We start from the raw sequence: 922,746 nt of genomic DNA on the forward strand, positions 1-922,746 counted from the left end.
TTGGCACCTCGATGTCGGCTCATCACATCCTGGGGCTGGAGCAGGTCCCAAGGGTTTGGCTGTTCGCCAATTAAAGTGGTACGTGAGCTGGGTTTAAAACGTCGTGAGACAGTTTGGTCCCTATCTTTCGTGGGCGCAGGATATTTGAGGAGATCTGATCCTAGTACGAGAGGACCGGATTGGACCAACCAATGGTGTTCCAGTTGTCGCGCCAGCGGCATTGCTGGGTAGCTAAGTTGGGTATGGATAACCGCTGAAAGCATCTAAGCGGGAAGCCAACTTCAAGATTAGATATCCCATCTATTTATAGACTAAAGACCCCTTGAAGACTACAAGGTTGATAGGCCAGGTGTGTAAGCACAGTAATGTGTTCAGCTGACTGGTACTAATAGGTCGTGAGGCTTAGCCACTTTTTCCACAGATAACTTTGAACGCTTTAATGCAAACATATTAAAATTTACTGCAACTTATTATAAATTTAAGGATTTATCGGACATGTAACCCATTAAAAAATATTCAAACGTCCGGGATCCAGCCATCTTAATCCGGTGGCTATGGCAAAGAGGTCACACCCGTACCCATCTCGAACACGGAAGTTAAGCTCTTTAGCGTCGATGGTACTGCATGGGAGACTGTGTGGGAGAGTAGAACGCCGCCGGATTATTCTTTAAAGAGCCCTGATCGTTAAAACCTGTAATATGGTTCAATGATCAGGGCTTTTTGCGTTTATATACTCTGTATTCAATTTCGGTTTAATTCAGAACCAAACCAGCCTCTGAGAACGGCAGCTAATTTTTTAATTTCTTCAGTAATTGACAAGAAAAGTATTTATAAAAATACCACGGCAAATAAATTATTATTTTTTTATATGAAAGAGCTTTTAACCTGTTGGAATCAAAGATATTTTGTTTTTTATTGTGGGCAAACCAGGATGAAATATCAGGTCTGCCCGTGGCAGTTATTAAGAATGTATATTAAGGCCATATGCCGGGACGGTATTTAAGTTGAATACCTTTTAAGAATTTACGCAGGACCTGGTCTTTACAGTCCCGGTAATGTCTATTGTCGGGTTTGCGGAAAAATGCGCTTAATTCGTGTTTGCTGATGCTCATATCAGCTTTCTCCAGAATTTCTATGATATCATCTGATTTCAGATCCAATGCGATTCTTAATTTTCTAAAAATGATGTTATTGGTCAACAATTCTTCCGGCTCGGGTTGAGGACCTTCTTTTTTACCTCGTTTCTCGTTGATCAAACCATTGAGAAAAATTGCCAGCTGAATGTCGCTGCATTCCCGGTATGCAGGATCATCATCTTTTTTAAGCCAGTCACTGACCTGGGAGCGGGTTACCTCAAGGTCGGCCAGGCCGAAAATAGCAACCATTTTTGAATCCTCCAAGTCGAAGGTATAGCGGATACGGCGCAGAATATCATTATTGGTCATATTTATGTCCTTGTCTAAATTTAAATAGATTTTTTTAGCGGGTTTGTATTTAAATATGAATTCTTTGTATCTTAATTTGAAAATTATTGCCATTGCTTTTCAAAACAATAGTCACCAAAACTTTTTTTGATGTTCATGTTTGAGCAGTGTTTTGTGGTGCAAATCACCTAACCTGTCTGGTGAAACACCAGATCTGCCCTTGGCAGTTGATATGGAATGAAAATTTGTATACGTTTTTTGCCGTTTATTTGGTCGAAAGATTGAAAATATTCATACAGTTTTTCAGCTCTTGTGGATCACCCGTGTGTTTTCCCTTGTCATCGGAAAGCTTGACAGTACTTCGCCATGGTTTGTCAGAAGAAGCCCTGCATTTGTTCAGTTTTATCACCATGTTCAGCGGGGTCACCCCAACATCATTGGTCAGGTTGGTGCCGATGCCGTATGCATCCCGGATTTTGCCATTGCAATAGTTATGAATCTGTACAGCTGTTTCCACATCAAGACCGTCTGAAAATACAATGGTTTTGGTGGACGGGTCAATATGAAGCCGTTCATAGTGCGCTATCATTAGATCTGTAAACGCAAACGGGTCCCCGGAATCCTGTCTGATCCCGTCAAAAAGCTTGGCATAAAAGGTGTCAAAAGTGGATAAAAACACATCAGTTGTATATGTGTCTGTCAAGGCAATGCCAAGATCCCCGTGAAAAACCTTTACCCAGGCATCCTGGGCACAAGGATTTGCCATCCGGTATCCGTGCAGGGCCGCATGAAACATGAACCACTCATGGGCAAGGGTGCCGATGGGCTTGATATTGAACTGGTGGGCAAAATGAACATTGCTTGTTCCGTTCAGAGTTGAATTTTTAACGCTTAACATGTCTATAATCAATTGTTGCTGATTCTTGGAGGAATACCTCCGTCGAGTACCGAAGTCTGAAAAATTAACAGCATTGTTTCCCAAAATTTTTGCTTTTTTCAGGTTGATCGCCTTTATTTCCCTGTCACTGAGTTTTTTTGAGTCTCTCATTTTAAAAAATATTTCACTGATAATGGCCATTAAGGGCACTTCCCACAGAATCGTCCTGTACCAGGGGCCTTTGATCTTGAGGCTTAACATATCCTTGTCCTGGTTGACTATGACTTCGCTGGGGTCAAAGGTATAGGACTCAAGGTAGTCAAGGTATACTGGGGTTAAAAAATAGCATGTTTTTTCAAGAAACGTTTTTTGATCAACAGACAGCCGAAAGTCTGCCATTTTTTTAATTTCAGTTTTGATGTTTTGTGCAAATCCGTCCGGGAAAGGGGTCAAGCCCCGGTTGATAAATTCATACTGGGCCTCGGCCCTGGGATAGAGCATGTGAACCGCCTGCTGCATGGTAAATTTGTAAAGATCATTGTCCAGAATACTTTGGATCATAACAACGCAACTCCCTGTGTCATTGATTAATAAAAACCGCTCCATACTTTAATGTCTTCATATTTAAATAAAAAGCAACCCTATTTTATTTTCAGGTTAAAAGATTTATCATATGATAAATAAAATGATTGCCGGTGCAGGCATGAAAATTTTTAAGGGAGGCATACAGATGGAGGTTTCAATGGATAAAGATCACACAGGTGTGATTGTTGTGGATGTACAAGGAGATTTCACCCATTTCAAAAAAGGGTCTCTTGCGGTTCAAAATACGGATCAGGACTATATTGACGCAGTGCTGTCCACAACAAAACAACTGAAATCCAAGGGATATAAAATTTTTGCCACCCAGGATTTTCATCCTGAAAATCATATCTCTTTTTACACCAGTCATAAAAACAAATCTGCTTACGAAACCATTGATGTAGAAGGCCGAACCCAGGTTCTCTGGCCACCTCATTGTGTCCGGGGGGCTGAAAATACCGAGATTTTAATAGATAAAAATTTGTTTACCGCCACAATTCAAAAAGGTATGAACCCCAAATATGATTCTTATTCAGGCTTTTTCGATGATGTCGGTATGGCCACTGGGCTGGATGATTTGCTCAAGTCGCATGGTATAACAACGCTTTTGATCTACGGGCTTGCTACAGATTATTGTGTAAAAGCAACCGCCATGGATGCACTTAAATCCGGGTTCAAGGTGATCCTGGTTGAGGAACTTTGTAAAGGAGTTGCATTGGACACCACTGCATCAGCATTGGAAGAAATGAGATCAGCAGGTATTAAAATCATTTCCAGGGTATCTGACCTGCCGTCCTTTTGAATATAACTGCCAAGGGCAGACCTGGTCTTTCGCTCAGATTTGCCCACAACAAAACATAAAAGTCGCTGTTTGTATTTTTGAAGACTTTCATATAAAAATAAAAGCTGGCAAACAGGAAAAAACATTGAAATTTTCATGGAGAAGCGGTTAAATATATAATATTTTTAAATTTAAAGCTGTAATTGATGGAATCAGACCTTCTTATAAAGAGGACAACAATTTACCATGAATTTACAGAACCAGAGCAATCTGAACATTGCAGTAGTCGGTGCCGGTATTTCAGGGATCTGCGCGGCTTACCTGCTTCAGAAACGTCACAAGGTTTCTCTTTTTGAACAAAACGCTTATTTCGGGGGGCACACCCATACGGTGATAATCCCGGAAGGGCCGGATAAAGGAACCCCAGTGGATACCGGCTTTATTGTTTTTAATGAGAGGACATACCCGAATTTTATCAGGTTTCTTGACCGTCTTGGAGTGAACAAGCGTCTTGCACAGATGTCATTTGGCTACTATTGTAAAAAAACAGGTTGCTATTATGCCACCAGGAATATCAATTCAATATTTGCCCGGCGGCTAAATCTGATAAACCCGCGATATTGGCGATTTGTTTTTGAGATGATCACCTTTTTAAAATCATTGAGGCACGATTACCTGAATAATCTTCTGGCTGAAGCAACCTTGTCCGAGTACGTTGAAGCAAAGGGTCTTCACAAAGACGTTGTTGAAAAATTTATCATTCCCATGGCCGCTGCCATCTGGTCAGGGTCTGATATGCAGATGGGGCGGTTTCCCATCAGAACATTTGCACAGTTTTACGAAAACCATGGCCTTTTGGCCGTAAGCGGTCATCCGTCCTGGTATGTTGTTGAAGGCGGCAGCCATACTTATGTGAAAGCGTTTTTAAACAGTTTCAAGGGCAGGGCATTGAAAGGGTGCAAAGTCGATACCATCCATCGAGACAAAAATAATATCACCCTTTATTTCAAAGACCGTCACCCGGAAATATTTGATGCCGTTGTTGTTGCAGCTCATGCAGATCAGGCTTTGGATCTTCTGGAAAATCCGTCATGCAAGGAAAAAGAACTGCTTGGCTCATGGACATATTCACAAAACCATACGATTTTGCATACAGACACCCGTGTTATGCCTCCCAACAGGAGGGCCTGGGCAAGCTGGAATTATACACGGAGCTTAAAATCCGGAGCTGCGTCTCCTGTAACGGTCAGCTATGATATGAACCGGTTGCAAAAACTTACCGCCACCCGCTCTTATTTTGTGACCCTTAACCCGATTACTCCCATACCACCATGGCATGTGACAGGGGAATTTGAATATACACATCCACAATATTCATTTGAAGCCTTTTCATCCCAGGAAGATCTTTCCATATTAAATGGACCGCAAAATACATTTTTTTGCGGCAGTTATTTCGGGTTTGGGTTTCATGAAGACGGCGTCAGATCTGCTTTGGAAATTGGAAAAAAATTCGGGATTGAATTATGAACTCCAGGATCTACACAGGGACCATTGAACATCGGAGGTTTACTCCGGTTGACCATCGTTTGTGTTATCCAATCTATATGTATGCACTTGATGTTGATGAGTTGCCGCTAATTGATCAATGGTTTCCGTTTTTCGGGGTTAACCGGTTCGGTGTAAGTGCCATCCATAACAAAGATTACCTGTCTTCGGGCAACCAGTCCATCAAACAAAAATTGAATCAATTGTTTGATCAATACAGGATTGATGAATCCATTATATCAGTGATCATGGTCACATCTGCCCGATATTTCAACTATGTGTTTAATCCGGTGAATTTTTATTATTGTTTTTCAAAGAATAAGGCTCTCATCGGTATTGTGGCAGAAGTAAATAATACCTATGGCGAACGCCATCATTATGTGCTGACAAAAAAAATCTTGCCGTCAAAAGGTTGTCTTGTGCGTTATACTACACCCAAAGTATTCCATGTGTCACCGTTTAACCAGATTGAAGGAAATTATGATTTTTGTTTTTCCGATATTGGAGAACAACTCGACATCAGGATCACACTTGTTCACAAAGAAAAAAAAATAATGGAAGCGGTCTTAAAGGCCCGTGCCAATCCCTTGACGCGTAAAAATCATTTTAAAACCCTTTTAAAGCACCCTTTTGCTCCTCATTTGAGTATCCCTAGAATCTACACACATGCCTATAAACTTTATTTTCAGAAAAAATTAACCTTTAACCCGAAACCTGCACCAGCAAATTCCATGACTCTGTCCAAACAAAAACCAGGCCTGATCGAATCCATCTGCCAAAAAATTCTTGTGGATGCGTTTAAAAAAATTACAATCGGTTGTTTAACCATGCGCCTGCCCAACGGTAAAACAATACGGTTTTGCCGGTCAGGCGGGGATACGCAGGCCCGGATTGATATAAAAGATTTTGGATTTTTTCCCAGGGTTGTCATGGATGGTGAAATCGGATTTGGTGAAGCCTATATGCATGGGGAATGGGAGACACCTGACCTGGTAAAGCTGCTGGAAGTATTGATCCACAACAGGGATAAATTTTCCGATGGAAATCTGTTCACCTCCATCCTTACACGGACAAGAGAGAAACTTGCCCATGACCAGCGCAAAAATACCATCAAAAATACCCGCCAAAACATTGCAGCCCACTATGATTTTAGCAATGAGTTTTATCAACTTTTTCTGGACAGGCAAATGATCTATTCAAGCGGTATTTTTCGTGATGCAACAGCCTCCCTGGAAGATGCCCAGATCCAAAAGATGACAAAAATCCTGGAAATGGCCGGGGTTGATTCAACCCATCACCTGCTTGAGATCGGTTGCGGCTGGGGGGGATTTGCCGTTTTTGCCGCAGCTTCTACCGGGTGTCGCGTAACGGGTATCACCGTATCCAAAGCCCAATATGAAAAAGCATGTCAACGGGTTGAAAAAGAAGGATTAACCGGCAGGGTCAATATTTTATTTCAGGATTATCGTCACACCAAAGGAGTTTATGATCGAATCGTTTCCATTGAAATGATCGAAGCTGTCGGGCCGCAGTTTTTAGGGCAGTATTTTCAACAGTGCTGCAAACTGCTTAAACCCGGAGGGACAATGGTTTGCCAGGCCATTACGATCCCGGATGAACGATATGATACCTATTGCAGGCAACGCGACTGGATTCAAAAACATATCTTTCCGGGCGGCCATCTGCCCTGCTTGAAGGTTTTGAATGATGCCATCAGCCAACACACGGATTTTAAAATTACCGTTATTGACCACATCGGTCTGCATTATGCCAAAACACTTGCCCATTGGCGGGATCGGTTTATCTCGTGCCGTCAGGATGTTGAGGCTATGGGATTTGACAGGGCATTTATCAGAAAATGGATCTATTATCTGAGTATTTGTGAGGCCGGATTTAAGACCTCGGCCATTGACGGCATTCAAATGGCTATGCACAGATGAAGCCAACTCGATAGATATTGATAATGCAAAAGTTTAAAAACCAGTGAAATTCATGTTGTTTTTAGAATCGCCGGGTCAATTTTTCCAGCTTGTTCCAGAGTGTATGGTCTTTGATTTGTGATCCAAGGGTCCAGGGGAAAACAACGGTTTCGCGGGGCCGTCTGTCCAGCCAGAACCAGCCGGAACAAAGCCCCGGCTCTTTGGCACAAGCAAGCCATACAATTGTGTCCGCACCTTGTTGTGGTGTTCTTAAAATTGAGCGGGTGAATGAGTGAAATCTTGGTAATGAAGACTCGATTCCCGGTGTGTCAACCCATCCAGGGTGCATGGCATGAACAACAATTTTTTTATTTTTCAAGCGTTTTGCCCAAAGTTCCGTCAGGATGACAATCCCCCGCTTGGCTCTTGCATATGCCTTTGATCCGTCATATGGCAATATCTTGTTCTGGAGATCGTTGACATCAATTTTCTGCGTATACATTCCGCCTGAAGAAACATTTATGATCCTGGCACCACCTGACTTGCAAAAAACAGGGATCAGATTTTGAGTCAGGTAAAATACGCCCAAAAGATCTGTGGCAAAAGTCTTTTCAAATCCTTCTTTTGTTTCCATACGTTCATTGAACAATGCTCCTGCGTTATTGATGAGAATATCAATCGTTTTCTTTTTTTCTGCAAGCTGTTTGGAAACACGTTTAATATCCGCCATCAAGCTCAGGTCGGCCACTAAAAAATCAACATGGGTATTGCCGGTCTGTTCAATTATTTCACGTTGAATTTTTAAGGCTTTTTCACGATTTCGGGCAATGATGGTTAAAAAGGCATTTTTTCGGGCAAGTTCAAAAGCCGCTGCTTTTCCGATACCGGATGTTCCACCCGTGATCACAACGCGTTTGCCGTAAAGAATATCAGTGTTCTTTGTCCGGAACCGTTTTCCTATGGCATATCCAAATTTGCTGAACATCATCATACCGGGTAAAATAGTATGGTCTGCAATATAATCAATTATATTTGATCCTGAAGAAAACATTTTGCCTTTCCGGGGAAAATTAAAATCCGGGTTCAAGGTTTTTTCAAGCCCCTGGATTGCGATTTTTCCGATTCGCTTTATCACAGGCACAAGCAAGGGTTCAATGATGTTTGCAAACCCGGAAAATTCAATTGTTGCCTGATAATCAATTCGAGTGCCGGATGGCGTTTGGATAAACAATATGGTATCTGTGGCGGAATATGAAGTCCCTTTGCCCTTCAGAACCACTCTGGAAAAAGGTTCATATTCTGTCACCACATATTGCATTTTGGGCCGAAACGGGCCGTATTTGAGTATCAAATCATACTGAGTTCCCGCACTGACATCTCCCAGGCTTTTTTTTACGGACGATACCACACCCGGATCCCAGTTCTGTATGTTGGAAAACTCACTGGTGTAGTTAAAAACGCTTTCTATGGGCTTTTGAACAAGGATGGATTCATTTAATACTATCATGTCGTCCCCTTTGGTTAAAAATTGTTTTCTAAGGGTGGCAGGTTTAATTTAATTGTACTTTAAAATATGGCCACGATTTAAAAGACTTCAACAATAAATAAAAATCGTCTATACTCTATGATTCACACTATTGCTTATGGCTGCACGCAAATAACCAGGAAGAATGGACAAAAAAATGATCAGATTCGGCCTGTGCTGCATATTTAAAGAACACCCCATAAAATTTCGGAAAACAACCGCTAAATACCTTTCAAAGTTTTCTATTGACGTGCAAAAAAAACGCCTGTCAGACTTGTGCCTGACCAATGCCCGAAATTTATTGAAAGCTCTGGAGTTTTGTTATCACAACAAGATTGGGGCCTTTCGGATTAACAGCCAGATTATGCCGTTAAAAACCCACCCGGATGTGGGGTATGATATTGATGATCTGCCCGGTTCGGATCACATCATCAAAGCGTTCAGGGCCTGTGGTGCTTACAGTCTTAAAAACAATATCAGAACGTCCTTTCACCCGGATCAGTTTATTGTTCTATCGTCTCCGAATCCAAATGTGGTGAAGCGTTCTGTGGCCGAACTTAATTATCAGACCCAGGTCGCCCAATGGGTCAATGCGGATGTAATCAACATTCATGCCGGTGGTGTTTACGGAGACAAACCGGCTGCACTCAAACGGCTTGCCAAAACGATTGAAAACCTTGATGATCCGGTCAGGAAACGACTGACTCTTGAAAATGATGACAAAAGCTATACGCCGGAGGATCTTTTTCCTGTTTGTCATGATATGAAAATTCCTCTGGTTTACGATGTACACCATCATAGGTGTTTGAAAGACCGGTTTTCAATAGAGCAGGCAACAAAACACTGTGTTCAAACCTGGGACCGGGAACCATTGTTTCATATCTCGTCACCCAAGGACGGCTGGGGCGCATCAAATATCCGAAAACATCATGACTATATAGATAAAAATGATCTGCCTGCAATCTGGCTTTCAATGGATATTACAATCGAGGTGGAAGCAAAGGCCAAGGAACTGGCAATACGAAAACTCATGAAAGAATTAAATATGCTATAGTCTGCAAAAATGAGCATATGTGGGTCAGAAAGAATTTCATGTGTTTTTTTTGTCAGGAATGCCGTCCTTGATGATTTTACAGCCGTTCTATACAGTCGGCCTAAATTTTTATTTTTTCTTGCACGCATTGATTTTTTGATGTAATCATAAAAGCATATATAAAATTTCTGGAAAAAAATATTCTACCGATCTTGGATGTTTACGATTCTGATCTGATGTTTGTTACATACCTTTTTAATTTTTAAATATTGTTACTTTAATACGTTTAAGCCTGATTGATTTATGATTTAACCTCATGTTTCCTGTTCTTTCACTAAATTAATGTTTGGCAGGAAATATAATACTGAACATTGATAAAATATTATTGTTCGGTCATATGATAACCGTCAAGAAAGGAGAAATCATGGAAGTAAAAGATTATTGCAAAGCAATGCTGGCCGAAGTTACAGCCTGGAAAGAGAAACTTGAGGCTATGAAAAAAGTTGCTGACACCTATGGCTCAAAAGAAAAAGAAAAAATCCTTCCGCTTATCGGCCAGTTGGAACAGGAGGTGACTACTGCTCAGGTGAGGGTGGATCAGCTGAAAACAGAGTGCCCGTCTGACTGGTCACCCATGAAAAATGAACTGGATGATTTGTTTGGAACGATTGGCAGCAGTGTTGATCGGGCCTGGAAAGACCTTCCTCCTGGAAATGTTGGAGGGTAGAAACTTCAATTGCACTGGTTTGGTTGATTAAACTGAACCAGTGCAGTGCCGAAATTTTGCTGACAAAAATTAATTGATGCATATTTTGTTTGAAAAAAACAGTCGATTTTGCAGGCCTTTGATATCAAAAGTAATTTCTCAGTTTCAGTTCAAACGGGTGCGGGTTCAGATAGGTCTGGATTTTCAGCCAGGGCTGGTCGTATTTCATGACATAGTGCCGGATCAGGGTAATGGGGACGATGAGGGGAACATATCCTGAGCGGTATTGATCAATGATGGTTAACAATTCGTGTTTTTCCGAACCGGTCAGATTCCGTTTGAAATATCCCAGGATATGGTGCAGTACATTGATGTTTTTTTTCACCGTTGTTTTCAACTTCAGGGAGTTTAATAAAATTTTTTCATAGGCATCAAACAATTGATCCATATCCAGGGTTTTCCCCTGGGCGACAAGTTTTCCAAGCTTTCTGTACAGGTCCTGGTTGTGGGAAAGAATCAACAATTTGTTCCGGGTATGGAAATCAACAAGCCCTCCGGGCGTTCTGTTTTTTTTCAGCAGATCCCGCCAGCGCTGGAGCGAAAAGATGGCTTCAATAAAATTTTCGCGAAGTTCGGGATCATGGAGTCTGCCGGCCTCTTCTACCGGGACCCTGGGAAAATGTTGTGTAAATGCCCTGGCAAACAGGCCTGTGCCGGTTTTACGCACCTTGCCGTCGTCTCCATACACCCTGATCCGGTACAACCCGCTGCTCGGGGATTTGCTTCTAAAAATAAATCCGCACAAATTTTCTTGTTCAAGAGTTTTTAATTTTGCCGGTATCCAGTCTTTCATCTGCCGGGTTTTATCCTGCCTTGTCTTTTGGGTGACAAGCTTCGGGTTCTCAGGGGTTCCGACCAGTCTTACCGCCTCCCTGGGAATGGGCATGCCGCATTCCACTTCCGGGCACACGGGAACATACTTGGCAAACAGTCCCAATGTCTGTGTCAGGAACCGGTCATGACTGTGACCACCGTCATATCGAACCTTGTTGCCGAGCAGACAAGAACTGATACCGATTTTTATGGGGGTAAGCATAGAATTCTCCTGTTTTGTGTTTTTTGAATGATGCATTCAGATAACGGTTAAAAAAAGCGATTATTGACATTATTCTATTCATTATATAGATTTTAACTGTTATTGAAACTGTATTTTTTAAAATATGATAGCGGTTACGATCTGGTGGTTGATTCTCTCTTGATATTTATCGATTTTTTTGCATCACCATGGCAATTTAAAAAGGATAAGCAATGAACCCGACAAATGGTTTTGATGACGACCGTTTCCAAAAGCAAAAACTCGTGTTGGTGACCGGGGCAACCGGATATGTGGCCGGACGGCTTGTGCCGCTGCTGCTGGAATCAGGATACAGGGTAAGAACCATGGGGCGCTCCATTGAGAAAATGGCAGGCCGCTCCTGGGGCTGCCATTCGTCTGTTGAACTGGTGAAAGGGGATATCATGGATATAGCATCCCTGAATCGTGCCGTAAAAGGATGCGGCACGGTTTACTATCTGGTGCACTCCATGATATCGCAGAAGGGAAAATACCGGCATGCGGACCGGACAGGCGCCCGAAACATGGTCCGGGCCGCAGCAGATCAAGGTGCGGATCATATCATATACCTTGGGGGGCTTGGGGATATCACCCACAATAACATCAGCAAACACCTGCTGTCACGAAATGAAGTGGCCCAAATTCTTAAACAGGGACCTGTGCCGGTTACCGTGCTGAGGGCGGCCATGATCCTGGGTTCGGGCAGTGCAAGTTTTGAGATATTAAGATATCTGGCGGAAAGACTGCCTGTCATGATAACTCCCAAATGGGTGAGAATGCCCACACAGCCCATTGCCATTACCAATGTTCTGGGCTATCTGAAAGGGTGTCTGGAACATCCTGAAACCCGTGGAAAAACTTTTGATATTGGCGGGCCGGATGTGGTTACTTACCGGGATTTGTTTTGGATTTTCCGCGAAGTGGCAGGCCTGCCAAAACCTGTAATGATTGCGGTTCCAGTATTAACCCCCAAACTGTCTTCGTTGTGGATTCATCTGGTAACACCGGTTCCGGCCGCCATTGCACAACCGCTGACGGAAGGCTTGAGCCTTCCCACGGTCTGTACGGAAACATCCATCCGAAAAATTATTCCCCAGGATTTGATTGATTGCCGTGAGGCTATTCGTCGGGCCCTTGACCGTGTCCGCCGGGAACAGGTGGATACCTGCTGGACTGATGCCGGTGCCATGATCTATCCTGAATGGACCCATTGCGGGGATTCTGATTATTCCGGCGGAACTCTTCTTGAATGCGGTTACCGGGCAAGAGTAAACGGCACGGCCCGATCTCTGTGGTCGGCCATTGTAAGGCTGGGAGGCCGGACCGGTTATTATGGCGCAGATATCCTCTGGCAGATTCGTGGATTTTTTGATGTGCTTGCCGGTGGCGTGGGTCTGAACCGGGGACGAAGGTCAAAAGAACACCTCCAGGTGGGAGATGCCCTGGATTTCTGGCGGGTTCTTGAATTGGATACGCCTTTAAAACTGTTGCTCGTGGCTGAAATGAAAACACCGGGTGAGGCCCTGCTGGAGATTCGAGTCGATCCACTTGACGGTCACCAATGCGACTTGACGCTTTTTTCCCGTTTCCTGCCCAAAGGGCTGCCGGGTATTTTATATTGGTATGGACTTTACCCGTTTCATCAATATGTGTTTGTTCACATGCTCAAGGGAATTGTAAAAGCGGCAGGACTGGAACTGTTGTCATCGCCGAAACGCTTTACGCCGAAAATAAACAGATCCTGCAAAACAATTGATCAATAATTTACACGGGCAGATCTGTTATTTCAGTTTGGTTTGCCCACAACAAAGATTGAAAGTCTCGGTGTGAATTTTTTAAGATTTTCATATAACGGCCATGGCAGATCACTCTGCCACAACAAATAATAAAAGATATTTAATTTCAGCAGGTTAAAATTTATTTCATATAAAACCACAAGTTGAGGAATTATTATGGAACCTTCAAAAGAGACAGCATTGAACAAAATCAGAGCATTGTTTGACACCGAAACCCTGTCGGTTTTGTCGACGCAGAAAAACGGGCAGCCCTATTCCAGCCTTGTGGCATTTGCTTCAACCTCTGACCTGAAACAGATCATTTTTTTAACTCCTAGCACCACCCGGAAATATGATAACCTGACAGCCAGCCCCAGGGTGGCCATGTTGATCAATAACAGCCGGAACCTGGCCGAGGATTTTTACAATGCCATATCAGTCACTGCCACAGGCAGGGCCTCTACGGTTGAAGGCGATGATAAAAAAAGGCTTTTAGACATCTACCTTGAACGGCATCCTCATCTAAAGGATTTTGCAGCAGCCCCAACCACCGCACTGGTGAGTATGGCAGTGGACCGGTATATCATGGTGAGCCGGTTTCAGAATGTTGTTGAGATAAAGGTGGGATCATGAAATCTTTTCTACAGCTTTACGATATAACGGACGGAGACCTTGAGCAGGTTGGCGGCAAAACCCTTGCCCTTGCCAGGCTTCATCAGCACAAGATCCGGGTGCCCAAAACATTTTGTGTTCCATGCCATGTTTATGACAGTTATCTGTCAGGCACCAGGCTCAAGGATCGAATCCTTATGGAAATCAACCGCAAAGCGATTGAAAAGATGAGGTGGGAAGAGATCTGGGATGTATCGCTTCGCATTCGCAATTTTTTTCTGACCACCCCCATTCCCGGCCGCCTCGGTCAATCCCTTGCCCGTGAAATTCACACTCATTGCGGGACAGCTCCGGTTGCGGTAAGATCGTCTGCCCCGGCAGAGGATGGCAAGTCCACCTCTTTTGCAGGAGTGCATGAATCATTTTTAAATGTCAGCGGCACAGATGCTATTTTGAAACACATCCGGCTGGTCTGGGCTTCTTTGTATTCGGATGCGGCGTTGTTGTACCGGAAAGAGTTGGGCCTGGATATCAGTAAAAGCTCAATGGCCGTAGTTATACAGGAGTTGATACCCTCTGACCGGTCCGGTGTGTTTTTCAGCATCAACCCGTCGGATTCTGCCCAGTCGGTTCTGGAGTCGGTCTATGGGTTGAACCAGGGGCTTGTGGATGGCGATATTGATCCGGATCGCTGGATCATTGACCGGTTTTCGGGAAATATTCTCAAGCATACTGAACCCATGCGGGATCACTATGCCGTGCCTGTACTGGATGGAGTGAGTCTTGAGTCTTTGCCGGAAGATCTGCGAAACAAACCGCCATTGAACGAACAAGAGATTCGGCAGGTATGGGAAACAGGAATAAAGGCGGAACGTCTGTTCAACAGACCCCAGGATATGGAGTGGGCCTTCAGCCGGGACAGGCTGGTGGTGCTGCAGGCAAGGCCCGTTACCAGCAGCGGGTTTAAGGACAGCGATGATAAGCGGGCATGGTACTTAAGCCTTCACAGAAGCCATGAAAATTTAAAAACTCTCCATGATAAAATTGAAAATAGCCTGATTCCGGAAATGATCCTGACAGCCGATAAAATGGGGCAGATCCATCTGCCAGAAATGACCAACGCAGCTCTTGCCAATGAAATTAAAACCCGGCAGGAGATCTATGATCACTGGGTTAAGGTGTACTGGGCGGATTTCATTCCTTTTGCCCACGGCATCCGGCTGTTTGGTCAGGTTTATAATGATGCTGTACGGCCGGAAGATCCTTATGAATTTATGAAATTGTTAGAGAAAACCGGTCTGAAAAGTATTGAAAGGAACCGGCTGCTGGAAAAATTGGCCGATGTAATTCGTCAGGACCCTGATCTGAATGAGACATTGGCGATCGGGGATGAACCGGCCGGTGATCATCTGTTTATGGTTCTTCTGGAAGAGTTTGTCTCAAAGTTCGGTGACCTGGCCTGCCAGACCTCTGGTGCCAGTGAATGTTACCAGGGGAATACCGCCATCATACGGATTATCCTTCAATTTGCCCGGCGGCCTTCAGCGCCCGCTTTAAAAAATGATAAGACCGATATCCATGCCCTAAGGGAAAAATATTTGGCCTGTTTTTATAGCGAAAAGCAGGCGTTTGCCAAAGATATCCTGCATCTGGGGCGGGCCAGTTACCGGTTGCGGGATGATGATAATATTCACCTGGGCCGGATTGAAGCCCGGCTGTTTGAAGCTGTCCGGGAAGGCCGGAACAGGTTGGCAGACCCGGATGCATATCCATTTGACCTGGAACGGCTGGCGGAACTGCCTGCATTGTCTTCACACCTTGAGGGGCCGGCTCCGTCACCCGAAAAAGAAACCGCATCCGGGGTAAAGGATCTTTGGTTAAAGGCCCGCCAGGTTGTGGGCCATCCGGCAGGACCGGGGATTGCAAAGGGCTGTGCCAGGGTTATTCTGGAACAGGACGACCTGCTTGAGTTTAAGCAAGGAGAGGTTCTGATCTGCCAGGGGGTTGACCCCAACATGACCTTTGTGGTTCCCTTGGCTGCAGCCGTGATCGAAGAACGCGGCGGAATGTTGATTCACGGGGCCATTATTGCCAGGGAATATGGGCTGCCCTGTGTCACCGGGGCCTCTCACATTACCGGCTTGATCCGGACCGGGGACCAGGTGACAGTGGACGGATATCTGGGAATCGTCACCTGTGATACCGGGGAACTTGAGTCGTGAAAACGTTTAAACTCTTTGGTGCTGCCGTACTGGGCATTGTTCTATTGATCGTTTTTGTTATCTTTTCGTGTTCTTCAAGGGACAAAAAATCTTTTTCAGAAATCCAATGGAAACAAAAGGTGGAAGACACCCGGGTTGAGGATCTGTATGCCCCCCATTTTAAGGAGGGACGGTTTTATACTCCCTGGATGGAAATGGGGGATAAAAGTTTTCTGGATGTACTGGGATGGAAACTGTTTTCAAAAACTCATTATACCAGTGAGGAAACAGATTTTTTGCCCAGGGTCACTCCTGATACGGCAGAACGTCTTGATCAGGTCCGGGGCGATTTTATTCTCTGGATCGGGCACAACACCTTTTTGATCCGGATTGACAAGGTATACTGGATAACGGACCCGGTCTTTTCCAAGCGGGCCCTGCTGCCGGCAAGGTTGACACCTCCCGCCCTTAGTCTGAAAGAGTTGAATGAGATTGTTAAAGATCTCAATATTTTGATTTCCCATAACCATTATGATCATCTGGACCGCTCAACCATGAAACAGCTTCCCAGGGATGCTGCAGTATTTGTTCCCAGGGGGCTGAAAACTTATGTGATGGGCATGGACAAAACAAACGTGCGGGAACTGGACTGGTGGGAAGCAGTGGACACCGGGAAAGGGTCAACATTGATCTGTCTTCCGGCCCAGCACTGGTCCATGAGAATCGGCCAGGGCCGGAACCGTTCCCTCTGGGCAGCCTGGCTTCTGAAAACCCCAAAGGCGACCCTTTATTTTGGAGGTGATTCCGGTTATTTTAAAGGATTCCGGGAAATCGGGCGCAAATATCCGGATATTGATTACGCGTTTATGCCGATCACTGCATACCACCCCAGGTGGTTCATGCAATACCAGCACATGAACATCCCCGAGGCAGTCAAAGCGTTTGAAGATCTTGGTGCGCGATTTTTTATTCCTACCCAGTGGGGAACCTTTCATCTGGGCAGCGAGCCTGCCGGGTTCCCGGGCCTGGATCTTATCCGCCATATCCGAAAAAATAATCTTGATCTGTTTCGCTTCAACATAATGGATGTGGGCCAGATCCTTCCTCTTAACTGACAGTTTCTATATTCTTGTTACCGCGACAAGAGGTTGTTTTCTGATAAACTCAAAAACACGAGAAATCCATCTTTTTTGATTTTTATTTCATATTAGCGTATTCAATCGTGTCATGACTTATTCTTCCATTGTTCTTCTATATCACTAATACAGATTTTGCCATCTTCGTTGCCTTTGACCACAACCAGCCAGTAGCCGACGCTCATGGCAAGCGTCATTGCCGCTATGGCAAGGACATATTCCGCTGAAATTTTAGTTAAATCCATGATAATGACCTTTCGGGAAATGGCCATCAGTGCTGTGGCCATGACAATCTTTACATGGATCACATCATCCCGTAAATAAATAAGAATGTTGATCAGTATTTCGACGGCAATCAAAACAGCCATAAAAGCACCGAACAACGCCAGAATGTCTGAGATGGTAAGCAGCATGAACGGTGGAGCTTTCAGTTCCTGATACATTACTAAAATAACATCGGCCACACCCCAAATGATAACAGTGGTCATCAGAATGGCCAATAATCTGATTGCAATGCGAACGATAGTTCTTAATTTCTGGACCAGTGGTTCATTCGGGTTTGATAAATCATCCATTATTTCTCCTAATTTGTCAGTTAACAGCTTCTTTAGATTATCTCAAATAATTATAGCGCAGCTTTTTTTCTATCTCAATGGTTATAAAGATAAGCGATTCTAAATTATATTTTAATTATGTAGATCCTTCATTGCTGCACGGTAAGATTTTTTTCTTGCCTTCATTTGGTTGTACCTGATACAGATGCATAACATGTTGTGCCTGTGTCAGGTTGGAGATAATTTTCCGGATTTTAGAGGATTTGTTTATGTTTGGGTTAATAAAAATGAAGTTTTGATCTGTATCTGCAGACCCGGCAACATCTATAATAAAGGCTATCGGTATAGGATTGGTATTTGCTTTTTGTAATTGACATAAGAACACTATCTTTTATTTCCAGTATCATAAGCCTGGTTCTTTGCATTTGTATGATCTACATTTCTACAACCCGTAAAACATACAACGGATTTACTCAATGGACAATCGCCTCTATTCTATATAGTTTTGGAATGGTTTTTATGAGTTTGAGATCTATCCTGCCTGACTTTATATCAATCATTGTTGCGAACATGCTTTTAATAGCAGGGTTCGGATTTATCGCATATGGTTTAGAACTTTTTACAAATAGTACCAGGAGAATATGGCTTTTTACATCTCTTACCATATTAACGGTCATATTATTCCTTTATTTCACCTATTACTCTCCAGATGTGAATTCGCGTATAATTATTATCTCAGCTATAATTATAATCATTTATGGATACTCTGGATATCTTGTCCATATGTATGTTCCAAGATTGATCAATGATCGAAACACTTTTTTGGAAGTTGTTTTTTTTATCCAGGCTTTCTGGAATGTATTACGAGTTATTCATTCAGTTTTCATTGAAGGCGCTATAGTTGATTATATGAACGCATCAGGCTTTTACGGCATTACAACAGTGGTTTTCTTCAGTGGCAATATTTTTATTATCATTGGCTTAATTGTACTCAATTTTCAAAAAGTTGAATTTGATCTGAAGGCTGCAAATGAGGAGGTCAACGCACTAAGAGGAATTATTCCCATCTGTTCCTACTGCAAGAAAATCAGGGATGATCAAGGAATCTGGAACCAGATCGAAGCATATATCCATGCCCACTCAGAAGCAAAATTCAGCCATGGCATATGTCCGGAATGCATGAATAAGCTTTATCAGGAAATTGATGATGAGAATGACCACTAACAACTCAGCATAGTTCAAAGACTGGGTGGGTTGAGGTTAAATAATGGGAGTTGGTATAGTGCTTCCTCCTGGTGTTAATTTGGTCCGGTAATCTTCCAAATACCGATTCTCATCGCGCGCCCAATATAAGGATTGAATATCAACGGCTCTTAACAGAACCTCTTCTCTGGCATCAGAAGCCTCTGCCAGAATGTCACCCATGGGGCCAACCAGTTTGCTTTTTCCACAACTGTTATTACCAACGGTATTAACGCCTAAAATAAAGACGGTATTGTCCAAGGCTCGTGCTGGCAATTGGATATCCCAACGCCGCGATGCAGATACACTCCATACGGAAGGGCAAATAATCAGTTCCACGCCTTCCAATGCCAACAGCCTTGATGGTTCAGGAAATTCCATTTCATAACAGATCAACACCCCTATTTTTGCCTGTTCTGTTTCAAAAATGGGGTATTTTATCTCACCCTTTTTAAAAATTTCGCTCTCGCGCCCCCATAAAAGGCTTTTGCGCACAATACCCAATATCTCTCCTTTTTGATCGATAATAGCCGCTGAAATAAACAATTGATTTTCGGAATCTTTTTCTGCAAAAGAACTGATCACCACGGCTTTTGCGCGTCGAGCCTCTTCTCTGAGTTGATTAATGGAAGGTCCGTCTCTTGTTTCAGCCAATTGTTGAAAAGCCTGCCTGGACAGATAGTAACCCGTGGTCCAGAGTTCAGGAAAAACTATTAGATCGGCTTCCTGGCCGAGCTGTCTCATAAACTGAATTCCTCGTTTTAAATTGGCCTGAATATCACCTAAAATAGGTGTGATCTGAATGGCAGCGACTTGAAACATTTTTGGAACTCCTCCTTAAATTGTTTTCTTTGGCATTATAAATATGGCTTTAGAGCCTTGTAAAAATGTTTGGCCATAATTGTATATCCCTGATTGTTAGGGTGGATCGAATCACTCATTAGTCGAGGCTTTCCAAAAATATCTTTAAAAATATTCTGAACGAGAACCGAACCGGTTTTTTCTGCTAATTCAATATAACCCCTTCCAAATCCTCGTCCCCAAAAAGGAACGTCAATCCCACCAAGGATTACTAAGGCACCGTTTTTTTGTATTATATGAATCAGCTGCTCAATATTTTTAAAAGCAATTTCTTTTTTGACACCGTTTTTAAGATCGTTACCTCCTATGGTGATCAACACAATACGTGGATTCATATTAATTATTTTATCAATACGATTAAGTGCTTTTTCAGTTGTGTCTCCCGGCACCCCTGAATTGATAACTTCAATATCAATCAATCTGGATAGCTGGGACGGGTAATCCATACCTTTTGTTGCTCCAGTACCATAGGTCAGGCTATCTCCGAAACAAACAATGGTTTCCCCAATTGGATCAGCATTTTTGATTTTATAAGATGATGGAAAGGAAAAAAGGACTGCCAGACTGACAAGTATGACTGTGGATGTGATGATAATGGTTTTCATAAAATTTTTACCTTAATTTTTTTTAAGCTTTTTTTTCGGTGAAAAAACGATTCACAAAAAGTGTTGCTCTGATTTGAACCATGCCATAAATTCATATGGTTCAGGCAAGAATTATTAGGCCTGCAACCCAGCTTATGGCATCTTTATCTGATACATTCGCGTTGTTCGCTTTTTGAGCTGACCATCCGGAAGACTTCATTAATTGGATGACATCGATACCAAAACCTGACATTGATGGGCGAGCAAACTCTATATGACGGCAGGGTCTGTTTTCTGCTATAACGCAGCATTTTTCTTGATCGTCACAAAATAATTCTTTGCATGATCCTCCGGCAAAAGCTTTTGACTTTCCAAAACCTATTTTGATGGCTTTTTGCTCTACTGCTGCTACAATCTGATGAAGCAGTTGCATCACACTTTTGCGTTCATCAGAAAACATTACTGATGCCGGCAATTCTATTTTTACTGTAATTGAATATCTGCTCTGTGACTGCCATTTTCTAAATTCAGCCGGGCCTTTAACAAAAGGTGGGCAACTTGATGCAAGCCCATAATTTGGGCAGGTATATTCTCCATTACAAAGTGCTGCCAAGTCATCTTTAACCTGAATCTCTTTGGACGATATGACAGCACAAGCACTTGCTCCAAGCCTTTCTGCTTCATGTATCAATTGTTTAAGGTTCTGTTTTAACATCATTTTGCCACTCTTAATGCTATATTAATTGATCTTTTCCCATATACACACCCTCATAATCAATAAATGCTGTTATCCATTCTTTTTTTGTTTCATTCTCTCTCTAAAGCTGACGTCAATCAGTGCAGATTCGGGTGTTTGTGTATCTCAATAGATTGTCTGACCCTATTGCCTGGTTGAAAAATACCAAAATGATCCTTGGGAATCAATCTCTTAAATTTTTACATTTTTTTTCGGCCGAGGATAACCTGTGCCTTAAACGGAATAATCTCTTCCGCCCTTAACATCCAACAAGGTTGCATATACAACCTATAATCTGCTTTGCTGTTTTATTTGATCCCATTATCTGTTCCAGCGGCAGGCTCTGTTTAAAAAAGATACTGAATTGATACTCATTGATACAGTTGTGCCTCAATAAAGTGTATCAAACTACGGCATTGATCCGGTTCCCCTTGCCAACAGGGCTTATTCCCTCTTGGCATGTAATTTGTAATAGAGATATTCAACGCTCAAAAATATCTAAACTGTTTGTTTTTAATTTTTAAAGAAAAGGAATGTATAATGAAAAAAGTATTGATTGCGTATTCAAGCCGGACAGGTACCACGCAGAAAATGGCCGATTACCTTGCAGAAGGATTCAGAATGTCAGACAATCAGGTTGAGGCCGTAAAAATTTCCACGCTCAAGGATGAAAAAGATATATCAGGTTATGATGCATATCTCTTCGGATGTCCCACATATCATAAGGATATGACCGGCGGAATGAAACAATTTCTTTTCAAGGCGGAAAGAGCAAATCTAATAGGAAAAATTGCCGGTGCCTTTGGATCTCACACCCACAGCGGTGAGGCCGCTCCTATGGTATTTGACACCATGCAGCATGTTTTTAAAATGGATGTCACAACCCTTGGCCCTCTGAATCTCACCGAAGAGATAATGAGCAACGATGAAGGAGTGAAAGCTTGCCACGATTATGCTAAAGCTATCGCTGAAAAGCTGTAAAAACCAATACCACCGATTCTGTACTATATGACATTGTTCACTAGGAGAATACTATGAAGTGTCCCACATGCGGATGTGATAAATTTTATGTTAAAGATTCGGATGATGAGTATGAAATCTATACTTTTACCATCAGGAACGGTAATGTCTCATTCGAACCTGACCTTGATAGCTCAACCCTGCCAGAGTTAACGGATGAAAGTGAGGCCTTCTGTAATAGATGCGCCTGGCACGGGAAATTACAAATTGGAGGGTAAGAGACCAAAAGAGGGGAATTAAAGCCTTTGTGTTTTCCCCTCTCCCCCCCCCCTCATATCCCAAATAATTCAACCCTTCCCCTGAAAGGACTGACTCTACAGCCTGTTAATGCACAAACCCGACATCATTATTGGTCGATTATTTTACGATAGTTAGCAAAGCCGCAACCACAACGTCTTTATGTTGCGACCAGTTTGCTTTATTATTTGTACTCAAACGCTGATATTGTTTTGAAATTTCATGGCCTATTCGCAAAATAGATTTATTCAGGGCAAACGCATTAAAAATACTTTTCTAATAACGACCATGGCAGATTAAACTGCCACAATAAAAATGGGTTGCAAGTAGTTATCTGATAATTTTTTGACATTCCAGGAAATTGTATATTTATGGCTTGATATTTGCATTATTGATCTAATTTGATTTATAAATTTTTTTAAAATGAAATTTGTGATGTTTAATATCAGCTGTTTGGAATATTTGTAACTTGAAAAATACTATTAGGAGAGGTGAATAAATGTATTTTAACCAAATTTCTGTCGTAGGACTCGGGTGTCAGTCCTATTGCATCGGTTGTCCAGCCTCTAAAAAAATGATGGTTGTGGACCCAAAAAGAGATATTCAAGATTATCTGGAGATTGCCTTTCAAGAAGGCATGAATATCACTCATATTATCAATACCCATCTGCACGCCGACCATGTTTCCGGCGATCAGGAATTAAGTGCAGCAACTGGTGCCGATATCTATATTAATGACAGTTTAGAGATCAATTATCCCCATAAAAATATCGAACATGGTGACATCCTTACTTTGGGCGCGGCTAAAATTGAGGTATTGCATACGCCCGGACATACCCCGAATTCAATTTCCCTTGTTGTGACGGACACATCCCGATCCAGTGAACCTCAGATGATCCTAACAGGAGATCTGCTTTTTGTTGGTGATATAGGACGGCCAGATCTCCCTGGTGCTGAAATTCTCGATGAACAAGTAGAGAATCTGTATAACAGCCTGTATAAAACCCTGGCCAACTATCCCGACCATTTGGAAGTCTATCCTGCCCATGCTGAAGGTTCGTTGTGCGGTAGAGGCATGAGTGCTAAAAAAAGCTCCACCTTAGGGTATGAACGAAAAGCCAACCACATGCTTTGCTTTAATTCTTTTGAGGAATTTAAAAACGATATTACATCTGCTTTTCCCGTAAAGCCTAAAAGTTTTGCCCACATTATTGCCACCAATAGGAAAGGTGCCGACCTGCTGGATGCGTGTACCATGGACAAAAGGCTGACGCCAAGGCATTTCCAAGAATTGATGGAAGATAAAGGCACTTTGATATTGGATACACGGGGCAGTGCTGCGTATGGAGGGTTTCACATCCCCGGCAGTATCAACATTGGTTTTGAAAAACAATTGGCCAACTGGGTGGGAATGGTTATTGATCCAAAATCAGAGCTTCTTCTGGTGGTGGATGACCGTGAAGCCTATGACCGGATGACCACAGAACTTCACCGCATTGGCTACGATGCGATTATAGGTTATTTGTCAGGGGGCATTAATGCCTGGTTAATGAGCGGTCGTCCCGTAGAGCAATTGACCCAGATTTCACCACTGCAACTACAGCTTCTGCTTGGTCCTGATTGTCCAAAAATTCTGGATGTCCGTACTCTTGCAGAATGGGATAGTGGTCATATACATCAGGCCAGGCACCTGCCGCTTACAGATATTTTAGAGGGTAATATACCTGATATGGATAAAAATCAGGAAATCATTTTACAATGTGGCAGTGGTTATAGATCCAACATTGCAGCAAGTTTTTTTAAAGAAGCAGGGTTCACGAATTTAAAGTCCCTGGCCGGCGGAATATTTGCCTGGTCTAATGCCAATCTTCCATTGGTTTAGAACCCATACAAAAAGGTTTAATTTATGTGTCCATAACAATAAGGGTTGATTTGGGAGTTCCTGGCGGCTGTTTCGCCAGGAACTCGGTGCTGACTTTGTCAAGCCTCTGGCCCCGGCAGGGCTGCCGGGGTTAAAAACTATACATATTCAAGGTATTTGATGCGGTAAGGCTCCAGCTCATCGGCAATATCCGGCAGACCGTATTCGTTCAGGACATCAGCGGTGGGAAAACCGGTTTCAGGGTCCCAGCCCCGGACCTGATAGTAGAGGGGAATGAGTTCCGCCTCAGGAAAGAGGCTTCCCTTGTTGGGGCCGTCGGGCATGGGCTCCTCGGTAAAACGCCGGGGGTTTTTGTCCTCCAGCCGTCCCACCAGCAGACGGTTCCAGTAGGCTCTTTCCAGATGGACAATGCGGCCTCCGATCTGCAGCAGCTCTTCCGGTGAAAAGTCCATGCCGGTGGCTGCGGAAAGCATGGCTGCCATATGTTCCGGAAGAACGGCAAAAGACCAGCTGTGGGTAAAGCTGCACTGGGTCAGGCAGTCGCCCACCGCTTTGAGATCCTCCTGATATTTTTCCATTTCCGGTTTTTTCACTTTTGAAAGGGGTTTTTCAGCCGCCTTATCTCCCAGGGTTTTCTCCACCAGGCCGGGATAGAAGGCCCCGGTCAGTTCCAGGCAGGCCAGTCCCTGGAGGTGATCTCCCCCCCGCCGTCCGGTGGCAAAACCGATGCCAAAGGCAAAACCCAGGCCCCGGGGATCGTCCTGGGACATGGTATGTCCCTTAATGCTCATGGTATATTCATGCCCGCAATCCAGCTTTTTGGCCGCATGGTGGGCCCCTTCAGCCAGAATATCTCCGAATCCTTCCCGGGAAGCAATCATCCGGACCAGCTTGTCGATCAACTCCTGATCACCCCACCTGAGTGTCAGCCCATTGGTCTCCTTTTTGGTGAGCAGCCCTTTTTCGTAACACTCCATGGCCCATGAAATGGCTCCCCCGCAGGAGCAGGAGTCCATACCCAGTTCGTTGACCAGTCTGTTGTTGTGAATCACCGAAGCCGGGTCCAACAAACCGATTCGGGGCCCCATGGCAGTAACGGTTTCATACTCCGGCCCCCCTGTTATCTCACCGGCATATTCTCCCTTGGAGATCCTGCTGAACCTTCCGCAGGCGATGGAACAGGCAAAGCACCCTTCCCGGTGAGCCAGAAACCGATCCCGATGGTTCTCACCGTTCAGCAGATCAGCATCGGGGTGATGCCCTTTTTGAAAATTTTTCCAGCAAAACCAACCCTGGTCATGATTTGCCGGTGTGGTGAGAAGCAGTGTCCCCTGGTCGTTGAGCATCTGAACCATGGCATCCTGCCGCATCTTTTTCCGGGCCCGGGAGCAGATTTCGAAAAACTCCCGGGGCCGGGCAATCTCAACCGGATTGGTCCCCCGAAGAGCAATGGCTTTCAGATTTTTGGAACCCATGACCGCTCCCATGCCACACCTGCCCGCAGCCCGGTACACATCATTAATGATGCAGGCATAACGAACCAGGTTTTCGCCGGCCAGCCCGATAAGGGCAATATGGAGTTCATGGTTTTGCAGCTCGTTTTTGATGAGCGTGTCTGTTTCAGGAATGTTTTTTCCCCACAGATGTTCGGCATCCCGTATTTCAACCCGGCCGTTGTTGATATAAAGATATACCGGACTGTCAGCCTTTCCCTGAATCACCAGCTGATCGTATCCGGCATATTTGAGTTCCGCACCCCAGTGCCCACCCATGTTGGCATCTCCGAAACCGGCGGGGTCCTGTGCCGGCGATTTGGAGGTCACCGTGCATCTGCCACTGGAGGGGGCAAAGGTTCCCGTGAGGGGACCGACGCCGAAGATAAGCCGGTTTTCAGGTGAAAAAGGATCCAATTCCGGTTCTGTTTCACGGTAGAGAAGTTCCGAGTTAAGGCCCCGTCCTCCGAGCCATTTTCTCAAGTGTTCCTTTGATATCTCTTCCACCGTGACCTTCCCGCCGGTCAGATCAATACGCAATCTTTTACCGTTATACCCTTGCATAATTTTCCTCCTCCGCAATGTGTCTCTGGTGTGACTGCCGACGCCTGGAGGACATGTACTCTTCAGCGGAAACATACATGAGGGCACCCGAGTCGCAGAATGTGGTGCATATGGTCTCCCCCCCGCACAAGTGGCATTTGAAGGCCACCTCTTTTTCGGGATGGAAACCGATTTGTCCAAAGGGGCAGGACTGGAGACACTGACGACACCCCATGCATGCCTCCTCATCAATCACCACAGCACCTGTTACCTTATCCCGAACAATGGCTCCGGTGGGACAAGCCGACATGCATTGGGGTTTGCTGCAATGGAAACAGATGCCGGGAAAACTCACTCCGGTTCTTTCAAATTTTGTTATCCGTATCCGTGAGAGAGCCGGGCTGCACTTTTGCTCATTGTACAAAGAGCAGGCCATCTCGCAGGATCGGCATCCTGTGCATTTCATCGGATCAACCATTAAAGCCTTATTCTCAGCCATTTATTCTTCCTTATCACAAAAACGTTGAAATAGCGCCTCCGGCGGCCCTGCCGGGGGCCAAACTTTTATAAAGTTTGACAGAATCAATTATGACACCCATGCCCATATGTTTCTATCGACAGAAACATATAGAAGTTTGCAAAAATATCAAGTGTTTTTTTGAATAATATTTTTTGATTGTATTATAAAATGGCCAAGTCCGCTTGGTCTCAACATTATATAGGAGGTTAGAGAGAAAGTTTCTTTCGCCAGTCCTGAGAGGATTTGACCTAATATCCGGTCAGCTCCACATATCCAAAGCCGTTGATTTCTTTGCCGGAGAATCGGGCCGCCCCTTCCCAGTAGGGGAACATATGGATGTGTTCCTGGTTCGGGATTACGGGGGTGACGGCCATTTTAATGCCGTGGCCGGGCAGGGTGATCTCCCATGCTCCCGGATATCGCCTGCCTGTTGCCGGGCTGGTCCAATATCCCTTTGTTTGAATAGTAAAATCATCTTTGTTCAGGATTTCATAGGTGCCGTCAGGAAAGCAGAGACTGCCGAAGCCATAATTGTTGGGTGTTCCGTCGGGCTTTCTGATTTGACAGACCATGAAATCGCGTCCGTCATCCAGGTGGGCCGAGAACCAGTCCCATCCGGACACGTCAGCGTCCAGGGCACTGGTACTCCATTCGTGGTCAAACCAGGTGTTGCCGTCAACCTTATGTATATCCGGGCCGACTTGAAGGGTGCCGCTTGTCTTAAGTCTGGGCAGTGAATAATAAAAAGAGGCATTGAAAGGTTTGCGGCCTTTTCGGCTAAGCCCCTGGTTGCCTTGCAGGATAACGGGTTTTTCTTGGGTTAAAACCAGTTCAAGCAATATCTCATCTCCTCTGGCCGTCAGAACCAGGCGGTCATTGACCTGCCGGACACGCCAGTCATCTACCCAAACAGTGTAGGGGTTTTGTTGCGAACCTGCAATCCCAAGGCTCTGCCGGTTCATGCGAAGATTTGAATAAAATGTGCCTGACCGGGTGTCGGTCACGGCGAAATGGGCAAAATAAAGCTGACGGGTTCGCCATTTTGAGGCTCCTTTCACTGGTTCACAGGAGAGGGCCTGCCTGAAAAAGGTCAGCTGATATCCAAAATGCCGTCCTTGGTTATTCTTAAGATTTCCGGTATAATACCACCATTCTGTCCTGAACCCATCATGGGAACCGGCGTCCTTTGGAAAGCCAATGGGCCTGGGGGCATCGGCTTTATCATAACACTCCCCCTCGGCAGTGGATGAAAGGGCCTGCATAATATTTATCCGGTCAATACTAATTTGATCTTGCTCCTGCGGAGAGCTGCATCCAAAAGCCGTTAGCATCAGGAGACATGAAATCAGTGTTAAAAATTTCTGTGATAGACAACAGCGTATCATTTTTTACTCCATGTGAAGGGCTTTTCCGATATCTGTTCTGCCGGCCCGGATGGCGGGAAAAATACCGGCCACAACAGTGGCCAGGCAGCACAGGGCCACGGCCTGGATCAAGATTTCCGGCGAAATCACCATGTCATAGGTCCATCCAAACGCCCTGCGGTTGACAATGTTGATCAGGACCCAGGAAAGGCACACACCCAGGGGCAGGGCCATTACACCTGATATGAAACCTGCCAGCCCGCATTCCCATAATAACAGATTGGCGACCTGGCGGGTTTTTGCACCGCATGCCCGGAGGATGCCCAGTTCCCTTGTCCGTTCAAGCAGCATGGCCATCACCGAGTTTAAAATACCGGTCAGGGCCACAATGGCGGTCAGCACCTGCAGGGCTGAGGTGATCAAAAAGGTTTTGTCAAATACGTCAAGGATGTTTTGTTTGATGGAAGCCCCGGACACAACCCTGATACCGGCAGTTTCCGGAATAAACGACCGGATGGTTTCAATCACGGGATTCACTGCCGTATTTGGGTTTAAAAACACCTGCATTGACGTGATGTCTTCATATCCCCAGAACTGTTTCATGACGTTGCGGCTTACTACAATCCTGCCTCCGCCCATGAAAAAATCCCTGAAAATGCCTGCTATTTTAAAGGACTTAGGCCCTTTTCGGGTTTCCAGAATCACCTTGGCCCCGGACTTTGATTCAATATGGTTTTTCTGGGCAAAGATTTCAGAAACAAAGATCCATCCTTTTTCCAGCATATCAGGCAGCTGGCTTTCCTCTGCAGCTGTCCATGACCAGTGCTTGGTTGACAGATCTGTAAGATAGGAAAAAATATGAACTTCACCTGATGTTCGGGAAAAATTTCGGTGAATATTGTAGGCAGACACCGACGCCACTTCCGGCAAAGCCTGGATATCTTTGAGCAGTTCAGGGCTTAAGGCTCTGTTGAGTGTGTCGGAAGACGACACATGGATGTCTCCGCCGATATGGCCGTCCACCCAGTCAATTATGGAGAACCTGAAGCTGCCGGTCATTATGTCAATGCCGATATATACGGAGGTAGCCACCATGAGAGACGCTATCAGGACACTGGTTCGGCTTAAGGACCGGACAATGTTTCTCAATGCCATCTTTGCCATGACTCCCCATGACCGGCCAAACACTGCAAGCAACCCCATGACCGATAGCAGTATGATTATTGGTGCCAGCAGGGCAGATCCGAAAAAGATCAGGAACACCCCGATAAAATCAAGTCCTGGGCGATCGGTGAAAACGGTTAGAATCAAAATTGCTGCACCTATGATCAGGCTTCCGGCAAGGGTGAGAAAGGGAAGGTGTTTTTTCAGTGAGCTTTCCGCAGCCGACCGCTGCATAAGGGTAATGGGCAGGGTTTGTGCGGCATTTATTGCCGGAAAAACAGATGCAACAAAAGAAGAGAGGATGCCGGCCAGCAGGCCTTTTGCAATGGTTGAGGCGGTGATATGGGTCTGGCTTACCGTTAACACGAAATAGACGTCAGATACCGTGCTGCACACGGCCTGCACCGCACCCTTGCCCAGCAGGATGCCCAGGCAGGTGCCCAGGACAGAGCCAACCAGTGCATAGATCATCACTTCGATCATTACGGTTGAAAAAATGTCACCCCGGGTTGCGCCCAGTGCCCTGAGGGTCCCGTTCAATTGCCTGCGCCGGGTGATGGAAAAGGACACGGTGTTATAGATTAAAAAAATTCCCATGAACAGGGCCAGCATGGAAAATGCGGTCAGGCTGGTTTCAAAGGACCGGGACAGTTGGCGCACAATATGGTTCTGCTGGCTTGTTTCCACAAGCACAACACCTTTGGGCAATATCTTTTGGATCTGTTCTGCCTGGGATGTGTCTGCCAGGATCAGGTCAATACGGGTGATCTCATCCCCAAATCCCAGAATTTCCTGGGCCAGGGAGATGTCCGCCAGGATCAGCCCCTGAAACACCATGTTGGTTGAGGCATCGCTGCTGTTGAGAAAGCCTGAAATAAAGGTTTGAACCTGCCGTGATCCAAATGAAAGGGTGAGGGAGTCATTTTGATTGATGCCATATTGCGCGGCAAGGTTTTTTGATACCAGCACCCCTGAGGTGCGGGTTAAAAGGCCTGAAAGATCATTGCCAAATGTCCAGGACCCGGATCGGGACTGCACCGTCAAATCCCTGAAATACATTTCGGAAAAAGGGTCGATCCCCATGAGTGTCAGGGTCTGCTGATCCAGTTCCCTGACACTGACGTGGGTGGAGATGACCGGTGCGGATCGTTTAATTCCAAGATTGGTTCTAAGTTGCGTAAAAACAGACTGGGGGATTTTGAAATCGCTGCCCACAATCTGGTGGGTGGATCGTGCGGTTATGGCAGCGGTTGACAGTTCAAAAGACTTGCTCACACTGGTTTTGGCGATATCAATGGCGATGACGCCGGCAACCCCCAATGCAATGCCGAATATCAGCAGAAAGGTCCGTAACATATTGTTGCGGCTCTGGCGAAAACAGGTCTTTATCAATGGTTTTTGGATCATGGGTGTATCAATTCATTGTATTGAGGCACCAATGTCCGGCCCAGAACAGAAAAAACCTGGTCAGCATATGAAACGGCTTCCGGGCTGTGGGTGGCCATAACAAGGGTCTTTCCGCTGTTTTTCACCAGGTCTGAAATCAGTTCAAGGATAACCTGACCGGTTTCTGCATCAAGGTTTCCCGTGGGTTCATCCGCAAGAATAATTTGCGGATCATTGACCAGGGATCTTACAATGGCAACCCTTTGCTGCTCTCCTCCTGAAAGTCGGTCCGGGTAATCGTTTCGCCGGTCAAAAAGCTCCACTTTTTTCAGCAGGGAGGCTGCCCGGTCAAGACAGGTTTTTTTCGGCATGCCGTCCAGTTCACAGATCAGGGTAACATTTTCAAGTACAGTGAGTACAGGAATCAGGTTGAAAAACTGATAAATAAACCCGATATGCCTTCGCCTGAACAAGGTTCTTTGGGTGTCGTTCATGTCGGATACACAGGTGCCGTCAACCCGGATACTTCCTTTGTCCGGCACATCAATTCCGCTGATCAGGTTGAGCAACGAACTTTTTCCCACTCCGCTTTTTCCCATGATCACAAAAAACCGGCCCGAGGAAAAACAGGCTGTCATATCGTTGAAAATAACCCTTTTGATTTTATTGTCATCAAAGGTTTTACTGATCCCGGAAAGCAGAATATCCAAAAATCCCCCTTTCGTTTTTTTACGGTTTTTATAGTCCGAGGTCTTCGTTTATCAACACAACTTTGATTCTATTTTTGGGAAACGATTTTTGCGTGATTGTCCATGTGTTGCAGATCCTGGCCTTGCTGCTGCATTCGGAACATGCTCCGGTTTTAACGCATGGCGTTTTCATGTCAAGGCGCATGGCATTGGCTGGTGCCACATAAGTTTTAATCCGGTCCATGGCAGATTCTATATCCGGAACTATCTTATTGCGCCCGATCAGGATCAGGACATTTGTGGGCCCGAATGTAATTGCGCCGACCCTGTTGCCGATCATGTCAAGATTGACCAGATATCCATCCTCGGTCAGGGCGTTGGTTCCGGTGATAAAAAGATCGGTTAAAAGCGCCTGTCGTCTTTTTTGTGCTTTTTCTTCATTGGACAGGGATTTATCAAAGATATCAAGAATATCGAACTCTTTTTGATCTTTAAGATGTTCATAAAGGCCTGTTTTTATAAACGTCATGGAACCGCCCCATGATATGCTTTTAACATTGGCTGCCGGTATGATGGTTTCCAAAGCAAGTTTTAAGGCGTCTGCTGAATTATCCGTGATAAACACTTCAAAATTATTTGACTCAAGGGCCTCTTTTACGTTTTCAAGTTTAAGTTTCCAATAATTATCAATCGGGTTTTTCATTTTTTTCCTTTGTTTTTTAATAATAGATAAATTTAAATCCTGCAGGTTAATGTATGGATGATAATAAAAAAAATCCTGTTGAAAACAAAGTGTTTTTTAATTTTTATAATTATTTTATAAGTGTGCTGACAATAAAATTGATAAAAAATAAGAAGGAACCCCATGAAATATATAGGTGCCCATGTCAGTGCCGCCGGAGGTGTGCAAAACGCTCCTTTAAACGCTCATCGCATCAAAGCAACGGCTTTTGCCCTGTTCACAAAAAATCAGCGGCAATGGCATGCCGCCGCTCTGACAAAAGAAGCCATTGACTCTTTCAAGGAAAATTGCAGCAGATACGGCTATACACCGGACCGGATACTTGCCCATGACAGCTATTTGATCAACCTGGGACACCCGGAAAAATCTGCCCTGGAAAAATCCAGGGCTGCATTTGTTGATGAGCTTCTGCGGTGCAGCCAATTGGGGCTGACCACCTTGAATTTTCATCCTGGCAGCCATTTGCAAAAGGGAAAAGCCATGACAGATACCAGTATTACAAAATGCCTGAAAACTATTTCAGACTCTTTGAACCTGGCATTGGATAAGACCAAAGGGGTGACGGCCGTCATAGAAAATACGGCTGGCCAGGGGACCAACGTGGGATTTTCATTTGAACAGATTGCACAGATGATTCAGGGGGTGGAGGACAAAGAACGTATCGGGGTGTGTATTGATACCTGTCACGCTTTTTCCGCAGGATATGATCTGAAATCAGCCAGAGGATTTGAAGATACCTGGCGGCAATTTGACGATATCATCGGGTTTCAATACCTGAGGGGAATGCACCTTAACGACACAAAAAAGGCATATGCCTCACGGGTGGACCGGCATGAAAGCCTGGGGAAGGGCAACCTTGGAATGGATGTTTTCCGGCGCATCATGGTTTCTCCTCAATGGGACAATATTCCCCTGATATTGGAAACCCCGGACAATACTCTGTGGGCCGGAGAGATTGCTCTTTTAAGGCAATGTAAGCACCTGGACTAAAATTTTTTCCGATTCCAGCTTTGAAGACGGCCTCTCAATCAGCAAAATTCATTGCTATGTACAGGAAGTAACTTGTGTCCAGGTGTTTATTGCTTTAGAGAAAAATAAGTGCCTGAGCAGAAAAAATTCTATAAAATCATAATGAGGGTCACCTTTTTAAAATCTGTAGGCAATGGTGGCCCCAAGGCTGCGGGAGGGGCCGTCAATGCCGACGATCGAATTTAAAAACGGATTGATAAATGTCATATACTCCTTATCAAGAATGTTTTTCCCCCACAGGGTAAATTCAAAATTTCGCCACTCATAGCCCAGGCGCAGGTTCACGATCTCATAGGCCCCTTGCCGGGCTGTGTTGGCCGAATCCCCGTAAAAGGGACCTGTGCCCAGAAGATCGACCCGGCCGAACAGTCCCATGGACGACCGGTATTGAAAGCCGAGGTTGAAGGTGTACTTGGGGGCGTAGGTCAGATAATTACCTGAATAATCCTTTTCAATCAGGGCACTGCCCTCCCTGACTACGGTCGTAAAATCGTCGTACACGGCCCGGTTCACTCCAAGTCCTGCAAAGAAGTCCAGTCCCTGGATTGGTCTTGCTTCAATCTGGAGTTCAACCCCTTTTGAGTGGGCATTGGCCGCATTGGAGATGGTCAGCACGGCAAGTGTGGGGTGTAGTTGGGAGACCTGCTTGTCCTCCATTTGGATATAAAAGGCTGACAGGTTAACCATAAGCCGTTGGTTCAGCCATGTGGATTTTACCCCCATTTCATAATTCCAGGTGTATTCGGGTCCGTAGTCAAAGGTTTCCCTGGTGCCGGTGTTCCCCCAGTTAAAGCCCCCCGGCATATATCCTTTGGCAGCGGATGTATAGGCCATGACATGTTCTGACAGATCATAGTCCAGTGATAACTTGGGCAAAATTTTATGATAACTCAACTCCCCGTCATAGTCCCTGTTCTGCACCGAATCCTGAAGGTATCCTTCTGTGGTATGGTAATCCAGCCGCAGGCCTGCGGTAAGGTGCAGCCTGTCAAAAGGCGTATACCTGCCCTGGCCGAAAATCGCTGCTCCCTCGGTTTCTACGTCCGTAACAGGGTTCATGTACACCATATTGGCAGACAGGATTTCGTACTTGTAATCAAAAAAAGATTCCTCACGGAAGGCAAAAAAACCTGCCAGCCATTCAAAGGATCCGTTTTTTATGGAGGATATCCTGAATTCCTGGCTGTAATGGCGTTCGTCCATATACAGGGGATTGATCCGTTGGTTGGAAGGGTCGTCCCACATATCACAGTCATTGACTTTATCCAGGCTCTGGTTTTGGATGCCTGACACGGATAAAAAGGTGAAAGCAGGGGCGTAATACTTTATGCGCAGGGTCTGGCCGTTCCAGTCCTGGTTCAGATAAGCATCGCAATCACTTTTGATTTTATTCTTCCCGGTTGCATGATTTCCGTACAGAAGTCTTCCACCGGCCCCGTGGTCATCGGCATCAGCAGCGTCAGCGGTTAAAGAGATGTCCCAAAGATCCCCCGGTGTCCACCTGAGGGTGAACCTGCCTGCCAGGTGGGAAATATCCGCAGCGCTCTCATCTCCTGTGGAGAGATTTTCCAGGTGTCCGTCCGAAGATTTGTATTGAAAAGCGCCGCCCAGATACAGCGTATCTTTGATCATAGGGCCCTTGAGACTCAGCCCTGTCCTGAAGGTATTTTGGCTGGCGTATTCTGTGAGGATTTGACCGTTAAACTCATTGTCCGGCTGCCTTGTGACGATGTTGATCACGCCGGATTCTGAATTCCTTCCGTACAGGGTACTCTGGGGACCCTTGAGGATTTCCGCACGTTCAAGGTCGAACAGGTCGATGTTCTGCATATAGTGCATGGGATAACTGGCATCATCCACATAAAACCCTGCAGGAGAATAAGTACATCCCCTGAAAGGAGAGATTCCCCTGATCACCACAATATGCTCGCATGATCGGTCCATCATGTTGACATTGGAACTCATGCGCACAAGATCGTTTGTTTTCTCCATACCGGCATCTTCTATATCCGTTCCTGAAAAGACATCCATGCTGACGGGGACATTCTGGGCGTTTTCCTCTCTTTTCTGGGCTGTTACCACAATACTTTCCAATTGAAAGTCATCCTTGCTTTCCAGATTCTTTCCATGTACATTTGTGCCCCACATCATTGCGATCAGCATTGCGATCATACACCTATAAAACTGCTTCATACCGTTTCCTTTCATCTTTGAGTCATTCATATTATCCGGCCGGGGGTTAGAGATAGAATAGAAATGCCTCAATCCGGTTTCTGTCCGCCTGGTTTGGGTTGCCGTCAAGGGTCAGGTTGAGCAGGGGCTTTCCAAAAGGGATGCCCCGGCTTAAGGCGTTCAGGGAAATTCCCGTATTCTCGTACATGGGTGATACTGTGATGATTCCGTCAATGGACGGGCCAAGGTCCAGGCATTTGGCCATCCTGTACCGACCGTTGGCCCCGGCGTAGAACCCCAGGGTTTCATTGGCAAGGGAGGCTAAGCGATCCGGGCCGGATGAAAAAACACCGATTCCTGAAAGGGCTGTGTCTATTACGCTTATCCTGTCGGCCAAATTCTGGATCCGTTCCCGCAGCATATCTCTTTTTTCTTTGCCGTTCTGCTCAATCCAGTCCTTCCATAGCATGAGCATGTATTCGCTCATGGGAGAATAAAGCAACCTGTATCCCATAGATTCAAGCCTGGAGAAATGGTGGCCCGTCAGAAAATCGTTGAACAGCAACAAGGGATCACCTGTCACAAATATCTGTTTTTTATACGCCTTAACCTTTAATTCTTTGCCGATGGTTTCGGCCAGGGATGTAAGATCCTTCAGGCCGACTTCCCCTGTTCGCATCAGATCCAAAAGGGATGCCAGGTGGGAATTGCGGGATCCGGCCGGGGCCAGTTGGATAAGGTCCCCGGCCAGAAGCCCTGTAAAGAGCCGGTCAAGTTCTTCGGGATTTTCTGATACGGCATCCTCAATAAAGGGGGAGACAAGGACGGCTTCCTCATACCCTGCCCCGTCCAGCCGGGTCCGGACAAAGCGGCTGTATTGCCCGTCCACCTCGGCCCCTTCGGTCTGGGGGATGAAAAAGGCGGCCCTTTCCGGGTTTGCTTCCCTGTCCAGGGTTTCCAGGACATCCCCTAAAAGGGCGGTGAGGGAATAGTACTCGTTGGAGGTGGTATGGCGCTTGCCACGGTTGAGGGAATTCTCCCCGGCCGGGTCCATCACCTTTGCACAAATCCCCTGCCGGGTCAGGATCTCCTTGAATATTTGTGAATAAGGGGAAAGGTTGGGCAGGTGGAGCCGCATGTCCTGGGGCAAGCTTTGGATGTCCGGGCGTATATTTATACAAGAATGGGACGGGGCCAAAGCATAGTCTGCCATGGGGCCGACCGTTTGGGCCGGGATATGGGAAATACTGTTCAAAAAGGCCTCCAGCCGGGTTATGACGCCCACGGTGGAGGAATGTTCATCCACCTCAATGTTCAAAAAGGGCTTGGGAGACATGATTTCGCTGAAAAAATGGGAGACCACGGAATCTGGGCCGCAGCCGTGGTGGGTCAGAAGAATGGCGTAGAGGTTGGGATGGGTACGGATCAGATATGCCGGGTCCAGGATATGCTGGGCAAATGGCCAGTACATATTGGGATGCTCCCGGAAGATATTGCCTTCAGGCAGGTCGAAAAACGGGATGACTTTATATCCCATCCCGGACAGCCGGTCGGGAATCCCCAGATTGAGTATAGGATCGGCCACACCGTAGATTTTTGATATCAGGACAAAGACCTTTTCATCCGGGGCCATGGTTTCAAGTACCTTTTCACGGTGAAGAATCAGCCGGTTTTCACAGTCCTGCATAGCCTTCATGGCAGCGCCCAGGGCCTTCATTGTTTCATTCTTACCCCGTTCGAGCCGGCTGCCCAGGCCGGTAAAGCTTTGGGACATAAATTCCTTGCCCAGGTGAAAGGCAATGGTGGGAGCAAGCAGGGTGATGCCGGTTTTTTCCAGGTCCATGGCATGGTTCGCCATTTTAAAGGCTATCTGCATATAGGCACATCCGTAGTTTTGTCGGGATTCTGAATTTGGATGGAAAACCGTGTACAGGTCTGGAAAGAAGATATAATCCACCTTCTGCCTTATCAGCTGGGCAATGTGGCCGTTGACAAGTTTTACGGGAAAGCAGGTTTCATCCTGGGCGTGTTCCTGGGCCAGGGCAATGGTCTCTTTGGTCGAAGGCTCAGACAGGACAACATTGAACCCGAGGGCTTTAAAAAAAGTGTGGAACATGGAAAACATGCCGAATGTGAACAGGGCCCTTGGCATGCCCACGGTTTTCTTTAATGGATCATGGGAAGGGGCATACCCTTGGAAAACTATCTCCTGGATTTCACGGCTGAACCGGTTTTTCCCCGGGGGGGCTGTGGGAAGCTTGCTTGCGGGCTTTTGGGGCCGAAGCCCTGTTTCAGTCCCTTCCACAGATTCCCTGGCCAGGAGGGCCGCACCCATGGCGCCGGTCACACTGAAAAAGCGGGGTATTCGAATTTGTTTTCCCAGAACGGCCCTGAAGGCGTTGATCACCCCCTGGTTATGGGCCAGTCCCCCCTGGAACAGGATATTGTTTCCAATTTTTTTTTGCCCCACCACCCGGTTGAGATAGTTTTTCACCACTGAGTAGCACAGACCGGCAGCCAGGTCTGTTCTGGACACCTCCCGGCTCAGGTGGGCAGCCACGGTGGTTTCGATGAACACGGTACACCGCTCTCCCAGGTCCACTGGGTGGTTGGCATTCAGGGCCGTGGGCCCGAAATCCTCAACAGGGATGTCAAACCGCTTGGCCTGTTCCTCAATGAACGAACCGGTACCGGCTGCACAGACCTTGTTCATCTGGAAATCCTTCACCCGGCCCTCTTTTAAGCGGATGAATTTCGAGTCCTGCCCCCCGATTTCAAATATGGTGTCCACTTCCGGGTTAAGGTTTACAGCTGCTTTTGCCTGGGCCGTGATTTCATCCTTGATGATATCGGTGCCCATCATTTTGCCGATCAGGTAGCGGCCGGACCCGGTCACTCCTGTGCCTTTGATGTTCATTTTGGGGTCAAAAGTATTTTTAAAGGCATTAAGGCCCTGATTTACCGCGGCAACCGGGTCTCCCTTGGTCCTGAGGTATTGAAAGTCCACTACCTCATTTTCCGGGTTAATCAGTACCAGGTTAGTACTGGTGGAGCCCACATCAATGCCCAGGTAAAGGGCCTGGTCCGGTTTGAATGCACTGGAGATATCGTGCATACCCCTGGCGTCGTTAAGTCCGTAGGAGACCAGGGGAGGTAGGCTGATGCCGTCATTTGTCCGGCCGGGCAAGGTGTGACGCTTACTTGATGAGAGGCTCTCCAAAAGATACTGAAACCGGGCTTCCAGTTTTTCCTTGCGGGCAGTCACGGCTGCGCCGATTGCGCCCATGGCGCTGAAATGTTCGGGAATGATCAGATCCGTTTCCTTAAGGTTAAGCTCCTCCCTGAAAGCCCTGACAATGGAACGGTTATTGGCGACTCCACCGGTAAATAGGATGGGGCATTCCATGGGCAGCTGTTTCATGACGCTGACCCTGAAATTCCTGACCACGGCATAGGCCAGGCCCTGGAGAATATCTGCCACGGGCACCCCGCCCTGTTGGTGGTGGATGATATCGGTTTTGGCAAAGACGCTGCACCGCCCGGCGATTCTGGGGACGGACCTGGCCTTCTCCGTATAGGCGGAATACTCTTCCAGGTTAAGGTTAAGTCGTGAAATCTGTTCCTCCAGGAATGATCCCGTGCCTGCGGAGCAGTTGGCATTCATGGCTATTTTGATGCCTTTATTATCCTCTTCCTTCAACCCGGTAATATATTTGGCGGTCTGGGCCCCGATCTCCACCACAGACCGAGAACCTGTGCTAAGACTTCTGGACGCCTCCACAAGGGCGGTCACCTCGTTGACACTATCGACCCGATCTTTCAGAATTCTTTTGCCGCTGCCCGTAACAGCGCCAAACTTTAAGTCCTGAACAGAAAAGGCCTCTTTTATTTTTTCCAGATGAATGGCAAGTACGCCCATTATATCACCCCTGTGCAGGGTGTAGCAGGTATGGACGACCTGGTTCCGGGCATTAACAACGGCTGTTTTTATCGCCGCATATCCCAAATCTATTCCAAATGCAAGCATGGATTCTCCTTAAATTAATGTGTTGCCCTTGGGAGGCTAAAGCCCCCGGCATGGCATTACTGCGCAAGTAATAATCCAAACAGGGAAGCTGTTTCTACTCTTGTGGCATTTTTTTTTGCTCTTTGCGGATTTTTTTTATTCGATTTTGCCGGTTTTGTTGTTCAGGGGTAAAAAAAAATGTTTGCCGGGCAGAACACAAAAAAAAATATCCATATCATTGCCGGCAGCTGGGGCATTTCCCCGATCTGGAAATAATAATGTAATACGGAGTTGAGATGATGAAACAAATTAAACAGGTGATGATTGATTTCCCCATTGATCATGCACAAACCGTGGCAGCGGTATTAATTGCTGCACTCTATCAACAGGCCTCTTTCTGTCCGGTTTTGAAATTGATACAGGCCCCGAGAACATGTTTGAGGACTCAGAGCCGTTCCGGGTATTTCATAATAGGAGAATTCCATGATATATGAAACGAAAAAAAATGGCCGACACACTTCCGGGCACAGGGGCCAGGGACCGAGCAGTTTCTGGATGCAGAGCCACGAACCTTTGTTTGATGCCCTGGGCATCTCACCGGGACAGCATATTCTGGATCTGGGTTGTGGGGCTGGTGACTATACCCTGGAGGCAGCCCGCCGGACAGGGACTGTCGGCTGCATCACCGCACTGGACTACTGGCCCCCCATTGTGGATGCCTTAGAAAAGGCGGCCGGGGCCGCAGGTCTTCCCCAGGTCCGTGTCCTGAAGGCCGATATCACTAACCCTCCCTTACCGGTCCGGAATAATGCCATAGATCTTTGCATGGTGTTCACGGTGCTGCACATCTTTGACTTGAGCCGTTATAAAGAAGCTATATTCGGGGAAATGGCCCGGGTGATCAGGCCCGGGGGATGCCTGGCCGTGCTGGAATGCAAAAAAGAGGAGTGGTCCTTTGGCCCACCGGTCCACATGCGCCTAGCCCCGGAAGAGATTGAGACCTTCATCAGGGGATGGGGTTTTAAAAAAAGGGATTACAGGGATTTCGGGTACAACTATCTGCTTAGCTTTACCCTTGACGCCTAAAATCTGAAAGCAGCCTTTCTCAGGTGTGGCGGATCAGAATCATTTTTACTTTTCGGTTATTATGATCTAACATAGACGCTTCAGGCACGAACTTCACCCCATTGAACTGTGAACTGTAAAAATGGGACCGGCAAAATAGAGGAGATTCGGATGCAAGAGAAAAAAAGCCCCAGGCTGTTTTACTTTAAACCTTTCCCTGGTTCGGACGGAAGCTCCCCTAATGAATCTGTATCGTGGGGGCACAGGGAGGTCTGTATCCGGCCGGGCCTGTGGATGAGTCTGATTAATTTCACCCCATCCAGTCAGGTCTGCCTTGAATACGAGAAACAATTCCCGGTCATTGATTTCGGATTCGTGATTTCCGGAAATATTCAAAAACAGAGCCAGGGACCGGATTCATACCCTGACGAGCTACAGGTCAGAAGCGGCATCAGCGGTGTTCGTCTGGAAAACAGGCAGTCCGGCTCATTTGTCGTTCCCGCCCAGCAGGAGCATCAGATTCTTCATCTTCACATGACCCTGCCTTTTTTTAGAAAAGTGCTAAAAGATGAATCCCAGGTACTGCCAAAAGGCCTGCGGGCCGTATTAAAGGGGGATATGCATGTCGAATTTACAAGCACAAGGCCCATGACTCCGGATATTCAGTCCGTCGTGTACCAAGTGTTGAACACCTCAAGCAACGCCTATCCATGGTCACTTTACCTGGAGGGCAAAAGCCTGGAACTGCTTTCCCTGCACCTGGCGGCATTAAGCATTGATCTCCGGAAGTCAAAGGGTGGCATGCTCAACAGGAGTGAAAAAGAGCGGATCAAAACTGCCAGGTCCATCCTGATCAAGGATCTGCAGTTTCCGCCAGTCCTCCATGACCTGGCAGCCATGGCCGGTCTGAGCGTGGCCAAGCTTCAGGCCGGGTTCAAGCAGGCGTACGGGATGAGCGTGTTTGATTATTTCAGGGAGTACCGGATGCAGAAGGCAAGACAGCTTTTGACGGAGACGGAGACCAACGTAAGCGAAACCGCCTGGCAGGTGGGATATGTCAATGTCAGCCATTTCAGTGCAGCCTTTAAAAAACGCTTCGGCATTCTGCCCAAGCATTATCTGAAAATGCACCTGGTATAGAAATTTATCCGGATTTATATGAAAATTGTTGCAAATTGAACTGCGACTTTCATGTTTTGTTGTGGCAAACCAAGGTGAAAGACCATGTCTGCCCGTGAGGGAAAAAATGCTCAAAGGATTGGAATCCCCGGATAATAACTTGTGGGCCGGAGAGATTGCCCTTTTAAAGCAATGGAGAAAAATAACAGTTGAAATGCATTTTTTGCTTCATTCTGCGATCATCAAATGTATAATGGATTTTATGTGTGACCGCAAGCAACAGGAAAATCAATAAAAAGACAAGCGGTAATAAGTCAACCCCCAAATGGACAGAATAAAGATATTAATGAATAAGGCGCACCTCATATGGTTTTTGGTTTTTAAGTACGGAAAAAACAACATGAAGCAATTTATTGGCGACATGACTAATAGCCACCAGATGCTTTTTCCCCTTAGCCTTCTGTTTTTCGTAGACAGTTCTAAACATGGGGTCCTTTGCCACCAAGGCTGCAACTTCGGCAGCCTGGATAGCAGCTGTGCGCAGATAACGACTACCCCGCTTAGACATTTTGCCTTTGCCTTTGTACTGTCCGCTTTCATTGAGACGAACGTCAAGCCCGGCAGCTGCAACCAATTTTCGGGCCCCGTTTTTTTCTTCTGGATGAAAAACCGGAAGTACCTCTGCCAGGATGGTAGGAGCCCAAACCGGTCCGATACCAGGTATGGTTTGCAACAGTTTTTGATTCTTTTTCATATATTTTTTAGCCTGTTTTTCAAGTTCTTCAATTTGATGCAACAGAATATTCATTCTTTGAACAAGGAATTTAATTTCAAGGGCAAAAGACAAATTGGAGGCAGACAAAGAGAAGGAGTTTTTTGCAGCACTTTTAAGCCGTTTGGCGTGTTCTCGTCCCATATGGCCTTTGCTGGCTTCTTTAAGAATTCGGGTAAGCTTTCTGATATCAATTTTTTTAATATCTTCAGCCGTAGAGTACTGGGCAAGCAACTGTCTGCTGGCAGCACCGAAAATGTCAGAAAAATGCTCGCTGTATTCTGGGAAAACAAGGTCCAACAGGCCAATAAGGCGTTGTTTTTCCGCAACAAATGTTTGACTGCATTCATAGCGCAAACGAGTCAGATTACGCAACTGGCGGACTTCATCATCTGGAACAGCAGAAAATTTTGGATCAGCTTCTCTCAAGATATTGGCAATAAGTTCGGCATCTACAGAATCCGTTTTAGTTCCTCTGATACCTGCATTACGCCTTGCCGAAGTCATCAAAGGATTGATCAAACGGACCTGGAATCCGGCATTGGAAAGAAAATGGTAAAGTATCATCCAGTAATGACCGGTGGCTTCCATGCCAATAAGCAGATTTTCTATGGAAAAGCCAACTTGGTTGATCCGATCCAAGAGCCGGTTCACTTCTTCCAGGGTATTGGTAAAAGAGAAATTTTTAAATACTTTTTTACCATTGTCATCCAAAAGCGCCGCAACATGTTTTCGTTTTGCAATATCAATTCCAAGTGTCCACATCTTTTTTTTACTCCTTTGCAGTTTAATAAAACTGTTCAAATGGGGGTGACGCCGATGGAACACAGCCTCGCTGCTAAATCAGTGCAGATTCGCGCATCAAGCGGTAAGTGTAATAAACCGGCATCGGCGGTCTTTTTAAGAGGACATTACCTCAAGGAGAAAAAGCCGAACCCCGGCAGCCTTCCAGCTATTATGGCCAAAATAGCATTGAAAGGCAAATGTCACGTAACGCCGCAATCGCTGCGATTGCGGCACCCAACCAGCTGCGCTGGTTGGAATAAAAAAGGTATTGAAAAAGGCTATCGCCTTTTTCAAGCCTGATTTAAACACCTTTATACGAGGAGATAGTATAATGGCATGTTCATTGGAAAAAGAGGTGATTGAAAAAACAATTGAATTTCATGGCCATAGTTGTCCGGGGCTGGCCATAGGGCTTCGGGCATCCGAACTGGCAATGGAAAAGCTGGATATACGGAATACAAAAGAACCAGTATGCGTCACTGAAACAGATATGTGCGGCGTAGATGCCATCCAGTTTCTGACCGGATGTTCTTTTGGCAAGGGGAATCTGATCCACAAAGATTTTGGAAAATCCGCATTTACATTTTATGACAGGGACACCCAAAAAGGTTTCAGGGCCGTGTTCCAAGATGATTTTGCCAGAGATCAAGACAGGGAAGATCGAATCAAACGGATTTTAGAGGCGGATCTGAAAGATCTTTTTTTGACGGAAGATGTAGATGTTCCACCGGTCAGGCCAGCCCGGATACTGAAAAGCATTCAATGCGATGATTGCAGGGAGATGACAATGGAATCGAGAGTCCGGATGTTTGACGGGAAAAATCTTTGTATTCCTTGTTTTCACAAGGTTGAGCAGAAAATATAAATTTTTTTAAAATCTTTAGCGGAACTATTATTTCATCATAAAAATGATAGTTTCGCTAAACACATCAAATTCTTATCAAGTCCGAATACGGACACAACATCAAAGGAAGATGATCTATGCAACAGATCAACAGAGCTGCTGTTTTTGGCAAGCTTTTTTTGATTCATAATTTAAACAAAGGAGTATAAAATGGGAATCAAATTCATTTGTAAAAACAAAAGTTGCAGTTATCCGGGAGCAACTCAATTTGAGATGAGTTTTAAAGCAGAATCAATTATGGATAACAACAATCTGGCAACAGCATTCTGTCCGTTTTGTAAAAAAGAGATGTTATCGTCATTTTTAATCAATCTTCATTGTGGTCAACCCGTCAAAGCCAGCCACAATGAAGAAATTTCCATAAATTCAGGAAAGTTAGGATAAGTTTTAAACCGTTTATAAACAAGTTTTAAGATTATAAGCAAGTCTTGAAAAATTTATACAGAGACTTTTATAAAAGATTTTCAACTCGTTTTACAGCACAAAAATCACCGCACATGGTGCATACATCTTTGTCAGATCCGGACGGCTGGGAAGATTTTCGATACTCCCTGGCCTTTTCAGGGTCGATGGCGCAATCAAACTGACCGTCCCAATCAAGTTTTCCCCGGGCCTTGCTCATTTTATGGTCCAGCTCTTCAACGCCCTTTATTCCCTTGGCAAGATCTCCGGCATGGGCTGCAATTTTTGAGGCCATGATTCCTTCTTTTACATCATCAGCCGTGGGCAGCCGCAAATGTTCTGCCGGGGTGACGTAGCACAGAAAATCTGCTCCGTGCATTGCCGCAAGTGCCCCGCCAATGGCAGAGGTGATATGATCATAACCTGGAGCAATATCTGTCACAAGGGGGCCTAAAACATAAAAAGGTGCGTTATGGCACAGTTTTTTTTGCAGTTTCATATTCATTTCAATCTCATGGAGTGGGACATGACCCGGTCCCTCTATCATGACCTGGACATTTTTTTCCCATGCCCGTTTGGTCAATTCTCCAAGGGTGATGAGTTCTTCGATCTGGGGAGCATCGGTTGAATCCTTAATGGCACCTGGTCGAAGTCCGTCCCCGAGGCTGATACAGACATCATGGGCTTCACAGACATCCAGAAGCCGGTCAAAATGTTCATAAAAGGGGTTCTCATTGCCGGTTTTTTCCATCCATTCAAACAAGATGGCTCCGCCCCTGCTGACAATCCCGCAAAGCCTGGGGTTTGTCCTGATGCTTGTGGCGCATTTTCTGGTAAGTCCGGCATGGATGGTGATAAAATCAATGCCGTTTCGGGCATGGATGTCAACGGTTTCAAACCAGTCCTCTATGGTAATGTCCTGCGTGGGTTTGCCGGTACGGGTCAGGGTGTCATAGATGGGGACTGTACCGATCATCACGGGAATTTCGCTGACCAGACGTTTCCTGAAGCCTTCGGTATCGCCGGACACGCTTAAATCCATGACAGCATCCGCCTTGTACTCTATGGCCATTTTTGCCTTTTTCATCTCCGCATCAAAGGAACAGACATCCTTGGATACCCCTAAGTTAACATTTATTTTGGTCTTAAGCCCTTGTCCAACACCTGCTGCCGCAATGTTAAGATGGTTCCGGTTGGCTGGGATGGCAATATGCCCCAAAGCCACTTTTTCCATGAGATCAGTTTGTGAAATGGCTTCATTTTCAAGCACCTGTTTCATCTGGGGGGTTAGGATTCCTTTTCTTGCAGCATCCATCTGAGTTGTGTAAGATTGTTTCATTTTATCTCTCCTAATATCTGTTTGATTTCTTTGATTCTTTTTTTGATATTCGGGGCACCTATGATTTCCGTGACAAGGCAGACGGTTTTTACACCCCTTGACAGGATATCCTTTAAATTATGCCGCTTGATTCCGCCAATGGCCACAAAGGGAATGTCATGGGTTTTTACAACATGCTCAAGATACTCAAATCCCACTGCATCACAGACATCCTCCTTGGTCTGGGTTGCAAATATGGGTCCTACACCAAGGTAATCAGCCCCGTCTGCTATGGCTTTTTTTGCCTGTTCCGGCGAATGGGTGGAACACCCGATCATCATGTCAGGGGCGATGTTTCTAAGCTCTTTTACGGGCAGATCATCCTGTCCCTGGTGAATGCCGTCAGCCCCCACCATCAGGGCGATATCGGCATGATCATTGATGATAAAGGGAACCCCTGCATCCTGTGTTATTTTCCGGATTTCACAACATTCCTCATACATCTGCTTCAGGCTTTTCTCGGTTAGCTTTTCGCGATACTGAAGCACATCAACACCGGCATCCACCATCTGTCTTGCCACTTGCACATTGCTCAGTCCAAGGGAAAATTTTTCTCCTAAAATACCGTAGATGCCATGAGGAAGCTGTTTTGATCCTTTGACAGACCGGTTAATATTTGTATCCAATCGTCTTGTTTCAGTCATGTGATTTCTCCTTTATATGCCTTAACACAATCCCGGCCATGACAGCGGCTATCATGGTAACTTTTGGTGCAAAAAGCGCATGGTCTTCCTGGTCCGACATAAAATCCCCGACAATATGACAATTGCCCATTTTCCGGGTTGTGATATTTTCCATATTATCCCCGGCAATTCCGGAAGCCGACACCAATATTTTGCCGGTTCCGCACAATTCTTCAATGAGCATTTTTTTTAAGATTTTGTTGTCAAACCCTTCCACCACAATGTCACAGTCTGAAAAAATTTGCTTTGCATCTCCGGGTTTGATTTTTTTTTCAACCGTTTCAATGCCCATACCCGGGAATAAGGCTTTTAGATTTTTTTCCAGGCAGTCGGTCTTTTTTAACCCCACCTGGGAGAAACAATAAAACTGGCGGTTCAGATTTGAGGCTTCGACAGCATCAAAATCAACAATTTTGATCTCTTTGACCCCGGACTGGGCAAGGTGTCTGGCCACGTTTGATCCAATCCCGCCTATCCCGGCGATTCCTGTTTTCATCAGAAGATCTCCCAGTCTTTGAAAACAGGTTGATACCCTTTTTGCTTGATCATTTCAATTGTTTGGGCCACGTTCCTGGTATCGGTTATATCAAACTGGACAGTTGCATCATTGGATTCTAATGAATAGCCGCCCACATCGGTTTTTGATCCTGCAGAATACCGTGTGACACCCAGGTGAATGATTTTGTCTCTGAAATCGGCAGACTCTCTTGTGGAGATGTTGATCCCGGCTCTTGGCATGAACAGCCTCCAGGCCAGCATGAACTGGACAAACCGGCTGTCGGACAATATGTTTTTGGGTTTGATCGCACCGGTTGCCTGTCTCATCCTGGGAAGGGACAAGGAGACCTCCACATCAGGGAACTCCTGCTCCAGGTATTTGGCATGAAGGCCGGTCAAAAAGGCTTCTGGTGAAGGGTCTCCAAGACCGAACAAAGGCCCGATATTTACGGCTCTGAATCCTGCGGCAGCACCCCTTTCAGGGGTTAATAACCGGTATTTATAGTCTGTTTTTTTTCCTTTCAGATGTACCTTTTTATAAAGATCTTGATCATATGTTTCCTGATACACGGTCAAAGAATCAGCACCTGCGTTTTTCAGGATGCGATACTGGTCTTCATCCATGGGAAAGATTTCAATGGCAATGGATGAAAAATATTTTTTCAAGATCCCTATCGCATCTTCAAGATAAGACATGGGTGTTTTAGCAGGTGCTTCTCCTGTTAAAATAAGGATATGCCGGATACCCAGGTCTGAAATTGCCTTTGATTCCTGTTCAATTTCCGAAAGGGAGAGTTTGGTTCTTTTAAACTGGGTTGCACAGTTAAATCCGCAATAGGTACAGTGATTGGAGCAATAGTCGGAAATATACATGGGCGCATAAATCCCGATGGTCCTGCCAAAATACTGGCGGGTCAGTTGCTGCGCCTTTTGAGCCATTTCTTCTAAAAATTCCTGGGCCGGTTCGGATAAAAGGTTGAGAAGATCGTAAGGCTCAAGAATATCACGGTTCAAAGATTTTTGAATATCTGTTTTTGTAACGGTTTTGAAATATCCGTCATAATCAAAAGATTCAAACCTGTTTATCAATTTCATAAAAGACATGGTGTCACTCCCTTAAAAATCCGGTCAGGGGCGAAGACGCCTGGGCATACGCTTGTTTGTCCGCCAGGCGGGAAAGATAGGCCATCCTGCCCGCTTTTACGGCAAAGGAAAATGCTTTGCCCGCCAGGACCGGATCATTGCTGGTGGCAATGGCGGTATTGACAAGCACTGCATCCGCACCCATTTCCATGGCTTCCGCTGCCTGGGACGGTCTGCCGATACCGGCATCCACAACCACGGGGATTTTACTGGTTTCAATAATTCGCTTGATCATGGGTTTCATTTCAAGTCCACGGTTGGTGCCGATGGGGGAACCAAGGGGCATTACCGCCGCAGCCCCGGCATCATACAATTGTTTGGTCACGGTAATATCCGGCATCATATAAGGAAGGACAATAAACCCCTCTTTTGCCAGAATCTGTGTTGCCAAAAGCGTTTCGTGATTGTCCGGCATAAGGTATTGCATATCCGTGATCACTTCTATTTTAATGAATTTTCCATATCCGGCTTCCCTGGCGATCTTTGCAATACGGACTGCTTCGGATGCGGTTCTGGCTCCTGAAGTATTGGGCAGCAAAGTGACTGAATCAGGAATATACGTTAATATGTTTTCATCTTTCGCTGTGGGGTCCACCCGTCTGAGGGCAACCGTGATCATCTGTGACCCGCTGGCCTCAAGCATGGGAGCGATAAAATCCCTGGATGAAAATTTGCCTGTTCCGGTAATCAGACGGCTTGTAAATTCAATGTCGCCCAGCATGAGCCTGTCATTTTTAATGTCCGTCATTTATCCGCCTCCCACAAAACTTAATAATTCAATAGTGTCTCCATCAGAGAGGGAGACATGCTTCCAGGTTTCCTGCCGGACCACTTCAAAATTGACTTCAGCAATCAGGGACTCTGGCTTAAACCCTTGCTCCAGGACAAGATCCATAAGGGTCAGGCTGTTTGACGTCAATTTTTTTCCGTTCAGGTTTATTTCCATAAAACCTCCAAACTGTAAACATTTTCATGGCATCTATTTTTATGGTATCTGAGCGGCTGGATATTATGTTTCGGGATATAAGAAAGGATAAAACTGAAAATTAAAAAAAGGTGTTGTTTCATACACTTTCCCTACGCCGGTACTAACCGCATCAGGTTCCAAGGGTTGAAGTTTCAACTTCTCTCAGCTTTTTTAAAAAAAAAGCACCCCCAGTGAGCTAACTTAATGTCTTACTATTTGAAATTCATAGTGCTTGTCAATAAAAATTTTTCATTGACCATGAGTTTTATTGCAATATTGTTGTTGAAAACAAACGGCTTTACCGGCAGACGGTTATCGTCAAACCGGTTGTGCCGTTTAATTTGACTGAATTCTTATAACCGGCTGTTCTAAAATAATCTGCCGGTTATTTTGAATCGTTTTCTTTGGATCATTGAAATGATCTGAAAAAAGAGGTGGTTTATGCTGCTTTCGTTACTTTTCCTGCTTTAATGCAACTTGTGCAAACATCTATTTTTCTGACACAACCTTGCTTGATAACAGCACGAACTCTTTGAAGGTTTGGATTAAATCTTCTCTTATTCAAATTATGGGCGTGACTGACATTGTTGCCAACCATTGGTTTCTTTCCGCAAATTGCACATACTTTCGACATTTTTATACTCCTAAAAGAAAAATTTTTTAACAAAAAAATAACCTGAAATTAATATACCAGAAAAAAATAAAAGTAAAGAAAATTTTACTTTTTGTTGGCAAGTTCCCTGCATCTGGGTATTTTATTCAATGCTTGTTTGCTTTCCTCTGAATCCGGATAATTTTCGATAAGATACTCATATCTTTTTAATGCAGCCTTGTATTTTTCTGTTTTCATATAGAAATTGGCCACATAGAGTTCATGCTTGGAAAGGCTGTCTACGCAGATTTTAATATGTTTCTCCGCCTTTTGGGCATATTCGCTTTCCGGAAATTGGTCGATTAATCTGTGAAACTGGGTCAGGCTGTTTTTAGCAGGTGCGTGATCCCTGTCTATGGAATCAAGCCGATTAAACCAACAAAGCCCGATTCTGTAAATAATATAGGGAACAGCTTCGTTTTTTGGATGCATGTTTTCAAATTCTTCATAGGCAAAAATCGCTTCATCATAGGCTTCAAGCTCATAATGGGCATCCGCAATTTTAAGCTCGGCTAGAATTGCGTACTTGCTGAACGGATACCAGTCTTTTAAATCCGTATATGCTTTTACAGCATCTTTATAGTCTCCTGCAGCAAAGGCAGAAGACCCTTCTGAAACAAGCTGTTCAGCAGTTTTTTCCATTTCGTGCGAGGTTTCAAACCAGGCACATCCGGAAAACCACAACGCCATCATAAAGAATAAAATTAATTTTTTCATTATTACAGGTTCTCAATAAAGTGTTCTGCACAAACAGCCGCAATGGCAGCATCACCCACAGCAGTTGATATCTGTCTTAAAGGGGTGTCCCTGACATCACCGGCAGCAAATACGCCGGGAACCGATGTCTGCATGGTTGCATCCGCACGGATAAAGCCAAATTCATCTGTTTCAACGGCATTATTTAAAAAAGAAGTGTTTGGTAAAATGCCGATCCAGATGAAGCAGCCATCCGCTTTCAGGGTTCTTTCTTCTTTGGTTTTCAGGTTTTTTACCTTGACCCCTTCCAGGCCGAAAAAACCTTCCATACCTGTTGCAACACTGTCCCAGACAAACTCAATTTTGTCGTTTGCAAAGGCTCTTTCCTGAAGTATTTTGGCGGCCCTGAGTTCGTCTCTTCTATGTACCAGGTATACTTTTTTGGCAAATTTTGTCAGGAAGATGGCTTCCTGCACTGCTGTATCACCGCCGCCAACTGCAACAACCGTTTTTTCTTTGAAAAAAGGTGCATCACATGTGGCACAAAAAGAGACGCCCTTTCCCATGAATTTATCCTCGCCAATACCGAGATTCCTCGGGGATGCGCCTGATGCAATGATAAGGCTTTTGGCGGTAATGCTCCTGTCTTTCAGGACGATCTGTTTTGATTGCCCGGAAAGATTGAGAGAATGAACTTCAGCTGTTTCAATCTTCAAGCCCAGTTCTTCTGCCTGGATTTTCATTTTTTCAGCAAGGTCATATCCTGATATGCCTTCGGGAAAACCAGGATAGTTTTCTATCCAGTCGGTTACCAGTATCTGGCCGCCCGGCACGGTTTTTTCCAAAAGGAGGACATTCATTCTCGCCCTGGCAGCATAGATACCTGCTGTCAGACCGGCAGGACCTGCACCAATAATAACAAGGTCATAGTCCGTTTGTGTCATGGTATCTCTCCTTACAAGACTCCTTTGAGGGTTTCTTCAAGTTTTTCTTTGGCAACCATTCCGGTTATTTGATCTGCTATTTCCCCGTTTTTAAAGAAGATCAGCGTCGGGATTGCCTGGACACCATATTTGCTGGGGCTGATCGGATTTTCATCCACATTGACTTTTAAAAATGTCATTTTATCACCGTACTCTTTTTCAAGGGCATCAACCGTAGGGGCAATGGCTTTACAGGGGCCACACCAGGGTGCCCAGAAATCCACCATTACAGGCTTGTCTGATTTGAGAACTTTTTCTTCGAATTCATCATCTTCAATTTCAATTATATTTTGTGTCATTGCAGCCGTCCTAAATTTAAGTTTACGATTAAAACATAATCTTGAAAATATATGTTCTTATTTATTCATTGTCAATTAATCAATATCGTTTTGCAGCATAAAAAAGGGGTGACCGTTTTTGATAAGCTAATCAAAGCCGGCTTACCCCTTCAATGCAGTTAAGATTAAAAGTGGTCAAGAAAATATTGAATTTTACCAGTTTTCAGCAAGCAGTTCAAAATGAGCCTGCGGGTGTACACAGGCCGGGCACATTTCAATGGCCTGCTCTCCTTCATGGACATACCCGCAATTTCTGCATCTCCATTTGACAGATTGGTTCTTTTTAAAAACCGTTCCCTTTTCAATATTGGCAGCCAGCTCTGTATATCTTTTGTCATGTTGTTTTTCCGCCACGGAAATCATTTCAAATGCTGCGGCAACGTCATTAAATCCTTCTTCTCTGGCTGTTTTTGCAAAATCAGGATACATTTTGGTCCATTCATATTCTTCTCCTGCTGCCGCGGCTTTGAGATTCTCAAGTGTTGTTCCGATCACGCCTGAAGGAAATGCACCTGTAATTTCAAGTTCTCCGCCTTCAAGAAATTTGAAAAATCTTTTGGCATGTTCTTTTTCCTGGTTGGCTGTTTCTGTAAAAATATCAGAAATTTGAACAAAGCCTTCCTTTTTGGCCGCACTGGCAAAATAAGTGTACCTGTTTCTTGCCTGGGATTCACCGGCAAATGCGGTTAACAGGTTTTTTTCGGTCTGGGTTCCTTTTAAACTTGCCATAAGTTTGTTCTCCTTTGTCTGTTAATGGTTTCTTGAATCTTAAATTATATCACTCAATTTTCTGCATCAGCAAACTTTGCCGGGGTCAAATTTATCTGGGTCTGCTCAAGAATCTTTATTTGAATAAATGCCACGGCAGAAATGGCTTTTTTATACTGCAATCCGGTAACCTCGGTTTGTCCACAACAAAACATGAAAGTCATAGTTTGAATTTTTTAAGGCTTTCATATAAAGTATTATTAATACTATAATCCCCTGTTTTTTTAAAGCGATTAAATTTGTTTTCAGCAGATATTCTTTCTTGACTTGCTTTTTTAAATAAATAAAACTTTTAAGGAAAATATATTGAGGAGTGCCATGAAAAAATTATTGTCCTTTATCGTCATGATAGGGTTGGTTATTTCAATTTCCCATGCAGAGAATCATCAGGATTTTTTTTTGATGCTGGAAAATTCAAGAAAAGGGGATGTTGAGGCCATGTGTGATCTTGGACTTGCATATTTTTACGGGAAAAAAACATTAAAGGATCCGTTTAAAGCCAAATGCTGGATTAAAAAAGCATATGACAATGGCTCCGTGCGGGCTGAAAAAATCTGGGCAAAGTTGGAGTTGTGGCGGTACTCGGGAAACTGTGACCAGACATTTGATGATGAAACACTGCCGGAATTCTCAAAAGGGGAAACATTTAACGAGCCTGTAACGGGAATGGCATTTGTTTTTATTCCCAAAGGGTGTTTCATAATGGGATGTCATAAACATTCGGGAAACTGTAATAAAGATGAACGGCCTGCCCATAAAGTTTGTGTGGACGGGTTCTGGATGGGCAAATATGAAGTTTCCCAGGAACAGTGGTATCGTGTCATGGGGGAGAATCCATCCAGGTTTTCCAGTGATTTGCGGCACCCGGTTGAAACGGTTTCTTTTGATGACGTTCAAAAGTTCATTCAGAGACTTAATGCAAAAAACCGTGAAAAATTTTTATTGCCTACGGAAGCCCAGTGGGAATACGCCTGTAGAAATGGCGGGCAAAAGGTGGCCTTTCCCTGGGGCAATGAATCCTGGCGTCCCGAAGAAAACTGTGCCACCTGTGATTCAGGTGAGTTTCATGGACAAACCGCACCGGTTGGCAGCTTTTTTTTCAATGACCTGGGATTGTATGATATGGGTGGTAATGTCAAAGAGTGGTGCCTGGATGTCTATCACAAAAAGGCCTATGCAAAACATGCCGGGAAGAACCCGTTTTATGACTCAAAAGGGTCTTCAAGGGTTGTCAGGGGAGGATCGTTTAAGGATAATACATCACATCTCAGATGCACGAACCGGGATAAATCCATACCTGGTATGAGAAGTGATCATATTGGATTCAGGCTTGTTATGGCAAGGGATAATTGAAGTTGATGTTAAAATCTCTATGGGAAAATTTTTGAGAAAAAAGCACCTTGGGGTTAAGTTATTTTTTTCATATGCCGATGTTCTCAAGTAGTGAAAAAATTATTGTTAACTATCCGATATTTGCAAAATGAAAAGAATAGAGATAGTGTATTTGCTTTTTATTCAAGGAGGAAGTTCATGAAAGGCCAACGTATTTTAGTGATTTTAATTTCTTTATCCTTTTTGTGTTCATGTGCGCCATATTATCCTGCTAACATGGCTGAAATAGATGGCCGGAGCGTTATACAGGAAAGTGATGCAGGAGGAGGCAATGAACGAATAGTAGTTTTCAAGGTTACCGGTAAAGGGCTTGCTCCTGAAAGCGCTGTAAGGATCGGGGAGGCAGAAATTTTAGGGGAGAGATCGGCAATACTTGACGGTTACAGACAGCTTTCGGAAAAATTGAAGGGAACATTGATCAATTCATATTCCAGTAGAAATGGAACCGATATTAACATGGATAAGATTACAGCCCAAACGCAATCGTATTTAAAAGGGGTTGAAATAATGGATGTTGCTTCGAATGGGCATGGTGTTTATACTGCAAATATGCAGGTCAGGGTATTTTTTATCTATGACAAATTGATATGGTGGCCTTCTGGACTGGGTAAAAATATAATTCCTTCATATGCAAACACTAATCACATACGCAGTTATTACGCCACACCTTATTATGGTCATATTGTACGATGTGAGTCATATCCCTGGTGTGGTGAGTCTTATTATTATTCTCCTTATAATGTTAATCGCTAAATAGTGCCCGACTGAAAACCGTGTTTTCTTGTTTGATTCCAGACCACCATGTCGTTGAGATTCACCTGTGCCAATTCGGCTACTACCGGGCATTTGGCCTTGAACAGGAAAAAAATCCGCTTGTCGTCATGGGGCAGGGTTTCGTAGTTTCCCTGGCCCTTGGCAATAATCAGGTCTGCCCGGTCAAAAGCCTGTAGAAATGATTTTGAACATTCATTCAGAACGGTTCCTGGAATAGCGGCTCCAGAGTCAATTGTCGTCACCAGGTCTCTGATACCGGTCTTGTCTGCATCCTCAATTGTGGCATCGTTGAGGATGGCACCGCCCCTGACCACGAAGATCACTTTTTTTGTGTCAATCAGATTCAGCACCAGCCGGTCGAATACGATTTCACCTGCATTATCTGCAATCCAGAGGATGTGCCTGGCTTTGTCAAAGATCTGGATCAAATTGTCCATATCTCCCTTAACCTCGTGAGTCAATGCATGGTCTATGGTGGTAAAAACCGTCTTTTTGTCCAGGTTTGAAATCGCACCAAAATCAATGATATTGCCGGCAATGGCAAGTTGAACAGCCGTCTTAAGCGGCAGGTCTGACTGGTTTACCCTGGCCTCAAGATCAGGATAAATTTCCAGGGAAAATCGGTTGAATTGCTGCTTGACCTCCTTGTAAGGATCTTTATTGCCGGTCACCTCGGCGATGGTCTGCTGTATAAGACGAGCCATCATAGGGGGGGATTGTTTCATGTCCATGACGGCCATGGCAGCCAGTGTTTTTTTCAGCACATTGCGATGCACGTCCTCATTATCGGTCACTAGCCTTGCCGCCCCAAGGGATTGGCGTACAAGGCATGGAATACAGTCATTGTATGTTTTCATCATCACCTTCATGTTTTGTTGTGGGCAAATCTGAGCGAAAGGCCAGGTCTGCCCGTGGCAGTTATATGAAAGAATTTTTAACCTGCTGAAATTAAACATCTTTCATTATTTGTTGTGGCAGGTCAATCTGCCATGTCTATTGTTTTGGTCATTTGACCATTATTTTTCTTGACAACGAATTATAACACGCTTATCATTATAGTCAAATGATCAATTCGATTATTGGTCAAACAACCGCTAACCAACAATTGTCATAAAACCAAGGAGTAATCATGCCAAGGCCTAAACGCCCGAGATACATTCAATCCCATCCCGATATACAGGGATTTACCCCGGATGGGATTTCTCACAATGGAGAGACGGTTCTCTCTATTGAAGAGTTTGAAGCTATCCGGCTCAGCGACTACATGGGACTGGACCAGTCCCGGGCAGCAGAACAGATGAATGTGTCAAGGCAGACCTTTGGAAGAATTTTAAAACAGGCCAGGTACAATCTCTCCGAAGCCCTTGTGACCGGCAAACGCCTCAAGGTCACCGGCGGATGTTATCAGATGCAGGGGAGAGGCCGCAGGAGAAGAGGCGGATGCAATAAAAACATTGAAGAGGAGAACATTATGGAAAACCAGAAAAAAGACAACAGCCGGGATTCAGGAGCCGCAACAGGCAGTGGCCAGGGAGGCGGTCAGGGACAAGGCCAGGGCAAAAGAGGCCAGGGCAAAGGCCAGGGTCAGGGTAAAAGATGCCAGGGCCAAGGAGGTCAGGGCCGGGGTCAGAGCGGCGGCTGCAGACGCGGTAATCGCTAATTCAAAACAAACCAATTATCAGCAAAGGAGGTAGTTATGCCGGGATTTAATCAGCAGGGACCCATGAATCAGGGACCCATGACAGGAGGAGGCCGGGGAACTTGCGCCAATGGTCAAATGGCCGGGGCAGCCGGGTTTGGAAATGCACGGTTCGCAGGCCCTGGATCTGGGTTCAGAGGGGGCCGGGGAGGCAGAAGTTTTGGCCGGGGACCTGGATGTGGACGATGGTATTCCCAGGTGCCTGTCACAGCTTCAGCGCCTGTTACCAAGCAGGCCCTGCAGCAGCGGGCAGACATCCTGGAATCCGAACTTAATGCCATCAAAGAGCAACTTGCCAGCCTATCGGATTCTTAAATGGAAATAATCGTAACCAGCGTTTATCAGCAGTAAGGGAGCAACCAATGGCTGATAAACGCTGCGACTGCCTGCTGATTTGCAGGCAGTCTTATTTTTTTTGCTTCAATATGCCGACCTTGCGATTTCTTCGGCCTCACTGATGCAGTACATCAAATGCCGTGGTGTTTTGGCATCTCCTATCAGGTGAAACAAGGCTGTTGTTTTTCCTTCAAGTTCTTTTGCATCCCGGATCGCGCTTTGCTTTTCCGAAATCACTACTGAGTCAAAACCGGTTAATGTGATCTCTTCTCCATTGGCCTTAAACACCACCCCGTCGTCTATGAACTGTTTAATCGACACATTTTTATACAAGGATACTGTTTCTTTGTTCAGCCGTTCTCTTAAGTAATACCGGTCATTGCTGGACATTTCTTCTGCAAAATTTTTTTTCCGGTTCAAGACAACCACCTGTTTTCCCTGGTCTGCCAGAAAATCCGCTGTGATCAAGCCTGTCATGCCGCCGCCCAGCACGATCACCTTGTTTCCAACAGGTTCTTTGCCGCTGATCACATCAATATTTGTAGCAAGGTCCATTTTTGTTTGAAACAGCCCTTTGATCACCGGCATGTCCGGCAGTGATCCTGTGGCCAGGATAACCTTGTCAGGATTGATTTCATTGATCAGATCCAGGGAAAGCTCTGTGTTATAACGGACTTCCACAGCCAGGCGCTTCAGCTCCTGTTTAAAAAACTCCAGGATATCATTGAGTTCCCCTCGCCCGGGTGCTGTTGAGGCAAGGGCCAGCAAACCGCCTGATTCCGGTTTTTTTTCACACACAATGGGCTTGTGCCCCTGGAGGGCAAATTGTCTTGCAGCTGCCATTCCGGCAGGACCTGCTCCGGCAACAAGGATTTTCAGCGAGTGTTCCGGCGGTTTTTCCGATTTGAGTTTATACTCTCTTCCCACATCAGGATTAGCCACACAGGAACCAGGTTCTTTGGCCAGCACTGCATGAATACAACCCAGACAGCAGCCGATACACGGCCGGATTTGTTCAAAATCACCTTTTTTCGCCTTTTCAGGATAAAAGGGGTCTGCCAGAAAAGACCGGCCCATAGCCACCATGTCTGCTTTGCCCTGTTTTATGATGTCGTCTGCATGGTCAGGGTGCTTGATTCGTCCCACGGTAATCACGGGAATGGTAACATGTTTTTTAACTTCTTCGGCCAGATGTACAAAGCACCCGTGGGGGGTGTACATGGAGGGAATGGTCAGTTCCGTGGAGCCGTATACCCCGCCTGAAACGTGAAGATATACAATGCCGGCGCTTTCAAGCAGCGGTGCAAGTTTTACCGTATCCTCAAGTGTCCATCCGTTTTCTATATAATCGTTTCCATTAATGCGTATCCCGATGGGCAAGTCTTTTTTGGTTTTTGCCTGAATATCAGCTATGATTTCAAATAAAAACCGTGTCCGGTTTTCAAAAGATCCTCCGTAATCATCTGTCCTGATATTGGAATTGGGCGCCATAAACTGGTTGATCAAGTACCCGTGGGCACCGTGAAGTTCGATAAAATCAAATCCCGCTTCCCGGCATCGCCTGGCGGAATCCCCAAAACAGGCAACCAGCTCTTTTATCTCATGAATTTCAAGCGCCCGAACCTCTCCTTTTACGACCGCAGGTGCCGGAATGGGAGAGGGTGCCACTTTTTGGGGAAGATAAGACTGGCGGCCGCCATGCATCAGCTGAACCCCAAACAGTGTGCCATAGGGTTTTATCTGTTGAACCATTTTTTTAAGGGCAGGGATGCAATCATCAGTATACATCTGGGGCAGGTCTGGCAGTTCCTGGCCTCCGGGATGGACACTGCCACCGCCCACCAGCATCATGCCGACCCCGCCTTTTGCTCTTTGTACGAAATATTCAATCAACTGATCTGTTACACAGCAATTGTCATCCACACCAAAATTGATGCTCATGGCAGACATCATCAGCCTGTTTTTTGAGGTCATATTGCCGATTCGGATCGGGCTGAAAAGATTTGATAACATGGGTTTGACTTCCTTTTAAATTATCCGTCAATATTTTTGGGTATACCCCGTAATATAGGTGAGCTATCCATACGGATACAAGTTTTTAAGTTTTTTTTGCTTTCCTTAGTGCAGAACGCTGTAAATACGACAACAGTCTTTTGAAAGCCTTTTAAAAGACTATTTAATGCATATTTTCTCCTTATAGACACCGGTTTTTCAGCAACAACAATTTGGAGAAAAATTATGGCAGGACCAAAACCCAAATATGCGGTTCAACTGACCGAACAGCAATACAAAGAATTGAAACATTTGAGTCAAAGCCATATGGCCCCCTGGGTAGAAGTTCAGCGCGCCCGCATTCTTCTGCTGGCACATGAATGCCCGGATTACAGCAACTATCGCATTGCCAAAAAAGTCGGCTGCGGAGCAGATATGGTCAAAAAATGGCGGCGACGATGGCAAAAGGAACCTTCTGTTAAAAGCTTGCCGCGCGCGGGCGCTCCCAGAAAATTTTCCGCCCTCCAGCGTTCACAGATCACGGCATTGGCCTGTTCAAACCCCAGTGACCATGGAAAGCCCTGGAAACGATGGTCCGGCGAGAAACTTGCTCAGACAGCCATTGAAAAAAAAAATTATTAACTCCATATCTGCCGGTACCATTCGTCAGTGGTTGGATCAGGATAAGATTAAGCCTTGGCAATATCATTCCTGGCAAAAGTCGACTGATCCCTGTTTTGTCGAAAAAGCCGGGCCAGTTCTGGATTTGTATGAAACAGCGCAGGAATTATCTCAACAAGGCCATGCCGTTGTCTGTGTCGATGAAAAAACTTCGATTCAGGCTCGAAAACCACTGAGTGAAACACGTCCTGCAATCCCGGAACATTCGGTAAAAGTATCCGATCGTTATGAAAGAAAAGGCGCATTGCAGTTATTTTGCGCTTTGATGGTCGCCACAGGCACCACTATCGCACGTTGCTTTGACAACAGATGTTTTGTCGATTTTCAGGTCTTTCTTTCAAATCTGTTCAACGATCGAGTGTGCAAGGGGCTAAAATCTATCCATCTGATCCTGGATAATGGAACCACTCATGCGCCAAAGCAGTTGGACAAGTGGATTAATTCCCTTCACTTATCCTTTATGGTAAAAATCCATTGGCTGCCAACCCATGCCAGTTGGCTTGATCAGGTAGAGATTATCTTCAGCAAGCTCCAGAGAGATGTGCTGACCCCATGCTATTTTCAAGATAAGGAGGATTTAGAATTACAGCTTATGGACTATTTTGAATATCTTAACCAGAATCCAAAACCGATTCAGTGGTCTTATACAAAAGCTAAAATGTTGGAAAAATTTGATTCTCAAAATCAACAAAAACTAGCGGCTTAATTACAGCGCTTTGCACTTAGACTATTGGCTGGATATGTTTTTTAACATAGTTTCAACTAAATTTTCAAAATCCGACAGGGCCGTTTTTTCCTTGATCAGGGACCGGCCATTCACGGCTTTGAAAAATTTTGCACACACCGTTCTCTGGCGGCTGGTAAATCCTGTGGAAAAGCCTTTCTTTTCCGATTTTGTCTTTTGGGGCAGATCCGTCAAATCCCTTCGGCCGTGGGGCCGGTTAATCATATGGGAATAATAAATCAATGCCCGGTCCATGAGAATATACAGAAACTGAATATTTTTATTAGGTCCCAGCTGGAGTTTATCACCGCCCAGCCGCATGCCTGCGGTTTTCTTTGCAGCTATTTTCCTCCCGCTGAACAGGGCGGAACCAGCTCCTAAAATCCCGCCAATGGCTGTAAATACACCAAAAGTAATCCCGGCTGCCGCAGTGTCGAGTACCGCCCCCACAGTGCCGCCGATAATGGCACCTGTGGCTGCCAATTGTTCTTTTGTCAGTCCCAACAACTCCCAGGTCTGTTTTGAAAACAGGTCATGCTTGAGGATAGAATATTCAGGCAGGTGAACCTCAAACAGATTGTGTTTGAAAAGGGTTCGGATTTTTTTAAACATTTGTTTTTCCAGATCTTTGATATGGGCTTGGTATTTTTCATTGAGCTTTTCTTTGATTTGATCCTGATCAGTGGAAGTGATGGTTTCACAGATAAAAAAAGACAGGCTTTGTTCAATGGTTCGGGTCATGCAGGCACCGGCCAACCGGTTTCTTTTCTGCCAGTCTTTTTTAAAGGCCAGGATCACTCGGGACAAAACAGGTTCCCATTCCTGATCAATGGATTTCAGGCTTTCCAGCATTTTAATGCGTTCAGTGAAATTGGCGGTATTGGAATTGAACATCCGTATGGCGTTAAAATGTTTTCTAAATTCAAATTTCCAGTCTGATGTATAGTCTTTTCCGTCTGTTTTGGAATTGATAATGGCCATTCTCGGGCGGCTTGTCAGTCTTAAAATTTCCATTTCAGCCAGGTCATCATCCCGCACCGGCCTTGAGCCGTCCACCACATAAATAATACCGGCTCCTTTGGCCACAGGCCCCATGAGTTCACACTCGTCTGCAAAAAACGGATCTTGTTTAAAGGTATCAATAAACCGTTCAACAATCAGGTCCGGATCACCGTCAAAGGCTCGAAACCAGGCAAGGGTCTGCCGGGGAACCTGGAATCCCGGCGTATCCACAAACCGGATGATATCTTCCCCGTCAATTTTTACCGTATAGGCTTTTGATACTGTGGTTTCACCAGGAATCCGGCTGACTTTGATCCGGTCGTCTTCGGTCAGGGTGGAGACCACGGAAGACTTACCTTCATTGGGATGGCCCAATACTGCAAATTCGGGTATGATCATTACATAAACCTTTTTAGCACTATACCGGGATTTTCAAGCTTAAAAACGGCTTGTTTCCAGATCTCAAAATTAATGTCCGTGTCGTCCACACAAAGATCTTCCTGTCCCGTATCCTGGGTGAGCAAAATCCACAAGGTTTTGTTTTCAGGCATGGCCGATCGTATCTGTTGAATATAATAGAGAAGTCCCCTTATGGGCGGCTGCCATACTTCATGTACCAGTATCACATGGTCTTCATCACCGGTTTTTACCTGGTGGACGGCTTGAGTATCGGTATTAAAATCAAACTGGATTCCTATGCTCTTGTTCACATCAAAAAACAAGTACTCTTTTACCTGTTGGATTACTTTTTCAATGGCTGCATCTGTATAGGCCGTCTTTGACGCAAGGATCAATGCGGTTTGAGCTGATGTTTTAGGTTGATCCTGTGGCTTTGGTTGATTCAGTGGCTTTGGTTGATTCAGTGGCTTTGGCTGATCAGTCTGAACTTCTATTTGAACCTTTATCTGATCCTTTGTATGATCTGGAGTTTCCGGTTTTGTTGCCACAGGCAGGGCGTTGCTCATCTCCTTGATCGGGTTGGGTTCAACAGCCCGGCTTACCTGGGTTTTATGGGTATCAATGTCAACAACAGGAGACTGCATGCGGATTATCACCTGTTTGAACCTGGGCCTTTCAAAATTAAAATTTTTGACGGCACGGTTCCGGGCAAAAATCCCCGTAATCATAAGAACTGCCCTGGGTATGACCGCGTAAAACACGATGCCCATGCACAGGAACGGCCACCATGAGATAAGATCCTGTGTTGCCAGCACGGAGATTCCGTCCTTTAAAATGATCCTGGAACCATCTATCTGTTCAAGGCTTGGATGGGCAAGTGATGCCGGCATAAACCAGGACCAGGGCAGGGCAATGAAGGACACCATATCATGGACCCTGCTACTTGTGGTCATGATGGTGGACTGCCATCCAAACGCCATGTCGCTGACAATAATCCTGAAAAAAGTGCCGGCAAAGGCACCCGTTGAAAACCCAAAGGAAAACACGGATGTCAGAATAAAAAACGGCCAGAAAAAAAGAGGCATGTATTCCCTGTTTTTTGTTCGGATGAGAGATGACGTATATTCCAGGGTATCCAGACTTTTTTTGAAAACAGGCCAGTCTGCTTTTTTCAGGATTTTGGGCAGGACATTAAAAAAAAATGCAGCTATCAGTGTGTGAATGATGGAAGTGTGAAATAGGTTTTCCCTGTTTTTTGTTCCTGCTGCTCTTCTTGCCAGCAGTATCAGGGTGAGAAGAATCAACACCACCTGCAATACGACAAACAAGGCAATAAACACCGCCACATTGATCGGACGGGTCCCGTGGTAGGCCAGGAATGAATAAGCCAGTGATATGCCTGCCATGCTCCCGAAGAATATCATGGCATATACCACCCAGGTGTAAAGGGAAGAAAAAAAAGTGCCGGGCAGCAGGGCCAGTCCTTTTTTGTCTCTATCCTGGAAAAATTCCGCTTTCCTGAAATTCAGCCATGCCAATAGAAGAGCAGTATCGTTTTTGCATCCGGCTTTGCATTGACTGAAAATTTTTCGATCTTTCATGGCCCTGGAGGTAATTTCTTCTTTAGATTCAAGGGCATCATCCATGCTGATGAGATAATCCAGATCAATGATATCTTTTAATCGTATGTTCATGATTTGTTATTAGCAGATCCCGGTATTTTTCTCAATTGATCTTGATACATTGTATCTGGGTATTCGTAAGTTTTAGAAACAAAGAAATCAAATTTCGGCCTGTAACACCGAATAAATCAGATACGATAGAATCAATCTTGATGTTTGCGGTTTCAAACAAGTTATGAACACGCTTTTTTTTGTTGTAAATCAATTTGCCATGGGTATTACTCAAAAATTTGATCGTGAGTGGAATATTGAGTCGCTCTTTCAGGGTCATATCGGCCCTTAAACTCTCTGTCCCTGACCCTTTCTCTATTAATAATAAACTGAATGGATCTTGACGTGGCTTCACCTGGAAAAAAACCCATCATCAGCTTCATTTCAGAGGGAGAATATCGATAGGGAACATTGTTGATTCGTATGGTGCCGCCGGCATCAAGAATGTCGTTCACCATTTTCATGATATTCGACTGAAGGCGGAAGGGATCTGTGGTATTGGGATTAATTTCCACTTCCCATTCGGTGACACAGGCCTGGGGATTATCTCTAACGATTCTCTGATTATATCTTCTGGTATCCATTACACCTCGGACTGTATTTAGTATTTTGCCGAATACCTCAATAAGCTCATATTCATTGGCCTGGTCCAGTCTTATATTTAAATATTTTGCCTGTTTTTGAGCATTTCTCGCAAGAAGGCCATTGCCGTTACCAGATCCGCCACTTGCTCTCTTTATGAACTGGGACTGTGCTGTTCCGCTCCAGTTGGTCAACGTCCTGCCAACAACATCGCCAACCTCTTTTTCAACAATGGCAACGGCTTCATCAAAGTCTCTTCTTGTTACCTTAAAAGTTTTCAAGACATTTGCACCCAAAGACCTTCCCCCGCTGTCATATCCTTTGCCGTCCAGCATTGCAGATGCCTTGTAATAACCGTCAGATGTTTTTCTTGTCTTGATTTTCAGCCAGACAATATACACCGCATCCACTGCATACTTTTGGCACATATCTTTTGCCACCAGCATGGAATCTTCTATTGTTTTTTCCATGATTCGGTTCAACTCTTTTTCCGACGCATCTTTTGCAAAAGGATCAATAACTTCAAAATCATGACCAACCAGTTGATTCTCAATAAACCCTGACATTCTCCGATAGTGCAGTCCTAAATCGATGTCTCTGGTATCAGCATCATTTCCCTGCTCCACATAAAACGGCAACACCGCGATTCTGGTTCTTAATTTCGCCTGGACTGATAAGGCACCCAACATAACAAAAACAGCTGTAAGCAGAATGATGAACATGGTTCGTTGCCTTTTTTCCTTTTCCATACCTTCCTCCGGGTGGTGTTAATTTATAGTTTAATTCATTTTATTTTTCTAAATGCATTATCGAACAAATAAATTTGTTTTCCAAGAAACAGTTGTTTTCAATCAAACCCCTTATCAGGCAATGTATGATAAGGGGACGTATGCATTTTGTTCGGTATCCTTTGAGGGATATACTCTTTGTTTTTTAAAACCAGGGGAATTTCACCGTTAAACCAGGCCCTGGATGTAAACCCGGAAACATAGGTGCCGGAAATGTTTTGAGGCACAAATCCTCCGTTTTTATCCGTTAGCGGACTCACCCGCCAGACCGCCCGGAGTGCAACTTGTTTCATGGTGGTATAAGGTTTGGACTTGGTTTGTGCCATCAAGAGTACGGAGCCCGGTTTAAATTTTTCATTGTCTATTTCAAAAAGATGATTGTTTCTTTGATAAAAATCAATCTGTTTAAAAACAGGGCCGACATCTTCCCGGCTGACCGCACAGGTCATGCCGTCCATGGAGACAAGTGCCTGCTGCAACTCTTGGATTAAAGCGGTTTTAAACATGGGATTCGTGCTTTTGAAACTGTTTGAACATAACACCACCTGGATTTCATCATCAGATGCGATCTGTTTTCCAAAATTAATCCCCCTTTTCAATGCAAATGACAGCTCGGATGCCATGCTGTAACACAATTGCTCCATAGACCCATAAGGATTTTCTTTAAGCCCCAAGGGAAGTGGATTGGATTTGGCAGATGTCTTCAAAAGCAGGGTTCCAGGACTGGCTTCATCATAGTTCAGCATTGTCTGTCCTTTTACACCGGAAAGCTTCCTTGATTCTGCATCTTTTGCAGTGATGGAAACCTTTATCTGTTCAAAAATTTCATCAGGTTCGACATCAACAATAAAAACAATGAAACCGTCAAGAAAATCAGCATGTGCTGATGGATGCCCGTTTAAAGAAAACGGTTTTGATTCGCGAAGCTCAAACCAGTTCTCCCGTGAAAGGTTTATTATTTCCCTGTCCGATGCAAGCCGGGTTTCCATTCGCTGAACCATCATTTCATCCAGGCGGGTGTAATTTTTTCCCTCTAATAAAGCCTTTGAAACAATTGCAACAGGGGCATTCTGCGAAATTTTTGTTCTGCAATTTGAAACAGTTTCAAGAATAAGCCGGTCTATTTTTTGATCAAATTCAGACTTTAGTTGGGGCTTGATCACAGGCTGGCTACAACCGGTAAAAATCAACACCAGCAGCAAAAAAAGCGGCATCGCAATATTAATTGTGAATTTTTTCATTCTTATGAATTTGACTCCGTATGATTGAGGAACAAAAGTTTACTTATTTTTTGTATGTTACAAGTACAAAAACAAATGTCATTTGACAATGATTGTTTGTTTTTCTTCAAGGATTTTCGCCCAGGTTTGGATTTTTTTTGAATAGGCCCGCTTATCAATAATTCTTTTTGTTCCATTGGAGAAAACAAAAATTTTATTTTTTGGCTTTGCACCGTTGCCGGGACCTGCATAGTAATATTCAAGCGGATATCGCCATGAAGAAATATCCTGCCTTGCCGCAATTTTCATCTTTTGATCTGTGAGCGCCTTTTTATACATCCTGTCCAGATACCATGATCCGGCCATGATTGATGCGCCAGGGTCAAACGGGGTGTCTGGAATGTAAATTCCTTGTTTTTCAAGGGCTTTTTTCGCCATCTTAAACGTTGAATCAATGGTCTGCATCAACCCTTTTGCAGAGGTTGTGCCAGCCTTTGCCAAAGAATCACCGCCTGACTCGGCCATGATCACCGCTTGAATGATTGCTTTGGGGATATCAAATATTTGAGCGGCTTTTTCAATGTGAACCTCATACTGATCCAATCGAAGAGAAATTTTTTGGGCCATGGTTTTGGCAGCCAGGGGATCAACAGGAGCCTGTTTTTCTTCCTCAGCGGAAAAAGGAAGGAAAACCGCTCTTAATTTTTTCCATGGATCGTCATCATCTAAGATCAAATCTGAAACCTGGCCTGAAACCGGTTCTGGAATTGATTCTGAAACCGGTTCTGGAATTGATTCTGGAATTGATTCTGAACTCGCCGGTGAAACAGGTTTTGAGACAGATTCAATATCCCTGGCATGAAATTTTTCCTGTAATTGAAACCAGGGATCTTCATTGGCATATCCTGCACCACAAATGGCAAGAAAAAAAATAATCAGATAATTTAATACGTTTTTCATCATATTGTCACCGCAAAGGCAATGGAGATATTATGATCGGAAAAGGATTTAAATGTTTCAAGATATTGAGACAAAGAAATGCCGTTATCTTTGGTCTTCTTGATGTACAAAACCTTTTGAATTGTTTTGCCTTGTTTTTTTATAACAATTCTTTTGTCCTGTTCCAGCCGTTTAAGATCTGTCTGCGGGTCATAGATATCTTTTCCAAACCGCAGATAGATTTTTGAGTCCCTGTTTTCAAGGGTTGCCAACCTCTGTTTTGCCACTTTGGAAAATGTTGATCCGCCCCTCTTTTTCTGATCAGGTGCGGCCTGGGCTGACCCTGGCTGTTCAAGCGACATGAGCAGCATAAAAGAGAACACCATGATCAGCAAAAAAAGGTAGGCAAACAGATCTTTACCCGGATCACCTGCTGCAAGGGATATGTTGATTGATTGCCGTCGTCTCATGATCTGTCTCCTCCAAGTATGCGACAAATTTTAAGGCTGACCATTGCCTCAAATCGTTTGGCCCGGGTCAGTAAAAACCTTGAGCCGATCAGCGTCAGTACCACCCCGCCAATACCGGCCGCACCAAGCGAGGTATACAATGCCGTTGAAAGCCCTTTGTTCCAGGACGCGGCAAAAACCAGGGACGCAGCCTTGCCGGTTGCAAGCCCCTGGAACATTTCGTTAAACGCCCCAATAGACCCGAAAATGGTGCCTGCAAACCCGATCAGGATAAGGGTGCTGATATAGCCTGAAATTGCCTGGAAATGAACCATGATCCGGCAGTCTATCTCCGCCCAGATCGCATCCACGACAAACGGCACCACCTCTTTTTTTTCGCGTTCTGTCTGCTCAAGCCGGTCAAACAAAGAACCCAGAAAGGACAGGGCCTGAATTTCATCGTTGGGTACATGCCGCAAGTAGTCATACAGCACCACAATGCGGCGGATCATTAAAAACAGGTATCCCAGGAACACCATTCCAAAGAATACTCCGAAATTTTCAAGAAACCATTTTATAAAATCCATGGGCATATCCTATTCTATAAAAGTCCTGCCTTAACAAGAGCCTCAATATCTTTTTGACCTTTAAAACAGGCCATGGGATCAATTTTTACTGAGTCTTGCGATTGAAAATCAACGCGTCTGGGAACAAATACACCAAATCTGCCGCCCCCGTCTTTGTGAACAGCATAGACATCCCCCAATACATCCGCCCTGGACGGATCGGTTGTCAGTGGCAGGCCCTTTTTTTCAAGGCTCCATTCAAATGCCGTCATGGCCCGGGCATATATGGCGTTTCTGACAAATTCATAGGTATAATAACGGACCTGAACATCATCTTTTTTATTAAACCCTGATTCTTCAAGCGCTTGTCCCCATTTTTCCCAGGGATTGGCTACCACAAAGCAGGTCGTGGAAAATTCCGACAAGGACGGACCCGCCACTCTTGATCCGTCACCCAGATCCGTATGGGGCATCTTGTTTTTAAAGGCCACAACCTTCATTTGAAACAAATCATATGCCTTTTCAAGATGCTGAATTCTCAACGGGACCGGTTTTTTATCTTTATCCAGGCTTTGTCCCTGGGCCTGCCATTGGTTATAGGCATCAAAATATTCTTTGGATGGCAGGGTTAACCGATCTTTTTGTGATCTGTGTTTCATCATCTTGTCATCCAATACTGCCTGAGTCTCACCCGAGGCAATCGGCATATCTCTGTTCTCGAGCATCACAGCAAATGCTTTATCTTTAGTTAAAGCGTTTTTATCAGATCCTTTTGACTCATTTTGTTTTGCTTTTACTTGTTTTAGTTCTATCTGTTTTGCTTCTACCGGTTTTACAGGTTTTGCCTCTAGAGGCTGTTGCTCAAGAGGTGCCTGTTTTTCCTGAAGTTGGGCCAAAGGTTTTGGTGTTGCAGAAGGTGTGACTTTATTCATAGGCTTCACCACCGGTTCAGGCTCCGACACAGGTTCAGACAAAGGCCCGGGTTGTTTAACGGGTTTGGTTATTGTAACAGGCTCTGACTCTGATTTTGAGTCCGGCAGGGGTTGCGGCTTTGAAGGTTCAAACACATGCTCAATCGTAACAAGCACCTGATCTGCAGACCTTCCCATTTTATAAACAATGGACACACCTGTCAGCAGTACAAGAAAGACAAAAAGAGCAATCCTTGTGACTTTCAGCCTTCCTGTATTATGCTTAAACAGCGCCGTCATTGCTGATTGCCTTTGTTATGCTTCGATCAATGACAGGGTCTTCTGGCTCCAGACCTTTTTCCTGCCACATATCTGTTTGTTTTTTAATTCTTTGCGCAAGCAGGGGCCATGCTGCTGCAAGTTTGTCTTGTTTTTCAAGATAGGCTTTATAGGATTCTGAGGTTTGAAAATAATATTGGATTCGGTCCGTATTTTTCGCGTTCATGGAAGATGGGTTCAGATCATACAGGGACAGGTGTTCGCAAGAATCAAGGCTGCTTTGAATAAGGTCTTTATATGTATCAATTTCATCCTTGATATTGGTTTGCATCATCTTATATTTTTCATTTACAAACCCGGTTCTGTTAAAATCAGACGGGTTACCTGTTTTTCCTGCTGCATGTTTTTCAGGCAGTCCTTTGAACACCTCGTTTTTTTTTGCAAAAGCAAGATCCTGCTCATACTCGGCATAAGTTGCAAGTTTTGTTCCGTACAACACAAGTTTCTTTAAATTTGAAAAATATTCGTAAAAATAGATTTTCTGCTGAGTGGATGCCATGGACTGAGGATTAAATTTTTTTATGATCTGTTCGGACATCTGTTGAGTTTCCTGTGCAAGATCCTGTTGCGAGGTTTCAGTATACGCTTTGAACAGCGACTGACCAAAGCTGTTGGCTGACACCAGAACTGTCAGGCTGATGATATGGACCATAATTGTCATAACATTATTTTTTTTCATTTTTTTCCTCCTTTATCACCCTTGGGACCAGGCTGCCCGTTCTTTGCCAATAAATTCAATCTCTTTTTCATAACTGATGGCACCTCCCGTGGTCACATTATCATCATCAACGGTTTTGATTCCGTCCAGCCCCTCCAGCACATCATTGACCATGTCGTTTAACACCCCGTCCAGTTTGTCCGTGGAAGCAGAAACAATATCAAGTGTATTGGAAAGCTCTTTAAGATTTGAAAATCCTATACTTGAAAGAGAATCGGCAAAACCCGTGCCCCCGGTTTCTGCAACAGGAATAATTTTATTAAATGCATAATTTAAATTGGAAATCACATTGATAAATTTTTGGGGAATATTTTCCCCGTGTTCCCGGATTTTTTCACGGGTTTTTTCAGACAACCTCTGATTCATGGCAGCAATCTTCAGCCTTGATTCATACAGAACTCTTCTTTGCTTAATCTGCCTGATCCGGTTTTTAACCCGGTTGTATTTGGCCAGCAACCGTTTTTTCATCATTGGATCATCCGCTGTTCTGATCCGGTCAAGAAGATTTTCTGCAGTCGCAGCGGCCTGGTTAAAGCGTGCAAGTTCTGTTTTTTTATAATTTTTAATGTTCAGTTCATGGTTGTCGTTGATGGACCGGGTGGCCTGGGTATCGACGATGGACTCTGCAATGGCACTGTCAAATGACTCCAGGGACAAGAGAAGTGGATCAATGTTTTGATCACACACATCTTTGAGTTTCCCGACTTCCAGAATAATCCGGGCATTTATATTGGCCCTCCTTGTTTTTCCCTCTGGATCATCTTTTGACAGCATACCGGCTTTTTCAAGTCTTTCCCGGGTATCCAGCAATTTTTGAAGTTCACCGGTCCGGACGGCAAACTCGGAAAACATTGTCCGGGAAGATTCTTTTAAAAGAGACCCGCTGCTCTCAATCCTGTCCCGTGACTGTTTTGCAATCTGAACAGCCCTGTCAGCCGCCTTAACATCGGCATTGCCGATCAACTGGGCCAACGTCAATATTATGGCAACAAGGAAAATAAATACTGCATTTAACACTCTGTGTGATATCATCACGCTCTCCTTTCGCAAACGCTAAGATTATAAGAAAAATTTTCGGTACAGATCCGTATCAAGCCGCTTGCACACACGCATGGCTCTTTTTAATCTTGCATCATGCTTTGTTTTGGCTTTTTTGATTTCAAAACCGACATAGGCCTTCATCAGGCGTTGATCGTTTTCCCGGTAGGATTTGCCGCCCCTGATGATCCCGAGAAAATAGGTGTAGGTGGCCAGGGAAAACTCATTTTCACTCTCATTTGCATTAAACTCATGAACCGCTTTGGCAAGGTGGTTCATGGGAATAGGACGGCTCTGGATCAATGATTTTTTCATCAGGCGCTTCCAGCAGGGCAAATCATTTTCAAACAAGGCCTGATCCAGAACCAAGGCCAGTTCATCGCCTGAAATTTCATTTTGCCCCATGGATAGAGCCTGGCTGCAGGAAATCGTCTGTTTAGGTGTTTGCATAAGTTCAATGGTTTGTGTTTTTCTCAGACATCCCTGGGCAACAAATAAAATTATGACCAGGAACAGGGCAAGCAGTATACGATGTTTTTGACTAATCATTTATTTTCCTCCTTTTGTTGATAAGTTTCTCTGCCTTTTGAAATCTATATCGAAGGAAAATTTTGATTTTCTGAAAAAAAAATAATTAATTGTTAATTGTTAGCCGGAATCCCAGGAAGCTGTCCCGGTAATCGGTCAAATCCCTGCGCCGGTAAGCAGCCCGCAAAAACTTGGGCAGGTAATCCCAGCTGCCGCCGCGATCAACGCGAAAGGCGCTCCCGGATGTTATGAATGGATTGTTATGATCATGTTTTGAATAAGCATTTTTATCATAAACATCCTCACACCATTCCCAGGCATTGCCCAGCATATCAAACAGACCAAAGGGATTGGGCAGGTATGTTCCCACAGGTGCTGTGAACTGATATCCGTCACTGCACGCAAATGAAGGGTCCCAGCCGCTTCCTTTATCCGCTACATTGGCATAGTTGCACGCCTGGGAATCAGAGTCCCCCCAGAAGCGCATGAACTTTGTCCCGCCACGGGCTGCATATTCCCATTGGGCTTCTGTTGGCAGGGAAAATTTTTGCTCTGATTTTTGGTTCAGCCAGTTTATGAAAACCTTGGCATCATTCCAGGAGACACAGACAACAGGATGAATATCTGTCTGGCTGAAGCCTGGTTTTTTCCAATTATAGCCTATCTCTTCTTTCCAAATCCAGTTTGTGTGCTTGTTTTTGATCCAGGCCTTGCCTTTTTTGTCAGCATCTGTCCTGTAACCGGTCTCTTTAACAAATTGTTTGAACTGCCCCCGGGTCACCTCGGTCTTTGCCATCCAAAACCCGTCCACACAGACTTTGTGCAGAGGAAGTTCATCCATGCAATATCTGCTGTACATATCTTGCCCCGCCTCTTTGATCAGGTACTGTTTTTCAGCTTTGGTCTGTCCCATTTTAAAACATCCGCCCGGCACCCGGACAAATTCCATGCCCAGAACCGGATCTGTCCAAGTGTCACCTGGTTCCGGTTTGGCAGGTTTATTGGTCACAGGTTTATTGACCAGGGGTTTTTGAACCGGTTTGAACTTAACATGGCTCTTGTCGGATGATTCGGATGATGGAGGCAAAGCTTTCCCGGCAAGAAAATAGTCGGGAAACGGGGTTGTCGACACCCATGGCACCTGTTGTTTGTTTGTTTTTTTCATCACATCCAGCCCTGTTTGGTTGAACATCTTCTGGATATCCAGATTTGGGTTCTGAAAATTTTTTAACAAGGCTTCAGTATAAGTCCCGTTCCTGCCGTCCCCGTCAGCTGCCACAGATCCGGGAGATGTGGCATAAGCAATCACCGTGCCCAAAGGAGCATTCATTTGGACAAATCCTTTTTGGAAATTTCGAAAACTTTGTTTAAACGGATTGTCCCGGCAGGCATCCAGGATAACAATGTTCAAAGGATTTCCCGCTCGTTTCATCTTGGCAAGAAGCCTGCCGACAGCAACAGCCTCAAACTCCACTTCTGATTCTTCCCGGATAGTTGTATGGACAGGAATCAAATAATTTATCCCGTTGATCTGCATCCCGTGCCCTGCAAAATAGAACAGACCTATCTCAGACCGTAATAATTTTTTGCTAAATTCACGAAAAGATTTCAGCATGACTTTTTTAGGGACATCTGTTTTTAAAATCACATCAAAGCCAAGCCTTTTTAATACATGGGCCATGGCAACGGCATCATTCACAGAATTTTTCAAAGGGCCGGACCGGTAGGTGCTGTTCCCGATCACAAGCGCTGTGCGCTTGCCGGTTGTTGCCATGGTAATATTTGCGGCAAACAGCAGCAGCACTGCAAAAAATATCATTTTTTGAATCATTGCCTGCTCCTGAATATGATCTTTCTTCCGCTTTTCCAGTGGATAAAAATCTGCTTCAAGGTATTTAAACAAAACTGAATTCAAGATAAACAAAGAGGATGACCAGATAAATATAGGTTCTTGCTATATAAAATAGCAAAAACCATACCTGTGGCTTTTCACCTCAAAAGATTGTCTGGCAAAAATTACAAGCAATTATGGTGGGTATTCTATGAAATAAATGTAACAGTGTTACATAAAGTACATAAAACTTGAGCAATAAAATACATGATTAATCGTTGAGAATTAAAAATTCATACGGCAAACTTTTAAAATATTTTATGCATAAGTCGTACACGTTTTTCTTGACATACCCAAAGGTTTTTGGTAATACATAACAGTTGTTCAGGCGCGTAACTCAGTTGGTAGAGTGCTACCTCGACACGGTAGAAGTCAGCAGTTCAAGTCTGCTCGTGCCTACCATAAAAATCAAAGGCTCACAGTTTTTAACTGTGAGCCTTTTTTGATACCTAACTCTTATATGTGTGATAAAAAGCATAATATTTTTCTTTTTACCGATTAACAATTTCAAATTCAACACGTCGATTGATCTGTTTATTGTCAGTGCTTGTATTGGGTTTCAGAGGCAGCAATTCTCCATACCCTCTTATCTGCAGCTTGTTTTCGGGAAGATTGAAAGCGGCAATCAGATAGGCTTTAACAGAGTCGGCCCGGTCAAAACTCAGTTTTAGATTATACGCCTGTGTTCCGTCAGAATCCGTATGCCCGTTGATCATGATGGTTTTGTCTTTGATCGCATTTGACATCAATGCCGTTCCAACTTCCTTTAAAAGAGTATAGGACGATTTTTTCAAGGCAGAAGAATCATAATCAAATTCTATTCTAATTTTTAGCTTTGGGACATCCAGGTTTTCATCAACCACCACAATGGTTTTTTCCATTTTATTGTTGATCCTTTCGGCCACGGCGATAGTCCGCTTTTTTGAGGTAAAGCTTCGATATTTCACCGGTGGCCGGGTCAGCTCTTTTACCATCTCATCGCTCGTGGTTTGAAACCGAACTTCATCAGCCCACAAAAAAGAGGTCGATACTAAAAAGGCAACCCAAACCAATAGAGCTGTTTTTTGAATCATTTTGTTTCTCTCCATGTTTTTTTATTATGTTTTGTTAATTTTGCATGCAAGCTTAACAATTATAAACGATATTTTGGCTATGAAAAATTATTCATGATTACTCTTTCGTCAAAACAGGCAGTAAATCCCATGACAAAGCTATCCCTCTTTTGCGTGCATAATCAGTAAACCAGTCAGCTATTTCGTTTATGCTCAGATTAATTTGTTTCATACCATAAACCGCATCTTTTGAACCGGGCAGATCCGGCAGGGGGCGATCCGATGCAAAGGCCACCACCTGTTCGTTGCCGGTTTTGCCCTGTACCTCAAACTTAAAATCGGCTGCATATTGAGCGCCGGGGATGGATGTCACCTCTCCGGCCCTGAACAGCAGGGATTTTTTCGCAAACTCATTGGGATAAATTCTGAACACTTGCTGTTGTGCATCTGATGTAAAAATCTTGATGTAGACCGGCTTATTGGCCTTTGCAAAAAAAATGATCTCTTCTCCTTTTCTAAAGGACAGATTGTTTCTGCCTTTTTGTGTGAACAGCTCAACAAAAAGCTCGGCAGTTGGCGGCAGAATAATTTCCGGTTCCAGAGGGTTCAGCCAGTCGCTGTCAATATCAGCGGCTTTTACTATTGTCTGCTCAGCAGCCAGAATTTTTCCGTCAATATTTTCAAGCGTTGTCTTAATTTCTATGGTGCCGTTGTCTTTGGGCCAGAAACTGCCGCTGATAAAATGTGAAACCTTTGCCACGGATGCAATGGTTGCTTCCGGATTTTTTGTTGCCACAATGGTTCTGGTTCTCCTGGTTAACGATCGGGTCACTATCTTTTGCGTATGGGTGACCGGCGAAAAATACAGAGAAGATGCAAAATAATCCAGGAAACAATCATTTAAATAATCACTGAACAATGAATATCTCTGTTTGTTTTCCAGCTTGAATTTATTGATCACCACATCAGTTCTGTTGCGGCAGGGCCGCTTTGCCATAGCCTCGTTTTCCAGGCGGTACATTAAAAAGTTTATATGTCCTTTTAAATTTGCCTTAAACCATGTTGTGCGGCAAAATTGAAGCCCCATCTTTGCCTGGGCAGAGGCAATGATGGTTTTGCGGCATCCATAGGAACTTTTTTCCAACCGGTTCAGATCCAGGGACAGGACCATTGCTTCATGATCTTGTACATATTGACCGGAAAGGATCAAGTCTGCATGGGCTGACGGGTCGTCTGTGACGGAGAAAAAACGGTTTTTTCCAAAAATGGATTTTAAGTTTTCAAAAATCCTGAGACCCAGCGGTGTAATAGCGTTCAAACCGGCATCATGGAAATTATGCCTGCCGATATAAACCCTGTTGGTTGGATTTGTTAAATCCTGTCGATTGTTTTTGCCTATTGCTTCGTTAATAATCTTTTTTTTGTTAATAGCTTCTTCTATTATCAATTGCGAAACCGTTTGAGTAAGATCATCAAGGGATTGAATCTTTGGTTGTAACATTTGTTCCGGAATACTTTGAATGTCGGTCAAAATCTTTGCACCGGCAAGATGTCTGCCCGTATTCTTGTCCAGAATCGACACATGGAATACCATGGCATGGCCCATTTCTGAATAATCGCCCTTTAAAACGGCATTAGTCTGTTCCGGAGAATCTCCGGCATCCCGGAAAACTAATGAAGCGGCAAATGCATCTTTCATGTATTTTGCAAGTTCATCTCCAAGGGCAAGCTCGGGTTGCAACGGGTTGACTGGCTGAAAAGGCGGAGTTTTGATCTGAAGAGACATCATGCCGCTGTAATTCAGCTCCAGCAGCCGGACCAGGGATCGGGAGATTCGTTCAAATTCAGGTTCAAGCCATCTCGGGTCCATGTTTTTTCTGCTGATGCGGCCTTCCACAACCGCAAGATCTGTGCTTGCTGCCTCTCCCATGCATCTGAGCCGGACCGTGATCCACACATCATTTCCAGCAACCCTGTAAGATCCCATGGCTCTCAAGGGTTTTTCGCCTGTGTCCTGAACACTGAGAATAGCACCTGATTTTGAAAATTCAGATGCCAGGGCTTCGGCCAGCACAGATGAAAAAGGTAAATTCAGCAGGGTGTCTTTTTCCCAGAAATTATTAGCACTGATTTGAATATGGCTTGATGTAACATCAAACAGGGAGTTTATGTTAAAAACAATCTGTTTTGATGCAGCAGATAAAGACGAATTTTTTCCTGCAACATGTGTCTGTGTTGTAATGCAGGACGATAAAACAATGGACAAAAAGAGTAAACCCACGCACACAGAAAATTTTATTTTTCTCATATTTAGCTGCCTTTAAAGCTTCTTGTTTGACAAATCATTGTACTTATGACTATGAATGCACCTATACCGGGTAGAGGTAAATTACAAGTTTTTTTCAGAAAAAAAATTTAATTGTTCGATATGTATATTCAGAAGGAAATTTTTGTTGCTGACAGAAGAAAACGAAAGGCTTGTTAAAAAAATTGCTTTTAAACTATACCGAATATATTGTCCCAAAGGTGAGATGGGTGTTTTTACTGTAGAGGATCTGTTTCATTACGGCATCATCGGACTTTTAAAAGCAAAAAAAGGCTTTAAAAAAGAAAAAGGCGTCCCGTTTGATGCCTATGCCGACATCAGGATTAATGGTGAAATCATGGATGCAATAAGAAAAAGCCCCATAATCCGGTTGCCGCATGCAAAAAGAAAAAAGGCAAAACAGCTGGAGCAGGCAAGAAAGGCCCTGCTGGACAAAAATATACCACCTGATCCTGAAACTGTTGCGCAAAAACTGGGCTGGACTGATGAAGAGGTTTTAAAAACAGAGAGCCTGTCAAGCCATGTGATATCCGCAGATGCAAATCCTGGTACAAGCAATTGGTTCGATTTAAGATCAACAGACACCATTGAAGAAAAAGTGTTGAACAAGGATTTTGCACACACTTTTAAACAATGCCTGGACCAAATAGACGATGACACGGAACGGCTTGTTTTCATGGCAAGGCAGCTGGAGGAAATGACCTTGAAAATGGTGGGAGAGCGCCTTGGCTTTTCAATTGAAAAAGCCCGGCAAAAACAGATCAACGCACAACAAAGCATGAAATCCTGTCTTGAAAAAAAAGGATGGGACTTAACCAATTAAAGATTGGGAGTTTGTCATGGATAAACATATCAGTATCAAACAGATCAGCACCAAACAGGCACTGAAAATCTGGGCTGAGTATTCGCCAGTACACCAGGACCATATTAGCCAAGAAAAATTATACTTGTTTTCATTGCCCGGCGGCCTGCAAAAGGCCGACAACTATGATATCCATCACCTGTCACTTTGTCCCCGGTGTCTTAGCGCCTGGGAAACGCTCTGCTCTTTGAGCGAACTTTCACTGGCTGATGACCCGGATGAAAAACAGGGAGAAGAAATTTTAAGCTATGGCTTGCTGCAGGCAGCATCCAGCGCCTTTACGGAACCGGTCTATATCAACAGCAGTTGTGACAAATTCAGGCTGGGCATTTTCCCGGACAATGACAACCCCCAAAAGGCCATGATCGTGCTGGAAACAACAAGTGCCGGCAAATCCTGCCAGGGCATGACGGCAAGCATACGGGATGCCAACGGCTTCATGGTCATGGAAGCCACTGTCAAACAGGGCCGGGCCGCGTCCATAACCGACCATCTGGATACCCTGGATCTGTCAACATGGACCATTATATTGTCCGGATCAGCAGATAAAGATACCCATGAGTAATATCCGGCTATTGTTTGACAACGGCAGTTATTATTCTGTAATGTGTTCTCTTTGGCCGCCAAAGCCGGGAAACCCCAGACCCGCAGAGGCATTCATTGTATCGGAAAGCGAGGGCGACTTTACCTTGGCGGCAAGAACAGCCGCTCTTGCCGCCTATACCTGTTTAGAATCAAGAGGAGAAAAAATATCCCCTTTTACCGCCGGAATTGAGTTGTTGGAAAGAATCAATGCCAAAGCCAATATTGCCGGTGAAAGCGGCGGGCTTTGCTTTGCCATTGCCATTGCAGCAGCCTTGTTAAAGGTTGATATGCCGGACATTGCTGCCACCGGCGTTCTCACGGCAGACGGCAGCATAAAAAAAGTAAAAGGTCTCCATACCAAGCTGACGACCGCTGTCAAGCTGGTAAGCGAAAACGGATTTATCTTTTATCCCAGAATCAATGGCAATGAGATTTCTGATGATCTTTGGTCTGTTTTTAAACAAAAAAACTTACGATGTCATGGAGTTACGCATATAAACCAGGTTTTTGATATCCTGCTGCCGCCGCAACAAACAACAGGCATCTTAAAGAAAATCATTCTTCTGATTCTTGCGCTCATACTGACCGGCTTGGTGGGGTACTTTTGTTTAAGCACTACTGACATGGGTTTAACTTCCTTAGAAACAAAAATAACAAAACCAATGCCATTATCCCCTGCAGCTGACCCTTCCCCTTTAATTAAAAAACCAAAGCCGTCCCTGCCAAAGCCGATAAAATTGCCACCGGTTAAGATCGAGCCTATAGACACGGGCTTTGACTAATTTTTCTTTTTTTCAGCCAGGATTCAAAATCAAGGGTAAGCGCTTTGGGTTTGGGCAGTACAGGTGTTTTTCCGTTGTTTTTCTCAGGAACGGGCGTATTGGGGTTAAGGACTTGTTTGATCTCCCTTACTTCTTTTATCAGCAAGGAAAGTTTGTCTTCAATACGAAAAAGTGCGTTTGAAATATCAGGATTGTTTTCTGTCTCATCTTTTTTTATCGCTTTTTGGGGTGTTGCCGCTTTTGGGGGAACAGTTTTTTTTTGGGGGGCATGATGTTTTTCAAGAAATGCCAGGCATTGATCCCAGAAAAGCTCCATGGGCATCTGGCCGGTTTGGTCTGGGGTGGCGATCAGTTTTCGGGCAATGGCATTGATGCATTTTGATGCAATTGTGTCCGGGAAAAGCATAAAAAAAGGGGTCTGGGAAATCACCGAGGCCCGTACATTTTTGTCTGATGCCATAATCCCCAACGGCTCCACTTTAATCAAAAGAAAGCGATTAACGGTCTCTTTTAGCTGAACATAGGCTTTTTGAGCGGCTTTGCCGGATCTCACCTGGTTGATCACCACCTTGACCGGACGATCATATTGATATTTTGACAGCACTTTGAGCAGGGAATAGGCATCGGTCAGGGAAGTGGGTTCGCATGTGGCCACCAGGATGATTTCATTGGACGCCATGCAAAAAGACAGCACCTGGGCGGAGATGCCGGCAGATGTGTCAAAAATAAAATAATCATAGTCTTCAAGATCTAAAAACGCGGAAATAAGGTTATCGGTTTGAGTCCGGGTCAGGTCTGCAATTTTTTCCACACCGGAACTTCCCGGTATAATGTCAATCCCCTGATATGATTTGATTATGATGTCCGTTAAGTCGGCCTGTCCTTCAATAACCGATTCAAGATCTTTTTCAGGATAAATGCCGGTGAGGATATTCACGTTGGCAAGACCAAGGTCAGCATCAAACAGGCAGACTTTAAATCCTTTTGATGCCAGTGCCAAAGATACATTCAAACTGATACTTGTTTTTCCGACCCCGCCCTTCCCACTGGTAATGGTAATGATTCTTGCCATGATGATTTGCCTATTGTTTTGGAAATGCAATGATGTTGACGTCCCGGCCCTGTTGTTTCAAGGAAAACTCAATGCAGCGGCTTTTATATTCCCGGGTTATTTTCTTGTGGGCACAAACAATAAACTCGTTAAATTCAATCTGCTGATTATCTCGCTTCGGGTTCCCGCTCAAGCGCCTCAACAATTCATATCTGTCGTACAATGTTTGGATAGATTCGTTTTCCTGTTCAGGATCTTTTATGGATGTTTTAAAGCTTAAAAGAAAAGGCAGATCCAGGGGAGTTCTCCCGGATGAGGAATGATCTATATTGGTTTTGTAAATGATTCCGTAAAACCGGGAAAATCCTGAAAACGAAATGAACACGGCCTTAAACCTGTATTGGGGAAACCTGTTGTTCAATTTTTGTATGAACAACAGGTTTTCAGGGTCTGTAATCCCTATCAGGATGGTATGGCCCTTTAAAACCAGGGGAATCATTCGATTTTCCAGGGAGTCGTGTTTATCCAGAACATTAACCAGCCTTGTCCTGTCTGCTTCATTAAAAACAAAATCAATGATGGATCTGAACGGAATATGAAATAAATTAAACAGCAATAGTTGCATTTCGCTCATTGAAATCACCAGGTCTTTGAGGAGCAGGCTGATAAATGGAAGATCAAGAGTCAGTGATGCATTGTGTGCGTTTAAAACTTTTTCTCTTGATATCATATTTTTTGACACCATTTCTTTTAACTTCGTCTTTTTTGAAATCAGTGCCGATTGAATGGATACAAGTTTATTATATTTATGAAGAACACAATAATTATCCACCGGCGTGACCAGATTCAGGTCACATAAAATCATTCCAAACAGGCGGTTTTTTATCAGGCCCGGAGAATCCTGCATTTTTGCCTGGATCAAAAGAACCCTGTCAATGTCTTCCGGACAGATTAATCCTTGCTCGACAAAAAGTTCACCGGTTTTCAACGCCCCAACCTGTTCGGACAGTGTTTTTTTCTTGTCTGGCAATGGTCTTAAACCTTTATCCTTGTTTCATTTTTGATGAGATAACCGGCAGGATGATGATAAAAAAGGTTCCCTTGCCCGGCTTTGTCTTGCAGGTGATTTTTCCGTTCAGCTCTTTGACAATGGAATGGACAATGGCAAGCCCCAGCCCTGCATTGGCCGTCCCTGTTTTGGTTGTGGTATACGGCTCAAACAATGTTTCTTTGATTGTTTCGTCAATCCCCGGCCCATCATCGGAAATTACGATCTCCACACTTCCCGGAATTCGCTTTTTTTCGTCAATCATAATTTTTGCTGAGTCTGATAAAAATCGTGTGGTGACGGTTATTTTACCCCCTTTATTCATGGCTTCGGCTGCATTTTTTATAAGATTGATAAACACCTGTTTTAATCCGTTCCGGTCGGTTTTGACTCTGGGCATTTCAGGATCAACAAGAATGTCGGCCTCAATCTGTTTTGGCAGCAGGATTGATTTCTTTAAAATTTCCAATATGCCCAGGCAAAGCTGGTTAATGTCAACAGGTTCAAATCCGTCGATTTTCGGGCTTGAAAAGCTTCTGAGTTTATCCAAAAGCCCTGCAACCCGGCTCATTTCTTCATTGATCACGCAAAGGTCTTCTTGAACCGGATGTTTATCAGGCAGTTTCAGGCCCAGGGTTTGAATATAATTTTTAATAATTGCGATGGGGTTGTTGATTTCATGAATCACCTTATCGGTCAGTGTTGAATAAGCTTGCATTTTCTTTTCGTGAATATTGACCGCATAGTCATTATAAAACCGGATACTTTGAATACACACGCCTGTCTGTTGTGAAAAAAGCCTGACCAGGCCACTGTTATCATCAAGAGTTTTGGCTGTTGCCGCATCAACTCCGAGTACCATGATCCCGGATGTGTTTTTTGATGAACAGATGGGGACACAATACATGCCTTTTGCCTCAAGCAGCCGGATAAGCTGTGTGTCCGATATGGCAAGTTTTTGATAGGGTGTCTGTTTCAAACTGTTTTGAACCGTGTTCTCTTTTAAACATTTCACCACAAGGCTGGATGTATTGGATATTGGCAGGGCAATACTTTGGATGATTTTATTGGCTTTATCATTACTGCTGCACCCCCCGGTTAACATATTTTTTTTTTCATCCAAAAAAAAATAAAACATCCGGGGAACATTGAATATGATTTTAAACCCGTTTTGTGCAACATCCAGAACCGCATCAACATCCCTGGCTTGCAGCAGATTTCGCAATGTGCCGAAAAACAAAGACAGATCCTTTATTTCACAGGTCAATGACTCTTCGCAGTCGTTATCCTGAACATAATCCGAATTTATGCCAAGGCTTTTGGCCATGTCAAAGACTTCTTGTTCCGCCTCAACAGCAATCTGTTCCAGTCCTGTCCGGGGAATATCCGTCAGGCAGATAATATCCGGGATCTTTTCAAGTACCGCTGTCCGCCCGGCCAGAATGTTTGAAATAAATACAACTTTCACATGAAAGAGCGCGCTTTTAATCTGCTCAATGGGTTCATTGATAAAAAGCACGGCATCTGCAATCAGTGGATTCAAATTCCATTGCCTGAAAAGCCATGCACTTACCTGGGGGGTGTCGGCACCAAACATTTCCATTTCAGCGGCAAGGATCTGTTTTTCATTGGGCGTTGTTTGCAAAACGGTTTTGTAATCATCGGGAAAATTCTGCAAAAGAACCAGCCTGCCGATATCATGCAGCAATCCTGCCAGGAAAAATTCATCAGGGTCTGAAAAATTATTTTCCAGGGCTATTTTTTTAGCAATCACACCGCATTTATAAGAATGATACCAGAACCGGCCGATATCAAACTCGGGAACGATTTTTGATACATTAAAAAACCGCATGGCAGATGTGCTGATGGCCATATTCCGAATCGTATCAACGCCCAGGTAGACAACAGCATTTTTTATGCTGTTCACAGCCTTGGGCAAATTTATATAGGGTGATCCGATAATCTGCAGAAGCCTGGACGTTAAAGAAGGATCTGTAGAAATAATTTCGGCCAGCTCATCAATACTTGTCTTTCCACTGTTACAGGCCTTGATGAGTCTCAGCATGACCTGGGGAAGCTGGGGAAGAGTATTGGATTGTTTTATTTTTTCAAAAATATGTGTTTGTTTCATTACCCGAAGCTGCACTTAAGTTGTTAAAAACAATTAAAAATCTTTTTAAAATAAAAAAAGGATTTTTAAGGATCTATAGATATTTATCATCTATAAATCAATACTTTTGCCAATTAAACTCAGTATTGTCCGGTTAGGTTTTTGCATTAAATGATTTTGTTTGTTCTTTGAAATTATTGTCCTCAGTCGGTCCTGAATTATCCTGGCCCTGAAATAGTTCATTCAAAATTTTAGTTCGTAATTGCCGCACTCTTTTGATTGATATCTTTTCATTGAATTCTTTATGGCAATATATCGCCATCAGCAAGTATGTGATAAGGCCTCCGAGAATTTGAACCATAAGCCCATATTCACTTCTGGCAATCAGATGATAGACTTTAAGGTGTTCCTTCCACCACTTGAAAAAGCTCTCAATGGTCCATCGGAGCTTATAGATGGTTGCTATCTGTTCTGCCGTCAGATCCTGCCGATCAGTGGCAACATAATATTTGCTTCCGGCAATCTTATAACCAACAAGCCGAACAGGCTTTTTGGTTTGATTCTGACCCGGCGTGCCAAGGAGAACCACGGCATCATAAAAAATATAATTATCAGGGGCTATAGGGCGTTTCTCAATAATTGTCCTCGTTGTTTTGGCTTTAATTCGGCAAACAAAATGTTTGTTTGCATCTTGAAGCAAATCAAATTCCCTATGAGATTGGTAACCTCGATCCATAACACCAGTTTGACCTTCAGCGAGAATCTGATCAATAAAGGGACGTTCACCGCCATTGCCTTCCGTAAGGAACACCTTGCTCGGGATACCACTGTTGATGTTAAAGCCACAATGGGCCTTAGCTTTTTTCGACCCTTTCCTGTAGTCAGCCCAATACATTGACAAGACCGCATCAATCAAGCTGCCATCAATTGATATTAAATCGCCCAGATCTTTATGCTCTTTGGGCAAAACATTTGCAGCCTGTTTATAAAGATTTTCAAAAATGAATTGTAATTGTTCAAGTCCCCGGTGGTTGACTGCTTCGGAAAAACTGCTGCGACTAATGCCATCATCTGGAGCGATATTTTGTTTGGCAAAAGCATTTTCTTTCATATCCTGAATAAGGTGGCGCGCTGATTTATGTTCCTGAAGATGAAAATATACCAGAGCTTTTATCTGGTCCTCAAAGGTCATTTTTAAAGGTCGATCTCCTCGTGATAATAATTCTGGTGCAAAGGGCAACAATTTTAACAGTGGGGCAATAAATTTATCAAAAGTCATTGATTGAAATTTGATTTTTGGAACAAAATCTTTAATCATTTGTAAGTCCTTGAAATTATAGTAAATAATTTCAAGGAGCGCGATATTTTTTCACACCTTTGTCAATAAAAAAATGGCACTTGTGTCAAAAAAAATTTAACTATTGTCCATGCAAGTTTCTAACCGGACATTACTGAATTAAACTGCAAAGTTCAGTATATTTTAACATAAAATTTTTTGAAAAGAGCTTGTCTGAAAATTAAAGATCCATAAACTTTTTGGGATTCCTCTTGAAAGAAACCTGTACCGTTGGTATTAATACAAAAAAGGTGTTTAAAGTTAAATGCCGTGTTAACATGTCTTTATTTTTAAGGATTTTAAAATGAAAACCATCGAAGTAAACATTACAGCTGAATTTATTGTTCCAGATGACTGGGAAGTGATCGATCATGTCCCGGACCCAACTTTTCCCGAGGACAAATTGACCGTATTAAAAATCAATAAGAATCATTATGATTTTTTTCCTGAATGCCTTATGAAAATTGAAGATGAAACAAATGTGTTCTGGTCTGCAGACGAAGGGAAAACCGAAGATATTATTGATTGTATGAGTACATTTAAAGTTTGTATTGCTGAAAAATAATCCATGGAAATCAAATGGCTTGGAACGGCAGGGTTTGAAGTTAAGACAGGAAATCAGGTGTTTTTGATTGATCCTTACCTGTCCAGGAACCAAAATGCTTTTCCCAGGCAGGATATAATGCCTGGTGATATTCAAACAGCATCCCAGATTTTTATTTCCCACAGTCACTTTGACCACATTCTGGATATCCCCCAAATCGCCCGGCAGACAAACGCGGATATTTATTGCTCAAAAGTTGCGGCAAACATGCTGATCCGGCATCAGGTGGACAAACACCGGATCAACCCCGTTATTGCGGACAAAAAAAAATTTGATTTTAAACGGTATTCAGCCAGGGCTTTTTTCAGCGACCATATTCAATTTGATAAAAAACTGGTTTTTTCAACTCTTTTAAGAACACATGTGCAATTGTTTAAATATCTTCCCCTTTTTTGGAGGTTCCCCTGCGGCCGGGTTTTAAGCTGGCGCTTTATGATTGAAGATAAAATAATACAATTTTTCGGCAGTGCCCGGTCATCTTTAAAAACCCTTAAGAAAATCGGGAACACCCCCATTGATATCCTGATGTTTCCATTGCAGGGCCATTCAAATATTTGTAAAATCGGCCTGAACCATGTCAGATATCTTAAACCGAAACTGGTTATTCCCCATCACCATGATAATTTTTTTCCCCCCATATCAAAAACGATTGATATCAGCCCCTTTGTGGATCAAATCAAAAAAAAGTGTAAAGATACCAGGATTATTGTTCCTCAAATAAATGAATGTTTAACATTTTAAATTCACAGCACATGTTCATGCTTCTGCTATCTTTTTTTTGTATATCCTGATTTTTTGGGTGTAACAAACCTGCCGTCAACCTGATCTAAATCCAACCACCATTTTTGTTTATAATTGGGTTTATGATATCCTAAAAGGTCATCACACCATATCCCAAATTTCCGGGTGGATGGAAATTTTCTTAAAAACCAGTTGACCGTTCTGTGAAAAGGGGTGAACGGCTTATTCCACGGGCATACCTTGATGCAGGTGCCGCAACCGGAACCGTTTGGGTTGCCCACTCTCATGGAGGTGCATTTTTTAACGTCATTGGGCCATTTTTCATACCCGTTGTGCATGATTTTATCACCATAGCTGATGGCCTGGGACGGGCACATTTCAGCACATTTGCCACATTTGCTGCAAAAATCCTGAAGTCCGAAATCAATGGGCCTGTCAATTTCAAGGGGCATATCCGTCGTAACTACAGCTGCCTTATATCTTGGCCCTAGGAAAGGGTTGATCACCACATCCCCCATACGCGACATCTCTCCAATGCCGGACCACAGCAGGATAGGGGGAACCACTACCTTGTAATTCATGGCATGGTGGGATCTTGCCGGATATCCGAGCCGCCGGATGTAATCCGCCAGAATACAGGCAATATACCCGGAACCGGCATAGGCTAAAAAACTCATGGAATTGCTGATCCAGTCACTCCCGTTAAATGCCGATGCTGTTCGCCAGTCCTGATCAACTACAATGGAAATAGCATATTTGTGATTGAGTTCAACTTTTTTGCCTTTGTGCTTGGAGTGTGAGAACACGGCATATTGAGGGAGTTTACAGATGCCGACAATATCTGCTCTCAAAAAATAGGCTGTCTCTTTTATATGCCAGGCATTTGTTTTAGGATCATCTGTTCCTGGGGCAATATCATCTGAAGTATCGGGCATGGGCGGCCAAAAAGAAGTGTTCCAGGGTGAGCGGCCGGCTTGTTTGAGTTTCATGGGCTCGTCCACCATATGCCCAAGTGCGCCACCCATGGTACACAATGCCCCTGATAAAGGGTGCTTGCCAATGAATCGCCCATACTCTTTTTTGAGTTTTTCTCCGTACTCTCCTTTTCCAGCCCGTTGAAATCCGCCATCCCTTTCATCAACTCTTTGAATCTTGTTATCATGAATAGCGGTTGTGGGCCGGTCAACCCTGTCAAGGATATGAACAGGATAGGGGTCTGGCCTGTCTTTTCTGCAATCATCTCGAATATCTGATGTAAAGATGCGTGTCATTTTTTACTCCTGTTAAAAGGTTCCAGTATGTGTGTTTTTCTCAATTTAAATACCAATACCAAATATTAATGTTCAATATTTATGCCAGTGCCTATAATCAAAATTATGCTATTAATTCAGTTGGTTGGATTTGTCAGGTCTGTTGAAAGTTAACGAAATTTCAGTCTTAATGATTTTTCGTTGTAATACAATGAGATTTCATTTAATTTATCCTTATGAATATCAACTCAACTTATCAACCTGAATTTGAGTCGCTAAAAGCGCTCTTAATTGAAATGGCCATGGAACGGTCTGTTGACGTTCTTTTAAATCTCATTGTCAACCGGATGGTGCAGCGCCCTCACATAGCTCTGGTTAGAATCTGGTTAAAAAAAAAGGCGGATATCTGCAATAAATGCTCCATGTTCAAATTATGCGGACAAAAAAAAGAGTGTCTCCATTTGGTTGCAAGCAAAGGCGATTCAATATCAATGCCTCCTCACAATTTTTCTGATCTCAATGGGCATGGGCAAAGGATTCCCATGGGGGTCACCTGTATCGGGAAAGTGGCTCAGAACAAAAAACCGTTAAGCCCGGAAGATATTAAGTCAGATCCTGACTGGCAAAACAGGGACAACTGGGCCAAAGGAGAACATCTTCTCGGATTCGGCGGCCAACCCCTGCGCTTTAAAGACGATGTTTTCGGTGTGATTGCCATTTATTCGAGGATCAAATCCGACCGGGTAAAAGAAGGCAGGTTCTGGTTGAATATGATCGCCAACCACACTGCTGCCGCAATTGCCAACGCCAATGCATTCAGACAAATTGATCATTTAAAATCTCAATTGGAACTTGAAAACCAGTATCTGAAAGAAGAGATCAACCAGGCTCGTTCTTTTGGCAGTATTATAGGTAAAAGTCCGTCTTTGATGAATATTCTGAACCAGATAGAGCTTGTGGCACCAACAGATGCCAGTGTGTTTATTTTTGGAGAATCCGGTACAGGCAAGGAATTGGCAGCACGGGAAATTCATAACCGAAGCCTTCGGAAAGACAAACCCATGATTAAAGTCAATTGTGCCTCTATTCCGGGTGAACTCTATGAAAGTGAATTTTTTGGCCACATCAAAGGCGCGTTTACCGGTGCCGTAAAAAACCGGGCCGGACGGTTCCAGGCGGCTGACGGGGGAACCCTTTTTCTCGATGAGATTGGAGAATTGCCTCTTGCACTTCAGGGCAAACTTCTTCGGGTTTTACAAGAAGGTGCTTATGAACGAATTGGTGAAGATATAACAAGACATGTAAATGTAAGGATTATTGCAGCCACAAATAAAAATATCAAACAAGAAATCAAACAAGGGCGGTTCAGGCAGGATCTGTATTACAGGCTCAATGTCTTTCCCATAGAGATTGAACCCCTGAGAAACAGGAAAGAGGATATCCGTTTATTGACCTATCATTTTCTTGAAAAAATTTCATCCGACATGAACAGAGACATTCCAGATATTTCCAGTGCCGGAATGAAACAGCTTATTTCTTATCATTGGCCCGGAAATGTAAGAGAACTGAGAAATATTATTGAGCGCTCCATTATCACATCAGGAGACATGAACCTGAAACTTACATTCCCGGACAATGAACAACAACCGTTATCTTATAACCCCGCAGGTAATTATCTAAAAAACAAAGCCCCGACAGACAAAGTATTGACAGACAAAGAGTTAAATCGGTTTGTTAAAAAAAACATACAGGCTGCACTCAAAGCATGTAATGGGAAGATTTATGGGAAAGATGGGGCTGCAAATCTTCTTGGTTGTGTGCCCACAACGCTTTGTTCCAGAATTAAAAAATTTAATATTAATATCCTGGAAATAAAAAAGTAATCATGGCCCTCCACCCCTATATGTTTTTTGAAAATTAAGGTGAAATTTGCGCAAAAAAGATTAAGCCCGGCACAGATAGTGCCGGGCTTATTTAAGATGTTAAACAATTAAGGTGCTGCAAAACAATTTAAGATGCCAGTTCACGCCTGTCGGACATATCCACAAGCGTTCTTTCTCTTGCCTTGTCAATGCCGAGCTGTTTTCGTTTTTTGTCAATATGAGCGATCATCATTCGAGCAATTTCAATGGGGTCAGAAGCCATACCCCATTTTCCATATCCCTTTTTTTCAAGACCATTAAACATAAGATCATGGAATTTAGTTTCCTTGATGGTTGGAAAACCGACACCAAAAACCGTATAAACGCCTGAAGCTACAAAATAATGGCCAATGGCCAATGCTTTTTCACTCATCCATTCGGGCGCACATCCGGCTACCGGAAGATCTGCAATGCTGTTTCCAAGACCTCCGGCTTTTACCATGGCTGACGCTGCAATGAGAATTCTTGTGTTGTCCACACAGGAACCAAGGCCCAGAACCGGAGGCATACCAACGGTTTCACAAACCTCGGCAAGACCAGGGCCTGCAAGTGGTGCAGCTTCAGGAACCAGAAGGCCCGCCTTGGCAAGCGCTATTTGTGAACATCCTGTTTGGAGTACGAGAACATCATTTCTAATCAGCTCTTTTACCAGGGCAACATGAACTGAATCTTGTTTAACTTTTGGATTTGTACAACCCACAACTCCTGCAACCCCTCGGATTCTTCCATTAATAATATTGTCATTCAGCGGTGAATAGCTGCCCCTGAAGGTTCCGCCCAGCATATATTCGATATATTCGTGGCTAAAGCCGTGGACACCCGCCTGGATCTTTTTTGGAATCTCTATGGGCATACTTCTGGTGCCATACCTGGCAATGGCCTTTGAGAGAATTTCATCCGTGCATTTCCTGGGATCAATTTCATCAAACTCAACATGGGTGGCCCCTTCAATTTTCGCTCTCGGGTTTGTGGTTATCAAATGGGTATCATAACATTTGGCCACTTCTGCCAGACCCTGCTTGATGCACTGGATATCCACCACCATGGCATCCACTGCACCTGTAACGATTATCGCTTCTGTTGATCCAAAGTTTCCGGCATGAGGAACTCCGTGACGAGACATCATTTCCGCACCGGAACAGCACATTCCCACAAGATTAATCCCTTTGGCACCCTTGGCTTTGGCCTCTTCAATAAAAAAAGAATCATTTACAGCCGCCAGCATGCCTTCAAACATGGCAGGTTCATGGCCATGCACAATAATATTTACATGATCCTCCTTTAATACCCCCATATTGACATCTGCAAGGGTGGGAGAGGGGGTTCCGAACATTATGTCGGACAGTTCGGTTGCCACCATGGAACCGCCCCATCCGTCGGCAAGGGCTGTTCTGGTGATCTGTTTCATTAAATTGTCATAGTCCTGGTCACATCCGATATGGGTCCTGCTCATCATTTCCATGATTTCCAGCATGGCCCCTCTGGGCATGACGCCATCTTTTCTCCACAATTCCCGGGTTGCCTCAGGTGCCAGTTTGGTAAAAGGCATTTCACCGTCAACATTGGAAAATGTTTTTTCAAGTTCATCACACAGCTCTTTTGCAACCTCCAGAACCTCTTTTCCCTCAACATCAATGCCGAGGGATTTGCCAACCCGTTCAAGTTTCAGGGTATCCTCAATGGTAAAATCCTTGACCTTACCGTCAATAATCCCCCTGAACAATTCAAGGATATGCCTGCCATGATCATTGTGGGAGGCAGATCCGGCTGCCACATTTCGTCCGAAATTTCGTGCCATGATCGTATCAATGGTTGCACCGCATACGCCTACTTTTTTATATGGATCTCTTGGATTCAAGCGGCAGGGTCCCATGTAGCAATGCTTGCAACAGGCGGATTCCGCACCAATGGGGCAGGGTTTCATTTCATACCCGCGGTCAAGATCCAGTTTAACACCGTCTCTTCTGGCTTTTGTAAGCATTTGCTGAGTGGCTTCACACATTGTGCGATCCTCAACACTCACCATTTTTTTCTCACTGTTTTCTTTCCCCATTCATATCTCCTTGTTTTTTGCTCCTGGTTGCAATGATGCAGTCACCATACGAATTTTATTACTTCAGTTATCGTAAGGTGATACACCGTGGTATCTTTTTACAAACTAATACATTGTGGTATTTTGTAAAGCATAATTTAATTAAAATGATAATTTTTCATTTTTTTTATTCTAAATTTTTATTGGTCGAAAAAAACTCTAAAGAAAAAAAATACCGGCATGAAATATCACCCCAAAGACTTAACAGCCATAGGCTTTAAGGCATTGGGGTGGGGGGCAGGTAAAAAAAAGTGTGGAGGGAGATGGCTAACCAATTGATTTGACGGATGCAAACCTTGGTTCATGAAGAGCAATAATAATATCCGCTTCTTTTTGAACCTGTTTCATAATATCATAGGCTTTGTAAACATCCACATGGGTTCCCGGCGGGATCACATCCATTTCCATGCCTTTAATTTCAGGCGGGGGATCATAATTTTCATCAATGATGCAAAATCCCGTGATTGCAGCCGTGCCCTTTTGTGTTTCAATAAATACGGTTAAACCGCCTTTTGTGTGGACCGGCGTATGTTTGACGCGAATACCATCTATGATTTCGCAATCTTCCTTAATGATTTCAATCTGATCATTTTCTTCAATATCGTCGATATAGTCTTCCAGATAGCGATAGTCAAGGGGATGGGGATTATGAACGGATTCAAGCTCCTTCTCATGAACATAAAACCGGGCATTTTCACATTTATAATCATTTTCACAATGATCCATATGAAGATGGGTGTGAATTACGATATCAATATCCAAAGGCGATAAGCCGTGTTTTTCAAGCCCTTGCTCAAAGGTGTAAATTTTTCCGCCAATGGCATCTTCCCTGTCCTTTGATCTAATGGGGTTCATCTCACCCGTATCCACGAGAATGTTTTTATCGCCGCCTTTTATCACCCATGTATAAATTGGTATTGTATACTGCTCTCCTTGACCGTATTGATAAGTCATCATGCTTTTATCAAAAACTTTTGTACCCATGACAATGGGATGAATGGTGTATTGTGTCATGATATATTACTCCTTTTACTGATAAGTATCAGTGTATGACTATATGGAAAATGTATCTGCTGTGTCAACGAAGATAAAAAAAATTAAAATCTCACCTCAAAGGTTACCCCAAATTATAAGGAACAGTTGACAATGTCAGTATTTCAGGAAAAAACTTAATCAATCCGCCTTCATTGATAAGGGATTCATGGTGATTGTACATGGCAGTATCCCACATATAAAGAAAAGACCTCATGGGCTCGGATACTTTTTCTTTATCAGAAAAAAATACCCCTTGCCGGATAATGTCATCTGTTTCCATTCCTTTGTCCAGGTTTTGAATGATTTTTTTTTCCCGTTGCAAAATTGTGGAAATACCTGAGGCCCATGCATGTTGAATTTCCTTTTTAACAACACCTCCATGACTTGTAAGAATTAATTCAATGTCCATCCCCTCAAGCCGTAAAATTGATTCAACAAGCTTTTTTATGCTGCAGTCTGCCCAGCCATACCACGGGCCAAACCGGTCCAGTCCCATATCCCCGGAAAACAGGATTTTGTCTTCCGGAAAATAAAAGGAGGTGTGAGAAGGAGAGTGGCCCGGCGTATTAATCAGAACCATTTCGGGTGCCATATCCTTGAAAGAGGTTGTTTCGCTGCAGGACTCATAGGCGTTAAGGGGTTCATATCCAAGAAAATCCACAACAAAGGAGGTCCATGGCTTTGACATGCCAAAGGCTCCGGCTGTATGTTCAATCACGAAATCCGTGGACGTCAGATATGGTTCTTCACCTTCCGGGATAAACACCACAGCATCCGTATAAGTATTAACTTGACGGGTCCAGGTGGAATGATCAAGGTGATAATGTGTAATCATGGCTGCATCCGGTTTTTCCTGTTCCAGCAATTTAGGGATTTCATCTGTCCCCATATTCATATCAATCAAAATTTTTTGCTTTGACAACAGTATCATTCCGGCACAGGATGTAAAATTTGCCATGGAATCAGGTTCCACATAGGTAATCTTGTCTGTAATTTTTGTTCTTTTCAAAAAAAGGCATTCCTTTTTTTTATTCGAAATTTAAGCTTGTTCTTTTCCTTATTCTGATGAGTTTTCGTCAAGAATTAAAAGTCCGACCAGCATATGCCCCTTGTATTTTCCAGGTTCAGGCGCTGAAATATGGATTATTTGTGTCTTATGAAGTACTGGATTTACTGAGGCTTCTTCCGGGTGATATTTCATCATCAAAATATCTCCTGCCTTGATATACTTGAGTACATTGGAATCCTCGCGCACCAATATCCCAAAACCATTTGAAGAAAAATCCTTTATTCTAAAATGATAGGCCATTTCATTTTTTCCGGGTGTAAATTCAACGCTGGCATTATTCCGGCATTCTGTTCTGATTTCAGCACGCAAATTTTTTTTATTCTGTTCAGGATTTTTTTTCATTGATAATCCAAGCCCTTTGTAAAGATGACATCCTTAATAATATTCAGGATCTTTTTCATTAATAAGCCAGTACCATATTAATCATCATTGTTTTTTATATTTTTTCTCCAGGTACAGCAATCTTTTTTTCACATTAAGGCCTCCGCCAAAACCTGTCAGGCTTCCGTCTTTACCGATAACCCTGTGGCAGGGTATAATAATTGGAATCGGATTTTTTCCGTTTGCCATGCCAACCGCTCTTGAAGCTTTCGGATTTGCGACTCTTTTTGCCAGTTCGCCATAGAATATTGTTTCTCCATAGGGAATTTTTACAAGTTCCTGCCAGACCTTTTTTTGAAAATCTGTTCCTGTAATAGACAATTCAAGATCAAATCTTGTCAGCTCTCCTTTAAAATAGGCTTCAAGCTGCAAAATAATATCCATAAATTTTTCCGGGTTGTATGTCCAGTCTTTTCCAGGCTCAACCCTTGTCTTTCCCAAAGGAAAATAAAGGTTTTCAAGCAATTTGTTGCCGGTTAATAAAAGCTTTCCAACCGGGGATTCAAAATAGCAATAATTCATATTTTCCACCCTATGGCCTTGTTCTGTCATACGTAAATATAAAAAAACAATGAGCTTAACAATACTTCTTTTGCAATAAATATTCAAATTTCCTGTCAGCTGGATTTCCAGGCTGTAAAATAAGTCGACGTTTTAATTGATATTTTTTTCGATATTACCTTATGTTATTCAGGCGTTTTAACATCAATCATAAAAGTTTTACGGCACTATGAGTTCTGTTAAGCCAGTCTGTCCTGACAAACAGGGAGCGGCCAACTATTTCTTGTGCAGTGGCATTGTTATTGCCTTTATTGTTTGCAGCAGTCAAAAAAAGGAGATTAACCAGATCCATAAAAAAAGTAGCGTAATGAATTAAACAAAGTGTATTTAAATCAAACACCTTAATTTTATGAGTTGGCAAAACAAGGAGAAAAAAATGAATCAAACTTTCCAGGATACCATTTATAGGCCGGGATATTATGGCAAAAAAAGACAAAGTGCCGAGAACTGGTTGGATGAGACGATCAAAAAGTGGGACAACAAGGGGAACGCGGATAAAAAACAGGACATAAAGGAAAAATCCTCGGCAATCCATAATATTTGTTTTTCACGGCAAATCGGAGTGGGGGCTTTGGAAATTGCGGATCTTCTGTCCGGTATCCTTAATTATCGTGTTATAGACAGGGAAATTTTGGAATGTATGACGCAAGACACCCGGCTGACAAAAAAAATAATTGAATTTTACGATGATCATTACCCTGGTAAAATGGCTGAGCGTTTCTCCATGCTCATCAAAGAAAAACCCTTTCTGAAAAACGATTATGCAAGACAGTTGATGAAAGCTATCATTGTGCTGGCCGATACCGAACCCTCTATTTTTGTCGGCAGGGGAACCCATTTGATTCTGCCCGGCAATACTGTTTTGTCGGTAAGGTTTGTCTGCAGCCGGGATTACAGGGTTGATAGGCTGTCCAATATCCTGAACATCGGCAGGTCGGAAGCAAAAACAAAATTAAATATTATGGATATTGAACAGCATGAGTTTTTTAAAACCGTTTATCACAACAAAGAAACCGGTCTTGATGAATTTGACCTGGTGATCAACAGGGATCGTATCAACGGAAGTTTCCATGCCGCCCGGATCGTGGCATGTGCTTTTGAACAAAAATTCGGATTAACAGCACTATAACAATCTTGAACTTTGATGCCTGTGATCAGTGCTTTTTAAACCTAAAATGCTGATCCTTGAAATTATGTTTTGAATAACGGCCATGGCAGATCATTATGTCACAACAAATAATGAAAGGTATTTAATTTCAGCAGTTTAAAAGTTCTTTCATATAAGCTTTCATAGCGTCATTATTATTAATTTTTGGTATCAGGATATGCTGGACGCATTGTCTTTTTTACCATTTTCCCTGTTTAAGCCTGATCCCGTTTTTTTTCAATTCCAGAACACCTTTTTTGAACAAACCGCCAATGGCTCTTTTAAATTCTTTTTTACTCATGGAAAAAACCGTTTTAATCTCTTCGGGTGAGCTTTTATCATGGCAGGGTATAAAACCACCGGCTTGTTCCAATAAGCTTTCAATTATTTCAGCAGAACTTTTTACAGAATCATATCCTGGTTTTTTTAACGTGAGATCTATTTTGTTGTCTTCACGAAGCCGCATGATATAACCCGTGCAGGTATCACCTATGGAAAGGTCTTGATAGGTTTCATTTATGTATAACATACCAAAATACCTGTTATCAATTACAGCCATAATACCAATTTGGGTAAAAGAATGGATAAGAAGATCTACTTTCTGACCAACCTTAAGGTCCGTGATGTTTTTATCACAATTTACGGATATTTTTGTAGTGCCGTAAACTCTGCCTGTCATATCATCAAAACAGATTTTTGTGAGATATTTTTTTCCGGGAACCATTTTGTCCTGCTGCTCACTTTTGGGTATCAGCAAGTCTTTTTCAAGTCCCCAATCCATAAATGTCCCAAAAGATACAACATCTTTTGCTTCAAGGAAAACAAAATCTCCAACAACTCCATCCGGCTTTAAAGTCGTTGCAACAAGCCGGTCTTCAGAATCAGTATATATAAACACCGTAATGGTGTCCCCTATATGCATATCTTCAGAAACGTATTTTTGGGGAAGCAGAATTTTTCCTTCGTCAGACTGTAAATACAGACCAAATTCAACTCTGCTATCCACAACCAGATCATTATATTTTCCAATTTTAAGCATGCTTATCCTATTTAATTTTAAATGGAAAAACCCGGCAATTTGTTTTCAACCGGATTTTTTTTGTCAAATACATTGTCAGCAAGGGACTTCCTTTATTTTTGAGGAGTTCTTTTGCCCACTATGTCTTTTATTCAAGCATTATATCACATTGAAGAAAACAGCGCCACAGTATCCCCAAGCCACCTCAGGGCTAATGCATGTAAATATTGCAAAGTCCTTGTCTTATGGGTGAGAGTATGAATAACCTGAACACCACATCTTACAGTTTTTTTCTAATAAAAAAACGATTTATGCGACAACTTCCTGCAGATAAGGATAAAACGTCATTTGTAGAAATTAAAAAAAGCAACTGCCTTCTTAACCAGAGGGGAGTTATAAAATTATTTGAATACCGGCCAAGTCAGATTGATCTGCCATGTGCAGGCTTGGTATTTCATACTGGTTTGCCAACAACAAAATCGGGTGCAGTTCAATAGTTTGGATTTACAGCTTTTTTTAAAGACTTGTTGACATATGAACGCATTTTATTACAATAAAACAATAAGGCCGTCGACAATCTCCAGCTTTTTTTTTCTGGGTCAATGTTTGTTTAACACCTTGATACAAAAGCCGATATTTGAAATATTATGTCCCGTAAAAATGACGTCATGAAAGAAAAACAGGTACTGGCCTCGTTTATTTCAAAACTGCCGGAAGCCATTATTATCTGTGATGCCAACGGGTTAATCCTGCTGCACGACCACCAGTCTGAAATATATCTTTTGGCGGATAAGAGCAATCCTGTGATACCGGTTTTGATGACCGGCAAACCCATTACTGCGCTCATTGACAAAAACCTTGTTGAACATGCACTTGACGAAATCAACGAGCAATTAAGAAAAAAGGTCGAAAATACGGTTTCAACCTTTATTTTACAAACCCACGCCCTTGTCTTAGAGACCCAGGTGGTGCCTGTTTTAAATTCTGCCGGTCTATTTTCCGGGTTTGTTGTGATCCTTGATGATATTACCCAGCAAAGCCGGGCACAAAAACGGGTAGAATCCCTTTTAAACACTTTGTCCAAAAATGCCAGATCCCCTATGGCAAGTATCAGGGCCGCCATTGAAGCCATGAGAGAGTTCCCCGGGATGGATGAACAGCACCAGCATCAGTTCAAAGAGATCATTTACAAGGAATCCATTGTATTAAGCGATATCCTCAATAGCGTATCAGATGAATACTCACGTCTTATCAACACAAACAAGACCTTGAAACAGTTGTTCGTAAAAGATTTTTTACAAACAGTGTCCAGGAGGTCTCAAGATAAATTTGGGCTAATCTGCCGCGTTACTAACCGTTTTGATGCCGAAAACATAAAAATTAAAGCCGATCCCTACACCTTTATCAATGTGTTTATTTTTATGTTGGGTCGGCTGAAAACCGAAACCGGGCTGACTGAATTTTATTTTAATTTTTATAAGAAAAATGCCATTGCGTTGATTGATATTTCCTGGAAAGGAGATCCGGTAAGCCCTCAATTGCTAAAACAATGGGAAAGCCTGGATATTGGTACACAAAACATGGTTTTAAATATCAGCTTAAAAGAGGCACTCAACCAGCACCAGAGTGCAATCTGGACATACCCCGAACAAGATGAAGTTAATGATATGCCTTGTGTAAGATTTTTTATTCCGGCAGATGAGAGTTTGGTGCAAAACATCCTTGAACCGGTTTCCCTGATTCCGGAAAGCCGGATACAGATCGGGGATATTGAAGCATTTGATCATTCCGATCAGGCTTTGGAACTGGACAACCGTTTGCTGACCGAGCTTTCCTACACTTCGCTTATTCGTGAAATCAACCAGGCAACAAGAGTTGAAGAGATTATCGGCAAACACAGCCAGTTGCCAAGGCTGATTCACAGTATGCTCACCAGCGGGACAAAAATCAAGACCGTGACATGGCTGGTCACGGCGTTTTCAGATGCCATCTTACATAAACTGCTGACTTTTGCAACAAAAGCTCTTGGACCGTCCCCGGTTCCGTTTGCCTTTGTTACTTTGGGCAGTGAAGGCAGAAAAGAGCAGACCCTGAAAACTGATCAGGATAATGCCGTTATTTTCAAAGATTCTGAGGACGACGGTCAGACAATTGAAATTCTTCAGCCCTATTTTCTGAAACTTGGGGAAAAAGTCTGCACCTGGCTTGATCAGTCGGGATTTGATTTTTGCCAGGGCGGCATCATGGCGAAAAATCCAAAATGGTGTCAGCCTCTTTCCATATGGAAAGACTATTTTTCCTCCTGGATACATGCGGCATCACCCGAGGATCTGCTTCATACCAGTATTTTCTTTGATTTCCGGTTTGCTTATGGAGACAGACAGATCACAGATGAACTGACAGCCTATATGATGAACCAATTATCCAACTGGACTGGATTTTTCCGAAATATGGCGGAAAATGCCGTGTATTTCAAACCTCCGATTGGATTTTTCGGCAATTTTTCAGTCCGGTCCAAAGCACCGCATAAAAAATGTCTTGATATTAAGATGGCCTCCATCCCCATTGTTGATTTTGCAAGAATTTATTCTCTAAAGCACGGCATCAGGGCCACCGCCACTCAGGACAGGCTTTATCAACTATATGTGAAAAAGGTTTTATCCCGCAATGAGTATAATGAACTGGATCAGGCCTATTGCTTTAATATGCAGATACGGTTCATGACACAGATCCAGGCGATTCTCGGTCAAAATATAAAACCGGATAATTACATCAATCCCAAGCACCTGTCTTCCATTGAAAAAAAAATGCTCAAAGAAGTATTAAAAAAAATAAAAGCTATCCAGGCCAAACTGAGGTTTGATTTTATAGGTGACACAGACGGTCTGATTTCTTAATATTTTTACCCTTTTAATCGTTAAGGGAATGCCTGTTGCGCTGAATCATTCCCATGATGGAATACACAAGCTGTGCCGCGGCAAAATCCGATCCATGATCGCCGGGTATGGGTGCCAGCTCAACAACATCAAACCCTGCCAGGGATCTTTGGCAGAGGCATTTTTCAATAAGCCAGAGCGCATCATACCATCCAAGGCCTCCGGGCACAGGTGTCCCTGTTGCCCGGATAACTGAAGGATCAAGGCCGTCCACATCAAAGGAAAGATAAATGATATCAGGAAAATCCAACGGCAACACCATGTCACGACCCTTGTTTTGATACAGCATGCCGGCATCAAGATACCCCACGCCGATGGATGAGCGCAGTTCATGCTCTTCACGGGATATGGCCCTGACACCGATCTGGAACAGGGGAAGGTTGAGTTCATCCATGGCACGCTTCATGACACAGGCATGGCTGAAGCGTTCTCCCTGGTATTCGTCCCGAAGATCAGCATGGGCGTCAAATTGTACGATGCCGATGGGTTGTTTTATTTTTGAGCTAATTGCCCTGAGGGCACCCAGGGTTACGGTATGTTCTCCGCCTAAAAGTACCGGGATCGCCCCCATGGATATGGATTTTTCAACACGGGCTTCTATGCGTGAAAGCACCTGTTGGATATTGCCTGTGCAGTCAACCGTGGCTGTGGTATGGATTCCCGATTCCAGTGGGACAGACTCGCCATCCCATGCTTCAAGCTGCTGGGATGCTTCAAGGATTGCCCGTGGACCGTCTGCCGTACCGCTGCCATAGGAGACGGATGCCTCAAGCGGTGCCGGAATAACATGAAATAAAGATTTGTCTGCCTGCCGGTTTCCTTTTTCAGATTCTATAAAATCAGGAATGGATGACATATGCTTTCCTTTTTAAAGTTTTACAGCCGATTTTTAAAATTTGAATAGCCAAATGTTTTAACGATCTCCATTTGCCGGTCTTGTGACCGGAACAGGGCAATGGCAGGAAGCCGGATGCCGTTAAACGTATTTGTTTTTACCATTGTGTAAATTGCCATATCGGAAAAAACAAGTTTTGAACCAACTTGCAAGGGAGTGTCAAAAGAATATTCACCCGCCACATCCCCGGCAAGACATGAAGCCCCTGCAATGCGGTAGGTGTGTTTTTTTTGTCCGGGGTTTGCAGAACCGATGATATGGGGCCGGTAAGGCATTTCAAGCACATCCGGCATATGGGCGGGCACGGATGCATCCATTATGGCGATATTCATATCCGACTCAACAATATCCAGAACCGTGGCAACAAGATAGCCGGTATTCAGGGCAACTGCCTCACCCGGCTCAAGGTAGACCTTCACGTTCCAGCGATTTTTAACCGACAAAATAATGTCTTCAAGCAGGCGAAGATTATACCCCGGTTTTGTAATATGGTGGCCCCCGCCAAAATTAATATAGTCCATATCAGAAAAATAACGGCCAAATGAAGTTTCAACCGCCTTCACTGTTCTTTCAAGACAATCTGCATCCTGTTCGCACAGGTTATGCCAGTGCAGTCCCTTGATATGGGGCAACAGGTCTTCGCAAAATTGAGATTTTTTAACGCCTAACCTGGAACCTTTGGCACACGGATCATACATTGGTGTTGCTCCTTCGGAATGTTCCGGATTGATCCTGATTCCCAATGTAACGGTTCGGCCAAGGGATGCCGTTGTCTTTTTGACCAGTTCCCTGAACCGCTCAAGCTGGCTGAACGAATTAAACACAAGATGATCTGTTGTGTGGCAAAGCTCAATAATATCATCTCTGGAATAGCCGGCAGCAAAGGTATGCACCTCCCTGCCAAACTCTTCTTGGCCCAGCCTGGCTTCATGGGGAGAGCTTGCACAAACGCCGTCCAGCACGGTTCTCAACAGGGCAAACACCCGGGGCATGGCAAAGCATTTAAGGGCAAGCAGAATCTTGCAACCTGTTTGCTGTTTCAGGTCTGATAAAATGGCAAGGTTGTGTTTCAACAACTCTTCATCCACGACAAAACAGGGGCTGGGAACCGTATCAGGATCAAAACGGTAATGCGTATATCCGTTCACGACAGTTCCACAACCTTCCAGGGCAATCCGTGCAGATTGAGCGCATCCATGAACGGATCAGGGTCAAATTGTTCCATGTTCCAGACGCCCGGCAGGTGCCATTTTTTTTGAAGCATCAGCATGGCCCCGATCATGGCCGGCACCCCTGTTGTGTAGGATATGGCCTGTGAGCCGACCTCTTTGAACGCTTCTTCATGGCTGCAGATATTGTATATATAAAGGGTTTTGTCTTTATTGTCCTTGATTCCCTTCATCACACAGCCGATACAGGTTCTGCCTTTTGTCAGCGGTCCAAGGGACGAAGGCTCGGGTAGAACCGCTTTTAAAAACTGCAATGGAATTATTTTTTCCCCTTGAAAATCAATGGGATCAATGCGGGTCATGCCGATATTTTCCAGAACCTTGAGATGATTGAGATACTGGTCGGAAAAGGTCATCCAGAATCGTGCCCGTTTTAAACCCTTTAAATGAAGGACAAGGGACTCGAGTTCTTCGTGGTACATCAGGTAACACTTGCGCGGACCAATTCCTTCAGGGAAATCATAATTCATGGACCAGGACAGGGGGTCGGTCTCCACCCATTCTCCTTGTTCCCAGTATCGTCCCGGCTGGGTTATCTCCCGTATATTGATTTCCGGGTTGAAATTGGTGGCAAATGCCTGGCCGTGATCTCCGGCATTGCAGTCAATGATATCCAGCTGATGGATCTCATCAAAATGATGTTTTTGTGCCCAGGCGCAAAAAACATTGGTCACGCCCGGATCAAATCCTGAGCCAAGCAAAGCCATGAGGTTTTTTTCCCGGAATCGTTTTTCATATTCCCATTGCCATTTGTATTCAAATTTTGCCAGGTCAGGCGGTTCATAATTGGCCGTGTCCAGATAATCCACACCTGTGGCAAGACAGGCTTCCATCAATGCCAGATCCTGGTAAGGCAATGCCACATTGAGTACTAAGTCAGGATTGACGGACTTTATAAGTTCTACGGTTTCCTGAACATTATCTGCATCCAGCTTTGCCGTGGTGATTTTTTTATTGAACCGCTTTTCTATCTCACCGGCAATGGCATCGCATTTTGACACTGTCCTGCTTGCCAGAACAATTTGGGAAAATACATCAGACACCTGGGCGCATTTATGGGCAACAACACTGCCAACCCCTCCCGCGCCAACAATCAAAACTTTGGACATATCACACCTCCTGATAGCTGTTTAAAACCGGATAAATTCAAATGCATATTTTTGCTTGTTTTTTTTTATCTTACACCTTTTGGATTATCGTTCAAAATAGGTATATCCCCTCAAACCGGCCTCATACACCTGCATGATTTCACGCCTTTCCTGGGGAGATATTTTTCCCCGGCGAACTGCAGCTTCCGCAATTTTCCGGAACCGGACCAGCAAACGCTTGGGATCATATGCCACATAAGACAAAATGTTGGCCACTGTATCCCCCTCCTGCTCTCCTACAAATTCATATTCTCCGTTTTCAAGGATTTTAATGGTCACCACATTTGTATCGCCAAGCAGGTTGTGAAGATCTCCAAGGGTTTCCTGGTAGGCACCCACAAGAAAGGTTCCCAGAAAATATTCTTCGGAATCCTTTAATTCATGCAAAGGCAGATACCGTTTAAATCCATGGGAGTCAATGAACCGGTCCATCTTGCCGTCACAGTCACAGGTGATGTCTGCAATAATGGCTTTTCTTAAAGGCTCTTCATTCAGCCGATGAATTGGCATTACGGGAAACAGCTGTTCAATGGCCCAGGAATCCGGCAGGGATTGAAACACGCTGAAATTGCAATAATAAATATCTGCCAGGGCACGTTCGATATCTTCCAGTTCAGGGCCGATGTGCTTCATCTCTTTGGCTTTTTTTGCTATTTCATTCATGGTTGCCCAGAAAATTTGTTCTGCTAAAGACCGGTCCCGAAGGGTTATCTTTCCATGATTGAACAGTTTGCGGACCTCATCCCGGTAAAAAAGGACATCATTAAAACATTCCTGTATGTTTCTGATACTCAATGTTTCCAGAGCATTAAACATATACTGGATCTGGGGGTGACACTCTTCGGGCAGGGTGTCCGGCAGGGGTTCGGGCTGAAACCTTGTAACATCAAGAACATTGAACAACAGCATGGAGTAATAGGCAACCAGGGAACGGCCCGATTCGGTAATGATTGTCGGATGAGGAATCTTTTCTTCATCCAGCGAAGTCATTACACTTTCAATAATATCTGTGCAGTATTCACTCTGGGTGTAATTTTTGCTGCTGAGAAAATTTGACTGTGATCCGTCATAATCAACAGCCAGGCCTCCGCCAAGGTCAAGGTATTTTATGTTGGCACCTTCTTTGAACAGGCCTGCATACACACGGCATGACTCATTGACAGCGGTTCTGATTTCACGGATATTGGATATCTGAGATCCCAGGTGATAATGAACCATTTGCAGGCAATCCAGCATGTTTTCCCTGTCCAGCAGATCAACTGCTTGAACGATTTGTGTGGTATTAAGACCGAATATGCTCCGGTCTCCGCCCGAATCCGCCCAGTGTCCGCCAGCCTGTGTTGACAATTTTATTCGGATGCCTAAAACCGGTTTTGCGTTCAATGCTTTTGACCGTTCAATGATCAGCGGAAGCTCGCTTGGCATTTCCACAACCAGGATGCAGAAGTGTCCGATTTTTGAAGCATAGAGTCCAAGGTCAATAAATTCCTGGTCTTTGTATCCATTGCATATCAAAGGGGCTTTTTTGTCCGTTTGCATCCCCATGGCAGCAATAAGTTCAGCTTTGCTGCCTGCTTCAAGTCCATGATGGTATCTGGCACCGAACTGGGTTATTTTTTCAACCACCTGCTCTTGCTGATTCACTTTTATTGGGTAGGCACCGATAAATGAACCGCCATAATTTAATTCATTGATGGCAGACAAAAAGCTTTCATTTAACTCGATAATCCGGGAATTGAGAATGTTTTCAACCCTCAGCAGCACCGGCATGTCCATGCCCCGTGCTTTCATGCCTTCCACCACTTCGGGTATGCTGACCGCATTGCGTATTTCACCCGGAGACGGCATCACCATCAGATCACCATTGTCCGAAAGTGAGAAATAACCGCCTCCCCAGTCATCTATGCCATAAAGATCACTGGATTTATTCGTATTCCATCGCTCAAATGTGTAGTTCATATGAATTTCTCTTTCAGCAGTATTAATTTGTCCTGTTCATTTCTGCAAATGAAAGGCCGATTACTATAAAAATTTCTGAATAAATGCAACCTGTTTTCCAATTTTTTCTTAACCGAATACTGCAATGTTTTTTCTATTGGACAACCAGACCTGAAATGTCTGGTTTTGTGATGCAGGAGATCGCAAGAATCGTTTTTTGTCAAAATCACTATAACCTGATTTATCCTCGTTTGATTCAAGTCGGCAATCATAACTATTCAACATCCTTATTCCAGGTTAGCTAACAGCAACAAAAATGCCAATATCTGCTGCTGCTGGAAGTTTTGTGGGGGAGTGTTTTTTTGATAATCAGCCTGCCCCTTTTGTTTTATTCATTTGCTTGTTCCTTCTGGCATATTAATTGTAAACATAAGAAGCATGGATAAACATCAAACATCAATAAACGGTATCATCATACCTGTTGACTGGAACACGGAAGGCAAGGTTCTCAAAATTGCAATTGTAACATTTGATGAGGATACAGTCATGGTTGCAGACAACGCCTGTTGTCGAAACTTGATGAATCATATCAGGAAAACCGTTACTGTCAGCGGTGAAATAAGCATCATCAATGCCGTAAAAAAGATGCGGGTGGAACATTTCGAGATTCATCAAAATATTTAAAATATCACACTATTAAAGGTTTGAGATCAAATTGCCTGATACTGCATTCTTGCCTGTCAATTTTTGTTTTTATTGACAACGATTATTGTTGTTGATAATGAAACTGTCAAATTCTTACACTGTTTCCGATACCGGTCAACAGGTTTTGTTAAAAGTTTATTTTTTTTTGGAATCAGCATGAAAGATATTCTGGTCTTAACCAGCCGGTCAGATGATTTTTCCCTTATTGCAAGCGCCCTGCCAGAAACCAGCAACGTAAAGCATGCAGTTGATCTTGCCGCAGCACAGGCAATGCACAGCAAAGCCCCGTTTGATATGATCATGGCTGATATTGCTCTGTTTGAAAAAGAAGGAGACACAGAAGATTTCAGCTTTTCAACACATCCTTTTGTCAAGGCAAGCCCTTTTGTGCAATTTGTTATACTATGCCCTAAAAACAATCTTCAAAAAGCACTTAAAGCCGTAAAAGAAGGGGCGGCGGGCTATCTTATGTATCCTGTTCAGAAACGGGACATTCAATTGCTGTTGCCGTCGGTTATCAGGACTCTTTCCAGAGACTTTGAATTAGACTACCTTCGGGATCACTTCTGGAAAACAGAATGGCTTGAGATTATTCGTTCCAAGAATTTTAATATGAAAGAAATCTATGGAAATATTCGTTCTGTGGCCCCAACGATTGCAACAGTGCTGTTATTGGGTGATACCGGCACTGGAAAGGGAATGATGGCCCGGCTGATCCACTGGCACAGCCAGCGCTCAGAAAAGCCTTTTATTGAAGTTCATTGCGGGGCCATACCCGATACTTTGATTGAAAGTGAACTTTTCGGGCATGAAAAAGGGGCCTTTACCGGGGCTGATCGAAGAAAGCCTGGAAAATTTGAAATGGCCAAAGGCGGAACCATCTTTCTGGATGAAATCGGAACCATTACACCTTCTGCTCAAATCAAACTGCTCCAGGTTCTTCAAAACGGCATATTCAGCCGGATCGGAGGTGAGTCTATGCTGAAATCAGATGTCCGCATTATAGCGGCTACAAATTCAGACCTTGCCCGGCAGGTAAAAACAGGTGAATTCAGAAAAGATCTTTATTACCGTCTTAACATTTTTCCCATTAAAATTCCGCCGCTCAGGGAAAGGCTTGAAGACCTGCCTTATTTGACTGAAATTTTTCTTGAAAACCTGAATGTTAAATATGGTAAAAAAATCGACGGATTTCATCATTTGGTGCTTGAAGGGTTTAAAAGATACGATTGGCCCGGCAATATTCGCGAGCTTGAAAATATTCTGGAGCGGGCCTATATCCTTGAAGATTCATCTGTCATGACGCCTCAAAATTTCCCCCGGGAAACCATGCCCGGCTTTGATTGTGAAAGTGCCGGCAACGATGCCGGAACCTCTCTTGCTCAGGCAAGGCAGCATGCCATTAACTTGTTTGAACACTCCTACCTGACCGCTTTGTTAGAACAGACCGGGGGACGCATTGGTCTTGCAGCACAAAAAGCCGGAATCACTGCACGACAGCTTAACAGGCTTTTAAACCGTCATGGGTTGAATAAAAATAAATTTAAACGAAAAAAGGACATTTGATGTCTGGTCATGAGTTTTGTAATCATCATCTCCCGACATCAAATGTCTGGTTTTAGAATTGTATCATACCGGTCTGTACGTCCTTATACATACTATTGACTCAAGCTTTTTATCGAGTGGAGCTGATTGGTAAATCATAATCTTGTTTTATTTTTCTTTTTTTCTTGCCCAGTTTCTTTTTTCTTTTATAAAATTCTTTTTTTTCCTCATTGCTGTAGGCTTCATCTTGATGATCCTTGAATTTTCGAATCTTTTGCTTTTTTTCTTGATTTACATTCATTTCATCTGAATTGTATTTTCCCATAATGCTTCCTCACGGATGTTTTTTTTCTCAAAAAGGATTTAACCTGGTTCACCAATCATCTCTAAACCATTAAATGTTTGCATTTTCCATACCAGAGACAACGCTCAATATTGTCAATTATGAAGCATCAAAATATTGTTTTGAGATTTTTTTCAATGAAATCAAATGATTTTGTTCATAGAATATTTAGAATAAGTTTGCAGGCATGTTTTTTGCTAATAAAATTTAAAAACACGTCACAAAATTGATCTGGAGAAAAATTTTGAACTAAAGGAGGCAATGATGGAAAAAGATCAAATTAAATATTTCAAAACCGTTTTGACTCTGCGGCTTGATGAACTTATAAACCATGCCGGACATACAATGTCGGAACTTGTATCCCAAAGCATTCAGGAAATAGGATACATTGACAGGGCCTGTGTTGATACAGATCAGACTTTGAAATTAAGAATCAGATCAAGGGAAAGCCATTTGATAAAAAAAATCCGGGCTGCATTGGACAGGGTTGAAAACAATTCTTATGGTATTTGTGAATCCTGTGGTGAAGACATTTCAATAAAAAGACTTGAAGCAAGACCTGTTACCACAAAGTGTATTCACTGTAAAGAAGAGGAAGAAAAACAGGAACTGATCATGCAGTAACCGTATTTGTTTTTATTCTCTGGCCTGACATCCGGGATTTGATTTGTGCCAAAGAGGCATCATGGCAAAAGATCTCAAATGATACCACCACTTTTAATCTTTGTCTGCCAACAGATTTTTAATCTTGCTTACCACATAGTCATTGGCAAATGGCTTGGTGATGTAATCATCAGCTGAAAGTCCCATGCCTTTGGCGATATCAATGGAACGGGCCATGGCAGATAAAAAAATAATCCGGGTATTGCTGAATTGTTTTTCCTGACGGATTTTCTGGCATACTTCATACCCGTCCATTCCGGGCAGCATAATATCCAGTAAAATAAGATCCGGTTTCCAGCTCAATATCAGGCCCAGCGCTTTTTCCCCGGTATCTGCGGTTTGAACATCATAGTTGTTCCGGGTCATTAAAAATTCTAAAGGCACGACAATATTGGGTTCATCATCAACAATCAATATTTTTTTTTTCATGTTGTCCCCTTTATCTTGCAATCAAGATTAGGTTGAGATGGGCGGTTTAATGAAGTATTTGTTTGTGATATTTATTCTACCAGAGGCAGCGTAAAAAAGAAAGTTGCCCCTTTGTCAGGTTTGCTGTCCACCCATATCCTTCCTTTATGGGCATCAATAATATGTCTGGAAATCGTCAATCCAATGCCGGTTCCGGCAGGCCTTCCCCTTGAACCGGAAATCACCTGGCGAAATTCATGAAAAATAATCTCCTGGTCGTCTTTGCCGATACCAATGCCGTTATCTTGGACAAAAATCTTTAAATACCGGGTTTCATTTTCTCCGTTTTTTTGGGTTTCCTTTTGCATCCCGATTTTGATTCTGCCATTGTTTGTATCGCAGAATTTGACGGCATTGGATATCAGGTTCACCATTACCTGTATCAACCGGTCTTTGTCACCGGATACAAAAAAAGGTTTTTCAGGCAGGTCAAGGGTCAAATCAATATTTTTTTCTTTGATTAACTGGCCGGTTGAAACAACAGAGTCTTCAATGACATATTTAAAATCAACCTGTGCCATCTGCCACTGAATCCGGCCGGATTCAATTTTTTGAAAATCCAGGACATTATTAATCAGCCTGGTCAACCGTTCACTTTCCTTGATGATGATACCGACAAACAGATGATGTTTTTGAGCATCCAGGTCAGGGGTGTGATGTACAATTTCAGCCAATGACCGTATAGAGGTTAAAGGGGTTCTAAGTTCATGGGTGACTGTGGAGATAAATTCGTTTTTCAGCCGGTCCAGCTCTTTTAGCCGCTCATTGGCTGCCTCAAGATTTTTGGTGGCCTTTTCAAGTTTTCGGCTGTAAATAATCATCTGCTGAGTCTCGTCCAGAATATGCATGATTTCATTCATGCCCAGGGGTTCCTCTTCCACAACTGATTTTACCATGACAAGGGCTGATGCCGATCCTATGGCTCCTGCCAGCAGTTTTTCAGCATGACTGACAAGGCCTGCATCGGCAATCAGTTCCCGGTCCAGGTTGATATTGTTTTTTCTGGCATAGAGTGTCAGGGCATCCCGGGTTCTTTGTTTTCCTAAAAATCGTTCCAGCAGGGTTCTCAAATCCATAACCGATGCCGTGGCCCGCCAGAAGGAAGATTTTTCCGATTCCACGGAATACTTGAACACATCCACAAACAAGGTGGCCTGTTTTCGCTCCATTGCCGTTTGCCTGGAAAACAAAGATACGCCGGTAAACAATAACAGGTTTGCTGACATACTCCAGAATACGGCATGGGTATATTGGTTGAATCCCAATTGATCGGCATCCAGGCCGAACAGATGCCTGGGGGTTAAAAGTTTAAGTCCCAATGGCCCGTGGACCAGGAAATCCTGGGACAAAAATCCGGCCTGGGCAAGTGAGGGCAGCACCAGGGTGTACATCCAGACAAAAAATCCGGCCAGCAATCCAAAGAGCGCTCCCCTACGGGTTGCGCCTTTCCAGAAAATTCCGCCGATAACGGCCGGACTGAACTGGGCCACGGCTGCAAAGGAGATCATTCCAATGGAGACAAGAGAATAATATTGAACCACATAATGAAAATAAAGATATCCCAAAATCACGATGAGCAGTATGCTGATTCGTCTGATAATCAAGAGCAGACGGCTGAGATCGGCTTTCTGGTCCAGCCTTAAAAAGGACAGGCGCAGCAGTACCGGCATGACCAGGTCATTGCAGACCATTGTGGACAGGGCAATGGTTTCCACGATGACCATTCCCGTGGCCGCGGACATCCCGCCGATAAAAGCAAACAAGGCCAGGGCCTGCTGCTTTTGAGCCATCAGCAGGGTCAGGGCAAAATAGTCGGCATCCACGCTGCCGCCGGCAAATTTTAAAATTCCTCCAAAGGGTTGGGAAAATGACTGTTTGCAGGCCGGGTCAAGCCCGCATTGTTCAAAAAAATAGATCATCCCGCCAAAGGCAATGGGGATAACAAAAATATTAATGGCCAGAAGATACAAAGGGAAAAGCCAGACCGCTTTTTTCAAATGGTTTTCATCCACATTCTCCACCACAATTACCTGGAACTGACGGGGCAGCAAAAAGACGGCCATCATGGCCAGAAAAAGAGCATTATACCATCCTGTAAAGGTGTCTGAATTGATCTGCATGACAAAGAGCTGACGTATACCGGGAACAAGGCTTGCCTGTTCAAACAGGTCTTTGAATCCGGAATACAGTCCATAGGTGATAAAAAGTCCCACGCAGATGACGGCCAGCAGCTTTATAATGGATTCAAAGGCAATGGCTGCCACCAGTCCTTCATGGCGCTCTGTGGCATCCAGGTGGCGGGTTCCGAAAATTACGGCAAACAAGGCCAGCAAAATGGCCACAAAAAAAGCCGTGTCTCTTGTGGCGAAAAGGTTGACCTCGCTTTGCGCCATGTAAACATCCGGGTATTGGCTGATCAATTGAAACGAGGTTGAGATGGCTTTAATCTGAACGGACATGTACGGCACAATGCCGAGAACGGCGATGATCGTTACAGCTCCTGCAATGGTGGCGCTTTTACCGTATCGTGAGGCAATGAAATCGGCAATGGAGGTGATCCGGTTGATCTTGCTGATGCAGATAATTTTTCTCAGGACGGGCCACCCCAGGATCATCATGAAAGTGGGGCCCAGGTAAATATTTAAAAATCCAGTGGCTCCTGATCTGCCCGCCGCCCCCACGCTCCCGTAAAAGGTCCAGGCCGTGCAGTAGACAGCCAGGGACAATGCGTAAATATAGGGATTGCTGATAATGCTTTTGCCTGCTTCAGCCCGTTTGTCCCCCCAGAAGGCAATGGCAAACAAGAGTCCCATATATCCGAAAGAGACAAAAACAATGATTTTTTGTTCTAACATAATGGCCCTGTGTTTTCATTAATCAGGCTTCATGTCGTTAATTTTGGCATCAGCCTGATGGTTTGAATTGTTTGCCGGCGTATCCGGTTTTGTCAGGTGAAAGGTCTCGGGGATTTTTCCAAAAAAAATGATAAAAAAAATCAATGCTGACCAGGCCGTGAAAATATACAAAAAAAACAAAGGGATTCCAAACAGGCGAATCGGCAGGTTGAAGATAGTCAAAACAGGATAGCAAAACAGAAAACACGCGAATAAGAAAAGCCCTATATACCGTTCTTTTATGGATCTGCTGTCCAGCATGGCGTCATCCTTATATGCGATAAGCCCGGTTTTGTATCAATAATTTTTTTTATGCTTTCTCATTGAATACAATGAACGACAAAAATAAATCAAGGGATTTATATGAAAGAATTTTTAACTTGCTGAAATCAAACCTCTTTCATTCTTTGCTGTGGCAGGCTGATCGGCCATGGCCGTTATTCAGTGTTGTTTTCTTTTTGCAGGGTATGGATATCAGCAGATGCGTGGGAAGGCAATAAAAACAACTGTAATCTGATTGCCATTTCATAATTTGAATGCGCCATGGAGCATCGGGTACAGCAGTGCCATTACCTTGTCCACTAAAGCTTAAGTCTGGGGTGTCTAAAAAACCGCGTATTAGCCCATTTTTTTTGCTCGGTTTTTGGGCCTCTTATTCGGGTTAATATCGTGGTACATTGTTAGGATCATGGAAAGCCGCTTTAAAATCATCTTCACCGAGCAGATCCCTGCATTCTTCGCATTCTTGCCATTTTCCGGAATGCCCGTCATTGTAATGGAAATAGCAAACGCTGTATTGCTCATGGTGATATTGACAATACCCTCCACCTTCGATGGAAACATAAGAAGTGTCGCAGCAAATCCATTGATCACAACATTTAGTTTTCACAAGAGGAACCGAATCATTACCGCAAAATCTGCAATATTCACCTGGGATCGTTTTAGCTTTCAATCTATCATGTGTCATTAGAGATCCTTCTCTATTTTCATTAACCCAATATCTAACCACACAATAGCAAACCCCACTGAATGACTCAAGATTGTTGTAAAATTCCTTTTGCGCCTTATGTTTTCTGTTTTTTCAACTGAAATCGGTTTTTTTATGAGTAAAATTTCAAAATTAAAAAAAGTAGATCGGCCTGGAAAGGGAAAGCAGTTGATCGAAATCAAACGATTAAGTATCAAAAAGCTGAACTGAAACGCATTAGAAACGATCGAGACAAATACAAGTTTCAATTTCGAAAGACCAGGCAGCAGCTGGTTGAAGAGCGCAAAAAAGCCACCTTGCCTGCCAAGGAAAAGAAAGAATTGCTGATTTATATTTCATTGAGCCTATTCCTGATCGGTCGTATTGGATTCAGAGCCATATCCAGGGTGCTTGGCGTATTAGCCCCATATTTTGGAATTGACGGCAAAGTTCCTTGCCCTCAAACGATCATCAACTGGCTCACTCGCTATTCATTGTCAAAAATTTGGACTTACAGTGGTCTGCCTTCAGTTTCTTTTGAGAAAAACAAATTTGTAAACGGTGCCATCTGGATCATAGATACTTCTATCGCCTTGGGTGTCGGTAAAATTCTTGCTGTTCTCGAACTTAACATCAATCATCATGCCACCAATGAGAGCGCGCCTGCCCTTAAAAACATAAATTGTGTTGCCATTTCTGTGGCTTCCTCATGGACTGGAAAATCCATTGCGGATTTTTTACAACAGGTGATCCATATTACGGGAAAGCCTGCGGCATATTTAAAAGACGGTGGATTGGATTTGAAAAAAGGCGTCAGACTTCTGAAGGAAAGAGGGCTGTATAGTCATTCCATCGATGATGTCTCTCATGTCGTTGCCAATCTGCTGAAAAAAGAATACACTAGGCATCCTTCTTATGATGGCTTTATCTCTGCATGCGGTCAAGCCTCAAAAAAAATGAAACAGACGGATCTTGGCTGTCTGGTTCCTCCAAAAGTATCGACAAAAGCCCGATTCATGAATATTCATCGACTGGTGAAATGGGCTGAAATGATTCTTCAACACTCCCCACGAGGGCGAACATCAGAGGGATCTGTCATTGCAAAGCTTAGAAATTCCATCGGTAAGCTTTCTGAACACAGGCCGTTTATCAAGCGATTCCTCCGTGATGCCCGTCCGCTTTTAGAAAGCCAGAAAATCCTTAAACATCGAGGGCTGAATTTCGAGACATACAAAGAGTGCAAAGCGATGTTACAATCTATTCCCCAGAGATCTCAGGTATCTATCGGCTTTATGACCTGGATGGAAAATCAACTGATCGTCGCATCATCATTGGGATTGAACAATATCGGGATGCCCATTTGTTCCGATAATATTGAATCCCTGTTTGGCCTTGGTAAAACCCATGGCGTCGGCGAAGTAAAAGACGCCAACAGAATCGCACTGCGCTTGCCAGCTTTTTGTGGAACCTTACCTGAAGACGCAGCAAAGATGGTCATGAGAGTGACTGTAAAGGCAATGCCGTTTCCTTAAGCAAAAAAAGATAAATTTTATTTTAAATAAAAGAGGGTTATGCTATATTTGATCTATGATTTTGCTTGATGAAATAATCAAAAAAAGGAAAATAAAATGTTGAAATTTGACAGCGTTGGCACAAATATTGATTTTCAATTTCTGTGCCAAAACTAATAGAATCTCTGAAATATCTTATTAAGTCTGATGATTTTCGTGAAAACCACAAACTAACCCCCAAAGCCTTTACAAGAGATCGGCTTTTGCCGTTTCACAGGCTGATTTATTTTTTATTAAACATGAATAACAGCTCATATCAGGATGAGCTTGATCATTTCTACCAAACAATTTTTCAATACGATATTGCACAGCGGGTTATCTGTAAAGGAAGTTTAACCAAAGCCCGTAAAAAATTGGACTATAAAGCATTTGAAGCGATTAACGACCACATGGTCAACGATTTTTATAAAAATTTTCAACATCAAACCTGGTGCGGCTTTAACCTGCTGGCAATAGACGGAACGACCATTCGGGTCCCCGATGAAAAGCCGATTGTTGATCATTTCGGTGCCTGGAAAACAAATAAGGATACCGCATTATGCCCAAAGGCACGAGCCTCTCAAATGTTTGATGTGTTAAACAAAGTAACGGTTGATGCCATATTGAGCCCAAAAGAAGACGGAGAAAGGGAACTGGCGGCATTTCATTTTTTAAAGCTTCAACCCGATGATCTGATGCTTCTGGACAGAGGATACCCTGCCTACTGGGTTTTTCAAGCCATCCTTTCTTTAGGGGCTCAATTTTGTGCCAGGATTTCTTATAAAAGATGGAAGGTCGTTCATAAATTTTATAAATCCGGGAAGGCTGAAAAAATAGTCCGGATTCACCCGACAGCACAATCAAGACAAAAATGTAAAGAAATGGGGTTTGATACGACACCAGTTGCTGCAAGATTGATTCGCGTGGAGCTGGATTCCGGTGAAACCGAAGTTCTTATCACTTCCTTGACGGATATGGAGGCCTTCCCCAAAGAGTTGTTTTCGGACCTGTATCATCTCAGGTGGCCGGTTGAAGAAGATTATAAAATCTTGAAATACAGGATTCAGATCGAAAATTTTTCCGGAAAGAGTGTTCATTCCGTGTACCAGGATTTTCATGCAAAAGTAGTGTCAAAAAATTTAACGGCTGTAATTGCTACCACAACACGAGAAGAAATCATTAAGAAATCTGAAAATTTAAAATACCATCACCAGATTAACTTTGCACAAGCACTGTCAAAAATGAAGAATACGATTGTTTTATTGTTCAGTTGCACATGGAATCTTGTCATTTCATATATTGAACAAATCAGAACGATATTTATCCAAACGACAGAGAGCATCAGGCCCAATAGAAAGTATCCGAGGAAGCATCGGGTTAAGCAAAAAAGGTTCCATTTTGAATACAAAACAGTTTGTTAAGGAAACGGCATTGACTGTAAAGGAACAACAGGAAATTGAAAAAAAACTGTTGTCTTTAACCCGGCAACGCCGGGAAATTTTACCGAACCCCGGAAGTATGATAGCGGTTTTTTCTTCTGAAGAGAGATGCTATTTATCTCTTTTGCCGGTACCTAAAAACGGTGAAAAAACAGAAAATATAATTGATATTACAGCGAGTTGTGGAAAATTTATTGGTCACATGAAATCTATCCCAGACAATACAAATAATTCAGGCGTCACGTCTCAAATCAGATCTGTAATCGCTTGAGAATGGCTTGCCTGGTCATTATTGATCGAAAACGTATGTGCGATCAGCGTGTTGAAATGCATGAGTTACAGGTGGATAGATTACCTGCAACTCAAGCAGGTTCAATGGAGGGCCAAATTATGAGCAAACTAAACAGGAAGATTTAGACGTCCCAGCTTAAGTCTGAAGGTTGAATTTAGAAGCAAAAACAAGCCTGACCTAAATTTTATTTGTATATCGAATTTAATTTAGTTATGATTGAATTATCCGCTACAACGGATCTGCATAGCATCTCAACCACTTTTTCAATTTCCTTCAGCATATCAATGGGTTCTTCTTTTTTAAGTATAGTCCATTTTATGGCAAGATGGGTGAAGGCACCGATAAACATGTTCCTGAACAATCGGGGATCGACGGAATATCTGAAAATACCTTGTTTCTGACCCTCCTTTAATATACTTTCTAAAATCGACACATAATCAATATAATCCCTATAGAGAATAGAGTTGTAAAATTTTTTGTTTAGTTTGATTTCCAGCAGGAACACCTTTGTAAAATCTCTGTCCTCCATAAAGATCGTGAACAGCAGTCGAATGAACCGTCGCAATTTTTTGATGGGGTGTTGAATATCAAACATTTCCTCTCCGCTTTTTTTCAAACGTCGGAGCCGTTTTTTGGGGATGGAAAACAGCAGGTCTTCTTTGTTCTTAAAATAGTTGTAAATAGTTCCCTCGCTCACATTGGCAATATTTGCAATTTCATTCATTGTCGCTGCATTGTATCCTTTTTGGGCAAATACCTGCACTGCTGCCTTGAGTATTCTTTTCTTTTTATTATTGTCATCATTGTTCATTGATGTGACTGACTCGCTGGAAATAATAGCAAACACTAAATCCATTATACCTTTGAAATCCGGCATTGTGGTTTTAATTTCTCCGGAAGCCAGACAACTTAAGGATTCTTCATCCAGCAATCCGAGAATCAAATTCAAGATGAGGTTCACGTTGATATCCGGACGGAATACATTTTCATCAACCCCCTGCTGAATGGTCTGGCCCATGAATCTGGTATATTCCCTGAGGGTATTGTATCCTTCATGTGTATAAAAATTTTTATTGGAGCGGCATTCAATCAGAAGGTTTTTTAAAGTCCGTGAATCATCAGGATTCAGGTCAGTGACGTAAAGATGATGCCATATCATCTTGCTCAATCTTGAAACAGGGTCTAATACTCCCTCCAGGTGAAACCTTAGATCTTTCTCAACATCCGTTAATTTGTCTGCCAGCGCATAAAACAATAAATCTTCTTTGTTTTTGAAATAATGATAAATAATGGAATCCGTTACCCCGGCCCTGCCTGCGATTTCAGATATGCTGGAATCTTCAAGGTTTTTTTGAGAAATGATCTTCTGGACTGCCTTTAAAATTTGTTTTCGAGGGCTGGCAGTCATCCCCTTTTTTTTTATTTTCATGTTCACCTTAATATATTTTACGCTGTATCTAAATTTTAAGCTTTGTCTAAAAAACGGATTTTCTATAAAAAATTTATATGAAAGTTTTCGAAAATCCAAAAAGCGACTTTATCTCTTTAGTGCCCCATGGAGCATTCTATCCAGCAGATCCATCAGCCGGTCCTGTTCTTCGGGGCTTAATGCACTCAAAAGCTCCTCACTGGCTTTGTTAAGCGAGTCAAATAATTTTTGTTTTATATTCCTTGACATGTTCGTCAGTTCAACCAGTTTTTGTCGGCGGTTTTCAGGGTTAATGGATCGATTCAGGAAACCTTTTTTTTCCAGAGAATCTATCCCCCTGGCCGCCACACTTTTGTCAATAAACACATGGGACCCAATATCATCCTGAATCATTGGTGTTTCATTATCCAGCAGGGTTGCTATAAAAGGAAGATGCCCCGGTTGTATATCCAGGGGTTTTATCTTTTCTTTTACTGCAGCCATATGGAGACGATGAAGCTTTCCCAGCATGTAACCCAGTAATTTTTTTTCTGCCATCTTATGTCCTTGTTTTTTTGATTGGGTTATTTCTCCTTGACTTTTGCGTTCATTTTTTAACGCCCTTTAACAGAAACCAGAAAACAAAAAAAGTTGCCAGTCCGGATAAGACAGCCATGAATCCGATCATTGTTATTTTCCACTCTCCGCCCAGAGAAATAATCCACATGGCAGCTGCACCGAAAATAAAATTGGAAAACATCATTAATGAAGAGGCAGATCCGATATCCCGGTTTACTGTTTCCAGGATCAGATTAATGCACACAGGGCGGGTAAAACCGAAACAAAAAGAAATAAAGCACATGGGAAAGGTAAAAAACAACACCTGTGAATGGGGTATCGTCATGATCAGAAGGCCGCCGGTCAGTATGCCGCCGAACCCAAGCCGGATAAGCGTTATATCGCTGAATTTTGCAGACAGGTTCATGCAGATAAACGAACCTGTCATTATGGAAAATGCATTCATGCCGAAAAACAATCCAAATACCTGTTCAGACAGGCTGAACCCGGTGATGTAAATATCGGCCGAGGCACCAATAAAGGCAAACAGGGGACTCATGGACGCACTAAATAAAAAAGAAAGGCTTAAAAATCGTAAATTTCCGAACAGGGCAAGATAAGGCACGGCCATTTTCATTAAAGGGATATGCCTTGGGGCCGGGTTGGTTTCAGGTATTCTGAGAACACCTGCAAAGGCGATGACTGCAATTGCTGCCTGGAGAATAAAAATAATATGCCAGCTGCCGAACAGCAGTGCCCAGGATCCCAGTGTCGGCCCGAGCATGGGTGCCAGCCCAACGATAATACTGATCAGGGCCAGAATTTTATATCGTTCCGGGCCTGTATAGTGATCTTTGGTAATTGAAAGTCCTAAAACCGAAGGGGCGGCAGCTCCGATTCCTTGAAGTATTCTGGCATAGGTAAGGGTTTGGGCCGATCCTGCAATCGAACATAAAAGACTTGCCAGTATGAACAAAGACAGTCCTGCCAGAAGGGGTGCTTTCCTGCCAAACCGATCGGAAAGCGGCCCATACACCAGCAGGGCAGGGCTATAACCCAAAAAAAATCCGATCAGGGTCAAACTTATGATTTTTAGTTCCACTCCCCACAATTTTCCAAGATAAGGCATGGCCGGCAGATACATATCCGTAGACAGTGGGGGGAAGGCAGACAGCACTGCCAGCAGCGGAATTAAAAACGGAATGTGCAAAGCTGCTGACAAATTGGTTCGAGATTCCATGATGATTTCCCCCTTTTTTTTGTTTGGCAAAATAGTTGCATAAACAACAATTGTCTTTGCAACTTAATATGCGGATCATATAAAATCAATATTTTTTTAAGAAAATTGAAAGGCTTTTTAGGAAAGACCGTCAGGTTTTTGAAACAGAGGGATAATAGCATAAACGGCCATGGCAGCTTGGTCTGCCATGGCCGTTTTTATGAAAGTCTTAAAAAATCCAAACAGCGACTTTTATTTTTTGTTGTGGGCAAACCAGGATGAAAGACCAGGTCTGCCCGTGGCAGTTATATGAAAAAACAGATGAAAAATAAAAAATTAATACATGGTTTGGCATAATGAAAGATATTTAATTTCAGAAGGTTAAAATTTCTTTCATGTAAAACCTCTGACTACAAGATCAGGCGCTGGGGATCGCATTTTTCCCTTAAAAGTTTCAACTCTTCCGGGGTAGGGGGTAAAACTTCTTCGGCCTGGGATGTATCTATTTCAAACTCCATGTTTTCCAGAATTTTTTCCGGTGTGATACCGGGATAATAGCCTTTCAGATACATTTTTTTTGTTTGATCATCAAAGCCCATCACACCCATGTCGGTGATCACTTTGTCCGGGCCTCCTTCGGGAAGGCCTGCTTTTTTCCGGCCATCCGGCCCGTCCAGATAGCCGGGAGTCGTCAGGTAGTCTATCTTGATTTTAAATTTTCGTTTTTCCTGGGTCATGAAGATAATGCTCCTTGGCACAAAAGAACCCACGTCACAGGCACCTCCACTGCCGGAAAACCGCACATCCGGCCCTTCATACTCACCGATTACAGTGGAATTCAAATTTCCGTAAATGTCAATCTGGGCAGCACCCAGAATTCCCACGACATGCTGTCCGGTAATTTTGTTCTGCATTGTGGCAAAGGCTTCTAACAGTCCTGCATTGCATGAGGATTGGTACATGATTCTCGGGTCTGCCACGGCAAGGGGAAGATCTTCCAGCTTAGAATCAATGGCTCCTGTTTCAAAAAAAATAACACTCTTGGGTGCGTTGATATTTTTAGCCGCCATGGCCGCCAGCATTGAAATGCCGGTGCCGCAAAAAACAATGTCATCATTTCTGATTTCCCGGGCTGCAATAATGGTCATCATCTCTTTTAACGTATATTCCATGGATATTTCTCCGTTCTTTTATCTTCGATCCAGTTTTTTTGCATAGCCCCTGTTTTTATCGGCCAGAATATTTTCAAGTCGTTCTCTGCCAACGCTGTCCAGCAGGTCCATGTGTGTGCCATTCTTGAATATCGTCTCTTCTATATATCCCTTATAAAGATCATCATTCTTGGCAACCCTGGTATAGTTCTTCAGATACACAGGGTCATAGTCGTAATGACCAAAACAGGCTGTGGGATAGGCACCAAAGGGGATGTGTATGACGGCATCAGCATGGATAAACGGAATCTGGTTTCTGTCGGGATTGTTTTTCAAATAGTCGTCATCCAGCAGATCCTCACAGGTGATTATCAGCACTTTTGCCGCTTTTGCCTGTTCAATGTCGGCAAAGGTTAACCCGTCGATTTTGCAATTTCCCCTGTAGTCTGCCTGCTGCACATGAATAATGGTAACATCCGGGTTGATGGCGGGAACCAATACCATACGTTCCGTGTCGCACCAGTTGTCAAAGGGGTTTTCAAGCTCAACCAGTTTCTGGTTCGGTATTTTTTGATTGTCCTGCCGGAATTCTTTGGAAAATCCCCATTTGTTGATGATATCCGTTCCAAGGGAAGACCGGGTTGGAAGAAATGGGATTCCCATTGATCCGGCAAGAAATCGAAGGGTCATCTGATAATTGGAGTAATCTTCGATTTTTATCGTTTTTTCCTGAGCGGCTTTTTTGAACCGGATACAGGTTGACATGAATTTGCCGGTTCCGCCATAAGCTATTTCAAGGCAGGATACGCAACCTGCCCCCACAAGTTCATCCATCCCCTGCCCGTTGGAATGGGCGTAAAGGTGAATATCCCTGATATTCTGCCGGATGATTTCATAAACGGCTGCCATGGGATTCCTGTTGATGGTAAACCCGCCAATGGACAGATGGCATCCGGGTGTTACATGTTTTGTGACTGCATCTTTTAAATTTGTAATTTTATTGCTGTTTACTTCCATTCACACACCTCGCAGTTGAAGTATTGTTCCTTTTATATTTTCATCATACCAGTGACTTGCTTTTTATTTATATGAAAGTTTTGAAAAATTCACACAGAGACTTTCAATCTTTGTTGTGGGCAAACCAAGGTGAAATATCAGGTCTGCCCGTGGCAGTTATTAAAGTGGGTGCAACGCCAGGATCAACCGCCTGTGATAATAGATGAAATTAAAATCTGATCACCATTGTTTATTTGCTTTTCAGGGTCCCATGGAAAAACAATTTCAGAATTCACCGTTATTTGCATACCTTCATGAAGCTTGCCGTTTTTATCCAGGATATGACCCTTTATATCCGGACAGGCAGCATAAAGGGCCATGATCGCTTTTTTCAAGGTGCTTGAATCTGTTTGGATCTGTTTTTGCCCGTTTGTATAGATCCGATGGGTTATCGGGATGAAGATACTTGCCCCCAAAATGTTTCCTTTCTTTTTCTTGCGCCCCCAAACGGGCAAAAATCAATCTCACTGTACAAGATTATAAACCCCGGCTACATACCAACAAGGGAAGGCAGCCACAGGACTACTTCGGGAAACACCATGATAATAATCAAACACAGGGTCTGCAGCCCGATAAAAGGCCATACGGATTTATAAATATCTCCCATTGAAATATTTGGCGGCACAACCCCTTTCATATAAAACAGGACAAATCCAAAAGGCGGTGTCAAATATGCCATCTGCATATTTACGATAAAAAGGATACCAAACCACAGGGGGTTAAACCCGAGAAGGGTGATCAGCGGAACGTAAATGGGAACCGTGATCATAATAATGGGAAGATCATCCATGACCATTCCCAGCAAAAAGAAACTGATCTGCATGGCAATGAGGACAGACCACCGGTTCAGCCCGATAGAGTCAATCAGATCCTTTAACAGCATGGGAAGTCCAAGAGTATTGACCACGGCTGAAAAAGCAAGACATCCTATAATAATCCACAGCACCATGCTGGTCAGAAAGGCTGCCTTTTCAGCAGCATTGGACACAACCCCGATTGTATCCTTAAAGGATTTTGATCTTAAGCTGACAATGACCATGGCAACAACCGCGCCAACAGCAGCAGCTTCTGTGGGGGTTGCAAGTCCTGAAAAAATGGTTCCCATGATGGAAAATATCAGGATAAACGGCATGGCAAGATTTTTCACAGACATCCATTTTTCTTTCCATGTGGCCCGTTCTTCAACGGGAATAGGCGGGGCAAGTTCTGGGTTGATAAGGCTTCTGATCAGGATATAGGTGATGAAAAGGGATGCCAGCAACAGTCCGGGGATAATGCCGGCCAAAAACATTTTTCCGATGGAAAGATTGGATAGGGAGGCATACACGATCATGGTCACACTGGGAGGAATTAAAAAACCCAGGGCACCGCCACCGGAGATACAGCCAATGGCAAGGGAGGGTTTGTAACCTCTTTTCAGCATGGCAGGCAGGGCAATCAGCCCCATGGTAACCGTTGCAGCGCCCACAATTCCCACCATGGCGGCAAAAACTACGCAGATAAATACAGTTCCAATTGCCAGTCCGCCCGGTATGGGCCCCAGCCATTTATAGATCATTTCAAATATTTCATCGGCAATGCCCGACTTCTCCAGTATGCAGCCGATAAAAATGAACAGGGGAATGGCCAGCAGAATAATGCTGGTCATGCTTTCAATAATGGACGGGGGCAGCATCTGCAAAAATCGAGGCCCATTGATCAGATACAGGGAAACAATGCCCACTGTTCCAAGGGTAAAAGCAACCGGTGTCCGCAGTACAAAAAGAATTACAACGGCCAGAAACATGAATAGAACGATTAGAGCGGGATTCATTTTACCCTCCTTTGTTTGGCTTTTAGAATCGTTTTGCCGAAATCCGCCAGTATCTGAAGAATAAACACCAGGGAGCCGATGGGAAGCAAAATTTTTACAGGCCATAAAGGCGGGCCGAAAAGGGTATGGGAATGCTGGTTAGTTGAAAAAGCATGCCAGGCAAATTTATACCCCTGCCAGAATAAAATGATGAACATGAACAGGGCAACAATGGAGACGATGATATCAGCCGTTAATTTTACTTTTCTGGGAAAAAACTGGTAAATGATATCCACGGAAACATGACCTTTTTCAAGGAGTACCCAGCCACCGGTCATGGCAATATAAGCGGCAAAAATATATCCGCACATTTCGTGGACCCATATGGTAGGGCTTTGAAAAAAATACCTGGCAATGACTTCGTATACCATCAGGAACATGAATACAAAAATCAGATAGCAGGCTGCCTTTCCAATATTCTTGTTTATTTTTTCAATAAAATTGATCATTTTTTCAATGATTTGCATTTTAAATCCTAACATTTACACCTTCCGGATATTCTTGGATCAAGATATCCGGAAGGAAGATAATAGGGTTGTCTACAGGTCGTATCCCAAAGCTTTCAGATCTTTTTTTACAAGAGCGATATATTCGGCAGACAATTCGTCTTTTGTGAATTCTTCATCCCACATCTTGACGGCTGTTTTTATCCATCTGCTCATGACCTCGTCGGGAAGCTGGATGAACTGGGCTCCCTGGGCCGTCATTTTTTCCATGACCGCTTTATTCTCTGCGTTGAACAACACACCCACCTGAGTGGAACAATCCCTAAGAGCTTTTTCAAAGATCACTTTGAGATTTTCCGGAAGTTCATTCCATCTGTCCTGGTTGATAATCACTTCACAGTTCTGGGCACCGGAGATATAGGGAACAGTCTGGTATTTTGCCACTTCATAGGTCTTTGCAAGGAAGCTTTCAGCATGATTTCCACTGATTTCAGCATCAATGGTGCCTCTGGAAAGGGCAACATAAATTTCGGAGAACGGGATAAAAACCGTGGGAATATCCATTTTCTGCAAGGTTTTCGCAATGGACCCCGATGCTCTGACCTTCATCTTTTTCAGGTCTGCCCATGTGTTGATGGGTTTTTTGGAGACAATGGTATATCCGTCCATGACAAGGGGGGCACCGTAAAATACGTTTTGAGTGGCATAGGCGTTTCTGAAAAAGGCCAGGATTTCATCCTGATAAATAAAATCCATGATTTCCTGGAGTCCTCTTGGATCTCCAGGGAGTGCAAAAGCTGTGGCTGCCATGGGCAGGATACCGCTGTGATAAGCGCTGCATGTGGTTCCCATGTCAATTGATCCAAGGCTTACGGATTCAAAAATACTGGGGCCTTTTACTATGGCACCCGATGTCAGAACCTGAACTGCGATCTGGCCGTTGCTCTTTTTTTTCACGTCCTCTGCCATCTGGTTAATCGCAGCGGTTATGGGATGATTCAGAGAAAACATGTTCTGCATTTTAAACTGATAGGTTTTTGCCGAGTGGTCTGTCTTTACAAAATATTTTTTAAATCCAATTACCATCACCAGTGAAACAACGAATACCATTATAATGCTTAATGATAAAGTTTTCTTGTTTATTGACATTGCTTTCTCCCTGTTAAAGTTGTGTCGTTTAAATTGTGTTGTTTAAATTTATTTTTAATCTGCAACCCCGTCATGTCAATGAAAATAATATTATGTTCTTTCCTCCCCGATCAAACAAATACTCTCCGTGATGAGTGAAATACCTCATGGTTTGTTATGAATTTGATCTTTTTAATTTAAATTCATTATCGTCAATTTGCCGCCATATGATACACGCTTGTAAAATATAGGCTATTGGACTACCATAGATGAATGCAAATGGTGTGCCAGGAATGAACTCTCCCGATTGCCCTTATATAAAAGGAAAAAGCCTGCCTGTTGACCATGAGGACATCCCAATATTTAGCTGAGATTTAATGATATTATGCATATTAGCATAATGTTTTATGTTTTTTTGAGGCTATGATATAGCCTTTCAATGGCTTATTCGCCTGTTCGCCTGTGTTTGGTTGTAAAATTTATGCGATTTATGCACAAATGCATTATTATGCACTTGTGCATAGCTTTGTGTGTGTTTTGTATTTGTGTCTGGTTTGGAATATGATGTTAAAATAAAGATATTTCCTTTGAATACAGGGCTTTTGTGGTGGTCTTGGCATAAAATATTAAGTTGTGGCATGAGATTTGCTAAATTGATTTTAATTGGAACGAACCCCGGATTTGTTCATGAAGAAGCCGGCAATTTTACTGGATCTTCCTTCTAACCGATCTGTCGCCAATACACAGACCATTAATATAAATAAGCGGAGAAAACAAGATGACTTCCACTAAATCAGAATACTTTCGAAAAATGCGTCAGGAACATGTAGCCCAGGGACCGGCCCACATCACCCAAGCGGTTATCCAAAAAGCCTCGGGTGCGGTCATGACCGATGTGGACGGAAAAGAGTTTATTGATTTTGCCGGCGGTATCGGTGTCAATAATGTGGGGCATTCCCATCCAAAAGTTGTAAAAGCCATCAAGGATCAGGCAGATCAATTTATTCACACCTGTTTTCATGTGGGCATGTATGACTCCTATATTGAGCTGGCAGCGAGGCTCAATGATTTGGCACCCGGGGATTTTGCCAAAAAAACCATGTTTGGCAACAGTGGTGCGGAAGCTGTTGAAAATGCCGTCAAAGTGGCGCGATATGCAACCAAGCGACCGGCTGTCATTGCCTTTGAAAACGGGTTCCATGGCAGAACTTTGCTGACAATGTCATTGACCAGCAAGATTATGCCCTACAAATACGGTTTCGGACCTTTTGCCCCTGAAATTTACCGCATCCCATATCCTTATTGTTACCGTTGCCCGTTAGGATGCAAGTATCCTGATTGCAATATCGCGTGTGCTGAGTATCTTGAATCTTATTTTATCACCTATGTTGATCCTGATTCAGTTGCCGCCATCATAGCCGAGCCGATTCAGGGAGAAGGCGGATTTGTCACACCTCCGCCGGAATATTTTCCTAAACTGGCTGAAATTTGTAAAAAACATGGAATTCTTCTGATTATTGATGAGGTACAGTCAGGAGCCGGCAGGACTGGCAAATTTCTTGCCATTGAACATTGGGGAATTGAGCCGGATATCATCACCCAGGCCAAGAGTCTTGCAGGAGGTATGCCCCTGAGTGCCATTACCGGCAGACAAGAATTGATGGACGCCCCCCATCCAGGCGGACTTGGCGGAACATACAGCGGGAACCCATTGTCCTGTAAAGCTGCACTGGCTGTCCTGGACATTCTTTTTGAGGACAAACTGCTTGAAAGATCCAAAGAACTTGGCGAAATTTTGTTTCAACGTTTTTCAGAACTCCAGAATTCCTTTGAAATCATCGGCGATGTCAGGGGAAAAGGTCCCATGCTGGCTCTTGAGCTTGTCAAAGACAGACAAACCAGGGAACCTGCGGCAGCAGAAGCTAAAAAACTGACCCAGCTTTGTTATGAAAAAGGACTTGTTCTCTTGTCATGCGGTAATTTCGGCAATGTCATCCGAACACTTATGCCTTTTGTCATCACAGATGAACAATTGGATAAAGGCCTGTCCATCATGGAAGAGAGCCTCAGAGAACTGACCAAATAATTTTTTAATCTTGCTTGCCGGCCTTTGCCTCAAATAAACGACAAAGGCCGGACCGGGATATGACCCAATTGTGAAACACCGGTTTTTAGCCGGGTTAGGAATTCCATATGAAAGGATTTTTCAACCGTCTCATCATCATTAATGTTACAGACCAGACGACAGAGGTTCAAAAAATTGATGATCAGATGTTAAAACTGTATATGGGCGGCAAGGGACTTGCCACGCACCTGCTGTTAAACCACAATCCCCCCGGGGTTGACCCCTTTTCGCCGGACAATCATTTTATTATCGGGTTGGGGCCTGTAACCGACAGCCTGTTATACGGAAGCTGCAGATACGGCATTTTTTCAAAATCCCCGTTAACCGGTTTTTATGGAGAATCCTATTCCGGCGGCAAAGTGGCCGAATCCATCAGTCAGACCGGATATGATTTTATCCTTCTCAAAGGTGCTTCTTCTAAGCCCTTGTGGATTGAAATTTGTGACAAGGCTGTTTTATTCCATGATGCCGAAGATCTCTGGGGAAAAGACACATATGAAACAGAAGACCTGTTAAAAGAACGCTGCGGGCAAAAAGGCGCAGGTGCCATGGTGATCGGCCCTGCAGGAGAGAATCTTGTCCGGTTTGCCGTTGTGGAAAACGATTATTGGCGGTCTGCAGGAAGAACAGGTATGGGAGCCGTTCTGGGGTCTAAAAAGATAAAAGGCCTTGTTTTTCATGGAACCCAAAAGCGAGAATTTCATGATCCTGATCAAATCCGGCAATATTCCAAAAACATGCTCAAGGAATTGAAAAACCATCCAGCCACAGAGACTTACCGGAATCTGGGCACGCCGGTAATGGTGGCAGGGCTGAACAATGCAGGTGCGTTCCCCACAAAATACTGGTCCAAAGGCACCTGTGAACATTGGGAAAAAATCAATGCCCAGAGCATGAAGGAAAAATTAAATGCCAAACCCCGGTCCTGCAGAAAGTGTTTCATGGGCTGTGGAAAGTATGTGACCGTAAATGAGGGCAAACACAAGGGATTGCATCTGGAAGGCCCCGAGTATGAGACCATTTACACCTTTGGCGGACTGTGCATGGTAGACAGTATTGAAGATATTGTGTGGCTAAACGATATTTGTGACCGGTTGGGCATGGACACCATGAGTGCCGGCAACCTTGCCGCATTGACCATAGAAGCCTCCCAAAGGGGCAAGATCAACGAAGATTATGCCTATGGCGATGCCGATGCCGTGGCCGACATCCTTTTTAAGACAGCCAAGCGCGAAGGCCTGGGTGGTCTGCTTGCCGAAGGAATCAAATCTGCCGGTGCGGAAATGGATATGGCCGATGAAATAGTTCATGTCAAGGGCCTTGAACCGGCCGGGTATGACCCAAGGGTTTTAAAGGGTATGGCTCTTGCCTATTCCGTCAGCCCAAGAGGTGCCTGCCATTTAAGAAGCACCTTTTACAAAGCTGAATTGTCCGGCATGATTGATCCTGACCAGATTGAAGACAAGGCTGAACTGTTTTTGGATTTTGAAGACAGGTGTACTTTGTTTGATACCTTTATCCTGTGCCGGTTTTACAGGGATTTTTATCCTTGGGAAGAGTTGTCCAAACTTTTTTTCATGACCACGGGCGTTGAGTTTTCAAAAGATGAGCTGCGCGCTCTTGCTTCCAGGGTCACGGATGAAACCCGTAAATTCAATATCAGGGAAGGGCTGACCATTGAGGATGACTTTCTTCCCAAACGGCTTTTCAAAGAAAAACTGAACGGCAAACAAGGTATTTCAGAAGACGAATTGAGCAGTATGATACAAGATTATTATAGATTAAGAGGATGGGACAAGAATGGTGTTCCCCAAGAAAAATCCAGTCTATAAGCGGGTTTTCAATTCTTCTGATACGTTTGATGTTTTGATGTGGTGGACTGCTGATCAGTGAGCTTTTGTTGCTGATTGATTTGTGTTTCACCATATCAAGGCTTAACAGCCTGGCCCAGTTGTTTGAATGCAGGTTGTTAAACCATCTCCTGGGTTGCCGGTCTCATTGAGGCCGGCAACTGAACTGCAGGCAAAGGAACTGCCTGCAACTGAACTGCCGGGCAGCGGTGAAGAAAAGTTTGTATCCGTCATAAACAAAAAATTATGCCAGGTTGTGTTTTTTAAGCTTCCTGGCAATGGTTGACTGATTAAGTCCCAGTATTTTTGCCGCATTGGCCTGGGTACGGCAGTTTTTCAACACGGTTTCAAGAACGGTTTTTTCCAGTTCATCAACCATTTGCTGAAGAGTCTGGCCCTGGTTCCAGCCTTCGATTACAGGGGTGCCGGCTTCTGTTTTTCTTTGAACGCTTCCGGGAAGATCTTTATACTCGATGTTGCTGTTCTGGGACATGACCACCAGTCGTTCACAGATATTGATCATTTCCCTGACATTTCCGGGATATGGATATGCCACAAGCGCATCCACAGCTTCACTGGAAAGAGCCATCTTTTTTTTCTTATATTTTTTGCAAAATAGATTTAAATAATGATCAATCAACGGAACCAGGCATTCCTTGCGTTTTCTTAACGGCGGTATTTTTAACGGAACCACGTTGAGCCTGTAGTAAAGGTCGCTGCGAAACTGTTTTTTTTCAATCATCTTTTTCAAGTCCCGGTTGGTTGCGGCAATAATCCGCACATCCACTTTCTTGCTGTCGGTTCCCCCGACACGGCTGATCACGCCGTCTTCTATGAATTTGAGCAGTTTTACCTGTGAGCCAAGGGGAAGTTCGGCGATTTCATCCAGAAAAATAATGCCCTTGTCTGCCAGCTCAAATTTGCCAGGCTTTCCTTTTTGACGTGCCCCGGTAAAAGCCCCTTTTGCATAGCCAAACAATTCGCTTTCAACCAGAGAGTCTGGAATGGAGCCGCAATTGATTTTGATCATGGGGTGGCCGGCCCTGGTGGAATATTTATGGATCAGATCAGTAATCACCCCTTTGCCGGTTCCCGACTCTCCAAGAACCAGTACGGTAGAGTCAACTTCCGCCAGTTTTATGGCCTTTTGAATGATTTTCACATAATTTGAGCTTTTTGCGATAATATGCCTGGATTCAGTCTCTTCAATCTGTTTTTCCAGAAGATCTCTTTTGTACTGGGCAGTCAATTGAGCTTTTTCTTCCAGCTCCTGCTTGAGTTTTATGATATCTGTGATATCCCTTTCATTGACCACCACCCTGAACAGATTGCCATTTGGATCAAACACGGGATTGCCGGTTAGAAACAGCTGCTTTCCGTCCTTTGTTTCCTGGATGAGATTGACTTTTTTCCGGGTCTTGAGAACCTCAAGCGTGACTGACTTGTCAATGATTTTTCTTTTAACCAGTTCCCGGATGTTTTTGCCCACAAATTTTTTTGATGTGATCCGGGTCATGCGTTCGCTTGCCGGGTTGATACGAAGTATAACACCGTTTCCGTCACATATAAACAAGCCGTCGTTACTGCTGTCAATAATGGTGTCCAGCTCAATTGAAAGTTGTTGAAAAGAGACCATCTCACTGGATATTTTTTCAATGGTGGTCATGTCTTCAAATACAGCCAGTATGCCGATCAATTCATTGTTATGAAAAATGGGATTGAGCATGGCCGAAAAACTGTTGCCCTTTTTTTTAATGACAATGTTTAACAGCGCTTGTTTTGTTTCCAGAACTTTACGGATAGCGGCTTGAAGGGGAGGAATGGTTGTGTCCAGCAAGGCCCCGGGATAGATATCAAGACTGTTCCTGGCAATTTTGTTTGAAATAATGGTTTGAAATGATTTGCTGAAAACGGCAATACCGTTGGGTGTTGCGTTTAACAGGGAATTTCCAAACTCTTTCCAGTCCAGATTTATTTTTCCGTCACCAGAATGGTTCCAGATTGGATATTTTGTAGATATCATTGGATCATCCATATTTTTTTTCCAATACCGTGGTTTTCGTCAGGCCTTTATATTTGTTTCATTATATTTATCGATCAGTCTTTTAAGAATTTCATAGGGCTTTGCGCCCACAAGCCGGTCAAGCCCGATAAAAAAGCTTGGAACTGCGGCAACACCCTTTGCTTTTGATAATTTCCAATCCGAATCCACGGCATCTGAGAACTTGCGGGTTTCAATCACTTTTTTGCCTTCGTTGTAATCCAGGCCTGCGCGTTCTGCCAGGCGTAATAACACATCTTTTTGGCCGATGTTTTCTCCGTTTGCAAAATACGCTTTAAAAGTTTCCATGTGGAAACTGTGACCACAGCCTTTTGTCTGGGCCCACAGCCCCATCTCATGGGCAAGACGGCTGTTATACGTCATTGTTGTGTTCTCAAAAGCCAGCCCAAATGTTTTGGCGGTTGTTTTCAGTTGATCCATCACTTTGTTCACATTAACCTTTCTTCCTTTTTTTTTAAACAGCTCTTCCAGAGACATGCCCTGTTCGGGTATGTCAGGATGAAGGGGAAATGCCCGCCATTTGATTTGAATATCATACTCTTTTTTTAATCTTTCAATACTCCCGGTAATGAAATAGCACCAGGGTCAAACATAATCTGAAAATATTTCAAGCTCCATAGATGAAACCATTGTTTTTCTCCTTTAATTTTTTGTTGTGGCAGCTTGATCTGCCATGATGATTATTCGTTTTTTAAATATTCACCCATAAGCAGCCGGTTTTTAGGGGTGATGGTGTCCGGGATTTTCTGGGTTATAATATTATATCCCTTTGATTTGAGGCGCATTGCCCTTGCCGTGTCAATGGCAAGTGGACCATTCATCCAGCCGTCAAGATTTGCTGTATAAGAATTTTTTACATCATGACAGCAGGGCAGAACCGCCACCCTGGCACTCTGTTCAATGGCCTTGTCCATCACCAGGTCGGTTAATGCTCCGCAGGCATGGGCGGATACCACCATATCCTCCGGGAGAACCTTAATATCCTGGATTAGCGCTTGTTTGTAAATGATCCTGTTTTTCAGCCTGGGCCAGGTGTCTATCAATGCCTGGGATAGTTTTGTTGCATTTAAAGGAATGTTTTTATCCACTGCAACAGCCGTTTTTGAACTGTTGTCAAGGATGAGCATGATATGTGCCAAAAGGCCGTGGCCGCAGGCAAGATCAAGCACCCTTCCGCCCCGGTATCTGCGCCGCACCCGTTTGGCCATTTCCCATGCTTCATGCAGCTCTTTTCTGGGCAGGGTTCCGGCGCGGCATACAGCCCTTGCAATTTTATCAAAAAGGGTGGTGCCTGGAAAAAGGGCCTGCTGTTTCGGGGTCAGGCGGTTTTTTGAGGATTTTTTCATGATCTGCCTATCCGATATCGGCAGTATACAGCCGCAGACTGTTTGTCACAACGGAGATGCTGCTGGCGGCCATGGCCAGGGCTGCCAGAATCGGGTGAAGCTGCCGCAAAAAATCGGGAAACATTTCAAATGGGGCCAGGATTCCGGCTGCAACGGGAATAAGAACGATGTTATATACAAAAGCCAGAAACAGGTTCTGTTTTATGGTTGCCATGGTTTTCCGGCTGATTTTTATGGCCGTTGGAATACCGGTCAGTTTCCCGCCGGAAAGGATCACATCCCCGGTTTCAATTGCCACGTCGGTTCCCGTGCCAATGGCAAAGCCAATGTCTGCAATGGCAAGGGCAGGGGCGTCATTGATCCCGTCCCCAACCATCCCGACCCTGCCGTTGTTTTGCTGAAGCTCTTTTATTTTTTTTGATTTTTCTTCGGGCCTGACTTCGGCATAGACTTCATCCACACCTACTTGCCGGGCAATGGCCCGGGCGGTTTGCACATTATCTCCGGTGAGCATGACCACATTGAGGTGTTCGGCGTGAAGCTGTTTGACGGCCTGTTCGGACTCGGGTTTTAAAACATCTGAAACAGACACAATTCCCAAAGCTTTTTTCCCTTTTGCCAGCATCATAACTGTTCTGCCTTTGTTCTGCAACACATTGATATCTTTTGTGATCTCTTTGGGCAGGCCCTGTTCATGTTCAAACCATCCGGGTTTGCCCAGTCTGAAAACCTGGTCATTTAGCCTGGCCTCTACGCCAAAACCGCTGTGAGCTTTAAACTGTACCGGATCAGTCAGGACAAGGCCTTTTTTTTGTGCAAACGCTACAATGGCTTTGCCTATGGGATGTTCAGACCCTTTTTCCAGGGAGGCAGCCAGGCTCAACAGGTCGTTGCCGGATAAACCTGATGTTTTTGCGGGAATCCAGTCCACCACAGTTGGCTTGCCCATGGTGACGGTGCCGGTTTTATCCAGCACAATGGTGTCCAGTTTTGCCGCATTTTCAAGTGCCTCACTTTTTTTGAACAAAATACCGTTTTCAGCTCCTTTTCCCGTACCCGCCATAATTGCGGTGGGAGTGGCAAGGCCCAGGGCACACGGGCAGGCAATCACAAGCACGGCCACCATTCTTATCATGGAAGGGACAAATTCTCCGGTTACCCCCCACCAGATGCCAAAGGTGATCAGGGCAATAGATATGACGGCCGGAACAAACACGGCCGCCACCTTGTCGGCCAGGGCCTGAATCGGGGCTTTGCTGCCCTGGGCTTCCCGTACCATTTGGATGATCCGGGACAAAGCCGTGTCTTTGCCCACCCGGGTGGCCTTGAATTTTAACAAGCCCTGAACGTTAACCGTGCCGCCGGTCACATCGTCGCCTGTTGTCTTGTCCACCGGGATGGGTTCACCGCTGAGCATGGATTCATCCACTGCGGATATGCCTTCAATGATCACTCCGTCAACGCAAATTTTTTCTCCCGGTCTGATTACAATGATATCATTGACTTGAACCATGGATATGGGAATTTGTTGTTCTCTGCCATTTGCAATAATTGTGGCGGTTTTGGGCTGAAGTTTGATCAGTTTTTTTATGGCCCCGCCTGTTTTGCCTTTGGTTCGAGCTTCCAATAGCTTGCCGAATTTAATCAGGGTGATGATCACGGCAGATGTTTCAAAATAAACATGCCCGCCAAGCCATGGCAGCACGAGTATGCAAAGCGAGTAAAAATAAGCAACCGAAGACCCCAGGGCAATCAATACATCCATGTTGGCGCTTTTGTTTTTTAAAGCCTTATAAGCTCCAACATAATAGTCCATGCCAGTATAAAACTGGACAGGTGTGGCCAGAAACAAAAAGAACCAGTTCATCCATGAGGCATGGCTCCAGGAACCGATCAGGCCAAAGTCCCTTGACATGCTCATGATGAACAAGGGCAGGGCAAAAGCAGCCCCCACGATAAATTTCCGGGTCTGGTCGAGGATTTGTGCATGCCGGGCAATCTCTTCCACATCTTCTTCATTCTGATCCTCATCAGCCACAATCAAATCAAACCCGATTTTTTTGATCTCTGAAACAATCGTGTCAAGGGAAACAATGGACGGGATGTAATCGACAAGCAATTGTTCAGATGCAAAATTCACTGATGCAGATACCACGCCTCTTACCTTTTTGTTCAAGGTTCGTTCAATATTTGCGGCACAGTTGACGCAGCTCATACCGGTTATCGGCAGTTCTTTTGTGCTGACAGGAACCTTAAACCCCAGGTCATGGATTTTATGAACAATGTCGGTTGTACGAATTTTATCCGAATCAAATGATATCATTGCCTGCTCGGCTGCGAAATTAACAGTGGCTTCTGTCACGCCATCCAGTTTGCCCACGGTTCGTTCAATATTTGCAGAACAATTGGTGCAGCTCATACCGGTAATGGGAATGGTCAGGTTCTGTTTGTTCATAAAAGGTCTCCCAAAATTATTGTTTTCAGGGCTTGATCACAATGAACCAATGGTGACCCCTGCCAATGGCCAATGTTATAATAACGCCCTGTTTTCATTTGTACAAAATTGCAGCATGATGTGCTGTCATGTGCATCAGAATCTAATTATAACCATAAATTATTCATTTGCAAAACTTGCAGGATTTCAATATTTTGGAGCATGATCGTTTTGAATGCAATATTCCCGATATTTATACTGCTGTTGCTTGGCAGTCTTCTCAAACATTTTGGCATCACCAATAAAATTTTTTTAAAAACCGCTGACAAATTGGTGTATTTTATTTTTTTTCCTGCCATGCTGTTTTGGAAAATCGGCAGTTCAGCCCCGGACAAGGGCGTCAGTGTGGATTTATGCGCGGCTTCCATTCTGGCGGTGGTCATTGTCTATTTGTTAAGCCTTTTGTTCATTCGATGGTTTCATATCCCGGGTTTTCAGGCAGGATCTTTTTCCCAGGCATGCTACCGGTTTAACACCTATATCGGCATGGCCATTGTCATGACAACCCTTGGCGAATCAGGCATCAGATATTTTGGCATCCTCATCGGATTTGCAATCCCCATTATTAACGTACTGGCCGTTGGCACTTTGATCTGGCATTCCAATAAGAAGAAAAGCCTTGGGCAAAACATCATGTATCTTCTCAAGGCATTGATTTTTAATCCGTTAATCCTCGGGTGTGTTGCGGGAATTGTTTTTTCCCGGTTCCAGCTGTCATTTGCTGTTTTCATTGACAACACGTTCCGACTTATGACATCGGTCACCATGCCCCTGGCCCTGATTTCCATTGGCGGTTCATTGACTCTTGCAGGGCTCAAGCAGAACATAAAACTGTCTTTTCTTGCAGCGGGTTTAAAATTGCTGATACTGCCGGTGATCGGATGTTTGCTTTTAAAATCATTTTTCATTACCGGCGTTCCTTTTAAGGCCGGGATGATTTTTTTTGCCCTGCCCACTTCAACAGCCATCTATGTTCTTTCAGCCCAGCTGGACAGCGATACTCAAATGGCTTCTGCAGCAATCATGCTGTCGACATTGCTTTCTTTTGTTTCACTGTCTGCCGTACTTTTAATATAACTGCCACGGGCAGACCTGGTCATTTAACTTGTTTGTCATTTAATTTTTTCATCATAAAAGAGATTACTATAAAAGATATTTTGTGCCTGGTCAAACATCTTAAACATCTTGAAAAAGCCTTGTGGAAAAACATCAGAGTCTGGTAGATATAGCTAAGCATTTTGAACCTTTTTTTATAGAGTTCACAGCTTAGAATATTATAAATAAAGCAATTTATTTTAGGAATTTTAACAACCATCAAATCCTCCAAGATTTAATGTGTTCCTATTAAATAAAAAATATGAACTAAATTGAAAAATTGCAAGCCTTTATAATTCCAGCATTCTTCAAAAAATGCTTTACAATTTCTGAAGCGATACCGCTATTTTCAAGAACTTCACCAAAAAAAAGTCTTAACTACTTTTTGGTACAGATGAAGGATGCCATAATTTCTTTTAAAATTTTTAGATAAAAAGCCATGAGTTACAATTTTAGAAAAACTACCCGCACTTATTGAGAAGTTACACCGTACGGCTCAAACAGGAAGATTTAGACGCCCCAGTATTAACCCTGATTGAGGAGGGGAGGTCTTATCGATTTATTGCAAGAGAACTCAATATAAGCAAAAATACTGTTTTGGGCATCGTTCAGCGACACCGTGAATAAATTTGACACTTGGTAGTGCGAATGTTGGGATTACCCCTAATTAAACTATGGCTGATGGGAACACATCAAGGAGAAGTCTCTCCAAAGAATCTGGCTGGTTATTTGGATGAGTATGCTTCTATGTTTAAGCGACGATTGTCTACACATAGAGGTAAGCTTTTTTACAGGCTTATGCAAAAGGCGGTATTGACCTGTCCCATATCAAGGCAGGAGATTATCGCCTAAAAATTTTAGCTCATACTATGTGTGTTATGAGCTTAACTTAAGCGGATACCCAGTTTCAATCTATTCGATCCTCGAAATCATTTAAGACCGAAATATTCACCACAACGGACCGGCAAAGCAAATCCAGGACATCCTCTATTTCCTGCATCATGTCAATGGGTTTTTCTTTGCTCAAGATCAACCATCTTGTGGCAAGATGGTTGAACGCTCCGACAAATAAATGTCTAAACAACCGGGGGTTGATGGATTTTCTAAAAACGCATTGTTCCTTCCCTTCCTCTAATATGTCTTCTAAAATGGAGATATAATTAATATAATCTTTATAAACGGGTGAAGCATAAAATTGTTTGTTTAATTTGATATCCAGTAAAAAAACCCTTAAGAAATCCCTATCGCCCATAAATGTTGTGAACAATAACCGGATGAATCGACGCAGCTTTCTGACGGGCATTTTTATATTAAACATTTCCCCCATGCTGTTCTTCAGAGCACAAAATCGTTTTTTAGGAATTGAAAAGAGCATGTCTTTTTTATTGTCGAAATATGTATAAATGGTTCCCTCTGCCACATTGGCGGCACCTGCGATGTCACTAATGGTCGCCGTATTATACCCTTTATTCGAAAACACCTGGATCGCGGCCTTTAGTATTCTGTTTTCTTTATCGTCATTGTTGCCGGGGGGTGGGGTTTCGTTTTTCGAAATAATGGCAAATATCAAATCCATAATTCCGGAAAAATCCGACAAGGTAGATTCAATTTCTTTGGAAGCTAAACAGCTCAAGGATTCTTCATCCAGCAACCCGAAAATTAGGTTTCGAACGAGAATTACATTGATATCCGGTCGAAAGACATTCTCATCAACCCCCTGTTGCAGGATTTGAGACATGAATCTGGTATATCCCCTTAGGGTGTTGTATCCTTCATGGGTATAAAAATTTTTATTGGATCGGCATTCAAACAAGAGGGCTTTTAAAATCTGCGTCCCCCCCGGCACCCGATCGTTAATATAAAGATGATACCATATCATTTTGCCGAGTTTCGATGCCGGGTCCAATATTCCCTCCAGATGAAGCTTTAGATCTTTTTCTATATCCTTTAATTTGTCCGACAGGGCATAAAACAGCAAGTCTTCCTTGTTTTTGAAATAGTTATAAATAATGGAATCGGCAATCCCGGCTTTTTTGGCTATTTCAGAAATGTTCGAATCCATAAGGGATTTCTGGGAAAAAATTTCCTGTGCTGCTTTTAGGATCAGTTTTCTGCGATTATTGTTTACCTCTTTTTTCTTTTCTCCCACGCCCACCTCAATTTTTTTTCAAGCTCACAGCGACAAACATCTCATATGGTGACACTGTAAACTCATTTTTATTTATGAACACTATTCTTTTCAAATTTAGCTAAAATATGCAACAACTAAAAAACGTAACGGCTACGAATTGTGATTCAAAATATTTATTTTTTATTATGATTTCAGATGTCTTTATAAATTTTACGGAAGCCGTAATGGGTGTTGTTCCTTTAGAAATCCTTGATATTTAACTTCATATCCATTGAATATCATTCATAATGATGCCATCTTTCCGGCAATATTACAGGGTATGCCTTAAAAGAGATTTAACAAGATCCGGCAGGTCATTTATGTTGTCAAGAAACTGTACCAGTTTGCCATATTCTTTCCTGAGAGACTGTTTGCTTGACGGTCCGCAGTCAATTCCCAATGTCAACAGATGAATGTTCTTTTTTTTGCAAAACGTTATTGCATCGGTGACCCCGCATCCCCAGTTGGATGCCCCATCCGTGATATGGATAATAAAGGATCTTTTGGGGCTGATCTTCATGTTCAGGGCTGTTGCAATGATGGCCTCGCCCGAGGCTGTTTGCCCATGAGACATGACCGTGAAAAACTCCCCTTTCAGATAAAGTTCGGTTAACCGGCAGATGTTTTTGACTTCATTATAAGCAAAAATTTTTGCGTTGTTGCAATAAAGGGTAATAACGGAAAATAATGTTTGAAATATTGTTTCTGTTTTGGCCCACCTGTTTGGTTCCGACATTGAACCGGTTGCATCTACCAGAAGAACAAAATTATTTTGAACCTGAAATTTTCTTTTTTTCAATTGGAAAGCAGTGCCGTTTGTGACTGCCCTGTACAATCTTCGGCGATCTATCTTCCCGGAGGTCAAGCCTCGGTTGTAATGGGTTATCCGATGGGCAATCATCTTGAATTCATTTTGCAACAGATGGAATAGGGCCTTATCTATCTTGTTTTTCGCCGGCATAACAATGTCGCTGCCTTCTATTTGAACGACGTCATCCACATTTTTTACATTGGATTTTACTTTATCCGTAAAATCAGTATTTTGTTTTTTGATGGCCCTTTCTATCGGTTCAACAAGGCTTATAAGTGTAGCCTTTATTGCCTTTTTTTCTTTGTCTTCTTTTTCAAGGTCTTCTCTTGTTTTATCGGAAAGAAGAAATGGATCCGAGCTGTCACCGGGCCAAAATTTAATATACTCCAGGAGTTTTGGCCAAATGGATAAATAAAGTTCAAGTCTAAAACTTATACGTTCCGTAACCCCTGTGATATCAGGGCATTTATTTCTTAATGGATCAACAATGGAATTTAATAATGCCGCAGGTTTCTTATAAAATTTTTCCAGGCTTCCCCTTTCTAAAAGCCCCCCGACCGACCTGTCAATATAGTCTTCTTTATATTTTTCCCCGTTTCTATCCGCCGCCATACTCCACCAGATATGAAAAAGCTCGGTTACCGTGGGGGGCTGAATAAGTTGTTTGGCATTTTTACGGATGGCCCATTCCCTGGCTTTTTCAGTATAATTTCCAAGGATACTCCGGTTGGAAAGACAATCCAGATAAATTTTTTCGCACATGTCCAAATATAAATGGAGTTTATATGCATAATGAGGCGGTAATTCAAGCCGGGCCAGGGCCGTTTTTTTGACTCGTTCGCTCCATTCGGTTTTTTCCAGGGCACTTTGTACCGTCAATCCGACCATAATATCCGTTTTGGAAGGTGGAATGGGGTATTTTCCCATGATGGGTGTCGGATCAAGGGCAATGCCGTGTTTGAGTGTCATGCCGGACCAGACAATGTCCCCCACATTTCTGCCGATATGGGAACCGATTTTTCTCAATGCCTGCAATAATCTGGCCAGTTCAACGATTTCAACGGGTGATTTATTTCTCCTCCAGAATTCAGAATAGCCGTCTTCTCCAGTAATATGGAACCTCTTGATTGCCTCGGTTTGGTTGCTGATTTCGTGGTGCATTGAGAACCTCCGGGAATTTTAAAATAAATACCTGAGAATTAATTCTATCAGTTTTTCCAAGCAATTCTATAACATGGTTTTTATCTGAATGCTTGTGCATATTCCTGCACCACATTTTTGGTGAACAGCAGAAAATCGGCGTTACCCTTTTCCAGAAGGCCTTTTTCCATATGAAGAGAAATCAGGATGGACTCCAAGGTTTCCTTGTTGGTCTGGAGGCTGATGGAAATGGCTTCTCTTAAAGTTGCTTCCGCCGCTATCATTTCTCCAATCATAAGTGTTGTTCGGGTCGATATTTCAACCGGTAATTCGGAATTGCTTCTCAATGTATTGACAACATCCAATATTTCGCCGGCCTGTTTCTGGCTCACCCCGGTCTTTTTTATTAAAATTTCCTTTTCAACCTCGTTGGGCAGGTAGTCCATGAGGTGAATGTAAAAGCGGTCACGAAGTGCGGGATCCAACAGTTCGGTACCGATAAATTCATCTCCTTCATTGAGTGTGGCAAAAAAAACAACGCCCTCTGCCACGTCCAGAAGACCCAGTTCATCCATCCACACCTGACGGTCGTCAGACAGGAGGGAAAAAAGCATGTTCAGCGCTTTCGGGTTTTCAGGACGGTTGATTTCCTCCAGATGAATCACACAGCCGGGAGTCTGGATCGCCTGGGGGAACAGAAACTGTTTATACCTGGTTTCGCCGTTTTCCAGGGCATATTCACCAAAAAGTTGCCCGGGTTCCGAAAGAATACCCACCTGAAAGGTTGCCAGCGGACGCTCATACACTGCGGCGTATTGCCTGACAAGCGAAGATTTTCCACAGCCCTGTCTGCCGGCAACGAGTATATTGATCGGGTGTTTTGCGGATATCTTATGGACCTTGTCCAGAATTCCCAGCGTTTCATTGTTAATATAATAGTAAGGGTCTTCCTTGGGTATCCTTGGCTTTACATGATTATTCATTAAAGTTTGCACGTCATTTTCTCCTTCAACAGATTTATGAATATTCAGATTTATGAATATTCTTACCGCTTACTTTGGTTTATATGCCAATGGTGTCTGCCGTTTTCCTAATTGGTAAAACCGGTCGTAAAGTCTTGTGCTACGACCGGCAGTGTTATTAATAAATAGAGTTAAACCTGGGGTGTCTAAAAATCCGCTTTCCGAGTCATTTTTTTTGTTCGGTTTTTGGACCTGGCCATATTGACTTAGAAAGTTGTTTTGAAAGGCTTTTCAGCACATAGCAAGAGGCCCAAAAACTGAGCAAGCGCAAATGGAAGATTTAGACACCCCAAGTTAAACCTTATACATGTTCCCTGAAGCTCAATTTTCCTTCTTCATGGCGAGAGCATGTCATATTATGAACATCCCTGACCCATCGTTTCCAAACCGCTCCGGCACTGGTTCTGTTAACCGTGCATTGACCCTGATCGGGATTTGTGGGGTCTGCAATCTCCCACTTGCAACTCCTGCAAGGTTTTTTTGTGTCTTTTTCCATGTAAAGTTGAGTTTTAACTACGCTCATGGGGATTCTCCTTAAATTTTAAGTTTAGGAGAGCAACCGCAGTCTTGGATGCTCCCCGAATCAACATAATTAATATTAAATATCCAGGTTCAGGTATTCAAAATCTTCCGCACCGAATTGTTGTTCATTTCTTGCAATAATTGTGTTTTGCCCGTAGGTTGGGATATCGACGAATCTTGAGCTGAATCCTGATACACGGACAATGAGATCCTGGTGCTTCTCAGGCTCTTTTTGGGCAGCCTTCATTTCTGCAGTACTCACAACGTTAAATTGTATGTGGTCAATTTTGAGATCATGCCAGGTTTTCATATAAGCGTTCCAGATATCAAAACCATGCTTACTCCTCATGATGGGCACTGAAAGTCGCTGGTTGAGGAGATTGGCCTTCTGGTTTTTTTGTACTTTTGACACCGATTTTAACACCGCAGTAGGGCCTTTATGGTCCGTTCCCATATAAGGCGAGATCCCTCCGTCATCTGCCGCTTCTCCTCCCAATCGGCCGTCAGGGGTCGGACCGGTGCGAGATCCAATTTCCATATATAAACCGACTGCCTGTCCTACCGGAAGCACTGGACCTCCCGAATAGTTGGTAATTCTGCCCATTTCTCCGCCAATGATATCCTCATAAAAATCTTTGATTGTTGCGTCGGCATATTCATTGTCGTTGCCCCACTTAGGAGCCGCCTTGAAGTCTTTGTGCATTTCTTCGTACCCTTCCCAGTTCGCCTTCAGGGCATCCAGAAGCTGTTTCATGGTGTATTTTTTATCATCATAAATCAGTTTTTTGATCGCCACCATGGAATTAGCCGCTACAATGGTTGTGATGGGGTTATGCCAGCCATTGGGCTGCTCGGAAAGCTCACAGCCGTCTCGACCCAGTTCCATGCAGCCGTCATCAAGGCTGGAGGCAAAGGGCATTTGAAGGAATTTTCCTTCAAAGTAACGCATGGTGTCTTTGCATTTGATGACCAAGCTGACGGCGTACTGGTATTGTACCTTGAAGGCTTCGTATAGTTCTTCATATGTTTTGAAATCTTCTGCCTTGCCGGTTTGGGGTCCTAATTGCATATCGGCGTAGGACCAGTCATACCCGTCATTCAGTGTGACCTCCAGAATTTTTGCTGGAAAGATAGATCCACCTCCTTCGGAACGGGTCTTCTGGGTTTTTCTTCTACCGCAGAGACCGGGTGACATGCAAAGGACATTTGCCCAGTTATGCGCTTCATCATCTGTCGCGCCGTTACCTTCTTTGCTGAACTGGCTGTAGTATTTCAACTGTTCCACGGCAATTTCATTATGTTTTATCGAAGGATATCCAAGGCCGTCTCGGATACACTCAAAAACAAGGCGTTTTGTTTTGTCGTTGCTTTTGTCCGAATACTTGAAAACGATTGACGGTTCTGTTGTTCGGATATTCCTTGTTGCCTCCAGGATGGCGTTGGTCATTTCGTTGGATGCATCTGATCCATCCGGTTTTGTACCGCCGATTGAAAGGATAAAAAGATCATTGGACCCTGGAAAAATTTCTCTGTAAGCCCTTGATTTGCCTGCACCGTGTTCTGAAATTTTGAGTCTTTCCATCTCCACCATTTCTACCGCTTCCGAGTGGGTCATTGGCTGGAAGGTTTTGTCAATAACACTTGCCTTATAATAAGGATAGAGCATTGTATCTTCTGTCTGGGCAAAACCGCTTGCATAGCGATCTATAGCGTGGCAGATTAGAAAAGTATACCATTTCGCCTGAAACGCATCCTTCAAGCCCTTGCAGGGTTCGGCCGGAATCCGTTGGTTGATATCTGCTATTTCAAGTAACTCCTCTTTTCGTTTTGGGTCTGTTTCGATATTTTCCGCCACAAACTTGGCCAGCCGGGCATGACGTCTGGCCCACGCGATAACGGCCTTGTCCGCGATAATCATGGCCTCCCAGTTGTCGATCATGGGTATCCATTTAAGACCTTTGGTTGCATCCCATGGTGTTTTCTTTAGATCTTCTTTGGCTGCCTTAATATTGGCCTCAGCCATCTCAATTCTTTTCAGGAGGCCATCCTCAAGTATGGTTTCATATGGAGGGACAATACTATTGTAACCTGTGGCAAACCCGGGTGCCTCCATGGTGCTGACCTGGTACATTCGCATGAGATCCTCAGGATCAAAGTATCCCTCGCATTTACCCTGCATGCTATAGGGTTTCCAGTATTCCATTATCTCTTTTGCCTCTTCGGCAGGTTGGGGGGCATAATCGCTGACCAGATAATCTGCGACCGCCATATAGGCCAGTTCCGGATAAAGGGGAAACATGTTTGGGTCTTCAGCATGGTAGCCGATAATGAATTCATCCTCTTGCAGTACAAGTGTATATTTGTTTAAGATATTTGCAAGTCCAAGCGCCCTGCGAATGACTTCCGGTTTGCCTCGGCTTTTTTTATGGGCTTCCGTAATGTACCTCATCCGCTGAATACCGGAAGTGACGCCTTTTTCAACAAATTCACCCGCAGACGCATGTTTCCATCGACACCGGGCTTTTAATCTTTTCGTTCGTTGTGTTGATGGTCTGGCAAGATGTTCATGCAGCCTTTCATCGGGGATATCATTTTCTTCCTGATGTTCCAACGGGAATTCTATAATTTTTCCGCGATATTCTACAGCTTCAGCAATAGTTGCCATGGTAATCCTCCTTGTTGAATGATTAAATTGCTTTGTTGAAATTCGGGCAGGCATCTGTGTCCTGAAATACGGGCGTTGATAACCAGTATTTGCCTTTTTCATCCTTTACCTCGGTAATGCAATCTCCCTTGCCAGGCTCGAAATCATCGGCATCATTTGGAACTCGAATGAAAAATTTACAACTTTCACATTTAGACATTTTTCCCCCTTCTCAATTCGTTGTTTGTTCGGCTGTCGCCATTTATTATCGCTCCAAAACCAAAGTCTTTAATTTGATATGGCCCTTGGTTCACAAGCCTTTTTTAGATTTTTCCCCTGAATAGCCTCCCATACCCACTAAGCCACCGACGCTCAAATCCTTTATATGTAATCGCTTCAAGGCTTTGACCAGAGGTTCTATCTTTTCGGACGGTGATTGTTTTACATCCTTGCAAGCATAGGCGTCATGACGGCCAAGGAAATTGTATTTTCCTTCCCCGTAAACATGGTAGGGAAGAATATCTACGCCCATGAGCCGATCGGCAATCCGGCTTAAAAAAATTTCACAGGTTTTAAAATCATCCATGGAATCATTAAAATTTGGAATAATCGGCAGATGGATTCTCAGATTTGCATTTTTTTCTATGAGGTTCTTGATATTTTCAAGGATAGGTTCCAACGGCCATCCTACGACGATTTTATGTTTTTTTGAAATGAGAGACTTAATGTCCACAAGAAACAGATCCACATAGCTTAACAAGGGGCGAATTTTGTCCCATTTTTGAAAACAACTGGTTTCAATGGCAACATGAAGACCCTCTTTCTTTAGGCGTTTTACCAATTCAAGGGTAAAATCCGGAAACAATAAAGGATCTCCTCCACTGATGGTGACGCCCCCCCCGCTATTTTTAAAAAAAGGTTGGTCAGCCAACGCCTCCTCCATAATTGTATCAATTGTGAGATTTTGCCCGACGACAGCTCTTGCACTTGATAAACAGGCATCAACACATTGCATGCACGCTATGCATTTACTGCGATCAAGATCAAGAACAGGGGTATTATCAGTCCCGATTTTCATTGTGGAGGCACCGGTGGGACAACTCTTCGCGCACCGGCCGCAGTTTGAACATTTTTCAGGATAATAGTAGAATTCTTTTTTCGGACTCTGGGTTTCTGGATTATGGCACCAAGGGCAGTGCAAAGGACACCCTTTTAAAAATATGGTTGTCCTGAAACCGGGGCCATCCTGCAAGCAAAACCTTTGGATTTCGGTAATAAGAGGAATTTTTGGGTGATTTTTTATACACATGTAACGAACTCCTTATTGATAAACGGCATTCCATTTCAGTTTTTTAAATGGTGGCTCAGTTAATCCAGAGTTGCAAACTTTTTATGAATATTATTTATTATATATTCTTTATGAGTGTTATTCAACCACGATAGCCTTGGGAATGTCAAGAGCTTTTTTTTGTTTTTTTTTATTTATTGGGTTTTGTGTTGAGTCGGCAGGAATTTGTTCTGTAGTTGTTATACTGTGGAGAAGTGCTAATTGTGTGCAAGGAGGTCAAATGACGATTTATTTGAATGACGGTTTCCTGTATTGTTATGATGGTGGTGGTGTCATTATTGAATTAAAACCTTATTTTTTTTCTATGGTAAAATAGATTTTCCCTCAGTCTAAAATTAAATTTGGCGTATTCTGTCCGGTTTAAGAAGCCCCGTAGTAATAAAAGACGTCTCAGAGAATCTTCACTGTCAAGGAAAGTGCTTATCATTGGCATGTCTCTACGGTTGTCGTAAAAAATATACTTTAGAATAGTTAAACATTGGATTTAAATTCATATATTTTAAATCTATGATTAATATTCTTATAATTTTATATAAATATATATAGAGTTAATTTTTTGATCTGATTGGATTCATTTTTTTTGCTTTATGTTATTTTACATAAAAATCAGGTAATTGAATTTTTAAAGTGAGTTGTATTAAAAAATATAGCGAAAATATATCTGATAAAATCTAAAAATATAGTTGACTGAATAAAACATTTATGATGGAATATTGTTCATGATTATAAAATTTTGAGTTTTTTTCCCAACGCTGAAATCAATCAACCGCATTATAAAATTGAGAAATTGATTTCTGAACAAAACATTTAAGAAGGAGGCCATATGGCTGAAAAAAAGAAAACCCAAAAAGAGAAAGAGCCGGATATCACATTTTATCATCCGGATTTGCTTGAGATTCCCGAAAACGGATTGCCGTACCTTAAGGGGTATAAATGCAGAAAATGTGGTCAGCTTGATTTTCCCAAATTAACCCCTTGCCCCACCTGCTGGGGAGAGGACTTCGATGTGGTTCCCTTGTCCAGAAAGGGAATTTTGTACAGTTTTTCCGACCTTTATATCGGCCAGCCCGGTATGGCAACCCCCTATATTTGCGGCTATATTGATCTGCCGGAAGATATCAGAATTTTTGCCATGCTGAAAGGAGATGTCAATACCTTTAAATGTGACGAAGAAGTCGAATTGACAACGGGTCCGATAAGGAAGAATGCAGATGGTCTTCCAATTATCAGTTACATGTTCCAGAAAGTATAGGAGACGCATATGAGATTACAGCGAGATGTATATATAGCCGGAGTAGGTGAGACTGTTTTTGGCAGACATAAAATGGATTACGATGAACTGGGACGTATGGCAGCTTTTCAGGCAATCAAATCTTCCAATATTGAAGGACCGGGGATGATTGAGAGTGCCTATGTGGGTAATGCCACTAACGGTATCGTTACCGGGCAGACTATTTTTAAAGACATCGGTATCTGCGGAACCGCTCCCATCATCAATGTGGAAAGTGCCTGTTCGGCCGGTGCTATGGCAGTCCATCTGGCCATAAAAGATGTGGCCTGCGGGCTGACGGAATTATCCATGGGCGTGGGGGCTGAAAATCATACTCTTCACAGAGAAGCGGGTACGGCATTCCAGCCGGCAATGAACGATATTGAAGCCGTCCACGGTGGGGTTATGACCGGTAAATATGCCATGCGCGCGACCCGGTATATGCACGAGACCGGTGCCACTATTGAAGATCTGGCTTTGATCACCCAGAAAAGCAAGCGGCACGCCAAAAATAATCCTTATGCCCCTTTTGGGGGGGATTACAGTATTGAGGAAATTATTAATTCAAGAATGGTGGCCTATCCTCTGACGCTTCATCAGTGTTGTGGAATCGTTGATGGTGCAGGTGCTGTCGTGGTCTGTTCCGAGGAAATGATCAAAAAACTGGGGATTAAAAAACCGGTTAAAGTAAGAGGGTCCGTTGTGACATCCGGTCCGTATCATAACCGGCCAAGGGACATTACCGGTGATGATATCACTGAAATGACATCTGAAATGCTCTATGAGGAATCCGGAATCGGCCCCAAAGACGTTGATATCCTGGAATTGCATGATGCCTTTACCATTGCTGAGTTGCTTTATTATGAATGCATGCAGCTGTGTGACAAAGGGGATGGCCTGAAATTTTTGAGAGACGGTCAGTCAACCTATGGCGGGCAGTGCGTTGTCAGTCCCAGGGGCGGAATGCTGTCCTATGGTCATCCCATCGGTGCTTCAGGTGCGGCCCAGGTAGCAGCCCAGGTAAAACAACTCAGGGGAGAGTGTCAGGGCTACCAGGTAGAGCCGATTCCAAAGGTTGCCATGACCCATGTAACCGGCGGCGGTCTTTCTGGTACTGAACATGCGGCCTGTACAATGCATATGCTCACAAGTGATTTTTAAGAATTCAATAAAATCAAATACTTAGCTTGGATCGGTATAATGACTAATGAATGCAGCGAACAAGATGGGTTAAGCGTAGGCAGAGAATCTTGTAGGCCGTAGGGGTGATCGCGCGCACCCTGAAGTGCTGGTACAGCTTCGAAATGGTAATTGCGGATGCCGAGGGTTTCAACGTACGCCGAAGTTAACACAGAAGCATTCGTTAATGGCGAGAATGTGGAGGTCTGCCGGAGTCAACAGGCCGTGGCATGCAATAAGAGATCCGCTGTAGAACTCGGGAAGCCCCATTGCGCTCCTGACGTGGATAGTCCACGAACCAGGTGGGTCGTCGAAAGACGGCTATATGCCTTTGGGGTGTCTTAGAAGGCATAGTACTCAGAGTTTGGGAAATCCAGCCACACGATTTTAACCGCTACAGCGGTGAAGGCAAGGGAAAGGACCTGACGGAAGCATGTAGCCCACAAAGGAAACTCATTCCGGCTTTTACAGTCGGGTAGTAATAAACTATCGGCACTTCCCCAAGGACGTGTCAAAAATTTTATGAAAAGGAAAAAAAAATGAAGCTTTTTTTAAAATTGATGCTGGCTGTAGGATTTATTTTACTTTTGTCCACTTCAAGTCTCTATGCAACGGCAAACAATCATTATGTCAATGGCGGTGAGGGTGTAAAGGCCGCGACAGTTCCCCCTCCTGGTTTCTATTATCGCATGTACAATCTTTATTATACTGCCGATGAATTCATGGATGATAACGGGAATGAAACTCCCATTGATTTTGATGTGAATGTTTTTGCCGTCGTCAATAGGTTTATCTGGGTGACCGATAAAAAATTTCTTGGAGCCGATTTTTTTATGGATGCAGTACTCCCGATTGTATACACGGATATTGAAATCGGTGCTATGGGGCTGGATAAGGATGAGTTCGGTTTTGCAGATTTGCTTATTGAGCCAGTTGGCCTAGCCTGGCATGGTCCCAGATATGATGCTGTCGTGGCTCTCGGTGTCTGGTTGCCTTTTGGAGATTATGATATCAATAACGCGGCTTCCCCAGGCAAAGGCTTTACTACCTTTATGGCAACCTTTGGGGGAACCCTTTATCTGGATGCCGCGAAAACCTGGTCCGCATCAGCCCTTGGCAGATATGAGATTCATACGGAACAAGATGATCACGACCTGACACCCGGTGATGATTTCCATTTTGAATGGGGTATCGGCAAATCCTTTGCCAAAGTATGGGAAGCTGGATTGGCAGGCTATTGCCAGTGGCAGGTAAACGATGATTCAGGAGCAGATGCCGTGAACTCAGGCACCCATGATAAGGTTTTCGGCATAGGTCCTGAAATAGGCGTCTTTGTCCCCTCTCTCAAATCGTTTTTCAACCTGAGAAGCGTGTGGGAATTTGATGCAGAAGATCGGACTGAAGGAAACGTTGTTGCCCTGACCTTTACAAAAATATTTTAATTGCTGTTTCGCACATTTTTTTAGTTTATTTTATAAATCCTGGCCCTTTTGGGCCAGGTTGGACTTTTCAAAATGATGATATGGAAAAAAATGATATCATTGAAAATAGTTGCATCTATATTATCAATGAATTCAAAACCCAGGGAATGAGTGATTCCAAAAACAATTTTTTACTGGACTACGGGGTGGCGGTTCAAAAAGGTATACAGAATATAAAAATACCTTCGCAAAACTACCATATGTGCTAATATTTATTTTAACAGACCACTGCATATAGTGATAGAATTTGTAAATTGTGCATTCCGTAAAAGCCTTTCGATATTGACAGGGTACTTTCTGCTGAAGAAATTATCGTTTTAGACAAAGGAGGAAGTAACAATGTTTAAGAATATGAAAATAGGCGCAAAGATAGCGTCAGGATTTACTCTCATCACTATTTTGTGTGTTATGATGGGCATTATCGGTTGTGTGACTGTTAATAAAATTATTCATCAGATAGAAATTATAAAAATGGTCGAGGGACTTAAAGAAATTGGCGTCATAGCGGAACTGCAAAAGGTTAATTATTTTAATCATAAAGACGAAAAAAGTTTCAAGAATTTTGAAAAGGCTTTTCAGGATATTAAAACCAATACGATGGACGTGCTGAAAATTGTGGATGACAGTAATACTCAAGACGCATTGAGAAATGTGCTTGAGCGCCAGAAGGCTTATGCTGGTGCAGGATATAAAATGAATGATCTGGTACTCAAGATGAACAGTTCAAGTGATAAAATGCGTAATGCCGGTCGGGCTGTCGAGAGCTGTCTTAAAACAATGGAAGAAGCCAATGAGCCCATGACGGCCTTTTTAAACGCCAGGCGCCAGGAAAAGAATGTAATTATTTACGGGGACAAATTCTTGCATAAAGGTGAAAAGACATACTTCCAGAAATATCAGGATGAAATGGTAAAAATAAATAACTGGCCAGGTACTGATGACCGGCTGAAAAGCCTGACATCAGAATATGAAGTTGCCGTTTTGCAACAATTTAGCGAACAAAAACAGCTGGATAAAATCATTAATGAGATATCCCTTATTGGTCTGGGTGGGCTGAAGTCTATCGAGATTTCTCAGGATAAGTTTAAAGAGGTCGTTCTTGCAGGCCAGAATGCGGGCATAATGCTGATTGTTGTTGTTCTGGGGATATGCGTTTTAATGACAATTGTATTCGCTTTTTTCATTACACGCGGCATTACCAAACCGCTTAATAGTGTTATCGAAGGTTTGAGCGAGAGCTCCGAACAGGTTAATGCCGCCTCCGGTCAGGTTTCATCCGGCAGTCAATCCCTGGCTAATGGTGCTTCCGAGCAGGCAGCAAGTATTGAAGAGATATCATCATCCATTGAAGAAATGGCCTCCATGACCAAACAGAATGCGGATAATACGGGCCATGCGGACAGGATCATGAAAGAAACAGAACTGGAGCTTAACAAGGCCAATGATTTCATGTCTGAGTTGATCACATTCATGAAAGATATTTCCAATGCAAGCGATGAAACCCAGAAAGTCGTTAAAACAATAGATGAAATCGCATTCCAGACCAATTTATTAGCATTAAATGCGGCAGTAGAAGCAGCCCGCGCAGGCGAGGCAGGGGCAGGTTTTGCAGTAGTCGCGGAAGAGGTCAGGAATTTGGCACTCCGCTCTGCCGACGCAGCCAAGGATACGGCTATATTAATAGATGGGACTGTAAAAAAGATTAAAGGTGGATCAGACCTGGTAGAGCGAACCAATAATGCATTTAGTAATGTTATGGAAAGTGCTTCCAGGATCGGTGAACTTGTTGGTGGGATTGCCGCGGTCTCCCAGGAACAGAGCCAGGGTATTGGTCAGATCAACACGGCTGTAGCAGAGATGAGCAAGGTAACCCAGAGCAACGCCGCAACCGCAGAAGAGTCTGCATCGGCTTCCGAGGAGATGAGTGCCCAGGCAGAGCAGCAGTTGGTATTTGTAGAAGAACTGGCAGGCCTGGTTGGCGAAAGCGGTAAAGATTTGGTGGCCACCAGGAGAGTGCAGAGATCAGGCTGGGAGTGGACAGGTAAAAAGACAGGAGTCGGAGTTCAAAAAATTCTTGCAGGCTCTGTGAACAGGGCTGCCGGTAAAAATATAGCTGCTCATGGTATAAGAGAAGTCAGGCCTGAAGAGGTCATCCCCATGGAAGAAGTTGCTTTTAAGGACTTTTGATGTATATATTCGACTTAGGAACGCGGATTAAATAACTTCCGAAATTTGAATTGCCTCGGGAATAGCAACATAGTCCCATTGCGGTAAATATTTATCACTCGATGACCCGGTTTTTAGAACTTGACTTTTAAGTACACCCAAATGACGGGCATCTTGGTAGGCTTTATGATCTATCGGATCAAGTTCTATATATGCCAAGAGTGCTGATAAAAGGCGATTTTAAAAAAGCAAGATAAAAAAACTGGATCATCGAGTTTGTACACATGCAAAGAACTTCTTCAGTAAAATAGATTTACCCCTCAGTCTAAAATTAAAGTTGGCGTATTCTGTCCGATTTAAGACACCCCATAATAAAAGGCATCTCAGAGAATATTCACTGTTCAGGGAAATACTTCTCGTTGATGGGTTGATTGGAATTTGGTGTGTTCCTTTAAATATTCGATTAAAATTCATATTTTTTAAATTTATGATTAATATTCTTATTAAAAATATATAGGGGTTGACTTTTTTGATCCGATCGAGTTCGTTTTTTCTTAATGGTTTTTTACATAAAAATCAAGTGGTTGTATTTTTAAAACGGGTTGTATTAAAAAAAATATAGAGAAAATTTTTGATAAAAATATAAAATATGGTTGACTGAATAAAACATTTATGGTGGAATATTATTCATCATAGTAAAATTTTGAGTATTTTTAATATTAATTTTAAGGTTTTTTTCCCAACGCTGAAATCAATCAACCGCATTATAAAATTGAGAAATTGATTTCTGAACAAAACATTTAAGAAGGAGGCCATATGGCTGAAAAAAAGAAAACCCAAAAAGAGAAAGAGCCGGATATCACATTTTATCATCCGGATTTGCTTGAGATTCCCGAAAACGGATTGCCGTACCTTAAGGGGTATAAATGCAGAAAATGTGGTCAGCTTGATTTTCCCAAATTAACCCCTTGCCCCACCTGCTGGGGAGAGGACTTCGATGTGGTTCCCTTGTCCAGAAAGGGAATTTTGTACAGTTTTTCCGACCTTTATATCGGCCAGCCCGGTATGGCAACCCCCTATATTTGCGGCTATATTGATCTGCCGGAAGATATCAGAATTTTTGCCATGCTGAAAGGAGATGTCAATACCTTTAAATGTGACGAAGAAGTCGAATTGACAACGGGTCCGATAAGGAAGAATGCAGATGGTCTTCCAATTATCAGTTACATGTTCCAGAAAGTATAGGAGACGCATATGAGATTACAGCGAGATGTATATATAGCCGGAGTAGGTGAGACTGTTTTTGGCAGACATAAAATGGATTACGATGAACTGGGACGTATGGCAGCTTTTCAGGCAATCAAATCTTCCAATATTGAAGGACCGGGGATGATTGAGAGTGCCTATGTGGGTAATGCCACTAACGGTATCGTTACCGGGCAGACTATTTTTAAAGACATCGGTATCTGCGGAACCGCTCCCATCATCAATGTGGAAAGTGCCTGTTCGGCCGGTGCTATGGCAGTCCATCTGGCCATAAAAGATGTGGCCTGCGGGCTGACGGAATTATCCATGGGCGTGGGGGCTGAAAATCATACTCTTCACAGAGAAGCGGGTACGGCATTCCAGCCGGCAATGAACGATATTGAAGCCGTCCACGGTGGGGTTATGACCGGTAAATATGCCATGCGCGCGACCCGGTATATGCACGAGACCGGTGCCACTATTGAAGATCTGGCTTTGATCACCCAGAAAAGCAAGCGGCACGCCAAAAATAATCCTTATGCCCCTTTTGGGGGGGATTACAGTATTGAGGAAATTATTAATTCAAGAATGGTGGCCTATCCTCTGACGCTTCATCAGTGTTGTGGAATCGTTGATGGTGCAGGTGCTGTCGTGGTCTGTTCCGAGGAAATGATCAAAAAACTGGGGATTAAAAAACCGGTTAAAGTAAGAGGGTCCGTTGTGACATCCGGTCCGTATCATAACCGGCCAAGGGACATTACCGGTGATGATATCACTGAAATGACATCTGAAATGCTCTATGAGGAATCCGGAATCGGCCCCAAAGACGTTGATATCCTGGAATTGCATGATGCCTTTACCATTGCTGAGTTGCTTTATTATGAATGCATGCAGCTGTGTGACAAAGGGGATGGCCTGAAATTTTTGAGAGACGGTCAGTCAACCTATGGCGGGCAGTGCGTTGTCAGTCCCAGGGGCGGAATGCTGTCCTATGGTCATCCCATCGGTGCTTCAGGTGCGGCCCAGGTAGCAGCCCAGGTAAAACAACTCAGGGGAGAGTGTCAGGGCTACCAGGTAGAGCCGATTCCAAAGGTTGCCATGACCCATGTAACCGGCGGCGGTCTTTCTGGTACTGAACATGCGGCCTGTACAATGCATATGCTCACAAGTGATTGGTAGGATATGGCTCTGGAAATTTTATATAAAAAAGAAGGCATCCTTCATTTTCACGGGATCATTTTAAAAAAAAGTGTAAACGATTGTCGGGTATGGATGAAGGATGCCGAAAAAGGAGATTTTAAAAATGGGAACTTTTAAAGACAGAGTTGTTCTGATTGAATCGGTTGGGGATGAAATCGGATATGCAATCGCAGCAATGATGGCATCAAAGGGAGCTAAGCTGGTTGTCCTGGACATCAACGGTAAAAATACTTCCGATATGGTATCAAGGCTTAAAGAGATCGGTGTAGAAGTCCATGGCATAACAGCAGATTCTGCCGACTGTGCCGGTGCAAAAGATGCCATTACCAGTGTCATGGAAAAATATGGAAGGATTGATATCCTGGTCAATAATTCAGACCTGATCGTTAAAAACGAGATTGTGAATACCAAGGCCCAAAACTGGTATAACGGCTCAAAAGCCAACATAGATCCGGCGTACTTTATGTGCAGGGAAGTGATCCCGGTCATGCGGAAACAAGGGTATGGCCGAATCATAAATATCGGAAGCGTTGAGTATCTGGGCTTGCCCAATACCTCTTTATACAGTGCGGCAAAATCATCCATGTTTGGGTTTACCCGGTCGCTGGCACTTGAAACGGCCAAGGATAATATTACGGTTAACTGGGTGGTCAAGGGAACCATACAGTCCTCGGACATGTCTGAAGAGCAGGTTGAAAAACTTGCAGCCAAAATACCGGTAAAAAGATTAGGGACACCCGATGATGTAGCAGGCGCTGTGTCCTTTTTTGCTGCTGATACATCAAAATTTATAACAGGTCAGACATTCTTTGTCTGTGGCGGAAAAAGTCTGTCTTTTTCAATGTCGATTTAACGGTCTGTTATGATTAATTACGATATGTGGAGGTAAGAATGGGAATTAAAAATAGAGTTGCAATTATTACAGGTTCCGCCAGTGGTATGGGCAAAGATACAGCATTCATGCTGGCAAAAAACGGTGCCAGGATAGTCATTAACGATGTTTCCGAAGAAAAAGTGGATCAAACCACCAAGGAAATGCGGGATGCCGGATACGATGCCATTGGAATCGTTGCCGATATTTCAAACAAGGCAGCTGTTGAGTCAATGGTGGATGAAACCGTTAAATCATTCGGGTCCATAGATATTCTTGTGAATAATGCAGGCATAGAAAGGGCCGGTGCCTTGAGAAAACTTTCCGAAGCAGACTGGGATATGACAGTGAATGTATGCCTTAAAGGGCCTTTTCTCTGCAGCCAGGCAGTTCATGGTCATATGGTCGAACAAAAGCGGGGCCGTATTATCAACATTGCGTCTCGTGCATGGCTTGGCGGTATGGGACAGGCACCTTATTCTTCTGCAAAAGCCGGGGTGGTTGGATTAACAAGGACACTTGCTCTGGAACTGGGCTCAAAAGGCATTACGTCAAATTGTATTGCACCGGGACTTATTAAAACTCCATTATGGTATGAGCTTCCGGAAAAGACGCGTAATTTTTTAAAGGGCAAGCAGCCTTCCGGTAATATTGGAGAAGGAAATGATATTGCCAATACCATCCTTTATCTTGCTGATGATGATACCGGTTATGTGACAGGTCAGGTGTTGTATGTATGTGGTGGAAGAAGCTTGTTTTCCGGGTGATCAGTAATGACTTAAGCCTTGAAAAGTTGAGAATACCGGTCCCAGTATTCAGTTTTTTAAAATGTCATAATCAAATAAAAGAGTAGGAGGTAAAGCAATGGAAAGTGAATTGAAAAATAGATCCCTGTCTGATGTGAAAGTGCTGGATTTCACAGGAGAGCTGGGGCCCTATGCTTCAAAATTATATGCCGGACTGGGGGCTGAGGTGATTCACCTTGAACCAATAACCGGTGATCCTTTGCGGAAAAAAGGGCCTTTTTACAAAGGTGAAGAAGACAACATGGAAGCCAGCCTTCAATTCCTCTATTATAATGGCAATAAAAAAAGCCTGGTAGTGGATCTTCATAGGCCGGAGGGACAGGAAATTTTTTTAAAACTGATCGAGAATATTGATATTTTTATGGAGAGTTGTGTGCCGGGCTATTTGGATAGTCTGGGGCTTTCTTATGAAAAGCTCAAAAAAATCAATCCAAAACTTGTTCAAACATCCATCACACCTTATGGCTGTGTCGGACCCTATAAGGATTATCCCGGATCAGATCTTACCTGCTCTGCAATGGGAGGTTTTTTATATCTTGCCGGTATTGATAATGACAAACCTGTGAGAGCTTGTGACAACCAGGCCTACAGAATGGCTGAATCCTATGCGGCAGTCGGCAGTTCAATCGCTTTATTATATGCTAAGAGAACCGGAAAAGGTCAGTTTGTTGATGTGTCTGCCATGGAATCCGTGGGCATGGCTCTTGAAAATGCAGCACAATACTGGGATCTGGAAGGTTCTATCCGGCGTGGCAGGGGAAAAGAAGCTGGTTCTGCTACTGTTCATCCCTGTAAAGACGGTCATTTGGCCATTGTTGCCATAATGGGAAAAAACAAGAATATGTGGGATTCGTTTGTCCAGTGGATGAAAGATGAAAATGTGGAAGAACGAGAAGTGTTTGATGACCCAAGATGGATTGAACCTGCTTATAGACGATCTGATGAAGGGTATGAAACTTTTTGCAGGATTTTTCATCGGTTTACAATGCAACACGATAAAATGACTCTGTATGAAAAAGGACAGGCCAGCCGAGTAGCCATTTCCCCGGTTAGTAATGGAAAGGATCTGCTTGAGAATCCACAGCTGAAGCATAGAAATTTCTGGCAGACTATTGAACATGAAAATCTTGACGGAGGAGAAGTCACCTTTCCCGGAGCGCCTTATGAATTTGGTGAACTGGACTGGCGTTTTGGTTTTCCAGCACCACGGTTTGGAGAGCATACCGCTCAAATTTTAGAAAGTCTTAATTATACTGGCGAAGAAATTACTGTTTTTTCAAAGGAGGGAATTATAAATGTCTAATTTTGAAAAAGCATTAGAAGGACTTGTTGTATGCGATTTTTCATGGGTTGGTGCAGGTCCGATTACCACAAACGTATTAGGGCAGTGTGGTGCCGAGATTATCAAGATTGAAAGCCTGAAACGACCTGATATTTTGAGAAAAGGCGGACCCTTTAAGGACGGGATTGCAGAAGGCTTTGAGCGAAGCGGTTATTTTGCAAACAGAAATCCCAACAAAAAGTGCATCTCCCTGAACATGAGACAGGCCAAAGCGCGTGACGTAGCGATTCGCTTGATAGAAAAAAGTGATATCATTATTAACAATTTTCGCGTAGGGCAGATGGAAAAATGGAACCTCGGGTGGGAAGATGTTAAAAAAATAAATCCCCGTATTATTTATGTGACAATGAGTTTACAGGGAATAGACGGACCCCATAAATCCTATATGGGATTCGGGGTTAACCTGAATGCACTTTGCGGATTAACAGCACAGGCTTGTATGCCGGGCAAAAATCCTTTTGGCACCGGTACCAATTACACGGACCATGTCATGGTTCCGAGCCACACTCTTTTTGGAATAATGGCGGCCTTGCTTCAGCGTGAAAAAACAGGCAAGGGACAGACCGTTGAAGTGTCTCAGCTTGAGTCGGCCATTGCCATGAAACCCATTGACAGCATGCTGTATGCGGCAAACAAAGAGATTCTGGGTGGGATGGGATGCAGTGATCCCGATGCTGCTCCGCATGGTGTGTATGAAACACTCGGGTACAGGAAATGGCTTGCCATTGCCGTATTTACGGATGATGAATGGACAGGATTTAAAACAGTAATGGGAAATCCTGCCTGGGCCGAAGATGAAAAATTTGCCACTCTGGCAAGCAGAAAAGAAAACGAAGATGAACTGAACAGATATGTTGAAGAGTGGACAAAAGATAAATATGCGGCAACACTGATGCGGCAATTGCTGGCTCACGGTGTGAGGGCCGGTGTTGTAAATGATGCCAGGGCTGCCATAGAGGATGAACATCTTATCGAACGTAATTTCTGGTCATATCTGAATCATTCCGAGGTCGGACGAACGCTTTATAACAGAGCGCCCATAATGTTTTCCGAAACACCAATTGAAATGAAAACAGCAGCTCCGCTTCTGGGTGAGCATACTGACGAGGTGTTAACCGGCTTTTTAGGGTATACAAATGAAGAACTTGAACAGCTTAAAGCCGAGGATGTGCTGACCTGATAAAAATGAAATAACATTTTTATGATATTTATTTAAACCGTATAAAAAAAAGAGAGTGATGATGGATTTTAGTATATCTGAAGAATATATGATGTTGAAAGAAGCCATGAGGGAGTTTGTAAAACGTGAACTTCTTCCTTTGGAAAAAACATTGCTTGAACGGGATATGAGTTTGTGGACGAAACCTGGGCCCCTTATTCCCAAAGAAGATTCCGAACGTCTGTATGCCGTTAGCAAAGAGTTGGGATTCTGGGGCATTGAAGTCGAAGAAAAATTTGGGGGCCAGGGTCTTGGCATGCTGGCAAAAACTTTGGTTTCAGAAGAACTGTGCAAAAGTTTTGTGGGATTTTCGCCCCATGGTTTTACGCTTCCCCCGGATGCACCAAATCTTTATTATCTTGATGCCTGTTGTAAAGGTGATCAGCGGGAAAAGTATTTTATTCCATATTGTAATCGGGAACTTGATTCTGCCATGGCGTGTACGGAACCGGATGCAGGATCAGATGTGAGCGGGTTAAAAACAACCGCAGTTCGAAAAGGTGACAAATGGATCATAAACGGGACAAAAACTTTTATCAGTAAATGTGATAAGGACAATGTGTTTTTTATTCTGATTGCAGTGACTGATAAGGAAGCTTCAAGCAAAGGCAAATTTACGGCGTTTTTAATTGACAAAGACATGCCAGGCGTACGAATTGGAAAAGAAATTCCTGTTATTGGCGCAATGCCGACATGGGAGCTGATTATTGATGACGTTGAAGTGGGAGATAATGCGATTTTAGGAGAATTGGGGCAAGCATTTATTCCCCTTCAGAATCGTTTTGGTGTTAGGCGTATTGAAATTTCTTCATGGTGTACGGGAATGGCAGAACGAATTATTCAAATGATGATTGACCATGCAAATACAAGGGTTACATTTGGCGAGCCCCTTGCTGAACGTCAGACAGTTCAGAATTGGATAGCGGATTCGACCATAGAGCTTGAGCATGTTCGTCTTAAATTATATTATACTGCCTGGAAGTCTGATCAGGGACATACTGATTTGAGGATAGAAGGATCAAGTATAAAAATAGCGGCAACAGAGATGCTTACCAACGTAGTTGACAGAGCAATACAGCTTCATGGTGGTGTAGGCCTTTCAAAGGAATTGGGTCTTGAATATGTGGCACGGATGGTCAGACTGTTTAGAATCGTTGAAGGTCCCAGTGAAATTCATAGATGGACAATTGCGAGACAGCTTTTACGGGAGAAGAAACCCTATAATCCATTTATTGTAAGTACTGAAGAAAATTAATAAAAATTACCGGTACTACCGGAGCTGAAAGGAGTTGTCATAGTGGGTGTAGACTTTAATAAAGAAGATCATGTTGCGTATATAACATTGAACCGACCCGATACCATGAATTCCCTTGATCCTGAATCTGTTGCAAGGCTGGCTGAGATCTGGGCGGAAGTGGTAAATGATGATGATATTCGTGTTTCAGTGCTGACAGGAGCAGGAGAAAAATCCTTTTGTACAGGTACGGACATGAAAAAAACCCCTCCACCGGAAGAATGCATGGCCTCCATATGGTTAAGAGAAGGGCAGCCAATCGTTCCCCATATGAAGATGTGGAAACCTTTAATCTGTGCCGTCAACGGTTATGCCGTGGGCGGCGGTATGGAAATGGCCTTGGCATGTGACCTGAGGATTGCCAGCAGTAATGCAAAATTTGGATTAACGGAAGTAAAAGTGGCAAGTCTTGCCGGTTTAAACGGTACTCAATGCATGCCCAGGGCAATTCCTCAAGCCGTTGCAATGAAAATGTTGCTGACAGGCGAGATGATTGATGCAAAAGAAGCCCACAGGGTCGGACTGATCAGTGATGTTGTGGAGCCCGGCGAACTGATGGATTTTGCTAAAAAACTGGCCTTGAAAATTGCAGGCAATGCACCCTTAAGTGTAAAGGCTGCAAAACAGGCAGCAGTTATGGGCCTTGAAATGCCGCTGGAACACGGTATTGCCTTCTCACATCTGCTTTGGGGCGTGTTACGTGACACAGAAGACAGAAAAGAAGGATTTACAGCATTTGCAGAAAAAAGAGCGCCCCAATGGAAGGGCCGATAGATATCGATAGATAATAGAGCGGGGGGTATTTTTTACAATATTTGAGTTGATCCTTAATATAACTTTGGTAAAAAAATATCCCCGTTTTTAAATTTAGATGTAAACGGCTTGCCTGACCATAAAAAATCAAATCCAAATTGATTGGGTTGGACAAAAAGCCAGGGAGGAATAAAAAATGCATATTGCGGTATTAGCAAAGGTTGTTTCGGATTATGAAGTACCGGCCATGGATTTTGAATTATCAAACAACCGGGCCCATGAAAGGTTTTCTCGAATGCTGGGGCTTTATGATGAAAATGCCATTGAAACCGGAATACAGCTCAAGGCTAAGACATCTTCATCCTTGACCATTATTTCTTATGGAACTGACGGTGATGTTCAGTTTTTAAGAAAAGGTGTGGCAATGGGTGCTGACAAATTGATACTGGTAAAAGGAACGTCAGATGACCCGTCCATTATTGCCCAGAATCTTAAGCTGGCAGTGGAAGAATTGGGCGACGTTGATCTTATTCTGGCCGGCCAGCAGTCTGCTGATATGGATCGGGGAATTGTACCTGGAATTTTGGCCCAGATGCTGGGTGCCACTTTTATTCCCCAGGTGGGTTATATTGAAAGCAAAGATGATCTGTGGAATGTCAATCAGATTACTTCAACCGGAAAACGAGAGCTTGAGTTCAAGGGGCTTGGTGTGTTGTCTATCACAAGTATTCCGGAAAATGTGCCCAGAATACCGGCAGTTCGTGCCATATTTGCTGCAAAGAAAAAACCGGTCGTCAAACTTGACGGCGTGGATCAGGGCAAAATGGCTTTACAGGAAATCAGTGTTGAGATTCCCAAGAGTGAATCCGTTTGTGAATTTATTAATGCGGATGATCCTAATGAAGCCGTAAAGACATTACTGACCAGATTGACCGAGGAGAGATTTATATGAAAACGCTTATTATAGAAAATATTGATCTGAAAAAAATCGGTGAATTAGTGACCGTGAGCAAGCAGTTTTGTGATGCCCCTGACATTATTGCACTGGGTGAAGGAGATATCCCCGGATCATTCGGCAAAGCATGGCAGTCTGATTCGGCTATTCCTGCAAATCTTGTATCAACGGTGTCAAACCTCATCAAACAGGAAAATTATGAAGTTATTCTGATGAGTGTTTCAACCCTTGGAAGCGGTCTGGCAGGGCCTTTGAGTGCTGCGCTTGCAGCTCCTGCCGTAACAGAAGTAACTGCGATTCATCCGGATATGGTTGTGGATCGGCCTTTGTATGGCGGTAAGGCCATTATAAAGCATAAGATAGAATCAACCCCGACCATATTGACTATTCGCCGCAAATATTTTGAACCGGCCCAGCTTGACGGAACAACTGCGTCTACAGCTCTTGAAGCTGTTAAGGACAAAGTGACCCTTGTTGCTGAAAAGCATGAGCAGACAGATGGAATACCTCTGGAAGATGCAAATGTTATTGTATCCGGGGGTCGAGGGATCGGTGATCCGGAAAATTTTAACATGCTTCAAGAAATGGCAAATCAGCTCAATGGTGCTGTAGGTGCTTCCAGGGGTGCGGTTGATGAAGGGTGGGCCTCCCCAACCAGGCAGATCGGCCAGACCGGAAAAATTGTCGCGCCCAGCGTTTATTTTGCCGTGGGAATATCAGGTGCCAGCCAGCATCTTGCCGGAATAGCCAATTCCAAGTGTGTTGTTGCCATTAACAAAGATGAAGACGCCAATATATTCAACCGTGCCAGATTCGGTGTTGTGTGTGATTATAAGAAAATCGTTCCGATATTAACCCAGGCGATTATGGAGGGTAAGTAAATGGCCCGCGTTCCTTACTGGAATATCAGTTACGGCGTAATCATCGATCTGCTGGCAATTCCGGTATTTCTTATTTTTTTTTACGGCCTGTATCTGCAATGGAAACTCATCCAACAGGGCAAGTTAAGGGTTCTGCCTTCCATCAGCAAGGTGTTTCAGGGGATTGGAACCTTTCATCCCAAAGCCTTTGTTGTAAGGGGCATATTGAATCCTAAAATATACCGGAAGCCTTCTTCCGGTATTGCCCATGGGTGTGTTTTCTGGGGCATGTTTATGCTGTTTGTGGGTACCAATCTTGTTATACTCAATATTTTGTTTGGACTGCCGGTTTTCAACGGTATGTTTAACAGCATTTTTATGGCATTCTTACTTGATCTGGCTGGACTTCTGGCTTTTTGCGGACTTGTCTTTTTTCTTGTAAGAAGACAGTTCATGCCGGATCGTCTTAAGGTTCCCGAGGAAAGAAAGGGTTTTGTTCTTATCGGTAGTCTGCTGGGATTTCTCATATTAACCGGGTTTGTCATCGAAGGTGCCAGGTTGGCATCCAGTTCGTCGGAAAGCGGTGCGTTTGTAGGAAATTTTTTTGCGTCCGCCATTATCAGTTCCTCCAGTGCCCTTCAGATACACACCATGACCTGGTGGGTCCACGGTCTTTTGGCGCTTTTTTTTGTGGCCTATATCCCGTTTTCTCCCCTTGTTCATATTATCCTTGCACCGGTGAATACCGGATTCGCAGACCCGGCTCCCGGGGTAAAAATGGGGGTTATGGACTTTTCCGCGTTTGATGATGAAGATGCGGAAGAACTGCCTGCGCTGGGTGCTGATAAACTGGCTGATTTTACAAGGAAACGGTTCCTGGATTTTTCAAGTTGTTTGTGGTGTGGACGATGCCAGGAAGCCTGCCCGGCATACAACACGGAAAAACCTTTGTCCCCTAAAGGGGTTATCGTGACCATGGCTCAAAAACTTAAAAATACCCAAATGGATGATGCCGTTATTGATACCATATCCATGGATGCCATTTTTAATTGCACGACCTGTGCGGCCTGCATGGAAGCCTGCCCTGTCAGTATCAACCAGCCCAAGACCATCATGAGGTTCAGGCAGAACCTGGTAATGGAACAGGGACAGATTCCGGAACTCATGGGAAAAGCTATTTCCAGCCTTGAGCAAAGATCCCATCCTTTTTTCGGGACGGGTTCGGGTGCGGCGGAATGGCGTAAAGATCTTGAGGTCCCGGCCTTTGAGGCCGGCAAGACGGAATATCTGCTTTGGATAGGCTGTTCCATCACTTATGAGCAGCGTGCGTGGCAGATCGGAAGAGCCATGGTAAATATTTTAAAGCAAGCCAATGTGTCCTTTGGAATCATTGAAGATTCCCGCTGTACCGGTGATCCTGCCAAACAGATGGGCAATGAGTTTTTGTTTGCTGAAATAGCCCAGCAGAACATAGATGATTTTTCTTCCCTTGGCATTAAAAAAATTATCACCATGTGTCCGCATTGTTATAATAGTTTTACCCGGCATTATCCTAAACTGGGTGGTCAGTACGAGGTCATCCCCCATGCTTCGTTTATCAAAACGCTTATTAATGAAGGCAAATTATACATTGCTAAAAACCCCAGGAGTATCACCTATCATGATCCGTGTTACCTGGGCCGGCGAAACGGTTTTTATGAAGACCCGAGGGAAGTTATTTCTTCTGTAGGGGGGGATCTTGTTGAGATGCCACGCAATAAAAATGAAAGTTTTTGCTGCGGCGGTGGTGGCGGCAATTACTGGGCAGAGGAGGAAGGAACAAGAATCAACCAGGAACGTGCCGGTGAAGCTCTTGCTACGGATGCGGATGCTATTGCGGTTGCCTGTCCTTTTTGTCTGCTGATGCTGACGGATGGAGTAAAAAAATATACGGAAGAGATCAAGGCGTTTGATATTGCAGAACTTGTTGAAAAATGTCTGCCTGAAAAATCAGAAGTGTAAAGAATAATTAAGATTATACTATTTGGGAGGGAAGATGGATAAAAAGAAAATAGGCGTGTTATTGTCAGGGTGCGGCGTGTTTGATGGGACTGAAATACATGAATCCGTATTAACATTGCTGTTTATTGACCAGGCGGGTGCCGAAGCCGTCTGCTTTGCCCCGGATATTCCCCAGGCCCATGTGATCAATCATTTGACCCAGCAGGAAGAAAAAGAAACAAGAAATGTTCTTGTAGAATCCGCCAGGATCGCAAGGGGGGAGATTCAAAACATCAATGATGTTGACGTTGCCCAATTGGATGCTGTCATCTTACCTGGAGGATTTGGCGCAGCCAAGAACCTGAGTGAATTTGCGTTTAAAGGTCCCCAGGGAGAAGTCAATAAGGATGTTGTTGCATTGCTTGAAAAAGTAATCGAGGCAAAAAAACCACTGGGTGCGCTGTGTATTGCCCCTGCCACCGTGGGCATGGCATTAAAGGATAGATCACCGGAATTGACCATTGGTAGTGAAGAGGGGATTATCGGTGCATTAGAGTCCATCGGGGTTAAACATGCCCTGTGCAAGGTGGATGAAATTGCTGTGGATGAAAAAAATTTGATTGTCACCTCTCCTGCTTATATGATTGGACCCGGCATTGCGGATGTGGCAAAGGGAATCAAAAAGCTTGTTGAAAAAGTCATGGAAATGACACAATAGGTTGAAAAAGACAGGGGGCTGACAAGGTCCATCCGATGGGAATTTTGAATTTCAATGGGAGGGTTGCTGTGTTTGATTAAAGGGGTGATTCCGAGCCGGGGTTCTCCGCCTGAATAAACAACACAATTTTATATTTTTTATAGGCAACAGCAATTTTATAAACTAATGACAAAGAAGGAAAATAAGTAATGATAAAAAGTATATTTCACCGGGCATTTTATGGTTTTATTCTCATTTCCATTGGTGTTCTATTTCTTTTTAACGGGTCTGCTCAATCTGCAGCAGCTCAAAAAGTAAAATTGAGCCTCTCAAGTAATTTGTCACCCGGTAGCTGTTTAGAACTGGCAGCCGATAAATTCAAGGAAATTGTTGAGAAAAAGAGCAACGGTAATATCACTGTTATCCGTTACCCTTCAGGTGAGTTATATGATTCTAAAAGCGAAGTCGAGGCTATCGTAAACGGCAGTGTTGACATGGCGCTTATGCATGTGGCGTATGTCGGGGCAAGGTCGCCGGCGCTTGAATTTATCAGTTCATTCGGAGTGCAGGGGTGTTGGCTTGATAATGATCATTTTTACAGATTCCTGGATATGCCTGAAGTGCAGGAAATTGCGAATAAAGAGTTTGCAGGCAAATTAAACGCCAAACTTCTGTCTCCTATTTCCTATGGCACCGGAGTTGTTGGCACCAATAAAAAAGCGGTTCATACCATAGCCGATTTTAAAAATTTAAAAATGAGAGCAAGTGGAACGGCACAGGCCATCATGTACAAGGCACTTGGCGCAATCCCCGTCGAGTTAAGCGTAAAAGAAGTTTTTATGGCACTTCAGAGAGGGACTATTGATGGTGCCTGTTCCGGTCCCGGGCGGTTTTATTTTTCAAAGTGGTATGAGACCACCCCCTATATAGTCCATGACTACAGCATTCCCTATCTTCAATTCTGGCACACGATGAACATGAATAAATGGAAAAAGCTGACACCTGAAAATCATAAGATTGTGGCAGATGCCGCCAGGGAAATTGCATTATGGGCTCGGGACTATGTTGTCAAGGAAACAGAACTGATATATCAGAAATTTAAAGATGGGCTTATAAAAGAGATGATTTTTTTATCCAATGAGGAAAGAACCAAGTTAAACAATGTTGTCTCTCCGGTGATGCATGATTTTACCATCAAACGATGCGGTAAAGATATGGGTGAAAAATTATGGGGATATATGATTCAGGCCCAAAATAAATAATTTGATTTTGTCATGATGAAGATCTTCATCAATGAGTGGAGATCTTCATTTAACTTTGTGATATTTCTTTACAAGGCTGTTCAATCAAGTTCTTAGGATGAATCAAATTATTTTCGACAACTGTATGCAGATAAGCAAAAGGCATGGTTTTAATTGTGACACTTAAGGAATAAAATAGATGCGAGTATCAAAATCAACCGCTTATTTTAATCATATAAACCTGATAGATTTTTTTTCCCTTAATTTTGGAATTGTTGCCGGCTTTGGGATGTTCGTCATCAGTGTTTTTACCACCTACGAAGTCATAATGAGAAGAATTTTTAACAACCCGACAACGTGGGTCTTTGAAGTTTCACTCTTTATCCTTATGTGGACCGTTCTGATGGGCGTTTCCTACTCATCAAGAGAAAGAAGACACATTATAGCTGATATTTTAATTTCCCGGATATCTGAGTCTTCCCGTCTAACTCTTGGAATCACAACCAATATTGTCGTTTTAATATTTGTCGTAGTTGTGGGGTATTATGGATTTCATACTTATCTGGATGCGTATCAGCAGAAAATCACAAGCATCGGGCTGTTAAGATACCCAAAGTGGTTTTTATATCTGGTTTTTCCGTTATCCATGGGGATGCTTTTTTTACAGGTGTTTCGAAACACCTTGTGGGATATTAATTTACTGTCTTCGTTAAAAAAAGACACTGATGATGCTGGAATCGCTCCCATAAAGTTTCTTTGCGCTTTTATGGTTGCCATTGGAATCGGTATATATTTCATATATGCCCTGCCTTTTGCAGGCATTGCCATACTGATTCTTTTTCTTTTGTTTGGCGGCGTTCCCGTTGGAGTTGCTTTGGGCATAACTGGGATCATCGGTATGTTTGCCAATTTTGGAGAATTCCAAAGTTTAACAATGGTGCCCATTATTATTGAAAGAACTTTGTATAATTTTGTTCTGTTGGCTGTTCCATTGTTTATCATGGGGGGGGTGATTTTAGCCAAGTGCGGTATTGGAGAACGAATTTATGATATGGTCAGTAAGTGGAGCGGTTCACTCCCGGGTGGACTTCCAATAGCGACGATCCTTGCTTGTGCCCTGGTTTCAGCAATGATCGGAGTTAGTACTGCTGTGGCTGGTGCTATTGGGTTGATCGCCATTCCTCAGCTGCTGGCCACTGGGTATACAAAAAAACTTTCTTATGGAAGTGTTGCTGGTGGTGCACTTGGCGTTCTTATTCCTCCTAGTGCCGGGCTGATCGTTTATGGTTTTTTGACCAATACTTCGGTTGCCTCATTATTTGCCGCTGCATTTGTTCCCGCTGCCATACTGGTTGTTTTTTTTATTGTTTATGTTTTTATTGCAAGTCATTATACCGGAAATTGTCAGAGGGCCTCTTTTACCTGGGAGCAAAAAATAACTGCGACCAAAAATGCTTTTTTGGCCATATTGGCTCCTGTTATTGTTTTGGGGGGTATTTATACCGGTATATTTACCCCTACAGAGTCTGCTGCTGTTTTTGTAATATATTGTCTTGTTACAGCTATTATTTACAAACAGCTTGATTGGCAAAAGTTTATTGATATTTTAAAAGAGAGTGCAATGTTGGGATCTTCACTCATGCTGATTATGATGGGTGCAATGATATTGACTAATTTAATTGCACATCTGAGAATCCCCCGTTTGCTTACAGAATGGATTGTTACATCAGGATTTGACAATTGGGCAGTGATTGTCTGTCTGCTTGCAATGTATATCATTCTGGGAATGTTTTTAGATGGCCTTGCCATAACAGTCCTCACTATTCCAGTGATTTATCCGTTAATGACTGTTCTTGGGCTCGATGTTATTGTATTTGGAGTCGTTTTAATGGTGTTTATCGAAATGGCATTGATCACTCCGCCGGTCGGGTTGAATCTTTTTATGGTTCAGGCAATTACAAAAGATGATCTTTGGACTATTGCAAAAGGTAATTTACCTTTTGCCGCCATGATGTTTATAGTGGCGGTGATTTTGCTTTTTTATCCAGAGATATGTCTATGGCTTCCTGAAATGCTTTCTATATAGTTTTTTATATAATGGTATCCATGTCTGTGAAAACCTGGGAAAAATCGGTCGGATTTGTAAAGATGTATTTTAGTGTAACCTAAAGGAGGTTGAATTTGGACAGTTATATTATTGAATCAATTAAGAAAAAGAGCAGAATGCCGGCAAGGCTTGATCTTTTGCAGAGCGGTACGGGCCTGATTCTGGGCGTGTTCATTTGGATGCATTTACTTTTTGACAGCAGCATTATATTGGGAAAAGGGGCTTTTAATTTTGTGTCAAAAAATTTAGAGCTTGCCTTTCTTTCAGATACAGGTCAAGGATTTCCCATTGCAGTTTTTTTTGCCGTCCTGGCTATAGGTACTTTATTCATTATCCATGCCCTGCTCGGGGTCAGAAAGTTTCCCATTTCCTGGAAGCAGCATCGAATCATAAGAGACCAGATGCAGATGATGAACCATAGTGAGACAAATCTCTGGTATATACAGGTGGTGACCGCATTTATCATGTTTTTTGCAGGGTCGGTTCACCTGTATGTAATGTTTGCAAACCCAGGTACCATTGATCCTTATCTGTCGGCAGACAGGATTGTTTCAGGTCATATGTGGCCTCTTTATCTTGTCCTGCTGGTTTGTGTTGTGCTTCACGCCAACATCGGTCTTTACAGACTGTGCATGAAATGGGGATGGTTTGCGGGAAAAGATGCCAGGAAATCAAGACTTAAATTGCAGAAATTGAGAAACAGATTGATTGTGTTTTACTTGACCATTGGTATTTTAGGATTATTGGTTTTTGTTGTGATTGGTATCAATCACAAGGACAATGTCGGGGAAAGGTATGCCGCCCATGCGACAGCTGTTGAACAGGTTCAGGAACTGGAAGAGACCCGGGAATCCGAAGGTATCCAGGCAGTGGAAGAGACTCAGGAGTTAGAAGAAAGCCAGGAGTTGGAAGAGAGCCAGGAGTTGGAAGAGAGCCCGGCAGTGGAAGAAAGCCCGGCGGTGGAAGAGAGTCAAGAGTTGGAAGAGACTCAACCTGTTGAAGAATATCATGAATAAGGGGACACCTAAATGAAAGTCATATATACGGATTCACTTGTAATCGGCGGTGGCCTGGCAGGACTTAGAGTTGCCATCGCATCCATGCAGAGAGGGTATGATACCATCGTCCTTTCTTTGATTCCTGCCAAGCGGTCTCACTCTGCAGCAGCCCAGGGCGGCATGCAGGCAAGCCTGGGTGCATGCATTAAAGGAGAAGGGGATGATGAAGAGATCCATTTTGCAGATACTGTAAAAGGAAGCGACTGGGGATGCGATCAGAAGGTGGCAAGGGCGTTTGTGAATACATCTCCCAAGGCTATCCGGCAGCTTGCTGCCTGGGGAGTACCCTGGTCAAGGGTCAGAGAGGGAGATCATGACGTGGTGATTAACGGTAAAAAAGTCACCATTACCGAAAAAGCAGAATCACACGGCCTGATTATGGCCCGGGATTTTGGCGGAACAAAGAAATGGCGAACCTGTTATACCTCTGATGGTGCCGGTCATACCATGCTTTATGCCATGGATAACAAAGCCATTCAGATGGGCATTCCGGTTCATGAAAGAAAAGAAGCCCTGGCCCTGATCCATGAAGACGGTGTATGTTATGGTGCCATTGTAAGAGATCTTATCACAGGTGAGTTGATCGCTTATGTAGCCAAGGCAACAACCGTTGCTACCGGCGGTTACGGAAGGCTTTATGCCATTACAACCAATGCGGTGATTTCCGAAGGCATTGGAAATGCCATTGCTCTTGAAACAGGCGTTGCAACTCTTGGAAATATGGAAGCTGTGCAGTTTCATCCTACGGCCATTGTACCGGTCGGGATTCTCACCACTGAAGGATGCCGGGGTGACGGCGGTCTGCTTCTGGACAAAGATGGATACAGGTTTATGCCGGATTATGAACCTGATAAAAAAGAGCTGGCCTCCAGGGACGTTGTGTCACGCAGAATGACGGAACATATGAGAAAAGGCAAAGGAGTGCCCTCTCGTTACGGTGATCATCTCTGGCTGGATATCCGTTTGCTGGGCCGTCCTCATATTGAAAAGAATTTAAGAGAAGTCAAAGAGATCTGTGAATACTTTTTAGGAATTGATCCGGTTGAAGAATTGATTCCGGTCAGACCCACACAGCATTATTCTATGGGCGGTATAAGAACCAAGCCGACCGGTGAAAGTCCGACTCTTAAGGGCCTTTTTTCCGCAGGTGAAGCAGCTTGCTGGGATATGCACGGATTTAACCGTCTGGGCGGAAATTCCGTTGCGGAAACCGTTGTGGCAGGAATGATTGTCGGGGAATATGTGGCTGATTACTGCGCTGCAAATTCATTGAATATCAGCACAACCACCATTGAGCATTTCATGAAACAGGAAGAAAAGAAAATTACAGATCTTCTGGTCAGGGATTTTGGCGAGAACCCCTTCCAGTTAAAAGCTGAAATGCAGAAGATTATGATGGACAAAGTCGGAATTTTCAGAAATGGTGAAGATCTTGAACAGGCAGTTGAAGAATTGAAAGTCTTAAACCAGCGGGCAAAAAACATTGCTTTGAGAAATCGGATCAGCTCGTCTAATCCTGAGTTGGTTGAAGCCATCCGTGTGCCGAAAATGATAAAACTTGCCCAGTGTGTGGCCTATGGAGCCATGCTCAGAACCGAGAGCCGCGGTGCCCATTCCAGGGAAGATTATCCTGAAAGAAATGACAAAGAGTGGTTAAAAAGAACCCTTACAACATGGAAAGACGAGTCAGCAGATCTTCCTGAAATCGAATATGAAGAGCTGGATATCATGAAAATGGAAATGCCTCCGGGATCAAGGGGCTATGGTGTTGACAATACTGTGCATCATCCTGATACCGCTAAACGGGAACAGGAAATTGAAGAGATCAAGAAAGCCAATCCGGGTGCAGACAGGTTTGAACTTCAGAAGTTGTTGAATCCAATTACTATTCCAGAAAAATTCAAAGGTAAAAATGAGCGTATAGGCAGGGGGTTTAAATAATGAGTGAACAAGAAAGAATCCTGAAATTTCAAGTATTTAGATATAATCCCCAGAAAAAGGGCGACAAGCCCCGCATGGTAACCTATGAGGTTACCGAAGCCCCTGGGATGACGGTTTTTATTGCATTGAACGAGATTCGAGAACAGCAGGATCCGTCTTTTCAGTTTGATTTTGTTTGCCGGGCGGGCATTTGCGGATCATGTGCCATGGTTATTAACGGTAAGCCGACTCTTGCGTGCAGAACACTGACCTCTACTTTTGAAAATGGTGAGATTAAACTTCTGCCCTTGCCGGGATTTGAACTGATTGGAGATCTTTCCGTTAATACGGGAAAATTCATGCGGGCCATGTCTGAACGATTGGAATCCTGGATACATGATGCAGATGCAGATGACGTGAATTTTGATAAACTTGAAGAGCGCATGGACCCGGATGTGGCAGATCAAATTTATGAGCTTGAACGGTGTGTTGAATGCGGTTGCTGTGTATCAGCCTGTGCCACTAAACGAATGAGACCGGATTTTTTATCTGCGGTGGGATTTATGCGTCTGGCACGGTATGCACTTGATCCAAGGGATAAACGCTCTGATGAAGAATTTTATGAAATCATCGGTGATGATGACGGCGTGTTTGGCTGCATGACACTTTTGGGATGTGAAGATTATTGTCCCAAGGATCTGCCTCATCAGACACAGATTGCTTATCTGAGAAGGAAAATGTTAGCGAATTGACAGAAGGGTTAAGAATGAAAGAAAAAGGGAAAAATTATTCGGTTGAAATTCTCTGACAGTCGTTAAGGATTGAAAAAATAAATACAAGGAGGTCTTAAGAGATGAAATGGAATACAGGAAAAATTCTCAGCAAAAGAGAGTCATTTTCTCCGGATAAACCAGCCGTTATTTTTGAAGATACCCCGATTACTTACAGAGAGCTCAACCGGGAAACCAATAGAGTTGCTCATTTTTTCAAGGAAAAAGGACTGAAAAAAGGAGATCGTATCGCAGTGGATCTTTTAAATAGTCCTGAGTTTCTGGCATGTTATTTTGCTGCAGCCAAGCTAGGTTTGATATTTGTCCCTTTAAATTACCGGTTGGTATCCCAGGAGTTGAAATATCAAATAAACCGTTGCAACTGCCGATTACTTGTTTTTAATGATCTGTTCACAAAATATATTGAGCCGATACGAGATTTTCTGGATGTGGAAAAGGAAAATTTTATTTGTGTGACTGGCTATACCGCTGAAAATTACTGTCCTGAATGGGCTTTGGACTATTACTCCATCATTGAAAAATATCCCTTTCATGAACCGGTTCCCGATGAATTCATTGATCTGGATGATCCGTTTATTATTCTGTTCACCTCAGGGACTACCGGCAACCCGAAAGGGGCTGTCCTCACCCATGGACAGACCTATTTCAAATGTTTTCAGGTCATTAATTATACCGATATGCGACAGGATGATATCTTTCAGTCACAGGCCCCTTTGTGCCATTCAGCAGGACTTGCGGCTGTATCAACACCCGCATTGTGTCGTGGGGCAACCCTGCTGATGAGATCAAAATTTGATGCTGAAAAATTTGCATTGGATATAGAAAAATACAAGGCCACCATTGTGTTCAGCTTAACCACCATGATGCGGTTTGTCCTTGACACCGGCATACTTGACCAAGTGGATTTAAGCAGTGTGCGATTTGCTTGGGGCGGAGGAGAGAAAACTCCTCCGGAATTTTTTGATGAACTGGATGAAAAAGGGCTGCACATACTTCCGGGATTCGGGCAAACTGAAAATTCAGCCATGGTTTTAATGCCTGGTGATGCCCCAAAAAGCAAAAACAGATCAGCAGGTCTGCCCAATTTTTTTACGGATTTGTGGATACAGAACGAAACAGGAGAAAAACTGGGTCCAGGTGAAATCGGTCAGATCGTAGCCATGGGTCCGAATGTGATGAAAGGTTACTGGGACATGCCGGTAGAAACCAGCTCCACAATAGTTGATGACGTACTTTATACCGGGGATCTTGGTTATCTTGATGAGGATGGATATCTCTACGTTGTTGACAGAGTAAAGGATATGTATCGAAGCGGTGCAGAAAATGTTTATCCGGCTGAAGTAGAAGCGGTATTGATAAATCATCCGAAAATTAATAAAATAGCTATCATTGGTGTTCCAGATGAAAAATGGGGTGAAACCGGAAAAGCCTTTATTGTATGTAATCAAGGAAAGACGATCAGCTATGAAGAAGTGTTGTCGTTTTTAAACAGCAAACTTGCCAGGTTTAAATTTCCTAGATCAATTCAACTGATTGACTCATTACCGTTAACCGTGACAGGAAAGTTAAAAAAGTCAGTATTAAAAAAACAATTTACTGATTCTTTGACAGGTGGTGTTAAAAAAAAATGGGATTGGTCTATGTAGGAATAAGATTTGCTTGTTATTAAATAAACTATTATGTTTTCAATACCTTTGCCAAACTAAGTGCCTGGACACAAGTTCCTTCCTGTACATAGTAATGAATTTCGCTGGTTGAGAGGTCGTCTTCAAAGCTCGAATTGGAAGAAACTTTAGTTCAGATGCTTAAAATTTAGTTTGGGATGAAAAATGAGCAGTTGTTGTATTATGATATGCGATCGTTACAAAACATATTATAAGGAAGAGCTGCTCATTAATGAAATTACCACGCTTTCAGGGGTAATCCCAACATTCGCACTACCAAGTGTCAAATTTGTTCACGGTGTTGCTGAACGATACCCAAAACAGTATTTTTGCTTATATTGAGTTCTCTTGCAATAAATCGATAAGACCTCCCCTCCTCAATCAGGGTTAATACTGGGACGTCTAAATCTTCCTGTTTAGTTTGCTCATAATTTGGCCCCCCATTGAGCCTGCTTGGGTTGCAGGTAATCTATCCATCTGTAACTCATGCATTTCAACACGCTTATCGCACATACGTTTTGATCAATAATGATCAAGCGGGTCAACCCCTTTTTTATGGAGATTTTTTTCTCGTATATTTTATTTGATTTATGCTTGCCATAACCGCTCATTTTTTGTCTGATCTCCTTCCCCCTTACCCTATTTTTTTTATAAATAGTGCCTGGTCAAGCAGCTTGAACATCTTGAAAAAGCCTTGCGGAAAAACATCAGAGTCTGGTAAATATAGCTAAGCATTTTGAATCTTTTTTTGTTGAGTTTACAGCTCAGAATATTATAAATAAAGCATTCAAGATGCATTTTTTTGTCAAATTTAATAAGTTATGATTTACAAGTAATAATAATTTGGGAGAATCAGCAGATGAATAAGCGGGTATTTTCATTAAAAGCAAAACTAATCATGATGACTCTTGTCATTGTGTTAACTGTCATTGCTATCCAGACGGCAATAAACCTCCAGCGCATCTCCAAACAAAAAGAAGCGCTGATTCATTTACAAGGTAAGGGTTATGAACAATTCATGCGTGAGATCAATCAAAGCAGTGAGGAAAACATGCGTTTGGCTTTGATGATAGCCAATATGGATTTTGTCCATCAAACCATGAAAACAAAAGACAAGTCAGGATTACTCAATGAGATAAAACCATTGAACGACATATTAAACAACAGCAACAAGTTTAACTATCGGATTCATTTTCACGAACCCGGAAGCGTATCATTCTTGCGTGTTTGGAAACCGGCTAAAAATGGTGATCCACTGGCTGGTTTTCGTATGACCGTTAATAAAGTTCAGGAATCAAAAAAGCCGGTAAAAGGTATTGAAGCAGGTAGAGGCGGATTGGTCGTCCGGGGACTTGCTCCCATATTGGATGGTGGGGAAATGATCGGCAGTGTGGAAGTGTTTTGCGATATCAGTGATATTGCCGAAAGCATAGATGAAACCAATGCAATTTACGGTCTGGACAAAATTGAAGCCACGGCTGTGCAATCGGTTCAAAAATTAGGTAATTTTAATGTCTTAAAATCACCTCCAAAAGATATGGGTGATGTTGATGCATCATTTGTTGACCAGGCAGTTAAAAGTGTAATGACAAAGGAGGCAGGCAACACACTGCTGACAGCTTCACCTGTAACAGATTATCAGGATCAAGTGGTAGGGGTTTATGTCCGGTTCCTGGACATCCGACAAATCAACGCTGATATTAGATCCAACATAATTATCATGATACTCGTGGCGGCTGTCCTTATAACGGTCAGTTTCTTTTTTGCAATGTTATTATCCAACTCGGTTGCAAACCCTATTAAGCTAATTATCGACGGTCTTTTCATGTCATCGGTTCAAGTCGACAGTGCCTCAAAACAAATCGCTGCCATTAGTACTGCTTTGGCTGAAGGCTCTTCCGATCAAGCGGCCTCCATAGAAGAGACCTCATCCTCTCTTGAAGAAATGGCATCCATGACTAAAAATAACGCGAAGAATGCCATGCATGCTGATAATTTAATGCAAACAGCCAATCAGATTGTAACCAAAGCCTACAAATCCATGACTGATTTGACCATATCAATGCAAGATATTACGGTAGCCAGTAAAGAAACATCAAAAATAGTTAAAACGATTGATGAAATATCCTTTCGGACCAACCTGCTCGCCTTAAATGCCGCCGTTGAAGCTGCCCGCGCAGGAGAAGCCGGGGTAGGCTTTGCCGTCGTAGCCGATGAAGTCAGGAATTTGTCAATGCGTGCCGCTGAAGCAGCCAGGAATACAGCCATATTGATCGAAAGCACAGTTAAAAAAGTAAGTGATGGTGCAGAACTTGTTCAATCCACGAATCATGATTTTAATGAGGTTGCTGAAAACACAAAAAGGGTCGGAGGGTTGTTGAAAGAGATAGCTGCAGCTTCGAATGAACAAGCTCAAGGAATTTCTCAAGTCAATAGTGCCGTTGCCGACATGGACAAGGTTGTGCAGCAAAATGCGGCCAGTGCGGAGCAAAATTCAGGTGCTTCATCTGAGATGAACGTTCAATCCTTAAAAATGAAAGAGTTTGTTGCGGATTTGTCTTTGCTGATCCAAGGGGATGGAAGGAGTGCTGTGACTTCAAGACATGAAGATACAAAACAGTTGCGGCTTTATCAAGATACACTTCCAGGCAAGTAACGATCCCGGCGTATATTGCCCTTTTTAACTCCAGAAAAGGGATCTGACCCATCCGAAAAAAGTATTGCCGGCAAGAAATTCTTTTTCTGCGGATTCAAGGGCAATCGTCATTTTACTTGCATCTGAGAACCTGTCTTTGCGTGTGATTATGGGCTTATCCGGGTCGAGACTCTTTACGATTGCAGCGGGATTTCCTGCTGCAATCACATTGGCAGGTATGTTGGATGTGACAACGGCACCCGCACCTATAATGCTGTTTTTCCCAATGGTCACCCCCTTGCAGATAATGGCGCTGTCGCCCACCCATACGTTTTCTTCAAGCATTACACTGTGGGTCTCTTTTGGCGGCATGGACCGGTCATAAATGCCGTGCCAGTCTGAATCGGTTATATAAACATGGCTTGCCAGCATGCAGGAGTCTGCAATGGATATATGGTTTGCGGCACTGATTCTTACTCCGGGAGAGATCAGGACATGGTTGCCTATGGAAATGCCTCTGATGTCTTTTTTATCCGACCAAACCGTCAGCCGGGTCTTTTTATCTGAGCATCCCAAAAGGGTTATATGATCCCCGATGCTGACGGGGCCTCCAAATATTTCAATGTGCCAGGGTTTTACAATGAACGGATGTTTTCCAAGGCTTGTCAGCTGCGGAGAAAGCTTATAACGGACATATAGATGCAAAAGCCGATACCAGGCTTTTTTGATATAATAGGGCCTATGATCTTTTATCAATTTAAAAAACCCTTATACGCAAAACCATCCCATGACCGGTGGCAAAAAAGATCGGACGCAGGGGTCAATGCATATACTGCATCCGCTGCCAGCAGCACCACTGCATTGGTCCAGGAAATCTTCTCTTCCGGCCAGATCACCATGTCCGGGTAAGTATAGCCGCACCAATAGGTCTTGTCTTCATATCTCCTGTTTTGTATCCAGGAAAAGACAATTTTGGCTTTTTCCATTTGCCCCATGCCGGATAAGGCCAGGACAAGTTCGGATGTTTCCGCCATGGTTACCCATGGCTGGTCAGATACACATCTGGCTCCCTGGCCCTCTATGACATATTTGTTCCAGTATTTTTCAATTCTGTTTTCTGCTTTTTCTCCTGTCAAAGCACCGCTTAAGACAGGATAAAACCAGTACATGGAAAATCTGGATTTGCTGACATTATAATTGTGGATATTTTTTCGTATGGAGTTGCCTAATTTGTCAAAGGCGGTTTCCCATGACCGTCTTTTTTTTCCAAGAATTCCGGCAATGGCCAGGGCGCATTTTAAACTCATGAAAATAGAGCTTGATCCTGCCAGAAGAGACATGGGATCAACATTGCCTTCCGGGCTTTTGGCCCAGTAAATTTCTCCGGTTTTTGTCTGCAGGCTGATGGCGTAATTGATCCCTTTTTCCATTGTGGGCCAGTAATATTCAACAAATGCAGTGTTTTTATCTGTCAACCATGTATGAAAAAGCCCCACGGAAAAATAGGCGGCCATATGTGTTTCACAGGTTTTGTCTTCGGGTTTTCCGTTAACATAAGAGGAATACCATGATCCATCAGTATTTTGAATGATTTTCAGCCATTCAAATGCACGGTGTGACGCGTCAAAGCATTTGCCAATGTTCAGTCCCATGATGGTTTCTATGAGATCCCAGGGGTCTGTTTTGCCGTCCTTGTGCCATGGAATATCTCCAGATTCTTGTTGAAGAGATAAAATAAACGTAACAACCGAATTAATATCCAGGGCGTCAGAAAGTTTGATCCTGGAGCCTTTCAGGGCCATTGAGTGTCTCCGATCAAAAAATATCTTTAAAAATTAAATTTGCACACTATCAAACCTGTTCTTTATTTACAAGAAACTTGACAAGCCCGGGGATTATCTGTTAATCAAAAATGAATATCCATTCATAACAATCCATAACAATTCTTGAGCCAGGAGGAAATCATGATAAGAAAAATCAGAAAGGCTGCGGTTATCGGGTCCGGGATCATGGGAGGCGGGATTGCGGCCCTTCTTGCAGGTGCCGGAGTAAATGTGCAGTTGTTGGATATAGTTCCTTTTGATCTCAAAGAGGATGAAAAAACTGACCCGGCTGCCCGTAACCGGATTGTAAATGCAGGACTTGAGGCATCACTGGCGTCATCTCCTGCTTTGTTTTTCAATAAAAAAGATGCCGGGCGGATTAAAACCGGAAATCTTGAAGATGACATCCAAAACATTAGTGAATGCGACTGGATCATTGAGGTTGTTGTTGAAAACCTGGGCATTAAAAGAGATCTTTTCGCAAAAATTGAAAAATTGAGAAAACCCGGTTCAATTGTTTCTTCAAATACTTCAGGCATCCCTTTAAAAGATATTTGCAAGGGGTTTTCCAAAGAGTTCAAGCGACATTTTATGGGAACTCATTTTTTTAACCCTGTTCGCTATATGCACCTGCTTGAACTGATACCGGGTGCGGACACCCTTCCTGAAATTCTTGACTTTATTGCCGCGTTTGGCGAAAAAAATCTGGGCAAGGGTATTGTCTGGGCAAAAGATACGCCTAATTTTGTGGGAAACAGGATCGGCATTCAGGAGATCGGGGCCATCATGAACGCCATGGAAGAGGACGGTTTGACCATTGCCGAAGTGGATGCCATATTCGGCCCTGCCCTTGGCCGCCCGAAAACTGCTATTTTCAGGCTGGCTGATCTGGTTGGCTTGGATACGATTGTGCATGTGTGTAAAAATTCTTACGATCTTTGCCCGGACGATGAGCAGAGGGAGGCCTTGCTCCTGCCAGGTTTTGTTGAAAAAATGGTAGATAAAAATCTTCTGGGCAACAAAACCGGGGCGGGATTTTATAAAACCGAACTGACACCGGAGTGGAAAAAAATCAGAAAAATATTGAATCCGTCAACCATGGAATACCAAGACCTGGTAAGACCAACATTTCCCTGTATTGATGCGGCAAAGAAAAAAGAAACCTTAAAAGAAAAAATAGACTGCGTTCTTAACGGGGATGACAAAGGGGCCAAATTTGCCTGGAAAATGGCGACCAATAGTTTTTTGTATGCAGCAAACAGGGTTCCGGAAATTGCCGATACGATTGTTGAAATCGACAATGCCATGAAATGGGGATACAATTTTGAAATGGGTCCGTTTGAACTCTGGGATGCCTATGGAGTTCAAGCTGCGGTTGAACGGATGGAAAAACAGGATCTTAAAGTGCCGGCACATATAAAGGGGATGCTGGAAAAAGGCAATACCTGTTTTTATAAACTAGAAAGAGGCATTCAATATTATTATGATTTTGTATCTGATGCTTATAAACCAGTGCCTGCCGGCAAAAACATGGTTTCCATTGCAGCTGCCAAAGGCAACCGCAAGACAGTAATGGAAAATAATTCTGCCAGTCTTGTTGATATTGGCGATGATGTTTTTTGTATCGAATTTCATACCAAAATGAATGCCCTCAATGAAGAGATCGTTGATTTGATGGGAGATGCCCTTGATTATGTGGATAAAAACGGGGCAGGGCTTGTCATAGGAAATGAAGCCGGGGGAGTGCCGGGTGCTTTTTCGGCTGGGGCTGATCTTGCGTTTATTTCAAGGCTCTGTCATGAAAAAAAATATGCTGAAATTGACGTTTTTCTGAAAAAAGCTCAAGCAGGCGTTCAAAGGATAAAATATGCGGCTTTCCCGGTTGTGGCGGCTCCTTACGGTATGGTGCTGGGCGGCGGTTGCGAAATCTGCCTGGGGGCAGACAGAATCGTAGCCCATGCCGAGCTTTACATGGGGCTTGTGGAGATCGGTGTAGGCCTGCTTCCGGCAGGCGGCGGCACCATGAACCTGTGGAAAAAATATATCACTGCCCTGCCGGCCAAGACTGCCAAGGACACTGACCTTGCTAAATTTTTTGTCCCTGCCTTTATGAACATCGCAATGGCATCCGTTTCAATGTCGGCAGCCCAGGCAAGGGGAAACGGTTTTCTTGGCCAGGCCGACAGAATAGTCTTTAATCGTGACAACCTTATCGGCGAAGCAAAAAAAGAAGTCCTGAAAATGGTGGATGACGGATATATTCCTCCGGCCAGACAACCCCTTATTGTCATGGGAGATGCGGGCCAGGGCATGGTGAATGCGGAAATTTTCAACCTGCTCAACGGCAAATTCATGAGTGAACATGATGCCTTTCTTGCCCGGCGGATAGCCTATGTGATGGGTGGAGGTGATGTGAAGACCGGCAGTACTGTTGATGAAGACACCATCTTGAAACTTGAAAGGGATGCATTTGCTGATTTTTGCAAACAGGAAAAAACCATTGCCCGCATTGATCACATGCTTAAAACCGGCAAGCCACTCAGAAACTAAAGGAGGACATAAGTCATGAGAGATGCATACATTGTACAATCGGTCAGAACCCCCGGCTGCAAACAAAAAAAAGGCCAGTTCAGCCAGACAAGACCTGAAGAACTTATCTCCTTTATCATGAGGTCTGCTGTTGAAAGAACGCAAAACCTTACCCCTGAATTTATTGATGATGTTATGCTCGGCTGTGCATTTCCTGAAGCGGAACAGGGGTTTAACCTCGGCAGGATTGCGGTTCAGATGGCGGGATTTCCCGACAAAGTATCAGGTGCAACCATTAACCGTTTATGTGCATCAGGCCTTGAAGCCATTGCACTTGCGTCCATCAGAATTCAGATGGGATGGGCTGATGTGACAATGGGTGCGGGTGTTGAGTCCATGACCTTTGTTCCCATGGCGGGAAACCTTCCCCGTCCTCATCCTGAGTATTCTTTGATTCATCCTGAAATGTATGTATCAATGGGCATTACTGCGGAAAATGTCGCGGTTCGTTACCAGATATCCAGGGAAGACCAGGATGCGTTTGCGGCAAATTCTCAGAAAAAGGCTGCAAATGCCAGGGACAATGGCTTGTTTACGGAAATAGTTCCCACCCCGGCCTGTCGCTATGTCAAGCAGGCGGACGGAACATACCAAAAAGAACACTTTATTGTTGAACACGATGATGGTATACGCGTTTCCACGGTTGAGGACTTGAAAAAACTTCGACCGGTTTTTTGTGGCACAGGCAGTGTCACGGCAGGCAATGCCTCACAGATGACGGACGGTGCCGCTGCCACCATTATCGCATCAAAAGAAAAATGTGACGAGCTGGGGCTGACACCCATTGCAAAGCTTATTTCCTATGCGACCATTGGCTGCAAATCCGATGAAATGGGTGTGGGGCCACGCTATGCCATTCCAAAGGTACTCAAACAGGCAGGGCTTTCCATCGGCGACATTGATATTTACGAAATCAATGAAGCCTTTGCGTCCCAGGCCGTTTACTGCATCAGGGAACTTAAGCTTGATGCCTATATGGACAGAATCAATATTCACGGCGGTGCCATTGCATTGGGCCATCCTCTGGGATGTACCGGTGCAAAGTTGACTGCCACCTGCCTTGCCAACCTCAAACAGGTCAATGGGAAATACGGTATTGTTTCCATGTGTATTGGGGGCGGTATGGGGGCTGCGGCCATATTTGAAAGACTATGATTTATAGGCTACTTGTTCCATAAAAAAGGGCTGTTTCCACAAAGAGAGTGGAAACAGCCCTTTTTTTTAACTTTTTTATTATTTGTTTGGCTTTATCATGATGTCTCATTTGCGTTTTGTCAGTTGATTGCTTTAAAAACCGTAACACCAATTCAAGTAATTTGTATGCTTCTTTACAACAATAATTTATTTTGATACTGAATTACGGATCATTCTTTATATGTTTCAAGACGGATATCATTCAAATATAAAGGATATGCGGAACCGTATAATTACTTGTTGGAGTGTTAATTGCGAGATTTGGATAAAAAATGCATAATTAAAGGTCTTGGTATCGGATTCCGTCCGTCACAGTTTCTGCGTGGTTTGAAACTTGTAGTTCTTTGTAATGTCCACCATAAAAAGGCGGGTTCAGTGAATATGAAGTTATGCCATGGCTAAAGAAACAAACTACACAGTGAAGAAAAGATACTGGTTGACGGCGCACTTGATATGATCGGTTCTACCTTAATTTTAATTTCAGTACCGCATATCAGACCGTTATTAGATTATTATGTAAGTTTTTTTGCTTGATGAAAATTTGGAAAAAATGTGATGGAAAAAAATATAAAAATAGAACTTACCGAGAATACGTTTGACTTTCTTTCAAAAACATTACCTGAAAACATCATCGGTAAACTCAAACCCATTGAGGCACAAGTTTACAATAGTTTTGATGTGTTTTCTTCAATTTTAAAAGGGTTGTTAGGTGATGACTTTGAGGAGTATAAAGATACTATACTTAATTATGCAGTACAAATTGAAAGCGATGAGGATACACTACAACAAGATACTTATATTAACGAAAACGGTAAAACTTCAATTTACCCTTATGACCTCTCAAAAGCCGATATTGACATTCGCGAAGATCCGCAAACTGTTTATGAATTAGTGAAAAGAAAATGGGATAGAGATTTAATTCAAATGCCGGATTTCCAGAGAAAATACGTTTGGAAACCTGAACAGCAAAGTTTATTCATTGAATCTGTTTTACTTAATTTTCCTTTACCACCACTTTATATAAATAAAGATACAAAAGGAAAATATATTGTTGTTGACGGCAGACAACGAATTACAACTTTAAGACGTTTCTTGAAAAACGAGTTTAAATTGCAAGGTTTACGAGCATTTCCGGAATTGAACGGAAAAAATTTTGAAGAGTTAATTGCTATAAATTCGGAATATCAAACAAAAATAGAAGACAAGAAACTGCTGGTTTATCTTATTCAGCCCACTGTTCCAATGGAAATGGTTTATGATATTTTTAACCGCATTAATACTGGTGGAACCCAGTTGGAGCGACAGGAAATTCGGAATTGTATTTATTTAGGCAAAGCAACTGATTTTTTGAAAAAATTGGCTGGTAAGGAGATTTTTAAAGAAGCCATTGATAACGGTATTTCAGACAACAGAGCCAAAGACCAGGAAGCCATATTGCGCTTTTTGGCTTTCAGAATATTTGACTACACATTAGAATACAAAAACAGCATGAATGATTTTGTTGAAAATGCAATGAAACACATTAACGGCAATTACAGTAATGACAAATTGTTGCAGCTTGAAAACGAGTTTGATAAAGCCATGCAATACACGTTGGACTTTTTTGAAAAGAATAATTTCAGAGTCCCAACAGAAAACACAAGAGGACGGGTTAATATTGCTATCTTTGAAACAGTTGCAGGATTTTTTGCATCAAAAAGCGAAGAGTTTCTATTACATAATAAGGCACAGATAAAAGCCAATTATTCGATTTTGATTAAAAACGAGGCTTATATTGATGCTGTAAGGTTTTCAACTGGTGACAAAAGACGTGTTACGACCCGTTTTGATATTGCTTTTGATATGCTAAACCTTGAATGTGAGAATGTATAAAATGATAAATTCCACGCGACTAAAAAATTTCAAAACCTTTAAAAATGAGACTGTTTTTAATGTTTCACAACTTAACCTGTTAACAGGAATTAACGGCAGAGGAAAATCTTCTTATTTGCAAAGCCTGTTATTAATACGCCAATCGCTTGAAGAGCACGGTAATCTTAATAAAGTAATATTTAATGGCTCATGTGTTAATTTAGGATCGTTTCGTGATGTAAAAAATAGATATACAGGTAATGACACAAAAATTGAAATTTCGCATTCGGGTCCCAAAGGAAAAATTGAACTTATAATGAACCGAAGCGAATACGATGATATGGTAGGAATTCCTGGAAATACAACCAGTGAAATACTTAACGATTTTAAAAATATTCACTATATAGCAGCAGACAGAATCGGCCCACAGGAATTTTACCTGAAATCTACCTTACCCGAATTTATCAATGTAGGTACAAAAGGCGAATTTGTAGGCAATGTTTTATTGCAAAAAAAATCGGATTTGATTCATGACAATTTAATTTGTAACCCCAACAGTTCACACGATTTAGAATTGCAAACCGGCGAGTGGCTATCAAAAATACTGGACACGGAAAATGTCAAAGTATTTGCTACCAATGAAGAAAGTAGCCGGGTAATTACATTTTTATTTGGTTTTGGACAATTAAAATTCCGGCCTGCAAATGTTGGATTTGGCTATACGTACATATTGCCTATAATTGTATCTGGCTTGATTGCAAAAGAAGGTGAAATTCTGATAGTTGAGAATCCCGAATCACACCTGCATCCCAAAGCACAATCAAATTTAGTTTATTTTCTGTCGATTGTGGCATCTTGTGGCGTGCAGGTTTTTATTGAATCACATAGTGAACATATTCTAAACGGTATACGTATCTGCGCATTGAATGATAAAATCGATATCACGCACAACGACATATCGATATTTTACTTTGAAGATGATCATGACGAACCGTATAAAAAACTGAATATAAAATCAAATGGAAAAATTGACAATTGGGTTGAGGGCTTTTTCGATCAACAAGAAATTGATTTGGCGGAAATTTTTAAACTTTCAAGAAAAAAATAATGCAATTTGAATTCTACATAGTCAATCATTCGTTTGAATATCGGGACGGAATTTCCAAAGAAAAGATTGAGAATAAAATAAAATCTTTATCAAACGATTATGATTACATCAGGCAATATAAAGAAACAGACAAGATATATGTAAACCCTGATATTTACGATGCCATTATTTTTCCTGAACTAACAATTTGTGATTTTCTCTATTCCCCCAAAGGGCGTAAAAATTTCGACAGGGATACAATTGCATTTCTAAGTAATATCATTGACAAGTCAGAAGAAACAAGTCTGACTTCTAAAGAAATAGTTGGCGATTTACTACCCAAACATAATGAAAATAAAGTCTATGGTTTGTTGTGTTTGCACCGGTTAGATGGTATTGATGCAGAATATCTTGTGTATAATAAAAATAACTGGTTAAATTTCCACCGCTATTTTCTTAGTATTTACTCACACGATGCCCTTTTTTTTATTGATGAATGTAAAAAATATTATCCTGATTTGTATTTTCATGAAAATAATTATCAATCAATAAAAGCCCTTATAAGCAATAGTATTAAAACAGTTGTTCACTATCTGAATGGGTTGAGCAATAACTTCTTGAAATGCAAACAGGAAACAAATAACAGAATTGACTTGCTCAAAAAATTCAATTCTATTTCAAATTTCGATTTCGATGCTTCACCCGAAGGTGATGTAAGCCGCAAAAAAGAACTGACATTTTATTTTATAAACAACCATAAAAAAGATGTTCCGGTTTATTGCGAACTACACTTAAAATTACTGTATGACGATACCAGAAAAGTAAAACAAAACCGCATCTATTTTCACGAGGGAAAAGAGGATATTGAAGAAGGTAAAATATTAATCGGACATATCGGGAAACATTTGTAATCCACCGATTAAAATTATGATATAGAGTTTTATATCCAGTAGATTCATCTGGTGAAATCGATGATTTGCAGCGTTAAAATTTTCTTGACAAATTTCAATTCAGCTCATAGATTGCACCCAGTAAGTCCAATTTATTAGACATATTGGGTGAGATATTATGAAAAATTTAATTCAACTTCCAGCAGAATTTGATTACAATTTATTGCTTCATGTTTTAAGAGATTATAAAAAGCCAAGAGATAAAATAAGAGGTCTGATCAAGAATAAGGATATCTTAAGGGTCAAAAAAGGCCTCTATGTGTTGGGCAAGGATTATAAGAAGCCTTACAATAAGTATATCCTGGCGAATCAGATCTATGGGCCTTCCTATATCACAGGTCAAACCGCTTTGGCATTCTGGAACATGATACCGGAACGTGTTGAACTCATTATCAGCATGACAACTAAAAGAAAAAAGCTGTTTGAAACACCGGTTGGTAGATTTTCTTATTTATATTGCCACAAAAAAGTTTTCAACATTGGGATTAATCTTGAACATGCTGGTGATCAAAAGAAAATTCTAATTGCCTCCCCTGAGAAGGCGTTGAGCGATATCATTGCAACCCAGACTCATATTTCATCGGAAAAGGAAATGAAGGAATTTCTTGAATTAATGAGATTGGATTATGGTGGTATCAAAAAATTTGACTCATCCTTATTAGAAGAAATCAAGGCCAGATATAAAAGGCAAAGTATGAAACTGCTGCTTAATTGCTTAAAGGAATATTATGTTTGATGAAAAAATTGAACAAATGTTAGGCAGGTATGAATTACTTACGGTTCATGATCACGAGAATGCTCTCAAAGAGATCATACAAGAAATCGTGTTGCTTGGTTTATGGCGGTCAAAATTTTATGAAAAGGCTGTTTTTTATGGTGGAAGCGCATTACGAATTCTGCATAAGCTGGACCGTTTCTCTGAGGATCTGGATTTTTCACTAATTCAACCTGAAAATACTTTTGATATTAAAAAATACTTCGGTGCAGTAAAATCAGAATTGGAATTATGGGGTTTTGAGGTTTCCACAGAAGAAAAGACCAAGAAGAATGAAAGCACTATTGAATCAGCTTTCATTAAAGCAAATACATTGATTCATTTATTAAAAATTGATTCAAATTTAAAGACCCACAAAAATGCTGTGATGAAGATAAAATTGGAAATTGATCAGGAACCGGCTATCGGATTTACAAGTGACCTTAAATATCATCTCCACCCCATTCCGTTTACCATTAAAACCATGACATTGCCGAGTTTGTTTGCAGGCAAAATGCATGCCTTGTTATGCCGTACTGTAAGGACCAACATTAAAGGCCGAGACTGGTATGATTTAATCTGGTTTGTGAAGAATAATATTCCATGTGAGTTATATTATCTTAAGAATAAAATGGTACAAACAGGCCATTTCGATTTGTCAGAGGTGTTAGATAAAGAAAAAATTGTTGAATTGTTATCTGAAAAAATTAAGGAGATTGATTTTTCTTTGGCAAAAAAAGATGTTGAACCATTTTTGAAAAATTCAAGACAAAAGGATGAATTGAATCTTTGGTCTAATGCATTTTTTAACGATTATTTGATTCAGGAAATTGGTGTCCAGACAAGTCATTAATTAAAAATCGACTATATTTTCAACAAAAAAATACTGCGAATGAACCGCAGATTTTGGTGTTACCCGATTTAAGCCTGGACGGTGGATGAGACAGAATCAAAAACACCCATGTTATAAGGGCTTTCAACGGAAACTCTCTGCAGTCATAAACGGCTTCCCGCAAAGCTGGAATCAAGCCCCAGTGTCAGGGACGCACACCGACTGCACCCCAGGCAGCACAAGGTCATGTACGACCTGCTGTTTGAAAAAGCCCCCCAAACCCTGCTGGAATTGGGAAGAATCCAAGGTACCTGGGAGCAAAGCAACCAGTGCCAGACCACCATGGAGGACTACGACAACTTATGCAAGCTCATCCAGACGTCTCCCGACCTGGACATGAACGGCTGGATGATGGTTAACGTGTTGGAAAATTTTAACCCTTGTTTTTTTCTTTCAAAAGAAAGGATGATAGATGGGTTTGTTACATAAAATCCTTGCACGTGTCATAGCAAATGTTATAACGGTTTTATTAAAATTGAACCATTAATTTAGCATCAAAATAGAATCAAGGTGGCGAAATGGCCCTAAAATCAGAAACATTTTCTGAACGTGTAAGAAAGGTACGCAGCCAGTTAGACCTGAGTCAGGAAGAGCTTGCTCATGCCATTGGTGTCAGTTTTGCCACGGTGAACCGGTGGGAGAATGGAAAGACTTTGCCATCCAAGCTGGCCAGAGTATCGTTTCAAAATTTTTGTGCCACCATGAAAAGACAGGGAATGCTTAAAGATGACCAGGTCTGAGGCCCAAACCCGAACCGAATTGATTGACAGAGAACTGGCGCAGTCCGGTTGGAATGTCAACGATCCCACCCAGGTGATTGAAGAGTTCGATATTTTGACATCTGCTCCTGATGGCGTTGCAGAATCTGTCTCCAACTATGGGAACCATCAATTCAGTGATTACGTTTTATTGGGCAAAAACGGAAAACCCCTGGCTGTTGTTGAAGCCAAAAGCACCAGTAAGGATGCTGCCATAGGTCGCGAACAGGCCAAACAGTATTGTTACAACATTCAAATCCAGATCGGCGGAAAACTCCCTTTCTGTTTTTATACAAATGGCCATGAGATTTTTTTCTGGGACCTTGAAAATTATCCCCCGCGCAGAGTGATGGGGTTTCCGACCCGTGAAGACCTGGAGCGTTTTCAGTACATTCGCCACAACAAAAAACCACTCACCCATGAGTTCATCAATAAGGATATTGCCGGTCGTGACTATCAGATCCGGGCCATACGCTCCGTATTAGAGGCCATCGAAGCAAAAAAACGGGACTTTTTACTGGTCATGGCCACCGGCACAGGTAAAACTCGTACGTGCATTGCAGTGGCCGATGTACTCATGCGCACAAGCCATGTGGAGAGAGTTTTATTTCTGGTGGATCGGATTGCCCTGCGCGAACAGGCATTGTCTGCGTTTAAAGAGCACCTGCCTAACGAACCACGGTGGCCGAATGTGGGAGAAAAACTCATTGCCGGGGATCGCCGTATTTATGTCTCCACCTATCCGACCATGCTCAATATTCTTCGGGAAAACGACCGGAAGCTGTCCCCCCATTTTTTCGATTTAATTGTTGTTGATGAAAGCCACCGCTCCATTTACAACACCTTTGGTGAAATCCTCGACTATTTCAAAACCATGACCTTAGGGCTTACTGCAACGCCCACCGACATCATAGATCATAACACCTTTAAGCTTTTTCATTGTGAAGACGGCCTGCCCACCTTTGCCTATACGTTTGAAGAAGCGGTTAATAATGTCCCCCCTTACCTTTGCAGCTTTCAGGTTATGAAAATTCAGACCCGGTTTCAGATGGAAGGCATCAGCAAACGTACCATCTCACTGGAAGATCAAAAAAGACTGATATTGGAAGGCAAAGAAATCGAAGAGATCAACTTCGAAGGCACTCAGCTTGAAAAGCAGGTGGTGAACAAAGGCACGAACATCCTTATTGTAAAAGAATTCATGGACGAGTGCATCAAGGATCACAATGGTGTCCTGCCCGGAAAAACGATTTTTTTCTGCTCCTCCAAAGCCCATGCAAGACGGATTGAAACCATTTTTGATCAGCTCTACCCCCAATATAAGGGAGAGCTTGCCAAAGTGCTGGTATCAGATGACCCAAGGGTATACGGAAAAGGCGGACTGCTTGACCAGTTTACCAACAACGATATGCCGCGTATTGCCATCAGCGTCGATATGCTGGATACCGGCATTGACATCCGGGAACTGGTGAATCTTGTTTTTACAAAACCGGTTTATTCTTACACCAAATTCTGGCAGATGATCGGTCGCGGTACCCGTTTGCTGGAACCTAAAAAAATAAAACCCTGGTGTACACAAAAGGATGTGTTTCTGATCATCGATTGCTGGGACAATTTTGAGTACTTCAAACTGAACCCAAAGGGCAAAGAGCTGACACCCCAAGTGCCGTTGCCTGTAAAACTGGTTGGACTCAGAATAGATAAAATTGAAACCGCATTAACCAAAAATAAACCCGATATCGTTCTCCGGGAAGCCGGAAAGCTAAAAGAGCAGATCCGTTTGTTGCCGCAAACCTCCGTGGTAATCAAGGAGGCTGCGGCCCTTCTTTCAGACGTTGGTAAAGCCTCTTTCTGGGACACCCTGACCCATGAGAAACTCCACTGGTTGCGAATCCATATCAAACCCTTGTTCAAAACCTTTTCAGATGCGGATTTTAAAGCCATGAGGTTTGAAAGAGATCTGCTGGAATACACTCTGGCAGTGCTGAATGAAGAAACGATAAAGGCCGAAACCTTAAAAACAGGTATCGTCGAACAGATCAGTGAACTTCCGCTCAGTGTTCCCTTTGTAAAACTGGAGGAAAGCCTGATACGATCTGCTCAGGGCAATCACTACTGGCGCAGTATCAGTGACCATGATCTGGATTCCCTGTGTGACAAGCTCGGCCCTTTAATGAAATTTTGTGAACAGGAAGACCCCGGCGCAAACCAAGTCCACCTCAATCTTGCCGATAAACTGCACAACAAGGAGATGGTGGAATTCGGCCCGCAGCATGAAGCGGTGAGTATTTCCCGTTATCGTGACATGGTGGAAGCACTGATTATGGAACTTACAAGCAGCCATCCAATACTTCAAAAATTACAAAACGGCAAGGACGTCACTGCACAAGAAGCCCAGGCGCTGGCGGAGCAACTTCATTCAGAGCATCCGCATATCACCGAAAGATTGCTGCGGCAGGTTTATAAAAATAAAAAGGCCCGCTTTATCCAGTTCATTCGTCATATTCTGGGCCTTGAAGTGCTGAAAAGTTTTCCTGAAAGCGTCAGTGAGGCGTTTGAGCAGTTCATTCAGCAGCACACCACCCTCAGCAGCCGACAACTGGCATTTTTAAATCTGTTGAAAGAGGTGGTTATTGAACGGGAAGCCATTGAAAAGAAAGATCTGATCCATGCACCGTTTACCGTGATACACCCCCAGGGCATCCGGGGCGTGTTCAGCCCGGCTGAGATCAAAGAAATCCTGTCGCTGACTCAAAGGCTTGTTGCATAATTGAACAACGGACTGGAGGCAGGTGCCATTATAATAATAAACCACGGAAAACACGGAATTATTTTATAGAAACATTTTCCGTGTATTCCGTGGTTGAAAAAAGGAAAAAACAAAAATGGGTCAATTGCTGTTCGAGGAAGAGAGTTTTGCCATAAGAGGTGCTGTCTTCGAGGTATACAGAGAGATGGGTTCAGGCTTTTTAGAACACGTGTACCAGGAGTGCCTTGAAAGCGAGCTTTCCTCAAAGGGCATTCCCTTTGTATCTCAACCGGAATTGACATTGAAGTATAAGGGCAAACAGCTACGGCAGACATATAAGCCGGATCTGATTTGTTATGAAACGATTATTGTCGAACTGAAAGCGGTGAAAGCCATTGCCCCGGAGCATAAAGCACAGGTATTGAATTATTTGAAGGCGACCGGCCTGAGGCTGGGCCTGCTGATCAACTTCGGCAGCCACCCAAAAGTACAGATTGAAAGACTAATATTATAAACCACGGAAAACACGGATAGCACGGAATTTTAATTTTTACTTCTTAACTCTTTCCGTGTTTTCCGTGTATTCCGTGGTTAAAAAAAGGACAAAGCAATGCTGCAACACAATGCAGAACTGAAAAGTAAAATCGACCAGCTCTGGAACAAATTCTGGGCAGGCGGCATATCAAACCCCCTCACAGCCATCGAACAGATCACCTATTTGTTGTTTATGAAACGGTTGGATGAGCAGGACCTCAAAAAACAGGCAGATGCCGAATGGACAGGCGAACCCTACACTTCCAAATTTGAGGGCACATGGATTCCCCCTGAATATCGCCCAAAAATCCTCGATACCGATTCTGAGGCCGAACAAAAGAAAAAAATTGAAGCGTCAAAAAAATACGCAATCGACAGGAAAGGCCTGCGCTGGAGCGAATTCAAGCACATGCAGGCGGAGGATATGCTCTCCCATGTGCAGGGCAAGGTGTTTCCGTTTTTAAAGGATATGAACGGCACCGAATCCAACTTTACCCACCATATGAAAAATGCGGTCTTTATTATCCCTAAACCCTCGCTTCTGGTGGAAGCGGTTAAAACCATTGATGAGATTTTTCTTGTCATGGAAAAAGATGCGGAGCAAGGGCAGAACTTTCAGGATATTCAAGGAGATGTGTATGAATATCTGCTGTCGGCAATCGCCAGTGCCGGTAAAAACGGCCAGTTTCGAACCCCCCGCCATATCATCAAACTCATGGCCGAACTGGTGCAGCCCCAGCTTGGACATCAAATCTGTGATCCGGCCTGCGGAACGGGCGGATTTCTGCTGGGCGCCTATCAGTATGTGGTGACCCGGCTGGCAATGAAAGCAGGGTCAGCCCGGTTGACACCGGATGAAGACGGTTTTATCCGCACCTCGGTGGCTGCTGCTTTAAGCGCTGAAGCCCAGGCCATTCTCGACACCTCCCTGTTCGGCTTTGATATCGACGGCACCATGGTTCGCCTGGGGCTGATGAACCTGATGATGCACGGCATTGATGAACCCAAACTCGACTATAAGGACACCCTCAGCAAAAGTTTTGATGAGGAATCCTGTTACGACATTGTCATGGCCAACCCGCCCTTTACCGGCAGTGTGGACAAAGGGGATATCAACGAACGGTTCCAGGCAGGCAGCCCCAAATCGGAGCTCTTGTTTCTGGAAAACATCTATCATCTGCTGAAAAAAGGCGGCACCGCCGGTGTGATCATTCCCCAGGGAGTTCTCTTCGGCAGCGGCAAGGCCTTTAAAACGGTCCGGCAGATGCTGCTCGACCGCTGTGATCTCAAAGCCGTGATCGCCATGCCCAGCGGGGTGTTTAAACCCTATGCCGGTGTGGCCACGGCCATTCTTGTCTTTACCAAAGTCTGGGGGCCAAAAGACAAAATCACCAAACCCGCCACCGAACAGGTCTGGTTTTACAACATGACCGATGACGGCTACTCCCTGGATGACAAGCGCACCAAAAAAGAGGGATTCGGAAATCTTCAGGATATTGTGGAAAAATTCCATGCCTGTGACAACACTACAGAATGGGACAGAACACAAAACTGGTTTGCCGTACCCCGTGAAGAGATCAAGAAGGAAGGGTATGACTTAAGCTTCAGCCGATACAAGGAAGAGGTGTTTGAAGAGATTGAATACGATGCGCCGTCCATGATTCTGGATCGCCTGATCAAAGCGGAAGTGGGGGATGCGGATGAAGAGCTGTTGGCGAAGGTTAACGGTGGGATTGTGAAGGAGTTGCTGGCGTTGCGGGGGATGATAGGGTGAAGGTATTCAATCTTGGTGATATCACCAACAACTTAGATAGTAAAAGAATTCCCCTTAATTCGAAAGATAGAGCAAAAAAAAGCAAACAAAAACTCTATCCATACATTGGTGCAAACAACGTACTTGAATATATTGATGAATATATTTTTAATGAAAAAATTCTTTGCATAGCTGAAGATGGGGGGAGTTGGGGGCGCAATCAAATTTGCGCAAAAATTTATAACGAGAAATGCTGGGTGAACAATCATGCTCATGTATTAACAAATAAAAATAATGTGGTATTAGAGTATCTATGTGCATACTTAAATTACGCAAATCTTAATCCCTATATCACTGGGACTACTCGTGGAAAGCTAACAAGGAAAAATTTAGACTCGATACAAATCCCCCTCCCGCCCCTCAACGACCAAATCCGCATCGCCCATTTGCTGGGCAAAGTGGAAGCCCTGATCGCCCGGCGCAAACACCACCTGCAACAACTGGATGAACTGCTTAGAAGCGTGTTTTTGGAGATGTTTGGTGATCCTCTTGAAAATCCAAAAGGCTTTCCGATAAAAAAGCTTTCCGATTTTTACGTTAATTTTAAAGAAGGCACTAAATGTGGCCCATTCGGAAGTGTACTAAAAAAGGATGAATTTGTTGATGTTGGAATAGCGGTCTGGAATATGGATAATATTGACCCTGCTGGACGTATGGTACATCCTTTTCGTATGTGGATTACTGAAGAAAAATACCAAAAATTGAGAGCTTATTCGGTTTTAGATGGTGATATCATTATTTCGCGTGCAGGAACTGTTGGAAAAATGTGTGTGGCAAAAATGGATGGTGAACCTGCAATTATCAGTACAAATCTTATACGTTTACGCTTAGGCGACAAATTACGTCCACTTCATATTGTTTCTCTTATAACCTATTGTAAAGGCAGAGTTAGTAGACTAAAAACAGGACCAGATGGTGGTTTTACTCATATGAATACCGGGATTCTTAATAATTTCGAATTTCCATACCCACCTATCGGTCTCCAAGATAAATTTGCCACTATTGTCGAAAAAGTCGAAGGCATCAAAATTCAATACCAACAAAGTCTTACCGATCTGGAAAAACTCTACGGCGCCCTAAGCCAAAAAGCCTTCAAAGGCGAACTGGATCTGTCGCGTGTACCGATGCCGGTTGAACCAGACGAGGCCGATAAAGAACTCATCGAAACAGAACCTGAGAGTGTTTTACCGGAACATAAAAAACACTTCGAGTTTTCCACGCCGGATCAAAACCAGAGAATGGCCTTGTCCAGCACCGAGGGCCGCAAGCCGGTCCTGCAGAACTGGCTGGATGAGTACCTTCAATGGTCAGGCAAGGATGCCGCCTTTTCAATCGAAACATTCATGAAAGAAGCCCAGCATAAACTTGATGAACTTGACCATGAAGCGATGCTCAGTGAACAAGGCGCTGAAGGAGCAGAACCGGTGCTTGGCATCAAAGACTACGACCATCTCAAAGAGTGGATCTTTGATCAGATCCGCAGCAACAGAATTGAGCAGACCCGAAATGCCATAAAAATGGATGATAGGGAAGAATTGGACAATACCATTATATTGAAGAACGCATAGGGCCGGATACGGATGAAACTGATACGTTTAAAAATTACGGATCCCCGGGGTTTTCGAAGTTTGCAGCCGGGGTTTGAGTATCGCTTTCGAAGTGAGTGGGCCTTGCAGGATGAGCTGGGTGAAACTCAATTTTCGGACGGTTTCAAGCCTGGTCACGGGTTTGCCCCCTTTGTCTGCGCAGGACGCAACGGCAGCGGAAAATCAAACCTGCTGGAAGCGCTTGCTGCGATCTTTTTCCAACTGGAAGTGCTGCGTGTCCGTCGCAGTTTTTTGCCTTCTGCCTTTATCTATGATGAAGAGGAGAACCCGGAAGGGTTCAGGGAGGGGGATGGTTTTCCCAACGGGTTTGAGCTGGATTACCTGATCAACGTGCCCGAGTATTTCCGCCACAAGAACAGCCCGCTGTTTGCAGCGGTTGAGATTCAAAAACTTCCGGATCAATCCCCGAAAATCATCTGGTCCAATTTCCATGAATTCAACCTTGATGAGGGTACGCTGAAACGTCTGGAATCAAACAAAGGCATTGTTGGGGCCAATGAGAGAAATGATCTGCTCCCAGAATATGTGCTGGGCTATTCCTCGGGTGAAAATGAAATCCTGAGCCTGCCGTTTTTTAAAATGCGCTTTATTCAGTTGGATGAATACCGGCACAGTCTGACCGGGCAGCTCCCCTATCCCGGCAGGCCGGAAACCCGTATGGCGTATATGGATGCCTCATTCAGTCAGGCGATTTTACTGTGCAACCTGCTGTACCATGATGCCGATACCCTGAAACCGTTTCAGACGGATATGGGGCTGGGGGATCTGCAGGAGTTCCGCATTATCATCAAACGGTCCATTCACATCAGTGCCGAACAGGCTGAGGGGTTTGGCAATGATCACCCGGCAGTGTTCATGGACAGCGACGCCGGCACCTACACCTTAAATCTGGTTGATCTGCTGGAGGCGGATCAGGATTCGGCAAAAGGCTTTGATCCGCCGATCACACGTCTGAAACGCTGTGCCACCTGTTATTTTACCGATGAATCCACGGATACGCTATATCTGGATTACTGCGTCAACGACCATACAAAACGAGCCTTTAAACAGAATTTCGATTCTGCCATTGATCTGTTTCATGCATTTCAGGTGCTGCTTACCCTGAATTTATATCCGGTAAGCGAACGCCTCAAAGCCGACCTCTACCAGTCCAACAGCCACTATGTGAGTGAAACGGTGCCGGTTCTTGCCAGTGATGAACGCATCATGCGGTTCAAGTTTGTCCGATTTAAAAAAGACGGGATCAACACCTCTGTGATTCTCAAGGATCTGTCTGACGGTGAACACCAGCTATTGCACAGCCTGGGTCTGTGTTTGCTGTTTAAAGATACCAACAGCCTCTTTCTTCTGGATGAACCGGAAACCCACTTCAACCCTGCCTGGCGGGCCAACTTCATCAGCCGGATCAGAGACTGTTTTAATGAAGGCAAGGACAAAGACCGGGAAATGCTGATAACGACCCATGCACCGTTCCTGGTATCCGACAGCGAACGTCATAAGGTACTGGTCTTTGATAAAAACCAGGAGACAGGGGGTATTTCGATCTCCCATCCCGGCTACAATACCCTTGGGGCTTCCATTAACCGGATCACCATTGAGACCTTTGATAAACGCGAAACCATCGGCGGTTATGCACAACACCTGTTAAACGGTTTCCGTGAGGAGTTCAAAAAAGGCGGAGTGGATACAGATGATCTACTCCGGCGGATTGACCGCAGGCTCGGTGATTCGGTGGAAAAGGTGCTGCTCATTAAGACCATTCTCGACAGTATAGAGGACAAAGACTGATGTTGTTCCCGTATACTTATGTTCCTCATCAAATGGAAAAGATGCAATCGTTCATTGATTTTATTTTTTTTGAGGTATGGCCTAAAGCGCTCACCGAGCAATACGGTATCCATCTTTTTGCACAGAAAAATGCTCTTTACCAAATAATGGATGAACTTTATAGACGAGATCTTGCTGGTACACTGAGGAGTGGTGCCGGGAAATGGTTTTATGAAGCTGTAAACGAAATTTTTAACGAATTTAAAAAATTAAATAATGCTGAAATTGATGAGTATTGTCAATCCTACCGGGCGAACAATTTAATAGAAACACTATGTAAAAATGTGCCGGGGAGTTCTCCTGTTCGATACTCCGATTTGAATTCATCCAAAACAGATCTCAATAACCGATTATCAGATTTTTTTAAAAAGTTGTATTCGTCGGGGTTCTTTAGGTTAAGCTTTGTGAAGAAGGCCCTGGGCTCAGATTTGAGCACATACTATACTGATTTCATTCGGGCCAACAAACCCAGATGCTGTCCATTCTGCGGACTCTTTCCGATCGATACCGAATTTGATCCAACGCGTGAGGCTTTTGATCATTATTTGCCGAAAAGCAAGTATCCTTTTAATTCTGTAAACCTGAAAAACCTAGCACCATCCTGTAATAAATGTAATTCAGGTAATAAAAAAGATAAAGATCCGCTTCACACCAAAGAAGGCACTCGGCGAAAAGCTTTTTTTCCATTTTCTAAAGTAAGTGCGGATGTTCAGATTAGGGTGGATGTTATCAACACTAATTATACAGACCCGACACCGGCAGATTTAAACATTTCTATTTCTTCACCCTCACATATTGATGAGATTCAAACGTGGAACGACCTGTTTCAGATTGAGGAACGATATAGCGCACGATGTTGCAGTGCCTCAGGTGGTTTGTATTGGAGAGCCCGTGTACTTAACGAATGCCAGAATTACGACCTTTCGGTTCAAGAAATGATGGATGCGGAAGTAAAAAGTGCACAAAGTAATCCCTGGTCCGAATCAAACTTTCTCAAAATAGCCTTCCTTGAGGGCTGTCATCGTGCAGGTCTGTTTCATCCTGTCTCAACCGAAGAATCGACGCCATGATTTTTATAGATGGAGGAATGTGAGATTGAAAAACAATCGAAAACAAAAACTGATGGATCTTGGAGCGGATGCGCTTGCAGAGGCCTTGCTTGGCCTTGCCGCCCACTCCGATGAGGCCGATGACCTGATTGAACAGCTGATTGCCACTCCCAGGGAAAATGTTCAGCGGTTTAAAAAGAAGCTTTCCAGTTTGAAACGCTCACGGCGTTTTATCGACTGGCGGGGTTCTGCAGAATTTGCACGGGAGCTTGAAATGCTGTTGCAGGATCTGAAATCAGGTGTGGATGATCCTATTACCGGGATTGAACTGGTTGCCGCATTTTACGAGGCTGACAATACCATTTTTGAGATGTGTGATGACTCCAGCGGAAATATTGGCGATGTGTTCCGCTATGATGCCAAAGAATTGTTTGCGGACTATGCCTCTCGCTGTAAAGACAAAGAAAAAATTGCGGACATCATTCTGAAGGTAAATCAAAAGGACAACTACGGCATCCGGGACACCTTGATTGATTGTGCCGGCAATTGTTTGCCCGAACCAGATATCCGTACAATGATTGCCAAGCTTCAAAAACGGGCTGATAAAGAAAAGGATGAATACAGCAAGCGTCATCACCTGGTGCTGATCGAATCACTGGCCCGACAGATCAAGGATGCAAAGCTGTTTGAAAAGACCCGCATTGCGTCATGGGGAAAGCTGTCCACTGCAGCGCTCATTGACATTGCCCGAGTCTATCTGGAAAGCGGTGATGTTGAAACTGCCCATTCCTGGCTGAAGAAAATCCCGGAAGGTGAAACCCATCAGGCATACGAACGGGATAAGCTGCTGGAGGTGATCTACCAAAAACTGGGTGATTTGGAAAAGCTGACAGAACTCCTTTATCAGAAGTTCAGATCGTATCATTCCACTGACACCCTGCAGGCGCTGCTAAATGTCATCGGCCATGACAAGCGGGATGAAGTCTTAGCCAATGAGGTGGTAAATATTCTGAAGACCGACAGACTCAGGGAATCAGATGCAGCGTTTATGATTGAAGTCGGCAAGATAGATGAGGCCGAAAAATACCTCCTGAAACGTGCCGATCAGCTTGATGGTAACCACTACGGCAGCCTGCTTTCTCTGGCAGAAGCAATGGCGGCAGACAACCGCCATCTTGTTACCAGCCTGATCTACCGCAGTCTGCTTATTTCTATTTTGGAGCGCGGTTACACCAAGGCATATCCCCATGGCATTGGCTATTTGAAAAATCTGGATAAGCTGGCGACAAGCGTTGCCGACTGGAAAGAATTTAATCATCACGAAGCTTTCAAAGCGCAGATCATTGAAGCACATGGTCGCAAAAGAAGCTTCTGGTCAAAATATGAGGTACAAAAATGAATGAACGATTTTATCTACTGAAAATAGAGCGGCTTGATATCGACAGGTATCAAAACTGGGGAGGCATTGAATGAAGAGAGATAAAAACAAGCATCTTCAGAAAGCCGGAAAAAAAAAGACTTCAATTGTCCGGCCCATTGTTCGCTCCTCGGCTGCTGAATACCTGACCTTTGTTGCGGCAACCGGAAAAGGAGGCGTCGAGGCAGTTTATGCCGATGAGAATATCTGGCTGACCCAGAAATTGATGGCCACACTCTATGACGTTGATGTCAGGACGGTTAACTATCATCTGAAAAAGATCTTCAGTGACAGTGAGTTAGAAGAAATTTCAGTTATCCGAAATTTTCGGATAACTGCCGCTGATGGTAAAAATTACAACACCAAGCATTACAATCTATCTGCCATTATAGCCGTCGGTTACAAGGTCAACTCGGAACGCGCCGTGCAGTTCCGAAAATGGGCGACTCAAATCATTCAGGAGTTCACCATCAAGGGATACACCATGGATGATGAACGTCTGAAACCAGCTCCCTATGACCATGCAGGACTGGGAAACACGCTTGAATAAATTCATCGAAGCCACTGATCGGGAAATTCTGCAGGATGCAGGGAAAGTGACCGCAGAAATTGCAAAAGCACATGCAGAAAGTGAATTTGAAAAATACCGTATCGTTCAGGATCGGCTCTTTGAAAGTGACTTCGACCGGCTGTTGAAACAGATTGAACACAAGGATGATGAATAGTTCATCCAGTTTTTCCATGCCGATCTGTGACATTACTATGTCAACTGCTGTGACAAAAACTTGCGACAAACTCACGACAAAACTTGTGATATGGCCGTTTTCAGAAGGTACCGGAACTTCCTTTTTGTCGAGTAAGATATAACAAGTGTCCATCCACAAAAGGAAGTGATTGAAATGATAGGAGAAGAAGATGAAGATCTCCGCAATCCAAATACGTATGGATTACAGTCATTGCATATGTCCGCCAGAGTCCATACCGGGATGCATAAATGTCATCCCAGGCCCGTTCCAGCTCTTCAAAGCGATTTTCGAGCTTCTGACCTTTAGGTTACACATTTGTAGTATGCACTTGCTGGGGGTATGGGACTGGTACCCTGAAGGGCAGAAACTAATCATCAAAATTATGTGTTGCTGTTTGGGCCATGGTGGAGCCGGTAAAGCTAACAGGGCTATACAGGAGTACTCGGAAGGAAATCAGAATATTAATGCAGAATAAAAACAATTGTTGAAATAAATAAACACATCAGGTGCAAACTGAAATATTCACTAACAAAAACATGCTGACGGACAAGCTGCAGATGTTGGAATAGTGTAGATTTCTTTCTGTAAATTCAAAATTCAGCATGTAGCAAGATTTTTTTGAATCTTTAGGTTGAAAAAGCTGGGTCAAAACTTAAAATTCCTTTTTTTAAACGACCAAATCCAAAGAAAGGAGCAGTCATGACCCAGCACAGAGAGGATACCGTAATTCGAACAGTTTTGGAAATAATAAATAAAAATGGTCTGGAAGGGATTGGAGAAGGCGCTGACGCTTGCCATGGCAGAAATGTATGTTCAGGGGGTATCAACTCGAAAAGTAACCTCAGTCCTTAAAAAATTATGCGGACTTGGAATCAGCAGCACCCAGGTCAGCAATGCCTCAAAGCTTTTGGATGAAGAATTAGAAAAATGGAGAAACCGACCAATAGGTCGGATCAATTATCTCCAACTGGATGCCAGATATGAAAAGGTCCGTCAGGATGGAATGGTTCTCTCCTGTGCGGTTTTGGTCGCCACCGGTGTTTATGGAAGATGGAAAGAGAACGGTACTTGGGACCAGTGTGTCTTTGAGTGAAGCTGAGGTCCACTGGCGTAGTTTTTTGTTGGATCTGAAAAAAAGGGGGCTTCATGGGCTAAAACTGATTACCAGTGATGATCATAGTGGATTAAAAGCTGCATTAGAGTCAGTTTTCCCAAGTGTGCCCTGGCAGCGTTGTCAGGTCCATTTACAAAGAAATGCTGTTCCATATGTTCCGAAAATGGACATGCGCAAAGGAGTAGCCAATGATATTCGAATGTTAAAAAATGAGGGATTGTTTTTTCAATTTTTGGATAGGGAAAGTCTGAAGCCGTATTTGTATCCACCCACCCGTTGAGTTTTAAGAAATGAAAGAACTGTCTCAAGCTCCAGATACGTGCTTTTTTGATATGAATGGAAGGGTTGTGATACTGGGTAATGAATACTTTTAAATGCCTGTAAGAGATACCTTTTACTGAGTCAACAGACGTTTTTTTAATAAACCGATTGAATTCATTGAGCCTTACTCTTAAGGATTGAATGGACCTGGTTGCAAAATTTGATACTTTACAATAATCGAGAAAATGTTCTATCTTGATTTCCAGCATAGAGGATCTCCTTTCTTTTTGGGAGAAAAGTTAAAAATTACTGTTTGGGAGGTTCTCTATGCTTCTACTACAATTTTAATACCTTACAAATTCCTTTTTTTGCTAACCGCGGGGTTTGGGGGTTAATTTAGAGGATTGTTTATGAATAAAAAGGTCGTTGATTATTACACGGAAATATTTAGTGAAAATGAACGTCATGAAGATGGTTTTGGTCAAATTCAACGACAGCGTACACTTAATATTTTTAAACAATACCTTCAGGGTAACCCTCTCAAAATAATTGATATTGGTGGAGCAACTGGTGCCTATTCGTTTGATTTAGCAAGAGCTGGTCATAATGTACATCTATTAGACATAGTGCCCGCTCATATAGAAAAGGCTGAAAGAATCGGTTTGGATAAAGGAATTCTCCTTGATGGTTACCATGTTGGTGACGCTAAGGATTTAGAATTTGAAGATAACTCATTTGACGCTGTGATCTTGCATGGTCCGCTATATCACATCACAGGCTTAGTTGAGAGAAAGAAAGTCCTCAATGAAGCTCTTCGGATTTTAAAACCCAATGGGGTTCTGTTTGGTTTTGCAATTAATCGCTATGCGGGTGTTTTCTACGGTATTCATAGTGAGCTTATTCTGGATGACACCTATTTTGAAATGGTTAAAACAGAAGTAGAAACAGGTTTTAGAACTCGTAATCCAACTTGGCATTTTCATTTGCCTGAAGAATTAGAAGCAGAAATAACGTCGTCAGGTTTCAAAATAGAGGCAACGAAAGGCGTAGTTAGCCCTGTTTGGATGCTTCCTGATATTGAGTCGAAAATAGCTGATGCTGAAATGCATGAAAAAATACTTAGGGTTTGCGAGCTTCTTGAGAATGAGCCTAAGATTGGACAGGACTTTGTGTGCATCGGCCGAAAACAATAGTCAGCTCCCATAACAATAAAATTCAGCAGACGCAAAAAAGCCGCGCCGCTGATTTAAGCGAACCGCGCGGCGGTAGATGTCAAGCAAGATGTCGCCTTTTTATAAAACACTTTGTTAATATTCCCGCAAAATCCCCTCATGACCTCCGACGGATAATTTGAGTATCCATTCTCGCCCATGAGGGATTTTTGCTAATGCTATACCCATTTCTGACATCTATGCAGCCCTCTTTGCCGTATCAGTATATAGGTAAAAGAACCTGCCCCTTACTGTTGACGGCAAATACGTTATGTCCCAGCTCCACAACTGGTTCGGGCCATTTGCAATCAATGGATCAGGACTGTGCCTTTTTGCGGGAAGACTGGATTGACGGTGTTTATTCATTTTTAAGTCCCTAAGAATTCTGTACATGGTTGATTCAGAACCCAGATAAATTCCCTGGTCAGCAAGTCTTGGTACGATCTGATTTGGATTGGACTCAGCAAATTCAGGCACTCTAATACATTGGCTATCCGGGTCTTTTCATCATCAGACAATTTGTTACCAGGGTAGGCTCGGGAGCCTATTCGGCTGTCCAGTCTTTGGGGCGTTTTTCTTTTGATTTCAATTTTATGCTTCCGTTTTGTTTGTATTCTCTTAATCATTTACCGATTGTAGACCGGCCAACACCTAATTCTTTTGCAATTTCATGGTGGGGTTTGTTTCCCTGTAACACCTTTTTTAACACAGCTTCTTTTAATTGAATAGAATATCCCATATTTATCACCTCAATGCCCCAAATTTAATTTTTAATTGAGGCGACATCTATCCTGACACAGGGGGATTTCAAGGCCACTAAAACCCACTGGATTATTACGTGGCGCCTTGAGGAGTCGGAAAACTATGATCGTTTTGGAATGGAAGATGGCCGAGGCTGGATGGCGTGCCTGGCTCCGTTGAGAGATGAATTGTTGCGGGGAGATATCCGAAGCCTTTACATCGGTTGGCTGGCATCTGTGACCGGGGAAATGATAGACAATCATAAAAAGGAACCTTTATCCGTCAGTGGATTGGGAATTTTGACATCATCCCAGCAGGCATTGGCTGATTTTTTGGAGGTGGACCCTGATTTATTGAAAGGTGCGGGTATTAACAGCCCCGCAGACCAAACCGACGAAATATCTGAAAGTGAGGTGGAAGATTGGATCGATGGTTTACCGAAAAGTGAAGTGAATACTTTTATAAAACAGCTCCTACAGGGCAAAGGCCATCAAGCCGAAAGGAAATTGAAGAACTGGTTCGCGACATGGCGGATAAACTTGCAAGGAGATAAACCCCAAACGCCTCGACGGACATTGGGAGAACTGCTGAAAAATGCAAAGAAAGCTGAAAAAATACGCCTTGACTTGGAAAGCCTTGAGCAGATGCAGCAAGAAATCAAACGCCGCAAAGAGAGAGAGGTATATCTGAAGAACATATCCAAGGATTTTCCAAAGATTTGGAAGTCGGTTCAGCAAATCGTGAAAAGAGGATCGGGACTGGCCTACGATGAAGCCTGCCGTTCCATTTTGGATATTTCTGAAGCATACTCACTCATAGGGAATAGTAGATCTTTCAGACAGGAATTAAATAAATTCATGACCAGTCATATGCGACGTAGGGCATTGATCCAACGTCTTGCAAAAGTCGGTATCTGGGAGGAAAAATAAAGAAAATTACAGTTAGAACCCCGTTTTTAAAAAAATTAAAAATCGATAAATCTAATGCATAAAATCAAACCTCCATTATATATGATCGGTAAGAAAGTTCACTGCTGGCGGTGCGATACAAAGATGCCGGTAATCGCACTTTTGGCCCCTCATATCGAAAATGGTTATGATGAAGTCTATACCATATCCGGTATAGAGAAAATGCCTGTTAACATCAGATCATTTATCCAAAGCAAAGTCCCGACATTCGTTTTCAGATATTCAAAAACAGTGGGGAAAAAATATTTTGCAAACACCTGTCCGCACTGCAATGTTATTTATGGTGACTTTTTTTTGCATGATGAACCTGGGGCCCCTTTCTTCCCCGCTGATGAGGAAGACGCCAAGTTGTTATATATCAAAGAGATTCCTATAAACGGACCCGTTGAAATCGAAGGTGGGGCAGTATCCGGAATGGGAGAAATAATTCTGGAACATGCAATAAGAGTTTGACTACACCATACATTTAAAACCTCACAATTATAATTTGCTCTGAACAATCAATTTCATAAACATTGACAAAAAAGCATGTCTTATGTAATTCATTTCAGATGAACCTTTATACGCCACAAAATACAAAAGTATTCTAATGACATCAAATAATTCTCAGAATAGTTTTAATATCCTTCTTGAAAAATTTGAAATGATATCTGAAGGATACAAGTCTCCAAGTCTATTGTTACCCAATGACCTTCATTTGTCAGATGGTGACAAAATTATTTTAGAACAGGCGGGAAAATATAATGTTGATGCGGTGTATGTAAGGCAATTCAATGACGGACGAAACCCTATCCCACAAATATACATATATGATTTTATCAAAAACCCCAGGAAAGATAATGAGATAACAGAACTGTATCGGAAAATTTGGAACTCCGGTCATGTTCCTCTTATTTTTTTATTTTTTAGAACAGAAATTCAAATATTAACCTGTTTAAAACAACCGGATTTCGATCCAAAAACCGGGAATCTTTCATATAGCCTGTTTGAAAAAATCCATTTGGCATCAAAAGCAAAAAAAGAGTTGGATAAATTCAAACAGTTATCTGCTAGGCGGTTTGATAATGGCTCATTTTGGACTGACTCAAAATATAAAAGCAAATTTTCATTAAAAGAGACTGCCTATATAAAGCTTTTAACTGAACTCAAAACAGCCAAACGAGATATCATTAAAAAAGAGATTCTGGATGAGAATCTTACAAAAAAGCTTCTTGTGATGTCGATTCTTGTCAAATACCTTGAAGAGAGAGAGGATAAAGACGGCAATAAAGTTTTTCCCAAAAGGTTTTTTGTCAAATTTTCAAATGGGGAGGATAAATTTTTAGATGTCCTTCGTAAAAAAGGAGGATGCCTTCAATTATTTGATGAACTGAGCAGCAAGAATAGCTTTAATGGAGAAATTTTCGCCTGGAACGGCAAAAAAGAAAGAGATCAGTTAGCCGAAGCAGACTTGAACTCTTTTGCCGATTTTTTTGAAGGGCGGCTTGATAATGGCCAGTACACCTTTTGGCGGCTTTATTCATTCAATGATTTACCCATCGAACTAATCAGTAATATCTATGAAGAATTTTTAGATAAAAAAGCCGGAGTCGTTTACACGCCGCCTTATTTAGTCAATTTGCTTATCGATGAGCTGCTGCCTTTGTCTGATTTCGAAAAAAAAGAATTTAAGGTGTTGGATCCTGCCTGTGGGTCAGGTATTTTCCTGGTGGCTGCGTACAAAAGGATGATTCAGTGGTGGAAAATCCGCAACAATTGGGCCAAACCCGATTCCCAAAACTTAGATGAACTAAAAGAAATTTTAAAAAATAATATTTTTGGTGTCGATATTCACGAAGAAGCCGTACGCTTAACGTTTTTCAGCCTTAGTTTGGTGCTTTTAGATGAATTGTCACCAAAGGTTATCTGGGAGAATTTAAAATTTGATAATCTCATCGGGAACAATTTCATCAGTATTGATTTTTTTGAACTAATTGAGAAAAATTTACTAAAGCCGGAGTTCGATCTTATTGTGGGGAATCCTCCCTTTGAATCAAAATTGACAGATAATGCAGCAAAGATTGAAAACAAAAGACGCCGGACATATCCAAAACTGCCGGATAATCAAATCGCACTGCTTTTTCTGGATCAGTCTATTACCCTGTGCAAAAAAAATGCATCTCTTTGTTTGATAATGCCGTCCGGTCACTTTTTATACAATACCAACGCGGCTGATTTCCGAACTTATTTTCTTAACAATTATCATGTTCCGCAGCTAATTGATTTTACCTTCCTTAGCCAGGTTCTTTTTGAGAGCGCAAACGTGCCGGTTACTGCTGTTTTCGCAAAAAATCAAAAGCCTGATGAAACAGACATCCTCCATGTTACGGTCCGCAGGACAAAACCGGCCAAAGAAAAGCTTTACTTTGAATTGGACCACTATGATTTTCATAAAGTGCCTTTTAAAGACGCCCTAAAAAGCAGGCTTGTCTGGAAAGCCAACTTGCTGGGAGGCGGCAGGTTAAGACAGCTTTTGGACAGGCTGGAACCCATCCGAAATTTTGGTACGTTTCTATCTGAAAAAGAGCAGAATGAAGGATGGAAAATCGCAGAGGGATTTATAGTTGGAAATGAAGATAAAATTGATACCCTTGTCAGATTGAAAGAAAAAGTTCCAGAATTAACTGATGATGAAAACCTGAAGTTGCAGGAACTTGAAAAAAAATTTCAACCAGCCGAATACCTTACCGGGAAAAACACACTGCCCACGGATGCATTCACAGAAGATGGCATCAATGATAGTGAAATTTACAAACTTGAAAACAAATATTTTTATCGGAGCAGCAAAAAGAATAAAGAAATTTTTCAAGCCCCTCACCTTCTGATAAAGGAAGGCGTATCAGAAAGTTCCATTCCAGTAATATTTCGGGAAGACGATCTTTCTTTCAGGCATGAAATAATTGGTATCCATGCTCCGAATCAAGCCGATGCGCTCAAAAGAATAGAAAAACGATTCAAGAATAACAGAACATATCTTTTTCATGTTGCCGGATTCAGCAGCAGGTATATGATCACCAGGGCAACGGCCATTTTGAAGAATGATATTGAATGCCTGCCTTATCCTGAGGATGAAGCAGAGCTTAATCTATCGGATCTCGAACGAATTCTTATGGATGATGTGCTTGATTACATGCTTGATTTCAGGAGAAAAGGCGAGAATGCGGACTCGGAAAAACCGGTAACACAGGGTCAGCTGAAACAATTTTCCAGTGTTTATTGTAAGGTTTTGAATTCTGTTTATAAAAATCTTAAGCCGTATCACTATTTTGAAACAAAATCATATATTTGCTTTCCTTTTTATTTTGATGATCCTTCATCCATTGCCCTTCAAAAAACTAAAGGGCTTGAAGATGATCTTGATGAGCTTATCAAAAATAATGTGAATTCGAATTCAAGAATCATTCGAATGCTTCGGATTTATGAAAATAATATTATTTATCTTATTAAACCTAAGCAGACGCGCTACTGGTTACGTTCGGTTGCAATTCGGGATGCTGACGAAACCTTTTCTGATTTAGTGACCCAAGGGTTTTAATAATGTTCAATGAAAAATATGAATCAGAAGTATCTGGTAGATTATCCGGACCTTATACCCCTGAGTTTGACACATCGATCAAAGAAGTGATTTTATTCATAGAAAGAAATCTCATTATTTTTTCTGAATCTATTGCTCTATCTCAAATTCAAAACGAAAAAGGCCTCACACAAACGCTTGTCGAAATTCTCAATTTAAACGTCATAAGAGGATTTTCACCCTTTTGGTTTGAAAAAGAATATATGGAAAATCCAGACAGGGGCGACAGCCCCTCGGTTGATATAGGGACACTAAAAATTGATAACAGCGGTAATGTTATCAATTCGGTCGTTCTTGGAAATAAATCTTTTTTTTCGATCGAGGCCAAAAGATTGCCCACACCAGGGAGTAATAGAGAAAAAGAATATGTAATCGGTTCAAAAAACAATGGCGGAATTGAGCGCTTCAAAACCGGGAAGCATGGATCTGCGCTAAAACACAGTGGGATGATTGGGTTTGTTCAGAAAAATGATTTTAAATACTGGAATAAAAAAATTAACGAGTGGATTGTTGAGTTGGCGCAGACAAATACCAAATCTGATATAAACTGGTATGAATCTGAGATTTTAATTCCCAAACATTTTGAAAAGACCACAGCTCAATTGATTTCGAAACACGAAAGAATGAACAACTCATACATATCTCTGTGTCATTTATGGGTATGCATATGAATCGGTATCAAACAAATCATTCCAATGAAGTTCACCAACTAATTGTAACACCATCAAAACATTTTTTCGTCACACGCAACGGCATCTTAAAACATCAAAAGAAGCCCTTTGAAATAAAACTTGAAAATTGTAAAGATTTCAAAAAAACACATATAATTCATTACATTATCAGAGATCATTTTAGCGGTTTGGTTTACTGGGAGACATGCACATCTAACGCCGCAATCCCAATTCATGAATTTCTATTTAGAGCCTGGGCTAAAAAAGAAAAACAACCTTTCTATGGAATGCCTTCCTGTATGACCATTCCTAAAAATGTCCAACTATTTTACCCTGGTTTGGTGAATTTTGTTGAAACATTGGGTATTGATTTCATAAAAGTCACCAGCGGTTTTCAAGGGGGTGTTCGCGACATTAGAACGATAGAAGATGAATTAAGATGCGCTGGATTGTTTTTGGGGAATCCTGAACAATTTCAGACTGAATTACCTTTTGAACTAATTTTGAAAAAATCTTATGAAATCTGTACCAGGCTTTCTAATAATTTTTATAGAAAACCATCAAAAAAGGAAACTTGGCTATCGGGCTTTGGTTCTGAGCAAAAAATATACATCCCCAAATCTTTAGAAATATTCAAAACTACATATCAAGGCATCGCAGAATCAGAATACTGATAGATATCAATTTGAAAGCATAAATATTCAAGAGTAAATCCTAACAAAAAAATGCTGGCGGGCGAGCCGCAGATTTTTATGTTCCAGGCGGCTGCGCCGCCTGGAACGCGGTGCTGACTTCGTCCAGCCCCTGGCCCCGGCGTCTTGCGCCGGAACCAGGAGCTGGACCGGTCACCGCACGCCGATCAATCAAACTGCGTTTGCCTGATCGGTGTGCGGCGCCAGTCAGCACCGCGTTCGCTTCCAAAACATTGACATTATAACGTCATAACGTTATAATACCAAAATAAAAAACTTGGGGGTGAGATTATGGCAAAATTATCAAAACGTTCAACCATCTATTTAGATCCAGTCCTTCATCAGGCATTACGACTAAAATCTCTTGAAACATCACGCTCTATGTCAGATATAATCAATGAAGCATTGAGAGAAGCACTTTCTGAGGATGCTGAAGATCTTTCTGTCTTTGATGAAAGAGTTGATGATCCCTTAATCAGCTATGATCAAATGGTTAAGAGGCTTAAAAAAGATGGTCGCATATAAAATTTTTTTCAAATCTTCGGTTTGGAAAGATTTTAAATCAATACCGGATAAGGATTTAACAAAAATTCTTACCTGCATTGAATCTCTCGGTGATAACCCGCGTCAATCCTGGTGTAAAAAACTAAGTGGCCAGGAAAGATATCGTTTAAGATACGGCAGATATCGCATTATCTATTCTATTCAAGATGACGAGCTTTCCATTTGGATTGTCAAAGTTGGACATCGTAAAAACGTATATAGCTAAAGCGAACCAGTGTGTGAACCGGAAGGCAAGGGTCTGCTTCTTTTTAAAGTTTGAAAAATTTTTTGAACTATGTGCTTTCAATTAACTTTTTTGGAAACCCTTGCCGCCCGTTACCCAACCGTTATAAAGGGGTATATAATGGATAAAAATAGTGTACCACTTTCTGTGGCTGAGTGGTTTAATGAAGGTTTAAGATGTTTCAACAAACCGGACGGAATCGGTGCTGTCCGAGCATTTGAGGCAGTTATCAAGGTGAATCCTGCTTATCGTCATGAGGATGGAGACAACCCCTATTTTTATCTGGGCAAGATTTCCGAAATCGAAGGACGGGTCGACGACGCGATTATGTTTTACTCGAGCGCTTTGACACTGGACCCGTATGACGAGGAGAGCCTTATCGGCCGGGGAAGTTGTTATACGGTTAAAAAGAATCACAAAGTTGCAGTGGCCGATTTCAAAAAAGTGCTGGATATTCCACCTGAAAGCATGAATGCACCGCTGCAGCATGTGCTGTATGCCATTGCGGAAAATTTCCGCCAGCAAAAGGATTTTCCAAATGCATTGCATTGGGGAGAAAAAGCACTTTCGGAAGACCCTGATAATTATCGACATAAGGAATTGGTGGCCGATGTCAAAAAACAGATGCGGGACGTTCCTTAGAATTCTTCTATGGGTCATATGCGGCTACTATCCTGGTCACAGCAATTTAATATTTCAAGTGGAGTAAAATAAAATGAAAGTAGAAGAAGAATGTATTCCATGTGTATTAAAGATGAGTTTAAACGGGTTACGGTCTCTTAACCTTGAGCCTTATAAGCTAAGAGAAATTTATCATGAGTTTGTTAAGTCCATAATGACGCAAAATGACATTTGGGACATTACAAGTGCAGAACTCGTTGAAAAAATATTAATAAAATTAATTGATAAAACAGGTGTGGCAGACCCTTTTATAACAATTAAAGAAAAAGCAAATTCACAATTGTTATCAATTTATGATAAATTAAAAGATCATGTTCTAAATTGTGACGACCCGATTTTGATGGCAACAAAACTTTCAATTTTTGGGAATACTATAGATGTAATGTTATCTGACAACCCTGAAAATAATTTAAAAAAAGTCCTGCTGGCTTACACAAAAGAGATTCCTTTAAATACTGAAAGTTATCAAAAATTCTCATCTCAGCTTAAAAATTCAAAATCACTTTTACTAATTGCAGATAATGCAGGTGAAGCTGTTATGGATAAACTCCTGATTGAAACTTTAAAAGAAAAACACCATATGGAAATGTATTATGCAGTAAGGAATAGCCCGGCTTTAAATGATATCACATATGATGAAACTGTCGATATAGGATTCCCAGACATTGCACAGGTCATTACAAATGGGATAGCTGGTCCCCTTCCAGGAACTATGCTTTCAAGATGCTCTCAAAAATTTTTGAACGTACTTAATTCAGTAGATATGGTGATTGTTAAGGGTGGAGGAAACTTTGAAAGCCTGATAGGAGAAACAAACCTTCCTCTGAATACATTTTTTTTGTTAATGTGTAAATGCGAAGTCCATTCAAGATTCTTCAATAGCCCTGTTGGACAGGCAATTTTATGGGTCAATTAATCAAGGTTTTTTGAGTATGGATTCGCCCTTAGGTAAAGCAATGTCAGGAAAACGAGTGGAGGATGAAATCAAGATTTCTACTCCAAAGGGAGTGAAAGATTTTTATATATTGAAAATTCGTTATTTTGAAAAACAATCATCATCAATTGTTCTCCTGAAGTGCTTGGTTTTATTGAAGTCAGAGTTTGGTTTCAAGGTACTTTGATCCTCCCCCAAAAAAAACTGTAACCGAGGTTAAGCTACTTTTTAGAGAAAATATCCAACAAACGCAAATGCACCGGGCAAGCCGGTGATTTAAATGTTATCTTAATGGCCGGGCAGCACTTCAATCGCCCGGAAAAATTTTGTTTTGTATTCTTTTGGAAGAAGCTTTGTATGTTTTTTGAATATTTTTCTAAAAAAGCTGGTGTCTTCATACCCAACAAAAAAGGCGATTTCACTAAACGTTTTAGACGTTTTTTCAAGTAGGTTCTTAGCAATTTCAACCCGTAACCGCTGGAGATAAAGAAGAGGCGTATTCCCTGTTGCAGCATTAAATCTGCGTTCAAGAACTCTGCGGCTCAGTCCAAAATTTTTAGCGAGAACTCCAATATCAATTCTTTGATTGTAATTTTCTTCAAACCATATCTGTATTAATTTAATCTTAGAATCAGCATGATCTTTAGCAAACTGAAAAACAGTATAGGGTTTTTGAGAATTCCGGCCGATATCATGAAGCATTGCCTTTGAACTCTCAAGAGCAATGCTCTGACCGCAATATCTTTCAATCAGATAGATTGAAAGGTCAATGTAGGAATTACAACCCCCCGAACACAATAAATTTCCTTCATCGGTTATTATTTTTTCAGACTGCAAATTAATTTGCGGGTATCGCTTTCTGAAATCATTAGCAAATCCCCAGTGGGTCGTCGCGGTTTTTCCATTGAGCAATCCTGTTTCTGCAAGAATATATGCGCCTGCACAAATACCGGCGATAGTTGTCCCCTTTTTGTTTTGTTCTCTTAACCATTCAATTGCTTTTCCACTTGTTTCTATTGTTTTATAATCAGAAAATGAAGAGATCATAATTAAATCTGTTGATTCAATATCCTGGATGGAACCGTTTGGATATATTGCAGCCTGATGTCTGGTTTTAACTGGTTTCCCATCTTGGGTCACAATATTGATATCAAAATATGATACTTCATCATGACCGACTATAAAATTCCATGTCACTCCGGTCTGACCAAAAGTATCCATTGTACCCATCACTGAAGACGCTAAAACATTATCCAAAGCAAGTATGGTAATTTTTATCATTGCCTAACTCCATATTGACGCAATCAACTCTTATTTGGTCGTTTTTGGCGCTTTCTCTTTTGTTTGTCAAGAGATAAATATATTTTGTGATCTGAGTATAAATTCTCCAACCCATCTATCTATGGAATTTTATACATTAGGAATCATTTAATAGGAGAAAAAATGAAAACAACCTTAAAAGAAACTTATTATTGTGATTACGCCCATCCGGAAATTCAAAAACTGGCAAAAAAGCTGGCTGAAAAGACGAATGATCCGGTTGAGATTGCAAAAAAAACCTTTTATCATGTTCGGGACAATATTGTGACCGGATATGATCTCTACAAAGTTAAAGCATCGGACATATTAAAGAAGGGATACGGTATTTGCTGGGGCAAATCAACTCTTCTTATTGCATTGCTCCGGTGTAATCATATTCAGGCACAGTTCGTCACGATACAGGTTCACAGAAAATTTATTAAACCCCTGGTTGGAAATTTATATCATCTGGCAAATTCGCCTTATAACCATTGTATGGTTAATGCCTTTTTGAATAAACGGTGGACCATTCTGGACTCGGTTCTTGATAAAAAAACATATGAAATCTTTTTCGCTCCAGAGAACATTCCATGGGGAATAGACTGGAATGGAAAAGATGATTGCAGGTTATATACAGACAGCGTGGTTGGCGAGCCTGATATTCATGCAGATATTGATAGCGTAATCAGACAAAAGGCTGGAAATACCGAGTTTCCAGCATTCATAGCCATAGGAGTATATAGATTTTTAAATAAACGAATATGGAAAAAGACATTTTTTTCTACCTTACCCCCCAAATGGGGGATGTAAAACCAAAATATCACTGGTAATGAAATAAACACTAAAAAAGAAAAAGCAGAAGCCGGGCGATAGATAACAAGGAGAAATATATGGTTAACATCGGTATTGTTCAGATGAATGCAGCACCATTGAAGGTTAATGAAAACTTGATAAAGGCGGATGCGCTTATCTCTCAAGCGGTTAAGGACGGTGCGGAGCTTGTAGTATTGCCTGAAATGTTTAATGTAGGATTGTTTGTTCAAGAGCAATTGATGAAACTGGGAGAACCTCTTGATGGTCTTACCACATATTGGTTAAAAGATCAGGCTGCAAAAAACAAAGTATTTATAATCACAAGTATTTATGAGCAGTATGAAGGGGACTTTTATAATACCATGGTAATGGTTGGATATGATGGAAGTCTTCAAATATATCGCAAACGAAATCCGACCGTTCAAGAGCGGCTCGTATGGAAACGATGCGATGAACCAGGCCCTGGAATTTTCGATACTCCATTTGGGCGAATTGGCGGTGCCATCTGTTTTGATTCTTTTTTTAAGGAAACATATGAAGGCTTTAAACAAAGCGGTGTGGAATTTGTTATTATTGTTGCTTTGTGGGGGACTTTTCTTCCGGATATTAAATATCCGGATACGTTTTATTTTAACAAATTATTAAAATATCAATCTTATTTAGCCTCGGAAGTTGTACCGCAGAAGTATGCCAAAACATTAGAAGTACCTGTTGTATATGTAAATCAAAGCGGTACAATTAACATCCCCATGACTCATCCGAGATTTTACCCCATGCTTGACTGGAAAAAATCAACGTACGATTTTGTTGGTAATTCTAATATATATGAACCTTCAGGCAAAAAATTAGTTCAGGGGCTGGATTTGAAAGCTGAATTTTGCACTGTTGTACCTGTAGGAATAAATCAATCAAAAAAAAGACCTGAAGTTTCACGCGTCAATATCCCATCTGGATATATGAAAAAAAAGTATTATTTTGTCGAACCACCGTTTATGTTTAAATTATATCAGAAATTATGCTTTAGCGGTTTTAAACCTAAATATGAAGAAATGTGCGGTCGTCATGCATAAGCTTAATCATTCAAATTTCGCACCCTTGAGTAGTGAGTTTTAGTCATCTTGAACCCTTAGTTTGCACAATGAAATCTTTTGTTGGTTTAACAAAGAAACTTGCTTATGATGACAAATAACTTGAGATTTAAACGCTGCAAATTCCGCTGTGTTTAATTTTTACTGGTTATTTGCAGCTTTATTTTGGCATCCTTCAAAAGTACTTTACATTTTCTTAGAGAATTACCCATTTGCAGGGCCTTTTTTCCAAAAGACTGTAAATTACTTTGAGGGTCATATGAAGGACGCCATGTTGGGCGTATGATAATGAGTAAGCCAGATTCTGGTCAGTTCCTTGTAGATTTGTTTGGCGGTAAAATTGGGATAAGAAGTAAAAAATATGATAACATGACGCTGGAGGAGACCGGGAAAATTGCAACTTTTTGAAGTGAAGCAATGCTCATAATTAATAGTGATTTTGAAGCTTTTCACCATCCTTACTCGGCTCCTCAGCTTTCCGTTATGATTTTAACTGAACATTGGAGAAACACTTATGACAAAAGAAGTAATAAGGAAATATGGTGAGCGTGTAGGGTATTCTGAAAATGAGTTAAAAATATTTCATGATGGTGGGCACAGAATTAGACAAGTTGAGCGGTTATCTGAAGCATCCTCATTATATACAATAGAAGCTGAAGTTGTTAAGGCTTGCAATTGCAATTCTGAGCATTCAATAGGGCAAAAGTTTATTATAGATGTTGATGGTAACTTTATCACAAAACTTTGTCCCAAAAGAATGTGCGTATATCTGACTTCACAATTAGTAGTACCCGTAGCGTTGATAAATGAAAGACTAAGTGAGGGATTATCTCCAAATGATTTTCATTTTATGCGTTATATTCGTTGCCCTGACACGGGAGTTGAGTGTTTGGGATATGGTGAAGTAACATTAAAAGTACAGGTAGTTAAGAGAGCTAAGCAAAAGTAAATATCTCAGTAATAATCATAACAAATTGATCAACCTGAATACATTCGCTGTGCTCATATATCATTTTATCATAGCCTTGTTTTATATGTACTTTGTTTGGATAGTAACTGAATGAACCACAAGGATCTGTTTTTTTTATTAATGCAATCTGGTTCCTTTTTGTGTATATTCGAGTCTTTATTAAATATTTTATATATAGGGAATTAAAATAAAAGTTGATTTAGATAAGGTCAGTTATATTCTTGGACAAAGTATAGGTGGTGATTTTAGAAGACAGGGCTTTGAAATTGATCCTAAAATTTTTGCGGATTCATTTGCTGAAGCTTTTAACGGGAAAGAATCCCAAATGCCTGTTGGTGAAATGCAGCACACTATGCAAAATTTTCAAAGAGCAATGGAGGATAAAAAACAGGCAGAACAGATGGAATCAGGGAAAAAAATATTGAAGCAGGAGAGAAATTTTTTGAATAAAATAGTAATAAAGAGGGGGTAAAAACTACTGAAAGCGGACTTCAGTATAAAGTACTCACTGAAGGAATCGGAAAAAAGCCTGCTGCTACAGATACCGTTGAAACGCATTATGAAGGTAAGACGCTTGATGGTACAATTTTTGACAGCTCATACAAACGTGGACAAACAACAAGTTTCCCACTGAATGGTGTAATCAAAGGCTGGACAGAAGCACTTCAGCTTATGGCTGAGGGTTCAAAATATGAACTGTATATTCCGTCTGAGCTTGCATATGGTCCTGCCGGCAGTGGGGGAATGATTGAACCGTATTCTACATTGATCTTCACTGTTGAACTTATCGCAGTAAAGTAGCGAAACATCGAAAACAAACCTTGGCAGCCCCATTTTGATACCAAAATGGGGCTGCCAAATAGCAATGGGGTCCCCATAAAAGGGCAGAGTCAGGTAAAAACCCCCTCTCCCTAACGAAAAAGAATGTTTCCGCTTACTCTCGGTTTATAAAATTATAATTTTACCGTTTTTTCCTTATCCGAACCAGTTACTTCATTTTAGGTGGTTAGGATCTACTATTAGATTCTCGGAAGGAGATTGAATTTGGAATTTGGGGTCGGACCAAGCAGATGTACATAAATTCAATATGTTAAATCAAAAAAGGGGTAATTTAAGCCCTTAAAAGCATCTTTTTGATCCCAAAAACAGCACTTTAAGAATTGAATATGGATTTAAACAATCAAACTCAACCGGGCAAGCCGGTTATTTGGGAACGAACCGCGCGGTCAGAACAAAAGTTATGTGCAATTAGAAGGTGTCTGAAGTAAAAAAACAAGACAAGCTCCGTTTAATAACGAACAGTGGCATAAATTTATTTCTATAGCAACACCTAAAATCTTAAAAAAATGACTTTTAAGCGCACCAATCCATAAAAAAAAGATATTTATAAAAAAACGAGTAATATCTGGATCGTATTCCGGCTATGTGCGAAGCTCTTGAAAGCTAAAGATAACACCTCCTTTTTTTATAAGCTCATTCATAAAAATAACGCCTGGTAGTTTTTCCATTGCCTGTCGTACTTTTTGCATTGAAGGATGGATGTAAATTTCGGTACTTCTCGTTGTTGAATGTCCCATTAAGCTTTTAATCACAAGCATATCCACTTCTTTATCATTTAGATGGGAGGCAAACGAATGCCGCAGGGTGTGGCAGGACACATTGAACCGGGTTTGCAAGCCGGATTTTAAAACGATTTTTTTGAAATTGTCTTCCATAGTGCGAATGGCCAGACGATTTCCTTTTTTTGAGATAAACAGTGCGTTTCGATGCTCATTTTTATAGAAGAATGTTCGCACGGCAAGATATTCCGACAGGATCTGGAACAGTTCATCGCTCAAGTGAAGCGTACGGATTCTTTTGCCTTTTCCTGTCACAGTGATGTCTTTGGTTTTTAAATCGATACCGGAGAGGTCCAGGCCGAAGACTTCTCCGATCCTGAGGCCGCATAAATACATCAGGGCATATATGGCATAATCCCGGACACCAAGACAGGTGCTTCGGTCAATGGTATCTAAAAGCTGTTTAATCTGTTGGGCGGTCAAGGCATCCGGCCGGTTCCGATATCCCTGCCGAACTTTTAAAATACTATGAAACGGCAGATTGTCAGCATCATCAACCTCCTGTAATCTCAAATAATTAGAATAGCTCCGCAGGGTAAACAGCTTTCGATTGAGTGATCCACCGCAATTTTTACGCTGGGTTTTCAAATGATACTGGAAGTCCATTACCGCAGGGCCGGTGATTGTTTTATGCTGGTTTTCATCCATGAAATTTTCAAACAACTTAAGGTCGCAAAGATTACTTTTAATGGTCTGGTCACTGATGTCATACACGGTTGATCGATAATCCATAAACGATTCAATATGGTTAAAAAAATCTGTTATGCTCACTCCCATGACAGCCTCCCATTAATAACCAGCTGATTTAGTGCTTCTTGTTTAAAACTGTCATCCACCTTGATGTAAATTGCGGTTTCAGCCGTATTGGAATGTCCCATCATCGCCTGGATGGCATGGAGCGGCACCCTGGCGTGGTACATTTCAGTAGCAAAGGAGTGTCTGAGCACATGAGGCGTGAGCCTTCCGGTGATACCGGCCTCTTTGCAATATTGCCGCAATTTTCTTTGAACCCGATCTGTTGATATGGCCTTGCCGCTTTTAACCGGTAACATGGGATTTTTTTTAAACTTCAATGTCTTGGGATGGGCCAGGTATGCCACGAGATTATCGTACAATTTATCCACCACAAATAAGGCTCGCTGTTTTTTGTTTTTTCCTTTTACCCGCAAAAGGCCGATTCTGGGACCAATCCCTGGTTCAAAAGATCCAATGACAAGGCGGGTAAGTTCACTGACCCTTAAGCCAAGCGCCCACAGCAGAGACAGGATGATATAATTGCGGTTTCCCATCCATGTGGAGCGGTCAACACTGTTTAAAAATTTAAATACAATGGTTTTTGACACCGGCATCACCGTACTGGGCCCGTTTTTTTTAATACGGGTAATGCTGCTGCCGGACTTTTTGTCACGATATCCAATTTAACAAGCATGGCATAAAAAATTTTTAAAGCATAGCGATGATGTTCCAAACGGCTGTAACTAAAGCCCTTTTGCCTTAATTGAGCTATCCACAGACAAATGTGTGTGCCCCGGGCCTGAACAATTGAGATGTCCTGTGCCTTTAAATGCCGGGCGAACATGCCCATACAGGAAGCATAATTTTCAACAGTTTGATCTGCATATCCACAGACATCAGACAGCTGTGTTTTGTATTCATCCAGCAGAGCAATCATGGGGTCACCTCCATATACGGATGGATCTGCATGTAAGTCGCATATTGATCGGGATTCAAGTGGGTATATTTTCGGGTACTGCTACTTCGTACATGACCCAGGACATGCCTGGTTATTTCTGGGTCAGACACCTTATTCAAATGGGTCGCAGCCGTATGACGAAATAGATGGGCATGAAGGTGTTTATCAATATCATCACCGTTCAGGGAAAGCACAGAGGATAACCGAAGCCCAAGGAGACCCAACATCATAATCATCACAAGATTTCTGAAACCGATAGCGTCGGATGCTCTTCGATAGAAAAAGCTTAGAATCCTGTTATATTCTTCGATTGTTAAAAAATGAGGGATTGTTTTTTCAATTTTTGGATAGGGAAAGTCTGAAGCCGTATTTGTCTTCACCCACCCGTTGAGTTTTAAGAAATGAAAGAACTGTCTCAAGCTCCAGATACGTGCTTTTTGGGTATGAATGGAAGGGTTGTGACACTGGGTAATGAATACTTTTAAATGCCTGTAAGAGATACCTTTTACTGAGTCAACAGACGTTTTTTTAATAAACCGATTGAATTCATTGAGCCTTACTCTTAAGGATTGAATGGACCTGGTTGCAAAATTTGATACTTTACAATAATCGAGAAAATGTTCTATCTTGATTTCCAGCATAGAGGATCTCCTTTCTTTTTGGGAGAAAAGTTAAAAATTACTGTTTGGGAGGTTCTCTATGCTTCTACTACAATTTTAACACCTTACAAATTCCTTTTTTTGTTAACCGCAGGGTTTGGGGGTTAGGCGAAATCTTTAATAGAAAATTTTTGATAATCAACATCACAACAGGAGTCAATCATCTGAGATTCATTAACCGTTTTTCTGTCTGCTTTTTCCTTCTCTTTTTTTCTCTTCAGCAGGCAATTGCACTCGATGATAAAGAGCTAAAAGACCGCTTACAGAAAATGGCTGAAAGCCGTGGGATAAAGGATAAAAAGCAGATAGAAATGCTGTGGAAATATGTGCAAAGTATTGTCAATGGCCAAAATAGTTAATCCTGTTTTATTCTCTGATTTTTTTTGAATTGGATCTAAAAGAATTTGAATCTCCGCAATGACCTGGCCTGGCTTATATTTTGACCTTGACTTTAACAGGAATACAATCTATTTTTTTCATATCTTTTCGCAAAGCGAATTATAAGTTATATTAAGAATAACACAGCGCCTCAGAGGAGATGATAGTTATGATTAAACGAATTTTAGTCGGACTGGGCGGGACCCCGTTCACAGCAGTGGCTACCCGGTGCGCTACTGAACTGGGTGATATTCATCAGGCGCAGTTGACAGGCGTAACCGTCGTGGATACCAGTAAGCTTGACAATGTGGGGTCGGTTCCTGCGGGAGCAGATGCTTATGCCCAGAGGATGCGGAAAAAAAAGCTCAAGGTTACCCGGGAGGGTACAGAACACGCCATTTCTCTGTTCAAGGAACATTGCAGTAAAAATCAGGTGATCTGCCGGAGGATACAGTATGAAGAAGGGGACACCTTCGAGGCTATGATCAGGGAAGCCCGGTTCAACGACCTGACCATTTTCGGGCTTCGCAGTATTTTTGAATATGGATTTGTCGCAGATCCGGACAAGGCCATTATTAAACTTCTGCGCCAGGGTGTCAGGCCCATTCTGGCTGTGGCTGAAAATTACCGGCCCATAAAGACCGTACTGATAGCCTTAAGCGGTTCCATGGAATCTGCAAAAAGCATTCGTGAGTTTCTTCACCTGAACCCTTGGCCCGGTGTTAAGCTGCTCATGGTTCACTTCAAAGGTCAAAAGGACTCAGATCCGTTTCTCCTGAACAAAGCATCGGATTTCTGCCAGTCCTATGGCTTTGACGTTAAAACCGATCTTGTTGAGGGAAACCCGCGTTCAGACCTGTTGCACTATGCCATGGACCATAAGGTTGATCTGATCGTAATGGGTAACAGCTCCGGGAACATCATAAAACGGAGCCTGCTTGGGGATACAGTGCTTGAATTGATCCATTCCACGGAAATACCCTTATTCCTGTCTCAGTAATATGAAGCAAACAGCGCCCTGTATTGACAAAATTCCAGATTGTTGCAGATTAGGGCTTTTTTCCAGTGTTATACCGCTTGTTTTATTTGGAATGCTCTGTCTGGCATGGCCCGGAGTGGTTAAGGGGGAGGTATTCCAGGTTGAGTGGGCCTGGGTTCCCAGCCTCGATCTCTACCTGCGGTTCCGCCTGGATGGACTGAGCCTGTTATTCTGTCTGATAGTTACCATGGCTGGTTTTTTTGTAAGCCTTTACGCTTCCAGTTACATGGCCGGGAAACAGCATCTCAACCGTTTTTTTGTCTATCTGCATGGATTCATGATCGCCATGCTCGGTATTGTCACGGCCGATAATCTGCTGCTGCTCTTTGTGTTCTGGGAGGCCACCACGATCCTGTCCTACCTGCTCATCGGGTTTGACCATGAAAACAATACGGCACGGGAAAATGCCCGACAGGCCATCCTGGTTACAGGAGCCGGAGGGCTTTTTCTGCTTTTCGGTATCCTGCTTTTCAAGACTGCCGGTGGGTCGATGACACTGAGTCAATGGGCGCTGTCCGGTGATGCAATTCGCAACCATGCCCTGTATCCGGCAATTTTTATCTGCATTTTGGTGGGTGCCATGACCAAATCTGCCCAGGTTCCATTTCATTTCTGGCTGCCCAATGCCATGAGCGCGCCTACGCCCATCAGTGCTTTCCTCCATGCTGCCACCATGGTCAAGGCCGGTATTTATCTGCTCATGCGGTTTCATCCCCTGCTGGGAGGGACAGCTCTTTGGATGGGAACGCTGGTCCTTTTAGGCGGCACCACAGCCGTATGGGGTGCGGTCCAGGCGCTGGGTCCCTGTGACCTCAAACGGATACTGGCCTATACCACCATGATGGCGCTAGGAATTCTGACCCTGTTCCTCGGCGGGCAGACCGTTCTTTCCCTGACCGCAGCCACAACTTTTCTCATGGTTCATGCCCTTTACAAAGCCTCCCTGTTCCTGGCGGTGGGCAGTATCGACCATCAGACCGGGACCCGGGATCTTCGCAACCTTGGCGGGTTACTCAAAGCCATGCCCCTGACAGCCATTGCCGTTGCCGCCGCCACCCTTTCCATGGCCGGATTCCCTTTGTTTTTTGGATTTATCGGAAAAGAGATCATGTACGAAGGGGCCCTGGCTGAGGAGATGTTCCCCGTATTTGCCACCACGGCGACACTGGCTGCCAATGCCCTGATGACGGCTGTGGCGGCCATCATCCTGATCGCGCCGTTTTTGGGTCGTCGTCCCCTGATGATGGACCGGATTTGTGAGGTGCCCTGGACAATGCGGCTGGGTCCGGCCATCATGGGCGGAATAGGTGTTGTGTTCGGCATCATTCCGGAATGGGTCTCTGCCAACCTGGTTCAACCGGCTGTTTTTGCATATCATCCGGCCCGGGAGGAAATCCGAATGGCTTTTTTTCATGGATTCAATCTTCCGCTGCTGCTGAGTATGATCACTCTGGCCACGGGTGGTTTGATCTATCGGCAGCGCATCCGGCTGCGCGCTCTTATTCAAACCAGCCTGGAAAAGCTGTGGATAACCACCCCTGGGATATACCAGTTTATCCTGGATCTGTTTCTCAAAAGTGCGGGCTGGTTTACCCGAACATTCCAGAACGGATCTTTGCATACCTATCTTTCCATCATATTGATGGCGCTGGCAGTTATTGTCGGATGGGCCTGGTTCATTCACATCCCTTCTGTTTTCATGATTCCTGTCATCAATGATGCCTGGATTGCGGCCGGACTCTGCGGGTTTATTTTGCTGGCTTCGGGCGTGGTGGTGACGGCCCGTCAACGGCTGGCTGCCATTGGGGGACTGGGGGGGGTAGGCGCTGGTGTGGCCCTTATTTTTCTTATTTTCGGTGCGCCAGATATCGCATTGACCCAGCTTCTGGTGGAAACCCTGACCGTGGTGATCGTCTCCATGGTGCTGTTCCGCCTGCCACCCATTGATGCTGTTCGCAAGAGAGCCCGGGTCAGGAATCTGTTCAATGCCGTCGTTTCCTTGTGTATCGGCCTGCTGGTGACCACCGTTCTCATGGGGGTGCTGACAGTGCCTCTCGATCGCAGCCTCACCGATTTTTTTGAAGATTACAGTTATATTGCCGCCCATGGCCGGAATATTGTCAATGTTATTCTGGTTGATTTCAGAAGCCTGGACACCCTGGGTGAAATCTGCGTGGTGGTGCTGGCGGCCTGGGCTGGTGTGGCTCTGATGCGCAGCAGGAAAAAGGAGGAATAAATGGAATCAGTAATTCTGAAAACCGCGACAAGGCTTATGGTCGGGCTGATGCTGGTTTTTGCCGTATATCTGCTGTTACGGGGGCACCATGAACCCGGCGGCGGGTTTTCCGCAGCCCTGGTAACCGGTACCGCCTTTGCCTTGTTTGGCATAACTGAAGGACCAAAACGTCTTCGCCAGGCGATCCGTATACGGCCTGAAATTATTTCCGCCACAGGCCTGGCCCTGGGTGCAGGTTCGGGACTGCCGGCCCTTGTTATGGGAAAACCGTATCTGACCGGTGCCTGGTGGTCGTTTAACTCCCTGGTACTGGGTACGCCGCTGATATTTGATATCGGTGTTTTCCTGGCGGTTCTGGGAGCTATTCTGGCTGTGCTGCTGACCCTGGAGGAAAATTAAGATGGAAGCACTCATGGCCCTGGTTGTTGGACTGATGATTGCTGCGGCACTTTATCTGATGCTTTCGGGTGTGCTGGTCAGGTTTGTTTTCGGGTTCACCCTCATGGGGAATGCCATTAATCTGCTGATTTTTACGGCTGGCCGGCTGACCAATTCAAATCCAGCTTTGATTCATCCGGGACAGACCATTCTGACCTCCCCAGCCGCCAATGCACTGCCCCAGGCCCTGATCCTTACGGCCATAGTGATTGGGTTTGCAATGACCACGTTCTTTTTGATTCTCCTGGTCCGGACCTTTGATCAGGTACAGACCCTGGACGCGGATCAGCCGCCACTTTGCTGTGAATTGCCTGATACCGGCCTGGGGGACAGGAAAACCAATCTACCGGGAAAAAAAGGATGATCAAAATGCAGCTCATTTTTCCTGTTCTTGTGCCCATGATTGCCGCCATTGCAATGGTTCTTTTCCGGATGGATGAAAAAAAGGCCAATACTGCTGCTGTTATTGGTGCCTTGATCCATGTTTTTGCAAGCGTTCTGCTCATGGTGACCATTTTCGATGTGAAGGCCATGGCCTTGTGGGTGGGCAACTGGCCGGCCCCGGCCGGAATCTGCCTGGTGGCGGATTATCTGAGTGCGGTCATGGTACTGATCACCAGTGTGATCCATACGGCAGTGATTATCTATGCGCGCAAGGACATCGGCAGCAGCCAGATAAAAGCCGGCTTCTATCCGTTCATGCAGCTTCTGACCGCTGCTGTCTGCGGTGCCTTTCTTACCGGCGACCTGTTCAACCTCTATGTCTGGTTTGAGGTGATGCTCATGGCATCCTTCGGCATAATGATCATGGGGCATTCCTCCGGCCGAATGGCCGGTGCGGTTAAATACGTGACCATGAACCTTTTGTCCACCATGTTTTTGATCACGGCCATCGGATTGATTTATGGCCTCACCGGAACCCTGAACATGGCAGATCTTTCTGAAAAAATGGCCCTGGTGGAAAATGCGGCCCTGGTGAACAGTGTGGCCCTGCTGCTGATTACAGCGTTAGGTATTAAATCGGCCCTGTTTCCGCTGTTCTTCTGGTTGCCGGCATCTTACCACATCCTGCCGGTCTCGGTCTCTGCCTTTTTTGCCGGCATGCTGACAAAAGTAGGGGTATACGCACTGATCCGTATGTTTACCCTGGTGTTTGTCGGCGACACGGTCATAACCCATACCACGCTGATGGTCCTGGCGGTACTCACAATGGTGTCCGGGGTTGTTGCAGCCGCTTCACAGACGGAAATCAGACGCATCCTCTCATTTCACATCATCAGTCAGGTGGGATACATGGTCCTGGGGCTTTCACTGTTCACCCCCCTTGCCCTGGCCGGCACCCTGATTTATCTGGTTCATCATATCATTGTCAAAACCAATCTGTTCCTGGTGAGCGGTCTTATCCGAAAAGCAGCCGGGTCATTTGACCTGAACCATATCGGCAGCCTTTATAAAACCCGCGGCCTGCTTTCGGTCGGGTTTTTCATCCCGGCTTTTTCCCTGGCCGGGTTTCCGCCTTTATCCGGTTTCTGGGCCAAGCTTTTGATCGTTTATGCCTGCTTGGAAAGCCGGCATTATATCCTTGGCGCAGTGGCCGCAGTCGTTGGACTGATGACACTATTTTCCATGACTAAAATCTGGTCAGAAGCTTTCTGGAAACCTTTACCCGGGGATCAGGCCACCCCCTTCGAACTCAAGCCCCTTTCTGCCTGGATGATGTCACCGGTTCTGGGTCTTGCCCTGATCACCATACTGACCGGGCTGTTCATGGAACCTGTTTACCGTTTTGCCGTGGTGGTGGGTGAGCAGCTGATGAACCCGATGCCGTATATCCAGGCTGTTAAAGGAGGTGGCTGATGCCCCTTTTTATATTAAATATTTCATTTGCCGCGGTATTCACTCTTCTTACGGGCAGCGGCAGGATTGGTATCTTTTTGTTCGGATTTGTTCTCGGTTATGGAATTTTATGGCTGTCCAGTCCCCTTTACAAGGATACGCGGTATTTCAAAAAACTGCCCAAAACCCTTAATCTGATCACCTATTTTCTCAAAGAACTTTTTGTATCCAATCTCAGGGTACTCTGGGATGTGATCACGCCCGGCCATATAAGCCGTCCGGGCATTATCGGAGTCCCACTGGATGCCGAGACAGACTTGGAAATTTTTCTGGTTGCCAACCTGATATCCCTGACACCCGGCTCCCTGAGTGTGGACCTGTCTGAAGACAAAAAAACCTTGTTTGTTCATATCATGTTTCTAGAAAATGCAACTGCTGCCCGGACCGATATCAAAAACGGTCTGGAAAAAAGAGTCCTGGAGGTGATGAGATCATGATGACCGGCAATCTATTTCTGACCGGTGCCTGCCAGGCCGCCATGGCTATGCTCCTGGCCGCATTGACCATGCTGCTCTGGCGACTGGCAAAAGGACCTGTTGCTGCAGACAGGGTGATTGCCATGGATCTTATGTCGGTACTGGTGGTGGCTTTTCTGGTGATTCTTTCAATCTATACCGGAGAAACCACCTACCTGGATGTTGCCATTGCCTATGCCTGTATTGCCTTTCTGGGCACCATTGCACTGGCGCGGTTTATTCACAGGCGCGGTCGAAAGAATGATTTGCGGCTGCCGCCGTCCACACCAGGTTCCCCCAAAGGAGGTCCAGATGATTGAATATCTGATTGGTATTCTGCTGATTATCGGCAGCTTTTTCTGTCTGGTGGCAGCGCTGGGGGTGATCCGCCTGCCGGATCCATTGACGCGCATGCACGCTGCCACCAAGGCCGGCTCACTCGGCGCAGGCCTTTTGGTGAGTGCGCATGCTCTTTTTTATCAGGAACTGGGAATTTCCCTCCGGGCCTTGAGCATCATTGCACTTTTGCTGTTCACGGCCCCGGTGGCGGCGCATATTATCGCCCGCACCTCTTACCGGAGCGGGGAGGCAATTTCAGACCGCACCTGGATTGATGAACTAAAGGGGGAATAACAGCTTTATTTACCATGACTCAAATACTCAACTTTCGGAGGAGTAAATTTGCACCTCCAACAACTCCTCAGAATCACTTGAAAAACCGAAATATTTGAGAGCTTGACCCGTTACCTGATCAAACATCTTCTGTACCATACGCTCGGTAAAATCTAATAGTCGCTGAATATTTACAAGCGGTTAAGGTAAAAACCGAACCGTTCTTTTTCCAGGTCCGGGTCAATTCCCAGTTCAGATGCATTACATAAGTGGCTGCCGAATTTTGAACGGGGATTGTCCCACAGCCAGACCTGCATCCGTTTTTGGACCGTTCGGCTGAAGGGTATATCAAAGTGTTCGTATATTTTTTTCATGGATACTATCGGATACTGGCTCAGATCTGTGTGAAACACATCAAAAACCTGTTCCTCCCTCAATTTTTTTCGAACCTCTAAGGCCCGCTCGAGCCCCTTGACCCAAAGAGCAGGATACCAGTTCGCTATGGCCGGGATATTCACCTGACCAGTGGTGAGTTGCGTCCAACGGGAAACCAGGCTGACACCGGACACCATGGCTTCAAATGGATCCCGGTGTGTAAATATGATTCTGGCGTCGGGATAGGTCTTTAAAAGGGACTCCAGGCCGAACAGGTGAATGGGAGCCTTGAGTACCCAGTACTCATTGGGTAGTTTCCACTGGAAAACCTGGAGCAGGCGTTTGTGCCATTCATAGGCCTTGGTCATGTCGCAGTCCCCCAACCAATTGCCGTGACTGAACAGGCTGGACCCGGCACTCCAGCCCGCATGAATAAATTCATGGGCCATGAGGTTCTGGCATTCTGCGGTGCCAAGGGCCATGAAATTAATTCCGTTGATTCCCCGCAGCTCAGGTGCCATTGAGAACAACCCTTCCATGGCATCGTAACTTGATTGTATCCTTGGATCAGGCATGTGGGGTAACAAAGGGGGCGGCGGGCAGACAGCACCTGCGGATTCAAAATTTCTCAGGAACCGGGACAATGGATCCAAAGCCATCAGGGTCTGGGTAATGGTGGTGCCGGTCCTGGGCAGTCCCACGATAATAATGGGGGCCTTAATTTCTTCACCCTTAATTTCAGGATGATCTTTTATCAACTGGGTAACCTGCAGCCGGTTGACAAGGATCTGAGTGATCATCTGCTGAAAATACCCGGCAGTGCCTTCAGCCAGGTCCAGGTCATTGTTCAGGGAATTGATCAGCACTTCCAGGCCCTGTTTAAAGGTATCTCCACCGAAATCCTCCAGGCCGGATGTCTTAACAGCATTCTCTATAAACGGCTGTGATACAAGCTTAATTCCCATGGGTGTTCTCCTTTTTTTTGAAAATGTTGTTTCGTACCGCCTCAATACCTCCCAAAGAAAATTCATATACATGGGCGGCCCATTGTTCATATCTCTCATCCGCAGAATAATCTGGAAACAGCCGTGAAAAAACCGGCCATGCAAAACTGTAGTAAAGCAGTTGTCCGGCCACAGATACCAGGCAGTCCCGGGCCATGTCATCTGTCGCATCCTCTCCTAAAAGATCCCGGAACATCTTTATATGCCGCTTGATCCGGGGCCGATTATAGGTATCCACCAGCTCTTTGATGAACGGGGAGGGCCGGGTCATCTCGGAGATAAAAATGGATGTGATGTCCGAGGCAAAAGCATTGTTCTTATAGAGCATGGCGCAGAAATTTGAAATCATTGACCTGAGCTGCTCCCGGGGTGTTTTTCGATCCCAGTCCTCCTGGTCAAACCGATCATAAGCGGAAAAAATGGCATCCAGAATTTCACGGTACAGTTTTTCCTTGGATCCGAAATAATAATTAACAGCATTAATGTTGGCTGCCCCTGCTTTTTTACAGATTTCCCTGACAGTTGCGTCCCGATATCCCTTTTTAGCGAATACTTTGATGCCTGCTTCAAATAATTCTTTTTGAGTATTTTTTGATTTACTTTTCGGCATATCTGATCCTTTTAAACAAATTTATTAATACATATGTATTGATAAATTTGTTTAATACGATTGTATTAAATTGTCAAGCCGCAAATCAATTTTATGAATATGTAAAAAGTAAAATATCTTGAAAGGTTAGTCTCCGGTATGAATATTCCCTTTGTCGGGGGGTGGTGGTGGTGGTCATTTAATCCTTCTTTTTTGGATTAATTGGCGTTAATCCAAGGAATATCTGACCACCCTTAAGTTTGACAAGGTGTCAACTCAAGTTCATCTTCGGGCAGTTTAATGAAGATAGATAAATTCAGTATCGTGGCTGTTTGTTAGCCCCGATTTTGCCCTGGGGCTTAAAATAGTTTGTAAAAAATTCAGGTATTTTAGTTTCAAACTTCATTTCTTGATTGTTAAAGGGGTGTTTAAATTTGATCGAAAAAGCATGTAATGCCAAACGCCCCCTCTCATTTTCACCATACTTTAAATCACCGACAATGGGATGCCCAAGTTCGGATAAGTGAACACGGATTTGATTTTTTTTGCCCGTTAAAAGATCAATTTCCAATATACTATAGTTTTTAGACTCATTTTTTACCTTATATTTAGTCTTGGCAAACTTTCCTTCTTCTGGGTTTTCGACAGATCGCATCATATAATCGTCTCCTTCAGCAAGATAAGATTCAATGATTCCATTCTTTTTTGCTAAATTACCATGGACGATAGCCAGGTATTTTTTTTCTACATTGTCCCACTGGTTTGCAAATTTCTCACGAATTTTGAAGCTTTTAGCAAAGACCAACACTCCAGATGTCTCACGATCCAAACGATGTACAACAAACAGGTTGACTTTTGCCCTTGGATTGCCTTTTCTAACGTAATTTATAAGCAATTGATGTGCTGTCTTTTCTTTTTCGTACTTTGCTTTAACGCTCAAAAGACCTGAACTCTTATCAATGACAATGATGTCCTGATCCTCATACAGGATACTGATGCCGGCAGGCACATATCTATATCTTATTTTTATTTTTGATTTAATCACAAGGTTTTCCTAATAAATTTTTGCTTAAAATATCTCGAGAATGTCAATTTTGATCAATTAACACACTTAAAAGGTCTGACTTTATGTGATATATACATTAGGCTCATCTTAAAAGTCAAACTTATGCTTGATGTCAGTGTGTCAAACAGCATATTTTATTGAATCCCAATCAGTGTCCATTGTGACGATGAAAAGGGAAAAAACAGGATGCTGATTTGGCGAAATTGTTTAAGGCAGGGCTGTTAATGGGGTCAGGCTTGCGTTTTTGAGTTTTTTTGATGGTTTGAATATCTTTGATAAAAATTACAATAAAACAAGCCTGACTTTGTCTGCTAAAGCTTAAGTCCAAAAATTGAATTTAAGAAGAGTCGCAGTTTTATTTATTTCACCTCAAATACCAGAATGGCTCTCATTACATGGATATCATAATCCTGGCCTGCCTGTTTGGACTCGGTTTGAATACGGACCATCCAGTTGCCCGGGTGGGTTATTTTTACCTTTGCAATGCCCTGGCTATTGCATTGTGTAAAATATGCATAGGTGTTGGGGTTTGCGCTGAAACCGTCATAGGTGGCAAAGACATCTGTAGAGAAGGGTTTGCCATCATAAATAATTTTAAATTCCATTTCCGTATTAATCTTGACAGTACCCGGATCTGTCAAAGGCACGATCTCAAGTTTATCATTTATTATTTTGCCGTATCCATTGTCTGCCTTGCCTGCCCTGATAATGGTTTTACAAAATTTCTCATATTTTTTACTGGCTGAGACCACATTTTTTAGTCCTTTTTTCCCGCCCTGCTTATACCCTTGGGTGGTCTGGGTCCAAATCATACCCTTTCTGTGACCGGCGAGAATTGAATAGCCGTGCTCTTTGCACAGGACAATTCCGTCTTGGGACATCAGTATTGGATTGGACGTAAGTTTTAAGGGGGTCACAGCATCACCCTTGATCATTGAGACCTCCACTTTATCTGCCGGTTCCATTTCTTGACTTACCATGAACACATGGGCAGAGATTACGCTGAAAGGAACCTTTTCGCCAGGCTCAACACTCATCAAAACAGGCTTTATGATAAATTCATGGGCCAAAACAGATGGCAGGCAGACAAAACAGCTTATTAATGAGAATAAAAAAAAATTATAAGTTTTAAATTTACAGGTTTTGAACATGAAATTCTCCTTTAATACAATTATTAAAAACAGCCACGCATCATCCTTTCCAACAAAAGGAAAATATCCTTCGCGGCATGGGTTATGAATAAATGCTCTATCTTCTGATCCTGCAAAAGATCAGCAATACCTATTGCTAATGGTGGGCTTGGTAACTGCATAGATAAAGACATCCTGTGGTAACAACGCCTAATAGGTCATGGTGAAACTCAAAAAGCACCCGCGTGGATTGGCCGTTCTATAAGAAGATGAGGACTCATAAGCCGGATACCTTTCATCAAAAATATTGGTAATATCCAATGCTATCGAGTAATTTTTATACTGGTAACCCAACTGAAGGTCAGTAACCAGATAATCAATGGTTTTCTCCCTGATACCATTATAACCGACCTCATATTTATTTTTTTCGCCTTCTCCTACAAACCGGGTGTCAAAACCGGCAAAAAATCCTTGAGGGGGTCTCCATTCAGCACCGAAACTATAGATCCAGTTGGGAACAAGTTCGATATCCGTACCGGAATAGTCTACACCGTTGCTGATATAATTTTCATATTCTCCCTTGATATAAGAAAGTGTGCCGTACAATTGCAGATGATCCAAGAGCGCATAATCCAAGGACAGCTCAATCCCTTTACGGCGGGTTTCACCTGTATTGGTCTTGGTGTCGGCTGCCGCATCAATTAATATTTCATCCTCAACATCGAGAATAAATCCTGTCAATGTCGTTTCCAGATTAGGCAGAGGACTCATCCTGACTCCTAATTCGTATTGAGTATAGGTTTCCTTTTTCAGGTCAGGGTATTTGAATTTATCAAATCCATTGGGCAGTTTAAAACCTTCTCCATATGTGGTAAAAAAGGTATACCCGGCAAGAGGAGTATACTCGATGCCTGCCTTGGGGCTGAAGATATTATAGTCTTCCATATCAGTGGATATTCCTGTCAAAGAATCGTCCAAATCTCCGGATATATGGTCATATCTGCCGCCTGCGGTAAGTTTCCAGGCATCTGTCAGGGCCAGTTGGTTTTGTAAAAACATGGAATAGGTCATTATTGTACTCTCGCCATCCACTGTCACGATCTCACGAGCTGTGCGAATTCGGCTGGGATTCTGGGCGTTGATGGTATGTGTCAATTCTACCTGGCCGTCAAAACCCAAGATAAGGTTGTTTGCCATGCCGCCAAGTTCAGTATTCCATACATAACTTGTGCTTCCGCCATAAATATCTCGATCATGATATTCTTCATCCACCCGGGTATCCTTGTCCCTATAGCGGGTAAGGTTTGATCGGTAGGCATAGAATAAAAAATTTAAAAAATCATCGTCTGAAAGATCATATGTCCAGTTGGTATTAAAACCATATCGGTCTCTTTTTCCTCCCCCAAGGGGCTTGGCGCTCCAGAAATCGCCAGCATCCCATTGGGCCTGGGTAAGATATTCAGGATGATCCCAATCCACAGTATAAAGATTTAAAGCAAGAGAACCTGTTAGATCTTCACTGAAATCATAGGTAAACTTCCCTGTTACGTTTGCCTTTACCATTTCAGAGTTTGAGGTTTTGCCATCCTGTTTGGTAATGTCCGCCCCAAAAACAGAGTTCAGCTTACCGGTTTCACGGCCCATAGACATCTGGAACCTCTGGCGGTCCCAATCCCCGAGGCCAAACTTTATGCGGTTGAAATCGCCCCTGTGTTTTGTAACTATATTGACCACGCCGGCCCTGGCAAATTGCCCGTAAAGGGCAGACGATGGTCCCTTGATGACCTCAACATAGGCAATATCTTCGGGTATTACGGCATTGAAATCACCATACCCGTCCCCATGGGAAGTCGATTCGTTTAAAGGCACCCCATCGACGAATATGGCGACACCCGTGTTATGGCCAAGCCTAAGCCCCCGCATTGTAAAAGCACTGGCAACTGCCCCCTGGCTATAATCCTGAATGGCAACCCCAGGAACTTTTTCCATGATATACAATGGTTTATCCAAAAAATGGTTCTGTAATTGGTCTTGTGTTATTATGGTTGCCGAAGGAGGAGGCGGCGAGATTTTGCAGGATTGGCCTTGAACTGTAACTTCGTCTATTTTAAGAACTTTGCTTGACTCTGAAGCCCATGCATATCCCTGTAAAAGCATCAGGGCAAATAGCGTTATTACTGTAAATTTAAACCGAAACCTTTGGTGATATATCATACGTTCTTCTCCTAATATTGAATAATTAATTTAAAAGTCATCCTATGGATGATAAAAGACATTATAGGAGAAAGAGGAACCCTTGACGGGGATAAGATGCCAAGGTATAGTAGTCCTTATGCATCCCTTCTTTCCGGGAGTGGATTCAAGGGAACGCAGCCTGCTACTTTTGCCGGTCGCGGCTGCTTTCCCGCTCTTTCACTAATTTTTTTATTTTACTTGAAGCTCTTTGTCACCTCTTCTTTTTCAAATGGCAAAAAAAAACCACGAAACCATATCATCCGTTTCAGGATGCATGCCTTCGTGGCTGAAATTTTTTATCTTAAAATCTTAAAACGTATTGTTGGCAGCTTCTGCTACCAAATTTGGGTATACATAGTGCTTCCATATGGATATGTCAAGAATAAAAAATCACGAACCAAAAGTTCGCCAAATCTGATTAAAAATTGCTTTTTGTTCCGCCAGCTTATTCGTGCTGGACTGCATCAGTTTCTTTGTCGGTTTCTTTTTGGGGAACCGGATGGTCTTGAGCCGCATCTTCATGAGGAGCCTCATCATGAGACGCCATGGCTTCAAGGGCTCGTTGAGGATCTGCTTCTACTTCATGGAGAATATTGATCACTTTTGCCTGTTTTAACCAGTTGATTTTTCCGGTTCCCACATCATAGATGGCACCAACCACTTTTACCTTGTCGTTTTTAACCAGATCGCGTGTGGACGGGCTTTTCATGAATAGATCCCGGATACTGGTCCAGACGTTTTCTTCAATAGCCAGGGGTATAATCTCATCGCCTTTGGCATGAGGATATATCTCCATGGCTTTTTTCACCGCAGGTTCGATATTGTCAACAAGAGGCGGAATATTTCGCTCCAATGCGTGCCCTTTTCCCAGAACAGCATTGGTAACGGCTGTAACAGCGCCGCACTGGGTATGTCCAAGAACCAGCATGACAGGGGTATGTACATGTGCAAGGCCATATTCTATAGAGCCTACTTCGTCTGTGTCGCATACATTGCCTGCTACCCGTATCACAAAAATATCCATGATCCCGGCATCAAAAATTGCTTCTACCGGCACTCTTGAATCAGAGCAGGTGATAACGGTTGCATAAGCATGATCTGCCTGGCTTTCCCGACCAGCCTGGATCAGACGATTCTTGTTTATATTCGGATGTTCTGATTTTCCGCTTACAAACCTGTCATTTCCGTCTTGCAGCATTTTGATTACTGCATCAGGACTTGGTTTTTCTCCTTTTGGTTTATCGGAACACGCGGTCAGGGAAATAAGCCCTGCGATTAAAATACCTGAAAACAACCATATTGTTGATTTTTTCATGCCTTCTCCTTTTGGTGATATTGGGTTTTGATTGTCAGAACATATAACACAGGATTGATTTTAGTTAAACCGCTTTATCAGGTGGCTTGTCAGGATGAAGAAGGTTTTTTTAACCAGAAAAAATAGATCACCAGCAAGAGAAGAAACCAGGCAATAAAGGTTAACGGGAACCAGGAAAAGGTGTCCATAAAAACGATATTTTCAATATCTTCTGATTGAATACTTTGTTTTTTAATTTTTAAAACAAGGGCATAGAAAATGCCTAAAACACCATAGGAAATGTTATAGGCCAGGCCTTTAAAACTCAGAACCGTTGCTCTCTGGTCGGATGATGTGATCTGATTGATATAAAAGCTGACAAAAAAACCAGTGAAATACATGGCGCTGAACGTGATCAAAGCGGGTATTAATCCGGTGTAAGGCCAAAAAAGATTCATGAAGGCAAGGCCCGTAATGGTTAGTCCGGCGGTGAGCCAGAGGGCATGGTGAGGAGAACTGATTTTAGTTATTTTTTTAGCTATTTTGGGAATCACAAGTCCCAGCATGGCAACAAGTGATCCAATGAGACCGAAAGTGGATTCCGGCAGTTCAATCATCCTGTAGTACTGGCTGGAAAGAGTTATGACCATCCTGATGAGGCCGTCAAACAGCATTCCGAAAAGAATAACCGACAAGGCAAAAGGGGTTTTAAAAATCCAGAGGCCTGCCTGGAGTGTTAAAGCAAAGGCCTGTCTGGCCTGTTTTGGTTTTGCATTTGGTGAAGAAGAATCAGTATCAGGATCTTTCATTTTAAGGGTGGTAATACAGGCCAAGATTGCCAGGATAAAGGTAAGGTATAAAGGAAACCGCATGGTGGTTTCCTGGGAAAAGGTCATGGCAAGCCCGAAAAACCGGCAGATTTTTTCAAGCAGGTTTGGATCATATACGGCAGCTCCGATGCTCATGGCCACAATAAATCCGATGGATTGAAACCGCATTAAGATTTCCAATACTCTGCCCCATTGGTCAGGGTTGCCTTCCGCCACAAGTGAGTCGTAGGCAATGGCTTCATCAGCGCCGCTGGCAGCAGCTTCTGCCAGGCCGCTCAAAATCCGGTTGACAAGAAAAACAATGAAGATGACTGAAGGAGATACTTTGGGCACAAAACTGATGATGCCGATTTCAACAATCATGGTGAAAGTTGCAAACACCAGCAGCCGTTTTCTGCCGATAATGTCAGCCAGAGCCCCTGAAGGAACTTCGGCAAGGACGATGGTGGCAGCCCAGACAGCGTTGAGGATGGCAAACTGGGCCACGGTAAGTCCGAAATCAAGGAACAGGATGGTAAATACCGGATAGTAAAATCGTGAATTAAACAAGACCTTAAAGGCAATGAACAACCGGATGTTGGGGATGACAAAGGGTGAAACCGTTTTGTCAATGGGAATGGGCATGCTTTGCCTCCTGTCTCATGTTGGATATTTTATTGTAAAAAATCAGCATGGTAAGTACCATAGCGCAAATCAGCTGGACAGGGTAGGGTATGATTTCTGATGCCTGGCCGATTGTAACGCTTGCCTGGACACCTGATATGACATACAGCCAGTCCACTATAAAGCCCATGGCAAGAGAACAGACGGCAATCATGGACAGGTAGATGATCAAAGCCCGTGTATTGAATATGTTTTTTATGATGTTCATGGTTGCGGCATTGGTTGCAGGACCGGCCAGTAAAAATACCAGTGCCGCCCCCGGGTTCAGGCCCTTGAGGATTAATGCAGCGGCAATGGGGGTGGAGGATGTGGCACACACATACATGGGTGTGCCTGCGGCCAGCATCATCAGCATGGATAAAAACTGGTGATCATTTGCCCAGACAGTAAGGTCATCCGGGAAAAAAAAGGTGATTGTGCCTGCAATTAAGATTCCGACAATAAAGGGTTTTGCAATATCTGTCAGTAATTCTCCATAGGCATATTTAAGGCCATTTTTCAGTCTTTCATAAAGTGCCTGGTTTTTCTGAGGTGCAACTGCACAGCTGGTTGCTGCACATCCTCAGCCTCCGGTTTTTTTAAATATTGTTTTTTTAAACATCTTTTTTTTATCTGGTGTGCCATCTATTGTTCCATTGAGAGTTTTTTCAGATCTATTCTCAGATATGCTATTGGGCGTATCATCAGTTCCAAAAAAATTCTGGACAATTCCTGTGGAAACGGCTGTAATAAATCCGGCAATTGGTCGGATTACAGTCATTATCGGGTCCAGCATGGCCCAGGAAATGGCGATGGAATCCACACCGGATTCAGGTGTGGCAATCATAAAGGAAAGGGCAGCCCCGTTATTGGCACCTTGCTTTTTAAGACCTACTGCAACCGGGACAACACCACATGAGCATAAAGGGATGGGAATCCCGAACAGTGCGGACAATATTACCGGCTTGATCTTGCCGGTTCCAAGATAGTGTTTTATTTTTTCAGTTTTGAAAAAAACATACAAAATGCCTGCCACTAAAAATCCAAACAACATATATATTGCAACATCCAGATAAATGTACCAGGATTCTTTTAATATTTCATATATAATGGTCATTTTTACATTAATCCTTAATTTCAGTGCCTTACATGATCAAGGCTCATGTTGATCAAAGAGGTGACATGCTCATCATCAATGGAGTAATAAATTATTTTGCCTTCCCTGCGGTTTTTTACGATTTTTAATGTCCGCAATATTCGAAGCTGGTGGGAAATGGCGGAATCCGTCTGGTTGCAAATAACGGCAATATCGCAGACGCAATGCTCCTGGTTCAGGAGGGCAAGGACAATTTTGAGTCTTGACGGATCACTTAATGCCTTGAATATATCCGCCATTTGTCCGATATCTTTTTGTTTCGGGATGGTTTTGACGGTTTCTTTCACTTTTTTTTCATTGATGCATTTGATTGCGCATATATCCATTTGATATCTCCTCACTTGAACATTTGTTCATATGTTATATTAAAACATTGTTTGTTGTCAATATGAAAGAGAATTCATTAAAAGAAAAATTCTTGATTTAGGTGTTGTTCAATTCAAAGAACTGATTTAGAACTGATGGAATATGCCGATGTCTTACCTTAGTTTGTTGAAAAAGGAAAAAAATATGGAATATGATACTTTAATAAATAACGGGTTGTTGATTAGCATGGCCCAAGGTTTGCCGGTTGTTGAGGATGGAGCGGTTTTGATAAAGGACGGCGTTATCAAAGCCTGCGGCAAGGCAAATGAATTTTTCGGTGTAAATGTAAAAAACCGTATTCATGCGGATCGAAAAATAATCATGCCCGGTCTGATCAATTGCCATACCCATCTTCCCATGTCCATGTTCAGGGGGCTGGCCGATGACCTTCCCCTTGATGTCTGGCTCAATGATCATATTTTTCCGGCTGAGGCCAAGCATGTGAACCCTGAATCAGTTGAAAAATGGAGCCGTCATTCATGCATTGAGATGCTGCTTTCCGGGACTACGACATGCTGTGACGGTTATTTTCATGAAGAAAGAGTGGCAAAGGCTGTTATGGAATCCGGTATCAGAGCGGTAACAGGGCAGGGTGTGATTGATTTTCCGGCCCCGGGTGTTGCTGATCCAAAAGAGAATGTAAGGGAGGCAATCGGGTTTGTGAAAAGATTTAAAGATGCATCACCGCGACTGTCTCCTTCCATATTCTGTCACTCCCCTTATACCTGCTCAAAAGAAACCCTGATCAAAGCCAAAAAGGCTGCTGTGGATTTAGGAGTTCTTTTTCAGATCCATGTGGCGGAAACACGCAATGAGATAAATCTGGTGCAGGGGCTTGGGAAGCTGTCCGTCATAAAATATCTTGATTCTATTGGTATTCTGGATGAAAAAACCTTGCTGGTTCATTCTGTCTGGATTGATGATTCAGACATTGATGTTATTAAAAAAAGCCGTGCCAGTGTTGTGCATTGTCCGGAATCCAATATGAAGCTGGCATCCGGGATAGCACCGGTTCCAAAGCTGATTGAAAAAGGGGTGCCTGTGGGTCTGGGCACGGACGGTTGTGCTTCCAATAATGACCATGATCTTTTTGCTGAAATGGATACGGCTGCCAAGCTGCACAAGGTTGCATTGCTGGACCCGTGTGTCATGGATGCGCGAACAACATTGAAAATGGCCACCATCAAGGGGGCCAAAGCTATTGGGCTGGATCATATTACCGGTTCCATTGAAAAAGGGAAAAGCGCGGACATTGTGCTGGTTGATATGGACAAGCCTCATGTAACCCCCATGTATGATCCCTTCTCAACTCTTGTGTATTCTTCAAAAGCCTCTGATGTCAGTCTTGTAATGGTAGATGGGAAAGTGTTGGTTCAGGAAGGAAAAATCCTTTAAAAAAAGAGTGCAGCCTGTTCTGCTAGGGTCGGAACAGAACAGGCTGCTGGATAATGCTTGCCAAGGAGATGGGGTTTTGTTTTAGATTAACATTTTCCTGTCATTATCCATGATCGTTTATTTCTTTAATTTCCATATTTTTTTGTATCTATAACATTTTTGATTCTTATCAAGTTCGGTGTATGTCAAATCTTACTTGATAATTTATCTGGTTAGTTTATTTATATGCAAGGTAAGTATTTGTCAATATATATTTTTAAAAAATACAAAAAATATGTATTATTGACTAAAAATAACTAAAAATAACTTTTATGGGCGAGATTGAGGGGTGTTAATAGTTTAAAAAAGATTGTTTAAAAAAATATTGATTAATGCGAATACGGTTGTCACAATTTGGATTAAAGTATATCCTTCAAGAGTGAACAAGAGTGTATAATTAAATAAGGAGTACCCATGTTACAACCGCTGTTTATCAAAGCCACAAGTCTCTCAGATGCCTGGTTCCAGACCCTTTACAGGTGTGTGGAGCAAGGCAGGCCCTTTACCATTAATCGTGGATCATTTGAGGGTCAGAAAAGACTTGAATTCGACTTTATCACCATTCATATCACTCATCCGTATTCCATTCCCCTGCTGCCAAAGGTAAATCCTGCATTGGGATTTCCTGATCCCGTGGAAGAAGGTTATTTGGATGATTATCTGCCGTATCTTATGACTGGTGAGGAAAAAGAAGGTGAGTCCTATACATATGGGCAGCGGATCTGTAAATGTGATCTGGAATATCTGCCGGATGACTATAGAAAACTGACCAAAATTCTGGTTCAGGAAAAAGAGGTCTGGGAAGACAACAATATTTTAATTGAACAAGACAATAAATATTTTGTAAACCAGATGGAGCTGATGATCTGGACCTATAAAAACAAGGGGTACAGGAACAACCAGATGATTCTTCAAGTGGGGCAGCCGTCTGATATGGTATTGATTGATCCGCCCTGTCTTCGGCATATTGATACCCGGATTCAGGATGGAAAGCTTCATTTTTTCCCTTATTTCCGGTCATGGGATCTGTTTGGCGGTTTTCCTGCAAACCTTGCAGCCATTGAAATGATGAAACAATATTGTGCTGAACAGATCGGGGTTGAAAACGGTGAAATTATAGCATCATCCAAAGGGCTTCATATTTACGATTATGTGTTTGAAATTGCCGAGGCTATCAGGGGCCGTTCAATGGATGAATTTCGGAAAATGTCTTGATGCATGAAAAAAGGCTTTTTGAAATTTGTTTTCAAAAAGCCTTTTGAAAGTTTTTTTGCAAAAAAATCAGTCTACTTAAAAATCAATCTCACATTTCTCATTTAAATGAAGTTTGAAAATATAAATTGCCAGTGCAATGACAGGCACGGCAAGCATAAACCCAAAAACAGGAAGCAGGGTGATTCCGATAATTATAAGGCCCAAAGCTGCGATCAGCATCAATGAACCCAGCATAAGCTTGGATATTTTCTGAGGGACACATTCTGTTGCTTTCATGACGTCCTCCTTATTTTATATGTTTAAACATATGACAGCCTTTTTAAATTTGCTTGGTGCAAACCATGCAGTTCATACTTTCAAAGATAAGAATGACTTTGAAAAATGCAACAGCAAAAAATAAAGGAGTTTTGTTTGATCTTTCAAGTAAACCAAAATTCTGGTATGAATAATAGTGGGCCTTGAAGATTGAATTTAAAAATAAAGAAGCCATACCATGATTCAAAAAAGGCATCACCTGTTTTGTGATAAAATGGAGCAGGGCTGCCGGGTAAGGGTGCAAGGAGAAGAATGGCGGCAGAAAAATCCGATTTTACAGCTATGACAATGAATCTCAGGTTCGGCCTTGCCGATGATGGCGACAATTCATGGCCAAACCGGAAACAATTGTGTGCAGAACTGCTCAACCGGTATCCTTCAACTTTTTTGGGCATCCAGGAGTCCAATCACTTTCAAACCCGGTTTTTAATCCAAAATTTAAGGGATCATCATTTTATAGGCTGGCACAATCCTTCCAAAGAGAGATGGCAAAGCAATCTTATTTTTTATCACAAATCCTGGGAATGCCTTAGAAACAAACATTATTTTTTAACGGATACACCTGGCATTGAGTCCAAAATGCCGGGCAGCAAATGGCCACGGCAATGTGTCATCGGGTTGTTTCGCAAGGCATCTTACAAGGTGATTGTTGCAAATACCCATTTTGATTTTGAAGAATCCGTTCAAAAGAAAAGCGTTGCACTGGTGATCCGGTTTTTATCTGAATTTCCAGGGGACTGCCCGGTTATCGTAACCGGGGATTTTAATTCAAATCCGGACGGAAAAGCACATGCATTGTTCCGGGCCAAGGGTTTTTGTGAAGTGTTTGATAACCAGCACTCAACAACATTTCACAATTTCACCGGCGAAAAAACCCTGGATCATATAGATTGGATTTTGTATAGAGGCCATTTAAAGGTTATTCAAAAAAAAATAATCACCGATTCCATTTCAGGCCGTTATCCGTCAGACCATTACCCGGTCATGGCATTTTTTTCAATGACGAACTGATCAGAATTATTAGAAGAATTAAACATATAATAACCCATATAGTCATTCTTTTGTTTACAATAATAATATCGGATTTATTTTAAGGTTTCAAAGACATCACCCCAATGAATTTTATAAAAAGGAGTTGTCATGAAAATAGAAAAAATACTTTGGCCGACTGATTTTTCAGCCAATGCTGAAAAAGCTCTTCCCTATGTTCAATCTTTAACCCGTCAATATGGCGCTGAAATATATGTGCTTTATGTTATTCGGGATATTGCTCATCATGAATCATGGTATGGGGAATTTGGAAAGACCCATATAAATGAACTCATGGAATGGGCTCATAAGTCTGCAATAAAAAGGCTGGATCAAATCTGCGATAAATACATGGACGGATGTCCTCTCTATGTCAAGCATGTTGCTGTGGGTGATCCTGCAGAGGAAATTTTAAAATTTATCGACACTGAGCAAGTGGATATGGTTGTCATGGCAAGTCACGGCGAAAAAGGAAAATTTCGTTTTGGATCCGTAACTGAAAAAGTTTTGAAAAATTCTCCTGTACCAGTAACTGCTATCCCTATTGTTCCTGATATTCCGGCCTGATAATGACCTGTGTGTTGTTTTTGTTTGCTTGAGTAAATTTTATGAAACCTGTATGTATTATGCCTTAATTCAATAACTTCTTGACGCTGAAACCTGAAAGGCATATGGTTTGTAAAATTTTACTTGTATATTAAGGATGCCGTATAATGGTTTTGCCGATACCAGGGCATATGGAGTCTCATTTTTTGATGATGCATATGCCTGTTTTGCTGAAAAGATTTTCACTATCGTATGAGAGAGACTGTTCATGTGTTGAGTATTTTTTGCACAGCAAAGAGAAAATGAAGCAAATTTCAAGAACCCTGATTTTTTCCCATGAGACATTTTCAAACAGTTTATATGTATCGAAATTTTATCCTGAAATATACAAAGAACTTCACTGTAAATATTTGTCGGCAGCCTGCTTTTATATGATGGCACACCATGCCGTAAAATTGTTTGATTTGTGTGATAATTGCTGTGTCAACCTGGAAACGGATGTCACGGTTTACGACAAATTTTATTCACGTCTGAATGAGTTTGATTTTAAGATTAATTACAACAGGCCGTCTGAGCGGGTGTGTCTAAAGGGGCGGTATCGTGATCTTTTCTTTAATACGGACATGATTACAGACCACCTTAATTGACCGCTTGTTTGTATTTTGATTTACCCCTGCTGGCATTACTGCTGCCGGTAACCGTACGGGTTTTTTATAAAATATCAAATGAAATATCTTTTGGTGTCTAATTTTTTAAAGGAGGTTTATCATGTCTGAAAAGAAAAAATTAACCAATAATGCAGGAGCTCCTGTTGCAGATAATCAGAACGTAATGACGGCAGGTCCTCGGGGGCCTCAATTGTTGCAGGATGTCTGGTTCCTGGAAAAACTGGCCCACTTTGACCGTGAAGTGATCCCGGAAAGACGGATGCATGCCAAAGGTTCAGGTGCCTATGGAACCTTTACGGTTACCCACGATATTACAGCATACACCAAAGCAAAAATATTTTCTGAAATCGGCAAAAAGACTGAATTGTTTATGCGGTTTTCCACCGTGGCCGGCGAGCGGGGTGCTGCCGATGCTGAGCGGGATATCCGTGGATTTGCCGTTAAATTTTATACTGAGCAGGGCAACTGGGATCTTGTGGGAAACAATACCCCGGTTTTTTTTCTGCGTGATCCCTTAAAATTTCCCGATCTCAACCATGCCGTCAAAAGAGATCCCAGAACCAATATGAGAAGCGCATTAAACAATTGGGATTTTTGGACATCATTACCGGAAGCCCTTCATCAGGTGACCATTGTGATGAGTGACAGGGGGATTCCTGCTTCCTACCGCCACATGCATGGATTCGGCAGCCACACCTTCAGTTTGATCAGCGCTGATCACAAACGTTATTGGGTAAAATTCCATTTTCGTACCCAACAGGGAATTAAAAATCTGACCGACCAGGAAGCTGAAGCTGCCATTGGCAAATGCCGTGAAACCCACCAAAGAGATCTGTATGAGAGCATTGAAAAAGGGGATTTCCCCAAATGGACACTGTTTATCCAGGTGATGCCGGAGCAAGATGCAGCAACTTGTCCTTACAATCCGTTTGATTTAACAAAGGTCTGGTATCATAAGGATTACCCTCTTATTGAAGTGGGTGAGATGGAATTGAATAAGAATCCGGAAAATTATTTTGCCGAAGTTGAACAATCTGCTTTTAATCCGGCAAACATCGTTCCCGGAATCGGGTTTTCTCCTGACAAGATGCTCCAGGGGCGTCTTTTCTCCTATGCCGATGCCCAGCGGTATCGACTGGGTGTAAATCATCATCTGATTCCTGTTAATAAGGCCCGGTGTCCATTTCATAGTTATCACAGGGACGGTCAAATGAGGGTTGACGAAAATCACGGCTCCACTCTTGGTTATGAACCCAATAGTTTTGGACAATGGCAGGATCAGCCGGACTTCAGGGAGCCGCCGCTAAGCCTTGAAGGAGCAGCCGATCATTGGGATCACCGGGCTGATGAGGATTATTATAGCCAACCCGGCCGATTGTTTAAAATGATGAGTGACGAACAAAAAAAAGTTTTGTTTGAAAATACAGCTCGTTCCATTGCAGATGCTCCCAAACAGATTCAAATTCACCATATTGAAAATTGTATGAAAGCAGATCCTGATTATGGTAAAGGTGTTGCAGATGCCATTGGTATCGGTCCGGATGAGATTTTAGGATAAATTTAAAATTCTGGATAGATTCCGGAATAAATGAGATTCCGGCATAAACGCCGGTTGTTCAATTCATAAACAATCGGGAAAACAAACGCCCCCTGTTTTCCCGATTGATCTTTTTTTTGTTTTTTTGCAGCTTCATGATATCTTTATTACGCAATGATTCTTTTTGTTGATCCGGAATTGTATATGTCTCCTTTGGTTGTCTGGATGATGTTCCAAGAATAATTTAAAAGTTCCTGAAGTCCGGGACGAATTAAACTTTTGCGAAATTTTGGTTTTAACCGGAATTAGTCGAGGGTGTTTGAGTGCCTTATGAAAAAAAAAATTGGTTGAGGATTATCCTAATAAAATAATAATAAGCAGAGCAAATGGTCATAAATAGTTGATAGATCAACCATTCGTATAATTTTAAAGTCTTGTTGGATTTCATAACTATCACTTCTTATTGTTCAATTTCAATTTTTTTTTAGTTGAAAAATTATTTTTTGCTTGACAATGCAATCGAACTGTCGCTATGTATTAATCATGAAATAGAAAGAATGACAGGGTTATATTTCATAACGGGTTATCTTATTTTCTAAGGAGGAGAGGGTTGTATGTCACCAAACAAATTTTTTAAGCATGAAGGGCCGTGGTCGGATGCAAATGATCCCCTGATGTGTTCTGATACCGGGGATTGGCGAAGCAAACGCCCGGTCGTTGATAAGGACAAATGCATCTTTTGTGGCTTTTGTGCGATTTATTGTCCGATTCAGGTAATGGAGATGGTTGAAAATTCGTATTTTTCGCCTGACCTGGCATTTTGTAAAGGCTGTGGGATCTGTGCCAAAGAGTGTCCCAAAGATGCAATTTCCATGGAGCCGGAGGGGGATTTTAAAAAATGATTACAAAAGTAATGGAAAAATCACAGATTAAGGTTATAACAGGAAATGCCGCAGCCGCCATTGCTGCGAAACTTGCCCGTCCGGACGTGGTGGCAGCATACCCGATTACACCCCAGACAGAAATTATCGAGCAGATTTCCAAATTTCATGCAAACGAAGAAATGGATTGTGAACTGATTACCGTTGAGGGCGAAAACTCCGCCATGAACGCTGTTATGGCCGCCTCCCTTGCCGGCGGGCGGGTATTTACGGCTACGTCTTCATGGGGGCTTGCATTCATGTATGATGCTGTTCTGGCAACAGCCGGAGCAAGGGCTCCCGTGGTCATGGTCAATGTAAACCGTGAAACACCCGGTATTATTGCCGTATCTTCAGGCCAGCAGGACATGATCTCCACAAGGGATTGCGGATGGATTTTCCTGATTGCCGAGGATTGTCAGGAAGTTCTTGACATGGTTCTCCAGGCCTATCGCCTGGCTGAAGATTATGACATCCAGGTGCCGGTTATGGTTCATTATGACGGGTTTTACCTGTCGTATCTGTCTGAAGGTGTGGATGTGCCTTTTCAGGAAGATGTGGATAAATTTTTAGCTGTTTTAAAAGATCAGCCGGAAAGAACAAAACTTACTCCCGGAGAAAAACTGGGCTGCGGTTCTCATGGAATCCTTGGCGGATATCTTGAGCTTCGGCACAAACATGTGTCTGCAATGGAGAGGTCCAAAGAGAAATTCAAGCAGATTGATAAGGAGTTTGAAGATATTTTCGGTCGCAGCTACGGTGGCCTTATTGAAGAATATCGAATGGATGATGCAGATGTGGTTCTGGTGGGTTCAGGTTCAATGTGCGGCACAATTAAAACCGTTATTGATACGAAAAGAGATGCAGGTGTCAAAGTCGGTCTTTTGAAGATGAGAATGTACAGGCCCTTCCCAAGCGAAGCAATGGTTAAAGCGCTCAAAGGCAAAAAAGCCATTGGCGTTGTGGACAGAAGCCTTTGTTTCGGATTCAAGGGCGGTCCCATATATACTGAACTCAAAGCTTTTGAAACAAAGCTTAACGGTTCAAAAATGATCAGTTTTATTGATGGTATTGCCAACACGGATATCACAACCGCCAATGTCGGGCAAATGATTGATACAACTTGTGATCTTGCTGCGGGCAAGGATGTTCGTGAAGTCACATGGGTTTCATATCCTGAAGCCCAGGAAGATGGAGGGCTTTAAGATGACGGAAAAAAAGAAAGGCAAACTGACAAAGGTTCTGGATCACCTCAAGCATGAGGACCCTTTTTCAAAAGGAGTGGCATTCTGCCCTGGCTGCGGTCTTGAGTTATTGATACGACTGATCCCCAGAATTTTGGGCAATGATATCGTCATTACCGGTACGCCATCGTGTTCAGCGCCAGTTCTGCTTGGACAGAACAACCAGTCATGGCATAAACTGTCTTATTTTGGAACCTTGATGACAGGTGCTGCCGCCAATGCCACAGGTCTTGCCAGATATTACAGAAAAGCGGGCATTGATAACACGGTTGTCTGTTTCAACGGTGATGGAACAGCCGCAGATATCGGGTTTGGAAACCTGTCCGGTGCTGCGGAAAGAAACGAACCTTTTATTTATATTTGTTATGACAATGAAGGTTACATGAATACCGGTATCCAGAAAAGCGGCACCACCCCCTTTGGTGCGACCACAACAACAACGCCGTTTGGATCGGCTTCCAAAGGGAAGAATCTTAGAAGAATGAGTCTTGCCCTGAAAATGGCCATGCACAAAATTCCCTATGCCGCCACCGCCACCTTAAGCGACCTGGACGATCTTGCGAAAAAATTATTAAAAGCCAAAGAAGCCAAAAAAAGAGGTTTTGCATTCCTTCATATTCTTGCTCCCTGCACAACCGGCTGGGGTTTCGCACCTGAAAATACCATTGAAGTGTGCCGAAGGGCTGTAAAAACAAATTATTTCCCCCTTTGGGAAGCAGAAAATGGCAAAATCAGGATGACCAAAACCGTTAAAAAACCCAAACCTATATCCAACTATACCCAGTTGAGTAAAAAATTCGCTCATTTGAATGAAGCAGATCTTCAGATCCTTCAGGATGATGTGGATTACGAATACTGTATGTTGGGCGGGTTGAGCCAGCTGGAAGCAGAATGTCAGCTTCCGGTATCTGCGGAAGATTAGAGGAGGAAATACAAAATGAGTGAAGTCAGATTTCATGGTAGAGGGGGGCAGGGTGTTGTAACCACATCAAAAATCCTTGCAAATGCTTTTGCCAGGACCGGACAATTCGGTGCCAGTTTTCCAATGTTTGGGTTTGAAAGACGGGGAGCCCCTGTCACAGCTTTTGGAAGATTTTCAGACAAACCTGTACGGGAAAAAACACAGATTTATAATCCTGATATTATCGTGGTGCTTGATCCCAGCCAGAGAAATTCCGAAGCTGTTTTTCAAGGTTTGCTGCCAGGCGGAATGATGCTGTTGAATGATCCGGATAACACGGTAACTTTTTCCAATGACAATCTTAAAAAACTGGCAATTATTGATGCCAATAAAATTGCCTTGGAAGAGATCGGTCTTGCCATACCCAATACGGTAATCGTAGGTGCATTTGCCAGGATGTCGGGTCTGCTGGACATTGAACCGTGTTGTGAAGCCCTGGAAGATTATTTTTCAGGTAAAAAGCTTGCGGCCAATATCGTTTGTGCCAAAAGAGGGTTTGACGAAGTGGAATTATTTGACCTTTAAATGATCAATAGTTGTGAAGGGTCAATCATAGGGATAACTTTAATATCTATAAAGGAGCCGTTATGCCAAGATGGGGAATGGTAATTGACGTAAAAAGATGTATCGCCTGCTGGGGTTGTACAATCGCATGTAAAGAGGAACATTTTCTTCCTCCGGGAGTATTCTTTAACAGGGTACTTATTGGAGAAACCGGGAAATTCCCGTCATCCAGCAAGTTGATCTATCCGATTCTCTGCAATCATTGTACTGATGCGGCATGTGTGGAAGCGTGTCCTACCGGAGCGACCTACATAAGAGAGGACGGGATTGTTGCGGTTGATGATGAAAAATGCGTCGGCTGCAGAGCGTGTCTTGTCAGCTGTCCGTATCAGCAGAGAACATATTATGATCAAAAAGTAAAAGACAAGGAATATTTTCCCGGACAGGGTAAAACCGAGATGGAACTGATCGGGGAAAAATTATATCCTTTTAAAGTGGGAACCGTTATTAAATGCAATTTCTGCTCAGAACGTATTGACGAAGGGCTTAAAAAAGGCCTGACACCTGGCAAAGACGAAGATGCTTCGCCTGCCTGCGTTAATATCTGTCCGGTCGGCGCAAGAATTTTCGGTGATCTGGATGATCCCAACAGTGAGATCAGCCGTTTGATCATGGAGAAAAAAGGTAAACAGCTCCGGAAAGAATTTGGAACAGAACCGGCAGTTTATTACATTGATTAGGAAACAGGAGGAATTATGACCTATAAAACAGATGAAATTTGGGAAGACAAATGGGTAAATACCACCTGTGGCGTATGCTACTCCGGTTGTGCAGCAAGAGTTCGGGTGGTGAACGGTGTCCCTGTAAAAGTTGAAGGAATAAAAGACAGCACCATGGGCGGTGAAGGCTCAGGTCTTTGCGGTAAGGGTACGGCAGGGTTGATGTATTATCATGATCCCAACAGGATCAAAAAGCCTATGTTGAGAACCAATCCTGAAAAAGGGCTTGGTGTGGATCCGAAATGGAAAGAAATTGAATGGGACGAAGCACTTGATATCATTTCCACCAAGATGAAAAAAATCATGGAAGATGATCCCAACAAGATTCTTTTTACCAACCAGACAATGAGAGCTTCTGACGGCCCCCATAATCATGCGTATTTTTATGCCCAGGCATTTGGCGTGAAAAACAATGGTAACTTTATTATTGGCGGCGGAAGTCTTCATTGTGGAAATGCCTGCCATATGCTGGGTGGTTTGATTCATGGTGCATGGTCCATTGCTCCTGACTGGAGATATACAAAATATGTTTTAAAATGGGGTTCCAGTAAAGGCACCGGCTCCGGACATTCAGCCATGACCATGGCCCGGTTGAGAGCCGATGCAGTCAGACGCGGTATCAAGGAAACGGTTTTTGATCCAATGGGTAACTTTGCCGGCGGCAAGGCAACCGAATGGGTTGCAATTCTTCCGGGTACGGATGCTGCAGTTGGTCTGGCAATTGCCAACTATATCGTTAACACACGCGGTGAAATGGACATACTTTATCTTAAAGCCAAAACCAATTTCCCGTATCTGATTAAAGCCGACGGCACATACATACGTTATGAAGACAGTAACAAACCAATGATATATGATGAAAAAGACGGTACGATCAAGGAGTATGACGACAAGACTCTTGCTTTTGAAAATTGTGCCCTTGATGGTGAATATGAATACAATGGTGAAAAAGTCAGACCCTGTTTTGTTCCTTTTAAAGAACATTTGAAACAATTTACACCGCAATGGGCCTCTGACATATCAACTGTTCCAGTTGCCAAGATTCTTCAAGTGGCCAAAGAATGGGTGGATAATGCCCAGATCGGCTCCACTATTACTCTTGAAGGAAAAACTTTTCCGTACAGACCGGTTTCTTCCGTTACTTTCCGTGGCTCACAGGGTCATACAAACGGCATCCATCAGGTGGCTGCAATTGACTTGATGGCCCAGCTTGTTGGTGCGGAAGACGTACCCGGCGGTACACTGGGATGGCCTGCTATAAGACGTGCCTATCCGGGCGGCAATTACGAGCAGACCTGCAGCGTTGGTACTGACGGGGTTATTGTTCCTTCCGTATTCTATTCTCATGACCCCTGGCCAGTACATTCAGCCAAGCTTCCCGCCACCAACATGGGATGTGTGGATGTATGGACACACTGCACGCTTTCTCATATCCCCTATGTTGATGAAATGGAATACATTCATGAAAAATTCGGCATGAAATCCAAACCTGAAATGATTTTCGGAATTTCAGCCAATTTTGTTATCAGTAATTCCGACTGGGATGTTGCTGTTAGAAATTTTAAAGACTGCTTTGTTGTTCAAAACGACCTGTGGATAAATGAAACCGACCAGGCCATTGGCGATCTTATTTTGCCGGATGTGTCTTATCTTGAAAAAGACTGCTGGTCTTCTGAAATTGATGCGTTCTTCTTCTCCGGCAGTCCGTCCCATGAAGACTGGTATGTACACCTTCAGCAGCCGGTTGCCGAACCTGTTGGCGAATCTCGTTTCTTCATGGATGTATATATTGATGTGGCCAAACGTGTGGGAGTCCTTGATAAGTTCAACCAGAAAATGAACGAGTACTACGGCGTGGAAGATCCTGAACTTCAGATCAAACCAGGTGAAGTTTTAACCTGGAAGCAGATCGGAGAAAGATTCCTGAAATGGGTCTATGGCAAAGACAAGGAAAAAATTGAAAAACAGGGATATGCCACCTGGCCTAAAAAAATTGAAGATGTCTACTGGAGATGGGATATTGATTCCAGGTGCCCGGTTTATATGGAATACCTGATTCATGACAGAAAAGCCATGGAAGATATCTTTGAGAAAACCGGTTTTGATCTGGAAATGGAAATGGATCAGTATACGCCGCTTCCATCCTGGTTCTGGCCTGAATCCCATAAGGATCTGGATGATGAATATGACCTTCTGGCATTTTCTTACAGGGATATTTTGCACACAAACAATACAACCTTCCAGAATCCGTATGTGGACGAAGTATCAAAGATGTGCCCATATACCTTCACCATCACATTAAACACGACAATGGCAAAGAAAAGAGGGTTAAAAGACGGAGATATCATCTGGATTGAAACCAAAGCCGGGGTCAAGGAAAACGGGATTGTGAAAACCATGGAAGCCCAGAGCCCGAAAGTTATAGGTATTGCGGGTCAGGGCGGACTGTGGGCTGATGGGCGACCCATTGCCAAAGGTAAAGGTGCCAACTTCTGCAAGCTGTTGCCTTCAAAACTGAAATATTTTGATCCTGTTGCAGGTAACATGGAAACCGCTGTTGCCGTTAAGATTTATAAAGACTAAAGGAGGAATATAACATGAGTAAGAAAATTCACGAACTTGAACAAATAATGTTTCCTCCTGACGGCAGCGGACTCAAGCCCTATGAGTGGATGGTAAATCCCACCCGCCAGCAGCAATGGATTGATGATAAAGGTATTTTTCTCTGGCTGGCTTTCTTTTTCTCAGAGATCGGAGCAGGCCTTTATTTTGTATCACTCTTTTATGAGAATACTGCAGGATTGATTATAGGCTGGCTGATTACCCTGATTCTTGGCGGTATTATTCATGTCCTCTACCTGGGAAATCCATTTAGGGCCTGGCGAATGCTCATGAAACCCAATACGTCCGAGTTGTCCCGGGGAATTTGGGTTATAGGAGTCTTTGCAGTATTAGGGTTTCTACAGATGCTGACCGGCAGTTTTAATATTGTTTTTAACTTTATTATGGGAATTGTGTGTCTTTTAATTATTTCCCATGGATTTGCCACCATGAATGTCATCAGGGCTTTGCCGGCCTGGAGTTCAAATATGGTGCTGCCTTTATCCATCATATCCGGGGTATGGATTGGTCAGCAACTCTTGCAGTTCATGTTTGCCGTTTCCGGATCTGCTGCGCTTGCATCTGGAATGGAAGTCTGGGCTGAGGTGTTTTTCTTTGCTTATTTCTTGTGCATACTGCTGTATGTCTGGGGAACCTATCACAGCAATGAAATCGGTAAGGCATCCGTTAAAATGCAGGTGAGCGGCGAAATGCTAAAGATCTCTCTTGGTGGTGTGGTTGGGCTTGGCATTGTTCTTCCGCTTATTTTCACCCTGATCATGTGGGGTGGGGATACCAATGGAGTTTTGATTTTCTTGAGGTTGGCCTGTGTTTTTGCAGGAGACCTTGCCATGCGGTATGTTATAATGAAAAGTGCGGTTTATAAGCCTTTGATTTAGGACACTCAGGATTTAATAACCTGAATTCTGCGTAAGACTTGTTGTTATAATACACTTAACGTCTTATCTGTTCGGGGGTTAAGTAAATCCGCAGTTCTTCAGTATAATGTTTCAAAAAGGGGTGGGAAAGAACATGATTTTTTCCTGCCCTTTTTTTTTGTTTTTAAGGACGAATAGTAGAAAATGTCACTTTGATGTTGAAAAATTCGTAAAATATTTATAATATGGCTATATAACAGTTGAAATTAAGCTATTCATGATTAAACTCAGGAATAATTCGTGTGGGAACGATATAAAACCGTATAAATATAAGGTGCTTTACACAAAAAAAATTGACTCTGAATCAAAAAACCGGTATCAAACCTTTTTTTGCAAAATAGGAAGTTATATGGCTGATAAAGAAAAAAAAGACAAAGCTGAAGAAAGTCAATTCCCATCACAGACCAAGGTGAAATTTGAGGTTTATGGAGAGGAAATGATTGAGAAAGAAGTGAAATCCAGCGGTAACAGCGGTAGAATTTATCTTCCGCCGAACTGGGTAGGGCATACTGTGAAGATCATAAAAGTAGAATAATAATGGAGGATCTTGTGGAAAACACAGTCAAAATAAGACAAATAACCTTTAATGATTCAGAGGCAATTCAATATATACGCAAGGCTATCTCTGATGATGATACACAAGTAAATTATAAAAAAACTATTGAGAGACAGATATCGGAAGGAGCCAGTAAATTTAGTCTGGTAGCTGAAATTAACGGGAATGTGGTGGGATATATTCTAAGTACCGCCCTTTATGCTGGGTTTGGGATTAAAAAGAGTGCCTGGATTATGGATGTTGGCGTTCATCCTGATTATATGGGGCAGGGCATTGGGTTAAAACTTGCAGGAAAAATTTGTGATATATGCAAAGATAAAGGGATTAAAGCTATATACTCCTCTGTCCTCTGGGATTCCACTGATGTGCTTTCTTTCTTTAAAAAGCTTGGATTTGAGAGAAGCAATTTTATCAACCTCAAAAAGAAAATGTAAAAAAAAGAGTCAGTTGAAGACCAGGACAGGCCATGGAAGTTTTTTATATGAAAGACCTTTTAACCTGCTGAAATTAAATATCTTTCATTATTTGTTGTGGCAGAGTGATCTGTCATGGCCGTTTATATGAAAGTCTTAAAAAATTCATAAATAGGTTTTTGATTTTTGCTGTGGTGGTTTAATCTGTCATGGGAGTTATTCCGGATGTGAATCTTTGCGTTTCATAAGAAAATATATTTAATTTGAAGGATATGACAATGGAAAAAATAATTGTAGAAAATCCAGTCGTTGATTTGGACGGGGATGAAATGACACGGATCATCTGGAAAGAAATCAAGGGTAAGCTTATTTTCCCCTATCTGGAATTGGAAACCGTTTATTATGATCTGGGTATTGTGAACCGGGATGATACCCTTGATCAGGTGACGGTTGATGCTGCCAATGCTGTAAAAAAGGTTGGAGTGGGGATTAAATGCGCGACCATTACACCTGATGAAGCCCGTGTTGAAGAATTCGGCCTCAAAGAGATGTACCGTTCTCCTAATGGCACTATCCGGAATATCCTGGGCGGAACGGTTTTCAGGGAACCCATTGTGGTAAAAAACATTCCAAGACTTGTTACCACCTGGAAATATCCTATTTGTATCGGTCGTCATGCTTTTGGAGATCAATACAGGGCCACGGATTTTGTTGTGAAAAAAAAAGGCAAACTTGAGCTGACATTCACTCCTGCGGACGGTTCAGACCCAGAAGTGTTTGAGGTCTATGACTTTGCCGGCGGCGGGGTTGCCATGGGTATGTACAATACTGATGAATCCATTTTTGGTTTTGCCCATTCATGTTTTAATCAGGCCATCAATAAAAAATGGCCCCTGTATCTTTCCACAAAAAATACCATTCTAAAAAAATACGATGGCAGGTTTAAAGATATTTTTGAGCAGGTTTACCAGGAACACTATAAACAAAAAATGGATGAACTGTCCATTGGCTATGAACACAGGTTGATTGATGATATGGTGGCTGCCGCCCTGAAATGGGAAGGAGCCTTTGTCTGGGCATGTAAAAATTATGACGGGGATGTTCAGTCGGATACCCTGGCTCAGGGATTTGGCTCTCTGGGGCTTATGACCTCCTGCCTGGTTACCCCGGACGGAAATACAATGGAAGCCGAGGCTGCCCATGGCACGGTTACACGGCATTTCAGGGAACACCAGAAAGGAAACCCAACGTCGACCAATCCCATTGCTTCGATTTTTGCATGGACAAGAGGTCTTGCTTTCCGGGGAAAACTGGATAAAAATCAGGCATTGATTGATTTTTGCAACACCCTTGAGCAGGTCTGTATAGATACTGTTGAAAGCGGTAAGATGACCAAGGATCTGGCACTGACTATTCATGGTAAAAATCTTGATAAAAGCCACTATCTCAACACCCGGGAATTTCTGGACGCAATCGCCGATAATTTATCAAAAAAACTGGAATAACAGGTCTTATAAATTAATAATGCAGACCAGCCTGACAAACGCTTTAATGCTTGGGAGTGCGGGTCGAAAGCGGAACACTTTTTGCCGTTGTATATAAAATGGCTGCTTGAACCTCTTGGTTTGGGGATTCAGCAGCCTGAAACATAAGTTTAACCCTCTATATGCCCAGATATGCCTTTTTAACATCTTCGTTGGCAAGAAGATTTGTTCCCGTATCGGTTAATGTAATCACACCGTTTTCCATTACATACCCCCGGTGGGCTTTTTTCAGAGCAAGATTTGCATTTTGTTCAACAATAAAAATAGTGGTATTCTGTTCTTCATTTATTTTTTTAATAATACTAAAAATCTGTTTGACGATCAGGGGTGCCAGCCCAAGGGAGGGTTCATCCAGCAGCAGTACTGTGGGCCGTGACATCAATGCCCTTGATATGGCAAGCATTTGCTGTTCACCTCCGCTTAAGGTTCCGCCTGCCTGGTTTTTTCTTTCAGCCAGTATGGGAAACAGCGTGTAAACATAGTCCAGATCTTTTGTGATGTTGTTTGTGTCATTGCGTAAAAAAGCACCCATGTCAAGATTTTCAGCAACCGTGAGGTAAGGAAAAATTCTTCGGCCTTCGGGAACCTGGCAGATGCCCATTTTGACAATTTCTTCGGGCGGCATTGCTGTTATATCAAGGCCTTTAAACTCTATTCTGCCGCGTTTGGCCGGAACAATGCCGCTGGTTGTCATCAAGGCGGTGGATTTTCCCGCTCCATTGGCTCCTATAAGGGATATTATTTCCCCTTCTTTTACCTCAAGGTCAATCCCTTTGAGGGCATGAATATTTCCATAATATGTATGGATATTGCTGAGTTTAAGCATTATAGGATTCATCTCCAAGATAGGCTTTGATTACTTCCGGGTTCGACTTTATCTCTTCAGGGGTGCCTTCTGCAATTTTTTTGCCGTAATCCACCACATGAATATTGTCAGACAGGCTCATGACAAGTTTCATGTCATGTTCAATCAGGAGGATTGATACGTTCTCCTCATCCCGGAGCTTTATGATAAGATCATCCAGGCTTTTTGTCTCCTGGGGATTCATGCCGGCTGCAGGCTCATCAAGGAGCAGAAGAAAGGGGTTTGTTGCCATTGCCCTGGCAATTTCAAGGCGACGCTGGGCACCATAGGGAAGATTTGTGGCCAGTTCATTCACATACATTTCAAGGCCTATTTTTTCAAGTATGGAATAGGCTTTTTCAACAATGAATTTTTCTTCCGCTTTTGTGGCTTTGCCACGGAATATTGCACCCAGTACACCTGTTTTTGTAATGGGGTGGCATCCGATCATGACATTTTCAAGAACCGTCATGGATTCAAAGAGACGAATATTCTGAAAGGTTCTGGCCAGCCCTTTTTTTGTAACAATATTGGGTTTAAGCCCGTTTATCCTCTCCTGCTTTCCTTTGGGAAAGATAAGAATATCCCCTTTTGTGGGTTTGTAAATACCTGTAATGCAGTTAAAAAATGTTGTTTTACCGGCACCATTGGGACCGATAAGAGCTGCAATCTGCCCTGCGTGAATACAGATATCAAGGCTGTCAAGGGCCCGTAAGCCGCCAAAGGCCATGGTCATGTTTTTTACTTCAAGAATAGGTTTCATTTAAACACTTTAATGGTTGAAAAGAGTTATGTTTTTTGAAATTTGTATGTTTTGCGGACATTTTTTATGATTCCGCCGGGCCTGAAAACCATCATAAGAACAAGAACCGCACCAAATATGATCATTCTGAATTCTGCAAATGCCCTTAAATATTCCGGTAGCAAAATGAGAAGAAGCGCTCCTGAAATCACACCGGTTATGGAACCCATGCCGCCAAGCACAACCGTACACAGTATAATTACCGACTCCCATATGGTAAAACTGGCAGGATTGATAAAAGTTGTTTTTGCGGCAAAAATCACACCTCCCATCCCGGCCCACATGGCCCCTAGTCCAAAGGCTCTAAGTTTTGTTTTTGCCTTGTCGATTCCCATGGCCTGGCAAGCTATTTCATCGTCTTTAAGGGCAATCCAGGCTCTTCCGATCCGTGAATTTTCAAGTCGGTTGATCACAAATATGGTAAAGATGACCAGCCCCACAATGATGTAGTATAAATAAATGATTGATCCTGAAAGGGAAAGGTCAACGCCGAAAAGAGGGGGCTTGGGAATATTGGCGATGCCGCTGGGGCCAAAGGAGAAATCATTCCAGTTTTCAAGAACAAGGCGAATGATTTCTCCAAATCCCAGGGTTACAATGGCAAGGTAGTCCCCCCTGAGTCTTAATACAGGGTAACCCAGTATTACGCCAAAGATCAGAGCAAGAATTCCGCCTAAGGGCAGGGCAATCCAGAATATAAGGCCGTAGTGATAGTTGAGCAGGGCATAGGAGTATGCTCCCACAGCAAAAAAAGCGACATATCCAAGGTCCAAAAGTCCTGCAAGACCGATAACAATGTTAAGGCCTAGTCCAAGCATCACATAGATCAAGGCTGAAATCATGATATTGGTCTGGTACATGGAGAACAGATGGGGGAAGGCAAGGATGAAACATCCCAGCAGTATCATCAAGGGAATAAAGATCTTTTTTTTCTGGGAAATTTTTTGAACAAAAGAGAGTTTATCAATAGCCTCTTTTTTTGCTTTCATGGATTTTTGTTTGATCATGTATCGCCAGAGCATGCTGAAAAAAAAAGAGCCCGCCCCAACAAAGGCCATATTTATCCAGCGCCACTGAACAATATTTTCAACCGTATTGACCCGGATCACCATGATTGGAAATGTCAGAAACATGAACCACAGTGCTGCCAGAATTGATTTTTTTATTTCACTTTTTATTGTCATAATCTATACTTTCTGTGTCTCGGATTTGCCCAGGATTCCCGAAGGTCTCAGTATCAGGATTCCGACAAGAAACAAAAACGCAAACACATCCTCGTAATCACTTGAGATATAGCCTGTAAAAAAGCTTTCCGTCCATCCTAAAACCAATGAGCCGAGAACAGCTCCAGGTATGGAGCCGATGCCTCCGAGAACTGCTGCAACAAATGCCTTGATGCCTGCAATAAATCCCATGTAAAAATTGATCTGCCCGATGTGGGACGCAATTAAAAGACCTCCGATTGCAGCAGTGGCAGAACCCACAACAAATGTGAAGGTGATCACTTTGTTTACATTTATTCCAAGAAGAGATGCCATTGTTTTGTCCTGGGATGTGGCACGCATGGCTTTACCGATTTTCGTGAATTTGATGAGAAAGGTGAGAAAGATCATTACAATAACCGTTGTAATAAAAATAACAAGTTCAGCCGATGTCCAGATATGTGAATAAGGTTCCCAGAATTTAAAATCGGGAATCAGGCTTGGAAACGGCAGAAAGTCTGATGTCTGGGCCAAAAGGACATAGTTCTGGAGGAAAAGCGACATTCCAATGGCACTGATCAGTGCGGAAAGACGCGGTGCATTTGCATCCCTCAGTGGTTTATAAGCAATTTTTTCAATGGTGAAACCGTAGGCACTGGCATATATGATGGATGCTGCTGCAGCAACGATAATAACAGCCAGGCTTGGCATTCCCATCATTGTCAGGACGCTTGCCACAATCAGGCCCGTAAAGGCACCGATCATGTAGATTTCACCATGGGCAAAATTGATAAGCTGTATGATGCCGTATACCATGGTATAGCCCAGGGCTATCAGGGCATAGATGCTGCCCCTGGTCAGTCCGCCAAAAAAAAGGTATGAGAAATAGTCAAAATCCATATTACCTGCTTTGCTTGTTCGACATTATTTTTGCCCACCATTATTTTTGTTCGACAAATGCACCGTCTTGTATCCGGTAAACAGAAAAGCCTATGCCTGTTGCATCACCATTTTCATCAAAGCTGATTTTTCCAAGGGGTGTTTCAACATACTCTGATTTAAGGGCTTTCATGACGGCATCGTAATCTGTACCTCCTGCTTTTTCAATAGCGTTGAGCAAGGCAAGGGTTGCTGCATATGCGGCATCAAAAAATGCGCCGGGATCGGTTCCATAAACGTTCTGATGTTCTTTTTTTGCCGCAATGGCAAGTTCATTGCCGGAAACATCCATGGGGCCTGTGGCAAAAACGCCTTCGGCATATTTGCCTGCAACTTTGATAAAGGTATCGTCTTTTATACCATCTGAGCCCATGAAAAGAGTGTCCATTTTTTTCTTGCGCATAAGTGTTACTATTTTGGATGCTTCAGGATGATAACCGCCCCATACAACAAGTTCGGGTTTGATCTGCCTGACTTTCATGACAATGGCTGAATAGTCTACAGAACCTGGTGTTACGCCTTCGAAAAGAGCCACTTCAATACCTGCCTCTGTAAAATATTTTTGTGCAAGCTCGGCCTGTCCTTTTCCATAATCTCCCTTGTCATGGAGTATGACAATTTTTTTAACCTTAAGAACTTCGGTTGCAAACTTTACCTGAATTTTTGCCTGAACAGCATCGTGGGCAATGGTTCTTAAAAAATTGGGGTATTCACCTGACAAGGTTAAATCAGGATTTGTGGCGGAAGGGGACATGGCAATAATGCCGGCATCTTTGTAAATTCCCATGGCGGATTTGGTTGCGCCGCTGCAGATATGGCCAAGCACAACGTCAACTCCGTCTGAAATAAGTTTTGTGGCCGTATTGCCGGCAACTTCAGGCTTACACACGTCATCTTCCACTAAAAGTTCAACCTGTTTGCCAAGAACTCCGCCATTTTGATTTATTTTGTTTACAACCAGCCTTGCGGCATTTACCGTAGGCAGCCCATAGGATGCAAGATCCCCGCTGTGTGCGCCTGCAACACCCAGCTTGATTGATTCATCAGATTGTTTTTCAGCTTTTTGTATGGGCGTTTTATTTTTCTGTTTGAGTTTTGGAATGGTTTCTGATTCATCCGTGGGTTTTTCGCCACAAGAAAAAAGCAGAAAAATGCATGATAATATTACTAAGCTTAAAGAATGTTTTTTCATCGTTAATTCCCCTTTAGTATGAAATGTTTGTTTCGGACAGCATAGTTACAATTTAACCCCATTCTTTTGACTATAAAAAGAAGGCTTTTCATAGTCAAGGAATTTTATGCCGTAATGTTTGGAGCGGCTAACGGTTTTTTGATTTTTGCCGTCACAGTTTATTTAAGGCGGTTTCCATTCTGTTTAACCCTTTTTCAAGCACAGATTTCGGACATCCGAAATTGAGGCGTACAAACCCTTTTTGTCCAAAAAAACGGCCGTCGGACAGTCCCACACCTGCCTGTTCAAAAAAACGGACAGGATCTTCAAGCCCTGTCTGCCTGACATCAATCCAGGCAAGGTAGGTGGATTCAATAGGGTTGAGTTTGCACCCTTTCATTTTATTGATCCTGGTTTGAACAATGTCCCGGTTTTTTCTCAGGTAGGCAATCAATTGAAAGAGCCAGTCATCACACTCTTTATACGCGGCTGTTGCCGCGAAAAGGCCCAATAGATTTACATGGGGAATCAGGCCTTGTAATCCGGATGTGAATTTTTGTCTTAACCGTTCATCCGGGATGATGGCAAAAGAACAGCCAAGACCCGGAATATTATAAGTTTTGGAAGGTGCCATCAAGGTGATTGTTTGTTGGGCGGCGGTTTGTGATATTGATGCAGTGGGCAGATGGTGCTTGTCATTGTCCAGGACAAAATCACTGTGGATTTCATCTGAACAGATGACAACATCATTGGCAGCGCAAAGCTCCACAAGCTTGTTGATTTCCTGTCGTGTAAAAACAGTTCCACATGGGTTATACGGGCTGCAGAACATAAACAGGCTGGTGTTTTTTTTGAATTTGTTTTCAAGGGCATCAAAATCAAGGGTTGCCCGCTGTTTTATCTCTACCATTGGAACAGTGACAAGTTTTTTTTCGCAGTTTCCAGGGGCATCTAAAAACGGCGGGTATATAGGTGTTGTGGTGACAATCTGATCTTGTGGTTTGCCAATGGTTTTGCAAGAATTGTTCAATGCGCTGACAACACCTGGAATCCATATGATCCACTCTTTTTCAACTTTCCAGTCATAGAGGGATTTTAATCGTTTTATAACTGCACAGTTGAGTTCGTCGGGAACAATCGTATATCCCAAAATTCCATGTTCAATGCTTTGTTGAAGGATTTTTAAAACAGGGGTCGGGACTTTAAAATCCATGTCCGCCACCCACATGGGCAGGATATCCGTGTCTTTGTATTTTTCATATTTCAAAGAAGACGTGCCGCTCCGGTCAATTATTTCATCAAAATTGCAGTTCATCTATTTATCAGGCTCCTTTAAATTCAGTGATTGAAACAGTTCATATTAACACGAAAAAATGGAAATAAAAGGAACGGTTTGTAAGAATTGCCTGAGTTTTTTTTGAGGGTGTAAAAAACAATTGGGAGAAAAATTTAAACTATTGTATGCTGACCTGGAGTTTGCTTTATGGATTTGTTGTTGATCAAGCTCAACAAATTGCCATTTCCCTATTTTTTTGTTGCGATAAACCAATGTTAAATAAAGGTTAAATAATGAATACAAATGAAAAATTAGATATGATCCGGCAATGGATGAAAGATAAAAATTTTGCTGCAATTGTTGTTCCAAGCGATGATCCACATCAGAGTGAATATGTTGCCGAACACTGGCAGGCAAGAAAGTGGCTTACCGGATTTTCAGGCTCTGCCGGAACGGCTGTCATAACACTTGATCATGCTGGTTTGTGGACGGATTTCAGATACTATATCCAGGCTGAACAACAGATCGCAGGATCACGGTTCAAGCTGTATAAAGCGGGAGAACCGGATGTTGCGACCTTTCAAAAATGGCTGATTGATACGCTCAAGCCAAAAGATACCATTGGTATGGATGGGAACGTGTTCAGCACAGCCAATGTGAAAAAGTATGAAAAAAAATTTAAAGCCAAAGGCCTTTTGCTGGATACAAAAATGGATATTATAAGGGAACTATGGACTAACAGGCCTGCCATGCCAATGTCACAGGCCTTTTGTCTGTCGGAAAAATATGCCGGAGAAAACAGACAGGATAAAATCAGGCAAATTCGGAACCGGATGGATACCCTGGGTGCAGGCTACCATTTGACGGCAACCCTTGATGATATTGCCTGGACCTTGAATCTTAGGGGAAAAGATGTTCATACAAATCCTGTAAATATTGCGTTTTTATTGATTGGACCTGACAAGGTGTCTTTGTTTGTCAACAAGAAAAAAATAAGTGCTGCGCTTGAACAGGAGTTGAAACATGATGGTGTTCACCTTGCTGAATATGAAAGCATTACCATTGCATTATCGCAAATTCAAGATCAGCAAACAATTTTAATTGATCCTGAAAATACCAATTACAGACTGTATCAGTCTATTAATAAAAATTGCAGGATTATTGAAAAGCCCAATCCGGCCATTGCGCTCAAGGCTGTTAAAAATGAGACACAAATTGCTCATTTGAGACACACTGCAGTAAAAGACGGGGTGGCGGTTGTCAATTTTCTTTTCTGGCTTGCCCAGCAGGGTGAGAATGCACAAATAACCGAACAATCTGTTGCAGATATATTGTATGGGTTTCGAAAAGACCAGCATTTGTTTGTGGATAACAGTTTTGATCCGATCATTGCTTACCGGGACCATTCAGCCATGTGCCATTATTCGGCAACAAAAGAATCTGATGTGGTCATTGGCAGCGATGGTATGTTTTTATTTGATTCAGGTGGTAATTATTTTACCGGTACAACCGATATTACCCGGACTGTTTTTCGGGGTGAACCGTCAAAAAAGGAAATAACAGATTACACCCTGGTTCTCAAAGGCCATATTGCCGTGGCAACAGCACTTTTTCCCAAAGGAACCAGAGGGTTCCAGATTGATACGCTGGCAAGGCAGTATTTATGGAAACAGGGAATGGATTTTGGTCATGGTACAGGGCATGGCGTCGGGTTCTTTTTGTGTGTTCATGAAGGCCCGGCAAGGATCAGTCCCCATCCGGTTGATGTGAAACTTGAAAAAGGTATGGTGCTGACCAATGAACCGGGTGTCTACAGGGAGGGCGGTTATGGTATCCGTTTGGAAAACATGATTCTTGTGGATCAGGCCTTTGAAAATGAGTTTGGAACATTTATGAAATTTGAAAACCTGACATATTGTCATTTTGAAAATAATTTGATTGACACAGATATGCTGTCAGGCGAGGAAAAAGACTGGATCAATTCATATCACACCATGGTATATGAAAAGCTGTCCCCTGAACTGGATAAGGATGTGGCATCATGGCTCAAGGAAAAAACCCGGCTGATTTAAATGAAAAAAAGATCAGGCCCGGAGTAATTTATTGTAGCTGAGGGAATTTTTGTGGTATAAAAAGTATTATCTTTTTTGCTTTTCATGTTCATTTTCATTATGCAGTCACCTGTATTCGTTTCCTTTGTGGCTGGTCTTGCTATGGAATCAAATGATTTGATGAAATTTTTTGTGCAGAAACCCGTTTTTGATTTTTGATTGATTTGGCACGTTTTTTGGTTGTCTATATGTTTGATCGTTTATCTGATTGTCTGATAGAAAAGTTTTGATAAGAATAACATCAGAACAGATGTGAAAATTATCCATCAGGCAAAAATAGTTTGTTTAAAAAAAGGAGAAAAATAATGGTCAGCTGGTTATGTAGTAAATGTGGGTATACGCTTGAAGCAGATACCCCGCCCGAAGAGTGCCCGTCCTGCAAGAGCGATTGTTCCTTTGTTGATAATTCCTGCTATACGCCGGATTGCGAAGGAAAGCCAAATGATCCTCAAATCAAGGGAGAGGATTGAAAAAAACAGAATAAATCGAATGCCGGGAGGTTGTTATGACAAAAAAATACAGAATAAAAACGTCTTGCCCCCAGTGTGGATGTTCAGGAGTGTCTCACCTGTCTGAAGAGGAAATTAAAAAACGGTATGGAGATGTGCCCAATATCGAACTTGAATGTCATGAGTGCATGATGATTATGGATGCGGATGTTCAAGAAGATACAAATGCGGATGAGTGAATAGATCACCAATACCAAAGCGTATCACTGGGCAATAAAACATATGCGGCATGGGATAACATCCCATGCCTTTGATTTTAATGATTGTTTTGTGCCGGTTAAATCGTATGCTTTCGCAAGAAAAAATTGAATCACGCCTTTGACCGGGGTATTGTATTGCTCCAATCTTTATTATGATGTCTGGTGTCCGGATGGCTTTGAGACAGGTTTGTATTGTTGTGGCATGATACAAGAGTTTCTCTTGATTGATACAAAGAGGGCAATATTCGTGAGGAAGTTAAATGTGAAAAGTATTGAAGCTGAAATGGTTTTCAAAAAGAAATGACTTTAAATATGTGAAGGAAGAAAGGAATTCAAAGTGGCTGAACCCAAGGATATATACCAATGTCAAACAGTGAATTGCGGTTATCTTTATAATCCTGATAAAGGAGACAGAAAAGGAAAGATTGCAAAGGGAACAAAATTTGAGGATCTTCCGGATAGCTGGAGATGTCCTGTGTGCGGTGCAAGTACCAAGTCATTAAAATCGCTTGGTTAAGTTAAGGGTATAAAGAATAGACGGTTTTAATATTGATATGAAATTTAAAAAGAGGATTTGATATGAAATGGATGCAGTTTTTTACACCTGCTAAATCGTTAGACTTTAAAGAGACGGAAAATTATATTTCTCAACATCCGGGAGAACAGATGACCATACTGGATGTAAGGCAGCCATCGGAATACCAGGATAGCCATATTCCGGGTGCCGTCCTTATTCCTTTGCCCCAGCTGTCGGACCGGCTGGGTGAGCTTGACCCCGAGCGTCCCACCCTGGTTTATTGAGCAGTAGGAGGGCGCAGCCGTGTTGCTGCTCAGATGCTTGCCGGAAAGGGGTTTAAAAGCGTATTTAATGTGTCAGGCGGGATAAAGGCCTGGCAGGCGAAAACCGCAATTGGCCCCCAGGATCTTGGAATGGACCTTTTCAGTGGCAAAGAAGAACCTCTGGATGTGTTAAAAGTGGCATATTCTCTTGAACAGGGGTTATGCGAATTTTATAATACCATGGAAAAACAAGCAAAAAAGAAACAGGTGAAAGATCTTTTTGGCAAATTATCTGAAATCGAAGTGAAACATCAGATGTCTATTTATAAGGCATATAATGAGATCAGTGCCGAGAAAGTGAGTAAGGATAAGTTTGAAACAATGGTTGAAGCAAAGGCTTTGGAAGGTGGTATGACGACAAAAGAATATCTTGATCTTTTCAAGCCTGATCTTGATTCTGAAATTGAAGTAATTTCCCTTGCCATGTCAATCGAGGCCCAGGCCCTGGATCTGTATCAGAGAGTTGCTTTGAAAATTGAAAACAAGGAATCAAAAGCGATGGTCAATAAAATTGCCAATGAAGAAAAAGCGCATTTGGCAAGCCTGGGTAAACTAATGGATGCTCTTTAGCCTGAATGTCACAAAGAACCTGAAGGTAACATGTAACCCGGATGTCCCATGTAATTTGAAGCTCATACCTAAAAGGAGAATGAATTTGAACAAAAATCTTGTGCTTGTCGGAGGAGGTCATGCGCATATGATGACCCTTGAAAATATCGGTAAATTTGTTGAAAAAGGGGTGAAAGTAACCGTTATAGGGCCTTCTGTTTGTCACTATTATTCGGGTATGGGGCCCGGAATGCTGGGCGGAACTTACACTCCTGAAGATATCCGGTTTGCCACCAAAGAGGTGGTTCAAAGACAGGGGGGTGTTTTTGTAAAGGATAAAGTTGTCCGGATTGATCCTGAAAAAAAACAGGTTTACACACATACAGGGCAGAAAGTTTCCTATGACGTAATCTCCTTTAATGCGGGCAGTTATGTTCCCATGCCGGAAGCGTTTGAAAATAATGATCATATATATCCGGTTAAGCCCATTGAAAAATTGATGGATGCGGCAGATAATCTCAAAGCCCTGTTTGCACAAAAAAAAATAAATATCAGCATTGTCGGTGGCGGCCCTTCATCTGCCGAAGTTGCAGGCAATGTATGGCAGCTGGCAAAAAAAACAAACCGGCATATGCCTGATATTCATATTTTTGCCGGTAAAAAATTCATGTCACGGTTTCCCGGGAACGTGAGATTGAAAATTATTTCCTCGCTTGAAAAAAGAGGGGTTCAAATTCATGAAACAGGGTATGTAAAACAGATTCAACCAGATGAAATTTATTTTGAATCAGGTGACACATTTTCAACAGATTTTCTTTTTATAGCGATGGGGGTTAAGCCTTCAACTATATTTGAGGCATCTGGTCTGCCTGTGGGGCCGGATAAAGGACTTCTGGTGAATCAATATCTTCAGTCAACAGATTATCCTGAAATATTTGGAGGCGGAGATTGTATCTATTTTGAGGATCAGCCTTTGGATAAAGTCGGGGTTTATGCGGTTCGGCAGAATCCTATCCTGATGCACAATCTGATGGCTGCCCTGGAAGGCGCTGAACTTAAGCCTTTTGACCCCGGGCCTGATTATTTGTTGATTTTCAACATCGGTGGAGGCCAGGGTGTATTAAAGAAAAATAATTTCGTGTTTGGCGGGAAAATTGCATTCATAATTAAAGACTATATTGACCGCAAATTCATGAAGAAATTTCAAGCCATTGAAAAGGTGGCATAGATATTTTGATTGTTGCTGTTAAATGCTGAAAAGGGAAGATGACGGATGAAAAAAAGTTTGGGAGTGAAAATTATACTGTTGATGGTCATCGCAGGTGTAATTGTCCTGTTTTTTTTGTTTGATCTGGACCGGTATTTTTCGTTCGTCAACCTGAAAAGTCAATTGGATTTCTTTGAGGGCTATTACCGTCAGCATAAAGCTTTAACCATGGTTATGTACATGGCAGTCTATGTTCTAATGGCGGCATTGTCTCTTCCGGGTGCTGCCGTTATGACCCTTGCAGGAGGTGCTTTATTCGGTCTGGTTTACGGAACTGTTCTGGTCTCTTTTGCCAGCACCACAGGTGCAACCCTGGCATTTTTATTTTCCAGGTATATGTTCAAAGACTGGGTTCAGCGTAAATTTTCATCAAACCTTGATGCCATTAACAAGGGGATGGAAAAAGAGGGTGGATTTTACCTGTTTGCCTTAAGGCTTGTGCCGGTGTTTCCTTTTTTTGTGATCAACCTGGTCATGGGATTAACGGCTCTTCGCACCAGTGTGTTTTATATTGTGTCCCAGGTGGGAATGCTGGCAGGAACCATTGTCTATGTGAATGCCGGAACCCATTTGGCAAAAATAGAATCAGCTGGTGGAATTTTATCGTTAAAACTTATTTTTTCCTTTGTTTTGTTGGGTATTTTTCCGATTATTGCCAGACGCTTTATATCGGCAGTTAGGCAGAGGAAAGTTTTTTCAAAATTTATGAAGCCAAAAAAATATGAGTATAACCTGGTTGTCATAGGTGCAGGCTCTGCCGGGCTTGTGGCCTCCTATATCGCAGCAGCCGTCAAAGCAAAGGTAGCCTTGATTGAGGCTCATCAAATGGGGGGGGATTGTCTCAATACCGGGTGTGTTCCCAGCAAGGCTTTGCTTGCCGGTGCTAAATTTCTTTCCCGTGTCAAAAGAGCAGAAGAGTACGGGTTTGACAAGGCCTCGGTAGAGTTTGATTTTGCAAGGGTCATGGAGCGGGTTCAATCTGTTATTAAAAAAGTGGAACCTCATGATTCGGTTGAGCGGTATACCGGGCTGGGTGTGGATTGTATTCATGGTAAAGCAAAAATCATATCCCCGTTTGAAGTTTGTGTGAATGATAAAATATTCACCACAAAAAATATTATTATCGCAACCGGTGCAACCCCTATGGTGCCTGACCTGCCGGGCCTGGAAAAGATAAACTATCTGACTTCGGATACAATCTGGGATATCAGGACCCTGCCGAAAAAACTGCTGGTGCTGGGTGCCGGACCTATTGGGTGTGAGCTGGCCCAGGGTTTTTCAAGACTGGGATCAAATGTGACACTTGTACAGAGAAGCGGCCGGATAATGAAAAAGGAAGACCCGGACGCGGCTCAGATTATTTTGGACCGGTTTCAGGCAGAGGGTATAACACTTTTTTTGAATCATTCAGCCAGAGCTATTGATGTTTTGGGGGAGGAGAAAAAACTTGTCTGTGACCATGATGGAAAAGAGGTAAAAATACCATTTGACGAAATATTGATCGCTCTTGGAAGGGTTCCTGATGTTAAGGGGGTTGGCCTTGAAGAGCTGGGGATTGAGTTGAAAGGCAATCAATCAATTAAAACCAATGAATTTTTGCAGACCAATTTTCCCAATATCTATTGCTGTGGAGATGTTCATGGTCGGTATCAGTTTACCCACACAGCAGCTCATGAATCATGGTATGCTTCTGTGAACGCACTGTTTGGCGGATTTAAAAAATTCAGAGTGGATTACAGTATCATCCCCTGGGCTACTTTCACTGATCCTGAAGTGGCAAGGGTGGGAATAAATGAGACAGATGCAAACCTTGCCGGCATTGATTATGAAATGGCCAGATATGGACTTGCTGATCTTGACCGGGCCATTGCAGATTCTGAAGACCATGGTTTTGTAAAGGTTTTGACCGTGCCGGGAAAGGACAGAATATTGGGGGTCACCATTGTGGGGCATCATGCAGCAGATGTGATTTCCGAGTTTGTATTGGCAATGAAGCATGGAATAGGATTGAATAAAATTCTTGGGACCATCCATATTTATCCTACCATGGCAGAAGCCAACAAGTATGCAGCAGGTTTATGGAAGAAAACCCATGCACCTAAAAAATTACTTGCATGGGTCGCAAAATACCACGCCTGGGTGCGCAAGTAAGGTGTGGGTTGTTAAGTTAAGGTTAAGTTAAATTAATTTTTTAAAAGGAGGAAAATTTAAGATGAAAGTAACCATTACAAAACAGTGCATGGGTGACAGAAACTGTAACGATCTTTGTCCTGAAGTTTTTGAATATGATGAAGATCAATTAAAATCTACGATTAAAATAGATGATATTCCAAAACATCTTGAAGAGATCGTTCGCCGTGCAGCAGATGAATGCGGTGCAGATGCCATTATTATTGAAGAATAAAAAAGAAGGTGCCCATGGTTAAATTCAGGGAAAGTCAGACAGCAATTAATCTTCATACCTCTTTTGCAGCAGAGACCCAGGCAAGAACACGGTATGATTTTTTTGCAAACAAAGCCCGGGATGAAGGGTATATCCAGATAGCAAAGATATTTGATGAAACAGCGAATCAGGAATTTGAACATGCCCTGCGGTTTTTTAAATTTTTTAACGGGGGTGAGCTTGAGATCAAATGGACCTTTCCCACCGGTGTTATCAAGGATACATATGCCAATCTTCTTTCAGCGGCAGCATTGGAAAAGTATGTCAGTGAGGATATGTATGCCAAATTTGCTAAAATTGCTGAAGATGAAGGCTTTGAAAGGGCAAAAGATACGTTTGTTAATATTATTGTTGCTGAAAAGCATCATGAAAAGCTCTACCTTGAACTGGCCGGGAATATTGCAACGGACAGGGTGATTAAAAAAGACGACGAAAGAGTCTGGCGTTGCCTGAGCTGTGGATATATTCACACTGGAAAAGCAGCACCCAGAAAATGCCCTGCCTGTGTAAAACCGGCAGGCTTTTTTGAGTTGCTGTGTGAAAACTGGTAAACTGCTAAGCTGTAACCAACACACTTGGTGATACGTTTTTGTATCACCAAGTGTGTCTCATTTTTTGTGCCAATTATTTTATATCTTTGATTTCCTATTCTCGCCAATGGTTATAATTCCTGTGTTTAAAGCCGTCTTATGATTCTGTCGTGTGCAGGCACGAAATTTGCTATTAACTATATTATGTTGTTGTAGTATGTCGAATTGGTTTTATAAAAGTGATTTTATAAAAGTAGTCCTGAAACAGTGGATTAACTAAAACACTAATTGGAGGCGACGATGAGTCTTAATGATATAAAAAAAAATTATGATCTGATCAATTCCGTAGACTGGGACATGACACCGGAAGAGGCCATTGCGCTTCATCTTGAGTGGGGGCCGTTAAGATCACAGGCCTATTATAATTCACGGGACAATAGTAATGAAACCGTCTATTTCGTCATTAATACATGGAAAAAAATACCGATTTTAACCTTGGTCAGACGGCGGGGGTTTGATTCCGAAGAACTGGGAACTTTCAAGCTGCCCCAAAATCTTGAAAAAGAATTTATGAATGGAATCGGCAAGTATAAGGGGGTATATGCGGTTGATGGAAATGTAAGGGATTGGCTCAAAAAGGAGCTTGACGTTTAAGCAGTTATTATAATACTTGTCTTGGAGTTTTTAATTGCAAAAAAAGTTCGGGACAAAAACACCATATAAGATGTGTTTTTGTCCCGAATGATTTTCAGCAGTCTTTTTTATTGTTTTTTATAAATTCTTTTACCATCATATCTCCCAGCTCTTTTGACCTTTTTGCAGCAGCTTCCACAGCATTGATCATGGTGGTTCTAAGCCCTCCCTGCTCCAGGGTGTGTATGCCCACAACGGCTGTGCCGCCGGGAGATAAAACCCTGTCTTTGAGTTGCCCCGGGTGTTCTTTGGATTCAAGCAGGAGCTTTGCAGCCCCAAGCACTGTCTGAGTCGATAAGAACAGGGAATCTTTTCTTGATAATCCCATTTTGACACCAGCGTCTGCCATGGCATCAACAATTGTAAAAATATAGGCAGGGCCGCTGCCGCTTAATCCTGTAAAAGCATCCATGAGGATGTTTTCCTGGATAAAGACGGTTTTTCCGACAGAATCAAAAATAGCCCGTGCAAGTGCTATGTCTTCTTTTGTGGCGTATTCACCGGCGGCAATTGCAGTGGCGCTCTCTTTGACAAAGGCGCAGATATTGGGCATGACCCGGATCAGCCGAAGTTCCTTTTTAAGCCCTGATGCAATGGCGGCCAATGGAACACCGGCGGCAATGGAAATGATCAGTTTTGATGTGTCAAGAGCGGATGCGGTCTCTTTTAAGACCAATCCTAAAATCTGAGGTTTTGTGGCATAGACGATGATTTCAGACTTTTTTACCACTTCAATATTGTCCGTGGTTGTTACGACCTTGTATTTTGTTTGGAGTTCTTTTAAACGGTCTTCTGCAACGTCTGAACATATAATATTTTCAGGTTTTGCTGCCTTGGAAAGAACTAAGCCGCTGATTAATGCTTCGCCCATATTCCCGCTTCCGATAAATCCTATTTTTTTTTCCTGCAGCATAATGACTGTACTCCTTCATATGATTGATTAAAAATGAAACTTTTATAATAAGATGTTAAAAACAATATAGTCAAGATAAATTGTGTTGATTTTCAATTCGCAATGCAATTGGAAAAGTTAAATTTTTTTGCCATTTAAGAATTGAATCGTGAATGTGTGTGTTAAAGAATGATTTGTGTAGGAATGATAATTTGCCGTTAAAATTTTTATATCAGCTTATAATGCTTTTAATTTAAAGATAAGATGTTTTTTGAAAAGCATTGACTCCAAATTAATTTGTTGGCATAATAGTTTAAATTACTTTGGATACAATCTAAATAATAGGGAGATTTTCTTTTATGCAATATAGGCCCTATACACTCAAGAATTATCAAAAGATTTCAAAATTGAAATCTTTGCCTGAAACGGCTTCATTTGATATGAATGTCGTTGGCAGGGTTTTGCCCTTTAAAACGAATAATTATGTGGTTGATGAACTCATTGATTGGGATAACTATGACAAGGACCCATTGTTTGCCATTAATTTTCCTCAAAAAAGGCTGCTGGAGCCGGAACATTTCGAACTTGTCTCAGGATTGTTAGAATCCGGTGCAGACACGGGTACAATTGATAGGACAGTCGATGAAATCCGGCAGGGACTTAATCCCCACCCGGCAGGTCAGCTTGATTTTAACGTCCCGGTGCTTGCCGGAAATAAAGTCAGTGGAATCCAGCACAAATACAAGGAAACCATGCTTGTGTTTCCGGCCCAGGGTCAGACATGTCATGCTTATTGTACCTTTTGTTTCAGGTGGCCACAGTTTACCGGAATGAGTGGGCATAAAATAGCATTGAAACAGTCGGACATTTTTATTGAATACCTGAAACATCATCCTGAAATCACGGATGTCCTTTTCACCGGCGGTGACCCCATGACTATGAGTGCAGGCAGGCTGGAGGTTTATATTAATGCTTTGCTTGAATCAGGGCCTTCCAATCTCAGAACAATCCGGATCGGGACCAAATCGCTTTCTTACTGGCCTTACCGGTATCTGACGGATAATGATTCTGAAAAAATACTGGAACTTTTCAGAAAAATTACTGATTCCGGTCTTCATCTTTCCATAATGGCGCATATTAATCATTACAGGGAGATGTCCACCGATGCTTTTCGTGAGGCGGTAAAACGCATCCAACAGACAGGTGCCGTTATAAGATCCCAGTCGCCGGTTCTAAAAAATGTAAATGACTCATCTGATATCTGGGAAAAAATGTGGATTGATCAGGTGAATCTTGGAATCATCCCCTATTATATGTTTATTCCCAGGGATACCGGATCTCACATATTTTTTTCCATCCCTTTGATCAAGGCATATGACATTTTCAGAAAGGCGTTCAGTCGTGTGAGCGGTCTTGCAAGAACTGTAAGGGGGCCTAGTATGTCAGCACTTCCCGGAAAGATTAAAATCGATGGCATACCTGATATTAACGGTAAAAAGTACATTGCAATGTCTTTGATACAGGGCAGGTCTCCTGACTGGGTGAAAAAACCGTTTTTTGCTGAATATGATGAAAATGCCTGCTGGATTAATGAATTAAAACCGGCTTTTGGAGAAACATCTTTCTTTTTTGAGCGTGATGAATTCAAATCAGTTGATTAGGGTGATTTGAATAACTGCCTGCAGAAGTTTGTATGAGGAATCATCATCCTCAATGATTGCATTAAGCTGAGCTGATCTCCTTGAAGTATAAAAAGTTGTTGCTTTTAAGATGATTATCAATCAAATAAGAGAAAAAGTGTCAATTTAAAAGGATGGAAAAAAATAAGGATATAAAATTGGATCAGCTTAAAAATATACGTTGCAGGGAACTTCTGGTTTTATTAAGAAAAATTACACAGGCAATTGACATGCATTCAAAACGCCTGGACAAAAATTTTGGTTTGACTGGTCCTCAGCTGATCATTCTTCAAGAATTGTTAAACGGAGAAATGGCTGTTTCCGAACTGGCACGAAAGGTCAGTTTGAGTCAGGGAACCGTAACCGATATCATACACAGACTGGAAAAAAAGTCTTTGATCATCAAAAGGCGCAGTGATCTGGATAAACGTTGTGTTATGATTACGCTCTCTGAAAAATGTCGACATATCCTTGATCTTGCACCTCCACCTCTTCAGGAAACATTTGCGGATTCTTTTACACATTTGGAGGAATGGGAACAATTGATGATCTTAAGTTCCATGAACAGAATTGTGGACATGATGTCTGCTGAAAAAATCAAATCCTCTTCTATTATTGCCTCTGTTCCTGTAAAGATTTCTTCATGAAAATTTTATGTCAACCCCATTCATTTCAGCTTGGGGTGAATTGATGGGGCATAGAAGGATATGGGTTGATGCAGATGCATGCCCTGTGGTGATAAAAAATATTTTGTTTAAAGCCGCCCAGCGGGTTGGAATTTTTTTGACACTTGTTGCAAATCAGCAGATGTATATTCCACGTTCAAAATGGATTACACTGATTCAAGTGGTGCCGGGATTTGATGAAGCAGACAATGAAATCGTAAACAGGGTATGCCCTGACGACATTGTAATTACAAGTGATATCCCTTTGGCAGCCAAGGTATTGGAAAAAAGAGGGCACGCACTTAATCCACGGGGAGAGTTGTATTCCAAGGATACCATTCGTGGAGTTCTTTTGATGAGAGATTTCAAAGAGACTCTTCGATCAAGTGGTATTGAAACTGGTGGCCCACCAGCACTCACTCAGAAAAATCGTAACATTTTTGCTGCAAACCTGGATAAACTATTGCTAAAAACAATCTGTTCCTGAGCCAAATGGTACATCTTAACCAGCCTGGATGAGTTTATCGCCTGATAAATTTTTTATACTTTTCTTGATAAAAAGTAAACGCCTAAACACCTGGACAAAAGTTCCCTCCTTTATATAACAATGAATTTTCCTGATTGAAAGGCCGTCTTCAAAGCTGGGATCGGAAAAAATTTTAGTATAGGTGCTTATTGGTTAATAATTTTTCTGGATATCGACACACCACTAAGCTACAAGATAATATCTTATTGATAAAAAAATAATTGAGGAATTAACTCTTGATGATATTCGGCTCATCTTGACCGGAACGTCATTAAGTATTTGTAGTCACCAATATCAGCAGTTTTGTCTGTTTTGTATCAATCTGTAATTATTTCAGTCATAAACACTGCCGTTGTTATATCATGGATTTTGGACGATTGGTACATCATCAAGCATATTTGTATTTATCGACCACCTGTAATTTTTAAACCTAAAATACCAGACTGATATAAACAATCTGGGGTATTGACAAAAGAAACAACTCATATCGATCTTATGCAGAATGTTGGACATAATAATGAAATAATACAATATGGGAATATTTCTGGATGCTGCATGATACAGCAAAAATATATGAATAATTTTAAGATATTGTATTCTCATCTATTTGCCATATTTGTGGATGATAATTCTTTAAATCCACTTAAAAAACTTATGACTCACGAGAGATCAAACAGGATACGGAACTGTTTGCCAAACATTGGTTTTTCTATGTTACAAATCCATCAGGCTGGATATCCTGATTCCCTGTCCTGATATCATTCCCGGTGATATTCCTTGTACCATCAAAGGTTAGCTCTTGCAGTTTTCTACAAATATGTTGTTTTTCATCCCGCCATAAGCCAGGCAAGGTTTTTTTGTTCTTAATTATCAAATTTAAAATAGAGTCAAAAAGAAATATAACATTTTTGTATGTATATTTGAGTATGAAAAATTCAAATTCGTAATAAATTTGATAATTAACTGAGAGCTTTTGCTCTTCTTAAATATAAAACATCAAATTTATCGTATGGTTTCAGAATGTTATAAACTATGTCATATTCTTTGAACGCTTCCTGGCACAGGGTTTGCTCTATGCAATAAAAGACACAAGCTGAAAAGAAAATATGATTTTAAAGAGAGGATCGTTATCATGTTGGGAAAAAAAATACTGATGTCTTCAGGGGGAGTACTTTTAACAGCGACTCGTGCCTTTGCAGAAGCAGGAGTCATTGATACGGGAGATACTGCCTGGGTCACCATATCAACCGCCCTGGTCATGATGATGACTCCGGCAGGCCTGGCTTTGTTTTATGGCGGTATGTCACGGTATAAAAACATGCTGAATACCATTGCCATGATTCTGGTTGCCTATTGTCTTGCCAGTATTGTCTGGGTTGGGTGGGGATACTCCCTTGCTTTTGGTGAGGGCTCAACCCTTTTTATCGGCAATCTGCAATATTTTTTTTTGAGCGGTATTGATATTCATTCCGTATCCGGGACCATCCCCACTCTTATTTTTGTGTTGTTCCAGATGACTTTTGCCTGTATTGGTGTTGCCATTATCCTGGGATCCGTGGTCGACAGGATGAAATTTTCTTCATGGATTGTATTTACTATTTTATGGGTGACCTTTGTATATACACCGGTTTGCAACTGGGCCTGGGGTGGCGGATGGATGCATAAGATCGGTGCCCTTGATTTTGCCGGCGGCAATGTTGTCCACATCAACGCGGGTGTTTCAGGGCTGGTGCTGGCCATGTTTCTCGGGAAGCGAAACGGGTATGGAAAAGAATCCATGATTCCGTCCAGCGTCAGTTTTACTGCCCTTGGCGCTGGCTTGTTATGGTTTGGATGGTTTGGATTTAATGCCGGCAGCGCACTGGCAGCAGACGGCATTGCTGCTTCTGCATTCCTGGTCACCAATACCGCTGCTGCCATGGGTGGGCTGGCCTGGTTGTTTGTTGAATGGAAACACAGCAAAAAACCAACCCTTCTGGGGCTTGCATCCGGTGCCATCGCGGGTCTTGTGGGTATAACCCCTGCTGCAGGCTTTGTCACTTTGGCAGGGGCCCTGGTAATCGGGGCTGTTGCAGGCATCATCGGTTTTTTCGGCGTTGCCGTACTCAAGCAGAAGTTGGGATATGATGATTCTCTTGACGCCTTTGGCATACACGGCCTGTGCGGGATGTGGGGAGCTATGGCCACGGGGCTTTTTGCATCCCCTTCCATCACTGAAGGGGCGGCAGGCCTGTTTTACGGCAATCCGGGACAGGTTTGGATTCAGTTTTTGTCCATTGTAGGCACCATTGCTTTCAGTGCAACGGCCACTCTTATCGTGGTGCTGGTAACCCGGATGCTGACCAACGGACTGAGGGTGGACAGGGAGGAAGAATTTGCCGGACTTGACAATGCCCTTCACGGCGAACGTGCATTTGAAATAGAATAGATACAAAATTTCAGGCATCCCGCCTCTTGTATTACTCCCTTTTTATCTTACATGGGCGGTTCCGGCTTTGTTAATAAGTCGGAACCGCTGCAAAAAAAAATTACGGTCTCGCCTGTGAACTAAACATTCATTCTTAAGAAAGTGTCCTTGCAGTTGCCAGCCTGGGTGATCTGTACCCTGCCGCGCCAGGTATACTGAAATGCATTCCGAATAAGGTTGCCCGTCACAATTCGGGCCTGTGAACCTGGGAACTGAATAATGAAGGATTCCGTATCAAGATCAACCTCAACATTCTTATCTCTGATTTTTGTTGTTTCAAGCTTATCCATGTTATGGGGGTAAGGAGCGGCAGATAAACTTTTTTTGAAATCAAAAGCTCATAATTAAAAAGATTGATTGATTTAATAAACCAAAGACGTATGATGATGTTTAGTTAAAAAATATTTTTATATGAAAGTTTTCAAAGATTCATACAGAGATTTTCGATCTTTGTTGTGGGCAAACATGGATGAAAGACCAAGTCTGCTCGTGGCGGTTTATATGAAAGAACTTTTAACCTGCTGAAATTAAGTGTCTTTCATTATTTGTTGTGGCAGAGTGATCTGCCATGGCCGTTATTGCGGTCGTCAAGCACGAAAAAAAACAGTGGATCATCTTGTATTTCGGGTACTCTTGATGCGGTAAAAGGAGAGTTTATATTTTAAAGGACAGACTTGAATGTATTTATTCTCAATATAATAAAAGGCAATATGTGGACCCTGATCCGCTTTTGTTTTTGTATGATTATCCTGAAAAGAAAAACCGGGAAATAGCGGGGTTCATTGCCGCCTGTTTTGCCTATGGCCGGGTTGATCAGATCATGAAAACCGTGGGCCATATTCTTGGAAAGCTTGGGCCTGATCCTTTTACATACCTGATGACCCGGACAAAAAAAGATATGGCGAATGAGTTTAAAGGGTTTCGATACAGATTTGCAAATGAGTCCCATCTGGTTCACCTGTTATGGGGGATCAGGACGGTTTTAAAGAAGTTTTCATCTCTTGAAAATTGTTTTTATGAGGGAACTGAATCTACTGATGAAAACGTTTTACCAGGGCTTGTCTTTTTGTTTGAGCAGATGAATCAGCATAATAAAACGGGTCATCTCCTGGCAGATCCGAAAAAGAAAAGTGCATGCAAACGAAGCAATCTGTTTTTGAGGTGGATGGTCAGAAAAGATCAGGTTGATCCTGGCGGATGGGATAAAATAAGCCCTTCTATCTTGATTGTACCTCTGGATACCCATATGTATAAAACAGGGCTTATGCTTGAGTTTACACAAAGAAAGAGTATGGATTTGAAAACAGCCCTTGAAATCACACAGGGGTTTAGAACTGTTTTAAGGCAAGATCCGGTTAAATATGATTTTTGCCTGACCCGGTTTGGTATCAGGAAAGGGATGAGCATGGAACATTTGAAAAAGGCTGTCTGCGGGTGAAAGATAAAAGAGCTGCAATGTGTGGTATAAGGTGTTGCTCCATCTGATTTGACAACCTGTGGCTGCCGGGTGGAATGGTAGATAAAAAAGATTTTCACTTTATTGACATTCTACCACTTTGTAGTATTTTAAACCTTAGATATTTAAATGACAAATTTAATCCGGTTAAAATTCGATGAAGGAGACGGTTTATGTGGGATTATACAGATAAGGTTAAGGATCATTTTTTAAAGCCCAGGAATGTGGGTGAACTGGAAGGGGCCAATGCCGTTGGTGAAACAGGGTCCTTGAGTTGCGGTGATGCATTGAAGCTGTTTTTAAAAGTTGATGAGAATGAGAAAATTGTTGATGCAACTTTTATGACTTTCGGATGTGCAAGCGCTGTTGCTTCTTCCTCGGCTTTGACCGAGATCATTAAGGGAATGACCCTTGATGAGGCTTCAAAAATTACCAATGACGATATTTCAGATTATCTTGGCGGTCTGCCAAAGGAAAAAATGCATTGTTCGGTCATGGGACAGTCAGCTTTGAAAAAAGCCATTGCCGATTACAGGGGAATTCAGATTCTGGAGAAACCGGGTGAGATGGTTTGTGAATGCTTTGATGTTACGGATCTGGAGATTATTGAGGCTGTCAAGGCAAACAGCCTTGAAACCACCGAAGATGTGACCGACTACCTGAAAGCCGGAGGCGGATGCGGCCAGTGCCTGGAAAGGATTGAAGAAATTATTGAATCTGTTAAAGCCAAAGGATAATTTATCGAAAATGAGAATTGTATATACGGATAACAATGCCACAACAAAAGTTGCAGATGAAGTTATAGAAGAAATGCTTCCCTATTTTGGGCAATTTTATGGCAACCCGTCTTCCATGCATACCTTTGGGGACCAGGTTGATAAAAAAATAAAACAGGCAAGGCAGCGTGTGGCAAATTTTATCAATGCCGATCCAAATGAAATTATTTTTACAAGCTGCGGAACAGAGAGTGATAATTGTGCTATTTATTCAGCCCTTAATGCTTTTCCTGAAAAAAAGCATATCATTACCTCCAATGTGGAGCATCCCGCTATTAATAAGCTTTATCAGCATCTTCAAAAGAAAAAAGGGTATGAAGTTACTTTTGTTCCGGTGGATAAAAAAGGCCTCCTGAATCTGGATCTTTTGTACGACAGCCTGTCCGACAACACAGCAATTGTTTCGTTAATGTGGGCAAATAATGAAACAGGGGTGTTGTTCCCCATTGAGGATATCGCTAAAAAAGTCAATAAAAAGGGTATTTTGTTTCATACGGATGCGGTTCAGGCAGGCGGCAAGGTTCCCATTGATGTGAAACAGGTGGGTGTGGATATGTTGTCTCTTTCCGGGCATAAAATTCATGCACCCAAAGGGATCGGCGTGCTGTATGTGAAAAAGGGAGTAAAGTTTTCACCTTTTTTGATCGGCGGACACCAGGAAGAGGGACGCCGGGGAGGCACGGAAAATACAGTATCCATTATCGGGCTTGGAAGGGCTTGTGAACTTGCCACAGAGCATTTGCCTGTTATGAATACAAGGGTCAGGGAACTGCGCGATTATCTTCAGACCCGGCTGCTTGAAAAAATTCCCTGTTCATCGGTTAACGGGGATCTGGATCTTAGACTGCCCAACACCTTGTCCATAGGATTTGATGCAGTGGAAGGAGAATCCATTCTGCTTTTGCTGGACCGGGAGGGCATCTGTGCCTCGTCAGGATCAGCCTGCACCTCTGGATCTTTAGACCCTTCCCATGTACTCATGGCCATGGAAGTGCCGTTTAAGTCTGCCCACGGGTCCATTAGATTTTCTTTGTCCCATTATAATACAAAGGATGAAATGGATATAATTGTTTCAGCTCTTGTCCCTGCAATTGAGAAACTCAGAGAAATGTCACCCTTCTGGAAGGATGGCAAAGTGGTATGATACCCTTTGAAAAAGGGCAAGATGAGTTTGCCAATGACATCAGGGAATATGCAGGGATTAATTTTAATACCTGCCTGCATTGCAAATCCTGTACAAACGGCTGCCCTTTTTTAGAAGGAATGGATTATGCGCCTAATGCGGTCATTCGTCTTGTTCAGCTTGGACAAGAAGAGGCCGCATTAAACAGTTCCACCATCTGGGTGTGTGTGGGATGCAACACCTGCAGCAGTTGCTGTCCCATGGCAATTGACATACCTGCCGTAATGGACGGCCTTCGTAAAAAGGCTCTTGAAAAAAAGATTAAAGTGCCGGAGCCTGATATTTTAAATTTTCATACCCAGGTATTGAACACCATAAAAAAATACGGCAGAAACCATAAGCTTGAAATCATGATGCGGTATAAGTTGAAAAAAATGGATTTTCTCAGCGATATGGGGTTGGGTCTTAAAATGCTGAAAAAAAGAAAGCTGGATTTAACACCATCCAAAATTCAGGATAAGAGCGCCATTGAAAAACTTTTCAGGAAAAAAAACAGTTCCCGAAAAAATAACTCCAGGTCAAAGCGATTGCAATTTACTTTTTTTCCGGGATGTTCGCTCAAGGCATCAGGGCATGAAAACACCCTGTCGCTGTTAAAATTTTGTGAGCTTGTGAATATCGAGCTTACAGAGCTTGAAGACTGGAATTGCTGCGGGTCGTCCTCAGCCCACAGCATTGACCTTGATCTGGCTGAAAAACTTCCCATGAGAAATATATCCCTGGCACCAAAGGGTGTTTCTTTGCTGATCGCCTGTCCAAGCTGCTTTGTCCGTATGAAATCCATGTATCTGAAACTCAAATCAGACAAACAGCTCAGGCAAAAATATGAAGATCTGTGGGGAAAGTCTTTTGATGAAACACTTGAAATCATTCCTTTTTTTGAGATTTTTAACCGGATTGATATAAAAGACCATATTGAACGGCCCAAAGAAAAATTAAAACAGTTGAAGGTGGCTCCTTATTACGGCTGCATGCTTGCCATGCCGCCGGACTTGAGGTTTGAAAAAAGTTATGCAGGGGTGTTGGAAAAAACTCTTGGAGCGCTGGGGGCTGATGTCATCTGTTTCGGATATGGAACACGGTGCTGCGGAACCTACCTGTCGGTTGCAAAACCACGGGTTGCCCAAAAGGTTGTCAATGAAATTATTTTCAAGGCCATGGAAGCAGGTGCGGAATGCATGGTGACCGCTTGTGCAATGTGCCATTTGAATCTTGAAATCCGGTGCAGTCTTGAAAACCCGATCCCGATCCTCCATTTTTCCGAATTGCTGTCAATGGCACTGGGTGAAGCAGATCGGAAAAAATGGTTTCCCCGGCACATTGTAAATCCTGTGCCTTTGTTGAAAAAAAGAGGTTTGATATCTTCCTGACGTTTTGGCTCAGGATGTCTTGAACAGTTCTGTACTCAGATATCTTTCTCCTGTATCACAGATAATAAACACAATGGTCCTGTCTTTGTTTTCAGGGCGGGAAGCAAGAATTTTGGCTGCATGAAAAGCAGCTCCCGATGAAATACCGCAAAGAATGCCTTCATCCCGGGCAAGATCTTTTGCACCCTGAAAGGCCTCCTGGTTTGTGATGGTGAGAACTTCATCAAGGATATCAATGTTCAGATTCTCAGGGATAAAACCGGCACCAATACCCTGGATTTTATGGGGTCCGGGCTTGCCGCCGGAAATAACAGGCGAATCAGCTGGTTCAACAGCCACACATTGTATGCTGCGATTTTTTTCTTTCAAAACTTCCGACACCCCGGTAATGGTCCCGCCGGTGCCCACACCTGCAACAAATATATCAATTTTTCCATTGGTATCCTCCCAGATTTCCACAGCCGTGGTTTTTCGATGGATTTCAGGGTTGGCAGGGTTGGAAAACTGGTCGGGCATAAAGGCATTGGCTGTTTCTTCAACAATTTTTTTTGCCTTTTCAATGGCCCCTTTCATGCCCTTGGGGCCTTCTGTCAGGATAAGGGTGGCCCCCAGGTGTTTTAAAAGCTGCCGGCGTTCATTGCTCATGGTTTCAGGCATGGTTAAAATCAGTTTTAATCCTTTGACCCGTGCCGCAAATGCAAGAGCAATTCCGGTATTCCCGCTTGTGGGTTCGACAATTGTGGAGTTTGAATTGATTTTCCCGGTTTCAAGGGCATCTTCGATCATGGCAATACCGATTCTGTCCTTAACGCTTCCGGCCGGGTTGAAAAATTCAGTTTTTCCATAAATATTTGCCCCGGTTTTTCTGCTTGCGGTTTTAATATGGATTAAAGGGGTGTTGCCGCAGGTTTTTGTGATATCAGATTTGGTATTCATGGTTTTGCTCCTCCCGATCTTCCTGGTATTTGTAAATAAGGCTGGGAGATTCAATAAACACTTTGGTATCCGCTGGAATAGAACGGGTCAGCCAGACGTTTCCTCCTACAACGGACCGTTCTCCAATGATGGTTTCTCCTCCCAGTATGGTGGCCCCGGAATAGATGATAACATCATCTTTAATGGTGGGGTGTCGTTTTGATCCCCTGAGCTTTTCACCTGCGTTTGGGGGCAAAGATAAGGCACCAATGGTTACATTTTGATAGATCCTGACATTGTTTCCGATGACACTTGTTTCTCCTACCACAACACCTGTTCCGTGGTCAATGACAAATCGTTTGCCTATTTTTGCACCCGGATGAATATCGATTCCGGTCTGGTTGTGGGCATATTCCGTCATTATTCTAGGCAGTTGCGGAACTTCCAGTTTGAACAGGAGATTGGCAATCCTGTAAACGGTGATTGCATACAGTCCGGGATAAGAAAAAATTACCTCGTCATGGCTTTTTGCAGCAGGGTCTCCATCGTAGGCACCTTTTACATCTTCAGCCAGGGAAATGCGAAGATCCGGGACAGCCTGGATTACTTTTAAAGCAATTTCATTGCCCCTGTTTTCACATTCCGAACATGTCTGACCATAACGCAGACAATCGTGTCTCAGGACATGAATGATCTGTTCGGACAGGATCTCATAGAGCTGGGATAACACTTGTCCTAAGTTGTAGGCAAGATTTACTCCGTCTATTTTTTCACTTGAAAAATAACCCGGGAAAAGAATTTCCCGGAATTTATCAATCATTTCCTTTACGGATGTGGAAAAATGGATCGGCTCATCCCCAATATGTGCAAAACACCTGTCATCTTCCATGGATGACAGAATGGTGGTAATAATTTTTGATAATTCTTTGCGATGCTCAGAATCATTCTCTCTTACGGTCTGGCATAAATTGTTTTTAAAAAAATTATCCATTGTTTTTAAATTCCTTTTTGGGTTTCAAAAAATCCTTTAAACACTTTGCATTTTCTGCATTCTTCCATTTTGTCTTCCCATGAATTGTGTGCTTCACCACTGCATTTGGTTCCATTGATGAACCAACACATATCACCGGCTTTAAATTCCCATGCCGGGCATTTTTTAAGGGTTTTATCGGGACATTTCAGTATTTCCCAGCATTTGTCCGAAGAATTCCCATTGTTCAGTATTATTCGGGAAAGCAGGAAAAGCAGTTGCCGTTCAACGTGGTGGGGGATTTTGCGCCATCCTTGTTCATAACTGTGAATTGCCTTGATGGAAACTCCAAGAAGCTGTGCCAGCTCTTTTTGTGTTTTTTTCAGTCTGGCTCTGATAGTTTTAAAATTATTGCTTTCCATTAATGGCTCTTTTTAAATTTAAAGGATTATTTGTGTTTATTGCTTATTTTTTCAAACATATACCACATAGTGGGAGCTGTCAATGGTGAAACCGCATATCCGGAGGATGGCTGTTATATGTTTGGATTTTTCAAGATTTTTATATAAAATGATGCTTGACCTTACATTTTCTTGTATTACTTTATGCAACAGATTATTAAAAATAATGAAAGGGGCGTCATGAAACTTGATAAATTAACTGTAAAATCACAGGAATTGTTGCAATCCGCCCATGAAATGGCGGAACGGTATGGTAACCAGGCCATTGAACCGGTTCATTTTTTAAAGGCCATGGTAGAGGATGATCAAGGGATTGTGTTGTCCATATTAAAAAAGATCGGTGTTCAGGTGGATGTCCTGAAAAGGAATATTCAGGCAGGTGTTGAAAAACTTGTCAAGGTGTCGGGTGCCGGCAATGTTTATCTTTCCCGGGAGGGCAAAACAATACTGGATAAATCGTTTTCAGAAGCTGAAAAAATGAAGGATCAATATGTGAGCCTGGAGCATATTCTTTTGTCTCTTGCCACGGTGAAAGGGACGGTATTTGATATTCTGAAAGAAAACGGGGTTACACGGGATGCCATTTTAACTGTATTAAGGGATATTCGTGGCAACCAGACCGTGACCGACCAGAATCCTGAAGAAAAATACCAGGCCCTTGAAAAATTCGGGCGGGATTTAACGGCCCTGGCCCGGGACGGAAAACTTGATCCGGTCATTGGAAGGGACGAGGAAATACGGCGTATCGTCCAGGTGCTGTCACGTCGGCGTAAAAACAATCCCGTGCTGATCGGTGAGCCAGGTGTCGGCAAAACCGCCATCGTGGAAGGCCTGGCCCAGAGAATTGTGGAAGGGGACGTGTCTGACACCTTGAAAGACAGGCGGGTGATTGCCCTTGACATGGGTGCATTGCTTGCCGGGGCCAAGTTCAGGGGGGAATTTGAAGAGCGGCTCAAGGCGGTATTAAAAGAGGTGGAAGCTGCAGAAGGTGAAGTGGTGTTGTTTATTGATGAACTGCACACCGTTGTCGGGGCAGGGGCTGCAGAAGGATCTGTGGATGCCTCCAATATGCTCAAGCCTGCCCTGGCCCGAGGCACCTTACGATGTGTCGGTGCCACCACGCTGAACGAATATCGAAAGTACATTGAAAAAGATGCAGCTCTTGAACGCAGGTTTCAGCCGGTTTATGCCAAAGAACCCACGGTGGAGGATACCATTTCAATCTTAAGAGGATTAAAGGAAAAATATGAGGTCCACCATGGCATACGGATAAAGGATTCCGCCATTGTGGCGGCAGCCACCCTGTCCAACAGGTATATTGCAGACAGGTTTTTGCCGGACAAGGCAGTGGATTTGATTGACGAATGTGCCTCCCGTCTGAGGATAGAAATTGACTCCATGCCACGGGCCATTGATGAAATCCAGAGAAAAATTACCCAGGCCCAGATTGAACGGCAGGCCCTGATCAAGGAAAAAGACAAGGCATCTAAAGAGCGGCTTGAAAAACTTGAAATGGACATTGCCGTCATGAAAGAGGAAGTCGGTCCTTTAAGGCTGCACTGGGATAATGAAAAGCAGTTGATCCAGGATATCAGCGCTATCCGGGAGAATATGGACAGGTTTCAGACCCAGGCTCATGTGGCCGAGCGCAATGGAGACCTGGAAACGGTTGCCAAGATCAGGTATGGCACCATTGAACAGCTGCAACGGGATCTTGAGGCAAAAAAACAGGCTCTCAACGACCTTCAGCAGGACAAGAGAATGCTCAAAGAGGATGTGGAAGAGTCGGATGTGGCCGAAGTGGTCTCCACCTGGACAGGCATTCCTGTGTCCAAAATGTTGAAAGGAGAGCAGGAAAAACTGGTCCAAATGGAAGGCTATATCAAAAAACGGGTCATAGGCCAGAAAAAAGCCATTGATGCGGTATCCAATGCGGTCAGGCGTGCCAGATCAGGGCTGCAGCCCGAAGACCGTCCAATCGGGACTTTTATTTTTATGGGGCCGACAGGGGTGGGAAAGACCGAGCTTGCCAAATCTCTGGCCGAGTTTATTTTTGACAGCGACCAGGCCATGGTGAGAGTGGACATGTCCGAATACATGGAAAAGCATTCCGTGGCAAGGCTGATCGGGGCACCTCCGGGATATGTGGGGTATGATGAAGGCGGGTATCTGACCGAAGCGGTCCGGCGTCGTCCCTATTCGGTGATCCTGTTTGACGAGATTGAAAAAGCTCATCAGGATGTGTTCAATGTGCTGCTCCAGGTTCTGGACGACGGCCGGATGACGGACGGACACGGCAGGACCGTGGATTTTCGAAACACTATTATCATCATGACGTCGAATGTGGGCTCGCGCTTCCTTCAGGAGGCCGGTATCAGCGGGCTTGACGAGAACAAAACGCAGCAGAGCATCGCCCATGCCTTAAAAGAGGTGTTCAGGCCGGAGTTTTTGAACCGGATCGATGAGATCATCACCTTCCATTCCTTGACAATGGAGGATATCAAGCAGATTGCCGCCATACAGATCGAAAAACTCAATGGGCGGCTGAAATCGCGCAACCTTGCAATCATTCTGGATGACGGTGCCATGGAGCTTTTGGCTCAAAAGGGGTATGATCCCACCTTTGGTGCCAGGCCGCTAAAACGGGTGATCCAGCAGGAGATTGAAAATCCTTTGTCCATGGCGATCCTTAAAGGGGAATTTACAGAAGGGGATACGATTAATTTTATTCAAAAAAACGGCGGGCTGGTGTTGGATCTGGTAAGTTAAAGTTTTCATTGCTCCACATGCTTTTAAACAAGTAAGTCAAAACTTTGAATCGCAATTTTTAAATAACTGCTGTGGGCAGACCGGGTATTTCATTCGGGTTTGCCCACAATAAATAATAAATGACCCTCATACCCATACAACAGCATATTGCCGATATCAAAAAAGCCCTTGAAACGTCAGGGCGGGCTGTGGTTCAAGCACCGCCCGGAGCAGGTAAAACCACTCATGTCCCCCTGGCCCTTCTGGATGAGCCATGGCTGAAAAATAAAAAAATTCTGCTCCTTGAGCCAAGACGTCTGGCAGCCAGATCCTGTGCCGCCTATATGGCTGATCGTCTGCACGAGAAGGTGGGGCAAACCATTGGGTATCAGATTCGGCTGGACAGGAAAATCGGCCCGGATACCCGGATTGAAGTGGTTACCGAAGGTGTGTTTACCCGGCAAATCCAGGCGGACCCGTCCCTGGAAGAGGTGGGACTGGTGATATTTGATGAATTCCATGAAAGAAATATCCACAGTGATCTTGGGCTTGCCCTCTGCCTGGAGTCGGTTGAAGCCTTGCGGGATGATTTGCGCATTCTTGTCATGTCTGCCACAATGGATGTGGCGGCAGTGTCAACCATCATGGACGCTGCACCGGTGATTGTTTCACAAGGAAAAAGCTTTCCTGTAAAAACAACATATCTTCCTCCTTTAAACAAACAAAACAGAACTGTTCCCATTGAAACCACCTGCGCCTTGGCCATAGGGCGTGCGATGTCAAAAAATTCCGGGGATATATTGGTTTTTTTGCCCGGTGTCGGGGAAATCAAGCGGGTGGCGTCACTTCTTGAGGATACCCTGGATTCAGGGACTCATGTTTTTCCATTATACGGCAATTTATCTCAAGAAGAGCAGGCCATGGTTTTTTGGCCATTAACATCAGGCAAACGAAAAATTGTACTGGCCACATCTATTGCCGAAACCTCCATCACCATTGAAGGCATTTGTATTGTCATTGATTCGGGACTTATGCGGGTGCAAAGGTTCTCCCCCCAAACAGGGATGAGCCGTCTTGTGACAATACCGGTTTCAAAATCCTCTGCCGACCAGAGAAGGGGGAGGGCAGGCAGGACCGCACCTGGAAAGTGTTACCGGTTGTGGTCTGAGCATGACCATCAATTGCTTAAATCCTTTATAAAACCTGAAATTTTAAGTGTTGATCTGACCGGATTTGCTTTGGAACTGGCCGCCTGGGGAGTGTCAGAGCCCGGACAATTAAAATGGCTTGACCAGCCTGAAAAAGCTTCTTTTGACCAGGCAAAAAATCTGCTTAAAATTCTGGGGGCCATTGATGAAAAAGGACAAATCACACCCCATGGAAAAAAAATAGTGGCCGCCGGCCTGCATCCACGGCTTGCCCATATGATCATCAAAGCAGATGAAAAAGGTCAGGGCCTCCTGGCCTGCAGGATAGCTGCATTTCTCAATGAGCGGGATTTTATCCGGTTTGATCAAAACGCAGTTGATCCGGACATCCGCCTTCGCCTGGAATTGATTGAAGCAATAATCAACAAACAAAAGATCCTGCAACAAGGAATCAAGACAAATAAAAGGATCATTCACAGGATCATCAAATCCGAAAAAAATACGGCAAAAAAGTTAGGGATCAAACTTAAGAAAACAGACCCGGAAATGGCAGGAAGGCTACTTGCCCATGCCTATCCTGATCGGATTGCCCAAAAAAGAAACAACCGGGACAACACGTTTTTAACGGCATCTGGAAAAGGCACATTTTTTACTCAAACAAACACGGTCTCCATCAATGAATATATTGTTGCCCTTCATCTTGACGGTAATCCCAGGAATGCAAAAATTTTTCTTGCAGCACCCTACTCCAAAAAGGAGCTTGAGCTGGATTTCAGCAAGGATTTTAAAACCGGACAGATCATAAAATGGAATAAAAAAACCGGTATGATACAGGCAACAAAAGACACCTTTTTTGGTGCCCTGTTAATTGGGCAACAGGCCATATCTGACATTGATCATGAGAAAGCCTGTGACATCCTGATTCGGGAGATAAAAAAAACAGGACTTGCCCTGCTGCCCTGGACCAAACGCTTAATAAGCCTGAAGCAGCGCGGGATTTTTCTTAAACATACCGGTCGGTTTGCTGATCTGCCGGATATGTCGGATACAGCTCTTGAAAAACAGATGGAAACATGGCTTAAACCTTTTCTTACAGGAATTTTTTCTTTAAAACAGCTTGAAAAAATTGATCTTGAATCTGCATTTTTATCCCGCCTGACCTGGAAGCAGCAGCAGGCCATAGAAAAAAATGCGCCAACACATATCACGGTTCCCAGCGGGTCTAAAAAACCATTAACCTACTGTCGTGAAAACGGTTTTCTTAACGCGACAATCCTTGATGCACCGATTCTTGAAGTCCGGCTTCAGGAAATGTTTGGCCTGACCGAAACGCCGAAAATCGCAGGTCATGCCATTCCGGTTGCCCTTCATCTATTGTCCCCTGCCGGACGACCTGTCCAGATCACAACGGATCTTAAAAGCTTCTGGAAAAACACCTATAAAGATGTAAAAAAAGACCTGATGGGACGGTATCCGAAACATTTCTGGCCCGAAGATCCCCTTTGTGCCATGCCGACCAATCGAGTAAAACCAAAGACCCGAGTATAAAAAGAAGCAGGCATAAAAAGAGCCGGGCATAATTTGATTCTCTCCTTGCGCTCATCTTCCAAACAAGCTAATAATAACACAAAAATCGGGCATAAAAGGACTGATGAATCCCTGTTTTTTAAAGAGTGGAAAACAAATTTTAACGAATGGAAAGATATTGTTTTATGGATATTAAATTTTGCACGGCCTGCGGCTCTCCCACTGAATTAAAAATTCCGGTTGATGATGATCATGTCCGGTCCGTGTGTACCAACTGTGGCCTGGTTCATTATAACAATCCCAAAGTGGTGGTGGGATGCATCCCTGAGTTTAACGGACAGGTGTTGCTGTGCAAAAGAAATATTGAACCCAGAAAAGGCAAATGGACACTTCCGGCCGGGTATCTTGAAAACGGGGAGTCGGTTCAGGACGGTGCCCTGCGCGAAACCCTCGAGGAAACAAGGGCAAAGGTCAGTATCATAGACGCCTACCGCCTGTTTAATATTGTTTTTGTTGATCAAATCTATTTCATGTTCAGGGCAAATCTGATGTCTGATGAATTCGGCCCCACAAATGAAAGCATTGATGTCAGGTTGTTCGACGAAAAAGATATCCCGTGGGACGATATTGCCTTTGAAGTAATCAAACAAACCCTGGAACATTATTTCCAGGACAGAAAAAAAGGGGATTTCCCCTTTAAAATTTTTGATCTTCGTTGATTTGCTTTTATCTAAGATTTTCTTTCGGGCTTGTTTTAAAATATTATGATGAGATTCAGTTTCTTTTATCAGAAAAAAAAGGTGCTTAATAGATTCTACAAAACTCTTCGGGGCAGACTTATTGTTTCGTTTTCCGTGACCTCTATCGTGTTGATTATTCTTTTGGTGACTTTTTTTTATTTTGTCATGAAGAATAGTTTAATCAAAAACGCCGAAAAAATGATTAAGTATAATACCGAAGCGGTAGCGCTTAAAGTCGAAAAGACGAATATGGAAGCGGTCACAGTTCCAAAAACCATGGCTATAGCCCAGGAAAATGGAATGTGGGGAAACCGAAAACTATCAACGGCTTACGCTCGCGAGATTCTAAAAAATACGCCTCGTTTCACGGGTGCGTACTTTGGTTATGAACCCAATGCAGACCAGGATGATCAAATCTATCGTAATAATAATCCATCTCAGGCCAAATCAATGGATAAAAACGGACGATATCTGCCCTATTGGTTTGCAGCAGGAGAGCAAATCAAACTGACGCCTCTTATTAATATGGAAACAAGTCTTTATTACCAGGGGTGCAAGGATCGATATTTTTCCACAAAAAAAGACAAGGCCATGGTAACCGAACCATATTTCTACGAAGGAAAGATGATCGTAGAACAGACATATCCCATTGAAATCAATGGAAAATTCATGGGAATCGCCGGGGTTGACAGGGCATTGACGGATTTGCTCATTTTTCTGAACAGTTTTAAACCCTATGACACATCAAAACTCATATTGATAAGCCGAATGGGAAGAATAATCTCTTCAAATATGAATCTGGGATCGGAAAAAACATTCAAGCTGTCTCTGGAAAAGTTAAAAAGCAAGGGCCAAAAAATTGAGGAAACCCAATTGGACAGGAGTATGTTGACTTTTGATATCAACGACACCGATTATTCCGGAATTCTCCAAATGTTTCACAAAGCACGCAAGGGAACCATACCTCTGCTGAAAAAAGTCGATCCATTCGACAATAACACTTACTATTACTACTCCGGCAAGATTCCTACTGGTGACTGGACCATTGTTATGCGAGTCGCTGAAAATGAAATTTTAAGGCCGATCAAGATTATTCTTTATGGCGTATCAGGGGCTTCCCTTTTATTGATCGGGCTTCAAGTCATACTCGCCATACACTTAAGCCGCACAATGACTGATCCCATCAATGAAGTCATTGACGCCTCGACCCGTATTGCAAATGGAAATTTTGAGGTATTCCTCCAGCGATCCGATATTTCTGAAATTGATACACTGGCACTTTCTCTGGCAAATACAGCACATAAATTAAAAATTTTAACACAAAAACTCAATGACGAAAAAGATCAACTTGAAGATGAAGTTGAAGAACGAAAACAGATCGAAGCAAGCCTCAGTGAATCGCATGAGCGGTTTAAAAAAGTTGTGGACGGCCTGGATGCTATTGTTTATGTAAGTGACATGGATAACCATGAACTTTTGTTTGTTAATAAGTATGCCGAGGATGTTTTTGGCGATATTCTCGGAACAACCTGTTGGAAGACCCTGCAAACAAACCAAACCGGTGTTTGTTCATTTTGCACCAATGAAAAGCTATTGGATAAAAACGGAAACTCGACCGGTATTTATAAATGGGAATATCCGAACAGCAGTAATGGAAGCTGGTATGACTGCCGTGATCAGGCGATACCATGGACGGATGGAAGAATGGTTAGAATGGAGATCGCAATGGATATCACTGACCGGAAAAAGACAGAGGAAGAGCTTTCAAAACACCGCGATCACCTGGAAGAATTAGTAAAAGAGCGGACAATTGATTTGACACACACCAACAAAAAACTGGAAAAAGAAAAGGAAAAAGCGGAAGCCGCCAATCGTGCTAAAAGTGCATTTCTTACAAACATGTCCCATGAGATCCGTACCCCTATGAACGCTATTCTGGGCTTTACGGAAATCTTAAAAGAGAAGATTGAAAATCCTCAATTATCGCTATATATAAAATCGGTTTTTTCCGCAGGCAAATCTCTATTAAGTCTGATCAATGATATACTCGACCTCTCTAAAGTTGAAGCCGGTATGCTGACACTTGAGTATAAACCGGTTTCTCTGCTGGATATTCTGGATGAAATGAAGACCGTATTCGAGCAAAAAACAAGTGATAAGGGACTGGAATTTATAATGGAAATCCCCTTTGACTTGCCAATAGCTCTCTTTCTTGATGAAATCCGGATACGACAGGTTTTGATTAATCTGATCGGGAATGCCATTAAATTTACCAATACCGGGTATGTTAAAGTTTCTGCTAAATATCAGTATCCGGATCCGATACACAGAAGCCTTATTGATTTAACCATTCTGGTGGAAGATACGGGAATGGGAATTGCGGAAGATCAATTGGACGTTGTTTTTAATGCCTTTGTTCAGCAAAAGGGCCAAAAAACATCTCAATTCGGCGGCACTGGACTTGGGTTGGCGATTACCAAGAACTTGATCAAGGTAATGAAAGGGGAAATCCACATAAAGAGCGAAGTTGGAAAAGGCAGCGTTTTTTTTATTGAATTAAAAGGAATTGAAGTTTCTTCGGCAGAAGCTTTGAAAAGTACTCAGGAAAAATTTATTGATTTTACCTCCTTGCAATTTAAAGGAAGCAAGATACTCATCGTGGATGATATCAAATATAATAGAGACCTTGTCAGCAGTTATCTGGAGGACTTCAACCTGATGCTTCTGGAAGCGGAAAACGGTAAGGAAGCTATTTATAGTGCGAAAAAAAATCACCCGAACCTGGTGTTGATGGATATGAAAATGCCTGAAATGGACGGGTATGAAGCCATGAATATTCTTAAAAAAGATAAAGCTCTAAAAACAATCCCTGTAATTGCGGTGACTGCTTCGGCCATGAAAAAGGATGAAGAGATGATATCTCAGCTTTTTGATTCATACTTGAGAAAGCCTATAAGTAAAACAGATCTTGTTGCAGAAATCATGAAGTTTCTGCCCCACTTCATGATGAAAAAACATAAAAGTGTTAATGTCGGCACAACCGCTGCAAAGGAACCGCTTAAAACCGGATTAAAAACTGCTCCTGACTATTTTGAATTGCAAAAAATCTTAAAAAGACGATGCAAAGAATCTGAACACCTGTGCTGTAATATGGCGATTGATAAAATTGAAACCTTTGCCAGGGACATGAAAAAACTCGGCAATGAGTTTCAGTGTGAGTCCCTGGTTTTATGGGGGGAGGATCTCTACCTGGCTGCCGTATCATTTGATGCGGATAAGATAAAGCAGATCTTGGAGGAATTGTACACCATATAAATCAACGGCAGTTCATAGCTCCCTATATTCCTTATTTAAATAATTGATTTTATTTTTGCAATCAATCTCACTATGATAACGGCAGTAAGGTGTAAAACCAGGAAAAAAAGAGTGCGGATAATGTCTCAATACAGGAGTGGATAATTATGGATATTTCTGGAAAAATGGGTAATAGAATACTGATTATTGATGACGGGCTGAAGAATATTCAGCTGATTGGAACAGTTCTGCGTGACAAAGGATATGCCGTCAGTATTGCTCAAAGCGGAAGCCAGGGGTTGAATGTGATTCAGCAGGATAAACCAGATTTGATTTTATTGGACATTATGATGCCTGAAATGGACGGTTTTGAAACCTGCCGCCGTCTTAAAAAAAATCCTGAAGTAAAAAATATCCCGGTAATTTTTTTAAGCGCCCTCACGGATACGGTAAACAAAGTGGAAGGATTTAAAATCGGAGCCGTGGATTATATCACCAAACCGGTTAATGCAGAAGAACTGATGGCAAGAATCAAGACACATCTGACAATCAAAAGCCTGCGATATGAACTCGAAAATGCCAATATAAAACTTGAGGAAAAGATCCTGGAAAGAACCCGGGAACTGGCCCTAAAAAATCAGGCATTGATGGATATCAAAGAAAAATATCAAATTTTGGTGGAGAGCGCCAATGATAGCATATTTGTTGCCCAGGATAATGTCATAAAATTTTCAAATCGAAAAACCGAAGAGCTGACCGGTTATGCTAAAGATGAATTGATAAAAACGCCTTTCATTGATTTTGTCCATCCGGACGACCGGGCTAAAGTGCTTGACAGGTACGCCAAGCGGTTGACAGGCAAAAACCCTGTCAGCACATATTCATTTAAAATTATCAGTAAATCCGGTGTGGAAAAAACAGTACATCTCAATACCGTCTTGATTCAATGGGAAAACAGACCTGCTACACTTAATTTTCTAAGAGATATCACTCAAATAATAAAAATTGAGTCCCAACTACAACAATCCCAAAAAATGGAGATCATTGGCACCCTTGCAGGTGGGATAGCCCATGATTTTAACAACATTCTTTTTCCTATTATCGGTCATGCGGAGATGCTGTTAGAGGATATTCCTGAGGACAGCCTTTTTAGAGACAGCTTGGATGAAATTTATGCCAGTACCTTGAGAGCCAAGGATCTGGTCAAACAAATTCTTACATTTTCCCGTCAAGAAAGCCCTCAATTGACTCTGATGAAGATGCAGCCCATTGTCAGGGAAGCATTAAAACTTGTCAGGTCTTCAATCCCCACAACAATTAAAATCAAGCAGGATATTAACTCTGCCTGTGGTGTTATCAAAGCAGACCCCACACGAATTCATCAAATTGTTATGAACCTTGCGACCAACGCTTATCATAGCATGGAGGATACTGGAGGGGAACTGAAAGTAAGTCTCGATGAAATCGAACTGAGTGGAAACAACCTGATAATGCCTGAAATAAAACCTGGCGTTTATGCCTGCCTTACGATAGCAGATACAGGCATGGGAATGGATAAAGTGGTGGCAAAAAAAATCTTTGACCCGTTTTTTACCACCAAAAAAAAAGGTAAGGGCACAGGGATGGGGCTTTCAGTGGTACATGGTATTGTAAAAGGCATGAAGGGTGATATCCGATTTCACAGCAAACCGGGTAAAGGAACTGAATTTTATGTGTATCTGCCGATAGTTAAAAAATCTACTGAAATAATCAATACACAAGTCAAAGAACGAATTCAGGGGACAAATGAACGAATTCTACTTGTAGATGATGAAGAAAGTATCATTAAAATGGAAAAAAAGATACTGGAACGGCTGGGGTATCAAGTGTCTTCACATATCAGCAGTATTGAAGCACTCAAAACATTCCGTGCAGCGCCGGATACTTTTGATCTGGTCATTACCGATATGGCAATGCCCAATATGTCCGGCGACAGGTTATCGGTTGAATTGATGAAAATACGGACCGATATTCCTATTCTGCTCTGCACAGGGTTTAACGAAACCATCTCTGAAAAAAAAGTGGTATCACTGGGAATAAAAGGACTTTTAATAAAGCCGATAGCAATGAAGGAGCTTTCCAAAAAGATATGTGAAGTTCTGGATAAAATAAAAATTGAATCCCCAAAACAACACCTGTTCTCATAAAATACAGGGTAACATAATTGGTTTGAAGACTTTTTTTAATTTTTAAACAAAAGACAAATTATAAAAATGCCAAAAATTTTGATCATTGATGACGACTACATAATCTGCAAAACTCTTGTTAAAAAATTTACAAGATTAAATCATGAGGCACATTATTCTCTAAACTTGAAACAAGGCCTTGAAAAATTATTTTCAGATCAGTTTGATATAGTTTTTCTTGATGTAATCCTTCCTGACGGAAACGGACTGGAAGCCATCGAGATAATAAAGGATCATCCTTTTACCCCTGAGATAATTATCATGACCGGCGATGGCAATTCAGAAGGTGTAGAACTTGCAATAAAATCAAAGGTATGGGATTATATTCAGAAAAATGGCTCTCATAAAGAATTTCAATTTTCACTGAACCGGGCATTAGAATACAGGCATCAAAAACAATCCGAAATCCAAAGAAAACCGATTAAAAGGGAGGCTATTATTGGGAACAGCAGGCAGATTAAAATTTGTCTTGAAACGACTTCAAAAGCCTCCAACAATGATGTTCCGATATTGATTACAGGTGAAACAGGCACTGGAAAAGAACTCTTTGCCAAAGCCATTCATAAAAACAGTGTGCGACAGCAAAATAATTTTATTGTTGTGGACTGTGCAGCATTACCCGAACATCTGGTTGAAAGTTTTCTTTTTGGCCATTCAAAAGGTGCCTTTACCAGTGCGGATTCGGATAAAGTGGGATTGATAAAATTGGCGGATGGAGGCACCCTTTTTCTTGATGAGGTGGGAGAGCTTCCCCTGGTTCTGCAAAAAAAGTTTTTAAGGGCGCTTCAGGAAAAAAAATTCCGGCCTGTGGGAAGCAAGAAAGAGATCTCAAGCAATTTCAGACTTGTCTCCGCAACTCACCGTAATCTAAGGGCAATGGTAAAAAAAAGACGGTTCAGGGAAGATTTTTATTTTAGAATTGCTTCCATAAAAATGGAAATTCCCCCTTTACGCGATCGTAAATCAGATATTGCTTTATTGCTGACACACCACATGAACCGAAAAGAAAAAATTGATGGATACCTACATAACGTATCCGATGAATTCGTCGACAATCTTCTTGGGTATGACTGGCCCGGAAATGTAAGGGAATTGCTTAACACAATAGATTATGCATGCAGTGATGCTTTTCAGGAATCAATACTTTTCTCCAAGCATCTTCCGGATCATATTCGTGCATTTAATATCAAAAACAGAATAAAGAACCGTAAAGAATCCGAATCAACACCTTGTTCCAAAGAAAAGAGCGCACCTGTTGAACGCCTCAGGCTCAAAGAGTATATGGAAAAAATGAAGCAGCAGTATGTAACAGATCTGATGTCCCATACCCGAGGTGATATAAAAACCGCCTGCCGCTTATCCGGTCTTTCCAGGGGCCATCTTTACGCCCTTTTAAAAAAATATAACATCAGCGGTTTGTAAAAACGTCATATTTTTCTGACTGTCATATTTTTCTGACAAAAAACTTGAACACCCTTGTTTTTAAAAGAAAAACGTTAGAATTCAACATGAAAACAAAGATGTTTTATTAAGAATGATCAGATTTCCATGACAAAATAATAAAAGCTTATCTCTTGTAACTGTCTATAATATAATGATTTTATCTTTCATCCTCCTTGGCACCCAATTTGCGTATTAGATATTTAAAAGGCAAATCCTTTAATTATTGTAAAAGGAGAAATGATGAACCTTATACTATTCATCCATCAAGCTGCGTTTAAAAAAGGTGTAATCCTTGAAAATATCATTGATGGCTATTTTGACGGGACCAAACGCCAGACTCTCCGGACTGTTAATGCGCTCAAAGAAAAATTGAAAAAAGGTGCCGGCTTTACTAAAAACGAAATATTTATATTGCTTGTTGATTCCAGGAGCAGATTAAATGAATTGACCTCGCTGATTGATTTGCTGGAAGGCAAACGCATTATCCTGATCCTTCCCGACGAATCAAAAACCACCCTTTCCATAGCATCCAAGTTTTTTCCAAGATTTTTTACCTTTGTCAGTGAAACCTATAATGATCTTTGTGACGTATTACACAAAATGACCAAGCAAGCAAACATAAATACAAATTAATAAAATAAAGGAGGAATCATGTTTGAAAAATTTAATTTGAAAACCAGAATGCTGCTTTCCATAGGTTCCGTAGCATTTCTTGCCTTTGTTGTTACCATTACCGTTGTTGCTGTTAAGGCAACCAATATGGCAAAAACCGAAGCCATCGAAAAGGCTGAACAAATTGCCTACCGGTATAGCGGTGTGGTCAAGGCTGAACTGGAATTGGCCATGGATGCGGCAAGGACAACGGCACATCTTTTTGAAGGAATTAAAGAACATGTCGATTCTCCGGAAAGAAAAAATTTAAACGCAATGCTCACACAACTTCTTGAGCGCAACCCTGATTTTATAGGTGTCTGGACCTGTTGGGAACCCAATGCCCTGGATGGAAAGGACGCAGTATTTGCCGGCAAAGATGGCCATGACAACACAGGAAGATTCATCCCGTATTGGACCCGCAGTGCTGGCAAAACCGTTGTCGAACCTCTTATGGATTATGATCAGCCCGGGGCCGGGGATTATTATCTTTTGTCCCTGAAAACAGAAAAAGAGACAATTCTTGACCCCTATTATTATTCCATTGGCGGCAAGGATGTTCTCATCACCAGCCTTGTAGCTCCCATTAAATATAATGGCCGGGTGGTTGGTGTGGCTGGAATTGATATTGCTTTAGATTCATTCAATAAATTAGTTACTGATATCAAACAAAGTAAAGTTATATTTGAAACCGGTTATCTCAGTTTGATATCCAACAACAACACATATGTGGCCCACCCGGAGACTGAAAGAATCGGGCAGAATATTATCGTGACGGATGCGTGGGCGAAACCGTTTATAGACGATATATCAGCGGGCAGACAATTTATTACCGACAGTTTTTCTGAAACATCCGGTTCACATGTGTGGAGAGTGGGTGTGCCCATTGTTATTGGCCATTCAACCACTCCCTGGGCAATTTTATTGAGTGCGCCCAAAGAAAAAATACTGGCAGCAGCTCACAGTATAATGTACACATCTGTTTTTATCGGCGTGATATCGTTGCTGATACTTATCGCGGTTGTTTTTTTTATTGCAAAGAGCATTGCTGATCCCATGACCAGGATTGTAGCCGGTTTGAACCAGGGAGCCAACCAGGTTTCATCCGCTGCCGGCCAGATATCTTATGCAAGTCAATCTCTGGCTGAAGGATCTTCCGAACAGGCTGCATCCATAGAAGAGACATCTTCTTCAATGGAAGAAATGTCTTCTATGACAAAGAAAAATGCTGATAATGCAAGTCATGCCGACAACCTTATGAAAGAAGCGAATCAGGGGGTAAAAACAGCTAATGAATCAATGGATCAAGTCATCCTTTCCATGGAAGATATCTCAAAAGCCAGTGAAGAAACCTCTAAAATCATAAAAACCATAGATGAAATAGCTTTCCAGACGAACCTCTTAGCGTTAAATGCAGCTGTTGAGGCGGCCCGGGCAGGAGAAGCAGGCGCAGGCTTTGCCGTGGTTGCGGATGAAGTTAGAAATCTTGCCATGAGAGCTGCAGAAGCTGCAAAAAATACAGCGGAACTCATTGAAGGCACGGTGAAAAAGGTAAACAAAGGGTCTGCACTTGTATCAAAAACCAATGATGCCTTTGTTAAAGTCGCCAAAAGCTCAGGCAAAGTGGAAGAAATTGTTGCAGAAATTTCCGGAGCATCTTATGAACAGGCCAATGGTATTGAACAGGTAAATATAGCCATTACTGAAATGGACAAGGTTGTTCAGCAGAATGCAGCCAATGCTGAAGAGTCTGCCTCGGCATCTGAAGAGATGAATGCCCAGGCCGAACAGCTTAAGGATTATGTTGGAGAACTTTTCATGCTGGTTACCGGTAAAAGAAACAAAAAAGGCCGCAATATTTCTTCTCCCTCTCTCGAAGCTATGTCTTCAAAATCAGCACTTATTGATGATTTGAAAAAAAAAATACCGACAAAAAAAACGATTGAAATCAAACCTGAGCAGGTCATTCCGTTTGATGATGTCAAGGGGTTTGAAAATTTTTAAAATCGTATTTAAGACAGGGGGTACAGGGCTATAAGTTTTATGCCCTGTACCCGTTAGTTTTATATGAGTTCATTATACTATCAAACCGGTCATTGAGTTCTGTCGTCTGTTTGATATTATTTTTTAACGATATCCCGTGGGACGATATTGCCTTTGAAGTAATCAAACAGACCCTGGAACATTATTTCCATGACAGAAAAAAAAGGATTTTCTCCTTTAAAATTTTTGATCTTCGCTGATTTAAAAAACTCTGTTTATCGAGTGATGCTGACGTGCAAAATTATTGCAAGCGTTTAATTTATTTTCATATTTACTTGACAAAAAGCCTGTTTTTGTTTTACTTTTAAAACCAATTGCTAATATAAAATATTCACGAAAAAATACACAAGCACTATTACAATTCGGCGAACCAAAAAATGCAGATTTATTGATTGCTTTGATAAGGACTGCAGATTTAATTCATTCTGAACTTGAGGCGTTAAAAGGTTTGATGACCGGTCTCAATCCGGGCAGTTTTATATGGATTAAATTTTGGGTCCTGAGCGCATGATTTGAAACCGTATTAATCTGAAAAACGGAAAATTTCATATGAATCGGACCAAGGAATTATCAAGATATTTTTGGGAAAAACTTAACTTCATTTTTTCAATAGTGTTCATAATGAATTTTTGTTTTTATTTTAATTATCTGTCAGCTTCTGAGCTTGATCTCATACACTTAAGTCTTGAGGAACTGATGAATATTAAAGTAACGTCTGTGAGTAAAAAAAGCCAGCATCTTTCAGAAAGTGCGGCCGCTATTTTCGTTATAACTGGTGACGATTTAAAACGTTCCGGGGTCACGAATATTCCGGATGCTTTACGAATGGTTCCCGGTGTTACGGTTGCCCGCATTGATTCAAATAAATGGGCTGTAAACGTCAGGGGATTTAACAGCCGGTTTGCTGCGCAATTACTGGTACTCATTGATGGTCGAAGCGTTTATACGCCGACATATTCAGGTGTTTACTGGGAGGTCAATGATATTTTATTGGAAGATGTGGACCGCATTGAGGTGATTCGCGGACCCGGGGCTACTCTCTGGGGTGCCAATGCCGTGAACGGTGTCATCAACATTATCACCAAGCACACAAAGGAGACCCACGGGGGACTTGTAAGTGCCGGCAAAGGTAATGTGGAAAAAAACATGGCCTCTGCCAGGTATGGCAATTGTTTTGGAGAAGATTCCCATTGGAGGATCTATACAAAACACCAAGAACGGGATGAATTCAAATATCTGACAGGAGGCAATGCCGATGACAACTGGAAAATCACACAATTTGGTTTCAGGATGGATTCAGCCCTTACCCCCAAGGACAATCTTACCGTTCAAGGTGATATCTACGAGGGCGATATCAATCAGGCGCTTAACCTGGTCGACAAGAAAAACTTTCCATACATGGGTGTGTTTCCAGTTGAAACTTCCGTGTCTGGAAAAAATTTCCTGACCCGATGGCAGCACACGTTATCCTCAAGATCAGATTTTTCCCTGCAGGTATACTATGACACCACCAAACGCATTGAAGACATTATCGACGAAAAACGGGACAATTTTGATATGGATTTTCAACACCACTTTGCTGCTGGAACCCGTCATGACATCGTATGGGGTGTAAGATACCGATATACTGATGACAACTATGCCAATTCAATCATTTCTGACATAGACCCGACCAGCCGACAGGACCATCTTTACAGTGCCTTTGTCCAGGATGAAATATCTTTTTTACGGGACCGGGTACACCTGACCATTGGTTCAAAATTTGAACATAATGATTACAGCGGTTACGAGGTGCAGCCCAGTGCCAGACTAATGTGGGCAGCAAATTCCAGGCACAAAATCTGGGGAGCCGTTTCCAAAGCCGTTCGAACCCCCTCCAGGGCGGAATTCGATGGCAAATTGTCCTATGTTGCCACACCTGTTTCAGTTGCATTTCCTCCGTCTTTTGTTCCGAAAGTTGTTCCTTTGGTGATTGATATGAAGGGAAATGAACATTTTGACGCTGAAGAATTGATGGCCTATGAAATGGGTTACCGCTTCATACCAACCCACAAATTTTCAGTGGATCTGACCTTTTTCTATAATGATTATGAGAACCTCAGAATGTTTGAAAACGGGGAGACTGTTTCTACAGGAACAGCCATTATCATGGAAAGTAACCTTGTAAACGGTTACAGCGAAACCTCCTATGGCGGGGAAGTCGCAATAATTCTCAAGCCTTCTGATTTTTTTAAATGCAACCTTGCTTACAGTTTTATTAATACCGATAATAACGGGATTTGGGGATTCCCCCGGCACCAGGTATCTGCCCGGGGACAGTTTAATCTTACCAAAACCCTTGAACTGGATGCCTGGCTCCGATATGTGGATGACACATCTGCCTCTTATGTTTTTACGGACAACTTTCAGTATGATATTGATGATTATCTGACAATGGATTTAAGACTGGGGTGGAAAATCACCCCGCAAATTGAACTGTCCCTGGTTGGTCAAAATCTGCTGGATAAAACCCATATGGAATTTGTACAGGAAGCCTTTAGCCGGGCCACTGAGGTGGAACGCAGTTTTTATGGTAAATTGACCTATCAATTTTAGGAATTATCCATGACACTTCTGCACAATTTTGTAATTTATGTGATAAAAAAGATGATTATTTCTTTGATTGTTCTATTAATCATCTATGTTCATGCAGAGAAAACAGTCATGGCCGATGAAATAGACGAGTATGCCGTCAAAGCGGCATTTACATTTAATTTTATCAGTTTCATCCAGTGGCCTGAAACCTCATTTGCCGGCAATACTGCCCCCCCATACAGGATCGGCTTTATGGGAGACATCTTGGTTGCAAAACGGTTTAATGCTCTTAACAAAAAAAATAACGGGACAAGAACAATTCATGTTCGTCGTTTGTCCACGCCAGAAGACTGCCGTGAATGTGATATCGTTTTTATCAGCCGGGATATCGATCGCAAAATTTCAGAAAAACTCCTGTTAAAACTAAAGGGAAAGCCTGTTTTAACCATAGGAGAAACAAAGGAATTTATAAAACTTGGCGGCGTGATAAATTTTTTTTCAAAAAATGACCGCCTGCAATTTGAAATCAACCCTGGCGCGGCAAAAAAACAGGGACTTAAACTGAGTTCCCGTTTATTAAACCTTGCTGTTATTGTGGGAGAACAAAAATGAAAACCGGTTCAAAATTATCCATACAAAATTTTTCAATCCGGATCAAACTCATATGCCTTCTGGGAGTTACAGCCTTACTGACATTATTCATGGTTTCTACAGCGCTGATTATTAATGAAAAATACAATACCAGGAAAACACTTGTCGGAGAACTGCAATCCATGGCGGATTTTGTTGCGTTGAACAGCGGCCCTGCACTGGTGTTTGATGATGAGCAGGCTGCTCTGGAAAATCTGGCCTCCCTGGCGGCCAAACCGGAAATTATTGTTGCAGTTTTGTATGATAAAACCGGAAGCATTTATAGCAAATACAGCCGGAAATCCATTGATGCAGAAACCATTATTTCTGAATTTAGAAAAGTTTATCCCAGTCCTAAAGACACTCTGAATCAATTAAAAGATCAGGGAATGCTGAGCTTTTTATTAAAGGATCATATCCATTTGATACGACCGGTGATTGTGAAAGGAAGCTTTTTGGGAGGAATACATCTGATTGATAATATGCAGCAGGTCAAAAAACGGTTAAATGCCTATTATCTGGTCGTGGGCGGTATTGTCTTCATTACATTGATTGTAGTGTTGCTTTTATCTGCCAGAATGCAGTCTTTTATTACAGGGCCGATGTTTGAGGTTATTGATTCCATGCACAAAGTATCGGAACAAAAAAATTACCAGGTTCGCGTCAAAAAACAACGCAAAGATGAATTCGGGTTATTGGTGGACCATTTCAATGAAATGATTGAAGAAATTCAAGCCAGAGATGAAGAACTGAAAAAATACAGCCTGGGCCTTGAAAAAATGGTTGAACTGAGGACAGAAGATCTTTCTCAGGCAAAAAAAGATCTTGAAGCCATGGTAAAGAACCTTGAAAAAGCCAAAGAACAGGCAGAAGAAGTCAGCAGAATCAAATCTCAATTTCTGGCCAATATGAGCCATGAAATAAGAACCCCCATGAATGGTGTTCTGGGAATGACAGAGCTTTTGCTTACCACAAGACTGTCTGAGAATCAGCATCGATATGCTGAAACTATCCAGAACTCCGGCGAATCACTTTTGGAAATCATCAATGATATTCTTGATTTTTCTAAAATAGAAGCTGGAAAACTTGAACTGGAGATGATTGATTTTAATTTGGAGCAGCTGATTGAAGATGTTTCCCAGCTTCTTGCATCCCAGGCCCACAGTAAAAGATTGGAACTGGTTGTGGCGATTAAACGTGGAACCCGCATATATCTGAAGGGTGATCCCACAAGGCTCAGGCAGGTTCTGACAAATCTGATCGGGAATGCAATTAAGTTTACGGAAAAAGGGGAAATTGTTATAAAGGCCTCCACAACCAGGAAGGATAATAACAGGGTCAATTTGCATCTCTCCATCAAGGATACAGGCGTGGGGATTAATCCTCAGGATCGCATAAGGCTTTTTAAAGCGTTTTCCCAGCTTGACGGTTCCACAACACGCAAATACGGAGGAACAGGGCTTGGACTGACAATTTCCAGGGAGCTTGTATCTTTAATGGGCGGGGTGTTAAAGTGTGACAGCAGTCCTGGCAGAGGAAGTGATTTTTTTTTCACATTGCCCATGAGAAAAAACCGTGAGAACCCTCAAAAAACAGGCTTGATAAATAACGATACATTAAAAGGACTGAAAGTCCTTATTATAGATGACAACCCCACCAATCTGGAAATACTTGAAGGACAGATTGCCTGTTTTTGTATGAAATTCGATTCCAGCCTCAGGGGAGCCGAAGGCTTGAAAAAGCTGCAAATTGCACAACAGGAAAATGTTCCATTTGATTTAGTCCTTCTGGACATGAATATGCCGGATATGGACGGTTTTGAGGTGATCAGGAGAATAAAGGCCGCCCCGGATTTGAAAAAGCCCTCAATCATTATGCTCACGTCTGTATGGATAAGCGGCGAGGACCAAAAGGCAATGCATTCAGGCATTAATGCGTATTTGACAAAACCGGTCAGACAATCGGATTTACAAAATTCGCTGTTAAAAGTCTTGAGTCAAACATTAAAGGGCGAACGGTTTCAGTCGGTCACCCGGCAAACTTCTGAAAAGGAAATAAAACCGTTCGATCTCCATATCCTTGTGGCAGAAGACAATTTGACAAACCAGGAAGTTACTATGGGAATGTTAAGAAAATTCGGCTGCCGGGTTAGTCTTGCCGTCAACGGCAGTCAAGCGGTTGAAATATTTTTGAAAGAATTGCCGGATCTTGTTTTAATGGATTGTCAAATGCCTGAAATGGATGGTTATCAAGCTGCCGGAGAAATACGGAAGCATGAAAAAGCATTGAACATAAGAACACCCATCGTGGCATTGACAGCTCATGCACTGGAAGGGGACAAAGAAAAATGCCTGGCTGCCGGCATGGACGATTATTTAAGCAAACCTTTTAAGTCGGAAATGTTGCAGTTTATTATTAACCGCTGGTCTGTTTCAGGCAAAGACCGGGAATTACACCGGGAAATCAACACAAAAAAACATGGTTCAGATATTCTTCATAAATGCCCGGAAAATAATAATTCCACTGATAATACAAAATCTTCAACCGTGATTGATCCCAATGCAATTCAAATAATCAAGGATCTTCAGATGGAAGGAGAACCAAGCATTTTACCCCGCGTGATTAACACATATATAGAAAGTACGGAATCCAAAATATCTGACCTGAAATGCAATATATCAAAAGTCACTGTCAAGGATTTGCAGATTTTAGCACACAATCTTAAATCATCAAGTGCTAATATGGGAGCAATGCGGTTGTCTGAAATAAGCAAAGAACTTGAAATGAGTTGCCGGAACAATGCCATAGAGAATGCCCAGCCTTGTATTGATGAGATTGAGTCTGAATTTATTAAAGTCAAATCCGCTTTAGAGATGGAGATCAGGCGATTATGATTAATACAGATGAAAAAAGAAAAAAACCGTTGGCATTGGTCGTGGATGATGAGCCTTCTTTAAGGCTCCTTATCATGGCAGCACTGAAAAAATTCGGATTTGATGCCATTGAAGCCAAAAACGGAAGGCAGGGAGTCGAACTGTTTAAAGCTGAAAAACCGGATATTATTCTGATGGATGTGATGATGCCGGATATGGATGGTTTTGATGCGTGTAAAATGATCCGGCAATCCCCTGACGGAAATTATGCCCAGATCCTTATGGTAACCGGCCTTGAAGATACCGAATCAACGAAAAAAGCTTTTGACGTTGGTGCCAACGGCTTTGTAACCAAACCGTTAAATCTGGTCATGCTTGGCCAGAGGGTCAAATACATGCTGCGTGCGGGTCATGCATTCAGGGAAATAGATATCAGCAGAAGCCGTCTTGCAAAAACCCAGGAACTTGCAAAAATCGGAACCTGGCAGTTTGATCTGGTGACCAATGAATTTCATTGTTCCCTGGAGGCTTGTCAATTGCTGGGATTGAATAATAACGACCAAAACGTTACATTTGATGACTTTCTAAGTCCGATTATCAATGAGGACAAAGAACTTGTAAAAGAAACACTTGAGAATGCATTCAAGACAAAAAATCCATCCAACCAGAATTATCGAATTCATTCCGTGAACGGGTCACACAAGCATATATTGAATAAATCAGAGGTTATTTTTGATGAACAGACTCAATCTATTTTGATGCTTGGAATTGTCCAGGATGTAACCCAGTTGAAAAAAGCAGAAGAGGAAATTCGGCTTCTTGCTTTTTATGACAGCTTGACCGGCCTTGCAAATCGTATGCTTTTCATGGACCGTCTGGACCATACCATAATGTATTCCATTCGGGAAAAAAAACATTTTGCATTGCTGTTTCTTGATCTGGATAATTTTAAACGTATTAATGATACATTGGGTCATCATATCGGTGACATGCTGCTTAAAAAAGTGGCTGAAACCATAAAAAATTCGATAAGGAACAGTGATTCTGCAACAAGAATCGACAAACAGGCCAGACAAAATGATTTGTTGATCGCCCGGCTTGGAGGTGATGAATTTACCATTTTGATAGCTGATCTTAAAGATCCGGAATATGCAGCACTGATTGCCAACAGGCTGCTCAAGGCAATTCCGGCTGTTCACATTTTTGAAGGCAATGAAGTATCCATAACCACAAGCATTGGGATCAGTGTCTTTCCCGAGGATGGCAACAGGGCTGATATTCTTTTAAAAAATGCCGACACCGCAATGTACCACGCAAAAAGTCAAGGACGAAACACCTATCAATATTTCATGAATTCCATGAACAAGGCTGCGATTGAGCGGTTTGCCATAGACAGGGACATCAAAAAAGCGCTTAAAAACAAAGAGTTCTTTTTGTACTATCAACCTCAGCTGAATCTATCGAACCGAAAAATAGTTGGTGCGGAAGCGTTGATTCGATGGAAACACCCTCTTAAAGGAATAATTTCGCCGGATAAATTCATACCCATTGCAGAAGAATCCGAAGTTATTATTCAAATCAACAAGTGGGTTCTTTTTACGGCATGCTATCAGGTTGAACAATGGATCAAACAGGGGTTTAGCCCCATCAGGATTGCAGTAAACCTGTCAGGATACAAGCTGGCCAAGCAAAAAATAATTGAGACCATTAACAATGTCCTTCAAAACATATCTTTTAGTGCCCAAAATATTGAGATAGAAATTACTGAAAATATTCTCATGCAGGATAATGAAGAAACAATATCCACGCTGAAAAAAATCAAGGAAATGAATCTGAAAATCGCATTGGATGATTTTGGTACTGGGTATTCATCATTAAATTATTTGATGTCCTTTCCTGTGGATACCATAAAGATCGACCGGTCGTTTGTCATGAACTGCACCTCAAAAAACAAAAATCTTGTGATTATCAAGGCAATCATTGCAATGGGACACAGTCTGGGCAAAAAAATTGTTGCAGAAGGAATTGAAACCGAAGAGCAATATCATTTGATGAAAAAAATAGGCTGTGATGAAGCACAAGGATACTATTTCAAGCGTCCGGTTCCCAAGAATGAATTCGCAAAACTCCTTGCCCGTGGGTCGCTTTAATCTTAAAAAAATAATTTTATGAGATGGAGGAATTTAATGAAAATGTATTGTAGCCTGGCAAGTATTATATGCATTTTACTCGGCTTGTATGGATTGGCTCCGGCAATGGCGGATTCGAGTATTTTCGATTTGGAATCAGGGGGTGGTCAGGGCAAACGCATTAAAAAAGTCATAAAAACAGATATTTTTTATTCTTGCAAAAAATCCTTTGAAGATTTGAGAAATTTTAGTATCAGAGTTTTTTTTTGAATTTTACCTCGGAGGTTTTAAAGAATGAATACGGAAAAAGGAACACTGATATCTGAACTGTCCAAGATAACCGATCCGCGAATTGATAGGCGTAAAGAGCATAAATTAATAGACATACTGACAATTACCATATGTGCTGCAATCTGTGGTGCCGACACATGGGAGCAAATAGAGCAGTATGGAAATTCAAAATACGAATGGCTATCAACATTTTTGGAACTTCCCAATGGTATACCCTCCCATGATACAATAAGGCGAGTATTTATTCTCATTGATCCGGATGAATTTAGAACAGCCTTTATCGACTGGATAAAATCAATAAAAGATTTGATGAAAAATGAAGTCGTTTCTATTGATGGCAAAACATTGAGGGGATCCCATAATAAAAGAGATGGGAAGGCGGCAATTCATATGGTCAGTGCCTGGACGTCCGATATGAATATGGTTCTTGGGCAACTAAAAACAGAAGAAAAATCAAATGAAATAACGGCAATTCCAGAATTGCTTGAGATTTCAGGATGCATTGTAACCATTGATGCAATGGGATGCCAAAAAAAATTGCTGCTAAAATCATAGAAAAAAATGCTGACTTCGATAGGAATAAGGGGGGATGGTCAATCCATGAGAAAGAACAGCATATCAGCCTATTTGACCAAGCCGGTCCGGCAATGCGACCTTTACAACTCGCTGCTTACGGTAAACGGAACACCTCCAAGGCACGAGAATCATCAGCTTGTCACCCGTTACAGCCTTGCTGAAGAAACGAGATGGTCCAACCTGCACATCCTCCTGGCAGAAGACAATAAGGTAAATCAGATGGTGGCTTTAAGTATGTTAAAAAAATACGGCTGCAGGGTAAGCCTTGCCAACGACGGCAGACAGGCTGTTGAACTGTTTTTAGGAGAATTGCCGGATCTTGTTTTAATGGATTGTCAAATGCCCGAAATGGACGGGTATCAAGCCACTGGTGAAATCCGAAAACATGAAAAGAAACTGAATATCAAAACACCCATCGTGGCATTAACAGCCCATGCACTTGAAGGTGACAGAGAAAAATGTCTGACTGCCGGCATGGACGATTATTTGAGCAAACCATTTAAATCCAAGGGGTTACAGGCCGTTCTTGACCGGTGGTCTCTTTCAGGCAAAGATCATGATTTAAAGAACAAAATAAATGGTCCAGAACAGGTTTCAAAAGTTTGATAGAATATCAGGTAAAATATCAAATCGGTCAAAAGGCGGCATTATACAGGCACCGGAAAAATAGGATTTTCCAAGTTCAAGCATCTGTCTTGACTGGTCAACTCCCGTTTTCACAGGATTTTCAGCAGTTTTTATCTGTTGCCGCAAAAATTTTGGAACGGCAATGCCGTCCACCTTGTCATGAAGAAATACAGCATGTTTATAAGACAGCAGCGGGAGAATGCCCATGATGACAGGGACATCAAGATGCTGTGTAGCCGTATGAATCGCTTTGGCGGTTTTTTCATCATAAACCGGTTGAGTGACAATAAAGCGGCAGCCCGAAGCCACCTTTTGTTCCAGTCGCTTAACTTCATGCTTAAGCCCGTTGACTTCAGGTCTGAAATCAAGAACCGCACCAATATCCAGATCAGACTCCCTGGCCAGGGCAATCAGTTGAAACACATTTAAATCGCCCACCGTTGATGTGGACTCCTCAGCCCTGGAAGATGACGGATCACCGGTTACGGCGATAACCGTTTCAATTCCCAGGGCTTTGGCACCCCACAGTTCGCTTTGCAATCCCAGCCGGTTGTGGTCCCTTACCGTACAATGCAGGATGGCAGGTTTTAGGGTTGCTTGTTGTACCAGATGTGTGAACACCATGGCCGACATCCTGGGTTTTGCCACGGGATTTGAGGCAACACTGAACGCGTGAAACCGAAGACCGGAAAGGTTGCACAGCTTTTCCAGAATTGCGGTCGGATCATTGCCTGCGGGCGGCACCACTTCTATGGTGATAATAAAATCATTGTCATCTGAAAAAAGAAACGACATGGTTTGCTCCCCTGATAAAAATTTTTTATTTTGAAAACCGTGAAAACAAATGAGATAAGTTTAATACGCACCAAAATTAAATGCAAATAAATATCATTTTTTTTTAAAAAGAACTTGCCTGTCATAATTTTGTAATGGTATCGTTCTAATTACTGAATAAAAATTTCTTAACTGCGGTATTCAATCTTAGGATATTAAATTAAAACCGTTGTACCACTGAAGTTTCAAAGCATATGGCGTTTACAAAAAATCAAAGCGCTGTGGGAATAACTAATGACAGGAGGCCGTTGTGAAGTTAAGCTATCGAATGCGTCTTTTGCTTATAGTGATCAGCATTGGTGTGCTGGCTGGAGGCGGACTTGTTTTCAAAAAATTATTTATTCCGGATTCTTTTGGCGTATACGGCCATTACAGGGCAAATGCAATTGCAGAAGCCGCCCTTATTCCGGTTAGGCACGGGACCAATGCCTCCTGTTTCAAATGTCACCCTTATGAAGCAAAAATCCATAAAAAAGGGCGGCATCAAACCATTTCATGTGAATTTTGTCACGGCACTTATGCAGATCATATCAACAAAGGCAAAAAGATCGGAATTCTTCCCGTTAAAAAAGAAAAGCAAATCACCACCCTGTGCCTCAGATGCCACAACACCGAGATCAAGGCAAGGCCTGAACACGTTATTAAAACCGTTGCCATGCCAAATCATTTAAAGGACCAACAAGTTAAACTCACTCACAATTGTAATCAATGTCATCATGTTCATGCACCTTTGAAATATATTATCCGGGCAAAACAGATAACCGGATTGCTGGAGGCAGGAGGATGAAAATATTAGATCCATCACCGGAAATGAACCGGCGGTCGTTTGTCAAAAAAGTTTTGAACGCAACCATTGCAGGTTCTTTATATCTGGTCTGGCCCATGGGCGGAGGCAGCCTTGAAATTCCCGAACAGATCCCGGGAATCAAGGGCAAAGACTATGAAATTCGCAACCAGGAGTTTGCCTTTATCGTGGATATTACTCGCTGTATCGGCTGCGGAGCCTGCTGCATGGCTGATAAACGCGAATATAATGTGCCGGACGGGAACTACCGAACCTGGGTTGAGCGGTATGTAAAAGGATTCAGTGACCAGATTTATGTGGATTCTCCCAATGGCGGCCTGGATGGATACCAGACCCCCCGGACAGATATTGATGAAAAAACAAGGGATACCTTTTTTGTGCCCAAGCTGTGCAATATGTGCAGGCAAGCGCCATGTGTTCAGGTATGCCCTGTGGGCGCAACCTTTGTATCCCCTGACGGATTTGTTCTGATGGATGAAAAGCAGTGTGTGGGATGTGGCTATTGCATCCAGGCCTGCCCCTATTCGGTTCGATTTTTAAATCCTGTTACAAAGGTCGCGGAAAAATGCACCTGGTGCTACCATCGGGTCAGAAAAGGACTGTTACCGGCCTGTGTCGAGGTCTGTCCCACAGGAGCCCGAAAATTTGGCTCCATGAAAGACGAAACATCCGAAGTCTATAAAATTTTAAAGGGTCCGGGTGTTCTGACGGTATTGAGAAAAGAGATGGGAACCTGGCCCGCCCTTTATTACAAAGGCGCACGAAGGGAGGTGGTCTGATGGATGCCGCCTACGGCCCGGCAGCAATGCTGGTTTCCAATTATGTGTTCCCCAATGATCTTCATGTCCACTGGAGCATGATGATCGTCCTTTATCCGTATATGACAGGACTTGTGGACGGGGCATTTATCATTGCGGCTCTTTACTATCTTTTTAATGTCAAAAGTCTCAAACCCGTGGCAAGATTTTCACTTTTGTTTGCTCTGGCATTCCTGTGTTGCGCCACTTTACCGCTTTTGCTTCATCTTGGGCGGCCCGAGCGAAATCTCAACATGCTGTTAACGCCCAGCCCCAGCTCTGCCATGGCCGGATTCGGGTATATCTATGCTGTGTCCATGGGAGTTCTGGTCTTTATTGTTCTTTTTGTGTATCGAAAAGACCTGGTGGCATCACGAAAAAATTCCAAAGGATTGCGAAAGCTTTTGTATCGGGTTTTGACCTTTGACAGCATTGACCTGTCAACAGAAGCGCTTGTGCTGGATCAAAAAATCATCAGGTTCCTGGTCGGCATCGGTATCCCCGTTGCGATCGTCCTTCACGGGTATGTGGGGTTTATCTTCGGAGGGGTCAAAGCCAATCCCACCTGGTCAACTCCGCTTATGCCGGTTATGTTTCTTTTTTCCGCATGTGTATCGGGAATATCTGCTGTTATCCCGGCCTATATGGTCATCCGCAAAGCAAAAGGACGATCCATTGATCATGACTGCGTCAAAACCTGCATTAAAATCCTTACCCTGTTTTTTATCCTGGCATTTGCCTTTGAGATGCTGGAGGTTTTTTCCCATTCATACTTGAAATCCGGGTATCACCATATGGTTGAAGGGCTGCTGAACGGCCCGCTGGCAAGCTCCTTCTGGTTATGGCAGGTCAAGATCTGTTCAGTGATCCCGTTGCTTCTCCTGGGAATAATGGCCATATTCACGATAAAGCCCAAAACTTATAATTTTATGGCAGCCGTTGTTTCAATCATCCTCTTGCTTCAGGTGCTGATCATGCGATGGAATGTGGTGATCGGGGGCCAGCTCATGAGCAAGAGTGCCAGAGGCTATACACAATTTCATCCCGAGTGGTTTGACAAGGAGGGGATACTGGCGGTGATGATCGTCATGGCCATCCCGTTTATTGTTTTGTTTGTGTTAAGCCGGATCTTCCCATTCTGGACGCAGGATAATAAAACAATCGTAAAATAACCCTTAACTTAAAATATGACATTTTTAAAAAAGGAGGTGATGCATGAAAGAGGTAAGGCAGTGCAGCAAAGCATCGGCGATTTTGTATTTCAACTTAATATTACGGGAGAAAAATTTTATGATAGTTTTAAGATCATACCTGATTTTTGTTATGTTCTCTTTTTTTACAGCAGGGGCGGCCTGGGCATTGACTGAGGCATCCTTTGACGTAAAAAATCCAAAAAATCAGGAAATGAACAAAAAATGCATCACCTGTCATTTAAAAGAGAACAAGTCCCTGGTCCTTCAATGGGAAAATTCAGCCCATGCCGCAGCTAAAGAAGGCCAGGTGGGGTGTTTTACCTGTCATGCTGCAGACAAGGGATATGAACTGGGCTACGAACATGAAGGCGCTTTTATCAAAGCTGTTCTGTCACCCAGGGACTGTGCAAAGTGCCATGAACCCGAAGCCAGTGAAATGGCCCAGTCCCACCATGCAACAGCAGGGGAAATCATGGCTTCCCTTGATAATATGCTGGCCGAAGTGGTGGGCGGCATGCCCTCAAACAAGGGCAACATGGCCAGCGGCTGCTGGCAATGCCATGGTTCCGTGGTTTCCCTGAAGCGTGATAAGGATGGAAAATCCATGCGGTCCAAAACAGATGCCCCTCAAATGGATTACAACACCTGGCCCAACTCCGGTATAGGGCGAATAAATCCCGACGGCACCAAGGGGGCCTGCAATGCCTGTCATTCCAAGCACTCTTTTTCCGCTTCCAGGGCAAGACAGCCGGAAAACTGCGGCAAATGCCATTTAGGGCCGGATCATCCTCAAAAAGAGATCTATGAAGAATCCAAACACGGGATTGCCTATTTCACGGCTGAAAAAACAAATTCTCCGGACGGCATGAATATCATGAAAGACGGCTCCTGGGTATTGGGCGATGATTACCATACCGCTCCTACCTGTTCCACCTGCCACATGGGTTCTTTTATCAAACTCAATGGTGCGGTTGCCAAAAACAGCCATAATGTGGGCGACAGGATTTCCTGGAATCTGAGGGCTGTTGTTTCTTCAAAACTCAACCGGGTGACCTTTACCGACGAAACCGTAACCGATATTACAGGTGACCTGCCTCCCCGTGCCGGCCAGACCGCCACCTCAAAAAGTTATGTCAGGGAAGGAGACAAGCTCAAAAAAATTATTTCCGAAAAAACCATCCAGAGTGTTGTGTCCTGGAAGCAGAGACGAACCAACATGCAGGAAGTGTGCAAATCATGTCACGGTGTCAACCAGGCCCAAAATTTTTACCGGCAGCTGGATGACGTGGTAATGTTATACAATGAAAAATTTGCCAAACCCGGCGTAGAACTGGTCAATATGCTGAAAAAAGACGAAATCTGGAAAAATACGGGATTCCAGAACAAACTAGGGTTTACATGGTTTGAAATATGGCACCATGAAGGCAGGAGAGCCAGGATGGCGGCCGCCATGTTTGCACCGGATTATACCCACTGGCACGGCATGTATGAAATTGCCAGAAATTTTTACCATGATTTTCTGCCGGAAGTTCAGGAAATGGCAGATCATGCCGGCAAGGGAGAAACGTATCGTACCCATATCAAGGAACTTCTGGCCAAACCGGAACATTTATGGATCAAAACCGGTGGCAGCGCAGAAACCATGAAGTTGATCGAAGAAGAAAACAAATTAAGGTATAACCAGTAACGATAATGGGTAGACCCGGCCGTTTCATACTACAATCCGGTCATACGGGTTTGCCCACAACAAAATATGAAAGTCGCTGTTTAAATTTTTCAAGACTTTCATATAAAATGGCCATGACAGATTGAACTGTCACAACTAAAAAATCATCCTGTGATCCCATAAAAAAAATACAAAATAAACATGACAACCCCAAGGAATAAAACAGTCATGCCGGCACCGGCCCTGACATAATCAATTACCTTGTAGCCGCCGGGCCTCATTATCAAAGCGTTGACCTGATGGGTTGGCAAAACAAAAGTATTGGATGCGGCTACGGCAACCATCAAGGCTGCCATTCTCGGATCAGCATGGCATTGGACTGCCATGTTCATGGCCAAAGGAATCATGAGTACAGTGGCCCCAACATTGGAAATGACCAAGGTAAAAAAAGATGTTAAACAGCCGATAAGCAGGAATAAGACCAGGGGGTTGAGCGCTCCCTGCATCAAGTTGGCAATGGATGCGGATAAATAATGGGCAGCACCGGTTCGTTCAAAGGCAAGGCCCAGGGGAATCAGGCCTGCCAGCAGAAAAACCGTCATCCAGTCAACACCTTGATAGGCCTCATCAAGAGTCAACACCCGGGTGAGAATCATACCGACTGCCCCGGTAAGAAGGGCAATGGACAATTGAACGTTCAGGCCCAGTGCCAGAACAAGGGCCAGAACAAGACAGCCAACCGCAAGCCCTGCTTTTTCAGGATGCATCAGTTCTCCCTGAATATGTTCGGTAAAGGCCAGATCTTTTTTGTGTTGCAGCAGATGAAATTTTTCCAGTTCACCAAACAGGAGAAAAGCATCTCCTGGCTGGATTTTTGTTTCCGAGATATCTTCAAGAAAAACCTGGTTTCTTCTGTAAAGAGCCAGAGGATTAACCTGGTATCTTTTTCGAAAATAGATCTGGTGCAGTGTCTTGCCCACCAGTTCCGACCTTGGTGTGACAATGGCTTCGGTGATTTCCGTGTTGTCGGGAGATAATATCTCGCTCATGTGATCAAGTTCATCGCACAATTCCCACTCCAGAGTCTCGGCAAGACGATGGATATGTTCCCGGTTGCTGATGACACCGACAATATCACCGGGTTCAATAATATCCGATCTTGAAGGAACATTTACTTTATACCAGCCTTCTCCCCGGCCCTGTTTACAGATACAGATAACGGTTGAATGAAATTTAGGCCGGATTTCCAATTCATCCAGCCGCCTTGTCACAAAACCGGCAGGCACATTCAATTCATAGGCATTGTGGATTTCCAGGCCATAAGTATATTCAAGATCTTGATCAAGCAGGCAATGATCTTCCGCTTGAAGGGTGACAGCAGGCAAAACAATTTTACGAAAAAGAACAAAATAGACCATCGCACTTATGACAAGTGCAATTCCGATGGGGGTGACACTGAAAAGTCCGAATGCCTCAAAAGGTTTATTCCCTATAATACGAAGATTGTTTGACCACCAGGATGCCATCAGATCATTTAAAAGAATCAAAGGGCTTGATCCCACAAGGGTAATGCATCCGCCGATCACCGCACAAAACCCCATGGGAATGAGAATTCTTGAAACCGGTACATTCAACTGCCTGCAGATCCTGTTGGTTGCCGGAAGAAACAGGGCTGCTGCACCGATATTCTGCATGAAGCTTGAAATAAATGCCACAGTGCCGGAGATCAAGGTCATAATACGAACTTCGCTTTTTCCGGCCAGACGGATGATATGCCGGGCAAAAATATTCATGACCCCGGTTTTATCAAGGCCATCCCCGATAATGATGACGGCAATGATCGAAACAACAGCATTGGAACTCAACCCGCTGATGGCCATGGATGGCTCGATCACACCGGACAAGGGAAGCAGGATCATCATTAAAAGCCCCACCATATCAACCCGAACCACTTCAAACACAAACAGCAGTGTCACAAAAATCAAAAATCCAAATACAATCATCATATCAGATGTTATTTCAGGAATAAGAACCATGGATTTTTGTTTTCCTTATTTTTCCATTGTTTCAACATGCCTCATTATTTGCTGTTGCCGGCTTCATAAAAAAAAGCCTTTGACTTCACCATTCTTTTAGAACCCTTCCAACATAACGTCAAGTTGTTTGACCTGTTTTTCTCTTGTTCTGAATAACTGCCACGGGCAGACTTGGTCTTTCGCTCAGATTTGCCCACAACAAAACATGAAAGTCGCTGTTTGTATTTTTGAAGACTTTCATATAAACGGCCATGGCAAATTGACCTGCCACAACAATAAATGCTCAGTTTTTAAGATACCATATTATTATTTCGTGTTTAAAAAAAAATATGATATTGTAAAAAAATCAACACCAATCTTTTACCCAAGGAAGTGCATATGAAAAAAACAGGTGAAATCCTTATGGGCAAAGATCCCTTTGAGGAAATTTTAATGGGAAACGAGGCAGTTGTCAGGGCAATGATAGAAACTGGAACAACAGTGGTTTCATCTTATCCCGGTTCACCCACCCCTGAAATCGCAACTGCCATTTCAAGCATACCCGAAGCTGTAAGGCCTTTTTACTTTGAATTTTCAGTCAATGAAAAAGTGGCAACAGAAGTGGCATTTGGGGCGGCTTTGAATGGAAATCTTTCCTGTGTGTTTTTTAAAAGTGTCGGACTGAACGTGGCCCTTGATACCTTTGTCCAGCTTTCATTGATGAATATCATTGGCGGGATGGTGGTTGTACTAGGAGATGATCCTGGTGCGAATTCATCCCAGAACGAACAGGACAACCGAAATATTTATAAAATGTCCAGGATAACGGTTTTTGAACCGGCCTCCCCCAAGGAAGCCTATACCTATTATAAACATGCCGCAGCACTTGCAAAAAAAGAGCAAACCGCAGTCGTGCTTAGACTGACCACGCATGTCTGCCATGCCAGGCAGAAGATAGCATTTGACAAATATGACGGGCAAACCCCTTACAAAACCGATTTCAACAAACAAAACGGCCCCTATATCCCTCTGACCTCCCTGGCCCTGGATATGAAACGCCAATCCATTAAAAAAATGCGTCAAGCAAAGTATTATATTAAAGATGCAGGTTTAAACAAAGAATTAACCTCAAAAAACAACCGGGGCAAGGGGATCATCACCTCGGGCCTGACCTTTCTTTCGGTTCTTGATGTATTTGAAGACGCCCAATACACACCGGACATCCTGAAGCTGGGCGCTGTCAATCCACTTGAAGAGGACATCATCCTATCCTTTTTAAAAGCCCATGATGAGGTTCTGATCATAGAAGAACTGGACGACTTTCTTGAAATTCAGATCAAATCACTGGCCTATGATTCAGGCTTGAAAACAAACCTGACAGGAAAAAAAGAGGATGAGGACTATGTGGGAGAGTACACCCCGGACAAGGTTATGGAAAAACTGGCGGCGGTATGGCCTGACATGATGTTAAATGCACCAAAATCCGTTGTTTGCGAAATAAAAACTTCAGCAATACAAGTTCCGCAACGACCCGCCCAGATGTGTCCGGGCTGTGGCCACAGAAGCGCTTTTTTTGCCATCAAAAAAGCCATGGAGACCGAGGATGTAACCGTGGCGGATATCGGCTGTCATACGCTTGGATTTATGCCGCCGTATAATGTGGGAGAAATTTTGATGTGCATGGGCGCATCCTGCGGCATGGCATCAGGGTTGTCCTTGTTCAATGATAAAAAAAGAGTGGTGGCGTTTTTAGGGGATTCAACCTTTTTCCATGCAGGCCTGCCAGGATTGATCAACACTGTATTCAACCATCACAATATTACATTGATTATCATGGAAAACGGCACCACGGCCATGACCGGACATCAGGATCATGCCGGCAGTGAAATCCCCATTAAAAATTTACTTGAGGGACTTGGTATTGAAAGCATCCTCTCCTGTGATACTTACAACCAGTCCAAATTAACGGACCTTGTAAAACAATCCCTGAAAATAAAAGGCATCAGCGTTGTGATTGCCGAACATCCCTGCATGCTCAAGTTTACAAGGTATCAGCAAAAAAAGCCCGGATATGTCAAAAAACATATTACCATTGACCAGGAAACGTGCAACAAGACCCATGATTGCCTGGAGAAATTCGGCTGCCCGACATTTATCCGAAACCCTGATCAAAGTGTGGATATTAATCTTGACCTTTGTATTGGAGACGGATCTTGCAGACCGTCATGCCCGGTACAGGCAATTGATTTTGATAAAGGAGAAAAATGAAATCATATAATATTTATATCACCGGTGTTGGGGGGCAGGGCATTGGATTGTTAAGCCAGGCCCTTTTGAGGGGAATAGATAATGCAGGTATCAATGCCATTGCCGTTGATACCCATGGACTTGCCCAGAGAGGGGGAATTGTTGTTTCCAGTATCCGATGCGGTGAAAAAATCCATTCCCCGCTGATCATGAATCATTGTGCAGATCTTGTTTTGGGTATGGAACTCCATGAAGCCCTGCGGGGACTTGGAATAGCCTTAAGAAAGGGAGGAACCCTTGTGTACATGGATGTGTCCTGGCAGCCGCTTCCCGTCCGCTTAGGCCAGGCAACTGAAATCACGGTAAAAGATATTCAGACGGCCTGTAAGGATTCCGGTGTAACAGCGATCAAAGTGGACACCCGATCCATAACCGATTCCAGGATGCAGAACATGGCTCTTCTGGGAACGGTTGCAAAACACGGGCTCATTCCAGGTGTATCAAAAAAAGATTATAACATGGCATTAAAAGATCTGCTTACAGAAGAAATGCTAAAAAACAACCGAAAAATTTTTGACGGGTATTGCGCATAAACATATTATTTATAGACCCCCTGTATCAGGACAGCTAATATTGTCAGGAGAATAAAGATGATTGATTTCTTTCACCAGTTCAACCCTGTTACCCAGGCATTAATCGCAACACTTTTTACCTGGGCTTTAACTGCCGCAGGTGCAGCACTTGTTTTTTTCACGAAAAATATAAATCAAAAACTCTTTGATTCAACTCTTGGCTTTGCTGCAGGTGTAATGATTGCAGCAAGCTTCTGGTCTCTTCTCTCACCCGGTATAGAGATGGCGGAACAATTGGGGCATACACCATGGCTGACAGCTGTCATTGGATTTATGAGCGGTGGAATTTTTATGAGACTGACAGATAAATTTTTACCCCACCTTCATCCCGGTTTAAGTATTGATAAAAGTGAGGGAATAAAGACGTCATGGCAGAGAAGCACCCTTTTGGTTCTTGCAATAACGCTTCATAACATACCCGAGGGACTGGCAGTTGGCGTCGCCTTTGGTGCTGTTGCTGCCAATCTTCCTTCCGCAACGATGGGGGGGGCAATTGCTTTGGCAATCGGCATTGGTATTCAGAATTTTCCTGAAGGAACAGCCGTATCAATGCCGTTGCGAAGAGAAGGAATGAGCAAGAAAAAAAGTTTTTTCATGGGGCAGGCTTCCGGTATGGTAGAACCCATCGCCGGTGTTCTGGGAGCCTTGTTTGTCATAAACATGCAGCAGATTCTGCCCTATGCCCTTTGTTTTGCTGCAGGCGCAATGATTTTTGTGGTGGTGGAAGAACTGATTCCTGAATCTCAAAGAAATTATAAAAACATTGATACGGTAACAATGGCGACAATGATTGGTTTTTCAGTGATGATGATTCTTGATGTGTCTTTGGGATAAATTACCATCTATAAAATGTTTTGAGTTGCTTCATCAACATAAAATAGTAAAATAGGCTAATCATAAAATATGTTAAAATCTTAGCCCAAATTGTTTTAAGTGATGTAAAATTGATATTTATTTTCAAACATGTCACAATAAAGAACATCAAGATAAAAATCAAACAATCGGGAGACAAATTATGCCTACAGGTGCCTGCGGAATAAATTGCGACGTATGCCGACTGAATCTGCTTGGGCTTTGTACCAGCTGCGGGTCCGGGAAAAGCGATGAAGCCCGGCTGAAACTGGAAACCCAAAAAAGATTATTCAACGATACCTGTCCTATTTTAAGCTGCGTTGTAATGAACAATAAGGATTACTGCTTACGGGACTGCAACCAGTTTCCCTGCGAAAATTATCTGCAAAATCCCTATCCCTTTTCCGGGGCATACCTGCAGATGCAAAAAAGAAGACGAGAACACCCTCTGCTATCAACAGACCCTTTGGGAAATCAGGTGCAAATACCTGAAGAATATTGGGATGAGGTTCTAAAAAGGGATCTTAACCTTGTCTGCTCCTATTCTCTGGCACAAACCGATTGCCAAGGGAATCTTGTTTTTCAGTTTTTGAATGAAAAAATAGTTCTGGACCTAAAAAACAAAGAGATTAAAAAAAGGACGGAACAAGAAGATATACCCATTGACTGTGAATTGCTCGGGCTGATTTCGCTCACATACTTTAAAACAGTTGACAGACTTTATCCTCTTGGAAAAACCATGATTTCATCCAAGGATATGAAACAGGGCCTCTATTTTACGGGGAAAAACAGGTTAAAAAAAGAGCCTGTCCTGAGAAAATTCAAAGATGATCATGAAGAGTTTATCCAAAGCGCTGCAAAATTAGGCGGCAAACCCATGGATATGGCTGATGCCGCCTGTGTGCTTTACCCCTTTCCCAGGGTTCCTGTATATTATCTGTTATGGAATTCCAGTGATCAGTATGAATCCTGCATTTCAATACTGTTTGACAGATCCATTGAAGCTGTTTTTCCCCCGCCGATCATCTGGGGGCTTGTCAACCTTGTGAATTCATATCTATTAACTTGTTAACGCTTTTGCGACTTAAGCTTCATCCTGTTTAAGCCGCACCGTATTTTTCAAGATAAGCATCAATTTTTGCAAGCATGCCGTCATCAAGAACAACCCGGCCATTTATTTTTTTATTGTGCAGGTATGCTTTTATATCTGCAATGGTGACAATGGAATATATGGGAATACCGAGGATTTCTTCAACTTCCTTTAATGCGTTTTTATCGGTTTTACCTTTTTCCTGGCGGTTGACACTGATAACAATACCGCTGACTTTTGGCGCATTACAGGATTTAAGGATTTCAAGAGATTCCCTGATGGCCTTACCCGATGTGATCACATCATCCACTAAAATCAGCCGGGTGTCTGCCGTCAGGGGCATGCCCACCACAAGGCTTTTGTCCGCATAGGTTTTGGCTTCTTTTCGATTAAACACATACCCTTTGTCCATGCCCATGTCACAAAGTGCCTGGGCTGCTGAAATGCACAAAGGAATCCCTTTGTAAGCCGGCCCGTAAACGCCGTCAAAACTGTCTGAGAAATGTTCCATTACGGCTTTGGCATAAAAAGCACCCAGCTTTTTAATTTTCATGCCCGTGTCAAACATGCCGGTATTGATAAAATAAGGGGCCAGCCTGCCGCTCTTTAATTCAAATTCGCCAAATTTCAAGGCATCGCAGTCGACTAAAAATTCAATAAATTCTTCTTTGTATGTCATTCAAATATCCTTTTAACATCATTTTTTATAAAAAAGTCCTGGCAAATCCAATCGTGACTTTAATTATTTGTTGTGGGCAAACCCGGATGAAAGAGCAAGCCTGCCCATGGCAGTTATTTGCATCGCCAGGAAAAATATTGGGAAAGCTCAACATCCTTACCGGATTTTAACAGGGCTTTGGTGTTAAAGTCATTCATTTCACGCAATTCGCCGGAACCAAATACCGGCCCGTCTTTGCACACAAGCTGTTTTCCGCAGACACAGGCACCGCACACCCCGAACCCGCATCTCATGTACCGTTCCAAAGAGACCTGACAGGGGATGTGGTGAGTTTCGCAGAGATTAAAAATATGGTACATCATGATTTCAGGCCCGCAGGTATAGACCATGTCAAATTGCCTGCCGGATGCTATTTCTTTTTCAAGAAGATCCGTAACAAGGCCTTTTTGACCAAAACTGCCGTCATCCGTGCAAAATTGCCGCTGGGTATCAAACCTGTCCGGGTAAAGGATATACTCTTTTGATCTTGCGCCATGGATAACGGTTGTATTTTTATTCAGCATTTCCACCAGCGGGGCCAACGGTGCCATACCGCAGCCGCCGGCCACAACGGCCACGGTGTGATCAGGTTGAATATCAAACCCGTTTCCAAAAGGCCCCCTTATGCCTACAAGGTCTCCTTTGTTCAAAGAAACGGCTTTTTGGGAAAAAATTCCCTTGGCCTCAATGGTAATGGCAAACCTGTCTTTTGAATGAAAACAAATGGTATAGGGTTTTTCATCAACACCCGGAATCCAGACCATGATAAACTGGCCGGGTTTAAATGGCATGGCATAATTAAAAAAAAGTGTGGCAAAGGCCGGGCCTTCAATGCGTTTTTCATCCACCCTGAGCATGATATGTTTCTGATCGGTAATCGTGTTCATCATCATTTTTCCTTATGGGCTGCCCCTTTTATGTCCTCTATGCTTAAGTTCCGGTTTGAAAGCCAGGCGTTCATTTCATCCGTGACCTTTTGAAACACGTCAATTCCCCTGTACCGGACAGCGCTTCCGATTCCCACAAGGCTTGCTCCTGCCATAATGATCTCAATTGCATCTTCTCCCGTGGTGATGCCGCCAAGCCCGATGATGGGAATGTTCACAGCCTTGTAGATATCAAATACACACCTGACGGCAATGGGCTTTATCATGGGCCCGGACAGCCCGCCCTTCTTAAAGGCAAGCACCGGCATTGCCGATTCAATATCAATAACCATTCCCGGACCCACGGTGTTGATGGCGCAGATCGCATCCGCCCCTGCATTTTCACAGGCTTTGGCAATGTCCCCGATATCCTGGGCCTGGGGGGTCAATTTCACAATAAGGGGAACATTAATAACCTTTTTGACGGCAGACACCACTTCCTGGGAAGATTGACGGTTAATGCCGAATATCATGCCGTGCTTTTCAGAATTGGGGCAGGATATATTGATTTCGATAAAATCCGGTTTTTTTGCGGACACAAATTCCGCCACCATCTGATATTCTTTGACAGAACCACCATAAACACTTGCAATCACTGGAAAATCACGCTTGTCAAGATCCTGCCATTCATTTTCCATATTCAAATATCCAGGAGACGGCAGTCCCACAGCATTTATCATACCCTGGCCCAGATCAATCACCGTTGGATTTTTATGCCCGTCCCTGGGCGCAGGACCGATGGATTTCATGGTCACAAGACCGCAGCCGTTTTCATGGACTCTTTCAAGGATCTCCTTGCTGTTCCCAAGAACCCCTGAAGCCAGAACCATATGATTTTTTAATGTTTTTCCAAGAAACTGGATTGTCATTTATACACATCCGTTTTTAAAAATTAATTTTTGTTGAGCCTTATTAGCATACTATGACAATCTGAAACAATGAAGATTTAAAAAATTTCATGCTCCTGTGTGTCAGGGTATCACCTCAACTCCAAGCTTGTTCCAAAACTCACTTTAATTTATCATATACCTCTTGGCGATTTTTTCAAATGACGCCACCTGGTCAGACTCCCACGTCAAATCCTTTACCAGCTCTTTTGCCATGATTGACGCAACAATAGGGGCAACCCTGATGCTGATCTTTGCATCCAGAATAAGCGCCCGGAGCCGTCGTGCCAACACATCGGTTACGGTTCGCGCCATTTCATTGCGAACCGCCCAGACAATTTCAACCCGCCTGTAGGGCAATTGCGGATGAAGCAAAAAATCCAATTCAGGATCTTTTTTGATCAGTTGCCGCATCGCATCTGCATCTGTCCCGTATATTGAAAAAGCCTGATCATGAATTGCTTGCCCGGGCCGTCCGTGAAGCTCAAGTGTATCTGTGCAGGACTTTTTGAGGTCTAATCCCCCAACCCTGGCGGCCATGGTAACCGCATCTTCACCCATTTTCCGGTATGTGGTCCATTTTCCGCCGGCAACGGTAACCAGCCCTGAAGCTGATACCAGAACCCTGTGATCCCGTGAAAGAGAAGCGGTCACATTATGTCCCCGGGAGTTGATAAGCGGACGGATACCGGCAAAAACACTTTTGACGTCAGCGCGGGAGGGATGCCCGGTGAGATATCTTCCCGCGTGGGAAAGCAAAAATTCCACCTCCTCCGGAAAAGGCTGAGGTTCGACTTGAGGACCGGCAACCGGTGTGTCCGTTGTCCCTATAATTACCCGGTCATGCCAGGGTACGGCAAACAGCAACCGGCCATCGTCGGTATGAGGAACCATGATTGCCGAGCTTCCCGGAAGAAATCCCTTGTCCAGGACGATATGGACACCTTGGCTCGGAGCCATCATGGGCCGGGCTGTTGAATCGTCCATCCGGCAGACACTATCGATGAATATCCCGGCGGCGTTGATCACAGCCCGGCCTGATATCTCAAATACCCGTCCGGTTTCTTCGTCCCGGGTCATGGCGCCGCAGAGTAATCCGCCGGTTTTAAGAAATCCGGTCACCGGCATGTAATTGACGGCGTTACCCCCGAGATCTTCAAGGGTTCTTAATAAAGAGATGGCCAGCCGGGCATCGTCAAACTGCCCGTCATAATAAACAACGCCGCCGCGCAGCCCGTCGGGTTCAAGGGTGGGTATTTTTTCAAGGGTTTTCTTCCGGGATAAACGACGGGACGGCCCCAGTCCCAGCTTGCCTGCCAGGGCATCATATAATTTGAGCCCAATTCCGTAAAATGGCCCTTCCCACCATTCGTATATGGGAACCACAAAGGCCAGGTGCCGGACAAGGTGGGGCGCATTGGCCAGCAGCAGGCCGCGTTCATGCAAAGATTCCAGAACCAGCGCCAGATTGCCTTGTTGAAGGTAACGGACACCGCCGTGAATTAATTTGGTACTGCGGCTGGAAGTCCCCTGGGCAAAATCTCCCTGCTCCAGAAGCAGGGTACGGTATCCTCGGGAAGCTGCGTCCACTGCAGCCCCCAATCCCGTTGCACCTCCGCCTACCACGATGACATCCCACACAATGGATCTGTCCGCAATGTGATCAATGTTCTCTTGTCTGTTCATATGCTATCCATCCTCATCCCTTATGTAGAACATAAAAGTTCCGGATAATTGGTAAACACCCCGTCCACACCCAATGCAGCCATACGATGAAGTTCTTCAGCATGATTGACCGTAAATACAAACACCTTGATTCCCCGGCGATGGGCATCATCCACAAACATTTGGCTGATAAAGTCGCAGTGGGCGTGAATGGAATACACGCCCATGGCATCGGCAAATCCTGCACCGTCAAGGGGAACACCGTAAATGTTTGCGCCGATGTAAAGTTTCGGCACCAGTTGTTTCAACTCCATCAACTGAGGATAATCAAATGAGGACGCCAGCAACTGCTCTTTCATGTAGTTCCCGTCCCTTATGCAAGCCTTGAGAAGATCCGCCACTGGTGCGGCAGTTCCCGGACCTTTGAGTTCGATATTAATGCTGCATCGCCCCTGTACCAATTCCAGGACTTCGTGAAGAAAAGGTATTTTTTCCCCTTTGCCTGCATCCAGAGAGCGCAGATTGGCAATACTATGCTGCATCAGGTTGCCGCGGCCGTTAGTAGTCCGCTCCAAGCGACTATCATGAATCACAACCAATTGCCCTTGAACGCAAAACACATCTATCTCTATCCATGGTGCGCCCATTTCCAGTGCTGTCCTAACTGACAGCAAGGTATTTTCAGGCGCATGGCCGCTGGCACCCCGGTGGGCAAAACAGATCAAAATCTGCCTCCTTGTTTTTATATGAAAGTCTTAAAAAATTCATACAGAGACTTTCAATCTTTGTTGTGGGCAAATCTGAGCGAAAGATCAGGTCTGCTCGTGGCAGTTATACTTTATAAATAATTTTTTTCAAATTATTTATAAAGTATAATTTTCTCCTTGACAACCCAGGCCCTGTCCTTTTATCACTGAATCTTTGACAAACACTTTAGCCGCTAATATATTGGCATTACGGCAAATAATAAAACAACCATATAAACAGACACTTTTTAATATGAATGATGTCATAAGCAACAAAGAGATGACGCGTCGGCAGAAATGTTTTGGCGGTAAGTGGGATCTTTTTTCAAATGAAGGCAACCTGGGAACTTCAGAATCTTTATGGGTATCCAGGAAAGAAAATATGATCCGATACCTTGCTTGTGACTGCACTTCCACCATGGACGTGTCCGCAAGCCTGTTAAAACAAAATCGTTTTCCCCAATGGTCCTGGATTCTTTCAGAGGCACAGAACCAGGGGCGGGGTCAGCTTGGGCGATCCTGGATTTCCATGCCCGGAAATCTTTTTGCCACCATCAGGCTTCCCCAAAATGCCGGAACCCTGGGAAATCTTCTGCCACTGGCCCTGGGAGTTGTACTGGTGGAGGTGATGGCAGAACTGGGATTGCCGGCAGAGATCAAGTGGCCCAACGACATCCTGGTGGGCCGGACCAAAGTGGGGGGAATTCTCGTGGAAGAACGTTACGGGAAAAGCCTTGCCGGTATTGGTATCAATGTCCATAAAGGGCCTGAAGCTGATTTTTTTTCACAATCATTTAAAATTATCCCTGGATCTTTTCAAACTTTTGGTGTAAAAATATCGGTTCCCCATTTATGGATGCGCATAGAGTTGTTTCTGAAACATCGCCTTGCTGCATTCATCTCTCACCCCGGTCATGTGGTGGAGCGCCTGGGAAAATGTTTGGCATTCAAAAATGAACCAATCATTGTGACACATGCAGGACCATGGAACGGACCTGCAACACTGGTGGATATTTCAGCCACGGGAGGACTCATTATCAGAACGGCCAGGGGGGATCAGATGATTGACAGGGGACAGATATCCCCCCAGGTGTTTTAGGACAAAAAGGAAACAGTATCATGAAAACATTTGAAGAAATTGTACAAGAAATAAATGGAAAAAAAATACTGGTTGCCAACCGCGGTATTACCGCCAGGCGAATTATGCGTTCAATACGGGAAGTCCTTGGGGCTGTTCCGGTTCTGACGGTAACCGATGTGGACAAAACCGCTCCTTTTACCTCAGGTGCCCAGGAACTCATCTTACTGGGAAAAAATCCGTCTGCTTACCTGGACATCGACCGTATCCTGGAAATAGCCAAGTCTCGCGGCATTGCCGCTGTTCATCCGGGATGGGGGTTTGCTTCGGAAGATTCCAGCTTTCCTAAAAAGTGCAAGGAAGCCGGTATCCTTTTTATCGGCCCTCCCACAGAACCCATGGAGCTTCTGGGAAACAAAGTCCGGGTAAGAGAATTGGCCACAAAAATCGGGGTGCCTGTAGTGCCAGGCTCAACCGGGGCTGTGGAGCTGGATGAAGCAAAAAAAATCGCCAGAGAAATAGGGCTGCCAGTAATGCTCAAAGCCGAAGGCGGCGGTGGCGGCAGGGGAATTTATGAAGTATATGATATGGAACAGCTGGAATCCGCCTTTTCCAAGGCATCCGTGCTGGCCCAGGCCTCTTTTGGCAACCCCAGGATTTATGTGGAAAAATTATTGACTTCGGTTCGGCACATTGAGATCCAGGTTATTGCCGATCAGCACGGCAACGTATTCGCCTTTGATGAGCGCGATTGCACAGTCCAGAGAAATCACCAGAAACTGGTGGAAATAACCCCATCACCCTGGCCCCTGATGACCGACGAACTGAGAAAAACCCTGAAAGGTTATGCACGGGATCTGGTACGGGAAGTTGGCTACTACTCCCTGGCAACGGTTGAGTTTCTGGTGGATGCTGACGGCACCCCTTTCCTCATCGAGGTCAATACCCGTCTCCAGGTGGAACACGGCATCACCGAGTGCCGTTACGGCATAGATCTGGTGGAAGAGCAGATCGCAGTGGCATTCGGTTCCCGCCTCCGGTTCAGCGAAGATGTGACCCGACCGGTTTCCAATGCCATCCAGGTGCGCATCAACTGCGAAGATCCCCAAAACGGATTCGCCCCCAATGCCGGTCACATTGCCCGTTATATCTCTCCTGGAGGCCCGGGAGTCCGTATGGATTCGTGTGTTTCCGGCGGGTATGCATTCCCTTCCAACTATGATTCTGCTGCAGCTCTTCTCATTGCTCATGGTGAAAACTGGGAAAAGACCCTGGCAGTAATGGAAAGGGCCCTGAAAGAATATATCATCGGCGGGCTCAAGACCACCATACCCTTTCACCAGAAAATCATCGCCCATCCGGTATTCCAGTCCGGGATCTACGATACAAGGTTCGTGGAAAAAACGCCTGAACTTATGCTCTACCGGGATTCAGAACCAGAAAGTCTCAGACTCAGCCGACTGGTAGCACAAATTTCAGCCCGGGGTTACAACCCTCATGTGCAGCTGGGAGAATACCGGAGCCGTGAAGACAAACGTATGGACGTGTTTGATCCGGTCATGCCGGAACTGCCCACTGCTGCTGCCCCGTCAATCTATCCCAGGTGGGACCGCACAGCTCTCATGGACGCGGTAAGGGACACCCCCCATGTGCATATTGCAGACACAACGCCCCGTGACATCACCCAGTCCAACAGCGGCAACAGGTTCCGCCTGGCCGAGGATATTCTGACCGGACCCTATCTGGACCGCTGCGGCTTTTTTTCCATTGAAAACGGAGGTGGAGCCCATTTCCATGTGGCCATGATGGCTAATATGACCTATCCGTTCAATGAGGCACGGCTCTGGAATACGTTTGCACCAACCACCCCCAAACAGATCCTGGTGCGGTCAACCAACCTTTTGGGCTACAAGCCCCAGCCCAAAAAGCTGATGCATCTCACAGGAGAGATGATCTGCCAACACTATGATATTGTCCGGTGTTTCGACTTTTTAAACCATGTGGAAAACATGCGACCCTTTGCCGAAGTTGTGCTGGCATCTCAGGCCAACACATTCCAGCCGGCTATATCGCTCTCCTGGGCCAAGGGGTTTGATGTAAATCATTACCTTGGTGTGGCAGAACAGATGATCCATCTGGTTGCCGATGTGGCAGGGGTGTCACAAAAAGCCGCCACCCGGATGTTTATCCTGGGACTCAAGGACATGGCCGGGGTATGCCCGCCAAGGTTTATCAAACAGCTGGTGGCCGAACTGAGAAGTCATTATCCCGAGCTGATTCTGCACTACCACCGCCACTGCACTGACGGATTGTTTGTCCCGGCTGTGGGAGCTGCAGCCAAAGCCGGGGCTCATATTGTGGACACCGGCATCGGGGCTGCTGTCAGATGGTACGGCCAGGGGGAAGTTCTTTCCACCGCCGCCTACATGGAAGAGGAACTGGGGCTGAGTACCCGCATTGATAAAGATAGTATCCGAACCTGTAATTTTGTTTTCAAACAGATCATGCCCTATTATGACCGGTATACAGCTCCCTATTTCCAGGGCATAGACCACGACGTTGTACAACACGGCATGCCGGGCGGAGCCACTTCCTCATCTCAGGAAGGAGCCATGAAACAGGGCTATATTCACCTTTTACCCCAGATGCTGCAGTTTTTAACCGGCACCCGTCAGATTGTCCGGTATCATGACGTAACTCCCGGTTCCCAGATCACATGGAATACCGCATTTCTGGCCGTCACCTCTGCCTGGAAACGTGGAGGGGAAGAAGAGGTGAAACACCTGCTGTGGATACTGGATACAGTGGTCAACACCCAGGAAGACCAATTGCCGGAAAATTTAAAAACCGACCGGCTCGTTCTCTACAAAGACAGCAACGATGCTTTCAGGGATCTGCTTTTGGGCAAATTCGGCAAACTGCCTCTGGGTTTTCCGCCGGACTGGGTCTATGCTTCCGCCTTTGGCGAATCCTATAAAGAGGCCATTGAAAACCGCACCCAGGCCTCACCCTTGGAGTCTCTTGAACCTGTGGACATTGCTGCGGAACAAAAAAGTCTGGAAGATAATATCAACCGGATTCCCACGGACGAAGAGGTTGTAATGTATCTCAACCACCCTGGAGACGCCCTCAAGACAATCACCTTTCGCCAGGAATTCGGCAACCCCAACTGGCTTCCCCTGGATGTCTGGTTTGAAGGACTGGTGCCGGACCGGGAACTTTTTTTCAAGGATACTGACGGAAAACCCCACTCCATGAAAATACTGGGCATCGGAGAAACCGACAGCCAGGGAATAAGTGAGGTGCGTTATACTCTGAACGGAGAACTTTTGAGCTATACGGTCAAGGTGGCCGAAGCTACTGGAACCGGAGCCGGTGTTATGGAGATGGCAGACAAAAAAGATCCCTGTCAGGTAGCCTCGCCCAGCTCAGGTGATCTCTGGATCATGTATGTAAAACCAGGTGATATTGTCAAAAAAGGCGAAGAGCTGTTCAACATCACCATCATGAAACAGGAAAAATCAGTGCTTTCTCCCATGGACGGCATGGTGGAGCGGGTTCTCAAAATAGCTGATTACAAGTATGATAAAAAGATGGTTCCGGTCATAGAAGGTGAACTGCTGGTGGTACTGGGTTCCATCCCCAGGCGATGCAGCGCCTGTGAGGCTCCCCTCAAGGATGAAAACTTCAAATTCTGTCCTGCATGCGGCAAGGCCTGCGCCTGAGATTGATCTATGGTAACATATTCCGGGCAGCATTTTTATTTGTCTGCCTGGAATCACCATGGAGCTTCACCTTGTTGTTCCGGCACCGGCCAGAGCAAACAGCTCAAATTCCAATAATGCGTTTCATGGGAATTCCATGTCCGGCATCTCCCCTGACAAGCGCAAAGGATTTTACACCGGGAGCTTTATTGATATATCCTGGTGACAGACATGTGTTTTTCATCTGAAGTTCCATGAATATTTCCTCCAGGCCGCCATATCCCATGCTGGTGCTGATCTCATCCGCAAGCGAGAACACATCTTCAAGCTGATCAATTTTTTCCAGATGATCCACATGAAAGAAAATTTCAGGATATGTCCCGTAAATATCCCTGATCCATGGTGTGTTTGAAAATTTTTCAGCATAAATATTCTCAATATTCATATCATCAGCCAGTTTTTCAATAAACTCAATTGTTTTAAAAAATATCTGATCTTTATGTTTGATCAGATGACTCTTGGCCGACGATGCCTGATGATCACGAAAAGCAAAGGTTGTTTCAACGGCATCAATGGCCAGGAATGTATAGTCTGATTTTAATGAAGACCCGGTTTGATAAATTCCATAGCTATTGGGTCCTGTGACATAAAGAGGCAGAAGATGAACTTTCATTACAAATTCACCTTCAAAAAAAACTTTTACGATCTGATAATTTTTGTCTAATATCCATGAAAATACTGTCCAGAAAATATTTTCAATGTTTCTGTCAGACTGGAAATTACGTTTGTCAGCCGTACAGTCACCAGTTATCTTGCCAAGTTCAAGATACGAATAATCCCGCGTTGCATACTCAAATTCAATTCCTTTGCCTGTAATTCCCGCAACACAATGAATTGCTGAAAGCGGATGGCTGGCATTAAATTTCAAAAGATAATGGCTGATTTCATCTGCAAAACAGTTGATTGCCTCACCTTTTGGCAACGACAGAGTATCATCACTGAATTGTTTGATTTGAGTACTCATTGAATAGCAATTAAGCGTATCAAGAACTTTTTTTGCTGCCTGAAGCTGCTTTCCGCTTCCGTTCCTGATTTTTTTTGTTAATATTTCAGATGTTTTTTCAAGCAGGAGATGAGGACGAATTGAGTTGAGTACATCTTTTCTGATAAGCCCGCTGCCGGATAAAACCCTCTTGATATCAAGGCCGGAAAAATAATTGAGACACTCTTGGTCTTCGTTTAAGATTGTTTTTACAATCGCAGGATCATTAATGTTAAAAAAAGGGATAATATCAACTTTAAATTCAGATTTCAGGTCTCTGTGCCACTCCTGAAAAAATTGATACACTTTTTTTTTCAAATTTTTCTTTTTATCGGAAAGCAGATCCCGTATGAGACGTCCTGTTTTAAGGTTCAGGGATTTGTTGTCGCTTCTGTTTTTATTGCCGTCTTTTTTGGCGGAAACAAACCCATACTTACTGGGTAATTGTCCAAATTTTTTTTTTGCATCTGTAAGAGATATATTAAGCGGGCCTTCATTGCCGCTGAAGCCTGTTATGACAGGGTTGTATTCGGGTTTTTGATTTTCAGACATTTGTTTTCCTATCAGTATCTCAATTTCAAGACCAGGTCATTGGCTATTGAACCATTAAACTCATACATTTATTTGTAAACCTTGTAATATACAATTTACTTGATTTGATCAAAATTATAACATCATTAAGTGTCTTTGTTGTGTTTTTTTTTGAATTCAAAATACTTTTCATGTTCAATTAATTTACATTTTGGAAAAATACCTGACACATTTTTGAAGATATTTTTTTCTTGATTTAAATTCGCATAATAAAATGATTTTATACTTCAATGACTTATGTTTTTTTGTTGTCTTTAAAAGAAAAATGGCATCATAATTGCTTTTAGCCGATCTCAGGATATTTGGATAACTGTACAAAAATATTATTCAGAAGGACTATGAAATGAATTTTGAGAAATGGCATAAACAAAATAACCCTGGTTATTCCAAACGCGGCCCTCTTTGGCCTGTCGGTGAAGAAGCTTTTTCAGCTGGGTTTAAAGCAGGGCTTGAGGCAAGGCAAGCGGTCTCCGAATCAATAAATTTAAATTCTTGTCATACAAATGACCAAGATTTTAATAAATCTATTGGCCATAAAAATTGCGAAAGATGTGAAAAAAATTAAACCGAGTATCAAACCACACACCAAACAGGAGGATTTAATCGAATTTTTCTGTCAACGCCTGTTTAACATAGCATCAATAGGGTGCAATGCAAAAAAAAGGTATCTCAAATCCGCAAAAAAACAAGTCTTATTACTGAGTGGCTGCAACACTGGGGTGAGGGTCAGGTTTTGATTTTCAATTCTGTGTAAATAGGGCCACTTAGTCCCACCAAAGCAAAATTTGCAATTTTGGTACTGAAAATAGCATTCTGGATGACGATGTGACTGCTGCATGACCTGTAGAAATTCATGGAACAGATCCCTGGAAGCCAACTTAAACTTTGCTGGACTATACTCAAAAAAAACAAAAACGGTTTCAGCAACATGAGAACTCTTTATTGTCCAAATGGCGTCCCCAAGGGGATTCGAACCCCTGTCGCCGGCGTGAAAGGCCGGTGTCCTGGACCGGGCTAGACGATGGGGACAACTACTTGTTTCCAGATAATGGCGGGAGTGACGAGACTCGAACTCGCGACCTCTTGCGTGACAGGCAAGCGTTCTAACCAAACTGAACTACACCCCCGCATCCTGAAACCTTTGAATGGTGCCCAGGGACAGAATTGAACTGCCGACACGGGGATTTTCAGTCCCCTGCTCTACCGACTGAGCTACCTGGGCTCACAAAAAGTGAAGCATGATTTAAAATATTTTTCTATTTCTGTCAATACTTATCCTGAAAAATACTCATAATTTATATGAAAGAACTTTTAACCTGCTGAAATTAAATATTTGTCATTATTTGTTGTGGCAGAGTGATTTGTCATGGCCGTTATTTTGAACAATTGGGCCATTAGGGGAAAGGCATGCTTTTGCTTGTCAGGCTCACACCAGCCAATAACCTGATTTAATTACATGCCCTTTTTTTGGAATACACCATAATTTAAAAAAAAGATCGTCTGCTCTATGGCTGTATTATTTTTCATAATGAACGGATGTGATGAAGGCAAAACCATAAAGTCCTTCATGCCTTTAAGTTTGGCGTTTTCAATGGAGACCTTACCATCATCCTTTCCTTTGATCATTAAAGAAAAAATCAGATTAATAGATCTGCTGCCGGTGATGATACCCACTTCAAAGTTTGCCGGTTTCAACTTTAAGGGAAGGCTTTCACTGTTTGTACCCAATTGTTGACCTGCCGGGCCATTGACAAGTTTGAAAAGCCATGTTTTGCCGAGCCGGTCAACAATTTGACTGCCTTTATTTGGCGGGCTAAGCATTACCACTCTGTCAATATGAGGAATCAAAGCATGCTCTGCTAGATATCGAACAACAATGCCACCCATTGAATGGGTTACAAAACAAATCGGCATACCAAGACTTCCAAGACAATCTATGATTTTCGGTAAAATATGTTCCTGTGCCAGGATTTCAACAGAGTGCTTTGTTGAAGGATAATCAATGTTGCATGTAATGAACCCTTTATTTTGAAGCGCATTTTCCAGCTTGTTCATGGATGAACTTGATCTTGCCAGCCCATGTAGAAGCACAACTTTTCTGTTTTCTGCCATCGCAGGTTGAATAAAACCCGACCCGGCACACACCATAAATCCTATGATCAGGTATTTTGTTTTTATCTGCATATGTCAGACTCCTTATCATGTGTTACAAAACACAAAAGTTTTCTTTACCACATCAGGGCATAGTAATCCAATATGGGCTTGAAAAAACACAACCGCACGCCCCTGTAATTGACATTTTTCTTTTGATTGTTTAATAACATTGAATGAACATTATATATGGATAGAAAGGACGGTTTATGATCAGAGCAAATGATAACTATAATAAATTAAAAGCATCATATCTTTTTTCAGACATTGCAAAGAAAGTGGATGAATACCAGCAAAAAAACCCCGGGGCACAAATCATCCGGCTGGGGATTGGTGATGTTACCAGGGCTCTTGTCCCGGCCGTGATAAAAGGCTTTCATCAGGGGGTTGATGAAATGGCCAATGATGCCACTTTCCGGGGGTATGGCCCGGAACAGGGATATGACTTTTTAAGACAGACGATTGCGAAAAATGATTTTCAGGACCGTGGAGCCGATATATCAGCGGACGAAATTTTTGTCAGTGACGGGGCAAAATGTGATACCGGAAATTTCCAGGAGCTGTTTGCAACCGATATCAAATTAGCCATTCCTGACCCGGTATACCCGGTATATCTGGATACCAATGTCATGGCCGGTCGAACGGGTGAATTTGAGGATGGCCGGTATAACGGGATTGTTTACATGGATTGTTTAAAGGAAAACAATTTTCTTCCCAGGCTTCCCGATGAAAGTGTGGATCTGATTTATCTTTGTTTTCCCAACAACCCCACAGGCTCCACAGCGACCAAAGCAGAACTTAAGGTATGGGTTGACTATGCAAAGGAAAATAAGGCCTTGATTTTATTTGATGCTGCATATGAAGCCTTTATCCGTGAAGAGCCTCTTCCCAGAAGCATTTATGAAATTGAAGGTGCAAAAGAGGTGGCTGTTGAATTCAGAAGTTTTTCAAAGACAGCAGGATTTACAGGAACCAGATGCGGTTTTACCGTAGTGCCCAAAGAGTGCATGGTTTTCAATTCAAAGGGTGAAAAAATATTCCTGCATGCCATGTGGAACCGGCGGCATACTACAAAATTCAACGGGGTGTCATATCCGGTTCAAAAAGCTGCTCAAGCGGTTTATTCCGAAGAGGGAAAAGTCCAGGTAAAGCAGCAGATCGATGATTATATGAACAATGCCGATATCATCAGAAAAACCGTCGCATCTCTCGGGTTTGATTATGTCGGAGGGAAAAATTCCCCTTATATCTGGGTTGATGGAAAAGACAGGGATTCCTGGGATTTTTTTGATCTGCTATTAACCAAAGCCGGAGTTGTGTGTACGCCGGGCGCAGGTTTCGGTAAATGCGGCAGGCAATATATTCGCATCAGTGCTTTTAACAGTCTTGAAAATGTAATACTGGCCATGGATAAACTCAAAGAGGCATTAACCGGGAGGTCAAGCGCAAAATGAATCATTTTTTCAAGGTAAAAAGTCTTGAAGAGGTCAAGTCATTAATCAAAGAATTTTCTCCGGTGGGGTCTGAAACCATACCGGTTTGTGATGCCTTTTCAAGAATTCTTGCCAGCGATCTGATTGCCCCCAAAGACATGCCGGGATTTCGACGGGCCACCATGGACGGGTATGCCGTTGTTTCAAGTTCCACATTCGGAGCTTCTGAATCCAGTCCTGCCTGGTTTGATATTGTGGGAACCATTTTGATGGGCGAGATTCCTGATTTTGATTTAGCTCCTGGACAGGCTGCAAAAATTTCAACCGGTGGGATGCTCCCCAAAGGAGCTGACAGTGTTGTCATGGTGGAGCATACGGAAATTGTTGATGACTTTTCCGTTGAAATTTATAAAAGTGTGGCCCCGTTACAGAATGTGATTGATGCTTCCGAAGATTTTGCCAAACAAGATACTGTATTGTCAAAAGGAACCCTTATTCGTCCCCAGGAAGAAGGCCTTGCTGCCGGGCTTGGGTTTGCCAGGATTGAAGCATATAAAATACCCAGGGTGGGTATTATCTCAACCGGAGACGAAATCATTCCCATAGGAGAGGAACCCGCACCAGGTAAAATCCGGGACATCAACTCGTACACACTGGCCGGTTTTATCAAGGAAGCCCGGGCAATACCGGTGCGTTACGGCATTGTAAAAGATGATCTTGTTGCCTTAAAAGCCGCCATAAAAAAAGCCCTTGACGAAACAGACATGGTACTTCTTTCAGGGGGGAGTTCCGTTGGAACAAGGGATTTTACAATTGATGCATTATCGTCTTTGCCTGATACGAAAATATTGGTTCATGGCATGTCCGTAAGTCCGGGCAAACCAACAATCCTGGCCAAAGCCGGAAAAAAGCCTGTATGGGGACTTCCCGGCCAGGTGGTATCTGCCATGGTGGTACTTAAAATTGTGGTCATTCCGTTTTTAAATATGCTCAAGGGACTCGAACAAAAGGACCGGTCTATTCGGATTCCCGCAAAATTAACCCGTAATGTATCGTCCGCACAGGGCAGAAGGGATTTTATCAGGGTTTTGCTGGAAAAAAAGGATAACCAGCTGCTGGCAAAACCGGTACTGGGAAAATCAGGACTGATAAGAACCATGATTCATGCAGACGGACTCCTTGAAATCGGCGATCATGTTGAAGGCCTGGAAAAAGGCACCCTGGTAGATATTATTCTTTTGTAACTGCTGCGGGCAGGCCTGGTATTTAAAACGGGTTTGCCCATAACCAAGATTGAAAGTCTCTGTATGAATTTTTTTTAAGACTTTCATATAAAAAAACAGGCCCGATTATAGAAAAGATTCTAAAAAAAATCATAGAAAGAGATCATACAAATGAATTCTAAAAGAAATGTATACCTTGATTTAAAAAGCATTAAAGAGGCAAAAAAAATTCTCTTTGATCAATTTGAAAATCATGTGACCAAAATTGAAACCCTTGATGTGGTCAATGCCAAAGAAAGGGTACTTGCAAAACCTGCCATCGCGGCCATTTCATCTCCCAATTTTCATGCTGCCGCCATGGACGGCATTGCCGTTAATGCAAGCTTTACCTTTGGTGCCTGCGAAGATGCGCCCATCACTCTTATCCCCGATGACAATGCTTTCTGGGTCAATACCGGCCATGCCATGCCCGAGGGCACTAATGCGGTCATCATGATTGAGCATCTTAATATTATTGATAAAAAAAATGTTGAGATCGAAGCACCGGTCTTTCCTTGGCAGCATGTCAGAAAAATGGGGGAAGATATTGTGGCCACCCAATTATTATTTCCAAGGGGTCACAAAATTAACACATATTCACTTGGCGCGCTTTTGGCCGGGGGGATATTTAAGGTGGATGTCTACAAACGCCCGAAAGTACTCATCGTTCCAACCGGATCGGAACTCAAGCAATGGCACGAGATCAGTATAGAGCAACTCAAACCGGGGGATGTGGTGGAATCAAATTCCACCGTATTAGGAGGCCTTTGTGAAGATCATGGGGCGCAATTTGACTGTCATCCCATGCTCAAGGATAATCTTGAAAAAATCAAATCAGCTATAAAAACTGCTGCAAATCAACAATATGATATGATTTGTATCATTGGCGGATCTTCGGCAGGATCAGAGGATTTTGCAAAACCCGTTATTTCATCCCTGGGCGAACTCTATGTCCACGGTGTGACAATGATGCCGGGAAAACCCATGATGTTTGGCAGGGTGTCTGATACCCCGGTATTCGGCATCCCTGGATATCCTGTATCAGCCATTGTGGCATTTGAACAATTTGCCGGACCATTGCTGCTAAACATGCAGAGACTTCCTGCAAAACAACCGACAGAGGCGCTGGTTTCCCCGGCAAGGAAAATTGCTTCAAAACTTGGTCAGGAGGAGTTTTTAAGGGTAAAAATAGGTTCTGTGGATGGCAAGTTGATCTCTTCCCAATTGCCCAGAGGCTCCGGTAACATCACGACGTTGACCGAAGCGGACGGTATTATCAGAATTCCTGCGAACAGTGAGGGGATATCACAAAAAGAGCAGGTCCCGGCCCAGTTGCTTCGGCCCTTATCATCCATTGAAAACACCATTGTTATAACCGGTTCTCATGATAACACCCTGGATCTGATTGCAGATCAGATAAAAGCTGTGAGGGGCGATATCAATATCTCATCAAGTCATGTGGGCAGTATGGGAGGCATCATGGCCATTAAAAAAGGTGCCTGCCATATGGCTGGTGCCCATCTTTTAGATCCTGAGGACGGCACATATAATATTTCATATATTAAAAAATATCTGGCGGATCAGAAGGTTTGGCTGATAAATCTTGTCATGAGGGATCAGGGACTGATTGTGCCGAAAGGCAATCCAAAACAGATCCAATCCATTGAAGACTTAAAAGATAAAAGCCTTCGGTTTATCAATCGCCAGCCAGGTTCGGGAACCCGGATTTTACTGGATTATAAATTAAAGACCCTTGGAATTTCGCCGGACGATATTCTTGGATATGAAAATGATGAATATACTCACATGTCTGTTGCTGTTTCCGTTCTTTCCGGCCGTGTGGACGCAGGGCTTGGCATACATGCGGCAGCCCGGGCGCTTGATCTTGATTTTGTCCCGATTGTGACCGAAGAGTATGATCTTGTTATTCCTGACAGGTTTTACCATACCCGAAAGGTTCAGGTGTTGCTTGAAAGCATTCAGACAAAAGAATTTCAGGATCGAGTCATATCTCTTGGCGGATACGACACTCAAAAAACGGGAAAGGTAATATATCAATCCGACAGTTAAATTTAACCTGGACAAGACATAACCACATAAACAAACATGCTTTTCTGATTTTCTTGCCAAAATAACACGAAAATTAGAGATCAGAAATTAATGATGGTTAAAAAAAACTTATTTTAGAAACGCATAATGTAAAGGCCGCAAAGAGAAAATATTTTCTCGTTGCGGCCTTTACGTCTAATTGCAGGTAAAAGCATCCATTGCCGGAAGCAAGTCCCTGAATTGTTTTATTATTTAATAGGGGTAAATTTCAACCCTTCTGTTTAACGAACGGCCTTCCGATGTATTGTTCGGTTCAACCGGTTTGGTAAAGCCGAATCCTTTGGTACTCATTCGGTTTTCTAAAATTCCCTTGCCGGTCAAATATTGTTTAACGGCATTAGCCCGTCTCATGGATAGCCCCATGTTGTATTCAGCTGTACCGATATTGTCGCAATGACCGTGCAGATCAATTCCCATTCCTGGATTTTTTTCAAGGATATCTGCGACATTGTCCAGCAGCGGATAGGCTTGGGCTCTGATCACAGCTTTATCAAAGTCAAAAAGAACATTGTCAAGAACCCAGCATCCAAGCGCATTGACCGTAGCGCCCATTGGCGTTCCTGGGCATTTGTCTTCATCATCGTACACTCCGTCGTGATCGCTGTCTTTTCTCATTGGTGTAACTGGTTTAACCGGAGCTGGAGGCGCAACTTTTATTGGCGGAGCAACCGGAACGGCCTTTTTATCAAGAAACACCTTTTCTACAAAATTTGCCATTCCTGCACTGGTTAACAATTCGCCGGCAAGCGAATAAAATCCGCACTCGCCAATGGTCGCGATTTCCTGAAGCATTGCTTCTCCTTCTGCAGAATCACCCACAAGAACGGGATAAAAACAGATGGATGAACCATATCTTTCTTTTAATGCTTTTGCAGATTTCAGGGCATCTTTTTTCATATTAAGCCCATCAGTAATAATGATAACGGCGTTCATATCACCTGAAAGTCCGTTAAAATCATTGCCGGCCTCATTAATTGCTTTGTAAATAGGGCTGCTGCCGCCTGGTTCTGTGATTTTTCCAAAATTATTTTCCAGGTTATCAGAAACATATTGTTCCATTCCATAAAACAATTCAGTTGATTTTTTTGATACTTTTGGAGAATGGCCAAAAGATCTTAAGCCTGCTGTTTGACCCATTTCAGGAAGGGTTTCATTCATTCGTGTGACAAGTGCCTGTGCAGCATCAAATTTACCCGATTCAGACATGGAGCTTGATGCATCAAACAGAATCAGGAAATTATCTATTTTTGATGTATACATCGTCTTGTCAAATTGTTTTGCTTCAAATTCCGGCAGTGTAATCATCTGTTTTGCTGCGCATCCAAACAAAAAAAGGACGGCAAAAAGTGTTAATAATTTCCTAACTAAAGTTTTCATTTTTTTCTCCTTTTGATTAATTGATATTAAGGTGATGTCTTCAAGAGTATTGATATTAAGTGTATTTTTTATTTTTACAGGATAATGATCATGAAATCAACCTTTCTTTTCCTTGTTTTTACCCTTGTCTTTAAAAAAAATCATGCCGATCCTTGTTCAGCTAGTTAATTCGTTTTTAAGTGTGCAGGCTAATTTTTTAATGGTATAGGGCTTTTTAATATAGTGACCAGCCCCCAGCATCAGGGCTTTTTTAATCTTTTCATTTTTTGAAAGACCAGTTGCAATGATTGCTTTTTGAATGGGATTTATTTTTAAAATCCGTTTATATGTCTCAAGGCCATCAATTCCGGGTGCCATTTCCATATCCAGTAAAATCACATCAATGGGGTGTTTTTCTAAAACAGCTACAGCTGCTTTTCCACTTGAAACTGCCGAAGGGTTGTATCCAAGCATTTCAAGTAAATCCAGGGTGATTTTCCTTTGTTCATAACTATCGTCAACGACCAGAACAGTCTGGCCTGATCCTTTGAAATTATCAATGAAAAAGTCATTCGGATCACTGTCTGCTTTTTTTCGGGTAGCTGGAAAATAAAGTTCAAAAACAGTAAATTCATTTTTTTTGCTGTTAACCTCAATATATCCCATATGGTCTTTGACACAGTTCCATACAACAAAAAGCCCCAGGCCTGATCCGCTTAGCCCCATCTGTTTTTTTGTGTAAAACGGTTCAAATATACGGTTTAAATCTTTTTGCGGTATGCCGTCACCATCATCCATGATTCTCAACACCACATAATCGCCTTCAAGAAGGGTGTCGTATTTGTTTGAATTCATATCAATATACTGATTAAACGTTTCAATGGTCACAGTTCCTTTTCCCTTTACTGCCTCGGCAGCATTTATCACAAGATTCATAATCACTTTTAATATATGTGAGGGGGAACCGCTTATATTTAAAAGGTCTTCAGCTGAATTTATTTTAAACTCTATTTGAGGATGATTTTTTTCAAGCCGCTTATGGGCAGAGCCTTTAACATATTCATAAATCACCTTATTAAGATTGATAATAATTTGATTGGGGATGCCTCTTCTTGTAAGAGTAAGAAGATCATGCACTATATCTGCGGCTTTGAGACCTGCATCATGGATCAAGGATATGTATTCTTTGAAAGGACTGTCAGGAGGCAGCTTTATTAATAACAGTTCAGGATAACTGACTAATCCGGACAGGATGTTGTTCAAATCGTGGGCTACACCGCCTGCTACAGTGCTGATAAGTTCTATTTTTTCAGCACGCTTAAGTTTTTCTTCCAGAAAAAGGAGATATTTTTCTTTTGCTTCACAGGCTTTTTGTTGCAGATCCAGACGTTCATTTTCAATATATAGGCGTTCTTCTTCAAGTGTAAGTGAGGCTGCAAGGGTTTGAATACAATGAACCTCCTGCGTTGTAAAAATTCTTGTTTTTATGTCCAAAATACAAAGCAATCCAATGATTTTGTTTTTAAGTGTTACGGGAAATCCAAGGCAAGACTTTAAATTGTATTTTGATATGATTGGATCTATCGTGAAAAATGGGGTGTTTTCCAGGTCAGAAAAAATAACAGGAGTGTTTTTGTCTTTAATCGTTGTTTTCCGGAAGAAAGAATCCTGTACATCAAAAATTTTATCAAATCCCTTGGGAATTTTGTAACCGGCCAATAATTTTAAGGATTTTTGGTTATCATCCATGCGGCAATACAAAGAACAAGCGCCATCAAAGATATGGCAGGTCTGTTCCAAAATAATATCAATATTTTTTTTGCAATCCACGCCCAGAAGATGAAAGAGATTTGCCACCCGGGCTATTTTTTCGCTGAAAGTGCTATAATTTTTCTGCTTGAAATTCAACCCTGAATTTTTCATATAATCGTGTCTCCATTTAGGATTCATAAATCGTTTTTATATGAAAGTCTTAAAAAATTCAAACAGTGACTTTCATTTTTTATTGTTGGCAAACCAGTATGAAAGATTAAGCCTGCCTGTGAAAGTTGTTGAGAAAAAATTACAAGTCCAAGCTTTTTTAATATCTTGCAATTTAAGCTTAAGAATTATATACGAATGCTGTTTTGTTGACCATAATAAATAAAAAGAAACTTTAAAAAATATGGAATATCATCAGGGAATCATTCTCGGTATTTTACAGGGGCTTACGGAATTTTTACCTGTAAGCAGTTCAGGACATCTTGTATTGGGACAAATCTTTTTTGGGATAAAACATTCCCAGCTTACATTTGATATCAGTGTTCATGTGGGAACATTGATGGCGGTATTTGTGGTCTACAGGTCTGATATTATGGCAATGCTTTTGTCTTTGTTTGATTTTTTTTCAAAAGCGGTTTTTTTAAAACCTGTTTCACACCTGATCAACGAAGATAAAAATCTTCAACTGGCAGGATTAATCGTGATCGGTTCTGTTCCAACAGCGCTTATCGGACTTTTTTTGAAAAAATTTGAACATATTTTATTTGCATCGGAGATTCTGGTGGGTTTTATGTTGATATTGACAGGAACTGTCTTGTGGCTGTCCAAAAATTATTATGTCAGTGACCGTCCAGAAAAAAAAAATGCCGTAAAAAATTCACTTTTCATTGGTTTGTGCCAGGGGCTTGCCGTTATCCCAGGCATTTCCAGGTCAGGGACCACAATTGCAGCAGGTATGTTTATGGGGCTTAACCGTCAGACAGCAGCTAAATTTTCTTTTCTTTTGTCCATCCCAGCCATATTTGGTGCTGAAATTTTGAGCATAAAGGATATCATAAAAAATGATCTGATCATTGATCCTGTGATCCTGTATGCTACAATTGCTTCATTTATAACAGGATTGATTGCCTTAAAATTACTTTTAAGATTGGTTCATTCGGGCAAATTTCATCTGTTTGCCCCTTATTGCTGGCTCGTAGGGTCATTGGTCCTTTTATCAAATATTATTTAAAGGAAAAATTATGAATCCGGGAATCTTCAGGGAATATGACATAAGAGGTGTTGCAGGCAAAGATATTTTAGAAGACGATGTGATCAGTATCGGCAAGGCCTATGGCACGCTTTTAAAAAATCAGAACAAAAAAATAGTTTCCGTTGGAAGAGATTGCAGACAGACCTCTGAACAATTCAGCAACCTTTTTATCCGTGGAATCCTTTCCACGGGCTGCGATGTTATTGACATCGGAACTTGTCCTACACCTGTGCTGTATTTTTCCATACAGCATTTAAATCTTGACGGCGGGGCCATGGTGACTGCAAGCCATAATCCCCCAGAATACAACGGGTTTAAACTGATGAACGGTCTTGATTCCATTCACAGTCAGGGACTGCAGGACATTCGTATTGCCATTGAAAAAAACGCCTTTGTCCAAGGCGATGGCAAGGTAACCTCAAAAGACGTCATCACGCCTTATAAAGATTATATTTTAAATAATATTCATATCAAACACCCCATCAAAATCGGTATTGATGCCGGCAATGGAACAGGTGGCGTCACGGCTCTTCCTGTCCTGGAAAAACTGGGATGTGAGGTACACCACATATATTGCGATATGGACGGAACATTTCCCAACCATGAAGCAGACCCCACTCAGAAAAAAAATCTGACTGATTTGATACGGCTGGTAAAAGAAAAAAATCTTGACCTGGGGGTTGGATATGATGGAGATGCCGACAGAATAGGCGTTGTGGACAAAAATGGTGAAGTGATTTATGGTGACCAGCTCATGGTTATCTATGCCAGGGAAATTCTTGAGCGAGATCCGGGTGCGACTTTTATTTCGGAAGTCAAATGTTCCATGGTCATGTATGATGATATTCGCAAACATGGCGGCAAGGCCATCATGTGGCGAACCGGCCATTCGTTGATCAAGAAAAAAATGAAAGAGGAAAATGCTGCGCTGGCCGGTGAAATGAGCGGCCATATGTTTTTCAAGGACCGGTATCTGGGCTTTGACGATGCCCTCTATGCCACCTGCCGCCTGCTGGAAATTATGGCAGATACAGGCAAAGGGGTTGACGAACTGATCCAGGATCTTCCCAAAACCTTCACAACACCAGAACTTCGTGTGGAGTGCCCGGATGAGATCAAATTTGCCGTTGTGGATAAGATCGTTGCCTATTTCAAGGCCCGGCAAAAAGTGATTGACATTGACGGGCTAAGGGCCGTTTATGATGACGGCTGGGGACTTGTCAGAGCATCAAACACCCAGCCTGCCCTGGTTCTTCGATTCGAAGCCTTGAGCGAAAAAAGACGCGATGAAATAAGGCATGAGATAGAATCCGTATTAAAAACCATTATAGAGGAGATAAAATAGGGTTTTAAATTTGAAACTCAATTTTTGTAAGTTGGCAATATCCGGATAGGGTCTGCCAAATTGAAAAGTTGAATCTGCAAGGTTAAAATCTTATCATGCAATTTTTATGCAGTTATCCGAACAGCAGCAGAATGCAGTAAATCATACCGGTTCCCCGGCACTTGTGGTTGCGGGAGCCGGTTCCGGCAAAACCAGAACCTTGACAGCTAAATTTTCCCACCTGGTGAATATTGGTCATGATCCCAAAAGAATTTTAGCCATCACCTTTACCAACAAAGCCGCAGAAGAGATGAAATCCCGGCTTATTGAGATGACAGGCCTGAAGAATCACGCGTTTGAATGGGTAAGAACCTATCATTCCGCCTGTCTGATGATTTTAAAACAGCATTGTGAAAAAGCAGGGTATAAATCTCCCATACAGGTGTTTTCAGTCTACAGCCAGGGAAAACTGGTCAAAGAACTGTGTGTGAAAAACAATGTTGAAAAAAAAAATGCCAATAAAATTTTATCTGCTATTTCCAGGGCAAAAAATTTTGGCAACCCGGAAAAATATTTTGATTTAAAACCAGGCCTTTTCAGCATCAATATTAAAGATCTGTATGACCAGTATGAAGAGCGTTTAAAAGAGATGAACAGCGTGGATTTTGATAATATCCTTTTAAAGGCAAGGGATCTTTTAAGGGATCATACGCAAATCCGGGACTATTATAGAAAATATTTTTCTTATATTCTTGTGGATGAATACCAGGACACCAACAACCTTCAGGAAGATTTAACCAACCTGCTTTTAGGCGAACACAGGAATCTTTTTTGTGTGGGGGATGACTGGCAGGCTGTTTATGGTTTCAGGGGTTCCAATGTGAATCATTTTATCGGATTTCCTGAAAAATACAAGGACGCAAAAATTTTCAGACTGGAAGAAAATTACCGGTCAGCAAATGAAATTGTCCAGGCGGCAAATGATTTGATCGACCATAACCCGGATAAAATGGAAAAAAAATGCTTTTCCCAAAAAAAAGGCGGGGTGGTTGAAATTTATGAATTTATATCTGATTCGCGTGAAGCCGAATGGGTTGCCAAAAGGATAAAAGGCCTAAACCGTCAGGGCCAGGGAATCGGTTTTGATAATATTGCAGTGGTCTACAGAACAAAATTTTGTTCCCTGCTCTTTGAAAAAATTTTCAGGTCATACCGTATACCCTATAGTTTAAAAGGGGCCCAGGGATTTTTTGAAAGAATGGAAGTTCTGGATATCAACTCCTATTTGAGTGCTGCATTCTTTCCCGGCGATGATGTCTCGTTTGAGCGGATAGTCAATACCCCCAAAAGGGGAATCGGACCTGCAATGATAAAAAAAATTGCAGCCATGCGAACCGAAACAACAAGCCTTCAGGATGCCGCCAGAATTATGGTCAAGGATCGGGTGTTAACCAAGAAAATTCATGAAAACCTTTCCATGGTTCTTGAGATTTTAGATGAAATAGTTGATCTTGCACCTGCCCGGGCAATGGAAGTTGTTCTGGAAAAAACCGAATATTTTGAGTATCTTAAGAAAAAAGTCAAAACAACTGCCGAGTTTGTTTCAAAAAAAGAAAATATTGAACAATTGATTTATACGGCAAGGTCCAAAAATGATCTTCTGGAATATCTTGAGGATGCAGCCTTGATCAGGGAGGATAAAGAAGACGATGACGACCAGGATTCATCAGGCGTATCCCTTCTTACCATTCATTCAGCCAAGGGACTGGAATATGATACCGTATTTATTGTTGGGTGCGAAGAGCGCCTGTTTCCCCACTGGAGGTCCATTGATGCGGGGGATAATGCTGTTTTCGAGGAAAGACGCCTGATGTATGTTGCAATGACAAGGGCTGAACGGTTTTTATACCTGACCCATACAAGTTACAGAAAAGGGGAGTTTGCAAGAAGAAGCCGTTTTATTGATCAGATTCAGGAGTGCTTATCCTAATCCCGTCTGATCATAAAGGTGTTTTTGTCACATTGTTTTTTGCAATTTTTTCAACGGTTACCGGGGTGGGCATTGTGGTGCCTCTTCTTCCCGTGTATGCCAATGACCTTGGGGCAACAGGCATCTATGTGGGGCTGATATTCGGATCATTTTCCTTGTCCAGGACCTTTCTTATGCCTTTGTTCGGAAGATTGTCCGATCAAAAAGGACGAAAGCCTTTTATTTTGGCAGGGCTGTTTACCTATACTCTTATTTCCATTGCCTTTATGTTTTCAAACAATGTGGAAACATTGATTCTATTGAGGTTTGTACAGGGGGCTGGATCAGCCATGATCATGCCGGTGGTTCAGGCCTATATCGGGGAGATCACACCGGCAGGTTCCGAAGGGTATGCCATGGGATTGTTTAACCTGTCCTCATTTTTGAGTTTGAGCCTGGGGCCTTTGATGGGGGGCGGAATAAAAGATCTGTGGTCCCTGGATGCTGCGTTTATGTGTATGGGAGTGCTGTCCGGTATTGGCCTGTTATTGTGTATTTTTTTCCTGCCACCCACAACTGAAGAAAAAACAAAAAGTCTGAAAACCGGTGTAATTCCATGGTCCAATCTTTTAACCGATAAAAGTATTCTTTCTATTTTTATATTCAGGTATGCCTATACCTCATGCATCGGGATCATCTGGTGTTTTCTTCCAGTTTTTGCCGATACGGAATTTAACCTTTCAGGTTCTTTGACAGGCGTGCTTGTCATGCTGGGTGTGTTTATATCCGGGATTCTTAATATTCCCATGGGCTATGTGGCAGACCGGGCAAACAAAAGGATGATGATTCTTGCAGGGGGTATTTTGTCAACCATTGGGATGCTGCTGCTGTTCCAGGCGTCCTGCTTTTATGACCTGGTTGTTGCCATTTCAATATTTGGGGTAGGCGGCGGTATTTCCATGCCGGCAATCATGGGGTATGCCGTTATAAAAGGGGATGAAAAAAAAGCCATGGGATCGGTCATATCCATAATAACTGTTGCCCACAGCCTGGGAATGCTCACGGGTTCAATGGCTGCCGGACTGGTCATGGATTTTTTCAGTTTGCGATTGTCTTTCCCCTGCGGCATGATCATCATGGCCCTTGGAACCCTTGTCTTTTTTATAATGGCGGATAGAAATTCGTTTGTAAGCAAAAGCTGATCTTCAAAAATGATCTGATCTCTTACTGTTTTAGGAAGGCCATGTGATATTAAGCGGTCTTTTCTGAGCCATCAGCCATATCCCGTCTCCCTTTGAAATGCTTTTTTCCTTGGACGGGTTGACCATTACCCTGTTGTCAGTGGTTTGCATGGCAAAGGTCAGGTAATTGTATTTGTCTTTGAGATAATCATGCAGAACCCACCAGGTGAGGTTTGGAATGGTTTTAGAAACTGTCACATAATATATCTCTTCTTGTGCATCGTTTTTCAACAGGATCTGTAAAGGGATATGCACCTTGTCCTGCATAGCCTGCACCATCATTTCAGCCGTCATCTGCACGATGATTTGAAAATCACCCTGAACACTTGAAAAGGTGTCCAGAGACTGGGTTGAAATACAGCGAACCGTAATTTCGCACGCCTGATGTTTCAGTTTAAGGGCATTGATCAGGGCAAACAGATTTTTTTCGTCGTTGCCTGTGTGAATAATTATTCTTGCGGCTTGTTTTACATTTGCTTTGTTAAGGGTGTTAAGTGTATCCGGACTGCCTTTGACAAAGCAAACCCTGTCCATATCCGGAAACGGATGCCTGGGCATGTCGTCCAAAAGGACAATATCCTGGTCTGCATATGTCTCGTCTTTTCTGATCTCTTCAACCAGTTGTTCTGTTTCAGTTGTAAACCCCACGATCAAAATATGATCTGTTCCTTTGTATCTTTTTTCTCCGTGCATTTTTTTATCTCTCCTTTCAATCAACGAGGATGCAAAATGGGTAATAAATGCGGCACCAAGGCCAATACCCATGAACATGGGCAAGATAACCGCGACAATCCTGCCTGGATTGGAGACGGGAAACAGATCCCCATAGCCTACAGTTGTACTGGTCACAACACTCCACCACAATGCCTGGTCAAAATGGGTCAAGGCGGAATCAGCAGGTTCAACAAGCTTGATCAGCAAGCTTGATACCAACAGAAGAATCATGTAGGCAAAGACAAGGTAAATGCCCTTACTTTTAAGTTTCACCCTTATCATGTACTTTATAAAATAAATCAAAAACAATCTCTCCATTTTATATGAAAGTCTTAAAAAATCCAAACAGCAACTTTCATGTTTTGTTGTGGGCAAATCAGTATGAAATACCAGGTCTGCCCGTGGCAGTTATTGCATGATTGTCCGGGAAAATACCAAATAATCAATATGTCCATTGAGTCCGACTCCTGGCATTGTAATATTGCTTTTCATTGCAAACACCCTGACCGGTTGGAAAGTGAAAAGCATCATGGCCTGGTCATGGATATATTTATCAAGCAGTTTTAGTTGTTTGGTATGCCCCAGGAAAGCGGATTGAAACAGGGCAAACAAAAATTTTTTATCAAAGGTATCATCTCTTATAATAGACCATGGACTGTCACTGGCTAAAAAAAGGCCTGCGTGAAACGACAAATCCATAATCGGGTTGTCCACCAGATTGACAGCCATATGACCCGGATAAGGACTGCCGCTTCTTTTCCCTTCCATAATTCTTTTAGCCCAATCAGGCCTTGAGACAATTTCTATATTTAACTTGACCCCTATTTTTTTTAAGTCGGCCCGGATCGCTTCAGATAAAGGTATGGCCTGCTCTATGGAGATCATGTCCAGATCAAACCCGTTTTTATATCCGGCCTCGGCTAAAAGAGACCCGGCTTTTTTTATATCGTAGGCATAGGGTTTTAAAGTGCTGTTTTTTCCAATCTCACCAAATTTTCCCAGCGAGGCCAGCGGCACGCCGAACCCTCCGCCTTGCACCTTGATCAGTTTGTTTTTATCCACAGCATAATTAAGTGCTTGCCTGACTCTAACATCTTTTAGCGGGCCCTGATTTTTCATAAGTACCCAATACCCTCGTAATACAAGCCTTTTCATGATTTTAAAACCGGCTTCTTGTACCCGTTCAATATCTTTTGGATCAAGATTGGTGTTTACATCCACATCACCGTTTAATAATGCCTCAGTCCCTTGGTCTTTCGGTATAATCTTAAATACCAGTTTGTCGATGAACGGCATTTTGTTATCCCAATAGTCCGGGTTTTTAGCCAGTACAATCTTTTTCCCCTTATCCCATTGTTCAAATTTAAAGGGTCCGGTTCCCACGGGATGTTTAAAAAACTCTTGGATTCCTTTTTCCTTAATATATTTTGGAGGACAAATAGCACCAAACATGGTCAACCTGTATAAAAACATTCCATCCGGGTGTTTAAGATGAATTTTCAGCTTATGGGGCGTAATAATTTCAATTCGTTTTATGGGGGATAAAATCCAGGCATTGCCGGCTTTGTTGATCGGATCAATGATATAATCGTATGTGAACTTAACAGCTTGTGCATCAAAAGGCTCTCCATTATGGAATTTAACACCTTTTCTCAAAAAAAATTGATAAGTGGTTTTGTTCAACATCCTCCAGGATACAGCTAATCCTGGAACCCGTTTTCCATTCAAATCCAGATGGACAAGGCTGTCAAAAATCTGAGTCACCACGGAATACGAATCCGGATCAAAATTGTCCAAAGAAGTGATTGCGGGAATATCGGCTGAAAAATTCACAACCCTCAATGTTTTGGCAAAAAGAGGAGAAAATGAAAATATCACCATCACGATAATAAATGAAAGTATTTTTTGAGTTAACTTCATTTTGCCTCCCAGCATTGGATGGAAAAATACAAGGTCTGCCCGTGGCCGTTATTCAGAGTAACAAAAAACCGTGGGGATTCAAAGAGATATTGAATTGTTAAACAAAAATATTATTGTTTTAACTGTCTTGAATGTATGATTTTTTTTGCAATTATCCCGTTATTCCAGCAGCCAGGAGTCGTGATTATAAATACTTAACAAGGCAGGATGAAGCAGGGTGTTTATTTGACGGCTATTTGTGAAAAGCGCATTTTTGCCAAACACCAGTTCACTTTTAAAAACCTGCGGGGTGATAAATCTTGTGGGCACGTCAATCAACAAATGCTCTATTCTGCCCATAATTTTTTCTTTTTTAATATCTGGATGCCAGGCCAGATACCATCCCCAATCCCCGAAACTTGGAACATTTTCATGAAAGGCAAGGATGGAAAAAGCTGCGCTTTCAAGGGTTCTTCCAATACAAAGAAAGCTTTCCTTTGCAAGATAGGGCGATGTTGCCTGAACCACCATCATCCCGTGCTGCGATAAATGCTGTTTTACTTTTTTGTAAAATTCTTTGGAATAAAGCTTGGTCAGTTCAGGTGTGGACGGATCGGGCATGTCAATAATGATAACATCCCAAAAGCCGGGTATGTCACTTAAAAATTTATCCGCATCCACATTCATGACATTTACATCCGCAAGTTTTTGGGTTTGGGCCTGTTTTGTGTAAATGTTTTTTTTGGGGGTTTCAATATAAAGCCGCTTATTGATCCCGGGACTGATACCCTTGCCCACCATGGTTACAAGACGGGCGTCTTTAAAAGAATCATTGTTAATTCGTTTTAAAACGGGATGTGTTTTGGCAAGGCGGGTCATTTCAGGGTCCAGGTCCACCAACAGGATCTGTTTTACGCTTTTATATTTTAAAACTTCTCTTAAGGCACAACCGTCGCCACCGCCGAGAATAAGGACTTTTGTTGTGACGGAAACAAGATTCATGACAGGATGCACCATTGGCTCATGGTATCGCTGTTCATCTGTGCTGCAAAACTGAAGGTTCCCGTTTAAAAACAGCCTGACTTCATCAAAAGGCTTGTAATGGGTGATGGCGATATGCTGGTATTGAGTGGGATGGCTTAAAATAATGGGATCATCATACAAAGGCTGCTCAATTTTTATGTTCCATTCCCGGTTGTTGAGATATCCGTACAAAACAGCACAAAAAGTCGCCACCATGATGAGCGGAATAAAAATCCCTTTTTTTAACAGGCCTTTTTTTGAAAAATAGACAAAGGTTATAAATGCAAGAAAAAAGTTAACACCTGCTGTTAAAAAAGCAGCTTCCGTAATGGGCGTGAATCTTAAGAGGATAAACACATAGACAAGGGACCCGATCAGGCTGCCGATATAATCAGCACTCAAAATATTACCCAGGTTGGTGGACAATTCTTTGCTAAAATCATTGTTGATCCTTATAATCACAGGAATTTCAAGCCCGATCATGATGCCGATGAAACTGACGAAAAAATAGAGAACCAGGCTGTAATGGGCTGTATACCCATATGCGATGTAAGTCAGGGTGGGGGAAAATCCTCCGGCAAGGGCCAGGCCGGTTTCAACACCGATAAAGGTATAAATAAGATTTTTTTTGGAAACCTGTGCCTGGATCAGGCTGCCAAATCCCATCCAGAACAGCATAAGTCCGATGACCATGGCCCATTGTTCAAAAGAATTGCCTAAAATCATGGAGGCAAGGCTTGCCTGGATATATTCCAGAATAATTCCGCAGGCACCGCTTGCAAACATGCAGGCACAAAGCAGTACGGATGCAAAATTGGTTTTAACGCTTCTTTTTGTCATATTTTTTTTATATGCAGGTTTTTAAAAATCCAGGCAGAAACTTGCAATATTCTTTATGGGCAAATCAGGGTCACCTGATTGTTGTAAAAAAACGGCCTGGTTTGCCCGTGTCAGTTACATGGAAAACGCGATGATTATAGCAACCGCATTAATGGCGCTTACCACAACAATCAAAGCTGCAACATTCCTGTCTTCTTTGACTTCCGTGGCAATATCTGTGGTGGGCAGCAACAGTTTGTCTATCACAATTCTAAAAATCAACAGCATCAAAATTCCATAAACCGCATATATACCAAAACTTGTCAGATCATTGGCCCATCCTGTGAACGGCCCTGAAATGCTGGACATAAGAATAATGCCCAGGGCGATAAGGATGCCGCCAAGGCCGATGCCTGCCGCAAGATTATTGCTTTTGATCTCATTTTTCACATTAAATGGGGTGATAAGCTCGTAAAGGAATCCAACAATCAACAGAGCCAGCTGGCCCAGTATAAAAAAGAGAATTGCGCTGACAATGCTCTGGACAAAAGTTCCGCCGCTTCCTGAGATGGAGCCGTTAAGTATAAATCCCGTGGCAACATACATACCGGCTTCAACCATTCCCACAGCAGTATTTCCGACAACTTTGCGTCCATCAGGCTGTACAAATGATTTGACACACTCCTGGTCATTGTTGATATTGCCCAGCATGATAAAATCATTGATAAACCTGGATGAAAACATAAATAGTGTAATTATAAAACCGTCAATCAGCAAGTGGCTCAGGTCAAGAAAAAAACCTTTTGAAGATCCGCCCAAGGCACCCGACAATGCTATGGCAACACCCAAATAGAGACCTGATCTTCTCAACCCTACAGCAATATTTCCGTCATCAATATGCACATCATCATCAAAGTCCCTGGTTCGCCAGTCATCTATTTTTTTAACCAGCCATATAAACAGGATACCAATGACAACATAGATAAATCCTTGACCTAACCCTTCGAGCGTTACAGCTATATCCATTCTTTCCTCCTTAAGACTCGTTTTATTTGCCTTTACTTTTAGGGCCACCGCCACGAAGGCCTGCACCTGCACCCCGGACAGAAGTGGCCTGGGATTTGAAACCACCGCTTTTTGCAAAATTCGTGCTTTGAAATTTTGGCGATTGTCTTACATAGGTGCCATAAGTCCCATATTTTCTTGACCCGTTTTTAGTTTGCCCGAAATAGGGTTTTTTATATCGGTAATCATTGTTCCAGCTATTCCATGAATTGTAATGAAAATAGGATGGCGGAAAAAAGAAAAGAGAAGAAAAAAGAGCATATTTTCCGTACCAGGACCAGAACTGATTGCCGGTATCGTCTTTTTTCCATTCTCCGTATTTTGAATTGCCCACATAAGCCATTCCCGGAGGTGCTGCCTGGGTCAGGCGGTCCTGTTCAAATACGCCATAGGGTTTGGCCAGAACGGCCATGCCAAGATATTCAAGATTGGCATCATAAAAATTTGCATCCACTTTTTCCCAATCTGTTTCTTTGGTGTCACCGTTTTCTTCTAATATATATTTATGAAAATAAGCTTCCCTGGAACTTTCCACCCAGAAGGAAGCGGCATTGTGTCCGCTTTCCGGCCATTGATCTGTGGGGTTAATGGACAATTGCTTCCACAAATCACCGATCTGACTTGAAAATCTTGAACTGTAAACACCTGTACCCAGACCTGCGCTAATTGCTGCAATAGTATCAAGGTTATCTGCGGTCAAGGTTTCATATGCTTCAGGAGAAACTTTTCGATAAAAGTTAACAAACCTTGGATCGTAATAATCAGAGTTCTCATTCCAGGATTCCCTTTTGATGTTCACAAAATACTCTTCTTTCATGTCTTTAAGGATTTTTGTGTAACTGGAATAGAGCTGACCCATCTCTTTGATAAATTTTGTTTCAAGAATTTTGGTCTGTTCAAGGCCTGAATCAAGCGATTCAACACTGTCTGTAAAGGCGGCATAGTCGGCTGTTGATCCTGCCGCATGTCTTTTATATTGTTCTGTCACAACACTCAAATGCTTGCGGGATTGTCTTTCAAGTTTTGACAAGGGGGCAAACCGGGTATTGATTTTGTCTGTTAAATCCGGAAAGTCGGCAATTGCTTTTGCCATTGAACCGGTTTTTAATGCAGTTGCAATCCTGATGATATCGTCTGTGTTTTTTTGAGCCCCGGACTGCAAATCAGCAGCATTTTCAATGGTATTCCTGATTTTTGCAAATCGTAAAATCGGATACCGGGATAAATTTTCAGCGTTTTTAAGGACTTTTTTTATCCTTACAGTCTGCTGTATAACCTGAGAGGCAAGTTCAGGCTTGTTTTTGCCGACCAGGGGTGACAGATCTTTATCATAAAGTGTTTTGGCCCTTGTAAGCTCTTCATAGGCCAGTTGAAACTTTTGAGCCCAGTTTTCCTTTAAGGCAAATGGTTCAACTTCTTTAAACTCAGATGAGGCTGCCAGGGTTTCATATTGATCCTTGTGTTTGTCGATTTGGGATTTGCCTGTCTTGATGGCATCAGGTATGGCACGGGCCCTGTTTTTTAAATTTTTTGGAAGCCCTTCACCGCATCCTGCCAGAATAACAACCAGGCCGGCAACGATCAATCCTGCAATGACGTCCACAAGGAGATGTTTTCTGATCATCCTTAAAGGTCTCCTTTGCTGATGATGCTGATACTGTTTGGATTTACAGGGCTTGAGGTGTAAATCCGGTACTCGTCTTTTCCAGAACCCTGCCATTCTTCAATGGTGAGGAATCTGGTATGAGCTTGATTTTCAAACTCATACATATAGACTTTTTCTTCTTTGTTTTCCTTGTAATAAACCGATGCCCAGTCGTCTTCATACCAGAATTTTTCGCCATTAATTATAATGACATCCTTGTCATCGGCAATCTGATCCAGATCGTCTTCATCAATGACACCGCCTTCATCATCTTTTAAATTCCGAAATGACATGCGTTCAAGGGTCATGGAAACTTCAAGCTCGTCATCAAATTCCCATTCAAAATTAATGGTGTCACCGGTTTCAAGGCAAAGACAGGTCAGCTCATGAATAAAATATCCTTTTTTGCTTTTAAAATCATCAGAGGTCTCTTCATATTTGTTTAAACTTTTTACAAAATAAGTGTTTCCAGAATATTCAAAAAACGACTGGCTGCCGACATCTTTTATGCTCAGTGATGTCTGTTCCTGCCGGGAAACAAGCTGGTCTGTGTCAAGGGTCCTTATGGCATCAAATCTTTCCTGGAAAGATCGTTGTGTTGCAATATCAAGCATAAAATGCCTCCAATTTTAACCGTTCCGGTCTATTAGTCCTTGCGTCTTGCAGTTAATGCATCAGTTCTTGCCCTGAACCGGTCATTCATTTTTCCCAGTGCATTGGAACTTTGAGATGCGATATTAATGGTTTCCTGTGAAATCAGGGCGTATGTTTCAAATGCCTGTTCATAGGTTTGACAAGCTTCTTCAAGGGCATCAATGTTCACGGTCATGCTCTGGCTCATTTTTGCGCCTTTTATGGCGGCATTGCCAATGACTTTGGCCGTGTCTTTCATGGTTTCGGCAGCGGCTTTTTGAACCATATCAAGGTGTTGCATTGTTTCCATCTGCTGTTCAGCAGCCACCCGTACAGCCAGGGCGTTTTTAACGGCCGTGGAAAGGATCATATCCGTTCTCTGAACCAGCCGTCTGACCAGGTGGGCGTTTCTCACCATCATCTCCCCGCCGAACCGTGTCTGGAGATTTGAGTTGTCAATGGTCTGCAGGTCAACTACGGCCATGGCAAGGTCGCTTGTCAATGTGGTTAAGGCTTCTTTGTTTCTTGGATCTTCGATGGTTCTCATATGATCCATTAATTTTTGCCATATGATTTGTCCCAGATAGATTCGTTCCTGGAGTCTTGGCTGGATCTCTTTTAAGGTGTCACAAATGGTGGACAACTCTGATGCATCAAAAGCCACCTGGTCAGCCTCATTTCTTAAATGATCCCGGATGCCGTCAATGGTGGAGTTTACCGTTTCCCTTCGTTCGGCAATAATTTTGAGGACTTCATCCCCTTTGGGCAGACGGTTCACGGTTTTTGTGAACAGACCCAGTATTTTTTTTTGAAAGGGCATCTCGGCTCTTGCCACCATGGTGGGATTGACTTTATCCAGTTCCATTTTAATGGCCAGAATATTTTTTCCAACAGGAGAAGAGTCATCTGCGGCAACATTTTTAAGCACATTGCCCATTTTGCGGTCATACAGGGTCACCTGGGCCTGGGTCTCGTCCATGATCTCCTGGCCCAGGCTGAAGACAAAATTACCAAGCTGCCAGTCAGAAGGATCGGCTTTTATCTTTTCAATGAATTCATCGGCCTTGGCTTCAATAGCCTGTATATCTTCAACCGTCAGATGTTTGGGTTGTACAGGTTCAAGATTGGACGGTGCCTGTACCGGGGTTAAGGCACCTTGCCCCGACACTTGGGTAACTTCGGACAATACAGGTGCTTTTGCCTGTTGGGCAACGCTTTGAAGATCTTGGGTCATGTCATTCATGTTATTGTGTTCCTTTCTTCTTGCTGATTTTTAATATGGTTTGCTTAACAAGATGAAAAATTCCTGTTTCACGCAGACTGCCCGAATTTAAGGTCTCAGCTTACAGTCTCTCTACAGGATTCAATTCCGGTGGAACCCACCGTATGTTTTGTTTACATAATCCAACCAACTCTATTTTAAAAAAATATTATATCCCTTAAGAAAATTTACCGGCAAGGAAATTGGCCATGGTCTTAAATTCTGCAGTCTCATTTTTTTCCACAATATCCCTGGACCGATTGGAAACATCATGCAGACTTTCAATAGTTTTTGTGAACATACCAATTTGATTTTCCCGGCTGTCCAGGGACAGGTCAAGATATTCCTTGACTGTTTTGTAAAGATGGTTTTTGCCGATTTTCTTGATTTCATAGGTCAGGGTTTCTCCGGGATACCGTTCCATCATTGCCGGAGTTACCACCATTAGATCATCAATAATGCTTTCTATTTTACGGGTCATCTCAATGGAAAAATCTTTGTCTTTTCTCGTGAGAATATTCAACTTTAACAAAGAATCCAGAATGGCTTTGTACTCCTGGTCAGGCGATGCCTTTGCCTGTGGAGCAGTTGAAGACAGTTTGCTGTCTTTTTGTGCTGTCTTTTCGGTTTTCTTTTTTTTTACCATAACGGCAACGCTGATAACTGCAATAAGAAAAATTGCTGAAATGATCATTGTCATTGTATTACTGCTCCTTAGGTTTAAGGTGTTCATTTTAACAATATTTTAAAAAAAATAATGCAAAACTTAATATTTACAAGGTATGTAAATATTAAGTTTTATAATATGCTTCTGCATTATACTTAAAATAAGCTTTATCGTATTTAAAATCAGACCTTTATTGATTCGTGTCAATAAAAGTGTTTTTTTTGTGGGATTGGGCTTTTTTCACCGGGTTAGTAATATTGAGCAAGGCCCGGTGTGATGATTTCAAACGGCAGAATTCCCCGGTACAGATCTGGTGCCGGGGTATCAAAAACCTTATGGATCTGTTCATTATCCCGGGCGATTATCAGGCAGCCAAAGGCTTGAATTTGTTCTCCCTCCATCCATATCCCGGGCTGTACAACCTGTCTTTCGATCACAACGGTTTTATTGGGGTTCAAGGGTACCTGTTTGAAGGGATGGTAGTAGGTAACACCTGGCCTGATGGCAGAGGTGCTGTAAACGATCTTGAGCCGGACACAAGAAAAATCAATCAAATGCCATAAGCCGGCGGCAAACGAGAGGCTGTCCTTTTCACCGGACAGGCTGTACAAAGAAGAATCGACCTGTGCAGACAAAAGGGTTTGGCAGATACCGGTAATGATTTCCCTGGTTCCGGTGATTTTCATATGCCGAATATGACCCGTAGACGTAATATCTTCGTAAGCAGCCTTGATTTCCAGGGAATACCGTTTCCTGGCCCCGGCCCCCTGGAATTGGTTACGATAAGTAAATGAACAATAATTGATAGGCAGGGCAATGGATTGATCCAGAGAATATTGAATCAATTCCAGGGCAGCCAGTTCAGTTTCAAGTACCGTAACCCTGGGACCGTGGACAAAGGTATAGCCCCTGTTGATAAGACGGCTGCTGTTAAAGGGCGTACACCGGATCTGGTGAAGGTTCAGGTGATCCACTCCGGATTTGTACAGAATATTGATCAGTTTTTTGGTACTGGGCAGGTCTTCAGGGATAGCCGGAATTTCAACTGTTACCCGGGGAATAATGCCGACTGCTTTTTCCAGGGCTTTAAGCCGGTAAAAGTTGGCGCTGATGTCAAACCGGATCTCGTCAAGGCCACTGTCTCTTAAGGCTGCAAGCTTTTCCCCGGTTACCAGAAGCCCGTTGGTATACATCCAGGTATATACTGGATGGTCTGTCCGGGCCTTGAGGACTTCCAGGTACTTAAGTACCCGGTCAAAGGTTAAAAAAGGTTCCCCTCCGCTGAAGCTGACTCCCTTAATATTAAATCGGCACACATAATCGGCATAATCTTTTGGATTATCAAAAATCAGGGTATTGGCCATGGGCTGCCCAGGGTCGTCCTGGGAAGAGGGACAGTAAAAGCAGCGGGCATTGCAGATGCCGTTGATAAACAGGCAGGACCATTCTCCCTGTCCGCAGATGGCACAGCCCGGGGAGATGGCGTGGGTATGCAGCTTTGTTTGTGAATACTTCCATCCCGCATAAGGGCTGCTGAAAACAGAATTTATCAAGGTCTTCCTGAGCCTGGAAGCGGCCTGGGCCTGGTCCTGGCTAAGCCATTTCATTGTTTCATAATTGTCCTGATATTCTTTTTGGTTCCGGCAGATCATCTCCTGGATATTTTCCGCATACATGGCTCTTTTCCCTTTGTTGATGGATAAAGTTCATGATAAGATGCAGGATGTATGCCGACTAAGATGGTACTGACAAGCATAACCTGACCATCAGCTTGAATTATAAACAAATAATTTATTTTTCAGGGCTGAAAGCCTGAACCGCAGAGCATTGAATATGCCCCTGAAACAGGACTTATGAATTCTGAAAACCAAAAAACAAGACCCTGTGCTTCCTGTTGCATATTGTTTTTTTTGCTTTAACAACCGGTCTCATCTTCAGGATTGATGTCATCGTGTAAATCGCTTAGAAAGTCATCATCTATGAAGATATCCTGACAGTGTCCAAAGCTGTTATCAAATTCACAAAACGGGCATTCGTAAACATGGGGAGATAATAATCCCCCGCAATTTAAACAAAAATTGTAAGACATTGGTTTCTCCTTTTCTTTAATTTTCAGATGTTAATAAATCACAGTGAGATTCAAAGGATTTAAGTGACAATGGATTTTCAATCTTATCCAGAATCAAGACCTTTGGCAGGGGCTTGATAAACTCTTGTCTCAAGCTGTATGTATAAGCCCCCTGGGTAGGGATCATCAAAATGTCACCTTCCAGGATATTCTTCCCGAAATAGGCGTATCCCCATACATCATGGGGGGTGCATAAGGACCCGAGAATATGGCAGGGCCTTTCTGTCATCTGGCTTTGTGTCAGATTCAGTACAGGAAAGTAGTCAGTTTCAAATCGTTCCCAGCCAACCGCATTTGTTCCGGCATCCGTGATAACAAGGTCGTCGGCTTTTTTGTCCGTAACACTGACAAGAATGTGCATGGCATCATTGCATATCCATCGGCCGGGTTCAAAACAGATGGTGCTGTCTGTTAAAGGCAGTATTTTTTCTTTAATCACCTTGGCCAGACTTTCGGCAAAAACATCAATGGGTGAAGACGGATTTATACAGGGCATCTGACCCTGTTCACCCAGCAGCCATTCGCCCTGGGGCGGCCAATACCCACCGCCTATGTCAATAAATTTACATGATTTGCGAAAGGAATCAGGCATTTTACTGATCAGATCACTCAACACGTTTAAAAATTCAACCTGCCGGTCAGGAGCAAGATTCCAGGAGGAATGAAACTGCAGGCCCTTAAACTCAAGATATGGGTGACATGAAATGTTATCATAAACCAACGGCAAATTTTCCGGCATGATCCCAAATTTACGCCACAATCCCTCGGGATTGTTGTTCAGTCTCACCCCCACCTTTATTTGCAGTTTTTTTCTGTTTGATATGATTTTGAGTCGTTCACACTCGCCGAAACTGTCTAAAAGGACAGTCACCCTGTCATTGTTGTTCGCTGCCAGTTCAAGCTCTACGTTAGTCTTGCCCGGACCGCTGAAAATAATGTTTTTTGCCTTGAGCCTGAGTGCGGCTTCAAGCTCAAGCCCGCTTGAGACATCCAGCCCGAATCCCTGTTCCAGAAGAGTTTTTGAAACACAAGCCAGGTTGTTGCTTTTCATGGCAAAATAAAACGCTGTCCTGGGCAGTTTTTTTTCAAAAGCGGTTCTGAATTGATTTGCCCGCTTTTTTAATACATCGGTTTCAAGGATATAAAGTGGAGAGCCAAAATTTTTGACTGCATTAATAAAAACCTGTTTTCGTTCAAAAAAGCCTTGAACAAAATCATTCAGCAAGACTTTGGATATTGGGGTAAAATCATATTTTTTATTGTTATTCAATTTCAACTCCAAGACGCTTACCAATCAGGAAACACTGGGTTTCCGGATATTGTTTGTGATCCGGTGCAATGATCATGTGACCCAGAAACCATGAATCATAGTCATCCGGCGGCATGGTAATGATATGGCCGGGTTTCCGGGTAAAATGTATTTTTTTGATTCTTTTTTCGTTTTGCAGCAAATCCGTATTAAATCTTTTTAATACACCGGCTTTATGGGCATGAAGCCGAATCCCGATGTGGGGGGTGAAGTGAGTTGTGCCATTTAGGCCCAATGGCTTTTTTTCAGCAAAATCAAGTGTCAGTTTTAAGATATCCAGATTGCCTGCTTCTTTCAAAAGAAACGGCAGACAATCCCCTCCCGGCCTTGGTGTCATTTCGATCAGAACCGGCTGGTAATCATTTATAATAAAATCCACCATGCACAATCCCCTTCGGATGCCGAGGCATTTTGCACTGTTGAGCAAAATATTTTCAAGATGCGCTTTATCTGTATGCTCTGGCATATCGGATGGAATCACATACCCTGAAACCGTTCCAAAAGGCCTGTTGTCCGGTTTGATTTTCCGGGTTAATCTGATGATGGTAACGACATTGTTTTCAATAATAAAATCGCAGCTGTATTCCGGCCCGTCCAGGAACTCTTCGGCAAGCATCAAGTCGTCCTGAGAAGAAGTCTTTTTAAACAGGGGATTTTCACATCTTCTTTTTAAACCGGCTTTAATGGTCATAAATGCTTTTTTACAGTCATCCAGGGTTTTGCACCTGAAAACAAGTTCGCTTCCGCTTCCGAAAAAAGGTTTTAAAACCACTTCTTTTTGACGCAGATCAAGAAATCGGGCAACATCATCCACAGAATTGACAGCTGCTGTTAAAGGGCATGGAATATTGTTTTTTTGCCAGAGTTGTTTGGAAACATACTTGTCCCGGCAATTTCTGATCGCATACAGATCAGGATAGATCAGTCCGAACTCAGAGGCTATCAATGCAGCCGTCTCCATGGATTCACAATCGAAACAGGCTACACCGGTAAGTGTTTGGCCCCATGTTTTCAAATGGTGTAAAAGATCTGTTTTAATCCGGTTAAAGTCATTAAGGGGGATGAGAAGCTCTTCAAGGTCTTTGGGAGAATCTTCTTGAGCGTTCTTTCTGATTTCAGGATCGGTTAGAAACAGCGCTCGATTGGGACAGGCCGTTCGTATCCACTCGATATAATCCGATGTGGTGCCAACGACCAGCACTCTTTTTTTGTTATGCACAGGCAGCATTTTTTTCATGGATATCCGTGCCCCAAAAAGGTTTTTTTTTGTCTGATTTGATTTCATACAATGGCCTGGGAGTAAGGTGAAATCGTTTTTTCCAGTTAAAATCGCCGCACAGAAAATCAACAGAATCAAATCTTTTCCGGCATGACCATTCCAGATGATGCAGGTTGATCAATTTTGCAACACCCGGGAATTCAGGATTTGTGCCGCCTGCAAGAAGCGTGTAAGTGTTTTTAAAAATTGCCCCCATATCAACGGCTGCAATTTTATCCCCGATAAGTACGGTTGTGATCCTTAACATCCCCATGTCCCAAAGAAAAGCTGCCAGGCGTTCAAACGACTGATAAAATCGCGGATCATTAAAATAAGAATTCTCACAAAAAGATTCAATGTTCATACTGAAAAGGTGAGTCAGATCCTTTTTGTGGTTGAACCGGAAAGACACCTCAAAGACTTCAAGCCGATTGAGTTCATTTTTTAATTTTTTCCTGGATTTGCCTGAAAAGGAAAGCCGGTAGTTTTCAAAGGAATGGTTAAAGATCCCTGGGAAAAAAAGATATCCCACTTCATCTTGCCGGGTCGTATCCACACAGTTCAGCAGCGGTGTCCAGGTCAAATATCTCAAATGCAAGGATTTTGACACCGAATCCAGCAAAGTATGGACAACTTCCGGGTTTGCGGCAATCAGCCGGTTCTGTTCAAGCCAGGACTTTCCATTCCAGGTTTCTCCGGGAAATAAAATATAATTATCAGATTCCTCGTTCCAGCAAAGGGGCAAAAAACCCAATATTTTTCCATTCTGCTCAACCGTGTGAAAAAACAATGGCCTTGAAAACGAATCATTAAAACATGACCGGACCTGCCATAGATCAAAAATCGCATTGACCGGCCATGTTTTTTCCCAGACATCACGGCATTGTACCGGGTCTTCATATATGACGGTTTTCATGATATTGCCTTATTGCCTGTAGGTTACGTTCAATCTGGACAATGAGCCGCCAAAATAATCCTGGGAAAACTTTCTTACGGTTTCAGGATCATAGGGCTTGCAGCTGAACACATCAAGATATGTGGCATTGGTCTTGTTTGCAAAATGCGCGGAAATCAGTGATGTTTCAATGAGTTGTACCATTGAAAAACCCGCCACTTTTTCGTCTTCTCCAAAATGGACAACCTGGGTTTCACCAAAACGTTTCATCTCTATGAGATCACATAATTGCACAACAAATTGTTTGATCAGGTTTGCATCTCGAATTTTTTTCGGGTCACAGCCATATATGTCGATGGCTGATGCAATGCCCCACACTTCAGGAGATGTTTCAATATTGATTGCAGATGATGTGTTCATTTATTGTATCCTTTCTTTTAAGTAATTATGTTCAGACACTACCATTTTTCTCGAATATGATTTCGTTGAGGTTTTTTGCCAAGTTTCTTATGACGGTTTTGCATTTCGAACTTCTCTTCCCAGGAAACGTCATCATCATAAAATTCTTTGAATTTAGGTGATTTGAATTTCTTTTTTTGTGTGTTTTCTCTGGACATTTTTTTATCCTTTGTTTGTCATGCCATAACTATACTGTTGTAAGGCATTCATTCGGCAATAACAAAGCATAACTTGTGCCATATGGAACAATTGTCTTGAAAAATATTAATTTTTTGTTAAATCAGTTGGTTGGATTGAATCGTTTGAGCTGCAAACGAATTATTCGGTAAATATTTTCTTGTTTAAGTGATAATCGGTAATAATTTTCTTAAAAATTGAATATCCGGTTCAAAATATTCTTGAATATTTGTTGGTTTTATTTTTAATCCTTTATTATTGCTTTATTATTTGAAATTATATCAGTATAATCAAGCTTGTAAAAACAGTATTATTTTACCGATAAACGGAGATAAAAAGATGCTTATCAGGGTGGTCTGTGCCATAAAAGAAAAAAAAATGCAGGCAGATCTTGAAAAACGCCTGTCGGATCTTGATGTGCAGCTCAAGTTTTGCGACCGCCAAAAATCACCCTGGCAGGAACTGGCAAGGAGCTGCGCCGACGTCTTCATTGTCAGCAGCCTCCTGATACCCAAGCCTGTTGAATCCAGCATCTCCATACTCAACAACCTGCCTGAAAAACCCATTACCATTGTCCTGCATAACCGGGAATCTTCCGAGGAACATGCCAACCTTCTGGCATCGGGTGTTGATGTGGTTTTGTATTCGGGAATTTCTTTCGACAGCATGATTGAGGTCATTGAAAGCACCCTGGAATCCAGGCGGCAGTTTTATTATATGGATCGGTTTGACCAGCGGGGAAGATACCAGCCCAGGCTGAATGATTTTGTATCAAACAGCAAAGAGATGCAGATGTTTCTTGATGAGGCCCAGCAAATTGTCACAAGCGATGCCAGCCTGCTGCTTTTAGGAGAAACCGGCGTTGGAAAGGAACATCTTTCCAAGGCTATTCATGCTGAAAGCCACAGGTCTTCAGGGCCGTTTATTGCCATCAACATGGCTGCCATTCCGGAACAGTTAATTGAAAGCGAACTCTTCGGCCATGAACAGGGCGCTTTCACAGGTGCTGTTCGTTCCAGAAGAGGAGCCTTTGAAATGGCACACACAGGGACAATTTTTCTGGATGAAATAGGGGAAATGCCTTTGCAGATGCAGACCAAACTTCTTAGGGTTCTCCAGGATTTTGAGTTTACCCCTGTTGGCGGTGAAAAACCTGTCTGGGTAGATGTCCGGGTTATTGCAGCCACAAATAAAAACCTTGAAAAAGAGATCAAAAAAGGGCAGTTTCGTCAGGATTTGTACTACAGGCTGGGTGTTATCACCTTGACCATACCGCCGCTGAGGAGGCGCAAAGAGGATATTCCAGCCCTGGCAAATCATTTTTTGAGCGTGTACAATAAAAAAATCGGATGTGAGATCAACCGGTTTTCAAACGACGCCATGAAAGCTCTTTGCACATATCAATGGCCCGGCAATATCCGGGAATTGATGAATGTGATTGAGCGTGCCGTAATCTTGTGTAAATCCGATACGATTTCAATTGAAAACTTTCCCAGTATTTTCCATAAAAAATCCATGACATCTCCGGCTGGTTTTGACATCAATGATTTAGACCTGAATGCGTGGAAAAACAAGACACTGTCCGAAGCTAAACAAGAGATACTCCACCAGGTTGAAAAAAAATATCTTGAAATGGTTCTTGAAAAAACAGGCGGAAAAATAGGAGAGACTGCCAGGATTGCAGGTATACATCCTCGGGGACTCTATGGCAAGATGAAAATACTCAACATTGACAAGGCAACTTTTAAATCAAAGGATCATTGATCCCACTTTTACCGCCGTACCTAATAATTGCCACGGGCAGACCTGGTATATCTTCTTGGTTTGCCCACAAAAAGGCTTGAAAGTTTTTGTGTGAATTTTTAACAATTGAATGTTTGAAGCTTGGGCAAAAGTGCTGTAGAATAAATTTGATGCTTCCGGCAAAATCAAACCGGCAAAATCAAATCGGAAAGATTACAATAGGCGTTAAGGAATTTGCTTCGGGCGCATTCACAAAAAAGGGCTTATATTGCATATAAACCCAAAAATATTTTTTTTATAAAGGATGGTTTTATGAAGACTTTTAAATCTATTGCAGTACTTATTCTGCTTATTGCCATAACTTTGGTATATATAACAGGGTGTGCCTCCAGCAGATCCGGCCAGGTATATTCACGGGATAATGCAAGACAGGTTCAGGCTTTTGACACAGGCACAGTTGAATGGGTTAAAGAAGTGATGATTGAAGGCACCAAAACCCCCATTGGAACAGCTGTGGGCGGTGTGGCAGGCGGTGTTCTGGGAAATACTTTGGGAAGCGGATCAGGCAGAACAGTTGCCATGGTTCTCGGTGCCCTTGCCGGGGCGGCAGCAGGAACAGTTGCTGAAGAAGGCATAACCAGGAGGCAGGGGCTTGAAATAGGTGTAATAATAGACAATGGCCGGACCATTGTTGTCGTACAGGAAGCCGATATCATTATTGCTGCAGGGGACAGGGTAAGGATCATTACTGCGGCAGATGGTACAACAAGGGTATCAAAGTAATATTTGACCTTTTAACTTTCATGGTTATTTTCCTGAGCTTACATAGATTCACGGGAGATTAACAGGAGAAGTATGAAAAAGAATATACAACATAACGATAAGTTAAGAAATATTGCCATTATTGCCCATGTTGATCATGGCAAAACAACCCTTGTTGATGCAATGTTCAGACAGAGCGGACTTTTCAGGGAAGGCCAGCAGGTGGATGACCGCCTCATGGACAGTATGGACCTTGAAAGGGAACGCGGCATCACCATTTCAGCTAAAAATTGCTCTGTGAACTGGAAGGGGGTTAAAATTAATATTATTGATACCCCAGGCCATGCCGATTTCGGTGGTGAAGTGGAAAGAGCGCTTTCCATGGCAGACAGCGCAATACTCCTTGTGGATGCATCGGAAGGCCCTTTGCCACAGACCCGGTTTGTTCTTAAAAAGACCTTTGAAGCCAATCTTCCCGTTATGGTCATTATCAATAAAATTGACCGTAAAGATGCCAGGCCGGATGAAGTTCTGGATATGGTGTATGATCTTTTCATTGATCTTGATGCCACGGAAAAACAGCTTGATTTTCACTATTTATATGCCATTGGCCGTGACGGGATTGTTAAAAAACAATTGGATGAAGACGTTGATAATCTAACGGTTTTATTCGATCTTATCCTGGAAGAGATGCCGGCACCTTCCTATGACCCTCAAGCCCCTTTTCAGATGCTGGTTTCTGATCTGGGATATTCCGATTATCTGGGTAGGCTTGCCATTGGAAAAATTTTTAACGGCAGTGCCAAGTCCAATGAGAATCTTGTGTGTATCAACGAAGACAATAAATTGTTACCCTTAAAGGTCTCTAAAATTCAATCTTATGACGGGATGGCACTCTTGCCTGTGGAACAGGCCCAGGTAGGGGATATTATCGTTTTATCCGGTATTGAAGATGTTAAAATCGGGGACACCATATGTACGAAACTTGAACCTGTGCCTTTAAAAAGAATCACAGTGGATGAACCCACCGTGTCCATGCAGTTTTCCATTTGCACATCTCCTTTTGCAGGCCGTGAAGGAAAATATGTTCAGTCCAGAAAAATCAGGGAAAGACTATTAAAAGAAACCCTCATGAATGTCGCCATTGAAGTGGAAGAAAGTAAAACTGATGAAAGTTTCACTGTCAAGGGCAGAGGTGAACTTCAGCTTGCCATCCTGATCGAAACCATGCGAAGGGAAGGATTTGAACTTTGTGTCGGGCGGCCAAAGGTTATTTATAAATATAAGGATAAAAAAATCCTGGAACCCATTGAACACTTGTTTGTGGATTGCGGTGAAGATTTTCTGGGTGTTGTAACGGAAAAGCTGTCCATTCGAAAAGGCAAAATGCTCAACCTTGTGAATAACGGCAAAGGCAGAGTGAGAATTGAATTTTCAATTCCCTCAAGATCGTTGATAGGATACAGGGATGAATTTATGACAGATACCCGTGGCACGGGAATTATGAATTCATATCTTTCCGGATACGAAGAACACAGGGGAGAGTTTCCAGTCCGGTATACCGGGTCCATTGTGTCGGATCGACAAGGCAAAGCCGTTCCATATGCATTGTTTAACCTTGAACCAAGAGGACAATTGCTGATTGAACCCGGCACCCCGGTGTATGAGGGGATGATTGTCGGAGAGCATAACCGGCATCAGGATATTGATGTGAATGCCTGCAAGGAGAAAAAACTGACCAATATGCGGGCATCCGGGAAAGACGAAAGCGTTATCTGTTCACCGATCAAGGCCATGACCCTTGAAAAGGCCCTCCATTTTATCCGGGATGATGAGATGGTTGAAGTCACGCCTATTTCCATACGTCTTAGAAAAAGTGTGCTGAACGCTTCTCAGCGTCAGGTTCTGAAAGCCAAGCAAAAGAAGATGGAACAAGAATAAACAAAAACAAACAAAAAAAAGAGGGGGGACCATGATCCGGTTAAATAGGCTAATTGCACAACTGCTTTTCCTGGTTCCCAAATCCCTGGTTGAAATTTTTGCAAAACAGTATATCGCCGGTGAAACCCTTTCGCAAGCTCTTGAAAAAACCAGGGAACTCAATGATCTGAAGATTGATGTCACCCTGGATTTTTTAGGGGAAGATCCCCAAAAAAAAAGAGATTGCCGGGCAGCAGTTGATGTCTATAAAAAAGCCATCAAAGAAATCCATAACAGAAATCTGAAAAGTGGCATATCCTTAAAACCGTCCCAAATGGGGCTTAAAATCAATAAGCAGTTCTGTTTTGATAACCTTCATGACCTGATCGACCATGCCCGGAAACATATGGTATTTGTCAGAATTGACATGGAAGATACAAGCTTGAAAGAGGATACCATTGATCTTTATTTAAAGCTTAAAAAAGAGTTTGAGAATGTGGGTATTGTGATGCAGGCATATCTGAGAAGTGCTATTGCAGATATTAACGGCATGATCCAAGCCCATGCCAATATCAGGCTTTGCAAAGGTGCTTATTATTGGGAAGATCGAAAAGTAGCATACAAAGATATGAATATCATCAATTCAAGTTATGCTTATCTGATGGAAAAACTGCTGTCAAATAATTGTTTTACAGGCATTGCCACCCATGATGAAAAGCTTTTGTTTGAGGCCATGAAGCTTATTGACAAACTGGGAGTTTCAAAAGAAAAATATGAATTTCAAATGCTATACGGAGTACAAGAAGATCTGCGAAAAATTATTCACGATCACGGGCACTCCATTCGGGTTTATGTACCATTTGGAAAAGACTGGTTTGCATACTCTGTCCGGCGATTAAAAGAAAATCCCAAAATGGTCAGCTATATTTTCACCAATGGAATTAAAAATATTTTCAGCCATTAGAAACGATTATCATTATAAAAGGTTCGTTGTCATGACAGGTCGGGTTATGGTATAGTAATCCCATCTTAATTCTTATTTCAGATGTTTTTTTTCATCGAACCGGTATCAAATCAAGCCAAAGGATATGTCATGAATGGTAAACCATCAAACCGATTCACCCTGAAAAAATTTCAAACCATTGCAAGAGCAATATCTGCTTATACCCAACTGGACCTTCTGGTGGTTCATCTGGTTGAAGATATCTGCCGGGAATTTGATATGAGGGCCTGCTCAATACTCCTGTTTGATGACAGGGAAAACCAGCTTTTCAGGATGGGCAGCTTTGGATTAAGTGACGATTATTTGACCAAGGGCCCGGTGTTTGTAGATGACAAATGCAATTCTTTTGTCAAAGGAGAGCCGGTATTGATTTTTGATCTGCAAACAGATACCCGGGTACAATATCCTGATGCCGCAAAAAAGGAAAATCTGGTTTCCATGCTGGCTATTCCGGTCAAATACAGAAAATACACCATTGGAGAGATGCGCATCTACAACAATCAATTGATTGAATTCAATGAAGATGACATTGAGTTGTTTCTCATCCTGGGTCAATTTCTGGGTCTGGCAATCGATAATCAGGGGCTTAGAAATTTTATCGCCTCTGTCAGGTCATCCATGCAGGACCTGCCCCTTAGAATTTTAAATGAGCCTTGATTTATGGCAAAAAAAATTGTCACAGACACATCGGATTTTTACTCCATTGATTCCGGGGATGAAATTCATGTTGATCAAAAAAGATTCAAGGTCATCGGCCATGCACGGGAGATGCGATTTGGCATCGAAGATCCCAAATTCTGGGTAAAACGGGCCATTGACCTGGATACGGACGAAATCAAATACATCAAGCTGTCTTTTTTTGAAACATTTAAAATTACCCTGGGAGGTATTAATATCCAGTGCTTTCGAAATCCTGAAAAGGAAGGTGAAATCCTGGACCTGATCAAAGGCCATCCCTACTTCATGCAGGGCATGGTTTACAGGGACAATCAGCACAATAATGTTAGAGTCCTGGATGCAGTCCGAGGGAAAAATTTTTTAAATTATATCGGGACCTTTGAAATGCCTTATGATATGTATTTTAAAACACACCTTCCAGGAATTTTAAAAGAACTGGTCCGGTTGTTTGAAGCTGTCCGGATTCTTCATGAAAACGGGTATACACATGGCGATATCAGAAACGACCATGTTATCCGGGAGGCCTGCTCCAACAATCTTGTGTGGATCGACTTTGACTATGATTACAAAACCGATGAAAATCCGTTCAGTCTGGACCTGTTCGGACTTGGGAACATATTGTGCTATGCCATTGGCAAGGGGTTCCATGTGTATTACAATATAAAGAATCGTTCCGGCGACTATAAGGATCTGGTGGACAGAATCAGCCCTGACGATTTTTCATTGCTGGATAACAGACGGCTGTTTAATTTACGAAAACTATATCCTCAGATTCCTCAGACGCTTAACAATATTCTCAGGCATTTTTCCCATGGGGCCCAAATCATGTACGAAACCATAGACGAAATCATTGAGGATTTAAACAGATGTTTACAGGCTTTTTCTTGATAAGGGGGGGATTTGAAAACAAATGTTTTGATAGGAGTGAGTGATTCCGTTATTTTCAGGGAGGTCTTGAACCGGTTTATTATTCTGCCCTTTGACAAGGCAAAATTGACTATTACTCTGGTGCATGTCTTTAGAAAGGCCACGAACAGCGAACAATTATTGGGAAACAACTATATTTTCCGGCAGATTGAAAGGTTTGCAAATCTTTTGGATCTGACAAAGAATATTCTGATCCAAAATGGTTATCAAGAGGAACAGGTAGCAGTCAAGCTAATTGAGACCCCATATCCAACCGTTTCAGAAGGATTGATCGACCAGTTTAAAAAAGGAGATTATCACATGGCAGTGCTGGGAAGAAAAAGGATGTCCAAGGCTGAAGAATTTGTTTTAGGGGACCCTTGCACCAAGCTGATCAGGTATCTTGAAAATACCTGTGTTTTGATCATCAAGGGGAAATAAAAAAACTGCTCCTCCAATGGCTGATGTTGTGATCAAGCCCAAATAATACCATCATCTATGCATGAAAATTGATATCTTCTTTAAAAAAATAATTAATATATTGAATAAGTTGGATTTCTTCTTATATTTTAAAAACAGGATTCGGCAATCCTTTCTTTTTTTTATAAGAAAGTCTTAAACAAATCACACAGGGGCTTTCATTATTTGTTGTGGGCAAATCAGGATTACCAGATTTTTGTAAAAAACAGCCAGGTCTGCCCGTGACTTTTTATAAGGAGATTTAGACATGAAAGATACCGAAAACGTACATTTAAAAGTACAGGAACTATGCGACTGCTTTGCAACAACTGATCCTCTCAAAGAGATGTCAGAGTTGAAAAACGATGAAGACACCCAGGAGTCGGCCTTGAAATGGCTGGCACTGGCAGCACTTCACGGTGTAAACAGCAATGCCAAAAAAATATCCATCAAACAGGCCAATGACGGTACTGTCTCAGTGGTGGCAGAATATCGTGATACAAATATTCCTTCACCTGGGGCTGATGTTGCCGAAAGTATTTTTAAAGCTATAAGACAGATTACACACATTGAAGATAAAAAGGGCAAAAGCACGCTGGCTTTAGGCATAAGAGATTCAAGCCTTGAGCTTAAAATCAGTCTTAAAGACAAGGAAGATCATAAAAAGCTCTCTATTAAATTTCCCTGACCCTTGATTTAATCCGGCAAAGGGATTAGAAGATCAAACCTCTTTTGATTCCTTTGTAAAAAAAATCATACAATATAAACTGCCACGGGCAGACCTGTTCTTTAGATCAGATTTGCCCACAACAAAACATGAAAGTTACGGTTTGGATTTTTGAAGACTTTCATATAAAAACCATAAGGGGATAAATTATTTTTGGATGCTAATCCACTTAATGTTGATGTGTGGGAATAAGATTGTTGCATCTTGAAAAACATTCTGAAATATTTTTACTGGCTGGTTCATTGTTGTATGAGAATATGTGTTGTATTTCAGAGATCAGTTCATTGCTGGCTACCGGTTTTTGAAAGAATTTTTTGATACCGATATCCTGCAGCTTTTTTTCAGAAATGTTTTCATTAAAGCCGGAACACAGTATGATGGGAGTATCAGGCCTTAAATCCAAAACCTTTCTTGAAAAAATATCCCCGGTCATGCCGGGCATTGTCACATCTGAAATAATCAGATCAAATTTTAACGGATTATTCTTAAATACTTGAAATGCATCCATCACATTTGAAAAGGATTTTACTCTGTAACCATGATATTCTAGGATCTTTTTAGTCGTGTCCAGAATGTTTTTATTATCATCCACCAATAATATTTTTTCCGACCCCTGAGATAAAATATTTTTTTCGGGTTTTGCAGTCTCCACAACTGTTTTTTCCTGTATTATCGGGAAAAAAACTTTAAAAGAAGTCCCTTGTCCTTTCCGGCTGTCAACCTCTATATAGCCATTGTGTTCTTCGACAATACCATGCACAACGGAAAGCCCAATGCCGGTGCCATTGTTGGCCGCCTTGGTTGTAAAATACGGCTCAAATATTTTGTTCATTGTTTTCCGGGTCATTCCCTGACCCGTATCTTTAACCTCAAGCCGGATATAATTGCCAGGCATTAAATTCAACCGGGGAGTGTGTCTTTGATTTTGTATTTTAATTTCCTTCAACTCAACCGACAATATACCGCCGGTATCTATCATAGCCTGGTATGCATTGGTGCAAAGGTTCATAACAACCTGGTGTATTTTACCAGGATCAGCAATCACCTTGGCCCTGGAATGGATATTTTCCTTGATGGTTATGGTTACGGGTATTGATGCCCGGAGCAATTTAATGGCTTCTTTTACAACAATATATATTCTGAGCGGCTTCTTTTTCTGTGTTGATTTTCTGGTAAAGGTGAGAATTTGTTGAACCAATTCAACTGCTTTATTGGCTCCGTTGATGATCTCATTAATATAGATTGTTGCCTTTTCAGGATCATTGACATGATTTTTCGCAAGTTGGGCATATCCGAAAATGCCGGAAAGAATATTGTTAAAATCATGAGCTATTCCACCTGCAAGAGTCCCCATGGCTTCCATTTTCTGAGCCTGGAGCAGTTGATTCTTTAACTTTTCTTTTTCCTTATAATTTTCCACTTGTTCAGTAATATCTTTGATAACGCCTACTAAAATTTTTTTGTTCTCTTCATTTGTGAAAACAGCTTTTTTCGTAGAAATAATCCGTTTGTGTCCTTTTGCATCTGTAATTATACCTTTATTTGTATGTTCAATACCTGAATTGAAAACAGTATCGTCTTTGTCCCGAATTATTTTTGCCCTTTTATGCGAAAAGATATCATGAATTGATTTGTTCATCATATCTTCTTTGGATAGCCCGACAAGATTTAATAAGGCATCGTTCAAAGCAATATATTTTTGCGTTTCATCTTTTACATAAATAGGATCGCTAATTGCATTGATGATACTGTTTAAAATTTGTTCAGACCATTTTTTATCGGAAATATCCCGCCAGACAGCATAAAATGTTTTTTTGCTTCCGTTGGGGATAACTGTCAGCAGGACTTCTACAGGGAAAATTGTTCCGTCGGCTTTTTTATGATCCCATTCAAACCGAATACTGCCTTTTTTATAGGCAATATCGAATAAGTCATTGGCCTTTTCATGGGAAAACCTTCCGTCAGGCTGTTTTTCGGGGGAAAAATCAGATGGATGCTTGTTCAGCAGCTCCTGTTTGTTGCTGTATCCGAGCAGTTTCAGGGTAGCTGCATTGCAGTCAAAAAACTTATCGTCAATGATAACTAAAATTGCGTTCGACGACCGGTTAAAAAGCTCTTTATACTGATTTTGTTCCATTTTAAATGGTATCCGCCATGAATAGATCTGTATTCCAGATAGAAAATTAAGACGTTCTATAATATAAAAGAATAACCTTCGAAGTATCTTATTAATATTTGCCCATGTCAAGAAAATAATAAAAAAACAGGATTTGATCATTGGAATTTGTCAGACTTGCATCATTGGATTTTTGTTGAAATTATTTTTTATGCTCAAGACATTGATAAAAGCATAATAAAATAAGCTTGAACCCATTGGTTCCTGCGGATTGGGGTCATTTTTTTTTACTGTTTATTTTATCCCGTTCACTGAGTTTGAAACTTTGGCCGGGTTTACCTTCAAACGCCTGAACCTTTCCCCGGATGTCCAGAAATTGTTCAAAATTGTTCATAAAAACATCAAGAATATCCGGATCAAAGTGTTCTCCCCTTTCTTTTTTCATTATATTATAGGTGACTTCGGGAGGATAAGGGTCTTTATAAGGCCGTTTTGAGGTGAGCGCATCAAATGTGTCTGCTATGGCTGTAATTCGTCCGGAGATAGGAATATCAATTCCTTTTGCTTGATTAGGATACCCTTTCCCATTGAATTTTTCATGATGGTTCAGGGCGATTTCATGGGCCATCTGTAAAATTTTTGATTTGGATCGGGATAAAAGTCTTGCCCCGATCTGCGGATGTGTTTTTATGGTTTCAAACTCAATATTGGTAAGCTTGCCCGGTTTCAGAAGAATTTTGTCAGGAATGCCTATTTTACCAATGTCATGCATAGGCGCGGCATAAGATATGGTTTCGATAAACTCTTCGGAAAGAGAAAGTTTTTCAGCCATGAGTGAACAATATTGACCGATTCTGATAATATGATCCCCAGTGTCTTCGTCTTTATACTCTGCTGCCATGACAAGGCGATGCACAGAATCAATATAGGAATTTTTAAGTTCATTGTGGGCTTTTTTTGCTTCCTGCTTCAGATGTCTTTCTCGTAATACACGATTAACCCTGAGAATCATCTCTTTGGGTGAAAAAGGCTTTTCAACAAAATCACTGGCACCGATACTGATGATTTCATCATAATGGTAACTGCTTATCTGGCCTGTCATGACAATCACGTCTGTAGTAAATTGCGATTTAATGATTTTGGCAAGCTCAATACCATCCATAACAGGCATGTCAATATCAGTCACGACCACATCAAACGTATTTTCGGAAAAAAGTTTTAATGCCTCTTCACCATTTTCTGCAAAATAACAAGGATAGCTTGTTCTTGCCATTGCGTTTTTAAGCAAATCTCTTATAAGTGGTTCATCATCAACAATTAAGATATTGGCATTTTTTTGAGTGTCTGCGACAACAAAATCATTTATCATGGGTGGCCTTGATTTTTAAATTTAAAAATTATTATACAAAATTCCTCTCAATTTAAAATAGCAAATACGCATTAAAGTCAAGTTGAATTTGAAAAACAACTCAACAACTCATTTTTTTGAGTTAACTGCACAGGCGACCATAAATAAAATAAAAATTATATTATTTTTTTGCAAGTATGTTGTTAATCAGTTTGATCAATGTCTTCATGGGAATTGGTTTTTGAATAACTTCAACAATTCCTGCGGCTTTGGCATGTTCAATCAATTCCTCGCTTTTGGTTCCGGTACATAACATCACAGGGATATTGCCGCGCACTTTCAGTATTTTTTTTGCCAGTTCCATGCCTTGCAGTTTAGGCATGATATGGTCGGTAATAACAAGGTCAAATTTTTGTGGCGTTTTTTTGAACTCCTCCAATGCCTCAATGCTGCTGGTATATCCCTCAACTTTGTATCCCACTCTTTCAAGGACAATTTTGCCGAAATCAACCAGGGCATCTTCATCGTCCACAAACAACACATTCCCGCTGCCCCTTGGAAGAGTTTGATCTCCTTTGATATCGGGCTTATAACTTTCAGTCTGTCTGCAGGGAAGAAGTACTTCAAATGAAGAACCTTTTCCAGGCTGGCTGGCTACAACTATTGTTCCCCCATGGCTGACGGCAATCCCCTGGGCAACTGCCAGACCAAGTCCTGTTCCTTCTCCTGGTTCTTTTGTCGTAAAATACGGATCAAAAATTCGTTCGACAATTTCCTGGTCCATACCCGGACCCGTATCCTCAACAACAATGCTGACATAATGACCTGAAACCAGATTGGGATATTCAGACACGCTTTCCGGATCTAAAAAAATCTGTTTTAAACCAATGCTCAGCATTCCGCCATCCTCTGTCATGACCTGGCCTGCATTCTGGCAAAGGTTTAATATCAATTGATGAATCTGGGCCGGATCAGCCAGAACCGTACCTGTTTCTTCCCGGATCTCTTGTTTGATTTCAATACTGCTGGAAAAATTGGCTTTAAGATAATTTAGAACATAATTTAAAATCGGGGTGATTTTAATGTGTTTTTTCTCCTGTTCTGTCTGCCGGCAAAAGGTTAAAAGATGCTGAACAAGTTCCTTGGCCCTGAAAGCCGCTGAACTGATTTTTTCCAGGCAGTCTCCGATTTTTGAATCATCCGGCTGTTTCTCCATGGCTGCCATTTCGCAATATCCGATGATAATGGAAAGAATATTATTAAAATCATGAGCTATTCCACTGGACAATGTGCTGATGGCTTCCATTTTCTGGGCCTGCTTGAGGATTTTTTCCATTCGTTTATGTTCAGCCAGCTGTTTTTTTAATTGCTCATTTGACTTGGTAAGTTCCATGGTTCGCAGGGAAACCTCGTCATCCAGCGTCTGCCGTGTCTTATCCAGTTGCAGGTGGAGTTGGCGCATCACAAAATGGGCTTTCAGGCGGGCCAAAACCTCTTCTTTTTGAAAGGGTTTGGTGATATAGTCTGCTGCTCCCAGTTCAAGGCCTGTGACTTTGTTGACCGTCTCTGTAAGGGAGGTCATTAATATAACTGGAATATTTTTAGTTGTTTTGTTTGATTTGAGTCTGCGACATACTTCAAACCCATCCATTTCAGGCATTAATACATCCAGAAGAATGATATCTGGAAGCGTGTCTTCCAAAAGCTCAAACACCTTGTATCCATTGAGTGCCAGTTGCAGGTTAAACCCGAACTGATCCAGTATCTGTTTCAGGCTCTCAATATGTTCCTGTTCATCATCAACAATCATAATGGTGCTTTCAGGTGCTGTGAAATCGACCATTTTCGCCTCCTGTCATCTGTTGAACATTATAAAGTCCTTTGTTCCGGTTAAGGCCGCTTATCCATGAATATATGAGAAGATGTGAACAAACGATTTTTACCGGTTATAACATGAAGTTGAACAGATCAGAATATCTTAGCTTGTTGAGTAATATTATAAGGTTCCAGGCAAACCTGTCAACCCGAAAGGATCAAATGACCTTTAATATATGTTAAACCATCCGTATTCTTTTTTATTGATTCTCAAATCGAAATTTTTACAATAGATTCTCCAGGTTCAAGTTCTGAAACACACTTTTAGCAGAATCAGTCAAACATTTTGAATATTGACTCTGAAAAGCAAATATTTTATGGTTTCAGCATGAAAAAATTTATCAGGATTATTTTTGGACTTGTTTGTGTTTTGGTGTTGGGATTTGCCGGTCTTATCGGGTATGCCACCTGGTCGGACTACAGGCCTGATCCGACAACCCGGATATTTGAAAATCAACATGCCCCTGTCGTTTCTGAACAGAAAAGCTATCGGCTTATGATCTGGAATATCGGATATGGTGGATTGGACCGGGATATGGATTTTTTTTATGATGGCGGAAAACAGGTTCGGCCTTCTAGACAGATCGTGGCAAAGAATATATTGGCCATTGAACAATTTGTCGCCCGCCAAAAGGACATTGATTTTTTCTTATTGCAGGAAGTGGATCAAAATTCCAAACGAAGCTATTCCATGGATGAGGTTTCAATTCTGTCAACAATATTTCTCCAATATCATTCCAGTTTCGGGAAAAATTATGATGTGTTTTTTGTGCCGGTTCCTGTGTTTGATCCACTTGGTCGTGTTCTGGCCGGGTTACAGACATTATCCCGGTTTGAACCTGTGTCTGTTGTCCGGCATTCTTTTCCGGGAAACTATGCATGGCCCCAGGGATTGTTCATGCTGGACAGGTGTTTTATGGTTTCACGATACAGGCTTGAGAAAAAAAAAGAGATGGTGGTTGTCAACACCCACAATTCCGCCTATGACGACGGCACCTTAAGGCAGCGTCAGATGGCCTGTCTTAAGGATTTTTTGATCCGTGAATATAAAAAAGGCAATCATGTGATCGTCGGAGGAGATTGGAACCAGTGTCCCCCTGGCTTTAAACCTGACTTTGAACGAAACCTCATGGACAATGAAAGTCGTATGGACATTGAAAAAGAGTATCTGCCCGGATGGAAATGGGCCTATGATGAAAAAATGCCAACCAACAGGCGTCTTGTTGCCCCATATGATGAAAAAACAACCCTGACAACAGTGATTGATTTTTTCCTGGTATCACCCAATATTGACATCGAACAGGTCCACGGCGTTTATCTTGATTTTAAACATTCGGATCACAATCCGGTAAAACTGGAAATAAAATTAAAGGATGGCGTTTAATTCCCTTTCTTTCCGTACGGTTTATACGATTTAACAGTAACAATTTTTTTCTGCTTTTCCTTTTCCTTTGGATTTTTTTCAACAAACAAAGGCGTCATGGAAAAAGGATCCAGGCCGGTGTAATACATCAGAGTCGAATAGGTTGACGGGGCCGGCGTAAAAACCTGGACCTGTTCCGGTGTGACCTTAAGCTTTTGTGTGGTAAATTTTTTCAACTCTTTCATGTCGTTCATCCGGCATCCTGGATGGGCGGCGATCAAATAATAGGTTAAAAATTGTTTTTTTCCTGATTGTTTAGACAATGCATCAAATTGCCACTTGAATTTCAAGAGCAGATCAACCGGCTGCTTGCCCATTAAGTTCAATACATGGGGCATGGTATGTTCCGGCGCTATTTTCAATTGCCCTGAAACATTATCGTTTACGATTTTTTCAAGGTATGCACCCCCGTTTTTCTTATCGTTTAATATAATATCATAACGGATGCCCGAGCTGATAAAAACCTTTTTAATACCAGGCAGTTTTTCAACTTTCTGGATCAGGCGTATATAATTGGAGTGATCAGGAGCAAGGCTTTTGCAGGGGGATGGAAACAGACACCGCTTGTCAAGGCAGGCACCTTTTTTAAGTTTCTTTTTACATTCAAACCCGTACATGTTTGCCGTTGGGCCTCCAAGGTCTGTAATATAACCCTTAAAATCCTCAAGATGTGAGATGTCTGCGGCTTCTTTTATAATCGACTCTTCGCTTCTATACCGAATCGTCCGGCCCTGGTGAACTGAAATAGCGCAAAAATTACACTCTCCATAGCACCCATAATGGGTAGGAATGGAAAATCGTATGGTATCCAGCGCTCTGACTGTTCCAGCCTTTTTATGAAAAGGATGAAGGTCCCTTTCAAATCCCAGTGAATGGATATGATCAAGTTCTTTGGTGGTACTGAAGGGCTCGGGCGGGTTGAGGATCAGATAGCGGTCATTGTGCTGTTGACAAAGTCTTTGTGCTGTTATGGGGTCATTGTTTTGATAAAACATATGAAAACTTTTTATATAATCTTTCTTGTCTTTTTGTACCGCTTCAAAGGAGGGCAGTTCTTTTCCTTTTTTTTCTTTTGAAATAAAGGCAACACCATTCAAGACCTCTGGAGGTTTGTTTTCTTTTAAAGCTGTTGCAAATTTGACGATGGTGCTGTGGGCCATTCCAAACAAAAGATAGTCTGCTTTTGCATCAAACAGGATAGACCGCCGCATTTTGTTTGACCAGAAATCATAATGTGCGACGCGTCTTAAACTTGCTTCAATTCCGCCCAGAACAATTGGTCTGGTTTTTTTAAAGTATTTTCTGACAAGGTTGGAATAGGCGATTACAGCCCTGTCAGGACGCCGGGTATTCATGCCTCCCGGGGTATAATCATCTTTTTTCCTTCTTTTTTTCAAAGCCGTGTAATTGGCCACCATGGAATCCACACACCCCCCGGTAATGCCCCAGAAAAGATCGGGTTCCCCAAGTCTTGAAATATCTGTCTTGCTGTTCATGTCCGGCTGGGCAATGATTCCCACTCGAAATCCTTTGTCAACCAAGACCTTGCCGATGATGGCAACACCGATAAACGGTGAATCTATATAGGCGTCTCCTGTGACAAGAATCACATCAAGTTTGGGCCAGTTAAGCTGGTCAAGTTCTTTGGGGGTTGTGGGAAGAAACATGGTTGATGCCTGTTTTGTAGAAGTTTGTTTGTATCACATTTTTAACTGGGTGCATCATACAGGAGAAGCTCTTGGATTACAATCCCGGTAATGATCCCTGTATCCTGAAGGCATGCCTGTGAAAAACATATCGGACTTGGCTTGTTTAGCAAAAATAGTTGTTTTTTGTTGCTTTTTCAAACCTTGCTTGACAAAAAATGTTTCTGCATATAGAAACAATGTGGAATAATTTTTTATAAAACAGGTGTGTACGGATCGTACTGAACTCCCTTCATCACATGATGGAAAACTACACATTATATGGAGTCTCAAAAATGCAAAAAAAAATATTTTTAAATGAAGATGAAATTCCCCGTCAATGGTATAACATAGCCGCAGACCTTCCCGGAACAATTAATCCGCCTCTGGGTCCGGACGGCAAGCCCATCAGCCCGGAGATGCTGGCCCCGGTTTTTCCTATGAACCTTATTGAGCAGGAAGTCAGCACGGAACGATGGATTGATATCCCGGACGGTATTCTGGATATGCTGTGCAGATGGAGGCCATCTCCGCTTCACCGGGCGATTTATCTTGAAAAAGCTCTGAAAACCCCTGCAAAGATATTTTACAAAGATGAAAGTGTTTCCCCTGCCGGCAGTCACAAACCAAATACCGCAGTGGCCCAGGCCTGGTATAATAAAGAGTTCGGAATCAAACGCCTGACAACTGAAACCGGTGCAGGCCAGTGGGGTTCGGCGCTTTCCTATGCCTGTGCGCTCCTGGGACTTGAATGCAAGGTTTTTATGGTAAAGGTCAGCTTTGAGCAAAAACCGTTTAGAAAAGTTTTAATGCAGACCTGGGGCGGCAATTGTGTCGCCAGTCCGTCAAATGAAACAATTGTCGGACGTGAAATTTTAAAACAGACTCCGGATACCCCGGGCAGCCTCGGTATTGCCATCAGTGAAGCCATAGAACAGGCTGTGGGCGACGAATCAGGGCAGACCCGTTACGCCTTGGGCAGTGTCCTGAATCATGTTATGCTGCATCAGACAATTATCGGTCTTGAAGCCAAAAAACAGCTTGCAAAGGCCGGAATTAAAAAAGTGGATACGGTCATAGGATGTGCAGGTGGCGGCAGTAACTTTGCAGGTCTGGCATTTCCGTTTACCCACGATAAGATCAATGGGGCTGATATTGAAATCATTCCTGTGGAACCGGCTTCCTGCCCCACATTAACTGCAACCCCCTTTTCCTACGATCACGGGGATGTAGCCCAGATGACACCCATGCTGCCCATGCATTCACTGGGACACAAATATATTCCGGCTCCCATTCATGCCGGAGGGTTACGCTATCATGGCATGGCACCACTGGTATCCCATGCGGTTGAAGCCGGACTGATGACCCCCATGGCAATTCAGCAGCTTGAGTGTTACGAAGCTGCCATGACCTTTGCCAGAACAGAAGGGCTTCTGGTGGCACCTGAAACCAGCCATGCCATTGCAGCCACTATTAGAAAGGCCCTTGAAGCCAAAGAAACAGGTGAGGAAAAGACCATTATTTTTAATTTAAGCGGTCACGGACTCATGGATCTTAACGGATATGCCAAATATATGGCAGGTGATCTTCATAATATTTCAATGTCTGAGAAAGAAATTGAAGAATCAAGAAAAATAAGTATGGGTGGAAATCCTGTTCCTAAAATTTAGATAGCCTGTATAGCTTAAACCATCCCCATTATATCAGATCAGGATACCAGATCAGTATTTCAGGGGATGGTTTCTCCTCCTTAAAATAAAAGAGGCTGAATTCTTTGTGCCTTAATTCTTTCATCAAATTTGTCAATATTGGCTTCGTCTATATTTTTTAATATTTATATTTTAATTATCAATTGGATTCTTAAAAAGATCTGTGTAATGAAACCTACCTGTATTATTGACAGCTGTTTTTCATGTTTGTTGTGCAGATCAATCTGCCATGGGCGCTATTTAAAATGACTTATTTTTTTTGAAAGGATGAGATAAAATGATTAAAAATTTTTTTGCCGGCCGATGGGGTATTATCAGTGTCGGCGCCTTTATCGGCATTTTTGCCGGAATTTTACAAAAAATGGGAAACCCCGGAAATATGGGAATTTGTGTGGCCTGCTTTGAAAGAGATATTGCAGGTGCCATTGGCTTTCATAGGGCAGGTGTGGTTCAATATATGCGTCCGGAAATTATCGGGTTTGTATTGGGAGCTTTGACTGCTGCCGTGAGTGTGAAAGAATTCAAGCCTCGTTGCGGATCAGCACCTCTTGTCAGGTTTGTCCTGGGTGTGTTTGCCATGATCGGGGCCCTGGTATTCCTAGGCTGTCCATGGCGGGCACTTCTTCGTCTTGCAGGCGGAGACGGCAATGCCGTTATCGGCCTGCTGGGACTTGCCGGAGGGATCTGGATCGGAACGCTTTTTTTAAAGAATGGATATAACCTCGGCAGAAGCCAGCCAACCCATAAAAGTGTGGGATTGCTCTTTCCTCTCATTATGCTGGGCCTTTTATGCCTTATGTTTCTTTATCCCCAGGTGGCAGGAGAAAATAAAAGCGGGGTATTGTTCTACAGCCTTAAAGGGCCGGGTGCCATGCATGCTCCATTGCTGGTATCCCTTGTGATAGGGCTTTTGATAGGTTATGTTGCACAAAGAAGCCGGTTTTGCACCATGGGTGCCTTTCGGGATCTGATTTTGTTCCGGCATCTTCATCTTTTAACCGGCTTGATCTCCCTTGTTATTTTTGCTTTTGCCGCAAACCTTTTTCTGGGTCAGTTCAACCCTGGATTTGAAGGACAGCCGGTTGCCCATACAATGCATGTCTGGAATTTTGCAGGAATGGTACTTGCCGGTCTTGCTTTTTCCCTGGCAGGCGGATGCCCGGGTCGTCAGCTTTTTCTTTCCGGCGAAGGTGACGGTGATGCCGCCATATTTGTGCTTGGAATGATAACGGGAGCGGCAATTGCTCATAATTTCGGTCTGGCAAGTTCGCCAAAAGGTGTTGGTCCCCATGGTATTGCTGCAGTGGCAGTTGGTATGATCGTCTGCCTGTTTATAGGATTTACAATGAGAAATAAGATAAAAGGAGTATAGCCGTGAGTATAACGATTGATGCAAAAGGATTTTCCTGTCCCCAGCCGGTACTGATGTTTATGGAAGCTGCTGCTCTTGGAACTGAAAAAGAGATCATTGTTCTTGTGGATACGGATGCTTCAAAGGAGAATGTCTCAAGGGCTGCACAAAGCAAAGGGTATACAGTTAAAGATATCCAACAGCAGGGGGATGAATATCAAATAAACCTTGTAAAGGATTAGACAAAAAATAAAGAAAAACATAAAAGGCATATAGTTTGTTTAAATTTAAGCTGTTTAAAGAAAAAAAGCAGGATACCCCATCATCCCGGGCAGGCCTGGGTATTCTTGTGTTTGAGAATACAAGCGAAGTGATTCAGGCGGAAAATATTTTAAGGGGCAACAACTGGGAAATCAGAGTAATGGGTCCTCCGCCGGAGATTCAAAGCGGGTGTGATCTGGTAATTGAGTTTCCATTGATTGAGGAACTTGCCATTATGCGCTTTCTTGAAAAAGCAGGTCTTTTGCCCCTTGAGATGGTGCCTGTTACAAATCCCCTGCTTCAGCCGGTCAACCTTTTTCACACAAAGGATTTTGGCCGGTTTCTCATGATCCGGGCCGCCAATATGAAAATCACCGTGGAAAAACAGACCCGACTGATCGTCAATATTTCAGGAGGGGGATGCCCGGATGTTCCTTATCTTGCTTACAGACTGGTGGGTAAAACATTGGACCAGGCTCCTGATCCCATGAATATAGGGCATACTCTTTGCGGGTATGCCCTTGGACTTGCTTTTAAGGAGATGCAAAAAAAATGCTTGCAGTGGTAGGAACCGTTCCGTACCCGGATTTTCCCCTGACCGTGGGCAGGGTGGATATGGTTGAAGACAAGCTTGTGCTTAATGGCCTTCATGTGCCGGTGAACAGGGGAACACCTGCGCTTTTAGGAGCAATGATCAACACCTTAAAAGTTGTGGGTCAAAAAGATATCACCGGTTTTATTGCCGGTGATATCGGTCTTGGGGACGGCAGTCGCAATATTTATCAATATATAGTTGAAAATTGTTCCGGCATGGATTTGAAGACCATTGTATTTCATTACCTTCAACCGGATGTGGACTGGCATAATAAAATTTTATTTGTCCTGAAAGATTTGGCGGTCAAACCAATAATGATCGCCGATGCAGGCTTTATGTATGCAGCCAAGATGAGCGGCCAGGCAGAAGAGTATGATCTTTTCACCCCGGATGTGGGAGAACTTGCCTTTCTTGCGGATGAAACCGCTCCCCATCCTTTTTATACCCGGGGATTTATTTTACATGAAGACAATAAAATTCCAGATCTTATCAGCCGTGCATACCTGCATAAAAATGCTGCAAAAAATCTGCTGGTAAAAGGAAGCACAGACTTTGTTGCAGATAAAAACGGGATTGTTTCTTCCCTGAACAGTCCTGAGGCACAAGCAATGGAAGCAATGGGTGGAACGGGCGATACGCTTACCGGTATTGTTACAGCATTGATTGGAACAGGAATGAAAATCCCAAAAGCCGCAGCAATAGCTTCAACAGTCAATCGACTGGCCGGGGTTTATGCCGCCCCCACACCTGCCACCCAGGTTCTTGAAATTATACAGCAAATCCCGGCAGCCCTGGAAAAAGTATTAAAAGAGTAATATGTCAGGTAAAAAAAAGCAGGTACAGAATCGAATAACTCAGCAAATGACAGTCCTGGATGTCGTGTCAACCTGCGAAAAAACCCTGCCTGTTTTTAAAGAATATGATGCGATTGCAGGAGAGTGCATCTGCTGCAAATCGCTTTTTGAATCCATTCACAGCGTTGCAAAAAAGTATGGCTTTGATCTGCAAAAACTTTTAAACCGCCTTAACGCTGCCGCATCATCCAATCTGTTGTAACCCTCTTTTTTAGAAGAAAGTTTCACCCATTACCCGCTGTTCCGGTTCATTCATTGAATTTGCAAAATATATTATTTTAACTTAATTATTTTAGATATTTACCTGAATCTTGATATAGAGACCGCAAAATGGTATAAGTCAAGACTTTATAAATTACAAACAAGTATGGAAACAATTTGCAAAAAAAGGAAAAGTTTACATTCAAATGCCAGTCCTGTGGCGGGCAGACCCCGAAATGGATGGGTAAATGTCCGGATTGCGGTGCCTGGGATACTTTGGTGGAAGAACGAATCGGTGCTGGTGTCTTAAAAAAGAGAAAATCCTCTTTTTTATCGGAACCTGTCTTGATTGATTCTGTGGAAGTCAAAGAAACCGAAAGGCTCGAAACCGGTGTGGCGGAATTTGACCGGGTACTGGGAGGCGGCATTGTCGACGGCTCATTGATCTTGATTGGCGGAGACCCTGGAATCGGAAAATCCACCTTAATGCTTCAGATATTGTCAATATTATCCAATGCCGGTAAAAAATGCCTTTATGTGTCAGGAGAAGAATCTGTTCAACAGATTTCCATGAGGGGTAGAAGGCTTGATTCCCATGGTTCTTCTTTGTTTGTGGTGTCTGAAACCGATTTGGAATCCATTTTGGCCATGGTGGAATTGTCAAAATACGATGCCATGGTAATTGATTCCATTCAGACGGTCTTTCATCCGGATGTCTCATCAACGCCGGGCAGTGTGACACAGATCCGGGAAGCTGCCATGCAGTTTATGAAGCTTGCAAAATCAACCGGCCTTCCCATTTTTCTGGTGGGCCATGTGACCAAAGTGGGTGCCATTGCAGGGCCAAGGATCATGGAGCATATGGTGGACACTGTCCTTTATTTTGAAGGGGACAAAAGTCATGTGTTCAGAATTTTAAGAGCTGTTAAAAACAGGTTTGGTCCCACAAATGAGATCGGTGTGTTTGAAATGAATGAAAAAGGCCTTGCCCAGGTTCCAAATCCATCCGCAGTCTTTTTGGCTGAACGTTCCGCAGTTGCACCTGGGTCTGTGGTAACCTCCTGCATGGAAGGAACGCGGCCCATTCTGGTTGAAATTCAGGGTCTTGTGGCCAGTTCGAGCCTGGGAACCCCAAGGCGAACGATTTTGGGCCTGGATACTCACAGGGTGGCCTTGATTGTTGCCGTGATGGAAAAAAGGCTTGGAATGAATCTTTCCGGCCTTGATATTTTTATGAATGTCACAGGCGGGGTAAAAATAGTCGAACCATCGGCAGATCTTGCCATTGCAGCAGCCCTGGCATCAAGTTTTCTGGACAAACCAGTGGACAAGAAGACAACGCTAATAGGGGAAATCGGATTAACAGGGGAAATCCGGGCTGTGGGGCATGTTCAGGCAAGAGTAAAGGAAGCTGCAAAAATGGGATTTACAAGGTGCCTTATCCCTGCCAATACGATCAAGCAGGTATCAGGAATAGACACAATGACATTTGAAAGTGTCAGCTTTCTAAAAAGTGCCATGGAGGTATTGTTTTAATGGCAGCCAAAAAAAAGAAACAAGCCAGCAACAAATCAGTCAAAAACCAATCAGGCAAAAACAAGTCAAGCAAAAACCAATGGGCAGATCATCTGACCCATCGGGCAAAAGCTGAAAATTATCCGGCACGATCCATATACAAACTTGAAGAAATTCAGAATAAATTCAAGGTCATGAAAAAAAATGACCAAGTGCTTGATCTTGGGTGTGCGCCCGGATCATGGTTGTTGTATGCCGCAAAACAGGTGGGAAACAAAGGCCTGGTAAAGGGTATTGATTTAAAACCAATCGAGATTAAACTGCCCGATAATGTAGTGGCGATTAAAGATAATATCTTAAATCAGGATAATGCCGCTTTTTTAGATAAAAACAGAGGATTCGATGTCATACTAAGTGATATGGCACCGGCAACAACCGGAAGAAAGGATGTGGATGCATTAAGATCTTTTGAACTTTGTGATATGGCTCTGACCATAGCAAAGAATTTTTTGGTTCAAAACGGCAATTTTGTTTGCAAGATATTTCAGGGAAATGACTTTAATGACTTTCAAAAACGTGTTAAATCAAAATTTAAAGAATGCAAAACATTCAAACCGGATAGCTGCAGAAAACAGAGTAAAGAAATATATATTATAGCAAAAGGTAAGAAGTAAGGAGGATACAAAAGATGTCAGGACATAGCAAATGGTCGACCATAAAGCATAAAAAAGGCGCTACAGATGCCAAAAGGGGTAAACTTTTTACCAAATTGATAAAGGAAATTACAGTTGCTGCAAGAATGGGCGGGGGTGATCCTGAAGCAAATCCAAGATTACGGCATGCGTTGAGTATCGCCAGATCCCAGAACATGCCCAAGGATACGTCTGAAAGAGCAGTTAAAAAGGGAACCGGCGAGCTTGAGGGTGTTAATTACGAAGAAATCGTATATGAAGGATATGGCCCCGGCGGGGTTGCTGTTCTGGTCGAATGTTTAACAGATAATAGAAACAGAACCATTGCAGAGGTCCGCCATGCATTTGGTAAAGCCGGCGGGAATGTGGGAACAGATGGTTGTGTTGCCTGGATGTTTGATAAAAAAGGAGTGTTGACTGTCAGCAAAGAGGATTCCGATGAAGAGACGCTGATGGAAGTGGCTCTTGAAGCCGGAGCTGAAGACATTAGAGAAGAGACTAATTCCTTTGATATCATTACGGAACCTGCAGATTTTGATGCGGTCAAAGAAGCTGTTGACGCAGCAGGAATCAAGTATGAAATGGCTGAAATCACCATGCTTCCACAGAATATGACAAAGGTGGATGGCAAAGAGGCCGAACAGATGATCAAATTCATGGATGTTTTAGATGACTGCGATGATGTTCAAAAATTTTATACTAATGCAGATATACCGGACGAAGTTTTTGATTCAATGTGATCGTTGATCAACATCTCAACCATAAAAAAAAGCAGGAGCCTTGATTTATTTTAAGGCTACTGCTTTTATTGGATTTAAGTGTTTTATCACTTTATGGTTTACAGATTGATCATTTTTTGAACCGACCCTAAAGCCGCTTTTCTGATATCTTCCGGAACCGTTATTTTTCCGGTTAAATTTTCCAGACTGTCAGCCAAATTATTAAGCGTAATTTTTTTCATATCCGTACAATACATTTTTTCAGATGCAGGATAGAATTTTTTATTCGGATAGGCTTTTGAGATTGGGTAGAGCAATCCTGTTTCCGTTCCGAGAATAAAAGAATTCCGGTCAGACTCTCCGGCAAATTTTATCATTCCCGAGGTGGACTGGATGCTGTCGGCAAGAGCAAGGACTTCAGGCGGACATTCCGGGTGGGCAATAAAAAGCGCTTCAGGATGCTCTTTTCTTGCCTGATGGACATCCTGTTCAGACAAGGTGTTGTGAAAGGGGCAATATCCATCCCACAGATAAATTTTCTTGGACGTGTTTGCCGCCGCATATTGTGCAAGGTTCCGATCCGGTGTCATCAGAATTTCATCGGCATTAATGCTGCTGACAACCTTTATAACATTGGCAGATGTACAGCAGATGTCGGAAACTGCTTTGACGGCAGCAGAAGAATTTACATAAGTGACAACGGGAATATTTCCCAGTTCCTTTTTTCTGGCGGTTAACGCAATAGGCTCAACCATATCTGCCATGGGACAGCCTGCGTCAGTATTGGGCAGCAATACGGTTTTTTCGGGAGACAGAATAAAGGCTGTTTCCGCCATAAAATGGACACCGCAGAAAACAATAAGGTCAGCTTTAGTTTTCGAGGCTTTGATACTCAATTCAAGAGAATCCCCACACAGATCCGCAATATCCTGAATTTCAGGGGGTTGATAATTGTGGGCAAGGATGATGGCATTTTTTTCTTTGGCAAGTTGTCTGATTCTATCTTTCATTGTGTAACCTTAAAATAATTATTAGTCCATTTCTATTATATCCGACTTTTCAGGTGGTTTAAATTCAAAGATGGCCGGGTCAATCTCTTTAAATTGAATGTCAGTGAATTCAAACAAGGTGTTGGTATCATCGTAAGTATTATAGCTAAAAACCCTTTCAATTTCACTGTTTTTTTGTGATATTCGAATCACAATTGAAGAAAAATTATGAGTTTCTTGTTTTGAAATCAGTTTGATTTCCACATACTCTGCTGTGACTGCTTTTATACTGATAATATAATTTTTTCTGACAAGGGAAATATCTGATAAAAAATCTCCTCCTGAGCCTGGTTTGAAAAACGAAGCTGTATCTGATTGCATAACCTGATTCAGTTCCGGTCGGTAAATCCAAAGAGACCTGCCGTTAGTAATAATTTCATGGCGCTCAGGTTCCAGATATTCCCATCTCATTTTTCCTGGATGGCTAAAAGATGCTTTCCCGGACGCTTTTTGAGTATTGTCAATGGCTACAAGCGTTACACTCTGTGTAAACGAGGCCTCAAAGCTTTTGCCGGTATATTTTTTTTCAATGGCGTCTAAAATATCTTCTTTAAGCTTGTCTGTGCCGGTGTTTGCATAGGATGCACATACGGTTGAAAAAACAACAGACCAGACCAGGATAACAGGAAAAACAATCCTGCACATTATTTTGCAGAATAAAACTTTCACTTTATCTGCTTTATAAGGACTATCGAAGAAGTTTTCGAATATCTTTTCGTTTGTCTTCAGCATATATTCTTCTCAGCCTTGGTTTTTCAATTTTTCCAGTGGGATTTCGCGGAACATCTCCAAAAAAAATCTTTCTCAAGTGTTTATATCGGGGCAATTCCTGTTGAAATTCGATAATATCACTTTCACAAAGTATGCACCCGGGCTTAACACTGATGATCCCTGCTGGAATTTCTCCCAAACGCTCATCCGGGATACCGATGACGGCAATATCTTTTATTTTTTTATTTTTAAGGAAAAAATTTTCAATTTCAACAGGAAAAATGTTTTCTCCTCCGTAGATAATCATGTCTTTTTTCCGGTCCACAAGCCATATAAATCCGTTTATATCATATCGTGCAATATCGCCGGTGTGAAGCCAGCCGTCTTTGATTGTCTCTGCTGTTGCCTGGGGGTTCTTATAGTATTCTTTCATCACACCCGGGCCTTTGACAATAAGTTCGCCTGATTCATTGCCGAAAAGCAGATTTCCCTGTTTATCCACAATTTTTGCTTCCCAGTCAAATCCAGGTGATCCAATAGGCCCTATTTTATCGGCATTGTCGATTCCTAAATGAACACACCCAGGACCTGTTGATTCGGTAAGTCCGTAGTTTGTGTCATAATCTTGTCCTGGAAAATATTTTTTCCAGTTTTCAATCAGGCTTGGCGGAACCGGCTGGGCACCTGCATGCATCAAACGCCATTGGGAAAGTCTGTATTTTGAAAGATCAATTTTTTTGTTTTCAACGGCAATCAGGATATCATGGGCCCAGGGAACCAGAAGCCAGACAATGGTACACTGCTCTTGGGAGATGGTCTCAATAATCCATTGGGGACTTACTCCTTTAAGAATAATACCTTTACCTCCCACAAGAAAACTGCCCATCCAGTGCATTTTGGCACCTGTATGATACAGGGGCGGAATACAAAGGAAAATGTCTTCATGGGTCTGATTATGATGGGCGTGTTCAACATGGCAGGCATGCTCAAGATTTCTATGGGTCAAAAGAACGGCTTTGGGGTTACCTGTTGTGCCACTTGTAAAATATAAAGCAGCAGCATCTTCGACATCAAGGTCAACATCAGGGGGGGTATCTGCTGATTGTGTCTCTATAAACGTATCATATTGAACAGCCCAGTCAGGGCATAAATTCGCAGGCCCAGTAAAAATCCAGAGCTGAACATATTTTTCCAGTTCATCTTGGATCGCTTCAATTCTTTCAATGAATTCTTCACCGAATATGAAAACTTTGGCTTCAGCCGTGTTGGTGCAAAGAAGAATTTTATCGGATTCAAACCTGAAGTTTAACGGGACTGCCCAGGCACCTGTATAAAGGATGCCAAAATAAATGGGAAGCCATTCAAGGCAATTGGTCATCAATTGTACAATTTTGTCCCCTTTTTGAATACCATGGTTTTCAAAGGCGTTTGCAAGACGGTTTGATGTCTTGTAAAATTCTTCCCAGGTAATGGTTTTCCGGGAGTTCAAAGCAGGTATGCGTTCTACGAGTGCGGTCTCGCCTTTATACATCAATGCGTTTCTGGTTAAAATTTCAGTTATAATCATTTAAAAACAACAGCCCCTCATTCTATATAAAAAAATCCTGCCGTGAAACTATAAAACACGGCAGGACTATATTCAACAGGTTTTATATTTTTTATTTGTCTTTTTTAACCTCTTCGAAATCCGCATCAACAACATCGTCATCTTCCTGAGGAGAGGCTCCGGCATCCGTACCTTGACCGCCTTGTCCATCCTGGGCTGCCTGCTGGTACATGACTTCTGCAAGCTTATGAGATGCCTGTGACAAGGCTTCAATTTTCTGTTTGATGTCATCAAGATTGTTTGAATCTTTGGTCTGTTTCAATGCTTCAACAGCAGATTCAATATTTTTACGGGTCTCTTCATCAACCTTGTCTCCATGCTCTTTCAAGGTTTTTTCAGTCTGATCAACAAGTGCTTCTGCATTATTTTTTGTATCAACCAGTTCTCTTTTTTTCTTGTCGTCTTCGGCATGCAGTTCCGCATCTTTGACCATTTTGTTGATTTCGTCTTCTGAAAGGCCACTGGCCGCCGTGATACGAATGGACTGTTCTTTGCCGGTTGCCTTGTCTTTTGCTGCTACATGAACAATCCCATTGGCGTCAATATCAAATGAAACCTCAATCTGGGGAACTCCTCTTGGTGCAGGTGGAATATCAGACAGTTCAAATTGTCCAAGCGTCTTATTGTCTGCAGACATTTGTCTTTCACCCTGGAGAACATGAATGGAAACAGCCGGCTGATTGTCAGCAGCGGTTGAAAATACCTGGCTCTTTTTGGTTGGAATGGTTGTGTTTTTATCGATGAGCTTGGTCATCACACCGCCCAACGTTTCAATACCAAGCGATAACGGCGTAACATCAAGTAAAAGGACATCATTCACATCCCCTTGAAGAACACCCGCCTGCACTGCAGCACCCATGGCAACGACTTCGTCGGGATTTACACCCTTATGGGGTTTTTGTCCAAAAATTTTCTCAACCCTTTCCTGCACTGCCGGCATACGGGTCATACCACCGACCAGAACCACCTCATCAACGCCACCTGATCCCAGGTTGGCTTCTTTTAAAGCAATCCGGCAAGGTTTTTCAAGTTTATCCAAAAGATCGGCTACCAGGGATTCAAGTTTTGCCCTGCTAAGTTTTACGTCAAGATGTTTCGGGCCTGAGGCGTCTGCCGTGATAAACGGCAGGTTAATGCTGGTTTCAGTTGATGTTGACAATTCCATCTTTGCTTTTTCAGCCGCTTCTTTAAGACGCTGAAGTGCCATTTTATCAGTCCTCAGATTAATTCCCTGCTCTTTTTTAAATTCATCGGCAATATAATCAATGATTCTCAGGTCAAAATCTTCCCCGCCTAAATGGGTATCCCCGGATGTTGATTTTACTTCAAACACTCCGTCACCGATCTCTAAGACTGAAACATCAAATGTACCGCCGCCCAAATCAAATACGGCAATTTTTTCTTCGCCTTTTTTGTCCAGACCATAAGCTAATGAGGCGGCTGTTGGTTCATTAATAATTCTCTTTACTTCAAGCCCGGCGATTTTTCCTGCATCTTTTGTAGCCTGCCTCTGGCTGTCATTAAAATAAGCGGGTACGGTGATAACCGCTTCTGTGACTGCTTCTCCCAAATAGTCTTCAGCCGTCTTTTTAATATTGGCCAATATAAAGGATGAGATTTCAGCAGGACTGTGTTGTTTCCCTCTTAAATTGATTCGGGTGTCGCCATTGGAAGCGGCTTCAATTTTATAAGGAAGATTAGGGATGTCCGTTTGAATTTCTTTTGAATTGAATTTTCTTCCAATCAATCTTTTTACACCAAATACTGTGTTTTCAGGGTTGGTGACAGCCTGTCGTTTTGCTGCCTGGCCAACAATTCGTTCACCACTTTCAGACACCGCAACAATAGATGGTGTTGTTCTTCCACCTTCTGCATTTGTGATTATTTTTGCTTCACCGCCCGCTTCCATAACTGCTACACAGGAATTGGTTGTTCCTAAATCTATTCCGATTATTTTACCCATAATATACCCTCCGAGATATCTTTAATTTTCTTTTGTTTTTTCAGTTTTTTTTTCAGTTTTTTTTGAGACAACAACCATAGCAGGCCTGATTAACCTGTCGTGAAGAAGATACCCTTTTTGAAGTACCGTTATAACAGTGTTTTCAGGAACTTCATCTGTACTTTCTTGATTGACGGCCTGGTGAAAATTTGGATCAAACGGTTTGTTTTCAGCCTCTACCGGCTTAACATTAAAGGTTTCAAACAATTTGATAATATCCTTGTATGTCAGTTTGACTCCTTCAAGCAAGCCGTCATCTTCTGAAACTTCTTCTGCTGAAAGAATTGCTCTTTCAAGGTTATCCACAACAGTTAAAAATTGTCTAAAGACCGTTTCGTTGGCAAATTTTTTAAATTCATCTAATTCCCGCTGTTTTCTTTTTTTATAATTCTCAAATTCAGCAGAAAGCCTCAACACACGGTCCTTTTCAAATAAAAGCTGTTCTTTGAGTTCATTGATACCTTCCTTTTCAGATGTATCTTTTTTTGCTGGTTTATCGGAATCGTCTTTGGTCTTAGCTTTTTCAGCCTCGTTTTTGGGAGAATCCTCATTTTCGGTTTCTATTTTTTTTTTTTTTTCGTTTGCCAATTTTTTCTCCTGCTCCAAATATTCCTTATCATAAAGATTGCTTTACTAAAAAATTATCTATTAAATTATGGCAGAAAAATAAGTCTGTTTAAAAACATGTCAAGATATAAAAAAAATGGGGTTTAAAAGAAAAGATCCGGCTGGCAGAAGGGTTAAAGGAAAATTGCGTGACCGGGATCGATCCACGACACAGAAGAGATCACTTATCGCTGCTTCCTTCCGGACCTGACGAGGTTCATGGCCTTCTGTTACGAGGCGACCGATCAGAATTATCCAAACCCGGCCTGCACAGCCGGACGCTTATATATAGTTGCTTTTGATTTTTTTTTCAAGCCTAATTCTTCGTGCTATATTCTTTGAGTTGGATTGTAAGAATTAAAAATATCAATTGGACAACTATTTTGAACAACTATTTTTTTTGGTATATTACTTGCTGCTCAATTACTGTCAGCGGCGGCGTGAAAATGTCATAAATCTCCCGGTTTAAAAATGTAGCTGGATAAAAGACCGGGCAGCGATGACTTTGCCGACCGGTCTTTCCGGTTTATTCTTCTGTCACGTCTCTCATTCTATAACTTTTGCCTTCAATAACGACAGGCTCTGTGTGGTGAAGGAGCCGATCCAGAAGTGCTGATGTCAGTGTCATGTCATTATTGAAGATCTGGGGCCAGTCCTTGAACACCCTGTTTGTAGTGATGATCATGGCACCTTGTTCATAACGCTGACTGATAATCTGGAACAAAAGGTCTGCACCGATTTTGTCGATGGGCAAATAACCTAATTCGTCCATGATGAGCAGGGCTGGTTTGAGGTATTTTTTCAGTTCCTGTTTCAATTGACCGGCCTGCTGGGCTGCCACCAGATTATTCACGACATCTATAGCTGAAGCAAATAGAACCGTATGGCTTTTCAAGCATGCTTGATATCCTAAAGCCGTTGCAATATGGGTTTTGCCGACACCCACCGGGCCGATGAAAACGATATTGTTTTTTTGTTCAATAAATTTAAGACGGAACAGATTCTGGACCTGGGGCTGGTTTATTTTCCGGGGCCATGACCAGTTGAACTGATCCAATGTTTTGATCACCGGGAACTTTGCCATGCGGATTCGGCGCTGTCTTGTTTTGTCCCGGCGCAGCCTTGATTCCTGTTTGACAAGTTCAGATAAATATTTTATGTGGGTCCACTGTTTCTGTGCTGCCATGGTTGCAACGGATTCATAATTATCCCGGAGATAGGGTAATTTCAGGTGGGACAGATACTTTTCTAAATCAGGCATCTTGGTCTCCTATGGCGGTATAAATGTCAATGTCAGGGGCCTGGATTGTCAGATCCAACAAATCACTTTTATGGGTGAGGTAAAGGGCTCCGGGTTCCCTGGAGGGTCGGGAACGTTGTTCAAGGAGATTGGCGATATACTCGCAGGAAAATGCAGAAAATGAGAACGCATCTTCAATGGCCATGGCAACCTGCTCTCTGGAGTAGATTTCACTTAAGGCAACGATTTGCCGGACATGATGAGAGGCATTCAGACGCCTGTTCTGCAACTGCTTAAAATATTCCTGGGCTTTGTCAGACAGGCTTAAGAATCGCATATATATGACTTGGTCTTTGGCCTTCTTTCTTTGGTTCAAAAGGATTTTTGAGTGATCCGGATCTTCAACATCCTTTCTGCGATCATAGCTCCTGACATGGCGGCCCACCAGTTTATTGTCGTGGTAAAAACAAATACGGTCCGGGTACAGTTTTGCTGTCAATGCCACACCGGCTAACTGGGCAGGCACGGTGTAATAATTGGTGTCAATGGTCACCCGATACTGTTTTGAAGCCCGGACCTGCCTGATCACGCCGATATCATAGGGCTCAGCAGGCAGTGAATGAAGATGGGGCCGTTCTTCGGCATACATGTCACAGGGTTTTTTACCGGTCTCCCTGTGGCACCTGACATTGGCAACCGTATCAAGCCACTTTTTGCAAAGCGGTTCCATGATTTTAAAATCAGAGATTTCAAGGCCGTTGAGCAGATTCTTTTTGACATATCCCACTGCATTTTCCACTCGGCCTTTTTCATTGCCCTTTCGCACATTGCAGGGAATAATGGTAAAGCCATGATAATCCGCAAAATCAAGATACCTGGGATTAAATACAGGTGCTTTGCCAACGATCCTTTTTAAAACGGCGGATTTAAGATTGTCCACCATCACTTTTTCAGGCACCTTACCAAAAAATTCAAATGCGTTCTGGTGACATCCCAAAAAGTGCTCCATGGTTTGCGATACCGTAAATTCAACATACATCATTCGGCTGTGGCACATTACCATTACAAAAAGACTCAATCGCCTGGTCGTTGAACCCACCCGGACCGTGCCGTAAGATCCCCAGTCTACCTGGGCACATTCACCCGGGGCAAAGTACAATTTTAAATAGGCCTTGGTTTTGGGAGGCCGTACTTTTCTGACATAATCTTCAACAATGGTGATCCCGCCGGCAAACCCGTCTTCGGTTATCCGTTGAAAGACCTGCCGGGAACTGTAAGGATGCTTTTCAAGCATTTGTAAGATGGTGTTTTTAAACGGGTCCAATTTGCTTTTCCTCGGGCTTGATTTCCGGGGCTGATACCTTTTCTGGTTGGCCCATCTTGCAACGGTCCTTGGGTCCAGGTCGAGTGAATTTGAGATCTGGCTGTAGGTCAAACCGTCCCGGGTAAAATAATTTCTGATTTGAACATAGGTCTCGTAATCAATCATGGGTGCCCTCCGCTGCCACTTTCAATATATCCGAAAGTCGCATCATGGATTTGCATCGCCTTGTCTTTTTCGGGACTGGGTCAAGACCAAGGACCTGATAGATAGGTTTTTGCCAGGCTATCAGACCATGCCGGATCAAACCGAACCGTGCTCCATGCAAATCAGCTTGATCCATGGCTAACCTGCTCATAATGGCTTTGTCTCCATAAAAACTCAGGCCTTTACTGTCGGCCACACATACCAGGAATAGGTACAGAACCGATTGGACGTGCGTACATCGGTCAATGTATTTTTCACGTACCAGGCGATGATCGACCCAGCTGAAACTTTTGGGTACCTTCCGTATCCGGGACTTTAAAATCGGGGATTTTGCAATCATTTGAATCTCCTTCTATTTGGGGTTGTGAACATAAAATGTCCTGCCCGTATTTTTTCATACGAAGGAGAAAAGATGCTATGTCATCTTGTAACGTTGTTCCGGTAAAATGAGCAATTAATCCTATTAAAACAGTTGGTTGTCCCTGTAAGAGATCTTGTAACTCAAAATCGATGATATTGCTTTTGTTTTCAGTAGGTTGGATCGGTAAGAGATCTTGTAACGCATGTGGTTGCTTTGGTCGTTTGGAGTACCCCGGATGATTTTCCCTCCATTTTTGGACCCGTTCAACGTTTTCCGGACATCGAAAATAATCCTGATTTTCGGATTTGCTCAGCCATTTTTCCTGACTTGCTTTCTTACTGGCCTTACGACATTCAGGTTTAAAACAATATTGTTGAGATTTGTAATTTCTGGAGTCAGGCACAAACAATGTTCTGCAATTTTGGCATCTTTTCTTCAGAATACGCATCATCTACACATCGCCTCCAACATAAAATTCGCTGCTTATGAAAGCAAATTTTACGGGAAGAAGATGCTCTTACGGAAGGAAGAAAAATGAAGAAGATAAGAATTAAATTTTTAATTTTTAGGAGAAGAAAATTAAACGAAGAAAACACATCTTGAAACCGGGACACCAAGAACATTTTCAGGTCGGGCCTGACAATTACTGATATTGATTAAAGGACATTTGGGAAATTTAATTCTTTACCAAAGGATAATAATATGAACATCATAGAAAATGAGGGTAATAATTTTTTTTTATGATTGTTATAGAATGATGATATTGAATCTTATCTCACAGTTAAAGGAAAAGATTTGTTCAGAGGAGATAAAATGAAATCAAGATTTTTTTTGTATGCATTGTTAATTTTTTGTTTTGGAATTTCAGCTTGTCAAAATGAAAAAGAAGAAAACAATTATTCAAAGGTTTCTGAGCTAATTTCGGAAAGAAACAAAGCACGTTATGAAATGAGTGAAACACCATCCAAAATGAGCGGTAGCAACAAAAAAGTAACTACATCGAATACTAATATTTTAAAAACCAAGTCAGACTCAAAAAAAGAAGAGTTTTTGTCAATTATTCTTTATGAAGAGGGCGTAGAAATCGTTAGTTCTGAATCGCAGCGGACCTTGGCAAAAGGTATAGCATATATTAATAAAAAAGGACAAATCGTAAAAATTAAGCTGTTAAAAGAATAAAAAAATTGCAATCAAATAAAATGAACAAAAAAAATCAAATTCAAAATATTACCTTGATAGGCCTTGTGGCAAATATAATACTCTCCGTCATCAAGTTTTTAATTGGTTTTCTGGGTAACAGCCAGGCAGTTGTTGCAGATGCCCTGCACAGCTTTTCAGACACATCCTCTGACCTGGTCATTTTGTTCGGTGTAAAATACTGGACTGCACCGCCGGATGATGACCATCCCTATGGGCATCAGAAAATAGAATCTTTTATTACCATTATTATTGGATTTATCCTTATTTTGGTTGCCTGTACAATTGGATATAATGGTATAGTATCTTTATTGGAAAGGAAGCAGGCTCAGTTGAACTGGATCGTCACTATTGGTCCGTTGATTTCCATTTTTGTGAAAGAAATACTTTTCAAGGTGACATATAAAGTTGGCATTAAAATCAATTCATCCTCCCTTAAAGCCAATGCCTGGCATCATAGAAGCGATGCGTTTTCCTCCATCCCCGTCCTTGTAGCAATTTTGGCTTCTTTAATAGATCCAAGATTGGGATTTCTAGACCAGATCGGTGCAATCATTGTATCAGCATTTATTATTAAAGTAGGCCTTGAGATTTTTTTCACCAATATTAATGATCTTTTGGACACCGGCATTTCAAAGCAAAAAGTTATTGAACTGAAAAAAACAATAAAAACCATACGCAATGTTAAAGGCGTCCATAAATTGAGAACCCGCAAGATTGCCAATTATATTTATATTGATCTTCACCTGGAAGTTGACGGGCATTTGTCTGTTATCCAGGGTCACGATATATCTGAAGAGGTAAAACATACCCTTATTCAAAAAAATCCCAAAATCATTGATGTAATGGTTCACCTGGAACCTGAAATAAATTTATCTGAACCGGAATAAATTCATATAGCCTGTAAAAAAAATATTCCCTATGGGCGGTTGATCCCCTTGTTCCTGAGTTCAGGGGCAAGAAGTCGGAGCTTTTCACAAAATCTATTTATTGGGCTTGTACAAAAGGTTGCTGTAATATGAATTTGCAAAAGAGTCCTTCACTAACGTGAATAGCTTAGAATTTGTCCTTTGAACGGTCGGGCCAGATAGTCCGTATGGACTGGTTTGCTTTGCGTATGAGAGTAGCCAAGACTCACCATTTTTTTGCTGAAACGAGCATGTTTACCGCGTCCCGGATCAACGATTATTACTTCACAATGATTATTTGCATGATGATCAATAAAACTGGACAACAGCTCTGCATGATCCGGTTCATACAACAAATCACTTCCAATTATGAGATCAAATTTGCCCAAATTAATGTTGTTGTCGCACCATCCCATACGAACGAACGGTATTTTTTTACCTTTGTTGAGCTTAACGTTTTCCATCAGAAAAGGTTCAGCGTCAGGATGATAGTCTGTAGAGGTAATATCTGCGAGGCGATGGTTGAGTACCAAACTTGCCAACCCAATACCGCAGCCGACTTCTAAAATTTGTTTTCCATCAACCTCATAATCAATCATGTGATGTGCAAGCACCTTTCCTGAAGGCCAGATAACCCCAAATAAGGGCCATGTAGCCGATGATATGCCTAATTTTTCAGCAACACCATTAACATCAAGATATTGGAGTGTGTCTCGTAACGTACGAACATGAATATCGACATCTTTAAACTCAATAGTTTGATAACGGATACGAAGTGAAGACATATCTCTCCTGATTAAAGCAGTTTTTTATATGAAAGTTTTTAAAAATCCAAACAGCTACTTTCAATCTTTGTTGTGGCAGCTTGATCTGCCAGGGCCGCTATTTAAAAAAAATTAAAACCTTACAGCATCAACGAAACCTGGTTATCGAATTGCCTTGAAAAACGTCTTCTGATTCCCTGAACATTCAATGCTTGGACAAAAACAAGGGTAGCGAAGATAAACTAAAAAAAAATGATTCCAACAAGGAATGCCCCTTTGCTTGAATACAATCACGCATCATACACTATTGATAATGATTTGCAATCAAATAAAAAGACACTATTGATCTGTGGCCAATAAAAAACAATAATAGAACTTGACTTTTTTTAATATTCCTATATGATAATAAATATTGCGTCAATGTATAAAGCGCATATGTTTCCTCCTTAAGGTGTATATCCCCAATATTCAAGTGTGGTTTGCCCCCCAAAGTTAGAAGCTAGTATTTTTATTTTTTATTACAGGAGATTGCCAACATGGCTAATGGTATCGTAAAATGGTTTAACGACTCAAAAGGTTTTGGATTTATCGAACAAGAAGACGGCGGAAAAGATGTATTCGTGCATCATTCAGGCATTAATACAACCGGTTTTAAATCCCTCAATGAAGGGGATCGTGTTTCATTCGACATCGAAGAAGGACAAAAAGGTCCTGCCGCAACAAATGTAACCGTGCTTTAGTTAGCCGTTTTACTTAAATTTTGAAAAAAAGTCACTTCTGTGACTTGAAAAAATAAAGTCCCTGAGCAATATCCTTGTTCAGGGATTTTTTTTATTTTTGCAAGTATCTTAGAACATAAAGGCGGTTAAGGCACACTGAATCATTTTTCACTGGCCATACTCCATAACGACTTGACCCGCGGATTGACAAGGTTTTTTTTTCGGGTACACAGCCCGATGACAAAGGGCGGCAGTACAGGGGCACCTGACAGGATTTTGACCTGGTTTAAAAAAGGGCTTTTTTCAAGCACCATCCTGGGAACAAGACCAATGCCACAGCCAAGGCTGATCATGACAATGATAGCCTCATTGCCCGCAACCTGGGAATAAATATTGGGAATAAAATTTTCCTTTGCAAACCACTGGTCTATTCGGTCCCGGCTCAACCCGTGATCCGGAATGATTAACGGGGTTTGTTCCCAGTCTATCCCATCGACTGTACGAATAACGATATCAGGGTATTGCAATGGTGCAATAAAAACCAGTGGTGTACGGGATAAGGTTTGAAAAACAAGATCTTTGGGTAATGTGTCAGGCAGGGCTGCAATTGCAACATCCGCATCCTGGTTTGACAGTTTTTGCAGGGCTTTTGCCGCATCTCCGGTTTCAAGGTGTATCCGGACTCTGGGATGGGTTTTTCTATACCGTGCCATGACGCTGGGAAGGATTCCATAGGCTGCGGTTACAGAGCAATACAACGACAGCTCTCCTTGCAAAATATCATCGGACGACAGTTCGTCATGGAGCCGATTCCACCTCCGCAGAACATCATCGGCATATTTTTTAAACACCATTCCGGCTGACGTCAATTCCACGGAGCGGTTGCTTCGGATAAAAAGTGTTTCACCCACCTCTGCTTCTATCCTCTGGATAACCCTTGTCAATGCCGACGGCGTGATATAACAGGCCTGGCTGGTTCTTGCAAAATGCAAGGTATCTGCAAGGTGCCTGAAAAGCTTTAAATTGCGAATATCCATGTTTCAATGCTTAACACTATGTTTTAAATTTTGCAATAATACATCAGTTATATATAAATAGTTGCAATATTAAAGCCGTGTATAATATTGCAATATTCAAAACATAACATTGCAAATGATTCATTTGACGCAATTATAAATATAGTCCATTAATACAGCAGGTTAATTTCGTAAAATACTTACATTTATCTATAAGGAGAACACCATGGGCCAAAATTATTTTAATACCCTGCCATTGAGACGACAATTGGAAGAACTTTCCCAGTGCAGATTTATGGATTCATCTGAATTCAAAGGCGTTGAAGCCTTGAAGGGCAAAAAAATAGTCATTGTAGGTTGCGGTTCCCAGGGACTTCACCAGGGACTAAACTTGAGGGACAGCGGTCTGGATGTATCCTATACCCTTAGGGACGCCGCCATTGAAGAAAAACGTCAGTCCTGGAAAAACGCAACTGAAAACAAGTTTTCTGTGGGAACATATGAAGAGATGATTCCCCAGGCTGATCTGTTGATCAACCTGACCCCTGACAAACAGCACACCAATGTGATTGAATCAGTCATGCCTTTGATGAAACAGGATGCGTGTCTGTCATACTCTCACGGCTTTAATATTGTGGAAGAAGGCATGCAGATCAGAAAAGATCTCACCGTTATCATGGTTGCACCAAAGTCTCCCGGAACAGAGGTACGGGAAGAATACAAACGGGGGTTCGGCGTACCCACATTGATTGCCGTTCACAAGGAAAACGACCCCAGAGGCGAAGGGATGGAACTTGCCAAAGCCTATGCCTGCGGTACAGGGGGCGACAGGGCAGGGGTACTTCATTCTTCTTTTGTGGCGGAAGTAAAATCAGATCTCATGGGAGAACAGACCATCCTTTGCGGTGTTCTCCAGACCGGGTCTTTGCTGTGCTATGATAAAATGATTGAAACAGGCGTTCCTCCTGAATATGCTTCCAAACTGGTTCAATATGGATGGGAAACCATTACAGAAGCCTTGAAACACGGTGGTGTCACCAATATGATGGACAGGTTGAGCAATCCTGAAAAAATTGTTGCCCAGGAACTTTGTGAAGAATTGAAAACTATTCTTACTCCTTTGTTCAACCAGCACATGGACAACATCATGTCCGGCGAATTTTCTAAAACCATGATGGAAGACTGGGCAAACGATGATGCCAACCTGCTCAAATGGAGAGAAGAAACCTCCCAGACTGCTTTTGAACAATCCACCCCAACAGATCAGGAGATCCCGGAACAGGCATATTTTGACAATGGCGTTCTTATGGTTGCCTTTGTCAAGGCAGGTGTGGAACTGGCATTTGACACAATGGTCTCAACCGGTATCGGTGAAGAATCCGCCTACTATGAATCCCTTCATGAACTGCCCTTGATTGCAAACCTGGTGGCACGCAAAAAACTTTATGAAATGAATGTGGTCATTTCCGATACAGCCGAATACGGATGTTATCTGTTTAACCATAAGGCCGTTCCATTGCTTTGTGACTTCATGAAAAAACTTGATATTGATGTCATAGGTAAAGGTTTGACGGTTGAAACCAATGGCGTGGATAACATAAAACTTATCAAAACCAATGAGGCCATCCGTTCCACAGGTGTTGAACGGATCGGAAAAAAACTGCGCGGATACATGGGGGCCATGAAACCCATTTCTTAAGCCTGGTTTTTTATATGATGCCCATCTCAATATATTTTATATGATAAGGGGTTTGTTTTTTGTTGTGGCAAGTCAATCTGCCATGGCCGTTAGTTGATAATTTAAAAAGTGCATTGTTTCAAAAATAATTTTTTAAAACAATGCGCTTTTGTTTTTAATTTTAAATGCAAACGCAAAACCCAATGCCGGATTTGATTTGGTCTGTTTTTTAAAGATTTTGCATTGTTTTTATCAGATTGTTTGCAAGAACTGCACTGGTTATGCCCAAAGATTCCGGGTCAAGATAAAATTCCGAATGTTTTTGAAACAGCACAGTACATTGAGCAGGAAATTCTTCATCCCTGTCATTAAACAACAGCAAAAGCGATATCCGGGGAAGGGCGTCAAACTGTATTGCCAGATCATAGGGCATGTCCGCTTCGTAACGGACCCCGCCCAGTTTTTTACCGGCTTTAAAAAGTTCATCAAGCCTGCCTGAAAAATGTTTGAGAATAACCTGTTCTGTATCGCTTTTAAAAAAGTTTACATTGGTAAAATGGGACGTTTTTTTAAAATCCTTAAATGACACCCATTTTGTATCATTGTGCAATTGCTCGGGGCATAACAAAATATATTTGGCAAGGATGACACAAATCCTGTAATCCGGCCTGTTGCCTGATGCATCCGTTATTTCATTTTGCGAAATCAGGTAATGGTAATCTTTGTTAAAAAAACGAATCAGTATTTGATCCTCATCTGTTTCAATTCCAAGTATATTCTGTATGGACGCAAGATTTGTTTTAGCGATTTGGTCGCAATAATCACGGTAGTATTTTTCAAATATTTCAGAACTCTGGTTCATTGATGATCCTCCCGGTTAAAAGGCTTTTCTATAAAGGTCATGGCAGATCACTATGCCACAACAAACAATGAAAGATATTTAATTTCATCAGGTTAAAAGTTCTTTCATATAAACTGCCACGGGCAGACTTGGTCTCTCACCCATGTTTGCCCACAACAAAGATGAAAAGTCTCTGTATGAATTTTTTAAGACTTTCATATAAAAAGATCTATATATTATTGAATTTGATAAATCAGATAAAGAAAAAAAACATCCCCCATATGGGGGGGGATCTGATTTTTTTATGAATCAAAGTTGATTTTATGCAAGACCAGACCAGAGGATGGTGCAATGTGCCGCAGAGGTCTGTTATCTTTTCCTTCAAGTGATTCCTTAATGTCGCCCAACCTTATTTCCCCCCTTCCAAGACTCAAAAGCTGTCCCATGATCAGCCTCACTTGATACCTTAAAAATCCTGCTGAATGTATGTGATAGGCATAGGTTTTATCCGGGAAGAAATTGGCTTTAAAAATTGTGTTTTTTTTGATCTTGCTGACCAGGATTTCTCGTTTAAACTTTGTTCCTGGCTTTGGTTTTGTGCAATATTTTATAAAATTATGTTTGCCTTTAAATAATAGTGCGCCTTTTTTCATCAAATCAAGATCAAGGTCATACTGAAATGAACTTATAAGTGGGGCACTGAAAGGGTGGCTCTTTTCTCCAAAAGAAAATAAATACAGATACTCTTTGATTCTCGGGGCATTAATGATATTGAAGTTCTTGTCCTTTTCTTCTATTTTTATCACCTTGATATCGTTGGGTAAGTTTTGGTTAAAATCCATGAACAATTGATTGGTGTCTAACGGATCATTGACAAAAAGTTCAAACGCGGAATGATTGGCAGATACTTTTGCATCTGTTCGGCTGGTTCCTAAGATTTTAAAGTCTGTATGGCCTAAAATAAATTTTGTTGTTTTTTCGATCATAAATTCAATGGTTTTTAATCCGGGTTGTTTAAGCCAGCCATGGTATCGGTAACCCATGTATTGAATATGAATCAGGTAGTAAAATTTTTTCATAAAAATTTTTCCATTCAATGGGGAAGGTTGTTTTTCAAAAACAGATCATATTGTCCCGGCATCCTAATAATGCACAACAAAGAATGTGTCAACCTGAACTTTGATTGCCATATGATGGTGCAAAAATAAAAGTTACGGGTTTATCCAGTGTCTTTTGAGCTGGAAAACAACAGTTGAAAAGGTCATAAAAAAGCTGCTTGCATTTGTATTGAAAAATGTTATGTTTTTATTAAGAGTTTGAATATCCCTGGAAAAACAAAATCTTAGTGTGAGGCTCAAAAAAAGTTTTTTTCGTTAATTTGGGATCTTTGCTAACAAAATAGGGCTCAAGCCTCGAAAGTACCTTGCCATGAATCAAAGAACAGATTTTTTTGATACTGTCGATCATCAAGATTTTTGCAACGATAAAGAAAATTGCAAAGATAAGAGTCGGTGCAAAGACAAGGATCATCACAACACTAAGGATCGTCGCAAAAATAAGGACCGTCGAGTCAACAAGGATCGCCGATCAAAAGGGGAAAGACGTTATGATTTTCGTGAAAAACCAAATCGTCAACGCAAATCCATTCGCGCTTGGTTACGTTCCATCATAAATGCACGGCTTGGTATTGACAGACGAAAATATGACAGAAGAAGAGTCGCAGACAGAAGAAAACCAAACAAAAACAGTATTCTTACCCGGGAAGAAATTGAATATTTTTTATAAATGCCACTGGCCGATCTGGTATTTTATTTAAGTAGGATGCAGATATCCCCCTTGCCGGTCATGTTGGAAAGGGGGATGAATGTTTATGCCACAGCAGCCTTAAAACCGTCAAGACCAAGCCGGTCGATCATTTTGCCGAGCCGTTCACCAGGTTTTGCATTTTCCTGATAATGGGCAACCACTTTATCAATAGCATCCATAGCGCCTTGATCATCTAAGCCTTCCAAAAGTACGTCACCAATACGGGGGTGGGCACCGACATTTCCGCCTATGGTTAATGTCCAGCCGTCTTTTTTTCCGATCAATCCGATATCCCTGACCCAGGATTCGGCACAACTGAGATGGCAACCGGAAACAGCCATTTTAAATTTTCCCGGAAGCTTGAATCCATGATATTTTTTATCCAGCTTCATGCCAAGACCAAGAGAATCCTGCTTGCCTATTGTGCAGAACGTATTGCCGGGACAGCTGCGGATGCTTCTGACACACAAGCCTACGGCAGCACCCTTATCCAGTCCCAGTTCTTCCCAGGCACTGTCAATATCTTCTTCTTTGAGTCCCACAATGGCAATGCGGGTTGCGCCGGTAATCTTAACGGCCTGGGCATTATATTTTTCAGACACGTCGGCTATTTTTCTCAAAAGATCCGGGGTTACCACTCCGCAGGGAATATGGGGGGCAATGGCATAGGTTTTTTTGTCTTTCTGGGGGATGGCTCCTTTTTCTCCAAGTTTCAGCATTCTTTTTGTCTCCTTTGTTGTGTTTTTTTATTTTGCCTCTCATTTAAAACAGCACAAGCAATTAAAACAGCACAAGAAATAGTCGATTAAGACAATTAAATCATATTTTGATATTCTTGTAATCTGCAGCCAATAAATTTTTTTCTTAATATTGGGGTAGCAGATTTTTGTGAAGATAACAACATTACTTTTATATTTGGTACATGCTTATTCAGACATGCCAAACCGGTATTTGATTTGCTTTTATGTTTGATGGGTATCATTATTTGAATCATTTCATCATTGATTTTATTAATTCATCACACATTTGACTGGCACGAAAAACCCTTTGCCCATCCTACCTTGTTGTATTGTTTGATGTCTTTATGTAACAAAGCATATCGGGACAAAAACAAACGAAAGGCAGCCCGCAACCGTTCGATATGATCAATTAATAAAGGGTTCTTCTTTTAATAACTGCCACGGGCAGACCTGCTCTTTTACCTTGGTTTGCCCACAACAAAGGTTGAAAGTCAAAGTTTGAATTTTTGAAGACTTTCATATAAAAGATCAATCCGTAAAAATTTTTTGCCGTTGGAATAGGTCTTGATTTTTCATATGAATTTGAATAATTGTATAGGGTTGTGAAAACAGCCTTTATATTATGGAGAAATCAATAAAAATGGTGGTTGAAAATGATAATTGATGGTCATGCCCATTTGTTTCACCCGAAAGTTATCTCCAATGTTAAAAAAAAAGAGGAGATGGTTGACTTCCTGAGGTTGCAGGCAGACGGGGCAGAAGACAGAATTGGCGTGTCGTTCCTTGAAGAGGAACTGAAGAGCAACGCGGTTCAGGGATGTTTTATTCTTCCCACTGCAGGGGCAAAAGAAGTCGGCAAGGTCAATGAATCATCTTACATGACGGTTGAAACTTCGGATCTTTTGTATACGGCCGGTACCCTTCATCCTGAATACAGCGACAACAGACAAGAGCTTGTGAAATTCAAGCAAAGAAATATCAAGGGGATAAAATTGTGTTCCTTTTCCCAGAAATTTGCTTTGGATGATCCCAAGACCTTTGATATGTTTAATTTGATCAGACAGTTTAATATAACTGAACAGTCTGGGTTCTTTGTGATTATAGATACCCTGTACGGGGCAGACACCTTTTTTGGAGGTAATTCCGAACATAATACAACACCGGAACTGTTAGGCAGTTTGGTTAAAAATTTTCCCGAGATTAATTTTATCGCAGCTCATATGGGTGGATTGGCAGCGCCTTTCAATGATATTTACACCCATCTTTGCCCCATGGACAATCTGTTTTTTGACACCTCAAATGCAGCCCATGTGCTGGAGGAAAATCAGTTTGTTGCTCTTTTAAAAGCCCATGGGCCGGAGCATATTATTTTTGGAACAGACTGGCCCTGGTTTACCCATGCACCGGAGATTGATTTGCAACACCGTATGCTCACCAGGGCAGGCTATTCAAAGGATGATATGGAGCGGGTGTTTTCAAAAAATATTATCCGGCTGTCGGGACTTGCCGTTTTTATGGATTCAGGAGTTTAAAATGCAAGCAACAGATGATTGGGGTCATGACCCTAATGTTAGAAAAACACGGGACTGTTTTTCCAGGATGGAAGCCATGGATTTTGAGCTGATAAAGCGTTCAGGCATATCTTTGTTTGATCCGCAGCTTCGGCCTGCCAGGGAATTGAGATTCAGTCTGTTTGAAAATATCTGTTCCAGGGCTGCGGAAAAAGGGATGCTTTTGGATGAAGATACGGTTTTTGAGCTGTTCAAGCTTTGTCAGGACATGGCATTCAAGAATTGCGGATTGCCTGTGTCTTCTTTGAATTTACCCCAAAATCAGGAACTGGTATCTTTGGTCAAGGAGAATTTGAAATGATTCGATTAAGACTGTTTGGACGATGCCGCATTTATCATGATCCGGTCAGCCCTGTTTTAAAGGAACCTGCACAGATTGGATGGGATTCCTGGTTCAGGGATATTGATCTTGTCACACCCAGGAAATTAAAGGGAAAAGAACTGCTTTTGCGCACTCGGGGCTGGTGGTCGGTAGAACCAAGTCTGGTGGCCGATGTCGTGGAAAAATACGGGAGGCTGATGGTCGGTGAAAAAGGGGAACTCATGGTTGAATTCCACAATGAGGCCGACGTTACAGCACTCTCCTTAGACCTGACTGAAAATTTTAAAGACCAGATTCTGCTGGCCCCCTGATCCCTGTTTCTTTATTTGTCCCATGGGGAGGCAACCACCAGGATAACGCAGGGTTCCGTCCCGTTATTGAAAAGGCTGTGGGCAGACCCCACAGGAATCCAGGTGGCATCTCCGGGATTAACCTGCTGTTCTTCATAATCAACCCGCATGATACCTGTACCGCTTGCAACAAAATAGATCTCTTCCATTGGGTCGACATGGGACTCAATTTCTTTGCCGGGTTCAAGTCTGGCAATGGCCAGAAAACCAAGCTCTTTTAAAGTTCTGCGGTCCAGAATCATCTGGGCAATGGCACCGCCATGGGCTCTGTAGGTGGTGTCAAGCACCTCTTTATCATTTATATTTCTTACGATCATGGTGTTTTGTCCTTTGCTTGAAAAAAAAACAGAAGACCAAAAACAGACAACCCTCGGATCAAATAAATTTAATCCGGGGGCTGTCTTTTATGGTAGATGCTTTTTTCAGTTAATATAATCTAATCTAAACTTATATCATATTATTTGCCACAAGTTCACAGATGTCTTGTGTCTTGACCTCTTCTTCTTTACCCAGCTCTTTCATGCCGTCTTCGAGCATGGTTAAGCAGAACGGGCATGCCACGGCTACATTCGGCACATTTTGACCGACAATTTCTTCAGCTCGTTCTATATTGATTCTTTTGCCGATTGTCTCTTCCATCCACATTCGTCCACCACCGGCACCACAGCAAAAACTTTCTTTGCCATGCCGGTCAAGTTCTGTGAGACCGTCTTTTGATATGGACTGCAGAAGTGATCTGGGTTGGTCGTAAACTTCATTATATCGACCCAGATAGCAAGGATCATGGTAAGTCAAAGATCCTTCCAAAGATTTGTTCAAAGTGATTCTGCCGGATTTTACAAGTTTCTCAATAAATTCAGTATGGTGAATTACCTCATAATTTCCGCCCAGTTGCGGGTAATCATGCTTCAGCGCATTGAGACAATGTGGGCAGGCTGCAATGATTTTTTTAACTTTATATCGGTTCAAGGTTTCAATGTTTTCCTGGGCCATCATCTGGTAAAGCATTTCATTTCCCACACGCCGGGCAAAGTCACCTGTGCATTTTTCTTCTACACCCAGGATGGCAAAACTGATACATGCGTTTTGCAGGATTTTGACCAAACTTGCGGATACTTTTTTGGTTCGGTCATCAAAAGAACCGGCACAGCCGACCCAGAGCAGATAGTCTACATTCGGGTCCTCAGCCATTGTTTTAACACCAAGTCCCTCGGCCCAATCAGCGCGTTTGTCATATCCTATACCCCAGGGATTGCCATTTCGCTCAAGACCCTTAAGAGCTACATTCAACTCTTTTGGATAGGCTTCCGCCATTAAGGTTTGTCCCTGTCTCATGGCAATGATGCGGGGAACATGTTCAATTGTCACAGGGCAGACCTGTTCACATGCCCGGCAGGTAGTGCATGCCCACAGAGTGTCTTCGGAGATCACATCACCGACAAGTGTTTTTTTGCTGTTAAGTTCAGCCATCTGGGCTTTGATTTCATCTGTTGGTTCTGCGTTTTCATTCTTTTGAAGTGTGACAGGCAGCTTTGTCGCTTTGATAATGGTATTCAAAAAAGAGGTAACCATCACACCAAAAGCCGTACCTGTGACGGCTAATTTCCCTCTTTGAATAATGTTGCTTGCATTATCATATAGTTCATGTTTCAGGCTGTCGTTAAAGTCATACAGATTTAAGGGCTTGTCTGTAATATAAGCTGGGCAGACATCTTTACATCGACCGCACTCGGTACAGGTGTAAAGATCCAGTCCCTGTTTCCAGTTGAGCTGGTGTATATGATTGACTCCCAGGGATTCATCTTCCCAGACCGATTCATCTTCCAGATCCAGAAGCTTGATTTTTTCATGGGGATAACCCAGGTTCTTTAAAAATACATTGGGAAGAGATGTGATGACATGAAAGTGTTTTCCCAGGGGCAGAAAATTAAGAAATGTTAACTGTGTGATAATGTGCAGCCAGAACATACTGGTCAGTATAACTTGGTTAGTACCTGCACTTGTCCAGGAGATAAGACTTGCAGCTCCTACGGCAACAGGTGTCCAGAGAAATTCGGAACCGTATTGGGGATTATTTAAAAAATGCAGATGTTCCGGATTATTATGCAAATTAATCAAATTATATCGGGCACCGTCAATCAAGAGATCGGAAATCATTAAAACCACGATCATGCATAAAACAAAATACGCTTCCCATGTATTGTGCAATCGTTCAGGTTTAACAATCGCCCTGCGATAGATGGCGTAACCCGCCATCAATAGAACAATGGCTTCCATGATATCTTTTAAGGCAATATACAGATATCCCAGTATCGACCCGTCTCCAAAGAAAGGCAGCTGAAATCCTTTTACAAACCCCTCTCCGTAAAGATTCAGGCTTCGGATCAACAAAACGCAGAATCCCCAGAAGATGAAAGCATGCATGATACCGGCAGCCAACTCTTTTTTTCTTCCCACCAGGCGCTTTTGACCCAGTGCGATAATCACCATATTTTTAATTCGTTCTTTGATCTGATTGGCTCGATCGGCAGGTTCAAGTGCCATCATCAATCGAATTTTATAATACATTGTGCGACTGAAAATCGCCAGCCCGACTATGAGCAGTAAAGACATAAAAAGGGGATTCATAGATACCTCATCTATACAATGAATTTGCTGTGAAAGTGAAAGGCAATTTCAAAAAAAGTTTTCATGATTTTGAAATTGCCTTTGAAATTAAAAATTTTGGACTAACCTCTGATTTTTTTAATCTCTTCTCGAAGAACCGGAACCACCTCAAAAAGATCTCCGACAATACCATAGTCAGCCACGTTGAATATGGGTGCTTCAGGGTCTTTATTAACAGCCAGAATTACTTTTGAGCCGTTCATCCCTGCAAGATGCTGAATAGCACCTGAAATTCCAAATGCCATATAAAGGGAAGGAGCAACTATTTTACCGGTTTGTCCGACTTGTTTGTTATGTGCCATAAAACCGCCATCAACCATAGCCCGTGAGGAGCCAAAGCCAGCTGCAAGATCGTTTGCCAGTTCTTTTACAAGATCTACACCGGCTTGATCTTTGGCACCGCGTCCAACTGAAATAACGATGTCTGCATCGGCCAGATCAATTTCACCGCTTGCATCAGATATAAGTTCTTTGATAACAGCTTTTAAATCAGCTTCCGGAGCAGCAAGTTTGACAACGTTTTCAGTTCCTGTGATGCCTTCGGTTGCTTCAAATGCACCTGCTCTGACAACGGCAACCAATTGTTCTGTATTAACTTTAATGCGTTGGATAACTTTACCTGCAATAGCAGGCCGAACTACTTCGATTTGTTCTCCGTTCAGTGTTACGTCGGTAATTTCACTTGCACAGGCGGCATCCAGTTGAGCTGCAACCCTTGGGGCAACGGCTTTACCGCTTTCGGAAAAACCAAACCAGATCTGATTGGCACCAAATTGTTTGGCAGCATCAACAACACAAGCTGCAAAAGGACCTGCAGAAAATAGTTCAAGACTGGGATCATCTGCAATGTATTGAGTATCAGATCCTGCATTTGCCAACTCAGAGCTTAGAGATTCTATATTGCTTCCAACGGCCACAACCGCGGTTTGTGCACCAATGGCTTTGGCTTTTGATAAAAGTTCGGCTGTGCTGCCTTTTAAAACACCTTGTTTGATGTCTGCGATTACGAGTACTTTAGCCATAATATTGTTTTCCTTCTATGAATCCGGTTAATGTCCAATGATAATAGTAAATTTTTATTATTAAATTCCTTATAACACCTTTGCTTCATTGGCAAGAAGACCAACGACTTTGGCCGTGATTTCAGCCGCATCGCCTTCAAATTTTTGACCGGCCTGGCGTGTTTCCGATGTCATAAATTCAACAATTTCCGATTTAGGCGCACCACCTCCGACTTCATCAAAAGAAGTTCCCAGTGCAGCCAGATCCATGACTTGGATTTTCTTTTTCTTTGCCATCATGATGCCGCGCATTGCCGGCAGCCGAGGTTCATTAATACTATCACTGACCGTTACAACGGCAGGTAACTCAAATTCAATAATTTCAGTTCCGGCATCACCTAAGCGGGATGCTTTAATGTGCTGATCGTCTATAACTTCCAAGGCAACTACATTACTGACACAGGGAATGCCCAGATATTCAGCCAATATGATTCCTGTCTGTCCGCTATCTGTATCCTGGGCTTGCTTGCCCGTGATGACCAGATCATAATTTTCTTTTTCATAAACCTTTTGTAATACCCTGGCCGAGATTGATGAATCAATTTTTTCCAATGCAGGATCATCAATATGGATTGCGTTCTCAATTCCCATGGCATAGCATTTGCGGATGACATCGGTGTTGTCTCCGCTACCAACGCTTACTAAGGTTGTTTCTGCATTGTTATTTTCTTTGAGCTGGACTGCGGCTTCCACTGCGTTTTCATCCCAGGCGTTTATTACATATTGCAGCCCGTCTTCAACAATGGCACCGTCCTTCACATGGATGTTCAATTCAACATCGACTACTTTTTTTACTGTTGTGAGAATTTTCAAATTGTCCTCCTAATTAATTGGGTTCGGTCGCTTTAAAATAAATCGAGTGATTTTCTTTTTGCACCTTCATTTTTTTATGATGCGGTCCTCACCGCATAGTACTAATAGTTTAGACCCTTCAAACGCACAGGCGAGCGTCATATTAAGACTTTGGCCCATTTGGACGGCAAGGGCGGTAGGCCTTGATTTGCTGATTATCATCGGCAGATGAGCCCGGGCAGCTTTTTGAACCAGTTCATAACTGATCCTGGAAGATAAAACCAAGAGACTTGCCTTTGACAGTGTCCTGTCCATAAAAGCTTTTCCAATGGCTTTGTCCAGAGCATTGTGCCGACCCACATCCTCGGCAAACGTGAGTATTTCAAGCTGATCATCAAACAATAATGCGGCATGAGATCCCCGTGTTCTAGGATAATAGTTCTGTTTTTTTGAAAGCATTTTAACGCAGTTAAAAATACCTTCAATATCTACTTTAAATCCGTCTTCAGCCGGGATTAATACCTGGTGAAGATCCTTGATCAGTTGTTTGCCGCAAATACCGCAACTGGTCTGGCTGATATAGCTTTTCCTTTTAAGAAGGTCAGGGATTTTTTTTTTTCTTTCAGGGGTAAGCCAGATATCAACAATATTTGGATCAAGATTTATATCATGTCCAATAGTCTTAAAATCATCCGGGGAATCTACAATGCCTTCCCCAAGGCATATCCCTGCTGCATGAAACACCTCTTCTCCCGGCGTTCTCATTACTACTGAATACGGTTTGTCTTCAACGCGAATCATAAGAGGTTCTTCTCCAATCAATTCAATAGAATCAATTTGACAAACCCCTTTTTTATTACAGTGAAGCGCTTGGTAAAACGTTGTGTTCTTGCCTGCACTCAATTATTCGTACTCCTTGAGATGTAGGGTGTGCTTTTATTGGGTGTTGTTTACCACTGTCGAATCTGAAAAAATGAGGACTCATGTTAAACAACACCCGTATCTTGCTTCCCTGTAAAAATTTTTTTGCCGGTCAATTCCGTTTTTTTGTATCCTATTTTTTTGGTTCAGTTTCAGGAAAAGAAAGAGATTGTGCCAGCACAAAAGCAGCCTGGAGATAGGAAGTCGGGCATAAAGGAAAGCATTCTTTGCAATCATTACACTCTACCGCCGCTATTTCAGGTATAAAGCTGATCTCTTTGTTTATTCCCCTGTCAACAAACCCAAGGGCATGTTTTTGTGCCACTTCCGCGCAGTATCTGACACAAAGACCGCAGTGAACACAAAAAGAAGGATCTTTTTCATACCGGTCTGCAACAGCACCATACTCTTTTGCCATTTTCATCAGTTCCGGAGAATCCGGAGCATGAGCCATCAGCAATTCTATGATGGTTTTTCTGATTCTGTCGACCTTTTCAGACCTGGTCCTGACAATTATATTTTCTTCCACCGGATAAACGCAGGAAACAACGAGCTTTGTCCAGCCGCGAACTTCTACTTCCACGATGCAGACGCGGCATCCCCCGAATGGTTCCAATTTTTCATGGTGACAGAGAGTGGGGATATATATCCCTTCATTTTGAGCTGCCTCCAGAACGGTCATCCCTTCCGTTGCCTTTACTTGTTTTCCATCAATTTCAAATTGGATTTCACTCATTTTACTTTGCTCTTTTTAATTATCATTCTGTTTTCTTCAGGAACAGGAGCCGGAACAGGTTCGCCGGAAATCTTGGTCACTGCGCCAAAACGGGAGGGACAGACTTCAAAGCAGGTTCCGCACTTTGTACATTTCTCCTGGTCAATGATATGGATCATTTTTTTCGCACTGTCAATGGCGTCTGCAGGGCATTTTTTTGCACAGATCATACATGCCTTGCATTTGTCAGGATCGATATAAAATGCGATCAGCTCTTTACAGGCCAGTGCCGGGCATTTTTTCTCCCGGATATGTGCTTCATATTCATCCCTGAAATATTTCAAAGTACTCAGGAATGGATTGGGAGCGCTTTTGCCCAGGGCACACAGCGAGGCTTCAACAGCAGTTTCGGCCAGCTCTTCCAGCAGTTCAATGTCGCCTTCTTTGCCCAGGCCTTTTGTGATGTTGGTCAAAATGCGGTGCATCTGGCGCAATCCTTCACGGCAGGGAACACATTTGCCACACGATTCATCTGTAAGAAACTCAATAAAGTATCTGGCAACATCCACCATACAGGTATCTTCGTCCAGAACGATCATGCCGCCTGAACCCATCATGGAGCCTGCTTTGGTCAACTCGTCAAACCCAACTTGAAGGTCCAGCAGGTGTTCCGGGATACATCCGCCGGAAGGTCCGCCGGTCTGAACGGCTTTGAACTTCTTGCCGTTGGGTATGCCGCCGCCAATTTTATAGATGATTTCATTCAGGGTCATGCCCATGGGGACTTCAACCAGACCCGTATTGGTGATCTTGCCAACCAGGGAGAAAATCTTGGTTCCCTTGCTGCTTTCGGTTCCAACCGAAGAAAACCAGTCAGCGCCTTTGTTGATGATCAAAGGCACGTTGGCCCAGGTCTCAACATTGTTCAGCACAGACGGTCTTTCCCAAAGTCCCTTGACATTGGATCTAACATATTTGGGTCTGGGCTCTCCTGCTTTTCCTTCCAGAGAGGTCATCAAAGCTGTTGACTCGCCGCAGACAAATGCACCTGCACCCTGGTGGACAATGACCTTGAAGTCAAAGCCGGACCCCAGGATATTTTCCCCGAGCAGGCCGTATTCTTCAGCCTGTTTGATGGCAAGGTTTATATTTTCAACTGCCAGCGGGTATTCCTGGCGAACATAAAAATAGCCTTCGTGGGATGCCACAGCATATCCGCCAATGATCAATCCCTCTAAGATTGAATGGGGATTGCCCTCAAGAAGCGCCCTGTCCATAAATGCTCCGGGGTCACCCTCATCAGCATTAACGATCACATATTTGATCGGTTCGGGTGCATTACGCGATCCTTCCCATTTTCTGCCGGCTGGAAAACCTGCACCACCACGGCCTCTGAGGTTGGATTTTTTGACCTCTTCGAGAACATCTATATCCGTCATCTCACCAAGGGCTTTGGCAAGTGCGGAGTAACCGCCAAGAGAGATGTAATCTTCAATACTCTTGGAGTCAATCTTGATGTTATTGCACAGAACCGTTCTTTCCTGGCTTCTGTAAAATGAGATATCTGATTCTTTGACTGCTTTTTCTCCGGTTGCAGGATCTTCAAAAAGCAGGCGGTCGATAACCTTTTTATTCTTTATGGTCTGTTCAATAATTTCGGGAACATCTTCAACTTTAACCTGAAGATAGCATATCTCTTCAGGATAGATGACCACAACAGGTCCGCGTTCACAGAATCCCGGACATCCGGTTCCCTTGGTGCTGACTGTTGCTGCCAAACCCTGGTTTTCAATTTCCTGATGAAACGCTTCAATCACTTCATCTGCGCCTGAGGCAACACAACCGGCACCGGCACATATTGAAATGCAGGGATTGTTCGGGTCTCTTCTGGATAATATTTCTTGCCTGAAGCTTTCTAATTCTCCGGGCGTATTTAACCGCGCCATAATTTTCCCCTACTCATAAGTTTTTAAGGCTTCTGCTGTTTTGACCGGTGACATCTTCCCATGGACTTTACCACCAACTTCCATCACAGGGCCCAGTGCGCAGCAGCCGAGGCAGTTAACAGTTTCCAGGCTGAATTTCAGATCAAGATCTGTTTCGCCGGGTTTAATACCGATTGCTTCTTCCACCGTATCAAGAATACGGGTGGCTCCGCGGACATGACAGGCGGTTCCCACACAGATGTGGACTTTATGACGCCCTTTGGGAACCAGGCTGAATGCTTTATAAAAGGTGGCAATATGCTGGATACGGGTCAAAGGAACGTCTAATTTTTCACTGACCCTCCCCAAGGCCTCCTTGGGAAGCCAATTGTTTTCACTTTGAATATCAAGCATTATTTGAAGCAAACTGCTTACTTCACCATTATGTTTGTCAATAATTTGATCTACTTTCTCAATTTCCATAAGACGTTATTCCTAATAGTTTTCTTTACCAAGATCCTTTGGTCAAACCATTTATCACTGGACTCGCTGATAACATTTGCTGTCTGTATCATATTTAACCATACCGTGCCGGGATGAACTGATCATGTGCCGGGATACATCAGACGGGTTAAGACCTAATTTCTCAGCAATATCACCGGTTGACAGAGGATTGTCTTTCAGGAGCAACATAATCTGGCTGACAGCCAGTTTATCTGAAAAGATATCACCAAACAATGCGTTCATTTCACTGCTTTCGAAAAACTCGGTATAGGTTTGTTTTGATTTAAACGGAACCCTGAGCCTTTCTCTTTCTGCCAGCCTCATGTAGGGAACAAGTTTCCTGGCGGCTTCAAGCTTGAACTTTACCGTATCAGCGTCCATGCCTTCGCTTTTGCCAAGTGGCCCCAACTCTTTTATCTGTCTTGCAAAATCATCGGTATATTCTGCTAAAAGATTACCGTCCGCACCTGACATAAATTCGGTTCTCAGCCGGTTCGGGTTTAATCCTATGTGTTCCAATATCTTCCTGGCAATGTGTGTATTGGCAAGGGCATCGTAATTGCCATGGGTGACATAATTGCATTCGTCCAATTTACATCCGCCAATAAACACACCGTCTTGTCCGTTTGCAAAGGCTCTGAGTATAAATTCCAGGTCGACTCTACCGGAACACATAACTCTAATAAGCCTCATTTCATTTGCATATTGCAGTCTGGAAACTCCAGCCAGGTCAGCAGCACCATACGCTCACCAATGGCATACAAAACCTAATATTCTTGGTTTAAATTCAAGACCTGTACTCATTGTTTCCTCCTTTATTCATAGCCCCTTTACAAATATTGCGGGCTTTATTCATGGGATAACGCCTATACATTTTCAAGCACCGCATCCATCTGTTCTATGATATCTTCTTTTGTAATTGCCGCATCAATCTGATTAAAAAGCGCATCATTGGTAAAATGCTTTAAAACAATGGCATTTGTCGGACACTTTGCATTACACAAACCATCACCTTTACACAAAATCGGATTTACCCAGGCTTTTTTGCCTTTGGGTGTATCACGGAACTCAATGGCATCATATGTACACGCTGTAATACATGCACCGCAGGACACACAATCATATTCATTTACTTTGGCAACAGAACCTGATGCAACAACCGTGTCTCTTGACAAAAGTGTCAGAACACGACCGGCCGCACCGTACGCCTGGTTAATGGTTTCAGGAATATGCTTGGGATAGTGAGCCGTACCGCAAAGGAAAACGCCATCCGTGGCAAACTCAACCGGTTTTAATTTAACATGGGCTTCTTTGAAAAACTCATCCGGGCTCAAGGTTACCTTGAAGTGACCGGCTATTTCTTCTGTTGATTCAGTTGGAATAACAGCGGCAGCCAGAGAAAGAACATCAGCATCCAGTTCAAGGCGCTGACCTAAAATAGGATCAGGCACGGTTACACGGATAATGTCTTTTCCGCCTTCTTTGGCGGTTTGAACAACTGGTTTGTCTTCCGGTGTATAACGGATGAAGCGCACATCATTTTCCGAGGCTTCCCTATAGGCGTCTTCTCTGAATCCATAGGTTCTCATATCCCTGAACAGGATATAAATGCGCATGTCCGGATTTTTCTCTTTGAGTTTTAATGCGTTTTTAACGGCATGGCCGCAACATACTCTGGAGCAATAATTTCTGTCTTCGTTTCTGCAGCCCACACACTGGATCATCACCAGGCTCTCGGCATTGACAACTGCCGGGTTTGCTTTGGCAATCTCTTCTCCAAGTTCAAGGTGGGTGAAAACAGCATCGTTTTCTCCGTACAGGTATTCAGTGGGCTTGTAAACATCCGCACCAATGGCAAGAACCGAGGCTCCATGTTTGATCACTTTGCTTCTGCCTTCGGTTTCCAAGGTTGTGGTAAAATTGCCCAGGTAACCTGAAACATCTTTGATAACGGCTTCGTGGGATACATGAATCAAGGGGTTTTTATAAACCTGCTGTATCACATTATCCAGGTAGGTTTGAACATCCAGCCCTTCAAGAGTTGAATAAATTCTTCGCGCCATACCGCCCAGGTCTTTGCTTTTTTCCACCAGGTGAACTTCATGTCCCTGGGCTGCAATGGACAATGCACAGGTCATGCCTGCAATACCGCCACCCACAACCAGGGCTGCCTTGTTAACCGGCAGATCAAATTCCTTGAGGGGTTCTAATTGAGAGGCCCGTGCCACTGACATCCTGACGATATCCTGTGCTTTTTGTGTGGCTTCCTCTTTTTGCTTGGTATGAACCCAGGAGCAATGTTCCCGGATATTGGCCATGTCAAGGTAATACTGGTTCAACCCTGCTTCCCGGAGAGTGTCTCTGAACAACGGCTCCAGAGTTCTGGGAGAGCATGCTGCAATCACAACACGGTTAAGGCCTTTTTCTTTTGCCAGGTCTGTTATCTCTTTGGCAGAGTTGGTTGCACATGAAAAGATCTGTTCTTTTGCGTATACAACATTGGGCAGGGTCAAGGCATACTCAACCGTGGACGGAACATTGACAACACTTGAAATATTTGCACCGCAATGACATACAAAAACGCCGATTCTCGGCTCTTCACCGGACACATCCCGTTCAACCGGATATATTCTCTCTTTGGCCAGGTTTCCTCGCCGGTAGTCAAGCATTTCTCCTATCTGAGAACCTGCTCCGCTGGCGGTAAAAACCGATTCAGGAATATCTGTCGGGCCCTGGAAAGCGCCGCTGACAAAAATCCCTGGTCTGCTGGTTTTGATTGGATTGGAAGAGTCAGATTCACAAAATCCGTGTGAATTAAGATCAATTCCAAACATGTCGGACAACTCTTTATACGCTGCCGGCGGATTCAATCCAACAGACAATACCACCATGTCAAACTCTTCTTCTTTTACGCCTTCATCGGTGGTTGCATATCTGACGGCTACATTCTTGGTTTCCGGGTTTTCCCTTGTCACAGAAGCATAACTTCTTATGAATTCAACTCCGTCAAGCTGTTCGGCTCTCTGAAAGTATCGTTCAAAATCCTTGCCAAAAGAACGAATGTCATTATGAAATATGGTACACTCGGCATCATCATAATGATGCTTTGTCAAAATAACCTGTTTTTGCGTATAGGTGCAGCATACACCCGAGCAATAGCTGTTATCTCCTTCGGTGACCCGTCTGGAACCAACACATTGAATCCAGGCAATCTTTTTGGGGTGTTTTTTGTCCGAGGCCCGCAATACCTGACCTTCGTAGGGACCTGTGGAAGACAGCAGACGTTCATAGTCCATACTTGTGACCACGTTCTGCATCTTTCTATACCCGTATTCATCTTTTACACTGGGATCAAACGGGGTAATACCTGAAGACAAAATAATCGCCCCGACATTAATATCCGTCTTTTTGGGCGTTTGATTAAAATCTATTGCGTCTGCCTGGCAAACACCACGGCAGATATCACATTTTTCTTCTTTGAGAAAAAGACAGCTGTCATCAATATATGCAACAAGTGGAATAGCCTGGGAAAAATATACATGAACAGCTTTATTCTGGGAAATTCCCTGATTAAACTGATCCGGATATTCTTTTGGGCAGTATTCCATACAAGTTGTACAGCCTGTGCATTTTTCCTCAATAATATATCGGGGTCTGGTTTTCAGGCTGACCTGAAAGTCACCTTTTTCCCCTTCCACTTTTTCAACTTCAGTAAATGTCAAAACCTCTATATTTGGATGCCGGCCGACCTCGACCAGTTTAGGAGAGAGAATTCACATCGAGCAGTCATTGGTAGGAAATGTTTTGTCAAGCTGGGCCATATGGCCGCCAATGCTCGGCGATTTTTCCACCAGGTAAACCTTAAACCCCGCAGTGGCAAGATCAAGAGAGGCCTGTATGCCACTGACCCCTCCGCCAACAACCATCACGTCTCCAAAGTTTTTATCTCCAAGACTGTCGGAAAATAATTGCATATTCTCCATTGGCAATACGTCGTTTCCCACTTTATTTTCTCCTCATCATATTTTCTTAAGTCCTGCCCGGCTAAACCGGACAGGACCGCTTACTTTCAATCAACTTGTGTGTTCAGCGCCTTAAAGCATCTTAACTAAAGCATCTCACTGATAATTTCCGTGATGTCTTTAATTTCCAGAACATCTTCATATTCCAGATTCAGACGGCTTTCTTCAAAGTTGGTGATGCAGTACGGACAGGATGTTGCCAGAACCTGGGCTCCAACCGCATTGGCCTGATCCAGCCTGATATCGGAGAACCTTTCTTCTTTTGGCGTGTCCATCCAGATTCTGCCGCCGCCACCGCCGCAGCAAAGACTGTTTTTGCCATGGTTTTCCATCTCAACCAGTTCCAGTCCCGGAACTTTTCTTAAAACCTCGCGGGGTTCATCATATACATCATTGTGGCGTCCTAAGTAACACGGATCATGATAAGTTATTTTCTTTGGAAATTCACCTTTAAGTTCGAGACGTCCGTCATTGATCAGTTCCAGTAGATACTGGTTGATGTGAAGAACCTCAAAATTTACCATAAATTCAGGATATTCGTTTTTAAAGGTATGAAAGCAATGAGGGGAAGATACAATGACTTTTTTCACCCCATTGTCGATAAACGTTTTAATATTTTCCTTGGCCAGGCGTTTGAATACATCTTCACTGCCTGTCTTTCTGATGCTTTCTCCACAGCAGTTTTCCTGTGAACCCAGGATACCGAAATCCACACCTGCTTTTTGAAGGATCTTGGCTGTGGCCGTGGCCACTTTTTTCATTCGGGGGTCATAACTCAAATAGCAGCCGACAAAATACAACGCTTCCATACCCTCTGTATAGGGCTTTACAGAAAGGCCGTTCGCCCATTCAGAGCGTTTTTTACGGTCTCCCTGCAAGGGGTTGCCTTCGGAAATCAGACTGGCTCGGGCAGTACGGGCAGACCGGACAGAAGTTGGAAAAACTTCATATTCGGTTGCCACTCTTCTCAGGGCCACGCTGACATCTATCTGTTTGACGCCTCTGGGGCACTGTGACGGGCACATTCCGCAGGTTGTACAACGCCATATATCTTCGCCTTCTATTTCAGTTAAACCAAAAGCCGCCTCTCGAATGAGCTTGCGCATGCTAAAGGGTCGAACCTTATTCCACGGGCAAACCGAATCACACAATCCGCACTGAAAGCATAACTTGAAGACGTCTCCACCGGCCTCTTTTATCTCATCTATTACTTCTATGAAGGGGGCTATAGTTTCCACTGTCTTTATTAATCCTCTTCTTTTGCCTTATTGATTTAGTCTTTCTGTGACAGTCGGGCAACGGCATCCATGATTTTATCCAAGCCATATTTGTTTGCCAATGATTCCAACCCGATCTCCATATCCTCCTGCTCTTCCTGCTTTTCGACTTCTTCTTCTCTTTCTTCGATCGTCAGCGCATCAACCAGGCACCACTTGACACACAAGGGTTCTTCTTCGCCTTCGCACATATCGCATTTAAGAGGAAGACCGGAATCAGGTTCTTTAAATTCATCCCTGGATGGGCAGGATGCTCTACAGAAGGAACACTCATCGTATTCTTTGCCGTCAATTGTATATTTGTCTCTGCCGGCACATTCAGCAACAGTATATTCTCCTGCATAAACCGGAACATAAATATCTCTTAGCGGTTCACGAATAATTCTGATACGGGATCTGGCAGGGTTATTGCTGCTATATTTAGGTGAAGCGTGAAAAGCCGAGCAGATGACTTCACAAGCTCTGCAACCATTGCATTTATCTACATCAATTTTTATTGTTTTAATTATTTTCTTCTCTTTATGACCCAAGGTTCACGCCCTCCACTCTAATTATTCTCTTTTTCAACTGATGACTCTTCTAAAGGAGCGTCTTCAGCATCCGTTAAGATTCCCCGCTCTATAAATTCCTCAGCCACATAGTCCAAACCCATTTTATTCAAGAATTCTTTAGTCGGAATACCGTCATTGTTCCACCCTTTGAGTTTGTAATAACTGTCCAAGAGTTCCTTTTCAAGTTCGGGAAATCTTTTCTTCCAGTGATCTTCAGGCGGTTTTTCATCTTTTCTTCTCATGCCTCGTCTTATATTAAAGGCTCTGACTAAGGTTCGATATCTTGTGGCGGCTGCTGTCAATTTTTCCTCATCCATTTCAATTCCGGCACCGGCTGAAATAAATTTAGGATAATTGTGGATGTGATACGGCGGTTTTAAAGGAAAGGATGACAGACCTGCACATTGGCCCAAAGCATCATCAATGTAGTGCATTCTTTCTTGCCAGTCAACAATATCACAGGTCATTTCAACTGTTGGATAGAATGGAAGTGAGTTTTCTCCGCGCAATTCCCAGTCGATAAAATATTGCTTGAATTTTTCATGGGGAACCTGAATCCAGTCCTCACAAAATTTTTCTCTGTGTTCTTTTTTGGGAAAAGGCGCTTGAGGGAACTGGCCTTCAATCTGAGTAATGTTCATTTTTTCGCCGGTACAATACATAAGAAAATAGATCGGATTGAGCATGGACAGTTTGAGCGGCAGTTGTTCGTGTTTTTTGATATTATTGTGTGCATATTCTTCCGCACCATTGCCGATCTCTTTGGCTGCCCAATAAGTACCATTGGCCAAAATATCTCCGATTCCTTCACGATTGACAATTTTGTCAAGCAGATAATAAAATTTGCCCTCATTGTCTTCCGGAAGTCCTGGAAAGTCATCCTCACTTAAAATACCGTTTTCCAGAAGTTCAAGACCAAAGGCCATGACCTGTGGAGTTGAAAATCCGTCCAATCCATACTCTGTAGCTTTTTGAGCGATTCGTAAACCAAAATCCAAATCTGAAAAAGCACCCATTGTATAAGTTAACTTTGTGAAGCATTTCATCATGTAGGTCGGAAGTCCCGGCAAAGAAAGTGTTGCACCGCATTTCATGGGGCAATTAAAGCAGGAAATCAGCCTTGTCCTGGCATTTTCCAGGGTTTCCGTCCAGCTTGACTCGACTTCTTCAGTCCAGAATCCTTTTCGACGGGTACGGGAATTTCCCCACATGAAATTTTCAGTGTGCCATTTTTCATCATGAACTTTCATTTCCTGGGGAGATCCAAGTCCGGCAAGGATTGGCATAACTCCAGGGATCGGGTTTCCGTCCCGGTGTTTGATGTACTCCAGAACGCCGTTACAAAGTTCCATAAATTCAGCAGGCTGGGAAAGGTTGATATCCTTTGTTCCCCGGACAACAATGGCTTTTACGCCTTTGTCACCCATGACAGCCCCTATGCCACCTCGACTTGCACTGGATCTGCCCTGCTCGACAGAAGCATAATACACCCTGTTTTCACCGGCAAGCCCGATAGCGGCCACCTGAGCTTTGGGCTCGTTGAGTTCTTTTTTAATGATTTCAGCTGTTTCAATAGCACCTTTTCCGTGCAGATGAGATGCATCCCGTATTTCCACCTTGTCATTGTTGATCCACAAATAGACCAGGTCTGGAGATTTGCCGCGAAGGATTACTTTATCATAACCGGCATATTTTAATTCCGGTGCCCAAAATCCTCCCATCATTGAAAATGCCATTAATTTGGTTTGAGGCGAAATGGTCGTAAGAATGGTACGATTACAACCGGTCGCAGGTGTCCCGCACAAAAGGCCGGCACCAAAAATTAATAAATTTTCAGGAGAAAAAGGTTCAACCTCAGGGGGAACCCTATCCCATAATATCTTGGCGTTAGTACCTAATCCCCCAAGATAAAGCTCTGTATCTCTTGGGTCGGTTGCGACTTTTTCAATATTTCCTCGGGTTAGATCAACCTCTAAATTAAACCCTGTCTCTGCATACCTCATTTTATCCCCTTCTCCTTGCTGTCAAAATCCATGCCATTAGTTCAGAGCTAATAAGCCTTTAAAATCGAATCAAAAAATCGCGCTTTGGCAAAAAAACGCCTACGGTATCTGATACGATGTGATCACTTATAAGCTACATCGTAACTATATGTCAAGAAAAAAAATAGTTGTTTTAAAAAATACAATAGCTTTGATTGATTGATGTTGCAGGCATATCTTAAAAAAATGCAAAAAGAATGTTCATGGTTTTGAAGTGGTTGGCATGGGCTAAGCTGATTACATGGGCAACAATTTTCCTTTGACTGCATTGAGGAAAATCGTCGCCGGAAGGCCTGAAACCGAAGAAGCAGCTTTACCCTTTGAAGTCAAAAAGGGTAAAGCTGTAAATTATTTGATTTGTTTGCATCAACCGGATTTTCCTTTAAATATCCAGCTCAAGGTTTACCATGTCGCCTTTCTGGAAGCCCAGGCTGTTGAAAAATTCCAAAAGTAGCGGGTCTCGTCGTTTTACAAAGGTAGTGATGGTATCTACCCCCATTTTTTTAAGCTCATGTGTCATTTTTTTGAACAGCATCTTTGCGATTCCCTTTCTCTGGTAGTCCGGGTCTACGCCAATGGTATCCACCCATCCGATATTCTCGGGAACACCATATTCCCATCTGCTTGCACCTCCGATAATAAAACCGATCACCTTACCATCCATTTCAGCAACAAGAGAGGAAAATTGCGGTTGTTTTGACACTAATTCAAGCTTCATTTCCCAATATTCAGGCCTTGATTTTTCCAGAACTTTGACATCTATCTCAATTATTCTCTCCAGATCCGAGGCAGCCATTGTTCGAATAACAGGTGAATTAAAAGATCGATAAGTCATATTACCCTCCTTGATTTAAAGAATTAATTTAATGATAAAATAATTCGTCAGAAGACATAACAAGCCTATCATATAAATCCCGTCATGTCCAAAAAATCTATGGTGTTGAACAGGAGAGTAAGATCGTAGGTTTGAAACAGGGAATAGTGTTTTTTTTTAAATCTTTTGTTCCAAAATTATTTATGGTTCAAAGCCGTTCTTAAGGCTTTGAACCATAAATGTTTTAAACTATGTATCAGTAATTATTGATACGATATTTTTTGTTTTGATACTATTCTTGAGGTTTACCCATTACTTCAGCAAACATTTCATCATTCCACAGTCTTGAATCTGCAACGTTTTGACGGAATTTGATAAAATCAACCGTATCCTGACCGGTAATTTTCTTGGTATTAAAAGCGCCAAATCCCAGGAATGCTTCGCCAGACATGTTTGCAGCCAGCCAATGTCTGTGATCATTTTTCATTGTATCCCAGAAGAATTTCTTTTTCTGACGGATGCCGTCAATGGATTTGATCAGGCAGCCAGGGAACAGGTTGGCAAACTTCCAGATTACAGTGTTGACTTCTTTATCAAGAAGTTCAAAATCCGCGTTGGCCTGATGCTGTTTGATCAGTGCGCGACCGTCTTTGAGATCCTGCCCGGTTTTGTATTCGCCGTAAACAATCTCACCGTCTTGAACATATGTGTCAGTGATGATAGTTGGGTTTCTGACCCACTCTCCGTCTATTTTAAGAACAGGAACAACCTTGGAAAGCATGCCTTTTGCTTTCATTTTATAGGCTGACCACATCTCGCAGGATACGCAGTTCCACATTGCATCTTCAGCTGTCAGGAACCAGGGGAGAAAATCCGAAGATCCGCCAGCAGGTGCTGAACCGTGTTTGGGGCCTGCCTGGCCAAAAATAGCAAGGTCTGAAGATATGGCAATATCACATGCCAGACCGATTTCCTGGCCACCGGCAACTCTCATGCCGTTAACACGTGAGATAACAGGTTTTTTGCAGGCAAGAATTGAATCAACCATGTGGTTGAACAATTCCATGTACTGGCCATATTCATCACATCTTTTTGAATAAAATTCTGAATACTCTTTTGTGTTTCCACCTGTGCAGAAAGAGTAGGGGCCTGTACCTGTAAACACAACAGCTACAACGCTTCTGTCAAGAGATGCATTTTCAAACCCTGCAATAACACCCTTTACCATGTCTGTGGTATAAGAGTTAAACTGTCTGGGGTTGTTCAAGGTGATCCAGGATACAAACAGTCCATCCACAACATTGCCCTTTGGGTCGGTCAATGGTTTTTTTTCATACATAGTGCAGGGCGCTTCTGTTCCCCAATGGGGATTTCTATGCAACGCATGATCTTTAACTTCGTTTTCTCTTGGCATCCACTCAAGACTCATCTTAAATCTCCTTTAATATTTAAATTTTATGGCTTTTTATTTGCCATATAATATTATCATTTATTTCAAAAAATTATTATCCTATATAGCCGCCGTCTACACCCAATACCTGTCCTGTGATATAACTTGCATCATCAGAAGCCAGGAATACAAATGCAGGGGCAACCTCTTCGGGTTCTCCAAATCTGCCAAGCTGAATTCTGCCTTCATAAATCTTGCGAAGTTTTTCATCTGACTGAAGTTTGCCTGTCATATCTGTTTTTGTGATTCCGGGGCAAATAACATTTACATTGATTCCGTATCTGCCAAGTTCACGGGAAGCAGATTTTGAAAATCCAATGATTCCGGCTTTTGCAGATGCATAATTGATCTGGCCAATGGTGCCGAAAATACCTGCAGTTGAAATCACGTTAATGATCTTGCCGTATTTTTTTTCTTTCATGTAGCGACCGGCAGCCTGTGTAGTATTGAAAGCGGCCTTTAAATGGATATCAATAATGGAATCCCAGTCTTCTTCTTTCATTTTTAGCAGCATGGAGGGTTTTGAAACACCGGCGTTATTAACAACGATATCCACTCCGCCCAGCTGTTTTACACATTCATCCACCATGTTCTGTGCGCTTTTGTAGTTTGCAACATCAGCTGCCACAGCAACGCCTTTACGCCCCAGTTTTTCAATTTCTGCAACCGTGTCTTTGGCTGCTGCATCATTAGAGTGGTAGTTTACAAGAACATCCGCCCCTTCTTTTGCATACATCAGGGCAATAGCTCTTCCGATGCCTCGGCTTCCACCGGTAACAATGGCTTTTCTTCCTTCTAACTTCATTGTTTAATCCTTATAAAATATTAAAAATATTAAAAATCAGGTACAAGTACGATTCTCTTATCAGGAGACTGCTTGTGAGCTTCAGCATAAGTTTCCTGTATGGTACTCATAGGCCTGGTCTGGACAAATTCTTCAAAATTGATTTTTCCGCTGGTAACCATACTCAAGACGGATGGATAATATTCCGGCAGACATCCCCAAGAGCCGATCAACTCTGCATCAAAGGCCATGAGTCTTGAAATGGAATATTCAACCTTTTGCGGACCAAATCCGACTATAACCATTTTTCCTACAAAGCTTAAGAGTGCAAGACCCAGCTCCTGGCCGGGTTTGGTCCCGGATACTTCAAAGATTTTCCAGCCGGTTGAGGGCAGGCTGTTCTCTTTTCTGAATGCTTTGATTTCACCGGCAATTTCTTTCGAGGTTTTACCCATTGAATTAACGACAAAATCCGCACCGTTTTTCAACATGTTATCCAGGCGTTCCTGGTTGATATCAATGGCAACTACATTGGCAGCACCAAGGGCTTTGAGAATCTGGACCATATATTGTCCAACACCGCCGACACCGATGACAATGGTGTTATCACCCACTTGAACGTCCGCACGTTTTGCTGCCTGAAAAGGAGTGGTTGCCGCATCAGCAACAACAGCAAGTTTTTCAAGAGGGATGTCTCCACGATTTGTTACTTCGCAAAGATCAATTGCAGGTACTGGTATGTGGCTTGAATTTCCGCCATAAATTCCCATGCTGTTACCAGGCATTTTCTGGGCAAGACATCTGTTGCCACGTCCTGTTTTACACAGATAGCATTTTCTGCATGGCATGACCGCAGGGATGATTACTTCTTTTCCAGTCCAGGATTTTACGTCATCGGCTGTTGCCACAACAGTTCCGGAAATTTCATGGCCCAGTGTCAGAGGAGGCTTGTTTACAGTGGGAACACCAAAATAAAAATATCCAAGGTCTGTATGGCATACACCACAACCTGCTACCTTGACCAGTACCTCTCCCGCCTGAAGTTCAGGAACGTCAATTTCGGTTTTTTCAAGTTTGCCAGGCGTTACTTCACCGGTTTCTCTGTCTTTTTTAAATGGTGTTACCATTTGCCAAGTCTGAATTTTATCTGGTACAGTTGTCATTTTTTTCTCCTTTTAATTGTCAACAGTGTTTAAACCTTCCAGCAGAACCGGCAAAAAATTTCTACTTAAATTTCGGATGCCGGGTTTTTGCACTAATTTTGCTTGAATGAATCATTTGATTCATTATCACCGTCATCAAGCATCTCCAAGTGTGTTTTGAAGGTAATGCCGGATCATCTCGTTTTCTTTTTTTCTTCCAGACAAGATTGTTAAAATCAATATCTTTATTATCCATATCTGGCCGATAGCATTGATCACTGCATTTGCTTTGATGGTAAAGGTTTTCTCCGTTGAAACGGAAATATCCGGCTACTGCCGATTTTCTTTACCAGTTCGGCCTTTATGTTGTCAAGTCTTCGACCTTACAATTGTTTCCGGATATTTTTATCATATGTATTTTATTAATTAAAAATATCATCCTGATAGGTTTATTAATTAGCATTTTACTACTTTGACTTTTTTGCCAATCCACTCAGGCGGAAGGTAAACCCTTCCACTGTTGCCGCTTGAATTAACGATTTTTTTGATCATTTCTTCACCATAAATCTCAAATTTAACCTTTTTGCGATTGTGATCTGATTCAAGCTTGTCATGATAGTCTTCATCGCCACTTGTCATGATACCTCAAACTCCTGTTTACAGCGTAGCCATGAAATGGTATATATCAGCTACTAGTTAAATATTTTATAGATACATTGCAGCTACACGTCAAGAATTTATTTTTATTTTTTTTATACCGGTCTTTCTCTGTTATTGTATCTATTATCATCTAAATCAATATTGTTAACACCTGATATATTCAAATTTTATAAAAAAAATAAGTCAGTTATAATTAAAAATTGTTTCTATATTAGTTTGCATATCAACCTTATTAGGATCTTGTCCGGTTCGTTTTGCAACCTTATGCCTTCTTAAATGATTGAGATTTGACTTTTTTTGCAGTGGGTTGGGAAAGATTTATATTGGGGCTTTGTGGTGAGCGGTCTTAAAATTTTGACGCAATGGCATACTTTTTTATTATAAATAATTAGTTGTCATATCAACCAAACTCATATATTTTTTTATTCCCCAAAACTTTTTTTTTCCTTGACATGGTTTTGTCCTTTTAAATATAGTGATTAACCTACGTTAGTTATAGTTTCATTGTAACACTATTAATTGCATTTCCGGTGAAAGGAGGTGAAACCCCAGGTAAAACCGTAAGATTGTTCCAAATTACAGGGTCAGGAGCTGATCTTGAGTTCCATTACATTATTTTTTAGGAGATCGACAAAATGAAAAAGATTACATTTATAGTTTTTTTGATTTTTTGTTTTAGTTTAATTTTGGGGTTTAATGCAACGGCCAAGACTCAATTAACCTATTCAAATTTTTTTCCCCCCACACATTTTAATAGTCAACTCGCAGAAAGCTGGTGCAGAGAAGTAGAAAAAAGAACCAACGGTGATGTCATTATCAAATATTTTCCAGCAGGAACGCTTACCAAAGCCCCACAGACTTATGACAGTGTCGTTCAGGGAATTGCAGACATCGGCATGACGGTTCTTGCCTATTCAAGGGGGCGTTTTACCGTGGCATCTGCCATTGATCTTCCCATGGGCTATAAAAGCGGTGTTCAGGCAACTAGAGTTGCCAATGCGGTTTTAAACAAATTTCAACCCGAAGAATTTGATGATTCAAAAATGATGTTTCTTCATGCCCATGGACCAGGTCTTATCCATACTCGTGACAAAGCTGTTTCAACCATGGAGGATCTCAAAGGCCTTAAGCTCAGGGGCACCGGGACCAGTGGGCTTGTGCAGGCTGCACTGGGTGCGTCTCCGGTTGGCAAATCCATGAGAGAATGTTATCAGATGCTTCAAAAAGGTGTTGTTGACGGATCTTCTCATCCTATTGAGGCTAACAAGGGATGGAAATTAGGCGAGGTTGTTCATTATATGACTCAAAATTTTTCAACCGCTTATACCACCACAATGGCTGTTTTTATGAACAAAAACAAATGGAATAAACTTGGTCCTGCCAATCAAAAAATCATAGAAGAAATAAACGCGGAATGGCTTGTAAAGCATGGAGAAGCCTGGGATGAAGCCGATAAACTAGGTCTTGAATTCTTTTTGTCTAAAGGCGGAAAAGTGATCAGCCTTTCGGATGATGAATCAAAAAAATGGGAGACTGCTGCCTTTCCGGTTATTGAAGATTATATCCGGAAAGCAGAGGAAAAGGGTGTGGATGGAAAAGCGGTCGTGGATTTCATCAAAACCAATATGTAATATTGAAGCGTTAATCCACGGTAAATGACCGGCTGGTTCTACTAAAGCCGGTCAATTATTTGTTTTAGATTTTAGTTTATAAGCAGGATATTTTATGAACATTTTCTCCAAAGGGCTGGATAAATTTTCCGGTCTCTTAAAAATCATCGGTGCCGCCGCTTTGACAGTCATGATGCTGCTGACGGTTGTTGATGTAATTGGTCGTTTTTTCAAGCATCCTATTTTCGGCTCTGTTGAGCTTGTCGGTTTTCTGGCAACCATTGTGGTTGCAACGGCTTTGCCATATACATATAAAGTTGATGGTCACGTCGGCGTGGAAATACTTGTACGTCTGATGTCTAAAAAAAAGCAGATTGTTCTCGAACTTGTAACCCGTACGTTGACTTTTATATTATTCTGCCTGATCACCTGGCAGATGTTTCTGTATGCAATGGATATACATGAGACAGGCGAAGTTTCCATGAACCTTGAATTTCCCATCTATTACATTGTATACCTGCTCGCTTTTGGTTTGTTGATCTTCACTGTTACCATAATAGAGTCTATTTTTCAAAACATTAAAAAATTGAGAGAATTAAAAACAAAATGAGTCCAACTATTATTGGTATAATCGGTATTGTCATCATGATCATCATGTTTCTGACAAAAATGCCAGTTGCTTTTGTCATGGCAATTGTCGGCTTTGTTGGATTCAGCGTCATGATCACACCGGATGCCGGCCTTGTTCTTTTATCGAGAAATGTGTATGAAGTTTTTGGGTCATACGATTTAACAACAATTCCTTTATTTATCCTCATGGGACAGCTTGGATTTAACTCGGGTATCAGCAAACGGCTGTATGATGCCGGTTATAAATTCATGGGAAGTATCCGGGGCGGACTTGCCATGGCCACAGTTTCCGCTTGTACGGCTTTTGGGGCAGTCTGCGGCTCCAGTCCGGCCACAGCAGCAACCATGGCTACGGTCGGTCTTCCTGAAATGAAACGCTATAATTATGATGATGAGTTGGCAACCGGTTCTGTGGCATCAGGTGGTGGTATAGGTATGATAATGCCCCCCAGTGTGGTTTTGATTATTTACGGTATTTTGACAGAGCAATCCATTGGTGCGTTATTTGTGGCTGGAATTTTTCCTGCATTGCTTGTCACCTTGCTGTTTATTGTCTCCATTTATATCCGCTGCAGGATGAATCCGGAACAAGGTCCTGCCGGTGAAAAATTCACATGGATTGAAAAACTCAAGGCTTTGATGGGTCTTGGTGAAACACTGGTCATATTTGTCCTTGTGATCGGGGGCATCTTTATCGGTCTTTTTACTCCGACAGAAGCAGCTGCCATTGGTGCTTTCGGCGTTCTTGTCGTTGCCATGATCAGAAAACAGATCACCTGGGCCGGATTTGTAAAATCCCTGCTGGAAACCTTGAGAACTTCATGTATGGTACTTATGCTCATCGCCGGTGCGGTGATTTTTGGAAAATTTCTTGCTGTTACAAGAATCCCTTTTGAAATCGCAGGATGGGTCAGTGAACTCCAAATGTCCCCCTTCCTGGTGATGGGCGTTATCATCGGGATTTATTTTATCGGCGGATGTTTCATGGACGCTCTGGCATTTGTTACACTAACCGTGCCCATTTTTTTCCCTGTAGTCATGGAACTTGGCTATGATCCCATATGGTTTGGTATCATTATTGTTATGGTGACGGAAATGGGAGTGATGACACCTCCTGTGGGGATTAATGTTTATGTGGTTTACGGGGTGGCAAGAAATGTACTGGAACAGGAAATTCCCTTGGAAAAAATATTCAAGGGGATCGTCCCTTTCCTTATTGCCGTTATTGTGGGCGTCATCATCATGATGATTTTTCCGATCATTATCCTTTATTTGCCTAATCTCATGTATTGACACAGAGTATAAAAGGCGAAAATTTATTACTTTCAGGCTTTTCTCCTATTCTTCAATCCCTCCATTTATATCAAATGGAGGGATTTTTTATCTGAAAAGTTTCGGATCAATATCAAACCGTTTCATGATCTGCTGCAAAGCCTGGCGGTCCATGCGGCAGTGTTTGGCAGCCCGGGTGATATTGCCTTTGCTCATGGAAAGCCTTGCCCCTATATAATCGTGATTAAATTCCCTTAAAATTTTCTCTTTTGCTTCCTTATAGGACAAGGATGCCAGGCTATTGTTGTCAAGCCCCGGAAGATTTTTTGTTGTTTGAGCCAAATCTTTTATGGGGATATCGCAAATGAGCAGGGTATCGTTCTTTGAATACAAAATGCCCTGGACAAGGATATTTTCAAGCTCTCGTACATTTCCGGGCCAAGGTTGTTTCATCAGCAGATCCATAACCTCGCTGGAAATTTTTTTCAATTTTTTTTTCATTTTTTTGCAATGTTTTGCCACAAGGTGTTCACAAATTAACGGGATATCGGTGATCCTGTCTCTTAGGGGCGGCAATTCAATGGGAAGTACATTTAACCGGTAAAAAAAATCCTGTCTGAATTCATTGTCAGCCATTTTCTGTTTCAGGTTCCTGTTGGTGGAGGCAATGATCCTGATATCCACTTTTTTGACCTTTGTACTGCCAAGGGGTTTGATCTCTTTTTCCTGAAGCACCCTGAGCAGTTTTGTCTGGATGGAAGGCCCGATATCCCCGATTTCGTCCAGAAAAATCGTTCCCTTGTCGGCTTCCTGAAAAAGCCCTTCCTTGTCTCTGGTGGCATTGGTAAATGCGCCTTTTTTATATCCGAACAACTCACTTTCCAAAATATGTTCGGGAATGGTCGGGCAATTCACCGGGATAAAGGGTTTGTCTTTTCGAGGACTCAAAGCATGGATGGATCTGGCTGTTAAATCTTTTCCAGTTCCTGATTCCCCTGTGATCAATACAGTGACATCACTTGCTGCAATCAGGTTGATTTGATCAAACACCCGCTGCATGGGTTCGCTTTTTCCGATCAATTCAAATGGATCTGTTGCCTTTTCTTTTAACAGCCGCTTGTTTTCTTTTAACAACAGACTTCTTTCAAGGGCTTTTTGGATTTTGAAAATTATTTCGTCCTGTTCAAAAGGCTTGGGAATAAAGTCATAGGCCCCTTTTTTGATCGCTTTTACAGCCGACTCGATATTGCCGAATGCAGTGAGCATGACCACGGTCAGATCAGGGTAATGGGTTTTAATATGTTCGAGCAGTTCAAATCCGCCCATGCCCGGCATCCTGATATCGCAGATAACCAGGTCAAAAACTTCCTGTTCCAGGATGGACAGGGCCATTTTTGCTGAAAACGCCCTGGAAACCCTGCAATCAATTTCCGGTTCAAGGGTTCGCTGCAAAAGCCTTGTCATATCCTGTTCATCATCAACTGCAAGTATAAGTGCCGTCATTTTTATCCTGCCTTTTTTTTGCCTGTATCCCGGATCTGTCGGCGGGAAGGCTGATGGTAAAAACCGTTCCTTTGCCTTTGCTGCTTTTTACACGGATATCACCCTGGTGCCGTTTGATAATTCCATATCCAACAGAAAGGCCGAGTCCCGTCCCCTGTCCAACCGGCTTGGTGGTGAAAAACGGATCAAAAATTCTGGATAAATTTTCTTTTTCAATCCCCTTGCCATTATCCTTTACCATGATAAGGATTTTGTTTCCTTCTGTTTTCTGAGTGGCAATATCAATTCTGCCTTTCTTGTCAACTGCATGACAGGCGTTGATGACAAGGTTCACCATCACCTGTGAAAGCTCCTGGTCATTGCCGATAATATTGAGCCTGTCACCTGTGTGCGGATTTAATGTCATTTCAATATTTCTGAAATCAGAATGGTTGGATAAAAATTTTACCACCCCGTCCACCACCTTGTTGATATCAACAACACTCAATGTGGAAGGGCCTTTTCGTGAAAAAGATAGCAGATCCGATACAACGGTTTTGCAATTGTGTACATGCTTTTCTATGATTTTAAGATCTTCTTGATGCTCTGGTTCCTGTTTTAACAGCAATTGTGTATATCCCAGGATAATCCCCAGGGGGTTGTTGATCTCATGGGCCACACCGGCTGACAATTCACCTAAGGCTGCCAGCTTGTCTGCCTGGGCAATCTGCTGTTCCATCACTCTTTTTTCATTCACATTCTTGATGATAAAATGATAGGATTTTTCACATCCAAATGCGCCATAATCAACCCCGGCAGTCATCAGAACCAGCAGGGACGAGTTATCCGGTCTTAAAAATTCCGTTTCCTCGTTTAAAATATATTCTTTTGAATCAATCTTGCTGCTGATTTTTTCCCATTCAGACAAATCAGTGAAAAAACTGCCCACAGTCATCTTTTTTAGGATCATTTCATCCCAGCTGTATCCTGTCAGTTCTATGCCGGCCGGATTGATTTCCATGATTTTAAAGTCTTTGTCCGTTACCATGATGGTATCCAGAGATTGCTCAAATATTCTGCGGCACTTATGCTCGCTGCTGGTTAGCCGTTCGGTTCTTTCAATAACTTTATTTTCCAGAGTCTGGTTGAGATCCATAAGTTTTATGTGAGTGTCCTCAAGTTTTTTGCGGCTTGAATGAATTTTTTCGTTAATGTTCCAGCTCTGGTTGAAAAAAAGCGTGATCAGCCCCACCAGCATGAAAGACCCGGTGTTTACACTGCCGGAATAGGAGGTGATTGCTTGCCAGGCATCTGCATTGGATGTGAGAATGAGAAACTGTCTTAAAATATGGCCGAATGATCTGGATACGGCAAATACTGTAAAACCCGTACTGATCCACAACAGGTACAGAAAAACCGCATTGTCAGAGTCCATTTCCCGCAACCTTTTTGCCTTGTAAAGGCAGAGAAGCGCCACCACCACCATGGCCACAGACCCTATCACATCCACGGCCAGTATGGGAACAAACGAGATTATCATGATCTCTCCTTTTTGGCCATCTGCTGCTGATGTTCGCTGACAAGACTTGAAAGCCCTTTGTAAAAAAGGATCATGGCCGGTACGCACAGGAGATGATCCAGTTTTAAACCATAATAGAGCCATGCCAGGAGCGCTGAATTGTTTTGAGCCACCACTTTTATCCGGGTCAGGGAAAGGTTCTCTATTTTTACGGCATAAGCCTGGTTATCCAGGAAATGGGCGATAATGACATCAAGGTTCCAGACAATAAAAAAAAATGCTGAATACTGGATCAAGCGCCATCCCTTTTGTTTGTCCAGGCCTTTTCCTTTGATGGTGAAAATAAGGGTCACCATGGAAAAAAGAAAAAAAAGGTGCCCTGCCTGGTGGGTGATGATTCCTTCCGAATTGATATGAAGCTGTGTGGCATATAGGTTTGTGGGCAGCAGGATAAAGTATGCTGCCACAAGTATTGTCAAAAGTTTGAACATAGGTCCGGGGGGGTGCGGGATTTTGTTAACCATTGCGTTTTTTAAACACCTTTTTAAGAATGGCCAAGAGGATAAATGCAAGGAGCAGGCATATAACGAACCAGAACAAAGAGCTGACATTCACCTGAAACGAGGCACCAAACCAAAAGGTAAATATCCATTCATTTCCAAACCGGGTTAAAAGGGTTTGGGGTGTGTAAATTTTCGTCACATAGGCTGCCGTCAATAATATTGGAAGAACAGTTGAGATCAGGTTCTTTAAAAGACCTTCAAAAAAATAATCATAATAGGCCTTGTTTAATTGTGCCTGGTCGATATTTTTTGCCAGAGCTTTTGCTTTTTCCCTGTCCGGATGTTTCATTGCCTCTTCTCTTACTTCCTTCCAGTGGGAAAAATCTTCTTTGAGCCTCACATATCTTTTGGTCACATAAACTCGTGCTATTATTCGTGTGATGCAGACGACAACAAAGGCAATAAAAAATATCACAAATCCCGGACCCAGAATCTCAAGGGGGGATAAAATGGTATCGAAAAATACCACTGCCCCGCTTAAAAAAGCTTCAATGGGAACCCATACCCTGTCTAAAAAATCGTCCATAAAAATTCTCCTAAGGATCTAAAAAGACAAACAATTTTATTCAGGTTGTAAATTTTACGATCCTAACATAAAACCCGTGGCTGATTCCATATTATAGAGATTCAGCACACGGGTTTCAAGGTTCATTACCCCTTATATATGAAAGCCCTGGCAAATCCGGTATTGACTTTCAGGTTTTGTTGCGGGCAAACTTGAGCAAATGCCGTGTCTGCACGTGGCAATCATATCCAGATTTCAATCTTAAAAAATCTGAAGAACAAGAAAAATAGTGTAATGGCCAGAACCACTTTTAAGGTCATTTCAGAGAACATTTTCTGTGCCCGGCTGCCCAGCATGCCACCGGCAAATCCGCCGATAATAATGGCAATGGCAAGAGTCATGTCCGGCAAATAGCCGGTCATCAAATAGCCGATGAACGAACCGATACTGGAAAAACAGGTGCCGATAAGGGAGATGGGAACCGCCACATACATGGGAAGCGCGCCCAGGGTGGTCATGGCGGGAACCAGGAGAAATCCCCCGCCGATCCCAAATGACCTGGATACCACACCAATGGCAACCCCCAGGATAGCGAAAAGCAGCGGGTTAATTCTGAACTCTTCACCCCAGAATTTAAACCTGTAATCCATAAGACCTGTTTTTATCGGTTCAATACTGCCCATTTCAGCGGAACGTCCTTCTGCTTTGGCAGCAGCGATCTCTTTGTTGAATTTCTGGGTCATGGCCTTGATGTTTTTTCTTTTGTTCATGGCCTTGGGTGTCATTTCCATAAGGGTTTTGATGCCCATGATAACCACCAGGACAGCCAGCCATTCTTTATAGGCTTGCATGGGAAGAACCGCAGACACATATTTGCCCAGCCAGATGGAACCGATAAAAATTCCCACGCCAAAGGAGAGTCCCACCGGCCATGCCACCCGTTTTTCAACCATTGCGTACCGCCAGAAAGATCCCAAGGGGGAAAACAGGGTAAGGGCCATGTTGGAGGGCTTTAACACATTGGCGGCATTGATGCCCACAGGTCCCATTGTGTTGACAACCAGTACCTGAAAAGCAGCCATTAGCATGCCGCCGGCTGCACCAATCATTGAAAAATAAGTGCCCACAAGAATAGCGCCGATGACGATCCACAAAGGATTCATATACCTGAAACCCTTGTTGAGCCAGTATCCGTTTTTTTCTATGGTATAATCGCCTAATTTGGCACTGTTCACATACACGTCAAATTTGGTGTTGGGAGGGGTATGCCTGAAGGATTTAAAAGAAACGGTAAATTCACCCGTGGTTTTATCCAGCTGAACAGAAGTGTCCTTGTCCCAGTAATTGCCGCTGGACTGGTCAGTGATAACGCTTCTTGAAAAAATAACCACCTTGCCTTTACGGTTGCCTTCTTTGACAATGGTATTGATACCATAGGCGTTTTCATTGGCCCACCTGAAAAAATTCCATTGTTTGTCCGTGGCGATTGGACCCATCATGGCACGGGCCGTGGCATCCACATCGTCAAAATTTTTTTTCAGGTAAAACATGGTGGTGCTGTAGATCCCGTTGCCTTTGCCCAGCAGGACAGAGGGACCGCCGAACTTTTTCTTGTCCACTTTGCCGAATTTTTCAGGTACATTTGTGATCAGATAATACAACGGCGAAATGGCCGTATCCATATCAAAGGCCCCTTTTTGGGTCTCTTTTTTAAATTTTTTGACTTCATGGACACCATTGGTGTCTTTTGGGGCAAACATCTCCTGCTGGGCAATGGCCAGGTACAGATCCTGACCGGGAGCGATTTTGCCTTTGATCTGAACCACATCTCCCGCCTTATACGAGGATGCAGATATGCCGGTTTGGGCATATGATACCTGGGCAGCAACAAGCAACACCATTGCCATCATAAAAAAATACATAAAAAGTTTCTTCATTTGACTCTCCTTTTTTTTAAACATGCACATAACATAAATTATAAATTAAAATATCTGACAGCCAGTTTTGCTCCCAGGTAACTTGTAATTCCCGATACTGCCATATAGATCAACAGATCATACACAGTCATTTTTTTATCCTTTCTCTTTCCGTAACAGCCCGGTTTGACATCAATTTTATACAGGATGGACACAGATGGTGATGTTCCTTTGTATCCGGGTGGTCAAGTGTGCTTTCTTCCACATGCCTGAGAAACCGGGTTGTGGCATAACGGTTTCCGCACCCCTCACATCTTTCCAGCGGAAGCCGGCCTATGGTCTCACCTTTTATGGAAACAGTTCTGACATTGTCCCGGTCCGTTACCTTGATGGTATTGGTCGGACAAAGATTGGCACAGGTGCCGCACCCGATGCAGCGTCCCGCCTCCGGCATCACACGGTTGCCGTTTTGGGTTTTTACCATTTTCAAGGCCCTGGCCTTTACAATCTCATTGCAGACCCTGATACAAAGCCTGCACCTGATACATCCGTCGGGCGGCGGGCTAACGGCAACTTCAAACGCCTGTGCAAGTTCCCTGATCCGGGCGGAATCCGGTGCCATCTGCAACAAGGCGTTAAAGGCTTTTTTCCGATGGGTCTTTACAAGCTGTGATTCGGTTTTTACAGACAGGTTTTCTTTGACTTTGAGAATGCACGACAGCATCACCACCTGCCTGCCGGAAGGAGATTTGACTTCAACGCCGCAAAGCTTACAGGACCCGGACGGTTTCAGGGCAGGGTGGTAACACAAATGGGGAATTTGAATCTGGTTTTCCTTGGCTGCCTGGAGAATGGTCTGGTTTTTTTTTGCCAAAATTTTTTTGCCGTCAATTGTAATGGCAATCATGGAGCTTTTATCAGTCATGAGCTGCATCCTGAAGATCTGAAATATAGTCTTTGAGATAGTGAAGCTCCTGGGTCAGAACACCGACATGTTTTTTCACCAGATCTTCCAGGCAGATCATTCCCTTGATCCGACCGTCTGACACCACAGGCAGATGGCGGATTTTAGCCTTGATCATCATTCCCATGGCATTGTCAATTGTGTCTTCAGGTTCAACCACAATCAGTTTGGATGTCATTACCTCTTTGATTTGAATAGTGCTGATATTCCTGTCCGGGAAAAGGATGTGGCACCGTACCAGGTCCCGTTCCGTGAAAATACCCTGGGATGCTGTTTTTGTCATTACCACCAGGGCGGATACACTATAGCCGGACATTAATTTCAGGGCCTGCTCAACTGTCTGGTCCTGATCTATGATATGAAAACAGCCGGCATTGTCTTTTAAAAGATTTTTTACCTTCATTGTTGTTTGTTCCTTTTCTGGGGAAGGCCTTCCTTACTTTTTCAGGGTTGCCCGATCAATCTCAAACAATCCTGGGGCAGCCGGTGGGTGCCTTTACCCTCAAGGCTGACCTCGATTAATGCATCAGGATCATTGATGGTATTATCCGGGTCAGTCACAAATCCGTGAATCCCGATAAAATCATCCATATAAGGTTCCCATGCCTCGTCTTCTGATTTTTTAAACACCTCGATTTTATTGCCTCGCTGGAACTGCATGATGTTTTCCTTTTTTTTATATGAAAGGACTTTTTGACCTGTTGTAGTCAGATCTCTTTTATTGTTTGCTGTGGCAGCTCAACCTGCATGGCAGTTATTTGGGTTTTGCCGGTCGTGTGGCCACATGATTTTTTGCACTCAATTTTCGCTGGCAAATATCGCATAAAAGTCCGTTAGCAGGTGCTTTGGTGATATTTCCTGTTTTTTGGGCTATAAACTGCATATAGGCTTTTGAAGGCAGAACAGCATGGCATTTTTCACAATATTGAATTTCTTGTTTGTTCAAAATAATGCCGCACAGCTTCAACAGCCGCTGCCCTTCTTTTTCTTCAATCACCATGGCCTTGTTTTCGCAGTTTGCCGCACAAGCCCCGCAGGTAATGCATCGTTCGGCAGTGGCCTTAAAATCTGTTTGTGACGGTTCGTCAAAATCCAGGTAGCCAAGCTGCAGGGCATCAATCCCCATCTTGTCACGGCAGATTTCCACACATTTGCCGCACCTGCGGCAGATATCGCACCGCAGGCAACGCCCTGCTTCCCGGCGGACACTTTCTTCATCATATCCCAGCTCTGCCTGTTGAAAAGTCGTTCGCCGCCGGTCCACGTTCAGCATGGCCATTTTTGGGCGTTTCAGTGTCATTTTCTGGTCGGCCGACATTTCAACAGGGGGCTCTATGGTATGCCTTACCGGAATTTTGGGCATCCTGGGCTGGGGAATATTGTTCAGATACCTGTCAATGGCATCGGCTGCCCTTCTGCCGCCCCCAATGGCTTCAATCACTGTGGCAGGCCCGGACACTGCGTCTCCGGCAGCAAACACACCCGGCATGGTGGTTTCCATACTGGCATGGTTCACCTCAATGGTTCCCCTCCGGGTCCAGTTTACCCGGTCAAAGGCTTCCATGCCATTATCATCCACATACTGGCCAATGGCAGGGATCACAGCATCTGCCCGGATGGTGAAATCCTTTCCCAGTATGGGCACCGGGGCCAGCCTGTCCGAGCCTTTTTTCTTGATCAGTTCGGCTTTAATACAGTCAAGCCCTGTGATCACGCCATTTTCCCCTTTGATCTCTTTTGGAATGGTGAGAAAAGAAAACTCGATTCCCTCCTCTTGCGCCTGTTCAACTTCTTCAATATCCGCAGGCATCTGGTTTCTGGATCGCCTGTAGGCAATTGTCACCTTTTGAGCCCCAAGCCTCAGGCTGGTTCTTGCAGCATCAATGGCCACATTTCCACCGCCGACAATCACCACATGTCTGCCAGGAGCATGGTGATTGCCAAGGGCCACGTCCTTTAAAAAGGTTACGGCATCCAGAACCTTTGGAAAGTCTTTTTCTCCTTTAATGTCCAGACTCCAGGATTTATGAGCGCCAATGGCAATAAAGAATGCGTCATAGCCTTCTTTTTTAAGGGCATCAAATGTGACATCCTTTCCAAACCGGGTGTTATAGGAAATCTGGACCCCAAGCTCCTCAATCATTGCCACTTCCCTGTCAATCACCTCCCTTGGCAGACGGTATCTTGGAATGCCCACCATGAGCATGCCGCCAGGAAAAGGAAGAGCCTCAATAACCCTGACCTTGTATCCCATGAGAGCAAGATAGTAGGCGGCTGAAAGACCGCCCGGGCCGGCACCTACCACACAGACTTGCTTGCCGTTATCCGGTTTTTTTTCAGGGTTTTTATATGCCCGGTCCGACATGGCTCTTTCTGCTGCAAAGGCTTTGAGAAATTTAATGGAGATGGGCGTGTCAATCCTGGCACGCACGCACATCATTTCACAGGGCCGGGTACAAACAAGGCCGCACACCCAGGGGAAAGGGTTGTCCCGCCGGATCACTTCAATGGCCTTTGCATCCTTTCCCCGGGCGATCAGTGCAAGGTAGGTGGGCACATCAATTCCGGCCGGACAGGCCATCTGGCAGGGTGATGGTGCCAGCTTGCCGCAGTCGTGGGACGGGCAGTTTCTTGAGTCAATATGGCTTTGAAAGATCTCCCTGTGTTCCTTCAGGATGTTTTTCAGAGTTTTTCCGGTTTCATGGTTGGGCAAAGGGCTGTTCTCATAAAAATATTCTTTGACAAGAGAATCAATGGCAGACAGGTGATCCAAACTGCCGGCACCCTCTGCAATCTCTTCGGTCAACTGCAGAATCTGTTCGGAGATTCTCCTTCCCCTGGGATCTGTTAAAACTCCTGAACCGATCTGTTCAGAAATATAGATAATGGTTTGTCGAACCGGACAGGTTTTTTCCGCCATTTTTACTCCTTTACCACTTAAAAACTGCTGTTTTCAAGGGATGCCACAGATGCCGCATGCCGTTCCCGGCGGATCTGGGTCATATCTTCCACGTTACCGAATTTCAGGCAGCCTGTGGTGCAGGTGGTTACACAGGCGGGTTTTAATCCCTGATCAATTCTGTCTTTGCAATAATCGCATTTTTCAACTTTTCCCGTTTCCGGGTTCCACTGGGGAGCCCCCCATGGACAGGCCGATACACAGGTTTTGCAGCCCACGCACAGCTCTTTGTCAATAAAAACAATACCGTCACCGGGTCTTTTCTGCATGGCCCCGGTGGGACAGGCAGAGACACACCATGGATTTTCACAGTGAAAACAGGGCATGAAAATAAAGGACATTTTCGGCAGCCCTCCGATAAATTTGGGGCCCACCTGGATGATCTGGCAGAGTTTGGGCCCTTTGGGAAGATTCTTATTGGACTTGCACTGGATTTCACAGGCATGGCATCCAATACATTTTTTAATGTCCTGGAACAGATAATATTTACTCATTCAACGCCTCCAATCTTGGTTGGGTCTGCTGTGGATTTTTTGTTGATTTTTGTTTGTCAGACTTTGTTTGTCAGACATGTGTTCTTAACCTTTTTGTATGCTAAAGCGGGGTGACCGATACAAAGGTATCGTGATAGGCCGGGCTTCCCCCGATCTTGTCATAAACGTTTTCCTGGATCAAAGCATCTGAAAGCCCTTTGTTAAAGGATCGTTTTGCCCGTCCTGCCTGATGCCCGTATCCATGGAGCATGAAAACGCTTTCCGGATGGATCAGGTCTGTGACAAAAGCTTTGATCTGTCCTTTTCCACAAGCTGACGTCACTTCAACCACGTCTTTGTCTTTTATGCCCAGTTCATTTGCCTTGCCTGTATTGATCCACAGAACATTTTCACTTTCCAGCTCATTCAAGTAGGGCACATTCTGTGTGGATACATGAGTGTGAAGGGCGGATCGTCCCACTACAAGACGAAACTTTCCGGCTTCAGGTGCGGGTACGGGTTCGTATTCTGGGAAAGATTCAAACCCGGCATTTTCCAGCAGGGATGATTTGAATTCGATTTTTCCGGAAGGTGTTTTAAAGGGAATATTGTTTTTGTCCCAGAAAATCTGGTCAGCCCCATAGGCGACAAAGCCCTTTTTCTTGAAATCTTCTCGTGTAAAACCGGTTCCTTCAAGCTGCCAGTCCACAAGTTCGTCCATGCTTTCGTAGGGAAAATAATCACCGATCCCCAGTTTTTGAGCAATCCTTTTTAATATCATGGCACCGTCCATGGTGTCGTATCTGGGCTCGACTGCTTTTTCCCTCATATACATCTGGGGTTTAAGGCCGTTCATCTGCTGGATGCAGTCGGTTCTTTCAAGGTATGTGGATTCCGGCAGAATCACATCTGAATACCATGCAATATCCGAGTAATTGATATCAATGGTCACGATCAGCTCCAGCTTGTCCAGTGCCCGCCGGGTCTGGGTTGTGTCGGCAATGGACATGAGCGGGTCCATGCGGTAGGCAATCAGTCCTTTGATGGGGTAGGGATCTTCATTCAATACAGCATGGGGAAAGATCTGGGCAACCCCGTGATTGGGATCAGGCAGAGGAAAGTCCGGGGTTCCGACCTTGTCAAATCTGGGTACGTCAATTTTGGGAAATTCCTGGGCGGTTAATTTTCTGGCAGCTTTGCCGCCAACTTCGCCCGGCCCCTTTTTAAAGAAGATGCCGCCTTTGGCTTCCACGCTTCCCATGAGGGCGTTGAGCATCAGTATTGAGCGGCGCATATAAATTTCATTGGTATGGCTGGCTCCACGATATCCATAATGAAAAATCACCGAAGGCTTGTCTTTGCTGATTTGCCTTGCCAATCCAACAATTTCGTCAGCATTGATTCCGGTTTCCTTTTGCGCCCATTCAGGAGTATACTCTTCAACAAATTCCTGGAGATCACTGAGTCCATGAACCCATTTGGACACAAATTCCGCGTCATAGAGCCTTTCTTTTAAAATGGTATGAATCAATGCATAGTTCAGGGCAAGATCGGTTCCCGGCCGGATCATCCAGTATCTGTGGGCCTTGGAAGCGGTTATATTCACTCTCGGGTCGATGTAGGTCAGCTTTGCACCGTTTTCCAATGCTTTCATCAGGCCGTTGACCTCTTTTAAAGCAATGGACTCAAAAATATTTCTGCCATAAAGGACAATGTTTTTTGTATTCCCGTAATTGATGCCGATCTGGCCGTCATTGTATCCGAAAAGAGACCGGCAGGCTGTATTGACAGATCCCTTGCACAGGGCGTCATGGGTGAAATGGTTGGGGGATTTTAACGCTTTTAAAAAGGTCTTGCTGACATGGGTGGCCAGCTGGGTTCTTTCGCAAAGGGCAAGGCTGTGGCCGCCGTTTTCATCTGTGATCTCCTTGATCCGTGTGGCCACATAGTCAATCGCCTCATCCCAGGACGCCTTTCTCCAGTTGCCTGAGCCCCGTTCACCGACCCTGATGAGCGGGGACTGCACTCTCTGGTCATCATAGAGCATGGATTTGCCGGCAGACCCTCTTGGGCAGAGACTGCCTTCAATGCCGGCAACATGCTGATTTCCTTCGATCCAGTCTACATGCCCGTCTTTGACCTTCACCCTTATGGGACACCTGACGGAACACATGAAACACAAACTGAAAACTTCTTTATCCATAATTGATTGCCTCCTTATAGCAAGCTTTTATTCTGCAATATGTGACTAATTTGTATTGCCAGAAGCGTGCCGGTTTCTTTTGATTTGAGATAAAATCAGCAGCAATACAGGATAACTATTTGAAATTTTATGAGATATGACTATGAAATTTAATTGAATAATTATGAGGCAAGCCATTTTGGATATTATTTCAAGGAGTCAGATTGTTTATCATGGTTTTTTTTAACACCGGAAAACGATGGATTGATAAAGATCTTATATGTTAAAGCATTCAACTGCCATAAAAATTAAGCGCAATGAAAATATTGCACTGCATTTTTTTTATTGCACCAGTTGATAAAAAGACATCGTTTTATCTGCTATAGCTTGCAAATGAGATATTCCCAGGAAAAGTATCAAGTAAGTTGAGTGTAAAAAAAATATTGTTCTGATTCTGCAATTGGGTTAAATATCTTGTATGAAAAAATATTTTTTTATCATAATAATTTTGTTCTTGTCTCTTTTTTCCGCCGGTTGTGAAAATACAGATTTTTCAGTTGTAACGGATGCTGGAATTGATGCCATAAAAGCTGTTACATTAAGTGATGAAAATGTAAAAAAAATTGCTTTAAAAGCTTCCAGGCAGTCAGATATAAAGCATAAAATCGCTCCGTTATCCAATTTATACGGAAAAAGGCTTTATAATCTCATCGGTACAAAATATTCTTCGAACGGATATGATTTTAATTTTAAAGTTTATCTGTCTCCTGTGGTAAACGCCTTTGCCATGGCAGATGGAACAATTAGAATTTATAGCGGTTTAATGGATATGCTCAATGACGAGGAATTGCTTTTTGTGCTTGGCCATGAAATGGGCCATGTCGTTGAAAAACACATTAAAAAGAAAATTCGACTTGCCTATGCAGGACGGGCCATTCGAAAAGGCATTGCTTCCCAGGAAAACATTGCGGGAGATATAGCAAGGTCAAGCTTTGGTGGCCTAATTGAACTCCTTATAAATGCTCAGTTTTCTCAGCAGGAAGAAAGAGAAGCTGATGATTTTGGAATTGCATATCTTCAGGAAAAAGGTCTTAACCTTCAAAGTGCGGTATCAGCATTAAAAAAAATTGCAACCCTTGGCAATAAGCATTCTTTTTTATCAAGTCATCCTGCACCGGAAGTAAGGGCCAAAAGACTTCAAAACCAAATTGACAATCCAGAAAAAACCGGTGATCCTTCTCTTGTTGAACAAATTATTTCCAGATTGAAAGAGTGGAAAAATATTTTAAACTAAATTTTCTGTTCTCGCTTTATTTTCGTTTCATAAGGTGCTGGAGCAATGGATACCCCCGGAATCCTTTTTCTGAAAACAAGAGTGCCGGTTTGTATATCTCTTTGTATGGTAGATTACCGAATTTTGAATGCAGGTGCAGGGTATCCACTCCGGCCATAAACCCCTGAATCAGAACTGTTTCCCCTCCTTTTTCAGAGATTGTCAGCGGTTGATCTTTGGCAAGGGGGGAACGGTATCCTGCATTCATTGAATATACCTTTCGGGTTTTACTGTCATAATAGACACAGGACATGATTCCAGCAAAACTGTTCCAGCTTTCGCCGGATAGTACAATTTGAGCCATTGCTGTGGCAAGAGCTGCATCTGCTTCAGAACCACCCTGTTCAAGGATATGCTTTCCTGCCCTTATTGCCGGAGCTTCGCTGGTTCACAGGAAGCTTGATTGTAAACCTTGCCCCCTTGGCTAAAGATTCATTGACCGATATTGACCCCCTGTGCCACAGGGCAATCCTTTTTGCAATGGCAAGGCCCAGACCATATCCGCCTGATTTTCTGTTCCTGCTTTGGTCAAGCCTGAAAAAGGGTTCAAAAATTTTATCCCTTGCATTTTCCGGGATTCCAGGACCATCGTCATCAACGTGTATGCTGCAGATTTTTTTTCCCGGCTCAAAAATAATATCTATATTATTGCCAGCATATTTTGCGGCATTTCTGATAAGATTTCTCACAGCCCAGCCAAGGTATACAGGCTCAAACCTTGTGATAAATCTGTCCATTTTGTATTTGATTTGAAACCTGATTTTTTTTTCAGATATATTATTTTTTTCAGTATCAATAATAGTTTTCAGCCAGAAAACCATCTCATGTTTTGAAAGTCCTCCGGATGTTTCAGGCTCTCTTTCAAATTTGGCATAGGCCAGCATTTCATCCACAAGGGATTCTATCTCTTCAACATCCTTACCTATCTCATTGATATAATTTTTGCCGCCATGGCCAGGTATCAGGGAATCAAGGAGCATTTCCAGGCTGAACTTGATCCTTGCCAGGGGTGTTCTGATCTCATGGGACACACTATTACCCAGCTCTTTTTGTGATTCAAGAAGCTTCTGAGTCTTTTTGGCCATATTATTAAAGGCGACAGCTATCTGTGTCATTGAGGAAACTTTCGAGACTTTCACCCTTGCCTTGTGATTCCCTGCAGAAAATTGAGTTGCTGTCTTTTCTATTTTCTTAATATCCCTGTGCAGAAAAAAAGCCCAGACCAGGGCAGGAAGAATAAGGGCCACAACGGCAAGGCTCCAGAAAATGATCATCACCTTTAATTCCAGCTCATCACCGGGATAGGGGCCTTCCATTGCCTGGGCCCGAAAAGACCCAGACCCCACAAGGCGCTGAACCAGCATATCCTTGTCTGGTCTATATATTGTCTCAGCCTCAATAATAAGGCCTTTTAAAAAAGCCTCTTTCTCGTTATCTTCAATTTTAAGTTCATCAATTCTGTAAATAGCCAGGTGATATCCAAACCGTGGCCTTAGCTTTTTAATTTCCAAATCCTGGGCATCTTCATCCAGACCGGCAAGCCTCTCACCAATCAGAAAAAAGGTTCCCCTTGCAAGATCAGCATTTGCTTTTATTGTTTCTTCTTCAAAAATTTCATCCATTATCGGACTGACCACATAAAAAACCCCAAAAAGGCCAACAACCAAAAAGACATAAATTGTAATAAATAATCGTTTCATGGGGCAGGCTTATAGTCCCAGGCATCATCAACAAAGAGATAACCGCTTCCCCAAACAGTCTTTATCCTGAAGGGATGTTCCGGGTTGTCTTTTAGTTTTTTTCTAAGTCGAGATATGGCAACATCCATTGAACGGTCTATACCATCATATTCTATACCTTTGACAGATTGATATAAAAACTCCCTGTCCAGAACTTTGCCTGATTTCAGTGCCAAGAGACATAAAAGGTCAAACTCTGTGGTGGAAAGCTCAATTACTTTATGGGCCAGTTTTACACTCCTGGATGCCGGGTTAATCTCCAGGGAACCAAATTGAAGCTTTTTCTCAATAGAGTTTTTAGATTCCATGGGTACATGGCTGGATCTCCGAAACAAGGCCCTTATCCTTGCAAGCAGAACCCTCGGTTCCACAGGTTTTTTTACATAATCATCAGCACCCAGTTCCAGACCTGCCACCTGGTCCATGTCATCTTCCTTGGCAGTAAGAATGAGAATAGGGCCCTGATAATTTGCCCTGACATCCCTACAGATTGATAAACCATCCTTTCCCGGAAGCATGAGATCAAGGATAACCAGATCCGGATCTTCACCCAGAATTCGATCCCCAGCCAGAGCCCCGTGGTGTTCCAAAAGGATTTCATAACCCTGCTTTTCCAGATATTCCCTGACAAGCCGGGATAATCTCAAGTCATCTTCCACAAGCAGAATTGTTTTTTTTATCTCTTCCATATGTTCAGTTTTGTTTTTATTTAATGATTTTAATTTCAAACAGAAGAATACCACATCATATTTTTATAAACCAATGAAAAAATGTTTCAAATTGTAATTGTTTCCTTTGATTTTCTGTTACAAATTTTAACGTTTTTCAACACAATTTCAACAGATTTTCATTTTCATACAATGTATTCTCAGTAAAAAATATTTCTGAATTTTCACCATTTTAAGGAAGGGTTAAGATAAAAATAAAAATTGTTAAAGGAGAGATAAAAATGTTCAGAATATACGCCGTTATGTTGGCGTGTTTAATGATATTGTTAACCCAGGGGTGTGCCTCCTTGTTTGACAGATCTTTTAAACCCATGTTCCCCGACCTTCCGGATAAACTGGTCCTGGCGCCTGACAAAAATTCAGATCTTAAGATCACGTCCACACTTCTGGATATATTGGATGACCCAAGTGCAACAGCGCTTGTGGATGAGGCCGTGAAGAACAATTACAGTCTAAAGGCTACGGCATTACGCCTCAGGTCTTCAGGCTTGCTTCTTTCAAGAACCAATGCAGACAGACTGCCTAAGGTGGATGCAGGGTACAATGCATCCCGAAATAAATTTGCAGATGATTTAAATTCTTTGTCCAGCCATAAGGTGTCCCTCTCTGTTAGCTGGGAACTGGACCTTTGGGGGAAACTTGCCGACCGTCACATGGCGCAGGAAAAAAAATATCAATCTGAAAAGTTCGATTACGGAAGAGCGCTGGACTCGCTGGCAGCCAGGGTACTCCAGGGCTATTTTAATGTCAAAGCAAACAAACTTAAGCTGGATATCCAAAAAGAACGGGTGAAAATTTATCAAAGCATTGAAACAACTATTATAAATAAATACCAGGCAGGTCTTGGAACCCTTGATGATATTTCCACGGCAAAGACAAAAACAGGTGTTGCCCAATCAGGTGTGGCAACAGCCATGGATGAGCATGCCAGTGCTGTCAGAGACCTGGAAGTCCTTTTGGGCAGGTATCCGGGAACTAAACTGGATTTTACCGGAGATTTGCCGAATATCGGGTTTTCTGCGCCTGCAGCACCGGCTGCCATCCTTGCAAACCGACCTGATGTTCAGGCAGCCCTGTCAAGGTATGATGCCGCAAATTTTTCTTCTATTGCAAGCCAAAAAGACATGCTCCCGGGAATCACGCTTTCTGCAGAGATGTTCAAGCAGACCCCTCAATTTACTTCATTGGATTCAACAGGGTCTTCCCGGTGGATTGTGGGGAATCTCCTGTACCCCTTATTTAATGCTGGAAAATTAAAAAACGAGGCCGAGGCGGCCGGCATAGAAGCCGATGCTGCTGCCATGGATGTGGCTTATACAATTATTACGGCAATGAAAGAAGCAGAGAATGTTTTTGCGAAATCAAAATACCTGAAAATGAGGTTGTTCCATCTGGAAAATGCTGTCAAACATGCAAAGCAGAGCAGTCTGTATTATGAGACGTGCTATAAAAAAGGGCTTGCAGATATTATCGCCCTTCATACGGCCAGGGAGCAGGAACTCAATTTGATGTCGGACATTATCGATGTAAAAGCATCCAGGATTTTTAACCGTGTGGATATGGCTTTGACCCTGGGTGTAACAATTTTTTGAAAAAGGTAAATCATATGAAGATTTCCAATAGATTAAAAAAATGGCTGGTGTTTGGAGTTACCACTGTGATCTGCACAGGAATAGTTGTGACCTTGTATTCAATGGAACCGGATAATCAAGTGGAGTTAAAAGAGGCAGCTGCATTGAAAAATGTGACGATTCAAGAAATCCTGCCAGGGATTCATCAGCCATGGATAAAAGTATATGGGGAAGCTGCGTCCAAATGGTCCACCACATTACGTTCACAGGTGAACGGACCGATTGTTCATATTAATGAAAATCTGCAACCGGGAAAGCATATCAAAGCAGGTGAAATTATTTTAGAAATTGATACGGTTGAGTATCAGGCAAATCTTGCAATAGCCCAGCTTGAACTGGAAAATGCCCGGGTAAATTTATTGAAAACCCAGCGTCAGGCAGACCAGGCCATGCTGGATTGGAAGCGATCCGGATTTGGCGATACTCCCTCATCCAGTCTTGTTTTTTATGAGCCGCAATTGGCGGCTGCCAAAGCACAGGTTGTCTCTGCTAAAAAAACATTAAAAAAAGCAAAAAAAGATCTGGAATATACAAGAATCACGTCTCCCTATTCAGGGCTTGTGGTTGAACGGTTTGCAGATAAAGGGGAAACGCTGTTTTCTGGGGACTCCATCGTAAAGATAGAGAGCGCAGAAGATATTGAAATCCGGGTGAACCTGGGTATTGACCAGGTAAGACGCATTGGTGACTGGCAAAATGCACAGGTTAAAATTTTTGATCCCACCGGCAAGGCTCAATGGATTGGAAAAATTGTCAGAAGCAGTGGCATACTGGATACAAAAACCCGCCTCCAGGGATTTTACATCGTCCCTGCAAAAAAATCATCCGGGATTTTACCCGGTATGTTTGTCACAGCCTCCATTTGTGGAAAAAAACAAGAGAATCTGCTGGCTTTGCCAGAGTCATCCCTGACCCGGGATGGATATATCTGGTACACGGATGATAATGACCTGCTGAGAAATATAAAAGCGGCCGTAACATTTTATGAGCAGGGACGGGTCTATATAAAAAATACGGGTCATTTTGATCATATCCGGGTGGTTGTTTCTCCGATTCAAGCCTATATATCCGGAACAAAGGTGAACCCGGTACTGGAAGGAGAAAGTTAAAATGAGCGGAATATCAGCATGGTTTACAAAAAACCCGGTGGCAGCAAACCTTCTGGCGCTGCTGGTGATTGTCGGGGGAGTTTTTTCCCTCATGGGGCTGAGGATTGAAGGTTTTCCTAAAATTCCGTCCAGTTATATTTCCATTGATATTGCTTACCCGCAGTCGAGTTCGGAGCAGGTGGACTCGGGGATCACTCAAAAGGTTGAAAAATTTCTGGAAGGATTGGCAGGGGTTAAAAAGATCAGCTCATATTCCAGTGAAGGGGCAGCTAAGATATTGGTTCAAAAAGAGACAGGCTATAATATGATCCGCCTGCTCAATGATGTAAAAACAAAAGTTGAAGCAATTGATAATTTCCCGGATAAATCATCAAAACCGGTAATCAGTGTAGATGAATTTAAAGATTTTGTCCTGATTGTTCAAGTCTATGGGGATGTATCCGAACAAACCCTGCAGCAGTCAGCCCGGTTTCTGGAAAAAGAATTGCAGTCTGATCCGAAAATATCCAAAATTGAATCATTTGGAAAAAAGAGCAGGGAGATGCGGATTGAACTGGATGCACAAATGCTTAAGGCATACAAAATTTCCATTGGTCAGGTTGCTGCCATTGTTGCCAGGGATAATGCAGAGCAAGGGTATGGCCTGCTCAAAAACGATACAAACCGGATTATTATCCGGTCTGATGTAAAAATAGAGCATTATGACCAGTTGATGAATCTGCCGATTATCACAAGCTCTGATGGTGCCAAAATATATTTAAAAGATGTGGCACGGGTGATTGAAGACTATGAAGACAGTGATACAAAGGCACTCTACCAGAATCAAAACTCGGTTGGAATCGTTCTTTACAGCAGCAATAAAGGGCATATGCTTGAGGTGAGCAAGGCAGCTTATAAAGTGGTGGAAAACCTTAAAAAACAAGTTCCGGATGAAATTCATATCGATATTTGGGCAGACTTCAGCACTTACATGAAAGACCGGCTCATCCTTTTACAGTCTAATGCCTGGCAGGGACTTTTGATTGTGTTTGCTATCTTGGCTGTATTTTTAAATTTCAAGCTGGCCTTCTGGGTGGCCATGGGAATTCCTTTTTCCATAGCGGGTGTTCTGGCCTTGATGGGAGAATCATTTTTAAATTACTCCTTAAATGATATTACCACCTTTGGCATGATCATTGTTTTAGGAATCCTTGTTGACGATGCAGTGGTCGTGGGAGAAAGCATTTTTGAAGAACGCAAGAAAAACCTGGACAGGATAGAGGGAACGATAAAAGGGGTACACAAGGTGGCAGTGGCCACCATATTTGGTGTGCTGACCACGATAGCTGCATTTTATCCGCTGATGCTGATTAAAAATGATTTTGGCAAGATTTTGGCCAGTTTTTCCGTGGTGGTTTGTGTGGCGCTTATATTTTCTTTGGTTGAAAGCAAACTGGTGTTGCCTGCCCACCTGGCATCAATTTCCATTACCCCTGAAAAACCTGAAAATATCTTTTTAAAAGGGTTTTATAAGGTTCAGGAATCTGCTTCCAACGTTCTTGTTTTTTTAAATCAGCAAGTTTATACACCGTTGCTGGTTGCAACCTTAAAACACCGGTATTCAGTTCTAATTATTTTTATCAGCCTGGCAATGGCGGGTGGGTGGCTGCTGAAAATGAATTATGTACGAACTGTTTTTTTTCCTGAAATTCCAGGTGATGTGATCAGTGTCAATGTAACAATGGAATCGGGCGGTTCATCTAAAATGACATATGAAAATGCCGACGCCATTGATGCAGCCGCAGCAGCCATTAACCGGGAATTAATGGAGAAACACGGCACAAATGAACCGCCGATCAGAAAGATTATGACCGCTGTAACAGGCAGCCAAGGTATTGAAATTTATGCAGAGCTTCAACCTCAGGCCATGCGGGTGGTTAACACCTTGTCGCTGTTAAAAATGTGGCGTTCTCGAACCAGCAATCTTGAAGGCGTACAAACTATAGAATTCAGAGGCAATGCCGAAACCGGCGGTGGGTTTGTATTGAAGGCAGAATCCCATAATATTGTTTCACTCAGGCAGGCGATAAAAAAACTTAAGGCAGGGCTCAAGGAAATGCAAGGGGTTCATGACTTAAGGGATGATTTTAAATCCAGTGAGCCGGAACTCAGGCTGAACTTGAAAAATGAGGCCAGACATCTGGGGGTGACACCGGAAGATCTGGCTTCCCAGATTGGTATGGCATATGGGGGATTTGAGATTGATAAATTCCAGAAAGACAATGATGAAATCAAACTTCGCATAATCTATAAAAAAGATCAGCGTAAATATATTCATCAATTACTAGAAACTAGAATTTCATTGGCTGATGGATCTTTAATTCCTTTGACTCAAGTGGCAAATATAGAATCACGTTTTTCATCAGGATTTATCCATCGAATTAACGGGAAACGGGTGGCTGAAGTTGAGGCAGCTATAGATAAAAGGATTGTCAGTGCGTCAGAAGTATTTGACGCACTCAAACAAAAGGTTATTCCTGCAATTGAACGCACTTTTCCGGATGTGAAAATTTTGGCAGGTGGCGAATTAGAGCAGGAGGGAGAGGTTAAGGGTGGTCTTGTAAAGGCCTTAATCATGATCATGCTTTTGATCTATGCCTTGCTGGCGGTTCCACTTAAATCCTATTGGAAACCTGTTGTTATAATGTCGGTTATTCCATTCGGATTCACAGGTGCTGTGGTGGGACATTTGATTGCAGGGGTTCCTTTAAGTATTCTTTCTTTTTTCGGCATGTTGGCCCTATCTGGAATTATTGTTAACGACAGCCTGGTGATGCTGACTCGGTTCAATGATATAATGGCCCAAGGAAAAACAGTGAACAAAGCATTAACAACAGCCGGGTCAAGCCGGTTTCGAGCAATTTTTTTAACCACGGCCACCACGGTTTGTGGTCTGATGCCTTTGCTGTTTGAAACATCGGAGCAGGCCCAGTACCTGATTCCGGCGGTTGTTTCTCTTGCTTATGGAGAATTGTTTGCAACCTTTATCACTCTTTTGCTGGTCCCTTTGCTAATGAATATTGCCTATGATATCCGGGAGGTGTTTGCGTCAAACCAGTCGGCTCAATATGTATGTTAACGCTAACTTACATTCCGGCGGGTGAGCTACACCCAAAGCGAAAGCTTTTGGGCTTCCTGCTTTGCAGAGGATTGCTTGATATATTGAAAGGTATCAAGACTTACATCCTCTCCACAGCAATAAAAATAAGTTTCCATAAGGCTAAACAATTTGGCAGGGACAGTTTCTTTTTATAAAAAAACCTGTTCATAAGTCATTTGATCAAACTTGACGCATAAACAAAGCGCTATTCAAGTTTACTCATTTCCTGCCCCATCTTTTCCATCGCAGCTTGTACTTTGCCGTCCATCATATATGTAACCATTTTCATCATAGCCTCTGGAATTTTTGCAGAAGCAGCTTCGAGTCGCTTGATGTCCGCTTCCATCCATTCAGGCATTTTACCCTGTTTGTATTCCGGGTAGTTTTTTTCAAATTCCTTGAGTTCAGGAATAAGTTTTTTCATGCCTTCTGTATAATTTTCAATGGCCGCAACCATGTCGTCAGCATTTTTAGCACTGACAAGTCCATTTACATAGTCTTCAGTAACATTGGCCTGGTTTTTTATGATTGATTTGGCATCATTGTTGGCATTTGAACTGCAGCCTAAAACAAGAAAAGCAGTTAACAATACAGTAGCAAGAATTCCATGAATGCGTGTCATCGGTATATCTCCTTTGTTTGTAAAGATTTGCTGATTAATCTACATAGTGACGGAACTGTAAGATATCAGATTCATGGATATGAAAATACTGGAAGGTATGTGGCCTGTCAATTTAAAAATTGACCTGGAAAAAAGGGATGCCATGTTATTTAACCATTTTTTGAAGATAAGTTTCCATAAGGCCAAACAATTTGACAGGGGAGAGTTCCTTTTTATGTGGAAAAAGTTCTTTTTGTATGCAGTGAAGGTTTATGATCAGCCTTTCTTTATCAATCCAGTTGTTAAATTCACCAAGGTCCATATCCAAAGCTGCATTAACAAGGGACATGTTTTTTTCAAGCCTGGGTTTTCCCTGATTATAGATAAACTCAAAATATGCTTTTACTTTTCTGATACCTTTTTTGTCTGTCACAGGACCCTTATCATGAGTCATTTTGCAAGTCTCCTGAATGTTGTGGGCTGATTTGTTGATTTAAAAATTTTTGCTGGTTGTTTTTTTTAACAAAACGGCCTGACCTCTGTAAATGCCTCTTGTATCGGAGATATTGAAAAACAATCCTTTTTGAATTAATATTTTTTTCCCTTTCGCGGACACTCGCTCAGCATCAAAGATTACTTTTCCCATAGCAAGACACTCTCCAAGTAGATTGTTCCTTTCATCTTGGAAAGAACTCGGGGCACTTTTGAATGATGCAAGAGCTGTTTGTTCTTGATATGTCCTTTCGAAAATAAGCAAGGCTGCCCGATTGGCATAATTATAGATGTTTTCCCGAACACCTTGTCCATCATCGCGTATATCATGACTCAATATAGCTTGGGGGGCAAAGAATACAAATTCTGCTTTTTCTTCAGGGGTAAGTCCTTCCGACATTTCAAACATCGGTCTTCCATAAGTTGCCGCGAAACTATCCAGAAGATTTTGCGTATGCTGCTTGATAAATTTATTTCCAAAGTTGATAATTTCTATTCCAGATTCTTCATAAAGAATCGATCCTTGATTATTTGTTTTGAAAAGATTGTCATCTGATTTTATCATGGGTTGTTTCCAATACAAGGTTTTGTTATTCATGAAAAGGCAAAATCAACATGCACTGACCCGCCTATCTTGTTTTCTTTACAGCAAGCAACTTTTTTAGATGAACAAAAAAATCATTTCGCACATTTTGTATTTTCAAAGCTTCCCTGTAATCAAGTATAGCCTTGTCTTCAAACTTAAACCTGTCCGGTTCAACCTGTAAAGCATAAGAATTGGCCTGCCTTTTCCAAAACCATTCTGCGCTGCCGAACTGAATGTTTTTGGGATCAATAACCGTGATTTTTTTCAAATCATTCAAAAATATTCTTCCCAAATCACTGTTTTCAATGCACAAGGCAATGTAGGCTATTCTGTACTCCACTCTGATAACAGTGTCTGTAATCGGCAAGGGTTCCAGATTATAAGGATCATTCTGACCTGTGTAGACAAAATGCCCATGGCAACTTTGCAGTGTGAAACAATAAGGCAGTTTGTTAAGAGCATTGACCAGATTGATTATTGGTTCATCGATCATGTCATTGCTCAGACCGGCCAGGCATTTTTGTCTTTGATCCTGATAATGCGGGTTTGCCACTAATGCTTTAGGTTTTGTAAAGGTTTCCAACTGTACTCTTCCTGTCCATGGGAATTAATCTGTTTGATCATATCCAGATCCATGCCGGCATCAATCAGGATCAGTCCCTGGTCGTTTTGCGTAACCGATGATACCATTGATTGCTCTGGTACTCGGTCTCTTTATCTAATTTCCCGGATCTCTTTTTCTGGCAGGAAACAAATTGCTCCTAAAATGTCAATCACCGTAAACTCAAACCTGTTGCTACGGCTTTTTGCTCTACTGCTGCTACAATCTGATGAAGCCTTTGCATCACACCCTTGCGTTCATCGGAAAACATGACTGATGTCGGCAATTCTATTTTTACTGTAATTGAATATTTGCTCTGTGACTGCCATTTCCTAAATTCGGCCGGGCCTTCCACAGAAGGTGGGCAACTTGCTGCAAGCCCATAATTTGGGCAGGTATATTCTCCATTACAAAGTGCTGCCAAGTCATCTTTCACCAGAATCTTTTTGGATGATATAACAGCACAAGCACTTGCGCCAAGTCTTTCTGCTTCCTGGGTCAACTGTTCAAGGTGCTGTTTTGATATCAATTTGCCATTCTTTTTTCATTCTATTCTCCCTGTAAACCCGACGTCAATCAGGACCAGTCCCTGGTTGCTTTGTGTATCCACCATATAAACAGAACACTCATTGTCGCCCACATGGTAAATATTTTCAATAATTTGCTTCATGGATTAGCGAATAATAAATTTGTGATTTACAGTCAAGCAAGAAAATTTTTTGTCCGGATTCTGTTAACATATTTTCGGTATTCATGATAATTTGAATCTTGGTATATTTCATACAGGGATAATAAACGTTGAGTAGCCGTTTTTACTTTTTAGGATGGTCATAACTATTAATAATAGTCCTGGGCTTTTAAATTTCGCTTATATGGATATCTTTAAAGATATAGTCCACAGTGGAAAATCTTTAAAGTGTTAAAAAAGAAAAAGTGCTAATATATTTCAGTGATGTCCGGTTAGGTTTTTGCTTGCTTTAAATTTTTTTGATCTTTGACAATATTGTTCCCATTGGAATTACCCCGGTCCAGATTCTGGCCATTCATCAGTTCGTTCAAAATTGTGGTCCTCAATTGCCGGACCCTTTTGATTGATACTTTTTCATTAAACTGTTCCTGGCAGTATATGGCCATCAGTAAATATGTGATAAGGCCTCCGAGTATCTGAACCATGAGACCATACTCACTGCGGGCTATGAGATGGTAAACTTTTAAGTGTTCTTTCCACCATTTGAAAAAATTTTCAATGGTCCACCTGAGTTTATAAACACTTGCCACTTGTTCCGCCGTTAAATCATGTCGGTCTGTTGCAACATAATATTTAACCCCGGAAATCTCATAGCCGACCACCCGTACTGGATTTTTTGTCTGGTTTTGATTTGGTGTGCCAAGCAGCGTTGCGGCATCATAGAATACATGGCTGTCGGGTTTGATAGCATTTTGTTTAACTATTGTCCTGGTTGTTCTTGCTTTAATACGGCAGACAAAGTGTTTGCTCTCTTCCTGGAGGAGATCAAAATCTTTATGAGATTGATAACCCCGGTCCATGACACCAGTTTGCCCTTTAGAAAGGATGCGGCTCACAAAAGGGCGCTCTCCGCCGTTACCTTCAGTCAGGAATATTTTATTTGGAATGCCGTGATTGATATCAAATCCACAATGCGCTTTGGCCTTTTTAGAATTTTTTCTGTAGTCAGCCCAGTGCATTGAGAGTACAGCATCAATCAAACTGCCATCAATAGAGACTAAATCACCTAATTCAGCGTGAGCTTTTGGTAGCACGCCCACTGCCTGGTTATAGAGATTTTCGAAGATGAACTGTAATTGCTCAAGGCCCCGTCCATTTATTATTTCAGAGAAGCTGCTTCTGCTAATTCCACCATCGGGAGCGATGTTTTGTTTGGCAAATTCATTTTCATCCAGATCTTGAATCAGATGTCGGGCGGATTTGTGCTCTTGGAGGTGGAAGTATACCAGAGCGTTTAATTGATCTTCAAAGGTCATTTTTAATGGACGGTCTCCTCGTGAGTGTAGTTCGGGTGCAAGTGTGAGCAACTTTACCAAAGGGAACTTGAACTTGTCAAAAGTCAGGGACTGAATTTTATGTTTAGGGATTGAGATATGCGCCATGTTGGGTCTCCTTGAAAATTAAATTTTTTCAAGGCGCGCCAAAATTTTTGCGCACATTTGTCAACAAAAAAACGACAATATTGGCTATAAAATCGAACTTTTTTTCATGCAAAAAACTAACCGGACATCACTGAAATCAAATAAAAAGTATTGGCAAAAAAAGATAAGTGGGAACATTAATCGAGATGAATTAAACTTGGAAGAGATTAAAGAAATGAACTGGACCACAATTGTCATTTGGGAGTGCCAGCTTAAAAAAAAAGTTATTGATGAAACTCTTGCAATGGTTGAAAAACAGATAAAAAGGGGCATACAGTAAATACGGGAATACAAAACTCTTTATTGGAAAAAGCTTTATTTTTAATGTTTTCTATAATAAAAAATCATTAAAGTTTGGCTTAAGTGAGATATTAATAATTTATAGTTTGTTTTAGGCGGGTTTTTGAGTGTCAAAAAGCATTGTTAAAAATACTAAAAAAAAATTAGATCGTGGAACACTATCAGGCAAAGGTCCTGCGCATTATACATTCAATTCTTTCTTTGCAGGTATTGGTGGGTTTGATCTCGGGTTTGAAGAAGCGGGGATATCTCCTGCTTATCATTGTGAAATAAATAAATACTGTAATAGTGTTTTAAAAAGGCACTGGCCGGGTGTGCCTAATGGATTTGATATCAATTCGGTTGATCCGATAGAGCTTCCAGATGCGGATGTCTGGTGCGGGGGGTTCCCATGCCAAGATGTTTCTGTCGCTCGGGGATGGTTGGGTAGAGATGGTTTGAAGGGAAAAAATTCTGGTTTATTTTATCCTTTTTTAAGCCTAATTAAAAAACGTTTGCCCAAAGTGGTAATTATAGAAAATGTTACAGGTTTGCTAAATTCACACGGTGGTAAAGACTTTAAAATCATAATATCATCTCTTACTTCATTGGGATATGGAGTTGCCTGGAGGGTAATGAATGCAAGGTATTTTGGAGCACCACAATCAAGACCAAGAGTGTTTATATGTGCATGGAAAGATAATGTTCGTTTAGCATTGAAAACACTTTATGAAAAAGAAAAATCACCTACGTTGAAAAATGCACGGAAAGGGTTTTTAACATTATCTGAATGTATAAAATCCGGAGTCATCGTACCTCAAGTTGGATATTGTCTTGCAGCCACTTCTGGAAGGCATACTGGAACAGACTGGAGCAGAACTTATGTTGCATATTCAGATAAAGCGAGGAGACTTACCCCCTCTGAGTGCGAAGGGCTACAAGGGTTTCCACCAGGCTGGACCCTCCCTGAGACTAAATTTCATTTAAATGATGAAGACATTGATACACTGAGATATCATGCAATAGGAAACGCCGTTTGTGTTCCTGTTGTTAAATGGATTGCGGAAAGAATTGTTTTGGGATTATCAGGAAAATTTAATAATTTTAATGTGAAATTTACGGAACGCCATAGTGTACAGAAAAACATAGCTGATTCTTTCTTTGAATTTAACAAATCATCGGTTAAAGAATGGAATAATTGCCAGGATACCGAAACAGATAAAATTAGGTGGAAAACCGGAGGAGCTGCCTTTAAAGATTGGTGTTTCGAAAGCAAGGTATCTCCATCTCCCAGCAACCCGATAGAAACAAAATTAATCAAAGTGATAGAAAAAGGGACAATAGAAAATAAATATTTTTTAAGCCCGAATGCGGCAACAGGAATTTTACGAAGAGTCAATAAACAAGGTAGAAAACTCTTTAAACCATTATATAAAGCCTTAGAAAAATTATCATCTAAATCTAAACATTCTGAGGCGAAAAAAGTTTCATAGGAGAGTTATGTCTGATCCTGATTTTACAATTATTCGTTTAGGTAAAGATAGCGTGGCAGCCATTCATACATTAGATTCTTTTCATAATTCTCCTGACAAGCCTGTCAACTTTTCGGTAACGTGCACACAGGTTCCATTGGCAGTTGAAACCGGATATTACTGTTTCATTTGCCTTGGGTCTGATAACAGCAAGGGAGCTCCAACAGAATGGAATAAGGGATTAAGGGCTTTCGGTAAAATACTTGAGAAAACTGGTGGACCAAAATGGAAAGACAGATGGGAGATAAAAATTGAAGTTAAAGTTATTCTGACAGACTCAATTAGTCACAGAGATTTTTTAGCTAGAGCTCCCAAGGAATACTATTGGTTTTCAGGTATACCAATGATTGGTATAAGTTCATATAGCAATCAAACTGTACAGCAAATAAAATCAGCAGATGACCCTACACAAAATGTGCGAGCACTGTTTTCTGGCATATCGGCAGTTAACACAGAATTTAAAATTCAAATTCAAAAGCACTATAATGAGTTGTGCTATCTTTTTGATTATGAAACTCCTGAGGAGAAATATGAAGGGCAGGATTCTCCTGCGGAATATTATGGCTGGGATGAATATCCTCTAGATTCTGTTTTTGTCCGTAAAGAGCAACGTACAGTTAATGAAGTTGTAAAAAGAATCAACAAAGGACGATTCGTTCTTAATCCTGACTTCCAAAGAGATTTTGTCTGGGATCTCAAAAAACAATCAAGGCTTATTGAATCATGCTTGATGCGTATTCCCCTGCCAGTTTTATATGTTGCTGAAGCTAAGGATGGAAAAATTATCGTTGTTGACGGCCTTCAAAGGTTATCTACATTCACAAATTTTTTGAATAATAAGTTTGCTATTAAGAACATCAGTCCAAACCCCAATGAAAGCGGGGGGAATGGATTTATTGGAAAACGATTCAAAGATTTGTCAATAACATTACAAGAACGTATTGAAGACACCCAATTGACATTGTACATCCTTGACGCTAATGCCCCTGAGAGAGCCAAACTAGATATTTTTGAAAGAGTGAATAGTGGCGAAATTTTAACACGCCAGCAAATGCGTAACTGTCTGTTTACTGGCCAAGCAACAAAATGGTTGAAGAAGGCTTCAAAAAGTAAATCCTTTTTAAAAGTGACCGATGGCAGTATATCAAGCAAAACGATGAGAGATAGAGAGGTAATAAATAGATTCTGTGCTTTTCATCTTCTTGGAACGGACCATTATACTCAATCCGATATGGACGGATTCCTGGCCCGAGCATTAGAAAAAATGAATACTCTGAATGAACAAGAATTGGATGAGCTCTTTCAGATTTTTGAGCATTCTATGGAAATGAACTATGTTCTTTTTGGAAGACATGCATTTAGAAAGTCATTGTCTGCAAAATATCAGTGGTCTGCGCGATCGGTTATTAATATTTCTTTATTTGATGTTTGTTCAGTTCTTTTATCTGACATAGAAGAGGATTTAATAAAAACCAATTCTGATAGTTTGAAGAGAGCTATTAAACATTTGTTTGAAGATTATGAGTTTATCCAGGCGATTACTATTGGAACTAATAGTGTTAATAAAGTTAACATCCGTTTCAAGAAAATGAGAGATGCAATATCGGAGATTATATAACAATGCTTTCCAATATAGGTATAAAAAATTTCAAATGTTTTGAAGAGCTTTCATTGCCAGTTGCCCCATTAACTTTGCTTACAGGTTTTAATGCTGCTGGAAAATCTACTACTTTGCAAAGCATTTTACTCTTAGCCCAGTCACTTAGAGCTGGGAGTAGAAAACCTGAAATTCCCTTAAATGGAAAGTTGGTTCGATTAGGGCGTCCAGGTGAAATCTTGAATAAAGGAGCTGGTAACATAGCGATCTCTGTTGAAGATAACTCTGTAGCTGTAAAATGGTCTTTAAGCTCGGGTGACCGTAGAGGGGGAATAAATATGGATATCTCACAAATATCTGTAAAAGATTCCAGCGGTATTAAACTATACGATCAAAATCAAGAATTAAATTTACTATTGCCACCTGATGTTAGTAAAAATGCTTCTAACCTTTCAAAAAATTTGATGGAAACTGTATTTCTTAGTGCTTTAAGGATAGGTACAGAGGATGTTTTTCCTTCACCAGAAGAATTTTTACCAATTCATGCAGATGTTGGTGTCCGAGGTGAGTTTGCGCCATGGTTTTTCCATCAGTTCTCTGATTATGAGATTGATAAAAAACGATGTAATACTTCTGATGAAGCCGTAAACCTAAGGAGACAGTTTAATGCGTGGGCAGGAGAGCTTTTTCCCGGAGCTCAAGCTAACACAGAAACTGTCGAGAAAACTAATTTAATTCGGTTAGAACTCCGTGTTAGCGAAATTAGCGAGTGGCGTAGGCCATCGAATATTGGATATGGACTTACATATGCTTTTCCTATTATTGTGGCAGGGCTTCTTGCGAAACCAGGGCAAATATTGATCATTGACAGCCCTGAAGCACACCTGCACCCTTTTGGTCAATCAAAAATGGGACAATTCCTTGCCACGATAGCTGCATCTGGTGTTCAGCTGATAATTGAAACCCATAGTGATCACATTCTTAATGGAATAAGGCTTGCCGTTAACAGGGGCATAATTGAGCCTGAAAAAACTATATTTCACTTTTATAATAGTCCTCATGTCATCGCAGGCGGTGCAGCTCAAGTACTTACGCCTTTAATCAACGCAGAAGGTAATCTCAGCGAATGGCCTGAAGGTTTTTTTGATCAATCTGAAAAGGATATGGCTCGGCTTGCAGGATGGATTTGATGGAATGGCATGTAAATGATATGTCGATAGATGGACAATTCAAGAGTCATGTTGATTTTAAAGATATACTGGAACCCTTGCTAAAATTAAGATTTTCAGAACCATATTTATACAACCATTTTTACTGTTCTCAAGGAATCTCACAATGTATTGCTTCTGGAGCTAAAAAAGTTCAAGAAGTGATTTTAGAAACTAAAGACACAAACTATAGAAGAATGGCACTTTCATGGCTGACTAATGGCCCATTTTGGAATGAAACACGCCTGGGATATGAAAATGATTTGTTCACATTTCAGAATGAAGATGTTACTGATCAAGGCCTTGGAGAATGTACCCGTAGAATGATGGGTGGTGTCTTTTCTAATGTTTTCAGTTTTATTGGTAGCCGATTCGAATTCGATACTAGCCCCTTAACAGTCATTAATGGCATTGAGGATGAATTTTGGGGTAAATATGAAGTAAAAAATTTTTGGGAGTTAAAGCAATTAACAGAGGAAATTCAAAAGCTTAAACCGATTAAAGAATATAACAATTGGTCAGATGTAAAGGAGGAAATAAAAGGAAGGTTTCCCAGTCTTCATTTTTCTGATAATGCTATGGCCCCAATTGGAACAACACCATTTAGTAAATATATTGCAGAGAGGATTTTTATCTTACTTGATGTTCTAAATTCTATTGTAAATTCGACCGGGGAAAATGGAGAGTTGAATCAGGAAGGGGCAGAGCTACTTGCGAATCATTTTGTCGGTGAAAAAGCATGGTTCACGGATGAGTCATCTAAAAACAAAAGGAATTTCAAAGAAAGTTTAACTTTTAAAGATCCATCTTCTTTGGATAAAACTATCTTTTGCCCATGGCATGGAAAAATTAAAGTAAACCAAATCCGTATCCATTTCCAATGGCCTCGCCCTGCCAATCAAACTAACATTAAAGTTGTATACGTTGGTCCTAAATTGACAAAAGAATAAAACTGGGCATAACGCTGTTGATCCGAAATTATACAAACCTTTGGATGCATAATAAAATTCGCTTCACAGGATAAGGGCATTTAGTTTTGCAAAAAAAATAGCGAGGACTACCTTTCGTCCAAGTCCCGTTTATTGGAGGATAACAGCCCCAGACTTTCCCTGTTATTGAATGCTGTTTTGAAATAGGCATAGACTAATGATCATACCATTATTTCCCCTTTAGGTTCTATTTGACTTTTTGTATTCGATCGATTACATATTATATATGTATACGGTTAAAACATTACCCGAATTTGACAAATGGCTTAACAGCTTGAAAGACCGCATTACACGGCTTCGCCTAAGCCGCCGCCTTGATAAAGCACAGCGTGGCAACCTCGGTGATGTAAAACCAGTGGGTGAAGGCGTCTTTGAAATGAGGGAATATTTCGGTCCAGGCTGGAGAATGTACTACGCCAAGCGGGGTGAAACTCTGATCGTCATGCTTGGTGGGGGAGACAAGGACAGCCAGGAGAGCGACATTGCCAAAGCTAAACAGCGGGAAGCCATTTTGGAGGATTGAACCATGAAAAAACGAATTACAGATCTGCCGGATTTTGATATGGCACAACAGCTTAAAAATGAGGAAGACATTGCTGCTTACATCACTATGGTGATTGAAGACGGTGATGCCTCCGAGCTGGCCCACGCTCTGGGGGTCGCTGCCAAGGCACGTGGTATGAGCGAAGTTGCCAAATCTTCAGGAATAACCCGTGAAGCCCTGTATAAAGCGCTTAAACCAAACGCTAAACCTCGATTTGACACGATTAATAAGGTCTGTGCAGCCCTTGGCGTTCGTCTGATAGCTCAGCCTGCCAACCCTCATTGAGCCTTAAGATATAAAATTTAGCGAATCAAACCGAGATGTTTGAGGCGAGGACTAATCGTCTGAGAAGCTCCGTTTTTTAGGCGGTATAAGACCAATAAGCATACACAATAGCGGGCTGATATAAAAAAGCGTATAGATCATGCTGATTAAAAATTTATTCAGATACTGGACTTACCAGGTGTTTTTTCCTGGAACCGTTTTAAGGGAAAAATACGAAGCCTTTAAGACCTTACTGGAATATGATAAGGCTGCCCATGAATTTATGGCAACCCTGGAAGAGATCTATTATACCCCTAAAAAATGTGATTTCCAGGCGGTTGTAAAAAATTATGATCAGTTCAGCCATGCGGTTTCAGGAATGGTTGACGCGCTGTTAAGCATTTGCCCGTCACGCTATTGGAGTCTGAAAGACTATTATAAGAAATTTGATTTTTATAACCGGTTTATGCTGGCTCCGCCGGAGTTTGAATTTTCTCCTCCTTTTACCATCTCCTTTGACAAGGCCGGATCATTTGGTGAAGCTGTTGCAGGCAACAAAGCTTTTTGCCTGTCCCAAATCAACCGGGATCTTCACCTGCCAACACCAAAAGGGTTCGTCATCACAACTCAAGCGTTTCATTATTTTATGGAAACCAATGACCTGCGCCATCCGATAAACGAACGACTGGCCTGCCTGGATATCAGTGATGCGTCTTCCCTGGAACGTATTTCCCGTGAAATTGAGGCCTTGATCTTGAATGCAGATGTGCCCGAAGATATTGTCATGGCAGTGACTGATGCCGTAACCGCCCTTGATTCTGGAAATGGGAGTGATTTAAAGATGGCGCTTCGAAGCAGTGCTGTAAAAGAGGATGGCAAAGCCTCGTTTGCCGGTCAGTATCAGACCCTTTTGAATGTTGATAAAACAAAAATTTTAAACGGGTATAAACGTGTTATTGCAAGCAAGTATTCGGCTTCAGCGCTTTTTTACAGGATCAGTCAAGGCATCCTGGACGATGAAACCCCTATGGCGGTACTGGTGCTTGAAATGGTTGATTCAAAAGCAGCCGGTGTTTTGTATACCGTGGATATGGATGATTTGTTGTCTGAAAATTTGATGATCCATTCGGTTCAGGGGCAGGGCGGGAAGCTTGTGGAAGGGGAGGCAGTGCCGGATGTAATCACGGTATCGAAAAAAGATTTGGATCATATTGTCAGCATCACGCCTGCTGCCGGAGCGGGACAAATAATTTTTGATGCACAAATTCAACCCGGAAAGGAAGGTCAGTATCCAGCAGGCAAGCGTTTTTTTCTTGATAAAGCCACTGTTTTAACCCTTGCCCGATGGGGGATGCTGCTGGAAACCCATTTTAATTGCCCTCAGGATATTGAATGGTGCCAGGACAACTCCGGCAAATTATTTGTCCTTCAGTCCAGGCCTTTGAACAGTCCTTTGAAAAGTTCCCTGAACAAGACTTTGACCAAGTCTTGCAAAACGGCAAAACCGTACCCGCCCATTGAAAATAAACTTCTTTGTTCCGGCGCAGAATCCGTCTGTCCTGGAATAGGGTGCGGCAAGGTTTACCGGCTGAATCAATTGTCAGGGTTAAGCCAGGTTCCGGCGGGGTCTGTCCTGGTTGTCGAACATGCCTCTCCTCAAATGGTTACAGCCATTCATAAGGTGGCTGCCATTATTATCGGCAGGGGAAGCCGTGCCAGCCATTTTTCATCCATTGCCAGGGAGTTCGGTGTTCCGGCCATTGCCAATGTGACCCATGGGTTTCATGACCTTGTTCAGGGTCGCCGGGTAACTGTGGATGCGGACAGGGGAATGGTATACGATGGGGTCGCAGTTTCTTTGACGGAAAAGGCCGCCTTGTTGAAAACAGATTTTTTTACGGACAGCTCTTTTATGGCCAAGCTTCGTTATGTGATTAATTTTTCAGCCAAGTTAAAACTCACAGATCCCGGTTCCAGGGATTTTGAGCCCGAAGGCTGCAGATCCCTTCATGACATTATCAGGTTTGCCCATGAAACAGCTGTCAAAGAGATGTTTTTGTCCGGCAATCGAAAAGGCAGCCGGAAAAAAGGGGCCAAAAAACTTATCTTTCCTGTCCCCATGCTTTTTTATGTTCTTGATGTGGGCCGTGGAATCAAACCGGATCAGAAAGACAAAAAAAACATACGGCCGGAAGATATTTCAAGCATTCCCATGCAGGCGGTATTAAAAGGGCTTTGTGATCCGGGCATCTGCTGGTCTGAAACCACTCATTTTGATTGGGAATCTTACGATAAAATTGTTATGGCCGGCGGCATTATCAGTGCTGATGATGCACAGTTTGGCAGCTATGCTGTTGTGTCAAAAAAGTATTTGAATGTAAATTTCAGATTTGGATATCATTTTGTCATCTTAGATACCATGTGTTCGTCTTGTGAACAGGATAATTATATCCTTTTCAGATTTTCCGGCGGCGGAGGAACGTCTGCCGGAAGGAGCCTGCGGGCCGGTTTTATCAAGGGGGTTTTAACCCGGCTGGGATTTATGGTCGAGATCAAGTCAGATTTGATTGATGCCGAGTTCAAAAACGGATCATTGCCCACAATGAAAAAAACACTGGATACGGTTGGACGTCTCTTGGGTGCCACAAAACTCATGGATATGTATTTGAAGGAAAACATGGACATGACATGTTTGATAGACGAGTTTATGGCCGGCCGGTATGATTTCAGATCCGCCATTAATAAATAATGATACAATTGAAAGGAGGCTCAATGTCAGCATATCCATTAACATGGATCACAGACAGCCTTGCCGTGGGATATGCCCCCATGTCCTATGCCCAGCTGGATGCCATAAAAGCTGCTGGAATCAATGCCATTGTAAACCTTTGTGCTGAATTCAGCGACCTGCATGACATTGAAACCGCTTCAGGCTTTGAGGTTTATTATCTTCCTGTCTGGGATGAGGATGTCCCCAAAATGGAAGACATGGAAAAGGCACTTGCCTGGCTTGATGAAGCCATCTATCTGGGAAAAAAAGTGCTGGTGCATTGTCGGCACGGTATCGGCAGAACCGGAACTTTTGTCACCTCCTACATGATTCGAAGAGGCATAGGGCTGAAGGCTGCTGCAAAAAAATTAAAGTCCTCCAGTGCAACTCCCTCCAATTACGGCCAGTGGAAATTGTTAAAGAGGTATGGTAAAGCTTCGGGTATACTGACAATCCGGGAGCCTTCCCTGGAGTTTAAAAACAGGGTTGACCTGACTCTTTTCTTTTCCGAGTATGAATCCTTGATCAAAAAAATTGATGCAGAAGTTGATACGCAATCCAGGGCGAATCATCCTAAATGCGGCAGAGGAGATCAAAGCTGCTGTGTTAAAGCCTTTGATCTTCAATTTGTTGAAGTGGTTTATCTTCACTCCAAAATAAACAGACAGTTTGCATCTGCTCAAAGAGAGAGGCTCATCAAAAAGGCGGTTGCTGCAGCAAAAAAAGAGGGTGCCCTATGTCCTCTCAATGATGGTTTGGGATGTGAAATTTATGAGATAAGACCGGCACGATGCCGGATTTACAAGGCACTTGAATTTTCAGCAGACAAGCAAGAGATTCGGGAGATGCTGTTTGAACTCTCCCAATCCTTATTTCTGGCCTTTTCCGGCAAGTTTTTGCCAAACGCCGACTTTACCTTTTCCTTGGCAGACACGGTTTCGGGAAAATTTGTTCAAACCTATTTTCATTATATGGCCGGCATTGAAAAAAAATCTCATGAAGTGTCATGAAGCCTTGTAATGCTTCATAAAACTTTAAGAACCTCTTCCACCTTGTCTTCCAGTTCATCCTTGTCAATGGGTTTTACGCAGTATTCGCTTGCACCCAGTTTTAAACATTGCCTGGCTGTCTCAATGGTGGGATAGCCTGTCAGCATGATCACCTGGATGGACGGTGACCGTTTTTTCAATTCCTCCAGCACCTCAACGCCGCTCATTTTTTTTAACTTGATATCCAGGATGGCCAGATCAACCGGATTTGTTTCCACAAAGGCAATGGCATCTTCTTCTTCCGTAAAAGCAAATACGGTATGTCCTTTTCTTTCAAGAATTCGTTTGATCAGGTTGGCTGCATCCAGTACATCATCCAATGCGAGAATATTCGCCATTCAACTCTCCTTTTTTTCGATTTAAGCCGGAGGGCAATACCACAATAAATTGACTTCCTCTGTCGTTTTTTTCGCCTGATAATGGAGGAGAAAAAACATTTATGGTTCCGTTATGCTCTTTTATAATCCCGAATGTCACTGACAAGCCCAGGCCGGTTCCCTGGTCCGGGCCTTTGGTAGTGTAAAAGGGTTCAAATATTTTTTTTATATTTTCTTTTGCAATCCCATGGCCTGTATCTGATATGGATATTGTGATTTCGTTTTGTGTCTCCCCGGCTCCTGTGTCAACACAGATGCTGCCGTCTTGTTGGATGGCATCAAATGCATTGTTCAACAGGTTGATAAAGACCTGTTTGATCTTTTCCTTATCGCCTCTCATCAGTAAAGGGGTTTTATGATATTTGCGCATTACCGTCACATGACTCAAGGAAAATGTATGTTCAGCCACTCCTAAAACTTCTTCCATGGCCTCATTTATATCAAATTCACTGATAATGCTTTCACTGGACCGGGAAAAATTCAACAGATCCGCAACAATTTTGGAACAGATTCTGGTTTGCTTGACAATGGTTTTTACATCTTCATGAATTTGTCCTTTTTGCTCAATATCTTCCAGCAGCAGTTGGGCATATCCGAGGATAATGCCAAGTGGGGTGTTGATCTCATGGGCAACCCCTGCGGCCAGACGCCCGACAGATTCCATTTTCTGGGCATGGGTGAGCTGTTCCTGGACAGCCTTGAGCTGGGTGATATCCCTGCCACTGCAAACAAGCCCTTTTACCCGGTCTGTTGATTCCCGGACAGGGATTTTTACAACATGCAGCCACCTGGACCCGTTTTGGCCGGACAGCCTGTTCTCCTTGGTAAGGGGAAGGCCTGTTTCAAGCATGAGTTGATCCTCTTTTTCGTACAGTTTTGCCAGTTTGCCTGCAAACAGATCATTGTTTTGTTTGCCGATAATTTCGTTTTTATTTTTGTTTAGTATTTCACAAAAAGCCTTGTTGACGGATATATACATGCCCTTATGATCCTGCAGGGAGATGAAATCCGGTATGGCATCTAAAATTGTCTGGAGCAGGGCTTTTTGTTCGTTTAAAATGCTTTCAGCGCTCTTCAGGTCGGATAGGTTTCCTTTCAAGGATAATGTCATGGCATCAAAGCTTTCAGCCAGGCTTTGAATTTCATCTCCTGAACAGTTTTTATGGACTGTGCATTGCAGGCAGGAATCTATTTTTTTTGCAAATTCACCTTCAACGCATGTGGGACAAAGAGTTCCTGCCAGATACCAGCACCTGTGGTGATAATTTTTGTATGCCGGGCAGTCTTTTTTGAGGCATTGCATAATGTCCCAGCAATTTTTTTTCAGCATGGGGGCGGTTCTCACATCCAGGTTCCCCCGCAATGCCTGTTCTGAAGAGTTGTGAAGTTTTTTAATGCTTTTTGTCACGGGATTGAGCAGCAGAGTTCCGACAATAGCGGCAGCCAGTATGGTTGCGATAATGGTGACAACAGCGGAAATCATGATTTTGTTCACCGCTTTTTGAATTCGTGTCTGGAAAAGCCCTACTCTTAATGTTCCCAGCCGATTTGCATTGATGGCCACAGGCACGGCATAATCATAAATCAATTGATCACCTGTATCCAGCAGCTTCAAAGATTCCTTCTGGTGGTCCAAAACCGTGTTTGCCGTCTTGAGTGCTATGGGGAATCCCTTTTTGAATGTGTGGATGAGCGCATTTCCTTTTTTGTCCAAAACAAAGGTGTAAAAAATATCATCGCTCAATTGTACTGTCTCATCCACCAGAACTTTCATTTGCAAAAAATCCATTGCCAGCATGGGTTCGACCATACGGGCGGAAAGGTTTGTGCCTATGGAACTTCCGCGGGTTTTTATCTCTTCTGTCAAAGCGTCTTTCATGACCTGGCTGACCCAGAAGAAAAGCACAAGGCCCTGGATCAGGAGTAAAGCAAAAAGGCCCAGATATATTTTGCCGCGAAATCCCGGTTTCATTTATCCTGTCATTTCCTTATTCCTCAAGGTTTATGCCCACCCGGTCAGCCAATTGCCGTACAGAGTTGAAATCAGAATCAATCGAGCCCATCACCCGAATAAAATTGGCTGCTTCCAATATATCACGATGTGTTTTGTGGTTGAAATCCAGTTTTTCAAGGGCTTGTTTTAACTTTTGCACGATTTGTTTGTCCAGGTCTTTTCGTGCGGCATAAACCCAGCCCGGATAGGGTTTTGTCACTGAAATAATCCGTATTTGATTGATATCAATTTTATCGGACATCACATCCAGAGAGCCTTGCCGAATGGTTCCCATATCATATTTGCCCGCATAAACCGAAAGAATGACCTTTTCTTGTTTTCCTCCGGGGCCTGGCGCAAAAGCAATCTCTTTAAAATCTGTTTTCCGGATGCCATGATCAATGAAATGACCCAGGGGATACAAATACCCTCCTGCTGATGTTGAATCAACGGCAATCCAGCGTTTTTGGCGGCAATCTGCCAGGTTCTGGATGGCGGTATTATCTTTTCTGCAAATAATCTGACCTCTGAATTTATCTTTTCCCGCCGGCTCTACAATGCGTGCAAAAGCCCTTGCTCCATATCGATGGGCAATTTTTACATAAATAAACGGATTGGAATATGAGATGTCAATTTTTTTCTGGCCCACCATTTTCATGTGTTCGTCAAATGTGTCCGGAAAAATTTGTCGGATATTTAATTTGGTTTCTTTTTGTAAATACTGAACCAGAGAATGGTGGCGCATATAGGATTCTGTATGGGAATACTGGGGAAGATAGGCATAGGTGACAACACCGGGTTCTTCCTGGAGTGTCACCTGTTCTGTTATCGTTAAATCAACTGTAACCGCAGACTCATTCTCTCTACAGCCTGAGAATAATAAAAAGAAAAGAAATACGCCCCATACATATTTCACAAACATAACTCCTTTGTGATTGTTCTTTACCCTTATGATGAATCAAGCATACCATAAGGATAATGGTTTGACTAAAATTAAATCAGCTAAACCGGTAATATAAGCATATTGCTAAAGGTATAGTGCTATGGTGGCGCATGTTATAACAGAATAGATAACTTTTTGCTGATGCGGTCAGCAGCGGTTTTGGTTTGTTCGATAATGATCTGTATCTTTTTGTCTGACATGGATGCTTTGAATCCAACAACCCAGATCGCAGGGGTATAAGCACCACACCTTTTAATAGGGGCTGCCGCCGCCCTGACGCCTAAAATATATTCTTCGTCATCAGTTGCAAAGCCGTTGTCTCGAACTTTTTCCAATTCTTTTGTATACTGATTTTTATCCATAATAGTATTAGGCGTGAATTTGACCAATGGATTTGAATCCAGGTATTTTTTTAAATCCTTTGGTTCCATCAAAGATAAAAAGGTTTTCCCGATGGCCCCGGCTACCAGTGGAAGGGATGTTCCAATAGGAGAGGATATTTTAAGATCTTTTCTGGATTCAACAATATCGATGATCGTTGCGCTGTCACCATTTCTGACCCCCAGGAAAACAGACTCCTGGCACTGCTCCATCAGTTCCTCCATGATGGGTTTGGCAATATTTTTAAAATCAATTCTTTCATAGGCTGCTTTTCCAAGTTCCATGAGCGTAATGCCGATGGTGTATCGTTTGGAAATGGAATCACGGATGATGGCTCCCTGATCCTCTAAAGCAGCGGTAATGCCGTGAACCGTGCTTTTGCTTATGTCCAGACGGTTTGAAATTTCACTGATCCTTAATCCTTGAGAGCTTTTTGAGATGGCATCCAGAATAATAAAGGCCTTTTTAACAATTGGTGCTTGATATTTTTTTGTCATTGTTCGCCATAATGAATTTTTATTTTATATAAACAGTTAAAATCAGCTTGACAATCGTATAATATTATTAACGGTACCCGTGGTCATTATTATGAATTTTAAAAAAAAGCAATAATTAATTATGAACACAAAAAATACAAAAGGGGCTATTGCCAAGATAGTCTGGGGAGATAACAAGGCTTTGAAGGGAAAAATCCCCATAGGATTCGGCTAAATGTTTAATTGCACCCAGTAATTGTCAATGCCATACGGATGCTGAAATAAATGCTTGCTGGAAGCTTATGATAGAGTTCAAAGGCTTTTGGGTGATGACTGATTTCGCAAAAAACAGTAAATAAATGTTCCCTTTTAGGGGGGGGGGCTGAGGCCATCGGCTCTGCGGTTGGAGTATCACTTGCTCTGACAAGAAAAAACGAGAAAAAAATCAAAAACAGGTGGTTGACCGTGTGCGAGATTATCTTTTTCGTGAGGCAAAAGTGTGATTGAATGACGTAACAGCTATGAACCCTGGCTATGGTATTTTTGATGGCATCGGGGGTCCTGAATCAGAACTCGAGGGCCAGCTTTTTGCTGATTTTTTCAGCTGCAAACTGTGTCTGCTCGATAATGGCGGGCATCTTTTTATCCGACATGGATGCTTTGAAACCGACAACCCAGAGGGCAGGAATGTGGGCGCCGTATTTTTTGATGGGGACGGCAACGGCACGGACACCGGATAGATATTCTTCATCATCCTTGGCAATGCATGACTGTCTGACCTTTTCAAGTTCTTTGACATACAGGTCGGAATCAATAATAGTGTTGGCGGTGAATTTTACCAGGGGGTTGGCATGCATATACTTTTCAAGATCATGGGGTTCCATCTGGGATAAGAACAGTTTGCCCACGGCACCGGCCATTAACGGCAGGGTAGTGCCGATGGGAGAACTGATTTTAAAATCCCTCCTGGATTCAACAATGTCGATCACAGTGACTTGCTCGCCGTTTCGGACGCCTAAAAAAACCGATTCCTTGCACAGCTCCATCAGATCTTCCATGACCGGGCGTGCAATGTTTTTAAAATCGATCCGTTCATAGGCGGCTTTGCCCAGCGTCATAAGGGTAAGACCAATGGTGTATCTTTTGGATACCGAGTCCCGCACGACGGCACCCATATCTTCCAGGGCGGCCGTAATGCCGTGAACCGTACTTTTGCTGATGTCAAGACTTGAGGAAATCTCACTGATTCGAAGTCCATGGGTGTTTTTAGATATGGCATCCAGGATGATAAATGCCTTTTTAACAATTGGGGCCTGATATTTTTTTGCCATCGTTCACCATAATAACTTGTCTAAATGATACCGAAATATAAAGGCCCCATTAAATTAAATCAACATAATGGGGCCTTGTGTTTTTCAACCGCTCTCAAAAAATCTGATTAGGATCGTTACAAAAAATCAAGTTGTTTTTGAGTCGGTCCTTAAGCAATATGTTCTTCAAGAAGCGCTGCCTGTTTCTTTACCGTTGACAGGCGAAACGCAGCCTCTCTTTTCTTCTCGATGCTGACATCGCCGCTGTCTACAAATTCAATTGCATTTACGTCACAGAATCTGACACACTGGGGGTCTCCGTCACAAAGATCGCATTTGGCCACTTCTCCGTCGATGGCATTGTAGTTCATGGCACCGAAAGGACAGACCGAAACACAAGTCCGGCAGCCGATACAAACGTCGTAATCCACTTCGACCCGATTCAGCTCTTCGTTGCGGGATATGGCGTTGACAGGGCAGGCGTTCAGGCAGGGCGCGTCCTGGCATTGTTGACAGGAGACAGGCACGTAAAGGCCCTCCATCTCCCACTTCATCACGCGGATGCGGCTTCGGCTCGGGTTGGATGCGCCGTGATGCTTCACCGCACAAACCTGTTCGCAAAGCCTGCATCCAGTGCATTTTTCATGATTGATCAATAAAACCTTGCTATTTGATTGCATTGTGTTCTCCTTTTCTATACGGACGGCCTGTTACACCAGGTGTGAGGGTTCATTTTCAAGGCCAAGTTCCTTAAGCGTACTCTTTTTGGGAATACCGTTTTTGTCCAGCCCTTTGTGTTCGTAGAATTCATCGACCATGACATCGAATTTTTCTTTGATAATATATCTTCCGATGACGTCGATGGCCCCCCTCTTAGCAGGTTCGTCATGATAGCGATGATTCAGCACATCACCTTTTTCCGGGTCGTTACGGGTCAGCCCCTCCCGAAGGTTGAACATACGTTCGAGCATGTTGTTTCTTCTTGCGACTTCCCAGATCTCCTCGGGCGTCATCTCAATTCCCGTGTTCAAGTAAAGCACCGTGGGCCAGTTTTCGAAATTGGGCAGGGTGGCTCCCAGGAAAGTGGTGTGGTATTTGCAGATACCCAGACTGTCCACGGCCATGTAGCAGTTTTCCTGCCAAAAGACCTGCCAGGGTTTGCCAATATATTCGGTATGTTCTGAACTTAAGGGGCCGTCATAGGGAATCGGTGTGCTGTAGATTCTGCGCAGAACCTCTTCCGGCAGGTGGTAGAGGTCTATGGCCGGCCGGCTTCTCAGATGGTCGGAACCTCTGGATCCTGTTGCAATATTGAGTGCAAGTGCGGGGGTGGCACGTTCGTCCGAATGCAGGTTGGCCATACCCTTTACCTGGATGAGATAATCAAAGGAGTTTTTTCCCACATCCTTAGAGGCCGGGATACCGCCTTTGGCAAGAACATCGCCCAGCCATCCCTTGCGGTAGCAGATACGCTCGATCATTTCCAGGACAGCTTCATCGTTACCAAAGCGCAAATCAATGCCGTCTGTCTGCTCTTTGGTAAGAAGGCCTTCTTCAAAACATTCCATGGCCCATGCAATCATGCTGCCGGTTTCAAGGTTGTCCATACCGAACTGATCTACAAGATGGTTGCCCGCCAGAACTGTTTCCGCGCTCGTACACCCGACTTCTCCGCCAAAAGCACCCTGGGAAGTGTATTCCGGACCTTCGTCGTATTTACCTTTGTATTTTCCAGACGGGATTTTATACTGGGCCCGGCAGTGAACCTGGCAGCCGAAGCAGCCTGCCATATGATAGGGTCCCATGGTTTCAGTGGCAATATCATCAATGCGTTCCGGTTCGATGTCATCGGCATATTCCAGCTGGTTGTATCTGAAATTTTCCGTCCTGACACCGCCCCAGGAATTGGTGGCGCCCCAGATAAAGGGTGTGCCCAAAGTGCCCTGGGTCTGGCTTACTTTTGCACCGGTGATCTGCTCGATGAACTTTTTGTTGTATTCCAGCGCTTCAACGGGATGGGTGATTTTGACGTCCATGGTGCCGCGGCAGGCAACAGCCTTCAAGTTCTTGGATCCCATGACAGCACCCATACCGCTTCTGCCGCCGGCATTTTTGACACCGGTCATCACGTTGGCATAGGCTACAAGATTCTCACCGGCAGGCCCAATGACAAGACTTTTCACTTCTTTGTCATTCAAATCATCATGAATGGCCCACTGGCTGTCGGTAACGGTTTTTCCCCAGATATTGGCCGCATCCCTGATTTCGATTTTACCATTATTTATATAAATGTAGCTTGGTTTTTCCGCTTTGCCTTTTATGACCAGGTGGTGGAATCCAGCCCAGGCCATTTCAGGTGCAAAAAAACCACCCATGTTGCAGCTTCCCAGAAGTCCGGTAAGGGGTGATTTTGCCATGACATGGGTTCTGGCGGTGGCGGATGCTAAAGTGGCACACAGAATTCCTCCGCTGATGATCAGCGCGTTGTCGGGTCCAAGAGGATCACACCCCTGTTTCGTATGGTTGTATAGCAGGTAGGCGTCAAGGCCTCTGCCGCCCAGAAATTTTTTCCTAACTTCCATAGGTATGGGCTTTACCTCAATGTCGCCGGTGGTCAGATTGATATAGGCGATCTTTCTGTCTAATGCCATGTTATTTGCCCCCTTCTTTTTCAGCCGCTTTTAATTTAGACTCAGTAACTTCTTTGAAACGATCCTGTGCGATCTTTCTGTTAACATCCCAGACTGGTCCCCTGATTCTCGGTAGTGTGGGATTGATCCAGAAAATACGAAACTCCATGCCGCAGGTTGCGCATTTGGCATGATCTGCGCCTTGCTCAGGAACGATGCGCTCCATGCAACTTGGGTTGTGGCACCTGACTTTACCGAATGTCCTGGTTTTCTGCAGACTTTCCGCGCCGGTTAATTCAGCCATTGTTACCCCTCTCCTTTTTTAGTTATCGAAAAAGTTCGCTATGATGTTTTTTGCCATCTGGACTTGTTCACCATAATAAATCTTTTTCCGGTTTTAGACCCTGTTTTTTTATCTTAAATATCAAATAATGAAACACTTTCAGACATCTGTTGCTGTTTTTTGCTTGACATCTGTGATGATCATCTGATATTTGATTATTCAATATAGCGAACAAAACTTAACTTTGTCAAGTTTTAAAATTCAAATGGCTTGACAAATAATTTAAAAAGCTTTCCGTGATAAATGAGGAGGAAAGGATATGACGACGGACCGAAAAATTGCACTTGTGGACCTTGGCCGGTCTGAGGTGGAAACGTTTCCGATATCAATGGATCTTGAACAAAGATTCCTTGGCGGCAGTGGTGTTGCCACCTACCTTTTTTGCAAGCATGCGCCAAAAATGTGTGACCCGGGTTCCGCCGATAATATATGCATCGTCAGTGCGGGATATCTGAGCGGTACTTTGAGTGCGCCCCTTGGGACGGCTGTGTTGACAAGCAAATCCGCTGCCACGGGTCTTATGGCCAGGGCGTGCGTAGACGGTCCCTTTGCAGCGCAAATGCGCCGGGCCGGTTTTGAACACCTGGTGTTGAAAGGACGGGCTGAGAATGAAACCTGCCTGCTGATCCAAGACGGCTGCATTGAGTTTAAAGAGATACCCGGTCTAAAGGATAACGGTTTGTCGGAACAGCGTGCAATGCTCCGTAAAGAGAACCCGGGAATTGAGGCACAGTTGGTCTGTATCCAAAAAAATGGAGACGGTCTGTTTTTTGCCGCAGATGCCTGTTTGGACTTATCCAAGGACGTGGAGGGTATGGAACCGGACAAAAGCGGCGTGGCGGAAGTCTTGGCGGCAAAAAACGTCGTGACCCTGGCCTGCTGCGGTACAATAGAATTGGAAGTAAAAGATCCCGAAGGCATTATTGCCTACGAGAAAAAACATCTTGAAAACATTGATGAATCGCTGATCCAGAACGACCCGGAGCCGGTCATCATTGAGGGTCCGGCAGGATCCGTTAACCTGACGGAAATAAAACAGACCATTGAGCAGTGTCTTGGACTGCCGTCAGGAACAAAGAACTGTACCAACAGCAGTGAACTCAACTTTCAAATCGCGGCTGACAGGATTTTGCTCAATACCGGACTTGCTCTGGATGAAGATGAATTAAAAGAGATTGCCTACCGCTGTATCGCCATGGAACGTATCTATAACCTAGGCGAGGGGATTACCTCAAAGCAAGGGCAGCCGGCCGAGGATTACGGGGAAAACGAATGGACCCGGGAGGCTGTGTTAAAAAAAGAAAAGGTGTTTGAGCCGCTTCGGATTGATGATCTGTGGGGTCGGTTAAAATCTTAAGAATCGTTATAAATTAATATATAAGAATGATGAGAGTCCATGACCATGAAAATACTGATATCAGATCCAAATAAATGCAACGGTTGCAGGATGTGCCAGACTGCCTGTGCAATCGTGAAAGCCGGGGTCTGCAACCCGGAAAAATCCCGTATTCAAGTGATGGAGATGGATGAATGCGACCGGTATCTGCCCCTGGTCTGCCAGAATTGTGAAGACGCACCCTGCATTGCCGCATGTCCCAAAGAGGCCATCAGCAGAATTTATGACCCGGTGATGCGGACCGTCATTGATTACAATAAATGTGTGGGATGCCGGATGTGTCTTAACGCCTGTAGTTTCGGTACCATCGGGTTTGATGAGGAGCGGGGGCGGCCGTTCAAATGTGATCTTTGTGGGGGAGATCCGCTGTGCGTTCAATTTTGCGAGACAGGGGCATTAACATTAAAGGATCCCACCATGATTCAATACGACCAGGCAAGGGTATCCGCGTTAAAACGCACCGGTATGAGGAGATGAATCTTTGATAAATAATAACAGAACAGACGGAGTCAAACGTCATGCGCTATTTTCAAGTAAACGATCAGTGTAACGGGTGCCTGGCTTGTGTCCAGAACTGCCCGGCAAATGCATTGCGCGCGGAAGATGGAGGTGCAAACCGCGTACTTTCCCATAATATGGCACGCTGTGCGCGCTGCGGCAACTGCTATCGTATCTGTCCCCAGGGAGCCATAGAATTTCAATTTATGCTCGAGAACGGCTGGGATGAGGTAAAATCCCTTGAACTTGTCTACTGCAGCGTTTGTGGCGTTCCAATATATACAGTGGATTACAGGCGGACATTATCTGAGAAACTGGGCAAGCCGAGTGAACCGGTTTGTTCCAAACATCGGGATGAGGTGGCCCGGGCTGCAAAGGCCCATTTTCTGAAAGGGCGGTCCCCGGACAAGGGAGGTGTAGTAATATGATCGTCGGCAATCTTAAACCATTGGAAGAAATTACCGCAAGCATAGAGGATTATAAAAATATTTTTGTCCTGGGCTGCGGCGGGTGCGTTTCCGTCTGCCTTACCGGAGGAGACAGACAGGCCCACGAGTTGGCAACGGATCTGGATCATATCCGGCATTACAAAAACGGTAAACCCAAATTTTGTGTGCATACTGTTGAGCGTCAATGTGAACCGGACTGGCTGAAGGAGTATCTGACAATTCCCGAAAATACGGATGCAGTGCTGTCTCTGGCCTGCGGGGCAGGTGTGCAGACAATGGCGTCAGTGTTCGAGTCCCTGCCCGTTATCCCGGCCATTAATACAACGTTCATGGGTTCTAATGTGGAGCCGGGTGTCTGGCAGGAGATGTGTCAGGGCTGCGGGGACTGTATGCTGGGTCATACAGGAGGGATATGTCCCATCTCCAGGTGTGCGAAAACCCTTTTTAACGGACCCTGCGGCGGTTCCAGCAATGGAAGCTGCGAGGTTAATAAAGATACACCCTGTGCCTGGGCCATGATTTACTACAAGCTTAAAGCGACCGATCAGCTCCATTACCTGATGAAAGTCAGGGAGCCGAAAAACTGGCAGCCTGCCGGAAGCGCTGGGCCGAGAAAACTGGTGCGGCCTTTTAATAAACCGCTTTAAGGTAAAGTCCATGGAAATTAATGAGATAGAACTGCTCAGTGTCGGGGTTGATGTGGGATCTTCCACAAGCCATCTGGCTTTTTCAAGCCTGCTGCTTAAAAGAGACGAAACATCCCCCACCCGGCGGTTTCATGTTGTTGACCGCAAGGTCGTTTATGAGGGAGAAATTATCGATACCCCATTAGAGGATCGGGATACCATAGATGTTGAGCGGTTGACCCGGTTTTTTAAAGAGGAATACAGCCGTGCGGGAATCCATCAGGATGATGTCAAAACCGGGGCTGTGATCATCACCGGGGAAACAGCCAAAAAGCAGAACGCGGAAGCGATTGCTGCCGCCTTGTCCAGCGATGCAGGTAAATTTGTCGCCGCAACTGCGGGGCCCAATTTTGAGAGCCTGATTGCGGCGATGGGTTCAGGTGCTGCCGACCGCTCGAAGCAAACCGGTAAAACTATACTTTCCTGTGATATTGGCGGCGGAACATCCAATATGGCCATCTCCTGCAACGGGCAGGTCGTATCCACCAGCAGTATTGCTGTGGGCGGCCGTCTGTTAGCAGTGGATGCCCAAAAAAAGATCCTGCGGACCAGTTATGCTGCCAAAAAGGTGATGACCCATCTGGGGGTACACTATGATGTGGGAGATGTGATCCCTGAAAAATGGCTTGAAAAAATTACTTCCGTACTGGCCCAAACTCTCGTAGAGGTCATGAATGGGTCTGCTGTTTCAGTTCTTGCCAAAGATCTGATGGTGACCGACGACCTGGACTTTTCAAGAAAAATCGATGAATATACCTTTTCAGGCGGTGTCTCTGAATTGCTGTACGGCTGCAATGGGTATCAGCATAACGATATCGGTTCATACCTTGCCGCTGAAATTAAGACGCTGTTCCCAAAGCTTTCCGGACCGGTCATTGAACTTGAAAACAAGATAAGGGCGACGGTTATAGGTGCCGGTGCCCATACATTATCCATATCGGGTTCCTCGGGATTCATGGATGACCAGCTTAAGTTTCCCATGTGGAACGTGCCGGTGCTAAGGGTTGACGTGGAACAGGACAAATTAAGCCATGCCCATATCAAATCTGAAATTGAAAGGTCTTTGAAGCGGTTTGATCTGTCCGAGGGGGCCGAGACCGTGGCGTTCTACTTTAAGGGTCTCACCCACAATTCCTACCAGAAGCTGGTAATGTTTGGTAAAGCCATTGAGTCGGCACTGGCAAATTCAATCGGTAAAAACATTCCCATTATTCTCATTTTTCGGGCTGATATTGCCTGTGGTGTGGGAAATGTCATCCGCCGGGAAACAGGCCTTAAAACTAACCTGCTCACCCTGGATGAACTGGATCTTAAGGATGGTGACTGGATCGACATCGGCGAACCGCTGGTGGACAAACAGGTGTTCCCGGTGACCGTCAAGTCACTGATTTTCCATGACACCCGGAAAGTATGATGCGGTCTGTTTATTTACCGGCAAAGCTTGACAGCGTATAGATAAAGAACAAGGAGAGAACAATATGAGTGAGCTTAAATCAGGCAGTAATTTGGAAAAGGTTCTAAATGCGGGCCATTTCGCTTTCACCGGAGAATGCGGTCCCCCAAAAGGTGCCAATGTCGACCATTTAAATGAAAAATTAAGTCACCTTGTGGGGTATGTGGATGCCGTCAACATGACGGACAACCAGACAGCCGTGGTCCGCATGTCTTCCATTGCCGGCTCTGTTTTGATGATGGAAAAGGGGCTTGAACCCAATTTTCAGATGGTCTGCCGGGACAGGAACCGCCTGGCCATGATGAGTGATATTCTAGGCGCTTATGCCATGGGTATCCGGAATATGCTGTGTCTTTCCGGCGACCACACAAGTTTCGGGAATCATCCCGAGGCAAAAGGTGTCCATGATATTGATTCCATGCAGCTGATTGCCATGGTGAAGAAAATGCGGGACGAGGGCAAATTTTTAAATGGCGAGGATATTGACGTACCGCCGAAACTGTTTATCGGGGCCGCTGCCAACCCGTTTGCGGATCCTTATGAATACCGGGTGTTCAGGCTTGCCAATAAAATAAAAGCAGGTGTGGATTTTGTCCAGACACAATGCATTTTCAATATGGAAAAATTCCGTGATTTCATGAAACAGGCCGTGGATATGGGGCTTCATGAAAAGTGCTATATCCTGGCTGGTGTCACACCCATGAAAAGTGCTCCTATGGCCAATTTCATGTCCAAGTTTGTTCCGGGTATGGATATCCCCGAACATTTGATCAAACGCCTCAGGGGCGTGCCCAAAAAAGACCAGCCAGAGGAAGGTATCAAGTTTGCGCTGGAACAGATCGAAGAATTCAAAGAGATGGAAGGTGTGGCAGGTGTCCATCTGATGGCCATTGAATGGGAACACAGGGTGCCTGAAATTGCAGAAAGGGCAAATGTACTGCCCCGACCGGTTGTTGAATAGAAACCATGGACTCGCAAGGTTATTACGAAACCCTGAAGGTCAGCCGCAATGCAACGGATGAACAGATAAAAAAGGCTTACCGGAAACTGGCCAGGCAGTTTCATCCCGATGTAAACAGTGATGAGGGGGCTGAAACCCGGTTCAAATTAATCGGGGAAGCATATGAGGTTTTAAGAGATGAGGGGAAACGGCGGATCTATGACATGACCGGATTTAAACGGTTCGGCACTTGGGCCGCTTCCAGGTCTGACGGTCAAAACGGAATGCATCAATGTTCCGGTGGTATGAACGGCGGCAAATGCAGTGCTTTTGAAACGCTTTTCAGAAGACGGTCCGGGGTCAGGAAAAATCGGACTGGAACCGGTCACAATGAATTTCTAAAGGCTGACGGACAGGCGACATCTTAAAATCCGGGCGCACTATTTTCAGAATTAAAACAGAAAATGCAGCCCCTGGCTCACTGAGTCCCAGAAAATCTTCGATACCCCTGCCGATTCGAAAATTATTATTACAGGCCTATGGTATTAACCTGCCGCGTCTTGGTTCACAGCATGGGCGTATGAGTAAATAACAGTCAAGGATGGTCGCGATCTTTGCATATTAAGTTGAGCTAATTCTTCCATAAGGCAGCAAGTTATTCTATAATGCACGTTCCGGTATTTTACCGGAGCGCGCTTTTTTTTGTGGAAAGGAAAAATGAATTCAAAAAAGAAATTTGTTATCATCACGGGATACTTTAAAGGAGAGTCCTACGGTCTTTTAGGTCCACAGATGGCAGCCACCGTTATATCTGATAACAGTGAGTATGAGGCGCTTGTCGTAGGAGTGACCAATGAAGATGACAAAACAGATCTGATCACGGCACTGGAAAATCATTTTAGCGGAACCCGGATGGTCATTGGGTTTTCAACCCTTGGCGGAAGACCGGATCTGTTTGATCTGGCAGGAGAGCTTAAAGATAAGGGTGCGGTCACTATTCTGGCCGGGCCACAGGCCAATGTCGATTTTAAAGGGGAAGTGGGTCACGACCGGTTTGACCATCGCTTTAAGGGAATGTCGGACCGATTTACCTTTGCCATACAGGGACCTGTCCAGCAGATCCTGCCCATCCTGGAGAGCGGTCTCGATAGTGATATTTCAGAATTTGATGGTGTCCTGTCCAGGAATAAAGATGGGCAGATAAAGGAGAATCGTCCTGCCCCATGGGAGGATCAATGGCTGTCCAAGGTTGACTGGACCAATATTTACCGGTTAAAGGGAACATCCTTTGCCCGGATGCCGATTACCTGCGGCCAGGTACTCCAGCAGATCGGATGCCCCCATGCTGCAAAAGAAAGAAAAATACAGATTGATTATCCAGCCGATCTTGCCAATGAGACAGGGCCGAAACATGTGACCATCGCCCAGAAGGGGTGCAGCTTCTGTGATGTGGCCCAGGACAAAGGATTTATGGGGGCGGTGGGTGAAGAAGCTGTTAAATCCCAGATGGCATGTTTGCCCGAACAGGCCGACGGCAGCAGGGTCGCATTTGAACTGATCAATGAAAGCCCTTTGCCCAAACTTGATCGTGTCATGGAACTTGCCTGTGAGTGCAGCCTGGAGCTGTCCCAGATTAATTTGACCCTGCGGGCGGATTATTTTCTGAAGGGACAGGAAAATCTGAAGAACACCCTTGAAAAAGCCCAAAAGAAAAACATCCGGATACTGCTGGCCTCCATCGGATTTGAATCTTTTGACGATACCATTTTGAAAAATATGAACAAAGGTGTAACCCGTCAAATGAACCTGGATACCATTAAAACGATCCGGGATTTGAAGCCAAAGTTCCCCTGTCATTTTGGATATCTTAAAGAGGAGGGGGCCAATCACGGATTTATTCACCCAACCCCTTGGGACACACCGGATATCTCCAAGGAAGTTAACCTTACCATTGACATGTACCAGCTGGCCATGGATATTCTTCCCCCTCACAGCACACCGCTGATTATCCACCATGCCTCCGGTCTTGCCGACTGGATACGTCAGATCGAACAACAGGAAAACATTCAGTTTGAAAGGGTCGGCACCACCATCGCCTGGTGGCAACATAAACGTTTGGTGTGACCATGGATGTGCTGATAACGATTATTGCCAGTTTTGTCATGATTTTGCAAAACATCATGGCCATACTGATCCTGCAATTCTACAACAGACAGGTTGGACCGGTATCTTTCTGGAGGGCGATTAAAAAGGCTGTGGGGAACCCGGTTATTTTATCCGCTTTGATCAATAAAAGGAAAAGGGGTCAAATCTTTAGTTAACTCTTGTTGGATGATCAGCAAAAAATCGATTTAGTCTCTAAGCTGTTCAACGGAAAGCCCCATGGCCAAAGCCAGTTTTTCAAGGGTTGAAGTTTTGTTTTCCTGCTCGGTTCTTTCCATCTGGGACAATGCCGCCTGTGTGATCCCGGCTTTCCCTGCCACCTGTTTCTGGGTCATCCCTAAGTGAACCCGCCAGGCTTTGATCAGGTTGTATCCCTTTTTGATAACAAGGCCCACCACTTCATGGGGTACGGTGTCATCATTTAAAAAAACTTTCTGCTCAACCTGTTGATTGCTTCCTGTTATGATCCGTCAATGGAAAAAGTTCCTCCCAAAAGTCTTCTTGGCAAGGCGATCCATTACACTCTCAGCCAATGACATAGGCTCATCCAATATACGACCGACGGAATCATCAGGCCTGATAACAATCTGGTTGAAAATGCCATCCGACCTTTTGTGGTCGGACGAAAGAATTGGCTTTTCTCGGACACCGTTCAGGTTGCCCGGAAAAGAATATGGGGTGATAACAGGGGCAAGGTGTCGACTGGAGGCCGGAAAATTTAACAGGTGTAAAAAAGTTGTGGTGCTGAACAGATCAAAGGGTGAAAAGTGGTCGAAAAAATGACTTTCACACAAAAAGATCACACAATCTTGAAATGATGATTTTGGAAAATTTCGAGAGAGGTTGTGTTTAATGGTCGGGGCGAGAGGATTTGAACCTCCGACATCCTGCTCCCAAAGCAGGCGCGCTACCAGGCTGCGCTACGCCCCGATCTTTTTGTGTTGGATACAAGCAGGCTAACTATCATTTCTGAATAATAAAAGCAAGAAATTTTATGGCTTTGGGTTGTTTTTTTTAAAATAGAGATCAATGCTTTTTGAAATGAGTGCTGCATATTCAGTAAGAATGTTTTCGATTTCATCCGGGTGTTGGGGCAGTGTTAAAACGGATAAAGGTTCAATCAGTATGGCTGGCATGGTTGCGCCTTCAAGAAGAAGGATCGGTGCCCCGGTTGAGAAAAAACGAATCGCGTTTTTGTTGGCGGAAAAAATACTGCAGAAAGAAGTGATTGCTTTTTTGCTTTCAGCTTGATGAAGCAGTGGGTGTGATTTCCATTTGTTGTCTTTAATATGGGGTGGGTGTTTGTAAGATTCAGGTGGGTCAAAATAGTAAAAAAAAGCTGAATATTTGTTTGTTTGATGTAAATGGATGCTGATAAAAAGGTCTGCCTTGTTTTTGTTGGCTAAAAAAATTCTTTCCCGGGCAGATATTGTAATGTTTTGGGTTCTTGTTAAAAGAACATTGTATCGGTTTTCAAGCTGTTGGGCGATTTTTTCAGCAAGCTGCAAGGTGATGGTTTTTTCGTTTATTCCACTGGAAGAGACAATTCCGTTTTGAGTTCCCCCGTGGCCTGGATCAATCACGATAATACGTTGTTTTGTTTGAATTGCTTTATTGCCAAATCCGATGCCTGGGGGTATTATACACGATAGAATGATGATAAATGCTAAAACCTTTTCTTTGGCCAATTTTCTTGACACCTTTATGTATAAGGGTTATCTTAATAAACTTTGTGAGATATGTGTTTTATATATTACATTTTTTTGATTATTTGAAGCAGTGTTTAATATATAAATCAATTTTAATAGAAATGAATACAGGACGGAAAAATGCAGGTAAAAATTGAAGATAAGAGCAGTGTAAAAAAAGTGCTCTCTTTTGAAATCCCCAAAGAGGACGTTACCAAGGAACTCAATAAAGCATACAATGAGTTGAAAAAGAAAGTTGATGTAAAAGGATTCCGCAAGGGGAAAATTCCACGCAAGGTATTGGAAAACAGATTTTCAAAAGATGTTCATGCCGATGTTGCACCGCGCTTAATCCAGGAAGCATTTATTGATGCCATCAAAGATCATGATCTGAATATCGTGGGGGGGCCTCAAATGGATCCGCCGGAATTAGATCCTGAAAACGCTTATGTTTTTGATATTACCGTTGAGGTAAAGCCTGAACTGGATGATATCGAATTTGAAGGTATTGCTCTGGAAAAAACAAAATATGAAGTGTCGGATGGTGAGATAGAAAGCCAGATGTACATGATTCAGAAAACTATGGCGAAAAAAGAGACCGTCCAAGAAGAACGTCCTGTAAAAGAGAGTGATTTTGTTCTGATTGATTACGAAGGTTTTTTAAATGGAGAATCATTTGATAAGACTCCCAAAATTGAAAATTATGTCATGGGAATCGGACAAGGCGGTTTGCCCAAAGAGTTTTCAGAAAAACTGACAGGTGCCATTCCAGTTCAGGATCTTGACATAGAAGTGCCCTATGCCGATGATTATTATGATGAAAATCTGAAAGGCAAGACAATTGTCTACAAGGTGACATTAAAAGAAATTCAAGAAGAAGTTCTGCCTGAACTCAATGATGATCTGGTAAAAGATCTGGGAAAATTTGAAACCCTGGATGATGTAAGAGCCTCCATTCGTGAAAATTTGGGAAAAGGATATGAGCAAAGGATAAAACATGAGATTTCCGAACAGGTTTTTCAAAGCCTTTTGGAAAAATATGAATTTGAAGTTCCTGAAGCAATGATTGAAGGTGAACTCAATGGTATTGCAATGGAAGCAGAACAAGCCTATGCCGCAAATAATACTTCTCTTGAAGAAGCCGGTTTAAGTAAGGATGTTTTACGTACCCAGTATCGTGATGTGGCGGAAAAACAGGCGCGAAGACATTTGATCCTGGACAAAGTCATTACTCAGGAAAAACTCGAGCTTACGGATGATGAACTTGAAAAAAGTTTTGAGGAAATGGCAATGGGAATGAATGCACCTGTTGATGCAGTAAAAAATTATTTCAGCCAGGACCCCAAGCAGCTGGAATATTATAAACATACCCAGCTTGAAAAAAAGGCCGTTGATCTTATAATAGAAAAAGGCAACATTACAGAAGTTGAACCGGATTCACTTGAAGATGTTGCAGAAACTAAAGAAGCGGATATGCCGACAGAAGAAAAAGAGTAATCATTTAACGTGCAACCTGCATTAAGAAAATGAAAACTAAATAATTATAAGGAGTTGAATTTTGCCTCTAATTCCAATGGTTGTTGAGCAAAGCAACAGGGGGGAGCGTGCATATGATATCTATTCACGCCTTTTAAAGGATCGAATCATTTTTATCGGATCTGCTATTGATGATGAGATTGCCAATCTTATTGTTGCCCAGTTCTTGTTTCTGGAATCAGAAGATCCTGAAAAGGACATCAGTTTTTATATTAATTCACCAGGTGGTGTTGTAACGGCAGGGATGGCCATCTATGATACAATGCAGTATATAAAACCGGATGTGGCTACCGTATGTATCGGACAGGCCGCCAGTATGGGGGCGCTTTTACTGACGGCAGGTACAAAAGGGAAAAGATTTGCCCTGCCCAATTCCAGAATAATGATTCATCAGCCACTTGGCGGAACACAGGGACAAGCCACTGATATTAAAATTCAGGCCAATGAGATTTTAAGGATGAAAGATATTTTAAATGAGATTTTATCCACTCATACAGGTCAGGATATTGAAAAAGTATCTGCAGATACGGAAAGAGATTTTTTCATGTCAGCAACAGAAGCCATGAAATATGGTATTGTGGACAAGGTGGTTACTGACAGAAGCGAGTTGGAAGAAGACACAGATAACGACGCTTCAAAGGAGTAATGATTATGGCTCAGAAAGATGAAGAAAATGATCAGTTTTTCTGTTCTTTTTGCGGTAAAAATCAAAAAGAGGTTAAAAAGCTGATTGCAGGTCCAAGTGTTTATATTTGTAATGAATGTATAAACTTGTGCGGCGAGATTATTGAGGATGAAGAAAAAGAAAAAAAGGCCCAAAAGGATGGGTTAAAGGATTTTTTAAAACCTAAACAGATAAAAAAATTGCTTGATTCTTACGTTATTGAGCAGGATAAGGCTAAAAAAGTTCTTTCTGTGGCAGTATATAACCATTACAAGCGATTAAGTTCAACCCTGGAAAAGAAAAGTGATGATGTGGAAATTGAAAAGAGCAATATCCTTATCATCGGTCCCACAGGATGTGGGAAGACTCTTCTTGCACAAACCCTTGCCAGGTTTTTAGATGTTCCTTTTGCCATTGCAGATGCTACTGCATTAACCGAAGCAGGTTATGTTGGAGAAGATGTTGAAAATATAGTCCTTTCTCTTGTTCAGAATGCAGACTATGACATTGAGAAAGCTCAGAAGGGTATTATTTATATTGATGAAATTGATAAAATATCCCAGCGTGGAGACAATCCGTCCATTACCCGGGATGTTTCAGGAGAAGGCGTTCAGCAGGCCCTTTTAAAAATCATAGAGGGTACGATTGCAAGTATTCCGCCCAAAGGGGGCCGAAAACATCCCCAGCAGGATTATGTAAAGGTTGATACATCTAATATCCTTTTTGTTTGCGGGGGTACATTCACAGGTTTGGAAAAGGTGATTGAAAGAAGAATTACCCAGAAAACCATGGGATTTGGTGCTAAAATCGCAGAAAAAAAGGATAAAAATATTGGAGAACTTCTTGAACAGCTCAAGCCGGAAGATCTGATTAGATTTGGTCTTATACCTGAGTTTTTAGGACGTCTGCCCATTATTACGTCCATTGGCGAACTCAATGAAAAATCTTTGGTGAAGATTTTAACCGAGCCTAAGAACGCTTTGGTTAAACAATACCAGGAATTATTCAAGGTTGAAGGTGTGGATCTTCAGTTTACGGATGAAGCCCTTGAAGCCATGGCCAAAGAAGCTGTGAAAAGAAAATCGGGCGCAAGGGGACTTCGTGCTATCATGGAGGAAACCATGCTGGATATCATGTATGAAATTCCATCTAAAGAGAATGTTCAAGAATGTGTTGTTGGAGAAGAGGTGGTATTAAAGAATGAAGATCCCATACTGCTTTATGAACAACCTAAAAAACAGGCCTGACACTAAAAAGGGTTCTAAAATTCAATGATCAATATTTCCAAGTTCTTTCATCAGGATGGTTCGGAGAGTATAAAAAAACAGCTTCCATTGGTTCCCTTGAGGGATATGGTATTGTTTCCATATATTACCACATCGGTATTTGTTGGAAGGGATAAATCCATTAAGGCTTTGTCCGAAGCCATGGCAGCAGACAAGAAGATTTTTTTGACCACCCAAAAAAATCCTGAAGTATTAAAACCAACCATTAAAGATATTTTTCAGGTTGGAACGGAAGCAAGGATCACTCAGCTCCTCAGATTGCCTGATGGAACCGTTAAAGCATTGGTTGAAGGATGTGAAAGAGGTAAAATTGTTAAACTGGTTGATGAGGATGGTTATCTTTGTGTCGAATATATACCTGTTCATGAAGAACTCATGCCGGAAACAGCCAGTGAAGCGGCCATAAGAACTGTTACAGAAGCGTTTGAACACTATGCACAACTTTCCGGAGCAGTATCGCAAAGTTTTTTTAAGACGCTTGATATGCTGTCCTCCAACGAGTCTCGATATGCCGATACCATTGCCAGTCAGATGCCGTTTAAAGTGGTTGATAAACAGAAACTGCTTGAATGTGGAACGATTGAAGATAGATTTTTCTTGTTGTTGAAGCTGATTCAAAAGGAAGCAGAAGTCTTTACCATGTCCCAGAAAATAAAGGGAAGAGTAAAGAAGCAAATGGAAACGCTGCAGAAAAAACATTATTTGAATGAGCAGATGCAGGCCATAAAAAAAGAGATGGGAGAAGACGGCAATGCTTCGGAATTTGAGGATCTTGAAAACAGGATAAAGAAAAAAAGAATGTCCAAAGAAGCGGCTTCAGTGGCGAGAAGAGAGCTTGCCAAATTAAAAATGATGTCCCCCATGTCATCTGAAGCCACTGTGGTCAGAAATTATATTGACTGGCTGATTTCTCTGCCCTGGTACAGGAAGAACCGGTCAAAAAATGATTTGCAAAAAGCTGAGCAGATTCTGGATCAGGATCATTACGGACTTGAAAAACCCAAGGAAAGGATTCTTGAGTATTTAGCCGTACAAATTCTGGTTAAAAAGATTAAAGGGCCGATTTTATGTCTTGTAGGCCCTCCGGGTGTGGGCAAAACATCTTTGGCAAGGTCTGTCGCTTCTGCTACGGGAAGGGCTTTTGCAAGGGTGTCACTTGGCGGTGTCAGGGATGAAGCTGAAATCAGAGGGCACCGGCGTACCTATGTGGGAGCTATGCCTGGCAGGATTATTCAGACCTTGAAAAAAATAGGTTATAATAATCCGGTTTTTTGTCTGGATGAAATTGATAAAATGACGTCTGATTTCAGGGGTGATCCATCATCGGCTTTGCTTGAAGCATTAGACCCGGAGCAGAATAAAAATTTTAATGATCATTATCTTGAAGTGGATTATGATCTGTCGGAAATCCTTTTTATCACCACTGCCAATACATTGTATGATATCCCTGCACCTTTGAGGGACAGGATGGAGATTATTCAGATACCTGGCTATACTGAGTATGAAAAGGCAAAGATTGCCACCGGGTATTTGATCCCGAAACAATTAAAAGAAAACGGTCTTTCTGATTCTGATGCGGTTTTTTCAAAAAATGCCGTTCATGCCATTATTAAAAAATACACAAAAGAAGCAGGGGTCAGAAATCTTGAGCGTGAGATTTCAGCTGTTTTGCGAAAAATAGCCAAAGAGATTGTTCAAACCGACCATAGAAAATTACATAATATTTCTACAACTACGGTTTTAAAATTTTTAGGTCAGCCCCGTTTCAGAGACAGTGCCTTGGAAAAAGAAGACATGATTGGTATTGTTACCGGTCTTGCCTGGACCCAGGCAGGAGGGGAATTGCTTACCATTGAGGCTGTAACCATGCCGGGAAAGGGAAATGTGATGGTAACCGGAAAACTTGGTGATGTCATGAAAGAGTCTTCCCAGGCCGCAGTAAGTTATGTCAGATCCCGTTGTAAAGAATTAAATATAAAAGAAGATTTCTATAAAGATATTGATATACACATCCATGTACCCGAAGGCGCAATCCCCAAAGACGGTCCTTCCGCCGGTATATCCATGTGTTCGGCAGTTGTTTCGGTATTGACCGGAAAACCGGTTTCAAGAAAGGTTGCCATGACAGGAGAAATAACATTGCGGGGAAGAGTGCTTCCTGTCGGTGGTTTGAAGGAAAAACTCTTGGCAGCCCATATCAATGGTATTAAAAAAGTCATTGTTTCAACAGAGAATAAAAGAGATATAAAAGAGATTCCCAAAGCTATTCAAGCTCAAATGGAAATTGTTTATGCTGAGGATATGTCCCAGGTGCTTGAAAATGCTTTGTTATAATTTGAATTTATTGAAGATATGATATAAATTCCATCATGGCATCTTTTTCATCTTTTGTGGTGATGGCTCTTCTAATTTCAATTATTTTTTTATGTTCTTCCTTGTCCAGTAAAAGGTCTTCTTTTCTTGTTCCTGATTTGTTGATATTAATGGCTGGCCAGATTCGGTGTTCAGCGCATTCCCGGGAAAGGTGCAGGTCCATGTTTCCGGTTCCCTTGAATTCCTGAAAGATAATGTCATCCATGCGGCTGCCGGTGTCCACGAGGATGGTGGCAATAATGGTCAGTGAACCCCCATTTTCAAGCTTTCTTGCCGCACCAAAAATTTTTCTGGGAAATTCCATGGCATTGGCACCTAGCCCTCCGCTCATGGTTTTGCCATGGCTGTCAATATCAGCGTTAAAAGCCCTTGTCATCCTGGTTAATGAATCAATAAAGACAACTGAATTCTGACCTATTTCAGCGCATCTGATGGCCGTATGCATGGCGATGCGTGTCATTCTCATATGCTGACCTATTTGCTGGTCTGCTGATGAATACAGTACATGGGCATCTTTCAGGCCCCTTTGAAAATCAGTTACTTCTTCGGGTCTTTCATCAATCAGGAGAACAAACACTTTGGCATCCGGATGATTCATTACTATAGAGTTTGCCATATGTCTTAATATGGTTGTTTTGCCGGATTTGGGCGGTGAAATAATCAATCCCCTTTGCCCCATTCCAATGGGTGTAATCAGATCAATGGCTTTGCCTGTAATATCATCTTCATCCTGAGTTAAATAATAGCGTTCAAAAGGGTTTATGCTGACCTGATCCTGCAATAGAGGGGTGTTGATAAATTCATCAAAGGGCAGCTTATTAATCGTTTCAATACGTATTAAAGCAAGATTCAGATTGGCCGGTCCTTTTTGTTCACCAAATCCTTCAATAAAACTGCCTTCTTTTAAGTTTAATTTTCTGATTAAACTGTTTGGGACATATGTGTTTTCAGGTTTGGGCTGGAAGTTTTCTTCAATCTGCCTTAAAAAACCAAACCCTTTATCCATGATTTCAAGATATCCTTGAACCGGTTCCATTATCAAACTCCTTAGTTGAAATTCAGGAATAAAAAAAAGAAAAGCAATTAATTACCAGTATTGCATTCGGTAAAATATTACGGACTATGATATTAAAAACAGACAGGTTCAAAATTTTTGAGATAAAAGTTTGAAGTGCTGTGTAATCATTAGCTTATTTATAGCATTTTTAATTTAACCTTGCAACCAAGGCACAGGGATTAATTTCCTGCCGTTAAAAAAGAACAATTAATTATTTTTTATGCTATTTTCTGCTTGACACAATTTTTTATTATTGATATAAATCTCCTGTTTTTGGGCGATTAACTCAGTTGGGAGAGTGCAACCCTTACAAGGTTGAAGTCGCAGGTTCAAGCCCTGCATCGCCCACCAAAAATACAGGTTACGGGGGTGTAGTTCAGTTTGGTTAGAACGCTTGCCTGTCACGCAAGAGGTCGCGAGTTCGAGTCTCGTCACTCCCGCCACAATATAAAAGGTGATTTTAGATTTAACTAAAATCACCTTTTTTATTTGGAAGCTACGGCCAGCTATCTCTCTTATTTCTCAAGTTCTTTGAGGATAGCATCTCCCATGGTTTTGGTGTCCACAACATCGGTTTTTTTATCGGTCAGATCAGCTGTAAAAATGCCGTTTTCAAGAACCGTTGAAATGGCTTTTTCAATTGTATTGGCTGCGTCTGAGAATCCAAAGGTATATTTGAGCATCATGGCACCGGACAGAATCTGGGCAATGGGATTGGCAATGCCTTTGCCTGCAATGTCAGGTGCGGAACCGCCTGCTGGCTCATAGAGGCCGAAATTTTTTTCATTCAGGCTTGCAGATGCTAAAAGACCCATGGAGCCTGTGATCATGGCACATTCATCGGAAATGATATCTCCGAACATATTGCCACACAACAGTACATCAAATTGATGTGGGTCTCTGACAAGCTGCATTGTGGCATTATCAACATATATGTGATTCAAAGTGACATCTGGAAATTCTTTGGCCACCTGGGTAACAGTTTCCCGCCAAAGTACCATGGAAAAAAGAACATTGGCCTTGTCTACGGATGTCACGATATTCCTTCTTTTACGGGCGGCTTCAAAAGCCATTCTTGCAATTCTTTCAATTTCAAAGCGTGAATATACCATTGTATCATAGGCTTTTTCATTAAGGCCGTGACCTTCTCTTCCCTTTGGTTCTCCAAAATAAATTCCTCCTGTTAATTCTCTGACGCAGAGGATATCAAATCCGTTTTTAACAATCTCGGGTTTTAAAGGGGAGGCAGATGCCAGCGTTGGGAAGACCTTTGCGGGCCTAAGATTACAATATAAGCCAAAATGTTTTCTTAAGGGTAAAAGGGCTCCTCTTTCCGGCTGTTCTTCCGGCGGAAGGTGTTCCCATTTGGGGCCACCTACCGAGCCGAATAAAATAGCATCGCTTTGTTCACATAGAGCTAAAGTGGAGTCAGGCAAAGCTTTTCCATGGTTATCAATGGCGGCACCACCAATGTCTGCCGATTCAAATTCCAGATCAAACCCATACAGTACAGCAGTCGTTTTAAGAATTTTGACCGCTTCTTCCATTACTTCGGGGCCGATTCCATCACCTGGGAGTAGAGCAATCTTGTTCAAATCAGTTGATCTCCTAATTTTTAAAATTACATTAATAAAAATTATATATTATATAAAATTAAACAATAATCAATGTTTTATTTAGTTTGTATAAAATAAGTTTAATAATACTGGATTGTATTGATAAAAAAGTGATCAAATAATTTGATTTGAAAATGAAAATAGGGTAGGGCCTGTTAATTGAGATGAAATAAATAAAGTAATATTATTTTTTGCTGGTATTCTGGCGGGAAGGGTATTGAAAAACAGGAAACCAGGGCAGGATTAATCTCCTGCCTTGGTTAAATATTTTGTTTTAAACTTTTATAACTTTTTTAGCTGACAGGCCTTTGTCATTTTCCTCAATTTCAAATTGTACAAGCTCTCCTTCTGAAAGTGTTTTGAAACCAGACATCTCAATGGCTGAAAAATGGACAAACACATCATCGCCGGTTTCCTGCTCAATAAAACCAAAGCCTTTTTTTGAATTAAACCATTTGATTGTTCCTTCCACCAAAATTTTTCCTCCTTACTTAGTATTAAGACAATATACTTATGAAAAATTTGCTCTGGCAACCACCATTAAGCAGAGCAATCCTTTTATATCTGAGGCGATCGTAATTATGCCTTATTATCTCATTTAAAAAAATGCAAGAAAAAAAAAGGGGGATGATAAAAAAATCATCCCCCCTTTTTCTAAGTTTGAATTATTTCAGCTATTTTCTGTTTCCATACTCCGCATAAGCCATTGCAGTAGTCCTGTATACAAGATGGGCCATTTTTGAAAAGGGCAGAAATGCGAACAATTCAAAAATTGCAATCAGATGCAGGTAGTATAAGAAATACGAAATATATTCAAGATGGGCCAAACGGGCCATCTCAGTTAACATTCCGGTAAGACCAAGGGCAAAAACAACACCAAGAATAAACCAGTCTTTATAAGAAGTGATCTGGTCGTCTTTTTTATCCAGCCGGTTTTTAATCATTATGCCACTGCCGATAACCAAAGATACACCGGCAATATTTGCCAGCCATTTTATGGGGTTCAGCTGGGAATAAGGGCCGGGTAATCCGCCAATATACAACATGATACCGCAGACCGCAGTCACAATGAAAAGGCCTATAAATGCATAAAGCACCATCATATGTGGAGTGGCTCGCTCCTTGTTTGATTCGCACTCATTGAATTTATCATGCTTTAGAACCGTTGTAATAACTTTGATAAGGGCCTGGAAAAGTTCTTTGTAATCCAGAGTGGTTTTATCAGTTTTTTCTTCAAGGACAGCATTTTCATGAATATCTGTTATGAAATTTTTAAGGCTGAGAAAAAAGATGATGACCACTGCGGTTGCAATGGGCACAAATGTCATGTCCACAAACCAGGTTGAGACAAAATTTGAATGGGCAATGACATGTTCCGCACCTTCATGGGCATGGGACCAGGCAACACCAAATACATCAAATATTTTTGTCATGGTTTCACCGGCAGTCATTGTAATGAGCGCCAGCAGGGCAAACCAGAGAGCTGGCACTCCAAGCAGGAGCGGCAGTTTTTTCGGGTCATTGACTGCATTTGCCAATGCCTTGGGGGTGGCATATTCTGTGATGGCCGCAGATCTGACGGCAGCCAGGACATCGCCTGGAGCAGCACCTCTGGGGCAAAGGTCTGAACAGTCACCGCATTGGTGGCACAGCCAGATATCGCCACTGCAGATAAGCTTGTCCTTAAGCCCCCATGAAGCGGCAATCATTTCTTTTCTTGGGAAAGGACTGTCTTCAGGCGCAATAGGGCATGCAACCGAGCAAGTTGCGCATTGATAACATTTTTTCAGTGTTTCCCCACCCAGACTTCTTATTTGCGCAATAAAGTCCAGATCGGGTTGAGCAAGATATTTTTCAGTCATACTATGATACCTCCTAAACTATTTTTTACAATAGTTGTGATTAAAATCCTTTGAACGGGTTTGGACCAAGAGCTTCAACTTCTTCAACAAAGGCATTGATAATTTCAGGAAGTTTGTCATATTCGTCAATGGCAACTTCTGCAAAAGCAACCCGTTCTTCTTCAAGAGCAAGGCTTGAAAGTGCATCACCGATTTTCTTTACACGAACTTCTGCAAGCTCAGAACCTTTAACAAAGTGGCACTGATAATCATCACCATGTTTACAACCGATGAGAATAACACCGTCCATACCCTGGGCAAGAGCATCTTTAATCCAGATGGTGTTCACGGAACCAAGGCATCTGACCGTAATGAACCGAACATTGGGAGAGTAATCAATTTTGTTCATTCCCACCATGTCAAGGGCTGGAAAGGCATCGTTTTCGCAGATTAAAGCAAGGAATCTGAAAGGTGGTTCATCATAATCATCTTCCGAAGGAACGCCCACCGCTTTAACCTGGGAGCCGATGGAATCAATTGTGTAGTCGGCAAAAGAGATTATTCTTTCAGGACATGCACCCATGCAGGTTCCACATCTTCTGCAGCGCGTGGGATTTGCTTTTGGTGTTCCTTTTGCATCATCATCCAGGGCACCAAATGGACACTCAACCGTGCAGCGTTTACATTGGGTGCATCTTTGGAAGAAAAAGTCAGGATAGGTAATGTCACCTGATCTAGGATGAACAGCCATGCCCCTGTTGGCACTTTCAATACACTGGATGGCTTTAAGCGCGGCTCCTGTTGCATCTTCAATGGATTCTTCAATGGTCATGGATCGTCTGACAGCACCTGCTGCATAGATACCGGTCCTCTGGGTTTCATAGGGGAAGCAGATATAGTTGGAGTCTGCATACTGTCCAAAAATATCATTATCTCTGAACCCTGGGCCTTGTCTGTAAGCAAGGTTGATAATCGGATCATCTTTTGTCGCTGGAACCATACCACCTGCAACAACAACCATGTCCGCTTTAATGGCAAGATTTTCACCCAACAGTGTGTTGCTGGCTGTGACTGCAAGATTGTTCCCCTGTTGGATAACTTCAGTGACAGCTCCTTTGGTCATGAAAACGCCGTCTTCCTGCTGCATGCTTTTGTAAAAATATTCCTGAAGTCCAGGTGTTCTCATGTGCTGATAAATAATATAGGCCTTTCCGTCAGCATAATCATCTCTGACGTATCTGGCCTGTTTTAAGGCAACCTGGCTGGTAACAGAGCCGGTATATTCAAAGTCGGCATCATCTTCCTCTTTGCCAGGAGACTGGATAAAGACAACATTTTTTGCTTCTTTTCCATCGGAAGGTTTAATGATTTTTCCTTTGGCAGCAATTTTTTCAAACTCATCATTGGTCACAACATCGGGAAGATCAAGACCAAGATGTGCATATGCTTCGCCTTTCAGGACAGCAGGCCGCCAGCCTGCAGCCAGAACAACAGCACCGTAAAGCTCTCCGTTAGGATCCAACTGAAGAATATCTTCTCTGCCTTCATTAAATTCAAGGTATTTTGCATGCTGGGCTTCTGCATCCAGCTCTTTGCCGTTTTCATCCACGAGCATTTCTTCTGGAAGCGGGAAGGGAACGTCAAAGGGAATTTTTTCACCAGGTTTTTTGAAAGTAACCGTGAATTCACCCGGCTGTCCTGCTATACGGGCAACTTGAGTTGAAGTTTTGACGTCAATATTGGAAAAGCTTTCAACTTCTGCGATCAATTCATTGACAACCGGGGCCCTTAACTCTTCAAAAGGCTCTGAAACCGGCATCTGGCTTCTCATATTGGCAGCATATCCGCCCAGTTTGTCCGCTTTTTCAACAATTGTAACGTCATAACCGGTTTTAGCCGCATCCAGGGCTGCCGACATACCGGTTACACCGCCACCCAGAACAAGGATCTTTTTTGAGAAACTTTCTGTCTGGTAAGCTTCCGGCAGATTGACTTTTTCAACTCTGATCATACCCATTTTGATATAATCTTCAGCTTTCATCTGAACGGGGTCAAAGTGTTCTTCATCGTCTTTCTGATCTTCGGTCAGCATGGGATAAGTTTCTCTTGAGTGGGGCCATACAACACCTTCTCTCAAGTTTGTTCTTTCAACAATGCAACCGTCAAAATTGAAAACATCAAAGTTGACACGTCTGGAACAGGCACCAATTACCATGGCGTTCACTTTTCCGTCATCAACATCTTTTTGAATTACTGCCACACCTTCTTTACTGCAAAGAAACGGATGAGTGGTACAATTAACACCTTCTTCTTCAGGAACATCTACCAGAGCTTCCATGTCGAGGGTATCACCGATTCCACAGCCAGTGCAGATATATACTCCGTATTTTTTATCCATGATTATCCTCTACCTCCTTACAAGGGTCTGAATGGCTTTAAGCGCCATGCCTGTTGCATTCTGGTTGGATGTCACAACGTCAGCAGGCTTGTTGGCACAACCGGCCGCAAACATTCCACCTTTTTTGAAGTCGTTTACAATAAAACCGTCAGGGTTGTAGCTCAAGTCTGCATTGGGTTTGTCAATGGCACATGTCGGCTGCATACCGGTTGCAAGGACGAGCATATCCACGGTTTGTCTGAGTTTTTCACCGGAGATAGTATCTTCGGCAACAAGATTTATATTGCCAGAACCTGCCTCTTCGGAAACTTCTGCAACTTTTCCTTTTACAAAGAAAATATTTTCATCTTTTTTGAGGTTTGCATAGAAATTTTCATATTTTCTGCCCGGTGTTCTCAAGTCAATATAATAGATGTAGATTTTAGCATCCGGATATTGTGCTCTCAGATATGTAGCGTGTTTCAATGAAGCCATGCAACAGATATAAGAACAATAAGGCAGATGATTTTCATCCCTTGAGCCTGCGCATTGTGCAAATGCAATAGTTTCAGGAGCTTTGTCATCAGATGGGCGGACGATTTTGCCTTGTGTCGGACCATTCGAAGATGCCATCCTTTCCAGCATCATATTGGTGACGATGTTCTGGTATCTGCCAAATCCAAGATTGTCGATTTTTGTGGCATCATAAGGTGTCCATCCTGTGTTCCAGACAATGGCACCTACTTTAAGATCCAAAGTTTTTTCTTCCATATCAAAATCGACAGCGTTGTATTTACAGGCTTCTTTGACTTTGTCACGGTCATCCGTACTCATGGCGGGGTCCATAACATACTGCATTGGGAATGCCATGTTGTGAGGCAGGTAGGCTGCTTTTTTGCGGTCCATGCCAAAATTGAAATCATTTGAGATTTCAGTATCACACACTTTTGCGCATTCGCCGCAGGCAGTACAGTTTTCATTTACAAAACGAGGTGATGTTTTTACTGTGACTGTGTAGTCACCTGCAGCGCCTGTTACATTCTGTACCTCTGACAGGGTGAATACTTTAATGTTTTTGTTGTCCTTGAGTCTTCTGTAGTTGATCTCAAGTCCGCAAGTAGGCGGGCAAAGTTTGGGGAAATAGTGTTTTAACTGGGATACTCTTCCGCCAAGAGATGCTTCCTTTTCCACAAGGAAGACCTCATACCCCACTTCGGCAGCTTCAAGGGCAGTTGTAAGGCCGCTGATTCCGCCACCAACCACCATAATGCTTCCACTAACCGGGGCTGAATTATCTGTTGTCATGCTGTCCCTCCGTGCATTCGGGTTATATTATTTTGGGTTACTATGGTATTTATGCCAAATCTTAATGCGTTTGCCTTAAGATTTAAAAGTTTTTTGGCATCCTCTCTCCTATTTTACAGACGCAAAAATCGTTTTTTTTTTGCACCTGCAAAAGAGGAGACAGGAAGAAGGCCAAAAACCGTCATAATCTTAAAAACCCCCAGGCACTAATAAAGCAGCACCTGGAGGTTATTATTCTAAGAACGTACTTTAAGATTTATTTTTAAGCACTAGTCTGAAATAATCTTAACATACGGTACTTTTTTAAGAGACCATTCATTGGTTTCTTTGTTGTATGATGAGTTGGTAAAGCAGAACCATTCTTCATCATTTTGACCCATGAAGTCACCTCTGTAGTAGAAACCAGGGTATCTTGATTCTTCACGGAACTGGATGTGACGGGTATGAGCCTCAACTGTGTAGAGGCGATGGTTAATTTCCCATGCTCTCATAAGTTCATGAAGGTCACCGGCAGCAATTTTTTCAAGATCTTCACGGAACATTTGAAAGTTTTCCATGAGGATTTCAAGAGCTTTGCCACCAGTCATGTAGTAAGTAGCTGTACCACCACCATACTCATTGGTCATCTTCATCAGACGCATTGCCATACCGGCAGGTTTGCAATAGTTCGGGTTAACTGTTTCATCTGTTGTATATGTGCAATTGTCAAGATAAGTTCTGACAGGTTTGTAAACCATATCAACCAGTTCCTGATCAGTTTCTTTGAAACTTACAGCATCAGGATTGTCTCTGAGGTATCTGACCATTTCTTTTGCACAAATACGGCCTTCAGCATGAGAACCGGAGGAGAATTTATGACCGGAACAACCAACACCGTCACCAGCTGTAAACAAACCTTTGACGGTCGTCATTCTGTTGTAACCCCATTTGTAATCATCAGGAACCCAGTCTTCGTTAGGACCTGAACACCAGATACCGCAGCAACCTGAATGAGAACCTAAGAGATACGGTTCGGTAGGCATGATTTCAGAGTCTTTTTTCTCAGGCTCAGTATTTGTTGCGCACCAGAGACCTGCCTGACCAACTGACATGTCAAGGAAATCTTCCCAAGCTTCTGACTCAAGATGTTTGAGTTCTTTTTTGCTCATGGTCTCGCCAAGTTTGGCAAGTGCATCAGAAGTTTTCATGATGATTGGGCCACGGCCTTCTTTGTATTCTGTCATCATGAGATGGTTTCTCAGGCAAGTTGGTGTAACAGCAGCAGTTCCGTAAGGAGCATATTTTTCAAGTTCTGCTTTAGCATGGTCGGAAGCAGCATAGTTCTCACCAAGACCATTAACAGTCTGAGCTTTAAAAAGAAGGAACCAAGCACCAACAGGGCCATAACCATCTTTAAAACGGGCAGGGGTGAAACGGTTTTCCATCATGGAAAGTTCAGCACCTGCTCTAACAGCCATTGTATAAGTGGAACCTGCATTCCAGACAGGATACCAGGCACGACCTTTACCCTCACCAACTGAACGTGGCTGGTAAACGTTAACAGCACCACCACAAGCTACCATGATAGTTTTGGCACTGATGATATAAACCTTATTTTCACGTACGGAAAAACCAACAGCACCAGCTATTTTTGTAGGATCATCTTTGTCGTTGAGCAGTTCAACAATGAAGCATCTTTCAATGATGTTCTCTTCGCCAAGGGCTTTTTTACCGGCTTCAGCAACGATTCTTTTGTAAGATTCACCATTGATCATGATCTGCCATTTACCAGTACGAACAGGAGTAGCTCCGCTTTTAAGGGAACCGGATTTCAGACCTTTTTTTCCGTCAAGGTTTTTTCCATCATCGGTTTTTTTCCAAACAGGGAGTCCCCATTCTTCGAAAAGATGTACGGAATCATCAACATGACGACCAAGGTCAAAGATCAAATCTTCACGTACAATACCCATAAGGTCGTTTCTGACCATACGAACGTAATCTTCTGGTTTGTTTTCGCCAATATATGTATTGATAGCAGAAAGACCCTGGGCTACTGCGCCTGATCTTTCAAGGGCTGCTTTGTCACAAAGAAGAATTTTTGTGTCGTCGCTTGCCCATTTTTTAATTTCAAATGCTGTTCCGCAAGCAGCCATACCGCCGCCAACGATCAGAACATCAACATCTCTTTTCTCAACCTCTGGGTCTCTTACAGCTTTAAGTTCTCCAATAGGTTTATTAGGTAATGCCATTATATACCTCCAAAATTATATATAAAGTATCAAATTAAATGGATGACAGTAAAAAAATTATGCCAGCTCAGTTGGAGCTACAAGTACATAACCGTCTGCTTCCTGTGTAGAAAGAAGTCCACTGTCAAGATCTTTACCTTTAAGGTCAGCATAATCATTTGCTTCACCTTCGGGAGTAGTTCTGATTGGGAACTTAAAGCGTTTTACAACGCCGTTTCTGAATTTACATGTCCACATAACATCTTCAGTTCCCATCATAGGAACAGTAGAACCTCCCATGGGTACAAAGTCAGAATATCCTCTGACTTCTATTGCCTGGGAAGGACAGATTTTTACACATGAAAAGCATTCCCAGCACTGATCGGGTTCCTGGTTATATGCTTTCATTTCATTAGGATCAAGAACCATCAGGTCATTGGGACAGATGTACATGCATGCTGTTTTGTCCCCACCTTTGCAGCCGTCACATTTTTCTGCAATTACAAAAGATGGCATTTAAAATACCTCCATAATTTAAGTTAATCAAAACGCACAATAACGTTGTGCTACTAAATTTTATTTCAATAAAACAGGCCATATTTCTTAACTTGTCGGGCCTGGTCATTCCTTAAGCCAGCTTAAGAACCAGAAGAAGTATAAACACATACTGATCCAAGCTTTGCATAAATGTTATCGAAATAGCACTCTATCGGTCTTTTTGTCAAGAAATTTTCAAAAAAGATTCTTTCGATTTTTTAATTGTTTTTGCTTGTTCATATGATAACAACATGCACTAGGTTTTGTCTTGACAGCACACAATATATAGTGTTGGATTTTGAATAAAAAGAAACTGGAAATCTAAAAAAAATACTGATAATTTAGATGGCGTATAAAATTACATTTTACAGACAAAAGGAAATAAAAATGGCAGAAGATATGATACCGATAAGCCCTCAAGACTTAATGGATTTTAATTGTGATTTTGCAAATGAGTGCTTTAATGACTGTTGTCGTGATCTGAATCAGGCATTGACACCTTATGATATTTTACGGCTGAAAAATAATCTTGGGATTTCCTCGCAAGATTTTTTAAAGACCTATACTGCGCTTCATTATGGGCCTGAATCAGGTTTGCCGGTAATTGAATTTAAACCCAACCCTGACACCGGGCATGAATGCCCTTTTGTCAAGCCTGAAGGATGTTCTGTTTATGCTGACAGGCCTGCATCCTGCCGTATGTACCCTTTGGCGAGGGCTATTGCACGGTCAAGGCAAACAGGGGAGATCGCCGAATACTTTGCTTTGATTGAAGAGCCGCATTGCAAAGGTTTTGGCAGACAGGCCGGTAAGACGGTTGAGCAATGGCTCAAAGGCCAGGAAGTTGACAAACATAATAAAGAAAATGACAAGCTCATGGAATTGATCAGCCTGAAAAACAGGATTCTTCCAGGCAAGCTTGAGGGGGCTCAATCCGATAAATTTTACCTGGCCTTATATGATCTGGATGAGTTTCGCAAAGAAATTGTTGAAAAAGATCTGTTGGCACAATTCAATATTCCAGAGGATGTTTTAAAAAAAATAAAGGCCGATGATGAGGCTTTGCTGGATTTTGGCATTAAATGGGTGAAAACAATGCTTTTCGGTATTGAAATGACGTTTGGAGAATAAAATTTAATGCAGATTAAAGGAAAGGTAGCCCTTGTTCTTGGTGCTGTTAAAGGGATTGGAAAGGGTATTGGGCTTGCTCTTGCGCAGCATGGGGCAACATTGGTATTGACCCGGTATGACTGGGAAGATGCATTTGAGAGTATGGAGAACGATTTTTTATCATCGGATTCGGAGCATTTGATTATTACGGCTGATCTGCGCAGTATCAAAGATATAAAAAGAGTGGCATCCCATATCAAGGAAAAATATGGTCGTCTGGATATCCTGATTAATAATATAGAGAGAGGTGGATGGCCTGTGGTTCATGGTGAATATACCGAAGACCAATGGGATCTTGAGATTGAGACCACACTTAAGGCCAAGCGGTGGGTGTTTGAGTCTGTTTTTGACCTTTTGAAAAATGCAAAAGAGGCGGTGGTTATAAACATATCTTCTATCGCAGGTATGGTAGGGCGCTCCGGTCCTGCTGCACTGGTTTTTAATGATGCGTATGCTGCTGCCAACAAAGGGATTTCTTCTTTTACTGAAACCTGGGCTCGCCTGGGTGCGCCTAATATTCGGGTCAATGAAATTATGCTGGGAATCTTTGATACCCGTCATGCCCGAGGAACCCGAGGGTGGCGAGAGGTTCTAACAACTGATGAAAAGCAGTCTTTAATTGATCACATTCTGTTGAATCGAACAGGATGTGTTGAGGATGTCGTCAAGGCCTGTCTGTTTATTGTCAAAGACGCCCCCTATATGACCGGAAGCATCTTGAGGCTTGATGGCGGATATGTGCTTGCCGGGGAAAAAATACCTCCTATGCCCAAAGGAATTGTTTGATTTATTGTGCTGAGAGAATAAAACTTATTGTGTGAGTAATATTTGAGCAACAGTCTCTTTTATTTTGTCTGTTTTGTTTAAGTTCCTGCGAAACACTATCTCAATTTGGGCCATTTGCTGATAAAAAGGAGTTCTGTCAAATTTTATGTAGGATTTGGCATCAAACATTCCTGCGCTGCAGCCTGCGCTGATGACGGTTTTAAAGCCTGGCCTGCTCAATTCATGGGGCAGGCCGTGAAGTCTGCAAATCATTGGTCTGTAAGGGTATAGAAGGCATTGGCCGTCTTCGTTTGCCGGGCACATGATTTTCAGGCTTTTGATCTCAGAGTTTTGAGGGAAAGTTTTTTTGCAATAATTTTTAGCACGACCTAAAATATTTTTTTTCTTTTTGTGACTAAGTTGATTAAATCCGTGTCTCAAATAGGCCCGTTCTATATGGGTATGGTGGAAAAATAAAGATTGACAGCAATTATCCTTACAGCCGTTGCATTCAAAATGATATTCGGCAGCAATCTTGTTCCAGGTTTTATCCATATCATTATAAAGGGCTGCAAGGGAGTTAAAAGATGGTTTTTTCATGGCTTGTCAATCAGACCAAGGGTTTTGGGAAAAAAATTTTGGTATACAATGTCATGGCATAGCGGTCGGTCATGCTGGCTATCATATCACATACAGATCGGTTAAGGGGGTTTTTTGAAGAATCCCATGGGGCCATTTCCATTTTTTCCAGCTCTTTTTGCAATGCATCCGGACTATTTAAAAAATAATTATAAAGATCAATAATAACCTTTTTAGCCTTTACAAATTCATTGTGAACTGCAGGGGATCGATAGACTTTTTCATATAAAAATTTGCGTAATATTGTCATGGCATGAAAGGTGTCTTTGCCCATATCAAGGATTAATTTATCATTTTTCGGCCCACTGTTGTAAATCAATTGCTCAATCATAATACTGGCTCTCTGGGAGTGTGTTTTGCCCAGTTTTTTTATACAGATGTCGGGAATATCTGATGAAGAGATTACTTTGCCTCTTAAAGCGTCATCTAGATCATGGTTTAAATAGGCAATGATATCCGCAACCCGGACAATTCTTCCTTCTATTGTAATGGCGGTCTCGCCGGGGGTCGTTGGAATGATGTTGCCAAAACCTTTGGAATGTTTGAGGATGCCGTCCCTGACTTCTCTGGTCAGGTTGAGGCCTTGCCCTCTGTTTTCAAGAGAATCCACAACTCTTAAGCTTTGATCCGAGTGTGAAAAATGAGGAGAATATATCTCGATTAAGGCGGTTTCTCCGCCATGACCAAAGGGTGTATGGCCTATGTCATGACCCAGAGCAATAGCTTCGGCAAGATCTTCGTTAAGGCGCATGGCACGAGCAATGTTTCTTGAAATTTCAGAGACTTCAAGCGTATGTGTTAGTCGGGTTCTATAATGATCGCCCAAAGGAGAAAGGAAAACCTGTGTTTTGTGTTTCAATCGCCTGAAAGAATTTGAATAGACAATTCTGTCTCTGTCAAGCTGGAAAGGTGTCCTGATATTGCAGATGGTTTCTTCCTGGTTTCGTCTTTTTGCATTGGCACTCAGAGTTCCATATTCGGAAAGAAAGCTTTTTTCCCTGATTTGAAATCGTTCCCTGATAGTAAGATTGTCAGTCAGTTGGCTATTCAGGGAATTTTTTATATATGTTTTCTTTTTTGCTTCCATAAAATACTATTGAATATTTATTGAAATCTAATACAATACAGATTTAATCAAAAAAAGCAAGTTGAATACAACGCTTAAAGCTTACTTGCTCATATGGAAACTATTTTGTAAAGGTTTATTCTGCTGAGGGGGAGATTATTTAAATTGGAGTACGAACATTACATGGGTTTGGCATTGGAACAAGCTCAAATAGCATTTGACAGGGGTGAATTTCCGGTTGGGTGTGTTATCGTGCAGGATGAAAAAGTGATAGCAGTCGGTGCAAGGCAGGGGACAACTCTGGATCGGGCATTTTTCAGTGAAATAGATCATGCTGAAATAAGAGCGTTGAAGCAGCTTGAAGTCATTGGTACTCAATTTGATCCTGAACGGTCCGTTCTTTTTTGTACCATGGAGCCATGCCTGATGTGCTTGGGTGCTATTATCCTGTCCGGTATAAAAAAAATTGTATATGCCTATGAAGATCCCATGGGGGGCGGGACCACCTGTGATTTAAAAAGAATGGCGCCCTTGTATAAAAATTGCGGTATTGATATTGTCTCGGGGGTCTTGCGCGAAAAAAGTCTTGATCTTTTTTGTAATTTTTTTAATAAAGAGACTAACTTATACTGGAAGAACAGTTATTTGGAAACTTATACTCTTGAGCAGAAAAAATAAGGATCGTTAAAACAAATAAAGCTTGTATTTTTTTGGGCAAACTATTATAATAGCAAGGTTATACTTGTTGTATTGTAGATAATTTAGAGTCGTGTAAACGCAGGAGGTGTAGAATATCTAAGCGAGGAAGGCAGGATCAGACATGTGTGAATAAGGGGATCCGGGCTAGTCAGGTTCGTGTTATCGGCGCTGATGGCACCCAGATAGGAATTATACCCATTGAAGAGGCCTTAAGGATTGCGGGTGAAGATTCTCTTGATTTGGTTGAGGTTTCGCCGGATGCAAAACCGCCCGTCTGCAAAATAATGGATTTTGGAAAATTTAAGTATGAGCAGACCAAAAAAAAGCAGGAGGCTAAACGCAAACAGAAAAGTACTCAGATTAAGGAAATAAAAGTACGGCCGAAAACAAATGACCACGATCTTGAAACCAAGGTTAAGCATATTGAGAAGTTTATCAGTAAAAATGATAAGGTTAAAATTACGCTGGTTTTCAGAGGCAGGGAATTTATGCTTAAAGAGCAGGCCAATAAGGTTCTGAATAAAATTGTCGCCCTTACTGATACGTTCGCCCAAGTCGAGCAGTATCCAAAGTTTGAAGGCCGTGTCATTACAATGCTTTTAGGACCTAAATAATCTAAATTCCATACAACAACAATAGCAGGATTGCTTGAAAATACATAATAAATGTATGGTGATATATTGTCTTATTGGCTTTATATCACCATCTCTTTTTAGAAAATGTAATACAGGAGAAATGAAATGCCTAAAATTAAGACATGCAGAGCGGCAGCAAAGCGGTTTAAGAAAACAGGATCAGGTAAATATAAATTTCGAAAATCCCACTCCAGTCATATTTTAACCAAAAAAAGCACTAAAAGAAAAAGATCTTTAAGGCTGGATCAGATGGTTGATCAGGATAATATGCAGGAAGTCAGGCGTTTATTGCCCAATGGATAGACTATCTTTAATGTACAGATAATATCCGGATTGAAATATTGAAGCATTTGATTTAAAAGAATACGATTAAGAATCGAGGAGTTTGACAAAATGAGAGTCAAAAGAGGATTTAAAGCCAGAAGACGAAGGAATAAAGTACTTAAACTTGCAAAAGGGTTTAGAGGCGGAAGAAGCAAGTTGTACCGCACAGCAGCGGATGCCGTCGACAAAGCGTTGATGTATGCGTACAGGGATAGAAAAGTGCGCAAAAGAGAATTTAGAAAACTTTGGATAGTTAGAATTAATGCGGCTGCCAGGATCAATGATCTGTCATACAGCAAATTTATAAATGGTCTTAAATTGGTAGGCAGCGAGTTGGATCGTAAGGTATTGGCTGATCTTGCAATTTCTGATCCGGCGGGTTTTTCTCAATTGGCCTCACAGGCCAGTGCCCAGTTTAATTAGACCAGTTTGATTTAGATTAGACTATTTGTGGGGGTGTTTTGCAAAACAATATTATCGATATTGAGAAAGAAGCCTTTGAAAGTATAGAGCAGGCAGGTGATCCGGATCAGCTTGAACAGCTTTCCATTAAATATCTTGGCAGAAAGGGTGTACTCACTAAATTTTTAAGGAACATTTCTTCGCTTCCTGATGATGAACGTCCCAGTGCCGGTAAGAATGCTAATATTCTTAAAGGAAAGCTTGAAGCTGCTTTTAAGGAAGCTCTTTCAAAGCTTGAGGCAGTTGATGCTGCAGGGTTGACAGGCATTGATGTGACTCTGCCGGGGCGACCGGCTAAACGGGGTTCTTTTCATCCTATCACCCAAGTGGCCAAAGAGATTAGTGATATTTTTTTAAGACTTGGGTTTGATATTGCAGAAAGTCCGGAAGTTGAAACGGATTACTATAATTTTGAGGCCTTAAATATCCCTAAATATCATCCTGCCAGAGATATGCAGGACACATTTTATGTGTCGGAAAATATTGTCTTAAGAACGCACACTTCTCCGTCACAGCCGCGCGTAATGGAAAGTACCCAGCCGCCGGTTAGAATTATTTCACCTGGAAAGGTGTTCAGATGTGATTCGGATATCACTCATACGCCTATGTTTTATCAGATCGAAGGTCTTATGGTGGATAAAAATATTTCTTTTGGGGATTTAAAAGGGATTTTGACCACCTTTGTTCATCAATTTTTTGACAAAGAAACTTCCTTACGGTTCCGGCCCAGTTTTTTTCCATTTACCGAGCCCAGTGCAGAAGTTGATATCCGTTGTGTCATGTGCAAGGGAGAGGGCTGCCGAATCTGTTCAAAGACAGGGTGGCTTGAAGTATTAGGTTCCGGGATGGTTCATCCTGCAGTATTTGAAAACGTCGGGTATGATACGGACCAGTATACCGGGTTTGCTTTCGGCATTGGCATTGAGCGAATGGCCATGCTCAAATATGGTATTGATGATATCAGAAAATTTTATGAAAACGATATCCGTTTTCTGGGGCAGTTTTAATATGAAAGTCAGTTTAAGCTGGTTAAAAGAGTACGTTTGTGTTGAGCTTGAGCCTTCCCTGATCTCTGAAAAGCTTACCATGGCAGGCCTTGAGGTTGATTCAGTGGAAGATAGATATGAATACCTTGACCATATTGTTGTCGCTAAAGTCAATGAGGTTGAGAAACATCCGAATGCAGAAAAGCTGTCTGTCTGCCAGGTTGATGCCGGTGGTGACGAGCTGATTCAAGTTGTCTGTGGTGCCCCCAATGTAAGAGAGGGTATGTTTGTGCCGTGCGCGCTTCCAGGTGCCGTGCTTCCCGGAGATCTGAAAATAAAAAAAGGTAAGCTTAGAGGCGAAGTTTCCCAGGGAATGTTGTGCAGTGCAGCTGAATTGAGGCTTAATTCGGATACATCCGGGATTATGGATCTTGAGGGTGAATTTTTTGCAGGAACGCCTCTTGAAGAAGCCTTGAAATTGTCTGATACGGTTTTTGAAATTGATTTGACCCCCAATAGACCGGATTGTCTTGGTGTGATCGGTGTTGCCCGTGAAGTAGGGGCTTTTGTGGAACCAAGGCAAAAGGTGATGCTTCCAGATTATACATTGCCGGCAGATAGGGTTATTAACGAATCCATTCACGATTATGCAAAAGTCCGGATAATTGATTCGGATCTTTGTCCAAGATACTCAGCAGGTCTGTTGTTTGATGTTAAAATTGCACCTTCTCCTTTCTGGTTACAAGAAAGGCTCGAATCCATAGGTCTTGAGCCAATCAATAATGTTGTAGATATTACAAATTTTGTTATGATGGAGACTGGTCAGCCTCTTCACGCATTTGATTTTGATGAGGTCTCAAAAGGTGAGATCATTGTCAGACGAGCGGGCGATGATACTGATTTTGTTACTCTTGACAGCAAAAGTCATAAGCTTGAGCCTGATATGCTCATGATTTGTGACGGGCAAAGACCAGTTGCGCTTGCCGGGGTAATGGGAGGTGAAAATTCCGAGATTTCAGATTCCACAACCCGGGTGCTTGTGGAAAGTGCATATTTTAATCCTGTTTCCATAAGAAAAACTGCAAAGAAAACCGGTATTGCCACTGATGCATCTCATCGATTCGAGCGTGGAATTGATCCTGAGGGAACGGTTAACGCATTAAACAGGGCGGTTTCCCTGATGGCTAAAATTTGTGATGCTAAAATTGCTAAAGATATTATTGATGAGTATCCGCAAAATTTTGTTCCGCTGGAAATTGACTTGAATACGAACGCCTTGAATATTCGACTGGGAACGGATTTGAACGCAGGCGCCATTGGTGAGATTCTGGAGTCAGTGGGATTTGATATCGAAAAGATAGGAGATGCCCGGCTTAAAGTTGGGGTGCCTAGTTTCAGGGTGGATGTTACCCGGCCTGAAGATCTTTCCGAAGAAGTGGCAAGGTTATGGGGTTATAACAATATTGAGACCCGTTTTCCTCTGGTTCCGGCTAAAGGAAAACTGTTGGACCCAAAAGTCATTCTCCGGGAAAAGATCAGGCAGATAATAGTCGGATTTTCTTTTTTTGAAGCCATCAACTATAATTTTATCAATGAAAATTTTTGTGACAAGTTGAATCTGCCTGAAGGAGATCGAAGACGTCAGGTTGAAACAATTTTAAACCCGATTTCAGACCAGATGTCTGTTTTGAGAAGCTCCATGATTCCAGGGCTTTTTGAGACAATGAAAAAAAATATTTCTCAGCAGACAGTTACGTTAAAGATTTTTGAGATCGGCAAGGTTTTTTATGCCACACAAAAAGGATTATTGCCCGAAGAACAAGAAATGATAGCAGGCTTGATAACAGGCAACCGAACTGATCAAACCTGGCATTCAAAAAAAAGTGAAGTTGATTTTTTTGATTTAAAGGGTGTGGTTGAAGGGTTTCTTGATGCCCTTATGATCAAGGACAGGGTTTTTGAAAAACTTGAAGATAATACCTGTCCGTATTATAAAAAAGGGTATGCAGCTTTTGTCAAGTCAGGCGATAGTATTATTGGTACGCTTGGAAAGATTGATGAAAAGGTTTTAAAAAATTATGGGTTGAAGCAGGATGCATTTGTTTTTGATTTCAATTTAAGCACTATACAGGATCTTCTTCCTGAAGCTGTTATTGCTAAGCCGCTTCCTCGTTTTCCTTCACTTTCAAGGGATATTACAATTATTGTAGGCAGGGATGTGACTGTCGGAGAAATCCTGGAACAAATTGAGTTTATTGCTGAAAAACAATCTTTGATTGAAAAAGTATTTCTTTTTGACATCTTTGAAGGCAAGCCGCTATCCGAGGGTAAAAAATCATTATCGTTCAGGGTTGTTTATAGATCCTCGAGTAAAACCTTAAAAGAAAAAAATATTAAAAAGCTGCATACTGATATTTCAAAAACCCTTCTTGATCGGTTTGATGCAGACTTGCCGGATTAGTTTTAAAGAGGATAATAATAATTATTTTAAATTTTGATCGTTTGATTAAAAAGTATTATTGACAAAACCAATAGAGGTTGGTATATTAATCCGCTAATGCGGGTATAACTCAGCTGGTAGAGTGCAAGCTTCCCAAGCTTGATGTCGCGAGTTCGAGTCTCGTTGCCCGCTCCATCTTTATTGAGATTTAGGATGGCAGATTTGTTCCATGTATTGGAGTTAATGCCTAAGATGAGATAAGATATAACCTGATCCCTCTGGGAATCTTTTGGGCGAAGGTTTTGTTAGTGTCGTACCAGGAACGGGCATTTGCCCGTTTTTGTATTTGAGGACGCGATAAAAGCAGATGTCCAAGGCTGTATATGGATGTCAGGCAGAAGAAAGTCAATAGCATGTTGATTGAAAAAATTAAAAAAGTAGCGCAGCCATTATGTCAGGCTGAAAATTTTGAGCTTGTTCATGTCGAAGTTGTTAAAAGTACTCGGGAAAATATTGTCCGTCTCTTTGTAGATAAGCCTGGCGGGATCACCTTGGATGATTGTGTTTATCTCAGCCGTCAGCTTGGGGATTTAATTGATGTTCAGATAGATGATATGCCCAGTTACAGGCTTGAAGTTTCTTCGCCAGGACCAAATCGGCCGTTGAATAACAAAGAAGATTTTCATCGTTTCAAGGGTGAGAGGGTAAAAATAGAAACAAGCGATTTGATTGAGAACCGAAGAAAATTTACCGGAATTCTTGAAGTAATTAATAATGATTCTGTTGTTATTGCTGTTGATGGGAGAAGCATTGAGATATCAGATCATTTGATCTGCAAAGCAAGACTTGCAGGTCAGTAATATGGAGAGCGCTTAATAATGTTTATCACAGATATTAAAAGGGTTATTGATCAGGTAAGCCGTGAAAAGGGTATTGAGCCGGAAGTGCTTATTAATACCCTGAAAGAGGCCATTATTTCTGCGGCCAGAAAGAAAATCGGACCCAGAGCTGATATTGAAGTTCACTATGATGATAAAACGGGTGATGTTGAGGTTTTCCATTTTAAAGAGGTTGTAGAAGAAGTTGAATATCATGACAGTGAATTGACTCTTGAGGACGGATATGAATATGATCCTGAGTGTGAAATCGGTGATAGCTTAGGCATCAAGATTGATACGGAAGAGTTCGGTCGAATTGCCGCTCAGTCAGCCAAGCAGGTTATTATTCAGAAAATGCGAGAGGCTGAAAGAAATGCTGTTTATGAAAACTTTTTTCATAAAAAGGGTAAAATCATCAATGGCATTGTGCAAAGGTTTGACAGAGGCAGTATTATCGTTAATCTCGGGCAGACAGAAGCTATTTTAAGGCCCAGAGATCAAATGCCAAAGGAAAATTATAAGCGTGGTGACAGAATTCGTGCCTATGTGATGGATGTGTTAGAAGAGTCAAAGGGTGCGCAGATTATTTTATCCAGAACACATCCGGAATTTTTAGTAGAATTATTTAAAACCGAAGTTCCCGAGGTTTCCGAAGGAATTGTAACCCTGCGTGCTGCAGCAAGGGTTCCAGGTCTCAGGGCCAAGGTTGCCGTATCCTCAATAGATTCGGATGTGGATCCTGTTGGAGCCTGTGTCGGAATGAAGGGCAACAGGGTTCAGAGTATTGTTCAGGAACTTCGGGGTGAAAAAATTGATATTGTTCAATGGAGTCCGGATATAGCCAGATTTGTCTGTAATGCGCTGTCACCTGCCGAGATTGCCAGGGTGATTATTGATGAAGATAACCGATCCATGGAAGTCATTGTCAGCGATGAATACCTTTCTATTGCCATAGGCAAAGGCGGCCAAAATGTTTCTCTTGCCTGTGAAATTACCGGCTGGCATTTGGAAGTTACCAGTGAAGAGGACTATAGTCGGGAGCTAAAAGAAGGTTACGACAGTTTGATGAAACTTACGGGAGTTGGGTTGTCTCAGGCGGAAACGCTTTTTAAAGGCGGATATTCTTCTCTTGTAGATATATTTGAAGCTGAGGTCGAAGATATTGTTTCAATACTTGATTTGGAGGAATCCAAAATTAAAGAAATGATTGAAGAGGCAAAAAATATTCTGGAAAAGGAATCAAAACAAGAAGATAAAGAATCAACAGCAGAAGAAGCAGAAGAAGCAGAAGAAGCAGAAGAAGCAGAAGAAGCAGAAGAAGCAGAAGAAGCAGAAGAAGCAGAAGAAGCAGAAGAAGCAGAAGAAGCAGAAGAAGCAGAAGAAGCAGAAGAAGCAGAAGAAGCAGAAGAAGCAGAAGAAGCAGAAGAAGCAGAAGAAGCAGAAGAAGCAGAAGAAGCAGAAGAAGCAGAAGATCAAGAAGATCAAGAAGAAAGAAGTGAAGATAGTTAAAATAACGGGTAGCAGGCGAAAAAGAATATAAAAAGAGAGTATTACTTGGGGGCAATATATGGCGAAGGTCAGGGTATATGAGTTAGCTAAAGATCTGAACATGACGAACAGAGCGCTTCTTAATAAAATGAAAGAATTGAAAATTGAAGTTAAAAGCCATATGAGTTCTCTGGAAGATAGTGCTATTAGCGCAATTAAAAGAAGCCTTTTGGGAAAAGATAAAAAAAATAACGATGTTCAGGTGAAACCGTCTGTTATTCGCAGGCGCAGGCAAAAAGTTGAAGATACTGTTGTGCAGGAAGAGGATGAAGAATTAAACCAGGCTGTTGATTCTGAAAAGAAATCATCCGTACAAGAAGAATTAACCACAGCTTCATCAGATGTCAAGCAACAAAGCATTGAAAAAGCCCCTGAAGAATTGGAACTTAAAAAAACGTTTGAAATACCAGACCCTGAACTCAAAAAAGCTAAATTAAAGCCAAAGATCAAGAAAAGTCAGCCTGCCAAGATTATTAAACCTGCTGTCATTAAACCTGCTGTCATTAAACCTGCTGTCATAGAAAAGCCCGAACCAAAAGTCGAAAAAATAATCCCTGAACCTGAACCGGCAGTCCCCCCTTTGGCAGAAGAAAAAGTATCCCGGATCGAAGTGCCTGTTGTTGAAAAAGATGAAAAACCTATAGAGGCTGAACCTGAAACACCGGTGAAAAAAGAAGTGGAAAAAACTGCTGTTAAGGAGGTTGAGCCGGTTGTTGTTGAGGATACGGAAAAAAAGATAAAAAAGAAGAAGAAAAAGAAAAAATCCACTCCTGCAAAGATTGTCAAAATTGCTGATCCTGCGGTACTTGAAAATTTAAGAAGATCTGCATCTGGTGAAGATAAAAAGCGGACTGACATGAAAAGTGATGTCAGGAAAGAGACTGTAAATAAAAAACCGTTTAAAAATAAAGAGCGTGTCTCATCACCTTCCAAAGCAATTCCTGATAAGAATACACCAATATCTGGTATTCACGCTTCCGCTGAAATGGATGCAATAAAACCCAAAAGAGAGAAAAGAAAAGAGGCTTTTGGAGAAGATAAACCTGCCGGGAAAAGAAAACAGCGCAAGAAAAAATCCGTTATTGAAGGAGATGCCTTATATCATACCGGCCGTGGCAGAAAGAAACGCGGTAAAAAAGAGGCAAAAGGCAAAAAAGGAAAATTTCAGAAAACTCAGATTACCACGCCTAAAGCCATTAAAAGACGCATTAAAATTGATGAGGCCATTGAGCTTGCCGAACTTGCAAAACGTATGGGTATCAAGGCAAATGAAATGATTGCCAAATTGATGACTTTAGGAGTTATGGCAACTGTGAACCAGACCATTGATTTTGAGACTGCAACACTGGTCGCAACGGAATTTGACTTTGATGTGGAAAAAGCATCTTTTGAGGAAGAGGCCCTTCTCAATCATGAGATCGACGGTGACGATGAAGATAAAAAGATCGGGAGAGCGCCGGTTGTTACAATCATGGGGCATGTAGACCATGGAAAAACTTCTCTTTTGGATGTGATTCGGAAATCTAAAATTACCAGTGGTGAAGCAGGTGGAATTACCCAGCATATTGGTGCCTATAATGTTGAAACTCCCAATGGCGGACGGGTTACTTTTCTTGATACACCGGGTCATGCTGCGTTTACTGCAATGCGGTCAAGAGGTGCCCAGGTTACGGATATTGTTATCCTTGTCGTGGCTGCCGATGACGGAGTGATGCCTCAGACAATAGAAGCTATCAACCATTCAAAAGCAGCAGGTGTGCCGGTTGTGGTTGCGGTCAACAAAATGGATAAAGCCGGAGCTGATCCTGATAGAATTATGAGAGAACTCTCAGAGCTTGATCTGCTCGCAGAGGAATGGGGAGGCAGTGTTATTTTTGTTAAAGTGTCTGCAAAAACCGGAGAAGGCATAGATGATTTGCTTGAAATGGTTCTGCTGCAGTCCGAGGTTCTGGAACTCAAGGCCAATCCGGACAGAAAAGCCATGGGGTATGTGGTGGAATCACGGCTGGATACCGGACGCGGTGCTGTCGCTACTGTACTTGTAAAACAAGGAACCTTAAGTGATGGTGATCCCATTGTATGCGGACTTTATTCCGGCCGGATCAGGGCAATGATTGATGATTCTGGAAGCAGGATAGATGCGGCAGGTCCGAGTACGCCTGTTGAGATCATTGGTTTAAGCGGTGTGCCTGATGCCGGGGATGAGTTTATTGCGGTTGCATCTGACAAGGATGCAAAACAGATTGCCGGCAACAGAATGCAGAAACAAAGAGCAAAAGAGCTGGCCAAAAAAAGCCGGGCCAATCTTGAAAAAATGTTTGAAAATCTGGGTTCTGCCGAAGTCAAGGAGCTCAAGCTTATTGTTAAAGCTGATGTTCAGGGGTCTATTGAAGCCTTGAATGATTCGTTAAAAGATCTGGCCAAGGAAGAAGTGGAAATTAAAATTGTTCATTCCGGTGCCGGAACCATTAATGAATCGGATGTTGCTCTTGCAGCCGTATCAGATGCCATTATTGTCGGATTTAATGTCCGGCCGTCACCCCAGATTCGAAAGCTTGCCAAGGATGAACATGTGGATATGCGGTTTTATGATATTATTTATAATGTCATAAATGATATTAAAGCTGCATTGGACGGGATGATGCCGTCCACATTCCATGAAATTATTATTGGGCGGGCAGATGTCCGTGAAACTTTCGTAGTGCCGAAGATGGGAACCATTGCAGGATGTCATATTTCAGAAGGTAAAGTTATCCGCGGCAAGAAAGTAAGGCTTTTAAGGGATGGCATTATCAAGTGCGATACTCAGTTGTCATCTCTCAGGCGTTTTAAGGATGATGTCAAAGAAGTGGAACAGGGATATGAGTGTGGTATTGGTCTCGAAAAATACAACGACATCAAGGTGGGTGATGCAATTGAGTGTTATGAAGTTGAAGAAAGAAAGTACAAGGCTGATTGATTAAAAAATGAAACCCTATTCAAGAGCTGAAAGAATCAGCGGTGAGATTCAATATGCCATTACTGAACTTTTAAGCAAAAAAATGCAGGACCCGAGGATTGAGATGGTCACTATCAGTGGTGTTAATCTGTCTTCTGATCTTCGGGTGGCAGATATATATATTGCCGTGTTTGGTGATAAAAAGCGGATCAAGGATGCCCTGAACGGGTTTAAAAAATCCAAAGGGTTTATCAAGAAGAGCATTGCTCCGAAATTAGGATTGAAATACATGCCGGAGTTAAGATTTTTTCATGATGATACCTTTGATAAGGCTGCCAAAATGGATGAACTTATTAAATCTGCTTCAACCGGACCATCAGACGAACAAGACTCATAAAAAAATCCAATGAAAAGTGGTATTCTATCGATAAATAAGCCTGAAGGCATATCTTCAGCCCGTGTGGTGGCGCGTGTTAAAAAGGCCTTGGGAGCAAAAAAGGTAGGGCATACAGGGACTCTGGATCCTTTTGCCACAGGCTTGCTGCTGTGCGGGATTAATCAGGGAACCCGGATATCCAGATTCTTTCTTGACGGCCACAAGAGATACAGTGCCGGGATTTGTCTGGGTGTGGAAACCGACACCTATGATTTGACAGGTAAGACTGTTCATACAGCACCGCAGAATGTTATGGAGAAACTCAGAATCCGGTATGTTGAGGATGTTGTAACATCATTTATTGGAATTCAGGATCAGTTGCCGCCTGCCTTTTCTGCCTTGAAACACGAAGGTCAGCCATTGTATAAACTGGCACGCCAGGGAAAAAAAATTCAAAAACCCCCTCGCAGAATTGAAATTTTTGATATTCATATAAATAATATCAAGCTGCCCTATATTGATATTGAGGTTTTTTGTTCATCCGGAACATATATCAGGAGTATTGCATTTGATATCGGCAGAAGGCTTGGATGTGGTGCCCATCTGTCAAGGCTTTGCAGGACACAGTCCAGCGCATTTAAACTGGAAGATGCGATTGATCTGGATACTCTTGAAAGCATAGATAAAATAACTGCCGAACAAAGAATTGTTTCCCTGTCAGATTGTCTTGAATTTTTGCCTGAAGTGGTGGTGGAAAAGTCAATTGCTCAAAAGGTTCGATTTGGACAAAAGCTTTTGAAAAAGGATATTGGGATTACACTGGAAAACCATGATCAATTGATCAGGGTAACAGATGATAAGAACGATCTTCTGGCAATTATTCAATTGAGTGAAAACCAGCAAACATATAATTATTCTTGCGTTTTTTCAAGTTAACTGATACTCATACAAGGTTATATGTGGTTGTAATGGTATGCTGATCTGTTTTTGAAACTCTTTTTTCTGAATGGAATATTGGATCAAAGATTATAAAAAAATCAGATGATTAAAGTGTGCCGTATTTTAGTTTTATTTATTCCAGATAAAGGAGTTTTAAAGTGGTTTTATTAGCAGAAAACAAAGAAGAAATGATCGAACAATTCAAACTCCACGAGTCGGATACAGGCTCCCCAGAGGTGCAGGTTGCCATTTTAACCCACCGTATCAGCTATCTTACAGAGCATCTTAAAATTCACAAAAAAGATCATCATTCCCGACGGGGTCTGCTGATCCTTGTTGGAAGACGCAGAAGTCTTCTGGATTATGTTAAGAAAAAGGATGTGAATCGATACCGTTCTTTGATTGAAAGACTCGGACTGAGAAGATAACAATGATAAACAGCCGGTTTTTGACACGTTGTGGATCAAAAACCGGCTGTTTCATTTTAATCGGGCGGCAATTGTCAAGGAATTTTTTAAATAAGTTCGCATATTTGCCATTAAGTGACTATTTAATGACAAATATGCGGGTTTATTTTTTTAAAAGATTTCTTTGTGGTTTCCGCCTTTTTTTATTACAGGAGAAGTTATGGAAACAAAATTTACAACAACCATTAATGGAAAAGAATTTTCAATTAGTGGGGGAAAAATTGCCAAACAGGCATCAGGATCAGTTATTGTACAATATGGAGAAACCATTGTATTGGTTACGGCTGTTTCATCAAAAGATCCTAAACCGGACATTAGTTTTTTACCCTTGACTGTTGAATATCAGGAAAAAATATACTCGGCAGGAAGAATTCCAGGCAATTACTTCAGGCGGGAAATCGGCAGGCCTTCTGAAAAAGAAACCTTGACAGCAAGATTGATTGACAGACCTATTCGTCCTCTTTTTGAGGATGACTACAATTATGAGACACAGGTTATTGCTACTGTTCTTTCCATGGACAAAATTCATGAACCCGACACACTTGCCATTGCAGGAGCGTCTGCTGCTTTACAAATTTCCGATATTCCCTTTGCAGGACCTATTGCCGGTATTAAAGTCGGTAGGATAAATGGTCAGTTTGTTGCAAACCCGACGATTGAAGAGATGGAAGAAAGTGATATAGAACTGGTTGTGGCCGGTTCCAAAACAGGTGTGGTAATGGTGGAAGGCGGGGCAGATATCGTTTCTGAAAAAGATATGCTGGATGCTATATTTTTTGGTCATGAAGCAATGCAGCCTATCATAGATCTGCAAGATCAGATAAAACAAGCTTTTGGAAAAGAAAAACGGGTATTTGTGCCTCCTGCCAGGGACGAAGAATTGATTGCTGAGGTGATAGAATATTCAAAAGATAAAATTTATACACAAGTTCAAATCAAAACAAAAATAGAGCGCCAGAACGCACTCAGTGATTTGAAAAATCAGGTGGTTGAACATTTTTCTCAAACCTATCCCGAACAGACCAAAGATGTAAAATATGCGTTTTCTAAATGTGTTAAGAAAGTCAGTCGTGATATTGTTTTAAAAGAGGATAAAAGGATTGACGGCAGGGCCTTTGATGAGATCAGACAAATCACATGTGAAGTTGGAAGTCTTCCCAGGCCCCATGGGTCAGCTCTTTTTACACGGGGTGAAACTCAGGTCTTGGGTATTTTGACCCTGGGTTCCGGCATGGATGAGCAGCGGGTTGAAACTTTAATGGGAAATGAAACCAGAGCCTTTATGCTTCATTATAATTTTCCTGCCTTTTCAGTGGGTGAAGTAAGACGTGCAGGTGGTCCAAGCCGAAGGGATATTGGTCATGGAAATCTTGCGACCCGTGCCCTTCAAAGAGTTCTTCCTTCTCCTGAAGAGTTTGAATATACCATCCGTCTTGTGGGAGAGGTCATGGAATCCAATGGAAGTTCGTCCATGGGAACCGTATGTTCAGGAACCCTGGCATTGATGGATGGTGGTGTTCCCATAAAAGCACCGGTTTCCGGGATTGCCATGGGGCTTGTAAAAGATGACAATAAAACAGCAGTGCTTTCAGATATTCTGGGAGATGAAGATCATTTTGGTGATATGGATTTCAAGGTTGCTGGAACTGCTGAAGGAATTACAGCTCTCCAGATGGACATAAAGATTAAGGAACTGTCCAAAGAGATCATGGAAAAAGCCCTTAACCAGGCCAATGGAGGCAGAATTCATATCCTGAATAAAATGCTTGAAACTCTTAAGGATGCAAGAGAAGATGTTTCTCCTCATGCTCCCAAAATTGTCAGCATCCAGATTAAATCCGATAAAATAAGAGACATTATCGGTCCTGGAGGAAAAGTGATCAGGGCCCTTCAGGTTGAAACCAATACCATCATTGAAGTGAATGATTCAGGTATCGTCAAAATTGCTGCGGAAAATGAAGAAGACGCTGCCCTGGCTTTGAAAATGGTGTCCGATATTGCCCTTGATCCTGAGATTGGTGAGATCTATGAGGGAACAGTTGTTAAAATTACTGACTTTGGTGCCTTTGTCAATATCAAACAGGGTACTGACGGGCTGGTCCATATTTCAGAACTGGCAAATTACAGGGTGAAAAAGGTAACAGACGTGGTTAAAGAGGGCGATGTGATCCCTGTAAAGGTTCTGGATGTTACCAGGGATGGAAAAATAAAACTGAGTTACAAAGCAACAAAAACTGATGAAAAATAATTCATTTAGTGTCTGTCCCCTTGCCAGCGGCAGCAAGGGGAACAGCCTTTTTGTTTCCTGTAATAACAGTTCCATTCTTATTGATGCGGGGCTTTCGGGGATTGAAATCCAACGGCGGCTGACTGCCGTAGATATAGCACCTGAAAATCTTACAGCCATTATTATTACCCATGAACATTCCGATCATATAAAAGGTGCAGGGATATTGAGTCGCCGATTTGATATTCCTGTTTATATCACAAAAAACACATATCATGCAGCCAAGGGTATTGGAAAAATTGCTGATCTGTGTTTTTTTGAATGTGGTATTCCTTTTGAAATTGATCAAATTATGGTCAGTCCGTTTTCAATTTCCCATGATGCCGAAGATCCGGCAGGGCTGACCATGGAATACAATGGTCATAAAATTGGAATAGCAACTGATCTGGGTATTGCCACAACTCTTGTAAAACAGCATTTAAAAGACAGCAATATTTTATATCTTGAATCAAACCATGATCCTGATATGCTGATCAACGGTCCCTACCCATGGCATCTCAAGCAGAGAATCAGAGGCAGAACGGGTCATTTATCCAATATGGATGCCAAACAACTGGTGTCGGAATTAAAGACAGATGCCTTAAAACATGTTATTCTTGCACATTTGAGTGAGGAAAATAATTGTCCCCGAAAAGCGGTTCAAGAAGTTTCAAAAAGCCTGAATGCTTCCGATATTGTTTTGCATGTTGCAGGGCCTGATAAACCTGGCAAGGTTATCCAGCTTTAAAACTGTCAGAGTTTTTTTCATACATTATATTCCTATGGTTTTATATTTTTTCTTTTTGCAAAAGGTGGTAATATTCACCCTTTAATGCAGCAAGTTCCTGGTGAGATCCGCTCTCCTGTATGCTTCCATCCCTTAACAAAAGGATGTTATCACATTGTTTAACTGTGGACAGCCTGTGGGCAATGATGATGGACAGCCTTCCTTTCATTAGTTTTTTCATGGCATCATGAACTTTTTGCTCTGATTGTGAGTCCATATAGGAAGTTGCTTCATCAAAAATTATCAAGTCCGGATTAAAGGCAAATGCCCTTGCAATGCAGACCAGCTGTTTTTCTCCGCTCGATAGTGGCCTGCCCCCTTCTTCTATTCTGGTGTCAAGTCCTGAAAATTTTGTAAATAAAAATTTACAATTTGCGTTATACAAGGCTTTTTCAAGCCTGGAATTGTTCATATCACCCTGAAAAGGTTTTATGTTGTCCCTGATACTGCCGGAAAATAGGACAGGATCCTGCATGACAAGTGCGGTTCTGCTTCTGATGTCTTCGATATTGACTGACTGGTAATTGATATGGTTGATGAGAATATTGCCATTATCAGGTTGGTAAAATCCTGTGATCAAGTTGATGATGGAACTTTTGCCTGACCCTGTCTGTCCGACAATACCGATGGATTTGCCCCGGCTAAGGTCAAAAGAGATGTCTTTAAGGACTATTTTGTCTTGTTTGTATGAAAAATTGACTTGATCAAATGTGATACTGGAAATTTTATCAAGAAAAATTCTTTTTTTGTTTATCCGTTGTTTTGCCTGATCATTGTTAAGTATTGTGATAATCCGTTCTGCCGATGCCAGGGCATTTTGAAGAAGATTGAATTTTTCAGACAGCTCCCTTAATGGTCTGAAAAAAAGTTTCATATAAGTTAAAAAGGCCACAAGTCCACCCAGGGTAAGGGAATCTTTCATGACTTCAAAGCTCCCTGTCCAGATGATAATGGCCACACTCAATACCCCTAAAAAACTGACAAACGGCATAAATATGGAAAATATTTTTATTTGGAAAAGAGCGGCAGTGAAATGTTCAAAATTCAGCAGCTCAAATCGTTGCATAAACTTTTTCCGGCTGGATGTTGTCTGGATAATTTTGATGCCTGTTAAAGCCTCTGAAAAACTGTGGTTTATCTCAGCTATTTTTTGACGTATGCCTCGAAAAGCTGTTCTCAAAATATTTGAGAACATACTGATACTGATTATAATTACCGGAATCAGTGCAGACAGATAAAGTGCAAGCTTAGTGTTAATGGTAAAAAGTATCACCAGAATGGCTGCCATGAGCATCAGATCTTTGAAAATAAAAATGAGAATACTTGTAAACATTTCGTTCATGTTTTCAATATCCCCGGCTACACGGGAGACAAGCCTTCCACTTGAGTTTTTATCATAAAAGCGGACCGGCAGAAAAGTCATGTGGGAAAAAAGTGCGCACCTGAGGTTTAATATGATTTTTTGACCTGTATATTCCATGAAGATGGTCTGAATAAAATCAATGATAAATGAGGTTAGAATAAATACACAAAAAAGTATGCAAAAGGTCTGGAAAGATTCAATTGTCACCCCGAAAATATGGATGCCTTTTTCAGGATCTACGGGAACGATGAACCCGTCAAATGCTTTTTGAGTAAAAATCGGCATGAGCAGGTCAAAAAAAGTGACCAGAAAAACCAGCAGTGTCGACAGCATCAGCATCCATAAATACGGTTTGAGAAAAGGCAATAATGCTTTTATCAGTTTGAGGTCAGCAAGCTTGATTTGCTTTTCTTCCCCCTGTTTTTCTCCTTTATGGGGTTCAGGCACCATATTCCTCCTCAAACTGCTGGACCAGGTAAGATTGTTTATAAAACCGGTCTGTTTCAATGAGCTCTTTGTGGGTTCCAAAATGATCAATCCTACCGTTTTTTAGAGTAAAAATTTTGTCGCATGAGGCCAGTGCGGAGATCCTATGGGAAATAATAATTAAAGTTGAATTTAGATTCATCCGGTTTAAATTGGCAATGACGCTTGCGGCAGTATGAGTGTCCATCTGGCTTATGGGATCATCTAAAATGATAACGGGTTTTTTCAACATCAAGGTCCTTGCAAGGGTAATCCTCTGCTTTTGCCCGCCTGACAGAGTGATGCCTCTTTCGCCTACAATGGTATCCAGTCCATGTGTCATTTTTTCAATTGTGGTTTTCAGGCTGCAGGCTCTGATGATTTCGTCAATTTTTTTTTGATCCACATGCTTGCCCATGAGAATATTTTCTCTTATTGTACCGGAAAAAAGAAAAGATTCCTGGGGCATCACTGCAATATGCTGCCTTAAAAAATCAAGATCCAGGGTGTTCAGATCTATATCATCTAAGCGAATATTACCTTTTGTGGCATTGTAAAGTCGCGGAATCAATTGTACCAGGCTTGTTTTTCCTGAACCCGGCGGACCTGTTATGCCGATTGAAGTTCCCGGATGAATCTGAAAGCTTATATTTAAAAGTACAAAGTTTGTTTTTTCATAGGCAAAACTGACATTTTCAAACACGATATTTCCTTTTATGTTGGAAATAAGGTGCGGATTCTCAGGAGATATCACCTCTGGCTGTGAGTCTAAAAGGGCATTGATTCTTTTCAAGGATGCCATTCCCCGCTGAAAGAGATTGGTCATCCATCCAATGGCAATGACAGGCCATGCCAAAATTCCAAGATATTGAATAAACGCAACAAGTTCACCCGGTGTGAGTGCTTGTTCCATTACCAGGAAACCGCCGTAAAATATAATCACAAGGGTTGACAGATTAAAAAACAGTCCGAATAAAGGTCTTAACAGTGCAGTAACAAATGCCCGCTTGAGATTTTTTTTAAAATAATCTGTTGAAGCCCCCCTTACCTTATTGCCTACGACAGGTTCAAAATTAAATACTTTTATGATGCGAATGCCAAAAAAACTTTCTCTTACAAGTTCGGTCAGCTGGGAAAAAGATTCCTGAGCTGTTTTATGGAAAAGATGCATTTTTTTGCCCAGGATTCTTGTCACAATAATCAAAAAAGGCATTGGAATCATTGCCAGTAGTGTCAGTTTTGTATGGGTGGCAAGCATGATGGCAAAGGTGGCACCGCCAAGAAGAATCGTGTCTACAAGCACGATCAGACCAAAACCGAATGCCATCCTGATATGATTGATATCGCTTGTGGCATGGGCCATGATATCTCCGGTCTTGATTTTGTCTAAATAGGCCATGTCCAGATTCAGGATATGCCTGAAAAGATAATCCCTGATATCTTTTTCAAGACTTCTTGCACTTCCCATGAGAATATTTCGCCAGACATACCTTAATCCTGCCATGACAAGACCGAGCAAAAGAATAAACGCACATTGAACAAACAAGGCATGGGTGTCAAAAGATGTTGAATTTAAAGTGTCAATGGTATTTTTAACAATTTGGGGAATGATCAACTGGGTGATATCCACAATAATCATGCAGAAAAGCCCCAATATTATTTTATAAAAATTTTTTTTAAAATATGGATAAATTAGTTTCAATATATTTGTTTTATACCTGTATGAAAAAATAAAAATTGATTCTAATGAAAAAAAAGATTGGTTGTCAACCAAATGCTAAAGCTTTAATCATTAAATGATAAAATTTCATATACATTGTGATTGCCTAATAATAATATCTGGCAATGCCAATAATAATGCTGTATGTATATCCTGATATTTTAGTTTGACAGTTATCATGCCTATTCTATTTGGTTTTTGGGAGAAGACTTTTTATGATAGAAAACAGGACATCTGATAAATTCATCAAAAAAAAAGCATTGTCCTCATCCCTGAGGATTATCATCCCTTTATATGCAACCTATGTTCTGTTTGTCCTGAGTGTTTTTCTGGTTTTTATACCCAATGAGAAAAAACATATGATGAATCTGAAAAAGGAAATAATCCGTGAACTTACGGTAACCGCCTGGAGTTTGCTGTCAGAATATGATCAAAGGGTAAGGCAAGGAGAATTGAGCATTGAAACTGCTGAACAGTCTGCAATAAGGCAAATTCGAAATTTGCGCTATGGCCCTGAAGGCAAAGATTATTTCTGGATAGTCGATATGCAGCACCGGGTGATTATGCATCCTTATATGCCAGAACTCGAAGGTAAGGATCAGGTAAATTCAACCGATTCCAACGGAAAATATATTTTTGCAGAATTTGTCAACACTGTTAAAATGAAAGGTTCCGGTTATGTGGAATATGTTTGGCAATGGAAAGATGATTCTAAAAAGGTTGGTCCGAAAGTTTCATATGTAAGCGGATTTCTTCCATGGAGCTGGATTATCGGGACTGGTATATATCTTGAAGATGTCCGTATGGAGATCGACACGACCATCCAGGGGTTTGTCAAAATTTTTACGGGGGTTCTTGCCATTATTATTTTGTTGTCATTTTATATCACATGGCAGGCATTTAAGGTCGATAAAAAAAAAATCCTTGCAGAAAAAGCAAAACATTTTGAGGAATTGAGGCTTAAAAAATTATTGGAATTAAGCCAGATGTCGAATGCTTCACTCAGAGAACTGACTGGGTTTGCATTGGAGCAAGCAATTAAGTTGACCCAGAGTGATATAGGATACCTGGCTTTTTTAAATGATGACGAGACTCAACTGACCATGCACACCTGGTCAGAAGAAACCATGAAACAATGTGAAATTATTGATAAAAAATTGGTATATCAGGTAGATGAAATAGGAATGTGGGGCGAGGCTGCAAGACGCAGAAAAACCGTTATTATCAATGATTATGATAATTTGAAGTCTCCGGCAAAAAAAGGATATCCTCATGGGCATGTAAAAATTTCCCGTATGATGAGTATTCCAATATGTGACAATGAAAAGATTGTGGCATTGGCAGGTGTGGGTAATAAACATGAGAATTATAATGAGTCTGATGTTCGTCAATTGCAGTTGATGATGGACGGTATGTGGAGAATTATTCAAAAAAAGCAGTCTGAAGACGATTTGCGAAAAAGTGAAGAAAGATACCGGCTGTTGGCTGATAATGCAACCGATGGTATTTGTATAATGCAGCTTTCCAATTTATTTTTGTCTTATGCCAGTCCTTCCATGGAAAGGATTCTGGGATATACATGCGAGGAAATTCTTGAACTGGATATCGAATATTTCATGACTCAAACATCCTTTGAAAAAGTATCTGCAGCCATAGCCGAAGAATTGGAAAAAGAGGAAAAAGAAGGGATTGATACCAACCGGTACAAGATCATTGAGCTGGAGCAGATAAGAAAAAACGGATCAAAAGTCTGGACAGAGGTGACGGCAAGTTTTTTAAGGGATAAAAACGGAAAACCGGACAGGGTATTGGGAGTTACCCGTGATATTTCCAAACGCAAGAACCTGGAGCATAAATTCCAGCAGGCTCAGAAAATGGAAGCCATCGGGACTTTGGCCGGTGGAATTGCCCATGATTTTAATAATATTCTGTCTTCTGTTATGGGTTTTACGGAATTGGTAAAATTGGGTTGCATTAAGGATGAGGAGACAAAAAAGAACCTGGATCAGGTTCTTGCAGCCGGTATGAGGGCCAGGGATCTGGTCAGGCATATATTGACATTCAGCCGCAGGGCGGATGTTCAAAAAGATTTGATACAGATAACGCCCTTGATCAAGGAATGCCTGAAGTTTTTAAGAGCTTCGGTGCCTGTGAACATAGAGATCAGACATCATTTTGACGTAACAGACGGAATTGTGATGGCAGATCCTACACAGATTCACCAGGTTCTCATGAATTTTTTTACAAATGCGGCCTATGCAATGAAAGAAAAGGGCGGCGTATTGGAAGTTCGGCTCAAATCAATTGAAATTTTGAACCATGAAATTCTCCAGGCAAAAGAATTAAAACCGGGCCGTTATCTTCAATTGGCGATTTCCGACACGGGATGTGGTATTCCAAAAGAGTTGATTGAAAGGATTTTTGAACCCTTTTTTACAACCAAAGGACGAATTGAAGGAACTGGAATGGGCTTGTCAACAGCTTATGGTATCATCAAGGACATGGGGGGTGCCATTTCGACCTACAGTGAAATTGGTATGGGAACAACCTTCCAGTTGATAATTCCGGAACATCCTGGAGAATCCGTAACAAGTACTGAGTCCGCTGATTTTTTCCTCATGAAAGGCAGTGGCAGAATCCTTTTGGTCGACGATGAAGAGTCGATTGTTGACTGGACCCGGCAGGTGCTTTTAAAACTCGGTTATGAAGTAATCGGTATGAGCAACAGCCTGGAAACCCTTGAAAAATTCAAACAAAGCCCCAATGATTATGATCTTGTATTAACGGATATGGCAATGCCCCGTATGACAGGTCTTGAACTATCAAAACAGATGATATCAATAAGGCCTGATATTCCTATTATTCTGTGTACGGGATTCAGCGAAGGGTTGACATCGGAAACGATTAAAGATAACGGTATTTTGGATATGATTATGAAACCCATGATCGCCAGCGAACTTGCCCGGGCGGTCAGCAAGGCTTTGAAGATAGAAGCTTGAACAGTGAAGCCCATGATTAATGTATTGATAATTGATGATGATCCCAAGATTTGTTTGCTTTTCAGTAAGCTGCTTAAGCAGATGGGGCATGAAGCTTATGTTGCCAGTACCATGAAAGAAGGTCTTGTTCTTTGTAATAATGAGTGTTTTGACCTTGTTCTTCTGGATCTGGAACTTCCCGACGGGAACGGATTGCAGATACTGCCTGAGCTGATGAAGACCGATTCCGAACCTGAGGTTATTATTATCACGGGAACAGGGGATGCCAGGGGGGCTCAAATGGCCTTTAAAAGCGGTGCATGGGATTATGTGCAAAAACCTTTTCTTTTGGACGAGGTTTCGCTTCCCATAACCCGGGCTCTTCAGTACCGCAGGGAAAAACAGACTGAAAAAACACCGGTTTCCCTGGTTCGGTCGCATATTATAGGAGAGTCCGATGTTATTCATAAATGCCTGGAAGATGTTGCGATGGCAGCGGGTAGCGATGCCAGCGTTCTGATTACCGGTGAGACAGGAACCGGCAAGGAGTTGTTTGCCAGGGCCATCCATGAAAACAGTAAAAGAGCATCAAAGCCTTTTATTGCGGTGGATTGCGGGGCTTTGCCTGAAACATTGGTGGAAAGTACCCTGTTCGGTCATGAAAAAGGTTCATTCACGGGCGCACAAACACGACAGGATGGTCTTATTGTACAGGCCCATGGCGGGACTCTTATGCTGGATGAAGTGGGGGATCTGCCGTTAAAGGTTCAAAAATCTTTTTTGCGGACTCTTCAGGAGAGGCGTGTGCGCCTGATAGGCGGTAAATCTGAAAAACATGTGGATTTCAGGCTGGTTGCAGCAACCAATCTGGATCTTGATAAGATGGTTAAAGAAAAAATTTTCCGGGCAGATCTGTTATATAGAATTCGTGCCATGGAAATCAAACTGCCTTCTCTGCGGGAACGGGAGAATGATATCGAAGAAATTACCATTAAAAAAACATATGAACTTGCCCGGCGATATGACATTGAAACAAAAGCCATATCCCCGGAATTTTTTAAAACCCTTGCCGCACAAAACTGGCCTGGAAATGTGCGTGAATTGATAAATGTTTTAGAATATGCGCTGGCTTCCGCAGGACAGGATCCCACATTGTTCCCCAAACATCTTCCTCCGGAGTACCGGACAGCCGGGTTGGAGTTTGATGCGGTTCCGGCAAAAAAATCAATTCAACTGCCTGTTGGTGATCTGGGTGCCGGGGATGATCTTCCCACGCTGAAGGATTATCGAACCAGTATTGAAAAAGAGTATTTAAAGCAGTTGTTGAAACGGGTTAATGGAGACAGGGAAAAGGCAAATAAAATTTCCGGAATTTCTCAGTCCCGTTTATATGGCCTTCTAAAAAAGCATAACCTGTCAGGCTTTGGTTCTTCTTGATTATACTGGTTTTGTAATCATTTCATAATCCAATAATATTTTTTTATATTAAAGTCCTGGTAATTCCAATCGTGACTTTCATTTTTTTTTGCGGGCAAATCCGGTCGAAAAACCAGGTCTGCCCGCAGCGGGCATTTCATATTCCTGAAAATAGGAATGATATTGTTCCTGTTTTTAGGAATATGTCGTTATGTTTTATCTCCATTTTTATCTTTAAAATTATAACATTCTGTTATTAAAGCTAAAAAATCATATATAAAATTATGGTACATTTTCTGCAGATAATAATTATCATCATCATTAAACATGAAAGGCCTTATTATTAATAAAAAAGGAATAGGGTAGGTGGATGAGGAATGAAAACAGTCTTGTATGCAAACAAACTGGAGAATATTGGAGGAATGCTCGAAGATATTATCCACGAACAAGTTCCTGGAATAAAAGTTGAAGTCTGTAATTCAATTGACGGTTTATCGCAAAAATTTCGGCAGTTGTTGAATAACGTATCAGTTGTTATTCTTCTGGTTGCCTTCAGAGATGAACTGGTTCAATTGAATTACATGAGTCCGCTTTTTGAAAATACCCGGGTCGTTCTGATTTTGCCTGATAGAAGGAAGGATACGCTTGCATTGGGGTTTAGATTGAAAACAAGTTTTGTCAGTTATATTGACAGCGATTTGCAAGATGTTGCCTCTGTTTTGAGACAAATATTGAAAAAAGCAAAGGAGAAAATGCAAAATGGCTGAATCACAAGAAACAATGAACCAGTCGTTAAGGGCCATGGATGAACGGGAAGGGAAATACCTGAGCTTATCCGGTTACATTCATGTAGGCTGTGTGGTGGATGCAGTGTCAGATGTTTTAAATATAAGTTCCCTGGATATTGAAGATATCCCTGATTTCAGTGTTGGTCTTGATTCCTCTTCTATCCTGGGGAAGGCCAAAATAGAAGGAGGTGTTAAAATTTTACCGGATATAGACCATGTGTTGAGTATAAACAAATTATCATCTTCAAGTCAGACGGCGTATTAAAATTAAGGATAACATTGAATTTAAATTCAAATTTTAAAAGGAGAACAATAAAAATGAAAAAAAGGTCCCTTAAATTCAAACTTATTTTTGGCGGCGTTTTGTCTGTTATCCTTCCATTGGCATTGGTAGGATACATTTCAATCAACAAATCATCAAGCGCATTGGTTTCAATTGCAAAAGGGCAGGCCGCACAAATAGCATTAGATTTGGCTGCCATGACGGATGTGGCTGTTGAGCAGGAAATCAAGCTGGTAAAGACATTGGCTCTTGAGCCGCTTGTTGTGGATGCAGCAGGCAAGGTTTTGGAAGTAGGAATAGACTCTGCCGGGACAGAATTGAAGGCACTGGATAGTTTTTTTTTAAAGGTTTATGAACAGATCGGCACCAGTTATGATCTGATGTTTGTTGCAGATGCCGGCGGCAATGTCATAGCGGACAGCATGGGAGGTGCTATGAGGACAAAACATATATCCGTTGCAGACAGGGATTATTTTACTGCAATTAAAAACGGAAAAAATATCAGCATCGGCACACCTGTTCGATCCAAGGCCAGTGGTAAACCCGTTTTTGTGGTCGTTGTTCCTGTGAAAACAAATTTTGGGCAAATGGTCGGTGTTTTCGGGGTCGTGGCCAAGCTTGACACTTTGTCTGACAAGATTACCAGGATCAAGGTCGGCAAGACCGGTTATCCGTTTATGCTGGACAAGATCGGCCTTACGATTGCTCATCCCAACAAAGAGTATATACTTGAACTGAATCTTGCAAAACTCAATGGCATGGAAGCCATTACAAGCCATATGCTGGACCAAAAAAAAGGTGTGGAGCATTATAACTTTAAGGGCGTTGATAAAATTGCCGGTTTTGCACCTGTGCAGACTACGGGCTGGAGTATTGGTGTGACACAGGATCAAGCGGAATTTATGGCCCCGGTTCATGGTATTCGAAATATTGTTTTTATTGCCGGAGTAATTTTTCTGATCATTACCATTTTGGGTTTGCTATGGTTTGCCCGGAGCATTACCTTGCCCATCAACAGAATTATTGCAGGTCTTGGCGATGGATCAAGCCAGGTTGCAGCCGCATCAAACCAGGTATCATCCTCCAGCCAGTCTCTGGCGGAAGGTGCTTCACAACAGGCGGCTTCCATTGAGGAAACATCTGCATCAATGGAAGAGATGGCTTCCATGACTATGAAAAATGCCGAGAATGCAAAACATGCGGATACTTTGATGAGAGAAGCTAACCAAGTGGTGAGCGATGCCAATGAGTCAATGGGATTGCTCACCCACTCCATGGAAGATATTTCCAACGCCAGCGAAGAGACTTCAAAAATTATTAAGACCATTGATGAAATCGCATTCCAGACCAATCTTCTGGCTTTGAATGCCGCAGTAGAGGCAGCCCGTGCAGGCGAAGCCGGCGCAGGGTTTGCCGTGGTTGCCGATGAGGTGCGAAATCTTGCCATGAGGGCTGCTGATGCTGCCAAGAATACAGCTGAATTGATTGAAGGAACCGTAAAAAAAGTGAGTGAGGGGTCTAAACTTGTTTCAAAGACCAATGATTCATTTGGCAAGGTTTCTGTAAGTACGGAAAAGGTAGGAGAGCTTGTTGCGGAAATTGCCGAGGCATCTGATGAACAGTCCAATGGGATTGACCAGGTTAATACGGCAATTTCGGAAATGGATAAGGTTGTGCAACAGAATGCAGCCACTGCCGAGGAATCCGCTTCAGCATCCGAGGAGATGAATGCCCAGGCAGAACAGCTCAAGGCATATGTCTCAGATCTTGTTCAGGTGGTTACCGGCAGCAAAGGAAAGGACTCAGGGATACATGTGAAAAAAAATGTGCAACACCTTGCTTCAAATCATCAACTCAGACCTGTAAAAGAAAGAAAACAACTGCAGTCAAGAGCCAATGAAATCAAACCGGATCAGGTAATTCCTTTTGATGAGAATGATGATAATTTCGAAAATTTTTAATCAGCTGCAAGTCTTCTGTCAACGAGCTGTATTATTATCTGCCCGTTGATAGAAGACTTAACTATAAGTATCATCAAATGAATTTTTATGACTCCTTCCTTAATGTGCCTACTTGTCTGTATTGTGTCGCATGTTATACTTGATTTCATATAATATGAAAATCAACTGAATTTCAGGGTCTTGCGTACAATTTTTCTGGTAAAACAATAGGTATCAATAATAAAATGCCAGAAGTGTTTAAATTATTCAATCTTGTGCTTTTAAAATATTGAATCTATATTATTTTGTGAAATTGGTTTAATATTATTGTTATTCTCTCTTTGATGGAGTTGAATGGGGCTTCCAGTTGACTTTCATATAACTGCCACGGGCAGCCTTGTTCTTTCACTCAGATTTGTTCACAACAAAATATGAAAGTCTTTATTTGAATTTTTGAAGACTTTCATATAAAAAAAATGGAGAATTTAAAATGAAAATATTGAAAATAGATCATATAGGAATTGCGGTTTCAAGCATTGATGAAAAAAAAAATTTCTGGACAGATGCCCTGGGGTTAAAGTTGGAGAAAACAGAAACAGTTGTAGAACAAAATCTTATCACCGCATTTTTGTCTGTTGGTGAAAGTGAGCTTGAACTTTTAGAATCCACTTCCGATGAGGGGCCTGTGGCCAAATATATTGAAAAAAAAGGAGAGGGAATACAGCATGTGGCGTTCCAGGTTGAAAATTTAGAACAAGCTCTTGCAGAACTCAAAGCAAAAGGAATTCAATTGATAGATCAAACCCCCAGAAAAGGGGCAGGCGGATCAAAAATTGCATTTTTACATCCCAAAGCCACATCAGGTGTTCTGGTGGAATTGTGCGAAAAATAGTGTTTGATATCGAATTTAATTAAAGCCGGAGGAGAATTATGTCTCAATTGTCTGATTTTAATAGATGGGAAGAACTTGCTGCAAAAGAGTTGCGGGGGAAAAACCTTGAATCTTTGACAAAGAAAACGCCGGAAGGAATTGCAATTAAGCCCTTATATACTGCCAAAGATCTTGAAACAGTGGAATACATGGATAATCTGCCCGGATTTGAGCCTTTTGTGCGGGGCCCCAAGGCCACCATGTATGCCGGTCGTCCATGGACAATTCGTCAGTATGCAGGTTTTTCAACAGCCAGAGAATCCAATGCTTTTTATCGCAAAAATCTGGAAGCGGGACAAAAAGGTTTGTCTGTGGCTTTTGATCTGGCAACCCACAGGGGATATGATTCCGATCATCCAAGGGTGGCAGGTGATGTTGGAAAGGCTGGGGTTGCAATTGATTCCGTGGAAGATATGAAATTGTTGTTTGACAATATTCCCCTGGATCAGATGTCTGTGTCCATGACCATGAACGGTGCGGTGCTGCCGATCCTTGCAGGTTATATTGTTGCGGCAGAAGAGCAGGGTGTTCGCCAGGATCAGCTCATGGGAACCATTCAAAATGATATTTTAAAAGAATATTTGACCCGGAATACTTATATTTATCCGCCAGGTCCGTCCATGAGGATTATTTCCGATATTATTGCATTTTGTTCGGATAACATGCCCAAATTCAACACCATCAGTATCAGCGGATACCATATCATGGAAGCTGGTGCGGATTCTGTTCTCCAGACTGCATTCACCCTGGCCGACGGTTTGGAGTATGTCAAGGCAGCCCTTGCAACGGGTATGGATATTGATCAATTCGCTCCAAGGCTTTCGTTTTTTTTCGGGATCGGCATGAATTTTTTCATGGATATCGCTATGCTCAGGGCTGCAAGATTTTTGTGGGCAGAACTCATGTCACAGTTTAACCCTAAAAATCCAAAATCAAAAATGCTCCGGACCCATTGCCAGACCTCTGGCTGGAGCCTGACCCTGCAGGACCCATATAACAATATTGTCAGGACAACCCTTGAATGCCTGTCAGCCGTTCTGGGCGGTACTCAGAGCCTTCACACAAATTCTTTTGACGAGGCTGTGGGCCTGCCCACGGAATTGTCCGCCAGAATTTCAAGAAACACCCAGATTCTGGTTCAAGAAGAATCCCATATCTGTGATGTGGTTGATCCTCTGGGCGGATCATATTATGTTGAAACCCTGACCCAGAATATTATTGACAAGGTTCGTAAAATTCTGGCGGAAATCGAAGAGTTAGGAGGTATGGCCAGGGCCATTGAATCGGGTATGCCGAAAATGAGAATCGAAGAAGTGGCTGCCCGTCGCCAGGCAAGGATTGACCAGGGCAAGGATGTGATTGTGGGGGTGAATAAATATAAGGTTGAAGATGAAACCCCCATCTCGGTACGTGAAGTATCCGAGGATGTTCGGGATGAACAGGTGGCACGCCTTGTGCGGATTAAAAAAGAGCGGGATACCAAGGTGGTTCAAAAGGCTTTGGATGATATCACAACAGCTTGTGAATCAGGTGATAACCTTTTGGCAGCCTGTCTGCCTGCGGTAAGGGCCAGGGCAACAGTTGGAGAGATTTGTGATGCCATGGAAAAAGTATTCAAAAGATTTGTGGCTACCACCCAGTGTATTTCAGGGGTGTATGCTGCAGAGAGTTCAGGTTCCGAGATGATCAAGTCGTTAAGAAAGAGGACGGCGGACTTTAAACATAAGACCGGTCGAAGGCCCAGGATATTGTTGTCCAAGATGGGACAAGACGGCCATGACAGGGGCGTTAAAGTCATTGCCACAGCATATGCGGACTTTGGTTTTGATGTGGATTTGGGACCCATGTTCCAGACCCCGGAAGAAGCCGCCAGAATGGCGGTGGAAAATGATGTTCATCTGGTTGGGGTGTCAAGCCTTGCGGCAGGGCATAAAACCCTTGTGCCCCAGGTTATTGAAGCATTGAAAAAACAGGGGGCTTCTGATATTCAAGTGGTGGTTGGCGGTATCATACCGCCGGGGGATTATGACTTTTTGAAAACCGCGGGAGCGGCTGAGATTTTTGGCCCGGGAACAGTTGTGACGGATGCGGCAAACAGGACTCTCAAGATTATAGGTGCGTGAAAAATTATGATTCAAACCAGCCCTGACCAGTTTGTTAAAGGGATTTTAGACGGCAACCGCCGCATGATCGCCAAGACCATAACATTGATGGAAAGCAGTCTTGCTGAGCATCAGAAAACAGCTTCCATGGTAATGGAACAGATTCTGCCCCATACGGGAAACAGTATCCGCGTAGGAATTACAGGTGTGCCGGGTGTAGGTAAGAGTACCTTTATTGAAAATCTGGGTATTTTTTTAGCTGATAAAGGCCATAAAGTGGCTGTCCTGGCTGTCGATCCCTCAAGCCGGCGAAGCGGCGGGTCCATTCTGGGAGATAAAACACGGATGGAAAAGCTGTCTGTCCATGAAAATGCCTTTATCCGGCCCTCCCCGGCAGGCGGGCTTTTAGGCGGGGTTGCCGCTAAAACCCGTGAAATTATGGTTGTGTGTGAGGCAGCCGGGTTTGATGTCATACTGGTGGAAACCGTGGGGGTGGGACAGTCTGAAACCAGTGTGGCCTCCATGGTGGATTTTTTTCTGGTTCTTATGATTGCAGGGGCGGGAGATGAACTCCAGGGTATTAAAAAGGGGGTTCTGGAACTGGCTGACGGGATTGTCATTAATAAGGCGGATGGAGATAACCTTAAAGCTGTGGAAAAAGCCAAAAGAGAACTTAAAACAGCCATGCATTTTATCCGTCCTGAATCGCCTGCCTGGCCTATACCTGTATTGACCTGCTCCTCAATTGTTCAAGACGGTACAAGCAAAATATGGGATACAATCCTGGATCATCACAAGATATTTAAGGCATCCGGTGAATTTTTGCAGAGGCGAAAAAAACAATCCCTGGAATGGATGTGGACCCTTGTGGAAGAGGGCCTGAAACATCGCTTTCAAAATAATGAGAAAATTAATGAAAAAATACCGTTTGTTTCACAGCAGGTGGAGAATGAGAAAATGTCGCCTTCAGCAGGCGCTGAGAAACTTTTGTCCTATTTGTAAAAAAAAAATGATTAGATGCAGAGTCTTGAATTCAGCCAATTTGATCCTCAAATTCTTTTAATATAGAGATATCCACCACAACTAAACGGCACAGAAGAACCAATATATCTTCAAAAGAAGATTCTAATATAAAATATTATTCATTTGTATGAACACCCGGTATCTTTATTTTCACCTATAAGCGTTTCAAAACGGTTTTTATTGAACCCGCAGGTGATGGTGTCTTCCATGGCCCAGGCGGTCACCGGATATCTGATTTCTTCGCAAATCATATTCTCACCAATCATATCACCGGCTTTTCTGAAATCAAGAATTACTTCCGTGCCGTTTTCCAGAACCTTGCTTAATTTTATCCGCCCTGCCTTGATTAAAAACATTTCCTGGGCTGAGTCTCCTTGAAGAAAAATGGCTTGGCCGGAATGAAAAACGCCCCTGGAGCCTATGGCCCTGCATTGTGCGTTTTCTTCATCCGTGAGATCTTCAAAAAGCCATAGTTCCCTGAAACAATTATCGGTCACTTGCATACCATTATGGATTACGTCATTACAATAACATTTCATTGAATGTTCCTTAATTCAGTTTTGAGAGGGGGATAAAAAAAGTCCAAATTATATAGGCCGGAAAGTAGGATAGGTTACAAATGAAATACCGGATAAGGTCTTGGCAGTTGCCTGGTTATGAAGAATCAATAAGATGGCTGCAGGCCGGACAATTTTTGTTCCTTGTTATGGTCATGGCATCAAAATGCATTTCCATCAGGTCAACAAAAAGAAGTCTGCCTTCAAGCAGTTTTCCTATATTCAGTATATATTTCAGGGCTTCGGAGGCCTGTGAAATTCCAATAAGACCGGGCATCACTCCTAATACTGCAGCAGCTTCTTTTGACATGGCCGGGGCCGCAGGATACAGGCAGTTGTAACAGGGGGTTTTTCCGGGAATTATGGTCATGACCTGACCTTCAAATTCCGATACTGCTCCGTATATCCATGGTTTTTTCTGATCTATGCACGCATGGTTGATGGCATATCTGGTGTCATAATTGTCAGTACAATCAAGTACAAGATCGTAGCGCTGTATTAATTTTTCAAGCTGTTTTGCTGATGTAAATTTTAATTTGTAGGGATTGATTGTTATGTCAGGATTGAATTTTTCAAGAGTTTGCCGTGCTGATTCCACCTTGGGTTCTCCAATAGTACCGGGATGATGAAGGATCTGGCGATTCAGGTTGCTTTTATCAACAACATCGTCGTCCATAATCCCCAACACTCCCACTCCGGCTGCGGCAAGATAAAAAGCCGCTGAAGATCCAAGTCCGCCTGCTCCGATCAGCAATATGCTTGAGTTTTTGAGTTTTTCCTGTCCTTTGGGGCCTATTTCGGACAGCATCACCTGTCGGTGATACCGGTCAAAATTTTTGTCTGTTTGCATGGGTAAACCTATTGTGCCACGCCTTTGAAAATGGCATTTTCATCCCCAAACATATCTTTAAATCGTAATTTTGAACCTTCACGAACACTTTGTGCCTGTTCTTCAGTAAGGTTGTGGGATTTGATCCATTTTTCAAGAAGATGGCCACCGGGAAGCCATCTTTCCATGGTCTCCTTTTCATAAACCCAGGCTTTATCTTCAACCCCAAGAGAATTTAAAATTTCCCATACCTCATCTCTTTGCCGTTCATCGCAGTATACGCACATCACACATTCTCCCAGTTCAAAGGCTGGGATCATTTCTCTGTCATATTTTACAGCTGGAATGTCATGAGAATCCACAAGGGGAGACATCTTTTGTGCCAGTCTGTCGAATTCTTCCTTTGTTCCAAACACCAGCCATTTGCCCCAGTGTGCCAGATATTCTTTGTTGGTAAGGGGTTTGCCCCTATAATTGATGTAATTGTATCGTTGATGGACATGCTCTTTGGGGAATATGAAAATAAAATGGGATTCCGGTCTGTCGACAATCATTTTCTCTTCCTTTTTTAAATGGTATCAAATTAATAGTATAAAATTAATGGTATTTAAAAAGGGGAGGTGCTATCCGGCAGCTGCAGCTGGAATAATACCTATGTGGTCACCATCGGATAAAGTGGTGCCTGTTCCTTGAAGATATCGTACATTTTCACCGTTGACATAGATATTGATGCTGTCATTAATGTCCCCGTTATGATTTATTAAAGTTTTTTTTATGCCGGACATGTCTTGATCAAGCAACTCAATGAGTTTTGCCAGATCACATCCGTCAGACAGAGATCGAACCGTATCTTTTTGGTCATGGTTCAGGCGCGCGAGGGATTTGGTTAACCGTATGGTAATTTCCATTTAGAATCTCCATGTTAACATTATTCAGCACAGCTCTGCATTGGTTTTAGCTGTTTTTTTTTATGTCTTCAGTGGGAAAAGTTTCGTTTTCCTTTGTTGAGAAGGTTTCTCAGCAATGCGGGAAGCATGTCAATATTGTTTACAAATTGTACCAGTTTGCCATATTCAGCTTCCAATAATTTGGTGTCCTCTTCATTGCAGTTCACTCCAAGTGTTAACAGCAGCGCCCTGTTTTTTTTGCACAGTGAAATTGCTTCTTTAACCGGGCATCCCCAGTTTGATGCACCATCGGTGATATGAATAAAAATCGGTTTTTTATTTCGACCTTTTACTCGATTGATCATAGTCTTGATAATTTCACCGGATGCTGTTTTCCCATGGGGTTGAATGGTATAAAAACTGCCTTTTTGATATAATTCGGTAATCATGCAGGTGTTTCTGACTTCATTGTAGGCAAAAAGCCCGGCATTTTTATTGAATTTATGCACTGCCAGAAAAAGGGTTTGAAAAATTTCCTGTGTATGCTCCCATTTGTTGGTTGCCGCCATTGATCCGGTTGCATCTACAATAATGGTCAGATCGTTTAACAGATTGAACTCATTTTTTTTGATATTAAAGATCGTTCCCGTGGTCTGAGCGCGGTACAATCTGCGTCGATCGATACTTCCGCTTGCCAGTCCCCGGTTGTAAATGCTTTTACGAATGGCCACGGATTTGAAGACGGAACTAAGATCCTGGAGCAGTTTTTTGTTGATAAAATTGTCTGCCGGCAGGACGATATGGTTTGTTTCCACTATAACAATGGAACTGTCAATGCCTTGATCTTTTTTCTTTTTTTCTTTGGTTGCTGGTGGTTGCTGCTTTACGACTTTTCCAAGTTTTTCCGAAAAAACAAGTTCGGGAGGAGATAATGCTTTTTGGATTCCCTTTAAGTGTTGTTTTTCCTGTTTCCTTGCCTGCAAAAAAATATCTGATTGATCCGTTGGCCAGAATTTTATATATGCAAATAATTTTTCCCAGACTTTAATATACAGATCAGCTCTGAAGTTGCATCGTTCCGTGATCCCGGAAATTTTTGAACACTCATTAATCAATGCCGGAACCATTGAGTTCAAAATTTTAATCGGCTTTTTATAAAATTTTTCAAGGCTTGCCGTTCCCATCATTCTTCGGGAAGACTGGTCTTTATACTCTTCTAAATATCTGGGTTCATGCCTGTTTGCCGCAATGTCCCACCAGATGGAAAAAAGTTCGGATAATGAAGGGGGGTGTGAGGTGACGTCCAGATTGTTTCCCACTTCACGTTCTCTTGCTTTTTCCGTGTAAACGCCGAACACACGCTTATTAGAAAGGCAGTCAAAATAAACTTTTTCGCATGTTTTAAAATACAATTCAAATTTATACATATACCGGAAGGATAAGTTCAGGCGGGATTTGGCAAGCTTTTCAGCATAGTCGCTCATTTCCATGTTTTTGTAGGCATGCTGTATGGCTTCGCCAATAAGCGTGTCTGTTTTGGCGGCGGGAATCGGGTACTTGCCGATGACCAGTGAAGGATCAATGATGATTTCACTTTCCATGGTATCTTTCCACGAAACCTTGCCTGCATTCCGTCCCACATGGGAGACGACTTTTCTTAATGAACTCAGAAGCTTTGCCAGTTCCAGAGTTTCAACAGGGGATTTATCCCTGCGCCAGAATTCCGAGTAGCCGCGCTCTCCTTTTATTTTAAAACATTGAATTACAGGAGAGGGAGGACTAAAGTTCTCCGTTGAATGACGTCGGCATATTCCGTTTTTGTCAGGATTGTCTTTAGAAAATTCTGTATTCATGGTTGCCTTTTTCAAGATATCCATTTTTAACATGTAAGGACAAAAGAATGGATTCAAGGGTTTCCTTGCTCGTTTGCAGGCTTGTTATCAGCGCTTCTTTCAATGTGGCACCGGCAGCAACCATCTCTCCGATCATCAGTACCGTACGGGTTGAAACTTCCACTGAAAGTTCAAAATCGCTTCTAAGCGTGTTCACAGCATCAATGACTTCATTTGCCTGAACACTTGTGATGCCGGTTTTTTTAATTAAAACTTCTTTTTCAACTTCATTGGGAAGGTAGTCCATTAAAATAACATAGAATCTGTCTCGGAGTGCCGGATCAAGCAGTTCTGTTCCGACAAAATCATCACCCTCATTTAATGTCGCAAAAAAGATAACTCCTTCGGCTACTTCCAGAAGACCCAACTCGTCCATCCACACCTGACGGTCATCTGACAGAATGGAAAACAGCATGTTCAGAGCTTTGGGGTTTTCAGGCCGATTGATTTCTTCCAGATGTATTACACAGTTTGGAGTTTGAAGTGCCTGTGGGAAAAGAAATTGTTTGTATTTTGTTTCTCCGTTTTCAAGGGCGTATTCTCCGAAAAGCTGGCCCGGTTCGGAGAGAATCCCTACCTGAAAAGTGGCAAGGGGTTTATTGTGAACCGCAGCGAATTGACGGACAATGGAAGATTTTCCACAGCCCTGCCTGCCTGCAACAAGGATATTCACCGGATGTTTTTCTGAAATGGTATGGAGTTTATCCAGTATATTCAGAACATTGCTGTCTGCGTAAAAATAAGGATCAATTGCAGGAGTTTCTATTTCAGGAATGGATGGCGTGATGTTTTTTTGATAACTCATGTTATTACCTGTTTTTTTTATGTATCTTGATATATGAAACTTTTTAAAATCCAAACAGTGACTTTCATGTATTATTGTGGGGCAAACCAGAATGAAAGAGCAAGTCTGCCCCTGGCGGTTGTTTTAAGTCATGACGAAAGTTTCACTCGATGATCCAGTTTTTTTATCTTGTTTTTTTTTCAAAGCACCGTTATCAATATTCTTTGGCCTCTGTAAAACCTAATTCGCTGGATACTGAAACCTGTCAAGATGATAATCATTTTGGCAGGTTTAAAAGTCAAATGCTAAAAAATAAATCATCTAATTTAAGCATGTTCCGGTAGTTTTAACCTTGCTTTGTTCGTTTAATTGTGATTTCAGGGAAGGATTGTTCTCAACCCAGGCGATCCACATTTTAACCTCCAGGCCATAAGATTCCAGTATGGTTTTTGCTATGTTTGCCTTTTCTTCCGGGTAACTTTCACCAATGGGGAAAGGGTAATCAATCCCGACCAGGCGGTAGGATTGTCCTGCAAATGGATGAGCAGGAAGAAGATATAGGGTTTTCAGTCCCAATGATTTAACATATTGACCAGTTGCACGGATGTTTTCTTCAGAATCATTCACTCCTGGCAGAAGGGGCATTCTGATGTAGGTTGTCACATCATCCCGAAGAATTATTTTCTCAAGATTTTCTAAAATCAAATCATTTGGGACACCTGTAAAGGCAATGTGCTTGTTCCTGTCAAGGTGCTTGAGATCATATAAAACATAATCTGTATAATCCAGAATTTTTTCCAATATGTCCCATGATTGATAACCGCTTGTATCAAGGGCCGTATTAATTCCTTTTTCTTTTGCCGCTTTCAGCAGATCAAGAGCAAATTTGGGCTGTGCCGTAGGTTCTCCACCTGAGATAGTCAGCCCGCCTCCTGATTCTTTATAAAAAGGGATGTCTTTTTCAACTTCTTTCATAACATCGTCAACCGTGACAAATTTGCCGCTGACAATAAGTGAATCAAAATCACATGCGTCAACACATTGAAAACAATCCAAACATTTTTCTTTGTTGATTTTGATAATTTTTGATCCTAATTTTCCTTTCCAGCCTTTCTGGCCCGGATATGTGGGTTCTTTTCTGATATCCTCCATGGCATCGGCAGGGCAAACATTCTTACAGTTTCCGCAGTTAATACAATTGGGCCAGAAATGAAAAACTTCCGGAAATTGGCGTATGCCTTCAGGATTATGACACCATTTGCAATTTAAACGGCATCCTTTAAGAAAAACAGTTGTCCTGATACCCGGTCCGTCATTTGCTGCAAACTGCTGAATATTGGTGATAATTCCAAAATCATTTTTCATTTTGCTGAACTCCTATCAATCCGCCTATTGTTGTTTGCCAAGGGCCGCCCTTACTGATAATTTTCTTATAATCTTCAACTTCTTCTTTAAAAATATTGGGAAAGTGGTCAAAATATCTTTTTTCACCGAGGTTGTTGGTTTTTTTGGCGGCAAAGCTGTGAAAAGGCAACAGATCAATGCCTATAACACTATCGCCAAGAGGTTTTGCAAATGTTACAATATCTTTTGGATATTGCAGATCCCAGAAATTAACCGAATGGACAATAGGCAGTCTCAGCCTCATTTTAGTATTGCATTCAGCCATTTTTTTAGCATTTTCAAGAATCAGACGGTTGGATACGCCGGTCCATTTTTTATGTTTTTCATTATCCAGTTGTTTAATATCCAGCAGGACAAGGTCAACATATTTTAAAATGGATTTTATGGTATTCCAGTTTGCAAATCCCGTGGTATCCAGAACCGTATGCAGTCCTTCTTTTTTAGCCCTTTTTAAGAGAGACAGGGTCATGTCGGGATGCATGAGCGGTTCTCCTCCTGAAACAGTGAATCCGCCCCCGGATGATTCATAAAAAAGTAGATCTTTCATGACTTCCGTGAAAATTTCATCCACACTTTTCAATGTGCTGGTTAATTTAAGGGCATCAAATGAACATGCGTCAACACACTTCATGCACCTGGTGCATTTGTCCCTGTCGATCCTTGGCGGATCAACAGCTATTACTTCTTTTACTTCCGGTACATCAGGAATTTCTCTTTCTTTCTGCAAACTTGCAGGGATGGAACCATCTCCACCACCACCTCAGCAGTTGCCGGAAGGCTTTTCCTTGTATCTGACCCGGGGAGGGATTATGGCGTTTTCCGGACAGACTTGTGCACATGCACCGCATTTAGTGCATTTGTCCTCATAATGAAAAAATTCCTGATATGTATGGATGTTTTCAGGATTGTGGCACCATGCACAGTTGAGGGGACATCCTTTTAAAAAAACGGATGTCCGTATTCCAGGGCCATCATTGACTGAAAAACGTTGGATGTTCCCGACAAGATGTTTTATGTCTGAGTTGATTGCAGGGGTCATTTTAGGCCATCCTCAAATTTTATAAAACGTTATAACAGATTTTTAATGTCTTTCCAGGATTCACCGGCTTCAAACTTATCGCAGGCCTCCTGGCTTTTTTGTACCATTTTGCCTCTGATAGCCGTATTTGTTTGTTGTGAGGCAGCCAGTTGCATTCTTTCAACAAGGCATACGCCGGTTGAGGGATCCCCGGTAGGGGAAGGGGTCACGAATTTGCACTCTTTACAGGTCGGCATAACAAACCTCCTTTTTTAAATTATAATAGATTTTTAATATCTTTCCAGGATTCACCGGCTTCAAATTTAGGGCATGCTTCCATGGCTTTTTGTACCATTTTGCCCCTGATAGCTGTATTTGTTTGTTGTGAGGCAGCCAGTTGCATTCTTTCAACAAGGCATACGCCGGTTGAGGGATCACCGGTTGGGGACGGTGTGACAAACTTACATTCTTTACAAGTAGCCATAATACATACTCCTTTTAAACTGATAAAATGCTTACTATTGTATTCATCCCCGGGCTATATGCCGGGGATGAATACAATTAATTGAGTTGGTTATCCTGCCATATCCTGCTCGGTACGGGCGATAATCGTATCCTGCGAGTACCTGGCAAGGTCAATGAATTTTGCGCTGTATCCGGCAATCCTTACAAGGGTGTCTGTATATTTTTCAGGTTCAATTTGAGCTGCTTTCATGTCTTCCTGGGAGATGACATTGAATTGTACATGATCAATTCCCAAAGAATGCCATGTTTTCATGTAGGCGTGCCAGAGATCAAAACCGGCATCGCTGTTCATCAGAACAGTTGAAAGCCTTTGGTTCAAAAGGATGCCCTTGTGTTTGGAGGCATCAATTTTTGATACGGATTTTAAAACTGCTGTTGGACCTGATTTGTCACATCCCATGTAGGGTGAACAGCCGCCGTCATCCAGAGCTTCGCCTGCATGTCTTCCGTTTGCAGTAGCTGCAGTTTTCGGGCCGTTTACAATATAACCGGCAACGGACTGGGCCAGGGGCAGGGGATAGGTGCCTGAATAAGTGGTGTTTCTTTTCCACTCATCAGCAATCAGATCATAATATTTTGATGCGATTTCATCAGCGTAAGCGTCGTCATTACCAAACTTGGGAGCATTCCAGAAGTCAAGGCGCATTTCTTCTTTGCCTTCCCAGTTGTTTCTCAAGGCATCCATCAATTCGGCCATGGTATATTTTTTATCTTCAAATACCAGTTTTTTAATGGCTGCCATGGAATCAATGACCACAACACTGCCGCCGATTACATTGTGCCATGGATTGGCAACTTCCGCCAGTTCATTGGCATCCATACCTTTTTCCACGCATCCGTCGTCAATACTTGAAATAAATGGGCAGCACAGATATTTTGATTCCATTATCCGGCCCACATCTTTGGATCGCAGGCTTAATTCAATGGCATATCTCAGCTGTAACTTAACGGCGTTCCAGACTTCGTCAAATGACTTGAAGTCTTCGCCGTTACCGGTTTCAGGTCCCAGCTGTATATTGGTGAAAAATTCATCAAATCCGTTGGTCAGGGCAATTTCCATAACCTTGGCCGGGTAAACATCTGATCCGCCTTCACTTCTTGTTTTCTGGGTTCCTCGACGGCCTGTGATGCCGGGAGACATGCATAAAACAAGTGCCCAGTCTCTGGCAACTTCTTCGGGGACGTTAAAGTATTTGACCAATTGCTGTGTATTGAGCTCATCATTTTTTATGGATGGGAATCCAAATCCTTTTTTCACACAATCAAATACTCTTTTCTTTGTTTCAATATTGCCTATCTCATTCCATCTGAATGAAATGGACGGTTCTGTGGTAACAATACTTGAAGCAGCTTCCAGTATGCAGTTGGTGCAGTCGTTGCTGGCATCTGAGCCGTCCGGGTTGATACCGCCCAGGGTAAGTATAAACAGGTCGTTGGAGCCGGCAAAAAATTCTCGAAGCTGCCTTCCCTTTGTGCTGCCATGTTCAGATACTTTTAGTCTTTCACATTCAAAAAGTTCTACAGCCTCTTCTCTTGTCATGGGCTGCTCTGTTTTTTCAATTACACTCTTTTGAAAATAGGGCCAGAGCATTTTGTCTTCTTTTTGACCGTAGCCACTGCTGTAGCGTTCTATGGAGTGGCATAACAGGTAGGTAAACCATTTGGACTGCATGGCATCCTTGAGACCTCTTGCAGGATAAGCCGGAACGTGTCTGCAGATATCTGCGATTTCAAGAAGTTCTTCTTTTCTTTTGGGGTCGGTTAAAAAATTTTCCGCCATGATTTTGGCCAGCCTGGCATATCTTTGAGCCCAGGCTACAACTGCTTTCATGGCAATTAGCATGGCATTCCACTGGTCAATTTTATCCAGATAATGAAGGTTTTCCTGGCCGTTCCATGGGGATTTGCGCATTTCAGCGTTGGCATCGGCAATCTTTTTTTCAACTTCTTCTATTCTTTTGATCAGTCCGTCTTCAAGAACTGCTTCATAAGTCGGTACAATGCTTGAAAATGCGGTTACAAACATGGGAGGCTGCACGGTTGTTGCAGAATACATGACACCGATTTCTTCAGGTGTAAAATATTTTTCCCCTTTGGTCTGGATAGTATAGGGTCGCCAGTATTCTGCGATTTCCCGCATTTCATCTTTATGGTCGCAATACTGACTTTCAACCATATCTACGGTGGCAAAATAAGAAAGTTCCGGATACATGGGGAAATAATCGGGATGCTCTGTGTTGGCACCAACGATCAGTTCGTCATCCTGAATATGAATAGTGATGTTTTTAAGGATCTTTTCAAGTCCCCTGGCCCTTGCAATGCAATTGGGTTCTCCCACATTTTCTTTATGGGACTGGGTAATCAATCTGGCACGTTCAACTCCGGCTCTTACGCCTGCATGAACATATTCTCCGCCTGCTACATGTTTAAAACGGCATCTGTTTTTAAGTCTTGCGGTTCTTTCTGTTGTCGGTGTGGCGACTGTTGGCATAACATCTCCTCCTGTCTGGCATCAAAATTTTTTTAAATAGATTTTAGGTATGCGTCAAATCCAATGGCCTTTAAGGCTAGTTGATTTTAGGGCTGAGATGCTCACAGGCGTCGCTATTCTTGAATACCGGCCTGGACAACCAGAATTTACCCTTTGTATCTTCCTGTTGTCTTACGCAATCCCCTTTATCCGGTTCAAAATCCATATCCTCTTCTGGAATTGGAAAGAAAAAAGCGCATTTCTCACATTTTGACATTTGATCCTCCTTGCTGTAAATTGTTAATTTTTAACCTTTTTTAATTTGGTCTAAGGTTAAACAACGTATTGCAAAACTCGCTTCGGCGGATTGCATTATTTAGTCACGTCTCCAAAAAAATAATTGTAATTTTCAGAAACATGTTAACTAACTTAAAATATATATCCCAAAGTAAATAATAATACCTATTAAAAAATAATCATTAATTTTCAGAAATTGCTGCGTCAAAATTATAACAACATATAATATATCAAAAACAAAAGTTGATTTTTTTTAAGTTATTGAATTGGATTTAAAAGAACTGAGGAATATTCAACCAATTTGAGTTTATTTTGTCAAGAACTATTTTTATTTTATTTTGTTAAAATATAATCAAATGATTTTGCACAAGATGTAATCGTATAAAATATCTATTCTTTTGCCTGTAATATTAAATAGATATGTTTTTGTGTGGCGGCAGCCATAAGCGGATATAAAATAATTTCAATGGTTATTATTTTGATAAAATTGTCTTGAATTGACCTCAAAAAGAAAAATGTTGAATCGGATTCAAAAAATTCGTATAATTGGGTATTGTGAATATAATATATTTTTGTTAAATGAGAATAAAATTAGGTCAATAATGACAATAAAGAAATAAAATTAACTTATGCAAAACTATTATAGTGAAAAATTAGGAGAAAATAGCTGAATGGCTAATAATAATGGAAAAAAACAAGCCATACTTCGGGCCGGCCAGGAAGTGTTTGCGCAAAAAGGTCTTGTAAATTCAACTATTTCTGAAATAGCAAAACGTGCAAAGGTTGGAGATTCAATCATCTACCATTATTTTGAGAATAAAGAGGATCTGCTTTTTTCCGCGCTTCAAGAACTTATGGAAAAATCATATAAAGAACTTTTATTTCATTTTAAGGGACTTATGGGGCCGGTCTCTCATCTGGGCAAGATGGTTTGGTTTCATCTTTATCAGAATGATTTTAGTTCCGGGGATGCTAGGTTGATGAAGAATCTGTTGTTCGAATGCCGTTCAAACAAAGAATTTTATCATCATGCCGGGTATAAATCTCTTCAAAAATATGCCGGCTTGATGCTGGCTATTTTAAAAAAAGGTATAAAAGAGAAATATTTCAGGGATGACCTTGATCTTGGAATAGTAAGGGATATGATTTTTGGTTTTTTGGATGAAGAGTCCTTAAGCTGTCTTGCCTACAGGGAAGTTGATGAAACATTGTCGGATTTTGAATCCATCATGTCTCTTATAATGGCTATGATAGGAGTTGGGTCTGATGCTGTTGCAAATGTGAATCCTGGCATATCGAATCCAGGGGTAACAGGAGTTAACGATGCTGTTAAATCAGATAAGGCGGAAAGGGTTAGAGAAGCTTCTATTTCAATTTTTGCTCAAAAGGGACACAGAAAGGCTACAATGCTTGAGATAGCTGAAAAAGCCGGAGTTGCAGAGGGTACGATATATGAGTACTTTAAGAATAAAAACGATTTATTGTATTCCATTCCCCGAGATCAGTTTAAGGAGTATCAGTACAGGCTTAAGAGAGTGTTTGATCCAAAGAATCCCGTAGATAAGCTCAGGCGCTTTATTGGTGATTATTTTCGTATTTTTTCATCTAATAAAGAATTTTTAACAATTTTTTTGTGTGATATTAAGCTGAATAAACAATTTTATAATACCGAGGCTTTTGTTGCTTTTCTAAACACCAATGAAATGCTGTACGAGATTTTAAATGAAGGCAAGGAGTCTGGTGCGTTTCGCTCTGATCTTAACAACAGGGTTTTTAGGAACTTATTTTTAGGCAGTTTTTCCCACCTTTCCATTCGGTGGTATGTTTTAGAACGAGTTACCCCTCTTGAAATGATGGGAGAACTTTCCATGATAACATCTCTTTTGTGCCGGGCCGTAACACGGGAGGTTGAAAACGTGTTTGAAAATATTTAATTTTATGAGGAGTGCTATTTGTAATGTCCCGGTATTAGATATTCCAAATAGTGTGTGTAAGGATGGAGAGCAGTTGAGCTGCTTTCCATTTTTTTTTGTTTTTGTTATTGCTGTTGTTTTGTTAACCTTTTTTTGCGTTCTGTTTTTGGATGGTAAACAGATAATTTTAAGGTCTGAGGCGCATTCGATTTTTTTTTAAATCAAATAATCAGCAGAAAATCATATATTTGATGAGAATTCAACACCTAAAAGGTCTCAAATATTTTATTTTAAAAAGTGATTGGGATGGCTTGTCGAATTTGTTTTTATTGTTCTATGTATTTTAAACCTTTTAAAATCAATGTGTTATATTATTATTATATTTTTTATATCCAAATATCTGCGGTAAAATTGAGAAAAATCTTTTTTAAAGACTTGACAGTCTAAAATCCATATGGTTGAATAATCCTCAATAATAATTTAATCAGAGTATCTTTCAGATAGATAAATGCAGGGTATGGATACAATACTGATGTAAATCAATATGATAGCGGAAATCAAGCAACTGATTTTCGTTCAAAGCGTTTAAAAAGGAGAACAGATGGCGGAAAAAAAGAAAACCAAAAAAAAAGAGAAAGAGCCGGATATCACATTTTATCATCCAGATCTGCTTGAGATTCCAGAAGATGGATTGCCGTACCTGAAAGGGTATAAATGCAAAAAATGTGGTCAACTTGATTTTCCCAAATTAACACCGTGTCCCACTTGCTGGGGTGAAGAATTTGATGTGGTCCCCTTGTCAAGAAAGGGAATTCTTTACAGCTTTTCCGATCTTTATATCGGACAGCCGGGTTTGGAAACTCCTTATATTTGCGGGTATATTGATCTTCCCGAAAACATCAGGATTTTTGCCATGCTCAAAGGGGAAGTGAATACATTTAAATGTGATGAGGAAGTTGAACTGGTTACAGGCCCGATAAGAATGAATGCAGATGGTCTTCCGATCATCAGTTATATGTTCCAGAAAGTTTAGGAGACGTACATGAAATTACAGAGAGATGTATATATAGCCGGAGTTGGAGAGACTGTTTTTGGCAGACATAAAATGGATTATGATGAACTTGGACGCATGGCTGCTTTTCAGGCAATTAAAGCTTCTAATATTGAAGGCCCTGGAATGATTCAGAGTGCCTATGTGGGAAATGCCCATAATGGTATCGTTACAGGTCAGACTATTTTTAAGGATATCGGTATTTGCGGTACAGCTCCAATTATTAATGTGGAAAGCGCTTGTTCAGCCGGTGCCATGGCGGTTCATTTGGCAATCAAAGATGTTGCCTACGGGCTGACGGAATTGTCCATGGGTGTCGGGGCTGAAAACCATACCCTGAGAAGAAAAAGCGGAACGGCATTCATGCCGGCAATGAACGATATTGAAGCGGTTCATGGCGGAGTTATGACCGGTAAATACGCTATGCGCGCAACTCGCTATATGCACGAAACCGGTGCCACCATTGAAGACCTTGCATTGATCACACAAAAAAGCCGTCGTCATGCCACAAACAACCCCCATGCATCTTTTGGTGGAGAATACAGTATTGATGAGATCATTAATTCAAGAATGGTGGCCTATCCTCTGACGCTGCATCAGTGCTGCGGTATTGTTGATGGTGCAGGTGCCGTAGTGGTTTGCTCCGAGGAAATGATCAAAAAACTGGGAATTAAAAAACCGGTTAAGGTAAGAGGTTCTGTTGTAACTTCCGGTCCATATCACAACCGGCCAAGAGATATTACAGGTGACGATATCACTGAAATGACTTCGGAAATGCTTTATGAAGAGTCTGGAATTGGTCCAAAAGAAGTCGATATCCTGGAATTGCATGATGCTTTTACCATTGCAGAATTGCTTTACTATGAATGTATGCAGCTGTGTGATAAAGGAGACGGCCTGAAATTTTTGAGAGACGGTCAGTCAACCTATGGCGGACAGTGTGTGGTAAGTCCCAGGGGCGGAATGCTGTCCTATGGTCATCCCATCGGAGCCTCAGGTGCAGCCCAGATTGCAGCCCAGGTAAAACAACTCAGGGGAGAGTGCAAAGGTTATCAGGTTGAACCGATTCCAAAGGTTGCCATGACCCATGTAACCGGCGGTGGCTTGTCAGGTACAGAACATGCAGCATGTACAATGCATATGCTTACAAGTGATTGGTAAGATACTGCTCTGAAAATCTTTAAAATGAATTTTTTAAATAAAAAAGGAGATTTTAAAAATGGAAACCTTTAAAGACAGGGTTGTGTTGATCGAGTCGGTTGGTGATGAGATTTCATATGCAATCGCTGCGAATCTGGCATCAAAAGGGGCAAAGCTTGCTGTCCTTGATATTGATGGAAAAAATACATCCAATATGGTGTCAAAACTCAAAGAAATCAATGTCGAAGCTTTTGGTGTAACAGCAGATCCTGCAGACTGTACCGGTGCAAAACAGGCGATTGCCAGTATTGTGGAAAAATACGGGAAAATTGATATTTTGATCAACAATTCAGATTATATCGTTAAAAGCGAGATTGTGAATACAAAGGCTCAAAACTGGTATCAAGGTGCAAAAAGTAATATAGATCCTGCTTATTTTATGTGCAGAGAAGTGATCCCGGTCATGCGAAAACAAGGTTATGGCAGAATTATCAATATTGGAAGTGTTGAGTATCTTGGCTTGCCCAACACCTCTTTATACAGTGCTGCAAAATCTTCAATGCTCGGATTTACCAGATCCCTCGCACTTGAAACGGCAAAGGATGGTATTACGGTCAACTGGATTGTTAAAGGAACTATACAGTCCTCAGACATGTCTGAAGAGCAGGTGGAAAAGCTTGCAGCTAAAGTTCCGGTAAAAAAATTAGGGACACCCGATGATGTAGCAGGCGCCGTATCCTTTTTTGCCGCTGATACATCAAAATTTATAACAGGTCAGACATTTTTTGTCTGTGGCGGAAAAAGTCTGTCTTTTTCCATGTCGATTTAACGTCCTGTTATGATAAATTATGATATGTGGAGGTAAAGAATGGGAGTTGAAAACAGAGTAGCAATAATTACAGGTTCCGCCAGTGGAATGGGTAAAGATACCGCATTTATGCTGGCAAAAAATGGTGCCAAAGTCGTTATTAACGATATTGCTGAAGACAAAGTAGATCAAACCGCCAAGGAAATGCGGGATGCCGGATATGATGCCATAGGCATTGTAGCTGATATCTCAAATAAAGCTGCGGTTGAATCCATGGTGAGTGAAACCGTTAAAACATTCGGTTCCATAGATATCCTTGTTAATAATGCCGGTATGGAAAGAGCAGGTGCGTTAAGAAAACTTTCCGAAGCAGATTGGGATATCACTTTGAATGTCAATCTTAAAGGACCTTTTCTATGCAGCCAGGCAGTTCATGGCCATATGGTTGAACAAAATAGAGGCCGTATTATTAATATTGCATCCCGTGCATGGCTTGGGGGTATGGGACAGGCTCCCTACTCATCGGCAAAAGCCGGCATGGTTGGATTGACAAGAACACTGGCTCTGGAGCTGGGTAGAAAGGGAGTCACCTCAAATTGTATCGCACCGGGACTTATCCTTACACCCTTATGGTATGAACTCCCGGAAAAGACCAGGAATTTTTTGGAGGCCAAACAGCCTTCAGGCAGCATTGGAGCAGGAGACGATATTGCCAATACTGTGCTTTATCTTGCTGATGACGATACCGGTTATGTAACAGGTCAGGTGTTGTATGTGTGTGGTGGAAGAAGCTTGTTTTCAGGATGATAACCAACAGTTTAGAAATTGAAAATATGAGACACCGGTCTTTTGTATTCGGGTTTTAGAATGTCATAATTAAATAAAGAGTGATGTACTGGTAAAAAGTCAGAATGAGCATTTTTCAGCTATACACTACTGGGTACTGGATAAATTTGACCCCATTTCCTGTAGTTAAAACTTGCTCGCTGACTTTTTACAGGACCATCAAAATTAGGAGGTAAAGCAATGGAAGGTGAACTTAAAAACAGATCCCTATCTGATGTGAAAGTGCTGGATTTCACAGGAGAACTGGGACCCTACGCTTCAAAACTTTATGCTGGACTGGGGGCTGAGGTGATTCACCTTGAACCAATAACCGGTGATCCTTTGCGTAAAAAAGGGCCTTTTTATAAAGGTGAAAAAGACAACATGGAAGCCAGCCTTCAATTCCTCTATTATAATGGCAATAAAAAAAGCCTGGTAGTGGATCTTCATAGGCCGGAGGGACAGGAAATTTTTTTAAAACTGATCGAGAATATTGATATTTTTATGGAGAGTTGTGTGCCGGGCTATTTGGATAGTCTGGGGCTTTCTTATGAAAAGCTCAAAAAAATCAATCCAAAACTTGTTCAAACATCCATCACACCTTATGGCTGTGTCGGACCCTATAAGGATTATCCCGGATCAGATCTTACCTGCTCTGCAATGGGAGGTTTTTTATATCTTGCCGGTATTGATAATGACAAACCTGTGAGAGCTTGTGACAACCAGGCCTACAGAATGGCTGAATCCTATGCGGCAGTCGGCAGTTCAATCGCTTTATTATATGCTAAGAGAACCGGAAAAGGTCAGTTTGTTGATGTGTCTGCCATGGAATCCGTGGGCATGGCTCTTGAAAATGCAGCACAATACTGGGATCTGGAAGGTTCTATCCGGCGTGGCAGGGGAAAAGAAGCTGGTTCTGCTACTGTTCATCCCTGTAAAGACGGTCATTTGGCCATTGTTGCCATAATGGGAAAAAACAAGAATATGTGGGATTCGTTTGTCCAGTGGATGAAAGATGAAAATGTGGAAGAACGAGAAGTGTTTGATGACCCAAGATGGATTGAACCTGCTTATAGACGATCTGATGAAGGGTATGAAACTTTTTGCAGGATTTTTCATCGGTTTACAATGCAACACGATAAAATGACTCTGTATGAAAAAGGACAGGCCAGCCGAGTAGCCATTTCCCCGGTTAGTAATGGAAAGGATCTGCTTGAGAATCCACAGCTGAAGCATAGAAATTTCTGGCAGACTATTGAACATGAAAATCTTGACGGAGGAGAAGTCACCTTTCCCGGAGCGCCTTATGAATTTGGTGAACTGGACTGGCGTTTTGGTTTTCCAGCACCACGGTTTGGAGAGCATACCGCTCAAATTTTAGAAAGTCTTAATTATACTGGCGAAGAAATTACTGTTTTTTCAAAGGAGGGAATTATAAATGTCTAATTTTGAAAAAGCATTAGAAGGACTTGTTGTATGCGATTTTTCATGGGTTGGTGCAGGTCCGATTACCACAAACGTATTAGGGCAGTGTGGTGCCGAGATTATCAAGATTGAAAGCCTGAAACGACCTGATATTTTGAGAAAAGGCGGACCCTTTAAGGACGGGATTGCAGAAGGCTTTGAGCGAAGCGGTTATTTTGCAAACAGAAATCCCAACAAAAAGTGCATCTCCCTGAACATGAGACAGGCCAAAGCGCGTGACGTAGCGATTCGCTTGATAGAAAAAAGTGATATCATTATTAACAATTTTCGCGTAGGGCAGATGGAAAAATGGAACCTCGGGTGGGAAGATGTTAAAAAAATAAATCCCCGTATTATTTATGTGACAATGAGTTTACAGGGAATAGACGGACCCCATAAATCCTATATGGGATTCGGGGTTAACCTGAATGCACTTTGCGGATTAACAGCACAGGCTTGTATGCCGGGCAAAAATCCTTTTGGCACCGGTACCAATTACACGGACCATGTCATGGTTCCGAGCCACACTCTTTTTGGAATAATGGCGGCCTTGCTTCAGCGTGAAAAAACAGGCAAGGGACAGACCGTTGAAGTGTCTCAGCTTGAGTCGGCCATTGCCATGAAACCCATTGACAGCATGCTGTATGCGGCAAACAAAGAGATTCTGGGTGGGATGGGATGCAGTGATCCCGATGCTGCTCCGCATGGTGTGTATGAAACACTCGGGTACAGGAAATGGCTTGCCATTGCCGTATTTACGGATGATGAATGGACAGGATTTAAAACAGTAATGGGAAATCCTGCCTGGGCCGAAGATGAAAAATTTGCCACTCTGGCAAGCAGAAAAGAAAACGAAGATGAACTGAACAGATATGTTGAAGAGTGGACAAAAGATAAATATGCGGCAACACTGATGCGGCAATTGCTGGCTCACGGTGTGAGGGCCGGTGTTGTAAATGATGCCAGGGCTGCCATAGAGGATGAACATCTTATCGAACGTAATTTCTGGTCATATCTGAATCATTCCGAGGTCGGACGAACGCTTTATAACAGAGCGCCCATAATGTTTTCCGAAACACCAATTGAAATGAAAACAGCAGCTCCGCTTCTGGGTGAGCATACTGACGAGGTGTTAACCGGCTTTTTAGGGTATACAAATGAAGAACTTGAACAGCTTAAAGCCGAGGATGTGCTGACCTGATAAAAATGAAATAACATTTTTATGATATTTATTTAAACCGTATAAAAAAAAGAGAGTGATGATGGATTTTAGTATATCTGAAGAATATATGATGTTGAAAGAAGCCATGAGGGAGTTTGTAAAACGTGAACTTCTTCCTTTGGAAAAAACATTGCTTGAACGGGATATGAGTTTGTGGACGGAACCCGGTCCCCTTATTCCCAAAGAAGATTCCGAAAGGCTTTATGCCATTACCAAAGAACTGGGATTCTGGGGAATTGAAGTTGAAGAAAAATTCGGCGGACAGGGCCTTGGCATGCTGGCAAAAACTTTGGTGATGGAAGAGATGTGCAAAAGTTTTGTGGGATTTTCACCCCATGGCTTTATGCTTCCACCGGATGCCCCCAACCTTTATTACCTGGACGCCTGCTGCGTTGATGATCAGCGTGAAACGTATTTTATCCCCTATTGTAATCGTGAACTTGATTCTGCAATGGCGGTTACAGAACCGGATGCCGGATCAGACGTGAGTGGTTTGAAAACCACTGCAGTTAGAAAAGGTGACAAATGGGTGCTTAACGGGACAAAAACTTTTATCAGTAAATGCGATAAAGATAATGTGTTTTTTATTTTGATTGCAGTTACGGATAAAGAGGCCTCAACCAAAGATAAATTTACGGCTTTCCTGATTGACAAAAGTATGCCGGGTGTAAGAGTTGGAAAAGAAATTCCTGTAATTGGTGCCATGCCCACATGGGAACTTATTCTCGATGATGTTGAAGTCGGTGACAATAAAGTTCTGGGAGAAGTGGGAAAAGCATTTATTCCACTTCAGAATAGATTCGGGGTCAGGCGCATTGAGCTGGCTTCAAGATGTACTGGTATGGCGGAACGACTTATCCAGATGATGATTGACCAGGCCAATACAAGAATTACCTTTGGCAAACCCCTGGCAGATCGCCAGACCGTCCAGAACTGGATCGCTGACTCCACCATGGAACTTGAGGCGGTTCGTCTCAGGTTGTATTATGCCTGCTGGAAAAACGATCAGGGACTGACGGATTTGAGAATAGAAGGGTCCAACATAAAGGTTGCCGCAACGGAGATGCTGTCCAATGTTGCTGACAGGGCCATGCAGATGCATGGAGGCGTAGGCCTATCTAAAGAATTGGGCATTGAATATGTGGCAAGAATGGTCCGGATCTGGAGAGTGCTTGAAGGTCCCAATGAAATTCACAGATGGACCATTGCCAGAGCGATTTTGCGCGATAAAAAACCTTATAATCCATTTATTGTAAGTGCTGAAGAAGATTAATAAAACAACCGGTACGACCGGAGCTTAAAGGAGTTATCACAATGGGTGTAGAATTTACTAAAGAAGATCACGTTGCATATATAACCTTAAACAGGCCCGATGCCATGAATTCCCTTGATCCTGAATCCGTTACCAAACTGGCCGAGATTTGGGCAGCAGTACAAAATGATGACGATATTCGTGTTTCAGTGCTTACAGGTGCGGGAGAAAAATCTTTTTGTACAGGTACGGATATGAAAAAGACTCCGCCACCGGCAGAATGTATGGCATCCATCTGGTTAAGGGAGGGTCAGCCCATCGTTCCTCATATGAAAATGTGGAAACCGATTATCTGTGCAATCAATGGTTATGCTGTAGGCGGTGGTATGGAAATGGCCCTGGCATGTGATTTGAGAATTGCCAGCAGTAATGCAAAATTTGGATTAACAGAAGTAAAAGTGGCAAGCCTTGCAGGTTTAAACGGTACTCAATGCATGCCCAGAGCAATTCCCCAGGCCGTTGCAATGAAAATGTTGTTGACAGGCGAGATGATTGATGCAAAAGAAGCACACAGGGTAGGACTTATTTCTGATGTTGTAGAACCCGGCGAGCTGATGGATCTTGCTAAAAAGCTGGCACTTAGAATTGCCAGTAATGCACCCTTAAGCGTTAAGGCTGCAAAACAGGCAGCGGTTATGGGTCTTGAAATGCCGTTGGAACACGGTATTGCTTTCTCACATCTTTTGTGGGGCGTATTGCGTGACACTGAAGACAGAAAAGAGGGATTTACAGCATTTGCAGAAAAAAGAGCGCCCGAGTGGAAGGGCAGATAGATAGCAATAGATAATAGAGCGGGGATATTTTTTACAATATTTGAGTTGATTCTTAATATGGCTTTGGTAAAAAATGATCCCCGTTTTTAAATTTAGATGTAAACGGCTTACTTGACCATAAAAAATCAAATCCAAATTGATTGGATTGGACAAAAGCCAGGGAGGAGTAAAAAATGCATATTGCGGTATTAGCAAAGGTTGTTCCGGATTATGAAGTGCCGGCCATGGATTTTGAATTATCAAACAACCGGGCCCATGAAAGGTTTTCTCGAATGCTGGGGCTTTATGATGAAAATGCCATTGAAACCGGAATACAGCTCAAGGCTAAGACATCTTCATCCTTGACCATTATTTCTTATGGAACTGACGGTGATGTTCAGTTTTTAAGAAAAGGTGTGGCAATGGGTGCTGACAAATTGATACTGGTAAAAGGAACGTCAGATGACCCGTCCATTATTGCCCAGAATCTTAAGCTGGCAGTGGAAGAATTGGGTGACGTTGATCTTATTCTGGCCGGCCAGCAGTCTGCTGATATGGATCGGGGAATTGTACCTGGAATTTTGGCCCAGATGCTGGGTGCCACTTTTATTCCCCAGGTGGGTTATATTGAAAGCAAAGATGATCTGTGGAATGTCAATCAGATTACTTCAACCGGAAAACGAGAGCTTGAGTTCAAGGGGCTTGGTGTGTTGTCTATCACAAGTATTCCGGAAAATGTGCCCAGAATACCGGCAGTTCGTGCCATATTTGCTGCAAAGAAAAAACCGGTCGTCAAACTTGACGGCGTGGATCAGGGCAAAATGGCTTTACAGGAAATCAGTGTTGAGATTCCCAAGAGTGAATCTGTTTGTGAATTTATTAATGCGGATGATCCTAATGAAGCCGTAAAGACATTACTGACCAGATTGACCGAGGAGAGATTTATATGAAAACGCTTATTATAGAAAATATTGATCTGAAAAAAATCGGTGAATTAGTGACCGTGAGCAAGCAGTTTTGTGATGCCCCTGACATTATTGCACTGGGTGAAGGAGATATCCCCGGATCATTCGGTAAAGCATGGCAGTTTGGTCAGGCTGTGCCTGCAAATCTTGTATCAACGGTGTCAAACATCATTAAACAGGAAAATTATGAAGTTATCCTGATGAGTGTTTCAACCCTTGGAAGCGGTCTGGCAGGGCCTTTGAGTGCTGCGCTTGCAGCTCCTGCCGTAACAGAAGTAACTGCGATTCATCCGGATCTGGTTGTGGATCGCCCAGTGTATGGCGGTAAAGCCATTATACAGCATAAGATAGAATCAACCCCGACCATATTGACTATTCGCCGCAAATATTTTGAACCGGCCCAGCTTGACGGAACAACTGCGGCAACAGCTCTTGAAGCTGTTGAGGACAAAGTAACCCTTGTTGCTGAAACACATGAGCAGACAGATGGAATACCTCTGGAAGATGCAAATATTATTGTATCCGGGGGTAGAGGAATCGGTGATCCTGAAAACTTTAGCATGCTTCAGGAAATGGCGCATCAGCTAAATGGTGCTGTAGGTGCTTCAAGGGGTGCGGTTGATGAAGGGTGGGCCTCCCCGACCAAACAGATCGGCCAGACCGGAAAAATTGTTGCTCCCAGCGTTTATTTTGCCGTGGGAATTTCAGGTGCCAGCCAGCATCTTGCCGGAATAGCCAATTCCAAATGTGTTGTTGCCATTAACAAAGATGAAGACGCCAATATCTTCAACCGTGCCAGATTCGGTGTTGTGTGTGATTATAAGAAAATCGTTCCGATATTAACCCAGGCTATTATGGAGGGTAAGTAAATGGCCCGCGTTCCTTACTGGAATATCAGTTACGGTGTAATCATTGACTTGTTATCCATTCCGGTATTTCTTATTTTCCTTTATGGTCTGTATCTGCAATGGAAACTTATCGAAAAGGGTAAATTAAGAATTCTTCCTTCCATCAGCAATGTGTTTCAGGGGATTGGAACTTTTCATCCCAAAGCCTTTTTTGTAAGAGGCATATTGAATCCTAAGATATACCGGAAGCCAGCTTCCGGTATTGCCCACGGGTGCGTTTTCTGGGGTATGTTCATGCTGTTTGTGGGTACTAATCTTGTCATACTCAATATTTTGTTCGGGCTACCTGTTTTTAACGGTGCTTTTAACAGCTGGTTTATGGCATTCACTCTTGATCTGGCAGGTCTTTTAGCCTTTTGCGGTCTTGTCTTTTTTCTTGTCAGAAGGCAGTTCATGCCCGACCGTCTTAAGATTCCCGAGGAAAGAAAAGGATTTGTTCTTGTCGGCAGTCTGCTGGGAGTTCTAATCTTAACGGGGTTTATTATAGAGGGTGCAAGGCTGGCGGCTTCCAACCCGGAAAGCGGTGCATTTGTAGGAAATTTTTTTGCATCCACAATTATCAGTTCTTCCAGCGCCCTTCAGATACACACCATGACCTGGTGGGTACACGGTCTTTTGGCGCTTTGTTTTGTCGCCTATATTCCGTTTTCTCCCCTTGTTCATATTATCCTTGCACCGGTTAACAGCGGATTTGCAGACCCGGCTCCCGGGGTAAAAATGGGGGTTATGGATTTTTCAGCGTTTGACGATGAAGATGCAGAAGAACTGCCGGCATTGGGTGCTGATAAACTGGCTGATTTTACAAGAAAACGGTTCCTGGATTTTTCCAGTTGCTTGTGGTGCGGACGGTGTCAGGAAGCTTGCCCGGCGTACAACACGAAAAAACCTCTGTCCCCTAAAGGGGTTATTGTGACAATGGCTGAAAAGCTTAAAAATGCTCAATTGGATGATAATGTAATTGATACCATATCCATGGATGCGATTTTTAATTGTACAACCTGTGCAGCCTGTATGGAAGCCTGTCCTGTAAGTATCAATCAACCCAAGACCATCATGAGGTTCAGACAGAATCTGGTCATGGAACAGGGTCAGATTCCGGAACTTATGGGAAAAGCGATTTCCAGTCTTGAACAAAGATCCCATCCTTTTTTTGGTACGGGTTCAGGTGCTGCAGAATGGCGTAAAGATCTTGAGGTTCCGGTTTTTGAGGCCGGCAAGACGGAATATCTGCTCTGGATAGGCTGTTCCATCACCTATGAGCAGCGGGCATGGCAGATCGGAAGAGCCATGGTCAACATCTTGCAGCAAGCCAATGTATCATTTGGAATTCTTGAAGATTCCCGCTGTACCGGTGATCCTGCCAAACAGATGGGCAATGAGTTTTTGTTTGCGGAAATTGCCCAGCAGAATATAGATGATTTTGCATCCCTTGGCATTAAAAAAATTATCACCATGTGTCCCCATTGTTATAATAGTTTTACCCGGCATTATCCTAAACTGGGTGGTCAGTATGAGGTTATTCCCCATGCTGCGTTTATCAAGACGCTTATTGACCAAGATAAATTGCCCCTTACCAACAACCCCCAGAGCATAACATATCACGACCCTTGTTATCTGGGCAGGAGGAATGGTTTTTACGACGATCCTCGCAAAGTTCTTTCCAATGTGGGAGATCTTGTTGAGATGCCACGCAATAAAAATGAAAGTTTTTGCTGCGGCGGTGGCGGCGGCAATTACTGGGCAGAGGAGGAAGGAACAAGAATCAATCAGGAACGTGCTGGTGAAGCACTTGCTACGGATGCCGATACCATTGCGGTTGCCTGTCCTTTTTGTCTGCTGATGCTGACAGATGGTTTGAAAAAGCATACTGAAGAGATCAAGGCCTTTGATATTGCAGAGATTGTTGAAAAATGTCTGCCTGAAAAGTCAGAAGCTTAAAAGAACATTAAGATTATATATATTTGGAGAGGTAAGATATGGATAAAAAGAAAATCGGAGTGTTATTGTCAGGGTGCGGTGTGTTTGACGGAACTGAAATACATGAATCCGTATTAACATTGCTTTTTATTGATCAGGCGGGTGCCGAAGCCGTCTGTTTTGCCCCGGATATTGACCAGGCCCATGTGATCAATCATTTGACCCAGCAGGAAGAAAAAGAGACAAGAAATGTTCTTGTTGAATCTGCCAGGATCGCAAGGGGGGAAATTCAAAGTATCAATGATGTTGATGTTGCAAAATTGGATGCTGTTATATTGCCGGGAGGATTCGGCGCTGCAAAGAATCTGAGTGAATTTGCCTTTAAAGGCCCCCAGGGTGAAGTTAATAAAGATGTTGCTGCGTTGCTTGAAAAAGTAATTGAGGCAAAAAAACCGCTTGGTGCGCTGTGTATTGCTCCTGCCACCGTGGGTATGGCATTAAAGGATAAATCCCCGGAACTTACAATTGGCTGTGAAGAGGGCATTATCGGTGCTTTAGAGTCTATTGGGGTTAAACATGCCCTTTGTAAAGTGGATGAGATTGCTGTTGATGAAAAAAATCGCATTGTTACTTCACCGGCTTATATGATTGGACCCGGCATTGCTGATGTGGCAAAAGGCATCAAAAAACTTGTTGAAAAAGTAATAGAAATGACACAATAGATTATAAATAGATTAAATTAACCGATATGTTGTGTCCAAAAGAGTATATCCCATGCAGTTTTAAAAAAATAACGAGGTGTTTTTGTCAAAAAAATTAACTCTTATCATGGACTGGATAAAATCCAGAACAAAAGACAGGATATATTTTAATTCCGAACATATGGTCAGATATCTGACCCGGAGGACTTTTTCCATATCGGAAATAGAAACGGTTCTTGCGGAGGGGAGCATACTGGAAACACATTCCCATCCCCTTCGCAATGATTGTTATCTTGTCCTGGCATATCCTGATAATAAGCCGATTCATGTTATGTGTACAAAAGATAAAGATGAAAATCTTATTGTTTTATATGCCTATCGCCCCTCAGAACCTACATGGAAAGATGAACGAACAAGAAGACAAGTCAAAGGCCAACCAATGGATGAAAACCTGAGAAAATGTTTTTTCTGCAATAGTGATATAGAACCAATAACCGTGGGTAATTTTGATTTCCGATGGGAGGGCAGTCTGTATGTTATCAAAGGTGTGCCTGCAGGACTGTGTGTTCAATGCGGAGAAAAATACATTTCTGCTGAAGCTTCAAAAAAGATTGTTGCAAAAATTGAAAAAAAGGATTTTACAGGAAAAGACGATGTCCTTGTCTTTGAATATGAAGGATAAATCAAGATCCTGTTCATGATATTGGAAGGTACGTATGAAGGGGCTTGAACTTTGCCACAAGTATTTCAATGCTTATGGCGAACAGATGATAAACAAAAAATTTTATTCATACCGCAACAAGATTGCTGTTGGAATGGTTGGTGAGGGTTCAGAGTGCCTTGGGTTTGATGATCCTATATCCAGGGATCATGATTGGGGGCCTGGCTTTTGTCTTTGGCTGGGTGATGCGGATTTCGATGAAATCGGCAGCCGGCTTCAGGAAGCATATGAACAACTGCCAAGGATTTTCATGGGATTTGTCCGTAAGCCTGCTGCCTTAAGCAATCAGAAGAACGGTGTTTTCAGGATCTCTGATTTTTATAAACGCTTTACAGGGCTTGCCCATGCCCCTGAAAATAACATGCAATGGGTTAATTTGTCTGATGAATATCTTTGTGCTTGTACAAGTGGAAAGGTCTTTTTTGATCCTTTGGGTCAATTTTCAGATATACGAAACAAACTTCTCAATTTTTATCCCGAAGACGTCCGTCTATTTAAGATAGCTGCCAAATGTATGACCTGTGCCCAGTCCGGGCAGTATAATTTTATGAGATCCGTCAAAAGAGGGGAAGTTTTTGCTGCAGCATATGCTTTAAATACATTTTGCTCGGATATCATTTCCCTTGTCTTTTTATTGAACAAAAAGTTTGTTCCGTTTTATAAATGGAAACACAGAGCTGTCCGCGAATTATCCATCCTTGGTGAATCTATTTACGAAAATATAACTCAGCTGCTTTTTGTAAATGATGAGATTAAAAAAAATAAGATCATTGAAAATAGTTGCGCCCAGATCATAAATGAGATCAAAAATCAGGGAATGAGTGAATCAAAAAGTGACTTTTTATTAGAGCATGGGATAGAGGTTCAAAAAAGGATACAGGATATAAAATTGCGGGAAAGGGATGCTTGGGGCGGGTGAAGACTAATGACTAAAAATATTTTAATTATAGGCGGAAGTTATTTTGCCGGCAGATCTTTGGTGGAACATTTAGTCGTTCAAAAAGATGTAACCCTGTTTACATTTAACCGGGGAAACATTCCCTTGAATATCAGCCGGGTTACACAGCTTCATGGTGACAGGACCGACAGTCAATCAATAAAAGATAATATTCCTACAATGGACTGGGATGTCCTGATTGATTTTTGCGGTTATGCGCCGGATGATATAAAAAAGGTGATACAATCTGTTCCTGGAAATATAAAACAGTATATCTTCATCAGTTCTGCCAGTGTGTATGATCATTCATCCATCCTTCCTCTTGACGAGACAACCCGGACGATAGAAACTCCTCAGCCGGAACTTGGAGAATACGCTGAATATGGATTAAATAAAATCAAAGCCGAGCAGTTGCTTGAAAAAGAATGCCTTAACAGATCCATATCATGGACCATACTGCGGCCTTCAATTGTATATGGCAAATTCAACTATGCACCAAGGGAAAATTATTTTTTTGATTTGCTTGAAAAAGCCGAGCCCGTTATCCTGCCAGAGAATAATCTTGCATTGTTTAATTTTATTTTTGTAGATGATCTTGCAAAAATTATTATAAAATGCATTGAAAATCCAAGCGCCCGTAACCAGGTGTTTAATACCGTATCTCATGAGTATTTTTCATATGATACCTATGTTGCGATGTTGGAAAAAGTGATAAACAAGAAAATTAAAACCGTTGCAATGAGTGTGGACAAAATAGTGCAGGGACGTATTCCCCTGCCTTTTCCAATTGATCAGCACCAGGTTTATTCAGGAGCAAAACTGAATAAAGCAATCGGTTTTGAGTTTATATCATTGTTTGAGGGAATGAAAAGAACCTATGAATTTCATCAATTTTTAATGGAAAGCAAAAGGGGGCAGTAAAATGGACGTGTACAAAAGAAGCAGGGAAGTTTTGATCAAAAGCATTTTAAATATAGAATTGAGTATGTTTCTTAAGGTGAATGGTGAGTCCAATGCCCCGTGCCAGGAACACCCGGATGCGTTTAGAAAAATCCGGGGAAGCATTTATGAGTTCTGGTCTGATGAAATGCTGGAATCCTATTTCAATGATCTGGTTGTAGCGGAAAGAAGTGACAGGAATCTTGTTTTTGAAAAATATGCCAGAATGGATAACAAGATACCAAAAACCAATAATAATCCGCTAATTGATAATATTGTTGAAATTGAACAAAAATGGCAGGAAAATTTAAAAGAGATGTATCCTGCAATTTATAATCATACCTGCCGGGACATGAATCTGGCATCCGATGGCAGTAATTTTAAGGTTTACCTTGCAAGTGAGCTTGAAACCTATAGCGACAGAACTCTGAAAAAATATTACGACCATGTAAAAACAGCTTTTGATAAAGGAGAGAACCTTTCTGTTGAAATGCTTGGACAGTTGGCTAAAAAAAGCGGGATTGAGAGTCTTGAAAAATTAGAACAATTAATGCAGGCAGATGTGAACTAATGAAATGGAATACAGGAAAAATACTTAGTAAAAGGGAATCGCTTACTCCGGATAAAACAGCCGTTATTTTTGAAGACACCCCTGTGACGTATAAAGAACTGAACAGGGAAACAAATAGAGTTGCTCACTTTTTTCAGCAAAAAGGATTGAAAAAAGGAGATCGTATTGCTCTGGATCTTTTAAACTGCCCCGAATTTCTGGCCTGCTATTTTGCAGCAGGTAAACTGGGCTTGATCGTGGTGCCTTTGAATTACAGACTGGTAGCCCAGGAACTGAAATATCAGATTAACCAATGTAATTGCAGTCTGCTTGTGTTTAATGATAAATTCAGTGAAAATATTTACCCTGTTCGACATTCTCTGGATGTAAAAGAGGATAATTTTGTTTGTGTTACAGGTTATACGGATAAAAACCAGTGTCCTGAATGGGCTGTAGACTATCACCAAATCATTGAAAAATATCCTTTTTCCGAACCTGTTCCTGATGAAGTTATTGATTTGGATGATCCTTTTGTTATTTTGTATACATCCGGGGTTACGGGCAATCCAAAAGGAGCTGTTATCACCCACGGTCAGACTTATTTTAAATGTTTTCAGATCATTAATTATACTGATATGCGTCAGGATGATATCTTTCATTCCCAGGCACCTTTGTGTCATTCTGCAGGGCTTGCAGCTGTGACAACGCCGGCACTGTGTCGCGGGGCAACCATTTTGATGAGATCAAAATTTGATCCTGAGAAATTTGCTTTGGATATAGAAAAATACAAGGCAACCATTGTGTTCAGTTTGACCACCATGATGCGGTTTGTCATTGATACAGGAGTCCTTGACCAAGTGGACTTAAGCAGTGTGCGTTTTGCATTTGGCGGTGGTGAAAAAACTCCTCTGGAATTTTTTGACGAGTTGGATGAAAAAGGATTGAAACTTCTCCCTGGATTCGGGCAAACTGAAAATTCAGCCATGGTTTTAATGCCCATGGATGCTCCTGAAAGCAAAAAAAAATCAGCAGGCCTGCCTAATTTTTTTACGGATTTATGGATACAAAATGAAAAGGGTGAAAAGCTTGCTCCAGGTGAAATAGGTCAGATAGTTGCCATGGGTCCTAATGTGATGGAAGGGTACTGGAACATGCCGGAAGAAACCAAAAATACCATAATTGATAATGTGCTGTATACAGGAGATCTTGGCTATCTTGACGAGGATGGATATCTTTATATCGTTGACAGGGTAAAGGATATGTATCGAAGCGGTGCTGAAAATGTTTACCCGGCAGAAGTGGAAGCGGTTTTGATGGAACACCCTAAAATAAGGAGAGTGGCCATTGTAGGTGTTCCTGATGAAAAATGGGGAGAAACCGGAAAAGCTTTTATTGTCTGTTATCAAGGTGAGACGATCAGCTATGAAGAGGTGTTGTCGTTTTTAGAGGGCAAACTTGCCAGGTTTAAATTTCCAAAAACGATTCAACTGCTTGATTCAATGCCGGTAACAGTGACGGGCAAGTTGAAAAAAGCGGTGTTAAAAGAGGAATTTTGTTGAAGAAAAAAAAAGGCCTTTGATATAAAATTACTTATGGTGGAAGATGTCCATCATATGATGATAACTTTTTTTAAGAAAGCTGGTATTGCCGGGAAAAATGTGAGACTGTTTTTTGTTTTCAGGGCTGCAGGATTTGATATTGTATTGGTAGTTATCATTCTTGGAGATTGCAGGCAGCAAAACGCTGCTTTTTAAAAGAAAATTCAAGGAAATAAAATGAAAATACATGAATATCAGGCAAAGGAACTTTTTAGAAAATATAATGTTCCTGTTGCTGAAAGCTGTGTTGCTTTTTCAAAAGAAGAAGCTTTGAAGGCTGCAAATGATCTTGGCGTTTTCCCCGTGGTGATCAAGGCTCAGATTCATGCCGGAGGAAGGGGGAAAGGAGGCGGTGTGAAGCTTGCTGCAAATCAGGAACAGGTATTAACAATTGCCGATCAATTTCTTGGAATGAGGCTGGTTACCCATCAGACAGGGCCTGAAGGAAAGATAGTAAGAAAGGTCTTGGTTGAAGCCGGTCAGAGTATTGACAAAGAGTTTTATTTGAGTCTCCTGGTTGACAGGCATACTGAAAAAATTGTGATCATGGCAAGTCAGGCCGGTGGCATCGATATTGAGGATGTTGCGCAAAAAACACCTGAAAAAATCTTCAAGGTGTATGTGGACCCGCTTTTAGGCATACAAGGGTATCAATTACGGGAAGTTGGATTTCGCCTTGGCTTTCCCGCTCCCGCGATGAAACAGCTGTATGGATTGTTGTTCAATCTTTACAAGTTTTTTGTGGAAAATGATGCTTCTCTTGTTGAAATAAACCCTTTAATCCTTACTTCGGAAGGGGTGGTACTGGCTTTGGATGCCAAAGTGGATTTTGATTCAAATGCCCTTTACCGGCACAAGGATATTCTGGAATTAAGGGATCTTGACGAGGAAGATCCACTGGAAGTGGAAGCTTCCAAGTACAACCTTAATTATGTCAACCTTGACGGCAATGTTGGCAATATTGTCAATGGAGCAGGTCTGGCAATGGCCACTATGGACATCATAAAGAATGCAGGTGCTGCTCCTGCTAATTTTATGGATGTCGGCGGAGGAGCAACTTCCGAACAGGTTGAAAATGCCTTCCGCATTATCCTGGCCGATCCCAAGGTAAAAGCCATATTGATCAATATCTTTGGTGGTATTTTAAGGTGTGATATTTTTGCAAAAGGCGTTGTGGATGCGGTTAAAAAAACAGGGATCAGCGTTCCTGTTGTGGTTCGCATGAGGGGCACGAATATGGATGAGGGAAAGAAAATCCTGATTGATTCCGGACTCAATTTCATTAATGCTTTTGATCTTTCCGATGCTGCTGCTAAAATTGCAGCAGCAGTCAACTAAAGGAGATTTGTTGTGAGTATATTTATAGATAAAAACACAAAGCTTTTAGTTCAGGGAATAACCGGAAAGGAAGGCCGTTTTCATGCAAGACACTGCGTTAACTATGGTACAAATGTTGTGGCAGGCATAACGCCGGGTAAGGGAGGACAGAAAATGGATGAGGTGCCGGTTTTTAATACGGTCAGCCAGGCAGTTCTGGAGACAGGTGCCAATGCCAGTATCATCTTTGTTCCTCCGCCATTTGGAGCTGATGCCATAATAGAAGCGGCAGATGCAGGAATAGATCTTATTATTACCATTACGGAAGGTATTCCCATTCTGGATATGGTAAAAGTGAAAAATTATCTTGCAACAAAGGCATGCCGTCTTATCGGCCCCAATTGCCCCGGTATTATTTCTCCTGATGTTTGCAAAATCGGCATTATGCCGGGTAAGATTCATAAAAAAGGAACTATCGGCGTGGTGTCTCGATCAGGAACATTGACTTATGAGGTTGTTGATCAATTGACAAGCGGGGGGATGGGTCAGTCTACATGCATTGGCATAGGGGGTGATCCGGTGAACGGGACCAGCTTTATAGATGTGCTGGCCGCGTTTGAAGAGGATGACGAAACTACAGGGATCGTCATTGTTGGAGAGATTGGTGGAAATACTGAAGAAGAAGCAGCAGCATATATAAAGGAAAATCTGACAAAACCGGTAGTTGGCTTTATTGCAGGACTGACAGCACCTCCCGGCAGAAGAATGGGACATGCCGGAGCAATTATTTCAGGTTCCAGTGGTACGGGCGCAGCAAAAATTCAGGCCTTCAGGGACAATGGTATTCATGTCTGTGAAAACCTGGGAAAAATCGGTCGGATTTGTAAAGATGTATTTTTAGCGTAACCTAAAGGAGGTTGAATTTGGACAGTTACATTATTGAATCAAATAAGAAAAAGAGCAGAATGCCGGCAAGACTTGATCTTGTCCAGAGCGGCACAGGCTTGATTCTGGGCGTGTTCATATGGATGCATTTGCTTTTTGACAGCAGTATTATATTGGGAAAAGGAGCTTTTCATTTTGTATCAAAAAATTTGGAGCTTGCTTTTCTTTCAGATACAGGTCATGGGTTTCCCATCGCAGTTTTTTTTGCCGTTATAGTCATAGGCACCTTATTTATTATTCATGCTATGCTCGGGGTCAGAAAGTTTCCCATTTCCTGGAAGCAGCATCGGATCATAAGAGATCAGATGCAGATGATGAACCATAGTGAAACAAATCTTTGGTATATACAAGTTGTGACAGGATTTATCATGTTTTTCGCAGGATCAGTCCATTTGTATGTGATGTTTGCCAATCCAGGCAGCATTGATCCTTATTTGTCAGCAGACAGGATTGTTTCAGGGCATATGTGGCCTTTGTATCTTGTTTTGCTTGTCAGTGTTGTGCTTCACGGTAACATCGGCCTTTACCGGCTGTGTATGAAATGGGGATGGTTTGCAGGCAAGGATGCAAGAAAGTCAAGAAAAACATTGCAGACATTGAAAAACAGGTTGATCATGTTTTACTTGACCATCGGTATTTTAGGGTTATTGGTTTTTGTTGTGATTGGTATCAATCACAGGGATAACGTCGGGGAAAGATATGCCGCTCATGCGACAGCTATTGAACAGGTTCATGCAATGGAAGATACCCGGGAATCCGAAGGAGTTCAGACTCTGGAAGAAAGCCAGGAGCCGGAAGAAAGTCCGGTAGTGGAAGATAACCAGGACTTGGAAGAAAGCCCGGCAATGGAAGAAAGCCAGGAGTTGGAAGAGAGTCAACCTGTTGAAGAATCTCATGAATAAGGGGACATCTAAATGAAAGTCATATATACGGATTCACTTGTAATCGGCGGTGGCCTGGCAGGCCTTAGAGTAGCCATCGCGTCCATGCAAAGAGGGTATGATACCATCGTCCTTTCTTTGATTCCTGCCAAGCGGTCTCACTCTGCAGCAGCCCAGGGCGGTATGCAGGCAAGCCTGGGTGCATGCATTAAAGGAGAAGGGGACGATGAAGAAGTCCATTTTGCAGACACGGTAAAAGGAAGCGACTGGGGATGCGATCAGAATGTAGCAAGAGCTTTTGTGAATACATCTCCCAAGGCTATCCGGCAGCTTGCTGCCTGGGGAGTACCCTGGTCAAGGGTCAGAGAGGGAGATCATGACGTGGTGATTAACGGTAAAAAAGTCACCATTACCGAAAAAGCAGAATCACACGGCCTGATTATGGCCCGGGATTTTGGCGGAACAAAGAAATGGCGAACCTGTTATACCTCTGACGGCGCAGGTCATACCATGCTTTATGCCATGGATAACAAAGCCATTCAGATGGGCATTCCGGTTCATGAAAGAAAAGAAGCCCTGGCCCTGATCCATGAAGACGGTGTATGTTATGGTGCCATTGTAAGAGATCTTATCACAGGTGAGTTGATCGCTTATGTAGCCAAGGCAACAACCGTTGCTACCGGCGGTTACGGAAGGCTTTATGCCATTACAACCAATGCGGTGATTTCCGAAGGCATTGGAAATGCCATTGCTCTTGAAACAGGCGTTGCAACTCTTGGAAATATGGAAGCTGTGCAGTTTCACCCTACTGCCATTGTACCGGTCGGGATTCTCACCACTGAAGGATGCCGGGGTGACGGCGGCCTGCTTCTGGACAAAGATGGATACAGGTTTATGCCGGATTATGAACCTGATAAAAAAGAGCTGGCCTCCAGGGACGTTGTGTCACGCAGAATGACGGAACATATGAGAAAAGGCAAAGGAGTGCCCTCTCGTTACGGTGATCATCTCTGGCTGGATATCCGTTTGCTGGGCCGTCCTCATATTGAAAAGAATTTAAGAGAAGTCAAAGAGATCTGTGAATACTTTTTAGGAATTGATCCGGTTGAAGAATTGATTCCGGTCAGACCCACACAGCATTATTCTATGGGCGGTATAAGAACCAAGCCGACAGGTGAAAGTCCGACTCTCAAGGGCCTTTTTTCCGCAGGTGAAGCAGCTTGCTGGGATATGCACGGATTTAACCGTCTGGGCGGAAATTCCGTTGCGGAAACCGTTGTGGCAGGAATGATTGTCGGGGAATATGTGGCTGATTACTGCGCTGCAAATTCATTGAATATCAGCACAACCACCATTGAGCATTTCATGAAACAGGAAGAAAAGAAAATTACAGATCTTCTGGTCAGGGATTTTGGCGAGAACCCCTTCCAGTTAAAAGCTGAAATGCAGAAGATTATGATGGACAAAGTCGGAATTTTCAGAAATGGTGAAGATCTTGAACAGGCAGTTGAAGAATTGAAAGTCTTAAACCAGCGGGCAAAAAACATTGCTTTGAGAAATCGGATCAGCTCGTCTAATCCTGAGTTGGTTGAAGCCATCCGTGTGCCGAAAATGATAAAACTTGCCCAGTGTGTGGCCTATGGAGCCATGCTCAGAACCGAGAGCCGCGGTGCCCATTCCAGGGAAGATTATCCTGAAAGAAATGACAAAGAGTGGTTAAAAAGAACCCTTACAACATGGAAAGACGAGTCAGCAGATCTTCCTGAAATCGAATATGAAGAGCTGGATATCATGAAAATGGAAATGCCTCCGGGATCAAGGGGCTATGGTGTTGACAATACTGTGCATCATCCTGATACCGCTAAACGGGAACAGGAAATTGAAGAGATCAAGAAAGCCAATCCGGGTGCAGACAGGTTTGAACTTCAGAAGTTGTTGAATCCAATTACTATTCCAGAAAAATTCAAAGGTAAAAATGAGCGTATAGGCAGGGGGTTTAAATAATGAGTGAACAAGAAAGAATCCTGAAATTTCAAGTATTTAGATATAATCCCCAGAAAAAGGGCGACAAGCCCCGCATGGTAACCTATGAGGTTACCGAAGCCCCTGGGATGACGGTTTTTATTGCATTGAACGAGATTCGAGAACAGCAGGATCCGTCTTTTCAGTTTGATTTTGTCTGCCGGGCGGGCATCTGCGGATCATGTGCCATGGTGATTAACGGTCAGCCGACCCTTGCATGCAGAACCCTGACCTCAAATTATAAAGACGGTGAGATTAAACTTCTGCCCTTGCCCGGATTTGAACTGATCGGAGATCTTTCAGTCAATACTGGCAAATTCATGCGGGCCATGTCCGAACGAGTAGAGTCCTGGATACATGACACCAATGCGGATGATGTGAATTTTGATAAACTTGAAGAGCGCATGGACCCGGATGTGGCAGATCAAATTTATGAGCTTGAACGGTGTGTTGAATGCGGTTGCTGTGTATCTGCCTGTGCTACCAAACGAATGAGACCGGATTTTTTATCTGCAGTAGGATTTATGCGTCTGGCACGGTATGCACTTGATCCAAGGGATAAACGCTCTGATGAAGAATTTTATGAAATCATTGGTGATGATGACGGCGTGTTTGGCTGCATGACCCTTTTGGGATGTGAAGACTATTGCCCCAAGGATTTGCCTCATCAGACACAGATAGCTTATCTGAGAAGGAAAATGAGCTTGATCAGTTAGAGATTAAAAAGATAAGATAAGTCAAATAAGACAAGTCAAATAAAATAAGTCAAAAAAAATTAAGACCAGGCAGCAGGCAGTCAATGCTTTGCTGCCTGTTGTATTTTATATGAAAATCGTGTAAATCCAATCGAGACTTTCAATCGTTGTTGCGGGCAAACCAGGATGACCAGATTGTTGTAAAAAATGGCCAGGTTTGCCCGTGGCAGTTATATAGAGGTAAGAACAAAATGAATGGGTTTATATATGAACACATGTTTCCTTTGGGCAAAGATACGACGCAGTACCGCCGCCTTACCGGGAAATATATTAAGATAAAAAAATTTGAGGAAAAAGATGTCCTCATTGTGGAACCGCAGGCATTGACCCTGCTTGCTGAAAAAGCCTTTAAGGATGTGGCCCATCTTTACAGGTCAGAGCATCTTGAAAGACTCAGACAGATTATTGATGATCCGGAAAGTTCCGACAATGACCGGTATGTGGCGTTGGAATTGTTGAAAAATGCCGTTATTGCAGCGGGAAAAGTGTATCCCATGTGCCAGGATACGGGAACTGCCATTGTCATGGCAAAAAAAGGGCAGCAGGTCTGGAGCCGGACCGATGATGCAGAAGAGTTATCCAAAGGCGTATTTAAGGTGTATACACAAAATTATTTGAGATATTCTCAAAATGCACCTTTTAGCATGTATGATGAGAAAAATACCAAGACCAATCTGCCGGCCCAGATTGATATTACAGCTGAACAGGGAGATGAATACAAATTCCTGTTCATGGCAAAAGGTGGCGGATCTGCCAATAAAACCGTCCTTTTTCAGATGACAAAGACCGTATTGAAGTCAGAAAATACCCTGATTGATTTTATGCTGGAAAAAATGAAAGAGCTTGGAACGTCAGCCTGCCCGCCATATTATATTGCATTTGTCATTGGCGGCACATCTGTGGAACTTAATTTAAAGACTGTAAAACTGGCGTCCGCCAGATACCTGGATTCGCTTCCCACCCAAGGCAGCGACACGGCTCATGCCTTCAGGGACATTGATCTTGAAAAAAAAGTGCTGGCCCGGTCATATGGATTGGGCATTGGAACTCAGTTCGGGGGCAAGTATTTTGCCCTTGATATAAGGGTGATCCGTCTGCCGAGGCACGGGGCATCCTGTCCCATTGGTCTGGGGGTTTCCTGCTCTGCTGATCGGCAGATCAAGGGAAAAATTACAAAGGACGGAATTTTTCTGGAACAGCTGGAAGAAAATCCCGATCAATATCTGCCGAAAAAAGAACCAGACATGAAAGAAGCTGTTCACATTAATTTGAACAGGCCAATGGATGAGATCCGGTCGGAACTGTCCAGGTATCCTGTGGCCACACGGCTGGCCTTAACCGGACAAATTGTTGTGGCAAGGGATATTGCCCATGCAAAATTCATGGAACAGTATGAAGCAGGCAAAGGCCTGCCTAACTACCTGAAAAATCATATTGTCTATTATGCCGGCCCTGCCAAACGGCCCAAACAGGAAATTTCAGGATCATTTGGTCCTACAACGGCCGGGAGAATGGATTCTTATGTGCCTTCCTTCCAGAAAGAGGGTGCTTCCATGATAATGCTGGCCAAGGGCAATAGATCAAAGCAGGTTAAAGATTCGTGCAGAATCCATGGCGGGTTTTATCTGGGGTCAATCGGCGGTCCTGCAGCCCGGATAGGGAAAGACTTTATTAAAAAAGCACATATCATCGAATATGAAGAGCTGGGTATGGAAGCTGTTTATATGATCACGGTGGAAAATTTTCCGGCCTTTATTATTATTGATGATAAAGGCAATGATTTTTATGAGGATATTTTGTAGCTGATCTTGCTTTTAAACTTTAACCCCCGTTGATGATACTTGATATCAACGGGGTTTTTAGATTGATTCATCCACATAATCCATTATTTCACGATTATCTAATATTTTACGGATTTTTTGTGAAAGATCCGTCATCACAATGGGTTTGAATAGCATCTCTTTAACGCCCCTGGGTAATACAATTTGCTTTAAAGTTTTTTCATCATTTAATCCAGTGCAAATGATTATTGGAATATCCCGGCGTATTTTTATCAATTCAGAGGCCAGGATATCTCCGGGTAATTTGGGCATGGTCATGTCGGTAATAACAAGATCGAATGCATAAGGTTCTGACCGAAACATTTCCAAAGCTTCAATACTGCTGGTTTTTGAAAAAACCTTATAACCCAGACGGTTAAGCATCTTTGTTCCCATTGAAAGAATGGATTGTTCATCATCCACAAGCAAAATGTTTTCTGTTCCATGCAGAAGCGTTCTGTCTGTTTTCATCTCGTTTGGTGCTGAAATTTTTTTAATCAAAGGGAAATACACACGAAATGTGCTGCCCTTGCCGGATTCACTATACACTTTGATAGCACCTCCATGGCTTTTCATAATGCCGTGTACTACTGAAAGACCCAGACCGGTTCCTTTGTCCTTATCCTTTGTGGTAAAAAACGGATCAAAGATTTTTTTTTGAAGTTCCTTATCCATTCCAATTCCGGTATCTGCTATTGTCAGACATGCATATGCCCCTGGTTTCAGTTCATGGCTTATTGTATCATGTTGTCCTAATTGAATGGCCTGAAGGCTGACCGTTAATTTACCACCTGTTTTTTCCATAGCATGGTATGCATTGGTTGCAAGATTCATTATCAGTTGATGAATTTGGGTGGGATCGGCTTTAATTGTACCGCAATTGTTAGAGATATCCTGTATGATCTCAATGGTTGTTGGGATTGTGGATCGGATCAGTTTTAAAACTTCCTTGAGAATGTGTTGAATTTTTATGAGTTTTAGTTCATCGTTATTTTGCCGGGAGAAGGTGAGTATCTGTTTTACCAGTTCCTTGGCCCTCAAGGCCGCCGTATAAATGCCCTCCAGACCGGGTCGCAAAGGATGGTTGTGTGATATGTCCTCAAGCAGCATCTCGCTGTGGCCTAAAATAGGGAAAAGAATATTGTTAAAATCATGGGCAATACCTCCGGCAAGCGTGCCAATGGCCTCCATTTTCTGGGATTGCCGGAGTTTAGCTTCAAGCATGCCCTTTTCAGTGATATCACGGGTAATAGACAAAATGGTCTCTTTGTTGTCTATCATCAATAGTCGTGCAGACATAAGACCTGTTCTGATTTGCCCGTCTTTTCCTCTGAAATTTGCTTCCAGGTTCTCAACAAGCCCATGCTTTTTAAGGTCTGAAATTAAATGGGTTCGATCTTTGAGGTTATTCCAGATATTTAGTTCAACTGAAGATTTTCCAATAATATCTTCTCGTGTGTAGCCCAGGATTTTTGTAAAACCATCGTTTATGTCCATGTATGTGCCATTTTCAAGGCTGTTTAGATTAATTGCATCCGGGCTTGTTCGAAATGCCAATCGAAATTTTTCTTCACTTTTGCGCAATGCTTCATTGCTTTTTTGCAGGGCGGTTTCTGCTTTTTTACGCTGTGTGATATCATGGATGATAGAATAGAGAAAAGTTTCCTGCCCATACTCTATGGGGCCTGAATATACCTCAACATCCCTTGTTTTACCGGACGCCAACCTGTGTGAAAATCGGAATACCAATTTATTTTTAGATAAAGCTTTGTTCATCTCATCAGATACCTTTTCAGGAGTCAGGGTATTAATGTCGGTAATTTTTAAGGATATAAACTTCTCTTTGGGATACCCATAGAAAAGGCAAGCCGCCTTATTGGCTTCAACAATGGAACCGTCTGCCGGGTTTATGATCAGCTTTACCGCCTGATTTGTTTCAAATATTTGGCGATAGCGGTTTTCTTTCTCACTGATTTCTTTGAACATCAGGCGGTATGGTTCCACAAGCCCTGTGTGGATAAGTGCCCTGTAGATCAAATAAAATGAAATAATTTTAAATATGTGACCAAGCATGTTTGAAAAATCATACACATTGATATAAGCCGTAAATGCAAGTTCCGCAGCAATTTTAAGAGCAATTGATATATTTATAAGGATATAAACTGATGGGTCAAACGCATGTCGTTTTTGAAATAACAAATAAATTGATCCAATAAGGATCAAGACAATTATGTATTCGCTTGTTTTTTTAAAATGAGTCATCCCAATGCCATCAACAAAACAATCCGGAAAAATATTCCAGTAAAATATTGATGCCAGCAAAAGGGCAGTGAGAAAAAAATAGCTGTAGAATATCTGACTGATTTTCAGTTCTTTTGTCATAAGCAGCGGTGCCATCAGCAGGGTAAGGCTTTCTATATATCGAGCTGCTATCCAAAGTTGGGTCGGCAAATTTGTTTCAGATTCTTTGAAAACCTCCATTCCTTTATAAGACAGCATATGGAGCATATCTATGCTGCCACTGAAAAGACATGCTATGCCAAGCAATATGATATAATTGTTTTTGAAAAATGTTTTTGAATTCCAGATAATCATGAAAATACCGCAAGAAATTACAATACTGAAGAGTTCGGTAAGGCAGTGAAAGAGAAGATAATTGTGTAACCCGGTAAGAGAAATTACGCTTAAAAAAAGAATAGCTAATAAAATGTATGTCCATTGAGTCCCGGCTGATATTGCTGTTTTCATCATATTCCTTTTGTTAATATTTGTTCCCAATTGCAACATATTGCTCGCGTGAACTTTCAAATTTTTATGAGAGGCATGGTAACCGTTTTGGTAAACTCAATTGTGAATTTTTTTTGTCGTAGGCAAATCCAGTCTAAAGACCAACTCTGGTCTGCCTTTAGCAGTTGTTTGGAAACAAGCATATTGTCATTTCAAATCATCTTTTTTCATTTCCATATACCAGTCTTCATTGCCATAAAGGGCATCGGAACATTTAGAACACAAACTATGACTGAATAAAATATTGGAATGAGTCTGTATATATTCTTCCAAAGAATCCCAATATCCCTCATCGTTTCGGATTTTTTTGCATTTGGCGCAGATCGGTAGTAAACCGCTTAATGTTTTGACATTTTCAAGTGATTCTTGCAGCTCTTTGATTAATTTTTCTTGTTCTTTTTCCGCTTTCCTGCGAGCGGCAACTTCTTTTTCAAGAATTGCTATGGATGTAGTGCTGTGTTGAAGGCTTTTTGCCATGCTGTTGAATGAAATGGCTAAATTGCCAAATTCATCATTTTGCTTCATATCAATTCGGTATTTAAAATCATCTTTTCCAATTTTTTGGGTAGCTGTATCAAGTATTGCAAGAGGTTTGGCAATTTTTTGGCCAAATATATAGGAAATCAATACTAAAATAAAAATTATTGCAATGCCTATTAACATCATCGATTCTATGAACTCAATTAAAGGTGTTCGAATTCCTTTCATTTCACGATAACTTATAACATACCATGATTCATCCGTGTTGCCATTTTTATGGTCAACCGATTCAAATGTTCCCCCAAAAGCATGCCATTGCCCCCTTTTGTAAGTTTTATCTCTGAAATTCCTACAAGATATTTTTTTTCAGAATCATTGAGAATGAAAGACTCATTATTCTGGTTTTTCAATCTTATAAGAATAGAATCATGAATTCTTGTACTCAGTGGTTCAAAACCTTCTTCAAAGACAACCATTCCACCGGATCGGGTCAGTTTGAAGTTTCCGATTAATTTGTCCTTTTCACAGGACAGTAATTCACTGATACTGCCGAGGATATTGATATTGCATTTTAATATACCGATTATCCGGTTGACTTGTCTGATGGGAACAACAAGGCCTAAGACATAGCCGTCAACACTGTCATCATACCCACGGTCATCAAAAAATATAGCGCCTTCAATCCTTCAATTTTTGTCCGAACTGACTTATATAAATGTTAGTGCTTATGTTTTATAAGCATAAGCTCAGATAGATTTTTAATCTTTATCAATACCGGATTTGTTGTCTGCCCGCAAGTCACATATATATTTATACTTCATAAATTAAAAGGCATTCTTTTTTTGTTTTTCATTCATCAAGTTTTTGGCTTTATTTTTGATGTTATGTTAAGGTATTGTCAAATTTCTTAATTAACGGCCATGGCAGATTGATTTACCATAATAAAAAATGAAAGAATTTTGATTCCAGCTGGTTGGAAGCTCTTTCATATAACAGTCATGGGAGATTTTTATGCAAACAAGAATAGAAACAGACACCATGGGGCAGGTCAGTGTCCCTTTGGATAAATACTGGGGATCTCAGACCCAAAGATCCATAAATAATTTTAAAATCGGACGCCAAAAAATGCCGTTGGAGGTTATTCGGGCATTTGGAATTTTAAAAAAAGCTGCGGCAGTGGTAAATTATGATTTAGGGGTGCTGTCCCGGGACAGGAAAGATATTATTATCCGGGTCTGTGATGAAATTATCAGTGGTAGTCTGGAGGATCATTTCCCTTTGCTTGTCTGGCAGACAGGATCAGGCACCCAGTCCAACATGAATGTGAATGAAGTGATTGCCAACCGTGCCCATGTGCTGCTGGGCAACCAGCTTGGAAAGGGAAAACGCCTGGTTCATCCTAATGATGATGTCAATAAATCCCAATCATCAAATGATACCTTTCCAACGGCCATGAATATCGCGGCATTCACAATGCTTGCAGATCATACCATCCCCTGTTTTAAAAAATTGAAATCCTCTTTGGAAAAAAAAGCAGTTGCCTGGAACGATATCGTAAAAATCGGCCGGACTCATATGATGGATGCAACCCCTTTGACACTGGGACAGGAATTTTCCGGCTATGCCTCAATGCTGGATCATGGTCTTTGCGCCCTTGACAACACCTTGCCCCACCTGTCTGAGCTGGCATTGGGGGGAACTGCTGTGGGGACCGGCCTGAATACGCCAATAGGCTATGATAAAAAAGTGGCCGGAGCCATTTCCGATCTGACCGGTTATACATTTATTACAGCGCCCAATAAGTTTGAATCCCTGGCCGCACACGATGCCCTTGTGACCACTCATGGGGTATTGAAAACCATGGCAGGCAGTCTCATGAAAATAGCTAATGATATAAGATTGTTAGGATCCGGGCCGCGCTGTGGTGTCAGTGAACTGATGCTGCCTGGAAATGAACCCGGCTCATCCATCATGCCGGGAAAAGTGAATCCCACCCAGATAGAAGCATTAACCATGGTGTGTGCCCAGGTTATGGGAAATGATGTCACCATCGGCATTGGCGGGGCAAACGGACATTTTGAGCTGAATGTGTTCAAGCCGGTTATTATTTATAATTTTTTGGAATCTGCCCGGCTCATGGGTGATGCTGCCTTGTCTTTTAAAAATAATTGTGTGGACGGAATGGAGCCCAATCGTGAAAAAATTGCAAAATGTCTTCAAGAATCGCTTATGCTGGTGACGGCCTTAAATCCACATATCGGTTATGAACAGGCTGCCAGGATTGCAAAAAAAGCCCAGGAAGAAAACAAAACACTCAAACAGGCAGGCCTTGAACTGGGAATTGTTACCAACTATCAGTTTGATCAATGGGTAGATCCCAACAAGATGATTGGACGTCCGTGAAAAAAGAGCTTATACTCTGAAAATAAGCAATGAATATTTAATTAAAACAGGAGCCAATGCTATGAATAATGATGTGACAGTGTTTACGCCTTATCCGTTCAAACTCGGGCAAAAGATACGAATTGAGGGATCAAGACGATCCGGTGACTGGGAGGTTATTGATTTGAGTGAAACCAAGGTTACCCTTAGGTGTCCGATTTCAAAAAAAGAGGTGAACTGGGACAGATTTTGTTATTTTGTTGAAGAAAAAAATATGAAATGGCCAAGTGACTGAGACCCGATAACTTGAGACCTTACGCCTTAGATCCGGGTGCATGAGATCCGGATGAATAAGATCTATATGCATAAGATCGGAGGCGTTAAAAAAGGATAGTAAACAATGAAAGTGATACTCTTGATGGCTGTTACAGCAGACGGGATGATTGCAAGAAATTCCATGCAATTGGTTGACTGGACCGGAAAAGCAGACAAACAATATTTTGTTGATGTCACACGAAAGGCAGGAGCCATGATCATGGGCTCGAAAACATTTGATACCATCGGGAAAGTGTTGCCTGACCGCAAAAATATTGTCATGACAAGGAACAAAAAAAGGACAAGCCAAAACACGGATCTGATTTTTACCGACCAGACACCAAAGCAGGTTTTAAAAGAACTTGAAGCACAGGGCTTAACTTGTGCAACACTTGTTGGCGGATCAGTTGTGAATACCTTGTTTTTACAAGAAAATCTGGTGGATGAAATCCATCTCACCATTGTACCAAGGTTTTTCGGCAAAGGTATGTCCTTGTTTAATGAAATTCTGGATACCCGTTTGGAACTGATGGAAGTCAAAAAAATTGATGAGGGCCATGTGTTATTGATATACAGGGTTAAAAAAGAATCATACTAAAAATTGAATGTCTTCATCTGAAAAAATAAACGCATTAGAACCGGATTTTGAAAAAACACCTTTGTTTTTGAAAACCCTTCCAGTAAGACTTATTATTCCTGTAACATTAACCATTCTTCTTTTTATCCTGACCATTTTCTTTTTAATCATTCCCCTTTTGGAAAAAAATATGATGGACGGTAAAAGAGAAGGCATTATGCATCTGACTGAAACAGCGTGGAGTACATTGGATTTTTTTTATTCAAAAGCCCAACGCGGTTTGATTTCACAAAAAGAAGCAAAACTTGCCGCCATCACCCATTTGCAGCAATTAAAATACGGCCCTGAACAAGAAGATTATTTCTGGATAAATGACATGACTCCCGGAATGATCATGCATCCCTACCGCCCGGATCTTGAGGGCAGGGATATGTCTGATTTTAAAGACTCTGCAGGCAAGCTTTTGTTTGTTGATATGGTTAAAATCGTGGAACAAAAAGATGCCGGGTTTGTGGATTATCTGTGGCAATGGAAGGGGGATTCCAATAAAATTGTTCCCAAAATTTCCTATGTAAAGGGGTTTGCCCCCTGGGGATGGATTATCGGAACAGGTATCTATGTTGAAGATGTCAGACAGGAGATTCTTACCATTACACACCAATTGATTTATACTTGTTCCGGAATTTTGATGCTGTTTTTGCTCTTGTCCGGGTATATTGTATGGCAGGGAACAAAGGGTGAAAAACAACGGATAATGGCAATGGAACAATCCCGTTTAAGGGATAAACAATTGCTTCAGGCAGATAAAATGACCTCCTTGGGCATACTGGTGGCAGGAGTTGCACATGAAATCAATAATCCCGCCACCTCGTTGATGCTCAATGCACCGAATCTTAAAAAAGCCTGGGCATCATTTACTCCGATTCTGGATGATCATTTTAAGCAGCAACAGCATGCTGTTGTCTGCAATATGCCTTACAAAGATCTTTCCAACCGCATTGAGATGATGTTGACGTCAATGGAAGACAGTGCTGCACGGATAAAAAGAATCATCACCGAGTTAAAGGATTTTTCTCGGCCCACAAGGGTTGAAATGGATGATGATATCAATATTAATAGTGTGGTTGGAAAATCCCTGGACCTGACCCGTTCCATATTGAAAAAAGCAACCCATCACCTGTCGGTTGATCTGGAAGAGGGGTTGCCAAAGATTTCAGGTAATTTTCAGCAACTGCAGCAAGTGATGATCAATTTGGTGGTGAATGCCTGTCAGGCCCTTGAAACCCCGGAACAGTCAATTCAAGTGAAAACCTCAATTTCTCTAAATTCCGGTTTTATTGTGATAGAGGTGTCCGATACCGGACCGGGAGTTCATCCACGAGATTTGAACAAGCTGAAAGAGCCTTTTTTTACAACCAAAAGAGATCATGGGGGGACCGGTCTCGGGCTTTCTATTTCAGAGAAGATTGTGTATGATCACAAGGGGATAATGGAATTTTATTCGGAATTTGGAAAAGGTCTGACCGTAAAAATATTTTTACCGGTGAGCCGTGTTGAGAACAAGGTTTAAATCAGCAGGATACAATATACAATAATGGCAAACAGACAACATACCCTGGACCGGCCTATTTTTATTGTTGACGATGAACCGGAAATTCTTCTGGCTGTAGATACCTGCCTGAGAATGGCGGGTATGGACAATATTATCACCATCAGCGATGCCAGGGATGTTATCCGGCAAATGGAACGTCAGATTCCGTGTCTGATGATCCTGGATTTGAATATGCCCCATATCAACGGCAGGCGGTTGCTTCAAATTATTCGTAAAACTTATCCCAGGATACCTGTTATTATTCTTACAGGTGCAATTGACGTGGATACGGCTGTAAACTGCATGAAAATAGGGGCCATGGATTATGTGGTCAAACCGGTGGAGGAAAAGCGGCTCCTGGCTGCAGTCGAACAGGCACTGGCCCTGATCAACCTGGAAAACAAAGCCAAGATGACTCTGCCAACAGAATTGTTTGCCCAGATTAAAAATCCCAAGGCATTTGCCCATATTATCACTCAGGATGAAAAGATGCACTCCATCTTTCACTATATTGAGGCCATTGCCCCGTCTTCTCAGCCGGTCCTTGTTTTTGGGGAAACCGGAGTGGGAAAGGAACTCATTGGCCAGTCCATTCATGAGTTGAGCCAGAGAAAGGGAAAACTGGTTGTGGTCAATGTGGCGGGACTGGATGACAATATTTTTTCCGATACGCTTTTCGGGCATGTTCCCGGGGCGTTTACCGGGGCACAAACTTCAAGGCCCGGCCTGATCGAACAGGCGGCCGGGGGCACGCTTTTTTTGGATGAAATAGGAGATCTTGCCTTAACCTCTCAGGTTAAACTGCTTCGTCTGCTTCAGGAAAGGGAATACCTGCCCTTGGGGTCTGACAAGACACGACAGTCAGATGCCAGGGTTGTTGCCGCCACCAACCGGGATCTGTGGAACCTTGAAAGAAAAGGGGTTTTCAGAAAAGACTTGATTTACAGGCTTTCCACCCACACCCTTACCCTGCCTCCCCTCCGGGACCGTCTTCTGGATCTGCCGCTGCTGCTGGACCGTTTCATATGCCAGGCCGCCAATGAACTGGACAAACCGGTTCCCGAACTTCCCAAAATATTGATTGAACAGATGGAAACTTATCCGTTCAAGGGCAATATACGGGAGTTGAAATCCATGGTGTATGACGCTATTTCACGATATCGGAAAGGACCTATGACAGCGGATCTGTTCAAGGGCCTGGGCATAGTCGGATCGGGCATTTTTGGATCAAGCTCATTTGGATCAAGCTCATTTGGATCAGGCGAAACCGTATCCGGGTCATTTGAATCCGGGGCCGGGCCAGACAAGGATTCGTCTGTCTCTCTTCCCACCCTTAAAGAAGCCTCCAGAGAGCTTGTGGAAAAGGCTATGAAGCAAACCGGCGGAAACCAGTCCGCTGCAGCGGGAATTCTGGGCATCTCTCAACAGGCCTTGAGTAAGCGGCTGAAAAAGTTAAAACAGGAACAAGATAAAAACTAATTTACAACAAAAGTTGTATCTACAACAAAAGTTGTGGATTCTTTGCTTTGATCGGTTCTGCCGAGCATCCGCTCGGCATTGTTTGTTTTCCTACAACTTTTGTTGTACTCTTTTTTAAGTTTAATCAACTCTACCATTCTAAATAAATTCAATAAAAACAAATAGATATAATCTTAACGTCATTGGGCACAATACTTGCTTTAATAATAAATGAATAACAATTATTAATTAAAGGAGAATTGCTCATGGAGAAAATTAAAAATCTAGGCTGGCGTGTAACAATGGCAGGACTGGGTATCAATCTGGCATTGGGAATATTGTATACCTGGAGTATTTTTAAGATGAGCATCAAAGAGTCAATTGTGGCAGGCGACGGTCTTTTTAACTGGAGCCTTGCGTCTTTAAACGACCCTTATGCCGTCTGCTGTCTGGTCTTTGCCTTTACCATGATTTTTGCCGGCCGTGTTCAAGACCGACTCAGTCCCAGGATTACGGCTGTTATCGGCGGTATTCTCACAGGGCTTGGCTTGATTCTCATTTCATTTTCAACTTCATGGATAAGCTGGATAATAGGATTCGGGATCTTCACGGGTATGGGGCTTGGATTTGGCTATGCATCAGCCACACCACCTGCCATTAAATGGTTTCCGTCTGCCAAAACAGGCATGATCGCAGGTATCGTAGTGGCAGGATTCGGTCTGGCATCGGTCTATATCGCCCCTTTGGCCATATTTTTAATCGACAAGTTCGGGCTTTCCCAGTCTATGCTGATTTTTGGTATTGCCTTTCTTGTTATTGTATCTGCTCTTGCGCAATTTCTTGTGAATCCGCCTGACGGTTATGTTCATCCCCAAACAATTCAAAATAAAAATTCCACGGCAAACACAAGCATTGATTTTGAACCCGGAAAAATGCTTCGTACAGTCACCTTTTATAAATTATGGATTATTTTTTGTATCGCCTCTGGTGCAGGCCTTATGATAATAGGCGGTGTGGCCGGGATGGCAAAACACGGCATGGGTCATATGGCATGGGTGGTTGTGGCTTTGATGGCAGTGGGAAACGCGTCCGGACGGGTCATTGCAGGGATACTATCTGATCGTATCGGACGGGCTAACACTCTTTTTATCATGTTGATTTTTCAGGCCATTGTCATCTTTTCACTCTTGTTTATCACACCTGCCCAGGTCATGCTTTTGGTTATTGCCGCTATGCTCATAGGTTTTAATTACGGCACCAACCTTTCCTTGTTTCCGTCCGCTACCAAAGATTTTTTCGGTTTAAAAAATTTCGGTGTTAATTACGGGCTGGTATTCAGTGCCTGGGGTGTGGGAGGATTTATATTCCCAAGGGTTTCTCAAATGATCATAGCTTATACCAATACTCCCAGGATGGCATATATTCTTGCATCAGGACTGCTTCTTGTCGGAGCGGTTGTGGCTTTGACGACTAAGGCTCCAGCAACTGAACCTGTAATTAAAATTGAAGAGCAACCTGAATTTATCGCAACTCCCGTACCTGAAGAGACCTAAGACAAAGTTCTTTACAACTGCCGAAAATAGTGACATCAATTTTGTATACGGTTTTAATTGAAAAAAGGAGGTAAAATGAGCGAATTTAAATTTCACGCACCTGATGAGTACCGTAAAAATGCCTGGATCAAAACAATGGATGAGTACAAACAGATGTATGATCAGTCTATTGAGAAACCAGAAGAATTTTGGACACAAATGGCGGATCAGTTCTACTGGGAAAAACGCTGGGACAGTGTCCGGGATTATAACTACAGCATTTCCAAAGGCCCTATTAATATTGAGTGGTTCAAGGGCGGCAAAACAAATATTACTTACAATTGCCTTGACCGTCATTTAAAAGACAGGGGCGATCAAACCGCCTTGATATGGGAAGGAAACAGTATTGGCGAAGACCGTGAAATTTCCTACAAAGAACTCTATGAAATGGTTTGTCAATTTGCCAATGTTTTAAAATCCAAAGGCGTACAAAAAGGCGACCGGGTAGCCATTTACATGCCCATGATACCGGAGCTTGCCGTCACCATGCTGGCATGTGCCAGAATCGGTGCCATTCACAGTATTGTTTTTGGCGGTTTTTCCGCAGACGCCTTGTCTAACCGTATACTGGACAGCCTTTGTAAAGTTCTTGTTACCTCTGATGGTGTTATGCGGGGGGCTAAGGCTGTTCCGTTAAAAGGCAATGCAGATACGGCTATGGATCTGTGTGAGAAACAGGGGCATTTGGTGGAGTGCTGTGTTGTGGTCAATCGAACCGGTTCCGAGGTTGAAATGAAACAGGGCAGGGATGTGTGGTGGCATGAGCAGATCCAGGCGCAAAGCATGGATTGTCCCGTGGAATGGATGGATGCAGAAGATCCTTTGTTTATCCTTTACACCTCAGGATCAACAGGAACGCCCAAAGGTGTGCAACACAATGTAGGCGGCTACATGGTTTATACCGGTATCACTTTCAGATATATTTTTGACTACCATGACAACGACATCTACTGGTGTACTGCTGATATCGGCTGGGTAACCGGGCACAGCTACATTGTTTACGGTCCCCTCTCACAAGGTGCCACAAGCATCATGTTTGAGGGGGTCCCCAATTATCCTGATCCTGGACGGTTCTGGGCCACAGTGGATAAATGGAAGGTAAACCAGTTTTACACAGCTCCCACAGCCATAAGGGCATTGATGGCTCAGGGGGAGCAATGGGTTGAAAAATATGATCTTTCATCTTTAAGATTGTTGGGATCGGTTGGCGAACCCATTAATCCCGAGGCCTGGAAATGGTATTTTAAACATGTGGGCAAAGAAAGATGCCCGATCGTGGATACCTGGTGGCAGACTGAAACCGGAGGCATCATGATTACGGCTCTTCCCTATGCCATTGACCAGAAACCGGGGTCAGCCACCCTGCCGTTTTTCGGTGTTAATCCGGTGCTGTTAAATGAAGAGGGAAAACCCCTTGAAGGGGCTTGTGACGGTATCCTGGCCATACAAGAACCATGGCCCGGCCAGATGAGAACTGTTTACAATAATCATGAAAGATTTGAAAAAGTTTATTTTCAGATGTTTGACGGCTATTACTTTGCCGGTGACGGATGCCGCAGGGATGAAGACGGTTATTACTGGATCACAGGACGTGTGGATGATGTCATCAATGTGTCCGGCCACAGGATGGGGACGGCCGAGGTTGAAAGCGCCCTGGTCAGTCATAAGGAGGTGGCCGAAGCCGCAGTGATCGGCTTTCCCCATGACATTAAAGGTCAGGGTATTTATGCATTTGTCACCCTCAATGTCAGTGCAACCCCGAGCGATGAATTGTTAAGCCAGCTCAAACTGCACGTCAGAAAGGAGATCGGGCCAATTGCCACACCTGATATTATCCATTTTGCACCTGCATTGCCTAAAACCCGGTCAGGCAAAATTATGCGCCGGATTTTGCGAAAAATCGCAACTGATGAGTTTGACAGCTTAGGTGACATCTCCACCCTTGCAGATCCCGAGGTGGTGGGCAGCCTGATCGAAAACCATAAGGAATTAACAAGTAATTAAAATCGTTTCATATGGCCTGACAAGCTCCTGGTATTATAAAAAGTGGTGTTTAAAAGACATAAAAAGCGCCCTTGATCGGATACGCTTTACATGAAAGGGCCGGTTTGAAATCCATGGGATGTTCAGACCGGCCCTTTATTCTGTATGTTCTGCTAGTGTGTTCTGGCGAGCTTAAATTATTGCCTGATACGGAGAGATAAACGATGATAATTTTCTCATCAATTTGATTTCACTCTAAAGTGTCCTGAATCGTTTAATAGACCAATGCCGGATCAAGTTTAAAGGTCCAGGGCGCACCTGAGTTTTTCCATCCATTCACGGTTCTTTGACCTTGATCGTCCTTGTCTCCCTCAAACCCGTCGGTAATGGTGTAAACATCGTTGAATCCGGCTTTGGCAAGCAAATTGACACAGGCTGCGCTTCTGGCACCAGACCTGCACATCACAAGGATCTGATCCGTTTTTTTGAATCGTTTCATCACCTCGGATACAAAATTTTCATTTGTCGGCATCACAGGCTTATTTTTGTCTGTCAATCCGCGGTCCAGGAATTTTAGGGGGATATTAACCGCCATGGGGGCGTGGCCCACAAACACATATTCACCTATGGTTCTGGCATCAAGGATCTTGACGTTGGCCGGGTCCTGGGAGTATTTTTCATACGCTTGTTTCGCTGTCACATATTTGGCAAGTACGGTCTGTTTTTTTGGGGGAAGTGTTGAAGCCCCAAAACAGGTTATAGAAAAACTAAATACCAGTAATTGAGCCAGCAGAAATGCCATCATTTTTCTTTTCATATTGATCTCCTTTTTTTATGTGTACGATGAGGTTTTTAAACCATTATGAAGCTGCGATTATATTGGATAATACCGGAAGATATATATTCATTTTCTTTTTTTTATGTCAACAAAAATTTTAACCGAACCAATTGTCAGTTTTGTGTCATTATGCTTTTAACAACGTTTTGATTATAAAGAAGAGTTTCAAGAAAGCGCAAATAATACAATTTTTTTCCAGATGAGCTGAAAATTGCTGGTTCACTGTCATCATTGGTATGTTTTGTTTGTTAATCTTATGTGTTCGAATTTAATGGGGGTGCTGGAAATTAAGGGAATTTTGATTGGTAAAACATCAATTCACTGAACCAATTGTCACTGGGAAAAAATTTCAGGTGACGGTAGGTGCTGGTGTCAAAAAATATTGAAAAAAAATGGTTGTGTTCAGGTGTGGAAAAGAACAGAAGAACAATTGCAAGGTAGATAAAAAATGTGGACTTGAGATCTGATGCATTCCCGAATTTAAATGCGGTTCCTGCTGATTTTTTAATTCCTAAACCTTTAAGATTTAGGCTGTACAGCTCATCTAAAAGCAGATGGATGATATATCCTCCAAAAACAAACATGCCTGCCATCCAGGCGACAAATTCATTAAAATGAAAAATGCGGTAAAGCAGTATAGTGCTGATAAGCCCGAAAAAAACAGAGGCGGGTATCGAGTGGATGATGCCTCGGTGGACTGTTATTCTTGTAAAAAATGAAAAAAGAAAATATTTTATAAAGACAAAGCTTCCCATCCATACAAGTAGCAGTTCGACAGCTGTATTTTCAGGCGGCTGCTTGAACATCACAAGAAAGGATATGACGGTTGCAATAAACGTAAAAAGTATCCGAACGGGAAGGGAATTGTCTGAATCAATATCCGGTAAAAGACCGCCAACCACGCCGAGAGTAAAGTAGAGAAGAACTTCCTGGGGCGTGGCAATCGCCGATGCAAAAAGTATTGTGGATGCAATGCTGCTGCCGATACTGGTTATTGTAAAATGTGTTTTAAAATCAGCCACTTTTCCTGCCCGGTGATACGGTTGCTATATATTATTAAACAACTAAAAAAAACATTAATATCATAAAATTTTAAATTTGTAACAATCTATTGTAGATGTTGAACTAGTAATTAAATATTTAAAATGATCATAGCGCAAAAAAAGGAAAAAAAGAGACTGTGTGTTAAAATTCTATCTGCCTGCCACGAAACACTACCTGTGTTTTCTGCTGGCATACCGCTGTACGGCCCGGCTGATACTTTTTCTGAACAACATGGAGTTGATGGGTTTTTCAAGAAAATCCGAAGCGCCTGACCGAAGCGCCCTTAAAGAGCCTTCTTTGCTGTCGCACTTAGCGATCAATATTACCTCACAGTCAGGCTGCAGGCTTTTGATTTGCTGAGTAAGTTGAACCCCGTTCATTCCAGGCATTTCAAGTTCAATGATGACCATGGAAAAGGATTTTTCCATGGCTTTTTTTAAAGCATAACCGGATGTTGTAACCCCAATGGGTTCCAGACCGGCAAGTTTTAGTTCGGCACTGACACCTTCAACGATTAAAGGATCATAGTCCACTACCATGACACGGCTGTCATTCAGGCGCATGACATGAATGATGGCATCAACCACTTTAGAGTCATACTGGATATTCAGTCCGGCGGACAGTTCGTCTATGGCTTCCTTAAGGGGAAGGCCGGGGCGGTAAGGCCTATGGCTGGTCATAGCGTCAAAAATGTCAGCCACTGAAATAATGCGGGCCCAAAGATGTATCTTGTCTCCTGAAATTCCCAGTGGGTAGCCTGTGCCGTCCAGTCGTTCGTGATGCTGGTGAACCACATCTGCAACCGGCCAGGGAAAAGGTATACGGCGCAGGGTTTCAAATGCGGTCGTGGGATGTTCTCGGATAAAGCCCCATTCGTGTCCGGACAGTTTTCCCGGTTTGTTTAAAATAGCGGCCGGGATAATAGCCTTTCCAATATCATGTAAAAGCGCACACACATTGAGGCCCTCAAGCTCGTTGTTGTTTAATCCCAATATTTTTCCGATTTTAACGGCCAGTTTTGCCACATGTTTGGAATGCCCTGCAGTGTAGGGATCACGGCTTTCAACCAGTTCGCTTAACGCTTCGGTGATGCCTTTGAAGCTGTTTGCAAGGTCCTTGCTTAAACGTAAGGACTCTTTTTCATTTTGCCTGTGGGTGGTGACATCGCTGATAACTTCAACCGTGTGAGTAATCCTCCCGTTATTGTCCTTTATCGGAGATGCACAGAAATGAAGGGTCCGGTTCAGGTGGGTTTCGTATTCCTCAGCTTCACAATAAATGCCTTTTTTTTGCGCTTTCAAGTGTGGGCAATATTGGGGAGGCTTGTCCATGCCGTGGAAAAGATTATAGCAGCGCATGCCGATAAGCTGACTGATATCAATGTTCAAAAGGCGCGAGGTGGCTATATTGGCTCTCCTGATCTTAAAATCCGGGTTGATGAGCATTACGGCATCATCCAGTGCATCAAAGGATTTGCGCCACTCTTCCGATGCCAGGGTCAATGCCCGCATCATGGCCTCACGTTCACTGGTGTCCCTGACCATACAGATGATCATGTCCTGGCCTGATATGAACATATGTTGGGCAATAATTTCAACGGGTAGGATTTTCCCTTCCTGGTTTTGACATAAATTCCAGGAAGTTATGCCGCCAGGGTTTTCCTTGAAACGATAAAAACTTTCTTTTGCCTCTTTTTGAAATTCAGGTGGCTGGAGTTCCCATATTTTTTTTTGTTTAAGTTCGGAAAGCAGGTATCCGGTCTGGCGCTGAAATTCCATATTGGCATCAATAATGTTGCCGTCATAATAACTGGTAATGATAATGCCTTCTCTTGCCAATTCGAAAATAGACCGATATTTATGCTCGGAGATTTTCAGTTTTTTTTCAATATGCTTGGTTTCAGTCACATCCATAAAATGGCCTACCACTGCTTTTTGACTTTCAAACTCTATGGCATCCACACTCTCAATAACCCACCGGATTTCACCATTGGCTGTAACCACCCTGAACTCATATGGCTCCTTTCTTTTATGTTTTAACATGGCGACTGCATTGTCTCTTACTTTTTGCCGGTCTTCTTCTATCACTAGATCCAATGGATTCATTTTTAATAATTCATTTTCAGAATAGCAGGAAATTTTCTGAAATTTTGTGTTGGTAAACCGGAATTTATGACCTTGAACCACATACGTGCCAATAGGAGAGTATGTAAAAAAGCTTTTTATCTGATCCTGTTCGATTGGATAATGCATAATTAATATCCTTAAAGTTCGTTGAAATTAGTCATGGTTAAATATCGGATTTAATAACAACACTTATCACATGTAGCAAAAAAATATTTTAAAATCAAACTAATGAGAAAAGAATGTAGAAAAGAATGCATGCAAGAATGGTGGGTTTTTTTTGGATAAGCGCATTATATCGAGCCTGATTAGGATGAAATTTTGATTGACTTTCCATATTGAAAATGATCATATCGCAGAAAGTGGAAAAAGGAGACTTAAATTATAATAAGGTAGATATGACATGAGATTATTAACCCGTTCATATTTTGATGGATTAGGATGTGCAGCATTGCTCAAAGAAGACTTCTAATCCCTTGGAATCATGTCTCTTTTGTCCTTTTTTTCGGCATCTTGCTCTGCCATGACAGTTTTAAAAAATTCATACACAGACTTTCAATTTCTGCTGTGGGTAAATTTAAATACAATGCCAGATACCATTTAACAGGAGAAGTATTGTGAGAACAACACATCATTTTTTTTGTACTAAATGCAGATTGTTATTGGTTCTTGTTTTTGTTTTTGCCTTTATTCAGCCCTGTTCTGCAAATACGGCGGTGCATGTTCCAAAACTGCTTCAACCCTGGGTGGACTGGGTTCTGCATGATAAAGAAGAACAATTGAAATGTATTGCCCAATATAACGATGCTGATATTTATCAATGTGCCTGGCCGTCCGAGCTTGAGGTGGTGTTGAACGATCAGGGCGGACAATTCAGCCAGTCCTGGCTGGTACACCACGAAAGCTGGGTGACACTGCCGGGCAACAGCAGGTATTGGCCTCTGGATGTTAGAGTTGACGAAAAACCCCGGATTATTCTACAGAAGAACTATACGCCGAAAATTCAACTTCAACCTGGACTTCACATGATAACCGGGCGTTTCACCTGGAGTCGACTGCCGGAAAATCTTCAGATTCCAGCTCAGTCCGGCCTTGTTTCTTTGACCGTAAACAATGAAAATATCGGGTTTCCAAATCTTGATGCATCCGGCCGACTGTGGCTAAAAAGACTCCAGAATGAAGAAAAGATTGAAAATCGTCTTAAAATCGAGAGTTTCAGGCTGATAGAGGATTCAATCCCGTCTAAGGTTTTGCTCTATTTTACTCTTGATGTGGCTGGTTCTGCCCGGGAAATTACATTGGGTCCTCTTTATGCACCGGAAAATTTTACCCCTCTTTCATTAAAAAGCGCTCTTCCGGCCAGGCTTGAACACGACGGCCGGATGCTCATGCAGGTAAGACCCGGACAATACAGCGTGAGCGTAACACTTCGGCATGCAGGGTCCTTAACCGAATTTTCGTTTCATCCGCCTGATAATGGGTTCTGGCCCCAACAGGAGATATGGTCATTTCGTGCGCAACCAGATTTGAGACTTGTTGAGATTGGCGGGGTGCCGTCAATTGATCCGCTTCGGACATCCTTGCCCAAGGACTGGCATGAATATCCAGCCTACAGAGTGCTGCCCGGTGATTCCATGCGGTTTAAGCAAATCAAACGGGGTGACCCGAACCCGGCACCGGATCAGCTGACATTGAACCGGAGTCTCTGGCTGAGGTTTGACGGTTCAGGGTATTCGATCCAGGACCGGATCAACGGCCAGAAAAATACCAATTGGCGATTGGAAATCGACCCGGCCATCAAGCTTGGAAGGGTTGCTGTTGATGGAATCGAACAGTTTATTACCGCGCGCAAAGGATCTGATAAGGCAGGAATTGAACTTCGCAACGGGGTTTTAAATCTTACTGCCGACAGTGTGTATCAAGGAAAAATCACAAATCTTCCGGCCACAGGATGGGATCATGATTTTAAGCAGGCCAAAGGACGCTTGTTCCTGCCGCCGGGCTGGAAATTGCTGAATGCTGCCGGAATTGACAATATCCCCCGCACATGGGTTAAACGCTGGACCCTGCTGGATTTTTTCATTGTGCTTATTTTTACAATTGCACTGGCGAAACTTTTTTCAAAGCCTTTGGCCGGGGTTGCGTTTTTAACCCTGGTATTGATCTATCATGAACCAGGAGCCCCTCGTTATATCTGGCCAGCCCTGCTGATTGGTTTTGCATTGCTCAAATACCTGCCTGATGGAGCGTTTAAAAAGGCGGTTAAATTTTATCAGAGTGTCGCTGTTTTATGTTTTGTGATAATTGTAATTCCTTACTCAATTCATGCTCTCAGGATCGGTATGTATCCACAGCTGGCAAAGCCATGGACATCAATGACCGATTATGCTTTGCGTCAAAACGCATCTTCTTCTGTAGGCATGCAAAGGGATGCGCTACAGGAAATGCAAAGCGCACCCATGAACTCATACATGGACTCCAAGTCTGTCGGCAGGTCCGGCAAGGCCTTTGTCAAAAGAGATGAGGCGCGTTTGAAAACTTCAATTTCCGGTGCAGGGTCTTCCTATTACAGCACCCAGGTCATGCAGCATGATCCAAAAGCTCTTACCCAGACAGGGCCGGGGATGCCTAAATGGCTCCCTTTTGAGACTATTGATTTCAGTTGGTCCGGGCCGGTGACACGTGATCAGAGAGTCACATTTGCTCTTATCGGTCCTAAGACAAACCTGATTCTGGCGTTTGTGCGGGTTTTTCTCATTGTTTTTCTGGCGTTTGGCATGTTTGGAATCAGGTACAGGCCAGGGGAAGGAGTTGGTTTTACAGGAATGAAATCACTTAAGATATGTGCGTTTCTGGTGTTTTTTTTATTGAGCCCCCACCTTGCTCAAAGCACTGAAATTCCATCTCAGCAAATTCTCGATGAGCTGCAGGCAAGGCTTCTTGAAAAAAATGAATGTTATCCTGCCTGTTCTGATATGCCGGATGTCCATATAAACATCAGCTCCGATAGGCTTTCAATGGATATCAATGTGGATGCGCAACTGGATGCTTCCATACCGTTGCCAAGCCATGTGAAACACTGGCTGCCCAATCATGTGATGATTGACGGCAGTCCTGCCCAAGGCCTTTTGCGCAAGGAAAACGGTTTATGGATGCTGGTTCCGGCAGGCAGACATATGGTGACCTTGAGTGGTCCCATTCGAAAGCAGAATGTGCTGCAGCTTCCTCTTCCTCTAAGGCCCCATCATGTTACCGTTAACGCTGAGGGCTGGTCTGTAGAAGGGGTGCATCCTGATGGAAAGGTTGACGCCCAGTTGCAGTTCAAGCGGATTGTGGAACAAGATGAACAACAGACACAAAATTTGGAAACCGGTATTCTTCCGCCGTTTGTGCTGGTAGAACGAAATGTTTTGCTAGGTCTTGTCTGGAAAATCCAAACAAAGATTCAACGCCTGAGCCCGACAGGGTCAGCAGTTGTACTGGACATCCCGCTTTTGCCGGGAGAATCGGTGACAACAGAAGGGCTACGGGTTGAGGCTGGTGTTGCCAAAATCAACCTGGGTGCCGGCCAGGGGCATCTGAGCTGGGAATCCTTTTTGGAACCTGCTGATCAGCTTCAGCTTGAACATAAACAAACAACTGCCTGGACAGAAATCTGGAAGGTTGATGTCAGTCCCATATTTCACCTGGAGTATGAAGGCATTCCGGTGATCCTGCATAAAACCGGAACCCGCTGGTATCCCACATGGCACCCCTGGCCGGGAGAAACGGTCAGCCTGAATATTTCCCGGCCTGCCGGAGTTGAAGGGCAGACATTGACCATTGAAAAAAGTCATCTTGAACTGCGCCCGGGACAAAAAAACACAGCCGCTAAAATGCTGCTTTCCATTAAAAGCAGCCAGGGTGGGCAACATACTATTACTCTTCCTTTAACTGCCAAATTACAGGAAGTGAAAATCAAGGGAAAAATTCAGCCGGTCCGCCAGGAAGGCCGACGGGTAGCGCTTCCCATCATCCCGGGTCAACAGAACATTGAACTTAAGTGGGTTGAATCAAAAAGGTTGGCAATGAGATATCAGAGTTCTGATATTGATCTGGGCACCCAAAGTGTGAATGCAAGTGTTGACATTTATCTTCCGCGCAGCTGCTGGCCCTTGTTTATAGGGGGAGAACAGCTGGTCGGACCGGCGGTTCTCTTCTGGTCGGTCCTCATTATTATTGTACTGGTCGCTTTTGCTTTGTCTAAAACCGGCTGGACCCCGCTTAAGTTTTATCATTGGTTTCTGCTGGGCATTGGTATGTCTATGAGCCATCTGGCTGTCGCTGTTATGATTGTCAGCTGGCTGATCGTTTTAGACCGCAGAAAAAAAGCTGCCACACTTGAAGGCTTAAAGTTTAATTTCATGCAAACCGGAATAGTAATCCTCACTATTGCCGCCATGGGATCACTTGTTTTTGCCGTTTCCAGAGGATTGCTCGGTCATCCTGATATGAATATCATCGGCAACGGATCAAACAGCGGTCTTTTAAGATGGTATCAGGATGTGAGTGATCCAACGCTTCCAAAGGCATGGATATTTTCAATCCCCATGTTATTTTATCGCATCGCCATGCTGGCCTGGGCACTTTGGCTGTCATTCTGGCTTGTTGGGATTCTAAAATGGGGGTGGCAACAATTTACAACACCAAAGCTGTGGTGCAGCCTGCCACCCAGGATCAAAAGAAATAAAAGAATAAAAAAAGAAACTGAAACTGATTAAGATTAAGCGCCTGAGCAAAGTTTTTTTGCCGTTTAGCAGTGCTTTCAGGATGTTTGGATGAACACCTTTGCAATAGTCGTTTTTGAAGTTGTACATGGCATATTGTACATGGTAAGCACCTGGACTAAAATTTTATTCTCCAATTATTTTGACCAAAACCCGTTTTTTTCTTCTGCCGTCAAATTCACCATAAAAAATTTGTTCCCATGTACCAAAATCAAGTTTTCCTTGAGTGATTGCAACAACACTTTCTCTGCCCATGATCTGTCTTTTCATATGAGCGTCTGCATTGTCTTCACCAACATTATGCCTGTATTGGGATACCGGCTCATGGGGTGCTAATTTTTCAAGCCAGATATCATAATCATGGTGTAATCCTGATTCATTATCATTGATAAATACCGATGCTGTTATATGCATTGCATTAACAAGTACAAGTCCTTCGGTCACACCGCTTTCATTGATGCAGTCTTGAATGTCGGATGTGATATTGACAAAAGCCCGTCTGGTTGGAATTTCAAACCATAATTCTTTTCTGTATGTTTTCATAAATTACTCCAGTAGCAGTTAATTGAGTTGCAAGAATAAACCATATAAAAAATCATTTTTCAAGTTGGTTTGCTCACAAAAAAGAATGAGCGTGCTTAGCTGAGCTTGACGGCTGTTCCATACACCAACAATTCAGATGCAGTGCCAACAACACTGGTAGTCATATAGCGAACATTTATGACTGCATCAGCCTCCATTTCAGCGGCCTTGGCTGTCATCCTTTCTGTGGCGGTTGACCGGGCATTTCCCATCATTTCCGTGTATTCAATCAATTCGCCGCCAAGAATGAGCCTGACGATGGCGGACAGGTCTTTGCCAAGCCATATGGCAAAGACCGTTTGCCCCTGGACAAGCCCGAGAACCTCAGTTATTTTTCTATCGGGCAGTGTATCTGAGTTCAACAGCAGAACCCCTTGATTAGACTCAGCAGGCAATGTTTTTTCAACTGCTGCCATGTGAACCTTTTGCCGGGGTTATTAAAGCCCCTGATTAAAAATCTTTAAATTCATCATCAAAAGGGATGACCTGGTTCGGTCTGATTTCGTTTGTTTTTACTGCCGGCATTCTTTTTTGAGAAGCAAAAGCAGATTCAGCTTTGGAAACAAGGATACGGTTTTGTTGTAAAGAAAAATTTGAGGTGCGGTCTTTTGTCGTGCCGTTGACAAGCTGGACAAGCTCTCTTACATAGTCTTTGAGCTGTTCTGCCTGGGCGTTCATCTCTTCGGCTGCTGCTGCTGACTCTTCTGCATTGGCTGCATTCTGCTGGACCACTTTATCCATTTCCGAAATATTTATATTTACCTGTTCAATCCCATCAGACTGTTCTTTGGACGCCTGGGTAATTTCCGCAATCAGTTCTGCAACCTTGCCTGAGCTGTCTGTTACCCGACTGAAAGCATCGTTTGTGGTGGCAACTAATTCTGATCCTTCATTGACTTTTTTAACGGTCCCCTCAATCATATCAGCGGTGTTTTTTGCTGCATCAGCCGCTCTTATGGCAAGGTTTCTGACTTCATCTGCCACCACGGCAAAACCGGCACCTGCTTCTCCTGCACGGGCAGCTTCAACCGCAGCATTTAAAGCCAGAAGGTTTGTCTGGAAAGCGATCTCATCAATGGTTTTGATGATCTTTGAGGTTTCCAGGCTTGCTTTGGAAATATCTTCCATAGACAAAATCAGTTGTTTCATGGATTTGTTGGCCTTGGTTACCACCTGATTGGCATCCTTCATCAAATTATCCGCATGCCGTGCATTTTCAGCATTTTTCTTTGTCATGGAAGATATTTCTTCCATGGATGAAGACGTTTCTTCTATTGAAGCTGCCTGCTGTGACGATCCATCGGCAAGGGACTGGCTGGTGGAAGACACTTCGCTTGATGCATTGGTCACCTGTTCTGCTCCCTGATTCAACCCTTCACTGATACGGATGATGGGCAGAACAAGGTTTCTTGCAAACAAGAGTACTACAAAAATTGCGACACCAAGGAAGGTCCCTCCCACGATAAGGGTCATGTTTCTCATGGCAACAGATGTGGCCATTAATTCATGCTTGTCCTGGTTAACACCAATTGCCCAGCCTGTGATGGAAACCGGTGCAAAACCGACTACCTTATCCTCTCCTTGATAAGAATATTCATCTGTCCCGGTTTTTCCACTTAGCATCTGTAAAATAATGGATTCTACCTCTTTGATATTTTTTAAATTTTTTTCAAGAATAAACTCTTTTTTGGGATGAATAATTGTCATTCCCTTTTTGTCCACCATGAACGGATAGCCGGTTTTACCTATCTTCACCCGGGTAATTTTATCTGATAAAATATCCAGCTTGATTACTGCTCCAAAAATACCTGCAAATTGTCCTGATGTTGTTTTTAATGGAACCGCCACTATGACGATTGGTTTTCCAGTGACTTTTGATTTGTCAGGAGCGCCGATATTGGTCTTTCCTTGTTTGGCAGCTTGAAAATAATCCCTGTTAGTTAAGGATAATTTTTTGTCCCGAAGTACACCCCCCAAGTTGTCTGATACGGCAGTTCCATTTGCATCTGCCATGAAAAAAAATTCATAGGCGCTCCCAGTCTGCTTAAAAACGGTGGCAAAAAATTGATCCAGGGCCTTTAGATCTGTAAGGGCATTGTCACTTCCGTTTTCATGGACATTTTGTGCGGCAGCGATGACAAGTGGTTCAACTGCAAGGGATTTGGCAAGTTTGATTTCCTGTTCAAAAAAGAGATCCGTCATGGCGGCAAGATCCAGTGCAACCTGTTTTGCCCCGGATTTGCCGGTTTCCATCAGGGCCTTGGAAGCCTTGTTCACCGAGAAAAAACCAATGATGATTAAAGGGAAAAGAACAACAAGAATACCGCCGGTTATAAGTTTGAATTTAAGACTTTTTTTTTCCATTTTATTCCTTCTGGTTATCATTTGATTATAATTATTTGATTGCCACTCTTTTTCAGCCAAAGCTAATAAACGCTAAAACGATAACTCAGCCGGCTGACATATTCTTAATAAAAAGAATCCCAAATAGTTCAAATACAAAATTATTCAAATACAAAAAGAATGCCAAATGGTGTAAAAAAATGGTGTTGTAAAAAGTTCAATATCTATTTTACAACACGAATTGTTTTGTTGTTATAAATGGCTTTCAATACATTGGGTTATGCTTAAAGCATTTTATGAGCTGATTTTTTTGTCTTCATTAACAATAAGCATAGAGACAGATAGCAAAATTCATCTTTCAAACAAGAAAAGAATTTTGCTAGTTAGGGGAAAGAATTTTGCTAGTTCAAGACGGCGATCTCAAAATAAATGAGACCAAAAGGGGAGGGCAGGGTCAAATTGTTGAATATTCGGTCAGGTGATTTTGAAGAAATGTTCAAAATATCGGTACAGAGACTGAAAGTTTTGTCCAAAGAATCAAAGCTGCACTGGTTTGAGTTGATCCTATGAAAATTGAGATAAAAATGCTTCAGGTATGGTTGTAACTTTATTTTGAGTACGGTCAATGAACACAATACCTGTTTTTGCCAGTAGAACCAGGTTACCGGTTTTTGCGTTTGTTGCGCGATAAAATATATCACATCCATATTTATTAAAGTCACCGGTGCCTATTTCAAACTTCAATTTGTCGCCATAAAACGATTGTGACTTATAGGAAACTGCAAGGTCTGCGAGAATTAATCCTTTCCCGTCAATATCAGTTTCAGAAAAGCCGAAACGGCACAAAAATCGAACCCTTGCTTCATGCATCAGAGAGATAAGAGCATCATGTCCCACATGGTTGCCGTAATTCAGGTTTGATATCCTGATGGCAATTTCAGTTTCAAAAACAAATTTTTTTATCATGTCAATTTCAATGCGTGCCATAATCTTCCTTGTTAATCAATTTGTTTAATCTTTGTTTAAAGCTTTTCTGTATCTTAAAAGTTTCTTTTTTAGCCTTTTTTATCTGAAATTTCAATGGTATCATTCCGGCAACTCGTCAATGATATGAAAATGGAATGCTGATATGAAATTGATTGCAGATAATCTTAGAATTACAAAAACCGATGTCCAGGACGCGCTTAATGTCCGTGACCCAAGGCCTGTGCAGGATCTTGTCAAGCTATGTGCGGCAAAAATGGCCTTTGCCATTGATGTGAATACCGGACCTTTGGGCAAATCGCCTGAAGAGGGCATGGTGTTTTTTATTAAGGCGGTGGAGAGTGTAACAAACCTTCCTCTGCTCATTGACACCTCTAATCCTGCTGCAATGAGGGCAGGGGTTGAAGCTGCTCATAACCGGGTCATTATCAACGGATTTTCCCTTGAACCCCAAAAAATTGAGAAGATCTTACCTCTTGCACAAGAGCATGATGCGGATATTGTGGGATTTTTATTGTATCCTGACAGCCGGGTGCCCAAGGATGAGGCTGAGCGGTTTGAGGTCGCGCTTGAGCTGTTTGAACGGGCTGAAGCGGCCGGGGTGTCAAAAGAGCGGATCATTATTGATCCCATTGTGCCGCCTTTGGCATGGGAGGACGGGATTGTTCAGGCAAGATCGGTGCTGAATGTCATACGGACTTTGCCCGATCTTATGGGGTTCCCGGTTAGAACCATTGCCGGGGTTTCCAACCTTACCACGGGGGCAAAGGATAAAGCAAAAAAGAACCTTATGGAGCAAGCTTATGTGGCCATGCTGGCAGCGGCCGGCCTGGATTATGCCCTGCTGGATATATTGAACGGGGAAACTGTATTGGCTGCAAATGCTGCAGCCATTCTTGCCCGGGAAGATATTTTTTCCTGGGGCATGATTCCCGGTTAATTGAAAAATAAACATCAGGAAAAAATTATGAAAATCTTGAAAAAGCTGTTGATCATTATCCCTGTTGTCTGCGGGATTGCTTTGTTTGCCGTAATGAAAATGAATAAAAAAGCACCGGTCCGTCTTGAGAACAAAGAGAGGGTTCAGACCGTCCGGGTGATCCCTCTGGAAAAAATGCAAGTTATCCCGCGGATCACGGCCTATGGGTATGTTGAGGCAGACCGTACCTGGCAGGCAATTTCCGAGGTCAGCGGGAAAATTGTCAATGTGAACCAGAACCTGAAAAGAGGGTATTTTATAAAAAAAGGCGAGGTTTTGTTTAAAATTGACACCACCTCCTACGGCCTGGCAGAAACCCGGGGGGTGGCGGATCTGATGAACGTGGATGCAAGGCTCAAAGAGTTGGAGCAGTCCCGGAAAAACACGGAACGTCTTTTGGCCATTGAGAAAAAATCTCTTGCCAGTGCGGGCCAGGAGCTGAAACGCAAGCGCGGATTATTTGCAAATGAATATATCTCCGCGTCTGATCTTGAAAAGGAAGAAAGAACTTTTCTGGCCCACCAGACCACTGTTAACAACTTGCAGAATACCCTGGACCTGATCCCGTCGCAAAAAAAGGCGCTGCTGGCTCAGAAAAAATCGGGTGAATCCATGGTAACAGAACGCAGACTGGATGTTGCCAGGACTGAAATTCGGGCTCCTTTTGACTGCCGCCTGTCGGTTGTGAATATTGAACTTTACCAGTTTGCAGCCGCCGGAACCGTTCTGGTGGAAGCTGAAAGCGTTGACCGGGCGGAAATTCCTGTTTCCCTGACGCCAAAGAGTTTTATGACCCTTTTGCCCCGAAAATATGAGGGCACTGTTGGGCAGTTGCCGGATATGGAAACCATCCGACGGGCCATCGGCATTACCGCCAGGGTCAGACTTCCCCTGGACGGGCGGGAACCCATTGAGTGGGAAGGCATTTTTTCCAGGACAAGCGAATCCATGGATCTTAAGACCGGAGCCATTACCATCTATATCACTGTGGACAAACCTTATGAAAATGTGATTCCGGGCAAACGCCCGCCCCTGGTCACAAATATGTATGTGGAAGTTGAATTAAAAGGCAGATCCATGCCGGACCGGTTTGTAGTGCCCGGAAGTGCTATCCATGACAAAAAACTTTATATCTGTACCCCTGAAAATCGGCTTGAGATCCGGCCGGTGAACATTGAGTTTTATATGGCGGATGTGGCGGTTTTGTCGCAAGGACTTGAGGCTGGAGAGACGCTTGTGCTGGCGGATCTGGTGCCTGCAGTGGAAGGGATGCGGTTGAAACCTGTTTTGGCACAAGAGGTGGTGACGCTGTTGCAACAACAGGCCATTGGGGAGGCGATTCAGCGATGAAAGCATTTAAACAGGTTATCTCCTATTTTTGCGCCCATCCCACGGCATCCAATCTTTTGATGCTGCTGTTTATCGCCCTGGGTGCCGTATCAGTCACTGATTTGAAACGGGAAACTTTTCCTGATTTTTCAATCAATGCGGTTGAAATTTCGGTGGCCTATCCAGGTGCCACAGCAGATGATGTTGAATCCTCTGTGTGCAGGCGCATTGAAGATGCCATTGACAGTGTGAGCAATATTGCCGAGATCAAGAGTACGGCCATGGAAAATCGGGCTTCCGTTGTGGTGGAAATGGCGCAAGACAATGATATTATTGAGTTTTTTAATGATATCAAAACCGAAGTTGAGGCTGTCAATGATTTCCCGGTCGAAGTGGAAGATGTGATTGTAAAAAGGGTTAACCGGACAGATCCGGTTGTGTCTGTGGCTGTAACCGGACCCATGAGTCCATTGCATTTGAAATTTTATTGTGAAGATTTAAAAGACCGGCTAAAGCGCCTTGACCGGGTCTCTCAGGTGGAGATCCTGGGATTTTCAGACCATGAATTTTTAATTGAGATCCCTTTTTATAACATGATGCGGCTGGGTCTTTCCGTGTCGGACATCCAGGGTGCTGTGGCCGCCCAGAATGTGGATCTGCCGGCCGGAAGCCTGGAAACACGGGATTCGGATATTTTGATCCGGTTTTCAGAAGAAAGAAAAACTTTGCATGACCTGGAAAATCTCATTGTGGTATCTTCGAGAAGCGGTGCTGAAATTCGTCTGGGGGAGATTGCAAAAATTTTTGACAGGTTTATGGATGATGAGGATAAGATCCTGTTTGACGGAAAACGGGCCGGACTTCTTCAGATCAACAAGACCAAGTCTGAAGACGCCTTGAAAATAATGGATGAGGTGGCGGCCTTTCTGGAGGAAGAGCAGGCTCGTGCCCCGTCCGGGGTTTCTTTTTCTGTTACCCAGAACGTGTCCAAGATTGTCCGGGACCGCCTTCAAATGCTGATCAAGAACGCTGTGGTCGGTTTGATTCTCGTGTTTTTAGCCATGCTGCTTTTTTTTCCGTTTGGGTTTTCCTTCTGGGTGGCCATGGGACTGCCGGTTTCGTTTTTCCTGACCTTTTTCTTTATGAAGCACCTGGGGCTTTCCATCAACATGGTCTCCATGGTCGGGCTGCTCATCGGCCTGGGGCTGCTCATGGATGATGCCATTGTAATTGCCGAGAATATTTCCGCCCACCTTGACAAAGGTAAAACTATTTTTAACTCCACGGTGGACGGTATCTGTGAAGTTGCGGCAGGTGTGTTTTCCTCTTTTTTAACCACGGTGTTTATTTTTGGATCTTTAGCCTTGAGTATGGCAGGAGATATTGGAAAGGTTCTTTATGTCATTCCAGTGGTGTTGATCCTGACTCTTTGTGTGAGTCTTGTGGAAGCCTTTTTGATTCTTCCCCATCACCTGTCACATTCTCTTTCAAAGCGGGTGCCGGGCTTGCAGAAAAAAACATACCGCCAAAAGATGGACGACGGGGTCAACTGGCTGAAGGAAAAGTTTCTGGGGCGGATTGTTGATGCGGCAGTAAATTTCAGGTATCTGTTCATCGGACTTGTGATCTTTGTCTTTATTGCTTCTGTTGCCATGATTGCGGGCGGGCGTTTGAAAACCCAGGCTTTTCCGGATATCGAAGGGGATGTGCTGCAGGCAAGGGTTCTTTTTCCCCAGGGAACTCCCCTTGAAAGAACGCAATTTTATGTGGACCAGCTGGTTGCTGCGGCCCAAAAGATGAATGACCGGCTTGCTCCTTCCCAGCCGGGCAAGGCAGATCTGGTGGAGCATATCGGCGTATTGTACAACACCAATGTGGATGCAGGGGAAAAGGGCGCTCATGTGGCAACGATATCCCTGGATCTGTTGAGCGCTGAAAAAAGATTCAGTACCATGGATGATATTATCGGTCTGTGGCGAACCCTGGCAGGGGATATCCCGGATGCCATTGCCGTCGCGTTCAAGGAGCCTGTTATAGGGCCGGGTGGGCTTCCCATTGAAATCCGGCTTAAGGGAGATAGCCTGGATGAATTAAAACAGGCCTCCACACAGCTGATCAACTGGTTTTATGCTTATGAGGGCGTGTCGGATCTGTATGATGATCTTCGGCCAGGCAAACCTGAAATTCAGGTAAAACTTAAAAAAGGCGCTAAAATCAGGGGTTTTGATGCCCAAATCGTTTCAAAACAATTGAGAGCCGCTTTTTATGGTGCCACGGCAAGCGAAGTGATTGTGGGGGATGACTCCTATGAAGTCAATATTCGCATGGCAGGTGCCGACCGGAACAGTGTGTCCAGTCTTGAAAATTTTTATCTCATGGACGGCAAAGGCGAACGGGTTCCTTTGAACACAGTGGCATCCATTACCTACAGCCGGGGCTATTCCGGGATCAAGCGGGTGGATGCTGACCGGACGGTTACGATAACAGGGGATGTGGACACCCGGGTGGCCAATGCAGCCGATATCATAGCTGATACAAAGGCCAGGTTTCTGCCGCAATTGAAAAAACAATTTCCCAATATTATTATCGGGCTTGAGGGCCAGGAAAAGGAGATGAAAGCGTCAATGGGCGGTATGGTAAAGGCGCTTGGTATCGGTGTTTTCGGGGTGTTTTGTTTGTTGAGTTTTCAGTTCAGATCCTACCAGGAACCCCTGGTGATAATGATTACCATTCCATTTGCCTTTATCGGTGTTGTCTGGGGTCATATTCTCATGGGACTTGATATCAGCATGCCCAGCATTATGGGGTTTGTGTCCCTGGCCGGTATTGTGGTGAATGATTCCATCCTTCTGGTGGGGTTTATCAAACTGCATACCGCTTTGGGTAAATCCGTGGGTGAGGCGGGAAAATTGGCTTCAAGAGAGCGGTTCAGGGCGGTGATGCTGACATCGGTTACCACCATAGCCGGGCTTTTACCACTTCTTTCTGAACGATCTTTACAGGCCCAGATACTGATTCCACTGGCCTGCTCCATTGTGTTCGGACTTTTGATGTCAACGTTGCTGGTGCTGGTGGTGGTGCCCTGCCTTTACACCATTATGGCGGATTTTAACCTGGTGAAACCGGTCTCCCGCACTGATTTTGTCCAGATCACCGCGAAGGACTGAGTGAAACCAGACAGAAAATTGTTTACCGATATGAACGTCTCCAATGATTTGAGCTGTCGGAGCGATAAAGACCGTTGAATCAATTCAGGGCCTGGAATTTTTGTTATTCCGGATATAGAGGGGAGGAAACTCCTCGTTCCCCTTTTTGGAGCTTGATCATAAGATCGGCCACAAGGAATCCACTCAAAAAATTTAAAAATGACATTTAGGAAAAAAATCGGATTACCGGCAACGTAAAAAGAATGCAACCGGCGATCCAGGATAAATTCTGTTAATATGGGAACTATGAATACAAGTCACCGCTTTTTGGTGTCAGGTCAAACCAAAGACTGATACCATTATTGTTCTCTATGATAGTGAGATAATTTTCCATTTTTTTTTGCATAAAAATACGTTTTGTAGTAGTTATCACTTTGATCATCCAAATTAAAAAAAAATATCTTTTGGGAGCATAAGTGCAGTGGTTGATGAAATAATCAAAATTGAAAAATCCTTGGGGTTACCTTTTTTACAAGCTGTGCTGGAGAACTCATCAGCTTGTATAATTCTTGCAGAGGCATCATCAGGGAAAATTATTTACATTAATAATGCTGTTCGTATCTTTCGTGGAAAAACAGATGCACCATTAGATAATATCGCTTTGAAAGAATACGTCCTTTCATGGAAAGATTTGTTTCCTGATGGAACACCAATGAAAAATGAAGAAATGCCTCTTGCAAGGGCAATATTGAACGATGAAATTATTAGCAATGAAGAAGTCATAGTAGAGTTGGATAATGGAGAGTACCGCTGGGCTCTTGCTTCAGCTTCTCCCATAAAGGATGAGAATGGGACAACCGTTGCAGGAATTGTGTCATGGTTGGATATAACAGATTACAAAGAAAAACAGATAGAACTCCAAAAAACAAAAGATGAGATTAAAACTTTAAAAGGACTTATTCCAATCTGCTCATCCTGTAAAAAAATTCGTGATGATAAAGGAAATTGGAGTCAAATTGAGGAATATATACGGAGGCATTCAGAGGCCGAGTTTAGCCACGGTATATGTAAAGAATGTATTGTTAAACTCTATCCTGATTTAGATATCTATGGTAAATAATTAAGTGTTGATTATGTCTATAAATCCTGTCTTTTAGGCCTCTGAAGACTATAACGTGATAAGCTCGCTTTTGATAACCGGATTATTTTTTCAAATCCGGGAACCTTGTTCGGCAATCTTACTCTCAAAGCCCTGGAAAAAGATGATTATGTTTCTTCCATCCGGAACAAGCTTCTGGCCGAAGCCTTTTACCTGACCGGGGATATTGAAAAATATGGAACCGGGTTTATCCGTATCAGGAAAAAACTCAACGAATTAAAGACGGCGACCTGCAAAATCAGTGAGACCGGGGATTTTTTCAGGGTCGAATTATTGGATATACGGTCAGGCGACCTGGAAGGAGTTTCCAAAACGCCGGGGAAAACGCCGGGGAAAATGTCGGGGAAAACGCTGGTGCAGATACTGAAAATTTTATCCAGAGAACCACACCTGACGATTCCTGAAATTGTCAAAAAGATCCAAAAGTCCGACTCAGCCACTCAGAGGGCCATTCGAAAATTGTGTGAAGCAGGGTTTATTGACCGGGTCGGATCTGCTAAAGCAGGGTATTGGAAAGTTCTGGTGAGTCAATCTGAAATTGATGGAAACAAATAAGGATCATGTTTAGCTGAGCTTAACAGACAGTGCATCTAAGTTTAACCTTTACGCCATTCTATCGGATTTTAACCTGGTGAAACCGGAAAAATCATGATCCCATCAAATTATTTGATGGAAGATCTCGCGATCTGTGCCTCGTCAAAGGAGGCCATCTGGGTCATGATTTTACAGGCTGTCTCGGCCATGTCAATGGCAATTGCAGCTCCTGTGCCTTCTCCCAGCCGCATGTTGAAATCAATCAGGGGGACAAGGTCCATGTGGGAGAGTGCCGCTTTCTGGGACTGTTCCGCAGATTTGTGACCGGAGATAAGATAACCTCGGATGCTCGGGTTGATGGCATAGGCCACAAGTCCTGCCGCCGTTGAAATTACCCCGTCCAGAACCACTGCGGTTTTTTTGGAGGCAGCAGCCAGAATTGCCCCGGCAATGCCCGCGATTTCAAACCCGCCTATTTTTTGAAGGATCTCAAACCCGTTGGACGGATCAATGGTATGAAAGGCCAGAACCCGTTCAATGACTTCTGTTTTGTGGGCAAGACCCTTGTCGTCAATGCCGGTTCCCCTTCCCGTGGCCTGGGCTGGTGAAAGCCCGGTGATGACACAAATGATGGCGGAAGCAGGTGTGGTGTTGCCTATGCCCATTTCTCCGACGCCTACAATGTCAATGGGGTTTTGTTCATAGGCGTCAAGAAAGGTTGTCATGCCGTTTTCCAGGGCATGGATCACCTGTTGGCGTGTCATGGCATTTTCAATGGCAAAGTTTTTTGTTCCGTTGGCCACTTTTTTAATGATCAGTCCGGGATGGGGGGTAAATTCACGGATGACGCCCATGTCCACCACTTTCATCTCTATGCTGTGGTGACGGCACAACACATTGATGGCAGCACCGCCGTTTAAAAAGTTGTCCACCATCTGGGCTGTTACCTCGGAAGGATAGGCGGATACGCCTTCCTCGCAAATCCCGTGATCCCCGGCAAACACAAACAGATTTTTGCGCCTGATTTCAGGGTTCAGACTGTCCTGGATCAGGCTCATTTGGATGGCCAGATCTTCGATACGGCCCAGTGCGCCCAGGGGTTTTGTTTTTTCATCTATTTTGGCGGTGGCGGCTGCCAGCAGGTGGTTTGGCAGGGGGGTGATTTGTTCAATTACTTTTTTGCACAGGCTTTGGGGTGCAAGCTCATTGAGCCTTAAGTCCGGGGTATGGCTTTTTTGCGGGGTTTTAATGGTTGGCGAGTTTGATGCAAGGCTGAAATCAAGGATATATTTCAAGTGTTTTCCAGACAGCACCTCTGCCATGAGGTCCGGCGCTTTTTGCGGGGCAACAATGGCTTCTATCAGCAGATTCAGCTCTTTTTCATGGGCCTGCATGAACGGCACTGCTTTTTTCATATGAGCCCGTGTCATGCCGTAGACACCTGAGACCACAGCCTCCTTGTAATGAATCAGGTTGAGCAGGTTGGTTTCAATATGTTCATTTTTTGAAATTCCGCTGAAAAAGCAAATCTGTCCGGCTTTGCCCACCTTGGCAATGCCTTGGCAAAAGGCAATAAAATCCCCGCAGGTATTGATCACCAGTTCAAATTCGCTCTCATGGGTGTCTTTGTTGCAGGCAATGCCGGTGGCTGCAACAAAGGGGGCAATATGGGCTATTTTTGTTTCATTTTTTTCAAGGACTTGGGGCACAAGCCCCAGATGCCGGGCATAAAGCGCTGTGATCAGCCCCATGGTGCCGGACCCGTAGATCAGTATTCTGTCATTTTGCCTGACGGATAATTTTTCAAAGGCATTGATCACGCACCCGACAGGCTCTGCAAAACAGGCCGCATGGAAGGCCAGATCATCAGGGATGGGAATCAGGCTGTCTTTTGGCAGGACGGCATGGTCGGCAAATCCGCCGTCCGTATGGAACCCGGTGATTTTCATCTCCTGGCAAAGGTTTTCCCGGCCGGTTTGACAAAAGGTGCAGGTGCCACAGCTTTTTCCGGGCCAGACAACAAAGCGTTGACCGGTTTGATCCGCGACCACGATTTCATGCCCTAAAACCCTTGGCAGAACAAGATCCCTGTGGCCCTGTTCCCACATTTTGGCATCGGTACGGCAGATGGCACAGCAAAGGACACGGGTTTGGACATACCCTTTTTCAGGGGGGGGTGTCAGTTGTTCGGCAGGGTCGATTTCAAGTTTGCCAAGGCCGGTTAACACCATTTTCATGTTATAACTCCTCTTCCGTCAGAACGAGTTTTTTTATGCATACATTGTTAAATCCGTTTTCTTTGAGACATGATTCATGCTGCCGGACAAGGTCCATCTGCTCAAAAGTGAAGACGCTGGCTTTTTCAAGCTTGACCAACAGGTAATCGTCATCTTTGAACCGGATATAGTCTTTACCGGATTTGATAATCAAAAGTTCCATTTTATTATTCCCTTTTTATTGCATCAGTTTTATTGCGTCCGTTTTATTGCATTAGGCGGTGAAGTTTTTTTAGTCCTTTTTTGGGATCTGTATTCTGGGCTTTTACCCAGTTTTCCAGGGTTTCAAATGCTGTTCCTGCTTCCAGAAGTTTTGTTGCCTGTTGGATTCCATCTTCCACATCTTTGGCTTTTCTTGCAGCAAGGAAAATCAGGCCTGCATTGAGCAGTGCCGCGTCTTTCCTGGCACTGTTTTCCTGGTTGTTGATCAGGGCGGCAAAACGTTTTGATTCGGTTTCAATGTCTTGTTCAGGCGACAGTTCCGTATGGTTTTTCACGGCAAGGCCCAGTTTTTTAGGGTCAATGGTAAATTCGTTTGTTTTTTTATTTTCCTGGATTTGCGCGCAATGGGTGATTCCGCAGACCGAGGCTTCATCCATGCCCTTGTCTGAGTCTTCAATGGAACCGTGCAGAACAATGGCATTTTGATAGCCTATTTCCTGCATGACATCTGACACAGGCCGGATCATTTCCCTTGAATATACGCCCCTTACTCCGATGGACGGCAGGGCCGGGTTGGCAAGGGATGCGGCAATGTTAAGTGTGGACCCGAAATAGATTTGAGACAGGATGCGGCCCAATGCCATGGGGTGAATATGGGGGCTCATGCCGTTAAACAGGCCAAGACTTACGGTTTCAATGCTTTTGGCAACAATATCAGCCGTGCATTCCACATCAACACCCAGGGCCTCTGCCATGTCAACGGTTCCGCACACGGATGTGATGGCCCGGGCACCGTGCCTTGCCATGGGGATGCCGCCTGCAGCCGCAATAATGGAGGCGGCAGTGCTGATATTGAATGTTTTAAAGGTGTCCATTCCAGTGCCGCTGTTGTCAACGGTTTTGATCTCATGGTTTAATTTTACTTTGGTTGTGTCAAGATCATAAATGGCCTCCCAGGAACCTGCCACTTCTTCTTTGGTTTCGCCTTTGGCGGTCAACGCTGCCAGGAAAGCACCCTGGTGCATGTCGGTGACTGTATTGTTTAAAACACAAACAAACGCTTGTTTTGCCTCATTTCGGGTGAGATTTTTTTTTTGGATAAGGCGGGTGATAATTGTTCCGAATTCCCTGTTAATTGTCTGGGACATAATAGATCTCCTGAATAATCACTGATTAATAATCATAATTTTATTCAAAAGGATCTTGTTCCAGCAAAGAATCCTGTAAATCAGTATTAAGGCAGGCTTTCCGACTTACGGATCATCCTAATCACTGCGTCTTCCCCTTTTAAACAGAGTGACATATTGCAGTTTTTGTCCCCGATCACGGCAACGGCTGGCATGTGACGGATTTGCACCGTCTTTCCTTTTAACCTCGGGAAGGCCGTATCGGCAATCCCGGCACCTTGATACCTTAAAAAAGGTTATACCTTTCCGGGCGTTATTTTGTCAATCCATAAAAGACCCCCGGCCATCACGGCCGGGGGTTGAACTGTGTCAGTTACAGCAGTCTTGGCATACCATTTGGCCGTCCACATCTTTCAGCTTGGATTTCATGACCGGTTCTTTGCAGCGCGAACAAGGTTCGGAAGGTTCAATGCGCGCCTTTTGCGGCAGTTCCATGGAGGTTTCTCTGATTGTAAACAGTTCTTGGTCCGGGGTTTCCAGAATCGACATGCTTTTTTGAAGATGAAGTTCCTGGAACTGTTCCTGCTCGGTATCAGTCAATTTTCCATCAATCATTTTCCGGATCAGTTCCATGTGTTCCGGGGCAAGCCCGCTTGTGCCCGCTTTTACCGCGACCCGGACGCCTTTGCCTGAGTTGCGGCTGAGCAGGGTCAGTACCATTTTTCCGTAATCCTTGTGAATAAAATTTCCCTTTCCAAAGGTGCAACCTGTCAGAACCTGTACCGCGTCAGCTGAACAGGCGTTTGTTTCGACAATGGCGATGATTTCTTCATCTTCGGATCGGTTTTCTTTAAGCCATGCCATACCTGCTTTGGCTGCCTTATAGCCGATGGACACCCCTGGACAGACATGTCCGTGAAATGACACGCATTGCTTAAAATCATTGCTGTTCATGATTTCCTGTACGTTCATAATTTTTTTTCCTTTGTTGCTTTAGCGTTTTAAACAAAAAAAAAGGCCACAAAGATTCATCCCTGTCTTAAAACAGGCTGACCTTCGTGGCCTTTTATTATATTACGTTATGCTGCAACCGCCATTGTGACGGTAAATTTCTTGTTTCCAGCGTTGTCGCCGGCATGGCACACGGCTTCTGCCGTAATTATTATTAATGACAACTCATAGTGGATGGTTTTCAGGAAGTCAAGGGTTTTGTTTTTTCCAAATCCACTGATTTGCCTTTGGACAGGTCTTAAAAAAATATGCGGTGGATTTGGGACTGCAGCAGTGATTGATTTTTTGTACAGCTTGTATTAAAATTGCTGAATTATTCTATTGCGATTGCTGATAAATTTAGCATATGACCTTATTGGTTCGGTGCGTTGGAATGTTAACCTGTGAGTACGGAGTTGGAACAGATGGATCATGAACTGCACAAGCTTCAAATAGCATGTGCTTATCTTTTTTCTCCCATCCATGCAAGGGATAATGCTTTTATTGTCAGTCTCGACCGCAACATGATTAAAAAAGCATTCAGGGAAAAAGCAAAGCTGTACCATCCGGATCTTCATGGCAATGAAACAGAAGAAATGATCCTGAAAAGAAAAGAACGTTTCATCAAAATAAAAAAATCTTATGAGTATCTGTCGCAAAGAGTCCATGATGACAGGCCTACAGATGTAAAACAGCCGGAGAATAAACCTCAAAAGCGACCGGTTGTTATTGCTGTAGGCGGAGCAAAGGGCGGTATAGGAAAAAGTCTGGTCACAGCCAATCTGAGCGTTTCCCTGTCCAACAAAGGACTGAAAACAGTTGCCGTGGATCTGGATCTGGGAGGGGCTAATCTGCACCTGTATCTTGGCAAAACCCGTATAAAAAAGAATATCAATGATTTTTTTGATAAAAAAGAGCTTGCCATCTCAGATATCATGGAAAAAACTGATTTCGGCCCTTACCTGATCGGCGGTGACAGCGGCAGGCTGGGAGCCGGTAATATTCCGTTTGCCCGAAAACTCAAATTGTTGAAAGCGATAAAAACAATTGATGCCGATTGTGTTGTCATTGATTTGGGAGGTGATACCTCCTATAATATGCTTGATTTTTTTCTTGCAGCAGATCAGGGTGTTGTGATGACAACATGCGATCCTGCCTCATATCTGGACGCCTATACATTCATCAAAGTGGCTTTATATCGAAAACTGAATCGTTTGTTTGGGCCAGAGTCGGATTATTCAGGAGAAACAACCGGTGTTTTAAAAAATCTTATCCAGGACATGACCCTGCCTCAAAATGGGAGAGGGGTATCAGACATGAATGTTTTCAGGGCAAAAATCAAACAGGAATGTCCGTCAGGACTGGGTATTGTTAATCAGGCCATCTCAGGTTTTTTCCCCCACATCATTGTAAACAAGACAAATGATGCAAATGCAGCCCTTGAACCTGTAAAAAGGATTCAACAGGTGGCAAAGCAGAACCTCACCATTGATGTAAACCATCTTTGCAACCTGCCGTTTATGACCGACATTGAGAGAAGCGCCAGAACTCTTGTTCCATGGGTTTCCACAGACAGTAACGGCAGTTTTGCCCTTTTGCTGGACGGACTATCAAAGACTCTCCTGAGCAATATCATCCTTTAAAATATATATAAAGCATATCTTATTTTCCAAGCTCCTGAACTTGATTGCAGAAGAGGCTGCCATATTTGAGTTAAGGTGCTTGATTTTTTTATTTTCTGCAACTTCAAATAAATTCATAACCATTCCCAATAAATTCTTTTTCTAATTGCAATTGGCTCAAACTCTTTTTAAGATGTTTTTGGTTATTATAAGTCTCTTTAAGCTGCAATATTTTTAATATTGGTGAATATATTGACAAATACAAACCAATAATATAACTATTAGGCTATTTTTAGCTGTGAGGACGGGAGGCTGAAATTTCCTTGAATACAAACAAGATAAAGGAATAATAAAATGAAAATTTCAAAAAAAATAAAATTGGGATTCTTATTGATTTTATTTGTTTTAATTCTGGCTGGAATCTGCCAAGCAGATACCTGCAAAGCAACCTATGGAAATGGAATTCTTTCAGTTAAATTGGCTACCGGCAGTCCTGGTGAACTGGGTTTGCTAAAAGAGCTTGCCGAAGTATTTAACAGAGAACACAACACATCCATGTGCTGGATAAAGGCAGGGTCGGGTAAATCTTTAGAGCTTCTCAAAAATAAAAAAGTGGATATTGCTATGGTTCATGCGCCTGCTGCTGAAAAACAGGCTGTTAAAGACGGCTGGGCCATTAAAAGAGTTCTTATCGGATCTAATGAGTTTTATATAGTTGGTCCCAAAAGTGATCCGGCAGGCATTGCATATGCAAAAAGTGCTGCTGATGCCTATGCCAGGATTGCAAAAAGCCAATCAAACTTCCTTTCTCGAGGTGATAATTCCGGGACCAACAAAAAGGAACTTGCCATCTGGAAAAAAGCCTGCATTGATCCTGAAGGGGACTGGTATGAAGGCAATTGGTATATTATCACAAAAACATTTATGATGGCCACTTTGAAAAAAGCGGATCAGATAAACGGGTATTTTATGACAGATTCATCAACCTGGGTGGCTGGTAAAAAAGATATTAAAAATTTGAAAGTTTTGTTTAAAGGAGATCCTGTTTTAATCAATACTTACCATGGCCTTTGCCAGCCCGTCGGGAATGGCAAGTCTCAAGAATTTGCTTCAAAATTTATTGATTTTATTGCGTCAAAACAAGGTCAGAAAATTGTTGGTGAATACGGGAAAGGCTTATATGGGGAAGCTATGTACAATGATGCAGAATATGCCAAACAATACAACCATTAAAAGGAGACTTATAGTGAGTAAACTCAGAAAATTCCCGGACAATGTTATACCGGTTAATTTTAATAGAAAAAGCACTGCCCTGCCGGACAGGAAAACATTGTCTTCAAATCCATTTGCCATGTTTGTGGATGAAAATTCTTTAAATCCCGATGAATTCAGCAAAGCACTGTTAGCATCTGTTAAAACGCATGATGATTTGGTTTTTGAAATTGAAAAAGAGAATCAAAACAGATAAATCTCATAGCGCTTAACCTTGATTTTTATACAGCAATCTTCCTTTTAAATGGGGCAGTCCCTGGTGTTTGTCTCTGAGTTCAAAATGAACAATAGGCGGATGGCCTTGTGTATGGTTTTGGCGGTCATACCCCAGAATAGTTGTTGCGGGCAGGAAAATCGGCAGTTTGAAAGCCGCTTCAATCATGGCGGCATCCTGAATGCCAAATTCCCTGTCAAGGCTTGCTGTAACCCTTGCTAAGCTCCACATGCCATGGGCAATGGCTCTTTTGAATCCAAAAAGTTTTGCAGGTAACGTGTGGAGGTGATGGGGATTGTAATCCCCTGAGACGGCTGCATATTTTCTGCCGGTTTCTGACGGCACAAAAATGGTCTCTTTTTTGGCTAAAAAGATGTCACTTTTTTTCTTTGATGGTTTTTTCTTGTTTACACGGTTTTTGGTTAAAAAAGTTGAGACACCCTGCCATACAAGAGTTTTGCCTGACATCACTTCCAGAGTAAAATCGGTTTCAATGCCTTTTGGAGTTTTTCTAACACCTGAAAGGATGCAGGCAAGATCAAGAATTTCATTGGTTGTCACAGCTCTTTTTTGTTCAAAAGACTGAAAAATATGGATCAGCCCCAATGGATTAACCGGAAAAAAACAAGAGGTGATAAACCTGCCTATAAGCCCGATAAAAAGTGTCTGAAAATAGGATATGGGTATGATATCAATCCTGTTGTCCTCTGAAAATGCACAGATTTTTCTATACTGTTTGATTCGCTGTTTATCAGGCAAATAATTTTTCAGGATCATCCGGGTGGTTTTCATAATCGCATTATCTGCAATCGTATTGGTGCGAAAAGGAGAAATCAACACGGCCTTGAGAAAAATAAAACCCATTTGGCTTTTAAAGGAAGGGTTCTTTTTTATCTCAAAAATGGTTTCATACCCGGTCAGTGGAATGTCTATAATTGGCGGATTATTTTTCATAGGGTTTTTAATTTATCCTTGCTCAGGGGGAAGTCAATAATGACTTTCATGTTTTGTTGTGTGCAAACCAATGTGACCTGATTATAGCATAAAATGGCCATATCTGACCGTGGCTGTTTAATAAAAAAGTGTTATTTGATCATGAAAAGTGTTATTTTAATTAAAGATTAATTTGGTTTTTAAATCAAAAAAAGCCTTAATCCAGCGAAAAAAAATATTTATAGTCTGACAAACCGATCCTCTATGAAATGAAATTTGTTACCATTGTATCTTGTACTGCTCTTACGACCGGGATGCAAACGATAAAGATCCAAACAGTGACTTTCAACCTTTGTTGTTGGCAAATCAAGGTGGCACAAGCCTATGCCCGAAAGTTGAATTTAACACTTATTTTAACAGGAGGCGGAAAATGGATTCAATACTTGATATTGTAATGGCAAGAGATCCATTTGAAAAAGAGTTCCATCAGGCGGTCACAGAAGTGATTGAGTCGGTAAAGCCGGTTCTGGACAGGAATCCCGAATACCGTCATGCAGGTATTATGGAAAGACTCATTGAGCCGGAACGTGTGGTTCAGTTCAGGGTTCCCTGGATGGATGACCAGGGGCAGGTTCGGGTCAACCGAGGCTTCAGAGTCCAGATGAACAGCGCCATAGGGCCTTACAAGGGAGGAATGCGTTTCCATCCTTCTGTAAATCTTTCCATTATGAAATTTCTTGCATTTGAACAAGTCTTTAAAAATGCATTGACCACTTTGCCTATAGGAGGTGGAAAAGGAGGATCGGATTTTGATCCCAAAGGCAAATCAGACAATGAAGTCATGCGCTTCTGCCAGAGTTTCATGTGCGAACTGTTTCGTTATTTAGGCCCTTATACGGATGTCCCGGCAGGGGACATTGGTGTTGGCGGAAGAGAGATCGGATACCTTTTCGGGATGTATAAAAAATTGAAAAATGAATTCTCCGGTGTTCTGACCGGCAAAAGTCTTAACTGGGGCGGAAGCCTTATCAGGCCGGAAGCAACCGGTTATGGTTCGGTGTTTTTTGCCGATGAAATGCTGAGTACCCGTAAACAAAGCCTTAAGGACAAGGTTTGTCTTGTTTCAGGCTCCGGCAATGTTGCCCAGTATACCATTGAAAAACTGAACCATCTGGGGGCAAAGGTGCTAACGCTTTCAGATTCTTCCGGATATGTTTATGATGAAAAAGGGATTGATGACGCCAAACTTCAATATATCATGTACCTGAAAAACGTCAAACGCGGAAGGATCAAGGAGTATGCCGAAAAATATCCCAAAGCGGTCTATACGGCTTTTGATGCGGGGACTGACCACAACCCGTTATGGAATCACAAGGCTGACTGTGTGTTTCCCAGTGCCACTCAAAATGAAATCAATGCAAAAGATGCCCAGAATCTGGTGAACAATGGTGTCTATATGGTCAGTGAAGGGGCGAACATGCCCACCATGCCGGACGGGATTGATATATTTCTTGACAATAATATACTTTATGCACCCGGCAAGGCAGCCAATGCCGGCGGTGTCGCCGTATCCGGGCTTGAAATGTCCCAGAATTCAATGAGAATCAGGTGGTCCAGGCAGGAAGTGGAATCCCGGCTTAAATCCATCATGCAAAGCATTCATGCATCATGTCTTTTGGCTTCGGAAGAATATGGAACTCCCGGCAACTATGTTAATGGTGCCAATATTGCCGGATTTATTAAAGTCGCGGATTCAATGATGGATCAGGGGATTGTTTGATCTGTCATGATTGTTTAACTCCTGTTCAAAAAGGCCTGTGATTTTTTTTGCAATTTTTTTATCGAATCATTCTTACATGTCAAAAATATAGGGTTTGATCATCGCAAGTTCGTTGGGCCGGATAGACCGCCAGGATATGGAATAAAGTGTTTCAGGGACATTTTTTTGAACAGGGGTTAAAACAGCCACCCTGATTTTATCATCTATTTCAATCCACAGGGTCTTGCTGATATTCAGATTATACTCTTTTGACAGTTTTTGGGCAAAATTATGGATATAGTTTTTTAAGGATGTGTTCATCATGCTCGGCTGGGTTTTGGCATTTTTCAAGATAACGGCAATGGGAACAAGGTAGCTGATGTTGTTTTTATCGGTTCCCAGTTTAACAATTTTAACATGGTATGATCCAGGCCACCATGAAACCGGCTTTTCACCTTTGGTTGTTTTTCCGTCCCATTCATAAATAAAATCATGCAGAATCATTTTTCTTTCCTTTGTTAAAAAGTTTTGATTGCCATTCGGCAGGCATGGGCAAAATCCTCGGGATAACATCCGCTGATCCATCTTAACTGGGCTTCGGAAAAGGTGTCGGGCGCATAGGGAAGTCTCGGGATAAAGGAATACAACATGTGTTGATCATGAATTTTTGAATCAAACCGTTTTGAAAATTCAATGGAGGTTACAAAGTTTGCCCCAAGGGATTCAAGTGTCTTTACGGCGGTCAGGATGGCTTGGTCCAGAGAATTTCTCATCTTGATATCTGCTTCAATAATATTACCGCAAGCGATTTTGGGCATAAGCTGCAGTTCCCATTCACTTATCTGGGCCTTGGGCACAAATAAAATAACCTGGTCATCTTCCATCAGTATTAGGGAGGATTGATTGCCTTTTTTGCCGTCCGTTCTTGTGTTGTGCTTAATTGCTTTTAAATAGGTTTTGAAAAATCCTTTGCCCGTTGCATCTTTGTACTGCCTTATAAAATCATTGATAAGGTCACCGCAGGAAAAGGACGGTATTGTTTGACCTGAATCGGTTTGAACAAGTTTCGGGATCATGGCATTTTGCTGGTGTATCATCTGGTGGGAGGCATGCAGCCTGTGGCCGGACTGGGCATATCCGAATCCAAAGTTCCATCCCCACAGGGTATTGTCAAATTCTAGGCAAGGAGCCGGGGTCTGGTTGAGTTTTGCCTGCAGGGCCTTCCTGAGATCTTCAAGCCGGTTTTGAGTTAAGCATGCTTTTTTGTCGGGCAGACAAATGCCAAGCCCGGCAGCAACTCTTACAAAGGCGCGCTGGTAGTATAAATGACGAATGCCTTTCATGTCTTCATCGCAAAGATCCAATGCCCTGTACCGGATGGCGTCATTGGCCATGTTTGATGCAAAATGGCCCCAGGGAATATAGGAATTTCGTCTCAGGTATTCAAATACATGGGTTTTCCCGTCTTCAGACAGATATTCGCCTGTAATTTCATTGTTTCCCTGTACCCCAGGTTTCAGCACCAGGGCATTTTTATAGTCATCAGGAAGATACCGGTTGTTCACAAGCACTTCAAAAAGTTCATGGTCATGGATTTCCGGGATCAGCTTGTCGTTTTGATCCTTTGTATATCCGATCCCGGCAGGACTCTGATTATCAGGATCAAAAAGGATACGGCAGGATTTTTTTGCCAGAAGCATCAGTTCTTCGGGGTCTGTGGATGCCTGGGCCAGTGCAATGGTAAGCGGATGCGGCAGAATGTCCAGAAGGGCTTTTTTGTTTTTGATTCCCGTGGTTTTATTTGCCTGGAACTTTTCAAAGTTTTGAAGCAAAGAGCAGGGAGCCGGTTTTGAGATACCTATGGTCTCGGGGTGTTCAGCTTTTACATCGGCCCATGCAGAGTTGATATATGTGGTGCCCCTGAAGGGAAACGGGTTGGCAATTTCATAAATAATGTCTGCACAGGGTTCATAAAGATCCGCATCGGGGAAATTGACACTGTTGTCAACTATCGTGCCGTCTTCAAGCTGCCCGAGAGATGCAATATGGTCATGGTTTCTTAAGTTTTTCACTTCAAAACCAGGCTTGTGAATTCCTACGATAAACCGGGCGTCCTCTCCCACACAGGATCTTGGGGTTATCATAATTCAGGTGCTCCCGACGGTATCAGGCAGACAAAGGTAAAGGTCTTGTCCGATGTGTTTTTGAACTGGTGTTCTATGTTTGCCGGAATAAATATGGCCGATCCTTCCGACAAGGGGTGCCAATGATCCTCTATAAGCACTTCTCCTGTGCCTGTGTGGACAAATACTTCATGTTCCCAATCATGGGTGTGCCTGGGGGTATACCCGTTTTTGCCCATTTCAAACACTCTCATGCAAAAGTTTTTTGCCCCGTCTTGTTTTCCGATCATAACCCTGCCGGCAACGTTTTTAACAGTCTCATTGCTCATGACAACCGGCAAGACATCTTTATAATTGACCACTTTCATTTTTTTTATAGGTTCCTTATTTGCAAAGTGATTCAGATTTGAATGTTATATCTGTCTATATTTTATATGGTAATGTTTTGGACAAATCAATCAATTAATTTGTCTTTTAACGATAGGATGGTTAGCTGTAAAAAATAAAAAAGTAGGATTTTTTCCTGATTTTAAGGTGACTGCCGGAGTGGAATGAGATATGTTTGCTTTTCCTTGATAATGGATTTTAAAAAAATATTGAGGAAAGTGGATTGTTAACAACTGGTTAGCATGAATATATTTAATAATAGTGAGTTGCAATATTGTGAAAATAAATAAAAATTTTGAATTATATCGATTTCAATTGCTTTCGAAGAGTCGCAATATACAATTAGACTTGTTTGAAAATATTGAAACCCTTATTAAAAATAAAAATAAATTTTTGGGAACAATTTTAGCTGATTTTCCTGAAATAAAACATAAAAAACTGTCTACAATACAGAAAGTCATATATGAAAAGCACGATTGGCATATTCTAAAAATTGGTGCTAAAAAAGAGATCAAAAACAATAAACCTGATTTTGACAAAGAAAATTTGGAAGATTGGCCTCATGTTACAGTTATTATAAATAATCATCCTGAAATTCAAACAATAGCCATATCTATAAACAGAAAGGCTTTTAGCAGTACTCAGGTAGTTGCTAATTTAATAAAAAATGCTGTTCAGGATCAATTATATAAATACGACTTTGTTATGCATGTAGAGGCGAAATTTCAAAAAAATAAATTCTGGGCATTAATCAATGAATATAAAGAGGATATAATCGCTTTGAAATTTGAATTGATATCCCCTGATATGAAGGAAACATCAAAAATATTAAGCTTGGATTTGGGAACAATCAATAAGCTTACAAATTCGCATAAAATAAATTTGGAACTCAATAGTTTCAATGGTAATGCTTTGGACATAAATCAGGAAAATGATAATATCAGAAGTCTTGTCGATTATGCAGCAGAAGGCGGAGGTGATATTTCTATTAAAATTTCGGGATTGCAAAGAAGAAAAAGGGCATCAAAATTTATAAAATCTGTAAAATTTGATGAAATAAGTTTAGACAATCCCACAAATGAAATTCTCGAATCTTTAACAAAGATTTTGATATGCATACCTCTGTAAAACAAGGATTCAGGATTTGATAACACTCTGAATTATTCTGCTTGAAGTCTGTAAATCAAACTACTCAGGATAAAACATCCTTGAAATTTAAAAATGTGTTGGATATAACATAATCGATCGTACAATTCTCGCACGCTTACCGAAAGGATACAAATTTGATCAAGCCTTGGTGCTGGTGAGTTTTGGTTCTTTTTTCGTTTAAATCCCTAATGTGTAATTAAATACAAAGGAGCAATATATGAGAAAATTGAAATCATTTTTTATTTTTAATGTTATAGCACTATCCCTTTTTTGGGTTTTTAATTCATTAGCTTATGCAGATCTTATTAATTCTGAAGAATGGGAAACAAGTGTTGATTCTGGGTCAGGTTATGGACAATGGACATTAAAAGAAAATTCAGACGGCTCTATTAGAACGGATGGAGAGTGGACTTATGTTTATAAAGGAAATTATGTTAATTGCCCTTTTACAAATGCAATAGTTACAATATCTGGACAATCTTTATCATTTAGCGCCACAGGCACAGCAACAGCTTCTGGTGCCCCTGTAGGCTATAATACAGCAACCTTTACATTAGACGTTAACGGAACAACTTCAGATAATTCTGGAAATGGAAACTATAGTATTTCTTTTAATCAATTTGGTTGGCCATCAAAATATTCAGGCAATTGGCAAGGTAATTTAATAAGTGGTGGTGGAATAACAACTACTATATTAAAAACCTACTATCGAGATGCTGATAATGATGGTTATGGTGATCCAAACAGTCCCTACGAAGTTGCTTCTCAACCTTCAGGATATGTAACAGACAACACTGATTGCAATGATTACGACTCAAGTATTCACCCAGGAGCGACTGAAATCACAGGAGATGGAGTTGACCAGGACTGCAATGGTGAAGATTCAGAGACTAAGGATTCTGGTAGCGATAATGTAGAAGTATTTATAACACGTTTTTATCAACAATGTCTTAACAGAGAACCTGACACTGATGGGCTCAATCATTGGATGAATAGCCTAAACAATGGAGATAAGGCAGGGGATGAACTCGCAGAGAATTTTGTTTTCAGTGAAGAGTTTCAGCATTTAAATACATCTGATTCTGAGTTTGTAACTATTCTTTATAATGCATTTTTTAATAGAACACCGGATACGGATGGCTATAATCACTGGATGAATCAAATTGCCGATGGCATGAGCCGTTCCTCGGTTCTTGACGGATTTACATCGGCTCAGGAATTTATAAATCTTTGTGAAGATTATGGGATTAAAGCAACTTCTTCTTCAAACGACACGTCTGTTCAAGGGTTTGTTACCCGTTTTTATCAACAATGCCTTAGTCGTGAGCCTGACACTGGAGGACTCAATCATTGGACTAATAGTCTTTACAACGGTGATCAAGCCGGAGCTGATCTTGCAGAGTCTTTTATTTTCAGTGAAGAGTTTCAGAATCGAAATACATCTGATTCTGAATTTATAACTATACTTTATAAGGCCTTTTTTGATAGAGAACCGGATACATCCGGTTATAATCATTGGATGGATCAAATTGCCAATGATCTAAGCCGTTCCTCGGTTCTTGACGGATTTACATCGGCTCAGGAGTTTATAAACCTTTGTGAAAATTATGGGATTAATTCTACTTTTACAGATCCAGAACCATCAGCATGTATTGATTTGATCGGTTCAAGGTATTCTGTTACAGAAATCAGGAATTTGCAAAATTGTGGTGGACCAACTGCAGATTACGATTATTATAATATTATTAATATCCAGCAAAATGGTTGCAGTGTTACTTTTTTTGATTCAGAAGGGATATGCGGATCAGGAAACTTATCCGGAACTTCTGCCACAATCACTTCAACCTGGTATGAAGATGGTGGAACTGTTGATGCTGTTTATAATGTTACATTCGCAAGTGATGGGTCTTCATTTCAAGGGACAGGAAGTGCTACATGGACGGATGGTTATGACAGCTGTCAAGCTACTTCAACAATAAAAGGTACAAAATATTAGAAAATTAAAAAAATGACTTAGCAGTCTGTAAAATCAAATTCCTGGACTATGGTACAGCCTATCAGGCTGTACCTATCCAAAATCTTTTTGTAGTATCCGCTTTCAGGATAGGCAATAAGATCATATTGGTCGATTAACGGAGTTGTTACATGTAATTGTGTTTTGGCCGGGAAAGGAGTAAGGGGTTATCCATTATTGGTCTCCAGAGTTTCCAAAGCTTCCTTGGCAGCGTCAACTAGGTCTTCATGGTCAAGTTCGGCAAGTTTTTCTTTGATCCAGTCTGCTGTTTTTCTGTCTCCGGTTTCTCCCAGGGCATAGAGAATATCTCCCTGAACAGGGGGATCGGTTTCATCAAACAGGCTGATCAGAACGGGGCACAGACGGGCAGCCAGTTTCGGGTCAGTTTCGGCAAGTTCCTCCACGATTACCATGGCTCCCAGCCTGACTGACCAGGTGTCATGCAGTAAAAGTTTGATAAAGGCGTCAAAAATATTCTGCTTTTCAATCATCTGCCGGGCTATCCAGGATGCGTCCCCCTGTTCGAGAATGTTTTTCAGGGTTCCGGCACTTAATTGTGACGGATCACGTCCCACTATCATATTGACAATTTCATCTGCCGTAACATTACCGGTCCATCTGAAATCATCATCAAGGATCAGGCAGGGTGCTGACATTACGCCGTCTTTTTGTGCGGTTTCACTAAACAAACTGCCGTCAATGATATGAAGATTTATGTTTTTGCAATTCAACGCAATGGGGATGACAGTTCTGACCACATTGGGACAATGGGGGCACTCAAGAGCAATATAAAGTGTTAACCGCACCGGGATGTCTATTTTATCAAGTGTGCTTTGAACATTCTCGGAAAGGTCGGATTGGGCCAGCATGGGTGGGGTGCCGTTGACCTGTGACAGGGCGTCAAGAAACGGGTCCAGTTCTTTTTTTAGGGGAAGGGCTGAATAGGTGATGTTCTCTTTGAGCAAGAACCCCGGCAGGTCTTTTTCTCCTTTCTCAGATTCAATGACCAGCTTTGATGTGGCATCTGCCATCTGGCGGGTAAAATTTGCAAATTGAGAGTTCTCAGCGTGATCCGTGGCGATCAGTTTTATCTTGACCGGTTCTTTGATTGTTTGATCCCAGGTTTGGATCAAGGTTTTGGATGCTGTGTCAAATATGTTCATAGTAAGCCTTCCATTTGATTGTATAAGGTTAGATGTATATCTTGAATACGGTGCATTGCAATCCCTTTTATTTTTATTGCAGGGGTGACAGCTCTTCTTTAGCAGATTCATGCTTTTAAATTAAGGGCAAATCATGTAATTATTGAACCTGTAACCGGATTTTAACCTTTATATTGATCTATAATCGGGCAGAAAAAATGAAATTTATTGCTGACCTTCATGTTCACTCCAAGTATTCAAGGGCTACGGCCAAAAATCTTGATTTTGAAAATCTTTATTATACGGCACAGATGAAAGGCATTACGGTTGTCGGAACCGGGGATTTTACCTATCCAGCCTGGATTGACGAGATTGAGTCCAAGATTGAAGAAACCGAGCCGGGAATGTTTTCCCTGAAAAAAGAGATTGCAAGGGATATCGACAAAACCGTTCCTGAAAATTGCCGGAACCCTGTACGGTTTATTTTGCAGACCGAGATCAGCAATATTTACAAGAAAGACGACCGGGTGAGGAAAAACCATAACCTGGTCTATTTTCCCGATATTGCCAGTGTGAAAAAATTCAATGCCAGGCTGGATGCCATCGGTAACATTAAATCCGACGGCCGTCCCATACTGGGACTGGATGCAGCCGACCTGCTTGCCATCATGCTGGATGTCAATGACAAGGGCTTTTTTGTGCCGGCCCACATCTGGACCCCCTGGTTTTCCATGTTCGGGTCAAAATCGGGATTTGATTCCATTGAAGAGTGTTTTGGTTCTTTAAAAGAGCATATCTTTGCCGTTGAAACGGGATTGTCTTCCGATCCTCCCATGAACTGGCGGATCAAGGATCTGGACAATGTCCGTCTGCTGTCCAATTCAGATGCCCATTCCCCAGGATATCTGGGACGCAATGCATCCGTGTTTGACACGGAGTTGAGTTTTTTTCATATGCGCCAGGCTCTTGAAAAAAATGATCTTGAACATTACCAGGGTACTTTGGATATGTTTCCCCACCAGGGCAAATACCATTATGACGGCCACAGGAAATGCAATATCTGTCTGAATCCCGCCGCCACCGACCAGATTGACGGCATCTGTCCCGAATGCGGTAAAAAGGTTACCTATGGAGTGCTCAACCGGGTCCAGGAACTGTCGCAAAGACCGGAAGGGTATGTGCCGGAAAATCGGCATGGATATCAAAGCATTATTCCCCTTGCTGATATGCTTTCGGAAATTTTTGAGGTGGGTCCTAAAACCAAAAAAGTGGCAACATATTATCAAAAGGCCATTGAAAATCTTGGGCCGGAGCTTGGCATCCTTCTGGATAAATCTTTTGAAGAGATAAAAACCGCCAACATACCCCTGCTGGCAGAGGCCGTACAAAAGATGCGAACAGGGGATGTCAACATTGATCCCGGTTATGACGGCGAATACGGGAAGGTCAACCTTTTTTCCAGGCAGGAAAAAGAACGTTTAAAAGGAGACAACAATCTTTTGTTTAAGCTTCCTGCCAAAAAAGCAAAAAAAAATGCAAAGGCAGTGGTTAAAAAGCCGGGTGCTGAGAAAAATAATGAAAAAAATCAAAACAATAAAGAAAAGCCCCGGCAAACAAGACCCGCAAATCATAACCGGGATCTGTTGGCCGGTCTGAATCCTGAACAGCAAAAGGCGGTTGAATCATCTGCAAGGGCCGTGGTTATCCAGGCCGGACCAGGTACGGGCAAAACCAGAACTTTGACTGCAAAAATTGCCTGGCTGATATCCAAAAAAAATATTGATCCTTTGTCCATCCTTGCCCTGACATTTACCAATAAAGCGGCAACACAGCTTGGACAGCGCATGGACAATTATATGACCAAAGCCAAAACACCTGTTCTGGCGGCAACTTTTCATTCTTTTTGCCTTAAGCTTTTAAAAGAGTACAAGGCATTTGATGCTGTTATTGTTGATGATCCAATAAGGCTTTCACTGGTCAAAGAAGCCATAGAGTCCTTGGAACATATTGAAATTACGAAAGAAAACAGTAAAAAGGGTCAGGTAAACAAAACAGATCAATTGATCAGTCTGTGCAAACAAAACTTGCTGAGGCCGGAGGATGATCTTGAAAAATTCATACCCCTTGAAAAATTCGTACACCAGGGTGAATTAGCGTCATTTAAAAAAATTTATCAAGCCTACCAGGTTCTTTGCAAGGAGCATAATGTGGTTGATTTTGAAGATCTGATGGCAATGACAATAAACATGCTCAACTGCGAAGAAAATATTCTGGCAAGTGTCCGCAAACAGTATCAATATATTTTTATTGATGAATACCAGGATTTGAATTTTGGACAGTATGTGTTTGTCAAATTGATATCACAAGATAACCATATTTTTGTGATTGGTGATCCAGATCAGTCCATATACGGGTTCAGAGGATCGGACAATAAATATTTCAAACTATTTGAAGATGATTTTCCAGGATGTGAAAAATTTTTTTTGACTCAAAATTACAGGTCCACCCAGACCATTCTTGACGCGTCTTTTCAAATGATCAGCAACTCTTTGGACAATGAGGAAAAATTCAAGATTTTTTCAGATGTGGAAACTCAAAAAAAACTGATCATCAAGGAGGCAGCAAGTGAAAAGGCTGAAGCCGTAGTCATTGGCAAGATGATTGAAAAGCTTGTGGGGGGAACCTCTTTTTTTTCAATGGACGCGGGCAAGACCGATCAGGACGAAACAAAAGAGTATTGTTTTGCAGATTTTGCCGTTCTTTATCGAACACGAAAACAGTGCGAGATTTTTATTGATCTGTTTGAAAAAGAGGGTATTCCTTTTCAGGCAGCCGATAAAAAAAATATGGTTGATATTGAAGGTATCCGGCAATTGATCAGTCTTTGCAGGATCATGTCCCAAAATGAGTGCTTTATTGATGTTGAGATTGTTTTTGATCATTTTGGCGTTAGGCTGGGTAAAAAAGGAAAAGAAATTTTTCATAAAGCGTATAATGACGCCTGCAAAACAAATCAGGATATTCTGGATGAATTTGTGCAAACAGATATCAGCGGGATCAAAGCTGCAACAAGACAGAATATTGTCATGATTGCACAAAAGCTCAAGTGCCTTCAAGAGGAGATCAGGCAGTGTGACACTGAAACAGGGTTAAGGCTTTTGTTTGAAAAGGCGGATTTAAAACCGATCATTGAAAGCAATGATAAAACAAAGCAAATTTTTGAAAAACTTTTATCCATCGGTATTCTTCACGATGATTTAAGGGGTTTTCTGGATGCGGTTGCCTTGAACCAGGATGCTGATATTTTGGAGTTTAATACACAAAAAGTCTCTTTAATGACTCTGCATGCTGCCAAAGGGCTTGAATTTCCGGTTGTGTTTGTTGCGGGGTGTGAACAAGGGCTTGTCCCTTTTGCAAAGGATGGTGAAACCACAGATGATCTTGAAGAAGAGCGTCGTCTGTTCTATGTTGGCATGACACGGGCCATGGACATTCTTTGTTTGACTTATGCAAAAAAAAGACGCATATTTGGCACCATTAAAAAAAGGCAACGATCTTTTTTTATTGAGGATATTGAAGCAAAACTGACACAGGTGGAAAAAGCGCCTGTTAAATTGTCAGTGAAAAAGAAAGCAAAACAACTGGAATTGTTTTGATTATGGTTTAATTGATGGAATTGAAAAATGCAGGATAAAAATGGAATCTAAAATAGTTGCAAAAGAGATAGTGAAAGAAAAAATAGTCAGGGAAATTGAACTGGAAAATAATCAGACTCTTGTGATATCAGATTGGTCCAGAAAAGTTAGTGAAGATGCTTATGTGGTTATCATGAAGGCGAATATGGATATTAAAATCAAACAAGATCTGTTTTCTGATGAACCCCTGTCTGAGTTTAAATTTGAAGATATCCTGGCGACTCTGGGTGGCAATGCAATGTATGAATACAGGGTTGAGCGCAACTTTATCATGGATCATGAAAAAGACGATGTGTTTGACGCGCTTGTCAAAACCTTTCTGGACAATCTGGGAAAATATGTGGCAAACTCCAAGTTTCCGGGAAAATTTATCTTAAAAGCATACAAAGACAAAAACAAATAACTGCCATGGGCATATTGGGTATTTTATTTAAGATTTGCCCACAACAAAGATTGAAAGTCTCTGTGTGAATTTTTTAAGACTTTCATATAAATTGGGGAAAATGGTAAAAAAAACAGGCCTTTTTTTATGGATTTGTTTTTATTGCATGGTTTGTGCTGGCAATGCTGCCGGCGATATCTATATGTATATTGACGGCAGCGGTATTATCCATTTTACAAATGTCCCCACATCAACTGATTACAAAGTATACATCAAAGAAAAACCCAAAAAAATAAACTCTCTGGCCTATATTCGCAAATATGATGATTTTATCAAGAAAGCCCAAAAAAAATATGGTGTTGAGTTTTTTTTGATCAAGGCGGTGATTAAAGCAGAATCAGATTTTAACGAAAGGGCGGTTTCAAAAAGAGGCGCAAAAGGCCTTATGCAGATTATGCCTGCCAATTTTAAATCCCTTTTTGTGGAAGACCCTTTTAATCCTTTGCAGAATATCATGGGGGGAACCCTTTATCTTAAGCGGCTGTTGATGCGCTACGAGCATAAACTTCCACTGGTGCTTGCAGCTTATAATGCAGGGCCACAGGCTGTTGATAAGTATCAGCGGATTCCCCCGTACAAAGAAACACAAAATTATGTCAGAAAAGTGATGAAAATTTATAGTCAGTATAAAAATTCCTGAGTGTGCCTAATATTTTTTTTGAATTTCTCGTATGAATTTTATCAGCCTGTCTCTCAGGTCCGGTCTTTCAAGGGCAAATGAAAGGTTGGCCATCTGGAATCCTGCTTTATCTCCACAGTCAAAGCGTGTTCCCTTAAATTTATATCCATAGATCGGCTGTTCTTTGAGAAGGGTTTTCATGGCATCGGTAAGCTGGATTTCTCCTCCCGCGCCTTTTTCTTTTTTTTCTAAATATTCAAAAATTTTGGGGGTGAGGATATAGCGGCCTATAATGGCAAGGTTGGAAGGGGCTTGGTCCGGACTTGGTTTTTCCACCATATCGTCGATTCGGAAAATATCTTCTTCCACCTGTTGGGCATCAAGGATGCCGTATTTGTCTGTCTGGTCTTTTTCCACTTCCATGACCGCAGCCATGGATGCCCGTAACCGGTCGAATTTTTTTACCATTTCGGAAAGAACGGGTTTATCGGTCTGGATAAGGTCATCAGCCAGAAGTACTGCAAACGGCTCATCTCCGACAATATCTTTTGCACACAATATGGCATGACCCAGGCCCAAAGGCTGGTGCTGACGGGTATAAATAATGTTGCCTGTTTTGGGAACAAGTTCCTGGATTTGTTTTAAAAGATCGTCTTTGCCTTTTTCCTGTAGTGCGTGTTCTATTTCATAAGACCTGTCAAAATGGTCTTCAAGTGCTTTTTTCCCACGGCCCGTAACAAAAATAATCTGTTCGATACCGGCTTCAAAGGCTTCTTCAACCGCATACTGGATGATGGGTTTGTCAACAACAGTGAGCATCTCTTTAGCCATGGCTTTGGTTGCGGGGATAAATCTCGTGCCAAGTCCTGCTACCGGAAAAACAGCCTTTTTGATTTTCATGAAAACTCCTTTGGATGATTTCGTGCGTCATGATCAGCGAGTATAACATTTATGATATGGTTTTATTGTTTATTTTGAATTCAATCATATGTCAAATTTATTTTGATTGAATATGTATGATATTCGTATTATTAAGATGAGTTGTAAAGTTTGTAATGGTTTGACATTATTGATTTTTTTTTGTATGGTTCATATCCTTAAGCGATCATGATAATTTTAGAGAAGGAAGTTCTAATGACTGATACAACCCAGAAAACATCTGGAATACCACCGGAACAACTCAGCTTGCAAAGTAAATTTCGGTTTAATTGCCATAAAGGCGTCAAATGTTTTACCGACTGCTGCCGGGGAATTGATATTATGCTGACCCCCTACGATATTTTAACCATGCGCAAAAAACTCGATTTGACGTCCGAGGAATTTCTTGCCGTATTTACGGACCCACAGATTCTTGAAAAGGCTGATCTTCCCGTGGTAACGCTTAAACTTCTGGATGATGAGAGAAAATCGTGTCCTTTTGTGGAAGACAAGGACGGATGTGTCATATATGAAGACCGCCCCACAACCTGCAGATACTATCCGTTGGGAGTCGGGTCTTTAAGTTATTCCGGTGAAAAAGGCGAAAAAGATGAGTTTTTTTTCACGGTGAAAGAAGATCATTGCATGGGGTTTGATGAAAACAAAGAATGGACTGTTGCAGACTGGAGAGCTGATCAGGGCGTTGATCTTCGTGACAAGGTAAATGACGGATGGATGGAACTGATTGTCAGGAAAAAATCATTGCCGCTGAGTATGAAACTTACCGAAGAAAGCAAAAAGATGTTTTTTATGGTTTGCTATAATATCGACAAGTTCAGGAACTTTGTTTTTAACAGCACATTTCTTGAAAGATATGATTTTCCAAAGGAAAAAATTGAAGAAATTAAAAAAGATGATATCTCATTATTGCAGTTTGGATTTGAATGGCTTAAAGCTGGCTTTTTTCAAACAGGACGGGAAAACTTTAAGGTAAAAGAAAAAAATAAACAGTAAGAAATCGGGTTCAAGTGTTTTTCAAACAGGCCATATTGCAATGCAAATGGCCTGTTTGAATTTTATTTAATAAGTATACCAGAGACTTGCGTGGGATTTGGTGTCGTTCAACCGCTCTTCAATGTTTACATTAAAAAATGACGCAACCGGTTCAAAAATTTCCGGGTTATGGGCCTGGACGCTTTTTGCGGCATCCAAAAGGATTTGAAAGCCTTTGAGGGTCATTTTTCCCAAGGGTTTGCGGCAGGGACCTGACGGCATGCCCAATAACTGCATCAAAGTTTTTAATGGAAGAGGATTTCTTGCCCTGCAAGTGACGGGTCCGAACTCGGAATCTTCTTGTGTGGTAACTACCACAAGGTCAAGCAGTGGTTTTAAGGCCTGCTGGATTTTCATGGCTCCGTTTGTATCTGCCTGGTTGAGCTGCAAGATCATCTGAGTCATAAATTTCGGGGCAATGTTGGACATGACTGAAATCCCTCCGCATGCCTTGATTTTCGGATCAGTCATCACGTCATAAACCAGGGCGTCATCCCCTGAGAATATTTTAAAGTCATTGCCGCAAAATTTACGGGTAAGTTGCATGTTTTCAATATTTCCTGTTGCTTCTTTTACGCAGGATACATTTGAAAAATTTTTTGCCAGGATGGCAAGGTCCTGGGGCAGCATCTGCGCACCGGTTCTGCCCGGAATAATATAAGGAATAATATTTACATCCGGGAATTGCTTGGCAATGACCTCATAGTATTCCCTTCTGATTTCAAGGGAGCTGGGTCCATTGTAATAAGGGTCCACCAAAAGGACTGCATCAATCCCTTTTTTTGCAGCATTGCCCACAGCTTCCAGAGCTTCTGCGGTGTTATTGCTTCCTGTTCCGGCAATTGTGAGACATTTGTCTTTTGCATGTTTGGCAACCTGGGCAATTACGTCATCGTGTTCCGTCCATTTGAATGTCGGGCTTTCACCAGTGGTTCCTGTTGCAAGTATTCCTGTGATACCATTTTCAATCTGAAAGTTGATAAGCTGTTCAAGTCCCTTTTGATCAAGTTCTCCTGCTTGATTAAAAGGGGTAATTAATGCTGTATAGCACCCTGGCTTCATATTTTACTCCTGGCATGTAAATAAATTGTTTCTAAATGGATTTTCCTAGATTCAGGTGCTATCACAACTCTTGGCTTGGTTCAAGCCAAAATTAAAATTGGTGATTATTTTAAAGGGGTCTTGACACAAAGTTGTATCAGAAATAGTATATAAGGTTTTAAATGATTGCCACAGGCAGGCTTGACCATTTTATATTACAATCTGGTCATCCTGGGTTTGGCCACAACAAAATTTGAAAGTCGTTGTTTGGATTTTTAAAGGCTTTCATGTAATTTAAGATTTGGACTTTTAATAAAATTAAATCTAAGGATAAGATCAATGACCAATACGGATCAAGGGAAAAATCTGCCGAAAGATGCGGATGAGCATATTGCAAGATTAAGAAGTCAGATTACCCATAATACTGAATGCGGTACAACCCATTATAACCTGGCTGTGGCTCTTTTGGGAAAGCAGGAGTATGTAGAGGCTGAAAAAGTCCTTCATGACGCAATTGACTGTAGTCCAACTCTTGCTGAGGCCTACGTTCTTCTGGGCGGTATCTGTCTTCAAAGAAAAGATCTTGAAGGGTGCTACCGGTATAACCAGCGTGCCACAAAGGCACGGGCCGGGTTTGCGGAAGGCTATGCGAATATGGCATTTGTCCTTCTTCAACTGGTTGATGGAAAAGATTCAAAGGAAGATGAAGAAAAGGTGGATAAAGCCATTAAAAATCTCAAAAAAGCCATTATTCATAACAAGCATTTTGTCCAGGCCTATGCAACCCTGGGGACTGCCTATTTTATGAAAGGGCTTGTACCGGAAGGGATCAAAGCAAATCTTGAAGCCCTTAACGTGCAGCCTGAATTTCCAATTGCCCATAACAATCTTGCCGTGGCCTATCTTGAGACCGGTGAATTTGATAAAGCGATTGTCCATTGTGACAAGGCTGAAGAGCTTGGGTTTGAAGTTGCCCGGGAATTAAAAGATGAGCTTGCGCCACACAGAAAAGCATAATGGAACCTGATTTGTTTTGCTTTTTTTTGTCCGGTGAAAAAAAAGAGGTCTTGCCAGGTTCTGAGTTGTGGGAACTTCCATTGTCAGGAAAAAATACCGGTTTTTCAAGCGACACTCCTTCTGAAAGAAAACTGCAAGATGCTGTTATAACTATTGGTGACTATTTTTTAGCCTCCTGTCGTTTTTTATCGGAAAATAATTTTTCAATATTAAAAGCAGGCCTTGAGGTTGTTTGTAAAAGGTCTGTTTTGACTGGGCAAATTGACAGGATCGTTGTGTTTCTTGAAAAGCACGGTGCTTTTTATCATCCGTTGAAAATTCAGGTTGTAGTTCATGGTTCTCCTGAATGTTGTTTTGTTCTGAACGGTGCAGTGTCAAAATCGGGTCTGTCATTGTTGGAAAATGAGTATAAAATCATATCCCGCCTGAACAAGACTCATTATGTACAACGCCATCTTCCTATGGTGTTTGGCGTTGATGTTATAACCACTGATAAAGGCAGGATTGGATTTTTTTTAGGAGAGTGGTTTGACGGCTATAAAGAGTTTCATGCCACACAAGACCATGGCATAAGACAAGTCGTGATATGGGAATCCGACGGCAAGTGCCATTATATTTCTGAAGTAGCAGCTTTTCCTATTTATCAGGAAATCTCCCGGATACTGACTTGTTACTATGATATTGAAACCTTTGATCAGATTTTTCCCTGGCATCATGCTGCCGGGGATTTTATTGTCAGGCAGGAGGCTGGTAAGGTTCATGTCCGCTTGATTTCAGTGCGAGGATATTCGCCTTTAACGGAATTTGGTGCGGATGAAAAAGATAAGCAAGAGCATATTTTGCCGTCTCTGCTGCTTTTTTTTCTGAATTTGCTTTTAAGGATGCGCCTTGACCGATTGAATGGCACGGGTCAAACCGTTATGCTTGGAAAGAACATGATAAAGCCGGTTGTGGAAGGCTTTTTGCATGCATTAGACGAGAAATCAGCTGTTTGTGGCTTTGGAAATTTAAGATTGATTTTTATAGCATTTTTCCAGCAATTCAGCCTTGAACAGGTTATGGGCATTATGGAAAATATTTTAGAATCTTATCAATCCAATTCAGAAGAAATTGCATTGATAAAAGAAAATTTTGAATCCCATTGTCGGACCTTGCATGTAATTTTTAGTGGGTTTTAAAAAAACCTTTTTTATTGACATGTTGAAATAGAAATTTTATATCTGCAATGTTATTTTGCTTAAGGTGATTTCAAGAAAAAGACGTTGATTTTTTAAGTCTTTGGAATAACAACATATCAGACTATTGAATGAAAAGTTTGGATAAATTTTTCATTATTGATTGAATGTAAATTAACTATTAATGGAGGTAAGTAAATGGCTAAGCATGAAACTCCTTTCCTGGATCAGTTAGAATCCGGCCCATGGCCTAGCTTTGTCTCTGACCTGAAACAGCAGGCTGAAGTCAGAGCAAAAAATGAAAAAGGCGTGGAATTCCAGATTCCCCAGGATTGTGTAGACGATCTTCTTGGGATTGTGGAACTTTCTTACAAGCATGGACGAACCCATTGGAAACATGGTGGTATCGTAGGTGTTTTTGGTTATGGCGGTGGCGTTATCGGTAGATATTGTGATCAGCCTCAGGCATTTCCAGGTGTTGAGCATTTTCATACAATGCGTGTAAACCAGCCTGCAGGTAAGTATTATACAACTGATTATCTTAGAAAATTGACCGACCTTTGGGACTTCAGGGGTTCCGGTGTTACCAATATGCATGGCGCAACCGGTGATATCATTCTTCTGGGAACAACTACTCCTCAGTTAGAAGAAGTTTTCTGGACACTGACACATGATTACAATCAGGATCTTGGCGGATCAGGTTCCAACCTGAGAACACCTGCTGACTGTCTTGGCCAGTCCAGATGTGAATATGCATGCTATGATACAAATGCACTGGTTCACTTTTTGACTAACGAATATCAAGATGAGCTTCATCGTCCTGCTTTCCCGTACAAGTTTAAATTCAAACTTGATGGCTGCCCCAACTGCTGCGTAGCATCTATTGCCCGTTCCGACATGTCTTTTATCGGAACCTGGAAAGATGATATCCGGATTGATCAGGATGCAGTCAACAAATATGTTGAAAATGACGCTGCATATCCTGCCAACGCCGGTGCCCATAAAGGCGGAGACTGGGGTCCTTTTGACATTGAAAAAGAAGTTATTGCGCTTTGCCCCACCGGATGCATGAAGTTTGAAAATAAAAAATTAGCCATTGACAATGCCAATTGTACTCGCTGCATGCATTGTATCAATGTAATGCCAAAAGCTCTTAAAATCGGTAAAGAAACAGGATGTTCCATCCTTTGCGGTGCAAAAGCTCCTATTCTTGATGGTGCTCAGATGGGTTCTCTGCTGGTTCCGTTTATTGAAGTTAATCCTGACAATGATTATGAAGCAATTACAGAAGTCATTGAAAATATTTGGGATTGGTGGATGGAAGAAGGTAAAAACCGTGAAAGACTTGGTGAGCTGATCATGCGTCAGGGATTCCAGAAACTTCTTGAAGTAACTGGTATCGAAGCAATGCCTCAGCATGTACAATATCCGAGAACCAACCCGTATATCTTCTGGAAAGAGGATGAGGTTACCGGCGGCTGGGAACGTGATGTTGAAGAATACAGAAAACACCATCAAAGATAAAAAGGGAGAATTATAATGGCATTTATTTCTACGGGTTATGATCCCAAAAAACCGATGGAAAACAGAATCACTGACATCGGCCCCAGAGACTATAATGAGTTTTATCCTCCAGTGATCGCAAAAAATAAAGGCAAATGGTCTCATCATGAAATCCTTGAGCCGGGCGTCCTCGTTCATGTTGCTGATTCCGGAGATGAAGTATATACAGTAAGAGTTGGTGGTGCGCGTTTGATGAGTACCACCCATATCAATGAGATCTGTGAAATTGCTGACAAACATTGTGACGGGCACCTTCGTTTCACTACCCGTAATAATGTTGAATTCATGGTTGACTCAAAAGATAAACTTGAACCCTTGAAAAATGATCTGGCATCCAGAAAATTTGATGGTGGTTCCTTTAAGTTTCCCATCGGCGGAACAGGTGCCGGTATCACAAATATCGTTCATACCCAGGGCTGGATTCACTGCCATACACCTGCAACAGATGCTTCCGGTACTGTAAAAGCATCAATGGACGCATTGTTTGCTGACTTCCAGGACATGAGACTTCCTGCACATCTTAGAGTTTCCATGGCTTGCTGCCTGAATATGTGCGGCGCAGTTCATTGTTCTGATATCGCTATCCTCGGATATCACAGAAAACCGCCAATGCTGGATCATGAATATCTTGATAAAGTTTGTGAAATTCCTTTGGCTGTTTCTGCTTGTCCTACCGCAGCAATCAAACCTTCAAAACAGACTCTTGCTGACGGCACGGAAGTAAAATCTGTTTCTGTTAAAAATGAAAGATGCATGTATTGTGGTAACTGCTACACCATGTGTCCTTCCATGCCTCTGGCTGATACAGAAGGTGATGGTATTGTTCTTATGGCAGGTGGTAAAGTTTCCAACAGGATTTCCGATCCTAAATTTTCTAAAGTTGTTGTTGGCTTTTTGCCCAATGAAATGCCAAGATGGCCTTCCATGACAGCTGCTATCACCAGAATGGTTGAAGCCTATGCCAAAGGTGCCAATAAATACGAGCGTCTGGGTGACTGGGCTGAGAGAATCGGATGGGAAAAATTCTTTGAAGCATGTGAACTTGAGTTCACACATCACCTGATTGATGATTTCCGTCAGCAGGCATACATGAGCTGGCGTCAGTCAACTCAGTTCAAATTCTAAGAATAGTTTTGAACGATAGTTGCTTATAAAGTCGTATAGGCCGGAGTGTATTTGCACTCCGGCTGAACCATTTCATTTCAAAGGAGTATGAAAATGAGTGAACTTCTTGACAATACCGAAGCTGCAACCAAAGCTGTTGTGGACTGGCTGACAAAAAAAGCTAAAACTAAATCCAAATTTTATATTAAAGACTTTTATAAAATTTTCCCGGATGATAAACCCAGGGCGATTAAGAAAGTTGTTAATAAAATGGTGGAAACAGGTGAACTCGAATTCTGGTCTTCAGGAAGTACAACCATGTACGGCCTTAAAGGCGGTGGTATTCAGCATTCTTCCGAAGGCGAAAGTTAGAGGTTAAAAGCTTTTAGATTTCATGCAAAAGGTCTCTAAAAATGTTCCGGGTGTTGTTATTGCCGGCCTTCGGGGCGGATCAGGCAAGACCATTATCTCTTTAGGGATTGCCGGAGCATGGAAAGAAAAAGGCTATAAGGTCTCCCCATTTAAAAAGGGACCTGACTATATTGACGCCGGCTGGCTTTCAACAGCAGCCGGTCGTCCCTGTTATAATCTGGATACGTTTCTTTGTACCCCGTCCGTTGTCCAACACTCCTATTATAAAAATTCAGATAATTGTGATATCGCCGTTATTGAAGGAAATCGCGGTCTTTATGACGGTATTGATATTGATGGTTCAACATCGACTTCAGAGCTTGCAAAGCTTTTAAACCTGCCTGTCTTACTGGTCCTGGACTGTAGCAAGAGTACTCGTACAATGGCGGCTTTGCTCATGGGCTGCATGCAGTTTGATCCTGAAATTAACATTTGCGGTGTGATCCTCAACCGGGTGGCTGGCAAACGCCATGAAGGAAAGGTTCGGGCAAACATAGAACGATTTTGCAAGATTCCCGTTTTTGGTGCTGTTCCAAAATTGAAGGCAAAAGATTTTCCTGAACGGCACATGGGACTTGTGCCGTCTGATGAGCATGGTTTTTCAAATCAGGCAATCCAGGCCGCTGTTAAAGTTGCTAAAGCCAATATTGATTTGGATGAATTATATCAGGCCGTAACCGTTAAATATCAAAACCATGATTCAAAAGTGCCCCCCCTCAAGGTACATTTTTCACCTCAAATGCATCTTTCAGAAGGCAAACAAATTGATTCAGATCCTGTTACCATAGGTATTATAAGAGACTCGGCTTTTCAATTTTATTATCCCGATAACATTGATGCCTTAAGAGAGCAGGGTGCCAATATTGTTTTTATCAGTCCTTTGAATGAAACCGCTATACCAAAGGTCCATGCCATCTATATGGGCGGGGGATTTCCTGAAACCCATGCACCACAGCTTGCTCAAAATATGGCCTTTAGGGAGAATTTGAAAAGATTATCTCAACAGGGACTTCCCATTTATGCGGAATGCGGTGGGCTGATCTTTCTGGGTCAAAGCATCCGGTTAAGTGACCGTGAATATCCCATGTCCGGTATTCTCCCCATTAAATTCGGGCTTTCCATAAGGCCCCAGGGACATGGTTATACCCAAGTCAATGTTGTGAATGAAAATCCTTTTTTTAAAACCGGTGAAATTTTAAAAGGCCACGAATTCAGATATTCCAGTGTTCTGGATATTGATTATAAGGATACTGAAATGGCCTTTAAAATGGAGCGTGGCAAAGGCATTCTTGACAAAAAAGACGGTTTTTTTAAACGCAATACCTTTGGAACCTATACCCATATCCATGCGCTTGGCAGCCCTTCCTGGGCACCTGCTTTGATCAAAAAAGCCGGAGAATTTAAAGCAGCGTTTGTCCGGTAAATCATCAGATAAATATTACAATTTTTTATGTGAAATTTTTTTCAGACTAAACTTTCGAGTTTTATGCTTAGTTGTGGGCAAGCCTGGGTTAAAGAACAAGTCTTTCCATGGCAAGAGTATTCCATAAAAAAAGAGGCTTTTCATATTCTGAAAAACCTCTTTTGAAGCGTAAAAAAACGGTGTGTTGAAAAACGACTACTTTTTCTTTTTTAAGGATATGTGACATTTGGCGCAGGAAGCAGGAGCAGGTCCCTTCATTCCTTTAGGATCTCCGGCTTTTTTGTTCACGTCTTTATGGCAGACGATACAATTGCCATGCATGGCGTTTTCAAGTACCATAATGTCTTTTTTGTTCTTTTTGTCTTTGGCCATTTTTGTGTGGCATTCCGCACATCTTTGAACATTATCCCCTATTTTAAGGTCCAGAGGTTTGTTGTCCTTGTCATGGTGACAGTCACCGCATGAAATTTTATAATCCTCATTGTGCATTTTGTGGCTGAATTCAATAAATTTTGATTTAGGCGGTTGTTTTTTGCGTTTTTTGTATTGGTTGTAGTCCATTTTTATCGTGTCCGGAACATCTGTCCCGGCATACAGACCCGTGGTAATAAACATTACAGCCATACCTGCAACCAAGAGCATCATCAGCAGCTTTTTGTTCATCATTTTTTTTACTCCTTTAATAATTTTTTTGTCTTTATACCGATGATAATTGCATATCACCGATGGTTTCTTTAAATTTTTTTATTCAGCGTTTTACACCCAAGCATGTTGAAAAGTCAACCTTAAATACTTTTTCAGACTACGTATGATCATCCTGGTTTACCGTGTCTGATTGTGACAGATTATCCTGGTTTTCAGGTTCTTTTTCGTCAATTTCAGAGTTATGTTTTTTGCCGAATATTCTGGCACCAATAATGCTGATCTCATAAAGAAGCATCAACGGAAGGGCCATCATCACCTGGGTGACCACATCCGGTGGTGTGATAATTGCGGCACCCACAAAAAACAGCAACAGGGCATATTTTCTGTTCTTTTTTAAAAACGGGACTGTTACCAGACCCATCCTGGCCAAAAATGTTAAAACTAACGGCAATTCAAACACAAATCCAAATGCCAGAAGCATCTTTGAAGCAAAAGAAAGATATTCTTTCATGGATGGCATGGCATGGATGGTTTCCGTGGCAAATCCTAAAAAGAATTTAAATCCATAAGGAAAAACAACGAAATAGCCAAAAGAGGAGCCAATGGCAAAGAAGAAAACTGAGAGAATGACGATGGGTAAGAAGTATTTCTTTTCGTTTCTGTAAAGCCCCGGAGATACAAACATCCAGAATTCATAAAAAAGTACCGGAGTCGCAACAACAATCCCGGCTAGTAAGGACACTTTAAGATAAGTAAAAAATGCTTCAGGAAGCCCTGTAAAAATCATCCTGGTGTTTTCATTTTCGCCCATGGCAGTGACCAGGGGGGCGATCAGTATCTCAAATAATTTTTCCTTGAAAAAATAAGCCGCTACAAATCCAATGCCCACGGCAATAAAGGAACGAACCAGTCTATCTCTTAATTCGCCCAAATGTTCGGTAAACGGGCTTTTTTCTTCTGTACTCATATGTTAATCGTTTTTATTGTTTTCAGATGTGTTATTGTTTTTGTCCGGTTCTTTATCAGTTGTTTCTTTATCTTTTGGGATTTCATCTGTAGCTGTATCAGAATTTTTTGTTTCAACATTCTGCGAACCTTTATCCTCTTTAACTGCTGATGTCTGCTCTTTTGGATAGGTGTCTTTAAGGATTTCTTTGAGATCTGTTTTAGAGGTATTGATGTCAGTCATATCTTTGACAGTGGTTTCCACATCAATGCTGCGTTTAAAGTCCTGGGCGGATCGTTTGAATTCTCCCATGGCACGGCCAAGCGTTTTGGCAAGGTCCGGAAGCTTTTGGGGGCCTATGACAATAAGGGCTATGGCCAGAATCAACAAAATTTCAGGCATTCCAAGACCAAACATTTTTTATTTTAACTCCTTTAATGAAAATTGCCAGTTAATAAGCTTCTATTTTTACACTGAATGATGACTGGGTGTCAAGGTAAGGATCAATAACCGGGGAAAGGAGGCTGCCTTATTTGCCCTGCTTGTTGTATTGCCTGCCACTGTCATGCTTCCTGTAAGGTTTGTGTTTGCCTTTAAAGGGTTTTTTCTTTTTAACCGCCTGTTTTAAATGATATTTTTTCTTTGGTTTGGGAAGTGGTTTGTCCAGTGCCTCGGACGGATACTCACAGACTATTTTATTTCCCAGCACCTCTTCTATTTTTGGTATGAAAAACGAACTCATTTCATCAGCAAAACTGATGGATATCCCTTTTGCTCCGGCCCTTCCGGTTCTTCCGATTCTATGAATATAGTGTTCCGGCTCATGGGGAAGATCATAGTTAATAACATGGCTGATATTTTCAATATGCAATCCACGGGCAGCCACGTCTGTTGCAACTAAAATATTAATTCTGCCGGTTTTAAAATTTTCAAGAACTTTAAATCGTTTGTCCTGGGAGATGTCCCCTGAAAGTACACTGCATTTTTGGCCGTACCGGTCAAGTTTTTCCGACACAATTCTTGCGGTATCTTTACGGTTTACAAACAAGATAACCCGTTTTAACTGCTCGTTGTTGATCAGGTTATAGACATGCTTGAATTTGTCGGTTTCCGTGCTGATATAAACAATCTGCTGGATACTGTCGGCTGCCGCCTGATCAGGATCTATTTCAATTTGAACCTTGTTTTCAGTGGTCCAGCTTTGGGCAAGTCTCAATACATCCGGTGTTAAGGTTGCAGAAAAGAACAGGGTCTGCCGCTTATTTTTGTGGGGTGTTTTTAAAATAATTCTGCGGACATCCGGAATAAATCCCATGTCCAGCATTCGATCAGCTTCATCAATTACGATAATTTCAACCTTGGAAGGGTTGATAAGGCCTTTGCTCATGAAATCAATGAGACGGCCGGGAGTAGCAACAATTATATCAACCGGTTTTTCTTTGAGCTGCGTTTGCTGTTTTTGATATCCGGTTCCACCAAAAATTGATACGATTTTTAAATTGGTATATCGGGCAAGGTCATTGAAATCCTTTTCAATCTGATAAACCAGCTCTCTTGTGGGTGCAAGGATCAAAGCCCTTGGGCTTCCTTTTTTATTTTTAAAGGACTTTTTGATGAATGCAGCTAAAATAGTTATGATGAAACTGGCACTTTTTCCTGTCCCGGTCTGGGCCTTGGCCGTGGCATCTTTTCCTTCCAGGGTATGGGGCATCAGCTTTGCTTGAATCGGCGTACAATATTCGAACTTTAAATCTGCAATGGCACGCATGACACTCAATGGCAGACCAAGATCATGAAATCGTGTTTCCCCTTCCCGGGGTTCTACTGGAAAATTATTGACGGACCATTTTTTTTTGGGGGGTTTAGGCGGACGTTTGTTGTTTGGTTCTGTTTCAGGCGAAGGTTTTGTTTCTGCTTTAGGCCTGGGAGTTGGTTGAACAGAAGGTGATTTGATTTGGGGCTTTTTGCTGAAAAGCTTTTTTAAAAATAGAAAAAATTGTTTCAATCGTTACTTTCTTTGTATGAGTTAAAATGTTAATTGTCTGATACCAATGGTTTTTAACAGACAGCCAGTTGTTTGTGAAGTTAAAATTATTAAAAAGCAAATTTATTATAAAGTTTATCCTCCTGCGACAAGGGGCAGCAGTTGAATTTTGGAGTTGTCCTCAATCATGGTTTCAGTAAATTCAGGGCTTGAAATAAGCTTGCCGTTCAGACGAACCACAGCACAAAAATCAACATTATCAAGCGTTTCCAAAAGGGCTGCAATGGTCATATCCTCAAACCATTGCAGCTTTTTTCCATCAACTTCGATCATTTTGTTACGCCGTTTTTTTTTAAAATTTCCATAACTTCAGGAAAATCAATGCCAAGGTTTTTGACGGTTTCCAAAGTCGGAATACCATTTTTGTTCCACCCGCGTCTTTCGTAAACCGCATCTTTAAGCAGTTCGTATTGTTCTTCTCTTTTCTGCCTTAAAACAGCTGTTTTTTCTTTAGAATCCATGTTATTGATCGTGATGCCATATTTGTCTGTTAGCTGTTGGTCATACCGTTCCTGGCGCGATTCATATTCTTCCACAGTCACAGGGCCGATGGCCCTGTAGGGCAATGTGTCATGTTCCCTTGTACCAAAGCCCATTTTCAGGTTGAAAATTCTTTGAAAATTATAAACTGCCTCGCTCATTAAAATCAGATCGTCGGGTTTAGTTTTCCTGCCTGTAACAGCAGAGAAGAAATCCGCATACCATCCCACATGTTTGATTACCTTGGCAGGTTCGGATGTGGTTTTATTATCTTCTGGAATAATATCATTCCAGGGCAGTTTGCAAAGACCGCAAAGGCCAAACCAGGTTCTGAACATGGGAAACCAGTGAAGGGCTTCTGCCTTGTTTTCAAAGGTGGGCATGAAATTATGAACCATATCAAGAAAGATGAGCCAGGCTTCATCATGCTGGGGGCCTTTCAGGGCAAGCCCGTATCCCCCCTGTTGGGCAAGGGATTCCTTGGTGATATATTCGGAAAATTCAAGCCCCTTGGATTCCATTCCAATATCTTGCATAAAATCGGTATTTGCACCAAAGTCAGTTGCAAAGATCTTTTTCATTTGTCTGACACCTTTGCCGACAATTCTGCCGAATCCTTCACCCCTTGCCATCTGGTGGATGATCTCCAATGAGTTGAGACGGCTGCCAAAGCTCAATTCCATCCCGCCGGTATGATCGGCAGTAATTAAATTGTTTTCAAAGCATTCCATGACAAACCCGATGGATGTTCCCACGGAAATGGTATCCAGCCCATAAGCATCACAATAAAAATTTATTTCAACAATGGTATGGGCATCAAAAATGCCCAGGTTGGCACCGCAGCCGGCAATGGTTTCATATTCAGGTCCGTCCACAAATACTTTTTTCCCTTTATAGGGGCCGGTCATGGGGGAGAAGTCTTTCACCCCGTGGGAACAGGCAACGGCACAGCCTTTCCAGCAACCGTCAAAACCTTTGTCAAACAGATGTTCAAAGATCTCTTCTCCTATGGCATGGCTTTGCGGATGTGAACCAAACTTGAAATTATGGACCGGCAGGCAGTCGTGATCATTCATAATAGGAACAAGATGTGTGGTTCCGACCAGGGCCATTCTGTTTTGTTTGGGATCAAGGTTATGAATCTCTTTTGCATGGGTTTTGGTGACTGCTTTCAGGCTTTCAAAATCTGCAGGGTTGTTGGTTTTCATCGATATGGCACCGCATCGGGCCACAATGGCTTTGATTTTTTTATCGGCAAAAACGGTTCCGATACCGCCTCGACCTGCTTGTTTGTATCTGACTCTCTTGCGCCCGGCATCCCACCAGGAAAAATTCAGGCATCCAAAGAAGGTGTGTTTGGCACCCGGTCCTGTTGTTACAACAGAAACATTAACCGGTTTTTCCTTATCAAAATAACGGGTTAAAACATCTGAAAGTTCATAAGCATCTGTTGGAAGATTTTTTGCTTCAAATAGTTTGATTGTGTTTTCAATTCCGTCAATGACAATTATTGTCTCCTCTTCTGCTTTACCGTCAATTTGTAACGCATCAAACCCGGAAAATTTTTTATAAGGTCCAAAATAGCCACCCACATTTGAATCAATGGGCGCACCGGTTAAAGGAGAAATGGAAGTCACGATACTTTTCCCGCCACCTGGATATCCCGGTGTTCCACCAAGGGGACCCGAAGAAATACAAATGGTATTTTCAGGGTCATTCCATTTTGTGTCACCAAGCACAGCATTCCACATCAGCCAGAGATCATACCCTTTTCCTCCAATAAATTTATTTTTTACTTTTTCTTCAATAGGGGTAATGATGATATCTTTTGCATCAAGGTTAATTCGAAGGGATCTGTCTGCATAACCTTTATTAATAGTTGTTTTTTTATAAGAGATAGCTTTGATTTCTTTGAGATGAATTTGATCCATTTAATTTCTCCTTAAACTTAAATGTTTTTTTTAAACGAATTTATGATTTAAGCTTACGAAACCTTTTTGTATCTTTGATTGTACTGTAAAATAAGATATAACACATTTTAAGACTTAAATATATAAACTTGGATATATCGGGGTTGAATGTTGAATGCTTAAATCATTGTTATTTTATTGATTTTTAGATCAATCACTTCAGAACTCAATATTTAATCCGGGCTAAACAGTCAAAAAAACTTGACTTTTGATATAGTTCATAGTTAATCAGAACACTAAAAGTTAAAGGGATTTTTATATGAAAGTCTTTAAAAAATTCACACAAAGACTTTTAATTCTCGTTGTGGAAAAGTTTGAATGAAATACCGGATCTGCCAGTGGCAGTTATTGAGAAAAGGGAACATAAATGATTATATTAGCCAATTTTTTTGAAGCCATTGCTATTGTTCTGGATTATGCTTTGACGTTTTATATGTGGATTGTTATAGCTGGCGCTGTCCTGTCATGGGTGAGTCCAGATCCTTACAATCCCATTGTAAGGTTTATCAATACTGCAACCGAGCCAGTTTTTTATCAAATCAGAAAAAGACTTCCTGTGAATTTTGGAGGCCTTGATATATCACCTATTGTAGTTATTCTGGTTATTATTTTTCTTCAGGCATTTGTTGTTAAAAGCCTTCACGGACTGGCACGCACAATAGCATAATAAAAACGAGGGGTGCTTATGGGCATAACACCGTTGGTTGTAAAACAAAAAGAATTTACGACAAGATTCAGAGGATTTGATGTTCAGGAAGTTGATTTTTTTCTCGAAGAGGTATCACGAGAACTTAATCATCTGAATCAGACCATTCAAAATATTCATGAGGAAAATCACAGGCTCAAACTGGAGAATCAAGGCTATAGAAAAAGAGAAAATTCTATGAGAAACGCCATGATCCAGGCTCAGAAAGTCATGGATCAGATGAAGGAAAATGCCAGGAAATCTTCACAGGTGATCATTGCCAATGCTGAAGTTGAAGCGGAAAAAATGTTGAACAGAGCGCATAATAGGCTTTCACAGCTTCACGGTGATATTATTGAGTTGAAACGTCAACGCATTCAGCTTGAAATGCAAATCAGTGCCGTTCTGGAATCCCATTCAAAATTGCTTGAAATGACAAAGGAAGAAAATAAAGCAGCTGATGAAACTGATTCTACCTTGAAGTTTATCCAGCGGGCATAAATTTTCAATTAAAGATTAACAAAGAGGGCATGTGAAATGGCTGAAATTGATGCTTTTTTTAAGCTGATGCATGAGCAGGGTGCTTCCGATCTCCATCTGGCCTCGGGCCAGCAACCGGCATTAAGACTTCATGGCGATATTGAACGTATAAAATATGATACATTGACCAGTGATAAACTAAGGGGCCTTTTATATGAAATAACCTCCCAGGAGAAGATTAAGGTTTTTGAAGAAACCGGGGATGTGGATTTTGGTTATGAAATCCCTGGGCTTGCCAGGTACAGGGCAAACTATTTTATGCAAAAAAGCGGTATCTCAGCAGTTTTCCGCGAGATCCCGTCTGAAATACTGACTGCAGAACAGCTGGGGCTTCCACCGGTTATTTCAAAACTGGCTGATCTTCCAAGGGGTCTTGTTCTGGTTACAGGACCTACCGGGTCAGGTAAGTCAACTACCCTTGCCGCTATTGTTGATCAGGCCAATAGAAACAGAAAAGATCATATCATTACTGTGGAAGACCCCATTGAGTTTGTACACCGAAGCCAGAACTGCATTGTGAACCACAGGGAAGTGGGAATGCACACCCAGACATTTTCATCAGCCTTGAGAGGGGCCCTTCGTGAAGACCCGGATATTATTCTCGTGGGGGAATTAAGGGATCTTGAAACCATTTCCCTTGCCATTGAAGCGGCTTCCACAGGCCATCTGGTGTTTGGAACCCTGCATACCTCCAGTGCTGCTAAAACCGTTGACAGGATTATCGAAGTGTTCCCCTCCACAGAACAGGCCCAGATACGCTCTACCTTGTCTGACGGTCTTCGCGCCATTGTGGCCCAGACATTGTTTAAGAGAGTTGATAAAAAAGGCAGGTGTGCAGCTTTGGAAATTTTAGTGGCAACACCTGCCGTGCGAAATCTTATCCGTGAAGCCAAAACTCACCAGATTCCATCCATGATTCAGACCGGCAAGCAATACGGGATGCAATTGCTGGATGATGCCATCATGCAATTGTATAAAAAAGGATGGATCAGCCCTGATGAGGCATATGGAAAAGCTAATAATAAATCCTTGTTCAGGCCTTTTCTGAAGAACCCGCCGTCTGATTTTACGGAAGCTTAAGACCTCTTAATAGATGAAGCAAATGGATGAAGCCAAGAGAAAAATAGCATGAAAAAACAGCAGATCGACCATATCCTTTCCAAAATGCTGGATTCCCATGATAATGTTTCAGATTTGAATTTTACCCCGGGCAAACCTCTTCAGGTTGAAAGTTCCGGGGAATTGGTTCCAGTGAACATAGATCCTGAGTTTAAACGGCTGACTCCTTTTCAAACTGAAATATTTGCACTGAATTTAATTAATAATAATCGGAAACTTGCTGAGACCCTTATCAGGGAAGGATCATGTGACCTTTCCTACCAGTTGGGAAATAAAGCAAGGTTCAGGGTGAATATTTTTTCAAGATCCAGCAAATATTCCATTGTCTTGAGAAAGCTTGAAACAAAAATCCCCACAATTGAAGAATTGAACCTGCCCAGGGCATTTTATACCATGGCCGAAGAAAGAAACGGGATTGTTTTTGTTACCGGTGCCACTGGTTCCGGGAAGTCAACATCACTTGCCGCGCTGCTGGATAAAATCAATGAAACAAAATCGGTTCATGTTATCACCCTTGAAGACCCCATTGAATATCAGCATCCTCAGAAAAAATCCACGTTTAACCAAAGAGAACTGGGCGCTGATTTTGATACCTTTGCAAACGGGTTGAGAGCTGCTTTGCGCCAGGCTCCCAAAGTGATCCTGGTAGGTGAGATGCGGGACAGGGAAACCGTTGAAATCGGTCTTTCTGCGGCTGAAACAGGACACCTTGTTCTGTCCACATTGCACACCGTGGATGCCGGTCAAACCATTAATCGTGTTCTGGGCATGTTTTCCACTGAAGAAGAAAAACAGATCAGGATACGCCTTGCTGATACCATCCGTTGGGTTGTGGCCCAGAGATTATTGCCGAAAAACGGTGGAGGCAGGGTGGCGGCCTTTGAAATCATGGGGTCTAATTTAAGGGTGAAAGATACCATTCTGAATGGTGAATCCGAGGGAAAGACCTTCAATGATATTATTAATGCAGGCAAAGCTCAGGATATGGTGTCGTTTGATGAATATATTGTTTCCTTGTATGAAGAGAGAAACATCAGTGAAGAAATCGCATCTTCCTATGCATCAAGGAAGGATATTGTAGGAAGAGCCCTTGATTCGATAAAAAATGCACGCGGTGAGACTACAACAAAGATTGATTCATTGGAAATTGATCATGGATATCAAGGATAATTAAACCATGAACGTCACCTGTCATAATTGCAAAACAAAACTCAATATTCCGGATCACAAAATTCCCAAAGATAAAGACTTAACCCTTGCATGTCCCAAATGTAAAGAAAAGATCCGGATTCCTGTGGTAAAACAGCAAAAATCTGCGCAACTTTCTCTTGAAGACCGATTGAATGCCCTTGTTTGCATAGATGATAATGACTTGAAAAAAAAGGTTGTCTCGATTATCAGGCAGATGGGATTGGCAGCAGAAATCGCATTAAATACCAAAGCGGCATTAAATAAAATGGAATACCACATCTATCACCTGGTGATTATTGATGAGAGTTTTGATCAAAAAAAAGGGATATCCGGTATGATGGACAGGATGAATTCCATTGATATGTCGTTAAGACGCAGGATATGCCTGGTTTTAATCAGTGATAAATTCAATACAAATGATAATATGGCCGCCCTTAATACCAGTGTGAACAGTATCATTCACAGGGATGACATCATTCACCTGGAAACATTTGTATCAGGGGTTCTGGCAGATCATAAAAATTTTTATATGGTCTATAACGACTCCTTGAAACTGGCTGGAAAAGCTTAAAAAACCTGAAAATTTTAAAATAAAATAAGGATTTACACACGATTTTTTATGATCCGGCAATGGTATGAACCGGCAGGGTTTTTTGAGTGGCTGAGACGGACTTTTTGTTTTTTGAACATCGCTGTTTTTATGCTTACGGCAATGGTTGTCTTTTCTGAATTCAGATTTGACTGGTTTGAAAACCTTGTTGGTTCTTATCTTATCTCAACAAATGAGTTTCGTTCTGAAACAGGGGCTGTCTGGGAAAAAGGAAAACAAACTTCCAATGCCCGCAAATACATCAATAAAATGATCAGTCAAAAAGAAGATGCCCGGCAAAGTGTTCACAAGGCCTCTTCTTTTTCCGGGCTTGCGTCAAGACTGTTGCCGGGCGAGTGGGTTATACTGGAAAAACAGCGGTTTAAAGCTCTTTATCTGACCCTTGAAAAATCAACAGCATTAAAACTGATTGAACCGGCCCGGCTGCTATGGCTGCTGAACGGCAGCTCCCTTGACAGAATTTTTTGTGAAGGGATTAAGGGGGGAATCAAAATATATTTTATTGATTCCGAGAACAGAGTGATCAAACAGATTGATCTTAAAAAACAAGATATTCTTGATATTGAAAACGGTGAAAAACCGGTTTCAGGAAATCTTGACCAGATAGACGGATTTGCAGGGAGAATATTTTCCGCTGAAAATTTTTTTGACGCTCTGTTTAAATTACCGGCTGATATTATTCCCGATTTGATGGAAAATCCGCAAGCCTTGCTAAAGCAGGATGGAAGGATTACCCGGGTAGGCATATGGAATGAAGTCAAAAACGGTTATATTGAACTTGGATTTGAATTTAAAGGAACACAAGACAGCCAGGTTGTTTTTGTAAAAGGCCGTGAATGGGCAGTCTGGCAACTGAGCCTGAATCTTAAAAGAGAGGAAAATTGATTTTTTTTTTAAGGTTTTCAAAGCTTATCCGGTTCTGCCTGTTTGCCGGGTTGATCTTTGTTTCGCTTGCGTGTCTTGCCGGGATGTTCCTGGTGTTTTATGTGGCAAAAGATCTTCCAAAACTGCCGTCGCCCCTGAGCAGGATTATTGAAACTCCTCAAACCCGGGTGTTTGACTCAAACGGACAGGTGCTGATAACCCTTGGAGAGCGCAACCCCATCCCTTTGAACATGGTGTCCCGTGATTTTATCAATGCCATTATCGCCACAGAAGATCATCGCTTTTTTGAGCATCACGGAGTCAATAAGTTAAGAACCTTAAAAGGGCTTTATGTTACATTGTTTCAATCCGGCAATGTCCAGGGTGCCTCGACCATTACCCAGCAGCTGGCTAAAAATCTTTTTTTCAGTTTTGAAAAAACTTATACACGCAAATTCAAAGAACTGCTTGTGGCATTGCAGATTGAGGCCTCCAATACAAAACAGGAAATTTTACATGCCTATATCAACCAGATTCACTTTGGTGCCGGGGCCCAGGGGGTTGAAAAGGCAGCCAGGGTGTTTTTTGGAAAATCAGCACTTGATTTAAGCCTTCCAGAGGCTGCACTTCTTGCGGGACTGCCCAAATCTCCAACTAATTATAATCCATACCGGCACTATGACCGGGCTCTGGCAAGGCGTGATATTGTTTTGAAAAGAATGGTTCAAACAGGCTTGATATCCGATCTTGAAGCCCGGCAGGCCATGTCGGCAAGACCCGAATTGTACCATAAAGAATCAGACTCAAGAATCGGCAGTTATTTTGTTGATGCCCTGATCAATGAATTGATTTCAACTTATGGTGAAGATGTTGTGTATCATGGTGGGCTTAAAGTATTTGCCACCATGGATAAAAGACTGCAATCATATGCCAGCCAATCCATTAAAAAAGGCCTTGAACGGCTGGACACAATGATGGGGATCAAAGCGGAGAACAGGGTTCATCCCCAGGGGGCACTTGTGGCAATCGATACAGGGTCCGGTGCTGTAAAAGCCATGGTGGGCGGCAAAAATTATTATAAGAGTGAATTCAACCGGGCCGTTAAAGCCAGACGTCAGCCGGGAAGCGGATTTAAACCCTTTGTGTATTATGCGGCATTCAAGCAATTGGGGTGGCATCCGGCGATTATCATGACTGACAAGCCTGTCATCATACCGGTAAAAGGGGCTGCCGACTGGAAACCAAAGAATTTTACCAAAACCTTTTCAGGTGATATGATTTTAAAAAAGGCCTTAACCAACTCTGTGAATACCATTGCGGCTCAGTTGGTGGAAAAGATCGGGCCTGACATGGTTATCCGTGCTGCCAAAGCATGTGGTATTCAAAGCCCGTTAAAAAATGTTTATTCCATAGCACTGGGAACTTCCACCATTACACCTTTTGAGATGGCTTCGGCATATACGGTTTTTGCAACCCTTGGGATCAGGCATGAACCGTTTTTTTTCCGGCGGGTTGAAGATGCATTGGGCCGCGTTATTTTTGAACATATTGTTCAGGAAAAAAGAGTGCTTGAGCCGGCCATTGCTTATCAGGTTGTGGATATGATGAAATCGGTCATTGAAAGGGGGTCAGCCCGGTCTGTTCGTCAACTGGGTTTTCACCGTGAAGCTGCGGGAAAAACAGGCACTACTGACAATTACAATGATGCCTGGTTTACAGGTTTTACACCAACCCTGTGTGCATCTGTCTGGATCGGTTTTGACAGGAAAAAGAGATTAACAGACATCAATAAAAATGGGATTACCGGCGGCAAGGGTGCGGCACCCATCTGGGCTGAGTTTATGATCAATGCACTGAAATCCGATCCTGAAAGAAAATTTTCCATTCCAGATGATATCCGATTTGAAACAGTAGATACTACAACAGGTTGTCCTCCTGAAGAGGAAAATTCAATAGCTGAAGTTTTAACGGTTCCTTTAAAGCCGGAACAATTTTTGTGTATAAAAGAAGAAAAATGACCCGTATATTAAGACATATCAGTATTCATATGTGGATCACCACACTGTTTTGCATACCTTTGTGTTTTTATATGTTGCCGGAGCTTTCAAAATTTTTTCCCGGTATCAACCATGTAATCACAGGGTTTGTGACCCTTGCTTGCTGTATGGTGATTATTGGTTTTTTAATGGATATGACAGCTAAAAAAATTATCAATCACCTGATCAAGGAAGGCCGGGTCTGGGAAATATCAGGACTTTTTAATAAAGCTGAAATAAATTATACAAAGGCTTTAAGGATGTTTGATACCTTTCTTTTTCGGCCGTTTTTTTCAAGAAACACAACTCGGAAAATATCTGCAGCAATTGCAAAATTTCAATTAAACACTGCTGTTGAAAATCCAAATTTTAAACCGGTTGCAGCGGTTTATTTGAAAATGAATCCGGATGATGTTGATGTTGCAGAGCTTTGGCTTAAACAAATTAGGCAATCTGCTTGTGTTACATCTTTTGAGCAGGAGGTGATTTCTGTTCTTGCTGAAAAATATTATACTGATACAATCTTATCCGCTTTGCTGACAGATATTTTTCTTGGATTGGAAAGAAAGGATTTTACAGCAAAAAAACTTTATAACCAGGTACAAAAAGAGCCGGTTTTTGAAAGTCGCTATTCAAAGAAAATCGCTGATATCATTGAAAAAGTCGATGAATCCTTTGAACAGACCAGTTGGTCTTTTTCAGATGATAAGACTCAAAAAAAGACGATTGGGACTGGTACACTCTTAAAATCAATTATATCAGAGTGTGTTTGTTTTCTGAAATGGTTTGGTGCTGGGTTTGGATCTGTCATAAGTTTTTTTGTTTTGTCCACAGGCAAAGGGTATGCCTATCTCAAAGAGTGTGAAAATACCCGATTTTATTTAAAGGCAGGTTTGCTTTCGATTCTATCGGTCTGGTTTGTGGTGTTCATGGTCAGTACCTTTTCTCATCTGCTCAAGTCCGGAACAAAGGAAAAGCAAACAGTTAAAATTGAAATCAGTATACCCAAGCCTTTTACGATTCAAGTGTCAGCTTATTTAAAACAGCAATATGCTGATAAGTATGTGGAGAGATTAAAGAAAAAAGGTGTTAAAGCAATGGTCAAAAAGGTTGTAGGCGGTGGAAAAACATGGTTTGTGGTTAGGATTTCCGAGTTTGTCGATAAAAAGAGTGCAAAAGCTTACGGCCAAAAACTCAAGCAACAAAATATCATAGATGATTTTTTTGTCAACAATACATGATTTTTGCAATACATAATTTCCACCGGAAAAAGTTGGGAAATAAATTGTGTTGACGTGGGTGAAACTCATAATTAATTAAATATTTATGACTTTGTCGGCTAACTGCATTGATGTTACAACATCCAGCATATTGGTTGTTTCACCGATGACTTTTGCATCCATTAATCCAAAGTGGGTCAGGCAGGCCCCGCAAACAAGAATGCTCACGCCGGAAGCATCAAGACCGGCGAGATCTTCAAAAATTTTGGAATCTTTGGTGGAAAATTTTACACCGCCGTTTAAAAGAATCAGACGCCAGAGATCATTGCCCATCTCTTTGAGGGTTTTGACAAAATTGATCATCAGTTTTTGACCCAGTTCATCATCCCCTTTCCCGATTTGCTGTGAGGAGATAATAACCAAAATTTTTTGAGTGTCTGAATTTTGGGTTGTTTTAGTATGATCAAGATTTGTTTCCAGTATCGTGGCGGTTTCAGGATCTCTTCGCCCGGATATGGTTGAGTTGATACCGTCAGTATCCACTGATACTTCAAACCCATGGAAACTTAAGAACCTGCTTACATTTTCCACGGCAGCGTCATTGTCTACAATAACATCAATTTCAGTTGCTGGTTCCTGCTCAAGAAATTTTTTTGTATTAAGTACGGGTGCCGGACATTGAAGTTGTCTGCAATCAATCTTTTTTATCATTATTTTTCCTTATCATTCTCTTTTTTTTAATTTATTTTAAAACTGAAATTATGAACCCTTGAGGGCTTAGTCAAATAGTAATATTCGATATGAATTTTAATTGTCATTGGAAATATTGATAAAGAGTCTGAAAGACTTGAAATTGATCACAATATCGGTCATTCATAACAATTGGTGAACCAATGGCTTATGTTTTTATTAGTCCAGAAAAATTTCTTTTCTTTGAAACACAATATTGAAAAGATTTGACAGCCAGGGTCTTATATGACCATACTTTTCCTTATGTTGACGTAAATCTAATTGTTAAAAAAAGGAGACAAACATGGTCATTATTTCTAATGTTACTTATCCCCCTGAAAGTACCAAGGAAATTGCAAAACGATATCTGAAGGCACCTGTTTTGCCGGAGTTTCTTAATAAAAAGGGGCCCTATGTGTCGGCCAGTAAAACCGGTGGAATGAATTCCATAACCTTTTATGAGCTGAGCAACGACAGGCTTGCAGAAGGCTTAAAAGTCATTGGTGAAAGTCTGGCCATCTATTTTGGTGTGCCCGGATATAAATATGATCTTAAACCGTATTTTGAACTTGAAGAAGGTTTGGCAATACTGGGTCTGTAAAGTTAGATTTTATTTTTTTAATTCTTTTTTTGCCCAGGCGCAAATTTTTTCAAATGCCGTGAATTTCCATTTGAGCGGAAAATCACGGCATTGTTCCGGCTTTACATCATTGATCCTGCAACCCTTCAGCGTTAAAAACACACACTCGCCATTTTCTTTTTCTATCAAAGAGAGGTTGTGCCTGTCTTTGGTAAGGATTGTAAAGGTTGCAATGAATTGATAAACATCCATGTTCAAGAAAGCTGCAATGATGTCCGTTTCGTTTTTTTTGAGTTTGACATATCCGGGTTGTCTGCAGCATGCACCGCATCCCAGGCATTTGAACTTTGAAAGATCAGGCTGTTTCATTTTTTTATTCATTTTAAGTTTTGATACTACAAGAACAAATTAAGGTTTGGTCTTGAAAGGGTTTCTGGTGTGGATTCAAATATTGAATCAAGGTTGTTTCTGATATCATCCATGGTTTGAGCGCGCATCAGTTTTTTTAAAATGCTATGCCCGAATTTGAAATTAGCACAAAAATAGGGAGAAAACTTTTTAAAGAGCTTAACGCTAAAATGATCCTCATAATGATCTGAAAGAATCCGGGTCATTCTCATGGCAGCGGTAAAAAAAATATCATTTCCCGGGGAAAATCCTTTTGTCCACTGGGCAAACAGCCATGGCCTTGCAACTGCCATTCTCCCTACGGACAGTCCATGGCAGGATGTCTGGTCAATCATTTTTATCCCGTCTTCTGCCTGAAAAAGGTTCCCATTACCAAAAACGGGGATGGAGACGGCTTGCCGGACAAGTTTAATCACCTCCCATTGGGGCGGCCGGTTTCTTCTGTCCGGTGCAATCCTTGGATGGAAGGTCAGTGCATTTGCCCCGGCATCTTCAAATCGTCCTGCCATATCAACGGCAGCTTGAGGATTATTTTCCCATCCGATCCTGAATTTAACAAAGACCGGAATCGAGACTGCATCACTTACCGCTTTCACAATATTTGATGAAAGATCAGGATTTTTTAACAGCTCAGCCCCGCATCCTTTTTTGCAGATAGCCGCCACAGAGCATCCGAAATTAAGATCCACTCCGAAAAAGCCTTCTTTTTCAATTCGTTTTGCAGCCCGAGCCATATTTTCAGGGTCTGATCCAAAGATCTGGCAGACAAGCCAGGGCAGTTCCTCTTGCCTCCATTTAAACACAAGGGAGGTATTGGGATTTTCATGAGGGACTGCCTTTGCGCTGCACATTCCTGTAAACAGCAGGCCAAATCCGCCAAATTCAGAGATAAGCTGTCTTAAGGCTATATGACCAAGACCTGCCAGGGGCGATAGTACCATACGATTATGAATAGTTTGATCTTTTATGCTTAAATCTTTTAAAAGATATTTGGAAAGTTTGAGATTCTTCATTGTTTGTTTGATAAAAGTGTTTGTTTGAAATGGGCATAAGTACCTGAGAATATATGGTCTTGTCAATGGGGTATTCCATTTCGTTCCATTTGCTTGACATACACCGGCAGCTATAATATCTTAGAACGTTATTTTAAGGGACAAAAGCAATGATTGATACACATGAGCAAGAAAAAAAGCAGTTTAAAAGATTGTTTCAACAACAGGGTGTTGACCAGTTCAACCTCAAATTTCAGGTTTTGGAGGCTTTTTTAAAGCTTGAACACCATGTCACAATAAAAGATATTCAACTTGCGCTTAAATCGGATGGGATCAAACTAGATGAAGGCTTTATATTCAACAGTATGGAGCTTTTGTGCCGGTTCGGATTTGCATGCAAAGTAGAGTTTGATGACAAAGAAACCCAATATGAACACAGGCACATTGGATTGCATCATGACCATATGGTATGTACAAAATGCGGCAGCATACTGGAATTCAAAGATGAGGCCATAGAAAAACAGCAGCTAAAGGTTGCGGATGCGTATGGGTTCCACATGCTTCAGCATAAAATGGAAATATACGGCATTTGTTCAAAGTGTATGGAAGATCGCAATGAACTGGTTCAGCTTCATAAGGCCAGACAAGGGGAAAAACTTATTGTAAAGGAATTTGAAGCAGGTAAAAACATGCAGCTTAGAATTTCTTCAATGGGGCTTAAAATAGGGGATTTGATCGAAGTTGTTTCCAGCGGGTTTGGTGGCCAGGTAGTTATTGCCACAGGCGATAACAGGTTGGTTTTAGGCAAGGGTATGGCTGAAAAAATAAGGGTTCAATCCTTTGATCCAAAAAAATCGCTTGACCCTGATGAAGATCAAGAAGACAAAAATATCTTTGAATCTCCCCTTATGCTCAGCCAATTGAAAACAGGCCAGGAAGGCATTATAAGAAAGGTTTCAGGAGAAAGCGTTTTAAGACGGAGACTGCTTGAAATGGGTATCAACAGGGGGGCAACAATATATGTTGAAAAATACGCACCTCTAAAAGATCCCATTGAACTTGTTGTCAAAGGATATCATATATCTCTTCGGGTTGAGGAGGCCGCAAATATACTTGTGGAAAACGTAAAATTCAGAAAAAGGTAACATGACTGAGAAATTGACCATTGCCCTTGCGGGGAACCCTAATTGCGGCAAAACAACCATATTTAACAACCTCACAGGTGCGCGGCAGAAAGTGGGAAACTGGCCGGGTGTAACCGTGGAAAAAAAAGAAGGAAAGCTGCGCCATAAAAAATATGACTTGAGGGTGGTTGATCTGCCGGGGACTTATAGCCTGACGCCATTTTCAATTGAAGAGATCACAGCCAGAGATTTTATTTTAAATGAAAATCCTGATATTGTTGTGGCGATTATAGATGCCTCCAATCTTGAAAGAAGCCTTTTTCTGGCCATTCAAATTCTGGAGCTTGGACGACCTGCCATGTTTGTTCTGAATATGGCTGATGTGGCAGAAGCAAAAGGGATTAAAATTGATGAAAAAAAATTATCCCTGCTGCTTGGCCTGCCAGTGGTCTTTACCATTGGAAATAAAAACAGGGGGATTGATAAACTTGTTGATGCTGCCATTGAGGAGATCACCCGGTTTGATGAAGGGAAAAAAAGCCGGGATATCCGTTATGGAAAGGATATTGAGTCCTGCATTTCCAATGTTGAGGATCAACTTATCCAAAGCAAATTAAACCTTGACGATGTACTCAGATGGACGGCAATCAAGATTCTTGAAGATGATAAGATCGTTAAAGGTAAACTCAGAGAATTGTCATCACAGGAAGCAGAGAAAATTTTTCATGTTGCAGAAAATTGCCGCAAAAGAATTTTCGATTTGTTTGAAGATGATTTTGAAATTGTATTGACCGATGACCGGTATGGGGTTATTGCCGGGATTGTAAAAGAAACAGTTAGCAATCTTGCCATTAAGCGCATTGATATGTCACGCAATATTGACCTTGTACTAACGGATAGATTTTTTGGAATCCCTGTGTTTATCTTTTTTATCTGGGCCATGTTTCAACTGACTTTCTCCCTTGGTGCATATCCCATGGAATGGCTTGATATGTCGGTTTCTATTTTGTCTGACAGTCTGGATAATATTTTGCCGCCCTCCATGTTCAAGGATCTTTTGTTGGACGGTGTTATCGCAGGGATCGGCAGTGTTGTGATTTTTTTGCCCAATATTCTTATTTTATTTTTTTGTATTGCCCTGTTTGAGGATACCGGATATATGGCAAGGGCTGCTTTTTTGATGGACAGGGTTATGCATACCTCCGGGCTTCATGGAAAATCTTTTATACCCATGTTGATGGGATTTGGCTGCAGTGTGCCGGCGATTATGGCTACGCGAACCCTGGAGAGTTATAAGGACCGGATTTTAACCATCCTTATGACTCCTTTCATGTCTTGTTCGGCAAGGCTTCCTGTGTATATTGTATTGGCCGGCACTTTTTTTGCTGAAAAAGCGGGGACAATTATTTTCACTCTTTATTTTACCGGTATTGTCATTGCAATTTTATCCGGCAGAATTTTAAGAGCTGTTTTGTTTAAAGGAGAAGAAGCCCCATTTATCATGGAGCTGCCGCCGTATAGAATGCCGATGCTCAAAAGCCTTTTGATCCATATGTGGGAAAGAAGCAAAATGTTTCTTAAAAAAATGGGCGGGGTTATTTTGATTGGTTCAATTATTATATGGGCGCTTTCAAGTTTTCCCAAAACAATTTTTTATTCCGTGGATTATGATGAACAGATCAATACCATAAAATTTGAGTATTCCCAGAAAATTGCTTTGGTGGACGTTCAGGAGGCAGAACAGTTAAACCGGCAATTAACGCTGAAATTAAAACAGATAAATAATAAAAAAGAGCAGGAACGGGTATCCAAATCCTATATCGGCAGGATTGGAAAAGTTTTAGAGTCTTTTTTTAAACCTCTTGGAATAGGCTGGCAGTCCAGTGTGGCACTTGTGACTGGGTTTGTTGCCAAAGAGGTTGTTGTCAGTACAATGGGTGTGTTATATGGTGTTGGCAATGATGAGGGGGATGCACTGAAAAAAGCGCTTAAAAATTCCGGTATGACTGCCTTGTCCGCTCTCTCAATGATGGTGTTTGTTTTGCTGTATGTACCCTGTTTTGCAACGATTATTACGATTTACAAGGAAACTTCAGCAAAATGGGCCGGTTTTAATGTGATATACACAACTATGGTTGCATGGGGCATGTCTTTTTTGGTATACCAGACGGGAATGATTTTAGGTTTTGGTTAGGAGAAAAAAAATACGGAGGCTTTTATGAAGCATTTGAAAATTAACATTATTACTAAAATTATTACAGGTGTTTTGGCCGGTTTATTGGTTTTGTCAGGCTCACTCTTTGCACAAGAACGGCTTTCTGTTAAGGTAGGTATAGCCAATATGCGACCGGAGCCCGGTACAAAATATGATGAGTTGTGGCAGGTAGAGCAATATCATCCCGTAATCATTATTGAAAAAAAAGGCGACTGGTATAAAATTAAGGATTTTGAAAATGATGTGGCCTGGCTTCATAAATCTCTTTTAGGCAGCACTCCAAGTGTGATTACGATAAAAAATAAATGCAATGTCCGATCTAAACCGGTTAAAGGCAGCACTATTTTGTTTACAACAGAAAAAGGCGTGCCGTTCAAGGTTCTTGGGAAAAAGGGAAATTGGATCAAAATTGAGCATGCAGACGGGGATGTCGGCTGGATTTATAAAACACTGGTGTGGTAAGTTTTAATTATTAACATATATTTTTAGGGCCGGGTGGAAGAATGGCAGATCAGAAAGTATCAAACGAACGTAAAAAAGAGCTTGAAAAATTAGACCCTTTTCAGGAAAATCTTTTGAAAACAATGGCCTGTGCAAAAGAATATAAAAAGCAATTGATTCTGATAGCAAGTGCTGTTGTTTTGTTGGCAATGGTTTTTTCAGGGGTTATGTATAGTTTTCAAAAAGCTGAAAACAGTGCTGCCATACTTGTTAATAAGGCATTAAAAAAATATGCACACGCCAAGGATCCGGATAAAGGGTATGAGCAAGTTAAAGATGATTTTCAACTTATTTTTACCGATTATACCAATACTGTTGCGGGCAGGCAGGCCAAGGTTAAATTTGCCAAAATATGTTATGATGCTTTAAAATTTGATCAAAGTTATCAATATTATAAAGAATCCCTTGAGATATTTGATGATCAAGCGCTTATGGAAAATTTGCTTTTGGCATCTTTGGGGCATGTTTGCCTTGCGCAAAAAAAGTTTGACGAAGCTGAGAAATATTTTTTTCAAATCGAAAAAGGAAAAACCGATCTTCTCAAGGATGAAGCAAGATATACACTGGCAATGTTGTATGAAACCGATAATAACGTGGCCGAGAGCAAGAAAATGTATGAAAAAATTGTAACGGAATATGAAAATTCCATGTACAAGCCGGTTGCTCAGAGTAAAATTGATGAAATGAAGTGATATAAACTTTTTTGTGAGTTAAATCATTTATCCAGGTTGAATTTTTTAAGTTTCTGGTTCAACCCGCTTTTTCCTATTCCCAGGAGTTTTGCTGCTTTTGTCTGCACGTTACCTGAAAGTTTCATTGCTCTTTGTATCATCCTTTTCTCTACTGCGGCCAGTGTCTCCACAAGGCCGACACCCTCTGGAATCCCATCCAGATCGAGTGTAAAAGGTTTGATTTGTCTGACCTGGGGTGGCAGGTCGGACGGGGTTATGATGTTGCTGCTACAGAGAATGACGGCGCGTTCTATCGTATTTTCAAGTTCTCTTACGTTGCCTTGCCAATGATACTCGTACAGCATTTTTATGGCTTCCGGGCTGATCCCGGATACTTTTCCGTTAAAGTGCTGCTCATGGGTATATTTATCAATAAAATGTTTGATCAGCAACGGAATATCCTCGGATCTGTCTCGAAGTGGTGGGATAACCGTCTTGACAACATTGAGCCTGTAAAAGAGATCTTCTCTGAAATTGCCTTTTTTTACTTCATCTTCAAGGTTTTTGTTGGTGGCCGCAATCAGGCGGAAATCAACAGGTATGGATGCGGTCCCGCCGACCCTTTCCACTGTTTTTTCCTGGAGAACCCTTAATAGCTTTACCTGGAGGGAAATGGGAAGCTCTCCGATTTCATCAAGGAACAGGCTTCCTTTGTCTGCCATTTCAAAGCGTCCTTTTTTCAGCGCGCCTGCCCCTGTGAATGCCCCTTTTTCATGACCGAATAATTCACTTTCCAAAAGTGTTTCAGCAAATGCTGAGCAGTTCACTGCAATCAGGGGGTTGCTATGTCTATGGCTATTATAATGGATCGATTTTGCCACCAGTTCTTTTCCGGTTCCGCTTTCACCTTCAATCAGAATGCTGGCATTTGACGGAGCCACTTTTTTGATAATTTCATAAATTTCCTGCATGGGTTTGCTTTTCCCGATAATATTATCAAAGCTGTACCGTGAGGTGATGGCTTCCCGGAGAACACTGTTCTCCTGAACAATTTTATAAATTGACATGGCTTTGGCAATGTGGGCAATGAGGGCCTGGTTCTCAAACGGTTTGAGAATAAAGGTGTATGCTCCTTTATGCATGGCTTCCACGGCTTTTTCAACGCTGCCGTGAGCCGTCATAATGATGACGGGGATGTCCGGTTTGATTTGTTTTATTTTTTCCAGTAATTGGATGCCGCTCATCCCGGGCATTTTTACATCTGTCAAAACCAGGTCTATAAGTTCATTGTTCAATATATCCAATGCTTCCATTCCACTGGAAGCGGTTAGGGATGTATAGCCTTCTTCTTGAAGAAGCTCTCCTATTATCATGGGATAATTTTTTTCATCATCAACAATCAGGATGTTTTCCATTTGATCTGTCTCCTAAACCGGAAGTGTAACTTCCACATTTGCTCCCTTTGGTTCCATATTCACAATTGTAATTGTTCCATTGTGAGCTTCAATCATATTTTTTACAATACCAAGGCCCAATCCTGTTCCGGTATCTTTTGTTGTAAAAAAGGGGGTCCATATTTTTTTTAGGATCTGTTCATTGATTCCTTCTCCATTATCGATAAAATTAATACAGATGTTGGTATAATCATGTTTTATCCGTATTGTAATACATCCATTGTTTTTAAGGGACTGGAAGGCATTGATCAAAATATTTAAAAACGCCTGGTACAGCATGGTACTGTCGGCAAGTATTTCAGGCAGATCATCCGGTATATCTTTGATAATTTGAACATCATGCTCTTCTATCTGGGGGTTAAGATAGGCAATGTTTTTTTCTATAAGCTCTTCGACCCTGCAAGGATGGATATCCGGGATTTTTGGTCTGGCAAAATCGAGGAAATCGGTAATAATATTATCAAGCCTGGCAGACTCTTCAACAATAATATCCGGTATTTGACTTTTGGCGTCCAGTTTGTCCATCTTTTTTTTTAATAATTGCGCACTGCTTTTGATAATTCCCAAAGGATTTCTGATCTCATGAGATACCCCGGCTGTCATTTCACCAATGGCTGACAAGTGTTCTGCCTGATGCAGTTTCTCTTCCAGTTTACGCCTTTCATCCGCTCTTTTTTCTATGATTTTTTCTCCTTGTTTGACAACGGATAAAAGGACTATAAAAAGAATTCCCATGACAATAAAACAGGATCCGACAATAAGTCCTTGAAGCTTAACAATTTGTTTGTAATCATCGGAGACATCTCTGACAATTTCAACCACCCCTAACACTGGTCCGGCAAGGGCGGGGGATAGCTGTTTTTCAGCCCTTAAGGGTGCAAAGGTGATGATCTTTGTTTCCCTGGGAAACCAGAACAGCAGCTCAATAAAGCTTCCCTGCTGTAAAAGTCTTGATGTGGCTTGTTTTTTCATTGCTTTTTCATAATGGACACCTCCTGCGTTTTCCTGCCCTATTTTGTTTTGATCAAAGCTATAGGAGATGATGTTTTTTTCATCATAAATAGTTACCATTTCTACATTAAAGCTATGCAGGGTTGAGCGGACGACCCTGTCCATCAGAAGAAATTGTTTTTTTTCTCTTAATCTGATTTCCCCGTATTGTATTAATGCAGGGAGCATAAATCTTGAAATGATTTGATGGTTAAGGTTTTCAACAAGAAGGGAGGCGTATTCTTCACTTTTCTCCAGGAGAATATTTCTTACCCAGTGTACATTTAAAGCTGAGATGACAATTGTTGCAGTGAACATTATCACAAGGGAGGAAAATGTGAAAAATTTAACTAATCTGAAGGGTTTGATATTTTGTTTTTTGTTGGTTTTTTGTAACATTATGTTTTATTCTTTTTAAGTTTGACAACTCTTTTTGTTTTTTGCTATTAATTGAGCAAAAAATATGATAGTGCTTGGTTTTACAGCAATTTCGCATGACAGTATAGGGATGTTGTTGCTATATATCAATATAAAAAAAGATTGTTTGCACTATCGTGAGTACATTGGTTTTACCTTAATTATTGTGAAAGTGTATGATATTTGGAAAAAAAGATCATCTTGTAGGTCTGGATATCGGTTCTTCTTCCATTAAAGTTGCTGAACTTAAGGTAACCGGGAAAGAACGCATCTTAAATAAATTTGGTATGACTCGAATCAATCCGGGTGTCATTTCTGAAGGCAGAATTATTGATATGGAAAGTCTTGCCAATGATATCCGGGCGCTTTTTAAATCTCAGAAAATCCATGAAAAAAATGTTGCAATTTCAACAGGAGGACATTCTGTTGTTATAAAAACAATCAATACGTTTACCAGGCCTGACAAAGAGCTTCATGACACAATATATTCCGAAGCGGAACAATATATTCCCTATGATATTGATGATGTTAATATTGATTATCAAATTCTGGGAGAAAGTGAGATTTCGCCCGAGCAGATGAATGTGCTGCTGGTTGCAGTTAAAAAAGATCTGGTGGCTGAATATATCGATTTGATTCACTTGGCCGGACTTAATCCTAAAATAATTGACGTTGATACCTTTGCTCTTCAAAATACTTATGAAATACTTCCCTATGAAAGTCGTGAGAAAACAACTATGCTGATTGATATCGGGGCTTCAAAAACGTCTTTAAACATATTGAAATCAAATTCATCTTTAATGATGAGGGATACAGTATCTGGAACAAACCAGATTTTAGAGGAGATTGCAAGTCAATTGGATATAACTGTTGATGAGGCTGAACAGGCAGTTAATGGAGGTGGAAATGACTTTGTTAACCTGGGCATGATTCAAGAAATTAGTTTGAGTATTGCGCAGTCATGGTGTTCTGAAATATGTGAAGTGGTGAATACATATCAATCCGGGGCCAATGATGAGAAAGTTGAAAAGATAGTGCTCAGCGGGGGCGGTGTCTTTGTCGAAGGATTTCAAGATTGTCTTTTGTCTGAACTTGAGGCTGATGTATCAATCATTAATCCGTTTGAAGGGTTGATTGTAAATGAAAAAAAATTTCCAGATTCTTTTATAGCCAAGGCAGCTCCCCTGGCACCGATAGCCATAGGGCTTGCATTAAGAAGAGTAGATGATAAATGATCAGAATTAATCTTTTACCATTTAGAATTGCCAGGAAAAAAGAGAATATCAGAAGACAGATATCTGTTTTCTTATTGTTGATTTTACTCACTGTTGTAGCCCTTGTATGGTATACGATTACCGTAAACAAACAAATTTTAACGGTAAAAGAAAAAACAAACCAGGTAAACTCTCAAATTTCAAAATATAAAGAAAAGGCAGATCGGGTTGCCAAAATAAAGAAAGACCTGAAAGTGCTTGAAGATAAGCTTGAAATTGTCTCTTTATTGAAAAAACAGCGGGAAAAACAATTGCTATTGTTTGATGGTATGACAGATCTTATTGTTCCCGAACGAATGTGGCTTGAAAGTTTTAAAACAAGTAACGATAATGTTACGATCAAAGGAGTTGCATTTGACAACCCTACAATTGCAGATTTCATGGAAAAACTTGAAAAATCAATTCTTTTCAGTAAAGTTGATTTGAAAACAGCTCAAATGAGAAAGTTTAAAAATGATGTGATGTTAAAATCATTTGAATTATTGTGTGTAAAAGCAAAGCCCAAACCAGTTGAAAAAGAGGCTTTAAAGCAAGGCAGAAAATGAAGAACAGTGAAAAAAACAAAATCAATGAAATAAAAGAAAGATTAAGCCTTGTCTTTGAAAAAATAGGGGCGCTCACAAAAGTACAGCGGTTGCTTGTTTGTCTTATTACATTTGCTGTTATTGGTGGAGCATACTATTATTTTGTTTTTATGCCCAAGCATGAAGAATTAAAAAAAGTTCAACAAAATTATGAAACTCAATTAAATAAACTTTCAACTTATAAAAAAAGGGCTGCTGAGATTTTAAAATATGAAAAAATGATGGCCGCAACCCAGGAAAAGTTTAACGAGGCAATGAAAGCACTTCCTGATAAAAGAGAAATACCCGCTTTGCTGACGGGCATCTCCAAAGCAGGGAGCGATGCCGGTCTGGCTTTTCACTTGTTTAAACCGAATAATGAGATAAATAAGGAGTTTTATAAAGAAATTCCCGTTTCCATCAAGGTGGAAGGCAGATATCATCAGATTACGGATTTTTTCTTTCAAATTACAAGGCTGAACAGGATTGTAAATATAAATGATGTTGATGTTAAAGGTAAAAAGGGCGGTAATATATTGGAAATGAGTTGCAAGGCTGTTACCTATATGTTTGTTGAAAATATAAAGTCCTCAAAAAAAAATCAACGGAAAAAAAGAAAGTAATAGGGATAAATAAAAAGAATTCATGATAAGGGTTGATTCAAAAATTATTTTATTAATATTATGCGGTCTTATCTTTTTGCTTTTTGCATGTGATGATCCGCCACCTGTAAAAGCTAAACTAACACCTGATGTCGTCTCAGGAAAAATAAGTCAACCCATTGTTCAAAATAAACTTGAAAAAGATCATAAAAAAAACAAATTAAACCTCAAAGCCGGATTAACATCCAAAACCGAACCAATTCCCAAAGCCAACCCAACAACTAAAACAGAACCAATTCCTAAAGACGAATCATTGGCAGAGAAAAATCATAAGGTATCAGAGATAAACTCGGATATGGAAAAAGAGCGGCATTATGATTTTAAAGGCAAAACAGATCCGTTTAAACCGTTAATTCAGGATAAACCGGAAGAAAACATGCCTATTGTTGATGACAGACCCAAAAGAATTCTGACCCCCCTTGAGAAAATTGACTTAAATCAAATTCGTCTGGTTGCCGTCATTGTCATGAAAGACAGGCAGATTGCAATGGTAGAGGAGGCTACAGGCAAAGGGTATGAGGTTGCCATCGGCACCTATATTGGAAAAAACCAGGGGCGAGTATCTGAAATTAAAAATAATAGTATTGTGATCAAAGAGCTTGTCAGGGATTATAAGGGAAGACCCAAAGAGCGTGTTCAGGAAATAAAACTTCATAAAAATGACAATGAGGAGTAAAATGTTTTTTTTTCAGATAAAGAGAATAAACAATATCATAAAATTATTGGGCTTTTTGGGGCTTGTATGTCTTATTGTCGGGTGTGGTGCCCAAAAAATTGAAACAGTTACAACTGCTGAACAGATACAGCCGCAAATATTAGATAGAACGGCTTCAGTTTTCAGTGGCAAAGAGATCAGTGCTGTAAGTATCGCGTTACGTGATAATGTTATTGAGATCATGATTCAAGGAAATCAGAAATTAGTAGGTTATGCTTCTATAAAACAACCTTTTCCCTTTGGAATTGCCGTTTATTTTCCGGAAACTCAAATTGCTGATGGATTAACCACGAGTGTGCCTGAAAACAACAGTATTGGTGATTTGATCGTAAATTATGCGGATGAAGACAAGACCACGGCCAAAGTTGAGATTTTGCTCAAAGAGGAACTTGATTATGATGTGATGGAAAATGACAATGTCCTGAAACTAACACTTTTCAGAGGCATGGAGACAAATCAGCAGGCTTTAACAGGGACAGTAAATTCAGTTCCTGCCCTTGCAGATAACCCTTCTCAGGAAAGAGTTGTATCCAAAGAGAATATAATTATTCCCGGTAAACTTGCGACAATGACCGATATTGAGTTTAACACAATGGAAAACGGAAAATCCGATATCGTTGTCCAGACAACTTTTCCTGTAAAATATGACATTATTCGGGGCAGTAACGATAAATTATATTTGAATCTGTATAATACAATTATCCCAGAGTATCATAAACGGCCAATTTTAACACACTATTTTAAATCTGCCGTCAAAAGTTTGCTGCCGGTTCAGGTTCCGGGAGAAAAGAAAAATTCTAAAATTGAAATAGAAATAAGAGAACAGGTGCCGTATCGCATTGTTCAGGATCAAAATATCATTTCATTGTTTTTTGAACCCTCTACAATGGAACCGCCTGTGTTCAGTAAAGCAAAGAAAACAATAAACAGCGGTGAGCAACTCCGAGTTCTCGAGGGCCAGAAAAAAAATATTGATTTGCCGGGAAAAACAGCAGCAATACCAGATAAAAAGAAAACCATTGAAGAAGAAATTTTTGGATCTCCAAAAAAATATACTGGCGAAAAAATCAAGCTGGATTTTTATGAAACAGATATCAAGAATGTCTTCAGGATACTTAAAAGTATTGGGGGACTCAATTTTGCCATTGATCAAAATGTTGAAGGAAAGGTAACCTTAAGCCTTGAAGATCCTCTTCCCTGGGATCAGGTGCTGGACCTTGTGTTAAAAATGAATAACCTGGGCCAGAAAAAAGAAGGGAATGTTATTCGCATTGCGACCTTGGATACCCTTAAAAAGGATGAACAATTAGAACAGGATGCCATTGCTGCCAGAAAAAAATCTTTGGAACAGAAAAAAAGTTTAGAACCTTTAGTCACAGAATATATGCCTATAAATTATTCAGATGCAGAAGCTGATATCAAACCTCATATAGATCAAATTTTAACAAAAGACAGAGGTAAGATCAGTGTGGATAAACGAACCAATATGATAATTTTCACTGATACTCAGGCAAAAGTGGATCAGGCCCGGGAAATTATTTTCAGGCTGGATAAAGTCACTCCTCAAATTATGATTGAAGCAAAGATTGTGGAGGTGACAAAAAATTTTTCACGGGCACTTGGGATTGGTTTTAGTTTTTCCGAGAGTCAAACTCCCCATACAGGATATGATGAGGACTTCAACATTGCCTTGAATAATCCTTCCGGGTCTGGGGGAGTCGGTAATTTTAATTTTTATAGAATTCTGGGATCTAATTTTTTAAGCATGAATGCACAAATAGCTGCATCTGAAACAAAGGGGGATCTTAAAATCGTGTCTTCTCCCAGGATACTTACACTGGACAATAAAAGCGCAAAAATCACTCAGGGCCTTGAATATGGATACCTTGAAAGGGATGATACAGGTGGGTCGTCTGTTAGCTTTAAAACAGTTAATTTGCAGTTGGAAGTTACTCCCCATGTAACACAGGATAAAAGAATTTCAATGGTTGTCCATTTAACAAAAAATGATATTGGCGATATTATTAATTCGGTTCCATCCGTTACAACCAATGAGGCTCAAACTGAGTTGTTAGTGAACGATAATGATACCATCGTTATTGGTGGAATCGTAAAAACATCTGATAATAAAGGCAGAACAGGAGCCCCCATTCTTTCCGAAATTCCTGTTTTGGGAAGACTGTTCAGAACAGATACAAATACCGACAATAGAAACGAACTCTTAATATTTATAACACCTTCAATTGTACAGCTGGAACAAAAAAGAAACAATTTAACAACAACAATAAATTAATTCATCTCAAAAAGATGTTTTTGTGCTTCCTTTGCAAGTGAGGATGTTTCAGGTACTGATTTAAGGACATTTTCCCAGGCTTTTTGAGCTTTATCAAATTCTTTTAATGCTTCATAAGCTTTTGCCAGATCAGAGTGAAGAATGGCAGCTCCCTGGTTCTTTTCCAGTGCGCGGTTAAGAAACTCAATTGCCTTACTGGGATAGCCTGTTTCATTATAAACGGATGCAATCCCGTGGACTGCAATTAGAAAATCAGGTCTGATTTCCATGGATTGAATAAAGTATTGCTTGGCTTTTTTAAACATTTTCTGATGAAAATACGCCCAGCCAAGATTTGATAAGGGAATTTCAGGCGTTGCATACAAAAGGTTTTCACAAACCGATTCAAAGCATTTGATGGCAAGATTCCATTTTTCCTGTTTTAGATATGCTGCGCCAAGATTGTTTTCTGCCTGACTATAATCCGCCTTAAGGTCTAATGCCTTTTTAAACTCATTTTCCGCAAGATCATATCGTTGCTTGGCCAGATATACAAGTCCCAGGCTGTTATGAAGATAGGGATCATTGGGTATTGTTTTTTGGGCTTCGAGAAGATTTTTTAAGGCAGCCGTATACTTGCCGGCATTATAGTATTCTTCACCAACTCTTTGCGTTGCAGCAGCGATTTTTCTTTTGTTTTCCGAATGCAAGTTGTTAGATGCACATGATATCATAAAAAAAAAGGCAAAAAAAAGGTAGCATAGGTTTTTCATACGTAGGTTTCCTTTTATCAGAATAGGTCTGTGTTTTTTGGAGATAGGATTTTTATATCTTCTTTTTTCAGGTAAGATATAGCGTTATGGCTTAAGGGTTTAACAGGAATAAACAATTTGTCCTGCTTTTTATCTGCATACAGGCCATTAAGGCTTTCAACTGATTCCCCTGTAAAAAAAGAAGGATTCTTCCATGTTGAATATCCAAGATGGGAAAACAGATTTCCAATCAGTTCGAGCATGGTCAATTTCGGTGTTATGGAAATGATTTTAAATTCTTTTTTTTCCAGGACCTCCAGGGCCGCACCATAGACCGTTCCAAAGTTGATCAAAAGATCGGAGGCGTCTTTTTTTACGACTCTGCCGAAGGAAGCTTCAAGGTGAATATTATGGAGTGTAAACGGTATTTTTTCGTTTGGGATATACTCATGACCTGCTTGATCCATAAGGGTTTTAATAATTGTTTGATATTCAGCGGCTATATTTTTGGGTTGAATTGTTTTACGATTATTTTTTAGTGTGTCAAGCGTATCAATTGTTTCCGATATTGATTTAATTTTTAAATTTTTCCAATAGGTTTTTACACTTTTTAACAGCTCATCATTAGCATTTTTATCTGATATAATGAGTGTTTTAGACCCATTCTGGGTTTCAATAATTGGGGTGGAAGCTAAATCAATAAACGGGTTGGAGTCGTTTTCACCGGGAAAATACAGTTTGCCTCGGTTTAAAAGGGTTCCATCAATGAGCGAACAATATCTTTTTAATTGTGTGAGTTCGCAGGCTTCCAGTTTAACATGTTTTGCCGGTTGCTTCTTTTTTACGGGTTCTTGTTGCATTGTTTTTTCGGATAACAAAGACCGGAACCAGGATTGTGATATTATTGAAGGATCAGGCAGAAAAATATCATCACCTTCATATACAATGTTGATATCTTTTATGCCGGGGTTTGCCAATTGAAATGCTTTTAGCCCTTCTTCCGATATAATACCGCCTTTTTTCAAAAATTCTTTATCCACCAGATTTGAAATGATTTCCCCTTTTTTTATCGTATGTTCCATTAAAAATGGTGAAAGATCAGGGTATTTTGGTAAAGTTGAAAATTCAATGACCGGCACATCAATATTGCCGGGTGTACTCTGATCATAGTCGCCTTTTTTTACCTTTTTCAAAGGAATACGTATATGACTGCCCGGTTCAATCGCATCAATGTTGCTGATTTGTGGATTGATCTCTTTAAAGATAATAAGAAAAAAGGGGAAATCTTTTTCCGATATTTCCCCTTTTTGTCTGAAAATTTTATATAACCAATCGTTTTTTTTCACAATATAAGGTTCACACAAGACGTCTTCATTTTTATATTTAAAAATTGAATAACGTTTATAAGACGTCTTGATCCCCTTTGCTTCAGCAATAGATAAAAAGGGGATCGAGCCATAGGCATAGAAGGCTAAAACAGTGAAAAAAAATATTTTAAAACAGATCCGTTTTTTCATAAATCATAAAGATACTTTTAGACTCAATCTTTCGGCAATTTTCTCTGAAATATCTTTTACAAAGTTTTGAAAATCTTTTTCTCCAAGTCGTTTTTTTTGCGATGGCACCATATTCGGATTATCAGGCAATATAAGAGACGGCAAATTGATTTTATCCGGGTCGGAATCAATGTGATAATCTTTGGGAATTTTTGAGTTAAAATAAAGGTCCTGAAATTCTGAAAATTTAATGGCATGTGCTGTTGCATCAAGGATGGCGGTATCTTTTTTGTTGACAATTTTTTTGTCAAGTGCTTTCACAAGTCCTGCAAGGCACTCTCCACCCTGGGTGCAGGTAATATGTCCGTTCTTATTGGCCAGAAGCTGCCAATCCATGATGGATTGTTCTGTTACCTGAACAAAGAATACCTGTTGGCGACCGGCAAGTGAATTGTATTTTTTTGCAATGTGTACAACCCTTGGCATTGAAACCGGATTTCCAATCATGGCCGCCTGGGCCACGCTTGGTTTTGTATCCACGGGTACAAATTTTCTTTTGGTCTCATCAGGTTCAAGGTAGTATTGAAAAACAGGATCTGCATGTTCTGACTGAACGCCTATAATTTTTGGCAGGCAGTCAATGATATTGGCTTCATAAAATTTGATAAACCCGTTCATTACCGCTGAAATATTGCCTGCATTCCCAATGGGAACCACCACCACTTTGTCTTTCATATCCCATTCAAAATCTTGGGCAATTTCATATGAATAAGATTCTTGACCTAAAATGCGCCAGGCATTTTTTGAATTTAAAAGCACCACTGAATACTGGGTTGACAAATGTTCCACAATTTTCATGCAGTCGTCAAAAACACCTGGAATTTCAAATACATGCGCGCCGCTTCCCAGTGGTTGTGACAATTGTTGAGACGTTACCTTTTTGTGTGGTAAAAGAACAGCGGATTTGATTAAAGGGTCCAGATAGGAGGCATAGAGTGATGCTGCAGCAGATGTGTCACCCGTGGAGGCACATATGGCAATAACATCCGATACCAGTTTTTGGTCGATGAGATATTTGATGCTTGACACGGCACTGGCCATACCACGGTCTTTAAAAGATGCACTGGGGTTTTGTCCGTCGTTTTTATAAAAAAAGGATAGCCCGACTTTCTTTTGCAGGGTTTGATTGGCTTCAACAATGGGGGTGTGACCTTCGCCAAGGTAAACAATGGACTCCAGAGGGATGCAGGGTCCGATAAATTCATGATACCGGTAAATTCCCTTGAGTGCGGGGATTTTCAACATTTTTCTGAAATCAAATATTTTTTGCCATACAGCCCCTGGAATTTTTTGTAGGGAGGCGGCATTTCGATCCTGGATGAGCAGTACCTGATTACACTCAGGGCAAACATACAAAAGTTTTTCAATGGGATATTCGGCAGAACATCCAAGGCATTTGTAATACAGCCCTTCTCTTGTCTCTGGTATGATATGAGGTCGTATATCCTCAGGAAAGAAATCAAGCTTCATGACGAATCACCTTTTGGCCTCCCATGTAAGGTATTAAAGCATCTGGAATCAAGACCGATCCATCTGCCTGCTGATAATTTTCTAATATGGCGGCAAATGTTCTTCCCACAGCCAGTCCTGAACCATTTAAAGTATGAACATATTCCGGTTTTTTATTGCCTTTTCTTCTAAAGCGTATGTTGGCACGCCTGGCCTGAAAATCCAGACAATTGCTGCAGGAGGAGATTTCCCTGTATTTGCCCTGGTCGTCCTGGCCAGGCATCCAGACTTCTATATCATAGGTTTTTGTGGCTGAAAACCCTAAATCACCAGTGCAAAGTGTAACGACTTGATAGGGCAGTTCAAGAAGCTGAAGGATCTTTTCGGCATTTGCCAGCAGAGATTGAAGTTCATCAAAAGAGGTTTCTGGCGTTGTTAATTTAACCATTTCCACTTTATTAAACTGGTGTTGTCGGATCAGTCCTTTTGTATCCCTGCCGTATGAACCAGCCTCTGACCTGAAACATGGTGTATACGCTGTAAATTTGCAGGGGAGCATTGACTCGTCAAGGATTTCATTGGAATAAATATTGGTTATTGGAACTTCAGAGGTCGGAATCAGGTAGTAATCCAAGCCTTCGATTTTAAACAGGTCTTCTTCAAACTTGGGTAATTGACCGGTTCCGGTCATGGTGGTTTTATTTACAATAAAGGGGGGAAGAGCCTCTGTGTAGCCGTGTTGGGATGTGTGGATGTCCAGCATGAAATTGATGAGGGCTCTTTCAAGTCTTGCCCCTTTTCCAATATAGAGCGGAAATCTTGCACCGGTCAGTTTGGCAGCCCTTGTAAAATCAAGAATTCCTAAATTTTCACCAATTTCCCAATGGGGTTTTATTTTAAAATCAAATTGTTTTGGCTGCCCCTGGGTTTTTTCCAGCCGGTTTTGGGTATCATCTTTACCCATGGGAACATCCTCATGGGGGATGTTTGGTATGGAAATAAGAAACTCATTGATGAGTGCTTTTATGGTTGAAAGTTCTTTGTCCAGTTTTTTGATTGTTTCAGACACATCTCTCATTTCTTTAATAAGAGGCCCAGCGTCATGGCCGGATTTTTTTATTTTGGCGATCTCATCTGAAACCACGTTCCTTTTATGTCTTAACTTTTCTATTTCTAAAAGCAGGGCTTTTCTTTTGTCATCATTTTCCAAAAGAGATGCAAAGTTAAGTTTAGCATTTCTTTTTTTCATTCCATTTTTAACAATTTCCAGATTATTTTTTACATATTTTAAATCCAGCATTTTTTATTATTTTACCTTTTTTAAATCCGCTAAGTTCTTATTTTAAAAGATTCTTTAACAATTGTAACCTGATATCACGAGGTGTGTAAACAGTCAATGGTTATTGCAGGTTGACAATTGCCAATCTGTGCATAATATTTGCTAAAATTTTTTTTGTAATAATAAGGAAGCAAAGAGATGGATGAAATAAAGAATGGGAAGAATAATAATTTAGCAGTGGTGGCTGAACGGCTTGCAAAGCTCACAAAAGAAGAACTTTCTGAAAAATATAAAATTATTGAGGCTAAACTTTTTGAGTTTGCCAATTTCATGGAAGCCCACCTGGCGTTTTTATATACCCCGGTGAGTAATGAAATTCCCACTGAAAGAATTATCAAAAAAGCGCTACAGATAGAAAAAGGACTTGTCTTGCCGGTCTTTACCGATTCAAAAAATGCAATCAATCTTTATAAAATAAGTGATTATGATAAAGATCTTATCACAAGTGCCAATGATATCCTTGAACCAAATATTGAAAAATGCAAGAAGATATCATTGGAAGCTGTTGATATTGCCATTATCCCGGGGCTTGCGTTTGACGACAAAGGTGGCCGAATTGGGTTTGGTAATAATTTTTACAGCAAATTGATAACAAAACTGCCTGAAACCTGCAGGAAAGTATCCCTTGCCTATGAGGATCAGATTGTTGATCAGATCCAGATGGAATCCAGAAAGTATACCGTTGATATTATCATAACGGATAAACGGGTGATTTATAAAATATAATTGTTGTCAGCCGGAATAAAAAATAGCGATTAATGATAAAAGGACTGTTCCTGAAAAGAACCAGGGAAGAGTTCTTTTATTTTTTTTCCGGGTTAATTTCTTTAGCAAATTTCCTTAAGTCAGGTGTTTTCCCCATGACAATGACCGTGTCCAGGGGTTCAATCAAGGTTTCAAAGTGGGGGTTAAACAACATTTCTCCAGAGGATTTTTTTATGGATATTATGATGAGATTGAAATCCTGCCTGATCCCGGAATCTTTTAATGCAACATTGGTATACCTGGAGCTTTTCGGGACAAAAAGCTCTTCAATTTGAATGGCCTGGCTTCTTCTGGATAATGCAATATCAAGAAAGCTGCTGACACTTGGTCTTAATAGTTTTAATCCCATGGAAACAGCTCCTGTAACATAGGGGGACTCAACCAGATTAGCCCCGGCAACCATGAGTTTTTTTCTTACCTTCGGACTGCTGGCCCGGGCCATAATATAAATATCAGGGTTTAGCTGTTTTGCCGTTAAGACAAGAAAGACATTTGCTGTGTCCGTTCCAAGTGCGGCAACTAAAAATGAGGCTTTTGCAATGCCCGCTTTTGCCAGGAGATCTTCGTCAGATGAATCCCCATGAAGGTAATGCATTTTATCTTTTTCCAATGACTCAATAAGGGTATCATCATTTTCTATTACTACAATATCCTTGGTCTCGTCTTTGATCAGTTGACACAATACTCTCCCTATACGGCCGTATCCGCATACAATATAATGGTTTTTCAACTTACTGATTTTTCTGTCCAATCTTTTCCTCCCCAATATTGATTGCATTTCCCCTTCAACAATGGATTGTATTATAACACCGGTAATGTAAAGAAAATAGCCGACACCTGCAATCATAAGGATGATGGTAAATATTTTTCCGGCGGGACTTGTTTCATGTACCTCCATAAAGCCGACTGTCGTAACGGTTATGGCAGTCATATAGGCGGCATCAAGGAAACTCCATTTTTCGATCACCATATATCCGGTCACTCCCATAAAAAACATCACCCAGGAAATGATAATTGTTCGTATGATTTGCTGAAGTCGATTCATGATGTATAAATATAGATCTTAAGAATAAAAATTAGATTACTGATTTGAGTTAGGACACTCAGTCGAAACAAGGCTTTTCTGATAAGCCCTGTTTCTAAGGATTATGTGCTGGAAAATTTTCATCAAAAGCCTCAAACCGTTCCACCTTATGCCGGTAATCAAAATAAGATTGCATGATGCAAAAGGCTGATCTTTTTAAGGCATAAAAATCCATTGTAAAGAGCAGCCTTTTAAAATTTATGCAGTTTGAGTTTAGAGCGGACCCGTCGTGTCAGTTACAGGGCCGCTGGAATTTCCACCCACACTACTACCAGTTGGAGGCGTTACGGTTACTATTACCTCCAGAGAACCGTTGTCAGCTTCTTCTGTGCCTTGAGGAGTTATCAACAAGCCAACAGTATGTGCTTCTCCAAGCCCATTAGAATCGGGTAAAACAAAGTCGGTATCTCCTGTTAATTCAGCGTTGTTAAATGTACCTGAAGTGGTTATTTTAACAGTAGTTCCACCAACCAGGGCATTGCCATACACATCGCCGAGGTAATAGATTAATGGATAACTCCCCCCGTTGATTCTATCAATATTGAAATTTTTGGTCAAATTAAGTGGCGCTTGGTTATCAGAAAAAAGGACGTTCAAACTATCCCATATAATGGTATTTGACTGATATTTTCCATCGGCTTGTGTAAACAAACCGCTTCCATCGCTGTCAATATATTTTTCTCCACTGTCATACTGGCCGTTGTCATTGGCATCAATATAGGGTTCACTCATATCCACAGTCAAAGTATCTATGCCTTCATCATAAATATTGTTACCATTAATATCATAAAATCCTTCATCTCCAGGAGTATACACTACCACTCTACATAAGCCGGGATTGCTTTTTGATGAGCCGTCCACCCCCCCCAGATAAGGAGTCGTTGGAGGAGAGGTCTGCAAAGTTGCTTCGGCAACTCCAAAAACAGTAGAAGCTTCAAACCCATCACTGGTTCCAATCGTTCCCCCCTCGGACATAAAACTTACCTTTGTTCCATCCGGCACAACATTACCGTATCTATCCCCCAAGTATGCTGTAATTTTGTTCTGAAGTCCAAATGTCCTGCCGCCCGCCATATTAAAAGATTCAATAGCTATGCCAAGCTGTTCTGCAGCCGGCAGACCGCTGACAATAGTAACTTTTGCTTCTGTTGAAAAATTAGTATCACCGTCATTATAAATCGCATTAATTCCCACTGTACCTGAAACAGTACCACTGATAAGGGAAACAGAAACCTTACCGTTCTGTGTTTTGGCTTCGGTTGCTGATAATTTTTCTCCCCCCCCCATAGGTGTGGAAATTTTAAATTCAACCAGATTATCATCAGAGACGGGATTGCCTGAATCGTCATGAACTGAAAAGGTTATAATAGATATGTTTGAGATGCCGGAACCCGCTACACCGATCGTTTCAGGAGTAATACTGTCAATAAAAATAACAGCTGGTAATCCTGTGGCAATCTCATCTACTGCTACATCATCGTTACTGACCACATCTCCGTCATCGTTACAGCCTGTTATAATCAACAGTGCGAGTATTATCATGGTTAAATATTTTATTGATCTCATTTTTACCCCTTATATAATGTTTTAGTAATCTATAGAATAGTATGGATATGTAGGATAGGCAGATGTTTTTGTCAAGAAGAGGATGAAAATTGTATTTTCTTGACTGAAGAATGGGTTGCTGGTATTAAGGATACATGAACGACGAACCTAAAAAATTTGTCCGCTGGCGTCGTGAAATGGTTGAAAAACAGATTATGTCACGGGGAATAACAGATCCATTGGTTCTTGAGGCAATGAGAACAGTGCCAAGGCATTTGTTTGTCAGTGAAGCCCTTGTCGAAAGCGCATATGGGGATTTCCCGCTTCCCATTGGAGAGGGGCAGACAATTTCTCAACCCTATATTATTGCTGAGATGACTCAGAGTCTCAAGTTAAAAGGCCATGAAAGAGTTCTTGAGATCGGTACAGGATCAGGGTATCAGGCTGCCATCCTGGCTAAGATCGTCTATAAGGTGTATACCATTGAAAGAAACAATACCTTGTTTTTGCAAACAAGAAAGCTTTTTGACAGGTTGAAATACTATAATATTGTTACCAGATATAGCGACGGAACCCAGGGTTGGAAACAGGAAAGTCCGTTTGATGCTATTATTGTTACTGCCGGGGGCCAGCAGATTCCTGCACCGCTGATTGAACAGCTTGCAATCGGGGGGCGTCTTATTATGCCGGTGGGCAGTAATTTTTTACAGGAACTGCTACATCTTGAAAAGACAGAAGACGGAATAAAAACAACAAACCTTGGTGCTTGCAGATTTGTAAGATTGATTGGTCAGCATGGCTGGGATGAGTAGGGTCTTAAAAAAAAACTGATGAAAAGTCAAATTGAGCTTCCTTCACTGGTCAAAGAGCTTTTTATCGGATTTTGCCTGGGAATGGCAAATATTATTCCCGGGGTTTCAGGCGGTACATTTCTTCTGATTTTTAAAATTTATGAACGTGTCTTTTCCATTCTGAATAATATCAATAAAGCTAATACTCTCTATCTTTTCCACCTTATTCTAAAATTTTTTTTTAAAGCAGATAAACTGCAAACATTTAAAATTTTTATGGAATTTTTAGAAAAAAAGGATTTTATTTTTCTGTTTAAGTTGATGGCTGGTGCGGTGGCAGCTATTATTTCCCTTTCAAGCCTGATGAAATATTTGATTGTTCATCAGTTTTCCATTACCTATTCTTTATTTTTCGGGTTGATTCTGATTTCCATCATCATACCTGTAAAAATGTTGACGGATAAAAAGTTTTATCTGATTTTTTTTGTTTTGATGGGTACAATCTCGACCCTTTATGTAACCTATGCTGTTAACCCTTACGATAAAGTAAAGATGAAATCAGATGTTTACGCAGGCAAGTATTTGCAGACCCAGTCTTTACAGAATCGGGATTTAAAACAGGATTTTCAAAAAGAAAAACAAGAGAGTGCAGCCTTTTTTTTTACTGGGAAATATACGTTTGATGAGTATCTGTATGCAGGCATTTGCGGGGCGGTTGCGGTTTCAGCAATGGTTCTTCCCGGCATAAGCGGGTCTCTGGTGCTTATTTTGATGGGTGAGTATTTTGAAGTTGTTTCCGCCATCTCAGGGCTAAAGACATTTAACTTGGATAATGTTGCTTTTTTAGGGTGTTTTACAATGGGCATTATTCTGGGCGGGCTTTTATTTGTAAGGCTTGTCACTGCGGTTTTAAAAAGATATTATAATGCAGCAATGGCTTTTCTTATCGGGTTGATGGCAGGGTCTTTATTCGCGTTGTGGCCTTTTAAAAAAAGCATTGTCATGGCGCAGTACTATATCAAAGAGGATGGTGTGATCCGTATGGTTCAAGATGTAAAAGTCTATACAAATATAAATGAGCTTCCCTTCATTGGAATAGAATTTTATCTTTCAATAGCATCCTTTATTATCGGATGCAGTATTATGTTTTTGTTTGTTAAAAAAGAAGTGAATTAATGAGTGTTTGGGTTTTGCAGGTTTTATATGAAAGTCTTCAAAAATCCAAACAGTGACTTTCATTTTTGTTGTGTAACCCCAATCTGCCATGGCCATTAGTAATTCAAAATGGATTGCAATGTCTGTTTTTTTCTACCTGTTTGTTGCCAATCCCTTGAATTAAAGCGATTCCGGTGTGAAGGTCACGATATGGTCAATGGATGGTGCATTGCAAAAAATCATGACAAGTCTGTCAACACCCATGGCAATACCTGCGGCATCGGGCATGGTTTCAAGATCTTTGAGAAACTTTTCCGGGACAGGAATCTTGGCTTTATTTTGAGATATCCGGATCTGATTTTCTTTTTCAAATCTCAGCTGTTGTTCCACAGGGTCGGTCAGTTCCGTAAATCCGTTGGCAAGCTCAATACCGGCCATATAAAATTCAAATCTCTGGGCACAGGCCGGATTGTCCGGTTTGAGTTTTGCCAATGATGCCAGGCGTGCCGGATAATCATACAAAAAGACAGGTGTTGCATTCCCAAGGCAGGGCTCTATTTGAAAGCTCATTATTTCATCAAAGCTGTTGTCTTCCAATGCTGTGTTGAGGCTTTTATCCGCATACATATCAAAGGCCTGCTCAACAGTCAGCTTTTCCCATGGGGCGGCTAATTGGATACGTTTATCCTGATACCTGATTTTGTTTCCAAGGGACAGTCTTGACGCAATAAATTGAATTAACCCCTTGCATTGATTCATTAAATCAAGGTAGGTGTTATCTTTTGCATACCACTCCAGCATGGTTAATTCCGGCAGGTGATGTGATCCTCGTTCGTTTTTTCTGAAGCATTTGCAGATCTGAAATATTTTATCAAATCCTTTTGATAACAGCCGTTTCATGCAAAGTTCTGGTGACGCCTGGAGAAAATGGCCTTCAGTGGTTACAGGATCAATCTGGGCTTCGGGAATAACAGACGGACACCGGATGGGCGTATCGACTTCAAGATAGTGATTGCCGGTAAAAAAATCCCTTATGGCTTGAATCACAAGGGATCTTATTATCAGGTTTTGGTAATGTTTTTTTTGATCCAATGTTACTTTGTTTGATATGTATCTTTTGGTCGATCCTGTAAAAATATTTTATCAAATTTGCTTTTATCAGCTTGGTCAAAAAACTTATAGCCTGCTTCAATACAGGCTTTACAGGCGTTGATAGGGATATGTACGGCAAGAATATGGCGTCCTGGCGTGGCATTGGAATCTATCTCAAAACAACCACCACAGTCCGGACAGATTCGGACTTTTTCTTTTTGCCGTTCAAAAATATTATCTGTATCATAAAATATTTCCCGGTGTCTGATCTGGAGTTCTCCGGGCTTTCCGGCTTTTTGTCTTAATTCGTCTTTCTGATTCCAATAGGAATTGACAAGATCCGTGGTCTTTTTGATTTTGTCCGTGATACTGACCGATTGTTTAAGACGTTCAGGATTGAAATCCGGTTCAACAACGCCGGAATAATCAAGACCTGCCATGGCAAGGATAATGCCCAGGTTCACATAGGGAAGCGCGCCTTCAATAGAATATCCGCCTTCAAGAACGGCAATGTCCGGTTTTAGAAGGGTGGTAAGTTTTGCATATCCCTGGGCTGAAAAATTCATATTGGTCAATGGATCTGTATAATGATTGTCTTGGCCTGCAGAGTTAACAATAAGATCAGGTTTGAATTCTTCTAAAACAGGTAACACACAATTTCTAATAACATAGAGATACCCTTCCGTAGATGTGCCGGGCGGTAAAGGGATGTTCAGATTTGAACCTTTGGCATTGGGGCCACCCAATTCGCCGGGAAAGCCTGTGCCGGGATACATGGTTCTGCCATCCTGATGAAGGGAGATGAACAATACATCAGGATCATGCCAGAAAATATCATTGGTCCCATCCCCGTGATGGCAATCAGTATCAACAATTGCTATTTTTTTAATACCGAATTGAGATCTGATATACTCGACCATGATGGCTTCGATATTGATGTGGCAAAACCCTCTGCCGCCATGGGAAACCCTCATGGCATGATGACCCGGAGGACGAACAAGGGCGAATCCGTTTTTCACTTCTTTGTTTAAAACAGCATCTGCAATGGCCTTGGCCCCACCGGCACTGATGAGATGGGATTCGGTGGTAACGGCTTTTTCGCTGGGTACACAGAAATGCGCTCGCCTGATATCCTGATTGGTGACAATCTCCGGCTTGTATTCAATAATACCGCTGATATCAAAGATGCCTTCCTCTATTACCTGGTCCTGGGTATATAGAAGCCTTTCTTCTCTTTCAGGATGGGTTGGATCAATAGCCCAGTCAAAAGCGGGGAAGAATACAAGACCTGTTTTGTGGTGTGCCTTTAACATTATTACCTCTTTGAATTATTACAAAACCTTTTCAAATCCTTTGATCAATCCGGGTTTGATCTGCATTTTTGTTCTGTATATTTTACCCCTGGGTGAAAAATTCCGTACAATATTGAATTTTTGAAATTCAACCACTTCCACTTCAGTCAGATTGTCGGGATTGGCACCAGAATTTATTGCTTTTTCTTTTAAAAGCGTTGTTGCCGTTTCAATAAGGTTCTCGTCAGAATATGTTTTGGAAATGGGTTCTGCAAAATCTTCTTCATGGGCTGTCACAATACCCTGTTCAGTATCTGCATTCAGTGAAACCTCACATGTGGTTCTGGCAAGGGCGGCACCAATGGCGTTTGCCACCGAAGATTCCGGTACGGCAATCGTTTTTATATGATAAAGCTCTTCTATCTTTTTTGCAAAATAGGGTGCAGGCCCTCCTAAAATGAGTATTTTTCTTGGACTTATTTTATAGCCTTCAAGAAATTCATGAACAGTATATACTGGTTTGGAATTGAGTCTATCAATCATTTCAAAGGTTTTTTTAAGAATGACGGAACAGCATTTCTTGAAAATTTTATCAGCTGTTTCTTTATCGGTCAGGCCCAGTTCCATTGCAATATTGTGTATTCCTTTTTGAGCATTTTCTTGATCACCATCCTTCATGAGTCCCAGCACAAAAAGTGCGTCTGTAAGCGTCGGTTCAGGTCCACCAAAGGCCATGGCCGGTCCCTGTCGATCGGGTCCAATGGTCAATTCTTTGTCTTTTACCCTGACTGTGCTGTCGCCGCCAATACCTTTTGAATCGGTTAGAAGGGATCGGATCAAACTTTTATATTGCCCTCTGCGGATTCCCACAGGTTCTAATAACGGGGCTTTGTCAACCAGAAACGCAATATCCGTGGTTGTTCCACCGATATCAAGTACAATGGCATCCTGTTTTTTAGGGGCATAAGGTATCGCTCCCATAATACTGGCGGCAGGTCCGGACAGCACGGTTTGACCTGGGAAAGACATGGACGACTCAAGGGACATGGTTCCGCCGTCAGCTTTTAGGATCTGAATTGGAATGGTAAGCCCTTTTTCCGCCAGGGATTTTTTGACAGCCTCAAAAAAAGATTTATAAAGGGAAAACACAGCCGCATTTAAATGGGTTGTGACAATCCTGCGGGGAAAATTAAGGTTTCCTGAGACATGGTGGCCCAAAAATATTTTTTTAAAATATTTATTTAAAATTCTTTTGATAAGAATTTCATGGCTGGGATTTCGAACGCAGAACTTGCTGATCACACCAACATATTCAATGCCTGATTTTTTCAGCTTTTTGGCAATATCTTCGATCTCCATTTTGTTTACCGGAGCTTTTTCTCTTCCCCTGTGGTTGATTGATCCTGATACACAATAATAGTGTTTTCCGATTCTAAAGGCTTGAGGATCAATCCCGGGGCCTGCCGAGACAATTATGCCAACCGGCTCCATATTTTTTTGGACAATGGCATTGGTTGTCAGTGTTGTCGAGATCACGATCCGTTTAACATGTTTTGGATCAATATTATCCAAAAGCTTTGTAAAGCATGAGAGAATGGTATTGAAAAGATCAGCAGAGTCTGTGGATACTTTGACTTTTTTTTCAATACCGTTGCTGCTTAAAAGAACAGCATCCGTATGTGTACCGCCAACATCTAATCCTATAATCATGGCGCATTCCTGATTCTTTATGTATTACAGCCCAAAACTTACTTTTAATACCATGCGGAGCTTGTCAGAAAAACCAGGGCTTGTCAATCAGATTTTCTTTAGAAGTCTATCAGGCATGCGGCTTGAAAGATCGGTTTTAAACTTGAATTATTAAGATATTACATTTATCTATAAATAACTGCTAAGGGCATACCTTGTCTTTCAATCTTTGTTGTGGGCAAACCAAGGTGAAAGCCCAAGTCTGACCGTGGCAGTTATATGACAATGGTTTGGTGTTTTTTGGGGATCTGCAGAGTATGAAAATATAATCATCTGAATTTATTGTAATTTAGGTTTTAGTGTGTCTTTCATAACCTGCCGAAATTATTGAAAGCCAAATTTTTTGCCGAACCACATTATATAAAAAATATTTGATATAAAAAAACATTGTTTATTTTGAAAAATAAATATTTGTTTAAAAGGAGTGATTTGTGGCCTGCATTGAATGGAAGAAACATGAATCTTTGGCAATCATCAATATGTGCAACGGCGCAAATAAGCAGAATTTGGAGTTTGTAGCTCAGATGAATCGCTGTTTTGATCAAATACTTGCAGACAAAGCCATTTTTTCCATTGTTTTAACATCCACTGACGAAAAAAATTTTTCTCAGGGGATTGATATCCAATGGTTGGAACAAAAGATGAAAGATAAGGATTTTTACAGTGTAAAGTCATTTTTATATGGTATGAACAAAATTTTTAAACGGATTTTATTAATGCCTGTTCCAGTGATTGCCGCCATTAACGGTCACGCATTTGGAAATGGTGCAATGCTGGCATGTGCCTGTGATTTTAGATTTATGAAAAAAGACAAGGGATTTTTTTGTTTTCCGGAAGTGGATATCAACATACCGTTTTTTTCTGGTATGATTAAAATTATTCGCAAGAGCATCCCTGAATATAAATTAAATGAGATGATTCTTTCGGGTAAACGTCTTACAGCTATGGAACTGGAAGATAACCATGTTATCGTTAAAGCAAGTGCTAATCAGGAAGAGCTGTTAAAAGATACGGTTGCATTTGCAAAGCAATTCATGAAAAAAAGAGGAATTTTGGGCGAATTAAAAAAAAGAATGCACAAAGATATTATCCGGGTTATGGATACCGAAGACATAGAACAAATTGATTCCCTGTCAACGTCAGGCTGTTTCGTCTGTATGTAGGGGTTGTCGTGCAAATTCGATGAATTTGTTACAAATGGGAGACAAGGTCCTTTTTTTTGACAGGGTCAGGTAAAAAAAACGGTCAAGATCAAGACCTTTCACGGATAAAGCTTTTAGACGCCCTTTATTGATATCATCCTGGACGGCAATGGTTGACAGGATGGATATCCCGACGTGGTTTAATATGCCCTGAATGACGGAAACAGTGTTTCCCATTGTAATACTTGTGTTGAGTTTTTTTGAATTTAATCCTGCTTCATCCATACTTTTAAGTATGGATTGCCATGTTCCCGATCCTTTCTCTCTTGCAATAAATCTTTCTTCAAAGAGATTTGAACAGTCAACAAAGGTTTGATCCGCCCATTTATGATTATATGGAACAATCAGTTTCATCTCATCGGCAACCAGCTTTTCCTGTTTGATTTGAGGATCATCTATTTTCGCACCCACAATACCAATTTCTATTGACCCTTTTTTTATTTTTTGGACAATCTCCATGGTGTCACCGGCAGTCAATTCAATGGAAATATCAGGGAATTGTTTTGAAAACGGTCCGATAAGCCTTGGGATGATATAGCAGGAAGGAATAGTGCTTCCGCCAATAAAAAGATTTCCTTTTGTTCTGCCCAGAAAATCATTCATGGCTGCTTCTGACTGGTCTCTAAGGGTTAAGAGTTTTTTTGAATATTGATAAAGAATTTCTCCGGCTTTTGTGGGTTCCGTGATTTTTCCAAGCCGGTCTAAAAGGCGGCATTTGAAATGGTCTTCAAGTTCTTTTATGTGACTGCTCACCGTGGGTTGAGAAAGATTAATAGCACAAGATGCCTTTGAAAAACTTTTGTTCTCAACAACGGACACAAAGATATGAAGCTGCCACAGATCCATTCTTATTCCTTTATTTTGGGAAATTTTTCCATCATTTTTTGATGGACAGCTTCCGGAACCATGTCAGTGATATCTCCGCCAAACTGCGCTGCTTCCTTGATAATGGATGAACTGGTAAAAATCCATCTTAACCCGGTCATCAAAAAAACAGATTGTATTTCCTTGTTTAGTTTTCTGTTCATCAATGCCATCTGAAATTCGCTTTCAAAATCAGAGATGGCACGCATTCCCCTGATAACGGCTACGGCATTTTTCATTTTTGCATAATCCACAAGAAGTCCGCCAAAAGAATCTACCTGAACACATTTGTTGTTTTTAAAGCTTTGGTTGATCATATCCACTCTTTCTTTCATGGTAAAAAGAGCTTTTTTAGCAGGATTGTGCAATATTGCCACAATCACCTGGTCAAAAATATCCAGGGCCCGTTCAATAATATCAATATGTCCGTTGGTTAAAGGATCAAAGGAACCGGGGTAGATTGCTATTCTTTTTTTGTCCGTCATCGATGCACTATCCTTTTTCTATTTTCATTTTTTGTTTATAAAGGAAATCATTGTTTTTGAGTATTTTTTTTGTCTGTAAATGTCAATGCCGGGAAGTTCAATTTGAAGGCTTTCCTTGCAAGAGTGTTCGGCAATGATGATACCATTCTCATTTAACAGATCTGTAAAAAATTCTTTTTCAAGGGTCTGTTCAATATACCCCTTCCCATAAGGCGGATCAATGAACACAATATTAAATTGCTGCCCATTGAGGCTTTTAAAAGGGTTTGCCTTTAAAATATCACAACAGATGACCGTGGAGTTTTTTTCAAACCGGCAAATATTAAGGTTTTGACGGATGATATCACAGTCCCTGTCAATAAACGTGGTATGTTCAGCACCTCGGCTTAAGGCTTCTATGCCCAACGCACCGGTTCCGGCAAAAAGATCAAGCACTTTTGCCTTTTTGATGTTTTGTCCCAGGATATTAAAAACAGCCTCTCTTGTGCGGTCGGATGTTGGGCGGATCTGTCGCCCCTGAAGCTTAAAAAGTTTTCTTCCTTTGCAACTGCCGCTGATGATTCTCATATCAATTATAAAATGCTTTTTTGAATATATTTTATACTTGTTCCAAGTTTTTGGGCAACAGATGCCAGATCTCCGCCTTCCTGGGAAAGTTTCTGTTTTATGAATTCTTTTTCAAACCGTTTTCTGGCAAGTGCCAGATCATCTTCATAAAGGGAAAAGGTTTTTTGGATCAATTCCTTTGGTTTGCATTTGGGATTATAGGGTTCAGGAATATCCGCCACGTCAATATGGTTGCTTTCAACCATTATGTAGAGCCGTTCCACAAGGTTTTTCAACTCCCTGACATTGCCCGGCCATTCATAGTCCAAAAGGAGGTTAAGGGCGTTTTCAGAGATGCTTTTTTTTCTTCCTGAAGACTGTTTGGATAATTTTTCAAGAAAATTGTCCACCAGCAGTGGAATGTCTTGTTTTCTGTCTCTTAACACAGGTACATGAATGGGGATGACATTTAACCTGAAATAAAGATCCTTTCTGAAATTACCGGCTTCAATTTCTTTTTCAAGATTTTTGTTGGATGAAGCAATAAGGCGGACATCCATGTGAAGGGTTCTTCCCCCTCCAATTCTCTGGAATGTTTTTGATTCAAGGGCTCTTAATATTTTTGCCTGGGTATTGATATTCATATCCCCGATTTCATCCAGAAAGAGCGTGCCTCCCGAAGCTAATTCAAATTTTCCTTTGTTTTTTGATGTAGCCTCTTCAAAGGCTCCTTTTTCATGACCAAACAGTTCACTGTCCAGATTTTCTTCGGGAATGGCGGCACAGTTGATAATGATAAAAGGTTGTTCCGGTCTTGCACTGAATTGATGAATGGTTCTGGCAACCATCTCTTTTCCCGTGCCGTTTTCGCCGGTAATAAGGATGGCAGCATCTGAGGGCGCGGCACTCATGATTTGTCCGTATAGTTTTTGAACAGCAGGGCTGGTTCCGGTTATGGAATTTTTTTCAATGCTCTTTTTGCGCAGGTATCTGTTTTCTTCTTCAAGCTTTCTAAAGTTCAGTGCATTGTTGATGGTGACCATAACCTTGTCAATGGATAATGGTTTTTCAAGGAAGTCATAGGCCCCTGATTTTGTCGCATCAACCGCAGATTCAATTGTCCCGTGGCCCGTAATCATGACCACCGGAAGATTGGGGGTTATTTTTTTGATTTCTTTTAAGGTTTCAATTCCGTCCATTCCAGGCATCCAGATATCCAGCAGAACAATGTCAGGGGATTCGGTCTCAATTTTTTTTAATGCTTCATACCCGTTAAAGGCATGTATGACTTCAAATCCATCATCTGACAGAATACCTTCTAAGGATTCTATGATGGCTGTTTCATCATCAACAATTAATACGGCAGGATACATTCTTTTCTCTCCTGTTGTCATTATTTAACATTAAGCAGGCAGCTCAATAATAAATTTTGCACCTTTGGGTTTGTTATCCTGAACCCTTATTACACCATTATGATCGGAAATGATAGAGTTGACAATGGCAAGACCCAGTCCCATTCCAGATTTTTTTGTGGAAAAATAAGGTTCAAATAATTTGGTTTTTTCTTTATCGGATATGCCTTTGCCATTGTCGGCAAATTCAATCCTTACAATTTTTAGAATCTCATCATGGGAAACATCAATCAAAATCATGCCGTCTTTTTTTACAGCATATACGGCATTTTCAAACAGGTTGATAAATGCCTGTTTCATATGCTGATGATCCAGTTCCAACATGGGAATATTATGGGCAAAACTGTATTGGATATCTACATTTTCAAGGCCTTCCCTGTAAAGCGCAATGGTTTCAAGAATAATGTTTTCAATCCTGCATTGGTTAACATTGGCATCTGGAAATTTTGCAAATGCGGCAAACTGGTTGACAAGATTTCTAATCAGGTCCACATGTTCCACAATGGTGTCGGCACAATTGTTAAAAATTTCATCCTGGATTTGTTTTCCATATTTGCGTTTCAGCCTTTGAGCAGATAATTTTATCGGTGTTAAGGGGTTTTTTACCTCATGGGCAATCCTCCTGGCAACTTCTCTCCAGGCAGCCATTCTCTGGGCTTTTTCAAGTTCAGTGACATCATCAAACACCAGAACGGCACCGACATTTTTGTTCATATCATCTTTTAATATATTGAGGTTCAGGTAAAAGTGTTTGGGAGTGCCTGAAATAGCTGCGGAAAGTGGTAGCTCAAGGGTCTCATGGCCCTGAGAGACTTGTTCGTAAATTTTATTGGCAATTTGTAAATAGTCATTTTTTAAAACATCTTTGAAATTTTGATTTAAAATATTTTGGCTGTTAATATCCAGCATAGATTCGGCAGCTTTGTTGATGGTTGTAATGGTTCCTTTATTGTCAATGGAGATCACACCCGCAGAAATGTTTTTTAATACAATTTCAATGTATTGCCGGCTTTTTTTAAGTTCAATGTTTTGTTGCTTGAGCATCTCTCCGGAAAACGCAATCTGCTGCCTTCCTGCGGCAAGTTGTTTGGTCATGGAATTAAAGGACTTGATAAGGGTTCCGATTTCATCATCTGTCTGAAAATCAATCTGATAATTCAAGTCCCCATCTGTAACTCTTTGCGTTCCTTCGGCAAATTTCATGATTGGAATTGTAATGGATTTTGCCAGTTGAAACCCAAACCAGACAGCACAGAAAACAACCAGCAAAGCAACAATTGAAAGTGCAATATAGTAAGATATCTGTGCCGGTCTTTTTGCCATTTTAAGCTGATGATATTCTTCAATTCCCTTTAAAATAGCTTGCAGGTTTTGGGACAGTTCAGGTGATATCAGAGTGGTTATAACAATGAATGCACGTGCTTTTTGGGGGTTTGAACCAAAAGGAATGGTCGCAATGGTTCTTAAAAATTCACCTTGTTTAATGTTCTGGGAAATGGTGTGGCTATTTTGTCCTTCAGTGATATTTGTTAAATCGTTATTGGTCAGAAGGCCTAAATAAAGATTATCCAGTTCATTTGCCAGGGACAGGCTTATGCGCTTGGCATCCGGCATATAAATTTCAACAGCATGCCGGTTGAATGCCCTTTGAATGACCTGGGAATACCTGGACAGCTTTTTCTCATTTTCTTTGTCCAGAAGTTTTCGGGAGTCAATTTGAAATGCAGCTCTTTTGGCAAAAAATTCGTTTTGTTCTTCAATATATTCATATAGTTTTTGACCGACTGCCAATGAGCTGTCCAAGGTCTGCTCAACCGGCGTGTTAAACCAGAAGGCAATGCTTGTAGAAATAAATTGAATGGAAAAAAAAAACAGAACCGTTGTCGGCAGCAGTGCCAGTACAATAAATGCAGCAACCAGACGGGTTTTGAGTTTAGACCCCAGAATGTTGTTCTTTTTTTCATAGTAAAGCTTTGCAAGGTTTCTAAAGACCAGTAACAGCAATGCCAGCAACAGCAATAAATTGGTGTTGATCAGGATAAACATCAATACCGTGCTGGACAAGGGAAAATCACTTCCAAGGTCGGTAACACGGGTCTCAATAAAAGTCAGGATACCAACGGTAATCAGTATAACAAGAATTAAAGCACCCTCATTTTTTTTAGAGGACGGTTTGTTTTTTAAGTGGTTTGATTGGGGCATATGTTTGGTTTCAGTCAAAAGTCAAGATTGTGCAAAACTAATAGGTAAAATTGATTAAATACCAGTTTGTTTCAAAATCCCAGAATGAGACAAAAAAGAGAACAGTGTGAAGTGATAAGGGAAGGGTTACTTTATCCAGTTTGGCCTTGATTCTGAGCTGGTATTTATCCCCTTTAACAAGTTGATTCAGGGGGATTATTTTTAAGTTGTCAATTTCAGTCATCAAGGATTTTGCTTTTTGAAATGACTGTGTAATGACTGGCGTTTCATTTTTCCATGGCCGTAAAACAGTGAACTCTTTTTTAAGTGGATTATACTTTAGCGTAGAGTTGATTTGAATCTTGGCGATTTTTTTATCAAACCATAACCCGCCTGTCTTATATAGTGCAATATAAAACGAAAATGTGGTTGGAATACCATTCAGGGCGGCCTGGTTTAGTCTCTCTGTGAATGCTTGTTTTACATCAAAATAGGTTAGAAGATCATCTCTTGTGTTGGCAAGTTTGATGTTTTTAATTACAGCCGTTTGCTTTGCAAATGCACTACAAGGCAATAAAAAACAGAGAATTACAAATACTATGATATATTGTTGAAAGCTTGTGTTATGGAGAGAGGATCTTTTCATTATATATAATGATATTATTTGAATTTTTCCGGTCCTGTTTCCCAGGCATCTTTGTTTTCTAAAAACTTTTCAATGAATAAATGATTCAGGGTATGTCCTGATTTGTTGGTAACGATATGTCCCCGTATGGGCATGCCAAGCAGGGAAAAATCTCCAAGACTGTCCAAAAGTTTATGTCTTACAAATTCATCAGGGTATCTTAGCCCTTCTTTATTTAAAATTTTATTTTTATCAAGAATGATGGCATTGTCAAGACTTCCGCCCTTGCCAAGGCTGAATTTTTTTAACAGTTCAATATCCTGAACAAATCCGAATGTCCTGGCGTAGCTTATTTCTTTTTCAAAATTGTTTTTTGCCCGGTCAAATATGATTTTTTGTTCCCCGATCAGAGGGTGGTCAAAATGAATGCGGCAGGTTATTTTAAAACAGGACTCAGGATAGACAATCACTGATTTGTCATTATCTGTTACTTTAATTGGTTTTTTAACGATCAAAAAATGTTTTGGAGCTGATTGTTCCACAATACCTGCATCCTGGATCATCTGCGTGAAAACTTTTGCGCTTCCATCCATAATGGGGATTTCATAATCATCGACTTCCACCAGGGCATTGTCAATTTCAAGGCCTGCAAAACAGGCCATTAGGTGTTCAATCGTCGATACAATGGCACCATTGGTTCCTAACACCGTTGCAAGGCTGGTGTCGACAACCCGTTTGAAAAGCGCCTGAATATCCTGAGTGCCGGGCAGGTCGATCCGCCTGAATTTTATGCCGTGATTTTCCGGTGCCGGGTTCAGGGTCAGGTGTGTTTGTTTGCCTGAATGAACCCCTGTTCCTGAAACACAGATGCGTTTTGAAAGTGTCCGTTGTAAAAAATATCTGCTCATATCCTGTAGTTTTTTATCAATTGAAAAATTTAGTTTGCCGAATATATATCCGGTTTTTATACACAAAGCAAAGTAAATGAGAAATTTCTTTGGTTAATTGCTCTTTTTTGATAGAGAATAGTAAGTCAAACAATGAGAAAAATCAGGATAAATATACTTAAAGACTATTTAAAAAGGGGGCAAGTTGCTTGCAAAAGTAGATTCGTGTTCAGTTGTGGGAATTGACGGATTTATTGTTGAGGTTGAAGTTGATATATCTTATGGTCTTCCTGTCTTTAACATTGTCGGATTACCCGAAGTTTCCGTCAGGGAGAGCAAGGACCGGGTGAAGACGGCCATCAAAAATTCCGGATATGCTTTTCCTATGGACCGGGTGGTGGTCAACCTGGCGCCTGCCGATGTGAAAAAGGACGGAACAGGGTTTGATCTGCCCATTGCCATGGGCATCCTGGCTGCATCCGGAGCTCTTTCGCCGGACAAGATCAATGACTATCTTATTTCAGGTGAACTTTCACTTGACGGGAAGGTAAAGCCTGTAAAAGCGGTCCTGCCCTATGCTCTGGCGGCAAAAGAAAATGGATATCAGGGTATCATCATCCCTTTTGAAAATGCCAGGGAAGCTGCCATGGTCTCGGGTATTGATGTTTTGCCGGTAACAAGCCTGTCACAGACTGTTGATTTTTTTTCAGGGTTTGCCGGTATTGAGAAGGTTCATATGGATTTGAAACAGCTCTCAGGTTTCAAAGATAGTGCCTGTGAAATGGATTTTTCCGAGGTAAGCGGTCAATTTCATGCCAAAAGGGCCTTGGAAATAGCCGCTGCCGGTTCTCACAGTGTTTTGATGACGGGGCCGCCGGGATCCGGCAAAAGCATGCTGGCAAAACGGCTTCCCACTATTTTGCCTGAACTGACATTTGAAGAAGCCATTGAGGTTACACAGATCTATTCTGTTCAGGGATTTATTGCAGATAAAAACTCATCTGTTTTTTCAAGACCTTTTCGTTCCCCCCATCACACGATTTCAGAAGCAGGACTTGTGGGAGGCGGATCAAAGCCTGCCCCCGGAGAAATCAGCCTGGCTCATAATGGTGTGCTGTTTTTAGATGAGCTGCCCGAGTTTAAAAAAAACGTGCTGGAAGTGTTAAGACAACCCTTTGAAGATGGAAAGGTTTCCATTGTAAGAGCCGGCAGGAGAGCCGCCTATCCGTCACAATTCATGCTGGTGGCAGCTATGAATCCTTGTCCTTGCGGGTATTTGTCCGATCCCATGGGCAAGTGCACCTGTACGCAGCCCCAGATTCAAAAATACAGATCAAAAATTTCAGGACCGCTTCTGGACAGAATAGATATCCAGATTGAAGTACCCAGAGTCGAGTATAAAGATCTTGCCGGCGGAACTGAAGGTGAAGGATCTTCTCTAATCAGAAAAAGGGTAAATAAAGCCCGGAAGATTCAGGAAGAAAGATTGAAAAAATCAGATTTATTCAGTAATGCCAAAATGAGCAGCCGCCACTTGAAAGTGTTTTGTCCTCTGGATGGCGAATGTGAGAAACTTCTTGAACAGGCGGTTGATGTTCTTGGATTTTCCGTCAGGGCCTGCCATTCCGTGATACGGGTGGCCAGGACCATTGCAGATCTTGAAGCGGAACCTGAAATTAAGCGGGATCATCTGGCCGAAGCCGTCCAGTTCAGGAGTTTTGACAGGGGATTTGGACAATCATGCTGAAAACAGTATTAACTGCTACGGGCAGAACTGATATTGATATCAATCCATGAGCTGTTCAAGTGTGATCCCCATGGCATCGGCCAGCTTTTTTATCAGGTATTCGTATTCATTCCAGGGGATGAGCTCAACTGGTTTAATATGTCGGTTCACAGCAATTCAGAATATGCCAGGGGAACCTGGTTCAAGGAACGCTCAATTGCGGGTCCAATAATTTTTACCGTGGCTGACGGCTTGATTCATAATGCAGATAATATTGCCGGATTTCTGGCCGGGGACGGATATGAAATTTATGCTTATATTGGTGTGAACAATATGAAGATCACGTCTCCTGTGATTTTTGGGGACACCCTGAGGGCTGAAGCAGAGGTCGTTGAGCTTCGTCCGACCAAAAATCCGGAAAGGTTCTTGTTTGTTTACAAAAACAGGGCTTACAACCAGCGTGATCAGCAGGTGATAGAATATCAAACAACAATGATGGTCACTAAAAAAGAGTAAGTTCGGATGTTTTATGGGTTAGGCTTTGCGGGGAAAAAAAGAGATGAAAAAACTATCAATAATATTGGCTTTATTCCTGATGGGGTGTGTTGGAATACCTGAAAATATTAAACCCGTTGATAATTTCGAGTTGGAAAAATATCTGGGCAAGTGGTACGAAATTGCGCGGCTGGATCATTCATTCGAACGGGGGTTGACACGAATAACAGCAGATTACAGTTTGCGCAATGATGGTGGTGTCAGGGTATTGAATCGCGGTTACTCGGTTAAAGAAAACGCCTGGAAAGAGGTCGAAGGGAAGGCTTATTTTGTAAAAGGATCTGATCAGGGTTACCTGAAAGTTTCTTTCTTGGGTCCCTTTTATGGTTCTTATATCATTTTTGGCCTTGATCATGATAATTACCCCCCTGTGTCAGGATAGATGTCGCCTCAATTAAAAATTAAATTTGGGGCATTGAGGTGATAAATATGGGATATTCTATTCAATTAAAAGAAGCTGTGTTAAAAAAGGTGTTACAGGGAAACAAACCCCACCATGAAATTGCAAAAGAATTAGGTGTTGGCCGGTCTACAATCGGTAAATGGTTAAGAGAATACAAACAAAACGGAAGCATAAAATTGAAATCAAAAGAAAAACGCCCCAAAGACTGGACAGCCGAAGAACGTATTTCAGCAATAATTAAAACAGGTTCCATGACTGCTGACGAACGCACTGCCTGGTGCCGCAAAAATGGTATTTTTATCCATAATTTGGACCAGTGGAAAAAAGATGCCATATCAGCAATAATCCCGAAGGCGAATAAAGAACAAATTGAAGAGTACAAAAATCTTAAAAAAGAAATCGCTGCTCTAAAAAAAGACCTGTCCCGTAAAGACAAAGCTCTGGCAGAAACAGCAGCCTTGCTGGTTCTTAAAAAAAAAGCCCAGGAAATCTGGGGGGAGTCAGAGGACGATTGATCAGTCAAGAAGACAAAAAAACTGTGTTGAAATTGATTTCAGAGGCCTGTAAATCAGGGGCACGAAAAAGCAAGGCAGCCCAATTATTGGGACTGACCATTCGAACCCTTCAGCGGTGGAGCAAAAATGGCCTATTGGACAGCCGAAAAGGCTCCCGAGCCGACCCTGGTAACAAATTGTCTGATGATGAAAAGACCCGGATAGCCAATGTATTAGAGTCGCCTGAATTTGCTGAGTCCAATCCAAATCAGATCGTACCAAGACTTGCTGACCAGGGAATTTATCTGGGTTCTGAATCAACCATGTACAGAATTCTTAGTGCAAAGCGCTGTAATTAAGCCGCTAGTTTTTGTTGATTTTGAGAATCAAATTTTTCCAACATTTTAGCTTTTGTATAAGACCACTGAATCGGTTTTGGATTCTGGTTAAGATATTCAAAATAGTCCATAAGCTGTAATTCTAAATCCTCCTTATCTTGAAAATAGCATGGGGTCAGCACATCTCTCTGGAGTTTGCTGAAGATAATCTCTACCTGATCAAGCCAACTGGCATGGGTTGGCAGCCAATGGATTTTTACCATAAAGGATAAGTGAAGGGAATTAATCCACTTGTCCAACTGCTTTGGCGCATGAGTGGTTCCATTATCCAGGATCAGATGGATAGATTTTAGCCCCTTGCACACTCGATCGTTGAACAGATTTGAAAGAAAGACCTGAAAATCGACAAAACATCTGTTGTCAAAGCAACGTGCGATAGTGGTGCCTGTGGCGACCATCAAAGCGCAAAATAACTGCAATGCGCCTTTTCTTTCATAACGATCGGATACTTTTACCGAATGTTCCGGGATTGCAGGACGTGTTTCACTCAGTGGTTTTCGAGCCTGAATCGAAGTTTTTTCATCGACACAGACAAAGGCATGGCCTTGTTGAGATAATTCCTGCGCTGTTTCATACAAATCCAGAACTGGCCCGGCTTTTTCGACAAAACAGGGATCAGTCGACTTTTGCCAGGAATGATATTGCCAAGGCTTAATCTTATCCTGATCCAACCACTGACGAATGGTACCGGCAGATATGGAGTTAATAATTTTTTTTTTCAATGGCTGTCTGAGCAAGTTTCTCGCCGGACCATCGTTTCCAGGGCTTTCCATGGTCACTGGGGTTTGAACAGGCCAATGCCGTGATCTGTGAACGCTGGAGGGCGGAAAATTTTCTGGGAGCGCCCGCGCGCGGCAAGCTTTTAACAGAAGGTTCCTTTTGCCATCGTCGCCGCCATTTTTTGACCATATCTGCTCCGCAGCCGACTTTTTTGGCAATGCGATAGTTGCTGTAATCCGGGCATTCATGTGCCAGCAGAAGAATGCGGGCGCGCTGAACTTCTACCCAGGGGGCCATATGGCTTTGACTCAAATGTTTCAATTCTTTGTATTGCTGTTCGGTCAGTTGAACCGCATATTTGGGTTTTGGTCCTGCCATAATTTTTCTCCAAATTGTTGTTGCTGAAAAACCGGTGTCTATAAGGAGAAAATATGCATTAAATAGTCTTTTAAAAGGCTTTCAAAAGACTGTTGTCGTATTTACAGCGTTCTGCACTTAGCTACAAAAACATTTGAATATGTCATCAATAAAATCAGGCGCAACGCAAAATTAAAAAGAGCAGGAGAGCCATTCGAAGAAATTAGAGCTAGGTTAATTGTAGTCAGCAAAGGTTTTGTCAAAACAACCATCCCAAACCTGAGAAGACAGTACTTAACTTGCCGTAATAAAGCAGGTGGTGACAACCCAAAAACTAAAAGGATTGATCAGCCAAGCATTACAGATGAAGGTAATAAGTATCAACAGGAACTGCCCGATGATGATACTCGGATGCATAAATTGTCTGATGATGAACATCTTGTGATAGCTATGTACGGATTTATGGATTCGATTAATCGAAAGCATCGGATGGTATTATGTCTTCTTTATCGCGGTGATGCAAAAGCACCTTATGAAGAAAAATTGAACATATCTATGATAGCTGATTTATTTGGTTATAACTATAAACTCGTTTCTGCATACAAAAACGAAGCCTTGAAAAAGTTGACTGTGAAAGTCATAGAATCAGGGCTTTCAACTGAGGAGATAGTCTGGAATGGATTGCCAGCGTTTCAGAGATTTAACCCCACAGATGACGACACCGGAAAGTATTGATCCGGATGTAACATCTGAAGAGATGGATGCGTTCAGCCAGCATATGGATGAATGTGATGAGTGTTATAAGTTCTTTAGGACTTTGATGGAAGTCCATATTACGCTTGAAGATCATTCGGATGAGATTTTCTGTAAGAAGATGCCTGATGCCTTGGTCGAAAAATCGCTTGGTTTTGAAATACTGGTTAATGGCAAATCAATTACACCTGAACGAGTAGGTGAATCTTTTGTATTGGACATCACTAAAGAATGTTTGGTCACTATTAAGACTGCTGCTGATGTATTATTGCAGAAAATATTTTCACTGAGGGATTTTCGTGGCGTTGCAGCTACTGCAAGCAAGTATGGGGAAGAAAAACCAAAGCTTGACCGGGTACTGCTTGCTGAGAAGGAAGGTTACAAGATAGAGATTGAGAAAGGCCCTACAACGGGTAAGGTTTTCATTACCAAATTGGATGATTAAGATGAGTGGTAGGGTTGGACAGATATATTTTCTGAACTATGATTACAATTCGCACAAAGGATTCTTTTCTAAATTAATTGTAAAAATTCTTCATGTAGATAATAATAATGATAATGCTATCTGCTCTTATGAATTAATAGATAGTGAGCGGTTCGATGAACAAATTAAATCTTCTATAGATGATGCGTTTTATCCGACATTGAGCAGTTGAATTTTTTGAAAAAAAGAATATGGTACTCTTTAACTTTAATCTAAAAAATAAAGGCGTTCAATGCTCGATATAAAAACGTTTGGATCATTTTGGCTTGGTGGCCGGTGTAATAAAAGATTTAAAAATAATTGAATTGATCGATAGTCATTTTGAAAAAAATGAACAAGAAAATATTTCCACAGGAGAAGCCATTGCCGGGATGATAATCAATGGCTTGGGCTTTACCCAGCTACCGATGACATTAACGCCGAAGTTTTTTGAAAATAAACCGTTGGATATCCTTTTTAGGGAAGGGATGCAGGCCTCGTATTTTAACAGGTTCAAATTGGGAAGAGCTCTTGATGATGTGTATCTGTATGGTATCGAGGCGCTGTTTTCAAGAATAGCCCTTCATGTATGCGAAAAAGAAGGTGTCAAGATGGATTACAGCCATTTGGATACTTCTTCTTTTTCGGTTACCGGTGAATATCTCCCTGATTCAGATGAAAATGAAATTCGGATTACCCACGGCTATTCCAAAGATCATCGCCCGGATCTGAAGCAGGCAGTACTTGAACTTATTGTAACCCAGGATGGCGCAATTCCCTTTATCTGTCAATGTCATGATGGCAATGCATCTGATAATACGGTCTTCAAAGATCGGGTTGCCGGTTTTGTTGAGCAAATCAAAAAAGGAAGTCAGCCGACGTGTGTTGTTATGGATTCAAAAGGCTACACAAAGAAAAATGCTCCATACTTGATGCAAATGTCTTTTATTACCCGTGTTCCGGCAAGCTTTGCCCTGGAAGGCACCATGATTGACCAAGCGCTTCGCTTCAAAGATCAGTGGTATGATATAAATGATGACTATCGCTGTCAGTCCTTTGAGTTAGGCTATTTGAATTTTGATCAGCGATGGGTTGTGATCTGGTCTCAAGGCGCTTTTGAGCGTGCCGTTTCAAATCTGGCAAGGCAAACTGAAAAAGAGAAAAGTCGCATAGAGAAAAGTTTGAAAACTTTACAGAATCAAGAATTTGACAGCAAAGAGGAGGCTTTAAATGCTTTTGAAAAAATTGCAGAAACATGGAAATTTCATAAGGTCGAAGAAGTTACATACGAAGAAAAGATAAAATATGCAAAACCAGGCAGGCCAACACCTGATACACCAATCAAAAAAATTGAATTCTACATCAAAGTCAATGTTACGGAAAATAAAGAGTATATCTTTGAACAGCAACAAAGGAATGCGTGTTTTGTGTTGGCAACGAACATTGATCCAAAAAAAGTCAATGATGAAGGTATCCTATGCAATTATAAGAAACAGGCCGGTGTGGAAAAGGGCTTCCGGTTTCTAAAAGATCCCCTCTTTTTTACATCCTCATTCTTTGTTACAAAGCCATCCAGAATCGCAGGATTGTTAATGGTTATGACATTATTTTTAATGGTCTATAATATTGCCCAAAGGCGCATGCGCAAAGAGCTGGAAGAAAAGCAGGAAACCATTCCCAATCAGATTGGGAAAGCCATTAAAAACCCAACTCTGCGGTGGGTTTTTCAAATATTGGAGGGCATAAATTTTGTTAAAATGAAAGTTGATAATGAGGTTAAATGTATCATCAACGGTATCAATTCGTTACATAAAAAAATTATCCGACTTTTTGGAGAAACAACATGTCTTATATATCAAATTTCTCCAACATAGGGCTGCTCAATGTCGGCACTAAATCTGTTTCTCTGCATTACTTTGACCTATGATAATGAACTGAACCGCGGAAGTGCCCCTTTTAAAGTATCCAGGTTACACAAACCTCAAGAACCATAGCAATATCCGGCATCCTTCATATATATCCAAAAGTAGTTGACACTTTTTTGGAGAAGCCCCCGGAAATCGGAGTGCAGCTTCAGAAAGTGTAAAGGACTTTTGAAGGATGCCCAATATCCTAACCTAAAACCTAATACTTTCTGCAAAATTTACCTGAGAACGTAAGCGGTAATTAAACCCCATCTACTAAGGCCTCCAGATTTCGCTTAATATTTCTTCTCAAAAAGGAGGTGTGTATTGAGCAAATCGTGGAAGAAAATAAACGAAGAAAAGGCAATATTCTGGAAAACACATATCGATCAATGGACTGAATCCCGCCTGTCCCAAATAGAGTACTGCCGCCAGAATGGCCTGAGGCCGAACAGGTTCACCTATTGGAAGATTAAATTCGGTAAACCAAATCAGCCCACAGGACTGGTTCAGGTTCCTGTGCCGACTCACTTTTGTCAAGCAGGGCTAAAACTGAATATAGGCCGGGAACTGCAAGTGGAAATCCCCGACGGTTTTAAGAAAGAAACCCTTGAGCAGGTGCTTTCTGTATTGAAGGCTGTCCAATGATGAATTTTCCGTCAGACACCAAGGTCTATCTATTCTTAGGCGCAACGGATATGCGCAAAGCTATTAACGGATTGTCCGTCATTGTCAGTGAACAGATGCAACTTGACATATTTTCCTCCAACTTGTTTGTATTCTGCAACCGGACGCAGACCATTTTAAAAATTTTATACTGGGATAAAAATGGCTTCTGTATGTGGCAGAAACGTCTTGAAAAAGACCGTTTCAAGTGGCCGAAAACATCTGACGATGTCATGAATATTACCAGTCGAGAGTTGTCCTGGTTAGTTGACGGCCTGAATATAAATCAGGCACATAAACCCTTGAAATATTCCATGATTTATTGATGTTAAAACTATGAAAAAGCCCGTGGTTATGGTATATACAGTCCATGACTAAAGGCAAGGTAAAAGGTAATCGGAATCTGGATGAAGTGAAGAAAATTGCTTGTGATTTGATTGATGAGAATCAAATCCTTAAAGAGCAGGTTAAATCACTTCAGAATATGATCTTTGGTCGCAAATCAGAGAAAACGCCTAAAGATGACGGGCAAATGTCTCTGTTCGATATGCCTGAACCCGAACTTCCTATCCTGGAAAAAGAGGAGGAAGACGTAACGATTGGTGAACATACCCGTAAAAAACGTGGCCGCAAGCCTTTACCCGCCGATCTTCCCCGTATAGATGTTATACATGAACTCAGCGAGGATGAAAGACAGTGCAACTGCGGTTGCCTTAAGGAACGCATCGGCCAGGAAGAGTCAGAACAACTGGACTATATCCCTGCCAAAGTAAGGGTACTTCGAAACATCCGGTATAAATACGCCTGCAAAAATTGTGAAGGTGTGGAAGACGACGGCCCCACCGTGTCAATTGCCAGGATGCCTGAACAGATTATCCCCAAAAGCATTGCTACCCCGGGCCTTCTGGCACATATTCTGACCGCAAAATTTGCAGATGCCCTGCCGTTTTACCGTCAGGAAAAGCAATTTACCAGGATCGGTATTGAACTTGGCCGGTCGACCATGTGTACATGGGCCATGAAAGTCGCTGACGCCTGTGATATTCTAATCGACATGATGCAAAAGGACATACTGGCAAGCCCGATGATTGGTGCTGATGAAACACCTCTTCTGGTCTTAAAGGGCCCCCGGAAATCAAAATCATATATGTGGATTTTTAGAGGTGGTCCGCCTGATATGCCAATTATTCAATTCCAATATCATCCGACACGATCCGGAGATGTTGCCGCATCATTTTTGAATGGATACAAAGGCATTGTTCAGACGGATGGCTATAAAGGATATGATTTTCTGGACAAAATAACAGATATCATTCATGTGGCATGCTGGACTCACGCCCGCAGGGGATTTAAAAATGTAACAAAAGCTGCAGGGAATAAAAAGAGTTCATCGGGCAATGCCGGCACCGCTTTAAAGTATATCAGTCTGCTTTATAAAATTGAAAAAGAAGCCCGGGTGCAGGAATTAACGCCTGACCAATTATATGCTCGGAGGCAAAAAGAAGCGGTTCCAATTTTAGAAGAGTTCAAGAAATGGCTTGATGCAAGAGTGGAAAAAGTTCCTCCCAAAAGTCTGCTTGGCAAGGCGATCCATTATACTCTCAACCAATGGCACAGGCTCATCCAATACACGACCGACGGAATCATCAGGCCTGATAACAATCTGGTTGAAAATGCCATCCGACCTTTTGTGGTCGGACGAAAGAATTGGCTTTTCTCGGACACCGTTAAGGGTGCCCGGGCCAGTGCACTGATTTACAGCTTGATTGAAACAGCCAAATCAAATGGGCTGGAGCCATATTGGTATCTCAAATATCTGTTTGAACACTTGCCTGAGGCTATGACGGAAGATGATTTTAAGGCGTTGCTTCCATACAATGTCGATAAAAAACAGTTGGCTTGACCTTCCGCCCCCTGAGTGGGGTTAAAACATCGCTTACCAATATCCTAACCTAAAACCTAATACTTTCTGCAAAATTTACCTGAGAACGCAGGGTGAATTCTCCCCTCATTTTTTTAAAAAATAATTTTTTAACCTCTTAAAATTAAAGTCCTTTCATGTTTTGTTACAGATTTTTTTTACTCTCGGAGAGATGGATAGCAAACATTCCAAGAGAAGGTGCTACTCTGCCTCTCCAGCATACTGTACCATCCTTAATTTCCAACATAGTGAAAACTTCTCCCGGAGACAGATAAAAAAAACGCCCGGCATCATACATTTCTTTGCTGTCAATATGTCTGGTAAGGTCTTTGCTTGGTTTCGGACTAGGTCCTACTTTCAAAAAAAAAATCTCGATTCCATAAGGCTTGAATGATTTGGGTTGTTCATATCATCGATTCCATATGTGTTATCATATCCATTGTTTTCCCATTTGCAAACAATGCAAATATCGTAGTTACCGAGAGATGAGAGAGTTTTATATCCACAACAAGGACATGATTGTAGTAATGGAGGATTTCCCTCTATACAATTTGTTTGTATATTTATATTTTTTAAATATTTCAATAGGTAATCATTACTAACAGCCTTTAAACGATCATGCAGCCATACGGAAATAATCAAATTATATTGATTATAAGTAATTCCCCTTGCCATGTGCCCTAGTTTGAATTGTTTCTGGAGCCATAATGGAACAGATTTCCATTCATCAGTAATAAACCATTGTGGCGTTTTTATTGTTTCAAGCTGAGCCTTTAAGACAAGTTTTCGTTGAAATTGATCAAGGTTATTAAGTTCATTTTTTACAACTATGCTTAGAGCCTTCTGACGTTTCATTATTTCTCACCTTATCTTTTTTTTTGCTGATACATAGTGGCTGACCGGAAAGCAGAATTTTGGTCTCCACAGGTCGGTTACATTTTTACAATTCCCTCACTCTTGTTGATATAAATGGAAAGAAAAAAGTATTCAACAGGCGAACTTAGATGCAGCACATGAGGCTCACCTGGTCAAGATGAAAAAGCAGATGGAGGCCGGTGGCAAGCTGTCAAATTTCAACATGTATACTTTGAATGAATTCTGTTATCGTTGCTGTTAACCAGCCATCTGGGTCCAGATCATCATCACATTCATACTGCTCCATAAGCGTAGATAGGCCAGATAATATCTTTTTTTTAAATTTTTCATGCTCCATTTCGAGAGATATTTCATTTATTTGATGCAATACGTTTCCATAACAAATTTTTATACATGTATAAGGGTCTCTTAAACCAGCGTCGGCAGTTAAAATATAGTCTGAGGAAGAATAATGTTTTCTGAGGCTGATATATTTATCCTCAATTATTGTCTTTAGAGCCTTATTTTTATCTGTGTCTGATATTTTCATAATTTGAATTCCTTATATTTATTTATCACTTATTTCTTGGTCTGTGTGGGCTGTGAAATTCAAACGCTGGACCTAAAATTAGATAGAGATATATTTTTAGTGGCTTACTCGAATAAACCTTATAGGTTAAAAATAATAGAGGTATACTCGGTATACCTAATACAATGACTGAAAAGTCATGCATAAGAATCGAAAAAAATACAACCGTAGCAATTACGACGACAGAATGGAGTCCAAAAATAATAATACTAATAATTCTCGACCAAGGATTTAGTTCTTTGAGCAAAAGCATTGTATAAGCTGATATAGCGATCATAATAATAAAAATCCCTGAAGAACTAAGAATCCTTTCAGGATTAAAATTATTAAAAATAACAAGAGCATAATTCACTATTAAAAATAAATGACCCAAATGGATAAAAGTTATAATTTCTGGATACAAAATACACCTCCTTTTTACATAATTTGATACTTATTTTCACAATTTTCATTAGGCTCAAACCACTGTGGTTCGTTGATTATTGCCAACGGTTCATTCTATCCTCATATATCATCTTCAAAAGATTCAAAGGCTCTCGACCTACGCAAATTTAATAGGTAGTCACAGCGAGCTATTTGATTTAACGATACAGGCCGGTCCTGGATATCGGCCAGAGCGCATTCTCGGTAGTAAAAAAAATCTTCTAATTTCAATAGGATCGTTTTAAATTTGTAGTCTAATAGATCGCTGAGTTGGACAATGAGCCCCTCGCCACAATGACTGCAGGATGGATGGGACCTTAGATGCCCGTAATATGAAATGATGCTAACTCCCTTTTTTTCATTACTACAACCCTTGAAGGCGATAAAAATTTGTCCACAATCGTTCAGAGTAGTAATGATAGATTGACATTGATCATCATCTAGTGCATCCCAAGTTAAATGTACAAGATCTGATCTCTTTTCAACAAAGACTACCTCATCCGGTGGCTGTAGTAAAATTTCATTTTTATTATTAAAGAATTCGGCGACCCATTTTCTAGAGTGAATATAAAGTCTTCTGTTTTTTTTTGATGATTTCAACACACACTTGGAGCAATCTGTTGTAAGATGTCCCATCTTAATAAATCTCCTAATTTATAGTCCCCATGGTAGCCCTTCCAAATCATTGACTTGGTTAAGCCCGCAACTTTGTCAACTCAATCCAGAAGATCTCCTTCCAGCGCTGTTCTAATTGTCCTCAAACCCTTGATAATCCCTGCTTGAGCTCCTTTATCCCGACTCGCAATTTTTTTTTATAAAATTTGTAATATTCCGCTTTTTTCCATTTCGTTTTTCGACATGTTTAGCCATTCTGCATTTTTTTTATAATGGTAACCAATTTTTGAATGTTCAGCTTTGATATACATGCTGAACTCAGAAAGTTTAATTGCTATCACTCCTTTGGATCTGTAGAGATCAGCACCATCCAAATTTATCTCTTTTAAATTTGCAGTGCTAAGGTCAGTTCTCCTGAGATCAGCACCGGAAAAATCAGTGCTGATAAATTCTGAATTTTCATCAAATTTTGCATCAGCTATGTTGGCGCCTTTTAAATTGGTGTATCCAAAACGTGCCCCTCTGAAATCGCATTCTCTGAGATCCGCACCGTTAAAAGACGTATAGCCTAAGTTTGCATTACGGAAGTCAACATTGTCGAAAAATACCCCCATAAAATTTGCATCTCTCAGATTGGCATTTTTAAAACTTAAAGGTTCATATCTATTGGTCGCACCACTGAAATCGGCTCTTTCAAGGTTTGCACCTTCAAAATTGATATGTTCTAATTCCGCACCTCTAAAGTCCGCTTCATGCATTTCCCCTGAGTCAAAAATAGCATCTTCAAAATTGATATTCTTTAAAAGGTGACCATTAAAATTTGCATTGAAAATGAATTTCTTTCTAAAATCAGCCGTAATAAGATCAATATTTTCGGACACGGCTAATCTTATAAAATCATTTAAATTGGTAATGCCTGGTGCCTCAAAAATTACCTCTCCTGTAAATCTGTCGTTGATTTTCATTTTTTCTCCTGTTTGATTACATTTGAGTTACCCAATGAATTATATGCATTGATTGAATCTAACAACAGCGAGGTCTAAAAGCCTTGATGTTAAGCGAATAGTTGGAAATGGAGACCATACCAAACCGGGGGCAAGCCCTAATCGTGGGGCTTTGCACCCCCCTTTTTTTCGTTCAGCCAAATACTTAAACAAGGTCCTTTTTCCAATTCCAACCATTTTGCAAACTTCAGCTGCAGTTTTTTCTGAATTTTGGTAAAGTACACATGCCTGCTCAATTTTTTCAGGATCTATTTTTGGGCTTCATTAAATTCTCCTATTATAGTTTTTAACCTTTATTTAATAGGGCGGTAGCTGTGGCTTCGTTTGTTAGGACAAGATTCGCAGCTTTGTGTTTCATTATTGTTTTAAGAGGGGCTATCTTGTGTTCACCGATACCGATAATTACTATACCAAGTCCGACGTTATCCTGGTTTGCAGCGATGCTCTTAAAAAAATTTAAATTGACACCGATTGGTATGCGGTAATTGATTTCTGTTTCCTGAAAATCATGATTAAAAATCACGCCGCCGAGATTTCCAACTATTGCGTCTATCTTTTGGTGATAGACTTTAATTTTCTCTTCATTAGTATCAATCTCGGAAAATTCTGGCAGTGTTGATCCAATTGATGTGATGAGGGTTACATTATTTATAAATATAGGTTTATTATTTTTTTTAAAAGAGTGATCATATATATTCCCATATAAAAATCTTAACGTGTTGTCCATCCTCAATAAAGGTTTACAAGACATCAGTATGTCTTTTGAAGAAAGTTTGTTGTTCAGGTCAACGATCATTGCTGGGCTAATGATTGATGGTGCTGGCTTTGCTCCGGAGTTTTGAGCAAAGGCAAATGCGTTGCGATTTGCACTGTTTTCGATTATTTTGGAATACGGTAAGTGACTTTTATTCTTGCCAAATACTTGCTTCAAATAGTTCAGTGGATAATCTCCAGACAGTGGGTAAACAGTGTTCTTTTTATTATTTCCAATAGACCCCATCGAGTTCGCTACTTTTCTAAGTGTATACCCCCAACTGGTGATGATCGTCTGATTTGATTGTTTTCTTAGATTAGTTGTTAAGTATGATGCAATTTCACTGTATGGATCACATGCATCCTTGAATACAATGCATCTGCTTTTGAAAAGTTCAAATAGACTGTTTTCAAGTATAAAGTTTCTATTTGGAAGTAAGTCTTTGTATTCTTCAGGTATTTTTACCTCCGTCTTGATAAAACCCAAATCTTCTGCCATCTCCAAATATCGTTTGATTGATGTTGGGCTTTTATCTAATAAATTAGCAATTTGTTTCTGATTGTATAATTTCTTTCCGGTTTCTTGATCCTTCTGAAAAGACAGAAAAGCGGTTTGAATACATAGTTGATGTTCTTTTGATTTTGTCATTTTTCTTTCAATATTGTTATTATTGACATTAATAAAAAGAATACCCTAAATTATATTTTTTTGCAAATTATATTATTTTTAATATATTGTTATAATCTCTTTTTTTTGTTAATATCCCCATAATTCACCTTTGCTTAGGGCATATGGGGTTCGATGAAATTTGAGGCATTAGGAACGAAAATGACCAAAGTATCTTAAATCAAAGTAGAATTAAAGGGAGAGCATAAATTTATGTCTAAATTTATTGGAGTTATTGGAGTTATTGGAGTTTACCTTATCTATGGTATGTTTAAATTTCTTTTTGTAATATTCGCTGTTACAATAGCTTTTGAAATTAATGAAATCGTTGGTTCTTACACTACTTCAGATAAAATAAATATGAGTAAAAATAATGAAGAATCCTTTATGGAAAAATATGATCGTGGATGGATATTAGGGATAGGGGATGATAATGGTCGTATCGATGCTTTCGAAATTGTTAAGGTAAATGGTTTTGCCAAGCTTGATATTCAAGATTTAGTACCTTCAGTTTTGAAATCGAAGGAAGAAAAAGTGGCAGGTGGGTTAAACGAAGAAGTTCTTATGGAATATTTGAAGGACGCAAAAAGGGTAAAACTATCCAAATATGAGGCAATTAATTTAATATATCCAGAAGCAACACGTATGTATGCAAGGCGTGTTGCTGGTGTTAACTTCCCAAAGAACATTGAGTATTTCAAAAATGGAGAAAAAAAATACAAAGGATTTTTGAACAATGGCAAAGCGCATGGGCAAGGAACTTTGTATTATGAAAATTCCAATCCACAATATGTAGGGCAGTGGAAAGATGGGTATTCTCATGGGGTTGGAACACTTTATTATGAGAATGGTCAAAGATTTTATGAAGGCAGTGTCAAAAATGCCGAAATGCATGGACAAGGTACCATGTATTATGAAAATGGTTCAAAGTTGTTTGAAGGTTTTTTTAAAAACGGAGAAATGGATGGTCGCGGTGTTATGTATAATAAAAAGGGTCAAATACAACGCAAAGGACAATGGATAGAAAATAAATTCATAGAAAATAATTTAGTTGAGCTTTGGCTTGATAAGGCATTTGAAAAATTTCATGCTTATGTTTTTGGGGGTGAAGAAACTGAGATACTTGGAAAATGGCGATATAAAAATGAATATTGGGATGTCAAATATATATTGATGAAAAAAAACGAAAAAACTTTTTTAGTTAAAGAATTTAGAGATGGACGTAGCTCAGAGTATGAAATGACTCAAAGTATATATTTAGAACAGCAATTTTTTAAATATAAAAAGAAAATGGATTTCGGAGAATCTTACTTGCTCGATAGTGATACTAATTTAGTTGTTTATAATAACGGAAAAATCGTTGACGTAATAATGCAGGGTCTATTGTAAAAAAAAACAGGAACATCTGATATGAACATACGGGTCAAAAAAATGCGCTCGTTAAACATTATACAGGGTATAAATCACGGTTGTTGTAGCAAAAGTTAAAATTAAGGCTTATGTTTTACTCAATACATGATAAATATACAAGGAGATGAAGATAATGAATATATTTCTATTCACCAGAATTCAAAATGAAAATGACGCCCTAAAGACCATCAAGGATAGCTCAATGGTATTTTTCTTTCTGATAGTCTTATCCGTTTATCAGGATGCCCAAAGCATTATTTTATTTTATGTTCGTATTCCAAGTTTAGCAATAGCTTTCGAAGAGTGTCATTTGAAGTTAGTAATACGTCATTTCATTATCTATACAATATCAACGATCATGCTTTTAAAGTGGAAATCAAGAGTTACAGCTATTTTGCTATTTTTATTATCATTATCAAGCTTGGTGAATACAGGCTGCTATAGCTATATTTATATAATTTGGATTATCATTCAAGTAATTGTGTTTTGGGCAGCGATTCGTGCAGTTGAAGCAACATTTAAGCTGCATGGAAAATTTACAGCAAAAATTCATAAAAAGCACTCCGACTATCATCATAAAAATAAAAATATTGAAAAGCCTTATACGGATATTAAAATTCAAACGATAATTTTATCCATTACGGGGATTATTTCTTTCCTGATAATAATTTTTCCTCCAGTAATTTATCCATCAAAAGGAGATAAGGGATATGCCTTTATTCTTAGAGAGTATGCAACTGTGAATACTAAGTTACTGCTTGTTCAGATTATTGTTTGTATCCTCTTGGGAAGTATTTGTTATTTAATTTTAATTTTCAAAGATTCCAAAAAAAAATTATGGAATGCAAACTTTTCATTTACTATTGGCAACTTAATTCAAAATAAACTTCCAAATTTATTGAAAATATTTATCAAATTCTTCATAATTCTTTTTGTCTTTATTTTTGATTGTATACTTAGGGCATACATGAGAGAAGAGGACATCACATTCATTATACCAGAGATAATATTAGCGTTCGGCCCACTCGTTATAATAATTGTTGTATGGAAATATTTTTTGCCTTTAGAGGAAAAAGGGTTCATTCCAACAAAGGTACAAAAGAGGGATTTATAAAAATCAACGCTTACATCATGGTCAACCAAATAATCTTTCGGTGAGTTCTTGTATTTGAGATACCATAGATATGCCAGGTATAGCCTTTCTTTTATGGCTTGATTTATTTCATTTTTTAGAGTGTCGAGGTCATCGGTGCTGGCCAATAGATCTACCACAAGATTCCCCCAATCAAGGTCTCCGATTGGTTCAGGTATTTTGTAATCCATAGCCTCCTCCCAAAAAGTTTGTTTTTGGGAGAATTCTATATTGAAACCTCAAATCGGTTAAGAGGAGAGGAAGGTGCCGTTACGGATCAGACGCTCCGTGATCCTAATTAGCTTTTTGATCTGTTCCAATGTGAATATCCTTTTTACCCCTATTTTTTCAAATTCTGGATAATAACCTCGGTATATTCTTTGCCTGAAAGTATCAGGTGAGATTTTCAAAACTTTACATACATCACGGGTCATGTAATAATCTTTTGTTTTTAAACCAAGGTCGTTAATGTTGGATTCGGGTTCTTTGAAATAGGGTTCTGGAAGGTGGATATGCATTGAAAACAGTTGGTTAAGGGGGTTTGTGAACTTCGAATCCCTATCCTTGCGGGTATTTGTCCGATCCCATGGGCAAGTGCACCTGTACGCAGCCCCAGATTCAAAAATACAGATCAAAAATTTCAGGACCGCTTCTGGACAGAATAGATATCCAGATTGAAGTACCCAGAGTCGAGTATAAAGATCTTGCCGGCGGAACTGAAGGTGAAGGATCTTCTCTAATCAGAAAAAGGGTAAATAAAGCCCGGAAGATTCAGGAAGAAAGATTGAAAAAATCAGATTTATTCAGTAATGCCAAAATGAGCAGCCGCCACTTGAAAGTGTTTTGTCCTCTGGATGGCGAATGTGAGAAACTTCTTGAACAGGCTGTTGATGTCCTTGGGTTTTCCGTCAGGGCCTGCCATTCCGTGATACGGGTGGCCAGGACCATTGCAGATCTTGAAGCGGAACCTGAGATTAAGCGGGATCATCTGGCCGAAGCCGTCCAGTTCAGGAGTTTTGACAGGGGATCTGGACAATCATGCTGAAAACAGTATTAACTGCTACGGGCAGAACTGATATTGATATCAATCCATGAGCTGTTCAAGTGTGATCCCCATGGTATCGGCCAGCTTTTTTATCAGGTATTCGTATTCATTCCAGGGGATGAGCTCAACTGGTTTAATATGTCGGTTCACAGCAATTCAGAATATGCCAGGGGAACCTGGTTCAAGGAACGCTCAATTGCGGGTCCAATAATTTTTACCGTGGCTGACGGCTTGATTCATAATGCAGATAATATTGCCGGATTTCTGGCCGGGGACGGATATGAAATTTATGCTTATATTGGTGTGAACAATATGAAGATCACGTCTCCTGTGATGTTTGGGGACACCCTGAGGGCTGAAGCAGAGGTCGTTGAGCTTCGTCCGACCAAAAATCCGGAAAGGTTCTTGTTTGTTTACAAAAACAGGGCTTACAACCAGCGTGATCAGCAGGTGATAGAATATCAAACAACAATGATGGTCACTAAAAAAGAGTAAGTTCGGATGTTTTATGGGTTAGGCTTTGCGGGGAAAAAAAGAGATGAAAAAACTATCAATAATATTGGCTTTATTCCTGATGGGGTGTGTTGGAATACCTGAAAATATTAAACCCGTTGATAATTTCGAGTTGGAAAAATATCTGGGCAAGTGGTACGAAATTGCGCGGCTGGATCATTCATTCGAACGGGGGTTGACACGAATAACAGCAGATTACAGTTTACGCAATGATGGTGGTGTCAGGGTATTGAATCGCGGTTACTCGGTTAAAGAAAACGCCTGGAAAGAGGTCGAAGGGAAGGCTTATTTTGTAAAAGGATCTGATCAGGGTTACCTGAAAGTTTCTTTCTTTGGTCCCTTTTATGGTTCTTATATCATTTTTGGCCTTGATCATGATAATTACCAATATTCAATCGTATGCGGCCCTGATAAATCTTATTTGTGGATTCTGGCCAGAGGCCCGGAAATAAATGCAGACTTAAAAAATAAGCTCATTGAAAAAGCAGCAGCATCGGGATTTGAAACGAACAAATTGATATTTGTCGATCATGGATCCCTTTTATCTCTCTCCAGGGGATGACGGGATAATTTTTTAAAAGGGACTGATCTGTTATTTTATCTATTTTTTTGACAAGCTCCCCGATCACAATCAATGGCATGCATAACAGATCAAGCCTTTCAATGCCTTCTGGAGAATCAGTTAGATCGGAAACAACACTTATGGATTGCGCCCTCAATTGGATTTTGTTTAAGCAATCCTGTGTTTTGTTTAATAAATCAGCAAGAATCTCAGTATCATACATAAATAACATCCTTTGAAATTCGCTCTTTCAAAAGAGGACTCAAGTCCTCCCGATAGGTAACAACGTCAACCGGCATTCCAAGGAAATTTTCTAAGCTCATTTTTAAACCGATTCTATTTAAAAGATTACGTTTGCTTAGCTCTACAACAATATCAATATCGCTATCTTTATTGACGGTTCCTCTGGCAACGGATCCAAAAATGCCCATTTTAGTAACCCCGAATTTTTTGGCTTGTTTCTTTTTATATTCTTTTAACAGGGTTATAATGTGTTTTTTATTAATCATCATCCTCATCCGTTTTTTATGTTAGATATTAAAAAATTACCGAACTAAAGTTCGAAAACTGCCAAACCATCCGTAAAAATTTGCATCCATAAAAAATTGATTGTTCACGAGTAATCTTTTATAAAAGTAAGCACCACACGAACTTTATATTTAGGAGTTACCCGTGAACAATAATTCATTTATAAATCAGTTTTCAGAAAATATCAAATTCCATTACACCTGTTTTGATCGGGTCATTATCCGTGGATACATCCGGAATTTTTTCTCCATGGCCTGTGTGGTTCTTTTTCTCAAAGCCATGGGCTTATCAATAAGGGTTTAAGCCTGATTACACAAGGCTTGGCGGTTAATATGTGAAATCCAAAAAACGTAAATTTTTCTCACGTTTTTTAAAAACAAAGCGTATCAGAAAACATATAAAAAAAGAGGGGTGGTTTATGTGTAAGATAGCAGCAGGCACTAAAATTTTGTGTCGCGTAAACAGGACGCTTGATAAGGGGGATTTTTCCATCCTGCATCAGCTCAACTGGTTTAATATGTCGGTTCACAGCAATTCGGAATATGCCAGGAGAACCTGGTTCAAGGAACGCTCACTTGCGGGTCCAATCATTTTTACCGTGGCTGACGGCCTGATTCATAATGCAGATAATATTGCCGAATTTCTGGCCGGGGACGGATATGAAATTTATGCTTATATTGGTGTGAACAATATGAAGATCAACTCTCCTGTGATGTTTGGGGACACCCTGAGAGCTGAAGCAGAGGTCGTTGAGCTTCGTCCGACCAAAAATCAGGAAAGGTTCTTGTTTGTTTACAAAAACAGGGCTTACAACCAGCGTGATCAGCAGGTGATAGAATATCAAACAACAATGATGGTCACTAAAAAAGAGTAAGTTCGGATGTTTTATGGGAATTCGGATGAAGAGGATTGGTATAAGCATTATCCGCCGGCCATGGCCTGAAAAATATGCAGGGTTGCCCCATGGATCAACCGGTCTGTTGATTTGGCAATTGTTTTGTTCATGATGACAAGATAGTTGCTTGTATCCGGAATACCCAGATGAGCAAGTAGGTCGGTAACCCTTGCATCATCCGGAATATTCACATCCATACCGTTTAACGAATCATACCCCGGAAAATTTTGCCCCAGGGTGCCGAATAATTTAACCTTGATATTCAATTGACATCATCCAGTTAAAAATTTAAAGCCGTGTCCATCTCTTCAGGACGGATTAAAACGACTTTATTGTGCGGTAAAAGCGGTTCTTTATAAAAGAATTCAGGTAATCGGTCATCCTCACTGGTTAATCCGGCTTTGCGGTTAAATTCCAATTCTTGTTTTAACACCCTGACGCCAAGGGCCGGGATATCGTCCGGGTCGAGCTGGGCGCCGAATTTGGCATTCATGACATTTAAAAACGCTTCTGCTCCCTCCGGTGTGGTCAAGGCAAAGCTTGCCAGCAGGCACAGGCCTGTACAATCCACCGCTGCCATGGCAATCTGCGTATTCCGGGATGCTTCGATCTGGCCTTCGGGTTTCAAGGGATCAAGGTTCCCGGCCATATATTCTCCCACGACATTCCCGGCCGTATGATCCGCTCCCATGGGGGAGGTGGCATAGGTAACCGCATTTCCCTGCATGCCCCGGGGGTCATAGGCGGCAATGCTTTGGCCCTTGACGGTGGGCACCCTGTGGTGATTGAAATGTTTGCCCACGGCATCCGGGCCGTTTCCCAGTATTTTTCCCAGTTCCGTACCCAGGCCGATCTGTTCGACCATGTCAATGGCGGCCTCGCCATCGCCAAACTTTATTTTTCCGGCATCCATGGCAACGCCTATGCCCACGCCCGTGTTCATAGTATCAACCCCCATATCATCGCAAAGCCTGTCCAGCCTGGCAATGATATCCAGATCGTCAATGCCGGTCATTCCACCCATTGACCAGATGGTTTCATATTCAAGGGAAGAGGTGACAAACTCTCCCTTTTTATCTACAAATTCATTTGAACACCGGATAATGCATTGCGAACACCCTAAATGAGTATTGTTGCCGCCTCTTTTTTTATTCAGTTCGGCAAGTGCTTCCCCACTGATTTTTTCCCAGCCTTCCATCACGCCTGTTGTGGCATTGAGACTGGGGAAAGCCCCCATGGAATTGACAGGGGCTACCAGACCGGCTGTTCCCAGGGCAGGCAGCATCTGCCCGGTCAAGGGGTGGGCTTTGACAGCCTGGGCAAAGGCTTTTGCCGCTTCTTTAAACGCCTGGGGGTCGGCAATGGCATCGGTTTTTTTTCCCTGGCTGTCAATGACAATCGCCTTTAATCTTTTTGCCCCCATCACCGCTCCCATCCCGCCACGACCGGCTGCCCGGCAGGGACGGCCATCCACATCCGAGGCCTGGATGGAGGCGGATGTCAATTGGTATTCACCTGCCGGGCCAATGACCAGAATCGAGGATTTTTCCCCGTAGGTTTTAAGCAGGGTTTGTGTGAGGGGATAGGTTCTCATCCCTTTATATTCATTTGCCGGGATGAGACTTGCCGTTCCCTGGTGGTCAATTCTTAAAATATACAATTCGTCATCATTTGCCTGGCCCTCAATGATAATGGCTGTAATGCCCAGATGTCCCAGGGCAGCGCCGGTGGTGCCTCCGGCGTTGCTTTCCTTTATGCCGCCTGTCAAAGGGCTTTTCGCGCCAATGGACACCCGGCTGGTATTGACCAGACTGGTTCCGCTCAAGACACCGGGTGCAATGATCAGTTTGTTGTCGGGCCCAAGGGGATCACATGTTGGTGGAACCTCCGCATTTATCATTGTTGAGGTAAGTCCTCTGCCGCCAAGCCCCAGGTATTGCTGTGGAACGTCATTCAAATTGATGGATTTTTCGGTCATGTTGACATTAATAAATTTCATATTTGTTCCCCTTTATTTGAGAATAAGTTGATTAAATGGTTTTGGCAGACGCTGCCAGTTGTTTTTTTATCTGGAAAATATTTTTATCGGGGTGATGTTTCATCAATTGCGCTGCTTTTGCCGTGACATGGGCTACGGCAAAGCTGTTGCCCCGAAAGTTTTGTTCCTGGGGCATCCCGGGTATTGCTCTTGGCAGGCCATGGGCACCGAATTCAATTTTTGATTCAGGATGAAATACCATCTGGTCTTTGTCGCAGTCATGGTTCCAGTACACACCAATAACGGTTTGAAAAAACGCGGGAAATATTCTGTCCTCAGGTCCCCTTGCCGAAGCCAGAATAAGTATATTCCTATCATGGGCTTTTTGGCACAAGGGCTTTAAATTCTGAGCAAGCGCTTCGTTTTCCACACCCAGACTCAGGTGGATGATCTTAAACGGTTTGTCTATGGCCCATTTCAGGGCCTCAATCAAACTTGAGGCTGATGCGGTAAGATCGCGGTGAAAAATTTTAATGGCATACAGGTCTGCAAAAGGGGCCTTTTGCCGGATAATGCCGCAAATTGCCGTGCCATGACCGATCTCATCCTTAAAATCACGGGTTTTTTCAATTTGCCCCTTTGAATTGACCCCATACCCGTGTCCGCCGGAAACGGTCTGCACATGGAAATGGTGCGGGTTGACGCCGCTGTCAATAATCGCGATATCAGGATTCATGGTTCAACTCCTTTGCAGGCCCCTGGTATGAAATGCCGTTTTCATCCAGGACAATGATTTTATGGGCGTTTTCAATGGAAGATGCCCGATGGCTCACAAGAAGGATGGTTTTGTCTTTCATCAATTGTCTGAGAGTCTGTTTTATTTGGTTTTCCACCTTTACATCCAGAAAGGCAGTGGCTTCATCCATGATTAACACCTTTGGGTTGAGCAGTATGGCCCTGGCAATACTGAGCCGCTGTTTCTGGCCGCCTGAAAGCCGGGTGCCCCTGTCCCCGATCAAGGTGTCATATCCCCGGGGCAGCGATTGAATAAAATCGTCTATCTGGGCTGCTTCTGCTGCTTTTTCAATCTCTTCTTGGGAGGCTTCTGGTTTGAAAAACCGGATGTTTTCAAGTATGGAGGCGTGAAACAGAAAGGTTTCCTGGGACACCATGGCAACTTGTTTTCTAAACCAGTTTTTATCAAAGGTTTTAAAATCCTGCCCGGCCCAGGTGATGGTTCCGGCGTCAGGATTGAACAGCCTTAATAAAAGGTGGCACAGAGTGGTTTTGCCGACCCCGCTTGGCCCCACCAGTGCTGTGGTTTTTCCTGAAGGAAGTGTAAAGGAGGTGTTGTTCAAAATCCGGGTGTTCTTGTCATAGGAAAAACCGACCCCATTCACACAGATATCCTGTTCCATCTGGGCTTTGGTCAGTATGGTGTCGCCGGTGTCATCAAAACAGGGGGGGATGTCCAAAATTTTTCTGACCCGTTTGATGGCGACCTTGGATTTCTGCAACGACAGAACACCGTCTAAAAGCCCCTGCAATGGACCAAAGACCCGTCCTTGGTAAACTGAAAACGCCACCAGGCTGCCAACGGTCAGCTGACCCTCCAGGACCTGCCATCCCCCGTACCCAAAAACAATCAGGGAGTTCACAATACCAAAGGCCGTGGACACGGAACCGGATACCGCACCAAGGACCTGGTATTTTAAAAGGAATGTCAGGACAGCCGACTGCTTGTCCTTTAATTTGTTCGACTCTGTTTTTTCCGCACCGAACGCCCGTATGACAGCGGTGTTGGAAAGAGACTCAAACAAGAAATGAGCAATATCGGCATTGCTTTTGGCAACATCATTGGAAAGGCTGAACAGTCTGGGTTTAAGCTTTTGCACAATGATCACAGCAAAGGGCAGAAACACCAGGCTCATCAAGGCCATTTTCCAGTTCAGGCTGAACAGGATGACGCCTGAAATCAGGCAGGTTAAAAAGTCAAACACATACCTGGGAAAAATATCCGTGACCAGGGCCTGGATGTCTGCCATATCCGATGCAATCCTTGAATAGATATCCCCTAATTTTTTTTTGGAGAAAAACGTCAGGGATATTTTTTGAAGATGATCAAACAGGTCTTCTCTCATTAAAAAAAGAATTTTCGCAGAATATCTTGTATAGATATAGCCGTTACCCACCCTGATCCCGAAGCTGATGATGAGAAGGGCAATCAGGGCAGCCAGGATGGAAAATAAAAATTGCGGCTGGTTGCCAAGAAAGACCCGGTCAATGAGAATCTTGGCAAAATAGGGCTGTACCATCCCCAGCACGGTACTGATGGTGCTTAAAAAAAGGGAAAAAATCAACACCTGTTTGTGAGGGGCAAGATAGGCCCCCAGATATCTGATCTGGCTGAAAAATGGTTTTTCTTGCTCAGGCTTCTCTAAAGTAGCACATGTATCCACTGTCGCAGTATTCAGGGGTTTGGCGCAGATCTCTTGCATAATCTTTTATCCTGTCGTTTTGGGTATGATTTCTGGTTTTATCCCGCACAGCCTTGACCAGCTGCAGGCTTCCCATTTTTCTGTGAAACGAGGCTTCTCTGCCCACGATTTTGACGGCTGTCACTCCCCAGTCCCTGAAATGACCGAACCCGCAAAGACTACAGGGGCCATTGGGAAGACCGTCTTTTTGAAAGCTTGATCCGCAGTTGTTCTGAAACCAGAGAAATTCTTTGTAATGCGTCATGCAGTAGTCCAGGTTTTTGGAAAAAGACCGGTTTTTTTTAAAGGAGCCGGTTTTTAAGGAGCCAACTTTTAAGGGACCGGTTTTTAAAGAGCTGGAGGCTTCGATTTCCCAGTCCGTAAGGCAGAACGCACCCAATGTATGACTGGTCTGGCAGAACCCTTCTTCAAAATAGCACCCGTCATTTAAGGCAAACACTTCAAATTCCATTTTATCCGCATTTGCTTGAACAATGGATTTGATTTCCGGCAGTGTTAACTGGCGCGGCAGGATGATCCTGTCGACGCCAAGAGAACGGTAAAAGTCGATTGAATGAGAATTAAAGCAACTTCCCAGGCTGGACAGATGAATCCGGACCGGCAGTTTTTCTTTTGAAAGCGCTATCAAAAGATTTAAATCCGATACAATCAGGGCATCCACACAAGCCTGGTTCACAATTCGATCACACAGTTTTAAAATACAGGCAATGCCTTTTTCAGGGTAAAAGGATGCATTCAAGGTGATGCTCACCTTGACGGAGTTGTTGTGAGCCGCGGTTGTGATTTTTTCCAGGTCTTCCCATGACGATAGATTTGCCTGTTGGGGACTCCTGCGGTTCATCCATAACCCCTGACCGAAGATCTCATCCCACTCAGGAGTTCGAAGGCCGCAATACAGCTCGTCCGCGCCGTTGTGCAGGAGCATGTCAAGTTCTGAAACATTGCTGATGGGCGTGATGATTTTCATAGAAGTCCTCCCTGATAAACCAGACGCAATCCCTGGTGCCGGGCATTTTCAAACAAAGACCTGAGCATGGCAGGGGTATATTGATAAAAGATGGTATTGCCGTTCTGAAACAGTTTAAAGGCAAGATTTGAATGTTTCAGCAAAAGACTTTGCGTGGCGCATGGAGACGAACATTTGCCTGCGAGTCTGAACCGATTGCCGGGGGTCTGGTTCAACCCGGCGGTAAAACAGACCCTGCCCGTGGTGACATATCCAAAAGGAAAATATACAGCTGTCTTGAGTCTGGACGGGGTTACAAATCCAGGGTTTGCATAGGGCAGAAGATCCTGTTCAAGCCGGTGAACGCCAAGATTTTCCGCCAGAACCTGAAGGTTTTCGTGGCGAAATGAGCAGTCGTTTAAAAGTCCTCCCATTTCTTCTGAAGCTGCAAGATCTTTATCTTTGAGCCGGGGATCTTTAAATCCCCTGTTGAAAAGTCTGCCCATGGAGAGTTGAAAATTTGGATATTGTTTTTTCAGGAAAAACAACACCCCTAAATCATTGACCACCACCTCGGCTTCTGGATTCCATTGGTTTAATCTGTCAAACAACGGCGTGCAGTGTTCAATCCCCTGGTCTGTCAGAACCGGTGTTAAAAGGGTGAGGGATAGATTTTTTTGTTCTGCAAACCCGCACAAACAAGACAGTTCCTGCGGGTTTGGCAACCGGGTCGGGCAAAATTCATCTCCCACATAAATACGGTCCAAAGAGGACAGGGCCTCATCCGGATAAAGGTCTTCCGAACTTGTTTCTGTGTAAATGGTGTTAAGTTCCTGCATAAATCCATCAGGAAAATCCTTTACACTGTTCCTTGTCATGTGCCATGCCACTTTCATGTTCACCCCCTTTTTTCTCTTGAATCAACCGGCCTGGTTTTCCTGGGCGCTTACTTTTTCAAAAAACTTCTGCCCTTTTCTCATCTCATGGTTATGGCAGTCCTTGCAGGGTTGGGAGGCAACGTTTTTGATCAGTTTGTTGTGTATTCTGACCTGATCGCTTTCTTTATGGTTTTCCACATTCTTGCAGCTGAAACATCGGCTGTTGGGCACATGGCTCCAATATCCTGGTTCCTTTCCTTCGTCCAGGAACAACGGCTCTTCCTTGGGTTTAATGGGTTCATTGGGATCTCTTTTGAAATGTTCCACAGACAGCCTGAGTGCGGATTTATTCATGTCCATCCATCCCTTGAATCCTTTGTCAAAATGGCATCCTGCACAATTTCCATGATTTTTAGCCGTACCGGATGCTTTCCAGTTTTCAATGGGCGCTTTCATTTCATGACAGACCACACAGGTTTTATCCTGAAAATACACAACGGACAATTCGTGGGCACCGAACCCGACAACAGGAATCGTCGCCAGCAGTATGATCAGGATTATTTTTTTGCTTTGTTTTAAGTGTTTGATAATATTCATAGTCTTATTCCAATCTTTTTAGAGTGCCTTGTCACGGTTTATATGAAAGAACTTATAACCAGTTGTAATCAAAACTCTTTCATTTTTTGTTGTGGCAGCTCAATCTGCCATGGCCGTTAATGCGTCGGTATTTTAATGCTCTTTTGCAGGCCGGGACATTCCAGGAAACCGTTTATCTATTATCCATGAACGGTTCCCGGAATGTTCTTTAAACTGATTTTGCATCACAGGGCTTGGTGCCGTGTGAAAAACGCTATCTTTTGGTAAAGCGGGTCATATACTCTCCGTCTGCCATGAGCGGAATGACGCTTAACAGTTCAAGTGTTTTTGTATCATACACACTGATATCCGGACCGGCAGGACCGACATAAATCTTTTTGCCGTCCGATGTCAGGGCAACCGTGTAATTGGTGCCTGTTTTCAAAGGTACGGCCTTGACGGTCTCGCCGGTTGCCATATCCACTTTTATCAGCTCATCCATAACCGCATAGATGAATTTTTTATCCGGCGACAATATGCTGGAGTAGGCAAACCAGACATCTTTTCCCCGAAGAACACTCAATTTGCCGGTATTTTTATCAATGATAAAGTACCCCAGTCCCTGTGCGTCATAATAGGGGTTTACAAAAATGCCATGATCTCCGGGGCTGCCGGGCTGCCAGACCACCAGGGAATTTCTCATGTCCTCGGGTTTTTTAGTGTTTAAAAGCCCCATCATCTGTTCTGTTTTGCCGGTTTTAAGGTTTAGTTTGAGGATATCCAGACCTACCAGAACCAGATGGTCCGGGTCATTGATAAGGGTGATGGGTGAAGAGAAACTGGCAGGGATAGGATAATTTTTTACCATTTTTCTGCCGGCAATATCATATTCTACAAGTTGGGGCGGCAGAACATTGAGCTTGGGAATATTCTGTTTTTTCTTTGTAATGGAACAGCACATGTAGAGCTTTTTTCCGTCATTGGAAACCGTTATCCCGAATACGGACACCTTGCTCAATTCCGAGGAAAAAGAAAGGGTGTCTATCAATTTGTCAGTGGCCGTGTCAATGACATATACAGACTGTACGGCATTCAAATAGTATCGTTTGCCGTCCGGAGAAAACGCTGCTGAAAGAATCGTGTCATTGTACGGTATGGTTTTGATGATGGTGTCGGTGTCACAATCAATAATCTGCAGGCCATTTGAAACCGGCGCATAAATAAAATCCTTTGCCCAGGCCCCCTGGGAAACCAAGGTCATCAGGATAAAGGTGATGATGGATATCAGTGCAATCTTGCTTTTATTCGGCCTCATTGGTGGTATCTCCTTTTTATCGTTTGATCACAAAATTCAAATTTCTCCAATCCTTCTCAATGGCCTGGCATTGATTCTGGAAATCAGGAAAATTGGTGACGCTGTCAGGTGTCTGGGCCGGCCACCAGCAGGACCCGGAGCAGGCAGTAAAGTCTCTTGCGCTTGACAGGCAGTTGCTCATGGGGGTTTCAGCACGCGGGTTTGTTTCCCAGCCCGTATCAAAAATCGTGGTGCATCCGATGGGCATACCTGTCATGATATTGTCATCGGCCATGCCTTTGACCTCATGTTCAATCTTTTTTGCTTTTTTATTAATGGGTTTGAGATCTTTTTTTTTCATTTATTTCTCCTTATTAAATCCTGGATTTTGTTAAAAAGTTTTCTGCGAAGAGACAGGATTAAAAAATGTAAACAAGCCGCAGATATGTCCAGGAGCCTTTTGTGAAAGCTTCAGACTCTACGTCATGCATGTAGCGCAAATTGACCATTAGATTTTCCTGCAGTGCGTAGCCCAGGTTAAAGCCCAGTTTTAAATTTTCTCCCTGGGTGCCGTCAAGGGAGACGCCCTTGGATTCAATATCGTCAAAGTCTTTCCACCAGGCACCTTGAATTCCGACACGAAACTTTTCCGTAACCGCATAGGCAACCGCCGCCTCAAGCTCAATCGCATCCGAGACATCGGCACCAGTGGCATCCTCGTCTTTTTGCCAGTAATTTAAGCAGACATCCAGGGAATAGGGGCCGGGATACCAGCCAAAGGCGACCTGGTGTTGAAACCACCAGGAATCATTGCTGACGTCATCGGAACCGGTAGGGGTATAGGCAAATTCCCAGAAAGAGAGAAACAGCTGGTCTTCAAAATTCTCATACAGGAAGATAAAAGGGCCGACTACTAAATCCCCCACACCCGTTGCCGTGTCTGCACCATCGGTGGCAATGTCTAAAAGCGGGACAACGGCATTGACCCCCCAGGTTTTTCCCCATACTTTTCCCGCAAAATAAACAGGTCTGAATGCGGCATAGGCAACATCGACGCCGATATCCACTGTGGTGCCGTCTTCGGTTTCATATTCCGGCAAATGCTGATAGCCAAAATAGTTGATAAGGACTTTGGTTCCCACAGGCGCGGAACTATTGTCCAGAGGGTCTAATACATCTGCCTGACAGATGGTACTGATTGCCATAAAAAATAAAATGCTGCATAAACACGTTAATCGTTTTTTCATGAAATTGCTCCTGCAAACCGTTAAGAGTTTATCCGTTCTTTTTACCCGATCAAACCAGCGGGTTAAACAAGGGTTCATGCCCTCTGAGCATGGAAAGTTTATCCAGAAAAGAGGGGGCTTGTTTCATTAATCTGCCATACACATTCAGCCCTGTGGCAATCCAGGTTTTAATCCATTGGCAATAATGCAGATTGGGCAACAATAGATCACCTTCCCTGATTTTTGCCTCGTGGTAACACCCCCCTGCACAGATGGAGGCGGCCCAGCATCCTTTGCAGTCGCTTTTTTTGTCCAGTCCCGCGTCCAGCCTGAATGTTCCAAGCTTTTCCCGGTCAAGGCCGTCAAAGATATCCCCCATCCGGGCGGAATCATCATGGGTCAGTCTCTGGCACAGGAAAAGACCGCCTTTGGGATCAACTGAAAACATGCCGATCCCTGCGCCGCAAGGGTATTGTTTTACTTCCCCCTCATGCAGCGTTACCAGCAGGTCCACCAGATTGGTGAATCCCAGGAATTCATCTTTCAGGGCAAGGTTGATGAATGTCTCGGACAGGTGTACAAATTGTTCAAGTAAGGACGTCATCTGGTGGGCATCCAGTTGAAAATCCGTATCCATGGTCGTGACCGGTGCAAACCCGACTTCTGAAAATCCAAGACCCAGAAGATGGTAAAGGGTTCTTGAAATATCCTTTGCGTCTTTTGCCAGCGTTACCCTGGCCACCACAGGTTTCGGGTTTTCTTTGCCGAGAAATTTTTTTATTTTCGGCAGGATGACTTTATAGGAGGGAGAACCGTCAGGAAACTGCCTGAAACGATCATGCACCGCTTCAAGCCCATCCAGGCTGACCGTGGTGCCGATTTTGTTTTCATTCAGGAAGTGTATGGCTTTATCCGTTAAAAGCGTGCCATTGGTTGTCATGGCATATTCGATGGTTTTAGCGTTTTCCCGTGCTTTTTCATTTGCATAGGTGACGGTTTTGGAAATGAGGTTTAAATTGAGCAGGGGTTCTCCCCCGAAAAAGACCAGAACAAGCTCCTCAAGTCCCCTTGAATGCTCAAATAAAAAATCAACTGCTTTTTTTGCCACCTTAAACTCCATTGACAAATCCGGTGTTTTGTTCAAACCCAATGATTTGTTTGTGTTTTCGGGATTGTGATAGCAATAATGGCATCCCAGGTTGCAGGCTTCCGTCACATGAAGCACCAGTGTTTTTAAGGGAATCTCAGGAAAATGTTGCAAGGGTTTGTTTTCAGGCAGTTCTTGTGGCGCCAGAACCCGGTTCTTTGCAAGATCGTTCCATAAGCTGTCTTTATCGCTCCGGGTTCCTTTTAAAATGGAATAAACGTCTTGTTTTGTGAACGTGCGCTGACTGATGTCATGATTAAGAATGGCCTGTGTTTCAGATCCGGTTTCAATTTCAAATATGGAACCTGTCTGTGTCATAAAAACAAACTCATTCCCATTGGCCTGAAATCTTTTATGGTCGGCAATTTTCATCATTTCCATGACGTATCCTATTTCAAGTGAGTTATATAATCCGGGACCGTCACGGCAAGGCGGACCCTGTCCGTAAGTTGTCTGCCCTGGTCTTCAAACATTGCATTTACGGCAATGAGGCCAACACCTTCTCTGTTCTGTTTTCTTGTCTTTATGGGACCATAGGTTGATGTCGGGGTGTAAAGTCCGTTGATTAACGGTACATTCAGATATGCCATATCATCATCGTCTTCACGGGTTTTTTCTTCTTCCAGTTCCCATTGGGCGGTTACAGGGTCCAGAACCAGGTCATCCGAGGTTCCTTGTTTTCCATCCGCTCCAAAATTGATTCCCCTGGCAACAAACTGAACGCCCTGGGGAGGATATGCGGCACCGCTGCTGACCCGTGCCCGTCCGATCCTGGGCGATACGCTGATGGCATCTATCTTGTCAAAAATTTTGAGACCTTTAAAATTCAATTTTTTAACGCTTACATCTGCCAGGCCGGTGGCGGCACCGGCTGCCACAATGACATTGCAGACCAGTTCCGAAGAATTTGTTTTTACGAGGCTTGTCACGGTGATATTGGGATCTGAAAATCGAACGTCGGTTTTTGAAATGTTTTCAGAAAGCCCAACCCCCACCAGTGTCAATGTCTGTTCCGTGCCGGGAAGCACCCTTAATGACTGTGGGAACGAGGCTATAATTTTTGGCGCACTGGTGGTTTTATAAAAAGCTTCATTGCCATAGGCATTTGAATCCTGAACAACCGTCCACCATTTTCCCTTAAATCCCATTGTGTCGGCATTAAGATCAAACACGCCTTCGACTCTTCCGGTAAGAGGCGTAGGTGCCAGTGCATATCTTAAATGATACTCACTGAAAAGTGTGCCTTCACCCTTTGTGGAAATATTGAGGCCGCTTTTGTATTGAATCTTTTTTTCAATGAAATATTCGTCTTCACCCTTGGCCAGGTTGGGCTCAATGGTATAAACTCCTTGATAATATCCCATGCCGGGCTGATATCCCGCCACATTCCACTGCCCTGTCAGATCCTGGTCTTTTCTGTTTTTAAGCCATTTTTTATACTCCGGGGTGTCAAAGGCAAATAATTTGGACAGGGGTTCATTCAGCGCTTCGGATTCCTTGTACCAGTCCATTTCACGCATCTGGGGAATGACGGTAGGATAGTATCCAAGATGAAGGTTCCTGTTTTCATTCCATTGATCTTTTGTCATTTTGTGGGATGCGATCTTGCCAAAGGTATGGCATCTGACACAGGCCGTATAGATCCTTGTTTCCAGGTCATTTTTCGGAATTTCCCGGTATTGGCTGTTTTCATCACTGTTTAAATAAGCAACTTTGTCGGATTCTTCAGGGGTAAGGCAAAGGGTTTTACTCAACTCCTTTATGACGGGGTAGAACTCTTCGTCTTCCAGGGGCGCACTGTTCAGGCGGATCATCCGGTCGACCACGACTTTCCATTCTTCCGTCGATTTTCTTGTCTCTTCAATCACTTCAAGGCGGCCTTTGGTATCCGGCTTATGGCAGGCGGCACATTTTTGCCTGACCATGGAAGTGTCCCCAAATAAGACATCTCCATAGACGGTAGATCCTGCAAGTGGATAAATACCCAGCAGGACGAACATCGTACTTAATCGAATTAATTTTCTCATGAATCCTTTCTCCTTAAGATTAAAACGTATTAAAGTTTATCAAAGACCCGATCCAGATCTTTATTGAGCATGCCTGAAAAAGGGTAATTACAAGTTGTATGCCATCTTGGTGATACGGATGATGCAGGAGGTAGAAGACTTTTGGGCAAGTTGCTGAAAATATGGAACATAGATCATATGATTTCGTTTGTACAAAAGACTTTTAAAACGTGTTTCTATAAAATCCAAAGGGGTTTAATTGTGTTTCTTGAACAGGATGCGGGAAAAGTCCATATTTTTGGATTTTTGAATCCCTTTTAAAAAAATAGACAGAAAAATGTGTTGCCGGATATTCCCGGCAATACAGCGAAACACAGGCAATTCAAGCTGAATAAAAGGAGTGTCCAAAAATTTGGACAGGAGTAACCGGGTCTTTGGATGTTTGATTATGGCCCGTGAAAAAAACAAAGACCCGTTTTCAACAAAACCCGGGCTTCGTGGACAAAAGTCCTTGCTGCTGTCGATCCTAAGAAATTCGTTAAACTGTGTTCTGAATTGCCAGAATTACTTCTTGAATAAAATTTTTATCTATGTAAAGTGTTCCTAACAGAGTGATTGATTTTTCTTTTTTTAAAAAGGATTTCGGGATTTTCAACATGATATTGGATTCGGATAATATGAAAATGGTAAGGGTATACAGTTAGGATTTTACAGGCTTGATCTGGATACCACCACCAAATTATTGATAGCATGAATGATATCCAGATCTTCACATTTGCTTGTTAGTGTTAATACTAAATTTTGGAAAGCTTGCATGCGTTAATATTGTGGCATGATGACATTTTAGCAAGCCACAGCATCGGAAGAAGGGCATAATCATGTTTTTAATTGACATGTCCTTTAATGGGTAACCCGGTATCATTCTTCAAAGAGGATTTCGTGGAGAATTATAAATGATTGGATTGATAAAATTTATGTAACTGGAATATATTATGCGGATTAGTATAAATACCGATTTTGAAAATAGAGACTTAGTTTTAGATGCTTATCGTAAATTAAAGCAAAACACATATCATGACACAGTAAATCTGTTTCTTAGAAAAAGAATTGCTGAATTTGAAACATCTAAAAATTTTGAACAGCAAATAGATAAATTAACAGAATATGTATCCGATTTAAAAAATGATTCAGATAAAATTCCTTCTGATGGTATTTTAAATACACTTTTAAAAAAAGTAGATGTTTTATCTCTTCCCAAAAAGATTAAAAATGATAACAATAGCAACTCAAAAGGCATTTTTATTTCAAATGATAGAAGCCAGGTTGACTACGATCTTGAAAGTGTAAATTACTTTATAGATGCGCCTATTGCTTTGTTTATTTTGGATGTCATCTGGAGTTTGAAAGCAGGTGTTATTCTTGATAGAACATTACATGAAAATTGCCTTGGTAATCGATTAAAACATTTTGAAGATGATAAATATAACAAATCCTCACCGTTGTTCAAAATATTCCATACTCAATATAAAGATTGGCGGGATAATGCTCTTAAATGTGCATTGAATGAACTTGATAATAAGAAAGATATATTATTTATCGGGTTGGATATTAAAGAGTGTTACTATCATTTAGGAACGGATTGGAAGGGGATTAAAGATTATCTTAAAAAATCTGTTGTTGATCAAAGTGAGCTTGTTTTTCTTCAAAGTTTAACAAATGTGCTTCGTGAAATTTATACGAAATATCATCAAATAAGCTCTCCTTTGCTAGAGAAAACACATAAATCCGCTTCAGAAATTCAGGGTTTGCCTATAGGATTAACATCTTCTCAAATTATTGCAAACTGGATGCTTAAAAATTTTGATGATAAAGTAATAAAAAAACTACAGCCATCTTATTACGGGCGGTATGTTGATGATATACTGATTGTTATGCAATCTCCTGACAAAGAAATTATTCAAGGGAAAAACGATACACTAATTAAAGAACTATTTGTAAAAACAGGGTTGTTGGAGCAAAAAAAGAACAAGACCGATTCAGATAAACCCACTGAGTTTATTTTAAGTGTTTTAAAAAATCTTGAAATCCAACAAGAGAAATTTGTGATCCAGCATTTTGATCATAAACATAGTCGTGCAGGATTAAGCGAATTTAAACGTGAAATTGATGAACAAGCCAGTGAATTTCGTTTTTTACCAAGAGGGGATGACCACCGCGGATTGGATGAGTGCGCTTTTGATATTCAATATAAAGGCTCCATTAATAAATTACGTAGTGTGATTGGGCTTGAGGAAAACAGTACAGAATTGTCAAAATATCTATCCCGCAAAATTACACAACATCGTTTATGTTCTGATGAATCAGTGTCTGAACATATTGATCAGTTATTTCGGTTTTACAAAGGGAGAAATATTTTTGATTTTTGCAGGTTATGGGAAAAAGTATTTATATTGTTCCTGACAAATAACAGGGAAGCCGATTGCGCAAAATTTTATAATACCTGCAAGGTAACAATAGAGAAATTAAAGTATAACGATGATGAAATTTTAAAGAAAGTTACCAATGATGCAAATTTGTATCTGAACGCTTCTCTTTCATTGACATTAGCTTTACGAGAGAAAGATGTTTTAAAAAATTTAAAATCAAAAAACCTGAAAAAAATCATCAACCCTGGAAAGAATAAAATAAAGATGATTCAGGATTTAATGATATCATTTCGTGAATCAAACATGCTCAGGCATCATTTTGTATCATCTCCGTTACTTAATTACACCGATTATTCAGGTAATTATTTAGAGTTTTCTCCGGCAGAATATAAAGGTCTTGAACTATCTGATAAAAAAGAAAAGTTCTCACCAAGGTATATTCATAATGATGAACGGAAATTGTTTGATATCTTCGATAAAATAACTCAAATTGAAAAAGGCAAGCCCTTAGAGTTTTTATTGGATGAAAGTAATGAAAATGTTCCATTTGTTAAACACAATTCTGATACATCAATTCCTGATACATCAATTCCTTTTATTGATGTATGTTTTAAAACTCCAGCAAAAGAAAACATAAGGATTGGGATCGTAAATCTTAGGGTTCCTGAAGAGGATATTGGAAAAAGTTATCATCCTCGTAAAAAACCAAATGTCAGTATGGATAGGCAGAGTGTCCTTTATGATTTAATAAATGAAGCCATAAAAAAACCAAAATGCGACCTGGTTGTATTTCCGGAGTTAAGTATACCGTTAAAATGGCTATCCCTAATGATTAATCAGGCAAGGAAAAATCAAATCGGTTTGGTTTTTGGCTTAGAATATTGGGTGGTTGATGATGTTGCCCTGAATTTAATTGTAACTGTTTTACCCTATAAAAAAGATGGTCAATATTTATCAACCTTTGTTTCGCTTCGAATAAAAAATCATTATGCTCCTTTAGAGGAATTCAATCTGAAGAGCGTTGGGTATTCACTCCCTGAAGTTAAAAAGTATTATGAAAAGTATTGCTGGAACGGTTGCGCTTTTTCTGCATACTATTGTTTTGAACTGGCAAATATTCACCATCGGGGACTTTTTCGTTCTGAACTTGATTTTTTAATTGCATCTGTCTGGAATAAGGATATTAAATATTATTCCAATATTATAGAATCTGTATCCAGAGATTTACATTGTTATGTTATTCAGTCTAATACTTCACATTATGGTGATTCGCGAATAACAGCTCCTCAAAAAAATGAGGTTATGGATTATGTTCGTGTCAAAGGCGGTACGAATCCAACCCTGTTAAAATCTAACTTAAATCTTGAAAAATTAAGAAATTTTCAGAGCAGTTTATATAGGCCTGATGATAAATCCTTTAAACCAACGCCTGCGGGATATAATCATGATAAAGCACGAAATAGAGCTCGGTGTGAAGTTTGTAAGTATCAATTATAGTGGACCCCAATGTCAAGACAGTTTTTCATTCAATTTAAGCGTCATTTTCCATTTTGAAAATGTTCGTAATTCTGTGTCACGGTTCGGCGTTCAGATTTGCTTCGGCGACTAGCGGAAGTGGAAACCAGGCCCTGAGAATGGGCACCCCAAAATCTGCCCGTCGGAAGGTGTTGGTTTCCGCTGGAGCGGGTTTTTCGGTACATCGTTTTCATCATCCCACCAACCTCAACTGATTTTTACCATAATATATTTCGGCTGGCGTTTGCCCGTTAAAACTCTGGTGAGGTCGTTCATGGTTGTAAAAATTGAAATATTTTTTCAAGGACTTGCGCAGCTGCTCAACGGATTGAAATTCGTTTACATAAATTTCTTCATATTTCACGCTGCGCCATAGCCGTTCTATGAAAATATTGTCCATACACCGGCCTTTCCCATCCATACTGATTTTAATGTCCTTATCTTTCAATACTTTTGTAAACTCGTGACTTGTGTATTGAGATCCTTGATCCGTGTTGAATATATAGGGGGTCCCATGACATCGCAGTGCCCTTTCCAGAGAGGATATACAAAATTCCTTGTCCATGGTTATAGAAAGTTCCCAAGAGAGGACATAACGACTATGCCAGTCCATGACCGCCGTCAAATAAACGAAACCACCAGAAAGTGGGATATAGGTTATATCCGTAGACCACACCTGATTTGATCTGGTTACATCAAAAGTTCTCAAAAGATATGGATACACTTTATTTTGGGGATGAGCCTTACTGGTATTCGGCTTCGGTGCAATGGATTGAATTCCCATTTTCCGCATCAATCGCTGAACCCGTTTTCGGTTAATCTTATATCCTTTGCGTCTCATAATATTGCGCATTTGGCGGGTACCATAGAACGGATGATCAGTATATTCAATGTCAATGAGTTTCATTAGCTCAAGATTTTCAGGCGTTTCCTGTTCCCCCCGGCTTTCACGGTAATAGCTGGAACGAGGCAGTCCTATCAACTCACATTGCCTTTGAATACTGATTTTAGAGTGCTTGGATTGAATTCGCTGTTTTTTTTCTTCAATACTCATTAAAGGTGTCCGGTGTTTTTTTTTAACCAATCCAGTTCAACCTGGAGTTTACCAACCGTTTGATAAAGACAGTCTCGCTCAATTTCGGCTTCTTTGGTTTGTTTTGCCTTGCTATTGCCAAAAACCAATGGCAGGGCTTCTATGGCTTCCTTTTTCCACCGATTTACAAGACTAGCATGAATGCCGAACTCAGAGGCTATCTCATTGACAGTTTGATTTCCTTTTATGGCTGCCAATGCGACCTTGCTTTTTAATTCTTTACTGTAGTTTTTTCGTTTCAAAATATCCCCTTTCTGGACTGTTATATTTTATCTTAACACATTGTCCAGTTTTCGGGGTCCACTATAAATCTACGTAAGCGATGTTTTAACCCCACTCAGGGGGCGGAAGGTCAAGCCAACTGTTTTTTATCGACATTGTATGGAAGCAACGCCTTAAAATCATCTTCCGTCATAGCCTCAGGCAAGTGTTCAAACAGATATTTGAGATACCAATATGGCTCCAGCCCATTTGATTTGGCTGTTTCAATCAAGCTGTAAATCAGTGCACTGGCCCGGGCACCCTTAACGGTGTCCGAGAAAAGCCAATTCTTTCGTCCGACCACAAAAGGTCGGATGGCATTTTCAACCAGATTGTTATCAGGCCTGATGATTCCGTCGGTCGTGTATTGGATGAGCCTGTGCCATTGGTTGAGAGTATAATGGATCGCCTTGCCAAGCAGACTTTTGGGAGGAACTTTTTCCACTCTTGCATCAAGCCATTTCTTGAACTCTTCTAAAATTGGAACCGCTTCTTTTTGCCTCCGAGCATATAATTGGTCAGGCGTTAATTCCTGCACCCGGGCTTCTTTTTCAATTTTATAAAGCAGACTGATATACTTTAAAGCGGTGCCGGCATTGCCCGATGAACTCTTTTTATTCCCTGCAGCTTTTGTTACATTTTTAAATCCCCTGCGGGCGTGAGTCCAGCATGCCACATGAATGATATCTGTTATTTTGTCCAGAAAATCATATCCTTTATAGCCATCCGTCTGAACAATGCCTTTGTATCCATTCAAAAATGATGCGGCAACATCTCCGGATCGTGTCGGATGATATTGGAATTGAATAATTGGCATATCAGGCGGACCACCTCTAAAAATCCACATATATGATTTTGATTTCCGGGGGCCCTTTAAGACCAGAAGAGGTGTTTCATCAGCACCAATCATCGGGCTTGCCAGTATGTCCTTTTGCATCATGTCGATTAGAATATCACAGGCGTCAGCGACTTTCATGGCCCATGTACACATGGTCGACCGGCCAAGTTCAATACCGATCCTGGTAAATTGCTTTTCCTGACGGTAAAACGGCAGGGCATCTGCAAATTTTGCGGTCAGAATATGTGCCAGAAGGCCCGGGGTAGCAATGCTTTTGGGGATAATCTGTTCAGGCATCCTGGCAATTGACACGGTGGGGCCGTCGTCTTCCACACCTTCACAATTTTTGCAGGCGTATTTATACCGGATGTTTCGAAGTACCCTTACTTTGGCAGGGATATAGTCCAGTTGTTCTGACTCTTCCTGGCCGATGCGTTCCTTAAGGCAACCGCAGTTGCACTGTCTTTCATCCTCGCTGAGTTCATGTATAACATCTATACGGGGAAGATCGGCGGGTAAAGGCTTGCGGCCACGTTTTTTACGGGTATGTTCACCAATCGTTACGTCTTCCTCCTCTTTTTCCAGGATAGGAAGTTCGGGTTCAGGCATATCGAACAGAGACATTTGCCCGTCATCTTTAGGCGTTTTCTCTGATTTGCGACCAAAGATCATATTCTGAAGTGATTTAACCTGCTCTTTAAGGATTTGATTCTCATCAATCAAATCACAAGCAATTTTCTTCACTTCATCCAGATTCCGATTACCTTTTACCTTGCCTTTAGTCATGGACTGTATATACCATAACCACGGGCTTTTTCATAGTTTTAACATCAATAAATCATGGAATATTTCAAGGGTTTATGTGCCTGATTTATATTCAGGCCGTCAACTAACCAGGACAACTCTCGACTGGTAATATTCATGACATCGTCAGATGTTTTCGGCCACTTGAAACGGTCTTTTTCAAGACGTTTCTGCCACATACAGAAGCCATTTTTATCCCAGTATAAAATTTTTAAAATGGTCTGCGTCCGGTTGCAGAATACAAACAAGTTGGAGGAAAATATGTCAAGTTGCATCTGTTCACTGACAATGACGGACAATCCGTTAATAGCTTTGCGCATATCCGTTGCGCCTAAGAATAGATAGACCTTGGTGTCTGACGGAAAATTCATCATTGGACAGCCTTCAATACAGAAAGCACCTGCTCAAGGGTTTCTTTCTTAAAACCGTCGGGGATTTCCACTTGCAGTTCCCGGCCTATATTCAGTTTTAGCCCTGCTTGACAAAAGTGAGTCGGCACAGGAACCTGAACCAGTCCTGTGGGCTGATTTGGTTTACCGAATTTAATCTTCCAATAGGTGAACCTGTTCGGCCTCAGGCCATTCTGGCGGCAGTACTCTATTTGGGACAGGCGGGATTCAGTCCATTGATCGATATGTGTTTTCCAGAATATTGCCTTTTCTTCGTTTATTTTCTTCCACGATTTGCTCAATACACACCTCCTTTTTGAGAAGAAATATTAAGCGAAATCTGGAGGCCTTAGTAGATGGGGTTTAATTACCGCTTACCTATAAATCTACGTGAGATGTTAAAAAAAAACAAAGGGGCTCTTTATTTGACTCTTGCTCGCTAAAATAACGAAAATGTTGACGGATAAATCGCAGATTTTCATGTTCTGTTCCAGGAAGAGTATAATATATGAATGATCAATTACAATTTGATGAATTTTTAAGGTCTGTAGTTATCAGTAAGAATGATACATATTCTTTACTATTAGGTGCTGGTTGTTCAATTAGCTCTGGGATTCCTTCGGCTTATGACTGTATATGGGATTGGAAAAAAATAATTTATAAAAGTAACAATTCAATCACGCAGGATTGGATAGAGAATTATAAAAACCCAAAAGTTCAGGGAAAAATTCAAAACTGGCTTGATAATCAAGGTGGTTATATTGAATATGACTCCCCAAAAGAATATTCCTTTTATGCTAAGAAATGCTTTCCTATTGAAAAAAACAGAAATCAATATTTTCAGAAAATTTGTTCAAATGTCAAGCCATCCGTTGGGTACAAAACAATTCCAATACTTGTGAAACAAGGCATATTAGATTCAGTCTGGACTACTAATTTCGATGATTTAATCCTGAACTCATGCGTGTTAGGTGGAGTGCAAGGGATAGAGGTAGCTTTAGATACTGTCGAACGTATAAATCAAAGAACTCAAAATAAAAATGAATTACCTATTATCAAACTTCATGGTGATTTTAAGTTTGGAGACCTAAAAAATACAAGTGAAGAATTACAAAATCAAGATGAAACTTTTAGGCAAAAATTAATTGATTACATAAGTGATAAGAACCTTATAGTGCTTGGCTATAGCGGGCGAGATTCATCATTGATGAGCACACTTAAGAGTGCATATTCAAAAAAAGGTGCTGGAATTTTATTTTGGTGCGGATATGGAGGGAAATCTAATTCTGAGGTGTCTGAATTATTGCATTTTGTAAAGAGTAAAGGAAGAACCGCATTTTATATTCCTATTGATGGATTTGATTCCACAATGCTTCATCTCACAAAATTAATTATTGATGATAATAATTTTTTAAAACAAGAACTTAAACAAATACTAAAAGGTGAAAATAATAGTGATCAATTTGTTCCTTTTAATTTAAAGCTGGAAAGAATTAATAAGGTTCTTAAGAGCAATTGTTTTCCAATAAAATTTCCCGATGAAGTCTTCGTTTTTGAAGCAAATATTAAAGATAATCCTTGGGATTATGTAAATGAAAAAACTTTAAAACGAAAAGACATTTCTGCAATCCCTTTTCAGAAAATGATATGGGCTTTTGGGGCATTGGAATCAATTAAAGAAGTGTTCGAAGAAGTAATACAGGGAAATATTGTAAGAAAACCGCTTACGAATATTAAAATTTATAATTCAGGTATACGTTCTTTATTATTGTCTTCCATTTGTAAAATATTTTCATCATCAAACAATTTGGAGACTAACTTCAGAAATAAAGTCTGGTCGAAGCACAGCCAAACTATTGCATATCAAAAAGTTTATGATGCAATTAAATTCACTCTTGAAAGGATTGATGGAGAATATTATCTTTCTCTGAATCCAAGTTTTTCATTGGATAAAGAAGATATAAATAAAGAGGTTATACAGCAAGTAGGAATAAATTTTTTTCACAGAATATGGAATAAACAATTTAACGAATATATCGAAAAGTGGAGAAATAAATTATTTGTTAAAACAAAATTTGACTTTCCTATAAATTCAGCAAGTGGATTCAATTTTGTAATAGGTAAGGCACCAATTTTTACAAATATTTGTGATCTTAATAATAAATATAGCAATTCACATAATGTCCCGCAGAAATACATTGAGCTAAAGGGTGTGCAATTCAAAGAAGCTGAACTTTTATTTTCTACAATAAATGGTGAAAGAAATGCACACGACACTCATCCCATGAGAGGTTTAGTAAATTATAAACCTTTTGAAACTAGCCTAAATACATTTCTTGAAAATTCCATTAATTTAGCTGTGATTTCGCCTCTTCAGGATTCTGATGAATTGTTTAATTTCTTATTAAAACAGAATCAAGAAATAAAAAAATATAGTCAAAAAGAGGATTATCTAATTGATTTTTTGGGCTTTTATAACATTTATGGAGTAAGTCTAAATATTCCTTCCCAAAATTCTCTGAATTGGGAAAATATTGATGAACTGAAAAATCAAAAATACAAAGAAAATGTACATGAAATTAAGAGAAATATTTGTGAAAAAATTACCAAACTAACATCTATGGGTGGTCAAAAAGTAATTATCATATACATTCCAAGTAGGTGGGAACACTTTACCGGGTACTATGATAATGGAGAATCTTTTGATTTACATGATTATGTAAAGGCATTCTGTGTTGAAAAAGGCGTTACATCGCAATTTATTAGAGAAAAAACAATCAAAGATAACAAACAAAGCTGTCAAATAAATTGGTGGTTGTCGTTATCATATTTTGTAAAATCGTTTAGAACCCCTTGGATATTAAATAACACAGACAAAACAACTGCATTTGCAGGAATTGGATATAGCGTTGATTCAAAAACTGAAAACGATAGTCATATCATTTTAGGCTGTAGCCATATATATAGTTCAACTGGTGAAGGCCTGAAATATAAACTATCTAAAATAAGTAATGACAGAATCCAATGGAGACACAAAAAACCGCATTTAAGTTATGATGACGCATATGATTTTGGAAGAAGTGTTATAAACCTCTTTTATGAATCAATGAATGTTGTTCCTAAAAGAGTAGTAATTCATAAAAGAACATTCTTCACAGAAGATGAAAAGCAAGGAATTTTGGACAGTCTTTATGATAATACAAATATTGAAGCGGTAGATTTAATTGAAATAAATTTTGAGAACGATATTAAGTATGTTTCAAGCAAGATTTTGAAGGGAAAAACTCAAATTGATGGCTATTCTGTTTCAAGAGGTACGTGCATTCAATTGAATAAAAAGGAAGCATTATTATGGGCACATGGTGTCGTGCTGTCAGTCAACAACCCAAAATTCAATTTTTTTCCTGGAGGTAGGTATGTTCCTAAGCCATTAAGAATTATAAAACATCATGGAGCAGGAAGCTTGGAACAAATTGCAAATGAAATTTTAGGACTAACAAAAATGAATTGGAATTCTCTAAATATGTATTCACAATTACCAGCAACAATATCATCATCAAATGATATCGCAAGAATTGGTAAATTGATAGAGAACAAAGAAAAGATAGAATATGATTATAGATATTTTATATAAGCGCATGAATAAATAAAGTAGGAAAACAGAACAAAAGCATCAAGAGCGACGGCAAAAAGCCGCCTCGCCTTATGCTTGACGTTCCAGGCGGCTGCGCCGCCTGGAACGCGGTGCTGACTAAATACAATACAGGGAACTATATGGACACTTATAAAAAAAAATTTTTACGATGCCAGATGAAACACAAAGAATTCTTAGCGTAGCAAAGCATCCTGTAATTACAACCAGCACGGGCGATCCAGGCATATGGAATTTGACACTACAGGTGTAGCAATAAAAAACGGCAAAAATCGCCGAACCAGCACATTCACCAGACCAGAAGGGGCGCTGTTCGTTCCCACAATAGTACGGTGGAATTCCGGGGACACTATACATAACTCGTGAGTCCTAAGTTCTTCTGGAAGACATGAACGCACCTCTCCCCCAATTTCTAATTTTATGGCCAGAAAATTCGATTCATAACACCTTCGTCACGTCTCAATGACGGTACTTTTCAATTTTGGTTTCGACTCTGACCATTGACCTTCTGGTTCAACTATTTTTTTCGTAAAAATATAGCCTTGAATTACTCGTATTACCGCGCCAGGAGCGATGCTGAATAAATCTCGGACAAGCAAATCGGCAATAACGAATTTTACCGTCCGTTCAGATGGTAATTTTCGAGATTTTGTTCTCAGAAACCCTTTGAACTCCTTCCATACAGATTTCTCATATTTGATCGATATTAATTGCAACAACCCCAGAGCGATAGATCCGATCATCACAAAACGTTCATATGCAGCAAAGCAAAGCCTAATTTTTCCCATTTGCTCACCGCTCGTCGGTTTTTTTAAATCTTTGTTCTTTCTGGGTTTCCGGGAATGACGCTCCAGGCTTTTAGTCCAAAATCGATAATGGAAAACACCCATGAGATTTTTTAGCATGTCAAACATGGTTTCAATACGAACTCTGGTACAATAAAGCTCAAGCGCGGCAACAGGATCCTGATTCAAGTCACTGCACATCAATATAATAGGCCCACGCTTGGTCACCGCCAACACAAAGCGAATTAAACCTGCTGTCGGCTTCCACAATAAATTCAGAGAAGCAATTGAAACCGTTTCAACTTTTCCATAAATAGCGCATTCCACATCTGAAAAGCGTTCTCGCTGATCAAACAGGTCGAACACCTTGATTTTTTTACCATATTTGCGTGGACGCCCTGGCCCCTTCTTTCGTGGCTGCTCCGCTTCAAAATAAGCCACACAATTTTTTTTGGCTCTTATAACCAAGGTCAACAGCGGACATTGATGCCTGATCGACCACACAGCTTGGGCCAATATAAATACAGCCCGGCCAGGGGAAAAAAGCATCCAGTACGAGGATGCTCGGTATATCGTGTCTTATGGCAAAATCAAGAGCCATTTGAATGATACGTGTTCCCAACGTATCATTGCTTTCTTTACTTTGACCTTTCTCTTTTACATGAACAAGACCTTGATGAATTCCAACAGACAATGGTATGCAAAAAGGAGAGGCCATGGAACCAATCAGCATACCGATAGCACCCCAATAGTGTCCCCGAAAATAGGATGGCTTGCTCTGGGTTTCTGAATGCTGGTGCATGGTAACCACACATGGCATTTGACGTCCGTCCTTTGGAACACAGGTATGGTCACCCAATAAAACTGCTCGCTCATGGGAAATCACTGTTTCATTTTGAGAAAGAACAAATTTCCACCAGAATTCTACAACTTTGTCTAAGGACCAGGTGGAGGCTCTAAAAAAATGAAGAAGTGCCTTGTAACCTGTTGTATTCAAACCCCAAATTTGACAAAAAGAAGTGACTGCTCTCATCTCATGGGTACCTATAAATCCCAGTATTACCATACAAAACATAAGCCAAGTAATATTCCTTGAAAAAGCCTTGCGGAAAAACGTCAGGGTCTGATAAACATACTGTAGCATTTTGAGCCTTCCTTTGTTGAGTTTGGTCGCTTAAATATTGGAAGGTTCAGAATGCCCTCATCCTTTTCAGATGTCACGCAAATTTTCAAAGAACTTAGGACTCACGAGTACATAATTCCAACAAAAAATATTCTGACGGACAAGCCGCAGATGTTAAAGCGAAAAATTTGAGAATACTGATATTCCGATTCCTGAACTGATTAACCGAACGATGGCAATTTAAAAAGAGATATTTATGGAAAAATTTAATAATAAACTGGAAAATTTAAAACAGTTTTTAAGCTTGAAAAGCAGGCAAAATAGGCTTTTCTGCCCAGGTATAAGTTACGGATCGAAAATACCTTTAGTGTATCTCCTGACAGATCGTGTTGAAAAGATTGTCGAAGATATCTCAGGTGACGAGGAAAATTTAATATTGGCATCATTAAAAGCAGACCTCGGCAATCAAAAAGAACAGGTAATAACAGAACTCCATAACCGTTTGAATGATCCGGATAGTGAAATAGTCAAACGAATGAACCGCTTTTCCGAAAAATTCCCTGAAATATTAAAGCCGATTTTGGAGGGGGAATAAAATGGAACAGAACTCAGAAATAATCATTTATACCGATTCGGACGGCACAACAAAACTTCAGGTGCAATTGGAAGATGAAACCGTCTGGCTGACACAAGATCAGATGGCAATGCTTTTTGGAAAAGCAAAATCCACTATTAACGAACATATTAAAAATGTTTATGCAGAAGAAGAGCTTGAAAAAAGCCGGACACTAAAGAAATTCGGAATTTCCGAATTTCAGCAAAAAGCCCCTAATTATTACAATCTCGATGTTATAATTTCAGTTGGTTACAGGGTTAAATCAAAACAGGGAACAAAATTTCGACAGTGGGCGACTAAACGGATTCATGAATACATTGTAAAAGGCTTTACAATGGATGATGACCGCTTGAAACAGGAAGGAGCAAGATCAAGATATTTTGAAGAACTTCTTCAAAGAATCCGGGACATCAGGAGCAGTGAAAGAAATTTTTACCAGAAAGTAACCGATATTTATGCAACCAGCATTGATTATAAAAAGGATGACTCTCTAACCAAAGAATTCTTTACAACCGTCCAAAATAAAATGCACTATGCCATTCACGGCCAAACAGCCGCAGAGATGATAAGCCAAAGAGTAGATGCAGACAAACCATTTTTAGGACTTACCAATTTTCAAGGCAACTATATAACCACAAGAGATATTACAATCGCGAAAAATTATCTTTCAGAAGATGAACTGAAGCAGCTCAATCTCATCGTTTCCATGTACCTTGATTTTGCTGAACTCCAGGCAACAAGCGGCAGATTAATGAAAATGCACGACTGGATTCAAAAACTGGATGCTTTTCTGCGAATCAGTGAGAAAGAGCTTCTAACCAATGCCGGAAAAGTCAGCCATGAAAAGGCTGTTGAAAAAGCAAAAGTTGAATATGAGAAATACAGAAAAGCAAAGGATAAAAAATATATCTCTGATTTTGACCGTGAAATGAAAAAACTATTGAAAGATGATAAAAGCAAATAATAAAAAAATGGGGGGCAAACAGTCGTATTGCAATACTAATAAATATCATATATTTTGGTTTTCAAATACTAAAACAGGATTCAAAGTATGATCCAAAAATGCCCATTTTAGTAACCCCGAATTTTTTGGCTTGTTTCTTTTTATATTCTTTTAACAGGGTTATAATGTGTTTTTTATTAATCATCATCCTCATCCGTGTTTTATGTTAGATATTAAAAAATTATAGGTTTTTATATCCATCGCGTCAAATTAGATTTTGAAATGTGACAGATATCTTGAAACAATAAAAAATTCGATTTAAACAAACAACGGTGCATTTGCCAAATGGTTAACCCATCTGTAGCCCATGAAGATCTCCATAGGGCGTCCAAAGGAATTGATGACATCCCTTACGCCAATTTTCTTTGCATATGCTGTAATGATCGGTAAATGCTGAACCGTGAATCCGTGAATCTGCTGTTTCATGCTCACCTCGAATGAATTTTCATTGAGGTGAGCATAACGCAATAAACTAGAAAAATCTAGGTCAAATTGCATTCAGAAAATAAATCACCAATCAAACGATTGCCTTGAAAAATAATTTGGCCTATTTTGCCTGTTATGGGTGTGGAATGTGGGTCATGAACAATATCCAAATTGGGAATATGAGGAAGAATAGATGACTCGTGCAAAGGTTTCGAATGAGCGATCCCATATAATGCCCCAATCAAATAAATGTTGATTTGTCAACGAAACCGTTAGAAAATTTTGCGAAAAAAATCAGAATTTTTCTTGACAAACGGCAGGTTCATTCGTTATAAATCCCCAATCAATGCTACAATATAGTTGCATTGTGATACTAAAATGACGGCATGTAAACAGCAGGAGTCGGCCATATGAAAATGACCCTGGTTCAGACGGCCGCCTGACTTGAGGAGGTTTTTTGAATGCGCTTACGATCGGTTCCATTGTTTCTGGTTTTCTGTGCCACTTTTTTTCTGATCCAACCGGCCGGGGCTCAGATGCGGCTGACCTATTCCAACTTTTTTCCGCCCACCCATGTTCACAGTAAGCTGGCGGAACGCTGGTGCAAAGAAATTGAAGAACAGACCCACGGCGAGATTGTATTCAACTATTTTCCGGCCTCTACCCTGACCCGGCCCCAGCAGACTTATATTGCCGTGGCAAAAGGTGTGGCGGACATCGGCATGACGGCCATCGCCTATTCCCGGGGCCGGTTTCCGGTGCTGGAAGCCATTGACCTGCCCATGGGATACACCTCCGGGGTCCAGGCTACGGCCGTGGCCAACCAGGTGCTGGAACGGTTCGATCCGGAAGAGCTGCACAATACCGAAGTAATGTATCTGCATGCCCACGGACCCGGTGTCATTCATACCCGGAACAAACCCATCCATAGCCTTGCGGATCTCAAAGGCCTGAAAATCCGGGGAACCGGCACCAGCGGGGAAGTCATCGCCGCCCTGGGCGGGACGCCTGTGGGCCAGTCCATGGCGGAAACCTATCAGATGCTCCAACGAGGCGTGGTGGACGGGTCAGCCCATCCCGTCGAAGCCAACAACGGCTGGAAACTGGGAGAAGTGGCCAAATATATGGTCCAGAACTTTTCCAGCGGATATACCACCACCTTTGCCGTGTTCATGAACCAGAAAAGATGGCATCAATTGACCCCGAAACAGCAGGAAATTTTCACACGCATCAACAAAAAATACGCACTGAAACACGGACAGGTCTGGGATGAGGCGGACAAGAAAGGCATGGCGTTTTTTCTGTCCAAAGGCGGCACCGTGATTTCCCAGACCAATGAGGAATCAAAACGCTGGGCTGAAAAATCATCGGTCCTGTTAGAAAACTATATTCAATCCGTGGCAAAAAGAGGCATTGACGGCAAAGTGGTTGTGGATTTCATCCAAGCCCGTCTGCAGCAGCCATAACCCGTATCTTACAATATACAGGAGTTTTAATGAGACAGATTGCTCTGGCACTGAACAAACTATCCAACGCCATGAAACTTATCGGCGGCATCGCCTTGGTCGGCATGATGCTGTTGACTGTGGTGGATGTCATCGGACGGTTTTTCAAACACCCGATATTCGGATCGGTTGAAATCGTCGGGTTTCTGGCAACCATCATCGTGGCAGGGGTCCTGCCCTATACATACAAAATAGGCGGCCATGTGGGCGTTGAAATTCTGATGCAGACCTTTTCCCGAAAAACCCAAATCTGGGTCAGGCTGATCACACGGACTTTAACACTGTTTCTGTTCGGACTGATCACATGGCAGATGTTTCTGCATGCGGCGGAACTCAGACAGATGGGGGAAGTATCCATGAGCTTGAAATTCCCCACCTATTATATCGCTTATATCCTGGGTTTCGGGTTACTGCTTTTTTCCATCACCATTCTGGAAACAATTTGTCTTGATATTGTGGAACTGCGAAAAGGAGATTCAAAATGAGCCCGACACTCATCGGTATTATCGGCATTGTTTTCATGCTGGCACTGTTTCTGACACAAATGCCCGTGGCATTTGTCATGGCCCTGGTGGGATATGTGGGATTCTCCTATGTCATCAATATCGAAGCTGGCCTGGCCCTGCTGTCTCTAGAAGTGTATGAAACCCTGGCTTCCTATGACCTGTCCACCATTCCTTTGTTCATTTTCATGGGCCAGCTGGGATTCAATTCAGGTATCAGCAAACGGCTGTATGACGCCGGATATAAATTTCTAGGCAATATCAGAGGTGGGCTGGCCATGGCCACGGTGGCCGCGTGTACCGCATTCGGAGCCGTGTGCGGATCCAGCCCGGCCACTGCCGCCACCATGGCCACCATCGGGCTGCCGGAAATGAAGCGGTACAATTATGACGATGAACTGGCCACCGGTTCCGTGGCCTCCGGAGGCAGCATCGGCATGATCATGCCCCCGTCCGTGGTGCTGATCATATACGGCATTTTAACCCAGCAGTCCATCGGGGCGCTGTTTGTGGCCGGCATTTTTCCGGCCTTGCTGATCACGCTGCTGTTCATTTTGTGCATTTATATCCGATGCACCATTTCCCCGGAGCAGGGCCCCCCGGGTGAATCCTTTTCATGGACGGAAAAGCTGAAAGCCCTTATGGGTTTAGGCGAAACTCTGGCGGTCTTTGCCCTGGTGATTGTGGGAATTTTCATAGGCTTGTTCACACCCACGGAAGCTGCAGCCATAGGTGCCTTCGGTGTTCTGCTGATCGCTTTGGTCAGACGGCAGCTCACCTGGCAGGGATTTGTAAATTCCGTTCTGGAGGCCCTTCGCACCTCCTGCATGGTCATGATGCTGATCGTGGGGGCCGTGATCCTGAGCAAATTTCTGGCCGTGACACGAATCCCCTTTGAAATCGCCGGATGGGTGGCCGGTCTGGACATTCCCGCTGTGCTGGTCATGAGCGTGATTTTGATCATCTATCTCATCGGCGGCTGTTTTATCGATGCCCTGGCATTAGTCACCCTGACCGTGCCCATTTTCTATCCCGTGGTCCAGCAGTTGGGGTATGATCCCGTCTGGTTCGGGGTGATGATTGTCATGATCACCCAGATGGGGGTAATCACCCCGCCCATCGGCATCAACGTGTACGTGGTTTATGGCGTGGCACAGACCGTGTTCCGGCAAACCATTCCGCTGCAGACAATCTTCATGGGCGTGATTCCTTTTATGGCCGCATTGATTGTGGGCATCATCATTCTGATCCTGTTTCCACAGATCATTTTGTTTCTGCCCAACCTGCTGTATTGAAACCGGCGCGGATACGGCTTTACGTCAAAACTGACTGGTGCTGGTCTTCAAACCGGGCTTTCACCGACTCCACCATGAAATGCAGCCGGTTTCCAATTTCCAATGTGACTCAGAATCCGAGGACGTTATATTTTATAGAGGGTAAAAAAAGAATACCGTCAGATTTTATGGCATTGGTACTCTTTCTTAATATCAGGTGCTTTGGCAGACGTCTTGTCGGTATTCCCTTTAGTCTTTTGGGCTTTTGCAGATGCCATACGTGAGAGGCCTTTTCGATCCTTCAAATAATTTGGGTTCAAACATCTGTTCCATTTGATCCAATATTTCAGGCAGGGTTGGACCAGAGGTGAAAATACTATTCCGCATATTGTAAAACCCTCTTTCAAATCGAAGGGTTCCAAGAGTCATACGTTCAGGCAAAACTTTGTCAAAGATCGATTTAATGGTTTTTGCATATGCTTTTTCCCAGTCATCAATCGGAACAATTGGGTCAAGCCTGATTCGTATCGGATATCCAGCCTCTTGAACCTTTACGGCTGCTTTGAGCCGTCTTTCAAATGTAGGCGCGCCGATCTCAAATTTCTTTGAGATAACATCATAGTTCATGCTCCAGGCGACATTGCAGACAAGATCAATGCCGATTTCGGAGGATATGACAATTTCATCGAACAGTTTAAGAATGCCGGATTGACTCAGTTCGGCAGCGGCTGGGCATGGCTGGTTATGAAAAACAACACGTTGGAGATTATGAAAACTTCAAATGCCGACACCCCCATAGCTCACGGTTTTAAGCCCCTGTTGACGGTGGATGTATGGGAACATGCATACTACCTTGACTATCAAAACGACCGAGCCGGCTACCTTGATGTCTTTTTTAACAATCTTGTCAATTGGGAGTTCGTCAATTCCAATCTCGTTTAACTGAGAGTGGCGATTAAAACCGATATCGGCTACCGACATAAAGCGGGACAGTTTGAACCGATTGATGAGAGTCTTCCATCGCGTAAGCCTCAGAAACAGGGCCTTCCAGAAAAGCCTTATTTTATGGGGTGTTCCGGCTTAAAATGGTAGCCCCGATATCTAAATTGGGTGGGCCAAACTTAGAGATAGTGAGCTACCCAAGGAAATTATTTTGAAATAATAAATTTGATCGCCAGGAATGTGTTTCCACAGACTCGTTTTGGTCATAAAATTATTTGAAATGAATCCATGATTGTATTCTCAGTCATACTTAGGCTGGCGGATTTACGGTTCGAAAATACCTTTAAAAGATGATAAAAGCAAACAGCAAAAAAATGCTATGAATAAAATCGTAGAATAAGGAGTATTCAGAATGGTAAATAAAGATACCTTTAAGGCTCTTGTTGTAGACAAGGCGGAAAGTGAACCAAGTGAACTGGTTGCCACGGTGAAGCAGCTGACGGTTGCTGATTTGCCTGAAGAAGATGTGCTGATTCAGGTAGACTATTCCACCCTAAATTATAAAGAGGGTCTGGGATTTGCAAACCGCAACAAAATATTTCGGTTTTTCCCGATGGTGCCGGGCGTTGACCTGGCAGGAACAGTGGTTGAATCAAACTCTCCTGATTTCAACCCTGGCGACCAGGTAATCTTGAATGGATGGAGCGTGGGTGAGAGATACTGGGGCGGTTACGCTCAGATGGCCAGAATAAAATCCGATTTTTTGATTCCCCTTCCCCAAGGCATGGACACCAGGAAGGCCATGTCCATAGGGACTGCCGGTTACACAGCCATGCTAATGGTCATGACCCTGGAAGAAGCCGGGGTGACACCGGGCAGCGGTCCGGTAATTGTTACCGGTGCTACCGGCGGCGTGGGCAGCAACGCAGTGGCCATTCTTGCCAGACTGGGGTATGACGTTACTGCGCTCACAAGATCAACGCAGGCATCCATACAAGATTACTTAAGACGGATAGGAGCTAAAGAGATAGCCGGAGGTGAAGAATGGACCATGATGCCGTCACCTCTTGAAACTCAGAAATGGGCTGGTGCGGTTGACAATGTCGGCAGCAAGGTACTTGCCAGGGTATTGTCTGAAATGAAATACGGCGGATGTGTGGCCGCCTGCGGGCTGGCAGGCGGGTCTGATCTGCCGGCTACCGTAATGCCCTTTATTCTGAGGGGGGTGAGTCTGCGAGGGGTGGATTCGGTGTGGTGCCCGACTCCGAGGAGAATAGCCGCCTGGGAGAGGCTGGTAACTGATATTTCCGATGAAGCCCTGGCAAATATCAACACAGTAATTCCACTTGAAGATGTACCCAGGTATGCCAAAGAAATCCTGGCGGGTAATATTACAGGCCACATTGTGATCGACGTCAACGCATGATAAAAATATCGGGGAATAAAAAAAAATTATATAAAAAAGAGGAGTGGCTTATGGGTAAGATAGAAGCAGGCACTAAAATTTTGTGTCGCGTAAACAGGACGCTTGATAAGGGGGATTTTTCCATCCTGCATCAGCTCAACTGGTTTAATATGTCAGTTCACAGCAATTCGGAATATGCCGGGGGAACCTGGTTCAAGGAACGCTCACTGGCAGGCCCCATAATCTTTACCGTGGCTGACGGCCTGATTCATAATGCAGATAATATTGCCGAATTTCTGGCCGGGGACGGATATGAAATTTATGCTTATATTGGTGTGGACAATATGAAGATCACGTCTCCGGTGATGTTTGGGGACACCTTGAGAGCTGAAGCAGAGGTTGTTGAGCTTCGTCCGACCAAAAATCCGGAAAGGTTCTTGTTTGTTTACCAAAACAGGGCTTACAACCAGCGTGATCAGCAGGTGATAGAATATCAAACAACAATGATGGTCACTAAAAAAGAGTAAGTCGGATGTTTCATGTTGGATGTCCAAAAAAATGGACTCAGCCAACATGCTTGATAAATAGAAGATTCTGTGTATAAATAGGGCCGGTTCTGAAGAAAAATATTTTTTCAAAGAAAGGGTTCAATATGGCCAGTGTTTTAATCGTTGACGATGATCCGATCTTTTGTGCCCCCTTTGTCGGTTACATGAAAAAACTGGGTCACCAATGCCGTGTGGCACAAAATTTTTCCGACGGGCTTGGCCTTGCACAGGAATTTTATGTGGATGTTGTTTTTCTGGATGTTATTTTGCCGGATGCCAACGGACTTGAGGGGATTAACAATTTTATTGATGCGCCCTCATCCCCTGAAATCATAATCATAACAGGAAAATCCGAGATTTCAGGCGCTGAAATGGCCCTGAAAAACGGTGCCTGGGATTATCTGGAAAAACCGCCTTCATATGACGACGTCAAGTTGACCCTCAAACGGGCCCTGCAGTTCAGGAAAAACAAAATTGTCTTTGATGCCCAGGATCGCCTGAACACGGATTTTATCATTGGTGAGAATATCAAATTAAAAAAATGCATGGATATTGTTGCAAAGGTCATAAAAACCGAAGGCAATCTCTTTATCACGGGAGAAACCGGCACCGGCAAAGACCTGATTGCAAAAGCCGTGCATGAGAACAGTAAACGGGCAGCGGCAAATTTTGTTACGGTGGATTGCACAAACCTTCCGGACAATCTGGTTGAAAGTCTTTTGTTCGGCCATTTAAAAGGCGCGTTTACAGGGGCGGTCACCCACAGTGACGGCTTGGTAAAGCAGGCGGACAAAGGAACCCTTTTTCTGGATGAGGTTGGCGATCTTTCCGGACCTGCCCAGAAATCAATTTTAAGGGTATTGCAGAATAAAAAATATCGTCCCCTTGGATTGAAAACCGAAGTGGAGTGTGATTTCCGGTTGATATCCGCCACCAACCGGGATTTAAGAAAAATGGTGGAAGAGGGGCGGTTCAGAAAAGACCTTTATTACCGGCTTGTGACCTACCATATCCACCTGCCGCCTTTGAGGGAGAGGCTGGATGACATCAAGTTGTTGACCCGGCATTATATTGCAAAAATCTGTGATCAGTTCGGAATCCATACCAAGGATGTTTCCAGGGATTTTGTAGAGACCCTTATCCTGTACGACTGGAAAGGAAACATCCGTGAATTGATCAGTGTTCTGCATTCGTCCATTGCCAATGCCATGAATGAACATAAGCTTAATCCCCATCATCTGCCGGTGGAAGTGAGAATTTATTGTCGTCAAAAAAAAATGGCTGCAAACAAGAGCCTGGGCCGGGGGGGGCAGGAAAATCTTGAGATGGAGGATGTCAAGTTTCCCTGTCTGAAAGAGTTCCGGCACCTCAATGAGTCTCAATACCTTGATTCTCTGATCAAACTGTCCAAAGGCAATATTGAAAGGGCTTGTCATCTTTCCGGGGTGTCAAGATCCGGGTTGTATCATTTGCTGGAAAAACACCAGAAAAAATTGAAACCCTTATGAAATCCTGACAGGTATTGTTTTATGACAGGGGAATATCAGGATCAGCACTGAGAATATAGTCTTCCAGTTCATTCAGCATTTTTTGCACATGAAGATTAAAAAAAGGCATTATTTTTACAGCCCGTTGCGCCTTGTTTTCATTGCCGGACTGTTCCATGGCAAAGGCTATTCTTGTTAATTTCCGGTTCCCAACGCTTTTGGCAGCGCTTTTAATGGAATGGGCCAGGCGTGTGATCCTTTGATACTCTTTTTTTGAAACCGCTTGATTCAGTTCCGTCATTTTCAGGGGCAGGTATTTTACAATGGCTTTGCAACTTGTTAATAAAAGATCGGTGTCATTGCCTACCAGTGTCAACGCATAGTCCAGGTCTATTCGTTTTTCAGGGGCGGCCGGGTGTTTGACAACGGCTTTTTCCTGCTGATCCAGCAGTTTTGAAATGACCCGTATCAATTCATTGCTGTGGACGGGCTTTGAAAGATATTCATCCATACCGGCCTTGAGAAACCTTTCCCTGTCTCCTTTCAACGCATGGGCGGTCAGTGCGATAATGGGAATGGATGCCTTTAAAGGGTCTTTAAGGTTTCGAATCTTTAATGTGGCCTCAAGACCATCCATTACCGGCATTTGAACATCCATGAGAATAAGGTCAAAGGATTTTTCCTGAACCGCCTGAAGCGCTTGTTCTCCATTGATAACAATGGTCACAAGGAACCCGTGTTTTTCAAGAATCGGCGTAATCACTTCCTGGTTGATCTCAAAATCTTCGGCAAGAAGGATATGACATTTTTTAAGGGAGTTATGGCTGATCCGGTTTGCCTGATTTATCTGATTTACCTGATTTACCTGGGGTACGGAATCGCTTGATGCCGGATATTCAAGCGCTTTTATCTCCTCCGGTGTTGCAATGTTCAGCCTGATGGTAAAAAAGAAGGTGGTTCCTTTGGACAATTCACTTTCCACCCAGATATCTCCGCCCATCAGGATCACCAGTTTTTTACAGATGGCAAGTCCCAGTCCTGTGCCGCCATACGTTCTGGACAGGGAGCTTTCCAATTGGATGAAATCTTTAAAAATATGGTCAAACTTGTCTTCCGGAATTCCAATACCCGTATCTTTTATAGAAAAAAGGAGCTTGATTTTTTCCGGATTCAAAGGATCAGAAGAGGTGTTTTCAGCATCCCGGTCATAGGCGGCCTTGATTTGTATGCTTCCTTTTGGGGTGAATTTAACGGCATTATTGATCAGGTTGACCAGGATCTGACGCATCCTTGACGCATCACCGTTTAAATAAACCGGCACCTCCTGGATGCTGTATGATAGTTTTATATTCTGCTGGTCTGCTTTGTTTGAAAACATGCTCACCACATCCTTGATCAGCTTATTAAGATCAAAAGGACGGTTTTCAAGATCAATTTTTTTTGCCTCAATGGCAGAGATATCCAGAATATCATCAATCAGCGCAAGTAAATGTTCTGATGATTGATACACCACTTCAAGATATTTTTTCTGCTCTTTGTTCAAGGTCGTTTTTAATACCATTTCCGTCATGCCGATCACTGCATTCATGGGGGTTCGGATTTCATGGCTCATGGTTGCAAGAAACCGGCTTTTGGCAAGGTTGGCCTGTTCTGCGACTTCAGATGCTTTTTTAACGGCATCTTCCGCCTGTTTTCGTTTGGTTATATCTTCACATGAACCCAGGATGTGAAGAAGCTTGCCGTTTGGGTCCATGACCGCCCGGCCACTCAGGGAGGTCCAGATGATGCTGGTGCCTTTTTTGAAAATTTGTACCTCAAATCCAGATACGGTTCTGTTTTTTTCAAGCATCCGGACAAATTTTCTGCGTTCTTCAGGATAGACATAAAGCAGCTCAATATTATCCACCAGCGAAAGCATTTCCCGGGGAGAGTCATACCCATGAATTCTGGCCATGGCCGGATTGGCGCTTAACAGTTTATTGTCAGGTGTGGACTGAAATATTCCTTCCACCGAGTTTTCAAAAATATCACGGTATTTTGCCTGGGATTCCAAAAGGTCTTTTTGAATTTTATTTCGGTCCCGGGATTCTTTTTCAAGCAATGCAAGGGTATGGGACTGTTCTTTGCTTTTTTGGAAGATCTCCTGGGTTCTTTCTTTTACTTTCTGTTCAAGGGTTTTGGTATGCTCTTTTTCCCTAAGACTTGACTTGTGAAGTTCTGCAACCATGGTATTGAAGGTCTGGGTTAAAAGTCCCATCTCATCTTTTCTTGTCAGTTCCAGATGAACCGTTAAATCGCCCCCTTTTACCCGTATGGCACCAAAAACAAGTCTGTTCAGAGGAATGATCAACTGTCGGCTTAAAAAAAGAACAATAATGATCACACAGATCACCAGGAAGGCAAGGGTCACCCATTTAAACCGGTAATTCATTTTTTTGACAACCGAATCAATGGCATTGCGGGTTTGGTTTACCGATGAAAGGATAAAGGATTCCGGTATTACAATGCAAAGGTGCCATCCGGTTGAGGGCATGATCTGGGATGAGATCAGGATGGGAGTATTGTTGAGATCAATCCTGCTGGTCTGTTTATTTGTCGATGTAATGAGATCTTTAATGGCCCTTACTTGATCATATTTTGAATTCATGAGGTTTTGTTCAAGAACATCTCCGTACGCCACGCTCTTTTCTTTCCGGCTGAGTCCGAATAGTTCAAGATGATCTGTGGGAAAGGCCACAATCCTGCCCTGGGTATCCACAATAAATGAAAACATCGTGTTCATCTTGCCCTGTTCTCCGGCCAGGGTATTTTTTTCAAGGATTTCCTTGATAATCGTATCCAGGGTAATATCTATACCGGCAACACCCAGGAAATCTCCATTTTTGGAATAGATCGGCGTGACAGCCGTTGTCATAAACCCCTGGCCTGCCTCGTCCTGGTATATCTGTGTCCATATGGTTTTACGGTCCGGGTTGTTTTCCGGCTTTGCCATTTGATACCAGATGGCGTTTTTGAGTTCATATTCCTGTGCCGGTTTTAATTTTTTAATAAAGTGAAAATTCGGATAATAAAAGGTAAAGCTGGATTCAGCAACCATATAGATGGCCACGGATTCAGGACTGTTTTCCTTGACCTTGACCAGAAGCGGACCAATGTTTGACAGCACATCCAGTTCTTTCGCAATCTCCCGGGATATGGTTGTGTCTCCCCAATAAAGGATTTCAATGGTTTCAGCGGCTGAATTTGAAAAGAAATTTTTTTCAGGATAAAAAGACAGATGATGCCGGATGCTTTTTTGATTGGCAAATCCTTGTTTTTGATCAAACAGAATACCTGCCTGCTGTGCAATGACAGCAGATGACAGCGCCACTTTATTGAAAGTGTTCTCATGTCTCATGGCCTGTTCATCCATTATCCTGGACAACAGCAAAGTGGTTTTTTCGTTGATGTTCTTTTCATTGACAGAGGCGGCATATTCCCCGAATTCGGTAACAAGATTTGTTGCCAGAAAAACAAGTACGCCCATGGACAGGATAAACACGGCTAAAATGAGAATGATCAGCTTGGAACCGATTTTAGAAAACAGGGTTTTAACTTGATAGGGAATAGAGTAGAACAATGATTGGAAAAAGGGTTTGATGCTTTTTTTATTCAACATTCAAAATTGATCTCCCTTGAAGGGTAAACAAACTATTATCCCCCTGGCGGTCAGGCCGGTTATTGTCTTGTCTGCCGGAATATCCTGGCCAGGTATCTGCCGGTTTTATCCGACAAAATTTTTTCACAGGCAAACCCATGAAAATCAGCATAATATTGCAGGGTGTTAAAATCAATATAGAGCCATTCAAAGGGATCTCCCACAATGTTTTTATAGGTCATTATAAATTCGGTTTCCCCATAATAGGCCTCATCCTGCAGGGACAGGGTTTGTGGGTCATAAAGGGATGCAAGATCCGTGGAATCGGCAATGACCTGGCCGTCTTGGGCAAGAATGGGTTTGATAAATTGCAGGAACAGGTTCAATCCATCAAGTGATCCGCAAATCCCAAGGCCGTTCATCAGCATCAGCAGGGTATCATATGATTTGTTTTTCACTGAAAAAAGATTGCCGTGGATGACATTGGGCAGGTTCCTTTTTTTCATGACTTCAATACAGCCCGGGGACATGTCAAGGGCATCAACAGTCCGGCCTTTTTTTTGCAGATAAAGACTGTGACACCCGCTTCCCGCACCAATGTCCAGTGTTTTGCCTCGGCACAGGCTTAAGGCTTTGCGTTCAATTCGATTCATGTTTTTAAACGTTCTGAACATGACTTGTCCGCTCATCTTCCACATGTCAAGTGTGGTGGATTCGACTTCAACACATGCCTGCCGACTGCCATTGAGGTAGTCCAGCATCATTGTGCCTAACGGGTCTTTTTTTTTACAGGTGATTTTGTGTTTCATTTTTCTGCCGGCAACTGAATTATATTTTCGGTAATTATTTTTTGAAGCGGTTAATATTTTTATGTCCGATATCCTGAACGCATAGCTTAATGTTTTTTTCCAGGTTTTTAAATGGAAAAAGACATTAACCGGTTTTTGTTTTCTCTTGCTTTGATTTTTGATGACTTAATGGTAAATACATAAAATGAAAATTGACATAAACTTTTAAAAAAAAAGCCTGCAGGGGTGGAGTGTTGGATGGATAAAAAGAAGAGGTATTCGGATTATAATACCTATCTGAGAAACTTGTTTGGTCAACGGGTGCAGAAAATTACGGTTGATGCTGGATTGTCATGTCCCAACCGGGATGGGGTGCTGTCCCGTGCAGGGTGTATTTATTGTAATGCAAAGGGATCTGGTTCCGGATTGTTTGCCAAAGGCCTTTCCATAAAGGAGCAGATCGAATCAGGCAAGATCGGAATGATAAAAAAATATAAGGCCAAAAAATTTCTGGCGTATTTTCAATCCTATTCAAATACCTACACCACCTGTGCCCACATGAAACAATTGTATGATGAAGCGCTCGCCTGCGAAGGCATGGTGGGAATGGCCATCGGCACCCGGCCTGACTGCGTTGATGCTGAAAAACTGGATCTGATCGAATCTTATGCCAGAGATTACCTGGTCTGGCTTGAATACGGGCTTCAATCCGTTCATGATGCCACATTGAAATTCATTAACCGGGGACATACTTATAAGGATTTTTGTGATGCCGTCCAATTAACCCGGGGCAGGGGTATCAATATCTGCACCCATGTAATCCTGGGGCTTCCAGGAGAAGATAAAAATATGATGCTGGAAACTGCAAAAATATTGGCGGACAGCGGCATTAACGGGGTAAAAATCCATCTGTTGTATGTTATCAAAGGGACTGAACTGGATAATCTTTGGCAAAAGGGCGGCTATACACCGATGGAACAGAAAGAATACGTGGAAACAGTGTGTGATTTCCTGGAATTGCTGCCGGATCAGATCATTATCCAGCGGATCACCGGAGACCCCCACTCGGATGAATTAAGGGCACCCATGTGGGCGGGCAGGTACAGGGAAACTTTTAATATGATTCAGCATACCCTTGAGCAGAGAGATTCTTTTCAGGGGATGAAATATAATCCTTAGATTGGGTACTGGGTTATGGGTACTATGTCATGGGTACCGGGTGAATTTTTCTTGGTTTTTTTTGATAACAAAGCTTAAGGAACCAGAAAATCATCAAAGTTTTCAGAAGCATGGGTGACAAGGGTTTGACCTTTTTTTTGAATGATCAGGCATTCGGTTTGCCCAAGGCGGTTAACAAGCTTGAGTCCCTCTTGTATGTCCATGATCATAAGGGCTGTGGCAAGTCCGTCGGCAAAGGTGCAGTCTTTTGAGATGACGGATGCTGAAACGATTTGGCTGGTTGCCGGATACCCTGTTTTGGGATCAATAATATGGGAAAAGGTTTTTCCGTCTGCTTCAAAAAAATTTCTGTAATTACCACTGGTGGCAATAGCCTGGTTGTTCAGGCGGATAATTTTATATAATCCCTGGTGAGCATAATTTTTATCAGGTCTGCTGATGCCTACCGACCAGGATTGCCCGTTCAGGTTCTTGCCTGATGCATAAAGTTCTCCGCCTATTTCCACAAGAACATCATGGATGCCGGATGACGTAAACAGTTTTGCAATGGCGTCCACCCCATATCCTTTTGCAATAGAACCAAGATCAAGGGTAACAGATTTTTGCTTAACAATGGTGTGCGGTTTTTTGAGGCTGATGTGGTTAAACCCGGTTTCTGATAACACCTGGCGTATGGTGTCAGCACCTGGAACATTGCCGGTTCGTTTTTTTGTTCCAAATCCCCACAGGTCAACCAGGGGCTTTACTGTTCCGTCCCATGATCCGCCGGTCAGGTGGTATATTTCTTTTGCCGTTAAAAGGATGGAAAAAAAATCCAAAGAGATGTTCACAGGTTTGTTAATTTCATGACTGTTAAAAAGGGAAATCTCACTTTTTGGATCATACATTGACAGCTTTTTGTTTACCTCTTTAAGACGGGTATCCACCTTGTTTTTCCATAAGGAGAGAGATTCTTTGTTGCGGGAGATAAATTTTATTGTGTAAAAAGTTCCCATGGTATTGCCTGATATGACGTGCTGCTTCCCGGATTTAAATGCAAACCCTGTAGATTGAAAAATAAAAAAACAGACAATAGCGTAAAAAGTGATGGTTCTAAAAAATTTCATATCAAAGATATCCTTTTCCTTTTTTTAGTATTCATTATATGGTTCCTGTTTGTAATGCAAGATCCTTGTGCATGGGATCAGGTGATGTCTGTTAATGGAAAAAAATTATTGAATTGTGATAAAAGAATAAAAATGGAAAAAAGAGTAGTTAACATAAAAACTGAATTTGTTGAATTGTATAAGATCTTAAAGTTTGAAAATCTCGCAGCCAGTGGCGGGGAAGCCAAATATTTGATAAATGACGGCTTTGTGCGAGTGAACGGAAGTGTTGAAACAAGAAAACGCAAAAAAATAGTTCCGGGTGATATAATCGAAACAGGTGGTGTTATCATTGAAATTCATATGCAACAACAGCAGTCAAGATAAAATACCCAAAGAGATGTTTAAGGGATTGTGCTTGCCATCTGAAAACATATAACAGCTACGGCATTGGCAACATTGATGGAGTTTTTTTTGCCAAACATTGGAATATAAGCAAACGCATCACATGCCGCCATGACATGGGATGAAATACCATATTCTTCATTACCAAACACAACAATGGTTTTTTTTTCCCATGAAACCTCATGAAAAGGACGGGCACCTGCAATGGTTTCAACACCAATGATCTGGAATCCTTTTGCTTTTTTTTCAATAAGTGCCTGGGCAAGATCTTCCACTTTTTCCTGTTCAATCCATTCATGAGCCCCCATGGCGGTTTTTCGAACCCCCGGATGTTCTTTGCCCGGGGTATTTCCGAGAATCACGGAGTTAAATCCGGCAGCTTCACAGGTCCTGAAAATGGACCCCACATTAAAAAGGCTCCTTAAACCATCCAGTGCTACATGGCAATCAAGATCAATTTGATTCACAGCTCGGGACAAATCATTTGTTTTAACCCTTTTTAGTAAATCATGATCGCGGACTGTTTTGCCTGTGGCAGACCGGTGATATTGAATCCTGTCTGAAATACTTTCAATCCACAATCTTGCAGTGCCGGTGTCTGGCGCAATAAACGGCGTCATTCCGGTCCAGTCAAGGATTTGGTTGTATTGGCGTATAAACAGATCCAAAGAAGTCCGGTTGATCCGATTGGTGGTTAATTTCTGATAAAAACCGGATAACCAGTTGATCATATGCTTGTGCCGGGTTTCAAGGGGAATCGACAGCAGCTTTTTTTTTGTAAATCCAAACGTATCCATTTCACGGTCTCCAAAATAAGTGGTATCAGGCTTGCATTATGTCTTTTTTATTGTTTTTTGCCTTTATACATTGATCATCTGAAAAAGTACAATTTGACCCGGATATCTGAAGCTAAATAGATTGGCACTGATCATAATATCGGCCATTGGGAGGTATCAGGCTTAGGATAGTTCATGAATATATCAAAATTCCAGCTTATTTTTTAAATATATCCCTATTGTTTGCCGATATCTATTTTATTCGGAATATAAAATTATGCCATATTTTCAAGGAGAACAAGGAGAAGCAAGATGAGCATTATACAGGGCCGGTCTTTATCGGCAGAACCATCACGTCGGCAAAATTCATTGTATGACCAGCAGTTTTCAACTTATGCAAGAAAACAATCCTTTAGTGCCAGTGAAAGCCTTGATGCAGGGCTGACCATAAAAACCAGGGAAGGTGATCTTGTCACATTGACATCCAATAGCTATTCCGGGCTTGATGCCTCCATGTATAACAGCAAAGGAGTTATGAAAACCGACTCAGGAACAGCTATGATCACTCAAAATCAAAGAGAAATTACGTTGACATCAGGAGAGAGTTTCAGCTTTTTCGTGACCGGGGATTTGAGTGAGGAAGAACTTGAGGATATCAACACCATTGTAAAAGATATGGATGAAATAATTTCAAAAATGGCCCATGGGGATATGGATGATGCTGTTGCAAAAGCTGTTTCCATGGGAGATTATGATACGGTTTCCATGTATTCGGCAGATATTACCTATAAAAAATCATATGAAATGAGATCCGAAACCCGGACAGAAACTGTAAATACCATTCCCGGTAACGGTAATTTTCAAAAAGAAGAGATGCCTGTACCTTCTTTAAAAGAATTTATGCCTGAAAATCAAGGGGCTGAAAACAGGGAAAATAATTTTTTCAAAAATATTGATAAGTTTGTTGAAAAAATGATGGATAAATTGGAAGCTCATGAAAAAAAACAGGTGGTTAAAGCCCAAAAAGCTATTGATCAGCTTTTCAGGCATCATCTTAAAGATGTAAAGATCAATCACAGTGAAGATCCATCACGCTACACTGCCATTGAAACCGCAGGAAAACAGATAAATACAATGCTGGATCAAATGTCAGGAATCCTTTTTAAAGAACAGGTTTCAGCTCTTTTTTAAAACAGCTTCAACAAGACAGATGGCATTGTTTTTAAAATTTGCAAGCATGTTTTTGCCGAATAATTTTGCATTATCACCAAAAATAATGCCGGGACTTAATGATTCGGGTAAAGGCGTTTTTCGGGGAGATACAGCCTTGACTTTTTCCCACCATGACTCTGCAGCGAGGGTTTCATCCGAATATAACCGTGTTTTAAAGCCGTGTTTTTCAAGCATGGCAAAGATGATATCCCGGGACTCAAGAAATGATATGGAAGCTTTCCCGGCCCAGGGAACCGGATAAAGAAGCGTATCGTTTTCCCCCTTGGTAATTTCATGTAATATCAGCTTTCCATCCTGTTTTAAAACTCTGGAAAATTCTTTGATAACGGTAGATTTGTTTTCAATATTCATGAGCAGATGCTGACATAAAACAACATCAAATGTGCTGTCTTCAAAAGGCAGATCAAGAACAGAACCCTGCTGAAATGAAACTGAGTTTTCAAGTCCGGTAATCCGGGTTAAAAAGTTTGCAGCATTGATAAACTGGTCTGCCAGATCAACGCCGATAACCCGGCAATTAAACTGTTGGGCAAGAAGCCTGGAGGAACCGCCAATTCCGCAACCGGCATCAAGCAACAAAGCATTGGAATTCAGGCTGGCCTTTTTGAACAAATCAATGGTGGCGCGGGCACCGCCGGTATGGAGCTGATCGATGGGGGAAAGCTCTTTTAATCCAATGGGTGAAAGTTCTTTTTTTGCTTTGATTAATGCGGTTTCTATTTTTTGAGTCAGATTGTCTGAATTATAGTGGTCTTTTATATTTGATTCCATAATAATTCCTTATTCATACAACACGGCAAGTATGGTGGCTTTATCAGTTTTTGCAGTAAGAACATGGGATGTGGTGGACAGGTAGTAGGCACTGTCGCCTGGTTCAAGATCATAGGTGTCTTTTCCAATAACCAGGTTGATAATCCCTTCAAGAACAAAAATAAATTCTTCCCCGTTATGGATTGAGCCTTCCTGATCCTGTTTTTTTTCCAATTGTACGATCAATGCTTCCATGTGACGGCCCTGGACTTCAGGGGCCAGGCTCATGTAAGAATAAACATTGCTTTTACCGGTTTTTGAAGCGCAACGGGAAATCTCTTTTCTTTCATCTTTTCTTGTGATGGAATACAGTTTGTTCCCAATGTTTGATGCCAGCCTGCCCATTGCGGAATCCAGAGCCTTTGACAATTTCATCACAGTTCCAAGCTGTGGTTTTTCCAGGCCGCTTTCAATGTTTTGAAGCTTGGAGACTTCAAATCCCGTAAGATGGGAAAGATCTTCAATGGAAATACCCCGCTCTTCCCTGAGTTCTTTGATGCGTTTTCCAACCTCTTCCACATCGCCTGTTTCTCCGTTTTTAATATTTCCGGTGAGATTTTCAAAATAGTCTACATTGATATGGGGGATATCCTTTTTTTCCATAGCACCTCCTTGTCATCTTATCCGGGGAAATTCTGATTTGGTTTTTCCCCCAGTTTTTTCTTTAGTTTGTCAAGTCCGGGTCTGGCATATTGCATATGGCCCTGCTTCAGGGTTCTGCCGTTGATTACGGCCTCACTTCTCAACCTTGTGCCTACTGTCTTTTCCAACTGTTTTCCCAGCCACAGGATTCTGTCAATATCGTATCCATGTTCTATACCCATTTCATCAATTTGTACAAGGGTATCTTCAAGGCAAACCAGTCCCACATATCGTTCATCATCATAATAATAATCGCCCGTGCCCTTGATGGGCCTGTCATCCATGAAGTTGGCAGGTTGTCCGCCAAGACCGCCAAGGGTGGCTTCAAAATGGCAGATGCCTGCTTGAAGCGCTGCAAGAACGGATGCTGCAGCCACTCTTTTTGTTTCATGAAAATGGGCAATGTGAAGGCTGGTATCCGGTATTTCATCAAGGATCATGGAAAAATATCGAAAAACTTCTGCAGCCGAGGCAGATCCGTCGTGATCGGCATGCTCAATGTCGGAGGCTCCGATTGACAGCCAGTGCTTGGTGAATGCCACGGCATCCTTTAAGTCGGTTGCCCCGCCAATGGGACTTCCCCAGATGGTGCTGACCGTACCGCACATCTTGATGCCTGCGTTTGTGCATTTTTTTATGCATCTTTCTGCTTCTTTCCAATAATCGGGCAGGGTGGTGCCTGAATTGGCAAAATGGTGCTGTTCTTCAGTTGAGACCATCATCAATACCCTGTCAGGACCGACACCTCTTTTTTTGAGTTCAATGGCCCTGTCAACAGAAGGTTCCCGGATGGTAATGGCCGTCAATACAACATCATCCATATTAATGCCTTTTTTATTTGCCCGGCTGATAAAATGATCACTTCTCAGGTGAGCCAGAAGTTCTTCGGCATCACTGAACTGGGGCATGAGTCTGGGATTTCCCAGGTTGGTGACTTCAATGTTGCGGCATCCTGCAAAAATTAATTCTTCAAGATAGGTGATTTTGGCAGGCGTGGAAATAAATTTTTCAAGATGCTGAAATCCGTCTCTTACCGTAATATCACCGATGGTTACTTTTCTGGGCATTCTTGGAAATATTTTCCAGTAATCATATTCAGTCATGGTGTTTTCCTCCTTATTGCTTTTAAACTGAAAGTTTTATTTTTTTCACTCCATTTTCACTCCAGTCCTATCCATTTTCATTCCATTTTTACTTCAATTCAGCTTCCCGTTATTCAGCTTGCAGAAATTTTTTATTTGTATTTGCAGTTTTTTTTATCTGCCTTTGTAACGGGGCTTTCTTTTTTCATTAAATGCTGTAAAACCTTCGGTTCTGTCCTCAGTTGGGATGGTAACCCTGTAGGCATTGGATTCTATGGCAAGTCCTGTTGCAAGGTCGGTTTCAATGCCTTTGTCAATAGCATATTTGGCCATTTCAACTGCAATGGGACCGGTTTCACAAATCATGGCCAAAAGCTTCATGCATTCGTCCATGAGGCTTTCAGGGGGGGTGACCTTGTTGACCAGGCCGATTTCAAGTGCTTCTTTGGCATCCACCTTTCTGCCGGTAAAGATCATCTCCTTGGCCTTTGCCACTCCAATGAGCCTTGGCAGACGCTGGGTGCCGCCGGCTCCCGGGATGATGGCAAGTCTTGTCTCTGTCAATCCCATGACTGCGTTTTTGGATGCAATGCGCATGTCGGATGCCAGCATGAATTCCGTGCCTCCGCCAAGGGCAAGCCCGTTAACGGCACAGATCACCGGCATGGGCAAATGTTGGATTGTGGTCAAAAGGTTTCTGATGGTGAGAACAAATTTTTTTACTCCGTCAGGTGACAGGGTTGCTCTTTCTTTTAAGTCAGCACCTGTACAAAAGGCTTTTTTGCCCGCACCTGTAATAATTACGGCCCTGACATCATTTCGATAGTGCAGCGCGTCAACCTGTTCCCTGATCAGGTGCAACAGATTGAAATTAAAACAATTCATCACTTCAGGTCTATTCATGGTCAGGATAACCGCCTGGTTTTTTTCTTCCACCAGAAGATGGTCTTTTGTACTCATGATTTTTTCTCCTAGATTAAAGCGGTTTTTAACAGCCAATATATCGTGAAATTACAATTCGCTGGACTTCGGAAGTCCCTTCACCGATTTCCAGGAGCTTCTGATCTCTGTAAAACCTTTCCACATCATATTCTTTCATGAGACCATATCCCCCGTGGATCTGGACGGCATGATCGACTACTCTTGACATCACTTCGGAACAATAAAGCTTGCCCATGGCAGCCTCTTTTTCAAAGGGCCGGTTATTGCTTTTCAGCCAGCAGGCTTTGTATAAAAGGTTTCTGGCGCACTCGATTTCCATGGCACAGTCTGCCAGCTTGAAGGCAATGGCCTGGAATTTGGAAATGGGCTGTCCGAACTGCTCTCTTGTCCGGGCATATTTCAATCCAAGTTCATAGGCTCCCTGTGCGCCGCCAAGGCCCATAGCCCCTATGGAGAGCCTTCCTCCGTCAAGGGTTGCCAGCATCTGGTGAAATCCGTCGCCTTTTTTACCCAGAATGTTCTCTTTGGGAACCCTGACATCATCAAAATAGAGTTCAGCCGTGTTGGAAGCACGCCACATGAATTTTTTTTTCATGGTTACGGCTTTAAACCCGGGTGTTCCTGTCTCAACAAGAATACAGGAATACTCGGGTTTGCCATTGCCCCTTGTGCCTGTGATGGCCTGGACAGTGACCCCCATGGTCATATCGCAGGCAGCATTGGTGATGAATATTTTAGACCCGTTAATGACCCATTCATTGCCGTCAAGAACAGCTGTTGTTTTGCTGCCGCCAGCATCTGATCCGGCTGTTGGTTCGGTAAGGCCGAATCCCCATAAGCCTTTCCCTGCACAAAGCTTGGGCAGATATTTTTGTTTTTGCTCTTTGGTCCCGAAATAGTAGATCGGGCCTATGCCCAGTGAATTGCCTGCTGCAATTGTGGCAGCCTGAGAACCGTCAATTCTTGCGATTTCTTCAACGCCGATAATGTATGAAATATAGTCCATTGCCTGGCCGTTATATTCTTCTGAAACAAACATGCCGAAAAGACCGATTTCGCCCATTTTTCGAGTGAGGGCTTCGGAAAATTCTTCTTTTTCGTCAAGCTCTCCTGCAATGGGCGCAATCTCTTTTTGGGCAAACTTTCTAACTTCCTTACGGATCATTTTTTGCTCGTTGGTAAGGTCAAAATCCACCCTGGGCCTCCTTTGGATTATGAGTTTTTTCTTTTGTGATGATGATTTGTCAGCAATAAAATTGCTCTATAATACAGAAAACTGATCGAGCGCTCGGTCTATATTTAAAATACTATATTTAAAGCAATTATTTTGTCAAATGTTTTTTTGAATACTTTTTTAGGCAGGGAAAAAAATTGAAATTAAAAGCATCATCTTGACTTTTCTTAAGGGCCATTGGATGGATAGTGTTCACAAGGAGATTGTCAATCATACCTGGTGGAGATCAAGTTTTTAAATCATGCGAAATTGAAATTTTGTTTGAGGAGATAAATCTGCGATGCGATTTTTCTGAATTACCCCTTTGGATTCGATAACCACTCATCCAAAGGGATAACTTTTTAAGAAATCAGGATTTCAGTTCTTCAATATCAGCAAAGAAATCTAATGCATCGGGATTTTTTAATGCATCTTTGTTTTTTACTTCTTTGCCCTCGATCATTTTTTTAACCGCCAGCTCGACTTTCTTCATGTTGAGCGTATAGGGAATGTCCGGGCATTCGATGATTTTAGCCGGTACATGTCTTGGAGAAGCATTGGCCCTGATGTCGGTCCTGATTTTATTTTGAAGGTCGTTGGTAAGATCAAACCCTTTGGCCAGTTTAACAAAGAGGATAACCCTGACATCATTGTCCCAGGATTGTCCTACAATTACAGAGTCTTCAAGTTCTTCCATGGCATCCAGGCGACGGTAGATTTCAGCCGTACCGATCCTGACACCACCTGGATTCAGTGTGGCATCGGAACGGCCAAGCATTATGACTCCGCCGTTTTCAGTGATCATGATAAAATCGCCATGGGTCCAGATTCCAGGATAGGCATCAAAATAGGCAGAATGGTATTTTGATCCATCCTCATCCCCCCAGAAGAAAACGGGCATGGAAGGGAAGGGCGCTGTACAGACAAGTTCAGCCTGTTGACCCACCACAGGAGTTCCGGTTTCATCATATGCATAAACCTTCATGCCAAGGCCCTTGCATTGGAGTTCACCTGTATATACCGGCCCCATGGGGTTGCCTAAGAAAAAACAGCCGTTAAGATCTGATCCACCGGCTATGGAAGCCAGCTGAATATCCTTTTTGACTTCATTGTAGATGAATTCAAAGTTTTCATCCGATAAGGGTGAACCGGTTGAAAGAACTGATTTTAAGGCCGACAGGTCAAATTGTTTTCCCGGTTTTACCCCGGTATTTTTTAAGGCTTCAATATAGCCTGCGCTGGTGCCGAAAATTGTAATTTTTTCATCCTGGGCCATTTTCCATAAGGCATCAGGGCCGGGGTAGAATGGATTACCGTCATAAAGAACAAGGGTTGCACCCACACTTAAGGAACAGGTCAGCCAGTTCCACATCATCCAGCCGCAGGTGGTAAAATAGAAAATGGTGTCGTCTTCTTTCAGATCCGTATGCAGAACCAGTTCTTTTTTCTGGTGTAAAAGGACACCGCCTACACTCTGTACCATGCATTTGGGCAGTCCTGTGGTTCCAGAAGAATACATGACATAAAGCGGGTCATCAAAATTCATCTGCTCGAATTGTATCTCTGTTTCATCAGGATCTTTAAAATCCTTGAATAACACGGAATTAGGCAAAGAGTCGATATCTGCTTCCTTTGATACATAGGGAATCACAACAATTTTTTCAATGGAGGGAATTTCTTTGACAATGCCGGCAATTTTTTTGATGCTGTCTAGGGGTTTTCCCTTGAAAAAATATCCGTCAGCCGTAAACAATACCTTGGGCCTGGTTTGACCGAACCGGTCCAGAACCCCTTTGATCCCAAAGTCAGGAGAACAGGAAGACCATATGGCACCCAGGCTTGTGGCTGCCAGCATGGCAATGATGCTCTCTGGCATATTGGGAATAAATCCAACCACTCGGTCGCCTTTTTGTATGCCAAGTGCTTTTAACGAGGCGGCTGTTTTGGCCACTTCATCATAGAGTTGATTATAGGTCAGGGTTCTTTGAACAGAATTTTCACCTTTGAATATCAAGGCGATGTTGTCATTTCTGAATCGTAAAAGGTTCTCAGCAAAATTTAGCTTGGAGTTGACAAAAAAATTTGCACCGGGCATCTTGGTTGGATCATCAATGGCCTTTTCATAGAGTCGTGACGCCTTGATATCGATAAAATCCCAGGTGGTTGACCAGAAATCCTCAAGGTTGTCCACTGACCATTCCCAAAGGGAAGGATAGTCTGTTAAGTTCGTATTAAATTTTTCATTCACAAGCTTCATGAACCGATACATGTTGGTGCTTTTGATTCTTTCTTCTGACGGTTGCCATAAGAGTTTTGACATGAATTATCTCCTTATTTGTAAAGATTATCAAGTGTGGTAGCGGTGTAGGTTTGTGCCCCATTGTTGTGGTAATAGTGGTAATGGGAATCTGGAATTTTCCATCGGCTGCAACCAGCCAGGCAAAATTATTTTGCCCAGAAACTTTTTTTATCTCATTATAAATCAGAACGAGGTGTTTAAGCCGAAGGTATCATTCATCCGGTCATGGGTCTGACACAAACTGGAGATGAACGGGGTGACGGTGTCAGGTTTTCTTCAAAAAGCCATTTAACACAAAAGGTATACCCAGGTTCATGGATTTTAAACTCAGGTTTTGTATCGAGTTCAAGAAAAGTTTTTCCATAGGTGATATCATTACTAACGGTCGGTCTGAAGGGGGCATTCCCATACAATATAAAATAGTCATTTTTTCGTTTAATTTATAGCCTTTTTTCGTTTGATTTATGATCTTTCTATCGTTTAATTTATAGTCTAACGGGGCCCCCGTGTCAATATCGTTTTCACCTCGTTTTTAAATTCATACAACATGGTATCTTGATTCAGGCATGTCATATTGTGAGTCATTTCTTAGTTGCAAAATTCAAGGCAGGCTTTTAATAATTTGATTGTCCTGAAGATGGATGGATAGTGTCCATTGTTTTGTAAGGCGTCATTATTCATAGCGGGTAAATATTAATGCCAGTCTTTAAGGATCGGTTGACCCATTTTACCAACTCCTGCAGTTGAGACACCATAACACAAACCTTACCCTTACCCTTACCCTTACCCTGATGTATGCCCCTTATATATAATGAACCAGATGTATAATTCCTTGACAAGGATGGGAATAAATGTAAAAAAAATCTATGACTGAGCGCTCGTTCGAGTATTGTCATTGATGTTTTTTAAAGGAAAAGGACTGATTGTTTGGGAAGATTTAAAAAATCCAAGACGCCTTTATCCGGCGGCGACGTTCCGACACAAATAAAGAATCCTGAACTGGTGAGTAAGCGACGGCGTCAGATTATTGATTCTACGGTTAAATTGTTTATTGAACACGGATATCATAAGACTACAACCAGGATGATTGCAAAAGCTGCTAATTTTTCCATTGGTTCTTTATACGAATACGTCAGTTCCAAAGAAGATCTTTTGTATCTGGTATGTAATGCCATTCACGAAGAAGTCCGGGATGCGGTTGAAAAAGCCCTGTCAAATAAGGATAAGGGAAAAGAAAGGCTTGCCGAGGCCATTCGTCAATATTTTTATGTCTGCGATAAGATGGGAGACCATATTCTTCTCATGTATCAGGTTACCCAGTTTCTGCCGGAAAAATGGAAAAAAAGGGTTCTTGTCAACGAGTTGGATATTACGGATGTTTTTATCAATGCGCTTTCTTCGCTTTCCGGAAAAGATATCTTTCCAACGCTTGATGCTAAAATATTGAATCTTGTGGGTCACAATATATCGGTTCTGGGTCAGATGTGGGCGTTTAGGCGATGGCATATGCAACGCAATTTTACTATTGAAGAATATATTGATATTCAGACCGATTTCATCTTTGGCTTGATATTTTAAAAAAAATGTCTGAAAAGGAGACAGTATGAATATGCAAATTAAAAGGTATATCCCTGAATATTCAGTTAAAGTGGTGACAGCCACCTCTCTTTTTGACGGTCATGATGCATCCATAAATATCATGAGAAGAATTTTGCAGGATTGTGGTGCGGAAGTGATTCATATCGGGCATAACCGTTCTGCACAGGAAGTGGTTGCAGCAGCCATAGAAGAAGATGCCCAGGGGATTGCCGTATCCAGTTATCAGGGGGGGCATGTTGAATATTTCAAGTACATGAAGGATCTGTTAAAAGAAAGAGGCGCATCTCATATAAAAATTTTTGGAGGCGGCGGCGGTGTTATCATTCCTTCTGAAATGGATGAGCTTCATGCCTATGGTGTGACAAGGATCTATTCTCCTGAAGACGGATCAAAAATGGGGCTTCAGGGCATGATCAATGATATGATGCAATCCATGGACTTCCCTTGTGCAGGTTATGATAAACTGGACTATGAGAATCTGAACGTCGAGAACAAATATGTGACGGCAACTTTTATCTCTGCGGTCCAGGAAGCCTGGAAAAACGACCGGGATGCTCTTGAAAAAATCATGTCACCTATTTTTAAATCGGCTGCTAAAAAAGATGTTCCCGTCATTGGATTAACCGGAACAGGCGGTGCAGGCAAGTCGTCTTTGACCGATGAATTAATTATCCGGATGCTGCATGATCTTAATGATGTTAATATCGCCGTCATTTCCTGTGATCCGTCCCGGCGAAAAACAGGCGGCGCTCTGCTGGGTGACAGGATCAGGATGAATTCCATTGAAACAGGGCGCGTTTATATGCGGTCTCTGGCCACACGACTTTCTCAAACAGAGCTTCCCGAAGCTTTGCCGGATGCGATCCGTGTGGTCAAGGCAGCAGGGTATGACATTATTATCATTGAAACAGCCGGTATCGGCCAGGGTGATTCCAGGATTGTCGATCTGGTGGATATCTCCATCTATGTCATGACAGCCGAATTCGGTGCGCCTTCTCAGCTGGAAAAGATTGATATGCTGGATTATGCTGATATGGTCGTGTTGAACAAGTATGAGAAAAAAGGCAGTGAAGATGCTTTACGGGATGTGCGAAAACAGGTTCAGAGAAATCGTAAGGCCTGGGATACGGACCCAAAAGATCTGCCGGTATACGGAACCATTGCATCCAAATTTAACGATGACGGAGTTACTGCTTTTTATCTCGGGCTGCTGGATATTATTTTTGAAAAGAAAAAGATTAAATTTAAATCCAGTCTCCCAAGACCGGATAAAAAAGAATCCTCTTCAAAAACCATTATTATTCCGGGTTCAAGAACGCGGTATCTGGCTGAAATTGCCGATACAATAAGGCAATACCACAAGACAACCCAAGAACAGGCAGAAGCTGTACGAAATAGATGGCATTTGATTGAAGCCTCCAAAACTTTGAAAGACAAGGGGCTTGATCAATTGCCGGATCTCCTGGAAAAACTGAAGGCTGCGGTTGCAGATGCCCAGGCTCTCGTGGAAAAAGAAACCAATGAGATTATTGATGAATTCAATACCTTAAAAAGCGTATATGCAAAAGATGAGCTGGTGTATCATGTCCGTGGTGAAGCGGTAAGCTTGCCTTTGTACAGCAAATCCCTGTCCCATTCCAAAATTCCAAAAATTTCCCTGCCGCAATTTACTGATCCGGGGGAACAATATGCCTGGATGAGAAAAGAGAATTTTGCAGGCAATTTTCCATACACAGCCGGGGTATTTCCCTTAAAACGGTCGGATGAAGATCCCACCCGCATGTTTGCCGGAGAAGGCGGTCCTGCTGATACCAACAAGCGGTTCAAGCTTCTGTCGGCCAGTTATCCGGCCAAACGGCTTTCAACGGCCTTTGATTCGGTTACTCTTTACGGATTTGACCCGGATACGCGGCCGGATATATACGGTAAGATCGGGACCTCGGGGGTGAGCATCTGCACCCTGGATGATGTAAAGGTGTTGTACAGCGGGTTTGATCTGTGCGCGCCCAATACATCGGTTTCCATGACCATTAACGGCCCGGCCCCCATGATGCTGGCCATGTTTATGAATACGGCCATTGCTCGTCAGGTGGAGATGTTTAAAGAAAAAAACGGCCGCAAACCATCTGAAGATGAGGCCGCAACCCTTTGGCAGTTTGCCTTGTCAAATGTCAGGGGAACTGTTCAGGCGGATATTTTAAAAGAAGACCAGGGGCAGAATACCTGCATTTTTTCCATTGATTTTGCCTTGAAAATGATGGGGGATATTCAGCAGTATTTTATTGATCATCAGGTGAAAAATTTTTATTCGGTTTCCATCTCAGGCTATCATATTGCAGAGGCCGGTGCCAATCCCATTACCCAGCTTGCTCTGACCCTGGCAAACGGGTTTACCTATGTGGAGTATTATTTGTCCCGTGGCATGGATATCAACAGCTTTGCGCATTCTCTTTCGTTTTTCTTTTCCAATGGCATGGACCCTGAGTATACCGTGATCGGAAGGGTGGCCAGGCGGATCTGGGCCGTGGCCATGAAATATAAATATAAGGCAAATGAAAAATCCAGAAAGCTGAAATATCATATCCAGACATCCGGCAGATCCCTTCACAGCCAGGATATTCAGTTCAATGACATCAGGACCACGCTTCAGGGGCTGTGCGCGGTTTATGATAATTGCAACAGTCTTCATACCAATGCATTTGACGAAGCAATTACCACACCTTCTGCGGAATCTGTGAGGCGCGCCCTTGCCATTCAGTTGATTGTCAACCGGGAGTGGGGACTGGCAAAAAATGAAAACCCGTTGCAGGGAAGCTTTATTGTGGATGAACTCACAGATCTTGTGGAAGAAGCTGTTCTGATTGAATTTGAAAGAATAACTGAACGAGGAGGTGTGCTGGGTGCCATGGAAACCGGATACCAGAGGGGCAAAATCCAGGAAGAATCAATGTATTATGAATATCTGAAGCATTCAGGAGGGTATCCTATTGTTGGGGTTAATACATTTGAAGATCCTGATGCGGATTATGCACAAATGGCAAATCATCTGGAGCTTTCAAGGGCCACGGATGATCAGAAAAATGCCCAGCTTCAAAGGCTGGCTGCATTTAAAGAGCGATATAAGGATCAATCGGAACAAGCGATTCAAGACCTTAAACAGACGGTTTTAAAGGGTGAAAATATTTTTGCAAGGCTTATGGAGACGGTTAAGGTCTGCAGTTTGGGAACCATCACTCAGGCATTGTATGAGGTCGGCGGAAAATACAGACGAAATATGTAAAAAATAACAGATTAGGAGAGTGTTTAATATGAATAAAGCAGTTATTGTCAGTGCCACACGGACCCCTTTGGGAAATTTTGGCGGCACATTGGCTACTATTGGTGCCACTGATCTGGGTGCCCATGTGATAAACGAAGCCATTGCAAGGGCCGGCATTGATAAACAAGAGATCAATGAGTGCATCATGGGCATGGTTCTGCCCTGCGGATATGGCCAGAATCCTGGAAAGATTGCTGCGGTTAAAGCAGGGCTGCCCTGGGAAGTTGAATCCATTACGGTAAATAAGGTGTGCGGGTCATCATTAAAAGCAGTGATGCTTGCAGCCCAGGCCATCCAGTGCGGTGATGCCGAGGTGGTGGTTGCAGGCGGCATGGAAAACATGAGCCGTGCCCCTTATTATATGGATAAGGCCCGCTGGGGACATCGCATGGGGCCCGGTCGTATCGAAGATCATATGGTCCATGATGGGCTTTGGGATGTGATCAATGATTTTCACATGGGTATGTCCAATGAACTTTGTTCTGAAAAATGGGGGGTATCCAGGCAGGAGCAGGATGAATATGCGGCACAATCGTATAAAAAAGCCAATGCCGCCATTGCACAAGGGCGGTTTAAAGACGAAATCGTACCAGTGCAGATTCCCCAGAGAAAAGGTAATCCCATTATGTTTGATACGGATGAATGCCCAAAAGAGACTGGATTGGAATTGCTCTCAAAAATGAAACCGGCATTTAAAAAAGACGGGGTGGGAACTGCCGGGAATGCATCAATCATAAGTGACGGGGCTTGTGCCCTGGTTGTCATGAGTGAAAAAAAAGCCAGAAAACTGGGCTGCAATATCATGGCAACCATTGGTTCCCAGGCCTCCTATGGCATTGATATGAAGTATGTTTTGATGGCTCCCATTTATGCCATACCCAAGGTGCTGAAAAAAGAGGGAATTTCTATTTCAGATATAGATCTGTTTGAAATCAATGAAGCATTTTCCGGCAGCTCTGCAGGCATCAACAATGAGCTGGGCCTTGATCCTGAACAGGTAAACGTGAACGGCGGCAGCGTTGCTCTTGGGCACCCCATTGGTGCTTCCGGGGCCAGGGTATTGACTACCTTGTTATATGAAATGGAAAAAAGGGATGTTAATCGCGGTCTTGCCTCTCTTTGCCTTGGAGGTGGAGAAGCTGTTGCGCTTGTTGTCAACAGGTGATATGACAAATAATTGTCAAAAAGGACAATGAACTAAAACTATTGGGATAGACGTATAATTATCGAGGTATAATTAAGGAGGAAAAATGGAAGTAAAGAGATTTGGTGTTATCGGATCAGGACAGATGGGTAATGGTATTGCACAGGTTGTAGCGGCCAGCGGACTTGAAGTTGTGATGAGTGATATTAAAGAAGAATTTTGTGCAAACGGTATTGCCACTATTACAAAAAATCTTGACAGAATGGTGAAAAAAGAAAAAATATCCGAGGATGATAAAGCTGCAATCCTTGGCAGAATAACTACCACCACTGATTTGAAAGATATGGCATCTGTTGATTTTGTTGTTGAAGCAGCTGTGGAAAGAGAAGATCTGAAATTTAAAATTTTTGAAGATCTGGATGAAATCTGTCCGCCACAAGTCATTTTGGCCACCAATACATCTTCCATCCCCATCGGTCGTATTGCCTCCAGAACATCCCGGCCGGACAAGGTTATCGGCATGCATTTCATGAACCCGGTTCCTGTCATGAAACTGGTTGAGGTTATCAGAGGGCTTGCAACATCAGATGAAACTTTTGATGTCACATGGAAGCTTTGCCAGGACTTTGGAAAAACCCCTGCTGAAGCCAATGATTATCCTGGATTTATTGCCAACAGGATATTGATCCCCATGATCAATGAGGCAGTTTTCTGTCTGTATCAGAGTGTTGGAAAACCCGAAGACATTGATACGGTTATGCGGCTGGGTGCCAACCATCCCATGGGCCCACTTGCCCTGGCAGACCTTATAGGCCTGGATACCTGCCTTGCCATCATGGAGACATTGTATGATGGATTAAAAGATTCCAAATACAGACCCTGCCCGCTCTTGAGAAAATATGTTGAAGCCGGCTGGCTTGGAAGAAAGACCGGAAAAGGGTTTTATGATTACAAATAATTAATTTTTAATAGTTATTTTAAATGAAAGCTATGGCATGGCATTAAAAAATGGATGCATTGCCATAGCTTTTTTTGTTTTGATCAGAAAATAATGGTGAAACAGATGATTAAATATAGCCGTACCACCCCTGAAGCAGAGCAGCAATCACGGATACTTGCATTACAGCAAAGACTTGAGAAAAATGATGTTGACGGTGTTTTGATTTTACAGAAAGTCGATATGTTCTATTATTCAGGAACTGCTCAGCAGGGATGGCTGTATATCCCGGTACAGGGAGAACCCGTGCTGATGATTTTTAAGGATTTTCACCGGGCCAGAGAAGAATCAGGGCTTCAACAGGTTGTTTGCCTTGTCAGCCCAAAAGAGATCCCACAAACGATTGCCCAATTCGGGTGTTCAATTCCAAAAAATCTTGGCCTTGAACTGGATGTGTTGAGTGTTAACCAGTATATTTTATTTCAAAAAATATTTTCCGGGTCAAACATGATTGATATATCACTTCAAATAAGGCTGCAGAGGGCTGTAAAGTCAGATTATGAAATCGACTTGATGCGCAAGTCTTCACACATGGCAGATAAGGTTGCGGCCAAAGTTCCCGATTTGATCAAAGAAGGAATGACCGAGATTGAATTTGCAGGGCTGGTTGAAGCTTATGCCAGAAGCCTTGGTCACCAGGGTCTTGTCCGGATGCGAATGTGGGACAATGATCTTTTTTACGGCCATATCATGGCCGGGCCGGGAGCTGCCGTTCCCAGCTGCTTTGCTTCGCCCACCGGCGGCAGGGGAGTGAATCCAAGTATTGCTCAGGGACCAGGATTTGATCTTATAAAACGCAATGAACCAATACTTGTGGATTATATTTTTGTTTTAGATGGATATATCAGTGACCACACCCGGATCTTTTCTCTTGGTTCTCTGCCGGATGACCTTTTAAAGGCCCATGATGCAATGCTGGAAATTCAGGACATGGTAAAACAAAACGCAATCCCTGGAAGCATTACAGGGGATTTGTACGAAATGATGATATCCATGGCAGAAGCCAAAGGATACAAAGACTATTTCATGGGGGCAGGGGAGAGAAGAATCCGGTTTACAGGCCATGGATTAGGTCTTGAACTGGATGAATTCCCCTTTATCGCCCAAGGACAAAAACTGGCCCTTGAAAAAGGCATGATCATTGCTCTTGAGCCTAAAGTCGTTTTGCCGGGAAAAGGGGTTGTGGGTATAGAAAATTCATTGCTGGTAACGCAAAACTCTCTTGAATCCCTGACAACATTCAGTGACGAGATTGCCATATTATAAAAGGTCTAATACTTTTTTGGCGTCATCCGAGCCTTTAAAATTGCTTTGCAATGCCAGGGCTTTTTTTAAGGCTTTTTCCGCTTTAATATATTTACCCATCTTATTATAGGCCAGGCCCAGGTGGTAATGGAAAATAGGGTTTTCAGGTGCTTGATCAATACAGGTTTTAAATTCCGTTGCCGCACTGTCATAAAGTTCTTTTTTATAATAGACCCATCCCAAGGTATCCATAATGGCAGGCATTTTTCCGAGCCGTTCTTTTGCTTTGAGGGCAAGATCCAGGGCCTTGTTCAGTTCCCTGTCCTGCTCGGCATATAAAAACGCCAGGTTGTTCACGGCAGGAATATAATCCGGATTGATTTTCAGTGCTTTTTTGTAATGGGCTTCTGCCAGGTCAATTCTCTGCTGTTTTTCATAGAGGGTGCCGATAAGGCTGTGGGGAGATGCTTGATCCGGCCTGTTTTTAATCAGGTCTTTATAAAGATCAATTGCCTTGTCAGTTTTATTTTCGCTGTTAAAAATTCTTCCCAGGGTCAGGTAAGGGGTTATATAGGCCGGGTTTTTTTTAATGGATTGTTTTAATACCGCCTTTGCCTTGTCAATTTTTTGGCCGTCCAGCAGAAGGTTTGCTTTAAGGTTGAGAACAATTGAACTGATAACAGGTGAATGCCGTGTCTTTTTTAATTGATCATCGCATTTGTTTAATGCTGTTTTATACTGTTTTTCAGATACATAAACTGCTATCAGGTTTGTAAACACATCCATGAGAAGGGGATTTAATTCCATGGCCCTGTTAAAGTTAGTCAGGGCCTCACTATTATTTTTTTCCATGCGGTTTATAATGCCCAGTCTGAAAAAAGCAGAAGGATTTTTGGGGTCAAGCTCAGTCATGTTTTTAAATATGGTTTTTGCTATGTCGTACTTTTTATTGGCCATCTGAATATTACCTGAAAGAATATTGGCGGCATAATGGTTGGGTATTAGGTTCAGTGCTTTTTTTATGCTGTCCTCGGCAAAATAAATATCTCCCTGGCGGTAATGGATGTCTGCCATCATTACTAATGCTTTAAAAAGATTCGGATTTTTCTCCAGTGCTTTTGAAAGAAAAATTTTGGCCTGTTTGAAGTCCTTTTTTTCAAAAAAGCTTGATCCTAAAAGAAAATTAAACATGGCGGATTCAGGTTCTTCTTTGACAAGATCCTGAAAAATTTCAATGGCTTTGTCATGGTCTTTTCGGGTTGCAAGAATTTTTCCCTTGAGCATCTTTGCAGGCAGGTAATTCGGTCGTTTTTCCAAAATTTCATCAACAAGTGTTTCTGCTTTTAAAATGTTTTTATTGGAAAAATGAAAATCTGCATATGCGTTTTGGACTGAAAAGTTGTCCGGTTCAATTGTAAGGGCTTTTTGGATAAATTTTTCCGCCTCTGCTGTCCTTTTTTGGCTGTTCAATAATCTTGCCAGGAGCATATATGCATTCAAATTTTCCGGGTCAGTATCAATGGCTTTTAAAAAGGAGATTTGCGCCTTTTCCGGTTTTTTTTGGCCTGCATAAAAGTTTGCCAGGAGGATAAGCGGTTCAGCTGTGCCCGGCTTTTTTGAAATAAAATCAGTGAGTACTGTCTCAGCAGCATCAAGTTGCCTGTCGGCTAAATAAAATCCAAACAAAGCCTTGGAATAGACGATGTTCTCCGGTTCAATTGCTACAGCTTGTTTCAGATTTTTTTCCGCTTTCAGATATTTTTTTTCGGCGACATACAGTCTTGCAAGTATCAGGTGGGCTTTTGCCTGTTTTTCATCAATTTTTAGTATTTTAAAATAGATCGTTTCAATCTTCTCCAAGTCTTCTTTTTTATCTTTGAGTATTGAGGCATTCAGGTACAGGGCCTGTATATTCTCCGGGGCTTTTTCAAGAACCTCTTTGACCCTGCGCTCGGCTTCCGGTCTTTTTTTTCCCAGAAGATAAAAATAGGCCAACTGGAGTTTATGTTCCAGGTTTTCAGGGTCAATTTGTTCAAGCCTTAACAGCACTTTAAATGTTTCCTTGGCATCTCCGAGTTTCATGTATGTTTTGGCAAGAAGGTCGTAAGCCTTGACAGATGTATTGTCTAATTTTATGACGTTTTTAAGCTGAATAACCGCTTTTTGATATTCTGAATGATCAAAATAGGTCTGTGCTTCTGAAAGAAATTGCCCGGTTTTTGTCTTGGCAGATGAACACCCGGAAATTAAAAACATAGAAATGACTATGGTTGCAATATGGATTGGCTGTAAACGGTTTTTCATTATCATCCTCCGGAAAATAAAAAATTGTGTCGTGGCATATTTTAAAAATGCAATTTGTATACCTGCATTTTTTAATCAAATTTTCAGAGCGGATTGTTAGGGATTGATAATGATTTTTTGGTTTGAAGGTTTTGAATGACAAGACATTTCAGGATATCAGGCACTATTGTGATATGACTGCCACGGGCAGACCTGGTTTTTTGCTCAGATTTGCCCACAACAAAAAATGAAAGTCGCTGTTTGGATTTTTGAAGACTTTCATATAAAAAACAACAACAAGCTAATTATAATAATTGATGAGAAAGCAACTCTATATTGTGGAAAAAAGTTCATGGATTGTGAATTTTTTTTCACAATATGCAAAAAAAGGAATAAAAAGATCCGAATTTATATTTTCAAGATATAAATTTTTAACGGCTTGATCGTATATGTGTCTGTTTGTTAAATGAATTTTATGATTAACTGTGTTTATCATCCGCCATATTTATCATCAAAAGAGTTCCAGAATTTTCTGTCCTTTTCCCGCCAGCCTTTACCAAAGGATTGATCAAAAAAGGGTTTTAACTTTTTAAACCAGGCACCATACCCCTGGTTTCCCTGTATCCGGGTTTTGATGACATCGGCAACATGGTCGCCAAGATTGGCCAGTTCATCTTTGGGAATATAGGAGTCCGCACCTTTTTGAATGGATTCTTTTAAATTTTCAGGGGTCAGGGCATGGGCGGTCAGCATGAGCGCAGGAATATCTTTTTTGCGGGCAAGTTCAAGAATATCATAACCGCTTACACCCATGATATCCAGGATGGCAACATCATATCGATTATGTTCAATCAGTTTTCTGGCCTCATCAAAAGTGGCTGCCTGATCAAGAAAACACATGTCCAGCAACTCTTCAACCGTTTCCAGGATATCAGGTTCATCATCAAGTACCAGAAGCCTCCGGTCCCTTAAGAGTTCTTGGGTTGTCATATTGTCCAGGTTGAATTTGACCGTGGTGACAGGGCAGGGGGCTTTGAGGATGACATGGCGTGATGTGGAACCCAGAAAGGCTTTCTGTGTTCTGGAAGTTTTCTTTATTCCCAGAAAAATATGATCAATATCATTTTCCTGTGCAAACTTGACCAGATCTTCACCCGGTGAAAGTCCTCTTACGCTTTGTTGAGCATCGTATTTTACTTTTGAATGCTCCATCAGTTTTTTGGCAAACTCAAGATTTTCTTCTGCTTTTAAAATATCCGACTGTTTTTCAGAAGTTCCACCCTGCATTGAGGTGATGATATAAACAAAAGCATTGTTTTTCAGGGCATAATCCCTTGCAAGGGATAAAGCGAGTCTGCCGACTTCTCCACCATTATATCCAACAAGTATTTTCATATAAATCTCCTGAAATTATACTTTACATCCAGCGTTTACGTCTTTTATAAGACTTTACATCCTTAAAGGATTTTCTTTTGCCGCCTTTGGTGATTCCCATATAAAACTCTTTTACATCAGGATTGTCCTGCAGCTCTTTTGACGGACCTTCCAGAACAATTTTACCGGACTCCATGATATACGCATAATCTGATATGGCCAGCGCCACTTTTGCATTCTGCTCAACCACCAGGATTGTGGTATCAAGTTCTTTATTGATTTTTTGAATATTATCAAATATTTCTTTGACCAGCAAAGGTGCCAGGCCAAGAGACGGTTCATCCAGCATCAGCATTTCAGGGGCTGCCATCAATGCCCTGGCAATGGCAATCATCTGCTGCTCCCCGCCTGAGCTGTATCCGGCCATCCGGTTGGTTACATTTGAGAGCCTGGGAAAATGTTTGTACATCAGCTCATTGTCTTCACGGATTTTAGCTGATCCGTCCTTGCGGGTAATGGACCCCACAATGATGTTTTCATTAACGGTCAGGTGTTTGAACACACGTCTGCCTTCAGGCACCATAACAGCGCCCATTTTAACAATATCCGTTCCCATAAGATGGGTGGTATCAGTCCCGTTGAATTTGATATATCCTTCCTTGATGGCACCGTTTTCAGGCTTTAAAAGACCGGAGATCGCCCTTAAAGTGGTTGTTTTGCCCGCACCATTGGTACCCAGCAAGGATACGATACCGCCTTTGGGAATATTCAGGCTCACACCGCGCAATACCTGGATGATATCATTATAGACAACCTCAATATTATTTACTTCAAGCAGGTTTTTTCCCATATTCGTTTTCTTTTTTTTCAGGTTAATCTTACCGGAAATCCGGGTTAAGCTACAGCTGGATTTCCGGTAAATTAAGGTTCAGCTTAGGTCACAAATTTGATTTGATGGCTAAAGAATCATTTGCCTTTGCTTATTTTATTTTTTTCATGAATTTTGACTGCATTGGTTCTCCTATCTTTTTGAACACACCATTCTGGACACTGTAAATCTGGAGCATGTCAACACCTGCACGGTCTGTTTTTGAATAGGTCACAGGTCCCATGGTTGTATAGGGATTATATGCATTTGCACCATTCATTGAATTGAGTTCGTTGTATAAAGTTTCTTTGGTTATTTTTTTCCCCTTTGCCTTGACTCTTTTGATGGTCTCGGTTGCAACCTGTGCTACCATTATGCCGGCAGCATAATTATGGGAATTGGCAGCCTTGTCGTCACGTCCATACAATTGGGCAAGGGCCAGCTGTTTTGTTGTTCCTTCACCTTTTTCAGATGTCAGGTTAAAAGAGCAGGTCCAGAAGTATCCTTCGCAGGCATCCCCGGCCAGTGCAATCAGATCGTTTCCACCGGTGTAATGAACGCCCAGGAAGGTGAGTTTTCCTTGTTCACCATAGGTTTTGGCCGTCAGTCCCAGGCGGGATGAATCTTTGAGCATTGTTGCAACAGGGGATTGAACCGTATGGCACAAAACATATTGAACGTCCTTGCTCATCAGCCGTTTTAACATGGCAGAGTTGTCAAGGTCTTTGCCGTGTTCAACCACTTCAACAATTTCCAGGTTAAGGCCTGCGGCAACCGCTTTTTTTGCATCATCCACCGGTCCGCGTCCAAAGGCGGATGGATGGATAAACATGGCAACTTTGGCTTTGCCGTCAGTGTGGTTTTGTGCCACATACTCGGAAAGGGCAACCAATTGTTCCGAATAGGAGGCTACAGGCAGAAAGATATAGTTGGAATCATCCAGGTTTCCCGCATGGTAGGAGGCGGGAAGAACCGCAATCCGTTCTTCTTCAAAATCCCTTTTCAGCCCCAGGGTGCTGCCGGTGGAATAGTTCAGATACATGACTATACCGTCATCAAGATACTCTTCAAAATTTCTTTTGGTGATATCGGTTTTATACTGGTCATCCCTGATGGTGCAGTCAATTTTATCGTCACCGAGTATGTTTGTTTCATTCACAAATTTAAAATAATCCTCAACCCCTTTTGCATAAGGATTTCCAGCATCAGATGTCGGGCCTGTGATGGCCAGCGACAGTCCCAGTTTGTAAACCTTTCCTCCGGCATTTGCAGGTGCGGTAAATGCAAACATAACGACAATAACCAGTAAAGCGTTCAAAAAAAATAGTTTTTGGATTTTCATGTTTTTTGTTCCTCCTTGGTTTGGGTTTAAGGCATTTGAAAAATTATAAAGCAAGACCATCATTATCAAAAAAAATATCAATAACGGAATGGCCACAGCTTTGTGTATGATTTGGCGATTCTCCACCAGTTTGCAATTCCCCTGGGTTCAAACATCAGGAACAAAACAATAACAAGGCCGAAGCTAAAAGGTTTCAAAGCTGTTGCAAGATTCATGCTGGATGGCAGGTATTGTCCGGCAGCCTCTGAAAGATGCTCCACCTGCAGGTCCAGAAATTTAATGGCCACAGGTCCCCAGAATGATCCGTTTAAAGTTCCAAGGCCCCCGACAATGGCCATGGCAAGATAAGAAATGGATTCATGCAGGGTAAAGGATTCAAACCCGACACCCCGGTAAAGATATGCATGCAGGGCACCTGCAACACCGGCAAAGAAACCTGCCAGTGCAAATGCATAGACTTTTGTAAGACCGGGGTTGATTCCCATGGCATCTGCGGCACGGTCATTGTCCCTGACCGCTACAAGGGATCGTCCATAGCGGGTTTTTAAAAGGTTTCTTACCCCAAATCCCAGCAGAACCACTATGACAAGGATAATATAATACCAGAACAGATAATGGTCATTTCGTCCCACTTTACCCGTAAACCAGAATACCCTGCCCACAAATATGGTCTGGCCCTGGTTGAAAAAGGTCATAAAATTAATAACCCACTGGAAAATCATTTGAAATGAAAGAGTGGCAATAGCCAGGTAAAGATGCTTCAGCCGCAGGGCCGGCAGCCCGACAAGGGCACCGAACGCGGCACCCACAAATCCGCTGATAAGAATCAGCACGGGCCAGAAATGGGTGACAATGATATGGGAATCTCCAATGGTTCTGCAAAAGGATGCAATTGTGTACGCCCCGATACCGACAAATGCTGCATGGCCGATGGATATAAGACCTGCAAACCCTGTCACCAGGTTCAATCCCATAACTGCCACAATGGCAATGAGAATATTATCCACCACAAGCATATATTTGTTGCTCAAGGGAAATAACAGGGGCCAGAAAAAAAGAATTAACAAGAATAATGTAAACACGGAACGGTCAAGACTTGTAAAAAACGTTTTTTGTTCCTGCCTGTAGGTTGTGTGAAAATTACCCGTTGCTAACCATGAATTTGCTGACATAGGCTACACTCGCTCAATTTCATGAATTCCAAATAAACCGTGGGGTTTAAATAGAAGAATGATTAATAAAATAATATATGGCATGACATCCCCGGTGCCGTTCAATCCGAAATTACCATCCAGGTAACCGCTTGCAAACTGCTGGATCAATCCCATAATGATTCCTGCCACAACCGCGCCTAAAATTGAATCAAGGCCTCCCAGGATGACCACGGGAAACACAATAATACCAAATGCCTGGAGCGTTTCAAAGTTCAACCCGGTTATGTTGCCGATAATACAGCCTGCCGCTGCAGCTGACAGCCCTGCGGTTGCCCAGGCAAGTCCGAAGACCTTTGGCACGGAGATACCCACGGACATGGCACCGAACTGATCGTCGGACACTGCCCGCATGGAAATGCCTACAGTTGATTTTTTGAAAAACCAGGAAAATGCCCCGATCAGAAGACAGGTGATGATAACACCCACAAGCTGTGTCCATGAAATGGAAACACCTCCAAAGGTCAGAGGGGTCTGGGGTAAAAATTGTGGAAAGGAAAAATTTTCCGTGCCAAAAGGGGTGATAAAGATCAAACCGTCAATGATAGAGGCCAGCCCAATTGTCACCATGATAACCGAAATGATGGGTTCTCCGATCAGGCGACGTAAAAAAATTCTTTCAACGCTCATGGCCAGAAAAAATGTGATTATCATGCCGACCAGAAAAGAAAAGAAGATCGGTATTCCTAATCCTACCGTAAGGTAATAGGTGATAAATGCACCTGCTGCAATAATCTGCCCATGGGCAAAGTTTGCCACACGGCTGGATTTATAGACCAGCACCAGTCCCAATGCGGCTAAAGCATAAATAGAGCCGACCACAATGCCGCTGACTAAAATTTGAAAAAAATAACTCATCAAAATCCTTTCACCGTGTAAAACAAAATGCTTGTTTTAACCTTGGCTGACTGCCCGTCCTGATACTGGAAGGAAGCCTCAACCTCTTTTTTGTCAATAGATTCGTCATAAAGCGCATCATACAGGTTCTGGTATCGTTCCTGAACAAATTGACGGCGGATTTTACCGGTTTTGGTCAACTCCCCGTCATCCACATCCAAAAGCTTGTAAAGCAGGGCAAACCGCTTGATTTTAAAATGTTCTTTTTCAGCTCTACAGTTGACATCCTTTACCTGTTCCATAATAAGTTCAGCCACTTCAGGTCTGCCGGAAAGATCCATATATGTGGTAAAGGAAATGCCTTTGTCTTCAGCCCATTTGCCCACAACAACGGGATCAATGTTGATCAGGCACGCCACAAAGTCCTCGTTGTTGCCGTAAATCACCGCCTCTTTGATATATGGACTGAATTTGAGGGCGTTTTCCAGAAACATGGGAGAGAACATTTCTCCTTTATTGTTGTGCATCACGTCTGACAGGCGGTCGATAACCACCAGGTGGCCGTGTTCATCAATAAATCCGGCATCTCCCGAGTGAAGCCAACCGCCCTCCAGCAGTTCTTCGGATTTTTTCGGCAGATCATAATAGCCTGGGGAAACAGAAGCGGATCTGGACAGGATTTCCCCGTTGTCCGCGATTTTGCATTCGGTTCCGGGCAATGGCTTGCCAACGGTTTCGGGCCTAACATCACCGTCCCTGTGCATATAGGCAATCCCGGTTATTTCGGTTTGTCCGTAAATTTGTTTCAAATTTACCCCGATGGCCTGGTAAAAGGTGAAAAGTTCCGGCCCTAATGCAGCACCGCCAGTATAGGCGCGTTTTAGCCGCAACAGCCCGATCTGGTTGATCAGGGGGCGAAAGACCATCTGTTTGCCCAGCCATGATTTGAGTTTTAATCCCAACGGCATGGGTTTGCCGGTCATCCTGTAGTGTGCGGCTTTTAAACCTGCAGATATAAAATAATTATAGAATAATTTGTTCAACCAATAGGACTGGTCGATTTTCAGCCAGATTTCAGACCGGATGGTTTCATAAATCCTTGGGGCACCGAACATGAAATGGGGTCCGATTTCCTTTAAATCCGACATGGCTGTTTCAACGGATTCGGGAAAGTTAATGGTGATTCCCGTGGCCATGGCAACCCCGAATGAGTTCATCTGTTCACCGATCCAGGCAAAAGGCAGAAACGAGACATATTCATCCGTAGGCTCCAGAGGATCGACATCGGTTATTTTTACTCCCATGTTGATATAATTTCTATGGGTCATGATGGTGCCTTTGGGAAGCCCCGTGGTTCCAGAGGTCAGGCACAGGTGACAGGCATCGTCCGGCTTGCCTTGATCCACAAGGATTTCAAAAATATCAGGATCTTTTGCATGAATTTTTTCACCCAGTTTGTAAATATCTTTGATATCAACAAACCAGTCATCAGACATATATTCTCTCATACCTCTTGGGTCTTCAAAAATGACTTTTTTAACATTGGGGATCTGATCTCTGATATCCAGAACCTTGTCCACCTGTTCCTGGTTGTCGCAAAATACCACGGTAACTTTCAGGTATTGAATGATCTGGGCAATTTCACGGGGCATGCTGGTTTGATAGATACCGGCTGAAACAGCACCAATGGCGTGCGCTCCAATGGCTGTAAACAAAAGTTCTGGAATATTATCACTGATGATGGCAATGGTTTCTCCTTTGCCCAGCCCGATGTTTTTGAGACCAAGAGCGGTTTTGCGGACATAGTCATAGTAATCTTCCCAGGTATAGGTGTTCCAGATTCCAAAATCTTTTTCCCTTAGCGCCGGGCGTTTGGGCGTGCTGTTAACCCGCCAGCGAAGCAATTGGGGAATGGAGTATTCAAGTAGGTGATCATTCTTGCTCATAGATTTAATCCTCTCCAATATAAGCTTCAATTACTTTAGGATTCTGGGCAACCTCCTCAGGAGTTCCGGAACCGATCACCTCGCCGAAATCAAGAACATAAATTTGGTCTGAAATGTCCATGACAACCCCAAGGTCATGCTCTACCAGCACCACAGTAATCTCTTTTTCTTTTTGAATATCCATCACAAATCTGACGATATCCTCTTTTTCCTCCTGGTTCATTCCAGCCATGGGTTCATCCAAAAGAAGGATATCCGGTGCAAGGGTTAAGGCACGGGCCACCTCGACTTTTTTTTGCACCCCATAGCTTAAGTTCCCCACAAGGCTTTTTCTGTAAGGCTCCAGCTCCATAAAATCTATAATGGTTTCAACATGTGCCCTGTTTTCAGCTTCAATCCGGGAGGCCTTTCCGTAGAAAAATATCGCGTGCAGAAAGCTGTATTTTAAATTCTGGTGACGGGCCAGAAGAAGATTGTCAAGAACCGAAAGGCCGGAAAAAAGCTCAAGATTTTGAAATGCCCTTGCAATCCCCATATTTGATACCTGGTGGGGGGAAGAGTTGGTCAGTTTTTTATCCTTGTAAAAAATATCGCCGCGGGTGGGGTGGTAAAAACCTGATATGCAGTTGAGCATACTGGTTTTGCCTGCGCCATTAGGGCCGATAATAGATGTGATCAGACCCGGCTCAATGATCATGTCTACATTGGATAGGGCTTTAAGGCCGCCAAAAGAGAGTGTTACGTCAGAAACAGTTAAATGTGCCATATACAACCCCGGTTTTAAGTCAGATTAAAGAGAACCTGCATCTCATAAAAAGAAATGTTTTCAGGCATATTTTATTTTAATTTTCTCACGGTCGATTTTGCCGTCACCTGCCTTTGGCAGATCGGTTATAAATTGAACATATCCTGGTTTTTTGTAACCGGCAATGCGTGATCCGCAAAATCGTATCAGCTCATCTTCTGTCAGTTTGCAGCCTGGATTCAGCGAGCAGACAGCTTTGATGCCTTCCCCGAATTTTGGGTCAGGAACCCCGAACACACAGACTTCTTTGATTGCGTCATGCTCAAGAATTGCTTGTTCCACTTCAGCGGGAAAAACATTTTCTCCACCCGGCTTGATAAGTTCTTTTTCAGCTTTTCTGCCTTTAAAAAACAAAAATCCCTCTGAATCAATCATTCCAAGGTCTCCGGTATGGTGCCACCCGCCCCTGAAGGTGTGGGCATTGAGTTTGTCGGCATTCCAGTACCCTTGAAACACCAGGGGCCCTTTGACAAGGATTTCCCCGGTTTCACCGGGAGGCAGAAGCGTATCAGATTCATCTGCTGTTTTAATATTGGCAAGAGGTGAGATTCTGCCGGCTGACCCAGGTTTTGCAAAGTATTCGGCAAATGTGATCAGGCCTGATGTTTCGGTTTGTCCGTACATGGTCCAGAATTTGGAATCCGTAACTTCTTCCCATTTTTTTGCCGTATCCTGCATTTCAAGCCCGGCCGCGATTTCAAGGCTTGACAGATCAAACTTGCCGTCTTTCATGGCATCCATCAGATTTGTCAGTATTGGGGGAAAGGAACCAAAAATATTAACTTTTTGTTCCTGGATCAGTTCCAGAGTTTTGAGAGGGTCAAATTTTTCCTGTATAACATTTTTGCCACCGGCTTGAAGTGTTCCCAACCCTATATTTATTCCCATAATATGAAATAACGGCAAAACGTTTAAATAGGTTTTGGTTTCATCAAGGCTGTATGCGTTGATGATCTGCTGGTTGGCCAGAATAAGATTTTCCTGTCCCAGAGCAGCTCCCCTGGGTTTGCCCTGAACGGCCGCTGTATGAATTATTACAAAAGGATCTGTCGGGCGGCATGGAACCGGGTTTTTGATTGGCGTGTCATGATATAATTTTGAAAAACCGGAATCTTTTTTATCGTCAACAACATAACAGTGTTCAAGACAGGAAAATGATGTCGTAAGTTTCCCGGCCTGATCAGCCATTTCTTTGTCGCAGACAATCAAGCAGGGCGTTGTATCTTCAATAATAAAGCTGATTTCGTCCTGGCTCAGCCGCCTGTTGATGAGAACAAGCGTGATGTTGAGTGCGGATGCCGCACCAAACAGATGAAAAAAAACAGGATGGTTTTTGCACAGAACAGCTACCCTGCTGCCAAAAGCCAGATTCAGATTTTTGAGGCCGTTTGCAAGTTTGCCGGCTTGCAAGAAAAGATCCGAATAGGTGATATCCGATCCTTCCCAGTGAATGGCACAAGATGAACCTTTGTAAAGTGCGTTTCTTTCGTAGATGTCGAAATAGGTCAGATTGTGAAGACTGTTCATAACGCGTCACTCCTTGCCAAAAGCATAAACTGTTAAACTGTAAAAAACTTTAAAAATTCAATCAACTGTAAAAATTCACCTCATTTTTTTTTAAAATCTTGCTGGAAATCAATTTAAGCCAGTATTGACAAAGCAAACGAGCGCTCAGTCTCAATATGTCTCTAGTAATAATTTAATTTGTTCTGGTTTGTCAAAGACTTTTTTTTATTATTTTTTTTCACACGGAAAGAACAGCTTAAAAATTGAGTATCCTGAATTTAAACAATCCGTCCGGGTTTGGCAAAACCGGCAAGCCTTGATATCACCAGGGCATGTTGCATCGTTGTTCTCCAAAAGGAAGCGGCATCGTTTTGATTCCATTTTCAGTGTAAAGCCAAGACGGTCTGAAAATATTTTCATACGCAACAGGTCCGCACCTTTCCCTCCTGCATTAAATGCAAAGGGTGTTTTCGTGGAATACAGCAAGGTCTCCTGGGTGCTGAAAAATCCTTCAAAGATTCTTTTCCGGGCATCTGCTTCAATACCCACACCAAAATCATGTATGCAAAAGAGAATTCCGGCATCTTTTGTTTTAATAAAAATATGGATTTTGCCGTAGTCAGGGGTATTTTCAATGGCATTTTTAACAAGTCCGCCAATTGTTTTATCCAGGATTTCTTCGGGCAGCAGAAGAACCGGCAGGTTGTCATCCACAAAAATTTCAATATCAATGGGCCTGAATTCAAATTCAGGCTTAAGGGAATCGTATAGTTTTTTGAAATATTCGGAAAAGACAATCGGCCTGTAATGAATTGATCTGGGCCCGAATTTGTCATCAATCAATTGCGTGATTGATTGTTCAAGATTGTCTGAATTAAGGTTTTCCAGGATAAGAGTTTCAAGTTCATCCTGGCAGATTTCAAACATCTTTAACAACATAGTTTGGGCAGAATAGGTCTTGTCTTCCATGATATCTGCCACCTCATCCTGGATATCAACGATTCTGTTCAGTGTTCTTTCAATTCTGTCCAGAGTGCTGCTGGCATCTATCCCTTTCACTGATTCAAGCTTCTTTTTTAAGATCTGCAAAGAACCGTTAAGTATGGCCACAGGTGTTCTCAGTTCATGGGAAAGGTGGTTGATGGCTTTTCCTTTGGCGCGGTTCATTGACGCCACATCTCTGTAAGCCTCCTTGAGAGCTTCGGCAAACCGTGCATTTTCAATTGAGATGGCAACGGTTCCGGCTATCATGGTCATAAGTTCCATATCATTATAATCAAACCGGTTCTGTTTTTTGTTGATGGCGCACAAAACCCCTATGATCCTGTCCTCGCTTTTAATGGGAACTTCCAGGAGACTTTTTGTTTTGTATCCCAGTTTCTCATCCCGTTCAGGGTAATTGTCTGCCAGCTTTTCTATATCATTCACCAGGGCATATTCACCGGTTTTTATAATTTTACCGGCCAGGAGAGAATCAACCGGAAAACGGATGGTTTTTGTTCTTTTTTCCGTATCAAAATCATCATAGGATGCACCGGTGAAAAACAGTTCCTCCTTGATCTCATCATACAGGAGAACCACGGCTCCTTCAGTGTTTAAAAGCTCTTTGACCTCTTTTGAAATATAATTCATCAGATCTTCAAGTTCAGGATATTCCGGTAGAACGGCACTGATTCTCATAATGGTCTTGTTGTTTGCCTCAAGCCGTTTTTCTTCTGTAATATCTCTTAAGATCACAAAGGTTTCCGTTGGCCCGGTTTTAACTCTTGAATGGGATGCGGCCCATAGTACAACATCCAGTACCTTGCCTTCCCGTGTGAGCCGCTTTGTTTCGTAACGGGCAAGGGATTTTTGTGTTTCAAATTTATTTATCATTTCATGGGTTTCCGCTTTAAGGGCTTGGGGCACAAACGGAACAGGTTTGCCTTTGAGTTCTTCTATGGACCATCCAAATGTTTTTGAAAAAGACGGGTTTAAATAAGAAACCAATCCTTTTTCATCATATACGATAATGGGATAGGGGATAAATTCCAGAATTTTTCGATAAATACGGTAGAGTTCTTTTTTTTTCCTTTCAGCCATTTTTGTTTCGGTTACATCCTGGAGGGTTTCAACAGCACCTGCAATGTTTCCATGATCGTCCGTATAGGGGGAGGCGGTAAAAAACAGCCATTTGCCTTCTTTATTCAAGTCCTGGAAAAAGTCGGTGGCTGCAAATCTTTCTTTGTCTTTGGAAGAGTGATTGTATTTTGGGCCGTAATGCTCAATGATTTTGGCATCTGAAGATTTGTCAATGATCAGGTCCGCCATAACCGGCCGTTTTGAAGAATAAAAGGCCTTCCACTGGTTTTTTGTTCCGATCATGTCACTGGCGGACAGTCCTGACAATGCTTCAAGAGCCTTGTTAAAATGGGTGATGGTATGGGTTTTGTCAACGACAAACATGGGAATGGGAGCTTTGAAAATAATATTATTCAGCTCATGGTTTTGTTTTTCTAACTTTTCTATTTTATTTTCAAGTGCAGCAACATATTCTTCATTGTTTTTCATAAATAAACCCCAAAAGACTTTACAAGATTCGTTGATACCCGTATAACAAAATTTATGATTTATTCAAATGATAATAAGGTTTTAAATGTTCTTTGCCAAAGTGCGGCTAATGTGTAACAATCAATTACAATATGTAAGCGATTACAATATATAAAATCATTGATTAAAATTGCAAGGATTTTAAAGTTTGAAGGAAAAAACAACAAGCGCTACGATCAAAACCGAGATTCTTATTCATGATTTAAAGGTGCCCATTTCAGTAATAGATGCCGGGGCCAAATCATTGCTGAATCGACAGGATTCCTATGGTCCCCTTACGGATAAACAGATTAAAGTACTCAAAAGAATTATCAGGAACACCTTGACAACGCAGCGGCTTGTAAATGATGTGCTGGAGCTTGGAAGATCCAGAGAAGGGGTAATGATCACCACTGATTTTTCCATCTCTTCCCTTGTAAAAAATGTGTTGATGGAAATTTTTGATCTTTCCAATCCAGGCGTGGCAGAGATGATTCGAAAAACCGGGACCTATGCTGAATTTCAACAGGCATTGCAGGATAGCAGGGCCGGGTTATCTTTTGATCCTAAAGTCTGGCAAACCGTGGTTCATCTTGATGAGGCCAAGGTAAGACAGATTTTGAGAAATCTTGTGAGCAATGCATTTAAGCATCGCGCTTCTTTTGTGGGAATTTCAGGCACTATTGTGGAAAAACAACTGATTTTAAGAGTAACAGATGACGGCAGAGGCATACCTCCGGCCGATCATCAGAAAATTTTTGAAACCTATTTTACCACAGGCTCGTCCATTGAGAGTGCGATTCGAAGTCATGGACTTGGGCTTGCCGGTGTAATGGTATTGTTAAAGGATATGGGAGGCGCGCTTAAGTTGAATTCAGACGATGGAAAAGGTGCTGAATTTATTGTGACGATTCCATTATAGGCCTATTCCATTTTTTGAATGTCATCCCTTGAGGCGATCTGTTTTTCATCAAATTCATCCCAGAAATCCCTGTCTTTTTTTCGCCAGCCTTCCCCGAATATTTTATCAAATACGGGCTTGAGAAGTGAAAACCATGTGACATGGACTTTTTTCCCTTGTTGTCTTGCGGTCAAAATATCTGCAATATAAAGGGAAATATCCACAAGTTTGTCTTTGGGTACATAAGCATCCGCCTTTTGTTCAATGGACTGTTTTAAATTGTCAGGAGTGAGGGCATGAGCCGTGAGCATCAAGGAGGGGATATCAATTTTATTGGTGATTTTTAAAAGGTCATATCCCTTAACTCCCATGATGTCCAGAACGGCAGCATCATAGGTGTTGTTTCTCAAATGGGCAACAGCCTCTTCAAAGGTTGCAGCCGTATCAACCGAACACATGTAAAGCAACTCTTTAAGAGTTTCCAAGATATCTGTTTCATCATCAACCACAAGAATTTTTTTGTTTTCAAGGATATTTTGATTGTCCATTCAGGCTCCTGTTTTAGTTGCAGGCAATCATGGGAAATTATCTTGATGTTATTTTAATCAAATTGATCTAATAATTCAATGACATGATTTATATCTGCAAAGGTATGACAGGCATTGATTTGAAATCTGATGGTCTCATCTCCTTTGGGCACAACGGGAAATGTTAATCCGACAACCAGGACACCATTATTGAATAAATAATTCACAAGATCATGGGTTTTTGTTGTGTCTCTAACCAATAACGGTACAACCGGATGGGGACCTGTGATAGATTCTTTGCCAAGTCCTTCAAGTCCCTGCCGGAATTGGTTGGTTCTTTTTTGTAAGTCAAAAAGCAATTGGCGTCCCTGAGCGCTGTCACAAATATCAATGGCCTTTATGGCGGCGGCGCAGTCTGCAACACTCAAAGGGTTGGTATAAATATAGGTGTCTGCCTTTTGCCGGACTGATTCGATAATGCTGTTGCTTGCACAAATAAATCCTCCGTTCACACCAAAGGCTTTGCCAAAGGTTCCGATAATGATGTCCGGTGCTGCATTGCAAAATTCAGGGGTGCCGCGCCCGGTATCACCATAGGCACCTATCCCGTGTGAGTCATCAACAACCGTGATCACTCCGTCTTTGAATTTTGAATCATATGATTTGCAGATTTTAGTGATTTCATTGATGGGAGCATAATCTCCTCTCATGCTGAAAATTCCGTCAAATATAACGACAACCCTTTCCATGCCGGGGCTGACCTCATCTAAGCAGCGTTTCAGGTCAGCCATGTCATTGTGCTTGAATATGCCTTTGTTTTCTTTGGGAATACTGCTGATTCGCATGGCCCTGATAATGCTGTTATGGTTGAGCTTGTCACCGATCCAATGGGTTTTTTTGTTGGAAATGGAGAGGGCAAGGCCGCAGTTTGCAGTGTAGGCGGAATTGAAAATTTTGGCAGCAGGTTTATTTGTAAATGCCGCCACTTTTTTTTCAAGACGGTCGTGATACACAAAGGTGCCGTCTATGAATCTTACAGCCCCTGGTCCTACGCCGAATTTATGAGTTGCCTTGTCTGCCGCATCTATAAGGTCCGGGTGATTGGAAAGAGACAGGTAAGAGTTGGAGTTCAGCCGGATAAACTCATTATCATTTCCCTCAAGTTTATATCGCGGGCCATTGTTGCCTTTGGGCGGAATATAGTGTTCAATTATTCTTTCAGTGGGTTTGGCGCGGCCTTCGAGTTTTAAGGCGTCTAATTCCTGTTCCAGGGATATGTCAAGCTTGTGTGTACTCATTATTTGTTCCAGTTCAGTATGACTTTGCCTGATTGACCGGATCTCATTGCCTCAAATCCTTTTTCAAATTCAGTGTAGTCAAATGTGTGTGTGATCAAAGGTGAAATATCAAGTCCGCTTTGAATCATGCTGTTCATTTTATACCAGGTTTCATACATTTCCCTGCCGTAAATGCCTTTGATGGTCAACATGTTGAATACAACCTTGTTCCAGTCTATGTCCGTATTATCGGGCATGATGCCCAGAAGGGCGATTTTTCCCCCATGGCACATATTATTCAGAATGGAAGCCAGGGCGGCAGGGTTGCCGGACATCTCCATGGCTACATCAAATCCTTCTTTCATGCCAAGCTCTTTTTGGGCCTGCTCAATGCTTTGCTGTGTAACATCAATGGTAAGGGTTGCCCCTGCTTTTTTTGCCAGATCAAGCCTGTAGGGATTGACATCCGTCACCACCACATATCTTGCCCCTGCATGTTTTGCAATGGCTGCTGCCATGCATCCGATGGGGCCTGCCCCGGTGATCAGGACATCTTCACCCAGGACATCAAAAGACAGGGCCGTGTGGGTGGCATTTCCAAGGGGGTCAAAACAGGCCAGCACATCCAGGGGGATTGTTTTATCACAATACCAGACATTGGTTACAGGGATGGCCAGATACTGGGCGTGTGCCCCGGGCCTGTTGACCCCCACTCCTTTGGTGTCCCTGCACAAGTGCCGCCGTCCGGCCAGGCAGTTGCGGCAACGGCCGCAAACCAGGTGGCCTTCACCTGACACAAGGTCTCCCGGCTTAAAATCAACCACATGGGAACCTGTTTTTTCAATGGTTCCCACAAATTCATGGCCGATGTGCATGGGAATGGGAATGGTTTTTTGTGACCATTTGTCCCAGTTGTAAATATGGACATCTGTCCCGCAGATAGCGGTTTTGATGATTTTTATCAGCACCTCATTGTGTGCAATATCAGGAATTGGAACATCCTGAAGCCATAAGCCTTGTTCCGGCTTTGCTTTAACAAGCGCTTTCATGGTTTTCATGGCAGATAAATCCGATAAATTTAGATACGGTTTGATAATTCTCCATAAAAAAGCCTATACCACACCTGTTCATTAAATGCCATTTATAAAGGAGACTTTGACAGTCTTTATCGTATTCAAGAAATAAAAGGTGATGAATAATGGTCAATGCCTTTTTGAATCAAGGCCATTAAATTCTCTTTTTCTTTTGGAAATTGATACCCTTCATAATCATGGGTTAACAGGAGTTGTCCATTGGGGGCACTCCAGAAATTTCCCGCATGGTCAAAGCAGACTTTGGAGGTTACGTCAAGGTCTTTTAGGGTCTGTTTTATTTCCAGCAGCTGTTCTTTGGGTGTCAGGCGGTCCAGTTCATTTCGTGACGCTTTTTCATGCAATATGGTTCCTGGCCGGGGGGTAAAGGGCCGGGACCTGATATAGTGTGGGTTGATCAGGTTGAGGATACGGGCTGTGTTTGCTGCATGGTCTTTTGAAAAGGTCTTGCCGCCAAGGCCCGGCATCCAGTATTCCGAAACCTGAAACCCTGCTTCCATGGCTTTTTTGCCGCCTTTTACATGGTCTTCCGGTGTTGCCCCTTTTTTGATTTTTTTCAACAAGGCTGCATCACCTGTTTCAAGCCCGATATGGAGACGGTCAAGACCTGCTTTGCGGATTTTTTCAAGGTCGGCGGCAGGTTTTCTGGCAATGGTTCTTGACCGGCCATAGGATGTGATTCTTTCAATTGTGGGAAAAGTTGTTTTTAAATGGTTCAGTACCTGGATCATGTGATCGGTTTTCATGATCAGGCTGTCTGCATCCTGTAAAAAAACGGTTTTTCCTCCTGAGGCCAGCCAGGTTAAGAGCATTGAAATACCTGGGTGAAAATAGAGTCCAGGAGCTTTTTTTATGAATTCACCAACTGCCTGGTTTGTGATTTGGCCTTCTTGCCCCAGTTTTATGGATATCTTTTTGATCTGTAAATATATGTCATTCATGACATTTATATCTTGAATGATATCTTCTGGTTTGCGAAGTTCAAATTTTTCCGATTTGTACATGGCGCAGAATGTGCAGTGGTTCCATGGGCAGTTTCGGGTAAGCCTCACAAGAAGGGATGCACTGCCGCCTTCACTGGGCGGCCGGTACATGCCGGTTTCAAATTCATAGGTTTCTAAAGGACTGTCCTGCATGATATCTCCAGGTATTTCTTTGTTTTATTTGAGTTTTTCATACGCAGACAGCAAAAACAATGTCGCAAAGGGCTGAAGAAGCAAAAAACCGATAAAAGATGAAGCACCAATGGTTGTCAGGGCGAAGAAGACAATAAAAACAATGATATGATCTGACACAGGAGAGCTTGTTACCATGGCCGTGCTTTCTTTGACGGCATCAACAAGCCCGTATTGTTTGTCCACCATTACAGGAATCAGATAAAGGCATGTGTATCCAATTATAAGGGTAAATAAAATGCCGGGAATAATAAAGAGTGTGAATCCAACCATAGTGACAATAAAGACAATCAGCCCGAAAATGAATAACGGTAAAAACAGCCCGAGTTGTGAAAAAACGTCCTGGGCTTTGGGCTCCCGATTGTATTTTAACAGCTGATACAGTGAGTGGGTATACCCTGCAAAAGCAACAGGCGCAAGGATGCCGATGGAAAAAATACTGACGGCCGCTACAACAAGCGTAAGAATGATCAATGATAAAATATTATTGATACAATGAGTCCAGGCAGTTTCAACATGATATTTCACATCCATTTTTTTTTCCTTTGTCTTAAGCAGATAAATAATTTAATATAGTAACCGAAAAAAAATAAGCCCGTCAATATAAACAAATAAAATTATTTTGGCAAATAATGAAATTACAGCTTATTTTTTGCACAACACCATTAATATTAATTAAATTTACGGAGGAAAGAATGGAAATTAAAGTCACCCTTGCCCAGACGAACAGAACACGGCCTCAGGATTCTGCGTTAGGGTTTGGCAATGTGTTTACTGATCATATGTTTGTCATGGATTATTCTAAAGATAACGGGTGGCATGATGCTCGAATAGAACCTTATGCTGATTTTAGTGTTCCACCTTCTGCAATGGTGTTTCATTATGGTCAGGCCATTTTTGAGGGATTAAAAGCCTATAAAACCCCGGATAAAAAGATCTGCCTTTTCAGGGCAAAGGATAATTTTGAAAGAATGAACCGGTCTGCAAAAGGCCTGTGTATCCCGCAGATTGATGTTGATTTTGTCATGGATGCCATGAAAAAATTGATCAAACTGGAAGAAAAATGGATTCCTGAAACCCTTGGAACCTCACTTTATATACGACCCACAATCATAGCAACCGATCCGTTCCTCGGGGTGCGCGCGTCTTACACTTATAAGTTTTTCATTATTCTGTCTTCTGTTGGGGCATACTATGCCGACGGTCTGAATCCTGTGAAAATCTGGGTGGAAAAGGAGCATGTCAGGGCTATCAGAGGGGGGATGGGGGAATTTAAGACTGCTGCTAATTATGCTGCCAGTCTGTTTGCATCTGAAGAGGCAAAAAAGAATGGATATGACCAGGTACTCTGGCTGGATGGCATCGAAAGAAAGTATATCGAAGAGGTTGGTGCCATGAATATTTTCCTGCTTATCGGGGATGAACTGGTGACGCCCATTCTGAATGGGAGTATCCTGCCTGGAATCACACGGTATTCTGTTATCAGTCTGGCAAAAAAATGGGGCATGAACATATCTGAAAGGAAAATCAGCGTTGAAGAAGTATTTAAGGCTCATGAAGACGGTAAACTGACAGAAATTTTCGGTTCCGGAACAGCTGCAGTGATTTCTCCTGTGGGTGAAATACGTTATGGAGACAAGGTTATTTCCATTGGGGATGGTACACCTGGTGAAACTGCAATGAAGTTCTATAATGCATTAACCGACATCCAGTACGGAAAAGCCGAAGATACTGAAAACTGGCTTGAAGTCATTGGTTAACTCTTATTTTATATGGAACCCAAGTTTTAATATGGAAATCAGGATCGATTTTTTTTAGCGACATATGCTGAACGAGCGCTCAATCAATATATGGTTTGTTCATAAAATCAAATGATTGGAGATACCATGGCCCAAAAAAAAGGAATCATACCAATTGGAAAGAGGATAAGGCAGACCAGGCTGGACAAAAAGATCAGTCTGGATACCATGGCCAATGAAACCGGGCTGTCAAAAGAAGTGATTAAAAAAATTGAGGCAGGCGATCAAAGGCCTTCGGTTGGAAACTTGTTGCAAATTTCAAGAACCCTTCATATTGATTCGAGCTTTTTGTTTAAAGAGCAGAATGATGTTATTGAAGAAAGATCCAGAGCATATACCAAACGGACTGACCACTATGCCTACACCCCATTGGCCCCCAGTGCTGAAAACAAACATCTTAAAGCGTTCAAGATTGTTGTTGAAGCCGGGAAAAGCCATGGCGGTGTAGGATTTCAGCATGAGGGAGAAGAATTTGTCTATGTGCTTGACGGCAAAGTGGAAATTCAGGTCGGTGATCATGTTAACAAATTGAACAAAGGGGACTCGCTTCATTTTAATTCCGGCGTCAAGCATGACTTGCGAAATACAGGCAAGACAGATGCTCAACTTATTGTTGTGGTGTATGCACCGTGAGCTGCCCAAAGCTGAAGTTTTTGGGTGGAGCAATGGTGACCAGTACATATAAAAGGGGGGATCATGTTATTCAAGCTTACTGATGAACAGTTGATGATTCAGAATATGGTCAGGGAGTTTTCCCGCAAGGTCATTGCAGCAACTGCAGCACAAAGGGATAAAACAAAAGAATTCCCGGCTGAAAATTTCAGGCAGATGGGGGAGCTGGGATTGATGGGCATGATGATTCCTGAAAAGTATGGCGGTGAGTCTGCTGATACGATTTCCTATGTCCTTGCATTGTCTGAAATTGCCTACTCTTGCGCATCAACATCTGTTGTCATGTCGGTTCAAAATTCAATTGTGTGTGAAAGCCTTTATAAATATGGAACAGAAGAACAAAAGCAACAATTTCTGGTTCCTCTGGCTTCAGGTAAAATAATTGGTGCATTTGCCTTGACTGAACCTGAGGCTGGATCTGATCCGGTGAGCCAGCAGACAACGGCAGTAAGGCAAAAAGATCATTATGTGTTGAACGGAACCAAGCGGTTCATTACTTCGGGTAAACATTCGAAAGTTGTTCTGGTTACTGCCAAAACAGATGAAAGCAAAGGGCATAAGGGAATCAGCTGTTTTATTGTCCCCAAGAAGACCCCCGGTCTTGTTGTGGGCCATCTGGAAGATAAAATGGGGTTGCGGGCATCTGATACAACGGATTTAATCTTTGAAAACTGCAGGGTGCCGGCAGACCTGATGCTGGGCAAAGAAGGGGACGGGTTTAAAATCGCCATGTCAGGCCTGGACAGCGGCAGAATCGGTATTGCCGCTCAATCTTACGGCGTGGCCATGGCTGCTTTTGATGCTGCCGTAAAATACGCAAAACAAAGAAAACAATTCGGCATGGCCATTTCAAAGCACCAGGCCATACGGTTCCAGATTGCTGATATGGCAACCCAGATTGAGGCTGCCAAACAATTGATTTTTTCAGTCGCATCCATGAAAGACCGAAAACAACCTCATACAAAGCAAGCGTCCATGGCCAAGCTGTTTGCCTCTGAAATGGTGAACCAGATCACGGCCCGGGCCATTCAGATACACGGCGGATACGGGTTTACCAAAGAGTATGATGTTGAACGATTTTATCGGGATGCAAGGGTGTTTACCATTTATGAAGGAACCAGTGAGATCCAGAGAATTGTCATTTCAAATCAGGTGCTGAAAGACAGGAGGAAATTTTGAACAATTATTTTCCTTGACACCTGACCTCTCAATAGAGTAAGCCAATTTTTATTGTTTCGACCAATCTGAAACGCTGGAGTGTTGTTGAAAAATTTCAAGGAAGAAAATTCGACTCAAAAGCTGCTGAATCTGATTCGAACTGGTGGAAAAGACCATGTAGATGATGCTGTTTCAGGTGATTCTGTTTCAGATAATTCCGGGCTTTCTTTGCCGGTAACAATCAAAGATAAACATTTGAATGCCGGTGTCTGGATAACCCATCGGGATATTACCCTGGTGATGACATCGGATAAGGCAGGTGCAGGTAAAAAGGTACTGGTCAAGTGGCAGCATATTCTCCTGCCGGCAAATCTGCAGCCTGACAGCAATGATTTTCCCGCTTTTCTCGGCACCTGTCTGGATACTTTTCTGGAGGATAAGAAAAAAATATCCATCTGGTGCGCACTGGACTCTTCGCGCTTAAACATCAGAAATATTACCATTCCCGATGTACCACACCCTAAAATTGCAAATGCAGCCTTCTGGGGGTTGAAAAAGGAAACAGACTTTAACGAAAACCGGGAAATTTTTGATTTTGAAATTCTCGGTGATATTACCATTAACGGAATAAAAAAGAAAAATTTATTGGTTTTCAGTGTTCCAACCGACCAAGTCAGATCCCTGGAAAAGATTTTTGAACGGGCAGGGTATGGCCTTGCCGGTGTAACGTCCACTCCCTTTGCCGTTCAAAATTTTATCAGGAATGGACAGATCCGGGTGGATGCCCCTTATTTTTCCATTGTTAATATTTCTCGAGAAAATTCAGATATTTATTGCTTTTCGCTTTCCGGAATCCTTCTGGTTCGTACTCTTAGAACCGGTTCATGGAACCTGCTCGATGAGCTTGATACCTCAATGAAAAAGGATCCAATTGATTATTTGTCTTCCCTGACAAAAACCGATGCAGACCAATTTCCTCGGATCAAGGAGAATTCGGAGCGGTTGATCAGTAAAATTATACGTACTGGTGATTATTGCACACATCATTATACCGATAATACACCTATGCAACGATATGTTTTTTATGGGGAAACAGATTATTGTGATTTGTTTATGCACCAGGCATCCACCATGATCCCGGCTGCTGTTGACATATTAGAACCGGTCAGGGCAGGTTTTCCCGGTTCAAATGAATCAGGCCTTCCCAAAACCGCACAACAGCGCAATTCCGTGTTGACCGCCTTTGGGATTGCTTTGTCCGACAATGATATTACACCCAATTTCATGTTTACCTTTGATGACCGGCAAAGAGCAAAAAAACAAAAAAAGATCACCCTGGCAACGGTTATCGCCGGTATTATACTGCTGGCCGTTAGTTTTTCAGCTTATTTCCTGCTGAATTTTACATATGAGAAAAAATTATCCACTCTGGTACAATTGAACCGGGAGCAGGCAAAATTCAAAAATAATATACAAACCAAAACCATTACCGATGCTATTATCAACGCAGAGAAAAAAGAAATTTCCAAAACGCAATATATTGATACATATCTTCCCCTGGCGGTTATTTACGATATCTGCCATTTTACCCCGGATCATATTCATCTTACGTCAATGGTTTATGATCGTATAAAAGATAAAAAAAAACCGGACATGATATTTCGAAAACTGTCCATTGAAGGCTGGGTATCCGCCCATAAACATGTTTTGAATTTTGAGCTTGGCAGTTATATTTTAAAATTATCGGAATCTCCTGTTTTCGGGGATATTGAAATCACTGATAAATGGACTAATCAGAACAATAATAGTAAAAGCCTTTTTTTTAAAGTCAGACTGGAGGTACTTTGAATATGGATAAACTCCTTAACCCAAAGTGCCTTTTCCGATCAGGCGTTATTCAGGGTATTGCCTTTCTGGTTGTTATCTGTCTTTATGGTTTGTTTTTTATTTACCCGTCCTATCGTTCCGTTTACCGGATACAGCAGGCCATTGTGGAGCAAACAACAAAAAATGAACGTTTGAAGGTACTGTATCCGGTTTTTGTCAGATCCAAAATTCTGGAACAGATCCCATTTGAACACCGGTTGCCTTTTCCCGACAGAGTCCGTATTGGTCGTGGCGCAATATCAACATTGCCCGGTAAAATTATCAATATAGCTGAACATAATAAACTGCTCCTGTTTGAAAGTGATTTTGATATCAATTCTTTGAAGAATGATTCCTCGATTATATCCATGACCATTAAACTTAAGGGGAACTTATTTGATTTCAGGCGCTTTTTGATTGATATGATCGCATTTGAGTTTTTTGATTCAGTTGAAAATTTGAGTATCAGTTCACATGAAGGCCCGATAAAAAAATTTACATTGAACCTGAACATTAAAATTAAAAAAAACGGTCATGAATAAGCGTGAAAAAATCATATTGATTGTGACTTTTATGGCGATAGCCTATGGACTGATTGATTTTTTTGTCCTGTCAAGAAAAAATAACAGCCCGGATATCAGACAAGCCATTGCAAAGTCCAGTAAGACCATTGCGGATTTTGCAAACCAATCCATGGCCCGGATGTCAAAAATGGAAAAACAGCCACTGCAAAATAATTTGCAGATCCTGATATCAAAAATTGAATCCGACTGGGACCATGACCCCTTTGACCGATCTTCGGCACCGGATACGATTACTGTGGAAGTTTCTCCATCCGTACCTGTCCCCGATTTTATCTATTCAGGATATATGCATGTGGGGGATATTTTATTTGCCATCATCAATGGGGTGGAATACCGGACAGGTGAAATTATACCGGAAAATGATTATAAAGTTATGAATATAACGCCTCAAAAAGTGGTACTTGAAAAGAACAGGGGCCAGGTTGTTATATTTTTAAAAGATGAATAAGAAAAGGAGTCTATGGGAATACTGTCATTACGCATGGGGTTGATCATGGGGGGGATTTTTTTCTTCATATCTGTTTTGCTGTCCGGGTGTGGTTCTCAGCATGAAAAAAAAATGCAAACAGCGGAACAGGTTAAAAAATGGCAGGTTCTGGCTGATAAATCCGTATCCATAACGCCTGTTCCGGCTTTACAGGACTATGATGATTCCGTTATGGAAGATATATCCCAACCCTTAAAAACCGATCCATCCCAACCCGTAAAAACCGATCCATCCTGTTTAGCTATAAAATCAGGCGGTTCCAGAAAACTGCCGACCATGAAGGTTACCATGAAAATGTATGATATTTCCCTGCCCGTACTAATCCGTACCCTTGCCAAAGTGGCAAACCTGGATATCATGATCAATGACAGCGTCAAAGGTCAGAGCAAAATCGTTATTACCGATGTTCCTTGGGAACAGGCTTTTTTGGGTGTCCTGGAGACCTTTGGCCTTACCTATGAATGGACCGGGGATATATTACGGGTGGTAAGTGTTGACGATCTTAAAAGAAAACAGGATCTGATGGAAGCTCGGCAGAATTATGAAAAAATGAAAAATAAACATGATCTTACCCTGATGCATCAGGCACAAAAGAAAAGCCGTTTGGAACCTTTGGTTACCAAAATCGTCAAGATTCACTATGCTGATCTTACTTCATTGCAGAAAAATTTGACTCAATACCTGTCAAATCAAGAAAAAGAAGTATCTGCCGGGAATTTTGAGGCATCGCCACAGATGCTGCCAGAAGAATCCGAAGAACAGGGCCTTAAAGGAAACGTCCTGATTGATAAATTTACAAATTCCTTGATCCTCCATGCCTCCCGGTCTGACATTAAAAAAATCATGCCCATTGTCCGGCGTCTTGATCAGCCCATCAAGCAGGTTCTTATTGAAGCCCATATCGTGGAAGCTGGTTCAAATACGGGCAAGGAACTCGGAATTCAGTGGGGTGGGCTCGGAACGGCTGCAACAACCAGTAAAGAAAGCTTTTCTATTGGTGGCAACATGACGAAATTTGAACAGTCCCTGAAGGATGAAACTGGTGTTAATCAACCCTATCAGCCGGTTGACGGAAATATCGTCAATCTGCCCACTACGGCCGCAACAGGTATGAGCCTGGGGGTCATGGCCCAGAAAGCAGGAGAATATGTTCTCTATGCCCAGTTAATGGCCCTGGAAGAACAGGGGCGGATCAATATCCTTTCAAAACCTTCCATTACCACTCTGGATCACCGCATGGCCGTTATTGAAAGCGGCAAGGAAGTTCCGTTTCAGACAGTTGAAGAAGGAGAAGTCAGTATAGATTGGAAAAAAGCGGTCATCAAACTTGAGGTGACCCCCCACGTCATTGAAGACCAGATTATCCGGCTTGAAATTGTGACCCACAAGGATGAGCTGGATTTTGCCAATGAGGTGAACGGCAATCCAACCATCATAACCAAGAACGCTCAAACCACTGTCATGCTCTTTGACGGCCAGACCACGGTGATTGGGGGGCTGAATAAGGAAAAAAGCAGTGGCGGCGAAGATGGAGTACCGGGGTTAAAAAATGTACCTGGTCTGGGATGGTTATTTAAAAGCATGGGCAAGGCAGAGGAAATGGAGGAACTGCTTATTTTTATCACCCCTCATATATTAAAGGAAAAAACCGTCAAAATCCAGACACAATAGGCACAGATCATGGATTATTATAAATTATTGAATTTTAAAATGGAGCCGTTTTCCAATTCTCCTGATCCCAGGCTTTTTTATCGTTCAAGCCAACACTTTGAAGCCTTACAGAAACTGGAAATTTCCATCCGGCTTAAAAGGGGGCTAAATATTATTATCGGAGATATCGGCACAGGAAAAACCACGATCAGCCGGCAGCTTATTCAGAGAATTTCCAATGATACTGCCATTGAATACTATCTTATTCTTGATCCAGGATTCAAGTCCGTTCATGGATTTTTAACTCATATTGTCAAATTGATGATGGGGGAACTTCCTGATGGGTATCTGGATGAGAATATTCTTAAAGAGCGCATCAAAACCTATTTGTTTGCCAGGGGGATTGATGATAATATCAATACGGTACTGGTCATTGATGAAGGCCAAAAAATATCCCTGGCGTGCCTGGAAGTATTACGGGAATTGTTGAATTTTGAAACCAATGCTCAAAAGCTGTTGCAGATTGTCATTTTTGCACAAAATGAATTTGATCAATCCCTGGAGAAGGTGAAAAACTTCCAGGACCGGATTAATTTCAGGTACACGTTATCGGCCCTGAATTTTAAGGAATCCAAGGGGCTGATTCAATATCGATTGAACCGGTCCTTTATCAAAGGAAAACAGCAGCCTGTTTTTTCTGCTGTTGCATTTATTGTCATTTATGCCGCCACCAAGGGGGCCCCCAGAAAAATAGTCAACCTCTGCCACCAAGTAATTCTTGCCCTGATTATTAAGGAACGGAAAACAGCAGACGTTTTTTTTATACTGTCCTGTGTAAAAAAAATGGCCCCTGCTGCAATAAATAAGCAGACTCCTGTTTTCTCGGCGGGGATCATTCTGGCGGGGATCATTCTGCTGGGGATTATTCTGATAGGGAGATATTATCCCGCCACGTTGGATACGTCCCCTTCAGATGTTTGCAAAAGCATTTTTGTCCCGGCTAATGCGACGGGATATCTTGTTTTTTCAGTCAGTTTTCCATCTCCGGATGAAAAAAAAAAATATTCCGACCACACAATTTTTCTTCTTATTCATCAAACCCTGGATTTCAACCGGGCATTTACTCTGGCTGGTTCAAGAATTTATAAAAATTTGAATATCAGGATTTTTCCCTTTTGGTGCCCTGACAATGGTTACCTGTTTAACGTGATTATTGACAGGCCCTTTGATAATCGTAAAAAAGCTTTGGGCTTTTTGCAAACAATCGAACCGGATATTAAAGCAACTCTTGAAAATATGGTATCCTTGAAATCCTGTGATTTAACCCATAAGGGGGAATAATAGTGGCCATACGAAAAAAACTTGGGGAAATCTTGATTGACCAGGGGTTGATTTCAGATATCCAGCTGCATGAAGCTTTATCCGGGTTAAAAGAATGCGGACTGAAGCTTGGGGAATACCTGATCCAAAACAACATTGTATCTGAACATGCGATTCTGGATGCGATTGCCTCACAGATGAATTTGAAAAAATATAACCCCAATGACTATATCTTGTCCCCGGAATTGTCCAAAATCATGGACGTGGACACGGTGAATAAATTAAATGCCATCCCCGTGGAGAAAAATGAGGGGGTTCTCACTGTTGCCATGGTGGATCCCCTGAACATTATCGCCATAGACTATATTGAGGTCATGACCAATATGGAAGTGGAGACCATTATCTGTTCAGAACAGAATTTTACTTATCTTATGTCCGGTCTATATGGTGCTTATTCAGGTAAAGACGGTGTGATGAAACAGGTTCAGGATATTGCAGAAATGGAAGGGGAACTCCAGGAAGACGAATATCTGAACGATAGCATAGAAGCCACTCTCCACGATATGGCAGAAGAAGGGCCGGTTGTCAAACTGGTAAATTCCATTCTATCCCAGGCAGTCAGGGAAGGAGCCACTGATATCCACCTCAGTCCTGAAAAGGATTATGTTGAAATCCGTTTCCGTGTGGATGGGAAGCTTCACAAGATTCCCAGCCCGCCCAAGCGACTGTTTTTACCCATGATCTCCCGGATTAAGATTTTAGCCAATCTTGATATTTCCGTTTCAAGAATTCCCCAGGATGGTCGCATGACCATTGTTGTCAACGAAAATGAAATCAACATCAGGGTTTCCACCATTCCCACAGTATATGGTGAAAATATGGTGATGCGGCTTCTGGATACCAGTTCCGGCATCCACAGCCTGGATAAGCTGGGATTTATGCACCAGGATATTCAGGCTCTGAAAAAAATGATAAAAATGCCCTATGGCATGATTTTGTGTACAGGACCCACAGGCAGTGGCAAAAGTACCAGTCTTTTTTCCATGTTAAAGGAAATCAATTCACCGGATACTAATATTATAACTCTTGAGGATCCGGTTGAATACCGAATGGAGCATGTCAGGCAAGTACAGTTGAATCATAAGGCCGGCATGTCATTTGCCTCCGGCCTGCGGTCCATATTGCGTCAGGACCCGGACGTGATCATGGTGGGTGAAATCAGGGACAAAGAAACCGCAAGTGTAGCTGCTCAGGCTGCCTTGACTGGTCATCTCGTTTTTTCAACGGTTCATACCAATGATGCAGTCGGTGCCATTGCCAGGTTTGTTGATATGGGAATTGAACCCTTCATGGTCGCGTCGGTTCTGCTGGTTGTCATTGCACAGCGACTGGTCAGAAGGGCATGTCCCTATTGCAAAGAGTCCTATACTCCATCCTCGTCGATATTGGAATACTGGCAGCTTGAAGATAAACCATATGATTTTGTGAAGGCCAATGGCTGCAGCCAGTGTATGAATACAGGCTATAAAGGACGGGTGGGATTTTATGAGATTTTGTATGTTAATGATGATGTCCGGCAGATGATACTTGACGGAAAATCAGCCCGGGAGATTTTTAAATTTACTCTGGAAACCGGCCTGATGAAAAGTCTTAAATTTGATGCGGTTCAAAAGGTGGTTCAGGGGATAACTACCTCGGAGGAGGCCATGTCGGCTATTTTGGTGAAATAATATGACCCTGTACCTGTTTAAAGCCATTAATGAAAAAGGAAAACCAATTTCCGGGGAAATCGAAGCTGATTCGTCACAGACGGCATTGGAACTTTTGTCCCGCCAGGGGCATATCCCGGAATCCGTTAAAAAAAAGACATCCCGGCAGTCAGGTATCCAATTTTTTGCCCAAAGGATATCGGCAACAGACCTTATTTTATATACCAAACAATTTAAGACATTATTAACGGCAGGGGTCTCTATTTTGCAGATATTTCAGATTCTGGAAGCCCAGACAGAAAACAAATCCTTAAAAAGTGTCTCTGCCCAGATAATAGCGGATGTCAAACAGGGAACTTCTTTGTTTGAGGCTTTTTCCGTTCATAAGTCAGCCTTTTCCCATCTGTATTGTTCCATGATAAAAGCAGGGGAGGAATCCGGTTCCCTGCCTCTGGTTCTGGAACGGCTGATTTATATTATTGATCATGAGGAAAAGGTCAGAAACGATATTAAATCAGCTGTCCGGTATCCCTTGATTGTATTAATATTTTTAGGCGTAGCTTTTATGATACTTTTGACGTTTGTAGTTCCTAAATTTGTCGGTATTTTTGAAGCTGCAAGTATAGAGCTTCCCCTGCCCACAAAGATCTGTATGATGTTATACTCATTTTTAAACCAGTACTGGATTTCTATGAATATCTTTTTGGTGATTTTTGTTATTGGAATCATTTGGTACATAAAAACAGACCAGGGCAGGTTGTTAAAAGATATATCACTGATGCAGATTCCCGTCATTGGCCCTTTGTTTATCAAGTCTTCCATGTCAAGGTTTTCAAGTATTTTTGCTATTCTCCAGTCCAGTGGCATTACCATACTTGAGTCCATGCGGATTTTGACGGACACCATCAACAACGCCGCTATTTCCCGTGAAGTTGAGAAAATAAGGGGGCTTTTGGAAGAGGGCAGGGGGATTTCCCGGCCCCTGGGCCAGGCAAGGTATTTCACCCCCATGGTGATCAATATGGTGGCCATTGGTGAGGAATCTGGAAATCTTGACGTGATGCTTCAGGAGATTGCCACCCATTATGATGCAGAGGTGGAATATGCCACAAAAGGATTGGCAGATGCCATCGGCCCATTTCTCATGGTGGGTCTTGCTGCTGTGGTAGGTTTTTTTGCTCTTGCTATTTTTTTGCCTATGTGGGATTTGACTAAAATGGTCTGATACCCGATTACCCATAATGTTTGTAATTTAAAGGAGAAAATGATGATGACACACAAAAACCCGGCTGTTCTTGCAAATGAAAAGGGATTTACCCTCGTTGAAATCATTGCTGTACTCGTGATTCTAGGCATTCTTGCTGCTGTTGCTGTGCCCAAATTTATGGACCTCCAGGCCGATGCCAGGGCAAAAGCAGCTCAGAGCGCTATTTCAGAGGTCAAGTCAAGGCTGTCCATGGGGTATGGGCAGTATCTGTTAAAAAATAGTGAGAAACCTACCACTATAGTTCTTATCTGTGGTGAGAAAGGTGTCAATGATGATACGATACTGCCCAAAACCGGTAAGGGCAGTGTGCCCATGGGCGCAGACTTTACAGTTACTCTGGATGGAACTACTAAGGCAAGTATTGGAACAATTACGGTTACAAAGGTTCAGGGCAAAGATGTAACTGTCACGGATGATTGGGATCTGCCAATCTGATAGGGCCTGTGCCGGTGGTGATCTGTCTCTCTGCCGGTACCCTTTCTTATAAAATTGTTTAAACCATAACGGGGAAAAAAGTGAATCGAAAAACCTGAGGTGTGTTAAAGCACCATAACAGATTTACCATGCGTGATTGGCATGGAAAATGATATAAAAAATCTGATAATTGCTTGACCATTGTTCACAGATCAGTAAAAAATGAAAATAATTTTTTGGCTTTGTCAGGTTTATGGAGTAAAAAAAATGATAGATAAACTGTCCATTATCCGGCAGATTCTTGATACTGACGAAGAAACGGACAAAAAGATTCTTTCCGTGCTGGCGTCTGCCAAATGTGAATCTGAAATAAAAGGCGCTAAAATTCATATCGAAGACAGAACCTGTAGTCGAAAAAGCATTTTTATGGAAGCAAAAATCAACACTGGAAAAGAAACAATTTTCGCTGAAACAGAAAATATTTCCCTGGGGGGGGTGTTCATAAAAACTGAAAAAAAAATAGCAAAAGGGGAAGATATTGCCATCCGCCTGATCAGTCCAAGTGGAGATGAATTTTCATTTATATCAAAGGTGGTCAGGGTGGATAACGAAGGAATCGGCGTGATGATCAAAACCATCAGCCCATCCCATCAAACCGAATTCAACCGGTTTGTCAATCAATTGTAATTTTGGCAAGACAAATTCAGAATTAATATTGATCTGTTTCATTTAACAGATCAATGGCTTTTTCCGGCTTATCCACAATAAGCCGGATCAGGGCAAATTGAACCGAATATCTTAAACGGTGAGAACGATTTTATCTCCAGAACCAAAGGTGATTGTCCGGGAGCCTGGCAGGCTTGGGCTGTTGTTTTTGTATGCAATGGAAACATTGGGTTGAATGAAAACATCATCATTTATATCTCCCGATCAGATACTTGAACTTATTGATAATATAACGGAATAGTTGACATTCCTAAAATAACTGGCTATAAATATCTAATGAAAGAAATTGGAGATGATCAAATTTCAAATTCTGGACTTAATTCAAACGGCTTCACCATCATTGAAATTATATCTGTACTCATTATCATTGGTATTCTTTCCGCAGTCATTGTTCCTAAGATGACGGCAACAGGTGTCTATGATGTCATCTCTGAAACACAGATTTTAAAAACCCATTTAAGGTATGCCCAAAGCCGGGCCATGAGCTATAACGAACCCTGGGGCATCAGCATGACCGCTGGTTCATACACCCTTCAAAAAAATAACATCACGGCATCCGTGAATTTTCCAAATGAAACGTCTCCCACCCATTTTTTTTCAAACGGTGTCGGCATAAGCTCAGGCAACCAGGTGGTGAGCTTTGATGACCTGGGAAGTCCCGGAGATTCTACTATCAGTTTTACCTTAAGCCACCAGGGAAGTCATGCGCGCACCATAACCATCACCCGGAAAACAGGGTTTATTGATTAGGTTTGGTTAATATGAAATTAAAAGCTGATAACAATGGATTTACTTTGATAGAATTAATTGTTGTGATTGTCATCGGTTCAATTTTTGCGACCATGATGTACCAGTATGTTTATACTTCTTCTGTAAGGAGCTTTTCACCAGTATCCAGCCTTGATAATTCTTTGAAACTCTATGAAATTGTTGAAAACATTACATCCGATTATCTGGCTAACCACACGTCTGACCTGACAGGTTTGCAAACCGGTATTGGCAAACCCGAAGACAGTGATCAGGATAATGATTATGGTGTCTACCGGGTGATTGATAACCATTTTATTAAATTTGTCGATAATTCAGAGCAAACCGCTTTGATAGATGATTCTGAATATGGGAAATTATTAAAAGTAACCATTAAATATATTTCTTCCGGTGAAACGTTAACCATATTATACAATAAAAAATAAAAACAATTATGATCAGCTTACTTTTAAATAAATCCGGTTTTTCACTCATTGAAATAATCATTGTTCTAATTATTGCTGGTCTTCTTGGCCTTGTCGGCAGCTTTGGCATTACAAGTTCGGTGAAAAGTAATCTATTACAGCAACAGAATGCTGAAACCGCTTATAACGGCCAGATGGCCATGATACGGATTTCAAAGGAGTTTAAAAATCTAACATCAGTTACATCGGGTCAGGGCACGGCAACCTCTATTGAGTATGATGTCTATCGAAACGCAGTTCGCCAAACCCATAAACTGTCCTGGAATGGTATCCCTGGTACTTATCTATTGTATTATGACGATGTTTCCAATAATGGAAATATACTTGTTGACCAGGTAAAAAATTTTAAACTTGAATATTATGATTCCAATGACACCTCCCCCAAGCCTATCTGGAGCAGTTCTACGATCAAAATAGGGGTGACACTGGAACTTATAGGAGCCGACAATATATCTTCAGTATTTACAGGTAAAATAACACCAAGGAATCTACCGTAACTATTTTGGAGGCACAACAATGAATGGCTTAAGGCGTACTGTCAAATTTTTTTCTATCAATAACAAGGGTTTTATGATCATGGGGCTTGTTGCCGCTATGACGGTTATCGGGGTTATGAGTGCCGGTACTTTGTATTTTACAAGCGGATCCTCCCAGACCGGACTTTTTTCCAATGGTTCTTCAAAGGCATATTATCTTGCAGAATCCGGCATCAGATATGCCAGATATGCCAAGTTAACCGAGGTGGATGAAACAAACAATACGTTTACCTTTGCAAACGGCGATGCTTTTAAACTTGAGATTGATAACAGTGACCCCGCCGGAATAATTATTTCTTCAACAGGTATTGTTAATCCGGGATCATGGTTTGAATCAAAATGTGAATTAAAGAAAATTTTTGGGTCAGGTTCAGCCGAAAGTGGCTTAACCGACGTGGGTTTTACGGTTCCAGTCAACGGCAACGGCAACGGCAATAGGAACAGGAACAGGAACAGGAATAGGCAAGGCAACGGGAACGGTAATGGTAATGGGAACGGTAATGGTAATGGGAACGGTAATGGTAATGGGAACGGTAATGGTAATGGGAACGGGAACTGCAACGGCTGCAACGAATTAGTTCTGGATCCCCGTTGGACTGTTACAGGAGGGAGTAACGCCAGTGAAATTATAACAGTGAACTCAAGCTTGGGTGAAGGCGTTATTGAACTTAAAAGCCAGAAACTAAGCCCGAATAATAATATATTCAATGCAATCCTCTTGAGTTTGAACTGGAGGAAGGACACCCCTGAGAATCCTGACCTTGATGAGGTATGGTCGGAAAATACCAATCTGCTGAGCTATGAAGCGCAGGTCAAGGTAAAGCTTGAAACAATGGGAAGCAATGGAGATCATTTCATGCATGGCATTTCATTCAGGCTTTTGCCCCAGTATCCTGACTGGGCTGACAGCAGTATCAGATCTTACGGGATATCCTATTTCAGATCAGTGGATTCAAACTGGCCTTTCAATGTCGGTCTTGACATCTCATTTGATCCCATCATGAATGATTCAGGTGTCTATATTGTATTATGGGAAAAAACAGGTGATACCAATACCCTTTCTTTGCTGGACTACAAAGAATTGACCGTATCAGACGGTGTTTTTGACGGATCAAACCTGGAAGACTGGGCCACCATTGTTTTAAGGCTTGAAGAAAAATTTACAGGCCCGGGCGGAACAAGGCAAAATCATATTTCCGGGTTTATTCAGGGACCTGATACCATACCCCAGGGAACAATTGAGTGGGATTACGATAAGTATAATATTGTTTCATGGAATACCAATAATTCCCAGCCGGTTGTGGACAATTCCTTGATAACAGAGGATTTTGGTACTAACAGGCCCGATGAAATAGGGATTCATGCTTTTTATGATTCCACTGCTTCGAATAAACAGTTTTTTTCTGATTTTAGTTTAAAGGTTGGCACCGGCACGATTCCGTCTTATCAATGGTAAAAATATAAAAGTTAACAACAAATAACGGCATTGTCAGCCCTGTAGAACTTGCCGGCCTGGTAACCTTTCAGCAGCCGTCTTGAAAAAAGCAGGCAGCCGATTTGACATCCTCGGGACAGAAGACAAACAGGCATTTGCCGGCCGAATCCGTAACAGACCCGTAAACATAATTGATATTGATCTGTTCCTCGCCAAATTTTCTGGTAATTTTTGTCAATTCTCCAGGACTGTTGGTGATCTTGATGGCCACAACCTCTTTTGAATCAAACAGATAATCTTTTTCATTCAAAAGATCCATGGCTTTTTCAGGCTTGTCCACAACAAGCCGGATCAGGGCAAATTGAGCGGAATCCCTGCTCATGGAGCTATAGCTTGCTGAGGATGCAAGCCGTTTTAAGGATTTGCCCCTGGCCTCAAAAAGGCTCTGGACATAGGCAGAGGCATCCTGGATCGTGATGGCATCAATGTTAATATCGGCTTCACTTAAAAGCTCGGTTAATTGTGCCAGTTCTCCGGGTGCATTCTTAAGAAAAAGAGATATTTCTATTCTGATCATGCTGCCTCCTTTTTTTTTTAGTTTGTAACCCGACTTTAGGAGTTGCTGAAATTTGCTGGGTCAGGCTTTCATTATTGCGTTTTTTTTGCCGATTAATGATATGTTTTGAAAAGCACAATAAAACAAGCCTGACCTCCCTATTAGACAGCTTAAATCTTAAAATTGAGTGGTTAACGTTAATCTAACCTTAACTTTTGTTTGCGATATTCACGCCTTCATCAAACGCTTTCATGTTCAGAGGAATGATTTTTGGTTTGGCTGAAAATTCTGATTTAACGCACTCTTTTAAAAGATCCAGGTCAACAATCTTTGATTTTGCGGCAAACGCACTTAATGCTATGATGTTGGCGCATTTGACACTGCCTGTTTCTATGGCTGTCTCATTGGCCGGAACAATTAATTCAATAATATCATCTCTTCCGCTTCGGGTTGGAATAAGAGAGCTGTTGATTAAAATTACACCGCCCGGTTTTACGTCATCGGCAAATTTTTCCAGGGACGGGCGGTTCATTGCCACAAGATGGCTGGGATTTTTAATGATGGGCGATCCGATGCGCTTGTCACCGATAACCACGGTACAATAGGCGGTTCCGCCTCTCATTTCCGGTCCGTATGAGGGGACCCAGGCGACAAAAAATCCCTGCTTCATTGCGGCATATGCTAAAAGCTTTGCGCTCAGCAAAATTCCCTGTCCGCCAAATCCTGCAAATTTTATTTCTGTTTGCATTGGTTTTTATTCCTTCAAAAAAACGATTATAAAAGTAAAATACGAATTTAAATTCAAATTCTATTCAGGTACTTTGTAGTCTCCCAGTTCATAATAGGGCAGAAGAGTGTCCTCGGCCCATTTTAATGCATCCAGAGGGGTCAGGCCCCAGTTGGTCGGGCAGGTGCTGATCACTTCCACAAAACTGAAACATTTTCCTTCGATCTGGTATTCAAATGCTTTTTTAATCGCTTTTTTAGTTTTATTGATTTGCTGGGGCTTTAATACTGCCTGCCGGGTAACATATCCCGGGGTGACCAGTTCGCCCAGCAGGTTTGCCATTCGGATGGGCATCCCGGTCAGATCAGTATCCCGTCCGGCAGGGGCTGTGGTGGCCCTCTGACCCGGCATGGTGGTCGGTGCCATCTGGCCGCCGGTCATGCCGTAGATGGCATTGTTGATAAAAATAGTGGTAAATTTTTCGCCTCGGTTGGCTGCATGGATAATTTCACCCATGCCGATGCTGGCAAGGTCGCCGTCGCCCTGGTAAGTAAAAACGATGAGATCCGGTCTCACCCGTTTCATTCCAGTTGCCATGGCAGGTGCCCTTCCATGTGCGGCTTCCTGGAAGTCACAGTTAAAATAATTATACGCCAGCACTGCACACCCCACCGGAGCAATACCTACAGTCCTTCCCCTGATACCCAGCTCATCAATGGCTTCTGCTATAAGCCTGTGAACAATACCATGGGTACAGCCGGGACAATAATGCGTCATATTATCACTGAGTGCTTCCGGCTTTGAAAATGCTTTTCCCATTATATCTTTCTCCTAAATTTTGCGGTTAGAGCAGTCTTTTGATAATATCGGTAATTTTTTCAGGTGTGGGAATATCTCCCCCGCATTCGCCATAAAAATCAACTTCTCTCTGGCCCTTAACGCAGCGCTCCACATCCTCGACCATTTGTCCCATGCTCATTTCAATACTGATAACCGATTTGCAGCTTTCTTTGGTTGCTGCATCAAAAACCGCTTTTTCCGGGAACGGAAACAGGGTTTTGGGTCTTAAGAGGCCGACTTCGATCCCTTCTTCTTTCATCATGTCAATGGCTGTTTTGCAAACTCGGCTCATGGTGCCGTAACTGACAATGAGTACCTTATAATCCGTGTCAGTATTGTATCCTTCATACTGCACGTCTTCTTTTTTCATCTGGTCATATTTGGCTTTCAGTGCCAGGTTGTTGTTGTTGAGTTCCGTGGGATCAAGAAAAAGCGATTTTACAAGATTGCGTTTGCCGCTTTTTCGATTGTCCATGCCGGTTGTGGCCCAGTCGTCTTTATCGGACGGTTCCGTTTTAAGATCCTCGGGGAACTCTACGGGCTCCATCATCTGCCCGATCAAGCCGTCACCCATTATCATCACGGGGCCCCGGTATTTTTCCGCCAGTGTAAACGCGCTCATGGTCATTTCAACGGCTTCCTGGACACCGTCCGGTGCCAGCACCAGCAGGTGGTAATCTCCGTGTCCGCCGCCTTTGGTGGCCTGGAAATAATCTCCCTGAGACGGCAGGATTCCGCCCAGGCCAGGGCCGCCGCGCATAATATTGACAAATACGGCAGGACATTGTGCCCCTGCAATATAGGAGAGGGCTTCACTCATCAAACTGATACCTGGGCTGGAAGATGTTGTCATTACCCTTTCACCTGCACCTGCAGCACCAAAAATCATGTATCCGACCGCGACTTCACTTTCTCCCTGCAAAAAAACACCGTCAACTTCCGGCAGTCTTTTTGCCAGATATTCGGCAACTTCGGACTGGGGGGTTATGGGGTATGCAAAATAATTTTTACATCCGGCCCGGATTGCGGCTTCGCCAATTGCTTCATTTCCTTTCATTAACACTTTTGCCATTATTTTTTATCCTTATTAATTATTCAATGGTCTCTTTTTCGATTTCAACGATGCTGATGGCAACATCAGGGCACATGATGCAGCACATGGTACAGTGAATGCAATCATCCGGCCGGGCCTGAAAGGCTGGAAAATGTCCTTTTGCGTTCACTTTGTCCGTGATTTCAAGAACATTTTTCGGGCAGACATTGACACACAGGCCGCAGCCCTTGCAACGCTCAGAATCAATGATATGTTGATACTTCATTTGAACTACTCCTTATGGTTTAAAACAATTTCCAGGGTGGATTCATTTTTCTGTCTATTTCCAATACCGGGCAGGTAAAACGACCCATCTCAAGTTGTGGTATTAAATATGAACAAACCGTGATAAATTCGATTTTAATTCCTGTTGCCGCAGATACCTCCTTTAACAGGTCATATCCGCTATAAATATGATCAGGGGTTGTCTCGTCAATAAGATTGGCATTGCCGACAAGTCCTGTTATTTTCATTTTTGAAGATATTTCGATCTCCTCTTTTATTTTGATACAGCCCTGGACATCTTCTGTAAAAGGCCTGAACGGATTGATCACCTGCAGCATGCAAACCTTTTTTTTGGACAGATGGTTTCCCAGTGAAGCCAGCACTGTTACCCCAACATCATCTCCACCTGCATCAAGGATGGTCAATTCCGACGGCTGCTGAATCATCCCGGCAACCTCAGCGGTGAGAATGGGCAGATCCGCATGCATGTATCGTTTGTCAGGCAAGACCACCTCAATGCCCATATCTTCGAGCAAACCTTTTGCCTCACGGGTTCTGAAATAGGGATTGACAAGATCAAGATCCGCAATTTTTACGTCAAGGCCATCCATTTTTCGTTTCAGGGCAAGATTTACGGCTGTTTCGGTTTTACCGCTGCCGTAATTACCGCAAATAATAACAATTCCTTTAATATCAATATTCAAACAATTTTCCTTAAAATAAAATTTTTCAATCCGTTTAGTATATTTATTAACAGCACATTAGTCAAATACAAACCCTCATAGGTTTGCAATGGTTTTTTAATCCAATAATGAAGCAACAAGGCATTTAATGTCGGTCAGGGTCAGGCAGCGATTCAGTTGTGTACTTTTTGACTTGATATTCAAGGTCAGGATATCCAGCATGTCCTCAGGATACTCAATGGCGTGAAGGTCCAGGTATTTTTTTACCAGGTTTTTGCCGCATAAGATGTTTAAAAAGAACTTTTCTTCCGATGCCAGGCCAAAGTTGCCTCCTGCATGAGTTCCGGCCACATGGGTTTTGACTGCATCACCAAAGACAGGGGTGTTGAGGGTTAACAAGTGGTGATTGTGTTGCTCATAAACGATGGCATCAACATACTCATAATAGGCTTTGAATGTGTTGATATCATTTGTGTTGAGATTGATATCAAAATCTTGATTCTGTAGTGTTTTTGCCGTGGTGTAAAGGTCGGCAATTCCATTTCTTTCTCCAATGCCCAGGGCGGACGCCTCAAGAAACTGTCCACCGGCTATGATTCCCATCACACTATTGGCTGAGGCCATGCCCAGATCATTGTGGCAGTGAACCGATATGCTGGGATTTTGGGTTTTGGCGGAAAACCGGTGTATTTTGTCAAAGATCTGGTTGGGTGACATGATTCCAGAGGTGTCCGGCAAAGAGAGTATGTCTACAGAATGAAGATTTAAGATTGAAATGCAGTGTTCCATAATAGCATCATCGGATCTGCCGATATCCAGCATGGCAATTGACAGGACTGCGTGAGGGGCTTTTTTTTTGACAAACTCAATGGTGGTTAAAAGGTCTGCAAGAACATTATTAAGCTGACCTGGTGTGACAGTGTTTTTGATGTGTAAATGGAAATGCAGATCTTTCACCCCGGTGTCCAGCAGGATTGCGGCATCATGAAGATTAGCCCGTCCCATGGCGGCAATGCGGATTTTATAATCGTTTTTTTTGGCATGCCGGCACAGTGTTTTGACGGCATCTGCTTCAAGGTCATGGGCAGGAGGATACCCTGCCTGGCAGATATCCACGTTCAGTTTTTCCTGGAATTCAAGAATTTTTATCCGCTGCTTTTGGGAGAACATCACTCCCCTGTACTGCATGCCTTCCCTTAGGGTTTCATCAATGATGGTGATTTTTTTATTGTCCATGATATTCCCCCTATTGGATAAAATATTGGTGGATTAAAATATGATTTAATTAACGTACGGGCGGATTAAAATAGCCGTGTATCAATTTGGGAAACCGGTTTGACAATTGTTGGATTATATGATCCATTCCCAAAGGCTTGCCGCCGTCTTCAACCGTTGACATGAGTTCGCAATATTTTTTGGGATCAAAGTTCAGGTTGCGCCACTGGATCATATCGATATTAAAGTTGTCGATAAAGTCATTCAATGCTTCAAACTCTTTTTGGGAATCCGTAAAGCCCGGGCAGTTAAGATAATTAATGGCAACAAATTTTCCCTGCTGCTTTGCCGCATCAATACTTTTAAGGACATCTGAAAAATGATAGGATCGGGGCCTGAAATAGGCGGTGTAACAATTTTTTCTGACCGAATTCATACTGACCCTCATGGAATCAAGCCCGGCACGGCAAAGTTCTTCAACCCGGTTCGGCAGGCTTGCATTTGTGTTCAGGTTGATAGTGCCTTTGTCTGTTTTTTTCCGTATCAGTCGTATGGCCGGTTCGATGGCCGTAAAGGCGGTCAAAGGCTCTCCTTCACATCCCTGGCCGAAACTGACCACTGCTTTTTTAACATGGGAAATATGTTCTAAAAAGACCTGGGCGATCTCTTCAGGAGACGGGGTAAAAGAGATTCGATCCTGGCAGGCACACAGGTTGTTTTCCTTTTGAAGGGAAATACATCCTAAGCAGTTGGCATTGCACACCGTTGATGTGGGCAGCGGGGCTTCATAACGTTTGAGAAAAAAGTTTTTCCCGGCAGGACACCCGTATTGCAATGCACAGGTTTCAAGATGCCGCATCAGGCGGTTTTTTGGATATTTTTTCTGCATCTGGCTGACGCCTTTGACAATGCCTTTGCGGGGCATCAGCCTTAAATCCTGGCGGGGTTCCGTGTCAACAACAATGGCTGCAGACCTGAAATTGTTTTTCCCAAATCCCACGGCACCATAGGAGAACAATGGCAGCAGGTCTTTGATGCCCTCGTCATCATAAGCGCAGAAATGGCGGTTTACATATCCCGGCGAGTTAAACACGGCAACCGGGAAAATTTTTTCTTCCGGGGCAAATGGGTTTTGCTCAATGCTTTCAAACCGGTCTGTTGCAATATTATAGACAACAGGTTTTCTTTGGGGCAGCATCATGAGTTCGCTGCCGTGGGGCATGGGCACGGTGGCATCTTTTTTCAGAACAACAGGGGTGTTGCCGGACATCCCAACCGCACCATAGCCTTCCAGTTCAAAGATTTCTCCGTTTTCAGCCGCCACCACAGCCGTCAGGATCTGTTTGTTGATGTATCCGATACCTTAACTCCAATCATGATAAAGATGTTAAACATAATCTGGGTCAGATATATCAGAACAATTTGGGATTGCCAATATCCTTCTTGTCTGCATTCCTTAGGGAAGGGGGGCCAATTTGATATTGGCGGTGTTGTTAAAAATAAGTTGTAAACAGGACATAGGCACTTGGTGCCGCATTGGTATGATGGATCGTGTCCGGTATTAAAAATCCGCCGTATTCGCTTCCCGGCCTGCCGTAATAAAAATTTGCACCCAACTGAATATTTGAATTCTGGGTGGTATTCCATACTGCTCTGGGCTGGATAATGCCGGAAGGGTCCCTGAAATTGTTGATGACATTGACGTAAACATTCAATAAAGGGTGGAGTTCTACCTGGATCTGCCAGCTTACATAATTTTTCCCCAGGGCAAATGATTCCCCTCTGTCGATTCTTTCCACAACTTCAGGGTCTTTCAAGGCATTTGTATAATTATTTTTCCCCAGCCCGTTATGATAATATTCAATCAGGCCGTACATATTTTTTTTGAACCACACCCAGGAATAATCCATATTCAGCACAACTTCAATATATCCGTTTTTGTGCCTGTTCCCTTTTTTTATGGTTGACCAGACAAGATCCCATCGCCATGCTGCATCCCCAAGACACCCTGAGGCCCCAAGCCCTAAAACAGTCTCATTATAATGCAAGGCCCCCATTACATCTATTTCCATGTCGCCTATAAAAAAGTGGTTTTTCCCTGCAATAGAAGAACTTTTGAAATCAATTTCTCCTGTTATCACATCCCTTCTGGGAACGTAGAGCAGGTTGAATTCTCCTGACTCTTGGGTGGTGAACCGGACAGACACAAGATCATCGCCCATTTTGTAATCGCGGTTTGTATCAGAAGGCGAAAATGGATTGAAAAGATCCATGGGGTTGAAAATAAGACCATTTCCCCATGTCACTGCCTGTCTTCCAACTATGATATCCCCCCAAAAGGGTTTTATTGACAACAGCAGACGGTCAAGCCTATGCCATAAAATGTAATCCGCTGTTTCCTTAACAGTTTGGGTTAAATCGAAAATCCGCCGTTTATCAATATTCGAAGTGTCCGGTGACCTCCCGCCCGCATACTGTTTTTCATAGGTGTTCCCGAATTTGAGAAAAGCTTCATAATGGGTTTGAACATAAACGATTTCCGATAAAATAAGTTTATCTGTCAACCTGGTATTGGCAAGACCGTCGAAACCGGTACTAGTTCCCAAAGGTTGAAAATAAGATCCGTTATCATATCCGGTTATATTCCCTTTGAATTTAAAATGCCCGCCCAAGTGGTTGTCGAGTTTTTCAGACCATGCAGCATTCTGCCCTGCCCAAAGGGTTTGGGTAAATAAAAGGGATAAAAAAAAGACAATAAGCCGGCCAATAGAATCATGATCTGTTTTCATCGTTTACAATACGTCCGTCCTTTATTGTGACAAGGCGCTCTGCATACTCCATGACCATGCTGTCGTGGGTTGAAAAAATAAAGGTGACTTTTTTTTCCAGGTTCATCTGTTTCATCATTAATAAAAGGCCTTCGCCTGTTTTTGAGTCAAGATTGGCCGTGGGTTCGTCCGCCAGCACAATTGCCGGCCCGGAAACAATAGCCCTGGCAACGGCAACCCTTTGCTGCTGGCCGCCTGAAAGTTCGGCAGGTCGCCTGTCATATTTTCCTCCCAGGCCCACATCATCCAGTATGGCCTTTGCCCTGTTGCGTCTTTTTGTTCTGGGCACTCCCTGCAACAGCATGACATATTCGACATTTTCAATGGCCGACAGCACCGGGATAAGATTATACGCCTGGAAAACAAATCCTATCTTATGCAGTCTTAACGTGGCAAGGTCTGCCTGGTTCATGTCTTTAAAGGTATTGTTGTCAACAATAACAATACCTGAGTCAGGCATGTCAAGGCCGCCGATAATATTGAGCAGTGTTGTTTTTCCCGAACCTGACGGGCCTGCAAGCGCAAAAAACTCTCCTTTATCGACGGTAAGATCAACGCCGCGAAGGGCTTCAACTTTTACTTTTCCCTGTTTGTATGTTTTTTTAATATTTTTTGCTTCAACAATTGCCATATCCTGTCTCCACCTGCTATTTTTTTATCCTAATATTTTGTCCTAATTTTTCAGCATGGCCTGGGTCGGGGTGAACCTGGCAGCCTTGACAGCCGGATACAGGCTTACCAATATGCCTAAAACCAGTACCATCAATCCTGCCACGGCAACATCCTGAGTCCAGATTTCCGGGTACAGTATTCTTGGTATCCCCCACATCTGAGTGCCTGCTGCCAGGGCTGACAGATCAATCCCGTTTTTTGCAATGGCAGCAACACTTAAAAATCCCAGTATGTTTCCTGTAAATATTCCCAGTACCAATAGACAAAACGTCTCTGTTACAACCCCTTTAATCACCTGGACTGGCCTCATGCCAAGGGCTTTCATCAGGCCGAACTCCCTGGTTCTCTCAAACACGGCCATAAGGGTTGTATTGGCAATGCCAAAGCCCATTGCTACAAAAACCACACCATACCAGATATAAAGGAAAAACCCCGACATCTCCAGGTAGGCTTTCATCATGGGCAAAAGCTGGTGCCATGTTTCAACATGAAATGTATCATTCGCAAGACCTGATTTTAATTTTTCTGCGGCACGGGTTTCCTGTTTGCCGTCAATGTCGGATCCGGGCAGCAAAATGGATATTTCTGAAATAGAACGCCCCATTTTAAACATCTTTGCCGCCTGTGAAATGGGAACAAAAACAAACTGCTTTTCAATTGCTTCTGATTCCGCACTGAAAACCCCCACAATCTTGAACGCCTTTGATGCAATCTCTTTTCGGGTATCCTGGGACATGAGAATCAGCTTATGGCCGATTTTGGTATTGAATTTTTCAAGAAACGCCCTTCCTACCACAATCTTATTTGTATCTTCTAATGAAAGATACCGTCCCGATATTACGCTGTTTCCAATGAATGAGATCTTTTTTTCCTTTTCAGGTTCAATCCCCACAAGGATCACGCCCCCGGAGTGCCTGGCATTGGAGGCAACTGCATTGACTCTTATCCTTTTTGCCCACAGAGCATCTTTCCCAAGTGTTGCGTTAAGTATTCTGTCGAGTTTATCCATGTCATCCATGGAATTTTCAACCACGGGATCATTCCGGTAATCCATGTGATGGATCTGGATGCTTCCGGTAAGTGTGGATATGGCGGTTTTGACCATCTGGGTTTCCATTCCCCGCATAAGGGCCCCCAGAAAAATCATGCTCCATACACCAATGATCACGGCCATCAGGATGACAATGGTTCTTCTCGGGTTTCTCCAGATATTTCTCCATGCTAATATGGCATACATAATTGTTTCTCGTCTTTTGTCTTGTTTTGTTTTCTCTTCTTTTTAATTTATACTGAGGCCATGGCATCAACAGGTTTCAGTTTTTTTATTTTCAATGCCGGAAAAACAGATGATACAATGGTGATTAAAAATACGACCAAAGGCCCTGCCGTGGCTGAAATCAGGGACAGTTTCGGATAGAGCCGGTCTGGAATCCCGTATTGTTTAAGGATATCTTCAGTACCGGCAATATAAATGCCCTTGCTTTGAAAATAAAGGGTTAAAAGGCTTCCAATGACTATCCCCGCAAGGATTCCCACCAGGGTCATGAACAGGGATTCAAACAGGACAAGTTTTGTAATCCTTGAAGGGGTTGTTCCGATGGCCATCATGACGCCGAATTCCCGTGTTCTTTCAAAGATGGCCATTAAAAATGTATTAAAAATGCTGAACGCAACAACAATGACAAGGATGATATACATTATGATACCGGAAACCAGGTCCATTTGAATCCCCTGCAGCAGGCCCGGCATGATTTCCATCCAGTCGGCGGCAACAAGGGTTTTATTCTGTTGCGTTTCAGAAAAATGATTTTGGATCTCTTGTTTAACCATGGATACATCACCAAGGGAGTTTGCAGTTATGACTGCTTCATGAATGCTGTTTCCCATTGAAAAAATGTCCTGGAAATCGTTAAGCCCCGTCATGATCACATTCCGGTCAAATTCGTCAATGCCGGAGTCAAAAATGCCTTTTATGGTAAGAACCGCTGCTGCAATTGAACCGTCACGCCCCTGGCCCAGAATGGTGAGTTCGTCACCAATACCGGCTTTCAGGTTTTTTGAAAGGTGTTCTCCGATAAGTGCGGAAGACTCGTCTTCCTCTTTTAGATAACTTCCTTTGCGGATAATAGAGGATATGGTTGAAACATGGGCTTCCTTTACCGGGTCTATACCTGTGACCACAACCCCATAGGTTCTTTTATCAGAAGATGCCAGGCAGAAGGCATTGGCACGAAAAGTATAGGCGCTAATGCCTTTTACCGAATCAAGGATGCTTGCAACCGGTGCGGGATTTTTAACGACCAGGTTTATTTTTTTGTCTTCAAGATACCCCTTTGCCTGGATCTGCAAATGCCCGGTGCTGACTTTAACGGATGTGTTGATCATTGTTTCATAACACCCCAACTGGAAAGAGAGCATAAACACAAGGATCAGACTTGAAAAAGCAATGGCGGCAATGGTGAGAAGTGTCCTTCTTGGGTTTCGCCATATATTGCGCCATGCCATTTTTAATTCTATTGACATGTTATCTTTCCTTTTTTTTAGATGCCCGGATTTTTAAGGTTGGTCCGGGTGAAGATACGGTTGCTCAACTTTTTGTTAAACTCAATCTTTTCATATACAAGAAGGGTATACTCATCTGTTGCATCGGATTTTTGCATTTTCCATTTCATGGGGAAAAGCTTGTCATCGCTTTTTTGGATATCCCATGCCGTCATTATTTTTACAGTCTGAAGATCTTCATCAAAAAATTCTTCACTTAAAAGGATAAAGTCTTCTCGTATTTTTAATTTGATCATGCCCCAGATAACCGGGGCATCAGGCTTGGGTATTGATCTTATTGTATGGATTTTTTTGTCCTGACCAAGAGTTGTCGCTTCCAAAGTATGCACATAATCTTTGATCAGGCTGTCGCTCTTTACAAGGTCATTGTTGGAAAAATCCGATCCCTGCCAGGCTTGGGACATCATGGAAGGGGGAAGTTTGATGACCCGGTTTATCTTGGGATTGTATATCCACATTCCTTTGCCGGCTTTAAGGGTTCCGTTTCCCTTGTCCTTTGCCGGTTCAATAATGACAAACAGGGAATCGGATTCACCCCGGGTCCAGGATTTTATGGTCATGCTGCGTTCCCAGTCAGAGCGGTGGACGGTCATGATTGTGGTTGAAACAGAGGTTTGCCCGCGCCAGTAATCAAAGGCATTTTTAACGATGGTTCCGGCATTCGTTATTGCTTCGGTATCCATAATTATTTCAGCATTCATCCGGGCCTGCGAAGTTGCTGCAAAAATAAGGATTACAATTGCCAGTACAGCTTTTTTCATTTTGCCTCCCTGATCTGATTGATCAAATTTTCATATCAGAATCACCCATTGTTTTGCGTTAGAAGATAATTGCAACCACAATGTTTTATTCATATTCTTCATCATCATAGTCAGGATATTGAGGTGGAGATTCTCCGACTGACTTGATTAATTTAATATATTTTTTTTTGGCTTTTGTCTCTTTGATATTTTGCACCTTGATTCGATGCCACCACTCATCTCCAAAATCAAACAGGTAATGAAAGACATCTTTTTCATTCAAGCCGACATCGCAAATTTGCATCTTTGCTGTGGATTCTTTCCTTTCCCCATAACCCATCATCTCTTCTGCACTCACGGGATGGGTTATCTGTGGAGCATCATATATATTCCGCATACTCTTGGTGTCTTTTCGAGTGATGAAAAATGAATAAAGGTGTTCATCGTATCTGTCAAATGACTGGAAAATCACATTGTGAAGATCATCAAAAGTGCAATTTTCAGATGCCTCAATTAGTCGATAAAGCTTTGGTATTCCTATTATGGAAACCCTGAACTGGTATGTTTTCATTCTATTACTCTTATTCAGTTAATAATAAATTTTACTGTTTTTTTAATTTTGCAACATATTGGAATAATTATATTTAAAATTTTTTGCCGAACTGTTGATTAAAAAAGAGCTGAATAAATAATATACAGTCGCTACCAGGAAAATGTTGGAATGGCAACATTCTTTTTGAGAAAGGTATTTTTTTCAACATTATTACTCACAAAAGAAAGTGATAAACAGGATGTCAGGATATTTCCGCTGTTTCAAATGGTGTGGTTTCTAATTTGCTATGGATTGTTCTTATTCTTTGAAATATGGGTTTGACATGACCGGCTACAGGGTATAGGGTGTCTCCCGTATATTCTCAGGGCGGGGTGAAATTCCCCACCGGCGGTAACCTGGCCTGTATCAGGAAGCCCGCGAGCGCTCCCCCCAAGGCTTGAATGAGAAAGCTTAAATTGAAAAGTTTAAACCAGGGGAGGTCAGCAGATCCGGTTAAATTCCGGAGCCGACGGTTAAAGTCCGGATGGAAGAGAATGCGTCAAGGCTGTGTTTTGTCTTTGGCGGTTTCCTTTTTATCAAGGAACTGCAGGCATTGTACTGCCTGAACGTCTATTTTTCCTTTTGCCCTGATTCATGTTTAATTTTATTATTGTAAGGAGATCGACCATGAATCAGAGTCTGTTAACTCGATTTGGAAATCCAGAGGAACGTGTGAAAAACGCGCTGTTATCCCTTCAGAACGGAAACGGCGTACTGGTCACGGATGATGAAGACCGAGAAAATGAAGGTGATCTTATTTTTCCGGCCCAGTCTTTGACGGAACAGCAGATGGCCATAATGATCCGGGAATGCTCGGGCATCGTCTGTTTGTGCCTGACCGAAGACAAGGTGGCATCCCTTGAATTGCCCATGATGGTTCAGCACAATTCCAGCCGATACCAGACGGCATTTACCATCTCCATTGAAGCTGCCACGGGAGTCACTACGGGGGTGTCTGCAAAGGACCGTGTCGCAACGGTGCATGCAGCCGCAGCTGATAGTGCAGGGCCTTGTGACCTGAATAGTCCGGGTCATGTTTTTCCCTTAAAAGCAAAACCCGGCGGAGTGCTTGAGCGTGGGGGCCATACCGAAGCCACCGTTGATTTAATGCGCCTTTCCGGGTTGTCTCCTTGCGGGGTGCTGTGTGAATTGACCAACCCCGACGGCACCATGGCCAGACTGCCGAAGATCGTTGAATTTGCCGGGATACACGGGTTTCCCGTGCTGACCATTGATGATTTGATTTTGTATCGGAAAAATCAGAATTCGGAACACGACTCAACACTTTAAAATGACGGCCCCGGTGCAGGATATTTCTGCCTGCACCGGGAGATTGATAAAGCCGGATTTATCCCGGACAGCAGGTTTGAATCCGGCTTTATCAGGGATCGGATAAGACATGTGGCAACCCTGGAATTAACAAAGCTTATGATGAATCAGAACCTCACCCTGGCCTTGGCGGCATATTATTACCCATTTATGAAGACGGCTATCTTCGTCCAAAAGCCAATTATAAATACAGTTACAGCCTTGTGCTTGAAACAGGATTAAATATTTTTTTCGGATATGAACATCATAAGTTTTTTGCCGGGTTTGGAAATAATACCAATATTTATGCGGCGGTTAGATATTATTTTTAAAGGGATTTCAATTTGAAATAAACATTGCTCAAATGATATCCTGTGTTATGTTAGCAATGTATTCTTTAAGACAAACAGGTGAAATGGTATGTGTTTAGCAGTTCCGTCTAAGATTGTCGAGATAAACGATACGGTTGCCAAAGTTGATGTGGACGGTGTGACCCGGCAAATCAGTACCATGCTTCTGGGTGATGTAAAGATCGGGGATTATGTCATTGTCCATGCCGGATTTGCCATCAATAAGGTCGATGAAGCCACTGCCCGTGAAACCCTGGAAGATTTGCGCCAAATACTGGCAGCGGATGCCCGGCAGGATGATGGCCGTAATGAACAGTAACAGGTTTTTATGACCGTTCCCATAGCCTTAAACCAAACGGCAGTAGCAAAAAAGCTGGAAATCAGCGGCGTTGTTCAAGGCGTTGGGTTTCGGCCTTTTTTATTTGGTCTGGCAGATCAATATCATCTGAAAGGGGAGGTATTCAATACCTCCGGCGGCATTCGGGTTATTGTGGAAGGACCCCCTGAAAAAATTGAGCGGTTTGTCGATGATATTTATCATAAAAGTCCTTTGCTGGCTTCTGTGACAGACATTAAATCCAGTGATGTGCCGCCTGGAAATTTTTTTTCATTTAAAATTGAGAACAGTGAAGTTGCCAACCGGCGGACCACCCTTATTTCTCCTGATGTGGCTATTTGTTCCGACTGCCTGGCTGAAATGAAAGATCCCGGCAACAGACGGCATGAATATGAGTTTATCAATTGCACCAATTGCGGCCCCAGGTATACAATTATTAAAGATATTCCCTATGACCGGTCCAAAACTTCCATGAAATCGTTTAAGATGTGTGGAAAATGTCAACAAGAGTATGATGACCCGCTGAACAGGCGGTTTCATGCCCAACCCAATGCCTGCCCGGTCTGCGGACCACAGGTTTTTTTGACGGACCGCCGGGGGAATCGGATCAATACGGATTCACAATCAGCCATCACTCTTGCGGCTCAATATTTGCGCCAGGGTAGAATTATCGGGATAAAAGGGCTTGGCGGATTTCATCTGGCCTGTGATGCCGCCAATCTTGATGCAGTAAAACAATTGCGGCAGAGAAAAAACCGTCCCCATAAGCCCTTTGCCCTGATGGCAGCATCGGCATCAATCCTGTTTGACCATGTTCATGTCAGCAACAGGGAAAAACAACTCCTGACCTCCTATCAAAGACCCATTGTTTTGCTGAAAAGGAAATATATCAATGGGGACAATCAAAAAGGGTCTGTACTTGCAACGGATGTGGCTTTCTTTAATAAAACTCTGGGCGTCATGCTTCCCTATGCGCCGTTGCATTGTCTGCTGCTTGAAAAAGGACCGTCCATCCTGGTGATGACCAGCGGCAACCTTTCAGGAGAGCCGCTTTCCATTGAAAATGAGGATGCTCTGGAGGCATTTTCCCATATTGCGGATTATTTTTTATTGCACAATCGGGATATCTGTTTTCGCGCAGATGATTCCATTGCAAGAATCCAGGCGGGTGAAACAAGATTTATCCGGCGGTCAAGAGGATATGCACCCCTGCCGGTTTTTATCAACCGAAAAATGCCGAAAATTCTGGGGTGCGGGGCAGGGTTCAAGAATGCGGTCTGCCTGACCCGGGGTCATCATGCTTTTTTAAGCCAGCATATCGGGGATCTGGATAATATGAAGACTCATGCGTTTTATCGGGACAGTATTGATCATTTGAAAAATATTTTCGACATCCAGCCGGACATTATTGCCCATGACATGCATCATGGATATATGAGTACTGATTATGCCAAAGCGCAGAACACGGTAAAAAAAGTGGCGGTTCAGCATCACCATGCCCATGCTGCCGCCTGCATGGCGGAAAACGGTTTGGATGAAGAGGTTATCGCCATCACCCTTGACGGCACGGGGTATGGAACAGACGGTCATATCTGGGGCGGGGAAATTCTTTTGTGTACACAAAAAGCCTTTAAACGCAAAGCTCACCTGTCCTACATTAAAATGCCGGGCGGGGATGCGGCTGTTCTGGAACCTTGGCGCATGGCGGCATCTGTTCTTTTTCAGGTTTTTGGCAAAGATTTTTTACAGATGGAGATTCCTTATATAAAGGCCATGGAAAAAGAAAAACTGTCTTTTATCTGCGGTATGATGGAGAAAAATCTGAATTCACCGTTGACCTCCAGTGTTGGAAGGCTGTTTGATGCGGTGTCTTCCCTTTTGTGCGTCCGGCATACGATTTCGTATGAAAGTCAGGCCGCAATGGAACTGGAAGCCATGGCAGACGAACGTCCTGTTCGGGAATGCTATGCCTTTGATCTGGTATCCGGTAAAAAGGATGGTGGCCGAGACCAGGTTTTTGAAATTAATTTAATGCCCTGTATCAGGCAGATAACAGCGGAGTTGCAGCAGGGTCGGCACGTTGCCGGAATAAGTGCAAAATTTCATTATACGCTGGCTCAGGCTTTTGCCGTGGCAGCGCTCAAAGTTAGCCTGCAAACCCATATCCAAAAAATAATCCTCTCCGGGGGGGTGTTCCATAACGATATCATTTTGAATACCATGATCCTGGCCCTTGAAGAACATAACCTAAAGGTATACACACACACGCAGGTTCCCACCGGTGACGGGGGGATCTGTTTAGGCCAGGCAGTGGTTGCGGCTGCCCTTGAAGGAAGCTGATCAATGAGTTTGCAATATATTGAAGAATACAGGGATGCATCTCTTGCAAGGGAGCTTGTGAAAAAAATTAAGGCTGTCAGCCATAAAAAACTCAGACTGATGGAGGTCTGCGGAACCCATACCATGTCCATTTTTCGGCATGGTATCAGAAGTGTTCTGCCGGAAAGGATAACGCTTCTTTCCGGGCCGGGGTGTCCTGTGTGCGTGACCGCCCAGAAAGACATTGATGCTTTTGTGGCGCTGGCAAGGGTTAAAAATGTGATAGTGACCACATTTGGAGATCTCATGAAAGTGCCGGGGTCCGGTTCGACCCTTGCCCTGGAAAAAGCATCCGGCGCGGATGTAAGGATGGTCTATTCCATATCGGATGCCGTTGCCATTGCCCGGGAAAATAAAAGCAAGCAAGTGGTGTTCTGTGCAGTGGGATTTGAAACCACCATTCCCACCATTGCGGCCGGAATTCTAATGGCCATCCGGGAAAAAACAGATAATTTTTCCATTTATTCCGCCAATAAACTCACCCCGCCCGCACTTACCGCCCTGATGGAAACAGACGGGGTTCAGATCGACGGATTTATCCTTCCGGGCCATGTCTCCGTGATTACCGGAACCCATGCCTACAGGGACACATTTGAAAAATATAATATGCCGTCCGTGATTGCTGGATTTGAACCGGTTGATATTTTAAATGCCATCCTGATGTTGATCCGACAGAATGAGACGGGAACGCCGGCTCTTGAAAATGCATATCCAAGGGCCGTGTCAGATTCAGGAAATGTAAAGGCAAAACAGATCATGAACCAGGTCTTTGATATTTGTGATGCCTCCTGGAGAGGGATTGGACACATTCCATCCAGTGGGATGAGGCTGAAAAAATCGTATGAAAAATTTAATGCCTCCATAAAATTTAGCATGGATATGCCCGAGGTTCCCGAACCCAAAGGGTGCGCCTGCGGTCAGATTCTCATGGGGTTAAAAACGCCTGAAAAATGCGTTCTTTATAAGAAGAAATGTACTCCCATGACACCGGTCGGTCCCTGTATGGTCTCAAGTGAAGGGGCTTGTGCAGCATTTTACAGATACAGTTAATATGAAAGCAGCGAGTAATGAGTGTTGAGATTCTCATCACCCAGAACCCAATGCCAAGTATTCAATTTTAATTATCAAGTCCCCACAATGTCAATTATCAAGTCCTCAATGTCAAGTATCAAGTACCTAATACATACCAGGGCATAGGGTTACTATATAAACAGGAAAAAAATATGACTGAAGAAAAAATATTACTCGACCATGGTTCCGGAGGAAAACTATCCCACTCAATGTTTTCCGATATGATCCTGCCTTTGTTTGAAAATTCTGAATTGTCAAAACAAGATGACGGGGCAATCCTGGATGTTGAAGGCGCAAGGCTTGCTTTTTCAACCGATTCTTATGTGGTGGACCCCATTTTTTTCCCCGGCGGGAATATCGGCGACCTGGCGGTGAATGGAACCGTCAATGATATCTCCATGTGCGGGGCTGTCCCTAAGTTTATCAGCGTGGGCCTGATTATTGAAGAAGGACTGCCGGTAAAGCAGTTAAAGATAATTCTTGAAACCATTGCAGCGGCTGCCAAAAAAGCCGGGGTCAAGATTGTCACAGGTGATACCAAGGTGGTTCCCAGGGGAAAGGCAGACAAGATTTTTATCAACACTTCCGGTATAGGCGTGATTCCTGCCCATGTGAATGTGTCCGGAAGCAATGCACAACCGGGCGATAAGATCATTGTCAGCGGAACCCTTGCAGATCACGGTATTGCGGTCTTAAGCTCAAGGGAGGGTTTAAAATTTGATTCCGATATCAAAACCGATTCAGCCCCGTTAAATAAAATGGTTCAGTCTCTTATCCGGTCCGGCTGTGATGTTCATGTGCTTCGGGACCCTACAAGGGGTGGTCTGGGAACAACCTTGAATGAGATTGCATCACAATCAAGAGTTGGAATTAGAATAGATGAAATGTCTCTGCCTGTCACGGGACCGGTAAGGGGAGCCTGTGAGTTGTTGGGGTTTGATCCGCTCTATATTGCAAACGAAGGCAAATTGATCGCCTTTGTGCCGGAAAAGGATGTGGACAAAGCCCTTGAGATTATCCGGCAGGATGTGTTTGGCAAAGTTGCTGTGATTATTGGTGACGTCACAAGCGAAGATCCCGGCAAGGTTTTTTTGCAGACCTCTATCGGCGGGGTGAGACCCATTGATATGCTTACAGGAGAGCAGCTGCCGAGAATCTGCTGACTTGATTTTTTTATTCCTTGGATTTTAAGAAGTCCAGATCCGGGATGGGCATTAATTTTTTGTTCGGCCCCAGGCAGACAAGCTCCAGTGTGCATGTGACAGCCGCTTTTTTTCCATCCGGCCGCCAGGCTTCATGGAAAAAGATAATCCTGTAATGCCCTTCTTTTTTCCAGGTTGTCCTGATGTCGAGACGATCTCCGAAAATGGCACCCTCATGGTATCCTATATTTATTTTGTAAATGGCAAAACCTATTTCATGCTTATGCCACATGTCGGCAAGAACCTTGGTCCCCATGATATCTTCCCTTGCCCGTTCAAAAAATTTTAAATAGTTTGCATGGTAGACAACCCCTGAATGGTCGGTGTCTTCATAATATACTTGAGCTGTAAAATGATGTGGTGTCATGTTTGAATCCATCATATCCCGTATCCTGTAAAATGAGTCATATGGTAGGCTTTTATATATCTGCGGGCAAATCAAATCAAGGATTTTATATTAAAGCAGTGGTTTTTGGATAGTGGCTTTTGGGTTGTAGGCTTCTCTTGATTTTATGTAAAAGAATTTTTAACCTGGGGTTATTGAAAACAGGTTATCTTGTGCGATAGAACCGGATACTTATTTCTTCTATGGTAACAAGCCCCTCAATAATCGTGTGGTCAATGACCGGCATAAACTTGTTTATTTTTTCCAGGGTATCTACAATCTCTATGACCATGGGCATATCTTCCGAAAGCCTTAAAATCTTTGTGGTATGAATCCTTGAATGCGCTCCAAAACCCAGGATACCACGGGTAACAGTTGCCCCGGCTAATCCCTGTTCTCTTGCTTTTTTTACAATCCACTCATATAGCGGTGTTCCGTCTTTTTTATCAGACTCGCCAATAAAGATTCTGAGCAAATGCCCTTTTTCAGGAAGAACCATAAATAATCTCCTTTATAATAACTGCCATGGGCAAACCTGGTATTTTATTTAAGATTTGCCACAACAAGCATGAAAGTTGCTGTTTTGATTTTTAAAGACTTTCATATGAATTTAGACAAGGAAAATCCAAGCCAGACAGAGCAAAAACCCAGAATAAGGTGAAGCATCAGGTTTGTCATGGCTGAGGCAAGCTGCCCATCCCGGGCAAATGTGAATATTTCATACCCAAAGGTTGAAAAAGTTGTAAATCCTCCCATGAATCCAATGAGAATCAATGCCCGAATTTCAGGGCTGAATATTTGTCTTGATTCTGATAATCCGCCCAGCAAACCGATTAAAAGGCATCCTATCACATTAACCGTCAGGGTCCCGTAGGGAAAAAAAGGATCATTGAACAGTCTGTGGGACAAATCACTGATCATATATCGACAGATTGAGCCTGCAAAGCCTCCCGCTCCAACCATTAACAGCTTCATCATAATTTATCTCCGGAACGTTTCTTTTAACCAGCTTCTACAGCCCAACTGACACTGTAGGTTTGTTTTTTTTGCTTATGTTTGGCCGCAACACAGAATAAAAATCACGATTGGGGCTGCCAAAATTTTCATATAACTGCCACGGGCAGACCTGGTATTTTACATTGTTTTGCCCACAACAAAAAATGAAAGATATCTGATTCCAATAGGTTTGAAATCCTTTCATATAAAATATTAACTCTCGAAAGTTTAAAGGCAAATGGGTACAAAAGCCATGATTATTTAAATGCCAGGTCTTTTTTTTAAATTTTATAACCACTGGAAACTTTCTGGAAATCTTTAACGGGTATGATGGATTTCCTTTATTTTAAGCCGCAACATCTTGTCTTTTACTGAAATGAGGCGATACATCACATTGCCGATCCGGATGTCCTCATCCGTCTTTGTTTTAGGAAATTTTAAAGTATATGAAACCTCTGGGTCCAAATCAAGCAGATAAAGATCAATGGTTGCCGTGTTGCCGCTTAGTCCCTTAAAAACAATGGCTGTCCTGTTTGTAATAAACTTTTCATTTTTTAAAAGCAGCAACTGGTCCGCCATTATTTTTGAACGACTTGGCAGGCCAGGGGTTTGCAAACTTTTGGGCCTGCCCCTGTAACGGTCTTGATAGGATGGTGTTGATACATAATAGGTGATTGCAAAAGGGATTGCCAGGGTTAACACAATAAAAAGAACGGCAAGCCATCCTTTGGGACTTGGCAGATGCATTGGCTTTCCCTTTCGTTAATATGTATGCATTATCTTTGGAATTTTTAATAATATCAATTTATAAGAACAAATTCAATCCGGGAAACCCTGCTCCGGTTTTTTTATATTTTTCTGTAATTTTTAACTTGGGTTTTTCTTAAATAAAGCAGATAGTTTTGCAAGAAATGCTTATAAGGCCGTGTCGATATCTCGTTTTGGGGATTTAAAAATTAAACCTTGACGGTTTATAAAACATTGAATTGTCTTCATCTTTAAATGAGGCATATTCAATATATGCAGGGTTGTTTTTTTTGATCAGTTTTGGATGTTGAAAATTGTTAGAATATATAGGCTCTCAAGGCCTGTTTTTTTTCATCAACCGTCTGCATTGAATGATTTTCGGACATCTTAAAATTGCGGTCCCATAGTTTTCTGTGTTGGCGTTGTCGTGTAGAGGGCTGCCGGTAAAAAGGTTTCTCGCGAGAGGGGTTGGTATGCGGGATGCTTGTTTGGAAGGGTGGACAAAAGAGATGTATATTTGTAAAGGTCTTTGAATATGCCTCAAAAATAATTAAAACAAGCAAATATCGAATGATATTCAAGATTCTTGCTAAATTGGTATGGGTAACAAACTATAAAAATAGTAAATGATTTATATTTTTATGAGGATATTATCAGGAGAATTATATGGTAATATATTGTTTTGTTAAGATATAACGCTATATCGGATGGATTTTGGGATTATTATTTAAAAAAAAGTCTTCTTGACAATGGATAATTTATTATTTTAGAATGCGACTCGAAATTCAGAGATGATACAGTAGTTAAAAAAGTCAAAGACAGGAGGCAGGGTATGAAATTTCTTGAAGTCTTGATCAATATCTTGTCTGCTGCTGAAAATGATATTTATCAAGCGATTTTGACCAAAATAATTTTTCAGTCCAAAGGCACCATTAAAGCCGATACCGTTACAATAGACCGGAAACATGCAGAATTATTTTTTTTGGGAGGTCATAAAGCCTCTTTTGTTTGAACCAGGACAAAGAAGGCTTTATTAATTTAAATTAATTTTTTAATAGAACACCAACAAGAAAAAAAGGAGAAAAAGATGACAAAAAATTGGACTGTTTCGCTCACTATTACCGGTATGCTGCTTCTGATGCTGACCTGTGCTATGCCAGCCTGGGCCGGCCATTATACGCCGGGAACAGAAGGTGCCATGGGAGCTTCCGTTCCACCGCCGGGATTTCATTACAAGCAATACAACATATATGTGGACTCAGATACCTTGAAGGATGATGATGGCGATGATATAAATATCGGTTTTGATCTGAATGTTTTTGCCCAGGCACACCGGCTTATTTATATCACCAAACACAAGTTTTTAGGAGCGGATTACGGAATGAGTACGATTGTCCCGATTGTCGGAACTGATTTTAATCTTAACGTTCCTGGTGTGCATGATTCCGAGGTAGGTTTGGGGGATATTTTTATTGAGCCCCTTATTTTGGCTTGGCACACGGACAGATGGGATGCGGTACTGGGGCTGGGCGTAAACCTGCCCACAGGAGAATATGACTGGACAGAACCGGCATCTGCCGGCCAAGGATATACCAGCGGCATGATGACCCTTGGTGCGACTTATTATATAGACCAGGCCAAAAGCTGGGCTGTGTCAGCATTGTCCAGGACTCTGGTATATGGGGAACAGGATGATACAGATATCACCCCTGGCTGGGAATTTATCGTTGATTGGGGAATCAGCAAACAATTTCCCATCTCTGAAGGGCTTCTTATCAGGCCTGCACTTGTGGGATACACATATTGGCAGATGGATGAAGACAGCGGCACAGGTTCCTCTGATGAGAAGGGTACAAATTACGCCATTGGAGCGGAAGTCAATCTCTTCTGGTTACCGCCTCATCTGTTTCAGATCAACCTGAGGGTATTGCAGGATTTTGGTACTGAAAATGAAGCAGAAACTACAAAGGTGGTTTTCTCTGTTGTTAAATCGTTTTAGTTAGAAATATAAAATAAAAAAAGCAACCTGTTACAACTATGGAATATAAGAGCAGCATGGCGATGCAGATTGGGCAAATTTCATATCCATAGAAGTGAAGCTTTTAGATATCGCCAACCAGCTTGATTTGCTTCCATGGCGATCAGGGGTGCTTAAATTAAGTTATTTGAATGCCCGGCTTTTTTTGCCGGGCATTTTAAATTTTGGTGCAACAGGATCAAGCAAGCTTAATTTAGAGATAAACAGATCCGCATCAAAGGGTTTGGCAATAATATCCCGGTGCTGGTTGAAAAGCCCAATTGCCTTTAATGCAACTTTTTTTGCAGGAGCTTTTCTGCCATATGTAAGCTGTTCATATGCGATGGCGGCAAGAACCATTGCCTGCAATGCTTTTTTGTTTTTACCCTGGGCTGTTGTCCATTTTATTTCCAGCCATTCATGGAATTCAAAAAACAATTCAAAGTTCCATAATATGCGGGCAATTACAAAAAAATCATCATCCGGCTGCAAATTAAAGGCAGCCATCTGATCAAATGTTTTTTTTAAAAAGTCTGCCCTGTTATTGACGTATGCTTTTATATGGACTTGAGTTTCCCCGTATTGATACTGACTGCTCGCAGTGTGAAAAAAAGACGGGTCTTTTGCCTGAATTGCTTTGACAAAACAATGGCCCAGGGTATTTCTGATGTCTCGGGATAAGCGGTTTTCAAACGGGTTAAATTTCATATCTGTATTTCCCAGCATCTATGAATCTGTTTGCGCTTGTTCTGATAATCCTCGGGAATGGTTTTGGATGTAATCTCCTTGATATTTGTGACGGTCAGCTCTTTTGTCTTTAAATCAAAATTTTGATGATTGGTGGAAAAGAAAACCACAGCACTGGTTTTCATCAACTCAAAAACAGCATTGAGTAAATGTGGGTGTTCTTTTGCAATGTCAAAATGCCCGTTGGTCATCCGGGTGGTTGAATAAGAAGGCGGATCCACAACCGCCAGATCAAAGTCCCGGTATCCGTCATGCCTGGCCCGTTCAAGAAAATCAAGGGTGTCTTCCCGGATTATGGTGTGGTGGGAACCTGTGAGACCGTTGAGTTCAAGATTGTCTTTTACCCAGTTGACAGCGGTTTGAGAGCGATCCACAGATACGGTCCGGCAGGCACCCCCTTTTGCCGCATAACAGGTGAATGACCCTGTATAGCAATACAGGTTTAAAAAGTTTTTACCTGCTGCCTGCTTGCGCACCATCATTCTTGTGTTCCTGTGATCTGAGAACAGGCCCGTATCCACATAATCGTTTGGATTGATGTAAAATTTAAGGTCTCTTTCACCCATGGCTATTTTCTGGTTTGTATGGTTGATACGCTCGTATCTTTTTCCTTCCTTGATTCCTGACCGCCGGATTTTAAGATGCAGGTTTTCGTTTGGAACGTCCAATGCACGGGCAACGGCTTTGCCCATTATGGGAAGCCATTCCGGGAAGGATTGTTTGCGGCTGTATTCAGCAACAACAAGGTGGCCGTCATACCAGTCCACAACAGCCCTGATTTCCGGGATATCCCAGTCGTATAGCCTGAAGATGTCCAGGCCCTGTTTTTTATACCGTTTGCGCAGATGCTTGAATCTTTTTTTCACTTTGTTGGCCAGCATCCGGGCCTGATCTCTCTGCTTCTCCTGCAATGCCTGATTGTTCATCTACAGCACTCCTGTATCATTAAATAAAACATCCATACACTATTTGAGTATGAATTTGCAACTCTGCGGATGTCCTTGACTTATGGAATATGAACAATAAAAATCATCCATGGGGTTTGTGAATAATATTATGATATAACTGCCACGGCAGGCTTGGTATTTCGCCTTGGTTTGAACACAACAAAACATGAAATTTTCTTTTTGGATTTTTCAAGACTTTCATATAAAACTATAAACAAACCATGAATTTTGTACTATTATCTGTAAAACTGTAAATAAAAAAGGAGTCGGTTATGCTCAAAGATGGTGAAAAAGGGGTGATTCGTCAACGAGGTAAGGAAAAAGAAACCTATGCCATTGCCCCGCATCTTCCCTGCGGGATTGTGAATCCGGATCAGCTCAGGAAGCTTGCGGATGTGGCCCAAAAATATAATGTGTCGGATGTGAAAATCACCAGTGCGGCAAGGATCGCCCTTATCGGCATTACCGAAGACCAGGTGGACGGCATCTGGAAGGATCTTGGCATGGATGCCGGTCATGCCACAGGGCTTTGTGTCAGAAGCATCAAGGTTTGCCCCGGAACAGCCTATTGCCGCCTGGCACAGCAGGACAGTCTTAAGATGGGCATGGCACTGGATGAAACTTATCATGGCATGGTTCTGCCCAGTAAAATGAAAATGGGTGTCAGCGGCTGCAAAATTCAATGTGCTGAAAATTGTATCAAAGATATCTCCCTTTACGGAACCAAAAATGGATGGACCGTCATGGTCGGCGGCAATGGGTCGGCAAGACCGAGGCTTGCCGATCTTCTGGTGGAAGATCTTGACTTTGAAGATGCCCGGGCCATGGTGGCAAAGGTGGTGGCGTACTACAAGGAGAATTCAAAACGCGAACGCATGGGCCGGATGATTGAACGTATCGGTCTTGATATAATGAAGGCAAAATTAAATATCAAATGATATAATAACGGCCATGGCAGATCACTCTGCCACAACAAGAAATAAAAGGTATCTAATTTCAATAGGTTGGAGATTTTTTATATAAAATTTTAAAAGGGAGGGGAAAATGGACAGGCGAAAATTTTTAAAACAGGTGTCGTTGTGGTCTGCAGGTATTATCATGACTCCTCCTGTATTTGATCTGACACCTGAATTGTTGGCTTCTTCTTTGATAAAACCGGATGTTTTGGTGGCAAAAGGAGAAAATTATTTTGGCATGGTTACACAGGTGGTTCAGGCCATGGGCGGGATACAGGCCTTTGTCAAGCCTGGCGACAAAGTGGTGATCAAGCCCAATATCGGGTGGGACAGGAACGTTGAGCAGGGCGCGAACACTCATCCGGTGATTGTCAGCAGGCTGGCAAGTCTTTGTCTTGATGCGGGTGCATCCAAAGTGCTGGTGTTTGACCGGACCTGCAATGAAGAGCGACGGTGCTATCATAACAGCGGGATAAAGTCGGCATTAAAAGAGATCCGGGATAACCGGCTCAGGCTTGAGTATGTGGATGATAGAAAGTTTGTGCCGGTCACCATCAAAAACGGAAAAGCATTAAAACAATGGTCGTTTTATAAGGATGCCCTGGAAGCCGATTGCTATATCAATGTGCCGGTTGCCAAGCATCATGGCCTTTCCGGGCTGAGCCTCGGCCTTAAAAATGTCATGGGCATTATCGGTGGATGGAGGGGCAGGATACATTATCAGCTGGGGGAAAAGCTTGCGGATTTGAACACCGTTATAAAACCTGGGTTTACCATTGTTGATGCCACCCGTGTGATTACCAGGAACGGTCCTCAGGGCGGGGATATGGATGATGTAAAAAAACTGGACACCATTATCGGCTGTGTGGACCCTGTGGCAGCAGATGCCTATGCCACAACGCTGTTCGGGCTGAAACCCGATCAGATCAAATCAACGGTTGAAGCCTATAAAAGAGGACTTGGACAGATGGATCTGGACAAGTGCAATATCCGCAACCTGAAAGCCTTGCAAGCATGAAGATAAAACCGTATTTAAAACAGTTGAGACGGTTGTCCCAGGTTGTCTGTCTGCTGATATTTTTATTCTTGTTTCGGCAGACAGATTATTCAGGCAGTGATATCATCCCCTATGCCGTCAATATCTTATTCCGGCTTGATCCTCTGGTGCTTGCCACTGTTACGCTGGCCAAAAAAACTTTTGTGACATTGTTGTGGCCGTCTTTTATCATTATCGGGTTAACCGTTTTGCTGGGCAGGGTTTTTTGTTCATGGATCTGCCCGTTGGGAACTATGATTGATCTGTCCGGTCGGTTTATCAAGCCTGTAACAAACCGTATACGCCTGTCCTGGTTAAAATATGTTGTTCTTATGGTTGTATTGATCTCAGCCGGTTTTGGTGTTCAAATTCTGGGCTTTGCAGATCCTTTTTCCCTGTTGGTCAGGGGTATGGTGTTCAGTATTGATCCGATGATCAATTACCTTGTTTCCCTGTTTTTTGATTCAATTTATATCAGTGGTCCTGCCTGGCTTTCAGGCATGACCGAGCCTGTGTATGATGTTTTTAAGGTTTTTCTTCTTCCCTATAAACAAAGCTTTTTTTTTCTGTCATTTGTATCCTTTTTTTTGCTGGTCTCTATTTTTATACTGGAGTTTTTCGGCAAGCGGTTCTGGTGCCGGAACCTTTGTCCCCTGGGCGGACTTTTGGCATTGATGTCACGGATATCTTTTTTCAAGCGAATCCCTGTGAAAGCATGCAGGCATTGTGATTTGTGTGAAACTCGTTGCCGGATGAAAGCCTTTGACAAAGACCGTTATTTTATGGGTGAAGAGTGTACTCTTTGCATGGACTGCCTGGAATTTTGCCCGGAAGCCATAACCACGTTCCGATTTGCCCCTGGCAAAAGCAAACCGCCCGTGGATATCAACAGACGCCAATTGATGGCCGCAGGGATTGCGGGCCTTGCCCTGCCTGTTCTCTGTCGGACCAGTGCCGTGTCAAAGACGACGGATGACGCCTTGATCCGGCCCCCCGGTGCTCTGGATGAAAAAGATTTTCTTGCCACCTGTGTGCGTTGTGGAGAGTGTATGAAAGTTTGTATTAATACGGCACTGCAACCCGTGTTTCTGGAAAAGGGTTTTGAAGCCATGTTTACTCCAAAACTGGTTCCCCGGCTGGGATATTGTGAATTCAACTGCACGCTGTGTTCCCAGGTATGTCCCACAGGTGCCCTGGAAAAAATGGAAAAAAAACAAAAGCATGCCTTTGTCATGGGCAATGCCTGGTTTGATAAAAACAGGTGCCTGGTGTACGCACAAAAAAAATCTTGCATTGTTTGCGAAGAACACTGCCCAACCCATGACAAGGCTATTAAATTTAATGAAATCAATACCATGGATCAGTCTGGCAATTCTGTTTTGCTCAAACAGCCTTATGTGGTGGCAGCTCTTTGCATTGGCTGCGGCATATGTGAATATATCTGTCCGGTCCAGGGCAGTGCAGGCATCAGGGTGGCAGGCAAGGGGGATAATGAAAAATACGGGGCAGGGTATGCATTATGATAGTGGCGTAAAATATGAAGCTGTTTTTTTCAAGACTTTACAACTTAAATGGATTTGGACTTAAAAAAATATCAGGGAGACTGTATGAAAGCATTGATCATTGCTGCCCATGGCAGCCGGAAAAAAGAATCAAACCTGGAGATCGCATCATTGGTGGAACGGTTGTCCAAAAAAACATCAGGATCTTTTGACATGGTGGTGCATGCTTTTTTGCAATTTGCCGATCCTTTGATTGAGAAAAAAATTGATGAGCTTGTGGAAAAAGGGGTAGAAAAACTTGTGATATTTCCGTTTTTTCTCGGCAGCGGCAGCCATATTCTTGTGGATATCCCGGAACTTGTAAAAAAGGCCCAAACCACCCATGGTCATGTTGAGTTTCAGTTGACCCGGCATTTAGGGAAAATCGAGGCAATAGAAGATGTGATCTTAAAGGAGGTGACAGGCTAACGCAAATGGATCAACAGATTGTTTCTTTTCAATTAATCCTGTGATATCTTTTTTGTCATGAAAATTCTTCACATCATCAGCCAGACCCCGGATTTTACCGGGAGCGGAAAGTTTATCCGGGAGCTGATTCGGCAAAGTACACGAAACGGTCATGAAAATTATCTGGTGGCTGGTGTTCAGGCTGATTTTAACCTGCCAGAAACTTTAATCAGGGCAGATCATTGCTGTTTTGTGAGATTTGACGGAAAAGATCTTGATTATTCAATCCCCGGCATGAGTGATGTCATGCCCTATCAAAGCAGCGTGTTCTCAAACCTGGATATCACGGATATGATCGAATACCAGCGGGTTTTTGAAGAGAAGATCAGGCAGGCAGTGTGCAGGTTTCAGCCGGATATTCTGCACACTCATCACCTCTGGGTGGTGTCGGCCCTGGCAAGAAGGATTGCACCTGATATTCCAATGGTGACCACCTGTCACGGGACATGTCTTCGCCAGCATTATCTGTGTCCGCATATTGGCCGGTCCATCATAAAGGATCTGCAAAACATAGACTGGATAATTGCCTTGAGCTGTGATCAGCAACAGTCCATTGTGAAAACCATTGCAGCTGATCCGTCAAAAATCAATGTGATCAGCGGCGGGTATAATCCGGATTGTTTTTTTTGTGAATCCAAAGAGTTTGACGGGGTTGTGGAACTGGTATATGCGGGTAAGCTAAGTTCTTCCAAAGGCGTTCCCTGGCTTTTGAAAAGTCTGGAAAAGATCAAAGATCTTCCTTTCAGGCTTCACCTGGCCGGCAGCAGCAGTGGCAGGGAAAAACAGATCTGCCTTGAGCTTGCCGGAAACCTGGGGGCCAAAGCTGTCTATCACGGCTCTTTGACTCATGAACGTCTGGGAGCGTTGATGCGGCGATCCCATATCTTTGTGCTGCCTTCATTTTTTGAAGGTCTTCCCCTTGTTCTGATGGAGGCCATGGCCTGCGGATGCAGAATTATCACCACTGCGCTGCCCGGAGTAAGACAATTGTTTGGTACCGATCACGGAACCATGGTAAAAATGATTCCTCTTCCAACCCTGAAAACCATTGATACCCCATTTAAAAAAGATGAAGCCATGCTTGAAACCCGTCTTGCCCAGACATTGAAATCCGGCATTGAACAGGTTATGCAGGCTGTTGAACCGAATATGACCTATGTTTGTTCAGCAACGTCTCATTTTACCTGGGAAAAAATATTTTCAAATATTCAACAAGGGTATGCCCGGCTGTGCCGGGAAGCTCTCAAATAGCCGACGGCAGCATTGTTATTTTATGGATGTATGGCAATGGCGGCAATATCGTCATGGCATTTGAACCTGGGATAGTGTTGAATTTCCGGGTCCAGGGACTCGACTTTTCTTATATGATTTTTAAGCCCGGTCAGGCCAAGTTTTTGATAAAGCGTTACAAACCGGTCAAAACACCGTTTTTTTTCAGGGGTTGATGAGGGAAGCTGTAATCCGTCGGTGAACAAAAGAATTGTTTTGACATGATTTAGGGGAAGAGATCCGCTGTTGACAAAATCAAGGGCATCAGGTTCGCCATTGAGGACGCCATAGGTTTTGTTCATGTTTGCTCTGATTTTTTTAACCTGAAGCTTAAATTCCAGAGCTTGGCAGGACTTGATTCTTTTGAGCATCATGAGGGTTTCATAATCATGATCTTCTTGTTCCACCAGGACTTTGTAGGAATCATCGGTGTAAATAACAATAATATAAGAATCCCCGGTTTGCAGCCATTCAAGGGTGTTTTTGTGCAGCCTTACAACTGCGGCGCTGGTACTCCACAAACTATGGCGCCGGTTTAAGTCCACTTGCTGGGCCATCATCTTGGATAAAATGGCCTGATTTGCCTGACAACCCAGTTTTAAAAGGGGAAAATGATTTTTAGAAAATATATGGCTGGCTGTGGAAGATGCAATCAGGCCACCTGTTTTGTCGCCCTCAAACAAGTCATTATCAAGGCTTGAGGCTCCGTCAAAAACACCATAAAGATTTTTTTCAAGGACAACGGCATCTTCGTTTAACCTGCCTGATCCCTTTTCCAGTATATGTTCTATTTTCATAATTTAGGATGGGGTCACAATAAAACAAATCAGACCCCTTTTGCTGTTCAATCCAAAAGTTGAGTTAATAAATTACTGAAAAATATAGAGATCAGGGCTGGATTGTCAAAATGATAATTTCTATATGTTTGTTAAAAGGTATCAGAAAAACCAATTCTTGACCTGTTATCAAATAATACCTATACCGGCAAAAATATCGAGTCCCCCGTGATAAATGGGTTTTAGCTCAAGCTTGAGTCCAAGAGATGATTTGTATTCTCCGGACGGAAGAATGATCCCAAAGCGCCATCCTTTAAAGTCTGCAGCCAGTTTTTTTCCGATTTCACGGTAAAAAGACCGGGTATCGCTTTTTTCACCAAGTCTTTTTCCGTAAGGCGGATTTAACATTACCACTCCTTTTTTTTCAGGTGATATCATAGAAGGCAGGATGGTAAAAAAGTCTGTTTTTGATACGTCTATGACAGGGTTGAGCCTGGAATGTGAAATGTTTTGTTCCATGGCAGTCAAGGCCATCTCATCGATATCAGATGCAAAAATCTGTTTTGCAGAACAATGGGTAAAATTTTCTTGCGCCTGCTTTTTTATATGAGAATAGGCTTTCGGGCTGAATCCAGGCCAGTTTTCAAAGGCAAAAGACCTGAAAAAGCCAGGTGGTATACAGGATTTTATCATGGCGGCTTCAAGCGAGAATGTGCCTGACCCGCACATTGGATCAATCAATATATCTTCTTTTGAAAACCCGGCCCAGAAAAGCATGGCAAAAGCCAGGTTTTCTCTCAGCGGTGCCTGGGTTACTTTCTGTTTAAGGCCTCTTTTAAATAAAAGCTCTCCTGTGCTGTCTAAGGAGACGGTAAAATTGTCGTCTTCAACCCGGACATAGATGGTTTGAGTTGATATTTTACCGGGTATCCCGTCAAATCCGCTGCCTGACCTGATCTGATCAAGGATTATTTTTTCACATCTTTGTGCAATGGCATCTGAATGATACAATCTTGATTTTCTGGCTGTAACATTAAATTTGAGATGACAATTTTTCGGCAGATAAAGTATCCAGTCAATGGCATTGATTTTTTTTTCAAGTTTCTTAAAAGAGTCTGCCTTAAAGCTGTTGATTCGCATCAGGATTTTTGAAGGGCTTCTTAAATTAAGATTCAACAGTACACATGAATTTAGTTTGCCTATAAATTCAATTCCACCCTGGATGACGCTTATGTTATCTTCAGGGAAAGAGGACAGATTTGAAATCTGTCCTTGCATTTCATTGAGGCAAACTTGTTTTAATCCGGGAGAACAAGACACAAAAAAAGAGTGGTCCCGGCCAATAATCCTTCTTTTTACCCTTTTTTCATATGAAGATGGTTTCATTATTGCAGTCATTATTACAATCTGTTATGGGCGCAGCGGATCAGTCCTTCTGTGCTTTCCCAGGAGATGCATTCATCTGTGATGGAAACGCCGTATTTAAGGGATTTTATATCTCCATTGCATTTCTGGTTGCCTTCAAAGAGATTGCTTTCAAGCATTAAGCCTATTATGCTGCTGTTTCCTTCAATGCGCTGATCCAGAACACTTTTAAATACAAAAGACTGTCCCGTGTATTTTTGTCCGGAGTTATCATGGGAACAGTCAATCATGACCGCATCAGGAAGATTTTTTGCTTTTAATTTTTCCAGGGCTTTACCCACGGAAATGGGATCATAATTCGTGTGTCCTCCACCCCTGAGAACAAGGTGGCCGAATGGATTTCCCCTGGTTGACACTATGGCTGTATATCCATGTGGTTCAACTCCGAGGAAATGCTGGGGGGATCGTGCCGCCACCATGGCATTGATGGCGGAATCAAGGCTGCCGTCCGTGCTGTTTTTGAATCCTACCGGCATGGACAGGCCGCTTGCCATTTCACGGTGGGTCTGGGATTCTGTTGTCCTGGCACCAATGGCAACCCAGGACAAAAGACCGGCAATGTACTGTGGGGTGATGGGATCAAGAATTTCCGTGGTTGTGGGAAGTCCCATCCGGTTGATTTTAATCAACAGGGATCTGGCTTGTCTCAGCCCTTCATCCATGTCATAGGATTCATTCAGGAAGGGATCATTGATTAATCCTTTCCATCCAACCGTTGTTCTTGGTTTTTCAAAATATACCCGCATGATCAGATTGATTTTATCTTTGACTTCTTCTCTCAATTGATTCATTTTTTCGGCATATTCAAGAGCTGCGTCCGTGTCGTGAATGGAGCAGGGTCCGGCAATTACAAGGAGGCGTTTGTCTTTTTTCAGTAAGATGTTTTCAACGTCGCGGCGTCCGTCCAGAACGATTTTGGCAACATCTTCTTTGACGGGAAGTTCTTTTTTGATGGTATCGGGCGAAATAAGATGTTTGTATCCGGTTACATTTTTGTCATAGGTCTGTTTCATTGCTTTTTTCCTTTGCAGGTTTCATCCAAAAGCCAACAGCCTAAAAACCAAAAAAGCCGCAGGCTTTTGCTGCCTGCGGCTTTTTTGTTAAAAATTAACTATAGCGCACAACAGGCAGCTCAGTATAAAAATACCCAAAATAAAAATAAAGTCTGTCTGTTGTATAAAAATTCATTTAATTTTCCTTTGTTAAAGTTCATATAGACCATGTATTTTTTTTAAAGTCAAGAACATTTATGAGAGCCGTCATTGACACACGAAATTTTTATATGAACGTCTTGAAAAATCCAAACATTGACTTTAATCTTTGGTTGTGTGCATACCAAAGTTCAAATATAAGGATAAAGAGACAATGAAAAAAATATTTTGTGCAATATGTCTGATATTATTGCTGTCAATCAATGTTTGGGCTCAAGATGTAAATACCGTCAAAGTTGATTTGTTAGCCAAAACAAGCTCAAGTTGGGATGGACAACTTCTGCCGGACTATATGACAGGTAAACCGGAAATAACGATTCTCAAAATTACAATCCCTCCAAATGTAACGCTGCCAATGCATGAACATCCGGTTATAAATGCGGGTGTATTACTAAAAGGAGAACTCACTGTTAAAACAGAAGACAAAAAGATACTACATTTGAAAGCGGGTGATTCAATCGTAGAAGTGGTCAACAAATGGCATTACGGGAAAAATGAAGGGAATGAACCGGCAGAAATCATAGTCTTTTATGCCGGTATACAGGATAAGCCGATCACTATAAAACAAACCGTTGGGAAATAAGGTAAATTAACCATAAAAATAAAAAAGTATGAGAATTAACATGGAAAATAATTTTATAAATATTTCTGAACTCAATATCCAGGATCCTTTTGTTTCAATTTTTCCTGTCGGCAATGATACCCTTGAGTCGATCAGGCAGGATATGGATACAAACGGATTTGACCCTATTTTTCCCATCATTGTTTGGGAGGGAAAAAATGTTGTTGTGGACGGTCACACAAGGTTTGCTGCTGCCAAAGCACTTGGACTGGAAGAAGTTCCGGTTCTTTTTAAAGCTTTTGAAAATGAAGACGATGCTGTTCTTTACAGTTTTCATATCCAGCGAAACCGTAGGAATATGTCGGATGATGATATCTTAAGATGCCTTGAATTGCTTGATACGATCCATGCTGTCCCCAAAAAACAGAAAAATTTGGATTCTCCGAAACCGACCCGTAAAGAAACCAATGAAATTCGAGCAAAGGAGCTGGGCATAAGTCCTCATAAAGTTGACAAGGCCCGCAAGGTTCTGGAATATGGAACTGACGATATCAGGGAAAGTGTCAATTCAGGTGAAAAATCTATTAACAAGGCATTTCAGGAAGTCCAGGAAATTCGCCGTGAGAGTGGTGAGATAAAAGGAAAGCCTATCAACGGACTTGGAAGTGCAGCCAAATATACTCAGACCCTTGGGAAATTTTTAAAAGAATTAACAAGGATCAGAGAGGACGGTTGGCATGATGTATCGCAAGAAAAAGCCCTGGCTGATCTTGAGGCCATTATAGAACTGATCGAAAGCTGATTTTTAACAAAAATCAAGGCTCCAAACTATGGTTGGAGCCTTGATTGAAAAATTATCGTTTCATTTTTTGGGGGGGGATTTTAGGCAGATGGGGGCTTGCTTGTGCTTTTTGGAAGGATTGGGCACCGGGGAATTAAATCCCCCGGCTACCCGATCTGGTTTCTTCCTCAGAAGGTGACAATATCATGATTTTTTACGCTAATGTCCATGGTTTTGTAAAGTATGTCTCGCGTACTTTAGATGCCTTGGAGGCAGCCCATTTTTCCAGACCCATTTTATTGATTAAGCATAAATTGAATACCTTCATATTATGAGGCAGTTCACTGGATCTGTCGGCATAAGGGTGTAGGTTGTCACATGGGAAACTTTCACAATCTCCGCAAAAATTTAACTCATTTTTTTGGGAGCATTCATAGGCTGCACAACGATGTGATTCACCGAAAATATGCTTTTGTAATGGTATTTGCCCATTGTGGCTACGGCACCCATTGCATAGCATTATTTCAACAGGCACGTTGTATTCCTCAGACATTCTTTCAACTGTGCTTCTCGCTTCCTGATCTTCTTGGGCCAAATAGAAATGGCAATTGAAGCAGTCAAGACCGCAGGGAGCGGTCATTTGAAAATAATCCATAACTAATTCTCCTCATATAAAGGTTTTTAAATCCTAATCAATTGTTTGAGTAAAATACAATCTGAAAAAAAATACATCCCCCATATGGGTGATAGATAGTTTTTTTAAATTATCTTTATTAATTGCCCAAAACCGGAATGTTCAAAGACTTGAAGTTTCATGGATACAAAAACTATACTTTAGGATAAATTTGAGATGTATAAAAATTATTCTGGCGGAATTTTTAAAAATCAACTATATCTCCAAAAAAACTTACCGTATGGAACTAATGATTTTCATACTATTCTATATAAGTTGAAATGAAGATGATAGAAGAAAATCTTACAAAAATAATTTCCGATTTTATACCGGGGGGACTGGTTGAAACCACGATTCTCCCCCAATGTGATGAAATATCCCTCTGTCTATTGAATCCGGATTATTCCAAGTGCGAATTGAGCGTGGAACAGGGTTTGCGTTTGATGAAGGAACCACTGTTTTGGGTGTTTTGTTGGGCAAGCGGCCAGGCTATGGCACGATACATAATAGATAATCCGCGGTTAATAGAAGGTAAGCGTGTTCTGGACTTTGGCTGTGGCTCCGGGGTGGCGGCGATTGCCGCTGCAAAAACGGGTGCTGCAAAAGTTTGGGCTTCTGATATAGATCCATGTGCAGTTCATGCGACTGCGCTTAACTGTCAATTGAATTCGGTTTCGGTTGAAGTCATTGAAGATTGGGAGACCTGTCCAGAAGCACCGGACATTATTTTAGCCTCAGATGTGTTGTATGACGAAAAAAATCTGCCTTTGCTCGATCAATTTATTGCATGTGCGCCTGAAGTTCTTGTTGCTGACTCCAGGGTTAAAAATTTTAACGTCCCTTTTTACCGAAAGATTGCAGAACTCGATAGTTTTACCATACCTGATTTGGGCGAGCCTGCTGAATTTGGACATGTGAATATATATTATGCCGATTGTTCCTTAACTTAATGCCATAAAGACTCAGGAGTAAATTTAAAGCTTTGAGGGAAAGAATATAGAGGGGATTGAAAATGTTCAATCCCCAAGGTTTCATTGCCGATAAATATTTTTGATTCAATAATAACTTTCTGATATCTTTTTAAAAAGTGAACATATCAAATCCCTAAGTGAGAGTTTTTTTTACTCTCGCCAATGTTCTGGTTGATTAAGTACATTAGAACATTGCACTGCCCCTTTTATTCTTCCAATAACTCCGGGACATAATTCCTGCACCATCCAGGCACCTGCATATTCTTTAGGTATGTGATATGGAGCTTCATAGCCAATAACTCCTGCTGGCGTGAAGCCGACACGTGGATAATATCCAGGATGTCCTAAAACAAAGACCAATTCCACACCTGAATCTTTTAACAGATTCAATCCTTCTCTAATAAGTCGAACGCCAATTCCCTTGCTTTGAAAGTCCGGAAGAACGGCCAATGGTGCAAGTATTCGGGCTGAGACAGACTCTGTGGTTTGTGTAATTTTTACTTTTGTATAGAGGATGTGCCCTACCAATTTTTCATCCTCAACAGCTACAAGTGAAAGGATTGGAAGTGCTGTTTTATCATGAAATAGGCCCTTAACGAGTTCAGCGATTTCAGGCCCTTTTGTTTCTCCAAATGCTTTTGTATGAATGTTTTCGATTTCAAGCTTGTCTGATTCAATGGATTTTCTTATTTCCAATGCTTCTTTCTTTTTTATATCCTTTTCTTCTTCGGGGCGAATACTATTTTTATACATGATCATTTTTCCTGTTATTTATCGCTTTTATTTTCAAAGAAACCTCTTTCCACCTTTCCTTTTCCACTCGATCTGCACTTTTTGTTTGCCGGTTAGATAAATACGCCAATTCACGTTTCATTTTTTGGTAGCTATCCAACCTTTCTTTTCTGATTGTGCCGATAGTTAAGCCATGAAGCACTTGACAACCAGGCTCATGCGTATGACTGCAATCGTGAAAACGACATGTATTCGCCAGTTCTTCTATCTCTGGGAAAGCAACATTCAAACCACCTCCATCATCCCAAAATCCTATTTCCCGAATACCGGGATTGTCAATCACCATACCGCCTTGAGGCATCATGATAAGGCTACGACTGGTAGTAGTATGTTTCCCTTTTCCCACATGTTCACTTACTAAATTGGTGGCCTGTATGGTTTTTCCAGCAAGGCGATTCACAAGTGTGGATTTGCCAGCTCCTGAAGATCCAACCATGGCAATTGTTTGGCCTTGTGAAAGATAAGGTTCTAATGAAGCCAATCCGGTTGAATCCTTTGCCGAGATAAAGTGAACCGGAACGTTAAAGGTCACAGTTCCTACTTCTCGAACATAATGCTCGGGATTTTGATGAAGATCTGCTTTGGTTAAAATAATAGAAGGCGTCAAACCACAATTATATACCAGAGTCAGATACCGTTCTAATCGTCGTATATTAAAATCCCTGTCAAGACCGCAAACGATAAATACAGTATCAAGATTTGCAGCGATTATCTGTTCTTTATTCGATTGAGAATCTTGCTTGCCATGTGTACCGGTTGCCCCTCTGGATAAGGTATTTTTCCTTGGCAATACTGCAGATATAACTTTGTCGTTCACGAGAACCCAATCTCCTGTAACTGGAAACGGGCTTTCTTTATGGTGACTTAACCTTCCTGCAACAGTAACGAGTCTTTCTGAAGTTCCCTGGCTAATGAGAAAACTATTTTTCCGTACTCCGACGACTCTGGCCGGGAAAAAGTTGTCGTTGCAAATGTTGTCCAAATGAACCTGGAAATGGGAATCCCATCCCATTTTTAAAAGAGGTTGGAGGATATCGGTTGCGTCTATATTATTTGTATGCTTTTTTTTAATCATCATTAATCGTCACCTGTTTTTTTATAGCTTCTTAGGTATTTTTTTATGTATTAAATACCAATTTATCTATGATTAGATTGATAGCTTATTAAAAAATTTATTTTTGTGTAGGGGGTGTTGCAGACGAAAGGCGTAACAATAACTTCGGAATCTTAGAGAGACTCTATCCGGAAAGGATCAGAAAAAAATATAGTCTGTTTTTATCTAATTATTAATTTTGATCTGGACTAAATTAAAATCAACCTGCTACCGAATTAGTAGTACCTTTTGTCGGCAACGATTGACACAATATCTAATAATCTTTTGAACAAAAAAACTCCTTTTTAAAAAAAAATAAACGTTTGCTCCAATATCATATTTTTGTGTTTATTGTCAAATTTTTTATTTTTTCAGTAATAGCCATGGCAGATTGACCTGCCCCAAAAAAAAATGAAAGAGATCTGATTCCAGCAAGTTAGAAGTCTTTTAATATAAAATAGCTGGAGAATTCAATGGTAATGATCTGTATTCATAGTCTTGTTTTTCAGATGCCGAATTTCTATTGTTGAAAACATATTAAATTTGGGCTTTTGAGTGGAGCCAATGTGCGGACTCGAACCGCAGGCCTGCTCATTACGAGTGAGCTGCTCTACCACCTGAGCTACATTGGCTTGCCGGTATCAATACTAGAGTTTGTGGAAAAATTCAAGCATCAACCTGCATGAAGATGAAAAAAATATTTAAAGCCGTGTTCCAGGTTTATGGGCTAGTCTGTCCGCCGTCAGGATTAAAGGGCATGACAACCCTGTAAACTCCCTCCTCCAATATGCTTTTAAGATGGGGGAACGCTTTTTTAAACACCTTCATTATTTTGCGGTTGGAAAATAATACCTCGGCTGTAAACGCCTCAATTCCGCGCTCTTGTCCGATTTTTTTCAACAGGTTCACCATATGGGTGGCAATGCCGAGGCTGTTATAGTGTTCATCAACAATGATGGCGACTTCAGCAGTTTTGCTGTGGCCTTCTTTTAAATACCTGGCCTCGGCAATTAAAATCCCATGTCCGATTTCCCCTGCCAGCCCCACGATAGACATGTTGTTTTTCCAGTCAATATTGACATATTCCTGCATTTTTGCATGGGGCATTGTGGCAATGGAATGGAAGTACCTGTAATAAATGGATTCGTCGGAAAACCGGTAAAAAAGCCGTCGCATTTGTTCCTCATCCGAAGGCTTTATGGGCCGGAACCTGATCGTTACATCGTGTTTAAAAGTCTGCTGGTCACTGATTTCATGGGGATAAAGGCGGGAGCTGTCTTTTGAAAATATCTGGTCCGGGTAGAGAATTTTTTTTTGTTTTGCCTGTAAAAACAGGTCCGGGCGGTCGTCCGGGTGGGCGATTTCTATGAGGGCCAGTGCCCGTTCCCGGATGGAAAGCCCGTTCAACATGGCTGTGCCGTACTCTGTTACGATCATGTCAATGGACTCTTCAAATCCCAGCTGGTTATGATACCGTTCAATGGAGACCATTATATTGGAATGGTTTTGAAGATTCCTGGAAGGAAGGGCAAATATGATACGCCCGCCCTTGGAAATCTGGGCACCTAAAAAAGTGTCCATCAGTTCCATGGGGCCGGAGATCACATTTCCTTTTCCATGGTGCAGGGCAATGCGGCCGGTCAAATCCGCCTTGCGTGCCGGGATAACGGCTATAAAACGTGAATTTTTTCCAATATTGACAGGATCAAACACGGTTTGTATTTCCTGAAATTCCACAAAATGGTTCCGGTCCAGCCAGGCCAGCAGTTCCGGAGTTCCAAACGCATAGGATGCAATGGATTTTCCCTGGAAAACGGTTTTATACAGATTGGTCACGGCACCGCTTTTGATCAGGTACATTAAGGCATCGGTAAACACCGGGGAATGAACTCCTAGATGGTGCTTGGCGGCAAGCTTGCGGCCAAGGGATTCAAACAGGGGGCCGATGGAAAAGGCAATACAGCTTTTATCCTGGATCAAAGAGGCAATGTTTTCGGCAATCCGGTCAAATGGCTGGCTGGTTTCCCATTGTTGAAAATAAACCGGGTCTTGGTTTGAATGGACCAGCAGATCAAACTCACACACATTTACAAATGTGTTGCCAAAAGTCCTGGGAATTTTAGGGTTTATTTCTCCTGCAACAAAAGATGCCTGTTTCATGGCGGACCGCGCCACATCCAGGGAAACGCCCAGGCTGGCATTCCCGGAGTTATCCGGCGGAGTTATCTGGATGAATGCTGCATCAACCAGGATTCGCCCTGAGTCAAAGAGGCGTTGCAGCCGGTTGAACCGTGTGGGTATCAGATCAATCAGCCCCTGGCTGATGGCCTTGTTCACCATGTTGCCGGAACTAAAGGTTTTAAAACGGTACTTGTGGTCATCAAGGGTTTTAAGGGAAATGGCATCACTGAAATTCACCAGCTGGATCAATTCAAGGTCCGCCAGGTTGTGGTAATCTGAACGCATAAGCTGTTTTACAAGGGTTTGGGGTTCGGAAATGCCCGTTCCCAGAAAAATACGCATTCCCGGCTTGATTTTTTTCATTACAGCATCAGGATCAACAATCTTTTGTTTCCAATTCATAGGGGGGCCTTATAATTTTTCAAGATGATCCAAACTATGCCGAAAGCCTTGGCTTTAAAGAATTTTCATAGTTAGGTGATTACCCATTCAACTGAAACAGTGCCGGAAGGGAAACCTTAATTTGAAATAATCACAACAATCGGTCAGAAAAGACAACGGGAAATGAAATTTGAATTATTTTTAAACTTTATTGCTAATTTTTTTATCTGTCAAGGAATTGATGTGGTCTATATGTTTGACTCATGGGATATTTTAAAAGGCTTTGATGTATTGATTCCGCAATCATGGCCTTTTTTGCTGCCCTTGCTTTCCTTGACAAAAAGCAACTTACTGTCTACATATTGCAGATTTGATATACGGTTTGTTTGGTTGGCAGTCGTAAATTATTTTTTTTTACGGCATTATTGCCATACAATTAATCGGCCATTGCCGGTAACGTTTACCCTTATCAGGAGTATACTATGAAAATTAACCTGAAACTTCCATCTTCCATGAGAATTTTATCGGTATTGATGGCTATCATCCTGATCCTCATTGTTTTCAGTACCATCGGGCAGGTTTCCAAATATTATCTGGGGCATGGCCGCTTATTGGGTTTTATCTCTCTTTTTTACCTGGATTATGAATCCAATATCCCCACCTGGTTTTCATCATTTATGCTTTTAAACGCCTCGGTATTATTGTTTGTTATTGCAATTTCAAAAAATATGCAAAAAGATCTCTATTGGTTTCAATGGGCATTTCTATCGGCAATATTTTTTTATCTTTCTATTGATGAGATTGCCATGCTGCACGAGCATCCCATTGAGCCGCTTCGGGATCTGTTCAATGCCGGCGGTTTTTTATATTACACATGGGTGGTTCCCGCTGTTATGGTACTGTTCGTTCTGGGTATCTATTTCTGGAAGTTCTTGCTCCATCTCCCTGCCCGGTCAAGAATGCTGTTTATCACTGCAGCGGCTTTTTATATAGGAGGGGCCATTGGCATTGAGATGATAAGCGGTTATCAGGCGGATCTGCATGGTGAGAAGAATATGGGTTATGTATTGATCATTACGGCTGAAGAAATGTGTGAAATGATAGGTGTCGCCGTATTCATATATGCACTTCGTCAATACTTGCCAAGCTCGGTGCAATCCGTTACCATCCATGTCAAATGATATGGAAACTGATTTTATCCGTAAAGGTTTTTATATTGTAAATAAGGTCTGAAAAATTGAAAATAACCATACTCGACTCCATAGAAAAAATATTAGAATTCGAAGATGAATGGCGGGAATTATCCAGTAGAACAAAGACATCTTTATTCTTATCATTTGATTTTATCCAATTGGTTTGGACTGTTTTTGATTCCCCCTCCCACACCCCACTGGTCATCGTGATCAGGGAAAATGGACAAACCGTTGGCATCGTGCCCTTCCGGCTATCGACTGAAAAGGAATACGGCATATCACTGCGAGTCATCCGATTCATATCAGAATGGCAAGGCGATAAGCCGGATATTATAACCACCATTGATCCAGATCGTATCAGGCAGGAGGTTTATACTTATCTGCACACTGATTTTCGTCTATGGGATAAAATTGTTTTGGCCGAGCAGGACTCGGAAGCGTCGGTCATCTGGAACATGTTGTTTTCAAGACGTACATATTTAACAATCATCCTGGATGATATGCTCTCCTATTTTATTTCAATGGAAGGGACTTGGGATGATTACCTGAAGCAATTGAAACAAAAGGTTAGAAGCAATTATCGAAATCGTACAAAAAGACTGGAAAAGCTCCCAGGTGAACTCAAAGTATTGCATTTTGAAGACAGGCATACTCTGGAAAAAGGGTTGGAGCGTTTCATAGCCATTGAAAATTCAGGATGGAAAAAAGATGCTAAAATAGGTATCGGGCAAAACAGAAAACATATTGCTTTTTATGCTGAATTATTGGGTCGGTTCAGCCTTCGAAATCAAGCCGGTATTTACCTGTTGAACAGCAACAGCACTGACATTGCCGGCCTTATCTTATTGAAATACAACGATGTTATTTATGAAAGTCAGATCACATTCAATCCTAACTATTCGAAATATTCACCTGCCATTGTTCTCAGGGCAGATGTCTTGAAAACATTATTTTCTTCATCCAATGGAAGTTACGATATGATGGGGATGTATCAACAACATCCAAAACATAAATCGGACTGGGCCACAAATACTAAACGAGTTGTCAGTATTCATATCTATAAAAAGACCAGGTTACTTCTGTTGCCCATAATTTTTGCAAAATATATCAAAACGACTCATCCGGCCCTTTGGGACTTGGTTAAACGACTGTTCTCCAGACGGTGAAGTCGTCCCCATCTTGAAAATAAAGCAAAAGAGATTGTTTTTTTTTCCATTAACAGCTTGCCGGTTTGCTGAAAAATGATTGAAAATTCAAAGTTCTGAAAAGTTCACCCGGAAAAGTTTTACCGAAGCAATTTATTGCTTTGGATGAAGATGATTTTGAGGATTTTTACAAAGGATTAAAAGCCCGCGCTTTAGCGCGCTAAGTTCAGGTAAGTTCATCAGCACCTTGATTTATCGTGAATACATGTCCATGGATTATCGTGATCGCTCTCATTTGTTGTTGCAGAGTGATCTGCCATGGCCTTTAGTGCAGTGTAATATAACGGCTGTATATGATTCCGTTTACCAGGAGATAAACACCAAATCCCAGGGCTGCATACCCGAAAATAAAATAAATTATTTTGTACCAGAGCGGCGGTGGTTTGGCTTTGATGGTTTCAAGTTGCCCTTCTTTTTTTAATTGCTCAAGCCATGCCGCTTTTTGAGTTTCCAACTCTTCTCTGGGAACGCTTCCGGTAAACATGGATTCATTCATGGGGAAGCTTGAAGGCTGCAGATGGCCGACGTAAAAATGGACAATGAAAATATAACACACAGCCAGGATGGCTTCCGCCCGGTGCAATAATACGGCAATATTCAATGTCCATCCGGGTACATAACGGCTTGCAACAATCGGATACATCAGCATTATTCCGGTAACGGCCAGCAGGGGCATCCCCCAGTAAACCGCCCAGTAATCAAATTTTTCCCAATAGGCCCAGCGATTCAGCTTAGGACGTGACCCCATCCCGAAAAACCATAGGATTCTTTGGCCCAGATGTTTTGCGTCGTGAACATTGGGTATCAGTGAATCAGGCCCGAAAAGGCTGGTCCATAAATCTTTCCGGTCGATTCTCGTCAACAAGTAGATCGTGTGAAAAATAAATCCCAGAATCATCAGTATTCCCACCCATTTGTGGATCAAAATCGAGGTGTCATATCCGCCGAAAACAGCATTCAGGTTTTTGCCCCAGACAGTTGGGTAAAACAGGCGGCTGAATCCGGTTGCCGTTTGAATCAAAAAGGTTAGAATCAGGAAAAAGTGAAACATCCTGTCCAAAATATTAAATCGCTTAATGCGTTCTGTCTGCATCATCATCACCTATCTTTTTTTTGCCGAACATTTCTCTTAGCCCCATCAATATGGCGTGGGGAATGAAAAAAGCCAGGGTGCCTGCCAGTAGTATCAGCATAAACCAGTATGAATAATACAGTGCCGGAAAACCTGTCCGTGCATCGGCAGATCCCGGGGCTGGTTCATGGACGACATATGTGGCAAAGGAGGCACTTGCACCTTCGTGGCATTTTGCACAGATATAGGCGTGTTTTCTGATGGGGTTCATGGGAGAATAGTAATGATTGAGGCTTGCTATGGGTTCCGGACCATGGCACTGCCTGCAGGTAAGATTTGCGCGGGTCGTATGGATATCTCGGGTTTCATCCAGATGACACTCTTCACACCGCCTGTTGTCATAAAATTTAATGCCACGATGCGAGTCAGCCAGAAGATTTCGATTGCGGATGGAAGCAGAAGTGGAACTGTAGGCAAAAGGTTCCTGATCAACACTTCGGAATTTTCTTACCAGCGGGCTTTCATGGCGTGGCCGCATTTCATATTCTTCATAATAGCCTGTGCTGACTTCATATTGCTTGTAGCGGTTGATATATGATGTCACCTCGTCTCCCTGTCCCAATGACCGGTCAGGGAAAAAAAGCTGGACAAGCAGCAGGGAAAACAGCAGGTAAAGCAGGGAGAAAGCGTTCATCCGGCCGGGTGTTCTATTGATATGAATCATATTTTGCATAACCTGCTCTCCGGATTTTAATTGGCTGTTTTATAGGGAATTGATTCAATTGTTTTGCCCACGGGTTTGGGTAATCTTACAAGAGCTTCCCAATCGGCTTGAAGTTCCTTAAGGTCTTCATTTCTATGCTTATGACAGGTCTGGCAGGAATTTGGAATTTTCGGGTTTCGCAAGGTGTCTTCCGGCAGCAATGTTACAAACACATGACTGTGGATATCGCCGGATTCCGCACTCTTTGCAATTCTGGGCATATGACAGCCCACACAGTTTGCAAAAGAATGAATGGAATGACCCAGGTTGTTGCTGATCATTTCATGGCAGCTCAGGCATTGTTTTGAACCTGCAAAAGAGGTCTGTGAACGTGTCGGCGGTATGCCGAGCTGATGCACATAATGACAGGATGTGCATGTGACCCCTTCCATTGAATGCTTGGATTGTTGCCAGTCGATAAATTGCTGATGATGTCCTTTGGAGAATTCATTGGCATATACATGTTTTACATCACCTGCTTCAAAAGAAGTGGATTTATAATATGCTTCAAGGGCCTTTCCCGGCTCGTAACCTACGGGCCATCCGCCGCCTTTTTTCATGGTTGCGTGGCCCCGGTTATGACAGGAGCCGCAAATTTGTGCTGCCACTCCCATGGTCAGCTTTGCCGGATTTATGATGGTGTTTCGTTTTTCAAACACCGCTGTTTTAGGGAGCGCTGCATGCCATGATCCCTTGCCGTGGCAGGCTTCGCATCCCACACCCGGTTCTTTGAAAGTGTTTTTTTCAAGATCTGCACCGGTTGCATGACATCCGCCGCATTTTAACAGCCAGGGTCTTTTGTCCCAGTCCTGCTCATGGTAATTGACCCACCGGTGGGTATCTGCATTGTACTGAATGGGAGAGATATAAAGCATATCGTCCTTTTTAACCAGGTAGCGTTGTTTCCACTGGCTTCCTATGGTGTAAAGGATCTCTTCTTTTTGGGGCACATAGATTTTGTCGGACGGGACTTTTAAGCTTTCTTCCAGCTTTGCCAAGTCTTCACGTATGGCCTTTTCATCGATTGGAACAATAATGGCATCTTCGTTGGCTTTTGCATCCTGGAGCATGCGGCTGTGCAGGGTCATTTTCCATGAATCGTAATGTTCCAGGTGACACATTTTGCAGGTGTCGGAACCAACAAAGTCTTTGGGCTGGGCGGTTACGGCAGCGATATCAACAACGGGCTCGGTGCTGCACGCCCACAACCCCAATGAAAAAATGATTAAAATTAGAATCTTTGCGAATGCTTTTGCCTTCATGGGTCCCTCCTTGAAGTTGTAATGCAGATAATACGATTTAATTTTTAACCGAATTAAATTGATTTAATACAAATCAAACAAAATAGATGGGTATGACTGCATTGAAAAAAGAATCACGAATTTCAAAAAATCACAATAATTAGTTGGAAAAGACAACTGGAGAAGAAATTCAAATAATATCTGAAGTTTATCGCTAAATTTTTAATCTGTCAAGGCATTGATGGAACCATAAAAAAAGCTTTGTTTTTTTTAATATCGCACGCTTGGATTAGTCTCGGTCATAATTTTGATTATCGTACGAATAGATGTTTTGATTGTTAAATTTTATAGAAAACAATTGCTTTGTCTTATAAGAGCATGCTAACCAGTTAAAGCTTTGTTGGAGATTCTTGATTATTTTATGAAAACTGCAAGAACTGAGGGAATTTATGACATGAAAATGCAATTGACATTGGGGAAAAAGATCGCTGTTGTAATTGGATTGATGTTGTTCTTGATGCTTATTGTTGGATCAAGCGGTTATTTGGGTTTATCGTCTGTATCAAAAGTTATGTGTTTTTATCAGGAAATCATTGAGTTACAGGAAATTACCTTTTCTGTTAAAGCGACTACGGATCAATATTTCCTGTCTGTTTACAGTGGTGATAAAGAGGTTCAAGATTCGTCTGTTGAAAAAGCCTTTGGCCTTCTTGATTCGGGAGTAAACAAAGTCGAAGAGCTTCTTGGCACAAGCATGATTGAGGAAAAAGAAAAAAAAGATATCCAAGAGCTGAATGCACCCCTCAATGATTACAGATCAGCTTTAAATCAATATGTCGGTATTGAGCAAGAAAAGGGCAGGCTTGCAACCTTAATATTAAAAAAATTTGGTGATTCAAATGTTCAGATCCAAAAAGGCATCATGTGGACTGAGCCGTTAGTTGTAAACAGTCGTATTGTCATAAGTCATTTCAACAGTTATGTTTTTCAGTCATCAAAAGGTAACTGGAAGACGTATGAAAACGGATTAGATGACTACAAATCAGTTCTTGATGAATGGTGCGCCAAGATCGAATTAAGCGATAGTCTCAGGCCTGTCGGTGAACAGCTCCATGTTCTGTACAATTCCTTGGAAAAGGTTTCCATTGATTATCATTCCCGCAATCTTCTACAAGAGGACTTGAAGATGAAAATGAATGACAGTAAAGACCAAATCAATAAAATTATTGGAGAATTGGCCGGATTTAGTAATCGGAAACTGGAGGATCAGATCAGGACATCGACGCTGCTGATATTCGGGTGCATCCTTGCTGCTCTTATGATCGGAATCATTGCGGCAATTTTGACTATAAAATCTACAGTCAATAAAATTAGAATTGTAATAGGCGGTGTGACTCAGGGCTCGGAACAGGTTTCTGAAGGTGCTAAACAGGTATCAAATGCCAGTCAGGTTTTGGCAGAAGGTGCTTCAAGACAGGCTGCATCCATCGAGGAAACTTCATCATCCCTGGAGGAGTTGTCATCCATGACACAACTCAATGCTGCCAATGCAAGCCAAGCAAAAACCATGATGGTCGATGTTCAGGATATAGTAAAGAAAGTCGATGGTCATATGATGGAGATGACCCGTGCAATTGGCGATGTCAATAAATCCAGTGAAGAGACCGGTAAGATTATCAAGACCATTGATGAAATTGCATTTCAGACCAATTTGCTGGCCCTGAATGCTGCGGTTGAGGCAGCCCGGGCAGGAGAGGCAGGTGCAGGTTTTGCAGTTGTTGCTGATGAAGTGAGAAATCTTGCCATGCGTTCGGCAGAAGCGGCCAGGGAGACGGCAGGCTTAATCGAAAAAACCATTTTGACCGTAAAAAAAGGTAATGATATAACAATACTGACACAGGATGCCTTTAAGGAAAATATGGACATATCCGGCAAAGTGGCTGAACTTGTGACTGAAATAGCATCTGCATCAAGTGATCAGGCTGAAGGGATCGAGCAGCTGAATATGGCGGTGCAGGAGATGGATAAAGTGGTTCAACAAAATGCGGCAACTTCGGAAGAGTCCGCCGGCACAGCAGAGCAGATGAACTCTCAGACCTTTCGGATGAAGGCTCATATCGGTAATCTGATAGCTATCGTGGGAAGGTCAGGCAAAAAGAAAAAGGGCATTGTCCGGGAGATCCGCCCCGATTATGGAGATAATGGAACACAGGTCGATTTTCAGACAAATCATCAAAGGCTTGCCGGTTTGCTGAAAAATGATCGAAAATCCAGAGCTCTGAAAAGTTCACCCGGAAAAGTGTTGCCGAAAAAGTTTATTGCTTTGGATGACGATGATTTTTAAAACGGGCTTTACATTTCTGCCTTAAGATTAAGGTCTTAAGTGGAAAATTTTTTCAAAATACAGGCGGCGGCAGTTATTTTCAACTTCCAGCAGAGTGGCAAAGGCATCGGAAAAATTTTCTTTTCCCGTGGTAAACAAACCATGGCCATATACAATAGCACTGTTTGACTGTTCAAGAGCCGGGGGCAGGGTGTTGCAAAGGCCGGTGGGGCCGGTGCCGACTTCCCCGGGTACAATTGGGGTGGTGCCGACATATCTTTTTTTCGGGCATTTGATGTGGCATTGGTCTGAAAAACAACAGGCAGCTTTTTCAGCAGGATCGCAATCCATGGATAAAATGACACAAAATTTGGGGTGGCCGTGCAGGATAGCTCTGTATTTGGTGCGGGCAATGATCTCCAGATGGGCGGACAGTTCACTTGAGGCGGTGAGTCCTGCGCTGGTGGAACCGTCTAAGGGGACCGGGTCAATGCACCCGGAAAGTGTATCCAGGGAACTTCCGGTCTGGCTGATGTAAAGGGTTTTGTGCCGGCAATAGGAGACATTTCCGAAATAAGAGTCCACAAGTCCGTATTCAACGGTTTTTTTGCCTGCTTCGATAATGGCGGAATAAACGGTTTCTTCATCCGGGAAAGGAGCGCGAATAAAATCGGGCAAAGGCTGTTGTTCCTGCTTTATATAAGGTAATACAGCGTCAAACAGATCGTGGGCATCGTCTGTGGCAGTCCCTGCTTGAAGTTTTTCCAAGTAATCTGTATAAAACTTAACAAAGCTTGCAAAACAAACGGAACTGACCGTAACAAAGCCCTGTTCAGGGCTGACCGTGCCGTGGGCTACAATGGCAGGGCCTTTGAAATCGTCATCGGGAGATTGTGGTGCAATGATCACGCTTTTTCTTTTTTTCAAAACCCGGATGATTTGGTCTGCACAAAAGTCTTTGATCACGGGCAGATCATGGAGAAATGTTCTTGTTTCACAATCTTTGGGTTGGATCAATCCATTGGATTTAAGAGCGTTTTTTGCCAGAAATCCCAGTAGACTGCCGTAGGGTTCGGCTGGTCTTAAAAATACCAGGGAATTGATATTGAGTTCTTTGAAAACATCTTCCAGAACCTTTGTCTCATCTGCTTTGCGGTTCCAGACCAGCGTATCATCCAACCCGCCTATCAAGGGCCTGCAAGGGCCTGCGTCACTACCCAGCTTTGCTTTGACAAGTTTGGCTGCATATGTATTTACAAGGTTTTCCATAAAAGTCCAAGTGTTTGTGCTTTTTCTTGTGTTGGAAGGCCTTTTGGGGTAAGCCCTCGAATATCATAATATTTTTTTCTGGCTTCCAGAAACGCATCCTTGCTGATGGGAGGGATAGGCATATTGTTTGAGCTTGATCCATGTTGTGTGAAAAATCGATCAGGAAGGTCATCTTCTCCGGCGTCAAATCCGTTCAAAGAATTGATGATCCTTTCGTTATAATAGATGCATTCCCCTTTTTTCAGAAGATCATGGGCAGTTGTTTCAATTCCTGTAACAGCTTCATAGGCAGTTGCGTATTCTTCCAGTCCGGCTGCAAAAAAAGTGAATTTGCAGGCGGTAAGTGAGTCCACCACGGCATTAAGGTCTTCAGCAATTTTTATGATCCTGGCTTTGCCGCTGAAGCTGAAGCGATCCGTGGCCACGGGTTTTCTGAAAATTTCATGACTGATGGGATAGGCCCTCAAATGGCATCCGCCCCTGGTGGACAGGGCATATCCCAATGCCATGCCGTAAGCACCCCTGGGATCATATGCAGGAAGTTCCATTCCCTTGACAGTCATGGCGGTTTGGGGTGATCCCATATGTTTTGCATATTTTTTTGCACCCATGGCCAGCTCTTTTCCTTCTCCTCTGCCAAAGGCAATATCATCCAAAAGAGACAACAGGGTTGCCGGCGTATAATCAAGGCCGGTTATTTCACGCCTGCAGGCCAGGGTTGACGCCGTTGATATGGTATCCATTCCATAGTCATTGCAACGTTTGTTTGCATTTACGACAAGATCGATATCCCGGCAGCCGATCAGTGCCGTAAAATGGGACATGGTTTCAAACTCCGGCATGCTGAGTTGTTGACCGTTTTTTGTGCCTGGCTTTGTCCCTGGTTTTGTACCTGTTTTTTTACAAAGAATATGGCAGCCCAGGCATCCGGTTTTTCGGGGAGCATAGGTTTTTGCGTACATGGCTGCATTAAGCTGGGACGCAGGCTCAAAACGGGTGCGGCAAAAATTATCCGTCGGCATCATCCGTCGGTTATCCATAAGATCATATACCGCCCCCGTACCCAGGCAGGTGAAACCGAACTGACCCATAAGGGCAGGGGAGGCGGCTGTGAGCCTCAGGATGTCTTCCCTGACCTGTTTTAATTGTTTAGTATCTTTTACCTTGCAATGGCCTGTGCCGTTCACAAGGATGTATTTGATTTTTTTTTGTGCAAAACAAAGTCCAAGTCCGCTCCTGCCTGCGGCAAAATGGCGATCCACAATTATGGAGGCATATTGCACACCATTTTCAGCCGCAGGTCCTATGCAGGCAAGTGAAGCCTTTTTCGGCATGATCCTGTTGTGAAGGATGGAGGTATCAACGCCCCATAATCCTGTAGCATCTTTAAATTCAATGCTGCAATTTTTAATTTCAATTCCAACCGGGGCCTGGCTTGTGCCTTTGATGACAATGCCGTCCCAGCCCGCCTGCTTGAGCCGGGTAGCCAGTTTTCCGCCAACGGATGAATCTCCCACAAGTCCTGTGAGCGGTGATTTTGAAATGATATGTCCTCGTCCTGATGTGGGGGCGATGGTTCCTGTCAGGGGGCCTGAAAAAATGCAGATTACCGTGTCAGGATGATTCCAGGGAAGGGTTGCGCACTCTCGCAGGTATTTGCCGCCCAATCCTTTGCCGCCTACATAGCGGTTATAAGTTTCAAGAATGGGTGTCTCAACTTCAATGCTTTTTTTTGTCAGGTCAATATGCAGTATGTTCCCGGTCCATCCGTATATCATTATTATAATCCAAAAGAGTGTGTCAAACTGTCAGGCAGCGTAAGAATGTAATCCTTGATTTCATCCCTTACTTTTCTATAGCAGTCAAGTTTTTTTTCCGGATCATCATGGTTTTTGGCCATTTTGGGCGGATCATCAAACCCAGCATGAATGACTCGGCTGCCGCCGGGGAACCAGGGGCAAGTTTCATGGGCATGACCACACACCGTGATCACATAGTCAAAACGTGAATGTTTGAATTCATCCAGATGCCTGGATCGGTGGTGAGAAATATCGACCCCGGCTTCGGCCATGACGGTTACGGCATGTGGGTTCAACCCATGGGTCTCAATCCCGGCCGAACAAACATCAATAAGGTTTGCTTTAAGATGTCTTGCCCATCCTTCTGCCATTTGGCTTCGACATGAATTGCCGGTACAAAGAAACAGGATCTTTAATTTTTCACTCATTTTTAATCTTTTATAGTGTGGAAGTTATTCAGTTATGTAATTCAGGATGTCTGGATTGTAAAGTTTAATTTAATATTTTTTTAAACATAAATTTTCCATGACATCCTTTGATGATTATGGTATGGTACATATTTTAAAAAATAAGAGGATAACTATGATCAACGATTTGAACTCCAGCATCTTTATCGCGTATTGTGCGGCGGCAGCGGCGGCGGCCGAATGGCCTGCGGTTCTGGAGGGGATTTAATGATTTGATTTCCTTATAAAAATTTCCAGGGCTGCAGGCAAGCAATTGCAGCTTTTTTTATTTAAAGGGTTGCAGCCTGTTGCAGCCCTTTTTTTATTTTAACACCTGAACAAAGGATCTTCTCCAATGAGAACAAGAATTGTACATATCGGCGCACAAGAGTTAACCTACGAGATCAGAAATATCATCCGGGTGGCTGACAAGCTCAAGGAGATGGGAGTAGAGGTCTATCTGGAAAATATCGGAGATCCAGTGGCAAAAGGAGAAAAGGTCCCGATATGGATGAAGCAGATTGTTTCCAAACTTGTCATGGAGGACGAATGCTACGGTTACTGCCCATCCCAGGGCCTGCTTGAAACACGGCAATTTCTGGTTGACATGAACAACAGCAACGGCCATTGCCGAATCACCCCGGATGATATTATCTTTTTCAACGGCCTGGGAGATGCCATAACCAAAGTTTATGGTTTTTTGCGCCGGACAGCCCGGGTGATCACCCCGTCACCCACCTACACTACCCACTCTTCATCTGAAGCTGCCCACGCCGGTCTCCCCCCGGTGTGTTATCCTCTTGACCCCAACAACAACTGGTTCCCGGATATTGATGAACTCAGACGCAGGGTCAAGTATAATCCTGCCGTAGCAGGCATCCTTCTGATCAACCCGGACAATCCCACAGGAACGGTTTTTCCGGAGAGCATACTCAAAGCTATTGTAGCCATTGCTGAAGAGTTCAACCTTTTTATTATTGCTGATGAAATTTATCAGAACCTTATTTATAATGGTAAAAAGTCCAAGCCCCTGGCTGCCGTTATCGGTGATGTCCCGGCTATCTCCATGAAGGGAATTTCAAAGGAACTGCCCTGGCCGGGTTCCAGATGCGGCTGGATCGAAGTGTATAATGCCCGTAACAAACCTGAGTTCAGCACCTATATTCAAACCATAGTCGGTGCAAAAATGGTGGAGGTCTGCTCAACCACCTTGCCCCAGAAAGCTTTTCCCCACATTGTTCAGCACCCAAAGTTTCAGGCTCACTTGGGAGAAAGACGGTTGCGCTATGAGAGATTTTCCGGAATTGCCTATGAAAGATTAAAGAAGATTCCCGGTATTTTAGTCAACCGAACTGACGGTGCTTTTTATATGAGCATCGTGTTTAAGGACGGCAAAGTGAATGGCAGGCAATCTCTGCCCATTTCAAATCCTTCTGTCCGCAGCCTGATTGAAAATCTCATTGATGACCCGAAAATAAATCCTGACAAACGGTTTGTTTATTACCTGTTGGGCGCAACCGGCATTTGCCTGGTTCCTCTTTCCTCTTTTAATACGGATCTGCAAGGGTTCAGGATGACTCTTCTGGAGCCGGATGAGAAGCGTTTCTGTGACATGATTGACACTCTTGGCAAGGGGATTGAAGACTATATCAATTCAGCAGAATAACGGTCGTACGCACAAATCAAATGCACACGACGGGTGTTTAAAACTATCAATATTAAAACTATCAATATCAACAGCACCCGTCGCTACAGGATTAAGCCGATACATTCTTCGTCATTGAGTATCAGTGTTGACACATCATCTTTACGCTGTGTGGGAAATAACTATTGACATATGGAATGCCAATAGTTAGATAAATGCCGATAATTAGATGTGTTGTATCGGTGTTTCAGAAGTTTTTTATATGAAAGAACTTCTAAACTGTTGAAATCAGATTTCTTTCATTTTTTGTTGTGCCAGGTCAATCTGCCATAGGCGTTAGTGCTATCCACTATCATTTGAGGCATTCCGGCTTTTGATGCAGTCCAGAGAGCTTTCAGTTATTTTGATATTTTTGGGAGTAATTAAAATTTGGATTTACAAATTGAGTATTTCAACGATGGAACAGCATTTCATGAAATTGACCCTTTATCCATAAATCCGGAAAATCTGATTGATTTTTCAATTTATGAAAAACAATCCTGCGGGACTCAAGGGTTTAGATTCCGATGTCTTCTGGTAGATTCACACTCTATTCCAAGACAAAGGCTCATGGAATTATTAAGATTCTGGAAAAAAGTCTATATTCATAAAAAACAATTGAAAATTTATAATGAATACCTGAACAACAACCTGGCATACTTTCTAAAACATGATGAAATTGATATTGTAAAAAAGACAGAAACATTGATTGATTTATCAACTGATGTTGTCAAAGAATGCTTTAAAACCAATTTTAGCATTACCAAAGATTTTAAAAAGTCGATCGATAATGTTCAGCGACTTCTTGCACAGGCCATAGAGTTTATATCTGATATTAATTCATTAAACGGAATTGCAGATTTAATCGGACACGACTATGAAACCCACCTGCATTCCATAAAGGTGGGTTGGCTGATGGCAACCTTTATCAATGCCAACAGGGAATTGTTTGGTGTGCAAAGGGGGCCTGAATTAAAGGGATTGCTGTTGCAGGCAGCTGTTGCAGGCTTTCTTCATGATATCGGGAAAATAAAAATTCCTCAAAATATACTTGGTAAAAAAGGGAAGCTCGATAACCTTGAATATATCATTATTCAGTGCCATACCGCATATTCTGCAAGTATTCTGTTTGATACGGGGCTTTCAAAGTTTTCCATGCAGGCGATTTTGTATCATCATGAGAATGAAGACGGCAGTGGCTATCCAAGCGGGTTAGGCTGCGAGCAGATTCCTTTGATCGCAAAAGTCTGCCACATTGTAGATGTGTTTGACGCTTTGACTTCAAAGCGGCATTATAAGGAATCCAAAACCCCTTTTGAAGCATTAAAAATTATGATCGGGGAAAATCCCTACCTTGATACCCTTAAAAAATTTGAACAAGAGGCGGTTGAAAATAAAAAAACACCTTTAACCGCAATTGTCAGGGATGATTATGATATAAAGCTCAGGCGGTTGAGAGAAAAAGAAATAATTGAAGAAGAAGCAAAAAAACGAGTGGAAGTCCGCATGAAACTAAGAGATAAGGGCATGTCACATTGTTTTAACAAAGAGCTGTTAAAACGATTTATTCATACCATTAACCAGTCTGAAAGCTTTGAGTTGTCAGGGGTGTTGTGAAAAAAAGATCATCAATCTGCTGACAGTAAGTTATCGGCAGCAATGGCTCAAAAGGAGAATATTGCCTGAAAATGAAAGGTCATGCCACTATCCCCTGGTCCTCAAATGATGAATGGAGCCAGGTTTTTATATTCATAAAAAAAATTGACAAATTATATGGGGGCAAACTTGAGATTGTCTCTGATATGGCCATCAAAATTCAGCAGAAATTTGAGAAAATATCAGAATCCATAGACATGGTTTGCTCACAAACTTGTGTGCAGTGTAAGGATATCTGCTGTTTAAGAGCGACCATATGGTATGATTTGAAGGATCTGCTTTATATTTATTTTGCCCGGAAGACATTTCCTGAGTCACAGATTTCAAAAAAAATGCAAAAGAATAAAAGAAAATCCTGCTGCTGGTTTTCCGAAAAAGGATGCACCCTTTCAAGGCTTGACCGTCCTTTTGTCTGTACCTGGTATTTTTGTCCTGTCCAGAAAAAATACCTGGCGCGTTATCATCATGAATTGAAACAAACCTTTGACCAGGCCTTGATGGAAATCAAAATTCTTCGAAATAAAATAGAAGAGGACTTTATCCGCCTCAGCATTTCCTGAGCTATAAATCTTTTTTTTTCTATGGTATGATAACTGTTTACAAAACAAACATATGAAGGATATGAATTTGGAAGAATTAAAAGGATCACAGAAAAAATATTTACGGGGGCTTGCTCACAATCTGAACCCATCTGCATTTATCGGTCAAAAAGGCATTACCCAAACACTTATCGCAGAGATTGATAAGGCACTTGAAGCAACAGAACTTATCAAAGTGAAATTTAATGATTTCAAAGAAAAGGATCAGAAAAATTCTTTGATAAATGAGATTTCAAAAGCCACTCAATCCCATATTGCAGGTATGATAGGTCATGTGGCCATTTTATACCGGCAGAATAAAGATGTGGAAAAACAGCAGATCAGGCTGCCGTAAACTGCCCTATGAATGTGAAGTAAAATTTAAATTTAAAAAAGGATACCGCTTAACCCATGAAGGTTGGAATTATCGGCCTGCCCCAGACAGGCAAAAAAACACTGTTTCATATTTTAACGGGAAATGAGATTAAAGAACCGTCAAAGGCATTTAAACCAGTGCCCGGTGCTGCAGATATTCTTGATTCAAGATTCAATCACCTGGTGGATATGTACGATCCTAAGAAAAATGTCAGGGCCAGGATTGATCTTGTGCTGCTTCCAAAAATGGAAGCTGAAACCATCTCAAAGGGAGAAATTTTCAGGGATATCGCTGACATGGATGCCATCTGCCATGTGGTACGTGCCTTTGAAGATGATGCTATCTACCATGCCCAAGGCTCTGTGGATGCTGTAAGAGATTTTGAAACGGTCAATTCCGAGCTTATCATGCATGACCAGATATTTGTTGAAAAACGAATTGAACGCCTTGAGGCAATGGTTAAAAAGATAAAGGATGAAGATCAGCAAAAAGAACTTGTACTCATGAACAAGTTAAAGGATTTTCTTGAAGAGGAAAAACCGTTAAGGCTGATTGAATTAACGGAAGATGAAGAAAAGATGATCAGAAGTTATCCGTTTATCACACGCAAAAAACTGGTTATTGCCGTTAATGTATCTGAAGATGATCTTGAAAACGAGCAGCTGTTGTCTGCTTTTGCTCCAAGCTGTGAAGCCAAGCAGATAGAAGTAATGCTGGTCTCTGCAAAGGTCGAGGCTGAGATTGCCGGTCTGGATACTCAGGAAGAAAAAGATGAGTTTCTTCAAGATCTTGGTATCAAAGTGACCGCACTTGAAAGTCTTACAAAACTCTGTCTTAAATCTTTGAACCTGATTTCCTTTTTTACCGTTGGAAAGGATGAAGTCCGGCAGTGGCTGGTCAGGAACGGCTCAAGAGCCCCCAGAGCTGCAGGGGTTATCCATTCCGATCTTGAACGTGGTTTTATCCGTGCCGAAGTATTTAAATACAATGATCTTATGGATGCCAGCAGTGAAGCGGAACTCAAGAAAGGTGGCAAAATTTATGTTGAAGGCAAAGACTATGTTGTTGAAGATGGTGATATTTTAAATATCAGGTTTTCTGTCTGACTTTTTTTACTGATTAGAAAATCAGGTTGTTTTACCAGACACCAAAGGGGCGTATTATTGATTTTATTCCCAGCTTTTTTTTTAATGAAACCTTGGCCTTTTTAGCTTCATTTTGATTGTGATATCTGCCTGATCTTACCAGATACCAGGTTCTGTTCCTGGCGTCTTTCAGTACCAGTATTCGTGAATCAAATTTGTTATTTTGCAATCTTGTTTTCATTTTATCTGCATTGATCTGGTTGAGAAAAGCGCCTGCCTGAAGGGCATATTCCGGGTCAAGAGTTTTATTGCCCTCAGATTTGTCATTTTTTTGATCAAGATTTTCCTGTTCATTGATTTTTTGTCTGATCTGAGTTAAATTTTCTGTTGCATACCTGTTTTCCGGGTCTTGCCGGATAGCTTCTTCATAGGTTTCAATCGCCCTGATATTATCTCCTGCTTGAGCAAGCAGGTCTGCTTTGCAGCAGATGGCCCAGTAATAATCAGGCTTGAGATTGAGTGTTTTTGACAGATCATCAAGGGCTTCCCCATTTCTGTTAAGTTCAGCAAGGCACAAGGCCCGGTTAAAATAAGCCACATGATTTTCAGGTGCCGTTTTGATTTCAATATCATAGTTTTCAATGGCTTTTTCATACTCTTTTTTATAATACCAGGCCACTCCAAGATTACTGTAAAGGCCCTTCAGTTCAGGGGCTAATTTTTTTGCTGTTTCAAAATCCTTAATGGCAAGATCAAATTTTTCCTGTTTCATGTAAGACACCCCGCGGTTCTTATATGCATCTGCATTGTTCGGAGCCAGGTCAATCAGTTTTGAAAATTCATCAACTGCCTGTAGATACTGATCTTGTTTGAAAAAAAAAATACCGTTATTTAAGATTTCTTTTTCAGTTTCCGCACAAATTAATGTGTGGAAAGATAAGGCCAGTAAAATAAGAAAAACCTCTTTTTTCAAAAATATACTCCTTTTTTATTTTTATTTCGTGATTTTTATATTATATGAATCAACGTTCTATATTCAATAAAAAAAATCAAAAGGGGTTTTGTTGGATAGTTAGACTGCTATTCAATTGTATTAAATACTTAGGAGGAAAGATGAATATTTTACAAAAAAAATGGACAAGCTTTATTTTTGTCTGTTTCTTTTTTTTTGCCTTGTGGGGAGATGCATTTGCTGCTCTCCAGGAGATTGCAAGACTTAAAGAATTTTCCGGGGAAGTCATGATTAAAAATGCAGGGACGTGGAGCCAGCCGGAAAAAGACCTGCAGCTTTATTCTGGTGCCAAAATAGTTACTAAACAAGGCACAGCCATGGTGCTGTTTAATGATGGTGCCACCATGCATGTGGATGTTTTTTCAAGCATCCGCGCTATGGACCAGATGAAAAAATTCACTTCTGTGTCCGACGAACCTGTCAGACTTCGCAGCATCCGTATCATGATGGGCAGAACCAAATATGAAGAGCAGCCGGCCAAAGGGCGTAAAACCCAGATCGAACTGCCTACGGCTGTTGCGGCCCTTCGTGGAACCGGGGGCTGGTTTGGCACGGATGAAACAGGTGAATCTCTGGGTAAACTCTATGAAGGTGCTATGGATACATTTGGCGAGTTTAAAGAAATTGTTCCCAAAATCATGAATCTTGCCCGGGCAGTAAATTCCCCAACATGGCAGGCATCCATGACGTCTTCCCGTGCATCAGACAATGAGGCCTTAAATATCCAGGAAATTCAGGTTGAATTAAATACGTTTATAGCTAATACCGATCCTGCCATAAAAGCGTCTGTTCAACAAACCCTTTCCCAGATTGCAGCTGTTTTGACCGGTCTTGAAACCAAACAGGAAAAACTGCAACAGGCACAACAAGTCAAACAGAACTCGGAAAATCAGATTAAAAATGCAACGGATGATACACCCCAAGAGGTCATAGAAGCCAATACGCTGTCAGCTCAGGCAGTCGATACTTATGCCGCTGCCACCAAAGAATCTATTAATGCCGATATTGTTTTGATTTTAGAAACCCTGAAAGGGGATACAGATGGTATGGCCACGGCCAGGCAGGCAAAGGCACAAAATGACAGGGCCTTGGTTGTTGCGGGAAAAGCCACTCAAACTGCCGGTAAGGCGGCTGATCTGGCCAGTACGGCAACAAATGAAATCCAGAGAAGTACAGCTCTTGCTGTTGCCAAATCAGCTGCCAATACACTTGAGGCTGCTGCGAGTACGATAAAAACCTCGAATGCAAGTGTCTGGCTTATGGCAAGGGATGATGAAGCCGGTAAAGATAAAACTGAAAATTTGAGCAGTATGGATAGTCAAAGCTTTGCAACAGCAGAAAAAACAGTTCTGATGGCTGACAAGGCAATTGAGGCGGCAAAAACAGCTTCAACCGAACAGGATGCAGTCCTGGCACAAACCTTGGCTACCTCAGTTGAGCAATCATCAAAAGCCACTCAGAATGCTCTTCAAGTCAGTACCCTGGCTGCTCAGGCCGTCACAGAGCAAAATTCGGAAAAAGCAACCAGCTTAACCCAAATAGCAGAATCGGCAGCCCAATCTGTTGAAGCCGTTTCTGCTGCTGTGGATGCTATTGACCAAGCCTTTGAAAATAAAGATATCGACAGTGTGAAAGCGTCTGGTGATATTTTGAATAAAGCTGTTCAAAATACACAGGAAAAGACTCAGGCTACTATTGATTCAGAGACAGCGGACGAAGAAGCCGAAGATGAAGAAGCCGAAGATGAAGAGGCTGTAGATGAAGAGGCCGTAGATGAAGAGGCCGTAGATGAAGAAGCTGTAGATGAAGAAGCTGTAGATAATACGCCCACGGATAGTACGACTGCCGAACCAGAGTCGATTGAATCAGAAGATTCAGTTAGTCAGACGGAAGCTGATAATATCAGCCCTGTAGAGACACAGGTTTCCAATCAAACCGAGTCAACTTTGCCGGAGCCGGAAACTAATCCTGAAACGTTTGTTCCTGAAACAGTTGTTCCTGAAATTTTTATTCCGGAAACGTTTGTTGATGATGCCGAACCGGCAAGTCCTATATAATCAAGATGATCAGTATAGTACCCCGATGGTGTAATAATATTGGGGTGCTATTTTTGACTGAAGTTCCAGGTGCCGTCCCAATCTGCGGGCAATGTTTTTTTTTCAAGGGTGATGCATCGCTGTATAAACATTTGGGACGGCTTATCTTCCGGCTTGATGGCAAGGGTGTCCTCAAAACAGCGGATGGCTTTTCGAAAGGATCTGTCCCGGTAACAGGCGATTCCTTGTTCAAAGGAATCCACAAAGGCATAGGCCCCGTTTGTAAAATAATCCTTTCCCAGGAGTTCATAGATCCGGACCGGTTCTTCCTTGCCTTTGACACGGACAATATCCAGTTCCCGGCAGGTAAACTCAGAATCAAGATGGTTCCGGGTATATTCTGAAATAAGCATTTTAACCCCATATACCTTGCTGAGCCCTTCCAGTCGGGAGGCCAGATTGACATGATCCCCGATAACCGAATAATCAAACCGCCGGACAGACCCGAGGTTGCCGACAACCATTGGTCCTGTGTTAATCCCGATGCCGATCCAGAGGGACGGCAGGCCTTTGTGTACCCATTCCTTTCGTTTGTCATGAAGACGTTCAAACATCAGGATAGCGGTTCGGCAGGCATCTGAAGCATTGCCGGCATTATAAACAGGTGCCCCGAAAAATGCCATGATGGCATCCCCCATATATTTGTCCAGGGTGCCTCCCTGGTCCAGAATTACATCGGTCAATTCTCCCAGGTAAAGATTGAGCAGGTGAGTCAGGTCTGTGGGAGAAAGGCTTTCGGAAAGAGATGTAAAGTTACGAATGTCTGCCAGCATCACCGTGAGTTCTTTTTCCTCCCCTCCAAGTTTGAGTTGCCCGGGGTCCCTGACCAGAATATCAATGACATCCGGACTCAGATACTGGGAAAAAGATTTTTTAATCCACCGGTGCTGTCTGTTTTCGATTATAAAATTATAGACAAGGAGTACCAGTGTGGAAAAAAATCCGGCTCCAATTGGTAAGACAGCCGGCCATATCAATTGATGAACATTAAAAATGTATTGGGTAACCGCAGCATAGCCTGTAAGAAAAAAAATCCCAACCAGTACATAAACCAGGGGAGAAAACAAGACCATCAATCCCAATGGCAGTAACGCCATGCCAAAGATAGTAAAAAAAATAATTGGAATTTTATTTTTCGGCATCTTCAACACCCGGTTTTGAAGGATATTATCCAGAAAAGTGGCCTGAATTAATACGCCTGGAATTTCGCTGGATAAAGGGGTGGGCCAGATATCTCCCAGGCCTGTGGCCATACCGCCGATAATCACTATTTTATCTTTCAATTCAGCAGACGGAATTCTTCCCTCAATAATATCTGCAATTGAAAACCGGGCAAAGGAATTTTCAAGCCCGTAAAAATCCAGATGTACGGCTCCGGAAGCGTCAAACTCAATTTTATGATCTGCAATTTTTAAACTCCCGTTGGCATCCCAAATGGGATCTGCATCCAGAAAATGACCGGCAGCAGTCACTGCCAATGGCATATAGGGGGCATCCTGCTTTAAAATGGTTGATGTTACGTTGCGGATAACACCGTCCAGGTCCGGAAAAATATTGACATATCCTATGGCTGCAGCGCTGTTTGTAAGGGTCTTGATGGGCAACAGCATCTGTTCAGTCCGAAAAGAACGTATCCCATTTCGGTTCTTGTTTTCCAGATCAACCGGATCAAATTGATACAAGGCCTTTGCTGTGCCGGCAGATAAATTTTTTTTGCCTTTCCCTGGTTCAAAGGCCATTCCCAAAATTACATTGCCGCTCCAGGTCACCGCTTGAGCCATCAGGCTGTCATTATTGGATTCTTCCATGATCTGGGTCATTTCATCTAAAAAAATCCGGGTGCGAAAATCATCATTCAGCAGGTTAAGTTCTGTAAATGATTTTGCAAGGGATTCAATTGCCGGTGCAACCCGGTTTTCTTCAGGTTCAGGAAAAAGAAGATCAAAAACAATGGTTTTCGTCCCACACTCCTTGAGGCGTGCCAGCAGATGTGCAAATACAGACCGGGGCCAGGGCCATCTACCATAGGTTTGGATTCCCTTTGATTCAATTCCTGCAATAACAACATTTCCAGATGGTTTTCGTCCCCCACGGATTTTAAATCGCATATCCACACTTTTCAGTTGCAACTCTTCAAGAATCGGCATGGGAATATCAAATACAGCCGGAATAAAAAAAATAACTGCAATGAAAACGCATAATACAATATGAATGAAGGTAATTTGTTTCATTTTTCTTCCTATATTATAATTTTTTTTCGATTCATATAAAAAAATATCCACAAACGTCATAAAAAGTAAAATAGATTTGTGCCGTTTAAATTTTAAAAAAACGATTTAATGATTTGTGAGAAAAAAATAACTAGATAAAATGATTGATTTTTATCAAAAGATATGATCTAAGAGTTAAAATATATATCAAGATCAGGTGAAATTAAATGATTGATACCCATTCACATATCCTTGCCGCCATCGACGATGGAGCAAGGGATTTGACAGAATCTATTTTGTTTATAAAGCAAGCGGTTGATCAGGGTGTGGAAATAATTTTTGCCACTCCCCACAGTTTTGATGGTGTGTTTAACTGTACTATAGAAATGATTTTACAGGCTTGTTCAGACTTGATGGAATTGCTTGAAAAAAAAGGAATTTCAATTCAAGTGCTGCCTGGATCAGAAGTCCGGGTTAATCATAATCTTGTCATGGAATATGATAAAGGAAATCTTTTAACCCTTGGTGATGGGGGCAAGTATCTTTTGATTGAGTTGCCGACCCTGTTTATTACCAAGGCGGTTTCGTTGATGATCCGGCAGTTAAAGGACAGAGGAATTGTTCCCATTATTGCCCACGCGGAAAGAAACCCCATGATTATGGAAAAGCCTGAAATCACAGCAGAGCTTGTCTATAGTGGTGCTGCCATACAGATTACCGCAGGCAGCCTGAAAGGGGAGTTCGGAAAACCAGCCATGAGGACGGCCAAGGTATTGTTATCCATGGATCAGGTTTTCTGTATGGGTTCGGATATTCATCCGGGTCGAAAATACCGTATGGCAGATGCAAAAAAATCTTTGATCAAGCTGGTGGGTAGTACCAATGCTGAATTGATTACAAGAGAAAATCCATTTGCCATTCTGGAAAGTGTAGGGTCTTTATCAAAAGTTTGTATATAAAAAGCAGATTGGGTTTTTATTTATTCTTAAAAGGAGAAAAAATGAAAAAGATGAAAAATTTTCAATTGGTTGCTTTGCTGTTAATGGTAATGGCATTGTCCTGCATATTCACGGGCCAGGCTACCGCATTGACATCAGAACAGCAGGCGGAGATAGAAGCTGCAGTAGCAACCGGGGATGAGGAAATCATCAAGGCAGTAATAAAAGCTGTTATTCATGCTGCTGTAACCGCAGATGAGGATCCAGGCGATGCAGTAAGGCAGGCAACAGCAACAGCAGTCTCAGCGGCAGTGGCCGGGGGTAAGGATGTAGCAGCAGTTACCAAGGCGGCCAGCAGTGGCGCAATCTCAGGTGCTGTAGAAGCGGCAGTGGCTGCTGGGGGTCAGAATGTAGAAGCGGTTGCCCAGGCGGCCAGCAATGGCGCAAGCTCAGGTGCTGTAGAAGCGGCAGTGGCTGCTGGGGGTCAGAATGTAGAAGCGGTTGCCCAGGCGGCCAGCAATGGCGCAAGCTCAGGTGCTGTAGAAGCGGCAGTGGCTGCTGGGGGTCAGAATGTAGAAGCGGTTGCCCAGGCGGCCAGCAATGGCGCAAGCTCAGGTGCTGTAGAAGCGGCAGTGGCTGCTGGGGGTCAGAATGTAGAAGCGGTTGCCCAGGCGGCCAGCAATGGCGCAAGCTCAGGTGCTGTAGAAGCGGCAGTGGCTGCTGGGGGTCAGAATGTAGAAGCGGTTGCCCAGGCGGCCAGCAATGGTTCCCGCTCAGGTGCTGTAGAAGCAGCAGTGGCTGCTGGGGGTCAGAATGTAGAAGCTATTGACCAAGCAGCCCAAACCGGATCAAACCAGGGCTCAACTCAGGCCCAGCAGCAGGAAGGAAACCAGGAACCTACACCGGAGCCTACACCGGAGCCTACACCGGAGCCTACACCGGAGCCTACACCGGAGCCTACACCGGAGCCTACACCGGAGCCGCCACCTACTCAGGATAATCAACCAGGCAGTCCTGTTTAATGATAGAATCTAAATTATTTATCAATTGATCTGGAGAATTTGAAATGATATTTAAGTACCGCATGTCTATACTGTTAAGAGTTACCCTTTTGTCGTTCCTGGTTTCTCTGTTTTTCGCTACAAGTTCCTTTGCCGATGGGCGAATACTGATTAAACCCCATATTGAAACCGGATGGCAAAGAGATACAAACTTTCACAAGTCCGACACCAATACCAAAACAGTTGATACCTATAATGTAAAACCAGGTATCGAATTGGGATACACTACGGGAAAAAGCCTGGTTTCCCTGGACTATTGGTTTAATGTGCTGGAATATGATGATCAGGATAATGTCTCTGCCGATCCGTTTAAAGCAGGTGATTTTGATTATATTGAACATATGGCTGATTTTACCGCCCAGACCCAGTTCACAGACCATCTGCTCATTGGGCTTGACAATTTTTTTCAGAAAACAAGTGATCCTGCTAATGCACAAGCAAATTCCAATGCCACTGATCGGTTTAAATACATCATGAACCGTTTTACACCGCGTTTGCTCTATAATTTCGGCAATAAATTCGGACTGGGCCTGAAATACACCAACCTGATCACGGACTACTCTGATGACGACGTGAATGAGGGTGAGGATTCCGTTGAAAACAGGGGGACTTTTACGTTTTATTACTATTTAAACCAGAAAACCTCCTTTGATCTGGATTACCAGTACTGGAACCGGGATTATGACAACAATGCGTCGTTCAGAACGTCTGATTATGACTCCAACCAGGTCATGCTCAACCTGACCCATCAGTTCAACTATCTCAGCTTTACTGCCGGTGCAGGTTATCATGCCAGGGAGTTTGACACACCACCTCTTAAGTCAGGTGATATTGAACAATTTGTCTGGAAACTGTCTGTTTCAGGACAGAATCCGCCTGATGCCGAGGGAATTCCCAAAAGCAGCATATATCTGTCCCTGGGCAGTAACCTTAATGATTCTGGCTCTGGAGAGACCTATTATAATTCGACCCGTTTTGATGCCCAGGTTACCCATCTGTTCATGGAAAAAATCAACTGCACCCTGGCCGGCTGGTTTCAGAATTCAGATTATGAAACTGAAGATAGGGAAGATGACCGCTGGTTCATGTCTGCAGCAGCAGATTACCTGATCAATGATTTTTTCAGCCTCGGTCTTGAAGGGGGATTTGAAGAAAGGGATTCCAATAAGCCAGGCAAAGATTTTGACAACAAATATATCCAGTTTAATGTCAAGTTTAATTACAACATGGGGGATAAATAACCGTCATAAATTGACATTGTAGATTTTCAAAAATAATGGTACAAATTCATTTTTGTACCATTGTTTTTGGTAAAACCCCTTATTCGTTGGAAAAAATATGTCACGATGTTTAAAAAAATATTTACTGTTATTGTTGTTTCTCCCATTTTTTGTGGTAACCACCTGGTTCAGGCCGGGGTTTTGTGAAATTGCCACAAAAGATGCGGCGTACAGGATAGGAATTGAGGATGTGGTGACGATCTCCATTCGTGCCGGCGGTGAAGAACAGGTGGAAACCCAGATGGTTGTTGGCGGGGACGGTAATGTGAATATCCCGTTTGTCGGCAAAATAAAAGCGGTGGGCCTGACCCTTGAAGAACTTGAAGGTGCCGTTATCCTTCCTCTGGAACGAGATTTTTTTGTCGATCCCCAGGTTCACCTGCAAATGGCGGAATACCACAGCCTTCAGTTTTTTATTTCTGGAGCGGTTAAAAACCCTGGCAAATACGAGCTTGATTTTATTCCCACAGTCATGGATCTTGTGGCCAATGCCGGGGGCGTGCTGCCTGAAAGGGGAAATATTGCCTATATTCTCCGGGGGGGGGGCACAAATGAAATAATAGTGTCTGATATGGAGGAAACTCTTGCCAAAACCGAACCTATCAAGGTGGACCTGATAAAGCTTTTGGACGAAGGTGACATGTCAAAGAATATCCAGCTCGAATCAGGTGATACCATTTATATCCCTTTAGGCACCAAACTGGACCAGGCCGCTACCAAGGTTTATGTCCAGGGCAAGGTTAAAAAACCGGGCGTGTTTGATTATCAGCCGGGCCTGACAGCCCTGGCTGCCTGCATCATGGCTGGTGGGTTTGATAAGTTTTCCGCCCCCAACCGGGCCAAGGTTATCCGAAAAACACCAGATGGTCAGGAAACCATAAAGCTGGATCTTGAAAAAGTCATAGCAGGCGATCTGGCAGACCTGCCTCTTAAACCCGGTGACCGCATACACGTCCCTGAATCTTGGTTATAAAGCATTAAGGAGAAACAATGGAAGAAGCGATTGAAGGGATTCAGGAAAAAGAGATCCATATATCCGATTACATCATGGTGTTACTCAAGCGCAAAGTGCTGATCATTGCGTTTTTTATTATTGTGGTTTTTATCACTATGCTGTTTACCTTTATGGCCACTCCGGTGTACCAGTCAACGGCCAAACTCCTTATTGACAAGGAGACGTCATCCTCCCCCATCACGGGTGAACGGGTTGATTATGAAAGCTATATGTCCCAGTCCATGACATTTAACACCCATTTCAAGCTGATAAAATCCCTGTCTGTCATTAATAAACTCATTGATAGCTTGAAGCTGGATGCGAAAAATGAGACCCTTGAGATCAATCCCATCAAAGAAATTATAAGTCGGTTCAAAGCCAATATAAAAATACTTTTGAAAATGGAAGAATCGGAATTGTCTCTCCATGAGAAGCGCATGGGATTGATCACCACGGTTCAGGATAAAATTGCAATTAACCAGGTCAGGGATACCCGGTTGTTAACCATTGATGTAAAAGATAAAGATCCGGTTCTGGCCGCAAAAATGTCCAATACCCTGGCGGAAAAATATATTGAATTCAACCTGGCCAACAAAATGGAGTCCTCTACCCAGACTCTGGAGTGGCTTAACAATGAACTCTATGCCTTGAGAAAAAAACTGGAAGATGCTGAAAAAGCCTTTTTTGAATACAAACAAAACAACAAAGTCTTTTCTATTACCGGCAAGCAGAAAATGGTTGAACAGAAAATGGCGGAATTCAACAACAAGTATCTGGAAGCCAGGAATAAACGTCTGGAACTGGACGCCAAACTCAATGAACTGAGTACTCATATACAGGGTGCCAGGGGAGTTGCCAATGTCAGATCTTTGGTGGACAATCCCATGATTGACACCATTTACCGGAAAATTGTTGATCTGGAATTGGAATTGACCCGGCTGACCAAAACTTTCAAGGTTAAACACCCCAAAATTGTGCAATTAAAAAGTGAACTTGAAAAAAGCCGCAACCGGCTTTCTGAAGAAATCAAAAAAGAACTGGCCAATCTTAAGTCAGAACGTAAAGTCCTGATTTCCAGGGAAAAAACTCTGGAAAAAACCATCTCCGAGTTTGAGTCCGATGCCTTGGATACCTCCAGCAAGGAACTCAAATACACGATTCTCCAGCGCAGCGTCAACACCAGCCAGAATCTTTACGATCTGATGGTTTCCCGGGTCAAGGAATCCAATATACTCCAGTCCAGTGATGCCTCCAATATCCGGCTGGTGGAAAAAGCAATGGTTCCGCTGGCTCCGGTATCCCCCAATAAAAAAAGAAACCTTCTGCTGAGTATTGTTTTGGGACTTTTCGGCGGTGTGGGGCTGGCCTTTTTTCTTGAGTACCTGGACCAGACCGTCCGGACCGAAGAAGATATTCATACACATTTTAACCTTTCGGTTCTTTCAGTGATTCCTGAAGCCGATAAATCAGAAAATCAGGGAGCCGGAAAGTGATGTTTTCAAAAAGCAAAAAAACTAAAAATCAGACGGACCGGGAAAACCTGCTGGATCATTTTCCTTCAAGTTCCACATTTGCCGAATCATACAGGACACTTCGTACCAATCTTTTTTTTACGGTCATGGAAAAAGACCTTAAATCAGTAGTTGTCACAAGTTCTGTTGAAGGGGAGGGTAAAACAACCACTTCGGTAAATCTGGCTCATGCCATCACCCAGACTAATCAAAAAGTCTTACTCGTGGATTTGGATTTGCGGCGTCCACATTTGAGCAGCCTTTTTTCCATGAAAAAGAAAACCGGCGTAACAGATCTTGTGGCAAATACCTTTGGAATTCATCTGGGCCAGGGCAGCCTGGAAGAGTTTTCTGTTGATGATCTTATCCAGTTGACAAAGCTTCAGAAAAGAACCTGCCGTCTGAGCCTGGAAAATGATGAAAACCAGGTGGGCATCTTTTTTGAAAAAGGTCTGATTGTTGATATTTACTGGAAAAATCGCCCTAAATCGAAAAACCTTGCCAATACCCTGATACGAAACAAACTTTTGACGGAAAAAGAGGCATACCTGGCCCTTGGGCACCAGAAAAAATCGGTCCAGCGCCTGGGAACCATTCTGTATACCATGGGGTTTGTTTCCAAAAAAGATATTTTCAAGACCCTTTCCGTGCAAACCATAGAAGCCATAAGGGTGTTGTCTTCCATGGAAACCGGCCAATTTGAATTTTCCGGCGTATCATCCGAGGCGATCAAACAATCAATCAGCCAGAATATTGATTTTGAAAAGCTCTATACTGAATTTAAAATTAATGATAACCAGGGTCCCTATTTGAAAAAGGCCATTGAATCGGTCATCCAGCCAACTAATACGCCTAATCTTTTTATCCTGCCATCGGGGCCTGTTTCGCCAAATCCCTCAGAGCTGGTGGGGTCGGAAAGAGTAACTTTTTTAATTGATCACCTGAAAAAGCAGTTTGATTTTATTATCATCGATACTCCCCCGGTTATGCCGGCAACAGATGCCCTCATTATAGCCGACAGGGTTGACGGTACAATCCTGGTGATCCGATCCGGTAATACAGACCGAAAAATCATCAAGGAAGTCATAGGTCAGTATGAAACTGCCAGACAACCCATCATAGGTACGGTTCTCAACCGGGTGAATATGAAAAAAGAAGGGTATTACAGGTACTATAAGAAATATTATTCTTCTTATTATAATTAATGAATTATACTAATTTATCCAAACATCTTTTATTTGCAATATTTCTTTTTTTAGTCTCTGCTGCCATCAGTTGGTTGTTGATCAAGCGTGTAAAGGTTATGGATATTCCCAACGGGCGTTCTTCACACAAAACGTCAACACCTACAATCGGGGGCGTGGCCATTGTTTTTACCTTTTTTTTCAGCATGCTGCTCATCTATTTTGTTGAAGATAAACCCATGATTACGGAACGATATTTTCTTGGGTTTACATTTTCAAGCCTGCTTATTGCCGGTATGTCTCTTTATGATGACCTTAAACAGAAAGCATTTTATATAAGGCTGCTCACACACGTTGTGGCGGTAATTATTGTGATGTCTTTTGGTATTATCATTCATGAAGTCAACTTCGGCTATAATCTTTTGTTTGTCAACAACAACTCACTGGGTATGATAGGTTATTTTATTACCTTTTGGTGGATTATGGGTATGATCAATGCTTATAATTTCATGGACGGTCTGAACGGTATGGCCGGAGGGAACGCCATTATTGCAACAGTTTTTTTCTGCATCATATCGTTTAGCCAGGGCAGTAATTTTACCTATATTGTTTCCTATACCCTTGGTGCCGGAGTTCTTGGCTTTTTAGTGTTTAACTTTCCAAAGGGAAAGCTGTTCATGGGCGATGTGGGCAGCACCTTTCTCGGATTCACTTTTGCCGTCCTTTCCATCATTGCTTCCCTGTATGACAGTGCCCACACATCCCTGCTGGTGATTCCGCTGCTGTTTTTTCATTTTATTTATGACACTTTTTTTACTTTTCTGCGACGTCTGTTCAAAGGAGAAAATGTTTTTCAGGCTCATCGAACCCATTTGTACCAGCTGTTTAACCGCATGGGGTACAAACATGTTACCGTGACCGGTTTTTATTGTGCAGTAGCCTTCATTCAAGGTATAGGTGCAATAGGTATGGTTACCATTCCAGGTCTTGCAAGACTGCTTGTATTTATTCCCTACTTGATTTTTCAGATTATTTACTCCATAATTGTTATTTTATATGCGAGAAAAAAAGGTCTATTATGAACAATTCATCCCCTAATATTATTTTTGGACTCGCAGAGCATCCAAGACCTCGAAATTCAGGTTATTTTTATTACAAACCCTCGACTATGTTCGCTGACTTTCAGATAAAAACTCTGGCAATTCTGGATCTGTTTATTACTGATGAAAAATATTTAACCGATATTATCAAAAAAGGCATTAACCGTTTGCTGGAAGAAAAAAAGTATAAAGATAACATGGAATACTATTTGACAAACTATGAAACGGAAAATATGAAACCCTTTGTTATTGATATACTCCGGCAGGTGATTGACAGCAGACTTAAAAATATCAATAAGTCAAGCCTGCCCCCAATATGATGACCCAAATATATTTAAAACCCAAGTGTCTTTATCCTTTCCGAGACCATTAAACCGGCTTTTTTCTTCATATCAGCGGGCATAAGGCTGCAATGGATTAAATCAATCAACAGGGGTTCTTTTTTTCTTATATTATTGATCAATGTTGTGACAGGCTTTTCTCGCAGCCCCAGTCTATCCCCTAACACTTTGAAATCATGCCCGGTATAAAATCCATATTTTTCATAAGCTTTGGAAAAAATACCGTGTTTCTCATCTTCAAGCAGATCCAGAGCCAGGAAATCAGACCCGGAAACAGTGTTAAAGGCATTGGTGAAAAGACAGTCATAATTGGGTGTCATACCGTCATAATACAGCCCGGTATTTTCAGGCAATTTCTGTAAACTTATATTTTTTAAGTGCATGTCGTCATTGCCGATAATGTAGGCATGAACGACACGACTCAAAAAATCAAAGACAACCGATGCTTTGCCATTTGTCATGGCATTGATGAGTTTGCCGGATTTTTCATAACTGTATGCATATTTGTCCTCACTTCTCATTTCAAAGCCTTGAACAAGGTCTTCCTGATGGATTTTATTCTCACCTTTGAGGTCAAATCGTTTCGTTATATAGGCAAGTTCTCCGTCAGAAAAAGAGACCAAACCACAATCTGCGGTTTTAATTCCAAGTATCCGGCTTGTCAACATGGCGCAATGCTCGTTTTCAGAAGCGTGCGGAAAGGTTTCAGGGCTGGGTTTGAGAATATACTCTCCTTCGGTGGACGTTATTTCAAATTCATTATCTGAGCTGATTTTAAGAGAAAGTTTTTGTTGTACACCAGATATGGACATGCCTTTGGATTTGATCGGACTTTGCCTGAAAAAGTCTTTTCGTGTAAATGAAAGAACAGGATTAACCTTAAGGCTTTGAAATAATTTTCTGAATTCATAATCTAAATAATGGGGATATTTTGAATGTGTTTTGATCGGTTTAAGACTGATTCTGCAATGATTCATTATCGCTTCTCACTCTTTAATATGGTAACAGCTCCCGCCATATCTTTTCCATTCTCCAGAATCAACCCGAATTTATCGTTCTCGTCAATTTTTTGAGTTTTGCTTTGTATATTTTTCAACCATCCTTCGGACGTCAGATTGTCAAAAAATGGAAACAACCGATTACTCCTGAAAGGTTTCTCCTGCAATGGAAGATTAAAACTCAAGGGAGTTCCGGTGGCAAGATATGACAGATCATAGGCAAAACTGTATCCGGTTTCAGTCTGTTTCAAAATTCCCGCAAACTTTTTGTTAAAATAAACCTTGCCTATCCTATCCATAGATTCAGTCCCAAAGTGTTTACAATCTTTATCACAATATCCAGACGGACAGAGACACTACCTGTTTCAATTTTATTTAATGTGCTGTATGACACCCCGCTTAAATCGCATAGCGCCTGTCTGCTCAACCCTTGAGTTTTTCTCGCCGCCCTGACAATATCCCCTATTTTATCAATGCCGACGGCATCCTTTAATTTTTCGGATTTATGAAGTCTGCCGACAAGGCTGTTGTACTGTTCACGAATGATTTCCAGGTACTCATCAATACTCATAAAAATATTGCCGTTTAAATGTCATATGTTTTATCACAACTAATTATATGTAATAATTTAATAAAAATTAAATTATTACATATAAAATATCATATTTATATGCAATTGCACAACATTGATTCTTTTTTATATCAAATTGTTTGTGAAAAATATATTTATAATCGATAATTGAATCCGTCACAATCCGGTTGATCAGATCAAGTCTCTTCCGTCAACATTAAATAAGCCAACAAGCCAAGCCTGACCCCGCCCATGACCCCGCCCAGGTCTGTTTCGTCTTTTAAAGTCGATCGGAGGCGGACCGATATATTTCCTTATCACGTCTTGGCCCTACTGCCAAAACAAACACAATCACTTTTTTTTGAAACACCTGATAAACAAGCCTGAAATCACCAATTCTCAGTTTTTGAAAATCTTTGAGATTATGTGACAGTGGTACTCCGAATTTTTCCGGTTCACAGGTAAGCTTTTTATTGATTGTATGAATAATCCTTTTTGCAGCGGAAGGCCCCACACTTTTGAGGTCATCGTCCACATCTTTATGGTAAATGATTTCCCACTTCATTTTGCATACTTATTCATCATTTCTTCATGGGAGATGCTCTCCCCGGGATCAAAATTTTGAATCCGTGACAGTGCAAGGGCTGTCAGCCGAAGATCTTCTATCTCTTCTTCCATTGCCTCATAACATTCAACTGACATAAGGATTGCCTTAGGAGCATTATTTTTAAGGATAATCAACTTATCCATATCCCCGGTTTCAATAGAATTAAGGGTGGCAGCCGTATTTTTTGCAAGCTTTGTTGAAGACAGATAATTTTTTATTCGCATAATAACACCTTTTTTGTAATTATAATTATGCTGATAATAACACTCAACAATACATTCGTCAACCTGGGGTTGCCCGACACCTGCGACCAGTTCAGATTAAACTCGAACCGGAAGACCTGCGATCAGGTATCGGCCAATAAATAAGCCAAGCCTGATAATCATATAAAAGGCAACATCCTTTTTATTTTACCAAAATGAGAGTAGATCCCCCCTGCGACTTATTGTTAAATCAGACTATGCCATAGAAATTCCGGATTTCAATTCAGCAATGCCATAATCTCTGAATCATCCCTTGCGGTTTTGATGGCATCTTTGATTTTTACAAGTAGACTGATGTCATTAATATCCATAATTCGAGACATGACCGAATACATTTTGTCTGGAAATTTAAGAGTCATACCCAATTCTATTGCCTGCCTCAAACCTTCAATTTCACCTTTAATTTCCCCTTCCATCCGAAGTTTATCTGCAAGTGTCATGATATATTCTCCTTCTCTTCTGGAAAGTGCCTGTTCGACAATTTCCTTCAATGCTTCCGTGGACACCTCATTAACTGCACTGGATAGATACAAAAATATGGTTTCCAGATACTGCTTGACAAAAAAACAAACTTTTTTGTAATGGCGGGGTTTATTCTCTTGACAAGGACCTTTTAATGGGTGACCCCAATTATTAAGCAACCCTGATTCCGGTTTTGAGAATTCTCTCCACAAATGGATTGTCAGTATTAAAATCTACAGGGTTATATGGTATTGGCTCAAGATCACAACTGACACTTAACTTAATACGCCTGATCTTGTCCCTGTCGCTAAAACGTTCACCTGCAAAGGCTGTTGACACTATCGCCAAATCAATATCGCTCCAGTCGTTAAAAGTTCCCTGAGCGTAACTACCAAACAAAATTGCCCGTTCCACCTTAATATCATTATCAGCCAGTTCAGTTATAAACCGGCTGATAATTCTTTTTATTCTATCTGGGATTTCAGCCATATCATCATCTCGTTAATTTTTTGATAATAGTTTGCACTAAATTTTTTAGTACACTTTTTATAAAACTCATTTTTGTACTGAGGATATCTTACTTCCAGATTGAAATCATTAACTTCATCCAGCAAAATTTCTTGTTCCTCAGTAAGATTAAGGTTACTGTGGCGTGCCAATTTTATAAGATTATGGGTTTTTGGTGGAACATAAAAGTTATGTTCCGACACGTCCGGCATTTCAGTTGTTGCGGTATATGGTTGAACAATGGTATGAGCTTGAAAAATAGGGAACATTGGGCAAAAAATTATCCCCGATATTGCCCATCCTGATTTACCATGGAGAAAAAGGCTGGACACCGGGGTTGCATTTTCAGGATATTGTCAATATACCCCATGATGATATGAAGCCGTATATACCGGATTTTCAATATTTTTTAAGTGATGCCGCTGCTGAAGATGAAGACAGGTATAACACGTCTGTGGTTATCAAATGCTGGTTTATTGTGGTTAAATATTTAAAAGCTCCTGCAATGCGGGAGAAACTGTTTGAGGTGATAAAACTGCTCCACGCCAATTTTATCAAACAGGTCTGGAGCAGGAGACAGCTGTTGAATATGTTGAAATTTTCATAAAATATCTGGCAAACACAGATAATAAAATCACAAAGGCAGACGCTTCCAGAGCAATTGAAACAATTTTTCCGGAGAGAGGTGCTGATATGGTTAAAGGATGGGCAAAAGAATATGTTGAAGAAGGCATGCTTGCCGATGCAAGGGAAATGGTTTTAAAAGCCCTTGATACAAAGTTCAGCAATAATGTCCCTGAAGACATACAAAAAAAAATAACAGCCTTGAATAACAGGATATTGCTGAAAGATCTGCTTGGTTATGTCATAAAAAGCAAAGATATAGATGGATTCAGATTTAAGCCGGGACATCCTTAAAATAAGGTCCTTCCGAAAGTCGGAAAGGTAAAAATTGCTCATCCTGCTTGCTTGAGAAAATCTGAAAAAAAACTTGTCAAACTTCAACGCAAACTTTCCAAAAAGAAAAAGGGAAGTGTAAACCGTGGAAAAATGAGGTTGAAGGTTGCCCGGCTGCATGAAAAGATTGCCAACCAGAGAAAAGACTTCCTCGATAAACTGAGCTACAGATTGACCACAAACCACGGTGACATTGGCTTGAGAACCTCAACGTCAAAGGCATGGTCAAGAATCACTGATGGCAGATCCCTGTTAAAATAGTGTGTAATTTCATCTGCCAATTCTCCTATTCTGTCTCAAGATTCATTAATTCTTTAAGATTTTTTTTTACAATCTCTTGATCTTTGGCGGCAAGACCACCAATCTTTTTTACAATAAGGCGACTATCCAGTGTAAATAACTTCATGCGAACCTTAGAGGGTGCAGGAAGGCCGGCTTTTTTGATACTGCCTATCTTCACGTCAAGCGGCCAATCAGGATTTTTAGCACTGGTTACCATGGCCATAACGCAATTTTGAGTTTCATCATTAAATCGAGCATGGTCTGACAACACTAAAGCCGGCCGCCTCTTATCCGTATCTTGGTCAGTAAATGGAAAAGGAACCACCACAACGTCAAAAATTTTATAAGCCACGATATGCCTCTTCATCGTTTTTAGAAGACCACTCAGAAAGTGTACCCTCAAGAGCTTTCGCAAATTCAAAATCAATTGGTGTTGCTTTGCGTATAATAACCTTTTTGTTTTCATTGACTTCAAATGCCACAGAATCGCCGGGGTGCAGCCCCAATAATTTTCTGATCTGTCTCGGTATAGTGGCTTGACTCTTAGTTGTCAGTTTGCTTGTATTGATTGCGAGTTCCATTTTGTTACCTTTCTTAATTAATATTATGGATGTATTGTATTACAGTGTTACTGTAATATCAAGCAAGGATATCATATTCTTTAACTAAAAAAAGAATACGATGTCCCTTGGCCTCATTTTTGAGCTACGTCGGAAAATGATCAAGTTAAGGATGGAGAAAGGTAATAACCCAAGAGCAACTTGGCAAAATTATGGGAACCAAAAAGAGCAATATATCAAGATTAGAATGTGGTGAAAATATATATCCTATCCCACATTTAAAACAATTTCAAAATATGCGTCTGCTTTGGGCTACAGGGTCGATATCGAATTCAAGCCGATTTAACATAGAGTAGGGATGGTGTCAGCACCTAATATCCAATAAGCCAAGCCTGAACCCATTTACATTTATGTCAGTCATAATGTGTCCACATCCTAAGCACATGAACTATTCGTGCTTTTTTGTCTACATCATAGATCAGTCTATGTTTAATATTGATCCGCCTGGAATAAAACCCGTTCAGGTTTCCAACCAGTTTTTCATAATCAGGTGGAATATGGAAAAGATTTGTGGATAATAAATGAAGTAGTTTTTCGGTTTGAGATTTTAATCCGGCAGAATTGAGTTTTTTTGAATCTTTTACAGCTTTTTTTGATAGGATAACTTTCCAGCTCACCAGTCAAGATCCTCAAGACACGTGCCCTCATCTAAAGGTTCTTTTGCCGCATCCTTGATACTTTCAACCAGACCTGGAAATTGATTAAGATACAATGTTTCTTCAATAGCTTTCCAATCCTTTTCCCCAATCACTACAAAATTTTCACCATTGCGGCGTTTTATTTTCAAAATATCATGATTTAAAATCGACATATCTACATAGTGTTTGAGTCTTTTTCGAAATTCGTTTGCGGTTGTTTCAGTCATGGTCTTTCTTTCATTAGTTTATATTTTTATGATATAAACAGTACGGTATATAGGTACCGTTGTCAATGATAAATTTCTATCAATAAACCAACAAGCCAAGCCTGACCCCATTCATGACCCCACCGACCTATGCAAACAATAACCGCCCTTTTGCGCGCGGGATTTCACGGCCCAATTCTTTTGCAATTTCAATCCATTCATTGATAATGATTTCAGCATTTGAAACAGCTTCCTGGTATGTTTTACCATCAGCCATGCATCCAGGTAATTCCGGGATTTCAGCAATAAAAGAATTGTCTTCATCGCTCCAATAAATAATTATCTCATATTTATTCATTGTCTACTCCCAAATCTAATTTGTATTTTAATATTATTTTTCGAATTTGTTTCACCTGATAGGGTTTGGATTTCGAACCTATCGGTTGTAAATTCAGTATTTCCTCAACATCATTTTTTGTAAAAATATGATGATCCCCCCGTATTCATTCATCAAATCCAAATAATTTCAATAAATTACACAATCCATAAAATTGAATGTCAGCATCTGAAGTACCAAGAAGGATTTTAATCAAAAGTTTATCATATTTTCCCATAATACTCTCCCTGCCTTCAGCAAATGTTATGGATATATGATAGCCCTGATATTGCGCTTTATCAAGTCAATTGAAATGATGAAATAAAAAACCTGACCCTATCATTTTGTTAATGTGAGCCTAATTGCGAAGTTGACAATATATGACAACTTGTGATAAGTATGATCCATAAAAAATCTTCAGGTGCCGAGATTTAAAAAGTACGTTAAAAAGCTTCCAAGACACCTCCAGCAGGTCATATTAGATGCGGTAGAAGAGATTCTCTCAGATACAGAAATCGGTGAACTTAAGAAAGGTGATTTGAATGGCTTCAGGGTACACAAATTTACCATGGGGCATCAATTGATTTTGTTGGCTTATAAGCTTGAGGGCAAATCCATTATATTTTACCAGGCAGGGCCACATGAGAATTTTTATAAAAATTTAAAAAAATATCTATAAGAAACAGGGGGGAAAATGTTAACAGCAGAGCAAATCATAAAAGAAATATACCTTCTTCCAATGGAAGAAAGAAAAAAAATCGCACATCATATCATAGAATTCGGAATAAAAATATCTCATAGCGATCTTCCTGAGATTCTGGACGTAAAGGAGTGGCAGAACGAAATAGCAAGCAAACCGTTTAATCTGAAACAAGCATCGGAATATCTTGGAATATCATCTGTAACACTAAGAAGATGGATCAAAACAGGTCGAATATCAGCCTATAAGGTAGGGAGAGCTTATTCATTGGAGGTGTTGGATCTTAAAAAATTCAAAGAAAAAAATCGAACCGCCAAGCAAATCTCCAAATCCGACTTCTCAATAAGCCAAGCCTGACCCCAATTACAATTTTTTACAGATACTATTCAATACATCTCCCAAAGATATTTTTGTCGATTCAAAGACTTCATTCCCAATGTGTTTATGGTGCGGAAAAGTCGAAATGTCCGGCCAATGATTTGCGTTATCCCAACGACAAATCAAATTCTCAAAGGAATCTATCCAATGATAGGCATACTTTCTCTCTTTATTTTTAAAAACGTATTCTTTTATGAAGAGCTTTGAGTCGTTCGTGAACGTTAATTCCACCTTAAACCGAAGCATCTCTCCTTCCTGCTCATAAAGAGAAACATGAAAAGATTTAATAAAACGTTCGTGCCTGGCGATCAGATCAAGCATATTCCAATTCCTGCTTTTGCTTCTTAAGTCTATCAATCGCCTCTTTTGCAAAACGCCAGTCTAAGTAATCGTCCTCTTTCGTAAAGACCTCTTCATTTTGTAATCCTTCAATTTTTGTCTGAAATGTCTTAAAGTCCATATGATATTTAGCTTCAAAATGCTTATTTTCCACCTCATATTTTTCAATTCTGGCCATAAGCATGAATAAAGCCTGATTTTTCACAAAAGCTTTTAAATTTTTAAAACCTAACTGAGTAACAATGGCTCCTGATTTTTCTGTAAATTTTAGATCTAAAGAGGTATCCATTTTATTGCCTCCCATTGTTTTTGTCTGTATGTCGGCTCGAAATTTGTTAATCGTTTGATGTTTGACAAATCAGATTTCAATTCAGCAATGCCATAATCTCTGAATCATCCCTTGCAGTTTTGATGGCATCTTTGATTTTTACAAGTAAGCTGATGTCATTAATATCCATAATTCGAGACATGACCGAATACATCTTGTCTGGAAATTTAAGAGTCATACCCAATTCTATTGCCTGCCTCAAACCTTCGATTTTACCTTCGATTTTACCTTCGATTTTACCTTCGATTTTACCTTTAATTTCCCCTTCCATCCGAAGTTTATCTGCAAGTGTCATGATATATTCTCCTTCTCTTCTGGAAAGTGCCTGTTCGACAATTTCCTTCAATGTTTCCGTGGAAACCTCATTAACTGCACTGGATAGATACAAAAATATGGTTTCCAGATACTGCAGCCCGGTATCTTTTTTCATTAACTCCCGCATCAATGACAGGATGCCCGGCAGTTTTTTCAGCAGGTCCGGATCAAAAATGTGCTTGAACAAGAGCTGCATCACCCTTGCCATGACCGTTCCCTTGATCTCGTCATCGGAAAAACGGGTCAGATCATACAGCCTGAAGCTAAAATCAGGAATGTACTCCGATAGCTCTTCCAGCGGATCGGAAAGCAGAGAAGAAAACCGGATACGTTTTGTCGGCCACGACTGCTCACCGTGGTAGATCAGCATCGGCAGCACAATTGGCAAGGGCGGCTTTTTCTTTTTCCCGTCCTGATGTTTCAAAAAAAGCCGCCATATTTTTACCATATATTCCAGCAGCTGGAGATGGACATACTTGTCATAGTAACTTTTGTGCTCAAACAGAACATAGACATAGGCGGGGTTCCCGGATAGATTCACTTTATACAGCATGTCTGAAAAATAGTCCCGAAGATCCGTTTCAATAAAAGAATCCTTGCATATTTCAAGGCTCTCCAGATCCATCAATGCCAGTATATTGCCCGGCAAAGAGTTTTGCAGAAAACTGCGAGCATTGTCAGGATTGCTCGAGACCTCCCGAAATAACTTGTCATGGGGATTGGTTATTTTGGTTTCTTCACTCATGGCTATACTTTAAAATCATTCCGAGGTTTGGTCAAGGAGTATGAACAAAAAAGGGGAGTGACCGCCTGACCCCAACTAGAGGACGCAGGTGCTGTTTTGTACCTCGTATTCGGGGACTATTTGTTTCATTTTCTGGCGGATGCCCTGGACATCATGGAGGAGGGCTGTGGTGTAGAGGTCGTTTAGCTGGGTCAGCAGTTGGTTTCTGAAGGCTTGCTGTGTGCCCAGGCCGTTCCAGTCTCCATTGGCTTTGAGTACCATGATTTTTTCATGATGGGTGGGCACGATTCCTTCTCCTTCGGTGATCAGTTCCTCGTACAGCTTTTCTCCCTGGCGAAGTCCTGTGAACTGCACTTCAATATCCGTGTCAGGCTCTTTGCCGGACAGTCGGATCAGGTCCCTGGCCATTTCTGCGATCTTGATAGGCGTGCCCATCTCCAGGATAAAAGTTTCCCCGCCTTTGCCCTGAGTACCGGCCTGGAGGATCAATTGGGATGCCTCGGGAATGGTCATGAAATACCGGGTCACCTCGGGATGGGTCACGGTGACCGGTCCGCCCCGTTCAATCTGTTCCCTGAACAGGGGAATGACAGACCCGGATGATCCCACCACATTGCCGAATCGCACCGCCATCATGCGGGTGCCGTTGCCCATGTAGCTTTGCACCAGCAGTTCACACACCCGCTTGGACGCGCCCATGATGTTGGTGGGCCGCACCGCCTTGTCCGTGGACACCAGCACAAAATAGCCCACCCCATACTCCAGGGCCTTTTCCAGCATCACCTGATTGCCCCGGATATTGTTGGACACGGCCTGCCAGGGGTTGCGTTCCAGCATGGGCACATGTTTGTATGCGGCGGCATGGAAAATCACCTGGGGCTTATAGCGCTGCATCACCCCGTCAATGAGGTCTTCATCCTGAATCTGGCCCAGGACCGTGGCGTACCGCTGATACCCGGCCCGGTGCTTCAGCTCCATCTGGATGCTGTATAGATTCGGCTCGGACACGTCCAGAAGCACCAGCTGCCGGGGCTGAAATTTGATAATCTGGCGGCACAGCTCACTGCCGATGCTGCCCCCGGCCCCGGTGACCAGGACGATCTTGTCATGGATATACCCGGAGATTTTGTCGGTGTCCAGTTCCACGGGTTTTCTGCAATCTTCCGGAACAGTTTTTCACTGGCACTGCCGGCACCGTAAATCAGAATCCGCTTATGGTCACGTCTCCTTTTAAAAAAATGAAAGGTGGTGCCCCCGTCCCGATGCAGGGCCAGCTCGGTAAACATGAACCGGATCAGAAGCCGAAGCCCGCCGGTAAAAAGCAGGGCCAGAACCCCATCAATGAGAAATACCGATCGGGAGTAGCCGACAAATCCATGGATCACTGCAATGCCCGACACCAGCACCATTGAAGAGAGCCCCACGGCCCTGCACAACCGCCACCCATCCTTCAGTCCGCTATACCGGAACATCCCCCTGTAAAGCTACATGGCAAAAAAGGCCGAAGACTTGATCAGCAGCGCAATGGGAAGCAGCTGCCAAAACTGCTGCAGCCACACATCCGGAAGACTGAATTCAAATCGAATGAAATAAGCAAAAAACAATGCCAGGGAAAACAGAAGCAGATCCAGAAAGAAGATAATATAAAAATTATAATTTTTCAGTTGAAAAAACATATTCGCTTTTTATCCGCAAACAGGCTTCAATGCAACCCATAAATGGATCAGTTGCCGGCATGCGCCTGAGTCCATACTGACATCGCTATTATTCAATAAGCCAATAAGCCAAGCCTGACCCCATTTGTTCTACCTTGACAGTGCAGTCTTTTTTTTGATATACAGAAAGTATAATTTTTTATAGATTTTGTGTCCACCTGGAGAGTTATGAAAAAAACTGAGGCTTTTACTGTTCTTCGTTGCTGGGATAAAAAAGGACGATACGTGTTTACTAAACGGGATTTGTCCAAGCTGTTTTTTAAAGATAATTCCAAAACCTTTACTGAGGGTATCAATCGTCTGGTCCATGAAGGGTGGCTTATCCGTGCCTGTCGTGGAATTTATGTCAACCCCCACGCACATTCCTTTGACGGTTATGTGATCGAGAGAATAGCTGTTGCCTTGCGTCGTGGTGAGTATAATTATGTCAGCCTTGAATCAATGCTGTCGGAATATGGGATAATTTCACAGATTCCCATTGACAGGTTGACAGTTATGACAACCGGGCGTAAGGGGACATTTAACACGCACTATGGTGTTATCGAATTTACACATACAAAACAATCTGTATCTGATATTCTTTCATTTATACAAAGGATTAAAGGTAGACCTTTGCCTGTAGCTACCAGGGAGACTGCCTGGAGGGATCTCAAGAGGGTGGGCAGAAATATTCAAATGATAAATAAGGCTGCGTTATATGTTTCATGAAAAAAAGATCCTGACAAAACTCGTTGAGCAGGCTATGAAAATGGACGGGCAGACACATATGCGTCCTGTCATTGAAAAAGAGTTACTGCACTATGATATCCTGTTTGTTTTGGACAAGGAAAAATTGCTTGATAAACTGACCTTTCAGGGTGGGACATCACTTCGATTGTGCTATGGGGCTGTCAGGTTCAGTGAAGATTTGGATTTTGTTGGAGGACGTAGTTTTGCTACAGGTCATCTAACAGAAATGAAATCCTGTATTGAACATTATATTGGATTAAAATACGGGTTGGACGTTATGGTTAAAGAGCCCAAAGAAATGGCTCAGGAACCGCAATGCAGGGATATCCAGGTTGACAAATGGCAGATTATAGTTATCACTGAACCTGATCGCCGTCATTTACCCAGACAAAAGATAAAAATTGAGGTGGCTAATATTCCTGCATATTCAAAGGTCCCCCGTTCTTTGCAGCAAAATTATGAGTTCTTACCGGATGGATATGCAGATACCCTTGTCATGGTGGAGTCTCTGGAGGAAATCATGGCAGACAAATTGATTTCGTTGGTAAACTGCCAGACTTATATCCGTCACCGTGATATTTGGGATTTGAGATGGCTCAGACAGCAAGGTGTGAAGATTAACGTTGAATTTATCAAAGCCAAGCTTTTGGATTACAAGGTTGTTGATTACTTTAAAAAGCTTGAGGAAATGCGGTTAGGATTGCCTGAGATCGTTCATGGAAAAGCTTTTCGGGATCAAATGTCCAGGTTTATTCCTTTGGATGTCCAAGAACGTACATTATTCAAGGAGAAATTCTATATTTTTTTGATAAATGAAACAGCTCTATTGTTTCAAGAGCTTGCCCAGCTTTTAAACAAAAAAGATAAAAAAGAATGTGGTGATGATTTTTTGATCTGAATTCTATGAGTCGAGCTTTTGTAATAAGCCAACAAGCCAAGCCTGACCCCAATATAAGGTACGTTGACAAAACCATGCTTGCAGGTACTGCCAGTTAAATAATACTCTATTTTTAGGCCGTCAAAAAGGTGCGGTTAACAGATCGCTTACAGAGTTATATTCCTGTACGCCCGGCATTTCAGTTATTGCGGTATATGGTTGAACAATGGTATGAGCTTGAAAAACAGGGGGCATTGGGCAAAAAATTACCGAACTAAAGTTCGAAAACTGCCAAACCATCCGTAAAAATTTTCATCCATAAAAAATTGATTGTTCACGAGTAATCTTTTATAAAAGTAAGCACCACACGAACTTTATATTTAGGAGTTACCCGTGAACAATAATTCATTTATAAATCAGTTTTCAGAAAATATCAAATTCCATTACACCTGTTTTGACCGGGTCATTATCCGTGGATACATCCGGAATTTTTTTTCCATGGCCTGTGTGGTTCTTTTTCTCAAAGCCATGGGGTTTTCAAAAAAGACCAATGGTGTCATAAGAATCTTCACGGATCAACTCAATTCACACATTTCCAAACAGGCTGAAAGATTTGGTGTTCAGATCCATTGGTGGCCTTCGATAGGTGGTGGTGTCAATGGTGCCAAACAGAAATTTTTTGAAAATATTTATGCCTGTAAATTCGAAGGTCAAGGCAATCATGTTTTTTGCATCCTCACAGATAAAGAAAATGTTAGAACCGTTGCATCAAAGGAATTCATTACCAAAAAGGGGAAAAAACATCATGTACTGTATAAATGCAGAAAACCGGTCAAACAATATTACATATATTTTCATGATTCAGTACTGGGCGGCCCCTGTTATCTGAAAATATCATCTTATCTTCCATTTCCCTGTGAATTCTACTTCAACGGCCACAACTACATCAAGCTGCAGCTGGATAAAAAAGGCGTGTCATATAAAATGAAGGAGAACGCTTTTACCCATGTTTCCGAGCCTGATGTTCTCAACCAGGCAGCAAAACAAATCAATGGTCAATTGGTCCAGCAAAGAATTGATTATTTGGATGAACCTTTTTTTCAAGTTTGATAAAGGCAAATACGCCACCTGGTCCAAACATTTGAAACACGAGTGGTACCTGACCCAAACCGAAGTCTGCTCCAATGTGATTTTTAAATCAGCCCGCTTCTGTACAAGTCTCTTTGAAAGGCTTTTGGATAAGTTTTCACGTGTCGGATTGCCCGACACCATTGCCAGAATTTTTAGCCGACGGCCAGCCCGTTCAAATTCAAAGTCCTATTGGAGACTGTACGATAACAATGCCTGTGTCAAACACTGGTTCAGGGGAAACGCCATCAAGCAATACAATAAAACCGGATACCTGATCCGAACTGAAACCACCATCAACAACCCCAAATCGCTGGGGCTTAAGAAACCTGTCCTTTTTTTACAGGCCTGCCTGTGGTCCGGAGTCGGATGCAATGATCGGTTGTTGAATTGCTGTGCTGATGTGGATACTGCCACCATTTATGATGGAGAGGCAGACCCTTTTGATCAGCCAGTCCTGGATCACAAAGATCGAAAAATCACCCCGCCAGATTTGAGAAAAGAACGGCAACTGGCCCTGTGTGAGGAGTTGCTTAAACCCCGATATTCCGTCCATGGTTTCAAAACAGTGGAGTTAAAACAGATCTTGGATGAATTTTTTGGAAATTCTGCTCAAATTCGGTATGAAATGAAAAAATTGATAGTACGTGGCGCTGTTGAAAAGCAGAAAAACAAATCATTCTATGGGGTTACACAAACCGGCTGGAAATGGCTATGGACGTCAATTACCTCAAAGTGCTATTTCAGAAATCCTGTAATTTCAGCCACTTTTAAAACTGATATCCAAAACTCTTCGACACAACCATACATTTTGGAAGAGGGCCTTGCTCTTATCAATCAGGGCTTAAGCCAGATTACACAAGGCTTGGCGGTTAATGTGTGAAATCCAAAAACATAAATTTTTCTCACGTTTTTTTAAAACAAAGCCTATAGATGGATTGCCTCATTTTTTTGGGAATATCATCCATGCCGGGTAAAGTAGGAGCAGATCCAGATGATCATACTCTGAACTCACTATTGTTCAATAAGCCAATAAGCCAAGCCTGACCTCAATATAAATCTTGCAAAATAAAACAAACATGATTAAATTGAAAACATGAATAAGCAGAATGAGGACAATCAGGAAGTAAGCAGAATCCAGGATAAATTTTTCTGGGATATCTACGGCAGACCCGTGAATACAGCTGGTTTTTTAAAGGATTTTCTGCCTTCCAATATCCTGGAGGCGCTTGATCTTAATCATATAGAGGTTAATAAAAAAAGTTATCTCAGTGAAGAATACAAAGAACACTATACCGACCTGGTGGTAGAAACCAGGTTTACTGATAACGCTGAAGAGCCTGTATTTGTATATTTTTTGCTGGAACATAAAAGTTATGTTCCGACACGTCCGGCATTTCAGTTGTTGCGGTATATGGTTGAACAATGGTATGAGCTTGAAAAACAGGGAACATTGGGCAAAAAATTACCCCCGATATTGCCCATCCTGATTTACCATGGAGAAAAAGGCTGGACACCAGGGGTTCATTTTCATGATATTGTCAATATACCCCATGATGATATGAAGGCGTATATACCGGACTTTCAATATTTTTTAAGTGATGCCGCTGCTGAAGATGAAGACAGGTATAACACGTCTGTGGTTATCAAATGCTGGTTTATTGTTGTTAAATATTTAAAAGCTCCTGCAATGCGGGAGAAACTGTTTGTGGTGATAAAACTGCTCCACGCCAATTTTACCAAACAGGTCTGGAGCAGGAGACGGCTGTTGAGTATGTTGAAATTTTCATGAAATATCTGGCAAATACAGACAACAAAGTCACAAAGACAGATGCCGTAAAAGCAATTGAAACAATTTTTCCGGAGAGAGGTGCTGATATGGTTAAAGGATGGGCAAAAGAATATGTAGAAGAAGGCATGGAAAAAGGCATGGAAAAAGGCATGCTTGCCGATGCAAGGGAAATGGTTTTAAAAGCCCTTGATATAAAGTTCAGCAATAATGTGCCTGAAGACATACAAAAAAAAATAACTGCCTTGAATAACAGAATATTGCTGAAAGATCTGCTTGGTCATGTCATACAGAGCAAAGACATAGATGGATTCAGAAAAATACTCCAGGCGATACCCCCTGAACAAATGCAGGAACAATAACTTGGCTGGCAGGGTGTCAGGCTTTTATAAAAAGCCAATAATCCAAACCTGACACCCACAACACACTACCCTTATTGCTTAAAACCCCCTTTTTGGTATCAAAAACTACGTTCTAAGCCCTTTTTCGTTCATATTATAGATAACATTACGCATAAAAACAACAGTTACCAGGGTCAGACCCGCTATAATCCTGCCGATGCTGCCCCCGGCCCCGGTCACCAGGACGATTTTGTCATGAAGATACCCGGAGATTTTATCCGTGTCCAGTTCCACGGGTTTCCTGCGCAGCAGATCCTTATAGGCAACGTCCCGCAGGGTCTTGATGTCCACCTTGCAGTCAATGATGTTTCCCAGTCCGGGCAAAGTGCGAAAAGGTATATCACACGCCTTGCACGCCTCCACAATGGCCCGCATCTGGGCACCGGTGGAAGATGGCACGGCTTCATCCGTTATATATTGAGGACAAATATTGTGTAATTTTATCATTTAAACACCTGTTTGTAACTTCTTAGAAATGATCATGGTGTCGGGCTTTTGTAATGGCGGGGTTTATTCTCTTGACAAGGACCTTTTAATGGGTGACCCTAATATTAAATCTTGCAAAATAAAATAAACATGATTAAATTGAAAGCATGCATGAGCGGGATGAGGACAATCAGGAAGTAAGCAGAATACAGGATAAATTTTTCTGGGATATCTACGGAAGGTCCGTGAATACAGTTGGTTTTTTAAAGGACTTTCTGCCTTCCAATATACTGGAGGAGCTTGATCTTAACCATATAGAGGTGAATAAAAAAAGTTATCTCAGTGAAGAATACAAAGAGCACTATACCGACTTGGTGGTAGAAACCAGGTTTAAAGATAACGCTGAAGTGCCTGTATTTGTATATTTTTTGCTGGAACATAAAAGTTATGTTCCGACACGTCCGGCATTCCAGTTGTTGCGGTATATGGTTGAGCAATGGTATGAGCTTGAAAAACAGGGAACATTGGGTAAAAAATTACCGCCGATATTGCCCATCCTGATTTATCATGGAGACAAAGGCTGGACACCGGGGTTGCATTTTCAGGATATTGTCAATATTCCCCATGATGATATGAAGCCATATATACCGGAGTTTCAATATTTTTTAAGTGATGCAGCTGCTGAAGATGAGGACCGGTATAACACGTCTGTAGTTGTCAAATGCTGGTTTATCGTTGTTAAATATTTAAAAGCTCCTGCAATGCGGGAGAAACTGTTTGAGGTGATAAAACTGCTCCACGATTTTCTTGAGCAGGAGACAGCTGTTGAGTATGTTGAAATTTTCATGAAATATCTGGCAAATACAGACAACAAAGTCACAAAGGCAGATGCCGTCAAAGCAATTGAAACAATTTTTCCAGATAGAGGTGATGATATGATTAATGGATGGGCAAAAGAATATGTAGAAAAAGGCATGGAAAAAGGCATGGAAAAAGGCATGCTTGCTGAGGCAAGGGAAATGGTTTTAAAAGCCCTTGATACAAAGTTCAGCAATAATGTGCCTGAAGATGTACAAAAAAAAATAACTGCCTTGAATAACAGGATATTGCTGAAAGATCTGCTTGGTCATGTCATACAGAGTAAAGACATAGATGGATTCAGGAAAATACTCCAGGCGATACCCCCTGAACAAATGCAGGAACAATAACTTGGCTGGCAGGGTGTCAGGTTTTTATAAAAAGCCAATAATCCAAACCTGACACCTACAACACACTACCCTTATTGCTTAAAAGCTCCTTTTTGGCATCAAAAAGTATGCTCTAAACCCTTTTTTGCTCATATTTCAGGTAACATTACACATAAAAACAACGGTTATCAGGGTCAGACCCGCTATAATAGCCTGACAGCACCCAATACCCAATACCCAGAACCTACAAAACACAGGTGCTGTTCTGGACCTCGTATTCGGGGACGATCTCTTTCATTTTTTGGCGGATGCCCTGGACATCATGGAGGAGGGCTGTGGTGTAGAGGTCGTTTAGCTGGGTCAGCAGTTGGTTTCTGAAGGCTTGCTGTGTGCCCAGGCCGTTCCAGTCTCCATTGGCTTTGAGTACCATGATTTTTTCATGGGGGGTGGGTACAATGCCTTCCCCTTCTGTGATCAGTTCCTCATAAAGCTTTTCCCCCTGGCGAAGCCCGGTGAATTGTATCTCAATATCATCATCCGGCTCTTTGCCGGACAGCCGGATCAGATCCCGGGCCATGTCCGCGATTTTGATGGGCGTGCCCATCTCCAGGATAAAGGTTTCCCCGCCTTGTCCCTGGGTACCGGCCTGGAGGATCAATTGTGACGCCTCGGGAATGGTCATGAAATACCGGGTCACTTCGGGATGGGTCACGGTGACAGGTCCCCCCCGTTCAATCTGTTCCCGGAACAGGGGGATGACAGACCCGGAAGATCCCACCACATTGCCGAACCGCACCGCCATCATGCGGGTGCCGTTGCCCATGTAACTTTGCACCAGCAGCTCACACACCCGCTTGGACGCACCCATGATATTGGTGGGCCGCACAGCCTTGTCCGTGGACACCAGCACAAAATGACCGACCCCATACTCCAGAGCTTTTTCCAGCATTACCTGGTTGCCCCGGATATTGTTGGACACAGCCTGCCAGGGGTTGCGTTCGAGCATGGGCACATGCTTGTAGGCAGCGGCATGGAAAATTACCTGGGGCTGATAGCGCTGCATTACACCGTCAATGAGATCCTCGTCCTGGATCTGGCCCAGTACCGTGGCATACCGTTGATATCCGGCCCGGTGCTTCAGCTCCATCTGGATGCTGTATAGATTTGGCTCGGACACGTCCAGAAGAACCAGCTGCCGGGGCTGAAATTTGATGATCTGGCGGCACAGCTCACTGCCGATGCTGCCCCCGGCCCCGGTCACCAGGACGATCTTGTCATTGATATACCCGGAGATTTTATCGGTGTCCAGTTCCACGGGTTTCCTGCGCAACAGATCCTTGTAACTGACATCCCGCAAAACCTTGACGCTGACCTTTCCGTTGATCAGTTCGCCCATGCCTGGCAACGTCTTAAAGGGCAGGGCGCATGCCTTGCACTCGTCCACAACCCGCCTCATCTGCTGCCCCGTGGAGGACGGCATGGCAATCAAAACTTCCCGGATCTTGTGCTTCTCCTTGATGCCAGACAATTGCTCTACTCCGCCCAGCACTGGTACACCGTGGATGGCTCGTCCCTGTTTTTTTTTGTTATCGTCGCCAAAGCCCTTTATATCATAATTGAGCCTGGGGTTTTCAACGATTTCCCGGTAGAGCTTTTCACCGGAGTTACCAGCCCCGTAAATCAAAACAGGCATAACATCCTTGTTTTTTTTAAACATATTAAACCCGGACTTGTTTTCCTGCTTGCTCATGTATTCTTTGAAAAGAAACCGTATGGAGATCCGCAGGCCCCCGGTAAAAAGAAAAGTGAGAACCCCGTCAATGAGAAATACTGCCCTTGAATAGCCTTGAAACCGTTTCATAATGAGTATAATGGCTATGATGATCAGGGAGGACAAGACTGTGCCCCTGAAAAGTTTCAGTGAATCTGAAATCCCCACATACCGGAACATGCCCTTGTAAAGCCCCATAAAAAAAAATGCCGCCGCCTTGACAATCAGTACAAGGGGCAGCATTTGAAGCATCTGGTTAAGCATTGACCGATCGAGGATAAACTCAAACCGGAAAAGATATGCAAAGAAAAAAGCAGTTGAAAATAAAATTAGATCAAGAAAAAAGATGATGTAAAAATTAGGATTTTTAAGTTGGATAAACATGGCCTGTGATCCTTTTTTTTGGGGGGGGGCATTAGGTTCTGGGCGTGGCATTTTCGTATGATATCAATTATTCGGTCAAGATCTTTGTTTGTCATGGCTGTCCCGGAAGGCAGACACAACTACCTATATTATGCCATCGTTTTTTAATTCATTAATAAACTTTTCATGAGGTATTGTTACTTCATTTTTTCTTTCAGCCAAAGCAGCCAAATCTTCAATATCCTCTCCATTTGCTAATTTCCTTATTCTATTCATTCCGGTTGTAGACGTTGCGGAATTTTTCATCATCTTTACAAGGTTTTCTGCTCTTTTACCAACCTGGTAATACCAGCGGGAATCTTTCATTTCCAGGGCAGCCCTGTGGAAATCGTGTTCTCTGACAGCTTTAATCATTTTTTTGAAACGCCGAAACCCATCATGCCCAAGGTTAAACCGCATATCCACCAGAACTATTTGTACGCCTTCCGGCAGTGAATCAAATTCATTCTTCTCATTTTCATTATTCTTCTGATCCGAAAAAATTTCTTTTAAATCTGAAATACAGTCCTGAATATCATTTTTAAGAAGCATGATGGCTTCTTTTTGAGTTATGCCTTTGTCCTCCAGATTTCTACCAATACCGATGGTGAGCTTGCCCGCAGGACAACGATAAGGCTTTAATCTTAAGTCTTCATGTTGAATCAGTTGATCTGCAATTTTCTTATGAATTGATTTTATAACAGTCATAGACATCAACAACTCCTTGTTGGCTTTTTTTACCAAACCCGACCATTTTCAATAACGTCGCTAAAATAATTCTGATATCCAGCCAAAAACTCTGCTCTTTAACATATTGCTTATACATTTCAAGTTTATGTGGCATTACCTCATTGAGATATGCTTTTTCGGGATCATCCGCCTTTGCCAGAACTGCCTGCTCATCATTATAATATAAAGTGGCATAGTCGGTAATACCAGGCTTTACGGAAAGAATAGTTTTTTTGCAGGCATCAGGCCATTTTGCAACATAATAAGGCACTTCGGGGCGAGGTCCAACCAGACTGATATCACCCATAAGCACATTGAATAACTGGGGCAGTTCGTCTATTTTTGTTTTTCTTAATAATTTGCCAATACGGGTAATTCTCAGATCATATGAAGCTGTTACTTTGGCACCCAATTTGTCAGCATCAATGATCATGCTTCTGAATTTGTAAATATTGAATATTTTGCCATATTTTCCAACTCTTTGCTGCTGAAAAAAAACAGGGCCTTTATCCTTTTTTATTACCCATACAACAACAATAAAAACAGGTAATAAAAAGATGAGGCCCATCAAAGACGACATAAAATCAAAAAAACGTTTCATTCATCACCATCAATAAAAATTTAGTTTCATAGCAAAATTTCTTTAATTGATTCAATCACATATTCAAGCTGATTTTCCTTCATTGCCGAAAACATGGGTAAACTCACACATCTTTGGAATACCCATTCCGCATTGGGAAACATTTCCGGCTTTAATTTATACCGGTTTTTATAATAGGACATGCGATGAAGGGGTTTGTAATGAACACTGGTTCCAATATTACGCTTGCTTAGTTCAGTGATCAGATCATCCCGGGTTAATCCATTTTTTGATGCTTCTGGATTGATTAAAACCATAAACAAATACCAGGAATGAAATTCCTTTGGACATTTTAATCGGGGTAAAATCAATCCGGGAATATTTTTTAACTCATCAAAATATATTTGTGCTATTTTCTGGCGCTGGTCTCTGAATTGTTCAACTTTTTTCAACTGATGAATGCCTATGGCTGCGCTTATATCCGGCATGTTATATTTGTATCCCGGTGCTACAATGTCATATTCCCAGGAGGCACCGGTTTCAAATCTGTCCCAGACATCTCGGCTGATCCCATGAAGACGCATCACCTGAACTCTTTTTGCAATGTCATCATTGTCCGTGCAAAGCATACCCCCTTCACCAGTTGTCATTGTTTTGTTTGCATAAAAGCTGAAACAGGTAATATCACCAGTATTTCCAATCAGTTTGCCTTCAATTTGGTTAGATTCCTGTAAACTTTCAGCGGCTGCATATCGCGTTGGGATGGCATGGGCTGCATCCTCTATTATTTTCAAACCATATTTTTTAGCCAAGGCTACAATATCATTCATCTCGCAAGGGTGTCCTCCAAAATGAACTGGAATCATGATTTTGATTTTTTTTGCAGGGAGGTTGTTTGCTTTATAATGGTCATAGGCCTGTTCGATTAAATCAGAGGAAATACAAAATGTATCTGGCTCGCAATCTACAAAAATTGGTTCCGCATCAAAATAACGCACAACTTCGGCCGTAGAGGTAAAGGTAAATGTGGGGACGAGGACAGCAGTATCTGGGTCTGCTCCCATGGATTCAACGCCTAAGTGCAGGGCTGCGGTAGCTGAATTAACAGCCAGCGCATGCTTCGCACCAACATATTTTGCAAAATTTTCTTCAAACTGCTTACATCGGGAAGCAGTGGTCAGCCAACCGCTTTTGATAACGGAAATGACCTCCTGGATTTCCTGATTTCCTAAATCAGGTATTGCAAAAGGAACGTTCATATAAAAATCCTATATGTTCTAAACATTAATTTTGACCTTTTTGTGCCATATAAATGAAATGGGACCGAAGCAACGGTATAAAACCCGTCAGTAGCTCACTGATAAGATAAGGTGCCGAAGCCAGCCGTCTAGCAATAGGCGGTGCAAGCAATAAAGTCTGGTAACGTTCATCAATTGCTGGCCAATAGCCTCGCAATTCCTGACGTGTTACTTTGCGTACCTTCCGATTGGATGGATTATTGTAACGAAAATCAAACACCATGATCCAACCACCTGGTTTGAGTACCCGCCACATATCTGTAGCCAGTTGAGTTCGTATTGCCTTATCCAAAATCGAAGAAAAAACTGTATTGGTCACCACCAAATCAAAGCGATCTGACTCAGCAAAATCCAATTCACCAATATGCCAATCTATCCCCGGTGCAGAACATTGCTGTGCTTTTTTCAATCGATCCGTCAATAATTCCGTGCCAACCAAATTTTCGGGATACGCTCCCCACTCCACCAAAGTACGCAAAAAAGTTCCTGATCCACAGCCCACATCTAAAACTCTAACTTTAGAAATATCTCGACCTATGGTATTTGCCAATAATGTAGCAGCAATGCGCCTTCGCGCAGCGTCTTGTTGTATTATTTCAGGACGATGCCATTCATAAAGAGCTTTTCTACCAGAGGCATCTCTTTCTGCATAAACTCTTTGAATCCTTTTTACTTCGTGGTTCATTCGGTTCTTATTCATCCTGATTTTTTCCATATCACCTCTTGCTAACCGGTATTTATCAATAAAGTTGTCGCTTAAACCATATTTTTTTACATGAAATAATCAGGTCAAATTCTGACAATTCATACTGGATGAGCATATAGCAGGAGATCATCCCGCTGTTATATCCAATTTCCAGAGCTTTTTCATCTGAAGGGAGTATGGCTGCAACGCGATAAAGAACACTTGACACTGCTAGTGACTTCCACAGCCGACAGCTTCATTCAAGTATTGGTTCTTTATCTTATTTTTTCCTTTCTATTGCGTGTAATGCGTGTAAGTTTTGTGAATGTTTTAAGATCTTGTTTTTTTAAAATAGCAAAATTCAATATACCACGTAAAAAACCATAACCATACCCGAAGTGATAGGCTGCAAATACTATCGGCATAACAGTAATATATTTCCAATTTGAAGATTCTTTGCAAGCCAGGAATGAAGCTACTGAATTTGTAAGTATATAACAAGCAAGGAGTATAACTAATGTTTTCAGATAAAGCTGACTAAATGGAGAAAGCACAGTTATAATGGCAAGTAAACCTACAAAAGCACCTGGAACAATATGACGGATCGAAGCAGGCATTTTGTGTTTTTGAATCACCCTGACTTTCCAGTATCCATATTGTACATATTGCTTAAACAAAGTAACAATAGAATCACGTGGGTAATACCATGACTTTATTGCAGGTGATTGCCATATCTTGCCACCGGATCGAATTAACCGCAAGTTAAGTTCGTCATCTTGATTGCGAACGAGTTCCTCATCAAAAAGGCCTATTTTTTCTAAAGTTAATTTTTTCCAGCAACCATAAGTTATAGTATCAACATATCCTTCAAAATTCTTATCGTGAAATTTAGCCCCTCCAACCCCAAAGGGGCTTTTGTAGGCGATACTTATGGCTTTTTGAATATAGGTATATGCTTTAGTCCTAGCGGCCCCCCCTACATTATCTGCTCCTGTTTGCTTAAGAATCTGAAAACATTGGCTGATATAATCTGGTGCATATTCAGTATGAACGTCCATTCTAACGATTATCTCACCCCGAGCATTTTTTATACCAATATTCAAAGCAGTTGAAACAATTTTTTGTGGATTATGCAAAAGCCTTACAAACGCATGCTCTTTCATATACATTTTAAGAAGTTCCCTTGTTCTATCATCACTCATGCCATCAACAACTATCACTTCTAATTTACTCTTTGGATAATCTTGAGAAATTATTGAATCAATGCATTTACGAATGAATTGTTCTTCATTACGGCAAGGAATGATGATGGAAATAAAAGGAATATTATTCATAATATAGATACTACCTTTTTAAAAAATATTTAGAGAATTGAAGTTCTAAAAGTTAGTTGTTCTCTGTGAAAGTCAGTTTAAACAATCCCCCACCACTTGTTACTGAGTTTAGTGTTGCCAAGTATTAATTTTAAAACTCGAAGAGAGGTGTTTTTAATTAAGTATTCCGCGGGGATATCGCTATAATCATTATTATTTTCATGTTCATGAATTACTGTTCTTACTGCTCCTAAAACAATATTTTTTTCGAATCCAGTTAGGACAATAGTACCAGCATCTTGAGCTTCTGGTCTTTCCATACTCTGTCGAAGACTAATCGCTGGAAAAGATAGAATTGCAGACTCTTCACTGATTGTACCACTGTCAGACAGTGTGCATTTGGCATGTATCTGTAAATGATTATAATCATGAAAACCAAAAGGTTTCATAAAAACAACCCGGTTATCAATATTTATATTTTTCAATTCTTCTAATCGCTTTTTCGTTCTTGGATGTGTCGATACTATAACACGAAAATCATATTCTTCTGCCAAACCATTTAAAATAGAAACTATCTTAACAAGATTGGCTGAATTATCTACATTTTCCTCACGATGTATTGAAGCCACAAAATATTTCTTTTTTGTGAGTTCCAAACTATCCATTATCTTTGAGTCATTAATTTTTTGCCCATAATAACTGAGTACCTCATACATTGGCGATCCTGTTAGGTATATTCTTCTATGCTGAAGGCCTTCGCTGATTAAGTGTCTTCTTGCATGTTCTGTATAGACCAGATTAAAATCAGCTATATGATCGATGATTTTTCTGTTAATCTCTTCAGGAACATTGAAATCAAAACTACGATTCCCCGCTTCCATATGAAAAATAGGAATATGCAAACGTTTTGCCATATAGGCTGCAAGGCAAGAATTAGTATCTCCAAGCACTAAAACCGCATCAGGTTTTTCTTTTAAAAAGACATCTTCGGATTTACGGATAATATCACCCACCGCATTGCCCAAGGATACGGCATTTATGCCCAAAAAATAATCAGGTCTACGCAATTCCAGATTTTCAAAGAAAACTTCATTCAGTTCATAATCATAATTTTGTCCTGTATGGACAATTATATGATTCACATGATTATTTAAAACAGATATAACTCTGGACAATCTAATAATTTCTGGACGTGTGCCTACAATTGTCATTACTTTTAGTGGAGATAATACAGCCATTATTAAACAATTACCTTTTCAAAATAGGTGTCCGGATCATTATGATCATAAAATTCATTAATCCAAAAAAAAGTATATAAATCTTCATCACCGATGTTTACAATATTATGCGTGTACCAAATAGGTATATCTACAAATGCTGGAGCTTTACCATCCAATTCATATTCAATAACATTATTAGTGCCAATTCTTCTTAATTGAATTAAACACTTTCCTTTAACAACAGCGAAACGTTCAGCCTTTCGGGTATGATAATGATCACCCCTGGTAATTCCAGGCTTTGTTAAGGAGTATGAACTTTGGCCAGCAGAATTAGCTCTAAGTAATTCAACAAATTCCCCTCTATTATCTTCATACTTTTGATAAAGACAGGGAAAATAGTCATCGGGCATATAACATCTAAATGTATGAAAAAGATTTAATCTGAAAGAATCATTGATATTGGGAATACATCCCTTGCCCATATACTCATTTTTATATTCAGTCAAAATTGATAAGATTTCTGAAACATTGGCGGTTTGAGAAGAAGGGACCTGATATACCGATGTCCTATTATCACATAGTATTTCATCTTCCTCCTCGATAATAATCCTAAAAATGAGATCAACCAACTCATTAATATAAATAAGTTTAAGCGTTCCATCAAGATGGATTTTTGGTTTTTCACCATGGTTTAATTGATAACAGAAGGTTGCAACTACAGAATTATGGTATGGCTTTCCAAAAGGACCGTATACATTGGGAATAATTAATCCTGTAAATTTTGAATTATTCCTGTTAGCCCATTCTTCAAACATACACCGTCCATTATGCTTTGATTTTCCATAGGGTGTTTCACCTTCTTCCTGTGTGGAAGATGAAAAGATGATATGAGGTTTTGATTCTGTAGCAGAACATGCCGAAATAAGTTTTTTTATTAAACTGATATTGGTTTCATACAAAATTTCTGGATTTTCATGCCTGTTAACAGCTGCAAGATGAACAATTACATCACATTTCGAAACAAAATTTTTCAATAATTTGAAATTGTCAAAAAAGAATTTTTCAAACAAAATTTGTTGGATATTCTCTTTTAATCCTAAATAATTAAATAAATGACTACCTACAAATCCTGATTGTCCTGTGATGCCGACTTTAATCATAATTTATCCAATTCATCCAATTGAGTCATTTTATAGTCATCAACTATAAGATTTTTTCACTAAGTCAGGGCAAGTGTCGTTTTGAATTTTCGCAATATCATCCCTGATAATATCAAGTTTTAAAAGTATTTTTTTAGTATCCTCCAGATTTAGGCGCTTAGTATTATGAGAATGATACTCTTCAATTTTTGACATATTTTTCTTTCCTTCTGAAAAGTACAGGTCATAATTCAAATCACGGTTATCTGCACTGATACGATAATATTCACCCATATCAGTAGCTTTGACCATCTCTTCACGACTGACCAACGTTTCAAAAATCTTTTCACCATGCCTGGTTCCAATATATTTAATTGGGTTGTCAGCATGATAAAGGCTTTTTAAGGCATGTGCCAGAGTATTAATAGTTGATGCAGGAGATTTTTGAACAAACATATCACCCGGCATACCATTTTCAAAAGCATATAAAACTAAATTTACAGCATCATCAAGTGTCATCATAAATCGAGTCATATCAGGATCAGTTATTGTAAGAGGCATGCCTTCTTTAATCTGCTGAATAAAAAGTGGGATAACCGAGCCCCTTGAAGCCATGACATTTCCATATCGAGTGCCACACATTACAGTTATGTCACTATTCCGGCTCATTGCCACCATGACTTTTTCCATAAGAGCCTTTGATAATCCCATAGCATTAATGGGGTAAACAGCCTTGTCAGTACTCAGTACAATAACCTTTTTAATTCCAAATTTTAATGCGGCATGAAGTATATTTTCTGCACCCATCACGTTAGTCTTTACTGCCTGCATTGGGAAAAATTCACATGATGGAACCTGTTTTAATGCAGCCGCATGGAAAACATAATCAACACCTCTCATTACATTGTCCACACTGTTTTTATCACGCACATCTCCGATAAAGAATTTTACTTTAGTATTATTAATTTTCTTTCTCAAATCATCTTGTTTTTTCTCATCACGGCTGAAGATTCTAATTTCACCAATTTTGGATTTAATGAAACGCTTTAGAACAGCCGTGCCAAAAGATCCTGTCCCACCACTTATAAGAAGAACTCTATCTGTCAACATTTATATTTAACACCTCTAATCATGTAATTGCATTCCTGTTTGCCATAATTAACCTCTTCAAATCATTCTCAACATTATCAAATATCGGAAACCACCAGCATAGATAGTTGCTGGTTAATATCAATTATTACGCTTGTCGGTCATGCCAGTTATTATACGCTTTTAATAATTCCTGTCTAAAATTTTCCCGTCGGGACTCGAAATCGAAAGCTTTCATTGCAAAGCATCGACCGTTTTCTCCCAAAGCTATACGCTTCTCATGATTTTTAATCAAATCTTTCAAAACAGATTTTATCGAGCGCTCTTCAAATGAACCCAATACAAAGCCAGTATCATGCTCTCCAACCAGGCGAATGGAAGCAAGGCTGGGTTCTCCAAACGCCAGAATAGGCCGACCCGCCATCATATACTGACTGATTTTGCTGGAAAGAGACCATTTCGTATACTTCACGTAATCGGCGCCAAAAGATTCCACATGCACAAGCACATCTGCCTTATGAAAAATATTAGGCAAATCAGAAACCGGTACCCAAGGCTGTAGATTAACGATCGGAAAATTTTCTAATTTTCTACCATACACTTCAATTGAAGCAGGACTTGTATAAATAGTTAAGCACCCGTAAATACCTTCTTTCGCCAGTTTTGAAAGTGAATTGCCCAGTTTTTGCAATAAATGCCAACGGCCCAAAGTGATGTTTCCGGCAAAAACAAACTTGATTGGTTCTTTTGGGTGGTGAAAATACGGCAAAGGGTCATAATCTGAAGCTTGGCAGAGCGTCGTAAACCAACTCCAATCACACCCGTATCTGCGCTGATATTCTTGGGCCATGTGTGGGCCGATTGCAGCATGCCCTGTCGCGTATTCAATTGCTTCTTTAAGCCAATATACGGACATTTTTTTTAAATAATTTTGAGAAAACTCACCGTCATAGAGTGAAGTTACATAATCATCCACAATATGCAGATAAAGCGGCACACGAGCTTTTTTGCAGGCAAGGGTTACAGCCTTGGCCAAAAAATAGTTTCCCACCAATGCATAAACTATTTCCGGTCGTAGACAGCGAAGAGAATTTTCAAGTTTACTGATATAAGCGGATCGACTGCACAAATATTCCCTCAAAGGAGAAAACAATATTTTTAGATAAGGAAACCACGGTTTAATTCGTTTTCCCCATGCCGGTAATCGAGCATAGCTACTCTTTCGAAGTTGGGAGGCAGATGAATTAATTTTTTTGACCCCACCCACAGGCGGAATAATATAATAATCCTTGCAACTGTCAAAATCCGGGGTACCCGACTCAAGAAAAGGGGTTACAATTTGTACAAGCTTATCCCGGGGCCAACTTCCCAGTAAAGAATGCATTATTCCACCTGTAGATGTACCGCTTTGGATAGCATTACTAGCAACCACAACCGTCCGTAAATATGAATGATTTTCCAACAATATTTTTCTTTGATTTGTCATTGAAAGCTTACTGTTTGCCTCCTTCATGATATTCGAATTCATAGATCCGCAGCAATAGAGATATATAGAGCAAGGCTTTTCTTGTTACAAAACCCACTTGCAATTTACAATTATACAATACTCTGAAATATCTGCATTAAACTGTCAGTAATTTTTTGAGAATCATGACGGTACAATGCTGTTTTACGTGCATTTTGTGATAATTTTATGCAAAGATTTTTGTCTTCAAACAAGGCTCGAATTTGCTCAGCTAAAACCACGGCATCTCCGGCTGGAAACATTAAGGCTTCCATTCTGTCATGAGCAATAGTACCCATTCCCCCGACATATGCAGCAACGCTGGGAGTACCAACAAGCATTGATTCACAAAGCGAAGTGGATGAATTTTCAATAAAAGAGGGCATTGCAAAAACATGTGCTTTCGTCAATTCTACAGCCATGGCTGAAGCATCAAGATTTCCAAGTCCTTTCACATTGTTCTGCAAACCCCATTTTTGAATAAGATGACAAAGAAATTTTTCGTATCCCTTCATTTGAATATTGGGCCATGATTTATTCAGTTCCAGACGAATTCCTGGGAATCGAAGGCTCACATCAGGGAAATCACGCCTTAGATAATTCACCGCTTCAAGTAGAATATGCAGCCCCTTTCGTGGCAGAAGACCGTTTATTGAAAAAATTCTATACTGTTCCGAAACTGCAATATCCCATTTTGCTTTGCAAAACTCAGCATGCATAATATTATCAACATGATAATACGCTGCATGGGGAGCGATAGCCCGGGCATAGGCTTTACTCCATTGAGTCCGACCAAGGATATGACAAAAACGCCGAAGAGTTTCGACCTCCAACTTAGCCTGACGTTTTTCCATAGGGGATTTATATAAAAAATATTCAAGCCAGTCTTTAGCAGTTCGGCAACGCAAAAGCGTTGAAATATTCATGCATGAACGTTCCGCATCTCTACAAGTAGAAACCAGACCCTGAATAGCCACCACCGAAGGAATGTTCGGAGCCACTGTGGATACAGCAAGTCCATAGTTATACTCCGTTCCCTGAACGTAGATTACATCAGGCTGGAAGTCACTGATCGCTTGTGCAAAGCCAGTCAAAATTTGACGGTTGGGCCAATGTGTAATGGCATATGAACTGCCTTGGACAATATAATGCATGATATGACCGTCTTCATATTTGCCCGGAGATGCTTGAGGGTGCATTGTAAGCACCCCAAGCTTTAAATCTGGAAAACGGGAGGTCAAAGCTTCCACATCGGTGAGTAACCATCCTCCGCCCACATGACTATCCAAATCACACATCTGTGCAATTGACGGAAAAATAATATTTGATGTCATTAACAGCTTCATTTTGCAACAGCTCCTTTAAGATAAGTACGAGAGGTATCTTTTTGATTGTACTTCGGCATGAAATCAACAAACAACAACAGAATAGGCAGTACAATAAATGTGGTTGAGTTACATACCGTCACCAGCCAATAAATAAACCAGGAAATGCTGTGAGCAGCTCTGTAAAAGTTTCTTGAAGAAGCTCTCCAATTTAAAAAGGCAACCCATGACAGGAGGAACTGAAACGCAAATATTGGGAAATTACCAATAATCCCGAAATAGGCCCATCCATCCATAAAAGACGAATGCCCACCTATTTTACAAGTTCTATTGGTAAATCCTGTGCCAAACAGGGGGGTTTCAAGAAAAGTATTCAAAGAACGGAAAAACATTTTTCCCCGACCTGTGGGATCACCTTGCGATATTCCGGAGTCCGCAACACCTGTAAATATACGTTCTCCTTTTTTTATTATAAACTCAATAGGTTCAAATTGAGAACCAAGCAAGCTAGTTATTGGTCCAATACTGACTATTAACACCAACGGCAAAAGATACAGAATCGTTTTTTTTTTGAAAGATTTTGTGTAGAAAAAAATATACACCAACAATACAAAGATGCCACCGATAAAACAGGTTGCAACCAAGGTCAAAGTAGACAACAATAATATGGAACCAATAATAATAATTGATATAAATAAAATGTGTTTAAAGAATATAGATTTGGTACTTGAAAACAGAACAATGAAAGTTGTAAAGGGAATAGAAAGCGCATAGAGTTGTGGATATCCTAAAAATCCAAGTCGATACAAATCAGCAATCAATGGATTATCCGAATTAGTAGCCAACATTCGAGTGATATATGGTCTTGCAATCAGTTCCGGAATGGTTTGCACGGTTAAAATTGCAATCAAAACAAGCAGCCAGTATCGAATTAACCGAAGGCGATCAGGAAAATGGACCTGGTAGTGACTGGCAACGATTATAACCAGGATACTATAGATAGGTCCTGCTATAAAAATATCATAATATCCAACATTTCCCACGCGCAAATTAAGCTGTACAACCATTAGGAAATAAAGTAAACACAAAATAGGTAGGGCCGTTTTTTTCATCGTAATGACAAGTCTTCCGTCCAAAGTGAAAATTATCCATAGAATAAACGTCGCAAGCACCAACATAGGTCGACCGTAATAAAAAGACTGCGGTAAAATCATGGCAAGCCCAAACAACACGGCTGTGCAATCGCGTATGATGTTGCGGGATATGGCAAAACGATGGATTTTCATTGGGCGTGTCTATCGGGATTTGCCAATGGATATGTTGGTCGAACATCATTATGCTTATTTTTGAATTCGTAACGCAAGATGGCACCCAAATATTCAGCAAGGCGTTTGGACGAAAGGTTCGGCAGATATTCACTCGCCAGTGTTTTCCAGTGTTCTGCAATTTCTGGTTTTTCTATCAAGCAATCAACGGCATTTCGCAACTCTGAGATATTGCCGGCTCTGACAATTCGACCGGCACCGCTGTATTTCACCATATCAAGAGAACCCACTTTATCAGTTATAATTACACCGATACCGGATGCAATTGCCTCGCTGCCTGCCATACCCCATCCGTCATAACGACTCGGGACCAAGCATACATCGTGTTCCGCAAGGAGTTTAAAAATTTGATCATGGCGAACAGGACCCAAAAAATTAATTTTTTCGTAAAGACCTTGATTTAATAATTGTTTTTTCATTTTAAGAGTCGGTTCGAATCCGGCAACGCTCAACTGCCACTCTTTATCTGCAAGATGCACAAAGGCTTTGAGTAAGACATCAATTCCTTTTGTTTTGGAATTTCTTCCGACATATATAAATCGAAGTGGTCTTGACTTACATTTTTTTTCAGTTTTATCAGTCTGGGTTGGATTCATTCGCAGAGCATAGGAAAACGGATAGAGTTTATCACTCGATATTCCCAGTCGCTTGAACGAACGTACCCCCAAATTCCCCATGGCGAGAAAGGCAGACAAATACCTGTTGCAGCGCAAAAATCGCCAGTAATAAATCGGTGCTTTCAATTTCATTTTCAATTGCCGAAAGTCGATTCGTTCAGAAATAATCATCACCCGAGGATTTGAAATTTTTTTCAGTCCCTTCATTGCCAAGTCAGCACTGCGGGAGCCCAGTCCCAAAATATGAACGGCATCAGCATGTTTTTGAATGTATTCGTATACAAATATTTGAGGTGTTACCAAACACTCATTCAGGTAAAAAATCCTGATTCCTTTTAAATCCGGTACCTGCCAACCGAGCTTTATTCGGCTTTCAAGAATGCGTTCTTCGGCAATAACCGTAATCTCTTCCGCCCAGATATCAGCGAGTTCCCGCCACAGTGATGCCATATTTATTGAAGGAATATTCACCCAAAAAACGATTTTCATTTTACAACCTATCACAGAAAATTAGTCTGCGGACAATTAAAGTTGATTTTTTAAAATTCCATTGATTGTTCTTATCATAAGCGCTTTAAGCAAAGACATCCATTGTCTTATTTTATTTCTCGGTTTCATATACTTGTCAATGATTGCTTCAAATCCAAAACGATCCAAGTCTCTGAAAAAAAAATCTCTTTTGTTGTTCGCTGGAACAGATCCAAACAAGGTGGAATTTCCATTGAGATATTCGGCTGGGCATTTTTTCGAAAACAAACTGCTTCTGCATTTTTCCCAAAGCATTTGCCCTTTTTCAGAATTTACAAGCACCAGTGAAGTACCCTTGTCATTATCCAAACCCGGCTCTCGTTCACCGATGCCCCAGAAGTCGGCAAGCGTAATATCCGAGACACGAGGTATGCCTTTGAATGAACAGACATAACAAGCTCTTCGCAAAAAAATATTTTTTACAAATCCAAAAAAATAAGGATTGTCTTGAGAAAATTCCCACTTCTGACCGCCTTCTTCGAAATCCACTACAACCACAGGCCTTATCCATCCAAACCGTTTATCACGAAACGATACGTGTTTTACTTTGGAGTTGTATTTATTTTCCATGTACGCCAGGTATTTTTGATACACTTTAGGAGAGGGCACGCCATGACAAATAAAATCGCAGGTGTATAAATTTTCATCATCTCGTCCAAGAAAAGCATACAGCCCGGCAATTTGACAGGGAGTACCCGAGAAAAGCACCTGTTTTTTTTCATTTAACAGTTCTTGAACCTGTTCATATGTATCACCAATTCGGCTCTGAACATATTTGGAACCGCGAAGATCTTCCAGGCTATTTACATCCCCAACGGCCTTGTGCGTGACTTCCGCGTCTTCATTAAAGCCTGCGCCAAAAACAACGCCGCCTATTTCCAAAGTACCTATAGCCAAATCTGTAAACACGCCTCCCGAGGAACTCAATCTTCTAATTTTTGCATCATTGTTCCATGCCGCATAAATAAGCGGTGTTTCATTTCTTGGAAGTCGCCAATTACTTGATAAAACAGGGCAGATATCTTCACAGATACCACACTGATCGCATTTTTCAGCATTGATTGATGGATAGAGAAAACCCTCCTTGTTTTCTTTCATGTCAATAGCATCGTTAGGGCAAATGCTTTCACAGGCTGAACATCCACTACAGGATTCCATTTGTTGAACAATCATTTTAATTCACCAATCTTATTTTTTGACATAAAGGTATTCAATGCAATGATGGTACATGAAGAAAAAAATCTTTTTTCACGACTATTCATCCCGAAGCTCCACAGAATAAAAGAATACCCAATGATAAACAACACACATTGAGTTATCAGTTTTATCCATGAATCCGCCCAAATATAGGACAACACAACGCCCAAAGCACCGGAAAGGAGAATGGAGGGCAGTATGCCATGGCATGCTTCCTTAAAAAATCGGGGTATGTTGATTCCTATTACGTAGTGGTAATATATATTCATGATAATAATACTTCCCAAAATAAATGTGGATGCACTTCCAAAAGCAACGCCGATTGTTCCGTACATTCTTACCAATGGAATTGAGGCGGCGGCTCCGGCAACAGCAATGCCAAGATAGAGTAAGGCACGGAAGCTGTGTTTATTCTTTGCCTGCAGTATGCTGATCGCTAAATTTTGAAATAATGGAATGGTTATAGGAACCATAATAATTGAGGCGATTATATATGCTTGTGCATAGGTCACCCCAGCCCAAAGCGTTATAAATTGCCGGCCAAAAAGCAAAAAACCACTGAGTATGGCACCTAACAGCATCAATTGATATCGACTTGGCCCAATCATCATATCGGTCAATTCTTCACCAGATGCACCCCGAGCAACCATTTGTGTTGCTCTGGGCAGGAAGACTCCAGAGATGGCACAGGATAAGCCCATATACATCTCGTTAAATTGTATTGCAACAGCAAAAACAGCGACTGATGCCGTATCTGTCATAATACCAAGTATGAGTTGTGGCAAGCGAAACCAAAGCTGAGCGGTAACAGCACTTAAAAATATGAAAAAGGAAAATGAGAATATTTCTCGGGCCAATTTCTTGTCCCATTGATGTAGACGAATATGTATTTTAACCTTGTTCAGCGCATAGAATGAATTCACAAAAAGAACAATAAGGTTTAAAACTGCGTCTGTAACCACAATAGCAATAGCCCCGAATTCATTTAAAAGCAATAAAACTAAAATTAAAACTTTAAAAACAATACGTCCTATATTGACAATTCGTGGAATTACAAAACGCTCATATCCTGATATGGCTCCTGTAAAACCGCGGTCAAAAAGAGTAGCAACTATGCTAACAATTAAAATTAGAAACATGATTTTTGCTTTAGATAATTCAGATGGCGTAAGTGATGGTCCAAAAATCACATCCAATTGCCAGAATACCAAAGTGCCGAGCATAACAATCAATAGGCCCATGATTGTATAGATCATAAAACACATACCGAGAAAGTTCTCTTCGCCGCGAGTATCTCCTTCCTCATGATATTTTGCCACATAACGGGTAATGGTGGACGCAATACCGAAATCGAGTATCGCTAAATAACCCACAAAAGAACCGATTAGTTGGTATAATCCATATTCAGCCTGCCCAAGGCATCGCAAAAGAAAAGGTGTAAAACATAGTCCGACCAAGGAATTGGCTCCGATTATGATATAGGCAAGAGCCGCCCCGGATTTTCTTTCATCTTTCACTATTTTCATTTCGCATTTATTGTTCCAATGATGATTTTAAAAAATGAATGGCTTTTTCCCTTTCAAGTTTCAAAAGGTGATTTGTACGAATAAAATCCAATTTTAAGGGATCTGCAGGGACTTGCTCCGAACTTGTCAATTGCTGTTTTGATAATTTCAAACACTCCAAAAGATTGCTTAAACGGGAGTTTACGAGTGAATGGGGGACTGTATAAAATGGTTTTTGAAATGCAATTGAAAAAGCCATTCCATGAAACGAGTTGGTACAAACACATTTCGCTTGGTTCACCAAACCAAGAAATTCCCGAGGCCCGGCATCATAAATAAAATGGTCTCCATGTTTAACCCGACTTGCTGGATTTGGAGCAACAACAACAACCATCAAATTGGTTTTCCTCTTAAGTTCTCTAAGTACTTCGAAAAAAACTGGTGAATTATCAAGACAATAGACCAAAATATAAGGGACTTGAATATCTGGAGTAATTGCCATTTTTTTCCATTGTTCTGATGTAAGCAGGAGTGATGGATCAATCACTATTTCAGCATCTCTATCCGTCAATTTTTTAATGATCGAACGCCCTTGTCGTTCCCGAACTGATAAATGGGGAATATTGGAGATTAAATCACTCAACATTTCCTTTCGGTTATCAGGTACTGAAGTCACACCAAAACTGGGAGCATAGGCAACTCGTTTCGCTTCACACTTCAAAGCAAAACCAAGGAAATACGCATGATCAAGGCGTGAGTGGGGATTCCAAATTTGGTCGCTTCCACAAATAAATGCATCATAAGGAGGTGGATTATTCAACAATTCTTCGTAAGAGGAATATCGCTTTTCTGACAAATTTAAAAATTCTTGCATAAATTGCTCAAATCGACTCCAGCGTGTTTTTCTTTTGTGATAACGAAGGATTGTAAAAGTATTTAGTACAAACGAACGTAAATCTTTCCAATCTCTGAACAATGCATGGCTTTTAATCATCAACGGGTGCCGAAAATCAATTAAATGGCTGTCATAACCCAAAAGCTGAACAGTTCTTTTTAATGCATAAGCCTGCAACACCGCGCCATAATTATGTGCACAGTGAAATGTTATGATTCCTACTTTATCCATTGGCACCACCGTTGCTAATAGTAAAAAAGTTTAATCCAGAGAAATTAGGCTCTCTCTGTTTTAATTTTAATAAATAAAACAAAGCATAAAACATATTTTATAATATTCCATCAAGCATACTCAACAAACCATTCAATCGTTTTTATAAGACCAGATTTAAGTGAGGTTTGCGGTGTCCATCCAAGAACGTTTTTGACGTGGGAGATGTCTGCAAAATTACGGGCAACATCACCGATCAAGGGTGGGCCAATCTCTATTTTAGGACAGTTTCCCATCTGTGCTTCAATAAATGGAGAAAGCATATTTGCCATTTCCAAGACAGACGTTTCAACGCCTGTTGCAATTTGAAAAAGCTCGGCTCCTGAAGTTAGATAAGCAGCTTTGATGACAGCATGGGCAAGATCTTCCGAATATATAAAATCGCGCGTCTGTTCTCCACCGCCATTGAGAATCCACGGTTCTCCTGCCAAGGCTTGACGAAGGAATTTTGCGACTACGCTTCCCTTTCGGCGTGAAAACGGTCCATAAACATTGGAAAAACGCAAAGCCACAGTATTCAGTCCAAAACTGCCGCTATATGCGGAAAGATATGCTTCCCCCGCCAGTTTGCTGGCGCCATAGGGAGAAATAGGCCGACACACAGCCTTTTCATTAAGTGGTGGTGTCGCCTCGCCGATGGGTGCACCGGAAGACGCCAGCACAAAGGAACGCACCCTGCATTCACGGGCAGCTTCAAGCATGTTGACAGTGCCTTCCACATTTGCACGCATATCGGCAACTGGATCATTAATGGAGGGTTGTACGCCGGTATTGGCTGCAAGATGAATAATGACCTCTGCACCTTGAGCCACGACCTTGGCGGCATTGGCATCGCAAATATCCGCAACAACCAATTCAACCCCCGGATGCTTCATCGGGCCGATTTCATCAAGTTTTACAAGGGCAAAATCGGTCACTGCTTTAAGGTCCTCAGCAGTTCCACCGCTCAGGTTATCCATAATACGAATGGATACATCCGGAAAATTTTTCAAAAGCTGATGAATAACCGTTACACCAATAAAACCACAACCACCGGTGATAAGATATTTTTTATGCGATTCTACCATTTAACACCTCGAAAAATCACATCTTTACGGATATTATCTTTATAGGCAGCAACGAGTTTAAACATTTTTTCCAGGCTTTCATCCGTCAGATAATGGGGTTCAACACCTAAATCCAGCAATCCTTGATAGGTAGGATTGTAGTAGTGCTCTTCTGCTTCTCTGCGGGGATTTTCAAGTTGTTTGACTTCTACGCCGTAGCCGAGCCGGTTGCCGATTCGCCGGACCTTTTCAGCCAATTCATTTACGGAAAAAGTTTCCATTATTTGATTAAAAATGTTCAATTTTCCTTTTGACGGCGGATTTTCAACAGCCTTGCGCACACATTGAAGCGTGTCGCGAATATCCAGGTAACCTCGGGTTTGACCCCCTTTTCCATAGACAGTAAGCGGATACCCGACAATGGCCTGGGTGATAAACCGATTCAGCACAGTACCAAATATTTCGTCATAATTAAAAAGTGTTTTCAAACGTGAATCAATGACAGATTCATCCGT

General features: G+C 42.2%; 832 protein-coding genes, 9 tRNA genes, 2 rRNA genes, 1 other RNA gene, 11 pseudogenes and 3 riboswitches (2 of these 858 running past the window's edge). Of the genes and pseudogenes, 437 read left to right on the forward strand and 418 right to left on the reverse strand.

The annotated features are described in order from the left end of the window. Window positions 1-410 (forward strand): 23S ribosomal RNA (locus tag TOL2_RS00130); it begins 2,586 nt to the left of the window's first position. 134 nt (window positions 411-544) lie between these two features. Continuing rightward, window positions 545-661 (forward strand): 5S ribosomal RNA (rrf, locus tag TOL2_RS00135). Between the two features lie 313 nt (window positions 662-974). Here rrf and TOL2_RS00145 read toward each other — a convergent pair. Both TOL2_RS00145 and pncB read right to left on the reverse strand, forming a co-directional pair. Further along, a complete protein-coding gene (locus TOL2_RS00145; protein WP_014955550.1) occupies window positions 975-1,445 on the reverse strand; it encodes a YehS family protein in 471 nt (156 codons plus the stop codon). Between the two features lie 244 nt (window positions 1,446-1,689). Beyond that, on the reverse strand, window positions 1,690-2,862 hold the full coding sequence (gene pncB / locus TOL2_RS00150; protein ID WP_014955551.1) for a nicotinate phosphoribosyltransferase: 1,173 nt from the start codon (window positions 2,860-2,862) through the stop codon (window positions 1,690-1,692). 112 nt (window positions 2,863-2,974) lie between these two features. Here pncB and TOL2_RS00155 point away from each other — a divergent pair, with 112 nt between their 5' ends. The 3 genes from TOL2_RS00155 to TOL2_RS00165 all read left to right on the forward strand — a co-directional run bounded on the left by TOL2_RS00155 (window position 2,975) and on the right by TOL2_RS00165 (window position 7,149). Next, window positions 2,975-3,685: an isochorismatase family protein gene (locus TOL2_RS00155; protein WP_014955552.1), complete on the forward strand. Its 711-nt coding sequence runs from the start codon at window positions 2,975-2,977 to the stop codon at window positions 3,683-3,685. Window positions 3,686-3,910: 225 nt separating this feature from the next. Next, window positions 3,911-5,191 (forward strand): NAD(P)/FAD-dependent oxidoreductase, encoded by a 1,281-nt coding sequence (locus TOL2_RS00160; RefSeq protein ID WP_014955553.1) that lies wholly within the window; start codon window positions 3,911-3,913, stop codon window positions 5,189-5,191. Next, window positions 5,188-7,149 (forward strand): DUF1365 family protein, encoded by a 1,962-nt coding sequence (locus TOL2_RS00165; protein ID WP_041279152.1) that lies wholly within the window; start codon window positions 5,188-5,190, stop codon window positions 7,147-7,149. The genes TOL2_RS00160 and TOL2_RS00165 overlap by 4 nt, the downstream gene beginning before the upstream one ends. Window positions 7,150-7,210: 61 nt before the next feature. Here the strand turns inward: TOL2_RS00165 and TOL2_RS00170 are convergent, their stop codons facing one another. Then, on the reverse strand, window positions 7,211-8,635 hold the full coding sequence (locus TOL2_RS00170) for an SDR family NAD(P)-dependent oxidoreductase (protein ID WP_014955555.1): 1,425 nt from the start codon (window positions 8,633-8,635) through the stop codon (window positions 7,211-7,213). Window positions 8,636-8,798: 163 nt separating this feature from the next. Between TOL2_RS00170 and uvsE the strand changes: the two genes are divergently transcribed. Then, entirely contained in the window at window positions 8,799-9,707 is a 909-nt protein-coding gene (gene uvsE / locus TOL2_RS00175; protein WP_014955556.1) for a UV DNA damage repair endonuclease UvsE, read from the forward strand. A 403-nt stretch (window positions 9,708-10,110) separates the two neighbouring features. Beyond that, entirely contained in the window at window positions 10,111-10,413 is a 303-nt protein-coding gene (locus TOL2_RS00180; RefSeq protein ID WP_014955557.1) for a sll1863 family stress response protein, read from the forward strand. A gap of 124 nt (window positions 10,414-10,537) precedes the next feature. Here the strand turns inward: TOL2_RS00180 and TOL2_RS00185 are convergent, their stop codons facing one another. Continuing rightward, complete coding sequence (locus TOL2_RS00185; protein WP_014955558.1) at window positions 10,538-11,488, reverse strand: YbgA family protein; 951 nt, start codon at window positions 11,486-11,488, stop codon at window positions 10,538-10,540. 212 nt (window positions 11,489-11,700) lie between these two features. Between TOL2_RS00185 and TOL2_RS00190 the strand changes: the two genes are divergently transcribed. The 4 genes from TOL2_RS00190 to TOL2_RS00205 all read left to right on the forward strand — a co-directional run bounded on the left by TOL2_RS00190 (window position 11,701) and on the right by TOL2_RS00205 (window position 17,209). Next, window positions 11,701-13,269 (forward strand): SDR family oxidoreductase, encoded by a 1,569-nt coding sequence (locus TOL2_RS00190; RefSeq protein ID WP_014955559.1) that lies wholly within the window; start codon window positions 11,701-11,703, stop codon window positions 13,267-13,269. A 189-nt stretch (window positions 13,270-13,458) separates the two neighbouring features. Then, window positions 13,459-13,914 carry a pyridoxamine 5'-phosphate oxidase family protein gene (locus TOL2_RS00195; protein ID WP_014955560.1) on the forward strand — a complete coding sequence of 152 codons (456 nt, stop codon included), beginning with the start codon at window positions 13,459-13,461 and terminating at the stop codon, window positions 13,912-13,914. Beyond that, window positions 13,911-16,115 carry a PEP/pyruvate-binding domain-containing protein gene (locus tag TOL2_RS00200; RefSeq protein WP_014955561.1) on the forward strand — a complete coding sequence of 735 codons (2,205 nt, stop codon included), beginning with the start codon at window positions 13,911-13,913 and terminating at the stop codon, window positions 16,113-16,115. The genes TOL2_RS00195 and TOL2_RS00200 overlap by 4 nt, the downstream gene beginning before the upstream one ends. Beyond that, the gene (locus TOL2_RS00205; protein WP_014955562.1) at window positions 16,112-17,209 is read left to right on the forward strand and encodes an MBL fold metallo-hydrolase; all 1,098 of its coding nucleotides are present in this window, start codon (window positions 16,112-16,114) and stop codon (window positions 17,207-17,209) included. The genes TOL2_RS00200 and TOL2_RS00205 overlap by 4 nt, the downstream gene beginning before the upstream one ends. A gap of 110 nt (window positions 17,210-17,319) precedes the next feature. Here TOL2_RS00205 and TOL2_RS00210 read toward each other — a convergent pair whose 3' ends face one another. After that, window positions 17,320-17,805: a phosphate-starvation-inducible PsiE family protein gene (locus TOL2_RS00210; RefSeq protein WP_014955563.1), complete on the reverse strand. Its 486-nt coding sequence runs from the start codon at window positions 17,803-17,805 to the stop codon at window positions 17,320-17,322. 498 nt (window positions 17,806-18,303) lie between these two features. Here TOL2_RS00210 and TOL2_RS24520 point away from each other — a divergent pair, with 498 nt between their 5' ends. Continuing rightward, window positions 18,304-19,008, forward strand: a complete 705-nt coding sequence (locus tag TOL2_RS24520) for a hypothetical protein (RefSeq protein WP_148278024.1) — start codon at window positions 18,304-18,306, stop codon at window positions 19,006-19,008. 36 nt (window positions 19,009-19,044) lie between these two features. On the opposite strand, the gene TOL2_RS00230 is transcribed toward TOL2_RS24520, so the two are convergent. The 3 genes from TOL2_RS00230 to TOL2_RS00240 all read right to left on the reverse strand — a co-directional run bounded on the left by TOL2_RS00230 (window position 19,045) and on the right by TOL2_RS00240 (window position 21,189). Next, a complete protein-coding gene (locus tag TOL2_RS00230; RefSeq protein ID WP_014955565.1) occupies window positions 19,045-19,848 on the reverse strand; it encodes a nitrilase-related carbon-nitrogen hydrolase in 804 nt (267 codons plus the stop codon). A 35-nt stretch (window positions 19,849-19,883) separates the two neighbouring features. Then, the gene (locus TOL2_RS00235; RefSeq protein ID WP_014955566.1) at window positions 19,884-20,492 is read right to left on the reverse strand and encodes a GDSL-type esterase/lipase family protein; all 609 of its coding nucleotides are present in this window, start codon (window positions 20,490-20,492) and stop codon (window positions 19,884-19,886) included. A 100-nt stretch (window positions 20,493-20,592) separates the two neighbouring features. Then, window positions 20,593-21,189, reverse strand: a complete 597-nt coding sequence (locus TOL2_RS00240; protein ID WP_041279156.1) for a DUF2284 domain-containing protein — start codon at window positions 21,187-21,189, stop codon at window positions 20,593-20,595. A 558-nt stretch (window positions 21,190-21,747) separates the two neighbouring features. Here TOL2_RS00240 and TOL2_RS00245 point away from each other — a divergent pair. From TOL2_RS00245 to TOL2_RS00255, 3 genes are all read left to right on the forward strand, one after another. Further along, window positions 21,748-22,188: a flavodoxin domain-containing protein gene (locus TOL2_RS00245; RefSeq protein WP_014955568.1), complete on the forward strand. Its 441-nt coding sequence runs from the start codon at window positions 21,748-21,750 to the stop codon at window positions 22,186-22,188. Window positions 22,189-22,241: 53 nt separating this feature from the next. Then, on the forward strand, window positions 22,242-22,445 hold the full coding sequence (locus TOL2_RS00250; RefSeq protein WP_014955569.1) for a hypothetical protein: 204 nt from the start codon (window positions 22,242-22,244) through the stop codon (window positions 22,443-22,445). 518 nt (window positions 22,446-22,963) lie between these two features. Further along, window positions 22,964-24,346: an MBL fold metallo-hydrolase gene (locus tag TOL2_RS00255; protein WP_014955570.1), complete on the forward strand. Its 1,383-nt coding sequence runs from the start codon at window positions 22,964-22,966 to the stop codon at window positions 24,344-24,346. Between the two features lie 137 nt (window positions 24,347-24,483). Here the strand turns inward: TOL2_RS00255 and TOL2_RS00260 are convergent, their stop codons facing one another. The 6 genes from TOL2_RS00260 to TOL2_RS00285 all read right to left on the reverse strand — a co-directional run bounded on the left by TOL2_RS00260 (window position 24,484) and on the right by TOL2_RS00285 (window position 32,208). Beyond that, complete coding sequence (locus tag TOL2_RS00260) at window positions 24,484-26,403, reverse strand: aldehyde ferredoxin oxidoreductase family protein (RefSeq protein WP_041279157.1); 1,920 nt, start codon at window positions 26,401-26,403, stop codon at window positions 24,484-24,486. Further along, window positions 26,390-26,881 (reverse strand): 4Fe-4S dicluster domain-containing protein, encoded by a 492-nt coding sequence (locus TOL2_RS00265; protein WP_014955572.1) that lies wholly within the window; start codon window positions 26,879-26,881, stop codon window positions 26,390-26,392. Before TOL2_RS00265 ends, TOL2_RS00260 begins: the two co-directional genes overlap by 14 nt. A gap of 269 nt (window positions 26,882-27,150) precedes the next feature. Continuing rightward, on the reverse strand, window positions 27,151-28,164 hold the full coding sequence (locus TOL2_RS00270; protein WP_014955573.1) for a lipocalin-like domain-containing protein: 1,014 nt from the start codon (window positions 28,162-28,164) through the stop codon (window positions 27,151-27,153). Window positions 28,165-28,290: 126 nt separating this feature from the next. Next, complete coding sequence (locus TOL2_RS00275) at window positions 28,291-30,786, reverse strand: ABC transporter permease (RefSeq protein WP_232508014.1); 2,496 nt, start codon at window positions 30,784-30,786, stop codon at window positions 28,291-28,293. Between the two features lie 47 nt (window positions 30,787-30,833). Next, a complete protein-coding gene (locus tag TOL2_RS00280; RefSeq protein WP_014955575.1) occupies window positions 30,834-31,526 on the reverse strand; it encodes an ABC transporter ATP-binding protein in 693 nt (230 codons plus the stop codon). A 28-nt stretch (window positions 31,527-31,554) separates the two neighbouring features. Continuing rightward, complete coding sequence (locus tag TOL2_RS00285) at window positions 31,555-32,208, reverse strand: lactate utilization protein (protein WP_014955576.1); 654 nt, start codon at window positions 32,206-32,208, stop codon at window positions 31,555-31,557. A 162-nt stretch (window positions 32,209-32,370) separates the two neighbouring features. Between TOL2_RS00285 and nfo the strand changes: the two genes are divergently transcribed. Continuing rightward, a complete protein-coding gene (gene nfo, locus TOL2_RS00290) occupies window positions 32,371-33,237 on the forward strand; it encodes a deoxyribonuclease IV (protein ID WP_014955577.1) in 867 nt (288 codons plus the stop codon). A 156-nt stretch (window positions 33,238-33,393) separates the two neighbouring features. Here nfo and TOL2_RS00295 read toward each other — a convergent pair whose 3' ends face one another. After that, window positions 33,394-35,469, reverse strand: coding sequence for a TonB-dependent receptor (locus tag TOL2_RS00295; protein ID WP_014955578.1), 2,076 nt, complete (start codon window positions 35,467-35,469; stop codon window positions 33,394-33,396). A 46-nt stretch (window positions 35,470-35,515) separates the two neighbouring features. After that, window positions 35,516-39,475 carry an acyl-CoA dehydratase activase gene (locus TOL2_RS00300; RefSeq protein WP_014955579.1) on the reverse strand — a complete coding sequence of 1,320 codons (3,960 nt, stop codon included), beginning with the start codon at window positions 39,473-39,475 and terminating at the stop codon, window positions 35,516-35,518. Window positions 39,476-39,750: 275 nt separating this feature from the next. Between TOL2_RS00300 and TOL2_RS00305 the strand changes: the two genes are divergently transcribed. The 3 genes from TOL2_RS00305 (at window position 39,751) to TOL2_RS00315 (ending at window position 41,659) form a co-directional block, all read left to right on the forward strand. Beyond that, window positions 39,751-39,948: a hypothetical protein gene (locus TOL2_RS00305; RefSeq protein ID WP_041279159.1), complete on the forward strand. Its 198-nt coding sequence runs from the start codon at window positions 39,751-39,753 to the stop codon at window positions 39,946-39,948. Further along, a complete protein-coding gene (locus TOL2_RS00310; protein WP_014955580.1) occupies window positions 39,938-40,540 on the forward strand; it encodes a class I SAM-dependent methyltransferase in 603 nt (200 codons plus the stop codon). The genes TOL2_RS00305 and TOL2_RS00310 overlap by 11 nt, the downstream gene beginning before the upstream one ends. Before the next feature lie 150 nt (window positions 40,541-40,690). Beyond that, window positions 40,691-41,659: a helix-turn-helix transcriptional regulator gene (locus tag TOL2_RS00315; protein WP_014955581.1), complete on the forward strand. Its 969-nt coding sequence runs from the start codon at window positions 40,691-40,693 to the stop codon at window positions 41,657-41,659. A gap of 322 nt (window positions 41,660-41,981) precedes the next feature. On the opposite strand, the gene TOL2_RS00325 is transcribed toward TOL2_RS00315, so the two are convergent. After that, entirely contained in the window at window positions 41,982-43,175 is a 1,194-nt protein-coding gene (locus tag TOL2_RS00325; protein WP_014955582.1) for an IS110 family RNA-guided transposase, read from the reverse strand. Window positions 43,176-43,229: 54 nt separating this feature from the next. On the opposite strand from TOL2_RS00325, the gene TOL2_RS00330 reads away from it, so the two are divergent. The 3 genes from TOL2_RS00330 to TOL2_RS00340 all read left to right on the forward strand — a co-directional run bounded on the left by TOL2_RS00330 (window position 43,230) and on the right by TOL2_RS00340 (window position 44,484). Further along, window positions 43,230-43,496, forward strand: a complete 267-nt coding sequence (locus tag TOL2_RS00330; RefSeq protein ID WP_041279161.1) for a hypothetical protein — start codon at window positions 43,230-43,232, stop codon at window positions 43,494-43,496. 31 nt (window positions 43,497-43,527) lie between these two features. After that, entirely contained in the window at window positions 43,528-44,061 is a 534-nt protein-coding gene (locus TOL2_RS00335; protein ID WP_014955583.1) for an FmdE family protein, read from the forward strand. Window positions 44,062-44,250: 189 nt separating this feature from the next. Continuing rightward, window positions 44,251-44,484, forward strand: a complete 234-nt coding sequence (locus TOL2_RS00340; RefSeq protein ID WP_041279162.1) for a hypothetical protein — start codon at window positions 44,251-44,253, stop codon at window positions 44,482-44,484. A gap of 67 nt (window positions 44,485-44,551) precedes the next feature. Here the strand turns inward: TOL2_RS00340 and thiC are convergent, their stop codons facing one another. The 11 genes from thiC to rbr (TOL2_RS00395) form a co-directional block, all read right to left on the reverse strand. After that, window positions 44,552-45,841: a phosphomethylpyrimidine synthase ThiC gene (gene thiC / locus TOL2_RS00345; protein ID WP_014955584.1), complete on the reverse strand. Its 1,290-nt coding sequence runs from the start codon at window positions 45,839-45,841 to the stop codon at window positions 44,552-44,554. Continuing rightward, complete coding sequence (gene thiE / locus TOL2_RS00350; RefSeq protein ID WP_014955585.1) at window positions 45,838-46,524, reverse strand: thiamine phosphate synthase; 687 nt, start codon at window positions 46,522-46,524, stop codon at window positions 45,838-45,840. The genes thiC and thiE overlap by 4 nt, the downstream gene beginning before the upstream one ends. Further along, window positions 46,517-47,059: a sulfur carrier protein ThiS adenylyltransferase ThiF gene (thiF, locus tag TOL2_RS00355; RefSeq protein WP_014955586.1), complete on the reverse strand. Its 543-nt coding sequence runs from the start codon at window positions 47,057-47,059 to the stop codon at window positions 46,517-46,519. The genes thiE and thiF overlap by 8 nt, the downstream gene beginning before the upstream one ends. Then, window positions 47,059-48,165: a 2-iminoacetate synthase ThiH gene (gene thiH / locus TOL2_RS00360; RefSeq protein ID WP_014955587.1), complete on the reverse strand. Its 1,107-nt coding sequence runs from the start codon at window positions 48,163-48,165 to the stop codon at window positions 47,059-47,061. The genes thiF and thiH overlap by 1 nt, the downstream gene beginning before the upstream one ends. Window positions 48,166-48,169: 4 nt before the next feature. Then, window positions 48,170-48,952: a thiazole synthase gene (locus TOL2_RS00365; RefSeq protein WP_014955588.1), complete on the reverse strand. Its 783-nt coding sequence runs from the start codon at window positions 48,950-48,952 to the stop codon at window positions 48,170-48,172. Beyond that, window positions 48,953-49,150: a sulfur carrier protein ThiS gene (thiS, locus tag TOL2_RS00370; RefSeq protein ID WP_014955589.1), complete on the reverse strand. Its 198-nt coding sequence runs from the start codon at window positions 49,148-49,150 to the stop codon at window positions 48,953-48,955. A gap of 110 nt (window positions 49,151-49,260) precedes the next feature. Further along, window positions 49,261-49,371: riboswitch (TPP riboswitch) on the reverse strand. A 239-nt stretch (window positions 49,372-49,610) separates the two neighbouring features. Next, window positions 49,611-49,805: a 50S ribosomal protein L28 gene (gene rpmB, locus TOL2_RS00375; RefSeq protein WP_014955590.1), complete on the reverse strand. Its 195-nt coding sequence runs from the start codon at window positions 49,803-49,805 to the stop codon at window positions 49,611-49,613. An 84-nt stretch (window positions 49,806-49,889) separates the two neighbouring features. Next, a complete protein-coding gene (locus tag TOL2_RS00380) occupies window positions 49,890-50,540 on the reverse strand; it encodes an outer membrane protein assembly factor BamD (RefSeq protein WP_014955591.1) in 651 nt (216 codons plus the stop codon). 2 nt (window positions 50,541-50,542) lie between these two features. Beyond that, window positions 50,543-51,463, reverse strand: coding sequence for a thioredoxin-disulfide reductase (gene trxB, locus TOL2_RS00385; RefSeq protein WP_014955592.1), 921 nt, complete (start codon window positions 51,461-51,463; stop codon window positions 50,543-50,545). Between the two features lie 11 nt (window positions 51,464-51,474). Further along, complete coding sequence (gene trxA / locus TOL2_RS00390; protein WP_014955593.1) at window positions 51,475-51,801, reverse strand: thioredoxin; 327 nt, start codon at window positions 51,799-51,801, stop codon at window positions 51,475-51,477. A 192-nt stretch (window positions 51,802-51,993) separates the two neighbouring features. Next, window positions 51,994-52,569 carry a rubrerythrin gene (rbr, locus tag TOL2_RS00395; protein WP_014955594.1) on the reverse strand — a complete coding sequence of 192 codons (576 nt, stop codon included), beginning with the start codon at window positions 52,567-52,569 and terminating at the stop codon, window positions 51,994-51,996. A gap of 357 nt (window positions 52,570-52,926) precedes the next feature. Between rbr (TOL2_RS00395) and TOL2_RS00400 the strand changes: the two genes are divergently transcribed. Together TOL2_RS00400 and TOL2_RS00405 are read left to right on the forward strand one after the other, a co-directional pair. After that, window positions 52,927-53,961: a formylglycine-generating enzyme family protein gene (locus tag TOL2_RS00400; protein WP_014955595.1), complete on the forward strand. Its 1,035-nt coding sequence runs from the start codon at window positions 52,927-52,929 to the stop codon at window positions 53,959-53,961. Between the two features lie 177 nt (window positions 53,962-54,138). Then, window positions 54,139-54,753: an LPP20 family lipoprotein gene (locus tag TOL2_RS00405; protein ID WP_014955596.1), complete on the forward strand. Its 615-nt coding sequence runs from the start codon at window positions 54,139-54,141 to the stop codon at window positions 54,751-54,753. On the opposite strand, the gene TOL2_RS00410 is transcribed toward TOL2_RS00405, so the two are convergent. Further along, window positions 54,750-55,634 (reverse strand): damage-control phosphatase ARMT1 family protein, encoded by an 885-nt coding sequence (locus TOL2_RS00410; protein ID WP_232508015.1) that lies wholly within the window; start codon window positions 55,632-55,634, stop codon window positions 54,750-54,752. The two genes, TOL2_RS00405 and TOL2_RS00410, sit on opposite strands and share 4 nt — an antisense overlap. Before the next feature lie 269 nt (window positions 55,635-55,903). Between TOL2_RS00410 and TOL2_RS00415 the strand changes: the two genes are divergently transcribed. Both TOL2_RS00415 and TOL2_RS00420 read left to right on the forward strand, forming a co-directional pair. Continuing rightward, window positions 55,904-56,434, forward strand: coding sequence for a DUF134 domain-containing protein (locus TOL2_RS00415; protein ID WP_014955598.1), 531 nt, complete (start codon window positions 55,904-55,906; stop codon window positions 56,432-56,434). 36 nt (window positions 56,435-56,470) lie between these two features. After that, window positions 56,471-56,788 (forward strand): DUF5320 domain-containing protein, encoded by a 318-nt coding sequence (locus TOL2_RS00420; RefSeq protein WP_014955599.1) that lies wholly within the window; start codon window positions 56,471-56,473, stop codon window positions 56,786-56,788. Window positions 56,789-56,893: 105 nt separating this feature from the next. Here the strand turns inward: TOL2_RS00420 and TOL2_RS00425 are convergent, their stop codons facing one another. Beyond that, complete coding sequence (locus TOL2_RS00425) at window positions 56,894-58,822, reverse strand: oxidoreductase (RefSeq protein ID WP_014955600.1); 1,929 nt, start codon at window positions 58,820-58,822, stop codon at window positions 56,894-56,896. Window positions 58,823-59,047: 225 nt separating this feature from the next. Between TOL2_RS00425 and TOL2_RS24720 the strand changes: the two genes are divergently transcribed. Further along, on the forward strand, window positions 59,048-59,443 hold the full coding sequence (locus tag TOL2_RS24720) for a helix-turn-helix domain-containing protein (RefSeq protein ID WP_014955601.1): 396 nt from the start codon (window positions 59,048-59,050) through the stop codon (window positions 59,441-59,443). Continuing rightward, on the forward strand, window positions 59,424-60,188 hold the full coding sequence (locus tag TOL2_RS00435) for an IS630 family transposase (protein ID WP_041279163.1): 765 nt from the start codon (window positions 59,424-59,426) through the stop codon (window positions 60,186-60,188). Before TOL2_RS24720 ends, TOL2_RS00435 begins: the two co-directional genes overlap by 20 nt. A 21-nt stretch (window positions 60,189-60,209) precedes the next feature. Here TOL2_RS00435 and TOL2_RS00440 read toward each other — a convergent pair whose 3' ends face one another. From TOL2_RS00440 to TOL2_RS23265, 12 genes are all read right to left on the reverse strand, one after another. Then, window positions 60,210-61,607 (reverse strand): DUF3482 domain-containing protein, encoded by a 1,398-nt coding sequence (locus TOL2_RS00440; protein WP_014955603.1) that lies wholly within the window; start codon window positions 61,605-61,607, stop codon window positions 60,210-60,212. Continuing rightward, a complete protein-coding gene (locus tag TOL2_RS00445; RefSeq protein WP_014955604.1) occupies window positions 61,607-63,301 on the reverse strand; it encodes a DUF2868 domain-containing protein in 1,695 nt (564 codons plus the stop codon). The genes TOL2_RS00440 and TOL2_RS00445 overlap by 1 nt, the downstream gene beginning before the upstream one ends. A 206-nt stretch (window positions 63,302-63,507) precedes the next feature. Further along, entirely contained in the window at window positions 63,508-64,611 is a 1,104-nt protein-coding gene (locus TOL2_RS00450) for a hypothetical protein (protein WP_014955605.1), read from the reverse strand. 98 nt (window positions 64,612-64,709) lie between these two features. Beyond that, window positions 64,710-65,891 (reverse strand): hypothetical protein, encoded by a 1,182-nt coding sequence (locus TOL2_RS00455; protein WP_014955606.1) that lies wholly within the window; start codon window positions 65,889-65,891, stop codon window positions 64,710-64,712. Window positions 65,892-65,969: 78 nt separating this feature from the next. Then, complete coding sequence (locus TOL2_RS23260) at window positions 65,970-66,833, reverse strand: lytic transglycosylase domain-containing protein (RefSeq protein ID WP_014955607.1); 864 nt, start codon at window positions 66,831-66,833, stop codon at window positions 65,970-65,972. Further along, window positions 66,830-67,279 (reverse strand): hypothetical protein, encoded by a 450-nt coding sequence (locus TOL2_RS00465; protein WP_014955608.1) that lies wholly within the window; start codon window positions 67,277-67,279, stop codon window positions 66,830-66,832. The genes TOL2_RS23260 and TOL2_RS00465 overlap by 4 nt, the downstream gene beginning before the upstream one ends. Then, window positions 67,276-67,845: a hypothetical protein gene (locus tag TOL2_RS00470; RefSeq protein WP_014955609.1), complete on the reverse strand. Its 570-nt coding sequence runs from the start codon at window positions 67,843-67,845 to the stop codon at window positions 67,276-67,278. Before TOL2_RS00470 ends, TOL2_RS00465 begins: the two co-directional genes overlap by 4 nt. A gap of 14 nt (window positions 67,846-67,859) precedes the next feature. After that, window positions 67,860-69,035 carry a hypothetical protein gene (locus TOL2_RS00475; protein WP_041279164.1) on the reverse strand — a complete coding sequence of 392 codons (1,176 nt, stop codon included), beginning with the start codon at window positions 69,033-69,035 and terminating at the stop codon, window positions 67,860-67,862. Then, window positions 69,019-69,753, reverse strand: coding sequence for a hypothetical protein (locus tag TOL2_RS00480; protein ID WP_014955611.1), 735 nt, complete (start codon window positions 69,751-69,753; stop codon window positions 69,019-69,021). Before TOL2_RS00480 ends, TOL2_RS00475 begins: the two co-directional genes overlap by 17 nt. Window positions 69,754-69,768: 15 nt before the next feature. Beyond that, a complete protein-coding gene (locus tag TOL2_RS00485) occupies window positions 69,769-70,824 on the reverse strand; it encodes a hypothetical protein (RefSeq protein ID WP_014955612.1) in 1,056 nt (351 codons plus the stop codon). Between the two features lie 27 nt (window positions 70,825-70,851). Then, on the reverse strand, window positions 70,852-71,379 hold the full coding sequence (locus tag TOL2_RS00490; RefSeq protein WP_014955613.1) for a hypothetical protein: 528 nt from the start codon (window positions 71,377-71,379) through the stop codon (window positions 70,852-70,854). 85 nt (window positions 71,380-71,464) lie between these two features. Continuing rightward, window positions 71,465-73,189 (reverse strand): SUMF1/EgtB/PvdO family nonheme iron enzyme, encoded by a 1,725-nt coding sequence (locus TOL2_RS23265; protein ID WP_148278025.1) that lies wholly within the window; start codon window positions 73,187-73,189, stop codon window positions 71,465-71,467. 386 nt (window positions 73,190-73,575) lie between these two features. Between TOL2_RS23265 and TOL2_RS00500 the strand changes: the two genes are divergently transcribed. Further along, window positions 73,576-73,651 (forward strand) — tRNA-Val (locus tag TOL2_RS00500). 89 nt (window positions 73,652-73,740) lie between these two features. Here TOL2_RS00500 and TOL2_RS23270 read toward each other — a convergent pair. Then, window positions 73,741-74,322 (reverse strand): OmpA family protein, encoded by a 582-nt coding sequence (locus TOL2_RS23270; RefSeq protein WP_014955615.1) that lies wholly within the window; start codon window positions 74,320-74,322, stop codon window positions 73,741-73,743. Between the two features lie 97 nt (window positions 74,323-74,419). After that, window positions 74,420-76,609 (reverse strand): DUF4384 domain-containing protein, encoded by a 2,190-nt coding sequence (locus TOL2_RS00510; RefSeq protein WP_014955616.1) that lies wholly within the window; start codon window positions 76,607-76,609, stop codon window positions 74,420-74,422. A 145-nt stretch (window positions 76,610-76,754) separates the two neighbouring features. Here TOL2_RS00510 and TOL2_RS23275 point away from each other — a divergent pair, with 145 nt between their 5' ends. Genes TOL2_RS23275 through TOL2_RS00525 form a run of 3 tightly spaced genes read left to right on the forward strand, consistent with a single transcriptional unit; the run spans window position 76,755 to window position 78,856 of the window. Continuing rightward, window positions 76,755-77,450, forward strand: coding sequence for a sigma-70 family RNA polymerase sigma factor (locus TOL2_RS23275; protein ID WP_014955617.1), 696 nt, complete (start codon window positions 76,755-76,757; stop codon window positions 77,448-77,450). A gap of 16 nt (window positions 77,451-77,466) precedes the next feature. Beyond that, complete coding sequence (locus TOL2_RS00520; protein WP_014955618.1) at window positions 77,467-78,054, forward strand: hypothetical protein; 588 nt, start codon at window positions 77,467-77,469, stop codon at window positions 78,052-78,054. Next, window positions 78,047-78,856 carry a S16 family serine protease gene (locus TOL2_RS00525; RefSeq protein ID WP_041279165.1) on the forward strand — a complete coding sequence of 270 codons (810 nt, stop codon included), beginning with the start codon at window positions 78,047-78,049 and terminating at the stop codon, window positions 78,854-78,856. The genes TOL2_RS00520 and TOL2_RS00525 overlap by 8 nt, the downstream gene beginning before the upstream one ends. On the opposite strand, the gene TOL2_RS00530 is transcribed toward TOL2_RS00525, so the two are convergent. The 4 genes from TOL2_RS00530 to TOL2_RS00545 form a co-directional block, all read right to left on the reverse strand. After that, window positions 78,834-79,928, reverse strand: a complete 1,095-nt coding sequence (locus TOL2_RS00530; protein WP_014955620.1) for a MinD/ParA family protein — start codon at window positions 79,926-79,928, stop codon at window positions 78,834-78,836. The genes TOL2_RS00525 and TOL2_RS00530 overlap by 23 nt on opposite strands. 10 nt (window positions 79,929-79,938) lie before the next feature. After that, window positions 79,939-80,937, reverse strand: a complete 999-nt coding sequence (locus TOL2_RS24725; protein WP_014955621.1) for a GspE/PulE family protein — start codon at window positions 80,935-80,937, stop codon at window positions 79,939-79,941. Between the two features lie 13 nt (window positions 80,938-80,950). Beyond that, complete coding sequence (locus TOL2_RS00540) at window positions 80,951-83,086, reverse strand: HDOD domain-containing protein (protein ID WP_014955622.1); 2,136 nt, start codon at window positions 83,084-83,086, stop codon at window positions 80,951-80,953. A gap of 133 nt (window positions 83,087-83,219) precedes the next feature. Further along, the gene (locus TOL2_RS00545) at window positions 83,220-84,383 is read right to left on the reverse strand and encodes an IS4 family transposase (protein ID WP_014955623.1); all 1,164 of its coding nucleotides are present in this window, start codon (window positions 84,381-84,383) and stop codon (window positions 83,220-83,222) included. 322 nt (window positions 84,384-84,705) lie between these two features. On the opposite strand from TOL2_RS00545, the gene TOL2_RS00550 reads away from it, so the two are divergent. Both TOL2_RS00550 and TOL2_RS00555 read left to right on the forward strand, forming a co-directional pair. After that, window positions 84,706-84,966, forward strand: a complete 261-nt coding sequence (locus TOL2_RS00550; RefSeq protein ID WP_041279166.1) for a hypothetical protein — start codon at window positions 84,706-84,708, stop codon at window positions 84,964-84,966. A gap of 3 nt (window positions 84,967-84,969) precedes the next feature. After that, entirely contained in the window at window positions 84,970-85,746 is a 777-nt protein-coding gene (locus TOL2_RS00555; RefSeq protein ID WP_014955624.1) for an MBL fold metallo-hydrolase, read from the forward strand. 26 nt (window positions 85,747-85,772) lie between these two features. On the opposite strand, the gene TOL2_RS00560 is transcribed toward TOL2_RS00555, so the two are convergent. Further along, window positions 85,773-87,017 carry a reductive dehalogenase gene (locus TOL2_RS00560; RefSeq protein WP_014955625.1) on the reverse strand — a complete coding sequence of 415 codons (1,245 nt, stop codon included), beginning with the start codon at window positions 87,015-87,017 and terminating at the stop codon, window positions 85,773-85,775. A gap of 281 nt (window positions 87,018-87,298) precedes the next feature. Here TOL2_RS00560 and TOL2_RS00565 point away from each other — a divergent pair, with 281 nt between their 5' ends. Then, window positions 87,299-88,879, forward strand: coding sequence for a sigma-54-dependent Fis family transcriptional regulator (locus TOL2_RS00565; protein ID WP_232508017.1), 1,581 nt, complete (start codon window positions 87,299-87,301; stop codon window positions 88,877-88,879). A 127-nt stretch (window positions 88,880-89,006) separates the two neighbouring features. Here TOL2_RS00565 and cooS read toward each other — a convergent pair whose 3' ends face one another. The 5 genes from cooS to TOL2_RS00590 form a co-directional block, all read right to left on the reverse strand. Beyond that, entirely contained in the window at window positions 89,007-90,971 is a 1,965-nt protein-coding gene (gene cooS / locus TOL2_RS00570) for an anaerobic carbon-monoxide dehydrogenase catalytic subunit (RefSeq protein WP_014955627.1), read from the reverse strand. A gap of 306 nt (window positions 90,972-91,277) precedes the next feature. Then, a complete protein-coding gene (locus TOL2_RS00575; RefSeq protein WP_014955628.1) occupies window positions 91,278-92,024 on the reverse strand; it encodes an N-acyl homoserine lactonase family protein in 747 nt (248 codons plus the stop codon). A 103-nt stretch (window positions 92,025-92,127) separates the two neighbouring features. Continuing rightward, on the reverse strand, window positions 92,128-93,054 hold the full coding sequence (locus TOL2_RS00580; protein ID WP_014955629.1) for an MBL fold metallo-hydrolase: 927 nt from the start codon (window positions 93,052-93,054) through the stop codon (window positions 92,128-92,130). A 48-nt stretch (window positions 93,055-93,102) separates the two neighbouring features. Next, entirely contained in the window at window positions 93,103-93,456 is a 354-nt protein-coding gene (locus TOL2_RS00585) for a hypothetical protein (protein WP_014955630.1), read from the reverse strand. A gap of 84 nt (window positions 93,457-93,540) precedes the next feature. After that, window positions 93,541-94,017: a methylated-DNA--[protein]-cysteine S-methyltransferase gene (locus tag TOL2_RS00590; RefSeq protein WP_041279714.1), complete on the reverse strand. Its 477-nt coding sequence runs from the start codon at window positions 94,015-94,017 to the stop codon at window positions 93,541-93,543. 415 nt (window positions 94,018-94,432) lie between these two features. Here TOL2_RS00590 and TOL2_RS00600 point away from each other — a divergent pair, with 415 nt between their 5' ends. Beyond that, window positions 94,433-95,185, forward strand: a complete 753-nt coding sequence (locus TOL2_RS00600; RefSeq protein WP_014955632.1) for a cytidylate kinase-like family protein — start codon at window positions 94,433-94,435, stop codon at window positions 95,183-95,185. Between the two features lie 217 nt (window positions 95,186-95,402). Here the strand turns inward: TOL2_RS00600 and TOL2_RS00605 are convergent, their stop codons facing one another. After that, a complete protein-coding gene (locus TOL2_RS00605) occupies window positions 95,403-96,242 on the reverse strand; it encodes a CvfB family protein (protein ID WP_014955633.1) in 840 nt (279 codons plus the stop codon). A gap of 626 nt (window positions 96,243-96,868) precedes the next feature. Here TOL2_RS00605 and TOL2_RS23280 point away from each other — a divergent pair. After that, window positions 96,869-99,118: a DUF294 nucleotidyltransferase-like domain-containing protein gene (locus TOL2_RS23280; RefSeq protein WP_014955634.1), complete on the forward strand. Its 2,250-nt coding sequence runs from the start codon at window positions 96,869-96,871 to the stop codon at window positions 99,116-99,118. A gap of 13 nt (window positions 99,119-99,131) precedes the next feature. Here TOL2_RS23280 and speB read toward each other — a convergent pair whose 3' ends face one another. The 4 genes from speB to speA all read right to left on the reverse strand — a co-directional run bounded on the left by speB (window position 99,132) and on the right by speA (window position 104,388). Beyond that, a complete protein-coding gene (gene speB, locus TOL2_RS00620) occupies window positions 99,132-100,013 on the reverse strand; it encodes an agmatinase (RefSeq protein WP_014955635.1) in 882 nt (293 codons plus the stop codon). Between the two features lie 20 nt (window positions 100,014-100,033). Continuing rightward, complete coding sequence (gene nspC, locus TOL2_RS00625) at window positions 100,034-101,200, reverse strand: carboxynorspermidine decarboxylase (RefSeq protein ID WP_014955636.1); 1,167 nt, start codon at window positions 101,198-101,200, stop codon at window positions 100,034-100,036. Continuing rightward, window positions 101,197-102,390, reverse strand: a complete 1,194-nt coding sequence (locus TOL2_RS00630) for a saccharopine dehydrogenase family protein (RefSeq protein ID WP_014955637.1) — start codon at window positions 102,388-102,390, stop codon at window positions 101,197-101,199. Before TOL2_RS00630 ends, nspC begins: the two co-directional genes overlap by 4 nt. 84 nt (window positions 102,391-102,474) lie before the next feature. Then, window positions 102,475-104,388, reverse strand: a complete 1,914-nt coding sequence (speA, locus tag TOL2_RS00635) for a biosynthetic arginine decarboxylase (protein ID WP_014955638.1) — start codon at window positions 104,386-104,388, stop codon at window positions 102,475-102,477. 417 nt (window positions 104,389-104,805) lie between these two features. On the opposite strand from speA, the gene TOL2_RS00645 reads away from it, so the two are divergent. Continuing rightward, on the forward strand, window positions 104,806-105,051 hold the full coding sequence (locus TOL2_RS00645) for a hypothetical protein (RefSeq protein ID WP_014955639.1): 246 nt from the start codon (window positions 104,806-104,808) through the stop codon (window positions 105,049-105,051). A 177-nt stretch (window positions 105,052-105,228) separates the two neighbouring features. Continuing rightward, window positions 105,229-106,638 carry a sigma-54 interaction domain-containing protein gene (locus tag TOL2_RS00650; RefSeq protein ID WP_014955640.1) on the forward strand — a complete coding sequence of 470 codons (1,410 nt, stop codon included), beginning with the start codon at window positions 105,229-105,231 and terminating at the stop codon, window positions 106,636-106,638. 109 nt (window positions 106,639-106,747) lie between these two features. Here TOL2_RS00650 and TOL2_RS00655 read toward each other — a convergent pair whose 3' ends face one another. Further along, window positions 106,748-106,942: a hypothetical protein gene (locus tag TOL2_RS00655; RefSeq protein ID WP_041279170.1), complete on the reverse strand. Its 195-nt coding sequence runs from the start codon at window positions 106,940-106,942 to the stop codon at window positions 106,748-106,750. Window positions 106,943-107,221: 279 nt separating this feature from the next. Between TOL2_RS00655 and dksA the strand changes: the two genes are divergently transcribed. Continuing rightward, a complete protein-coding gene (dksA, locus tag TOL2_RS00660) occupies window positions 107,222-107,584 on the forward strand; it encodes an RNA polymerase-binding protein DksA (protein WP_232508019.1) in 363 nt (120 codons plus the stop codon). A gap of 93 nt (window positions 107,585-107,677) precedes the next feature. Here dksA and TOL2_RS00665 read toward each other — a convergent pair whose 3' ends face one another. The 4 genes from TOL2_RS00665 to TOL2_RS23965 form a co-directional block, all read right to left on the reverse strand. After that, the gene (locus TOL2_RS00665) at window positions 107,678-108,052 is read right to left on the reverse strand and encodes a response regulator transcription factor (RefSeq protein WP_014955642.1); all 375 of its coding nucleotides are present in this window, start codon (window positions 108,050-108,052) and stop codon (window positions 107,678-107,680) included. 71 nt (window positions 108,053-108,123) lie between these two features. Then, window positions 108,124-110,946, reverse strand: a complete 2,823-nt coding sequence (locus TOL2_RS00670) for a sensor histidine kinase (RefSeq protein ID WP_014955643.1) — start codon at window positions 110,944-110,946, stop codon at window positions 108,124-108,126. An 18-nt stretch (window positions 110,947-110,964) separates the two neighbouring features. Next, window positions 110,965-111,246, reverse strand: coding sequence for a hypothetical protein (locus TOL2_RS00675; protein ID WP_014955644.1), 282 nt, complete (start codon window positions 111,244-111,246; stop codon window positions 110,965-110,967). Window positions 111,247-111,646: 400 nt separating this feature from the next. Continuing rightward, window positions 111,647-111,952 (reverse strand): hypothetical protein, encoded by a 306-nt coding sequence (locus TOL2_RS23965; protein WP_014955645.1) that lies wholly within the window; start codon window positions 111,950-111,952, stop codon window positions 111,647-111,649. A gap of 341 nt (window positions 111,953-112,293) precedes the next feature. Between TOL2_RS23965 and TOL2_RS00685 the strand changes: the two genes are divergently transcribed. From TOL2_RS00685 to TOL2_RS00695, 3 genes are all read left to right on the forward strand, one after another. Further along, window positions 112,294-113,484 carry a hypothetical protein gene (locus TOL2_RS00685; RefSeq protein WP_193787651.1) on the forward strand — a complete coding sequence of 397 codons (1,191 nt, stop codon included), beginning with the start codon at window positions 112,294-112,296 and terminating at the stop codon, window positions 113,482-113,484. Window positions 113,485-113,627: 143 nt separating this feature from the next. After that, a complete protein-coding gene (locus TOL2_RS00690) occupies window positions 113,628-114,923 on the forward strand; it encodes an IS4 family transposase (protein WP_014955647.1) in 1,296 nt (431 codons plus the stop codon). A gap of 10 nt (window positions 114,924-114,933) precedes the next feature. After that, window positions 114,934-115,212, forward strand: coding sequence for a hypothetical protein (locus TOL2_RS00695; protein WP_232508020.1), 279 nt, complete (start codon window positions 114,934-114,936; stop codon window positions 115,210-115,212). A 205-nt stretch (window positions 115,213-115,417) separates the two neighbouring features. Here the strand turns inward: TOL2_RS00695 and TOL2_RS00700 are convergent, their stop codons facing one another. The 9 genes from TOL2_RS00700 to TOL2_RS00740 form a co-directional block, all read right to left on the reverse strand. Beyond that, window positions 115,418-116,662, reverse strand: a complete 1,245-nt coding sequence (locus tag TOL2_RS00700) for a TetR/AcrR family transcriptional regulator (RefSeq protein WP_014955648.1) — start codon at window positions 116,660-116,662, stop codon at window positions 115,418-115,420. 108 nt (window positions 116,663-116,770) lie between these two features. Next, window positions 116,771-117,199 (reverse strand): MarR family winged helix-turn-helix transcriptional regulator, encoded by a 429-nt coding sequence (locus TOL2_RS00705; protein WP_014955649.1) that lies wholly within the window; start codon window positions 117,197-117,199, stop codon window positions 116,771-116,773. A gap of 49 nt (window positions 117,200-117,248) precedes the next feature. Beyond that, a complete protein-coding gene (locus TOL2_RS00710; RefSeq protein ID WP_051012227.1) occupies window positions 117,249-118,439 on the reverse strand; it encodes a multidrug effflux MFS transporter in 1,191 nt (396 codons plus the stop codon). A gap of 389 nt (window positions 118,440-118,828) precedes the next feature. Beyond that, a complete protein-coding gene (locus TOL2_RS00715; RefSeq protein WP_014955651.1) occupies window positions 118,829-119,590 on the reverse strand; it encodes a CoA-transferase subunit beta in 762 nt (253 codons plus the stop codon). An 18-nt stretch (window positions 119,591-119,608) separates the two neighbouring features. Next, the gene (locus TOL2_RS00720) at window positions 119,609-120,586 is read right to left on the reverse strand and encodes a CoA transferase subunit A (RefSeq protein WP_014955652.1); all 978 of its coding nucleotides are present in this window, start codon (window positions 120,584-120,586) and stop codon (window positions 119,609-119,611) included. A 182-nt stretch (window positions 120,587-120,768) separates the two neighbouring features. Continuing rightward, window positions 120,769-121,041 carry a MoaD/ThiS family protein gene (locus TOL2_RS00725; protein ID WP_014955653.1) on the reverse strand — a complete coding sequence of 91 codons (273 nt, stop codon included), beginning with the start codon at window positions 121,039-121,041 and terminating at the stop codon, window positions 120,769-120,771. 74 nt (window positions 121,042-121,115) lie between these two features. Continuing rightward, on the reverse strand, window positions 121,116-122,438 hold the full coding sequence (locus TOL2_RS00730) for a TRAP transporter large permease (RefSeq protein ID WP_014955654.1): 1,323 nt from the start codon (window positions 122,436-122,438) through the stop codon (window positions 121,116-121,118). Then, entirely contained in the window at window positions 122,435-122,959 is a 525-nt protein-coding gene (locus TOL2_RS00735; RefSeq protein ID WP_232508021.1) for a TRAP transporter small permease subunit, read from the reverse strand. Before TOL2_RS00735 ends, TOL2_RS00730 begins: the two co-directional genes overlap by 4 nt. A gap of 57 nt (window positions 122,960-123,016) precedes the next feature. Next, the gene (locus TOL2_RS00740) at window positions 123,017-124,072 is read right to left on the reverse strand and encodes a TRAP transporter substrate-binding protein (RefSeq protein ID WP_014955656.1); all 1,056 of its coding nucleotides are present in this window, start codon (window positions 124,070-124,072) and stop codon (window positions 123,017-123,019) included. A 757-nt stretch (window positions 124,073-124,829) separates the two neighbouring features. Between TOL2_RS00740 and gabT the strand changes: the two genes are divergently transcribed. Next, window positions 124,830-126,137, forward strand: coding sequence for a 4-aminobutyrate--2-oxoglutarate transaminase (gene gabT / locus TOL2_RS00745; RefSeq protein WP_014955657.1), 1,308 nt, complete (start codon window positions 124,830-124,832; stop codon window positions 126,135-126,137). Window positions 126,138-126,244: 107 nt separating this feature from the next. Continuing rightward, window positions 126,245-128,008 carry an aldehyde ferredoxin oxidoreductase family protein gene (locus tag TOL2_RS00750; RefSeq protein WP_014955658.1) on the forward strand — a complete coding sequence of 588 codons (1,764 nt, stop codon included), beginning with the start codon at window positions 126,245-126,247 and terminating at the stop codon, window positions 128,006-128,008. Between the two features lie 262 nt (window positions 128,009-128,270). Here TOL2_RS00750 and TOL2_RS00755 read toward each other — a convergent pair whose 3' ends face one another. The 4 genes and pseudogenes from TOL2_RS00755 to TOL2_RS00770 form a co-directional block, all read right to left on the reverse strand. Beyond that, the gene (locus TOL2_RS00755) at window positions 128,271-130,049 is read right to left on the reverse strand and encodes a sigma 54-interacting transcriptional regulator (protein WP_148278026.1); all 1,779 of its coding nucleotides are present in this window, start codon (window positions 130,047-130,049) and stop codon (window positions 128,271-128,273) included. A gap of 39 nt (window positions 130,050-130,088) precedes the next feature. Next, a pseudogene (locus TOL2_RS00760) lies at window positions 130,089-130,661 on the reverse strand (DsbA family oxidoreductase); the annotation flags it as partial. Window positions 130,662-130,768: 107 nt separating this feature from the next. Continuing rightward, window positions 130,769-131,434: a methyltransferase gene (locus tag TOL2_RS00765; RefSeq protein ID WP_014955661.1), complete on the reverse strand. Its 666-nt coding sequence runs from the start codon at window positions 131,432-131,434 to the stop codon at window positions 130,769-130,771. 7 nt (window positions 131,435-131,441) lie between these two features. After that, a complete protein-coding gene (locus tag TOL2_RS00770) occupies window positions 131,442-133,889 on the reverse strand; it encodes a heavy metal translocating P-type ATPase (RefSeq protein WP_014955662.1) in 2,448 nt (815 codons plus the stop codon). A gap of 201 nt (window positions 133,890-134,090) precedes the next feature. On the opposite strand from TOL2_RS00770, the gene TOL2_RS00780 reads away from it, so the two are divergent. Both TOL2_RS00780 and TOL2_RS25310 read left to right on the forward strand, forming a co-directional pair. Further along, window positions 134,091-135,005 carry an AEC family transporter gene (locus tag TOL2_RS00780; RefSeq protein ID WP_041279174.1) on the forward strand — a complete coding sequence of 305 codons (915 nt, stop codon included), beginning with the start codon at window positions 134,091-134,093 and terminating at the stop codon, window positions 135,003-135,005. A 666-nt stretch (window positions 135,006-135,671) separates the two neighbouring features. Further along, entirely contained in the window at window positions 135,672-135,875 is a 204-nt protein-coding gene (locus tag TOL2_RS25310) for a hypothetical protein (RefSeq protein ID WP_041279176.1), read from the forward strand. A 55-nt stretch (window positions 135,876-135,930) separates the two neighbouring features. Here TOL2_RS25310 and TOL2_RS00795 read toward each other — a convergent pair whose 3' ends face one another. From TOL2_RS00795 to TOL2_RS00825, 7 genes are all read right to left on the reverse strand, one after another. Beyond that, the gene (locus tag TOL2_RS00795; protein WP_148278027.1) at window positions 135,931-137,172 is read right to left on the reverse strand and encodes a TetR/AcrR family transcriptional regulator; all 1,242 of its coding nucleotides are present in this window, start codon (window positions 137,170-137,172) and stop codon (window positions 135,931-135,933) included. 292 nt (window positions 137,173-137,464) lie between these two features. Further along, window positions 137,465-139,165, reverse strand: a complete 1,701-nt coding sequence (locus tag TOL2_RS00800) for a vWA domain-containing protein (RefSeq protein WP_014955665.1) — start codon at window positions 139,163-139,165, stop codon at window positions 137,465-137,467. A gap of 80 nt (window positions 139,166-139,245) precedes the next feature. After that, window positions 139,246-140,139 carry an AAA family ATPase gene (locus TOL2_RS00805; RefSeq protein WP_014955666.1) on the reverse strand — a complete coding sequence of 298 codons (894 nt, stop codon included), beginning with the start codon at window positions 140,137-140,139 and terminating at the stop codon, window positions 139,246-139,248. Between the two features lie 328 nt (window positions 140,140-140,467). Continuing rightward, a complete protein-coding gene (locus tag TOL2_RS00810) occupies window positions 140,468-140,689 on the reverse strand; it encodes a benzylsuccinate synthase subunit beta (protein ID WP_014955667.1) in 222 nt (73 codons plus the stop codon). A 75-nt stretch (window positions 140,690-140,764) separates the two neighbouring features. Then, entirely contained in the window at window positions 140,765-143,353 is a 2,589-nt protein-coding gene (locus TOL2_RS00815) for a glycyl radical protein (protein ID WP_014955668.1), read from the reverse strand. A gap of 22 nt (window positions 143,354-143,375) precedes the next feature. Next, window positions 143,376-143,552: a benzylsuccinate synthase gamma subunit family protein gene (locus TOL2_RS00820; RefSeq protein WP_014955669.1), complete on the reverse strand. Its 177-nt coding sequence runs from the start codon at window positions 143,550-143,552 to the stop codon at window positions 143,376-143,378. Between the two features lie 90 nt (window positions 143,553-143,642). Further along, window positions 143,643-144,641, reverse strand: coding sequence for a glycyl-radical enzyme activating protein (locus tag TOL2_RS00825; RefSeq protein WP_014955670.1), 999 nt, complete (start codon window positions 144,639-144,641; stop codon window positions 143,643-143,645). 862 nt (window positions 144,642-145,503) lie between these two features. Between TOL2_RS00825 and TOL2_RS00830 the strand changes: the two genes are divergently transcribed. The 24 genes from TOL2_RS00830 (at window position 145,504) to TOL2_RS00945 (ending at window position 175,435) form a co-directional block, all read left to right on the forward strand. Beyond that, window positions 145,504-145,932: a Zn-ribbon domain-containing OB-fold protein gene (locus TOL2_RS00830; protein WP_014955671.1), complete on the forward strand. Its 429-nt coding sequence runs from the start codon at window positions 145,504-145,506 to the stop codon at window positions 145,930-145,932. Between the two features lie 9 nt (window positions 145,933-145,941). Further along, entirely contained in the window at window positions 145,942-147,111 is a 1,170-nt protein-coding gene (locus TOL2_RS00835; protein WP_014955672.1) for a thiolase family protein, read from the forward strand. A 557-nt stretch (window positions 147,112-147,668) separates the two neighbouring features. Then, window positions 147,669-148,571 (forward strand): SphA family protein, encoded by a 903-nt coding sequence (locus tag TOL2_RS00840; protein WP_014955673.1) that lies wholly within the window; start codon window positions 147,669-147,671, stop codon window positions 148,569-148,571. A gap of 80 nt (window positions 148,572-148,651) precedes the next feature. Next, a complete protein-coding gene (locus TOL2_RS24735) occupies window positions 148,652-148,819 on the forward strand; it encodes a hypothetical protein (protein WP_158406045.1) in 168 nt (55 codons plus the stop codon). 130 nt (window positions 148,820-148,949) lie between these two features. After that, complete coding sequence (locus tag TOL2_RS00845) at window positions 148,950-150,797, forward strand: methyl-accepting chemotaxis protein (RefSeq protein WP_014955674.1); 1,848 nt, start codon at window positions 148,950-148,952, stop codon at window positions 150,795-150,797. Window positions 150,798-151,592: 795 nt separating this feature from the next. Next, complete coding sequence (locus tag TOL2_RS00850) at window positions 151,593-152,021, forward strand: Zn-ribbon domain-containing OB-fold protein (protein WP_014955671.1); 429 nt, start codon at window positions 151,593-151,595, stop codon at window positions 152,019-152,021. 9 nt (window positions 152,022-152,030) lie between these two features. Beyond that, on the forward strand, window positions 152,031-153,200 hold the full coding sequence (locus TOL2_RS00855; protein WP_014955675.1) for a thiolase family protein: 1,170 nt from the start codon (window positions 152,031-152,033) through the stop codon (window positions 153,198-153,200). Window positions 153,201-153,324: 124 nt separating this feature from the next. Beyond that, window positions 153,325-154,074, forward strand: a complete 750-nt coding sequence (locus tag TOL2_RS00860) for an SDR family NAD(P)-dependent oxidoreductase (RefSeq protein WP_051012230.1) — start codon at window positions 153,325-153,327, stop codon at window positions 154,072-154,074. A 38-nt stretch (window positions 154,075-154,112) separates the two neighbouring features. Further along, window positions 154,113-154,859: an SDR family NAD(P)-dependent oxidoreductase gene (locus TOL2_RS00865; protein WP_014955677.1), complete on the forward strand. Its 747-nt coding sequence runs from the start codon at window positions 154,113-154,115 to the stop codon at window positions 154,857-154,859. A 97-nt stretch (window positions 154,860-154,956) separates the two neighbouring features. Next, window positions 154,957-156,201: a CaiB/BaiF CoA transferase family protein gene (locus tag TOL2_RS00870; protein ID WP_014955678.1), complete on the forward strand. Its 1,245-nt coding sequence runs from the start codon at window positions 154,957-154,959 to the stop codon at window positions 156,199-156,201. Further along, window positions 156,194-157,420: a CaiB/BaiF CoA transferase family protein gene (locus tag TOL2_RS00875; RefSeq protein ID WP_014955679.1), complete on the forward strand. Its 1,227-nt coding sequence runs from the start codon at window positions 156,194-156,196 to the stop codon at window positions 157,418-157,420. Before TOL2_RS00870 ends, TOL2_RS00875 begins: the two co-directional genes overlap by 8 nt. 58 nt (window positions 157,421-157,478) lie before the next feature. Then, the gene (locus TOL2_RS00880) at window positions 157,479-158,714 is read left to right on the forward strand and encodes an acyl-CoA dehydrogenase family protein (protein WP_232508022.1); all 1,236 of its coding nucleotides are present in this window, start codon (window positions 157,479-157,481) and stop codon (window positions 158,712-158,714) included. Between the two features lie 42 nt (window positions 158,715-158,756). Beyond that, on the forward strand, window positions 158,757-159,527 hold the full coding sequence (locus TOL2_RS00885) for an enoyl-CoA hydratase/isomerase family protein (protein WP_014955681.1): 771 nt from the start codon (window positions 158,757-158,759) through the stop codon (window positions 159,525-159,527). Between the two features lie 175 nt (window positions 159,528-159,702). Next, window positions 159,703-160,458, forward strand: coding sequence for an adenine nucleotide alpha hydrolase family protein (locus TOL2_RS00890; RefSeq protein WP_014955682.1), 756 nt, complete (start codon window positions 159,703-159,705; stop codon window positions 160,456-160,458). Further along, on the forward strand, window positions 160,455-161,342 hold the full coding sequence (locus TOL2_RS00895; protein WP_014955683.1) for an electron transfer flavoprotein subunit alpha/FixB family protein: 888 nt from the start codon (window positions 160,455-160,457) through the stop codon (window positions 161,340-161,342). The genes TOL2_RS00890 and TOL2_RS00895 overlap by 4 nt, the downstream gene beginning before the upstream one ends. After that, entirely contained in the window at window positions 161,343-163,322 is a 1,980-nt protein-coding gene (locus tag TOL2_RS00900; protein WP_014955684.1) for a heterodisulfide reductase-related iron-sulfur binding cluster, read from the forward strand. A gap of 34 nt (window positions 163,323-163,356) precedes the next feature. Beyond that, complete coding sequence (gene elbB, locus TOL2_RS00905; RefSeq protein ID WP_014955685.1) at window positions 163,357-164,019, forward strand: isoprenoid biosynthesis glyoxalase ElbB; 663 nt, start codon at window positions 163,357-163,359, stop codon at window positions 164,017-164,019. Between the two features lie 188 nt (window positions 164,020-164,207). After that, window positions 164,208-165,260 carry a TRAP transporter substrate-binding protein gene (locus TOL2_RS00910; RefSeq protein WP_014955686.1) on the forward strand — a complete coding sequence of 351 codons (1,053 nt, stop codon included), beginning with the start codon at window positions 164,208-164,210 and terminating at the stop codon, window positions 165,258-165,260. 178 nt (window positions 165,261-165,438) lie between these two features. Further along, entirely contained in the window at window positions 165,439-167,325 is a 1,887-nt protein-coding gene (locus TOL2_RS00915) for a TRAP transporter large permease (RefSeq protein WP_014955687.1), read from the forward strand. Window positions 167,326-167,420: 95 nt separating this feature from the next. After that, window positions 167,421-168,362 carry a fumarate reductase cytochrome b subunit gene (locus tag TOL2_RS00920; protein WP_014955688.1) on the forward strand — a complete coding sequence of 314 codons (942 nt, stop codon included), beginning with the start codon at window positions 167,421-167,423 and terminating at the stop codon, window positions 168,360-168,362. Between the two features lie 12 nt (window positions 168,363-168,374). Beyond that, the gene (locus TOL2_RS00925) at window positions 168,375-170,345 is read left to right on the forward strand and encodes a fumarate reductase flavoprotein subunit (RefSeq protein WP_014955689.1); all 1,971 of its coding nucleotides are present in this window, start codon (window positions 168,375-168,377) and stop codon (window positions 170,343-170,345) included. Then, window positions 170,345-171,076: a fumarate reductase iron-sulfur subunit gene (locus tag TOL2_RS00930; protein ID WP_014955690.1), complete on the forward strand. Its 732-nt coding sequence runs from the start codon at window positions 170,345-170,347 to the stop codon at window positions 171,074-171,076. Before TOL2_RS00925 ends, TOL2_RS00930 begins: the two co-directional genes overlap by 1 nt. A gap of 101 nt (window positions 171,077-171,177) precedes the next feature. Beyond that, the gene (locus TOL2_RS00935; protein ID WP_014955691.1) at window positions 171,178-172,761 is read left to right on the forward strand and encodes a class I adenylate-forming enzyme family protein; all 1,584 of its coding nucleotides are present in this window, start codon (window positions 171,178-171,180) and stop codon (window positions 172,759-172,761) included. Between the two features lie 877 nt (window positions 172,762-173,638). Beyond that, window positions 173,639-175,435, forward strand: coding sequence for a methyl-accepting chemotaxis protein (locus tag TOL2_RS00945; RefSeq protein ID WP_014955692.1), 1,797 nt, complete (start codon window positions 173,639-173,641; stop codon window positions 175,433-175,435). A gap of 24 nt (window positions 175,436-175,459) precedes the next feature. Here the strand turns inward: TOL2_RS00945 and TOL2_RS00950 are convergent, their stop codons facing one another. Both TOL2_RS00950 and TOL2_RS00955 read right to left on the reverse strand, forming a co-directional pair. Continuing rightward, window positions 175,460-176,170: an acyltransferase gene (locus TOL2_RS00950; protein WP_014955693.1), complete on the reverse strand. Its 711-nt coding sequence runs from the start codon at window positions 176,168-176,170 to the stop codon at window positions 175,460-175,462. After that, window positions 176,167-177,216, reverse strand: a complete 1,050-nt coding sequence (locus tag TOL2_RS00955; RefSeq protein ID WP_014955694.1) for a prenyltransferase/squalene oxidase repeat-containing protein — start codon at window positions 177,214-177,216, stop codon at window positions 176,167-176,169. Before TOL2_RS00955 ends, TOL2_RS00950 begins: the two co-directional genes overlap by 4 nt. A 162-nt stretch (window positions 177,217-177,378) precedes the next feature. Between TOL2_RS00955 and TOL2_RS00960 the strand changes: the two genes are divergently transcribed. The 19 genes and pseudogenes from TOL2_RS00960 to TOL2_RS24460 form a co-directional block, all read left to right on the forward strand. Then, on the forward strand, window positions 177,379-179,787 hold the full coding sequence (locus tag TOL2_RS00960) for a 3-hydroxyacyl-CoA dehydrogenase/enoyl-CoA hydratase family protein (protein ID WP_014955695.1): 2,409 nt from the start codon (window positions 177,379-177,381) through the stop codon (window positions 179,785-179,787). A gap of 15 nt (window positions 179,788-179,802) precedes the next feature. After that, entirely contained in the window at window positions 179,803-180,981 is a 1,179-nt protein-coding gene (locus TOL2_RS00965; RefSeq protein ID WP_014955696.1) for a thiolase family protein, read from the forward strand. Window positions 180,982-181,575: 594 nt separating this feature from the next. Beyond that, window positions 181,576-182,892 carry a DUF262 domain-containing protein gene (locus TOL2_RS00970; protein ID WP_014955697.1) on the forward strand — a complete coding sequence of 439 codons (1,317 nt, stop codon included), beginning with the start codon at window positions 181,576-181,578 and terminating at the stop codon, window positions 182,890-182,892. 1 nt (window position 182,893) lies between these two features. Continuing rightward, window positions 182,894-183,979, forward strand: coding sequence for an AAA family ATPase (locus TOL2_RS00975; RefSeq protein WP_041279723.1), 1,086 nt, complete (start codon window positions 182,894-182,896; stop codon window positions 183,977-183,979). Beyond that, window positions 183,979-184,869: a hypothetical protein gene (locus TOL2_RS00980; RefSeq protein WP_014955699.1), complete on the forward strand. Its 891-nt coding sequence runs from the start codon at window positions 183,979-183,981 to the stop codon at window positions 184,867-184,869. Before TOL2_RS00975 ends, TOL2_RS00980 begins: the two co-directional genes overlap by 1 nt. A gap of 157 nt (window positions 184,870-185,026) precedes the next feature. Continuing rightward, window positions 185,027-185,644 (forward strand): type IV toxin-antitoxin system AbiEi family antitoxin domain-containing protein, encoded by a 618-nt coding sequence (locus tag TOL2_RS00985; protein ID WP_014955700.1) that lies wholly within the window; start codon window positions 185,027-185,029, stop codon window positions 185,642-185,644. Next, on the forward strand, window positions 185,637-186,515 hold the full coding sequence (locus TOL2_RS00990) for a nucleotidyl transferase AbiEii/AbiGii toxin family protein (RefSeq protein ID WP_014955701.1): 879 nt from the start codon (window positions 185,637-185,639) through the stop codon (window positions 186,513-186,515). The genes TOL2_RS00985 and TOL2_RS00990 overlap by 8 nt, the downstream gene beginning before the upstream one ends. Before the next feature lie 225 nt (window positions 186,516-186,740). Continuing rightward, window positions 186,741-186,983, forward strand: coding sequence for a hypothetical protein (locus TOL2_RS00995; protein WP_014955702.1), 243 nt, complete (start codon window positions 186,741-186,743; stop codon window positions 186,981-186,983). A gap of 89 nt (window positions 186,984-187,072) precedes the next feature. Then, a complete protein-coding gene (locus TOL2_RS01000) occupies window positions 187,073-187,294 on the forward strand; it encodes a helix-turn-helix transcriptional regulator (protein WP_014955703.1) in 222 nt (73 codons plus the stop codon). Next, complete coding sequence (locus TOL2_RS01005; protein ID WP_041279178.1) at window positions 187,281-190,082, forward strand: type I restriction endonuclease subunit R; 2,802 nt, start codon at window positions 187,281-187,283, stop codon at window positions 190,080-190,082. The genes TOL2_RS01000 and TOL2_RS01005 overlap by 14 nt, the downstream gene beginning before the upstream one ends. Before the next feature lie 115 nt (window positions 190,083-190,197). Then, window positions 190,198-190,575, forward strand: a complete 378-nt coding sequence (locus tag TOL2_RS01010; RefSeq protein WP_014955705.1) for a GxxExxY protein — start codon at window positions 190,198-190,200, stop codon at window positions 190,573-190,575. 96 nt (window positions 190,576-190,671) lie between these two features. After that, window positions 190,672-192,369 carry a type I restriction-modification system subunit M gene (locus tag TOL2_RS01015; RefSeq protein ID WP_014955706.1) on the forward strand — a complete coding sequence of 566 codons (1,698 nt, stop codon included), beginning with the start codon at window positions 190,672-190,674 and terminating at the stop codon, window positions 192,367-192,369. Further along, window positions 192,366-193,976: a restriction endonuclease subunit S gene (locus TOL2_RS23285; RefSeq protein ID WP_014955707.1), complete on the forward strand. Its 1,611-nt coding sequence runs from the start codon at window positions 192,366-192,368 to the stop codon at window positions 193,974-193,976. Before TOL2_RS01015 ends, TOL2_RS23285 begins: the two co-directional genes overlap by 4 nt. Window positions 193,977-193,988: 12 nt before the next feature. Further along, complete coding sequence (locus TOL2_RS01025; RefSeq protein ID WP_014955708.1) at window positions 193,989-195,803, forward strand: restriction system-associated AAA family ATPase; 1,815 nt, start codon at window positions 193,989-193,991, stop codon at window positions 195,801-195,803. Continuing rightward, entirely contained in the window at window positions 195,803-196,912 is a 1,110-nt protein-coding gene (locus TOL2_RS01030; protein ID WP_014955709.1) for an HNH endonuclease, read from the forward strand. Before TOL2_RS01025 ends, TOL2_RS01030 begins: the two co-directional genes overlap by 1 nt. A gap of 19 nt (window positions 196,913-196,931) precedes the next feature. Next, entirely contained in the window at window positions 196,932-198,290 is a 1,359-nt protein-coding gene (locus TOL2_RS01035; RefSeq protein ID WP_232508024.1) for a tetratricopeptide repeat protein, read from the forward strand. 70 nt (window positions 198,291-198,360) lie between these two features. Further along, window positions 198,361-198,858, forward strand: a complete 498-nt coding sequence (locus tag TOL2_RS01040) for a virulence RhuM family protein (RefSeq protein ID WP_014955711.1) — start codon at window positions 198,361-198,363, stop codon at window positions 198,856-198,858. Next, on the forward strand, window positions 198,851-199,033 hold the full coding sequence (locus TOL2_RS25315) for a hypothetical protein (RefSeq protein ID WP_232508025.1): 183 nt from the start codon (window positions 198,851-198,853) through the stop codon (window positions 199,031-199,033). The genes TOL2_RS01040 and TOL2_RS25315 overlap by 8 nt, the downstream gene beginning before the upstream one ends. A 796-nt stretch (window positions 199,034-199,829) precedes the next feature. After that, window positions 199,830-200,313: pseudogene (locus TOL2_RS24460) on the forward strand (IS256 family transposase); the annotation flags it as partial. Here the strand turns inward: TOL2_RS24460 and TOL2_RS25320 are convergent. Beyond that, window positions 200,216-200,698: a hypothetical protein gene (locus TOL2_RS25320; RefSeq protein ID WP_014955713.1), complete on the reverse strand. Its 483-nt coding sequence runs from the start codon at window positions 200,696-200,698 to the stop codon at window positions 200,216-200,218. The pseudogene TOL2_RS24460 and the gene TOL2_RS25320 sit on opposite strands and share 98 nt — an antisense overlap. A gap of 141 nt (window positions 200,699-200,839) precedes the next feature. On the opposite strand from TOL2_RS25320, the gene TOL2_RS01055 reads away from it, so the two are divergent. Next, window positions 200,840-201,622 carry a class I SAM-dependent methyltransferase gene (locus tag TOL2_RS01055; RefSeq protein ID WP_014955714.1) on the forward strand — a complete coding sequence of 261 codons (783 nt, stop codon included), beginning with the start codon at window positions 200,840-200,842 and terminating at the stop codon, window positions 201,620-201,622. 216 nt (window positions 201,623-201,838) lie between these two features. Here TOL2_RS01055 and TOL2_RS24530 read toward each other — a convergent pair whose 3' ends face one another. Together TOL2_RS24530 and TOL2_RS25325 are read right to left on the reverse strand one after the other, a co-directional pair. Further along, the gene (locus TOL2_RS24530; RefSeq protein WP_014955715.1) at window positions 201,839-202,117 is read right to left on the reverse strand and encodes a hypothetical protein; all 279 of its coding nucleotides are present in this window, start codon (window positions 202,115-202,117) and stop codon (window positions 201,839-201,841) included. Window positions 202,118-202,262: 145 nt separating this feature from the next. Next, window positions 202,263-202,379 (reverse strand): trp operon repressor, encoded by a 117-nt coding sequence (locus TOL2_RS25325; protein WP_217641258.1) that lies wholly within the window; start codon window positions 202,377-202,379, stop codon window positions 202,263-202,265. 250 nt (window positions 202,380-202,629) lie between these two features. Here TOL2_RS25325 and TOL2_RS01070 point away from each other — a divergent pair, with 250 nt between their 5' ends. The 10 genes from TOL2_RS01070 (at window position 202,630) to TOL2_RS25910 (ending at window position 210,914) form a co-directional block, all read left to right on the forward strand. After that, the gene (locus TOL2_RS01070) at window positions 202,630-203,310 is read left to right on the forward strand and encodes a hypothetical protein (RefSeq protein ID WP_148278028.1); all 681 of its coding nucleotides are present in this window, start codon (window positions 202,630-202,632) and stop codon (window positions 203,308-203,310) included. A gap of 54 nt (window positions 203,311-203,364) precedes the next feature. Then, on the forward strand, window positions 203,365-203,802 hold the full coding sequence (locus TOL2_RS01075) for a hypothetical protein (protein ID WP_198408352.1): 438 nt from the start codon (window positions 203,365-203,367) through the stop codon (window positions 203,800-203,802). A 136-nt stretch (window positions 203,803-203,938) separates the two neighbouring features. Further along, entirely contained in the window at window positions 203,939-206,923 is a 2,985-nt protein-coding gene (locus TOL2_RS01080) for an Eco57I restriction-modification methylase domain-containing protein (protein ID WP_051012232.1), read from the forward strand. Between the two features lie 2 nt (window positions 206,924-206,925). Next, window positions 206,926-207,633, forward strand: coding sequence for a hypothetical protein (locus TOL2_RS23300; protein WP_014955719.1), 708 nt, complete (start codon window positions 206,926-206,928; stop codon window positions 207,631-207,633). Then, the gene (locus TOL2_RS01090; protein WP_014955720.1) at window positions 207,630-208,307 is read left to right on the forward strand and encodes a hypothetical protein; all 678 of its coding nucleotides are present in this window, start codon (window positions 207,630-207,632) and stop codon (window positions 208,305-208,307) included. Before TOL2_RS23300 ends, TOL2_RS01090 begins: the two co-directional genes overlap by 4 nt. Window positions 208,308-208,616: 309 nt before the next feature. After that, complete coding sequence (locus TOL2_RS01095) at window positions 208,617-208,850, forward strand: hypothetical protein (protein WP_014955721.1); 234 nt, start codon at window positions 208,617-208,619, stop codon at window positions 208,848-208,850. Beyond that, window positions 208,837-209,094 carry a type II toxin-antitoxin system RelE family toxin gene (locus TOL2_RS01100; RefSeq protein ID WP_041279181.1) on the forward strand — a complete coding sequence of 86 codons (258 nt, stop codon included), beginning with the start codon at window positions 208,837-208,839 and terminating at the stop codon, window positions 209,092-209,094. The genes TOL2_RS01095 and TOL2_RS01100 overlap by 14 nt, the downstream gene beginning before the upstream one ends. Window positions 209,095-209,232: 138 nt before the next feature. Next, window positions 209,233-209,754, forward strand: a complete 522-nt coding sequence (locus tag TOL2_RS01105) for a tetratricopeptide repeat protein (RefSeq protein WP_014955722.1) — start codon at window positions 209,233-209,235, stop codon at window positions 209,752-209,754. Window positions 209,755-209,827: 73 nt separating this feature from the next. Continuing rightward, a complete protein-coding gene (locus TOL2_RS01110) occupies window positions 209,828-210,709 on the forward strand; it encodes a damage-control phosphatase ARMT1 family protein (protein ID WP_014955723.1) in 882 nt (293 codons plus the stop codon). A gap of 40 nt (window positions 210,710-210,749) precedes the next feature. Beyond that, a complete protein-coding gene (locus tag TOL2_RS25910) occupies window positions 210,750-210,914 on the forward strand; it encodes a hypothetical protein (protein ID WP_407641571.1) in 165 nt (54 codons plus the stop codon). 101 nt (window positions 210,915-211,015) lie between these two features. On the opposite strand, the gene TOL2_RS01120 is transcribed toward TOL2_RS25910, so the two are convergent. Continuing rightward, a complete protein-coding gene (locus tag TOL2_RS01120) occupies window positions 211,016-212,008 on the reverse strand; it encodes a GlxA family transcriptional regulator (protein ID WP_014955724.1) in 993 nt (330 codons plus the stop codon). A gap of 162 nt (window positions 212,009-212,170) precedes the next feature. On the opposite strand from TOL2_RS01120, the gene TOL2_RS23305 reads away from it, so the two are divergent. The 5 genes and pseudogenes from TOL2_RS23305 (at window position 212,171) to TOL2_RS25330 (ending at window position 215,698) form a co-directional block, all read left to right on the forward strand. Beyond that, window positions 212,171-212,836 carry a transglutaminase-like domain-containing protein gene (locus TOL2_RS23305; protein ID WP_014955725.1) on the forward strand — a complete coding sequence of 222 codons (666 nt, stop codon included), beginning with the start codon at window positions 212,171-212,173 and terminating at the stop codon, window positions 212,834-212,836. Window positions 212,837-212,916: 80 nt separating this feature from the next. After that, a complete protein-coding gene (locus TOL2_RS01130; RefSeq protein WP_014955726.1) occupies window positions 212,917-213,909 on the forward strand; it encodes a carbon-nitrogen hydrolase family protein in 993 nt (330 codons plus the stop codon). Window positions 213,910-214,441: 532 nt separating this feature from the next. Then, window positions 214,442-214,876, forward strand: a complete 435-nt coding sequence (locus TOL2_RS01135) for a hypothetical protein (RefSeq protein ID WP_014955727.1) — start codon at window positions 214,442-214,444, stop codon at window positions 214,874-214,876. A 208-nt stretch (window positions 214,877-215,084) separates the two neighbouring features. Then, window positions 215,085-215,389: pseudogene (locus TOL2_RS25915) on the forward strand (FKBP-type peptidyl-prolyl cis-trans isomerase N-terminal domain-containing protein); the annotation flags it as partial. A gap of 24 nt (window positions 215,390-215,413) precedes the next feature. After that, complete coding sequence (locus tag TOL2_RS25330) at window positions 215,414-215,698, forward strand: FKBP-type peptidyl-prolyl cis-trans isomerase (RefSeq protein ID WP_232508137.1); 285 nt, start codon at window positions 215,414-215,416, stop codon at window positions 215,696-215,698. A 620-nt stretch (window positions 215,699-216,318) separates the two neighbouring features. Here the strand turns inward: TOL2_RS25330 and TOL2_RS01145 are convergent. From TOL2_RS01145 to TOL2_RS01160, 4 genes are read right to left on the reverse strand one after another with little or no spacing between them, the layout of a single operon-like run. After that, window positions 216,319-217,293 carry a tyrosine-type recombinase/integrase gene (locus tag TOL2_RS01145; RefSeq protein ID WP_014955729.1) on the reverse strand — a complete coding sequence of 325 codons (975 nt, stop codon included), beginning with the start codon at window positions 217,291-217,293 and terminating at the stop codon, window positions 216,319-216,321. Then, a complete protein-coding gene (locus TOL2_RS01150) occupies window positions 217,284-217,859 on the reverse strand; it encodes a tyrosine-type recombinase/integrase (RefSeq protein WP_014955730.1) in 576 nt (191 codons plus the stop codon). The genes TOL2_RS01145 and TOL2_RS01150 overlap by 10 nt, the downstream gene beginning before the upstream one ends. A gap of 5 nt (window positions 217,860-217,864) precedes the next feature. Further along, window positions 217,865-218,188, reverse strand: coding sequence for a site-specific integrase (locus TOL2_RS01155; protein WP_014955731.1), 324 nt, complete (start codon window positions 218,186-218,188; stop codon window positions 217,865-217,867). After that, a complete protein-coding gene (locus TOL2_RS01160; RefSeq protein WP_014955732.1) occupies window positions 218,185-218,850 on the reverse strand; it encodes a tyrosine-type recombinase/integrase in 666 nt (221 codons plus the stop codon). Before TOL2_RS01160 ends, TOL2_RS01155 begins: the two co-directional genes overlap by 4 nt. A gap of 149 nt (window positions 218,851-218,999) precedes the next feature. On the opposite strand from TOL2_RS01160, the gene TOL2_RS01165 reads away from it, so the two are divergent. The 9 genes from TOL2_RS01165 (at window position 219,000) to mnhG (ending at window position 225,943) form a co-directional block, all read left to right on the forward strand. Then, complete coding sequence (locus tag TOL2_RS01165) at window positions 219,000-219,227, forward strand: hypothetical protein (RefSeq protein WP_148278029.1); 228 nt, start codon at window positions 219,000-219,002, stop codon at window positions 219,225-219,227. Window positions 219,228-219,415: 188 nt separating this feature from the next. Further along, complete coding sequence (locus tag TOL2_RS01170; protein WP_014955733.1) at window positions 219,416-220,246, forward strand: universal stress protein; 831 nt, start codon at window positions 219,416-219,418, stop codon at window positions 220,244-220,246. A 1-nt stretch (window position 220,247) separates the two neighbouring features. Then, window positions 220,248-222,521 carry a hydrogen gas-evolving membrane-bound hydrogenase subunit E gene (gene mbhE, locus TOL2_RS01175; RefSeq protein WP_014955734.1) on the forward strand — a complete coding sequence of 758 codons (2,274 nt, stop codon included), beginning with the start codon at window positions 220,248-220,250 and terminating at the stop codon, window positions 222,519-222,521. Then, complete coding sequence (locus TOL2_RS01180) at window positions 222,522-222,920, forward strand: Na(+)/H(+) antiporter subunit B (protein WP_014955735.1); 399 nt, start codon at window positions 222,522-222,524, stop codon at window positions 222,918-222,920. A gap of 1 nt (window position 222,921) precedes the next feature. After that, on the forward strand, window positions 222,922-223,323 hold the full coding sequence (locus TOL2_RS01185) for an NADH-quinone oxidoreductase subunit K (RefSeq protein ID WP_014955736.1): 402 nt from the start codon (window positions 222,922-222,924) through the stop codon (window positions 223,321-223,323). Between the two features lie 5 nt (window positions 223,324-223,328). Further along, window positions 223,329-224,816: a proton-conducting transporter transmembrane domain-containing protein gene (locus TOL2_RS01190; protein ID WP_232508026.1), complete on the forward strand. Its 1,488-nt coding sequence runs from the start codon at window positions 223,329-223,331 to the stop codon at window positions 224,814-224,816. Beyond that, complete coding sequence (locus TOL2_RS01195; protein WP_014955738.1) at window positions 224,816-225,292, forward strand: Na+/H+ antiporter subunit E; 477 nt, start codon at window positions 224,816-224,818, stop codon at window positions 225,290-225,292. Before TOL2_RS01190 ends, TOL2_RS01195 begins: the two co-directional genes overlap by 1 nt. Further along, window positions 225,289-225,630 carry a monovalent cation/H+ antiporter complex subunit F gene (locus TOL2_RS01200; protein WP_014955739.1) on the forward strand — a complete coding sequence of 114 codons (342 nt, stop codon included), beginning with the start codon at window positions 225,289-225,291 and terminating at the stop codon, window positions 225,628-225,630. Before TOL2_RS01195 ends, TOL2_RS01200 begins: the two co-directional genes overlap by 4 nt. Then, window positions 225,623-225,943, forward strand: coding sequence for a monovalent cation/H(+) antiporter subunit G (mnhG, locus tag TOL2_RS01205; RefSeq protein WP_014955740.1), 321 nt, complete (start codon window positions 225,623-225,625; stop codon window positions 225,941-225,943). Before TOL2_RS01200 ends, mnhG begins: the two co-directional genes overlap by 8 nt. Window positions 225,944-226,113: 170 nt before the next feature. On the opposite strand, the gene TOL2_RS23310 is transcribed toward mnhG, so the two are convergent. The 9 genes from TOL2_RS23310 to TOL2_RS01260 form a co-directional block, all read right to left on the reverse strand. After that, the gene (locus tag TOL2_RS23310) at window positions 226,114-227,262 is read right to left on the reverse strand and encodes a sulfotransferase family protein (RefSeq protein ID WP_014955741.1); all 1,149 of its coding nucleotides are present in this window, start codon (window positions 227,260-227,262) and stop codon (window positions 226,114-226,116) included. After that, window positions 227,252-227,911 (reverse strand): TetR/AcrR family transcriptional regulator, encoded by a 660-nt coding sequence (locus TOL2_RS01225; RefSeq protein ID WP_014955742.1) that lies wholly within the window; start codon window positions 227,909-227,911, stop codon window positions 227,252-227,254. The genes TOL2_RS23310 and TOL2_RS01225 overlap by 11 nt, the downstream gene beginning before the upstream one ends. Window positions 227,912-228,206: 295 nt before the next feature. Next, on the reverse strand, window positions 228,207-228,935 hold the full coding sequence (locus TOL2_RS01230) for an RluA family pseudouridine synthase (protein ID WP_014955743.1): 729 nt from the start codon (window positions 228,933-228,935) through the stop codon (window positions 228,207-228,209). A gap of 380 nt (window positions 228,936-229,315) precedes the next feature. Next, window positions 229,316-230,107, reverse strand: coding sequence for a DUF4198 domain-containing protein (locus TOL2_RS01235; RefSeq protein ID WP_014955744.1), 792 nt, complete (start codon window positions 230,105-230,107; stop codon window positions 229,316-229,318). 189 nt (window positions 230,108-230,296) lie between these two features. Further along, window positions 230,297-232,300, reverse strand: a complete 2,004-nt coding sequence (locus TOL2_RS01240) for a TonB-dependent receptor (RefSeq protein ID WP_014955745.1) — start codon at window positions 232,298-232,300, stop codon at window positions 230,297-230,299. A 466-nt stretch (window positions 232,301-232,766) separates the two neighbouring features. Further along, window positions 232,767-233,636, reverse strand: a complete 870-nt coding sequence (locus tag TOL2_RS01245; protein ID WP_014955746.1) for a carbonic anhydrase — start codon at window positions 233,634-233,636, stop codon at window positions 232,767-232,769. Window positions 233,637-233,725: 89 nt separating this feature from the next. Next, window positions 233,726-235,069 carry an MFS transporter gene (locus TOL2_RS01250; protein ID WP_014955747.1) on the reverse strand — a complete coding sequence of 448 codons (1,344 nt, stop codon included), beginning with the start codon at window positions 235,067-235,069 and terminating at the stop codon, window positions 233,726-233,728. After that, a complete protein-coding gene (locus tag TOL2_RS25335) occupies window positions 235,053-236,204 on the reverse strand; it encodes an SO_0444 family Cu/Zn efflux transporter (protein ID WP_269764187.1) in 1,152 nt (383 codons plus the stop codon). Before TOL2_RS25335 ends, TOL2_RS01250 begins: the two co-directional genes overlap by 17 nt. A gap of 20 nt (window positions 236,205-236,224) precedes the next feature. Then, window positions 236,225-236,569, reverse strand: a complete 345-nt coding sequence (locus TOL2_RS01260) for an ArsR/SmtB family transcription factor (protein WP_014955749.1) — start codon at window positions 236,567-236,569, stop codon at window positions 236,225-236,227. 184 nt (window positions 236,570-236,753) lie between these two features. Between TOL2_RS01260 and TOL2_RS01265 the strand changes: the two genes are divergently transcribed. Beyond that, complete coding sequence (locus TOL2_RS01265; protein ID WP_041279188.1) at window positions 236,754-238,004, forward strand: amidohydrolase family protein; 1,251 nt, start codon at window positions 236,754-236,756, stop codon at window positions 238,002-238,004. Window positions 238,005-238,457: 453 nt separating this feature from the next. Then, on the forward strand, window positions 238,458-239,258 hold the full coding sequence (locus TOL2_RS01270; protein ID WP_014955751.1) for a thymidylate synthase: 801 nt from the start codon (window positions 238,458-238,460) through the stop codon (window positions 239,256-239,258). 75 nt (window positions 239,259-239,333) lie between these two features. On the opposite strand, the gene TOL2_RS01275 is transcribed toward TOL2_RS01270, so the two are convergent. Further along, complete coding sequence (locus tag TOL2_RS01275) at window positions 239,334-239,534, reverse strand: hypothetical protein (RefSeq protein ID WP_041279189.1); 201 nt, start codon at window positions 239,532-239,534, stop codon at window positions 239,334-239,336. 291 nt (window positions 239,535-239,825) lie between these two features. Between TOL2_RS01275 and TOL2_RS01285 the strand changes: the two genes are divergently transcribed. The 14 genes from TOL2_RS01285 (at window position 239,826) to TOL2_RS01350 (ending at window position 253,774) form a co-directional block, all read left to right on the forward strand. Next, complete coding sequence (locus TOL2_RS01285) at window positions 239,826-240,584, forward strand: endonuclease/exonuclease/phosphatase family protein (protein ID WP_014955752.1); 759 nt, start codon at window positions 239,826-239,828, stop codon at window positions 240,582-240,584. Between the two features lie 129 nt (window positions 240,585-240,713). Beyond that, a complete protein-coding gene (locus tag TOL2_RS01290) occupies window positions 240,714-241,169 on the forward strand; it encodes a universal stress protein (protein WP_014955753.1) in 456 nt (151 codons plus the stop codon). Between the two features lie 281 nt (window positions 241,170-241,450). After that, window positions 241,451-241,795 (forward strand): hypothetical protein, encoded by a 345-nt coding sequence (locus TOL2_RS01295; RefSeq protein ID WP_232508027.1) that lies wholly within the window; start codon window positions 241,451-241,453, stop codon window positions 241,793-241,795. Window positions 241,796-241,916: 121 nt separating this feature from the next. Then, the gene (locus TOL2_RS01300; RefSeq protein WP_014955755.1) at window positions 241,917-243,374 is read left to right on the forward strand and encodes a catalase; all 1,458 of its coding nucleotides are present in this window, start codon (window positions 241,917-241,919) and stop codon (window positions 243,372-243,374) included. Window positions 243,375-243,967: 593 nt separating this feature from the next. Then, complete coding sequence (locus TOL2_RS01305; RefSeq protein WP_014955756.1) at window positions 243,968-244,255, forward strand: 4Fe-4S binding protein; 288 nt, start codon at window positions 243,968-243,970, stop codon at window positions 244,253-244,255. Further along, on the forward strand, window positions 244,252-245,478 hold the full coding sequence (locus TOL2_RS01310; protein ID WP_232508028.1) for a pyruvate synthase subunit PorA: 1,227 nt from the start codon (window positions 244,252-244,254) through the stop codon (window positions 245,476-245,478). The genes TOL2_RS01305 and TOL2_RS01310 overlap by 4 nt, the downstream gene beginning before the upstream one ends. Window position 245,479: 1 nt before the next feature. Beyond that, window positions 245,480-246,439: a thiamine pyrophosphate-dependent enzyme gene (locus TOL2_RS01315; protein WP_014955758.1), complete on the forward strand. Its 960-nt coding sequence runs from the start codon at window positions 245,480-245,482 to the stop codon at window positions 246,437-246,439. Between the two features lie 15 nt (window positions 246,440-246,454). Beyond that, window positions 246,455-247,003 (forward strand): 2-oxoacid:acceptor oxidoreductase family protein, encoded by a 549-nt coding sequence (locus tag TOL2_RS01320; RefSeq protein WP_014955759.1) that lies wholly within the window; start codon window positions 246,455-246,457, stop codon window positions 247,001-247,003. A 62-nt stretch (window positions 247,004-247,065) separates the two neighbouring features. After that, window positions 247,066-247,722: a 4Fe-4S dicluster domain-containing protein gene (locus tag TOL2_RS01325; RefSeq protein ID WP_014955760.1), complete on the forward strand. Its 657-nt coding sequence runs from the start codon at window positions 247,066-247,068 to the stop codon at window positions 247,720-247,722. A gap of 15 nt (window positions 247,723-247,737) precedes the next feature. Further along, window positions 247,738-250,344 (forward strand): molybdopterin-dependent oxidoreductase, encoded by a 2,607-nt coding sequence (locus tag TOL2_RS01330; RefSeq protein WP_014955761.1) that lies wholly within the window; start codon window positions 247,738-247,740, stop codon window positions 250,342-250,344. Between the two features lie 14 nt (window positions 250,345-250,358). Beyond that, the gene (locus tag TOL2_RS01335) at window positions 250,359-251,261 is read left to right on the forward strand and encodes a hypothetical protein (RefSeq protein WP_014955762.1); all 903 of its coding nucleotides are present in this window, start codon (window positions 250,359-250,361) and stop codon (window positions 251,259-251,261) included. A 388-nt stretch (window positions 251,262-251,649) separates the two neighbouring features. After that, complete coding sequence (locus tag TOL2_RS01340; protein WP_014955763.1) at window positions 251,650-251,835, forward strand: DUF2080 family transposase-associated protein; 186 nt, start codon at window positions 251,650-251,652, stop codon at window positions 251,833-251,835. A 14-nt stretch (window positions 251,836-251,849) separates the two neighbouring features. Next, window positions 251,850-252,290 (forward strand): GNAT family N-acetyltransferase, encoded by a 441-nt coding sequence (locus TOL2_RS01345; RefSeq protein WP_139169059.1) that lies wholly within the window; start codon window positions 251,850-251,852, stop codon window positions 252,288-252,290. Between the two features lie 257 nt (window positions 252,291-252,547). Then, entirely contained in the window at window positions 252,548-253,774 is a 1,227-nt protein-coding gene (locus tag TOL2_RS01350; RefSeq protein ID WP_014955765.1) for an isocitrate dehydrogenase (NADP(+)), read from the forward strand. A gap of 157 nt (window positions 253,775-253,931) precedes the next feature. On the opposite strand, the gene TOL2_RS01355 is transcribed toward TOL2_RS01350, so the two are convergent. The 6 genes from TOL2_RS01355 to TOL2_RS01380 all read right to left on the reverse strand — a co-directional run bounded on the left by TOL2_RS01355 (window position 253,932) and on the right by TOL2_RS01380 (window position 260,086). Next, a complete protein-coding gene (locus tag TOL2_RS01355) occupies window positions 253,932-254,639 on the reverse strand; it encodes an ABC transporter ATP-binding protein (protein ID WP_014955766.1) in 708 nt (235 codons plus the stop codon). Next, window positions 254,632-255,420: an ABC transporter ATP-binding protein gene (locus TOL2_RS01360; RefSeq protein WP_014955767.1), complete on the reverse strand. Its 789-nt coding sequence runs from the start codon at window positions 255,418-255,420 to the stop codon at window positions 254,632-254,634. Before TOL2_RS01360 ends, TOL2_RS01355 begins: the two co-directional genes overlap by 8 nt. 26 nt (window positions 255,421-255,446) lie before the next feature. Continuing rightward, on the reverse strand, window positions 255,447-256,643 hold the full coding sequence (locus TOL2_RS01365) for an ABC transporter permease subunit (protein ID WP_014955768.1): 1,197 nt from the start codon (window positions 256,641-256,643) through the stop codon (window positions 255,447-255,449). A gap of 3 nt (window positions 256,644-256,646) precedes the next feature. After that, complete coding sequence (locus TOL2_RS01370; protein WP_014955769.1) at window positions 256,647-257,561, reverse strand: branched-chain amino acid ABC transporter permease; 915 nt, start codon at window positions 257,559-257,561, stop codon at window positions 256,647-256,649. Window positions 257,562-257,601: 40 nt separating this feature from the next. Beyond that, window positions 257,602-258,792, reverse strand: coding sequence for a branched-chain amino acid ABC transporter substrate-binding protein (locus TOL2_RS01375; protein WP_014955770.1), 1,191 nt, complete (start codon window positions 258,790-258,792; stop codon window positions 257,602-257,604). Between the two features lie 151 nt (window positions 258,793-258,943). After that, a complete protein-coding gene (locus TOL2_RS01380; protein WP_014955771.1) occupies window positions 258,944-260,086 on the reverse strand; it encodes a MalY/PatB family protein in 1,143 nt (380 codons plus the stop codon). Window positions 260,087-260,340: 254 nt separating this feature from the next. On the opposite strand from TOL2_RS01380, the gene TOL2_RS01385 reads away from it, so the two are divergent. The 10 genes from TOL2_RS01385 (at window position 260,341) to TOL2_RS01425 (ending at window position 269,150) form a co-directional block, all read left to right on the forward strand. Then, window positions 260,341-262,119: an aminopeptidase P family protein gene (locus TOL2_RS01385; RefSeq protein WP_014955772.1), complete on the forward strand. Its 1,779-nt coding sequence runs from the start codon at window positions 260,341-260,343 to the stop codon at window positions 262,117-262,119. A gap of 344 nt (window positions 262,120-262,463) precedes the next feature. Continuing rightward, a complete protein-coding gene (locus tag TOL2_RS25080) occupies window positions 262,464-262,628 on the forward strand; it encodes a rubredoxin-like domain-containing protein (protein WP_014955773.1) in 165 nt (54 codons plus the stop codon). A gap of 35 nt (window positions 262,629-262,663) precedes the next feature. Beyond that, window positions 262,664-262,846, forward strand: coding sequence for a hypothetical protein (locus tag TOL2_RS01390; protein WP_014955774.1), 183 nt, complete (start codon window positions 262,664-262,666; stop codon window positions 262,844-262,846). A gap of 358 nt (window positions 262,847-263,204) precedes the next feature. Then, window positions 263,205-263,384 carry a rubredoxin gene (locus TOL2_RS01395; protein ID WP_014955775.1) on the forward strand — a complete coding sequence of 60 codons (180 nt, stop codon included), beginning with the start codon at window positions 263,205-263,207 and terminating at the stop codon, window positions 263,382-263,384. Window positions 263,385-263,446: 62 nt separating this feature from the next. Then, on the forward strand, window positions 263,447-264,277 hold the full coding sequence (locus TOL2_RS01400) for a rhodanese-like domain-containing protein (protein ID WP_014955776.1): 831 nt from the start codon (window positions 263,447-263,449) through the stop codon (window positions 264,275-264,277). A gap of 85 nt (window positions 264,278-264,362) precedes the next feature. Beyond that, window positions 264,363-265,484 (forward strand): NAD(P)/FAD-dependent oxidoreductase, encoded by a 1,122-nt coding sequence (locus TOL2_RS01405; protein ID WP_041279192.1) that lies wholly within the window; start codon window positions 264,363-264,365, stop codon window positions 265,482-265,484. 45 nt (window positions 265,485-265,529) lie between these two features. Continuing rightward, window positions 265,530-267,674 (forward strand): FAD-dependent oxidoreductase, encoded by a 2,145-nt coding sequence (locus TOL2_RS01410; RefSeq protein WP_014955778.1) that lies wholly within the window; start codon window positions 265,530-265,532, stop codon window positions 267,672-267,674. Window positions 267,675-267,735: 61 nt separating this feature from the next. Then, window positions 267,736-267,927, forward strand: coding sequence for a ferredoxin (locus TOL2_RS01415; protein ID WP_014955779.1), 192 nt, complete (start codon window positions 267,736-267,738; stop codon window positions 267,925-267,927). A gap of 14 nt (window positions 267,928-267,941) precedes the next feature. Continuing rightward, window positions 267,942-268,517 (forward strand): rubrerythrin, encoded by a 576-nt coding sequence (gene rbr, locus TOL2_RS01420; protein ID WP_014955780.1) that lies wholly within the window; start codon window positions 267,942-267,944, stop codon window positions 268,515-268,517. A 279-nt stretch (window positions 268,518-268,796) separates the two neighbouring features. Beyond that, window positions 268,797-269,150, forward strand: coding sequence for a DVU0772 family protein (locus TOL2_RS01425; protein ID WP_014955781.1), 354 nt, complete (start codon window positions 268,797-268,799; stop codon window positions 269,148-269,150). A gap of 94 nt (window positions 269,151-269,244) precedes the next feature. Here the strand turns inward: TOL2_RS01425 and proC are convergent, their stop codons facing one another. Beyond that, complete coding sequence (gene proC, locus TOL2_RS01430; RefSeq protein WP_014955782.1) at window positions 269,245-270,102, reverse strand: pyrroline-5-carboxylate reductase; 858 nt, start codon at window positions 270,100-270,102, stop codon at window positions 269,245-269,247. Window positions 270,103-270,440: 338 nt separating this feature from the next. Here proC and TOL2_RS01435 point away from each other — a divergent pair, with 338 nt between their 5' ends. The 8 genes from TOL2_RS01435 (at window position 270,441) to TOL2_RS01475 (ending at window position 280,203) form a co-directional block, all read left to right on the forward strand. Further along, window positions 270,441-271,742, forward strand: coding sequence for a KamA family radical SAM protein (locus TOL2_RS01435; protein WP_014955783.1), 1,302 nt, complete (start codon window positions 270,441-270,443; stop codon window positions 271,740-271,742). A gap of 176 nt (window positions 271,743-271,918) precedes the next feature. After that, on the forward strand, window positions 271,919-272,407 hold the full coding sequence (locus TOL2_RS01440; RefSeq protein ID WP_232508030.1) for a MarR family winged helix-turn-helix transcriptional regulator: 489 nt from the start codon (window positions 271,919-271,921) through the stop codon (window positions 272,405-272,407). 7 nt (window positions 272,408-272,414) lie between these two features. Then, window positions 272,415-272,912, forward strand: a complete 498-nt coding sequence (locus tag TOL2_RS01445; RefSeq protein ID WP_232508031.1) for a YaiI/YqxD family protein — start codon at window positions 272,415-272,417, stop codon at window positions 272,910-272,912. Between the two features lie 1,171 nt (window positions 272,913-274,083). Continuing rightward, window positions 274,084-275,379 carry an ammonium transporter gene (locus tag TOL2_RS01450; protein WP_014955786.1) on the forward strand — a complete coding sequence of 432 codons (1,296 nt, stop codon included), beginning with the start codon at window positions 274,084-274,086 and terminating at the stop codon, window positions 275,377-275,379. A 751-nt stretch (window positions 275,380-276,130) separates the two neighbouring features. Beyond that, entirely contained in the window at window positions 276,131-276,856 is a 726-nt protein-coding gene (locus tag TOL2_RS01460; protein WP_014955787.1) for a TIGR02757 family protein, read from the forward strand. Window positions 276,857-277,047: 191 nt separating this feature from the next. After that, window positions 277,048-277,611, forward strand: coding sequence for a Fe-S cluster assembly protein NifU (nifU, locus tag TOL2_RS01465; protein WP_014955788.1), 564 nt, complete (start codon window positions 277,048-277,050; stop codon window positions 277,609-277,611). A 10-nt stretch (window positions 277,612-277,621) separates the two neighbouring features. Further along, complete coding sequence (gene nifS, locus TOL2_RS01470; protein WP_014955789.1) at window positions 277,622-278,794, forward strand: cysteine desulfurase NifS; 1,173 nt, start codon at window positions 277,622-277,624, stop codon at window positions 278,792-278,794. Continuing rightward, window positions 278,791-280,203 carry a heterodisulfide reductase-related iron-sulfur binding cluster gene (locus TOL2_RS01475; protein WP_014955790.1) on the forward strand — a complete coding sequence of 471 codons (1,413 nt, stop codon included), beginning with the start codon at window positions 278,791-278,793 and terminating at the stop codon, window positions 280,201-280,203. Before nifS ends, TOL2_RS01475 begins: the two co-directional genes overlap by 4 nt. A 9-nt stretch (window positions 280,204-280,212) precedes the next feature. Here the strand turns inward: TOL2_RS01475 and cysK are convergent, their stop codons facing one another. The 3 genes from cysK to TOL2_RS01490 are packed head-to-tail and all read right to left on the reverse strand — an operon-like array spanning window position 280,213 to window position 282,510. Further along, entirely contained in the window at window positions 280,213-281,139 is a 927-nt protein-coding gene (cysK, locus tag TOL2_RS01480) for a cysteine synthase A (protein WP_041279195.1), read from the reverse strand. Next, window positions 281,123-282,109: a serine O-acetyltransferase gene (locus TOL2_RS01485; protein ID WP_014955792.1), complete on the reverse strand. Its 987-nt coding sequence runs from the start codon at window positions 282,107-282,109 to the stop codon at window positions 281,123-281,125. The genes cysK and TOL2_RS01485 overlap by 17 nt, the downstream gene beginning before the upstream one ends. A gap of 5 nt (window positions 282,110-282,114) precedes the next feature. After that, entirely contained in the window at window positions 282,115-282,510 is a 396-nt protein-coding gene (locus tag TOL2_RS01490) for a helix-turn-helix domain-containing protein (protein WP_014955793.1), read from the reverse strand. Between the two features lie 219 nt (window positions 282,511-282,729). Between TOL2_RS01490 and clpB the strand changes: the two genes are divergently transcribed. The 14 genes from clpB (at window position 282,730) to TOL2_RS01570 (ending at window position 308,047) form a co-directional block, all read left to right on the forward strand. Continuing rightward, entirely contained in the window at window positions 282,730-285,318 is a 2,589-nt protein-coding gene (gene clpB, locus TOL2_RS01495; protein ID WP_014955794.1) for an ATP-dependent chaperone ClpB, read from the forward strand. Between the two features lie 119 nt (window positions 285,319-285,437). Further along, window positions 285,438-287,993, forward strand: a complete 2,556-nt coding sequence (gene hrpB, locus TOL2_RS01500) for an ATP-dependent helicase HrpB (protein WP_014955795.1) — start codon at window positions 285,438-285,440, stop codon at window positions 287,991-287,993. A gap of 164 nt (window positions 287,994-288,157) precedes the next feature. Then, window positions 288,158-288,691 (forward strand): NUDIX hydrolase, encoded by a 534-nt coding sequence (locus tag TOL2_RS01505; protein WP_014955796.1) that lies wholly within the window; start codon window positions 288,158-288,160, stop codon window positions 288,689-288,691. Between the two features lie 219 nt (window positions 288,692-288,910). After that, window positions 288,911-292,027, forward strand: a complete 3,117-nt coding sequence (locus TOL2_RS23325) for an ATP-binding protein (protein ID WP_158406046.1) — start codon at window positions 288,911-288,913, stop codon at window positions 292,025-292,027. Window positions 292,028-292,173: 146 nt separating this feature from the next. Further along, window positions 292,174-294,192 carry an ATP-binding response regulator gene (locus TOL2_RS01515; RefSeq protein WP_014955798.1) on the forward strand — a complete coding sequence of 673 codons (2,019 nt, stop codon included), beginning with the start codon at window positions 292,174-292,176 and terminating at the stop codon, window positions 294,190-294,192. A gap of 66 nt (window positions 294,193-294,258) precedes the next feature. Next, a complete protein-coding gene (locus TOL2_RS01520) occupies window positions 294,259-295,653 on the forward strand; it encodes a sigma-54-dependent transcriptional regulator (protein WP_014955799.1) in 1,395 nt (464 codons plus the stop codon). A 258-nt stretch (window positions 295,654-295,911) separates the two neighbouring features. Continuing rightward, window positions 295,912-296,307: a hypothetical protein gene (locus tag TOL2_RS01525; RefSeq protein ID WP_232508032.1), complete on the forward strand. Its 396-nt coding sequence runs from the start codon at window positions 295,912-295,914 to the stop codon at window positions 296,305-296,307. 18 nt (window positions 296,308-296,325) lie between these two features. Then, a complete protein-coding gene (locus TOL2_RS23975) occupies window positions 296,326-298,329 on the forward strand; it encodes a methyl-accepting chemotaxis protein (RefSeq protein WP_014955801.1) in 2,004 nt (667 codons plus the stop codon). A gap of 735 nt (window positions 298,330-299,064) precedes the next feature. Beyond that, entirely contained in the window at window positions 299,065-300,963 is a 1,899-nt protein-coding gene (locus TOL2_RS01540; RefSeq protein ID WP_232508033.1) for a TonB-dependent receptor plug domain-containing protein, read from the forward strand. A 9-nt stretch (window positions 300,964-300,972) separates the two neighbouring features. Beyond that, window positions 300,973-301,554, forward strand: coding sequence for a YfiR family protein (locus TOL2_RS01545; protein ID WP_014955803.1), 582 nt, complete (start codon window positions 300,973-300,975; stop codon window positions 301,552-301,554). After that, entirely contained in the window at window positions 301,551-304,466 is a 2,916-nt protein-coding gene (locus TOL2_RS01550) for a hybrid sensor histidine kinase/response regulator (RefSeq protein WP_014955804.1), read from the forward strand. The genes TOL2_RS01545 and TOL2_RS01550 overlap by 4 nt, the downstream gene beginning before the upstream one ends. Then, window positions 304,463-306,595, forward strand: coding sequence for an EAL domain-containing protein (locus tag TOL2_RS01555; RefSeq protein WP_014955805.1), 2,133 nt, complete (start codon window positions 304,463-304,465; stop codon window positions 306,593-306,595). Before TOL2_RS01550 ends, TOL2_RS01555 begins: the two co-directional genes overlap by 4 nt. A 273-nt stretch (window positions 306,596-306,868) precedes the next feature. Next, window positions 306,869-307,420, forward strand: coding sequence for an ISAs1 family transposase (locus TOL2_RS01565; RefSeq protein ID WP_014955806.1), 552 nt, complete (start codon window positions 306,869-306,871; stop codon window positions 307,418-307,420). A 45-nt stretch (window positions 307,421-307,465) separates the two neighbouring features. Further along, window positions 307,466-308,047 (forward strand): response regulator, encoded by a 582-nt coding sequence (locus TOL2_RS01570; protein WP_014955807.1) that lies wholly within the window; start codon window positions 307,466-307,468, stop codon window positions 308,045-308,047. On the opposite strand, the gene TOL2_RS01575 is transcribed toward TOL2_RS01570, so the two are convergent. Continuing rightward, on the reverse strand, window positions 308,036-308,863 hold the full coding sequence (locus TOL2_RS01575) for a methylenetetrahydrofolate reductase (RefSeq protein WP_014955808.1): 828 nt from the start codon (window positions 308,861-308,863) through the stop codon (window positions 308,036-308,038). The two genes, TOL2_RS01570 and TOL2_RS01575, sit on opposite strands and share 12 nt — an antisense overlap. A gap of 289 nt (window positions 308,864-309,152) precedes the next feature. On the opposite strand from TOL2_RS01575, the gene TOL2_RS01580 reads away from it, so the two are divergent. The 4 genes from TOL2_RS01580 (at window position 309,153) to TOL2_RS01595 (ending at window position 313,384) form a co-directional block, all read left to right on the forward strand. Next, window positions 309,153-309,689, forward strand: coding sequence for a hypothetical protein (locus TOL2_RS01580; protein WP_014955809.1), 537 nt, complete (start codon window positions 309,153-309,155; stop codon window positions 309,687-309,689). Beyond that, window positions 309,686-310,486, forward strand: coding sequence for a 4Fe-4S dicluster domain-containing protein (locus tag TOL2_RS01585; protein WP_014955810.1), 801 nt, complete (start codon window positions 309,686-309,688; stop codon window positions 310,484-310,486). The genes TOL2_RS01580 and TOL2_RS01585 overlap by 4 nt, the downstream gene beginning before the upstream one ends. Further along, window positions 310,486-311,676, forward strand: coding sequence for an NrfD/PsrC family molybdoenzyme membrane anchor subunit (nrfD, locus tag TOL2_RS01590; RefSeq protein ID WP_148278031.1), 1,191 nt, complete (start codon window positions 310,486-310,488; stop codon window positions 311,674-311,676). Before TOL2_RS01585 ends, nrfD begins: the two co-directional genes overlap by 1 nt. 118 nt (window positions 311,677-311,794) lie before the next feature. Next, window positions 311,795-313,384 (forward strand): multiheme c-type cytochrome, encoded by a 1,590-nt coding sequence (locus TOL2_RS01595; RefSeq protein ID WP_148278032.1) that lies wholly within the window; start codon window positions 311,795-311,797, stop codon window positions 313,382-313,384. Window positions 313,385-313,527: 143 nt separating this feature from the next. Here the strand turns inward: TOL2_RS01595 and TOL2_RS01600 are convergent, their stop codons facing one another. Then, window positions 313,528-315,399 carry an SLC13 family permease gene (locus TOL2_RS01600; RefSeq protein ID WP_014955813.1) on the reverse strand — a complete coding sequence of 624 codons (1,872 nt, stop codon included), beginning with the start codon at window positions 315,397-315,399 and terminating at the stop codon, window positions 313,528-313,530. Window positions 315,400-315,777: 378 nt separating this feature from the next. On the opposite strand from TOL2_RS01600, the gene TOL2_RS01605 reads away from it, so the two are divergent. The 4 genes from TOL2_RS01605 to TOL2_RS01620 all read left to right on the forward strand — a co-directional run bounded on the left by TOL2_RS01605 (window position 315,778) and on the right by TOL2_RS01620 (window position 320,181). After that, on the forward strand, window positions 315,778-317,646 hold the full coding sequence (locus TOL2_RS01605) for a thiamine pyrophosphate-dependent enzyme (protein ID WP_014955814.1): 1,869 nt from the start codon (window positions 315,778-315,780) through the stop codon (window positions 317,644-317,646). Further along, window positions 317,643-318,218, forward strand: a complete 576-nt coding sequence (locus TOL2_RS01610; protein ID WP_014955815.1) for a 2-oxoacid:acceptor oxidoreductase family protein — start codon at window positions 317,643-317,645, stop codon at window positions 318,216-318,218. Before TOL2_RS01605 ends, TOL2_RS01610 begins: the two co-directional genes overlap by 4 nt. Window positions 318,219-318,275: 57 nt before the next feature. Further along, window positions 318,276-319,091: a ZIP family metal transporter gene (locus TOL2_RS01615; protein ID WP_014955816.1), complete on the forward strand. Its 816-nt coding sequence runs from the start codon at window positions 318,276-318,278 to the stop codon at window positions 319,089-319,091. 181 nt (window positions 319,092-319,272) lie between these two features. After that, a complete protein-coding gene (locus TOL2_RS01620) occupies window positions 319,273-320,181 on the forward strand; it encodes a DUF3786 domain-containing protein (protein ID WP_014955817.1) in 909 nt (302 codons plus the stop codon). A gap of 28 nt (window positions 320,182-320,209) precedes the next feature. Here the strand turns inward: TOL2_RS01620 and pyrE are convergent, their stop codons facing one another. The 5 genes from pyrE to TOL2_RS01645 form a co-directional block, all read right to left on the reverse strand. Beyond that, window positions 320,210-320,878, reverse strand: a complete 669-nt coding sequence (gene pyrE, locus TOL2_RS01625; protein WP_014955818.1) for an orotate phosphoribosyltransferase — start codon at window positions 320,876-320,878, stop codon at window positions 320,210-320,212. Window positions 320,879-320,991: 113 nt separating this feature from the next. After that, window positions 320,992-321,810: a dihydroorotate dehydrogenase electron transfer subunit gene (locus TOL2_RS01630; protein WP_232508034.1), complete on the reverse strand. Its 819-nt coding sequence runs from the start codon at window positions 321,808-321,810 to the stop codon at window positions 320,992-320,994. Next, complete coding sequence (locus TOL2_RS01635; protein WP_014955820.1) at window positions 321,807-322,712, reverse strand: dihydroorotate dehydrogenase; 906 nt, start codon at window positions 322,710-322,712, stop codon at window positions 321,807-321,809. The genes TOL2_RS01630 and TOL2_RS01635 overlap by 4 nt, the downstream gene beginning before the upstream one ends. 144 nt (window positions 322,713-322,856) lie before the next feature. Continuing rightward, a complete protein-coding gene (locus tag TOL2_RS01640) occupies window positions 322,857-324,416 on the reverse strand; it encodes a glycerol-3-phosphate dehydrogenase/oxidase (RefSeq protein ID WP_014955821.1) in 1,560 nt (519 codons plus the stop codon). 20 nt (window positions 324,417-324,436) lie between these two features. Next, the gene (locus TOL2_RS01645; protein ID WP_014955822.1) at window positions 324,437-325,120 is read right to left on the reverse strand and encodes a glycerophosphodiester phosphodiesterase; all 684 of its coding nucleotides are present in this window, start codon (window positions 325,118-325,120) and stop codon (window positions 324,437-324,439) included. 274 nt (window positions 325,121-325,394) lie between these two features. On the opposite strand from TOL2_RS01645, the gene TOL2_RS23335 reads away from it, so the two are divergent. Both TOL2_RS23335 and TOL2_RS01655 read left to right on the forward strand, forming a co-directional pair. Beyond that, on the forward strand, window positions 325,395-326,240 hold the full coding sequence (locus TOL2_RS23335; protein ID WP_051012239.1) for a biotin--[acetyl-CoA-carboxylase] ligase: 846 nt from the start codon (window positions 325,395-325,397) through the stop codon (window positions 326,238-326,240). A 20-nt stretch (window positions 326,241-326,260) separates the two neighbouring features. Then, entirely contained in the window at window positions 326,261-329,944 is a 3,684-nt protein-coding gene (locus TOL2_RS01655) for a pyruvate carboxylase (RefSeq protein WP_014955824.1), read from the forward strand. A gap of 103 nt (window positions 329,945-330,047) precedes the next feature. On the opposite strand, the gene TOL2_RS01660 is transcribed toward TOL2_RS01655, so the two are convergent. After that, window positions 330,048-331,517, reverse strand: a complete 1,470-nt coding sequence (locus tag TOL2_RS01660) for a hypothetical protein (RefSeq protein WP_014955825.1) — start codon at window positions 331,515-331,517, stop codon at window positions 330,048-330,050. A gap of 382 nt (window positions 331,518-331,899) precedes the next feature. Between TOL2_RS01660 and TOL2_RS01665 the strand changes: the two genes are divergently transcribed. After that, entirely contained in the window at window positions 331,900-332,121 is a 222-nt protein-coding gene (locus TOL2_RS01665) for a hypothetical protein (protein ID WP_014955826.1), read from the forward strand. A gap of 386 nt (window positions 332,122-332,507) precedes the next feature. Here TOL2_RS01665 and TOL2_RS01675 read toward each other — a convergent pair. From TOL2_RS01675 to TOL2_RS01690, 4 genes are all read right to left on the reverse strand, one after another. Then, a tRNA-Glu gene (locus TOL2_RS01675) sits at window positions 332,508-332,585 on the reverse strand. A gap of 20 nt (window positions 332,586-332,605) precedes the next feature. Then, a tRNA-Asp gene (locus TOL2_RS01680) sits at window positions 332,606-332,683 on the reverse strand. A gap of 19 nt (window positions 332,684-332,702) precedes the next feature. After that, a tRNA-Phe gene (locus TOL2_RS01685) sits at window positions 332,703-332,778 on the reverse strand. A gap of 230 nt (window positions 332,779-333,008) precedes the next feature. After that, window positions 333,009-333,740, reverse strand: coding sequence for an esterase/lipase family protein (locus TOL2_RS01690; RefSeq protein ID WP_014955827.1), 732 nt, complete (start codon window positions 333,738-333,740; stop codon window positions 333,009-333,011). A gap of 176 nt (window positions 333,741-333,916) precedes the next feature. Here TOL2_RS01690 and TOL2_RS01695 point away from each other — a divergent pair, with 176 nt between their 5' ends. From TOL2_RS01695 to TOL2_RS01705, 3 genes are all read left to right on the forward strand, one after another. Next, window positions 333,917-335,161: an LL-diaminopimelate aminotransferase gene (locus TOL2_RS01695; RefSeq protein ID WP_014955828.1), complete on the forward strand. Its 1,245-nt coding sequence runs from the start codon at window positions 333,917-333,919 to the stop codon at window positions 335,159-335,161. Further along, window positions 335,158-336,384, forward strand: a complete 1,227-nt coding sequence (locus TOL2_RS01700) for a molybdopterin molybdotransferase MoeA (RefSeq protein WP_014955829.1) — start codon at window positions 335,158-335,160, stop codon at window positions 336,382-336,384. The genes TOL2_RS01695 and TOL2_RS01700 overlap by 4 nt, the downstream gene beginning before the upstream one ends. 150 nt (window positions 336,385-336,534) lie before the next feature. Next, window positions 336,535-338,472 (forward strand): molybdopterin biosynthesis protein, encoded by a 1,938-nt coding sequence (locus tag TOL2_RS01705; protein ID WP_014955830.1) that lies wholly within the window; start codon window positions 336,535-336,537, stop codon window positions 338,470-338,472. A 231-nt stretch (window positions 338,473-338,703) separates the two neighbouring features. Here TOL2_RS01705 and TOL2_RS01710 read toward each other — a convergent pair whose 3' ends face one another. Both TOL2_RS01710 and TOL2_RS01715 read right to left on the reverse strand, forming a co-directional pair. Continuing rightward, window positions 338,704-339,888, reverse strand: coding sequence for an OmpA family protein (locus TOL2_RS01710; RefSeq protein ID WP_014955831.1), 1,185 nt, complete (start codon window positions 339,886-339,888; stop codon window positions 338,704-338,706). Window positions 339,889-340,044: 156 nt separating this feature from the next. After that, window positions 340,045-341,790 carry a hybrid sensor histidine kinase/response regulator gene (locus TOL2_RS01715; protein WP_014955832.1) on the reverse strand — a complete coding sequence of 582 codons (1,746 nt, stop codon included), beginning with the start codon at window positions 341,788-341,790 and terminating at the stop codon, window positions 340,045-340,047. Window positions 341,791-342,031: 241 nt separating this feature from the next. Here TOL2_RS01715 and TOL2_RS01725 point away from each other — a divergent pair, with 241 nt between their 5' ends. The 4 genes from TOL2_RS01725 to TOL2_RS01740 all read left to right on the forward strand — a co-directional run bounded on the left by TOL2_RS01725 (window position 342,032) and on the right by TOL2_RS01740 (window position 347,375). After that, entirely contained in the window at window positions 342,032-342,859 is an 828-nt protein-coding gene (locus TOL2_RS01725; RefSeq protein WP_014955833.1) for an undecaprenyl-diphosphate phosphatase, read from the forward strand. Window positions 342,860-342,869: 10 nt separating this feature from the next. Beyond that, on the forward strand, window positions 342,870-344,225 hold the full coding sequence (locus TOL2_RS01730; protein ID WP_014955834.1) for a phosphomannomutase/phosphoglucomutase: 1,356 nt from the start codon (window positions 342,870-342,872) through the stop codon (window positions 344,223-344,225). Between the two features lie 106 nt (window positions 344,226-344,331). After that, window positions 344,332-346,194, forward strand: coding sequence for an ATP-dependent helicase (locus tag TOL2_RS01735; RefSeq protein ID WP_014955835.1), 1,863 nt, complete (start codon window positions 344,332-344,334; stop codon window positions 346,192-346,194). 32 nt (window positions 346,195-346,226) lie between these two features. Then, window positions 346,227-347,375: an MFS transporter gene (locus tag TOL2_RS01740; RefSeq protein ID WP_232508035.1), complete on the forward strand. Its 1,149-nt coding sequence runs from the start codon at window positions 346,227-346,229 to the stop codon at window positions 347,373-347,375. Between the two features lie 30 nt (window positions 347,376-347,405). Here TOL2_RS01740 and TOL2_RS01745 read toward each other — a convergent pair whose 3' ends face one another. The 15 genes from TOL2_RS01745 to TOL2_RS25090 form a co-directional block, all read right to left on the reverse strand. Further along, a complete protein-coding gene (locus TOL2_RS01745; RefSeq protein ID WP_148278033.1) occupies window positions 347,406-348,431 on the reverse strand; it encodes an ion channel in 1,026 nt (341 codons plus the stop codon). 105 nt (window positions 348,432-348,536) lie between these two features. Then, window positions 348,537-350,048: an ABC transporter substrate-binding protein gene (locus TOL2_RS01750; protein ID WP_014955838.1), complete on the reverse strand. Its 1,512-nt coding sequence runs from the start codon at window positions 350,046-350,048 to the stop codon at window positions 348,537-348,539. A 159-nt stretch (window positions 350,049-350,207) separates the two neighbouring features. After that, window positions 350,208-351,890, reverse strand: coding sequence for a polyamine aminopropyltransferase (locus TOL2_RS01755; protein ID WP_014955839.1), 1,683 nt, complete (start codon window positions 351,888-351,890; stop codon window positions 350,208-350,210). 114 nt (window positions 351,891-352,004) lie between these two features. Next, window positions 352,005-352,895, reverse strand: coding sequence for a DUF350 domain-containing protein (locus TOL2_RS01760; RefSeq protein ID WP_014955840.1), 891 nt, complete (start codon window positions 352,893-352,895; stop codon window positions 352,005-352,007). A gap of 22 nt (window positions 352,896-352,917) precedes the next feature. Continuing rightward, the gene (locus tag TOL2_RS01765; protein ID WP_014955841.1) at window positions 352,918-354,558 is read right to left on the reverse strand and encodes a hypothetical protein; all 1,641 of its coding nucleotides are present in this window, start codon (window positions 354,556-354,558) and stop codon (window positions 352,918-352,920) included. A gap of 2 nt (window positions 354,559-354,560) precedes the next feature. Then, complete coding sequence (locus TOL2_RS01770; RefSeq protein ID WP_014955842.1) at window positions 354,561-355,193, reverse strand: DUF4178 domain-containing protein; 633 nt, start codon at window positions 355,191-355,193, stop codon at window positions 354,561-354,563. A 32-nt stretch (window positions 355,194-355,225) separates the two neighbouring features. Continuing rightward, a complete protein-coding gene (locus TOL2_RS01775) occupies window positions 355,226-356,455 on the reverse strand; it encodes a toxic anion resistance protein (RefSeq protein ID WP_014955843.1) in 1,230 nt (409 codons plus the stop codon). 196 nt (window positions 356,456-356,651) lie between these two features. After that, entirely contained in the window at window positions 356,652-357,173 is a 522-nt protein-coding gene (locus TOL2_RS01780) for a hypothetical protein (protein ID WP_014955844.1), read from the reverse strand. 215 nt (window positions 357,174-357,388) lie between these two features. Continuing rightward, a complete protein-coding gene (locus tag TOL2_RS01785) occupies window positions 357,389-358,816 on the reverse strand; it encodes a radical SAM protein (protein WP_014955845.1) in 1,428 nt (475 codons plus the stop codon). Between the two features lie 239 nt (window positions 358,817-359,055). After that, window positions 359,056-359,229: a hypothetical protein gene (locus tag TOL2_RS24750; protein WP_158406049.1), complete on the reverse strand. Its 174-nt coding sequence runs from the start codon at window positions 359,227-359,229 to the stop codon at window positions 359,056-359,058. 16 nt (window positions 359,230-359,245) lie between these two features. Next, on the reverse strand, window positions 359,246-360,538 hold the full coding sequence (locus tag TOL2_RS01790) for a diaminopimelate decarboxylase family protein (protein WP_014955846.1): 1,293 nt from the start codon (window positions 360,536-360,538) through the stop codon (window positions 359,246-359,248). Further along, window positions 360,531-361,814: an ATP-grasp domain-containing protein gene (locus tag TOL2_RS01795; RefSeq protein ID WP_041279747.1), complete on the reverse strand. Its 1,284-nt coding sequence runs from the start codon at window positions 361,812-361,814 to the stop codon at window positions 360,531-360,533. The genes TOL2_RS01790 and TOL2_RS01795 overlap by 8 nt, the downstream gene beginning before the upstream one ends. Then, window positions 361,789-362,751, reverse strand: coding sequence for a GNAT family N-acetyltransferase (locus TOL2_RS01800; RefSeq protein WP_014955848.1), 963 nt, complete (start codon window positions 362,749-362,751; stop codon window positions 361,789-361,791). Before TOL2_RS01800 ends, TOL2_RS01795 begins: the two co-directional genes overlap by 26 nt. 9 nt (window positions 362,752-362,760) lie before the next feature. Further along, window positions 362,761-363,150 carry an S-adenosylmethionine decarboxylase gene (gene speD, locus TOL2_RS01805; protein WP_014955849.1) on the reverse strand — a complete coding sequence of 130 codons (390 nt, stop codon included), beginning with the start codon at window positions 363,148-363,150 and terminating at the stop codon, window positions 362,761-362,763. Between the two features lie 38 nt (window positions 363,151-363,188). Continuing rightward, entirely contained in the window at window positions 363,189-363,347 is a 159-nt protein-coding gene (locus tag TOL2_RS25090) for a hypothetical protein (RefSeq protein WP_173391110.1), read from the reverse strand. 358 nt (window positions 363,348-363,705) lie between these two features. Between TOL2_RS25090 and TOL2_RS01810 the strand changes: the two genes are divergently transcribed. From TOL2_RS01810 to TOL2_RS01845, 8 genes are all read left to right on the forward strand, one after another. After that, the gene (locus tag TOL2_RS01810) at window positions 363,706-365,130 is read left to right on the forward strand and encodes a sigma-54 interaction domain-containing protein (protein WP_014955850.1); all 1,425 of its coding nucleotides are present in this window, start codon (window positions 363,706-363,708) and stop codon (window positions 365,128-365,130) included. Between the two features lie 291 nt (window positions 365,131-365,421). Then, the gene (locus TOL2_RS01815) at window positions 365,422-365,892 is read left to right on the forward strand and encodes an outer membrane lipoprotein (protein ID WP_014955851.1); all 471 of its coding nucleotides are present in this window, start codon (window positions 365,422-365,424) and stop codon (window positions 365,890-365,892) included. A gap of 72 nt (window positions 365,893-365,964) precedes the next feature. Further along, window positions 365,965-367,812 (forward strand): translational GTPase TypA, encoded by a 1,848-nt coding sequence (gene typA / locus TOL2_RS01820; RefSeq protein WP_014955852.1) that lies wholly within the window; start codon window positions 365,965-365,967, stop codon window positions 367,810-367,812. Between the two features lie 31 nt (window positions 367,813-367,843). Then, a complete protein-coding gene (locus TOL2_RS01825) occupies window positions 367,844-368,755 on the forward strand; it encodes a proline dehydrogenase family protein (protein ID WP_014955853.1) in 912 nt (303 codons plus the stop codon). 129 nt (window positions 368,756-368,884) lie between these two features. After that, entirely contained in the window at window positions 368,885-369,451 is a 567-nt protein-coding gene (locus TOL2_RS01830) for a GAF domain-containing protein (protein WP_014955854.1), read from the forward strand. Between the two features lie 3 nt (window positions 369,452-369,454). Next, complete coding sequence (locus TOL2_RS01835; protein WP_014955855.1) at window positions 369,455-370,360, forward strand: BUD32 family EKC/KEOPS complex subunit; 906 nt, start codon at window positions 369,455-369,457, stop codon at window positions 370,358-370,360. A gap of 12 nt (window positions 370,361-370,372) precedes the next feature. After that, window positions 370,373-370,819, forward strand: a complete 447-nt coding sequence (locus TOL2_RS01840) for an adenine nucleotide alpha hydrolase family protein (protein ID WP_014955856.1) — start codon at window positions 370,373-370,375, stop codon at window positions 370,817-370,819. Window positions 370,820-371,105: 286 nt separating this feature from the next. Continuing rightward, entirely contained in the window at window positions 371,106-371,525 is a 420-nt protein-coding gene (locus TOL2_RS01845; RefSeq protein WP_014955857.1) for a hypothetical protein, read from the forward strand. 208 nt (window positions 371,526-371,733) lie between these two features. Here the strand turns inward: TOL2_RS01845 and TOL2_RS23340 are convergent, their stop codons facing one another. The 3 genes from TOL2_RS23340 to TOL2_RS01860 all read right to left on the reverse strand — a co-directional run bounded on the left by TOL2_RS23340 (window position 371,734) and on the right by TOL2_RS01860 (window position 376,871). Beyond that, window positions 371,734-373,701: a PAS domain-containing hybrid sensor histidine kinase/response regulator gene (locus TOL2_RS23340; protein ID WP_014955858.1), complete on the reverse strand. Its 1,968-nt coding sequence runs from the start codon at window positions 373,699-373,701 to the stop codon at window positions 371,734-371,736. 256 nt (window positions 373,702-373,957) lie between these two features. Then, window positions 373,958-375,049 carry a response regulator gene (locus tag TOL2_RS01855; protein ID WP_014955859.1) on the reverse strand — a complete coding sequence of 364 codons (1,092 nt, stop codon included), beginning with the start codon at window positions 375,047-375,049 and terminating at the stop codon, window positions 373,958-373,960. A gap of 160 nt (window positions 375,050-375,209) precedes the next feature. Beyond that, window positions 375,210-376,871, reverse strand: coding sequence for a response regulator (locus tag TOL2_RS01860; RefSeq protein WP_014955860.1), 1,662 nt, complete (start codon window positions 376,869-376,871; stop codon window positions 375,210-375,212). 360 nt (window positions 376,872-377,231) lie between these two features. Between TOL2_RS01860 and TOL2_RS01865 the strand changes: the two genes are divergently transcribed. Beyond that, complete coding sequence (locus tag TOL2_RS01865; RefSeq protein WP_014955861.1) at window positions 377,232-378,287, forward strand: endonuclease/exonuclease/phosphatase family protein; 1,056 nt, start codon at window positions 377,232-377,234, stop codon at window positions 378,285-378,287. On the opposite strand, the gene TOL2_RS01870 is transcribed toward TOL2_RS01865, so the two are convergent. Continuing rightward, window positions 378,284-379,993, reverse strand: coding sequence for a YgiQ family radical SAM protein (locus TOL2_RS01870; protein ID WP_014955862.1), 1,710 nt, complete (start codon window positions 379,991-379,993; stop codon window positions 378,284-378,286). The two genes, TOL2_RS01865 and TOL2_RS01870, sit on opposite strands and share 4 nt — an antisense overlap. Window positions 379,994-380,307: 314 nt before the next feature. Here TOL2_RS01870 and TOL2_RS01875 point away from each other — a divergent pair, with 314 nt between their 5' ends. The 9 genes from TOL2_RS01875 to TOL2_RS01915 all read left to right on the forward strand — a co-directional run bounded on the left by TOL2_RS01875 (window position 380,308) and on the right by TOL2_RS01915 (window position 387,929). Further along, window positions 380,308-381,681: a TrpB-like pyridoxal phosphate-dependent enzyme gene (locus tag TOL2_RS01875; RefSeq protein ID WP_014955863.1), complete on the forward strand. Its 1,374-nt coding sequence runs from the start codon at window positions 380,308-380,310 to the stop codon at window positions 381,679-381,681. A gap of 316 nt (window positions 381,682-381,997) precedes the next feature. Then, a complete protein-coding gene (gene yedE / locus TOL2_RS01880; protein ID WP_014955864.1) occupies window positions 381,998-383,092 on the forward strand; it encodes a YedE family putative selenium transporter in 1,095 nt (364 codons plus the stop codon). A 2-nt stretch (window positions 383,093-383,094) separates the two neighbouring features. Further along, complete coding sequence (locus tag TOL2_RS01885) at window positions 383,095-383,313, forward strand: sulfurtransferase TusA family protein (RefSeq protein ID WP_014955865.1); 219 nt, start codon at window positions 383,095-383,097, stop codon at window positions 383,311-383,313. Between the two features lie 35 nt (window positions 383,314-383,348). Beyond that, window positions 383,349-383,900 (forward strand): DUF3343 domain-containing protein, encoded by a 552-nt coding sequence (locus TOL2_RS01890; RefSeq protein ID WP_014955866.1) that lies wholly within the window; start codon window positions 383,349-383,351, stop codon window positions 383,898-383,900. Next, entirely contained in the window at window positions 383,885-384,742 is an 858-nt protein-coding gene (locus TOL2_RS01895; RefSeq protein ID WP_041279201.1) for an NAD(P)H-hydrate dehydratase, read from the forward strand. Before TOL2_RS01890 ends, TOL2_RS01895 begins: the two co-directional genes overlap by 16 nt. A gap of 1 nt (window position 384,743) precedes the next feature. Continuing rightward, complete coding sequence (locus TOL2_RS01900; RefSeq protein WP_014955868.1) at window positions 384,744-384,983, forward strand: hypothetical protein; 240 nt, start codon at window positions 384,744-384,746, stop codon at window positions 384,981-384,983. Window positions 384,984-385,159: 176 nt separating this feature from the next. Next, entirely contained in the window at window positions 385,160-386,518 is a 1,359-nt protein-coding gene (gene radA, locus TOL2_RS01905) for a DNA repair protein RadA (RefSeq protein ID WP_014955869.1), read from the forward strand. After that, a complete protein-coding gene (locus TOL2_RS01910; RefSeq protein WP_014955870.1) occupies window positions 386,518-387,171 on the forward strand; it encodes an RlmE family RNA methyltransferase in 654 nt (217 codons plus the stop codon). Before radA ends, TOL2_RS01910 begins: the two co-directional genes overlap by 1 nt. A 14-nt stretch (window positions 387,172-387,185) precedes the next feature. Continuing rightward, window positions 387,186-387,929 (forward strand): YebC/PmpR family DNA-binding transcriptional regulator, encoded by a 744-nt coding sequence (locus TOL2_RS01915; protein WP_014955871.1) that lies wholly within the window; start codon window positions 387,186-387,188, stop codon window positions 387,927-387,929. 98 nt (window positions 387,930-388,027) lie between these two features. Here TOL2_RS01915 and nadA read toward each other — a convergent pair whose 3' ends face one another. From nadA to TOL2_RS01960, 10 genes are all read right to left on the reverse strand, one after another. Continuing rightward, on the reverse strand, window positions 388,028-388,918 hold the full coding sequence (gene nadA / locus TOL2_RS01920) for a quinolinate synthase NadA (protein WP_014955872.1): 891 nt from the start codon (window positions 388,916-388,918) through the stop codon (window positions 388,028-388,030). A gap of 21 nt (window positions 388,919-388,939) precedes the next feature. Continuing rightward, window positions 388,940-389,626 (reverse strand): outer membrane lipoprotein chaperone LolA, encoded by a 687-nt coding sequence (lolA, locus tag TOL2_RS01925; RefSeq protein ID WP_158406050.1) that lies wholly within the window; start codon window positions 389,624-389,626, stop codon window positions 388,940-388,942. A gap of 19 nt (window positions 389,627-389,645) precedes the next feature. After that, window positions 389,646-391,235 carry a class I adenylate-forming enzyme family protein gene (locus tag TOL2_RS01930; protein ID WP_014955874.1) on the reverse strand — a complete coding sequence of 530 codons (1,590 nt, stop codon included), beginning with the start codon at window positions 391,233-391,235 and terminating at the stop codon, window positions 389,646-389,648. A 91-nt stretch (window positions 391,236-391,326) separates the two neighbouring features. Further along, window positions 391,327-393,237: a molecular chaperone DnaK gene (gene dnaK / locus TOL2_RS01935; RefSeq protein ID WP_014955875.1), complete on the reverse strand. Its 1,911-nt coding sequence runs from the start codon at window positions 393,235-393,237 to the stop codon at window positions 391,327-391,329. 21 nt (window positions 393,238-393,258) lie between these two features. After that, window positions 393,259-393,864 carry a nucleotide exchange factor GrpE gene (gene grpE, locus TOL2_RS01940; protein WP_014955876.1) on the reverse strand — a complete coding sequence of 202 codons (606 nt, stop codon included), beginning with the start codon at window positions 393,862-393,864 and terminating at the stop codon, window positions 393,259-393,261. 168 nt (window positions 393,865-394,032) lie between these two features. Next, window positions 394,033-394,129: signal recognition particle sRNA small type (ffs, locus tag TOL2_RS23985), an RNA gene on the reverse strand. Window positions 394,130-394,408: 279 nt separating this feature from the next. Next, window positions 394,409-395,143, reverse strand: coding sequence for an IS21-like element helper ATPase IstB (gene istB, locus TOL2_RS01945; protein WP_014955877.1), 735 nt, complete (start codon window positions 395,141-395,143; stop codon window positions 394,409-394,411). Continuing rightward, window positions 395,136-396,611: an IS21 family transposase gene (gene istA, locus TOL2_RS01950; RefSeq protein ID WP_014955878.1), complete on the reverse strand. Its 1,476-nt coding sequence runs from the start codon at window positions 396,609-396,611 to the stop codon at window positions 395,136-395,138. Before istA ends, istB begins: the two co-directional genes overlap by 8 nt. Beyond that, entirely contained in the window at window positions 396,604-396,801 is a 198-nt protein-coding gene (locus TOL2_RS25345) for a hypothetical protein (RefSeq protein ID WP_014957192.1), read from the reverse strand. The genes istA and TOL2_RS25345 overlap by 8 nt, the downstream gene beginning before the upstream one ends. Before the next feature lie 103 nt (window positions 396,802-396,904). After that, on the reverse strand, window positions 396,905-397,462 hold the full coding sequence (locus TOL2_RS01960; protein WP_014955879.1) for a hypothetical protein: 558 nt from the start codon (window positions 397,460-397,462) through the stop codon (window positions 396,905-396,907). A gap of 362 nt (window positions 397,463-397,824) precedes the next feature. Here TOL2_RS01960 and TOL2_RS01965 point away from each other — a divergent pair, with 362 nt between their 5' ends. Then, window positions 397,825-398,190 (forward strand): hypothetical protein, encoded by a 366-nt coding sequence (locus tag TOL2_RS01965; protein ID WP_014955880.1) that lies wholly within the window; start codon window positions 397,825-397,827, stop codon window positions 398,188-398,190. Between the two features lie 20 nt (window positions 398,191-398,210). Further along, window positions 398,211-399,098: a cation diffusion facilitator family transporter gene (locus TOL2_RS01970; protein ID WP_014955881.1), complete on the forward strand. Its 888-nt coding sequence runs from the start codon at window positions 398,211-398,213 to the stop codon at window positions 399,096-399,098. A 152-nt stretch (window positions 399,099-399,250) separates the two neighbouring features. Here TOL2_RS01970 and TOL2_RS01975 read toward each other — a convergent pair whose 3' ends face one another. After that, entirely contained in the window at window positions 399,251-399,901 is a 651-nt protein-coding gene (locus TOL2_RS01975; RefSeq protein WP_014955882.1) for a class I SAM-dependent methyltransferase, read from the reverse strand. Between the two features lie 515 nt (window positions 399,902-400,416). Here TOL2_RS01975 and TOL2_RS01980 point away from each other — a divergent pair. After that, window positions 400,417-400,620: a cold-shock protein gene (locus TOL2_RS01980; protein WP_014955883.1), complete on the forward strand. Its 204-nt coding sequence runs from the start codon at window positions 400,417-400,419 to the stop codon at window positions 400,618-400,620. Between the two features lie 140 nt (window positions 400,621-400,760). Here the strand turns inward: TOL2_RS01980 and ilvY are convergent, their stop codons facing one another. Next, a complete protein-coding gene (gene ilvY / locus TOL2_RS01985) occupies window positions 400,761-401,636 on the reverse strand; it encodes an HTH-type transcriptional activator IlvY (RefSeq protein ID WP_014955884.1) in 876 nt (291 codons plus the stop codon). 205 nt (window positions 401,637-401,841) lie between these two features. On the opposite strand from ilvY, the gene ilvC reads away from it, so the two are divergent. After that, the gene (ilvC, locus tag TOL2_RS01990; RefSeq protein WP_014955885.1) at window positions 401,842-403,314 is read left to right on the forward strand and encodes a ketol-acid reductoisomerase; all 1,473 of its coding nucleotides are present in this window, start codon (window positions 401,842-401,844) and stop codon (window positions 403,312-403,314) included. A gap of 208 nt (window positions 403,315-403,522) precedes the next feature. Here the strand turns inward: ilvC and TOL2_RS01995 are convergent, their stop codons facing one another. Both TOL2_RS01995 and TOL2_RS02000 read right to left on the reverse strand, forming a co-directional pair. After that, on the reverse strand, window positions 403,523-404,155 hold the full coding sequence (locus TOL2_RS01995) for a DUF3786 domain-containing protein (protein WP_014955886.1): 633 nt from the start codon (window positions 404,153-404,155) through the stop codon (window positions 403,523-403,525). 281 nt (window positions 404,156-404,436) lie between these two features. Further along, window positions 404,437-405,213: a tRNA pseudouridine synthase A gene (locus TOL2_RS02000; RefSeq protein ID WP_014955887.1), complete on the reverse strand. Its 777-nt coding sequence runs from the start codon at window positions 405,211-405,213 to the stop codon at window positions 404,437-404,439. 349 nt (window positions 405,214-405,562) lie between these two features. Here TOL2_RS02000 and TOL2_RS02005 point away from each other — a divergent pair, with 349 nt between their 5' ends. Then, window positions 405,563-405,919, forward strand: a complete 357-nt coding sequence (locus tag TOL2_RS02005) for a hypothetical protein (RefSeq protein ID WP_041279203.1) — start codon at window positions 405,563-405,565, stop codon at window positions 405,917-405,919. An 83-nt stretch (window positions 405,920-406,002) separates the two neighbouring features. On the opposite strand, the gene TOL2_RS02010 is transcribed toward TOL2_RS02005, so the two are convergent. Further along, a complete protein-coding gene (locus TOL2_RS02010; protein WP_014955889.1) occupies window positions 406,003-406,659 on the reverse strand; it encodes a nitrite/sulfite reductase domain-containing protein in 657 nt (218 codons plus the stop codon). Between the two features lie 674 nt (window positions 406,660-407,333). On the opposite strand from TOL2_RS02010, the gene TOL2_RS02015 reads away from it, so the two are divergent. From TOL2_RS02015 to TOL2_RS02025, 3 genes are read left to right on the forward strand one after another with little or no spacing between them, the layout of a single operon-like run. Continuing rightward, on the forward strand, window positions 407,334-408,212 hold the full coding sequence (locus TOL2_RS02015; protein WP_014955890.1) for an amidohydrolase family protein: 879 nt from the start codon (window positions 407,334-407,336) through the stop codon (window positions 408,210-408,212). A 1-nt stretch (window position 408,213) separates the two neighbouring features. Continuing rightward, window positions 408,214-408,552: a hypothetical protein gene (locus tag TOL2_RS02020; protein WP_014955891.1), complete on the forward strand. Its 339-nt coding sequence runs from the start codon at window positions 408,214-408,216 to the stop codon at window positions 408,550-408,552. Then, window positions 408,549-408,884, forward strand: coding sequence for a hypothetical protein (locus TOL2_RS02025; RefSeq protein ID WP_014955892.1), 336 nt, complete (start codon window positions 408,549-408,551; stop codon window positions 408,882-408,884). The genes TOL2_RS02020 and TOL2_RS02025 overlap by 4 nt, the downstream gene beginning before the upstream one ends. 11 nt (window positions 408,885-408,895) lie before the next feature. On the opposite strand, the gene TOL2_RS02030 is transcribed toward TOL2_RS02025, so the two are convergent. The 19 genes and pseudogenes from TOL2_RS02030 to TOL2_RS02120 all read right to left on the reverse strand — a co-directional run bounded on the left by TOL2_RS02030 (window position 408,896) and on the right by TOL2_RS02120 (window position 430,229). After that, a complete protein-coding gene (locus TOL2_RS02030; RefSeq protein ID WP_014955893.1) occupies window positions 408,896-409,240 on the reverse strand; it encodes a cupin domain-containing protein in 345 nt (114 codons plus the stop codon). Between the two features lie 130 nt (window positions 409,241-409,370). Next, window positions 409,371-411,551: a (Fe-S)-binding protein gene (locus TOL2_RS02035; protein ID WP_014955894.1), complete on the reverse strand. Its 2,181-nt coding sequence runs from the start codon at window positions 411,549-411,551 to the stop codon at window positions 409,371-409,373. Window positions 411,552-411,652: 101 nt separating this feature from the next. Next, window positions 411,653-412,612: an electron transfer flavoprotein subunit alpha/FixB family protein gene (locus TOL2_RS02040; RefSeq protein ID WP_014955895.1), complete on the reverse strand. Its 960-nt coding sequence runs from the start codon at window positions 412,610-412,612 to the stop codon at window positions 411,653-411,655. A gap of 69 nt (window positions 412,613-412,681) precedes the next feature. Further along, entirely contained in the window at window positions 412,682-413,464 is a 783-nt protein-coding gene (locus tag TOL2_RS02045) for an electron transfer flavoprotein subunit beta/FixA family protein (RefSeq protein WP_014955896.1), read from the reverse strand. A gap of 66 nt (window positions 413,465-413,530) precedes the next feature. After that, window positions 413,531-414,346: a formate dehydrogenase accessory sulfurtransferase FdhD gene (fdhD, locus tag TOL2_RS02050; protein ID WP_014955897.1), complete on the reverse strand. Its 816-nt coding sequence runs from the start codon at window positions 414,344-414,346 to the stop codon at window positions 413,531-413,533. Window positions 414,347-414,497: 151 nt separating this feature from the next. Next, window positions 414,498-415,100: a 2Fe-2S iron-sulfur cluster-binding protein gene (locus tag TOL2_RS02055; RefSeq protein WP_014955898.1), complete on the reverse strand. Its 603-nt coding sequence runs from the start codon at window positions 415,098-415,100 to the stop codon at window positions 414,498-414,500. Beyond that, window positions 415,097-415,696: an NADH-ubiquinone oxidoreductase-F iron-sulfur binding region domain-containing protein gene (locus TOL2_RS26155; protein WP_456297556.1), complete on the reverse strand. Its 600-nt coding sequence runs from the start codon at window positions 415,694-415,696 to the stop codon at window positions 415,097-415,099. Before TOL2_RS26155 ends, TOL2_RS02055 begins: the two co-directional genes overlap by 4 nt. Before the next feature lie 75 nt (window positions 415,697-415,771). Next, window positions 415,772-417,025: pseudogene (locus TOL2_RS02060) on the reverse strand (NAD(P)H-dependent oxidoreductase subunit E); the annotation flags it as partial. Window positions 417,026-417,034: 9 nt separating this feature from the next. Next, a complete protein-coding gene (locus TOL2_RS02065) occupies window positions 417,035-417,487 on the reverse strand; it encodes a complex I 24 kDa subunit family protein (RefSeq protein WP_014955900.1) in 453 nt (150 codons plus the stop codon). A 54-nt stretch (window positions 417,488-417,541) separates the two neighbouring features. Next, window positions 417,542-418,312, reverse strand: a complete 771-nt coding sequence (locus TOL2_RS02070; RefSeq protein ID WP_083863428.1) for a hydrogenase iron-sulfur subunit — start codon at window positions 418,310-418,312, stop codon at window positions 417,542-417,544. Window positions 418,313-418,374: 62 nt separating this feature from the next. Continuing rightward, entirely contained in the window at window positions 418,375-421,491 is a 3,117-nt protein-coding gene (locus tag TOL2_RS02075) for an FAD-dependent oxidoreductase (protein WP_148278181.1), read from the reverse strand. 125 nt (window positions 421,492-421,616) lie between these two features. Continuing rightward, window positions 421,617-422,768 (reverse strand): (Fe-S)-binding protein, encoded by a 1,152-nt coding sequence (locus TOL2_RS02085; RefSeq protein ID WP_014955904.1) that lies wholly within the window; start codon window positions 422,766-422,768, stop codon window positions 421,617-421,619. A 35-nt stretch (window positions 422,769-422,803) separates the two neighbouring features. After that, complete coding sequence (locus tag TOL2_RS02090) at window positions 422,804-423,337, reverse strand: 4Fe-4S dicluster domain-containing protein (protein ID WP_014955905.1); 534 nt, start codon at window positions 423,335-423,337, stop codon at window positions 422,804-422,806. Window positions 423,338-423,354: 17 nt separating this feature from the next. Continuing rightward, window positions 423,355-425,361 carry an aldehyde ferredoxin oxidoreductase N-terminal domain-containing protein gene (locus TOL2_RS02095; protein ID WP_014955906.1) on the reverse strand — a complete coding sequence of 669 codons (2,007 nt, stop codon included), beginning with the start codon at window positions 425,359-425,361 and terminating at the stop codon, window positions 423,355-423,357. A gap of 421 nt (window positions 425,362-425,782) precedes the next feature. Then, a complete protein-coding gene (locus TOL2_RS02100; RefSeq protein ID WP_014955907.1) occupies window positions 425,783-426,235 on the reverse strand; it encodes a GNAT family N-acetyltransferase in 453 nt (150 codons plus the stop codon). 271 nt (window positions 426,236-426,506) lie between these two features. Next, complete coding sequence (gene oah / locus TOL2_RS02105; protein ID WP_014955908.1) at window positions 426,507-427,643, reverse strand: 6-oxocyclohex-1-ene-1-carbonyl-CoA hydratase; 1,137 nt, start codon at window positions 427,641-427,643, stop codon at window positions 426,507-426,509. Window positions 427,644-427,719: 76 nt separating this feature from the next. Beyond that, the gene (locus TOL2_RS02110; RefSeq protein WP_014955909.1) at window positions 427,720-428,469 is read right to left on the reverse strand and encodes an SDR family NAD(P)-dependent oxidoreductase; all 750 of its coding nucleotides are present in this window, start codon (window positions 428,467-428,469) and stop codon (window positions 427,720-427,722) included. Between the two features lie 29 nt (window positions 428,470-428,498). Next, a complete protein-coding gene (gene had, locus TOL2_RS02115) occupies window positions 428,499-429,611 on the reverse strand; it encodes a 6-hydroxycyclohex-1-ene-1-carbonyl-CoA dehydrogenase (protein ID WP_014955910.1) in 1,113 nt (370 codons plus the stop codon). Window positions 429,612-430,046: 435 nt separating this feature from the next. After that, window positions 430,047-430,229, reverse strand: coding sequence for a DUF2080 family transposase-associated protein (locus TOL2_RS02120; protein ID WP_014955911.1), 183 nt, complete (start codon window positions 430,227-430,229; stop codon window positions 430,047-430,049). Window positions 430,230-430,885: 656 nt separating this feature from the next. Here TOL2_RS02120 and TOL2_RS02125 point away from each other — a divergent pair. The 3 genes from TOL2_RS02125 to TOL2_RS02135 all read left to right on the forward strand — a co-directional run bounded on the left by TOL2_RS02125 (window position 430,886) and on the right by TOL2_RS02135 (window position 433,783). Beyond that, entirely contained in the window at window positions 430,886-431,881 is a 996-nt protein-coding gene (locus tag TOL2_RS02125) for a TRAP transporter substrate-binding protein (RefSeq protein WP_014955912.1), read from the forward strand. A 94-nt stretch (window positions 431,882-431,975) separates the two neighbouring features. Further along, window positions 431,976-432,470: a TRAP transporter small permease gene (locus tag TOL2_RS02130; protein WP_014955913.1), complete on the forward strand. Its 495-nt coding sequence runs from the start codon at window positions 431,976-431,978 to the stop codon at window positions 432,468-432,470. Next, entirely contained in the window at window positions 432,467-433,783 is a 1,317-nt protein-coding gene (locus tag TOL2_RS02135) for a TRAP transporter large permease (RefSeq protein WP_014955914.1), read from the forward strand. The genes TOL2_RS02130 and TOL2_RS02135 overlap by 4 nt, the downstream gene beginning before the upstream one ends. Before the next feature lie 87 nt (window positions 433,784-433,870). Here the strand turns inward: TOL2_RS02135 and TOL2_RS02140 are convergent, their stop codons facing one another. The 11 genes from TOL2_RS02140 to TOL2_RS02190 form a co-directional block, all read right to left on the reverse strand. Then, window positions 433,871-435,265 carry a sigma-54-dependent transcriptional regulator gene (locus tag TOL2_RS02140; RefSeq protein ID WP_014955915.1) on the reverse strand — a complete coding sequence of 465 codons (1,395 nt, stop codon included), beginning with the start codon at window positions 435,263-435,265 and terminating at the stop codon, window positions 433,871-433,873. Continuing rightward, on the reverse strand, window positions 435,240-436,784 hold the full coding sequence (locus TOL2_RS02145) for a two-component system sensor histidine kinase NtrB (RefSeq protein WP_014955916.1): 1,545 nt from the start codon (window positions 436,782-436,784) through the stop codon (window positions 435,240-435,242). The genes TOL2_RS02140 and TOL2_RS02145 overlap by 26 nt, the downstream gene beginning before the upstream one ends. Further along, window positions 436,781-437,287, reverse strand: a complete 507-nt coding sequence (locus TOL2_RS02150) for a hypothetical protein (protein WP_014955917.1) — start codon at window positions 437,285-437,287, stop codon at window positions 436,781-436,783. Before TOL2_RS02150 ends, TOL2_RS02145 begins: the two co-directional genes overlap by 4 nt. Then, on the reverse strand, window positions 437,280-437,852 hold the full coding sequence (locus TOL2_RS02155; protein ID WP_014955918.1) for an EMC3/TMCO1 family protein: 573 nt from the start codon (window positions 437,850-437,852) through the stop codon (window positions 437,280-437,282). The genes TOL2_RS02150 and TOL2_RS02155 overlap by 8 nt, the downstream gene beginning before the upstream one ends. Window positions 437,853-438,073: 221 nt before the next feature. After that, the gene (locus TOL2_RS02160) at window positions 438,074-439,768 is read right to left on the reverse strand and encodes a sulfite exporter TauE/SafE family protein (protein ID WP_014955919.1); all 1,695 of its coding nucleotides are present in this window, start codon (window positions 439,766-439,768) and stop codon (window positions 438,074-438,076) included. A gap of 127 nt (window positions 439,769-439,895) precedes the next feature. Further along, window positions 439,896-440,672, reverse strand: a complete 777-nt coding sequence (locus tag TOL2_RS02165) for a 2Fe-2S iron-sulfur cluster-binding protein (RefSeq protein WP_014955920.1) — start codon at window positions 440,670-440,672, stop codon at window positions 439,896-439,898. Further along, the gene (locus tag TOL2_RS02170; protein WP_014955921.1) at window positions 440,665-441,114 is read right to left on the reverse strand and encodes a CBS domain-containing protein; all 450 of its coding nucleotides are present in this window, start codon (window positions 441,112-441,114) and stop codon (window positions 440,665-440,667) included. The genes TOL2_RS02165 and TOL2_RS02170 overlap by 8 nt, the downstream gene beginning before the upstream one ends. A gap of 41 nt (window positions 441,115-441,155) precedes the next feature. Further along, window positions 441,156-441,371, reverse strand: coding sequence for a peptidase associated/transthyretin-like domain-containing protein (locus tag TOL2_RS02175; protein WP_014955922.1), 216 nt, complete (start codon window positions 441,369-441,371; stop codon window positions 441,156-441,158). A 94-nt stretch (window positions 441,372-441,465) separates the two neighbouring features. After that, on the reverse strand, window positions 441,466-443,631 hold the full coding sequence (locus TOL2_RS02180; RefSeq protein WP_014955923.1) for an NAD(P)-binding protein: 2,166 nt from the start codon (window positions 443,629-443,631) through the stop codon (window positions 441,466-441,468). A gap of 17 nt (window positions 443,632-443,648) precedes the next feature. Further along, the gene (locus TOL2_RS02185) at window positions 443,649-444,164 is read right to left on the reverse strand and encodes a 4Fe-4S dicluster domain-containing protein (protein WP_014955924.1); all 516 of its coding nucleotides are present in this window, start codon (window positions 444,162-444,164) and stop codon (window positions 443,649-443,651) included. Between the two features lie 100 nt (window positions 444,165-444,264). Continuing rightward, on the reverse strand, window positions 444,265-446,346 hold the full coding sequence (locus TOL2_RS02190; RefSeq protein ID WP_014955925.1) for a molybdopterin-dependent oxidoreductase: 2,082 nt from the start codon (window positions 446,344-446,346) through the stop codon (window positions 444,265-444,267). Window positions 446,347-446,803: 457 nt separating this feature from the next. Here TOL2_RS02190 and TOL2_RS02195 point away from each other — a divergent pair, with 457 nt between their 5' ends. Next, entirely contained in the window at window positions 446,804-447,619 is an 816-nt protein-coding gene (locus TOL2_RS02195; RefSeq protein WP_014955926.1) for a M48 family metallopeptidase, read from the forward strand. A 16-nt stretch (window positions 447,620-447,635) separates the two neighbouring features. On the opposite strand, the gene TOL2_RS02200 is transcribed toward TOL2_RS02195, so the two are convergent. From TOL2_RS02200 to TOL2_RS02210, 3 genes are read right to left on the reverse strand one after another with little or no spacing between them, the layout of a single operon-like run. Continuing rightward, a complete protein-coding gene (locus tag TOL2_RS02200; protein ID WP_041279205.1) occupies window positions 447,636-447,962 on the reverse strand; it encodes a gamma-glutamyltransferase in 327 nt (108 codons plus the stop codon). A 40-nt stretch (window positions 447,963-448,002) separates the two neighbouring features. Continuing rightward, the gene (locus TOL2_RS02205; RefSeq protein WP_014955927.1) at window positions 448,003-449,358 is read right to left on the reverse strand and encodes an ATP-binding protein; all 1,356 of its coding nucleotides are present in this window, start codon (window positions 449,356-449,358) and stop codon (window positions 448,003-448,005) included. Next, window positions 449,355-450,125, reverse strand: a complete 771-nt coding sequence (locus tag TOL2_RS02210) for a response regulator (protein ID WP_269764188.1) — start codon at window positions 450,123-450,125, stop codon at window positions 449,355-449,357. Before TOL2_RS02210 ends, TOL2_RS02205 begins: the two co-directional genes overlap by 4 nt. A 221-nt stretch (window positions 450,126-450,346) precedes the next feature. On the opposite strand from TOL2_RS02210, the gene TOL2_RS02215 reads away from it, so the two are divergent. Genes TOL2_RS02215 through TOL2_RS02225 form a run of 3 tightly spaced genes read left to right on the forward strand, consistent with a single transcriptional unit; the run spans window position 450,347 to window position 455,983 of the window. Further along, window positions 450,347-451,717, forward strand: coding sequence for a TolC family protein (locus tag TOL2_RS02215; protein WP_014955929.1), 1,371 nt, complete (start codon window positions 450,347-450,349; stop codon window positions 451,715-451,717). Between the two features lie 14 nt (window positions 451,718-451,731). Next, window positions 451,732-452,865, forward strand: coding sequence for an efflux RND transporter periplasmic adaptor subunit (locus tag TOL2_RS02220; RefSeq protein ID WP_014955930.1), 1,134 nt, complete (start codon window positions 451,732-451,734; stop codon window positions 452,863-452,865). A 1-nt stretch (window position 452,866) separates the two neighbouring features. Continuing rightward, the gene (locus TOL2_RS02225; RefSeq protein WP_014955931.1) at window positions 452,867-455,983 is read left to right on the forward strand and encodes an efflux RND transporter permease subunit; all 3,117 of its coding nucleotides are present in this window, start codon (window positions 452,867-452,869) and stop codon (window positions 455,981-455,983) included. Between the two features lie 226 nt (window positions 455,984-456,209). On the opposite strand, the gene TOL2_RS02235 is transcribed toward TOL2_RS02225, so the two are convergent. The 8 genes from TOL2_RS02235 to TOL2_RS02260 all read right to left on the reverse strand — a co-directional run bounded on the left by TOL2_RS02235 (window position 456,210) and on the right by TOL2_RS02260 (window position 460,414). After that, window positions 456,210-456,626, reverse strand: coding sequence for a hypothetical protein (locus tag TOL2_RS02235; RefSeq protein WP_014955932.1), 417 nt, complete (start codon window positions 456,624-456,626; stop codon window positions 456,210-456,212). 145 nt (window positions 456,627-456,771) lie between these two features. Beyond that, window positions 456,772-457,059 carry a hypothetical protein gene (locus TOL2_RS02240; RefSeq protein ID WP_014955933.1) on the reverse strand — a complete coding sequence of 96 codons (288 nt, stop codon included), beginning with the start codon at window positions 457,057-457,059 and terminating at the stop codon, window positions 456,772-456,774. A 39-nt stretch (window positions 457,060-457,098) separates the two neighbouring features. Continuing rightward, window positions 457,099-457,662, reverse strand: coding sequence for an MEKHLA domain-containing protein (locus tag TOL2_RS02245; RefSeq protein ID WP_014955934.1), 564 nt, complete (start codon window positions 457,660-457,662; stop codon window positions 457,099-457,101). A 64-nt stretch (window positions 457,663-457,726) separates the two neighbouring features. Then, window positions 457,727-458,266 (reverse strand): hypothetical protein, encoded by a 540-nt coding sequence (locus TOL2_RS02250; protein ID WP_041279207.1) that lies wholly within the window; start codon window positions 458,264-458,266, stop codon window positions 457,727-457,729. Then, on the reverse strand, window positions 458,236-458,373 hold the full coding sequence (locus tag TOL2_RS25180; protein ID WP_193787653.1) for a hypothetical protein: 138 nt from the start codon (window positions 458,371-458,373) through the stop codon (window positions 458,236-458,238). The genes TOL2_RS02250 and TOL2_RS25180 overlap by 31 nt, the downstream gene beginning before the upstream one ends. A gap of 83 nt (window positions 458,374-458,456) precedes the next feature. After that, entirely contained in the window at window positions 458,457-458,813 is a 357-nt protein-coding gene (locus tag TOL2_RS02255; RefSeq protein ID WP_014955936.1) for a DUF2284 domain-containing protein, read from the reverse strand. Between the two features lie 15 nt (window positions 458,814-458,828). Next, the gene (locus TOL2_RS25730) at window positions 458,829-458,954 is read right to left on the reverse strand and encodes a hypothetical protein (protein ID WP_269764189.1); all 126 of its coding nucleotides are present in this window, start codon (window positions 458,952-458,954) and stop codon (window positions 458,829-458,831) included. A gap of 290 nt (window positions 458,955-459,244) precedes the next feature. Continuing rightward, complete coding sequence (locus TOL2_RS02260; RefSeq protein ID WP_014955937.1) at window positions 459,245-460,414, reverse strand: IS4 family transposase; 1,170 nt, start codon at window positions 460,412-460,414, stop codon at window positions 459,245-459,247. A gap of 446 nt (window positions 460,415-460,860) precedes the next feature. On the opposite strand from TOL2_RS02260, the gene TOL2_RS02270 reads away from it, so the two are divergent. From TOL2_RS02270 to TOL2_RS02305, 8 genes are all read left to right on the forward strand, one after another. Next, on the forward strand, window positions 460,861-462,225 hold the full coding sequence (locus TOL2_RS02270) for a DNA cytosine methyltransferase (protein ID WP_014955938.1): 1,365 nt from the start codon (window positions 460,861-460,863) through the stop codon (window positions 462,223-462,225). 7 nt (window positions 462,226-462,232) lie between these two features. After that, complete coding sequence (locus TOL2_RS02275) at window positions 462,233-463,882, forward strand: DUF262 domain-containing protein (RefSeq protein ID WP_014955939.1); 1,650 nt, start codon at window positions 462,233-462,235, stop codon at window positions 463,880-463,882. Between the two features lie 2 nt (window positions 463,883-463,884). Further along, window positions 463,885-465,051: a DUF3696 domain-containing protein gene (locus TOL2_RS02280; RefSeq protein WP_014955940.1), complete on the forward strand. Its 1,167-nt coding sequence runs from the start codon at window positions 463,885-463,887 to the stop codon at window positions 465,049-465,051. Beyond that, window positions 465,051-466,019 carry a hypothetical protein gene (locus TOL2_RS02285; protein ID WP_014955941.1) on the forward strand — a complete coding sequence of 323 codons (969 nt, stop codon included), beginning with the start codon at window positions 465,051-465,053 and terminating at the stop codon, window positions 466,017-466,019. Before TOL2_RS02280 ends, TOL2_RS02285 begins: the two co-directional genes overlap by 1 nt. 265 nt (window positions 466,020-466,284) lie before the next feature. Beyond that, window positions 466,285-466,581, forward strand: coding sequence for a type II toxin-antitoxin system RelE/ParE family toxin (locus TOL2_RS02290; RefSeq protein ID WP_014955942.1), 297 nt, complete (start codon window positions 466,285-466,287; stop codon window positions 466,579-466,581). Window positions 466,582-466,584: 3 nt separating this feature from the next. Next, window positions 466,585-466,887 carry an addiction module antidote protein gene (locus TOL2_RS02295; protein WP_014955943.1) on the forward strand — a complete coding sequence of 101 codons (303 nt, stop codon included), beginning with the start codon at window positions 466,585-466,587 and terminating at the stop codon, window positions 466,885-466,887. Window positions 466,888-467,026: 139 nt separating this feature from the next. Continuing rightward, window positions 467,027-469,615, forward strand: coding sequence for a PEP/pyruvate-binding domain-containing protein (locus tag TOL2_RS02300; RefSeq protein ID WP_014955944.1), 2,589 nt, complete (start codon window positions 467,027-467,029; stop codon window positions 469,613-469,615). Between the two features lie 23 nt (window positions 469,616-469,638). Further along, window positions 469,639-470,646 carry a protein-tyrosine phosphatase family protein gene (locus TOL2_RS02305; protein WP_014955945.1) on the forward strand — a complete coding sequence of 336 codons (1,008 nt, stop codon included), beginning with the start codon at window positions 469,639-469,641 and terminating at the stop codon, window positions 470,644-470,646. Window positions 470,647-470,660: 14 nt separating this feature from the next. Here TOL2_RS02305 and TOL2_RS02310 read toward each other — a convergent pair whose 3' ends face one another. The 9 genes and pseudogenes from TOL2_RS02310 to TOL2_RS02345 form a co-directional block, all read right to left on the reverse strand. Beyond that, the gene (locus TOL2_RS02310) at window positions 470,661-471,023 is read right to left on the reverse strand and encodes a response regulator (RefSeq protein ID WP_014955946.1); all 363 of its coding nucleotides are present in this window, start codon (window positions 471,021-471,023) and stop codon (window positions 470,661-470,663) included. After that, window positions 470,998-473,034, reverse strand: coding sequence for a two-component system sensor histidine kinase NtrB (locus TOL2_RS02315; protein WP_014955947.1), 2,037 nt, complete (start codon window positions 473,032-473,034; stop codon window positions 470,998-471,000). The genes TOL2_RS02310 and TOL2_RS02315 overlap by 26 nt, the downstream gene beginning before the upstream one ends. A 16-nt stretch (window positions 473,035-473,050) precedes the next feature. Next, the gene (locus tag TOL2_RS02320) at window positions 473,051-473,971 is read right to left on the reverse strand and encodes a phosphate/phosphite/phosphonate ABC transporter substrate-binding protein (RefSeq protein WP_014955948.1); all 921 of its coding nucleotides are present in this window, start codon (window positions 473,969-473,971) and stop codon (window positions 473,051-473,053) included. A gap of 140 nt (window positions 473,972-474,111) precedes the next feature. After that, complete coding sequence (locus TOL2_RS02325; RefSeq protein WP_014955949.1) at window positions 474,112-474,876, reverse strand: IclR family transcriptional regulator; 765 nt, start codon at window positions 474,874-474,876, stop codon at window positions 474,112-474,114. 545 nt (window positions 474,877-475,421) lie between these two features. Further along, entirely contained in the window at window positions 475,422-476,186 is a 765-nt protein-coding gene (locus TOL2_RS02330) for an IclR family transcriptional regulator (protein WP_014955950.1), read from the reverse strand. Between the two features lie 149 nt (window positions 476,187-476,335). Next, window positions 476,336-476,707 (reverse strand): 4Fe-4S dicluster domain-containing protein, encoded by a 372-nt coding sequence (locus TOL2_RS02335; RefSeq protein WP_232508142.1) that lies wholly within the window; start codon window positions 476,705-476,707, stop codon window positions 476,336-476,338. Window positions 476,708-476,770: 63 nt separating this feature from the next. Then, window positions 476,771-476,845: pseudogene (locus TOL2_RS25350) on the reverse strand (4Fe-4S binding protein); the annotation flags it as partial. Between the two features lie 30 nt (window positions 476,846-476,875). Beyond that, window positions 476,876-478,816 carry an aldehyde ferredoxin oxidoreductase family protein gene (locus TOL2_RS02340; RefSeq protein ID WP_014955952.1) on the reverse strand — a complete coding sequence of 647 codons (1,941 nt, stop codon included), beginning with the start codon at window positions 478,814-478,816 and terminating at the stop codon, window positions 476,876-476,878. Window position 478,817: 1 nt separating this feature from the next. Next, the gene (locus TOL2_RS02345) at window positions 478,818-479,099 is read right to left on the reverse strand and encodes a hypothetical protein (protein ID WP_041279209.1); all 282 of its coding nucleotides are present in this window, start codon (window positions 479,097-479,099) and stop codon (window positions 478,818-478,820) included. A gap of 298 nt (window positions 479,100-479,397) precedes the next feature. Here TOL2_RS02345 and TOL2_RS02350 point away from each other — a divergent pair, with 298 nt between their 5' ends. The 8 genes from TOL2_RS02350 (at window position 479,398) to TOL2_RS02385 (ending at window position 486,684) form a co-directional block, all read left to right on the forward strand. After that, the gene (locus TOL2_RS02350) at window positions 479,398-480,495 is read left to right on the forward strand and encodes an aldehyde ferredoxin oxidoreductase N-terminal domain-containing protein (RefSeq protein ID WP_014955953.1); all 1,098 of its coding nucleotides are present in this window, start codon (window positions 479,398-479,400) and stop codon (window positions 480,493-480,495) included. A gap of 45 nt (window positions 480,496-480,540) precedes the next feature. Further along, window positions 480,541-481,011, forward strand: coding sequence for a 4Fe-4S dicluster domain-containing protein (locus TOL2_RS02355; protein ID WP_158406051.1), 471 nt, complete (start codon window positions 480,541-480,543; stop codon window positions 481,009-481,011). Between the two features lie 41 nt (window positions 481,012-481,052). Further along, complete coding sequence (locus TOL2_RS02360; RefSeq protein WP_014955955.1) at window positions 481,053-481,460, forward strand: 4Fe-4S dicluster domain-containing protein; 408 nt, start codon at window positions 481,053-481,055, stop codon at window positions 481,458-481,460. Next, a complete protein-coding gene (locus TOL2_RS02365) occupies window positions 481,457-482,128 on the forward strand; it encodes a methylenetetrahydrofolate reductase C-terminal domain-containing protein (protein WP_014955956.1) in 672 nt (223 codons plus the stop codon). Before TOL2_RS02360 ends, TOL2_RS02365 begins: the two co-directional genes overlap by 4 nt. A 10-nt stretch (window positions 482,129-482,138) precedes the next feature. After that, window positions 482,139-483,581, forward strand: a complete 1,443-nt coding sequence (locus TOL2_RS02370) for an ethanolamine ammonia-lyase reactivating factor EutA (protein ID WP_014955957.1) — start codon at window positions 482,139-482,141, stop codon at window positions 483,579-483,581. A gap of 64 nt (window positions 483,582-483,645) precedes the next feature. Further along, on the forward strand, window positions 483,646-484,581 hold the full coding sequence (locus tag TOL2_RS02375; protein WP_014955958.1) for a methylenetetrahydrofolate reductase: 936 nt from the start codon (window positions 483,646-483,648) through the stop codon (window positions 484,579-484,581). Between the two features lie 5 nt (window positions 484,582-484,586). Continuing rightward, window positions 484,587-484,988 (forward strand): DnaJ domain-containing protein, encoded by a 402-nt coding sequence (locus tag TOL2_RS25735; protein ID WP_014955959.1) that lies wholly within the window; start codon window positions 484,587-484,589, stop codon window positions 484,986-484,988. A 289-nt stretch (window positions 484,989-485,277) separates the two neighbouring features. Continuing rightward, complete coding sequence (locus TOL2_RS02385; RefSeq protein WP_041279210.1) at window positions 485,278-486,684, forward strand: radical SAM protein; 1,407 nt, start codon at window positions 485,278-485,280, stop codon at window positions 486,682-486,684. Window positions 486,685-486,911: 227 nt separating this feature from the next. Here TOL2_RS02385 and TOL2_RS25360 read toward each other — a convergent pair whose 3' ends face one another. Next, the gene (locus TOL2_RS25360; protein ID WP_332370616.1) at window positions 486,912-487,121 is read right to left on the reverse strand and encodes a helix-turn-helix domain-containing protein; all 210 of its coding nucleotides are present in this window, start codon (window positions 487,119-487,121) and stop codon (window positions 486,912-486,914) included. A gap of 81 nt (window positions 487,122-487,202) precedes the next feature. Here TOL2_RS25360 and TOL2_RS24555 point away from each other — a divergent pair. Continuing rightward, window positions 487,203-487,388 (forward strand): annotated as a pseudogene (locus tag TOL2_RS24555) (IS66 family transposase); the annotation flags it as partial. A 188-nt stretch (window positions 487,389-487,576) separates the two neighbouring features. On the opposite strand, the gene TOL2_RS02405 reads toward TOL2_RS24555, so the two are convergent. Together TOL2_RS02405 and TOL2_RS23345 are read right to left on the reverse strand one after the other, a co-directional pair. Next, window positions 487,577-487,653: transfer RNA gene (locus tag TOL2_RS02405), tRNA-Pro, on the reverse strand. 62 nt (window positions 487,654-487,715) lie between these two features. Next, a complete protein-coding gene (locus TOL2_RS23345) occupies window positions 487,716-488,411 on the reverse strand; it encodes an N-acetylmuramoyl-L-alanine amidase family protein (RefSeq protein ID WP_014955961.1) in 696 nt (231 codons plus the stop codon). A gap of 141 nt (window positions 488,412-488,552) precedes the next feature. On the opposite strand from TOL2_RS23345, the gene tig reads away from it, so the two are divergent. The 4 genes from tig to lon all read left to right on the forward strand — a co-directional run bounded on the left by tig (window position 488,553) and on the right by lon (window position 494,231). Further along, window positions 488,553-489,908 carry a trigger factor gene (gene tig, locus TOL2_RS02415; RefSeq protein WP_014955962.1) on the forward strand — a complete coding sequence of 452 codons (1,356 nt, stop codon included), beginning with the start codon at window positions 488,553-488,555 and terminating at the stop codon, window positions 489,906-489,908. Between the two features lie 61 nt (window positions 489,909-489,969). Beyond that, window positions 489,970-490,593, forward strand: a complete 624-nt coding sequence (gene clpP / locus TOL2_RS02420) for an ATP-dependent Clp endopeptidase proteolytic subunit ClpP (RefSeq protein WP_014955963.1) — start codon at window positions 489,970-489,972, stop codon at window positions 490,591-490,593. A gap of 5 nt (window positions 490,594-490,598) precedes the next feature. Beyond that, window positions 490,599-491,858, forward strand: a complete 1,260-nt coding sequence (gene clpX / locus TOL2_RS02425) for an ATP-dependent Clp protease ATP-binding subunit ClpX (protein ID WP_014955964.1) — start codon at window positions 490,599-490,601, stop codon at window positions 491,856-491,858. 24 nt (window positions 491,859-491,882) lie between these two features. Next, complete coding sequence (lon, locus tag TOL2_RS02430; protein ID WP_014955965.1) at window positions 491,883-494,231, forward strand: endopeptidase La; 2,349 nt, start codon at window positions 491,883-491,885, stop codon at window positions 494,229-494,231. Between the two features lie 7 nt (window positions 494,232-494,238). Here lon and rho read toward each other — a convergent pair whose 3' ends face one another. Further along, window positions 494,239-495,306, reverse strand: a complete 1,068-nt coding sequence (rho, locus tag TOL2_RS02435; RefSeq protein WP_014955966.1) for a transcription termination factor Rho — start codon at window positions 495,304-495,306, stop codon at window positions 494,239-494,241. A 296-nt stretch (window positions 495,307-495,602) separates the two neighbouring features. On the opposite strand from rho, the gene TOL2_RS02440 reads away from it, so the two are divergent. Together TOL2_RS02440 and TOL2_RS02445 are read left to right on the forward strand one after the other, a co-directional pair. Further along, window positions 495,603-495,678, forward strand: a tRNA-Val gene (locus TOL2_RS02440). A gap of 14 nt (window positions 495,679-495,692) precedes the next feature. After that, window positions 495,693-495,770, forward strand: a tRNA-Asp gene (locus TOL2_RS02445). 72 nt (window positions 495,771-495,842) lie between these two features. Here the strand turns inward: TOL2_RS02445 and leuB are convergent. The 7 genes from leuB to aprB form a co-directional block, all read right to left on the reverse strand. Continuing rightward, a complete protein-coding gene (leuB, locus tag TOL2_RS02450; RefSeq protein ID WP_014955967.1) occupies window positions 495,843-496,922 on the reverse strand; it encodes a 3-isopropylmalate dehydrogenase in 1,080 nt (359 codons plus the stop codon). Window positions 496,923-497,217: 295 nt separating this feature from the next. Then, complete coding sequence (locus TOL2_RS02455) at window positions 497,218-497,418, reverse strand: cold-shock protein (RefSeq protein ID WP_014955968.1); 201 nt, start codon at window positions 497,416-497,418, stop codon at window positions 497,218-497,220. A gap of 199 nt (window positions 497,419-497,617) precedes the next feature. Further along, window positions 497,618-498,805, reverse strand: a complete 1,188-nt coding sequence (gene qmoC, locus TOL2_RS02460; protein ID WP_014955969.1) for a quinone-interacting membrane-bound oxidoreductase complex subunit QmoC — start codon at window positions 498,803-498,805, stop codon at window positions 497,618-497,620. Between the two features lie 40 nt (window positions 498,806-498,845). Next, window positions 498,846-501,182: an FAD-dependent oxidoreductase gene (locus TOL2_RS02465; RefSeq protein WP_014955970.1), complete on the reverse strand. Its 2,337-nt coding sequence runs from the start codon at window positions 501,180-501,182 to the stop codon at window positions 498,846-498,848. Between the two features lie 9 nt (window positions 501,183-501,191). Continuing rightward, window positions 501,192-502,466, reverse strand: a complete 1,275-nt coding sequence (locus TOL2_RS02470) for a CoB--CoM heterodisulfide reductase iron-sulfur subunit A family protein (protein WP_014955971.1) — start codon at window positions 502,464-502,466, stop codon at window positions 501,192-501,194. Between the two features lie 269 nt (window positions 502,467-502,735). Continuing rightward, entirely contained in the window at window positions 502,736-504,694 is a 1,959-nt protein-coding gene (gene aprA, locus TOL2_RS02475; RefSeq protein ID WP_014955972.1) for an adenylyl-sulfate reductase subunit alpha, read from the reverse strand. Between the two features lie 57 nt (window positions 504,695-504,751). Next, window positions 504,752-505,189: an adenylyl-sulfate reductase subunit beta gene (gene aprB / locus TOL2_RS02480; protein WP_014955973.1), complete on the reverse strand. Its 438-nt coding sequence runs from the start codon at window positions 505,187-505,189 to the stop codon at window positions 504,752-504,754. Window positions 505,190-505,597: 408 nt separating this feature from the next. On the opposite strand from aprB, the gene TOL2_RS02485 reads away from it, so the two are divergent. Further along, entirely contained in the window at window positions 505,598-506,341 is a 744-nt protein-coding gene (locus TOL2_RS02485; protein WP_014955974.1) for a YkgJ family cysteine cluster protein, read from the forward strand. A gap of 6 nt (window positions 506,342-506,347) precedes the next feature. Beyond that, the gene (locus TOL2_RS02490) at window positions 506,348-507,166 is read left to right on the forward strand and encodes an SDR family NAD(P)-dependent oxidoreductase (RefSeq protein WP_014955975.1); all 819 of its coding nucleotides are present in this window, start codon (window positions 506,348-506,350) and stop codon (window positions 507,164-507,166) included. 24 nt (window positions 507,167-507,190) lie between these two features. Here TOL2_RS02490 and TOL2_RS02495 read toward each other — a convergent pair whose 3' ends face one another. Together TOL2_RS02495 and TOL2_RS02500 are read right to left on the reverse strand one after the other, a co-directional pair. After that, on the reverse strand, window positions 507,191-507,745 hold the full coding sequence (locus TOL2_RS02495; protein WP_014955976.1) for a hypothetical protein: 555 nt from the start codon (window positions 507,743-507,745) through the stop codon (window positions 507,191-507,193). Between the two features lie 10 nt (window positions 507,746-507,755). Continuing rightward, entirely contained in the window at window positions 507,756-508,871 is a 1,116-nt protein-coding gene (locus tag TOL2_RS02500) for a deoxyguanosinetriphosphate triphosphohydrolase (RefSeq protein ID WP_014955977.1), read from the reverse strand. 144 nt (window positions 508,872-509,015) lie between these two features. Here TOL2_RS02500 and TOL2_RS02505 point away from each other — a divergent pair, with 144 nt between their 5' ends. The 15 genes from TOL2_RS02505 (at window position 509,016) to TOL2_RS02575 (ending at window position 524,556) form a co-directional block, all read left to right on the forward strand. After that, complete coding sequence (locus TOL2_RS02505; protein ID WP_041279213.1) at window positions 509,016-509,528, forward strand: nucleoside deaminase; 513 nt, start codon at window positions 509,016-509,018, stop codon at window positions 509,526-509,528. Window positions 509,529-509,641: 113 nt separating this feature from the next. Further along, complete coding sequence (infC, locus tag TOL2_RS02510; protein ID WP_083863439.1) at window positions 509,642-510,163, forward strand: translation initiation factor IF-3; 522 nt, start codon at window positions 509,642-509,644, stop codon at window positions 510,161-510,163. 126 nt (window positions 510,164-510,289) lie between these two features. Then, complete coding sequence (gene rpmI, locus TOL2_RS02515) at window positions 510,290-510,487, forward strand: 50S ribosomal protein L35 (RefSeq protein ID WP_014955980.1); 198 nt, start codon at window positions 510,290-510,292, stop codon at window positions 510,485-510,487. Between the two features lie 90 nt (window positions 510,488-510,577). Beyond that, entirely contained in the window at window positions 510,578-510,931 is a 354-nt protein-coding gene (gene rplT / locus TOL2_RS02520) for a 50S ribosomal protein L20 (protein WP_014955981.1), read from the forward strand. 38 nt (window positions 510,932-510,969) lie between these two features. After that, window positions 510,970-511,977, forward strand: coding sequence for a phenylalanine--tRNA ligase subunit alpha (pheS, locus tag TOL2_RS02525; RefSeq protein ID WP_014955982.1), 1,008 nt, complete (start codon window positions 510,970-510,972; stop codon window positions 511,975-511,977). Beyond that, window positions 511,943-514,417 carry a phenylalanine--tRNA ligase subunit beta gene (gene pheT / locus TOL2_RS02530; RefSeq protein ID WP_232508036.1) on the forward strand — a complete coding sequence of 825 codons (2,475 nt, stop codon included), beginning with the start codon at window positions 511,943-511,945 and terminating at the stop codon, window positions 514,415-514,417. Before pheS ends, pheT begins: the two co-directional genes overlap by 35 nt. A gap of 98 nt (window positions 514,418-514,515) precedes the next feature. Next, a tRNA-Gly gene (locus TOL2_RS02535) sits at window positions 514,516-514,591 on the forward strand. A 218-nt stretch (window positions 514,592-514,809) separates the two neighbouring features. Next, window positions 514,810-515,256 (forward strand): ribosome maturation factor RimP, encoded by a 447-nt coding sequence (locus TOL2_RS02540; RefSeq protein WP_232508038.1) that lies wholly within the window; start codon window positions 514,810-514,812, stop codon window positions 515,254-515,256. A gap of 18 nt (window positions 515,257-515,274) precedes the next feature. Further along, window positions 515,275-516,783 (forward strand): transcription termination factor NusA, encoded by a 1,509-nt coding sequence (gene nusA / locus TOL2_RS02545; protein ID WP_014955985.1) that lies wholly within the window; start codon window positions 515,275-515,277, stop codon window positions 516,781-516,783. 58 nt (window positions 516,784-516,841) lie between these two features. Beyond that, a complete protein-coding gene (gene infB, locus TOL2_RS02550; protein ID WP_014955986.1) occupies window positions 516,842-519,781 on the forward strand; it encodes a translation initiation factor IF-2 in 2,940 nt (979 codons plus the stop codon). Window positions 519,782-519,788: 7 nt separating this feature from the next. Next, window positions 519,789-520,157, forward strand: a complete 369-nt coding sequence (gene rbfA / locus TOL2_RS02555) for a 30S ribosome-binding factor RbfA (RefSeq protein ID WP_014955987.1) — start codon at window positions 519,789-519,791, stop codon at window positions 520,155-520,157. Window positions 520,158-520,166: 9 nt separating this feature from the next. Continuing rightward, on the forward strand, window positions 520,167-521,072 hold the full coding sequence (gene truB / locus TOL2_RS02560; RefSeq protein ID WP_014955988.1) for a tRNA pseudouridine(55) synthase TruB: 906 nt from the start codon (window positions 520,167-520,169) through the stop codon (window positions 521,070-521,072). Between the two features lie 161 nt (window positions 521,073-521,233). Further along, a complete protein-coding gene (rpsO, locus tag TOL2_RS02565) occupies window positions 521,234-521,503 on the forward strand; it encodes a 30S ribosomal protein S15 (protein WP_014955989.1) in 270 nt (89 codons plus the stop codon). 199 nt (window positions 521,504-521,702) lie between these two features. Continuing rightward, complete coding sequence (pnp, locus tag TOL2_RS02570; protein ID WP_014955990.1) at window positions 521,703-523,790, forward strand: polyribonucleotide nucleotidyltransferase; 2,088 nt, start codon at window positions 521,703-521,705, stop codon at window positions 523,788-523,790. Further along, complete coding sequence (locus TOL2_RS02575) at window positions 523,780-524,556, forward strand: MBL fold metallo-hydrolase (protein WP_014955991.1); 777 nt, start codon at window positions 523,780-523,782, stop codon at window positions 524,554-524,556. Before pnp ends, TOL2_RS02575 begins: the two co-directional genes overlap by 11 nt. A gap of 40 nt (window positions 524,557-524,596) precedes the next feature. Here the strand turns inward: TOL2_RS02575 and TOL2_RS02580 are convergent, their stop codons facing one another. Continuing rightward, the gene (locus TOL2_RS02580; RefSeq protein WP_051012250.1) at window positions 524,597-526,408 is read right to left on the reverse strand and encodes an ABC transporter ATP-binding protein; all 1,812 of its coding nucleotides are present in this window, start codon (window positions 526,406-526,408) and stop codon (window positions 524,597-524,599) included. Further along, the gene (locus tag TOL2_RS02585; protein WP_014955993.1) at window positions 526,398-528,125 is read right to left on the reverse strand and encodes an ABC transporter ATP-binding protein; all 1,728 of its coding nucleotides are present in this window, start codon (window positions 528,123-528,125) and stop codon (window positions 526,398-526,400) included. Before TOL2_RS02585 ends, TOL2_RS02580 begins: the two co-directional genes overlap by 11 nt. 233 nt (window positions 528,126-528,358) lie before the next feature. On the opposite strand from TOL2_RS02585, the gene TOL2_RS02590 reads away from it, so the two are divergent. The 8 genes from TOL2_RS02590 to meaB all read left to right on the forward strand — a co-directional run bounded on the left by TOL2_RS02590 (window position 528,359) and on the right by meaB (window position 539,583). Next, window positions 528,359-531,142 (forward strand): cache domain-containing protein, encoded by a 2,784-nt coding sequence (locus TOL2_RS02590; RefSeq protein WP_014955994.1) that lies wholly within the window; start codon window positions 528,359-528,361, stop codon window positions 531,140-531,142. Between the two features lie 12 nt (window positions 531,143-531,154). Further along, window positions 531,155-532,558: a sigma-54-dependent transcriptional regulator gene (locus tag TOL2_RS02595; RefSeq protein WP_041279214.1), complete on the forward strand. Its 1,404-nt coding sequence runs from the start codon at window positions 531,155-531,157 to the stop codon at window positions 532,556-532,558. A gap of 356 nt (window positions 532,559-532,914) precedes the next feature. Next, window positions 532,915-533,304 (forward strand): hypothetical protein, encoded by a 390-nt coding sequence (locus TOL2_RS02600; RefSeq protein ID WP_014955996.1) that lies wholly within the window; start codon window positions 532,915-532,917, stop codon window positions 533,302-533,304. After that, window positions 533,297-533,590 (forward strand): chemotaxis protein CheW, encoded by a 294-nt coding sequence (locus TOL2_RS02605; protein WP_014955997.1) that lies wholly within the window; start codon window positions 533,297-533,299, stop codon window positions 533,588-533,590. Before TOL2_RS02600 ends, TOL2_RS02605 begins: the two co-directional genes overlap by 8 nt. Window positions 533,591-533,643: 53 nt before the next feature. After that, window positions 533,644-535,569 (forward strand): methyl-accepting chemotaxis protein, encoded by a 1,926-nt coding sequence (locus tag TOL2_RS02610; RefSeq protein WP_014955998.1) that lies wholly within the window; start codon window positions 533,644-533,646, stop codon window positions 535,567-535,569. Window positions 535,570-536,038: 469 nt separating this feature from the next. Continuing rightward, window positions 536,039-536,440, forward strand: a complete 402-nt coding sequence (gene mce / locus TOL2_RS02615; protein WP_014955999.1) for a methylmalonyl-CoA epimerase — start codon at window positions 536,039-536,041, stop codon at window positions 536,438-536,440. A gap of 38 nt (window positions 536,441-536,478) precedes the next feature. Then, the gene (gene scpA, locus TOL2_RS02620) at window positions 536,479-538,602 is read left to right on the forward strand and encodes a methylmalonyl-CoA mutase (RefSeq protein WP_014956000.1); all 2,124 of its coding nucleotides are present in this window, start codon (window positions 536,479-536,481) and stop codon (window positions 538,600-538,602) included. Between the two features lie 6 nt (window positions 538,603-538,608). Continuing rightward, entirely contained in the window at window positions 538,609-539,583 is a 975-nt protein-coding gene (gene meaB / locus TOL2_RS02625) for a methylmalonyl Co-A mutase-associated GTPase MeaB (protein ID WP_014956001.1), read from the forward strand. Window positions 539,584-539,723: 140 nt separating this feature from the next. Here meaB and TOL2_RS02630 read toward each other — a convergent pair whose 3' ends face one another. The 13 genes from TOL2_RS02630 to TOL2_RS02685 all read right to left on the reverse strand — a co-directional run bounded on the left by TOL2_RS02630 (window position 539,724) and on the right by TOL2_RS02685 (window position 550,247). After that, a complete protein-coding gene (locus tag TOL2_RS02630) occupies window positions 539,724-540,143 on the reverse strand; it encodes a Crp/Fnr family transcriptional regulator (protein WP_014956002.1) in 420 nt (139 codons plus the stop codon). 115 nt (window positions 540,144-540,258) lie between these two features. Continuing rightward, window positions 540,259-541,011, reverse strand: coding sequence for a HesA/MoeB/ThiF family protein (locus TOL2_RS02635; RefSeq protein WP_014956003.1), 753 nt, complete (start codon window positions 541,009-541,011; stop codon window positions 540,259-540,261). Window positions 541,012-541,019: 8 nt separating this feature from the next. Further along, window positions 541,020-541,544, reverse strand: coding sequence for a hypothetical protein (locus TOL2_RS02640; protein ID WP_014956004.1), 525 nt, complete (start codon window positions 541,542-541,544; stop codon window positions 541,020-541,022). Between the two features lie 69 nt (window positions 541,545-541,613). Further along, a complete protein-coding gene (locus TOL2_RS02645; RefSeq protein WP_014956005.1) occupies window positions 541,614-541,898 on the reverse strand; it encodes a MoaD/ThiS family protein in 285 nt (94 codons plus the stop codon). Between the two features lie 68 nt (window positions 541,899-541,966). Continuing rightward, entirely contained in the window at window positions 541,967-543,730 is a 1,764-nt protein-coding gene (locus TOL2_RS02650; RefSeq protein WP_083863858.1) for a vWA domain-containing protein, read from the reverse strand. Beyond that, window positions 543,711-544,574 (reverse strand): AAA family ATPase, encoded by an 864-nt coding sequence (locus TOL2_RS02655; RefSeq protein ID WP_014956007.1) that lies wholly within the window; start codon window positions 544,572-544,574, stop codon window positions 543,711-543,713. The genes TOL2_RS02650 and TOL2_RS02655 overlap by 20 nt, the downstream gene beginning before the upstream one ends. Window positions 544,575-544,874: 300 nt before the next feature. After that, on the reverse strand, window positions 544,875-545,918 hold the full coding sequence (locus TOL2_RS02660; RefSeq protein WP_014956008.1) for a glycyl-radical enzyme activating protein: 1,044 nt from the start codon (window positions 545,916-545,918) through the stop codon (window positions 544,875-544,877). Further along, on the reverse strand, window positions 545,908-546,684 hold the full coding sequence (locus tag TOL2_RS02665; RefSeq protein ID WP_173391111.1) for a glycyl-radical enzyme activating protein: 777 nt from the start codon (window positions 546,682-546,684) through the stop codon (window positions 545,908-545,910). The genes TOL2_RS02660 and TOL2_RS02665 overlap by 11 nt, the downstream gene beginning before the upstream one ends. 33 nt (window positions 546,685-546,717) lie before the next feature. Next, complete coding sequence (locus TOL2_RS25095; RefSeq protein WP_173391112.1) at window positions 546,718-546,996, reverse strand: 4Fe-4S binding protein; 279 nt, start codon at window positions 546,994-546,996, stop codon at window positions 546,718-546,720. A gap of 29 nt (window positions 546,997-547,025) precedes the next feature. Further along, window positions 547,026-547,232: a hypothetical protein gene (locus tag TOL2_RS02670; protein ID WP_014956010.1), complete on the reverse strand. Its 207-nt coding sequence runs from the start codon at window positions 547,230-547,232 to the stop codon at window positions 547,026-547,028. 20 nt (window positions 547,233-547,252) lie between these two features. Continuing rightward, window positions 547,253-547,459 (reverse strand): hypothetical protein, encoded by a 207-nt coding sequence (locus TOL2_RS02675; protein ID WP_014956011.1) that lies wholly within the window; start codon window positions 547,457-547,459, stop codon window positions 547,253-547,255. A gap of 90 nt (window positions 547,460-547,549) precedes the next feature. After that, window positions 547,550-549,991, reverse strand: coding sequence for a benzylsuccinate synthase subunit alpha (locus TOL2_RS02680; protein WP_014956012.1), 2,442 nt, complete (start codon window positions 549,989-549,991; stop codon window positions 547,550-547,552). A 76-nt stretch (window positions 549,992-550,067) separates the two neighbouring features. Continuing rightward, window positions 550,068-550,247 (reverse strand): benzylsuccinate synthase gamma subunit family protein, encoded by a 180-nt coding sequence (locus TOL2_RS02685; RefSeq protein ID WP_014956013.1) that lies wholly within the window; start codon window positions 550,245-550,247, stop codon window positions 550,068-550,070. A gap of 691 nt (window positions 550,248-550,938) precedes the next feature. Between TOL2_RS02685 and TOL2_RS02690 the strand changes: the two genes are divergently transcribed. The 25 genes from TOL2_RS02690 (at window position 550,939) to TOL2_RS02810 (ending at window position 577,712) form a co-directional block, all read left to right on the forward strand. Next, window positions 550,939-552,201 carry a TetR/AcrR family transcriptional regulator gene (locus TOL2_RS02690; RefSeq protein ID WP_014956014.1) on the forward strand — a complete coding sequence of 421 codons (1,263 nt, stop codon included), beginning with the start codon at window positions 550,939-550,941 and terminating at the stop codon, window positions 552,199-552,201. Between the two features lie 580 nt (window positions 552,202-552,781). Next, on the forward strand, window positions 552,782-553,213 hold the full coding sequence (locus tag TOL2_RS02695; RefSeq protein WP_014956015.1) for a Zn-ribbon domain-containing OB-fold protein: 432 nt from the start codon (window positions 552,782-552,784) through the stop codon (window positions 553,211-553,213). A gap of 9 nt (window positions 553,214-553,222) precedes the next feature. Further along, window positions 553,223-554,392 (forward strand): thiolase family protein, encoded by a 1,170-nt coding sequence (locus tag TOL2_RS02700; RefSeq protein WP_014956016.1) that lies wholly within the window; start codon window positions 553,223-553,225, stop codon window positions 554,390-554,392. A gap of 58 nt (window positions 554,393-554,450) precedes the next feature. Next, the gene (locus TOL2_RS02705; protein WP_014956017.1) at window positions 554,451-555,200 is read left to right on the forward strand and encodes an SDR family NAD(P)-dependent oxidoreductase; all 750 of its coding nucleotides are present in this window, start codon (window positions 554,451-554,453) and stop codon (window positions 555,198-555,200) included. 39 nt (window positions 555,201-555,239) lie between these two features. Next, entirely contained in the window at window positions 555,240-555,986 is a 747-nt protein-coding gene (locus TOL2_RS02710; RefSeq protein ID WP_014956018.1) for an SDR family NAD(P)-dependent oxidoreductase, read from the forward strand. Window positions 555,987-556,205: 219 nt separating this feature from the next. After that, window positions 556,206-557,450, forward strand: coding sequence for a CaiB/BaiF CoA transferase family protein (locus TOL2_RS02715; RefSeq protein ID WP_014956019.1), 1,245 nt, complete (start codon window positions 556,206-556,208; stop codon window positions 557,448-557,450). Beyond that, the gene (locus TOL2_RS02720) at window positions 557,443-558,669 is read left to right on the forward strand and encodes a CaiB/BaiF CoA transferase family protein (RefSeq protein WP_014955679.1); all 1,227 of its coding nucleotides are present in this window, start codon (window positions 557,443-557,445) and stop codon (window positions 558,667-558,669) included. Before TOL2_RS02715 ends, TOL2_RS02720 begins: the two co-directional genes overlap by 8 nt. Window positions 558,670-558,727: 58 nt before the next feature. Further along, the gene (locus TOL2_RS02725) at window positions 558,728-559,963 is read left to right on the forward strand and encodes an acyl-CoA dehydrogenase family protein (RefSeq protein ID WP_232508042.1); all 1,236 of its coding nucleotides are present in this window, start codon (window positions 558,728-558,730) and stop codon (window positions 559,961-559,963) included. Window positions 559,964-560,004: 41 nt separating this feature from the next. Further along, window positions 560,005-560,775, forward strand: coding sequence for an enoyl-CoA hydratase/isomerase family protein (locus tag TOL2_RS02730; protein ID WP_014956021.1), 771 nt, complete (start codon window positions 560,005-560,007; stop codon window positions 560,773-560,775). Between the two features lie 173 nt (window positions 560,776-560,948). Then, window positions 560,949-561,704 carry an adenine nucleotide alpha hydrolase family protein gene (locus TOL2_RS02735; protein WP_014956022.1) on the forward strand — a complete coding sequence of 252 codons (756 nt, stop codon included), beginning with the start codon at window positions 560,949-560,951 and terminating at the stop codon, window positions 561,702-561,704. After that, the gene (locus tag TOL2_RS02740) at window positions 561,701-562,588 is read left to right on the forward strand and encodes an electron transfer flavoprotein subunit alpha/FixB family protein (protein WP_014956023.1); all 888 of its coding nucleotides are present in this window, start codon (window positions 561,701-561,703) and stop codon (window positions 562,586-562,588) included. The genes TOL2_RS02735 and TOL2_RS02740 overlap by 4 nt, the downstream gene beginning before the upstream one ends. Beyond that, complete coding sequence (locus tag TOL2_RS02745; RefSeq protein ID WP_014956024.1) at window positions 562,589-564,565, forward strand: (Fe-S)-binding protein; 1,977 nt, start codon at window positions 562,589-562,591, stop codon at window positions 564,563-564,565. It begins immediately after the preceding gene. 38 nt (window positions 564,566-564,603) lie between these two features. Next, complete coding sequence (elbB, locus tag TOL2_RS02750) at window positions 564,604-565,266, forward strand: isoprenoid biosynthesis glyoxalase ElbB (protein WP_014956025.1); 663 nt, start codon at window positions 564,604-564,606, stop codon at window positions 565,264-565,266. Between the two features lie 82 nt (window positions 565,267-565,348). Continuing rightward, a complete protein-coding gene (locus TOL2_RS02755) occupies window positions 565,349-565,927 on the forward strand; it encodes a DUF4258 domain-containing protein (RefSeq protein ID WP_014956026.1) in 579 nt (192 codons plus the stop codon). Window positions 565,928-565,961: 34 nt separating this feature from the next. Further along, the gene (locus TOL2_RS02760; protein WP_014956027.1) at window positions 565,962-566,885 is read left to right on the forward strand and encodes a DUF4037 domain-containing protein; all 924 of its coding nucleotides are present in this window, start codon (window positions 565,962-565,964) and stop codon (window positions 566,883-566,885) included. A 6-nt stretch (window positions 566,886-566,891) separates the two neighbouring features. Beyond that, a complete protein-coding gene (locus TOL2_RS02765; protein WP_014956028.1) occupies window positions 566,892-567,824 on the forward strand; it encodes an NAD-dependent epimerase/dehydratase family protein in 933 nt (310 codons plus the stop codon). A 1-nt stretch (window position 567,825) separates the two neighbouring features. Further along, entirely contained in the window at window positions 567,826-568,413 is a 588-nt protein-coding gene (locus TOL2_RS02770) for a DUF4125 family protein (RefSeq protein ID WP_014956029.1), read from the forward strand. Beyond that, entirely contained in the window at window positions 568,413-569,951 is a 1,539-nt protein-coding gene (locus TOL2_RS02775; protein WP_014956030.1) for a class I adenylate-forming enzyme family protein, read from the forward strand. The genes TOL2_RS02770 and TOL2_RS02775 overlap by 1 nt, the downstream gene beginning before the upstream one ends. 54 nt (window positions 569,952-570,005) lie before the next feature. Continuing rightward, window positions 570,006-570,146 (forward strand): hypothetical protein, encoded by a 141-nt coding sequence (locus tag TOL2_RS24755; RefSeq protein ID WP_158406052.1) that lies wholly within the window; start codon window positions 570,006-570,008, stop codon window positions 570,144-570,146. Window positions 570,147-570,167: 21 nt separating this feature from the next. Then, on the forward strand, window positions 570,168-571,328 hold the full coding sequence (gene sucC, locus TOL2_RS02785; RefSeq protein ID WP_014956031.1) for an ADP-forming succinate--CoA ligase subunit beta: 1,161 nt from the start codon (window positions 570,168-570,170) through the stop codon (window positions 571,326-571,328). A gap of 12 nt (window positions 571,329-571,340) precedes the next feature. Next, window positions 571,341-572,213 (forward strand): succinate--CoA ligase subunit alpha, encoded by an 873-nt coding sequence (gene sucD / locus TOL2_RS02790; RefSeq protein ID WP_014956032.1) that lies wholly within the window; start codon window positions 571,341-571,343, stop codon window positions 572,211-572,213. A gap of 17 nt (window positions 572,214-572,230) precedes the next feature. Then, entirely contained in the window at window positions 572,231-573,154 is a 924-nt protein-coding gene (locus TOL2_RS02795; RefSeq protein WP_014956033.1) for a fumarate reductase cytochrome b subunit, read from the forward strand. Window positions 573,155-573,166: 12 nt separating this feature from the next. Further along, window positions 573,167-575,137, forward strand: a complete 1,971-nt coding sequence (locus TOL2_RS02800) for a fumarate reductase flavoprotein subunit (protein ID WP_014956034.1) — start codon at window positions 573,167-573,169, stop codon at window positions 575,135-575,137. After that, window positions 575,137-575,871 (forward strand): fumarate reductase iron-sulfur subunit, encoded by a 735-nt coding sequence (locus tag TOL2_RS02805; RefSeq protein ID WP_014956035.1) that lies wholly within the window; start codon window positions 575,137-575,139, stop codon window positions 575,869-575,871. Before TOL2_RS02800 ends, TOL2_RS02805 begins: the two co-directional genes overlap by 1 nt. A 230-nt stretch (window positions 575,872-576,101) precedes the next feature. Next, complete coding sequence (locus tag TOL2_RS02810) at window positions 576,102-577,712, forward strand: FumA C-terminus/TtdB family hydratase beta subunit (protein WP_014956036.1); 1,611 nt, start codon at window positions 576,102-576,104, stop codon at window positions 577,710-577,712. Window positions 577,713-577,769: 57 nt separating this feature from the next. Here TOL2_RS02810 and TOL2_RS23350 read toward each other — a convergent pair whose 3' ends face one another. The 3 genes from TOL2_RS23350 to TOL2_RS02825 all read right to left on the reverse strand — a co-directional run bounded on the left by TOL2_RS23350 (window position 577,770) and on the right by TOL2_RS02825 (window position 581,473). After that, the gene (locus TOL2_RS23350; RefSeq protein WP_158406053.1) at window positions 577,770-580,481 is read right to left on the reverse strand and encodes a hybrid sensor histidine kinase/response regulator; all 2,712 of its coding nucleotides are present in this window, start codon (window positions 580,479-580,481) and stop codon (window positions 577,770-577,772) included. A 183-nt stretch (window positions 580,482-580,664) separates the two neighbouring features. Beyond that, complete coding sequence (locus tag TOL2_RS23355; protein ID WP_083863443.1) at window positions 580,665-581,225, reverse strand: HAMP domain-containing protein; 561 nt, start codon at window positions 581,223-581,225, stop codon at window positions 580,665-580,667. An 11-nt stretch (window positions 581,226-581,236) separates the two neighbouring features. Further along, complete coding sequence (locus TOL2_RS02825) at window positions 581,237-581,473, reverse strand: hypothetical protein (RefSeq protein WP_014956039.1); 237 nt, start codon at window positions 581,471-581,473, stop codon at window positions 581,237-581,239. Window positions 581,474-582,008: 535 nt separating this feature from the next. On the opposite strand from TOL2_RS02825, the gene fumC reads away from it, so the two are divergent. From fumC to acs, 7 genes are all read left to right on the forward strand, one after another. Next, window positions 582,009-583,400 (forward strand): class II fumarate hydratase, encoded by a 1,392-nt coding sequence (gene fumC / locus TOL2_RS02830; RefSeq protein ID WP_014956040.1) that lies wholly within the window; start codon window positions 582,009-582,011, stop codon window positions 583,398-583,400. 61 nt (window positions 583,401-583,461) lie between these two features. After that, window positions 583,462-583,674 carry a hypothetical protein gene (locus TOL2_RS02835; protein ID WP_014956041.1) on the forward strand — a complete coding sequence of 71 codons (213 nt, stop codon included), beginning with the start codon at window positions 583,462-583,464 and terminating at the stop codon, window positions 583,672-583,674. Window positions 583,675-583,779: 105 nt separating this feature from the next. After that, a complete protein-coding gene (locus TOL2_RS02840; RefSeq protein ID WP_014956042.1) occupies window positions 583,780-584,292 on the forward strand; it encodes a dihydrofolate reductase family protein in 513 nt (170 codons plus the stop codon). Window positions 584,293-584,299: 7 nt separating this feature from the next. After that, a complete protein-coding gene (locus TOL2_RS02845; protein ID WP_014956043.1) occupies window positions 584,300-585,841 on the forward strand; it encodes a cache domain-containing protein in 1,542 nt (513 codons plus the stop codon). 24 nt (window positions 585,842-585,865) lie between these two features. Beyond that, complete coding sequence (locus tag TOL2_RS02850) at window positions 585,866-587,341, forward strand: sigma-54-dependent transcriptional regulator (RefSeq protein ID WP_014956044.1); 1,476 nt, start codon at window positions 585,866-585,868, stop codon at window positions 587,339-587,341. 245 nt (window positions 587,342-587,586) lie between these two features. Next, window positions 587,587-588,873 (forward strand): L-lactate MFS transporter, encoded by a 1,287-nt coding sequence (locus tag TOL2_RS02855; protein WP_014956045.1) that lies wholly within the window; start codon window positions 587,587-587,589, stop codon window positions 588,871-588,873. A gap of 75 nt (window positions 588,874-588,948) precedes the next feature. Next, on the forward strand, window positions 588,949-590,916 hold the full coding sequence (gene acs / locus TOL2_RS02860; protein ID WP_014956046.1) for an acetate--CoA ligase: 1,968 nt from the start codon (window positions 588,949-588,951) through the stop codon (window positions 590,914-590,916). Window positions 590,917-591,169: 253 nt separating this feature from the next. Here acs and TOL2_RS02865 read toward each other — a convergent pair whose 3' ends face one another. The 3 genes from TOL2_RS02865 to TOL2_RS23360 form a co-directional block, all read right to left on the reverse strand. Then, on the reverse strand, window positions 591,170-591,712 hold the full coding sequence (locus TOL2_RS02865) for a rhodanese-like domain-containing protein (RefSeq protein WP_014956047.1): 543 nt from the start codon (window positions 591,710-591,712) through the stop codon (window positions 591,170-591,172). Between the two features lie 308 nt (window positions 591,713-592,020). After that, on the reverse strand, window positions 592,021-592,755 hold the full coding sequence (locus tag TOL2_RS02870) for a metal-dependent hydrolase (RefSeq protein WP_014956048.1): 735 nt from the start codon (window positions 592,753-592,755) through the stop codon (window positions 592,021-592,023). Window positions 592,756-592,947: 192 nt separating this feature from the next. After that, window positions 592,948-595,029 (reverse strand): PAS domain S-box protein, encoded by a 2,082-nt coding sequence (locus tag TOL2_RS23360; protein ID WP_014956049.1) that lies wholly within the window; start codon window positions 595,027-595,029, stop codon window positions 592,948-592,950. A 488-nt stretch (window positions 595,030-595,517) separates the two neighbouring features. On the opposite strand from TOL2_RS23360, the gene TOL2_RS02885 reads away from it, so the two are divergent. Continuing rightward, window positions 595,518-599,660: a hypothetical protein gene (locus TOL2_RS02885; protein ID WP_148278035.1), complete on the forward strand. Its 4,143-nt coding sequence runs from the start codon at window positions 595,518-595,520 to the stop codon at window positions 599,658-599,660. Between the two features lie 132 nt (window positions 599,661-599,792). Here TOL2_RS02885 and TOL2_RS02890 read toward each other — a convergent pair whose 3' ends face one another. From TOL2_RS02890 to TOL2_RS02905, 4 genes are all read right to left on the reverse strand, one after another. Continuing rightward, a complete protein-coding gene (locus TOL2_RS02890; protein WP_014956051.1) occupies window positions 599,793-600,209 on the reverse strand; it encodes a secondary thiamine-phosphate synthase enzyme YjbQ in 417 nt (138 codons plus the stop codon). Between the two features lie 95 nt (window positions 600,210-600,304). Continuing rightward, window positions 600,305-600,664, reverse strand: a complete 360-nt coding sequence (locus tag TOL2_RS02895; protein ID WP_014956052.1) for a YbjQ family protein — start codon at window positions 600,662-600,664, stop codon at window positions 600,305-600,307. Window positions 600,665-600,698: 34 nt separating this feature from the next. Further along, window positions 600,699-602,612, reverse strand: coding sequence for a methyl-accepting chemotaxis protein (locus TOL2_RS02900; protein WP_014956053.1), 1,914 nt, complete (start codon window positions 602,610-602,612; stop codon window positions 600,699-600,701). Window positions 602,613-603,155: 543 nt separating this feature from the next. Then, on the reverse strand, window positions 603,156-603,578 hold the full coding sequence (locus tag TOL2_RS02905; protein WP_041279217.1) for an acyl-CoA thioesterase: 423 nt from the start codon (window positions 603,576-603,578) through the stop codon (window positions 603,156-603,158). Between the two features lie 142 nt (window positions 603,579-603,720). On the opposite strand from TOL2_RS02905, the gene TOL2_RS02910 reads away from it, so the two are divergent. The 5 genes from TOL2_RS02910 to TOL2_RS02930 all read left to right on the forward strand — a co-directional run bounded on the left by TOL2_RS02910 (window position 603,721) and on the right by TOL2_RS02930 (window position 610,743). Continuing rightward, window positions 603,721-604,515, forward strand: a complete 795-nt coding sequence (locus TOL2_RS02910; protein WP_014956055.1) for a dihydropteroate synthase — start codon at window positions 603,721-603,723, stop codon at window positions 604,513-604,515. A gap of 27 nt (window positions 604,516-604,542) precedes the next feature. Then, the gene (locus TOL2_RS02915; protein WP_014956056.1) at window positions 604,543-605,904 is read left to right on the forward strand and encodes an efflux RND transporter periplasmic adaptor subunit; all 1,362 of its coding nucleotides are present in this window, start codon (window positions 604,543-604,545) and stop codon (window positions 605,902-605,904) included. After that, window positions 605,901-609,050: an efflux RND transporter permease subunit gene (locus TOL2_RS02920; protein WP_014956057.1), complete on the forward strand. Its 3,150-nt coding sequence runs from the start codon at window positions 605,901-605,903 to the stop codon at window positions 609,048-609,050. The genes TOL2_RS02915 and TOL2_RS02920 overlap by 4 nt, the downstream gene beginning before the upstream one ends. Before the next feature lie 460 nt (window positions 609,051-609,510). Then, window positions 609,511-610,149, forward strand: coding sequence for a PAS domain-containing protein (locus TOL2_RS23365; protein WP_014956058.1), 639 nt, complete (start codon window positions 609,511-609,513; stop codon window positions 610,147-610,149). Between the two features lie 81 nt (window positions 610,150-610,230). Further along, the gene (locus tag TOL2_RS02930; RefSeq protein ID WP_269764199.1) at window positions 610,231-610,743 is read left to right on the forward strand and encodes an ATP-binding protein; all 513 of its coding nucleotides are present in this window, start codon (window positions 610,231-610,233) and stop codon (window positions 610,741-610,743) included. A gap of 107 nt (window positions 610,744-610,850) precedes the next feature. Here TOL2_RS02930 and cobT read toward each other — a convergent pair whose 3' ends face one another. From cobT to TOL2_RS02950, 4 genes are all read right to left on the reverse strand, one after another. Then, entirely contained in the window at window positions 610,851-612,959 is a 2,109-nt protein-coding gene (gene cobT, locus TOL2_RS23370) for a nicotinate-nucleotide--dimethylbenzimidazole phosphoribosyltransferase (protein WP_014956060.1), read from the reverse strand. Between the two features lies 1 nt (window position 612,960). Next, window positions 612,961-613,161 carry a hypothetical protein gene (locus tag TOL2_RS02940; RefSeq protein WP_041279218.1) on the reverse strand — a complete coding sequence of 67 codons (201 nt, stop codon included), beginning with the start codon at window positions 613,159-613,161 and terminating at the stop codon, window positions 612,961-612,963. A 43-nt stretch (window positions 613,162-613,204) separates the two neighbouring features. After that, entirely contained in the window at window positions 613,205-614,308 is a 1,104-nt protein-coding gene (gene trpD / locus TOL2_RS02945) for an anthranilate phosphoribosyltransferase (protein WP_014956061.1), read from the reverse strand. A gap of 73 nt (window positions 614,309-614,381) precedes the next feature. Continuing rightward, window positions 614,382-614,583, reverse strand: a riboswitch (cobalamin riboswitch). Window positions 614,584-614,656: 73 nt separating this feature from the next. Next, entirely contained in the window at window positions 614,657-615,259 is a 603-nt protein-coding gene (locus TOL2_RS02950; protein ID WP_014956062.1) for an FmdE family protein, read from the reverse strand. Between the two features lie 422 nt (window positions 615,260-615,681). Here TOL2_RS02950 and TOL2_RS23375 point away from each other — a divergent pair, with 422 nt between their 5' ends. The 3 genes from TOL2_RS23375 (at window position 615,682) to TOL2_RS02965 (ending at window position 618,367) form a co-directional block, all read left to right on the forward strand. Further along, window positions 615,682-616,920 (forward strand): nucleotide-binding protein, encoded by a 1,239-nt coding sequence (locus tag TOL2_RS23375; protein ID WP_148278036.1) that lies wholly within the window; start codon window positions 615,682-615,684, stop codon window positions 616,918-616,920. Window positions 616,921-617,253: 333 nt separating this feature from the next. After that, entirely contained in the window at window positions 617,254-618,132 is an 879-nt protein-coding gene (locus TOL2_RS02960) for a substrate-binding domain-containing protein (RefSeq protein ID WP_014956064.1), read from the forward strand. A 13-nt stretch (window positions 618,133-618,145) separates the two neighbouring features. Further along, entirely contained in the window at window positions 618,146-618,367 is a 222-nt protein-coding gene (locus tag TOL2_RS02965) for a hypothetical protein (RefSeq protein ID WP_014956065.1), read from the forward strand. A 12-nt stretch (window positions 618,368-618,379) separates the two neighbouring features. On the opposite strand, the gene TOL2_RS23380 is transcribed toward TOL2_RS02965, so the two are convergent. Beyond that, entirely contained in the window at window positions 618,380-619,339 is a 960-nt protein-coding gene (locus TOL2_RS23380) for a MaoC family dehydratase (RefSeq protein ID WP_014956066.1), read from the reverse strand. Window positions 619,340-619,748: 409 nt separating this feature from the next. Between TOL2_RS23380 and gdhA the strand changes: the two genes are divergently transcribed. Continuing rightward, window positions 619,749-621,098, forward strand: a complete 1,350-nt coding sequence (gdhA, locus tag TOL2_RS02975; protein ID WP_014956067.1) for an NADP-specific glutamate dehydrogenase — start codon at window positions 619,749-619,751, stop codon at window positions 621,096-621,098. A 72-nt stretch (window positions 621,099-621,170) separates the two neighbouring features. On the opposite strand, the gene TOL2_RS02980 is transcribed toward gdhA, so the two are convergent. From TOL2_RS02980 to TOL2_RS02990, 3 genes are read right to left on the reverse strand one after another with little or no spacing between them, the layout of a single operon-like run. Beyond that, a complete protein-coding gene (locus tag TOL2_RS02980) occupies window positions 621,171-621,581 on the reverse strand; it encodes a hypothetical protein (RefSeq protein ID WP_041279219.1) in 411 nt (136 codons plus the stop codon). 14 nt (window positions 621,582-621,595) lie between these two features. Further along, window positions 621,596-623,221 carry a hypothetical protein gene (locus tag TOL2_RS02985; protein WP_014956068.1) on the reverse strand — a complete coding sequence of 542 codons (1,626 nt, stop codon included), beginning with the start codon at window positions 623,219-623,221 and terminating at the stop codon, window positions 621,596-621,598. Next, window positions 623,218-623,568: a cupin domain-containing protein gene (locus tag TOL2_RS02990; protein ID WP_014956069.1), complete on the reverse strand. Its 351-nt coding sequence runs from the start codon at window positions 623,566-623,568 to the stop codon at window positions 623,218-623,220. The genes TOL2_RS02985 and TOL2_RS02990 overlap by 4 nt, the downstream gene beginning before the upstream one ends. Before the next feature lie 295 nt (window positions 623,569-623,863). Between TOL2_RS02990 and TOL2_RS02995 the strand changes: the two genes are divergently transcribed. Next, window positions 623,864-624,715 (forward strand): hypothetical protein, encoded by an 852-nt coding sequence (locus tag TOL2_RS02995; protein WP_148278037.1) that lies wholly within the window; start codon window positions 623,864-623,866, stop codon window positions 624,713-624,715. Between the two features lie 238 nt (window positions 624,716-624,953). Then, complete coding sequence (locus tag TOL2_RS03000; RefSeq protein ID WP_014956071.1) at window positions 624,954-626,732, forward strand: DUF4214 domain-containing protein; 1,779 nt, start codon at window positions 624,954-624,956, stop codon at window positions 626,730-626,732. Between the two features lie 185 nt (window positions 626,733-626,917). Here TOL2_RS03000 and TOL2_RS03005 read toward each other — a convergent pair whose 3' ends face one another. Then, window positions 626,918-627,913, reverse strand: coding sequence for a thioredoxin family protein (locus tag TOL2_RS03005; RefSeq protein ID WP_014956072.1), 996 nt, complete (start codon window positions 627,911-627,913; stop codon window positions 626,918-626,920). Window positions 627,914-628,110: 197 nt separating this feature from the next. Here TOL2_RS03005 and TOL2_RS03010 point away from each other — a divergent pair, with 197 nt between their 5' ends. The 3 genes from TOL2_RS03010 to TOL2_RS03020 all read left to right on the forward strand — a co-directional run bounded on the left by TOL2_RS03010 (window position 628,111) and on the right by TOL2_RS03020 (window position 632,669). After that, window positions 628,111-631,548 (forward strand): UvrD-helicase domain-containing protein, encoded by a 3,438-nt coding sequence (locus TOL2_RS03010; RefSeq protein WP_014956073.1) that lies wholly within the window; start codon window positions 628,111-628,113, stop codon window positions 631,546-631,548. A 40-nt stretch (window positions 631,549-631,588) separates the two neighbouring features. Continuing rightward, complete coding sequence (locus TOL2_RS03015) at window positions 631,589-631,990, forward strand: hypothetical protein (protein ID WP_148278038.1); 402 nt, start codon at window positions 631,589-631,591, stop codon at window positions 631,988-631,990. 100 nt (window positions 631,991-632,090) lie between these two features. Beyond that, entirely contained in the window at window positions 632,091-632,669 is a 579-nt protein-coding gene (locus TOL2_RS03020) for a lytic transglycosylase domain-containing protein (protein ID WP_041279220.1), read from the forward strand. A 6-nt stretch (window positions 632,670-632,675) separates the two neighbouring features. On the opposite strand, the gene galU is transcribed toward TOL2_RS03020, so the two are convergent. Beyond that, on the reverse strand, window positions 632,676-633,548 hold the full coding sequence (gene galU / locus TOL2_RS03025; RefSeq protein ID WP_014956076.1) for a UTP--glucose-1-phosphate uridylyltransferase GalU: 873 nt from the start codon (window positions 633,546-633,548) through the stop codon (window positions 632,676-632,678). Window positions 633,549-633,782: 234 nt separating this feature from the next. On the opposite strand from galU, the gene TOL2_RS03030 reads away from it, so the two are divergent. Continuing rightward, window positions 633,783-634,580, forward strand: a complete 798-nt coding sequence (locus TOL2_RS03030; RefSeq protein ID WP_014956077.1) for a YkgJ family cysteine cluster protein — start codon at window positions 633,783-633,785, stop codon at window positions 634,578-634,580. 66 nt (window positions 634,581-634,646) lie between these two features. Here the strand turns inward: TOL2_RS03030 and dapA are convergent, their stop codons facing one another. Further along, window positions 634,647-635,681, reverse strand: coding sequence for a 4-hydroxy-tetrahydrodipicolinate synthase (gene dapA, locus TOL2_RS03035; protein ID WP_014956078.1), 1,035 nt, complete (start codon window positions 635,679-635,681; stop codon window positions 634,647-634,649). Window positions 635,682-635,999: 318 nt separating this feature from the next. Here dapA and TOL2_RS03040 point away from each other — a divergent pair, with 318 nt between their 5' ends. The 6 genes from TOL2_RS03040 (at window position 636,000) to TOL2_RS03065 (ending at window position 642,353) form a co-directional block, all read left to right on the forward strand. Further along, window positions 636,000-636,677, forward strand: coding sequence for a tetratricopeptide repeat protein (locus TOL2_RS03040; RefSeq protein ID WP_014956079.1), 678 nt, complete (start codon window positions 636,000-636,002; stop codon window positions 636,675-636,677). Then, window positions 636,677-637,855: a hypothetical protein gene (locus TOL2_RS03045; RefSeq protein WP_014956080.1), complete on the forward strand. Its 1,179-nt coding sequence runs from the start codon at window positions 636,677-636,679 to the stop codon at window positions 637,853-637,855. Before TOL2_RS03040 ends, TOL2_RS03045 begins: the two co-directional genes overlap by 1 nt. Before the next feature lie 195 nt (window positions 637,856-638,050). Next, the gene (dsrA, locus tag TOL2_RS03050) at window positions 638,051-639,376 is read left to right on the forward strand and encodes a dissimilatory-type sulfite reductase subunit alpha (RefSeq protein WP_014956081.1); all 1,326 of its coding nucleotides are present in this window, start codon (window positions 638,051-638,053) and stop codon (window positions 639,374-639,376) included. A gap of 15 nt (window positions 639,377-639,391) precedes the next feature. Next, entirely contained in the window at window positions 639,392-640,540 is a 1,149-nt protein-coding gene (gene dsrB, locus TOL2_RS03055) for a dissimilatory-type sulfite reductase subunit beta (protein ID WP_014956082.1), read from the forward strand. A gap of 93 nt (window positions 640,541-640,633) precedes the next feature. Then, the gene (locus tag TOL2_RS03060) at window positions 640,634-640,891 is read left to right on the forward strand and encodes a dissimilatory sulfite reductase D family protein (RefSeq protein ID WP_014956083.1); all 258 of its coding nucleotides are present in this window, start codon (window positions 640,634-640,636) and stop codon (window positions 640,889-640,891) included. A 22-nt stretch (window positions 640,892-640,913) separates the two neighbouring features. Beyond that, entirely contained in the window at window positions 640,914-642,353 is a 1,440-nt protein-coding gene (locus tag TOL2_RS03065) for a cobyrinate a,c-diamide synthase (protein WP_014956084.1), read from the forward strand. Between the two features lie 195 nt (window positions 642,354-642,548). Here TOL2_RS03065 and TOL2_RS03070 read toward each other — a convergent pair whose 3' ends face one another. From TOL2_RS03070 to TOL2_RS03095, 6 genes are all read right to left on the reverse strand, one after another. Beyond that, complete coding sequence (locus TOL2_RS03070; RefSeq protein WP_014956085.1) at window positions 642,549-643,019, reverse strand: cytochrome c3 family protein; 471 nt, start codon at window positions 643,017-643,019, stop codon at window positions 642,549-642,551. Window positions 643,020-643,155: 136 nt separating this feature from the next. Continuing rightward, complete coding sequence (gene tatC, locus TOL2_RS03075; protein WP_014956086.1) at window positions 643,156-643,965, reverse strand: twin-arginine translocase subunit TatC; 810 nt, start codon at window positions 643,963-643,965, stop codon at window positions 643,156-643,158. Window positions 643,966-643,968: 3 nt separating this feature from the next. Beyond that, window positions 643,969-644,361: a twin-arginine translocase TatA/TatE family subunit gene (locus TOL2_RS03080; protein WP_014956087.1), complete on the reverse strand. Its 393-nt coding sequence runs from the start codon at window positions 644,359-644,361 to the stop codon at window positions 643,969-643,971. A 112-nt stretch (window positions 644,362-644,473) separates the two neighbouring features. Next, a complete protein-coding gene (locus TOL2_RS03085) occupies window positions 644,474-645,949 on the reverse strand; it encodes a DEAD/DEAH box helicase (protein ID WP_014956088.1) in 1,476 nt (491 codons plus the stop codon). 114 nt (window positions 645,950-646,063) lie between these two features. After that, window positions 646,064-646,261, reverse strand: a complete 198-nt coding sequence (thiS, locus tag TOL2_RS03090) for a sulfur carrier protein ThiS (protein ID WP_014956089.1) — start codon at window positions 646,259-646,261, stop codon at window positions 646,064-646,066. Next, window positions 646,258-648,399: an aldehyde ferredoxin oxidoreductase family protein gene (locus TOL2_RS03095; RefSeq protein WP_014956090.1), complete on the reverse strand. Its 2,142-nt coding sequence runs from the start codon at window positions 648,397-648,399 to the stop codon at window positions 646,258-646,260. The genes thiS (TOL2_RS03090) and TOL2_RS03095 overlap by 4 nt, the downstream gene beginning before the upstream one ends. Before the next feature lie 406 nt (window positions 648,400-648,805). On the opposite strand from TOL2_RS03095, the gene TOL2_RS03100 reads away from it, so the two are divergent. The 8 genes from TOL2_RS03100 (at window position 648,806) to TOL2_RS03135 (ending at window position 656,724) form a co-directional block, all read left to right on the forward strand. Further along, window positions 648,806-649,105 (forward strand): YggT family protein, encoded by a 300-nt coding sequence (locus TOL2_RS03100; RefSeq protein WP_014956091.1) that lies wholly within the window; start codon window positions 648,806-648,808, stop codon window positions 649,103-649,105. A gap of 18 nt (window positions 649,106-649,123) precedes the next feature. Further along, on the forward strand, window positions 649,124-649,624 hold the full coding sequence (locus tag TOL2_RS03105; protein WP_014956092.1) for a DivIVA domain-containing protein: 501 nt from the start codon (window positions 649,124-649,126) through the stop codon (window positions 649,622-649,624). Between the two features lie 36 nt (window positions 649,625-649,660). Beyond that, entirely contained in the window at window positions 649,661-650,743 is a 1,083-nt protein-coding gene (locus tag TOL2_RS03110) for a type IV pilus twitching motility protein PilT (protein ID WP_014956093.1), read from the forward strand. A 48-nt stretch (window positions 650,744-650,791) separates the two neighbouring features. Beyond that, window positions 650,792-651,952 carry a type IV pilus twitching motility protein PilT gene (locus tag TOL2_RS03115; protein ID WP_014956094.1) on the forward strand — a complete coding sequence of 387 codons (1,161 nt, stop codon included), beginning with the start codon at window positions 650,792-650,794 and terminating at the stop codon, window positions 651,950-651,952. 7 nt (window positions 651,953-651,959) lie between these two features. Beyond that, window positions 651,960-652,544: a zinc-ribbon domain-containing protein gene (locus tag TOL2_RS03120; RefSeq protein ID WP_014956095.1), complete on the forward strand. Its 585-nt coding sequence runs from the start codon at window positions 651,960-651,962 to the stop codon at window positions 652,542-652,544. Between the two features lie 111 nt (window positions 652,545-652,655). Then, entirely contained in the window at window positions 652,656-653,468 is an 813-nt protein-coding gene (locus TOL2_RS03125) for a hypothetical protein (protein ID WP_232508043.1), read from the forward strand. Continuing rightward, window positions 653,465-655,465 carry a penicillin-binding protein 1A gene (locus tag TOL2_RS03130; RefSeq protein ID WP_014956097.1) on the forward strand — a complete coding sequence of 667 codons (2,001 nt, stop codon included), beginning with the start codon at window positions 653,465-653,467 and terminating at the stop codon, window positions 655,463-655,465. The genes TOL2_RS03125 and TOL2_RS03130 overlap by 4 nt, the downstream gene beginning before the upstream one ends. Continuing rightward, window positions 655,462-656,724: an SPOR domain-containing protein gene (locus TOL2_RS03135; RefSeq protein WP_041279221.1), complete on the forward strand. Its 1,263-nt coding sequence runs from the start codon at window positions 655,462-655,464 to the stop codon at window positions 656,722-656,724. Before TOL2_RS03130 ends, TOL2_RS03135 begins: the two co-directional genes overlap by 4 nt. Window positions 656,725-656,799: 75 nt before the next feature. Here the strand turns inward: TOL2_RS03135 and yedF are convergent, their stop codons facing one another. Beyond that, window positions 656,800-657,414, reverse strand: coding sequence for a sulfurtransferase-like selenium metabolism protein YedF (yedF, locus tag TOL2_RS03140; RefSeq protein ID WP_014956099.1), 615 nt, complete (start codon window positions 657,412-657,414; stop codon window positions 656,800-656,802). A gap of 322 nt (window positions 657,415-657,736) precedes the next feature. On the opposite strand from yedF, the gene TOL2_RS03145 reads away from it, so the two are divergent. Beyond that, window positions 657,737-658,033: a hypothetical protein gene (locus tag TOL2_RS03145; RefSeq protein WP_041279222.1), complete on the forward strand. Its 297-nt coding sequence runs from the start codon at window positions 657,737-657,739 to the stop codon at window positions 658,031-658,033. Between the two features lie 9 nt (window positions 658,034-658,042). Here TOL2_RS03145 and TOL2_RS03150 read toward each other — a convergent pair whose 3' ends face one another. Together TOL2_RS03150 and TOL2_RS03155 are read right to left on the reverse strand one after the other, a co-directional pair. Continuing rightward, entirely contained in the window at window positions 658,043-658,381 is a 339-nt protein-coding gene (locus tag TOL2_RS03150) for a YkgJ family cysteine cluster protein (protein ID WP_232508044.1), read from the reverse strand. A gap of 26 nt (window positions 658,382-658,407) precedes the next feature. Then, on the reverse strand, window positions 658,408-659,433 hold the full coding sequence (locus TOL2_RS03155; RefSeq protein ID WP_041279780.1) for a tRNA dihydrouridine synthase: 1,026 nt from the start codon (window positions 659,431-659,433) through the stop codon (window positions 658,408-658,410). A 149-nt stretch (window positions 659,434-659,582) separates the two neighbouring features. On the opposite strand from TOL2_RS03155, the gene TOL2_RS03160 reads away from it, so the two are divergent. The 4 genes from TOL2_RS03160 to TOL2_RS03175 are packed head-to-tail and all read left to right on the forward strand — an operon-like array spanning window position 659,583 to window position 663,944. After that, complete coding sequence (locus TOL2_RS03160) at window positions 659,583-660,557, forward strand: FeoA domain-containing protein (protein WP_014956102.1); 975 nt, start codon at window positions 659,583-659,585, stop codon at window positions 660,555-660,557. A gap of 1 nt (window position 660,558) precedes the next feature. Beyond that, window positions 660,559-662,730 (forward strand): ferrous iron transport protein B, encoded by a 2,172-nt coding sequence (feoB, locus tag TOL2_RS03165; protein WP_014956103.1) that lies wholly within the window; start codon window positions 660,559-660,561, stop codon window positions 662,728-662,730. A 24-nt stretch (window positions 662,731-662,754) separates the two neighbouring features. Beyond that, entirely contained in the window at window positions 662,755-663,213 is a 459-nt protein-coding gene (locus TOL2_RS03170) for an SH3 domain-containing protein (protein WP_014956104.1), read from the forward strand. Window positions 663,214-663,254: 41 nt separating this feature from the next. Continuing rightward, window positions 663,255-663,944, forward strand: coding sequence for a tetratricopeptide repeat protein (locus tag TOL2_RS03175; RefSeq protein ID WP_014956105.1), 690 nt, complete (start codon window positions 663,255-663,257; stop codon window positions 663,942-663,944). A 23-nt stretch (window positions 663,945-663,967) separates the two neighbouring features. On the opposite strand, the gene TOL2_RS03180 is transcribed toward TOL2_RS03175, so the two are convergent. Next, the gene (locus TOL2_RS03180; RefSeq protein WP_014956106.1) at window positions 663,968-665,338 is read right to left on the reverse strand and encodes a sigma-54-dependent transcriptional regulator; all 1,371 of its coding nucleotides are present in this window, start codon (window positions 665,336-665,338) and stop codon (window positions 663,968-663,970) included. Window positions 665,339-665,350: 12 nt separating this feature from the next. Beyond that, window positions 665,351-666,685, reverse strand: coding sequence for a sensor histidine kinase (locus TOL2_RS03185; RefSeq protein WP_232508045.1), 1,335 nt, complete (start codon window positions 666,683-666,685; stop codon window positions 665,351-665,353). Window positions 666,686-666,960: 275 nt separating this feature from the next. Between TOL2_RS03185 and pilM the strand changes: the two genes are divergently transcribed. Genes pilM through TOL2_RS03210 form a run of 5 tightly spaced genes read left to right on the forward strand, consistent with a single transcriptional unit; the run spans window position 666,961 to window position 672,291 of the window. Next, the gene (gene pilM, locus TOL2_RS03190) at window positions 666,961-668,019 is read left to right on the forward strand and encodes a type IV pilus assembly protein PilM (RefSeq protein WP_014956108.1); all 1,059 of its coding nucleotides are present in this window, start codon (window positions 666,961-666,963) and stop codon (window positions 668,017-668,019) included. Continuing rightward, window positions 668,016-668,603 (forward strand): PilN domain-containing protein, encoded by a 588-nt coding sequence (locus tag TOL2_RS03195; RefSeq protein WP_014956109.1) that lies wholly within the window; start codon window positions 668,016-668,018, stop codon window positions 668,601-668,603. The genes pilM and TOL2_RS03195 overlap by 4 nt, the downstream gene beginning before the upstream one ends. Beyond that, window positions 668,600-669,244, forward strand: a complete 645-nt coding sequence (locus TOL2_RS03200) for a type IV pilus inner membrane component PilO (protein WP_014956110.1) — start codon at window positions 668,600-668,602, stop codon at window positions 669,242-669,244. The genes TOL2_RS03195 and TOL2_RS03200 overlap by 4 nt, the downstream gene beginning before the upstream one ends. A gap of 22 nt (window positions 669,245-669,266) precedes the next feature. Continuing rightward, window positions 669,267-669,959, forward strand: coding sequence for a pilus assembly protein PilP (locus tag TOL2_RS03205; RefSeq protein ID WP_014956111.1), 693 nt, complete (start codon window positions 669,267-669,269; stop codon window positions 669,957-669,959). 1 nt (window position 669,960) lies between these two features. After that, window positions 669,961-672,291 (forward strand): type IV pilus secretin PilQ, encoded by a 2,331-nt coding sequence (locus TOL2_RS03210; protein WP_014956112.1) that lies wholly within the window; start codon window positions 669,961-669,963, stop codon window positions 672,289-672,291. On the opposite strand, the gene TOL2_RS03215 is transcribed toward TOL2_RS03210, so the two are convergent. The 4 genes from TOL2_RS03215 to serS are packed head-to-tail and all read right to left on the reverse strand — an operon-like array spanning window position 672,288 to window position 677,327. Further along, the gene (locus TOL2_RS03215) at window positions 672,288-673,043 is read right to left on the reverse strand and encodes a tetratricopeptide repeat protein (RefSeq protein ID WP_014956113.1); all 756 of its coding nucleotides are present in this window, start codon (window positions 673,041-673,043) and stop codon (window positions 672,288-672,290) included. The two genes, TOL2_RS03210 and TOL2_RS03215, sit on opposite strands and share 4 nt — an antisense overlap. A 17-nt stretch (window positions 673,044-673,060) precedes the next feature. Beyond that, window positions 673,061-674,539 carry a hypothetical protein gene (locus TOL2_RS03220; RefSeq protein WP_014956114.1) on the reverse strand — a complete coding sequence of 493 codons (1,479 nt, stop codon included), beginning with the start codon at window positions 674,537-674,539 and terminating at the stop codon, window positions 673,061-673,063. Window positions 674,540-674,542: 3 nt separating this feature from the next. Next, window positions 674,543-676,048, reverse strand: coding sequence for a threonine synthase (gene thrC / locus TOL2_RS03225; protein WP_014956115.1), 1,506 nt, complete (start codon window positions 676,046-676,048; stop codon window positions 674,543-674,545). Next, window positions 676,038-677,327: a serine--tRNA ligase gene (gene serS / locus TOL2_RS03230; RefSeq protein WP_014956116.1), complete on the reverse strand. Its 1,290-nt coding sequence runs from the start codon at window positions 677,325-677,327 to the stop codon at window positions 676,038-676,040. The genes thrC and serS overlap by 11 nt, the downstream gene beginning before the upstream one ends. A 177-nt stretch (window positions 677,328-677,504) precedes the next feature. Between serS and TOL2_RS03235 the strand changes: the two genes are divergently transcribed. After that, the gene (locus TOL2_RS03235) at window positions 677,505-678,092 is read left to right on the forward strand and encodes a 5-formyltetrahydrofolate cyclo-ligase (protein WP_014956117.1); all 588 of its coding nucleotides are present in this window, start codon (window positions 677,505-677,507) and stop codon (window positions 678,090-678,092) included. A gap of 76 nt (window positions 678,093-678,168) precedes the next feature. Here TOL2_RS03235 and TOL2_RS03240 read toward each other — a convergent pair whose 3' ends face one another. Continuing rightward, window positions 678,169-679,176 (reverse strand): potassium channel family protein, encoded by a 1,008-nt coding sequence (locus TOL2_RS03240; protein ID WP_014956118.1) that lies wholly within the window; start codon window positions 679,174-679,176, stop codon window positions 678,169-678,171. 252 nt (window positions 679,177-679,428) lie between these two features. Beyond that, window positions 679,429-680,781, reverse strand: coding sequence for an Ig-like domain-containing protein (locus TOL2_RS03245; protein WP_014956119.1), 1,353 nt, complete (start codon window positions 680,779-680,781; stop codon window positions 679,429-679,431). A gap of 134 nt (window positions 680,782-680,915) precedes the next feature. On the opposite strand from TOL2_RS03245, the gene TOL2_RS03250 reads away from it, so the two are divergent. Both TOL2_RS03250 and TOL2_RS03255 read left to right on the forward strand, forming a co-directional pair. Next, window positions 680,916-681,572, forward strand: a complete 657-nt coding sequence (locus TOL2_RS03250; protein ID WP_014956120.1) for a protein-L-isoaspartate(D-aspartate) O-methyltransferase — start codon at window positions 680,916-680,918, stop codon at window positions 681,570-681,572. A gap of 18 nt (window positions 681,573-681,590) precedes the next feature. Beyond that, window positions 681,591-682,727: a DUF368 domain-containing protein gene (locus TOL2_RS03255; RefSeq protein WP_014956121.1), complete on the forward strand. Its 1,137-nt coding sequence runs from the start codon at window positions 681,591-681,593 to the stop codon at window positions 682,725-682,727. Window positions 682,728-682,886: 159 nt separating this feature from the next. On the opposite strand, the gene epmA is transcribed toward TOL2_RS03255, so the two are convergent. From epmA to TOL2_RS03270, 3 genes are read right to left on the reverse strand one after another with little or no spacing between them, the layout of a single operon-like run. Continuing rightward, window positions 682,887-683,753 (reverse strand): EF-P lysine aminoacylase EpmA, encoded by an 867-nt coding sequence (epmA, locus tag TOL2_RS03260; protein WP_232508048.1) that lies wholly within the window; start codon window positions 683,751-683,753, stop codon window positions 682,887-682,889. Between the two features lie 47 nt (window positions 683,754-683,800). Further along, complete coding sequence (locus tag TOL2_RS03265) at window positions 683,801-685,111, reverse strand: histone deacetylase family protein (protein ID WP_014956123.1); 1,311 nt, start codon at window positions 685,109-685,111, stop codon at window positions 683,801-683,803. 18 nt (window positions 685,112-685,129) lie between these two features. Continuing rightward, window positions 685,130-686,800 carry a hydantoinase/oxoprolinase family protein gene (locus TOL2_RS03270; protein WP_014956124.1) on the reverse strand — a complete coding sequence of 557 codons (1,671 nt, stop codon included), beginning with the start codon at window positions 686,798-686,800 and terminating at the stop codon, window positions 685,130-685,132. A gap of 470 nt (window positions 686,801-687,270) precedes the next feature. Between TOL2_RS03270 and TOL2_RS03275 the strand changes: the two genes are divergently transcribed. Beyond that, entirely contained in the window at window positions 687,271-688,002 is a 732-nt protein-coding gene (locus TOL2_RS03275) for an enoyl-CoA hydratase/isomerase family protein (RefSeq protein WP_014956125.1), read from the forward strand. Here TOL2_RS03275 and TOL2_RS03280 read toward each other — a convergent pair. Genes TOL2_RS03280 through lpxC form a run of 7 tightly spaced genes read right to left on the reverse strand, consistent with a single transcriptional unit; the run spans window position 687,979 to window position 695,062 of the window. Beyond that, window positions 687,979-688,887, reverse strand: a complete 909-nt coding sequence (locus tag TOL2_RS03280) for a selenium metabolism-associated LysR family transcriptional regulator (protein WP_014956126.1) — start codon at window positions 688,885-688,887, stop codon at window positions 687,979-687,981. The genes TOL2_RS03275 and TOL2_RS03280 overlap by 24 nt on opposite strands. Before the next feature lie 2 nt (window positions 688,888-688,889). Continuing rightward, window positions 688,890-689,390 carry a pantetheine-phosphate adenylyltransferase gene (coaD, locus tag TOL2_RS03285; RefSeq protein WP_014956127.1) on the reverse strand — a complete coding sequence of 167 codons (501 nt, stop codon included), beginning with the start codon at window positions 689,388-689,390 and terminating at the stop codon, window positions 688,890-688,892. 24 nt (window positions 689,391-689,414) lie between these two features. Next, entirely contained in the window at window positions 689,415-689,957 is a 543-nt protein-coding gene (gene rsmD, locus TOL2_RS03290; RefSeq protein ID WP_014956128.1) for a 16S rRNA (guanine(966)-N(2))-methyltransferase RsmD, read from the reverse strand. A gap of 5 nt (window positions 689,958-689,962) precedes the next feature. Then, window positions 689,963-691,309 carry a sigma-54-dependent transcriptional regulator gene (locus TOL2_RS03295; RefSeq protein ID WP_014956129.1) on the reverse strand — a complete coding sequence of 449 codons (1,347 nt, stop codon included), beginning with the start codon at window positions 691,307-691,309 and terminating at the stop codon, window positions 689,963-689,965. A 30-nt stretch (window positions 691,310-691,339) separates the two neighbouring features. Next, window positions 691,340-693,550 (reverse strand): sensor histidine kinase, encoded by a 2,211-nt coding sequence (locus tag TOL2_RS03300; protein ID WP_014956130.1) that lies wholly within the window; start codon window positions 693,548-693,550, stop codon window positions 691,340-691,342. 37 nt (window positions 693,551-693,587) lie between these two features. After that, window positions 693,588-694,175: a DUF4390 domain-containing protein gene (locus TOL2_RS03305; protein ID WP_014956131.1), complete on the reverse strand. Its 588-nt coding sequence runs from the start codon at window positions 694,173-694,175 to the stop codon at window positions 693,588-693,590. Window positions 694,176-694,189: 14 nt separating this feature from the next. Further along, window positions 694,190-695,062, reverse strand: a complete 873-nt coding sequence (gene lpxC, locus TOL2_RS03310) for a UDP-3-O-acyl-N-acetylglucosamine deacetylase (protein ID WP_014956132.1) — start codon at window positions 695,060-695,062, stop codon at window positions 694,190-694,192. A 184-nt stretch (window positions 695,063-695,246) separates the two neighbouring features. Here lpxC and TOL2_RS03315 point away from each other — a divergent pair, with 184 nt between their 5' ends. Genes TOL2_RS03315 through TOL2_RS03335 form a run of 5 tightly spaced genes read left to right on the forward strand, consistent with a single transcriptional unit; the run spans window position 695,247 to window position 698,578 of the window. Beyond that, entirely contained in the window at window positions 695,247-696,788 is a 1,542-nt protein-coding gene (locus TOL2_RS03315) for a YifB family Mg chelatase-like AAA ATPase (RefSeq protein WP_014956133.1), read from the forward strand. Window positions 696,789-696,821: 33 nt separating this feature from the next. Then, complete coding sequence (locus TOL2_RS03320) at window positions 696,822-697,283, forward strand: hotdog family protein (RefSeq protein WP_014956134.1); 462 nt, start codon at window positions 696,822-696,824, stop codon at window positions 697,281-697,283. Between the two features lie 43 nt (window positions 697,284-697,326). After that, window positions 697,327-697,704, forward strand: coding sequence for a lipocalin family protein (locus tag TOL2_RS03325; protein WP_041279783.1), 378 nt, complete (start codon window positions 697,327-697,329; stop codon window positions 697,702-697,704). Between the two features lie 47 nt (window positions 697,705-697,751). Next, window positions 697,752-698,240 carry a transposase gene (locus TOL2_RS03330; protein ID WP_014956136.1) on the forward strand — a complete coding sequence of 163 codons (489 nt, stop codon included), beginning with the start codon at window positions 697,752-697,754 and terminating at the stop codon, window positions 698,238-698,240. Beyond that, the gene (locus TOL2_RS03335) at window positions 698,237-698,578 is read left to right on the forward strand and encodes a COG3415 family protein (protein ID WP_014956137.1); all 342 of its coding nucleotides are present in this window, start codon (window positions 698,237-698,239) and stop codon (window positions 698,576-698,578) included. The genes TOL2_RS03330 and TOL2_RS03335 overlap by 4 nt, the downstream gene beginning before the upstream one ends. On the opposite strand, the gene TOL2_RS03340 is transcribed toward TOL2_RS03335, so the two are convergent. Further along, window positions 698,575-699,339 (reverse strand): IS630 family transposase, encoded by a 765-nt coding sequence (locus TOL2_RS03340; protein ID WP_041279224.1) that lies wholly within the window; start codon window positions 699,337-699,339, stop codon window positions 698,575-698,577. The two genes, TOL2_RS03335 and TOL2_RS03340, sit on opposite strands and share 4 nt — an antisense overlap. Beyond that, the gene (locus TOL2_RS24760) at window positions 699,320-699,715 is read right to left on the reverse strand and encodes a helix-turn-helix domain-containing protein (protein WP_014955601.1); all 396 of its coding nucleotides are present in this window, start codon (window positions 699,713-699,715) and stop codon (window positions 699,320-699,322) included. Before TOL2_RS24760 ends, TOL2_RS03340 begins: the two co-directional genes overlap by 20 nt. A gap of 399 nt (window positions 699,716-700,114) precedes the next feature. Between TOL2_RS24760 and TOL2_RS03350 the strand changes: the two genes are divergently transcribed. From TOL2_RS03350 to tnpC (TOL2_RS03380), 6 genes are all read left to right on the forward strand, one after another. Then, window positions 700,115-700,429, forward strand: coding sequence for a hypothetical protein (locus TOL2_RS03350; protein ID WP_148278039.1), 315 nt, complete (start codon window positions 700,115-700,117; stop codon window positions 700,427-700,429). After that, complete coding sequence (locus TOL2_RS03355; protein WP_148278040.1) at window positions 700,371-700,892, forward strand: hypothetical protein; 522 nt, start codon at window positions 700,371-700,373, stop codon at window positions 700,890-700,892. Before TOL2_RS03350 ends, TOL2_RS03355 begins: the two co-directional genes overlap by 59 nt. Window positions 700,893-701,182: 290 nt before the next feature. Beyond that, window positions 701,183-702,784 carry an IS1634 family transposase gene (locus TOL2_RS03365; RefSeq protein WP_014956141.1) on the forward strand — a complete coding sequence of 534 codons (1,602 nt, stop codon included), beginning with the start codon at window positions 701,183-701,185 and terminating at the stop codon, window positions 702,782-702,784. Between the two features lie 357 nt (window positions 702,785-703,141). Beyond that, a complete protein-coding gene (tnpA, locus tag TOL2_RS03370) occupies window positions 703,142-703,462 on the forward strand; it encodes an IS66 family insertion sequence element accessory protein TnpA (protein WP_014956142.1) in 321 nt (106 codons plus the stop codon). Further along, complete coding sequence (tnpB, locus tag TOL2_RS03375) at window positions 703,459-703,806, forward strand: IS66 family insertion sequence element accessory protein TnpB (protein WP_014956143.1); 348 nt, start codon at window positions 703,459-703,461, stop codon at window positions 703,804-703,806. The genes tnpA (TOL2_RS03370) and tnpB (TOL2_RS03375) overlap by 4 nt, the downstream gene beginning before the upstream one ends. 44 nt (window positions 703,807-703,850) lie before the next feature. After that, window positions 703,851-705,383, forward strand: coding sequence for an IS66 family transposase (tnpC, locus tag TOL2_RS03380; RefSeq protein ID WP_014956144.1), 1,533 nt, complete (start codon window positions 703,851-703,853; stop codon window positions 705,381-705,383). A 375-nt stretch (window positions 705,384-705,758) separates the two neighbouring features. Here the strand turns inward: tnpC (TOL2_RS03380) and TOL2_RS25220 are convergent, their stop codons facing one another. The 7 genes from TOL2_RS25220 to TOL2_RS03415 form a co-directional block, all read right to left on the reverse strand. Continuing rightward, window positions 705,759-706,256, reverse strand: coding sequence for a CPCC family cysteine-rich protein (locus tag TOL2_RS25220; protein WP_014956145.1), 498 nt, complete (start codon window positions 706,254-706,256; stop codon window positions 705,759-705,761). Window positions 706,257-706,467: 211 nt separating this feature from the next. Then, window positions 706,468-706,806, reverse strand: coding sequence for a hypothetical protein (locus TOL2_RS03395; RefSeq protein WP_041279228.1), 339 nt, complete (start codon window positions 706,804-706,806; stop codon window positions 706,468-706,470). 25 nt (window positions 706,807-706,831) lie between these two features. Then, window positions 706,832-707,248, reverse strand: a complete 417-nt coding sequence (locus TOL2_RS03400; protein WP_041279229.1) for a hypothetical protein — start codon at window positions 707,246-707,248, stop codon at window positions 706,832-706,834. A gap of 101 nt (window positions 707,249-707,349) precedes the next feature. Next, window positions 707,350-707,904: a hypothetical protein gene (locus tag TOL2_RS03405; protein ID WP_041279230.1), complete on the reverse strand. Its 555-nt coding sequence runs from the start codon at window positions 707,902-707,904 to the stop codon at window positions 707,350-707,352. Window positions 707,905-708,080: 176 nt separating this feature from the next. Next, window positions 708,081-708,848 carry a pentapeptide repeat-containing protein gene (locus tag TOL2_RS23385; protein ID WP_014956146.1) on the reverse strand — a complete coding sequence of 256 codons (768 nt, stop codon included), beginning with the start codon at window positions 708,846-708,848 and terminating at the stop codon, window positions 708,081-708,083. A gap of 39 nt (window positions 708,849-708,887) precedes the next feature. After that, window positions 708,888-709,139 (reverse strand): hypothetical protein, encoded by a 252-nt coding sequence (locus TOL2_RS25920; protein ID WP_148278186.1) that lies wholly within the window; start codon window positions 709,137-709,139, stop codon window positions 708,888-708,890. A gap of 34 nt (window positions 709,140-709,173) precedes the next feature. Next, the gene (locus TOL2_RS03415) at window positions 709,174-710,289 is read right to left on the reverse strand and encodes a sugar-binding transcriptional regulator (RefSeq protein WP_014956147.1); all 1,116 of its coding nucleotides are present in this window, start codon (window positions 710,287-710,289) and stop codon (window positions 709,174-709,176) included. A gap of 231 nt (window positions 710,290-710,520) precedes the next feature. On the opposite strand from TOL2_RS03415, the gene TOL2_RS23390 reads away from it, so the two are divergent. The 6 genes and pseudogenes from TOL2_RS23390 (at window position 710,521) to TOL2_RS03440 (ending at window position 714,969) form a co-directional block, all read left to right on the forward strand. Then, window positions 710,521-711,696 (forward strand): MORN repeat-containing protein, encoded by a 1,176-nt coding sequence (locus tag TOL2_RS23390; protein WP_014956148.1) that lies wholly within the window; start codon window positions 710,521-710,523, stop codon window positions 711,694-711,696. A 154-nt stretch (window positions 711,697-711,850) separates the two neighbouring features. Beyond that, complete coding sequence (locus tag TOL2_RS03425) at window positions 711,851-712,831, forward strand: hypothetical protein (RefSeq protein ID WP_014956149.1); 981 nt, start codon at window positions 711,851-711,853, stop codon at window positions 712,829-712,831. Window positions 712,832-713,411: 580 nt separating this feature from the next. Continuing rightward, window positions 713,412-713,540: pseudogene (locus tag TOL2_RS25740) on the forward strand (ATP-binding protein); the annotation flags it as partial. Next, window positions 713,523-713,894 (forward strand): magnesium chelatase subunit ChlI family protein, encoded by a 372-nt coding sequence (locus TOL2_RS03430; protein ID WP_269764200.1) that lies wholly within the window; start codon window positions 713,523-713,525, stop codon window positions 713,892-713,894. The pseudogene TOL2_RS25740 and the gene TOL2_RS03430, both read left to right, overlap by 18 nt. Window positions 713,895-713,927: 33 nt before the next feature. Continuing rightward, window positions 713,928-714,389, forward strand: a complete 462-nt coding sequence (locus TOL2_RS03435) for a hotdog family protein (protein ID WP_014956152.1) — start codon at window positions 713,928-713,930, stop codon at window positions 714,387-714,389. A 43-nt stretch (window positions 714,390-714,432) separates the two neighbouring features. Beyond that, complete coding sequence (locus TOL2_RS03440) at window positions 714,433-714,969, forward strand: lipocalin family protein (RefSeq protein WP_041279231.1); 537 nt, start codon at window positions 714,433-714,435, stop codon at window positions 714,967-714,969. A gap of 215 nt (window positions 714,970-715,184) precedes the next feature. Here the strand turns inward: TOL2_RS03440 and TOL2_RS03445 are convergent, their stop codons facing one another. After that, window positions 715,185-715,481, reverse strand: a complete 297-nt coding sequence (locus TOL2_RS03445; protein ID WP_014956154.1) for a nucleotidyltransferase family protein — start codon at window positions 715,479-715,481, stop codon at window positions 715,185-715,187. A 160-nt stretch (window positions 715,482-715,641) separates the two neighbouring features. On the opposite strand from TOL2_RS03445, the gene TOL2_RS24765 reads away from it, so the two are divergent. Together TOL2_RS24765 and TOL2_RS03450 are read left to right on the forward strand one after the other, a co-directional pair. Then, on the forward strand, window positions 715,642-715,800 hold the full coding sequence (locus TOL2_RS24765) for a hypothetical protein (RefSeq protein ID WP_158406055.1): 159 nt from the start codon (window positions 715,642-715,644) through the stop codon (window positions 715,798-715,800). A gap of 115 nt (window positions 715,801-715,915) precedes the next feature. Next, the gene (locus TOL2_RS03450) at window positions 715,916-716,371 is read left to right on the forward strand and encodes a hotdog family protein (protein ID WP_041279789.1); all 456 of its coding nucleotides are present in this window, start codon (window positions 715,916-715,918) and stop codon (window positions 716,369-716,371) included. Window positions 716,372-716,418: 47 nt separating this feature from the next. On the opposite strand, the gene TOL2_RS03455 is transcribed toward TOL2_RS03450, so the two are convergent. The 12 genes from TOL2_RS03455 to peaA form a co-directional block, all read right to left on the reverse strand. Then, entirely contained in the window at window positions 716,419-716,658 is a 240-nt protein-coding gene (locus TOL2_RS03455; protein ID WP_014956156.1) for a MoaD/ThiS family protein, read from the reverse strand. A 14-nt stretch (window positions 716,659-716,672) separates the two neighbouring features. Next, window positions 716,673-718,391, reverse strand: coding sequence for an aldehyde ferredoxin oxidoreductase family protein (locus TOL2_RS03460; protein ID WP_014956157.1), 1,719 nt, complete (start codon window positions 718,389-718,391; stop codon window positions 716,673-716,675). 31 nt (window positions 718,392-718,422) lie between these two features. Further along, window positions 718,423-719,106 (reverse strand): S8 family serine peptidase, encoded by a 684-nt coding sequence (locus TOL2_RS03465; RefSeq protein WP_014956158.1) that lies wholly within the window; start codon window positions 719,104-719,106, stop codon window positions 718,423-718,425. Next, entirely contained in the window at window positions 719,096-720,868 is a 1,773-nt protein-coding gene (locus TOL2_RS03470) for an ABC transporter ATP-binding protein (protein ID WP_041279233.1), read from the reverse strand. Before TOL2_RS03470 ends, TOL2_RS03465 begins: the two co-directional genes overlap by 11 nt. Continuing rightward, on the reverse strand, window positions 720,798-721,835 hold the full coding sequence (locus TOL2_RS03475) for a U32 family peptidase (protein ID WP_014956160.1): 1,038 nt from the start codon (window positions 721,833-721,835) through the stop codon (window positions 720,798-720,800). Before TOL2_RS03475 ends, TOL2_RS03470 begins: the two co-directional genes overlap by 71 nt. Next, a complete protein-coding gene (locus TOL2_RS23395; protein WP_014956161.1) occupies window positions 721,832-722,710 on the reverse strand; it encodes a hypothetical protein in 879 nt (292 codons plus the stop codon). The genes TOL2_RS03475 and TOL2_RS23395 overlap by 4 nt, the downstream gene beginning before the upstream one ends. Window positions 722,711-722,734: 24 nt before the next feature. Continuing rightward, window positions 722,735-723,289, reverse strand: a complete 555-nt coding sequence (locus tag TOL2_RS03485; RefSeq protein WP_014956162.1) for a NapC/NirT family cytochrome c — start codon at window positions 723,287-723,289, stop codon at window positions 722,735-722,737. Window positions 723,290-723,542: 253 nt separating this feature from the next. Next, window positions 723,543-724,583, reverse strand: a complete 1,041-nt coding sequence (locus TOL2_RS03490) for a quinohemoprotein amine dehydrogenase subunit beta (protein ID WP_014956163.1) — start codon at window positions 724,581-724,583, stop codon at window positions 723,543-723,545. Between the two features lie 16 nt (window positions 724,584-724,599). Further along, window positions 724,600-724,923 carry a quinohemoprotein amine dehydrogenase subunit gamma gene (gene qhpC / locus TOL2_RS03495; protein ID WP_014956164.1) on the reverse strand — a complete coding sequence of 108 codons (324 nt, stop codon included), beginning with the start codon at window positions 724,921-724,923 and terminating at the stop codon, window positions 724,600-724,602. Window positions 724,924-724,981: 58 nt separating this feature from the next. Further along, window positions 724,982-725,809: a transporter gene (locus tag TOL2_RS03500; protein WP_014956165.1), complete on the reverse strand. Its 828-nt coding sequence runs from the start codon at window positions 725,807-725,809 to the stop codon at window positions 724,982-724,984. Window positions 725,810-725,858: 49 nt separating this feature from the next. Continuing rightward, entirely contained in the window at window positions 725,859-727,316 is a 1,458-nt protein-coding gene (locus tag TOL2_RS03505) for a radical SAM/SPASM domain-containing protein (RefSeq protein ID WP_014956166.1), read from the reverse strand. Window positions 727,317-727,324: 8 nt separating this feature from the next. Next, on the reverse strand, window positions 727,325-728,962 hold the full coding sequence (peaA, locus tag TOL2_RS03510; RefSeq protein ID WP_014956167.1) for a quinohemoprotein amine dehydrogenase subunit alpha: 1,638 nt from the start codon (window positions 728,960-728,962) through the stop codon (window positions 727,325-727,327). Window positions 728,963-729,933: 971 nt separating this feature from the next. Here peaA and TOL2_RS03520 point away from each other — a divergent pair. Then, complete coding sequence (locus TOL2_RS03520) at window positions 729,934-732,864, forward strand: reverse transcriptase domain-containing protein (protein WP_014956168.1); 2,931 nt, start codon at window positions 729,934-729,936, stop codon at window positions 732,862-732,864. Between the two features lie 211 nt (window positions 732,865-733,075). On the opposite strand, the pseudogene TOL2_RS03525 reads toward TOL2_RS03520, so the two are convergent. The 4 genes and pseudogenes from TOL2_RS03525 to tnpA (TOL2_RS03545) form a co-directional block, all read right to left on the reverse strand. Then, a pseudogene (locus tag TOL2_RS03525) lies at window positions 733,076-734,241 on the reverse strand (IS3 family transposase). Window positions 734,242-734,327: 86 nt separating this feature from the next. Beyond that, window positions 734,328-735,860 carry an IS66 family transposase gene (tnpC, locus tag TOL2_RS03535; RefSeq protein WP_014956144.1) on the reverse strand — a complete coding sequence of 511 codons (1,533 nt, stop codon included), beginning with the start codon at window positions 735,858-735,860 and terminating at the stop codon, window positions 734,328-734,330. A 44-nt stretch (window positions 735,861-735,904) separates the two neighbouring features. Beyond that, window positions 735,905-736,252 (reverse strand): IS66 family insertion sequence element accessory protein TnpB, encoded by a 348-nt coding sequence (gene tnpB / locus TOL2_RS03540; RefSeq protein ID WP_014956143.1) that lies wholly within the window; start codon window positions 736,250-736,252, stop codon window positions 735,905-735,907. Then, entirely contained in the window at window positions 736,249-736,569 is a 321-nt protein-coding gene (gene tnpA / locus TOL2_RS03545) for an IS66 family insertion sequence element accessory protein TnpA (RefSeq protein WP_014956142.1), read from the reverse strand. Before tnpA (TOL2_RS03545) ends, tnpB (TOL2_RS03540) begins: the two co-directional genes overlap by 4 nt. 206 nt (window positions 736,570-736,775) lie before the next feature. Here tnpA (TOL2_RS03545) and TOL2_RS03550 point away from each other — a divergent pair, with 206 nt between their 5' ends. After that, complete coding sequence (locus TOL2_RS03550; protein ID WP_014956171.1) at window positions 736,776-739,901, forward strand: SIR2 family protein; 3,126 nt, start codon at window positions 736,776-736,778, stop codon at window positions 739,899-739,901. Between the two features lie 470 nt (window positions 739,902-740,371). Here the strand turns inward: TOL2_RS03550 and TOL2_RS03555 are convergent, their stop codons facing one another. Both TOL2_RS03555 and TOL2_RS03560 read right to left on the reverse strand, forming a co-directional pair. After that, entirely contained in the window at window positions 740,372-741,145 is a 774-nt protein-coding gene (locus TOL2_RS03555; RefSeq protein ID WP_041279235.1) for a hypothetical protein, read from the reverse strand. Next, window positions 741,132-741,848, reverse strand: coding sequence for a transposase (locus tag TOL2_RS03560; RefSeq protein ID WP_014956173.1), 717 nt, complete (start codon window positions 741,846-741,848; stop codon window positions 741,132-741,134). Before TOL2_RS03560 ends, TOL2_RS03555 begins: the two co-directional genes overlap by 14 nt. Window positions 741,849-742,083: 235 nt before the next feature. On the opposite strand from TOL2_RS03560, the gene TOL2_RS03565 reads away from it, so the two are divergent. Both TOL2_RS03565 and rhuM read left to right on the forward strand, forming a co-directional pair. Next, entirely contained in the window at window positions 742,084-742,422 is a 339-nt protein-coding gene (locus TOL2_RS03565) for a hypothetical protein (protein ID WP_014956174.1), read from the forward strand. A 1-nt stretch (window position 742,423) separates the two neighbouring features. Further along, complete coding sequence (gene rhuM, locus TOL2_RS03570; protein WP_014956175.1) at window positions 742,424-743,407, forward strand: virulence RhuM family protein; 984 nt, start codon at window positions 742,424-742,426, stop codon at window positions 743,405-743,407. A gap of 297 nt (window positions 743,408-743,704) precedes the next feature. On the opposite strand, the gene TOL2_RS24770 is transcribed toward rhuM, so the two are convergent. After that, window positions 743,705-743,872 (reverse strand): hypothetical protein, encoded by a 168-nt coding sequence (locus TOL2_RS24770; RefSeq protein ID WP_158406056.1) that lies wholly within the window; start codon window positions 743,870-743,872, stop codon window positions 743,705-743,707. 461 nt (window positions 743,873-744,333) lie between these two features. Here TOL2_RS24770 and TOL2_RS03575 point away from each other — a divergent pair, with 461 nt between their 5' ends. The 3 genes from TOL2_RS03575 to TOL2_RS03585 are packed head-to-tail and all read left to right on the forward strand — an operon-like array spanning window position 744,334 to window position 747,175. Next, a complete protein-coding gene (locus tag TOL2_RS03575) occupies window positions 744,334-745,338 on the forward strand; it encodes a TRAP transporter substrate-binding protein (RefSeq protein ID WP_014956176.1) in 1,005 nt (334 codons plus the stop codon). A 29-nt stretch (window positions 745,339-745,367) separates the two neighbouring features. Next, a complete protein-coding gene (locus TOL2_RS03580; protein ID WP_014956177.1) occupies window positions 745,368-745,862 on the forward strand; it encodes a TRAP transporter small permease in 495 nt (164 codons plus the stop codon). Continuing rightward, window positions 745,859-747,175 (forward strand): TRAP transporter large permease, encoded by a 1,317-nt coding sequence (locus TOL2_RS03585; protein ID WP_014956178.1) that lies wholly within the window; start codon window positions 745,859-745,861, stop codon window positions 747,173-747,175. The genes TOL2_RS03580 and TOL2_RS03585 overlap by 4 nt, the downstream gene beginning before the upstream one ends. Before the next feature lie 228 nt (window positions 747,176-747,403). On the opposite strand, the gene TOL2_RS03590 is transcribed toward TOL2_RS03585, so the two are convergent. Beyond that, window positions 747,404-747,781 (reverse strand): spore photoproduct lyase family protein, encoded by a 378-nt coding sequence (locus TOL2_RS03590; protein WP_014956179.1) that lies wholly within the window; start codon window positions 747,779-747,781, stop codon window positions 747,404-747,406. 12 nt (window positions 747,782-747,793) lie between these two features. Here TOL2_RS03590 and TOL2_RS03595 point away from each other — a divergent pair, with 12 nt between their 5' ends. From TOL2_RS03595 to TOL2_RS03610, 4 genes are all read left to right on the forward strand, one after another. Continuing rightward, on the forward strand, window positions 747,794-748,096 hold the full coding sequence (locus TOL2_RS03595) for a superoxide dismutase (RefSeq protein ID WP_269764201.1): 303 nt from the start codon (window positions 747,794-747,796) through the stop codon (window positions 748,094-748,096). Between the two features lie 412 nt (window positions 748,097-748,508). Beyond that, window positions 748,509-749,522, forward strand: a complete 1,014-nt coding sequence (locus tag TOL2_RS03600; RefSeq protein WP_014956181.1) for an MDR family oxidoreductase — start codon at window positions 748,509-748,511, stop codon at window positions 749,520-749,522. A gap of 50 nt (window positions 749,523-749,572) precedes the next feature. Continuing rightward, complete coding sequence (locus TOL2_RS03605) at window positions 749,573-750,028, forward strand: hotdog family protein (protein WP_014956182.1); 456 nt, start codon at window positions 749,573-749,575, stop codon at window positions 750,026-750,028. 125 nt (window positions 750,029-750,153) lie between these two features. Beyond that, entirely contained in the window at window positions 750,154-751,557 is a 1,404-nt protein-coding gene (locus TOL2_RS03610; RefSeq protein ID WP_014956183.1) for a sigma-54-dependent transcriptional regulator, read from the forward strand. A 19-nt stretch (window positions 751,558-751,576) separates the two neighbouring features. On the opposite strand, the gene TOL2_RS23400 is transcribed toward TOL2_RS03610, so the two are convergent. Both TOL2_RS23400 and TOL2_RS03620 read right to left on the reverse strand, forming a co-directional pair. Then, entirely contained in the window at window positions 751,577-755,194 is a 3,618-nt protein-coding gene (locus tag TOL2_RS23400; RefSeq protein WP_014956184.1) for an ATP-binding protein, read from the reverse strand. A 59-nt stretch (window positions 755,195-755,253) separates the two neighbouring features. Next, the gene (locus tag TOL2_RS03620) at window positions 755,254-755,982 is read right to left on the reverse strand and encodes a class I SAM-dependent methyltransferase (RefSeq protein ID WP_014956185.1); all 729 of its coding nucleotides are present in this window, start codon (window positions 755,980-755,982) and stop codon (window positions 755,254-755,256) included. 237 nt (window positions 755,983-756,219) lie between these two features. Here TOL2_RS03620 and TOL2_RS03625 point away from each other — a divergent pair, with 237 nt between their 5' ends. Further along, entirely contained in the window at window positions 756,220-757,140 is a 921-nt protein-coding gene (locus tag TOL2_RS03625; protein WP_014956186.1) for a TIGR01212 family radical SAM protein, read from the forward strand. 74 nt (window positions 757,141-757,214) lie between these two features. On the opposite strand, the gene TOL2_RS03630 is transcribed toward TOL2_RS03625, so the two are convergent. After that, the gene (locus tag TOL2_RS03630) at window positions 757,215-758,135 is read right to left on the reverse strand and encodes an FAD:protein FMN transferase (protein WP_232508051.1); all 921 of its coding nucleotides are present in this window, start codon (window positions 758,133-758,135) and stop codon (window positions 757,215-757,217) included. Window positions 758,136-758,189: 54 nt separating this feature from the next. Here TOL2_RS03630 and TOL2_RS25925 point away from each other — a divergent pair, with 54 nt between their 5' ends. Further along, the gene (locus TOL2_RS25925) at window positions 758,190-758,612 is read left to right on the forward strand and encodes an RNA-binding S4 domain-containing protein (RefSeq protein WP_408605410.1); all 423 of its coding nucleotides are present in this window, start codon (window positions 758,190-758,192) and stop codon (window positions 758,610-758,612) included. 17 nt (window positions 758,613-758,629) lie between these two features. Here TOL2_RS25925 and TOL2_RS03640 read toward each other — a convergent pair whose 3' ends face one another. Then, window positions 758,630-759,427 (reverse strand): RNA methyltransferase, encoded by a 798-nt coding sequence (locus tag TOL2_RS03640; RefSeq protein WP_014956189.1) that lies wholly within the window; start codon window positions 759,425-759,427, stop codon window positions 758,630-758,632. A 291-nt stretch (window positions 759,428-759,718) separates the two neighbouring features. On the opposite strand from TOL2_RS03640, the gene TOL2_RS03645 reads away from it, so the two are divergent. Then, window positions 759,719-760,597, forward strand: coding sequence for a hypothetical protein (locus TOL2_RS03645; protein ID WP_014956190.1), 879 nt, complete (start codon window positions 759,719-759,721; stop codon window positions 760,595-760,597). On the opposite strand, the gene TOL2_RS03650 is transcribed toward TOL2_RS03645, so the two are convergent. The 6 genes from TOL2_RS03650 to TOL2_RS03675 all read right to left on the reverse strand — a co-directional run bounded on the left by TOL2_RS03650 (window position 760,583) and on the right by TOL2_RS03675 (window position 767,648). After that, window positions 760,583-761,410, reverse strand: a complete 828-nt coding sequence (locus tag TOL2_RS03650) for a class I SAM-dependent methyltransferase (protein ID WP_041279236.1) — start codon at window positions 761,408-761,410, stop codon at window positions 760,583-760,585. The genes TOL2_RS03645 and TOL2_RS03650 overlap by 15 nt on opposite strands. A gap of 9 nt (window positions 761,411-761,419) precedes the next feature. Continuing rightward, on the reverse strand, window positions 761,420-762,052 hold the full coding sequence (locus TOL2_RS03655) for a helix-turn-helix domain-containing protein (protein ID WP_014956191.1): 633 nt from the start codon (window positions 762,050-762,052) through the stop codon (window positions 761,420-761,422). Window positions 762,053-762,069: 17 nt separating this feature from the next. Further along, on the reverse strand, window positions 762,070-763,194 hold the full coding sequence (locus TOL2_RS03660; protein WP_014956192.1) for a beta/alpha barrel domain-containing protein: 1,125 nt from the start codon (window positions 763,192-763,194) through the stop codon (window positions 762,070-762,072). 153 nt (window positions 763,195-763,347) lie between these two features. Then, window positions 763,348-764,133 carry an enoyl-CoA hydratase-related protein gene (locus TOL2_RS03665; RefSeq protein WP_014956193.1) on the reverse strand — a complete coding sequence of 262 codons (786 nt, stop codon included), beginning with the start codon at window positions 764,131-764,133 and terminating at the stop codon, window positions 763,348-763,350. Window positions 764,134-764,161: 28 nt separating this feature from the next. Continuing rightward, entirely contained in the window at window positions 764,162-765,310 is a 1,149-nt protein-coding gene (locus tag TOL2_RS03670) for an acyl-CoA dehydrogenase family protein (RefSeq protein WP_014956194.1), read from the reverse strand. A gap of 388 nt (window positions 765,311-765,698) precedes the next feature. After that, entirely contained in the window at window positions 765,699-767,648 is a 1,950-nt protein-coding gene (locus TOL2_RS03675) for an acetoacetate--CoA ligase (protein WP_014956195.1), read from the reverse strand. Between the two features lie 906 nt (window positions 767,649-768,554). Here TOL2_RS03675 and TOL2_RS03685 point away from each other — a divergent pair. From TOL2_RS03685 to TOL2_RS03705, 5 genes are all read left to right on the forward strand, one after another. Beyond that, window positions 768,555-769,205: a TetR/AcrR family transcriptional regulator gene (locus TOL2_RS03685; protein ID WP_014956196.1), complete on the forward strand. Its 651-nt coding sequence runs from the start codon at window positions 768,555-768,557 to the stop codon at window positions 769,203-769,205. Window positions 769,206-769,230: 25 nt separating this feature from the next. Continuing rightward, entirely contained in the window at window positions 769,231-772,506 is a 3,276-nt protein-coding gene (icmF, locus tag TOL2_RS03690) for a fused isobutyryl-CoA mutase/GTPase IcmF (RefSeq protein WP_014956197.1), read from the forward strand. 28 nt (window positions 772,507-772,534) lie between these two features. Then, a complete protein-coding gene (locus tag TOL2_RS03695; protein ID WP_014956198.1) occupies window positions 772,535-773,710 on the forward strand; it encodes an acetyl-CoA C-acetyltransferase in 1,176 nt (391 codons plus the stop codon). 85 nt (window positions 773,711-773,795) lie between these two features. After that, window positions 773,796-774,647 (forward strand): 3-hydroxybutyryl-CoA dehydrogenase, encoded by an 852-nt coding sequence (locus TOL2_RS03700; protein ID WP_014956199.1) that lies wholly within the window; start codon window positions 773,796-773,798, stop codon window positions 774,645-774,647. Window positions 774,648-774,752: 105 nt separating this feature from the next. Further along, entirely contained in the window at window positions 774,753-775,952 is a 1,200-nt protein-coding gene (locus TOL2_RS03705; RefSeq protein ID WP_014956200.1) for a M24 family metallopeptidase, read from the forward strand. Here the strand turns inward: TOL2_RS03705 and TOL2_RS03710 are convergent. The 10 genes from TOL2_RS03710 to TOL2_RS03755 form a co-directional block, all read right to left on the reverse strand. Further along, a complete protein-coding gene (locus TOL2_RS03710) occupies window positions 775,947-778,235 on the reverse strand; it encodes a tetratricopeptide repeat protein (RefSeq protein ID WP_014956201.1) in 2,289 nt (762 codons plus the stop codon). The two genes, TOL2_RS03705 and TOL2_RS03710, sit on opposite strands and share 6 nt — an antisense overlap. A 471-nt stretch (window positions 778,236-778,706) precedes the next feature. Next, window positions 778,707-779,609, reverse strand: a complete 903-nt coding sequence (locus TOL2_RS23405) for a universal stress protein (RefSeq protein WP_014956202.1) — start codon at window positions 779,607-779,609, stop codon at window positions 778,707-778,709. 22 nt (window positions 779,610-779,631) lie between these two features. Next, window positions 779,632-780,438 (reverse strand): ABC transporter ATP-binding protein, encoded by an 807-nt coding sequence (locus tag TOL2_RS03720; protein WP_014956203.1) that lies wholly within the window; start codon window positions 780,436-780,438, stop codon window positions 779,632-779,634. A gap of 130 nt (window positions 780,439-780,568) precedes the next feature. Further along, complete coding sequence (locus tag TOL2_RS03725; RefSeq protein WP_014956204.1) at window positions 780,569-781,798, reverse strand: ABC transporter substrate-binding protein; 1,230 nt, start codon at window positions 781,796-781,798, stop codon at window positions 780,569-780,571. Window positions 781,799-781,875: 77 nt separating this feature from the next. Beyond that, complete coding sequence (locus TOL2_RS03730; protein WP_014956205.1) at window positions 781,876-782,970, reverse strand: branched-chain amino acid ABC transporter permease; 1,095 nt, start codon at window positions 782,968-782,970, stop codon at window positions 781,876-781,878. A gap of 3 nt (window positions 782,971-782,973) precedes the next feature. Further along, window positions 782,974-783,867 (reverse strand): branched-chain amino acid ABC transporter permease, encoded by an 894-nt coding sequence (locus TOL2_RS03735; protein WP_014956206.1) that lies wholly within the window; start codon window positions 783,865-783,867, stop codon window positions 782,974-782,976. Further along, window positions 783,867-785,792 (reverse strand): AMP-binding protein, encoded by a 1,926-nt coding sequence (locus TOL2_RS03740; RefSeq protein WP_014956207.1) that lies wholly within the window; start codon window positions 785,790-785,792, stop codon window positions 783,867-783,869. Before TOL2_RS03740 ends, TOL2_RS03735 begins: the two co-directional genes overlap by 1 nt. A gap of 4 nt (window positions 785,793-785,796) precedes the next feature. Continuing rightward, a complete protein-coding gene (locus tag TOL2_RS03745) occupies window positions 785,797-786,558 on the reverse strand; it encodes an ABC transporter ATP-binding protein (protein WP_014956208.1) in 762 nt (253 codons plus the stop codon). Window positions 786,559-786,618: 60 nt separating this feature from the next. Next, window positions 786,619-788,124: an AMP-binding protein gene (locus TOL2_RS03750; RefSeq protein ID WP_014956209.1), complete on the reverse strand. Its 1,506-nt coding sequence runs from the start codon at window positions 788,122-788,124 to the stop codon at window positions 786,619-786,621. 207 nt (window positions 788,125-788,331) lie between these two features. Further along, the gene (locus TOL2_RS03755; RefSeq protein WP_014956210.1) at window positions 788,332-790,653 is read right to left on the reverse strand and encodes a sensor histidine kinase; all 2,322 of its coding nucleotides are present in this window, start codon (window positions 790,651-790,653) and stop codon (window positions 788,332-788,334) included. 187 nt (window positions 790,654-790,840) lie between these two features. On the opposite strand from TOL2_RS03755, the gene TOL2_RS03760 reads away from it, so the two are divergent. Beyond that, window positions 790,841-791,593, forward strand: coding sequence for a sensor histidine kinase (locus tag TOL2_RS03760; protein ID WP_014956211.1), 753 nt, complete (start codon window positions 790,841-790,843; stop codon window positions 791,591-791,593). 2 nt (window positions 791,594-791,595) lie between these two features. Here the strand turns inward: TOL2_RS03760 and TOL2_RS03765 are convergent, their stop codons facing one another. The 5 genes from TOL2_RS03765 to TOL2_RS03785 form a co-directional block, all read right to left on the reverse strand. Continuing rightward, a complete protein-coding gene (locus TOL2_RS03765) occupies window positions 791,596-792,120 on the reverse strand; it encodes a response regulator (protein ID WP_014956212.1) in 525 nt (174 codons plus the stop codon). Window positions 792,121-792,173: 53 nt separating this feature from the next. Then, the gene (locus TOL2_RS03770) at window positions 792,174-793,397 is read right to left on the reverse strand and encodes an aminotransferase class I/II-fold pyridoxal phosphate-dependent enzyme (RefSeq protein WP_014956213.1); all 1,224 of its coding nucleotides are present in this window, start codon (window positions 793,395-793,397) and stop codon (window positions 792,174-792,176) included. After that, on the reverse strand, window positions 793,397-794,434 hold the full coding sequence (gene tdh / locus TOL2_RS03775) for an L-threonine 3-dehydrogenase (protein ID WP_232508053.1): 1,038 nt from the start codon (window positions 794,432-794,434) through the stop codon (window positions 793,397-793,399). Before tdh ends, TOL2_RS03770 begins: the two co-directional genes overlap by 1 nt. 116 nt (window positions 794,435-794,550) lie before the next feature. Next, window positions 794,551-795,603 (reverse strand): radical SAM protein, encoded by a 1,053-nt coding sequence (locus TOL2_RS03780; protein ID WP_014956215.1) that lies wholly within the window; start codon window positions 795,601-795,603, stop codon window positions 794,551-794,553. 24 nt (window positions 795,604-795,627) lie between these two features. Continuing rightward, window positions 795,628-796,176 (reverse strand): hypothetical protein, encoded by a 549-nt coding sequence (locus TOL2_RS03785; protein WP_014956216.1) that lies wholly within the window; start codon window positions 796,174-796,176, stop codon window positions 795,628-795,630. Between the two features lie 161 nt (window positions 796,177-796,337). Between TOL2_RS03785 and TOL2_RS03790 the strand changes: the two genes are divergently transcribed. The 16 genes from TOL2_RS03790 to TOL2_RS23415 all read left to right on the forward strand — a co-directional run bounded on the left by TOL2_RS03790 (window position 796,338) and on the right by TOL2_RS23415 (window position 812,518). Continuing rightward, complete coding sequence (locus tag TOL2_RS03790) at window positions 796,338-797,402, forward strand: branched-chain amino acid aminotransferase (protein WP_014956217.1); 1,065 nt, start codon at window positions 796,338-796,340, stop codon at window positions 797,400-797,402. Between the two features lie 126 nt (window positions 797,403-797,528). Next, entirely contained in the window at window positions 797,529-798,074 is a 546-nt protein-coding gene (locus TOL2_RS03795; protein WP_014956218.1) for a helix-turn-helix domain-containing protein, read from the forward strand. A gap of 63 nt (window positions 798,075-798,137) precedes the next feature. Further along, window positions 798,138-799,292, forward strand: coding sequence for an acyl-CoA dehydrogenase (locus tag TOL2_RS03800; protein ID WP_014956219.1), 1,155 nt, complete (start codon window positions 798,138-798,140; stop codon window positions 799,290-799,292). Window positions 799,293-799,376: 84 nt separating this feature from the next. After that, a complete protein-coding gene (locus tag TOL2_RS03805; RefSeq protein WP_014956220.1) occupies window positions 799,377-801,119 on the forward strand; it encodes a hypothetical protein in 1,743 nt (580 codons plus the stop codon). Between the two features lie 2 nt (window positions 801,120-801,121). Continuing rightward, window positions 801,122-801,679 (forward strand): hypothetical protein, encoded by a 558-nt coding sequence (locus tag TOL2_RS03810; protein WP_014956221.1) that lies wholly within the window; start codon window positions 801,122-801,124, stop codon window positions 801,677-801,679. Window positions 801,680-801,710: 31 nt separating this feature from the next. Then, on the forward strand, window positions 801,711-802,169 hold the full coding sequence (locus TOL2_RS03815; RefSeq protein ID WP_148278041.1) for a hypothetical protein: 459 nt from the start codon (window positions 801,711-801,713) through the stop codon (window positions 802,167-802,169). 12 nt (window positions 802,170-802,181) lie between these two features. Further along, on the forward strand, window positions 802,182-803,879 hold the full coding sequence (gene pilQ / locus TOL2_RS03820) for a type IV pilus secretin PilQ (RefSeq protein ID WP_014956223.1): 1,698 nt from the start codon (window positions 802,182-802,184) through the stop codon (window positions 803,877-803,879). Between the two features lie 9 nt (window positions 803,880-803,888). Next, entirely contained in the window at window positions 803,889-805,199 is a 1,311-nt protein-coding gene (locus TOL2_RS23410) for an ExeA family protein (RefSeq protein ID WP_014956224.1), read from the forward strand. A gap of 2 nt (window positions 805,200-805,201) precedes the next feature. After that, window positions 805,202-806,908 (forward strand): GspE/PulE family protein, encoded by a 1,707-nt coding sequence (locus TOL2_RS03830; protein WP_014956225.1) that lies wholly within the window; start codon window positions 805,202-805,204, stop codon window positions 806,906-806,908. Window position 806,909: 1 nt separating this feature from the next. Then, window positions 806,910-808,112: a type II secretion system F family protein gene (locus TOL2_RS03835; protein WP_014956226.1), complete on the forward strand. Its 1,203-nt coding sequence runs from the start codon at window positions 806,910-806,912 to the stop codon at window positions 808,110-808,112. A gap of 39 nt (window positions 808,113-808,151) precedes the next feature. Continuing rightward, window positions 808,152-808,589 carry a type II secretion system protein gene (locus TOL2_RS03840; RefSeq protein ID WP_085929932.1) on the forward strand — a complete coding sequence of 146 codons (438 nt, stop codon included), beginning with the start codon at window positions 808,152-808,154 and terminating at the stop codon, window positions 808,587-808,589. A gap of 246 nt (window positions 808,590-808,835) precedes the next feature. Beyond that, window positions 808,836-809,255 (forward strand): PilZ domain-containing protein, encoded by a 420-nt coding sequence (locus TOL2_RS03845; RefSeq protein ID WP_014956228.1) that lies wholly within the window; start codon window positions 808,836-808,838, stop codon window positions 809,253-809,255. A gap of 315 nt (window positions 809,256-809,570) precedes the next feature. Beyond that, entirely contained in the window at window positions 809,571-810,044 is a 474-nt protein-coding gene (locus TOL2_RS03850) for a GspH/FimT family pseudopilin (RefSeq protein WP_014956229.1), read from the forward strand. An 11-nt stretch (window positions 810,045-810,055) separates the two neighbouring features. Then, window positions 810,056-810,487, forward strand: coding sequence for a type II secretion system protein (locus TOL2_RS03855; protein ID WP_014956230.1), 432 nt, complete (start codon window positions 810,056-810,058; stop codon window positions 810,485-810,487). Between the two features lie 8 nt (window positions 810,488-810,495). Further along, complete coding sequence (locus TOL2_RS03860; RefSeq protein WP_014956231.1) at window positions 810,496-811,023, forward strand: prepilin-type N-terminal cleavage/methylation domain-containing protein; 528 nt, start codon at window positions 810,496-810,498, stop codon at window positions 811,021-811,023. Window positions 811,024-811,042: 19 nt separating this feature from the next. Further along, entirely contained in the window at window positions 811,043-812,518 is a 1,476-nt protein-coding gene (locus TOL2_RS23415) for a hypothetical protein (RefSeq protein ID WP_014956232.1), read from the forward strand. 67 nt (window positions 812,519-812,585) lie between these two features. Here the strand turns inward: TOL2_RS23415 and TOL2_RS03870 are convergent, their stop codons facing one another. The 14 genes from TOL2_RS03870 to TOL2_RS03935 all read right to left on the reverse strand — a co-directional run bounded on the left by TOL2_RS03870 (window position 812,586) and on the right by TOL2_RS03935 (window position 825,209). Then, the gene (locus TOL2_RS03870) at window positions 812,586-813,074 is read right to left on the reverse strand and encodes an amino acid-binding protein (protein WP_014956233.1); all 489 of its coding nucleotides are present in this window, start codon (window positions 813,072-813,074) and stop codon (window positions 812,586-812,588) included. Window positions 813,075-813,261: 187 nt separating this feature from the next. Next, window positions 813,262-813,801 (reverse strand): 2-oxoacid:acceptor oxidoreductase family protein, encoded by a 540-nt coding sequence (locus tag TOL2_RS03875; protein WP_014956234.1) that lies wholly within the window; start codon window positions 813,799-813,801, stop codon window positions 813,262-813,264. A gap of 60 nt (window positions 813,802-813,861) precedes the next feature. Next, entirely contained in the window at window positions 813,862-814,599 is a 738-nt protein-coding gene (locus tag TOL2_RS03880) for a thiamine pyrophosphate-dependent enzyme (RefSeq protein WP_014956235.1), read from the reverse strand. A 25-nt stretch (window positions 814,600-814,624) separates the two neighbouring features. Further along, complete coding sequence (gene vorB / locus TOL2_RS03885) at window positions 814,625-815,692, reverse strand: 3-methyl-2-oxobutanoate dehydrogenase subunit VorB (protein WP_014956236.1); 1,068 nt, start codon at window positions 815,690-815,692, stop codon at window positions 814,625-814,627. 19 nt (window positions 815,693-815,711) lie between these two features. After that, window positions 815,712-815,939, reverse strand: coding sequence for a 4Fe-4S dicluster domain-containing protein (locus TOL2_RS03890; RefSeq protein WP_014956237.1), 228 nt, complete (start codon window positions 815,937-815,939; stop codon window positions 815,712-815,714). Window positions 815,940-815,958: 19 nt separating this feature from the next. Then, on the reverse strand, window positions 815,959-816,642 hold the full coding sequence (locus TOL2_RS03895) for a hypothetical protein (RefSeq protein ID WP_014956238.1): 684 nt from the start codon (window positions 816,640-816,642) through the stop codon (window positions 815,959-815,961). Window positions 816,643-816,738: 96 nt separating this feature from the next. Further along, the gene (locus TOL2_RS03900) at window positions 816,739-817,857 is read right to left on the reverse strand and encodes a 2-isopropylmalate synthase LeuA (RefSeq protein WP_014956239.1); all 1,119 of its coding nucleotides are present in this window, start codon (window positions 817,855-817,857) and stop codon (window positions 816,739-816,741) included. 49 nt (window positions 817,858-817,906) lie between these two features. Further along, window positions 817,907-819,163, reverse strand: coding sequence for a radical SAM protein (locus TOL2_RS03905; protein WP_014956240.1), 1,257 nt, complete (start codon window positions 819,161-819,163; stop codon window positions 817,907-817,909). A gap of 166 nt (window positions 819,164-819,329) precedes the next feature. Continuing rightward, window positions 819,330-820,625: a hypothetical protein gene (locus tag TOL2_RS03910; protein WP_014956241.1), complete on the reverse strand. Its 1,296-nt coding sequence runs from the start codon at window positions 820,623-820,625 to the stop codon at window positions 819,330-819,332. After that, window positions 820,609-821,295, reverse strand: coding sequence for an ABC transporter ATP-binding protein (locus tag TOL2_RS03915; protein WP_014956242.1), 687 nt, complete (start codon window positions 821,293-821,295; stop codon window positions 820,609-820,611). Before TOL2_RS03915 ends, TOL2_RS03910 begins: the two co-directional genes overlap by 17 nt. A gap of 42 nt (window positions 821,296-821,337) precedes the next feature. Next, window positions 821,338-822,573 carry an ABC transporter permease gene (locus TOL2_RS03920; RefSeq protein WP_014956243.1) on the reverse strand — a complete coding sequence of 412 codons (1,236 nt, stop codon included), beginning with the start codon at window positions 822,571-822,573 and terminating at the stop codon, window positions 821,338-821,340. 47 nt (window positions 822,574-822,620) lie between these two features. Beyond that, the gene (locus TOL2_RS03925; protein WP_014956244.1) at window positions 822,621-823,859 is read right to left on the reverse strand and encodes an ABC transporter permease; all 1,239 of its coding nucleotides are present in this window, start codon (window positions 823,857-823,859) and stop codon (window positions 822,621-822,623) included. A gap of 17 nt (window positions 823,860-823,876) precedes the next feature. Beyond that, a complete protein-coding gene (locus tag TOL2_RS03930; protein ID WP_014956245.1) occupies window positions 823,877-824,659 on the reverse strand; it encodes an outer membrane lipoprotein-sorting protein in 783 nt (260 codons plus the stop codon). Window positions 824,660-824,744: 85 nt separating this feature from the next. Continuing rightward, complete coding sequence (locus TOL2_RS03935; protein WP_014956246.1) at window positions 824,745-825,209, reverse strand: plasmid pRiA4b ORF-3 family protein; 465 nt, start codon at window positions 825,207-825,209, stop codon at window positions 824,745-824,747. Window positions 825,210-825,544: 335 nt separating this feature from the next. Beyond that, a riboswitch (FMN riboswitch) is annotated at window positions 825,545-825,730 on the forward strand. A gap of 127 nt (window positions 825,731-825,857) precedes the next feature. Here TOL2_RS03935 and ribB point away from each other — a divergent pair. From ribB to hypE, 5 genes are all read left to right on the forward strand, one after another. Then, entirely contained in the window at window positions 825,858-826,520 is a 663-nt protein-coding gene (gene ribB / locus TOL2_RS03940) for a 3,4-dihydroxy-2-butanone-4-phosphate synthase (RefSeq protein WP_014956247.1), read from the forward strand. A gap of 438 nt (window positions 826,521-826,958) precedes the next feature. After that, a complete protein-coding gene (locus tag TOL2_RS03945) occupies window positions 826,959-827,207 on the forward strand; it encodes a HypC/HybG/HupF family hydrogenase formation chaperone (protein WP_014956248.1) in 249 nt (82 codons plus the stop codon). 9 nt (window positions 827,208-827,216) lie between these two features. After that, a complete protein-coding gene (gene hypF, locus TOL2_RS03950; protein WP_014956249.1) occupies window positions 827,217-829,565 on the forward strand; it encodes a carbamoyltransferase HypF in 2,349 nt (782 codons plus the stop codon). Window positions 829,566-829,568: 3 nt separating this feature from the next. Continuing rightward, complete coding sequence (hypD, locus tag TOL2_RS03955) at window positions 829,569-830,654, forward strand: hydrogenase formation protein HypD (protein ID WP_014956250.1); 1,086 nt, start codon at window positions 829,569-829,571, stop codon at window positions 830,652-830,654. 173 nt (window positions 830,655-830,827) lie between these two features. Next, complete coding sequence (gene hypE, locus TOL2_RS03960) at window positions 830,828-831,838, forward strand: hydrogenase expression/formation protein HypE (protein WP_014956251.1); 1,011 nt, start codon at window positions 830,828-830,830, stop codon at window positions 831,836-831,838. Window positions 831,839-831,848: 10 nt separating this feature from the next. On the opposite strand, the gene TOL2_RS03965 is transcribed toward hypE, so the two are convergent. The 4 genes from TOL2_RS03965 to TOL2_RS03985 form a co-directional block, all read right to left on the reverse strand. Beyond that, the gene (locus TOL2_RS03965; protein ID WP_014956252.1) at window positions 831,849-832,259 is read right to left on the reverse strand and encodes a YbgC/FadM family acyl-CoA thioesterase; all 411 of its coding nucleotides are present in this window, start codon (window positions 832,257-832,259) and stop codon (window positions 831,849-831,851) included. Between the two features lie 169 nt (window positions 832,260-832,428). Then, entirely contained in the window at window positions 832,429-832,761 is a 333-nt protein-coding gene (locus tag TOL2_RS03970; protein WP_014956253.1) for a DUF190 domain-containing protein, read from the reverse strand. 101 nt (window positions 832,762-832,862) lie between these two features. Further along, on the reverse strand, window positions 832,863-833,240 hold the full coding sequence (crcB, locus tag TOL2_RS03975) for a fluoride efflux transporter CrcB (protein ID WP_014956254.1): 378 nt from the start codon (window positions 833,238-833,240) through the stop codon (window positions 832,863-832,865). 336 nt (window positions 833,241-833,576) lie between these two features. Then, on the reverse strand, window positions 833,577-834,005 hold the full coding sequence (locus TOL2_RS03985) for a hypothetical protein (protein WP_014956255.1): 429 nt from the start codon (window positions 834,003-834,005) through the stop codon (window positions 833,577-833,579). 832 nt (window positions 834,006-834,837) lie between these two features. Between TOL2_RS03985 and TOL2_RS03990 the strand changes: the two genes are divergently transcribed. Both TOL2_RS03990 and TOL2_RS03995 read left to right on the forward strand, forming a co-directional pair. Next, window positions 834,838-835,017, forward strand: a complete 180-nt coding sequence (locus TOL2_RS03990; RefSeq protein WP_041279240.1) for a hypothetical protein — start codon at window positions 834,838-834,840, stop codon at window positions 835,015-835,017. Window positions 835,018-835,092: 75 nt separating this feature from the next. Next, window positions 835,093-836,004 (forward strand): SphA family protein, encoded by a 912-nt coding sequence (locus TOL2_RS03995; RefSeq protein ID WP_014956256.1) that lies wholly within the window; start codon window positions 835,093-835,095, stop codon window positions 836,002-836,004. Between the two features lie 162 nt (window positions 836,005-836,166). Here TOL2_RS03995 and TOL2_RS04000 read toward each other — a convergent pair whose 3' ends face one another. Then, a complete protein-coding gene (locus tag TOL2_RS04000; RefSeq protein WP_014956257.1) occupies window positions 836,167-836,730 on the reverse strand; it encodes a DUF309 domain-containing protein in 564 nt (187 codons plus the stop codon). Beyond that, window positions 836,727-837,695: a class I SAM-dependent methyltransferase gene (locus TOL2_RS04005; protein WP_014956258.1), complete on the reverse strand. Its 969-nt coding sequence runs from the start codon at window positions 837,693-837,695 to the stop codon at window positions 836,727-836,729. The genes TOL2_RS04000 and TOL2_RS04005 overlap by 4 nt, the downstream gene beginning before the upstream one ends. Before the next feature lie 293 nt (window positions 837,696-837,988). On the opposite strand from TOL2_RS04005, the gene TOL2_RS04010 reads away from it, so the two are divergent. The 5 genes from TOL2_RS04010 (at window position 837,989) to TOL2_RS04030 (ending at window position 842,968) form a co-directional block, all read left to right on the forward strand. Then, window positions 837,989-838,654, forward strand: coding sequence for a nitrite/sulfite reductase domain-containing protein (locus TOL2_RS04010; RefSeq protein ID WP_014956259.1), 666 nt, complete (start codon window positions 837,989-837,991; stop codon window positions 838,652-838,654). 106 nt (window positions 838,655-838,760) lie between these two features. Continuing rightward, window positions 838,761-839,690, forward strand: coding sequence for a DUF362 domain-containing protein (locus TOL2_RS04015; RefSeq protein WP_014956260.1), 930 nt, complete (start codon window positions 838,761-838,763; stop codon window positions 839,688-839,690). Next, window positions 839,654-841,231 carry a 4Fe-4S binding protein gene (locus TOL2_RS04020; protein WP_232508055.1) on the forward strand — a complete coding sequence of 526 codons (1,578 nt, stop codon included), beginning with the start codon at window positions 839,654-839,656 and terminating at the stop codon, window positions 841,229-841,231. Before TOL2_RS04015 ends, TOL2_RS04020 begins: the two co-directional genes overlap by 37 nt. 84 nt (window positions 841,232-841,315) lie before the next feature. Beyond that, the gene (locus TOL2_RS04025) at window positions 841,316-841,678 is read left to right on the forward strand and encodes a sirohydrochlorin chelatase (RefSeq protein WP_014956262.1); all 363 of its coding nucleotides are present in this window, start codon (window positions 841,316-841,318) and stop codon (window positions 841,676-841,678) included. A gap of 57 nt (window positions 841,679-841,735) precedes the next feature. Then, a complete protein-coding gene (locus tag TOL2_RS04030) occupies window positions 841,736-842,968 on the forward strand; it encodes a glycosyltransferase family 4 protein (RefSeq protein ID WP_014956263.1) in 1,233 nt (410 codons plus the stop codon). Window positions 842,969-842,988: 20 nt separating this feature from the next. On the opposite strand, the gene TOL2_RS04035 is transcribed toward TOL2_RS04030, so the two are convergent. The 3 genes from TOL2_RS04035 to TOL2_RS04045 form a co-directional block, all read right to left on the reverse strand. Next, window positions 842,989-843,783: a protein phosphatase 2C domain-containing protein gene (locus TOL2_RS04035; RefSeq protein WP_014956264.1), complete on the reverse strand. Its 795-nt coding sequence runs from the start codon at window positions 843,781-843,783 to the stop codon at window positions 842,989-842,991. Window positions 843,784-843,951: 168 nt separating this feature from the next. Beyond that, window positions 843,952-845,148 carry a THUMP domain-containing class I SAM-dependent RNA methyltransferase gene (locus tag TOL2_RS04040; protein WP_014956265.1) on the reverse strand — a complete coding sequence of 399 codons (1,197 nt, stop codon included), beginning with the start codon at window positions 845,146-845,148 and terminating at the stop codon, window positions 843,952-843,954. A 14-nt stretch (window positions 845,149-845,162) separates the two neighbouring features. After that, complete coding sequence (locus TOL2_RS04045) at window positions 845,163-846,200, reverse strand: 3-deoxy-7-phosphoheptulonate synthase (RefSeq protein ID WP_014956266.1); 1,038 nt, start codon at window positions 846,198-846,200, stop codon at window positions 845,163-845,165. A gap of 352 nt (window positions 846,201-846,552) precedes the next feature. On the opposite strand from TOL2_RS04045, the gene TOL2_RS04055 reads away from it, so the two are divergent. Next, entirely contained in the window at window positions 846,553-846,981 is a 429-nt protein-coding gene (locus tag TOL2_RS04055) for a cupin domain-containing protein (protein WP_014956267.1), read from the forward strand. A gap of 40 nt (window positions 846,982-847,021) precedes the next feature. Further along, window positions 847,022-847,762, forward strand: coding sequence for a ParB/RepB/Spo0J family partition protein (locus TOL2_RS04060; protein WP_232508056.1), 741 nt, complete (start codon window positions 847,022-847,024; stop codon window positions 847,760-847,762). A gap of 193 nt (window positions 847,763-847,955) precedes the next feature. Here the strand turns inward: TOL2_RS04060 and TOL2_RS04065 are convergent, their stop codons facing one another. Beyond that, window positions 847,956-848,396, reverse strand: a complete 441-nt coding sequence (locus TOL2_RS04065) for a DUF3795 domain-containing protein (protein ID WP_014956269.1) — start codon at window positions 848,394-848,396, stop codon at window positions 847,956-847,958. Between the two features lie 305 nt (window positions 848,397-848,701). Between TOL2_RS04065 and TOL2_RS04070 the strand changes: the two genes are divergently transcribed. Then, entirely contained in the window at window positions 848,702-849,364 is a 663-nt protein-coding gene (locus TOL2_RS04070) for a class I SAM-dependent methyltransferase (protein WP_041279244.1), read from the forward strand. Between the two features lie 171 nt (window positions 849,365-849,535). Here TOL2_RS04070 and TOL2_RS04075 read toward each other — a convergent pair whose 3' ends face one another. From TOL2_RS04075 to TOL2_RS04090, 4 genes are all read right to left on the reverse strand, one after another. Then, complete coding sequence (locus TOL2_RS04075) at window positions 849,536-850,138, reverse strand: GNAT family N-acetyltransferase (protein WP_014956271.1); 603 nt, start codon at window positions 850,136-850,138, stop codon at window positions 849,536-849,538. Beyond that, window positions 850,131-851,255 (reverse strand): ribosome small subunit-dependent GTPase A, encoded by a 1,125-nt coding sequence (rsgA, locus tag TOL2_RS04080; protein ID WP_014956272.1) that lies wholly within the window; start codon window positions 851,253-851,255, stop codon window positions 850,131-850,133. Before rsgA ends, TOL2_RS04075 begins: the two co-directional genes overlap by 8 nt. A gap of 571 nt (window positions 851,256-851,826) precedes the next feature. Then, window positions 851,827-851,902, reverse strand: a tRNA-Thr gene (locus tag TOL2_RS04085). Window positions 851,903-851,990: 88 nt separating this feature from the next. Continuing rightward, window positions 851,991-853,853: a GNAT family N-acetyltransferase gene (locus TOL2_RS04090; protein WP_014956273.1), complete on the reverse strand. Its 1,863-nt coding sequence runs from the start codon at window positions 853,851-853,853 to the stop codon at window positions 851,991-851,993. 461 nt (window positions 853,854-854,314) lie between these two features. Here TOL2_RS04090 and TOL2_RS04100 point away from each other — a divergent pair, with 461 nt between their 5' ends. Both TOL2_RS04100 and TOL2_RS04105 read left to right on the forward strand, forming a co-directional pair. Next, a complete protein-coding gene (locus tag TOL2_RS04100; RefSeq protein ID WP_014956274.1) occupies window positions 854,315-855,013 on the forward strand; it encodes a hypothetical protein in 699 nt (232 codons plus the stop codon). Window positions 855,014-855,069: 56 nt separating this feature from the next. Next, on the forward strand, window positions 855,070-856,191 hold the full coding sequence (locus tag TOL2_RS04105; protein WP_014956275.1) for a GNAT family N-acetyltransferase: 1,122 nt from the start codon (window positions 855,070-855,072) through the stop codon (window positions 856,189-856,191). A 304-nt stretch (window positions 856,192-856,495) separates the two neighbouring features. Here TOL2_RS04105 and TOL2_RS04110 read toward each other — a convergent pair whose 3' ends face one another. Genes TOL2_RS04110 through TOL2_RS04120 form a run of 3 tightly spaced genes read right to left on the reverse strand, consistent with a single transcriptional unit; the run spans window position 856,496 to window position 859,327 of the window. Continuing rightward, entirely contained in the window at window positions 856,496-857,329 is an 834-nt protein-coding gene (locus TOL2_RS04110) for a formate dehydrogenase subunit gamma (RefSeq protein WP_232508057.1), read from the reverse strand. Then, window positions 857,304-858,035 (reverse strand): cytochrome c3 family protein, encoded by a 732-nt coding sequence (locus tag TOL2_RS04115; protein ID WP_014956277.1) that lies wholly within the window; start codon window positions 858,033-858,035, stop codon window positions 857,304-857,306. Before TOL2_RS04115 ends, TOL2_RS04110 begins: the two co-directional genes overlap by 26 nt. A gap of 17 nt (window positions 858,036-858,052) precedes the next feature. After that, the gene (locus TOL2_RS04120; protein WP_014956278.1) at window positions 858,053-859,327 is read right to left on the reverse strand and encodes a multiheme c-type cytochrome; all 1,275 of its coding nucleotides are present in this window, start codon (window positions 859,325-859,327) and stop codon (window positions 858,053-858,055) included. A gap of 457 nt (window positions 859,328-859,784) precedes the next feature. Here TOL2_RS04120 and TOL2_RS04125 point away from each other — a divergent pair. After that, window positions 859,785-861,650: pseudogene (locus TOL2_RS04125) on the forward strand (methyl-accepting chemotaxis protein); the annotation flags it as partial. A gap of 27 nt (window positions 861,651-861,677) precedes the next feature. Here TOL2_RS04125 and TOL2_RS04130 read toward each other — a convergent pair. Genes TOL2_RS04130 through TOL2_RS04140 form a run of 3 tightly spaced genes read right to left on the reverse strand, consistent with a single transcriptional unit; the run spans window position 861,678 to window position 865,125 of the window. Next, entirely contained in the window at window positions 861,678-862,898 is a 1,221-nt protein-coding gene (locus tag TOL2_RS04130; protein WP_014956280.1) for a class II aldolase/adducin family protein, read from the reverse strand. After that, window positions 862,883-864,676 (reverse strand): aldehyde ferredoxin oxidoreductase family protein, encoded by a 1,794-nt coding sequence (locus tag TOL2_RS04135; protein WP_014956281.1) that lies wholly within the window; start codon window positions 864,674-864,676, stop codon window positions 862,883-862,885. The genes TOL2_RS04130 and TOL2_RS04135 overlap by 16 nt, the downstream gene beginning before the upstream one ends. Before the next feature lie 2 nt (window positions 864,677-864,678). Next, a complete protein-coding gene (locus TOL2_RS04140; RefSeq protein WP_014956282.1) occupies window positions 864,679-865,125 on the reverse strand; it encodes an arsenate reductase ArsC in 447 nt (148 codons plus the stop codon). A gap of 373 nt (window positions 865,126-865,498) precedes the next feature. Here TOL2_RS04140 and TOL2_RS04145 point away from each other — a divergent pair, with 373 nt between their 5' ends. From TOL2_RS04145 to ychF, 5 genes are all read left to right on the forward strand, one after another. Next, window positions 865,499-866,809 (forward strand): pyridoxal phosphate-dependent aminotransferase, encoded by a 1,311-nt coding sequence (locus tag TOL2_RS04145; protein WP_014956283.1) that lies wholly within the window; start codon window positions 865,499-865,501, stop codon window positions 866,807-866,809. Window positions 866,810-867,217: 408 nt separating this feature from the next. Beyond that, a complete protein-coding gene (locus TOL2_RS04150) occupies window positions 867,218-868,444 on the forward strand; it encodes an HD-GYP domain-containing protein (RefSeq protein WP_014956284.1) in 1,227 nt (408 codons plus the stop codon). A 71-nt stretch (window positions 868,445-868,515) separates the two neighbouring features. Then, window positions 868,516-869,043, forward strand: coding sequence for a hypothetical protein (locus tag TOL2_RS04155; protein WP_014956285.1), 528 nt, complete (start codon window positions 868,516-868,518; stop codon window positions 869,041-869,043). A gap of 61 nt (window positions 869,044-869,104) precedes the next feature. Then, the gene (gene yhbY / locus TOL2_RS04160) at window positions 869,105-869,416 is read left to right on the forward strand and encodes a ribosome assembly RNA-binding protein YhbY (RefSeq protein WP_332370618.1); all 312 of its coding nucleotides are present in this window, start codon (window positions 869,105-869,107) and stop codon (window positions 869,414-869,416) included. Window positions 869,417-869,472: 56 nt separating this feature from the next. Beyond that, window positions 869,473-870,543 carry a redox-regulated ATPase YchF gene (gene ychF, locus TOL2_RS04165; protein ID WP_014956287.1) on the forward strand — a complete coding sequence of 357 codons (1,071 nt, stop codon included), beginning with the start codon at window positions 869,473-869,475 and terminating at the stop codon, window positions 870,541-870,543. A gap of 31 nt (window positions 870,544-870,574) precedes the next feature. On the opposite strand, the gene TOL2_RS04170 is transcribed toward ychF, so the two are convergent. Then, complete coding sequence (locus TOL2_RS04170; RefSeq protein ID WP_014956288.1) at window positions 870,575-871,495, reverse strand: SPOR domain-containing protein; 921 nt, start codon at window positions 871,493-871,495, stop codon at window positions 870,575-870,577. 140 nt (window positions 871,496-871,635) lie between these two features. Here TOL2_RS04170 and TOL2_RS04175 point away from each other — a divergent pair, with 140 nt between their 5' ends. Further along, on the forward strand, window positions 871,636-873,591 hold the full coding sequence (locus tag TOL2_RS04175; RefSeq protein ID WP_014956289.1) for a FecR domain-containing protein: 1,956 nt from the start codon (window positions 871,636-871,638) through the stop codon (window positions 873,589-873,591). A 47-nt stretch (window positions 873,592-873,638) separates the two neighbouring features. On the opposite strand, the gene TOL2_RS04180 is transcribed toward TOL2_RS04175, so the two are convergent. Further along, window positions 873,639-875,861, reverse strand: coding sequence for a CHASE2 domain-containing protein (locus tag TOL2_RS04180; RefSeq protein WP_014956290.1), 2,223 nt, complete (start codon window positions 875,859-875,861; stop codon window positions 873,639-873,641). A 206-nt stretch (window positions 875,862-876,067) separates the two neighbouring features. Between TOL2_RS04180 and TOL2_RS04185 the strand changes: the two genes are divergently transcribed. The 8 genes from TOL2_RS04185 (at window position 876,068) to TOL2_RS04220 (ending at window position 884,228) form a co-directional block, all read left to right on the forward strand. After that, entirely contained in the window at window positions 876,068-876,799 is a 732-nt protein-coding gene (locus TOL2_RS04185; protein ID WP_014956291.1) for a tyrosine-protein phosphatase, read from the forward strand. Between the two features lie 41 nt (window positions 876,800-876,840). Beyond that, a complete protein-coding gene (locus TOL2_RS25185) occupies window positions 876,841-877,800 on the forward strand; it encodes a hypothetical protein (protein ID WP_014956292.1) in 960 nt (319 codons plus the stop codon). Between the two features lie 44 nt (window positions 877,801-877,844). Further along, window positions 877,845-879,080, forward strand: a complete 1,236-nt coding sequence (locus TOL2_RS04195) for an outer membrane beta-barrel protein (RefSeq protein WP_232508058.1) — start codon at window positions 877,845-877,847, stop codon at window positions 879,078-879,080. A 97-nt stretch (window positions 879,081-879,177) separates the two neighbouring features. Then, window positions 879,178-880,092, forward strand: a complete 915-nt coding sequence (locus TOL2_RS04200) for an SLBB domain-containing protein (protein ID WP_014956294.1) — start codon at window positions 879,178-879,180, stop codon at window positions 880,090-880,092. A gap of 17 nt (window positions 880,093-880,109) precedes the next feature. Further along, the gene (locus TOL2_RS04205; RefSeq protein ID WP_014956295.1) at window positions 880,110-881,606 is read left to right on the forward strand and encodes a GumC family protein; all 1,497 of its coding nucleotides are present in this window, start codon (window positions 880,110-880,112) and stop codon (window positions 881,604-881,606) included. Next, on the forward strand, window positions 881,606-882,829 hold the full coding sequence (locus TOL2_RS04210) for a polysaccharide biosynthesis tyrosine autokinase (RefSeq protein WP_014956296.1): 1,224 nt from the start codon (window positions 881,606-881,608) through the stop codon (window positions 882,827-882,829). Before TOL2_RS04205 ends, TOL2_RS04210 begins: the two co-directional genes overlap by 1 nt. Window positions 882,830-882,927: 98 nt before the next feature. Next, a complete protein-coding gene (locus tag TOL2_RS04215; RefSeq protein ID WP_148278046.1) occupies window positions 882,928-883,890 on the forward strand; it encodes a glycosyltransferase family 4 protein in 963 nt (320 codons plus the stop codon). After that, window positions 883,887-884,228, forward strand: coding sequence for a hypothetical protein (locus TOL2_RS04220; protein ID WP_148278047.1), 342 nt, complete (start codon window positions 883,887-883,889; stop codon window positions 884,226-884,228). The genes TOL2_RS04215 and TOL2_RS04220 overlap by 4 nt, the downstream gene beginning before the upstream one ends. 14 nt (window positions 884,229-884,242) lie before the next feature. On the opposite strand, the gene TOL2_RS04225 is transcribed toward TOL2_RS04220, so the two are convergent. The 8 genes from TOL2_RS04225 to TOL2_RS25930 form a co-directional block, all read right to left on the reverse strand. Continuing rightward, entirely contained in the window at window positions 884,243-885,226 is a 984-nt protein-coding gene (locus TOL2_RS04225; RefSeq protein ID WP_014956298.1) for a HipA domain-containing protein, read from the reverse strand. Continuing rightward, window positions 885,226-885,546, reverse strand: a complete 321-nt coding sequence (locus tag TOL2_RS04230; RefSeq protein WP_014956299.1) for a HipA N-terminal domain-containing protein — start codon at window positions 885,544-885,546, stop codon at window positions 885,226-885,228. The genes TOL2_RS04225 and TOL2_RS04230 overlap by 1 nt, the downstream gene beginning before the upstream one ends. Continuing rightward, window positions 885,534-885,818: a helix-turn-helix domain-containing protein gene (locus TOL2_RS04235; protein ID WP_014956300.1), complete on the reverse strand. Its 285-nt coding sequence runs from the start codon at window positions 885,816-885,818 to the stop codon at window positions 885,534-885,536. The genes TOL2_RS04230 and TOL2_RS04235 overlap by 13 nt, the downstream gene beginning before the upstream one ends. Window positions 885,819-886,098: 280 nt before the next feature. Beyond that, on the reverse strand, window positions 886,099-886,383 hold the full coding sequence (locus tag TOL2_RS04240) for a type II toxin-antitoxin system RelE family toxin (RefSeq protein ID WP_014956301.1): 285 nt from the start codon (window positions 886,381-886,383) through the stop codon (window positions 886,099-886,101). Further along, entirely contained in the window at window positions 886,380-886,649 is a 270-nt protein-coding gene (locus TOL2_RS04245; RefSeq protein WP_014956302.1) for a type II toxin-antitoxin system Phd/YefM family antitoxin, read from the reverse strand. Before TOL2_RS04245 ends, TOL2_RS04240 begins: the two co-directional genes overlap by 4 nt. A gap of 257 nt (window positions 886,650-886,906) precedes the next feature. Continuing rightward, window positions 886,907-887,221, reverse strand: a complete 315-nt coding sequence (locus tag TOL2_RS04250) for a hypothetical protein (protein ID WP_193787654.1) — start codon at window positions 887,219-887,221, stop codon at window positions 886,907-886,909. 100 nt (window positions 887,222-887,321) lie between these two features. Continuing rightward, entirely contained in the window at window positions 887,322-887,639 is a 318-nt protein-coding gene (locus TOL2_RS04255) for a nucleotidyltransferase domain-containing protein (protein ID WP_014956304.1), read from the reverse strand. Beyond that, entirely contained in the window at window positions 887,615-887,869 is a 255-nt protein-coding gene (locus TOL2_RS25930; RefSeq protein ID WP_408605411.1) for a HEPN domain-containing protein, read from the reverse strand. Before TOL2_RS25930 ends, TOL2_RS04255 begins: the two co-directional genes overlap by 25 nt. Here TOL2_RS25930 and TOL2_RS04265 point away from each other — a divergent pair. The 3 genes and pseudogenes from TOL2_RS04265 to TOL2_RS25935 all read left to right on the forward strand — a co-directional run. Further along, window positions 887,833-888,264: pseudogene (locus TOL2_RS04265) on the forward strand (Rpn family recombination-promoting nuclease/putative transposase). The gene TOL2_RS25930 and the pseudogene TOL2_RS04265 sit on opposite strands and share 37 nt — an antisense overlap. 86 nt (window positions 888,265-888,350) lie before the next feature. Then, window positions 888,351-888,575: a hypothetical protein gene (locus tag TOL2_RS04270; RefSeq protein WP_014956306.1), complete on the forward strand. Its 225-nt coding sequence runs from the start codon at window positions 888,351-888,353 to the stop codon at window positions 888,573-888,575. Between the two features lie 51 nt (window positions 888,576-888,626). Continuing rightward, a pseudogene (locus tag TOL2_RS25935) lies at window positions 888,627-888,758 on the forward strand (transposase); the annotation flags it as partial. Window positions 888,759-888,900: 142 nt separating this feature from the next. Here the strand turns inward: TOL2_RS25935 and TOL2_RS04280 are convergent. The 5 genes from TOL2_RS04280 to TOL2_RS04300 form a co-directional block, all read right to left on the reverse strand. Then, the gene (locus tag TOL2_RS04280) at window positions 888,901-889,248 is read right to left on the reverse strand and encodes a type II toxin-antitoxin system PemK/MazF family toxin (protein ID WP_041279249.1); all 348 of its coding nucleotides are present in this window, start codon (window positions 889,246-889,248) and stop codon (window positions 888,901-888,903) included. After that, the gene (locus TOL2_RS04285; RefSeq protein ID WP_041279250.1) at window positions 889,238-889,477 is read right to left on the reverse strand and encodes an AbrB/MazE/SpoVT family DNA-binding domain-containing protein; all 240 of its coding nucleotides are present in this window, start codon (window positions 889,475-889,477) and stop codon (window positions 889,238-889,240) included. The genes TOL2_RS04280 and TOL2_RS04285 overlap by 11 nt, the downstream gene beginning before the upstream one ends. Window positions 889,478-889,869: 392 nt before the next feature. Then, window positions 889,870-890,133 (reverse strand): Txe/YoeB family addiction module toxin, encoded by a 264-nt coding sequence (locus tag TOL2_RS04290; RefSeq protein ID WP_014956308.1) that lies wholly within the window; start codon window positions 890,131-890,133, stop codon window positions 889,870-889,872. Then, complete coding sequence (locus TOL2_RS04295) at window positions 890,130-890,381, reverse strand: type II toxin-antitoxin system Phd/YefM family antitoxin (protein ID WP_014956309.1); 252 nt, start codon at window positions 890,379-890,381, stop codon at window positions 890,130-890,132. The genes TOL2_RS04290 and TOL2_RS04295 overlap by 4 nt, the downstream gene beginning before the upstream one ends. A gap of 127 nt (window positions 890,382-890,508) precedes the next feature. Next, a complete protein-coding gene (locus TOL2_RS04300; RefSeq protein ID WP_014956310.1) occupies window positions 890,509-890,718 on the reverse strand; it encodes a type II toxin-antitoxin system HicB family antitoxin in 210 nt (69 codons plus the stop codon). A gap of 439 nt (window positions 890,719-891,157) precedes the next feature. On the opposite strand from TOL2_RS04300, the gene TOL2_RS25940 reads away from it, so the two are divergent. Continuing rightward, window positions 891,158-891,415, forward strand: coding sequence for a type II toxin-antitoxin system RelE/ParE family toxin (locus tag TOL2_RS25940; RefSeq protein ID WP_198408354.1), 258 nt, complete (start codon window positions 891,158-891,160; stop codon window positions 891,413-891,415). A gap of 15 nt (window positions 891,416-891,430) precedes the next feature. Further along, window positions 891,431-891,793: a helix-turn-helix domain-containing protein gene (locus TOL2_RS04315; RefSeq protein WP_014956311.1), complete on the forward strand. Its 363-nt coding sequence runs from the start codon at window positions 891,431-891,433 to the stop codon at window positions 891,791-891,793. 6 nt (window positions 891,794-891,799) lie between these two features. Here the strand turns inward: TOL2_RS04315 and TOL2_RS04320 are convergent, their stop codons facing one another. From TOL2_RS04320 to TOL2_RS25375, 6 genes are all read right to left on the reverse strand, one after another. Next, window positions 891,800-892,135, reverse strand: coding sequence for a toxin-antitoxin system TumE family protein (locus tag TOL2_RS04320; protein WP_014956312.1), 336 nt, complete (start codon window positions 892,133-892,135; stop codon window positions 891,800-891,802). Then, complete coding sequence (locus TOL2_RS04325; protein ID WP_014956313.1) at window positions 892,128-892,442, reverse strand: hypothetical protein; 315 nt, start codon at window positions 892,440-892,442, stop codon at window positions 892,128-892,130. The genes TOL2_RS04320 and TOL2_RS04325 overlap by 8 nt, the downstream gene beginning before the upstream one ends. Window positions 892,443-892,518: 76 nt before the next feature. Further along, window positions 892,519-893,541: an Rpn family recombination-promoting nuclease/putative transposase gene (locus TOL2_RS04330; RefSeq protein WP_014956314.1), complete on the reverse strand. Its 1,023-nt coding sequence runs from the start codon at window positions 893,539-893,541 to the stop codon at window positions 892,519-892,521. Between the two features lie 75 nt (window positions 893,542-893,616). After that, entirely contained in the window at window positions 893,617-894,612 is a 996-nt protein-coding gene (locus TOL2_RS25365; protein ID WP_232508147.1) for a UDP-N-acetylglucosamine 4,6-dehydratase family protein, read from the reverse strand. Next, window positions 894,510-895,013: a nucleoside-diphosphate sugar epimerase/dehydratase gene (locus TOL2_RS25370; protein WP_232508060.1), complete on the reverse strand. Its 504-nt coding sequence runs from the start codon at window positions 895,011-895,013 to the stop codon at window positions 894,510-894,512. The genes TOL2_RS25365 and TOL2_RS25370 overlap by 103 nt, the downstream gene beginning before the upstream one ends. A gap of 12 nt (window positions 895,014-895,025) precedes the next feature. Beyond that, window positions 895,026-895,217 carry a hypothetical protein gene (locus TOL2_RS25375; RefSeq protein WP_232508061.1) on the reverse strand — a complete coding sequence of 64 codons (192 nt, stop codon included), beginning with the start codon at window positions 895,215-895,217 and terminating at the stop codon, window positions 895,026-895,028. Between the two features lie 207 nt (window positions 895,218-895,424). Between TOL2_RS25375 and abiEi the strand changes: the two genes are divergently transcribed. From abiEi to TOL2_RS04365, 6 genes are all read left to right on the forward strand, one after another. Then, window positions 895,425-895,964, forward strand: coding sequence for a type IV toxin-antitoxin system AbiEi family antitoxin (gene abiEi / locus TOL2_RS04340; protein WP_014956317.1), 540 nt, complete (start codon window positions 895,425-895,427; stop codon window positions 895,962-895,964). After that, a complete protein-coding gene (locus TOL2_RS04345) occupies window positions 895,954-896,883 on the forward strand; it encodes a nucleotidyl transferase AbiEii/AbiGii toxin family protein (protein WP_014956318.1) in 930 nt (309 codons plus the stop codon). Before abiEi ends, TOL2_RS04345 begins: the two co-directional genes overlap by 11 nt. Window positions 896,884-897,255: 372 nt before the next feature. Beyond that, a complete protein-coding gene (locus TOL2_RS04350; RefSeq protein WP_014956319.1) occupies window positions 897,256-897,972 on the forward strand; it encodes a hypothetical protein in 717 nt (238 codons plus the stop codon). Further along, window positions 897,869-898,873, forward strand: coding sequence for a hypothetical protein (locus tag TOL2_RS04355; protein WP_232508062.1), 1,005 nt, complete (start codon window positions 897,869-897,871; stop codon window positions 898,871-898,873). Before TOL2_RS04350 ends, TOL2_RS04355 begins: the two co-directional genes overlap by 104 nt. A 213-nt stretch (window positions 898,874-899,086) precedes the next feature. Then, the gene (locus TOL2_RS04360) at window positions 899,087-899,782 is read left to right on the forward strand and encodes an Rpn family recombination-promoting nuclease/putative transposase (RefSeq protein WP_014956321.1); all 696 of its coding nucleotides are present in this window, start codon (window positions 899,087-899,089) and stop codon (window positions 899,780-899,782) included. Then, complete coding sequence (locus tag TOL2_RS04365) at window positions 899,779-900,141, forward strand: hypothetical protein (protein WP_014956322.1); 363 nt, start codon at window positions 899,779-899,781, stop codon at window positions 900,139-900,141. Before TOL2_RS04360 ends, TOL2_RS04365 begins: the two co-directional genes overlap by 4 nt. 105 nt (window positions 900,142-900,246) lie before the next feature. Here TOL2_RS04365 and TOL2_RS04370 read toward each other — a convergent pair whose 3' ends face one another. Next, the gene (locus TOL2_RS04370; RefSeq protein ID WP_014956323.1) at window positions 900,247-900,627 is read right to left on the reverse strand and encodes a polysaccharide biosynthesis protein CapD; all 381 of its coding nucleotides are present in this window, start codon (window positions 900,625-900,627) and stop codon (window positions 900,247-900,249) included. Between the two features lie 146 nt (window positions 900,628-900,773). Between TOL2_RS04370 and TOL2_RS04375 the strand changes: the two genes are divergently transcribed. Continuing rightward, a complete protein-coding gene (locus TOL2_RS04375) occupies window positions 900,774-901,814 on the forward strand; it encodes an Rpn family recombination-promoting nuclease/putative transposase (protein ID WP_014956324.1) in 1,041 nt (346 codons plus the stop codon). A 223-nt stretch (window positions 901,815-902,037) separates the two neighbouring features. On the opposite strand, the gene TOL2_RS04380 is transcribed toward TOL2_RS04375, so the two are convergent. The 19 genes from TOL2_RS04380 to TOL2_RS04465 all read right to left on the reverse strand — a co-directional run. Further along, the gene (locus TOL2_RS04380; protein ID WP_014956325.1) at window positions 902,038-903,948 is read right to left on the reverse strand and encodes a polysaccharide biosynthesis protein; all 1,911 of its coding nucleotides are present in this window, start codon (window positions 903,946-903,948) and stop codon (window positions 902,038-902,040) included. A 123-nt stretch (window positions 903,949-904,071) separates the two neighbouring features. Then, window positions 904,072-904,680: a glycoside hydrolase family protein gene (locus TOL2_RS04385; RefSeq protein WP_332370619.1), complete on the reverse strand. Its 609-nt coding sequence runs from the start codon at window positions 904,678-904,680 to the stop codon at window positions 904,072-904,074. Beyond that, window positions 904,649-905,296: a sugar transferase gene (locus tag TOL2_RS04390; protein WP_014956327.1), complete on the reverse strand. Its 648-nt coding sequence runs from the start codon at window positions 905,294-905,296 to the stop codon at window positions 904,649-904,651. The genes TOL2_RS04385 and TOL2_RS04390 overlap by 32 nt, the downstream gene beginning before the upstream one ends. Window positions 905,297-905,322: 26 nt before the next feature. Further along, window positions 905,323-906,534 carry a DegT/DnrJ/EryC1/StrS family aminotransferase gene (locus tag TOL2_RS04395; protein ID WP_014956328.1) on the reverse strand — a complete coding sequence of 404 codons (1,212 nt, stop codon included), beginning with the start codon at window positions 906,532-906,534 and terminating at the stop codon, window positions 905,323-905,325. Between the two features lie 25 nt (window positions 906,535-906,559). Continuing rightward, on the reverse strand, window positions 906,560-907,288 hold the full coding sequence (locus TOL2_RS04400) for a class I SAM-dependent methyltransferase (RefSeq protein WP_148278048.1): 729 nt from the start codon (window positions 907,286-907,288) through the stop codon (window positions 906,560-906,562). 25 nt (window positions 907,289-907,313) lie between these two features. Beyond that, window positions 907,314-907,487, reverse strand: a complete 174-nt coding sequence (locus TOL2_RS24780; protein ID WP_158406058.1) for a hypothetical protein — start codon at window positions 907,485-907,487, stop codon at window positions 907,314-907,316. 46 nt (window positions 907,488-907,533) lie between these two features. Continuing rightward, window positions 907,534-908,592, reverse strand: coding sequence for a glycosyltransferase family 2 protein (locus TOL2_RS04405; protein ID WP_014956330.1), 1,059 nt, complete (start codon window positions 908,590-908,592; stop codon window positions 907,534-907,536). 77 nt (window positions 908,593-908,669) lie between these two features. Continuing rightward, window positions 908,670-909,809 (reverse strand): non-hydrolyzing UDP-N-acetylglucosamine 2-epimerase, encoded by a 1,140-nt coding sequence (gene wecB, locus TOL2_RS04410; RefSeq protein ID WP_014956331.1) that lies wholly within the window; start codon window positions 909,807-909,809, stop codon window positions 908,670-908,672. Between the two features lie 2 nt (window positions 909,810-909,811). Beyond that, entirely contained in the window at window positions 909,812-910,951 is a 1,140-nt protein-coding gene (locus tag TOL2_RS04415) for a polysaccharide biosynthesis C-terminal domain-containing protein (protein ID WP_014956332.1), read from the reverse strand. Window positions 910,952-910,990: 39 nt separating this feature from the next. Further along, window positions 910,991-912,040, reverse strand: a complete 1,050-nt coding sequence (locus tag TOL2_RS04420; RefSeq protein WP_014956333.1) for a polysaccharide biosynthesis protein — start codon at window positions 912,038-912,040, stop codon at window positions 910,991-910,993. A gap of 127 nt (window positions 912,041-912,167) precedes the next feature. Then, window positions 912,168-913,532 carry a glycosyltransferase family protein gene (locus TOL2_RS04425; protein WP_014956334.1) on the reverse strand — a complete coding sequence of 455 codons (1,365 nt, stop codon included), beginning with the start codon at window positions 913,530-913,532 and terminating at the stop codon, window positions 912,168-912,170. A gap of 83 nt (window positions 913,533-913,615) precedes the next feature. Continuing rightward, window positions 913,616-914,869, reverse strand: coding sequence for a glycosyltransferase family 4 protein (locus TOL2_RS04430; protein WP_014956335.1), 1,254 nt, complete (start codon window positions 914,867-914,869; stop codon window positions 913,616-913,618). Continuing rightward, entirely contained in the window at window positions 914,866-916,134 is a 1,269-nt protein-coding gene (locus TOL2_RS04435) for a hypothetical protein (protein WP_014956336.1), read from the reverse strand. The genes TOL2_RS04430 and TOL2_RS04435 overlap by 4 nt, the downstream gene beginning before the upstream one ends. Further along, a complete protein-coding gene (locus TOL2_RS04440; protein ID WP_014956337.1) occupies window positions 916,131-917,279 on the reverse strand; it encodes a glycosyltransferase in 1,149 nt (382 codons plus the stop codon). The genes TOL2_RS04435 and TOL2_RS04440 overlap by 4 nt, the downstream gene beginning before the upstream one ends. Before the next feature lie 36 nt (window positions 917,280-917,315). Next, window positions 917,316-918,491, reverse strand: a complete 1,176-nt coding sequence (locus TOL2_RS04445; protein ID WP_014956338.1) for a Coenzyme F420 hydrogenase/dehydrogenase, beta subunit C-terminal domain — start codon at window positions 918,489-918,491, stop codon at window positions 917,316-917,318. Next, window positions 918,488-920,041, reverse strand: a complete 1,554-nt coding sequence (locus tag TOL2_RS04450; RefSeq protein ID WP_051012259.1) for an oligosaccharide flippase family protein — start codon at window positions 920,039-920,041, stop codon at window positions 918,488-918,490. The genes TOL2_RS04445 and TOL2_RS04450 overlap by 4 nt, the downstream gene beginning before the upstream one ends. 7 nt (window positions 920,042-920,048) lie before the next feature. Then, on the reverse strand, window positions 920,049-921,146 hold the full coding sequence (locus tag TOL2_RS04455) for a polysaccharide pyruvyl transferase family protein (RefSeq protein WP_014956340.1): 1,098 nt from the start codon (window positions 921,144-921,146) through the stop codon (window positions 920,049-920,051). A 110-nt stretch (window positions 921,147-921,256) separates the two neighbouring features. Continuing rightward, window positions 921,257-922,252 carry an NAD-dependent epimerase/dehydratase family protein gene (locus TOL2_RS04460; RefSeq protein ID WP_014956341.1) on the reverse strand — a complete coding sequence of 332 codons (996 nt, stop codon included), beginning with the start codon at window positions 922,250-922,252 and terminating at the stop codon, window positions 921,257-921,259. After that, window positions 922,246-922,746: the final stretch of an NAD-dependent epimerase/dehydratase family protein gene (locus TOL2_RS04465; RefSeq protein ID WP_014956342.1), read on the reverse strand. Its footprint extends 687 nt past the window's final position; the window shows 501 of its 1,188 coding nt (coding positions 688-1,188); its start codon lies beyond the right edge, outside the window; its stop codon occupies window positions 922,246-922,248. The genes TOL2_RS04460 and TOL2_RS04465 overlap by 7 nt, the downstream gene beginning before the upstream one ends.

This window comes from Desulfobacula toluolica Tol2 (genome assembly GCF_000307105.1).
GTDB lineage: Bacteria > Desulfobacterota > Desulfobacteria > Desulfobacterales > Desulfobacteraceae > Desulfobacula > Desulfobacula toluolica.

Coding starts and splice junctions, on each gene's coding strand:
- TOL2_RS00145 (WP_014955550.1), bottom strand. CDS start 1,445: ATGACCAATAATGATATTCTGCGCCGTATCCGCTATACCTTCGACTTG.
- pncB (WP_014955551.1), bottom strand. CDS start 2,862: ATGATCCAAAGTATTCTGGACAATGATCTTTACAAATTTACCATGCAG.
- TOL2_RS00155 (WP_014955552.1), top strand. CDS start 2,975: ATGATAAATAAAATGATTGCCGGTGCAGGCATGAAAATTTTTAAGGGA.
- TOL2_RS00160 (WP_014955553.1), top strand. CDS start 3,911: ATGAATTTACAGAACCAGAGCAATCTGAACATTGCAGTAGTCGGTGCC.
- TOL2_RS00165 (WP_041279152.1), top strand. CDS start 5,188: ATGAACTCCAGGATCTACACAGGGACCATTGAACATCGGAGGTTTACT.
- TOL2_RS00170 (WP_014955555.1), bottom strand. CDS start 8,635: ATGATAGTATTAAATGAATCCATCCTTGTTCAAAAGCCCATAGAAAGC.
- uvsE (WP_014955556.1), top strand. CDS start 8,799: ATGGACAAAAAAATGATCAGATTCGGCCTGTGCTGCATATTTAAAGAA.
- TOL2_RS00180 (WP_014955557.1), top strand. CDS start 10,111: ATGGAAGTAAAAGATTATTGCAAAGCAATGCTGGCCGAAGTTACAGCC.
- TOL2_RS00185 (WP_014955558.1), bottom strand. CDS start 11,488: ATGCTTACCCCCATAAAAATCGGTATCAGTTCTTGTCTGCTCGGCAAC.
- TOL2_RS00190 (WP_014955559.1), top strand. CDS start 11,701: ATGAACCCGACAAATGGTTTTGATGACGACCGTTTCCAAAAGCAAAAA.
- TOL2_RS00195 (WP_014955560.1), top strand. CDS start 13,459: ATGGAACCTTCAAAAGAGACAGCATTGAACAAAATCAGAGCATTGTTT.
- TOL2_RS00200 (WP_014955561.1), top strand. CDS start 13,911: ATGAAATCTTTTCTACAGCTTTACGATATAACGGACGGAGACCTTGAG.
- TOL2_RS00210 (WP_014955563.1), bottom strand. CDS start 17,805: ATGGATGATTTATCAAACCCGAATGAACCACTGGTCCAGAAATTAAGA.
- TOL2_RS24520 (WP_148278024.1), top strand. CDS start 18,304: ATGAGTTTGAGATCTATCCTGCCTGACTTTATATCAATCATTGTTGCG.
- TOL2_RS00230 (WP_014955565.1), bottom strand. CDS start 19,848: ATGTTTCAAGTCGCTGCCATTCAGATCACACCTATTTTAGGTGATATT.
- TOL2_RS00235 (WP_014955566.1), bottom strand. CDS start 20,492: ATGAAAACCATTATCATCACATCCACAGTCATACTTGTCAGTCTGGCA.
- TOL2_RS00240 (WP_041279156.1), bottom strand. CDS start 21,189: ATGATGTTAAAACAGAACCTTAAACAATTGATACATGAAGCAGAAAGG.
- TOL2_RS00245 (WP_014955568.1), top strand. CDS start 21,748: ATGAAAAAAGTATTGATTGCGTATTCAAGCCGGACAGGTACCACGCAG.
- TOL2_RS00250 (WP_014955569.1), top strand. CDS start 22,242: ATGAAGTGTCCCACATGCGGATGTGATAAATTTTATGTTAAAGATTCG.
- TOL2_RS00255 (WP_014955570.1), top strand. CDS start 22,964: ATGTATTTTAACCAAATTTCTGTCGTAGGACTCGGGTGTCAGTCCTAT.
- TOL2_RS00260 (WP_041279157.1), bottom strand. CDS start 26,403: ATGCAAGGGTATAACGGTAAAAGATTGCGTATTGATCTGACCGGCGGG.
- TOL2_RS00265 (WP_014955572.1), bottom strand. CDS start 26,881: ATGGCTGAGAATAAGGCTTTAATGGTTGATCCGATGAAATGCACAGGA.
- TOL2_RS00270 (WP_014955573.1), bottom strand. CDS start 28,164: ATGCAGGCCCTTTCATCCACTGCCGAGGGGGAGTGTTATGATAAAGCC.
- TOL2_RS00275 (WP_232508014.1), bottom strand. CDS start 30,786: ATGTTACGGACCTTTCTGCTGATATTCGGCATTGCATTGGGGGTTGCC.
- TOL2_RS00285 (WP_014955576.1), bottom strand. CDS start 32,208: ATGAAAAACCCGATTGATAATTATTGGAAACTTAAACTTGAAAACGTA.
- nfo (WP_014955577.1), top strand. CDS start 32,371: ATGAAATATATAGGTGCCCATGTCAGTGCCGCCGGAGGTGTGCAAAAC.
- TOL2_RS00295 (WP_014955578.1), bottom strand. CDS start 35,469: ATGAAGCAGTTTTATAGGTGTATGATCGCAATGCTGATCGCAATGATG.
- TOL2_RS00300 (WP_014955579.1), bottom strand. CDS start 39,475: ATGCTTGCATTTGGAATAGATTTGGGATATGCGGCGATAAAAACAGCC.
- TOL2_RS00305 (WP_041279159.1), top strand. CDS start 39,751: ATGATGAAACAAATTAAACAGGTGATGATTGATTTCCCCATTGATCAT.
- TOL2_RS00310 (WP_014955580.1), top strand. CDS start 39,938: ATGATATATGAAACGAAAAAAAATGGCCGACACACTTCCGGGCACAGG.
- TOL2_RS00315 (WP_014955581.1), top strand. CDS start 40,691: ATGCAAGAGAAAAAAAGCCCCAGGCTGTTTTACTTTAAACCTTTCCCT.
- TOL2_RS00325 (WP_014955582.1), bottom strand. CDS start 43,175: ATGTGGACACTTGGAATTGATATTGCAAAACGAAAACATGTTGCGGCG.
- TOL2_RS00330 (WP_041279161.1), top strand. CDS start 43,230: ATGGAACACAGCCTCGCTGCTAAATCAGTGCAGATTCGCGCATCAAGC.
- TOL2_RS00335 (WP_014955583.1), top strand. CDS start 43,528: ATGGCATGTTCATTGGAAAAAGAGGTGATTGAAAAAACAATTGAATTT.
- TOL2_RS00340 (WP_041279162.1), top strand. CDS start 44,251: ATGGGAATCAAATTCATTTGTAAAAACAAAAGTTGCAGTTATCCGGGA.
- thiC (WP_014955584.1), bottom strand. CDS start 45,841: ATGAAACAATCTTACACAACTCAGATGGATGCTGCAAGAAAAGGAATC.
- thiE (WP_014955585.1), bottom strand. CDS start 46,524: ATGACTGAAACAAGACGATTGGATACAAATATTAACCGGTCTGTCAAA.
- thiF (WP_014955586.1), bottom strand. CDS start 47,059: ATGAAAACAGGAATCGCCGGGATAGGCGGGATTGGATCAAACGTGGCC.
- thiH (WP_014955587.1), bottom strand. CDS start 48,165: ATGTCTTTTATGAAATTGATAAACAGGTTTGAATCTTTTGATTATGAC.
- TOL2_RS00365 (WP_014955588.1), bottom strand. CDS start 48,952: ATGACGGACATTAAAAATGACAGGCTCATGCTGGGCGACATTGAATTT.
- thiS (WP_014955589.1), bottom strand. CDS start 49,150: ATGGAAATAAACCTGAACGGAAAAAAATTGACGTCAAACAGCCTGACC.
- rpmB (WP_014955590.1), bottom strand. CDS start 49,805: ATGTCGAAAGTATGTGCAATTTGCGGAAAGAAACCAATGGTTGGCAAC.
- TOL2_RS00380 (WP_014955591.1), bottom strand. CDS start 50,540: ATGAAAAAATTAATTTTATTCTTTATGATGGCGTTGTGGTTTTCCGGA.
- trxB (WP_014955592.1), bottom strand. CDS start 51,463: ATGACACAAACGGACTATGACCTTGTTATTATTGGTGCAGGTCCTGCC.
- trxA (WP_014955593.1), bottom strand. CDS start 51,801: ATGACACAAAATATAATTGAAATTGAAGATGATGAATTCGAAGAAAAA.
- rbr (WP_014955594.1), bottom strand. CDS start 52,569: ATGGCAAGTTTAAAAGGAACCCAGACCGAAAAAAACCTGTTAACCGCA.
- TOL2_RS00400 (WP_014955595.1), top strand. CDS start 52,927: ATGAAAAAATTATTGTCCTTTATCGTCATGATAGGGTTGGTTATTTCA.
- TOL2_RS00405 (WP_014955596.1), top strand. CDS start 54,139: ATGAAAGGCCAACGTATTTTAGTGATTTTAATTTCTTTATCCTTTTTG.
- TOL2_RS00410 (WP_232508015.1), bottom strand. CDS start 55,634: ATGATGAAAACATACAATGACTGTATTCCATGCCTTGTACGCCAATCC.
- TOL2_RS00415 (WP_014955598.1), top strand. CDS start 55,904: ATGCCAAGGCCTAAACGCCCGAGATACATTCAATCCCATCCCGATATA.
- TOL2_RS00420 (WP_014955599.1), top strand. CDS start 56,471: ATGCCGGGATTTAATCAGCAGGGACCCATGAATCAGGGACCCATGACA.
- TOL2_RS00425 (WP_014955600.1), bottom strand. CDS start 58,822: ATGTTATCAAATCTTTTCAGCCCGATCCGAATCGGCAATATGACCTCA.
- TOL2_RS24720 (WP_014955601.1), top strand. CDS start 59,048: ATGGCAGGACCAAAACCCAAATATGCGGTTCAACTGACCGAACAGCAA.
- TOL2_RS00440 (WP_014955603.1), bottom strand. CDS start 61,607: ATGATCATACCCGAATTTGCAGTATTGGGCCATCCCAATGAAGGTAAG.
- TOL2_RS00445 (WP_014955604.1), bottom strand. CDS start 63,301: ATGAACATACGATTAAAAGATATCATTGATCTGGATTATCTCATCAGC.
- TOL2_RS00450 (WP_014955605.1), bottom strand. CDS start 64,611: ATGGAAAAGGAAAAAAGGCAACGAACCATGTTCATCATTCTGCTTACA.
- TOL2_RS00455 (WP_014955606.1), bottom strand. CDS start 65,891: ATGAAAAAATTCACAATTAATATTGCGATGCCGCTTTTTTTGCTGCTG.
- TOL2_RS23260 (WP_014955607.1), bottom strand. CDS start 66,833: ATGATGAAAAACGTATTAAATTATCTGATTATTTTTTTTCTTGCCATT.
- TOL2_RS00465 (WP_014955608.1), bottom strand. CDS start 67,279: ATGAGACGACGGCAATCAATCAACATATCCCTTGCAGCAGGTGATCCG.
- TOL2_RS00470 (WP_014955609.1), bottom strand. CDS start 67,845: ATGGATTTTATAAAATGGTTTCTTGAAAATTTCGGAGTATTCTTTGGA.
- TOL2_RS00475 (WP_041279164.1), bottom strand. CDS start 69,035: ATGACGGCGCTGTTTAAGCATAATACAGGAAGGCTGAAAGTCACAAGG.
- TOL2_RS00480 (WP_014955611.1), bottom strand. CDS start 69,753: ATGAAAAAAAATAATGTTATGACAATTATGGTCCATATCATCAGCCTG.
- TOL2_RS00485 (WP_014955612.1), bottom strand. CDS start 70,824: ATGATATCACACAGAGTGTTAAATGCAGTATTTATTTTCCTTGTTGCC.
- TOL2_RS00490 (WP_014955613.1), bottom strand. CDS start 71,379: ATGATTAGTCAAAAACATCGTATACTGCTTGCCCTGTTCCTGGTCATA.
- TOL2_RS23265 (WP_148278025.1), bottom strand. CDS start 73,189: ATGATTCAAAAAATGATATTTTTTGCAGTGCTGCTGCTGTTTGCCGCA.
- TOL2_RS23270 (WP_014955615.1), bottom strand. CDS start 74,322: ATGATTCAAAAAACAGCTCTATTGGTTTGGGTTGCCTTTTTAGTATCG.
- TOL2_RS00510 (WP_014955616.1), bottom strand. CDS start 76,609: ATGAGAAAAATAAAATTTTCTGTGTGCGTGGGTTTACTCTTTTTGTCC.
- TOL2_RS00520 (WP_014955618.1), top strand. CDS start 77,467: ATGGATAAACATATCAGTATCAAACAGATCAGCACCAAACAGGCACTG.
- TOL2_RS00525 (WP_041279165.1), top strand. CDS start 78,047: ATGAGTAATATCCGGCTATTGTTTGACAACGGCAGTTATTATTCTGTA.
- TOL2_RS00530 (WP_014955620.1), bottom strand. CDS start 79,928: ATGGCAAGAATCATTACCATTACCAGTGGGAAGGGCGGGGTCGGAAAA.
- TOL2_RS00540 (WP_014955622.1), bottom strand. CDS start 83,086: ATGAAACAAACACATATTTTTGAAAAAATAAAACAATCCAATACTCTT.
- TOL2_RS00545 (WP_014955623.1), bottom strand. CDS start 84,383: ATGATTAAAGATTTTGTTCCAAAAATCAAATTTCAATCAATGACTTTT.
- TOL2_RS00550 (WP_041279166.1), top strand. CDS start 84,706: ATGAAAACCATCGAAGTAAACATTACAGCTGAATTTATTGTTCCAGAT.
- TOL2_RS00555 (WP_014955624.1), top strand. CDS start 84,970: ATGGAAATCAAATGGCTTGGAACGGCAGGGTTTGAAGTTAAGACAGGA.
- TOL2_RS00560 (WP_014955625.1), bottom strand. CDS start 87,017: ATGACACGCATCTTTACATCAGATATTCGAGATGATTGCAGAAAAGAC.
- TOL2_RS00565 (WP_232508017.1), top strand. CDS start 87,299: ATGGAACGGTCTGTTGACGTTCTTTTAAATCTCATTGTCAACCGGATG.
- cooS (WP_014955627.1), bottom strand. CDS start 90,971: ATGGGGAAAGAAAACAGTGAGAAAAAAATGGTGAGTGTTGAGGATCGC.
- TOL2_RS00575 (WP_014955628.1), bottom strand. CDS start 92,024: ATGACACAATACACCATTCATCCCATTGTCATGGGTACAAAAGTTTTT.
- TOL2_RS00585 (WP_014955630.1), bottom strand. CDS start 93,456: ATGAAAAAAAATCCTGAACAGAATAAAAAAAATTTGCGTGCTGAAATC.
- TOL2_RS00590 (WP_041279714.1), bottom strand. CDS start 94,017: ATGAATTATTGCTATTTTGAATCCCCGGTTGGAAAGCTTTTATTAACC.
- TOL2_RS00600 (WP_014955632.1), top strand. CDS start 94,433: ATGAATCAAACTTTCCAGGATACCATTTATAGGCCGGGATATTATGGC.
- TOL2_RS00605 (WP_014955633.1), bottom strand. CDS start 96,242: ATGCTTAAAATTGGAAAATATAATGATCTGGTTGTGGATAGCAGAGTT.
- TOL2_RS23280 (WP_014955634.1), top strand. CDS start 96,869: ATGTCCCGTAAAAATGACGTCATGAAAGAAAAACAGGTACTGGCCTCG.
- speB (WP_014955635.1), bottom strand. CDS start 100,013: ATGTCATCCATTCCTGATTTTATAGAATCTGAAAAAGGAAACCGGCAG.
- TOL2_RS00630 (WP_014955637.1), bottom strand. CDS start 102,390: ATGTCCAAAGTTTTGATTGTTGGCGCGGGAGGGGTTGGCAGTGTTGTT.
- speA (WP_014955638.1), bottom strand. CDS start 104,388: ATGAACTACACATTTGAGCGATGGAATACGAATAAATCCAGTGATCTT.
- TOL2_RS00645 (WP_014955639.1), top strand. CDS start 104,806: ATGGATAAACATCAAACATCAATAAACGGTATCATCATACCTGTTGAC.
- TOL2_RS00650 (WP_014955640.1), top strand. CDS start 105,229: ATGAAAGATATTCTGGTCTTAACCAGCCGGTCAGATGATTTTTCCCTT.
- TOL2_RS00655 (WP_041279170.1), bottom strand. CDS start 106,942: ATGGGAAAATACAATTCAGATGAAATGAATGTAAATCAAGAAAAAAAG.
- dksA (WP_232508019.1), top strand. CDS start 107,222: ATGATGGAAAAAGATCAAATTAAATATTTCAAAACCGTTTTGACTCTG.
- TOL2_RS00665 (WP_014955642.1), bottom strand. CDS start 108,052: ATGAAAAAAAAAATATTGATTGTTGATGATGAACCCAATATTGTCGTG.
- TOL2_RS00670 (WP_014955643.1), bottom strand. CDS start 110,946: ATGTTAGAACAAAAAATCATTGTTTTTGTCTCTTTCGGATATATGGGA.
- TOL2_RS00675 (WP_014955644.1), bottom strand. CDS start 111,246: ATGCTGGACAGCAGATCCATAAAAGAACGGTATATAGGGCTTTTCTTA.
- TOL2_RS23965 (WP_014955645.1), bottom strand. CDS start 111,952: ATGACACATGATAGATTGAAAGCTAAAACGATCCCAGGTGAATATTGC.
- TOL2_RS00700 (WP_014955648.1), bottom strand. CDS start 116,662: ATGAAAATAAAAAAAAAGGGGATGACTGCCAGCCCTCGAAAACAAATT.
- TOL2_RS00705 (WP_014955649.1), bottom strand. CDS start 117,199: ATGGCAGAAAAAAAATTACTGGGTTACATGCTGGGAAAGCTTCATCGT.
- TOL2_RS00710 (WP_051012227.1), bottom strand. CDS start 118,439: ATGGAATCTCGAACCAATTTGTCAGCAGCTTTGCACATTCCGTTTTTA.
- TOL2_RS00715 (WP_014955651.1), bottom strand. CDS start 119,590: ATGGAATATACGTTAAAAGAGATGATGACCATTATTGCAGCCCGGGAA.
- TOL2_RS00720 (WP_014955652.1), bottom strand. CDS start 120,586: ATGGAAGTAAACAGCAATAAAATTACAAATTTAAAAGATGCAGTCACA.
- TOL2_RS00730 (WP_014955654.1), bottom strand. CDS start 122,438: ATGAATCCCGCTCTAATCGTTCTATTCATGTTTCTGGCCGTTGTAATT.
- TOL2_RS00735 (WP_232508021.1), bottom strand. CDS start 122,959: ATGTTAGGATTTAAAATGCAAATCATTGAAAAAATGATCAATTTTATT.
- TOL2_RS00740 (WP_014955656.1), bottom strand. CDS start 124,072: ATGTCAATAAACAAGAAAACTTTATCATTAAGCATTATAATGGTATTC.
- gabT (WP_014955657.1), top strand. CDS start 124,830: ATGACTTCCACTAAATCAGAATACTTTCGAAAAATGCGTCAGGAACAT.
- TOL2_RS00750 (WP_014955658.1), top strand. CDS start 126,245: ATGAAAGGATTTTTCAACCGTCTCATCATCATTAATGTTACAGACCAG.
- TOL2_RS00755 (WP_148278026.1), bottom strand. CDS start 130,049: ATGATATCTACAAAATATCCAATCTGGAACCATTCTGGTGACGGAAAA.
- TOL2_RS00765 (WP_014955661.1), bottom strand. CDS start 131,434: ATGAAAAAATCCTCAAAAAACCGCCTGACCCCGAAACAGCAGGCCCTT.
- TOL2_RS00770 (WP_014955662.1), bottom strand. CDS start 133,889: ATGAACAAACAGAACCTGACCATTCCCATTACCGGTATGAGCTGCACC.
- TOL2_RS00780 (WP_041279174.1), top strand. CDS start 134,091: ATGATCGTTTTGAATGCAATATTCCCGATATTTATACTGCTGTTGCTT.
- TOL2_RS25310 (WP_041279176.1), top strand. CDS start 135,672: ATGTTGGGATTACCCCTAATTAAACTATGGCTGATGGGAACACATCAA.
- TOL2_RS00800 (WP_014955665.1), bottom strand. CDS start 139,165: ATGCACCACGAAATCAGCAACCAAACCGAGGCAATCAAGAGGTTCCAT.
- TOL2_RS00810 (WP_014955667.1), bottom strand. CDS start 140,689: ATGAGCGTAGTTAAAACTCAACTTTACATGGAAAAAGACACAAAAAAA.
- TOL2_RS00815 (WP_014955668.1), bottom strand. CDS start 143,353: ATGGCAACTATTGCTGAAGCTGTAGAATATCGCGGAAAAATTATAGAA.
- TOL2_RS00820 (WP_014955669.1), bottom strand. CDS start 143,552: ATGTCTAAATGTGAAAGTTGTAAATTTTTCATTCGAGTTCCAAATGAT.
- TOL2_RS00825 (WP_014955670.1), bottom strand. CDS start 144,641: ATGTGTATAAAAAATCACCCAAAAATTCCTCTTATTACCGAAATCCAA.
- TOL2_RS00830 (WP_014955671.1), top strand. CDS start 145,504: ATGGCTGAAAAAAAGAAAACCCAAAAAGAGAAAGAGCCGGATATCACA.
- TOL2_RS00835 (WP_014955672.1), top strand. CDS start 145,942: ATGAGATTACAGCGAGATGTATATATAGCCGGAGTAGGTGAGACTGTT.
- TOL2_RS00840 (WP_014955673.1), top strand. CDS start 147,669: ATGAAGCTTTTTTTAAAATTGATGCTGGCTGTAGGATTTATTTTACTT.
- TOL2_RS24735 (WP_158406045.1), top strand. CDS start 148,652: ATGGAAAAAAATGATATCATTGAAAATAGTTGCATCTATATTATCAAT.
- TOL2_RS00845 (WP_014955674.1), top strand. CDS start 148,950: ATGTTTAAGAATATGAAAATAGGCGCAAAGATAGCGTCAGGATTTACT.
- TOL2_RS00850 (WP_014955671.1), top strand. CDS start 151,593: ATGGCTGAAAAAAAGAAAACCCAAAAAGAGAAAGAGCCGGATATCACA.
- TOL2_RS00855 (WP_014955675.1), top strand. CDS start 152,031: ATGAGATTACAGCGAGATGTATATATAGCCGGAGTAGGTGAGACTGTT.
- TOL2_RS00860 (WP_051012230.1), top strand. CDS start 153,325: ATGGGAACTTTTAAAGACAGAGTTGTTCTGATTGAATCGGTTGGGGAT.
- TOL2_RS00865 (WP_014955677.1), top strand. CDS start 154,113: ATGGGAATTAAAAATAGAGTTGCAATTATTACAGGTTCCGCCAGTGGT.
- TOL2_RS00870 (WP_014955678.1), top strand. CDS start 154,957: ATGGAAAGTGAATTGAAAAATAGATCCCTGTCTGATGTGAAAGTGCTG.
- TOL2_RS00875 (WP_014955679.1), top strand. CDS start 156,194: ATGTCTAATTTTGAAAAAGCATTAGAAGGACTTGTTGTATGCGATTTT.
- TOL2_RS00880 (WP_232508022.1), top strand. CDS start 157,479: ATGATGGATTTTAGTATATCTGAAGAATATATGATGTTGAAAGAAGCC.
- TOL2_RS00890 (WP_014955682.1), top strand. CDS start 159,703: ATGCATATTGCGGTATTAGCAAAGGTTGTTTCGGATTATGAAGTACCG.
- TOL2_RS00895 (WP_014955683.1), top strand. CDS start 160,455: ATGAAAACGCTTATTATAGAAAATATTGATCTGAAAAAAATCGGTGAA.
- TOL2_RS00900 (WP_014955684.1), top strand. CDS start 161,343: ATGGCCCGCGTTCCTTACTGGAATATCAGTTACGGCGTAATCATCGAT.
- elbB (WP_014955685.1), top strand. CDS start 163,357: ATGGATAAAAAGAAAATAGGCGTGTTATTGTCAGGGTGCGGCGTGTTT.
- TOL2_RS00910 (WP_014955686.1), top strand. CDS start 164,208: ATGATAAAAAGTATATTTCACCGGGCATTTTATGGTTTTATTCTCATT.
- TOL2_RS00915 (WP_014955687.1), top strand. CDS start 165,439: ATGCGAGTATCAAAATCAACCGCTTATTTTAATCATATAAACCTGATA.
- TOL2_RS00925 (WP_014955689.1), top strand. CDS start 168,375: ATGAAAGTCATATATACGGATTCACTTGTAATCGGCGGTGGCCTGGCA.
- TOL2_RS00930 (WP_014955690.1), top strand. CDS start 170,345: ATGAGTGAACAAGAAAGAATCCTGAAATTTCAAGTATTTAGATATAAT.
- TOL2_RS00935 (WP_014955691.1), top strand. CDS start 171,178: ATGAAATGGAATACAGGAAAAATTCTCAGCAAAAGAGAGTCATTTTCT.
- TOL2_RS00945 (WP_014955692.1), top strand. CDS start 173,639: ATGAATAAGCGGGTATTTTCATTAAAAGCAAAACTAATCATGATGACT.
- TOL2_RS00955 (WP_014955694.1), bottom strand. CDS start 177,216: ATGGCCCTGAAAGGCTCCAGGATCAAACTTTCTGACGCCCTGGATATT.
- TOL2_RS00960 (WP_014955695.1), top strand. CDS start 177,379: ATGATAAGAAAAATCAGAAAGGCTGCGGTTATCGGGTCCGGGATCATG.
- TOL2_RS00965 (WP_014955696.1), top strand. CDS start 179,803: ATGAGAGATGCATACATTGTACAATCGGTCAGAACCCCCGGCTGCAAA.
- TOL2_RS00970 (WP_014955697.1), top strand. CDS start 181,576: ATGGAAAAAAATATAAAAATAGAACTTACCGAGAATACGTTTGACTTT.
- TOL2_RS00975 (WP_041279723.1), top strand. CDS start 182,894: ATGATAAATTCCACGCGACTAAAAAATTTCAAAACCTTTAAAAATGAG.
- TOL2_RS00980 (WP_014955699.1), top strand. CDS start 183,979: ATGCAATTTGAATTCTACATAGTCAATCATTCGTTTGAATATCGGGAC.
- TOL2_RS00985 (WP_014955700.1), top strand. CDS start 185,027: ATGAAAAATTTAATTCAACTTCCAGCAGAATTTGATTACAATTTATTG.
- TOL2_RS00990 (WP_014955701.1), top strand. CDS start 185,637: ATGTTTGATGAAAAAATTGAACAAATGTTAGGCAGGTATGAATTACTT.
- TOL2_RS00995 (WP_014955702.1), top strand. CDS start 186,741: ATGTACGACCTGCTGTTTGAAAAAGCCCCCCAAACCCTGCTGGAATTG.
- TOL2_RS01000 (WP_014955703.1), top strand. CDS start 187,073: ATGGCCCTAAAATCAGAAACATTTTCTGAACGTGTAAGAAAGGTACGC.
- TOL2_RS01005 (WP_041279178.1), top strand. CDS start 187,281: ATGACCAGGTCTGAGGCCCAAACCCGAACCGAATTGATTGACAGAGAA.
- TOL2_RS01010 (WP_014955705.1), top strand. CDS start 190,198: ATGGGTCAATTGCTGTTCGAGGAAGAGAGTTTTGCCATAAGAGGTGCT.
- TOL2_RS01015 (WP_014955706.1), top strand. CDS start 190,672: ATGCTGCAACACAATGCAGAACTGAAAAGTAAAATCGACCAGCTCTGG.
- TOL2_RS01025 (WP_014955708.1), top strand. CDS start 193,989: ATGAAACTGATACGTTTAAAAATTACGGATCCCCGGGGTTTTCGAAGT.
- TOL2_RS01030 (WP_014955709.1), top strand. CDS start 195,803: ATGTTGTTCCCGTATACTTATGTTCCTCATCAAATGGAAAAGATGCAA.
- TOL2_RS01040 (WP_014955711.1), top strand. CDS start 198,361: ATGAAGAGAGATAAAAACAAGCATCTTCAGAAAGCCGGAAAAAAAAAG.
- TOL2_RS25320 (WP_014955713.1), bottom strand. CDS start 200,698: ATGCTGGAAATCAAGATAGAACATTTTCTCGATTATTGTAAAGTATCA.
- TOL2_RS01055 (WP_014955714.1), top strand. CDS start 200,840: ATGAATAAAAAGGTCGTTGATTATTACACGGAAATATTTAGTGAAAAT.
- TOL2_RS25325 (WP_217641258.1), bottom strand. CDS start 202,379: ATGGGATATTCTATTCAATTAAAAGAAGCTGTGTTAAAAAAGGTGTTA.
- TOL2_RS01070 (WP_148278028.1), top strand. CDS start 202,630: ATGATAGACAATCATAAAAAGGAACCTTTATCCGTCAGTGGATTGGGA.
- TOL2_RS01075 (WP_198408352.1), top strand. CDS start 203,365: ATGCATAAAATCAAACCTCCATTATATATGATCGGTAAGAAAGTTCAC.
- TOL2_RS01080 (WP_051012232.1), top strand. CDS start 203,939: ATGACATCAAATAATTCTCAGAATAGTTTTAATATCCTTCTTGAAAAA.
- TOL2_RS23300 (WP_014955719.1), top strand. CDS start 206,926: ATGTTCAATGAAAAATATGAATCAGAAGTATCTGGTAGATTATCCGGA.
- TOL2_RS01090 (WP_014955720.1), top strand. CDS start 207,630: ATGAATCGGTATCAAACAAATCATTCCAATGAAGTTCACCAACTAATT.
- TOL2_RS01095 (WP_014955721.1), top strand. CDS start 208,617: ATGGCAAAATTATCAAAACGTTCAACCATCTATTTAGATCCAGTCCTT.
- TOL2_RS01100 (WP_041279181.1), top strand. CDS start 208,837: ATGGTCGCATATAAAATTTTTTTCAAATCTTCGGTTTGGAAAGATTTT.
- TOL2_RS01105 (WP_014955722.1), top strand. CDS start 209,233: ATGGATAAAAATAGTGTACCACTTTCTGTGGCTGAGTGGTTTAATGAA.
- TOL2_RS01110 (WP_014955723.1), top strand. CDS start 209,828: ATGAAAGTAGAAGAAGAATGTATTCCATGTGTATTAAAGATGAGTTTA.
- TOL2_RS25910 (WP_407641571.1), top strand. CDS start 210,750: ATGTCAGGAAAACGAGTGGAGGATGAAATCAAGATTTCTACTCCAAAG.
- TOL2_RS01120 (WP_014955724.1), bottom strand. CDS start 212,008: ATGATAAAAATTACCATACTTGCTTTGGATAATGTTTTAGCGTCTTCA.
- TOL2_RS23305 (WP_014955725.1), top strand. CDS start 212,171: ATGAAAACAACCTTAAAAGAAACTTATTATTGTGATTACGCCCATCCG.
- TOL2_RS01130 (WP_014955726.1), top strand. CDS start 212,917: ATGGTTAACATCGGTATTGTTCAGATGAATGCAGCACCATTGAAGGTT.
- TOL2_RS01135 (WP_014955727.1), top strand. CDS start 214,442: ATGACAAAAGAAGTAATAAGGAAATATGGTGAGCGTGTAGGGTATTCT.
- TOL2_RS01145 (WP_014955729.1), bottom strand. CDS start 217,293: ATGGGAGTGAGCATAACAGATTTTTTTAACCATATTGAATCGTTTATG.
- TOL2_RS01155 (WP_014955731.1), bottom strand. CDS start 218,188: ATGATTGCTCTGCTGGATGAATACAAAACACAGCTGTCTGATGTCTGT.
- TOL2_RS01160 (WP_014955732.1), bottom strand. CDS start 218,850: ATGCTGGAAATCAAGATAGAACATTTTCTCGATTATTGTAAAGTATCA.
- TOL2_RS01170 (WP_014955733.1), top strand. CDS start 219,416: ATGATTAAACGAATTTTAGTCGGACTGGGCGGGACCCCGTTCACAGCA.
- mbhE (WP_014955734.1), top strand. CDS start 220,248: ATGAAGCAAACAGCGCCCTGTATTGACAAAATTCCAGATTGTTGCAGA.
- TOL2_RS01180 (WP_014955735.1), top strand. CDS start 222,522: ATGGAATCAGTAATTCTGAAAACCGCGACAAGGCTTATGGTCGGGCTG.
- TOL2_RS01185 (WP_014955736.1), top strand. CDS start 222,922: ATGGAAGCACTCATGGCCCTGGTTGTTGGACTGATGATTGCTGCGGCA.
- TOL2_RS01190 (WP_232508026.1), top strand. CDS start 223,329: ATGCAGCTCATTTTTCCTGTTCTTGTGCCCATGATTGCCGCCATTGCA.
- TOL2_RS01195 (WP_014955738.1), top strand. CDS start 224,816: ATGCCCCTTTTTATATTAAATATTTCATTTGCCGCGGTATTCACTCTT.
- TOL2_RS01200 (WP_014955739.1), top strand. CDS start 225,289: ATGATGACCGGCAATCTATTTCTGACCGGTGCCTGCCAGGCCGCCATG.
- mnhG (WP_014955740.1), top strand. CDS start 225,623: ATGATTGAATATCTGATTGGTATTCTGCTGATTATCGGCAGCTTTTTC.
- TOL2_RS23310 (WP_014955741.1), bottom strand. CDS start 227,262: ATGGGAATTAAGCTTGTATCACAGCCGTTTATAGAGAATGCTGTTAAG.
- TOL2_RS01225 (WP_014955742.1), bottom strand. CDS start 227,911: ATGCCGAAAAGTAAATCAAAAAATACTCAAAAAGAATTATTTGAAGCA.
- TOL2_RS01235 (WP_014955744.1), bottom strand. CDS start 230,107: ATGTTCAAAACCTGTAAATTTAAAACTTATAATTTTTTTTTATTCTCA.
- TOL2_RS01240 (WP_014955745.1), bottom strand. CDS start 232,300: ATGATATATCACCAAAGGTTTCGGTTTAAATTTACAGTAATAACGCTA.
- TOL2_RS01245 (WP_014955746.1), bottom strand. CDS start 233,636: ATGAAAAAATCAACAATATGGTTGTTTTCAGGTATTTTAATCGCAGGG.
- TOL2_RS01250 (WP_014955747.1), bottom strand. CDS start 235,069: ATGCCCATTCCCATTGACAAAACGGTTTCACCCTTTGTCATCCCCAAC.
- TOL2_RS01260 (WP_014955749.1), bottom strand. CDS start 236,569: ATGGATATATGCGCAATCAAATGCATCAATGAAAAAAAAGTGAAAGAA.
- TOL2_RS01265 (WP_041279188.1), top strand. CDS start 236,754: ATGGAATATGATACTTTAATAAATAACGGGTTGTTGATTAGCATGGCC.
- TOL2_RS01270 (WP_014955751.1), top strand. CDS start 238,458: ATGTTACAACCGCTGTTTATCAAAGCCACAAGTCTCTCAGATGCCTGG.
- TOL2_RS01275 (WP_041279189.1), bottom strand. CDS start 239,534: ATGAAAGCAACAGAATGTGTCCCTCAGAAAATATCCAAGCTTATGCTG.
- TOL2_RS01285 (WP_014955752.1), top strand. CDS start 239,826: ATGGCGGCAGAAAAATCCGATTTTACAGCTATGACAATGAATCTCAGG.
- TOL2_RS01290 (WP_014955753.1), top strand. CDS start 240,714: ATGAAAATAGAAAAAATACTTTGGCCGACTGATTTTTCAGCCAATGCT.
- TOL2_RS01295 (WP_232508027.1), top strand. CDS start 241,451: ATGAAGCAAATTTCAAGAACCCTGATTTTTTCCCATGAGACATTTTCA.
- TOL2_RS01300 (WP_014955755.1), top strand. CDS start 241,917: ATGTCTGAAAAGAAAAAATTAACCAATAATGCAGGAGCTCCTGTTGCA.
- TOL2_RS01305 (WP_014955756.1), top strand. CDS start 243,968: ATGTCACCAAACAAATTTTTTAAGCATGAAGGGCCGTGGTCGGATGCA.
- TOL2_RS01310 (WP_232508028.1), top strand. CDS start 244,252: ATGATTACAAAAGTAATGGAAAAATCACAGATTAAGGTTATAACAGGA.
- TOL2_RS01315 (WP_014955758.1), top strand. CDS start 245,480: ATGACGGAAAAAAAGAAAGGCAAACTGACAAAGGTTCTGGATCACCTC.
- TOL2_RS01320 (WP_014955759.1), top strand. CDS start 246,455: ATGAGTGAAGTCAGATTTCATGGTAGAGGGGGGCAGGGTGTTGTAACC.
- TOL2_RS01325 (WP_014955760.1), top strand. CDS start 247,066: ATGCCAAGATGGGGAATGGTAATTGACGTAAAAAGATGTATCGCCTGC.
- TOL2_RS01330 (WP_014955761.1), top strand. CDS start 247,738: ATGACCTATAAAACAGATGAAATTTGGGAAGACAAATGGGTAAATACC.
- TOL2_RS01335 (WP_014955762.1), top strand. CDS start 250,359: ATGAGTAAGAAAATTCACGAACTTGAACAAATAATGTTTCCTCCTGAC.
- TOL2_RS01340 (WP_014955763.1), top strand. CDS start 251,650: ATGGCTGATAAAGAAAAAAAAGACAAAGCTGAAGAAAGTCAATTCCCA.
- TOL2_RS01350 (WP_014955765.1), top strand. CDS start 252,548: ATGGAAAAAATAATTGTAGAAAATCCAGTCGTTGATTTGGACGGGGAT.
- TOL2_RS01355 (WP_014955766.1), bottom strand. CDS start 254,639: ATGCTTAAACTCAGCAATATCCATACATATTATGGAAATATTCATGCC.
- TOL2_RS01360 (WP_014955767.1), bottom strand. CDS start 255,420: ATGAAACCTATTCTTGAAGTAAAAAACATGACCATGGCCTTTGGCGGC.
- TOL2_RS01365 (WP_014955768.1), bottom strand. CDS start 256,643: ATGACAATAAAAAGTGAAATAAAAAAATCAATTCTGGCAGCACTGTGG.
- TOL2_RS01370 (WP_014955769.1), bottom strand. CDS start 257,561: ATGGATTTTGACTATTTCTCATACCTTTTTTTTGGCGGACTGACCAGG.
- TOL2_RS01375 (WP_014955770.1), bottom strand. CDS start 258,792: ATGAAAAAACATTCTTTAAGCTTAGTAATATTATCATGCATTTTTCTG.
- TOL2_RS01380 (WP_014955771.1), bottom strand. CDS start 260,086: ATGAACTGCAATTTTGATGAAATAATTGACCGGAGCGGCACGTCTTCT.
- TOL2_RS01385 (WP_014955772.1), top strand. CDS start 260,341: ATGAATACAAATGAAAAATTAGATATGATCCGGCAATGGATGAAAGAT.
- TOL2_RS25080 (WP_014955773.1), top strand. CDS start 262,464: ATGGTCAGCTGGTTATGTAGTAAATGTGGGTATACGCTTGAAGCAGAT.
- TOL2_RS01390 (WP_014955774.1), top strand. CDS start 262,664: ATGACAAAAAAATACAGAATAAAAACGTCTTGCCCCCAGTGTGGATGT.
- TOL2_RS01410 (WP_014955778.1), top strand. CDS start 265,530: ATGAAAAAAAGTTTGGGAGTGAAAATTATACTGTTGATGGTCATCGCA.
- TOL2_RS01415 (WP_014955779.1), top strand. CDS start 267,736: ATGAAAGTAACCATTACAAAACAGTGCATGGGTGACAGAAACTGTAAC.
- rbr (WP_014955780.1), top strand. CDS start 267,942: ATGGTTAAATTCAGGGAAAGTCAGACAGCAATTAATCTTCATACCTCT.
- TOL2_RS01425 (WP_014955781.1), top strand. CDS start 268,797: ATGAGTCTTAATGATATAAAAAAAAATTATGATCTGATCAATTCCGTA.
- proC (WP_014955782.1), bottom strand. CDS start 270,102: ATGCTGCAGGAAAAAAAAATAGGATTTATCGGAAGCGGGAATATGGGC.
- TOL2_RS01435 (WP_014955783.1), top strand. CDS start 270,441: ATGCAATATAGGCCCTATACACTCAAGAATTATCAAAAGATTTCAAAA.
- TOL2_RS01445 (WP_232508031.1), top strand. CDS start 272,415: ATGTCAACCCCATTCATTTCAGCTTGGGGTGAATTGATGGGGCATAGA.
- TOL2_RS01450 (WP_014955786.1), top strand. CDS start 274,084: ATGTTGGGAAAAAAAATACTGATGTCTTCAGGGGGAGTACTTTTAACA.
- nifU (WP_014955788.1), top strand. CDS start 277,048: ATGTGGGATTATACAGATAAGGTTAAGGATCATTTTTTAAAGCCCAGG.
- nifS (WP_014955789.1), top strand. CDS start 277,622: ATGAGAATTGTATATACGGATAACAATGCCACAACAAAAGTTGCAGAT.
- TOL2_RS01475 (WP_014955790.1), top strand. CDS start 278,791: ATGATACCCTTTGAAAAAGGGCAAGATGAGTTTGCCAATGACATCAGG.
- cysK (WP_041279195.1), bottom strand. CDS start 281,139: ATGAATACCAAATCTGATATCACAAAAACCTGCGGCAACACCCCTTTA.
- TOL2_RS01485 (WP_014955792.1), bottom strand. CDS start 282,109: ATGGATAATTTTTTTAAAAACAATTTATGCCAGACCGTAAGAGAGAAT.
- TOL2_RS01490 (WP_014955793.1), bottom strand. CDS start 282,510: ATGGAAAGCAATAATTTTAAAACTATCAGAGCCAGACTGAAAAAAACA.
- clpB (WP_014955794.1), top strand. CDS start 282,730: ATGAAACTTGATAAATTAACTGTAAAATCACAGGAATTGTTGCAATCC.
- hrpB (WP_014955795.1), top strand. CDS start 285,438: ATGACCCTCATACCCATACAACAGCATATTGCCGATATCAAAAAAGCC.
- TOL2_RS01505 (WP_014955796.1), top strand. CDS start 288,158: ATGGATATTAAATTTTGCACGGCCTGCGGCTCTCCCACTGAATTAAAA.
- TOL2_RS23325 (WP_158406046.1), top strand. CDS start 288,911: ATGATTAAGTATAATACCGAAGCGGTAGCGCTTAAAGTCGAAAAGACG.
- TOL2_RS01515 (WP_014955798.1), top strand. CDS start 292,174: ATGGATATTTCTGGAAAAATGGGTAATAGAATACTGATTATTGATGAC.
- TOL2_RS01520 (WP_014955799.1), top strand. CDS start 294,259: ATGCCAAAAATTTTGATCATTGATGACGACTACATAATCTGCAAAACT.
- TOL2_RS01525 (WP_232508032.1), top strand. CDS start 295,912: ATGATGAACCTTATACTATTCATCCATCAAGCTGCGTTTAAAAAAGGT.
- TOL2_RS23975 (WP_014955801.1), top strand. CDS start 296,326: ATGTTTGAAAAATTTAATTTGAAAACCAGAATGCTGCTTTCCATAGGT.
- TOL2_RS01540 (WP_232508033.1), top strand. CDS start 299,065: ATGAATATTAAAGTAACGTCTGTGAGTAAAAAAAGCCAGCATCTTTCA.
- TOL2_RS01545 (WP_014955803.1), top strand. CDS start 300,973: ATGACACTTCTGCACAATTTTGTAATTTATGTGATAAAAAAGATGATT.
- TOL2_RS01550 (WP_014955804.1), top strand. CDS start 301,551: ATGAAAACCGGTTCAAAATTATCCATACAAAATTTTTCAATCCGGATC.
- TOL2_RS01555 (WP_014955805.1), top strand. CDS start 304,463: ATGATTAATACAGATGAAAAAAGAAAAAAACCGTTGGCATTGGTCGTG.
- TOL2_RS01565 (WP_014955806.1), top strand. CDS start 306,869: ATGAATACGGAAAAAGGAACACTGATATCTGAACTGTCCAAGATAACC.
- TOL2_RS01570 (WP_014955807.1), top strand. CDS start 307,466: ATGAGAAAGAACAGCATATCAGCCTATTTGACCAAGCCGGTCCGGCAA.
- TOL2_RS01575 (WP_014955808.1), bottom strand. CDS start 308,863: ATGTCGTTTCTTTTTTCAGATGACAATGATTTTATTATCACCATAGAA.
- TOL2_RS01585 (WP_014955810.1), top strand. CDS start 309,686: ATGAAAATATTAGATCCATCACCGGAAATGAACCGGCGGTCGTTTGTC.
- nrfD (WP_148278031.1), top strand. CDS start 310,486: ATGGATGCCGCCTACGGCCCGGCAGCAATGCTGGTTTCCAATTATGTG.
- TOL2_RS01595 (WP_148278032.1), top strand. CDS start 311,795: ATGATAGTTTTAAGATCATACCTGATTTTTGTTATGTTCTCTTTTTTT.
- TOL2_RS01600 (WP_014955813.1), bottom strand. CDS start 315,399: ATGGTTCTTATTCCTGAAATAACATCTGATATGATGATTGTATTTGGA.
- TOL2_RS01605 (WP_014955814.1), top strand. CDS start 315,778: ATGAAAAAAACAGGTGAAATCCTTATGGGCAAAGATCCCTTTGAGGAA.
- TOL2_RS01610 (WP_014955815.1), top strand. CDS start 317,643: ATGAAATCATATAATATTTATATCACCGGTGTTGGGGGGCAGGGCATT.
- TOL2_RS01615 (WP_014955816.1), top strand. CDS start 318,276: ATGATTGATTTCTTTCACCAGTTCAACCCTGTTACCCAGGCATTAATC.
- TOL2_RS01620 (WP_014955817.1), top strand. CDS start 319,273: ATGCCTACAGGTGCCTGCGGAATAAATTGCGACGTATGCCGACTGAAT.
- pyrE (WP_014955818.1), bottom strand. CDS start 320,878: ATGACATACAAAGAAGAATTTATTGAATTTTTAGTCGACTGCGATGCC.
- TOL2_RS01630 (WP_232508034.1), bottom strand. CDS start 321,810: ATGATGATGAACACGATTACCGATCAGAAACATATCATGCTCAGGGTG.
- TOL2_RS01635 (WP_014955820.1), bottom strand. CDS start 322,712: ATGACAATCCAGTTTCTTGGAAAAACATTAAAAAATCATATGGTTCTG.
- TOL2_RS01640 (WP_014955821.1), bottom strand. CDS start 324,416: ATGAACAGACAAGAGAACATTGATCACATTGCGGACAGATCCATTGTG.
- TOL2_RS23335 (WP_051012239.1), top strand. CDS start 325,395: ATGAATGATGTCATAAGCAACAAAGAGATGACGCGTCGGCAGAAATGT.
- TOL2_RS01655 (WP_014955824.1), top strand. CDS start 326,261: ATGAAAACATTTGAAGAAATTGTACAAGAAATAAATGGAAAAAAAATA.
- TOL2_RS01660 (WP_014955825.1), bottom strand. CDS start 331,517: ATGTCTGAAAATCAAAAACCCGAATACAACCCTGTCATAACAGGCTTC.
- TOL2_RS01665 (WP_014955826.1), top strand. CDS start 331,900: ATGAATTTTGAGAAATGGCATAAACAAAATAACCCTGGTTATTCCAAA.
- TOL2_RS01690 (WP_014955827.1), bottom strand. CDS start 333,740: ATGCAGATAAAAACAAAATACCTGATCATAGGATTTATGGTGTGTGCC.
- TOL2_RS01695 (WP_014955828.1), top strand. CDS start 333,917: ATGATCAGAGCAAATGATAACTATAATAAATTAAAAGCATCATATCTT.
- TOL2_RS01700 (WP_014955829.1), top strand. CDS start 335,158: ATGAATCATTTTTTCAAGGTAAAAAGTCTTGAAGAGGTCAAGTCATTA.
- TOL2_RS01705 (WP_014955830.1), top strand. CDS start 336,535: ATGAATTCTAAAAGAAATGTATACCTTGATTTAAAAAGCATTAAAGAG.
- TOL2_RS01710 (WP_014955831.1), bottom strand. CDS start 339,888: ATGAAAACTTTAGTTAGGAAATTATTAACACTTTTTGCCGTCCTTTTT.
- TOL2_RS01715 (WP_014955832.1), bottom strand. CDS start 341,790: ATGAAAAATTCAGGGTTGAATTTCAAGCAGAAAAATTATAGCACTTTC.
- TOL2_RS01725 (WP_014955833.1), top strand. CDS start 342,032: ATGGAATATCATCAGGGAATCATTCTCGGTATTTTACAGGGGCTTACG.
- TOL2_RS01730 (WP_014955834.1), top strand. CDS start 342,870: ATGAATCCGGGAATCTTCAGGGAATATGACATAAGAGGTGTTGCAGGC.
- TOL2_RS01735 (WP_014955835.1), top strand. CDS start 344,332: ATGCAGTTATCCGAACAGCAGCAGAATGCAGTAAATCATACCGGTTCC.
- TOL2_RS01750 (WP_014955838.1), bottom strand. CDS start 350,048: ATGAAGTTAACTCAAAAAATACTTTCATTTATTATCGTGATGGTGATA.
- TOL2_RS01755 (WP_014955839.1), bottom strand. CDS start 351,890: ATGACAAAAAGAAGCGTTAAAACCAATTTTGCATCCGTACTGCTTTGT.
- TOL2_RS01760 (WP_014955840.1), bottom strand. CDS start 352,895: ATGGATATAGCTGTAACGCTCGAAGGGTTAGGTCAAGGATTTATCTAT.
- TOL2_RS01765 (WP_014955841.1), bottom strand. CDS start 354,558: ATGATCAGAAAACATCTCCTTGTGGACGTCATTGCAGGATTGATCGTT.
- TOL2_RS01770 (WP_014955842.1), bottom strand. CDS start 355,193: ATGCTTGATATTGCAACACAACGATCTTTCCAGGAAAGATTTGATGCC.
- TOL2_RS01775 (WP_014955843.1), bottom strand. CDS start 356,455: ATGAATGACATGACCCAAGATCTTCAAAGCGTTGCCCAACAGGCAAAA.
- TOL2_RS01780 (WP_014955844.1), bottom strand. CDS start 357,173: ATGACAATGATCATTTCAGCAATTTTTCTTATTGCAGTTATCAGCGTT.
- TOL2_RS01785 (WP_014955845.1), bottom strand. CDS start 358,816: ATGTATGCGGAAAATATCCAGGAGATGATCTGCCGGAACCAAAAAGAA.
- TOL2_RS24750 (WP_158406049.1), bottom strand. CDS start 359,229: ATGTCTTACAATTTTTGTTTAAATTGCGGGGGATTATTATCTCCCCAT.
- TOL2_RS01795 (WP_041279747.1), bottom strand. CDS start 361,814: ATGAAAAAAATGCTGCCTGTGCATAACAAAAAAAGAGTGCTGGTCGTT.
- TOL2_RS01800 (WP_014955848.1), bottom strand. CDS start 362,751: ATGAAAACCGTCATATATGAAGACCCGGTACAATGCCGTGATGTCTGG.
- speD (WP_014955849.1), bottom strand. CDS start 363,150: ATGAACACATCATCTGCAATCAATATTGAAACATCTCCTGAAGTGTGG.
- TOL2_RS25090 (WP_173391110.1), bottom strand. CDS start 363,347: ATGTCCAGAGAAAACACACAAAAAAAGAAATTCAAATCACCTAAATTC.
- TOL2_RS01810 (WP_014955850.1), top strand. CDS start 363,706: ATGCTTATCAGGGTGGTCTGTGCCATAAAAGAAAAAAAAATGCAGGCA.
- TOL2_RS01815 (WP_014955851.1), top strand. CDS start 365,422: ATGAAGACTTTTAAATCTATTGCAGTACTTATTCTGCTTATTGCCATA.
- typA (WP_014955852.1), top strand. CDS start 365,965: ATGAAAAAGAATATACAACATAACGATAAGTTAAGAAATATTGCCATT.
- TOL2_RS01825 (WP_014955853.1), top strand. CDS start 367,844: ATGATCCGGTTAAATAGGCTAATTGCACAACTGCTTTTCCTGGTTCCC.
- TOL2_RS01830 (WP_014955854.1), top strand. CDS start 368,885: ATGAATGGTAAACCATCAAACCGATTCACCCTGAAAAAATTTCAAACC.
- TOL2_RS01835 (WP_014955855.1), top strand. CDS start 369,455: ATGGCAAAAAAAATTGTCACAGACACATCGGATTTTTACTCCATTGAT.
- TOL2_RS01845 (WP_014955857.1), top strand. CDS start 371,106: ATGAAAGATACCGAAAACGTACATTTAAAAGTACAGGAACTATGCGAC.
- TOL2_RS23340 (WP_014955858.1), bottom strand. CDS start 373,701: ATGGAACAAAATCAGTATAAAGAGCTTTTTAACCGGTCGTCGAACGCA.
- TOL2_RS01855 (WP_014955859.1), bottom strand. CDS start 375,049: ATGATAAATGATTTTGTTGTCGCAGACACTCAAAAAAATGCCAATATC.
- TOL2_RS01860 (WP_014955860.1), bottom strand. CDS start 376,871: ATGGTCGATTTCACAGCACCTGAAAGCACCATTATGATTGTTGATGAT.
- TOL2_RS01865 (WP_014955861.1), top strand. CDS start 377,232: ATGAAAAAATTTATCAGGATTATTTTTGGACTTGTTTGTGTTTTGGTG.
- TOL2_RS01870 (WP_014955862.1), bottom strand. CDS start 379,993: ATGTTTCTTCCCACAACCCCCAAAGAACTTGACCAGCTTAACTGGCCC.
- TOL2_RS01875 (WP_014955863.1), top strand. CDS start 380,308: ATGCAAAAAAAAATATTTTTAAATGAAGATGAAATTCCCCGTCAATGG.
- yedE (WP_014955864.1), top strand. CDS start 381,998: ATGATTAAAAATTTTTTTGCCGGCCGATGGGGTATTATCAGTGTCGGC.
- TOL2_RS01895 (WP_041279201.1), top strand. CDS start 383,885: ATGCTTGCAGTGGTAGGAACCGTTCCGTACCCGGATTTTCCCCTGACC.
- TOL2_RS01900 (WP_014955868.1), top strand. CDS start 384,744: ATGTCAGGTAAAAAAAAGCAGGTACAGAATCGAATAACTCAGCAAATG.
- TOL2_RS01910 (WP_014955870.1), top strand. CDS start 386,518: ATGGCAGCCAAAAAAAAGAAACAAGCCAGCAACAAATCAGTCAAAAAC.
- TOL2_RS01915 (WP_014955871.1), top strand. CDS start 387,186: ATGTCAGGACATAGCAAATGGTCGACCATAAAGCATAAAAAAGGCGCT.
- nadA (WP_014955872.1), bottom strand. CDS start 388,918: ATGAAAGATAGAATCAGACAACTTGCCAAAGAAAAAAATGCCATCATC.
- TOL2_RS01930 (WP_014955874.1), bottom strand. CDS start 391,235: ATGATTATAACTGAAATTTTAACCAGAAACGCATTGATGTATAAAGGC.
- dnaK (WP_014955875.1), bottom strand. CDS start 393,237: ATGGGTAAAATAATCGGAATAGATTTAGGAACAACCAATTCCTGTGTA.
- istB (WP_014955877.1), bottom strand. CDS start 395,143: ATGCCTGATTTAGAAAAGTATCTGTCCCACCTGAAATTACCCTATCTC.
- istA (WP_014955878.1), bottom strand. CDS start 396,611: ATGATTGATTACGAGACCTATGTTCAAATCAGAAATTATTTTACCCGG.
- TOL2_RS25345 (WP_014957192.1), bottom strand. CDS start 396,801: ATGAGCAGGTTAGCCATGGATCAAGCTGATTTGCATGGAGCACGGTTC.
- TOL2_RS01960 (WP_014955879.1), bottom strand. CDS start 397,462: ATGATGCGTATTCTGAAGAAAAGATGCCAAAATTGCAGAACATTGTTT.
- TOL2_RS01965 (WP_014955880.1), top strand. CDS start 397,825: ATGAAATCAAGATTTTTTTTGTATGCATTGTTAATTTTTTGTTTTGGA.
- TOL2_RS01970 (WP_014955881.1), top strand. CDS start 398,211: ATGAACAAAAAAAATCAAATTCAAAATATTACCTTGATAGGCCTTGTG.
- TOL2_RS01975 (WP_014955882.1), bottom strand. CDS start 399,901: ATGTCTTCACTTCGTATCCGTTATCAAACTATTGAGTTTAAAGATGTC.
- TOL2_RS01980 (WP_014955883.1), top strand. CDS start 400,417: ATGGCTAATGGTATCGTAAAATGGTTTAACGACTCAAAAGGTTTTGGA.
- ilvY (WP_014955884.1), bottom strand. CDS start 401,636: ATGGATATTCGCAATTTAAAGCTTTTCAGGCACCTTGCAGATACCTTG.
- ilvC (WP_014955885.1), top strand. CDS start 401,842: ATGGGCCAAAATTATTTTAATACCCTGCCATTGAGACGACAATTGGAA.
- TOL2_RS01995 (WP_014955886.1), bottom strand. CDS start 404,155: ATGAACCAGAGTTCTGAAATATTTGAAAAATACTACCGTGATTATTGC.
- TOL2_RS02000 (WP_014955887.1), bottom strand. CDS start 405,213: ATGAAAAAATTTTACTACCTGATTCATATTCAATACATGGGTTACCGA.
- TOL2_RS02005 (WP_041279203.1), top strand. CDS start 405,563: ATGAATCAAAGAACAGATTTTTTTGATACTGTCGATCATCAAGATTTT.
- TOL2_RS02010 (WP_014955889.1), bottom strand. CDS start 406,659: ATGCTGAAACTTGGAGAAAAAGGAGCCATCCCCCAGAAAGACAAAAAA.
- TOL2_RS02015 (WP_014955890.1), top strand. CDS start 407,334: ATGATAATTGATGGTCATGCCCATTTGTTTCACCCGAAAGTTATCTCC.
- TOL2_RS02020 (WP_014955891.1), top strand. CDS start 408,214: ATGCAAGCAACAGATGATTGGGGTCATGACCCTAATGTTAGAAAAACA.
- TOL2_RS02025 (WP_014955892.1), top strand. CDS start 408,549: ATGATTCGATTAAGACTGTTTGGACGATGCCGCATTTATCATGATCCG.
- TOL2_RS02030 (WP_014955893.1), bottom strand. CDS start 409,240: ATGATCGTAAGAAATATAAATGATAAAGAGGTGCTTGACACCACCTAC.
- TOL2_RS02035 (WP_014955894.1), bottom strand. CDS start 411,551: ATGAATCCCCTTTTTATGTCTTTACTGCTCATAGTCGGGCTGGCGATT.
- TOL2_RS02040 (WP_014955895.1), bottom strand. CDS start 412,612: ATGGCTAAAGTACTCGTAATCGCAGACATCAAACAAGGTGTTTTAAAA.
- TOL2_RS02055 (WP_014955898.1), bottom strand. CDS start 415,100: ATGAGTGAAATCCAATTTGAAATTGATGGAAAACAAGTAAAGGCAACG.
- TOL2_RS26155 (WP_456297556.1), bottom strand. CDS start 415,696: ATGATGGGTTCAGGCGGCATGATCGTTCTGGACGAAGATACCTGTATG.
- TOL2_RS02065 (WP_014955900.1), bottom strand. CDS start 417,487: ATGGAAATTGAGAAAGTAGATCAAATTATTGACAAACATAATGGTGAA.
- TOL2_RS02095 (WP_014955906.1), bottom strand. CDS start 425,361: ATGAGGTATGCAGAGACAGGGTTTAATTTAGAGGTTGATCTAACCCGA.
- TOL2_RS02100 (WP_014955907.1), bottom strand. CDS start 426,235: ATGACTTATCGATCTTTTAATTCACCTGTTATTCGAACAATGGCTGCC.
- oah (WP_014955908.1), bottom strand. CDS start 427,643: ATGAGTCTTGAGTGGATGCCAAGAGAAAACGAAGTTAAAGATCATGCG.
- TOL2_RS02110 (WP_014955909.1), bottom strand. CDS start 428,469: ATGAAGTTAGAAGGAAGAAAAGCCATTGTTACCGGTGGAAGCCGAGGC.
- had (WP_014955910.1), bottom strand. CDS start 429,611: ATGACAACTGTACCAGATAAAATTCAGACTTGGCAAATGGTAACACCA.
- TOL2_RS02120 (WP_014955911.1), bottom strand. CDS start 430,229: ATGACAAGTGGCGATGAAGACTATCATGACAAGCTTGAATCAGATCAC.
- TOL2_RS02125 (WP_014955912.1), top strand. CDS start 430,886: ATGAAAAAGATTACATTTATAGTTTTTTTGATTTTTTGTTTTAGTTTA.
- TOL2_RS02130 (WP_014955913.1), top strand. CDS start 431,976: ATGAACATTTTCTCCAAAGGGCTGGATAAATTTTCCGGTCTCTTAAAA.
- TOL2_RS02135 (WP_014955914.1), top strand. CDS start 432,467: ATGAGTCCAACTATTATTGGTATAATCGGTATTGTCATCATGATCATC.
- TOL2_RS02140 (WP_014955915.1), bottom strand. CDS start 435,265: ATGACGGCACTTATACTTGCAGTTGATGATGAACAGGATATGACAAGG.
- TOL2_RS02145 (WP_014955916.1), bottom strand. CDS start 436,784: ATGATAATCTCGTTTGTTCCCATACTGGCCGTGGATGTGATAGGGTCT.
- TOL2_RS02150 (WP_014955917.1), bottom strand. CDS start 437,287: ATGGTTAACAAAATCCCGCACCCCCCCGGACCTATGTTCAAACTTTTG.
- TOL2_RS02155 (WP_014955918.1), bottom strand. CDS start 437,852: ATGGACGATTTTTTAGACAGGGTATGGGTTCCCATTGAAGCTTTTTTA.
- TOL2_RS02160 (WP_014955919.1), bottom strand. CDS start 439,768: ATGAAGAAACTTTTTATGTATTTTTTTATGATGGCAATGGTGTTGCTT.
- TOL2_RS02165 (WP_014955920.1), bottom strand. CDS start 440,672: ATGACTGATAAAAGCTCCATGATTGCCATTACAATTGACGGCAAAAAA.
- TOL2_RS02170 (WP_014955921.1), bottom strand. CDS start 441,114: ATGAAGGTAAAAAATCTTTTAAAAGACAATGCCGGCTGTTTTCATATC.
- TOL2_RS02175 (WP_014955922.1), bottom strand. CDS start 441,371: ATGCAGTTCCAGCGAGGCAATAAAATCGAGGTGTTTAAAAAATCAGAA.
- TOL2_RS02180 (WP_014955923.1), bottom strand. CDS start 443,631: ATGGCGGAAAAAACCTGTCCGGTTCGACAAACCATTATCTATATTTCT.
- TOL2_RS02185 (WP_014955924.1), bottom strand. CDS start 444,164: ATGAGTAAATATTATCTGTTCCAGGACATTAAAAAATGTATTGGATGC.
- TOL2_RS02190 (WP_014955925.1), bottom strand. CDS start 446,346: ATGGATAAAGAAGTTTTCAGTTTGTGTTTCATGTGTTCCGTCAGGTGT.
- TOL2_RS02195 (WP_014955926.1), top strand. CDS start 446,804: ATGAAAAAATATTTTTTTATCATAATAATTTTGTTCTTGTCTCTTTTT.
- TOL2_RS02200 (WP_041279205.1), bottom strand. CDS start 447,962: ATGGCTCAAATTGTACTATCCGGCGAAAGCTGGAACAGTTTTGCTGGA.
- TOL2_RS02205 (WP_014955927.1), bottom strand. CDS start 449,358: ATGAAACGATTATTTATTACAATTTATGTCTTTTTGGTTGTTGGCCTT.
- TOL2_RS02215 (WP_014955929.1), top strand. CDS start 450,347: ATGTTCAGAATATACGCCGTTATGTTGGCGTGTTTAATGATATTGTTA.
- TOL2_RS02220 (WP_014955930.1), top strand. CDS start 451,732: ATGAAGATTTCCAATAGATTAAAAAAATGGCTGGTGTTTGGAGTTACC.
- TOL2_RS02225 (WP_014955931.1), top strand. CDS start 452,867: ATGAGCGGAATATCAGCATGGTTTACAAAAAACCCGGTGGCAGCAAAC.
- TOL2_RS02235 (WP_014955932.1), bottom strand. CDS start 456,626: ATGACACGCATTCATGGAATTCTTGCTACTGTATTGTTAACTGCTTTT.
- TOL2_RS02240 (WP_014955933.1), bottom strand. CDS start 457,059: ATGACTCATGATAAGGGTCCTGTGACAGACAAAAAAGGTATCAGAAAA.
- TOL2_RS02245 (WP_014955934.1), bottom strand. CDS start 457,662: ATGATAAAATCAGATGACAATCTTTTCAAAACAAATAATCAAGGATCG.
- TOL2_RS25180 (WP_193787653.1), bottom strand. CDS start 458,373: ATGGTATCATCGGTTACGCAAAACGACCAGGGACTGATCCTGATTGAT.
- TOL2_RS25730 (WP_269764189.1), bottom strand. CDS start 458,954: ATGAAGCAAATTATTGAAAATATTTACCATGTGGGCGACAATGAGTGT.
- TOL2_RS02260 (WP_014955937.1), bottom strand. CDS start 460,414: ATGGCGCATATCTCAATCCCTAAACATAAAATTCAGTCCCTGACTTTT.
- TOL2_RS02275 (WP_014955939.1), top strand. CDS start 462,233: ATGTCTGATCCTGATTTTACAATTATTCGTTTAGGTAAAGATAGCGTG.
- TOL2_RS02280 (WP_014955940.1), top strand. CDS start 463,885: ATGCTTTCCAATATAGGTATAAAAAATTTCAAATGTTTTGAAGAGCTT.
- TOL2_RS02285 (WP_014955941.1), top strand. CDS start 465,051: ATGGAATGGCATGTAAATGATATGTCGATAGATGGACAATTCAAGAGT.
- TOL2_RS02290 (WP_014955942.1), top strand. CDS start 466,285: ATGTATACGGTTAAAACATTACCCGAATTTGACAAATGGCTTAACAGC.
- TOL2_RS02295 (WP_014955943.1), top strand. CDS start 466,585: ATGAAAAAACGAATTACAGATCTGCCGGATTTTGATATGGCACAACAG.
- TOL2_RS02300 (WP_014955944.1), top strand. CDS start 467,027: ATGCTGATTAAAAATTTATTCAGATACTGGACTTACCAGGTGTTTTTT.
- TOL2_RS02305 (WP_014955945.1), top strand. CDS start 469,639: ATGTCAGCATATCCATTAACATGGATCACAGACAGCCTTGCCGTGGGA.
- TOL2_RS02310 (WP_014955946.1), bottom strand. CDS start 471,023: ATGGCGAATATTCTCGCATTGGATGATGTACTGGATGCAGCCAACCTG.
- TOL2_RS02315 (WP_014955947.1), bottom strand. CDS start 473,034: ATGAAACCGGGATTTCGCGGCAAAATATATCTGGGCCTTTTTGCTTTA.
- TOL2_RS02325 (WP_014955949.1), bottom strand. CDS start 474,876: ATGACAAAAAAATATCAAGCACCAATTGTTAAAAAGGCCTTTATTATT.
- TOL2_RS02330 (WP_014955950.1), bottom strand. CDS start 476,186: ATGGCAAAAAAATATCAGGCCCCAATTGTTAAAAAGGCATTTATCATC.
- TOL2_RS02335 (WP_232508142.1), bottom strand. CDS start 476,707: ATGGAGGGCCTTTACGTGCCTGTCTCCTGTCAACAATGCCAGGACGCG.
- TOL2_RS02340 (WP_014955952.1), bottom strand. CDS start 478,816: ATGGCATTAGACAGAAAGATCGCCTATATCAATCTGACCACCGGCGAC.
- TOL2_RS02345 (WP_041279209.1), bottom strand. CDS start 479,099: ATGGCTGAATTAACCGGCGCGGAAAGTCTGCAGAAAACCAGGACATTC.
- TOL2_RS02350 (WP_014955953.1), top strand. CDS start 479,398: ATGACGACGGACCGAAAAATTGCACTTGTGGACCTTGGCCGGTCTGAG.
- TOL2_RS02355 (WP_158406051.1), top strand. CDS start 480,541: ATGAAAATACTGATATCAGATCCAAATAAATGCAACGGTTGCAGGATG.
- TOL2_RS02360 (WP_014955955.1), top strand. CDS start 481,053: ATGCGCTATTTTCAAGTAAACGATCAGTGTAACGGGTGCCTGGCTTGT.
- TOL2_RS02365 (WP_014955956.1), top strand. CDS start 481,457: ATGATCGTCGGCAATCTTAAACCATTGGAAGAAATTACCGCAAGCATA.
- TOL2_RS02370 (WP_014955957.1), top strand. CDS start 482,139: ATGGAAATTAATGAGATAGAACTGCTCAGTGTCGGGGTTGATGTGGGA.
- TOL2_RS02375 (WP_014955958.1), top strand. CDS start 483,646: ATGAGTGAGCTTAAATCAGGCAGTAATTTGGAAAAGGTTCTAAATGCG.
- TOL2_RS25735 (WP_014955959.1), top strand. CDS start 484,587: ATGGACTCGCAAGGTTATTACGAAACCCTGAAGGTCAGCCGCAATGCA.
- TOL2_RS02385 (WP_041279210.1), top strand. CDS start 485,278: ATGAATTCAAAAAAGAAATTTGTTATCATCACGGGATACTTTAAAGGA.
- tig (WP_014955962.1), top strand. CDS start 488,553: ATGCAGGTAAAAATTGAAGATAAGAGCAGTGTAAAAAAAGTGCTCTCT.
- clpX (WP_014955964.1), top strand. CDS start 490,599: ATGGCTCAGAAAGATGAAGAAAATGATCAGTTTTTCTGTTCTTTTTGC.
- lon (WP_014955965.1), top strand. CDS start 491,883: ATGATCAATATTTCCAAGTTCTTTCATCAGGATGGTTCGGAGAGTATA.
- rho (WP_014955966.1), bottom strand. CDS start 495,306: ATGGAACCGGTTCAAGGATATCTTGAAATCATGGATAAAGGGTTTGGT.
- qmoC (WP_014955969.1), bottom strand. CDS start 498,805: ATGACTGAAAAATATCTTGCTCAACCCGATCTGGACTTTATTGCGCAA.
- TOL2_RS02465 (WP_014955970.1), bottom strand. CDS start 501,182: ATGGATAAAAAATACGGAGTATATATCTGCACTGGCTGTGGAATCGGT.
- TOL2_RS02470 (WP_014955971.1), bottom strand. CDS start 502,466: ATGACAACAGATAATTCAGCCCCGGTTAGTGGAAGCATTATGGTGGTT.
- aprA (WP_014955972.1), bottom strand. CDS start 504,694: ATGGCATTACCTAATAAACCTATTGGAGAACTTAAAGCTGTAAGAGAC.
- aprB (WP_014955973.1), bottom strand. CDS start 505,189: ATGCCATCTTTTGTAATTGCAGAAAAATGTGACGGCTGCAAAGGTGGG.
- TOL2_RS02485 (WP_014955974.1), top strand. CDS start 505,598: ATGGCAGAAGATATGATACCGATAAGCCCTCAAGACTTAATGGATTTT.
- TOL2_RS02490 (WP_014955975.1), top strand. CDS start 506,348: ATGCAGATTAAAGGAAAGGTAGCCCTTGTTCTTGGTGCTGTTAAAGGG.
- TOL2_RS02495 (WP_014955976.1), bottom strand. CDS start 507,745: ATGAAAAAACCATCTTTTAACTCCCTTGCAGCCCTTTATAATGATATG.
- TOL2_RS02500 (WP_014955977.1), bottom strand. CDS start 508,871: ATGGAAGCAAAAAAGAAAACATATATAAAAAATTCCCTGAATAGCCAA.
- rpmI (WP_014955980.1), top strand. CDS start 510,290: ATGCCTAAAATTAAGACATGCAGAGCGGCAGCAAAGCGGTTTAAGAAA.
- rplT (WP_014955981.1), top strand. CDS start 510,578: ATGAGAGTCAAAAGAGGATTTAAAGCCAGAAGACGAAGGAATAAAGTA.
- pheT (WP_232508036.1), top strand. CDS start 511,943: ATGAAAACGATATCCGTTTTCTGGGGCAGTTTTAATATGAAAGTCAGT.
- TOL2_RS02540 (WP_232508038.1), top strand. CDS start 514,810: ATGTTGATTGAAAAAATTAAAAAAGTAGCGCAGCCATTATGTCAGGCT.
- nusA (WP_014955985.1), top strand. CDS start 515,275: ATGTTTATCACAGATATTAAAAGGGTTATTGATCAGGTAAGCCGTGAA.
- infB (WP_014955986.1), top strand. CDS start 516,842: ATGGCGAAGGTCAGGGTATATGAGTTAGCTAAAGATCTGAACATGACG.
- rbfA (WP_014955987.1), top strand. CDS start 519,789: ATGAAACCCTATTCAAGAGCTGAAAGAATCAGCGGTGAGATTCAATAT.
- truB (WP_014955988.1), top strand. CDS start 520,167: ATGAAAAGTGGTATTCTATCGATAAATAAGCCTGAAGGCATATCTTCA.
- pnp (WP_014955990.1), top strand. CDS start 521,703: ATGGAAACAAAATTTACAACAACCATTAATGGAAAAGAATTTTCAATT.
- TOL2_RS02575 (WP_014955991.1), top strand. CDS start 523,780: ATGAAAAATAATTCATTTAGTGTCTGTCCCCTTGCCAGCGGCAGCAAG.
- TOL2_RS02580 (WP_051012250.1), bottom strand. CDS start 526,408: ATGGTGCCTGAACCCCATAAAGGAGAAAAACAGGGGGAAGAAAAGCAA.
- TOL2_RS02590 (WP_014955994.1), top strand. CDS start 528,359: ATGATAGAAAACAGGACATCTGATAAATTCATCAAAAAAAAAGCATTG.
- TOL2_RS02595 (WP_041279214.1), top strand. CDS start 531,155: ATGATTAATGTATTGATAATTGATGATGATCCCAAGATTTGTTTGCTT.
- TOL2_RS02600 (WP_014955996.1), top strand. CDS start 532,915: ATGAAAACAGTCTTGTATGCAAACAAACTGGAGAATATTGGAGGAATG.
- TOL2_RS02605 (WP_014955997.1), top strand. CDS start 533,297: ATGGCTGAATCACAAGAAACAATGAACCAGTCGTTAAGGGCCATGGAT.
- TOL2_RS02610 (WP_014955998.1), top strand. CDS start 533,644: ATGAAAAAAAGGTCCCTTAAATTCAAACTTATTTTTGGCGGCGTTTTG.
- mce (WP_014955999.1), top strand. CDS start 536,039: ATGAAAATATTGAAAATAGATCATATAGGAATTGCGGTTTCAAGCATT.
- scpA (WP_014956000.1), top strand. CDS start 536,479: ATGTCTCAATTGTCTGATTTTAATAGATGGGAAGAACTTGCTGCAAAA.
- meaB (WP_014956001.1), top strand. CDS start 538,609: ATGATTCAAACCAGCCCTGACCAGTTTGTTAAAGGGATTTTAGACGGC.
- TOL2_RS02630 (WP_014956002.1), bottom strand. CDS start 540,143: ATGAAATGTTATTGTAATGACGTAATCCATAATGGTATGCAAGTGACC.
- TOL2_RS02635 (WP_014956003.1), bottom strand. CDS start 541,011: ATGCAAACAGACAAAAATTTTGACCGGTATCACCGACAGGTGATGCTG.
- TOL2_RS02640 (WP_014956004.1), bottom strand. CDS start 541,544: ATGATTGTCGACAGACCGGAATCCCATTTTATTTTCATATTCCCCAAA.
- TOL2_RS02645 (WP_014956005.1), bottom strand. CDS start 541,898: ATGGAAATTACCATACGGTTAACCAAATCCCTCGCGCGCCTGAACCAT.
- TOL2_RS02650 (WP_083863858.1), bottom strand. CDS start 543,730: ATGAATACAGAATTTTCTAAAGACAATCCTGACAAAAACGGAATATGC.
- TOL2_RS02655 (WP_014956007.1), bottom strand. CDS start 544,574: ATGAGTTATCAAAAAAACATCACGCCATCCATTCCTGAAATAGAAACT.
- TOL2_RS02660 (WP_014956008.1), bottom strand. CDS start 545,918: ATGAAAAATGATTTTGGAATTATCACCAATATTCAGCAGTTTGCAGCA.
- TOL2_RS25095 (WP_173391112.1), bottom strand. CDS start 546,996: ATGACCCCTGCAATCAACTCAGACATAAAACATCTTGTCGGGAACATC.
- TOL2_RS02670 (WP_014956010.1), bottom strand. CDS start 547,232: ATGCCGACCTGTAAAGAGTGCAAATTCGTGACCCCTTCCCCTACCGGG.
- TOL2_RS02675 (WP_014956011.1), bottom strand. CDS start 547,459: ATGGCTACTTGTAAAGAATGTAAGTTTGTCACACCGTCCCCAACCGGT.
- TOL2_RS02680 (WP_014956012.1), bottom strand. CDS start 549,991: ATGCCAACAGTCGCCACACCGACAACAGAAAGAACCGCAAGACTTAAA.
- TOL2_RS02685 (WP_014956013.1), bottom strand. CDS start 550,247: ATGTCAAAATGTGAGAAATGCGCTTTTTTCTTTCCAATTCCAGAAGAG.
- TOL2_RS02690 (WP_014956014.1), top strand. CDS start 550,939: ATGGCTAATAATAATGGAAAAAAACAAGCCATACTTCGGGCCGGCCAG.
- TOL2_RS02695 (WP_014956015.1), top strand. CDS start 552,782: ATGGCGGAAAAAAAGAAAACCAAAAAAAAAGAGAAAGAGCCGGATATC.
- TOL2_RS02700 (WP_014956016.1), top strand. CDS start 553,223: ATGAAATTACAGAGAGATGTATATATAGCCGGAGTTGGAGAGACTGTT.
- TOL2_RS02705 (WP_014956017.1), top strand. CDS start 554,451: ATGGAAACCTTTAAAGACAGGGTTGTGTTGATCGAGTCGGTTGGTGAT.
- TOL2_RS02710 (WP_014956018.1), top strand. CDS start 555,240: ATGGGAGTTGAAAACAGAGTAGCAATAATTACAGGTTCCGCCAGTGGA.
- TOL2_RS02715 (WP_014956019.1), top strand. CDS start 556,206: ATGGAAGGTGAACTTAAAAACAGATCCCTATCTGATGTGAAAGTGCTG.
- TOL2_RS02720 (WP_014955679.1), top strand. CDS start 557,443: ATGTCTAATTTTGAAAAAGCATTAGAAGGACTTGTTGTATGCGATTTT.
- TOL2_RS02725 (WP_232508042.1), top strand. CDS start 558,728: ATGATGGATTTTAGTATATCTGAAGAATATATGATGTTGAAAGAAGCC.
- TOL2_RS02730 (WP_014956021.1), top strand. CDS start 560,005: ATGGGTGTAGAATTTACTAAAGAAGATCACGTTGCATATATAACCTTA.
- TOL2_RS02735 (WP_014956022.1), top strand. CDS start 560,949: ATGCATATTGCGGTATTAGCAAAGGTTGTTCCGGATTATGAAGTGCCG.
- TOL2_RS02740 (WP_014956023.1), top strand. CDS start 561,701: ATGAAAACGCTTATTATAGAAAATATTGATCTGAAAAAAATCGGTGAA.
- TOL2_RS02745 (WP_014956024.1), top strand. CDS start 562,589: ATGGCCCGCGTTCCTTACTGGAATATCAGTTACGGTGTAATCATTGAC.
- elbB (WP_014956025.1), top strand. CDS start 564,604: ATGGATAAAAAGAAAATCGGAGTGTTATTGTCAGGGTGCGGTGTGTTT.
- TOL2_RS02760 (WP_014956027.1), top strand. CDS start 565,962: ATGAAGGGGCTTGAACTTTGCCACAAGTATTTCAATGCTTATGGCGAA.
- TOL2_RS02765 (WP_014956028.1), top strand. CDS start 566,892: ATGACTAAAAATATTTTAATTATAGGCGGAAGTTATTTTGCCGGCAGA.
- TOL2_RS02770 (WP_014956029.1), top strand. CDS start 567,826: ATGGACGTGTACAAAAGAAGCAGGGAAGTTTTGATCAAAAGCATTTTA.
- TOL2_RS02775 (WP_014956030.1), top strand. CDS start 568,413: ATGAAATGGAATACAGGAAAAATACTTAGTAAAAGGGAATCGCTTACT.
- TOL2_RS24755 (WP_158406052.1), top strand. CDS start 570,006: ATGATGATAACTTTTTTTAAGAAAGCTGGTATTGCCGGGAAAAATGTG.
- sucC (WP_014956031.1), top strand. CDS start 570,168: ATGAAAATACATGAATATCAGGCAAAGGAACTTTTTAGAAAATATAAT.
- TOL2_RS02800 (WP_014956034.1), top strand. CDS start 573,167: ATGAAAGTCATATATACGGATTCACTTGTAATCGGCGGTGGCCTGGCA.
- TOL2_RS02805 (WP_014956035.1), top strand. CDS start 575,137: ATGAGTGAACAAGAAAGAATCCTGAAATTTCAAGTATTTAGATATAAT.
- TOL2_RS02810 (WP_014956036.1), top strand. CDS start 576,102: ATGAATGGGTTTATATATGAACACATGTTTCCTTTGGGCAAAGATACG.
- TOL2_RS23350 (WP_158406053.1), bottom strand. CDS start 580,481: ATGATGAAAACAGCAATATCAGCCGGGACTCAATGGACATACATTTTA.
- TOL2_RS23355 (WP_083863443.1), bottom strand. CDS start 581,225: ATGAAAGGAATTCGAACACCTTTAATTGAGTTCATAGAATCGATGATG.
- TOL2_RS02825 (WP_014956039.1), bottom strand. CDS start 581,473: ATGGTTGTCTTTGAAGAAGGTTTTGAACCACTGAGTACAAGAATTCAT.
- fumC (WP_014956040.1), top strand. CDS start 582,009: ATGCAAACAAGAATAGAAACAGACACCATGGGGCAGGTCAGTGTCCCT.
- TOL2_RS02835 (WP_014956041.1), top strand. CDS start 583,462: ATGAATAATGATGTGACAGTGTTTACGCCTTATCCGTTCAAACTCGGG.
- TOL2_RS02840 (WP_014956042.1), top strand. CDS start 583,780: ATGAAAGTGATACTCTTGATGGCTGTTACAGCAGACGGGATGATTGCA.
- TOL2_RS02845 (WP_014956043.1), top strand. CDS start 584,300: ATGTCTTCATCTGAAAAAATAAACGCATTAGAACCGGATTTTGAAAAA.
- TOL2_RS02850 (WP_014956044.1), top strand. CDS start 585,866: ATGGCAAACAGACAACATACCCTGGACCGGCCTATTTTTATTGTTGAC.
- TOL2_RS02855 (WP_014956045.1), top strand. CDS start 587,587: ATGGAGAAAATTAAAAATCTAGGCTGGCGTGTAACAATGGCAGGACTG.
- acs (WP_014956046.1), top strand. CDS start 588,949: ATGAGCGAATTTAAATTTCACGCACCTGATGAGTACCGTAAAAATGCC.
- TOL2_RS02865 (WP_014956047.1), bottom strand. CDS start 591,712: ATGAAAAGAAAAATGATGGCATTTCTGCTGGCTCAATTACTGGTATTT.
- TOL2_RS23360 (WP_014956049.1), bottom strand. CDS start 595,029: ATGCATTATCCAATCGAACAGGATCAGATAAAAAGCTTTTTTACATAC.
- TOL2_RS02890 (WP_014956051.1), bottom strand. CDS start 600,209: ATGAAAACATACAGAAAAGAATTATGGTTTGAAATTCCAACCAGACGG.
- TOL2_RS02895 (WP_014956052.1), bottom strand. CDS start 600,664: ATGGCAGCAGTTGAAAAAACATTGCCTGCTGAGTCTAATCAAGGGGTT.
- TOL2_RS02900 (WP_014956053.1), bottom strand. CDS start 602,612: ATGGAAAAAAAAAGTCTTAAATTCAAACTTATAACCGGCGGTATTCTT.
- TOL2_RS02905 (WP_041279217.1), bottom strand. CDS start 603,578: ATGGCACGCATTGAAATTGACATGATAAAAAAATTTGTTTTTGAAACT.
- TOL2_RS02910 (WP_014956055.1), top strand. CDS start 603,721: ATGAAATTGATTGCAGATAATCTTAGAATTACAAAAACCGATGTCCAG.
- TOL2_RS02915 (WP_014956056.1), top strand. CDS start 604,543: ATGAAAATCTTGAAAAAGCTGTTGATCATTATCCCTGTTGTCTGCGGG.
- TOL2_RS02920 (WP_014956057.1), top strand. CDS start 605,901: ATGAAAGCATTTAAACAGGTTATCTCCTATTTTTGCGCCCATCCCACG.
- cobT (WP_014956060.1), bottom strand. CDS start 612,959: ATGAAAATGGTGTTAACCGGCCTTGGCAAACTTGAAATCGACCCTGCC.
- TOL2_RS02940 (WP_041279218.1), bottom strand. CDS start 613,161: ATGGAACTTTTGATTATCAAATCCGGTAAAGACTATATCCGGTTCAAA.
- trpD (WP_014956061.1), bottom strand. CDS start 614,308: ATGTCCCAGACAATTAACAGGGAATTCGGAACAATTATCACCCGCCTT.
- TOL2_RS02950 (WP_014956062.1), bottom strand. CDS start 615,259: ATGAACGTACAGGAAATCATGAACAGCAATGATTTTAAGCAATGCGTG.
- TOL2_RS02960 (WP_014956064.1), top strand. CDS start 617,254: ATGAAAATTTCAAAAAAAATAAAATTGGGATTCTTATTGATTTTATTT.
- TOL2_RS23380 (WP_014956066.1), bottom strand. CDS start 619,339: ATGAAAAATAATCCGCCAATTATAGACATTCCACTGACCGGGTATGAA.
- gdhA (WP_014956067.1), top strand. CDS start 619,749: ATGGATTCAATACTTGATATTGTAATGGCAAGAGATCCATTTGAAAAA.
- TOL2_RS02980 (WP_041279219.1), bottom strand. CDS start 621,581: ATGATTCTGCATGATTTTATTTATGAATGGGACGGAAAAACAACCAAA.
- TOL2_RS02985 (WP_014956068.1), bottom strand. CDS start 623,221: ATGATAACCCCAAGATCCTGTGTGGGAGAGGACGCCCGGTTTATCGTA.
- TOL2_RS02990 (WP_014956069.1), bottom strand. CDS start 623,568: ATGAAAGTGGTCAATTATAAAGATGTCTTGCCGGTTGTCATGAGCAAT.
- TOL2_RS03000 (WP_014956071.1), top strand. CDS start 624,954: ATGAGAAAATTGAAATCATTTTTTATTTTTAATGTTATAGCACTATCC.
- TOL2_RS03005 (WP_014956072.1), bottom strand. CDS start 627,913: ATGAACATATTTGACACAGCATCCAAAACCTTGATCCAAACCTGGGAT.
- TOL2_RS03010 (WP_014956073.1), top strand. CDS start 628,111: ATGAAATTTATTGCTGACCTTCATGTTCACTCCAAGTATTCAAGGGCT.
- TOL2_RS03015 (WP_148278038.1), top strand. CDS start 631,589: ATGGAATCTAAAATAGTTGCAAAAGAGATAGTGAAAGAAAAAATAGTC.
- TOL2_RS03020 (WP_041279220.1), top strand. CDS start 632,091: ATGGTAAAAAAAACAGGCCTTTTTTTATGGATTTGTTTTTATTGCATG.
- galU (WP_014956076.1), bottom strand. CDS start 633,548: ATGAAAATCAAAAAGGCTGTTTTTCCGGTAGCAGGACTTGGCACGAGA.
- TOL2_RS03030 (WP_014956077.1), top strand. CDS start 633,783: ATGACTGATACAACCCAGAAAACATCTGGAATACCACCGGAACAACTC.
- dapA (WP_014956078.1), bottom strand. CDS start 635,681: ATGAAGCCAGGGTGCTATACAGCATTAATTACCCCTTTTAATCAAGCA.
- TOL2_RS03040 (WP_014956079.1), top strand. CDS start 636,000: ATGACCAATACGGATCAAGGGAAAAATCTGCCGAAAGATGCGGATGAG.
- TOL2_RS03045 (WP_014956080.1), top strand. CDS start 636,677: ATGGAACCTGATTTGTTTTGCTTTTTTTTGTCCGGTGAAAAAAAAGAG.
- dsrA (WP_014956081.1), top strand. CDS start 638,051: ATGGCTAAGCATGAAACTCCTTTCCTGGATCAGTTAGAATCCGGCCCA.
- dsrB (WP_014956082.1), top strand. CDS start 639,392: ATGGCATTTATTTCTACGGGTTATGATCCCAAAAAACCGATGGAAAAC.
- TOL2_RS03060 (WP_014956083.1), top strand. CDS start 640,634: ATGAGTGAACTTCTTGACAATACCGAAGCTGCAACCAAAGCTGTTGTG.
- TOL2_RS03065 (WP_014956084.1), top strand. CDS start 640,914: ATGCAAAAGGTCTCTAAAAATGTTCCGGGTGTTGTTATTGCCGGCCTT.
- TOL2_RS03070 (WP_014956085.1), bottom strand. CDS start 643,019: ATGATGAACAAAAAGCTGCTGATGATGCTCTTGGTTGCAGGTATGGCT.
- tatC (WP_014956086.1), bottom strand. CDS start 643,965: ATGAGTACAGAAGAAAAAAGCCCGTTTACCGAACATTTGGGCGAATTA.
- TOL2_RS03080 (WP_014956087.1), bottom strand. CDS start 644,361: ATGTTTGGTCTTGGAATGCCTGAAATTTTGTTGATTCTGGCCATAGCC.
- thiS (WP_014956089.1), bottom strand. CDS start 646,261: ATGATCGAAGTTGATGGAAAAAAGCTGCAATGGTTTGAGGATATGACC.
- TOL2_RS03095 (WP_014956090.1), bottom strand. CDS start 648,399: ATGGATCAAATTCATCTCAAAGAAATCAAAGCTATCTCTTATAAAAAA.
- TOL2_RS03100 (WP_014956091.1), top strand. CDS start 648,806: ATGATTATATTAGCCAATTTTTTTGAAGCCATTGCTATTGTTCTGGAT.
- TOL2_RS03105 (WP_014956092.1), top strand. CDS start 649,124: ATGGGCATAACACCGTTGGTTGTAAAACAAAAAGAATTTACGACAAGA.
- TOL2_RS03110 (WP_014956093.1), top strand. CDS start 649,661: ATGGCTGAAATTGATGCTTTTTTTAAGCTGATGCATGAGCAGGGTGCT.
- TOL2_RS03115 (WP_014956094.1), top strand. CDS start 650,792: ATGAAAAAACAGCAGATCGACCATATCCTTTCCAAAATGCTGGATTCC.
- TOL2_RS03120 (WP_014956095.1), top strand. CDS start 651,960: ATGAACGTCACCTGTCATAATTGCAAAACAAAACTCAATATTCCGGAT.
- TOL2_RS03135 (WP_041279221.1), top strand. CDS start 655,462: ATGACCCGTATATTAAGACATATCAGTATTCATATGTGGATCACCACA.
- yedF (WP_014956099.1), bottom strand. CDS start 657,414: ATGATAAAAAAGATTGATTGCAGACAACTTCAATGTCCGGCACCCGTA.
- TOL2_RS03145 (WP_041279222.1), top strand. CDS start 657,737: ATGGTCATTATTTCTAATGTTACTTATCCCCCTGAAAGTACCAAGGAA.
- TOL2_RS03150 (WP_232508044.1), bottom strand. CDS start 658,381: ATGAAACAGCCTGATCTTTCAAAGTTCAAATGCCTGGGATGCGGTGCA.
- TOL2_RS03155 (WP_041279780.1), bottom strand. CDS start 659,433: ATGAAGAATCTCAAACTTTCCAAATATCTTTTAAAAGATTTAAGCATA.
- TOL2_RS03160 (WP_014956102.1), top strand. CDS start 659,583: ATGATTGATACACATGAGCAAGAAAAAAAGCAGTTTAAAAGATTGTTT.
- feoB (WP_014956103.1), top strand. CDS start 660,559: ATGACTGAGAAATTGACCATTGCCCTTGCGGGGAACCCTAATTGCGGC.
- TOL2_RS03170 (WP_014956104.1), top strand. CDS start 662,755: ATGAAGCATTTGAAAATTAACATTATTACTAAAATTATTACAGGTGTT.
- TOL2_RS03175 (WP_014956105.1), top strand. CDS start 663,255: ATGGCAGATCAGAAAGTATCAAACGAACGTAAAAAAGAGCTTGAAAAA.
- TOL2_RS03180 (WP_014956106.1), bottom strand. CDS start 665,338: ATGGAAAACATCCTGATTGTTGATGATGAAAAAAATTATCCCATGATA.
- TOL2_RS03185 (WP_232508045.1), bottom strand. CDS start 666,685: ATGTTCACTGCAACAATTGTCATCTCAGCTTTAAATGTACACTGGGTA.
- pilM (WP_014956108.1), top strand. CDS start 666,961: ATGATATTTGGAAAAAAAGATCATCTTGTAGGTCTGGATATCGGTTCT.
- TOL2_RS03195 (WP_014956109.1), top strand. CDS start 668,016: ATGATCAGAATTAATCTTTTACCATTTAGAATTGCCAGGAAAAAAGAG.
- TOL2_RS03200 (WP_014956110.1), top strand. CDS start 668,600: ATGAAGAACAGTGAAAAAAACAAAATCAATGAAATAAAAGAAAGATTA.
- TOL2_RS03205 (WP_014956111.1), top strand. CDS start 669,267: ATGATAAGGGTTGATTCAAAAATTATTTTATTAATATTATGCGGTCTT.
- TOL2_RS03210 (WP_014956112.1), top strand. CDS start 669,961: ATGTTTTTTTTTCAGATAAAGAGAATAAACAATATCATAAAATTATTG.
- TOL2_RS03215 (WP_014956113.1), bottom strand. CDS start 673,043: ATGAAAAACCTATGCTACCTTTTTTTTGCCTTTTTTTTTATGATATCA.
- TOL2_RS03220 (WP_014956114.1), bottom strand. CDS start 674,539: ATGAAAAAACGGATCTGTTTTAAAATATTTTTTTTCACTGTTTTAGCC.
- thrC (WP_014956115.1), bottom strand. CDS start 676,048: ATGAAGCTTGATTTCTTTCCTGAGGATATACGACCTCATATCATACCA.
- serS (WP_014956116.1), bottom strand. CDS start 677,327: ATGCTGGATTTAAAATATGTAAAAAATAATCTGGAAATTGTTAAAAAT.
- TOL2_RS03235 (WP_014956117.1), top strand. CDS start 677,505: ATGGATGAAATAAAGAATGGGAAGAATAATAATTTAGCAGTGGTGGCT.
- TOL2_RS03240 (WP_014956118.1), bottom strand. CDS start 679,176: ATGAATCGACTTCAGCAAATCATACGAACAATTATCATTTCCTGGGTG.
- TOL2_RS03245 (WP_014956119.1), bottom strand. CDS start 680,781: ATGAGATCAATAAAATATTTAACCATGATAATACTCGCACTGTTGATT.
- TOL2_RS03250 (WP_014956120.1), top strand. CDS start 680,916: ATGAACGACGAACCTAAAAAATTTGTCCGCTGGCGTCGTGAAATGGTT.
- TOL2_RS03255 (WP_014956121.1), top strand. CDS start 681,591: ATGAAAAGTCAAATTGAGCTTCCTTCACTGGTCAAAGAGCTTTTTATC.
- TOL2_RS03265 (WP_014956123.1), bottom strand. CDS start 685,111: ATGTTAAAGGCACACCACAAAACAGGTCTTGTATTCTTCCCCGCTTTT.
- TOL2_RS03270 (WP_014956124.1), bottom strand. CDS start 686,800: ATGATTATAGGATTAGATGTTGGCGGTACACATACGGATGCTGTTCTT.
- TOL2_RS03280 (WP_014956126.1), bottom strand. CDS start 688,887: ATGGATCTGTGGCAGCTTCATATCTTTGTGTCCGTTGTTGAGAACAAA.
- coaD (WP_014956127.1), bottom strand. CDS start 689,390: ATGACGGACAAAAAAAGAATAGCAATCTACCCCGGTTCCTTTGATCCT.
- rsmD (WP_014956128.1), bottom strand. CDS start 689,957: ATGAGAATCATCAGCGGCAGTTGCAAAGGAAGAAAACTTTTTAAGCTT.
- TOL2_RS03295 (WP_014956129.1), bottom strand. CDS start 691,309: ATGTATCCTGCCGTATTAATTGTTGATGATGAAACAGCCATCATAGAA.
- TOL2_RS03300 (WP_014956130.1), bottom strand. CDS start 693,550: ATGCCCCAATCAAACCACTTAAAAAACAAACCGTCCTCTAAAAAAAAT.
- TOL2_RS03305 (WP_014956131.1), bottom strand. CDS start 694,175: ATGAAAAGATCCTCTCTCCATAACACAAGCTTTCAACAATATATCATA.
- lpxC (WP_014956132.1), bottom strand. CDS start 695,062: ATGAGCAGATATTTTTTACAACGGACACTTTCAAAACGCATCTGTGTT.
- TOL2_RS03325 (WP_041279783.1), top strand. CDS start 697,327: ATGAAAAAACTATCAATAATATTGGCTTTATTCCTGATGGGGTGTGTT.
- TOL2_RS03330 (WP_014956136.1), top strand. CDS start 697,752: ATGGGATATTCTATTCAATTAAAAGAAGCTGTGTTAAAAAAGGTGTTA.
- TOL2_RS24760 (WP_014955601.1), bottom strand. CDS start 699,715: ATGGCAGGACCAAAACCCAAATATGCGGTTCAACTGACCGAACAGCAA.
- TOL2_RS03355 (WP_148278040.1), top strand. CDS start 700,371: ATGGATTGCCAGCGTTTCAGAGATTTAACCCCACAGATGACGACACCG.
- tnpB (WP_014956143.1), top strand. CDS start 703,459: ATGATGAATTTTCCGTCAGACACCAAGGTCTATCTATTCTTAGGCGCA.
- tnpC (WP_014956144.1), top strand. CDS start 703,851: ATGACTAAAGGCAAGGTAAAAGGTAATCGGAATCTGGATGAAGTGAAG.
- TOL2_RS25220 (WP_014956145.1), bottom strand. CDS start 706,256: ATGAAACGTCAGAAGGCTCTAAGCATAGTTGTAAAAAATGAACTTAAT.
- TOL2_RS03395 (WP_041279228.1), bottom strand. CDS start 706,806: ATGAAAATATCAGACACAGATAAAAATAAGGCTCTAAAGACAATAATT.
- TOL2_RS03405 (WP_041279230.1), bottom strand. CDS start 707,904: ATGGGACATCTTACAACAGATTGCTCCAAGTGTGTGTTGAAATCATCA.
- TOL2_RS23385 (WP_014956146.1), bottom strand. CDS start 708,848: ATGAAAATCAACGACAGATTTACAGGAGAGGTAATTTTTGAGGCACCA.
- TOL2_RS03415 (WP_014956147.1), bottom strand. CDS start 710,289: ATGACAAAATCAAAAGAACATCAACTATGTATTCAAACCGCTTTTCTG.
- TOL2_RS23390 (WP_014956148.1), top strand. CDS start 710,521: ATGTCTAAATTTATTGGAGTTATTGGAGTTATTGGAGTTTACCTTATC.
- TOL2_RS03425 (WP_014956149.1), top strand. CDS start 711,851: ATGAATATATTTCTATTCACCAGAATTCAAAATGAAAATGACGCCCTA.
- TOL2_RS03440 (WP_041279231.1), top strand. CDS start 714,433: ATGAAAAAACTATCAATAATATTGGCTTTATTCCTGATGGGGTGTGTT.
- TOL2_RS03445 (WP_014956154.1), bottom strand. CDS start 715,481: ATGATGATTAATAAAAAACACATTATAACCCTGTTAAAAGAATATAAA.
- TOL2_RS03450 (WP_041279789.1), top strand. CDS start 715,916: ATGTGTAAGATAGCAGCAGGCACTAAAATTTTGTGTCGCGTAAACAGG.
- TOL2_RS03460 (WP_014956157.1), bottom strand. CDS start 718,391: ATGAAATTTATTAATGTCAACATGACCGAAAAATCCATCAATTTGAAT.
- TOL2_RS03465 (WP_014956158.1), bottom strand. CDS start 719,106: ATGAATCCTGATATCGCGATTATTGACAGCGGCGTCAACCCGCACCAT.
- TOL2_RS03470 (WP_041279233.1), bottom strand. CDS start 720,868: ATGCAAGAGATCTGCGCCAAACCCCTGAATACTGCGACAGTGGATACA.
- TOL2_RS03475 (WP_014956160.1), bottom strand. CDS start 721,835: ATGAAAATCATCACGCCCATCAGCAATGTTTCAGAACTTGACATGCTC.
- TOL2_RS23395 (WP_014956161.1), bottom strand. CDS start 722,710: ATGAAAGTGGCATGGCACATGACAAGGAACAGTGTAAAGGATTTTCCT.
- TOL2_RS03485 (WP_014956162.1), bottom strand. CDS start 723,289: ATGAATATTATCAAACACTTAAAACAAAGCAAAAAAATAATCCTGATC.
- TOL2_RS03490 (WP_014956163.1), bottom strand. CDS start 724,583: ATGAGGCCGAATAAAAGCAAGATTGCACTGATATCCATCATCACCTTT.
- qhpC (WP_014956164.1), bottom strand. CDS start 724,923: ATGAAAAAAAAAGATCTCAAACCCATTAATAAAAAAGCAAAAAAGATT.
- TOL2_RS03500 (WP_014956165.1), bottom strand. CDS start 725,809: ATGAAAAAACGATTAACGTGTTTATGCAGCATTTTATTTTTTATGGCA.
- TOL2_RS03505 (WP_014956166.1), bottom strand. CDS start 727,316: ATGGAAATGATGAAAATTGCCGACCATAAAAGATTTCAGGCCAATGGG.
- peaA (WP_014956167.1), bottom strand. CDS start 728,962: ATGAGAAAATTAATTCGATTAAGTACGATGTTCGTCCTGCTGGGTATT.
- TOL2_RS03520 (WP_014956168.1), top strand. CDS start 729,934: ATGCGGATTAGTATAAATACCGATTTTGAAAATAGAGACTTAGTTTTA.
- tnpC (WP_014956144.1), bottom strand. CDS start 735,860: ATGACTAAAGGCAAGGTAAAAGGTAATCGGAATCTGGATGAAGTGAAG.
- tnpB (WP_014956143.1), bottom strand. CDS start 736,252: ATGATGAATTTTCCGTCAGACACCAAGGTCTATCTATTCTTAGGCGCA.
- TOL2_RS03550 (WP_014956171.1), top strand. CDS start 736,776: ATGAATGATCAATTACAATTTGATGAATTTTTAAGGTCTGTAGTTATC.
- TOL2_RS03560 (WP_014956173.1), bottom strand. CDS start 741,848: ATGCTACAGTATGTTTATCAGACCCTGACGTTTTTCCGCAAGGCTTTT.
- TOL2_RS03565 (WP_014956174.1), top strand. CDS start 742,084: ATGGAAAAATTTAATAATAAACTGGAAAATTTAAAACAGTTTTTAAGC.
- rhuM (WP_014956175.1), top strand. CDS start 742,424: ATGGAACAGAACTCAGAAATAATCATTTATACCGATTCGGACGGCACA.
- TOL2_RS24770 (WP_158406056.1), bottom strand. CDS start 743,872: ATGAAACAGCAGATTCACGGATTCACGGTTCAGCATTTACCGATCATT.
- TOL2_RS03575 (WP_014956176.1), top strand. CDS start 744,334: ATGCGCTTACGATCGGTTCCATTGTTTCTGGTTTTCTGTGCCACTTTT.
- TOL2_RS03580 (WP_014956177.1), top strand. CDS start 745,368: ATGAGACAGATTGCTCTGGCACTGAACAAACTATCCAACGCCATGAAA.
- TOL2_RS03585 (WP_014956178.1), top strand. CDS start 745,859: ATGAGCCCGACACTCATCGGTATTATCGGCATTGTTTTCATGCTGGCA.
- TOL2_RS03590 (WP_014956179.1), bottom strand. CDS start 747,781: ATGAACTATGATGTTATCTCAAAGAAATTTGAGATCGGCGCGCCTACA.
- TOL2_RS03600 (WP_014956181.1), top strand. CDS start 748,509: ATGGTAAATAAAGATACCTTTAAGGCTCTTGTTGTAGACAAGGCGGAA.
- TOL2_RS03605 (WP_014956182.1), top strand. CDS start 749,573: ATGGGTAAGATAGAAGCAGGCACTAAAATTTTGTGTCGCGTAAACAGG.
- TOL2_RS03610 (WP_014956183.1), top strand. CDS start 750,154: ATGGCCAGTGTTTTAATCGTTGACGATGATCCGATCTTTTGTGCCCCC.
- TOL2_RS23400 (WP_014956184.1), bottom strand. CDS start 755,194: ATGTTGAATAAAAAAAGCATCAAACCCTTTTTCCAATCATTGTTCTAC.
- TOL2_RS03620 (WP_014956185.1), bottom strand. CDS start 755,982: ATGAAACACAAAATCACCTGTAAAAAAAAAGACCCGTTAGGCACAATG.
- TOL2_RS03625 (WP_014956186.1), top strand. CDS start 756,220: ATGGATAAAAAGAAGAGGTATTCGGATTATAATACCTATCTGAGAAAC.
- TOL2_RS03630 (WP_232508051.1), bottom strand. CDS start 758,135: ATGGGAACTTTTTACACAATAAAATTTATCTCCCGCAACAAAGAATCT.
- TOL2_RS03640 (WP_014956189.1), bottom strand. CDS start 759,427: ATGGATACGTTTGGATTTACAAAAAAAAAGCTGCTGTCGATTCCCCTT.
- TOL2_RS03645 (WP_014956190.1), top strand. CDS start 759,719: ATGAGCATTATACAGGGCCGGTCTTTATCGGCAGAACCATCACGTCGG.
- TOL2_RS03650 (WP_041279236.1), bottom strand. CDS start 761,410: ATGGAATCAAATATAAAAGACCACTATAATTCAGACAATCTGACTCAA.
- TOL2_RS03655 (WP_014956191.1), bottom strand. CDS start 762,052: ATGGAAAAAAAGGATATCCCCCATATCAATGTAGACTATTTTGAAAAT.
- TOL2_RS03660 (WP_014956192.1), bottom strand. CDS start 763,194: ATGACTGAATATGATTACTGGAAAATATTTCCAAGAATGCCCAGAAAA.
- TOL2_RS03665 (WP_014956193.1), bottom strand. CDS start 764,133: ATGAGTACAAAAGACCATCTTCTGGTGGAAGAAAAAAACCAGGCGGTT.
- TOL2_RS03675 (WP_014956195.1), bottom strand. CDS start 767,648: ATGTCAAAACTCTTATGGCAACCGTCAGAAGAAAGAATCAAAAGCACC.
- icmF (WP_014956197.1), top strand. CDS start 769,231: ATGAATATGCAAATTAAAAGGTATATCCCTGAATATTCAGTTAAAGTG.
- TOL2_RS03695 (WP_014956198.1), top strand. CDS start 772,535: ATGAATAAAGCAGTTATTGTCAGTGCCACACGGACCCCTTTGGGAAAT.
- TOL2_RS03700 (WP_014956199.1), top strand. CDS start 773,796: ATGGAAGTAAAGAGATTTGGTGTTATCGGATCAGGACAGATGGGTAAT.
- TOL2_RS03705 (WP_014956200.1), top strand. CDS start 774,753: ATGATTAAATATAGCCGTACCACCCCTGAAGCAGAGCAGCAATCACGG.
- TOL2_RS03710 (WP_014956201.1), bottom strand. CDS start 778,235: ATGAAAAACCGTTTACAGCCAATCCATATTGCAACCATAGTCATTTCT.
- TOL2_RS23405 (WP_014956202.1), bottom strand. CDS start 779,609: ATGAAAATACTTGTTGGATATAATGGTGGAGAAGTCGGCAGACTCGCT.
- TOL2_RS03720 (WP_014956203.1), bottom strand. CDS start 780,438: ATGGGAAAAAACCTGCTTGAAGTAAATAATATTGAGGTTGTCTATAAT.
- TOL2_RS03725 (WP_014956204.1), bottom strand. CDS start 781,798: ATGAAAATCCAAAAACTATTTTTTTTGAACGCTTTACTGGTTATTGTC.
- TOL2_RS03730 (WP_014956205.1), bottom strand. CDS start 782,970: ATGTCAGCAAATTCATGGTTAGCAACGGGTAATTTTCACACAACCTAC.
- TOL2_RS03735 (WP_014956206.1), bottom strand. CDS start 783,867: ATGAGTTATTTTTTTCAAATTTTAGTCAGCGGCATTGTGGTCGGCTCT.
- TOL2_RS03740 (WP_014956207.1), bottom strand. CDS start 785,792: ATGAGCAAGAATGATCACCTACTTGAATACTCCATTCCCCAATTGCTT.
- TOL2_RS03745 (WP_014956208.1), bottom strand. CDS start 786,558: ATGGCACATTTAACTGTTTCTGACGTAACACTCTCTTTTGGCGGCCTT.
- TOL2_RS03750 (WP_014956209.1), bottom strand. CDS start 788,124: ATGAACAGTCTTCACAATCTGACCTATTTCGACATCTACGAAAGAAAC.
- TOL2_RS03755 (WP_014956210.1), bottom strand. CDS start 790,653: ATGAAAAACAATGAAGAATATGTTGCTGCACTTGAAAATAAAATAGAA.
- TOL2_RS03765 (WP_014956212.1), bottom strand. CDS start 792,120: ATGGACAATCAAAATATCCTTGAAAACAAAAAAATTCTTGTGGTTGAT.
- TOL2_RS03770 (WP_014956213.1), bottom strand. CDS start 793,397: ATGAGTACACACAAGCTTGACATATCCCTGGAACAGGAATTAGACGCC.
- tdh (WP_232508053.1), bottom strand. CDS start 794,434: ATGAAAACCATGAAAGCGCTTGTTAAAGCAAAGCCGGAACAAGGCTTA.
- TOL2_RS03780 (WP_014956215.1), bottom strand. CDS start 795,603: ATGCAGGACAGTCCTTTAGAAACCTATGAATTTGAAACCGGCATGTAC.
- TOL2_RS03785 (WP_014956216.1), bottom strand. CDS start 796,176: ATGGATGTGAAATATCATGTTGAAACTGCCTGGACTCATTGTATCAAT.
- TOL2_RS03790 (WP_014956217.1), top strand. CDS start 796,338: ATGGAAATTAAAGTCACCCTTGCCCAGACGAACAGAACACGGCCTCAG.
- TOL2_RS03795 (WP_014956218.1), top strand. CDS start 797,529: ATGGCCCAAAAAAAAGGAATCATACCAATTGGAAAGAGGATAAGGCAG.
- TOL2_RS03800 (WP_014956219.1), top strand. CDS start 798,138: ATGTTATTCAAGCTTACTGATGAACAGTTGATGATTCAGAATATGGTC.
- TOL2_RS03810 (WP_014956221.1), top strand. CDS start 801,122: ATGGATAAACTCCTTAACCCAAAGTGCCTTTTCCGATCAGGCGTTATT.
- TOL2_RS03815 (WP_148278041.1), top strand. CDS start 801,711: ATGGCGATAGCCTATGGACTGATTGATTTTTTTGTCCTGTCAAGAAAA.
- pilQ (WP_014956223.1), top strand. CDS start 802,182: ATGGGAATACTGTCATTACGCATGGGGTTGATCATGGGGGGGATTTTT.
- TOL2_RS23410 (WP_014956224.1), top strand. CDS start 803,889: ATGGATTATTATAAATTATTGAATTTTAAAATGGAGCCGTTTTCCAAT.
- TOL2_RS03835 (WP_014956226.1), top strand. CDS start 806,910: ATGACCCTGTACCTGTTTAAAGCCATTAATGAAAAAGGAAAACCAATT.
- TOL2_RS03840 (WP_085929932.1), top strand. CDS start 808,152: ATGATGATGACACACAAAAACCCGGCTGTTCTTGCAAATGAAAAGGGA.
- TOL2_RS03845 (WP_014956228.1), top strand. CDS start 808,836: ATGATAGATAAACTGTCCATTATCCGGCAGATTCTTGATACTGACGAA.
- TOL2_RS03850 (WP_014956229.1), top strand. CDS start 809,571: ATGAAAGAAATTGGAGATGATCAAATTTCAAATTCTGGACTTAATTCA.
- TOL2_RS03855 (WP_014956230.1), top strand. CDS start 810,056: ATGAAATTAAAAGCTGATAACAATGGATTTACTTTGATAGAATTAATT.
- TOL2_RS03860 (WP_014956231.1), top strand. CDS start 810,496: ATGATCAGCTTACTTTTAAATAAATCCGGTTTTTCACTCATTGAAATA.
- TOL2_RS23415 (WP_014956232.1), top strand. CDS start 811,043: ATGAATGGCTTAAGGCGTACTGTCAAATTTTTTTCTATCAATAACAAG.
- TOL2_RS03870 (WP_014956233.1), bottom strand. CDS start 813,074: ATGATCAGAATAGAAATATCTCTTTTTCTTAAGAATGCACCCGGAGAA.
- TOL2_RS03875 (WP_014956234.1), bottom strand. CDS start 813,801: ATGCAAACAGAAATAAAATTTGCAGGATTTGGCGGACAGGGAATTTTG.
- TOL2_RS03880 (WP_014956235.1), bottom strand. CDS start 814,599: ATGGGAAAAGCATTTTCAAAGCCGGAAGCACTCAGTGATAATATGACG.
- vorB (WP_014956236.1), bottom strand. CDS start 815,692: ATGGCAAAAGTGTTAATGAAAGGAAATGAAGCAATTGGCGAAGCCGCA.
- TOL2_RS03890 (WP_014956237.1), bottom strand. CDS start 815,939: ATGAAGTATCAACATATCATTGATTCTGAGCGTTGCAAGGGCTGCGGC.
- TOL2_RS03900 (WP_014956239.1), bottom strand. CDS start 817,857: ATGGACAATAAAAAAATCACCATCATTGATGAAACCCTAAGGGAAGGC.
- TOL2_RS03910 (WP_014956241.1), bottom strand. CDS start 820,625: ATGAAAACAGATCATGATTCTATTGGCCGGCTTATTGTCTTTTTTTTA.
- TOL2_RS03915 (WP_014956242.1), bottom strand. CDS start 821,295: ATGGCAATTGTTGAAGCAAAAAATATTAAAAAAACATACAAACAGGGA.
- TOL2_RS03920 (WP_014956243.1), bottom strand. CDS start 822,573: ATGTATGCCATATTAGCATGGAGAAATATCTGGAGAAACCCGAGAAGA.
- TOL2_RS03925 (WP_014956244.1), bottom strand. CDS start 823,859: ATGTCAATAGAATTAAAAATGGCATGGCGCAATATATGGCGAAACCCA.
- TOL2_RS03930 (WP_014956245.1), bottom strand. CDS start 824,659: ATGAAAAAAGCTGTACTGGCAATTGTAATCCTTATTTTTGCAGCAACT.
- TOL2_RS03935 (WP_014956246.1), bottom strand. CDS start 825,209: ATGAAAACATACCAGTTCAGGGTTTCCATAATAGGAATACCAAAGCTT.
- ribB (WP_014956247.1), top strand. CDS start 825,858: ATGAATCAGAGTCTGTTAACTCGATTTGGAAATCCAGAGGAACGTGTG.
- TOL2_RS03945 (WP_014956248.1), top strand. CDS start 826,959: ATGTGTTTAGCAGTTCCGTCTAAGATTGTCGAGATAAACGATACGGTT.
- hypF (WP_014956249.1), top strand. CDS start 827,217: ATGACCGTTCCCATAGCCTTAAACCAAACGGCAGTAGCAAAAAAGCTG.
- hypD (WP_014956250.1), top strand. CDS start 829,569: ATGAGTTTGCAATATATTGAAGAATACAGGGATGCATCTCTTGCAAGG.
- hypE (WP_014956251.1), top strand. CDS start 830,828: ATGACTGAAGAAAAAATATTACTCGACCATGGTTCCGGAGGAAAACTA.
- TOL2_RS03965 (WP_014956252.1), bottom strand. CDS start 832,259: ATGATGGATTCAAACATGACACCACATCATTTTACAGCTCAAGTATAT.
- TOL2_RS03970 (WP_014956253.1), bottom strand. CDS start 832,761: ATGGTTCTTCCTGAAAAAGGGCATTTGCTCAGAATCTTTATTGGCGAG.
- crcB (WP_014956254.1), bottom strand. CDS start 833,240: ATGATGAAGCTGTTAATGGTTGGAGCGGGAGGCTTTGCAGGCTCAATC.
- TOL2_RS03985 (WP_014956255.1), bottom strand. CDS start 834,005: ATGCATCTGCCAAGTCCCAAAGGATGGCTTGCCGTTCTTTTTATTGTG.
- TOL2_RS03990 (WP_041279240.1), top strand. CDS start 834,838: ATGAAATTTCTTGAAGTCTTGATCAATATCTTGTCTGCTGCTGAAAAT.
- TOL2_RS03995 (WP_014956256.1), top strand. CDS start 835,093: ATGACAAAAAATTGGACTGTTTCGCTCACTATTACCGGTATGCTGCTT.
- TOL2_RS04000 (WP_014956257.1), bottom strand. CDS start 836,730: ATGAAATTTAACCCGTTTGAAAACCGCTTATCCCGAGACATCAGAAAT.
- TOL2_RS04005 (WP_014956258.1), bottom strand. CDS start 837,695: ATGAACAATCAGGCATTGCAGGAGAAGCAGAGAGATCAGGCCCGGATG.
- TOL2_RS04010 (WP_014956259.1), top strand. CDS start 837,989: ATGCTCAAAGATGGTGAAAAAGGGGTGATTCGTCAACGAGGTAAGGAA.
- TOL2_RS04015 (WP_014956260.1), top strand. CDS start 838,761: ATGGACAGGCGAAAATTTTTAAAACAGGTGTCGTTGTGGTCTGCAGGT.
- TOL2_RS04025 (WP_014956262.1), top strand. CDS start 841,316: ATGAAAGCATTGATCATTGCTGCCCATGGCAGCCGGAAAAAAGAATCA.
- TOL2_RS04030 (WP_014956263.1), top strand. CDS start 841,736: ATGAAAATTCTTCACATCATCAGCCAGACCCCGGATTTTACCGGGAGC.
- TOL2_RS04035 (WP_014956264.1), bottom strand. CDS start 843,783: ATGAAAATAGAACATATACTGGAAAAGGGATCAGGCAGGTTAAACGAA.
- TOL2_RS04040 (WP_014956265.1), bottom strand. CDS start 845,148: ATGAAACCATCTTCATATGAAAAAAGGGTAAAAAGAAGGATTATTGGC.
- TOL2_RS04045 (WP_014956266.1), bottom strand. CDS start 846,200: ATGAAACAGACCTATGACAAAAATGTAACCGGATACAAACATCTTATT.
- TOL2_RS04055 (WP_014956267.1), top strand. CDS start 846,553: ATGAAAAAAATATTTTGTGCAATATGTCTGATATTATTGCTGTCAATC.
- TOL2_RS04060 (WP_232508056.1), top strand. CDS start 847,022: ATGGAAAATAATTTTATAAATATTTCTGAACTCAATATCCAGGATCCT.
- TOL2_RS04065 (WP_014956269.1), bottom strand. CDS start 848,396: ATGGATTATTTTCAAATGACCGCTCCCTGCGGTCTTGACTGCTTCAAT.
- TOL2_RS04070 (WP_041279244.1), top strand. CDS start 848,702: ATGATAGAAGAAAATCTTACAAAAATAATTTCCGATTTTATACCGGGG.
- TOL2_RS04075 (WP_014956271.1), bottom strand. CDS start 850,138: ATGTATAAAAATAGTATTCGCCCCGAAGAAGAAAAGGATATAAAAAAG.
- rsgA (WP_014956272.1), bottom strand. CDS start 851,255: ATGATGATTAAAAAAAAGCATACAAATAATATAGACGCAACCGATATC.
- TOL2_RS04090 (WP_014956273.1), bottom strand. CDS start 853,853: ATGAATTGGAAACAAAAGATTGTTGATCCTGATGCTGTAATGAAAAAA.
- TOL2_RS04100 (WP_014956274.1), top strand. CDS start 854,315: ATGAAAATTAACCTGAAACTTCCATCTTCCATGAGAATTTTATCGGTA.
- TOL2_RS04110 (WP_232508057.1), bottom strand. CDS start 857,329: ATGATGATGCAGACAGAACGCATTAAGCGATTTAATATTTTGGACAGG.
- TOL2_RS04115 (WP_014956277.1), bottom strand. CDS start 858,035: ATGCAAAATATGATTCATATCAATAGAACACCCGGCCGGATGAACGCT.
- TOL2_RS04120 (WP_014956278.1), bottom strand. CDS start 859,327: ATGAAGGCAAAAGCATTCGCAAAGATTCTAATTTTAATCATTTTTTCA.
- TOL2_RS04130 (WP_014956280.1), bottom strand. CDS start 862,898: ATGGAAAACCTTGTAAATACATATGCAGCCAAACTTGTCAAAGCAAAG.
- TOL2_RS04135 (WP_014956281.1), bottom strand. CDS start 864,676: ATGATATACGGATGGACCGGGAACATACTGCATATTGACCTGACAAAA.
- TOL2_RS04140 (WP_014956282.1), bottom strand. CDS start 865,125: ATGAGTGAAAAATTAAAGATCCTGTTTCTTTGTACCGGCAATTCATGT.
- TOL2_RS04145 (WP_014956283.1), top strand. CDS start 865,499: ATGAGAACAAGAATTGTACATATCGGCGCACAAGAGTTAACCTACGAG.
- TOL2_RS04155 (WP_014956285.1), top strand. CDS start 868,516: ATGAAAGGTCATGCCACTATCCCCTGGTCCTCAAATGATGAATGGAGC.
- yhbY (WP_332370618.1), top strand. CDS start 869,105: ATGAATTTGGAAGAATTAAAAGGATCACAGAAAAAATATTTACGGGGG.
- ychF (WP_014956287.1), top strand. CDS start 869,473: ATGAAGGTTGGAATTATCGGCCTGCCCCAGACAGGCAAAAAAACACTG.
- TOL2_RS04175 (WP_014956289.1), top strand. CDS start 871,636: ATGAATATTTTACAAAAAAAATGGACAAGCTTTATTTTTGTCTGTTTC.
- TOL2_RS04180 (WP_014956290.1), bottom strand. CDS start 875,861: ATGAAACAAATTACCTTCATTCATATTGTATTATGCGTTTTCATTGCA.
- TOL2_RS04185 (WP_014956291.1), top strand. CDS start 876,068: ATGATTGATACCCATTCACATATCCTTGCCGCCATCGACGATGGAGCA.
- TOL2_RS25185 (WP_014956292.1), top strand. CDS start 876,841: ATGAAAAAGATGAAAAATTTTCAATTGGTTGCTTTGCTGTTAATGGTA.
- TOL2_RS04195 (WP_232508058.1), top strand. CDS start 877,845: ATGATATTTAAGTACCGCATGTCTATACTGTTAAGAGTTACCCTTTTG.
- TOL2_RS04200 (WP_014956294.1), top strand. CDS start 879,178: ATGTCACGATGTTTAAAAAAATATTTACTGTTATTGTTGTTTCTCCCA.
- TOL2_RS04205 (WP_014956295.1), top strand. CDS start 880,110: ATGGAAGAAGCGATTGAAGGGATTCAGGAAAAAGAGATCCATATATCC.
- TOL2_RS04210 (WP_014956296.1), top strand. CDS start 881,606: ATGTTTTCAAAAAGCAAAAAAACTAAAAATCAGACGGACCGGGAAAAC.
- TOL2_RS04215 (WP_148278046.1), top strand. CDS start 882,928: ATGGATATTCCCAACGGGCGTTCTTCACACAAAACGTCAACACCTACA.
- TOL2_RS04220 (WP_148278047.1), top strand. CDS start 883,887: ATGAACAATTCATCCCCTAATATTATTTTTGGACTCGCAGAGCATCCA.
- TOL2_RS04225 (WP_014956298.1), bottom strand. CDS start 885,226: ATGAATCATTGCAGAATCAGTCTTAAACCGATCAAAACACATTCAAAA.
- TOL2_RS04230 (WP_014956299.1), bottom strand. CDS start 885,546: ATGGATAGGATAGGCAAGGTTTATTTTAACAAAAAGTTTGCGGGAATT.
- TOL2_RS04235 (WP_014956300.1), bottom strand. CDS start 885,818: ATGAGTATTGATGAGTACCTGGAAATCATTCGTGAACAGTACAACAGC.
- TOL2_RS04240 (WP_014956301.1), bottom strand. CDS start 886,383: ATGAAGTGGGAAATCATTTACCATAAAGATGTGGACGATGACCTCAAA.
- TOL2_RS04245 (WP_014956302.1), bottom strand. CDS start 886,649: ATGCGAATAAAAAATTATCTGTCTTCAACAAAGCTTGCAAAAAATACG.
- TOL2_RS04255 (WP_014956304.1), bottom strand. CDS start 887,639: ATGGCTGAAATCCCAGATAGAATAAAAAGAATTATCAGCCGGTTTATA.
- TOL2_RS25930 (WP_408605411.1), bottom strand. CDS start 887,869: ATGCCGGACGTGTCGGAACATAACTTTTATGTTCCACCAAAAACCCAT.
- TOL2_RS04270 (WP_014956306.1), top strand. CDS start 888,351: ATGGTTAAAGGATGGGCAAAAGAATATGTTGAAGAAGGCATGCTTGCC.
- TOL2_RS04285 (WP_041279250.1), bottom strand. CDS start 889,477: ATGGAACTCGCAATCAATACAAGCAAACTGACAACTAAGAGTCAAGCC.
- TOL2_RS04295 (WP_014956309.1), bottom strand. CDS start 890,381: ATGACTGAAACAACCGCAAACGAATTTCGAAAAAGACTCAAACACTAT.
- TOL2_RS04300 (WP_014956310.1), bottom strand. CDS start 890,718: ATGAATAAATATGAGATAATTATTTATTGGAGCGATGAAGACAATTCT.
- TOL2_RS04315 (WP_014956311.1), top strand. CDS start 891,431: ATGTTAACAGCAGAGCAAATCATAAAAGAAATATACCTTCTTCCAATG.
- TOL2_RS04320 (WP_014956312.1), bottom strand. CDS start 892,135: ATGCTTGATCTGATCGCCAGGCACGAACGTTTTATTAAATCTTTTCAT.
- TOL2_RS04325 (WP_014956313.1), bottom strand. CDS start 892,442: ATGGATACCTCTTTAGATCTAAAATTTACAGAAAAATCAGGAGCCATT.
- TOL2_RS04330 (WP_014956314.1), bottom strand. CDS start 893,541: ATGAGTGAAGAAACCAAAATAACCAATCCCCATGACAAGTTATTTCGG.
- TOL2_RS25370 (WP_232508060.1), bottom strand. CDS start 895,013: ATGTTCCGGTATAGCGGACTGAAGGATGGGTGGCGGTTGTGCAGGGCC.
- TOL2_RS25375 (WP_232508061.1), bottom strand. CDS start 895,217: ATGTTTTTTCAACTGAAAAATTATAATTTTTATATTATCTTCTTTCTG.
- abiEi (WP_014956317.1), top strand. CDS start 895,425: ATGAAAAAAACTGAGGCTTTTACTGTTCTTCGTTGCTGGGATAAAAAA.
- TOL2_RS04345 (WP_014956318.1), top strand. CDS start 895,954: ATGTTTCATGAAAAAAAGATCCTGACAAAACTCGTTGAGCAGGCTATG.
- TOL2_RS04355 (WP_232508062.1), top strand. CDS start 897,869: ATGTTTCCGAGCCTGATGTTCTCAACCAGGCAGCAAAACAAATCAATG.
- TOL2_RS04360 (WP_014956321.1), top strand. CDS start 899,087: ATGAATAAGCAGAATGAGGACAATCAGGAAGTAAGCAGAATCCAGGAT.
- TOL2_RS04365 (WP_014956322.1), top strand. CDS start 899,779: ATGAAATATCTGGCAAATACAGACAACAAAGTCACAAAGACAGATGCC.
- TOL2_RS04370 (WP_014956323.1), bottom strand. CDS start 900,627: ATGATAAAATTACACAATATTTGTCCTCAATATATAACGGATGAAGCC.
- TOL2_RS04375 (WP_014956324.1), top strand. CDS start 900,774: ATGCATGAGCGGGATGAGGACAATCAGGAAGTAAGCAGAATACAGGAT.
- TOL2_RS04380 (WP_014956325.1), bottom strand. CDS start 903,948: ATGTTTATCCAACTTAAAAATCCTAATTTTTACATCATCTTTTTTCTT.
- TOL2_RS04385 (WP_332370619.1), bottom strand. CDS start 904,680: ATGTCTATGACTGTTATAAAATCAATTCATAAGAAAATTGCAGATCAA.
- TOL2_RS04390 (WP_014956327.1), bottom strand. CDS start 905,296: ATGAAACGTTTTTTTGATTTTATGTCGTCTTTGATGGGCCTCATCTTT.
- TOL2_RS04395 (WP_014956328.1), bottom strand. CDS start 906,534: ATGAACGTTCCTTTTGCAATACCTGATTTAGGAAATCAGGAAATCCAG.
- TOL2_RS04400 (WP_148278048.1), bottom strand. CDS start 907,288: ATGGAAAAAATCAGGATGAATAAGAACCGAATGAACCACGAAGTAAAA.
- TOL2_RS04405 (WP_014956330.1), bottom strand. CDS start 908,592: ATGAATAATATTCCTTTTATTTCCATCATCATTCCTTGCCGTAATGAA.
- wecB (WP_014956331.1), bottom strand. CDS start 909,809: ATGGCTGTATTATCTCCACTAAAAGTAATGACAATTGTAGGCACACGT.
- TOL2_RS04415 (WP_014956332.1), bottom strand. CDS start 910,951: ATGATTAAAGTCGGCATCACAGGACAATCAGGATTTGTAGGTAGTCAT.
- TOL2_RS04420 (WP_014956333.1), bottom strand. CDS start 912,040: ATGTTGACAGATAGAGTTCTTCTTATAAGTGGTGGGACAGGATCTTTT.
- TOL2_RS04425 (WP_014956334.1), bottom strand. CDS start 913,532: ATGAAGGAGGCAAACAGTAAGCTTTCAATGACAAATCAAAGAAAAATA.
- TOL2_RS04430 (WP_014956335.1), bottom strand. CDS start 914,869: ATGAAGCTGTTAATGACATCAAATATTATTTTTCCGTCAATTGCACAG.
- TOL2_RS04435 (WP_014956336.1), bottom strand. CDS start 916,134: ATGAAAATCCATCGTTTTGCCATATCCCGCAACATCATACGCGATTGC.
- TOL2_RS04440 (WP_014956337.1), bottom strand. CDS start 917,279: ATGAAAATCGTTTTTTGGGTGAATATTCCTTCAATAAATATGGCATCA.
- TOL2_RS04445 (WP_014956338.1), bottom strand. CDS start 918,491: ATGATTGTTCAACAAATGGAATCCTGTAGTGGATGTTCAGCCTGTGAA.
- TOL2_RS04450 (WP_051012259.1), bottom strand. CDS start 920,041: ATGAAAATAGTGAAAGATGAAAGAAAATCCGGGGCGGCTCTTGCCTAT.
- TOL2_RS04455 (WP_014956340.1), bottom strand. CDS start 921,146: ATGGATAAAGTAGGAATCATAACATTTCACTGTGCACATAATTATGGC.
- TOL2_RS04460 (WP_014956341.1), bottom strand. CDS start 922,252: ATGGTAGAATCGCATAAAAAATATCTTATCACCGGTGGTTGTGGTTTT.